Genomic DNA, 915,030 nt, shown 5'->3' on the forward strand with positions numbered 1-915,030 from the left:
TGCGCGACCTGCGTGGCAAGGCTGCCCGCATCAAGGAGCGCCGCTAGGCAGCAGGGCCCTTACTGGCCCCTTTCCTTGCACCCCGTTGTCAACGTTGGTTGGCGGCGGGGTGTTTTTCGTTTGGTGGGGTGCTGGGGTGTTTGGGGTGCTGACCTGCGTTAACCCCATCAGTCACATGCGCCTCATTGTAAACAAGGCCGTTTGTTACGGAAGTGAAAGTTGCCACCTGGGGTTTTGTAAACGACCCCGGGGTCGCTTACAAAACGCCATCCCGGCCAAGCGTCTCCTTCTCAATGTCGCAAGCCGTTGACCAGCGTTAACCCCACTCGCCACACCAGCCTCATTGCAAACATTTCGATATGTTACGGATGTGACTTGAAAACCGCAGGACGCTGAAAGATTTCGCGATCATTTTCAGCGACATCCGAAAAGCGCCAGACAGCGTGTAGGGTGATGCGGGTGACTACACCGAATGATCCGGTCCGCACCGAGCATGAAACCCACTGGCCGGGGGAGCCAGCGCAGGCGGAAACCACCCAAGAAACCACCCAAGAAACCACCCAAGAAGAAACCCAAGCGCCCAAGCAGACCCCGTGGTACATCGAGATCCCCGCGGTTGTGATCTTGACGTTGTCATTGATGTTTGTCATTCAGACGTTTTTGGGGCGTTTGTATGTGATTCCGTCGGCGTCGATGGAGCCGACGTTGCACGGTGAGAGCGGTTCGGGTGATCGCATTTTGGTGCAGAAAGTCAGCTACTACTTCAGTGACCCGGAGCCGGGGGATGTGGTGGTGTTTAAGGGCACTGACAGTTGGAATACCGGGTTTGTGTCGAATCGTTCCAACAACACGTTCATCCGCGGTATGCAGGAGGTTGGCAGCTGGGTCGGTCTGGTGCCCAAGGATGAGAACACTCTGGTGAAGCGCATTATTGCTGAGGGTGGTCAGACGGTGAGCTGCCAGGCGGGGGATCCGGCGGTGATGGTGGATGGTTCGCCGATTGATCAGTCGTATGTGCTTAATCCGCCGACGTATCCGGTGGACACTACGACGGGTTCGGAAGCTTGCGGTGGTGATTTTTTCGGCCCGCTGACGGTGCCTGAGGGCCATTACTTCATGATGGGTGATAACCGGACGAATTCGCTGGATTCGCGTGCGCATATGGGTGATGAGCTGCAGGGGACGATTCCGCGGGAGAATTTCCGTGGCAAGGTGTCTGCGGTGGTCTTCCCGTTGAGTCGTCTGGGTGGTGTGGACGACCCGGATATTCAGCGTTAGTGTGGTGCGCCGCCTGAAGCAGTTGCGCACCTATGAGGTGGCGCTGGACAAGGTTGGGTTTGGTCCCGTCGCAGGTGTTGATGAGGCGGGGCGCGGTGCGTGTTTCGGCCCGGTGACTATTGCGGCGTGTATGTTGCCCACGCGTCCGTTGCCTGAGCTTGAGGGGTTGGATGATTCGAAGAAGTTGACGGAGCGTAGGCGCCGGTTGCTTTTCGACGCCATCGTTAACTCCGCCACCGCCTTTTCCATCGTGCACGTGCCGGCGGCGGACATTGACCGTCGAGGTATTCAGGCGGCGAACTTGGATGGGGCTCGCCGTGCGGTGGCAGGGCTTGATCCTGCGCCCAAATATGTGCTGATGGACGGGTTTCGTATCCCGGGTCTTGGCGTGCCGCAGTTGCCGGTGGTGGGAGGGGATGCTGCGGCGAGGTGTATTGCGGCGGCGAGTGTGTTGGCGAAGGTGTCTCGGGACGCGTTGATTGTGGAGATGGCGGAGCAGTTTCCGGAGTATGGCTTGGCTGGCCATAAGGGGTATTCAACTGCGGCGCATATGGCTGCGGTGCGCCGCCACGGTGCGAGTGCGCAGCACCGTTATAGTTATGCCAACGTCCGTGAAGCCGATGAGTTTTACAAAGGGGTTGTGCGGTAGATGAGCGCCGAAGAGCTGGACAATTATGAGTCCGAGGTGGAGCTGTCGCTGTACCGTGAGTACCGCGATGTGGCGAGCCAGTTTTCGTATGTGGTGGAGACGGAGCGTCGTTTTTACCTTGCGAATGCCGTGCAGCTGATCCCGCACACTGAGGGCAATGATGTCTACTACGAGGTGCGTATGTCTGACTGCTGGGTGTGGGACATGTACCGTGCGGTGCGCTTTGTGCGTTATGTGCGTGTGATTACGTATAAGGATGTCAATATTGAGGAGCTGGATAAGCCGGATTTGACGTTCCCGGACCGTTAAGGGAACCGAAGGGGGGTTTGGTCAGTCTAAGTGGGTAGGGGCAACGTTTCGCGTTGCTTCGTGTGAATACCTATTTCAGAACTGAAACCATAAGGGGGGACGTTTATGTCTAACCATCGATCCGCCACGCTTTCGCATTTTCCGTTGACGTTGCGTGGTGAGACTACGCAGGTGACGGGGCACCCGGATAGCGAGGTGGCCGACCGTTACGCGCTGGGTGTCGCCGGTGAGAATGTGGCGGTTGGCCTGTATGAGCAGTATGGGTACTCGCTGTACAACAAGCGGGTGCGGTGTCGTGCTGGGGAGTTGGACGCGGTGTTGCGTGCGCCTGACGGCACGATTGTGTTTTTGGAGGTGAAGTCTCGGCGTAGCGGTGAGTACGGCGGGGCGGAGGCGGTGACTGCCAAAAAGCTGGCCACGATGCGCCGGTGCGCAGCAGAGTGGCTGGATCGTTCCCCGAATGGCGGTGGTTCGCAGGTGCGTTTCGACGTCTGCGAGGTCCTTTTCAACGGCAACTCCTATGTGGTGTGCCGCTTCGAGGGGGTTGATGATGGCGCTTGCTAGAACGCTGACGGCCACCGTGGAGGGGCTTCGTGCGCACATGGTGACGGTGGAGGCCAATGTGGGGCCGGGCCTGCCCGGGATGTACATGGTGGGTCTGGGGGATGCAGCGGTGCGTGAGTCGCGTGACCGTATCCGCACGGCTATTGCGAATTCTGGGTTGCCGTGGCCGCGCTCAAAGATCATGGTGTCGCTGTCACCAGCGCACCTGCGTAAAGCGGGCAGCCATTTTGATTTGCCGATTGCGCTTGGGGTTGCGGCAAGTGGAGAGCCGGAGCTGCATCCGGTGCTGGCGCGCACGGTGTTTATGGGCGAGCTTGCGCTCGACGGCACGCTGCGTCGGGTGGAGGGCATCTTGCCGATGTTGCTGCACGCGCAGCGCTCGCGCGCGGAAGGTACCGGCAATGACTTCGACGTTGTGGTGGTGCCGCGTGCCAATGCGCAAGAGGCAGCGCTGCTCAAACGCAAGCATGTGTTGGTGGCGGACAACCTCACGCAGGTGTGGCGTTGGCTGTGCGCGGAGGAGTTCTTAGACACCGCTATCGACGCTGCCGATCGCGCTGCAGCGTCAGCACCGGCTGACCCGCAGACCACCCACGTGCCGGATTTTGCGGATGTGGCGGGTCAGCTTCTGGAGCGCGAAGCGATGGAGATCGCCGCTGCTGGCGGGCACCACATGCTGATGGTTGGCCCGCCGGGTTCAGGCAAGTCGATGCTGGCGGAGCGTTTGCCATCGATTCTGCCGCCGTTGAGTATTGATGAGCAGATTGAGACCACGGCTCTGCATTCGGCGGCAGGGGTCAGCCGCGGGGAGATTGTGGGGAGGCGGCCGTTTGTGGCACCGCATCCGTCGATAAGCAGATTTGGGCTCATCGGTGGGGGATCGGGCGTGCCGGCGCCGGGGGCGGTGAGCCAGGCGCACAACGGGGTGCTGTTTTTGGATGAGGCGTCGGAGATTTCGGCGCACGTGCTGGATTCGCTGCGCATCCCGCTGGAAAAACGCAAGGTGGTGCACAGGCGTGAGCGCCGAAACGTGGAGTATCCGGCGGATTTCCAGCTGATCCTGGCTGCCAACCCGTGTCCTTGCGGGATGGATATTCAAAAATGTGGGTGCACGCCGCTGCAGCGCAGGAACCACCTGTCCAATATCTCGGGGCCGTTGCGGGACAGGTTGGATATTTTCTTGACCACTACAGCGCAGTCGGCGGTGTTGAGTCCGGAAGGGGCGGAGCCGTCGTCCGCAATCCTGGCGCGGGTGATGGAAGCACGTGAACGTGCAGCGTACCGCTGGACCAAGGCGGGCTATGAAGCCACCACCAACGCGGCGATGGACGCTACCGTGATCCGCCGACATTTCCCGCCAGATGAATCCTCCGCAGCAACGATTGAGCACATGCTCAGGAACGACGAGCTGACCCAACGAGGCGTGGATCGGGTGCTCAAGCTCGCCTGGACCATGGCCGATCTTGAACACGAGCCGTGCCCACACATCGACCACATCTACCGGGCGGTGGCGCTGCGCAAGACCCAGCGTGAGGAGGTGGCGGCATGAGCGCGTTGACCTCATGGGCGTACCTCTCACGCGTAATTGAGGGGCCCAACCAGCACCTCCAGGCCCTGTTGCGCGCCGGGCGGGACGCCGATGAAATTGCCAACGGTGTGCGCACACGGGCGAGCTGGCTAGGAGGCTTGGCAGGCGCCACGGAAGCCAGGTACGCGCGGTCAGTGCCCGAAGAGGACCTGGCCAAGGCTGCGGATCTCGGCTTTAGCCTGATCACGCCCGATTCGCCGAACTGGCCAAGTACTGCGATTTCAGCAAGCTTTGACACGCTGACGGCGCTTGAGAAAGGCGCGTGCCCGCCGCACGCGTTGTGGGTGAAAGGGCAGCAGAACCTGCCAGCGTTGTTTGCGCAGTCCGTTGGTGTGGTTGGTACGCGCGCGCCGAGCCACGAGGGACAAAAGGCAACCGCGAACCTGGTAGCCGGTCTTGCGAAACACCAGTACACGATTGTCTCTGGCGGGGCCGCAGGCGTGGATACGGTGGCGCATGACACGGCCCTTGCGAATGCGACGCCAACCGTGGTGATTACGGCCTTTGGCGCCGGGGTGACCTACCCGCGGCCAAACGAGCGCCTGTTTCAGCGCGTGACCAGCCAGGGCGGCGCCATGATCAGCGAATACCCACCGGGTGTTACCCCTGATAGGCATCGGTTCCTGACGCGAAACCGGCTGATCGCAGCGTTGTCGCAAGGCAGCGTGGTGGTGGAGGCGGGCTATCGCTCCGGGGCATTAAACACCTTGAACTGGCTTCACACCTTTAACCGGCAGGCGATGGCGGTGCCGGGCTCCATCATGGAGAAAGCCTGCTTAGGCACCAACCTGGCCATTGCGAAGGAGCAAGCCACCATGGTCTTAAGCGCCGACCACATCCATGAGCTGCTCAGCACGGTTGGTGAAGAAGACATGCAGCTGAAGTTGGACGATCTCTATGAGCCAACACCCATCCAGCGCCTGTCGCGCAATGAGTTGCAGGTCTATGACTCGCTGCCGTTGCCGTCCGTTGGTGCGAGAACCGCCGAGCAAGTGGCCGAAGTAGCCGGCATGGCAGTGGGACTGACGGTGCACCTGCTCATGGAGCTGGAAAGCCGCAACCTTGTTCGCAGGGAACGCCGCCTGTGGCGCCGGGTTGAGCTTGACAAGAAGTGACGAGGCACTAAGTGACTACACTGCCGTTACATGAGTCAACTCCAAGCCGCGGTAGAGGATTTCGCGGAATACGCCACGCTTGTGCAGGGCCGCTCCGCAAACACCGTCCGCGGCTACCGCGCAGACTTAGCGCTGCTGCAGGGCCGGATTGACACGTTTGCGCAGTTCACGCTGGACAATCTGCGCTTGTGGCTTGCGGACGCCGTCGCGCAAGGCAAAGCCCGCTCCACCCTGGCCCGGCGCACTGCAGCCGTACGCGCGTTCTCTACGTGGGCGTACAAACAAGGCCACATTGACACGGATGTGGCGGCGCGCCTGGTCACGCCGAAGATCACACGCCCGCTGCCGGCTGTACTGCGCGCAGAGACAGCAGCGACCATGCTGGAACAGGTGGAACAGGTGGAACAGCAGGATCGGGGGGAGGGCGTTGGGGGCGATGGCGGGGGCGTCGATAAGCAAAAAGCCCCTGAAGCGCTGAGAGATGCGGCGATGCTGGAGCTGCTCTATGCCACCGGCATGCGTGTCGGCGAGCTCACCGGGCTGGACGTAGGCGATGTGGACCTCAATAGGGGCCTGGCCAAAGTCACAGGCAAGGGCAACAAGCAACGCATGGTGCCGTTCGGGGACCAAGCAAGCCGGGCAGTGCGCGACTGGCTCAACCACGGGCGCGCCGAGCTTGCACACAAGGATGCGGGTGATGCGCTGTTCGTGGGCAGTCGAGGCAAACGCATTGACCAGCGGCAGGTACGCCGGGTGGTGGAACGCGCCGCAGACAACGCAGGTGCAAGTGACATTACGCCGCACTCCCTACGCCACTCCGCTGCCACACACCTGCTTGAAGGCGGGGCAGACCTACGCGTGGTGCAAGAACTCCTCGGGCACGCCAGCCTGCAAACCACCCAGATCTACACACACGTATCCGCACAGCGGCTCAAAAACGTCTACGACCAAGCCCACCCACGCGCCTAGCGCCTAACCCGTGCTGTGCGCTCCACCGGCTTGAGCCGAATCTTCGGCGGCTCCAACAACGTCAACGGATCAATGTAGGTATCCGGCCCCGTCTTCGCACCCCAATGCAACCCATCGTGCTCACCGGCAAAGCGGCTCGTTGCACGCGCCAAAACCCCAATGACTTGGCCCTCAGCAACCTCATCACCAACCGCAACACTGGCACGCACCGGCTGATACGTCGTGCGAATCCCCTCCGGAAACCTCGCCGACGGCGCATGATCCACCGACACGATTGGTGTGCCTGCCACACTGCCCACAAACGCCACCGTGCCAGCCTCCGCCGCCAACACCGGCGCGCCGGGCTGCAAGTACAGGTCAACACCGCGGTGGCCGGGCAGCCAATTGCGCTTCGGAATATCCGCCGGACGTGTCACGCGGGTGGCGTAGTCCTTGCCGGTTGTCGGATCCACCCAGGCTGTGGCATACGGCTGGCTGCAAATGCAAGCGAGTGCGACCGCCCATGCGGTGAGTGTTGCACGCGTAGAAATGTGACCAGAATGCTTGAAAGAAATCCCCGTAATCCCCATGCAGATACCTCACCACAAAACTGCCGTGCGCGCTAGTGGTTTCTTAAGACTTTATGGACGGGGCACTCGGCGAGGGAGTCGATGCCACCGGATGCTGCAGCTCAATTAGGTAATTGCGCAGCACGTGAGTATTGTTATGCGGGCAGTCTGTAACAAGATTGACTTCGCGCGCCGAATAAGGCCAGCTCAGCAACGGTCCCTCGTCAAGGGGTGCAGGGCTAGTCCGGTGCCAGGGTGCGGGATAAAAACCCGCACAACGCTGACCACGTACGTAAACCGAAACTACTTTTCTCCGAAGGAGATCATTCCCATGGCAGTTGTAACCATGCGCGAACTCCTCGACGCTGGTGTGCACTTTGGCCACCAGACTCGTCGCTGGAACCCGAAGATGCGTCGCTTCATCTTCACCGACCGCAACGGCATCTACATCATCGATCTGCAGCAGTCGCTGACCTACATCGATGAGGCTTACGAGTTTGTGAAGGAGACCGTCGCACACGGCGGCACCATCCTGTTCGTTGGCACCAAGAAGCAGGCGCAGGAGCCGATCCGCGAAGAGGCTGAGCGCGTTGGCATGCCGTACGTCACCCACCGTTGGCTCGGTGGCATGCTCACCAACTTCCAGACCGTGTCCAAGCGTATTGCCCGCATGAAGGAACTGCAGGCAATGGACGCAGCCGAGAACGGCTACGCAGGCCGCGGCAAGAAGGAAGTCCTGATGCTTAACCGTGAGCGCACCAAGCTGGAGCGCGTCCTCGGCGGCATCTCCGAGATGACCAAGGCTCCGTCCGCACTGTGGATTGTGGACACCAACAAGGAGCACATCGCCATCTCCGAGGCGAAGAAGCTGCGCATCCCGGTTGTTGCCATCCTGGACACCAACTGCGATCCGGACGAGGTTGACTTCCCGATCCCGGGCAACGACGACGCTATCGGCGCTGTGATGCTGCTCACCCACGTTGTGGGCGAGGCTGTCATCGAGGGCAAGAAGCAGCGCGAGGAGCGCCAGCTGGCTGCCGCACGTGATGCTGCAGGCGACACCGATGCGAAGATGCAGGCTGAGGCTGCTGAGGCTGCCGCACAGGCTGCTGCATCTGACGAGGTTTCCGCAGCTGATGCCGCTAAGGCCGCTGTTGCCGCAGAGACCGCTGCTCCGCAGGAAGTTGCAGAGGTTGAGCAGCCGGCAGCTGTCCGCGCTGCTGAGCAGGCTGAAGCTGACAAGGCATAGTCTGGCAAGGCATAGTTTTGCCGTGACGCACACCGCGTGTGCCGCATGAGGGATCCCCGCGTACGCATTGTGCGCGGGGATTTCGTGCGTAAGTGACGGGTGTCAATTCCGGTTGGGTGCGGCACGCGCCTTGCCCCTCCGGACCCTTCGCTGCCGAACAAACACAGTTCGGCTAATCTTTCTAACGTTAAACACCTTTCCCCGATTTAGAGGAGGAATCGCCACATGGCGAACTACACTGCTGCAGACGTAAAGAAGCTTCGTGAGACCACTGGCTCCGGCATGCTGGACTGCAAGAAGGCCCTGGAAGAGGCTGGCGGCGACTTTGAGAAGGCCGTTGAGGCCCTGCGCATCAAGGGTGCGAAGGACGTGGGCAAGCGCGCTGAGCGCAACGCTCTCGAGGGCCTGGTTGCTGTTTCCGGCAACACCATCGTTGAGATCAACTCTGAGACCGACTTCGTGGCTAAGAACCAGGAGTTCAAGGACCTGGCTGATCAGATCGCTGAGGCTGCCGCTGCGGTGAAGGCTAACTCCCAGGAGGAGCTGGCTAAGGCTGACGTCAACGGTGAGACTGCGCACGAGGTGCTCGAGCGCATGTCCGCCAAGATCGGCGAGAAGCTGGAGCTGCGCCGCGCTGCCACCGTTGAGGGCGACAATGTTGCGAAGTACCTGCACCAGAAGGCTGCGGACCTGCCGCCGGCTGTTGGTGTGCTGGTTGCTTACACCGGTGACAACGCTGAGGCTGCTCACCAGGTTGCGCTGCAGATCGCTGCTATGAAGGCTCGTTACCTCAACCAGGAGTCCGTCCCGGCTGACGTGATTGAGAAGGAGCGTGCGGTTCAGGAGGAGATCACCCGCAACGAGGGCAAGCCGGAGGCTGCTATTGCCAAGATCGTTGAGGGCCGCATGGGTGGCTTCTTCAAGGACGTTGTCCTGCTGGATCAGCCGTCCCTGGTTGACTCCAAGAAGACCGTCAAGCAGATCGCTGATGAGGCTGGCATTGAGATCACCGACTTCGTTCGCTTCGAGGTTGGCCAGGCTTAAGCCTTAGCATCCCAGCATGTGCCCCAGGTTCGCCTGGGGCTTTTTGCTTGTGTGGGGGCGTTGCGCAATGAGGCAATCCGGGGAGATGATGTCGCCACCTGGGGGTATGGGGTCTGGAATGCAGCAATTTGGGAATTGCTGCAGCCGTAAGCGTCCTAGGCTCGCTTGGGGCTTTTTGCTTATCGACGTCTCAGCGCCCACACCCCATCCCGGGCCTCAAACACCAGCTGTCCATCTGGGTTCAGCGCTAACACTGCCTCGGCGTCGCCTCCACACAAGTCGACCTGGGATCGTTCCATGGCAATTTTTGACACTTTGCCGTTGGGTTTTTGGACGAGCACCCAATTGGTGGCGTCGTTGGCGTCCTCATAATTGCGAAACACGTGACGGCCAAGCATGTCATTTGCCGTCTGGCCCGCGTACGGGCAAACAAGGAGGACTTGCGTTGCGTTGGGATAAACGTCGCTGATGTGCAGCGTGACAGAAGCGTCACCCCCGTGTTTTGACAGTGCGTCCTGCAGCGCGTGTTGGTAATCATGTGTGCCGCAGGCTGTTAGCAGCAAACAGGAGAGTGCGGTAGCGGTGAGTTTGGCGCGCATCTGGGTCCTTTTGATCTGGCAGCGTAAGATTGTCGCCGAGTGTATCTGACCCCCTTTTCAAAGGAGTTGACAAACGTGACCGAAGCCACGGCACCTGTGCGCACAGGCTACAAGCGAGTGATGCTGAAGCTGGGTGGTGAAATGTTCGGCGGCGGCAAGGTTGGTATTGACCCTGACGTGGTTGAAAGTGTGGCCAAGCAGATTGCAGAGGTTGCCCGTGGTGGCACTGAGGTTGCGGTTGTGATTGGTGGCGGTAACTTCTTCCGCGGCGCGCAGCTGCAGCAGCGTGGCATGGACCGTGCACGTTCGGACTACATGGGCATGCTGGGCACGGTGATGAACTGCCTGGCGTTGCAGGACTTCTTGCAGCAGGAGGGCGTGGACTGCCGTGTGCAGACTGCCATCAACATGGCGCAGGTGGCTGAGCCATACCTGCCGCTGCGTGCATCCCGCCACCTGGAGAAGGGCCGCGTGGTCATCTTCGGCGCTGGTATGGGTATGCCGTACTTCTCCACGGACACCACTGCAGCACAGCGCGCGCTGGAGATCGGCTGCGAGGTGCTGCTGATGGCCAAGGCTGTGGATGGTGTGTATGACGCTGATCCGCGGGAGAACCCGAATGCGCAGTTGTTTTCTGAGATCACCCCGCGCGAGGTCATTGAGCAGGGTCTGAAGGTTGCAGACGCTACGGCGTTTAGCCTGTGCATGGACAACAACATGCCGATCCTGGTGTTCAACCTGCTGCAGGAAGGCAACATTGCACGTGCGGTTGCCGGTGAGCAGGTAGGCACGCTAGTCGCGTAATAACGCCGCGAGCTCAAGCAGCTCAGCCCCCGTGACGTTGAGGGCGCCCAAGTGGACGGGCCCCAAGGCGATCGCGGGGGTTTTCAGCATGTTGAACACCGAACACCAGGGGGACCAGCCGGTTTGGGCTTCGAAGCTGTCTTCAGGGCTCATGTCGGAAAACGTGCCGAGTTTTGGCGGGTCGAATGCAAGGGTGGGGCAGAGCACGACGTCTACGTCCCAAGTGCGTGCGAGCAGCTCCGGCAATACGCCTACATGGGTGGAGGCGTTGGCGCGGGCTTCAGGGCTTAGGGCAAGTGCTTCCTCGTGCAGCCAGCTAATGTAGTCGCTGTCTAGTGGCTCGGCGTTGGTGAACGAGGACTTAATGATGGTGCCGAAATGCCTGTAGGTTTCGCGTGACTCGGGGTACGGATCAATTGCCACCACTTCGTGGTAGCGGTCGAGCACACCTGCGGCCTCATCCACGGCATCCAAACGCCAGGATTGCACCTGCGGGTCAGCGAAGATGCCGCGGGTCAGCACACCGATGCGTAAGCGCCGTGGCGGGGGAGGCGTCCACCCGAAGATCTCCATCTGGTCTTTGACGGTGGTGGTCAGCATCCCGTGCGCCGACAGCGATTTGCCACCCAGTTTGAAGCCGACCACGTTGCATGCCGCGGCGGGAACGCGAATCGAACCACCCGCATCCGTGCCGTGCGCTGCCCGGCTTAAACCCAGCGCCACCGCCACACCTGCACCCGTAGAAGACCCACCGGGGGTGCAGCCGGGATACGCCGGGGATTCCAACACGGGCATATCGGGGCGCTCCGCGTAGCACGTTGCGCCTAACTCTGAGCTCAGTGTGGTTGCCGGCACGCTCGCACCCTGGCGCAACAGCCAAGCAACAAACGGGTCGTGGTCGGTTGGGGTGGAGGTGCGGTGCGGTGAGCCGTCGATAGTAGGAAGCCCCACAACCGGGGTGGATGACTTGATGGGGATGGACCATCCGTCCAATCGAGCGCCGTGGGTGCCACGGATTGGGGTGTTGGCGATGGACGCAAACGCTGGGTGGTGCATGGTGTGCAAGTGTAGGCCGGGGGTGCGCTGGTAGATTTGGGGGCGTTACGTTTTTCAAACGACCATGAAGGTAGGAACTGACCCATGATTGATGACGTGCTGCTAAACGCCGAAGAGAAAATGACCGCTTCGGTGGAGCACACCCGCGGCGAGCTGGCTTCCATCCGCACCGGACGTGCGAACCCGGCCATGTTCAACGGCGTTATGGCGGACTTCTACGGCGCGCCGACGCCGATCAACCAGATGGCAACGGTTTCGGTGCCGGAGCCGCGCATGCTCATCATCAAGCCGTTCGACCCGTCCACTATGCGCGAGATTGAGGACGCGATCCGTAACTCCGACCTGGGCGTCAATCCGACGGATGATGGTCATGTGATCCGCGTGACTATCCCGCAGCTGACGGAGGAGCGCCGCAAGGACCTGGTCAAGCAGGCCAAGCAGAAAGGTGAGGAGGGCAAGGTTGCCATCCGTAACGTGCGCCGCCAGGGCATGGAGTCCCTGAAGAAGATCCAGAAGGACGGCGACGCAGGCGAGGACGACGTGCAGACCGCTGAGAAGGCTCTGGACAAGACCACGCAGGGCTACGTTGCACAGATTGATGATTTGGTTTCCAAGAAGGAAACCGAGTTGATGGAGGTCTAAACCTCAAGTGTCTATGCACATCCACGCCCCCAAGCCGAAGAATAAGGCGGGGCGCAACCTGGGCGCTGCGATCACCACAGGCGTGATCCTGGGCGCGGTGGTCATTGCAGCGGTGTTGGTTGGCCCTATGGCGTGGTACCCACTGGTGGCGGTGGCTGTTGCCTTCGCCATGTGGGAGGTGCTTACGCGGCTGCGTGAGGCGGGCTACCAGCAGCCGCGCACGCTGCTGATCATTTTGGGCCAGATCATGCTGTGGTCCTCGGCGTTCTACGCCAGTGGCGGCTTAGTTGCGGCGTTTGCCATCTCTGTGCTGTTTTTGATGTTCTGGCGCCTGTTTTTCCACACCAGTGGGCCTAGCACTGATGCCACAGGGCGCTTGAGCCGCAGCGCCAACCCGGAAAACTACCTGCGCGATACTTCCGTTGGCATTTTTGTGCTGACGTGGATCCCGCTGTTTGGTTCTTTCGCTGCGATGATCTCGTTGATTGATGAGGGCGGCATTCCGGGATCCCGCTTCATCATCGCGTTCATGTTGTGCGTGGTGGCGTCTGACGTTGGTGGCTACGCCGCCGGCGTGATGTTTGGCACCCACCCGATGGCCCCGGCGGTCAGCCCGAACAAGAGCTGGGAAGGCTTTGCCGGCTCCATGGTCTTCGGCATGATCACTGGCTTGCTAGTTGTGCATTTCTTGATCCACGGCCCGTGGTGGCTGGGTCTTGTCATGGGTGCGGCCCTGGTGGTGTGCGCAACCATGGGTGACTTGGTGGAAAGCCAGTTCAAGCGTGAGCTTGGCATTAAAGACATGTCCAACCTGCTGCCCGGCCACGGTGGCCTGATGGACCGTTTGGACGGCATGCTGCCAGCCGCGTGCGCCACCTACGCTTTGCTGAACGCCGCGGTGCTGCTCAACCCGTTCTAGCTTTTTCTGGTCCAAGGACTGCTTTAATTCGCCTGAAGTGGGCTTGACGTGCAACAATGGGGCGCATTATGAGCGATGTTCCCCAGATCAACCTGCTGGCGCCCAAGCGCGGCATGCCGCCGAAGCACTTCGCGGACCTGAATAAAGAAGAGCGCATTGATGCGCTGAAGGAGCTTGGCCTGCCCAAGTTCCGCGCCGATCAGATCGCGCGCCACTACTACGGCAAGTTCGAAGCTGATCCGTTGACTATGACGGACCTGCCGGAAGCGCAGCGCCAGGCGGTGAAAGACGCGCTGTTTCCAACGCTGCTAACCCCAGTGCGCAAGGTGGAAACCGACAACGGGGACACCACGAAAACACTGTGGCGTCTGCACGACGGCATCCTGCTGGAGTCCGTGCTTATGCGCTACCCGGACCGCGCCACGCTGTGTATTTCTTCCCAGGCGGGCTGCGGCATGGCGTGTCCGTTCTGTGCCACGGGCCAGGGTGGGTTGGACCGTAACCTGTCTACCGCAGAAATTGTGGATCAGGTGCGCGTTGCGGCAGCAATGATGCAGGAGGAAGGCTCGCGCCTGTCCAACATTGTGTTTATGGGGATGGGGGAGCCGCTGGCCAACTACAAGCGTGTGGTGTCTGCGGTGCGCCAGATCACGCAGCCGTCGCCAGAGGGGTTCGGTATTTCGCAGCGCAACGTCACGGTATCCACGGTGGGGTTGGCGCCGCAGATCCGCATGCTTGCAGACGAAGGGTTGTCCTGCACCCTCGCCGTCTCCCTGCACACGCCGGATGATGAGCTGCGCGATGAGTTGGTGCCGATGAACAACCGCTGGCCTGTGTCCGAGGTGTTGGACGCCGCGCGTTACTACGCCGATAAGTCGGGTCGCCGCGTGTCCATCGAGTACGCGCTGATCCGTGACATCAATGACCACAACTTCCGCGCTGACATGTTGGGGCAGAAGCTGCACAAGGCCCTCGGCCCCAAGGTGCACGTGAACCTGATTCCGTTGAACCCGACACCGGGATCGAAGTGGGATGCGTCCCCGAAGGACCGCCAAGAAGAGTTTGTGCGCCGCGTGATTGCCCAGGGCGTGACGTGTACGGTGCGCGACACCAAGGGCCAGGAGATTGCCGCGGCCTGTGGCCAGTTGGCAGCAGACGAGAAGGCGGGTTAAGCACCAGCAACGACAAAACCCGGCCACGTAAGGCCGGGTTTTTTATATCTAGCTTCGTACTAGTGCTGGGAACTAGTACTGCGGTGCACGCAGGTGTGCAACGCGAGCCGGGTCGATGTTGAGGGCGCGCAGCTCACGCTCACCAAGATCGGCGTAGACACCGGAGAGCGTCTTCTGGTCGTATGCCCAGTCCGGCTCCTGGTGGCCAACCGGCTTGTTGTGCGCGGTGACGGTGCGTACCTGGTTCAGCTTCGGCTGGGTTGCCAGAAGAATCAAACCAAGTGCGATGACCACTGCGAGGGTGACAAGCCAGATGGTCTCTACGTGACCCTCGTGGTTACCAAAGTTGAACCCAACCAGGGCGATGACGGAAATCCAGCCTGCGACCTGGATGATGCCGTTGCCGGCTTCGCTCCAGCCAAAGCGGGCGGATGGGACATCTGCCTCAGATACGCCGTTGTACACCTGAGGTGCGTTGTCGAGAGCGTGGTTGGCCACAGCCAAACTCCTTCATGCTGAACAATTGGAAAACAATTGGAACTATTTGCAACAGTATTGGCACCATTCTTTCACATGGGCTTGCCAGTTTGCGAGTGAATACCCCCTAAACGTCCGAAAGTTTTACCGCTTGTGGAGCAGACTGGAACAATGGCGGGTGTGAGACGCATTCTGATTCTGGGTTCAACAGGCTCTATTGGTACGCAGGCGCTTGAGGTTATTGAGGCTAACCCTGCTGATTTCGTAGTCGCGGGTATCGCGGCTGCGGGAAGTCAACCGCAGGCGATCATTGACCAGGCACGTACGCATGGCCTTGCACCCGATCAGGTTGCCGTGCAGCGAGAAGACGCTGCGCAACAGGTCAGTGAGGCGCTTGGCGGGGAAGTGATCTCGGGCAAGGAAGCTGCACGCGAACTTATTAAGAAGCACGAAGCAGACGTGGTGCTCAACGCGCTTGTGGGCGCGGCGGGGCTCAGTTCAACGCTCGCGGCGTTGGAGACCGGCGCGGTGCTGGCGTTGGCTAACAAGGAATCTCTCGTTGCCGGTGGCTCGCTGGTGCTGGACAAGGCACGCGAGGGCCAGCTGGTGCCGGTGGATTCGGAGCACTCGGCGATGGCGCAGTGCCTGCGCGCAGGCCACCCGGAGGATGTTGCTCGTTTCGTACTCACGGCTTCTGGTGGGCCCTTCCGCGGCCGCACGCGTGAGCAGATGATGGGGGTGACCCCGCAGGAGGCTGTGACACACCCGACGTGGTCCATGGGCACGATGAACACGATCAACTCAGCAACCATGGTCAACAAAGGCCTTGAGCTGATTGAGGCGGCGATGTTGTTCGGGATCGATCCGGACATTATTGATGTCACCGTGCACCCCCAATCCGTCATCCACTCCATGGTCACGTTTGTGGATGGTGCCTCGATCGCGCAGGCCTCCCCGCCGTCGATGAAGATGCCGATTGCGCATGCGTTGGCGTGGCCGCGTCGTGTAGCAAAAGCCCAGCCCGCACTCGATTTCGCCCAGGCGCACACGTGGACCTTCGAACCCTTGGATGCCGAGGCGTTCCCGGCGGTGGAGCTTGCGCGTGAGTCGGTGAAGCGCGGCGAGCCCTACCCGGCTGTGTACAACGCGGCGAATGAGGTTGCAGTGGATGCGTTCTTCGCCGGACGCATCGCGTTTCCGCACATTGTTGATGTGGTGGCGCAGGTGCTTTCGCTTTTCGACGCTGACGGCAACCACCCCCAACCCCCAACCACCGTCGAAGCCGTTTTGGAGGCGGACGCGCGTGCGCGCAGTTTGGCTGCCGAGGTGATTGCAACAATCGCCGCTGGCGCGAAGGCGGATGCGTAGGTGGGCGCGCTTGGCATAGTGCTGTTCGCGCTGGGTATTGCGGTGTCGATTGCGCTGCATGAGGCGGGGCACATGTTTACGGCGCGTGCCTTTGGCATGCGGGTGCGCCGGTATTTCATTGGGTTTGGCCCGACGGTATGGTCGACGAAGCGCGGGCACACTGAGTACGGCATTGCTGCACTGCCGTTTGGTGGCTTTTGCGACATCGCGGGCATGACGGCGCTGGATCCGGTGACGGAGGATGAAGCGCCGCACGCCATGGTGAATAAGCCGTGGTGGCAGCGGGTAATCGTCATGATTGGCGGGATTGTGATGAACCTGCTGATCGGCGTGGTAATCATCTATATGGTGGCCACGATGTCGGGGATTCCTAACCCGTACGCGGACCGCACGCCACGGGTTGGTGAGCTGACGTGTACGTCGGATCAGGTGGATGAGCAAACGCTTGCGCCGTGTACTGGGCGCGGCCCTGCGTACGCGGCGGGGTTGCGCTCAGGCGATGCGTTGGTTGCGGTAGACGGTGAAGCGATCACTGCGTTTGCGCAGTTGCGTGATTACGTGATGACTCGCCCAGGTGAGACCGTGGACGTCACGGTTGAGCGAAACGGCGAGCATAAGGACTTCGCAGTGGAGGTCCAGGCGGTCAAGCGCTTAAACCCGCAGACTGGCCAGGAGGTAGAAGCTGGCGCAATCGGTGTGGGCCTGGCACCGGTGCCGGATGCGATGAAGCGCTTCGGACCGCTTGAGGCAGTCCCGGCTACCGCGAAGTTCACCGGTGAGATGTTGGGCGCCACCGTTGATGGTTTGATTGCGTTTCCGGGCAAGATCCCGGGTGTTGTGGCATCCGTATTCGGTGCGGAGCGTGACGTGGAGGGCCCAATCAGTGTCATCGGCGCGTCGCGTACCGGTGGCGAGCTTGCGGCAAACAGCCTGTGGCCGGTGTTCTTCCTGATGCTGGCCAGCCTGAACTTCTTCCTCGCGCTGTTTAACCTGGTGCCGCTGCCGCCTTTGGATGGTGGGCATATCGCGGTGATTTTCTACGAGAAGATCCGGGACTTCTTCCGGCGCCTGCGTGGCCTGCCACCTGGCCCGCCGGCGAACTACGAAAAGCTCATGCCGTTGACCTACACAATCGCAGGGCTGCTTTTGGTGGTTGGTGTGCTTGTTATGGCGGCGGACGTGGTGAACCCCGTGAAGCTTTTGGGCTAAGGTAAACCGCATGAATCTCCCCATCGGTTTAGGTATTCCAGAAGGCCCGCCGCCGACGTTGGCGCCGCGCCGCAAGACGCGTCAGCTGATGGTTGGTGGGGTAGGTGTTGGGTCGGACCACCCGATCACGGTGCAGTCCATGACCACGACAAAGACGCATGACATTAACGCCACGCTGCAGCAGATCGCGCAGCTGGCCACCGCGGGTTGTGACATTGTTCGTGTCGCTTGCCCGAAGACGGTGGACGCGGAAGCGTTGCCGGCGATTGCTGCAAAGTCGCCGATCCCGGTGATTGCAGATATTCACTTCCAGCCGAAGTACATCTTCGCCGCCATCGATGCGGGCTGCGCCGCAGTGCGTGTGAACCCGGGCAACATCAAAGAGTTTGATGGCCGCGTCAAGGAAGTGGCTAAGGCTGCGGGGGATGCAGGTATCCCGATCCGTATTGGCGTCAACGGTGGCTCCCTGGACAAGCGTCTACTGGAGAAGTACGGCAAGGCCACCCCGGAGGCGTTGGTGGAGTCCGCGATTTGGGAGGCCGGCTTGTTCGAGGAACACGGCTACGGCGATATTGCGATCTCTGTGAAGCACTCTGACCCGGTGCTGATGGTGGAGGCCTACCGTCAGCTGGCAGAGAAGACGGACTACCCGCTGCACCTTGGTGTGACGGAGGCAGGCCCGAAGTTCATGGGCACGATCAAGTCTTCCGTGGCGTTCGGTGCGCTGCTGTCGCAGGGTATCGGCGACACGATCCGTGTCTCCCTCTCCGCAGACCCGGTGGAGGAGATCAAGGTGGGTGATCAGATTCTGCAGTCGCTGAATCTGCGCCCGCGCAAGCTTGAGATTGTCTCCTGCCCGTCCTGTGGCCGCGCCCAGGTGGATGTGTACAAGCTGGCTGAAGAGGTCACCGCAGGCCTTGACGGCATGGAGTTCCCGCTTCGTGTGGCCGTGATGGGCTGTGTTGTCAATGGCCCCGGTGAGGCTCGTGACGCGGATCTCGGCGTGGCTTCCGGTAACGGCAAGGGCCAGATCTTTGTCAAGGGTGAGGTTGTGGAAACCGTGCCGGAGTCCAAGATCGTGGAGACTCTGATCGCGCACGCGCTGCGTATTGCTGAGGAGCAGGGCCTGGAGGAAGTGGCCGGCGCTAAGGCGGAGGTCAAGGTTACGCGCTAGACGCGTTCCGACATGTTTGTGGCAGCGCCGGGGATCCCCTCGGCGCTGTTACGTTTTTCTCATGCGCCGCCTTATTGCCCTGTTTAGCTGTCTGTTTCTCGCAGTGGTGCTTGCGGCATGCACACCGAGGCCCGACTCGGCAGAGCCGGTAGCGAAGGCTTTTTTGAAAGCGCTTGAAGAGCGCGCCGAGTTTGGCAAGATTATCGACGATCCGTCGACCGCCCAGTCCGCCGCCGAAACCACCTGGGAGGGCTTGCAAGCGGAGTCGCTTGAAACAACGCTGACGGAGGTAAGCCAAAGCGAGGCGATTGCCACAGCGACTTACCGCATGGCCTGGCAGCTTCCGCGTGAGCGTGAGTATGCCTATGACGCGCACATGACGCTTACCCAGTCCGCAGAGGGATGGCAGGTGCGCTGGCAGCCGTCTGCGATCCACCCGAAGCTGGGAGCCCACCAGCATTTGGAGCTGCGCGCAATCCCGGCCCGCCCGGCCAGTGTGGTCTCCTCCGATGGTGCGGAGCTGCTCCGTCCGGGTGTGGCCTACCGCGTGTTGGTGGAACCTAAGGGCATCAAGAGCGTGCCGCAGGCTGCCCAGCGCATCGCGACAGCCCTTGCGGCCGCACATGAGGTTGATAGGGCTGTTCCGCTTCATAGTGCTGCGTCGCTCACCCAAGCCCTTTCTTCCACCCAATCAACGTATTCGGCTGCCCTGATTCCTGCCACCGCAAAGGACGCCTTCGAGCAAGCCCTCGGCGGCGAGGCGGGCGTGCGGCTTAACGAGGAAGCCGCAATGGTTAACCTTGACCCCGGCTTCGCACCGGACATCATGGCGCGTATTGCCACCTTGGTTGGTGATGATCTGGATGGTGACCCGGGCTGGAGCGTATCCGTAGTCAACGAAAACGGTGTGGCCTTTGAACAGGTTGAGCGTGTGGATCCCGCGTCCTCGCCAGCAATCCAGGTCAGTCTGGACCGTGCCGTGCAGCGCGCCGCGGAGCAAGCGCTAGAGCCGGTCGCTGGCCGCGAGGCAATGATTGTGGCAATCCGCCCCTCTACTGGTGGGATCTTGGCGGTCGCCCAAACTCCGGCGGCGGACAAGAAGGGCAACCTGGCCACGATGGGCCAGTACCCGCCGGGCTCTACGTTCAAGATCATTAGCGCCGCAGCAGGCCTGGAGCGCCAATCGCTGACCCCGGATTCCATCGTTCCGTGTCCCGGCACGATGAACATTTACGGCCGCACGGTGACTAACTACGCCGGTTTCGGCATGGGCAGCGTGCCCCTGCAGACGGCGTTCGCGCGTTCTTGCAACACCACGTTCGCGGACATCTCCACCAAACTGGCACCCGGCGAGCTCCAAGAGGTGGGCAAGCAGTTCGGTCTTGGCCTGGATATGACTATCCCGGGGCTAGACACCATTACCGGTTCTATCCCGGTGGGCGAGACCCCGCTGGAGCGCACTGAGGCCGGCTACGGCCAGGGCTATGACCTGGCAAGCCCGTTTGGGATGGCGTTGGTTTCTGCGACGGCTGCACGCGGTGAGATGCCCGTTCCGTTCCTGCTGCCGGGGGAGGAAACGCAAGTCAATGAGCATGTGGAAAAGCCCCGCCCGGAGGCGATGGAGCAGCTGCGCCAGATGATGCTTGCGGTGACCTCGCCGGGTGGTACCGCAAGTGGGCTTACATCGCTTGGAGACGTTCGCGGTAAAACCGGCGAAGCCGAAATCACCGGCGGATCGCACTCCTGGTTTACCGGCTACCGGTCTGACGATGACATTGCGTTTGCCACGCTTGTTGTATTGGGCGGCGGCTCTGAAACGGCCGTGGCGCTGACGCAGACCATGCTTGCAAACCTGGATGCGGCAAGGGGCTAACATTGATCGCATGAATCAACGCGGAAAATTGACCCCAGGTAAGCCAACCCCGATTAGGAAAGTGCCCGCGTCGATTGAGCGGCCGGAGTACGCCTGGAAGGACGAAGTCCAGGAGAATGTGGGCGAGCCGTTTGTGCAGAGCCCAGAGACCATTGAGGCGATGCGCGAGACGTCCAAGATTGCGGCCAATGCGTTGGCGATTGGCGGTGCAGAGATCAAGCCAGGTGTGACCACGGACTACGTTGATGGCGTGATCCATGAGTACCTGCTTGATCACGGCGCGTACCCGTCTACGCTGGGGTACCGCGGCTTCACAAAGTCCAGCTGCATTTCGCTCAATGAGATCGTCTGCCACGGCATCCCGGATACGACGGTGATCCACGAGGGCGATATCGCCAACATCGACGTCACTGCGTACAAGAACGGCGTGCACGGTGACACGAACGCGACGTTTTTTGCCGGTGAGGTAGCCCAGGAGCACCGCGATCTTGTAGACCGCACGTATCAGGCGATGATGCGCGGTATCAAGGCTGCGAAGCCGGGACGCCAGGTGAATGTGATTGGTCGCGTTATTGAGTCGTACGCGAAGCGCTTCGGCTACAACGTGGTCACAGACTTTACTGGCCACGGCGTAGGCACCACCTTCCACAATGGCTTGGTGGTGCTGCACTATGACTCGGATTCCTACACGGACATCCTTGAGCCGGGTATGACACTGACTATTGAGCCTATGATCAACCTGGGCGAGTTGCCTTACGACGTGTGGGATGACGGCTGGACCGTCCAAAACCGCGACGGTGAGTACACAGCCCAGTTTGAGCACACGATCCTGATTACTGAGGACGGCAATGAGATCCTCACCCTCCCAGACGCTGACGTGGCTGCTGGCCAGCACATGCTGGGGGAGTAGGACCTCCTATCCTGGCCCGTTAAGGGCCTGAACAAAGAGAAAAGCTCCCACTCAATCGAGTGGGAGCTTTTTATCGCTTACTGCGGGAAAAATTAGAGCTTGATCCAGCCGTTGTAGGAAGCGTAGTTAACGCCAGCGATGATCAGGCCGATAACAGCACCGATTGCGCCAACGATGGAGGAGTCAACCCACCAGCGAGCCCAGTCCGGAACAGCCTTAGCGTCGGTCTGCTTGCCGAAGTGATCGGTTGCGAAGTATTCCTTGTTCTCCTGAGCGGACTTCGGCCATTCGCCGTCACCCTCCAGCTTGCCAGCGAAGATCGGGCTCTTCTGCTCGGTGGCGCTGTCCTCAGTGGAGGAACCGGGATTGGTCGGCTCAGCGGTAGCGACGGTTGCGCCACCAAGAACCAGAGCTGCTGCGGTAGCGGAAGCCACGGCTGCGTTGCGGAAGTTACGCATGTTTATCCTTCTTTCGAGTATCTAGGTTGTTTGGAGGCTACGACTTAGAAAGACGGGCCGTGGACGAAGAAGTTGTACGCCGGGCCGAACACGAGGCCAACGAGCGCGCTAACGAAGGTAGCGATGCCACCAACGAAGAGGAGCTTGTAGATCGGAGCCTGGTCCTTCCAGTTCTCATCCTTAGCGAAGAAAGCGTCGTAGGTGGTGCCGTTCAGCTGGGTGTTGCCGTCCTTATCCTTCTCGGTTGCGCCGAGGGTCTGACCAGCCTTGAAGGAGGAGCCGGCATCCTTGTTGTTGGTTGCCTCTACGGTCTTGGTTGGCAGGCCGTTGTTCGGCTGTGCCGGCTGCTGATCCTCAGCGGTTGCGACTGCGGTGGAGCCGAATGCCACAGCAACGGCGGTGGCGCCTGCGAGGGCGGCCTTCTGGAACTTGCGCATGAAACAAATCCTTACTCGTAGTACTTGTAGGACGTCCACAGTAAAGCAGGAGCTTCACCCTGGAGGCTCTCGGTAGGAAGTGGCGGCTCCCTTGTGCCGAGCGTCGCGGACCATATTAGCAACTAACTTGGACCGCGGCGCAACCTAGCGCCTAAAATTTTGCCAGAATTCTCTAACGTCAAAATTGTGGGCTGGGTTTAGTAACGCCAGTGTTCTAGCTGGCGATACTCATGCTTCAGTAGCAACATCACCTGCCCCTATTTCGGGGGTGATTCAAACTTAGAAAGTTTTGCTCATGTTGTTTACGCATCCACAAAATCGAGTTCTAGACCCAAAATGGCGTTCTCAGTAACCTCAGGCAGTGCTGGGTGAATCCAGTACTGTTTGCGGGCAACTTCGCGCAGATCAAGATCAAACGCCATGATCGTGATCGCCTGCTGAATAAGCGAGGACGCCTGCGGGCCCATGTAGTGGGCGCCAAGCAGACGGCCAGTCGCCTTATCGGCAATCAGCTTCACAAGACCCGTGGTGTCTTCCAGCGCCCAGCCGTAAGCAACGTCGCCGTAGCGCTGCACCTTCACCGTCACGTCGTAGCCCTGCTCGCGAGCCTGGTCCTCGTTGAGACCAACCGTGGCAATCTGCGGGTGGGTAAATACGGCGTAGGGGACATGCTCGTGCGGCATCGTGCGCTGCGGCTCCTTGCCCTCGAACTGCGACACAATGTTCGCAGCCACCGCGCGGGCCTCCGCATTGGCTACGTGCTTGAGCTGATACGGGGAAGAGACATCGCCAAGCGCCCACACACCTTCAGCGGTGGTGCTCCCAAACTCATCAACCTTGATACGGCCATCTGGGTGAAGCTCCACGCCACCGTCTACGGCGCGAAGCTCGTCACCGTTGGGAATGCGGCCGGTGGCAAGGAGGAGGTGTTGGGAGGTCAGCGTTGTGCCGTCGTCAAGCAAAAGCTCAATGCCGCCCTCTGTGTTGCGGGCAGACGTAATGCCGGAGTGAACAACGTTGAAGCGCTCGGAGGCGAGCTCATTAAAGGCGTCCCGAATCGTCGGATCCAGGGAGCGAAGCATCTGCGAGCGGCTCACAATGGTCACCTTCGTGCCCAGTGCATCAAAAACGTGCGCAAACTCCATGGCAATGAAACCGCCGCCGACAATAATTAAGGACTCCGGAAGCGCATCAAGGCGCATGATGTTCTCATTAGTGTGATAGTTCACGCCCTCAGCCCACTCCGGGATGCGGGGGCGCGACCCGGCTGCAATCAGAACCTGGTCTGCCGTGATAGTCGCAGGGCCATCTGCGGTGCCGGTGGCGATGGTGCGCAGGCCGGTGAAATAGGCAGGCTGGTCGTAAACATCCACGTTCGGGCATTCGTCTGAACGGCGATACTCCTCGCCGCCAGCGGCGATCAGATCAATGCGGTTGGCAAATACGCGGTCTTTGATTGCATCCCAATTAGCACCTTTATATTCCAAGCTAATTCCAAGGCGATCAGACTCGCGCGGCGTGTAGGCCGCATCGGCGGCCAGCACGTACATCTTGGTGGGAATACAGCCAACATTCAGGCAGGTGCCGCCAAAGGCACCCTTCTCCACGATTGCAACGCGCTTGTTGTCAAAGCGCTCGTCCAAAATCGTGTTACCGGAGCCGGTGCCAATAATGATGAGGTCATAGTGCGTATTCACAGAGTCTCCAACCATTCTGCAGTTGTCTTAAAAGCTACTTCGCGGGCAAAAGATTCAGAAAGAAACACGTCATGCCGTGCACCCTCAATCGTCTTAACAGTTGAGGTGTGAGACAGTGTCGGAGCCCATCTTCGGATCTGCTCCACGTCCAACACCGTGTCTGCAGTATCCGCGGCAGCCGAGTAGTCCTTCCCTAAATAGGAGTGCGCAGACACAAGCGTCAATGTGGGCACGCCCGTATCAATGTTGCCGGCGTGAATCTGTTGCTGTGCCTTATTAATAGCGCGGATCCAGCCGAAATATTTCCGATGCCCATAGACCGGCTTCATCGCGGTATCGAAGTGCCACTCACCATGCTTGCTGTGGTGGATGGACTCGCCGTAGGTGCCCAAATTGTCCTGCGGCAGCGGCAACAGTGGGAGGAAGCGGCCCACAGTATTCATCACTGGACGGGCAACGGTTACAAAAACGGGGTGGTATTGCAGATCCAGCCAGGGGCTGTTGAGTATGAGCCCCGCAATGTGCGCGTGACGCTTTGGGTCCTCGCGGCGCAAGTAATCCAGCCACAAAGGGGCGATCAGCCCGCCAGTGGAGTGGGCGACGGGAATGACCTTTTGGGAAGCCACGTCATCTGTGATGATGTCTAACGCCGCGTTGAGCTCTGGGTAGTAATTTGCAACATCCCGGGTGTAATGCCACCGCTGGCCCGCCTTGCGGGAACGGCCGCTGCGACGCAGATCAACCGCATAAAACGGGTAACCAAGCTCGGTGAAGTATTCCGCTACGTGTGTTTGGAAGAAGTAATCACTCATGCCGTGAATCCACAGCAGTGCAGGTTTGTTCGGATCTGCCTTCTTGTTGCCAGCGATTGCCTTGACCACTACAGCCTGGACCGCTTTGCCAGTGTCCGGGTCCTTGCCTAGATCAATCGTTGCCTGTTCATAGTCGGGGCCGAGAATGTCTGGGCGAAAAATTGTGGTCTGACTCATGCGGCCAATACTAGCCGCGAGCGTCAAACTACAGCGTAGAGTGGAAAAGCACTAGGGTTGTAGAAGCACAAAATTTCAAGAGATGAGAAGGTGGCTTGGTATGGCTAACAAGAACTACGACGATGAGGTGGATGTCCTTCTTGTAGGAGCCGGCATCATGAGCGCCACCCTGGGCGCAATGCTGCACGCACTGGAACCGGAATGGTCCCAGGTGATCTACGAACGTCTTGACGGCGCGGCACAAGAGTCTTCCTACCCGTTCAACAACGCAGGTACCGGTCACTCGGCACTGTGTGAGTTGAACTACACCCCGGAGAAGAACGGCCGCATTGATGTGTCCAAGGCGATGAACATCAATGAGAAGTTCCAGCTGGCACGCCAGTTCTGGTCCTACAGCATTGAAAACAATGTGCTGAAGGATCCGCGCGAGTTCATCAACCCGGTACCGCACGTGTCTTTCGCACAGGGCGAAGACCAGATTGGCTACCTCAAGCGCCGCTACGATGCGCTGAGCGCAAACCACATGTTCCCGGAGATGCAGTTCACCGAGGATCCGGCCAAGTTCACCGAGATGCTGCCGTTGATGGCCAAGGGCCGCGATTTCGACGCTGAGCCGGTTGCCGTCTCCTGGACCGATGTCGGCACTGACATTAACTACGGCGCACTGACCCAACAGTTCATCGACTCCGCGCAAGCTTCCGGTACCGAGGTTCGCTTTGGCCACGAAGTAACCAACCTCAAGCGCGAGGGCAACTTCTGGAAAGTCACTGTGAAGAACGTGCACACGGGCGACAAGAAGGTCACTCGCGCACGCTTCGTCTTTGTCGGTGCCGGCGGCTACGCACTGGACCTACTGCGCAAGGCTGGTGTCCCGGAGGTTCACGGCTACGCGGGCTTCCCAATCTCCGGCATGTGGCTGCAGACCACCAACCAGGAACTCGTGGAGCAGCACCAGGCGAAGGTCTACGGCAAGGCCAAGGTTGGCGCCCCGCCGATGTCTGTCCCGCACCTGGACCTGCGCGTGGTTGACGGCAAGCAGTCCTTGCTGTTCGGCCCGTACGGTGGCTGGACTCCGAAGTTTATGAAGAAGGGTTCCTACCTGGACCTGTTCAAGTCCATCCGCCCGGACAACATCCCGTCCTACCTGGGTGTTGCCGCCACCAACTTCAACCTGGTCACCTACCTGGTTGAAGAGGTCTTCCGTAACTTTGACGGCAAGATGGACGTCCTGCGCGAGTACTACCCGGACGCAGATCCGAAGGACTGGACCGAGGTTGTTGCTGGCCAGCGTGTGCAGGTGATCAAGCCGACCGCTGCTCCGCGCTTTGGCTCACTCGAATTCGGGACCGCACTGGTCAACGATCAGAGCGGCAGCATCGCCGGTATCCTCGGCGCATCTCCGGGTGCATCGATTACCCCAGCTGCCATGCTGGAGCTGCTTGAGCGTTGCTTCGGTGAGCGCATGATCGAGTGGGGCGATACCCTCCACCAGATGTTCCCGACCTACGGCAAGTCCCTGAAGCGCGACAAGGCCGCCTACGACGAGCAGTGGGCATGGACCCAGAAGGCCCTGCAGCTGGAGCAGGAGCGTCACCTGGACGGCTCGAAGTAAGCAGCTGCGGGATCCCAGCGCAAGCTAGGTACCGCAGAACGTTCGAAACGGGAAGGCGCCTTCGGGCGCCTTCATCCATTCCGGGCCCGCATCCGGGTTGAAAGGGTCTTGGGTTGCGCGCGCCAGCTCCAAAAACGGCTCGAGGTTGCTGTTTCGTTCTGCCTCTACGATGGCGCGCTCCAGCATGCCGTTGCGTGGCCCAAACACGATGCCGTTGAACTCAAAGAGGTCCTCTGCCGCAGCAAGCTCTTCGGGGTTGGGCACTTCGGCATTCCAGGCGGCGTCCCAACGCTGCTGCGCCTGACCAAGAATCGACTGGGCCGTGTCTTGATCCATCACCCCAAGCAGTGCCTCCGCTAGGCGGGCCACGTTCCACACCGCGATCGATGGCTGGTGACCAAAACGGTAGCGGCCCTGGGCGTCGATGGAGGAAAACACCGCGTCCGGGTCATACGTCTCAGTAAAGGCGCATGGGCCGTAGTCGATGGTCTCACCGGATAGTGCCGCGTTATCCGTGTTCATCACCCCGTGGACAAACCCAATGCGCATCCATTTGGCTACCAACGCAAGCTGGGAATCAAGCGTGTGCTGCAAAAGCGCGACAGGGGAGTCGAAGCCTGCTGCACGGATGACCTTTTCCACCAACTCCGTGGACTGCGTCGCGGCGTATTGCACCGAACCGATACGCAAGTGACTTTTGGCTACACGCACCACAATGCCGCCGGGTACCCCGCCCTGCCGGCGAATCACATGCTGGCCGGTGCTGAGCACCGCCAGCGAACGCGTCGTCGGAATACCCACGGCGTGCATGAACTCTGAAACCAGGTACTCGCGCAGCATCGGCCCGATCGCACCAGCGCCGTCGGAGCCAGGGCGGGAAAACCCAGTCAGGCCCGAGCCCTTGAGCTGGATTTCGTAGCCGCCCTGGTCGCCGGTGGTGGGAAGGTTGCCGAGGAGGGTGGCGCGGCCGTCGCCAAGCAAGGGCACAAACTGGCCGAACTGATGGCCGGAGTAAGCCATGGCATGACCACCCTGGGAACCGGCAAGCCACTGCACTCCGTCATGACTGCGCAGCCATTCGGGGTCCAACCCAAGCTCTCGCGCGAGCGCCTCATTGAGCACCACTAGCTGCGCGTTGGCAAAGGTAGTGCCGGGCTGAGGTTGTGCCATCTCGGGCAGCATTTCTGCGAGCGTGTGGGCAAGCTGCGGTTGGTTCATGCCACCACCCTAGACTTGAGCCCTATGAGAAACGGTCACATCACCCTTGTTGGCGGCGGTCCCGGTGCCTGGGACCTGCTGACTATTCGCGGACTGCGCGCCTTGGAGGCGGCAGACGTGATTCTTGCAGACCACCTCGGGCCCGCCGCGGAGCTGTCGCAGTTTCTCGACCTTGAAGGCAAAGAGGTCGTCGATGTAGCCAAGCTGCCGTACGGACGCCAGGTGGCGCAAGAGCGCATCAATGAGCTGCTCGTGCAGTACGCGCGCGAGGGCAAGCAGGTGGTGCGGCTCAAGGGCGGTGATCCGTACGTGTTCGGCCGCGGGTTTGAGGAGCTCCAGGCCTGTGCGGCTGCCGGCTTGGAGTGCTCGGTGGTGCCCGGGGTGACCTCTGCAGTGTCGGTGCCGGCTGCGGCAGGTGTTCCGGTGACCCAGCGCGGGGTCACACACGCGTTTACGGTGGTCTCCGGGCACTTGCCGCCGGGGCACGCGAAGTCCCTGGTGGACTGGGGAGCATTGGCTCAGGTCGGGGGCACGATTGTGGTGGTGATGGGCGTGCGCAACGTCCGCGCTATTGCCTCGGCATTGCTTGAAGCCGGCCTTGCACCGCAGTGCCCGGCAGCGGTGATCCAGGAGGGTGAGACCGCAGCGCAACGCGTGTTCTTCGCCACCGCCGACACGCTTGCCGATGTCATGGAGGAGCACTCCGTGACCAACCCCGCTGTCTACGTCTTCGGGGAGGTGGCTGGCCTTGCGCACGCTGGATAGCTTGATTTGGGAGCTTTCGCTTGACGACGCCACACGCCCGCCATCGCATGCGCTGATCTGCCAGGATCCGACGCTTGATCTCACACGCGCGGCGATTGAAGCTGGCGCGTCGGTGACGTTTCTGGATCCGGACTACGCGCGCTGCCAGGAGGCTGCCGCACTGGGTGCGGCGGTGGTGGGGGATCAGCGCCTGGATACGTATCTAGCGGGGGCTCACGGCTCAATCGTTGCGTTGGGAGAGATGCCGAAATCTCTTGCCCGGGTGGACTACATAGCACGCTCTATTGCTGGCGCTGGCTATACGGATGTGCGCCTTGTACTTGGCGGCAACAACAAACACCTGTCGCGCGGCATGAACACTGTCCTGGAAGCGTCGTTTACGTCTGTTGCTGCATCCCGTGGTCGTGGGAAGTTCCGCTGCCTGGTTGCCTCTGGGCCGCGCGAAGTGACCTACGAGCCAGTCGTTACCAATGGGCTTGTGGCTATCGGTGGCGTGTTCTCCGGGGCAAAACCAGACCGGGGCGGCGAACTGCTGCGCTCCTGCCTGCCTGCCGAACCCGGGCGCCTGCTGGACTTCGGCTGTGGCAACGGCTCTGTTTCCCGTGGTCTTGGTGGGGTGGCCACCGATGCTGATGCGGACGCCGTGCTTTCCGCGCGCGCCATCGGCCTGGAGGTCACGTGGGACGACGCCGGCTCTCGGTTTGCTGATGGCTCCTTTGACACCATCGCGCTCAACCCGCCGTTTCACGACGGTACTGCGGTTGACGCGACGTTGGTGCAGCGGTTGCTGGATGCGTCGAAACGCATGCTCGCCCCCGGAGGGGCCCTGTACATGGTGCACAACTCGCACCTGCGCTATCGGCCGGAAGTCCAGCGACGCTTCGACTCAGTGGAGCAAGTGGCGCGGGATAATACCTTTACGGTGCTTCGGGCGACGCCATAAATGTGGTACCCTTTTGCGGTACGACAGTAAGGAGGGCGTTATGTCTATCAGTGCGTCTGAAGCTCGGCGTACCTTGTACCCGCTTATTCAGCAAGTGAACAACGATCGCGATGCAGTGGAGATTGTTTCCCGTCATGGCAATGCAGTACTTATGTCTGCCGAGGATTACGAAGCATGGCTTGAAACCGCGTACCTGTTTAAAACGCGAGAAAATGCTCGCCGATTGACGCAGGCATATGAGGACGCACTCAACGGTGCCGTAGCAGAGCACGACGTTGACTTAGATGTTGAACTAGATGCGTAATGCGGCTGGTTTGGACTAGCCACGCGTGGGAAGACTATTTGCATTGGCAGGCCAATGACAAAAAGATGCTCAAACGCGTCAATCAGCTGCTGCGTGATACGCTGCGTGACCCTTTTGAGGGGATAGGCAAGCCTGAGCCTTTGAAATATGGTGCTGAGGGTGCTTGGTCACGAAGAATTACGCAAGAACACCGACTGGTCTACGTGATTGTTGACGGGGATCTTGTAGTCTTGCAGGCGCGTTACCACTACTAGCCCAAGAGCTTGGGCAGGGCGTTAGCTGCGGTGTCTTCAACAACCACCGTGGCCAGGTGGGAAAGGTCCGTGCGCATTGGGGTGACCTCAATAATCGGGATCTCGCGTGCATGAGCCATCAGCGGCAAACCAGCTGCGGGGTAGACCACGCCCGAGGTACCAACAATCAGCAGGGCATCGGCCGTGCGCATGCGTCGTTCCGCCTCACGCCACTCCGCTTCCGGCAAGGCCTCGCCGAACCAGACGACACCTGGGCGAATCAGACCACCGCACGTCGGGCATGTCGGCGGGGTAATCGTTGGAACCGGCTCGTGGGGCAGTGCAATTTCGGCGGTATAGGGCTCATCGCAGTCGGTGCAGCGGAAATCAAAGAGCGAACCGTGCAGGTGCACCACGTTGTTGCTCCCGGCGCGCTCGTGCAGGTTGTCAATGTTTTGGGTGGTCACCGTAGTTTTTGGGCAGTTCGCGATGGCCAAGTGACCCGCGTTCGGTTGCGCCTGCTGGGCCAAGTGTGCGCGCCAGAGGTACCAGGCGAACATGGTGTCAGCGTCCCGGTGCCAAGCGTCGATGGAGGCCATTGCCTGCGGGTCCACGTTTTCCCACAGTCCGGTCTGCGCGTCGCGGTAGGTGGCAATGCCGCTATCCGCACTCACGCCAGCGCCGGTAAACACCTCGATGTGTTTGGCGTGGCTGAGGATCTCGCGTGCTTGGGCAAGACTCTGGGCAAGGTTGGCAGATTGGCTCATGGCCTACAGGCTATTGATCAGATCCAGTGCTTGCTCGCGGTACGTGAAATTCTTTGTGCCCTCCACGGCGTCACGCATCACATCAAGGTAGAAAGGGTCCGGGTCTGATTGATAGCGGGCAAGGGCATCACGCGCGATGTCTGTAGGCAACAAGCACTCTGTGGGCACCCCGTAGATACCTAGGCCAGCATCTTTCGCACGAGCTTCGGCGGCGCGCATCGTGGACGTGAACTTGGTGTTGGGCTGAAACTCTACGGCGCGCGCGAAACCGTCGGCCACCATCACCTCGTTGACAAACGTGCCGTCCTGCTTGTACACCCCCGCAAGGTCCCGGCCGTAGCGATCCACCCGCTCAACGTCATAGACCAGGTTCACACGTTCCCCGGGAGTGATGAGGGATGCCAGGTGCTTCGTCGACTCCTCGTAGAGGCACTCCTCTTTTTCGGGAGTGTCAATGTTGAGCAGGCGTACGCGCGTCTCTTCGCCGGAGTGGGTAACTACGATGGTGTCACCGTCCACAATCTTGCTCACTACCACCGCGTCTTCGTCCTGGAGCATGCGTACGGCAAGCGCAATGCCTGCGATACCAACCACGGCAATAAGAAGTGCGATAACAAGGCGCAGCGTGTTGCGGCGAGCGCTCCGCTGGGGCTTTGGCTGGGTTTGCTGCTGGACTCCGTGCATCACAGCAGCACCACCAACACAACAATCACGATTAGGCAGGCGACGATCGCCCACATGATCCGGCGCATCAGGCGCTTGCCAACCGGGTGTGCGGTATTGATCTGGATCTTGCCGGGCTCAGCAGGCATGATGCTCACAGGCATCGGGTCCAGCGGCTCTTTGTAAAAGCCCATCGACGCCTTCAGTTTCAGTCGCTCCACGCGCTTCTGCTCCTGCTCATCGGGTGGTAGCTGCTCCCAGGAGGAACCCGACTTGTGCATAATGCGTATCGACGCCGCAATCGCGTACATACAGTAGACCACAATTCCCACAATCCACAGTGGCGTGGGCATCAAACGCGGGAAACACATCATCAGCTGCGCCGAGGCCAGCACTAACGCCGTACCTACCGCCATGTGCCCCAGAAAATCGTTCGTCTTGTTCAACAGCGCAGTGACGCGCTGCGCTGCCGTTTCGGAGTAGGGAAGCGCATCAGCTTCCGGGACCTCGCGACGCCTTGTGGCAACGTCCGCAGGCAGCGCACACGCCGCCATCATCGCCGAGATAGCCAGACCGATCCACAGCGCGCCGCCAACACTAAGCCACGTCTTGTCCGCCCAAGCATCCACACCGCTAGGGCCGATATGGATCGGCACCGGCTCCGGAATCGAATCCCAGCGCAGGAGGAGATACGCAAACGTTGCAAGGTAAATGCCAACAGAAATAAGAAGGGAGCGGCGCATGTGCATGGGTGTAAACGTTACTGCACGTGCTACTGCACGCGTTTCGGACGGCGCCGCTCACGCAAGTACTGCCCAAGGTACGGCTGCGCAAACTCCACCAACCCCCACCCCGCGGGCGTAATCAAGTCACGGTCAATCAGCTTCTGACGCGTGTCACTTACCGACGTTGTCGTCGTCCCCATCAACTCCGCCACATGTGCAACCGGCACCTCAGGTGTGCCGGCTTGCTCCTCTAACAGCGCCATCGTCTGCAAGAACTCCAGCTGCTTCGGCGGCACATCCCGCAACGCAGGCTGGTGCACCTGCAAGCCAAGACGCTCAACTGCGTCTGGGGTAGCGAGGGTGATCACGTTGGCGTCGATAGTAGAAAGCGAATCCTCTACTGCCCGCTCCCAGGCAAGGAAACCAAGCAACTGCACCAGATAGGGATACCCCTGACTCAGCTCAGCCGCCTGATCCGCAGCCGCGAACACAATCCCGCCCTCTTGCGATGTCTCCTCGAAGGCGCGTCGGGCGTCGTCCAACGTCAGCGGGCCCAGCTCATAATGGCGAGCACGGCGCAAAAACGTCGCGCCGGGCAGATCCAACAACTGGTTGATGCCGCGGGTCAGCCCCGCCATGGCTACCGCCACCGGAAGGTCATCGCGCACCAGATCCTGGTAAGCAATGGCAATCTGGGTGAGGTCATCAGGGTCAACGTCCTGGACCTCATCGATGGTGATCAGCACGCCGGTGTCATGCAGCAGGTCGATCAGCCGACGCAGCTGCGTAACCAGCCGTTGGGCTGGCTCACTATCGGTGATGTGGGTACTGACCGACCCAATGCCAGCTACGGAAAACCCGGTCAGCTGTCGTTTAGGGCGCTCCTCTAGACGAGCGATTGCCTCGGGGATGGTGGACTCCACCAGCACCTGCTGCATGTTCTCACGAGCAGATGCGCGCAACACCACCCAGCCTTGCTGGATGGCAATGTCTTCAAGCTCCGTCAAAAGCACAGTCTTGCCAATGCCGCGAGAGCCCGAAATGAGCAGTGAGCGATCCGGGTTGCCGGGACCACCCTGCAGCGCGCGGCCGAAATCTTGCAGCACGGCGTCACGCCCAGCCCAGACGCGAGGGCTGGCGCCGAATGTGGGGCGAAACGGGTTGTGCATGTCCCGCATCTTAACACCGCTACCGATTGATAAATTGATAAATTCGGGTCGGTTGATAAATTGATAAATTGATAAATTTTCCTGCGGTTATACCAACAGTGTGAGCTGTTGGCCGTCGATTCGTACCTGGAAACCCTCCGCGGAGGCCAGATCTGCCACGTCGCTGATGCTTGCGGCGTCTGCAATATTCGGAGCCATGGCGAGCGAGCGCGCAAGCTCGCCCTTGTACTGCTTATTAAAGTGGCTGACCACCTTGCCAGTGTCCGCTTGCTCCACCCGCACCGTCATTGCGGAAGCCAGCGGGCCTAACTGTTGGTAGGCGCCGGAGCGCATATCCACCACGAAATCCTGCTGCGCCAGTTGCTCGGTCACAGCCTTGCCCCACCACGCCTTCATGGTTTTGTTGTTCACCTTGGATCCGGCGGAGACGCGGTAGCGGGGCACGTGGTCGTCGGCAAGCAAAAGCCCAAAGAGCGCTGACCCGACGGCGAGGTGGCTCAGTGCGTCGGCAGGCAGTGTGGCGGCATCGAGCGCGTCATAGAGCACGCCGGTATAGCGCTGGATGGCTGGCATGACTGGGGCGTCGCGTAATGCCAGGTTCTCCTCAGCCTCAGCGCGCTTGGTGGCTGGGATTTTTAGCTGGTCCATCATGGTTTCAACATCGACGGAGGCCAGTTGGTCCATGAGCGCTTGACGGATCGGGTCCAACTCCGGGAAGGACAAACGCATGGGGTCTAACTGGCCGCCGGGGGCTTTAGTTTCAGACGGGGGCAGCACGATGAGCATGCCAAAAACCCTAGCGCTAGAATTTCTGGTCATGATCACACGCCTGTCCACACTGTTCCTGCGCACGCTGCGCGAAGACCCCGCCGACGCGGAGGTACCCAGCCACAAACTCTTAGTCCGCGCCGGCTACGTGCGCCGCGCCGCACCTGGTGTGTACTCCTGGCTGCCGCTTGGCCTTCGCACGCTGCGCAAGATCGAAGGCATCGTGCGCGAAGAGATGGACGCGATGGGCGCCCAGGAGCTGCTCTTCCCGGCGCTGCTGCCGCGCGAGCCGTACGAGGCAACCAACCGCTGGGCCGAATATGGCGATGACCTGTTCCGCCTGAAGGACCGCAAGGGCGCAGACATGCTGCTGGGCCCGACGCATGAGGAGATGTTCACGCTCCAGGTCAAGGACCTGTACTCCTCATACAAGGACTTCCCGGTCACGCTGTACCAGATCCAGACGAAGTACCGCGATGAGGCGCGTCCGCGCGCTGGCATTTTGCGTGGGCGCGAGTTTGTGATGAAGGACAGCTACTCCTTCGACATGAGCGACGAGGGCCTGGATCAGTCCTACGCGAACCACCGTGCGGCCTACCAGCGCATCTTTGATCGCGTGGGCATCCGCTACGAGATTTGCCAGGCCACCTCTGGCGCTATGGGCGGCTCCGCATCCGAGGAGTTCCTCGCGTACTCCGAAAACGGCGAAGACACCTTTGTTATCTCCACTGCGGGTGATTACGCAGCCAACGTTGAGGCTGTGGCCACGGTTGTGCCTGAGACTCGCCCAATCGAGGGGCTGCCAGAGGCTGTGGTGCACGATACTCCGGCCTCCGAGACCATCGCTGCGCTGGTTGAGTGGGCGCAGAGCGCAGGTGTGCTTGTAGAAGGCCGCGAGGCCCAAGCCGCCGACACGCTCAAGTGCATGATGATCAAGGTCAACGACCCACGTGCGCTGGATGAGGACGGCAAGCCGGTTGGCCCGCAGCTGGTCGGTGTGTTGATCCCGGGTGATCGCGAGCTGGATGAGAAGCGCCTGGAGGCATCGCTTGAGCCGGCCACCTTTGAACTGGCCAGCGAAGAGGACTTTGCCAAGAGCGAGTTCCTTGTCAAGGGCTACGTTGGCCCGCGTGCGTTGAATGCTAATAAGGTGCGCGTGCTCGCTGACCCGCGTGTGGTGGAGGGCACCGCCTGGATTGCTGGTGCGGACGCTCCGCAGAAGCACGTTGTTGGTCTCGTAGCTGGTCGAGATTTCAGCGCGGACGGGTTTATTGAGGCAGCCGAGATCAAGGAGGGCGACCCGTCGCCGTCCGGCAACGGCACTGTCGAGCTTGCCCGCGGCATCGAGCTGGGCCACATCTTCCAGCTGGGCCGCAAGTACACCGAGGCCATGGACGTGCAGATTCTGGATGAAAACGGCAAGCGCGCCGTGCCCACCATGGGCTCCTACGGCATCGGTGTCTCCCGCATGATGGCGGTTGTGGCTGAGCAGCGCCACGACGACAAGGGTCTGGTCTGGCCGGTAGAGATCGCCCCGTACCAGGTGCACGTTGCGGTGGCGAACAAGGACGCCGCAGCACTTGAGGCAGGCGAGCGCCTGGTAGGTGAATTTGATGCCGCAGGGCTTGAGGTGCTTTACGACGATCGCCCGAAAGTCTCCCCAGGCGTCAAGTTCAAGGATGCCGAACTGCTTGGCATGCCGTTCGTGGTGATCCTGGGCCGCTCCTTTGCAGATGGCATTGTGGAGCTGCGCATCCGTGGCGGCGAAACGCTTGAGGTTCCCGCAGACGAAATCGTGGACAAGGTCATCGAGCTCATCCGCGGCTAGATACTCCGACCTGCGCTTTTAATCGCGCTGGGCACTTTTAAGCGTGCTGGGCGTGGGCGGCGAGTTGGATCGCCGCCTTGCGCCAGGACTTCGACTCCGCGTCCGCGGCAGCTAAACGCCACTGTTTAACAAGGTCACTGTGCATCGTTTCGACGAGCTCAGTGGCCTCTTGCGTTGTCGTGGGCTCTGCATACCCTTCCGCAAACGTGTAGCCGGCCGCAGGTACCAGATCCTCGCTAAGCACCTCAGTCAGCATTCCAGTCAGCACCTCTGTGCGTTCGTGGGATGCCTCGCGCAGGTCCACAATGCGCGTGCGCAGTGCACCGTCGGCGTACGCCAGTGCGATGCCAAGGCCGTAGTCCATCGCGTTTTCTGCGGCGAGGAGGTCGGTGGCTGCTTGCAGTGAGGCGTCGTGAGTAATGGGGCTCTCGATATCTAGCTCGACCGGCTCAAGCGCAAGCGCATCGATGGCCTGAGCAACCACCAGGTCAACCGAATCTGCCGGTACCTTGTCGGCGGCAGTAACGGTGTGCTCCAAAAGCGCGACGGCATCAGCGGCGGCCGGAAGGTCGGTGTCGCCATATCCGACGTTGCAGGACTGCGGGGTCTGTCCAGTTTCGTCGGTGCCGCACAGGCGCAGTGCTTCGTCTTGAAGCTGCTCGCTCTGGGACTTGCGCAGTTCGGTCCACGCATTCTGGTCCTCGGACCACACCCAATCCGCAGAGGCTTGCTTGGCCAAGGACATGATTTCGCCGTTGGCGCGCGGGCCGACAACATCCATCACTGTGCAACTGGTCAGGAGCAATGCGGCTGGCAAAACAAGCAACTTCTTCACCCGCTGCACGTTACACGCTAGGTTTAAGCCATGGCATTTCCCACAAATAACGAACTTGAACAACTGGTAGCCCCTGTTGCGCAGGCGTACGCGATGGACATTGAGCACATCCGGACCGTCAAGGCGGGCAAGAAATCGCAGGTTGTTATCGCGCTCGACTCGGATACCCACCCGACGTTGGACGAGTTGGAGGAAGTGTCCAATGAGCTTTCCACGCTTTTCGACGCTTTGGAGCAACGCGGAGAAGTCAACTTCGGTGCCGGCTACACGCTAGAGCTGACTACACCTGGCGTGGATATGCCGCTGACGCTGCCGCGACACTGGCGTCGCAACCGCGGCCGTTTGGTTAATGCCGCTGGTCAGCTCTACCGCGTTGGTGCGCTGAACCAGGATGAAACTGAGGTGGTGGTCATTCCTTCAGGCTCCAAAACGCCGGTTGCGCAAGCCATGCCGGTTTCGGAGCTGGCGGGCGCAGTGGTAGAAATTGAATTTAAGAAACCGCCAGCTGCAGAAGTTGAGCTGGCGGAAAAGGACTTCGAAGAGGTGACAAGTGAATATTGATATGGAAGCCCTCAGGGCGATTGAGAAGAACCAGGGCATTGCGGTTAGGGATCTGCTGGAGACCATCGCAACTGCACTGCTGTGGGCATACCGTGACTACCGCGAGGTGCCGTTGGAGGAGCGCTCTGAGCCGCGCATTGACATCGACGTGGCTACGGGAGACGTTGCTGTGCTGGTCACGGAACGTGATGAGGACGGCGAGGTCATCTCTGAGTACGACGACACTCCGGTGAACTTCTCTCGCATCGGCGCAGTTGCGGTGCGTGACGCGATTAAGAAGAAGCTGCGCTCTGTAGAGGCTGGTCGTGTCTACTCCGAGTACGCGGAGCTGGAGGGCACTGTGGTCTCTGGCGTTGTGGAGCGCGACGCGATGAAGGAAGCACGTGGTGTCAGTGCCGTTGCAATCGGTACTGAGGCTGCGCCCCAGGACGGCATCCTGTTGCCGGCGGAGAAGATTCCAGGGGAGCGTCTCGTTCATGGTGACCGCATCAAGGCGTATGTGGTGGGCGTGAACAAGGGGGACCGTGACGTTATGGTCAATCTCTCGCGCACCCACCCGGAACTGGTACGCGGCCTGTTTGCGCTTGAGGTGCCGGAGGTTGCGGACGGCAGCGTTGAAATCGTTGGCATTGCCCGCGAGGCTGGTCACCGCTCCAAGGTTGCGGTGCGTTCCGCAGTCAAGGGCGTCAACGCCAAGGGCGCCTGCATTGGCCCGCGTGGCTCGCGCGTCACCAACATTATGAAGGAACTCGCTGGCGAGAAGATTGACATCATTGATTACTCGGATGACCCGGCGGCGTACGTTGGCAATGCGCTTGCGCCGTCCAAGGTCATCAGCGTTGAGGTCACCGACCCAGCCACGCAGACCGCGCGTGTGATTGTTCCGGATTATCAGCTCTCCCTTGCCATTGGTAAGGAAGGCCAGAACGCCCGTTTGGCAGCGCGCTTGACCGGCTGGAAGATTGACATCCACTCGGATGCAGATGTCGCCGAGGAAACCGCCGCAGGCGAAGCGCAAAACTAGGCAGTTACAAATTTGTCGTTTAGTGGCGTATCCTTGAGGACGGCTTAAAAACCGTTTCCGTGCGACGAAAGGTCACGTATGCCAATCCGTATCCGGACCTGCGTCGCATCTCGCAAGCAGTTGCCCGACACGCAGTTGCTGCGAGTCGTTGCGGATCCGGACGACCCGGGTCGCGTGATTGCGGATCCTGCTCGGTGCCTACCGGGTAGGGGTGCGTGGATTACGCCAACGCTGGAAGCGTTAGAGCTGGCGGAGCAGCGCCGTGCGTTTGCTCGGGCGCTTCGCTTGTCCACACTCGTGGACGTGAGTCATGTACGTGAGTACCTTTCAAGCGATTCACACCAAGACCCACACGTAGATAGGAAGACCGAACACTGATGAGTACGCGACCATGAAGCAGCATCAGCGATGAAAGTCACTGACCATATCTAGGGGTATGTAGCTTTTCCGGCAAGACGTTGGAAAGCACGTGCTCCTAGCGAACAACCAAGGAGACACGTGCCCGGAAAGCTACGCGTTCACGAACTGGCTAAACAGCTCGGCGTAACAAGTAAGGAACTACTGGCAACCCTCAAAGAGCAGGGTGAATTTGTAAAGACCGCCTCGTCCACCATCGAACCTCCGGTGGTGAAGAAGATGAAGGCCTACTATGAGGCCCAGTCCGGTGGCGGCGAAGAGGAAGCAGCTGAGGGCAAGCCTGCTGCTGCGAAACCTGCGGCAAAGCCTGCTGCTGCAAAGCCGGCGGCTGCGAAACCTGCTGCCGCAAAACCTGCTGCACCCAAGCCCGGTGCAGCCAAGCCTGCTGCAGCTAAGCCTGCCCAGCCGGCCAAACCTGCTGCCGCAAAACCGGCAGCACCGAAACCTGGTGCAGCGAAGCCTGCTGCAGCTAAGCCGGCTGCAGCTAAGCCTGCCCAGCCGGCCAAACCTGCTGCCGCAAAACCGGCAGCACCGAAGCCCGCGCAGCCTGCAAAGCCTGCCGCTGCAAAACCGGCAGCACCGAAGCCGGGCGCGCCGAAGCCTGGCGCAGCGAAGCCTGCTGCAGGTGGCCCGACCCCGGGCGCTATGCCACGTCCTATGCCCAAGCCGGGCGGGCGTCCGCGGGTAGCGAACAACCCGTTCTCTTCGAACACGGGCGGGCCGCGCCCCGCACCGCGTCCAGGTGGCGGCCGTGGCGGCAACCAGCAGGGTGGCGGCCGTGGTCGTGGACCGGGCCAGGGCGGCGAGCGCGCTGGTCAGGGTCAGGGGCAGGGACGCCGTCCGTCTCCGGCGGATATGGCGGCGCACCCGTCACCAACCCAAATGCCATCCAAGTCCGCAAACGTTGGACGCGGTGGCCGTGGCGGCCAGGGCGGTCCGGGCCGCGGTCGTGGTGGCCAGGGTGGTCCCGGCGCTCCGCGTGATGGTTACCGTGGTGGCCGCGGCGGACGTCGCGGCGGTACCGCAGGTGCATTCGGCCGTCCAGGCGGTGCACCGGGTCGTGGCCGTAAGTCGAAGCGCCAGAAGCGCACCGAGTACGAGGAGATGCACGCACCAAACGTCATTGGTGGTGTGCGTCTGCCGGACGGCGGTGGCAAGACTGTCCGTCTGCGCCAGGGTGCGACCCTGTCGGACTTCGCTGACAAGATCGGTACCGAAGCATCGAACCTGGTCCAAGCGCTGTTCAACCTCGGTGAGATGGTGACGGCAACGCAGTCTGTCCCGGAAGAGACGCTGCAGCTGCTCGGCGCCGAGATCAACTATGAAGTACAGATCGTCTCGCCTGAGGACGAGGACCGTGAGCTGCTCGAATCCTTCGACCTGCAGTTTGGTGAGGACGAAGGTGGCGAAGAGGCGCTTGAGCAGCGTCCGCCAGTGGTGTCTGTCATGGGCCACGTTGACCACGGTAAGACCCGCCTGTTGGACTCGATCCGTAAGGCGAACGTGGGCAAGGGTGAAGCTGGTGGCATCACCCAGGGCATCGGTGCGTACCAGACTGAGGTCACGCTCGATGGTGAGACTCGTAAGATCACGTTCCTGGATACCCCGGGCCACGAGGCGTTTACCGCCATGCGTGCCCGTGGCGCGAAGTCTACGGACTTGGCCATCCTGGTTGTGGCTGCTGATGACGGCGTGATGCCGCAGACCGTTGAGGCGATCAACCACGCCAAGGCTGCGGACCTGCCGATCGTTGTAGCCGTGAACAAGGTGGATAAAGAGGAAGCTCAGCCGGACAAGATTCGTGGCCAGCTCACCGAGTACGGCCTGGTGCCGGAAGAGTACGGTGGCGACACCATGTTCATCAACATCTCTGCAAAGCAGGGCACCGGTATTGATGAGCTGCTCGAAGCTGTGCTCTTGACCGCAGATGCAGCGCTTGAGTTGACTGCCAACCCGGACATGGATGCCCAGGGTGTGGCTATTGAGTCCCACCTGGACCGTGGCCGTGGTCCGGTCTCCACCGTGATTGTTCAGCGCGGTACGCTGCGCGTCGGTGATTCCATCGTGGTCGGCGGCAACTTTGGCCGCGTGCGCCGCATGGTTGATGAGTGGGGCAATGACGTCGAGGAGGCGGGTCCGTCCCGTCCAGTACAGGTCCAGGGCCTCAACGGCGTTCCTGGACCAGGCGACAACCTGCTTGTGGTTGAGGATGACCGTGTGGCACGCCAGATTGCTGCGCAGCGTGATGCTCGCCAGCGTGCAGCTATGCAGGCTCGCTCCAAGAAGCGTGTGTCCCTGGAGAACCTGGACCAGGCGCTCAAGGAGACCAGCACCCTCAATCTCATCCTCAAGGGCGACAACGCCGGTTCGGTGGAAGCCTTGGAGGAGGCACTGCTCAAGATCGAGGTGGACGACGAGGTCGAGGTCAATATCATCGACCGCGGCGTTGGCGCTGTAACCCAGACCAACGTGCTGCTCGCAGCCGCATCCGATGCTGTGATTGTGGCCTTCAACGTTCGCGCTGACGGCAAGGCAACTGAGGAAGCCAATGCTGATGGCGTTGAGATCCGCTACTACTCGGTGATCTACCAGGTCATCGAGGAGGTGGAGAAGGCGCTCAAGGGCATGCTCAAGCCGATCTACGAGGAGCGCGAGCTGGGTGCTGCGGAGATCCGCCAGATCTTCAAGGCTTCCGCTGTCGGCCTCATCGCTGGTTGCATGGTTACCGAGGGCAAGGTCAAGCGCGGTGCGAAGCTGCGCCTGGTCCGCGACGGCAACGTTATTACTCCGGACGCGACGATTGAGTCGCTGCGCCGCGAGAAGGACGACGCTACCGAGGTTGCCAAGGGCTACGAGTGCGGCATGGTGCTGTCCTACCCGGATATCCAGGTGGGCGACATCATTCAGACCTACGAAATGGTGGAAGTGCCGCGCAACTAGTGCGCCACTAGCGCACAATGAAGGCACAGTTAGCGCTCAACGAAAGGGAACACAATGGGTGAGAATCCGCGCGCAGCGCGCTTGGCAAAGCAGATCCAACAGATCGTGGCTACCGCGATCGACCGGGAGATCAAAGACCCGCGTATGGAGCTGATTACGGTCACCGACACCCGAGTGACAGGTGACCTGCATGACGCAACCGTCTATTACACGGTGCGTGGCCATGACATTGATGATGAGCCGGATCTGGACCAGGCCGCTGAGGCCCTGCACCGAGCACGTGGTCAGATCCGCAAGATCGTCGGTGATGCGTTGAACGTGCGATTCACGCCTACCCTGACGTTTGAGTACGACAGTATCCCGGGGGCGTCGGCAAGCATGGAAGAGCTCCTGAACCGCGCACGTGAGCGCGATGCGGAACTTGCACGCTTGCGCGAAGGCGCAAAACCAGCGGGCGATTCGAATCCCTACAAGGAGTAACGCCTGGTGGAGTCACTGTTTCCAGAAGAAGCGCAGGCGTTTGCGGCGGTGGCCGCGCGCCTGTGTGACGCGCATAAGATTGCCGTGGTAGCGCACGTCAAACCCGACGCTGACGCTGTCGGTTCTGCCTGCGGTTTGGCTGCTGGCCTGCGCCAACTTGGTATAGAAACCAGCGTGCACATCGGCCAGACCTACCCGCATGCGGGAAACCTGGATACAGTGCCCGGAGTTGATGACGTGCTCTACGGAGCATGGCTGCCGGATGACGCACTAGTGGTCACAGTTGACTGTGCCTCGCTTGACCGCACCGGCTTGCTGCAAAATGCGATTGCGGAAAACCCGGAACGCGTGGTGGTGATTGACCACCACGAAACCAACCCTGGGTTCGGCGGGATGAACCTGATTGTGGATGCTGAGTCCACAACCACCATCATTAGTGAGCTCTTCCGCCACATGGGAGTAACTATTGACCGTGACATCGCGTACTGCCTGTACGCGGGACTGGTGACGGACACCGGTAACTTCCGGTGGGGAAGCCCACGCATGCACGAGCTGGCGGCGCAGTTGCAACGCCACGATCTGAACACCCGTCAGATTGCTATGGACCTGATGGATTCCATCAGTGCAGAAGACTTGAAAATTATGGGTGCAGTGTTGGCTGACCTGCACACCTACCGTGAAAAAGGTCTGACGGTTTCCGTGATCGCGGTGCCGGCAGAGGCGCTGGCGCGTATGAGCCAGACGGCAGTAGAGGCGATTATTGATTACGCCCGGGCGTTGCAAGGCTCAGACGTTGGTGTGGTGTTTAAGCAACAGGCACCCCGGTATTGGGCAGTGTCACTACGATCCACCAAGATCGACGTATCTCAGGTAGCCGCAGCGCTTGGCGGCGGCGGTCATATCCCAGCGGCTGGCTACTCGGCCACTGGCAACCTGGATCAGATCACACGCGACCTGCTGCAGGCACTTCCGGAGTAGACACGAAGAGTTTATGAGCACGCGTCGCATCCTTGCGTTAGCGCTGCCGGCACTTGGTGTGCTTGCGGCGAATCCGATCTACCTGCTTTTAGACACAGCAGTTGTTGGACGCCTTGGCACTGCTGAACTGGCAGCACTTGCCGCAGGCGTAGCCATCCAGTCAACGGTTACAACCCAGCTGACCTTTCTGTCCTACGGCACGACAGCGCGCAGTTCGCGCATGTTTGGCGCAGGCCGCCGCGACCAGGCCGTGGCAGAAGGCGTCCAAGCAAGCTGGGTTGCGCTCTTAGTCGGACTAGCGTTGGCCACCATCGTGTGGGTGTTCGCCCAGCCGTTGGCAATGGCGCTATCCGGAAACTATGAAACCAGCCTGGAGTCCGCCCGCTGGATGCGAGTTGCAGCGTTTGCCATTCCACTGACGCTGCTCATCATGGCCGGCAACGGATGGATGCGCGGTGTGCAGAACACGCGCCTGCCGTTCTGGCTGACATTGTGTGGGCTGATACCTGGTGCGGTTCTGCTACCGATACTGGTGCACCGTTTTGGGTTGGTGGGCTCTGCAATAGCCAACGTGATTGGCATAGGCATTACAGCCAGCTTGTTCGTTGCAGTGCTGGTGCGCGAACACCTGCGGTACTCGCGAGATTTCGCGCCACAGTTTGATGTGATTCGCCAACAGCTGGTGTTGGGGCGCGACTTGATTCTGCGCTCTATGTCGTTTCAAATCTCGCTGCTTGCCGCAGCCGCGGTTGCCGGGCGTTTTGGAGTGGCAGCGCTGGCGGCCCACCAGATCCTGCTGCAGTTGTGGAACTTCCTTGCGCTGGTGCTCGACTCGCTTGCTATTGCAGCGCAGACGCTGACCGGCTCCGCGCTGGGCACAGGCGACGTGGAACGTGCAAAGGAAGTAGGCAACCAGACCACGCGCTTTTCTACCGGGTTTGGTGTGCTGCTTGCAGCGGTATTCGCGCTGTTTGCGGGTCAAATCTGGTCGCTGTTTACCAAGGACCCAAGCGTGCATAGCCAACTGCGCGGGCCGTGGATCTGCCTCGTAGCCATGATCATTGTGGGTGGCGTGGTCTTCGCCCTAGACGGGGTGCTCCTTGGCGCGTCAGACGCCGCGTTTTTGCGCAACCTGACCATCGCCTCAGTACTTGGCGTGTTTTTCCCCATCACGCTCATGTCCATCGCGTTTGGTTGGGGGCTGACTGGCATTTGGGTGGGCCAGCTTGCCTCCGTGGTCCTCCGGTTGATTGGCGTAGTCGTTCGCTTCCGGTCCATGAAGTGGGCACGCTAACCTAGACGCCATGACCACACTTTGGGCAGTGAGCGATTTGCATGCGGCGGTGAAAGCCAACACGCCACAAATCGACGCAATTGAACCAAAGGATCCCTCTGATTGGCTGATTGTGGCAGGCGATGTGGCGGAACGTCATGACCTCATCGTGCGCACTATGGCCAAACTCGCACAGCGCTTTGACACGGTCATTTGGGTTCCCGGCAACCATGAGTTGTTTTCACGCTCAGCTGACCGCCACCGTGGACGTGACAAATACACGGCCCTTGTGCAGTCCATGCGTGAGATGGGCGTAATCACCCCAGAAGACCCGTATCCCGTGTTTGGTGGGGTGACGATCTGTCCGCTGTTCACGCTGTATGACTACTCATTTCGGGGCCCCGGCATGAGCGTGGAGGATGCGGTTGAAGCTGCCCGCAAACGCAACATCATGATGACGGATGAGTTTGCAATCGCCCCGTTTGTAGACGTGCGTGCGTGGTGCTGGGATCGCTTGGCCTACACCACGAAGCGCCTGTCACGTATCAGCGGTCCTACGATCCTGATCAACCACTGGCCGTTGGTGCAGGAGCCAACGTTGAAGATGCGCTGGTCTGAGATCGCGCTGTGGTGCGGCACTCGCCACACCCGCAGCTGGCCGCAGCGCTATAACGCCCAGGCCGTGGTGTACGGGCACCTGCACATGCCCGGTGTGATGCAGGTAGATGGGATCAAGCACATTGAGGTCTCGCTGGGATATCCGCGTGAGTGGGAGCCTCGCCTTGAGCGCCCGCCTGTGCCATTTCCATACCCAGTGATGGAGGTGGGCCAGTGATGCAGGACCTGACGCTTTTCCCGCCTGCAGCGCGGGTGGTGTACCTACGCAATGATGATGCGAAGGATCTGACCAACTATCGGGACCTTTTGCCCGATGAGCGCGCTGCCGTCTCAGAGGCGGTGGATATGCGCAAGGGCGAGTTTGGGGACGCACGTTGGTGCGCCCACCAAGCCCTCAAGGAGCTTGGCGTGTCCACCCAGCAAGCTATTTTGCGAGGGGAGCGGGGCATGCCTCTGTGGCCTGCCGGCTTCACCGGATCGCTGACCCACACGGATGGTTTGCGTGCTGCGGTCGCGGCGCCGATACGTGAGGTGAGGTCCATGGGCTTGGACGCGGAGCCTGCGCAACCGTTGCCAGACGGCGTGATGTCACAGATTGCGTTGCCTTCGGAGGTTGAGACTGTTGAGCGCTTCCGTGCCCAGGGCAACATGTGGGCGGATCGCTTGTTGTTCTGTGCGAAGGAAGCCACCTACAAATGCTGGTTCCCGCTGACTCGCCGTTGGCTGGGGTTTGAGGAGGCAGAGATCGAGCTGCGTATCGACGGCTCGTTTACCTCTCACCTGCTCGCCCGACCAACACCCGCCGCATATTTTGAGGGGCGTTGGGTTGTCCGCGGTGGGTACGTGATCGCCTCGGCGTATCTTCAATAAACACCCTGTAGCCGCGGCCGTGAAGGCCCGGCTACAGCGTTGCTGGACGTGCCACGAACGTGGTGGCCAGGCGCTTGCCTTTCTCGCGCACCAAGGCCACTGCGCGCCCATCTGGGCCGACGGCCACGTGGACGCCGTCTAGGCCGCGAGGCGTCAGCCATTTGCCCAATGCGAGCGCGTCGTATTCCTCCTGGGTGACGTCAAGCACCGGCCAGCCCAGCTTCAACGCCTCATCCATGGAGTAGGTCAGTTGTGGATTCGCTTCAAGCTCTTCGAGCGTTTTGGCTTGGGTGGCGGGGTAGGGGCCGACGTTTAAGCGTCGTAAAGCAACCAAATGCCCTCCAACCCCAAGGGAGGCACCCAGGTCGCGCGCGAGCGAGCGGATGTAGGTGCCGGAGGAGCAGTGGACCTGGGCATCAATATCCAGGTGCTCACCGCGGCGAACCGTATGGGTAAAACTGTGCACGGTCACCGGGCGCGCTGGGATGTCCACCTCTTCACCTGCGCGAACACGCTCGTGGGCGCGCTTGCCGTCAATCTTGATGGCAGAAACTGCAGAAGGTTTCTGCATGATGTCGCCGGTGAGTGCGGCAATACCCTGATCAATCTGCTCGTCTGTGATGTGGCTGGTATCGGCGGTGGCAATGATCTCGCCTTCCGCATCATCAGTGGTGGTAGATGCGCCAAGGCGGATCGTGGTCTCGTAGACCTTGTCCGCGCCAACCAGGTGAGTGAGCAGCTTCGTGCCACGTTCAATGCCAGCCACCAGCACGCCCGTGGCCATGGGGTCGAGCGTGCCCGCGTGGCCCACTTTCCTGGTTTGGAAGATGCGCCGCAGGCGAGCAACCACATCGTGGCTTGTGAGACCGGCGGGCTTATCCACAATGACAAGTCCGGAAGCTGCGAGGGGATCAGTCATGCTTTCAAAGTATGCCGTAGTGTGTTGCGAGTGAAAGTTTTGCGCGGCCTCAGTGACATTCCGGCGGAGTTTGGGTCCTCCGGCGGCACCGTGGTCACCATCGGCGTGTTCGATGGTGTGCACCGCGGCCACCAACTGTTGATTTCGCAGGCGGTGCAGCAAGCCCGTGAACTGGGCGTGCCCAGTGTCGTGATGACGTTTGACCCGCACCCACGCACCATCTTCGCACCCGAGAGCTCGCCGCCGCAGCTGATGCCGTTTGCGCAGCGTGCGGAGCAGATTGCCGGTCTTGGCGTGGATTACCTGCTGGTGATTGATTTCCGTAAGGAGATCGCAGGCCTAAGCCCGCAGGCGTACGTGGAGGAGGTGCTCGTTGGTGCCTTGCACGCGCGCCACGTGTTGGTGGGGGAGAACTTCACCTTCGGTGCGGATGCGGCGGGTACTGCGCAGACGATGCTGCAGCTTTGCGACGAGTGCGGGGTTGCGGTCACAGTGGTGCAGTTGCTTGGCGACGATGAGGGCCACATCTGCTCAACCGCCATCCGCAATCAGCTAGCGCAAGGCAAGATTGCCGATGCGCGCGAATACATGGGCCGCGACTTCGCGGTGGTTGCGCCAGTTGAGCGCGGCGCAGGCCGCGGCGGGCGCGAGCTGGGATACCCGACGGCGAACCAGTACGTACCGGAATCAGCAGCCTTGCCTGGCGACGGGGTGTATGCCGGCTGGTTCACCGTGATTGACAACGGCGCGCTGGAAGGTGACATGGAACCCGGCGTGGCGTACCCGGCGGCGATTTCGGTGGGGACGAATCCGACGTTTGGTGATGAGCGGCGCAGCGTGGAGTCCTACGTACTGGACCGCGAGGCCGATTTGTACGAGCGACTGGCGCGCGTGGAGTTTGTGGCCAAGGTGCGTGACATGGTGAAGTTCGATTCAGTTGATGAGCTTTTGGAGAACATGAGCCGTGACGTAACGCGTGTGCGGGAGATTTTAGGCGCGTAACATGTGGCTCCATGACGATGAAGCTGATCCTGGACCTAGACACCGGCATTGATGATGCGTTGGCGCTGGCCTATGCGCTGGCCTCCCCGGAGGCGGAACTCATCGGCGTGACCTGCACGTACGGCAATGTGCTTGTGGAGGACTCGGTGCGCAACACGCTTGCGATCCTGGAGCTGTTTGGACGCACGGACGTGCCGGTGTTCGCAGGCCCGGGCCACGCTTCGGCGCAATCGTCTTTTGAGGTCCAGGAGATCTCCGCGTTTATCCACGGCAAAAACGGCATCGGTGAGGTGGAGATCCCGGATGCGCAGCGCGAGGCAGAGCAGCTCTCCGCGGTGGACTTCCTTGTGGAGTCTGTGGAGCGCTTTGGTGAAGAGCTGGTCATCGTGCCAACTGGTCCGTCCACGACTATTGCGGCGGCGATTGAGGCCTCAAACGTGTTCCGCGAAAACGCCAATATTGTCATGATGGGTGGCGCTTTGACCGTGCCGGGCAATGTCAACGGCTGGTCCGAGGCGAACGTCTACCAAGACCCTGAGGCTGCGGACAAGGTGTTTCGCCAGCTGCGAAACGTCACCATGATCGGCCTGGACGTCACCTTGCAGACGCTGCTGACCACCAAGGAAACCGCCGAGTGGTCGAAGCTGGGCACGGTGGGCGGCAACTTCTTGGCAGACATTACGAACTACTACATCAACGCCTACAAGACGACCTCGCCGCACTTAGGCGGCTGCGGGCTGCACGACCCGTTGGCGGTTGCCGTGGCGATCAACCCCGGGTTGGTGGACACCCTGGGTATCAACATGAAGGTTGACACCCAGGAGCCCACCCGTGGGCGCACGATTGGTGACGAGACGCGGCTGAACGACCCAGACAAGCACGCCGCCGTTGCCGTGCGCGTAGACACCGCCGCTTTCCTGGAGCAGTTCATGAACAGGCTTTCCGTTTTGGCGCAGTCCACGCCGGTGGTGTAGTCTCTTTTCGGTCTAGCGTCATTTGACTGTGGTTCGCGGCAGTCACGGCGAAACAACAGACTTTATTTCGAGCGCGAACTGAAAAACCCAAGGAGAACACTCATGGCACTGTCCACTGAGAAGAAGGCTGACATCCTCAAGGAGTACGGCCTGCACGAGACCGACACTGGCTCCCCGGAGGCACAGGTTGCGCTGCTGACCGAGCGTATTAACAACCTGACCGAGCACCTGAAGTTCCACAAGCACGACCACCACTCCCGTCGTGGTCTGCTGCTTCTGGTTGGTCGCCGCCGTGGCCTGCTGAAGTACCTGCGCGAGAACAACGTTGAGCGTTACCGTGACCTCATCGCTCGCCTGGGCCTGCGTCGCTAATTGGTGCGCCGCTAGATTTCGGCCCTCGGCTTAAAAGCTTCAACCGGTATCCCGTTTCGGGTGCCGGTTTTTGCGTTTCCTGTACCTGCGACCTCTACTTTTTCTGCGCGACCTGCTACGATGGCCTGTTGTTGTAAGAAAACCCCCAGGGCGGCACCGATGATCGCCAGAAAAGAGGATTACTTCGCATGTTTAAGCCCAAAAACTCCTTCGATGTTTTTGTGGATGAGGACTACGGCATCACTGAGGCCGTAGCCACCATTGATAACGGTGACTTCGGTTCCCGCACCATCCGTTTTGAAACCGGCCAGCTGGCACGCCAGGCAGACGGGTCTGTGACCACGTACCTGGATGATGACACGATGATGCTGACCACGGTCACCGCATCCAACCAGCCGCGCGAGGGCTTTGATTTCTTCCCGCTGACCGTGGACGTGGAAGAGCGTATGTACGCAGCAGGCAAGATTCCGGGTTCCTTTTTCCGTCGTGAAGGACGCCCCTCTACTGAGGCGATCCTGGCCTGCCGCTTGATTGACCGCCCGCTTCGCCCGACCTTTGTTAAGGGTCTGCGCAACGAGGTGCAGGTTGTGGTCACGGTGCTGTCCATGGACCCGGAGGAGTACTACGACGTTGTAGCCATCAACGGTTCTTCTGCGGCAACGCAGCTGTCTGGCCTGCCGGTCTCCGGCGCGGTTGGCGGCGTGCGCATGGCGCTGATTGCTGATGACAAGCACCCGGAGGGCCAGTGGGTGGCCTTCCCGAACCACGCACAGCACGAGCGTGCGCTGTTCGAGATGGTTGTTGCCGGCCGCATTGTGGAAAAGAAGCGTGGCCGCAGGACCGAGCAGGACGTTGCCATCATGATGGTGGAGGCCGGCGCTGGCGCTAATGTTGTCAAGCTTGTCAAGGACGGCTTCCCGGCTCCGACCGAGGAGACCGTGGCCCAGGGCCTGGAGGCTGCAAAGCCGTACATTAAGACGCTGTGCGAGGCGCAGACCGCGCTGGCAAAGGAAGCAGCGAAGGACGCCAAGGAGTTCCCGCTCTTCCCGCCGTACTCGGACAAGGTGTTTGAGGCAGTGGAGAAGAAGGCCGCTAAGCGTCTGTCCAAGATCATGACGATTGCGGGCAAGCAGGAGCGCGAGGAGGAGTCCAACGCGTTCATGGAAGAGGTCGAGGAGTACCTCTTTGACAAGCTCGACATTGACGATGACGAAAAAGACGAGATTGCTGCCGCCTCCAAGGAGATCCGCGCCGCATACAACGCGCTGCAGAAGCAGATCGTGCGCGACAAGATCCTCTCGGAGGGCTTCCGTATCGACGGTCGCGGGGTCACCGACATCCGCGACCTCGAGGTAGAGGTGGAACTCATCCCGCGTGCGCACGGCTCTGCACTGTTTGAGCGTGGCGAGACCCAGATCCTGGGCGTGACCACCCTGGACATGCTGAAGATGGAGCAGCACATTGACTCTTTGACTCCGGAGACCTCCAAGCGCTACATCCACCACTACAACTTCCCGCCGTACTCCACTGGTGAGACCGGACGTGTGGGTTCCCCGAAGCGCCGCGAGATTGGCCACGGTGCGCTTGCAGAGCGCGCCCTGCTGCCGGTGATCCCGTCGCGTGAGGAGTTCCCGTACACCATCCGCCAGGTCTCTGAGGCGCTTGGTTCCAACGGTTCGACCTCCATGGGTTCTGTGTGTGCCTCCACGTTGTCGCTGTACAACGCTGGTGTGCCGTTGGCTGCTCCGGTTGCTGGTATTGCGATGGGCCTTGTCTCTGGTGAGGTGGGCGGCAAGACCGAGTACGTGGCACTGACCGATATCCTCGGCGCAGAGGATGCGTTCGGTGACATGGACTTTAAGGTTGCCGGTACCCGCGAGTTCATTACTGCGCTGCAGCTGGACACCAAGCTGGACGGCATCCCGTCTGATGTGTTGGCAAGTGCTCTGAACCAGGCACGCGAGGCACGTGAGACCATCCTGGACACCATGGCTGAGGTCATTGACCAGCCGGATGAGATGAATGAGCTGGCTCCGAAGATCACCACCGTGAAGGTGCCGGTGTCCAAGATCGGTGAGGTCATTGGCCCGAAGGGCAAGACCATCAACTCCATTACGGAGGAGACCGGCGCGGACATCACGATTGAGGACGACGGCACGATCTACGTCTCCGCCGCCCAGGGTGCTGCAGCGGACGCGGCGATTGAGAAGATCAACGCCATTGCGAACCCGCAGATGCCGAAGGTGGGCGAGCGCTACCTGGGCACCGTGGTCAAGACCGTGGCGTTCGGTGCGTTCGTTTCCATCCTGCCGGGCACTGATGGCCTGATCCACATCTCCAACTTGGGTGGCAACACCCGCGTGGAGAATGTGGAAGACGTCATCAACGTCGGCGACAAGGTTGAGGTTGAGATCCGCGATATTGATAACCGCGGCAAGATCTCCCTGGTGCCGGTCGAGGACTAGGGCAGGAACTTCAGTTTCTTGCCTAGGTCTAGTGCCGTGGTCATTAGCTGCCCGTAGTACTTACGCGGCAGCTGCTTCGGGCCACGCATTGGCATGATGCGCTGCTGGGCGATGTTTTTGACCTCGGTGTACTTGGTCATGCCCTCTGGCCCGTGGCGCCGGGCCATGCCGGACTCCTTCACACCGCCTAGTGGGGTGGAGATGGAGGCCCAGGTGGCCGCGTAGCCGTCATTAATAGTCACGCTGCCGGTCTCAATCTGCCACGCCAGCCGCTCGGCGGTTTCTGTGGCACCAAATACTGAGGCGTTGAGCCCGTAGTTGGTGTCATTTGCCAATTCCACGGCCTCTTCAAGGCTCTCGACGCGTTGCACGTAGACCACAGGGCCGAACACTTCCTCGGTTTCCAGGTCTGTGTCTGGGCCAAGATCGGTCAGGACTGTCGGCTCGAAGTGGTAGGGCCCCACATCAGGGCGGGCTTTGCCGCCCGTAACCACGGTTGCGCCCTTTGCCACCGCGTCCTCCAAAAAAGCCGTGACGCGGTCGAGCTGATCCTGGTTGATGAGTGAGCCCATGCTGTAGTTCCAGTTCAATCCCGTGCCTAGTGTGAGTTTTTCGGTGGCGGCTTTGAATGCGTGCAGAAATTCGTCGTAAATCTCGGTGTGCGCGTAGATGCGCTCGATGGATACGCACAGCTGGCCGGAGTTGGAAAAGCACGCGGTGGCAATCGTGTCGGCATGCTTGGCTACATCCGCATCGGGTGAGATGATCATCGGATTCTTGCCGCCCAACTCAGCGGAGTAGCCCACGAGCCTCTCACCAACAACCTTGCCCAGGAGCTTTCCGGTTGCTGTGGAGCCGGTGAACATGAGGTAATCACAACGCTGCGCGATAGCCTGGCCAACAACAGTGCCTGAGCCGGTGACAATCTGGAACAGGTTGTGCGGCAAACCTGCGTTGAGCAGCAGGTGCAGCGCGATCAGGTTGGAAAATGGGGTTTGCCAGTCCGGCTTGGCTACGATGCCGTTGCCTGCGATCAACGCCGCAATCGCATCGGAGACGCCAAGGGCCAGGGGGTAGTTCCACGGGCTGATCTGGCCAACAATGCCTTTGGGCACGCGCTGCTGCGTGGTGCTGGTGATCACTGGAAATGCGCCAGCCTTGCTGGAGGTAGCTAGGAACTTCTCCGCGTTGTTGGCGTAGTAGCGGGCGTTATTCATCACGTCCAACACTTCGTCATACGCCGCTGTGCGGTCCTTGCCGGTCTCAAGCTGGACAATGTCCGCCAAAAGGTCGCTGTGCTTCTTCACCAAGTCATGGAAGCGCTTGATCACGCGAGCACGCGCAGCAATCGGCCGTTCCTGCCACTGCTTTTGGGCGTGGCGGGCAAGTTCGAATGCCTTCTCCACGTCCTCGACGGAGCCGACACCAACATGCCCAAGCGGGGCGCTGAAGTAGGGGGAGTAAACCTCATGCAGCTCACCGGTAGCCAAAGAACCGGATTTGGCATTGGTGGAGTGGACCAAGAGCTTGCGGGCAAACTCTTCCGGCAGCGGGCGTTCTTGGAGGCGTTTTGGAAGCATTGGTGTTTTTCTCTCGAGTGTTGAATCTTGGGCTGAGGAGCAAAACGCCCCAGGCACCTGCTGACACAGTGAGTTCGTGTCAGCTGTGCCGGGGCGAAATGGCAGCGAATGGTTTAGACTGGGCAGCCGCCAGAACGAGCGTCCTTGGCCTTACCGTCAGTGTTATCAGCGGACTCCTCGCCGTGGCCGTACGGGGCAGCCAGCTTCGGCTCCTTGTACTCGCCTTCGATCATGCCGTTCTTGATCATCATGCTGCGACCAGGCTCCATGTAGCGCTTGTCTTCCGGCAGCTTGTCAAAGACCTTGCGGACAAATTTCGCGATGCGGTCAAATCGCTTCTGGTCCTTCGCGGTCCACTCCAGGTCCAGGATCTCACGCTGCTTGTCGTTCAAGGTGCCGTAGGTCATCCAAATCATGGAGCGCATGATCGGCTTCCAGATCACATTCCACACAGCTTGGGAAACGCCATCCGGTGGGGTCACCGGCTCTACGCGTGCGGTGCGCAGTGCGAAGTCCACGGTCTCGTTGCGTTCCAAGACGGTGTCTTCCATCTTCTTGAAGTACTCGATGTAGCCGTCGAGGTTGTCAATCACCGGGCGCTCGGACATGCCGTACATGTCCCACCAGGTCACGCCCTCCTGGATGATCTGCTCTTTCTCCTCGCGAGTAAACGGGGTGCCGAAGAGCTCCTGGGCCCAGATCACGCGCCACACAAAGGTGGCGTGTGCCCACCAGTACACGTCCGGGTTCAGGGAGTGGTAACGGGTACCGTCACGCAGCTTGCCCTTAATGCCGTGGTGATAATCCCGGACCTGCTTGGCACGAGTGCCGTCGTCATAAATCGAGTAGATAATCTGCGGAGTTGAGCGCTCCAGGCGGGAGAACGGCTCCTCGAAAAACTTCGAGTGATCAAGCAGCGACTGGCCAATGGCGGGGTGCATATTCTGCAGCACACCGGTGTAGCCGCGCAGCAGCTGAATGCGGTTGTCGGAGCCCCACTTCCACAGCAGGGAATCGGGGCCCAGCGGGGCGCGCTTTAGTTCGCGCTTGTCAGTTTCAGTTAAGTGAGTGTTGTTGCTATCAGTTCCCATGTGTGAACTGTATCACTCATTTGTGATCGTGTGTTGTGAATTAACGCTGAAAATCTACTACAACACGCGTCGGATTCTCCAGCACGTACACGTGGAACGGCAGCTGCTGGTCAAGGCCGATGATGTACTGCGTATCGGCCTCAAACACACCGCCGTGGACGACGTCCACCACGTGTCCTGCGCCAACGCCAACTGGTCCACCTGCAATGAGGTCTTCGCGCGGGCTCATCATTGCCATAGGGGTGCCCTGGATCATGATTTCCAGAAACGCGTTGCCGGGAACCTCCATCGGCAAACCGGAGGCCTGCTGGCGAGGATCCGGGTTGTAGGCCGCGATCACGCCTGGCAGGCCGGTTCCGGAGTATTCAAGCACCACTCGGTCCACATCGGTGTGGGTGCCGGCGCGCACATCTTGAATCACGAGTTCCGGGTTGCCCTGGGAAGGCAGCATTACGCGGTCCTGCGCAAACAGTGTCTGCGCCTGGGCGTCATCCGCGGGCTGGACCGTAGTTGCTTCCTTCGTTTCAACCGAAGTGGTCGGTTGCGCCGTTGTGGCTTGCGAAGTTGCAACGCTTTCCTGCGTCACAGCCTGCGGGGTCGGCTCCGGCGCTTCCGGCTGTGTGCAGGCGCTCAACGCCAGCGGAAGTAGGAGCATTATGCTTATCGACGCTCTGTTCATACCCCCAACCATATAGAAGCGGAGGCAACGTGACGGTGAAAGTTGGAGTTCTTGGTGCGAAAGGTCGCGTGGGTTCGGCAGTTGTCGCAGGTGTCAACGCGGCCGAAGATCTAGAGCTGGTCGCCGAAATTGGCCAGGGGGATAGCCTTGAACAGCTCATTGACGCTGGGGCAGAAGTAATTGTGGATTTCACAACTCCGAATGCCGTGATGGACAACTTGGAGTTCTGCATTTCCAATGGCATTCACTGCGTGGTGGGCACCACCGGTTTTGATGAGGCCCGCTATGAGCAGGTGCGCAAGTGGTGCGCAGAGGCAGACGGGGTGGGCGTGTTGATCGCGCCGAACTTTGCCATCTCTGCGGTGCTGACCATGGCTTTTGCTAAGCAGGCTGCGCCGTTCTTTGAGTCTGCTGAGGTTGTGGAATATCACCACCCGAACAAACTTGATGCGCCGAGTGGCACTGCGATTAAGACGGCACAGGGGATTGCGCGTGCGCGTCGTGAAGCAGGAATGGCCCCAATGCCGGACGCTACGGAACAGTCCCTTGAGGGAGCACGCGGGGCGAATGTGGATGGTGTGCATGTCCACGCCGTGCGCATGACCGGCATGGTGGCGCACGAGGAAGTGATCTTTGGCACCACCGATCAATCCTTGACCATCCGTCAGGATTCCTACGGCCGCGAATCCTTTGTGCCGGGTGTGCTTACCGGCGTGCGTCAGGTGGCAGATCACCCTGGCCTGACTATTGGCCTAGACACCTACCTGGGGCTGTAATCAATGGCCGTGGAATCAACCCTTGATGTGCAGCTCATTGCAGCCTCGACGTTTCACATGCCTACCGGCGTGGACTGGGAGGTAGATGCAGAGGCCACGGACGCGGAAGCCATCGTGGAGTTCGCTGGTAGGGCTTGTTATGAAACCTGGGATAAGCCCAACCCGCACACCCGCGCAAATGATGCGTATCTTCGCCACATCATTGATGTTGGCCATGACGCGCTGTTAGAGCATGCAACTGCAACCGTCTACATCCGTGGACTTTCGCGTGCCGCTGGCAACGAGCTTTTGCGCCACAGGCACTTGTCCTTCTCGCAGTTGTCGCAGCGCTTCGTCCACTCCGGTGATGGGGAAGTGATTGTGCCGGATGTGATTGCAGAAGATGAGTCGCTGCACCGCATGTTCCTCGCCGCAGTAGATGAGGCGCGTTTTGTTCACGACGAGTTGCTGCACGCCCTAGAGGAAAACCTGGCGAGCGAACCGAATGCACTGCTTCGGGCCAAGAAGGCGCGCCAGGCTGCGCGCGCGATTCTGCCCAACGCAACTGAGACCCGTTTTGTGGTTACCGGTAACTTCCGGGCGTGGCGCGAATTTATCGCAGCACGCGCCTCCGAGCATGCTGACGTGGAGATTCGCACCCTGGCTATTGCGTGTTTAGAGCTGTTGCGGGAGGCCTCGCCTGTGCTGTTTAGCGATTTTCTGATTAGTGAATTGGCTGATGGCACACGTATGGCAACCAGTCCTTACGTGTAATTTACCTACGGGTTGCGGAGGGTTTTGTCCGCTGTTGGTGTGCTCTTGTGCAAACTTGGGGGTGAAACAGGGTAGTCTATTTGCCCATGGGCACATCATTGATAGCTAACCGCGGCGCTGAGACGTTCGGCACCGCCTGTGTCGCGATGGTCACTCCGTTTGATGCAAACGGCAAACTTGATCTCGCGGCCGGGCGTAGGTTGGCTGCCCACCTTGTGGACAATGGGCTGGACGCACTCGTCCTTGCCGGCACCACCGGCGAATCCCCAACCACCACCACTGAAGAAAAGGTCGCTTTACTTCAGGCAGTCAAGGAGGAAGTAGGCGACCGTGCCAAGCTGATCGCTGGCGCGGGTACGAACAGCACTGCTACCACGATTGAGCTGGCGAAAGCATCTGCAGATGCTGGTGCTGACGGCCTTTTGGTAGTTACCCCGTATTACTCCAAGCCTTCGCAGGAGGGCGTCTACGCCCACTTCGCGGCAGTTGCAGGTGCGACGGATCTGCCGATCTGCCTGTACGACATTCCGGGCCGTTCTGGTATTCCTATTGACGGACGCGTGATCGCGCGCCTCGCTGAGCTGGACACCATTCAGGCAGTGAAGGATGCGAAGGGTGACTTCGCGGAAGCTGCGCCGCTGATCCAAAACACTGACCTTGCTTGGTACTCGGGCGATGACCCGCTGAACCTGCCGTGGCTGGCAGTGGGTGCGACTGGTTTTATCTCTGTGGTGGGACACGCGGCGCCGCGTGCCCTGCGGGAATTGCTCACAAGTTTTGAGGCTGGCGACCTCGCCCGTTCTCGGGAGATTAATGCCAACATCATTAACGTGCTAGCACACCATCAGGCTGTAATGGGTGGTGTCACATTCGCGAAAGCAGCCTTGCGTTTGCAGGGCATTGAGGTCGGAGATCCCCGCCTGCCAGTCGCGTCGGCGACTGAGGCACAGGTTGCGGCACTCCGACATGACATGGAGAAAGCTGGAGTCCTTTAAATATGAATGAACCCCGTAACCGCGCACGCAAAGTTACGCGCAAAGCCGGGCCGCCGGAGGCTGCAGACCAGCAGCCCGTATTCCAGGCACCTGATACCCCAGCCGCCCAAGAGGGCGGCGATTTTGGTGTAGATAACAACACCAAAGGCAGTGGCCGTGGCGGAAACAACGGCGGAAATAACAATGGCAACAAGGGTGGTCAGAGCCAGAACCAGGGCCAGAACCAGAGCCAAAATCAAGGCAATGGCAATGGCCGCCGCCGTCGCGGCCGCGGTCGTGGTGGCAATCACGGTGGCGAGGGGCGCGGTGAGCGTCGTAACCCAATGAAGTCCATGCAGGGTGCTGACCTGACCAAGCGTCTGCCAGCACCGCCAAAGCCGGCGAACAACACGCTGCGGATCTACGCGCTTGGTGGTATTTCCGAGGTTGGTCGAAACATGACCGTCTTCGAGTACAACGGCCGCCTGCTGGTTGTGGACTGTGGCGTGCTGTTCCCGAACTCTGGTGAGCCGGGGGTGGACTTGGTGCTGCCTGATTTTGGTCCGATTGAAAACAAGCTGGACAAGATCGAGGCGCTGGTTGTTACCCACGGCCACGAGGACCACATTGGTGCGATCCCGTGGCTGCTGAAGCTGCGTCATGATATTCCGATTTACGCATCCCGCTTCACCAACGCGCTGATTGCTGCAAAGACCCAGGAGCACCGCCAGCGTCCGAAGCTGCATGAGGTAAACAAGGACTCTGACATCAACGTCGGACCGTTCCGCGTGCGCTTCTGGCACGTAAACCACTCCATTCCGGAGTGCTTGGGTGTGTCCATCAAGACTGGTGCCGGCCACGTTGTCATGACTGGTGACGTGAAGTTGGACCAGACGCCGTATGACGGCAAGCCCACGGATGTCCCGGCCCTTGCCCGCTACGGCGATGAGGGCATCGACCTGTTCATGTGTGACTCCACTAACGCCACTATTCCGGGTATTTCTTCCTCGGAGGCGGGCATTGAGGAAACCCTGACCCGTTTGGTGAGCCAGGCTCGCCAGCGTGTTGTGATCTCGTCTTTCGCCTCTAACGTGGCGCGTGTCCAGATGGCTATTAACGCTGCTGTGGCGAACAACCGCAAGGTGGCGTTCAACGGCCGTTCCATGATGCGCAACATGGAGATTGCGGAGAAGATGAGCCTGCTTAAGGCTCCGAAGGGCACGATCATCCCGATCGAAGAGGCCGCGAAGATGGCACCGCACAAGACGGTGCTGATCACCACTGGTACGCAGGGTGAGCCGATGGCGGCGCTGAGCCGTATGTCACGTCGCGAGCACCGCCAGATCACGATTCGTGATGGTGACACGATCATCTTCTCCTCCTCGCTCATCCCGGGCAACGAGGAAGCAGTCTTCGCGGTGATCAACAACCTCGCCCAGATCGGTGCGAACGTGATCACCAACGCGGAGGCTCACGTCCACGCCTCTGGCCACGGTTATGCAGGAGAGCTGCTTGCGCTGTACAACGCTGCACGTCCGACGTGCGCGATGCCGGTGCACGGCGAGTGGCGCCACATGCGCGCCAACAAGGAGCTTGCTATCTCTACGGGCGTGCGCCCGGAGAACACCGCGCTTGCGCAAAACGGCGTGGTTGTGGATATGACCAAGGGCAAGATCAAGGTTGTTGGCCAGTACCAGGTGGGTCAGCTCTACGTTGATGGCGAGACCATGGGTGATGTGGACCTGGACGTGCTGGCGGATCGTACCTCGCTGGCCGCCGGTGGCGCGTTGTCCATTACGTGTGTGATTGATGACCGTACGGGTCGCCTCCTACAGTCGCCGACTGTGTCCACCACTGGCTGGTCTGATGATGACCGTGAGTTCAACAAGAAACTCATCGAAGCCGTCGAGGCCGTGATGGATGATCTGGCTGCCCAGGGTGAAAATGATGCGATGCGTATGGTGCAGCAGCTGCGCCGCAAGGTGGGCCGCGCCATTTCCCAGAAGTACAAGCGTGAGCCGGTGATTTTGCCGACCATCGTCCCAATGGCCGCTGATCTGGGCCCGATTGATGATGAGGACGTGGAAGCGTCCCGCGAGTCGCTCTAACCGTTAGCCATCGCACGTACTACCCCCTAGGGCCGCACGATGTTGTGGTCTAGGGGGTAGATACGTTTTCGGGGTCAAACCCAACTTCTTCACGCGGGCCGGGGGTGCGTCGTTGAAGCCGGGCCTGGAGGCAGTCCTTGGAACAAATATGCAGGGGAAGATATGCAGGTTCGCAGGTCACGGCCAATTTTCATTAACGGGCCCCTTATTGAAAAAGTGCTCTGACCATTACTCCTGCATATTTAGACCTGCATATCTGTTGACTGGGGCGGACCGGGCAGCCGAGCACGTCGCGGGAACTGTCCCGCGCGGGTGACGTGTGTCTAAGGGGGTAGACACGCCTGGACGGGGCGTGCAACACTTTGGGGCATGAGGACTGCAAAGAGAACCGCAAAGAAGACTGCCGGAATGTTGGCGGCTGCTGCGACTGTAGCCACGATGATGTTTGCGCCCGCGGCACACGCGGACGAGGATGTGGATTGGACGGGTGGTCGCCCGCTGCCACCGGGAACCGAGGTTCCATTTGAGCCTGGCTACGCGTCGGCTTGGAGGAACTACGACGTGATTCGTCCGGGTGATCCGAACTTCCGCAACCCAAGCGTGCAGGGCATCCGCGTGATTGGTCACTATGACAAGGACACCATCATGTGTTTGATGAACGCCAAGGGCGGCATTAGCGGCTGCTACGTTGACGGCAAGCCAGCTACTGACCTCGGCTGGGGCACGGGCGGTATCCAGGTGACTGTGGATCCAACTGTGGCACAGTTCGCCCCAGTTATCCGCGGCTACAACGATATGAGCAGGCAGCTGTCTAGCGGGAGCGGATCTTCGCTGCCGTTCTAACTGCTCCACCTGTGCGGCTAGGCTAAGGGGCATGACTTTCGCACAAAGAGAGCGTGAGCGTCTGGGGCTTTTGCTTCTGGACGTTGGCCCGGACGCCCCAACCCTCAACGACGGCTGGGCCACCCAAGATTTGGCCGTGCATTTGTTGATCCGTGAGCGTAAGCCATGGGCCGCACCGGGGATTTTGATCCCGGCGGCCAAGCCGCTGCTGGAGCGCGAGACGAAGAAGCAGAAGGCGCGGCCGTACGGGGATGTTGTGCGTGAATGGGCGGCCGGACCGCCGGCGCTGCTTGCGCCTGTAGACGCGAAGATGAATGGTGCGGAGCATTTCATCCACCATGAGGATGTGCGTCGGGGTAGGGGAGTAGTTCAGCCGCGCGAATTCAGCAAGGCTGTCAATGCTGATTTGATGCGTTACGTGAAACGTTTTGCCGCGTTGACATTGCGTGGCAGCGAAGTACCTGTGGTGCTTACCCCGCAGGATCTGCCGCCTATTACTGCGGGTGGCAAGGCTGGGGTGGCTGAGCGTGGGGACAACGTGCTCCGAGTTAGTGGAGCGCCGGGTGAACTGCTGTTGTGGGTGAGCGGTCGCGATGCGGTTGATGTGAGTTTTAGCGGCAACACATCGGTGCTCAAGGGGCTGAAGCGACAGATTTAAAATACCGTGCCGGTGTGGCAACTGTGACGTGTGTGACTTGAGGTATTAGAGTTACACCCATGTCTGTCAAAAACCCGGCACCACGTTCGCCGCGCTCGCACCCCGCGTCAAGGGGGTATTCGAGCAGCCGATACGCAGCCTCACGCGACCGTGATTATGGTGCGCCCGCGTCCATGACACATCCGCCGACCTCATCTATGGTCGCCGCGGACACTGCCAATGAGCGCGTCGGTTCTGCAACCAAGGTTGTTGGCAGCACGCTGGGGTCTGCGACCCGTTGGGTGGGATCCGCTGTCGCAGGTCTAGGCGCGGGTTTTGGGGGCGGGCGTCGCCGTCGACGCGATGAAGAGGAAGCGGACTTTGATCCGTTTGACTCCTCGTTTGATGATGCTGAGCAAGAAGATGTACCGCGCAGGAGAAAATCTCGCGCAAAGGTTGAAGTCCAGGAGGAATCGGAAGATCCCATGAGGGAACGTGACAGTGAAGATATCAATGTTCACGCCGATGCATGGGGCCTTGTACTTATCGGACTTTCCGCAATTATTGGTGCGTCCGTATGGATGGACATTGCTGGACCCGTCGGTAGTGTGATCGCTCAGGCCTGCCATTGGGTTATTGGTGCCGGTGCGCTGATCCTGCCGATTGTCCTGGTATGTATTGCGATTGCGTTAATGCTCAATGTGCGTACGCCAAATGCCGTGCGTGGCCGCGTGGCACTGGGGATCAGCATCATCGCTGTGGGCATGCTGGGCATGATTCACGTATTTGCGGGCACTCCAGCGGATTGGGAGACACGCAAGATTGCCGGCGGTGCTATTGGCACACTCGTCGGTGGTGTCCTGTCTGTAGCCTTTACTCCGTTTGTTGCGGTACCCCTGCTGGCGCTGCTCATTGTGTACGGCGCACTCAAAACAACCGGCATTACTACCCGTCAGACCTATGACTACCTTGTTGGGCTCTTTGCCAGGATGCGTGAGAAAGGCGAGGAAGAGTTCTTCGAGGATGAAGACGCAGACGCTGACAGCGATGACCGCTACAGTCACGTTGACCGAGACCTTGAGGACATAGCCGAGGGACGCGAGCGCCGCCCACGTGAGCCTGAGGAGAGGACGGTGGTGGAGCGCCCACGCTCGTCGCGTCGTCCACGAGTGCGTCAGACGCCGGCACCGACACCTGCGCCTACACCAGCGCCGACGCCTGCTACTGCACCAGCCCGCACGCCGATGGATAACTATCCGGCAGACGGGGACACGGTCTACGACTTTGCTGAAGACGTAGCTGATTCCCCGGAACCGGAACGAAAGCCTGCGGCCAAGCCCGCGCCGGCTGTCGAAGAGACCCGCGTGCTGGATCGTGAGCCGGTCACACAACCGCAGCCGGCAGTCCCAGCACCCGATGCTGTTGGGACTTCGCGTGAGGCGATGCGCCAGGCCATCATTGCGCGAAGCGGCGTCGACGCTGCCGCGGTGCCGGCAAGCACGCCGAAGTCTGAGGTTGCAAAGCAACAGGCACCAACAACGCCGGTGAACCCTGCGCAGCAGGAGGCGCGGAAGGTGGCGTCGGGGGAGTACACGTTGCCGTCGACAAGCTTGCTGGTTCCCGGCAATGCTCCGAAGACGCGCACTGAGGCCAACGACCGCATGATCGAGGCCATCACGGACGTGTTTGAGGAATTCAACGTTGACGCGACCGTGACCGGGTTTAGCCGTGGCCCGACAGTGACCCGCTACGAGGTTGAGCTGGGCCCAGGTGTCAAGGTTTCCAAGATCACCAACCTCCAATCCAACCTGGCGTATGCCGTGGCTACGGACAATGTGCGTTTGCTGACTCCGATCCCGGGCAAGTCTGCTGTGGGCATTGAGGTGCCTAACCAGGACCGTGAGATGGTGCGGCTGCGTGACGTACTGGACGCGCCGAAGGTGGCCGCTGACCCGGACCCGATGCTCATCGGCCTTGGTAAGGACATCGAAGGCGACTTCGTTTCCGCCAGCGTGCAGAAGATGCCGCACCTGCTGGTCGCCGGCTCTACTGGTTCCGGTAAGTCAGCGTTTGTGAACTCCATGCTGGTGTCGCTGCTTACCCGCGCGACCCCGGAGGAAGTGCGCCTGATTCTGGTGGACCCGAAGATGGTGGAGCTGACGCCATATGAGGGCATCCCGCACCTGATCACGCCGATTATCACTCAGCCGAAGAAGGCAGCCGCTGCGCTGCAGTGGCTGGTTGAGGAGATGGAGCAGCGCTACATGGACATGAAGTCCGCGCGCGTGCGCCACATCAAGGACTACAACCGCAAGGTTCGCAGCGGTGAGATCACGGCGCCTCCGGGCTCTGAACGTGAGATGCGTCCATACCCCTTCATTGTGTGTGTGGTAGATGAGCTGGCGGATCTGATGATGACGGCACCGAAGGAGATCGAAGACTCCATCGTGCGCATCACCCAGAAGGCCCGCGCGGCAGGTATCCACCTGGTGCTGGCAACGCAGCGTCCGTCGGTAGACGTGGTTACGGGTCTGATTAAGACCAATGTGCCGTCGCGACTGGCGTTTGCTACCTCCTCGCTGACGGACTCGCGAGTCATCCTGGACCAGGCGGGTGCAGAGAAGCTCATCGGTATGGGCGATGGCCTGTTCATCCCGCAGGGCGCTGGCAAGCCACAGCGTTTGCAGGGCGCATTTGTGACGGATGAGGAAATCCAGGCGGTTGTAGACGCCGCGAAGTCCCAGGATGAGCCCGAGTACGTCGAAGGTGTAACCGAGGACAAGCAGGCCGAAGCCAAGGTTATTGATGATGACATTGGTAAAGACCTCGACGACCTCCTCGAAGCGGTCGAGCTTGTGGTTACCTCCCAGCTGGGGTCGACCTCCATGCTGCAGCGCAAGCTGCGCATCGGCTTTGCTAAGGCGGGTCGCCTGATGGACCTCATGGAATCGCGTGGCGTTGTCGGCCCGTCAGAAGGCTCGAAGGCCCGCGAGGTGCTGGTCAAGCCTGAGGAGCTTGAGACGATCATCTGGATGATCAAGGGAGCCGATCCTGCCGAAGCACCGAAGGAAGCAGGGCTGGAGCAGGATGAGGCGCAAGTAAGCGGTGACTCCGATACGGACGATGACACCCGCACCGTGCAGGCGACGTACAACCCAACCGGCGGCGCGTTCTAGATGCAGCAGGTAGTGTCGCCGCGCTTGTCCAAGCACCTTGTCTTCGTCCTGTTTGAGGACTTCGAGCTTCTAGACGTAGCGGGGCCGCTGGAAGTCTTCTCCAAGGTCGACGGGTGGGAAGTCACGTTGCTCTCTCCGGATGGGCGTCCTGTGGGCTCGTCTCAGGGCGTTCGATTTGAAGTAAGTGGCGATTATGCGCCGCAAGGCAGTGATGTCCTGTTCGTTCCAGGAGGTCGGGGCACCCGCAAACTTGCGCACGACGAGTGCTTCCTCAACGCTCTCAAATCTCTGGCGAGTGACACCAGTGTCGTGATGTCTGTGTGTACCGGATCGGCATTACTCGCCGCGGCTGGGCTCTTGGAAGGGTATGCGGCCACGAGTAACAAGCGCGCGTTTGCGTGGGCCACGAGCTTCGGCCAGGACATCGATTGGCGCCGCTCTGCGCGTTGGGTACACGATCGCGACCGGTGGACATCCTCAGGAGTCTCGGCCGGTACAGACATGGCGGCGGCATTCGTTGCGGATGAATGCGGCGAGGCAGTCGCACGCGAGGTGGCGGACGCGATCGAGCTGCGTCTACACCTCGACCCGAATGAGGACCCGTTCGCCATTTAGGCCATCTGGGTTCCACAGGCTAGTGTCACCGCGCTTCCGAATCCATGTGGTGTAGAGTGAGACGCGCTTGGAGGGGAGTACCCCGTAAGTGCCCGGATCGTCAGCACGGCAGCGCATCTCGCGCCCCGGTCTGGGCCGCCCCGCAACATTGAGGTGGGGGAGACCTCCGGTCATTTCAACGTAACTTCTGACCGGAGGAAAGCTTATGCATGTGCCTTTGTCCATCTGGCTGATCACTTCTGCAGTGATCCTGGGTTTTTTCATTTTTGATTTCGTTTCCCACGTGCGCACCCCGCACGAGCCCTCCATGAAGGAGTCCGGTGGGTGGGCGGCGTTCTACATGACCATGGCCTGCATTTTTGGCGGCATCGTGTGGTGGCTGTGGGACGCAGAACACGGCATTCAGTTCTTCACTGGTTACATCACGGAGCTTTCGCTGTCCGTGGACAACCTGTTTGTGTTCGCGCTGATCATGGGCGCGTTTAAGATCCCTCGTGCGTACCAGCAGAAGGTGCTGCTGATCGGCATTGTGATGGCGCTGATCTTCCGTCTGTTGTTCATCCTGCTTGGCGCCGTGATCATTGAGGCCTGGTCGGATGTGTTCTACATCTTCGCTGCCTTCCTCATCTACACCGCGATCAAGCTGGTGTATGACGAAGCGACCGACCAGGAGGATCCGGACCCGAACGACATGTTTGTGGTCAAGACCCTGCGCAAGGTCATCCCGGTGACCAGCTCGTACCACGGTGACCGACTGGTGTCACGCACACAGGCTGGCAAGCGGGCTGTAACCCCGCTGTTCGTCGCGCTGCTGTCCATTGGATTTATCGACGTGATGTTCGCATTCGATTCCATCCCGGCCATCTACGGCATCACCCAGGAAGCGTTCCTGGTGTTCACCGCCAACGCGTTTGCGCTGCTTGGGCTGCGTCAGCTCTACTTCTTGCTCAACGGCCTGTTGGACAAGCTCGTCTACCTGCCATACGGCCTGGCAGTCGTGCTCGGCTTCATCGGCGTGAAGCTGCTGCTGCACGCCCTGCACGAGAACAATCTATCCTTCATCAACGGCGGAGAGGGCTTGGGCGTGCCGGAAATCGGGACGGTCACCTCCCTCGGCGTGATTGTCGGAGTACTCGTAGTGACTGCAATTGCGTCCGTAATCAAGGACCGTGCAGATCTCAAGGCTGGGCGCCGTCAACCGGACGACAAGAAGTACCACGTTGACTTTGATGACCACGGTAACCGTCGCAAAGTGGACAAGTTCGGTCACCATATCGAGTGGATTGATGATCCGGCGACCTCCGGAAAGGGCGACCACACAGCGACCGGTTCACGCGATACCGATCACTTGCATGTCGCCCGCGGCAAGAAGAGTTAGGTGAAGATATTTGCGACCGGGTTCCATTCGCGGATATCCCGGTTCGCAAGCGCATTGGCAGCTACATACGGGTCCTGATTCATCAACGCTTCTGCCTCTGCAATTCCAGCGGTATCTGGCAGCTGAATGATGATCAGGGCCTGTCCACCCTCGAGGTATGGTCCGGAGCCGACGATCTTTCCAGCCTCAAGGAGACCTGCGATGAACTCGCGGTGTTTTGGCCGCGTGGCGTCTACAAGCTCAGCGTCAGAGGCGTAGGTATAGGTGCAAGCGAAATATCTCATGAATGGCAGTCTAGGGTGGATGGCGTGAGTAACGCTACGGCCAAGCAGTCCAATTGGAATCTGCCAAACATATTGACCAGTCTGCGCATCTTGTTTATCCCAGTGTTCGCCTGGCTGGTTCTCGATCAGCGCTGGTGGTGGGCCTTCGGTCTCTTTGTTGCACTGATGATTACAGACAAACTGGATGGCGATATCGCCCGCGCCCGTGGTCTGGTTACGGATTTTGGCAAAATCGCTGACCCGATTGCAGATAAAGCGCTGATGATCACAGCCATGGTCACGCTCAACATCGCATCCACCTTGCCCGTGTGGATCACCGTGGTCATTGTGGTGCGTGAGCTGGGCATTACGTTCTGGCGCATGTGGATGTTGCGGCGTGGTCGCGTCGTCCCGGCGTCGAAAGGCGGCAAGCTCAAGACCGTCCTGCAAACCGTGGGTATTGCGCTCTACCTTTGCCCGCTGCCAGCGTGGATGGATATTCCTACACTCGTGGTGATGATTATTGCCGCTGCCGTGACGGTGGTGACCGGTATCCAGTATTTGATTGATGCGGAGAAAGCTAATGCTTGAGCCTTTGCTTGTAGACGCACTGCGGAAACACTCCCAAACCATCTCCTTTTGTGAGTCACTGACTGCTGGTTTGGCTAGCGCCCGTGTTGCAGCCATCCCGGGAGCATCGGACGTGCTGCGCGGCGGACTGATCACCTACGCCACGGACTTAAAGATTGCACTCGCTGGGGTAGAAGCCGAGGTTGTAGAACTCGAAGGTGTGGTCTCTGCGGCTGTGGCACGAGAGATGGCTCGCGGTTGCAGGCAAGCATGTGGTTCTGACTGGGCGGTTGCGCTGACTGGCGTGGCAGGCCCTGATCTCCAAGACGGACACCCGGTGGGTGAGGTCTGGATTGGCCTTGCAGGGCCGAACTGGACTGCATCCAGCTTGGCTGCGGATTTGTTGCCGCCGAGCCAGACCAGATTCGCGCTGGTTCCAGATGCGGCTGAGCCGCAGCGTGTGATTGCAGGAACCCGCAATGACATTCGGAATTCAGCCGTGGATGCAGCGCTGATCGGGGTGTTGCACGCACTTGGGGAACAAACTGAAGGGCTGATCCGTTAGAACTCATGATGGCAACAACGACTCTGCTTCTAGACCAACCGTTAACCACCGCGCCCCTTATCCCAACCGCGCCGGTGAAGGAACCCCTGCTGCGTGAAGCACTGGGGATGTCGCTGCGTGCATTTCGTGCGGACAAGGGCGTGTCACTTCGTGAGCTAGCTACCCAAGCACTGGTGAGCCCGGGGTACCTCTCGGAGCTTGAGCGCGGCCGCAAGGAAGTGTCCTCTGAGGTGCTTGCCTCCATCTGCCAGGCGCTGGATACCACGGTGTCTGAGGTGTTGCTTGAGGCTGTGGCAAACCTCTCCCTGCCGTCTTTGGCGGAGGAACTGCGTACGACAACTCCTGCGGCAGCAGAGGCTTAAGCCCGTCGCTGTGGGTTATCAGGGGGAGTAGCGCAAGCGGGGCGCGCCCATCGCGTCTAAAGTGGGGACGCAGAAATGTAATTTTCCACGAAAGGTTTATGTAACCAATGGCGAACCCGTTCAAGAAGTTCTGGAACTACCTGATGGCGCTCTTCGACAGCAAGATCGAGGAAAACGCTGACCCGAAGGTCCAGATTGAGCAGGCAATTAATGAGGCCCAGCGCCAGCACCAGGCACTGTCCCAGCAGGCAGCTGCCGTGATTGGCAACCAGCGTCAGCTGGAGATGCAGCTTAACCGCCGCCTGGAGGACGTGGAGAAGCTGCAGGCCAATACCCGCCAGGCACTGCAGCTGGCCGACAAGGCCCGCGGCGAGGGTAACGCGCAGAAGGCACAGGAGTACGAGAACGCTGCTGAGGCGTTTGCGGCACAGCTGGTCACCGCGGAGCAGGGCGTTGAGGACACCAAGCAGCTGCACGACCAGGCTCTGCAGCAGGCGGCTTCTGCGAAGCAGGCAGTTGAGCGCAACGCGGCACAGCTGCAGCAGCAGGTCAATGAGCGCACCAAGCTGCTGAGCCAGCTTGAGCAGGCCAAGATGCAGGAGAAGGTCTCCGAGACCATGCAGTCCATGAACGCGATTACTGCGTCGGGCCCCAACCTGGATCAGGTGCGTGACAAGATTGAGCGCCGCTACGCCAACGCGCTTGGCCAGGCTGAGCTGGCCCAGAACTCGATTCAGGGCCGCATGGCTGAGGTTGAGCAGGCCGGTATCCAGATGGCTGGCCACGGCCGCCTGGAGCAGATCCGTGCCGAGATGGCTGGTGAGCTGACCTCTGGCGCGAAGCCGGCGATTGAGCAGGGCAACAACGCTGGTGCCGAGGTTTCTGATGACGCAGTTGCGCAGCGTATGCGCGAACTGCGTGGCGAGTAGCGTTTCGTCTCGCGGGGTTAATCCACCGCGCCGCGCGCGACTAGTGCCTCCGCAATCATGCGGGCACGTCGCACGGCGCGGATAACCAGGGGGGTTCCAAAGGCGGTCACCGAGAAGCCGGCGCCACGCGCTTTGCGTGCGTCGAGCACCTCGTTGGCCGTTTGTAGCATCAGGGGGATCAAACGGATCGTCAGCGCAATGGTCAAGCTGATCAGATCCACCGGCACGCCGAAGCGAGCAAGCGGCTGCATTGCCTTATCCAGGGAATCGAGCAGCGCCTCCACTGTGGTGGTAAGCGTCAGAAGGTTTGCCGCAGCAATGGTGGCTAGCAGCGAGATCATGGTGGTTAACGCGGCTTCCAAACCGTTTTGCCAGACCAAAAAAGCGCCGAGGAAGATCAAGATGGGCAGCAGTGGCACCAACTGGCGCCAGGCAACCTCAATCGGGATACGTGCCCACATGTACAGCGCCATCACCAAGGTCAGAGCGGTCATGGATTGCCACGGGGCGTTTGGCGCAAACGTTGCGACAATGATGAATGTCACAAGCGCCACGAACTTCCAAGCGGGGTTCGCGCGATGCAGCCACGTGTTGCCAGGGACGTAGACGCCTAGGGGAAGTTCTCTGATCACGGCTTCGCTTCCATCAGGTCGGTATAGAAAGTGATGGCGGCGTTCGGGGTGCCGTCGAAAAGCAGCTGTGCATCATTGAGCACCAGGACACGGTCGAAATCCCGCAACATGTCCAGATCGTGTGTGACCACAATGAGCTGCTGGTCGAGGGCCATGAGCTCGCGGATGATGCGGCGCCGGTTGCGTAGATCTAGAAGAGTCGTTGGTTCGTCGCAAATAATGGTTTCCGGTTCAGTGACCAACACTGACGCGAGTGCCAGCATTTGTTTTTCTCCACCGGAGAGGGTGTGCGGGGAGTGCTCGGCGTGACTGGCTAGCTCGAAGCGCTCAAGGACAGCAGCAACGCGTGACTGGACCTCGGTGCGGGGCAGCTTGAAACGGCGCAAAGAGAATGCGACATCATCGGCAACCCGCGGCATCACAATCTGATTCTCCGCATCGGAGAAGACAAAACCGACCTGTTTGCGGATAGTCTTTGCGTCCTTCGCGGTAGACAAACCGTTGACAAGCACGTCACCCTCAGTCGGCTCAATAAGGCCGTTAATCAGGCGCACAGCGGTGGATTTGCCGGACCCGTTTGAACCAATGATGCCGATGCGTTGCTCGGTCAGCCTGAGGGTGAGCGGCGCGAGGATCTGCTTGTCGTCATAGGTGACTGCTGCGCCGCGGAACTCGATGGTGGGCATTAGCGTTTGCCGAGCTTGCCGCGAAGGTCCGGAAACGCGGTGTGGACAGCAAGGGCGATAGCAATCATGACGGCCACCTTAATTGCATCCGGCAAAAGGAATGGCAACTGTGCTGCCCATGCGGCACCGAAGGTCAAGTCCAGGCGAAGCATCATGCCGAACACGCCAAAGAGGTACTGCATGAATAGGCCGAGGTAGCCAGCCACGATGAAGATACCGGTGGTTACAGCGCGGTTTGCGGAAAACGGTGCGCGGTATGCAATGGCGCCAGCGACAAGCGCTGCAATGAGATACCCAACAAGGTAACCCGCGGTGGGGCCGCCGAGCGCGGCAATCGTGGTGCGGCCACCTGCAAGAACGGGAAATGCAAGACCGACAGCCAAGAAGAGCAACGTGGTGAGGAAACCGCGGCGGCTGCCCAGCACTAGGGCGGCCAGGATCACTGCGGCATTCTGCAGGACAATCGGCACACCGAATACTCCGGCGGGGATGGCAACAAAGCCAAGCACCATGATGATGGCGGCGAAGACGGCGATGTAGGCGATATCAGTTGCAGTTGCGTTAGAGCTGCGGGACGTTGAGGCGGCATTCGCCTGGGGTGATTCAGAGTTGGTCATGTGAAAAACCTACCTGAACGCTGTTCAATGCGTGGTATTGAGGGGTGCTTAGGTAGGTTGGCCGTATGCGATTGACGGAATTTCATCAGCTTGTTCGTGATGAGTTTGGCCCGGAGCGTGCGGAATGGATCATTCGTTCCCAGGTGCTTGCCTCTAGCGATATGACGGCAAGTGAGCTCATCGAAAGTGGTGTCGATCCGCGCGAGGTGTGGGAGGGGTTGTGCAATGCCTTTGACGTGCCAGCGGAACGGCGTTTGGGGGTAGACCGGCCCGGGAAATAATTTTCCGCGCCCCTACCTTTAATCGAACACCCTTGCGTGTAAGGTGCTTCGTGTGTGCTGAAGAAAATTAGGATGAATTTTGGCTGCGAGGGAACCGAACCACTGGTAGCCAACGTCTAATACCTATAAGCATTAAAAATCCTAAGGAGAAAACATGGCTGCAAAGAAGAAGACCGCTGCTGCGGGCAATGACCGCCAGAACGCACTTGATGCGGCAATGGCAATGATTGAGAAGGACTTTGGCAAGGGCGCCATCATGCGCCTGGGCGAGGAAAAGCGCCCGCCGATTCAGTCCATCTCCTCGGGCAACACTGCCATCGACGTTGCACTGGGCATTGGCGGCTGGCCACGCGGGCGCGTAGTAGAGATCTACGGCCCGGAGTCTTCCGGTAAGACGACGGTGGCACTGCACGCCATCGCACAGGCTCAAAAGGCAGGCGGTATCGCGGCGTTCATCGATGCGGAGCACGCGCTTGACCCGGACTATGCGGCAAAGCTGGGCGTGGATACAGATAATCTGCTGGTCTCCCAGCCCGATACCGGTGAACAGGCTTTGGAAATTGCAGACATGCTGGTGCGCTCCGGCGCTATTGACATCATCGTGATTGACTCCGTGGCGGCGCTGACGCCGAAGGCGGAAATTGAAGGCGAGATGGGTGATAGCCACGTTGGTCTGCAGGCCCGCCTGATGTCTCAGGCACTGCGCAAGATGACCGGTGCGCTGTACAACTCCGGCACTACCGCCATCTTTATCAACCAGCTGCGTGAAAAGATTGGCGTGATGTTTGGCTCCCCGGAGACCACAACGGGCGGTAAGGCACTGAAGTTCTACGCATCCGTGCGCTGTGACGTGCGCCGAATCCAGACGCTGAAGGACGGCCAGGATTCCATTGGTAACCGCACCAAGCTCAAGGTGGTCAAGAACAAGGTGTCCCCGCCGTTTAAGATCGCGGAGTTCGACATCATGTACGGCGAGGGCATTTCGCGCGAAAGCTCCATCATTGACATGGGCGTGGACAACGGCATTGTGAAGAAGTCCGGCTCTTGGTTTACCTACGAAGGTGAGCAGCTGGGCCAGGGTAAGGAGAAGGTCCGCCAGTTCCTCAAGGACAACCCTGACTTGGCCGATGAGATTGAGGACAAGATTTTCAAGGCTTTGGGCGTTGGCAAGTACGCGGGTAAAACGGACGAGGATGACGCGCTGACGGACGACGCGATTGACATGGTGCCAAACGTTGACTTCGACGATGAGGACGATGACGCATAGCCAGGAGCGCGATGTTGCCAGCAAGGTAGCGAAACTGCAGCAGGCCCTTGAGCACTTTGAGGGCGGGCAGCTCTTTGACTCTTGCAAAGAAGACGCGCTTGCGCCGATTCGCAAGCGTGCCCTCGGACTGCTGGATCAGCGGCAGCGTTCACGCCATGAGCTGCGTGAACGTTTGCTCAAGCTGGAGTTTGCGCCTGAGCTTGTTGATGAGGTACTGGATTCGCTTGAGCAGAACTTGCTTTTAGACGACGCACGGTTTGCCTCCGAGTGGGTGCGCCAGCGCGCGGCAACGCGAGGAAAGTCTTCCCGGGCCCTTGATTTGGAGCTGCGTGAAAAGGGCGTCGCAGCGCATGTGCGTGCAGAAGCATTAGAACAGATCAGTGCCGAGGACGAGGAACGTCAGGCACGCGCTTTGGCGCAGAAGAAGGTGCGAGAGGTCAAACAGCCGCCGGCTGATAGGGCGGAGTATGACAAAGCCTTGCGGCGTGTCGTTGGGATGCTCGCGCGCCGCGGTTATTCCTCCGAGCTGACCATGCGGGTGGCGCGCAGTGAATTAGAAGCGCGCATCGAATCTTTCGACTGATGCGCGCTTGGTGCGGGGTGTTGCTGAACAGTGTTGCTGCTCCAGTCTTGGCTTAAACCTGGAGTGGCACAGATTAGCTGTGAGGCAAAGGCAGGAATTCCGGGCGTTGTTTTCCGCGCGGCGGAGAACCCGGCTCAGTCCAAGCGTGGACTTACGCTTGGACTGAATCGTGGTCACCGGGACGAAGGCACGCGGTGAAATCCCCTCAATCCCCATCAGGCGCATCCGCTTGGCCACAGTCTTCCGATTGAGCGCAATGCCGTAGCGCTCAGCCAGTTCTGCGGTAATGCGCGGTGCGCCGTAGACCTGATCAGAGTCAGCCCAAATCTGGCGGATCTTGCAGTCAACATCGTCATAAAACGCTGCCCGATCATCGTTACCTAGGAGTCGTTGCTGCTGGTTATGGGACCATTTGTAGTAGCCGGACCGTGACACCTTCAACAAGCGTGCCATACGTTTGATGCTGTAGTTTGCCTTCTCTCGCCGCATTAGTTCGAACTTTTCTGTTCGCGTTGCTTCGCGGAGAAGAAGGCTGTCGCTTTTGACAAAAACTCGTTGTCCATCCGAGCTTCTGCCAGCTCTCGGCGCAAGCGCGCATTCTCGGCCCGAAGATCCGCCGCGCTCATCCCATCGGCAGCGCCTCGGCGCTCCCGCTCATTTTTGACCCATTTGCCCAAAAGTCCCGGGGCGACACCGATCTCTCGGGCCACATGAGCGGTCGGGCGCTGCGACTCAATCACGAGATTCGCGGCTTCACGCCGGTACTCCGGCGTGTACTTCTTGCGTTGTTGACTCACAATGAACATCCTCTCCTACGGACACAACATCCGTACAAGTTGGGTGTCCACTAAACGAGGGTAACCTCATGCGCTGTTTTACTGCACTGTGTACTAGCCATTCCATTACGCACTACGCTGGCGCACTTCAAGTTCATTGAAATCTTCTCAGACATTAGTGGTTCTCCTTCAAGTGAAGAATGCTTTAACTGGCCTCACCTTACCGGCATTCCTCTCAAACTTGGCCTCTGTTCGCTATGAGCGTTGGGGCACAGCGCCTAAGGCGCATACGGAAGCTGGGTTAACATTTACTCATGTCTGTTTCTGAGCTGTCCACCAGTACCCAGAACTATTTGAAAGCTATCTGGGGGCTAAAGGAATGGTCATCCGAGCCCGTTACCGCCACACTGATAGCGAAACAGCTGGGACTCAAGCTCTCCTCGGTCTCCGATGCAGTGCGCAAAATGTCGAAGCAAGGGCTCGTGTCACACACGCCCTATGGCTCTGTGGAGTTAACCGAACTTGGCAGGCAGTACGCATTGGTCATGGTGCGCCGCCACCGATTGCTTGAGTCTTTTTTGGTTCAAGCATTGGATTATACGTGGGACGAGGTCCATGATGAAGCCGAAAATCTTGAACACGCGGTGTCTGACATGCTCATAGAGCGCGTGGATAAGTTCCTCAATTACCCCACTAGGGATCCACACGGCGACCCTATCCCTACGGTTGATGGACAGGTCACTATCCCCAGTGCGCACCGTCTCACCGACAGCGGCGCACAACCGCAGGTGACCGTGGAACGCATTTCTGATTCCGACCCACAACTGCTGGCCTTCCTCAAAGAGCAAGGCATCGTCATTGGGGCTGTTCTTACCACGCGCGAAGGAACGCCCTTTTCAGAATCGCTCGAAGTACAGGTAGCCGACAGTACTCAGTGGGTAGTACTTGGGCGCCCAGCTACGGACGCAGTGTTTGTAGCACACCACAGCCTGTAGTCTTTCCCTTTCTCATTAATCCTGTCCCTACCTGCCCTTTCAAAAACTACGGTGCGGCGTAGTTTGCAACTACGGTAGTACGTAGTTAATCTTTTCGATCATCACCTATCCCACTTATGGCTAAGGCCAGGATGAGCAGGATTGTCATGTCAGACTCACCAGATTTGGTGTACTTTTCTAGCGTTTCTGAAAACACAAAAAGATTCGTCGAACGCTTAGATAGACCCGCAGTGCGCATTCCACTGCGGCCCAAGAAAACCGGAATGATCCAGGTTTCACACCCGTACGTACTCATCGTTCCAACCTACGGCGGTGGCTCGCTCAAACGCGCAGTCCCCAAACAGGTCATCGACTTCCTCAATGACCCAATCAACCGTTCCTTTATCCGGGGCGTGATTACCTCAGGCAATACCAACTTCGGAAGCGCTTACTGCGTCGCCGGCCGCATCATTTCCGCTAAGTGCCACGTTCCAGAGCTGTATCACTTCGAGCTACTCGGCACGCAGAAGGACGTTGCCGCTGTAAAGCAGGGCCTTCACAAGTTTTGGGAGCAGCAAAGCAACTAACAATTACACCCCATTGATTTCCCACAAAATGAAGACCACATCCGCAACACACAGATTGGAAACCACAATGCCGCCACTTAAGGCCACCCCCACACAGCCCATTGGCCCTACGCCCCGCACCGCTTCAGCAGACGATGCCGGCGGTGTCGGTAAGCGCAAGAGCTACCATGCACTCAACGCGCAGCTGAACCTATTCGACGATTCGGGAAGAATCCAGTTCGACAAGGACATTGAGGCAACACAAGACTTTTTAGCGCACCATGTCACTCCCCGCATGCATCAGTTTGAATCCACCAAGCAGCGCTTGGAGTGGTTGGTTGATAACGAATACTACGAGCGGGAATTCCTTGAGCTTTATGATGACGATTTTCTGTGCACTATGTACGACAGAGCCCACCGAGCCAAGCATCAGTTCCGCACTTTCCTCGGCGCATTTAAGTTCTTTACTTCATACGCACTGAAAACCTTTGATGGCTCGCGATTTCTGGAAGGCTACGAAGAACGCGTCGCCACCACAGCTTTGTACCTTGCACAGGGCGATGAAGAGCTTGCGGAGAAGCTGGTGGATGACATCATGACCGGACGCTTCCAGCCCGCCACCCCTACTTTTCTCAACGCAGGAAAAGCCCAGCGTGGCGAAATGGTCTCCTGCTTCCTCCTTCGCATCGAAGACAATTTGGAAAGCATTGGCCGCAGCGTGAACTCTGCACTGCAGCTTTCAAAACGCGGCGGTGGTGTGGCCTTGTTACTGAGCAATCTGCGCGAATCCGGAGCCCCAATCAAAAAGATTGAGAACCAAGCTTCCGGCGTAGTCCCAGTCATGAAAATTCTGGAAGATAGCTTCAGCTATGCCAACCAATTGGGCGCTCGACAGGGCGCTGGAGCCGTCTACCTACATGCGCACCATCCAGATATTCTTCGTTTCCTGGATACCAAGCGGGAAAATGCCGATGAGAAAGTCCGCATTAAGACTCTTTCGCTGGGAGTTGTTATTCCAGATATAACCTTCCAGCTGGCCAAAGAGAACAAGGATATGCATCTTTTTAGCCCGTATGACATCGCTCGCGAGTACGGCGTAGCCATGTCTGACATGTCATCACCGAGTATTACGACGAGCTGGTTTCCAATCCGCGAATTTCTCATACGACTATCAAGGCCCGCGAGTTTTTCACCACGCTGGCTGAGCTTCAGTTTGAATCTGGATACCCCTACATACTCTTTGAGGATACGGTCAACCGCGCTAATCCCCTCAAAGGACATATCAATATGTCCAATCTGTGTAGTGAGATCCTCCAGGTCAACACGCCATCCACCTACGGCGCCTCAGGTAACTACACCACCGTTGGCCAGGACATTTCCTGCAATCTAGGGTCGCTCAACATCGCTAAAGCTTTTGAATCACCGGACTTTGGGGAAACTGTTGAAACCGCGGTGCGCGCTCTCACGAAGGTCTCAGACCTAACAAATATCGAAGCTGTTCCTTCCATCGCTCACGGTAATGCATCCATGCATGCCATCGGGTTGGGCCAAATGAATCTCCACGGTTTCCTGGCTTCCAAGCGTATTCCTTATGGCTGCGCCGAAGCACTGGACTTTACAAATATCTATTTCCTGACCGTGACCTATCATGCGCTCCGTGCATCCCATGCGCTAGCGGTTGAGAAAGGTCAACGATTCACTGGCTTTGAAGAATCCACCTATGCCACTGGCGTCTACTTCGACAAGTACATCGACCAAGACTGGGCGCCGGCCACTGACCACGTAAAACAGCTATTCCATGAGGCTGGCGTGCAGATTCCTCAACGCGAGGATTGGCTACGGCTCAAGAACCAAGTGATGCAAGACGGCATCTACAACGCCTACTTGCAGGCAGTTCCACCCACTGGATCAATTTCCTACATCAATGACTCCACCGCGTCCATACACCCGATTGCCTCCAAGATTGAAATACGCAAGGAAGGCCGCTTGGGGCGCGTGTACTACCCCGCACCGGAAATGACCAACGACAACTTGGAGTATTTCGATGACTCCTACACCGTGGGGTACAAAAAAATCATCGACACCTACGCTATGGCCACCCAACACGTGGACCAAGGGCTTTCCCTGACTTTGTTCTTCACCGCTGACACCACTACGCGGGACATCAACAAGGCACAAATCTATGCCTGGAAAGCCGGAATCAAGACCTTGTACTACATCCGTTTACGCCAACCTGCACTCCAGGGAACCGAGGTCGAAGGCTGCGTTTCCTGTGCTCTGTAGGAACACGGTCCTTCCTTCATTCACAACCATCCATCAAGAAAGAAAGAAGCTATGTCTTCAACATCAAACACTGCTGAGCTAACCAGCATCTCAGTTACGCCGCCAAGTTACCGGCATGACCCTTCAGCCCGCATCCGCGCCATCAATTGGAATCGGGTGAGCGATGAGAAGGATCTTGAAGTGTGGAACCGCCTCACCGCCAACTTTTGGTTGCCAGAAAAGGTTCCACTTTCAAACGATCTCCCGGCGTGGCAGAGGATGACACCGGAGGAACGCAACCTCACCATGCGGGTGTTCACGGGACTCACCACCCTGGACACCGTCCAGGCCACTGTGGGCGAAATCTGTCAGATCCAAGATGCCCGCACCGAGCACGAGGAGGCCGTGTATACCAACATCGCCTTCATGCAATCAGTCCATGCCCGTTCTTACTCTTCAGTGTTTTCTACTTTGAGCAGTACGAAAGAAATTGATGAGGCATACCGCTGGGCGGTGAATAATGACCTTCTCCAGGCACGCGCCAAAAAAGTGCTCACTCATTATTTTGGACCCGATCCACTCAAGCGCAAAGTGTCATCGACGCTGCTTTCCTCGCTGCTTCTCTACGCGGGTTTCTATCTTCCCCTGCATTTTTCCGTCCACGCCACCCTGACAAATACGGCAGACATGATTCGCCTCATTCTGCGTGACAAGGCAGTGCACGGTTACTACTCAGGCTACAAGTACCAGCGCGGACTGGAAACGTCTGCTCCACAACGGCAACAGGAGATGCATGATTTCACTATTTCCTTGCTCGAAGAGCTTTATGCCCTAGAGCTGGATTATTCCGGCGAGCTATATGAGCCGTTGGGGCTCATGGATGATGTAGCTGTATTCGTTCGCTATAACGCCAATAAGGCGCTCATGAATTTGGGCTACCCGGACTACTTCCCACCTGAAGAAACGGAAGTGAACCCGGAAATCCTCGCTGCCCTAGCACCTGGAGCAGATGAAAACCATGACTTCTTCTCCGGCTCCGGTTCCTCCTATGTCATTGGCACCGCTGAAGAAACGAGTGATGATGACTGGGATTTCTAAACCGTTTCCACGACCAGACCAAGGAAGCTGGCTTGAGACCATCGCGCTGTTTGAAGCCATCCGCGAAGGAAACCAACCAGCAGCCATGCGGCTTTTGGATACGTCCGCCGCACGGGAGGCCGTCCTCGGGGGACTGTTAGGACTCATCGAACTGTACTTCCGCCATGAAGAAGACAAAGTGGATAACTTTCTTACTGCCGCCCACGCCGCCGGGCCACCGCCTGCCTTTGGCTGCAAGCCTTTTCTCCCTTGATCGCACGTACCTACGCCCAACTAAGAAGAAAGGACTTCCTATGACCACCCCACGCATTAGTGTTATCGTCGGCAGCCTTCGCCGCGGCTCATTTGCGCGCAAGATTGCACACGAAGTGCTCACAATGATCCCTGAAAACTACCAGGCAGACATCGTTGAAATCCGTGACTTGCCGCTCTATGACTTCGACTACGATGACCCCTCGGTCACGGACAAGCCCATTCCAGCTGAGTACACCACTTTCCGCGACACCATCAAGAACTCGAGCGGCGTCCTCTTTGTTACCCCGGAAAATAACCGTACTATCCCTGCCTGTCTCAAGAATGCAGTGGACATCGGTTCCAAGCCCAACTCGGATGTGGCTTGGAAGAACCTTCCCGCAGGTATCATCAGTCACTCTGTAGGCCGCATGGGCGGCTACAGTTCACAGAAGAACCTCCGGCTCGCCCTGTCCTACTTCGATATGCCGCTTCCTGGTCAGCCCGAGGTATTCCTTGGCCAATCCCCCACCCTCTTCGAAGACTCCGGCCATCTCAATGAAGGCACCGCAGGCTTTGTCAAAGACTACGTTATACGCTTCCTGCAGTTGGTCGACATGACATTAACAGCCAAGCACAGCTAGCGACGGCGACTAACCCTAGCCACCGCCCTCTACGAAGTACTTGAAGGCTTCTAAAGGGCCTTCTCAAAGACACAAACCCCGGATTCACACTCATCCTTGAGTTACCTGAATCTGAACCCAGGACGCTTCAAAAAACACCGCTCTAATTCTTCGATTTTCGCTGAATTAGAGCGGTTTTAGCGCTGTCGCTGGACACTGACCCTGGCGACATCCTGTTAGGCCGCTACAGGGCCATACAGGGCAGGGGAGACCCCCATCTACGGCTTGCCGCCGTCGGGGGACTCCTTGTCACCGTCGTGGTCGCGCTGTTGCTCCTGCTGGCGGCGCTTAGCGATGCGTTCCAGCGCGCGACGCAGTACTGCAGCGCTTTCCTCCTGAGTACGGTCGATGACGATCTCGCGGTACCGTTGCTTCATCTCTGGGTTGCTGTCAATCTCGACCCGCAAAAAGTCCTGATCAACATGCGAAAACTCCTGCAACGACTGCGTTGCTTCCTCGATGATGATCTTCGCTTCCTGCTCTGCTTCCTCGCGCGTTACTGCAGCGTCACGTGTGGCCTCATCATGTTCTTCACTGCCGAATTCTTCGGCAAAGTCAAGCAGCTCATCTGCCTGAGCTTCAGCGAGACCCAGCGTCTGCTCAGCTTCTTTGCGTGCGTCACTGCGGATCTGCTCGGCTTCTTGCTCGGCCTTTTCGCGTGCTTCGCTGCGGAGCTGTTCAGCTTCCTGCTCTACACGCTTGAGCTTGGCTTCGGCGGCGCTCTCAACCTCCTTGGCACGGTCCAGCAACTCTTCCGCCTGTGCCTCGGCAAGACCCAACTCCTGTTCAGCATCCTTCTGTGTGGGGTTGCCCGCAAATGGTGGACACGTAGTGGAGCTACCTCATGGTTAGGCAGCTGTTTCTTCTTCGTTGGTGGTCTGGGTGATCTGGTGCTCGAAGTCGACGGGGCTGACCATACCGAGGGCGGAGTGGCGCCGGCGGCGGTTGTAGACCACTTCAATCCAGCGGGCGACACCCGCGCGTGCAGCATCACGGGTAGGCCAGCGTTGCCGGTCGTAAAATTCGGTCTTCAGCGTCGACCAGAACGACTCGGCCATCGCGTTATCAAAGCACACCCCGGTACGCCCGACGGACTGGGCAATGCCCAGGCCGCGGCAGACGTCCCAGAGCTGCTCGCTCGTAAACTGTGCCCCACGGTCAGCGTGAAACACCAGGCCATCAGGAACCTCACCGCGTAGCGTATACGCCATCCGCAGGGCCCGTTCGACCAGGGAAGTATCTTGCACACTATCCATAGCCCAGCCCAGCACTCGGCGGGAATGACCTGAATCGGCCTGACTTTTTGAGAGTGGCGTGTTACGCGGCGTGAAGGCCTGCGTGGTTTTCTCGTTGGTAGTTGGTGTAGTGCTCGATCGGCGGGATATGCCCGAGCGAGGAATGCAACCGCTCGTGATTATACCAGTGGACCCATCCGGCTGTGGCGCGTTCCACCTCACTCCAGTTCGTCCACGTCTCTGCTTCGAAATCAATGAGTTCTGACTTGTACAGTCCGATCGTTGACTCCATCAGACCGTTGTCGTAGGCGTCGCCGACGGTGCCGATGGACCCTTCCATTTGGTGGACGGCCAGCAGTCGGCGGAGATCTGTGGAGGTGTACTGTGAGCCCGCATCCGAGTGATGGATCACCCCGGCCGACTCAAAGTACGGGTCCTGGCGCTGGCGTAGTGCCAGTGCCTGTCGCAGCGCACGGATGACCAAAGATGTCGTGGCTCGGGTGTCCACGACATACGCCAGGATCTCACGGGTGAATACGTCGGTGACAGAAGCCACGTAGCTGAAACCGCAGCTGGTGTGCACATACGTGAAATCCGCGACCCACCACTGATCGGGGCGCTGAGCCTGCGACCAGGCCCGTTGAATACGATCCGGGAAACGCTCGGCGGAGGGATCAGCAACGGTGGTGCGTGTGGTCTTGCGTCGGAGTACACCCGCGATTCCAAGGATATTCATGAGGCGTTGCACCTGGTCACGGCCGATGTTCCAGCCTGCTCGGTGGGCGGCTTTCCATAGTTTTCGTCGCCCGTAGACCCGCCGATTGGCCCGCCACAGCTCAAAGAGCCGGTGCGCGGTGTAAGCCTCGTCCAGCTCGGCAGGGGTGGGCCCGAAACCACGGGCCTGGAAGCGGTAGAACGTTGCTGGTGAAATAGCGTATTCATGCTCATTGAGCACGCGGCACATCCGCTCGATGGAATACAGGTGCCGGTGAGTGCGGAGGAAGTCCACGATCACTTTAGTTTGCGGTCGAGCTCCGCCTGGGCGAAAAAAGCTGAGGCCAGTTTCAGGATCTCGTTGGCTTCTTTGAGCCGGGCATTTTCCTTGCGCAGGGTGATAAGTTCCGCGTCTTTCTCGGCATCGGATTGCTCGACGGCGGCGTCTGCCTTTTTCTCTTCTGTGCGTACCCAGTTGCGGATAGTCGATGTTTTGATGCCGATGACAGCTTCGACAGCGCGTAGTGCGGCTGCCTTGGATGAAGCGCCGTCAGCGAGCTCCTCGAAATACAGGCGCACCGCCCGCTGGCGGGTCTCCTGGTCGTAAGGGCTGATAGCCATGTTGTTCCTCCTGTGTTACATCATGCCCTCTCACCAACCCAGGCCGGTTTAGACTGTGGTGTGTGAACATCGCACAGTCGAACAGATTTGGCGGACAGACCAGCCTTGCAAAACTAGATCCATCACGGCCCGATAATCAGTCACGATCGGACTCCTCTGATAAGCCGCATGCCCTTTTGTCACACGGTCAGAAAAATCCTCCCCCAAAGTGTTACTCGATACTCACCATTGCGTTACTGGATAGTCACCACGGTGTTACTAGATAGCCCCGCGCAACAATGTTGCTCACCCACCCATGGCCTAAGTCAGGTAAAACCCACAGGGTACAACGACAAGAGTGATCTTCACCGCACAAACTGTGCACCAAGTCAAACTAAAAGCGCGCATCGAGTCTTTCGACTGATGCGCGCATCACGGGAGCTTGTTCGTCGAGAAGCTACTCGTCCGGGTTCTCGATCTGCTTGTAGCCCGGTGCCTTCCAGTCCACGTTGACTGTGTCCTTGGTGTCTAAGCCGACACCTGCGCCGGCAGCCTCGGGCACCTTGGCAAAGATGTTGCGGCGTGCACGGCCTGCGCGCAGCTGGCGCTCCACACGCTCCGCCAGGGCGGTAAGCGCGAAGTTGATCAGGATCATGATCACGCCAACAACAAACAGGGAAGCCAGGAAGTTCTGGTTCGCAGACGCAGATTGGATGCCGGAGCGAACAACCTCAACGTAGCCAATCTGGTAACCAAGCGCGGTATCCTTCAGTGCAATCACCATCTGAGCGATCAGCGCCGGCAGCATTGCAGCCACTGACTGTGGCAAAAGGATGGTCCACATGGTCTGCCAGTGCGACATACCAAGTGCACGGGATGCCTCAGTCTGACCCTTGGGCAACGAATTGATGCCAGCGCGCAGGATTTCTGCAATGACAGATCCGTTGTAGAGAGTCAGCGCAACTACCACCGCCCAGAACGCAAGGCCGCTTGGCGGCACCATTTTGTACAGCGCGAAGAGCTGGTAGGCGAAGATCATCAGAAGCAGCACTGGGATAGCGCGGAAGAACTCCACAATCACAGCGCAGAAGCCACGCACGAGGCGGTTTTCGCTCAGCCGTCCAAGGCCGAAGACCACGCCAAAAACAATGGCGAAGATGATGCTTGTTACAGCGGCTTTAACCGTGCCCCAAAGACCGGGGAGGATGTAGGTCTTCCACGTGTTGCCGTCGAGGAATGGGCGCCACTTGGCTGCGTCCAACTGGCCCTTTTCACCCAGCGTGGAAAGCACCCACCACAACGCAAGTGCCATGAGGGCAATGGTGATAACGGTGTAAATACGGTTGCGCTGGATGGCCTTCGGGCCTGGCGCGTCATAAAGAACTGTTGCGCGTACTGCGTTAGAGGTAGCCATTTACTTCTTCACCGCCATTTTCTCAGCTGCGCGGCCAATGATCAGGCCAGTGGGCAGGGTCAGGATGATGAATCCAATTGCGAACACACCGAAGATGACAAACAGCTCATTGGCGTGGAACTCAATGGTGGACTTCATCAGCAGCGATGCCTCGGCTACGCCGATTGCGGAAGCAATAGTGGTGTTCTTTGTCAACGCGATGAGCGTGTTGCCCAGTGGTACGAGTGCTGCACGCCATGCTTGCGGGAAAATAATGGTGGAAAAAGTCTGTCCAAAGCTCAACCCCAAGGAGCGAGCTGCCTCAGCTTGGCCGAAGTGGACGGTGTTAATGCCACTTCGCAAGGACTCTGCAACAAAGCACGAGGTGTAGAGAATAAAGCCCAGTACTGCCAGGCGGAAGTTTTGGTCAGCCAAGAAGGTGCTGGAATCGCGGCTAGCCAACTGGAGGCCCAGGTTCTGGTAGAGACCAAAGGAGCAGAAGAGGATAACCAGCGTCAGCGGGGTGTTACGCACCGTGTTGATATAGAACGCAGACAGGGAGCGCAAAATCCCAACGGGGGAGACCCGCATCGCCGTCAACAGGGTTCCGAGTACCAGCGACCCGATGGCGGAGTACACCGTCAGCTTGATCGTGGTCCAGAAAGCTGGCCAAAGTTTGGGCAAAAGATCTGCCCAGAGTGCATCCATTGCTTGTTCTCCCTAAAGACTAACGATGCGGGTGAAAGGTGGCGTTTTACTTCTCCAGGAAGGAGAGGTCACCAGGGGTTTCCTTGGTAACGCCGGTGCCGCCGTCAATGTTTTCGTCAACGAACTTGTCAAAGGAACCGTCGTCGTACATTGCCTGCAGCGCCTTGTTGATTGCCTCGGTGCCTGCAGCGTCGTCCTTCTTCAGGCCGATGCCGTAGTACTCGTTGGTGAACGGCTCGCCGTCCTTCTCCAGCTCAACGAGCTTGAAGGTGCCCGGGGACTGTGCTGCGTAACCGCCGAGAATGGTTGCGTCGGTGGTCAGAGCGTCAACGTTGCCCTGGCGCAGAGCCTCAACACAGGAGGAGTAGGTGTCATACTCCTGCAGCTGAACGCCCGGGAGAGCGTCCTTAACCTTCTGAGCTGGGGTGGAACCGCTCACGGAGCACAGGATCTTGCCGTCAAGGTCATCCAGGCCGTTGATGTCGGTGTTGGCATCCTGGATCAGGAGAGCCTGGTGGGTCAGCAGGTACGGGCCGCCGAAGTTCACGCTCTCAGCGCGGGACTTGTTGATGGAGTAGGTGGCGGTGATCATGTCCACCTCGCCGTTGGAGATGAGGGTCTCACGCTGTGCGGACGGGGTCTCGCGCCAGGTGATCTCCGGCTCAGCCCAACCGTTGTCCTTAGCAATGGAGTTGACCACGTAAGTAGCAACGTCAACGTCCAGGCCGGTCATGGAGCCGTCAGGCTCACGCAGGCCAAGACCCGGCTGGTCAAACTTGGTGCCCAGGGTGACCTTGCCAGCCTCAATGTTGGCCAGCAGGCTGCCGCCAGCACCGTCGGCGGAATCGGAGCTGTCAGAACCACCGCAGGCGGCGAGGGACAGGCTCAATGCAGCGGCAGTGGTAGCTGCCAATACGCGGAATGCACGGTTCATCAGGAAACTCCTTGTTGTGAAACAGAAATGTTTGGAAAGCGATTAGTGCAGAATTTTGCCCAGGAAGTCCTTGGCACGATTGGACTGCGGGTTGGTGAAGAAGGACTCAGGGTCCGTGTCTTCAACAATCTCGCCGTCAGCCATGAAGATGATGCGGTCAGCCACCTTGCGGGCAAAGCCCATCTCGTGGGTGACCACGATCATGGTCATGCCGGAGGCTGCCAGCTCGGACATCACGTCGAGCACTTCGCCCACCATCTCGGGGTCGAGGGCGGACGTCGGCTCGTCGAAAAGCATGACCTTCGGCTCCATGGCCAGCGCACGAGCAATAGCTACGCGCTGCTGCTGACCACCGGAAAGCTGCGCCGGGTACTTGCTGGCCTGTGCGGCGATGCCCACGCGGTCCAGCAGCTCATCGGCACGGCGTGCGGCGTCTGCTTTCTTCGCTTTGCGGACCTTGATTGGGCCCAGGGTGACGTTGTCACGAATAGTCAGGTGGGGGAAGAGATTGAACGACTGGAACACCATGCCCACTTCAGAGCGCAGGCGGGCCAGGTCCTTGCCTTCCTCCGGCAACTTTTCGCCGTCGATTTCGATCACGCCGTCATCAATGGTTTCGAGACGGTTGATCGTGCGACACAGGGTGGATTTACCGGAGCCCGACGGTCCCAGCACCACAATCACCTGCCCGCGAGGAACTTCGAGGTTGATGTTTTTCAGTGCATGAAAATCGCCGAAGTGCTTCTCCACTCCGGCAATACGGATCATTGGCTGCGTACTCGCCTGTGTCATGTCGAATACATATACCGGATGAAAGTGAGCTGAATGACAAGTTTGACCAAATCTTTATAATTCGCTGGCATTTTCCTCCCCCTGTTGTGCGGCATTAGACTCCTTGCCGTGTCTACGCCGATGAAACCTACTGCCCGTACGTATGAAGTCCGCACGTTTGGTTGCCAGATGAATGTGCATGACTCTGAACGTCTCTCCGGCATGCTTGAGGATGCTGGTTATATCGCCGTGCCTGAAGGCGATACTCCGGACCTTGTGGTGTTCAACACCTGCGCTGTGCGTGAGAACGCGGACAAGCGCCTGTACGGCACACTTGGCGCGCTGAAGCACACCAAAGAAACCCACCCGGGGATGCAGATTGCCGTGGGCGGCTGCCTTGCGCAAAAAGATAAAAACGCGGTGATTTCCCAAGCACCGTGGGTGGATGCCGTGTTTGGTACGCACAACCTCGCCGCACTGCCGACCCTGTTAGAGCGCGCCCGGGTGGAAGAGGCAGCGCAGGTAGAGATCGTTGAGGCGCTTGAGGCGTTTCCTTCGGTGCTGCCAGCGAAGCGCGAGAGCTCGTACGCCGGCTGGGTTTCGGTATCGGTGGGCTGTAATAACACGTGTACGTTCTGCATCGTGCCGTCCCTACGCGGCAAGGAGCTCGACCGCAGGCCGGGGGAGATTCTGGCTGAGGTGCAGATGCTTGTAGAAGGTGGCGTGTCCGAAATCACCCTGCTCGGCCAGAACGTCAACGCCTATGGTGTGAACTTTGCAGACCCCGACGTGGAGCGTGACCGCTCGGCGTTTTCCAAGCTCCTGCGTGCCTGCGGTGATATTAAAGGCCTTGAGCGCGTGCGCTTCACGTCCCCGCACCCGGCAGAGTTCACCTCTGACGTGATTGATGCGATGGCGGAAACCCCGAACGTGTGCCCGCAGCTGCACATGCCGTTGCAGTCGGGCTCTGACAAGGTGCTCAAAGAGATGCGCCGCTCGTATCGTTCGAAGAAGTTCCTGGCCATTCTGGACGAGGTGCGTGAAAAGATCCCGCACGCTTCTATCACTACGGACATCATTGTGGGCTTCCCCGGTGAGACCGAGGAGGACTTCCAGGACACCTTGGACGTTGTGGAGAAGTCCCGGTTTACCTCGGCGTATACGTTCCAGTACTCGCCGCGCCCCGGCACTCCCGCCGCGGAGATGGAAAACCAGGTTCCAAAAGAAGTGGTGCAGGAGCGCTTCGAGCGTCTCATTGCGCTGCAGGACCGGATCTCGGCGGAGGAGAATGCCAAGCTGGTGGGCACTGAGCAGGAGCTGCTGGTCCAGGCCGACGGTGGGCGCAAGAACGATCGCACGCACCGCATGTCCGGCCGTGCTCGCGATGGCCGCCTCGTGCATTTCGCTCCTGAGGGGGAGATTGATGGCGAGATTCGCCCGGGCGACTATGTCACCGTCACTATTACGGACGCGAAGACGCACTTCCTTATCGCCGACTCCGGTGTGCATAACCACCGCCGCACCAAGGCTGGCGATAATTCTGAGCTTGGCCAGGTGCCGACCACCGCGCCGATTGGCGTGGGCCTAGGCTTGCCGTCCGTCGGAGCGCCGAAGGTGCAGGCGAATAACGACGGTTGCTGTTCCGCGTAGGCTAAAGACACCATGACTTCCACTGCTCCTATGAATTCCACCGCAGATGCCCTGGCCGCCGAGGAACGCCGCACGGGCGCTCGCCTAGCCGATGGCCCGTACCGCTGGGTCCTTATCGCCTGCGCTGCCATTTACCTGGTTGCGCTGTTTTTGCCGTTTGTCGGCGCCACTTCGGGCGTGCAGGTGCTGATCCGGAGTAGTGCTGCGCAGGCGTCCAACGTCAACATGACTGAGTACCTGTTTACGTGGATTTCCTTCGCGAGCCTGGGTGTGGTGACCACGATCGCCATGCTTGCCCGCCGCTACGGACTGGCTGCGCTGGGGTGGGTGCTTACGGTTATTTCCCTCGTCTTTGCCATGTTTTCGGTGTGGCTGCGAAATGCGGCGGCTGCTAGTGGCGGCGAGTCGCACGGTGTTGGCGCATACCTAGCCATGGTCGCTGTGCTCGTCGCAGCACTGGCTTACGCTCCAGCAATTATCCGACGTTCGGACGAGCAGCAGGCGATCACCGTGGAGCGCGCGGCCGTACAGGAATCCGATGAGCTTTCGCTGCTGCAGCGCGAAGCTGCCACCAAACCCGTGAACCCTTTGCTTGTGGACGACCGACGCGCCCGCGCCGCCGAACGCCACAAGCGGACGCACGAGGAGGGTTAAGAAAAGTCTTCACGGTAGGGAACCAACCCATTCCTAAAACAGTCAAATACCTAGAGGGTTACGCACGTATAGCAACATGTATGTAAATGGATGTTGACAGATTAAGGAGTGGGGGGTTGACACGGTGAAGCGTAGTGCTGTAATTACGAATTCGATGACGTTACTGCGCGCAAGTTTTTTGATCAGTTTTCGAATGAGCTAGGCAAAGGGTGGTGGAGAAAATGAAGACGTTTACGGTGACAGCTGAGCGCGGCAAAAGCCCGGTTTGGGTGTTGGAATGCCGTGAGCTTGGGGTGGTCTCGCAGACGAAGAGGCTTGGGGATGCTGAAGAGGAAGTACGCGAAGCAATTGCATACCAATCGGGCCTTGAAGAATCTGAGTTCACAATTGAGATTCAGCCGGTACTCGGAGCTGAACTTGATTTGCTCAGGGAAGAGGCGTTGGAACTGAAACGCGAAGCAAATGAGATTGCAGAACGAGCAAGTACCGCAAATCGTCGATTCGCGGCTCGCATGAAGGAGGAAGGGTTTTCCGTGCGTGAAATGGGCCAGCTCTTGGGTGTGTCCTATCAGCGGGCCGCTGCGTTAGCCGCGGGCTAGGCGCTGCCAGGCGGTGGTGGAGGAGACCACGCTTGCGCCAAGTGTTTCCGCGATCGCCTGTGCTCCTGCCGAATCCGCAGGATAGGAGACGTACACCGTTTTGAGGTCTTCCCAGTGTTTCCGCGCGGCGGAAACCGTTTCCCTAACCAGTGCTTCGCCGATGCCGCGGCCGTGGAATTCTGGCAGGACGTAGATCAGACCGAGCTCACACACGGCGTCGGAGTCGTGTGTGTAATGCACGGCCTCGCACAGACCTACGTACTGGCGCTCGCCACTGCTAGCGTTGCCAGAATCATTGACCAAGGCTATACCGGTCAGCTGCGCACCACCACGATCCTTAAGCCGCGCACCCGCATCGGTGATGCGTTGCAGATCCCACTCAATTGGCTCAAGCTGTAGTTCGCCCCGCGGGTAATCCCGCGAAGCCGCCGAGAGCAACGCGCCAAACCCTGCGGCGTCCTTGCTGGGGGAACCAACAGGTGCTTCGAACCCGGCAAAGCCCGGGCCCTCGGCCACCTTGATCAAGACATCAGACGCGGACGAAGGCCTCAGCGAATCCAAGTTCTCTACCGCTTCCGCTTCAAACACCGCCTGGTCTTCCCGAAACGCTTGCGCGTAGCCAGCCTCGACTGCTCCTGGGGGAGTCCACGCGCCTGGGGAATGTGTGACCCAAATTTGGCGGGTGGGGCGGTTGAGGGCGTGCGATAGGGCGTCGATAAGCATGAAAGCCCCTTGCCACGGTGCGGCAGGTACTTCCTCGCCGGGAAGCGGGGCGATGGATGCGTCGAGGGTGACGTTGGCTTCGAGTACTGTGACGTCTTCCAGCAGCGGCAGGGAGATGAACACCCAGGCCTCGACATCAAACAAGTCGTCGCTGGTGAGCAGCGGAAAGCCAAGCGGGCCCACTGGGCGCAGTGCCTCGCGCGAAGTCAACGCGAAGAGCAGGGCCTTGGACTCAGCGGAGCCCTCCATACGCTTCGCAATGTGCGCTGGCGTTACCCCAGAGGTGGCCAGGCCGGTGATGTCCTGGATCGCCAGCGTTGCGGAAAAGGCGTAAGCCCCGACAACGGCCTCATCAAACTCGCCGCCCTGCCGGGGCACATACTGCAGAGCCTGCACTAGCGGTCGTTCGCTGCCTTCGCAGCTACGTCTGCAAACTCCTGCCACTGCTTCGCCTGATCACGCAGCTCAGCAGCCTTCTTCGCGTCACCCTTCGCCTCAGCTGCTTCGGCCTGTTTGACCAAGTCATCAGCCTTGACCTGGAACTGGTTGACCTTCTCCTGGGCAGCAGGGTCGCTGCGGCGCCAGCGGGAATCCTCAGCGTCAGCCACGCGCTTTTCCACACGTGCGATCTTTTCCTCGTACTCACGGACCTTGCCGCGCGGCACGAAGCCGATCTCTTCCCACTTATCCTGCAGCTCACGCAGCTTTGCCTTTGCCGCGCCGAGGCCCTTTTCAGGGTCAATCAGCGCGTCATACTCAGCGAGCAGCGCATCCTTGGCTTGGGCGTTGGCCTCAAACTCCTTGTCGCGCTCAGCGTTGACCGCGTTGCGGGCATCAAAGAAGTGATCCTGCGCGCTGCGGAAACGCTCCCACAGCTTGTCATCCACATCGCGCGGGGCACGGCCTGCGGCCTTCCATTCCTTCATCAGGTCGCGGAACGCGCGCGCGGTTTCGTTCCAATCGGTGGATTCCCTCAGTGCTTCGGCGCGCTCCACCAGCTCTTCCTTCGCCTTCTTCGCAGCCGCACGGCCACGGTCCAGCTCAGCGAAGTGGCTGCCGCGGCGGCGGTTGAAGCCGTCGCGGGCACGCGAGTAGCGCTTCCACAATGCGTCATCCGTCTTGCGGTCAATGCCGCGGATGGTGCGCCACTCTTCCAAAATGTCGCGGATGCGATCGCCCGCGGCCTTCCAGTCGGTGGAGTTTTCCGCCAAGTCCTCAGCCTCAGCGGCAAGTGCTTCCTTGCGAGAGATTGCCTCTGCACGGCGTGCGGCCTTGGCTTCCTTGGCCTTCTCGCCGGCCTCAGCGGTGCTTGCAATGACGGTATCCAGGCGCGCCTCAAGCGCATCAAAGTCACCGATTGCCGCGGCCGTGGCCAGCGATTCTTTCAGGTCTTGGGCGTTTTTGGCGATCTGGTTGGCGTCCTCCGGGTGGGCAACCAGGCGGGTTTCCAGAACCTCTGCCTCAGTCACAATGTCTGCGAAGCGCTGCACGTAGTGCGCCAACCCCTCTTCAGGGGTACCTGCCTGCCAAGAACCAATCTCGCGCTCTTGGCCGCCGCGGGTGACAAAGACGGTGCCGTTTTCATCCACGCGCCCAAACTTGGCTGCTTCCTCGGTATTTATCTGCGGCGTTGCCGCGGCAACCGGTGCCTGTGGGCGTGGTCCCGGCCCTGGTTTCGGCGTGCGGCCAGGCATTGCTGCCGGTGAGGGACGGTTGTTGCCATTGGGGGAGGGTGTGGTTGGGGTGGTCACGGCGGATCCTTTCTCCAGTGCCGCGCGACGCGGCTGCCATAAGGTCGTTCCCTGAACTTTACCGCGCCTGGCGGCTGGCTAGGGTGGTTTGTGTGCCTACCTTATTCATTGTTCCGGGCTCGCCGGCGTTGGTGCAGGAGCTTTCGCTTGTGAACGCCGCGTCGCACCACCTCACCCGCACCATCCGCGACACCGCACCAGATGGTGTGCCGGTAGACATTGTCTGCCCGCTAGATGAGGATTCTTATACCGCACACACTGGCAGTTTGCGTGCGTGGGGCGCGCCGCAGGTGCAAGTGGGCGGCGGGAACCACTTGGGCGAACTTGTGGTGCGTTACGTGTTGGGGGACCGTGACTACCGGCCCGCGCGTGAGAAGATCGGTGAGGTCGACCCAGAGGCGCTGACCGTTGTAGTGGTGGATGGCCCGGCGGGTGTAACCCCGCGAGCACCCCTGGCGCTTGTGCCCGGCGCGCGTGAGACGCACGAAGGGTTGCAAGCCTTTATCGCAGGTAACGCGCCGCTTCCGGCGCTTGAAGGCGGGGTGTTGAAACCTGAGCTGTGGCACGAGCTCGCTGCACTTTCGCCGGTTAAGCAGACGTTGTTGGCTGCCGATGATTCGCTTGGCGTTGGCCGCTATGTGGGGGTGTGGACGTGGTAGGGACTGTGACACCGGTTGCTGTGGTTGGCCCGACTGCCTCGGGTAAGTCGGCGCTTGGCATTGCACTAGCTCACGAGCTTGGCGGTGAGGTGGTCAATGTTGATTCGATGCAGCTGTATCGCGGCATGGATATTGGCACGGCGAAGTTGCCGGTAGATGAGCGTGAGGGCATCCCGCATCATCTGTTGGATATTTGGGACGTTTCCCGTGTGGCGTCGGTTGCCGAGTACCAGTCCCAGGCCGTGGCCACGGTAGAAGACATCATGGCGCGCGGACACGTGCCAATTTTGGTGGGTGGCTCGATGCTTTATGTCCAGTCGCTGATTGATAACTGGTCGTTCCCACCCACTGACCCCGCCGTGCGTGCGCGCTATGAGGAGCGTCTGGCCGCAATCGGAGTGGACGCCCTGCACGCGGAGCTTGCCCAGGTGGATCCCGCCGCCGCGCGCATTATTGAGGACAAAGACCCGCGCCGCACCGTCCGCGCACTTGAGGTAATTGAGCTGACCGGCAAACCTTTCCAGGCATCCCAGCCACCGAAGGACGCACCACCGCGCTGGGGGACCCGCATCCTTGGCCTTCGCACCACACCTGAGTGGCTCAACCCGCGCATTGAGCTGCGTACCCAGCAGATGTTTGACGCAGGCTTTGTTGATGAGGTCCGTACCCTTGCCACCCAAGGACTGGTCCGGGAATCCACCGCAGGACGCGCGATCGGGTATGCACAGGTGCTGCAGTATCTCGATGGGGAGCTTTTGCTTGCCGACGCCATTACGCAAACCATCACCGGCACCCGCCGGTACGTGCGACGCCAACGGTCGTGGTTTAACCGTGATCCGCGGATTGTGTGGCTGGATGCCGCATCGCCGTCACTGGTTGCGGATGCGCTGGCGACGCTAGACTCGCATGCGTGAAATTCATTAAAGCCCACGCAACTGAGAATGACTTTGTGGTGATCGTTGACGTTGACGGTCAGCTGGACATCACCCCCGAGCAGGTCGCATTTTTGTGCAACCGTCGCGCCGGCGTTGGCGGAGACGGCCTACTGCGCGTGGTGCGCAATGAGGGGCGTTGGTTTATGGATTACCGCAACGCCGACGGATCTATTGCGGAGATGTGCGGCAACGGCATCCGTGCATTCGCCCACGTCCTCGTATCGGAGGGGCTAGAAGAGTCCTCCGAGTTTGAGGTGGACACCCGTGCTGGCGTGAAGACGATCAAGGTGTTGTCGGCCGATGCTGAGCATGCTGTGGTGGCTGTCGGCATGGGGGAGGTCGAAGTTACCGGTGTGTCTACGGCTCGCATGGGGTCCTTCGAGTTCGCCGGTATCGGCGTGGATGTGGGCAACCCGCATCTGGCCTGTGTGATCCCAGGCTTGAGCGCCGATGAGCTGGATGCGCTCGACTTTGTGCAGCCGGAGTTTGATCCCGAGTTCTTCCCCGAGGGCGTCAACGTTGAGGTGCTCACCGAGCTCGCCGATGGCGCCGTACACATGCGTGTGTGGGAGCGCGGCGTAGGGGAGACCCGCTCCTGTGGCACCGGCACTGTGGCAGCAGCGCAGGCTGCGCTTGCAGACGTCGGCATTGAAAACGGCAGCGTCACCGTCAACGTGCCCGGTGGTGCAATTGAGGTGGCGTTGAAGGACGGTGTTGGCACTATGACTGGGCCGTCCACGATTGTCGCCCGAGGCGAGCTAGTTGCCGATATATAGTCTTTTGCTGAGAAAAGCGGCATTCACAGTGCAACCTTGATTGGGTGTGTTTAAGATCTTCCTGTCATTGTTTGCGTCCAGCTTTTAGATAGGAGACTCCCATGCAACGCAAAATGATCGCTACCGCCGTGGCCCTCGGCCTTTCGGCATCGCTCATCGCCCCCCCTTGCCAATGCTGCTGAAGTAGGCCCGAAGCAGCAGGAGGACAGCCACCCATACTGCGAACTCACCATGACGGACGCGGAGTACAAGGCGTACGTAGATTCCCTTGGTTACGTGTCTGCTGAAGAGGTCAAAGAGGCCCATTTTGGGTTGTATGAGGCTGTGTACCCAGGCTTGAAGGAACTGCGCCTGGAGTTTGTTGCTGACGTGGCGGCTCTGCCGAAGACGGAGTCAGGCTCCCGCGACGAGGCCTCGGATTGGCTGCGCCAAATTAATGAGCTTGGCGATAAGTTTGTCGAGAAAGCCGCGAAGTTCATGCCACGCGACATCGCAGAAAGCCTCGTGGAGCCAATTCTCTTTTTTGAAAACCTCAAAGATGGGAAGAATCACGCAGAGCTTGTGTCCAATTTTCGGAAGAGCACTCTTTTTGTCGAGTCCGAACCGATCGAACTCGGAAACACTTTCACGGTACAAGACCTAGTCAAAGTGGGGGTATCGCAAAAGGACGCAGAGGCGATTGTTGCCGGATTTAAGAAAGCCCCTCTCATCAAGAAGCTCGACGCGAGGACGAAGCACTACGCTCCGTACTACGCCAAGGCACGCGAAGCTTGCGCCGCGGGTGGTGAGCGTACGGTTGCTTTCCCGACCAAGGCCAGTAACCCCGCCCCTGGCACGCCGGGCAATGGCAATCAGGGTAGCGCCGCTGATTCCGATGCAGGCAAGACCGCAGGCATCGTTGTCGGCGTGATTGCCGTACTTGCAGCTGTTGTTGGTGCGATTGCGTTCTTGGCGCCGCAGCTGGGAATTATGCTGCCGCAGCTGCCGTTCTAATTCCCCAAAGTGCGCTTACGCCGCGCTAGCTCGGGCCGATTTCCCGGGCGGCGCGGCGTGCGTCGTCCCAGGCAATCTCAAGCTCGGCGGCGCGCTGATCGGCGATAGTTAGAAGGCGTTCGAGCTGTGCGCGGTCGACGGTGGGGTCTTCCAGGTAGGCGTCGATACGCGAGAGGAACCGGCGCGCAGAAGACGCGCGCAGGAGGAATTCGTTGATCTCGGATACGGAGTTATCCGGATTCGCCAAAGCAGGGAAGTGCAGCGTGCGATCTGCAACATCGGCGGCAGAAGCGCCGTTGAGCAGCTGGTCGTAAGCATCCAAGATCTCGGATATATCATCACGCGCATACCCCAAGCTCGCGCGCATCGCCTCAACCTCCGGATGCGGCTGATACCTACGTCCGACCATAGCCACAACAGCTACAAGCAGGGCGGACAGGATCAGCCCGGGTACCCGCAAAAGCACCACAAGCATCACCACAGCCGCCAGCACCAGCGCGCCGACGATTGCGATGGAGAAATCCCTGTCCGGCTTACTCATTTACCGCGCCTTCCGCTAATGGCCCCCGCAGCCGCAGGAACCACCACACCCACCGCAGCCGCCGCCCTGCGGAGTCGGGATAGAGCCAACCATCACCGCGGTACCGGCGATCACGCTGTTGCGCTCCGGAAGCTCACCGTCAGGCAGGCACACATCAAACGGGAACGCGGCATCCACAGACACGTGGATGAAACGCTGACCCGTCAGCTGGGAGGTGCGGTACTCCGCGCTCAACACGCGCGCGGTGAACTCCGCGCGAGCATCCGGCGATTTCGGCGCGCCGCTGGCCACAGCCTCAGCGCCGGGGGAGACAACCTCGCCCACAACCTTGCCCGGGTTCGCCTCAAGGTACGCATCCACAGAATCGTGGCGGGTGTGCTCAAGGGTCAGCGCGGTTAGGGAGGTTTCCTGCCAGGAAAGCGGCGCGTCGTCTACAAGCAAAGGCTCCTGAGCCAAGTTAATGGTCACCTGGGCCATGGAATTGCCGTGAGGGTCGATGATGTCGGCCAACGCCACAACATCATCAAGCGGCGTGATGTGCGCATACGTGCGGGTCACACCATCAAAACCAGCGAAGGTGGCAAAAGGCTCAACCGCCAAGATGTTCAGCTGCGCGCCGGAAGCATCCGAGTACTGGATGAGCTGGCCACCGCGGACCTCACCTGTCACCGCCAAGGCCCCAGAAGCGATAGCTGCCTCAACTGCATCCTGCCAGCGGGGGAAACTCAGGCCAATTGCGGCCAGATCCGTCGTTGTGTTCATGGGCACACAGCCTACTCGCCGCAGCCAGTGGGAAGAAAGGCGGAGGCGCGCGTGTTGGTTAGGATGTATGACAATGACTGAGTTTGACAATGAGCACGATGAGCTTCACAACGAGCTTTTGGCCCGTGCATTTCGCCACAACTCCCCGCAGCCTGGTGTGGGCGCGGATGACTCCACTGTTGGTTCGCTGGATCTAGAGGATCGCAATGCTTTGCGGCGCCTCACGCGCGACACCAGCATCCGTTCCGAAGACCATGAAGACATCTATGAGGTTGAGTACCGCAAACTCCGCCTGGAGCAGGTGATCCTGGTCGGCGCGTGGACTGAAGGTACTACCGCCGAGATGGAAGCCAGTATGATGGAGCTTGCGGCGCTGACTGATACCGCAGGCGCCGAGGTGCTTGACATCCTCTACCAGAAGCGCGACAAGCCTGATCCGGGCACTTACATCGGCTCCGGCAAGGTCAAGGAGCTGGCGCAGATCGTGCAGTCGACCGGCGCGGATACCGTCATCTTTGACGGTGAGCTCTCCCCAGGTCAGATGGTGGCATTGGAGGAGGCGCTGAAGGTCAAGGTGATTGACCGCACCATGCTGATCCTGGACATCTTCGCCCAGCATGCGAAGAGCAAAGAAGGTAAAGCCCAGGTCAGCCTGGCGCAGATGGAATACCTCTACACCCGTACCCGTGGTTGGGGCGGCAACCTTTCGCGCCAGGCGGGTGGTCGCGCTGGTTCCAACGGTGGTGTGGGCCTGCGTGGTCCTGGTGAGACGCGTATTGAGGCGGATCGTCGCCGCCTGCGCACCGAGATGGCGAAGCTGCGCCACCAGTTGCGCGACATGGCCACGGCCCGTGAGGTCAAGCGTGCGCAGCGTGCGCGTTCAACCACACCAAAGATTGCGATTGCGGGCTACACCAACGCTGGCAAGTCCTCCCTGATCAACGCGATGACTAACGCTGGCGTGCTGGTTGAGGACGCGCTGTTTGCCACCCTCGACCCGTCCACACGCAAAGCCCAGCTGGCAGACGGCCGCTCGGTGGTGCTCACCGACACCGTCGGGTTTGTCCGCCACTTGCCAACGCAGCTGGTGGAGGCGTTCAAATCAACGCTTGAAGAGGTCTCCGGGGCGGATTTGGTGCTGCACGTGGTGGACGGCTCTGACCCGTTCCCGCTCAAACAGATCGAGGCGGTTAATGAGGTGCTTTCGGAGATCACCCGCGAAAGCGGCGAGACCCTGCCGCCTGAGCTTGTTGTGGTGAACAAGATCGATGAGGCCGACCCAGTCGTGCTTGCAGAGCTGCGCCACGCCTTCGATCATGCCGGTCGTGATGTGGTGTTTGTCTCCGCGCTGACGGGCGAGGGGATTGCGGAGCTGGAATCCAAGATCGAGATGTTCCTCAACACTCTCGACGAGCATGTGACCATGCTGGTGCCGTTTACCCGTGGCGATGTGGTGTCGCTCTTGCATGAGCACGGTACGGTGCGTTCAGAGGAGTATCAGGAGCAAGGCACGCTTATCGACGTCCGATTGCCCCGCGTCCTCGTCGAACAGCACCGCGAGTTTGTGGTTTAGTTCGTGATCTAATTCTTCGCCAGCTTGCTGGCTGCTGCCTCATCCAGGATCACGGTGACATTTGGGTGCTCCCTGATGGCACTTGCGGGGCTGTCGGTGTTGACTGGGCCCTCGATGAGCGCTTTGACGGCGTCAGCCTTGTTTTCGCCGGTGGCGATGAAAATCAGGTTGCGTGAGTCCAAGATGGTGCCGATGCCCTGGGTCAGCGCCTGACGCGGCACCTCGTCTTCGCTGTCGAAGAAGCGGGCGTTATCCGCGATGGTCTGCGGGTGCAGGTCAATGACGCGAGTGCGCGAGTCGTGTGCACTGCCTGGCTCATTAAACGCAATGTGGCCGTTCGCGCCGACGCCCAGGATCTGAATATCCACCCCGCCAGCGTCCTTGATCGCCTGCTCGTAGTCATCCGCTGTCTGCTGCGGGTTATCGGACATGCCGTCGAGGGAGTGCACCTTCGCATCATCAATATCCACGTGACTGGTCAGCTCACGGCGAATCGTGGCGTAGTAGGACTGCTCGTGGTCATGCGGCAGTGCTGCGTACTCATCCAGCAGGAACGCTTGCGTGTTAGCAAAGCTCAGACCGTCCTCGTTGTGGCGGCGAATGAGCTCCTGGTACGTCGGGGTCGGAGTAGAGCCGGTAGCAAGGCCGAGGACGCAGCCGCGGCGGATGAAAGGCTCAATGATGTCGGCGGCGGCGCGGCCGACTTCCTCCGAGTTGCTACGGATGATGATCTGCATGCTTTTGAGACTACGCGATACGTGTTTCGTCTCTAAAGCCGGCAACGGTGCATAATGTTCATTCGTGGATAACGCGAGTACAAAGACTACGGAGAGTAGCTTCGGCTGGAAACTTCACGGCGACGGCAAACGGGTGCTCCCCGGTGCCGTCGTCGCCCCCGGTGAGCGGCTGAGCTGGCTGCGCACCATCGGCATCGGCATGCAGCACGTGGTGGCCATGTTCGGCGCCACGCTGCTTGTGCCCACCCTCACGGGCTTCCCGGTAAACACCACCCTGCTGTTCTCGGGTCTGGGCACGCTCATCTTCCTCACGTTGACAAAGAACAAGCTGCCAAGCTACCTCGGTTCCTCGTTTGCGTTCATTGCGCCGCTAACGGCGTCCCAGCAATACGGTATGGCCGCACAGCTCGGTGGCGTGCTGGTCACAGGGCTTGCGCTGATAATTGTTGGCTTTATCGTCCAAGCAGCGGGCAAACGCGTTATTGATGCGGTCATGCCACCCGTTGTCACCGGCGCCATTGTGGCGCTCATCGGGCTGAACCTAGCTCCCACTGCCGTTGCAAACGTGGAAGCGCAACCTGGTGTCGCCGGGGTCACCTTGCTCACCATTGTGCTTGTCACCGTGGCTACTCGCGGCATGACGGCGCGTCTGTCCATCCTCATCGGCGTGGTTGTCGGTTGGGTCTTTGCCGCGCTTACCGGGGGATTGGCGGATGACGCGCTGGATACGATCTCTGCGGCGCCGTGGGTTGGCCTGCCGCAGTTCCATACGCCAGAGTTCCACCTTTCGGCCATTCTGGTCACGCTGCCGGTGCTGGTTGTGCTGATTGCGGAAAACGTTGGCCACGTTAAGGCAGTTTCCGAAATGACTGGCAGGGATCTCGATCCGATGCAAGGCAGGGCGCTGATTGGCGACGGTATCGCCACCACCCTCGCCGGCGGCCTCGGCGGCTCCGGTACCACGACCTACGCGGAAAATATTGGCGTGATGGCGGCGACGAAGGTGTACTCCACAGCCGCCTACTGGGTGGCGGCCTGCTTCGCCATTGTTCTTGCGTTCATTCCGAAGTTCGGCGCCATCATCTTCACCATCCCGGTCGGCGTGCTCGGTGGTGCGTGCCTGGTGCTCTACGGACTGATTGGCATGCTGGGTATCCGCATCTGGCAGGACAACCGGGTGGACTTCACTGATCCGGTAAATCTCACTGCCGCCGCAGTTGCGTTGATTGTGGGCATTGGCAACCTCACGCTGCAGGCGGGTCCGGTGGCGCTGGAGGGTATTGCGCTCGGCTCCGTCGGTGTCATCATCGTGTACCCGGTTATGCGCTGGTGCTACAACACGGTGGGCGAGGGGCGCTACCGCTTAGGCTTCCCAACGAAAAAGCGGGAGCCGGCCAACGTGGCCGACCCCCACACATTCGGGTAGGAGCGAAGCATCAGCGAAAGATCTAGGCTTCGTCCAAGTTCTGGGCAATAAGGGCGGCAATGGCGTCAACTGCCGCGGCATTGTTTGACGTAACCGTGACTTCATCACCAAATTCCGCGCCCATAGCCATGATCATCAGCGAGGACGCGGCGTCAGTCACGTCCTCATCGTCGCCCCCGATCAGGGTGAGAATAATATCGTCATCATATTCGCTGGCAGCGTCAGCGATGACAGTGGCGGGGCGGGCGTGAAGGCCCACTGTGGAGCCCACCTTCACGGTCTTTGAAGCCATGGGGTCAAGTCCTTTCGTTGTCTCTAGCTACTCAATACTAGAGTCAACCGGCAACCTAGAGTGCACGGAACACGGAAACGACCAAGCCCATGATCTCCGCATCATCGCCCTTAATGGGGGAGAATGCGTCATTTCGCGGCAGAAGCCAAACACCCGAAGAATCCTTGTGGAACACCTTCGCGGTTGCCTCACCGTCGATGAGCGCGGCAACGATCTGACCTTCTTCAGCTACCGGCTGGGAGCGAACCACAAGCCAGTCGCCGTCCAAGATCGCCGCATCCACCATGGAATCACCAACGACCTTGAGCATAAACAGCTCACCATCGCCCAGCAGCTCCTCCGGAAGGGGGTAATAGGTTTCTACATTCTCCTCAGCCAGGATGGGGGCGCCTGCGGCGATCTGGCCGACAACCGGAATAAAGCGCGCGTTGGACGCGTCTTCAGGGGCATCCTGGGCAGCCGGGGCTGCGGCCTTCTTACGGGCAGCTGGAGCGCCCGGCAGGTGGCGTAGGTCCACTGCACGCGGCTTGTTGGGATCGCGCCTCAAGAATCCCTTCTTCTCTAGCTCTTTGAGCTGGTACGCCACAGAAGAAGTGGACTGCAGGCCTGCTGCATCGCCGATCTCGCGGATGCTTGGCGGGTAACCGCGCAGTACAACCGCGTCCTGAATGACTTGGAGGATTCGGCGCTGGCGGTCGCTCAGCTTGCTCATGTCCAGGCTGTTTGGGTCTGTCTTCTTTCGTGCCACGTTCTGTGCTCCTTTGGTGCTTGTCTGTCCGTATAGCTCAATTGTCAAGGTCCTAGCAAAGGTCCTAGCCAAGGTCCTAGTTGTGAAACTACCACGTTAGGCAAGTCTGTTCGATATTTTGCGAAAAATCTGGACACGCGTTCGAACACCTGCTATAAATCGAACATGTACTCGTTCGAACGTATGGGCGCAGCCAGCTAAGGCGTGTGTCTTGCGTTCCTACGATGAAGCCAAACATAATCACAAGGAGACAAAACTATGACCACGATCATTCGCAATACCCACCCACGTACCTCTGTAGCTTCCGAGGTCTGGGATCTTTCCCCTGTGGAAGGCCGCCGGGTTTCTACCAGCTCCATCCGCCAACTGCGTGCAGAAAACGCTCCTGCACGGGTGGTTCAAGAGACTGCTGTAGATGGATTCGAACCTGGGCACGAACGTAGAGAAAGCCTCTTTGTTGGGGTGGTGATGGCTGCGGCGCTACTGATTGGCTCACTGTTCGGTGGGGCGTTCGGTGGTGGTGAAGAACCGACTACCGCAGAGATCGCGCAGCTTTCACCTGTTGTGGCGCGTTAGTCTCAATCTGCCTTAGGGCTTTGTCAGGCAGGGCTAGACTTAGATCTTGTGTTTTGCCCTTTTTGCCACAACGCGCATTCTCGTGTCACCGACTCCCGCACAGTAGAGGCCGGTGCAGCCATTCGCAGGCGCCGTGAGTGCACAGAATGCGGGGGACGTTTCACCACCGTTGAAAAGGCCGTGCTGATGGTGGTCAAGCGAAACGGGGTGAGCGAGCCATTTGACCGCGACAAACTCATTGTCGGTGTGCGCCGCGCCTGCCAGGGCCGCGACGTGTCAGATGATGCGCTCAAGCGCCTCGCGCAGCAGGTGGAGGAGACCGTGCGCGCGCAAGGCAGCTCACAGGTGCCCGCCAACCAGATCGGCTTGGCAGTGCTTGAGCCCTTGCGCGCTTTAGACGAGGTGGCCTACCTCCGCTTCGCCTCGGTCTACAAGTCCTTCGAAAGCGCCGACGACTTTGAGTCAGAGATCCGTCTCATGCGCCGCAGAGACCGCGAAGACTTCTAGCACAGTACCTCTAGCGCCCTACCTCTAACGCAACGCGTCAGTCATCTTCTCAATTCGGCGCTGGCTCACCGGCTGCGGTGTGCCCAAACGCTGTGCGAAGATGCTGACTCGAAGCTCCTCAATCCGCCAGAGAATGTCCTTGTAGGCTTTCGACTTTTTCCGGTTCGCCGGAAGCGTTGCCATCTTCTGGGCAAGGTAACGCTTTGCGTCATCAATCACCATCTGGCGATCCGCGTCCCGGTCCGGATCCAAACTCATATCTTCAAGCCGAATCCACATCGCCTCGATGTATCGCGGCAAGTGCTGCAAGTGGCCAGCGCCATGCAGGGTAATCGCGTGCTTTGGCAGGTAGAAGTCCAGCTGACTGCGCATATCATTAATCGCCGGGCCCTCCCATTTGGCAAGCTCTGCGCGCATATTGGCAAAGTCCGCAAGACCGGGTGCAATGCCGACAACGATGCGGCGAACCTCGCCGGCTACCTTCGGCTTAATCTCTGCAAGCAGCGCGTCAAACTCTTCAGGGGTGCGCACGGCACCACCGTGGGCAAGCAGTAGGTCACGGATGACGGCCACGCGGGCATCTTCCACCAAACCTTCAGCACCACCATGGGGGTAGTGGTCCACCGCAACCTTGTGGCGAAGCGGTAGCCCCTTCGTCATCTGTTGTGGTGACACCTGGATCTGGCGAAGCAGCAAAGTCAGCGTTGCCGTGGTCATCGACGCATCCGCCGCTGCCTTCGTGGGGTGCACCGTCACCTTCACGCCACCCTTAGTTGCCTCCAGCGCTGGGTAGGCTTCCACCTCATTGCCGTCAATAACCGTAGTTACAGTTTCCGGCACGGCACCCAAGGTTTCCGCAGTCCAGGCCTTTACCGTTTCGGACTCGCTGCCACGTGCGCGTTTGGATACCGAGGAACGGATACCGCCCGCCTGCCTGCGACGCAGCGCATCCAGATCCTTATCACTGTCAATGATGTCGCCGCGGCGATCCACTGCCGCATACGTCATCCGCAAGTGTCCAGGCAGCGCGTCCGGCCGGAAGTCTGAGGCATTAATGCCGCTGGCGCCGAGGGAGCGCAGGGCGTTCGTCAAAGCGTCGTCAAGCGGGATGCCCTCTTCAAGCAGGGGCAGGGCACGAGCAGCGAAATCTGGGGCCGGCACCACCGTCCTGCGAAGCTGCTTTGGCAGGGTACGAATCAGCTCCGTAAGCAACTCCTCGCGCAGACCCGGAACCAACCACTCAAAGCCGGCGGAGTCGAGACCCGCCAGCAGCGGTACAGGCACGAGCACGGTGACACCGTCGAACGGATCACCCGGCTCAAACTTGTAGCGCAGCTCATAAGCCACTGACCCCTGCTTGAGAACCGCAGGAAACGCCACCTCGGAGGTATCGATGCCGTCTGAATCCAGCAGCCGCTCCGGATCAAAATCCAGGTAGTGCTTATCCTTGCTGCGCTGCTTCTTCCACCATGAGTCGAAGTGGCGTGCAGTTGTGACATCGGCAGGCAGCTTTGAGTCATAAAACTCAAACAGCGTGTCCTCATCCACCACCAAACCGCGGCGGCGAACCTTCTCCTCAACCTCTGCGGCATCGGCCAGCATCGCCTCGTTGTGCTCGATGAACATGTGGTGGCGGTTCCAATCGCCGCCAATCAGCGCATGCCGGATAAACATATTTCGCGCACCCGTCGGATCCACCCGGTGGTAGGGCACAAGACGATCGCGCACGATGGTTACGCCATACAGCATGGTCTTTTCGTGCACCATTGCACTCGAGCGCTTCCGCGACCACACCGGCTCCGAATAGTTGCGGCGCAGCAAATCGCCTGCGGCTCGCTCGACCCACGCTGGCTCAATCTTGGCTACATCACGCGCGAACAGTCGCGAGGTCTCCACCAGCTCTGCGGCCATCACAAACTCTGGGGGCTTTTTGCTTATCGACGACCCCGGGAAGATCACAAACCTCGTCCCCCGAGCCCCGTTGTATTCCTTAGAATTGCCATCGCGTGCACCGATGTTGGACAACAAACCGGTCAGTAGCGACTGGTGGATCGAGTCAGCATCACGATTCTCGTTTTGGCTGTTCCAGCCCTTCCAACCAAGCTGCTTTTCCACATCGCGGAGCTGACGCACCAAGTCGTACCATTCACGAATGCGCATGTAGTGCAAAAATTCGCGCTTCATCCGCTTGCGAAACGCGTTGCCAGAAAGCTCATCGCGGGAATCCTTGATGTAATCCCACAGCTTGAGCGCTGAGAGGAAATCGGATTCCTTGTCCTTAAAGCGCGCGTGTGCCTGGTCGGCTTGAGCCTGGAACTCAAGCGGGCGTTCGCGCACGTCCTGGATGGTCATGTATGCGACGATCACGGTGACGTCTTCAAGCACGCCGAGGCGGTCAGCTTCAACGAGCATGCGCGCCATCTTCGGATCCACCGGGATACGCGCGATGTCGCGTCCGATGTTGGTGAGCACTGGCGCGCCGCCGCGCTCCTTATCCCCAATGGCGCCCAGCTCATGGAGGATAAGCAGGCCATCTCTAATCGCCTTGGGATCTGGTGCCTGGATGAAGGGGAACTCCGCAACATCACCAAGCCGCAGCGAGATCATCTGCAAAATCACCGAGGCCAAATTGGTACGCAGAATCTCCGGGTCCGTGAACTCTGGGCGAGCGTTGAAGTTCTCCTCCGAGTAGAGGCGGATAGCAATACCGTCTGCCACACGTCCCGAACGCCCCGAGCGCTGATTTGCAGACGCCTGGGAGATCTCCTCAATGGGAAGACGCTGGACCTTGGTGCGCGTGGAGTAACGCGAAATACGCGCAAGGCCAGTATCAACCACGTAGTGAATACCCGGCACCGTCAGTGAAGTCTCCGCGATGTTGGTAGACAGCACAATGCGCCTGCCGGAATGCGGCGAGAAGACTCTGTGCTGCTCCGCGTTGGAGAGTCGACCAAACAGTGGCACAACCTCGACGCCACGCCAGTGCTTCTTCTCAATCGCCTCCATGCAGTCACGGATGTCACGCTCAGATGCGAAAAAGCACAAGATGTCGCCGTCGCCTTCGCGCATAAGCTCCGCGCAGGCATCCACCACACCGTCAATCATGTCAGTGTCTGCCAGCCCGTCTTCACCTTCCAGCGGACGGTAGCGGATCTCAACAGGGTAGGTGCGACCAGAGACCTCAATAATTGGCGCCGGGTTGCCGTGCTTGTCCTTGAAGTGATTCGCAAATGCCTCAGGATCAATCGTTGCTGAGGTGATGATCACCTTGAGATCCGGACGCTTTTGCAGGAGCCGCTTGAGGTAGCCCAGCAGGAAATCGATGTTGAGTGAGCGTTCGTGCGCCTCGTCAATAATGATCGTGTCGTAGGCATTGAGGAAGCGGTCCCGCTGCATCTCCGCCAGCAAGATGCCGTCTGTCATCAGCTTGACGGCGGTGGAGTCAGATACGCGATCATCAAAGCGAATGGCGTAGCCCACGGACTGGCCAATGTCCTGGCCGAGCTCCTCTGCAATACGTTCCGCCACGGTGCGAGCGGCCAGCCTTCGCGGCTGGGTATGTCCAATCATGCCCCGGCGACCACGGCCCATCTCCAGCAGCATCTTCGGAATCTGGGTGGTTTTACCCGAACCGGTTTCACCTGCGATCACCACAACCTGGTGGTCGCGCACGGCAGCCATGATGTCATCGCGGCGTGCGGAGACAGGAAGCTTGTCCGGATAGGTGATTTCGGGCACCAAGGCGTCGCGGCCTGCGACTATTGCCGCAGCCTGTTGCATATCCTTGGCAATCTGAGCGCGTGCCGCATCAGACTTCGCGTTTCTCAAACGCCGACGAAACCGGCGTTCATCCGCAATAGTGAGCTGGTCAAACCTGGTCTTATTCATATTCAGGCCACGAGTCTACGGCAGCCTCGTAGGCACGCTTGATTATGCTCCCAAGCTCAGCGAAGTGCTCTTTGCGTATAGACGCCGTGCGGAAGACCACACCGACCTCCCTGCCCGCGCCCGAGTCTTGGGCAAAGTGCGCTACGGCAAGGTTTGGCCGGTAGCACTCCGCGGCAAGCGCCGAGACCGGCAGCAGTGTTGCTCCCATGCCGGCGACGACCAGTTGCACCACGGTCGTCAGCGAGGACGCGCGCGCCACAGCATGCGCGTTGGCCGTGTTGGTAACACCGGCGGCCTTGCACAGGTCGATGACTTGGTCGCGGAGACAGTGACCGTCGTCAAGCAGCAAAAGCTCCAACTGTCCAAGCTCATCCAACGCTAAGTCGCGCTTGCCAGCGAGCGGGTGGTCCTTGGGCAATACAGCGGCAAACGGCTCGGTGTAGAGCGGAATCTCCTCAAGGCCCGGAGTGTCGGCGGGAAGGGCGAGCAGCGCGACATCAATAAGACCATCGCGCAGCTTCGCCAGCAGGCGCTCGGTCTTTTCCTCGACTACCTGCAGCTGCGTCTGTGGAAACTCTTCTGCAATCAGCGGAAGCAGGTGGGGCAGAAGATACGGCGCGATTGTAGGGATGATGCCAAGCGTCAACGGACCTGCAAACGGGTCAGCTGCGCCACGAGCGCGCACCACTAAGGCTTCAGCGGCATGAATTGCGGCCTTGGCATCGGGAAGTAGTGCCTCACCGGTGGCGGTAACGATCACCTTGCGGGTGGAGCGCTCAATGAGCTGCACACCCAGGCCTTCTTCCAACGCAGCGAGGCCTTGGGACAGCGAGGGTTGGGAAATGCCGAGCTTGGCCGCTGCGGAACCGAAGTGCTTTTGTTCTGCAACGGTGACAAAAGATCGAAGTTGCGACAGGGTTGGCCTGAACTCTCTATTGGGCATGCCTATTAGCGTAGCGCAACTTTATAAGTTTCTCTTGCAGAGCTCGGAGAGTTGTGGCACACTTGTTGGCGTACCACCCAAATCACAACACCAGGAGGTTTGTTATGCCGATCATGACCGTTGGAGAGCGTTTCCCTGAGTTTGATCTCATCGCATTGAAGGGCGGCAACCTGAAGTCCGCTAACGCATCTTCCCCGGATGACTACTTTGAGCGTGTCTCCCTGGACAAGTACGAAGGCAAGTGGAAGATCGTCTTCTTCTACCCGAAGGACTTCACCTTCGTCTGTCCGACCGAGATCGCTGCGTTTGGCAAGCTGAACGAGGAGTTCGAGGATCGCGACACCCAGGTGCTCGGCGGCTCCACCGACAACGAGTTCTCCCACTTCAACTGGCGCGCAACCCACGAAGAGCTGCTGGACATCCCGTTCCCGATGTTCTCCGATATCCGCCACGACCTGATCCGCGCACTCGGTGTTGAGAACGCAGACGGCGTTGCAGACCGTGCAACCTTCATCATTGATCCGGACGGCATCATCCAGTTCGTGTCCGTGACCCCGGACGCTGTTGGCCGCAACGTTGATGAGGTTCTGCGTGTGCTCGACGCACTGCAGTCCGAGGAAGTCTGCGCATGTGACTGGCAGAAGAACGACCCGACCAAGAACATCGACAAGATGGCAGTGGTCCAGGAGTCCCTGAAGTAGTCCTGAAATAGCTCAGGCGCTTTAGCTTCCGTAACGCCCCGCGCTCCGCACCACATCGTTGGAGCGGCGGGGCGCTTCCATAACAACCTTTCATACCCACTGATACGAAACACGAGGATTAACTATGTCTATTGAGAACCTGCGCAACGCACTTCCGGAGTACGCAAAGGACCAGAAGCTCAACCTGGGTTCCCTCACCCGCTCCACTGAGCTCAACGAGCAGCAGCTGTGGGGCACGCTGGTGGCCTCCGCTGCAGCAACCCGCAACGCAACCGTGATCTCTGAGATCACCGATGAGGCGAAGGAGCACCTCTCCGAGGAGGCTATTGATGCAGCGTTTGGCGCAGCCACCGTCATGGCCATGAACAACGTTGCCTACCGCGCCAAGAACTGGCTGGGCGATGACTACGCACAGGTGAAGTTCGGCCTGCGCATGAACATCATCTCCAAGCCGGGTGTGGACAAGGTGGACTTCGAGCTGTGGTCCCTGGCCGTATCTTCTATCAACGGCTGTGAGCACTGCGCTGTCGCCCACGCCAATGAAGTCCGTGAAGGCGGCCTGACCAAGGAACAGGTTTGGGAAGCAGTCAAGGTTGCCAGCGTGGTCCAGGCTGTCGCCCAGACCATCACTATTGAGGACGCACGCTAGAGCTGCACCCTAGCGGGTGGATCTAGATCCACCCGCTAGATTCCAACCCAGTGCCCGCGCAGCGGGTCAAACGGGTCCAAGATGGGGTCGGTCTTTCCAGTAGCAATCTGCTGAGCAAGCAGCTTGCCGGAGACCGGCCCCAAAACAATGCCCCACATACCGTGGCCGCCGTTGACATACACGTTGGGCACCTTCGTTTGACCAACCAGCGGCAAACCATCAGGGGTGACTGGGCGTGAGCCCACCCACTCATCCTGGCGGCTGTCCCAATCCACGCCCTGGAACATGGGCTTGGTGGTGTGGATGATCGAATCAATACGCCCCGGCTGGAACGGCTCGTCCGGTCCGCGGAACTCCATGGTGCCCGCCACGCGGAAACGGCCCTCGTAGGGGGTACACGCAACCTTCTGCTCCGGCAGGTACACCGGGCACGTTGCCGGCTTGTCCGTTTCCACGCTGAAGGAGTATCCGCGGCCAGCCTGCACCATCGTGGTTACGCCTAGCTGACGTGACAGTTTTGGCAGCCACGCGCCGGTAGCAACAACTACAACATCCGGGTTGAGCCATTCGCCCGTAGAAAGTTTGACCGCAGGCTTGCGGGTGGAACGGACCTCCACAACCTCTACACCAGTGGTGATCGTGCCGCCGCGCTCCTCAATAGAAGCAGCGATCGCCTCACAGTACGGGCCGGGCTCAATGTAGCGCTGACCATCCAGCTTGTAGATGGCCCCGACCTTCTCGGTGAGCATAGGCGCGAACTCGCGTGCACGCTCAAGCGAAATCTTTTCAAACGGGATGTCCTGGCCGTGGCGGATAGCGCCCTCGACCTCGCCGAGGAAGCCCTTTGCGTCCTTCTCATTACCAAACCCGACAATGAACGGGGCGGGGTGGCTGGTAGCTTTCACACCACCGGCTTCAAGCTCATCAAAGGCAGCCAACGCCGCCAGGTCTGCCTGGGTCAGTCCCGCCATGGTGGTATCCCATGCGCGTGGGGTGGCATGCGCCATGAACTGGGCGACGAACGCCCACAGCTTGGCGTCTACACGCACCGGCACATCGAGTGCCGCGTGCTTATCAAACAGTGCGGTGGGGCCGTAGCGCCACAAACTTGGGTGTGAGAGGGGAATGGTCTTGCCTGGCGCCAGCCAGCCCGCGTTGCCCCAAGAGGCACCGCCGGCTACGCCGACACGATCAACAACCTCAACCTCATAGCCATACTCTTGCAAGTGCCACGCCGTGGCAAGGCCGGTCATGCCGGCGCCGATAACCAATGCCGTAGTCATACGGCAGAATCTACAGGTTAGACCTGCTTCATTTCTAGAGATTGGAGGCGAACTTCTCCGGCCTCATCGGAAGCGTCCAAATCCACCACGCCGTGCAGCTGAAACGCGTTGTCGCCCTCAGGATCTTTGATGATCTGGGTGACGCGCCACGTACGCGTTGTGGTATCTCCCAGGCGGAAATAGTCCGGGCCGCGGGCGTCAGCGCCAAGATCCAAATCGTCGTACTCGTCGAAGTAATCATCCATCGCCGCGGGCCAGTCAACGCTATCCGCTGGGTCGAGATAATCCAGCATGGTGGCAAGCTGGTCTTCCTTCTCGTAGGCAAATAGCTCCGTGAGACGGAAGAAGAAGTTGCGCACCATGATGGTAAACGCGCGACGGTTTGCAGTCAGCGCATTGGGATCTTCCACGCCGAACGCCAGCTCACGGTCAAGCGCCTCGCGCGAGATGGGGGAGTCCTCATCAGCCATGTGCGCCCACTCATCAATCAAAGAGGAGTCCACCTGGCGGATCATTTCACCCAGCCACACCGTGATGTCTTCGAGCTCATCGTTCATGTAGGCATCCGGGATGGAGTGGGAAAGGGTACGCCAAGCATCCGTAAGGTAGCGCAGCACGACACCTTCAGAACGGGCCAGCCCGTAGGTAGCAATGAGGTCTGAAAATGTCATGGCGTGCTCAATCATGTCGCGCACCACCGACTTCGGTGAGGGCTCAAACTCTTTCGCCCACGGGTTGCCCTCACAGAAGGTGGAAAACGCTTCTTCCAGTTCCTCTTCCAAGGGCTTGGGGTAGGTGACGTCCTCAATAATCGCCATCCGCTCGGTGTAATCTACCCCCTCCGCTTTCAGCGCTGCGATTTCCTCAGAACGCTCGTTGTTCTGCTGGGCCTGCAGAAGCTGGCGAGGGTCGTCCAAAATCGCCTCAAACGTGGAGATGACATCGAGCGTGTAGGTCTCGGATTCCGGATCTAGCAGGGAAAGAAACGCCAGCGCAAATGGGGAGAGCGGCTGGTTTAGCGCAAAGTCTCGATCCAGCTCCTGTGTAAGCGTGTAGGGACGGAACGCAGGCGAATCCGGGGTGCGCTCAACTACACCAGCGGCGATCAGACCACGGAAGAGGTCAACTGCCGCCAACACGTCACGGTTTTGCTTGGCACGGGTGTCATGGTTGGTGCGGATCAAATGCCGCATGTGCTCATAGCCATTACCGGGGCGCGCAACCACATTCAGCAACATTGAGTTAGACACCTGGAACTGGCTGGTCAACTCCTCCGGCTCAGCAGTGGTTAAACGCTGGAACGTCTTCTCAGACCAAGACACCTCACCATCACGCGGAGCCTTCTTGCGAAGCTTCTTCAGTTTCTTCGGGTCATCGCCAGCTTTTCGGCGAAGCTTGACGTTTTCAATCTCGTGCTCCGGGGCCTCCACAACCACGGTGCCCTCCGTGTCATAGCCCGCACGTCCTGCGCGGCCAGCGATCTGGTGGAACTCGCGAGACTTCAAGATCCGGCTGCGGGTGCCGTCATACTTGGCCAGGCCCGTCATCAACACGGTACGGATAGGCACGTTGATACCCACGCCAAGTGTGTCAGTGCCGCAAATAACCTTCAGTAGTCCAGTCTGCGACAGGCGCTCCACCAAACGACGGTACTTCGGCAGCATGCCTGCATGGTGGATACCAATGCCGCGGCGCACAAGCTTGGATAGCGTCTTGCCAAACGTGGTACTGAAGCGGAAATCCCCAATCTCTTCCGCAATACGCGCCTTTTCCTCAGCAGTCACAAACGTCATACTGGTCAGTGCTTGGGCACGCTCGGTGGCCTCACGCTGAGAGAAATGCACGATGTAAATCGGCGCCTTGCCGTCGGCCATCAGCTCTTCGATAGTCTCGTGCACCGGGGTAAACACGTAGTGGAAATCCAGCGGCACAGGGCGCTCGGACCCACCTACATAGCTGGTCGTTCGCCCAGTGCGCTCCGTGAGATCATCCTGCAGCCATTGCGTATCGCCCAAGGTTGCAGACATGAGCAGGAACTGCGCCTTCGGCAGCTCAAGCAGCGGCACCTGCCACGCCCAGCCACGGTCGGGCTCGGAGTAGTAGTGGAACTCATCCATCACCACCTGATCAATGCGCGCGTTAGCGCCCTCGCGCAACGCGATGTTGGCAACGATCTCCGCGGTGGCAGCGATGATTGGGGCGTTGCCGTTTACCGTGGCATCGCCCGTCATCATGCCCACATTCTCCGGGCCGAAGATCTCGCACAGAGCGAAGAACTTTTCACTCACCAACGCCTTGATCGGCGCGGTGTAAAACGAGCGCTGGCCACGCGCCATCGCAATGAAATGCGCCGCGTTGGCCACCATGGATTTACCCGACCCCGTAGGGGTAGCCAAAATAACGTTATCGCCCGCTAGAAGCGCAACAGACGCTTCCTCCTGCGCCGGGTAGAGCGAGATGCCACGTGATTGGGTCCAACGGGTAAACGAATCCCAGACCGCGTCTTCAAATAAAGACTCGGGCACATCCTCCAGGTCCGTCAGGTAATCAGCCAGCGTCACTCGTCACTATCCTCCGTCGGCGTCTCGTCGGTACTGGTTTCGTCGGTGCTGGTTTCGTTGGTGGGGTTCCACGCAACGTCGTCAAGCGGAAGCTCCCTGGCCCTGTCCCTATCCTCAATCGCAGCAAGGAAATTCTCAAACGCCTCAGAAATCTCCTCACCCGTGGGCAGCTCCGCCTCACCAGGCATCATCGCCTGCGGATTACGCTCACGGTAATCAGCCATCTCAGAGTCATAGTTCTTCTCCAACGCCTGCACCACATGCGCAATCTCATCCGACTGCGCCGTCTGCTCCGCCAGCTGACGCGACACTTTTGCCATATCCCGCTCAATGGAGCGCAGCGGCAGCTTCAGATTCACCGAATCCTCCAAAGACTGCAGCAGCTGGTACATGGCATGCGGATACGGGGAGGCGGCTACATAATGCGGCACGTGCGCCGTAAAACCAGCAACCTTGCGGCCACGCTTATGCAGCTCACGCTCAATCATGATCGCCGCAGCCCCAGGCACAGTTACCATGCCATCAAACGTAAACATGGAACCAACCAAATCCCGGTCATTACCATGCGCCGAAACTACAAGCGGACGAGTATGCGGCGTAGCCATAGGTGCGGAATACAAGCAGATGGTCTCCGAAACATCGAATCGCTCCGCCAAATCCGCCACAGCCTCCGAAAACGCCTGCCAACGAAGATCCGGCTCTGGCCCAGACAACAGCAAAAACGGTGTGCCAGCGTTGTCTTTGACCACACGCATATCCAACTCCAGCGGCTCCACGTTAGCGATCTCATGGTGGCGCAACGTCACCAGCGGGCGGCGCGAACGGTAATCAATCAGCTCATCATTATTAAATGTGGCAACGGTACGCGACTCCAGCGCAGCCTTAATGTGATCAGCCGAGCTCTCCACCGCGTGGCCAGCATCCGCATAGCCCTGCAGAGCAACGATCAGGGTAGGCCCCGCCGGGCTATCCCCGCCGACAGCGGGCGCGGGATACTCAAGTTCATACATGCGGCGTTCATCCGACATGGTCAGCCTCCTTCACAATCGCTGCCTAACAACTGCTCCCTACAACGCCATGGGCATTGCCTCCATTCCAACACACTCGGCTGCCCAGTGACCGCATAACGCCAGCACTGGCACCAAGGTGCAACGGAGGTAAGGAAAAATCTTGCAGCCGTGGGGAACCAAAGCTATCAACACGCGGTCTGAATATGCATGACACACTTTATGAATTCAGATACCGCAATTACCCACCCAGGCAACTTCATCGCCTCAATCCCCGGAGTCTTGGGCTACTACCCCCAAGAGTCCGTCATCATCGTTACCGCCTACGCCGAGCCAGGAAGCAGCGAGGCATTGTACGGACCCGTCTTCCGCGTCGACCTGAGCCTGGCCGACCGTCTCCAAGACGTACTTGACAGCGTGCCAGCCGAAGACATCATGGAAGCCGTCGGCCACTTCGCCATCCTGGTCACCCGCATCCCCAACTCAAAAACAGCCCGCGCAGCCATCAACACCCTGCTCGAACTCACAGACCCAAGTGGGCTCCCGCTTGTCGACGCCTGCTGGCACGCCTCCGAAATAGCCAACTACACCCCATACAGCCTCATCTTCGGACCACCCATGGACCAGCTCATCCGTGCAGGAGTACCCGACAGCTGGGTATCAGGCACTGTTGGCTCCGTCATGGCGCAACCCACCATGCAAGCACTCATCGCACAAGGCGCACTTCCCGAACTAGACAGGGAAGACACCCGCGCATACTTCGAACCCGAAGCAGGGCAGTGGGAAGCCACAAGTGCACAATGCACACAATTGCGACGCCGCGGTGCACGCCTTGTCGCCCACATCGCTCTCTACCCAGAGAAAGTCCGCACCGAAATGGAGCGAGCCTGCGAAATCCTCAAAGACGTAACCCCGCAGCCACTCATCGGTCAAACCTGCCGCCAAACAATCGAGGAGGTCTTCGGCACCACAGAAAACGCCGAACTCATCGCTACAACGCTGACCAAATCCAAACTGCGCGATTGCCTTTTCAATGTCGCACTCGAACACCCGCTGGAAACCGGAGTAGCAATGCTCACCATCGCCCGCGCCTACAGCGGCGCCATCCGAGCGAACGCACTGAGTATCTGGGCCGTCATTGCCGTGAAACTCAAGCTCTCAAACTGGGCAACTGCAGCCCTTGAAAGCGCCGAAGACGCACTGCCCAATCACTCGCTGTCCTACATCCTCAAACAGCTCCTGCGCGCCGGGCAACACGAAAACATGCTGGAAACCGCAGCACTTGGCTGCGATGAGATGTGGGAAGAACTGGCAGACCTAGAGCCTGAAACCCGTGAATACTAAGGCAAGTGCACGAGGATCAGCGTGCGCTATGGGAGGCGTCACCCAACTCCTGGGTAAACGCCCATGCGTCACGCACGATCCGGCCAAGCTCCGTACGGGTGGGGTTCCACCCGAGCTCCGCCTGGATCTTCTCCGAGGACGCAATCAGCACCGCAGGATCACCAGCGCGGCGGGGCGCAACCTCCGCTGGGATCTCATGCCCGGTGGCTTCCCGGCAGGCCTCTATAACCTCAAGCACCGAGTAGCCATCGCCGGAGCCAAGGTTGTAAATCTTGTGCTCGCCAGCCGTGTTAGCCTCCAGCGCAAGCAGGTGCGCATCCGCTAGATCTCGGATGTGGATGTAGTCGCGCACACAGGTGCCGTCCTTGGTCGGCCAGTCATCGCCAAAAACCATGATCTTGTCGCGGTAACCCATTGCCACTTGGAGCACAAGCGGAATCAGGTGCGTTTCAGTCTTGTGGTTTTCACCGATTGAGCCGTAGGCGCCTGCCACGTTGAAGTAGCGCAGGCTGGTTGCCGCCATCCCGTACGCCTGGCAGTAAGAGGTAATGGCGTAATCAATGGACAGCTTGGTTGCACCGTAAGGGTTAGTCGGGCGCGTTGGCGCAGTCTCTACAATCGGCACTTCCTCCGGCTCGCCGTAGGTTGCCGCGGTGGAGGAGAAGACCAGCGAGTTCACCCCATGGGTGCGCATGGAATCCAGCAGCTGGAGAGAGACGCCAAGGTTGTCGTGCCAGTAGGTTGCAGGTTCCGTCATGGACTCACCTACAAGGGAGCGGGCCGCAAAATGCAGCACGCCGTCAACATCACCAGCACTAAGCACGTGATCAATGACGTCTTCGATACGGCCCTCTACAAACGTTGCGCCGGCGGGCACCGCGTCACGGTTGCCTGTACTCAGGTCATCTACAACCACAACGTCATGGCCCGCTTCAAGCAAAGTTGCGGTACAAACGCTGCCGACATAGCCGGCGCCGCCGGTTACTACCAGTTTCAAAGGGGGTTCTCCTACTTGGTCAGCTCTACGCGTAGTGCGTGGGCGAATTCAGGTGCGAGCTCTACAGTCTCATCATCTTGGGTAGTCAGCGTTACGCCACCGTTTTCCAACGGGGTAAGCGTCACCGTCTGCCCAACGAGAGCCCCAAGGGAGATCACTGGGTTTTGCACCTCAGTGCCTTGCTGCAGGATCTCGCTGATCTGGACAACCTTGACGGTTGCCGGTTCATCCAGACGTAGGTCAACTGCGCGGGTCCCGTTCTGGGCATCAGTTGTGGAGGCTGCGCCAACATCTTCCAGGGACGGAATCGGGTTGCCAAACGGTGAGCGAGTGGGGTCCTCCAGCACCGCAACGACGCGACGTTCAACCTCATCACTCATGACGTGCTCCCAGCGACACGCCTCGTCGTGCACCTTGGCAATGTCCAAGCCAAGCACGTCGGTCAGCAGGCGCTCTGCGAGACGGTGCTTGCGCATCACAGCGGTGGCAAGCTTCCGCCCTTCAGGCGTGAGCGATAGGGAGCGGTCCCGCTCAACCACAATGAGTCCGTCTCGCTCCATGCGGGCAACGGTCTGAGACACCGTCGGCCCGGATTGCTCCAGGCGCTCAGCGATGCGCGCACGCAGGGGAGTGATGCCCTCCTCTTCAAGCTCGTACACGGTACGCAGATACATTTCCGTGGTGTCTACGAGATCACGCATAATCTTTGCCTCTCAAAACAAACGCAGTAGATACGAAAATACTTTAGCCAATCAGCCAAACGCTCGGCACATATGAAAGGACCCATCGGACTATCGACGGGCCCATGCACAGCTACAGAGCGTAATCACGCAGGCGATCTGCGCGCTCACCCACGCGTAGCTTCGCCATAACCTCACGCTCAATCTGGCGGACACGTTCCCGCGACAACCCGTACTGGCGGCCAATCTGATCAAGTGTGCGCGGCACACCGTCCGTTAAGCCGTAGCGCAGGCGGATAACGTCCTGCTCGCGCTGCTCAAGACCATTGATGATGTCCTGGATGTCATCATGCCGCAAGGCGGAAACCACAGCATCCTCAGCGTCGGTTGCCTCGGCGTCCTCGATGAAGTCTCCCAGCGGTGCCTCTTCATCCGCACCAACCGGCATGTCAAGGCTCACCGGGTCACGGGACTGGCGCAGCAGCATCTCAATCTTGGACTCCGGAATGCCAGATTCTTCCGAAAGCTCCTCATTCGTCGGTTCACGGCCCAAGGACTGGTACATCTCACGACGAATGCGTGAAAGCTTGTTTACCTGCTCTACCAAGTGGACTGGAAGGCGAATCGTGCGGGACTGATCAGCCATGCCCCGGGTAATGGCCTGACGGATCCACCAGGTTGCGTACGTGGAGAACTTAAAGCCCTTGGAGTAGTCAAACTTCTCCATAGCGCGAATAAGGCCCAGGTTGCCTTCCTGAATCAGATCAAGCAGCGGCATACCTCGGCCGGTATAACGCTTGGCCAGGGAAACAACGAGGCGCAGGTTTGCCTCAAGCAGGTGTGCGCGTGCTTTGCGGCCCTGTTTGGCCAGGATCTTCAGATCACGCTTCTTAGCGCGGGTGAGTTTGACCTCAGGGTCATCCAACAGGTGCTGGGCGTAAAGACCAACCTCAATCTGCTGGGCTAGCTCAACTTCTTCTTCCGCGTTGAGGAGTGCGGTCTTGCCGATGCCGTTCAAGTAAACGCGGACAAGATCTGCCGACGGGTTATCGTTGGTCTGGTTCCTGCGGCTGCCACGGTCAACCTCTTGGGTTTCTGCGGCATTGGCGTGATCCGGGGCATGATCCGGCTGAGTCAAGTGCTGCCTCCTCGATCCCTTTAATTTTTTGAGTCCATCTTGCTAACGCCGCCAAAGGCGAAAATGTTCCCGCAGTTCCAGACACACAGCATCCGTGCAGAATATGTACAGTCTGGCTTATGGGTTGACCGGTGTCCAATGGAATGAACATGGGATCCGATCACGCGTTATGTGATTTTTACCACGTGGTTTAGGGGTTGTCTATCGTTTCGGGATCAGGCCTCAACAATGACGGTAAACGGACCCTGATTCACGCTTGCAACCTGCATGTCAGCGCCGAAAATGCCCTCTTCAACATGAATATTTCTTTCGCGTAACGCTGTGGCAATCTTGTCCATCACGGGTTTGGCAACATCACCTGGGGCTGCGTCAGACCATGATGGGCGACGCCCCTTTGCGGTGCGTCCCATCAGCGTGAACTGGCTGACCAACAACACTGGGGCAGCAGCGTCGGTGACGCTGCGCTCACCGTCAAGGATCCGCAGCTCAGCGATCTTGCGTGCAACTGTTTCCCACGCATCCTCTGCATCGTTTACGCCCACGCCTACAAGCGCGAGGATCCCTCCGGTTTCAGGGCAGTCGATTGCTCCAACTACCTCGCTGTCCACAGTTACAGAGGCGCTGGACACACGCGTTAGCACTGCCTTCATTTGACTTCGCTCCTTCTTTGATCCCATCGTCGATTTCAGTGATATCAGCGGGGATGACCACACCGTGGCGCACCAAATCTGTAATCGCGGCTACGGCACTTTGTTCAAGCGCGGTAACGTCCTGATCGCTCTCTATCCCGCGTGATGACGCGAAGATCCCCACCACATCTCGTAGCACTAACCCATTCGGGTGTAGGCCGGCAAGCACCGTGCGCAGATCGGCGTTGATTTCGTGGGAGAAACGTGGGCCGTCTGTGCGGGTGACGCGTACTACCTCTTCTGTGAAGCCCATGCCGGTGTCCGTATCTGCAGCCGAGACCTCTTCAATCGCCAGACCTGGACGCACCAGAAACCTCGAATCCAGTACATCGTCTGCATCTTTGTCGCGCAGCCATGCGGCGCGGAGGAAATACTCCTCAACCTCAGGACCTAGGGGATCGGTAAACGGATGGCTGAGTTCCTCAGCGGTGATTTCGCTGGGGTGATCGCCAATGTCTCGCAAAAATACCCAACCGAACCCAATCGCGTGAACGTTGTTGTCATCGAAATGGGCAAGCCAGGCTTGGGTGCGTTCGATGGCTTCGGGCGAGCGTGGGTCAAGCGACTCATCTTTCAGCCAGGTAGACACGTACATGCCCGGATCCACCACATCACGCTGCAGTACCCAGGCACTGACGCCCTCCGATGGAAGCCACGACGCAACGCGCGACTGCCACGACTCATCAACGGTGTGCACCCAAGCGCCCAAGATGCATGCGGTGCCATCTTCAGCCAGGTGGTCAGGAGTCTCACGGACCACAAGTTCCGTTGCGCCGTCCAGGGACAAACCCGAATCCCGATATACGTGGCCAACCTCAGGCAACCCGACTACAAACGGCGGGTTTGCCACGATGCGATCGAACCGTTCACCTTCAACAGGAGCAAACCACGCACCTTGGCGCAGCTCGACGTTATCCACCCTGTTCGCGGCCAAGGTCACCTCGGCGAGGTCCAGCGCGCGCTGGTGAATGTCAGTAGCAACCACCTTGCGCGCAACGCCAGCCTGCGCAAGCGCCTGAACACCAGAGCCAGTACCTAAGTCCAACACTCGATCCACCGGCGTTACGGGGGTTGCAGACAGCAGTGACAGCGACGCGGCGCCCACACCCAACACGTGATCACGGCCGGGCACAACGTCAGTCACCGAAGCATCACAATCAGACACCACCAGCCGCTCATGCCCCGCAATCACATGTGGACGAATGTCAAAAGCGACGGTGACCTCACCGGAGGGGGTTGGGGTGGTCAACGTGGCGTCGATAAGCAAAAGCCCAAGCTCACGACCAAGCATCTGCGTTATCTGCTCTGGCGGAAACGGGCGGCGCAACAGGAAAAACCTAATCAACTGATCCAACTGCGAACCACCGCGCGTGGCGTGCAACACCACACCCGGCTCACCGCGGTACAGGGCATCCGTAGCATCCGGGCCCAAATGCGCCGCGATGCCGTCGGCGGTAAACGAGGCGGCTGACAAAATATCTGCAAGCTCACGCAATAACGAAGCATTGGGGATAGGGGAATTCACCACACAAGTTCCTTTACGCGGTTATCTGTCTGAGGGCAGCTACTCAGGCTTTTCTTCGTGCTCGATGATACTGAGCGCCCCCGTGCTGTCATCACTGCCCGAGGAACCAGCTTCCAACTCGGCGCGCCGCGCCGCCTCCAAGCGTTGCTCTTCTCGAATCACCGCAGGCTTATACACATTGCGCTGACGTGCATCACGCTTCTCACCCTGGCCATTAGCCACCATCACTGACAACCACGGCAGGGGAATAGAAACCACAAACAGGATCGAGGCGAGCCACCAGTTGTTCCACGCAAACGCAGAAACCATCGACAGCGCCAGTAACGGCATACGGATGCCCTGCAAAACCATGTACTGCTTCTCGCGCGAACGGCGATTGAGCTCAGGGGAACGCTGCGCATCTGTAATCAACACACGACGCCGCCTGCGCACACGCCGCTTTGTCGACGATGCCTCAACATCCTCAACATCCACATCAACCGTCGGCTGTTGATCGTGGAAGTGGTTATCCGTAGCGCCCATAGGCTTTTCACTCTAACGCATTGCTACACCCAGCCCGTTGTCCGAATGTGGGGTCCGTGGGGCATGATGGTTGGCGTGAATACGACGACGAAGACGCTCGAGCGCACAGACATACGAGAAGACACATCGTCGACCACCGACGACGGAACCCCAAAGTTCTTCCACTACGTAAAGAAGGACCAGATCATTGATTCCGCTGTCTCCGGCAAGATGGTGGTTGCACTTTGCGGGGAGACCTTCCCTGTGAAAAAGCAGGCAAAGCCGGGGTCCCCGGTGTGCCCGGACTGCGAGCGGATTTTTAAGGGGTTGCGCAGGAAGTGACCGCTTCCAACCTGCGCGCGTGGCAGCAGGAGGCGCTTGACCAGTTCATGCGCACCATGCCACGCGATTTTCTGGCTGTGGCTACCCCAGGTGCGGGTAAAACCACCTTTGCGTTGACGCTGGCGTCTCGCCTCCATGAGGCGAAGTCTGTGCAGCGCATCATTGTGGTGGTGCCAACGGAGCACCTGAAGCACCAGTGGGCGGAATCAGCGAAGCGTTTTGGGCTTTCGCTGGATCCGAATTTCACCAACTCGTCTGCCGTCAACGCGTCCTATGACGGCATTGTGGTGACCTATGCCCAGGTGGGTATGCACCCGTTTAAGCACCATGCGGTGGCGTCTGCGCGCAAGACCATGGTGATCTTGGATGAGATCCACCACGCCGGTGACGCCCGCAGCTGGGGCGATGGTGTGTATGAGGCCTATAACGATGTTGAGCACCGCTTGGCGCTGACGGGTACGCCGTTTCGTTCCGACGACTCGCAGATCCCGTTTGTCCGCTATGTCGAGGACGGCGAAGGCCACCTGATCTCCGAGTCGGACTACACCTACGGCTACGCCGAGGCGCTGCGTGACGGCGTTGTGCGCCCTGTTGTCTTCCTTGCCTATTCGGGTGAGGCGCAGTGGAAAGATTCCGCGGGGGAGGAGTATTCGGCACGTCTCGGTGAGCCGTTGAATGCGGAGCAGACCGCCAAGGCGTGGCGTACGGCACTGGATCCGAAGGGCGACTGGATTGCGGCTGTGCTGAGCGCGGCCCACACGCGTTTGTTGAAGCTGCGCGTCAACATGCCCGATGCTGGCGGCCTGGTCATTGCTACGAACAAGACCACCGCGCGCGCCTACGCTCGCATTTTGGAGAAGATCAGCTCCACCCCAGTCACTGTGGTCTTGTCAGATGAGCCGGGGGCTTCCGCGCGTATCGACGAATTCTCCGCCTCCACCGACGAATGGATGGTGGCTGTCCGCATGGTGTCTGAAGGTGTGGACGTGCCGCGCCTGGCGGTAGGCGTCTACGCAACCTCCGCCTCGACGCCATTGTTTTTCGCGCAGGCGATCGGCCGTTTTGTACGCTCCCGCCTGCCGGGGGAGTCCGCGTCCGTGTTCTTGCCCTCCGTGCCGGTGCTGTTGCAGTTGGCCGAGGAGATGGAAGTGTCCCGTGACCATGTTCTGGGCAAACCACACCGCGAATCCGGGTGGTCCGATGAGCTTCTGGAACAAGCGAACCGGACGCAAACTGAACCGGACGAAGAGTCCAACTACGAGGCCATCGGTGCTTCGGCGGAGCTAGATTCGCTGATTTTCGACGGCTCCACGTACGGCACCCCAACCCTTGCCGGCTCCGCGGAGGAACAAGACTTCTTGGGACTGCCGGGACTGCTTGACCCGGAGCAGGTCAAAGCCCTGCTGCGCAAGCGCCAAAGCGATCAGTTGGACGCGCGTGAGGCGGAGGAGAAGGCACGCAAGGCTGCCGAGCGTGCTGAGATTGAGCGGGCGAAAATCTACGGCGAGCCCGTCAAGCAGCCAGAGCCCGAGCATTCTGGTGCGAGCGAGGAGAGCGCCGCTGGCGTTGCTGCGGACGAAATCCCGCAGTTGCGTAAGGAACTCAACGCCCGAGTGGCCATTGTTGCCGGCAAGACCGGCCGACCGCACGGTGCGATTCATACCGAGGCCCGTAAGGCCTGCGGGGGACCGCCGACGGCGTTGTGCAACGCCGAACAACTCCGCGAGCGAATTAATTACCTCCGCGGCTGGTAGTTTCCGCAGAATCGGAGCCCTGCATTTTCGCCGAACGGCATCGGCGCCCCTCCTTCCGCCAGAATGGGGGGCGGCGCCAGAATAAGCGGCCGGCGGACAGCGTCGAAACACAGATATGCAGGACAAGATATGCAGGAGTAATGGTCAGAGCGTTTTTTCAATAAGACGCCGTTAATGAAAAATTCTCGTGACCTGGGGACCTGCATATCTTCCCCTGCATATTTGTTGAAACCAGACCGCCCAGCGCCAACGAGCACGACCGGCCACCACAAGACCTCATCCACTGTTCACAATCTCGGTGTGCGAATCAGCTACCTCTGCGGCTAGTAATTTCTGGCTGGTACAGTTTCTTCATACAAATCTCTAACGTAAGTGAGGAAAATCATGACCAATAACCCGAACAATGACGGCTTCAACCATCCAGAGGGCTACACCAGCTACGGCGAGAATAGTTACGGTGAAAATAACTACGGCGCCAACGGCTACGGCGAAAGCGGTTACGGCGAGGGTGGCTATGGGCAGCAGAACTATGACTCTGCTTACGGCCAGCAATACAACGCCAACGGCTACAACCAGCAGTACGCTCAGCCGGCTTACAGCACTGGTGCCGCTGCACCGGTGAACAACCTCGCGCTTGCGGCGTTGATCGTTGGCATCGTCTCCCTGCTACTGCTCCTGCTCTTTCCGTGGATTGCTGTCCCTGGCGGTATTGCCGCAATCGTGTTGGGCGTGATGGGCCAGCGCAAGGCCAAGGAGATTCAGGCGGCTGCTGGCGGGTACCCGGTGCAGACCCGCAAGGGAATGGCCATTGGTGGCCTTGTCACCGGTATCATTTCGCTCCTGCTTGGCGCAGCGCTGCTTATTTTCGGTTTTTGGATCTGGAACCAAGTGCAAGGCTGTGAGCAGTACATGGATGACCCTGCGGCACTTGAGAAGTGTGTTGAAGAGCGCCTGCTTGAAAAGTTTGAGAGCAACTAACCTGACGCAGTAACTAGCTGCCACAGTTTCGCAGGCACTAAAGCGACAAAGCTAAAGCCCGAGCAATTGCTCGGGCTTTTCCTTTGCGCCAGTGCAGTCCTACTTAGTCCTTAGTCCAGGTAGTCGCGCAGCACCTGGGAGCGCGACGGGTGGCGCAGCTTCGACATCGTCTTGGACTCGATCTGGCGGATACGCTCACGAGTAACGCCGTAGACTTGGCCGATTTCGTCGAGGGTGCGCGGCATGCCGTCGGTAAGACCGAAGCGCAGACGAACCACTCCAGCTTCACGCTCAGACAGGGTGTGCAGCACATCCTGCAGCTGATCCTGGAGCAGGGTGAAGGACACCGCGTCCACCGCGACAACCGCCTCGGAGTCCTCGATGAAGTCACCGAGCTGGCTATCGCCCTCATCACCAATCGTCTGGTCAAGCGAGATCGGCTCACGAGCATACTGCTGGATCTCAAGGACCTTTTCTTCGGTGATGTCCATTTCCTTCGCCAGTTCAAGCGGCGTCGGTTCACGGCCAAGATCCTGCAGCAGTTCACGCTGGATGCGGCCAAGCTTGTTAATTACCTCGACCATGTGCACCGGAATACGGATGGTGCGTGCCTGATCGGCCATGGCACGGGTAATGGCCTGGCGGATCCACCACGTTGCGTAGGTGGAGAACTTGTAGCCCTTGGAGTAGTCGAACTTCTCCACAGCGCGAATCAAGCCCAGGTTGCCTTCCTGGATCAAGTCAAGGAAAGCCATACCGCGGCCGGTGTAGCGCTTAGCAAGGGACACAACCAGGCGAAGGTTCGCCTCAAGGAGGTGATTCTTTGCCTTGCGTCCATCACGAGCAACAGCACGCAGATCGCGCTTCACGGTGGGGGTGAGCTTTGCCTCTGCATCTCCCTCTTCCGCCGCACGGGTCATCTCATCCAAGCGGTACTGGGCATAAAGACCTGCCTCAATGCGCTTAGCCAGAGACACCTCCTGCTCAGCGTCCAGCAGAGCAACCTTGCCAATTTGCTTGAGGTATGCGCGAACAGAGTCAGCGGAAGCGGTCAGCTGTGCGTCCTTGCGCGCCTGGCGCAGCGCAGCGGACTCCTCGATGTCCCAGACAGAGGCGCCCGAGCCTTCTTCCTCGTCCTCTTCGTCCTCTTCGTCCTCATCGCGTTCGACATCATCTTCATCGACGTCGTCTTCGTCTACGTCGTCTTCATCGAGACCTTCGCCAAAGTCATCCTCATCGTCTTCATCAAGAAGATCAGGATCGTAGTCAATATCGCGGCCGTCGTCCTCCGCATCAACCTCGTCATTGTCAAGGTTCAGCTCGGTATCAGTTGACTCAAGTGCCTCATCAACTGCAGCTTTTACCGCCGCCTTACGCGTGGTCTTCTTTACTGCCTTCTTCGCAGTCTTCTTGACCGTTTTCTTGGCGGTCTTCTTCGCCGTCTTCTTCACAGCCTTTTTGGCGGTTTTCTTCGCGGTCTTCTTGGCCGTCTTTTTCGCCGTCTTCTTGGCAGTTTTCCGGGCGGGCTTAGCTGCTGCCTTACCAGCCGCGCTGTCAGAGTCGCCGCCGGAGGCAGTCACATCCGCGTCATTGACGGAATTAGTGCCCGAAGCTTTCCTGGCTACCACGTACGCCCTTTCGCCTATTGAACAAATACGGTCCCGCTATTCAGAACGCCCATAGTAACAGCGGACGAGAAATAATATTCCACCGACCCGCCGCGCAGAGCGTCAAATCATGTTATGGCTTGACGTGTTCATACGCCGCCATCGCGGCGCCCACAATACCTGCACGGTTGCGAAGCTTCGCCGGAATGACCGGCACATCCACCGTCAGACGCGGCACCCACTTGTCAGCCTTGCGGGAAATACCCCCGCCAACAATGAACGCGCTCGGGTTGAACAGGCGGTCAAACTCGTGCAGTACCGTATCTACGCGTTTAGCCCAGTCCTTGAAACTCAGGTCCTCGTTGTCTTTGACTGCGGAGGACGCGAGGTGTTCGGCCTCCACTCCGTCGATAAGCAGATGGCCCAATTCGGTATTTGGAAACAGCTTGCCGTCCGCGAAAAATGCGGAGCCGATGCCAGTGCCAAACGTGAGGAAGATGGCACCGTTTTGCTTGGCCTGCTCCTCGCCAAAAGCGACTTCGGCAAGGCCGGCCGCATCTGCGTCATTAAGAATGGAGAGCTCCCGGCCAGGCAAGTGTGTGGCCAAAAGGTCATGGCAATTGGTACCAATCCACGCTTTATCGATATTGGCAGCAGTCACCGCGACCTGATTTTTGATCACGCTGGGCAACGCAACGCCAACTGGGCCGTCCCACTCGAGCTGACGCACGACCTCTGCAACCACTTCACCAACTGCCTTGGGTGTGGCCGGTTTCGGGGTGGTAATTTTCACGCGCTCAGATACGAACTCACCCGTATCCAAATCAACAATTGCACCTTTGATACCGGAACCGCCGACGTCAATACCCACGCCTAAGTTGGAAGTTGTCATACCGGCGAGTCTATCGCCACCGCGGCGCTGCTTGCACCTCTGGCACGATGGGGCCATGCCTAAGACCCAGAGCACGACCCCAAGCCCCGAAGAACTCAAAGACCTCTGTGTGCAGCTTGCTCGTGAGGCGGCCGCACTCGTGGCCCACCAGCGTGACTTCCTTTCGCGCCACGGCTCGATTGCGCAGGTCACCTCAACCAAATCCTCCGCAGTAGACCCAGTTACGGCAGTGGATAAGGCATCCGAAGCCCAGATTGTGCGCCAGCTTCGGCAGCTTCGGCCAGACGATGGGATTGTTGGTGAGGAAGGTGCAAACGTTGCGGGAAGCACGGGCGTGAGTTGGGTCGTCGACCCTATCGACGGCACCGTGAACTTCCTCTACGGCCTTCCTGCCTATGCCGTGTCAGTGGGGGCGGCGATTAACGGCCAGTTTGTCGCCGGATGCGTAGTAAACGTTGCCAACGGCGATTGCTACTTCGCAGCAGCCGGGGCAGGGGCGTGGGTTGAGCGTGAGGGCGAGACGGTGCAGCTTCGAGCTTCCCGTGCGGATGACACGGCGACCTCGCTTGTAGCTACCGGCTTTGCCTACGACTCTGCTTGGCGTGCAAAGCAGGCAGTGTTGTTGCAGCGGATCTTGCCGCGCGTGCGCGACATTCGCCGTTTCGGCTCCGCCGCATTGGACCTATGCCATCTTGCAGAGGGGAGGGTGGATGCCTACTACGAGCACGGCACACATCCATGGGACTACGCTGCAGGAGCTGTGATCGCGGCTGAAGCAGGAGCAACAATCCAGCACCCTGGCCTGGAGGATCAAGGGGCGATTGCGGCACCGGTGATTGCCGCTGCGCCGCGTGTGTGGGATAGCTTTGTAGACCTCCTGGAATCCAGCGGTGCTACACAACCAATGGAGGGATAATAAATTACCCCCGTTACCCCTATTTACCAGCTTTGATGACAGAAATGCTTGTGTGTTTTAGTATTCCGCTGATACCGGGCCCTCTCGGAGGCCCGTAAACACGTAACACAGCTGGAGGAATCACACCATGGCTACCGACTACGATGCGCCGCGCCGCCGGATGGACGACGACATCGAGACCGACTCTCTCGAAGGCCTGAAAGCCGCGGAAGTTGCTGGCAGCAGCATGGATGATGACGGTGAAATCGTCGAAGCGTTTGAACTGCCCGCACAGGAGATTTCCGGTGAGGAGCTCAACGTTGAGGTCAAGCCGCGTCAGGATGACGAGTTCACGTGCTCGTCCTGCTTCTTAGTGCAAAAGCGCAAGCGCCTTGCATACGAGGAGCCGAACGGCGCCATGATCTGCCTGGACTGTGAATAGAACTGACTGCGGCTAATTACGCGGTCTGGCCGCTAGGGGTGGGCGGCCGCTGCCTGTTCGGGCAGGAACGTTTCCAGTACTCGTTCCGGGTTGCGGGTGGCAATCATCCAGTACGGGGTGGGATCTTCTGGATCATCGAGCACGAGTAGGACGTGTTCCGGAACCCAGGTGTGGGACACCAGGAACGCGGCTGGGTCAAGCTGACGGCCAAGTGCGTTCTGGCGCGCAGATGCCGGCACCACGGTTGAACGCGTTACTACGTTTGCTGGCAGGTTCGCGTCTTCGACGATGAGCCAGCGTGTGCCATCTGCGTCCATTTCTACTTGGACCACTGTCTTTGACAGCCAAATGAGGAACCACAGCACCATCGCCCCGATGAGGATGAGCGGGATGATGAACCACCAGATATTGCGGTTGAGTCCAAATTGGCCCGCCAGCAGCAGCGTCAACCCTAAACCGGTGGCCCACCAGTACCAAGGGACCCACTGGCGCTCCGTGTAGAGCACTTGCGGGGAAGCGTTCGGGGAAACGTTGTTGTCGGTCACCCATCAAACCTTAGTAGGGTTGGCTGGGTGAGCGAATTAGTACTGACTGACCTTCCCCCCTTGCGCGTGAAGCGCCTCGACCCGGACATCCCAATGCCGTTTCGTGCGCATGCTGGCGATGCCGGCGCAGACCTTCACTCCGCTGAAGACATTACGTTGCAGCCAGGGCAGCGTGCGCTGGTTTCCACAGGCATTGCTGTTGCGTTGCCAATGGGCACCGTTGGGTTGATCCATCCCCGTTCTGGACTTGCGGCAAAACAGGGACTGACCATTGTGAACGCCCCCGGCACTGTGGATGCGCAGTACCGTGGTGAGCTGAAGGTGTGCTTGTTGAACACGGATACAACCACCCCGATTGAGATCACCCGCGGGATGCGCATTGCCCAGTTGGTGGTGCAGAAAGTGGAGCTGGTTGATTTTGTTGAAGTGGATGAACTGGATGACACAGAGCGCGGTGCGGGCGGTTACGGTTCTACCGGCACCCACTAAAGTCAGCTGAGAAGCAACACGTGAAGGAGCATGAAAACCATGGCGATTTGGCCGTTTGGTAAGAAAAAGAAGGCAAAGCAGGAGCAAGATGCGCAGCAGTCGATCAAGGAGACCACGACTGAAGATGCTGCTGTAGCAACCTCTGAGGACACAGACGTCTCGTCGGCTGCAGCCCAGCCGGAGGCTGAGACGCCGGCAGCCACCGGTGCGGCAGTTGCTCAAGCTCCTGGCACCACCAAGATTGAAAACTACGACCCAGTTGGTGGCTCCACCGGCCCGTTTGACGGTGATTCGGTTGAGATCGAAGACTTTGACTTCACTGATTTCTCGGATGTAACGCTGAACCTTGGTTCTGTCCGTATCCCGATGCCGAAGGGCTCTCAGGTCCAGGTTGAGATGGGGGAGCAGGGCCCGAAGATGGTCCACATTGTTACTGAGTTTGGCCGTCTGACTCCAGTGGCGTTTGCAGCCCCGCGCACCGGTGGTCTGTGGGAGGAATCCTCCGAAGAGATCGGTGAGGGTATGCGTTCTGAGGGCATGCCTATGCACTTTGAAGAGGGCCCGTGGGGGCGTGAGGTTGTTGGTGGGGGCACCAACGGCCTGATCCGCATTATTGGTGTGGAAGGTCCACGTTGGCTCTACCGTGTAACGCTTGCTGCGCCAACTGGCCGCGAGGAACAGCTCGCACAACTTGGCCGCGAGGTTGTTGCCCGTTCCTTCATCTACCGTGGCCAGGACGCAATCCTTTCCGGCAACTCGCTTCCGGTGACCCTGCCGCAGCAGTTGGCTGCCCAGGTACAGCAGGCAGTTCAGGCTCGTGCTGCTCAGACGCAGGGCCAGGCTGCGGGTACTACGGGTGATGCTCCAGCAACCCCGAGCCCGAACGCTTTGTCGGATGCGCTGCGCCAGATTCTGGAGCAGAGCGAAGCTAGCCGCAAGAACGACTAGTGGTCACTGAAGCGCAACACGTCACCGTCACGGTGGCACGTATGGCCCATGGTGGCGAGGGCATCGCCCAGCTTGACGACGGTCGCGTGGTCTTCATCGCCGGCACCATCCCCGGCGACACCGTTGAGGCTCGTATTACGAAGTCCAAGAAGCGCTGGGCGCGCGCAGAACTGGTGGAGGTACGCACGCCGTCTGAGATGCGCGTGGCGCACACGTGCCCGGCAGCCGCTGCTGGTGCTGGCTGTTGCGACTTCAGCCACATTGCCCCAGAAGCGCAGCTTGGACTCAAAACAGAGATCTTGCGTGGTCAGCTGCGTGCACTCGCACAAGCGGAAAACGCAGAGGAACTGCCGATTGAGGCAGTGAGCCTTCCGCCGTCGACGCATTGGCGCACCCGAGTGCGCTTGGGCGTGGACGACCACGGCCGCGCCGGGGTGCGCAAGGCCCGCTCGACTGAGGTTGTTACCTCCGCTACGTGTACGCAGCCGGTTGTGGGGCTTATGGATTCGTTGCCGAGTTTTAGCCCGGGTAGCGAGGTTGTTGCTGTTATGGACAGCACCGGTGCTCGCCATATTGTGCAGACCACTCGCGCTATGCGGGGCAAAAGGGTGGAACACATTAACACCGTGGTCGAGGGATCCGGTGAGGTCACGCAGCGCATTGAGGCAGGTTACGGGTCTTCGACCTTTCAGTTTCCTGCAACCGCCTTCTGGCAGGCGCACACAGCTGCGCCGAACGCTTACGCCAGAGTCATCGAGCAGTGGGGCAAAGGCACCTACAAGTCGGACGTGGCGTGGGATCTCTACGGCGGTGTCGGCGCGTTTGTACCTGCTATCCATGCGGCGACTGGCGGTGCGAGCGTAATTTCGGTGGATTACTCGCCATCAGCAACATCGCGTACGCAGCCAGCACTAGACGGCATTGATGTGCGGGTTGTGGCTGAGAGGGTTGAGCGGGGCGTCGATAAGCTTGAAGCCCCAGGGCTTGTAGTGCTTGACCCGCCGCGAACCGGCGCGGGTGCACAGGTGGTGGCTGCGATCGCGGCGAAGGCTCCGGAGCGGGTCATTCACATTGGGTGTGACCCGGCGACCTTTGCTCGTGACGTTGCAGCGTGGCGCGAAGGCGGCTACGAAGTCAAGCGGCTCGGCTTGATCGATGCGTTTCCGAATACGCACCACTTTGAAACGATCGCAGTACTTGAACCGCGCTAAGCCCAAACGATTCTTTGCCTTAGCCGCCGCGTGTAAGATTGCGGGGAAGTTAGTAACCGATAGGAGTGCACATCAACCGTGAGACTGCTCGAGACAATCGCTTCGCCGGCAGACCTTAAGGGGCTGTCGCAGGAAGAGTTGAGCCAGCTTGCGGATGAGATTCGCCAACTTTTGATTGAAAAGGTGTCCGCTACTGGTGGTCACCTGGGCCCAAACCTGGGCGTGGTTGAGTTGACGATTGCTCTGCACCGAGTGTTTAACTCACCGCAGGATCCGTTCATTTTTGACACGTCGCATCAGTCGTATGTGCACAAGATCCTGACTGGGCGTGCGGGACAGTTTGATACGTTGCGTCAGCGCGGCGGCCTGTCTGGCTACACCTCACGCGCGGAATCAGAGCATGACTGGACGGAGTCCTCCCACGCGTCTGCATCCTTGTCTTACGCGGATGGGTTGGCGAAGGCGAAGCAGCTGCGCGGTGAAGAAGATGACCACGTGATTGCTGTGGTGGGGGATGGCGCGTTGACTGGCGGTATGTGCTGGGAGGCGCTGAACAATATTGCGGATGGGGACCGCAACGTGGTCATTGTGGTCAATGACAATGGGCGCTCCTATTCGCCGACCATCGGTGGTTTTGCGGCGAACCTGGCGCGGCTGCGTGATCAGTTTGCGCAGATTCGGATCCAGCCTGGCTATGACGAGGTGATGGAGTCCGGCAAGAAGACCCTGAAGTCTATGGGCTGGGTAGGCGAACGGACCTTTGGCGCACTCCAGGCACTCAAAGCTGGCGTGAAACACCAGGTGGTGCCCACAGAGATGTTCTCTGAACTGGGCATGAAATACGTCGGCCCTGTGGATGGGCACGATTTGAAGTCTTTGCTGAACGTGTTTAATTACGCCAGCACCTACCGCGGCCCGCTGATTATCCATGTGCTGACGGAAAAGGGACACGGCTTTGCCCCTGCGGTGAACAATGAGGCAGACCAAATGCACTCTACGGGTGTGATTGACCCGGTGACAGGGAAGTCGCTGTCCAAATCGGCCCCCGGTTGGACGTCGGTGTTTACCCAGGAGCTGTTGAAGGCTGGCCGTGAGCGCGATGACATCGTCGCAATTACTGCGGCGATGGCGGGGCCGACCGGCCTTGCGCCGTTTGCAGAAGAGTTCCCAGACCGCTTCTTTGACGTTGGCATTGCGGAGCAACATGCCGTGGCATCTGCAGCCGGTCTTGCGCTTGGCGGCATGCACCCTGTGGTTGCGGTGTACTCCACGTTCCTGAACAGGGCATTTGATCAGTTGCTTATGGACGTTGCGTTGCTCAACCAACCCGTCACCCTTGTCTTAGACCGCGCAGGTGTAACGGGTACTGACGGCGCGAGCCACAACGGCGTTTGGGATATGGCGCTGACCTCGATCGTGCCTGGCATTCGAATCGCTGCGCCACGTGATCCGGAGCGTTTGCGCGAAACGTTCCGCGAGGCGATTGCGGTGGAGGACGGGCCGACGCTTGTGCGCTTCCCGAAGGGCACGGTGGCGGACAACATTGATGCCGTTGAGCGTTTGGATAGCGGCGTCGATGTGCTGCATGTACCCGCAGGTGAGGTAGATGAAGACAGCGATGACAACGTGGACGTGCTGCTGGTCGCTGTTGGTACGTTTGCGGAGTACGCCATGCAGGTGGCTGCGGACCTTGCCGCCGACGAGATCCGTGTCACCGTTATAGACCCGCGCTGGGTGGTTCCGGTTTCGCCCGACATCGTATCTCTGGCCGTGGACCACGACATGGTGGTGGTCTACGAGGACGGCATCGTGCGCGGCGGTGTGGGCTCTGCAATTGGGGAAGCCTTGGCCGCGGCGTCGGTGTCGACGCCAGTGCGCCACCTGGCATTCCCGGATATTTTCCCAGAGCATGCCTCACGCGGTGAGCTGCTGGCCCAATACGGACTTGATCCAGTCTCCGCCGCACAGCAGCTGTGCGAGTGGGTGGCCGGCCTGGAGGACTGTTAGGCCTGCGGTGCTAGGCCTGCGGGATCTCGATCGGCTCGTGCAGTGCGGCTGCTACGAGCGGCGCCGCGGCTTCTGCCTGCCACTGGCGCGCACCCGCGTCAACGAGTATGGGGATCAGGGCGTGTGTGTCTAATCCTTGTATCTGCCCACCTGATGCTTCCCATTGATTCCACAGTGCCCCGCGCAGCGTGGAGGAGGACAACAGGTTAACTCCGGGGATTCCAAGCTCCGTTGCGGCTTCCTCAATGTACTCTTTGGCCAGCTGCACCCTGGCCCAGCTCTCAGGGTATTCGCGCTTCCACTTCACAGGGGAGGGAGCCACTTTCGCTCTCCGTTCCCTTGGGGACGGCCACGTGACCTCCTCATCACTCAACGCGCGTTCAACGTAACTCATCCACGTACGGGTGATGGCATCGTCGTGGGATGGAAAACCCCGCACGCGGGAAAGCTGAACTTCGGTGGTGGGCTCAGCCCGTCCAATAGCAATCAGCACTTGGTTCGGCATGATCATGGACGGCGATACGTCAGACCCAAACGCGCGGCGTTCACGGATTGAGAACAACTCGCGGACTAACTGCAGTCCACGGGCGGTACGCACCGTGGATATCCCCTTCAAATCAAGCCAGTTTCGCTCCACGGGGGATTCGAGGCTGCGGGTATCAATCAGGTGCTCGAACTCTGCTTCCGCAAACGGGAGCACCCCTGCGGTGTCTAGAACCTCTGCAAGTGCTTCCGCGAGGTCATGGAGATACAGCACGTCAAGTGCCGCGTAATCCAACCAGGCCTTTGGCAGCGGAGTTTTTGACCAGTTTTCGCGGCCATGACTCTTGTCTAGGTGCACGCCGGTGAAGTGCTTCACCATCGCGCCGAGGTTGGGTCGCGTAAAGCCCGCAAAACGTGCGGCGAGCTCAGTATCAAACAGCGTGCCGGGGTGTAGCTGCATCATGGCTAGGGCCTGCAAATCTTCACCGGCGGCGTGGATGATCCATTCTTCGCCGTTGATTACGGGCGCAAGGGCGGCGGTGAAGTGTTTGCGGTGGCCCTCCGGTGCAAGCAGGAAGGCGCCGGCGCCTCGACGGTAGATTTGGACCAAGAATGCCCGGTCATCAAAACGATAGGCGGATGCGCGCTCCGTATCTATTGCAAACGGGCCGCGGCCTTGGGCAAGTGCCCTGGCAACGCGGTGGAAGCCCGCTGGGCTATCCACATATTCATACTCTGGTCTTAGTGTCACGAAGGACTATTTTACAGCGTACGTTTACCTTTGTCCCAGCTCTGTCACACCTTCTGGAGGCAACCCGGCCACATGTGCCAGTACCTGCGAAAATGCCTCAACGTGGGGTGCGAGGTCCAAGCTGTCAGCAGTCCAAGAGGCGCGCATCTCCAACTGGTATGCCCGTGGCGGGCCTCCAATCTCACCGAAGCGAACCGATGCTGTGGAAGTTACTGTGCCGCCAAGGTTGGTAAAACCAGCGCCGCGCTGTGCTAATGACTCGTTGAGCCACTGCCACGCAACGTCGGGAAGCAAAGGATCCGACGCCACGGCATCATCCATGTCCGCCTGAATGTAGGCGACAAGGCGCATCGAGCCCTCCCACGCTTCCTCGGCGTCAGGGGAGTGCAGCAGGATAAGGCGGCCGAATGCATCGCCATCCGAATCCATGGAATCAGTGACATCCTCACCGCGATCAACCTCAAGGCCAATGGCGTGCGAATACGGCGCTGGGCGTTGTGGCGGGCGGATGGTGCCAAGAGTGATCTCTGGGCGCAGGCGAGCCGCATGCATTGACTCAACAGCCGCAGAGAACTCCGCGGGTGTCGCCGCCGGGGTGGAGTCAGATGTCGCCCCGCTGAGCGCGGCGCTGATTGAAACCGGGGCAGAGGAGGTGTCCGAGTGCTTCACAGCAATCAAAGCTATCGGTGCGCGGGCAGCTAGCCGTGGAGGCGCGCCGCTTGAGGGGTAGTACGGTAGTAGGGTGAAGTAGAACTTTCGATTGATCCCTAGAGAAAGGGTGCCCATGGCCAAGCTCGATTTTGATGCCCTGAACGCTGTGCAGCGTTACCTCCAGTTTGCGGTATTCCGCGCAATCCCCGGCGCACTGGGGCAGGACCGCAGCAAGGTTATTGAAGAGGCTCAGGCTTTCTTCACCAACCTTGAGAACGAGGGTGTTGTGACCGTTCGCGGTATCTATGACAACACCGGAATCCGCGCAGACGCTGACTTCATGATCTGGTGGCACGCAGAAGAGTTCTCCCAGCTGCAGAAGGCGCTGGCAGATTTCCGTCGTACGACGACGTTGGGTCAGCTTGTTGAGGTCAGCTGGATTGGCAACGGTGTCCACCGCCCGGCAGAGTTCAACAAGTCCCATCTGCCAAGCTTCATCATGGGTGAGGAGCCGGGCGAGTGGATTACGGTCTACCCGTTCGTGCGTTCCTACGAGTGGTACCTGCTGGACCCGCAGGAGCGCCGCCGCATCCTGGCGGAGCACGGCATGGCAGCGCGTGACTTTGCAGACGTGCGCGCCAACACCGTTGAGGCGTTTACCTTGGGTGACTACGAATGGATGCTCGCATTCGAAGCGCCGACCCTGCTGCGCATCGAGGAGCTGATGCACAAGATGCGCCACACCGAGGCACGCCGCCACGTGCGTGAAGAGATCCCGTTCCAGACGGGCCGTCGTGTTGGCGACATTGCAGAGATCATTGAGATTCTGCCGTAGTTACAAACTGGGCTGCGAACTACTGCTTTGGCTCTAGCGTCATTGAGACGGAGTTGATGCAGTAGCGCAGGTCGGTGGGGGTGTTATAGCCCTCACCGGCAAACACGTGGCCGAGGTGGGAGCCACACGTGGCGCAGAGCACTTCTGTGCGGACCATGCCGTGGGAGCGGTCTTCGCGCTCGATGACCTTATCGCTGTCGGCGGGGGAGAAGAATGACGGCCAGCCGCAGTGAGATTCAAACTTTTCGGTAGAGCGGAACAACTCCTCGCCACACGCCCGGCAGTGGTACACGCCTTCTGTGGTGGTGTTCGTGTATTCGCCAACCCCTGGGGGCTCAGTGCCAGCCTCGCGAAGTACGTAGAACTCCTCAGGCGTGAGCTTCTCGCGCCACTGCGCTTCGGTCCAGTTTTTGTAATCCGTCATGGTGTTGAAGCGTAGTCACCACAGCCCAGGTTGTGACAGCAAGGATGAAGATCGCCCACCCTGCAGTAGGGAGGAAGGTGTTGAGCCAGCCCCCAAGCGCTGGGTGGTGGGGACTCCACCAGTTTAAGGGGGAAAGGCACAGGAACGCTCCCAGCCACGCAGTCCACAGGTGCATGGGGGAATGCGTACGCACCACGGTAAACAACGCGGGGAAGAGCATCATGGAGTAGTAGGCCTGCCCCAACGAGGACAACAGGCACACACCTGCAAGGAGCACGGCAGAGCTCACCGTGAGCCAGAGCCACTGATCAACGTTTCGCCAGCGCAACAAGGCCAGCACAGCAATAGCCACAGCGGCCGCAAAGAAGAGGAACAGCACGCGGTGCATCCAGTCTGGCATGCCAAAGTAGACGGCAAAGCCGGCAAGGGAAGAGTTGGCATAATCGCGCGTAATGCCCAAGTACGGCACGAGTTTGGTTACGTAATCGTTTGCTCCGGGGGTAAGCGGCCAGGCAATTGCGTTCATCACTACAGGGACAATCACCGCGGCAATCACGCTGCGCCAGCGGAACAGGAAAAACGGCAGCGCCACAAGGGGCAGAAACATTGGCTTGACCAAGATCGCCAGACCTAAGACCACACCAGCAGCGATGTCACGGCGCGCCATCGTCAGCGCAAGAAATGCCGTCAGTGCGAGCAGCAGGATGCCGTTGATATTTGAAAACACAAGGGTGTTGGTCACGGCCTCCGTGGCAAAGGCCAACGCCAATGCGATGGGAAACATCGGGTGTTTCAGCTCATAGCCGCTGAGACGAGTAAGCCAAGCAAGGGCAGCAATGATGGCAATTGCGTTGGCCAGGATAAACCAGGGTCTCGCCGCATCCACACTGGTGATCAGCCCCAGCGGCGAGAGCAGCAAGGTAGCGCCCGGGTTGTACAAGTAGTGGGGGTTAACGTGGTGGTAGATCTCGTTGTACACCGGCACACGCTCCACGAAGCGGCGGGCGGCCGACCACACGGTGGTGAAATCGTCTGTCACCGACCCGGTTCGTGCAAGCACAATGAGCCTGTGCAGGATCAGGCAAAGTGCGATGGGCCAGGCAAAGGCGTTTGCTGCTTTCACTCGCATTACCGTACCCGCCGCAGCCGGGTAAAGATCATGGCGCGCTGGTCCACGGTGGCATCTTCCACCTCAAAGCGCCGCACGTAGTTACGGTTCCGGTCAAGCTCAAGGCCCCAGGGGCCATCCTGACTGCCGACGCTTACGTCAACCGTCACATGCAACACATCGATCAAATTCGCGTCCAGCATCTGTGCGTAGAGGTGTGGTCCGCCCTCACAAAGAATGCGGGCAAATCCGAGATTACGTAGCGCCCGCACGATGCTGGCCGCCGATCCGTCGCCAGAACTCACAATCGTTGCGCCGAGATTCTCGAGGGTGCGGATGGTGGGGGTACGTGTGGCGTCGGCAAGCGAACGCTCCGGGGCGACGATGATGAGGTGCTCGGTGCCAAAGATGGGAAGCGAGGGGTCGAGCTCCAGTGAGCGCGTAACCACCGCAATGGGGGTAGCAGAGGGACCGTACTGCTCGGCGGCCACTGTGCCGGCGCCAACCAGGACACAGTCTGACCACTGTCGAAGCGCTGCAAGCAGCTTGGAGTCTGTCGCGTTGCCCAACTCGCCGGATGTACCTTTGCGGGCGAAGGCCCCGAACAGTGTGTTGATTGCGACGGCGCGTAGCTCTGGCTCGCCTGGTGCTTGAGTGGGGCCGATTAGCTGGGCCATGTGTGGGGAAGCGGGCATGGAAAAAGAATAACCTCGGTAAAACTTTCGCTTTACCGAGGCTGTGTGATTGGAGGTGGATACGGGAATCGAACCCGTGTACACGGTTTTGCAGACCGTTGCCTAACCACTCGACCAATCCACCGTGGAGCGGATGACGAGACTCGAACTCGCGACCCTCACCTTGGCAAGGTGATGCGCTACCAACTGCGCTACATCCGCGTGCGCGATACTGGGATTGAACCAGTGACCTCTTCCGTGTCAGGGAAGCGCTCTCCCGCTGAGCTAATCGCGCGGGAAAAGTCCCACTAGGGGACTTGGAGCGGATGACGAGACTCGAACTCGCGACCCTCACCTTGGCAAGGTGATGCGCTACCAACTGCGCTACATCCGCATTGCACTGTGCTGTACCGTTTCGGCTTCACCGTTTGGGTGACTGCGTTGTGCGAGATAGAACATTAACCCCTTTGGCCGCCAATAGACAAATCGCCAGGTTAGGTGGGGTTTGTGTTGCGGGGTTCGGTGTGAAGAGGGGCTTGTATGTGGCCAATGCATCACATGGGTGTCATTTCTCGGCGCTAGTCGCAGGTTGTTGAGGTAGGGTATGTGGCGGGGTTTGTTGCGGGGTTTGGGTTACTGAGCTGGCGATTCGGCTGCAGTGGCGTTGCGGTGTAACATACCCATCTGTTCGGTCCTATGGCTCAGTGGAAGAGCGTTCCGTTCACACCGGAAAGGTCGCTGGTTCGATCCCAGCTAGGACCACCAGATGTAAAAGCTCCGGCAGACAGTGTGCTGCCGGAGCTTTTCCGTTTCCCGCTGCGTATCCTGGTGTCGTTGCTGGTGGCCTACCCCGCAATAGGGGTGTACTAAGTGTCTACCCCCGGGCACTATGGTGAGAAGCAAGCGAAAACGATTCAGTGACCGGAAGGATTTCACCGCAACATGAGTCGCAACATGAGCCACCACATGAGCTCAGGCCGGGGTGTAAGCCGTGTTTCCAAGTTCGCAGCTGCAGCTGTTGTAGCTGGTGCGCTAGCCGCCAGCACCCCTGCGGCATTGGCGCATGACGCAGTTATCGGCGGTTCACCCGCTGATAAAGAGGTGGTTACCGCATTTCCTACCACCCTTGAGCTGGAGTTCTCCGGTTTTCCTAAAGAGGGCTTTAGCACCATCGCATTGTCGCGAGACGTAGACGGTAAGCCGGAAGTGCTTTTTAGCGGCGAGCCTACGATTGAACAGAACTTCGTTCGCCTGGATTTGCCGGATGGCTTGGACGTTGAGCCGGGCAATTACCGCATTGGTTTTCAGATCATTTCTTCCGACGGGCACGCAACGAAGGGTATGACCACGTTTACGTTCAACCCGACCGGTGAGCCGCTGGCCGAAGCGGCTGAATCCACACCGGACACAGCGACCGAGACAGCCGCCGATGAAGGTAACTCCAGCATGCGCCTCGTTTTGGCGATTGTCGGCTTGCTCGTTGTTGCAGGTGCTGCGGTAGCGGCTCTTGGAAAACTTCGTAAAGGACAGGGGCAGTAAAAGTGGCGGTTTCTAGGAGGGGGTTTCTCGCGGGTGGGGTTGTCGTGGCGTCGGCAAGCATGGCTACTGCCTGCGGTGATACTGATGCACCCGTAGGTGTTCCCAGTAACTCTGAGCCGAACGATCAGCCGCTGAAGAAATCCACGGTTGCATTCGATGGGCCACACCAGGCGGGTATTTCGACGCCGACGCAGGCTTCGCTGAACATGATTGGCTTCAACCTGCGCGAGGGGGTGGAGGCGAAAGGGATTCGCAACCTTATGCGGCTGTGGACTGAGGATGCTCGTGAGATGGCCGCCGGCCGTAACCCCTTGGGCAGCCTGGAGCCCGAGATGCTGGAGTGGCCGGCAAACCTGACGTTCACTGTGGGCTTTGGTGAGCGGGTTTTCGATATCGCCGCGCCTGAGAAGAAGCCGAGCTGGTTGCACCCGATTCCGGACATGCAGCACGATCAGCTGCGTGAGGAATGGGGACAAACCGATCTTGTTCTGCAGATCTGCGCTGATGACCCGGTGATGTGTGCCTGGGCGATGCGCCATATGGTGCGTGCCAGCGTGGATTACGTGGACATTGGCTGGGTGCAGCAAGGCTTTGCCAATGCGTACGGGGCCATTCCGAAGGGCCAGACCCCGCGCAACCTCTTCGGCCAGATCGACGGCACGGTCAACCCTTACTCGGAAGAGGAATACGCCGAGCAGGTGTTTGCCGATGATGGCTCCACCTCCATGGTGATCCGCCGCATTGAGATGGACCTGGATGATTGGGAGAAGCTCGACCGCGTCTCCAGGGAGGAGTCAGTGGGCCGCACGCTTGATGACGGTGCGCCGCTTTCCGGTGGCGACGAGTTCACCCCAGCCGACTTCGAGAAAATCGATGACTTTGGCTTGCGTGTGATTGACCCGAATTCCCACATGGCGCGAGCGGCTGCACCTGCGGACCACCCGGAGCAGAAGTTCAAGCGCCGCCCGTACAACTATTACCTGCCGCCGGAGGCTGGCCTGATCTTTGTGGCCTTCCAGAAAGACCCGGACATACAGTTCACGCCGGTGCAGCAGCGGCTGGATGAGATCGACCGGCTCAACGAGTGGACTACGGCGATTGGTTCCGCCGTGTACTGGATTGCGCCGGGTACTGACCCGGAATCTGCAGACCGGGCCTACTGGGGTCAGTCGGTTTTGTCATAGCATCCGGGGTAGGATTGCAAACCGCATTGTAAACGGGGCGCGTCCAGGTATGACGTTCCCCTTGAGGCGCAAAGGAGCGCACCTGGCTATGGCAGAAGCAACAGCAACGCAGATTTTGGAGTTTGAGCCGTTTGAGGTTCCCGCCGGCACACCTGTTGGTGCCGCAATGCGGGAGCTCAACCTGCCGAACAAGGGTGAGCAGGCCATCGTGGTTGTCCAGGATGTAGAGGGCAACCTGAAGGACCTGTCGCACGTGCCGGAGGAAACCGCGACGTTTACGCCGGTTCCGGCCAATACTGAGTTGGGCCGCTCCGTGATCCGCCACTCCTGCGCACACGTGCTTGCCCAGGCTGTCCAGGCCGAGTTCCCCGGCACCAAGCTGGGCATTGGCCCGGCGATTAATGACGGCTTCTATTACGACTTTGACGTTGCCGAGCCGTTTACTCCTGAGGACTTGAAGACGCTTGAGCGTCGGATGAAGAAGATCATCAAACAGGGGCAGAAGTTCGCTCGCGGCGTGTTCGCCTCCCAGGAAGAAGCCGCAGAGCGTTTGGCAGACGAGCCCTACAAGCTTGAGCTGATCCAGGACAAGGGCAACGTGGACCCGGACTCGGATGAGGCGACCGAGGTAGGTGCTGGCGAGCTGACCTACTACGACAACCTGAACCCACGCACGGGTGAGGTTGAGTGGTCTGACCTGTGCCGTGGCCCGCATATTCCCACCACCAAGTACATCCCGGCGTTTTCGCTGACCCGTTCCTCGGCGGCCTACTGGCGTGGTGACCAGAACAACGCTGGTTTGCAGCGCATCTACGGCACGGCGTGGGAGTCCACCGAGAAGCTGGATGAGTACCTGACCATGCTGGCCGAGGCGGAGAAGCGTGACCACCGCCGCCTGGGCAATGAGATGGACTTGTTCTCCTTCCCGGATGAGGTTGGTTCTGGCCTGCCGGTGTTCCACCCGGATGGCGGCATTGTGCGCATGGTGATGGAGCAGCACTCCCGTGAGCGTCACGTGGCTGCTGGCTACTCCTTTGTAAACACCCCGCACGTGACCAAGGGTGACCTGTTTAAGAAGTCAGGTCACCTGGATTGGTACGCCGAGGGCATGTTCCCGCCGATGAAGCTGGACGGCGAGGTAGATGATGAAGGTAATGTGACCAAGCAGCCGGTTGACTACTACGTCAAGCCGATGAACTGCCCGATGCACAACCTGATCTTTGACTCCCGCGGGCGTTCCTACCGTGAGCTGCCGCTGCGTCTGTTCGAGTTCGGTACCGTGTACCGCTACGAGAAGTCTGGTGTGGTGCATGGCCTGACCCGCGCGCGTGGCTTTACCCAGGATGACGCGCACATTTACTGCACTGAGGAGCAGCTGGAAGAAGAGCTGACCAGCGTGCTGGAGTTCATCATCTCGCTGCTGCAGGACTACGGCTTGGATGACTTCTACCTGGAGCTTTCTACGAAGGACCCGGAGAAGTACATCGGTGATGATGCAATCTGGGAGCGCTCCACCAACATCTTGCAGTCTGTGGCTGAGAAGTCCGGCCTGGAGCTGGTGCCGGATCCAGCCGGTGCGGCGTTCTACGGTCCGAAGATTTCGGTGCAGGCCCGCGACGCCATTGGTCGTACGTGGCAGATGTCCACGGTGCAGCTGGACTTCAACCTGCCGGAGCGCTTTGACCTGCAGTACACCTCCTCGGACGGCTCCAAGAAGCGCCCGGTAATGATCCACCGTGCACTGTTTGGCTCCATTGAGCGTTTCTTCGGCGTGCTGTTGGAGCACTACGCTGGCGCCTTCCCGGCATGGCTGGCCCCGCACCAGGTGGTTGGCATTCCGGTGGCGGACGCGTTTGCGGATCACCTTGAGGGCGTTGTTGGCCAGCTACGTGCTCGTGGCCTGCGCGCTGAGGTAGACCATTCAGATGACCGCATGCAGAAGAAGATCCGCACCCACACCACCGGCAAGGTACCGTTCATGCTGCTCGCGGGTGAGCGTGACGTGGATGCGAACGCGGTGAGCTTCCGCTTCCTCGACGGCAGCCAGATCAACGGCGTGCCCGTTGATGAGGCTGTGGAATTGATCGCCGCTTGGGTTGGCGAGAAGATCAACGATCAGCCGAACGAGGCCGCAATTGCAGCGCGACGCGGCTAATAACCCGCCTTACGTTGACCAGGGCGCAGGCGACGAGGATCGCCTTGTGCGCCTCTGGGCACCGTATAGGTCGGCGTATATTGCGCGTCATGCGTCTGCAAGCAAGAAAAGCTCCGATCCTTTCCTAGACATCCCGAAGATGGACGATGAGGATGGGCTGATTGTTGCGCGCGGCAAGCACGTGTACGCGGTGCTCAACCTGTACCCGTACAACTCTGGCCACATGATGGTGGTGCCGTACCGCAAGGTTGCTGAGCTGGAAAACCTTACCGATGAGGAGACCGCAGAGCTCGGCGAGTTTGCCAAGCTTGCGGTGCGGACCTTGAAGCATGTGTCACGGCCTGAAGCGATCAACGTGGGGCTCAACCTTGGCAAGGCCTCAGGTGGGTCGGTGGGGGACCACCTGCATCTACACGTTGTGCCGCGGTGGTCCGGAGACAGTAACTTTATGACTGTCGTTGGCGGCACGAAGGTATTGCCGCAGCTGCTGCGTGATACGAGGCAGCTGCTTGCAGATGGCTGGGCGGAAGTGGCATCGACCCCGCAGACTTCACCGACGCGATCGAACACACCCGAATCGGAGACAGACAATGCTTAGTGTGCATGGGCGTAAACCGGTACGCCGTTTCGTGGAACCGGTAGCCAAAGCCCTGCTGAATGCCGGTGTGAGTGCGAACATAACCACGGTGGTTGGCACCGTTGTCGCAGTGACGTTGTCTGCGGTGCTTATTCCGGCCGACTACTTGGTGGCAGCGGCCATTGCCATTGGGCTGTTTTCGGCGTTTGACATGGTTGACGGCACGATGGCGCGCCTTAGCGGCGGGGGAACGGCCTATGGCGCCACGCTGGATGCAAGTTGTGACCGTATTACAGACGGAGCGCTGTTTGGCGCTATCGCCATGTGGCTGATCTACGTAGACCACGCACACCCGGCACACGTTGCAGCGTGTTTGGCTGTGCTGGTGCTCAGCCAAACCATCAGCTACATCAAGGCGCGTGCTGAGGCCGGCGGCATCAAGATTGTCGGTGGGCTGGTGGAGCGGCCAGAGCGCCTGATTGTGGCGCTGGTGGGCTTGGGCCTTGAAGGCTTTGGGGTGCCGCACGCGGTAGAAGTTGCCGTGTGGTTGCTGCTGGTGGGATCCGTGTTCACAGTGGTGCAACGCTTGATGATTGCTGCGCGTGATCCGCGAGCGATGGCTCCACTGGCACCGCCGCCTGGAGCGTGAGGCGTAAATGGGGGCTGAAAATCTCGTTGCTTATGGCTACTTGGCAGGGTGGCGCCTTGTCGGTGCACTGCCGAGGCGAGTGACCTGGCCGCTCTTTCGCTTCGGCGCTGACCAAGTCAGCGATTACGGCCGCGGCATGGAGCAGCTCCGCAGAAATCTGGCCCGCGTGGTGGGCCCTGGGCATGTCACACGCCGACTTGTGCGCGATGCCATGCGTTCCTACGCTCGCTACTGGATGGAGGCCTTTCGCCTGCCACGCATTGCCACCGATGATGCGCTGCTCAGCCGCTACAGTGCGGGCGTCGAGGGGTTGGAGCATCTCGAAGCGGCACTGGCTAAGGGCAAGGGCGTTGTGCTCACCCTGCCACACTCCGGCAACTGGGACTTTGCCGGCCTGTTCCTTACTCGCAACTACGGCAGTTTCACCACCGTCGCTGAGCGTGTCAAGCCTGAAGTCTTGTTTGATGCCTTCGTGGACTACCGGGAGTCTTTAGGTTTCGAGGTAGTGCCGCTAACAGGCGGGCCGGTCACTCCATTTGCGCGCCTGAAAGAGGTTCTGGAAGCCGGCGGCATCGTGTGTCTGATGGGGGAGCGCGACTTTTCTGGTCGTGGCGTTGCGGTGACGTTCTTCGGTGAGGAGACGACGTTTCCGGTAGGGCCTGCAAAGCTGGCGATGGATACGGGCGCTGAACTTCTGGTTGCCCACTCCTGGTTCACCGACGGTGTGCGTGGTCAGGGCGGATGGGGGTTGAAGGTGGACCCGCCGATTGCCGTGGACACGCTTGAAAAGACAACCCAGCGCGTCGCTGACCACTTCGCTGCCAACATCGCCGCCCACCCGGCAGATTGGCACATGCTGCAGCCGCTGTGGCCTGCGGATAAAGACTGCAGGCGGAAACAGGAGGGGAGCTAGACATGCGCATTGGCATGGTGTGTCCCTACTCCTTTGATGAGCCCGGTGGCGTGCAGGCGCACGTGTTGGATCTGGCGCAGACCCTGATTGCCCGCGGCCACGAGGTGCGGGTACTCGGTCCAGCCTCCGAGGACACGGATCTGCCCGACTTTGTCACCCGCGGCGGGCCCGCTGTTGCCGTGCCGTATAACGGTTCCGTTGCCAGGCTTTCGCTCGGCCCACATATGCGGCGTGTAACCCGACAGTTCATTGCACAGGGCGAGTTTGACGTCTTGCATGTCCACGAGCCGAATGCGACAAGCTTCTCGTTGGCGGCACTGCGTTACGCTGATGGCCCAATCGTGGCTACCTACCACGCGTCTGCAGCTTCTTCGGTGGCGCTGAAAGCCGCACTGCCGATCCTTCGCGCCAACTTGGAGAAGATCAGCGGCGGTATTGCGGTCTCCGAAATGGCTCGGCGTTGGCAGGTGGAACAGGTAGGCACAGACCCGGTTGTGATTCCCAACGGCGTGGATACCTCGCGCTTTGCCGCGCACTGCGGTGAACCGAACGATTCGTGTGAGGTTGAGATCGTCTTTCTCGGCAGGTTGGATGAGCCGAGGAAGGGGTTGGAGGTGTTGCTCGCGGGCGTCGATAAGCTGAAAAGCCCTGAGGGATCACTGCGGGTGACAGTGATGGGGGGTGGGGCTGAGCGCTCGCACCCGGGGGTGGAGTTTATGGGGCGTGTCACCGAGGAAGAGAAAGCCCGCGTGCTGGGGCGAGCCGACATTTACGTGGCGCCGAACACGGGTGGGGAGTCTTTCGGCATTGTGCTGGTTGAGGCCATGGCGGCAGGGTGTGCGGTGGTGGCAAGTGACTTGGAAGCGTTTGCCGCAGTGGTTGATGCGCAGAGTGACACGCCTGCTGGCCTGTTGTTTCCTGTCGGTGATGCTGATGGTTTAGCTAGGCAGGTGCAGTTGCTTATCGACGATCCACGCACCCGCAACACCCTCATCACCGCAGGTAAGCGCCGCGCGGCGCTCTACGACTGGGAGCGAGTGGCGAGCCAAGTGCTGGCCGTGTACGAAACGGTTGCCACAGGACAGATTGTGACGGTGGCCAGGTGAGTACCACCGTGATTTGGGTTGTTGTGGCGATCTTGCTCACGCTGTTTGCTGCATGGGCGTATTTCACTGCGCGCCGCCTGGACCGGCTGCACATTCGCTTGGATCGCTCGCGTGCGGCATTGCAAGCAGCCCTGGATAGACGCTGTGCCGTACTTGCCGTGACGTGCCCAGAGCTAGCAGCCGATGCCCATGCTGTTGAAGAGATTCGGATGAGCGCTGGCAATCTCACCGACAGGCTGGACGCTGAGTCAGCGCTACGTCCGCGCGCGGCAGGTTGTGAGGGGGCAGAGCTGCAGGATGCTGACACACGCGTACTGCTTGCGCTGCGCTTTTACAACGATGCCGTAGCTGATACGCGCGCGCTTCGCCTTCGACCTGTGGTGCGTACGCTGCGGCTTGGCGGCACAGCTGCGCTTCCGGAATACGCTGCGCTGCCGCTGTAGATCCAGCTGTGATGCGTTGTAGGCTTGCCTGTCATGGAAAGCATCCGTGAGTTAGAGCGAGTCTTAACACTCAAACAGGTTGGCCCAACCACGTTTGAGGGCCCCGCGATGAATGCCCTGGTGTTTGTCCGCATGTTTGGTGGTCACCTTGCGGCCCAGGCGCTGGCAGCGGCAAGCGCAACCATTGAAGACGGCAAATACGTGCATTCTTTGCACAGTTACTTCCTGCGGCCTGCTGAGGCTGACTTGCCCGTGCGCTACGAGGTGCTCCCGCTTCGCGACGGCCGCAGCTACGCCCTACGCACCGTGCAGGCTTACCAAGGCGAGAAGTTGTGCTTTGTGTTGAGCGCGAGTTTCCACCACAACCTGGACGAGGGACCGGAGCACGCCGAGCAAATGCCGGATGTCCCACGCCCGGAGGCAATTGCCCCTGGAGGGAAGATTCCGAGCGGTGTGCCGGATGCGGAAAAGGAGTTCCACGAGTGGGACATCCGCGACGTACCTATCGAAAGCAATGCACAAGACGCGACCACGGTCAGCGGACGGAGCCTGTGGTTTCGCTACCGCCACCAGCTGCCTGACACGGATGTCTTTCATGCCCAGGCGCTGACGTATCTGACGGACATGACGCTGCTCTACACCTCGTTGCAGGCGCACCCGGAGGCGAAGGTCCAGCTGGCGTCGTTGGACCACAACATGTGGTTCTTGCGCCCGGTGCGGGTCGATGATTGGTTGCTGTACAGGCAGTCGTCGCCATCGGCAGGCAGTGGGCGGGCGCTGACCCAGGGCAAAATTTTTGATGCTGCCGGCAACCTCGTTGCGGTGATTGTCCAAGAGGGGCTTGCACGCAACCTTCGCGAAGGCGCGACCCAGGTGCCGATGCGCGGTAAATGATCGGTGCTAGTGATCAGTGCCGGTGATGCGTGGTTAGCCAGAATTGGCTGCAGCGTATACTGGCATGCCGAAAACAAAACTTCCGAGCGAAAAGGGGTGCGAGATGGCAGGCCATTCAAAGTGGGCTACTACCAAGCACAAGAAGGCAGCAAATGACGCGAAGCGTTCCAAGCTGTGGGCGAAGCTGATTAAAGACATTGAGGTTGCGGCCCGTACGGGCGGTGGCGACCCAGCTGCGAACCCGACGCTGGATGACATGATCCGCAAGGCCAAGAAGGCCTCCGTACCCAACGACAACATTGAGCGCGCACGTAAGCGTGGCTCTGGTGAGATTGCTGGCGGCTCTAACTATGAGACCGTGATGTATGAGGGCTACGGCACCAACGGTGTCGCAGTGCTGATTGAGTGTCTGACGGATAACCGCAACCGCGCGGCAACTGAGGTCCGCACCGCCATGACGAAGAATGGCGGCAACCTGGGTGAGTCCGGTTCTGTTGGCTACATGTTTGAACGCACCGGCATTGTCACCATCCAAAAGGGCGAGCTGACTGAGGACGATGTGTTGATGGCCGTCCTGGACGCTGGCGCTGAGGAAGTCAATGACCTCGGTGAGCTGTTTGAGATCACCTGCCAGCCGACCGACCTTCCGGCCGTACGTGAGGCACTAGCAGCCGAGAACATTGAGGTGGAAGATTCCGAGCAGGAGTTCCGCGCGGACGTTGAGGTTGATCTGGATCTTGAAGGCGCAAAGAAGATGATGAAGCTCATCGACGCGCTTGAAGAGTCGGATGATGTGCAAAACGTCTACACCAACATGAACATCTCGGACGAGGTTGCTGAGCAACTGGAGGATTAGTGTGAACAAGCGGCTGACTGTCGCACTCTCGGCGTGTGCCTTGGCCGCGGGTGCGCTGCTGCCCGCAGGCTGTAGTGCAGTGGGCAGCCAACAGGCGCTGCCCGTGCCCGAAAGTCCGGTGTTTACAAGCATTGCGGGACCTGAACCCGACTCTGACGCCTTAGAGCCGAGCCAAGAACTTGGTCCTGTTTCACCCCCGGTTGACGCTGGCGCCTTGGTTGGTAACCAGCAACGTAGCTGGCCGGGTGGAGTGGATGACTCCGTGCATGCGGAACCAGGGACGGTGAATCCAGACGTCTTTTTGGGACGCCCTGCGCATACCCCAATTGGCCACGACGGCGATTTTCCAGGAGATGCTGGTCTGAAGGACGGATCCTGCGACGCGTTCAAGGGTCTTGAGGGGCAAACCCAGCAGCAGTACGTCAACGCCCGCTACATGGTGGTCAACGACCAAGCTGGCCCCACTAAGGCGGTACGCGCGGTGCCTCGCGGTTATGCACATTCGCCCGCAGGTGCCCTCGTTGCAGCGATGAACACAGCAACGTTCCACCCAAATAGTGGTGATGAGGTAGCTGCAGAATCGTATGAGCAGCTGGCTAAGTCTTCAGCGTTGGCAAAGCAGCTGCGTGAAGAGGGCGGGCATGAAAACCCTGAGCAGTACGCAACTTCGCGTTTCCTCACCATGCCTGCGCCGGTGGCGTACAAGATTCTGCAGTGTGAGAAAGACTTCGTGCAGGTTGAGTTGGCTATCTTCTTTGAGCCTGACCAACTTGAACGTGAAGAGGAACTGTTGGTTGGCCGTATTGGCATGCGCTGGGTTGACGGTGACTGGGTAGGAGACTTCTCGGGCAAAGCCGATGAAGAGGTCTTCCAGCACGGTCGACACGATCTGGACGGGTTTACGTACATCGACTACGTCTAAACCACATGTGGTAGAACATACGTGTGGTGAATCTTGAAGGGCTTCGTGTAATGGGCATTGACCCCGGGCTGACCCGATGTGGTCTGTCCGTGGTTCAGGCCGGGCGCGGGCGTCAGATACTTCCTGTGGCTGTGGGAGTTGCACGTACGCCTTCGGACGCGGAATTGGCGGAGCGCTTGCTTCGCTTGTCCCGTGCGGTGGGGGAATGGATGGATGATTACCGTCCGGATGTTGTTGCCATGGAACGGGTTTTTGAACGTGGCAATGTCTCTACTGTGATGCACACTGCTCACGCGGTGGGTGTGCTGGTGTTGGCAGCTGCGGAGCGGGGGATCCCGGTGCATCAGTACACGCCTTCAGAGGTGAAGAAGGCTGTTTCTGGCAATGGCCGTGCGGACAAGAAGCAGATGACCAACATGATTACCCGTATCTTGGGATTGAGTGAAGCCCCGAAGCCTGCGGATGCAGCGGATGCGCTTGCGATTGCCGTATGCCACTGCTGGCGTGCGCCGCTTATTGAAAGGATGTCTACGGCATGATTGATTCCCTCAATGGTGAGGTTATTGCGATTGGGCTTGACCACGCGGTAATTGAGTGCTCTGGGGTTGGCTACCGGTTTCTTGCCACGCCTCCAACGCTTGGGGGGCTTCAGCGCGGGGAGAAGCGCCGTGTGCTGACGTCAATGGTGGTTAAAGATGATGGCATGACGCTGTACGGTTTTGCCGATGCCGATGCGCGTACGATTTTTCATAAGCTGCAGACCGTGACCGGGTTGGGCCCGAAGCTGGCGCTTGCCGCGCTTGCTGTGTTCCAGCCAGGCGAGTTGGCGAGCCACATCGCGGCTGGTGATGCCAAGGCGTTGCAAACCATCCCCGGCGTGGGCAAGAAGATGGCTGATCGCATGGTCTTGGAACTCAAGGGCAAGCTAGAGGGCTTTGCCGTAGCCCCAGCACAAGATCAGGCGCCTAGCGCTGCTAGTGGTGCGGGCGGGGCCTCGTTTGCCTCTGAGCAGGTTGTTGAGGCACTTGTCGGTTTGGGTTTTGTAGAGAAATCCGCGCGCCCGGTGGTCGAGGCTTTGCAGGCGGAGCAGCCGGAGATTGCCCAAAGTGCGCTTCTTCGCGCGGCGTTGACGCAGCTTGGAAAGAAGTAGGGCAGTGTCAGATATAGAAAAGACTGAGTTCCAGCTGCCGGATAACCTTGCCCGCCGAACAGGTGCGGGGCGATCGCAGGATTCTCCGGTGACATCGAAGGCGCAGCCGGAAGAGCATGACGTTGAAAAGACGCTACGCCCAAAGTCACTGGATGAATTCATTGGCCAGCCGAAGGTCCGTGAGCAGCTGAATCTGGTGCTTGCTGGTGCGAAGCGTCGTGGTGTGACACCGGATCATATTCTGCTTTCTGGCCCGCCAGGTTTGGGTAAGACGACGATGGCGATGATTATTGCCCAGGAGCTGGGAACCTCGCTTCGTATGACCTCTGGTCCAGCACTTGAGCGTGCGGGCGATCTTGCAGCGATGCTGTCGAACCTCATGGAGGGCGACGTGCTGTTTATTGATGAGATCCACCGCATTGCGCGCCCCGCCGAAGAAATGCTCTACATGGCCATGGAGGATTTCCGCATTGACGTGATTGTGGGCAAGGGCCCGGGTGCAACTTCTATTCCGTTGGAGATTCCGCCGTTTACATTGGTTGGTGCAACCACACGCGCCGGCATGCTGACTGGACCTTTGCGCGACCGCTTCGGGTTTACAGCGCAGATGGAGTTCTACGACGTTGAAGATTTGACCAGGGTGGTTACGCGTGCGGCAACAATTCTGGGCGTCAGCATTGATAAGGATGCCGCGGTGGAGATTGCCTCGCGCTCCCGTGGCACGCCGCGTATTGCAAACCGCCTGCTGCGTCGTGTGCGCGACTGGGCAGATGTTAACGGCAACGGGCATGTAGATCTGGATGCTGCCCGTGCCGCGCTCAATGTCTTTGATGTTGATGAACGCGGGCTTGATCGCCTTGACCGGGCGGTGCTGGATTCATTGATCCGTGGCCATGGCGGTGGGCCTGTCGGCGTGAACACACTGGCGATTGCCGTGGGTGAAGAGCCAGGCACGGTTGAGGAGGTCTGTGAGCCTTACCTTGTGCGCGCTGGCCTCATGGCGCGTACCGGGCGCGGACGTGTGGCAACGGCAAGTGCGTGGCACCACCTTGGTATGACTCCGCCGCCGGAGGCTCCGGGCCAGCTTGAGCTGTATTAGTTTGATTTGGCGTAGTTTGATTTTGTCTAGGCCGAGCAACGAAGATAAGCGGCATGGAACTCTTGCCACTTCTTCTTATTCTTGGCCTTTTTCTTCTGCCTTCGCTGCTCATGATGCGCTCCCAGCGCAGGAGGGCACGTGAAGTAGAAGCCATGCGTGCTTCGCTGGTTCCGGGGGATCGCATTGTAAGCGTGGCAGGTGTTCACGGCACTGTGGTGGCCGTGGGCGAGCAGGGCCAGGAGCAGGGCGCAATTGATGTGGAGATCGCACCGGGTGTAGTGGTCACCATGGAGCTGGCCGGAGTGATGAAGAAAGACGCAGAGGTCATGCCGTAGCATGTTCCGGTGTCTCGTTAGCGGTTAGCGAACCTTAGACTTTGTAACAAGAGGAGAATTCCACGTGTCTAGCAGCGCTCGGCGATCTCATGACTCGACGCGGCGATGGCCAATGCGTGCCATTGCGCTGTTCGCGCTCGTAGTCATTGGCGTCTATTCGCTGGTGTTTTTCACCGGTGATAAGACTGCATCGCCAAAATTGGGCATTGACCTACAGGGCGGCACGCGCGTCACCTTGGTCCCGCAAGGGGCTGAGCCGACGCGTGAACAGCTTGAAGATGCCCGTAATATTCTTGAAAACCGCGTCAACGGTATGGGTGTTTCCGGCGCCAGTGTTGTGGTGGACGGCAATACTCTGGTCATTACCGCAGCGGGTGATGACACGTCTCAGGTGCGTAACATCGGCCAGACTTCTCAGCTGCTGTTCCGCCCGGTGCTGGAGAATCCAACCGCGGATCCGGCCAGTGTTGAACAGACGTTGCTTGATACGGCTACAACGTGGGTTGAGCTCGGTGTGATGCCTAAGGAGCAGGCACAGCTGGCGATCAACCAGGTGTTTGCCCCACAGACTGAGGGTGAAGAGGAAGCCGCTGAAGCACCACAGCTTGAAGCAACCCCGTTGCCGGAGCCGAACGGTCCGGTTGAGGCATCCGAGCGTAGGCAGGAAGTTGCTGAGGCGTTGCGTGCTACCCGCCAGTCCACTGATCCCACGCAGCAGTTCGCCGCGATGGCCCTGATGCAGGGCAGCTGCCTGCTGCAGACCGTTGACCCGCTGGCAGGCTCTGATGATGAGACCTTGCCGCTTGTTGCGTGTGACCCTTCGCGTGGGCAGGTATTGCTTTTGGACGAGGTGCCGCTGCTCGCCGGCGTCACCGACCCGGATGGACCGCGTTTGACTGGTGAGCAGATTGATACTGGCCGCCAGATCACGGGTGGTCCGAACATTCAGACCGGTCAGATGGAGATCAACTTCGCGTTTAGCCAGGAAGGCCAGTTCAACGGCTCCCAGACCTGGGCGCAGCTGACTAGCGCCATGATCGGCCAGCAGATCGCCATCACCCTAGACTCCCAGATCATCTCCGCTCCCGTGATCCAGGGCTCCACCCCGGTGGGCTCGGCAACGTCTATTACCGGCCAGTTCACCCAGGAAGAGGCGGACAGCCTGGCAAACAACCTGCGTTACGGCGCACTCCCGCTGTCATTTGCGGGTGAGAATGGTGAGCCAGGTGGTACCGCCATGACGGTGCCGCCGTCACTGGGCTTGGCCTCCTTGCAGGCAGGTATTTACGCAGGCCTGGTTGGTATTTTGCTGGTGGCGCTGTTTGTGTTCGCTTACTACCGCCTGTTTGGTTTGATCTCCCTGTTCACCCTTGCAGCGGCAGGTGTGCTGGTCTACGGCGCGCTGGTACTGCTTGGCCGCTGGATCGGCTACTCCCTGGATCTGTCTGGCATTGCTGGTCTGGTCATTGGTATCGGTACCACCGCAGACTCCTTCGTGGTGATCTACGAGAGGATTAAGGATGAGGTGCGCAAGGGCAAGACCTTCCGCTCTGCTACCGCGTCTGGTTGGGAGCGCGCGAAGGAAACCATTGTTACCGGCAACATGGTGACCCTGATCGGTGCGGTGATTATTTACATGCTGGCTGTTGGCGATGTGAAGGGCTTCGCCTTCACCATGGGCCTGACTACCGTGTTCGACCTGTTGGTCACCTTCCTGATTACGGCACCGCTGTTGATTTTGGCGTCGCGTAGTGCCTTCTGGTCCAAGCCTGCAGTAAACGGTATGAGCAAGGCGTTTGCAGTGGGAGAGCACAACCGAGCTGCTTCCCAGACGAAGGTAGACGCTGCGGCGGCTGAGGCTGCTGCGCAAGATTCCCGCCCTGTTGCCCACGTAGAATCCGAGGAGGCATAGAGATGTCCAATACCGCTACCGTGGAAACAACGGAAAATGTCGGCGGGCGTTTTGAGCGCATTTACACCCGTGAGGGCGCGATTGACTTCGTAGGCCGTCGCAAGATTTGGTACGCGTTTACGCTTGCGTTCCTTGCAATCTCTGTGGTTGCCATGCTTGGCCGCGGCTTCAACTTGGGTATTGACTTTGAAGGCGGCACGAAGATTGCCATGCCTGCGGGCGACTTGGTTGCTGAGCAGGTGGAAGAGACCTTCATTGAGGCCACCGGTGTGACCCCGGAGCTGACCCAGATCGTGGGTGCAGGCGATGCACGTACCCTGGAGATCAACTCTCAGCACTTGACGCAGGATCAGATCGACGCTGCACGTCAGGCTATCTACGAAGTGCACCAGCCGAAGGACGCAGAGGGTGTAGCATCTGCCGATGCTATTGGTGATTCGACGGTGTCTGAGTCTTGGGGCGACACGATTACCAAGCGCATGCTGCTGGCAATGGGCGTGTTCTTGATTGCTGCGGCGGTCTACGTGGCGTTGCGCCTGCAGCGCGAGATGGCTCTTGCAGCGATGTTGGCGTTGATTGTGGACGGCATCGTGATCATGGGTATCTACGCCCTGTTCGGCCTTGAGGTCACCCCTGCGATGATCATCGGTCTTTTGACTGTGCTGACCTTCTCCATCTATGACACGGTCATCGTGTTTGACAAGGTGAAGGAGAATACTGCCGGTGTTCTGGGCTCGCGTCGTTCTACCTACGCCGAGGAAGCAAACCTGGCGCTGAACCAGACGGTGATGCGCTCTATCTCTACCTCGGTGATTTCGGCCCTGCCGATTGTGGCCTTGATGGTGGTTGCCGTGTGGATGCTGGGCGTGGGTACGTTGAAGGATCTCGCGTTAATTCAGCTCATTGGTGTGATCGAAGGCATCTTCTCCTCGCTGTTCTTGGCAACTCCGTTGTTGGTTTCGCTTGTAGAGCGCCAGAAGCGCTACCGCGACCACAATGAGGAGGTTGCCCGCTATCGCAGTGGCGAGACCGACGAGGTAGATGAGGTTAGTGTCGCGCCTAAGCGTACGGTCACCGCACCGGTTGCGCACAAGGCAGAAACAGAGGCTGTTCATCCAGGTGAAACCGGCAGTGGTTCCACCACGTGGAGACCCAACGTGCGCTAGACGCGCAGTTGGTTGAAGGAGGCTTTACGCATGCGGCGCATCAAGCGCATGGTGGGGGTGTTGGCAGCGTGCGTCAGCATGCTCGGCGCAGTTGCCTGCGCTTCCGGTGAGGACGGTGATGCAGGCGAGCGCTTTGGCTACCAGGTTGCCTCTGACCTACGTACCACCAACGCCGGCTCGTTGGAGGGACGTTCGCTACAGGCGCAGGTGCTCTCCGGCAGGCTGTATCCGGGGGTGTACGTCCCGGGCCCTAACGGCCAGATGATTCCGAACACGGATCTGGTGAAAACCCAGGAGATTCCCGGTCCGGAGCGTCGAGTGAAGTACACACTGTCCCAGGAGGCCGTGTTTTCTGACGGCACTCCGGTGACGTGTTCTGATTACTTGTTGGCGTTCACCGCCGGGATTAACCCAAAGGTGTTCGGCTCGAGCATGCCGCTTTTCGACGACACCGCGGACCTCCAGTGCACGCCCGGCTCCAAGGAATTCACGGTGGTGTTCAAAGAGGGCAGGGGTGCACGTTGGCGTGGGCTTTTCGAAGCTGGCACCGTGTTGCCTGCGCACGCGGTTGCTGCCAAGCTGGGGATGAACCTAGAGCAGCTGAACCAGAGTTTGCGCGCCGAAGATCCGGCGGTGCTTCGCCCGATTGCAGACGTGTGGCGGCGCGGCTTCAACCTCGATGCGTTTGATCCGCAGCTGCAGGTGTCGTTTGGACCCTACAAGATCGCTGGCGTAGGTGAGCACGGCGAAGTGGATCTGGTTGCTAATGAGTTCTTCTACGGCGATGCGCCTGTAGAAACCGAGCTGACGGTCTACCCGGGTTCCTACGACTCAGAGCAGTTGGCGCTTGACGGCACGTTGCTTGTCGGCGAGCTGAGGGATGCGACACCGACCTGGCACGACCCGAATGCCGAGGGTAACCGGCTTGTAGTCTCCACAGTTTCCGGCGAATTGACGGATATGCTGGTTTTTCCTGAGATAGGTCCGTGGAGTGATGAAGCGAAGCGTCGTGCTGTTTCGCGCTGTATCGATCCGCGTTCAGTGGCCAAGGCAGCGTCTGACGCTGTAGGCAGCCCGGTGTCGCTAGCGCCGTTGCATGTGCTGAATAACGACGACCCGTTGGCCTCCCGTGTGGAAGACGTTGCCCAGCCGTATTTGAACGTGGACATTGACGCTGCACGTGAGGCTTCCGGGATGGAGTTGCGCGTGGCCGCTCCATATCCGAGCGAACGCTACGCGGCAATGATTGCCTCAATGGCTAAAACGTGTGAGCCGGCTGGAGTGCGAATTGTTGATGTGACAGGCGAAGGCAAGACGCTTGCAGATCTTCCACGTATTTATATCAACGAGGCAGCGGAGCGTGTTGAACTTGAAGGCCAAGCCGATGCTTTGCTGTTTGCCGTAGACCCCATGTCGGCATACCCGGCAGCGCTGAACAGGCCTGAGAACCTAAGTGTGCTTCGCGCACAGGAAGGGTTCTTGTGGAACGCTTTGCCGTCTCTTCCACTCACTGCACAGCCCGTGACGTTCGCTATTGACCGCAACGTGGGTAACGTAGTGCCGTACACGGGACTGTCTGGCATTGGTTGGAACATGAACCGATGGCAGCATGGTCCCTCTCATTCTTAAAAGGACACAAACACTGAGATGTCTACTGTGAAATCTTCTGACGCTTGCTACCAGTCAGCTAAAGAGGCGCTTGCGGACAAGATCCGACGTGTGCCCGATTTTCCTGAAGAAGGGGTCTTGTTTGAAGATCTCACGCCGGTGCTGGCTGACGCCGACGCGCTGCGCGCTGTGGTCAACGACCTTGTCCAAGCAAGCAAAGACCTTGGCGCGGACCTGATTGGCGGTCTTGATGCCCGTGGATTCCTGCTCGGCTCTGCCGTTGCCTATGAGATGGGCCTGGGTATTTTGGCTATCCGCAAGAAGGGCAAGCTGCCACCTCCGGTGGTGACGCAGGAATACACCACTGAATACTCCACGGCAGCGCTGGAAATCCCGGCCGATGGCGTTGACCTTGCAGGCAAGAAGGTTGTGCTTGTAGATGATGTGCTTGCTACCGGCGGAACGCTGGTAGCCGCGCGCGATCTGCTTGAACAAGTTGGGGCCGAGGTTGTCGGCTACGTGGTACTGCTTGAGGTTGCAGGCCTTGGCGGACGTGAAAAGCTCGGTGACGCTGAGCTAGTCGTCCTAGGCTAGTGGTCTCGATAGAGGTCCTGATCGGAGGTTGCGCCGGTGACGCATGAGAAACCAGTGAAGCGGCAGACGCCGAGTGTGCGTAGCATGTCAGCTCGCCTTGCTCGGTCGCTGACCGGTGGTGGTAGGCCGAAGATTAACCCGGTGTTGGATCCGCTTTTGTCCATCCATCGCCGCTACCACCCGAGGGCTGACGTTGAGCTGCTGAACCGTGCGTATGAGACCGCGGAGCGTCTCCACGAAGGCGTCTACCGCAAATCAGGAGACCCGTACATTACCCACCCCCTGGCTGTGGCCACGATCTGTGGTGAGTTGGGTATGGACACCACAACCATTGTCGCCGCACTGTTGCACGACACGGTGGAGGATACGGACTACAGCCTGGAGGAGCTTTCCAACGATTTCGGTCCAGAGGTAGCCCGCCTAGTCAATGGCGTAACCAAACTGGACAAGGTGGCCTTAGGTGCCGCTGCGGAGGCAGAGACCATCCGCAAGATGATCGTGGCCATGGCGGAAGACCCGCGTGTGCTTGTGATCAAGGTCGGCGACCGCCTGCACAACATGCGGACCATGCGATTCCTGCCTCCGGAGAAGCAGGCGAAGAAGGCCCGCGAAACTCTGGACGTTATTGCACCTTTGGCGCACCGTTTGGGCATGGCCAGCGTGAAGTGGGAGCTGGAAGACCTGGCTTTTGCCATCTTGTACCCGAAGAAGTACGAGGAGATCGTTCGCCTAGTTGCGGACCGTGCGCCTTCGCGTGACAGGGCGCTGGGGGAGATCACCCGGGCGCTTCAAGCTGAGTTACGCGAAAACGGCATTGAGGCTGAGGTGATGGGCCGGCCGAAACACTACTGGTCCATCTACCAAAAGATGGTGGTGCGTGGACACGAGTTCAACGAGATCTTCGATCTTGTGGGCATCCGTGTGCTTGTGGATTCGGTTCATGATTGCTACGCCGCGGTCGGTGTGGTGCATGCTCTGTACTCGGCCATGCCGGGGCGTTTTAAAGACTACATTTCAAACCCACGCTTCGGCGTGTACCAGTCGCTGCACACCACGGTGATGACAGATACGGGCCGACCGCTTGAGGTGCAGGTGCGTACGCACGAGATGCACTACAACGCGGAATTCGGCGTGGCAGCACACTGGCGCTACAAGGAGACGAAGGGCTCCCACAAGGGCAACCAAGAAGAAGTTGACCAGATGGCGTGGATGCGCCAGCTTCTGGATTGGCAGAAGGAAGCCGCCGACCCAAACGAGTTCTTAGACTCGCTGCGCTATGACCTGACCAGCCAGCAGATTTTCGCGTTCACGCCGAAGGGCGATGTGGTGAACCTCCCTGCAGGATCCACGCCGGTGGATTTCGCCTACACCGTGCACACGGAAGTGGGCCACCGCTGCATTGGCGCCAAGGTCAATGGCAAGTTGGTGGCCCTGGAAAGTGAGCTCAAGTCTGGGGACAGGGTTGAGATCTTCACCTCGAAGGACCAAAACGCTGGGCCTTCCCGCGATTGGCAAAACTTTGTGGTCTCGCCACGCGCGAAGGCGAAGATCCGCCAGTGGTTTGCCAAGGAGCGCCGCGAAGAACACCTTGAGGCCGGCCGCGATGCGTTGGCTGCTGAGGTGCAGCGTGGTGGCCTGCCGATGCACAAGCTGTTTACGGCAGAGGGGATGCGTCGTGTAGCAACACAGCTCCACTACGCGGATGTGGACGCGCTGTATACCGCCATTGGTGCGGGCAACGTTTCGGCGCAGCATGTGTCGAAGGCGTTGGTTGCCATGTATGGCAGCGAGGACGACGCGGTGGATGCGTTGGCGTCGCGCGCGCCGATCGCGGAGATCATCTCGCGCGCATCGCGTGCGGACGGCCCCGGCATCCTGGTCCAGGGCCAGCCGGATGTGATGGCCAAGTTGGCGAAGTGCTGCCAGCCGGTACCGGGCGATGAGATCTTCGGCTTTGTCACCCGCGGTGGGGGAGTCTCGGTCCACCGTGCTGATTGCACCAATGCCACCAAGTTGAAAGATGAGCCTGAGAGGCTTATCGACGTAGCGTGGTCCAACACCACCGGCAGCGGAAGTGCATCCATTGCCACGTTTCAAGTGGAAGCCTTGGACCGCAACGGCCTACTCACTGAGCTCACCGGTGTATTGGCGGAGCAAAAGCTGCCTATTAGCGCGTTGTCATCGCATGTCAGCGACGATCGGATTGCCAACGTCAGGCTCACCGTCGAGGTTTCGGACACGAAGCAGCTCGGCGCGATCATGAACCAGATCCGCAACGTTGAGGGTGTCTTCGACATCTACCGTGTCACCGCGTAGCCGGTTGCGTGCAGGCGGCACGTGGGTTACCACAACATGAACTTTTGGCGAAGCTCGGGTGTAAAGCCCAGCTCGCACACATTTGAGTTCTCTACTAACCCTGCGTAAACCATGGCAGCGGGTTACAAACATGGCTGAACTTTCTTCATGTTTTTCAAGGAGCTCATGCATGTTTTCCCTTCGTCGTGCCGGCCAGCTGATCGCTGCCACCACAACCACCGCACTTGTCATCACCGTCGCGCCGTTCGCAGGCGCCGCTGAGGCTGATCAGGTCAAGATCCGCGTTGCCAACATCACCGACTTCCACGGCCGCTTGGAAGCGAATGCTCGCAACGGGGAGATGGGTGCCGCCAACATCGCGGGCATCATCAACTACATCCGCTCCCAAAACCCGAACACAATCGTGACCAACTCGGGCGACAACCAGGGCGGCTCCGCGTTCATCTCCGCGATTTCGGATGACAAGTACACGATGGACTTTGTCAACGCGATCGGCACCGACGGCATTGCAGTTGGCAACCATGAGTTTGATAAGGGCTACAAGGACCTCATCGAGCGCATCATTCCGGGGACCAACGACAAGCAGCTGGGTGCCAACATTTTCAAGGAAGACGGCACCCGTGAGGTCAAGGCGTACACCATCGTGGAGCGCGACGGCGTCAAGGTCGCTCTTGTGGGCACCACCTCTAACCTCACGGTTTCCAAGTCCAACCCGGCCAACGTAAAGGGTCTGGACATCAAGGATTCTGCGCTGCAGGTGAACGAGGAAGCAAAGAAGATCAAGGACGCGGGCAAGGCTGACGTTGTTATCGCCCTGATTCATGACCCGGCGAAGGAAGCTTCTGAAAAGCTCGATCCGCAGTACGTGGACTTCGTCTTTGGTGGTGACTCCCACATTAAGGATCTTGGGCTCGGTGCGGAGGTAAAGTACGCGCAATCATACGAGTACGGCAAGGTAGTGACGGATCTTGACTTCACCTTTGACAAAGCCACGAAGAAGATCGTTGAGCTGGACGTGAAGCAGTACGAGTACGCAGATCTGGCGGCGCTGAACATCACTCCGGATGAGGACGTTGCTTCCATCGTCGCTGAAGCCAAGAAGGAATCTGACAAGCTCGGTGAGCAGGTCGTTGCGACCGTTGGTGCAGACTTCAAGCGCGGCTCCAACCCGGGCGCCGCACCTGGTACCAACCGCGGCACCGAGTCCACGGCAAACAACATGATCGCTGAGTCCGCACTGGTAGCCCTTGAGAAGTTCCTGGGTGAAGACATTGACTTTGGCATCATGAACGCCGGTGGCGTCCGTGATGATCTGGCGCAGGGTGATGTGACATACAAGCAGGCCTTTAGTGTCCAGCCGTTTGGCAACAGCATCGACGTAGCTACCATGACTGGCGCTGCTATCAAGGAAGCTCTGGAGAACCAGTGGCAGACTGCAGAAGATGAGGCGAAGTCTGGTCGTCCGCGTCTGGACATGGGCCTGTCCGACAACGTGTCCTACATCTACAACCCGGATGCCCCGCGCGGTGAGAAGATCACCAACATCATCATTGATGGCAAAGCAATGGAGATGGACAAGGAGTACCGCGTAGCAGCGTCCTCCTTCCTCTTTGATGGCGGCGACGCCTTCATTGACCCGAAGAAGGTGACCAACCGCAACACGGTCGGCTACAACGACCTGGCAGCGTTTGTGGACTACCTGAAGACCGGCGATGCAAAGGTTCGCGCTGGCCAGAAGGACGTCGGCGTTGTGCTGCCGGAGGGCGGCCTGAAGGCTGGTCAGGCAAACACCATCACGCTGAGCTCCCTGAGCTACTCCAGCGAGGGCGAGCCGCAGGCGAAGACCGTCACCGTGAAGGTTGGCAAGACCGAGGTGACCGCAGACGTGGACAACGCTGTTACTGCGGCGGACAAGGGCCTGGGTGAGCAGGGCCGCGCAACCGTGACCATTGAGCTGCCGGCAGACACCTACAAGGACGAGCCGCTGGTGATTACCACCGATGCAGGTACCGAAATCACGATCCCGCAGAACATTGTTGATGGTGTGGAGCGTCCGGCTGCACCTGAGCAGCCTGAGGGCTCCAGCCTGGGCGCTGGCCCGATCGTGGGCATCCTGGTAGGTGTCCTTGGCCTGCTGGCGTTGGCGTTCGCATTCCCGATCCACCAGATCCTCGGCCCGCTGGCTTACCTGGGCTAATCCGCTAGTACTGCGCTAGTGCTACGCCAGAGAGCCTAACCAGAGAGCCTGACCGCCGCCTCGCCATGAGGCGGCGGTTTACGCATTGCGCGCCAACGCGACAATGGGCGACCGGAAGGACTTAGTCGATGGGATAGCCGGTGACTGGGCCTTCGGTATTCGGCTGCCAGCCCAGCGCGGGAGCGACGTGGGTGGCGAAGTTTTCCAAGATCTTCACGTTGACGTCCACGCCCATTCCGGTGGGGATGGTAATGAGCAGCGTGTCGGCGGCCATGACCGCAGGGTCGGCCTTGAGCTGCTCAATGAGCTTGTCCGGCTCGGCGGCGTAGGTGCGGCCGAAGGTAGTGGAGCCAACGTCGGGCAGAGCGCCCACCTGATCGGAACCGGAGGCGTGCATGCCGAACATCTGCATATCCGCACCGTCGACGATGGGGAATATGGAGCGGGACACCGACACGCGCGGGGTCCAATCGTGACCAACTTCCTTCCACACGGCACGGTAGCGGCGTATCTGGTCAGCCTGGATCTCGCCTAGAGTCTCAGCAGTGGTTTCGGAGACCAGGGTGGAAGACATCAGGTTCAGCCCGTCCTTCGCAGTCTGCTCCGCAGACGCGTGGGTGCCCGAGCCGTAAAAGATGTGCCTGCGCAGCGCGGGTGCCATGGGGAAGACGGGCAGGGCCGAGCCGGGCTGGAACATGTTGGGGTACTGACGCTCCAGCGGTGCGGCGGTGGCGAACCCGGTGCCGTCGACAGCAGCCATGAAGGTCTCAAGATGGGCGCGCGCCACGTCAGCACCGTTGGGGGCCTCGCCCTTGTAGCCGAAGGCCTCCCAGCCGCGCTCAGCAACCTCGGGCGCGCCGCGGGAGACTCCCAAGGCCACACGTCCGCCGGAGAGCTGATACAGGGATGCGGCCTCCTCGGCGAGGTAGAGCGGATTTTCGTAGCGCATGTCAATCACGCCGGTGCCCACCTCGATTTGCTTGGTGGTGGCGGCAACCGCACCAAGCAGTGGCATCGGCGCGGACGCCTGTGGCACGAAGTGGTGGACGCGGAAGGAGGCATTGTTCACGCCGATCTCGTCCGCAGCCTGGGCGATCTGCAGGTGGATCTTGGCGATCTTCTCCGCAGACGGCCCGCGCTGGCCGCCGACGGCATAATGCCCGAAGCTCAAGAAACCGAAAGCTTTCATTGGATAACCCTCACTTTTAGTGATGTGTCAACAAAGAGGGTAGCATTCCGTATTGGATTCTCACGGGACGTGACGGGTTCACTCACTGGTCAATGGCCCGCTGCAGGCGCTTCTAGACAGGCCAGAGAAATCAAAACCGCCTCACCCGAAAGGGTAAGGCGGTGATGAATGCAGCAGGGCTGTCTTACGGCTTCATGAACTTCTGGCCGAAAGCGAACAGGGTGCCCAGCAGGCTGATGACTGCGGTGATCACGGCGATCCAGTCCTGGATTTCCTTCGGGCTCATGTCCTTTGCAGAAGAGCCGCCCTCCTTGGAGGAGCTGTCGTTGGAGGAGCTGTCCTTCTTTGCCGGAGAAGCCTGGTTCGGCTCCGTCGGCTTCTTCGTCTTGCCATCGTTGATGGTCGGCGAAGTGGTGCCGGTCTTGCCATCCTCAGCGGCGGCGACGGAAACACCAGAGGTCAGAACAGCGGCGGCGGTGGCGGCAGCGATGATGCCCTTACGGAACTGCATGCGAAAATCCAATCTGTGACGGATATCTATTGTGACGGGAAGTATAGTAACAGGGATTCAACCGTTAGCAATAGATCTACTTTTCAACGGTTGCGCTGTTAATCTTCACTTCCTTAGCAGGCGCACCGTCCGGGGCACCGCCTTCAACGCCCGCTTCGGCGATAGCGTCAAGTGTTTCCAAGCCAGCGTTATCAATCTGGCCGAAGTAGGTGTACAGCGGCGGCAGCACGGACGGGCCGTAGTTCAAGAAGAACTGGGAACCATTCGTGTCAATGCCAGCGTGTGCCATGGCGATCGTGCCACGGTCATAGCGCTGCGGATCCTGCAGCATCATCGAGGCGTACTGGCGCTTTTCTTCATCGCTTGCGTCCTCCGGAATGCCCATCTGCGTCAGGTCAACGCCGTCAAGCGCCTCATCGGTGGGGAACTCGTTTGGGAACTGGAAGCCCGGGCCACCAGCGCCCGTGCCAGACGGGTCACCACACTGCAGCACCTTCAGGCCATCAGAAGTAGTCAGGCGGTGGCAGACGGTGTCATTGAAATAGCCGTCCTCCGCCAGGTACTCAATAGCGTTGACCGTACACGGCGACACGGAGCGATCCAGCGTCATGCCAATCGGGCCGGCGGAAGTATCCAGGTTGACCATGACGGTGCCCTCAGTAGACACACCTTCGGTCTGCGGCAGGCCCTTGAAGTACTCATTGCGGCCGTCCTCGGTGTAGACGCAGTCCACCGTCGCAGGCAGGGCAGTTGCGCGAGCGGTAGCAACCGCCTCGTAGGAAGTTGCGTCAAACTCCTCAGCTTCCTGCGTGGTCGTCTCGGACTCGGACGCAGTATTATCCACGTCATCGCTGCTGTCCTGGTTGGCCATGAAGTAGATGCCGCCGCCCAACGCTGCGATTACAGCCAGCGATGCAGCTGCGGTGATCCACGGGCTACGTGCCTGTTTGCGGTCGCGCGCTGCCAGTTCCTTCTCCAGGTTCTGCAGCGCCTGCTTGCCGCGCTCTTCGTTGCTTGCCACCATCGCCTCGTTTCTTAAAAAGGGTAAAAGTTCGCTCAAATCCTAACAGCTCGCGCGACAACCCCTAGGATTCGTACGCATGAGCACTTTGCGTATCCAGGGTTTCGCCGCCGGTCCGTACGGCACCAACTGCTACGTCTGCATTGATGAGGAAACCCGCCGCGGGTTTGTTGTAGACCCAGGCATGGGAGCTGCGCCAGTTGTGCGCAAGATGCTGGAGGAGAACAACTCTGAGCTTGAGGCAGTCGTGTTGACCCACGGTCACATTGATCACATCCGTGATGCCGCCGAGCTAGGTGCACCCGTCTACATTCACCCGGCGGATGAGTTCATGCTCAGTGAAGGTATCCCGGAGCAGTCGCGGCTGCTTTTCGACGCCCACACGCTCCCCCTCCCAGATACCATCCACCACCTGGAAGACGGGGAAGCAATCACCGTTGCAGGGGAGACGTTTCACGTACGCCATGCTCCCGGCCACTCGCCGGGAAGCGTTTTGGTGGTGGGCGAGGAGTTCGCTTTTAGTGGTGACGTGGTGTTTCGGGGCTCAGTGGGGCGTACTGATTTGGATTATTCGGATGAGGGGGACATGGTGGCGTCGTTACGCGGGTGTGTCTGGGAGCTTGATGATGCACTCACATTGCTGCCGGGGCACGGGCCGGTGACCACCATGGCGCACGAGCGGGCAACCAACCCATTTATCCTGCGGGCCAATGCGGGGCGCTAAGCTCAAAAACCGTGACTGAGCAGAACTCTTTTAAGGCCCTGTCTGCCCCCAAGGGCGTACCCGACTACGTACCCCCGGCATCCGCCACGTTTATTCGTGTGCGCGATGAGTTTGCGCATCAGGCGCGCCAGGCCGGCTACCAGCACATTGAGCTGCCGGTGTTTGAGGACACGACCCTGTTTGCGCGCGGCGTGGGCGAATCCACGGACGTGGTGAGCAAGGAGATGTACACCTTTGCTGACCGCGGGGACCGCTCCGTGACGCTGCGCCCGGAAGGCACCGCAGGTGTCATGCGTGCGGTAATCGAGCACAACTTGGACCGTGGCTACCTGCCAGTAAAGCTGAATTACTACGGCCCGTTTTTCCGCTATGAACGCCCGCAAGCAGGCCGCTACCGTCAGCTGCAGCAGGTGGGTGTAGAGGCCATCGGCGTGGATGACCCGTACTTGGATGCTGAGGTTATCGCGCTTGCAGATCGGTGCTACCGTGCCGTTGGGCTCACCGGCTTCCGTTTGGAGCTGACCAGCCTGGGCTGCCGCGAGTGCCGCCCGGCCTACCGCGAGAAACTGCAAAGCTTCCTGTTCGCGCTGCCGCTGGATGAGGAGACCCGCCACCGCGCGGAGATCAACCCGCTGCGCGTGCTGGATGACAAGCGTGAAGACGTCCGCGCGATGATGGCGGATGCGCCCCTGATGCTGGACCACCTGTGTGAGGGCTGTCGCACCCACTTCGAGGCCGTCACCGGAATGCTCGACAACATGGGCGTGGAATACGTGATCAACCCACGCATGGTTCGCGGTCTGGATTACTACACCAAGACCACTTTCGAGTTCGTCCACGACGGGCTGGGCGCGCAGTCCGGCATCGGTGGCGGTGGCCGTTACGACGGTCTCATGGCTCAGATCGGCGGCCAGGACCTCTCCGGTATCGGCTTTGGCCTTGGCGTGGATCGCACGGTGCTTGCGCTTGAAGCTGAGGGCGTGGTCCTTGAGGGCGTTGAGCGTCGCGTAGACGTCTTTGGCGTTGGCATTGGCGAAAAGGCCCAAGAGCGGATGGCGCTGCTGATCAATGAGCTGCGCGCTTCTGGTATCTCCACTGACATGGCTTACGGCGGCCGCGGGCTCAAGGGCGCGATGAAGGGCGCTGACCGCGCTGGCGCCAAGTTTGCACTCGTGCTGGGGGATCGCGAGCTGGAGGCCGGCGAGGTTACCGTGAAGAACCTCGCGGACCACTCCCAGGTGACGGTTGCACTGAACGCGGAGGCGGTTGCTGCGGCTGTCCAGGCCTAGCACGCGATTAAGTAACAAAAATCTGTAACATAACTGCTTTTCCTGCTAGGTTTCTGTTGCTAAAGTCAAGCGCATGAGATACACGCCGACGCCCGTTCGCCGCGGAATGCGCGCGATAGGTGAGCATGTTCGCATTCAACGCAAGCTGCTGGGGCTTACCGGCAGCATGGTTGCTGAGCGTGCTGGCATTTCGCCGACCACGCTGAGCAAGCTGGAAAACGGGCAGGGTGCCGGGTTGGACGCGACGCTTGCGGTCCTCAACGTGCTGGGACTGCTCGACCGCGTGGTCACGGCAAGCGATCCCTATCTCACAGACGTGGGTCGCTTGCGGGCCGCAGAGCAGCTGCCCGAACGGGTTCGAACCCCGAAACCGGATTTCTAGGGGAGAAGGTAGTGGGCGACAGTAAGATTGCGGTTACCACCGTCATTGGCGACAATGACGTCCTTGCTGGATATATTTACCGCACGCGAGCGTCGGCGTCGTTTGCGTACGAACCCTCCTTTTTGGCCCGTCCGGACGCCTTTTCCTTGGCTCCAGCGCTTGGTCTTTTCTCAGGGCCACAGCCAATCTTGCCAGTAAACCCGTTTAGCGACTCCGCGCCAGATACATGGGGCCGAAAAGTTCTCATGCGCGCAGCAGGGCGAAATCTGGACGAGGTTTCGCTGCTGCTTGGGGTCAATGACAACGGCAGGCAAGGGGCGACCCGCTTCTGGGTCGATGGAGTTGCGGTCGCAGATGGCGAAGGCGTTCCGGGTGAGCACGAACTTGTAGAGGTTTTGCGCACGGCTGATCAAGTACAGCGCGGTGACAGAGATATTCTCGAGCGCAATGTGAGGAGATTGTTCCGCGCGACTGGATCGCTTGGCGGTGCGCGTCCCAAAGCCAATGTCCGACGTGGGCAAGAGCTGTGGCTTGCAAAGTTTCCTAAACCCCACGGGGATCAGTGGAACGTTATGGCATGGGAGGCAGCAACACTAGGGCTGATGCAGCGAGTGGGAATAAAGGTTCCTGCCCATGAAACCCGCACTTTTATTGTCGATGGGGAGGACCGCACAGTGTTGTTCCTGCGTCGCTTCGACCGTGACGTTGCAGGGGTACGCATTCCCTACATGTCTGCAATGACCGCGCTGCAAGCCGTTGACGGAGGCGGCGGTGACTGGATCGATCTCATTGAATGGTCCCAATACAGTGGCGCAGATACCACCGAGCAATGGCGACGTGCCGTTTTCGGGGTCCTCGTTGGCAACGTAGACAACCATCTCCGCAACCACGGTTTTCTTCGGAATGGCGGGTCCTGGGTCCTATCACCGGTATTCGATGTCAACCCCACCCCGCCTGGGGACGGCGATGCCTACGAGCTCACACTCGACGGCAAGTCGCAGCTATCCCTCGAAGACTTCACAGAGCCGGCAGTACTCGACCTCTTCGGCGTATCCCTCGATATCGAAACCACAGAATGGCTCCGTCAGGTGCGCAGCGTCCTAGAACAAGCGCCGGCATTAGCCACCGCACATGGTGCGGACGCATTCAGTATGGCGGTCATGGAGGACCGCTTTACGCACGCAAAAGAGCAAATTGAGCAGGTTTTGTAGAGCCCAGTTGGACTAGCACTCGATGATGTTGACCGGCAGACCAAGCTGCACAGCGAGGCCGCCCATAGACGTCTCCTTGTACTTCGTCATCATGTCGCGGCCAGTGGAGGCCATGGTTTCAACGACGTCGTCGAGGGTGACAATGTTGGTGCCGTCGCCAAGCTTGCCCAAGCGTGCCGCGTTAATGGCTTTCACACCACCGATGGCGTTTCGCTCAATGCAGGGAACTTGCACAAGCCCGCCGACAGGGTCGCAGGTAAGCCCCAAGTTATGCTCGAGTGCGATCTCAGCGGCGTTTTCTACCTGCTGCGGGGTGCCGCCAAGGATGGCGCACATACCAGCGGCAGCCATGGATGACGCCGAGCCAACCTCGCCCTGGCAACCAACCTCCGCACCCGAAATCGAGGCGTTGGTTTTAATAATGACGCCGATAGCGCCTGCCGTGAGCAAGAATTCGTGCACGCGGTCGCGGTCAAAATCGTCGGTGAAGTCACGGCAATAATGCATCACCGACGGGATGATGCCTGCCGCACCATTCGTCGGGGCAGTAACCACCTGACCGTGAGCAGCGTTTTCCTCATTGACCGCAAGCGCATACAGGTTGACCCACTCCATCGCGTCAAGCCCGCGGGCCGTTGACGCTTGATATTCCGCGGTTAGCAGGCGGTGGAGACGATTCGCGCGACGTTTGACGTTGAGGCCGCCTGGCAGTGTGCCCTCGGTTTTCAGCCCGTGGGCAACGCATTCCTGCATGACGTCCCACACGGCGTCCAAGTGCTCGTTGAGAGCGTCCCTGCCGTGCAAGGCTTCCTCGTTTGCCCGCATGACTTGGGCGATGGTTAGACCGTGCGTGGCGCACTGCTCCATCAGTTCTTTACCCGTGTCAAAGGGGTAGGGCACAGTCTTCTCGTGCGCGACAGCAACCACGCCAGCTTCGTTCTCATGCGCGGACATGCCCGCACGGTCAAGGATGAACCCACCGCCGATGGAGAAGTACTCCACGTTCTCTGCCAGCTGGTTGCCTTGGGCATCCCAAGCGTCAAAAATAAGGCAGTTGGGGTGTTCTGGCACCGGCTGGGGGTTGAACTCCACCTCATACTCCACGCTGCCGACAGGACCCGAGATGGTGCCAGTCAGCGGGATTTCTTCGCCGGGTTTCGGCGAAATGTCTGCGCTGGTTGTCGTCGGCGTGTATCCGACAAGGCCAAGCAGAACCGCGCGGTCGGTGCCGTGGCCAACACCAGTGGCGGCAAGCGAGCCACGAAGTGCTACGCGCACCTTCGCCGGCAGCTGCGGCAGGGTACTCACAAACGCCTGGGCTGCGCGCATCGGGCCCACCGTGTGTGAGGAAGACGGGCCGATGCCGATAGAAAACAGATCAAGAACGCTAACAGTTGCTGACTTGGTTGGCATTGAAACTTCCTCCTCCAAGGTGGGTTGGTTGTGGGCTTAGGTAACGGCAGCAAGTGCCGGAATGTCCGTTGGGCCGACTACGGCAATGGGGCGCTGGTCAGCGTTGCCGTGCTCCGTAATGATTGCCACACGTGGCAGTGCGCCAGATTTTAGCGGTGTAGTCAACGCTTCGATGGCCGCGGCTGCCGGTGCGGTTCGCGGCAGAAACACCGGGTGGTCGTGTTGTCCGGAAAGTTTAAGCGCCTCGCTGATAGACGTTGAACCGATAGTGTCGTCATCCTGTAAGGCGACTGCAATCCAACGCGCAATGGCATTGGTGGTGAGTAGGCCGACGCACACGCCACCGTCGTAAATCGGAAACTGTGTGTGGCCTGACTCCCGGATCGCATGCAGCGCATCGCGAACCGCATCAGCGGGGGAGAAGGTGACCACCTTTTGGTTCTGGCCCACCACCTCTAATGCGGTGACGGGTTTGAGCAACACGTCCCGAAGATGCTCGAGTGCTGCGACGGTTTCAGGCAACGGCTCCGCGATTGGTTTGAAGTCCCGGTACTCGCCGTGGCTGATCGCATTGCGCAGCTCAGCGTATTCCTTCAGATCAGTGGACTGTTCCCAGGTAATCAACCCACGCTTGGCTGCCTGGGAGCACATCCACTTAAAAGAGTCGCTTTTCTTCGCGCCTAAGGCCTCGCGCAGAAACCCCTCCACGTCATTGAACGCGGCAAGGAATGCAACGGCGCGATTTGGTGAATCAGCCATGACCGCGAGCGTACGCGAATTAGTCGTTGTACACGCCTCGGTTGAGGGTGTCGCAGGCAGACATCTTGCCGGTCTGGTAGCCAGCCATAAAAGCGGTGCCGCGCTGCTCGGAGGAACCGTGGGTCCACGCATCTGGGTCAACCTCGCCGCCGGAGCGACGCTGAATGTTGTCATCACCGATGGACTGCGCGGTTTGGATAGCCTCGTGCAACTGCTCGTCTGAAACAGACTCCAAGCGGCCGCCCTGCTGTGCGTAATGTGCCCACAGGCCTGCATAGCAGTCCGCCTGCAGCTCAATAGCAACCGCAGCGGAGTCCTCGCCAGGGTTCTTGTAGTCGCTCAAACCCAGGGTGCCCTCGATGTGCTGGATGTGGTGACCCATCTCGTGCGCGGTGGCATATGCCTGAGCCAGGGGACCTGCGCTGCCGCCAAGCTGCTGCAGCTGATCGAAGAAGGACACATCCAAGTACGCCGTCTCATCGCGCGGGCAGTAGAACGGCCCCGTTGCAGAAGATGCGTAACCACAGCCGGAAGCCACTTCGCCCTTGAAGATGTGCATACCTGCCGGGCGGTACTCCAAGTTGGCCTGCGCCGGCAGTACCTGGGACCACACATCATCAACAGACAGCACCGTCGCGGCGGCAAGGCAGTCCGAATACTCATTAGCCGCATTCGGCTGATCACAGTGCTCCAGGTTGTAGTCGCCCTGCGACTGGTACTGGCCCTGCTGGTCACCACCAAGACCAAGACCACCGAGGCCACCGTTGAAGAAGAGCAGCACCAGCAAGATCAAAAGGATGGTTCCGCCACCACCGCCGCCAAGCAACAACGGCAGTGCAAGCAGGCCGCCTGAACCGCCTCGCTGTCCGCCACGGGAACCTGAACTGGTTTGCACACGCCCGCTTGCGCCTTGGCTGGCATCTCCTCTAAACGTCATGGCTTGCATTGTGCCAAACAACCTAAGCGCATGTCTTGAGACGGTCGCGGTAGACTCTTGCGCGATAAGTTTTAACGCCTTTTGGAAGGACTAGGAAAACACCGTGCTGCGCACTCACCTTGCGGGGAACCTCAACAAAGACCTCGACGGCCAGACTGTCACCCTCACCGGTTGGGTGGCGCGACGCCGCGATCACGGTGGCGTGATCTTCATCGATTTGCGCGACCGTTCGGGTATCGCCCAGGTTGTCTTCCGCGAATCTGATGTGGCGGAGGCTGCGCACGACCTGCGTAGTGAGTTCGTTGTCAAGGTCACCGGCGTGGTGGAGCCACGTCCGGAAGGCTCTGCAAACCCGAACCTGGCTTCCGGCGAGATCGAGGTCAACGCCACCGAGCTGACCGTATTGAACAAGTCGGCGGCGCTGCCGTTCCAGATTGAGGATGCTTCCTCCACCGAGGTCGGTGAAGAGACCCGCCTGAAGTACCGCTACCTGGATTTGCGCCGTGAGCGTCAGGCGAACGCCATGCGTCTGCGTGCAAAGGTAAACCAGGCTGCACGCCGCGTGCTGGACAACCACGATTTCGTAGAGATTGAGACGCCGACGCTGACGCGCTCCACCCCGGAGGGTGCACGTGACTTCCTGGTGCCGGCACGTTTGAAGCCGGGCTCCTGGTACGCACTGCCGCAGTCGCCGCAGCTGTTTAAGCAGCTGCTGATGGTCTCCGGCATGGAGCGCTACTACCAGATCGCTCGCTGCTACCGCGATGAGGATTTCCGCGCTGACCGCCAGCCTGAGTTCACCCAGCTGGACGTTGAGGCCAGCTTTGTTGACCAGGATGACATCATTGAGCTGGCCGAGGAAATCTTGGTGGAGCTGTGGAAGCTCATTGGCTACGAGATTCAGACGCCGATTCCGCGCATGACCTACAAGGAGGCGATGGAAAAGTACGGCTCTGACAAGCCGGACCTGCGCTTTGACATCCCGCTGGTGGACTGCACCGAGTTTTTCAAGGACACCCCGTTCCGCGTATTCAACGCTGAGTACGTGGGCGCCGTGGTGATGGACGGTGGCGCATCTCAGCCGCGCAGGCAGCTGGATGCTTGGCAGGAGTGGGCCAAGCAGCGCGGTGCGAAGGGCCTTGCCTACATCCTGATTCAGGAAGACGGTGAGCTGACCGGCCCTGTGGCTAAGAACATCACCGATGAAGAAAAGGCTGGCATTGCAGCACACGTTGGCGCGAAGCCGGGGGACGCAATCTTCTTCGCTGCCGGTGACACGAAGTCTTCTCGCGCACTGCTTGGCGCAGCCCGCGGTGAGATCGCTCGCAAGCTGGACCTGATCAAGGAAGGCGACTGGGCGTTTACCTGGGTTGTGGACGCGCCGCTGTTCGAGCCGGCTGCGGATGCAACGGCTTCCGGCGACGTGGCGCTGGGCCACTCCAAGTGGACGGCTGTGCACCACGCGTTTACCTCCCCGAAGCCGGAGTTTATGGATAACTTCGAGAACAACCCTGGAGAAGCACTCGCGTACGCCTATGACATTGTCTGCAACGGCAATGAGATCGGCGGTGGCTCCATCCGTATCCACCAGCACGACGTGCAGAAGCGCGTGTTTGAGGTCATGGGCATCACCGATGAGGAAGCAGACGAGAAGTTCGGCTTCCTGCTTGATGCTTTCCAGTTCGGCGCTCCTCCGCACGGCGGTATCGCCTTCGGCTGGGACCGCATCGTCTCGCTGCTCGGTGGCTTTGAATCCATCCGAGACGTTATTGCGTTCCCGAAGTCCGGTGGCGGTGTTGACCCGTTGACGGATGCGCCGGCCCCAATTCCGGCAGCACAGCGTGCAGAGACGGGTGTGGATTTCAAGCCGAAGAAGAACACCGAAAAATCCACAGAGAAGGCAGACGGCGACAACGCCTAACGCCGGTAGAGACCCAATATGGATCGCGATGCCGTAATTTCCGCCGCGGAGAGTGTGCTCACGCGGCGCTACGGGGGTGCCCAAAAGCTCACCGACGTCACTGCGTTGTCTGGTTCCGGCGTTGCCGGTGTGTACCGCGCGAAGGTGGCTACCAACCCGTTCCTACAACACAGGACGGTAGTGGTGAAGCACTCCCCGGAGACGGGAAATCTGTTTGATGATGCTGCGTTTCTGCGTGAGGTCGTGGCCTATCAATTCACAACCTCGCTAAGCAGTGACGTGCGCCCTGGCCCAGTGATGTTGGGCTATGACTTGGACGCCCGGATGATCATTCTTTCGGACGCTGGCGATGCTGACACGCTGGCGACCATGTTGGAACGCGCTGACGACATCCAGCACGTGCAGATTCTGCGCAATTTGGGCACGGCCCTTGGCAAGATGCACACCGGCACGGCAGATAAGGAAGCGCAGTACAACGCGTTGTTTGCAAGGATGACGCGTTCCCGCACCGGTGCGGAGAAGATCCAGCAGTTGCGTGATCGGCTGCTGTCTCACCGCATCCGTTTGGGCCTGGCCATTCTTGAGCAGGCCGGCTTCGAGGTGCCAAATGAGGTGAAGGTGACTGCCTCAAACCTGCAGTCACGTCTGCTTCGCGGTGGTGTGCGCGCGTTTACGCCGTTTGATTTGAGCCCGGACAACGTGATGTACACGGATTCAGGGACGCAGTTTCTGGACTATGAGTGGGCCGGTTTCCGTGACGCTACCTTCGATGTTGCGTTTGTGGTCGCCGGGTTCCCGTTGTATCTGTCTCCGCGTGCGTACCACGAGGATGCGGTCAGTGCGTTTATTGAGGCCTGGCTGCGTGAAGTCCGTGGCACCTGGCCGCTGCTCAACCACGAGGACACCCTCCAGGCGCGTATCACCGCAGGCATGATCGGGTGGGCGCTGTCTAGCTTGACGGTGCTCAACCCAGTGGCGCTTGCGGAGGTGGTGGCTACGGATGAAGAGCTGGCTGCCGAGTTTGCGGCCGCAGGCGTGGACGTGAACGAGGAGGTTGCGGAGTCCGTGCTTGGATTCGCGGATGCTGGCATCTCCAGTGGCGACATGTTGCGTCCTGCAAGCGAAGGCCCGTTCAGTCACGAGGAACTCATTGTCCGTGAGGATCTGCACGAGACGTTCAACGCTCTTGCTGCTTACGCCGGTACTGGCCGTGACACTGCTTACCTGGTCATTTCCCAGTTTGCCAGCGATGTTGCGCAGCGACTGAAGTAGTAACTGAAGTAGGTTGCACTATGGCACAGGAGGGTTTGTTCGGGGATGGTGAGGTCGGCGGGGCGTCGATAAGCAATAGGGGCTCCAGCTTCTTTGAAGTTGGACCGCACGCGCCGCTGGCTGCGCGCATGCGTCCGCGCACGATCGATGAGATCGCCGGCCAGCGTCACCTGTTGGGGGAGGGCAAACCGCTGCGCCGCCTGATCGAGGGCTCTGGCGCAGCCAGTGTGATCCTCTACGGGCCGCCGGGGACGGGGAAAACCACGATTGCCTCGCTGATTGCGGCGACGATGGGGCAGAACTTCATTGGGCTGTCCGCGCTGACATCGGGGGTTAAGGAAGTGCGCGCCGTGATTGATACCGCGCGGCGCGACCTTGCCCGTGGTGAAAAGACGGTGCTGTTTATCGATGAGGTGCACCGCTTTTCCAAAACCCAGCAGGATGCGCTGCTGGCGGCGGTGGAAAACCGTACGGTGCTTCTGGTTGCGGCGACGACGGAAAACCCATCGTTTAGCGTGGTTGCCCCGCTGCTGTCGCGTTCGTTGCTGCTGAAGCTTGAGCCGCTGAGCGATGAGGATATCCGCGGGGTGCTCACCCGTGCGGTGGCTGATGAGCGGGGGCTTGCCAAGAGCATTTCGCTTGACGACGCAGCGTTGAACCAACTCACCCTCCTCGCCTCTGGCGACGCACGTCGTGCCTTGACGTATCTTGAGGCCGCCGCCGAGGCGGTGCCCGAGGGTGGGGAAGTGACGGAAGAGGTGATCCGCAACAACGTCAACCGTGCCGTGGTGCGCTATGACCGCGATGGGGATCAGCACTACGACATCACCAGCGCCTTCATTAAGTCGATTCGCGGCTCGGACGTGGATGCTGCGCTGCATTATTTGGCACGCATGATTGAGGCGGGTGAGGATCCGCGTTTTATTGCGCGTCGGTTGGTCATTCACGCCTCGGAAGACATTGGCATGGCTGATCCCACCGCGCTGCAGACTGCAACGGCCGCAGCCCAGGCCGTGCAGTTCATCGGCATGCCGGAGGCGCGTCTGACCTTGGCACAGGCCACGATCCATTTGGCTACGGCGCCGAAATCGAACTCGGTCATCGAGGCGATCTCTGCGGCGCAAGCCGATGTGCGCGCGGGCAAGGTGGGGCCGGTGCCGCCGCACTTGCGTGACGGTCACTACGAGGGTGCGAAAGCCCTTGGACACGCGGTGGGCTACAAGTACCCCCACGATGATCCGCGTGGTGTGGTCGAGCAGCAGTACATCCCGGAGGGGTTGGAAGATGCGGTGTACTACCAGCCGACAAATCACGGTGCGGAGAAACGGATCAGTGAATACCTTGGGCGGCTGCGCAGGATGGTGCGGGGTCGCGGGTAGAGTATTTCCGGACGTAATTTTGCTATGAGATTTTCTCGTTGAAAGGACAGGCACGTCGTGCAGACTCATGAGATTCGCGAGCGGTTTACCAACCACTTCGTGAGGAGCGGACACACTGAGGTGCCCAGCGCCTCGCTGATTCTTGATGATCCGACGTTGCTCTTTGTCAACGCCGGCATGGTGCCATTCAAGCCGTACTTCCTGGGCCAGCAGACGCCGCCGTTTGAAAACGGCACTGCTACCTCGATTCAGAAGTGCGTGCGCACCCTTGACATTGAAGAAGTGGGTATTACTACCCGCCACAACACGTTCTTCCAGATGGCGGGCAACTTCTCCTTCGGCCAGTACTTCAAGGAAGGTGCGATCAAGCACGCGTGGTCGCTGCTGACTGGTGCTGTGGAAGACGGTGGCCTGGGTCTTGACCCGGAGCGTCTGTGGGTAACCGTGTTTACTGAGGACGATGAGGCGGCGCAGATTTGGCAGAACGTTATCGGCGTGCCGTCGGAACGCATCCAGCGCATGGGCATGGAGGACAACTTCTGGTCCATGGGTGTGCCCGGCCCGTGTGGACCGTGCTCTGAGATCTACTACGACCGTGGCCCGGAGTACGGCAACGAGGGCGGCCCGATTGCGGACGATAACCGTTACATGGAGATCTGGAACCTCGTGTTCATGGAATCCATCCGCGGCGCTGGCGACAAGAAGGGCGGCTTTGAGATTCTCGGCGAGCTGCCGAACAAGAACATCGATACCGGCCTGGGCATTGAGCGTGTGGCCTGCATCCTGCAGGGCGTGGACAACGTCTACGAGACTGACCTGCTGCGCCCTGTGATTGACGTGGCCGAGCAGCTCAGCGGTACGAAGTATGACGCTGGAACCCCAGCTGATGACGTTCGCTTCCGCGTGATTGCAGACCACTCGCGTACATCCATGATGATCATCCTGGATGGCGTTACCCCGTCTAATGAGGGTCGTGGTTATATCCTGCGCCGTCTGCTGCGTCGCATCATCCGCTCCGCGCGCCTGCTGGGCGCAACCGGCCCGGTGATGCAGCCGTTGATGGAGACGATCATGGATACGATGACGCCGTCGTACCCGGAGATTGCTGATAACCGCGACCGTATTCTGCGCGTGGCCATGGCTGAGGAGCGCGCGTTTTCTAAGACGCTGGAGTCTGGTACCCACCGCTTTGATGAGACCGCGGCAGCGCTGAAGTCCGCGGGCGGCACCCAGATTTCTGGCGAGCAGGCGTTTGAGCTGCACGACACCTACGGTTTCCCGATTGACTTGACGCTTGAGATGGCTCGTGAAGCTGGCCTGGACGTGGATATGGACGCGTTCCACGCCTCGATGGAGGAGCAGCGCGCTCGCGCCAAGGCCGACAACAAGGCCAAGAAGATGGGCAACCGCGATGACTCGCTCTACCGCGAGTGGGTTGATGCCAACCCGACTCAGTTTGTTGGCTTTGATGAGCTCACCCACAGCGCGAATGTGATCGGTCTTGTCCGTGACGGCGAAAAGGTTGGCGAGGTCACCGCAGGCGATGAGGTTGAGGTGATCCTGGATGTCACCCCGATGTACGCCGAGGCCGGCGGCCAGATGGCTGACCGCGGCCGCATCGTTGTGGGCGATACCGTACTCAACGTCAATGACGTGCAAAAGATTGGCAAGAAGCTCTGGGTGCACAAGGCGACGGTGCAAAATGGCGGCCTTGACCTTGGCCAGACGGTCACTGCTGAGGTGGATGAGGCGTGGCGCCACGGTGCCCGCCAGGCACACACCGCAACGCACCTGATCCACGCAGCACTTCGTGAGGTGCTTGGTCCAACCGCAGTCCAGGCTGGTTCTTTGAATAAGCCGGGCTACCTGCGCTTTGACTTCAACTACACCGAGCAGCTGACGGATGCGCAGCTGGAAGAGATTGCCACCATTACCAACCAGGCGGTGGATGCGGACTTTGCCGTTAACACTATTGAGACCAGCCTGGAAGAAGCCAAGGCCATGGGCGCGATGGCATTGTTCGGCGAGAACTACGGCGACCAGGTGCGCGTGGTGGAGATCGGTGGCCCGTTCTCTATCGAGTTGTGCGGTGGTACTCACGTCAGCCACTCCTCCCAGATTGGCCCGGTTGCAGTGCTGGGTGAGTCCTCGGTTGGCTCTGGCGCGCGTCGTATTGAGGCCTACTCCGGTCTGGAATCCTTCCGTTACTTCTCCAAGGAAGCAGCGTTGGCGTCTGGCCTGGCTGCGGAATTGAAGACCCCAACTGATCAGTTGCCGGAGCGCATTGCTCAGCTGACTGAGCGTTTGCGCGCGGCTGAGAAGGAAGTAGAAAACCTCCACCGCCAGCAGCTGCTGTCCAACACTGGTGCCATTGTTGCTGGTGCTCAGGAGCTGGCTAACGGCCGCAAGCTGGCAGCCGTGCACTTGCCGGAGGGGATTAACACCGGTGACCTGCGAACGATGGCTAGTGACATCCGCGGCAAGTTCGGCGCTGCCGACGCTGTGGTGGTGCTTGCCTCGAAGGCGGGCGGGAAGGCGGCATTCGCAATCGCCGCTACTGAGGCGGCCGTGGACGCGGGCATCAAGGCTGGTGAGCTGGTCGCAGCATTTGGTTCCCACGTGGGCGGAAAGGGCGGCGGTAAGCCAGACCTGGCCCAGGGTTCTGGCAACAACCCAGAGGGCATCGATGCTGGTTTGGCAGCGTTGCGCGAGCAGTTGGATGCTTAAGATAACGAATTGATTACGTGACACGCCGAGCGCTGGGTGCGCTTCGGCGTGTTTTCGCATTAGCGTCGGTAATGCACCAGCAATGCTTGGAAGGCACTGGTAAAAACACCAGTAAAAACACCAGTAAAAACACTGCCAACAAGCACTGCTGAATAGCGCTATGTAAAGACAGTTGAAGGATCAATGCGATGAAGGTAGAGCCAGACACACCTGGTGTGGATGACCCGGGCCCCGGCCGCCGTTTAGGCGTGGATGTGGGCACGGTGCGCATCGGAGTGGCTGTCTCTGACCGTGACGCGCGTATGGCAACGCCTCTAGAAACTGTTTCCCGCGTCACTGGTTTCAAGGACCGTGATGGTGAAGATATTGACCGTCTTGTTCAGCTGGCCAGTGAGTATGAAGCAGTAGAGGTGGTAGTTGGGCTGCCGCGTGACTTGCAAGGCAACGGCAGTAACAGCGTCAAACATGCCAAGGAGATCGCGTTTCGCATCCGCCGGCGCACAGGTTTGCCAGTGCGGATGGCGGATGAGCGGCTCACTACCGTCGTCGCTGCGTCTGCAATGCGTGCCGCTGGCACTTCTGAGAAGCAGGGGCGCAAGTTTATTGACCAAGCGGCGGCTGTGGAGATCCTCCAATCTTGGTTAGATGGGCGCAACAACAATCTGAAGGAGAACGAATCGTGACCACCCGACGAAGCGCACAGCGCAAGACGCGCAGCATCGCCGTGCTTATCGCCTCGATCCTGCTCATTATCGGGCTGATCGCCGTGATCGCTGTGTCACGAGGTAGCGGTTCCAGGGACTTTACCGGGGAGGGTAATGGCGTGGAAGAGATCGTGCAGATCCCTGAAGGCTCGACTATCTCTGCTCTTGGTCCTGAGTTGGAGGAGCGCGGCATTGTTGCTTCTAATAGCGCGTTCCAGGCCGCGGCGGCGAACAACCCTGACGCGGACAACATCCACCCAGGTTTCTACCGCTTGCAGGGTGAGATGAGCGCTAAGGCTGCGGTTGCGGCGCTTGTGAATGACGCCAATAAGATCACCCCGCTGAAGGTTTACGGCGGTGCAACGCTGATGGACATCAACGTGCTTGGTGGGCAGACCCGCTTCGGTATTTTGTCCATGATTCAGGACGTCACCTGTGGTGGCACGAATATGAGCGGCTGCGTGGATATTGAGCAGCTGAACAAGGTTGCGGCGAACGCGGATCCTGCAGCTCTTGGTGTGCCGGAGTGGGCGCGTGAGCAGGTTACGCAGCGCGCAGGTGATGCAAAGCGCCTCGAGGGCCTTATTGCTCCGGGCGAGTACATCATTGATCCGGGTGCAAGTGCAGAAGATATTCTGACTGACCTGATTACCCGCTCTGCAGCACAGTATGAGGCAACGGGAATCACCGAACGCGCAGCAGCAGTCGGTATGTCGCCGTATGAGTTGCTGATTGCGGCCTCCCTGGTGGAGCGCGAAGCCCCAGCTGGTGAGTTTGACAAGGTTGCCCGCGTGATTTTGAACCGCCTGGATGCGCCGATGCGCCTTGAGTTTGATTCCACTGTGAACTACGGGCTGCCGTCTGTAGAGGTGGCGACCACGGATGAGGACCGTGGGCGTGTGACCCCGTGGAATACCTACGCCAAGGACGGCTTGCCGGAGACGCCGATCGCGTCGCCGTCGATCGAGGCTATTGAGGCAATGGAGAACCCGGCCGAGGGCAACTGGCTGTTCTTTGTCACCGTGGATAAGGACGGCACCACGGTGTTCAACGACACGTTTGAGCAGCACATGGCCGATACGGTTCGCGCAATTGAAAGCGGCGTGCTGGATTCCCAGCGCTAGGCAGGCACGATGAATATGTTGCGCGCAGCCGTACTGGGTTTTCCCATTCAGCACTCGCTTTCACCGGTCCTGCACACGGCGGGTTTTAAAGCCACCGGCTTAGACAACTGGGAATACACCCGTTTTGATTGCAAGGCAGAGGATTTGCCACGCATTGTGGGTGGGGCAGACGAGTCCTTCCGCGGTTTCTCGGTGACCATGCCCGCGAAGTTCGCAGCGCTTGAGTTTGCTGATGAAGTGACTGATCGTGCGCGCGAGATCGGCTCGGCGAACACGCTTGTACGTATTGGCGACAAGTCTTGGCGTGCGGATAACACGGACAGCGAAGGTCTGCTGATCGCCTTGGAAGAGCTGATGCGTGGCGCGCCGATTCGCACTGCTGTGGTGGTGGGGGCAGGTGGTACGGCTCGCCCTGCTGTGTGGGCGTTGCGCCAGCTCGGTGCGAAGCAGGTGACTATCTTGAACCGCTCTGACCGCGCAGATGAGTTTGCTGGGTTGACTGAGGGGATGGACGCTGCGTTTGTTCCTTTTGAGGGTACTGATATTGCACAGATCACTATGGCTGCGGATGTGGTGGTCTCCACGGTGCCGTCGGCAGGCATCGAGCCCTATGTTCCGGCACTTGCGCATGCGCCGGTGCTGGATGTGATCTATGACCCTTGGCCGACACCGCTTGCGGTGTGCGCCGCTTCCAACGGGTATCACGCTGTTGGCGGGCTATCCATGCTGGCCGGGCAGTCTTACTCCCAGTTTGAGCAGTTCACTGGGGTTGAGGCCCCGCGTGAAAAGATGCGCGAGGCCCTGTTCGCACACGTTCAGCGCTGATAGAATCCCCGGCATGGGGTTCGGGGTATTTGTTGTATGGTCGCTGGGGCTTCTGCTTATCGACGCATGGCGTAACACCCTTCCCAACATCCTCACCCTTCCAGCCGCAGTGCTGGCACTCGGCGCGTGCTTGGTGCACCCGCAGTGGGCGTGGGGGTTGTTGTGGGGGTTGGCCTATCTGGCGTTTGGGCGTGGCATCGGCGGGGGTGACATCAAGCTTGCGGTTCCACTTGGGGTGGTGGTGGCCGCGATGGGCGGCATCGGCGGGGTTATCGCGGCTATTGCGCTATCGTCCCTGCTCACCATAGGTATATCGTTGGTTTTGAGGCGTAAAACGGTAGCGCATGGACCGTCGATGATTATTTCAACGTGGTGTCTTGTAGCAGTCTGTGCGTTTTCTTAGCGCATGTGTGAGACAATGCTGCAATGCTTCGTTGGACTACCGCTGGGGAATCCCATGGACAGGCGCTGGTAGCGCTTATTGAAAACTTGCCGGCTGGGGTGCCGGTGACCAAGGACGAGATTGGCCACCAGCTAGCTCGCCGCCGCCTCGGCTACGGCCGTGGTGCGCGTATGAAGTTTGAGGCTGATGAGCTCACCTTGCTCACTGGTGTTGTGCATGGGCGCACGATTGGCAGCCCGATTGCCATCCAGATTGGCAACACTGAATGGCCGAAGTGGACCACCATCATGAGCGCGGAGCCGGTGGATGAATCGGATCCGGAGGTTGCCAAGGCACTGGCTTCTGGCCGCGGTGCGAAACTGACGCGCCCCCGCCCGGGGCACGCTGACTTTGCTGGCATGGTGAAGTACGGCTTTGATTCTGCGCGCCCGGTCCTAGAGCGTTCTTCAGCGCGTGAGACTGCAGCGCGCGTTGCCGCTGGTGCTGTCGCGCGTAGCTTCCTGCGTGAAACGCTGGGGGTGGAGGTGTTCTCCCACGTGGTCTCCATCGGTGAGTCCGCGCCGTATGAGGGGGAGTCTCCGGCGTTTGCAGACATTGATGCCATTGACGCTTCTCCGGTGCGTGCCTTTGGCAAGGACGCGGAGGCTGACATGGTGGCGTGCATTGAGGCGGCGAAGAAGGCTGGCGACACTCTCGGTGGCATTGTTGAGGTGATTGTGGATGGTCTGCCGATTGGGCTTGGCTCCCACATCTCCGGTGAGCACCGTTTGGATGCTCAGCTTGCTGGCGCGCTGATGGGCATCCAGAGTGTCAAGGGCGTGGAGATTGGTGACGGCTTTGAGGAAGCTCGCCGTCGCGGCTCCGCAGCGCACGATGAAATGGTGCGTGAAAACGGACAGTTGCGTCGTCTCTCCAACCGTGCCGGTGGCCTGGAAGGCGGCATGACCAACGGCGAGCAGCTGCGCGTCCGCGCAGCTATGAAGCCGATTTCTACGGTGCCGCGTGCGCTTAAGACGGTGGATATGTCGACTGGTGGTGCCGCAACGGGTATCCACCAGCGCTCTGACGTGTGCGCAGTGCCAGCCGGTGGCGTCGTCGCCGAGGCCATGGTTGCTCTGGTGCTCGCCCGCGCTGTTACCGAAAAGTTTGGGGGAGACAGCTTGGACGAGGTCAAGCGCAATATCAACTCCTACAAGGAGTACGTGTCTACGCGCCTTGCATTCGCCGACTCCGAAGAGGGAGAGAACTAGATGTCTGAAGCCACGATCGCGGCTCCGGAGCCGCCGCATGTTGTGAATTCTTCCCCGCGCGTTGTCCTGGTTGGTCCGCCCGGTGCAGGAAAATCCACAATTGGTCGTAGGTTGGGCAGTGCCCTGAACCTGCCAGTAGTGGATTCAGACACGTTGATTGAGCAGGGCGAAGGCAAGTCCTGCGGCGAAATCTTCAGCGAACTGGGTGAAGAGCGTTTCCGCGAGGTTGAAGCAGACTACGTAGCACGTGCGTTGGCTACGGGCGGCGTGGTCAGCCTTGGCGGTGGAGCAGTGCTGACTGAATCCACCCGCGCCCTCTTGCAGAACCACACGGTGGTGTGGATCGATGTCACTGCAGAGGAGGGCATCCGCCGTACCGCAGAAGACACATCGCGGCCCGTACTGCAGGCAGATGACCCGCACGAGCACTACCGCAACCTGCTAGTTACGCGTGAACCGTTCTACCGTGAAGTAGCGGATCACCGCGTACGGACGGATTCGCGGCCGCCGCAGCGGGTGGTGGCTGAAGTCTTGAGTTTTATCGATACTGAATAGGCACAACAAGCACACAATAGGTTGGGGTTAACGCGATGCCAATGATCCAGGTGACGGGACAAAGCCCGTACAACATCCACATCGGCTATGACATCACCGGCGAGGTTGCCGGAAGAGTAAAAGACATTGGCGCGCGCAAAGTGGCCATTATTCACCAGCAGCCGCTGAGCGCGGTCGCCCGCGGTGTAGCCCACGACATTGAGGCGCTTGGCATCCAGGCCGTCTTAGCCCCTGTGCCCGATGCTGAAGATGCAAAGACGCTCACCGTCGCCGGTGAGCTGTGGGACATGCTTGGAGCCCGTGGCTTTTCGCGCCAGGATGCAGTTATCGGTCTTGGCGGTGGAGCGGTAACCGACCTGGCTGGGTTTGTGGCCTCCGCGTGGATGCGTGGCATCAAGGTCATCCAGGTGCCCACCACGCTGCTTGCCATGGTGGATGCGGCGGTTGGCGGCAAGACCGGCATCAACACAGAGGCAGGAAAGAACCTCGTCGGTGCATTCCATGAGCCTGATTCCGTGTTCATTGACCTTGAGCGCATGCACACCTTGCCGGAAGAAGAGATCATCTCCGGCTCTGCTGAGCTGATCAAGACGGGGTTTATTGCGGACCCGAAGATTCTGGAGCTCTACCGCGACGGCGCCGACGCGCACTGGGAGGAACTGGTTACCCGTTCCGTGGCAGTCAAGGCCAATGTGGTGAGCCAGGATCTGAAGGAGTCAGGCCTGCGCGAAATCCTCAACTATGGCCACACGCTGGGGCATGCGGTTGAACTTCGGGAAGATTACACGTGGCGCCACGGCAACGCGGTAGCTGTGGGCATGATGTTTGCGGCAAAGCTCGCCCAGAATAGGGGATTGATTGATGAGGCCCTGTTTGCCCTCCACCACGAGATCCTATCCGCAGTTGGCTTGCCCACTACCTACGACGCTGATGCGTTTGATGAGCTGTACCAGGGAATGGGCCGTGACAAGAAGAACCGTGACGGCCGCATTCGCTTCGTAGTACTCAACGGCATGGGATCGTGCACCAGGCTTGAAGACGCCACGGTGGAGGAAATGCGCGCCGCCTACGAGGCAATTACCGCTACAGCCGTAGAGGTAGAGGTAGAGGAGGCATAAACCAATGGCAGACTCATTGAAGATTGTCGTACTCAATGGCCCTAACTTGAATCGACTGGGCAAGCGGCAGCCCGAGGTCTACGGAAGGGTGGGTCTCGTGGACGTCGAAAAGCAACTAAAAGCTCGTGCTGCCGAACTTGGGGCAGAGGTTGACTTTAAACAGACCAACCACGAAGGCGAGATGATTGAATGGGTCCATCAGGCGGCTGACGATCGGACGCCGGTGATTATCAACCCAGGAGGCTGGACGCACACGTCAGTGGCATTGCGCGACGCGCTGGCTGAGGTGGCTGACGGTGCAGGGTTCATCGAGGTGCATATCTCCAATGTCCACGCGCGTGAGGCGTTTCGGAACCACTCGTATCTTTCCCCGATTGCTATCGGTGTGATTGCAGGCCTCGGTGTGCACGGCTACACCCTGGCACTGGAACACTTGGTGGCACGGGCAAATAAGGAGGCATAACCATGGGAATGGCAGATACTCGTTTTGACACGCGTCGGCGGAAGCTGGCGTCTGAACTTGCGGCCAAGCGGGTGGATGACATGCTGGTCACCCACATCACGCACGTCCGCTACCTATCCGGGTTCACCGGCTCTAACGCTGCATTGTTGGTTTCCAAAGACCGCAGCGCGGCCATTGCTACGGACGGCCGATACACCACCCAGATTGCCAGCGAAGTGCCCGATATTGAGGCAACGATTACCCGTCAGCTGGCCAAGGAGCTATTGGCCCCGGTAGTGCCGGGCCACCGAGTGGGCTTTGAGGCTGATTACGTCAGCGTGGCGCAGCTGGAGCGCATGAAGGCTGCTTGTCCTGAGGGCGTTGAGTTGGTGCCGGTAAGCGGTGTGATTGAGCAGATCCGCTTGACCAAGGACAACTTGGAGCTGACCCGCCTAGCAGAGGCTGCGGAGCTTGCCACCCAGGCACTGGCCGAAATGGTGGAGGCCGGTGGGGTACGAGAAGGCCGCAGCGAGCGCGATATTGCTGCGGACTTGGAATTCCGCATGCGAATGCTCGGTGCTGAGCGCCCAAGCTTTGACACGATCGTGGCCTCGGGCCCGAATTCTGCGATGCCGCACCACTCCGCCGGTGACCGCGTGCTGGCCAAGGGTGACCTGGTCACCATTGACTTTGGTATGCACCGTTTGGGTTTTAACTCAGATATGACGCGCACCTTTGCCATTGGTGAGCCGAGTGCCACGCTGCGCGAGATCTATGAGGTCACGCTCGCCGCACAGCTTGCGGGTGTGAAGGCATCCACGCCGGGCACCGCGCTTGTTGATGTTGACGCTGCTTGCCGCGAGGTGATTACTGACGCTGGCTATGGCGACTATTTCGTGCACTCCACAGGCCACGGAGTGGGTCTAGATGTGCACGAGGCGCCGTCCGCCGCAAAGACCGGCGAAGGCGTGCTGCGCGAAGACATGACACTGACCATTGAGCCGGGCATCTACCTGCCGGGGGAGGGTGGTGTGCGTATTGAGGACACCTTGTTCATCACTTCCGGCGCGCCGCGCATCATCACTAGTTACCCCAAGGAATTGATAGTGCTGTAGCATTGCGGTGTTTGATCGCAATGTCCCAAGGAGGCAAAACCCGTGGCAACTACTGCCGATTTTAAGAATGGCCTTGTGCTGAAGGTAGACGGCAAGCTGCAGCAGATCGTCGAGTTCCAGCACGTTAAGCCGGGTAAGGGCCCTGCATTCGTGCGCACCAAGCTCAAGGACGTCGTCTCTGGCAAGACCGTGGACAAGACCTGGAACGCTGGCGTGAAGGTTGACACCGCAACGGTTGACCGTCGTGATATGACCTACCTGTACAACGATGGCACCAGCTTCGTTGTTATGGATGACAAGACCTACGAGCAGTACGAACTGCCGACGGACGCGTTCGGTGACGCTGGTCGTTTCCTGCTGGAGAACATGCGCGTACAGGTTTCCTTCCACGAGGGTGAGGCGCTGTTTGGTGAGCTGCCGATCTCCGTTGACCTGAAGATTGAGCACACCGATCCGGGCCTCCAGGGCGATCGCTCCACTGGCGGCACGAAGCCGGCCACCCTGGAGACGGGCGCTGAGATCCAGGTGCCGCTGTTCCTAGAGACCGGCAACGTGGTGAAGGTTGACACTCGCACGGGCGAGTACCTCTCCCGCGTGAACAACTAATGCCTGATCACAAGCGCCACGGCGCGCGCTATCGTGCGCGTCGCCGTGCAGTAGACATTCTGTTTGAGGCGGAAACCCGCGATATCGACCCGGTGGCGATTGTTGAGGACCGGGTTGAACTGGCACGGAATCCCAACAACGCTGTAGCGCCGGTTGCACAGTACACGCGCGACATCATCAGCGGTGCCGCTGAGCGTCTGGATGATCTTGATGATCAGATTGAGCGCTTCTTGGACCGTGACTGGGAGCTCTACCGTTTGCCGGCGGTCGATCGTCAGATTTTGCGCGTGGCTACGTGGGAGATTCTGTTTAACGACGAGGTTGATGCCGCTATCGCCATCGCTAACGCGTTGGAGATGGCCACGGAGTATTCCGGCAACCAGGCTCCGCCGTACATTCACGCGATGTTGGATGGCATTGTGCAGGCTAACTCCCCGGACGCACCGGGCGATGCGGTAGAAGAATCTGACCAAAGCTAAGGAGAAGCAGTGGCAAAGCTCACCGTTGAGGAAGCAAAATCGCATTTCGTTGGGCCCAACTTCCAGCTAGATGATGTTGATCCGGCGTCTACGCCCGGGCTCTCTGGCGCGGACGACGTGGCTGAGGTGTTCAACGACCGAGACGATGAGCTAGATGAGCTGCAGGAGAAGCTCTACGCAAACGGTCGCGCCGGCAATGAGCAAGCCGGATCGGTGCTTCTGGTGCTCCAAGGTATGGACACCGCCGGAAAAGGCGGCATTGTGCGCCACGTCATTGGCGCCACGATGGACATCCAAGGCGTGCATGTGAAGGCTTTTGGTCGCCCGACTGAAGAGGAAGCAGCACACGATTTCTTGTGGCGCTTTGAGCCGCACCTGCCCAAGCCCGGCCAGATTGCTGTGTTTGACCGCTCGCACTATGAAGACGTGTTGGTGCAGCGCGTCAAGCAGATGGCTCCGCCTGAGGAGATTGAGCGTCGCTACGGCGCGATTGTGGATTTTGAGGCGGAGCTCGCGGCCCGCGGCACGAAGATCATCAAGATCATGCCGCACATCTCGCGTGAGTTTCAGGCTGAGAACCTGCGTAAGCGAATTGAAAACCCCAAGAAGCACTGGAAATACAACCCGGGTGACATTGAAGACCGCAAGCTGTGGTCTCAGTTTATGGCGGCCTACCAGATCGCCATGACGCGTACGTCAACAGATGTTGCGCCGTGGTACTGCGTGCCGTCAGACAATAAGAAGTACTGCCGCGCAGTGGTCAAGACCTTGCTTGCTGATGCGCTGGATTCATTGGATCTTGAGTGGCCGAAGGCTGACTTTAACCCTGAGGTCGAGCTCAAGCGCCTCGCGGAGTCCTAGAGACCCCTAATCCCACCAGCTCCTGGGGCTTTCGTGATGCGTCCGAAGGAACCGGGAGCGTCACGTGTGTAGCCTTGCGGGCACACGATCTTTTCCATCACATTGCACGACTCAGACGGCGAGTCGTGGCGAGGGAAGTAGGGCGAATGCGCAAGGCGAAAACAATTGCAGGAGTATTGGCGGCAACGGCACTGACGGTGGCGGGATGTTCGGACAGCGCGCAGAACGCCGAAGGTGGCGGCGGGGCCGAGGACACCACGCAGAACACTACCGAGCTGAGTAGTGGCAATACTAGCGAAGCCCAAGACGCACCAGACCCCGATATTTGTGCCACAGAGGTGAGCATCAAGGCGCTCTTGGACCAGATGCCGGAAGAGCTCGTGGGCTTGCCCTATGACCCAGACTTCAGCACGCAGATGGACGAGGGTTGGAATAAGTACTACCGAAGTGGCACTGAGCAATTCTCCGTCGGGGTCTCGTACTACGACGAAGAGCTGGGGCAGGTTCCGTGCCCGGCTGACCCGAAGACGGGCGCGCAGGATGAACGCACGCTGCACGCTGAAAGCTACCAAGCACAGCAGGTGCGTGACGGGGAAGAGGTGCTGCCGTGGGATGAATTCGAGTTCACGGTGGGCGATCGCTACTTCGCGTGCGCCAAGCACCCGGAGGCAGACTTGCGTCAGTTCTTCTGCTCAACCAGTTTCGGCAATGCTTCGGCGACCACGTACATGTTCCGCTATTCCAAGGGGGACGCCCAGGATGTGGAGGACATGAAGGAAGCCATGACTTTGCTGACACCGCTGTTTGATCAGCAGCCGGTGGGGCCAGGATTGTCTGACCTGAAGTAAGGCGCTAAACAACCTGGGGCCCGGCTACTTAATCGGTAAAGAGCGGTGGGGATGCAGGGTTTTTGCCTGTGAGCGGGCACACTGGGTGAGTGAAAAAAATCTCTAAGCTGTACAAAGTGGCGGCAATGGTGGCCGCGGTCGGTTTGACGTTGGCGGGTTGCTCGTCCACGGGGGGCGCGCCGCGTGAGGGTGAGGCCGGTGGCGAGACCGCCGGTGGGGTAGACACCCCGCGTTATGTTGTGGCGATGGTTACCCATGGTGCGCCAGGTGACACGTATTGGGATCTTGTACGAAAGGGTGCGGAAGACGCGGCCAAGAAGGACAATATTGAGCTGCGTTATTCCTCTGATCCGCAGGCACCGAACCAGGCAAACTTGGTGCGCTCTGCTGTGGACGCAAATGTTGATGGCATTGCCGTTACGTTGCCTAACGCTGAGGCCATTGGGCCTGCAGCTCAGAACGCCGTTGACGCGGGCATTCCGGTTGTTGGCTTGAACGCTGGCATGAACGAATACACCAAGTACGGCTTGACTGGCTTCTTCGGCCAGGACGAGACTGTTGCTGGTACGGCTGCAGGTGAGCGTCTTCAAGAGGAAGGGAAATCCAAGGTGCTCTGCGTTATCCATGAGCAGGGCAACTCTTCCCAGGAGGCGCGCTGCAACGGTGTGAAAGAGGGCCTTGGTGGGGAGGTTGAACTGCTGTATGTCAATGGCCAAGACCTGACTTCGGTGCAGTCAACGATTAGCTCCAAGCTTTCGCAGGACAAGACCTTTGACACGGTGTTTGCCCTGCAGGCCCCTGTGGCGATGCGCGCAACGGAGGCGGTCAAGCAGTCCGGATCTGAGGCGCAGGTGGTCACGTTTGATACCAACGCTGAGCTGGTTGACGCTATTGCAGACGGCCGTGTGGCGTGGGCTGTGGACCAGCAGCCGTACCTGCAGGGCTACCTTGCGGTGGATTCGCTGTGGGTGGCTAAGCGCAACGGCGGCACCTTCGGCGGCGGCCAGCCGGTGTACACGGGTCCGAGCTTTGTGGACCAGGACAATGTGGAACAGATCGCTGAGGCTGCGAAGGCAGGTCTTCGATGATCACTGCCGTTCAAGATGAATCGAAAGAGTCAGGCGCTGATGATCGTCTCCGAAGCCACACCGGGTTAGCTAAGTTGATTCGCCGGCCGGAGCTGGCCAGCCTGCTTGGCTTCCTGGTCATTTTGAGCCTGTTCCTCGCCGTCGCTCCCGCGTTTCGCTCGTTTGATGCGATGGCGACCATTTTGTACGCCAGCTCCACGCTGGGCATTGTTGCCTTGGCCGTGGGTTTGCTCATGATTGGCGGCGCGTTTGATCTGTCATCCGGCGTTGCGGTGACCACGGCCGCGCTGGCTGCCTCGATGCTTAACTACAACCTGCATTTGAACTCCTGGGTGGGGGCGGGCTTAGCGCTGGTCATCGCGCTGTCGATCGGGGCGCTCAACGGCATCCTGGTCACTCGAACTGGCATTGACAGCTTCCTGATCACCCTGGCGGCGTTTTTGATGCTGCAGGGACTGAACCTGGCGGTGACCAAGCTGGTGACCGGCCAGGTGGCAACCCCGTCGATTGCAGATATGGAAGGCTTCGCCTCAGCCCGTACTGTTTTCGCAGGAAGCTTTTACATCGGCAGCGTGCGCATCAGCGTGACGGTTATCTGGTGGCTGCTCTTTGTGGCCATTGCGTCTTTCGTGCTCTTCCGCACGAAGTTTGGCAACTGGATTACCGCCGTGGGCGGCGATGAGGAGGCTGCGCGCGCTGTCGGTGTGCCTGTGCGCATGGTCAAGATTGTGCTGTTTATGACGGTCGGTTTTGCCGCCTGGTTCGTAGGCATGCACACGTTGTTTGCCTTTGACTCAATCCAAGCTGGCCAGGGTGTGGGCAATGAGTTCCTTTACATCATCGCTGCAGTGATAGGCGGCTGTGCGATGAAAGGCGGGCGCGGCACAGCGGTTGGCACGATGATCGGTGCGCTGATCTTCGGCATGACTAACCAGGGCATTGTCTACGCCGGCTGGAACCCGGACTGGTTTAAGTTCTTCCTTGGCGCGATGCTGCTGTTCGCGGTGCTGACCAACACGTCATTCGCAAAGATTACGAAGGGGCGCTAAGGCATGGCGATTATTGAACTGCGTGACATCACCAAGTCCTACGGCACGTTTGACGCGCTGCGTGGGGTGAACCTGCTGGTTGAAGAGGGCGAAGTCACCTGTGTGCTGGGCGACAATGGCGCAGGTAAGTCCACCTTGATCAAAATCCTTGCAGGTCTACACGCACCAACCAGTGGGCAGCTGCTTATCTGCGGCTCACCGGCCACGTTTTCTTCCCCCCGCGACGCCCTCGATGCTGGGATTGCCACCGTGTATCAAAACCTGGCGATTGTTGATGAGCTCAGCGTGTGGCGAAACTTCTTCCTTGGCCAGGAGCTAACTGGGCCGCTTGGGACGCTGAAGCAGAAGGAGATGCAGCGTATCTGCTCTGAGCAGTTGCTGGATATGGGCATTGACATCCCAGATGTCAACGTTGAGGCTGGCAACCTTTCTGGCGGCCAGCGCCAGGTTGTGGCAATTGCCAGGGCAGTTTACTTTGGCGCCCGTGTGGTGGTGCTGGATGAGCCAACCGCCGCTCTTGGTGTGAAGCAGTCAGGTGTGGTGCTGAAGTTCATCGCCTCTGCCCGCGACCGTGGCGTCGCCGTGGTGCTGGTGACCCATAACCCGCACCACGCCTACCTGGTGGGTGACCACTTCACCATCTTGAAGTTGGGGCGCCAGGAGCTTGACGCCCCGCGTGAAGCTATCACGATTGATGAGCTCACTCGTCAAATGTCTGGTGGGGAGGAGCTTGAGGCGCTTCGCCACGAGCTGCAGCTTCCATCTCGTTGAGTTCTTCAAAATTGGCGAGCATGATCTGATGGCCGGTGGTGACGGCGTCAACGCCGCGTCGGAAAGCATGCTCAAGCTGCGCATCAGTGAGCCCACCTGCAACACTGAGCTCATGCTCTGAGCGCACCACCAGGGTGTCAAAATGCGTCACCGCAACCTGGCGGGCGAGCACGTAGGACGCATTCGCCTGGTTCGCGGCCAAAAAGTAGTTGGCTTGAGCGCTCTGAGTGGGCTCATCTGTGGCAAAGTCACTGCGGATCACCAGCACGGTTTCCAACAGCACGAAAAACAGCGGCACACCGTTGACGTTGGCCTGAGCGGAGCGTCCAGTGATTGCCTCCTCCAGATCAATGCCAAGGTTTTCAGCAGTGGCAATAATTCGATCCAGTGTGACCTGGGTGGGGGTGTTAGTGGTGCTCATCGTGGGTATCCGTCCAATCAACAAGGGCGGGCAGGGACTGCTCGATCTGGGCAAACGTTTCCAGCGTCATCTGGATGGTGCTGATAACAAAGACCTCCAGCTGCTCATCAGTCAACCCTTCCGCAGCGTCAATTGTGCGGGTGGCTGAGGTGGCAAGCATGCCGTCGGCGGTTTCCAGCATGCGCAGTGTTGGGGCGAAACGCGCCTGGTTGAGGTTGTTGATGGTGAACAACAGCTGTGGGGCGAGATCCTGCGGGGCCATGCCACGCCAGATGGACTCAAACACCAGGCTGTCATCACTGAGAGCGAAGAAGATACTGCAGTTTTCAAAACCTGACAGGAGCTTGTCGTCTTCTACCTGGAAGTTGAGGTCGCGTCCGCGAAACACGTCCGCGACGGCCTCAAGCGTGACGGGGGTCGGGGAAGTCACAGCCCTTTTTCTCCTTGAATACTTGGTGTGCGGGGGTACAAATTCTCTCAGGCGATGGTAAACCACTGTCCTGAAAGGCGTGCGCGGTGCTACGCTTGGACGCGTCGTTGACACCACCTTTAAATTCCGCACTGTGAGGCGGGGAAGGAGGACCGATGAGCGACGAGAACCGTCAGACGGTTGAGCTGTTGACAGCTTCAGACGTCGGGCGCACGATCGCACGCATCGCGCACCAAATAATTGAGAAAACCGCGCTTGATGGCGAGGACGCACCAACAGTCATGCTGCTTGGTATTCCGTCCGGGGGAGTGCCACTTGCGCATCGTATTGCTGATGCCATCCAAGAATTCGCTGGCGTACACATTCCAGTTGGCAGCCTTGATGTCACGCTGTACCGCGATGACTTGAGGGATAAGCCGCACCGGGCGCTGAGGCCCACCAGCATTCCGGCCAACATTGATGGCACCACCGTCATCCTAGTGGATGACGTGCTGTATTCCGGCCGCACCATCCGCGCAGCGCTTGATTCGCTTCGAGATATTGGCCGGCCAAAGGCGATCCAGCTTGCGGTCTTGGTTGACCGTGGGCACCGTGAGCTGCCTATCCGCGCTGATTACGTGGGCAAGAACATCCCAACCGCTATGACGGAGGACGTGACTGTCACGCTCACGCCCATTGATGCCGTTGACGGCGTGACCCTGACCAGAGAGGGCTAAGGCTCAAGCAATGAAGCATTTGATTGACATTGCAGACTTAAGCCGTGAGGAGATTGTTGGCCTGATGGATGAGGCCGACCGCTTCCGCGAGGCGCTTGATGGCCGCGAGATTAAGAAGCTGCCAACGCTTCGCGGACGCACCATCTTTACCTTGTTCTACGAGAACTCCACGCGCACCAGGTCTTCGTTTGAGACCGCTGGCAAGTGGATGAGTGCGGACGTGATTAACGTCTCGGCCGCTACCTCCAGTGTGAAGAAGGGGGAGTCGCTGAAAGATACGGCGTCCACGATCGCCTCGATCGGTGCTGATGCCATTGTGATGCGACACCCGTCCTCGGGCGCGCCGAATCTGCTGCGTAAGTGGCTGCCGGAAACCTCCATCATCAATGCGGGTGACGGCCAGCACCAGCACCCGACGCAGGCGCTGCTGGATGCGGTGACCATGCGTCAGCACATCGGTGATGTGCAGGGCAAGAAGGTCCTGATCGTCGGTGACATTTTGCACTCGCGCGTGGCGCGCTCCAACGTGGACTTGCTGTCCACCCTGGGAGCCGAGGTGGTGCTCGTCGCACCGCCGACGCTGCTGCCCATGGGCGTTGAGCACTGGCCGGCGCGCGTCTCCTACGACTTTGACGCAGAGATTGCGCAAGGTGCAGATGTGGTGATGATGCTGCGCGTCCAGGCTGAGCGCATGGATGGTGGCTTCTTCCCCACGCACCGAGAATACGCCACGTTGTTCGGCCTGTCCGCTCAGCGCGCGGACCAGCTGGGTCCGGAAACCCTCATCATGCACCCCGGTCCGATGCTGCGAGGCATGGAAATTAACTTCGACGTGGCTGATCGCGACAACACTGTGGTGCTCAACCAGGTCTCCAACGGTGTCTACACCCGTATGGCGGTGCTGTTTACCTTGTTGACCTCGGGTGAGGACGCGTTGGAAGGAAAGGTGAAGTAAGTGAGTACCACCGCTCTCACAAATGTGCGCCCGTATGGCGAGGACGCCACCACGGTGCTGATCCGCAACGGTGTGATTGCGCAGGTCGGACCGGACGTTGACGTCAGCGACGCCGATGAGGTCAAGGACTGTGGCGGTCTGGTCTTGCTGCCGGGCCTGGTAGATATGCACGTGCACCTGCGCGAGCCGGGCCGCGAAGATACCGAAACTATTGCCACTGGTTCGGACGCCGCGGCGAAGGGTGGTTTTACCGCCGTGTTCACCATGGCGAACACGAACCCGGTGATTGATCAGCCGTTTATTGCAGATGGTGTCTGGGACAAGGGCCAGGCCTACGGCAAGTGTGACGTCTACCCGGTGGGTTCTATCTCCAAGAACTTGGAGGGCAAAGAGCTCACTGAGATCGGCCTGATGAGCCGCGGACACGTCCGCATGTTTTCTGACGACGGTCGTTGCGTGAACGACCCGCAGCTGATGCGCCGCGCAATCGAGTACGCCAAGGCGTATGACGTGGTGTTGGCTCAGCACGCTGAGGATCACCGCATGACCGCCCACAGTGTTGCCCATGAAGGTGAGCAGGCTGCGCGTTTGGGACTGACTGGTTGGCCGCGTGTTGCGGAGGAATCCGTGGTTGCGCGTGACCTGATCATGACCCGCGACTATGGAGGGCGCTACCACCTGTGCCACGCATCTACCGCTGGCACGGTGGAGTTGCTGCGCTGGGCCAAAGCGCAGGGCATTGAGATCACCGCTGAGGTGACTCCACACCACCTGCTGCTCACCGATGAGCTGCTCGCTACCTATGACGGCAACTACCGCGTTAACCCGCCGCTTCGTGAGCACGAAGATGCGGTGGCGCTTCGGGACGCGCTGCTGGAAGGCATCGTGGACGTTGTTGCTACAGATCACGCTCCGCACGGCTCTGAAGACAAGTGCGTGGAGTTTGATCATGCGAAGCCGGGCATGCTTGGCCTTGAAACCTCGCTGGCGGCAATCCACCAGGTCTTTGTTGAATCTGGTCTGGCGGATTGGCGCTTTGTGGCCAAGGTGATGAGTGAGCGCCCCGCAGAGATTCTGCGTCTGGCGGATCAAGGCCGCCCGATCGCTGCAGGTGAGCCAGCGAACCTGACGTTGGTAAACCCGAATGACCCCTGGACTGCTCGCGGCGCTGATATGGCGTCGAAAGCTTCGAATACCCCGTACGAGGGCATGGAATTTTCCGCCCGCGTTGTTGCCACTTGGCTGCGCGGCACGCCGACCTACACCAACATTTAAGGAACCGATTATGAACGCACGTAAGAAGGCAGAGCTTGTGCTTGCCGACGGCACGTCTTTCCCCGGATACCTCTTCGGCGCTACGCCTACCGCAGAGATCTCTGGCGCAGCCACTGTAACCACCGATTTGTTTGCCTACCAGCGCGAAATGACTGACCCTGCTCGTGAGGGGCAGGTGCTTATCTTCGCTGCACCGCAGGTTGGCAACGCTGGTTGGAACGATGAGGACGTAGCCAACTCGGAGGGTCGCATCACCGTTGGGGCCGTCGTGGTGAGGGATCTCACCGCACGGGTTTCCAACTTCCGCTCGGTGCGCACCTTGGAGGAAGCGATGACCGCGCAAGGCATCAGCGGTATCTACGGGGTGGACACCCGCAAACTGGTCCGACACCTGTCTCAGACCGGCAACGAAAGCGTTGTCGCCACCCTCGTAGTCAAGGAGGAAAACTAAATGAAGCGCGATGACCTCAAGCATGTGATGGTGATCGGCTCTGGCCCGATCGTGATCGGTCAGGCTTGTGAGTTTGACTACTCGGGTACTCAGGCTTGCCGTGTGCTCAAGGATGAGGGCCTGCGTGTGACGCTGGTGAACTCTAACCCGGCGACGATCATGACGGACCCGGAGTTTGCGGACCACACCTATGTGGAGCCGATCGAGCCGGCCTACATTGACAAGATTCTGGCGCGCGAGGTAGAAGCCGGCCACAAGGTTGACGCAATCCTGCCGACGCTGGGTGGCCAGACCGCACTCAACACCGCGATCAAACTCGATCGCATGGGTATTTTGGCCAAGCACGATGTGGAGCTGATCGGCGCTGACATTGATGCGATTGAGCGTGGTGAGGACCGCCAGAAGTTCAAGGACATCGTGGAAAAGATCGGCGGCGAGTCCGCTCGCTCCCGCGTCTGCTACACCATGGAAGAGGTCGAAGAGACCGTTGCTGAGCTTGGGTTCCCGTGCGTGGTGCGCCCGTCGTTCACCATGGGCGGCCTGGGCTCCGGCCTGGCCTATGACATGGATGACCTGCACCGCATCGCCGGTGATGGTCTGACCGCCAGCCCTGAGGCGAACGTGCTGATTGAGGAGTCCATCCTTGGCTGGAAGGAAATCGAGCTTGAGCTGATCCGCGATAAGGCGGACAACTGCATCACCATCGCCACGATTGAGAACGTGGATGCGATGGGTGTGCACACCGGCGATAGCGTGACGGTGGCTCCGGCGTTGACGCTGACGGAACCCGAGGTCACTCGCCTGATCGAGCAGGGTAAGGCCATCATCCGCGAGGTTGGTGTGAAAACGGGTGGTTGCAACATCCAGTTCGCCATCAACCCGAAGGATGGCCGTCTGATCACAATCGAGATGAACCCGCGCGTGTCGCGTTCCTCGGCGCTTGCGTCCAAGGCAACGGGCTACCCGATTGCAAAGGTGGCAACCCTTCTGGCCATTGGCTACACGTTGGATGAAATCTCTAACGACATGACCGGTGGGGCGATTACGGCGCTTGAAGAGCCGACGCTGGACTACATTATTGTCAAAATGCCGCGCTTTGCCTTTGAGAAGTTCCCGGGCTCTGATGAGACGCTGGGTACCTCCATGAAGGCTGTGGGTGAGGCCATGGGTATTGGCCGCAACTACATCCAGGGCCTGAATAAGGTTATGCGCTCCATGGAGGACAAGCCGAACGGTTTCTGGACCCGTCCGGATGAGTACTTTGCGGGCGAGCGCGCAACAGATGTTGCCGCAGTACTCGAAGACCTGAAAGTGCCAACGGACAAGCGCATTTACGACGCTGAGTTGGCGCTGCGCCTGGGCGCAACCGCGGATGAGGTCTATGCCGCATCCGGTATTGACCCGTGGTTCTTGGGTGAGATGGAAACTCTGGTTGATTTCCGCAAGACCCTTGAGTCTGCGCCTGTGTTGGATGCGGATCTTTTGCGTGAGGCGAAGGCGTTTGGTCTTTCGGACGCACAGATTGCCGCACTTCGCCCGGAGCTTGCGGGCGAGGAGGGCGTGCGTTCCCTGCGCTGGTCTTTGAACATCCACCCGGTGTTCAAGACGGTCGATACCTGCGCAGGTATGTACGAAGCGAAGGTGCCGTACCTGTACTCCGCGTACGAGCTGGATCCGGATGCAGAGTGCGAAGCAGCTTCTTCTGCTTCTGCTTCGAGCGATAGCGAGAAGCAGAAGGTCATCATCTTGGGCTCCGGCCCGAACCGAATTGGCCAGGGCATTGAGTTTGATTACTCCTGTGTGCACGCAGCCCTTGAGCTGTCGCGCGTTGGCTACGAGACCGTGATGGTCAACTGCAACCCGGAGACCGTCTCCACGGACTACGACACGGCAGACCGACTCTACTTCGAGCCGCTGACCTTCGAAGACGTCATGGAGATCTACCGCGCTGAGGCTGCATCCGGCACCGTTGCCGGTGTGATTGTCCAGCTTGGTGGCCAGACTCCGCTGGGTCTTGCACAGAAGCTTGCAGACGCTGGCGTGCCTGTCGTCGGCACCACCCCTGAGGCCATCGACTCTGCTGAGGACCGTGGTGAGTTTGGCAAGGTGCTTGAGGCTGCCAACCTGCCTGCCCCGGCATACGGCACGGCGACCTCCTTTGCGGAGGCACGCGAGGTTGCCAACAACATCGGCTACCCGGTGCTGGTGCGCCCGTCGTATGTGCTGGGTGGTCGTGGCATGGAGATTGTGTACGACGAGGCGTCCCTGCACGACTACATTGACCGTGCCACGGAACTTTCCCCGGATCACCCGGTGTTGGTGGACCGCTTCTTGGATTCCGCCATTGAGATTGACGTAGACGTGCTCTCTGACGGCAACGAGGTTTACCTGGGTGGTGTAATGGAGCACATCGAGGAGGCCGGCATCCACTCCGGTGACTCTGCGTGTGCGTTGCCGCCGATGACGCTCGGCCCGGACGACATTGCCAAGGTGCGCCGCTCCGCTGAGGCGCTTGCTCACGGCATTGGGGTTAAGGGCCTGATGAACGTGCAGTTCGCTCTGAAGGATGACATTCTCTACGTCATCGAGGCCAACCCGCGTGCTTCGCGCACCGTGCCGTTCGTGTCTAAGGCAACGGGCGTGCACTTGGCCAAGGCTGCTGCCCGCGTCATGCTGGGCGCAACCATTGCGCAGCTGCGCGAGGAGGGGCTGATCCCGTCCAATTACGACGGCGGTTCGCTGCCGCTGGAACACCCGATTGCCGTGAAGGAAGCTGTCCTGCCGTTTAGCCGCTTCCGTACGCCGGAAGGCGCTGTGCTGGACACGATCCTGGGCCCAGAGATGAAGTCCACCGGCGAGGTCATGGGCGTGGCTCCGTCCTTCGGTGTCGCATACGCCAAGGCAGAAGCCGCAGCTTTTGGTGCGCTGCCGGTTGAGGGCACGGTGTTCGTCTCTGTGGCTAACCGTGACAAGCGCACCCTGATCTTCCCAATCCAGCGCCTGTCCACCATGGGCTTCCGCGTGCTGGCTACGGAGGGGACGGCACAGATGCTGCGTCGCAACGGTATCGAGTGCGAGACCGTCCTGAAGGCCTCCGAGGTCCGCGCGGGTGCGGAGGGCAAGTCTGTGGTTGATCGCATCACCGACGGTGAGATCGACCTGGTGCTCAACACCCCTGCTGGCTCTGCGGGTGCTCGCCATGACGGCTATGACATTCGCGCAGCCGCCGTAGCAGCAGGTGTGCCGATCATGACTACGGTGCAGGGCGTTACCGCCGCTGTACAGGGCATCGAGGCGCTTCGCGCTAAGGAGATCACGGTGATGAGCCTGCAGGAGCTCGACCATAAGGTTGGCAATGGGGTTCGGTAACCGTCTCGTAGAGGCAGGCCGCACGCATGGGCGCCTGTGCGTCGGCATTGACCCCCATGCGGCGCTGCTTCAGCAGTGGGGCCTTGCAAACACTGTCGACGGCTTGCGCACCTTCGCTATGACGTGTGTGGAAGCCTTCGGCGGTCACGTTGCGGCGATCAAGCCCCAGGTGGCGTTCTTCGAGCGCTTCGGCGCCCAAGGCTTCGCCGTGCTGGAGGAGACCCTTGCATCGGCGCGTGAGTTGGGAACAATCACGATTGCGGATGCCAAACGTGGCGACATCGGATCCACCATGGCCGGCTACGCCGCCGCGTGGTTGGAACCAGGCGCACCGCTGGAGGCAGACGCATTGACGCTCACGCCGTATCTGGGTGTGGGCTCGCTTGCCCCGGCGATTGAGCTTGCACAGCAACACGGCAAGGGCGTGTTCGTGATGTCTGCAAACTCCAACCCTGAGGCTGAGCAGTTTCAGAGCTCCACCTTGAACGGTGGGGTAACGGTTGCGCAGTTCATGGCTGATGAGTGCGCGAAGTTCAACGCAGATGCCGCTTTGCGTGGGGAAGTGGGGGATGTGGGTGTGGTGGTTGGCGCGACCGTCGATACGCCTCCAGCCCTTGAATCCCTCAATGCCCCGGTGCTGATGCCTGGTGTGGGTGCGCAAGGCGCGACCTTTGCAGACGTTGACCGCATTGCTGGGAAGCGTGCACACCTGGTGTTTCCAAACGTTTCGCGTTCTGTGTTGCGCCACGGACCGAATGTCAGTGACCTGCGCAATCAAGCCGTCGAGCTGGGGAAACGCGATAATTAGGAGGGGCAATTCACTACCAGGGCAAAACCCCTGGTAGTTTATTTGCGTCGATGCGTTGACATGGCGAAATGCAGTAGTCTGTAGAGCCAAGTCAATACGGCAGCACTAGATGCAGTGCTACACTAGACCGAAGCTGGCGAGTTGCAACGATGCAATTACCCGACCTGGGTATAAGGTGCTTCTCGGCAATAATGCTGAGGACAGTTAAGTAACTGGACCAGTACAAACTACGAATAAATTTTGGAGGATCCATGGCACTTCCCGAGTTGACCCCGGAGCAGCGCAAGGCAGCCCTTGAGAAGGCAGCAGAGGCACGTAAGGCACGTGCAGAGCTGAAGGCTTCCCTCAAGCGTGGCGAGACCACCCTGAAGGACGTCCTGGACAAGGCTGACACCAACGAGATCATTGGCAAGACCAAGGTCTCCGCACTGCTCGAGGCTATGCCGAAGGTGGGCAAGGTCAAGGCTCGCGAGATCATGGAGGAGCTGGAGATCGCCCAGACCCGCCGCCTGCGTGGCCTCGGTGACCGTCAGCGCCGCGCTCTGCTCGAGCGTTTCGGCTTCGACGCGTAAGAGTATACGCGCCCGTGGATACCGTGAAGAATGATGCAACGCGTGGTCGGCTGATTGTTTTGGCTGGCCCGTCCGCGGTGGGTAAATCCACCGTGGTTCAGCGCCTTGTTACTGATGTGCCGAATCTGTACTTTTCGGTGTCCATGACTACGCGTGCACCACGCCCCGGTGAGGTTGATGGCAGGGACTACTTCTTCGTCTCTCCAACTGACTTCCAGGAGCGCATTGATGCTGGCGAGATGCTGGAGTGGGCCGACATACACGGCGGCCTGCAGCGTTCCGGTACGCCGGCTGGCCCGGTGCGTGAAGCGCTGGAGGCGGGGCGACCGGTGTTGGCTGAAGTCGACCTGGTTGGCGCACGTGAAATTAAGCGGTTGATGCCTGAGGCTAAGACGGTGTTCCTTGCACCCCCGTCGTGGGAAGTGCTGGTGGAGCGTCTGACTGGTCGTGGGACTGAAACTGAGGACGTGATTAAGCGTCGTCTAGAAACTGCCCGAGGCGAGCTTGATGCCCAGCATGAGTTTGACTCCATTGTGGTCAACGACGATGTTGACCGGGCGGTTGCCGCCATTGCGGCCCTTTTGACTGATACAACAAATGAGTAGGTGTTGAGTTGAGCAACGTCACTGATGAGCTGTCGACCACTGCTGCCGCTTCCGCGGAGCGTGTGTACGACGAACCGGAGGGCATTACGGCTCCTCCGATCGATGAGCTGCTGACCAAGGTTTCGTCGAAGTACGCATTGGTCATCTTTGCGGCCAAGCGTGCTCGCCAGATCAACAGCTTCTACCAGAACTCTGATGAGGGTGTGTTCGAGTTTATCGGCCCCCTGGTCAACCCAGAGCCGGGCGAGAAGCCGCTGTCTATCGCGCTGCGTGAGATCCAGGCGGGTCTTCTGGAGCACGAAGAAGGCAACTAAGCTTTCGTACCTCGGTTTTCTATAACCGCGCACTTCGCCGCAGCTGGCGGGTGCGCGGTTTTTGCGTTGCGTAGACTTTATGCCCATGAGCAAAAGCAACGTAGTGATCGGTATTGCTGGCGGCATCGCGGCCTACAAGGCATGCGGGGTGATTCGGGAGTTCACGGAGACCGGGGACAACGTGAAGGTGGTGCCGACACCAAACGCACTGCGCTTTGTTGGGGCTGCAACGTTAGAGGCGCTGTCCGGAAACCCGGTGGACACTGAGGTGTTTAGCCGTGTGGATGAAGTCCAGCATGTTCGGGTGGGCCAGGAGGCTGACCTGATTGTCATTGCTCCGGCAACAGCTGACTTGATTGCGCGCCTAGCCGCGGGGCGTGCTGATGATCTGTTGACTTCGACGGTGCTGGTAGCAACGTGTCCCGTTGTGTTGGCGCCTGCGATGCACACGGAGATGTGGCTTAACCCAGCCACGCAGGAGAATGTGGCAACGCTTCGTCGCCGCGGGGTAACGGTGCTAGAACCGGCACACGGCAGGCTGACTGGTAAGGACACTGGTCCAGGTCGGATGCTTGAGCCGTCGCAAATCGCCCAGCTTGCTCGTACGGTGTTGGCAACGGGCCCAATCCAACGAAGCTTGGAAGGCAAGCGCGTACTGATTAGCGCTGGCGGTACGCAGGAGAACATTGACCCGGTGCGCTTCATTGGAAACCGTTCCTCGGGTAGGCAGGGCTTTGCGCTTGCAGACGTTGCGGTGCACCGCGGCGCCGACGTCACCATTGTTGCTGGCAATACAGACGCGTTGGATACCCCTGCTGGTGCTGAGGTTGTGCGCGTGCGCTCAACCGCTGAGCTGGAGGAGGCCATGAACGCGCGTGCGGCGGAGGCGGACGTGGTGATTATGGCGGCGGCCGTTGCAGACTATCGCCCTGCGCAAGAGGCGACGAGCAAGCTGAAGAAGGGCCAAGCCGATGACTCGCTGTCTACGCTGCACTTGGTGGAAAATCCCGATGTGCTGCGCGGGCTGGTTGAGCGTCGTCAGGCGGGGGAGACGGACGCTGTCATTGTTGGATTTGCCGCTGAGACCGATAACCCATTGGAGTTTGGGCGTGCGAAGCTTACACGCAAGGGTGCAGATTTGCTGATGGTCAACGCTGTTACGGGCGGCAAGGTCTTTGGTGAGTCCCACAATGAAGGTTGGATTCTTGGTGCGGACGGCTCAGAAACCGAAGTGCCCCAAGGCTCAAAGCACGAGGTAGCGGTAGCAATTTGGGATGCGATTGAGGCCTACTGAAATTAATGGACCGCCCAGCTTTGCCAACTTAGACCGCTTGGTCTAGTGTGTTGGGCATGTCTGAACAGCACAATGGCACGTCTCAGGGTACGTTCCACCGCCTCTTCACCAGTGAGTCCGTGACTGAGGGCCACCCCGATAAGATCTGTGACTCCATCTCGGATGCCATCTTGGATGACATGCTTGCCCAAGACCCGAAGTCACGCGTGGCGGTTGAGACCCTCGTGACAACCGGTCAGGTGCACGTAGTGGGGGAGGTGCGCACCAGCGCGTATTCCAACATTGCCAAGATTGTGCGCGATCGCTTGGTAGAGATCGGTTTTACGTCCTCCGAGGTTGGCTTTGACGGACACACGTGTGGCGTCAACGTAGCTATTGGTGACCAGTCGGAGGAAATCTCCGCGGGTGTGACCACCTCCCAGGAGGTGCGCGAGCACGCCTCCAAGGAGGAGCTTGCGCAGTCTGGTGCTGGTGATCAGGGCCTGATGTTCGGCTACGCCACGGATGAAACTCCGGAGTACATGCCGCTGCCGATCGCTACCGCGCATCACCTGAGCCGTCGCTTGGCTCAGGTGCGCCACGAAGGCATTGTGAGCGGGCTTCGCCCGGACGGTAAGACTCAGGTCACCTTTGCTTATGACGGGGAGACCCCGGTGCACTTGGATACCGTGGTGATTTCCACCCAGCACGACCCGGACTTCACTGGCGATGAGCTTGCCGCGGCAATGCGTAAACACGTGCTTGAGTGGGTGGTTGAAGACGCTGGGCTGGGCGCCTTCTACAACGAAGACACGAAGCTTTTGGTTAACCCGTCCGGATCTTTCGTCCTGGGTGGCCCGATGGGTGATGCGGGTCTGACGGGCCGCAAGATCATCGTGGATACCTACGGCGGCATGGCTCGCCACGGCGGTGGCGCGTTTTCCGGCAAGGACCCCTCAAAGGTGGACCGTTCCGCGGCTTATGCCATGCGCTGGGTTGCAAAGAACATTGTCGCCGCAGGCTTGGCCAAGCGCGTTGAGGTCCAGGTGGCCTACGCTATTGGCCGCGCGAACCCGGTGGGCTTGTACGTGGAAACCTTTGGCACGGCGGTTGACGGACAGAGCAGTGAATCCATCCAGCAGGCTGTACAGAAGGTCTTTGACCTGCGCCCAGATGCGATCATTCAGGAGCTCGATCTGCTTCGCCCAATCTACGCTCAGACGGCAACCTATGGCCACTTTGGACGTACGGATATTGACCTCCCGTGGGAGCGCCTAGACAAGGTTGAGGAGCTCAAGCGCGCAGCGGGAATCTAGGACTCCTGCTCTTCCCACTTCGCTTTTTCGGCGTCGGACTTCTTCTTGTTGCGTAACGCGACGACGCCGATGACAATGCCGATGAGTACGGGGACCCAGATTTTTGAGTACTCCAAAAGCCAAGCCACCCAGTAGGGCAGGTCCGGCAGGTCCGGCAAAGCAATATTCGGCGTTGGCAACCTCACCTGTGGAAGCTGTGGTACTGGCAAGTCAACGTGGGGTAGCCGGATCTGCGGCAGGGTGAAGTCCGGCAGATCAATATCTGGCAGGTACTGCGCAATCCAGGCAAGAAAACGCCCGATGACAGGCGGAAGCAGCAACGCAGCCAGCGCCCAACCACCTTTTCCGATGCCCTGTGCGATGGGGAAGAGGGTGCGCTTGATGTTGCTGGATTCCATGGCTTGGCGGCGGCGCGCGCCCCGAGATCCTTCCGGCGGATCAAATTCCACTATGGTTTTGCCCTCGCGGTAATCCACCTCCAGCAGTTCTTTGAATATGTTGAAAGTGAGGTTGAGATTCGGTTTCGCGCGGTCAACGCCGAAGTGCGTCATTATTTTCAGTGCATCTTTAGAGCCTTGGCCGAATAGAGGGATTCGCCCGGAATCTAGATCCTGGTACTGTGTTTGCACCTCACCGTTAACGCGGACTTCCAGCCGCGTCGGCGGCCTGGGAAATCCCGCACGCAGTCGTTCTGCCACGCTGCCGTTGGCGGGTATGTGCTTGATCAATTCGGGATGCTCGACGAATTGCTCTGGCAGCTCACCTGGCCACGAGGGGTCGGTTTCCAAAAACTCGTTATCGTAGCCTATACGCACTTCGATCAGGCCGTGTTCGGGATGGTTGAGGCTCCAAGTTTCCACAGGTGTCCTTTCCTGGCTACTTGTTGGCGCCAGCGCTTACGCGGCCACCGATCACGCCACCGATTACGCCGCCGAGCCAGCTGCACAGTCCAGCGATGGCAACGCAACCAATGCCATACACAAAGGTTCCCTCGTTGAGGTAGAGCACCTTGGCAAGCCAAAAGCCAACCCCGCACAGTAAGGGGATGGAATACGTGGGGCGGAACAACGTGGCGTCGATAAGCGAAACAAGCCCTGCGGTGCCGAAGAGAAACACGATCGTTGCTGCAGGAGCGCTGCTGCCGGCCGCCGGGATGAGCACAAGCGGTACCAGCACATATGCTGCAAGCAGAAGGTACGGCATGGCTTTGATCCAGCCGCGGCGTGGTTGCTCTTCAGTTTCAGTCATGAGGAACAGTCTACGGGCGGTGCGAGTAGACGCGACCCGCCTGGGGCGAGGTGATCATCTGGTCCAAGGAGACCGGGCGAAGCCCCTTCGCGCGCAGCCCGTCGATGATGCATGGAACCGCGTCCACCGTGGGGCCGTGGATGTCATGCATTAACACCACAGAGCCTGGGCGCGATTGCTGCACGGCAACCGCGCACGTTTTCGTGGCGTTGCGGTGCTTCCAATCAAGCGTGTCCACGTCCCACAGGGCGACCGCCATGCCGCGGCTTTGAGACGCAGCCGTCACTCGCGCGTCATACTCGCCGTAGGGCGGGCGCATCCACCGGGGGTTCTGGCCGGTGGTGTTGCGAATCGCTGCATTGGTGCCGTCGAGCTGGCGGTTGATACCGTCCTGGGACAGGCGTGGCAGCACCGGGTGGTCCACGGTGTGGTTGCCAATGGTGTGGCCGCCGTTGCGAATGCGCTGCACGGTCTTCGGGTACTTGCGGGCATTGTTGCCTACAACGAAAAAGGACGCCTTGACGTTCTTCTTATCCAGGATGTCCAAGAGACGCTCAGTGTCGGGCACGGGGCCGTCATCAAAAGTCAGCGCCACGCAGTTCGCGCAGGAGTCCGGCGCAGGTGTTGGCTCATGAGCGCTCTCACGCTCAGGCTCCGTCGGGGGAGCTGGGTGCGAAGGCGGTGCCGGTTCGACCGGGCGAAGCTCGTTCGGAATCGCGCTGCGCACCTGTGGGGGTAGGGCATTGAAGCCTTGCCGCCATGCGTCATTCATCGCCTGCGAGCTTCGCGCACCGATATCGCTGGAGGCCGAAGCATGGACATCAATAGTCGGCGCAACAAGAGCAAGAGAGCACAACGCGGCGGCAACGGCGCGCGAAACACGATTCATCTTTGGGTCAAACTCACAGTAAAAGCGAACGATTCCTACAGCCAGAGAGTATGCGCCGGACGCCTCAAGATAGCCAATCGGGGGCGTGTGGCAGGTTTCATTAGAATCTCACTGCATGTCCCAAAACCAAGCTGTCGCACAACCCGTGGTTCGGGTATTGCCGCTGCTTGGTTTGGCGCACCTGGACAGGGAGTTTGACTACCTGGTTTCTGAGGCCGATTCGGCAGCCGCGCGCCCGGGGGTGAAGGTGCGTATCCGCTTCGCCGGTCGCCTGGTGGATGCGCTGGTGCTGGAGCGCGCCTCCACCTCTACACACGAGGGTAAGTTGCGGTTCATCGAGCGGGTTATCTCGACGGAGGTAGTAGCCCCCAGGGAGCTTCGTTTGCTTATCGACGCTTTAGCTAACCGCTACAGCGCCACCCGCTCCGACCTCTACCGCGCTGCGATCCCGACGCGCCACGCCAAAGCTGAAGAGACGGACACCTCAACCCCGTGGCCGGAGTTGGGCCAGGCGGAGGAGCCGGATTTGTCGGCGTGGAGCGCCTATGAGTTCGGCGAGTCGTTTGTGGATGCAGTGTTGGGCGGCGCGGTGGCACGCGCCGCGTGGCAAGTAGCGCCGGGGGATGACTGGGCGGCAGCTGTTGCGTCGCTTGTGGTCAAAGTGGCGCTTGAGGGGTCGTCGGCGCTGGTGGTAGTGCCGGATCAGCGTGATGTGGACCGGGTTGAGGCGGCGTTGCGTGAGCTGGTGTCGGCGAAGCAGGTGACAACGCTGACCGCGTCCCAAGGCCCGCAGGCGCGTTACTCGCGCTACCTGTCTGTGATCCATGGGCAGGCGCGGATTGTGGTGGGTACGCGTTCGGCGGCGTTTGCGCCGATGCGAAACCTGCGGCTGATGGTGGTGATGTTTGATGGGGATGATTCGCTGGTGGATCCCCGCGAGCCGTATTTTCATGCGCGTGAGGTGTTGACTACGCGCTCGGGGATCGAGCATGCGTCGTTAATCATCGGCGGGCATACCCGCACCGCCGAGACGCAGTTGTTGGTGGAAAGCGGCTGGATGCATAGCCTGGTGGCTCCGCGTGAGGCGTTGCGTGCGCGGATGCCGCGCATTCATGCAGCCGGGGATTCCGATTTTGAGCTGGAGCGCGACCCGCGGGCACGCCAGGCTCGCTTGCCCTCGGTGGCGTTTCAGGCGGCGGCGCACGCGTTGGAGCGCGACCAGCCTGTGCTCTTCCAGGTGCCGCGTACGGGCTACATCCAAACGTTGGCGTGTGGCACATGTCGTGCGCCGTCGCGGTGCCGTTGGTGCATGGGCCCGCTTGGATTGCCGTCGAGTGGTGAGGCGGCGGCGCCGACCTGTCGCTGGTGTGGGCGTATAGACGCGCAGCATGTGTGCCCGTCGTGCGGTTCGCGCAAGGTGCGCGCCGTGGTGGTGGGAACGGAGCGCACTGCTGAAGAGTTGGGGCGCGCGTTTGCAAAGTACCGGGTGGTTACCTCCTGGGGTGAGAAGGTGCACGACACGGTGCCTGATAAGGCCGCAATTGTGGTGGCTACGCCCGGCGCGGAGCCGCGGGCAGACTACGGTGCTGCGGTGTTGCTGGACACGTGGGCGCTGCTGCAGCGGCCGGACCTGCGCGCTGTGGAGGATGCGTTTGCGCGTTGGGCTGCGGCCGCCACGCTTGTGCGCCACGAGGGGGAAGTGGTGGTGGTTGCGGATCCGGCGCTGCCCGCCGTGCAGCATCTGATCCGCTGGGACATGCCCGGTTTTGCCGCCCTTGAGCTTGCGCAGCGCCGCGACGCACGCTTCCCGCCCGCAGTGCACATTGCGCTTGTAGACGCTCCGCGGGCCGCCCTCGACGACTTCTTTAACAATGTGGATCTGCCTGCCCATGCGGAGCTGCTTGGGCCCGTGGACTTGCCGCAAGGGGAACACTTGCCGGGCGAATGGGACGTTGCACAGTTTGGGCCTGCGCAGCGGATGCTGGTGCGCGCGCCGCTAGCTGGGCGAAACGCGCTTGGGATGGCGCTTCGCGCAGGCCTAGTCAGCCGTGGTGCGCGAAGAGCGGACCTGCCGCTGAGGGTGCAGGTCAATCCGATCAACATCGGATAAGTTAAAGCGCATGGTAAACCTCCCTGTTCGTTTGTTTGGAGACCCCGTGCTGACCACTCCCGCTGCGGAGGTGACAGTCTTCGACGCGTCGTTGCGCAAACTTGCACATGACATGTTGGAGACCATGGATGCAGCCGGTGGCGTCGGGCTTGCTGCCAACCAGGTCGGGGTGCTCAAGCGTGTGTTTACCTATGACTGCCAGGGGTTAAGGGGAGTGTTGGTGAATCCCACGTGGGCGTCGATAAGCAACAAGCTCCAGGTGGGACCTGAAGGGTGCCTGTCTATCCCCGGAGTACGAGCGGAGGTCCCACGCCACGACACGGTGGTGGCGCGCGGTGTCGATGTGGAGGGCAAACCGGTTGCAATTCGAGCATCAGGGTTGCTGGCACGCTGCATCCAGCACGAGAGCGATCACCTCGACGGGGTACTGTTCCTTACACGTATGGAACCTGCGGTGCGCGCGGCGGCGATGGCTGAGATTCGCGCCGCTGAGTGGTCGCAGCAGCGGTCATAACAGCAGGTTAGAGAAAGAGGAAAGGCAAGATATGCGCTTGGTGTTTGCCGGCACGCCGGAGCCTGCGGTGGAGTCGTTGCAACAGCTCATCGATTCCCAGCACGAGGTGGTTGCGGTGCTGACCCGACCGGATGCAAGGAAAGGACGCGGCCGCACGCTGCACCCCTCACCGGTCAAGGAACTCGCGCTCAAGCACGGCATTGAGGTGCTCACGCCGGTGACCTTGAAAGACAATGAGGAGATCCGCCAGCGTTTGCGCGAGCTTGCGCCTGACTGCATCCCAGTTGTGGCTTACGGCAACCTGATCCCAGAAGGCATGCTGGACATTGCCACACACGGATGGGTGAACCTGCACTTTTCGCTTCTGCCGCAGTGGCGCGGCGCGGCACCGGTGCAGCACTCGATCTTGAGCGGTGAGACAGCAACCGGGGCCACCGTTTTTCGGATTGACCAGGGCTTGGATACCGGCGAGATCCTCAACGTGCTGCCGGATGAGATTGCCCCAGACGATACTTCTGACGTACTGCTTGGCCGCCTTGCACGCCGCGGCGCAGCAACCCTGGTGGAGACTATGGACGGGCTTGAAAACGGCATGATTACTCCGCGCGCTCAGGAGGGCGAGGCCAGCTACGCCTCCAAGATCGCGGTGGATGATGCGCGAATTACCTGGTCAAAGCCCGCAGCAGAGATCGATCGCGCCATTCGCGCCTATACGTCTGCCCCTGGAGCGTGGACCACGCTTGGTGGGCAGCGGGTCAAGGTGGAGCCGGTAGTGCTTGCAGAGACGGATTCGCTGGCGCCGGGGGAGGTTGCGGCTGGCAAAAAGGAGGTCCGCGTAGGCACCGGTACGGCGGATGTTGTGTTGACGCGGATCCAGCCCCCAGGCAAAAAGATGATGAACGCGGCCGATTGGGCGCGCGGACTTCGTGCAGATGAGCAGGTGGTGTTCGAGTGAGCGGTGGATTTAGGTCCCGCGCAGCGGGTCGCAGGCAGGAGCCGAAGCGGCCAACTGGGTTTGCGGAGCAGCAGAAGCAACAGAAACAACAGCGCCAGCAGAAGCAGCAGAAGAAGCAGCCGGAAGGCACCGGCAGGCAGCGCTACAGCGTGAAGTCACGCCCGGCGTCTATCGGTGATGCGCCGCGCGAGGCAGCGTTTGAAACGGTGCTGCGCGTCACCCGTGACGGAGCGTTTGCCAACCTGACGCTGCCTGGCCTGCTACGTGAGCGCAAGATCACTGGCCGTGACGCCGCCTTTGCCACGGAGCTGACCTACGGAACCCTGCGCACCATGGGTGTGTTGGATGAGGTGATTGGGGCGAATTCTTCGCGTCCCGTTGCGCAGATCAACCCCGAGGTGTTGGCGGCGCTTCGCCTTGGTGCGTACCAGGTGCTCTACATGCGTGTGGAAAACCACGCGGCGGTAGATACATCGGTTCGCCTGGTGGAGGCCGCGAACCAGGACAAAGCGAAGGGCTTTGCCAACGGTGTGCTGCGCTCCATCACGCGTACCCCGGTTGAGGAGTGGCTGGCCAAGTTCGACCGTAACCACGCGCACCCGGAGTGGATTGTAAAGAGCTTCGCTGCCGCACTCGGTGATGCGGCGGAAGCTGAGCTCGACTCCGCACTGAAGGCGGATTCCGAACGCCCAATCGTGCACCTGGTTGCGCGCCCCGGCGAGATCACCGCAGAAGAGTTGGCGCTGACCACTGGCGGGCGCCAAGGCAAGTACTCGCCGTACGCCGTCTACTTGGAAGAGGGGGATCCGGGCCAGCTGCAGGAGGTCCGCGACGGTCTTGCGGGTGTGCAGGACGAAGGTTCACAGCTCATCGCCCGTGCGCTGGCGGAAGTGCCGGTGGACAACGATCAAGGCCGCTGGCTAGACCTGTGCGCAGGCCCCGGCGGCAAGGCGGCGCTCACCGGAGCGATTGCCGCTATCGATGGAGCACACGTGGACGCAGTCGAGGTTGCCCCACACCGCGCAGACCTGATCCGCAAGGCAGTAGGCAACCTGCCGGTGACGGTGAAAGTTGCAGATGGTCGCGACCCAGGTCTCGAAGCAGGCAGCTACGACCGCGTGCTCGTGGACGCGCCGTGCTCTGGCCTTGGCGCACTGCGGCGCCGCCCGGAAGCTCGCTGGGTGAAGACGGAAGACGACATCGCGGAGCTGAACACCTTGCAGTCCGAGCTGCTGGCGTCCGCGGTCAATCTGGCAAAGCCGGGTGGTGTAATCGTGTACTCCACCTGTAGTCCGGATGTGAGGGAGACGCGCGGGATCGTCGATAAACAAAAGGCTCTTGGCAATGTGGAGGAGCTCGACGCACGTCCGTACGCCATGGACAATGTTGGCGAGGGCCCGAGTGTGCAGATGTGGCCGCACCGACACGGCACCGATGCCATGTTTTTCGCAGTGTTGCGCAAGCTACCCTAGAGGCATGATTTACATTGCACCGTCGATTCTGGCGGCAGACTATGCGGCGCTTGGTGAGGACGTGCGGAAGGTGGCAAACGCCGACCTGATTCACGTGGACATCATGGACGGCCACTTTGTTCCTAACCTTTCTTTCGGCCCGGATGTGACCAAGGCTGTCAATGGTGTGACGGAGCAGTTCCTGGACATGCACCTGATGATTGAGCAGCCGGAGAGGTGGTTTGAAACCTACGCTGCGGCCGGTGGTGACAGGATGGTCTTCCACGTTGAGGCAGTGGATGACCACGTTGCCGCGGCGCGTCAGTGCAAGGAGCTTGGCGTGCAGTCCGGTTTTGCTATTAAGCCGGGCACTGCCGTGGAGCCCTACCTGGATAGCCTTGAGCACTTCGACGAGGTCATGGTCATGAGCGTGGAGCCCGGTTTCGGCGGCCAGAAGTTCATGCCGGAGGTGTTGTCGAAGGTAATGACCTTGCGTGACGCGATTGCGCAGCAGGGCCTAGACACCATCATTGGTATTGACGGCGGTATTTCCGGCGAGACCATCGCTCAGGCCGCAGCTGCAGGCGTTGACGCGTTTGTGGCTGGTAGTGCGGTGTTTGGTGCGGATAACCCGGCTGAGGCTGTGGAGCGTTTGCGCGAGCTCGCGCGTGAAGCTCGTGCATCCTGAGTGGCTGATAGAAGGTATCGTCGCCGCAATCCAGGCAGGTGAGTCGGTCCGCGGCAACACCTCGCCGAATCCGCCAGTGGGCTGCTTGCTAATCGACGCCTCCGGTAACGCCATCGCCAGCGGCGCCACGCAACCTGCAGGCGGCGCTCACGCGGAGGCGGTTGCGCTGCGTGAGGCGGGCGAGCGTGCTCGGGGCGCGACGGCGATTGTGACCCTGGAGCCGTGCAACCACACCGGCCGTACCGGCCCGTGCGCGCAGGCCTTGGTTGACGCCGGCGTGGCAGAGGTGGTTTACCTAGTGGCCGATCCCAACCCAGTTGCCGCAGGTGGAGCGCAGTATCTGCGTGAGCACGGTGTGAAGGTGACCCACATGCCGAATCCGGTTGGGGCGCTTGAGCCGTGGCTGACAGCCACGCGCCTGGGCAGGCCGGCGGTGACGTGGAAGTACGCAGCAACCGCGGACGGATTCACCGCTGCCGCAGACGGCACGAGTCAGTGGATCACCGGTGACGAGGCGCGTGAGTTTGCGCACGAGGACCGCGCGACGCGAGACGCGATCATCGTAGGCAGTGGCACCGCGCTGGCAGACCAGCCGAAGCTGACAGCACGCAAACCCGACGGCACGTTGTATGAGCATCAGCCTCGCTGCGTGGTGATTGGCTCGCGGGCAGCCGCGGGCGAGATCCCAGGCGACTACGAGTGCTACGCCACCCCGCAGGAAGCCCTGCAGGCACTGTGGGACACCGGCGCGCGCGACGTGCTGCTTGAGGGCGGGGCCGGCCTGGCCCACAGCTTCCTGGCTGCGGACTTGGTGGATATGGTGCAGGCCTACATTGCGCCGATGTTCCTTGGGACTGGGCGGGGAGTGCTGGCCGGACCGGTTGCGGAAACGCTTGCGGATGCCCGCCGGTTTGCCCCGGTTCGCACCATGTTGTTAGGCAAAGACGTAATTTTTGAGATGAAAAGGCAGGCGTAAGGCGTATGTTTACGGGTTTGGTGGAGGAACGAGGTCACGTGGACAAGCTTGAGCAGCTTGAAGACGCGGTACGGGTCCACATTCACGCCCCGCTGGTGACCTCCGATGCACGCCCAGGCGACTCGATTGCCGTAGATGGGGTGTGCCTGACTGTCGTGGACCTGGCAGACGGCACATTTAGCGCAGACGTGATGCGCGAGAGCCTTGAGCGCTCCCGCATTGGCAGCTACCAGGAGGGCACGGTAGTGAACCTGGAACGCGCGCTTCTGGCTACCCAGCGCTTGGGCGGCCACATTGTGCAAGGCCACGTGGATGGCACGACAACGCTTTTGAGCCGCACGCCGTCTGAGCACTGGGAGGTCTTCCGCTTCGGGCTGCCGGAGGCATTGGCCCGCTATGTGGTGGAAAAAGGCTCCATTACGGTCAATGGCACCTCGCTGACTGTTTCCGCCGTTGGCGGCGACTGGTTCGAGGTCAGCCTCATCCCAACCACACTGCGCGAAACCACCGCGGGCGAGCTGGAAGTAGGCGAAACGGTGAACCTTGAGGTGGACGTCGTGGCCAAGTACGTTGAGAAAATGGTGCGGAACTAAGGTTGGCCAGTATGAGTGCGCCCGTCAGGTTAGACAGTGTCGAGGATGCCATTGCTGCGATTGCCCGCGGTGAGGCTGTGGTGGTTGTAGACGATGAGGACCGCGAGAACGAGGGCGACCTCATCTTCGCCGCCGAGCGTGCAACACCTGAGCTTGTGGCGTTTATGGTGCGGTATTCCTCCGGATACATCTGTGTGGCCATGGAGGATGAGCGTGCAAGTGAGCTCGATTTGCCGCCAATGGTTGCGCAGAACGAGGACGCGCGCCAGACTGCCTACGCAGTGACGGTGGATGCCGCCACTGGTACCACTGGCATTTCGGCCCGTTCCCGTGCGGAGACAATCACCCGTTTGGCCGATGCGTCCTTTGGCCCGCAGGACTTCACCCGCCCAGGGCATGTGGTGCCGCTGCGTGCTCGGAAGCACGGCGTGCTTGCACGTGACGGCCACACCGAAGCGGCCGTGGACCTCGCACGCTTGGCCGGGCTTTCGCCCGCGGGCGCGTTGTGCGAAATTGTCTCGGAGGATGAGCCGACCGAGATGGCCCGCGCGGACGAGCTGCGCCGCTTCGCTGATGCGCATGACCTGGTCATGATTTCGATTGAGCAGTTGATTGCTTTTCGACGCCGCACGCAACCCCTTATCACCCGCACCGCTGAAACGCGCCTGCCCACGGAGTTCGGCGAGTTCCGCGCCTACGGTTACCGCAGTGATGTGGACGGGGTTGAACACGTGGCGCTGGTTGTGGGCGACGTATCCGGAACTGCGGGCAGTTCCGGGGATGAACCGGTCTTGGTGCGTGTGCATTCGGAGTGCCTGACCGGTGACGTGTTTGCGTCCAAGCGTTGTGACTGTGGGCCGCAGCTGCACGAGTCCATGCGGCGCATCCAGGAAGCTGGTCGCGGCGTGGTGGTCTATGTTCGCGGCCACGAGGGGCGTGGCATTGGGCTTTCTGCCAAATTGAACGCCTACCGCCTGCAGGACCAAGGCCTTGACACGGTGGATGCGAACCTGGAACAGGGCCTGCCTGTGGACGCACGCGAGTACTCCGTTGCCGGCCACATCCTGGCGGACCTTGGCGTGACCTCGCTAACGGTGTTGTCGAACAACCCGGACAAGGTCGCTGCACTCAGTGGCTTCGGGCCTGAAGTATGCGGCAGGGCCAGCATTGAGGTCGTGCCCTCCCACGACAACATCGCGTATCTGCGCACGAAACGTGACCGCATGGGACACGATTTACAGGCCGTAGGCGAGTGGCTGGCCCAGCACCCAGGCGGCGCCAACTAGGCTGGGAGGCGTGTGCGTGTGTTCACGTGGCGTCGATAAGCAAGGCGAGAAGCAAGCTAAAGGCAATAAGGAGCAACAAGGATGGCTGCAACCGGAGCCCCCGAGGAGTACCAGTTACGCGCTGAGGGGTTGACCCTGGCCGTTGTGGCCACGCGCTGGAACGCGCGCGTGGTTGAGCAAATGACCGAGCGCGCGGTAGACACCGCACGCGAGCACGGCGTGAAAACAGACCTCTACTTTGTAGACGGTGCCCTGGAACTGCCAGTGGTAGTGCAGGCATGCGCCAAGCGTTACGACGCTGTCGTGGCCCTCGGATGCGTCATCCGCGGCGAAACCGCCCACTTCCAGTACGTGTGCGACTCCGTTACTGAAGGCCTGACCCGCATCGCACTGGATGAGGAAACGCCGATTGGCAACGGTGTGCTTACCGTCGAGGAAGAAGACCAAGCCTACGAGCGCGCTGGCGGCGAAGACGCCAAGGAAGACAAGGGCGCTGCAGCCGTGCAGGCGGCGCTCAGCGCAGCCGTTGAGCTGCGTAAGGTCCGCTCTTTGCCGTTGAAAGGATAGGATCAACCGCGTGAACACCCGGGGATTAGACGAAAAAGAACTGGCCTACCTCACAGCACTGGACCCAAATGCGGTCACCAGCACCAAGCCGTGGGAATTTGAGACGAAGTCCCCGTACTTAAAACGCGTGGCCGTGATCTGGATCCTTGTGGTGATGGCCGTGCATATTTTCATGGCGGCAGTTGTGGATGTGCAGTTCACCGGTGTGACACTGACCTGGCTGGACAAGTTCGCGTTCATCGGCGTGGGGTTGGTGATCTCGGTGTTGTCCTGGATTGCCTTGAGCCGACCGCGGGTTCGCGCCAATGAAGATGGCGTGCAGGTGATCAACATTGTGGGCACCCGCTTTTACCCGTGGGCACTGGTCTACGGCCTGAGCTTTCCTAAAGGCAAGCGCATGGCGCGCCTTGAGCTGCCGGATTTTGAATACGTTCCCCTGTGGGCGATGCAGGCTGGTGATAAGGAGCGTGCACTTGCTGCGGTGGATGGTTTCCGTGAGCTGGAAGCCAAATACATGCCAAAGGATTAACGGGTAGCGGTGGCAAACCCAAAGGATTACCGTCCGGCGCCGGGGACTATCCCTACGGAGCCGGGCGTCTACAAATTCCGCGATGCTTCGGGCCGCGTGATCTACGTGGGCAAGGCCAAAAGCCTGCGTGCGCGCCTGAACAATTACTTCCAGCCGCCGAACACGCTGCACCAGCGGACGCGCCAGATGGTGTTTACGGCGGCCAGTGTGGAGTGGACGGTGGTCGCCTCTGAGGTTGAGGCGCTGGCGTTGGAATACACGTGGATTAAGCGTTTTGATCCGTGGTTTAACGTCATGTACCGCGACGACAAGACGTACCCCATGCTTGCCGTCAGCGTGAAGGAACGCTACCCTCGCGCGTTTTTCTACCGGGGCCCCAAGCGTAAAGGGGTTCGCTATTTCGGCCCGTATTCCCATGCGTGGGCGGTGCGCGAAACGCTGGATCTGCTCACGCGCGTGTTTCCTATCCGCACGTGCTCGAACGGTGTGTTTAACCGCCACGGATCCCTTGGGCGGCCGTGTTTGCTTGGCTACATCGACAAGTGCGCAGCACCCTGCGTGGGACGCGTCAGCGAATCAGAGTACGACGACATTGTCGCAGGCTTTATGGGCTTTATGTCTGGGCGTACGGACGCGCTGGTTCGCGGCATCACCGAGCAGATGCACACAGCTGCAGAAAATCTTGAGTTTGAAAAAGCTGCCCGGCTTCGGGACGACCTCGGGGCTGTCAACAAAGTCATGGAACGCCAGACTGTGGTGTTATCCCAAGACACCGATGCGGACATCATCGCCTTTGCCACCGATGAGCTGGAGGCAGCAGTACAGATTTTCAACGTTCGCGACGGCCGTATTCGCTCCCAGCGCGGCTGGGTTGTAGAGAAGACCGGGGATGAGCCGGGCTCAATGGAGCGGCTTGAGGAAGGTACGGAAGATCCCGCGCTGCCGACGTTGATGCAGAACTTCCTCGTGCAGTACTACTCGGATGCCGTTGAACGTTCCCGGCAGGAGGCGGAGGAAGACCAGCGCATTGAGGAGCAAAAGGTTCGCCGCCGTGGCGTTGACCAGGAATCCCGCGCCGCGGTAAAAGCGCCGATCCCGGTACCGCGCGAGATCTTGGTTGAGGTGTTGCCGGAGGAGCCTTCCGATGTGGAAACGCTGCTGACACAGCTGCGTGGCGGCCCGGTTGAGGTGCGCGTTCCGCAGCGCGGCGACAAGCGCGCACTGATGGAAACGGTGCACAAAAACGCCGCTGAGGCGCTGCACCAGCACAAGCTCAAGCGCGTGGGCGATCTGACTGCGCGAAGCCAGGCGCTGCAAGACATCCAGGACGCACTGATGATGGATGAGGCCCCACTGCGCATTGAGTGCACGGATATTTCGCATATTCAGGGTACGGACGTGGTGGCGTCGCTCGTGGTGTTCGAGGATGGGCTGCCGAAGAAGAACGACTACCGCCGCTACCGCATCAAGGAAGCAGCTGGCGATGGCCGCTCAGATGACGTGGGCTCCATCGCCGAGGTCACCCGTCGCCGCTTCAAACGCTACAACGAGGACAAGCTGGCGAATCCGGATGAGGTGCAGGAAGCCCAGGAGTTTGCGGACGAGGCCGATGAAACCGCCGGCGGGACAAAGCGATTTGCGTACCCGCCGCAGCTGTTCATCGTGGACGGTGGCAAACCCCAGGTCAACGCCGCGCAGGCGGTGTTTGATGAGCTGGGGATTGTAGACGTCCAGCTGATTGGCCTAGCTAAGCGCCTCGAAGAGGTGTGGATTCCCGACGACGATGAGCCGCTGATTTTGCCGCGTAACTCCGAAGGCATGTATCTGCTCCAGCAGATTCGCGACGAAGCACACCGCTTTGCCATCACCTACCACCGCCAGCAGCGCTCCAAGCGGATGCGGGCATCGGTGCTGGACGACATCCCGGGCCTTGGTCCGACGCGTCGCACTGATCTGGTGAAGCACTTCGGCTCGGTGAAGAAGCTCAAGGAAGCCACGCAAGAGGAGATTCAACAGGTCAAGGGCGTAGGGCCAAAGCTTGCTGAGGTGATTTTCCAGCACTTGCAGAAGTAGGGGTTGCTTGGCTCCTGCAGCGGTTAGGATGGGGCACATGCGCGAAAATATCCGACCGGTGATCATCACGGGCCTCTCAGGTGGTGGCCTGTCCACTGCGGCAAAGGTGTTTGAAGACAAAGGATTCTTTGTCTCCCAGAACTTGCCGCCGCAGCTGATTCTGGAACTTGTGGATCTAGCCGCAGCCGAGGATTCTCCCGTTGAGCGTCTTGCGGTAGTCACTGATGTGCGTGCGGATGACTTCAACGGTTCGATGGTTGAGACCGTAGACGTGTTGAAGGAACGCGGTTACTCGCCGTTTGTTTTGTTTTTAGAGGCGCGCGATGACGTGCTGATTCGCCGCTTTGATTCGGTGCGCCGCACGCACCCGTTGCAGGGTGATGACACGTTGTCCACGGGCATCGAGCGCGAGCGCGAAATGCTTGAAGAGATGCGCAATCGGGCAGACGTGATCATTGATACCTCCAACCTGTCAGTGCACGATCTTCGCCGCGCTGTGGAGGCATCTGTGGGGGAGTTGCCGGCAGATCGCCAGCACGTCACCTTGGAGTCCTTCGGCTTTAAGCACGGCTCCCCGCGCGATGCGGACATTGTGGTGGACGTGCGTTTTCTGCCTAATCCGTACTGGATTGAGGAGCTGCGTGAGTACCGCGGTGTGGACAAGCCCGTGGCGGACTATGTGCTCTCGCAGCCGGGTGCCACGGAGTACGTAGATAACTTCGTTTCGCTACTCACCAGCACGCTTGCTGGCTACCGCCACGAGGGCAAGGACTTCATCACCGTAGGCGTGGGCTGCACCGGAGGTCACCACCGTTCCGTTGCGGTATCAGAAGCTATTGGGAAGCGCCTGCGGCAACAGGGCAATGTGGATGTCAGTGTGATCCATCGCGATCTGGAACGCCACTAGGCACGAGCACGCCAAACACAAACGGAGAAAGGCTGTTTTCGTGACCAATACGGACGCTCAATCACCAGTATTTACCTGTCTTGGGGGCGGCCACGGGCTCTACCAAACGTTGCGCGCTGCCCGTTGCGCAGGTGCCTCGTTCATCAACGCTGTAGTTACGGTGGCGGATGACGGAGGTTCATCCGGGCGCTTGCGCCGCGAGATGAGTATCGTGCCGCCGGGGGACCTCCGGATGGCGCTTGCCGCGCTGACAGAAGATTCAGATGGTGGCGCACTGTGGCGTGAGGCGCTGCAGCACCGCTTCGGAGGGCATGGCGCGATGGCGGGCCACGCTGTGGGCAACCTCATCTTGGCTGGTCTTGCTGAAAAATTTGGCAGTATGCAGCAGGCGCTCGACGTGGTGGCGGAGTGGACAGGCTCCGTTGGCCGGGTGATTCCGGTGTGTCCGATTCCACTGGAGATTGAAGCAGACGTTGCCGGGCTTGATGATGATCCGCGGGTGCTTCGCTCTGTACGCGGCCAGGTGGCTGTTGCCACAACGCCAGGAGCTGTACGGCGAGTGCGCGTCCTCCCAGACCACCCCGCTGCTTCACCTGAGGCGGTGCAGGCGATTAAGGACGCTGACGTGGTCACCATCGGCCCCGGCTCGTGGTTCTCTTCCGTCATCCCGCATTTGTTGGTGCCGGAAATTGTTGAGGCGCTCAACACCACAGAGGCGACGGTGGCAGTTGTCTTGAACCTTTCGCCGGAAGCGGGGGAGACCCACGGGTTTTCGGCTGAGCGCCACCTGCATGTGTTTGCGCAGCACGCGCCGAATTTGCATGTGGATTATTTCCTCGCGGATTCGTCGATAAGCATGAGCGAGGGCGAGCGGGAGTACCTGCGGCGCGCCGCAGCCAAGGTGGATGCTGAAGTGCGCTTCTGCGATATGCGTGAGCTTGATAGCAACGGGGCGCTGTCCCATCGGCACGATCCACAGAAGCTGGCTACCGCCCTGCTGAAGCTCACGGAAGCACGCTAGACTTAGTGTCTGTTTTTTGGCTTGGGAAGGATATAAACAGGTGGCGCTGACCGCAAAGGTGAAAGACGAGTTGCTGGGAGTACACCGGACAACGGCTGAAGCTCGGGCAGCAGAGGCAACGGCAATGATCCGTTTCGCCGGCGAGTTTTCATCCACCCCGCGGGGTATTGCGATCACCTGTGACTTTGGGGAGCGTGCGGTAGCACAGCGTCTTGTGCTCTTCCTCGAGGAACTGTGCAACGCGGAGTGCGAGATCGCCACCATTGAGCCGGGCACCGTTAGCCGCGAGACCCGGTACCAGGTCACCGTAACCGAAGGAGCCCACGACGTGATTCGCCGCCTCAAGCTGGTTACGCCCTCGGGCCACGCTGTTGTCGGTATGCCCCGGCAGGTGATCTCCGGGCCGATTACGTGTGTGGAAGCTGCGTGGCGCGGGGCGTTTCTCGCACGCGGGTCCCTCAGTGAACCGGGCCGCACTGGTGCTCTGGATGTTGCGTGTCCGGGCCAGGAGGCCGCGCTTGCCCTTGTGGGCCTGGCGCGTCGGTTGAGCGTGGCGGCGAAAACCCGTGAGACCAGGGGAGTAGAGCGCGTCTATATTCGCGACGGTGAAACTATTGGCATCTTGCTGAGCCGCATGGGGGCCCCGCGCACGCGCATCGAATGGGATGAAAAGCGCGAAGCAAAACAAGCAAGTGCCCACGAGGGCCAGCGTCTTGCCACCTTCGATGACGCGAACACGCGCCGCTCTGCACAGGCAGCTGCTACTGCCGCGCTGCGCGTTGAGCGTGCGCTCGAGATTCTGGGAGACGATGTGCCGGAGCACCTGGCGGAAGCAGGCTTCCTGCGCGTCGAGCACCGTGTCGCCTCCTTGGAAGAGCTTGGCCGTTTGGCTGATCCGCAGATGACCAAGGATGCTGTCGCCGGCAGGATCCGTCGCTTGTTGTCGCTGGCAGATAAGCGTGCTGAAGAATTGTGTATCCCTGACACGCAGGCCGCAGTGGTGGCGGCAAAGGCTGCAAAGGATGCCACTGAACCACCCTCCAAATAGGTGGTACTAATCTGCGTCTTCTTCTGCAACACATGGGCTAGCTGGCTACACTGGTTTGCGGTAATACATCTCAACATTGAGGAGTGAGAATACGCATGACCACCCGTATCGGAATTAATGGTTTTGGCCGCATTGGCCGCTCCGCTTTCCGCATCATCTTGGAGGAGTACCAGGGTGAGTTGGAAGTTGTAAAGATCAATGACCTGACCGATAACAAGACGCTTGCTCACCTGCTGAAGTACGACACCGCGTATGGGCAGCTCGGCCACGACGTCACTCATGATGATGAATCCATCACCGTAGATGGCCGCCGCATCGAGGTCACTGCTGAGAAGGACCCGGCAAACCTTGGTTGGGGCGACGCAAACGTGGACATTGTGCTTGACTGCACTGGCCGTTTCACCGATGGCAATGATGCGAAGGCTCACCTGGATGCTGGTGCCAAGAAGGTCATCATCTCCGCTCCGGGCAAGAACGTTGATGGCACCTACGTATGGGGTGTGAACCACCAAGACTACACCGGTGAGCAGAACATCATCTCCGCTGCGTCCTGCACCACCAACTCGCTCGCGCCGGTGGCAAAGGTTCTCGATGAGGCCTTTGGCATCAAGTCTGGTCTGATGACCACCATCCACGCATACACCGGTGACCAGCGTATTCAGGACGCGCCTCACAAGGACCTTCGCCGTGCTCGCGCAGCTGCGCAGAACATTGTGCCGACCACCACTGGTGCTGCTCGCGCCGTGGCACTCGTGCTGCCGAGCCTGGAAGGCAAGCTGGATGGCTTCGCTATGCGCGTGCCCACCATCACCGGTTCCGCAACTGACCTGACGGTTGAGCTGAACAAGGACGTCACCGTTGAAGAGGTCAACGCTGCGGTGAAGGAAGCTGTCAAGGATGAGACCTTTGGCAAGGCTCTGGAGTACACCGAGGACCCGATCGTGTCCTCTGACATCATCGGCAACTCCCACGGTGCAATCTTTGACGCTGGTATGACCCGTGTGATCGACGGCAACTTGGTCAAGATCATCTCTTGGTACGACAACGAGTGGTCCTACACCGCTCAGTACGTGCGTATGACCAAGCTGGTCGCTGACAACCTCTAACACCACGTTGTTTTGGGCCCGGTGAAGTGCAACTGCGCACTTTGCGGGCCCTTTCTTTCAAGGAGAAACCTTTATGGCTACGAAGACACTGCAGCAGCTTATCGACGAAGGCGTGGACGGCCGCCACGTCCTCGTCCGCTCCGACTTCAACGTTCCGTTGGACGATAACGGCAACATCACCGACCCAGGCCGCATTGACGCATCACTGCCAACGCTGAAGGCGCTGCTCGATGGCGGCGCCAAGGTGATTGTCATGGCGCACCTGGGCCGCCCGAAGGGCGAGGTCAACCCGAAGTTCTCGCTGGCCCCAGTGGCTGAGGCCCTGTCTGAGCGCCTGGGCCAGTTCGTCGCCCTGGCGGGCGACGTCAGCGGTGAGGACGCACACGAGCGCGCCAACGGCTTGACCGAAGGCGAGATCATGTTGGTAGAAAACGTACGATTTGATCCGCGTGAGACCTCCAAGGATGAGGCTGAGCGCGCGCAGTTCGCTGAGGAGCTTGCTGCATTGGCTGCTGATGACGGTGCGTTTGTCTCCGACGGCTTCGGCGTGGTCCACCGTGCACAGACCTCTGTGTACGACGTGGCGAAGAAGCTTCCGGCGTACGCAGGCTTCCTGGTGGAGAAGGAAGTGGAGACGCTGTCCAAGGTTAAGGACGTGCCTGAGCACCCGTACGTGGTGGTGCTCGGCGGTTCCAAGGTCTCCGACAAGCTCGGCGTGATCGAGGCGCTGGCTGAGAAGGCCGACAAGGTCATCATCGGTGGCGGCATGTGCTACACCTTCCTCGCCGCCCAGGGCCACAACGTGCAGAAGTCGCTGCTGCAGGAAGACATGATTGACACCTGCAAGGAGCTCATGGCGAAGTACGGCGAGAAGCTGCTGCTGCCTGTGGATGTTGCTGCTGCGCCGGAGTTTGCCAAGGACGCGGAGAAGAAGATCGTCGGCCTGGACGAGATCCCGGAGGGCTGGATGGGCCTTGACATTGGCCCGGAGACGGCCAAGAACTACGCAGACGCCATCAAGGACTCCAAGACGGTGTTTTGGAACGGCCCAATGGGCGTCTTCGAGTTCCCGAACTTTGCGGACGGCACGAAGGCCGTCGCAGACGCCATGATCGCGGCAACCAAGGACAATGGTTCCTTCACGGTTGTCGGTGGTGGTGACTCCGCGGCGTCCGTACGCCTGCTGGGCCTGGATGAGGACGGCTTCAGCCACATCTCCACCGGCGGTGGCGCATCGCTGGAGCTCATTGAGGGCAAGGAACTGCCCGGCGTATCCGTTCTTTCGAAGTAAGGAGAGTTGAAGTTATGGCACGCACCCCGCTGATTGCTGGTAACTGGAAGATGAACCATGACCACTTGGAGGCGATCCAGAGCGCGCAGAAGCTTGCTTTTGCGTTTCCTAAGGACGGCTACGAGTACGTCGATGTTGCCCTGATGGTGCCGTTTACGGATCTGCGTTCTGTGCAGACCCTGGTGGAAGGCGACAAGCTGTCCATCACCTACGGTGCACAGGACGTCTCCCAGCACGACAACGGCGCATACACGGGCGAGATCTCTGCAAGCATGCTGGAGAAGCTCGGCTGCACGTGGGTGGTAGTTGGTCACTCGGAGCGTCGTGAGTACCACAACGAGTCCAACGAGCTGGTTGCGGCGAAAGCTGCGAAGGCGATTGCCCACGGCATGACGCCGATTGTGTGCGTTGGTGAGCCGCTTGAGATCCGTGAGGCCGGCGAGCACGTTTCCTACGTAGTAGAGCAGACCCGCGAATCCCTCAAGGGCTTGGACCTGTCCAAGGTTGTGATTGCCTACGAGCCGGTGTGGGCGATTGGCACCGGTAAGGTGGCTTCTGCTGCAGACGCACAGGAAGTGTGCCACGCCATCCGTGAGCTGGTTCGTGAGCTTTCGGACGACGCCACCGCCGACGCCATCCGCATCCTCTACGGCGGTTCCGTCAAGGCGGACACCGTGGCAGAGATCATCGGTGAGGCAGATGTTGACGGCGGTCTCGTCGGCGGCGCTTCGCTGGACGGTCAGGATTTCGCACGCCTGGCAGCTGCTGCAGCACAGGCCGTGTCCGGTTCCTAGGTATCGCCGCTAGTGGTGTAGGATCTGCAGAGGTTACAAGGTTGTCTACCCGAGGAGGGTTTTGCGCATGACGCTCACGCTGGAGATTGTGCTGGTCGTCTCGTCCATTTTGATGACGGTCTTCGTGCTCCTGCACAAGGGCAAGGGCGGCGGCCTGTCCAGCCTGTTCGGTGGCGGCGTGCAGGCTAACCTCTCTGGCTCCACCACGGTGGAGAAGAACCTGGATCGCGTCACCGTGATCCTGGCGCTCATCTGGATCGCGTGCATCATTGGTTTGAACCTGATTCACGCATTTGCCACGCCGGCGCTGACCTAGGCCGACACCGCTAACGCACAAAGAACTCCCCGCACACCTTTCGTTGGTGGCGGGGAGTTTTGTTATAGCTGACTTGCGGCGTCCTCGGTGACGTAGAGAACGGTTTCCTTCACGCCACGCGCGCCGGCACAGGGCCAGTCAAGCGGGTCCGCATTTGCGACGAGCGCAGCTGTGGCTTCCGCCTTCTCCGCGCCGGAGACCAAAAACCACACGCGATCCGCGCTGCGTACAGCAGGCAACGTCAACGATGCACGCTCCGCGGGCGGCTTCGGTGAATCGGTGACAGCAACGACAGTTGCGCTCTCTTCGCGGACTGCATCAGTGTGGGGGAATAGGGAATTGATGTGTCCTTCGCCGCCCATGCCCAAAAGATGAAGGTCGAAACCGTCCGGCGCAAACGTTGCAATCGTGCGCGAGTATGCCTCAACGGCATCAGACATGTTCCCGCCGTCCAGGCGGTAGCCGTGGATGTTGGCCTCCGGGATGTCAACGTGCGACAAAAGCGCCTCGCGGGCCTGTCCCTCGTTAGAATCCGAGTGCGTACCAGGTACGTTGCGCTCATCACCGAAGAAGACGTGCACGCGTGACCAGTCGATTGCAGCGCCAGCCGCGGCAAGCTCAGCCACACGCTTCAACAGGGCAATGCCAGCTGTGCCGCCGGTGAGCACGATACGAGCTTCGCCGCCATCTGTTTGCAGGGTTTGGATGAGTGAGGTGAGGTGGGACGACGTGGCGTCGATAAGCAAAGAAAGCTCTGGGAACCTATGAATCTGCATGGATTTTCACTCCTTGTAACGCGCGGCCATACGTTGCGTCCGGGCCCAGGTGGCGAAGCTCCTCGGCGAGGCATTCGGCGTCCGTACGCGCTGACAGGGCCGCAAACATCGTGGGGTGGTTGGGGACGGAAACTGCGACCGTGTTGCCGTCGATGGTTTCCACAGTGATGTCGCCATCGCTAGCGTGCAAGGTTAACTTCGCAATGGGCACCGCATCCGCATTCGTAGACGCAGAGGAACGCGACACCGGTACGTTGAGCGCCGAAGCCAGCCAGCCGGCGGCGATATCCACACTGGGGTCATCGGCAAGTCCGGAGATCTCAACAGCAGCAACCTTCGACTCCAGGCAACGATCCAACGCGGAAGCCACCACTGCGCGCCATGCAGTGATGCGCGACCACATCATGTCACTATCACCCGGCGTATATCCATCAGCTGCAGCTGCAGCTGAGCTGTACGTGGTGATGCGCCGCTGCGCCAACGTACCGATCTGATCCTTGGCAGGGCACGTTGGCGAAAACGTTGGCCACCAGGCAACAATCGGGGTGTCGGGCAGCAGGAGCGGGGTCACCACGGCGTCAAGATGCTCAGTGAGTTCGCCGTTGAGCTCCATCACGATAATCTCGGAGGCGCCAGCATCAGCACCAATAAGAAGCAGCGCGTCGATGGAGGTCTCCGCCTTCGGGTTGCCAAGCAGACACACCAGCACGCGCGCGGGGTTTTTGCGTGTGGCGTTGCGGACGGTCTCCAAGATAACGTCGACGTTGTCGTTCCCATTGGCGGCAACCAGCAATGTCAGCACGCGACCGTTCGCCACTGAGGCCTTTTCACGAGCCTCAGCCAACGTGGTGGCAATCTGGCTTGTGGTCGTGTCCGGGAGGGTCAAAATCATTTAGGGTCGCCTCCATTCACGGCCATCTTGTTCTAGCATGCGGTGCGCGGACTGTGGCCCCCACGTGCCCGCCGCGTACTCGTCCGGCCGCCCAGCCTCGGCCCAGTACTCCAACACCGGGTCCAGGATTTCCCAGCTGCGCTCAACCTCGTCATTGGTGGGGAAGAGGCTGGACTCGTCCAACAGTGCGTCCAAAATCAGGCGCTCGTAGGCCTCGGGGGATTGCTCGGTGAAGGCCTCGTCGTAGGAGAAATCCATGTTGACGTCGCGGACTTCGAACGAGGAGCCCGGCACCTTCGACCCGAAGCGCATGAGCACGCCCTCATCTGGTTGGACGCGGATGATCACGGCGTTGTTGGTCAGCAGGTTCGTTTGGCCCTCAGTAAACGGCTGGTACGGCGGTCGCTTAAACACCAGCGCAATTTCAGTCACGCGCCGTCCTAGGCGTTTGCCGGTACGCAGGTAAAACGGCACGCCCGCCCAGCGCCGGGAGTTGATTTGCAGCGTGCACGCCGCGAACGTTTCCGTGGTGGATTCAGGGTCAAACCCTTCCTCCTCTCGCAGGCCCACTGCGTATTCCGAGCCCTGCCACCCAGCCGTGTACTGGCCGCGAGCGGTTGTCCGGTCGAACGGTTCTACGGCAGTTGTTGCGCGTAGCACCTTGAGCTTTTCTGCTTTAAGACGCCTCGGTGAAAACGACGTCGGCTCCTCCATAGCCACCAACGCCAACAGTTGGATCAGGTGGTTTTGGATTACGTCGCGGGCGGCACCAATACCGTCGTAGTAGCCGGCGCGGCCGCCAAGGCCGATGTCTTCAGCCATAGTGATCTGGACGTGGTCGATGTAGTGAGAGTTCCACACCGGCTCAAACATCTCGTTGGAAAAGCGCAACGCCAAAATGTTCTGGACGGTCTCTTTGCCCAGGTAGTGGTCAATGCGGAAGACCGAGTTCTCCGGGAAAACGGAGTTGACCACAGCGTTCAGCTCTACCGCAGAGGCTTTATCGTGGCCAAACGGCTTCTCAATAATCACGCGACGCCAACGGTTACCGCCCTGCGCGGTGTGCTGGTCAGCCATACCGCTGCGGTCCAACTGGTGGATGACGTTAGCGAAGTGCTCTGGTGGCACAGAGAGATAAAACGCCCAGTTTCCGCCGGTGCCACGCACCTCATCCATCTGCTCAAGCAACGCTGCGAGGTTATCAAACGCTGCGTCATCATCAAACGCGCCGCTGACAAACTGCAAGCCCTCAGCAAGCCGTGACCAGACGTTCTCGTTGAACTCAGTTCGTGCGGATGCCGTTACAGCATCACGCACATAGTCCTCGAAATCCTGCTTTGACCATTGCCTGCGGCCAAAGCCAACGAGCGTAAAGCCAGCGGGCAGGAGCCCACGGCTAGCTAAGTCGTAGATTGCGGGCAGTAGCTTCTTGCGAGCCAAGTCACCGGTTACACCGAAAATGACCATGCCGGACGGTCCAGCGATACGTGGCAGGCGCGTGTCATCCAGGGCCCGCAGCGGGTTGGCAGACGGGCCCGGGTTGGGACGTGTCACTTGAGAGTTGCCTCCATAGAATCCAACAGCTCCTGCCAGGCGTCAACGAATTTCTCTACGCCTTCGCGCTCCAGCACGCTCACCACGTCAGCCAGGTTAATACCAACCGCTTCGAGCTGGTCAAACACCTGCTGCGCTGCCGGGGCAGTGCCGGTGAGGGTGTCGCCGTGGACGTTGTTGGCATCCAACACAGCGTCGATAGTCGCCTCAGGCATCGTGTTCACCGTGTCCGGCCCAGCAAGCTCAACCACGTACATATCTGCCGGGTACTCCGGGTTCTTCACACCGGTGGACGCCCAAAGCGGACGCTGCTTGTTCGCACCCGCCGGCAGCGCAGACATATCCGCAAACTCATCGAGGAAGACCTGGTAAGCCAGGCGAGCATTTGCCACGCCCGCCTTTCCGCGAAGCGCGAGCGCTTCTTGCGAACCGATAGCGTCAAGGCGGTTGTCTACCTCCGTGTCCATGCGGGAGACGAAGAAGGATGCAACCGAGTAAATGGAAGAGACGTCATGGCCATTGTCCGCTGCCTGGCGGATACCAGCCTTATATGCGGCAATAACCTCGCGGTAGCGCTCCACAGAGAAAATCAGCGTGACATTGACTGAGATGCCAGCCGCGAGCGAGGCGGTGATTGCAGGCAGCGACTCATCGGTCGCCGGAATCTTGATCATGACGTTCGGGCGATCAACCTGCTTCCACAGTTCAGCCGCCTGAGCGACAGTCTTCGCCTCATCCGCGGCAAAGCGGGGATCTACCTCGATAGATACTCGGCCGTCTTCGCCGTTCGTTGCCTCATAGGTGGGCAGGAACAGATCACAGGCGTCTTGGACGTCCTTGATGCTCATGGCGTACACAGCAGCGTCCGCAAGCGAACCAGCCCCTCGCAGCTCATCAAGTTGTGCATCGTAGGCATTGCCCGTGGACATGGCCTTGGCAAAAATCGCCGGGTTAGTGGTCACGCCCACGATGGATTTAGAGGCCTTGATTTCCTCCAAGTTCCCAGACGTGATGCGCTCCCGCGAGAGGTCATCAAGCCAGGTGGAAGTGCCAAGTTTGGCCAGATCATCAATGGCAGTCATGCTATTCCTTTCTGCAGGTTGCAGGGTGGATTACTTGCCGTCGCCGCGAGTCGGCTCAGCCTCGGTGTCACCGACGCGCTGCGAGGTAGGCACCGAACGGCCTTGAGCAACGCAGTCCAAGGTCTCGCGAGCAACACGGACAACGTTGTCGGTGGTGAAACCGAAACGCTCGAACAGCTCCGCACCAGGTGCAGACGCGCCGAAGTGCTCCAGGGACACAGCCCGACCGTACTCGCCCAGGAAGCGGAACCACGGCATGGACAGGCCAGCCTCGACGGAGACGCGAGCCTTGACCTCCGGCGGCAGGATCTGATCAATGTAGGCGTCATCCTGCTCCATGAACCAGTCCATGCACGGCACAGACACAACGCGGGTAGCGGTGCCTTCAGCCTCAAAGACCTTTGCGGCCTCCACTGCGTACTGCACCTCAGAGCCGGTAGCCATGATGATCAGATCCGGGGTTTCCTTGGAAGCCTCAACCAGCACGTATGCGCCGCGGGCAACACCGTCGAAAGCCTTCTCGCGGGTGCCTTCCAAAACCGGCAAGTTCTGACGCGACAGGGCAAGCGCCTTCGGCTGCTCCTTCGCCTCAAGCACGGCCTTCCACGCGGCAGAGGTCTCATTAGCATCCGCAGGGCGGACCACCGCAAGATCCGGGATGGCGCGCAGCGCGGTCAAGACCTCGACCGGTTGGTGCGTCGGGCCGTCCTCACCCAAGCCAATGGAATCATGCGTAAACACGTAGTGGCCGTCAATGCCGGACAGGGCAGCAACACGGATAGCGGGGTAGAGATACTCCGAGAAAATCAGGAACGTTCCGCCGTACGCGCGAGTCGGGCCGTGCAGCGCGATGCCGTTGAGCACAGCACCCATCGCGTGCTCACGAATACCGAAGTGCAAGTTCCGGCCGTACGGCTCCGCGGTGAACATCTCGGTAGAGATAGCCTCCGGGCCAAATGACGGCGCGCCCTTGATCAGCGTGTTGTTGGAACCAGCGAGATCGGCAGAACCACCCCACAGCTCCGGCAGTGCCTTCGCCGCGACCTGGATAGCAGCCTCGGAGGCCTTGCGCGTGGCCACGCCCTTTGCATCCGGCTCATAGGTTGGGAAGGCGAAATCACCCTCGCCCCAGCCCTCCGGCAGCTCGCGTGCAAAAAGGCGGTCGAACAGTGCCTTGGCCTCAGGGTTAGCCTTCGCCCACGCCTCAAACTTCTCGTTCCACGCCGCACGCTTCGCTGCAGCTCGCTCACGCAGCTTGCGGGTGTGGGTGATCACTTCCTCCTCTTCCGGGAAGTGCACCTGCGGATCAAAACCCAGTGCTTCCTTCACACGCACGATCTCCTCAGCACCAAGTGCTGCGCCGTGGATCGCACCGGTGTTCATCAGGGTCGGGGCAGGGAAGCCGATGACGGTCTGCACGCGAATAATCGTCGGCTTGGCAGTTTCAGCCTTCGCCTTGGCAACAGCCGCCTCGATAGCAGCAACGTCTTCACCGGACTCCACAGTAAGCGTCTGCCAGCCATAGGCCTCGTAGCGCTTCATCACATCTTCGGTGAACGCGATCTGCGTGTCGTCCTCAATAGAGATGCGGTTGTCATCCCAGAACAGGATCAGGTTGCCCAAGCGCTGCGTGCCAGCCAGGGAGGACGCCTCGGCGGTAACCCCCTCCTGCAAGCAGCCATCACCAGCTACGACGTAGATGAAGTGGTCAAACGGGGACTCGCCGGCCGGAGCCTCCGGGTCGAAGAGCCCGCGTTCACGACGAGCGGCCATGGCCATACCCACTGCGGAGGCCAGACCTTGACCCAGTGGACCAGTGGTGATCTCAACGTGGTCGGTGTGGTTGTACTCCGGGTGGCCCGGGGTCTTCGAGCCCCATGTGCGCAGCGCCTTGAGGTCTTCCATCTCAAGACCGAAGCCACCAAGGTAGAGCTGCACGTACTGTGTCAGCGAGGAGTGCCCGTTGGACAGGACGAAACGGTCACGGCCCACCCAATCCTTGTCAGACGGATCTACATTCATAACGCGCTGGAACAGCGTGTATGCCAGGGGAGCGAGTGACATTGCGGTACCCGGGTGGCCGGAGCCACAGTTTTCCACGGCGTCAGCCGCCAAAACGCGGGCTGTGTCCACTGCCCGCGTGTCAGTCTCCGTCCAATCTTCTGGGTAATTACGAACGGTCATAGCCTGAAGTTCTGGGGGCAGCGTTTGCTGAGTCACTGAAAAGTCCTCGCTTGTTGTAGTCAGAGCAGAGTTGGTCTTAAAGAATCCTACCGCGGGGGTGCAAGCGCGGGGCGGAGCGCTCGATTCCCCGCATTGCACCTTTGGGGACTAGTATCAACCAAAGGAATGATGCCGGGGGCAAAGTTCGGGCAACGTTCAGAGAGTTTAGAAGGAGCACAGTTGGAGACCATCAAGGCGTATTTCGCATTGACGAAGCCGAGGGTCATCGAGCTACTCCTGGTCGCCGCGATTCCTGCGCTGTTGCAGGCAGACCGCGGCGAGGTACACCTGTGGCTCATTTTGGGAACACTGTTTGGTGGCTGGATGGGCGCTGCAGCAGCCAGCGCCTTCAACATGGTTGCGGACTACGACATTGACCAGCTGATGGGACGTACCCGTGCACGCCCCTTGGTTCGTGCCCGCATTACTAAGCAAAAGGCACGCATTTTCGCCTGGAGCCTGCTCATTGCCTCCGTGTTGTGGCTTGGGTTTTTGTGCAACTCCTGGCTGGCGTCGGCGTTTATCATCTTCACCAACTTCTTCTACATCTTCATTTATACGAAGTGGCTGAAGCGCACGACGTGGCAGAACGTGATCTGGGGCAGTGTGGCCGGCAGTATGCCGGTGATGGTTGGTTGGGCTGTTATCCGTGACAACGTGAATGATGGCACCCCGGATCAGTGGTGGCAGCCGTTCGTTTTGTTCATGATCATCTTCTTCTGGCAGCCACCGCACACTTGGGCGCTAGCCATGAAGTACAAGGACGACTACGAGCGTGCAAACGTGCCAATGCTGCCGGTGGTGGCTTCTGCCGAGCAGACCACGCGCCAGATTGTCCTGTACTCCTGGCTGACCGTGATCACGTCGTTTGCACTCGTGCCGGCAGCGTCCTGGATCTACCTTGCAACCGCTATTGTTTCAGGTGCCGCGTTCTTGATTGTGGCAACCAAGCTGCACACGGACGTCAAGAACGGCGCCGAGGTCAAGCCGATGAAGCTGTTCATCCTGTCCAACAACTACCTGGCAGCCTTGTTCTTGGCGCTGTCCATTGACGCAGTGCTTGGGCTCCCAACGCTGCTCTAGCGCTGGACTTCTAGTACCACTGAACCAGTGGTCTTTCGTGCCTGAAGGTCTTCGTGTGCCTTGCGGGCTTCCGGCAATGGGTATGGCGGGTGAATACGGATGCTCAGCGTTCCCTCTTCCACCGCGCGGGCCACGGCTTGGGCACGCATCCGGAACTCATCATCGGTAGCGGTGTAGTCGTCCAACTTCGGACGAGTAAGAAACAGCGAACCTGCGCGATTGAGCTGCTGGATGGAAAACGGCGGCACATCGCCTGAGGCTGAGCCGAAGGATGCAACCATGCCGCGCGGACGGCAGACCTCCAACGCGAAATCAAACGTGTCAGCGCCAACACCGTCAAAGACAACGTCCACACCTTCGCCACCGTTGGCTTCCTTGATCTGCGCTGCTAGATCATCGCCGTAGCGGAAAACCTGAGTTGCGCCGGCCTCAGCAGCCAACGCTTCTTTCTCCGCGGAGGAGACTACGGAAAACACCCGTGCACCCTTAGCCGCCGCCATCTGGGTGAGCATAAGCCCCACGCCGCCGGCACCGGCGGTGACGACCAACGACGTCTCGTCGGTGACCGGGTAGACAGATTCCACCAAGTAGTGCGACGTCATTCCTTGCAGCAGCATCGACGCAGCAACTGGCTCGCTCACACCCTCGGGTACCGCGACCACACGGCCACGGTCAACCACTACCTGTTCAGCGTAGGAGCCTGGCCCACGGTTCCACGCCACCAACGTGCCTTCGGCGATCTCACCCAAAGGGTCGTGCACCACACGCCCACAGCCTTCAGAACCAGGGATGTACGGCACCTCTTGCGGGTAAGTGCCGGAGCGGAAGTAGGTGTCGATGTAGTTGATGCCGGCATACGTGACGTCGATAAGCAACTGGCTCTTCGACGGAGTCGGTGCTTCAACATCGGTGTACTCAAGGACCTCGGGGCCGCCGTGACGGCTTACTAAAATGGCTTTCATGTCACACAAGGGTAGGCAAACGGCGCTGCCCATGTGCGTAAAGGAACGCAGAAAACGCCACAACTGCAGAACTCATCGCAATATGTGCAGGAATAGTCCAGCGCGGAACACCCAACTGGAACTGGATAACGCCGATAGCCCACTGCACCAGAATCAGCAGGATGAGTACGATCGCCGTGTTGTACGCATCCTTCGGCCCCTTGTTCTTCCGCAGCAGGTAGAAAGCCAGCAGCGTGAAGATCAGGTAGATGTACATGCATGCGGCGTGGACGTACGCCAGCATTGCGGTATCAAGCTCTAGGCGGCCATCCATGCCCACGCCGGAGTCGCCCGAGTGCGGGCCAGAGCCTGTGACCATGGTGCCGGTAACCAAGACAAAGCACAGCGCCACAGCTGCTGCTACTGCCATCCACTGGATCGGCTGGGGGTAGCGCTGCGTCGGGGTAGCAGAGTCGGTTTCAGCGATGCGCATGTACAAAATCGCGGCGATCCACACAAGCACCATGGACGGCAGGAAGTGGATAGCAACAGCCCACCACTTCAGGTCCAAGTGCACGGAAATGCCGCCGATGACAGCCTGAATAACCACACCAATAAAGGACGCCCAGGCGAGGCCCTTAATTATCTTTGAACGCTTCGCGTTGATCACGGCAATAACCACCGCAACCGCGGCGGCAGCCACCACAAACGCAAGCAGGCGGTTGCCAAACTCAATAGCCTGGTGGATCCACGGCGCGGCACCTTGGACAGGCACCAATGAACCTTCGTGGCACAGTGGCCACGTGTCACAACCCAGGCCGGAGCCAGTGACGCGCACCAAAGACCCTGTGACGGTGATGCCGCCCTGGCAGATCAGCAGAATCAGCGCGAGCATGCGCTGAAAGCGAATCGTGGGATTCTGCCATACGGTTAACAGCGGGGAGCGGTTATTGTGTTCGGCGACTGGCGCGGTCACAGGGGGTCCTTTCAAACTTTCGGACGATAGTTTCGTCGTTGGTTGAAAGTGTATCGGACCTTAGCCGTCGAAACGGAACCAGCGCGCGGCAGCCGTGGTGCCAATCGCCGCCCAGACGGCGAGCGAGATCCACGCGAAGGTGTTGAATCCGCCCTGCACGGCCTGCGTAAGTGCGCCGGCAAGCGCAACCGTAGGCACGGCGTTCCACCAACCAGCGTGGGCAAGATCACCGGAATACGCCACCCAGCCGAGAATGCCCATCAGCACGATCCAGCACAGGTTGGCCAACGCAAGTACCAGCTCAGACGAGAGGGTTCCGCCCATGAGCAGGCCAAGTGAGGTAAACACCGCAACGCCAACGAGCAGTGTGGCAAGGCCCAAAACAGCGCCACCCACGCCAACGCGCCAACCAAGGAACGCAGCAATCGTGCCCAAGATCAAAAGCTGCAACCCGACCATGGACAGCACGCCGATGATTTTGCCGGCGATGATCACCCACGGCGGCACGCCTGAAGCTCCGGCGCGCTTCAAGGCCCCGTACCTGCGGTCAAACGCCAGCGAAATGGCTTGTCCTGTAAAGCCGGCAGACGTTGCTGCGATGGCAAAGACCATTGGGACGAGTTGGTCAAAATCTGTCTCACCAAAGATCGGCACAATCGCCGCGGCGATGAGTAGGCCGGCGGGCACGATGACGTTAACAAGCAGTTGCTCGCCGTGGCGAAGCATGAGCTTGGACTCGATGCGTCCCTGCGCGGCGGCCATTTTGCCAAAGCTGGCGCGCTGCGGCTGTGGTGCAAAGACGCCCTTGTCCAAGGTGGTGTGGTTGGCCATGGTTAGCTCCTCAGCTCTCGTCCGGTGATGTCCAAGAAGACGTCTTCTAGTGTGCGGTGGGCAACGCGCAGGTTGCGAATCAGCACGTCTTGTCGCGCGGCTTCTGTAGCGACGGCGGATATAACTGACGGGCAGGCCTCGCCAAGAATGCGGTACTGCATCTGTCGGCTTTGCTCTGCCCGTAGGTTAAAACCTTGCAGCGATGCGTTCAGGGCATCGAGGTCCAGGTTCTCCGTCGTGGCAAAGGAGACGACTGGGAAGTCCTGGTGCTCGGTCAGTTCGGCCGGGGTGCCTTGGGCGACGACCTGGCCGCGGTCCACGATCACTACGTAATCCGCAAGGCTTTCAGCCTCATCCATCAGGTGGGTGGTGAGGATGACCGTGGTGCCGTCGCGACGCAGCGCGTCAACAATGTCCCACACCGCCATCCGGGATTGTGCGTCCATGCCTGCAGTCGGCTCATCCAGAAACACCAGCTCCGGCCGGCCGATAATGGCCAGAGCGAGTGAGAGGCGCTGCTGCTGCCCGCCGGACAGTCGCCGGTAGGTGGTCTTCGCCGCGCCCTGCAGGCCAAGTAGCTCCAGCAGCCAGTCCGGGTCGTGTGGGTTGACGTTGTAAGAAGCGGCGAGGTTGAGCATTTCGCGCACTGTGGTGCCGGAGTAGGAGCCGCCTCCTTGCAGCATGATGCCGATGCGCTCGCGCACTGCTTGCGGCTGGGTCGCCGGGTTGAGCCCCAGCACGTTGATGGTGCCTGAGGTTGGCTTTGAAAAACCCTCGCACATGTCCAGGGTGGTGGACTTGCCAGCCCCGTTTGGTCCTAAGAGTGCGAGGACCTCGCCGCGTTTGGCGGTGAAGCTTAGGTTGTTCACCGCGGTTTTTTCACCGAACCGTTTAACTACGGAATCGACTACGAGCGCTTCTCCCATGATTGGCTATCCTAACTAGCCTGATGGCAATTACCCCAATAACGCACAGCGCCGCAGCAAGCAGGTAGATCGTGATCACTTCGGTTGGTTGGAGGGCCTGGCCGCGCGGCAGTGCAAGAAAGCAGAACAGCACCGATAGTGCGATGAGCTTTTTGCTTGTCGACGCCACGTGGAACCCCCATCCCGCCAACACCACAATCGCCCACAGCGGATACCAGGGCTGAACAACGGGAAAAAGCGCGACCATGCCGAGATTGGCCAAGCCAAGGCCACCTAATGGGTGGATGCGTCCGCGGTACGTAGCGAAAAGCGCGGTAACCATAACCGCTCCGGCCAGCACAAGGCCGAGAGTCTGGACAACGCTTTGGTGTCCAATGGCCCGGCCGATGAGTGATGTGATGGACAACCAGCTGTTTGTCTGTGCCGATGCAGTTTGCGCGGCGATCCAGCCGAAGCCGGTACCTGTTATTGCCGAGGTGCCAAACGCAGTACCGGCAAGAACAGAACCTTCAACAGCTGCTGCGGCGAAGATGGGCACTGGGATGCCGCGGCGTTTAAACCTGCGGGCCAACACCATGCCGGCAAACCCAAGCGCTGGCAGCCCGGCGGACTTTACTAACCCACCAGCTGAGATAAGTGCTGCGCCGCCAAGCGCACTGGAAGGTGAGTTGCGCAGCGCGAACCTGAGACCGACAAGTACGAACGCGAGCATAAGCGCATCATTATGCGCACCGCCCACAAAGTGAATCAGCGCCAAGGGATTCAGCACACCCAGAAGTAGCGCGTGCGGGGATCTGTGTAGGGAGTGCAGCGCCCACGCGATGGCCAAGGTTGCGCAAAAAGCCACCGCGCGGTGCAAGGCAATACCTACCACCATGTGCTCTTGGGTGAGCGCTGCAATCAGTCCCGATATGCCGGTGGCTACCGGACCGTATGGGCTTGGTGTTGTCGCCCATAAACTGTCCACAGCCTGCGCTAACGGGTCGTGGGAGCCAAGCAGTGCCAGTGGGCCTGCAGCATATGGGTCTAAGCCACGGGCAACCGCCGCTCCTTGCGCGAGGTAGGAGTAGACGTCCCTGGAAAATAGCGGTGCTGCGACAAGCAGGGGAGCGGCCCACCAGAGATACGTCACCATCAGGCTTCGACGCGAGTGTCGCCTCTGTCCAAGCAGCATTACCCACGCCATGCACAAAAGGACGACGCCGAACAGGGTGATGGCGGAGGTGGGCATCAACGTGGCGTCGATAGGCAAAGGCTCCGGCAACGCACCCGAGACCCAACTGGAAACCGCAATGAGAGCACTGCCTAGGGTGCCCAACCGGCGAGGGCGGACGGATTGCAGCAGCGAACGGGGCACGACGGCGATTGTAGGGTGCCCTTAGCGGCGGAATGAATTAAGACACACTAGTGTTGTGGAAAGTGCCCAGACAGTACATGCGAAGGAAGGTGGAACGATGGTGGACCGCAGCCGCAGCGTTGGCGGCGACACACGTCGGGAAGTCATGACGCAATTGCTTGGGCGCGGGCCTGTCAGCGCCTCTGAACTTGGAGAGGTTCTTGGTCTCTCAGCCGCCGGAGTGCGTAGGCACCTCGACGCGCTGGTAGAAGAGGGGCTGGCGCAAACCTGCGAACCAAACGCCGTAGCCGGTGCCGAAGTTGGGCGAGGCCGCCCAGCGAAGCACTACCGGCTTACGCAGCTGGGACGCAGCCACTTTGGCAATAGCTACGACGTGCTGGCGCTCGACGCGCTTGACGCGCTCGAGCAGCTTGGCGGCGAGGAGGCGGTGCGTGCGTTTGCAAAACGTCGCGCTGAAGCCATCCTCGGCGGCGTCGACGCCAACGGTGACGTGGAAGACGTGGTGGACCAGGTAGTCGAAGCGTTTGAGGCGCACGGCTACGCGGCAACCGCAACCCGCGCCGCCGGAGGCGTGCAGATCTGCCAGCACCACTGCCCAGTGCAGTCGGTTGCTGCGGCCCACCCTGAGCTGTGCGAGGCTGAGCACGAGGCGATTTCGGAGCTAGTGGGAAGCCACGTGCAACCACTGGCGCTGATTGCGGACGGCAACGGGCTTTGCACCACAAACATCCCGCTGACCACGGGGAACTACCACACAAATAATGAAAGCTAAGGAGCGGAAACGATGACGAAAGCGACTCCCGCACCCGGCCTTGAGACGCCGATGAATGATGACGAGATCATTCAGTCCATCGGTGCTTACAACTACGGCTGGCATGACTCTGACGTCGCTGGCGCCTCCGCGCGCCGCGGCCTGAACGAGGACGTTGTGCGCGACATCTCCGGCATTAAGGAAGAGCCGGAGTGGATGCTCAACCAACGCCTGAAGGCGCTCGATATCTTTGAAAAGAAGCCGATGCCAACCTGGGGTGCTGACCTTTCTGGCATTGACTTTGACAACATCAAGTACTACGTCCGCTCTACGGAGAAGCAGGCGACTAGCTGGGAAGACCTGCCTGAGGACATTAAGAACACCTACGACAAGCTGGGTATCCCTGAGGCGGAGAAGCAGCGCCTGGTTGCAGGTGTTGCCGCACAGTACGAGTCTGAGGTTGTGTACCACCAGATCCGTGAGGACCTGGAGGAAAAGGGAGTCATTTTCGTTGATACCGACACCGCCCTTCGTGAGCACGAGGATCTGTTCAAGGAGTACTTCGGCTCCGTTATTCCCGCGGGCGACAACAAGTTCTCCGCGCTGAACACCGCTGTTTGGTCCGGTGGCTCCTTCATCTACGTCCCGCCAGGGGTGCACGTGGATATTCCGCTGCAGGCATATTTCCGTATTAATACGGAGAACATGGGCCAGTTCGAGCGCACCCTGATCATTGTGGATGAGGATGCGTACGTGCACTACGTTGAGGGTTGCACGGCCCCGATTTACAAGTCTGACTCCCTGCACTCTGCAGTGGTGGAGATCATTGTGAAGAAGGGCGGCCGCTGCCGCTACACCACCATTCAGAACTGGTCGAACAACGTGTACAACTTGGTGACGAAGCGTGCGCGTGCCGAGGAAGGCGCGACCATGGAGTGGGTCGACGGCAATATCGGTTCCAAGGTGACCATGAAGTACCCGGCCGTGTGGATGACTGGTGAGCACGCCCGCGGCGAGGTGTTGTCTGTGGCGTTTGCCGGTGAGTGCCAGTTCCAGGACACCGGCGCGAAGATGGTGCACCTGGCGCCGCACACCTCCTCGTCGGTGGTGTCTAAGTCCGTGGCGCGTGGCGGTGGCCGTTCCGCATACCGTGGCCTGATCCAGGTCAACGCGAATGCGCACAACTCCATGTCCAATGTTGAGTGTGACGCGCTGTTGGTTGATGACATTTCGCGTTCGGATACCTACCCGTACAACGACATTCGTAATGACCGTGTGACGCTTGGCCATGAGGCAAAGGTGTCGCAGGTGAGCGAGGAGCAGCTGTTCTACCTCATGTCCCGCGGTATTGCGGAGGAAGAGGCTATGGCGATGATCGTGCGCGGCTTTGTTGAGCCGATTGCGAAGGAGCTGCCGATGGAATACGCGCTTGAGCTCAACCGCCTGATTGAACTGCAGATGGAAGGATCGGTAGGCTAAGTTGACTTCGACCAAAACCGTTATTGACCCTGTTGGTAACGCAACAACGCACAACAACAAGGGTGACTTGTTCCAGTCCTTCAACGTGGAGGATTTCCCGGTTCCGGGTGGACGCGATGAGGTGTGGCGTTTTATTTCGCTGCGCAGGATCCGCGGTCTGCACGACGGTACGTTCCCCACGCAGGTTTCGGAGCAGCTGCGTATCGACGCTCCGTCGAACGTCACCATCGAACAACTCGCGGCCGACGATGAGCGCCTGCGCGTGGCAGGCGGCCCGGTGGACCGTGTTGCCGCCCAGGCATGGAGCGCAGCCGAGCATGGCACGCTGATTTCCGTGCCGGCGGATGCGGTACTGGATGCACCGATTGAGATCACGATCACCGGCGCTGGTGTGGACGCAACGACGTTTAGCACCATCCTGGTTGAAACTGGCCGCCACTCCCAGGCGACGGTGATCGTGCGTTATGAGGGCTCCGGCACCCACGCAGACAACCTGAACTGGCACATCGGTGAAGGCTCCCACGTCAACGCGATCGTGGACACTGAGTGGGCGTTGGACGCAGTGCACATTGGCCAGCAGTCCATCAAGGTGCAGCGCGACGCTGTGCTGCGCCACACCGTTGCCGCTTTCGGTGGCGAGGTTGTCCGACTGACACCGCGTGTGACCTTTGAGGCTCCGGGTGCAGACGTGGAGCTGACGGGCGTCTACTTCGCTGACGCAGGTCAGTACATTGAAAACCGCATGCTGGTGGACCACTCGGTGCCAAATTGCCGCTCTAACGTGCTGTACAAGGGCGCTTTGCAGGGCGATAAGGATTCCGTTCTGCCGGAGGCACGCACCTGCTGGGTTGGTGACGTCCTGATTCGTGCAGAAGCCAAGGGCACTGACACCTACGAGACCAACCGCAACCTGGTGCTGACGGATGGTGCTCGCGCTGATGCGATCCCGAACCTGGAGATTGAAACCGGCCAGATTGCGGGTGCGGGCCACGCCGCTACCGTTGGTCGTTTTGATGAGGAGCAGATCTTCTACCTGCGCTCCCGCGGTATCCCGGAAACCGAGGCAACGCGCCTGATTATCCGCGGCTTCTTCAACGAGGTCCTGAACCAGATTCCGGTGGAATCCGTGCGTGATGAACTGATTGCACGTGTCGCCGGCGAGCTCGAGCTGAACAACAACTAAAGGAAACGTTTATATGTCCACTCTGGAAATCAAGAACCTGCACGCCAACGTCCTTCCCACCGAGGAAGGCCAGGAACCCACTCCGATTCTTAAAGGCGTGAACCTGACCATCAAGGGCGGCGAAACCCACGCCATCATGGGCCCGAACGGCTCCGGTAAGTCCACGCTTGCATACACCCTGGCAGGCCACCCGCGCTACGAGGTCACCGAGGGCGAGGTGCTTCTGGACGGTGAAAACATCCTGGACATGGATGTTGACGAGCGCGCACGTGCCGGTCTCTTTCTGGCTATGCAGTACCCGGTAGAGGTACCGGGCGTGTCCTCTTCGAACTTCATGCGCTCCGCCGTGACTGCTGTGCGCGGCGAGGCTCCGAAGCTGCGCGAGTGGGTTGGTGAGCTCAACGCTGCCCGTGACGCGCTGCACATGGATGCGTCCTTCTCCGAGCGCTCTGTGAACGAGGGCTTCTCCGGCGGCGAGAAGAAGCGCCACGAGGTTATGCAGCTGTCCCTGCTCAAGCCGAAGTTCGCGGTGATGGATGAGACCGACTCTGGTCTGGACGTTGATGCGCTGCGCATTGTCTCCGAGGGCATTAACCGCTACCAGGAGGAGACCAACGGTGGCGTGCTCATGATTACGCACTACAAGCGCATCCTGAACTACGTGCAACCGGATTTCGTGCACGTGTTTGCCAACGGCAAGATTGTCACCACCGGCGGTGCTGAGCTTGCAGATCAGCTTGAGGCTGAAGGCTACGAGAAGTTCATCTAATGGCTTTAGACGTTCACGCAATCAGGAAGGAATTCCCCATCCTGGGTCGCACGGTCCGCGGCGGCAAGCCCCTGGTCTACCTGGATTCCGGGGCGACCTCACAGCGGCCGTTGCGAGTGTGGGAGGCGGAGCGCGACTTTGTGCTGGGCTACAACGCGCCAGTGCACCGCGGCTCCTACCAGCTTGCGGAAGAAGCCACTGACGCCTATGAGTCCGCCCGCGCAAAGATTGCGGCGTTTGTGGGTGCAGACAACGATGAGATCGCGTTTACCAAAAACGCCACCGAGGCGCTGAACCTTGTCGCATACGTGCTGGGTGATAGCCGTGCGGGCGACTTGGCAGTTGGTGAGGGCGACACGATCGTGGTCACGGAATTGGAGCACCACGCGAACCTCGTGCCGTGGCAGGAACTCGCGCGTCGCACTGGTGCGACGTTGAAGTGGTACTCCATGACTGCCGACGGGCGAATCGACCTCGACTCGCTCGAACTCGATGAATCTGTCAAGGTTGTTGCGTTTACACACCAGTCCAATGTGACCGGCGCGCAAGCGGATGTGGAGGAAATGGTGCGCCGTGCCAAGTCGGTCGGTGCGCTGACTGTGTTGGATGCCTGCCAGTCGGTGCCACATATGCCCGTGAACTTCCGCGCGTTGGACGTTGATTTCGCCGCGTTCTCTGGCCACAAGATGTGCGGCCCGAATGGCGTCGGTGCGGTGTACTCGAAGCACCTGCAGGACCTACCCCCGTTTTTGACCGGTGGGTCCATGATTGAGGTTGTGCGTATGGAGGAATCCACCTACGCGCCCGCCCCACAGCGTTTCGAGGCTGGCACGCAGATGACCTCCCAGGTTGTTGGGCTTGGCGCCGCCGTGGACTTCCTTACCGAAATCGGGATGGAGGAGATCCAGGCACACGAGCGCGAGCTGACCGCATATGCACTTGAGCAGATGCAGCGTATCGACGGCTTGTCTATCGCAGGCCCATTAACCACCAATCACCGCGGCGGGTCGATTGCGTTTACCGTCGACGGCGTCCATCCGCACGACTTGGGCCAAGTTCTCGACTCCGAGGGCGTGGCAATCCGTACTGGTCACCACTGTGCGTGGCCGGCCCACCGGGGGCTGAATCTGCAGTCCACATCGAGGGCGAGTTTCTACCTTTACAACACGTTGGAAGAGGTTGATGCGTTGGTGGCGTCGATAAGCAAAGCGAAGGAGTTCTTTCGATGAACCTTGAATCGATGTACCAGGAAGTCATCCTGGACCACTACAAAAACCCGCAGCATGCGGGCCTGCGCGATCCGTTCGAAGCCGAGGTGCACCACGTCAACCCGTCGTGTGGCGACGAGCTGACGCTGCGCATCCACCTCTCTAGCGACGGCGAGACAGTCGAAGACGTCTCCTACCACGCCGAAGGCTGCTCGATTTCGCAGGCGTCGACGTCTGTGATGGCTGAGGAGATCGTGGGCAAACCGATCGGTGAGGCGTTTAAGAAGCTGCAGGCCTTCGAGGAGATGATCACCTCGCGCGGCACCGTCGAGGGCGACGCCGAACTGATCGGTGACGGCGTGGCGTTTTCCGGTGTGGCTAAGTTCCCGGCCCGCGTGAAGTGCGCGCTGTTGGGGTGGAAAGCCTTTGAGGCAGCAACCGCCGAAGCATTAAGCAAGACCGGTAAAACCGTAGAGACGAAGGAGGACTAACCGATGGCTGAAGAAGCACAGCGCCCAGAGCAAACCGAAGAGCAGCTCAAGCTTGTCGGCGAAGTGGAGGAGTACCTGCACGACGTCATCGACCCGGAGCTGGGCATCAACGTAGTTGACCTTGGTCTGGTCTACGACGTGTGGATTGAAGAGCGCGACGGCGCCAACGTGGCGGTAGTCAACATGACGCTGACTTCACCGGCATGCCCGCTGACCGATGTGATTGAGGAACAGGCGCGCGCGGCGGTTGTGAACAACACCGACGCCGAAGAGCTGGAGATCAACTGGGTATGGATGCCGCCGTGGGGTCCGCAGTTCATCACGGAAGAAGGCCGGGAGCAGCTCCGCGCCCTCGGCTTCGCGGTGTAGTATCGCGAGTGCGCGAAAGCCCCCGTGCTCACCGTCTCAGGGTTAAGCGACAAAATGTGTGCTTTTTTGGATATGGATTCCCGGTCCTGCCTGGGCCTACGGCGGGAGAGTGCTCGTTGAATCGGGATTCCCGACCATAGACCGGAAGGTCCACCACTTCAGGCGTTGGATGTGCTACGACAGCAAGCTGTTAAACCAGCTGCATGCCAACTCAACACAGGAAGAGAAAACACAACAGGCCCCTATGCCCGGCATGCGAGCACACCGCCACGAAAATGGGCACCACCTCCAGCGGAAAACAGCGATGGCGCTGTACACACTGCGGGTACACCTTCACCAACCCGAACACGGCTAAGACCAGCGCATATCGGTTTGCCATCTTCATCGACTGGATCACCGGCCAGCGTCCCCTCGACGCTGTGGCTGCTGCACACAACGTCTCCAGGCGCACATTGATCCGCTGGTTCACCTACTTCTGGTTCATCATCGTCCCATGCAAACCAGACCCGTACCGCGTCTACGACCAGCTGTTTATTGACGTCACCTACTTCCACAAAAAATGCCTGCTTGTCGCTGCAACCAGCGAACACGTCGTTGCCTGGCACTGGTGCACACGAGAAACCGCCTACGACTACGCCAAACTCTTCGACCTGATCGCCGAACCCCTAGTCGTGACCACAGACGGCTCCGGTGGCGCAAACAAGGCCATCAAACAATGCTGGCCAAACGCCTCCATCCAACGCTGCCTCGTCCACGTACGCCGCGACACCATCAAAGACACCACACGCCAACCAACAATCACCGCGCACAAAGCACTCCTTCGCCTCGGCAACCAGCTAACCCACATCACCACCCGTGACCAGGCAATTACCTGGGTACTTCGCCTCAACCGCTTCCATGACCTCTACGGTGACTGGCTCAAAGACCGCACCTACCGCAACCAAGTCGCCCCAGAAGAGATCCCAAAACGCATCCGCGACAACCAGCAATGGTGGTACACCCACCCCAGAGCCCGCAGAGCCTACCGCCGGTTCGAGCGTCTCTACCAACAAGGCCACCTCTTCGTCTGGCTCAACCCACCACACCGCACCACAACCGAGCTGAAGACCACCACAAACAGCCTGGAAGGCGGCATAAACGCACAGCTGAAACACCTTGCCCGAGCCCACCGCGGCGCATTTGACGAACATCAACGAATCATCATGGACTGGTGGCTCTACCTGCACACCCAACACCACGATGACCCGCTGGCGCTAGCAATCGAGCAAGACTTCGGCCGCAAAGGCTACGCACACGCCCGCCAGGCACACATGCGTGAACGCGACCAAGCCAACTCACCCGACGGCCGGCCGAAAGTCTACGACACCGGCATCGACACCGACTTCAACCCCTCCTGGGCCATCCGACACGGCTGGGCAGGACGCTCATAACCCCAGCACAGCACCCCGGGCCCGGCCCATTCCAACCCCCGAAAAGCACACATTTTGTCACTTAAATCGACACGCCGAGAAAAGCACACATTTTGTCGCTTAACCCCCGTCTCACGGTGCACGGGGGCGTTGAGCTGCGTGTCAGCTACTTCTAGAAGTCTTCGACACCGTACTCATTCTTACCGCCGTAGACGACGATGTAGACGTACTTGCCGTCCCGCTGAGCCACCGCTGTGCCTGCGTGGTACCAGTGGCGGCCTTGGGGCATGATGTAATTCTCGTTGCCGGCGCGGAGTTCTCCTTCCGTTTCGCTGCGGGGTTTGTCGCTTGTCTCCCACAATGCGCCATGGAACTCGAATGGGGCGGGGGTCGGGTAGTTTTCGATAAGTCCGCTTGGGCTAGCGTTGTTGTTTATAGCTTCATTTGCAATTCTCTGTGCCATTGCATCCAGCTGCGGGCTGCGTTTCATTGGTCTCGGACGGGAATACACGACCCCCCCTGTTGGCACTGGGTGCGCCCGGTTGTAGGTATCGACGCCCGCATTGATCGCGTTGAAGAGAGAGTCCGCGGTGGTCACCGGTGCTGCGACTGGCTTTCGTGCCGGCAGGAACTGGTTGACCACCGGATCGAGGAGCGGCTTGAGCTGCGGGAAGGTACGAATCAGCTGCTCGTAGGGGCCCCACAGATTCATGAGCGCGTTGCGGGTAGTGGCGTCAATCTGCTTCTGGATCTGTTGGAAATTCGGCGCTGCCGGCTGAGCTTCAGCAGGTGTGACAACCAGCGTGGTAGACATGGCTACGCTCAGCGCGAGCGCGGAAAGGGGGGGGGGGTCTTCTTCATGGAAACCTCTCGGGAAGGGGAACAAGACATGCCGACGGCACGTAAAGATAATTATAAATTAGCGCACAGCCCGCGTCAAGTGATTTGACAGACTTTGTTCTGCAGTTTGACCAGGCTTGTAAGGTATCTAGCCGTGATTGTCACCAATGATCTCGAGGTCCGCGTCGGCGCGCGCACGCTTCTCGACGCACCAGGCCAGCACCTTCGCGTCCAACCCGGCGATCGCATCGGGCTGGTTGGCCGCAACGGCGCCGGCAAGACGACAACGATGCGCATCCTGGCGGGGGAGACCGAGCCTTACGGTGGCTCGGTGACTCGGGCTGGCGAGATCGGCTACCTTCCACAGGACTCCAAGGAAGGCGACATCGAACAAACCGCTCGGGACCGTGTGCTCTCCGCGCGCGGGCTGGATCAGATCCAGCGCTCCATGGCGAAGCAGCAGAAGATCATGGAGGAGACGGACGGGGAGGAGCGCGACAAGGCGATTGCGAAGTTCTCCCGCCTGGAGGAGCGCTACCAGGCGCTCGGCGGCTACGAAGCCAACGCTGAAGCGGCGCAGATCTGTGACAATTTGGGGCTTCCGGCCAGGGTGCTTGACCAGAAACTTAAGACGCTTTCGGGTGGTCAGCGTCGCCGCGTCGAACTGGCCCAAATTCTCTTTGCTTCTCGCCAGGGGTCGGGTAAGTCGAAGACAACGCTTCTTCTCGACGAGCCCACTAACCACCTCGACGCCGACTCCATCACCTGGCTGCGTAACTTCCTGTCCAAGCACGAAGGTGGGTTGATCATGATCTCCCACGACGTCGAGCTACTGGACGACGTATGTAATAAAGTCTGGTTCCTCGATGCGGTTCGTGCCGAGGCGGACGTATACAACATGGGCTTCAGCACCTACCAAAAAGCGCGCGCTGAGGACGAGGCGCGCCGCCGCCGCGAACGTGCCAACGCAGAGAAGAAGGCCTCCGCGCTTCAGAAGCAGGCCGCCAAACTCGGGGCGAAGGCCACCAAAGCCGCCGCTGCAAAGCAGATGCTGGCACGTGCAGACCGCATGATGAGCGAGCTCGATGAGGTCCGAGTGGCCGACAAGTTCGCGTCCATTAAATTCCCCGAGCCAGCGCCGTGCGGCAAGACGCCGCTGTACGGCAAGGGTCTGACCAAGATGTACGGCTCGCTTGAAGTGTTCGCCGGTGTTGACCTGGCCATTGATAAAGGTTCCCGAGTCGTCGTCTTAGGCACCAACGGTGCAGGCAAAACGACGCTGCTCAAGCTACTGGCTGGTGTTGAGCGCACTGACGGCGAGGGCGGCCTCGTGTCGGGACACGGCCTGAAGATTGGGTACTTCGCGCAGGAACATGACACGATCGACAGCGACAAGAGCGTCTGGGAGAACACCATCGAGGCCTGCCCAGATGCCGGTCAGCAGGACCTGCGCGGCTTGCTCGGCGCCTTCATGTTCTCTGGCGACAAGCTCGAGCAGCCGGCCGGCACGCTCTCTGGTGGTGAGAAGACGCGCCTTGCGCTCGCCACGCTTGTTTCCTCCCGAGCGAACGTGCTGCTGCTTGATGAGCCAACGAACAACCTCGACCCACAATCACGCGAGCAGGTGCTAGACGCACTGAAAACGTATACCGGTGCCGTCGTTCTGGTTACGCACGACCCGGGTGCCGTGCGTGCCTTGGAACCGGAGCGCGTGATCATCATGCCGGAGGGTGATGAGGACCTGTGGAGTGACGAGTATATGGAAATCGTGGAATTGGCATAAAACTCCCTGTGAATTAGCATAAAGGCATGTCTACGTATGCTCGTCGCGTCGGTGCCGCACTTCTAGCTACCGGTCTCGTTTTTAGTGGGGTGGGGGCGCCGGTTGCGGGGGCGGAGTCGTCGATAAGAAATGGACTTGAGGTCAACCAAGGCTGGCAGTTTGGCACGCTGGCGGGCGAGTGCACGATTGGGTACAACGACCCCGTCAACCGAGTCAGCTACACAGCCGCCCACTGTGCCGAGGGAGTCAGCAGGGTCTTTCTTTCCGACAAGGCCGGCAAACGCATGCAGAAAGCCATCTCAGCCGGCACAATCGAAAAATCGCCCAACTACGACCCGAAGAAGAACGCGAACGACTGGGCGATTATCCGCTGGAAAGACGGCGTGACCATCAACTCCAACACCTTTGACCGCGACGGCATCGTCCCGATCAGCCAGCTACGCAAGAGCCAAGAAGTGTGCTTCCACGGGCACACCACCCACGGTACAAGTGGCAGCGCGGACTGCGGCGAGATCATCGCCACCCTGGGCAACAAGATCATTGTTGAAACGCCACGGGGTGCACGAAAAGGAGACTCTGGTGGCCCGCTATACCTTCCAGGCGGCGGGCTGGTGGGAGTCTTGTCCACCAGCTACGAGGTTGAAGATAGCAACGGAAACACACGCTACGTGGTCACGGCAAACGCGCCGCAAGACGGCCGCATGGTGACTATGGAAGAAGAATCTGAGGCGATTAACCGCTACTTCGGTGCCCGCGTTCACCTGCTTGAACACGAAATCACCCCGGGAAGCTCACTTATTGAAGGCCTGTCGGATGCCGGATCTAGCGACGCCGAAGGCGCTGCCATTGCGCTTATTGTGATCAGCGCGCTGCTGGGTGGTCTAGCAATCGGCAGCGTGATCAATAACGCTTTCTTCTAGCCTCTTGGGGCTAGACCGCGACGTACAATCAACGGACTCAACAGAGGTAGTATCAACACATGTCTGTTAACGAAATTCTCACCACGCTGCGTGAGTCTTGGGACGAACTTTCCACCGACCAGAAGGCACTTGTCGGTGTCCTTGTTGCAATTGATTCTGCCGGCAAGGCATGGGCGTTGCGCGACCTTGCCCGCAGCGACGCTCGCCGTATCCGCGGCCCGAAGTGGCTGTGGACGCCGATGATCGCCACGGTAAACACCGCCGGGTGGCTTGCCTACTTTATGGTAGGCAAGAAGCGCTAGTCCGAGCACTTAGGGCTGTGTTGCCCCGGCATAGAATCGGACTTGATGCACTCGCTCGTACCGGGGCTTTTGCCATGGGTATCGGTCTTTGGCCGCCTCGATTGGCTTTTCTAGATCAACAACGGTGTCTGTCCCTGCAGGACTGCCGAGCGTAAGCACGCCTTGCTCGATTTCGATGTCGGATGCAAATGAGCGCTCTCGGCGTTGACTGCGGATGAGAGCCGTCGGCACTTCAGCGAACACAATCCTTCCGCGGCGCAGGACGATTACGTCCTTTGCGATGTAGCTGGGGCGAATACGTTCGCTGGCAATCAGGGACCAAAGGTAGATAAAGCTCCAGGCCGAGATAATCAGTGCGATCAATCGCAGTGAGCCAGGTGGTAGAAGAAGATGCACTGCCACCATTTCGGACACAAGAACCGCTGTGAGAACACCAAGCATCTGTAGTCGGCCGGGAGGGTGGGGAAGGGCATCCGCGCCATCGGGAATAAGCTGAACGCCTTTGACCCATCGCGTGAGGTCTCGATACAACCCGAGCTCATAGCGTGCGAGGCGGAAACCAGGATGTTTGCGCAGCAGTGCCCAGAGCCTAGCCACCCAGACTCCCTGCTATGGATTCGAGCGCGAACGCCTGCGCTCCACGAGTCGGGACGTCACCCACCGCTAGCCCTGTTTGAGCAGGCTGTAGCGTTTCTAAAACACCCCGCATCAGTCCGAGAGGAAAGAGCTCATGAAGGCGTTGCACGATCGGAGTGACTTTCTCATCGCGCGAGGTTAACGTTGCGAGTTCGCTCCATAACCTGCCAGCCTCACGTGCCGCGGCGATACACGTTTGATCATCAAGGTTTCGTCGAAGCACAGTCCACGTGGCGCTGGTAGCAACACCGGTGAGCGCCATCAGGTCCCACGAGTCCAGCTCCAACTGCAGGGTGTCAGCATCTTCGAAGACAGCGCTCAAACGTTGCCGGATGTCCTCCGGGGCGCCCAACGGAGCATGTTGTATCAGCGCAAGGCGCTCACGTTGATGCTGCAGGTGTCGTATCCGTTCATCGAGCAGTGTTAGGGAACGAGCAACGGCGTCATCGGATTGGACGTCGGCTACGGGCACGCCTGCGTCGATAAGTGCCCGAGCCCGAATGACTGCTGCCAGATCCCGGACAGAGTATTCGCGGTAGTTGCCGCTGGTCCGGGCTGGTTCTTCAACTACTCCAGCTTCATGTAAGTGGCGCACTGAGCGGACTGAACAACCAGCTGCAGCTGCTACATCAGAGATCTTCACGACGCCAGACTAAACCCTCACATCGTGTGAGGGTCAAGGCCTGGGGCTAGGAAATCCTAGTTGCGGAAACCGTGGACCGGGGCAGGGATGAAGCCCCCGCGGCGAATGAACGCGTCGTTGCCCACCTGGGAGACCGGGATGACCGGTGCGTAGCCAAGCAGCCCGCCGAAGTTCACTTCGTCACCCGGCTTCGTGCCCGGCACGGGGATCAGACGTGCTGCGGTGGTCTTATGGTTCATCACGCCGATCGCGGCTTCGTCCGCGATCATGCCGGAGATGAGCTCCGCGGACGTGTCGCCAGGAATGGCGATCATGTCAAAGCCCACGGAACAGATCGAGGTCATGGCCTCCAGCTTGTCCATGGTGATGTTGCCGGCACGCACCGCGTCGATCATGCCCTTGTCCTCAGAGACCGGGATGAAGGAACCGCTCAAGCCGCCGACGCGTGAGCAGGCCATCATGCCGCCCTTCTTTACAGCGTCATTGAGCAGGGCGAGAGCTGCCGTGGTTCCGTGGGTACCTACCTGATCCAGGCCCATGTGCTCAAGGATGTGTGCGACGGAGTCACCCATTTCAGCAGTCGGCGCCAACGACAGGTCCACGATGCCAAACGGCACACCGAGGCGCTCTGCCGCCATGTTGCCCACGAGCTGGCCTGCGCGGGTGATTTTGAAGGCGGCCTTTTTTACTTCCTCGGCAACGTCGTTAAGCGTGGCTCCCTCGAGCGAACCCAACGCATTGTTGACCACACCCGGGCCGGACACGCCGACCGATACGACAGTGTCTGGCTCTTCGATGCCGTGGAAGGCGCCGGCCATGAAGGGGTTATCACCAACAGCGTTGGCAAACACGACCAACTTCGCACAGGCGATGGACGATTCTGTGGCCGTCAACTCGGCGGCGCGCTTGATCACGCGACCCATCTCCGCCACAGCATCCATGTTGATGCCGGCGCGCGACGTAGCCACGTTCACCGACGAACAGATCTTGCTCGTCTGCGCCAAAGCGTTCGGGATCGATGCGATCAGGCGGGCGTCGCCAGATGTAGCACCCTTCTCCACAAGCGCGGAGTAGCCGCCAATGAAGTCAATGCCCAGCTCCGCTGCCGCGCGGTCAAGCGCCTTGGCCACAAGCACCGGGTCGCCCTCAACGCCCGCCACAACTAACGCGATGGGGGAGATCGACACGCGTTTGTTCACAATCGGGATACCAAGCTCACGCTCGATGCCTTCGCACACCGGGACCAGGTTGCGGGCGCGGGTAACTACACGGTCATACACGGCCTCTGCGGTGGCCTCCATGGTGGCGCGCGTGCACCCGATCAGCGAGATGCCCATGGTGACGGTGCGGATGTCCAGGCGGTAGTCCTCGATCATGTGGATGACGTCGAGGATGTGTTTGGACTTGAAGTCAAAGTCGAATGCTGCAGCCATGCTAGATCTCATTCATCGCGGTGAAGAGGGCTTCGGACTGCAGGCGGACAACCACGCCGAGGCGCTCGCCAACCTCGGCGAGTTCGGCTTGTAGGTCGCCCACGTTGGCGCCTTCTGGTACTTCAACACGCATGATCATGGTGAAGAAGTTGTCCATGAGCGTCTGGGAAACGTCGATGATGTTCAGGTTGCGTTCGGCTGCGGCGTTTGCCACGCCGGCGATGATGCCGACGCGGTCCTGACCCGTGGTCGTGATAATTGCATGCATGGGCAAAGATAGTACCCACTGGGTTACTGTGGGCGTATGCATGACGCACGTTCTTACGTCCTAGTCCTTGGTGCCGGGGGCAAAGTGTCAGCTCACACGGTGCCTTTGCTTGTCGGCACCTCCCACCACGTCTCCGCCCTCGCCCACAATCCCAAGCACGCCGAGCGCCTTGCCGAAACAGGTGCAACCGTGATCATTCAAGACTTGACCAAGCTGGATAGGGAAGGCTGGGCGCGTTTGCTGACGCCGTTTGACGTCGTGGTGTGGTCCGCTGGTGCTGGCGGCGGTGATCCGGAACGAACCTATGCGGTGGACCGTGACGCGGCGATGGTGATGATCGACGCACTTGAAGAGCTCGGTGAATTCGCGCCGCTTTTGATCAACGTCTCCTACGCCGGTGCCCAAGACGGCAAGGCAGAAGACGACGGGTCTTCTTGGCACGCCTACGTGGAGGCGAAAAAGGCGGTGGACCTGCGTCTGCTCTCCAGCAAGATCGACCAGGTCATCCTGGGGCCAACCTTGCTCACCGATGAACCAGCGACCGGCATCAACATCCTCAACGACGCGCCGCCGCAAAGCTCTGAGACAGCCCGCGAGCTCGTTGCCCAGGTGATTGCGGAGATTATCAACCGGGGCGAGTCCTTTGATCAGAATCCGTTTGAGTTTGAAAATGGCAACCAGAAGCTGCAGGACCTGTAGCTAGGAACGCACGTACTGCGCAAACGTGCGCATCAGTCCGTTTGCTGCGGACACGTCGTGGTGCGGCAGGTCCGCAACGATGCGCGCATAGTCTTCAGGCGCGAAATAGCCGTAGTCGTGGTAGAAATCCATGCGCGTACGCATGGCGTCTGCGTTCATCTCCGCGTGGAATTGCGTGGCCCACACGTGGTCGCCGTAGCGCACCATCTGGGTCATCCCGTCTGGGCCAGTCGCCAGCACGGTCAACGCCTCCGGCACCTCTTCCGGTGCCTCAGTGTGGCCGGTTAAAGCAGTAAACGTTTGCGGAGCGGCGGCCAGCAAGACGTCTTTGCACCCAGCCTTGGTGACCTCCACGTGGGTCGGGCCGGAATCTTCCGCGTGCGAATGTCCGATGACGCCGCCGACGTGATCCACTAGCCAGGACAGGCCGAAGCAGACGAAAAAGACCGGTAAACCAGACTCCAACACCTGGGTGAGCACCTCACCGACGTGGCGCTGGTAGTCGTCATACGTTTCATTGCTCACGTTGAGCGAGCTGCCACCAACGATCACGCCAGCAATCCCGTCAAGCGGACCAAGTTCGGCGGCAGGGGAGTCAATCACGCGATGGACTAACTCAACTTCTTCTAAACCCGTCGACGCCAACGCGTCGTGATACTCGGCGCGGGCCACATCCGGGCCAAGCTCGCCGTTGCGTAGGGAAAGAAAAAGCAGTGTAGACATGCGCGTCATTCTATACCGCTTGGTCTACTTTGAAACAATCAGCCGCGAATCGACTGCTCCACAACATCCAACATGGCGTCCAGTCGCTCCGGCGATTCGCCAGCAGCCAGCCTGGTAAGCACCCCTTCGAGCACTGTCTCGAGGTAGGTTTGGAGGACGTTGACGTTGACGTCGTCACGCAAATGCTCATTGGAACGCAAACGCTCCAGCACCGCCTGATCCAGCACTTCCTGGTGCTCACGCCAACGAGCTTCAAAGACAGGGTCGGTGCGGAGCTTGCGAATGATCTCGCTTCGGGTGGCAAACCAACCGTGCTCAGCAGGGTTACGCAGAATCTCCCGCATCACCTCAACCAGACCGTTTTGGGAAACCACCTCAGCCTGGCGCTGCGCATCCGCACTCACGATGGCAAGAAACAGCGTCTCCTTATCACCAAAATGGTGGAAGATCGCGCCGCGAGTCTTTCCCGTCGCCTCCTCTAGGCGAGCGACGGTAGCCCCCTCAAAGCCATACCTGGCGAAACAATCACGGGAGGCGTCAATGATCTCCTGGCGGCGGCGCGCCAGCTCGCCTTCGCTAATAATCGGCATGGCGTATACGGGGGCTTTCTTGCTTATCGACGTTCACGTGAAAAGGCCACCCGAACACGTACCCGGGCGGCCTTTTCACTTCTTTAGCTACAAACTACGTGCGTAGCTCGTGGCCTTAGCTCTTCACCATCTGGCGCAGCACGTACTGCAGGATGCCGCCGTGGCGGTAGTACTCCGCCTCACCCGGGGTATCCACGCGAACAACTGCGTCGAACTCAACGGTCTCGCCGCCGTCCTTCGTCGCGGTGACGTGAACGGTAGCCGGAATCTCATCGCCCTCGTTGAAGGCGGTGATGCCGCTGATGGCGAAGGTCTCGGTGCCGTCCAGCCCCAGGGAAGCGTGGGACTGCCCTTCAGGGAACTGCAGCGGCAGAACGCCCATGCCGATCAGGTTGGAGCGGTGGATACGCTCGAAGGACTCTGCGATCACTGCGCGAACACCAAGCAGGTTGGTGCCCTTTGCAGCCCAGTCACGGGACGAGCCGGTGCCGTACTCCTTGCCAGCGAGAACAACCAGCGGGATGTTCTTCTCGGCGTAGTTCATCGCAGCGTTGTAGATGAAGTCCTGCGGAGCGCCTTCCTTGGTGAAGTCGCGGGTGTAGCCACCCTGCTCGTCCACCAGCTCGTTGCGCAGGCGGATGTTAGCGAAGGTACCGCGCACCATGACCTCGTGGTTACCACGGCGGGAACCAAAGGAGTTGTAGTCGTGGCGTGCAACACCGTGCGCATCCAGGTAGTCCGCAGCCGGGGTGCCCGGCTTGATGGAGGAAGCAGGGGAGATGTGGTCCGTGGTCACGGAGTCGCCCAGCTTCGCCAGAACGCGTGCACCAGCAATGTCGGTGACTGCCTCCGGCTCCTCCGGCATACCGTCGAAGTACGGTGCCTTGCGGATGTAGGTGGAGTCCTCGTTCCAATCGAAGGTCTTGCCGGTCGGGATGTCCAGACCCTGCCACTGCTCGTCGCCCTTGAAGACGTCGGCGTAGTCAGCCTCGTACATCTCACGGGAGATGGTGGAAGCGATGGTGGACTCGATCTCCTCGGTGGACGGCCAAACGTCCTTCAGGAAGACGTCATTGCCGTTAGCATCCTGACCCAGCGGCTGGGTCTCGAAGTCGAAGTCCATCGTACCGGCGATTGCGTATGCGATGACCAGCAGCGGAGACGCGAGGTAGTTCATCTTCACGTCCGGGGAAATGCGGCCTTCGAAGTTACGGTTACCGGACAGCACTGCGGTTGCGGTCAGGTCGTATTCGTTGATTGCCTCGGAGACCTCGTTCGGCAGCGGGCCGGAGTTACCGATGCAGGATGCACAGCCGAAGCCAGTCAAGTAGAAGCCGACAGCCTCGAGGTCCTTCCACAGGTCTGCGCGCTCGTAGTAGCCGTCAACAACCTGGGAGCCCGGAGCCATGATGGTCTTGACCCACGGCTTCGCCTTCAGTCCCTTCTCTGCAGCCTTGCGAGCCAACAGGGCAGCGCCGACCATCACAGACGGGTTGGAGGTGTTGGTGCAGGAGGTAATAGCAGCAATTGCTACGGCACCGTGGTCGAGCGTGAACTCGCCACCCTGCGGGGACTCGATGACAACCGGCTTGGATGCGCGGCCCTCAGCGCCAACAGCAGCGGACTCGCCGTTGCCCGGCCAGGACTGGTTGTAGTCCACGGAGTCAACCTTCGGTGCGCGAACCGGCTCGAAGGTCTCGTTGCCTGCGGTGTTGTAGTCCGGCAGCTGATTGCGGAAGGTCTCCTTGGCATCTGCCAGAAGAATGCGGTCCTGCGGGCGCTTCGGGCCAGCGATGGACGGCACAACGGTGGACAGGTCGAGCTCGAGGTACTCGGAGTACTCAGCCTCAGCAGCGTCCTGCTCCAGCCACATGCCCTGAGCCTTGGCGTATGCCTCGACGCGGTCGATGTCCTCCTGGGAACGGCCGGTGAGGTGGAGGTAGTTGATGGTCTCCTCGTCGATCGGGAAGATCGCACAGGTGGAGCCGAACTCCGGGGACATGTTGCCAATGGTGGCGCGGTTTGCCAGCGGAATCTGCTTGACGCCGTTGCCGTAGAACTCGACGAACTTCTGCACCACGCCGTGCTCACGCAGCATCTCGGTGATGGTGAGCACCACGTCGGTTGCGGTTACGCCGGCCGGGATCTCGCCAGTGAGCTTGAAGCCAACCACGCGCGGGATCAGCATGGACACCGGCTGGCCGAGCATTGCAGCCTCGGCCTCGATGCCGCCGACGCCCCAGCCCAGGATGCCCAGGCCGTTTTCCATGGTGGTGTGGGAGTCCGTACCAATACAGGTGTCCGGGTATGCCACGCCCTCATTGTCAAAGACAACGCGGGACAGGTACTCGATGTTCACCTGGTGGACAATGCCGGTTCCCGGCGGGACAACGCGGAAGTTGGAGAAGTTCTCAGCACCCCAGCGCAGGAACTGGTAGCGCTCCTCGTTGCGCTGGTACTCGATCTCTACGTTCTTCGCCTCAGCAGCCTTGGAACCGAATGCCTCGATGATCACGGAGTGATCGATCACCATCTCGGCCGGGTTGAGCGGGTTAACCTGGTCCGGGTTGCCGCCGAGGGAGGAGACAGCCTCGCGCATGGTTGCAAGGTCAACAACACACGGCACACCGGTGAAGTCCTGCATCAGTACACGCGCAGGGGTGAACTGGATCTCAATGGACGGCTCTGCCGACGGATCCCAGTTCGCGATTGCCTTGATGTGGTCTGCGGTGACGTTCTTGCCGTCCTCGGTGCGCAGCAGGTTCTCACCCAGAACCTTGAGGGAGTAGGGAAGCTTCTCCATGCCTTCTACGGCGTCGAGTGCGAAGTAGTCATACGACTTTCCGCCGACCTCGAGCGTCTTCTTGGCGTTGAAGGAGTTCTTGCTTTCAGCCACAGTGAGCTCCGTTTCTCGTTGATATGTGGGGTACATGACCCGTGGCGGTCAACCATTAATCATATGCCAGGCGCCACAGTTCTACCGCAATAATAACAGTACGAGCGTTATGTTTTGGTTTTTGGCGTAGATTATTTCTCTATGCATAGCGCTGACATCGATGTTTCCTCCCTCGTGCACCAGCTCCGCGAGGACAATATCGCCCTCCAAGTGGCCAACGAGGACCTTGAAAACCATGTCGCGAATGCGTTACCTGAGAATCACGGGCTCGTCATTTTGGAACACACGCCACCCCATATCCCGGATGTTCGGGACTTGGCACAGGACCTGGCCAATGAGACGGGCATTGACACCGTTATTGTCCGCACTCCTGACGTTGCTATTGCAGTGAGTAACTCGCTGACGCGCGCCCAGGTGGAACAAGGGGAGCGAGCGATGGTCGCGCAGCCTGACTATGGGGACGGCCTCAGGGCATTCTTATCGACGTCCACGCAAACCCAACCCGCGTGGCTCCCCATCTTTCTCGCCATTGTTGTTGTTACCACTGTTGTGATTGTCGCCTCCTGGCGAGCCGTCAAACCGTTGGGCACGTCACGTATGTGACAAAACTCACACTATCTCTCGGCGTGTCTAAACGGCCAGCTAGCCGCGCCGCCTAGTCACGCCAAAAGCCTTGACTGCTGTTGCGGTTGGTAAAGAATGTGAAACAAGTTGATCTCGTGACGTATGGTTCTGCTGTCGGCTCGTGAGCCGAAGGTTGTCAAACCGTTACCCAATAGCAACACTGCGGTGGTGTGCTCTAGTCAAGCCGCTACCGCTGACAGATACGGGCATGTGGGGAAGCACGCTACGTAATCGTCACGTTGTTGGGGGTGTCGGTTTCGTCCGCCTTCGGCCTGCGCGCCCGCATCAGTAGTCAACTTTGGAATGATCGCACGTCAAGGCTTAACGCTTGTCACGACCGGGCCTAGTCAGCCCGTGTGCTTTGGCGTGCGGTGTGAGGAGCACCTTCGTGGGCAACCCATTTTTGAAGGCGAGCGCCGCAGTGGCAGTCACCGCTGCATTGACATTCGCCAGTGCAGCACATCCCGCGCGCGCAACCGAATCCACCGCGGAGCTTGTCGCCGCTGTCGCGCGCGCCCAGGCAAACGTGGATGAACTTACCCTCGGCCTTGGGGATCTCCAGGAGAGCGTGAACCGCGCCTTGGTTGATCTGCGCGATGCCCAGGCACGTGCCGAACAGGCTCGCCGCGGTGTGCAAAACGCAGATGAGCGCCTCAAAGCTTCCGAGGAAGCAGTGGCAAAAGCGCGCGAGGAACTAAGCAACATCACCCGCTCGCAGTACCGCGGCGCAGGCCAATCCAGCGTGCTGAACTCCTTGAGCTCCGGGAGTGGCCAGCGCGAGGTACTGGAGCGCTCCCAGTTCCTGAAGCAGCGCTCCAAAGAGAAGCAAGAAGCGCTCGAGGCGGTTGAGCGCGCTCGCGCCGAGGCCGCAAATGAAGCCTCCGTGGCACGCGAAGCTGCCCAGCTGGCGGAAACCGCCGCCGACGATGCTGCCAATGCCGAAACCAACGCACGACAGCTGCTTGAAGACAATGCCCAGGCACTCAACGAGCGCAACGACGCACTCGCCGAGGCCCAGGCTGCGCTTGATGCGGCTGAGGGGCAATTGGGTGAGGTGCGTCCGGAGAGCGTCGAAAAGCAGGAAGCCCCGACGTATGAGGCACCTGAGGTTGACCAGGAGATCGTGGACGAAGTCACCGAGCGCGTGGCCGAGATCGCCCCGGAGGCACCGTCCCCAGAACCCGAGGTCATCGCACAAGCCGTTGCTGCCGCCCAGATCGCTTCCCCGGACAACGCGGTCGAGGAAGCCTCCAACATCGCAGCCTCTGCAGCGCTAGTGGGCTCGACGCAAACCCCGCACGCAACCTTCGCCGACCCGTACGCCAGCGGCACTGCCATGAGCTCCTCTTCTGAGCTTTTGGAGATCTTCTCCGCCTTCGCCGGAGGCCTGCAAACCGGCTTGGGCGTCTCCGACACTGCCGGCCAGAGCGTCTCTGACTCCCTGTCCGAGCTCCTGCCGGCCGTTGAAACCGCTGAATCCATCACCGAGGAAATCCAGCAGGCCGTCGCGCCAGCTAACTCCGGCTCCGTGGAAACCGCAATTGCTCGCGCAATGTCCGTCGTGGGCACGCCGTACGTGTGGGGCGGCGGCGACGCCAACGGCCCAACCACCGGCGTTAACGGCGGCAGCGTTAAGGGCTTCGACTGCTCCGGCCTAGTGCTTTACGCCTTCGCCGGTGCTGGTGTCTCCCTGCCGCACTACACCGGGTACCAGTACCAGCGCGGCACCCAGATCGATCCCAGCCAGGCACAGCGCGGCGACCTGTTGTTCTGGGGCCCGGGCGGCTCCCAGCACGTGGCCATCTACCTTGGCGACGGCACCATGATCGAAGCTCCCCAAGCCGGCCAGAACGTATCCGTAGTCCCGGTGCGTTGGGCAAACATGTCCCCGAAGGCTGTGCGACTGCTCTAACGCCTACGGGTACGCTGATTACCCATGGCCTTTCATGACTACGATGCAATCCTCGTCTTGTCCTTCGGTGGCCCCGAGGGAGAAGACGAGGTTATTCCATTTCTGGAGAACGTAACGCGCGGGCGTGGCATCCCGCGCGAGCGCCTGGCAAAGGTCGGCGAGCACTACTTTCACTTCGGTGGTGTCAGCCCAATTAACGCGCAGAATCGCGAGCTCATCGCAAACATTGAGGCGGAGCTTACTGCCCGCGGCATCGACCTGCCGGTCTATTTTGGCAACCGCAACTGGTATCCCTTTGCCGCTGAAACTGCGGAGCAGATGCTTGCCGACGGCCACCGCAACCCCCTCGTCTTCGCCACCAGTGCCTGGGGCGGCTACTCCGCCTGCCGCCAATACGACGAAGACATCCAGCGTCTCCGTGAAGTCACCCCGGAGCTCAACTACACCAAGCTGTGGCAGTTCTACGGCCACCCTGTGTTTGTGCAGCTGATCGCAGATAAGCTGCGTGCCGCTGTTGAACGCGCCCCCGAAGGTGCGACCGTGCTGTTTACCGCACACAGCGTACCGACGGCCGCCGACGCCGCCGCCGGAGGCGCCGAAGACCCACACCTGTACTCGCGCCAAGTCGCTGAAGCAGCGCGCCTCGTAGCCGCGGAGGCAGGCGTGAGCGACTACGAAGTGGTGTGGCAGTCTCGCTCCGGCAACCCCGCAACCCCGTGGCTTGAGCCTGACGTTGTTGACCGGACCCGCGAACTGCATGGCGAAGGCAAACTGCAACACCTCATCTGCGTCCCAATCGGGTTTATTACTGACCACATGGAGGTGGTCTGGGATCTAGACACGGAGCTTAAACAGGCGTGTGACGAGATTGGTGTCAGCTTCGAGCGCGTCGGCACCGTTGGTCTGGAGCCGGCGTTTGCATCGATGATTGTGGATTTGGTCGAGGCAGTCGCCACCGATGTCAAGCCGCAAACCTTGTCTAGCGTTGACACGTTGGGATGCACGGTCAACGGCGAGCCATGCAAGGTGGATTGCTGCGCGCCGGTCAGGCCCACGCACGGCGGTAATCAATAACCGCGTCTGCAACACCCGCCATGCGGGCGCTACGTACGTGGCGCCACAAGGCGAAGAGTTGCGGATCAAATGAATGGTCGCCCAGACGGTCGGTCACCGTCTCAATGGTTGCCGCCACTCGGTCGGCACGCGCAAATAGCTTCGCTGCACGCGGCGTGACCCCCACGGGAAGCCCCGGGGTGTCGTAGAAATCCGCAAGCGTGCCCACCATCAAGCGCGGATTTGGAAGATCCTGCCTGGTGCCGCCGGCGGCCTCAATCAACACTGCGGCCTCGTCTGTCGCCCGCGACAACAACTGGTCCGCCTCCCCGGGAGACAGCCACTCAGGCTCCGGCAACGGATCCTGCTCCACAAACCACCGCCAGTGCACCTCACTAGTCTGATATTCCGGTACCAAGATGTGCTGCGCGTCCACCCCCCGCAGCACGATCGCGCCGGCCTGTGTAAGCGCCTCCATTGCGGGCGAGCCAGCCCGAAGTCGCGCCGCCTGACCAGGGCCCCACAACACAAGGCGTACGACGGGATCGGGGGAGGTGAGGTTGGAGTGCGTGCGGACGTCGGCAAGCAACTGCCCAACAGGCGCCCCACCGAAACTGTGCCGACCACCCAAATCACGTAACGCATCAAGCGTCTCATCCGTTGACTCAACGCCATACAGCCACGCCGCCAACCAGACGGCAGTGTTTTGCAACGGAGAATAAACCTGAGCGCGCGTGTGCATTCCGGCCAGTCTAGCCAGACCGATAGAATACGGACACACTATGGGAGACAGTCGCTACAGCGGAGACATTTTTAGCGGACATGCGCGCACCAGGCGCCCAACCTACCCGTCGGTGCCGGCCGAACCCGGCATCATCGTGGAGATCGTTGGCAATGATTTCGTCGGCGCCGTCGTCGGGTTTGAACGCACCTACGACGGCGACTTCGTCCGGCTTGAAGACCGCTACGGCACCCAACGACTCTTCAAAATGCTGCCAGGCGCTTTCATGGTAGAAGGCCAACGCGTGACGCTGACCAGGTACGTGCCCAAGCGTGACGACGCCCCGGCGCGATCCAACTCCGGCTCCCGCAAAGTGGCCAACGTGCAGGCAAAGGTGGCCCAGCCGAGCCGCATCTGGGTCGAAGGTATTCACGATGCCGCAATCGTGGAGAAAGTATGGGGCCACGACCTACGCGTCGAAGGCGTCGTGGTGGAGTACCTCGAAGGCCTCGACAACCTGCCAGAGAGGCTCGCCGAGTTTCAGCCGGGGCCTGGCCGGCGCATCGGCGTGCTGGCAGACCACCTGATCGAAGGCACCAAGGAATCGCGCCTGGTCGAGGACGTCGGGCCTCACGTGCTTGTTACCGGACACCCCTACATTGACATCTGGGCGGCAGTGAAACCTGCCAGTGTCGGCATTGCCGCCTGGCCCGACGTCCCCTACGGCGAAGACTGGAAAACCGGCACCTGCCAACGCCTCGGCTGGTCCGACCCGAAGGAAGGCTGGCACCGCGTTTACTCCTCGGTCAACACCTTCCGTGACCTGGACTACACCCTGATCGGGGCGGTTGAACGGCTCGTGGATTTCGTGACTAATCCTGAGCTGAGCAAAACAGATATGTAGCATGGCCGCCATGGGTCCATTGATATGGTTTGCGGCAGCCGCGGTGCTTGCCATCCTTGAAGTATTCGTTGGCGAAATGACCCTGCTCATGATCGCCGCCGGTGCGCTGACAACAGCGGGCTTCTCGCTGATCGGCATCCCGCCTGCTGCTGAAGTTGCCATCTTTGCCGCATCGTCCGCCGCCTTTTGGTTCTTCCTGCGCCCGTACTTGCGGCGTCGTTTGGAATCGCCGAAGACGTACGACGAATCACCTCGTGCACTCGTTGGCTCACGTGCCGAGGTTGTTGAAGAGATCACCCCAGTGGGAGGACAGGTGCGTTTCGACGGCAGCATCTGGTCCGCCCGCGCCCTCGACCCAGGGGAGACCTACACGGTGGGTGACGTAGTAACTGTCTCTGCAATTGATGGCCCAGTCGCGGTCGTCTGGAAGGACTAGAGCATGCCAGGTCTGTTTCTTTTTGGCGTCATCCTCATACTTGTGGTGTCGCTGCTTTTTGCATCCGTGAAGATGATCCCGCAAGGCGAAGCCGCTGTAGTTGAGCGTTTAGGCCGCTACACGCGCACCGTCTCTGGTGGGTTGACGCTTCTGGTGCCCTACATTGACCGTATTCGTGCCCGTGTGGATACGCGTGAGCGCGTTGTTTCGTTCCCGCCGCAGGCGGTGATCACGCAGGACAACCTGACCGTGGCAATTGACACGGTGGTGACGTTCCAGATCAATGACCCCGCTAAGGCGATCTATGGCGTTGACAACTACCTGGTTGGCGTGGAGCAAATCTCTGTGGCCACGCTGCGTGACGTTGTCGGCGGTATGACGCTGGAAGAGACGCTGACGTCGCGTGAGACCATCAACCGCCGCCTGCGCGGCGAGCTGGACGCGGCAACCGCCAAGTGGGGTCTGCGTATTAGCCGTGTGGAGCTGAAGGCGATTGATCCGCCACCGTCCATCCAGCAGTCCATGGAGATGCAGATGAAGGCGGACCGCGAAAAGCGCGCCATGATTCTGACTGCTGAAGGTAAGCGCGAGTCTGACATCAAGACAGCGGAGGGTGAGAAGCAGGCACGCATCCTGTCCGCGGAGGGCGAGAAGCACGCCGCCATCCTGAACGCGGAAGCCGAGCGCCAGGCGATGATCCTGCGCGCTGAGGGTGAGCGCGCGGCGAAGTACCTTGAGGCGCAGGGTGAGGCCCGCGCAATTCAAAAGGTCAACGCGGCGATTAAGTCTTCCGGCGTGACCCCTGAGCTGCTGGCCTACCAGTACCTGGAGAACTTGCCAAAGATTGCCAATAATGATGCGGCGACGATGTGGATGATCCCGTCCCAGTTTGGCAACTCTCTGGAGCAGTTTGCGAAGGCCTTTGCCAACAAGGACGATGACGGCGTGTTCCGCTACGAGGCACAGCGCGTTGACCAGGACACCAAGGACCTGGCGTCGGAGGGGGATACGGATCAGTGGTTTGATACCTCCACTGACCCGGAGCTGGCCCGCGCACTGGCGGAGGCGCGTGCGGTTGCGAACAAGCACGTCGACGAGCCGGATCCGACGCAGCACCGTGCGCCTGAGACGCCGATTGCTAACCCGCTGGAAATCGAGCGGCCTAGCGACCTTCCTCAGCCCGAATAATTAGGTTGAGCGCTAGGCGCCATCCCGCCTGTTCCGCTTGCCACCCCGCGGCCTGGAGACGCTGACTCATCGCCTGTTTGGAGATGCCCAGCTCCCGGGCCGCTTCGTTTTGGTTCATCCCGCGGCGCACCAGGGCAGTGGCCTCCCGGCCCTCAATGGTGCGTTTTTGCAGCACGTGGCCGACAAGCGCGAAAGCTGCGGCGATGTCTTCCGCGTTGGTGCCTGGGTTACGGGTGTCTACGCCTACTTTCACCTGCGCCGGGCGCGTGCCTACTGCCTCCGAAGCAGCATGCACGCCGCGCCCATGCGAGGTGATGCCGAGGCCGATGGCCCAGTCACCGTCCGAAAGCAGGGCCATCACCAGGTTCAGCGCGTGCTCAGGCGTATCGACGTCCGCGCGAATATCCTCAACGCCCACCACCTCAAACTCCGCCACCCCCGGCAGCGAGGACAGTGCCTCGGCCGAGCGGGAGACGTATTCGCCGCGCCGCCGCTCGCGGCCCCGATACCTTGCATGTACGCCAATCACGCCAGCAATCCTAGCGTTAATGACTTAGCGGTCTACCTTGGGGGCTTGACGGGTGGGTTGGGGGAGGTTGGCGTCGAGAAGCAGGCCAACAAGCCCCACGACGGTAAGCGCAACGGTCAGAGCGATGACGGTGGGGCTTGCGTGTCCGCTGAGCGTGTCTCCAAGCAGAACCGTGACAATTGTCCCAGGCAGGGAGCCGACAAACGTGGCCACCGCAAACGGTACAACCCGAACACGGGTCAACGCGCAGGCGTAGTTCATAATGCTGAACGGCACAAACGCCACCATGCGAAGACTTGCCACCGCCAGCCATCCGCGGGATTCCAGTCGGGCGTTAATGCGTTCCACCGAGGGATGGGTCAACCGAGGTGCGACGAAATCTCGAAGCGTATACCTCACAACCAGCAGCGTAATCACGGCAGCAACCGTGGTGGCACTAATCGCGATCACAATGCCCAGCGCGGGGCCAAACAGCAGGCCGGAAGATACCGTCAGGATGGTGCGCGGAATCGGAAACAGCGTGATGCCGACATATAGCAGCCAAAAGATCACCGGGAACCATGCTCCCGTGGAATCAGCCCAGGAGCGGAGGGTGGAGGGCGTTGGGGCGTCGAAAAGCAACCAGCCCAACACAAACACGACCAGTGCCGCAAGAAGGAGTAGCTGGCGACGCTTCACACAACCTCCCAGACGAAAAACACCCCGCAACATGTGCAGGGTGATGGTTGTGCCCGGAGGGGGACTTGAACCCCCACGTCCGTTAATAGGACACTAGCACCTCAAGCTAGCGCGTCTGCCATTCCGCCACCCGGGCTTTGGGTGTTTCGGCCTTTCGGCCAGGCACTCGCATAACTATAGGTCGGCCCGCCGCGCCCGCCAAATCGCCAGCGCAACGGGCTATATCTGCTAAATTCTCCCGCGTGCTACCACCACCTAGAAGAATGATGACGTACCGCTGGTTCGTCCCACCAGTGCCACCAGCGAACGACGCCCAACACCTCACGCCCAGCTCGTGGACCGCAGGTCGTCGGGTGGTAGGCGACATGGTGTTTGCCTACCCGCGCGTTTTGGCGTTGCATGTTTTTAGCTACCTCATTGGCTCCGGTGTGGGGGCGTTCGTACCCGTTGTAGTGGGCAAGATTGTGGACGGCCTCCTGGGCGATACCGACTTCAACGCCTGGTGGCTGTTTGGAGTGCTTATCGCAATCTTTTTTGTGCAGTTTCTTGGAGAGGCAACGGGCGACGGCCTTTCCGCAGCGTCCGTGGGACGTGTGCGCCACTTGGCGCAGCAGAATTTGACGTTGGGGGTGATGCGCAACGGGGCGGGATCGATGAGTCCTGGCACGGTGCTCAACACCATCGACGCCGACTCCAGCACGATTGCGAACTACCGCGAGTCCTTATCGTTTCCGCTCATGGCGCTTGGTTACTCCACGGGTGCCGTGGTGGCGATGTGGAGCGTCTCACCGTGGGTTGCGCTGGCTGTGCCTGTCTCCATTGTTGTCATCGCGCTGTTTTCGGCGTGGACTTCGCGCCCCATTACCCGCATTTCGCTCAAGCGTCGCGCTGCGGAGGCTGACGTTGCGGGTCTTGCAACCGACGTTGCGCAGGGGATTCGTGCTGTGAAAGGCCTGGGCGCTGCCACGGCGGTCACCGGCCGTTTTGCCACCTCTACGCAAACGGCGCGCGGGCTGAACCTGCAGTTTTTGGTGGTTGATGCGTGGTTGAGCTTTGCTCGCCAGGCAGTTGCGTGGGTGTGTAACGCGTTGATCATTTTCGTTGCTGCTCGTTTGACGCTGCGCGGTGAGATTACCCCGGGTCAGATGGCTTCCGTTGCGCTTTTGGTTCCGCCGGCGTTAAACATGGCAGGCTTCGCGTTCGGTGACTTGGCTAGCGGATGGGGTCGCGCGGTAGCCAGTGGTCAGCGCGTATCTGAGCTGTATAGCGCGGGTGAGGCGTTGGCTGCGCCCGATGCAGCTGTTGCCGCCGAGGTGCCGGGCCCTGGACTCTGGGTGCTACCGCCTGACCAGGAGTCTTACGAGTTGACCTCATTGTGGGCCCAGCGCGACGACGTCTTGTTCCCGCCGCACACCGTCAACATCTTCGAGGGCACGATTGAAGACAACGTCAATCCACGCGGCGAGTTTTCAGACACGGCAGTCAAAGAGGCGCTTGCAGCGGCGCATTGCCAGGACATTTTGCGACGCCTCGGCGGTGTCGGACCTGACGGCGAGCTGCCAACCGCGCCGCTTGGCGAGGCCGGCCTGAACCTCTCCGGCGGCCAACGCCAACGCGTCGCCCTTGCCCGCGCTTTGGCTGCGAACCCGGAAGTGCTGATCCTCGATGACCCAACGACCGGCCTCGATTCCGTCACCCAAGCCAACGTGGTCGAGGCAGTCAAGGCGCTACGTGGCGGCGCAACCACTGTTGTCATCACCGGCAACACCACGTGGGGTGCGGCTGGCCAAGCGTTGGAGGTGAAGTAAATGCAGCGAGAGTATGAGCGCACTGATGCCGTTGCCCCTGCGACAGTTCGAGAGACCTTTGCTTACCTGTCGCAGCTTCCGAACGCGTTGAATAGGCGTTGGTGGGTGGTACTGCTCAGCGTCCAGGTGTTGATTGTCTCAGCCTATGCGCTGCAGGCGAATCTTTTTGGCCGAAGTGTTGATCCGCTGACTGGCACGCCGGTGCCGATTCTCGGCACTGGTACGCGCGCGTTTGTGGTGACCATTGCCCTTGCCATGGCATGCATATTGGTCGACGTGGCGTTGCGGATGTTGAGCTACTACATCGTTGGCTCAAAGGTTGCACGGGCGTCGGTGGATTTGCGACGGCGCTGTTTAGATGCCGTGCTTCGCGCGCCGGTCCCACGGGTGATGGAGCTGGGTACCGGCAACGTGATTACCCGCATGACCAAAGACATTGACGAGGTTGTTCGGATTATCACGGCCATCGGTTCGCGCGTGTTGACGACGGTGTTTGTGTTCCCAATTTCGTTCATTGGACTTTTGCTTATCGACGTCCGCCTCGCCCTCATCCTCATCACCCTCATCCTCTGCGCCTACCCGTTTGCCCGTGAAATCATTCGGAGCATCCCGGCGGCGTCGAATGCGGTGAGTGTTGCTGAGGCGAAAAGGAACGCAGCACTACTTGATACGGTCCGTGGTCTGCCTACGCTGCGCGCGTTTGGACTGCAGAACTGGGCGCTTGGGCGGATGCGCAAGGCTTCGTGGGGTGCGGTAGAGGCGACGATGGATCGTGCGCCCTGGTTTATCCGTCTTATGGGGCTGGGCCAGGTCGTTTTCGCCGCGTGGCTGTTGCTGACGCTCGGGGTGGGTGCGTGGTTGGTTGCTCATGGGTCGATTAGCCCCGGTCAGGCAAGTGCCGCGGTGTTTTTGGTGATCCGCGCAGAGGTGATGGTGTTCAATGCCCTGTTTTTCGTCGGAGAGCTGCAAAGCGCGGCGACCTCTGTCGGGCGTGCGGTGAGTTTGGCAACGTTGGCAGATGGCCGTGAGGCATCCGCACTGCCTGAGGACTTGAACGCACCGGTAGATGTTGAGGTGGATAACGTCTCGTTTGCCTACCCGGGTGGAGCGAACGTGTTGGAGAATCTTAGCGTCACGTTGGCCGCTGGTACGACGACTGCGCTGGTGGGCACTTCAGGTGCGGGCAAGTCGACACTGGCTGCGCTGATTGCGGGCCTTGTGGAGCCGACCGCGGGCCGCATCCGCGTGGGTGAGGTGGACACGACTCAGGTCAGCGACCTGTGGACAGCTAAGAACGTGACGCTCATGACCCAAGACGTCCACATCTTTGCCGGTACATTGCGTCAAGACTTGGCCATGGCTGATGAGGACGCTTCAGATGCAGATCTGTTGGATGCGCTCCGCCGCGCAGGTTTGGATCCCGAAAGCGCCCAGTTTGCGCGCGTATTCCCGCAAGGCCTGGACACCCCGGTTGGTGCTGGCGCTGAGGACCTGCCGCCGGAGACGGCCCAGCAGGTGGCGTTGGCGCGTGTTGCACTTGCGTCGCCGAAGGTGCTGATCTTGGATGAAGCCACAGCAGAGGCCGGAAGTGATGACACTAACGCTTTGGAGGCTGCCGCCGCGGCAATTACCAAGGGGACTACGGCACTGGTAGTGGCGCACCGCCTGGATCAGGCTGCGGCCGCTGACCGCATTCTGGTTATGGACGCAGGGCAGATTATTGAGGACGGCACCCACGCCGAGCTATTGACCCAACGGGGGAGATATGCGCAACTATTTGCAGCGTGGAGTGGCGGAGGTCACTAACCCTCAGGTACTAATGGGGCCATGACTGCTTCATATGTTTCTGATCGTTTCCCTGGCCCTGACCCGTACGCGCCGCTGAAGGAGGTACCGTCGTTTGACATCTCGTCCAACGACGTCGTGGATGGTGAGCGCCTCCCGGATCACCTAGCCGGCGATAACGCCACCAGCCCGCACCTTGCTTGGTCGAACGTGCCTGAGGGCACGAAGACATTTGCCGTGACCTGCTTCGACCCGGACGCGCCGACTGCTTCTGGGTTCTGGCACTGGTCGGCGTTTAACATCCCGGCCGACGTCACGGAGTTGCCCGCCGGCGCGGGTGCCGAGGACGGCATGGGCGTCGGCGCCGTCGTTTTGACTGGTGATGCCGAGGTGAAGGGCTACTACGGCGCAAACCCGCCCGCCGGCCACGGCCCGCACCGTTACCTGTTTGTGGTGCACGCTGTGGATACGGAGCTTGATGCGGACAGCATTGCTAACCCGACGCAGCTTGGTTTCAACCTTTACTTCCACACGCTTGGCCGTGCCTTAACGTGGGGTTGGTACGAGAACAAGTAACCTCTGCGCAATGGTTCCAATTCAGTTGCGTGCCGGCGGCGCCTTTATGGCGCTGGCGGTGGTCTTGTTCATTTTCGCGTTTCTCGCGTTCATGCGCGGGGATCAAACGTATGCGCTCACGCTGCGTTTTGTGTTGACCTGTGTGGCGTCGTTGATTTTCGGCGCATTTGCAACGACCAACACCGCAACGGGCGGCTCGCGGAAGCAGCTTGTTGCGTTGGGGGTGGCAGTTGCGCTGATCGCTGTGGGCATGGTGGTGCCCAACCAGGCGCTGACCATTGTGCCCACCACCTCACTTGCATTGTGGGGCGGTGGGGCGCTGGTGTGTGCGCTTATTCTGCGTCGTTTTTCCAGGTAAGCCCGCTACCTACGGCCTGGCTGATGTTGCTCAGGCCGTGGAGCTTCAGCTGCTTGTCGACGCCCACGTGCACCCCACGAACCCACCCCAGCCCTCCGTAGATGAACGGGGTGTATCCCTGCAGCAGGCTTGCACCCGCAGTGATTCGCTTCCACGCTTCTTGTGCATCCATGATGCCGCCGGAGCTGACGAGCACGAGCTTGTCGCCGACGCGAGCGTGCAGCCGCTGAAGCACCTCCAAGGAGCGTGCGGTCAGCGGAGCACCGGAAATGCCGCCGGCGCCCATCGCCGCAACCTCGTCGGCGGGGGTTTTCAGGCCCTCGCGAGAGATGGTGGTGTTAGTGGCCACGATGCCAGCCAGGCCGAGCTCGACGGCCAGGTCCGCTACAGCGTCGATATCCTCGTCTGAAAGATCGGGGGCAATCTTGACCAACACCGGCGTATCGGTGGAGTCCTTGACGGCACCCAGGATCGGACGCAGTTCCTCCACAGCCTGTAGGTCACGCAACCCAGGGGTGTTGGGAGAGGAGACGTTGACCACCACGAAGTCTGCCAGAGGCCCGAGCAATGTGGCGCCTGCGCGGTAGTCGGCGACGGCGTCGGCAGCGGTCTTGTTCTTGCCAATGTTGATGCCTACGACATCGTTCGATTTGCGCTTGCGCAGGCGGCTAGCAACCTTCAGGGCACCGTCATTGTTAAAGCCCATACGGTTCAAAATGGCTTTGTCCGCAGGCAGGCGGAACAGACGCGGGGTGTCGTTGCCAGGCTGCGGTTGCGGGGTGACCGTGCCAACCTCCGCGTAGCCGAATCCGACCGCGCCCCAGGCATCCAACGCGGTGGCGTTTTTATCAAATCCCGCTGACAGGCCCAGCGGCGAGGGGAAACGAACCCCGAAAAGTTCCTGCTCAAGACGCGGGCTGTGCACGCGCACGACCTTTTCCATCCCGCGGTTGAGCGGCGTGACCGTATTGAGCACACCGAGCGCACCGGAGATGATGCCGTGGATGCGCTCTGGAGGGATGCGGAACATGAGTTTCAGCGCGGTGTCATAAAGCGTCATCATGGATCCTTTACAGTGTTTCTTTCACGATTTGGATGCCGTCGCCGGTGGCGGAGGCGATGATCAACGTGGCGTCGTCAAGCGAAATGATGCTCTGCGGATCCGCAACTGTCGCTACCTGCGCCTTTTGCACTGGCACACCACCGGACAGGTCGTAGCCGGTGGCAGTGTTGTCAGCAGTGGACGTGATCCAAGCGAGCTTGTTCGCCGCATCCCACGTCACATCCCACGGGCCTTGCGCCACAGGCGCCGTCTGGTGCAGACGAATAATGTCCATGGTGTTGTAGACAAAGAGCTGCGAGCCGGTCGCGTCAGCCGCGAGCACCACACCATCCGTTCCGTCAATCTTGCCCACGCCAAGGCCCACGCGCAGCGTGCCGCCCTGCCTGCCGCCGGACCAATCGACGTCTTGAATCGTGGTATCGAAGCGATTGATACGCACCACCGCATCATCCTGATCAGGCAACTGCATAGCGATCAGCTGGTCGGTTTCACGCGCTACGGAGATCGTGTCCACCTTTTTACCGTCGCGGTACACCCACACCTTGCGTTGTGCATCGCTCGCGGTTACCACCTCACCACTAGAGGTGACCACTGCGGCGGTCGCAGGCTCTTCCACTTCCAAGGTGGTCTCACCGCTCGCGTCAAACAGGCGTACCTGACTGCCGCAAGCCAACGCGAACGTCCCGGCGTTTGCGCTGACCTCGCCGCAGGAGGCGTCGGTGGGGTAGGTCACGGCAGTGTTGTTACGCAGCTGCTCAACAGTGCCTACATGCACAGCATCATCGGTACGAACCGCAACCAGATCACCAGTGGTATCCAAGTCACGCACCGGGGCAAACGCGATTACCTCCCCGTCCGGGTCTGTCGCCGACGGCGACGCAACGGGGGAGGCGCTTCCCATGTTCTGCGCCAAATCATCAGCAACTTCAGTCGGGGACGTACAAGCGGCAAGTGAAAGCGCAGCAGCCAGCACAGTCGCCGACGCCACGCGTGTGGGCAAGGGTTTCATAGCTTCCCAGAGTAGTGTTGCAACGCGTGAACGAAACCATGAGCTGGCTCCAAGTCGTCGTTTTGTCCATCGTGCAGGGACTCACCGAGTTCCTTCCGGTGTCCTCGTCGGGGCATTTGCGCATTGTTTCCCAACTATTCTGGGGACAGGACGCCGGCGCCAGCTTCACCGCCGTCATCCAGCTGGGCACCGAAGCTGCCGTGCTGGTCTTTTTTGCCAAAGACATCTGGCGCATCCTCACCGCTTGGTTTGCCGGCCTGTTCAACCCGTACAAGCGCGGGCTGGATTATCGGATGGGCTGGATGGTCATCGTGGGCACTATCCCAGTCGGCGTGGCCGGGCTGCTGCTTAAAGACTTGATCCGTGAAAACTTCCGCAACCTGTGGATCACCGCCACCGTGCTTATCCTGTTTTCGCTGGTATTTATTGTGGCGGAGCGGGTTGGCACGAAAAAGCGCGGCTTTGAAGAGCTCACGATGCGCGACGCCATTGTGATGGGCCTGTGGCAGTGCCTCGCACTCATCCCGGGCGTGTCGCGCTCCGGCGGCACCATCTCCGGCGGCTTGCTGCTGAACCTTGACCGCGAGGTAGCCACCCGTTTCTCCTTCCTGCTCGCCATCCCGGCAGTGCTGGCCTCGGGGCTTTTCTCGCTTCCCGACGCTTTCGCGCCCCAAGCCGGCCAAGCTGCCACCGGCATGCAACTACTCGTTGGTACCGGCATCGGGTTTGTGCTGGGCTACGTCTCCATTGCGTGGCTTCTGAAGTTTGTCTCCCACCATTCCTTCGCTTGGTTTGCGGCGTACCGGATCCCGCTGGGCATCCTCGTGATGATCTTGCTTGCAACTGGGGTGATGCAAGCCGGGTAGGGTGGCCGGTATGCAATCTTGGCCCGTGCCCTCTGTTTCTGCCGTCCCTGGGACCGCCGTCCCGTTGTCGATGTACGACACCGCTGATCAACGCATCAAACCCGTAGACACCAGCGGTGAAGAAGTAGGCATGTACGTCTGCGGCATCACCCCCTATGACTCGACACACCTAGGGCACGCTGCGACGTATCTCACGTTTGACCTGGTGTACCGCCAGCTGCTGGCGAATGGACACAAGGTGCACTACGTCCAAAACATCACCGACGTAGACGACCCGCTGTTCGAGCGCGCCGCCCGCGACGGAGTGGACTGGCGCGAGCTTGGCACCAGCCAGATTGATCTGTTCCGCAGCGACATGGAGACGTTGTCCGTCATCCCGCCGCGAGACTACATCGGGGCGATGGAGGCGGTTGATGAAATCGTCGTGATGATTCAACGTCTGTTGGATGCCGGGGCCGCGTACAAGCTGGACCACGGTGATATCTACGCGCCTATCGATGCCACAGCCCAGTTTGGTTATGAGTCCAACCTGGACCGCGCGACCATGCTTAAGTTTTTCGCCGAGCGCGGTGGCGACCCGCAGCGCGAAGGCAAGCGCGATCCGTTGGATGCCCTGCTATGGCGTGGCCACAGGGAAGGCGAGCCTGCCTGGGAGTCGCCGTTTGGCCTAGGTCGTCCAGGCTGGCACGTGGAGTGCTCGGCGATTGCTACGAACCGCCTTGGCGCAACGTTTGCCATCCAGGGTGGAGGCAGTGACTTGGCGTTTCCCCACCACGAGTTTTCCGCCGCCCACGCCGAGGCCGCCCACAACACGCAGCGTATGGCGGGCCACTACGTCCACAGCGGCATGATTGCGCTGGACGGGGTGAAGATGAGCAAATCCTTGGGCAACCTCGTGTTTGTGCACAAGCTCACCGAGGCGGGACACGACCCTTCGGCGATTCGCCTCGCCGTGTTCGACGGTCACTACCGCGCGGACCGCGACTTCACGTATGAGGGCCTCGATGCTGCTGAGGCTCGTTTGGCAAGGTGGCGTGAGGCGTTGGCGAATGAGGGTGACGTGGGGGAGGTGCGCGTGGGCGTCGATAAGCTAAGGAATGCCCTGGCAAACGACCTGGACACGCCGGCTGCCCTGGCAATCATCGATGAGGCAACTGGCGACGCCGACGGCATGCTGGCAGCCGCCATCGACGGGCTGCTCGGTGTGCAGATCTCAGGGCACTAAGGAAAGATTGCAGTCATGACCACGATTCGTGAGCAGTTTCAGGCAGACGTCGACGAGTTCATCGCAGATCTGACCACTTTTGCATCCGGCTCCTACCTGGCAGATGAGGACAAGGATCTTTGGGACGAGCCCTTCGACCCCGCAGTATTGCCCGATCTGAAGCACATCCTGGAGATGTTTCTGGACGCGCTCGAGCAATGCGGTGATGACCCAACCGGGGAAACGCTTGTCAAGGTTGTCGCGCCGTTTTACGCAAACTTGGCCGAGTTCAACGCCAAGCACGCCGACGCGGTGCTGGAGCCGGAGGAGAAGGCAGACATCGAGGCACTCGTGTTGCGCGCGGCCGCCGCGACAGGTGCCACCGATGAGGCGCTAGGGGAGTTGCCTGAACTTGAGTAGCCTGCCTGCTGCGGTGTTTTGGGACATGGACGGCACCCTGGTGGACACGGAGCCGCTGTGGGGCATCGCCACCTACGAACTGTCTGAATACATGGGCCGCCGCATCCCACCGGAGGTGCGTGAGGAAACCGTCGGCGGTTCGTTTGAAAACACCGTGGGCATCCTGTCGCGCTACACGGGCTATCAGCTTGACGACGCTCGCGTGAACCACCTCCGCACCATCATGCACACCCGCATGGCGCAACTGATGGGCGAAGGCGTGGCGCTCAACCCAGGCGTCGGCGACGTGCTTGCGGCGCTGCGTGAGCGCGGGGTGCCTATGTACGTAGCCACTAACACGCCGCACGTGCTGGCAGATCCGTGCATCGCGGGCATTGGCGCGCACTACTTTGTAGACATCCTTAGCGGCGAGGACGTTGCTCAGGCAAAACCCGCCCCCGACATGTACGTCGAAGCAGCCCGTCGCGCTGGTGCGGCGCCCAGAGATTGCCTCGTGTTCGAGGACTCGTGGACCGGCATGAGTGCTGCGGCCGCCGCCGGATGCGCGGTGCTGGGGCTTGCCGAAACGGTGCCTGAGGGTGTGTTGAAGTTTGATCCAACGGACTTTGTTGGCGCAAAGGCGGACGATATTGCGGACTGGTTCGCACGCGCACACGCCATGGTGGGCTAGCATTACCCACCGTGAAACACTTCGACGATCTTTTTGCTGAACTCACCGCCAAAGCCGCCGAGCGTCCCGCCGGCTCCGCCACCGTGGAAGCGTTGGACAAGGGCGCCCATTTCATTGGGAAGAAGATCATCGAGGAAGCTGGCGAGGTATGGATCGCCGCCGAATACCAGTCTGATGCCGAGCTGGCTGAGGAGATGAGCCAGCTGATCTACTGGACGCAGGTGATGATGCTGGAGCGCGGCCTGACTCCAGACGACATTTACAAGTACCTCTAACGCTTTTTAAGGAACACCATGATCCGCATCGCTGTGCCCAACAAAGGGTCACTGTCCGAGCACGCCGTCCAGGTACTGAAGGAAGCAGGCTACAAAGGCCGAGGCATTACCAAAGCCTTGAACGTGGTCGATGAATCCAATGACGTGGAGTTTTTCTTTCTGCGTCCGAAGGATATCGCGATCTATGTCGCGCAAGGTCACCTTGATTTGGGGATCACTGGCCGTGATTTGGCTGCGGATTCACGTGCGTCTGTCGAGGAGGTTTTAGACCTTGGGTTTGGTGCGTCAACGTTCCGTTTTGCGGCGCCGCAGGGCGAGTCGTGGACTGTTGAGGCGTTGGAGGGCAAGCGCATTGCCACGTCGTACCCGCACCTGGTTGAGGATTACTTGGCTGAGAAGGGGATTACGCCTGGTTCAGTGATCCGCCTCGATGGGGCGGTGGAGATTTCCATCAAGCTGGGGGTGGCGGATGTGATTGCGGACGTGGTCTCGACCGGTGCGACGTTGCGTCAGCAAGGATTGGCCCCGTTTGGTGAGCCGATCATGACCAGCTGTGCCGTTGTGGTCAAGCGTGAGGGCATGCAGCTTAACGACGCCCACCGCCGCGTCCTCGGCCGCATCACCGGCATCCTGACCGCACACAACTACTTGATGATTGACTACAACGTAGCTAGGGCAGACTTGGAGCAGGCGTTGGCGTTGACACCGGGTATTACCGGACCGACGGTGTCCCCACTGCATCGTGACGATTGGGTAGCGGTTCGCGCAATGGTTGAGAAGTCTGCCGCAAACCGGGTGATGGATGAACTCTCCGCGCTTGGCGCCCAGGGTGTTCTGGCTACCGAGCTGCGGATCGCACGCCTGTAACCAGTCTTTATCGCGTGGCTATAGTGGGAGGCTATGAGCACTCGCACTGAAGAAGACCTGCTTGGTCGCCTCGACGTTCCCAACGATAAGTTCTACGGCATCCACACACTGCGTGCTGTGGACAACTTCCAGATCTCCGGCACCACCATTAATCAGTTCCCGGAGTTCATCCGCGGCATGGTTGAGGTGAAGAAGGCGACGGCGATTGCGAACCGCCGCCTGCACACCCTGCCAAAGAAAAAGTCTGAGGCAATTGTCGCTGCGTGCGACAAGATCCTCAACGAGGGCTACTGCATGGATCAGTTCCCCTCTGACGTGTTCCAGGGTGGTGCTGGCACGTCGGTGAACATGAACACTAATGAGGTCGTAGCCAACGTTGCACTGGAGCTGTTGGGCGAGCCGAAGGGCGCCTATGACGTGATCAACCCTAACGATGACGTCAATATGTCGCAGTCCACCAACGACGCATATCCAACGGGCTTCCGCCTCGGAGTGTTCTACGCTGTACAAGGATTGATGGCGGAGCTTGATGAGCTACAGAAGGCACTGCGCGCAAAGGGCGACGAGTTTGCGGACATTATCAAGATGGGCCGCACCCAGCTTCAAGACGCTGTGCCGATGACCCTTGGCCAAGAATTCACCGCTTTCGGCGCCAATCTTGCAGAGGAGCAGCGCACCATCAACAGTGCTGCGGATTCGCTTTTGGAGGTCAATCTTGGCGCCACCGCGATTGGCACCGGAATTAACACTCCGACGGGGTACCGCGACCAGGTGGTCTCCGCGCTGCGTGAGGTGACCGGGCTGGATATTCAGGCTTCCCCGGATCTTATCGAGGCCACCTCTGACACCGGCGGCTACGTCATGATGCACTCCGCGCTCAAGCGCGCTGCGATGAAACTGTCGAAAATTTGCAACGATTTGCGTCTCCTGTCGTCTGGCCCGCGTGCAGGGTTGAACGAGATCAACTTGCCGGAGCGTCAGGCGGGCTCGTCGATTATGCCGGCAAAGGTCAACCCCGTTATCCCGGAGGTTGTCAACCAGGTCTGCTTCAAGGTGTTTGGTAATGACGTCACTGTCTCCATGGCGGCGGAAGCTGGCCAGCTGCAGCTCAACGTGATGGAGCCGGTGATTGCGCAGTCGCTGTTTGAGTCGATCAACCTACTGTCTAACGCGGCGAAGACGCTGCGCGAGAAGTGTGTCGTGGGCATTACCGCAAACAAGGAGGTGTGTGAAGCCTACGTGACGCGTTCCATTGGCATCATCACCTACCTGAACCCGGTGATCGGCCACCACATGGGCGATGTCATCGGGCGCGAGGCCGCCGCAACCGGCAAGAGCGTCTACGACCTTGTGCTTGAGCACGAGCTCATGACCGAAGATGAACTGAAGAAGGTCCTGAGCAAGGAAAACCTCATGCATCCGGAGTACCGCGGCAAGCTCTACATTGACGAAGATTAGAGCCTGAAGCTGCGGTACTCTTGGGGTTCATGAGGACCGATGTTGAAATTGCTCAAGCCCACACGCTAGAACCCATTACTGATATCGCTGATCGCGCAGGTGTATCGGCCGACGCGCTGGTGCCGTACGGCCGCTACATGGCGAAGGTCGACATCACCCAGGTGCCGGACAACAATCCGGGCAAGCTTGTGCTTGTCACCGGAGTTTCACCAACCCCGGCTGGCGAGGGTAAGTCCACAACCCTGATCGGCCTGACGGATGCGCTGGCGCGGTTGGGGAAGAAGGCGATTGTGGCGCTGCGTGAGCCGTCGCTTGGTCCCGTGATGGGTATCAAGGGCGGCGCCGCCGGCGGCGGCTACTCCCAGGTGGTGCCGATGGAGAACATCAACCTGCACTTCACGGGCGATTTCCACGCCATCACGTCCGCCAACAACACGCTCGCAGCGCTTGTAGATAACCACATTCAGCAGGGCAACGAATTGGGCATTGACCCGCGCAGGATCACCTGGCAGCGCTGTCTGGATGTCAACGATCGTTCGCTGCGCAACGTAGTCACAGGTCTTGGTGGGCCGGGCAACGGCGTGCCGACGGAGACGGGATTCACCATCACCGCAGCCTCCGAAATCATGGCGATTTTGGGCTTAGCGACTGACCTGGATGACCTCAAGCGCCGCCTTGGCAACATCACAGTTGGCCTGACCTACGACAAGAAACCCGTTACCGCGAGCCAGCTCAACGCCGAAGGCGCAATGGCCGCACTTTTGAAGGAAGCGATCAACCCGAACCTGGTGCAAACACTTGGCGGCACGCCGGCTTTCATCCACGGTGGCCCGTTCGCCAACATCGCACACGGCTGCAACACGCTTATTGCTACCCGTACCGCCCAGGCGTATGCCGATATCGTGCTTACCGAAGCAGGCTTCGGATCCGACCTTGGAGCTGAGAAGTTCTTCGACATCAAGGCGCGTGCTGGTGAGTTGGATGTTGCCGGTGCCGTGATTGTGGTGACGATTAGGTCGATGAAGTACAACGCGGGCGTCGATAAGCAAAAGCTCTCCGAGGAAAACCTCGACGCTGTCGCAGCTGGCATTGTCAACCTCGAGCGCCACGTGGAAAACCTCCGCAAGTTCGGCGTGACCCCGGTAGTGGCACTCAACGACTTTGTCACCGACACCGACGCCGAGCGCGAATACGTCCGCAACTGGGCGCGCGAAAAAGGCATTGCACTCGAGATCGCTAAGGTGTGGGAAAAGGGTGGCGAAGGTGCCGAGGACCTAGCCCGCACCCTGCTGGACAACCTCACCGAGAACCAGTCGACCACGCTGTACGATCCCGCAGACGGCATTGAAAACGCCATCGAAACCATTGCACGGGAGGTCTACCGCGCTGAGAACGTCCAGTACTCCCAAGCAGCACTGAAGGACTTGCAGACGCTTAAGGAAAACGGCTGGGACACCCTGCCGGTATGCATTTCCAAGACGCAGTACTCGTTCTCCGACGATCCCTCGCAGCTCGGTGCGCCAACCGGCCACACTCTGCACGTACGCAACCTGTTGCCACGTACCGGTGCAGGCTTCATCGTCGCGTTGACTGGTGACGTCATGACCATGCCGGGCCTCCCCAAGGTGCCAGCCGCCAACAACATCAACGTCGACGGCAACGGCGTCATCTCCGGCCTGTTCTAGGTCCTAGCGGTGCCGAACAGCTGCCGCATCGCCCCAAATGGGTGATACGGGTTCGGCACCGGGTGACCGTTCGGAGATACCCACGTCGGGGTCCCGTCGATACTTTCGATGCGACCTCGCTTTTTGCGCAGCGGGTCATCATCATTGACCCGGTTGTGATAGCGGCATAGTGGCGCCAAGTTGCTCAGGTTTGTCTCACCACCTGCCTTCCAGGAGGTGATGTGGTGCAACTCGCAAGCTTCAGAACCATGGCGGCAATCCGGCACCGGACATACCGGCATGACCAGGCGCGCTAGATCCCGCTGCTTTTGGTTTGCCAGGCGCTTCGTGCGGTAGAGGTTCACAGGGCCTTCTTGAGGGTGAAAAAGCCCGACCTCAAGCTCCTTGCCGTACTGTGCGGCAAGGTATTCGGCGCCGGTGATGGTGGTACCGTCGCTAAGACCTAGGATCGTTTCGTCGCCTTGGCCAGCCAGAATCTTCACGTGCTCATCGAGTGGCACCAGAATCATTGGGCGCCGCACTGCCCGCCCCACGCCACCGCCACGCAACACGGCAAGTAATCGTTTCACCATCTGCGGCATCGCTGGCTTGGTCGGGTCAAGCCCTGAGGTACATTCGTGCTCCAAATCTGCAAGTTCGTGCTCGTCAGCGGTAAAAGTGACGGTGCGTAGCTTGTCACGGGACTTTGAAAACGTCACCCGCGGTGTCGCCTTACGCTGCGCCTGAGGGATCAATGCTTTCGCGCGTTCGGCAAGCGTCCGGTACGTGCCGCGGACGCTGAGCAGCTGGATGCGGATCTTGTCTCGCGTGCGCTTGTCTTTGATGCTGCGCAGCCGTCGCTCAAGCATGGCCAGCTGGTCCAAATTCAGTTTTGAACGTCGGGCCTTGTCTCGTGCTTTTTCTTGCTGGCGTCGCTGTTGAGTGGGGCCGAAGTAGATTTCCTGGAGCTTGGCCCACTCGTTCACTTTGGCTTTGTCGTAGCCAGCCGCGATCGCTTGGTCGCGGTCGAACCACTCAAGGATGTCAATGGTTGGTGCGTGTAAGAACTGTTCAAAAGGATTCATGGCCAGGAAGGTAGACGGCGGTCAACCCCTGGTCAATAGGTTTTTCGCCGCCTGTGGATAACTTGGTCAAACCCCCAGAAGTTATCCACAGAAACGGGTCCTTATTGAAAATTCAGCGCTTGTTATTGAAAAACTTCGGGCCATCCGGGATAGGGTGGCGGCGTACCTCCGTACTCTGGGCACAGTGATTGGAACGAACACCAGCCGCAAAGTTTGGACGTTTTCGGCTTAAACGTTCCCTCTTTTCCGTCGGCAACAATATTGGCCCATAGATCGCCAAGATCGCGTTCAAAATACTCCAGCTCCTCACGCGAAGGCTGGATCACCATAGAGTCCATCACCTTCAGGTACATCAGCTTCAGCTGCGCTGGGATGACGTTAAAGAGACGCCAGTACACCAGCGCATAGAATCGCATCTGAAACAGCGCGCTGTCTGCGAACCGTGGCGGCGGCATTTTGCCGGTCTTATAGTCCACCACCCGCACTTCGCCTGAATCAGCGATGTCGACTCGGTCGATGAATCCGCGCACCGGCACGCCGTTTGGCAGGACGGACTCCACACGCATTTCCTGTGCGTGTGGGTCGAAGCGCTCTGGGCCTTCCATGTGGAAGTAGCCTTTGAGGAGCGCGCGGGCGTCGATAAGCAGCTGCATTTCGTCCTCAACCGGCTCCGCGCACGCGGGCTCGAGCTCCTGAAGTCTCGCCCACGCTGGCCGCAGCTCTTTGACCGCGGCTGGATACGTCCGCTGGTCCCGTGGCCAGGTGAACATCTCTTCCAACACCGCGTGCACGAGGGATCCGCGCACCTGGTGGATGGTTTTCGGCTCAGGAATCTTGTCGATGGCCTTCAGCCGGTACATCAGGGGGCATTGCTGGTAGTCGCCTGCGCGCGACGGAGATAATGCGAGCGTCATCGAAGCCAACCTTAGCGCAGCGCTAGGGTGGAACCATGCGTAGCCTTGCAGAGTTCATCACCGCCAGCCCGAGTGCGTTCCACGCAGCCGACGTTGTTCGTAGCGCGTTTGTTGGTGCTGGTTTTGCCGAAGATTCAGAGATCACCCCTGGTGGCCACGTCATCGTTCAAGATGGTTCGGTGATTGCCTGGTGGGTGCCGGAGCGTGCTAACCCGCGTTTTCGCATTGTCGGGTCGCATACGGATTCCCCCGGGTTGTGGCTGAAGCCGAACCCAGAGTTTGCCGGCGAGGGTTTTCGTCAGCTGGCGGTTGAGGTGTACGGCGGGCCGGTGTTGCAGTCGTGGTTCGACCGTGAACTGGCGTTTGCAGGGCGCATCGTGCTTGACGACGCCACGTCGCACCTCATCACCACCCTTCCCATTGCCCGCGTTCCCAACTTGGCTATTCACCTCTACCGCAGCGATGCCCCAGAGATGGACCGCCAGACCCACATGCAGCCAGTGTTGTGCGTGGATACTCCGATGGTGGACATTATGGGTGAGGCCGCAGGCGTTGACCCGAAGCATATTGTTTCGCACGATCTCATCGCCGTAGATACGCAGGCTCCTGCGGCGATGGGGGACCTCCTGGCTGCAGGGCGCTTGGACAACTTGTCCAGCGTCCACGCGTCTGCGCGTGCCTTCCTGGCTGCAGTGGCTGATGCGCCGGCAGATGGGGATGTGCTTGTGTTTGCCTCGTTCAATCATGAGGAGATCGGATCGGCCACCGCGGTTGGCGCCGGTGGGCCGCTGCTGGAACGAGTCCTGGCCAAGTTAGCAGGTGATATGGGCGACCCGCTGGATGTTTACGCGGCATCGTCCGTGATTTCCGCAGACGCGGCGCATGCCGTGCACCCCAACTACCCGCAAAAGCACGATCCGACGCACCGCCCGCTGATGAATCACGGCCCTGTGCTGAAGATCAACGCGAATCAGCGCTATGCGTCGAATGCGGTGACGGAAGCGCTCTGGCACCGGGCGTGTGCTGTGGCAGAGGTCCCTGTGCAGACGTTTGTTGGCCACAATGCTGTGCCGTGCGGCTCAACGATCGGGCCGATTTCTTCTACACGCCTTGGAATCCCTACGGTAGATGTCGGCGTGCCGCTGCTCTCCATGCATTCAGCACGGGAACTGGTTGGTTTGCAAGACCAGGCCTGGTTCGAGGCGGCGCTAACTGCGTACTACAAAGGGGCATAAATGTATTCGGGCAAATTCCAGGCGGGCGATAAGGTACAGCTCACGGACGCGAAGCGTCGGCACTTCACCATTGAGCTTGTGCCCGACGGTCAGTTCCATTCGCATAAGGGCATTGTGGAGCACAACGACATCATCGGCGCTGATGAAGGCAGCGTAGTGCAGTCCACCCTCGGCGCGGACTACCTGTGCTTCCGTCACCTGTTGGTAGACCATGTGCTGTCTATGCCGCGTGGTGCTGCGGTGATTTACCCCAAGGATGCTGCGCAGATCCTGGTTGAGGGCGACATCTTCATGGGTGCACGCGTGTTGGAGGCTGGCGCAGGCTCGGGTGCCTTGACCATGTCGTTGCTTCGCGCGGTTGGCCCGGAAGGGCGCGTGTTTTCCTATGAGATCCGTGACGATCACTTGGAGTTTGCCCGCAATAACGTGGCGGAGTACTTCGGCTCTGAGCCGCAGTGGTGGACCCCGCGCTTGGGGGATTTCGGCGAGGTGACCGTTGATGATCTCGGCGGCCCGGTGGATCGCCTGATCCTGGACATGGTGGAACCGTGGCATTTCATTGACACTGTGAAAAACTTGCTGATTCCTGGTGGTGTGTTCATGACGTATGTGGCTACGGTGCCGCAGCTGATGAACATCATGGAGGCTATCCGTGAGGCGAAGTGCTTTACGGAGCCGCGCGCGTGGGAAACGCTGCTGCGTGAGTGGAAGGTTGAGGGGCTGGCAACTCGCCCGGAGCATCGCATGAACGCGCACACTGCGTTCCTGGTGTGGACTCGCCGGTTGGCTGATGGGGTGACGCCGCCGAGGCCGCAGCGTCGCGCGCGTAGGTAATCTCGTTATGCTCGAGGCATGATCACTGACGATGCTTTCGGGCCGGAACTGCGCCAATTAAAGCGCGAGAACAGGGATATCTCTGAGCGCAACACCAAGCTTGCAGAGCTGTTGAAATCGAGTCGCGACAAGCTCAACAGCCTCTACGCCCAGGTCGAGGCTTTGGGGGAGCCAGCTTCGACTTACGGCATTTACCTTGAGCCGGCGTCGCAGGATCATGAAGCTGAGATCTATACCTCAGGTCGGCAGATGCGGGTCAAGATCGCGCCGACGGTTGCGCCGGACTCGCTGAAGCCGGGCAAGCTGGTCAGGCTTGGCGACGGCACCGTGATCGTCGAAGCCTGCTCCTACGACACCACCGGGCAGCTAACTACCCTGATTGAGAAGATTGGTGGCACGCGGGCAGTGGTGGCTGACCAACAAGGCACTGAGCACTTGGTGCGTCTGACTGAACCTTTGCAATCGCAGGCCCGCGCAGGTGACACCGTGCTGGTGGACTTAAAGTCTGGGTTTGCGTTTGAGCGCGTACCGAAGACTGAGGTCAATCAGCTCTCCCTTGAGGAGGTGCCGGACGTGACGTACGCCGATATTGGTGGTCTGTCCTCGCAGATCGAGACGATCAAAGACTCTGTCGAGTTGCCGTTTGCGTATCCGGAGTTGTACCAGCAGTACCGCTTGGCGCCGCCGAAGGGGTTGTTGCTGTATGGGCCTCCGGGATGCGGTAAGACGTTGATTGCAAAGGCCGTGGCTAATTCGTTGTCGCAGCGTATTGGCGACGGCGGGCAGGCCCACTTCATTAACGTCAAAGGTCCAGAGCTTCTGAACAAGTTCGTGGGCGAGACGGAGCGTCGTATTCGGCTCATTTTTGAGCGTGCTCGTGAGCTGGCTTCTGATGGTCGTCCGGTGATCGTGTTTTTTGATGAGATGGAGTCAATTTTCCGCACCCGCGGCTCCGGGGTGAGCTCCGACATGGAAACCACAGTGGTCCCGCAGTTGTTGACGGAGATTGACGGTGTTGAAGACATCGCAAACGTCATTGTCATCGGTGCGACCAACCGCGAAGAACTCATCGACCCGGCGATTCTGCGACCTGGTCGCCTTGACATCAAAATCAGGGTGTCCCGCCCGAACCGGGATGAGGCGGCGGATATTTTTGCCCGCTACATCACTGACGACATCCCGCTTGCTTCCTCGTCCGAGGACCTCATCGATGCTGCAGTGGAGGCGATGTACGCCCCTCGCCCGTTTGTCCGCCTCACGCTTGCCGACGGCACCACGGAAACCCTTCACTACCACGACTTTGTCTCTGGCGCGATGATTGCAAACGTGGTTGACCGCGCCAAGAAGCTAGCGATCAAGGATCACATTTCCAACGCCGCCAGTGCTAAGGGTGCTGGTACTGAGGGTGCTAACCACCCTGGCACGGACCAAGTTGTCGAGGAACATGTTGTCGAGGAACATGTTGGTGTGAGCGTCGAGCACTTGCAACTTGCTGTTCGTGCAGAACAAGACGAAAGTGAGGACCTCCCGAACACGGCAAACCCGGATGAGTGGGCTCGAATTACCGGACGTCACGGTCAGCGCGTTGTTTCCGCTGAGGTGGTTTCCGGCTCGGAGTAACTGTCTGTATTCTCGAGTGTCTCCACGATGGCGTTGATTGCTCGGTTGAAGTCCTGGTCAGACAGGTGCGCGAAACTCATCGTCAGCGCAGTGTCTGCGCGGCCAGCTTCAAACCCGGAGCGCGCCAGTACGCCTGCAAAGTCGTTGCGGTGCCCGCGGGTGGGGAAGTGGGCGATGAGGTCGGCGCCGGTGCCGTCGGAAAGCTGAGCATGCGAGGCAACCTTGGCAAGGGCGGGTACAACGCGGCTTTCCAAAATGGCGCGTCGCTTCGCCAGCCTGGCGTGGGTGGCCTTGGTGTTGCGGCGGACGTAGCCGCCGCGAAGTAGCGAAGCTATCGCACGTTGCGTGACCGCGCTGACCGGCATACCCAACACCTGTCGCGTACGCCCTAGGGCCTCTGCCTGGGAGTTTGAGGCAACAACATAGCCTGCGGCGAGCTCGCGAGACAGCAACGTTGAAAATGTTCCGAGCGTAAATACATCTGCGCCGTCCCCAGCAATAGCTGCCAGGGTCGGCTGTGGGGCTGTGCGGTAGCGAAGTTCTGCGTTGAAATCATCTTCGATAATCGAGGTCGAAGTCTCAGCTGCCCAGCGCAGAAGCTGCGACCGGCGAGCAACCGGCATGGCACCACCGAGCGGATACAAGTGAGCAGGCGTAACCAGGATCGCGTCCAAGGTTGCGGGCAGGGTATCAACGCACACACCGTGACTATCCGTTGGGCACGGAACAATCTCGTGACCAGCTGCTTCGATAACGCGCTGTAGGCCGGGGTGTCCTGGACTCTCAACGCCAATGCGTAACCGCCCCGAACTGTGGGATGCAAGCGTAAGCAGAATCAGCATCAAACCTTCGCGGGAACCGCCAGTGACCACCACGTTGCCAGGATCCACCGCAAGGCTGCGCGCAACGCGCAGATGCTCCGCGATTGCGTCACGCAGCTCTACCTGACCTGCCTTATCAACCCGCCCGCCCGAGTCAGATGCAGCCTCCCGCCACGCCGCATGCCAGGCTGCTGGGCGGATTAAACCAGCTGTGCCGGGCGCTGGTTTTAGCGAGATGAGTTCCTGCTTGCGCCTATTTCCCCGCTTATTATGCGTCACCTTGCCAGTGGCTTGCTTGCGCTGCTGCGTATGCGGCGCAAGAACCAGATCCGGGTGGACGCGTGTTGGTGCTCCCTGTGAAGCAAGCAGGTAGCCTTCGCTGATTAACTGCTCATAAGCAGAGACAACCGTTCCCCTTGATACTTTCGCTTGCATGGCAAGCGCCCTGGTTGACGGCACGGTATCTCCGGGGCGAAGTGTTCCATTAGCCACGGCCGCCCGCACCGCTGCGGCGATTTGGGCGGGGAGGGGTTGGGGGTTGGCGGGGGAGACGTCGATAAGCACAATGCCCTCACTGGTACAAAGAATTCACACCTAACTGGCACTTGGAACTTACCAGTTGGGCCAGCAAGGTATGACTATGGCTGATTTTTCTGAACTGAACCAACAATTCCTCGGCGGCGTGATCATGGATGTGGTCACCCCAGAGCAGGCGAAGATCGCGGAAGACGCCGGCGCCGTCGCGGTCATGGCACTCGAGCGAGTCCCTGCAGACATCCGCGCACAGGGCGGCGTGGCACGCATGAGCGACCCCGATCTCATCGACGGCATCATCGCCGCCGTCAACATTCCCGTCATGGCCAAGGCACGCATCGGCCACGCCATGGAGGCACGAATTCTTGAGCACCTCGGGGTGGACTACATCGACGAATCCGAGGTCCTAAGCCCCGCCGATTACGTCAACCACATTGACAAGCGCAGCTTCAACGTGCCGTTTGTCTGCGGCGCAACCAACCTCGGGGAAGCGCTGCGTCGCATTAACGAAGGCGCTGCCATGATCCGTTCCAAGGGCGAAGCCGGCACCGGTGATGTGTCCGAGGCCGTCAAGCACATTCGCATAATCAAGGGCGAGATCAGCGCGTTGACCGCCATGTGGCGCAACAATCGCGACGAACTCTACGTTGCTGCAAAGGAACTGCAGGCACCGTACGGGCTCGTTGCCAAGACGGCGGAGGACGGTAAGTTGCCCGTCCCGCTCCTGGTTGCCGGTGGCGTATCCACTCCGGCGGATGCCGCGTTCATGATGGAGCTCGGCGCTGATGGCGTTTTCGTAGGGTCCGGCATTTTCAAGTCCGGCAACCCAGAGGCGCGCGCAAAGGCCGTAGTCAAGGCCACACGCAACTGGCAGGACATCGCGACGGTTACCGAGGTCTCCCGCGGCCTGGGCGAGGCCATGGTCGGCATCAACGTCTCCGACCTGCCGGCACCGCACCGTCTAGCTGAACGTGGCTGGTAAGCCGCACCACGGTCAGTGAACCACGTTCACCCTCTCACCAGGTGCACGTTGAGTTTTCACCACCAGCTTGCGTGATGTAATGCAGGACACACTAGGGGTGAATGGTGAGTTGGCATACCGATTCTGGCGGTAGTCAACAGTGCGGTGACTTACAGTCTCGGCAAGTCAACAGCCGCCTCACCAAGGAGTACGAATGGTTATTTCGTTTCTGGGTGTCCTGCTCTCGCTAGTCATCCTGGTTGTCCTCGCATACCGCGGCCACTCGGTTGTAGTCGTCGCTCCCTTTGCCTCGCTTGTCGCACTGCTCTTCGCAGGTCAACCCATCATGGGCACCTACACACAGATCTTCATGCCGGCGCTTGGTGGTTTTGTAACCAAATATTTCCCGCTGTTTATGTTCGGGGCAATATTTGGCTACCTCATGACCTCCACAGGCCTAGCTCGATACCTCGCACGCGGCATCACCGCACTCTTCGGGCCTAAACGCGCCATGCTGTCCACCGTGGTCGCCACCTCACTGCTTGCTTACGGCGGCGTCTCAGCTTGGGTGGTGGCGTTTACCATCGTGCCAATTGCGACCGCGCTGTTCCGGGAAGCAAACGTTCCGAAACGACTCATGCCAGCGGCAATCGCATTTGGAACCATCACCTACGCACTAGCCGGCCTGCCGGGTTCCCCGCAGATCCACAATGCAATCCCTACAAGCTACTTCGGAACAAACGTCTACGCGGCTCCGGTTTTTGGCCTCATCGCGTCACTAATCATGTTCGTGGCTGGCACGGTGTGGCTGGAATTCCGCATCAAACAGCTCAATCGCACGGGCGAAGGCTATGACCCAATTGATAAGAACGGCAATGTCGTCGAAACGCCGGCCGGTATCGGGGAAAACACCGACGGGAAGGTTGAAATCGGTGGCGAGTCCTTCGAGGGCCAATCCGGGGGCCGAATCGGCACGCGAGCCAAGTCCGATACGGAACCGTCCGTCGCTGTTCAAGGCCTGATGGGCCTGCTGCCCATCCTGGTTGTCGTTGCTACCAACTTTGTCATGGTCTACGGGGTAGCAGGAATGCTGGATACGGATTACCTTGCCGAGGATAAGTACGGCAAGACCAGCATCGATGCACTGTTGGGAATTTGGTCTCCAACCATCGCTTTGGCCTTGGCAGTAGTCGTGATCGTTGCCATGTTCCCGGCCCGGGTCAAAGAGAGCCTCAGTGAGCTTTCCGACGGTGCGAAGAACGCGATCTTGCCCTGCCTTACCACAGCGTCAGAGGTTGGCTACGGCGCAGTTATCGCTTCACTCGTGGTGTTTAACGTGGTGAAAGAGAATATGCTCAATATTTCGGACAACGCTTTGTTGGTCTCCACGGTCTCTACCGCTGCGATTTCTGGTATCACTGGCTCCTCGTCTGGTGGTTTGTCCATCACCATGGAGACACTCGGCAGCCAACTTGCGCAAATGGCAACAGAACAAGGCATTTCTATGGAACTGATGCACCGGATCACTGCAATGGCATCCGTTTCCTTCGATTCGCTGCCGCACAACGGTTCAGTGCTGACCATGCTGATTGTTTGCGGTATGACACACAAACTGTCATACAAGGACATCGCGGTAGTCACTATCGTCATTCCGCTTACTACGTTGCTCATCATGGTCGGCGGTTGGACGCTTCTGGGCCTCTAATCTCCATCCGCACCATTTGAGGTAGACCGATACTCGTTCGGCCTACCTCGTTTTCCCCTTTTTGCCGTGGGTAATCGATTACTATTGCTCGGAGCAAGGAGGCCAAGAAATATGGTTGAATCCGCCAGGGATCGCATTCTGGTCGAGGCGCGGAGGCTATTTAGCCAGAACACGTACGCGAACGTTTCATTGAAGGACGTTGCTACAACAGCTGGTGTGTCAGTCGCGTTGGTGGTCAAGCATTTCGGCAGTAAGCCAGGATTGTTCGCTGCGACTGTGGACTTCCAGGACTCTTCCCTGAGGCTCTTCGCTGGCCCATTTGAAAGGCTTGGGGAGACCTCTATTATCGAGACCCTATCGGCCCCCGTGCATGCGCCGTATTCCATCGCACGCACTATCTCGGTGGCCAGTGGTGAGGACGAAAGCTTGACGGCTATCGGCTCGCGGGTGCGAAGTGACCTGATCGAGGTTTTGGCCGATCGTATACGCACAGAAGCGCCCCACCCGCATCCGGCACCTGAACTGCGCGCGCAGTCCGCGATGGCGTTGCTGGTGGGGCTTTCGTTGATGCGTCGATTAGGCAATGCTGGTGTTGAGGCGCATTCGACGCAATCGTTGGTTGATCATTACGCGCCGATCGTGCAGAAGATTATCAACGGCGCGTCACTGTCGGATTAGGCCTTCCTGCCTTCAACTGCCTTAATAATTGCGGAGAAGTCCAGCCCTCCGTGGCCTTCATCAACAAAATCCGTGAACTGCTCAGTAGCAATACGGCCTAACACGGTGTCCGTGCCGGTTTGATCCGCTGCAGCCATAGCAAGTTTGAGGTCTTTCAACATCAGTGCAGCCGCAAAACCCGGCTTAAAGTCGTTGTTTGCTGGCGATGTCGGGACAATATCGGGAACCGGCGCGTTGACAGACAAGGACCAGGAGTTGCCGGTTGCGTTCGACACCACGTCGAAAAATGCCTGCGGCGACAGTCCCAAGCGCTGGCCCAGTACAAGCGCTTCAGCGACTGCGATCTGCTGGATGGCGAGGATCATGTTGTTGCACGCCTTCACAGCCTGACCGGTGCTGGTGTCACCGGTGTGCGTAACTGATTTGCCGATGTGGTGCAGGATCGGCTTGACCTCGTTGAACAGGTCTTCTGGCCCGCCGACCATCAGTGCAAGGGTGCCCGCCTGGGCGCCAGTTATGCCACCGGAAACTGGTGCGTCCAAGAAACGGGAGCCAGCCTTAGCAATAAGGTCGGCCACTTCCTGCGCCTCTGCGACCGCGATGGTAGATAGGTCGATGTAAATCTTCGGTGTCGGATCAGCTTCCAGAAGGGATACGATGACCTTCTTCACCAGACCTCCGTTGGGCAGGCTGGTGAAAACCAGTTCGGCGCCTTTGGCGGCCTCTTCAGCGGTCTCAAAAACCTCGATGCCTAGCTCTTTCGCACGCGCACGAGCCTCATCGACAACATCGAACCCGCGGACAATTTCACCATGTTTGGCCAGGTTGGCAGCCATCGGCACACCCATGTTGCCTAAACCAATAAACGCGATTGTGCTCATTGCTTTATTCCTTTTCGTTGAGTGGGGTGGACTAGTTCATCAGCGGCATGGTGAACTGTGGGCCAGCGTCTTCAGCCTGGGGCCATGCCTGAGTAACGGTCTTGGTTTTGGTGTAGAAGCGGAAGGAGTCTGGTCCGTGCTGGTTTAGATCGCCGAAGCCGGACGCCTTCCAGCCGCCGAAGGTGTGGTAGGCGATTGGCACCGGAATCGGAACGTTGATGCCAACCATGCCTACCTGGACATTGCGGGCGAACTCGCGGGCTGCTCCACCGTTTTGGGTGAAGATTGCCACACCGTTTCCGTACTCGTGGTTGGTAGCCAGTGCGGTAGCTTCCTCAAGTGTGTTCGCGCGAACCATGGCCAGGACCGGGCCGAAAATTTCGACAGTGTAGAGGTCCATGTCGGTCGTGACGTTATCGAAAAACGTCGGGCCAGCGTAGAAGCCTTCGGCTAAGGATTCGCCGTCGAAGGTCTTGTCGGTGAAGGTCCACTCGCGGCCGTCGACAAGCAAAGTAGCTCCGGCCTCGACTCCCTCGGACACGATGCGATTGACTCGATCCAGTGAATCCTGAGTTACCAGGGGGCCGTAGTCAGATTCCGGATCCAAGGAGTGGCCAACCTTCAGCGCGCGTGCCTTCTCAGCGATAGAGGCGGCGAGCTTGTCGGCAGTCTCCTGGCCAACCGGGACGACAACCGGCAGGGCCATGCAGCGCTCACCAGCAGAGCCGAACGCGGCGCCGACGATCGCGGAGGCTGTTGCTTCAATGTCTGCATCCGGCAGGACAATCGCGTGGTTTTTTGCGCCACCGAAGCACTGTGCGCGCTTGTTGGTTTCTGCTGCGCGGGTGTAAATGTACTGTGCGATTGGGGTAGAACCCACGAAGCCGACAGCCTGGATGATGTCGGAATCCAGGATGGCGTCTACAGCTTCTTTACCACCGTGGATTACCTGCAGTACGCCCTGCGGGCCGCCAGCCTCAACAAAGAGCTCTGCCAGGCGAACTGGGACGGAGGGGTCGCGCTCGGAAGGCTTGAGCACCATCGCGTTTCCTGCCGCCAACGCAGGACCGGCCTTCCAAAGAGGAATCATGGCTGGGAAGTTGAAGGGGGTGATACCTGCGACAACACCAAGCGGTTGGCGCATGGAGTAGGTGTCAATACCAGTGCCAACTTGCGTGGAATATTCGCCCTTGAGCAGGTGCGGGGCGCCGAGTGCAAACTCCACCACGTCGAGGCCACGTTGGATGTCGCCCTTGGCGTCGGGGAAGGTCTTGCCGTGCTCGAGCGCGAGAGTGCGGGCCAGCTCATCCATGTTTTCGGTGATCAGTTGCAGCCAGCGGTTGAGGACGCGGATGCGCTTTTGCGGGTTGGTGTTGCCCCATGCGGGTTGGGCCTTGGCAGCCTCTGCGATTGCGTGGTCTACGTCGCCCTTGTTTGCCAAGACGACTTGTGCTTGGACCTTGCCGGTGGACGGGCAGAATACGTCTTGGGTTTGGCCTGATGTGCCTTCGTATGAGGTGCCGTTGACGTAGTGGTGGATGGTACGCATGTATTCCTCCCTGCAGATCGATATGTACGGTATGGCCGTTGATCGTACAGTGACGCCGCTCACTTCTTCGGCAATTGTGTTGCACAGGACAACATTTACCCCCGTGAAATTCGGAGATGCACATAGTTTTCGGTCGCTCGAACTGGCCTGATCCTCGGACATGGTCAAAGTGGTGACGGGGTGAACGGCATACACTTCTGTCCTGATTCCCGCTTTCACGGCGCCGAAAACGAATACGGTGGGAGCATGTTGCACGTCCAGCCACAACATTGGGAAGCCGACGTCATTTTGAACGACGGGTCCATCGCCACCATTCGTGCGATTGATAATGGTGACAAAGAGGCTATCTATCAGTTCTACGACCGTGTCTCCGATAAGTCGAAGTTTCTGCGTTTCTTTGGCACTCATCCAACGCTGTCCGATAGTGACATGCAGCGTTGGTTAGATATTGAGGGGTATGAACGCGTCACCTTGGTGTTGGAGGAGCGCGGCGACATTGTTGCTGTCGCCGGGTACGCGATTGTGCAGCAGTTTCTCCCGGCACGTGTGGGTGATGTTTCGTTTTTGGTGCAGGATTCGCATCAGGGCAAAGGTGTCGGCCCGATCATGTTGGAGCATTTGGCGCAGATCGGCCGAGAGGGCAACGTCAGCCGCTTTTTCGCTGAAATGTTGATGCAGAACCGCACCATGACTCAGGTGTTTATTTCTGCTGGATACCAGGTCAAGCCTGAGTTGGAGGACGGCATGATCACGGTGGATTTTGAGATCTCGCCGAATAAGGTTTCGCGGGAGGTGATGGAGCGTCGTGAAACACGAGCTGAGGCTAACTCTTTGCGACGCCTCCTCACCCCTCAGCGTGTCGCAGTAGTGGGGGTGCACGATCGGGTTGCGTCTCATGTCACGGATTTCGCAGGTGAGGTAATCGCTTTTGATGATATTGCCGCTCTCAGTGCTGTCGCGGAGCCTATTGATTTGGTTGTGGCAGTGCACGACCCGCATGAGCTCAATAGTTTGATGCAGTGTGCGGCGGATGTGGGTGCGCATGGGGTGGTGTTGACTACGCCGAGTGACTATCCGCCGCTAAATAGCAACGAAACGCGTGCTGTGGTGATGGCAGCTCGTGACGTTGGCTTGCGTGTGTTGGGCCCTACGTCTCTCGGGTTAATTAATACGGATCCGGAGGTGCGGTTGAACACTACGCCGGTACCGGTTCCGCGGTCGGGGTCTGTTGGACTATTCACGCAGTCTTCGGGTGTGGCCATGGTGATGCTGTCGCATGCGGTTTCGCGGGGCACTGGCTTGAGTGTCTTTTTGGCTTCGGGTTCGTTTGCTGATGTTACTGGTAATGACGTCATGCAGTTTTGGTCTGATGATGAGCGGACCCATATTTGTATGTTGTCGTTGGATTCCGGCGGTAACCCTCGTAAGTTTTTCCGCATTGTGCGCCGGCTGGCGCTTGAGAAGTATGTGATCGTGTTTCTGCCGTCGAGGGCGTTGCGCTCGGCGATTCCGGGTAATGAGACGGGGTTGGCACCGGCATCGTCGGAGACGATTGATGCGGTTATCCGACAGTCAGGTGCGATGGTTGTGAATCGTCGTGACGCCATGTTTGATATCGCGCAGATTCTGGCGCGCCAGCCACTTCCGCGTGGGCGTCGTGTGGCGGTGGTTTCGAATTCTTCGGGGCTTGCGTTGCAGATGGCTGCGTCGGCGCAGCGTTTTGGGTTGCGCCCAGTGGTGAAGCGGCCGGTTGGCACCGGGGTGCAGGGGATGATTTCGCAGGTTGAGCTCTTGCTTGACGACGCCAACGTGGACATCATCGTCTGCGCCGTCGTCGAAATCGACGAACCTGCCGCGGAGGAAAGTTATGCCCACCTTGCAGCCCTTGCTGCTAAAGGTAAGCCGCGGCCACTGATTGCATCGTTTATTGGCATCGGGTTGCCGAATTATGGGGTTGGCTTGGGCGAAGAGCAGCAGGGGCAACTGCCAGTGTTTGACAATTATGCGGATGCCATGGAAGCGCTCGGCGTGATTTTGGACAATCAGCGTCGCCGCGCTGCTATCCGTCCAAGCCCTGATGATCTGGTGGGTAGTGGTGATGAGGATGTGGCGCGTGGGGTCGTCGACAAGCTTCTTGCCCAAAATCCGGAAGGGCGGTGGGCAAGCGACACTGAAACTGCAGAGATTTTGGCGGCGTATGGCATTGACCTTGTGCCTTGGACGGACACCCCAACCTTTGCTGAAGCCCTACAGGCTTCGGAGAAATACGGGTGGGATGTGGTGCTAAAAGCAACGAGCCCCTTGGTACGCGGGCGTTCCGAGCTACCTACCGTGATCCGACAGATCAACACTGAAGACGAGCTTGCCCACGCCTGGAAAACCCTAGAGAAGTTGGCCGAGGAGCTCCATTTGGGCTCGGATGCTGGAGTGTTGCAGCCTGCTGTGCAACGCCAAGTGGCTTCGGGTGCTTCGCTGAAAATACGCGCTGTAGAGGACCCGGTGCTGGGGCCGCTGGTCGGCGTCGGTGTTTCCGGGATCTCTTCGGAGCTGCTCAAGGATGTCGCGTGGCGTATCCCGCCACTTCGCCGCCATGATGTGGTGGACATGCTCAGTGATCTGAAGGCCGCCCCGTTGCTGACAGGTCAGACGGGGATGAAACCGATTGATATCCGCGGCCTTGAGTCGGTGCTTCTGCAGCTTTCCAAGCTGAAGGACGATATTGCCGCGGTTGTTGAGGTGGAGTTGATCCCTGTCATCGTAGGTATCGATGCGGTGCATGTGGTTGGTGCACGACTGCGTGTGGCGCCGCTTGGGCAAGAGCGTGAACCATTGGCGAGGGCACTGCAATGAGCCAGCCGTTGAGCATGAAACCACTGCTGATTAATGCCGAGGAGATGCGCCGCTACTCGCTCGGGCCGGGGCACCCGATGGGACCGGATCGGGTGAAACTTGCGCTAAACGTGGCCGAGTATTTTCACATGCTCGACCTTTTCGACATTTACAGCCCCCAGCCCCTCAGCACCGCATTGTTGCAGTTAGTGCATACGCGGGAATATATCGAAGCGACTCGTGCGGAGGTGGCTGCGAAACGCTTCGGGCTTGGCACCGATGACAACCCGATCAGTCACGGACTTTCCACCGTTGCTTCCTGCATTGCGGCGGGCACTGTTGAAGCGGCACGCGCTGTTTGGCAAGGCGAAACTAGGCGTGCAGTGAACCTGGCAGGTGGGTTACACCATGCCGCGGCGGATCGCATGGAAGGCTTTTGCATGTATAACGATGCAGCGATTGCTATCCGCTGGCTGTTAGAGCAGGGTGCGACGCGTATTGCTTACATTGATCTGGACGCACACCACGGTGATGGCGTGGAGAAGATTTTCTGGGACGACCCGAGAGTGCTCACGATCTCGGTGCATGAGTCGGGTATTTATCTGTATCCGCATACAGGCTATGCGCACGAGATTGGGGGCCAGGGGGCACAGGGCACTGCTGTGAACCTTGCGCTGAGCAAGAATGCTGATGATAGTGAGTGGCTGCAGGGGATTCATTCGCTGATTCCTGCGCTGTTGAAGCAGTTCCGGCCGGAGTTGCTGGTTACGCAGCACGGCGCGGATCCGCACCGAGCTGATCCGTTGGCTGACCTTGAGGTGAGTATTGACGCCATGGCTCACGCATATCGTTCTTTGGCAGTGTGGGCTGATCAGTATGCGGGCGGTAAGTGGGTTGCGCTGGGCGGGGGAGGCTACACACTCGATTCGGTCGCGCGTGCTTGGACGCAGCTTCTTGCGGCTGTGGCGGGAGTTGAGCTTGAGGCGTCAGCCTCCATGCCCAATGGGTGGGACGGGAGCCTCACGCTTGGCGACGCCGGCGTTACCACCCAATTCGCCGAATACGACCCCAAGCGTGTTCTTACCTCCCGTCCCAGTACGTCACTGATTCAGACAAGCCGTGCAGTGTTCCCGTACTGGGGGATCCAACCCTACGGCTGATCTAGAGGATATAGATCTAGACAAACGCTGATTGCCCTGTCACTGCACGCCCGACGATGAGGGCGTTGATCTCGTAGGTGCCTTCGTAGGTGTAGAGCACCTCAGCATCCGCCATCATCTTGGATAGGTGATGCTGAGTCAGTAGGCCGTTACCGCCGCCAATCGCTCGGGCTGCCGCGGCTGATTCACGCGCCAGCCTGGTGTTTGTGGCCTTGGCCATCGCCGCCATAGGCATCTCCAGCTTGCCTTCTTCTTGAACGTGCGCGATTTGAGCCATCATTGCCAACGATGCCGACGCGTTGCCCAAAATCCGGGTCAGCGGCTCCTGGATCAGCTGGAATTTTGCAAGTGGCTTTCCAAACTGTTGGCGGGTAAGGGCGTATTCACGTGCAGCGTCGAAAATTCCTAGTTGAAGCCCTGCCGCCTGCCATGCAACCCAGGCGCGCGAAGAACAGAGGAAATCGTTGACGTTGCTGAATGATTGCGCACCCGGGATAGCGTTTTCGTGCGGGATGAGCACATTGTCGTAGGTAATATCTGCGTTTTGCATGATGCGCAGGCCCATTTTGCGCGAGATCTTGTCGGTACTTACGCCGTCTCTGTCGAGTTCCACAATGAAGGCTTTCACCGCTTGGTCTTCAACGTCCCGGGCGAATGTGATTGCAAAATCGGCGATTGTTCCGGCGCCGATCCAGCGCTTTTGGCCGTTGATAATCCAGCCGTCCTCAGTACGCTGCGCAGTGGTTGCCAACCCTCCTGCAATGTCTGAGCCGTGGTCTGGCTCTGTCAGAGCGAACGCACCGAGCTTTTCAAACTTGCGAAGCCCCGGCAGCCACTTGTCGCGTTGTTCATCAGAGCCAAGTGTGTGGATGACGCCAACGTTGAGTTCGTTGTGAATGCCTACGAGTGCGGAAAGGGACACGTCTACACGCGTGATTTCGGCATATACAAGGCCGCGGAACAATCGGGAGGTGTTGGACAGCTCAATTTCTCCGAGGCCCTGGGCCGCCAGCTTTGGCAGCAGCTCGAAGGGAAGTTCTTCGCGGTCCCAGTATTCGCCAACAACGGGGCGGATTTCGGTTTGGAGGAACTCGTGGATTTCCTGCAGCCTTTTGCGCTCGTCGCTATTTAGCTGGTCAGCGACGCCGAGTATGTCTGCGTGGGGAAATTTCACACCTTCAAGATGGGCATTTTGGGGGGAGTTGGTGGGGAGAATCGGGGGCATTTTTTCAAACCTTCCTGCGGATGGGCTCACGCCGTGTACGATTTAGACACAAATCGTACAGGAACGGAAAATCCGTGTCTCGAAATTCGATTTCTCTAAAACGGAAAGGAGGAAGGCCATGACCGAAGCACTCACCCCGCGCAAGCAGGCGTTGCACGATGCCATACTGGCCGACTTTCTCAAGGAAGGATTTCGCGATTTCACTATCGACGCTGCGACGAAGCGCTATCACTGTTCAAAATCCACCTTGTACACGTTCGGAAAAAGCCGAGACGAAATTGTGCGAAGGATACTGATCAGCTTCTTCAAAGAGATCGCGCAAACCACCGAAGCTGCTGGACGCCCGATTGCGAATCACGCAGAATCTCTCTTCGCGTACTTTGACGCAATCCGTACGTGTTTGGAGCCAGCCAGCGCCGAGTTCATGCATGATCTGGCAACGGAGCCGGTCGCGCAGCGGGTTTATGACCTAAACACTGCGGCGGCAATTGATGAGATCATGCGTCGTATTGAAACAGGTATTGAGGCTGGAGAGTTCAACTCAATTCAGCCTGCTTTTGCTGCACGAATGATTCAGCGCTCAATGCAAGACATTCAGCAGGGGGAGTACTCCGATGTGATCGCCACACCGGATGCGTACCGGGAGCTCGGGCGAATAGTGTTGCGCGGCCTCGACCCGCCTGCCCCGGCACCAGCATCACAAAGCCACGCACTTCAACCCAATCCCAACAACACCGAAGAGAATCGAGGAAGCCATGACTAGCGTGACCCAGCAATTCCGTGAAGCTCGCGACAAGCTCCAGTCGCTGCAGTTTGACTATGAGACGGCCTACGAGACCTTTGAATGGCCCCGATTCGACGAGTTCAACTTCGCTATCGATTGGGTGGACCAGATTGGGTCTGATCCTGCATCAAAAGATCGCGAGGCACTCGTGATCACGGAGATCGACGGCACCGAAACGCGCCGCACCTACGAGGATCTAGCACGCCGTTCCTCGCAAGTGGCTAACTGGCTGTTGGATAGCGGTGCGAAGCGTGGTGACCGTGTCATGCTGCTGCTTGGCAACCAGGTCGAGCTTTGGGAATCCATGCTTGCTTGCATCAAGGCGGGCCTGGTTATCAACCCGGCTACGGTCATGCTCGGTGCGGCTGATCTGGAAGATCGCACAACACGCGCTGAGATCTCTTGGGTGATCACCAATGCTGAGGACGCTGTGAAGTTTGATGAGGTTGCCGGCGACTTCACTATCATTCAGTGTGGTGATGATCCTAATGCGCAGCAGGCTCACCCGACGTTGCGCTACAACGATTCCTTCAGTGCGTCGTCGGTATTTGAGCAGTCGCAGCCGACAAAGGCAGACGAGACGATGCTGCTGTACTTCACCTCTGGCACCACCTCGAGAGCGAAGCTTGTAGAGCACACCCACACCTCCTATCCGGTTGGCCACCTTTCGACGATGTACTGGATCGGCCTACAGAAGGATGATGTGCACCTCAACGTTGCAGCACCTGGTTGGGCGAAGCACACGTGGTCGAACTTCTTCGCACCGCTGATTGCAGAAGCAACAATCTACGTCTATAACTACACGCGCTTTGATGCAGCAGCATTGATGGAGAAGATGGACGCAGAGGGTGTCACCAGCTTCTGCTGCCCGCCAACTGTGTGGCGCATGCTCGTACAGGCTGACCTTTCGCGGTTGAAGAACCCGCCAAAGAAGATTGCTGCTGCCGGCGAGCCGTTGAACCCGGAGTTGATCAACACGATTGAGAAGCATTGGCAGGTCCCGGTTCGTGACGGTTTCGGCCAGACCGAGTCTGCTGTGCAGATCGGTAACGCTCCGGGGCAGAAGATTAAGCCTGGTTCTATGGGGCGCCCGCTGCCAGGCTTTGAAATCGCCCTGATTGACCCAGCCACGGACGAGATCGGTGACCAGGGTGAAATTTGCGTCAAACTGGATCCACGTCCTGTGGGCCTGACCGTTGGCTATTACAACGAGCCTGAGAAGAACGCGGAGACGTTCCGTGACGGCTACTACCACACGGGTGACACCGCGGAGCGCGATGCGGATGGCTACATCACCTACATTGGTCGGGCTGATGACGTGTTCAAGGCTTCCGACTACCGCCTGTCGCCATTTGAGCTTGAGTCTGTGGTAATTGAGCACCCGGCGGTTGCTGAGGTGGCGGTTGTGCCTTCGCCGGACCCAATCCGTTTGGCGGTGCCGAAGGCATATGTTGCGTTGGCTGCTAATTGGGAGCCGACTGCGGAAACCGCAGAGTCAATTTTGAAGCATTGCCGCGACGGCTTAGCTCCGTACAAGCGTATTCGTCGCCTGGAGTTCTACGAACTGCCTAAGACTGTCTCGGGCAAGATTCGCCGCGTGGACCTGCGTAAGCGTGAGGTAGAGATTCACGAAGCCGATGGTGGTGAGACCAAGGCGTCCACCGAATTCGCCGACACTGATTTCCCGAGTCTGAAGGGCTGAGATAACCCGATAAGCCAGTAGGGCAAAACAAAAGGTGGGAGGAAAGTTTCCTCCCACCTTTTCGCACCTATTTAGCGGTGCTGGAAGTTAGCCTTGCGCTTCTCAGTGAATGCCTGCATGCCTTCCTTCTGGTCTTCGGAAGCGAAGATGGAATGGAACGTGCGGCGCTCGTACATAAGGCCTTGGGAGAGGCTTAGCTCGTCTACGGCGTTGATCTGTTCCTTGATCATTGTGGTAGCCACTAGCGACTTTTGGGCAATCTCTTCTGCCAGGTCCTTCGCTGCGTCGACCAGTTCTTCGGCTGGGACAACACGCGCGACGAGTCCGGAGCGTTCGGCCTCTTCAGCGCCCATCTGACGGCCGGTCAGGCACATTTCCATAGCCTTGGACTTACCAATTGCGCGGGTGAGTCGCTGGGATCCGCCCATGCCTGGGGTGACGCCAAGGTTCACTTCGGGTTGTCCGAACTTCGCGGTATCGCCGGCGATGATGATGTCGCACATCATGGCAAGTTCGCAGCCGCCGCCGAGCGCGTATCCGTTGACCGCTGCGATGATCGGGGTGCGTGCACGGGTCAGTGCATCCCATCCGGCGAAGAAGTCCAGGGTGTACATTTCGGTGGCGGTCTTGGTGCTCATCTCTTTGATGTCTGCGCCGGCGGCAAATGCCTTTTCAGAGCCGGTAATGACGATGCAGCCAATCGCATTGTCACTGTCAAGCTCGCCTACAGCAGCGGTGACCTCGGTCATGGTTGCGGAGTTGAGGGCGTTGAGCGCCTTCGGGCGGTTGAGCGTAATTACGCCTACTCGGCCAGTGGTCTCTACGAGGATGTTTTCATAGGCCATGTTGGTGGTTCCTTTCTTGACTTCTTGCACGTTTAGTTGAATTCTGGCGGTGTCGCGCCTGGCACGGTGTCGAAGGCGGTGAGGTCGCTGACTACGTTGGCGGGGACGTCGGCAAGCGTGGCGTAGGTCCAGGACGGGTTGCGGTCTTTTTCCACAATCTGGGCTCGGATACCTTCGACGAATTCTGGGTGGCGCTGCATGTTGAGGCTGAACCAGTATTCCTGGGTCAGTGCCTCAGCCAGTGTCATGTTCGCACCGCGGTTCAAGGTGGTCTCAGCTACCTTGATGCCAAGTGGCGAGTTTCGCCGCATCGCCTTGGCGGCTTTGTGGGACCAGTGGTCATCATCATTGCGCTCAGCTAGCTCGCTCAATTGCTCAAGGGTTGCCTCTGGCGTTGCTGCGGCGTATATCTCTGCCATTTCCTCGCGGTCATCGCCAAATCCGGGGCCGAGAGGTTGTGCGAAGCCGTTGATCACGCCTACGTCTCCAGTGGTGGCTAGTTCAGATACAAGCGTCTCTAGCTGATCCTGGGGTACGTAGTGGTCTGCAAGCCCAACGTCAATGGTTTCGGCTGCGCCGACGTGGAGCCCTGTGTAGGCAAGGTGGCGCCCGAGGCGGTCAGGGCTGCGTGAGAGCAGGTAGGTGCCACCAGCGTCAGGGGAGTAACCGATACCGGTTTCGGGCATGCCTACCCGTGAATCATCAGTAACAATGCGGTGCGCACTCAGCGCTGAAAGGCCAACGCCGCCGCCGAGAACAATGCCGTTCATGATTGCTACGTAGGGCTTGGGGTAGGTGTGAATGTAATAGTCGAGTTCGTATTCGACTTTCCAAAATGTTTGCCCCATGGTGCCGCCGTCTTTGGCGTCTTGGTAGAGCGATGCAATGTCTCCACCGGCGCAGAGTCCGCGTTCGCCGGCGCCGCGCAGGATTACTAGGGATACGTCTGAGTCGTCCTCCCAGCTTCGCAGAATTCGGGTGATTTCCTCGAACATTTCGAGGGTGAGGGCGTTGATTGCTTTCGGCCGGTTGAGAGTGATGATGCCGGCGCGGCCTCGCTTTTCGTGCAGTACGTGGTCCGCCATGCATGGTCTCCTTTCGGGTGTACGACTTTAGCCCGTATCGTACACATCCCTGAGGTGCTCAGCGTGATTTTTACGCAATTACCCACCCAATGCAAGCGCGAAATGTGACGCAGCGTACAGTAGCCTCATCCCACACAGCGGGACTACATTTCCACACTTTGGACAGGAGGGGCCATGGCCACACTGATTGAACCGGAGTTCTCAACAAAGAAGGACCGATCCGCAGCGTTCGCAATTGCTGCTTTCCCCGTATTTATTCTTGTCGGCTCGGCCATCGCATTCATATTTCCTGCGCCGTTTCTGCCACTGACGCAGTACATCACCTACTTCCTCATGATCATCATGTTCGGCATGGGTCTGACCTTGACCATTCCGGACTTCAAGGAGATTGCCCGCCGGCCGGTCCCTGTGGTCATCGGCGTGATCGCGCAGTTTGTGATCATGCCGTTGGGGGCAGTAGCGGTAGCGAAGCTGCTGGGCCTCAACCCGATGTTGGCGGTTGGCCTCCTTATGTTGGGTTCGGTGCCAGGTGGTACGTCCTCCAACGTCATCGCCTACCTGTCTAAGGGTGATGTGGCACTGTCGGTTGCCATGACCAGTGTTTCTACGTTGGTCGCACCCATCATGACCCCGATTTTGATGCTGCTGCTCGCCGGGGCAGAGGTGGAAGTTAACGCTGGCGCGATGGCTGCTTCGCTTGCAAAGACGGTGCTGATCCCTGTGCTCGGTGGCCTGCTGCTTCGTTACCTGTTGGATTCGTGGATGGAGAAGATCTCGCCAGTCCTTCCGTGGATTTCCATCTTGGGCATCGGTGGTGTGGTGTTCCCAACGGTGGCCAAGAACCGCGAAGCACTCATTGAGGTCGGCCTCATGGTATTCCTCGCGGTGCTGCTGCACAACGTCCTCGGCTACGTGCTTGGTTACTACGCAGCGAAGTTCACTGGCCAGCCGGAAAGTTACCGCCGCACGGTTGCCATTGAGGTTGGTACGCAATCCGCTGGTCTGTCTTCGGGTATGGCGGGTAAGTTCTTCGCCCCTGAGGCGGCGCTGCCGGGTGCTGTTGCCGCGGTGCTGCACAACATTACGGGCGCTATCTATGCCTCCCTTGTTCGTAAACACCCCACAGAGAAGGAATCGGCAGCTACCATCTAGCGCATGACACGCTTCATGGGTACTGAGACGGAGTACGGCATTATGTGTCCGCAGGATCCGTCGTTAAGCCAACTGCTCACTTCTACACATGCTGTGGTGGCGTATGCGGCGCTGCATACGTCCGCTCGCTCGCGGTGGGACTATGAGGAAGAGGCACCCCTGAAGGACACTCGCGGGTTTGACCTGCGGCGCTACCGCAGCGTTCCGCAGGTAGACCCGAACGCGATGGGCGTTGCCAATGTTGTCACGGCCAACGGTGCACGTTTTTACGTGGACCACGGGCATCCGGAGTACAGCTCGCCGGAGACCTCCAACGCGTTTGACGCCATGATTCAGGACGCAGCCGGTGACATTTACCTCAACCAGGCTGCGGCCACGATCCGCCAGTTGTGGGAGCAGCAGGTCAGCGTGCTGGATAAGCACGATCCCTGCCCACCGCTGAAGTTTTACAAGAACAATGTGGACGGTAAGGGCCAGTCTTACGGCAGCCACGAGAACTACCTGTATTCGCGCCAGACGGATTTTTCGACGCTCACCCAGGCGCTCATTCCGTTCTTTGTTGCCCGCCAGGTCATTATTGGCGCTGGTCGCGTCGGCATTGGTCAGGCGTCCGAGCGTGATGGTTTCCAGATTTCGCAGCGTGCGGATTACTTTGAGCAGGAAATTTCTCTGGAGACCACGCTCAATCGCGGCATCATGAACACCCGCGATGAGCCGCACGCGAACGCGACGAAGTTCCGTCGCCTGCACGTCATTGTTGGAGATGCCAACATGAGCCAGTACTCCAACTTCCTCAAGATCGGCATGACCAAGCTGGTTATTGATGCGATTGAGAATGACGTTGATTTCACAGACCTTCGCCTTGCGGATCCGGTTGCGGAGATGCACAACGTCTCGCACGACCCGACACTGAAGCATGAGCTTTTGCTTGCGGACGGCCAGCGCATCCCCGCGACCGCGCTCCTGCGCAAGTATATGGATAGGTGTGAGGCGCACGATGGCGTCGATAAGCAAGTGCTCGAACTGTGGGATGAGATCCTCACTGACTTGGAGCGCGACCCGCTGTCCACCGCTGACCGCCTGGATTGGACGGCGAAGTGGGCTCTGCTGAAGGGCTATACGGACCGAGGGGTGAGCTGGTCTGATCCGAAGTTGAAGATGATTGACATCCAGTATTCGGACATTGATCCGGAGAAGTCGCTCTACCACGCGCTTGTGCGCAAGGGCCGGATGCACACCTTGGTCAGTGATGACGTGATTGCACAAGCCGCAGCCAACCCGCCGGAGGACTCGCGCGCCTACTTCCGCGGTCACGTCACCCAGCGCTTCGGCGAGGACATTATGGCGGCGAGCTGGCAGTCCATCATTTTCAACCTGGACGGTGAGGTGATCCGTTTGCCAATGGACAAACTTGACCGTTTCACTAAGGCCGATATTGGTGACGTGTTGGATCGCGTAACCAACGTTCGGGAACTACTTCAAGCGTTAGGGTAGAGACATGACACAGCAGCAAGTTTTTGGAAAACCTGGTGGGGACGACACTCCGGAGGAGCCGTTCGAGGCAGGACAGGCGCAGATCAGCACCACTGGTACTGAGGACCTGTTGGATGAGATTGATGCGCTGCTAGATAACAACGCGGAGGAGTTTGTGCGCTCGTTCGTGCAAAAGGGTGGGCAGTAGAGTGACAAACGGCCTCTATCCGCGCCGCATTATGGGTGTGGAAACGGAGTTTGGTGTCGTCGCGTACAAGGATGGAAAGGCGGTGCTGACGCCGGAGGAGGCCGCTCGCTACCTGTTTCGTCCTGTTGTGGCGAAGCACCGGAGCTCCAACATTTTCACTGATAACGCCTCACGGTTGTACCTGGATGTGGGCTCGCACCCGGAGTATGCGACAGCGGAGTGCGATTCGGTAACGCAGCTTCTGAATTACGACAAGGCTGGTGAGGCCGCGTTTGCCAAGCTCGCTCGGCAAGCTGACCAGGCGATGGCCGCCGATCGTATTGACGCTAACATTTACCTGTTCAAAAACAACGTCGATTCCGCGGGCAACTCCTATGGTGCGCACGAGAATTACCTGATTAGCCGTGACCTCGTTCTGAAGTCTTTTGGCAAGCAGCTGTTGCCCTTTCTGATTACGCGTCAGCTGATTTGTGGGGCGGGCATGATCAAAAAGGGTCGCTTCGTCATCTCGCAGCGTGCCGATCAGGTGTGGGAGGGCGTTTCTTCTGCCACGACTCGTACGCGTCCGATTATTAATACGCGTGATGAGCCGCATGGGGATTCGCGTCGTTTCCGCCGCATGCACGTCATTGTGGGCGATTCCAACATGTCTGAGCCGTCGTTTGCGTTGAAGGTCGGCTCCCTGTTGTTGGTGATTGAGATGCTGGAGGCGGGTTTTGACCTGCCGGATGTGGAGCTGGACAACCCGATCGGCCACATTCGTGACATTGCGCTTGACCCAACTGGTGGCACGGAGCTTTTGCTTCGCGACGGTGGCGTGACCACCGCCCTCGCCGTCCAACAAGGCACGCTGGACGCTGCCCGGCGCTGGCTGGAAGTGCGCCCAGATGAGGGAACGCCGAACGAGGAGATGGCGCGCATCGTGGACCTGTGGCAGCGCACACTTGATGCGATCGCGTCGCAGGATTTCTCGGGCGTGGACACCGAGATCGACTGGGTGATCAAGCGCAAGCTGCTCACCCAGGTCAAGGACAAACTGGGTTGCGACTGGGATCACCCGCGTCTTGCCCAGATCGACTTGACGTATCACGACATCGATCGAGATCGTGGTCTGTTTTACCTCTTGGAGCGCAAGGGTCTGGCCAAGCGTTGGACCACTGATGAAGCAATTGCACAGGCACTGCAGGCTCCGCCCGCGACGACACGTGCAGTGCTGCGCGGCAAATTCTTGGACGCCGTGCGTGCAGCGGATGTGGACCATAACGTTGATTGGGTGCATCTGAAGATCAACCGTCCGGAGCCGGTCACACTTGAGCTGCTGGACCCGTTTGCTACGGAGAACGACGAGGTCGACGCACTGATTTCCCGTATCGCCGAAACACGCCAAGGCGAGGCAAACCGTGAGTGAGGTGGATGCTGGCCGCAGGCAAGTCAATCTCACGTTTGCCCTGCTGGGCGCTGAAAGCCCACGCAACATGGAGTGGGTTGGACGTAACGTGGACGGCTACCAGGGTAAGTCGCCGTCGGCGTTGGCAATCATGCTTTCGCGTGACGTGAAAGAGCTTCGCAGCATGTGGGTTCCAGTGCGCTACATGGACGGTGAACTGTGGTTGGACAAAGACCAGTACGAGTTGGAACCGGTGGAGTTGACCGAGGCTGAGGCGTCCGTCATTGGTCTGGCGGCTGATTTGGCCCACGGCGCCAATCTGGGGGCGTTTGCTCGTTCGGGTTGGACGAAGCTTGCGGCTTCTGGGGCGACGCGTTCGTTTGATGAGCCAGTGTTGGCCTCGTTTTCCAACGACATCACACGCCTAGACCCAGACACGTTGCGTCATTTGCTCACGGGTGTGCGAACGTCGAAACGCTTAAAGTTTGATTTCGTTTCCTCACCGGGCAAGCCGGTGCAGACGCGCACGGTGGATCCATGGGGGATCGTGCCGCTGAATAACCGCGCCTATCTGGTGGGGTGGGACCGCGACCGCGATGCGGCGCGTGTGTTTCGCGTCCGCAAGATTTCTCATGTGCGCGGGGTCAACGCGACTGACTTCAAGAGGCAGGAGGGGAGTCTGCAGGAGATCGTCGAGAAGCAACTGCAGCATGCGCTGACGGATGCAACGGTGACGGTGAGCGGCGCCGCGGGCGATGAACTGGCTAGCCGCGGCCAGCGTGACGGTGACACGATCAGGCTTCAAGGCGTGGACCGTGATTGGTTGGTGCGCACAGTGGCATCCTTGGCGGGCAGTGTGAGCGCAATAGAACCGGCGGACGTGCGAGAAGACGTCGTGGCGTTGCTGCGGCACGTGGGAGGAGAGAAGTGACCTCAACGAATCCAGCCCAGCAGAGGCGCGAGCGTGTGGTGCGCCAGCTGAACTTGCTTGCGTATGTGGGCAAGCACCCAGACTCCACGGTGATGGAGATGGCACGTGACTTGGGTTCGGATCCCGGTGAGATCAGGGATGACCTCAACGCGTTGCTTCTTTCAGGCGTGGGCATGCATGGTGGGCAGATGATTGACCTGAATCATGATTGGTTTTCGGTCAACGTGATTAACAACCAGGGGCTGGACAAGCCTCTGCGCCTGACTCCCACTGAGGCGAACGCGCTGTTGCTGTTGCTGGAGTCCTTGGAAACCATGCCGGGGATTGTGGACTCTGACGCGGTGATATCTGCCGCCGCAAAGATTCGCGCCGTGGCGCATGGTGCTGGGGTAGATGATGCGCAGATGCACGCCGAGGGCACCCCGGCTGCGACGATCCGCCAGGCAATTGCGGAGGAAAAGCAGCTTGAGTTGTCCTATTACTCTGCAACGTCCAACGCAACGTCAACGCGCATGGTTTCGCCGATTGACACGTTCCATAAGGATGGCCAAACGTACCTGCGTGCCTGGGATCACGGTGAGCTGCGTATGTTCCGCTTTGATCGCATCAGGAGCATTGTGCTTACCGACGCCACGTCGAACCCACCCAACGCCCCAACCCCAACCCTGGATCCTGCTGATCCGTTCAGCATGCGCGATGCAAAACGCGCGCAGCTGTTGATCCACCGCGACGCCACGTGGCTGGCAGACGACTGGGATCTGGATATCGACCTTTCCCACGAGGGTGGGGAGTGGGTGCCAGCGCAAATGCGCTACGGCAGTGCCGATTGGCTCGTGCGCTTCTGTTTGGGCCAGGCTGGCAGGGTGCGTTTGCAGGCACCAGAGGAACTTGCCGAGGAAGTTGTTCGTCGCGCGGACGCCGCGATGCGCGTGTTAGGATGACGCACATGCCTAATCTCGGTGCTCCCGAAATTCTGATTATTCTTGCCATCGTGCTGCTGCTGTTTGGCGCAAACAAGCTGCCTGACTTGGCGCGTTCGATGGGTCGTTCGGCTCGTATTTTCAAGTCTGAGGTCAAGGAGATGCGTCGTGAAGACGCGGAAGACCAGCCTGCGACCACCGCACCGCAGGGCGAGTTGACTGCAGGCCCGGCCACCACGGCTAACCCGGCCTCCCCGGTGAATCCGGAGACCAGCAGCGCATCCCAGGGCGATGACTTCTGGGATCGTCCTGAAAACCAGCCGACGCAGCGCTAGTTCACATGGCGTCTCAGGCGTCGTCAACGCCGCGGGCGGGAAAAGCTCGCAGGCGAAAGCGCAAGCATAACCCTCAGGGGGAAATGACGCTGGTGGAGCACCTGACGGAGCTCCGCCGGCGCGTTATTGTGTCCCTGGTTGCCATTGTGGTGGGCACCATCATCGGGTTCATTTGGTACCAGAGCGCCCCCGGTGGCCTGATGCCGTTGGGTGAAATTATTCGCCGCCCTTACTGCAACCTGCCGCAGGATTTGCGTGCGGATTTCACGCATGACGGCTCCTGCCGCCTGTTGGCCACCAGCCCGTTTGAGATGTTCATGCTGCGCCTGAAGGTGGGTGCGCTGGCGGGGTTGGTGATGGCCTCGCCAATCTGGCTGCTGCAGATCTGGAACTTCATCACCCCTGGGTTGCACAAGAATGAGCGGCGCTACACGTTTACCTTTGTCACGCTTGCGGTGACGTTGTTTGTCGCCGGTGCTGTGCTGGCGTACTTCGTGCTGGACCAAGGCCTGTACGTGCTTATGACCATGGGCGGGGAAGTCCAGGTAGGCGGTCTCACCGGCCAGAGCTACTACAACTTCCTGCTTGGCCTGACCGTGGTGTTCGGCGTGAGCTTTGAGCTGCCACTCATCGTTGTCATGCTCAACCTCGCGGGCATCTTGCGATACGACATGGTGAAGGAAAAGCGCCGCATCATCATCGTCGGCCTGTTTATTTTCGCGGCGTTTATGACCCCTGGCCAAGACCCGTTCTCCATGGTTGCGCTTGGTACATCGATGGCGGTGCTTGTAGAGATCGCGTTTCAGTTCTGCCGCCTCCATGACAAGCGGACAAACCGTGCGCGCCCGGACTGGATGGACCTAGATGATGAGGAGGCCTCCGGGCCAATCACGGCGCCCACATCGGTTGGCGGCACAGAGTCAATTGCCGCCGCGCCGATAGAGTCGCCGCAGCCTGTGGCGCCCAGCCGGAAGAAGCCAGAGGACCCGTTTAGCGACGTTCTTTAGCCCCGCACACAACCACGTACGCTGGTAGCTATGTCTGGGACGTTTTTGGGTGAATTTGTGGCGTCGAAAAGCTTTAAGCTCGACCCCTTTCAACTTGATGCCTGCCGTGAGGTGGAGGCGGACCGTGGGGTGCTGGTGTGCGCGCCGACGGGCTCCGGCAAGACGGTGGTGGGGGAGTTTGCCGTGGCGCTGGCGCTGAGTCGCGGCACAAAGTGTTTCTACACTACGCCAATTAAGGCGCTAAGCAACCAGAAATACCACGACCTGGTTGCAGAGCATGGCGAGGACGCCGTGGGGCTTCTCACCGGCGATGTGTCCATTAACGGCTCCGCTGAGGTAGTTGTGATGACCACTGAAGTGCTGCGCAATATGATCTACGCGGAATCGCCCCAGTTGGACAGGCTGAGCCACGTGGTGATGGATGAGATCCACTACCTGGCGGATCTGGACCGCGGCGCGGTGTGGGAAGAGATCATCTTGAACCTGGATGATTCGGTAAGCCTCATCGGCTTATCCGCAACGGTGTCGAATTCGGAGGAGTTCGGTGAGTGGCTGAGCACGGTGCGCGGGGACACCGCCGTGATTGTGTCTGAGCACCGTCCTGTGCCGCTGAGCCAGTACATGATGGTCGGCCGCAAGGTGTTTCCGCTGTTTGAGCCGGATTCAGACCAGGTGAATCGGGAACTTGAACGCGCCATTGCCCGCATTGAGGCGGGTGCGGGTGACCAGGGCCGATCGGATTATGAGCAGGGCAGGGGCTTTCGCTCGCGTGCGGACGGTCGGCGCTCCGGCCGCGAACGCTCCCAGGACCGAGTGCGCCCAGTCGGCCGACCGGAGGTGGTCCAAGCGTTGCAGGGGCGCGACATGTTGCCGGCGATCGTCTTCATCTTCTCCCGTGCGGGTTGCGACGGCGCACTGTTCCAATGCCTACGCTCCCGAAAAGAGCTGACCACGCCGGAGGAACAGGAGCAGATCCGGGCGATTATCGACGCCGGCGTAGCCGACATCCCCGAAGAAGACCTCGAAGTTCTGAACTATCGCCAAGTGCGCACAGCTTGGACCCGTGGTTTTGCGGCGCATCACGCGGGCCTGTTGCCGGCGTTTAAGCACATTGTTGAGCAGCTTTTTGTGCGAGGCCTGGTCAAGGTGGTGTTTGCCACCGAGACGCTAGCGTTGGGTATCAACATGCCGGCGCGCACCGTGGTGCTGGAGAAGATGGTGAAGTTCAACGGTGAGGCACACGTGGACTTAACACCTGGCCAGTACACGCAGCTGACTGGGCGTGCGGGCCGCCGCGGCATTGACCACATTGGTAACGCGGTGGTGCAGTGGGCCCCGGCGATGGACCCGCGTGAGGTTGCGGGGCTTGCGTCTACGCGTACCTATCCGTTGATTTCACCGTTTGCGCCGGGCTACAACATGGCGATCAACATGCTGGGCATGAACGGCTACGAGGACTCCATCCGTCTGATCGAGCAGTCGTTTGCTCAATTCCAGACGGATCGTTCGGTGGTGGGTGAGGTCCGCGAGATCGAGCGTCTGGAGGCGAAGGTGCGCAAGCTGCGATCGCAGTTGGATCGTGACGTTGCAACGCTTACCGGTACCGACGCCGAGGATGCCGCCGACCAGCTGGTGGAATACCTGACGTTGCGGCGAGATCTGAGTGACGCTGAAAAGGAAGCCCGCCGTACCTCCTTGCATGACCGTGAGGTAGAGACCCGCAAGATCCTTGGCCGCCTGCAGATTGGTGAGGTGGTTGCCATCCCGGGCAAGAAGATGCCGGAGCTTGCGGCAGTGCTCCAGCCGGCTGGCAGGCAGGATGATCCCCGCCCGTGGGTGACTACGGAGCGCGGCTGGTCTGGGCGCATTAGCGCGGATATGTTCCGTAATCCGCCGATTGTGGTGGGCCGCATCAAGGTGCCGCGCCATATGCAGCAGCAGCCGCGCAAACACACGCGCAAGGTGGTTGATCTGCTCAGGCGCAGTAATTTCCACGCGCCGAAGCGTATGAAGGATCAGGCGCGGGTGCGTCCGTCGAAGAAGGTCACGGCGCTGCGAGAGGCGATCCGCCAGCATCCTGCGCACCATTGGCCGGCGCCGCAGCGTGAGCTGTTGGCTCGCGTTGGCGAGCAGTTGGTGCGTGAGGAGCGCAAGCTTGAACGCGCCCAGCGCCAGGTGGACCACTCGACCGATACGCTTGGCCGCACCTTCGAGCGCATTATCGGCCTTCTCACGGAGCTGGACTACGTGGAGCTGCGTGATGGCCAGCCGCAGGTCACGGAGGAGGGCGAGCGCCTGGCCAGAATCCACAACGTGTCCGATTTGCTGGTGGCGCAGTGTTTGAAGCGCGGTATCTGGGACGAGTTGGATCCTGCGGAGTTGGCCGGTGTTGCCTCAATGATGGTCTTTGAGAACCGCAAGACCACCGGTGGGTATCCGGAGGCCGCCACAGATGCGATGGCGGACGCGATGAATGAGACGATGCGCGTCTACAACGAGCTGACTACGGATGAGCAGCGCCACCAACTGCCGGTGACGCGTCTCCCGGAGGCTGGGTTCGCGCTGGCGGTGCATCAGTGGACTGCTGGTGCGCCGTTGGGTTACGCCATGGCTGCGGCGGCGGAGTCGGGCGCGGAGTTGTCCGCAGGTGACTTTGTGCGCTGGTGCCGTCAGGTCATTGACGTGCTGGAGCAGATCCACAACACGGGCTACAGCGATACCATCCGCAAGAACGCCAATCGGGCTATTGATGCTATGCGACGCGGCGTGGTGGCTATCGGCGCTTAAGCGCCTCGAGCTTGTCGACGACGCGGGGTGAGACTAACGCAACCGTCGCCAAGCGAAGGTTCCTGCCGTATGGGTCTAGGATCAGCGACTGGACGGCGAAGATGCGTCCCTTCGCGACGATGGGTCCACCCGAGTCGCCTTTAATCGCACCGCTGAGCACGAGGCCTGCGGGCCTCACGCGCGTGTAGCCTGCGCGCGAGACTGCCAAGGGCAGTGGCGTGAGGTACCTGCCTGCGCGCGCGTTTGGGGTGCGTGCTCCTCCGCCGAAGCCGAAAGTAACGGTTTGGCTGAGCAGTGACGGTGGCGGTCCAATCGTGGGAAAGTCTCCAAGCACCACTGGTTTTGTGAGCGTAACCAACGCAATGTCAGTGCCGGGGAAAAGGTAGAGCTCGTCGATTCGCCGGCGCTCTTCGCCTACGGAGCACATCACACTGCGAAGCTTTGCCAGCAGCGGAATGAAGAAGTGGCCGCAGGTCAGCACCACATCTGGTGCGACAAGTGTGCCGGTGCAGTAACTGCTGGCACTGTGGAGCCGGACGAGATGGGCGGGGGAGACGGACACGCGACCATGCTAGCGCCCTACGATTGTGGCCATGAATTTGTTTGCTGAGGAGTTCTACGCAACACGCCGCCAAGCACTACAGAAGCGGGTAGCGCAATCCGATGTCACTGCCCTGGTTATCGGCGTTGGCGCGGAGATGAAGGCGTTGACTGGGCATGAGTTCCACTCGCATGAGCGCTTGACCGCGCTGGTAGTAACGGCTGATTCCCAGGTGCTTATCGCCCCGGCGACGGATGCGGCCTCTTTGCCGGCCCTTACGGACGTGACCGTGCAATCGTGGCGCGACGGCGAAAACCCGTACGCTGCCGTGGCCAACGTCGCAGGAGGACCTGCAGAACTTAGCCGGACGTTGACCGCGGATCACGTGTTTGGTCTTCAGGGCGTGCTGCCTGAAACCAGGCTAATGTCGCAGCAGTTTGCAGACATGTTCATGATCAAGGATCCGGCGGAGATCGCTGAGCTGGCCAAGGCCGGTGCCGCCATCGACCGGGTACACGAGCAGGCACCCGCGCTTCTCGTCGCTGGCCGGACAGAGGCCGAGGTTGCCGCCGAACTTGCAGCGCTTATCCGCCGCGAGCATGCCGAGGTTGACTTTGTCATCGTCGGATCTGGCCCCAACGGCGCTAATCCGCACCACGACTTTTCTGACCGCGTGTTGCAGCCAGGGGATCCGGTGGTGGTGGACATCGGCGGCACACTTGACACTGGGTACCACTCGGACAGCACGCGCACCTATGTAGTGCCGGGTGCTGCGGCGTCACCGGAGTTTCAGCGCGCCTACCAGGTTGTGCTCGAGGCCCAGCAGGCTGCCGCAGCTGCTGCGCGCCCAGGCATGACGGCTGGTGAGCTGGATGCGGTTGCGCGCGACATCATCACAGCGGCCGGCTTTGGCAACGAATTCTCCCACCGCCTGGGTCACGGCATCGGTCTTGAGATACACGAGCAGCCCTTCATCATCGCCGGTTCTGACCTGGTCCTTGAGGAAGGTATGGCGTTTTCCATTGAGCCGGGCGTGTACGTCGAGGGTCAGTTCGGCGTCCGCATTGAGGACATTGTGACGCTGACGGATACCGGTGCACGCTCACTCAACAACGCCCCAAAGGCACTTGAATGCTAAGTCAGGGCACAATTCTTCTCCTTGGCGCTACCAGCGATATTGGCGGTGAGATTGCTCAGCGTATCTGTCAGGGCCGCGATGTGGTGTGTGCGGTGAGGGATGTGGGGGTTGGCGTGGGCGTCGAGAAGCAACTGCTCAATGCTGGTGCCAGTAGCGTGCGGACGGTGGCGTTTGAGGCAACTGATGTGGAGTCGCACCGTGCGCTGGTTGAGTCGGTGGACAACCTCACCACCGCCATCGTGGCGTTTGGCATCCTGGGCGACCAGGAGCTGGCTGAGCGCGATGAGCGGGAAGCCGTGCGTATTGCCAGCGTGGATTACCTCGCCCAGGTCAGCATGCTCACCGTGCTTGCAGACGTAATGCAGCGCGGCGAAATCTTCGCCTTTTCTTCCATTGCCGGCTGGCGGGCGCGCCGCGCGAACTACGTCTACGGCTCCACGAAGGCGGGGCTAGACGCGTTCTGCCAGGGCATGGCGGATCGCTTGCACGGTAGCGACTTGCACCTGATCACGGCGCGGCCAGGCTTTGTCATTGGCAAGATGACCACCGGAATGAAACCGGCGATCATGTCGGTGACTCCGGACGTTGTAGCGGAAGCAGTGGTTTCCGCCGCAAGCCGCGGTCGCAGCCAAACCGTGTGGATTCCGGGCAGGCTTGCGTTGCTTGCCTTCATCATGCGCCTTGTGCCCCGCCCAATTTGGCGCCATATGCCGAGGTAATAGAGCTTGATTACACCGATCGCACGCACGGCATTGGGGCTGGCGGGAAGCGTATTTGTGCTTCGCCCACGCACAGACCCTGAGTTCGCGGCCGCTACCTGGCTTGCTGGCGCGCGCCCAGGACAGCTCTTGGCGGCTGAAACGATCAGCCCGATAGGCCTTGGTGGTCGGATGAACCCGGCCAAAGCGTGGCGCATCAGCTACGCAACGAGTGATCGCGATAGCCGCGTCTTAAGCGCAACCGGAGCCGTATTCCGATCGCTCTCGCCGTGGCGGGGTGAAGGCGAGGCACCCACGGTGGCGTTTGCCCCCTCCACACAGGGGGTCGCGCCGCGTTGTGATCCTTCCTACACCTGCACCGTGGGTTTCAGCACCCGTCGCAGTCCTTTGGACGCCATCGCGGCGTATGAGCAGCCGGCGATCAACCTGTTGTTGGCGTGCGGCGCGAACGTGGTGGTCACGGACTACCCGCGTGATCCCGAAGACAACGTGCAGCTGTATTGCGACCACGTCTCATCAGCTCGCGCGTTGGCTGACGCGCTGCGGGCATCATCCGAGCTTGGTATAGACACCACCAACCTCGGCCTGTGGGGGTTTTCCCAAGGCGGCGGCGCGGTAGGTGCCTGGCTTGAGCAGCCGGAGTACACCCCTGAACTGCAACCGCTTGCGGCTGTAGTGGGCGCCCCGCCGGCCGATCTGATCGCCATGCTGGACCATGTGGACGGGGCAATGTCCTCTGTTGTCATCCTGTACGCGGTGGCGGCACTCATGGCCGCGGATGAGCGGATTGCTGGCGAGATCACCCCATACCTGAGTGGGGAAGGGGTGCGCGCTGTCATGCTCGGTGCGCAGGTATGTGCGGCAGGCGCGGTGTTGCACAGGCCGTGGGCACAGACAAGCACATGGACCACTACCGGCCAAACTATGGCTGAGCTGTTGGCAGACTTGCCGCTGACATCGGCACATCTTGAGGCTTCCCGGCTCGGGTCGCGCCGCCCGCCGCGTATCCCGATCCGCCTGTGGGCTTCGCTTTTCGACGACCTCGTGCCCCACCCAACCGTCACCACCCTCGGCAGCGCCTGGGGCGTGGATGTGCATACGCGGCGGCTGCCGCGCATTCTGGGGCGCACCGGCATGAACCACTTCGGTCCGTACTTCGCGTGGCTCAGCCGGGATGTGCGTTGGCTGCTAGCACAGCTTGGCGGGTAGCCTATGGCACATGCCGCTGCTTATGTTTGCGTACTTTGCCGTTGAGATGCTGGCGTTTTGGGGAGTTGCCAAAGCAATCGGGGTGGGTTGGGCGCTCCTTTTGGTTCTAGCGTTAATGGCGCTCGGGGCGTTTGCCGCCAGCTTGTCGCTTCGCGCTGCCTTGGCGCGCGCAGCACAAGGGCGTTCATCTGTTGGCCGATTGGCAGGCGATAGCGCACTGCTGTTGGCGGGGTGGGCGCTGTGTATCGTGCCGGGGTTCGTGTCCTCGTTTGTGGGGTTGCTGTTGATTTTGCCGCCGACGCGCGCGTTGATCCGCGGCGTGTTGACAGCACGTGTTCGCCGCGACATTGAGCAAGTGGGCATGCGCGTTTATGAGTCTGCTCCGATGTCTCGCTACCGCACCAGCTACGGAACGTTCACCCCGGAAAAGGACACGTCCCACGAGGTTATCGACGCCGAGGAACTGGAAAAGTGGTACCGGATGGGGGACGACTAGGTGCTGGCGTTTTACCGCATCACACTGGCAGCCCTTGCTGGCTGGCTAGTGTATTTGTCCTATGAACCGCATGGCTACTGGTGGTGCGCCATTGCCGGTATTGCGCTGTTGTTCCTGGCGCTATCGCCGTGGTCGCCGAAGGTAACCGGCAAGATTGGGCTGGCGGGTGCTGCGCAGGAGCGTCCGAGTGCCGCCTTTGGCGCGCTGCTCGGGTTTGTGCACGGTGTGGCGTGCTACCTCTACTTGTTGCCGTGGATCGGCGAATTTGTCGGAGCGATGCCCTATGTTGCGCTGAGTATCACGATGGCGCTCTACGCTATTATGACCGGCCTCTTTGGGGTGCGCGTGGCGCGCACCCGCTACGGCTTCCTTACGTTTGCACTGGTGTATGTGGCAGTGGAGTTCATCCGCTCCTCTGTGCCTTTTGGAGGGTTTGCGTGGGTTCGCCTTGCCTGGGGGCAGATCAATGGACCGCTGGCTTCGCTTGCCGCGTGGGGTGGGCCAGTGCTAGTTACCTGTGCCACGGTGATTGTTGGCGCGAGTCTATGCGCCCTGGTGCTTCGTTCAGGACGTGCGCGTGTGGCTGCGGCTGCAGGTGTCGTCGCGCCACTTCTGCTCGGCTTGGGTGCTTGGTTGGGGGTGGACTCCCCGTCGAAAACCAGCGACGAGGTGACGGTTGCCGCAGTGCAAGGCAACGTGCCAAGGCTTGGTCTGGACTTCAACGCGCAGCGCCGCGCGGTGCTGGCCAACCACGTCAATGAGACGCTCAAGCTTGCTGGCACCCATGTTGACTTCGTTATCTGGCCCGAGAATTCATCTGACGTCAATCCGTTTACGGATGCTGAGGCAGCCGAGCTCATTGACTCCGCCGTACAAGCTGTGGGCGCGCCGATCATGGTTGGCACGCTGACCCGTGACCAAGTCGGGGCCCGCAACACCCAAGTCGTCTTCGACCCGGTGACAGGACCCGGCGATATGCACCACAAGCGCTTCCTCCAGCCGTTTGGCGAATATATGCCTATGCGGGATTTCTTCCGCAACTTCTCTGACCTTGTGGACTTGGCGGGCGACTTCAAGCCAGGGGATGGTCCGGGCGTGGTGCGAATCGGCAACACCATCCTGGGTGTAGCCACCTGCTACGAGGTCGCGGAGGACCCCGCCTACCGGATGGCGGTGAAAAACGGCGCCCAAATCTTGGCCACACCTACAAACAACGCCACCTTCGGCTTCACCGACATGACCTACCAACAGTTGGCGATGAGCCGCATGCGCGCCATTGAGTTGGACCGTGCGGTCGTTGTCGCCGCAACCTCGGGTGTGTCTGCCATCGTGCACCCGGATGGTTCTGTCTCCCAGCAGACGGAGATCTTTGAGGCCAACCACCTTGTAGAAGCATTGCCGCTTCGCACCGGACTGACTCCGGCTGCCCGCTTTGGCGCGGTGTTGGAGTGGCTGCTTGTGCTTGCAGGTGCTGCGGCGGTGCTGCTGGCACGTCGCGAGTATGCTGCAAATGTTAACTAACCTGAACAATGCTTAACGCTAAAGGAGCTTCCGACGTGTCGAATTCGACTCTGGTGATCATCCCCACCTACAACGAGGTGGAAAACCTCCCGTTGATTACCCGCCGAGTCATTGAGGCTGCACCCGATGTTGACGTCCTTGTTGTGGACGACAACTCGCCCGACGGCACCGGAAAACTTGCGGACGATCTGGCGGCAGAACACGACACGATCCACGTGTTGCACCGCACCGCCAAGGATGGTCTGATGGCCGCCTACCGTGCAGGGTTCCGCTGGGCGCTTCAGCGCGACTACCAGGTCATTTGCCAGATGGATGCGGATGGCTCCCACGCCCCGGAGGAGCTTGCACGCCTGCTGGAAGCAATTGAGAACGGCGCGGACCTGGTTATTGGGTCTCGCTACGTTGATGGCGGCGAGGTGACTAACTGGCCGCAGCAGCGCTACCTGCTGTCCAAGTTGGGCAACCGCTACATCTCCGCGGCGCTGGGGGAAGATGTCAATGACCTCACGGCTGGCTACCGCGCGTTTCGTCGTGAAGTACTCGAGCAGCTGGATCTCAACGAGCTTTCGCCGAAGGGCTTCATTTTCCAGGCGGAGGTTGCACACAAGGCGGGCCAGGCAGGCTTCGACGTTCGCGAAGTGCCGATTACGTTTGAGGACCGCACGCTCGGGGAGTCCAAGCTCAACGCGAGCTTCGCAGCGACCTCACTGGCTGAGGTGACCAAGTGGGGAGTGGCGGAGAAGACCACCTCTGCCGCCAACCTGCTCAAGGAAGTGGGCGCGCTTGCGCAGTACGAATTTGAGCGCTCCGCTCTGTCGCGCACCGGTGAGCGCTTGGGTTCTGCCGCAGAGAAGGCAGCCACTACGGTTGGGGAGATGTACAAGCTGGCGAAGTACGAGCTGAAGAAGTCCCCGCTGGCCAAGGCACCAAAAAACGCCGCCAACCTTGTCGGTGACGGCGTTGCGGCGGTTGGTGAGTTCACCAACCTAGCCAAGCACGAGTTGAAGCGCGCGACTACTGGCCGTTAGCGGCCTGCTGCTCCTTGGCAATGCGCGCTGCGTTACGACGCCGCTTGCGCAGCTGCTCCAAACGCTCCTCGAGGAGCACATCCAGCTCCTCGATGCTGCGGCGCTCACGCAGCATGTCCCAGTGGGTACGCGGCGGCTTGGCTGGCTTAGCTTCGACGCCTTCGCCCTCCATCAGGATGCCGATCTGGCCGTTTTTGCACATCCACTCTTCGGGAATCTCGGCATCGTCCGCGAACGGCACCTCATAGACCTCACCGTTGGGGGTCTTGTATTTGGCCATTTGACGCGGCGCGAGGTCGTGGTCGCGGTCCGTTTCGTAGCTCACAGCGCCCATTCGGCTGCCGCGCAACACGCGATCTGCCATGCTCTCACAGTCCCTTCATTTGCTGCAACGATTAGTGCGATCGATTAAGTATAACGAGGAAGCTTCAAGGATTGTTCCCGGCTGTACTAGAATGTTTGGGCGTGGCAGCCCAGACCAGTTTTACCGACAGGGCCGCACCTGCTTGTCAGTGGTGCGGGAAAGAGCTGGCGCCGCAGGAGGGGAGAGGCAGGAAACGGAAATACTGCAGCCCCAGCTGCAAGCAGCGTGCGTATGAGCAAAGGCATAATATTGCTGGTACGGCGGTTACTGAAGGCTCCGTTGTACTGCGCCCGGAGCGCGTAGGAGAGCTTCGCGATGAGCTGTATGCGCTCAAGTGCGCCGCGGAAGATATTGCAACGGCAGCTGCGGAAGGGGCAAAGGCAGACGAAATTCGTCACCTTTGTGACGAATTAGTTGAGCTGGCCACACACATTGAAAAGCTGAGGTAGAAGGTGCAGACGAAACAAAAGGTTCTGATCGCGGTAGTCTCCGTATTTGCCGTATTTGCGCTGCTCATTGCATTTGTTCCGCTAGCAATCAACATGCTTGGCAGTGGCGTAAAAACGGAAGGTATCGATCATTCGGCACTGAAGCCAAGTTCAACCGACATTGATGGCGAATGGAGCGTGAGCAACCGCCCAAACGCAAACCGTTCGGCAGCCGGATTCACGTTCAACGAGGTGCTACCTGGAGAGCGCAGGGAGACCTCGGGATCCACGAACGGTATTACCGGATTTGCAACCATTGAGGCCGGCACGCTGACCGCCGGCAAGATCACTGTGGACATGACGAACATCACCACGGACAGCGATGTACGTGATAACAATGTCCGTCGCAAGATTTTCCATACTGATCAGTTCCCGGAATCCACGTTTGAGCTCACTGAGCCTGTCGACGTCAGCGAGCTGCCCACAGACGCCAACGTCGGAGAGGTGACGCTTACGGGCGACCTGACCATCATGGGGACAACGAACTCTGTGACGCAGACGTTTGAGGTTGCGCGTTCCGGCGACAACCTGATTATCGCGGGCGACATTCCGATTAACCGTTTGGATTACGGTGTGGACACGCCGGAGTTTGTCGCGGCAAAGATTGCGGAGGAAGGCGAGATCAACATCCGCATCAACCTGGCCAAATAGTCGCCCTTAACGTCACGTTACGTTATTGGGGGTATATGGCTACACCTTTCCATGGTGCGGCCATTATCATTATTTGTCCGATAATGTACATTATGTCAAGTAACGTTAGTGGGGACGCACCCTAGTCCCGCCCTTCGACCTAGCGCCCGCGACGCCGGCGCCTAACCATGGTCAGCTGTGTCAAGCTCAGCATCCCCTCTCGCGCCAACGCCTCGCGCAGCGCCAGCTGCCAGATCCACAGGCGCCGGTACACAACGTCAAACCCATCGGCCGCCGCGTCGCGCAGATTGCCCTCAAAGGTTCGGCGCTGCAACGCCAACGATTCAGCCAGGTGCTCCGGCGCTCGCGTCTCCGCGATGATGCGCAGTCCGGTGTTCCGGTCGGTGGTTTTGGCGATGTCGTGTGACGTCGAAAAGCTTAAGCCCGGCCAAATGTATGCCCGCAGCGATTCGAGGGCCGCAACGGCCGCCGACGGCAACCGCTCCACACACACCACCGTTTGTATACACACCATACCGCTTGGAACCAGGGAGTTATCAAGCAAGCGCAGGAACTCCCCCTTAGCCTTCTCCGGCAGTGTCTCAAGGTGCTCCACGCTCACAATGGCGTCATACGCACCGTGGGCAGCTTCGCCCAAGGTCTCAACCCGCACAGCATCGGCGACACCCGCAAACGTGAGTTGTTCACGCAGCTCCGCAGCTGCTTGGTCAGAATTTGCCACGCAGTCCACGGTCGCGCCACGACGGCTCGCCGCAACCGCCAGCGCAGAGCCCGCCGCGGGCCGAATCTGCAGGTGGATGCCTGTTCCGGCATGCACTGCGTCAAGGAGCATCGCGGCACTGCGGGCTTGTGCATCGCTCAAATCCCCGCGCCCTGCATCCAACGGTGTGGCGAATTCCGTCACATCGACGAAATGTTTTGCAGGTTCATGTTGACGCCCCGCGCCGCGCACAAAGGATTTCACCAGCTCACGCTGCGTGGTAGGCACACCTGTCGAAAAATGCCCCTGAAATGGGCTAACGCCGTCGCCGGAGAAATGGCTAATCAGGTCCGCCGGCAGCTCATCAGCAGCCCTACTGGGTGAAATTCGTGGGGTTTTCGGACAGTACTTTGCCGCGATGAGGCCGCGCAGCACGGCCACTAGCGCGTCAGAGTCTGCCGTCTCCCACTCTCCTGCCAGGTATCCCTCCGCAAGGCCAATCCAGCCACTAGCAGCAATTCGCGCAAACACATCCGCATGGGCAACTACCAGCGCGGGTTCATCGCCATCAAGGGCAAGCCCTGCCTGGGAAGCCGCCTTGGCAAACGCTGCCTCGGCACGCTTTGATCGCAGTGCGGCACCACGTATGTGTGGTGGCGCAGCTACTCCAGGCCATGCGGATGCATCCACACCCACAAGGTGATCTGCGGCGCTGTTGACTGTCATTGCATTCACCTTAGTGCCGCTAAGTGCCCTCACTGTGCTACAACCCGGGATGGGGGCGTAGTATCTACCGGGGTATTTTCAGCTTCAATCACAAGGAGTGCTTCAACATGGCAGCAACGCCATACCGCCCTACTGGTAACCGCCACCACGTAGTCATCGTCGGTGCCGGTTTCGGTGGCCTTTATGCAACCCGCGAGCTCGCTGGTGCCGACGTGGACGTAACGCTTATCAACCGCACCAACCATCACCTGTTTGCTCCGCTGCTCTACCAGGTGGCAACTGGTCTTCTATCCTCTGGCGAGATCGCGGTATCGGTGCGTCAGCTCACCCGCGGCATTGACAACCTCACGGTTATGCGCGGCGAGGTCACTGACATTGATACGGAAGCCCAGACCGTCACCGCCGTTGACGGTGGTGAGGAGCGCGCTTACGCGTATGACTCCCTGATCCTGGCTGCCGGCGCTGGCCAGTCCTACTTTGGCAATAACCACTTCGCCGAGTTCGCACCGGGTCTGAAGACCCTGGATGACGCGTTTGAGGTCCGCGCACGCATCATGGATGCCTTCGAGCGTGCCGAGCTTGCTGCAACGCCTGAAGAGCGCGAGGAGCTGCTCACTTTCGTCATCGTGGGCGCTGGCCCGACCGGTGTTGAGCTGGCAGGCCAGATCTCTGAGCTCGCTCACCGTTCCTTCGAGCAGGGCCAGTTCACCTTCCGCCCGGAGATGACCAAGATCGTGCTTATCGACGGCATGCCGCAGGTCCTTCCGCCATTTGGCAAGCGATTGGGCAAGAAGGCTCAGCGCCAGCTGGAGCGCGAAGGCGTAACTGTGATCCTCAACGCCTTGGTATCCAATGTGGACGCAGAGTCCGTGACCTACAAGGACACCAAGACCAATGAGGAGACGACCATCAAGGCTGCGACCAAGATCTGGTCCGCTGGTGTTGAGGCTTCCCCGCTGGGCCGTATTGTGGCTGAGCAGACTGGCGTTGAGGTCAACCGCAACGGCACCGTCCAGGTCAACCCGGACTGCTCCGTGGGTGACAAGCGCAACGTGTTCATCATCGGCGACATGATGAGCCTGAACAAGCTTCCGGGCGTTGCCCAGGTGGCTATGCAGTCTGGCGAGTACGTGGCCAAGATCATCACAGAGCAGGTTGAGCACGGCGTGGAGCCGGATCAGCGTGACCCGTTCAGCTACTTTGACAAGGGTTCCATGGCGATCATCTCCCGCTTCAACGCTGTGGTGAAGATGGGCAAGGTTGAGTTCAGCGGCTTCATCGGCTGGCTGATGTGGCTGTTCGTCCACGTTCAGTTCCTGCAGGGTCTGCGCAACCGCGTGGTCACCTCGTTTACGTGGCTGCTCAACGCGCTGAACTCGCGTCGTTACAACCTGGTCACCACCAATGGCCAGTTGCTGCAGCGCGTGGCGCGTGAAAACACGGAGACCGAAAAGTAGCCGAGGCCGAAAGCTGGCCAAGGCTAACAGCACTCAGCTCCCCCGCCCTCACCATGAGGGCGGGTTTTCTGTGCCAAACGTCACGCCATTCGTATTACCTAAAGGGGCCGGTTTTCTTTATACTTGGATGTGAGCGGCACGCGCGTGGCGTCGTCAAGCGGGAATTGCCCAAGCGCAGCCGCAGGAACACTTCAATAGTCAACAGAAGGACCGTGCAACTGTGACAGTTTCTACTCAGCCGCAAATGCAGCACCAAGCATGGGAAGGCTTCACGCCGGGCCCGTGGATGGAAACAATTGACGTCCGCGACTTCGTGCAGCGCAACTACACCCCGTACGACGGGGACGCTTCGTTCCTTGAAGGCGCTACCGAAAAGACGCTTCGCCTCTGGGACTATCTGGACAAAACCTACCTCGCTGTTGAACGTGAACGCCGTGTGTATGACGTAGATACGGACACACCTGCAGACATCGACGCGTTTGCCCCGGGCTACATCTCCGAAGATGATGATGTGATTGTTGGCCTGCAGACGGACACCCCAACCAAGCGCGCCATGATGCCGAACGGCGGCTGGCGCATGGTCGAGCAGGCCATCAAAGAGGCCGGCAAAGAGGTCAATGAAGATGTGAAGAAAATCTTCACCCACTACCGCAAGACACACAATGACGCGGTGTTTGACATTTACACGCCTCGCATCCGTGCGGCACGTTCCTCCCACATCGTCACAGGTTTGCCGGATGCCTATGGCCGTGGCCGCATCATTGGTGACTACCGCCGTGTGGCGCTCTACGGCGTGGACTACCTCATTGAAGAAAAGCAGCAGGCCAAGGACGCCTCCCTTGCTAACGGGTTCTCCGAGCATTGGGCGCGCTACCGCGAGGAACACGCCGAGCAGATCAAAGCGCTGAAGAAGCTGAAGAAGATGGCCGCGGACTATGGCTTCGACATCTCCGGACCGGCTTCCACCGCTAAGGAAGCAGTGCAGTGGACCTACTTCGGCTACTTGGCGTCAGTCAAGAGCCAGGACGGCGCTGCCATGTCTATTGGCCGCCTCTCCCCTTTCCTGGATGCCTACTTTGAGCGCGACCTGGCCAACGGCACCCTGACCGAGGTTGAAGCTCAGGAGATCATCGACGCGCTGGTAATCAAGCTGCGCATCGTGCGTTTCTTGCGCACCGAGGACTATGACCAGATCTTCTCCGGTGACCCGTACTGGGCTACCTGGACGGACGCAGGCTTCTCCGAGGACGGCCGCCACCAAGTAACCAAGACTGCGTTCCGCCTGCTGCAGACGCTGCGCAATCTTGGCCCGGCACCAGAGCCGAACATCACGATCTTCTGGGACCCGCAGCTGCCGGAGGGATACAAGGAATTCTGCGCCGCGATTTCCATTGAGACGTCCTCGCTGCAGTATGAGTCTGATAAACAGATTCGTGACAAGTGGGGCGATGACGCCGCCATCGCTTGCTGCGTGTCTCCTATGAAGGTGGGCAAGCAGATGCAGTTCTTCGGCGCGCGTGTCAACGCGGCGAAGGCGCTGCTGTACGCCATCAACGGCGGCCGCGATGAGGTCAGCGGCAAGCAGATCACCGATGGCGACCACACGCCGATTCTTGGCGACGGCCCACTGGACTTCGACGAAGTCTGGCAGAAGTACGAGGAGATGCTCGACTGGGTTGTGGGCACCTATGTTGAGGCGCTGAACATCATCCACTACTGCCACGACCGCTACGCCTACGAGTCCATTGAGATGGCGCTGCATGATTCTGACATCATCCGCACCATGGGCTGCGGTATTGCAGGCCTGTCTATTGTGGCTGACTCACTCAGCGCGATTAAGTACGCCAAGGTCTTCCCGGTTCGTGATGAGACCGGCCTAGTGGTGGACTACATTACCGAGGGTGAGTTCCCGTTCTACGGCAACGACGATGACCGTGCGGACGACATCGCTGCCACCGTGGTGCACACCGTGATGCAGAAGATCAAGGCGATCCCGATGTACCGCGACGCCATTCCGACGCAGTCCGTGCTGACCATTACCTCCAACGTTGTCTACGGCAAGGCCACCGGTTCGTTCCCGTCCGGGCACAAGGCCGGTACCCCGTTCGCGCCGGGCGCAAACCCGGAAAACGGTGCCGATAACCACGGCATGGTTGCCTCCATGCTGTCGGTTGGCAAGCTGGACTACAACGATGCGCTGGACGGCATTTCGCTGACCAACACCATCACTCCTGCTGGTCTTGGCCGCAACAAGGAAGAGCAGGTAAAGAACCTGGTTGGTGTCTTGGACGCGGGCTTCATCATGGACAACGCTGACACGACCATCCAGCCGGCCTAATCCCCCACTTCACACAGATAAAGGAGCACTTCGAACAATGTCTACCCCTACTTTTGACGAGCGTCTCGCCTCCATGAAGGCATCCCGTGCTGCAAACAACATGGAGTCTGGCCTGTACCACGCCAACATTAACGTGTTGGACGAGTCCACGCTTGAAGATGCGATGGAGCACCCAGAGAACTACCCGAACCTGACGGTGCGCGTTTCCGGCTACGCCGTGAACTTTGTCAAGCTGACGAAGGAGCAGCAGCGCGACGTCATTTCCCGTACCTTCCACCAGGGCGCGTAAATGGCGTTTGATGGCACCAGCGGCGTTGTCACGCTTCAGCCCGAACAGGGTGAACGCGTGCGCGGCGTCGCTGCCGGTTTAGGTGGGCTATCCACGGATGATTTGGAGATCACCCGTCCGGAGTTGCTCGACGCACGCCGTACCGGCGAGATCGGCTTGATCCACTCGTGGGAGTTGGTGACTGCGGTTGACGGCCCCGGCACCCGTTTGACGCTCTTCTTGTCTGGTTGTCCGTTGCGGTGCAAGTTCTGTCACAACCCGGACACGATGGAGATGAAAGAGGGCACTTTGGAGCGTATCGACGCGGTAGTAAAGCGCGTCCTACGCTACAAACCTGTGTTCAACGCCTCCGGTGGCGGGTTAACGCTGTCGGGTGGTGAGCCGCTGTTCCAGATCGCGTTTACCCGTCGTCTGCTCAAGGCGGTGCATGACGCGGGCGTGCACACCACGGTTGATACTTCCGGTTACTTGGGCGCGCGGCTAACGGACGAGGACTTGGACAATATCGACCTGTTCCTCTTGGACGTGAAGTCTGGTGATCCGAACACCTATGAGCACGTCACTGAACGGCAGTTGCAGCCGACGATTGATTTCGGTGATCGTCTTCACGCAAAGGGCAAAAAGGTCTGGGTACGTTTCGTGCTTGTGCCGGGTTTGACGGATGGTGAGGACAACGTGCAACAGGTCGCTGACATCGTTGCACGCTGGAAGGGCACCGTTGAGCGCGTGGAGGTCCTGCCCTTTCACAACATGGGCGCGGACAAGTGGAAGAAGATTGGTTTGGACTACCAGTTGGAGGACACGACTCCCCCGACAGCGGAATCTTTGGAACATGTGCGTTCAGTGTTTCGCTCCCGTGGCCTGACAGTTTTCTAACCCGGGGTCTGCGCGTAGTATCACCTATTACGTTGAGAGCGCCTCGGGAGCGCCCTCCCCTTGATCCAATGAAAGGGGGCTTGGAGCCCATGCCGCCACGTATTCCACTTACGCGACCGCGACCGAAAAGACCTGAGCCCCCTTCGGGTACGCCCATCCGGGTGCCTATTGAACGCTCGATGGATTTTTGCCGGGTGTTTGTAGACGGCAAGCGTCTGCCCGGCAATATTCGCGTCAACCAGGCAATGGAAATTGTGCAGCAGCACGAGAACGCGTTTGTGTGGTTGTCACTGAAATCCCCCACTGAGGATCAGATGGAGCGGCTTGCCGGCATCTTCGATATTGATGACCTGATTGTGGACGATGTGTTGGACGCCCACCAGCGTCCCAAGATCGAACGCTACGACGAGCAATTGTTCATGGTTGTTCGCTCCGTGCACTACCGCGATGACGAAGAAGTAGCGGACGCCCGTGAGATCATTTCCACCGGCGAGGTGCAGGTGGTTACGGGACCGAATTTTGCGGTAAGCATTCGCCACAACGCACCACTGCCGGATCTGACTGCCCAGCTGGAGGCGGAAGAAGACCTCGTTGTCCTTGGACCCAGTGCGGTTGCGTGGATTGTGGCGGACTACTTGGTGGACAACTATCTGCGGGTCGCGGAATACCTGAGCCAGGACGTGGATGAGCTGGAAAACGAGGTGTTCACGCCGAAGCGCCAGATCAACATTGACAAGATCTACAACTACAAGCGTGAGATCTTGGAGATGCGCCACGCCATTGACCCGCTCGCACCCGCACTTCGAAACGGCTTGACCAATAACAAGGACATGGTGCGCAAAACGCTGCGCTCGTATTTCCGTGATGTGCAGGACAACGCGACCATTGCCTCGGATCACGTCTCGGGCTTTGATGAGCGTCTGTCTTCGCTGCTTGATGCCTCGGTGGCGAAGGTGAGCATGCAGCAAAACGCGGACATGCGCACGATCTCGGCTGTGGTTGGTATGGCAGCAGTGCCCACGCTGATCGCGGGTATTTACGGCATGAACTTTGAGAACATGCCGGAGCTAGGTTGGGCGTTTGGATACCCGGCCGCACTGTTAGTCATGCTCAGCGCGATGGCAGTGATGTTCTGGTGGTTCCGGAAGAACCACTGGCTCTAGGCTGGGTAGCTAGCCCATGATCATCAACTTCAGGTTGGTGATCGCCACCAATTTGTCGTTGTTGCGCATTTCGATGCGCCACAGGTGCGTGGTGCGGCCAATGTGGACTGGGATCGCTTCTGCCTCAATGCGGCCGGAAGACACTGGCCGCAGAAAGTCCGTGTTGTTGTTCATGCCCACGGCAGCTTTCTGGCTGATGAACATGGCTGCGAGGCTGCCGAGGGTCTCGCCAATAGCCGCGTAGACGCCGCCGTTGACAATGCCTGCCGGTTGGAGGTGCTCAGGGCCCACGTCGATGTGGGCTTTGATCTCTTCTTCGGAGCAAGCGGTGACTTCCATGCCGATGGTTTGGGCGAATCCGGTATTCATGCGGTTGATCTCTGCAATTTCCATGCCGGTCACTATACGTATGGTGTTGGGGTTTGTGGGCTAGTCGGAAACTAATCCGAGACGCAGTTGCCCAACGCGGCCACGTACACTGTGCTGCATGACTACCCCACTTGCTTCGGATACTTCCCTTGCTCAGATCGGCGTTGTTGGTATGGCTGTGATGGGCTCCAACCTGGCGCGTAACTTCGCATCCAAGGGCCACACTGTGGCTATTTATAACCGCTCGCCGGAGAAGACCCGCGCGGTGGTTGCGGAGTTTGGCCATGAGGGCAACTTCATTCCGGCTGAGACGATCGAGGAGTTTGTGGCCTCGCTTGAGCGTCCTCGTAAGGCGATCATCATGGTGCAGGCGGGTGCCGCGACGGATGCTGTGATCGCGCAGCTGGTTGAGGCGATGGATGAGGGTGACATCATCATTGACGGTGGTAATGCCCTGTTCACGGACACGATCCGTCGTGAGCGGGAGGTTGCTGCCACGGGCCGTCACTTTGTGGGCGCCGGTATTTCTGGTGGTGAGGAAGGTGCGTTGCGTGGGCCGTCAATTATGCCGGGCGGTCCTGCGGAGTCTTGGGAGACCTTGGGTCCGCTGCTGGAGGATATTTCGGCGAAGGTGGACGGCACACCGTGTGTGACTCACATCGGACCGGATGGCGCCGGCCACTTTGTGAAGATGGTGCACAACGGCATTGAGTACGCGGATATGCAGGTTATTGGTGAGGCTTACCATTTGCTGCGTTACGCTGCCGGGCTGGAGCCTGCGGAGATCGCGGACATTTTCACGGAGTGGAACAAGGGTGATCTGGATTCCTACCTGATTGAGATCACCGCTGAGGTGCTGCGCCAGGTGGATGCGCGTACCGGCAAACCGTTCATTGACATCATTGTGGACGCCGCTGGCCAAAAGGGCACCGGCCGTTGGACGGTGAAAGAAGCGCTTGACCTGGGCGTGCCGGTGACCGGTATTGGTGAGGCTGTGTTTGCCCGCGCCTTGTCTTCAGCACTCGCGCAGCGTGAGGCGGCCCAGAGCGCGAATCTGCCTGCGGGCGATGTGACCACGCTTGAGGCACTGGGAGTGTCGCGCGAGGAGTTTGTGGAGGATGTACGCCGCGCCCTGTACGCCTCCAAGTTGGTGGCGTACGCCCAGGGCTTCGATGAGATCAACGCGGGCTCCCAGGAGTACAACTGGGGCATCAAGCCGGGCGATCTGGCTCGTATCTGGCGTGGCGGCTGCATCATTCGCGCGCAGTTCCTTAACCGCATCACTGAGGCCTATGAGCGCGACCCGGAGCTTGCCTCCCTGTTGCTTGATCCGTACTTCAAGGGTGAGCTGGAAAAGGGGCTTGTTGATGCTTGGCGACGCATCGTGGTCACCGCCACCCGCCTCGGCCTGCCCGTGCCTGTGTTCGCGTCTTCCCTGTCCTACTACGATTCGCTGCGCTCCAAGCGCCTGCCGGCGGCACTGATTCAGGGCCAGCGCGACTTCTTCGGCGCGCACACCTACCGCCGCGTGGACATGGAGGGCACGTTCCATACCGCGTGGTCGGGTGACCGCGAAGAGTTGTCCTACTAGAATCTTTCGGATGACTTCTTTCGCCGACCTCGGCCTGCCCCGCGACATTGTCCGTGTCCTGCACAAACAGGGCATCACGGATGCCTTCCCCATCCAGCAGGCGGCGATCCCGGACGTGCTTGCGGGCAAGGACGTGCTTGGCCGCGGGCCGACTGGTTCCGGCAAGACGTTTACGTTTGGGTTGCCGATGGCGGCGAGGTTGGAAGGCGCGCCGTCGAAACGCGGAAAGCCCCGAGGTCTTATTTTGGCACCGACGCGTGAGCTGGCCACCCAGATCCGGGAGCGGCTGGAGGAGCCAGCAGGCGCGCTTGGGCTGCGGGTGATTGAGGTTGTCGGTGGCGTGAATATCAACCACCACATCCGTGCGCTCGCCGCCCCGGTAGATATTTTGGTGGCCACCCCGGGCCGCGCCCAGGACCTGGTCAACCAGGGTTATCTACACCTGGATCGAGTGGAGATCACCGCGCTTGATGAGGCCGACCAGATGGCAGACATGGGTTTCATCCCACAGGTACGCAAACTGCTGGACATGACGCCAAGCGGCGGGCAGCGCCTGCTGTTTTCCGCGACTCTGGACGGGGACGTGGACAAGCTGGTCAAGCGCTACATGCATTCGCCTGTCACCCATTCCACCGCCCCGGTGGAGGCTGCAGTGGACACGATGGAGCACTACCGGCTGCTGGTTGGCAACCGGGACACGCGCGCCGAGATTGTCACGCAGATCGCAGCGCGTAAAGGTAAGACGATCATGTTCATGCGCACCAAGCATGGCGTGGACAGACAAGTAAAGAAGTTGCGCCGCGTTGGCATCCACGCCCAAGGGCTGCACGGCGACAAGGGCCAGGGCGCACGCACCCGCGCAATCGAGGGGTTTACGGACGGCTCGACGCCCGTGCTGGTGGCCACCGATATTGCGGCGCGAGGTATCGATATTGATGACGTCTCGTTGGTCGTCCACATCGACCCCCCCGCCGAGCATAAGGCGTATCTGCATCGCGCCGGGCGCACCGCCCGCGCTGGCACCACGGGCACGGTAGTGACGTTGGTGATGGATGAGCAGCGCAAAGAGGTCGCAACGCTGCTGAAGAAGGCGGGTGTAGACGCGCCGGAGGTCCAAGTACAGCCGCTGAGCCCCGAGCTGATTAAAATTACTGGAGCAACAAAGCCTGAAGGGCAACCTTTGCCGCCGCCGGGACAGCCGCAGCGTGCTGCAGCCCCCGCACGGTCTTCAGGCAAACCGCAACACAACCGGCGCCGAAACAACCAGCGTCGCAACAACCAGCAACGCAGGAGGAGACACTCACGCTAAAGCGCTCGCGCTAGCACCACACCATGGACATATTCATATCCATCCTCGCCCTTATCGGGTTTCTGCTTCTCACCGCATCCACGGGCTTGTTCGTGGCTATCGAGTTCGCCATGACGGGCCTTGAGCGCTCCACTATTGAGGCGCACGTGCGGGAAAAGGGCGACGCCCGGGCGCGCGCAGTGGCGCGCAGCCATAGCAACCTGTCTTTCGTGTTGTCCGGCGCGCAGCTGGGCATCACGCTGACCACGCTGGCCGCTGGCTTCTTGGCAGAGCCCGTACTCGGCCAGTATTTCACTCCCCTCCTTCAGTTGGTGGGCTTGAGCGAAAGCGCCTCGCGCCCCGTTGCCCTGGTGCTTGCGCTTGTAGTGGCCACGGTGCTTTCCATGGTGTTCGGCGAGCTTGTACCGAAGAACATCGCAATCACAGAGCCGCTGCACACCGCTCGTTTCGTCGTTCCGCCGGTGAATGCGTTTAACGCGGTGTTCAAGTGGTTTATCAAGGCGATGAACTCCTCCGCTAACTGGATTGTGCGCAAGATGGGTATTGAGCCGGCGGATGAGTTGGCGTCGGCACGCTCGGGCCAGGAGCTTGGCGCGATGGTGCGCAACTCGGCCGAGGCAGGTGGCCTGGACGCGGATACGGCTGCCGTGATTGATCGCTCGCTGCGCTTCGGCGAGACCACTGCAGAAGAGGTGATGACGCCGCGTTCCACCATCGAAGCGCTGGACGCGGAGGACACCGTAGCGGATCTCATCGCGCTTGCGCAGGAGTCCGGCCACTCGCGTTTCCCGGTACGCCGAGGCGATCTGGACGACACGATTGGCGTGGTCCACATCAAGGACGCATTCAACGTTCCGCGTGAGGCGCGCAGTACCACCAAGCTTGCCTCCATGGCACGCCCAGTGCCGTTTGTGCCGGGCACACTCGATGGAGATGCAGTGCTCAACCGCGTGCGCTCCGCCGGCTCCCAGGTTGTGCTGGTGGCCGATGAGTACGGCGGTACTCAAGGCCTTGTGACCATTGAGGACGTGGTTGAGGAAATCCTCGGCGAGGTGTACGACGAGTACGACGACGCAGAATCCGAGCGCGACTTCCAACGCTTCGGCACCTCCTGGGAGGTTGCGGGCCTTGTGCGTCTTGATGAGCTCACGCAGAAAACCGGCTACGCCGCCCCGGACGGGCCTTATGAAACGCTTGGTGGCCTGATCATGTCGGCGCTTGGTCGGATTCCGCAGGTGGGCGACAAGGTTGTGCTGCCGCAGTTTACGGCGACGAGCTTTCAGGAGGAGCTGGAGACCGTCAGGGACGGCTTCTGGCTGGCTCGCGTGACGGTGATGGATGATCGCCGCGTGGAGCGCGCCATCTTGTCCCCCGTTACGCCGGAGCAAGCCGCAGCGTTACAGGAAGGCGGTGCGTTGTGAGCATTGTGACTGCAGTTTTGCTTATTGTCGTCCTCCTGTTGGCGAATGCGTTCTTCGTCGCGGCGGAATTTGCACTGGTGTCTTCGCGCCGTGACCGTCTTGAGTCACTCTTGGCCCAGGGCAAGAAGGAAGCCAAGGGCGTGCTTTACGCCACGGAGCATCTCTCTATCTACTTGGCTGGTGCGCAGTTTGGTATCACGGTGGCGTCACTGATTCTGGGTAAGGTGGCCGAGCCTGCGATTGCCCATTACATTGAGGTGCCGTTTGCCTCGACAAGTCTGCCGTCGGAGCTGTTGCACCCCATCAGCTTTGTCATCGCACTAATCATCATCTCGTTCCTGCACATTTTGTTGGGTGAGATGGTGCCCAAGAACATTGCCATTGCGGGCCCGGAGAAGACCGCGATGCTACTGGTGCCGGCCTTTTCGGTGTGGATGCGCCTGACGCGCCCGCTGCTAGAGGCGATGAACTGGGTGGCTCGTAAGACGTTGCTGGCCTTCGGTATTGAACAGCGCGATGAACTGGAATCCACGGTGGACCAGGAGCAGCTGGCCACCATGATCCGTGAGTCCAACGAGGAAGGCTTGCTGGATGCGGAGGAGACGCGTCGTTTGGCTAACGCCCTGCGTACGGAGTCGCGCAGTGTCACTGAGGTGATGATCCCGTTGGATGAGGTGCGCACCCTTGCGTACCACCCGCGCGGCATTCGCCTTGATGAGATCGAAGAGGCAGTACGTGAGACTGGCTTTTCGCGTTACCCGGTGGAGCGCGCGCCGGGCGTGTTGGTTGGCTATGTGCATGTGAAGGACATTTTGGATTTCCTTGCGGCGGAGGATGATCGTGCGCTTGTGCCGGTCAGCCGTATTCGTCCGTTGAGCATTGTCGATGGTTCGCAGTCCCTGGATGATGCGTTGACAAGTATGCACCGTCGTTCGGCGCATATGGCGCAGGTGCGTGTGGATGGTGAGCTGGTGGGTGTCGCCGCACTCGAGGACATCATTGAGGAGTACGTGGGTACCGTGACCGACTGGACGCATGAAGACGATTAGTCTTCCCCCGCAGGTCTGGCAGGCACGTCAGGCGGCTCATCTGGAGCGTGCCAGCCGCTATACGGTCCCGCACCGCCAGCGCCGCACTCGTGGTGAGAAGCACCCTGTGTGGGATTTCCTCTTTGAGTACTATCCGGTGCGGGCCAGCCAGCTTGAGCGGTGGCATCCGGGGTTGGGCTTTCTGCTTATCGACGCCCCGGATAACGCCTCCTTCAACCCCACCGAATTCCTGGCCAAACGCGGTAACGACATGCAGCGTATCCGCGAACTGTTGCGGGCAACGCAGCAGCGCTCGCCACACTTTGACTGCTTTGGCATGCATGAGTGGGCGATGGTTTACCGGGATACGCCGCGCCATGATTTGCCGCTGCGCCTTGGTCCTGAAGGCACCGATGCGGTGGTTGAGGCACACCAGGTCAAGTGCAGCCACTTTGATGCGTACCGTTTCTTCACGCCTGCCGCCAAGCCGTTGAACGTGACGGTGCTGACGCGTGAGGGGCAGGTTGCTAACGATCAGGCTGGATGCGTGCATGTGTCTATGGATTTGTACAAGTGGGCGGCGAAGATGGGCCCGGTTGTCCCTGGTGAGCTGCTGTTGGATGCCTTTGAGTTGGCGGTAAAGGCTCGTACGTTGGATATGGAGGCCTCCCCCTATGACTGCCGCGGGCTGGGCTTTGGCGTTGTCCCGGTTGAGACACCGGAGGGCAAAGCGCAGTACGTGGCGCGCCAGCGGGCGCTTGCCGCAGAGGCTGCGCCGATTCGGGCGAAACTTCTCGCGTTGTTGGATGCCCTGTTGGTCGATGATTCTGTTGAGGTTGCGGACTAGGATTGGCCCCTATGGGTCGGCATTCCAACGGTAAGAACAACTACTCTCTTTCGGGCGGGGCGATCGCGGCGCTGTGCGCGGTGTTGGCCCTCACTGGCGGTGTGGTGTGGTCTGTGAGCCAGCGCGGTGACGAAAGCGAGACGACTGCGCAGGAGAAACCCTGTGTGCTTGGTGAGCTCGCGTTGCCGGTAGCCACAAGCAATGAGCAGATCGCCCAGGAGCTCATCGGCGCCTACGCGGCATCAAAGCCGGTGGTGCGTGAGCACTGCATCTTGCCGGTGATTACGGACAAGATTGCGGACGCTGCGGTGTACCTCGCCCCAGCAACGTCCATTACGCAGGAGGAGTTGAGTCGCGCGCAGCGTTCTTCGGCGGTTGCGGAGCCGGCCGTTGTGTATGTGGACCAGGTTGGTGTTGCGGGCAAGGGTGAGGTTTCGTTGAACAATGTCCGCTTCCCCACCAACACTCCGGAGGCGAATGCGGTTGTGGCTTTCCTGCTTGCGGACGGCCCCGCGCAAGCCGTCCATGCACTTACCGAGCAAGCCGTCGATGGTGAGGCACCTGCTGATGGGTTGACGGTGGCATCCGCAAGCCAGAAGGCGGAAGACTTCCAGGCGCTCGACGGTGCCGTGGAGTATGCCGCGATCCCGCTGAACAGTACTAACACGGTGGATGAGAACCAGGCGCGTGCAGGCCAGGATTTCGCACGTTTCGCCGCCGAGCGCGTGTCGGCTGCTGAGGTTTCGCAGCCGCTGATCCCGGAAACCGTGTGGGCGGCGGCGTTGCCGGATGGTGGCGCGGCACTGACTAGTGAGGGCCGAAACACCCTGTTTGTCCTGGATACTTCGGACGCAATGACACCGTTTATGGCCCAGGCTCAGGAGGCGGTCGGTCAGGCGGCACGTGACGTCCAGGCTGACGGCCACGAGGTAGCGCTATGGAACTACTCCTCCCCGTTAAGCCCCGGGGTGATACAGGGCTACCGCCATAACGTTGATATGACGCCAGACGCTGAGTACATCGCTGATGTTGTGGGCAGGTTGGGCACGGCTGGTGTGCCGCAGACCCGCGAGGCGGTCAGTGCCGCGGTGGCCGAGATGTCGCAGCGTGAGGAACCCGTACGTGTCGTGTTGATCACCACCGGCACCGCCGACGCCAACGGCGACCCGGCAGCCGACGAGGCGTTTGTAAACCAGATCCGTCAGCTCGCTGGTGACAAGGTTGAGGTCATTGGCGTGCACGTCGGTACGCAGGAGCCCGATGCGGCGGTCAAGGAGGTCGCCAGCACGTGGATTGAAGCAGAAAACCTCCCGCAGGCAGTGCGGGAGGCAGCGGGAGCGTAAACGAGCGTCTAAGAGGTCTTGCGCTGGCGGCGTGCCGCCAGTTCATCGATGCCGACGACGTTGTCCGGCTCAGCGTCCTCAACAACACGCTCGGACGGGAACGCGGAGATAGTACCGGTCAGATCCTTCATGATCTGCGGCACGGCGATGCCAAACACGCCCTGGCCGCCGTTGAGCAGGTCGATGATTTCTTCGTTGCTGCGGCACTCGTAGACCGTCGCACCATCAGACACCAGGGTGATCTCGGCGATGTCGTTCACACCGCGGTCACGCAGCTTGTCCACCGCCAAGCGGATGTTCTGCAGCGAGATACCGGTATCCAGCAGGCCCTTGACAATCTTGAGCACCAGGATGTCCTTGAAGGAATACAGACGCTGGGAGCCGGATCCCTTCGCACCGCGGATGGACGGGCGCACCAGGTTGGTGCGTGCCCAGTAATCAAGCTGGCGGTAGGTAATGCCCGCAACTTGGCATGCGATTGGCACGCGGTAGCCAACTTCATCGGACGGGCCGATGTCGAAGAGGGACTCCTGGACCGAAGCTTCGGCGAAGTCGGCGGTTTCAACGTCGTTCGTGCTCATGTAATTACTCCCATGGTGTTTGCCATAAGGCCTCGTGCTAATTAAATGTCAGCCTAGGCTTAACGTCAAGTGTCACATGCGCAACACGCCGCACAAGTCTCAAGAAGAACTTGAGGGTTGGTCCCCCTCGTTACCCCCGTCTCCCCCATCGAGACCGAGCTCGCGCATAAACTCCTCAAACTCGCCCTCGATCTCCGCCTGGTCAAGTTCGTCTTCCAAATCCAGGTCGAACAGTTCCTTCGCTGTCGCCGGATTCAAATGCATGGACGCCTGCTGCAGCACTGATTCATCAACAAAAATCTGCGTATCCGAAGCCACGGCGAGCAGTAACGCGTCGGAGGTGCGCATGTCGATCGTCGTGCCGTCTGCAAGCGAAAGCTCCGAGATGAACACACCCTGGTAATAGCTGGTCACCGCAATGGTGTTGATGCCTGTGGTGGCGCGGGTGATTAACTCCGTCATGGCGTCATGCACACTCGGACGGCGGCGCGCCTCCCCCTCGATGGCGGCGGCAAGTGCCGCGCCGTCTGCGAGCGAGAGCCACACTGGAACGTAGCGCTGCTCTTCTTCCCACTCCAACAACGCGCAGAGGAACTCTTCGGGGCCAATTGCGTAGACCCCGACAAGGTTGACGGCAATCACTAGCGCGCCCGCTGCTGGCGCAGCTCCGCCTGCACCAAGGATGAGCTAAGCGTGGCCATGACCGCTGCCATCTGGTGCGCCATCTCCTCAGCCTCCTGCGAGCCGGAGGCCTTACCGGACTTCGCAAGCGGCTCAGTGACCTGGTGAATCAGGTCCGCCTGACGGGAGGCAGCCGTACGCAAGGTCTTCAGGTGGCGAACGTCCAGCCCGTAGCCGTCGAGTGTGAGCGCTGCGGTGACAATGCGTACGTCGTCTTCACCAAACAGGCCGGCTGCACTTGGCGCAATGAGGCCCGCGCGGATCAGCTCGTCCACAAATTCTTGGGGGGCGGAGGCTTTGGTGGCCACATCAACGTCGCTAAACAGGTTGGGCCCCGAAGAACGCAATGTCGGTGCCGGTTCAGCCTCAGCAACAGCCGCAACCGGAGCCACCGAACCCGCATCCATCGCTTCGAGCTGCTCACGGATCACCTTCAGCGGCAGGTAGTTATCACGCTGGGTGATCAGGATGAAGCGAAGACGCTCCACGTCCTCATCTGTGAAACGGCGGTAGCCAGAGGCCGTACGCTGCGGGGTAATCAGCCCTTCGGACTCAAGGAAACGAATCTTGGACACCGTAACGTCCGGAAACTCCGTGCGCAGGCGTTCCAGCACGACGCCAATGGACATCGTCTTCGCAGTCTTCGCAGTCTTCGCAGCCTTAGCAGTCCCAGCGCGGGTCTGCGGGGAGGTCTTCGGGATGGCGCTCACTGGATGCTCAATCTTTCCTCGAGGTTGAAGGTTGGTCTGAAAAAATTTCGCCCCTGCGCACCAGAGGCGAAGCGTGTGGTCTTAGCTCTCGCTGACGATAAACACCAGGCGGAACTTACCAATCTGAATCTCATCACCGTTGGACAAGGATTCAGAGTTACGCGGCTCACGGTTGACGTAGGTGCCGTTGAGCGAGCCCACATCCACTACCTCATAACCGTCCTCCGTGCGGCGGAACTCGGCGTGACGGCGAGAAACCGTCACATCATCAAGAAAGATGTCCGCCTCAGGGTGGCGGCCAGCAGTGGTGCAATCCTGGTCCAGCAGGAAGCGCGCACCCGCGTTCGGGCCACGCTTGACCACGAGAAGTGCAGCACCCTCTGGCAGATTCTCGGCGCCGGGAGCGGAGTCCGGAGCAGGTGCTGCACCGTTCTCCATTTCCTTCAGCAGGTCTGCGCGGAAAACCGAGGTCGTCTCAACCTGGGCCTGCGGGGTTGCAGTGTTCTCGCTCATTGGAGCCTCCAAAAAATCGGAAGTAAGAAAAATAAGTCGCGGTTTATCTTAGCGGAAGATGTTGCCAATGCCGGAGATAACCGAATTTCCGGACCCAGCCAGGGGGTTATCAGACACCATGTAGGTCCACGTAGAGCTTGGACGCTTCCACCCGGCATCCGCCAAGTGTGCGCCTTCTTCATCAATAGTCACGGATCCGAAAGTCTCCACAGCCTTATCAACCGCGCGGTTGGCAAGGTCCTTGAATTCGCGAACGGCAATGCGGTGATACTCATCAATCGGGGTTTCGCGGGCAATGGCGCGAAGGTGGATGGATTCACGTACGTCATCCATCAGCGCGAGGTGCTCCGACCACTCATGATCCAGGTGGAACAGCATGATGTCGCGTGCTGCTTGCTCCTTGGTATCCGCCGGAAGGTGCTCCAGTTCCGCGGCGCGTTGCGGGTTGCGCTCAGACAGTTCCCGCCAGGCCGTGTCGGTGTCCAGAAGCGCCGCGCGACGCTCATCCAAGATGTCACGGTGATCCGCCAGGAGCTTGTTGTACTTCCAGGTCTGCGAGTGGATTTCCAAAAGCTGGCCCTCGGTCACACGCTGGCAGTGCTCAATGAACTGCTGGATGCGGCCGGATTCGATGCGGCCGTCTTCCGCGGGGTGCGCAGTGACCTGCTCGTCGGCGCCGCCGACGTTCACAATGTCGTCTTCAAGCGAGACGAAAAACAGACTCAAGCCTGGATCCCCTTGTCGGCCAGCGCGGCCGCGCAGCTGGTTATCTAGGCGGGCCGTGCGGTGTCGTGCAGTGCCAATAACTGCCAAGCCGCCAAGCCGCGCCACCTCGTCGTGGTCGCGCTCATCTGCTCCGCCGAGGCGAATATCGGTACCACGGCCAGCCATCTGCGTGGACACAGTCACACGCCCCGTATCACCGGCTTCAGCAATGATGCGCGCCTCTTCAGCGTCGTTTTTCGCGTTCAACACGTTGACAGCGATGCCGCGCGCCTCAAGAGCCTCGGCGAGTTCCTCGGACTCCGCAACGTCGTGCGTACCAACCAGCACCGGCTGGCCGGTTTCGTGGATATGCGCGATCTCTTCCACGATTGCCGCGTTCTTTTCCGCCATGGTGGCGTAGATACGATCCGCCTCATCAAAACGCGCAAGCTCGTTTGCCCGGTCGATCACGGACACGTGCAACCCGTAGAAGGAACGCAGCTGGTCAGTGGCCTCAACTGCGGTACCAGTCATGCCGCACACCACCGGGTAGCGGCGCATCAGCGCCTGCAAGGTAATCGAGTCCAGAATGCGACCACCCTCGGACACATCCAGGCCTTCCTTGGATTCCACCGCCGCCTGCAGGCCGTCGGGCCAGCGCTGCAGCTCGGCGACGCGGCCACGCGAAGCATCCACAAGCGCCACCTTGCCATCAGCAACGATGTAGTGGACGTCTCGGATCAGAAGCGCCTTGGCGTGCAGCGCCAGGTTCACCCGTACCAGGGTGGTGCCAATGTGCTCATCCGAATACAGCGAGTCAATGCACAGGAGCTTTTCCACCTTGGCCGCGCCCTCGTCGGTCAAAAACACGTTGCGGCCATCAGAGTCGATGGTGTAGTCCTTCTCCTCCTCCAGCTGCGACACTGCGGCTGTGATCTGGCCGGTCGCCTGCTTGGTGCCCTCAGAACCAGCGAGGACTAATGGCACCAGCGCTTCATCCACAAGCACGGAGTCCGCTTCATCCACCAGCGCTACATCGGCATCCAGCTGCACCGTTTGGGAGCGGTGCGTGATCTGGTTGTCCCGCAGGTGGTCGAAGCCAATCTCAGTCACAGGCGCGTAAATCACATCACACGCGTACGCCGCCACGCGCTCTGCACGCGTCGAGGATTCCGTCACTGGCGCAACCGTCAGTCCGAAAAACTCCACCAGCGGACGCATCCACTCAGCATCACGGCCCGCCAGATAATTATTCACGGTGATTACATGCACCCGTTTGCCGGTCAGCGCGTAGCCCGTCGCCGCCATAGCCCCCACCAGCGTCTTGCCCTCACCGGTAGCCATCTGGATCACATCGCCCTCAAGCAGACGCAGCACAGCTTGGTTCTGCACCTCAAACGGCGTCATGCCCAGCGTGCGCTGAGAGGCCACTGACAGGCCCGCCAAAAACCGGGCTTTATCAGCAATCTCGCCGTCCGCTACGGTGGAGCGCACGGTGGAGGCCAACGCAGCGTCGTCAAGCAGGGAAAGCTCCTCGATCAACCCTTGAGCCGCAGCGACAACCCCCTTGGACTTCTTGTTGTTGCGCTCGGAGGTAGACCCCATGGCCTTCCAGAACCAATCAAATGCGCCCATGTGGAAATGCGTCCTTCCTTTCAGTGTTCTGCCCATGGTAAGTCCACCCGACACCAAACCTGCAACGTGCTTTACTGTGTACCCATGCAGTCATTGAACGTCACCGTGCCATCCTCAACCGGTACGCCGCTGGCAGCCACCATCGACCGGCCCGATGCCCCTGCGCAGGCATACGCGATTTTTGCCCACTGCTTCGCAGGTTCACGCCACACCCCCGGAGCGTCACGCATCTCTAAACGCTTGACGGAACACGGCATTGCCACGCTGCGTTTTGATTTCCCGGGCCTCGGCCAGTCCGGCGGCGAGTTCAAAGACACCAGTTTCAGCCAAAACGTCGACGACATTGTGGCTGTGGCGCAATGGATGGAAGAGAACTTCACCGCCCCACAGCTGATCATGGGCCACTCCCTGGGTGGTGCGGCGACACTGAAGGCGGCAACCCGCCCGGAGCTGAAGCACATGATCAAGGCCGTGGCCACCGTCGGTGCACCCTTTGACCCGGCGCACTCCGTGCTCCACTACGCAGACAAGATCGGTGAAGCCGACGCGAACGGCTCCGTACCCGTCATCCTGGGCGGGCGCGAGCTGATCATCTCTCGCGAGTTTCTGGAGGACCTCGCGGTGACCAACCCGGAAGCCTACCTGCCGCTGCTACGGAAGCCGCTGTTGTTGGTCCACTCCCCGATTGACGTGACTGTGGGCATTGACAACGCCCAGACCATCTTCCGTCTCACCCGCTACCCCAAGTCCCTCATGGCCCTGGACAAGGCGGACCACCTGCTCACCCGCCAGGGCACCGCGCAGCGCGCCGCCGACATCATCGGCTCCTGGGCTAAGCAGTACATCGTGCCCGAGTTCACGCCGGACCAAACCGGTGACTCCAACGCGATCTCCTATACCGCCCGCGGCACCAAATACGGCGACGTGGTACGCACCTCCGGCCGTGCGATCACCACGGACCGCGCCAAAAATTCCGGTGGTAAGGGCCAAGGCGTAACGTCTACCGGCCTGTACATGTCCGCACTTGCTGTCAGCTGCTCCCAGGCCATCCGGGAGGCAGCCAAGGGCATGCAGCTTGACGACGTCCGCGTGGAAATCACCCACAACGGCACCGGCGGATTTACCCGCGAAATCACCCTCTACGGTGACCTGACGGACGACCAGGCTGAGACCTTGCGTGCCGCAGGTGCCGCGTCCACCGTGGACGGCTACGTGGCCAAGAATCAGCTGGAGACCGTGGTGCGCAAGGCCACCGTTGCAGAGCGCCGCGCCCAGGCCAAAGCGGCCAAGGCCATCAAGTAGGGGACGCTTATCGTGCTAAACCCCAACCAGTCGTGCCCCTGCCGCTCGAATCTGCGCTACGCCGACTGCTGTGGACGCTACCACGCAGGCGAGACAACCCCGGCGACTGCGGAGGCGCTCATGCGCTCGCGCTACAGCGCCTTCGTTGTCGGCGACGAAGCCTATATCCGCAGCACCTGGGCCGAGGAAACACTGCCCGCTGACCTCAGCATCAACCCCGATGGCGAGCCCTACACCAACCTGGAGATCCTTGGAACCAGCGGCGGCGGCCCCTTTGACAAGGACGGCGCCGTTACGTTTGCAGCCACCCACGCAAGCGGCATCCAATGCGAATACTCCACGTTTGAACGCCGCGCCGGGCGCTGGGTGTACGTGCGCGGCCTGCCCGCCCCACCTGCCGGTTTCATTCCACGATGACAGTGCTGTAATCTTTCGGTGTTGCCCTTTTGGCAACATCGGGCTGTGGCGCAGTTTGGTAGCGCACCACACTGGGGGTGTGGGGGTCGCAGGTTCAAATCCTGTCAGTCCGACAAAGCAAACAAAAACCCCGGCGTGAGCTGGGGTTTTTATTTTTTGACTCTAGCGCAGGCCGACTCCGAAGAAGTGCAGAATCTGGCGCGTGGCAAACCCGATGGACACCGTAGCCGAGGTGTCTTTGATGGACCCCGGCCACACGTGCGGCCCACCCTCAATGCGGTAGTGCGTGACAGCGGCGTCACACCCGGTCCAGCGGTACTCCTCAATGGTTGGCGAGACGGCGCTGATGGCCGGTTCAGCGTCGCAGCGGCTGCGGCGTGCGGCGTCCTCCATCAGCTCCGCGCTCGACCCGTAGACAGTGCTGTGGCGCTCTCCCCCCGCGTAATTGATCACCGCATCATGCGTGCCGTGGAAATCCACGTGCTTCATCGGAATCGCGGAGCACCCCGCAGACACCTTCTCATAGAACGCGCCGGCCACCGTTGCCACCGCGGTAAACGCCTGGGGGCGTTGGCAACCCACATACGCGGCGAACCCACCGCCGTTGGATAGACCCGCGGCAAACACACGCGCGCGGTCCACAGCGAATTCATTGATCAGTTGGTCATACACCGCGTCCACGTACGCCAAGTCCTGCTCGCCAGTAGTCACCGCATACGGTGCTGGCGCCCAGGCTTTGTCAATGCCTTCCATGTACACCACGATCGCGTCGGCTGAATCCAGCCCTGAGTATTCGCGGATGGTCTCAGCGCTCTCTTTATACCCGTGGAACACGAAGATCACGGGAAGTCTGGAGCGCTCATGCGCACCCGGGGGCAGCGACATGATGTAGTTGCGCTCAAATCCAGCCGCCGTCACCGAGCGAGTACCTGCGCTTGCCGGACTCCACGGCTGCGCCACGTCCATAGGGTCGGCGGTTTCGACTTTGGTGAGGGTTGGTGGGGTGTGCGTTGGATCGTCGTGAAGCAGGGGCGAACATGCACTAATACCCGCCGCGAGCATCAAGGCCATCGCGGCGGCTGCAACTCTTTTTGCCCCGCGCACGGGTGGAAAGCGTAGCGCACTACCTCCCGCTACCCCTGCTTGGGGATATCAAAGAAGTCGAGCACCTCATCAGTCACGTCTATCGGCTCATCATGGATCCACTTATGCCCCATGCCCTTCACCTCGTGATAGGACACGTTTGTTGAGCCGCTGCGCAGCAAAAACGCGTCGCGCACATCACGGATATCCAACACCACATCACCCGGACCGTCTTTGCAGCCCTTCACATTGGTGGGCCGGTTGTACCCCTCCAGCGGGACCTGCTGGTCCTTATCCCCGTGGATGATGCGCAGCGGCACGGGCAGGCCAGTGCGAAGTTCCGACTCGGGGTTGCGCACCGCAGCCGAGACAATCACCGCACCGGCAAACGGCTTCGGACGCTGCGCGATAACCGATGCGACAAAGCCGCCGCCGTTAGAAAACCCGGTCAGGTAAATACGCTCGGGATCAATATTGAACTCTTTATCCATCTTCGCCAGCAGCGCATCAACCAGCGCAAAATCCTGCTGCGACGTGGTCACAGCGTAGGGGGCAGGAGACCAGGCTTGTTTGAACTTGTCGTCGCACACATCCTTCTTGGCTAGCCCGTCCGGGGCGACCACGATGGCGTCCGCATGCCCAAGGCCACTGTTTTCTAGGAAGTTCTTCGCTGTGTCAGTCTTGCCGTGGAATGCCAGGATAAGCGGCAGCTCGCGGTCTTTGGCATCCTTCGGGGCGGAGACCCAGTATGTGCGCTTCTCACCACCAGCCTTGATGCGGCGCTCTTTCCGCTCCATGGAGTCCGGCACCGGAACCTTGGTAGAGGTTGTGGTTGTACTGGCTGCCAGCACCTCTGCGTTGCTCGATCCGCTGATCAGGCCCACCGACAGCGCAAGCGCCGCCGTGATTCGCACCGCCTTATTCATAACTTCCAAGGCTACACGGCTAGATTGGCCACCTATGGTCAACCCCAGCTCCAGGCAGGGCCCAGCATTCAAAAACGACGCCGCCCGAGCATTCACCGCCGGCGCGTTTTCCACTGGTGCTTCGCTGTATCACGCTGCTCGGCCCTCCTACCCCGCCGAGGTCCGCTCGCTTGTGCGCGGCGGGGAACTTTTAGACATCGGCGCTGGCACAGGCAAACTCACAGAGCTTTTGCTTGCCGACGCCCACCGCATCACCACCCTCGAGCCCTCCCCAGACATGGCGCAGGTTCTGGCTGCCCGCCTTACGGACGTTGCCGTGGTCCGCGGCACCGCAGAGGCGCTGCCCTTTGCAGATGCTCAGTTTTCCACGATCACCTGCGCGCAAACGTGGCACTGGCTCGACGTAGAAGCCGCCAGCCGTGAGGCGGCACGCGTAGCTCAACCGGATGGCCGCTTGGTGTTGGTGTGGAACACCCTCGATGTCACCCACCCCTGGGTGCTGCGATACTCCCGCATCAGCCACTCTGGCGACGTCCACCGCGAAGGGTTCTACCCAACCGTTGGTAACCAGTGGCAACTTGCAGATGAGCAGCGCACCAAGTGGATTCAACCCACCACGCCGGAAGAGCTGATCTCACTCATGCGCACCCGCTCCTACTGGCTGCGGGCCAGCGACACCACCCGCGCCAAGGTAGAGGCGAACCTTCACTGGTACCTCTACGAGAGGTTAGGCTTCAGCCCCGGCCAGCTGCTGCCGCTTCCCTATCGCACTGACGCCTTTGCTTATGAGCGCCTTTGCTTATGAGCGGCGCTAGCGTTTCTTTTGGTTACGCTCGCGCACACGCACCGCGATCCTAATTGGTGTGCCGTGGTAGCCGAAGCGCTCACGGAACTTGCGCTCCAGGTAGCGGCGGTACGACGCATCCAAAAATCCCGTCGTGAACAGGATGATTGTCGGCGGACGTGTAGCCGCCATGGTGGAGAACAACAGCTTCGGCAGACGGTTGTTCTTCATCGGCGGTGGGTTGGCCGCAATCGCCTCACGAAGCCACGTATTCAGATGACCTGTGGAGATGCGCTTGTCCCAGTTCTCCAGGGCCTCCGTCATGGCGTCTTCAAGACGGTGCAAACCACGACCCGTGTCTGCGGAGATGTTGATCTTGGTCACCCAGCTGAGGTGGCCAATCTGCTCTTCGAACTCGCGGTCAAAGTAGTAGCGGCGGTCCTCATCCATGAGGTCCCACTTGTTAAAGCAGATCACCATCGCCTTGCCGGCTTCCAGCACCATGGAGATCACGCGCTGGTCCTGCTCGGAGATCTCCTGGGAGGCGTCGATGACCACCACGCACACCTCGGCAGCATCGATGGTGCCGCGGGTGCGTAGCGAGGCGTAGTACTCGTGCCCCTGGGCGTTTTTCACCTTCTTGCGAAGACCTGCGGTGTCGATGAACTTCCACAAGTTCTTATCCAGCTGAATGAGCTCATCCACCGGGTCCACCGTGGTACCCGAGGCGTTGTCCACCACCGAACGGTCCGACTTGCTCAGCTTGTTCAGCAGGCTGGATTTGCCCACGTTCGGGCGTCCAACAATGGCCACGCGGCGCGGGCCATCCGTAATGGAGTTCGCCGCACGCGGCACCTCTGGGAACACGCGCAGGATCTCATCGAGCACGTCCGCGCCACCGCGGCCGTGGAGTGCAGATACCGGCCACGGGTCGCCAAGACCCAGCCCATAGAATTCTGCGACGTCGCCCCACTGCGATTCAGACTCAAACTTATTGGCCACCAAGATGACGGGCACCTCGGAGCGCTGCAGGTTTCTGGCCATCACCGCATCCGTTTCCGTAATGCCGGTGTGGGAATCCACCACCATGACAATCACGTCCGCGGTCTCCATCGCGGCCTCAGACTGGCGCGCGATTGCCGCGTGGATGCCCTTGGCGTCCGGGTCCCAGCCGCCGGTGTCTTGCACCCAGAAGCGGCGCCCGCCCCAGTCAGCAAGGTAGCTCACCCTGTCACGGGTCACGCCAGGATGGTCCTCCACCACAGCCTCCCTGCGGCCAATGAACCTATTGACCAGCGAGGACTTACCAACGTTAGGGCGGCCCACAATGGCAACCGTCGGCAGCGCCTCTTCCACCATGTCGGGCCGTGCAATGCCGTAGGCGCGCTCAATTTCGGCCCACTCTTCGTCGGTGTACTCAGCGTCCTCATCGGCGTCTTCATCCCGACCCTCTAGGCCGGTGTCGCCGTAGTCAGCCTCACCGAAGTCTGAATCGTCAAAGTCAGAGTCATCAAAGTCTTCATAACCCTCGTAGAACTCAGCGTCATCAGCGGTGACGTAGTGCTCCTCCACCTCGTCGTAGCCGGAGGCGTCAATGCCAGGCTGGTAGAACTGCGTCTCTGGCATCTGCTCGTGGTCACGGTTGTGATCACTCATCGGGCACTCCTTTCAATCAACTGAATCAAGGTTTTCAACACTTCATCGAGCGTCATCGCCGAGGTGTCAATAATCTCAGCGTCTTCGGCAGGCCTCAGCGGGCTGGTGGCGCGTGAAGAGTCCAGCTCGTCACGACGCTGCACATCCGCCAACACTGTGTCAAAGTCCGCCTCTCGGCCGGCTGCCACATCCTGGTCGTAGCGACGCTTCGCGCGGACCTGCGCAGACGCCGTCAGGTAGGCCTTCGCCGGGGCGTCCACAAGCACGACAGTGCCAATGTCACGGCCCTCAACAATCGCGCGATGTGCATCACGAGCAAGCTTGCGCTGCAGCGCCACAAGGTTCTCACGCACCTGCGGAATCGCAGACACCGCTGAGACGTTGCGAGTGACCTCGGGGCCGCGGATCTCACCAGAGACGTCTTCACCGCCAAGCAGTACCTCGGTGGAATCAGGGTCATCCGACACCGTTAGCGGCAGATCTGCTGTTGCCGCAATCACGGCATCCGTATCCTGCGGGTCCACGCCCGCGCGCAACACAGCCAGCGTTGCTACGCGGTACATCGCACCCGTGTCCACGTATTTCGCGTCCAGGCGCTTCGCCAACGCACGGCACGTCGTGGACTTACCGGTACCTGAAGGCCCATCAACAGCCAGAATCAAGCCACCGTCAGCGGTATTCGAAAGCAACGAAGAATCAGCCATAACGCTCCCCTTACATCTCCACCGCGTTGTACAACGAGGTCAGCTCAGCAGCGTTCAGCGCACGCATCGACCCAGGCTTCATATCGCCCAGCTGCACCGTGTGCACCTTCGTACGCACCAGACGCTGCACCGGAAAGCCTGCGGCCTTCAACATGCGGCGCACAATGTGCTTGCGGCCCTCATGCAGCTCAAGACGAATCAACGACTGCCCGTTGTGCACATCGACGATTTGGGCGTAGTCGGCCTTCGCGGGGCCGTCGTCAAGCATGATGCCCTCTTTGAGCTCCTTGACAAGCGCCGGTTTTGCCTCACCCAGCACGGTGGCCAAATACGTTTTGGACACCTCGTACTTCGGGTGGGTCAGACGGTTCGCCAGCTCACCGTCATTGGTAAGCAGCAGCAAGCCCTCCGTATCCGCATCCAAGCGGCCCACGTGGAACAGGCGCTGACCAGAGGCAGTGCGCTCCGACAGGTACGAGCCCACAGACGTGCGGTCCAGCTCATCCTTCATGGTGGTGTGCACGCCACGCGGCTTGTTAAACGCGAAGTACTCAAGCTTCTCGTTAACATTGATGCGGGTGCCATCAACCCGGATCACATCACGATCCGGATCCACACGCATACCCTGCACAGTGACGCGCTTGCCATTGACGCTGACGCGCCCCTGGGCAATCATCACCTCCGCATGCCTGCGTGAGGCCACACCCGCCTGAGCGAGCACTTTCTGCAGGCGCACACCTTCAGTGTTTTGCTTGCGGGTTTTAGTTTCTTCATCATCCCACCAGTTGTCCTCCAACGGGTGAGGTTCCGGACGTTGTACGTGTTGTTTCTTAGCCGGCTTTGCGTAGGAGATATAGAACGTTTCGTTCTTATCCCTCTCCGGTGTGCCGTCTCGGCGAGCGGTTCGAGTCATGCGGCCCACCCTACCAGCGTTTTGCCGTTATTTACCTATCTAAAGGCTGCTGGGTGGCTACCAGGCGTCTTCAATCGCGTCCACATCCGGCAAAAGCGGCGCCAACTCCGGCAGCTGGGACAGTGACTCAATGCCCAAAAGCTCCAGAAACAGCTCAGTGGTGACGTAGCGGTGAGCACCCGTGGAATCGTCCGGCTCCACTTCTGCAAGCAAACCACGCAGGGTGAGCGTGCGCATGACACCGTCGACGTTGACGCCACGCACCCCGGAAACTTGGGCACGCGTCACCGGCTGCCGGTACGCCACCACCGCAAGGGTCTCAAGGGCCGCGCGGCTCAGCTTGGTCTGCGCGCCGTCCAGCACGAATGACTCCACCGCGTCAGCATTCTCCGCGCGGGTGTACAAGCGCCACCCGGCCTCAGTCCTGCGAAGATCTATGCCGCTGCCGCGGGAAGTGAGTTCCTCCGACCACTGCGCAAGCACCTCTTCAATGTCCGCTTCGCTTGCGGCCAAGGCACCCGCGATGTCGGCGGCGGCTACAGGTGTGTCCACCACCAGCAGGATCGACTCAATCTGGCTACGCAGCTGTGAGACCATCTCCATAGTTATCGCTTCACTCCTTGGGTTGTGCCTTAGGTCCAGTTTCCGGCGGCGACGACGGCTGGGTCCACCTCAATGCCGGTCCACGAGACATCAAGCGGGCCAAGGGCAACCTCCTGCTGTGTTTCCACTGCGCGCCCCTTATACAGCTCAAGCAGGGCAAGAAACCGCCCGACAACCTCCATGGAACGCGTGCAATCCCGCGTTAGTGCGGCAAAGGACAGCCAAGTCTGCGCCCCCGCAAGCTTGAGCGTGTCCAGAATCTTGCCGGCCTGCTGCGGCACGGACACCGCAACCTCATGAAGGTGATCCGTGCGCACCTCCTCCGGTGGCTTAGGCCGAAACACGCTGGCCGCAAGCTGCGCAAAGCTATCAGGCGTATGACCAAGCTCAACCGGCGGCAAAAGCTCGGCGAAACGCTCCTCCATAGCCACCGCACGCGGGTAGCTACGTTGCGCCGTTGCCTGCCAGGCCCGGAATTGCTCGGCCACCTGCTGGTAGGCGCGGTACTGCAACAAGCGAGCAAAAAGCAGGTCGCGCGATTCCAAAAGCTCTAGGTCTTCGATCTCGTCGGCCTCACCGCGCGGCAGAAGGCGTGCAGCCTTCAGGTCCAACAAGGTGGCAGCGATAACAAGAAACTCCGTGACCTCATCGAGCTCCGCCGTCTGCCCAAGGGCGCGGGTATAGGCGATAAACTCATCCGTCACCTCCGCCAACGCCACCTCGGTCACGTCAAGCTTCTTGGAGTGAATCAGGTTCAGCAGGAGGTCAAAGGGCCCCTCAAAATTGTTCAGGACCAAGGTGAAGCCGGTGATCTCCGGCTGCTCACCAACCTGGTGCTGCGCGCCTACGCCCACGCTAGTTCCGCTCAGTGCGTTCCATAACCTCGAGCGCCAAGCTGCGGTACTGCTCCGCACCCTGGGAGCTTGGTGCCCACGTGGTGATCGGCTCACCTGCAACAGAGGTCTCCGGGAAGCGGACAGTGCGGGTAATCACCGTGTCAAGAACGCGATCCCCGAAGACTTCAACCACACGCTCAATGACCTCGCGCGCGTGCGTGGTGCGGCGATCAAACATGGTCACCAAAATGCCCACAATGTCCAGGTCGAAGTTGATGCGGTCGCGCACCTTCTCTACTGTGTCCGTCAACAGCGCCAAGCCGCGAAGGGAGTAGTACTCACCCTCCATCGGGATGATCACGCCGTGGGACGCTGCAAGCGCGTTGACTGTAAGCAGGCCCAGCGAAGGACCGCAGTCAATGAAGATGTAGTCATACTCATTGCGCACCGGGCGCAGCGCACGCGCCAGTGTGTGCTCACGACCCACCTCATTGACCAGCTGGATTTCTGCAGCTGAAAGGTCAATGTTTGCCGGCACAAGATCTAGTCCGGAGACCTTCGAGTGCTGGATTGCCGCGTGAATGCTGGCGGTGTTGTCAAAAAGCAGGTCATACACCGTAATCTGGTCATCTTCGTGCGCAATACCCAGGCCCGCGGACAGAGCACCCTGCGGATCCAAATCAACCAGCAGCACCTTGCGCCCCTGCTCTACCAGCGCAGCACCAAGGTTGATGGTGGAAGTGGTTTTGCCCACGCCACCTTTCTGGTTGACCATCGAGATAATCTTTGCGGGACCGTGGCGGTCAAGCTCTTTCGGCGCCGCAAACTCGCGGTAGGGCCGTCCGGTCAAGAACGTCTTGCGTTCTTCAGCTTCGAACAACGCGCCGTCTGCCGGTTTCTCCGCCATCGCAGGTCCTTTCTCTATCCCGCCTGTGCACTTGACGCCACCATCTTACAACGATGGCATTTATCTTGGGTGGCCTCTCGCCCGCCCAGTATTTAGGCGCGCCCCGTCCCGCGACGACGCAGCACCGTAAACACCAGCGCAAGCAGCAACAACAGGCCCACGCCGCCGACAATCAAGGGCACCGGAATGCCGCCGCCATTCGCAGAGTCAGGTTCAGCACCTTGACTTTGCTTTGCTACGTCCGCATACGGATTCGTCGACTGCTCCGCTGCATCGTCGCCTTCGCTTGCCGACGCCTCTGCCTGCTCCACTGGCGCATTCTTCGCGGTAATCACCGCTATGAACTCAGCCACCGAGTCATCCCGAACCACTTCCATGATGAAAGGATTGTCTGGGGTTTCGCCCTCCGGATAGGTCAGCGTCAGCGTCCGCTTGGCAATATCCACATCACGCTTCACTCCCTGGATTACCCGACCGTTGACGTCCAGATAGCGCAGCTTCGCCCCCTCACGATCCGTGCGGGCGTACTTTGCCAAGTCAGCAGCGCGGGTCAGCGGCACGGTGACCACAAGCGTGTTGCCGTGGATCTCACCATCGAAATAGAACGTCTTCGCCGCCGTTGTGTCCACGGGTGCTGCTGCCTCGCGCGGCGGGTGTGTTACCTGAGCGCCGTCTTGCTGCTGCGCGTCCGCGTCCGAGCCAGTGTCCGAGCCAGTGTCCGAGCCCGTGCCTGGATTGCCGCCATCCTCTTCCGGTTTGGACGTTTCTGCCTGCTCTGCTTCCCCGTCCGGCGCGACATCTGGGGATTCGCTACCGCCGACGGCTACCAGGGTGATCGTCGCAGAGTAACCAAGCGCACTTGCCGGCACGTTGGCGGTTGCACCCGGCGTATTCGGTGCCTGCACAGTCACGGTCGTGCCGCTAGAGCTGACCACCCAGCCATCAGCGGAATAGTTCACATCGACAGGCACGCCAACGTCTACAGTCGTCGACTCCCCCGCCGCCACACTTACCTGGGATGGCAGCATCTCTTTGATCTGCGCTGGATCCAGTCCCCCAGGCAGCTGCGCTAACGCAACCGGACCAGTGGCAAGGGGAAGGCAAAGCGTCAGCGTGGCAACGCACGCTCCTACCGCAACGTTTCGCATCATCGGGCTAACGTTACCGCCTATGCACGCGGATGCGCACCCGCCCAGACTTCTCGTAGGTTATCCGCAGTGATATGCGTGTAAATCTGCGTCGTTGTCACAGATGCGTGTCCCAGCAACTCCTGCACGGTTCGCACATCGGCGCCGCCCTCAAGCAGGTGCGTGGCAAAGGAGTGCCTCAACGTGTGCGGGGAAATGTCTTTGTCAATGCCTGCGCGTGATGCGGCGTCTTTAATAATTGTCCACGCGCTTTGGCGCGACAGTGCGTTGCCACGTGCGTTGAGAAACAGTGCGTGCGACTTACCTGTCGCCAGCATCGGGCGCGCACGCACAAGATACGACTCAATTGCTGCCTGCGCATGCGAACCTAGGGCCACAACGCGCTGCTTATTGCCCTTGCCCGTCACAACCAGCACACCGCGTGCATCAGCAACGTCATCCACGTTCAGCGCCAACACCTCGCTCACGCGCGCGCCAGTGGCATACAGCGTTTCCAACAGCGCCTTGTCACGCAGACCTAACGCGTTGTCCTCAGAACAGGACTCAATCAGCCGCGCGACTTCGTCCACGCTCAGCGTGTCTGGAAGCTTCTCTGCGGCCTGCGGCGGCGCCACCTCAGCCGCGGCATCACCGGCCAGCAGGCCTTCTGACACACCGAACTTGTGCAGACCACGCGCAACCACGAGTGCCCGAGCCGCCGAGGACGCCGCCAGCGGTTTCACCGTCTCACTTCCGCGGCGCAAATCCGCCACGTACGCCTCAAGATGGCCAGCAGTCACATCGTTCAGGTCAGCAATACCGGCGTTATCCAGCCAGGCAACGTAGCGCTTCATGTCACGGTCATAATTGCTCACCGTGTTTTCAGACAGCCCACGCTCCACCACCAAGTGGACGTGCCAATCTCGGGCAAGTTGTGCAGGGGAAACCACTAGCGCGGGATTTTCTTCATGTCGGGGGTGATGCCTTCGGCGTGGCGTCGATAAGCAAGAGAGCTCGGGCGCAACTCAAAGGCAACCGAAGTCTCACGAGGCTGCGCGCGCCCCGCAACGACCTCACTAGCGGATAAAATGCCGGAAACCGCAATCGAGTTCACAATCTCGCCACGCATTACCATCGCGCGAGCCTCATCCAGCGGCACCCACGCAAACCCCATGTCGGCTTCCTCATCGTGCGCCTCCGGACGCTCCACCTCACGCAAGTCACGCGCCAAAAACACTCGCACGGCCTCCTCCGCAAAGCCCGGCGAGGTCACCAGATCAACCAGCAGCGCCCAAGAATCAGCAGCCAACCCCGCCTCTTCCTGCAGCTCACGTTTCGCCGTGGCCAACTCGTCTTCTTGGTAGAAGTCCAAAAGCCCTGCGGGCAGCTCCCACAGGCGACGCTTCACGCTGTGACGGTACTGCTCCACCATCGCCACCCGGCCCTGGGCATCCAACGCAACGACAGCAACCGCACCGAAATGCTCCACAATCTCACGATGCGCCGTCGTGCCACCAGGCATAGTCACGCGGTCGCGCCGCAGCGCAATAATCGGCGCGTCATGCAGCAGCTGGGAGTCAACTACCTCAAACTCGTGCGATTGAGACACGGCCTACTCCTCTGCTGCGTCTTCTGCGGGTTCTGCAGCAGGGTCTTCCGCAAGCAACAACGCCGACTGGACACGTCCAGCCTCCGTGTCCACGTTGCCCTGCAGGCTCACCCCGTCCAACTCCGGAGCAGCACCTTGCGTTGCGACGACAGTGCGCGCGCCCGCCGACAACGCCCGAGCAAAGTCCGCGACCAGCTGTGCGGCGAAGCCCTCACCGTCAAACTCATCGGCAGCCACGACAACAATGGCGTCAGCTGCAGCGACCTCGCCACGGGTCTCAATGAACCCGGCCTGGGTCAGCGCTTCGAGTACCAGTGCGCGGTCCTCATCACTCGCCGCAGTCAACGTCGCCGCCAGCGACTCACCAGCGTGCGTGCCCGGGCCCAAGTTATCCACGCTCAGCGTCGCACCGGCCGGCAGCGTATTAGCAATGACACTGCTCAGCTCATCAGCGGCATCGCGCTCGAAGAACTTCTCGGTCAAACGGATGCCACCCGAGTTTGACGCACCCGCGGCGTTTGCCATCCAGCGCACGCCGGCAGCGTCCTCCTCAGAAGCCGAAGCCGTCCGGATCAACGTGACCGCTACGCCGTCCAAGGCGCCGGACACGATGGCGTCGCCATGCTGCGCAAGCAACGTGTTCGCCTCATCAACCTGTCCGTTGGCGCGGGCCAGCTCACCGCTATCAGACGCTGCATCCCCCTGCCCAGCCTCCGACGCTGTGACGGAACCGGTGCCCAACGATCCTTCCATCGCCGGCGCGATCAGCAGTGTGCCAAGTGCCACGCCTGCCGCAATCCCCCAACCAATACCGGCCGCAACTAGACCGGTGCCACGAGTTGCCTGTCCCATGTTGTCTCTCAGCTCCTAGTTAAACCAGCTCTGGAACTCCAGCGCGATGCGGTTCCACGTATCCACCAAGTTCGTTGTAAACGTCTCCGAGCCGCCCAGGCCCACGATCAACACCACGGTGGCAGCGGCCACCAGAAGCCCCAAGATCGCCCAGGCCCAAGCGACACCCCCGCCGCCGGTGTTCGTGTCGTAGAGGTGCTCAATCACCGTCGAATCTACAAGCTTGCGCCCCGCCTTCAGCCGCGTCAGCAGTGCCGCCGGCTCAGCGGCTGCCGCATCCGCGAAAATGCTGTCCAACTCCACCGGCTGCCCAACCGTAATCACCATCTCGGCGTCATGGAACACCGCCAGCAAAATGGCCAAATCCGTCGGCGAGTCAGTCGCCGCCGGGAACGTCATCGCGCCCACACCCAGGTCCTGGATACGCTCAAGGCCAGGGGCGAAACCGTCGGTCTCTGCGGGCAGGATCACCTTGGCGTCCCCGCGCAGTGCCTCGTTGGAAATATCGGTCGGGTCACCCACGATGAAGTCCATGTCATAGCCCAGCTTGGTCAGTGTGTCCGCGGCTGCACCCACGCCAATGATCACGGGCGTGTACTCACGGATGAAAAACTTCAGCCCATCGAGTCGCTCGCGCAGGTCCTCAGACTGGCTGACCACAAGCACTTTGCGCTCTGCCATGGTGTCGCCGAGTTCGGGTGAGCCCACACCGTCGATAAGCAAGGGCGCCTCGGAGTGGATGAACTGGATGGTGTTGCCAAAGTAGGCCTCCATGTTGTCCACCAGCGCTTGCTGCGCGTCCGCAAAGGTGGCGTCCACGTCCTCACGGCTGACGGCACTGGCCTGGCCAATGAGCTTCTTACCCATCATGACCTCGCCGGTCGGACTCACAGAAGCCTTCTTGCCGTCCTTCACCACCCCACGCATGGAAGAACCAGCCGCCTCATACAGCGGAATGCCAGCATCCAGCAGCACGTGCGGGCCGTAGTTCGGAATAAGCCCCGTGGTAAACCGCGCGACGTTGACCACCGCCGCAGGTTTCGCCGCCACCAACAGCTCCGCGAATCGACGCGTCATATCCGGCGCGTCCACAAACGCAATATCGCCTTCGCTGAGGCGGCCAATGCCTTTGCCCTGCGCAGTGCAGTCGCGCAAGGTGCCGTTGATGGAAGTAGAGACAGTCATACGCGCTATTGTGCACGGTGACCTGCCTGTTTTAAGGGAGGCGCGCGGCACTTAGGCGCGCATTTCCGCCACCTCACGCTGCGCGCGTTCAAACAGCTCCTGGGCATGCGCTCGGCCGGTATCGGAATCATCCATGCCGGCCATCATGCGGGCCAGCTCTTCGATTCGGGCTTCTTCGCTCAGTTGCGCCACGCCCGAGGCCACCAACGCATCCCCCACATCCTTCGCCACGTGCAGATGCGTATCCGCATACGCCGCCACCTGCGGCAAGTGCGTAACCACAATAACCTGGTTGTTGGTAGCAAGACGAGCAAGCCTGCGACCGATCTCTACGGCCGCGCGCCCACCGACGCCAGCGTCAACCTCGTCGAACACCAAAGTCGCCCCGTGCGATGAGGCCGCCAAAATCACCTCAAGTGCGAGCATCACGCGCGACAGCTCACCACCGGAGGCGCTCGTTGCCAACGGTTTCGGCTCCAACGCCTTGTTGGGCGCCAAGAGAATAGCCACCTCGTCGGCGCCGGTTGCGCTGTATCCGGCACGGGTGACCTGGACTGTCAGCTGCGCCTTCGGCATGGCAAGGCCGTGCAGTTCTGCAGAAACGGCCTCACCAAGCTTCGCCGCTGCGGCCTCACGGGCTTTACTTAACGCCTTCGCGCGCGACGCCAACTGCTTCTCCAGCTTGGACACCTGCTGTTTGAGCTTGTCTACGGCTTCTTCGGACACGTCGATCTTGCTCAAGCGCTTTACTGCCTTCGCGCGCCACGCCAGCACGCCCTCAACATCGGGCGCATACTTGCGGGTCAACCCCCGGATGTCCTGCTGGCGGGTCAAAAGCGCTTCCAGCTGATCGGCATCAGCTGGCAACGAGGTCAGATAGGTGCCGAGTTCCGCCGAGACGTCCGAAAGCACACTGCTCACCTCATGCAGGCGAGTTGCCAGCTCCTTGAGCTGCTCATCACTCGCACCATCCAGCGCGCTCGCCGCCTGGCCGACGAGTGTAGACGCCGCCTCATCATCCGCGCCGAAGCCGCCAGCGGCCTCCGCGCCGTCAATGGCTGCCAGTGCGTTGAGGGCCGCCTCACGCAGCGCATCAACATCCTGCAGACGATGAATCGTCGCAGCCAATTCGGTATCTTCGTCCGCCACCGGATCAACGGCATCGATCTCATCCAACGCAAAACGCAGACGATCCGCCTCCTGGGCCAGCTCACGTTTGTGCTGCGTGCGCTCCTCCAGTTCGCGAGCTGCCTTGCGCCACTCGCGGTACGTCTCGCGGTAAGCCTGGGCAAGCGGGGTGATCGCCGGATCAAACCGATCCAACGCCGCAAGCTGCTCGTCCGGGCTCATCAGCCGCAGCTGGTCATTTTGCCCGTGAATCGTCAGCAGGTGGCCCGCCATCTCCGCAAGCGTTGCCGCCGGCACCGTCCTGCCAGCCAGGTGCGCCTTCGAACGGCCCGTTGCCTTCACCGATCGCGAGACCACGTACTCGCCGTTCTCGTCGGCGCTGCCACCGGCGTTTTCTACGATCTCCGCAACCTTCGCGGAAACATCCTCCGGTAAGCCAGCAGTAGAAAAGGCTCCCTCTGCCACGGCTTCTTCAGCACCCGTGCGTACGCGTGAGGCGTCGGCGCGTCCGCCCGTCAATAAGCGAAGGCCCGTCACCACCATGGTTTTGCCCGCACCGGTTTCACCCGTGAGCACAGTCAAGCCTGGCGAAAGCTCCGCCGAGGCCTCCGGAATCACACCAAGGTTGCGGATTGAAATCTCTGCAAGCACTACGTGTACCTCGGGCCCCGCCAGCCTGACACCGGCAGCTGGAACTTGCGCACCAGACGGTCCGTGAAGGGTTTACGATCCAGCTTCACCCAACGCACCGGGCGCGAACCGCGGATGACCTCCACGCGCGATCCAGCAGGCATGTCAATGCGCCGAAACCCGTCCATCACCGCCACAGCCGCGCTGGAGTCCGCTTCCGTTTCAATGGCCACAGTGGAGCGTGGCGAGACCACCAGCGGTTTCGCAAACAACGCATGCGCGTTATTCGGCACCACCAAGATCGCATCCAGGGCCGGCCACATGACCGGGCCACCAGCGGAAAACGCGTACGCTGTCGAGCCAGTTGGCGTAGACACCAGCACACCGTCGCACCCAAAGGCACTTACCGGGCGAAAGTCGATCTCCAACACCGCATCCAACACGCGAGTGCGGTCAATGTTTTCCACGCTGAGCTCATTGAGCGCCCAACCACGGCCAACCTCTTCACCCTCCGCACTTCGCACCTGCACGTCAATGGTCATGCGGTCTTCTACGGTGTAGTTGCGCTCAACCACCTGGCCAATTGCGGTCTCCAGGCTTTCAGCCTCACCCTCAGCTAAGAACCCCACGTGGCCTAGGTTGATGCCCAGCACCGGCAGGTTCTGGTCACGAGCCACGCCGGCTGCGCGCAAAAACGTCCCGTCGCCCCCCAACACCAGCACCAGCTCACACCCAGCGGCGGCATCCGGACCGGGTTTGACCCGCTCAAGCTGGTTAAGCACAGGGTCCTTGTCCACCGGCTGCTCTGCACCCGGCTCGCCCTGGTCTAGGAGCCGCACGCGGATGCCTGCCTCTTGCAACAGGCGAGCCGCCCGCGCGGCGGAAGAAATGTTGTCAGGCCGATAGAAATGCGGCACAAGCAGGATTTCGCGCTGCGTTGTCACGTCTGTCAATTCTGCGGTCCTTCCTTCACTGCGGTGGCCACCATTTCAGCCACAGCCTCCGGTGCAAGTGCGGTTTCACCCGCATCCTTCACCAGCCATAGGAAGTATTCTACGTTGCCGCTCGGGCCCGGCAGCGGCGATGCCGTCACACCTTTCAAACTTAAGCCCAATGACTGCGCAAACAGCGCCACATCCGTGGTTACCTCGGCCCGCAGCTCGTTTGAGCGCACCACCCCGCCACTGCCAAGACGGTCTTTGCCCACCTCAAACTGGGGCTTGACCATCGGCAGAAGGTCCGCGCCATCCGCCATGCATTCCACGATCGCCGGCAATACCAGCTTCAGGGAGATAAACGAAAGGTCGCCCGCCATCAGATCGGCCGGCCCATCCATCATCTCTGGCGTAAGGTGCCGAATGTTCGTCCGGTCCAGCACTTTGACCCGCGGGTCATTTTGCAGCCGCCAGATCAGCTGCCCATAGCCCACGTCAACCGCGACGACCTCGCGTGCGCCGTTTGCCAGCAGCACATCGGTAAACCCACCGGTCGAAGCACCAGCATCGAGAGCCTTTTGCTTATCGACGCTCAACCCCATCTCCCCAAACGCCCCCAACGCCCCGAGCAGCTTATGGGCCCCGCGTGACGCCCACTCATCATCCGGGTCAACACTAACCTTGATGGACGCATCCGGCTCTACGATGGTGGCTGGCTTCTTCGCGACGAATCCGTTGACCTCCACGCGGCCGTCTTTAATCCAGCCCTGGGCCTGCTCGCGGGAGCGGGCAATCTTGCGTCGGACGAGTTCAGCGTCCAAACGCCGGCGTGATGGTGCCATGAGTAGTTCCTGTTCTAGCTGTTTTGCAGTGCGTTATGCAGCAGCTGGTGTGCCTTTGTAAGGCGTTCCACCTCATCTTCAAGCGATTCTGCCGGCTGCGCGAGTGCCTCCTCGAAGGCTTGGCGCAGCTGCTCCGGATCTTCCGGGGTCATGATTACCACCAGTTTGCGGTTGCGGCTTCTGCAGCATCCGAGTTCGGGCGCACAAGCTCCGGAGGGGTGTCCATCATCCACGCCACCTCCAGTACAGTGCGCAGCGCCTGGATGCTGGTTGCGCCTTCGTTGCCGTGGCTCAAGATGATGTCGCGCCCGTCAACACGCGCGCCAAATCCACCTTGCGCGGAGGGTTTCAGCTGCTCTGCGTCTTGTGCAAGGGCGCGCATGTCTTCCGCAATGAACGTAGGGCGCAGTTCCTTTGGTGCCTCAATAAGCGCCAACGGTCCAGAGACACCAGTGAGCACGTGCAGTGCAGGAATACCAGCGGCGACGGCACCAGCGATGTCGGTATCCATGCGGTCTCCAACTGCCAGCGGGCGCTTTGCGCCAAGCGCTCCGGCTGCCTGGAGGAACATTGCCGGCTCGGGCTTGCCAGCAGCTCGCGGCGTTACGCCGGTTGCGGAGGTCACAGCCGCAACCATGGAGCCGTTGCCAACCATCAGCCCGCGCTGCATCGGCAGCGTGGTGTCCAGGTTGGAGGCCAGATACACAGCCCCGCGCGCGATGGATAGCGCAGCTTCCGAAAGCTGATGCCACCCCGTTTCCGGGTTGTGTCCGTGCAGGACCACCTTCGGGTTTTCATCTGCGGAATCAACAACGCGGTAGCCGGCATTAGCCACGAGATCGCGAAAAGACGGCGCTCCCAAGACCAAAACTGGGTCGCCTGGGCTGAGGTGTTCCTCAGCCAGCCCAAGTGCAGCTTGTGCGGAGGTCAGCACATCATTGTCTTGCGCCTGAAGCCCAATTGCGCGCAGCATCTGCGCGACTTCTGCGGCGCTTCTAGACGCGTTGTTGGTGATATACACCGCCGGTACCCCAGCAGCATTAATCGCTTCGACAGCATGCTCAATGGCGTCTCCGCCCTCCCAAACCGTGCCATCTAGGTCAAGCAGCAGTGCGTCATACGTATCCTGCAGAGCCATCGCTTTATCTACTACCCCGATTCCTCTAGCTCAATTCTTCTACGCGCTCATCCGCATCCGTCAGTGCTTCAACGTCAAGATCTGCGGCGTGTTGGAACCATGTCTTCGCTTCATCTTTACGACCAACCGCCAACAACGCATCTGCATACGCGTACGACAGGCGCATCTGGCTAAATCCCTGGGAGTCCAGTGACGGATTCATCCGCTCTAGCGTGGTCAGCGCAGACTCATGCTGACCGAGGTCGTGGCGTGCACCGGCCAGCACAATAGCCAGCTCAATACGGCCTTCCTCGTCCAATTCGTTAGCCTCTGGGCTGCGTCCAAGCTCAAGAGCCTTCTCTGGGCGACCAAGGCCTCGCTCAGCATCTGCCATCACCGCGAGCAGTCCCGGTCCACCGCTCATGCGGCGAGCTGCCCGAAGCTCGGAGAGCGCTTCTTTCCATTCACCGGCATGGTACGCAACAACACCGTTAGTCTCACGAACCACACTCACACGACCAGCACGGTTCTTCGCCGCGCGTGCGTGCTGCAGCGCCAGCTGCGGGTCGTCTGCCAGCAAGTCAGAAGCCATAATCATGTGTTTGGCCACACGATCGGCGTTGTCCTTCGACAACACCTTCAGATCCTGCAGGACTGAGGGATCCAGGACAGTTACGTCAATATCCTCAAGGAGGTCTGGTTCCGACAGGCGCATAGCCATGCGATCCTCACGGTAGCCCTGCCTGCGTGGGTTAGACCGGTCGTGCCTTACGCGATCTTCACGACGCCCAGAGCCATACCCACCAGCCCGATCATTGCGCCTACGATCACCCCGACCGCCGTTACGGTTAGGCCGACCGTGGTCGTCACGGTTGCGGTCACCTCGGCTATCTTCGTCCCTACCGCCGCGGTAACGGCCGCCGGACCTGTTACCGCGATCAAATCCAGGCCTGCCGCCTTCAGATCGGCGACCTCGCCCACCCCCGTAGCCACCGCGCCCACGATTCTCATATGAGCCACGGTTTTCGTGCCTAGAGGTGTTCCCATTGTCGGACATACAAAGACCTTTCCGTTTACGTTCCAACCAGTATATGGACCGACCCCGGATTACCGCCAACTACCACGGCGTATTCCTCACTTTTCGCGGCGATAGTTGCGGGTAGGGCAACAAAGAGCACGCACGGCCCCGAAGAGGATTCCACTGCTTGTTCTTACGCTTACTGCTGCTAGCAGATAACGCAAAGCGGGGCGTGTGTCTACACATTCCACCTCCAGAAATAGGGGCCTGTTTTCGTTATCTGCTAGTAGGTGCTTGCCTGGCGCGTGCCAGGCGCTTATTTGGTGCGCAGTAGGGCCAGCTTCCCTACCGACTCTCTCGGGTGACACTCCCCGGGCAACCGATTCGCTGCTAGTCGTTATCTGCTAGTCGATACGCTGCTAGTCGATACGTTGCTAGTCGATACGTTGTTTCCGGCCGTGTGTGTACACATTCGACCTGGGGTTTTACAGGGGTGTTTTCGTTATCGTCTAGCAGGATTCGGGGGGCACAAACACACAAAAAGCAGCCCGTCTGCCACGTGTGTGTGGCAGGCGGGCTGTGTGATCATGTTTTGAAGTTGTTGGGTCGGCGGTAACTTACTCTCCCACACCCTCCCGAGTGCAGTACCATCAGCGCGGGCAGGCTTAGCTTCCGGGTTCGGAATGGGACCGGGCGTTTCCCTGCCGCTATCAACCACCGACACATCTTGGGGGCCATGTAATGGCGTTCCACTACCTGTTATGTACAAGGGGTGGTGTGTCAGATACCGGAAAGTGGACGCGACAGTCACTGTTACATTCAGTGTTTGCTTGTTGTGTTGTTGTTTGTGTTGGTGGATTAGTACCAGTCACCTCATCACATTGCTGTGTTTCCAGTTCTGGCCTATCAACCCCATAGTCTATAGGGCACCTATAATGAAACCTCATCTTAAAACAGGCTTCCCGCTTAGATGCTTTCAGCGGTTATCCCTTCCGTACGTAGCCAACCAGCGATGCTCCTGGCGGAACAACTGGCACACTAGAGGTACGTCCGTCCCGGTCCTCTCGTACTAGGGACAGCCTTCTTCAAGTTTCAACGCGCGCGGCGGATAGAGACCGAACTGTCTCACGACGTTCTGAACCCAGCTCGCGTGCCGCTTTAATGGGCGAACAGCCCAACCCTTGGGACCTACTCCAGCCCCAGGATGCGACGAGCCGACATCGAGGTGCCAAACCATCCCGTCGATATGGACTCTTGGGGAAGATCAGCCTGTTATCCCCGGGGTACCTTTTATCCGTTGAGCGACACCACATCCACAAGTAGGTGCCGGATCACTAGTCCCGACTTTCGTCCCTGCTCGACTTGTAAGTCTCGCAGTCAAGCTCCCTTGTGCACTTACACTCTAAACACCTGATTGCCAACCAGGCTGAGGGAACCTTTGGGCGCCTCCGTTACATTTTGGGAGGCAACCGCCCCAGTTAAACTACCCACCAGGCACTGTCCCCAACCCAGATCATGGGCCAAGGTTCAGGTATCCACTACGGTCAGAGTGGTATTTCAACAACGACTCCACAACCACTGGCGTGACTGTATCAACGTCTCCCACCTATCCTACACAAACCGCACCGAACACCAATACCAAGCTGTAGTGAAGGTCCCGGGGTCTTTTCGTCCTGCCGCGCGAAACGAGCATCTTTACTCGTACTGCAATTTCACCGGGCCTGTGGTTGAGACAGCAGGGGAGTCGTTACGCCATTCGTGCAGGTCGGAACTTACCCGACAAGGAATTTCGCTACCTTAGGATGGTTATAGTTACCACCGCCGTTTACTGGGGCTTAAATTCTCCGCTTCGACCCAAAAGGGTCTAACAGGTCCTCTTAACCTTCCAGCACCGGGCAGGCGTCAGTCCGTATACATCAACTTAACCGTCTTCGCACGGACCTGTGTTTTTGATAAACAGTCGCTCCCCTCTCTTCTCTGCGACCCACACCAGCACACTAACCGCATGTGTTAGTTACCGGTTTGGGTCCCCCTTCTCCCGAAGTTACGGGGGCATTTTGCCGAGTTCCTTAACCACAGTTCACCCGCTCGCCTTAGTATGCTCTACCTGACTACCTGTGTCGGTTTCGGGTACGGGCCGTCTACACACATCGCTAGAGGCTTTTCTCGGCAGCACAGGATCACCACCATCACCCTTATATGGGCTACGCGTCACGCCTTGCACATATAACAACCGGATTTGCCATGTTGTCGTGCTGCACGCTTGCACCAGAATCCAATAACTGGCGTGGCTACCACTCTGCGTCACCCCATCACTTACCTACAACAAATCAGGCCCCACGCATCACCACCAACCACACACCACAAGGGTGCGTATATCAGTAGCTTTGGGTGGTTAGTATCATTGCTTCAGCATTGGTCGCGTGTAGGCGGGTACGGGAATATCAACCCGTTGACCATCGACTACGCCTGTCGGCCTCGCCTTAGGACCCGACTCACCCTGGGAAGACGAACTTGACCCAGGAACCCTTCGTCATTCGGCGGATACGATTCTCACGTATCATTCGTTACTCATGCCTGCATTCTCACTCGCGTGCAGTCCACACCCCCTTACGGTAATGCTTCACCCCACACACGACGCTCCCCTACCCATAGTAAAAACTATGCCGCGGCTTCGGCGGTGTACTTGAGCCCCACTGAATTGTCGGCGCGGAACCACTCGACCAGTGAGCTATTACGCACTCTTTCAAGGGTGGCTGCTTCTAAGCCAACCTCCTGGCTGTCTTCGCGATCCTACATCCTTTTCCACTTAGTACACCCTTAGGGGCCTTAACCGGCGATCTGGGCTGTTTCCCTCTCGACTATGAAGCTTATCCCCCACAGTCTCACTGCTATACACCACTTTTAACCGGCATTCGGAGTTTGGCTGACATTGCTAAGATGATAGTCCCGCTCAACCAACCAGTAGCTCTACCTCCAGCAAGCTTGTATAACGCTGCACCTAAATGCATTTCGGGGAGAACCAGCTATCACGGAGTTTGATTGGCCTTTCACCCCTACCCACAGCTCATCCCCTCAGTTTTCAACCTAAGTGGGTTCGCGCCTCCACAACCTCTTACAGCTGCTTCACACTGGCCATGGGTAGATCACCCCGCTTCGGGTCCAGGACATGCCACTAACAACACCCATTTCGGATTCGCTTTCGCTACGACTACCCCACACGTGGGTTAACCTCGCGACATGCCGCTGACTCGCAGGCTCATTCTTCAAAAGGCACGCCATCACACAAAAGATGTGCTCTGACGGATTGTAAGCGCACGGTTTCAGGAACTCTTTCACTCCCCTCCCGGGGTACTTTTCACCATTCCCTCACGGTACTATCCACTATCGGTCACACTGAGTATTTAGGCTTACCGGGTGGTCCCGGCAGATTCACAGCAGATTTCACGGGCCCGCTGCTACTCGGGGAAAACACATACACCCAACGCAGCTATGTCTTCGCGTACAGGACTCATCACCTTCTTCGGTGCACCATCCCAGGCGCTTCCGCTGACACAACCACATCAAGCAAGTCACTAGCAGATAACTTACGATGCGCCCCACAACCCCACATGCGCAACCCCTGCCAGGTATCACACACACATGGTTTAGCCTCATCCGCGTTCGCTCGCCACTACTAACGGAATCACAATTGTTTTCTTCTCCTGCGGGTACTGAGATGTTTCACTTCCCCGCGTTCACCCCCATACAGGCTATAGATTCACCTGCAGGTAACACCACATAACTGGTGCCAGGTTTCCCCATTCGGACATCCTCGGATCAACGCTTAGTTGGCAACTCCCCGAGGCTTAACGCAGCCTCACACGTCCTTCATCGGCTCAGCATGCCAAGGCATCCACCGTACGCCCTTGACCACAAACGAAATACACATACTAAAGAACAAACAAAAAACAGAAAAAACAGAAAAACAAACACACACCCAAACACCAACCCACAAAGGCCAGCATCCAGATGCATGATGCTCGCGTCCACTCTCCAGTTCTCACACACCACACCCACACACCAACACACCACCCAAACCAGGTGACACATCAGCATGAGGTAGTTAGGAACACACACATTCGTGTTGCCCCAGACACCCAACAGCATGCCAACACATACAAACGCTTGTAGAAAATGATTACTGTGCGATACCCCGATATTGCGTTCCACACCACCTTCTGGTGTGGGGTATGCATCCACCCGGATTCTTTTTAAAAACAACTAGTGGCAGTCACACACTCGGCGACATCAACCACCAACACCCACAACTGTGGGTTAAACATAAAAGCTCCTTAGAAAGGAGGTGATCCAGCCGCACCTTCCGGTACGGCTACCTTGTTACGACTTCGTCCCAATCGCCGATCCCACCTTCGACAGCTCCTTTTGACAGGCCACTGGCTTCGGGTGTTACCAACTTTCATGACGTGACGGGCGGTGTGTACAAGGCCCGGGAACGTATTCACCGCAGCGTTGCTGATCTGCGATTACTAGCGACTCCGACTTCATGGGGTCGAGTTGCAGACCCCAATCCGAACTAAGGCCGGCTTTCAGCGATTCGCGTCCCCTCACGAGGTAGCTGCGCGTTGTACCGACCATTGTAGCATGTGTGAAGCCCTGGACATAAGGGGCATGATGATTTGACGTCATCCCCACCTTCCTCCGAGTTAACCCCGGCAGTTTCTCATAAGTCCCCACCATCACGTGCTGGCAACATAAGACAAGGGTTGCGCTCGTTGCGGGACTTAACCCAACATCTCACGACACGAGCTGACGACAACCATGCACCACCTGTACACCAGCCACAAGGGAAACTACATCTCTGCAGCGATCCGGTGTATGTCAAGCCCAGGTAAGGTTCTTCGCGTTGCATCGAATTAATCCACATGCTCCGCCGCTTGTGCGGGCCCCCGTCAATTCCTTTGAGTTTTAGCCTTGCGGCCGTACTCCCCAGGCGGGGCGCTTAATGCGTTAGCTACGGCACGAACCCCGTGGAAGGGACTCACACCTAGCGCCCACCGTTTACGGCATGGACTACCAGGGTATCTAATCCTGTTCGCTCCCCATGCTTTCGCTCCTCAGCGTCAGTTACTGCCCAGAGACCTGCCTTCGCCATCGGTGTTCCTCCTGATATCTGCGCATTTCACCGCTACACCAGGAATTCCAGTCTCCCCTACAGCACTCAAGTTATGCCCGTATCGCCTGCAGTCCCACAGTTAAGCCGTGGACTTCCACAAACGACGCGACAAACCACCTACGAGCTCTTTACGCCCAGTAATTCCGGACAACGCTCGCACCCTACGTATTACCGCGGCTGCTGGCACGTAGTTAGCCGGTGCTTCTTCTCCAAATACCGTCAAAATTCGTCTTTGGCGAAAGGAGTTTACAACCCGAAGGCCGTCATCCCCCACGCGGCGTCGCTGCATCAGGCTTCCGCCCATTGTGCAATATTCCCCACTGCTGCCTCCCGTAGGAGTCTGGGCCGTATCTCAGTCCCAATGTGGCCGTACACCCTCTCAGGCCGGCTACCCGTCGACGCCTTGGTAGGCCATTACCCCACCAACAAGCTGATAGGCCGCGAGCTCATCCCACACCGAAAAAACTTTCCACCACAACAACTACGAAGTGGTCCTATCCGGTATTAGACCCAGTTTCCCAGGCTTATCCCGAAGTGCAGGGCAGATCACCCACGTGTTACTCACCCGTTCGCCACTCGAGTACCCAAGCAAGCTTGGGCCTTTCCGTTCGACTTGCATGTGTTAAGCACGCCGCCAGCGTTCATCCTGAGCCAGGATCAAACTCTCCACAAAAACGTTTCAGCAGAAACAGGCCGTGAAAAGCCCAATACCTAACCAAAAACAAACCAACCAACACAACAACACGAAAAACGCATGCATCATGTCAGCCTGGCTTAAAAAATCCTTGAATTACTTTACGTTTCTTGGCCATCCGACGAGGAAAAACACCAAGAAACAACATTTTCAGCAAAACATCACCATGTGACGCACCGAAACAGACAATGCCACCATCCAAGATTCATGACACCACCAACCGGCACACACCACAACACGTGGCACACACAACAACATTCCACAAACAAAATGCATTGGCACACTATCGAGTTCTCAAACAACACACGCACACCCCACCAGAACCTCTCGCGGCTCCGGTAAAAGCGGCTTGTACGACATTACATGTCGGTTTGAATCAAGTCAATTCGTTGAATTTCTCTGATTCGGTTGCTGCCGTAACAGCGTGGCTAAACCATAGCCACGCCGGTTAACAAAATGCAAACTCCGCAGCTAGACGCGCTTTGCGCCGGCAAAATTCTTCTTGCCGCGGCGCAGTACCAACCAAGCTCCGTGGAGGAAGTCAGACTCCGAAGGTTCCCACTCCTCGCTTTCAACGCGCTGGTTGTTTACGTACACGCCACCTTCCTTAATGGAACGGCGTGCGGCACCCTTGGAATCTGCAAGACCCGCGCCAACCAACAGATCAACGATGTTGGTGGATGTGCCAGGCTCGATCTCATGCACCGTGGTCTCACTAACCGCAGCAGCCAAGGTGCGCTCATCAAGATCCGAAAGCTCGGCCTTGCCAAACAGGGCTTCGGCAGCAAGTTCAGCGCCCTTGCGGGCCTCTTCGCCGTGAACCAGGTCAGTCATCTCCTGCGCCAGGCGTCGCTGCGCTTCACGCTTGAACGGACGCTCCGCAACTTCAACCTCAAGACGGTCCAACTCTTCCTTGTCCAGGAAGGTGAACCAGCGCAGGTAACGGATCACGTCCGCATCAGCGGTGTTCAGGAAGTACTGGTACCAGGTGTACGGGCTGGTCATCTCCGGATCCAGCCACAGGGAACCGCCGCCGGTGGACTTGCCAAACTTCTTGCCTTCAGAGTCCGTCACCAACGGCACGGTCAGTGCATGAACGGATGCGCCGTCCATACGACGATTCAGGTCAACGCCCGCAACGAGGTTGCCCCACTGGTCGCCGCCGCCTACCTGCAGCACACAGTCGTAATTGCGACGCAGCTGCACGTAGTCGTTAGCCTGCAGCAGCATGTAGGAAAACTCAGTGTAGGAAATGCCGTCGGATTCCAAACGGCGCTTCACCGTGTCTCGGCTGAGCATGGTGGAAAGCGAGAAGTGTTTGCCCACGTCACGCAGAAACTCAATCACGCTGAGGTCCTTAATCCAGTCGTTGTTGTTGACCAGCTGTGCAGGGTTATCTCCATCGAAAGACACAAAGCGCGACAGCTGGCCGGAAATACGATCCGCCCAGTCACGCACCGTGTCCTCCGAGTTCAGGGTGCGCTCGCCCACATCACGTGGGTCACCAATCATGCCCGTTGCGCCACCTGCGAGTACCAGCGGACGGTGACCCGCCATCTGGAAGCGACGCAACATCAAAAGAGGCACAAGGTGGCCAGCATGCAGCGACGGGCCGGTCGGGTCAAACCCGCAGTACAACGTGATCGGTGTCTTCGTAGCCTCCCGAAGGGCTTCAAGGTCAGTGGACTGATTTACCAGGCCACGCCACTCAAGTTCATCAACGATGTTGGTGTTTACAGAAGAAGTCATTAAAACATCTCACGCTTTCGTTACTGGGAGGTGGTTGGGTGGGTCTGCGCTTCGTCGATAAGCAAGACTGGAATGCCCTGCTCAATGCGATAGGCAACGCCAAGGCGCTCATTGATCAGCAACTGTTCTTCCTCGTTATAGACCAATGGCCCTTTGTCTTGAGGACAAACAAGAATCTCAAGCAGTTCTGGATCAAGGCTCATGAGCGTCGATCGTACCCCTCGGCCTCTTCGAAACCGTCGTTGAGTCCTGGCAGCGCGCCAAGTTCAGTGCGCAGGAACTGCGCCTGGGAGTCCATAGCACGCAGGTTATCGTCAAGAATGCCAGTTTTAATTCTGTCTACGGCGCTAGCGAGCGTGGTCAATGAATCCGCCATGACTGCCGCTGCCCTACCGTCGCTGTGCTGCGGGCTATCAAGGAACGTCGTGGTGATTTCCGGGTAGTACACCTTGACCACATTCCACATGGTCTGACGGTGCTCCGGCGTGGAATCCAAATGGTCCCACTCCGACAAGACAAAACGAACGTTGCTCTCCAACTCTTTAGCTTTGGCTACTACGACCGCTGGGGGCTTCGCGCGAAACAGCTTGGAAGACGTCTCGCGCAGCACCCCAGAAAGCAATTGCGGAGTGGGCGTCATAGGTGCCTGTAGCGCCTGCTGCCGCGGCGCCGGTGTGAGGACAGCGCCTGCCCCGTACGCAGCTAGGGCTGCCACCGGCCAGAACACGCCGAAGCCGATGACTAGGTGCAACGCCACGACCAGAATGGCCAGCAGCAGACCAACCTGGTTCTTGCGGGAAAGGAAGTAATTACTGGAACCCACGGATCTCCTTAAATGCAGACTCCAAATCGCCGTTGAGCGCGTCAAAGACTTCTCCGCCCGTCAGTTTCGCAAGCTCCGTCATCTCAGCCTTATTGGCATCGCCGTAGAGAATTACGAACACCGGAATCGAGCGCTTCTCCGGCGACATCTGGGCATAGATCTCCCTGAACTCATGGAAGCTTTCGCCGAAGGTGGCTTCACCGTCACTGAGCAAGACTATGGACGGAATACCCGTCGAGGTGTCCGCCGCCTCCAAAGCACGGATCAACGTTGGGTAGATCGCAGTGCCACCATGTGCAACCAGACCATCAACGTACGCACCGAGTTCTGCGGCGACAGCCGGATCTTCGCGGTCAAACGTGACGGTAATAGGCTCATTCGGGTCGAAGCTGAAGGACCACAGGGTGACGTCCTCGCGGTCGCGCAAGGAGACGTCGCCGGTGAGGGTGGACGCTGAGCCGTCGATAAGCGAATGCATAATCGCCTTCAATGACTCAAGGCGCGCACCTTCCATCGAACCGGACACATCCAGCACAAACGTAGTGGTGCCAGGCTGGCGGTACTGGTTGTTGTAGGCGTAGAGCAGCTCATCTACCACCGACTGGTTTGCCGGGAACGGCAACTCGATGACCTGCTGGTTTTGCAGCTGCTCGGGCAGGTTGTCCACCTGGCGCACCGGGCGGCGGAACGTCTGCGCAATGTCTTCCTGATGCTCAAGCATCCAATCTGCCAACGCCCGAACCTGCTCGGCAGCCTGCGGATTCGACGGCTGCGCAAGGGTGGATAGCGGATAGTCGGCAGAAATCACGCCGTCCTTCGGCACAACCACCTGGATCGGCTGGCCTTGCTGCTGCATCTGCAGAAGCGTCGACTCGTAGTTCACAATCGCATCGGCACGCTCCGGGTCTGCAACAAACGCTTCCGCCAGCCAGCCGGAAGAACCGGACACCAGAGATTGCGCTTGGAACAGTGCCTTAAGTGTGGGGCTGACCAGCTCCAGATCCCCGGGGCTGATTGCCTGGCCGGTGTCTGCAACCGCCGTCGCCACCGATACCAGCGCGGAGAAACCCGAGTTGGACGAGGACGGAGTAGTCATGCCAAAGGTGAACTCTCCTTGCTCCGCGGCCTGGGCGAACTCCGCCCACGTGGGCTGCTGCGTATCCCAGCCCAAGCGCGCAGCCGCTTCGTCCCAGACGCCAAAGGCTACTGGGCTGGTCGCAGTCTTCGTCTCGTCCGCAAGCTTGTTGGACGCCCCAATCAGGTTGACGTAGCGGTTGGTGGCGAACCAGGTGGCGTCCACGTTGCCGTCAAAATCTCCACGTTTCAGGGCCTGGGAGTTATCCAAAGTACCACCTGGGAAGAGCAGTTCAATGCTAAAACCAAGGTCATCAGCAGCCTGCTGAACAAGCCCCTCCAAGTCTTTCAACTCTGTGGCGGCAACGATTGTCAGATCTGCCGCCCCTTGGTTTCGTTTGGGTGCGGAATCAACCCCGCCAGTTTCGCCTGAGTCTGTGCCGCACGCGGCAAGTGCAATGGCACTGACAAAGGTGATAAACGCTAGCCAGAAACGTTTCATTACTCTTCCTCCCCATGCCGCGGCGGGGGCGCTATTTTGCCGTAACGGGTGCCCACGCCGTCAATGAGCTGTTCTAGGCGGTCGTAGTTCGGTGGGTCAATGGAGTTGACGTAGTCGCGCGGCGGCTCAAGGCCTTGACTTTCCATCTCTTGCGCAAGCGAGCCGGAGGTCGCCGGCCTGAAACCGTGGCGTGCCGCAAGTTGTTGCAGCTGCGGATCATTGGTCAGCAGCTTGCCAAGTTCTTTGCCTTCCGCGGTCACGCCCACAATGCCGTGGTTTGCAAGGACGGTTGGGTGCAGCTGGAGCAGCACCATGTCATCTCGAATGCGGGAGTTAGGACTCATCTGCTCGCCCAGATACTGAGCTTCGTACACCATCACCATCGGCGCTGCACCCATTCCCTGCGCCAGGTACTCCGCGAACGGGCCCGAAGAGGAAGACTCCGAATAGCCTTGGCCAGTGAAAAACGGTGCGATCGATTCCACTAGGTAGCTCACGTCATCTCCCCGCGCGGGGTCGCGCTGCTGGAACTCATAGTTCAGGATGGACAGGTACATCGCCGCTGAGTTGGAGGTACGGATGTCAGTTGAACGGATCTGGACAGTTCTTGGCGACGCAAACGTGTCCCCAAAATCACGCCACCTCGCACCAGAGCTCGCGATGTCCACAAACTTGGCCATGTCTAATACGTAACTGTCACCGTCTTTAGTCACCGCCCCCTGACCTTCGAGGATCTCGGCGATCGGTTGCCAGCTGGCCACCGCCATCGGTGAGAAGAACGGGAAGTCCACCGAGTAGCCAGAACCCTGCTCACGAACCTTTTGCGCAGCGGGTGCTGATGAAGGGAACACAAAGTCCTGGGCTTCGATGTCTATGCCTGTGGCAATCTCGCGGGAGCCGGCTGTGCTAAACGACACCTGGAAACCGAGCTCCTCAAGCCGCGCTACCACGTCTGGGTCCTCGAAGTATCCGCGCTTCTCGGAGCCAATCACGCCGCGCACCTGGGTTAGACCAGGCTTTTGGGCAATCTGACTCGTCCCATCATCGGAGCCAGAAGCGCCGCCAATTCCCCCAAGTCCAGGAATGACCCCGCGACCCATGGCGATTGCTGCTGCGACTACCGCTAATAGAACAACGCCAAGCACGATGGACAATCCGCGTCCACCGCGCTTGGCGTCTGTATTACTACTCGGCACATTCATACACTCATGGTAAAGCGTAAAACGTGACTTCGCTCACTAACTGGGGCGCACGGGTGTCTCCGCCCACGTCCGGAACGCGGCGTTAGCTTGGGCCACACGCTCACGCTGCTCCTCGACGCGTACCTTTGCGGTACCGCCGCGGGTGGCGCGGGATGCTACAGCACCCTGCACCGTAAGTACGTCACGCACCTCAGGGGTCAGGCGCGTATCAACGCTGGCCAATTCCTCATCGGTCAGCTCTACAAGGTCAACGCCGCGGCTTTCCGCGATGCGCACGCATGCGCCGGAAGCCTCGTGAGCTTCGCGGAATGGCACGCCCTGGCGCACCATCCACTCAGCCAAATCCGTGGCAAGCGTGTAGCCAGCGGGTGCCAGCTCCAGCATGCGATCCTCATGGAACACCAGCGTGGAAACAAGTCCGGTAAACGCCGGAAGCACAATGCTAAGCTGCGTCACCGAATCCACCAACGGTTCCTTGTCCTCCTGCAGGTCACGGTTGTACGCCAAGGGCTGCGCCTTCAGCGTTGCCAAAAGACCTGCGAGGTTACCGATCAACCTGCCTGACTTACCACGGGCAAGCTCTGCCACATCCGGGTTCTTCTTCTGCGGCATGATGGACGATCCGGTCGACCAAGCATCATGCAACGTGATGTAGCCAAACTCCGGCGTGGACCACGCAATGATCTCCTCAGCAAAGCGAGACAAATCCACCGCAATCTGCGCCAACACGTAGGCGGTTTCCGCCGCGAAGTCGCGCGAAGCGGTGCCGTCAAGCGAGTTGTCCGCCGAGGAATCGAACCCGAGCTCCTCAGCAATCGCCTCCGGATCCAACTGCAGCGAGGAGCCAGCAAGCGCTCCGGAACCATACGGCGAGACCGCAAGGCGCTTATCCAAGTCCTGGATACGCTCCAGGTCACGCAGCAGCGGCTGCGCGTGCGCAAGCAACGAGTGCGCGAGCAGAATCGGCTGCGCCGCCTGGAAGTGGGTTTTGCCCGGCATGATCGCATCGGGGTGTACCTTCGCCTGGGCGACAATCGCGTCGATCAGGTCCGCAACGTCCTGCGAGATGCCACGCACCGCGTCACGAAGCCACATGCGAAACATCGCTGCAACCTGGTCGTTACGGGAACGGCCCGCGCGAAGTCGCCCGCCCACTTCCGGTCCGACACGGTCAATCAAGCCGCGTTCCATGGCGCCGTGGACATCTTCGTCCGTAGGCAGCGGCCCAAAGGAACCATCGGCGACATCCTTGCCCAGCTGGTCAAGACCAGCCAGCATGGTTGCCAAGTCAGCGTCGCTCAGCAAGCCTGCCCGGTTGAGCACCTTGGCGTGTGCCTTGGAGGCAAGCACGTCATAAGGCGCGAGCACCCAGTCAAAGTGCGTGGACACGGAAAGCGCGAACATGGCCTCGGACGGGCCACCGGAAAAGCGGCCGCCCCACAGCGCACCTTCATTAGTGCCGTGCTGCTCCATTGTCATCCCCTACTTCTTCGAGGCGTTGGCCTCGCGGTCACGCTTGTTAGCAATCTGGGACGACAGGCCGTGCAGGCGCACAAAGCCCTTGGCCAAGGTCTGGTCGAAGGTATCGCCCGTGTCGTAGGTTGCCAGGTTGAAGTCGTACAGGGAGTGGTTGGAACGACGGCCGTTAACCGTCGCCTTACCTGCGTGCAGCACCATGCGGATGTCGCCGGTGACGTGCTCCTGGGTGGAGTCAATGAAGGCATCGAGAGAGCGCTTCAGCGGGCCGAACCACAGGCCGTCGTACACCTCTTCCGCCCAGCGAGCGTCGATCAGGCGCTTGTAGCGTGCCAGCTCGCGCTCCACCGTGACGTCCTCGAGCGCCTTGTGCGCGGTGATCAGCGCAACCGCACCCGGCGCTTCGTAGACCTCGCGGGACTTAATACCCACCAGGCGGTCCTCCACCATGTCCAGGCGGCCGATGCCCTGTGCACCTGCGCGACGGTTCATCTCTTCAATAGCCTCAAGCACCGTGACCTGGCGGCCATCGATAGCAACCGGCTTACCGGACTCGAAGGAGATGATGACCTCATCCGGGGCGTTACCTAGCGACGGGTCCTCGGTGTAGGAGTACAGGTCCTTGGTCGGCGGGTTCCACAGGTCCTCCAGGAAGCCGGTCTCAACCGCACGGCCCCACACGTTCTGGTCGATGGAGAACGGAGATGCTGCAGACTGCTCAATCGGCAGATCCTTGCCCTCGGCGTACTCAATGGCCTTGTCACGGGTCCACGCGTAGTCACGAGCCGGTGCGATGATCTCCAAGTCCGGATCCTGGTTCAGGAAACCAACCTCAAAACGCACCTGGTCGTTGCCCTTGCCGGTGCAGCCGTGAGCAACGTGGGTACCGCCAAACTGGTGGCCAGCCTCAACAAGGTGCTTGACAATCAGCGGACGAGAGATTGCAGAAACCAGCGGGTACTCCCCCTGGTACATGCCGTTGGCCTTGATGGTTGGCAGGCAGTACTCTTCGGCGAATTCATCCTTGGCGTCCACCACGATGGACTCCACGGCGCCACAGTCCAGCGCACGCTGGCGCACGGATTCCATGTCTTCACCACCCTGGCCCAAGTCCAGGGAGACGGCAATCACTTCACCACCCGTCATCTCAGCGAGGTACGGGATGGCTACGGAGGTGTCCAGTCCGCCGGAGTACGCGAGGACGACGCGGTTGGTCATAGTAGATCTCTCCTTGAAGAAAAACTAAAGAAAATAGGTTATACGAAACGTTAGGTTACCTGTGGTTAGCTCTCGGCTTTGCGCGGGGCACCACTGAAAAGCTGCTCTGCCAAATTCTGGCCTGAGAGGGGTTCACGGGCAAGTACGAAGATGGTGTCATCGCCCGCAATGCTGCCAACTACTTGGTCAAGGCCCACTCGGTCGATATAGCTGGCTAGGTACTGTGCCGCCCCCGGGGGTGTGCGCAGCACGGCGGTGGAGTGCGAGTAGTCCACCGAGACCACCAGCTCCTCAATCATCCGGTTGAGTTTGTCGCGTGGCCCGGTCTGCACGGCGTCGATTGCGCCGGTGTCGGATCCGACAATGTAGAAGGAACGGCCGCCGTCGAGCGGGCGAACTTTACGTGCCCCTAACTCATCCAGGTCGCGTGAGAGGGTGGCCTGGGTGATGTCGATGCCTTCTGCAAGCAACAGCTGGGAGAGCTGCACCTGCGAGGTCACGCGGGTGTTTGCCAGAATTTCCAGGATGCGGGCTTGACGTGCGGTACGCGATACGGGTTGTGTCATGACTGGTGCTCCAGAAGCCAAGTGAGGAGGGCCTTTTGTGCGTGGAGACGGTTCTCTGCCTCGTCGAATACGCGCGAGGCTGGACCGTCGATGACCTCGGCAGCGACTTCGCTGCCGCGGTATGCCGGCAGGCAGTGCAGGAAGATGGCGTCTTCGCCTGCGCGTGCCATCACTTCAGGTGTGACCTGGTACGGCATAAACGGGGTGCGGCGATCCTTGCCGTCTTCCTCCATGCCCATAGACACCCAGGTGTCGGTGATGACAACATCGGCGCCGGCAACCGCGTCCAGCGAGCTGGTCACGGTGACAGTTGCGCCGGTTTCTTCCGCACGGCGGCGTGCGCGGGTGACAAACTCCTCGCGCGGAAGGAAGTCTTCAGGCCCGATGATGGCAATGTCCACCCCGACGTTGGCAAAGCCGATCATGTAGCTGTTTGCCATGTTGTTGTCGCCGTCGCCAAGATAGACAGCCTTCTTGCCGCGCAGGCCGGCTGGACCTTCCTGCGGGCAGAGGTTTTCCACCATGGTTTGCAGGTCTGCCAGAATCTGGCAGGGGTGCAGGTCATCCGAAAGCGCGTTCACTATGGGCACGGTGGCGGTTTCCGCCATGGCCAGCAGGTTGTCGTGAGCATAGGTACGCCACACGATTGCGGACACGTAACGGCTGAGCACCGCTGCGGTGTCCTGGTAGCTCTCCCCTTTACCCATCTGGGAGTTGCCGGTTTCGGTCACAATTGCGTGCCCGCCGAGCTGCGCAATGCCCGTGTCAAAGGAGAAACGGGTGCGTGTGCTGGTCTTATCAAACAGCACCGCTACGGACTGCGGCCCCTCCAGCGGTCGGTGCTTGTACGGCTCGCGTTTCATCTCCGCGGCCAGGGCAAGCACTTCAGCCTGCTCGGCGGGTGTCAGATCATCGTCTGCCAGAAAGTGTCGTGGCACCTTGCTACTCCTTTTCCATCGCTTCGCGCAGCGCGGCCGCAAAGCGCGTCGCTGCCTCGTCCAACTCTTCATCCGTGATCACAAGCGGTGGGGTGAACCGGATCACGTCGTCTGCCGGCGCATTGACAATCAGTCCTTGTTTTAGCGCCAGAGCATAAGTTTGCTTTGCGACGCCACGCTCAAGCACCGCACCCACCATCAGCCCACGCCCGCGCACGGCTTTCACACCGTCAATGCCACGCAGGCGCTCGGCGAAGGCCTCGCCCTTGCGCGCAACCTCTGCAACAAACTCCTGGTCAATCACGTCGAGCACCGCGTTGGCCGCAGCACATGCCACTGGGTTGCCGCCAAACGTCGTGCCGTGGGATCCCGGGGTGAACATCTTCGCCACCTCGCCAGTAGCAATAACTGCGCCCAAAGGCAGGCCACCGCCAATCCCCTTGGCCATGGTCACCACATCCGGGCGAACACCTGCGGCAAGGTCGTGCTCGAAGGCAAAGAAGGTACCGGTTCGGCCCACGCCAGCTTGGACTTCGTCGCAGACGAGGAGGATCCCGTGGGCGTCGCAAAGCTTCCGAAGCTCCTGCATAAACCCTGCTGGTGCCGGGATGACTCCGGTTTCGCCCTGGATGGGCTCCAGGAAGATCACGGCCACATCGGTTGGGTTGATGTCTACGAGTTTTCGCACGTAATCGATGTCGCCGTAGGGGTAGAACTCCACCCCGGGTGCTACCGGTTCGAACGGGGCGCGCTTGGAGGGCTGGCCGGTCAGCGCCAACGAACCCATCGTACGACCGTGGAAACCGTGCTGCGCAGCTAGGATGCGGCGCTTGCCGGTCAAGCGAGCAAGCTTGAATGCGGCTTCGTTCGCTTCGGCGCCGGAGTTGCAGAAGAACACGCGAGCACTGTCATCGCCGAAGCGGCGCACCAATTCCCCCGCCGCGTCCACCGCTGGTTGGGAGGCGAATAGGTTCGAGACATGCGCCAGAGTCTGGATCTGCGTAGACACTGCCTGAACGATCTTCCGGTGGCCGTAACCAAGTGCGTTTACGGCAATGCCAGCGAGCATGTCCAGGTACTCATTGCCCTGGTCATCAGTGACATACACCCCACGGCCAGAAACCAGCGCCACCGGCGGGGTGCCGTAGTTGTTCATCAGCCCGGCCTGCCACCCGCTGAGCATTGCGCTGGGGTTTTGCGCCTGTTCTGCTTGTGTCATCTACGCGTCATCCTTCCTAAACACAGTGCCCTCCGGGTACTGCGCCGCATCGTAGGCATCCGGCAGCACCATTGTGCCAATGCCGCCCATGGTCAACAGCTCCAGCAACACCGAGTGGGCAATGCGGCCATCAATCACGTGCGCAGCCTTCACCCCACCGCGCACCGCGGTCAGGCAGGCCTCCATCTTCGGGATCATCCCCGAGTCCAGCGTGGGCATCATCTTGTCCAACTCCCCGACCGTGATCTTGCTCAGCAGCGAGTCCTTATCTGGCCAATCAGTGTAGAGGCCCTCAACGTTGGTCAGCACCACCAGGCGTTCAGCGCCGATTGCCGCCGCAAGCGCACCCGCGGCCTCATCGGCGTTGATGTTGTAGACGTCCCCGTCCACACCCGGCGCAATGCCGGAGACCACGGGGATACGGCCGGCCTCAATGATGTCCATCACGGCCTCCGGGTTCACATCCGTAATCGTGCCCACTAGGCCGATATCGTGCTGCTCACCGTCAACGTCCACGTAGCGCTTCTCGGCGGTAAACAGCCCGGCGTCTTCGCCAGAGATACCGACGGCGTACGGCCCGTGCGAGTTGATCTTGCCAAGAAGATCACGCCCCACCTGGCCGAAGAGCACCATGCGCACCACGTCCAGGATCTCCGGCGTGGTCACGCGGAAGCCGCCGACAAACTCGCCGCCTTCCAGGTTCAGGCGCTTCATCATCGCAGAGATCTGCGGCCCACCGCCGTGTACCACAACCGGCTTAGCGCCAACGGTGCGCAAAAACACCATGTCAGCGGCGAATGCGGCCTTCAGATCCTCATCAATCATGGCGTTGCCGCCGTATTTGACCACCACGATCTTGTCGCGGTAGTGCTGCAGCCACGGCAGTGCCTCGGCAAGCACGTGTGCGCGTGCCTCATTACTCAGGTGAGTGCCCAATGGTTCCAACACGTGGCCTCCTTAGCTGCTGTAAGCCGAGTTGATTTCAACGTATGAGTGCGAGAGGTCGGTGGTGCGTACTGTCGCAACGCCTGGGCCCCCTGTGCCCAGATCAACCTCAACCGCAATGTCCATGCCGCTAAGATCCACATCGCGAGCCCCCGGCGCACCGGTGGACGCCACGCACACGGGCTGGCCGTTAAACATCACGCTGATGTTGTCCGGATCCATCTCCGCATCCGCCATGCCCACAGCCGCAAGAGTGCGGCCCCAGTTCGGGTCAGAGCCGAACATTGCGCACTTAAACAGGTTGTCGCGCCCAATGGTGCGGGCGGCGTTCAGCGCCTGCTCATTGTTGGCAGTACCCCGCACGGTAATGCTGACGCGCTTGGTCACGCCCTCAGCATCGCCCTGCATCTGATCCGCCAGGGACTGGCACGCCTCCATGATCGCCGCATCCACCTCGTCCTGGCTCGGTGTGATGCCGCTTGCGCCGTTGGCCATGACAATCACGGTGTCATTAGTAGAGGTAGAGCCATCAATATCCAGGGTGTTAAAGGTGACCTCGGAAGCCTTCTCCAGAGCTTGTTGCAGGGCTTCATTGCTTATCGACGCATCCGTGACCACCAACACCAGCATCGTCGCAAGCGAGGGCGCCATCATGCCCACGCCTTTACCCATGGAACCAACAGACCAGCCGTCACGCTGCACAAACGCCTGCTTGCTCACGGTGTCCGTGGTCATAATCGCCTCTGCGGCTGCCTGGCCGTTATCACCCAGGGCACCTACAAGCACGTCTACGCCTGCACGGACCTTGTCCATCGGCAGCAGCTCACCAATCAAACCCGTGGAGCAAACCGCAACGTCATCAGCTGCAACGCCGAGGTGCTCTGCTGCGCGTGCCTGTGCCTCGCGCGCATCCGCATCACCCTGGGCGCCGTTGCAAGCATTCGCGTTGCCAGAGTTAAACAGCACCGCCTTAAGCTGACCGTTGCTGGTAGCTTCGCGGCTTACCTTCACCGGCGAGGCTTTCACACGGTTGCGCGTATATACAGCAGCCGCGTTGAACTCCGGGCCCTCGTTGACCACGAGCGCCATATCCGAGTTACCGGAGGGCTTAATGCCAGCAGTTGTCGCTGCAGCGACAAAGCCCTTCGGCGTGGTGACGGTTCCTTGTGTCATGTCTTTTCGTTCCTTTAAATCTTCTGTTTGCCCTTGAAGCATCTGTTTAGGGCGCTTAGGGCGCTACACCCTGCTGCGGTAGCCCTGCGGTTTCATCCCAGCCCAGCGCAAGGTTCATGCACTGTACAGCGGCACCTGCGGTGCCTTTAGTCAGGTTGTCGATAGCGGAGGTAATCACCAGCACTTCGGCGTCTTCATCCACCTCAACCTGCACGTGGCACATGTTGGAGCCAACCACATGCTGCGTCTGCGGCTGCGCGCCCTCGGGCAGAACCCAGACGAAGGGCTCGTCCGCGTAGAACGCTTCGAACGCCTCGTGCGCCTGCTGCTGGGTTACGCCCGGTGTCAGCGGTGCGGTTACCGTGGTGAGGATGCCTCGCGGAAGCGGCGCGAGTACCGGCGTGAAGCTCACATTGACAGTCTGGCCTGCGGCTTCTTCAAAGTTCTGCGCCATCTCCGGGGTGTGGCGGTGCTTGCCAGCGGTGTTATAGGCCTTCAGCGAACCCATCGTCTCCGCACCCAGCATGCCTACCGACGCCTTCTTGCCCGCGCCAGAAACACCCGTAATGCTGACAACGCGCACGTCCGGCCCACACAGTCCAACTTTCAGCGCGGGGTATGCGGCAAGTGTTGCACCAGTTGGGAAGCAGCCCGGCACCGCGATGCGGGTGGCACCGCGGAGCTTCTCACGGTGGCCCGTCATTTCCGGGATGCCGTACGGCCAATGCCCCGCGTGCTCGGTACCGTAGAAACGCTTCCATGCGTCCGCGTCCTTCAGGCGGAAATCCGCAGCACAGTCAATAACCACGGTGCTCTCCGGCAGGTTCGCCCCGATCTGCGCGGAGTGACCGTGCGGAAGTCCGAGGAACACAACGTCGTGGCCTGCCAGAGTTTCCACGTCAGTGGGTTCAATTACGCGCTGCGCCAACTCCGGCAGATGCGGCATCAGTTCACCAACCGATGCTCCTGCATTTGAGTTTCCGGTCAGCGCGCCAATTCGCAGCTCGCCCGAAAGATATGCGGGGTGACGCAAAAGCAGGCGGAGAATTTCTCCGCCTGCATACCCGGTTGCGCCGGCAACGGCTACAGAGAGTGTCATGCACTGCAGTGTAGCACTTTATGCGACAAATTATGCGCCGCAGCGTAATTTATTCGCACCCGTGTTGCGTCAAGCGCTACACGCCGCGCATCGTCGCCCCGAAGCGTTCCTCCGCGGCCTTCGCAGCCTTCAGTCGCGCCTCGGACGCCTCGTCCTCCGTCAACGTGCGATCGCCCGCGCGGAACACCAGGCCAAACGCCAAGGACTTCTTGTTCTCGCCGAGTTGGTCGGACACGTAGACGTCGAAAAGCGTGACGCGCTCCAGCAGCTCACCGGCGGCCTCCTCGACCACCTGGCGCACTGCCTCTGCCGGCACATCGGCATCTACAACCAGCGCAATATCCTGGTTCACCGCCGGGAACGCAGAGAGCACCGGCGCCGGAAGTTCGTAGTCAAACGGCAAAGCGGAAAGGTCCAGCTCCATCGCCACGGTGCGCTCCGGCAGCTCCAGTGCCTCAAGCACCTGCGGGTGCAGCTCACCGGCATAGCCCACGACCTGGCCACCAGCCTTCAGCGCCGCACAGCGACCTGGGTGCCACGGCAAGTGCTGTGCCTGCTCCACCTCAAGCGCCACACCCGCAGCAGAAGCCACAACCTGCGCAACCTGCAGCGCATCAGCCCAGGTAAAGGCCCTGCCCTGCCCCAGCGGGCCATCGAGCTCTTGTTTGCCAACGGCCACCGTCGCCACATGCAACCGCTGCTCCGGGAGCGAACCGATCAGCTCCGCAATCGTCGCCTCATCCGGACGCTGCTCAACGCTTGGCATCGGGGATGCATCTGCACGCTTCACCGCAGTCTGTGCCACGGAGTACAGCGCGAGGTCATGGCGACCGCGGGCAACGTTGCGGCCAACTGCCTCAAGCATGGCCGGAAGCAGCGTGGTGGCCAGCACGGCGTAGTCCGCATCCAGCGGGTTTTGCACCTTCACCACATTGCGTCGCGGGTCATCCGCCTCCAAGCCCCATGCATCGAGCACGGTGTTGGACATAAACGGCGTGGGGATGATCTCCGCGTAGCCGGAGTACGCCAGCGCGTGCGTCACCGCACGGCGACGACGCTGCTGCGGGCTCAGGCCGCGGCCACCAACCGGAGTCGGCAGCACGGACGGGATCGCATCCAGGCCCTCCAAACGCACGATCTCCTCAACCAGCTCCACTGGCACGGTGAGATCGCCGCGCCACGTCGGTGGGGTGACCTGGAGGTGCTCCTCATCGCCTGCGATCTGGCAGCCGACTTCCTCCAGACGCTTGACCACGGTGTCACGCGAGTAATCCACGCCAATCAGCTCGGAGGGACGGCTCACGCGCATCGCAATTGCCTCGCGCGCCGGTACCTCGCCGACCAGGGTGCGGCTTGCGGTCGCCTGGCCGCCAGCGCACTGCACCAGCAGCGCACACGCAATGTCCAAGCTGACTTCAACGATGGCGGGGTCGACGCCGCGCTCAAAACGTCGAGAAGCTTCAGAGCTCAGCTTGTGGTGACGCGCAGTCTTCGCCACCGTCAGCTCGTCCCAGGTCGCGGCCTCGAAGTAGACATTGGTGGTGTCATCCGAAATCTCGGAGGTGGTGCCACCCATCACACCCGCCAGCGACTGAATGCCGTTATCATCGCTGATCACCACGTCCGTGGCGCGCAGCGTGCGTTTGGTGTGGTCTAGAGTCTCAAACTCCTGCCCCTCGGTCGCGGTATGCACGCGCAGGCCGCCGGCGATCTTGTCAGCGTCAAACGCGTGCATCGGCTGGCCGGTCAGCAACATGACGTAGTTGGTCACGTCCGTCGCCGCGTTGACCGAGCGGATGCCGGAAAGCATCAGCTCACGCTGCATCCAAAACGGTGCCTGGGCCTTCGGGTCAATACCTTCAACCTTGCGCAGGCCGAAACGCTTCGCCTTCGTATCGGGCTCCAGCGTGATCGGGATCAGTTCCCCTTCCGGCGCAGGTACTACAGAGACATCAATGCCAGCTACCGCAGGATCCTTGGCTACATCGCCGTACTTCAGATCAAAAGCCGAAGCGATCTCGCGCGTCAATCCGCGAGCAGATAGCGCGTAACCGCGATCCGGAGTGACATTGACGTCAAAGACGGTGTCGGTGGAGTTGAGGAAGGCGCGTGCGTCGTCGCCAAGCTGGAAGCCCTCCGGCAGACTATCCAGCGCAATGATCCCCTCGCTTTTCGCAGTGAGCCCAAGCTCCGCGGCAGATGCCATCATGCCGTTGGAGATGTGGTCATAGGTCTTGCGTGCCGCGATCTCAAAACCACCCGGCAGCACCGCACCCGGCAGCGACACGATGACAACGTCGCCTTCTTTGAAGTTGCGGGCGCCACAGATAATGCCCTGCAGCTCACCAGTGCCATTGGCCTGGCCAACGTCCACCTGGCAGTAACGAATCGGCTTCTTGAAACCCGTCAGCTCTTCAATCTCAGCGACGCGGCCTAAAACCAGCGGGCCGGTAACCTCCGGCAGCGGCTCATAGCCCTCAGTTTCAAAACCGACGCACACGAAACCTGCGTCCAGCTCCTCATCAGTGGGGTTAAAACCCTCATTGCCCGCGTTTGCAAGCAGGCGGGTGATCCAATTTTTGGAAATCAGCATTTGTTGTCTCTCTCCTTGTGCCTGCTACGCCTGTTATGCCTGAACGCCGAACGGGATGGTGAAACGAACGTCACCCTCAACCATGTCGCGCATATCCGTCAAACCGTTGCGGAACTGCAGCGTGCGCTCCAAACCCATGCCAAACGCAAAACCCGTGTACTCCTCCGGGTCCACACCCACGGCACGCAGAACGTTCGGGTTGACCATGCCGCAGCCACCCCACTCGATCCAGCCAGCGCCGCCTTTCTTGTTCGGGAACCACACATCCACCTCAGCAGAAGGCTCCGTGAACGGGAAGTAATTGGTGCGCATACGTGTCTTGGTCTCCGGACCGAACAGTGTTTTCGCCAGGTGATCCAGCGTGCCCTTCAGGTGAGCCATGGTCAGGCCCTTATCCACCGCCAAGCCCTCAACCTGGTGGAACACCGGCGTGTGGGTGGCATCCAGCTCATCGGTACGGAACACGCGGCCCGGACACGCGATGTAGATCGGCACATCACGCTCAAGCATCGTGCGCACCTGCACCGGAGACGTGTGCGTACGCATGACCTGCTTGGAACCCTCCTCACCGATGTAGAAGGTGTCCTGCAGGGTACGCGCCGGGTGATCCGGGATGAAGTTCAACGCGTCGAAGTTGAAGTACTCCGCCTCCACCTCAGGGCCTTCCGCAACCTCCCAGCCCATGCCGATGAAGATGTCCGCGATCTGCTCACTGAGCGTAGTAATTGGGTGCATCGCGCCAGCCTGGGAACGCGCGGTAGGCAGCGTGACGTCCACAGTCTCTTCGCGCAGCTGCTGCTCGCGATACTCAGCCTCACGCAGCTGGTGGAGCTGGGAGTACACCTTCTCAGCGCGGCCGCGTGCCATGTTCACAAACCGGCCGGCGTCCTTACGCTGGTCCTTCGGAATAGAACCCAGCGACTTCCGCGCCTGCATAATTGTCGACTGCTCGCCCAAGTGCTCACGCTTGGCCTCTTCAAGCGCCGCCAGATCCGCGGCCTGTTCGAACGCCGCAATAGCCTCGTCCGCGGCCCGATTCAGGTTCTCCTCGGTCAGTTCAATTTCGGGATTGCCAATGCTCACTGCACACCCGCACCTTTCCACTTCGGCGGCATCACAAAACGTTCACAAGCATACCCGCGGGCATGCCGCTGTCTCTTAGGAGGATAAGTTGTGGCGTACGCCTGTACCGTGCGACCTATGGGCAAGAACAAGTTGGGCCGAGAAAAGCTGAGCAGGAAGCAGCGAAAAAAGCTGCAGAAGCTTCGAGACGAACGGCTTCCAGACGCCACGTGGGCCAACATCGAGCGACTGTTTTGCGACCCAACGGCGCACACGTTGGACGTCGTGCCGTTTGTGGGCATGAGCGAGTCTTTTCTCCACTACTACTTCTACGTAGAGCGCAATTACATGCCGCGGTTTCTTGACCGCTACGCGTTTATCGTCCTCACCGCCGTGTACACGTGGGCTGACTACATCGACATCGTCCCTGGTTACTGGTATAAACATGAGGAATACCCATCGGTCATCTTGGAAAGCGAAGAGGGAAAAGAAGCCTCCGCGAAGAAGGTTGATCGCCTGATCCGCGACACGCTAAAGAGCGAGCTTCTCACAAGCACCTATGTCTACATCCAAAGCCGCAACATCCTGATCGAGCTGAGGGAAGACTTCACCGTAGTGTTCTACGGTCTCGGCGAGGATGAGGAACGCATGATCCAGTCGCTTGCAGACGCCAACGGCCTCTTCCTCAAACGCCGCACCGAAGACAGGACAACCGAGGAATGCCTGAACGAAACCACCCCAACCACCTACCCCGGCACGCAGTGGACGATCTCAAGCCTCATGCTCCCCGAAGGCTTTGGAGGATTCCCAAAAACACAGCGCCGCGGCGGTAGCTAGGTTCCCTGGTGTTTTGTGCCATTCACTTCACAACTAAGCGGGTTGCGACAAGGCTAGCCACCGTCACAACCATCAAAAGAGAGAGAACGGGAATAACTCCGCTGATGTTTGTGAGCAGAGGCAAGCCAGCGGTCATAAGGTAGCCGAAGATGTAGTACAGCGAAATCACCGTGGCCTGTTTATGCGGCGAGGCGCTGCTGGCAGCAAGGCCGAGCGAACTTCTAAAAGCAATGCCTTGCCCCACCCCCACGAGCACGGTTGCCGCAATGAGGAGCCAGACCAATTGCGTCTTTACCCCATAAGCTGCGGCAGCAAGACCAAAAGCGAGGATCACCAGCCCGAACGGAAGGATTGCCTTCGGCTGCTGCTTCAGGGTTACCCACTGCGCGACCGCCGATACCCCCAGCATCAACGCGGTAATGCTGGCAATCTGCAGTTGACTGTCAACCACTGACAGCGAAAGCGGTACCACAGACTGCCACATGCCATTTGTTCCGTACGCCCAGCCGATGACAGACGCGCTACAGAGGAACACAAGCAGAGCAGATTTTGTGGGGAATAAACCAGCTACACCCCCAGACGACAGTGCGGCATGCCCACGAGGTGCGGATACCGCTGGGATCCGCAAGCATCCGATCAGAACAATCGCGAGCAACATCAGATGCACGATGAAGGGGACACGCAACGGCATCGGCAAAGTTACGGCCAAAAGCGCTGAAGCGAGCGGCCCAAAGGCAAGTGCCGCCGAGGTCACGACCGCACTCAGCGCAGAACCGTGACTGCGACCGTAATAGTCACCCAAAGCAGAAGTGAACGCCCCTGTACACAGGCCCACGGACAGCCCACTGAGTAGTCGAGCGATCACCAGCCACGGAAGTCCCGTCGCCACCAAAAACGCAATGCTTGACAGCCCACCAAGCGTGACTGAGAGAAGAATCGCCGGCTTCCTACCAAACCGGTCCGCAATGCTACCGAGAAAGATAAGGCTGAACAGCACGCCAGCAACGTATGAGGCAAAGACGAGTGTTGTCTGGACCCGCGAAAGATCCCATTCGCGTTCATAAATGGCGTAAAGGCCAGACGGCAAGGTACTCCCCAACACCACCTGGAACATGCCGAAAAGGAGTACTACCCCAGCCCCTTTTTCACCAGCGCCTGCCATAAGGCAGAGGATAGCGGAATTTAGGCCTCGCTCAACGCCTTTGCTGACTCCCACAGGCAAATGGACGCCGCCGTCGAAAGGTTCAAAGACTCAGCGGACCCCGCAATGGGAATGGTGACAGTGTCGTCAGCGGCAGCCAGGACGTCTTCCGGCAGTCCGTGGGCCTCGTTGCCAAACAGCCACGCGGTGGGCGTGTTCAAAGCTTCCCCGGGTTCGGCGAGGTTGAGGGCGCCGTTGGGGGTTGTCGCGAGCGTCGATAAGCCTGAAGCCCTGAGTTGCCTGAGGACACGGTGAATGTCACGGTCGCGCGCGACAGGGACATGGAAGAGCGAGCCAGCGGTGGAACGCACCACCTTCGGCGACTCCGGATCAACCGTGTCACCAGCGAAAATCACCGCATCCGCACCGAGCGCATCCACCAGGCGGATGATCGTGCCCGCATTGCCTGGGTCGTTGGTTTCCACACACACCGCAACCAGGCGGGGCCTGCCCTTGAGAATCTGCGGAATGGTCCACAACACCGGCTTACACACCGCGAAAATGCCGGTGTTGGTCACCGCGTCGGCGAGGTGATCTGCGGCCTTGTCATTGATCGCGTGGGTGAACACATCCATGTAGCCGGCCGTCGTGACAATCTCGGCGAAACGTTCGGCGGCCGCCTGAGTGACAAACAGGTCTGTCGCGGCACCCGTCGCCACCGCCGCCTCCACGGCGTTCTCCCCCTCCACCAAAAACCTCTTCGCCTTCTTCCTGCCGGCAGCGCGCTTCAACTTCGCGGCGTTAACTACCCGCGGGGTGCGTTCAGTAAAAGGCTGATCAAAGTCAAGGGACATGGCAGTTAAGAATACTGCGTTGGTGCTGGCTTCGGTTCATCCGGGAACCGCGGGCAGGTCTGCGCAGTCTAAAGATGCATGAACGTTTTTAACGGCATGACGCTGAACCCGCCGCCGAAGCTCTATCCCGCATCCCAATCACTATCAGAAAGCGAGTACTTATATGCGAATGACCAGTATCTGATTCATACCAGCGACGCGGTACCTGCAGCGGTAGCGAGCCTGGCCCAACGGCATCATCCCAGGCAGGTGCACTACCAAGTGCCTGGCTTACACCGAGCGATCGCCCACCTACTTGCTAACCCATCGTTGAGTGCAACTGGATTTGCAGCCTTGGCGCTTTACGGGATGAAATACCTCACGGATTATGCCGACACGTACCTGACTGGACCGGCGATATCGAAAAAGAGACTCGCAACGAGTCTGACGCCTGCGCTATTCCGTAGCGAACCAAAGGGAATCTGGCAACTCAGTTACCTTGGCTTGGTTTTGCAGGCAGCTCCACCCGCGGTGGCATTGTGTCAGGCGCTGACGCAGGTGCGTTCTGGGGAGGTTCGCTGGCCCATCGTCGAGGTGCCTGGATTGTCTGCAGAGTTCGTTCGTGCTGTCCAGCTTGTAGACGCCGCACGCCACTTCATCAAGGTCGACCCCATCGATCTTCTGCGCGCAAGCCGGGAGCGCATCAGCCTGCCATGGCTCGTGGACGTGCTTATGGCCTCATCCCCACTCGCAGAATCCCCGAAAGAAACCGAAATGCGACTTCTCGCGCTCGAGGTTGCCTGCAGCTTTCAGCTAGAACTTCGAGAGCAGCTTCTGCTTACCGACGCCCACGGCAAGCCAATCACCCGCTTCGACCTAGCCCTGCCCCAACTCAAGATTGGCCTCATGTATGACGGCGCACATCACTGGGAACACGAGCGGCGTCACAAAGACACCGCGATCAACTTAGAGTCTGCAGCCTTGGGTTGGCAGGTGTTGAGGTTTTCATCGGCAACTCTCTGGGTTCTCGTGGAAAAACTCACGCAGATAGTCGCTGCCAAGATGTAGGCAGTGACGGCGACTGAAAACAAATGCGAAATCTTTCAGCGTCCTGCGGTTTCTTAGTCACATCCGTAACAAATCAAAATGTTTGCAATGAGGCTGGTGTGACTGGCGTGAATGCGCTGGTCAGGGGATTGCGCAAGGACACACGGGCTGGCTGCGAGCGGAGACTCCGCCGAAAGCCAACGGCGGCCACGAAAACACCCCTGGAAAACGCAAAAGACGCGCCGGCCAAAGAATGGCACGCGGCGCGTCGTTAAGCGGAAGGCTCCTAGGCAGCCTCAACCGGAGCGTTGACGTCCTCCGGGAGGGCGTTCTTCGCAACCTCGCAAAGAGCGGAGAACGCTGCGAAGTCATTGACTGCAAGCTCAGCAAGGATCTTGCGGTCCACCTCAACCTCGGCCAACTTCAGGCCGTGGATGAGACGGTTGTAGGTGATGTCATTCATACGAGCTGCAGCGTTGATGCGCTGGATCCACAGCTTGCGGAACTCGCTCTTGCGCTTGCGGCGATCGCGGTACGCGTAGGTCTGGGAGTGCAGCCACTGCTCCTTCGCCTTGCGGTACAGGCGGGAGCGCTGGCCACGGTAGCCCTTCGCGGACTTCAGAATCGCGCGGCGCTTCTTCTTGGCATTGACTGAACGCTTAACACGTGCCATGAGTCATACTTCCTTGTCTTAATTCGTGGGGTAGATGGAAACAGGCAGTGCTTAGGACATGCCGAGGAGGCGCTTCATGCGCTTAACGTCAGCCGGTGCAACGTCCGTGGTGCCGGACAGCTTGCGGCGACGCTTCGAGGACAGCTTCTCGTTGAGGTGGCGCTTACCAGCCTGCTCACGGCGCAGCTTGCCTTTGCCATTAACCTTGATGCGCTTTGCGGTGCCCTTGTGGGTCTTCTGCTTCATGGTAAAAGCCCTTCAGATTGTGATCGTGCTACTTCTTGCCCTTGCGAGCCGGCCCGAAGACCATGGTCATGTTGCGGCCGTCCTGCTTGGGGCGGGACTCCACCACGCCAAGTTCTCCGATGTCGTCGGCGAGACGCTCAAGGAGGCGGTACCCCAGCTCCGGACGCGACTGCTCGCGGCCACGGAACATGATGGTCACCTTGACCTTGTTGCCCTTCTCCAGGAAGCGTTCAACGTTGGCCTTTTTGGTCTGGTAGTCGTGCTCATCGATCTTGGGGCGGAACTTCTGTTCCTTGACCACGGTCTGCTGCTGGTTCTTGCGGGCCTCGCGGGCCTTCTGATCCTGCTCGTACTTGAATTTGCCGTAGTCCATGATCTTGCACACGGGCGGCTTGGCGTTCGGTGCAACCTCAACCAGGTCGAGGTCGGCTTCGTAGGCCAACTTGCGGGCGTCATCCGTGCGGACGATGCCTACCTGCTCGCCGGACGGGCCGACGAGACGAACCTCGGGGACCCGGATCCGTTCATTAATACGAGCTTCAGCGCTGATGAGAACACTCCTTATTAAAAGGTTTAACGTTGTCGCTACCACTGCTGCAGGTGGTGTGTTCCCACAAAAAATCCCCGCTCGTGCTGGTGCACGGCGGGAGTTCTCCTCATCAGACACGTCACCCCAAGGTGTAGTGCCCTACCGAGACCCGTATCCTTCCGGCATGTGATGCCGGCGGCTTGGGGTGGGAGTAACTCCACTTGCAGCCCAGGCACCTGGAGGAGGCGCTTTGGGCGGTAGTGCCATAGACACTAACACTTCCCTGCCCCATCACCAAATCACCACACGCCGTCATTGTCACAATCGGATAAATTTGCGCGTCGGGGAAACCTTTTGGTCTCAAAACCAGTCTAAGAATATAGACAGCTATTTAGGAGGCCCCATTATGTCGCACCCCCGAGAGCAGATCATTGACGACGTTCGGCGTCAACTCAATGAGCTTCGCCAAAGCACCGCACATTCGCAGATGCTTATCGACGCCATCACGTCCAACCTCAACCAACTGACCTCATCCCCCGCTGCCGCGCCGCAACCGGCAGCGCAGCCAATGCCGCAACCGGTGCCGCAGATGACGCCAGCTCCGCCACAACCGGCACCGATAGTTCAACAACAGCCGCCGCAGAAGCCCTCGTTGCGGCAACGTGTTTCAGCGTCCATGCACGAACGTCCGCAGCTTTCCACGGAGCAGCGGATTATGCGCTGGGCGGCGATTATCGGATCAGTTATCACCTTTGTTGGCGCATGCCTCGGCATTGCCCTGGCGATCCAGTCCGGGCTCCTCGGCCCGGTCGGCCGTGCGGTGGGTGCTGCGCTTCTTGCCGTGATCCTACTTGGTATCGGCATCTGGCTCGATGTGCGCAAAGGCACCAATGCTGGCGTGATGGCGCTGTACGTGACGTCGTTTTTGATCCTTTCGCTGGATCTTTTCTATGTCGGCATGGTGCAGAACTGGGTGTTGCCTGATGCGGTCGTCCTCGCGTTCATCCTGTTGTGGACTGGGTATCTCGCCCTGGCTAAGTGGCGCAACAACCTGCGCCTGGTTGTTGCCATGTGCATCATCCTTGTTTTCTACTCAGGCACGTTGATTACGAAGTACGCCTTCGCCAATGCTCTTGTCCTCGTGCCACCGGTTTTGGTGGTCTTGATGACGTGGTGGATGTGCAGGCAGGCGTCGCCACGCATGCTCACTATCGTGCGCACGGTGGCTGGGCTGCTGCTTGCGTGGCAGACGTGGCTGGTCATGGTGCTTGGAGACTTCATCTCCGGCCCTTACACAGAGGCAGAGCTCATCAACGCTGCGGTTGTCATCCCTCTCGTCGGGGTCGTGCTGCTGGTCGTGGGCGAGCTGTTCTTTAGGCCGTATCCGGCAACTCCACGCATGACGGTTGCCGCGGGCGTTGTGGCACCCGCGCTCGTGTTGTTGCTGTCGCACATGATGCTTGAAGACGTCGCCCGGTGGATCCTCGTAGCCGTCGCTGTTGCCGTCACGTATCTGGTCACGGTCGTCGGTCGCGGCAGACCAGGCAGGCAAAAGGCCAACCAAGCAGCCCAGCAACCAGCCAACTCTTGGCTGATTACCGGCTGGTTCATGGTGCTGCCCTTTACATTCCTGCCGCTGTTTCTCATCTACCACGACGCGTACAACCTCAGCCCCTGGACATCGTGGGTTCCTAGGCTCACCCTCCTTGTAATGGCCAGTGCCGTGGTGTTCCTCACCACGAGGGTGCCTGTGCGCACAGTCCCAGTGCTCGCCGCGTGGGCAATCATGGTGTTGGCTGGCGTGTGGGACGCGTTGTTTACAGCACTCAATCCACTGCTTCCACTGTTGGCGGCACCGCAGTATCTGGCGATGGGTGTCGCGCTGGCAGTCCTGCTCGTCGTTTGCATTGCCCTACCGGGGCTCCGGCAGGTCCTTTCGGGCACAGCACACAAAGCATTCGCAGCTTACGGCCTACTCCTGGAGATGGTGGCTGTAGTGACCATCACTCAGTCAATTGGAGAGCTCATCAGCCCGAGTACCTACAACTCGACAACGCACAACTACGAAGGCCACGAGGGCGCCTTCTACGTCGGCCACATGATCGTGTCCATCTCGTGGATGGCGCTCGCGGCGTGGCTTTTGGTCAAACGCGCCAGCAACCGCGCCCACAACATGGATGCTAAGAGCGAGCGCACCGCTGGCCTGATCATTGCGATTGTGGCTACGGCGAAACTGGTCCTCTTCGATATGGCGGCACTCGACGGCATTCCACGCGTGCTCACGTTTATCGTGTCTGGCCTCCTGCTTATCGCCGTCGCGGCGAAGGGCGCGCAGCGCAAGCAAGAGCCCGGTGAGCAACAGCCGCAGCAAAAGCCGCAGCCACAACTACAGCCGCAGCTACACCAGAGGCCGGAGGAATTCGCCGGTAAATGACCCTTCCACCCGAGCCACGTCCTCCGGCGTGCCCTGGGCAACCACGGTGCCGCCGCCGGAGCCACCTTCAGGACCCATGTCCACAATCCAGTCTGCGGACTTGATTACGTCAAGGTTGTGCTCAATCACAAGCACCGTGTTGCCCTTATCCGCAAGGCCGTTGAGCACCAGCATGAGTTTGCGGATGTCTTCGAAGTGGAGGCCAGTGGTCGGCTCGTCGAGGATATAGATCGTACGGCCGTTGGAGCGCTTCTGCAGCTCGGCGGCCAGCTTCACGCGCTGGGCCTCGCCGCCGGAGAGCGTGGTGGCGCTTTGGCCGAGGCGGACGTAGCCCAAGCCGACGTCTACAAGCGTCTGCAAATAGCGGTGAATGGACGTGATCGGCTCGAAGAACTCGGCCGCCTCAGAGATCGGCATGTCCAGCACTTCTGCGATGTTCTTGCCCTTGTAGCGCACTTCAAGGGTTTCGCGGTTGTAGCGTGCGCCGCCGCAGACCTCGCAAGGCACGTAAACATCGGGCAGGAAGTTCATCTCGATTTTGATGGTGCCGTCACCACGACACGCCTCACAGCGCCCGCCCTTGACGTTGAAGGAGAAGCGCCCCGGCTTGTAGCCGCGCACCTTGGACTCCTGCGTTTCCGCAAACAGGGTACGGATCTTGTCAAACACGCCCGTGTAGGTTGCCGGGTTTGAGCGCGGCGTGCGCCCGATCGGGCTCTGGTCCACCTGCACTAGCTTGTCCAGGTGTTCAAGGCCTTCGACCTTCTTCACGCGCCCCGGCACCTGGCGTGCGCCGTTGAGCTGGTTCTGCAGCGTCTTCGCCAGAATCTGGTTGACCAGGGTTGACTTGCCGGAGCCGGACACGCCGGTCACCGCCACCAGCACACCTAGCGGAAGATCCACAGTCACGTTGTCCAGGTTGTTCTCGCGCGCACCGATGACCTTGAGCATTCTTTGCTTATCCACGGCGCGCCGCTGAGCAGGCACCTCAATTTTCTTGCGACCGCTCAGGTAGTCACCTGTAATCGAGTCCTTCGCCTTCTTAATGCCTTCCGGCGCGCCTTGGTAGACCACTTCGCCGCCGTACTCGCCGGCGCGCGGGCCGATGTCGATGAGCCAGTCGGCCTCGCGGATCGTGTCCTCATCGTGCTCGACCACAACAAGCGTGTTGCCTAAGTCGCGCAGCTTCTTCAGCGTCTTAATCAGGCGCTGGTTGTCGCGCTGGTGCAGGCCAATGGAGGGCTCATCCAGCACGTAGAGCACACCAGCCAGGCCGGAGCCGATCTGGGTGGCAAGGCGAATGCGCTGCGCCTCACCACCGGAAAGCGTTCCGGCGGAGCGGGACAGGGTGAGGTAGTTCAAGCCAACGTCGATAAGAAAGTGCAAACGCGCCTGAATCTCGCGCAGCACGGCACCTGCAATCATTTCCTCGCGGTAGCCCAGGACCAGGTTGTCCAGGTACTGCGAGGCGTCCTCAATCGAAAGCTCGGTCAAGCCCGCGATGGATTTCTCGCCATGCGTGGTGGAGGCAAGCCGCACCGCCAGGATCTCCGGCTTCAGACGGGTGCCTTCACAGGTTGGGCACGGCACCTCACGGGTGTAGGCCAGCAAGCGGTCCTTCTGCGTGTCTGTCTCGGCCTGCTCCATCTTGCGCTCGATGTAGCCCACCACACCCTCGTAGGCAGCGGTGTAGGAACGCTGGCGGCCGTAACGGTTCTTGTAGCGAACGTTCACCTTGGTTGGAGAGCCATGCACCAAGTGCTTTTGCTGCGTCTTGGTCAACGAGCTCAGCGGCGCGTGCGCATCAAAGCCCTCTTCCTTCGCCAATGCCTCAATCAGTTTGGTGAAGTAACCCTTGTTCGGGCTGGAGTTCCAGATCTGGAACGCATCCACCGCCGGCGCATCCGGGTCCGGAATCACCAGGTCAATGTCCACCTCCTTACGCACGCCAAGGCCGTCGCACACCGGGCAGGCACCGAACGGTGAGTTGAAGGAGAACGCGCGCGGCTCATATTCCTCCACGTGCAGCTTGTGGCCGTTCGGGCAGGCCATCTTCTCCGAGAAGATCTGCACGCGGTCCGGATCGTCCGCATCCAGGTCAACAAAGTCGAAGCCTACAAGCCCTTCTGCCAGCTTCAGCGCTGTTTCCACAGAATCAGTCAGGCGCTGCTTCTGGCTGGCTTTGACGGTGAGGCGGTCCACCACTACGTCAATAGTGTGCTTGATCTGCTTTTCCAGCTTGGGCGGGTCCGACAGCTGGTAGGTCTCACCGTCCACGTTCACGCGCGAGTAACCCTGCGCAGCCAGGTCCGCGAACAGGTCTTGGAACTCACCCTTGCGCTTGCGCACTACCGGGGCGAGCACCTGGAACTTGGTGCGCTCCTCCAGAGCAAGGATCTGGTCCACGATCTGCTGCGGCGTTTGCCGCTCAATCACCGCGTCACACACCGGGCAGTGCGGGGTGCCGGCGCGCGCGTAGAGCAGACGCAAATAGTCATAGATCTCGGTGATCGTGCCCACGGTGGAGCGCGGGTTGCGGTTGGTGGATTTCTGGTCAATAGACACAGCCGGGCTCAAACCGTCGATGTAATCCACATCAGGTTTGTCCATCTGGCCGAGGAACATACGCGCGTATGAGGACAGTGACTCAACGTAGCGCCGCTGACCTTCCGCGAAGATCGTGTCAAACGCTAGCGAGGACTTTCCCGAGCCGGACAGTCCAGTAAAGACCGTCATCTTGTCTCGGGGCAGCTCAATGTCAATGCCCTTGAGGTTGTGTTGGCGCGCGCCGCGCACTGTCAGCTTTTCAGCCACGTGTGTCCTTTATCTTTCAGAGTCCGTACCCCCTGAACCTACCAACTTCTCCCGGCTAGAAACTATTCCGAGCAGCTACGCTGGCAGCTATGCAACTCCACCAGATTTCTGTTTCCAGCATGGATAACAACTGCTACCTCTTGGCTTCCGAGGGGCAGGGTTTGCTTATCGACGCTGCCGATAACCCCCAAGCCCTGCTCACCATGGCCCAAGACGCAGGTGTGCGTATTACGGATGTGTTGACTACGCACCGTCACCACGATCACGTCCGCGCTTTAGAGGCGGTGCTGGCGGAGACGGGGGCAACCCACTGGGCGTCGCACTTGGACGCCCCAGCACTGCCAGCGCCCGTGGATAAGGAGTTGGATGACGGCGACTACATCGAGTTCGCTGGCCACCGCATCCCGGTAGCCATTTTGCGCGGACACACCCCGGGTGGGGTTGCCATTGCAGTGGAGATTGACGGTGAGATGCACCTCTTTGTGGGTGACTCCGTCTTCCCAGGTGGCCTGGGCAAGACCGCCTCCGAGGGTGACTTTGTGCGACTGTTCAATGACGTCAAGGCCAAGATCTTTGACCGGTTTGAGGACGACGCGATTATCCACCCAGGCCACGGCACCTCCACCACCGTTGGCGCTGAGCGTGGCAGCTTGGATGAATGGTGGCAGCGCCGCTGGTAGCTGTCTACAGTGGGAGGCACACTTTCAACTTTGATCCAATTTTGAACGAAAAGGAATGATGAGAAGATGATCCGCAAGATCGCGCGCCCAATGCTCGCGTCGGTGTTCATCATTGATGGTGCTAAGACCGTCATGAACCCGTCCAGCAACAAGGAGAGCGCTGCAAGCGTGCTTGAGCAGGTGCGTGCCGCAGTGCCGCGCCAGTACCGCTCCTTCCTGCCGCAGGATCCGGAGACCGCAGCACAGATCGTTGGCGGCGTGAAGGCCGGCGCTGGTTCCCTGTTTGCCATTGGCAAGCTGCCGCGCACCGCCGCTGCACTGCTCACCGCAACGTCTGCGGCTTCCCTGGTGGGCCGCAACGCGTTTTGGAACACCGATGATGAGGATGAGAAGCTGCGTCGCCGCGCAGGTGCCCTGACTGATCTGGCACTGACCGGCGGCGTGCTGCTGGCATCGGTGGACACCGCTGGCAAGCCGGACATCAAGTGGCGTGCGCAGAACGCTGCTCGCGTGGCTAAGAAGAATGTCCAGCAGGCACTGCCCACCCAGTCTGAGACTGAGAAGGCGCTGCACAAGGCAAGCAACTGGTTTAGTGACGCTACCGAGCAGGTCGGCGATTACATTGAGGACAACAAGGGCGACTGGGCCAAGGCCGCAAACCGCGCCGGTAGTGCTGCTCAGGACCTCTTCGGCGATGCTCGCAAGCAGACCTCCCACTTCCTGTCCAACGCCAGCGACTGGCTGGAGGACGCAACCGATGAGCTGCAGGACAACTACAAGGACCTGAAGCCGAGCAAGCTGGATCAGTTCAAGGCAAAGCGCAAGGTGAACAACCTTGTGGATGACGCGAAGGGCTGGGCCGAGGACGCATTCGATGAGCTGACCCCGTCCAAGCTGGAGAAGTTCAAAGCAAAGCGCAAGGTCAACTCCGTGGTGAGCGACCTGCAGGCTTCCCTGGATGACTTGGGGCCGTCCACCCTGGATAAGTTCCGTGCTAAGCGCAAGGTAAAGAAGTCTGCTGCCAAGCTGCAGGACAAGGCGCAGGAGGCCGTAGATAGCCTGCAGGACGCATGGGACAACTTGGATGTTGCTCCGTCCTGGCGCCAGAAGCGCAAGTGGAAGAAGCGTGCCAACAAGGCTGAAAAGCAGGCGAAGAAGCTTGTGAAGAAGGCACAGAAGAAGCTGGGCTAATCCCCCGCTCCCCTTGGTCTGACGCAACGAGCGGCCCCGCCCCGGAATATTCCGGGCTGCGGGGCCGTTTTGCTGTGTATGAGCCCAGAGAAGATTGTTGAGGAACAAGCCCACGCCGACGTCCTCTTTTCCCATCTGGGTGCGGAGGTGGATGCCGCGCGCGCAAAACTCGCTGCGGTGCAGGCGGACGTTGACCCGGACAACCCGGACTCAGATGCGCTGGTGCGACGGGAAACCGAGTACCACGCGTTGAACGCCAAGCTGGATCAGCTTGGCGTAGCAGAGGTTGGCTTGGTGTTTGGCCGCGTGGATGTGGAAGATGAGGACCCGGATAATCCGGTACCGGGTGTGGCAGGCGTTGATCGCAGGTACGTCGGCCGTTTGGGCTTGGTGGATCGTGAGGATAACTACCGCACGCTGCTGCTAGATTGGCGCGCACCACAGGCCAGGCCGTTCTATCTGGCAACCACTGCGCACCCGGAGGGTGTGCGTATGCGTCGCAATATCCGCATGCGCGGGCGCACGGTCACGGCTGTGGATGATGAGGTGCTTTCTGGCGACGACGTTGCGCTTGAGACCCAAGCGGCCAACGTCGGGTCTGAAGCTGCGTTGCGCCGAGCGATGGACGCCGCACGTACCGGACACATGCAATCCATCGTGGAGACCATCCAGCGCGAGCAAGACGACATTATCCGTGACCCAACGCGCGGTGTGATGGTTGTCCAGGGTGGCCCCGGCACCGGCAAGACTGCCGTTGCGCTGCACCGCGTGGCCTACCTGCTCTACACCTGGCGCGAGCAACTCAGCCGCACGGGCGTGCTCATTATTGGTCCGAACGATACCTTTTTGGACTACATCTCTCGCGTGCTTCCGGAGCTGGGTGAGACCGGCGTGGTCTTAAGCACCCTGGAAAACTTGGTCCCGGGGTTCGCGCCGGGTACCCACGAGGAGCCGTTTAGTGCCCGCGAGGTGAAGGGCTCCGAGGAGATGGTGACCATCCTGCGCCGTGCGGTGCAGGCCTATCAGGTCGTGCCTGATGAGCCGGTTGAGCTGAATATCGACGGTGTGCGTATCCACGCCACCCCGGCCATGATCAAGGCATCGCGAACCCGTGCGCGGCGCAGCCGCAAACCCCACAACGCGGCCCGCGCCGTCTACCAGGAGGACTTAACGCAGCGGTTGGCGCAGGCGTTGGCCACACGCATCGGTGAGGACCCGCTGGGTGGTGCGAACCTGCTTTCCGCTGCCGATGTGGACCAGCTGCACGATGATCTTGCAGAGCACCCGCAGGTGCTTGGTTTGATCCAGGACACCTTCCCTATTCTGAGTCCCACTCAGGTGCTCGGCGAGCTGCTTTCTAGCCACGAGCGTATTGCTGAGGTGGCGTTTGATTATGACGACTACACGCGCGAAGCCCTCTACCGCCCAGCCGGCAGCCCGTTCACGCCGTCCGATACGGCCTTGATAGATGAGCTGTCTGTAATCGTTGGCACGGTGGACCCGGAGGAAGAGCGCCGCGCGGAGGAAGAGGCCTGGCGCAGGCAGGTGGCTGAGGCGGAGGAGGCCTTGGATGTACTTGCCTCCTCTGAAGCCACGGATAATGATGACGACCAGTTTGAGGCCGAGATCCTCTCTGCCACCGACGTCATTGACGCCGAAACGCTGGCCAGCCGCCAGCGCGCCACGGATACGCGTTCTACCGCGGAGCGCGCCGCCGCGGACCAGGCCTGGGCGTACGGGCACGTGATTGTGGACGAAGCCCAGGAGCTCTCCCCCATGGAATGGCGGATGGTGTTTCGCCGCTGCCCGAGCCGTTGGATGACGTTGGTTGGTGACACGGCGCAGACATCTGCGCCGGCAGGTGTTGACGATTGGGCCAGCGCCCTGGAGCCGTTCGTGAACACCCGTTTCAGGCTGCATGAGCTGACGGTGAACTACCGCACCCCTGCGGAGATCATCGCGTACGCCGACACAGTGCTTGAGCACGGCGGCGGCACCCCGCGTGAGCAAACCAGTATCCGCCAGGGAGAGCCGGTGCGCTTCATGCCCACCGGCACGAACCCGGATTCAGTTGCCGCGGGTTTTGCCGATGATGAGGGCCGCTCCGTGGCCGTGATCGACAGCAGCAACGTGGCCTTCATGAAGGGCCTGGAGTTTGACCACGTGATTGTGGTGGAGCCACAGAAAATAGTTGAGGCCTCGCCACAGGGGTGGCAAGACCTCTACGTTGCAGTGACCAGGGCGACACAGACCCTGACGGTTATCGGGGAGCTCTAGCTCCCCAGCGGGAAAAAGAACTACTCGGTGACGGTGTGGACGATCATCACGTCACAGTCAGACTGACGTGCAACGTCCGCCGGAACCGAGCCCAGCAGGCGGCCGGTCAGGGAGTTGATGCCGCGGTTACCCACAACCAGCAGTTCTGCCTTGTTGTCGTTCACAATCGCCATCAGCGCCTCAACCGGGGTGCCCGGGCGCGTTGCGGTCTGCACGTCCTTGGCACCAACCGAGCGTGCGTGTTCAGCTGCGGCTTCCAGGTTCTTCAACGCCTGATCGTCACCAAGAATGGTCACAGAATCCTGGCGCAGTGCCTTCGAGGCGTCAGCCTCGGACTGGTAGTACGCGGTACCAATAACCAGCGTTGCGTCAAACGCCACCGCCATCTTGGCTGCACGCTCAACAGCAAGGAGGGAAGACTTCGAGCCGTCCGAACCGACGACAATGGTGTTGTAGTAGTTGGCCATGCGCATAAGTGTAACGCGTTTGTCCCTAGCTGCGTAGCTCAGCCTGAGTATCCACCAGCATCACGTCCACAGGAGCCTTCTTTGCGACGCTACCTGGCACATTGCCAAACACCCTGCCCGCGAGCGAACGCATCCCCTTGTTTCCAACAACCAAAAGATCGGCATCGTATTCGCTAACGGATTCAATCAGCACCGCCGCCGGCTGGCCGCCACGCGAGACCGTGCGGATGTCCTTGGCCTGCTCCGCTTCTGCAATCTCGCGTGCGCGTTGCAGAATCTCCTGGGCGCCGGTCTCTGTCACGACGTCCGCGCCCGTCAACTCGCGGTTTGTGGAGTCAAGCACCGAGCCGGACGCCGAGTAGTGCGCGCAGATAATGGTCAGGCTCGCGTCATACACCCGCGCGAGGCTTGCCGCGGCACGCACTGCCGCCATGGACGTAGCGGAGCCATCGGTGCCAACGGCAATTGAAGAGTACGAAAACATTGTGGGCCTTCCTAAACCTTTGAAACGTGCAACGTTAATTTCCTGACTCTTTCATACCACGCAGCTCCTTGCGCAGATCCGCGATCTCATCACGCAAGCGTCCGGCAAGTTCGAACTTCAGCTCGCGGGCGGCTTCACCCATTTGGTTCGTCAGATCGTCGATAAGCTGCTGAAGCTCATCGGAAGCCATGGTGGACACATCGGGTCGCTCCACAATGGCTGCTTCCCCACCGCGGGTGTCTGCATCGGTGTTCTCGTAGACCTGGTCCAGAATGTCGGCGATGGCCTTACGCAGCGGCTGCGGGTCGATGCCGTGCTCCTTGTTGTAGGCGATCTGCTTTTCGCGGCGACGCTCCGTCTCTTCAATCGCCGCCTGCATGGAGTCGGTGATGTTGTCGGCATACATGATGACCTCGCCAGAGACGTTACGTGCGGCGCGGCCGATGGTCTGGATCAGCGACTTCGTGGAGCGCAGGAAGCCCTCCTTGTCCGCGTCCAGGATTGCCACGAGCGAGACCTCCGGCAGGTCGAGGCCCTCGCGCAGAAGGTTGATACCCACCAGCACGTCGAACTCACCAAGGCGCAGCTGGCGCAGCAGCTCGACGCGCTGCAAGGTGTCAATGTCCGAGTGCAGGTAGCGCACCTTAATGCCGTTATCTAGGAAGTAATCCGTCAGATCCTCGGCCATGCGCTTGGTCAGCGTGGTCACCAACACGCGCTCGTTCTTCTCCACGCGCAGGCGGATCTCATGGATCAGGTCATCGATCTGGCCCTTGGTTGGGCGCACGCTCACCTTCGGATCCACCAGGCCAGTTGGGCGAATGACTTGCTCCACAAACTCGCCACCGGAGGCTTCAAGCTCGTAGTCCCCCGGCGTTGCGGACATGTAGACAGTCTGGCCCACGCGGGCCTCAAACTCATCAAACGTCAGGGGGCGGTTGTCTACTGCCGACGGCAAACGGAAACCGAACTCCACCAGGTTGCGCTTGCGTGACATGTCGCCCTCAAACATGCCGCCGATCTGAGGCACGGTCACGTGGGACTCATCGATGATGGTCAGGAAGTCTTCCGGGAAGTAATCAATCAGCGTCGCCGGCGCAGAGCCCGCGGGCCGGCCGTCCATGTGGCGCGAATAGTTCTCAATGCCGGAGCAGAAGCCCACCTGCTGGATCATCTCCAGGTCATACTCAGTGCGCATGCGAAGGCGCTGGGCTTCGAGCAACTTGCCCTTGTTCTCCAGCTCTTCAAGCCGGTCCGCCAGCTCCTCCTTGATCGCCTCGATAGCTTTCTCCATGCGCTCATCCGTAGCCACGTAGTGCGTGGCCGGGAAGATACGCACCTCTTCTTCCTGGCTGATCACATCACCCGTGAGCGGGTGGATGTAGTAGAGCGTGTCAATCTCATCGCCGAAGAACTCCACACGCACCGCCACCTCTTCGTAGGCGGGAATGATGTCCACGGTGTCGCCCTTGACACGGAAGGTGCCGCGTTTGAAGTCCACGTCATTGCGCTCATACTGCACGTCTACAAGCAAGCGCAGGAAGCGGTCGCGCTCCACCTCCTCGCCTACCTGCAGCACAATCGAACGATCCAGGTAGGACTGCGGCGTACCCAGACCGTAGATGCAGGAGACGGAGGCAACCACCACAACGTCACGGCGGCTCAACAGCGCCGAGGTGGCCGAGTGGCGCAGACGCTCCACGTCATCATTAATCGAAGAGTCTTTCTCAATGTAGGTATCCGTCTGCGCTATGTAGGCCTCTGGCTGGTAGTAGTCGTAGTACGAGACGAAATACTCCACGGCGTTATTGGGCAGCAGCTGGCGAAGCTCATTGGCCAACTGTGCGGCCAGCGTCTTGTTCGGGGCCATCACCAACGTTGGGCGCTGTTGCTTCTCAATCAGCCACGCAGCGGTAGCGGACTTACCGGTACCCGTGGCACCCATGAGCACCACGTCTTCCTCGCCACGCCGCAGGCGCTCGTCCAACTCCTTGATCGCCGAAGGCTGATCGCCCGAGGGCTCATACTCAGAGATAACCTCGAACGGTTTTTCACGACGCTCAATTTCACCCACCGGGCGAAACTCAGACTGCGCAAGGACAGGATGTTCAGCAGCAAAAGCCATGCAGGCCAGTCTACGGCCCTACGACGCAAACTTGCGCGCGGCAGCCAACCACTCGTCGAGCTCGCCGTTTTCCTGCCACAGGGCATAGAGTTCAGAGCTGCCAGGTTTGAGCACTTCAGCTGCGTTACGACGGATCCATCTCCGGTCATCCGCACTAAACGGGAAACGCGCGACCGCCTCAGCATGCTCTTCCGGCACGTGCCCGTTGAGCACAGCGGCAAGCGCAATGATCAGCTCGGCTTCCTCGGCGTTGAGCGGGCTGCGGGAACAGTTGAAGCGGAACTGGTCCATGCGAAACGTGCCGTTGGCAAGTGCTGCCACGACGTCTGCGGCCGAGTCATTATCAAACGGCCCTGTATCCCAGGTACCCATGCCGTGTCACACTAAAGGGCTAAGGTTAACAACCCCTATACCTTTGGTGAACGTCATCGGGCTAACACGAGAACTCTTAGGTCACGCTCTTAGGTCACGCGCCTGGTCGGTTAGGAACTGTCAGCTACGAGCGAATTCGTGCAAGTACCTTTTCCACCTGCGGCGCGAGTGCTTCGACCGGGCCGTTGTTGTCAATGACAACGTCGGCGGCGGCAAGACGTGTGGCGTCGTCAATCTGGCGGGCGATGCGCGCCCGGGCATCGGCCTCATCGAGCCCGCGCGAGGACACGAGGCGGCGCACCCGCTCATCTACGTCCACGTTGACCACCACGGTGAGGTCCATATCGTTGTGCAGGCCAAGGTCTACAAGTAATGGCATGTCATAGACCGCAGCCTGCGCGCCCGCGGCCTCGTGTTCGGTGAATTGGCGCTCGGCTTCTGCCCGGATCGCCGGGTGGGTAATCGCGTTCAAACGCTGCGTGGCTTCCTCGGTGGCAAACGCACGGCGGGCCAGCTCCGCGCGGTTGAGTGTGCCGTCTGGGCCAATGAGATCGTCGCCGAACTCTTGCGCTACCTCGGCGAGTACGGGGGAACCTGGTTCCATGATGGTGCGGGCGATAGCGTCAGCGTCGACAAGCGGAAGCCCTGCATCCTGCAGCAAGCCGGCAACCGTGGATTTGCCGCTGCCGATACCGCCGGTGAGTCCAATGCGTTTCATAGTTTCCGAACATAACAAAACGGCCCGCACCCCGGTTGGGGCAGGCGGGCCGTCGTTGTTCTAGCTCTTAGTTGCCAGCGAGCTTCTCGCGCAGAGCAGCGAGCTGCTCGTCGGAAGCCAGGGAACCACCCTCAGACTCGGATGCTGCCGGAGCGTCAGCACCAGACTCGGAGGAGTAGTTGGACTCAGAGGAGTAGTCGGAGCCACCCTGCTCTGCTGCCTCTGCAGCTGCAGCGCGGTGACGCTCGATCTGAGCGGTGTGAGCCTGGAAGCGACGCTCTGCCTCTGCGTAGCGTGCCTCCCACTCCTGGCGAGCTTCCTCGAAGCCTTCCATCCACTCGTTGGTCTCCGGGTCGAAGCCCTCCGGGAAGATGTAGTTGCCCTGCTCGTCGTAAGAGTCGGCCATGCCGTAGCGAGACGGATCGAACTCTTCTGCATAATCCTCGTCAGCCTGCTTGAGGGACAGGGAGATACGACGACGCTCGAGGTCGATATCGATGACCTTGACCATAACTTCCTGGCCAACGGTGACAACCTGGTCCGGCACCTCCACGTGGCGCTGAGCCAGCTCGGAGATGTGTACCAGACCCTCGATGCCCTCCTCGACGCGAACGAACGCGCCGAACGGAACGAGCTTGGTAACCTTGCCCGGAACGATCTGGCCCACAGCGTGGGTGCGGGCGAACACGCGCCACGGATCTTCCTGGGTTGCCTTCAGGGACAGGGACACGCGCTCGCGGTCCAGATCAACGTCGAGCACCTCAACGGTGACCTCGTCGCCCACGGTGACAACCTCAGACGGGTGGTCGATGTGCTTCCAGGACAGCTCGGATACGTGAACCAGGCCGTCAACACCGCCAAGATCGACGAATGCGCCGAAGTTGACGATGGAGGAAACGACACCCTTGCGCACCTGGCCCTTCTGCAGCTGGTGCAGGAAGTCGGAGCGGACCGCAGACTGGGTCTCCTCCAGGTAAGCGCGGCGGGACAGCACCACGTTGTTGCGGTGCTTGTCCAGCTCGATGATCTTTGCCTCGAGCTCCTGGCCGATGTACGGATCCAGGTCGCGCACGCGGCGCATCTCCACCAGCGATGCCGGCAGGAAGCCGCGCAGGCCGATGTCCAGAATGAGACCGCCCTTGACAACCTCGATGACCGTACCGGTAACCGGCTGGTCGTTGGCCTGCAGCTCCTCGATGGTGCCCCAAGCACGCTCGTACTGAGCGCGCTTCTTGGACAGCATCAGGCGGCCTTCCTTGTCCTCCTTTGTCAGGACAAGTGCGTCGATCTCATCGCCGACCTCGACCACGTCTTCCGGGTCAACGTCGTGCTTGATGGACAGCTCGCGGGTGAGGATGATGCCCTCAGTCTTGTAGCCGATGTCGAGGAGGACCTCATCGTGGTCAACCTTAACAACGGTGCCGGTGACGATATCGCCATCGTTGAAGTACTTGATGGTCTCGTCCACTGCGGCGAGAAATTCCTCAGGGCCACCGATGTCATTGATGGCTACCTGGGGTGCGTTGGAAGTGCGCATATGTGTATGTGCTCCGAAAAATAGGAGGTCGAAATGTACATGGGCATGTCTTTCAAAAACCGGAAGCACGTGCTTAAGTTGGGTTTTGATCTCACGGCGTTGACGGGCAGGCCCTCCTATTTACGGCACCACTCGCCCCGACGCTGCGACACGCTCGCCCAACAATACTGCCTTTACCCAGCTAAAGCAAATGATTATGACCACTCCATCGCAAGCAAACAGACACCATTGGGACAGTGACGCCCAGCGCTATCACGACGCCCACCCCGAGTACCTCAACGGCTTCTATTGGTGCCCAGAAATGCTCTCGGAGCAAGAGGGCCGTTTGCTTGGCGACGTCTCCGGCGCCACCATCCTAGAAATCGGTTGCGGCAGTGCCCCGTGCGCCAATTGGTTGGCGCAGAATACGGGCGCCCGCCTGGTGACAGGCTTTGACATTTCGGCAGGCATGCTTTCCCGAGCGAGCGGCCCCGCGCCACTTACACAGGCCGATGTTCTGGCACTTCCCTACCGCGATCACAGCTTTGACGTTGCCTTCTCCGCATTTGGTGCGCTGCCGTTTGTCGCCGACATCAATACGGCCTTCGAGGAGATCGCGCGCGTACTCGCCCCGGGTGGACGCTTCGTGTTTTCCGTCAACCATCCGATGCGCTGGGTCTTCCCAGACGACCCGGACGAGCTAACTGCGGAGATTAGCTACTTTGAACGCGAATACCTTGAACACAACGATCAGGGGGAACTGACATACGCGGAATACCACCGCACCTTCGGCGACTGGGTTCGCGCTCTTGGGCAAGCTGGCTTTTGGCTCGCGGACGTCGTCGAGCCCGAATGGCCTGCCAACCTGAACATCACCTGGGGCCAATGGTCCCCCAAGCGCGGCGCAATCTTCCCAGGCACCGCCATTTTCGTAGCATTTTTGGCTAGCTAACTACCCCCATTTTTACACCCCCGTGAATTTAATCCCAGCTTATCCCTTAGCCTCTGTTAAGTTAATTCACGGCTATCCCTCCACTTAGGGAAAGCACCCTCTAGGGGGAAGAGGAACAACTTAATACCAACTCAACAGAAAACGGGCGGGGTCGCGGCAGACGGGGATGCCGTTTCCGGAGCGGGTGGCTGGTCACCAACGAAACTAATTCCAGCCACCCGCTCCCTTTGCAAAGGCAAGCTTTGCAAAGAAGGAGAAGGAACAGCGATAGGCGGGCTAGTGCGCTGCTTCGTCCCAGTTTTTGCCCGTACCAGCGGAAACCTCAAGCGGCACCAGCAGTTCGATTGCGTCGTCCATTTCACGCTCCACAATCTCGCGTACCTCGTCCAACTCCCCGGGCGCTACCTCCACAACCAGTTCATCGTGGACCTGAAGCAGGACGCGGGAGCGCTTGGTGGCAAGCGCAGCGTCCACACGCAGCATGGCCACCTTAATAATGTCGGCGGCCGTGCCCTGGATCGGCGCGTTCAACGCAGCACGCTCAGCGTTTTCTCGGGCGACGCGGTTATCGGAGTTCAGCTCTGGCAGGTAACGGCGGCGACCGAAGATGGTAGACGTGTAGCCGTCACGCCGCGCCTGCTCCACCACCTCATCCAAGTAGCGCTTAACGCCGCCGAAGCGCACGAAGTAGCTCTCCATAATCTGCTTCGCCTCACCCGCAGGAATCCCCAGCTGGTTGGACAGGCCATAGGCGGACAACCCGTAGACTAGGCCATAGCTCATCGCCTTGACACGGCGGCGTAGTTCAGGTGTGACCTGATCAATAGGTACCTCGAAGACTCGCGAGCCCACAAAGTTGTGCAGGTCTTCGCCTGCCTTATACGCCTCAATCAGGCCAGCGTCCTGGCTTAAGTGCGCCATCACACGCATCTCGATCTGGCTGTAGTCCGCAGTCAGCAGGCAGTCGTAGCCCTCACCAACCACAAAGGCGGAGCGGATGACCCGGCCCGCATCCGTGCGCACCGGAATGTTCTGCAAGTTCGGCTCCGCGGAGCTCAAACGGCCAGTTGACGTCACCGTCTGGTTAAACGTGGTGTGAATACGCCCATCCGCCTGCACCGTCTTGATCAGACCCTCAATGGTGGTCTTCATCTTCTGGTACTCACGGTGTGCCAGCAGGTGGTCCAGGAACGGGTGCGGGTTCTTCTCCGCCAGTGCCTCAATCTCACCAGCTGCCGTGGAGTAGCCGGTCTTGGTCTTCTTCGTCTTCGGCAGCTGTAGCTTTTCAAACAGCACCACGGACAGCTGCTTGGGGCTGGAAAGGTTCAGCGTCGGCTCGTCTACAAGCTGACGCGCCTCCTCCTCCACCTGGGCCACCTTGTGGGTGTAGTCCTTGCGTAGCCCTTCAAGCACGTCCAAGTCGACGGCGATGCCAGCATGCTCCATTTCCGCCAGCACAGTAACCAGCGGCAGCTCAAGGTCGGTGTAGAGCTCGTAGGAATCAATCTCTGTCAGCTGCACCGACAGGGCCGCCGCAAGCTCCATGATTGCCGCCGCAGCATCGGTCAGCGAGGTATCTCCCAGCAGGCTCAGCTGGTCCCCACCAAGCGTGAGCTGCTTTTTGAGGTGGCGCTGGTAGACATCCTCCAGCGCATAGGTACGCTGACCGGGACGCAGCAGGTAGGCGGCAATGGCCGTGTCATGCGCAATGCCACGCAGCGTCATGCCGCGGCCCTTGAGCATGTGGAAGGCGGCCTTCGCCTCGTGCAGGTACTTCGGCGAATCGGACTCAATCCACGCCTTCAGCGCCGCGTCCTCAGCCGGGGTCAGCTCGCTGGTTTCGCGGGTTACGGCGTGGCGCTGCTTATCCACAATCGCCAACCCACCACAGTCACCACCTGCAGGTGTCGCAGTACCAGTCAGGTAGAGCGCCAGGCCCTCACCCTCGCGCGCTTGCAGCCACGCATCCAGGGCATCCTTCTCGACGACCACGTCATCCAACTCCACCACCCGATCAGCAGCATCTGCCGAAGCGTCGCCGGTGGTTTCTACGACGGCGAGCACGCGCTCGCGCAGGTTCGCGCCGAATTCGAGATCGTCGAATTTCTGGGCGACATCGCCGACGTCGACAGGCTGAAGCTCCAGATTCTCCGGGCCTACGGGAAGCTCCACGTCGGTGACCATCTGGGTCAGCTCGCGGTTAAGGCGCACCTGATCAATGCGCTCGCGGAAATTCTGGCCGACAACGCCGCCGATCTCCTCGGCATTGGCAATCAAGCCCTCAAGGGTTTCGTACTGCGTGATCCACTTCAGCGCGGTCTTCTCCCCCACCTTGGGAATGCCCGGCAGGTTATCGCTCGGGTCTCCACGCAAGGCCGCGTAATCCGGGTACTGCGCAGGCGTCAGCCCGTACTTACTCACTACCTCGCCCGGGGTAAAGCGCGTCAGGGTGGACACGCCGCGGGTGGGATACAAAAGCGTCGTCGAATCGTCCACAAGCTGGATGTAATCACGGTCACCACTGACCAAGACGATCTCAAAATCCCCCTCGGCGCGGGCTTCAGTCACCAGCGTGGCCACGATATCGTCGGCCTCGAAGTTCTCCTTGCTCAAGGTGACAATGCCAAGTGTTTCCAGCACGTCCTCAATAATCGGCACCTGGCCCTTGAACTCCGGCGGCGCGGATTCACGCTGTGCCTTGTACTCCGGGAAACGCTCCGTGCGGAACGTCTTGCGGCCCACGTCAAACGCCACCGCCATGTGGCTGGGTTTTTCCTCCGCCACAATGTTGGCCAGCATGGATAGAAACCCGTAGACCGCGTTGGTGTGTTGGCCGCCTGTCGTGGAGAAATTCTCCACGGGCAGCGCGTAGAAGGCACGGAAGGCCATCGAGTGGCCGTCGATAAGCAAAAGGCGTCTCACGGCCTCCAAGCTACCCGGCGTAGACCACCACTATCCAGATAGCCACCAAATGCAGGATGGCCGCCACGATCGTCGCGGTATGAAAGTGCTCGTGGTAGCCATAGATGCGTGCTGAACGTCCCGGCCACTTGAAGCCGTACACCACCGCGCCGAGGGTGTAGATAATGCCGCCGATCAGCAGCAGGATGAACACCGCTTGAATGATGCCGCCCATTGCCCACAGCGCGGGCGCCAACGGCACGATAATCCAGCCGAGCGCCACGTAGACCACCACATCTAGCCAGCGCGGGTGGTCAATCCACACCAGGTTCAAAATCGCGCCAGCAATCGCGCCCACCCATGCCACCGCCAACATGATGCCGGCCGTACGCGGCGGAAACAAGATGAGGCACAAGGGCGTATACGTAGCGGCGATGAAGACGGCAATCGTTGCGTGATCAGCACGGCGCCACCACTGCACCGCACTTGCAGAGCGCCACGGCCAGCGGTGATACATCGCGGAAACGCCGAACAGCGTGATCAGGCCCGCACCGTAGACCGTTACCCCAAGTGCGGGCAGCCACGGCAAGGTCATCCACGCAAACGTAATCAGGACCGCTGCAGCAATGGCAAAGCCGAAGGCCGCGCCGACGTGGAACCAGCCGCGCGTGGCCGGGCGCTCACCGCGATCCGCGACGATCCAAGTTCGCTGGATCTGACCGTCTTGCAGCTCCACGGTCTCTTCTGTGTTTTCAGTGATTACTGCCATGCGTTCCGCCTCTCGTGTGGGCCCGAGGTTTGTTGCAGTGTAGACGAGATCTTAGCGGCTAAACGGCCCTTGTGAAGGGCGCTGCTGCGGTGAGCCCCACGGCTGTGGTTGCTGCGGTTGCAGCGAACCCCAGGTTTGCTGTGGCTGCGGTGATCCCCAGGTTTGCTGCTGCTGGGCTGGTTTCTTAGGTTGAGCCGGCGGCTGCGGCGAACGCGTTGCCAGACGCAATCCGCGTGCAGAAGCGATGATGCCAATCAGTGCGCAGATGACCCACACCGCAACGCCTCCTGGGTTGTTCTGCCACAGTGCGTTTTCCGTCTGAATGTCACTGATGAAGAACCATGCGAACAACCACCAGGAAACAATTGCGGTGATTACCCACGCCAGCGTCCACCGCTTCAGCAACCCAACCAGAACCGCAACACCAATCGAGACAATGAACGCCCAGTAGGCAAAGCCGTAAAACCACGTTGGGTTCCACCTGCTTGCCGTTGCTCGCGCCGCATCCTGAGCAAGCAGGGCAAACAGCAAGGTAGCTACGGCTGCTGCAGCCATCATGATCCAGTGTTTGGAAGCCGGAGCAACAGGGCCGAAAAGCGCCTGCGCTTGGCCATTGCGCCGCATCCGTATCAGCTCGAACACGCTGATTGCGGCTCCAATAAGACCTAACGCCATCCAGCACCAGACGCCGAGCCCAATGGTGAACTCGGTTTCACCAAACAAGTCGAACTTCCGCTCGACGTCTGCATCATCAAATATCCATTTCACTTTGAAGTTAGCCAGATGCATCACCCAGAAGAACTGAGTAAGCGAGGCGACCAACCCAAAGACTGGTGTGGCCCACCATGAGCGAGCGCTCCGAGTAAGGATTACCGCAGTCAGGTACAAGCCGAGCACGCCTGCTGCCGCGAGTGGGATCGCTGTCCAGTGGTTGAACGTCTCCCCCTGCATTGTCATCTTGAAGTCAAAGCCTGTTTCGGTGAGGCCATCTGAGTCAACGTACTTTTTATATCCGTACAGGTTTCGAACTGTGAAGAACTCATCACCCAACAGCGATCCGGTCAGTGTGTGGTAGCGCAGGAAGCCCGAAGCGATAGTCAGCAGGAACAGCGTGACCATGCCAACCGGGAAAACCTTCTGTAAGGCCTCCGGGTTCAGTCCGCGCTTCCTCTGCGCACTCCCGCCCGATACGCCAGGCTGACCACTCGGCCCAAAACCAGGCTGACCACCAGACTGTGGCCCCTGTGCGGCCTGGGCTACATATGGCTGCCGAGGGTGTTGTCCCCATGCATTATTGGACACGGTGAGTTCCTTCACACATCTATAGTTTTCGTCGCTTTGAGTTCCGCGATCAGGTGCATGCCGTTATAGGTTTAACAGCGCATTACCAGACTAAGTGTAGGGAAACTGTAGATGTTTTACATCCTGCTTGCCGTGGCTGCGATTGCGGCTGTCGGCTATTTCATTTTTAAGAAGGTGCATGCCGCGTCCGCAATCTTCGCGGTTGGCGTGTTGCTTCTCATGATCGCGGCTGCCACTGGCCGCATTGAGTACTCCAGTGCAAAGTTCGATCCGTCCGGCAACGCGTTTTATGACGAGTTGTTGATCATTGAGTCTTTGTTCAAGTCCCGCTACGCCGGCACCGGCATGGCGATTATGGTGCTGTTCGGTTTCGTGGGCTACATGCGCCACATCGGCGCCGATGCGAAGACGGTGGTTGCACTGTCCAAGCCGCTGCGCAGGTTCCACGGCTCCTACTGGCTCGTACCACTCGGCTTCCTCGTTGGCACGTTGCTCTCATTGGTCGTGCCGTCCGCGTCCGCACTGTCATTGCTGTTGGTGGCAACGCTCATGCCGGCACTCATTGCCGCTGGCCTGTCCCCGCTGACGGTGGGCGCGATTATCGTGACCTCGTCGACCATCGCGCCGTCTCCTCTGGAGGCAGGTCTGATCCAGGGTGCGGCACTCACAGACATGACTGTCACGGAGTTTGTCTTTGACAACGTGGCCAAGTCCACCATCCCCGCCCTGATCGTGATTGCGTTTACGCACATGTGGTGGCAGCGTCGGTGTGACATCAAGGATGCAGCCAAGAAACAGGCAGAGCTTTCGGCTAAGGCAGGAGCTTTACCGCTTGACGACGCCACCGACGCCCCCGAACTCCAAGAGTCCGAGTCTGATCGCCGCGTACGCGAGGCCGTGGAGCGCGCCGAGGGCCTGCCTGGTTTCTACGCAGTGCTGCCACTGTTGCCGCTGGTGCTGATCATTGTTTCCGCGATCCTCAACCGCATGGACCTGATCAGCTTTGAGGCTGACATCCTGCCGGTGACCATGGTGTCTTTGATGCTGACCATGATCATTGAGGCAATCCGCTTGAAGAACATCAACTACGCCGTGGATTCTCTGAAAGAGTTCTTCGCTGGACTTGGTGAAGCTGCCGCAGGCGTTGTTGCCCTGATTGTTGCCGCAGCTGTCCTGGTTGAGGGCATCACGCAGATGGGCGTGATTGAGGGCCTGACCAACCTGGCACAGAAGTCCTCCGGTGCCGCGGTACTTATGGTGATCGTGTTCGTTGCCGCCACCGCACTTATGGCGCTGGTGACCGGCTCTGGTGTGGCTCCGTACTTCGCGTTTTCTGAGATGGTTCCGGGCCTGGCAGCTGAGACCTCTATTCACGCACCGCAGATGCTGACCTCCATTTGGTCCGCATCCAACCTGATGCGCCAAGGATCCCCGGTCAACGCCGCGGTGATCATTGTGGCGGGTGCGCTCAACGTCAACCCAATCGACCTAGTGCGCCGCACTATGGTGCCAATGCTTGCCGGCACCATCGCTTCTGTGATCTTCGCGTTCCTGTTTATCGCGTAGTTCTGTTATCGCTTTGTTCATCGTCTTGTTCTAGTGCGGTGACCACGCGATTCACGTCAGAGAGTATCCCTGCTATATACTCTCCTGACGTCGCCCCAGTAGCCCAATTGGCAGAGGCAACGGATTCAAAACCCGTCCAGTGTGAGTTCGAGTCTCACCTGGGGCACATTTTTCGGTGTCGGAGATGTCCGGGACTTTTTGCCTTCTTTTCACCCCAATCGCTTTTTGGAGGGCTAATAGACAAAAGAGTGGGTTAAGTAGCGAAAGGTGTGTCCGTTCGGCGTGTCGCCGGGTGGGACCTTTTATTGCATTAGTCCTTTCCGGATTCCCTTTTGGACCGGGCATTCCGACTGCATAACGCGCCCGAATTACACTAGCCATCATGGCGATTGATTCTGATCTACTCTACCGGCTAGCCAACCCTGGCACCCTCGGCCGCACTGAATCTGACATTCAGTCGGACATTAAAATGCTTTTGCTTTCGGCCACGGATCTGAGTCCGGCAGAAACAGCACTTGCAAGTCTCGTTAATCTTGAAGAACAACTCGGTGATGGCTCACGTCGGCGCATCGACATCGCTTTGGGTTCAACAGTAATAGAGACCAAACGCATCCTCTCTACTCGAGAAGAAGCAAGCGATTACATCAATCAGTTGCAGGGCTACGTCGAAACCCGGATGAACCAGACAAAATCTCGTTACAACGGCATCTTGTCGGACGGTCGGACCTGGTGGTTGTTCGAGAAAGAACCAGACTCCGGCAAATTCCCTTTGCTGTCTTCGTTTGAACTGACAAGCTCCAGCAAAGGCACCGATCTAGTCGCATGGCTCCAAGCCGTACTTGCTATGCCAGCAGAGGTACCACCTCGTCCCGACAGCATTGAGGACGCGTTAGGCGCGGAATCTCCCGGCTATGCACAGGACAAGGCCTTTTTGCAAAGTATGTACCGGAAGGTTGCCAACGACCCCACGACGAACCTTAAGCGCCAACTGTGGGCGCGCCTTTTGCGTTCAGCGCTTGGCACAGGCTTTGAAGACAAAGAAAACCTCTTCCTTGACCACACTCTGCTTTCAATAGAGGCCGCCGCGATTGGACACGCTGTCATGGGGATCAACCTTGCTGACCTATCTCAGGATCCGGCTTCTATGCTTACCGGCGAGTACTTTCGCAACTCTGGCATCTACAACGTAGTAGAGGCTGACTTCTTCGACTGGGTCTTGGCAGTGCCCGAAGGAAAACAGTTTCTCCGTCAAGTAATCCGCCGAATCAATATGTTCGATTGGACTCAGACCGAGCACGATGTTTTGAAAATTCTTTACGAATCAATCATCAACGCTGAAACCCGCAAGGGTGCGGGCGAATACTACACCCCAGACTGGCTAGCTGAAGGCATCGTCGAAAAAGCACTCACTAAACCACTCGAACAGCGTGCCCTTGACCCTTCTTGCGGCTCAGGAACCTTTATTTACCATCTCCTTCGTCGTATGATCCGTGCAGGCGAGGCTGCTGGTTGGGACAACCGCTCCATCCTCAACCACGTCCAAGAACATGTCTTCGGCCTCGACATCCACCCTGTATCGGTGTCCCTTGCACGCATCACCTACTTGCTTGCGCTCGGAAGCCGCCTCGAAGATGAACGCGACGATATTTGGGTGCCCATACACCTTGGCGACTCCGTCCAGTGGTATCAACCGGCGGACCACGATGAAACTCAAATCAAAATACGCACTGACGGTGTAGACTTGACCTCCGCGAGCACCGGAGCGGCCACCCTGTTCGACATTGGCCGCGTTCTTGCATTCCCACTTTCTGGCATCGAAGACCCGCTCACTTTCGACCGGCTCGTATCCGATATGACCGACCGTGCGAAAACTTGCGCCGATGTTAACGCCACAAAACCAAGTATCGACCCCGTACTCTCTTCTTTTGGCATCACTGACCCAGCCGACCGAGAAACGTTGGCAACGACGTTTGACGTACTCTGCGCCCTGAACGCCGAGGGCCGAGACTCCATTTGGGGCTATTTTGTCCGCAATCAGGTGCGCCCGCTTTGGCTCTCCATGAAGAATCGTCGTGTCGACGTGCTCGTTGGAAACCCACCTTGGGTTTCATATCGATACATGACCGAGGATATGCAGGAACAGTTCAAGGCTTTTTCACAAGCACGCAACCTTTGGCACGGCGCGAACGTCGCAACTCAACAAGACTTAGTAGGGCTATTTCTTGTGCGTTCCGTCGAGAAATACCTTAAAGATGGTGGATGCTTCGCCTTCGTAACTCCGTATGCGGTACTCAGCCGGATGCAATATGACGGCCTTCGCAAAGGTGACTGGAGAAACGGTCTCTACGGCGAATTCACTGAAACTTGGGATTTGTCCAACGTTCGGCCAAAGAATGACCTCTTCCCCGTACCTAGCGCGGTTGTCTTCGGCAAGAAAAACCTCAAACCGGCAACTGAAAATGAGGAACCGTCACACGGCTTCCCATCTACTAAGTGTGTTGTCGAAGGCAAGCGTGATCTTAAGGGATGGACAGCCACACAGAAAGCACTTTCCTTTACTTCGAAACCACTCGTTTCCCTGTCTGCAAACGGAGCCGAAGGAGCTGCATCTCCATATCGTAAAGTTGTCGTAAACGGCGCCACTATCTTCCCTCGAATGCTGCTCTTCGTAGAAGAACGGGAAACTACCGGCAAACTCGGGCTAACCCGAGGCAAGAAGCAAGTACAGTCTTTTCGCACCTCTCTTGAGAAAGAGCCATGGAAAAGTACGCCTAGCCTTTCCGCAGTATTAGAGGAAAAATACCTACACCCTGTGCATCTGGGGGCAACCATCGCGCCGTTCAAATTGTTAGAACCTTGGACAGCAGTCCTGCCTATCGAGAACGGAAAATTATTACAGGATCAACAGATTCGTGATGATGCCGCACCTGGCCTAGCTGAATGGTGGAAGCGGGCATCTGCTGAATGGGAAGCGAAGAAAACTCGGCAGTCCAAACTCTCATTGCTAGAGAATATCGATTATCAATCCAAGCTTTCCAAGCAGTTACGGGGGTCAAAACTCCGAGTGCTGTACACAGCCTCCGGCACGGCTTTGGCTGCGATGTACACCCAGCAGGAGATTATCGTGGAGCACGCGTTATATTGGCTACCGGTTAAGAGCATCTCAGAGGCTCGGTATCTCACAGGCATCCTTAACGCACCACTCACGACCGAGTTGGTACGTGAGTATCAATCCGTTGGCCTTTTTGGTGGCCGCCATTTCGACACATATCCGTGGAGGCTCGCAATCCCGACCTATGAAGCTGGAAACACCATCCACGAGGAAATTGTCTCACTCTGTAAAGAGTGCGAAAGTGTTGCTACAACAATCAACCTCAGGGGACCAAGCTTCCAAAAGGTACGCTCTGGCATCCGCCGCAAACTCGATGAAGAGGGCCTTTCCGAAAGGTTGAATCTTGCGGTTACCGCACTACTGCGATTACCCGAAGAAAACTGAGGCCTACTTTTATAGATGGTCGCTCATCATCATGACCAAGCGGCCGCACGTCAGGAGCCGAAACTGTGCCACCATCGGCAGCCGGTGGCACAAACCCAACGGACGAACACGCGTTGCAAGGTTCACCCCAGCGAAGCACGACTGAACCGAATCGATATCTACTTCCTTTCTGGACGCTGTCCGCAATCGGCTGCCTCGAGCTCCCAGTACAGTCGCCAGGCAGACACGCCGCACCATATTTTCCTCCAACTTGGAACCAAACGAGGCGACAGACACGACCAGAACACGAACTCCTCTTGCCAATGCAGCACTGTTCAGAAGACTGAAATGGTAGCGGTGTGGTGAGTATCTGGTAGCGCCTGAGTGAGTATCCGGTAGCGGTGTCCCCACTCAGGCGTTGTTGGTGGTTATGCGTTGGTGGTCAGGCGCATGTTTGGTCCTTCGAGTGTGATGATCTCCGCACCGGAGACGAGTCGGTTGAGGATTGACTCGGAGATCACGGCATCGGGGATGGATTTGTACCACTCCAGTGGGGTGAATTGTGAGGTCACAATCGTTGAGACTTTGCTTTCACGCGCGGCGAGGATGTTGAGAAGTTGGTGCGCGGTTGCGGCATCTACTGGTGTGGTCAGGAAGTCATCGAGGACTAAGACGTCGACGTCGTGGAGGTACTGGATGAACTTTAACCGTGCGGGGTCATCGGGTTGGAGGACTGCTAGTTCGGCGGCGAGCATGTCGGTGCGGTAGAAGCGTGCGGAGTAGTCCTTGCGGCATGCTGCTGTGATCAAGGCTTGGGCGAGGTAGGTTTTGCCGACTGAGGATTTGCCCAGGATGACAATGTTTTGGCCCAGGTGGCACCATTGTCCGTGAGCGAGTCTGCTGACTTGCTCGGGGTTGATGTTGCGGTCAGGCGTGCAGACCACGTTTTCAAGGCAAGCATCAAGGTTTGGCGATCGGGATGCTTTCAGTAGTTTGTTGATGCGTCGTTCGCGCCTGGCCGCGACTTCTTTATCGAGTGCGTAGAGCACCTTTTGAGAAAACGTCCATGCGTCGAATGCGGGATCGTTGGCAATCTCGATGACGCTTCTGCCGAAGGCAGTCATCCGCAGCGCGGTGAAGTCGGGCAGGACGGACTCGTCAAGGAAGCGATCTGTTGGTGGGGTTGGTGATGACATGGGCTTTAGTGTCCTTTCTTAGCGAGGTTGTCCATGCTGAACTGGTCTGCACCGCCGAGAAACGCGCCGGTGGTATCCCGGTCGGTGACTGCAGGGGCGGTGGGCTGGTTGGTTGTGGTGCTGCGCGGGGCCTGGTCTAACCCGCGGGGCCGGGTGGCGTGTTCTTTGCGTATGGCGGCCATCATGTTTTTGACTGCGGTATATGACACTGCACGTCGGCTGCCGTCGTTGGCCATTAAGCGCTGGCATGCCTCTTCCAGGATTGGTTTGTTGCCGTGTTTGCCCATCGACAGCACGTTTCTACAGGACTGGTACGCCTGGGCCGGGATGGCTTTCGCCGCGATGAGTTCTTCGATGACTTTGCGTGTTGCCGGGCCGGTTTTGCTGGCTTCGCGATAAAAGTAGTCGCTTGTCCACAGCCCACGAGTGGAGTCCATGCCAGATGGAATGTGCTCATAGTCAGTGACATAGGCCCCACGTTTATGCGAAACTTGGTGGGTTGCCACGGTCGTGCCTTGATCAAAGACGGTCAAGACTTGGCCGGTGATGCGCACATCGACAGTGCGGCCAACAAGCTGATGCGGAACGGAGTAGCGCACCGTTGCAACCGTGATATGGAAATCTGGGGCTACTTTCGCACGCTTCCACTCGGTGTGCTGCCACGGGGTTTGCGGCAGATCAGCAAGCAGATGCTGCTCGTGTTGTTCAAAGAGATCCCTGCGGCTTGACTGCTGGCTGCGAAACGGCACGGAGGTGTTGATCGCGTCGACTAAGTCCACAATCTTTTCGTTGAGCTCGTCTACGTCAACGCACTGGTGGCCTTCAAGGGTGTGGATGACTTTGTGGGTGACGATCTTTACCGCAGCTTCCACATTTGCTTTATCCTTCGGTCGGCGCGCGCGTGTGGGAAGTGCTGCTGTGTTGTAGTGCTCCAAGAACTGCTGGTAGGTGTCGTTGACCTTCCGATTCCTATCGGCAGTACTAATCGCGTTTGATGCTGTTGACGCGTTATCGGGGACAACAACCTGACAGACCCCACCGAAGTAGTCAAACGCTTGACGATGGGCATCAAGCCAGGACTGTTGACGCTGGTCAACACACGCACACGCAAACAACATCCCTGAATACGGCAACGAAGCGACGAAAATACTGACTTTCGCACCCGGCGTGCCCGCAGGGTCGTACAGGCACATCTTGGTACCTGCCCAATCCACCTGCATCGTATGCCCTGGTGCATGGGTGATCCGCGCGCTAAGCCCGGCAACATCGACATGGGAGGCAACTAGCTGGCGGAACCGGTCGTAGCTGTAGTGACGCTGACCCGGCTGGGCTGGGGTGGTGGTGTAGCGAGCCCACAATACTTGCAGTGTTTGCTTCGTACGCCCTGTGCGTGCTTTGACGACCGCGTCAAAGTCAATCGGGACGAACCCGCCTTGCCCACTGGTGCGTTTGTCAACGAATATCTCGGCCAACTCGTCATCGGTCAACGCCGCGACCTGCTGGGCAGTGGTCAGGCCGAGGCTTCGTAGCGCTTGGTTCGCTCGGGAAATCGCGCGGTGCGAGCACCCGAGCTGGTCTTCAATCTGGCGGTAAGAGCGCTTCCTAATCAGCAGCGTCATCACCGCACGGTAATCCGTCATCAGCGGACTCCTTCCAGTCACACGCCGCACCCGAGTGGTGCGGCTACCGGAAGTATCACCCCGAGCCCCCTGAGCTGCTACCAGATACTCACTGAAGTGCTACCAGATAGTCACGACACTGCTACCAAATAGCCGGTCGCAACAGCACAGTCTTCAACCACGCGGACAGGTCGAGCAGGCAACAAACAACTAGGGGTCAAGCATGGCACCCTGTTTAAGACCTTGTCCTCTAGCGTGTGTGCAAATTGGTCTATATCGTTGGAAAGATGACAGATAGCATTCATGGACCGAATGGCGGACGCGGACTTGGGGATCCAAGAGTACGAACTCCAAGGAAAATTGCTAGAAGAATTCCGGGTACGAAGCTCTCAGAACTCGTGCCTGAGCCACATACACAATGGAAAAACGGACTGTTCAATCCTTTCGATTCCCCGACACCGCCGACAATCGGGTTGAGCCAACAATTGGATTCACAGCTTTCTTTAGAATTCGATTTTCAGGAGGAGAGAATCTACCGAACTTTGGACGAACACAGTGCGTCTGCGCCTTTCCCAGACGATGGTGATCTGAGCTGGCCTGACGTAATCGGCTTGTTTTCCAACGAGGCGAAAGGACTAGTTTCAGGAGCTGATTTTTCGAACATGTTCTGGGATTTTCAAACGCCATGTGATCTGAATACCGAAACAACCTCACAACGCATCGAGCACTTCGTCCTATCTAGTGGGCACCCCGAGCCCACTCTCGAAGAACCTACGCTAAATATCAGAGTGCGAATCGCTAAAGAGCGGATCAGGGTCTTCGAAATCCTTGCATTACCTGGAGAGCAAACACGGGGATTTTTACGCGAAGATTGCTCGCCCGAATTCAGTTTGACTCCCCTTTTAATTGAAGCCTGCAAGCGAGCTCGAGTGAAGTGGGGAGCTTACGCCGATGGACCAGTTTCGGTTCGAGCGATAAAAGGCGACAGAGATTATGGCTTCAGTTTTGACGCTATTGTGAATTGTCACATCGGCGAACTCGAGACCCACAATTTTATTTGGAGCTAACGCCCACAAATCTGATGGATTGACTTGCATCGAGTCATTACGCTCTCCCCCATTGAGATCAATCGGCAGATTTGTGTGAGGCTCTTACTAGAAAACTGTTACACCGATGAGGCGTGTTCGCATTGTACGTCTCCGGGGTGTTCCGGGGGCATGAACTGAAGGCGGATTAAGCTACCTACCTTCTAATTCACTCTTCTAGTCAAGCTAAGACTAAGGACCGTGGAAGCAGAAGCCATGAAACTAGGCTAGAGCTGTCCTGTCCATGACCTTTTTTGTTATGTCCATAGACCTTTTTAGGTTGGAGTCCAAGTGTTCTTCTTTGGGCTAGAGCTTAGGTTAGGTCTCGAGGCTGCTTTTTGTCACTTAACCCCCAGCGTTCCCGCCTTCTGGCGCGCTTGGCTTTGCGGATGTCCACGACCCAGCGCGGGACAAAGGGCCACGGCAGTGGAATGCCGACCGCACCCGTAAATCCAATGAATCCGATGATTAAAAGCACAACGGGCGGAACAAGTAGCACTGTCTGGACGGGATCGGGAAAGTTGGCCATTCTTACCAGGCCCTCGATACCGCGAGCACCCAGAATTAGTGAGCCGTAAGGAAAGATGAACAGCGCGCCATCACTGTCTGCACCCTCTGGTTCGGATGCGTCATACCATTCCTCATCTTGACGGACTTTTCGAACGACCCGAAGTTAGAAGGTCCAACAGAGAACCATAAATAGAATCGCCCCGCCGAAGAACAGCAAAGCTTCAATAGTTCCGTTCATGGAGTTCAACCTCCGCGTGGATACTTCTCGCTGTACGCAGTAAATGCTACCGACGACCTCGACTAGTTTGTCGGGGCAAAGCATCCCGTGCCGCCACTACGTCACTCTTCATAAATATCGATGACGTGCTCCGGCCCGAATTCGATGAAGTCTCCGACCTTTGCGCCTTGTACCAAGGCGGGCTCGTTATTCAGCTCGCCGACGTAGTTACTCCCTCGCCCTGCCGAAACGGTAACCCACATGCGCTCAGCGCCTGGCATGCTGGGGTCAGGATCATTCAGCACGAAGATCAGCTTGACTATGTCCCCCACCTTGAGGTTCTCACGTGCGGATCGTTTCGGGAGGCCGAACGTATCCGGGTACTCAGCATGGAGTTTCTCGCCGTCTTCAAGGTGGTAGTCAACGGGCTTGGGCATTTCGAAATCGTCAAGAGTCATGCAGATATTCTTACACTTTTCTCACACTGCAGCCCATCAACTTTGCCTTTAATTCAGCCCTGGCCCAGCGTTCGGGACCACCCACGGCAAAGCCAGCAGGCGAGTAAACCGCAAGCGTTGGTCGTAGCCTGCGTAAACCGTTATTATCTCCGTCATGCGTAAAATTCTTGCCTCCTCGCTTGCTGCTGCTGTCATCTTCACCGGCTCTACCGCTGTATCCGCAGTGGCGGCTGAGGGTGACACCACTTCGAGCTCGGATAAGACGGATAAGACGGACAACCAGAACGCTGAATCCTCTGCCGAGAAGGCCGGCTCCACTCGTGATGAGTCGAAGAATGTTCCGCCGCGGCCAACCCTGGGCGCACCTTCCCCGGCCCTGGAGAAGCTGAACCCGGATCCGTACACCGACCCGATGTACATCGACCCAGACAAGAACCCGCTGAAGAAGGTCTCCAGTTCCGACATGTTCCTGGACTGGACCAAGGACATGCCAGAGGGTGAAGGCAAGGACTTCGTCCAGGCATGGGCGGTCGGCTCCGCCATCCCTGATACGGCAAACCCTGTTGAGCTGTTCAAGCAGGAGCTGCAGGGTTCTTCCATGATGTCTTCTGGCATGTTCACCGGCGATTGGGCGCAGAGCTCCCGTGGTTCTAGCCAGGCAACGTCTGTCATCATCCCGGTCCTGCTCGGTTTGCTGGTCATCGGTCAGGTGACTGAGCTGGTCATGCGTGGGCTTCGCTACGCAGGTGTGGAAATCCCGACGCTTACTTTCTAATCCGACCGCAGGGCGCGCCGGGAGGATTCCCGCATGCATGGGCGCAGGGTTTATTATGCAGTGGAGCGTAATTTTTAACCCGAAAGACCTATGCACATTTCACAACACATCAAACGCGCCTCGGCCGCCGTTGTCGCCCTTGCAGCAACGGTGAGCCTTGCAGGTTGCGTGACCAACCATGAGGGCGGCAACCCGGAGGGCTGGGAGGCTATTGCACCCGCTGCCGTCCCGGAGATCGCAGCCATGGTGCCGTCAGAGGTCAGTGCGGACGGCAAGTTTTCCATCGGCGCCAATCCCCCATTTGCACCATTTGAGTTCAAAGACTCTGAAGGCAAGCTCATTGGCCTAGAGCTTGACCTTGGACGCGCACTAGCCAGCATCATGGGGCTTGAGTTTGACCCGCAGGAGATGGACTTCTCACTCATCTTGCCCGCAGTTCAAGCCGGCAGCCTTGATGCTGGTATGTCCGGGTTTACCGATAATGAGGAACGCCGCAAGACCTTTGACTTTGTCAACTTCCTCTACGCCGGCATCCAGTGGGCAACGCAGCCCGGTACGGATATTGACCCGAGCAACCCATGCGGCTTGACGGTCGCGGTACAGCGCACGACAGTCTCTGAGACAGACGACGTACGCCCGAAGAGCGAGGCCTGCGAAGAAGCTGGCGAGGAACCGATCACGGTGCTGTCTTTTGATACCGCGGATAACGCCTCACTTGCTGCACTTGTTGGGCGTGCTGATGCGGTCAGCGCTGACTCCCCCGTGACAGCGTGGGCGGTCCAGCGTTCTGACGGCAAGCTTGTGCTGACCGGTGAGATGTTTGATGCAGCCCCGTACGGCATTGCGGTGCCAAAGGGCTCGGAGCTCGCACCTGCGCTTGCGGCAGCTATGCAGCATCTCATTGACACTGGCGATTATGACCGGATTCTTGCGCAGTGGGGTGTGGACAACGGGCACCTTGAAGAAGCGTTGATTAATGAAGAGCCGATTAGGCAGTAGCCGTAAAGACAACGGTAAAGACAGGGATTTTTAGACAATGAGTAATCAAGTAACACTGCCCACCGGCGGGGACGGATCACAACAGCCAGGAACAAAGCAGCGTCCGCAGCGCATTGAGGCAAAGCCGCTTCGCCACCCGGGCCGTTGGGTGTTGGCTGCGGTACTTTTGGCGCTTGCTATCTGGTTTGTTATCGGCGCGGCACGCAACGAGGCCTACGGCTGGTCCACTTACTTCGCCTACCTGCTGGATACCCGCATTGCTACGGCGGCGCTGCACACCATCGCCATTACGGTGCTGGCCATGCTGATTGGTGTGATCGGCGGCGTGGTGTTGGCCGTGATGCGTATGAGCCCGAATCCGGTATTTAAGTCGATTGCGTGGCTATTCCTCTGGATCTTCCGTGGCACCCCGGTGTACGTGCAGTTGATGTTCTGGGGGCTCATCGGTGCGATCTATGACTCGATCAATGTTGGTTTCGCCCAGATTTCCCTGGATCCGTTTACGTCCTCGGCATTCATGCTGGCCGTGGTGGGCCTTGGTCTGAATGAGGCGGCGTACATGGCCGAGATTGTCCGCTCCGGTGTCTCTTCTGTGCCAGAGGGCCAAATTGAGGCGTCTAAGGCGCTGGGTATGGGTTGGTCCCAAACTATGCGACGCACCGTGTTACCCCAAGCTATGCGCATCATTATCCCGCCAACCGGCAATGAGTTCATCTCCCTGCTCAAGACCTCCTCTCTTGTGGTTGCGGTGCCTTATTCCTATGAGCTTTACGGCCGCTCGATGGACATTGCTGCAGCACTCTTTGAGCCGGTGCCGCTGCTTTTGGTTGCGGCGACCTGGTACCTGGTCATCACCTCGATTTTGATGGTTGGCCAGCACTACTTGGAGCGCTACTTTGACCGTGGTGTGACTCGCCAGCTCACCGCTCGTCAGCTGGCTAGCCTTGCTGACGCTGAGGGCACGATCCCGAACAATGTCCAGATCATCGAAGCTCCCGAGAAGAAAGGTCGCTAACACACCATGACCGTTAAACACACACCCATGGTCCAGGCGGTGGATGTCTGGAAGTCGTTCGGCAATCTGGATGTGCTCAAGGGCATTGATCTGGAGGTTATGCCGGGTACTGTCACCTGCATCATCGGCCCGTCTGGTTCCGGTAAGTCCACGCTGCTTCGCTGTGTCAACCACTTGGAGAAGGTCACGGCTGGCCGCCTGTATGTGGATGCTGAGCTGATTGGTTACCGCGAGCGCAACGGCGTGCTGCATGAGATGAGCGAAAAGGACGCCGCCAAGCAGCGCCGTGAGATTGGCATGGTGTTCCAAAACTTCAACTTGTTTGGCCACCGCACGGTGCTGGACAACATCATTGAGGCCCCAGTCCACGTCAAGGGCGTGCCCGCAGCACAGGCAAAGGCCCGCGCGATGGAACTGCTCAGGATGGTCGGTTTGGAGTCCAAGGCGGATGCCTACCCCATCCAACTCTCAGGTGGTCAGCAGCAGCGTGTGGCTATCGCGCGTGCGGTTGCCATGGATCCAAAGCTCATGCTTTTCGACGAGCCAACGTCCGCCCTCGACCCCGAACTCGTCGGCGAAGTCCTGCGCGTCATGCGCCAGCTTGCAGATGATGGCATGACCATGCTGGTAGTCACCCACGAGTTGGCCTTTGCCCGCGAGGTTGCAGACAACATCGTCTTCATGGCCGATGGCGTGATTGTTGAGCAGGGCACAGCCGATGAGGTGCTGGATAACCCGAAGGAGGAACGCACCAAGGCGTTCCTGTCCACCCTGTTCTAAGCGCTGAGCATCCCAACCAGGCCGCGCACAAGCGCGGTGAACCCGCCGAAGATAGCAAGCGACAACGCAATGCGGTACGCCAGGTTCACCGGCACGCGCGGCGCCACACGGGTGCCAACGATGATGCCCAGCACCATCGCAATGATGCCAACCACCCACGTCTGCGGGGTAACAGCGGCAAGGTTGGCGGCACCTGTCGCTTCCTTGATGGCAAAGGACACTGCCCCGCCAACCAAAAAGATCGGCTGCAGCGTTGCCGCGTAGATCTCCTTCGGCCACCGCGCCGCGTGCGCGTAGACGGTAATCGAAGGCCCCGCTACACCGGCAAGTGTGTTCATAAACCCGCCGACAGTACCGGCAATAACTGAGGGCACCGTGCCTTCAATATTCGGAATGTAGCGCTTGCCCATGGTTACGGTACTCAGCGCGATCAAGAGCAACACACCCACAATGATCAGCAGCAGGTCTGTTGAGATCGCGCGGATCAAAAACGCACCCGGCACCGCCCCCAACACAAGCGCAGCGGCAATTGGCGCAAACCGCTTCCAATCCACACGCTCCCGCATGGAATACGTGTTGGCAACGGCGTTGATGGTGGCCAACACGTTGACCATCAGCACACCAGAGACCGGGCCCAGCAACACCGACAGCGCAGGGGCTGCGATAAGTCCCAGGCCCATACCGGAGATTCGTTGCAGTGCGGCGCCACCGAAGATGGCAAAGAAGATACCGACAAGGATTGCCGTCACTGCGCCTCACCCGGCGCCTCACCCGGACGCAGTTTCTCCACCATCGCCTCGCGCACGTGATCAGGGACAAGACCCGTGATGTCGCCGCCGTACTTGGCCACTTCCTTGGTCAAAGAAGACGAAATGTAGCCGTACTTTTCATCCGTGAGCAAAAAGTACGTATCCACGCCGGTGAGCCTGCGGTTCATCTGCGCCATAGGCAGCTCGTATTCATAATCAAGCGCCGTGCGAAGTCCCTTCACCAACGCCGTCACACCGTGGGCCGTGGTGTAGTCCACCAGCAGCCCGCCCCAGTTATCCACCTCGACGTTAGGCAGATGCTGGGTAACTTCACGGATGAGGTTTACACGCTCTTCAATGCTAAAAAGCCCCGATTTTTTGGTGGGATTACCAGTGACCAGGACGATTACCTTGTCAAAGTGGCGCGCGGCGCGAGTAACAATGTCCAAGTGTCCGTTAGTGATTGGGTCAAACGAGCCGGGGCAAACCGCGGTGGTCATCCTAGGCTTCTCCTTCAGACGTGTCAGGTGCTTCGGGTGCATCAGGGTCGGTGTAGACAGCCATATCCATACGCGCAATGCCGTAGAGACGTTTCTTCAGCTTCTGCCCGGTTGGGGTAAATTCCGCAGGCCAGTCGGTCTCAGGGCTTTCGCGGTGGCGTTCGATGACTACCACGGCGCCGTCGACAAGCAAAGGCTTAAGCGCCTCAACCATTTCCGCCACCGCCTCATCAGCCAGGTCATAGGGCGGGTCCGCCAGCACCATGGAGAAGTGCTTGCGCGGGGCACGCGCCACGTAGTCAGACACCTTGGCCTGCTCAATGGTCACATTCGGATGCCCTACTACACCAGCGTTGTGCTTGATAATCTCCACGGCCTTGGCGTCTTGCTCCACCAAGACCACAGACTCCGCACCACGCGAGGCTGCCTCCAAGCCGAGCGCGCCGGAGCCAGCGAAAAGGTCAAGCACTCGCTCACCGATAAACCCGAAGCGCACCTGGAGCGAAGAGAACAGGCCCTCACGTGCGCGATCCGAAGTTGGACGGGTGCCCTCCGGCGGCACTTTAATCTTGCGGCCGCGGGCCTCACCAGAAATGATTCGGGTCATTGACATGGCATTTACCCTAACCTAGCTCTTATCCAAGTATTCAAAGTCCTCAGGGACAAACCGTGCCGTTGCGGCACGGGCAAACTCAATGTTGTTTGCAACAATCCCCGCCGCGTCGTTATACGCGCGCTGCACCACGGCAAAATCATCCACCAGGTTCACCAGCTTCAGCGTGCGAGCAATACCGGACTGCTCAGTGCCTAAGACGTCACCTTCGCGGCGTAGCAGCAGGTCAAGCTCTGCCAACGCAAAACCATCAATGTTGGCCGCCACTTGGCGCACACGCTCAAACGAGGGGCTGTCCTCAGCTGCTGTGGTGTGGAAGAGACACAGCGAGGCATTGCCACCGCGCCCAATGCGCCCACGCAGCTGGTGCAGCTGGGAGATGCCGAAATGTTCGGACTCGCGCACCATCATCACCGTGGCATTGGGCACGTCCACGCCAACCTCAATAACCGTGGTGGACACCAGCACGTCGATCTTGCCCGCGGCAAACGCGCTCATCACCTCGTCTTTTTCCGTGCCTTTCATGCGGCCGTGCAGTACGTCCACGTTCAGGCCCGGGAATTCTGTGGCTGATAGCCAGGCGGCGGTCTCGGTGACGCCGCCTTCACCGTCGATACGCGGGCAGACGATGTACACCTGGTGGCCGATTGCGATCTCCTCGCGCATCTTCTCCCAGGCGCGCGCCACCCAGGCGGGTTTGAACTCCGGCACCACGGAAGACTGGATGGGTTTGCGCCCACCCGGCAGCTCCTTGAGCGTGGACACAGACAGATCACCAAAGACGGTAATAGCGATGGTGCGCGGGATCGGCGTTGCCGTCATCACCAACAGGTGCGGGGTGTACTGGCCGGCCTTGGCGCGCAGCTTGTCGCGCTGCTCCACGCCGAAGCGGTGCTGCTCATCCACCACAACAAGGCCAAGGTTGAAAAACTCCACGCCCTCTTGAATCAGCGCGTGGGTACCCACCACAATGTCGGCCTCACCGGTGACAATCTTCAGCAGCGCCTCCTGTTTTGCCGCAGCAGGCATGGACCCGGTCAGTGCGACCACCGTGGCCGGCACCCCGGCGTTCATCAACGTGGTGGTCAGCGAGCGCGCGTGCTGCATCACCAACACCTCTGTGGGTGCAAGCAGCGCCGCCTGTGCCCCGCCATCGACTGCCTGCAGCATGGCCAGCAAAGAAACAATAGTCTTGCCGGAGCCGACCTCGCCCTGCAGTAAGCGACTCATGGGGATCGAGCGCGCCATATCCGCGCTGATGTCACGCAGCACGAGGTCCTGGCCGTCCGTCAGCGAGTAAGGCAAGCGCTCCAGAAGCGTCGCCTGGTGGCCCTCAGCCCTGGGACGTAGCGGCTTGGCACTGCGGTTTTCGGTATCGGCGCGGCGCACCCCCATGGCAAGGGCAACGGAGAGCGCCTCGTCATACTTCAACCGCTCAATCGCGGCCTTCGGTCCTTTGATCCCCGGATCATGGATCTGGCGTATCGCAGCATTCAACGGCAGATACCCAATTGGTGTAAATCCCAGCGGTTCTTCAATCTTCGGCAGGTTTTTCAGCACCATGTGGACCGCCCCCATGATCGTCCACGTGCTCACATTCTTGGTAGCCGGGTACAGCGGCAGCCACTTGCGGCCGCCTAAAATCTCGTCCAAATCGCCGAAGTAGGAAAGCTGGCGAAGTGAGCCGGTTGCCTGCGTCGGGCCGTCTAAAAGCACAAAGTCCGGATGCTGCAGCTGGGGACGCTCTTGAAACAGCGAGTACTTGCCCGTGAACATCGCCCGCGTACCTGGCCTGAGCACCCGCATTGCGTATTCTGAGCCGAAGAAGGTGGCGTCAAACATCTGATCACCATCATGGATCTCCACCTTGAAGATCTTGCGACTTGGCTGTTTACGGTTGGGAAAGACGCGGGTGTTGACCACCTCACCAATCAACGTCACTGTATCCCCTGGCTGCATCCCGAACAGGCTCTCCCCAGAGCCATAGTGGACGTACCTACGCGGGTAGTGGCGCAACAGCTCCCCGCAGGTGTCAATCCCCAAATGCTTCGAAATCGCGCGGGCCTGCTTCAACGGAATGATCAGGTTCAGCGGACGCGTGTCATCGAAGCCAAGCATTTCGGCTACTCCACACCAATTTCAGCAACAACACCCAACCCGTCAGCCGGGTAGGCAAAGACGCTTACCGCAAGCTTTGCTTCTATCGACGCAAGCGAATCCTCATCCAACGCCCCCGGCTCATAGAACACCGTGACCTGCTCACCGCCGTGCTCCAAAAAGCGCGAGCACACGCCCTCAATGGCTTCCCTGGGGTTATCTGCAATAAACACAGTCTCACCGTGCGCGGTAACCACCACGTCCCCCTTGGCAACGGCGCCGCCTTGCAACAGACCCGTCCGTGGCGCCCGGTACGCGACCGCCGTGCGCATCTCGCCTGCGGCCTCTGACATGGCGAAAGCGGCCGTGGCAAGCGGCTGGTTCGGGTCGTGCACACTAAGCGCAGCAATGCCGGAGACCAAACGCACCGTAGGCAGCAACGTCACCTGCTGCTCAAAGGCACGCGCAGCCTTCTCCACAGACGCCATCTCACGCCCGCCCAACAGGCCGTTGGGCAAAAGCAGCACCTCGCTGGCATCACCCCGGCGAATCTCGCCCAAAATATCTGCAACCACGTCCTTGCCGGGCGCTACTGTTACTGCACCGGCCTCGCGATACAGCTGCGTCAAAGAGCCCGGCGGGGTCACCGCCAAGATCATGCGCTCCGGCGCCGCCGTGGTCGGCTCCGCGGGCAACACCTCTAGGCGTAGATCGCTCACCTCGCCGCGGGCGAAGGCCTCCTGGATCACGTCACCTGCGCGCCGAGAGTGAATATGCACCTTGGCTTGGGTTTCGCTCAACCGCGCGGTGACCAAGCTATCCCCCATAGGCCCGATCGCTGCCTCAAGCGCGTCCACGTCACCCGCAAACTGGAACATGACCTCCAGGTTGCTCGCCGTACCGTGGTGTACTCCCTCAGCCACAGGCTGGGGCTTTTGCTTATAGACGCCAACGTCAACCCCATCCCCCAACTCCTCATCCAACGCCTCCAGCAACACCACAAGCCCAGTACCGCCAGCGTCCACCACACCAGATTCACGCAGCACCTCCAGCTGGGACGGCGTGTTAGCCAGGGCGACGCGGGCCGCCTCAGTGGCTGCGGACGCAACCTCTGCAATCGTGGGATCCTGCGGGTTCGCCGCCTGCGTCACAGCCTCAGTAGCCGCGACAGATGCGGCCCGCAGCACCGTAATCACGGTGCCTTCCACCGGGTCTGCAATCGCACGATCCACAAACGACACGGCGGCACGCAGCGCATCTGCAATCACAATACCGCCGGGGGTTTCCTCCGAAATCGTCTGCGCAAGGCCACGGATCACCTGGGAAAGCACCACGCCCGAATTGCCGCGCGCACCGCGCACCGCGCCAACTGCCAGGGCCTCGGCGACCTGCCGCGCATTGGCATCCTCACCAAGTGTCTCTGCTTCACGCACCGCAGAGGCCATCGTGTGCGCCATGTTGGACCCGGTATCCGCATCCGGAACGGGGAACACGTTGAGCTGGTTGATCTCCACCCGTCGACGGTTGAGCTCATCACTTGCGCGCCGCGCCCAGGACATAAGCCGCGCACCGTCAAAATGGGGTGGTACTGCCATGAGGGTGTAGTTTACAACGCCCAGTCCACAGGTTCGGCCCCTTGGGCAAGAAGCGCCTCATTTGCCCGCGAAAAAGGCCGCGAACCAAAGAAGCCACGCGACGCGCTCAGTGGCGACGGATGCGGGGAGGCAATCACCGGCGTATCACCCAAAAACTTCTGCGCAGTCTGCGCGTCACGCCCCCACAAGATGGCCACCAACGGCGTGTCACGTGCAACAAGCCCGCGGATCGCACACTCGGTGACCTCCTCCCAGCCCTTGCCGCGGTGTGAGCCCGGCTCCCCGGGGCGCACAGTCAGAACCCTGTTGAGCAACAAGATGCCCTGGTTGGCCCAGGAGGAAAGGTCACCGTCTGTACGCGGGGGTATACCCAGGTCTGCGTTGAGCTCCTTGTAGATGTTCACCAGTGAACGCGGTGCGGGAACGCCTGGTTGGGTAGAAAACGCAAGCCCCATGGGGTGGCCAGGTGTTGGGTACGGATCCTGGCCAAGGATGAGCACGCGGACGTCGTCCATGGGTTGATTGAAGGCGCGCAAGATATTGTTGCCGCTGGGAAGATACGCGGGCTCGCTGCGCAAAAAGTCACCAATGGCATGGACGGTGTCTTCGACTTCTGCCAGTGTGGACGCCCAGGATTCATGGATTGGAAGTGACATTTAGAAGCTCTCCCATCCGTCGGTGTAGGTGGGCTCGTGGCCGTCGATACGCACGCCGGTGCCCTTGGAAACTGTGCCGATACTGCGGAAGCCCACGGGTGCGGAGCCATCACAGGTGCCAATAAGCGTGTGGTCCTCTCCCCCGGTCAGTACCCACTGCCACGGGTCCACGCCCAGGTATTCGCCGGCGGCAGTCAGCACCGCGTCTGGAGCAAGCGCCACAGAGGTCAGGTCAATGCAAACCCCTGAGTTGCGTGCAAGCGTACTTACGTCCTTGATCAGGCCGTCCGAGTTATCGGTCATGGCTGTTGCACCGGCTGCACGCGCCACCACACCGCTGCCCGGGGTGAGCTGGGGTACCTGGTGGGCTTGGATGAGCACGTCAAATTCGTCCGGGATATCTTTGCCGGACTGCAACAGTGCCAGCCCGGCCGCGGAGTAGCCGATTCTGCCGTGGGCGATAACGCGCTGGCCCGGGCGTGCCCGGTTGAGTCGCAGGGCATCGAGGTTGCCGCCAATAGAGCCGATCGCGGTGACGGAGATAACCAGTTCGCTGCCAGAGGTCACATCACCGCCAACAAGCTCCGACGTCCAGTGCTGGGTTATGTCCCCAATGCCGCGCGCAAGGTCCTCAACAACAGCAAGCGGCGTCTGCGGCGGCGCGGAGATTGCAAGCAGAGCGGCAATCGGGTTTGCGCCCATCGCTTCGATGTCGGCGAAGTTTTGCACCACCGCTTTTTGGCCGACGGCGTACGGCGTGGTGAAGGTTTCCGTGAAGTGTCTGCCGGCCACCAGCATGTCGGTCGCCGCCACAACGCGTGAATTGGGCACTGACGGGGTGAGCACCGCGGCGTCGTCGCCGTTGAGCGCTGATGGCGCTGCGTTGACAATTGCTTGGATAACGTCGTGCTCCCCAACGTCTCCAAGCGTGGGTCCGTGGGTGGGGAAGCCGGTGTGAATCACGGTTGTAACTAGGCCTTTCAGTAGACTGAGCCGCCATGAGCTCGACACTGCACAATGCCAACCAGATTAACCGGAAGGCCGTTTACGCCATCCTTGCCCTCGCACTTGGGCTTGTCCTTGCGGTGCTAATCGGCGCCCGCGTGGTGTTTACGCAAGCCGCGCAGCAGCCGGTGACGTTGCCGCAACTGCCTTCGCCTGAGGCTGATTCCACAGAGTGTGTCCAGTTTATGGACACCCTGCCGGAGAAGGTTGCCGGTTTTAAGCGCGCGAATCTGGCGGAGCCGGTGCCTGCTGGTGCAACGGCGTGGCAGCGTTCCTCCACTGAGCGGGTTACGCTTCGTTGTGGTGTGGATATGCCGATGCAGTACAACGTGTACTCAGAGCCTGAGGAAGCGCACGGCGCGAAGTGGCTGCGCGTGGATGACCCGGCAACCACGTTGGCAACCTGGTTTACGGTGGACCGCTCCCCCGTTGTTGCGGTAACTGCTGATACCGCGCAGGTGCGCCGATCCCCGATCGCGGACATTGATGCCTCCACCCTGCCTCAGGCAGATATCGCACCTGCTCCGGCACCGCTGAGCGCGCTTGAGGCGGTTGCAACCGATGTGTGCGACGGCTTGCTTGAAAACGCGCCGAAGGAAATCGCCGAGGGCTTTTCGCTTATCAGCGACCCCGCAACCCCCTCAACCCTTACCTGGACCAAGCCGGGCGCAGAACCCGTTGTGTTGCGCTGCGGTGTTACCCCGCCGGAGAATTACGCACCTGGTGCTTCTCTAACCCAGGTCAATGAGGTGCCGTGGTTCCAAGACGTCGTTGACGGTATGGATGTGTTCTACGCGCTGGGGCGTAAGACGGATCTCGCCGCATCTATGCCAATTACCGGCAGCAACGAGATCATCACCAACCTGTCTGACCTTATTGCCCGCGAGGTTCCGGCTGCTCCGCAAGCGCAGTAGCCACCAGCGTTTCTAGAAGCTCGGCGTAGCCCACACCACTTGCCTGCCACACCTGCGGGTACATGGAAATCGGCGTGAAGCCCGGCATGGTGTTGATCTCATTGAGCACCGGGCCATCAGGGGTAAGGAAGAAGTCCACGCGCGCGAGCGACTTGCAGTCCAGCGCCTGAAACGCCACCACGGCAAGCTCGCGCAGCTTCTCCGTCACTGCCTGCTCGTACGGGGCCGGGATGGTGGCCGTGACGTGGTTGTCCAGGTACTTGGTTTCAAAACCGTAGAAGCCCTCATCAGAGTCCTCCGTGCCGTTGAGCTTGGCCGGAACAGAGGCTGCAATACGCCCATCCGGGTACTGCAACACGCCAACCTCAACCTCATCGCCTACCAGTGCCCCCTCCACCAGAACTTTGTTGTCCTGTTTGAAGGCCTCGTTGAGCGCTGTGTCGAAATCTTCCCAGCGCTCCACCTTGGACACACCGATGGAGGAACCACCGTTTGCCGGCTTCACAAACACCGGCAACCCCAAGCGCTCACGCTGCGCCTCATCCAGCTGCTGGTGCGGGGTGCGCAGCGTCACTGAAGGTGCCACCGCAATGCCTTCTGCGGCAACAAGTTTCTTGGTGTATTCCTTATCCATGCCGCAGGCAGACGCCAGCACGCCCGGGCCAACATAGGGCACGCCGGAAAGCTCAAACAGGCCCTGGATGGTGCCATCTTCACCAAATTTGCCGTGCAGCACCGGGAAAATCACATCCACCTCAGCGACCGTCTCGCCGGTTTCTGGGTTGAAGAAGGTGCCGGGGGTTAACGGTGACGTCGACAAGCAAACTGCCCTTAAGCCACTGACTTCCGGCAAGGTAGCTCCTGCCACTGGGTCGAGCTCTCCCTCCACCCACGTGCCGTCACGGCGAATACCCACCGGGAAAATCTCAAAACGATCTTTGGGTAAATGCGCCATGATCGCGCCGGAGGAGATGCAGGAAATGGAGTGCTCGGTGGACTGACCACCGTAGATGACAGCTATACGAACCACGGGTCGAGCCTACCCGCCGCTACTCCGATTTCTTGCTTCGACCCATCAGTGCCGCAATCACCTCAGCAACCTTTAAGTCCCCGTGGCACACCGCATGCACTGCCTGCGTAATCGGCAGGTCCACCCCTTGCGCTTGGCCGAGCTGGAAGATACTGCGTGACGACGCCACGCCTTCCGCCACCTGCCCCTTCGTCGCAGCCTTCGCTTCCTCAATGGTTGCGCCCTGGCCAAGGGCGTGGCCAAACGTACGGTTACGGCTCAGCGGCGAAGAACAGGTTGCAACCAGGTCGCCCAGACCCGCAAGACCCGAGAAGGTCCGCTGATCTGCACCAAGCGACAAACCCAGGCGGGTGATCTCTGCAAGACCACGAGTGATCAACGTAGCAATGGTGTTCTCCCCCAGGCCCTGGCCCGCCGCCATGCCGCAGGCCAACGCGATCACGTTTTTGGTGGCACCGCCGATCTCACACCCAATGACATCCGTATTGGTGTACGGGCGCAGGTAATTGGTGGCACACGCAGCCTGGACCAGTTTCGCGCGGTTCTCGTTTTCACAGGCAATCACCGTGGCAGCCGGTTGCTCCTCGGCGATCTCACGCGCCAAGTTCGGGCCAGACAGCACCGCGATGCGCTCATTGGACGCGCCGGTAACCTCCGCGATGATCTCGCTCATCCGCATATGGGTCTGCGCCTCAATGCCCTTAGAGATGGACACGAGCGTGGAATCCGGACGCAGGTGCGAAGCCCACTCAGTCAGGTTCTGGCGCATGGTCTGGCTGGGCACCGCGAAGACAACAATGTCCGCGCTTGCCAGCGCTGCAGGGGCATCATCAACCGCCGAGATCGCCTCCGGCAGACGAATACCGGGCAGGTAGTCGGGGTTTTCGTGGGTTTGACTAATGGTCTGCGCCAGCTTCGTACGGCGAGCCCATAGCGTGACAGAGTTACCGCCGTCTGCAAACACCTTGGCCAGCGTCGTGCCCCAGGAACCGGCACCCATGACAGCAACGTTGACCATCCGCAACCAACCTCCAACATCCGTGTGCAAAATGCAGCCTGCGATAAAAATGCGTTACTAACGCTAACATTTGCGCGGGTGCTGTGTGTGACGGTGTGTGACGGTGTGTGACGGTCTGAATATGCAGCCTTGCGGCGAGTGCGCAACAATGGAACCTATGTCTGGAAACACTTCTCGCCCCACCAACTTGCACGAGCAGGACAAAGATAGCGCTGGGGAGATGTTTATCACCGGCCGTCATCAAGAAATCCCGCTTAAACCACACAAGGAGTTTGCCCGCACCACACTGGCCGCGGGTGCCGTCATGTGGCGTGGGGACGCTGATAACCCCGATTCTTTGGAAGTGGCGTGCATTCACCGCCCGCATTATGACGATTGGTCGTTGGCCAAGGGCAAGCTCGACCCGGGTGAGTCCCTCATTGCAACCGCAGTGCGAGAAATCAAAGAGGAAACCGGCTATGACGTGCGCTTGGGCAAGCTCATTGGCAAGACCGTCTACCCGGTGAAAAACACCACCAAGGTGGTCTACTACTGGACTGGTGAGGTCACCGGTGGTGAGTTCGTGCCCAACGATGAGGTTGATGAGATCCGTTGGCTGCCGGTGGAGGAAGCCAAGGCGTTGATGAGCTACGAGTTGGACCGTCAGGTGCTGGCCAAGGCGCAGAAGCGGTTTAACACGCCGACAACCTCGCGCATCTTGTACGTGCGCCACGCCCGCGCACATGATCGGAAGAAGTGGACGGGCGATGACAACCTGCGCCCGCTGGATAAGAAGGGCCGCCGCCAGTCAGAGATGCTGGTGCCCATGCTGGCGCCGTTTCACCCGCAGCGGATCTTTACGGCTGCGCCTGATCGTTGCCAAGCAACAGTGGCTCCGCTTGCAGACGAGCTGAAACTGGACGTGACCGTGGACCGTCGCTTTGGGGACGACGCTTGGTTGGAAAACATGGTGGACGCCAAGCAGGCGTTCATGGATGTAGTTGCACGTGGCGGGGTGAGCGTGATTTGCAGCCAGGGTGAAACAATCCCGCAGATGATTGCGTGGCTGTCGTCCCAAGGCACACTGCCCATTGACACTGACATTCTGGCGAAGAAGGGCTCAACCTGGGTCTTGAGCTTTTGCGACGGCAAACTCACCGGCGCCGACTACATCCCAACCGCCCTGCCAGTGCAGTAAGCCTGAACAATCCCGAAAGATAAGGAACGTTAGTTTTATGACTGATACCGTCACCAGCCCCGTCGCTGGACCACTGGAGCCGCTAACCCAAGAGCGCCTAGAAGCGCAGCTTAGCGGACTGAACTTGCAGCACTTCCGGAATGAAGAGGGGCTGACCGTAACGGCTTTTCCCGGCATGGCGTGCTTTTTCGAGTTTGCTGAGATTGGCTGCAAGATCACCACGCGCTGGTTGGGTCTGATCGAATCTGAGGAAGACACCGCAACCGTGCGTCTGCGCGCCAATGAGCTCAACCGCTTCATGCCACTTGTGCGCACCCACCCCATTACGCGCTCCGATAACTCCACCATCGTGCTGTTAGAGGCGCCGCTGTTTGCACCGCACGGGGTTACGGATGGCCAACTCAAGGCCATGCTGCAGTTCTACTTCTCCACCATCCATGACCTGCAGAGGGACCTGCGCAAGACTCTGCCGCACATCGCGGATGAGATGCCACCTACCGGTGGAAGCGAAACCACCGACGCAGACACGACCGGAACAACGGAGGCTTAAGCACCATGGCAACTGAGACACCCGAGACTACTGAGACGTTTACCCCGCTATCGTTTGAGCGCGCCACCAAGGCTTTTGATGAGCTTGGCTGGCAGTATGACGCCAACGAAAAAACCCAGACGTTGCAGACTGGGTTTAGCGGCATTGGCATGCAGGTGAAGTTCCTCGCCCCGAACGTGATCGTGGCAACCACCGTGGCCGTTGACGCGGTCAAGGCGGACCGCTTCGAGAAACTTATGGCGTGGGCGCGCGACTACAACCTCAACAACGCCTACCCTTCGGTCTCTGCATTTCAGGACAAGGAAAATGACCTAGCAGCCCTTGGCGTGGCGTACACCATGCCGGGCTACTGGGATTACACCGAAGAGCAGTTCCGCGCGCACCTGACCAGCGCCATCGACGGGGTGGTCAACACCTGCTTGGCCTTCTTAGAGACGTTCGCCCCCGACGTGCACCAGCAAGTTACTCAGGCACAACAGCAGGCTTAAACGACGGGCGCGACGCCTCGTAGGAGGCAATCGCCTCCTCGTTGCGAAGCGTCAGCCCAATATCGTCCAGGCCTTCCATGAGACGCCAACGCGTGTAGTCATCGATGTCAAAGGTGTAGGTGTTCTCCCCCACCGTGACCGTGCGGTCTTCCAGTGAGACGGTGACCTCAAGGCCTGGCTGCTGCTCAAGCTGCTTCCAAATCAGCTCAATGTCGGATTCGCTCATGATGCCTGCGAGCAGACCGGCCTTGCCGGAGTTGCCGCGGAAAATATCCGCAAAGCGTGGGCTGAACACGGCACGGAAACCGTAATCCATGAGCGCCCAGACAGCGTGCTCACGCGAGGAGCCGGTGCCGAAATCCTCGCCGGCGAACAGGACGGAGCCGTTCTTAAACGCATCCTGGTTGAGCACAAAGTCTGCCTCGTTTTCGCGCCAGTTGGAAAACAGACCATCCTCAAAACCGGTGCGAGATACGCGCTTGAGGTAGCGCGCCGGAATGATCTGGTCAGTGTCTACGTTGGTACGGGTCAGCGGCACGCCGACGCCGACGTGGGTGGTGAATTTCTCCATGGTTGAAATCTCCTTCTACAGGTCAGCGGGGCTTGCAAGGTGGCCGGTCACCGCGGTAGCTGCGGCGACCAGTGGGGAAACCAGGTGGGTGCGTCCACCCGGTCCTTGACGGCCTTCGAAGTTGCGGTTGGAGGTAGACGCGGAGCGCTCCCCCGGTGCGAGTTGATCCGGGTTCATGCCCAAGCACATGGAGCAGCCGGCGGTACGCCATTCAGCACCGAACTCGGTGAAGATTACGTCGAGACCTTCCTCCTCTGCCTGCTGCTTGACCATGGTGGAAGACGGCACAACGAGCATGCGAGTGCCTTCCGCGATGGTGCGGCCCTTCACCACCTCGGCAGCAGCACGCAAGTCCTCAATACGGGCGTTGGTGCAAGAGCCGAGGAAGACCGTATCGATTGCGATCTCACGCAGCGGGGTGCCCGGCATCAGGTCCATGTACTTCAGCGCCTTGGCTGCAGCCTGCTTGGAGGCCTCATCACCAAAGTCCTCCGGATCCGGCACATTCGCACCAAGCGGCAGGCCCTGGCCCGGGTTGGTGCCCCAGGTGACAAAGGGGGTCAGGCTGGAGCCGTCGATCTCTACGACGGTGTCAAAGGTTGCGCCCTCATCAGTCGGCAGCGTCTTCCAGTACTCCACCGCTGCGTCCCAGTCCGCACCCTTGGGCGCAAACTCGCGGCCCTTGACGTATGCAAACGTCTTCTCATCCGGCGCCACCATGCCGGCGCGTGCGCCAGCTTCGATGGACATGTTGCAGATAGTCATGCGTGCTTCCATTGAGAGCTTCTCAATGGCTTCACCGCGGTACTCAATGATGTGGCCTTGGCCGCCTCCGGTGCCAATCTTGGCAATGATGGCCAAGATCAGGTCCTTGGCGGTGACCCCTTCGGCCAGCTCGCCGGTGACCTCAATCGCCATCGTCTTAAAAGGCTTCAGCGACAACGTCTGGGTGGCCATGACGTGCTCCACCTCGGACGTACCAATGCCCATGGCGATAGAACCAAACGCGCCGTGGGTGGAGGTGTGCGAGTCACCGCACACGATGGTCATGCCCGGCTGCGTGATGCCAAGCTGCGGGCCAACGGTGTGCACAATGCCTTGCTTTACGTCACCCATTGGGTGCAGGCGCACGCCAAACTCTTCGCAGTTCTTCCGCAGTGTTTCCACCTGGGTACGCGACGTAGGCTCGGAGATCTCCAGCAGGTTGCCGCTGATAATGCCTTCCGTTGGCACGTTGTGGTCTTCCGTAGCCAGGTGCAGCTCCGGGTGACGCATGGTGCGTCCGCTCATGCGCAGGCCGTCAAACGCCTGCGGTGAGGTAACCTCGTGCAGGAGCTGGAAGTCAATGTAGATGAGGTCAGGCTCACCGTTTTCGCCCTTGGTCACGACGTGGTCGCGCCACACTTTCTCGGCCAGTGTCAGCGGTGTTGTAGCCGAGGTTTCAGCCATAGCATTCTCCTTCTCCGATTCCAGCATGCGAGATGCTACTATCCATGATGTGAGACAGTATAGCGAAGACTCGGGCATCAAGGTTCTCGACCGCTCCGTAGCCATCATCCGCGCGGTAAGCAGGGGCGATAAGACCCTGGCCGCACTCAGCACCGACACAGGCCTGCCGCGCGCCACCGCGCACCGCATTGCCACCGCTCTCGAAGTGCATCACATCCTTGCACGCACCGAGCAAGGCGCGTGGACCATCGGTCCAGCACTTGCACGTTTTTCCACAGGCACCTCGCCCCACCTCATCGGCGCAGCTACACCCGTGATGCGCGACTTAGTTGCCGCAACTGGTGAATCGGTGCAGCTCTACGAGCTCACGGGCGATACCCGCACGTGCATCGCCGCCGAGGAACCCGATTCCGGCTTGCACAATGTGGTGCCGGTCGGCTCGCGGCTTTCACTTTCCGCCGGCTCTGCCGCCCGCGTCTTTGCAGCACATTCGCCTATCGACACCCCATTTGACCCCGCCGACCTCGAACAAGTCCGCGCCGACGGCTATGCGGAGTCCGTCGCCGAACGCGAAGTGGGCCTGGCTTCAGTCTCCACCCCAATCTTCCAGCCCGACGGCGCACTGGTCGCGGTGTTGTCTATCTCCGGCCCTGCAGAGCGCCTCAAGCCCTCACCCGCTGACAAATGGGGCAAGGACCTGTTGGCTGCCCGAAAGCAGCTCGAAGCCGCGCTGTAGGCCTGTCCCTGCGGCTGCGCCACCCAGCGGCTTCGCGTTAGAGCGCGCGCAGCTCGCGCACTCGGAACCCAAGCTCTTCTACAAGTGCGTTTCCGGGTAGGCGCTGCTGCGCTACCTGATAAATCGCGCCGTACCACCACTGCTGGCGTTCCTTGCCAGAGTTGAAGCGAAGCCACAGCTCCTCGCCGATTGCTTGGTGGTCCGCCAGGATGGACAGCAAGTTGTGCAGCTTATCCGCTGCGGAGACCAGCACGCTGCCTTCTTCCGCCTGTTCAAGGTGAGCCAGGTAGGCATCGGCGCGCTCCTGCCAGCCCGACAATGTGTCATCCTTGGTCACGCCCTGGACCAGTGTGAGTACACGCGGTCCGAAGTCCTGCTCCATCTGCTCCGCCGAGTACTCCTCAGGCACATCTTCCAAAATGTCGTGGAAGAGTCCTGCAATGAGCACGTCTTCATCATCAGTCACCTGTGACAGCAAATGCATGACACCGAACACGTGAGAGACGTAAGGAATTTCCGTGCCTTTGCGCACATGCCCGCGGTGCGCCCACGCAGCGATGTTGATTGCTTGGATAAGCCGCGGGGATGCGGTGAAGGTTTCGGCCATATGTAAGACCCCTTTCTTTTCGGGAACATACACAAGTCTAAGAACGCACGACACACACCTCATACAGCGAGGGCTCATGTGTTCGAATACTGTGGTTTTGGCAGTTACGCCCCTGTATACGAGGATGAGACTATGACCAAAAAGCTCCTGTCTGTTGTCAGTGCGCTCGTCCTAGTTGTCGCTTTGCTGGGCGGCGGGTTCCTGCTGGGTTCGTCGAATTTTCTCGGCTCTCCGGTACAAACTGTCACTGAAACGGACAGCTCGGAGGTGATTCATGCGGTGGAGCGTCGTGAAGAAATCGTGCTGGTCTCCACTGCTACCCAGGGTCTGCACACCACCGAAAACGCTGCGAAGCTGTTCAAATGGGGCATCCCCGGCAGCCAAAAGGTAAACATCCTCCAATACCAGTTCACCGCCAAGCTGGGGATTGACGGCAAGGACGTACACATCGAGGAGGTTGCTCCCGATCACTTCAAGCTGACGATTCCACCCTTTAAGTTCCTTGGCTTCTCGGACCCAGAGTTCAAGACTGTGCATGAACATGGCAAGGTGTTGAGCTTCGTTACAGCAGATATTGATGTCGCGGAAGGCATCAACGAGGTACTGAATGAGGAGAAGCGTGAGGAACACATCCAGATGAACCTTGAGCTGCTGAAGGATCAGGCTGAGAACTTCTACGGGGGCATCATCCACGCCGTTGATCCCGACGCCACGGTTGAGTTCGAGTTCCAGTAATTCGCCGTTAATCCCCCTAGCCTGAATGCATCAACTTTGATTTCGTACCCGGTCATCATGAAAGAAAGAGCCACCACCTCCCTCGACCAGGCTAGGCGATGAGCTGTCGTCCGACCGTGCAAAGGACGCCAGGGTATATAAATGAATCTTCATTCTTAGTGGTACTGCGGCGAGAAGCCCACCTATCCGCCCCATCCATACGTCCAAGTGCTTGCAGTCGACAGGCTCGTATTCACGTGCTCCATCGAGCGCTCTCATGACGTGCGATAGTCCGTCATAAACCACTTTTCCAGCCCACGCAGCACCCGAATGATGAAGCAGCAGCTACCGGATACTCACGACACTGTTACTAAATAGCCGGTCGCAACATCATGCCCGCGGCCGCCAGCGTGCTGCTCTCATCGCTCGTGTTAGGTCTCGCGCATGTCGCGCCGGCTGCGATCGTCTACACGTTCTTCGCTGGCCTGTCCTTCGCCCTGGTCACCCGGTGGCACCGCTCACTGTGGGCCGGTGTCATCCTGCACATATGTAACAACGTGCTGGTTCAGATCATTGTGATGGTGGGCATCTAACTCCGTTTCTTGCTGACCAAAGCCATAAGAAAGGCAACGGCCACGACGACGAGCCCCAACGGAATCAAGAAAATGAAGAGATTAATGATCGGCAGCGCCTGACCCGCCTGCACTTCTTCCCACGAGGCAAGCGCTGTCGAACCGAACCCGATGAGCAGCATTGCGCCACCCACCAAGGCTGTAACCAAAACGCCGGTGCCCACTGGCTCCCTGCGTGAGACCACGAGAAGGTACACACCAAGGACACCAATCCACGCGGTAACCAACGTCGCTCCCACCGCCATAGTCACCGCGCTGATCGCCGACCAGTACTCCGGATCATCAATGACGCTGTTGAGCAACACCGTCAGTACTGGAATGCCTATCGCGCCGGCGAGCAAGCTTCCAAGAATCGCTTCAGGTTTCATAGGCAAAAGCCTAGCTGCATCCTTCCGTGCGCCCGTTCAGTTAACGAGACACAGCTCACCTTCCCCATTACCCGCATGGCAAAAGCCGAACCTTGGAGAGAAACATGAATCCAGCTTCCATCGCAGCCAAAATCACCGTTCTTCTCACCTCCGCCGCCCTGCTGAGCTCATGAAGCCTGGGCGATTCCGACGATGCCGCCGACTCCGCCGAATCTGACAACGTCCAGGCTTCGGAAGACTCCTCTCAGTCCGACACCAAGGGCATGCAGCGCGTCCAAGAAGGCCGCATCTCTATCGAGCTTCCAGAAGGCTGGACCGAGAACCCCAACTTCAAGCCCACCATGAACGGATTCACCACATCATAGGCCAATGACCAAGAAAACCCCACGGACATCGCCCGTATGAGCTCCAACCAAGGGCAGGGCTCCACCGCCATGGCAACCATGGGCTACTTCGAAGCGAACGCCATGTTCAGCACCACACGGCAAAGAGTTTGAACTCGGCGAATCCCGCGATCTCAAGATCAAAAACGCTGATGAAGCCAAGCTGAACACCTGGACCACCAACGGCTCCAAAGGTGAGACCGTCAAGGCGCATGGGTATTCGTCTCCTCCGGCGCCGATGGTGCCGCTGGCCTCGAGATCGCGGCCACCACTTTGTCCGATAAAGAGATCGAGAAGATCATCGACTCGGTCGAATTCAACCCGGACGAATACGACCGCAGCGCCGAACCCCACGAATCGACCACTGCAAACCAGATCTGTACCACGCAAGAGCTTTAGGGATGTGAGGGAAAGTACTTGCGTGCTGGTGCTGAATTTCTCCGCCACTGTGCACTCCGCGTACAGCACAACTGCTGCCTTTTACCGCTAAATCCTCCTCTGGAGGCTCCGCGAACTATCGCGCACCCCTACTCCAACGCCCGAGGCATCTGCACCAGCTCTGATTAAAGGCCTACCAAGCTGATGAGTCCATCGTACGGGCCCAGAACCGCATGGCCGAGAATCAAAACATGAGGGCTCCCGAGAAGCGCTCGCTTATCACGATGGTAAAGCCAGACCCGACCTTTTGGTTTCCGGTTTATGCCATCGGCTTCGCGTATCTGATGGCGTGGATTGTGACGGACATCCGCTTCCTATCGTTCCAAGACACGAAGCGTGCATTGTGCTTGCTGCTTGCCCTCGCAGCACTCGCTTCCCCGCTATGCCCGGGAAAAGCGAGCAGCAGTGCAGGCCTTCCAGATTGCTAATGCTGACGGTTTTTTCCTGCGAACCAGGCATCACCGGAACGAATGGCAGCGGTTATTGCACACATCGAAAACCACCGCGCGAACACGGTTTCCGATGCGCTGCATCTGTACATCGTTGAACGGCTCCAAAAGCAGCAGACCGAAGAACTTCGCGCTCACAACGCTGCGATGCGCCAAGAGCAAGCCGCGCAAAACGCCGCCATTCGGTGTCAACAGCAACAAGCTCACCAGTACGCGCTATACAACCAGACCATGGACAACATGCTGGCCGGCTGGACAATCGACGACGGGCTCCGCGGCCGCTAAACCCACCTCCAACCCGAAAACACAGCCGACGCCTTGGAAAACAAGAATCCAACCCCCTGGTGTTCCACGGATTTGCTCCGGAAAAAGGAAACCCGCCGAGCAATGTCGGCGGGTTTCCCAATATTTACGGTTTTTAACCCATCTTATGACCCTTAGTGTAAGACAGATCTTATGAAAAAGCAAACTATCGATTCTCTCGTGGAAGCCTTGTCGGATCCTCGATTTGAAACATATAAAGCACGGGCAGGAAATGATTGGATCGGCCTGACTTTTTGAGAGTGGCGTGTTACGCGGCGTGAAGGCCTGCGTGGTTTTCTCGTTGGTAGTTGGTGTAGTGCTCGATCGGCGGGATATGCCCGAGCGAGGAATGCAACCGCTCGTGATTATACCAGTGGACCCATCCGGCTGTGGCGCGTTCCACCTCACTCCAGTTCGTCCACGTCCCCGCTTCGAAATCAATGAGTTCTGACTTGTACAGCCCGATCGTTGACTCCATCAGACCGTTGTCGTAGGCGTCGCCGACGGTGCCGATGGACCCGTCCATTTGGTGGACGGCCAGCAGTCGGCGGAGATCTGTGGAGGTGTACTGTGAGCCCGCATCCGAGTGATGGATCACCCCGGCCGAATCAAAGTACGGGTCCTGGCGCTGGCGTATCGCCAGTGCCTGTCGCAGCGCACGGATGACCAAAGATTTCGTGGCTCGGGTGTCCACGACATACGCCCTGCGCTAGGATCTCACGGGTGAACACGTCGGTGACAAAAGCCACGTAGCTGAAACCGCAACTGGTGTGCACATACGTGAAATCCGCGACCCACCACTGATCGGGACGCTGAGCCTGCGACCAGGCCCGTTGAATACGATCCGGGAAACGCTCGGCGGAGGGATCAGCAACGGTGGTGCGTGTGGTCTTGCGTCGGAGTACACCCGCGATTCCAAGGATATTCATGAGGCGTTGCACCTGGTCACGGCCGATGTTCCAGCCTGCCCGGTGGGCGGCTTTCCATAGTTTTCGTCGCCCGTAACCCGCCGATTGGCCCGCCACAGCTCAAAGAGCCGGTGCGCGGTGTAAGCCTCATCCAGCTCGGCAGGGGTGGGCCCGAAACCACGGGCCTGGAAGCGGTAGAACGTTGCTGGTGAAATAGCGTATTCATGCTCATTGAGCACGCGGCACATCCGCTCGATGGAATACAGGTGCCGGTGAGTGCGGAGGAAGTCCACAATCACTTTAGTTTGCGGTCGAGCTCCGCCTGGGCGAAAAAAGCTGAGGCCAGTTTCAGGATCTCGTTGGCTTCTTTGAGCCGGGCATTTTCCTTGCGCAGGGTGATAAGTTCCGCGTCTTTCTCGGCATCGGATTGCTCGACGGCGGCGTCTACCTTCTTCTCTTCTGCGCGTACCCAGTTGCGGATAGTCGATGTTTTGATGCCGATGACAGCTTCGACAGCGCGTAGTGCGGCTGCCTTGGATGAAGCGCCGTCAGCGAGCTCCTCGAAATACAGGCGCACCGCCCGCTGGCGGGTCTCCTGGTCGTAAGGGCTGATAGCCATGATGTTCCTCCTGTGTTACATCATGCCCTCTCACCAACCCAGGCCGGTTTACTGCCCTGCGCTAGCCGTCGTCCTCCAACACGTTCCAAACCACTGCTGGCTCATGGCTACGCTTGCCGGCCCTCATATGCTTGCGCGTGCTAGCGCCGGGTTGGCTGCGTCGCATATGCTCACAGCATATGCTGGTCACGCTGCATATGGTACGTTCGACTGGTTAGTTGAGCCACTCCCGACGTCGCTTCAAGTTGGCAAACCACTCGTCACTTTCCGCCTTGCTTAGCCGGCCCTCCACCATTGCTTGGCTCGGCAGAACGTCTTTCCACGCTTCTTTCAGCTCCATCGGAACCGGCAAGAGGATTGTCCCGCCTTTCGCGCTGATGGGTCGCAAGTCGTTCACAACCGTCCCGATTTTGAACTCGTCCTCCGCGATTTGCCGGCTGTACCCGCTGGCAACAGTGCGCCACTCGTTCCCGTTGCCATACCCGTAGTGCTTCGACTTCAAGTACCGCGCCCGGTCAAACTTGTGCTCGATGGACCACTTCCCTAGTTCCGTGTCGTGTACCGCGACACCCCAGTTTTCAAGAGCGAAAAGCGAGGAAGTGAAAACCCCTCGGAGCTAAGAGGGCCGGTTTCCTGATTTAGCTCGGGGCACATTTTGAACGCGTCCGAGAGTTTGGCGGTACTGCTTAAATAGGGTGGAAAGCCCGCTAAAAGAGGCGTGAGGCGGCTATTACCACTCCGATTATCATCAGCCCCGCGCCGAAGCTAGATGAAGCCACGACGACGCCTGGAGGTAAGGCGTAAACAATTGCCCCAACCGCGATGACCCCTGCAGAAGGGGCCGCCTTTTGATCTGGTTTCCAGCACAGATAGAGCATCAGAAGTGCTGTTACAGCGAAAAGGACGGCTCCAGAGGCCGAAAAACCCTTTGAAACAATCACGTAAACGCCAGCCCCCAGGACCGAGACTAGCGCTAGCGCCATAGCTAATCGACGCCCCTTGGACTTTTGTGTGAGCAGCGAGTCTTTCACTTTTTCAGACTAACTGCACTTCTCTTGGGGAGCTCGTTCCCATCCGATGTTGAGCGCTTGACTGAGGTCGTAGCAAGTTTGATCGGACAGGATCCGGTTATTGCCAGCAATTTTGTTCCAGGCGGCTGTGGCCGCCATGGAACAGCCGGCTCCCCACCATGGTCCGGCAAAAACCGAGCACAATGCGCCAGCAAATCCAGAGGCGCCCAGGGACCAAAACTCAGCGCCGGTCATGTAAACCCGCGGACCCCAGTCCCACTCAAAGTTGATGAACGGCACAATCGTTCCCGGCTCGGGCGGGAGAATCACGTCGTATTCGATGACTACCCCATTGGCATCTTCAAGGCGGTAGGTCTCCACCGTATAACCGTGTTCGCTCCGCTCGTCAGATTTAACGAATCCGGCGTCGACAAGCAGTGCGCGACGTTCTTCGGGAGCTTTAGGAAGCTCCGGCATCCCTTCCAATTCCTGAACGACCTGCTCATCCTGGGCGATCTTGAGAGCCTTATCGACTGTCGGTTCTGCGCTCGCTGCGCCCGGAAAAGAAACTAGGAGTGCTGCTGTGGCAGCAGAAGCAAAAATGTTGCGTAAACACTTTTTTCCTCATAGAAATCCTCAAATCAAATGATTGAATCATCAAGATTTATTTGCGATGGAACGTTTTCTATCGTCGCATAAGTGAGACGTTTCCGCAGCGGAACAGATAGAAATTTGTTGAATACCATATGCCTGACACATACCCCGCATACGCCACCGCTGCCCACTGTCCTCGAACGCTTAACGATGGCGGCGCAGGGCTGGTCTTGCCACTCGCGTATGCCTATCGCATACCGTGTTCATTGTGTACGCGATATACATTGATTGATATAACGTCGAGGCGTCCAGTTCTTTTCAACCCACGCGAGCTTCCACCATTCTGTAAACATCGTTTACAGAATGGTGCGGAAGGCTTAGCGCATCTCTGTTATGTCCATAGGGTTTTTGGACATGGAGTCCGGTCTCTTTTTGGACACGGACTCCATGGTGTTCTTGGACCCTTCTAGCGGCTCATGGTTGTAGCCTGCGTTTCGGCCGGGGTTTGGATAGGTTCGGGTTCATCTGCGGTGGTCGGCGATGTTTCATTCCTTCGACGAGGTTGATGTTGACCTGACCACCTGCTGGTCTGTGGCTTAACGTGATCGGCAGTGGCACGCTGAAGAGGAATTCACCATCGTGGGCCGTGTAGAACTCCGCAATGTTATCGACTGTGACCGTGGAGTAGAGTCTGCGATTTTTAAACCTCAGGCCAATGTAGAGACCGAAGCCGCACACGCGTACAACGCCATCTTTGCTCACACAGAGCTGGTCTGGGATGCCCCAATAGTTTGTTGAATTTGTCGTAGGCACCGTTAACGTAGGGGCATCGGTGGGAGGTACGCCTTGCTGAGCTGCCATGTCATCGGTGCTGGCCTCGTGTGAAGTTGCCGCTTCCGCGGGGCCGTTTAGCATGTCGGATGCAGCTTGTGGATTGTGCGCCTGGTTATAGGCAACTACGCGGGCCCAGATCTGATCAGGATCGAGTGGATGCGTAGGCGACGGTGCCTTTGGGGATCGGCGGAAGGCTCTTGAACTATACCTATGGAATATCGACATGTCGAGGGCTGTGGCCGCAACTACAGGCATGGTTGAAGTACAGCTCCGCAACTCAATTGACCAAGCGCTCACCGATTGGAATACAAAACAAGAAGTGACTACGCCGGGACGGGTTAACTCTTATTCAGCAGGTTGGCTGACGGATCCCGCACCAAGATTAGCCCAGATCATAAACCGCCCAGGAAAGCGTCCGCTCTGGAAGTCAGCGCTCCCAGCCTTGAAGGACGAACATGGAAACTTCAAAAAACCAATAACCCAGTATACGCACGATGACCTAGTCGCAGGGTTAACCTTTGGGTCGTGGACCTACCTGCTCCCCCAGCCCAACACTATGGGGGTTAAGCGACAAAATGTGTGCTTTTTTGGATATGAATTCCCGGTCCTGCCTGGGCCTACGGCGGGAGAGTGCTCGTTGAATCGGGATTCCCGACCATAGACCGGAAGGTCCACCACTTCAGGCGTTGGATGTGCTACGACAGCAAGCTGTTAAACCAGCTGCATGCCAACTCAACACAGGAAGAGAAAACACAACAGGCCCCTATGTCCGGCATGCGAGCACACCGCCACGAAAATGGGCACCACCTCCAGCGGAAAACAGCGATGGCGCTGTACACACTGCGGGCACACCTTCACCAACCCGAACACGGCTAAGACCAGCGCATATCGGTTTGCCATCTTCATCGACTGGATCACCGGCCAGCGTCCCCTCGACGCTGTGGCTGCTGCACACAACGTCTCCAGGCGCACATTGATCCGCTGGTTCACCTACTTCTGGTTCATCATCGTCCCATGCAAACCAGACCCGTACCGCGTCTACGACCAGCTGTTTATTGACGGCACCTACTTCCACAAAAAATGCCTGCTTGTCGCTGCAACCAGCGAACACGTCGTTGCCTGGCACTGGTGCACACGAGAAACCGCCTACGACTACGCCAAACTCTTCGACCTGATCGCCGAACCCCTAGTCGTGACCACAGACGGCTCCGGTGGCGCAAACAAGGCCATCAAACAATGCTGGCCAAACGCCTCCATCCAACGCTGCCTCGTCCACGTACGCCGCGACACCATCAAAGACACCACACGCCAACCAACAATCACCGCGCACAAAGCACTCCTTCGCCTCGGCAACCAGCTAACCCACATCACCACCCGTGACCAGGCAATTACCTGGGTACTTCGCCTCAACCGCTTCCATGACCTCTACGGTGACTGGCTCAAACAACGCACCTACCGCAACCAAGTCGCCCCAGAAGAGATCCCAAAACGCATCCGCGACAACCAGCAATGGTGGTACACCCACCCCAGAGCCCGCAGAGCCTACCGCCGGTTCGAGCGTCTCTACCAACAAGGCCACCTCTTCGTCTGGCTCAACCCACCACACCGCACCACAACCGAGCTGAAGACCACCACAAACAGCCTGGAAGGCGGCATAAACGCACAGCTGAAACACCTTGCCCGAGCCCACCGCGGCGCATTTGACGAACATCAACGAATCATCATGGACTGGTGGCTCTACCTGCACACCCAACACCACGATGACCCGCTGGCGCTAGCAATCGAGCAAGACTTCGGCCGCAAAGGCTACGCACACGCCCGCCAGGCACACATGCGTGAACGCGACCAAGCCAACTCACCCGACGGCCGGCCGAAAGTCTACGACACCGGCATCGACACCGACTTCAACCCCTCCTGGGCCATCCGACACGGCTGGGCAGGACGCTCATGACCCCAGCACAGCACCCCGGGCCCGGCCCATTCCAACCCCCGAAAAGCACACATTTTGTCACTTAAATCGACACGCCGAGAAAAGCACACATTTTGTCGCTTAACCCCACTATGGAGACTAATCCCCGAAGATACTTATGGGAACACGCCCTTAAGCACAGTTTCTCCGCAAGGAACAGTAGGGGGCACGATCACGAGAGCCACACGGTTATCTACCACTGGGCCAATACTGTCCGACACGCTCGCAATAGAGCAAACCATTTGGAACCACTCTTGGACCATAGGGAGGTCATCTGGTTCCACAGAGCATCACTTCGGCTGTTGACTTCAATGAATCCAGCTGCAGCGTCTTGGCTTGCAGGCCAGAATTACATCCCGTCCACATTGAAAGCTCACCCTTTCTAAACCAAACGGTCCTGATGATGCGGGCTGATCATCACGGGCACTGCTGCACTGCGTCTAACTCCGGCAGTGTCGTTGCCATCGCCTCCGGCAAAATTTGAATCAGGCTTGGCTTCAACACCCCCGCGTACTTGTCGATTAACCCTCGTTTAACCCTAAAAACCCTCGACCCAGTGAGTCCGGATCGAGGGTTTTGCGTTGTACCCCGTACGGGATTTGAACCCGTGTTACCGCCGTGAGAGGGCGACGTCCTAGGCCGCTAGACGAACGGGGCGCGCTCGCTTTGTTTGCGACTTGCTAACAATAAAGGACACAGCAACCACGTAGCAAATCGCGAGGTCAACATGCCTAAAACACGAAAATGCGCTCCACGTTCATGCTGACTTGATCGCCAACCTCCGGCCGTGGGTTCAAGCCCATGCGTGCGCGGAACTCCACGCCATCTGCGTCCAACGTCACCGAATACCCGGTTACCTCAAACAGCACCGAGGTAATCACAGCGTTGCCGGCAGTGCCAGCGCCGCCAGTAGCCTCCGAGCCAACAGGTCCAACGCGTACATCTGCGGGCAGCACGGCAACAGTCACAGCGGCATCAGCAACAGCATCAGCCCCAGTGCCAATTCCTGTGTTGGTGGCGGGGTGGGTGGTGACGTTGGCGTCGTCAAGCAGCCAGCTCAACTGCGGCTTCTCACAGACCACCTGGCCTGCGCGCACCACGCCTTCGAGGATCGTGGCATCGGCCATAAAGGACGCAACCCAGGCCGTCGCCGGGCGCGTGACAACGGCGTCGGGGGTGTCGAATTGTTCGAGGCGGCCATCACGAAGCACGGCAATGCGATCTGCAATCGCGATCGCCTCCTTGCGGTCGTGCGTCACGTGCACCGTGGTCAGATGGTTGGTGCGAGTCAGCGCGACAAGTTCGCGGCGCAGCGCGTCACGTAAGGGTTCGTCAAGGGCGGACAGCGCTTCGTCTAAAAGCAGAAGCTTCGGGGATGCCACAATGGCACGCGCAAGAGCAACACGCTGGCGTTGACCACCCGACAAGGTGGCCGGCTTGCGGCGGGCAAAGCCATCCAGACCAACCGTGGCCAAGGTTGTTTCCACCAGCTGCTGCGCCTCCGCACGCGGGATGCCGGCGCGACGCAACGGATACGCCACGTTCTCCCCCACCGTCATGTGCGGCCACACCGCATGCTGCTGGAACACCATGCCCATGTGGCGCTTCTCCGGCGGTACGTGGGAAACGTCCTGGCCGTCGAGCTCGATCGTGCCGGCAGTCGGTTCGATAAAGCCCGCGATGGTGCGCAGTAGCGTGGTCTTGCCAGAGCCGGACGGACCTACGAGCGCGATGAACTCGCCGCTGGGAACGGTGAGGTTGATGTTCTCAAGGCCCACAGTGCCATCCGCGAACGTGACGCCGAGGTTGGAGATTGCAATGTTGCTCATCATCACTCCTTGCCGGATTTACGCACCGTGAACGCAAGCGCCGCAATGCCGATGATCATAAAGAGCAGGGCAAGCGCAGACGCCTGATTGTAGTTGCCGGACTGCTGCAGGTTGAACAACTGCACACCGATGGTGGTGCTGCCAGGCGCAACCAGCAGGATGGACACGGTCAGCTCGCGTACCGCTGTCACGGCGACCAGAACCGCACCTGAAATGACCGCCGGCAGTGCCATGCGCCCACTGGTGTCCCAAATGGCTCGCAGGCGCCCCGCACCGGAGATCTGCGCGGCTTCCTCCACCGCCGTCGGGATCTTCGCCAGCGGCGCGCGCACAGCCTGCAGCACCATGGCGCTGAATGCGCAGACGTAGGCTGCCAGGATCACCCAGCGGGTGTTATAGATGCCGGTGTAACGGCCCATGATCACCCAGCCCACGCCAATGATCAAGCCGGGCAGCGCGGCCGGCAACAGCGTGACCAAGCTCAGCGCCGTGTTGCTACGAGCGCGTGTGCGGGTCACCAGCACGCCGATCGCCCATCCCAGCAGACCACAGAGCAGTGCTGCGCCGAGTGCGAGCGTGACCGAGTTGCCAAAGCCTTCGCGCACGCGCGGGTTGGCAAGCATCGCAGCGAAGTTGTCTAGCGTGATGTTGTCCAACGTGAACGGCACACCGGGTGCTGGCAGGAGTGCACGGTAGGTCAGCCCCATGATCGGGCCCAGGGTAATGGCCAACGCCAGCGCCCACGCAGTGATGGTGACCGGCCAGGTGGCCTTGCCCAGAGTGAGCTTCATGGCGCCGCCGCCTTCAACGGTGGATGTGGCGCGCCCTGAGACCACGTAATCCGCCACCACGGCTGCAATGCCTAACAGCATCAAAAGCGCGCCGATGGTAGAAACCACCTGCAGTGGATTTCCTACGGTGCCGGACTCCATGAACCGGTAGACCATGGTGGCCAGCGTTTCAAAACGCACCGGCGAACCCAGAATGGACGGAATGCCGAAGTCCGCCAGGTTGGAAACCGCGGTAAGCGTAAACGCGGACAGTAGGGCGGGCACGAGCAGCGGAATGGTCACCGTGCGCAAGACTGTGGCGCTTCCTGCCCCGCCGATGCGCGCCGCTAACTCCAGGTCCGGCGGGATTGAGCGCAGCGCGGCGGCGACGATGACGTAGACCACGGGGTACGAGTGCAGCGTCATCAAGAAAATGATCCCGTCAGCACCGTAAATGTCCCACAAGGGCCGACCGAAGAACGCATTGAGTCCCTGGTTACGCCCGAAAAGCTGCAGCCAGGAGATCGCGCCGACAAACGGCGGCACCAGAAGTGGCGAGAGCAACAGCAGGCGCAACAGGCCTGTGCCCTTGACGTCGGTGCGCTCCAGCAACAGCGCAATGGCAGCACCGATGATCACAGCGCCGACTGCAGACGCGAGTGTGGTGTACACGGAATTCCACGTCGCTTTGCCCAAGCCTTGCTCCAGCAGCACCGGGATCTGGTTACCACCCAGCGCAAGGGAAATGACCAGGGCAAGCGGCGCGATGAACACCGCCGCGGCGATCAGCCACACCCCTATGCGGGCAAGGCTGATGCCAGGCGTTTTACGCGAAGCCAACAACACCTCGCTGTTAGTTCATTGCGTTCTGGAAGAACTCCACGGAACGCGCACGGTCCTCCGACAACACGTCCAAGTCAGCGTTCATCAGCGCAATGTCTTTGAGCGCCGGTGCGTCGCCCGGGGTGCCGGCAGACTCGATCACCGGCAGGTAGTTCTGCTCAACCGCGATCTTCTGACCCTTTTCGGAAAGAATGAAGTTGATGTAGCGCTCCGCGGCTGCCTGGTTGGCGGAGTCCTTGAACACCGCGATCGGCTCGGTGATGTACGGCGAGCCCTCGGTGGCGTAGACCTCCTTGATTGGAGAGCCCTTGGCCGCTAAGTCACGCACTAGGTAGTCCACCACAATGCCAACCGGGTGGCCGCCACCGGCGATCTCCTGGGAGGTCGGCCCGTTGGACGCCGCAATCATCGGGTTGTTTGCACCCAGGTCGGTCACCCACGCCTCGCCCAGCTTGTCATTGTTCATCCACACCGTTGCGTTGTACGCCGCAGCGCCAGAAACGGCCGGGTCCGGCAGGACGATCTTGTCCATGTACTTCGAATCAGTCAGATCAGCCCACGACGTCGGTGCGTCCGCCTGATCAATGACGTCCGTGTTGTAGGCAATCACGGTTGGGATCAGGCGGGTGCCCACGTAGAAGCCTTCCGCGTCCACGACTTCATCGAGCACATTGCTCGTGTCCACGTCGTTGAACTTGACCAGAAGATCTTCTGCCTTAAAGCCTTCGAATGCCGGCGCGTCCGCTGCCCAGATCAGGTCTGCTTCCACCTTGCCGGAGGTGCGCTCTGCCTCAATACGGGCGTTGAGATCACCGGTACCCGCGCGGTAGACCTGCACCTCAATGTCCGGGTTTTCCTCGGTGAACGCACGGTTGATCTCATCAACCTTGTCCTCCGGCTCGGAGGTGTACAGCGTCAGCACGGTCTTCTCACCGGTGGCGGTGGTTTCGGCTGCGGTCGGGCTTTCGCTTGTCGACGGCTCCGCGCAGCCCACCAACGTCAACGCCGCAACACCCAGCGCGGCAGTAATGGAAGCGGAAGTGCGTACGAGGTGCATGCGGTCTCCTAATGAATGCTGTGACGGTTTCTAACAGACGGTTTGTAGCCGCGATAACCCTAGCACTGCAACGCCACACGCGCGCGGCAAAGCAAAACTCCCGAACCGGTGAACCGATTCGGGAGTTTCATGTTGTACCCCGTACGGGATTTGAACCCGTGTTACCGCCGTGAGAGGGCGACGTCCTAGGCCGCTAGACGAACGGGGCGTAAGGACACAGAATATGAAATTCTGTTGCTGGCCTACCTGGACTCGAACCAAGAATGACGGTACCAGAAACCGTTGTGTTGCCAATTACACCATAGGCCATCGTTTTTCATCACACTCTAGCGTTTCGCTTCTGCATTGTGCTTTAGCTCTTCGCTGTTGCGTTCTGAACAACGTTGAACACTATAACCATAGGCTTGCATAGAGACCAAATCGCCAGGTTAAAGCCGGTTTATTTGAGTTACAAGCCTGTGGTTATCCGCGCTATCTTTCTTGACCTGTTCTAGGCCTGTTCCGCAGCTACATACGGCGTAGCCGCACGTGCCGCACGCAGGCGGGTCAGCGTGGATTCGCGCCCCAGAAGCTCCATGGACTCAAACAGCGGCGGGGACACAGCCTCACCGGAGACACCAACGCGCAGGGCGCCGAAGGCCACGCGAGGCTTCAAGCCCAGATCTTCAATGAGCGCCTTATTCAGCGCTGCTTCGATGTTGGCAGTGGTCCACTCCCCTTCACCAATAGCCTCAAGTGCCGCAATACCTGCTTCAAGCGGCTCTACTGCAGTGTCCTTGAGGTTCTTCTTCGCAGCCTTCTCATCCAGCACCAGGTCCTCATCTGCGGTGACAAGGAACTTCAGCAGCCCGTACGCATCCGAGAGCACCTTGATGCGCGTCTGCACCAGGTCTGCGGCGATGGCGAACTTGTCTGCCGGGTAGTCAGCCGGGAAATCGGTGTACTCCGTCAGGTACGCGCGCAGGCGATCGCGGAAGTCATCCGGCTGCAGCAGGCGAATGTGGTCTGCGTTGATTGCCTCAAGCTTCTTCTGGTCAAAGCGGGCTGGGTTGCCCAGTACGTCGGCAACGTCGAAGGCGTTGACAAACTCGTTGACAGTAAAGATGTCCTGATCTGCGGACAGGGACCACCCCAGCAACGCGAGGTAGTTGATCATGCCCTCTGGGATGATGCCGTTGTCACGGTGGTTGAACAGGTTGGACTCCGGGTCACGCTTGGACAGCTTCTTGTTGCCCTGCCCCATCACGAACGGCAGGTGGCCGAACTCCGGAGTGAAGTCCGTAATCCCGATGCGCTTGAGCGCCTCGTAGAGGGCAAGCTGGCGCGGCGTGGAGGACAACAAATCCTCACCGCGCAACACGTGGGTAATCCCCATCAGCGCATCATCCACCGGGTTGACCAGGGTGTACAGTGGCGCGCCGTTGGAACGTGCAACTACGTAGTCCGGCTGGGTTTCAGACTTGAAGGTGACCTCGCCGCGAACAAGGTCGTTCCATGTCCAGTCCTGATCCGGCATGCGCAGGCGCCAGACCGGCTTGCGGCCTTCAGCCTCATAAGCGTCGATCTGCTCCTGGGTGAGATCACGGTCAAAGTTGTCGTAGCCCAACTGCGGGTCGCGTCCTGCAGCCCTGTGGCGCTCCTGGACCTCCTCGTTGGTGGAGTACGCCGGGTAGACCTCGCCTGCCTCGATGAGTTTGTCCAGCACGTCCTTGTAAATCTCCCCGCGCTGGGACTGGCGATACGGCTCGTGTGGCCCACCGGTAATCACGCCTTCGTCCCAGGTCAGGCCAAGCCACTCAAGGGAGTCAATGATGGCCTGGTAGGAATCCTCAGAGTCACGCGCCGCATCAGTGTCCTCAATACGGAACACGAACGTGCCGCCGTGGTGGCGTGCTTGCGCCCAGTTGAACAGTGCGGTGCGGACCATACCCACGTGTGGGGTGCCGGTTGGAGACGGGCAGAAACGAACGCGCATGGATGATTCAGTCATGTGGGCAATCGTAGCGCGCGAAAGGGGCCGCCCCGTAAGCACACTCTGGCTTAGCGGACGGCCCCTTTGCTACACCCCTTTGCTACGACGGGTGTTTTGCACCCCTACTTGGAGTGGCGGGAAAGGAATGCCCACATTTCATCAGCGGCGGATGGGTCGTACCACCAGTAGTGGTTGGAGCCGTGTACCTTGATCACCTCAACGCCCTTCATGCAGGCACGGGCGGATACGCGGGTGGCATTGTGGCCTACTGGGCGCGAGTCAATACCGCCGATGCATCGATTGCGGCGCTCGTAGGAGGCGAAGAGCTCCGGCACTGGCATCACGCGCTGGCCGCGACGGATCGTGCCGTAGTACGGCGTAAGGCCGTCGGCGGTGCCATGGATAGCCATAAACGCAACCGGCAGGTTCTGGCAGCCCTGGTTTACCGGCGCGTAAAACGCACCAGAAACAGCAGCTACACCAGCAAACAGATCGGCCATGTGGCATGCAGATACCGCTGCCATGCCGCCGCCGGTGGACATACCGGTGGCGTAGATGCGACGGCGGTCAATGTTGTAGTACCGCTGCACGTCATCAATCATAGCGCGCACAAATGCAATGTCCTGGCCCGGGCGTGTTGATGCCGTCGGCGAGCCCTCCCACGACGCACCGATGGCGCGCGGGTAGACAATGATGGCGTCGCGGCCCACGGAAGATTCGCGCAGACGCGAGTAGTTGCGGAAGTTCTCAGTGGAGTCTTCGAATGCGGAGTAGCCAACCATCACCGGAGTGGGGTTTGCCGGGTTGTAGCCGTGCGGCACCCAGATGAGGTAGCTGCGGCCAGCAACCTGAATCTCGCCGTTTTGGCCATTGCCTACCGGCGCTGGCGCCTGCTGGTTCCACGGCCCAATCTGCATTGGCGGCAACGGCGCAGGTGCGGGAGCGCCCGGAAGGGAGGAACCAGCTGGCAGCGCGTCGTTTGCCATTTGTACGAACTTGTTCCACTCCGCGTTCGCCTGATTCACAGCGGCATTAATGCCCGCATTGACTTGGGACGACAAGTCCTGCGCCCCCGCCGCCTGCGGCACATGCAGCCCTACTGCCAGCATCAATGCGGCACCCGTAGCAGCAACAGCGCGCTGGATACGTCCCTTCACTTGATCCCCTTATTCACTTCAGTCACATTAGTATCACAGCAAACAGTAGACCTCTTACCAGTTACAGACAAGCGGAAGGTACGCTCAACGTTTGTGTCTTTAACCAGCAGCGCCTTACAGCGCCCCTCAACCGCCCCCGACTTCCTGCTGTCCCGGCCAACCGGGTCAGTGCGAACCCAGGGCGCTGCTGCTGTGTTTTCCACCATTGATGAGGCAATTACTGCGCTCACCAGCGGACAAGCCGAGATGGTGGTTGGCGCTTTACCGTTTGAGCGCGACTGTCCTGCCGCACTGACCGTGCCGCAGCGCATCATCCGTGAGGAGGGTGTGCTGCACCCGCACCCCTTCTACACCACTGGTGCAGGCTCCCACCTGAATGCCGCGCTTATCGGGGTAGATCCCGCGCCGAACGAACATTTACGACGCATCGAGGCCGCCGTCTCCACCATCCGCCGCTCATCCCTGGACAAGGTGGTCCTTGCCCGCGCGGTGGACATTGCGTTTAACCCGCCGGTAGATCCGCGCCTAGTGGCAGCTCGACTGATTGAGCTTTCCGCGGCTGGCGACGGCTTCATCGCAGACCTTAGCCCCGCGGGCAAACAGGGCCACTTCCTTGTCGGTTCTTCCCCAGAGGTGCTGGTCCGCCGCCAAGGACACCACGTGACGTCATACCCGTTGGCAGGCTCCGCAGCGCGTATCCCCAACGACCCGGCAGCCGACGCTGAGGCGGGGCGCCGTTTGGCAGCGTCAGCCAAAGACCTTGATGAGCACGCATACGTGGTCGAGCACATCCGTGAGATCCTTGCCCCGCTGTGTACGCAGCTAAACATTCCAGATCGCCCAAGGTTGGAAAAAACCAACGAGATGTGGCACTTGGCTACCCCCATCGAGGGCCAGCTGCGTGAACCCGCTCCCGCGCTGGAGCTTGCGCGAATGCTCTACCCCACTCCAGCGGTATGTGGCACACCGCAAAACGCAGCCGAAGCACTCATCACCACCGCTGAATCGGAACGCGGCTTCTACGCCGGCGCAGTCGGCTACACCGAGGCAAACGGCAACGGTGAGTACATGGTGGCCATCCGCTGCGCCGAAGTTGCTGGAGATGGTAAAACCGCCCGCGCTTGGGCGGGCGGCGGACTTGTCGCGGACTCAGACCCTCAGGCTGAGCTTGATGAAACGACGGCCAAGCTGCGCACCATCATGCGCGCGCTCGGCCTTGATACCGAGGCCTAGCTAAGGCCACCAAAGGTACTAGGCGCGCTCAATCGGGTTACGCAGCGTACCAATACCCGGGATCTCCACCTCAATCACATCACCCGGGACCATCTCTGCTGTACCTGCAGGCGAACCGGTAGCCATCACGTCTCCCGGCAGCATGGTGAAGGATTGGGTGACCCACTCCACCATCTCACCGATGTTCATAATCATCTGGTTCGAGTTGGAGTCTTGCTTGGTCTCTGTCTTGCCGTCATGCGTCAGGTGCGCCTTGATTGGCAGGTTGGTGAAGTCGAACTTATCCAGGTCCGTCTCAATCCAGGGGCCCAACGGACCAAAGGTATCGATACCCTTGGCACGAGCCCACTGACCGTCCGCAAACTGCAGGTCACGTGAGGAAACGTCATTAATAATGGTCACGCCACGGACAACCGACTTCCAGTCGCTCGCCTTGACGTTTTTGCATGGCACACCAAACACGATCGCCAGCTCACCCTCGAATTCAACGCGGGTGGCAAACTCCGGAATCTTGATCGGCGCATCTGGGCCAACCACGGCGGTCGACGGCTTAATAAAGATGGTCGGCGGCAGATGCTCCGCAGACTCCTTAAACACCTCCGCAACGTGGTCGGCGTAGTTACGGCCCACCGCCACGATCTTGCTTGGCAGAGTTGGCGCCAAAAGGCGAACGTCCTCCAACGCATATTCCTTACCGGTGTACTCCGGCTCTGTAAACGGGGTGCCAGCAATAGCCTTCGCCGTGGTCGCATCCGCATCAATCACAGCAAACGTCATGCCTTCAGGGGTTGCAATTCGTCCAAAACGCATGTGACCGAGCATACATCGCACCAAAAACGTGGCGTAATCGGTCCGCCCCTAGTGATTCCCTAGGATGCGGTAAGTGCTAGGTAGAGCTCCGCGCACGCAATCGCATCCGTCAACGCATTGTGATTGCCGTACGTAGGCAGGTTGTATCGCTCCCGCACGCGGGCTAGTCGCAGATCCTCTCCACGCGGATAGGTGCCCATGCGCTCCATATGTCGGCGCTCCATCGTCATCGTGTCCACCACGTCACGCTCAGCAAACACGAAACGCTGCCCGCGGACCTCCCTGTACAGCTTGGAGATGAACCCAGTTTCCATTTGGGCGAAATGGGCGATCATTTTGCGGCCCTCAAAGGCACGATCAAACGCATCCAACACCACGTCATAGCTTTGACCATGCTGTGCCACGTCATCATCCGTAACCCCATGCAGTGTGGCCGAATCCCCAATACGCACGCCAGACAACACGAAGTACTGCGCGCCTGAGAGGTCAATGACCCTGTCATTGACCGGCACCCAACCAATAGACACCAACTCATGCTTGTCAGGCTTTAACCCGGTGGTTTCGACGTCGACGGCTAGAAACGTGCCGTCGACAAGCAATCTGCTCTGCTTGCGCAAAAACCCAAACACGCTACACCGCCCGGGTTGGATACTTGTTGGCCAGCGCATTCTGCAGGGACTTGATCACGCCGAAGGCATCACGAAGCGCAGCACGATCCCGTGTAGGCAACTGCTTCGGATCGATCCGATAATTCGGCGGCTGGCCCGCACGAACTTGGGCTGCTTGGTGCTGCATCGCAAGATTTGAAAGATACTCGTACGCCCCAAGGAGATCTTCCGCACCGCGGGCGGACACGGAGTCCCCCGCCGCCCCACGAAGACGCGCAGGAGTTTCCACCTCATCTACCCCCGCCGTCATGGCATACAGACGTGCCATCTGCACAACCGCAGCGGTACCGCCACGCTTGATGTCCAAGGTGTCGGCGTACTCGCCGGAGCGCTCCACCACCAGGCCTCGGAAGAATCCAATCGGCGGCTCACGGAACGTAGCAAGCGCGGCCAAGTGCGTATGCAGGCGCCGTGAACCCTGCGCGGACACGCTTGCGTTCTTCCGAACGTTCAGCGCCATCTCCTCCCAGCCCTCGCCGGAACCCGCAATTGGGCGGAAGTCAAAAAACACCTGAGCGTGCAGCAGCGCATTCGGGTCCGGGGCCGTAACCCAGCCGTGGAACGTGCGGTTCCACTCGGTCTGTGTCATCCGCCAATCAGGATTAGACGCCATCATGTCACCTGGGCACAAGGCCTGGCCCGCGTTGCCCAGGCCCTGGCAAATGAACTCAGCTAGCTTGGCAAAGTACTCTCCGTGCGCGGATTCGTCATAACTATCGGACAGGACGAACGCGTTGTCTTGGTCCGAAGCTGGCCCCATCTCACCACGCGCCTGCGACCCAACGGCAACGAATGCAACCGGCACCGGCGGCTCACCGAGCTTTTCCACGCCAAGCGCGAACAGGCGACGCGCAACCGCATCCGCAATCGAGGTGAGCAGGCGCTGCGTCTGGGCAGCAGAGGCACCACGGTCAAAGAAGCGCACCGCAACAGCTGCCGCACGCTGGTAGGCACCCGCGAGCTCCTCAAGGCTGGAGCGCTCCACATCCGCCGCCATAAACATTGGATCCGTCTGCAGCAACCGCATGATGTCACCAGCAGTGAGCACACCGACGATACCCGTGCGGTTCTCAATAGGCAGGTGGTTAATACCCAGCTCACTAAACACCAGCATCGCTTCAAAGACCAGGGCATCTTCCTGAATGCTACGCACCGGCGATGTCATCACCGTAGACACCGGCTGGTTGGTGTCCACCTGCTTGGCCACCACCCGCGAACGCAAGTCCCGGTCGGTGAGAATGCCCGGTGTTTCCCCAGCCGGATCAATGACAACGCAGCTGACTTTCGCCGCGTCCATCGCCTGGGCGGCCTCTGCGATGCTGGCGGTGGACGCCAAGCTGACCAGCTCACGCTCACTAGCCACCGCACGCACCGGTGCGCGCAGCACATCCGCCGCGCCGTTGTCTTTGACCTCATCTGCTGCTGCACGCACGCGCCGTGATGCTGACTGGAAGAAGCGCTCCAAGTCCGGGTGGTCTGCCAGCAGTTGTGCAAACGTCTCGCGCGGCAGCAAAAGCAGCACGCTATCTTCCACCGCCTGCATGAGGTACTGCGACTCCGGTTCACCCACCAGCGTGGAATAACCAAAGTTCAGGCCCGCTTCACGGCGGTCCAGCAGCATATTGTCTTCACCCACAACATCAATCGCGCCAGAGCGGATGATGTAGAGCGTGTCATTGACATCGCCGGGTGCGAACACGGTCTCCCCGCGGCGAACATAGGTGATCCCCATCGTGGCCGGCAACGCACGCAGGGTTTCTTCCGGCAGGTGGGAAAACGGCTCACTTACGGCAAGGAACCGGTAGACCTCATCTAATTCGACGGACATGGCCCAACACTAGCGTGTGGCTGACAACCCCCGAAGCGTTTTGGAGCTACTGGTAGCTGACAAACCACGGACGCGGGTTCACATCCGCGTAGGTCTGCTCCGGGCTAAACGTCGGCGTGTCCTCATCAATGAAGTTCTTCCACGCCATGAAAAAGTTCGGGTCCAGGCCTTCACGCAGCACGTTCCATGTGTCAAACTTCTGCCCTGGCACACCGTGCCCGTCCGCGTGCAGCACCCACGCCAGCTCCGGCTGGCCGGTGACAATGTTTTCACGGTCCGGATACATTGCCAGCTGGAATTGGTGCAGGATCAGCATCTTCTGCGGCAGGTTGTTCTCTCGCACGAGTGCCGCAAGCCAATCCGCTACCTCATTGATCTCAGCCGAGGTGGCACTGCCAATCCGGCTCAGTGGCTGCTCGCCCGGATTCAGCTTCCACTCCGCATCCAGCGCCAACCCCACGTTTGGTCGCTTCAGCAAGTCTTCATAGAGCTTTGCCTGCTCAAGGAAGCTCGCCTGTCCCGGCTGCAGGTCCAACACCGCGTAGCCGCCGGCGTCCAAGATCGCGTCCACGTACGGCACCAAGTGATCGATCGGGGTTTCGTTTGAGTAGTTACCGTCATCCCCCGGCCCGCCGGAAGCCACCGTGGCAATAACCTCAAATGCAGGGATCACCGGTGCCTCTTCAAAAGGTTGGTACCAGGAGGCGTACTCCTTGGCCAGCTCGGCTGCCGCGTGCGCGTCCTGCTCCCCCATCACACCCAAGTCTGGTCCATAGGGGTGGCCGTAGAGCGCAATCATGCGTCGCCCCGGAAATACCAATCCACCACCGCCGGGCAGCTCACCGTTGCCCGCCAGTTCAGCGCGGGCACGCAGGTTCTCGTCTGAACCCCACTGCTGGCCCAGTGCAAGCACATCACCGGAGGTCACGGCACTGATGCTTGTCGACGTCACCCTCGGATCCGCAACCTCCAACACCTCTACATCCGCGCCTGCTGCGCGCGCCGTTGCGGCAGCCGCACGCGAAGTTTCCCAGGTAGCGAACACGGTTGGCATGACAAGGTCAAGCGGTTGCTGTGGTTCCAGCGCGGCAATCGCCGCAACGTCGCCTTGCGGCTGGCCTTCGGCGTTAGGGTACGTGGATTCATCGCCCGTGGTGGAGGTGTCCTTATCCCCCGTGGTGGAGGTGTCCTTATCCCCCGTGGTGGAAGTATCCGTAGGAACTTCCACCACGTTGTCTGCACCAAGGCGTGCGATCTCCGCCTCGATTGCTTCCTCGGTTCCCGGGTGGCGTACTAACAGCGGTGCGCCAAGGTCCACCGCGAGTGCGGCGCCACGCATCTGGTGTTCCCGATCGGGTCCGGCAACGACCACATTGTCCGATGCTTCGAAGAACTTGGCGCTGGCATCAATGCCTGTGCCGTTGGCATCTGGGATCACCTCGTGGCCATCCATAGCCAGTTTCGGCGTTTTATCTGCGGAAACGTTATCGCCGCCTGAGGCGCCATCGTTTCCGTTGGCGGTACACCCTGTGAGGATGAGGCTGGCGGAAAGGGCGGCGGCAATGCTCAGGCGGCGAAAATGCATGCCTCGAATCTAGCGCAGTGCGGCGACGATGCGGTCACCCACCTCGCTGGTACGAATCTGTGCGCCGTCACGAGACGCCACTTCCTGCTCGACGGCGGCTTCGATGCGTGCGGCATTTTCTTCGTCGTCAAGGAAGCGCAGCATCATGGCAACTGACAGGATCATCGCAGCCGGGTCTGCAATGCCCTGACCTGCGATGTCTGGTGCCGAGCCGTGCACCGGCTCGAACATGGATGGGAACTCCTTCGCTGCGTTGATGTTGCCGGAGCATGCCTGGCCAACGCCACCGGTGACGGCACCAGCCAGGTCTGTGAGGATGTCGCCGAAGAGGTTGTCGGTGACAATCACGTCGTAGCGCTGCGGGTCCTGCACCATGTAGATGGTTGCGGCGTCGATGTGGTTGTAGTCCACCTCTACCTCGAGGAATTCCTGGGCCAGCTCGTCGACGACGCGCTGCCACAGACCACCGGCGTTGACCAGCACGTTGGTCTTGTGCACCAGGGTGAGCTTCTTGCGACGAGTCATCGCCAGCTCAAAGGCGTAGCGCACAACGCGCTCTGCGCCGTAGTACGTGTTCTGGGACACCTCGGAGGCCACCTCATGCTCCGTGCCCTTACGCAGCGTGCCGCCGTTACCGGCATAGAGGCCCTCGGTGCCCTCGCGCACCACCACAAAGTCAATGTCACCCGGGTTAGCCAGCGGGCTGACTGCCGTGGGGTACAGACGCGACGGACGCAGGTTCACGTAGTGATCCAGCTGGAAACGCAGCGGCAGCAACAGGCCGCGCTCCAACACGCCAGCCGGAACGCGCTCCGGGTCACCGACCGCGCCCAAAAGAATCGCGTCGTGCTCCTTCAGGCTGGCCAGGTCCTGGTCCGTCAGCACCTCGCCGTTTTTCAGGTAGCGGCGCGCGCCAAGGTCATACTCGGTCGTCTCCACGTCATCGCGTACGGTGTTGAGGACTTTGAGGCCCTCTGCCATGACCTCGGTGCCAATGCCATCGCCGGCAATAACTGCAATTTTCATAGAGTAAGACGCCTTTCCAACTATGTGAGATACTCCCCTTGACACTAGCAACCCCGGCGGCATTTATCGCGAGAACACCTCCAAAGCTTTCGGGCTACCGCCGGCAACGATGGTGGCGTTGGGGGTAAGCAGCGTGGCGTCGACAAGCGGGACGAAGCCCGTATCCCCTTGCCTAACCGCAATGAGCTGCACACCATGCTCCCGCCACACCTTCGCTACATCAACCGGCGCACCCACCAGCCACTGCGGCGGCGCAAGGCTAATGACCCCAAAATCTGGGGCAATTTCAGCGAACTCACTCATTCGACCGCCAAGCAGATGCGCCACCCTCCGTCCCGTATCCCGCTCCGGATGAATCACATGCAGCACACCCAACTGCGACAGGATCCGGCCGTGCGCCTCAGAATCCGCCTTCGCCCAAATATCGGGCACACCGGCCTCTACCAGGTTCGAAGCAGTCAAAATAGACGCCTCCAAATGCGAACCAATGGCCAGAACCACATGTTTGTGCTCCTCAACGCCAATCTGCGCAAGCGCCTGCGGGTCGGCACAGTCTGCAATCACCACATCAGTCAAAAACTGCGCCTGCTCACGCACCACCTTCGGATCAATATCCACACCCAAGACCTGAACACCATTGCTGGTCAACTCCCGGGCAAGCGAAATACCGAAACGTCCAAGCCCGATAACCATCACCGGCGCAATATCAATGCCCTGGTTGGCACGCGACGAAAAAGCAAAATGTTTAACCAATGAAGGGCCTTTCTTCTGGATAACTGAAACGACGATGCGCACCAGACAACGCCAGTGCGGTAACCAAGGTCACCGGGCCAATGCGGCCCAAGTACATGATGAAGCAGAGCACGATTTGCGACGGCACCGACAACGCCCCAGTAATTCCCGTAGACAATCCCACCGTGGCAAACGCCGACATCACCTCGAAGACCACCTGATCAGCACTAAATTGCGGGTCGAATACACGCAGCACACCCACCCCGAGAGTGACCACACTCGCGCCAGCAAACGTCAACGCAAGCGCCTGGCGGCTTACAGACGAAGGCAGCGAACGCTTCCCCACACTGGTTTCCTCCCAGCCACGAAACTCCGACGCCATCGCCGCAAACAGCACGCATGCAGTGGTGACCTTGATGCCACCTGCCGTACCGGCAGAGCCGCCGCCAATAAACATCAACACATCCGTGCCCATTAGGGTGATCGGCTGCGCATCCGCGTAATCGATCGCGTTAAAGCCCGCTGTTCGCGGCGACGCGCCCGCAAAAAACGCGTTGAGCAGCTTCTGCCCCAACGGCATCCCGGCAAGTACGCCGTTCCACTCGCATAGTGCGAAGAAGAGGGCGCCGATGGTCAGTAACGTTGCCGTCGCAAAGAATGTGAACTTCGCGGTCAGTGACCACACCTGCGTGCGCCAAGCACCGTGCCGCAACCAGGATGCAGCCTCCGACCACACCGGATACCCAAGACCACCGCCGATGAACGCCACGGCAAGTGGCAGAAGTACCCAGGCATCCGCAGCAAACGGAACCGCGTTATCGCTTTGCGTACTGAAACCAGCGTTGTTAAAGGCGGACACTGCGTGGAACACCCCCTCCCACGCGGCCCGTAGCGGCGTATGCCCGTAGCCAAGCCAAAACCGCAGCCACAGGATAAATGCCACAACTCCCTCGGCGATGAGGGTAAACGCCAACGTAAACACGAGGCTGCGGCGAATACCACCCGCGGAAATCGGCCGGCCCTCAGCGGCTCCGCGACCACGTGCACGCAGGCTAATCCTACCGGTAATCACCATCCCCGACAGCGACGCCACAGACATGATGCCTAGCCCACCCAACTGGATAAGTATAAGGATGACCACCTGGCCAAACGGTGTCCAATAGGTCGCAGTGTCTTCCACAACCAAACCAGTAAGCGACACCGCAGAGGTAGCCGTAAACACCGCAGGCATTAGCGGCGTCCATGTCTGCCCATGCGCAGCAAACGGCAGCATCAAAGCCACCGTCCCAGCGAGGATAAGCAGGATAAACCCAGTTGCGGTCAAGCGCGCTGGACCCCAGAACCCAACCACCGGCGAAGGTTTCACGGCCTACCATCCTAGACCTCTGTGTGACCACAGGAAACCGTTGTTGGCGTTAGGGGTACAGCGCCCACTACCCCCGTTTAGCCAAGATCAACTTGCAGGGAGGTCGCGTTGATGGATTCAGCGATCTGCGCCTCAAGCTCTGCCGGCACTTCCTTCTCCACACGCAGGATCAGCATTGCGCCGCTGCCCTTCGTGGTCTGCGTCAGCGCTGCAGCCTCAATGTTGATGTCTGCGTCACCCAGCTTGGAGCCAACCTTGCCCAGCGCACCCGGCACGTCCGTGTAACGGAAGAACAGGTTGCGGCCCTCTGCGCGCATATCCACGCCGCGGCCATTGATACGCACGATCTTCTCAACACCGTCCAGGCCGGTCAGCGCACCGGTGATCGTTGCACTATCACCGTTGGATGCCACAACCTGCACCTCAAGCGCGCTGCGGTGCGCACGTGCCTCAGTCTCAGTTGCAGCAGAGTAGGTCAGGCCGCGAGATTCCGCGATCGACGGAGCGTTCACAAACGTCACCGTCTCAGAAACAATGCCGCTGAACAGGCCACGGACTGCAGACAGTGCGAGCGTATCTACGTCCTCAGTCGACAGCTCACCTCGGGCAGTGACCTTGAGTGCCACCGGGGCCTCATCAAGCAGCTTGCCTGCCAACAGGCCAAGCTTGCGTGCAAGCTCCAGCCAGCGGGCAACTTCTTCGCCGACCCTGCCGCCGGTGACGTTCACAGCGTCTGCAACAAACTCGCCTGCCAGTGCCTTAAGCACCGAATCAGCAACATCCGTGCCAGCACGGTCCTGCGCCTCAACGGTGGAAGCACCCAGGTGCGGGGTGACTACAACCTGGTCCAGCTCAAACAGCGGAGAATCCGTGCACGGCTCCGTTGCGTACACGTCAAAGCCTGCACCGCGGATGCGGCCTGCGCGGATAGCGTCAGCCAGCGCCTGCTCATCCACCAAGCCACCGCGGGCAGCGTTAATGATGATCTGGCCTTCCTTCGCCTTGCCCAGAAGCTCGGCGTTAAACATGCCCGCCGTTTCCTTGGTCTTGGGCAGGTGGATGGTGACAAAGTCAGCGCGGCCCATCAGCTCTTCAAGCTCCACCAGCTCCACGCCAAGCTGTGCTGCGCGGGCCGGGTTAGCGTAGGGATCATACGCAATGATGGTGGTCTCAAACGCAGCAAGGCGCTGTGCAAACAGCTGACCGATGTGGCCGAAGCCCACGATGCCGACGGTCTTGCCGTAGATCTCCACACCGTTGAAGGAGGAGCGCTTCCACTGACCGTCACGCAAGGTGGCGTCTGCCGCCGGGATCTGGCGAGCGGTGGACAAAAGCAGCGCGATCGCGTGCTCACACGCGGAGTGGATGTTGGAGGTCGGTGCGTTGGCCACCATCACACCGCGCTCGGTTGCCGCGGGGATATCAACGTTGTCCAGGCCCACACCTGCGCGGCCGATGATCTTCAGCTTCGGTGCGGCCTCAATAACCTCCGCGTCAACGGTGGTTGCGGAACGCACCAAAAGTGCGTCAGCTTCAGGAACTGCGGCAAGCAGCTCAGCTCGGTTCGGGCCATCAACCCAGCGCACCTCCACCTGATCGCCGAGAGCCTCGACAGTAGACGGGGCGAGCTTGTCCGCAATAAGCACAACGGGTTTTGCCACGGGGAAATCTCCTACTGAGTGGAATCGAATATTTCCCTGCATACCTTAGTGCTGCAAGCGTGACATGTCAGCATTTTTGGATAAATAAAATTCTTCCGCCTGCATAATCTTCGTTGAAAGCTGGCGTTCATCACCAAACTGCGCCCCCAACGCCACCAATGGCGCTTGCGACAGTCCTGCCATGGCAAACAGCGCCTGCTCCGAATTTCGCGGGTCAGGATCATCAACCATGGTCACATCCGCGCCAAAACTGCGCGCATTCGCAATAGACGCAATGGAGCTTTCTGCCGTAGCGACAACGACCGGCGCCATTTGTGCGTCCCTACGCGACAAGATCGGAAACGGCCTCGCCTCCGCCTGCGGCATCACCTTTGGATCTGCCCACGCCGCGCGCAGCCACACCGGGTCCTGCGGGTCAATGCTAGCTACGGCCACCGCCGCGTCTTCAGGACGTTCCACTTCACGCTGCGCAAATCGCAGCGCCGTCATCGTGCCAAGCGCATCCATGCCGCCCGGGTCGCGATAGACCCGCACCCGCCCAGAGGTTTGCGCCAGCGCCACATCCCCCACCGTCAACACCGTGTAGGTGCGAAGGCGTTCCACCTCTTGGGCAATCTCCTGATGGCGTTCCGGGTCATACACAATCATCGGCGCGTGCGCGACAATCGCAATCGAAGCCGCCCGCAGCTGCGCCTCAACGGTTGCGTCACTCACCACCAGGGTTTCAGAGCTAGTGAAGAAATATTGGAGACTGCTCATCCCCTTCACATCATCAAGCACTACAGGGTGCTCATCAAAACGCTCAGCCACGTGGCGCGATTCATTGACCGCTTTTGCACGCGCAAACGGATCCGCGGGCAAGGAATTGCTGCAGCCGCTGAGCAACCATGCCGACGCTAATGCCGGTACCAATGCAGCAGCGACAATGCGCCTGCCCCTGGTCCTACTCCCCATGATCAGTTGCGACGGCCTCCTGCGTGGTATCACGAATCACCGGCTTATCCATGGCGTATTCGATCATGCCCACAAAACGGTTGCGGCGATCAGCCTCAAACGCCTCCCAGTTCGACGCAAGCAGATACTGCGGGCACATCTCGTGGCCATCGATTACTGCGTCAAACTCAGCATCATCAAGCAGGGACTTTGACTGCAGACGCGGCAAGTAACGGCGCGGCTCATTGTTCTCAATCACCACGTCCGTGCGCCGCCCCATGGGTGTGCGGTTGAGCACACTTTCCGACGCTTGCACGTCCACCCCCATCCGCTGCAAATACACCGGTGGGAACACGGTGTGGAAGCGCGGACGCAACTCAGCAACCGTCTCCTCATCAAAGGCCTTGCCAGTGCGCCAATCACGAGCGCCTCGTGCCATCAGCAGCGCAAACAGGCCTCGGTACACGCCGCTATCCTCATTAGCGCTCAGCAAGCGGGACTCACGGAACTCCGCATCGGCAACGGTGCGCGGCTCCACCTCCGTCTCCCCTAGCACCCACGGGGTAACTTCCTGAACATCCAAGCCCGCGCGGATTGTCGGCGCGTGCGCACCGTAAAGCTCGCCGAAGACGCCGGACCAGAACCAGCGGTTGAGCCGATCCCGAGCCTGCTCTCCTTCCAACACACCCGGATGCTCCGCAAGGCGCGCCAGAATTGTTGCCAGCGGCACCAGCTGTGAGGCATACGGCACCTGGTCACTGCCCAGGATGCAACGCTGCGTCAAAAACGCCGCCGCCTTCACAAAGGCCGCCGTCATCTCATCTACGTGCGCCAGGTAATCCTGCAACGAAATGGTCAAGATGTCGCCGCGGTGCCCGGTGGCGTGACCATTGCGGCTGGTAATTAAAAGCGCTAGTGCCCGGAAAAATTCGATGCGTCCAATCTCGTCCAGTGCCGGGTGCTCGCGCAGTGTTCGTTCGACCTTGGCCCAGTGATCAGCCAAAACAAAACTGGGATCCTCGTTTGCAAACATTGCCGTCAACAACTCAAAGACGTCCATCTGCACGCCCGCCGAGTTCGCATGGGCAAAGATTTGGCCCACACCCACCCGTGACGTGGAACGGTCCACGCGGATCACCGGCACGTCATACGCCGGCAGCCAACGCAACACCTCATTTTGGAACAGCTTGACCGGCTCGCGCAGCTCCTCATTGGCAGCCATGTCCACCAACAGGTCATTGGCCTGCTTCCACATCAACAGCGACACCGGGATAACTCCATGGCGCAGCATATCCTCGCGGCTTGTAATCCCGCCTTCAATCTCAGGGCCGAAGTGCGAGCGCACACGCCCCTCCGTATCAACCGCGAAGACAGCCTCAACAGGCATTGGGTCAGAAGCGACAGCCGCGCGAACGTCCACAAAGAAGCGACGCTGGATCGACTCTCCCCGGTAATCCACTGTCGGGATGACACCTTCACGCTTAAACGCGTGGTAGAGGGAAGTCAGCCTCTGCTGCCCGTCTAAAAGCAAAAGCCCCGGTTCAACGCTGCCGACATCAAGCCCAGCAAGCGGGCGCGGCTTAAAACGCACCGGCGAATTGCGCGTGTCAAGTGCCAAGAACGATCCAATTGGATAGCCACGAAGCACGGAGGTAATCAGCGTGCGAATCCGGTCAACATCCCAGATGTAATCACGCTGGAAATCCGGCAGCTGCAACTCCCCGCGCTCAGCGCGTGCGAACAGGTCAATAAGTGAGTAACTCGGCGTGGTAAAGCCCATGTCTTCTGACTTTAGATCAGTTTCAGCAAATGCTCTCATGATCAGCATGCTCGGGGCGCTCAAGCTGGATTGTGGAGTGCTCAATTCCCAGCTCTGCCAGCGCCGCCTGCGCAGCGTCGAGGGCGTGGCCGGCATCAGCACCGTCATCAAGAACCAGGTGTGCCGTAGCAATAACCGACACCCCATCCAGCGACCACAAGTGGATGTCGTGCGTTGCAATCACGCCCGGGATGGCCAACAGTGCAGGCTCAACCGCCGCCTCATCAAAACCGTCCGGCACCTGCTCCAACAGGACACGAGCCGACTGCATGAGCAACTGCACCGCACGCGGCAACACCATCGCCGCAATAATCAACGACGCAATTACGTCCGCCGCCATAAAGCCCGTAAAACGAATAACAAGGCCGGCCACAATCACCGCCACCGAGCCGAGCATGTCCACCAACACGTGCAGCAACGCGCCTTCAACGTTGATGGAATCCCCGCGGTGCCGCGACAAGATCCACGCCGAAATCGCATTCGCCAGCAAACCGATAATGGCAATGATCAGCATGGTGCCAGATTCCACTTCCGACGCCACGCGGAAGCGCTTAACCGCCTCAACCACAATGAACACCGAAATCATGATCACTGTTGCGGCGTTCACCAGTGCGGCGAGCACCTCTGCGCGGCGGTAGCCATACGTCGCGCGCCGTGATGCCGCCCTTTTGCCCGCAATCACGGCGATGACGGCAATGATCAGGCCCGCAGCGTCTGAAAGCATGTGCATCGCATCCGCGATCAAGGCCACCGAGCCGGAGACAATGCCGCCGATCAGCTCCGCAAAAAACACCGTCGACGTGATGGTAAGCGCCGCGATGAGTGCGCGCAGCGGAGTGCTTCTGTGATCGTGATCGTGGCTATGACCGTGGCTGTGACCGTGGCTATGTGCGTTATCGTGGCTCATACGACACAGCCTATCCCCGCCGCCCGCTTATTGACAATCTATTGAAAATGGCTTCCAGTATTTATTCAGGACGCTGACCAGTAAAAACCGCCGGAAACTCATTTGTGCTGCAGACTGAGACCGCTCATGGTAAGCGCTTTTTGATACCGTGGGCGGATGCTGGCTAGCTGGCTAGCTGGCACTTTGACATTTTTCCTGTCAGATGGCGCAGAATTTAGCGCTTTACATTTTTAGAACGAAGGGACTTTACGCAAATGACCACCCCAAACCCGAACCCAAACGATCCGGCGCGCAACGTTAACCCGAACGTCGACCCGACGGCAGATCCCGCAACCGAGATCATTGAGACCACCCCGCGTGCAACTGCGGGTTCCACCGCAGTCACCACCGAAGACAACAACGGTGGCGGCGGCTGGTGGAAGTGGCTCATCGGCCTGATCGCCGCCCTGCTGCTGATCTGGCTGCTGCTCAACCTCTTCAGCAACAATGACGACGCAATCCCAGCCGGCCCAGCCGTCGAAACTGAGACCACCTCCTCCTCCGTGGTCAACGAGACCACCACAGTTGAATCCGGTACCGTTACCGAGACTCCGACCGCTGCGAACGAGACCGTGACCGAGACCGTGGTTGAGGAAAGCGCCGCCGAGTCCGAGGCACCGGCCGAGTCCGAGGCTCCAGCTGAGTCTGAAGCTCCGGCCGAGTCCGAGGCTCCAGCTGAAACTGAAGCTCCGGCAACTAACTAACTTATCTGCTAGTAGGCAGCCTGGTTCATGATGGTCTGCTAGCACACAACACGAAAACGGTGCTGTGTCTACACATTCCACCTGGGGTTTTGCAAGCTGGTTTTCGTTATCTGCTAGTAGGCAGCCTGGTTCCGGGTGACCTGCTAGCAATGTCCCAAAACCCTATGGACATAACAGCAACTATCTAACGTGCCGCTCCTAGCGTTTAGCTGGGTCACTCTCCCCGACTCGCATTGGTGGGCCGGGGCTTTTTCCTCTCTGACCCCCAGATAAGACAAGCGTAAAGCCCCCGCACCACCCGAAATATCGGGGCGATCCAGGGGCTTAAAGCGCAGACTACAACGACTTACGCAGTCTCATTGAGCGGGTTCTTCACCCAGCTCATCATGTCGCGGAGCTTCTCACCGGTCTGCTCGATCGGGTGCTGCGAAACCTTTGCACGCAGGTCCTCGAGCTCCTTGTTGCCGTTCTTCACGTTGTCAACCAGGCGCTGGGTGAAGGTGCCGTCCTGGATGTCCTTCAGGATCTCGCGCATGCGGTCCTTCGCACCCTCATCAATCACGCGCGGGCCAGACAGGTAGCCGCCGAACTCTGCGGTGTCAGAGATGGAGTAGTTCATGTTGGCCAGGCCACCCTCGTAGACCAGGTCCACGATCAGCTTCATCTCGTGCAGGCACTCGAAGTATGCCATCTCCGGCTCGTAGCCAGCCTCGGTCAGCACCTCGAAGCCCTTCATGATCAGGTCTTCCAGGCCACCGCAGAGCACAGCCTGCTCACCGAAGAGGTCCGTGACCGTCTCAGCCTCGAAGGTGGTCGGGATAACGCCAGCGCGTGCGCCACCGATTGCTGCAGCGTAGGACAGAGCCAGGTCGCGGCCATTGCCCTTCGGGTCCTGCTCAACTGCGATCAGGGTCGGCACACCCTTGCCGTCAACGAAGGTGCGGCGAACCAAGTGGCCCGGGCCCTTCGGTGCAACCATGGCGACGGTGATGTTGTCTGCCGGCTCAATCAGCTTGAAGTGGATGTTCAGGCCGTGGCCGAAGAACAGCGCATCGCCGTCGTTAAGGTTCGGCTCGATGTCCTTAGTAAAGATCTCAGCCTGGGAGGTGTCCGGAGCCAGCAGCATGATGACGTCTGCCCATGCTGCCGCGTCAGCGTTGGACTTAACCTCGAAGCCTGCCTCCTTGGCCTTTGCTGCGGACTTGGAGCCCTCGCGCAGGCCGACGACAACCTCAACGCCGGACTCACGCAGGTTCTGCGCGTGGGCGTGGCCCTGGGAGCCGTAGCCGATGATCGCGACCTTCTTGCCCTGGATCAGCGACAGGTCTGCGTCATTGTCGTAAAGCACTTCGATAGCCATGAGTGATGCACTCACCTTTCCTATATGTTGGGACGGTTGTTCCATATTATGACACATCACCGCGGGCTATGTGTCCACAGCCCGCAAAAATTAATTGTTTTTCTTGGACGGAGCCAACGTCTTGGACCCACGGTTGAGCGCGACCTGGCCGGAACGAACCATTTCACGGATGCCAAAGGTTTCAATGACATCCAGGAATGCACGCAACTTCTCCGGAGTGCCCGTGGCCTCAATAACCACAGACTCCGGCGAGACATCCACCACGCGAGCACGGAAGATGTTGGCGGTCTCCACAACCTGAGCGCGCGTCTGGTTCGTCGCGTTGACCTTGACCAGAAGCAGGGAGCGGGCGATCGTCTGATCGTCCTCAAGCCGGAGCACCTTCAGCACCTGAATCAGCTTGTTCAACTGCTTGGTGATCTGCTCGATTGCATACTCGGAAGCGTCCACCACAATGGTCAGACGGTTAATACCTTCCGTCTCCGTCTTCGCAGACACCAAGGACACCAGGTTGTAACCACGGCGTGTAAACAGTGCCGTAACGCGGGTGATGATGCCGTCTACATCCAACACCAGCACGGAGAGGATATTGCGAGTGGTCTCGTCTTCGTGTGCCATTAGCGGTTCTCCTCCGTGATTTCATCGATAGCCTCATGGATTGCCGCCGGCGACTCTGCCGCGGACTCCTCCAGGTCAAAAAATGGACGCATGCCAAGCGCATACTGCATGTCAGAGTTGGACGCACCGGCCGCAATCATCGGCCACACCTGCGCGTCCTCACCAACAATGAACTCCACCACCACAGGGCGGTCATTGATCTCGCGTGCGCGCTCAATCGCCGGAATGACCTCTTCCTTCGTGGTCACGCGGATCGCCTCCGCACCCAGCGCCTCACTGAGCTTTACAAAATCCGGCACGTACTGCTCTGCATTGCCGCCAAGCTTGGTGTGGGAATACGTTCCGTCATAGAACAGGGTCTGCCACTGGCGCACCATGCCAAGATTGCCGTTGTTAATCAGCGCAACTTTGAACGGGAAGCCCTCAAGTGCGGCCGTGGTGATTTCCTGGTTGGTCATCTGGAAGCAGCCGTCACCGTCAACGGCCCACACTTCCTTCTCCGGGCAACCAGCCTTCGCCCCCAGAGCTGCCGGGATGGCGTATCCCATCGTGCCCAGGCCACCTGAGTTGAGCCAGTGACGCGGACGATCAAAGTCGATGAACTGCGCGGACCACATCTGGTGCTGACCCACGCCAGCAACATAAATGGCGTCCGTGCCGACGACCTTCGACAGCGTCTCAATCACAAACTGCGGAGAAAGCTTGCCGTCAGACTGCTCGTCATAGCCACGCGGGAAACGCTCCTTCAAATCCTCCAGGCGAGCAATCCACTGATCAATCTGTGGCGCAGCGTTACGCTTGGAGTCACGGAACGCATCCGTCAGCTGGGCCAGCACGCGTTTCGCGTCACCCACAATCGGGACATCTACCTCACGGATCTTGCCCACCTCAGCCGGGTCAATATCGGCATGGATGGTCTTTGCCAGGGGTGCGAAGGTGTCGGTGTCGCCGGTCACGCGATCGTCGAAACGCGTGCCAATAGCAATGAGCAAGTCAGACTCCTGCAGCGAGCCGACCGCCGGCACCGAGCCGTGCATACCCGGCATACCCATGTAGAGCGGGTGATGCTGCGGGAACGCACCGAGCGCCATCAAGGTGGTAACCACCGGGATGCCGGTGATCTCGGCGAACTCCAGAAGCTCCTTATGCGCCTCCGCCTTCACCACACCACCACCGATGTACAGCACCGGGCGCTTAGCCTCAGAGATCATCTTTGCGGCCTGGGAGATCTGGCGGTTGTGCGGCTTCGTATTCGGCTTATACCCCGGCAGGTCCAGCTCCGGCGGCCAGTTAAATTCCACCATCTGCGCCTGGACGTCCTTCGGGATATCCACAAGCACAGGTCCCGGGCGGCCAGTCGAGGCAATGTGGAACGCTGCGTTCAGCGTCGCCGGGATGTCCTCAACATCGGTCACCATGTAGTTGTGCTTAGTAATAGGCATGGTGATGCCGCGGATGTCTGCCTCCTGGAAGGCATCCGTACCAATCAGCGGCGAACCAACCTGGCCGGTGATCGCCACAATTGGCACGGAATCCAAATAGGCATCTGCCAGTGCAGTCACCAGGTTGGTTGCACCCGGTCCAGAGGTTGCAATACAAACACCAACCCTGCCGGAGGCCACGGCATAACCTTCAGCCGCGTGGCCTGCGCCCTGCTCATGGCGCACCAGCACGTGACGCAGCGTACGCGCGCGAGACAGCGCATCGTACAGCGGCAACACGGCACCGCCAGGAAGGCCGAACACAATGTCAACCCCAAGTTCTTCCAAACTACGAACCGTAGCGTCAGCGCCAGTCATAACCTCCGGTCCAGGCGCTGCGGCTTCGGCTGCGGGCTGCGGTGATGCTGCCACGATACAAAGCTCCTTCTTCATGTCTTATTCACGGAATTCGATCACACAAACAAAAAGCCCTCGAGCGAGCTAGAAGCTCTCGAGGGCGCTTGGTTTGCGGCTAGCTTTGAGTGCAACCCGCTTACGGCAAGCGCCGCATCGGAATTACTACTACTACAAGTCGCGTCGTGATCATGCGTTAGATAATACACAGCATTGCTTCGCATATATGCGATAGTGAGTAATTTTTTTCATACGCGTTGACTACCATGTCAGGAATGACCGATGCTCCCCGTATTTTCCGCCCCTCTAGAGAGCACGTCATCGCTATTGCAATGATGACGGGCATTGCCCTGATTGGTATTTTGTGGGCCCCCCTCAAACTGGGATGGGTCCTGATATTCCCCATCTTCGCTCTTGTGTGGATCTTCAACGCCAAGACCACGATTTCTGATTCGGGCATTTCCATCAACTACCTGTTGCGCAAGAACGTCTCGCTTGCATGGGACCAGCTCAAGGGTGTGAGTTTTAAGGGCAGCAAGGCACTTGCCACAACTGTCGACGGCCGCGAGTACCCCATGCCCGGCATCACCTTCAACACCCTGCCTGATCTGGCAGAAGCCTCCCGCGGCCGCATCGCAGATGTGATTACGCAGGCCGCCGAGTCTTCTGACGGCAAGTACGAAGTCATTGACAAAGAGGGCTATAGCGTATTGCTCGACCAGGACGAGTACGAAGAGTACTTAAAGGAGCATCCGGATATGCCCGGCCCGCGCCCCGCTGATAACCCCGCCAATAGCCAGAACTAAAGGAGTACCCCCATGATCCCCCTCCGCTCACGCGTCACCACCATCGGCCGCCAAGCAGCTGGCGCGCGCGCCCTGTGGCGTGCCACCGGCACTGAGGAAAACGAGTTTGGCAAGCCGATCGTGGCAATTGTGAACTCCTACACCCAGTTTGTGCCGGGCCACGTCCACCTGAAAAATGTCGGCGACATTGTTGCGGACGCGGTTCGTGCCGCTGGTGGTGTGCCGAAGGAGTTCAACACCATCGCCGTTGATGACGGCATTGCCATGGGGCATGCTGGCATGCTCTACTCTCTGCCCAGCCGCGAAATCATCTCGGACTCCGTGGAGTACATGTGCAACGCCCACACCGTGGATGCGATGGTGTGCATCTCAAACTGCGACAAGATCACCCCGGGCATGCTCAACGCCGCGATGCGTCTCAACATCCCGGCAGTGTTTGTCTCCGGCGGACCGATGGAGGCTGGCAAGGCCATCAACGCGGGTGATGTGGTCAAGCCGAAGTCTGACCTGATCGACGCTATCGCGCTGTCCGCGAACGACTCAGTCAGCGATGCGCAGCTCGACGACATTGCCAACAACGCCTGCCCCACCTGCGGTTCCTGCTCCGGTATGTTCACCGCCAACTCCATGAATTGCCTGACCGAGGCACTGGGCCTGTCCCTGCCCGGCAACGGCACAACGCTGGCTACCCACACCGCACGCCGCGCACTGTTTGAGCAGGCTGGTTCCAAGATCGTTGAGCTGTGCAACCGCTACTACGGCGAAGGCGACGAGTCGGTCCTGCCGCGCTCCATTGCCACCGAGCACGCGTTCCGCAACGCCATGGCGCTGGATATGGCCATGGGCGGCTCCACCAACACCATCCTGCACATCCTCGCTGCGGCGCAGGAGGGTGAGGTGGACTTTGACCTTGCCGATATTGATGAGCTCTCCCACCAGATCCCGTGCCTGTCCAAGGTGGCACCGAATGGCGACGCCCACGTGGAGGACGTCCACCGCGCCGGCGGCATCCCGGCGATCCTGGGCGAGCTGCACCGAGCGGGCCTTCTGCATGATGACGTGCACTCGGTCTCCTACAACTCCCTCGACGCCTGGCTGGGCGACTGGGATATTCGCGGCGCTTCCCCTATTCCAGAGGCCGTGGAGTTGTTCCACGCCGCTCCGGGCGGCACCCGTACGACGGAGGCGTTTAGCCAGTCCGCCCGCTGGGAGTCCCTGGACACCGACTCCGCAAACGGCGTGATCCACGACGTTGAGCACCCGATTACTTCCGACGGCGGCCTGGTCGTCCTTCGCGGCAACCTCGCACCGGACGGCGCAATTTTGAAGACCGCCGGCGTGGAGGAAGGCCTCTGGGAGTTCTCCGGTCCTGCCCGCGTTGTGGATTCTCAGGAGCAGGCAGTGTCCATGATCCTCAACCGCGAGGTCTTGGAGGGCGAGGTTGTGGTCATCCGCTACGAGGGTCCCTCCGGCGGTCCGGGCATGCAGGAGATGCTGCACCCCACGTCCTTCCTCAAGGGCGCTGGCTTGGGCAAGAAGTGCGCGCTGATTACAGACGGCCGCTTTTCCGGCGGCACCTCCGGCCTGTCCATCGGCCACATCTCCCCCGAGGCTGCACATGGCGGCCTGATCGGCCTGGTGCAAAACGGCGACATCATCGCCATCTCCGTAGCCAACCGTGAGCTGCGCCTGGTTGTAGACGATGAAGAGCTAGCCTGCCGCCGCGCCGAAATGGAGGCGTCTGACAACCCGTGGACGCCAAACCGCACCCGCCACGTATCGAAGGCACTGCGCGCATACGCAAAAATGGCGACCAGCGCCGATAAGGGCGCTGTCCGCCAAGTTGATTAACGCGGCCTAAGCCGCGGTTGACGCGGTTGACGCGGCTTTATGCCAGCGGGTTGACGCCGGCGCCGAACCACCAGATGGCGCCGGCTGCAGCCAGCCCAAGCAGGGCGCAGATCCAGGACGACGCCAACGGTCGACGCGCCCATCCCCTGCCAGTGTCCACGCTGTAGAGGCCCGGGCCGGTAAAGGTCAGGGCGAAGGTGAGGCCGAGGAGGAGGGTTGGGAGGATCACGGTGGCGTCGGTAAGCAAAAGGCCCCAACCGCCATCCGCAGCAGTCAGCGCATGCAGTGCCTCAAAGCCGGTGACTGCGACACCAACTGCCGCCGCAACCGGAGTGATCAAACCAAGAATCAGGAACACACCCGCGGCCAGCTCAAGAGTGGGCACGATAATCGCCATACCGTTACCAAACGGGTAGCTGGCATACGCGGTCTCCAGCGCGACAATGCCACCGGAGGAACCCAGGTTGAAGAACGTCGCAATCGCGCGAACCGTGAGGTAACCACCCACCAGCAGGCGAAGCAGCAGCAAGCCAAAGTCAATGGTGCCGCGGCCAACAGGTGCCGCTACGGGTTCTTCCACAACCGGGTCCGAAACAACCGTGACCTCTTCATACACCGGCTCAGCGGGAGCGATGTACTGCGGTTCACGGTCAATTGCAGCGGTCTCGCCCGTAACAGCTGCCGCAGCCGGAGTCGAGGCCGCAAAAACCTCGGTCTCTGCGGTACCCACCGGGTCCGTGCCAGGCGTGTAGGCCGGAACATCGTCGTGCGAGAAATCTTCGGGCGTTGCGTCGCGCAAATTATCGCGCTGATTATCGGTTGCCATACCCCCTAAACTATGCGAGTTTTCCTATCCAACTCTGCATGACAAACGGCGTGTTCCCAACCGGGTTAACTACCGAGCGTTTTCAGCGCCTCCGCATCTAGGCGCATAGTGGTCCACTCCCCCATGTCATGGGCACCGATGGAGCTATAGAAGCCTATCGACGGCTCGTTCCACCTCAACACCGTCCACTCCACACGCCTGTAATCATTGTCCACAGCAATCTTTGCCAGTGCTTTGAGCAAAGCAGTCCCAATGCCATTCCCGCGCGCCTGTTCACGCACGTACAGGTCCTCCAACCAGATGCCGTGACGGCCGTGCCACGTGGAGTAATTCAAAAACCACATGGCCATCCCCTGCACCTTGCCGTCGACCTCCCCGATGAGGGTGTAAACGCGCGGGTTCTCCCCAAACAGGTGGGTACGCACGTCTTCTTCAGTGGAGGTGACTTCATCCGGAGCTTTCTCGTATTCCGCAAGCTCATTGATCATTGCGAAGATCTCAGGAACGTCTGTTTCCACTGCGGGGCGAATATTCAACATGGTTCAACCATACTTTTCGCCCCCTGTATTAAAGTCACTGCCATGGAACGTTTTCATTGGCTGGAAGATCACGATGCAGACGTCTGGCGCACCCTCTGGACATTCGTTTCCTGGGTGCCCGCACGCCTGGATGAGCACCTGAAACGCCAAGAGAAAATGGGGCTGCCCGATTACATGACACTGTTGTCCATCGCCCAGGCGGAAAACCACACCACCACGATGTCTAAACTCGCCGACGCCACGATGATGTCACCTTCACGCCTGTCACACGTGATGGATCGCCTTGAGCAGCGCGGCTTTACCGAACGTAACCGCAGCGCCGAGGACCGCCGTTCTACGTTTGCCACGTTGACTGAAGACGGTGTGGAGTTTGTCGTGCGCTCCACCCCTGAAGTGATCGCCCATATCCGTGGGACCATCTTTGAGCAGGTGACCGCTAAGGAAGCCGAGCAGCTGAAGAAGATTATGGCCAAGATCATGACCAACACCCCGAAGGCACCGGGGATGTAGGTGGGCTGGGCCTGCGCTGACCTGCGCTGACCTGCGTTAATCCCACGCGTCACTTTAGCCTCATTGCAAACATTTCGATTTGTTACGGATGTGACTTCAAAACCCCAGGACACTGAAAGATTTCACATTTGTTTTCAGTGCCCGTTAACTGCCCCCCCCTTTAGCTTGCTGACCTGCGCTAATCCCACGCGTCACACCAGCCTCATTGCAACCAAGGCCGTTTGTTACGGAAGTGAAAACCACCACCTGGGTTTTTGCAAATGACCCCGGGGTCGCTTACAAAAATCCACCCGGGAACCACCCTCCAACGCCCTCCAGCTTTGTACGCTGCATGTTCCATCTGGGGGCATTTTAATTTCAAAGTGTTACCATCGGGCCCGTTTGTGACAGAACCACTTTTGGAAGGAAACACAACTTCATGCCCAAAACCTTAAAAGTAGCGCTAGCGCTTGTTGGCCTGACGGTCGGCGCCGGCTTCGCGTCAGGCCAAGAAGTCATTCAATACTTTCTCTCGTTCGGTTATTGGGGCATCGTAGGTGCGGCCATTGCGGGCGCCGCCATCGCCATCTTCAGTGGCTGGGTCTACCAGCTTGGCTCCTACTACATGGCTGATGACCACAGCGCCGTGTTCAAGAGCGTGTCGCGTCCGTGGGTGGCCAGGTACATGGACGTCACCACTATTTTTACGCTGTTCTGCATTGGCTTTGTCATGGTCGCCGGCGCGGGCGCAAACTTGCAGCAGCAGTTCGGTCTGGACACGTGGATTGGCTCGGCCATCATGGTGGTGCTGCTCCTGCTGTCGGGTTTGCTGGATATTGACAAGCTCACGGATGTGTTCTCGTTCATTACCCCGCTTTTGATCATCTGCTTGCTTGGCGCGTTTGCAATCACGTTGGCAAACATGCCGTCTGATTTCGCGCACATCAATGAGCTTGCAATGACCAACACGCAGGCTTCGGGCACGTTTGGTAACTGGTTTATTACCGCACTGAACTACGCCACGCTGGTCATGATTATGGACGCCTCCATGATGCTCGTCTTCGCCGGCTCCCACATGAACCCGGCCCAGGCGGGCAAGGGCGGCCTGCTCGGCGGCATCATGTTCGCGGTACTGCTGCTCATGCTCACGTTCATCCTGTTTGCCAACATGGAAAACGTCATGGGCGCAGATATGCCGCTGCTGATGGTCTTTGACAACATGCACCCGTCTATTGGCGTGTTCGTCTCCATCGTGATCTACCTGATGATTTACAACACTGCTGTTGGCATGTTCTACGCCATTGGTCGCCGCACTAGCCACAGCAACCCGAAGCGTTTCCGCCTGTACTACTTCTTGGCGGTGATGGTTGGTTTCGCGCTGTCCTTCATTGGCTTCGCCGATCTTGTTGGCTGGGTGTACCCGGTGCTTGGTTACCTTGGCCTGGTGCTTGGCGTGGCTATGGGTGTCGCGTGGTTCCGTGACCGCAAGAATATCCAGGATGAGACGGAGCGTCGCGAACGTCTTGCAGAGCTGGCTGAGACTCAGCTCGACCCGGCAATGGAGGATCTAACTCGTGCCGAGCGCGCTGAGGTTGATGAGCTGGCTGCGGATTCTCACGTGGACACGCAGGATCTGTGGCAGTCCGTGCAGGAGGAAGTTGCGGCTGACTTGCACGCGGATAGCTCCAGTGAATTCGATATTGCGGATACGCCTGCGCTCGACCCGGAGCACGAAGATTATGAGGGCGCGCCTGAGGCCAAGGGCGATGAGATTCACTGGGAGGCGTACGAGGAAATGTACAAAACTGGTGAGTTCCCGGCCGTAAAGCCTGAAACGAAGTAGCACTTCGCTTGTCAACGCCCAAACGCAAAACCCCTACCAACCGCGCACCCAACGGGTAACGCACTGGTAGGGGTTTTCGTCTCCTCAGCGGGAGCACTACCAAGCGGGAGTTCTCCCCCGCTTACTCGGCGAGCTTCTTGGCAATCAGCTGGTTGACCTGGCCGGGGTCGGCCTTGCCCTGCGTTGCCTTCATCACGGCGCCAACGATGGCACCGGTGACCTTCTTATTGCCTGCGCGGTACTTCTCCACGATGTCCGGGTTGGCGGCCAGGGCTTCGTCGACGGCTTTCTCGATTGCGCCGTCGTCACGCACGACCTCAAGGCCACGGGCGGCGACAACCTCGTCGACGCTGCCCTCGCCAGCAATGACACCGTCGATGGCCTGGCGGCCCAGCTTGGTGGTCAGCTTGCCTTCCTTGACCAGCTCCACCACACGTGCCACATCAGCCGGGCTGACACCAAGCGCGTCCAGGTCCTTGCCCGCCTCATTGGCCTTGCCGTTGATGTAGGAGACCCACCAGGAACGGGCCTCGTCCGGAGTGGTGCCGGCCTCAACGGTGTCCACGATCAGATCCAATGCACCAGCGTTGACAAGGTCGCGGAATTCCTTCTCCGGCAGCTGCCACTCCTCCTGAATACGGGCGCGGCGCACCCACGGAAGCTCCGGCAGGGTTGCGCGGATTTCCTCAACCCACTCCGGCTTTGCAATCACCGGCGGCAGGTCAGGATCGTTGAAGTAGCGGTAGTCGGACGCCTCTTCCTTCGGACGCCCCTTGGAGGTGGAGCCGTCCTTCTCCTGGTAGTGGCGGGTCTCCTGGACGATCTCCTCGCCGTTCTCCAGCGCGGCGGCCTGGCGCTGCATCTCAAAGCGCACGGCCTGCTCGACCGACTTCAGGGAGTTGATGTTCTTCGTTTCGGTACGGGTGCCAAACTTCTCCTGGCCGATGGGGCGAAGGGAGACGTTCGCGTCGCAACGCATGCTGCCCTGGTCCATACGAGCATCGGAGACACCAAGTGCCTTCACCAGCTCGCGCAGGGCGCCAACGTAGGCCTTGGCAACCTCGGGGGCGCGCTCGCCAGCGCCGATGATCGGCTTGGTCACAATCTCAATGAGCGGGATGCCGGCACGGTTGCAGTCCACAAGCGACGCCGTCGCGCCCGTAATACGGCCGGACGCAGAACCCAGGTGGGTCAGCTTGCCGGTGTCTTCCTCCATGTGCGCGCGCTCGATCTCAACGCGCCACTCCGTGCCGTCCTCCAGCATGACGTCCAGGTAACCGTCGTACGCAATCGGCTCGTCGTACTGGGAGATCTGGTAGTTCTTCGGCTGGTCCGGGTAGAAATAGTTCTTGCGCGCAAACCGGGAAGACTCTGCAATCTTGCAGTTCAACGCCAGGCCGATCTTGATGGCCCACTCCACGCCCTTCGCGTTCACCACCGGCAGTGCGCCAGGAAGGCCGAGCGAAACCGGGTCAATGTTCGTGTTCGGCGCCGCACCAAAGTGTGCGGAGGCGGTGGAGAACATCTTCGTCTCAGTGGCAAGCTCGACGTGCACCTCAAGACCCATAACCGGGTCGTACTTTTCCAGTACCTCGTCGTAATCCATCAGGTCATACGCAGTCATGCCGGTCAGTCTACTGCCCCACCCCACACGCCCGCGCTACAGCTCGCCGCGTCGCTCGATCCAAACAAAAGCTGCGGTCTTTTCACGGCCCACTGAGAGCCCATTGCTTATCGACGCCACATTGCCCCCGTGCACCGTCCCCCACAACGTATCTCCTGTCTCGGCTGGCAATACGCGGCACAACAGTTGCATCGCCGCAGAGCCGAAACCATGGCCCCGGGCATGATTATCAAGCAGGATTTCGTAGACCTGAAATCCCCGCATACCGTTCGCGTCATCACGCGCGGCGGCAATGATGCCCGCGTGCTGCCCGTCAATCTCAATGGTGCACAGCGCGCCTGTCTCCGCGCAGCTTGTCAGCTGCTCAAGCGTTGCCGCTTCAGTCCACGTGGCAACTTCGGGCGTTTGCTTGATCACGCGGGCAAGCACCTCATCGGCATAGGTAACTATCTCGGCCGGTTCTGCAGGTACCAGCCGCACGCGCTCGCACTGTGGCCGCAACGGCCGCTCACGAAGCTGCGAGACAAGACCCGCGATAATCCATTGGTCCACGTCTACATCAGCGGGCGGGTCCGGCAGTTCGAAGCGGATGGCAAGCGGCACAAACTCGGCGAACTCCCGGTGGAGCTTTTTCGCATACGGCACCAAAGCGTCGTACTGCGGAGGCAACGAGGTGGCAACAACGCTTACAAACGGCTTTTGCGGATCCAGTCCGAGAAACCGGATACCCGCTACACACCAGTTGCCGTCGCTGAACTCGATGTGCCGGTTTGCCCACGCCAACGGGTCTGCCACATCGGGACCTCCAAAGGTGCGGAGGTGGTCTCTAAAACCTGCGCCAAATTCCGTGTTGGCTACGTGGTCAGCTTGGGGGCGCATTTCTTGCGTGGCTAGTAAAAGCCGCTCTTCTGGGCCGTACCACTGGCGCAACCTGCTCGGCATCCATGCCTCGTAGCGCTCAGCCATTTGTTCGAGCAACGTCATGTGTGTGCCTTCCGTTAGTGTCAAACTGACCAAAACCCGAGCTGAAACGGGCTAGGTTAGACGCATGTGGACTGATGAAGTGCGAAAACTGAAGCAAGAGAAAAACGCCGTGATTTTGGCGCACAACTACCAAATCCCGGAGATTCAAGACATCGCCGACTTTACAGGCGACTCGCTTGCGCTGTCCCGCATCGCGGCGAAAACCGATGCGGATGTGATCGTCTTTTGCGGTGTGCACTTCATGGCGGAAAGTGCGAAGATCTTAAGCCCCGACAAGACCGTGCTGATCCCGGATGCGGATGCTGGTTGCTCGCTGGCGGACTCCATTACTGCCGATCAGCTGCGTGAATGGAAGGCGCAGCATCCGGACGCGCTGGTAGTCAGCTACGTCAACACCACCGCAGAGGTCAAGGCGCTAACTGATATCTGCTGCACCTCTTCCAATGCGGTTGATGTGGTCAACTCCATCGACCCGGATCAGGAGATCCTCTTCTGCCCCGACCAGTTCCTAGGCGCGCACGTCAAGCGTGAGACTGGGCGTGAGAACATCCGCATTTGGGCCGGTGAGTGCCACGTCCACGCCGGTATCAACGGCAAGGACCTGGCGGACCAGGCGGCCGCCCACCCGGAGGCACCGCTGTACATCCACCCGGAGTGCGGCTGCGCCAACTCCGCGATCTACCTGGCGGGCGAAGGCGTAATTGATCCGCAGCGTGTGCACATGCTCTCTACTGGCGGCATGCTTGAGCAGGCTGGGCGGGACACTGAGGGCACGGTGCTGGTGGCTACTGAGGTGGGCATGTTGCACCAGCTGCAGCAAGCTTCGCCTGCGGTTGATTTCCAGCCGGTCAACCCCAAGGCGTCATGCACGTACATGAAGATGATTACGCCGGAGAAGCTGGTTGCCTCGCTGCGGGAGATGCGCGATGAGGTCACAGTGCCGGAGGATGTGGCGGCGAAGGCTCGTCAGTCGCTGGAGCGCATGATTGCCATTGGTAACCCGGGTAGTGGGGAGTAGAACGCAGATGCAACCTCTAGATAAAGAAGCAACGCTACGCCTAATCCGCATCGGCTTAGAGGAGGATTTCGCACACGGCCCTGACGCTACGACGGAAGCCACCATCGACGCGGACGCAGTACTGACCACCCACGTCGTCCCACGCCAACCGGGCGTAGTGGCGGGTCTAGACGTGATCGCCTGGATCATGCAAGAGATCAGCCCGGAAATCCAAGTCACCATGCACGCGAACGACGGCGACAAGGTTGCCCCCGGAACAAAGCTCGCAACCGTGAGCGGTCCTGCCCGCCCGATCCTCTCGGCGGAGCGCACCATGCTGAATCTGCTGACCTACGCCAGCGGCATTGCCACGCAAACGCAGCAGTGGACTGATGCGCTGGCCGGCACTGGCGCCAAAGTGCGCGACTCACGCAAGACGCTTCCCGGCTACCGCGACTTTGCCAAATACGCCGTGCGCTGCGGCGGCGGCGTAAACCACCGCATGAGCCTGGGCGATAGCGCCCTGATTAAAGACAACCACGTGGCAGGTGTTGGCAGCGTGGCGGAAGCTTACCGTCGTACGGCGGAAGCATTTCCGGACCTGCCCCGCGAGGTAGAAGTAGACACCCTCGCCCAGCTTGAAGAAGTCCTCGCTCTGCACCCTGACTTGGTCATGCTGGACAACTTCAGCGTGGACACCACACGTCAAGCCGTGGAGCTGCGCAACCGGCTCTCGCCGAACACGCGGCTGGAATCCTCCGGAGGCTTAAGCCTTGACGTGGCGCGCGCGTACGCCGAAACCGGCGTGGACTTTCTCGCCGTCGGCGCGCTAACGCACTCGGTGCGCATCCTCGACATAGGCCTGGATGCCGAGGAAGGCTAGATGAAAATCTAGCCGAACAAATTTAGCCGAACATGCTGCGCGCCGTCTTGTAGCGCGCTTCCGGCACCTGCTTCAAGTGCGCCACGGCAGACTCCAGCGGCACCAGGTCGATGTTCTCCCCGTGGAGTGCTACGCAAGTGTCAAAGTTGCCCTCGTGTGCTGCGCGCGCTGCGTGCACGCCGTAGCGGGTGGCAAGCACACGGTCGTAGGCAGTGGGCGTGCCGCCGCGCTGGATGTGGCCGAGCACGGTGGTGCGTACGTCGTAGCCGAGGCGGCGCTTAATTTCGTCCCCAATAATCTGGCCCATGCCGTTGAAGGTCTTGTGGCCAAACTCGTCTTCCTCGCCCAGACCTGCGTCCATCGTGCCTTCCTTGGGCACAGCGCCTTCGGCGACCACGATGATGCCGTACTTCTCCCCCATCTGGAAGCGGCGCTCCATGGCCTTGCAGATCTCTTCAATGTCGAAGGGTTCTTCCGGGATGACGGTGTAGTGCGCGCCACCAGCCATGCCCGCGTGCAGGGCGATCCAGCCGACGTGGCGGCCCATAACCTCCACGATCAGGATGCGGTTGTGCGATTCCGCGGTGGTGTGCAGGCGGTCGATCGCGTCCGTTGCCACAGACACCGCGGTGTCAAAGCCGAAGGTGTAGTCCGTCGCGGCCACGTCATTGTCAATGGTCTTCGGCACACCGACTACCGGAATGCCGTTGTCTGCCAGCCACTTTGCACCTTTGAGCGTGCCTTCGCCGCCGATGGCGATAAGGGCGTCCACCTCAGCGTCTGCAAGATTGGCCTTGATCTGGTCAATGCCTGCCTTGAACTTGTCGGGGTGGAGGCGGCCGGTGCCCAAGATGGTGCCGCCGCGCAGGAGGATCGAGTCAATGTAGGCGTCGTCGTAGAGGTCCACCCTGCGGTCCTCCATCAGGCCTACCCAGCCGTCGAGGTAGCCGACCACGGTGGAGCCGTACTCCGCGCTGGCCGTTCGCACGATTCCTCGAATTACAGCATTCAGTCCCGGGCAGTCGCCGCCTGAAGTCAAAGTGGCAAGTCGCATGGTTCCCAGCCTAGCGCGCCACCCCATGGGGCTTCATGCTTAGCGACGCCACCGCCCCCACCACCATCGCCCCCAACGGCAGCACCAGCGCTTTTGCAGCAGTCGCGTCGATCTCCCCCGACGCCAGCACTGCACCAACCAGCGCGACACCCACCACGCTGCCTACCTGGCGCGCCGTGTTGTAGAGCCCCGAGGCCGCGCCGGTGTGCGCACCGTCGATACCCCGCATGGTCACTGCAGCATTGGGCGCCCACACGAATGCCCCGCCGATGCCGAGAAGCGAGGTCACCGCGGCAAACCATGCAACGGGCGCCCCGGCGTTAATCAGTGCAACGGCCAATGCAAGGCCCGCCGCGCACACACTAAAGCCCGCAACGCACAGCTTGCCTGGGTCCATACGGTCCGTGAGGTAGCCGGCAACCGGGGTCAAGGCGAGTGCGAATAAGGACATGGGCACGGTGACAAGCCCGGCCGTGGTTGGAGTTGCGCCCGCAACCGTTTGCAGCCAATACATCAGGGGGATGAACATGGATGCCACCGAAAAGCCCATCATGGCCACACCTATCGTGCCCAGCGCAAAGGCCCTACCGCTGAGAAGCCCGATTGGCAGGAACCCACCGTCGGTGCCGTTGCGTGCAGAAAGCACGAGCGACATCACCAGCAGCAAGCCGAGAAGGATCGAAGGCCACTGGCCGAACTGGATGCCGTAGACCAAACACCCAAGGCCGCCGATCGATAGCAGCACGGGCAGAAGCGTCACCTGCTGCTGCCCGCGCGGCAGCGCTGGCAAGGCAATCAAGCCAGCCACCAGTGCCGCAACCCCCAGCCCCGCTTGGGCGTAAAACGCCGCGCGCCAGCCGTAGCTTTCCGCAACAGCACCGCCAGCCACGGGTCCCAGCATGGAGGCCACTGAGCCAATCACGCCCCAGGCAGCAAACGCTCGGCCTTGCTTGTCATCGGCAAACACCCGCGGGATCAGCCCGAACGCTTGCGGCAGGAACACCGCCGCGCCAAAGCCCTGCAACGCACGCGCTGCCACCAAAGAGCCAAAAGACCACGAGGCACCCGCCAATCCCAAACCCAGGACGTAGACGCACAAGCCGGCAAGGAACATGCGGCGCTGCCCGTAGACGTCTCCAAGACGGCCCGTGGCGGGCATCGGTGCCACCGTGCACAGCAGGTAGATGGAGGTCAGCCAGACGGCGCTTTTCACGTCGAAAGGCAAAAGCGGCGTGATCACGGGCATGAAGCCCTGATCAATCAGGACAAGAAAATACCCCGCAGCCAAGGCTGCGAGGGTATTCCAAGGATTAACGGCCGGCTTCAAAAGCGGCACCCACGCGGTAGAGGCGCGCGTCCTCAAACGCCGGGGCGATCAGCTGCAGACCAACCGGAAGGCCGGTGTCTGACGCCTTACCAGCCGGCACGGACATGCCCGGCAGGCCAGCCAAGTTCAGCGGCAGGGTGAACAGGTCAAAGTTGTACATCGCCAACGGATCATCCACCTTCTCCCCCAGCTTGAACGCCGTGGACGGCACAGCTGGGCCAGCGATGACGTCAACCTGCTCGAAGGCACGCTTCAAGTCCTGCGCGATCATCGTGCGCACGCGTTGTGCCTGCAGGTAGTACGCGTCGTAGTAACCAACAGATAGCGCGTAGGTGCCCAGGATCACGCGGCGCTTGACCTCAGGGCCGAAACCTGCGCCACGAGAGGCCGCCATGACCTCCTCAGCGGAGCGGGTGCCATCATCGCCGGCGCGCAGGCCGTAACGCATACCGTCGAAACGAGCCAGGTTCGAGCTGACCTCAGACATCTGGATGATGTAGTAGGCACCCATCACGTCATCGAAGCTCGGGCAGTCAACCTCAACGATCTCCGCGCCCTGGCGCTCAAACTGCGCAAAGGCTTCATCGATCAGCTCAGCCACGCCAGCCTGCGTGCCCGGGCGGTTGAACTGCTTCACGCGGCCAATCTTCACGCCCGTAAGGTCGCCGGATGCGCCCTCACGCGCCGCATCTGCACACTTGGGTACCTCGCGGTCCACGCTGGTTGCGTCGAACTCATCGTGGCCTGCAATGATCTCGTGCAACAACGCCGTATCCAACACGTTGTTGGCACACGGGCCGACCTGATCCAGCGAGGAGGCACAGGCGATGACGCCGTAGCGCGACACGCCACCGTAGGTCGGCTTCACACCCACCGTGCCGGTCAAAGATGCCGGCTGACGGATCGAGCCGCCGGTGTCCGTACCAATGCCCAGCGGCGCCTCACCGGAAGCCAGCGCAGCAGCGGTACCGCCACCGGAGCCACCCGGCACGCGCTCCAAGTCGTGAGGGTTCTTCGTCGGCTTGTAGGCAGAGTTCTCTGTAGAGGAACCCATGGCGAACTCATCCAGGTTGGTCTTGCCCAGGATCGGGATACCAGCTTCACGCAGCTTGGTCACCACAGTCGCGTCGTACGGGCTCATGTAGCCCTCAAGCATCTTGGATGCTGCAGTCGTCGGCGCATCCGTAGTCACCAGCAGGTCTTTAAGCGCCAGCGGCACACCAGCAAGCGCAGAAGCCGGCTCCTCGCCGCTTTTCACCTGCTCATCCACCTTGTCTGCCGCAGCCAATGCTTCCTCCACACCAACGTGCAGGAATGCGCCGATCTCACCGTCAACCTCGGCGATACGGTCCAAAAACGCCTCGGTGACCTCACGCGAAGTCACCTCGCCAGCTTGGATCATGGCAGCCAGCTCGTGTGCCGGCTTCGAAATCAGGCCCTCGGCAGGAATCGTGTACTGGGTCATAGTTCTTAATCTCCCTCTCCGAGAATCTGCGGCACAACGAAGCGTTCGTCTTCCACGGCCGGAGCCTGGTCCAGCGCTTGGGCCTGCGTCAGCGTCTTCTTCTCCACATCTGCGCGCATACCCGCGTCAATGGAGTGCGGGTGGCTCATCGGGGTAACCCCCTCGGTGTCCACGCCCTGGACCTTCGAAACAGCATCCACAATCGTGTCTAGCTGCTTCGCAATATCGTCGAGTTCCTCATCATTCAGCGCGATTCGAGCAAGGCGCGCAATGCGCGCGACCTCGTCGCGGGAAATCTCAGCCACAGTCGTTATATCCCTTCCACGTCACGTGGGTTGCGTTTAACGGGGATCATCTTACGTCACGCCTACACAACCACCGGCACAACTACCGGCCAGCCCCGGTTGCTATAAAGGAGTTCATGTCCTATCTCATCCGCGTAACCCTTCCGAACGTCCCCGGCAGCCTTGGTCAGCTGGCCGAAGCGTTTGGCATTGTGGACGCTGACATTAACTCCGTGGACATTGTGGAAACCTCGCTAGATGGCACCGTAACCGATGACATCGTGGTGACACTTCCCACTGGCGTCATGGTAGACACGCTGATCACCGCCGTAGCCTCGGTTGAGGGTGCGGAGGTGGATTCCATCCGCCCGTTTACGGGTCGTGTGGACCGCCGCGGACAGATTGAGATGCTTGCAAAAATCGCGGATTGTTCCAGCCGCGTCAACGACACGTTGGATGAGTTGGTCAACGTCATGCCGGGTGCGGTTACCTCCTCCTGGGCGGTCGTGCTGCGTGATACCCCCGATGGGCTTGCCCGGGTCGCCGCCTCCCCGGCCGCACCGGAGGATGATGGTTCCCACCCGAGCATGCCGCTTATCGACGCAGCACGGGTCCTCCAACCCGACTACGACGAATGGGCGCCAGAGCCGTGGTTCCAACTCGGTACCGCGCTGACTATTACTCCGCTCAACGGCACCGACATGGTGCTGGTCATCGGGCGTGTTGGCGGGCCTGACTACCTGGCATCTGAGGTCCGTGAGATCGGCGATCTTGGCCGCATCGTCGGCGCAATGCTGCGCTAGAAGTACCGCGCGCCTTATGCAAGCGCGTCTGGGCCGCCCTCAAGCAGTTGCACAAACTGCGCCTCGGTGAGAATCGGCCGCCCCAGCTCCTCGGCCTTTGCGGCCTTGGAGCCGGCGTTTTCACCAACCACCACGTAGTCAGTTTTCTTCGACACCGAACCTGCTGCCTTGCCGCCGCGTGACAGGATCGCTTCCTTAATCTCGTCGCGAGTAAAGCCCTCCAGCGTGCCGGTGGCAACGATGGTCAGGCCCTCCAGCGTCTGCGGGGCGCGCTCTTCCTCGTCCGACTCCATGGTCACACCGGCGGCCGCCCAGGCTTCCACGATCGCTTGGTGCCAATCAACCGTGAACCATTCCTTAAACGACGCTGCAATCACCTCGCCAACACCGTCAGTCTCGGCAAGGTCCTCCACGGGGGCGTCCATAAGCGCCTGCAACGAGTGGTAGCGCGTGGCAAGGGCGCGGGCCGCGGTGGGACCGACGTGGCGGATAGACAGCGCGGTGATCACCCGCCACAGATCCGCGTGACGCGCGGTCTCAAGGTTGGCCAACAGCTTCTTGCCAGCAGCGTTGACTGCGCCGTCTTTACGCGTGTACGCGCTGGACTTCTTCAGGTCTTCCTCGGTGAGGTCGAACAGCTTCGCCTCATCTTCAAGCACACCGGACGCGATCAAGTCCTGAGCGCCCTTCTCCCCCAGTGCCTCAATGTCAAAGACGCCGCGGGATGCGATGTACTCCAGCCGCGTCGCCAGCTGCGCCGGACAGGAGCGGGTGTTGGGGCAGCGCCAGTCCGCGTCCCCCTCCTTCGCAGGGGCCAGCTTCGTGCCACACGACGGGCAATTCTCCGGGTAGACGAATTCGCGCTCGGTGCCGTCGCGAAGATCAGCAACGGGGCCCAAGACCTCCGGGATGATCTCGCCGGCCTTGCGCACCACCACCGTGTCCCCGATCAACACACCCTTGCGCTTGACCTCGTGCTGGTTGTGCAGCGTTGCCATAGACACCGTGGAACCTGAGACAAACACCGGCTCTAGCACCGCAAACGGGGTTGCGCGCCCAGTGCGGCCCACAGAGACCTCAATGTCCAGCAGCTTCGTGGTCACTTCCTGCGGCGGGTACTTGTACGCAATCGCCCAACGCGGCGCGCGCGACGTAGCACCCAGCGCGCGCTGCTCCGCCACGGAATCCACCTTGACTACAAGGCCATCCATCTCATGGATGGCGTCATTGCGGTGCTCGCCCCAGTACTTGACCGCCTTGATTACGTCCTCGGCGGTTTCCGCCTGGCGCGTGTACTCGCTGACCGGCAGCCCCCACTCCGCAAGCTTCAGGTAGGCCTCGTGCTGCGTTTGCGGGTTGAAGCCCTCGCGCGCGCCGATACCGTGGCAGATCATGCGAAGCTTGCGCTTCTTCACATCCTCCGGGTTCTTCTGACGCAAGCCACCTGCCGCCGTGTTGCGCGGGTTAGCAAACGGCTTACCGCCTTCCTTCTGGCGCAGCTCATTGAGCTCCGGGAAGTCCTCGGGACGGATAAACACCTCGCCGCGCACCTCAAGGAAAGCCGGGGCGTCGCCTTTAAGCGTGTGCGGGATGTCCTCGATCACTCGTGCGTTGGCGGTGATGTCTTCGCCCGTCACACCGTCGCCACGCGTGGCAGCACGGGTGAGCTCACCGTTTTCATACACAAGGTCAATGGACAACCCGTCGATCTTCAGCTCAGTGAGGTACGGGCCAGGAGTCTTGGCCAGCCAATCACGCATCTCCTCTTCAGAGAAAACGTTATCCAGGCTCATCATGCGCTCTGGGTGAGTGACGTCCGCAAACGCACCATCATTCACCGGGGCGCCGACTTCCTTGGTGGGTGAATCCGGTACGGCTAGCTCCGGGTGCTCCTCTTCAAGCGCCTGCAGGCGACGAAACAGCTCATCAAACTCACCGTCCGAAATCACCGGCTGGCCGTTGTAATACAGGTCCCTGTGGTGGCGGACCTCCCCCGCCAGCTGGTCCCATTCGCGCTGCAAATCCTGAAGTTCGCTCATGAGCAGCCAGTCTAGTGAGTGATTACACAGATCAGTGTTCGAAGATCAGTTTTGAAACAGTGCGAACACGCGCGAGCTAATGGAAGGCGCGCCGCGGAAGTTCGCCGGACCAACCACAATCACCGCACCCGTCGCCGGGACCTGGTCCAGGTTGGTCATGACCTCTACCTGGTAAATGTCCTGCTCCAGAATGTAGAGCTCGCCGTAGAGGAAACCCGTCTCAGCGGCCACCACACCCGGATCTGTATCCAGCGTCTCATGACCGATGGCAGCCACCTTGCGCTCTTCAACCAAGAACTTCAACGCATCCAGCGTCCAGCCCGGGGTGTGCTGCACGCCGCTGTCATCGTGGTTGACAAATGCCGCCGGGTCCTCCCAGCGCTTATGCCAGTTACTGGCAAACGCTACGAAGCTGCCCTCGGAGATCTCGCCGTGCTCGGCCTCGAAAGCCTTGATGTCTTCCACCGTCACACCGTGATCCGGGTTCTGCGCGACCGTGTCTTCCAGGTGGAGAACAAACAGGGGCAGGATGAGTTCGTCGGCACCGATAGCGTCCACAAGCCTCTTGCCGTCTGCAAAGTGTCCAGGCGCATCAATATGGGTGCCATAGGGGGTGGCAAAGGTGTACTCCTTGGCAAAGAAACGGTCCTTTGCAATCGTGGTCACCGTGCGCTCAGACATGGGCTGAAATGCCGGAAAGTGCGGGATCTCGGGGTGGATCTGGTGGGTAAGGTCAACGCGCTTCGCGCCGAGAACCTGCTTTTGCCAATCAGTGAGTTGTGTCATGAATGTGACTATCAAACATCGGCCGGGCTGGGGGCAAGGATTGTATTCAGTACCACTGCGGGTTTCGAGAGGTATCTAGAATGTTGGAGAGGATTCTTGAAGAGGAGCCAAAATGACGGTAATACATCAACAAAACCAACGCACTGTAGAAATATCGACTTCGATGCGAGCTGCCAAAGCGTCAATGGCTCTCGAAGGACGAACGGTCCCGAAAAACTATGTTCGTTCTGCCGAAACTGAGCAAGTACTCCAACGCCTCCGAAGTGATCGTGCATGGGTTTAACACCTGGGTATGGAGAAACGCCACTCGAAGGGGATGAACTGGAAGCTCTCAACCCTGAGGTGCTTCGTATCCTGGGTGAAAGCTTCACAAAGTCAACGATTTATGACCTAGAAACCGCACTTTACAGCGAAGCTAGGGAAAGGCTCTTGTCCGCAATCGATCGCGGAAAACTAACAGTTCCTGATCTCTTGACGCCTTCGTTTCTAATAGAACTTCACACTACGTTGTTTGGGGGCATCTGGAAGTGGGCAGGCAGATTCCGAAGAACGATGTTGAACATCGGTGTCGCCCCTAATAACATCTCCAGCGAAACTTTCATGGTCTGCGGGAATCTGAATTATCGCTGGGAAGAAGCATTGGTTACTTCTCCACACGATCTTGGAGTTTGCACCCATGCCGAGTTCGTTCGAATCCATCCCTTTGTAGACGGTAACGGACGCGTCACCCGACTGTTGGCTGACCTAGTATTCGCCGCTGGGCAAACTCTTCCACATACGTTGGAGTATGACTGGAGCATTGATAAGCGGACGTATATCCAGCTTTTACGCACTTTTGATCTCAATCGAGATCCACAACCGCTGTGTGATTTCATTCCGTCCCGGACGTGTGGCGGCGGCCGTTAGAATGGCGGGCATGGCTAACTTCGACGCCTCCCGCATGCTCTCCTTTGACCTGGAGACCACCTCCGCCAACCCGCGTGAGGCCAGGATTGTCACGTCTGCGCTCGTGCGTATCGACGGCTCCGAGGTCACCTCCAACGAAACCCTCGCCGACCCCGGCATAGAGATCCCCGAGGAGGCCGCGAAGGTCCACGGCATCACCACGGAAAAGGCGCGTGCAGAGGGCCGCGACCACGATGAGGTACTGCACGAAACGGTCGAGGCGATCAAAAAGGGCTGGGACGACGGCCTAGTGCTGGTGGTGTTCAACGCCCCCTACGATCTGACGGTGCTGCGCCAGCTCACGGGCGATTTCACCGTGACCGGTCCGGTCTATGACCCGCTGGTGATTGACCGCGCCAAGGATCGCTACCGCAAGGGCAAGCGCAACCTGACGGCTATGTGTGACCACTACGGTGTGCGCATTGATAACGCACATGAGGCGACCGCTGATGCGACCGCCGCCGCGCGCGTTGCGTGGATGCAGGTGCGCAAGCACTTCCCAGAGCTCTCGCAGATGGATACCGGCGAGCTGATGGAGTACCAAGCTGTGGAGTACTACAAAATGCAGGAGGAACGCCGCAGGTATTTCGAATCCAACGGCCGCGACGCCTCAGACGTGTTGCCCGGCTGGCCGATGTTGGGCTAGTCCTGTTGGCTTAAGCCCGGCTAGAGCGCGGCCTGCACCTTTTGGGCGAACGCGCGTAGCCCGTCTGCGTCCCCACCCGATTTCAGGGTGTGGTGCTCCCCTGCCGTGGTTTGCACGACCAAATCACCAGCGTCATTGGTGCTAACGCTCGCAATGGTTTCGCGCGGCAGCTCGATGCCGGGCTTCTTCTGGCCGAGTCGCAGCGTCTGGCCGTCAAAATCCGCCCAGCGCTTATCCGGCATTAACGCGAACACCACGGCGATAATCACGGCAACTGCAACACCTGCCCACAGACGCTCCATGACTATTGCGAGGACGATGAAAAACAGCACCGCCAAGCCCACGGCAAGGGCCCAGTTCACGGATTTCTTTTCCCAGTGAAGTCGTTCATTCATAATTCAACTGTAAGTTCTTCGTGCATTTCGCGCGCGGCGAAGTAGTTTTTCGCGGTCCCTACCAGCGTTTCTGCCGGAGACGCATACACGTCAATCTGGGTTTCAGCGGGGTCAATCTGCAGCTCATCAAACAGGTTGAACAGTTCGCGCGGCTGCATGGTTGGGATGGCGATGCGTGTGCCGCTATCAAGCAGCCGAGCCAACGCGTCCTTTTCTGCACCGCGCGGATCAACCGTTATCCACGGCATCTCCACCAGCGCTGGGGTGTTGAGCAGGTGTTCGCCGAAGCGCTGGAGGGTCTCCTCCGGTTCCGGGATCGCGCGGATCGTGTCAAAATCGGTCGTGCCCTTGAGGCTGCCCGCTATTACCGCTGGCAGTTGCGGCTCATCGAGTTGCAGAACCGTTGCGCCAAAGCGTTGCTCCACATCCGCGCGGTGTTCCTCGCACGCATGCAGCAGCGCCTCAGTCAGGTCCCGAAACGCACCCGGGTCAGTGATCATCCGGTGCCCATTGGGCATTTCTACTAACGACGCCAACGTCAACGGCCCCACCACCTGCACCTTGACCACGTCAACCTTGCCGTGCCAGAGCTCTTCAAGCAGGTCAAGGTCGCGAGCCATTTGGTCTGCGAGCCCGCGCTTGCGTGCCGCCACGCGCCACCCGCGTGGACCCGGGGCAACCGGGATCTCTAGAAGCGCGGCGGTGCGTCCGATTAGGTCAGAGCCGATGCCACGGTCAGGCAGCTGCGGGATGTGCGGCAGCGGTGACTCGGAGAGCACCACATCCGCTGCCTGTACGAGGTCAGTACCGGGCAGTGGTCCAAGCCCGAATGCAGTAGGTGAAAGTGTCATGCCGTTGCGCAGATAGTGCCGGAGCCAAGGACAACGTCGCCTAAGCCGTCTGGGTCAGGGAGGTACAGCACTGCAGCCTGGCCGCGGGCAACGCCCTCGAGCGGGGTGTGCAGGTCAAGGGTCATCGCGTCGCCCTCAATGCGCGCGGTGCACGGCACTACCCCGCCGTGGGCGCGGATCTGCACGTGAGCAGCAAGTTCCTCGCCGCTTGCGGCAGCCTCTGACATCGCCGGGTGCAAAACCTTGAGACGGTCAGCGGTGATCTCGTGCACCTTCAGCGCTTCGCGGGGGCCAACGGTGACAGTTCCTGTGGCTGCATCGACGTCAGTGACGTAGCGGGGTTTGCCGTCCGCCGCGGGCACGCGGATGTTCAGACCCTTGCGCTGACCGATCGTGTACCGAAACGCGCCGTCATGTTCTTTGAGCTCATTGCCGTGCGTATCCTTAATCATCCCTGGGCGCATGCCAATGGAGCGGCCTAGGAAGGCCTGCGTGTTGCCGTCCGGAATGAAGCAGATGTCGTAGGAATCCGGCTTCGACGCAGTAGAGAACCCATGGCGCGCTGCCTCTTCGCGGATCTGTGGCTTCTCGGTGTCGCCCACTGGAAAGATGCAGCGATCCAGCTCATCGCGTGTCAGCACACCAAGGACGTAGGACTGATCCTTTAACGGGTCAGCGGAGCGCCGCAGGTTTCCGTCCTTATCAATAATGGCGTAGTGGCCGGTTGCAATCGCGTCGAAACCAAGCGTGATCGCACGGTCAAGCAGGGCTGCGAACTTGATTTTCTCGTTGCAGCGCAGGCACGGGTTGGGGGTCTCGCCGTTTTCGTAGGACCACACGAAGTTGTCAATGACCTCTTCTTTGAACTTGTCGGAGAAATCCCACACGTAAAACGGAATGCCAAGTTTGTCGCACACGCGGCGAGCGTCGGCGGAATCTTCCAGCGAACAGCAGCCGCGGGCGGACTCGCGCGTCTGCTGCGCGTCTTTGCTCAACGCAAGGTGCACGCCAACAACGTCGTGGCCCGCCTCAACTAGGCGCGCGGCGGCCACTGAGGAGTCCACTCCCCCGCTCATGGCCGCTAATACTCGCATGTCGAGGGAGTGTAGTCCCGCGAGCGCGAAAGGTGAAACGTCAGGCCGTAACGATGAGGACGCATTCTAGACATATACCCCCATGGGGTATTAATGTGGGATGCAGCCGTCGTGCTAGGCCCCCGGCACGGCCGAACCGACCACAACTATGAACTGCAACAAGAGGACAGAACCATGAACGACAGACACGCCCACTCCCACGCCGGACCCGGTGGGCACGCCAGTCATCACGAACACCGCAACCACGAAGGCCATGCCGGTCACAACCACACAGAGCACGCGGGTCACGGAGAACATGGAGGCCATGACCACGCGGGCCACGCAGGCCACGGTGACCACGCGGGCCACGCAGGCCACGTTGCCCAGTTCCGCAGGCTCTTCTGGATCATGCTGGTACTTGCGATCCCGGTCGTCGGATTTAACGAAACCTTCGCCCACCTCATCGGCTACCAGCTGCCTGATGCGGAATGGGTCCGGTGGATCTCACCGCTTTTGGGCACGGTCATTTACTTCTGGGGAGGTCGCCCATTCTTGACGGGTGCTGTCTCCGAGATCCGCTCCCGCAAACCCGGCATGATGCTGCTGATCGCGCTCGCGATCACGGTCGCCTTCGTCTCCTCCTGGGGTGCGAGCCTGAACTTGCTGGACCGCGGGCTGAATTTCTGGTGGGAACTGGCGCTGCTGGTGGTCATCATGCTGCTGGGACACTGGATCGAGATGCGCTCCCTCGCCCAGACCACCTCGGCCCTGGATTCGCTCGCCGCTCTTCTGCCCGACGAGGCCGAGAAGATCGACGGCGACGAAGTTGTGAAGGTCACCCCGGCGGATCTTGAGGTCGGCGATGTCGTGATCGTGCGCCCCGGCGCGTCCGTACCTGCCGACGGCACAATCGTCGACGGCAGCGCCAGCATGGACGAGTCGATGGTCACCGGCGAATCGAAAACGGTGCGCCGCGGTGAAGGAGAGCACGTGGTTGCTGGCACCATCGCGACAGACTCGGGTCTGCGCATCGAGGTCACGGCGACGGGTAGCGACACCGCGTTGGCCGGCATCCAAAAGCTGGTCACCGATGCGCAAGAGTCGTCATCGCGGGCGCAGCGCCTCGCAGACAAGGCTGCTGCCTGGCTGTTCTGGTTCACCCTCGGCGCCGCCATCTTGACCGCTGTGGTCTGGACCGTCTTCGGTGTGCCAAATGAAGCGGTAGTGCGCACTATTACGGTGCTCGTCATCGCCTGCCCTCACGCCCTAGGCCTTGCGATCCCGCTGGTCGTCTCCATTGCAACCGAGCGCGCCGCCCGCGGCGGGGTGCTGATCAAGGATCGGCTCGCACTCGAATCCATGCGCACCGTCGACTCAGTACTGTTTGACAAGACCGGCACCCTCACCAAGGGCGAACCCACCGTCACCGCGATCGACCCCGCCGGTGGGCGTGATAAAGAAGAGGTGCTTGCCCTTGCGGCGGCCGCTGAAGCCGACAGTGAGCACCCGCTAGCCCGCGCGATCACTGGGGCCGCTCAAGCCGGCGATGTAGCCGTCCCGCAGGCCACCGACTTTTCTTCGTCCCCAGCAGTGGGCGTGAAGGCAACGGTTGACGGTGAGGTAATCGAGGTCGGTGGCCCCTACCTGCTTGAGCAGCATTCCGCCGGGGAGCTCCCGGTCGCCGACGAGTGGCGAAAGGAGGGCGCGATCATTCTCCACGTCCTCGCCGACGGCGAAGTGATCGGCGCGCTGCGGCTTGCCGACGAGATCCGCCCCGAGTCCCGCGACGCCGTCGATGCACTGCACACATCGGGTGCTCAAGTCGTCATGATTACCGGCGACGCGCAGGCCGTGGCGAACACCGTAGCGGGCGAATTGGGCATCGATCGGGTCTTCGCCGGTGTGCGGCCGGAGGACAAGGCCACAAAGGTCAAGGAACTGCAGAGCGAGGGACACAAGGTCGCCATGGTCGGCGACGGCGTCAACGACGCACCGGCGCTGGCCCAGGCCGATGTCGGTATCGCGATCGGTGCGGGCACCGACGTGGCCATCGGCTCGGCGGAGGTCATCCTGGCAAGCTCTGATCCGCGATCGGTGCTCTCGGTCATTGAGCTCTCGCGAGAGACCTACCGGAAGATGAAGCAGAACCTCTGGTGGGCGGCCGGTTACAACTTGCTGTCCGTGCCGCTGGCTGCCGGTATCCTCGCTCCAATCGGTTTCGTGATGCCGATGAGCGTCGGTGCGATCCTGATGTCGGCCTCGACCGTCGTCGTGGCTCTGAATGCGCAACTGCTGCGCCGACTCGACCTCACCCCACAGAGCAGCACCGACCGGATACTTAACCGGTCCAAGTGACCCAACACCGTCCACACCATCCAGGAGACCGATGATGAACACCCCCACCCCCGCTTCCGGGAACTCAGCCAACCACGGCTACATCAGCGAAAAAGACCGCTATCTCGCTCGTCTCAAGCGTATCGAGGGGCAGACCCGCGGTATTCACCGCATGATCGACGAAAACGCCTACTGCATTGACATTCTCACCCAGATCAGTGCGGTCAACGCGGCGCTGAAGAGCGTAGCACTGGGTTTGCTGGACGATCACTTGGAGCACTGCGTTGCCAATGCCATCAAAGGCGGGCAGGAAGCCGAGGACAAGATCAAAGAGGCGTCCGCAGCTATCGCGCGGCTGGTGAAGTCCTAAGCGTCATACCGCAGTACGACGCGGCTGCCCGCGGCGGCAAGTAGCGTGGACGGCCATGAACTTATCCACTCCCCGCGCAGTGCGGATCCACAATGCGGGCATGGCAGCGTTCATGCTGGTCACCTGCCTAGTTGGGCTGCTGCCGGATTCGCGGCAGTTGGTCGTCGGGCTCACACTGCTGGCCTGCGCCGTTGCGGCCCCGTTTACCCGCTGGCGCTGGCCGCTGGAAACGTTCGCTGCGATCCTTGCGGTGCTCATTCCCGCGGCGTTCTGCAACTCACTCCCCGTCGGCACAATCGCCGTGGCGCCGTTCGCCGCCTACATCGCCAGGCGCCACCTGCCCGCCCCGCACCGCGATATCGCCACGGGTGCACTGCTGCTTGGCGACGCCGCAGCCACCGCGTTCGTCATCCCCGCGCTCACCGCGCTCGAGCCTGCCGAGCGACTCCCCTACGTCTTCTGGAGCATCATTCTGCTCACTGTGGCGTTACTTTTCGGTGAGCTTCGCCGCCGCGCTGAAGAGAGCGCGGAGCAAGAGCTGGCGCGCCAGCGTGCGGAGATCGAACGCGAGGCCCAAGAACAGCGTGCCCACCTAGCCCGAGAAGTTCACGACATTGTCACCCATTCGCTGACCGTCATCGTCGCACAGGCCGACGGCGCACGCTTCAGCGACGGAACTCTCGAAACGAAAGACACCGCATTGCGCACCATTGCCAGTGTTGGTCGAGACTCACTTCGGCAGATGCGCGGTGTTGTCGAGTTACTGCGCAATACCGGTCCACGTCCGGTGGAACCGTTGGCGGAATTGGACATTGACAGGCTCGTTGCCACGTGCCGCGCCGGCGGGCTTCAGGTGGACTACACCGTCAAGGGCACCCCACCCAAGGATTTAGCCCCAGTCACAGCGCTAACCGTCCAGCGCATCGTCCAAGAATCGCTCACCAACGCGATGAAACACGGCACTGGCAGCGCCAACTTAACCGTGAGCTGGGGCGACGACGTCAAGGTCTTGGTAAGCAATCCCGTCGCACCCGGCGCGGTGTCTCAGCCGGGCCACGGTGTCGAGGGGATGAAACAGCGTGCGTCGCTTGTCGGCGGCAACGTCACCACTTCCCTTGGCGCAACCGGCACTTGGGCTACTGAAGCAAGGATCCCACTTCATCCATGATCACTCTCGGACTCGTAGACGACCAGGCGCTTTTCCTCCACGGCATCCGCAGCGTCATCGACTCGCAGCAGGATATACAGGTGCGTTGGCTTGCTGGCAACGGTAAGGAGGCGGTTCAGGCATGCAGTAATGAAGCGGTGGACATCGTCCTCATGGACGTGCAGATGCCTGTGTTGGACGGCATCGCTGCGACGAGGCAGGTTGTAGCAACACATCCGGCGACCAAGGTGATCATCCTGACCACGTTTGATGACGAAGCCTATGTGCTTGGCGGCCTTGGCGCCGGTGCCAGCGGTTTCCTGCTCAAGGATGCTGAAGCAGAGACCTTGCTCGACGCCATCCGCACTGTGGCACATGGTGATGCGGTGATCTCGCCGCGTGCGACGAACCGGGTCGTAGCAAAACTGCATGCTCCGGATGAGGAAACAGTTTCCCTGTCCCCTGCCGACAGGCTAGCGCTCACGGACCTGACCGAGCGCGAGCGCGAAGTACTCGTGGCAATCGGCCGCGGGTGGTCTAACACGGAGATTGCCGAGCGGATGTTTATCTCCATGCCAACAGTGAAGACCCACGTGGGCCGCGTGCTAGCCAAGACACAGTCGCGCGATCGGGTCCACGCAGCGCTTTTCGCCTACCGCACCGGGCTAGTCTCGCGCGCGGACCTGTTGGATTCCTGACGCGTCATACCCCGGTATCACAGCAAATATCGTGCCGTACGCCGACGCGCTCACCCCCTGTCGGGCGTGAAAGTGGGGTGTATGGAAACACCGATCATTCAGACCCACGGTCTGACCAAAACCTACGGACGCACAGATGTGGTCCACAACCTGGACCTCAAGGTCGTGCCCGGCGTGGTCCACGGCTTGCTCGGCCCAAACGGCTCCGGCAAGTCCACCACGATGAAGATGCTGCTCGGCCTCATCGCCCCAACGCGCGGAGATATCAGCGTGCTCGGCCAGCCCATGACGCGGGCGAACCGCGCACAGGTGTTATCGAGTGTTGGCTCGCTCATCGAAGCTCCGGCCGCATACCCACACCTCACCGGTGGTGAAAACATGCGCATTGTCACGCGTCTGCTCGGCGCCGATCCCGATGCGGTACGCCGCGCGGTGTCGCTGGTGCGGCTCGACGGCCAGATGGACAAGTTGGTGAAAAACTATTCGCTCGGCATGAAGCAGCGCCTGGGGATTGCGATGGCACTTGCTCGCGACCCACAGTTGCTCATTCTGGACGAACCCACTAACGGCCTCGACCCCGCAGGCATCGAGGAGATCCGCGAACTGATCATCAGCCTCGCCCGCGATCAGGGCCGAACGGTCCTGGTGTCGAGCCACCTGTTGTCTGAGATTGAAAAGATGGCGACTGACTTGACCATTATCAACCACGGTCGGCTCGTTTTCCAGGGATCGCAAGAGGAGCTTTACAGCGCGCAACTGCCGGATGTGTTCATCCAGACGCCTGACGCTGCTAGCGCCGCCGAAGTGCTGAAGGGACTCCACCCTGTTCGAGTAGCAGGGGGTGTGGAGCTTGCCGGTCTTGACGACGCCCACGTCGCCGACACCATCGCCCTCCTCGTAGCACACGGCGTGCCCTTGCATCAGGTACTGCGTAAGCGACGCAGCCTCGAAGACATCTTTATCGGTCTGACTGGCGAGGAGGTGGCAGACGCATGATGGTGGAGTTTGCCAAACTCAGACGCACCAAAATCGTGTGGCTGAGTCTGCTGATGACGGTTGGCATTGTCCTATTCGCCAACATGAGTCTCTTCGCAGGCGACACCGCTGTCGCATTCCAAACCAATCCAGATACCGCATGGGCGGGACATCTCATCTGGTTCGCCATGGCGCTCGCGTTTCTCTCTCCGTTGCAGGTATCACTGGTGGCCAGTCGCATCGTCGATGTGGAGCACATCAGCGGCGGGTGGCGTCTCAACGCCATCGCAGGAAGTCGGCCTGGGGCGCTGCTGGTGAAGAAGTACGGCGTCGCGGCTGTGGTCGTAGTCGTCGCAAAGGTTGTTGAGTTTGCTGCAACCGTCGCGCTGCCTGTCGCGATGGGCGCACCCGCACCGCGCGAAGACATGTCGGAGATATGGCTGCGCTTCGGCCTCGGCGTCGCGGGCACCACGCTTGCCCTCCTTGCGGTGATGCTGTTGCTGGCCGCGCTCGTTGAATCCCAACTTGTGGTGCTCGCAGTCGGTGTCGTCGGCGGATTCCTCGGCATCGCATCGTTGCTCTCTCCTCCGTGGCTGGCCGCGCTCAACCCTTTCGGGTACTTCGCTGTGATCCTTCCGTTCGGCTTCACCGAGACCGGGGTCACTCCGACGCAGCCCAGCTGGTTGCTATGGGCCGGCTACCTCGTCCTTGCGGCGGCAATCTTTGTCGCTGGCACCAAGGCCTTCGACCGAAAGGAGATCTAGACCATGGATCTGATCCGAAACGATCTGCTCAAGCTCCGACGCTCCCACGTCTGGGCGGTCACGCTCCTCGTCCCCATAACCGCAGTTGCGATCGGCGCCGGCAACTACGCCGCGAACACCGGCACCCTGACCGCCGGTTGGGGTAGCTACTTCTCCCAGGTCATGCTGTTTTATGGGTTGCTGTTCTGTACCGCTGGCATCGCGATCCTCGCCGCAGCCGCCTGGCGGGTCGAGCACCGCGGGCACAACTGGCTCACCATGCTGACATCGACGCGATCGGTGGGCGCCCTGGTGGCGTCGAAAATCGCCGCGATCACGGTCGCTGTCACGGCGATGCACGCGATCCTCATCGGTCTGACGCTTGCAGTTGGTTGGGCGTTGCAAATTCCTGGTGCAGTGCCAGGCGAACTCCTCGTCGCAGCATTATTGGCTCTAGCCCCGGCCGTCGCTGTGGCCTCTTGGCAGTCACTGTTATCCATGATCATCCGTAGCTTTGCCGCTCCCATCAGTCTTGCGGTAGTAGCAAGTCTCGTATCATTCGGTGCGCTCGCCGCCGGAGTACCTGGTGTGCGGTTCATTGTGGCTCCCGCGTTGTTGTCGCAAACGCTGTGGTTGGGCAGTTCCGCTGTCGCTGCGGCGGGGGCACTCGATGCTGCGACCATCGTGAGCGTCCTCGTGGCTTCCGCGGCGCTGACTGTAGCCGGATGGGCGGCGGCAGTGGCCTACCTGCGGGGCACGGACGCGCGCCTCTAGCCAACGGACTCAGGCTGACGGGTACGCTGACCAGCCATGGCTGCAAAAAGCGAGTTTTATGAAATCGACACCGGCGTCGCCGAGGTTTTGCACGAGCCAGACGGCTCCATGGTACTGCTGGTCAATGGCGTGCCAAGCTCGCACATCGTCCCAGGTGATCCGGAGCGCCTGGATTTTGAGTACATGCGCTGGATCGCAGACTTTTTAGATAGCGCCTACCCGGATGCAGACAAGCCGAAGGCACGCCTGACTCACCTCGGCGGTGCGGCCTGCACGATGCCGCGCTACTTCGCCAGCAAATGGAAAGGATCACGCAACACGGTTGTGGAGATCGACGCTGAGCTAGCGATCCTGGCCCGTGAGCTGTTCGACATCCCGCGTGCGCCGGCGGTGAAGATCCGTGTTGGGGACGCTCGCGAAGTCACCGACACGTTCAAGCCAGAAACCCGCGACGTGATTATCCGTGACGTGTTCTCGTCCGCCACCACCCCGCGCAGTCTGACGACGGTGGAGTTTTATGAAAACGTCAGGGCGTCGACAAGCAACAGCGGCCTTTATGTTGCCAACTGTGGCTCGCATGCAGACCTCAAGGAGGCCAAGGAGGAGCTAGCGGGCATGTGCGAGGTGTTCCCGCATGTGGCGGCGATTGCGGATCCTCCGATGCTGAAAGGCAGGCGCTACGGCAACATTGTGCTCATTGGCGCTAACCAGCCGATTGAGGCAAGCCCGCAGCTGACCCGCAACCTGCTCATGGGTGCGGTGCCCGCCCAGTTCAAGGGTGAGGCGTGGTGCCGTGCCTTGGCAACGACGCCGCGCCACGACTCCCCTACTGCCCCCCCGCCGAGTAGTTACTTCGCTGCGTTGTCCAGAAGAATCAGCAGGTCACCGATCTGGTAGCGGCCAGCAACCATGTTCTTAAGATCCTCTACCGGCAGCTCGCCTGTGGTTGCCAGGCGCTGTACCAAGTTGGCGATATTGCGGGCATCGGCATCACTAAAGCCAGCGAGGTCGACGGCCTTCGTCAGCTCACCCAGGCCGACGGCGCCTGCAGCAAGTGCCAGAATCGCCAACACCAGCGCAGTGTTGTCTTGCTCCAGCACCTTGAGCTCACCAGATTCTGCGACCTGGAAACGTTCCAGCACGCCGCCGCCTGCGCGCGTGTTGCCAGCCGCAAACTGGTGGAACTGGCCAGTGTTGCCGTTGTACAGGTTCATGTCCACTGGCGTGGAAATACCCAGCACGCGGCCGGATTCACTGCGCTGCCAAAAACTCAACTTGTCCCAGCCACCCACCGGGCGCGGCGGACGGTTCTGGTAGGCAGCCAGCCACAGCGGGTAGTTGGTAAAGGCGTTGGTGTTGTCCATGTGTTCGTACCAGAAGTAGCGGTACGTGTAGATCATGGGCGTCTTGCCGGTCAGGCGTTGCACCTCGCCGAGGAAGAGCTGCGTCCATGCGGTCAGCTGCAGCGCGCTTTTGCCTTCAGCCACCTCAAGGTCAAGCACCGGCGGCAACTGGGTTGCAGGGCCTTCGTTGATCACGGAGGCGAAGTAGCGGGCTTGTGCCAGCGCATCGCCAGCCGGGCGCGCGTAGTGGTAGGCGCCAACGCGCATACCTGCATCGGCTGCGGCGCGAGCATCCTCGTCGTAGAAGGTGTTCTTCCAGTCGGAGCCTTCAGTGGCCTTTACAAAGGCGAACTGCTGCATGCCTGGGCCGGAAACCTGCTTCCAGTCAATTGCCTGGCCGCCCGGTCGCTGGTGCCCAGCAACGTCAACGCCAGAGATCAGCCCAGGAAAAGACTGGGCAATCGCAGGCAGGGGTGCAAAAGTCAGGGCGGCAGCGGTTAAGGCAGCAACAAGTCGACGCATGCGCGCGACTTTATCACACTAGTCACACCAGTCACACGTACAACACGGGTTACGTTCGACGCACCTGTTACACCAGTCGTGCGCGCTCCACCACGTCCGGCAGCAGCGCCTTGATGGTCTCAATATCCTCGGCAGTTGTGGTCCTGCCAAACGTGATGCGCAGCGCACCCATGCCTTCTTCCGGGCCAATGCCCATAGCTTCCAACACGCCGCTTAAGCGGATCACACCCGCCGAGCACGCGGAGCCGGCAGAAACTTCAACGCCTTGCTGATCAAGCAGCATGATCATGGCGTCTGCATTCGCACCCGGGAACATGAAGTGGGCGTGCCCCGGCAGCGCTGGTTCCTGCGTGGTCATCACCGCATTCGGGATGGTAGCGAGAATGAACTTCGCAAGGTGATCACGCAGCTGCCGCACCCGTGCGGTTTCCGCCTCCATCTCCCCGACCGCCTCTGCAAGTGCCGCAGCCGTCGCCGCCGCCGAGGCCACATCCACCGTGCCGGATCGGATGCCTCGCTCCTGGCCGCCGCCGACGATCACCGGCTGCGGCGCCGGCGAACGCTGAGCCAACAACAAGCCAGTGCCGCGCGGGCCGCCAAACTTGTGGGCACTTGCGGCAAGCGTGGTGGCACCAAGCGCATGGAAATCAACCGGAATACGCCCCACTGCCTGCACCGCGTCAACATGCAAGGGCGTGCCAACTGCCTGGGCACGACGGGCTGCTTCCTCGACCGGCTGCACCGCACCTGTTTCATTATTAGCCCACATCAACGTGGCAACTGCCGCGGGCGTATCCAGGGCGGAAAGATCAGTAACGTGACCGTCGCGGCCCACGCTAAGCCAGTCCACCTTCGCACCCGTACGCTCAAGAGCGTGCACACTCTCCAGTACCGCGGGGTGCTCGATCGTGCTGGCCACCACACGGTCTAGCTCACTTGCCGCGTACAGCCCGCGCACCGCAATGTTGTCGGCTTCTGTACCCGAGCCGGTGAAGATGACTTCCACCGGGTCCGCCCCGAGTAGCTGCGCGATCTGCTCGCGTGCCTCCTGCAGCACCGCATTCGCTTTGCGTCCGGATGCATATTGGCTTGCCGGGTTTACCGCACCCGCATGTTTCGCAAGCGCCTCAATGGCACAGGCACGCATAGGAGTAGTTGCCGCGTGGTCAAGATACGTCATAGGGCTCTAACTTACGCGCCCTGCCCACACTTACGCGGTTTCGCGTGCGGTGCAGATATGAGCCACCGCGGCGTCCCCGATCCTCGCAATGACTACAGCCATCTGCGTCTTACCCCGCAGCTTCAACTTGCCACGCAGCTGGTCTGGGTCAACGTCCACGCCGCGCACCAGGATCTCCACCGAACCCGCGCCGTGGCTAGCCAGGGCAGCTTTCAGCTTCTTCAACGGCACCGCTTCGAGGAAACGGAAACCGCTGTAGCCCGCCGGAATGGCCTCACCGGTACAAAACGCGATGTGCTCATCCAGCATCCACAACCCGTGACGCGCAGCCCAGTGAGCAACCAGCCCGGCGCGCACGATCGCTCCGTCTGGCTCGATGATGAAGGTTCCGGGAGCATCGGCGACAACGTCCTCGGGTTCTTCCGAGGTCACGCGTTCTTCGAAGTCACCGCGCAGCACGACGGCTTCACGGCCGCCTCCGAAGTCTGCTGAGTACAGGCATGCTTCCTTTACCCCGCCGTCTACGGAGACAACGCTAACGAGCCCCTCCCACTGCGAGTAGTCGATGCCGGGTGCGCATTTCACGGCTAGCGGTCTGCCTCGGTAGGCGTCCACCAAGTCCGGCAGGGGTGGCATGAGTTTGGCGGGGTCGGTGATGCGCCGGCCGTCGGCACGTCTGGCGGGGTCGGCGACAACCACGCCGTCGCTTGTCACCGGGTGTAACGCGTCAGCGCGCGCCAACCACGCACGCTCGCCTAGGTTCTCGCGCGCCATGGCAAGGCGCACCATATCCAGGTCTGAACCGATCCACTGCACGCCAGCTTCCGCAAACGCCGGCGCTTCCGAGCCGATCGAGCATGTCACGTCGTGCACCAGCCCATAGCCTGCCGCAGCAATGCGCCTGGCGCGGACATCCGCCACTGCCCGCGGGGTGGCCTGTTGCGCCGCATCGGCGTCAGTCAGCCAGTCTCCCGGAAACTTGCCGGCACCCATGCGTTGCGACGCCACGAGTTCACTCACCGCCCGCGCACCTTCACCAAACTCACGCTCAAGCAGCGCACGGTCAGCGAAGATGGACTTCTTCGTCAGCGCAAGCTGTCCTGCGAGCTCCTGGATGCGGGGGCGGTTGGTGGCAAGCAGCGCAACGTCGTCAAGCGAAAAGCTCATAGCTTGCGACCAATGCGATCCTGCGGTGCACGGTAGAAGTACTCCTCCATGCGGGGGTCATCGACCGGGTCACCTACAACGGGGGTAATCGTGCGGTGCTTGGCTGCTTCAATAATCTCCGCGACCGAATCGTAGGAGGTGAGCTCCATGATCTGCATCCACGTCGGTGGAGCGAAGCGGACAAGGCCTGCGCGCCAGCCGTCCATCAGCAGAGAGGGCGAGAACCAATTCGCGTCATCCGCCTCATCTGTCTCAGCATCCGGCTCTTGGCCCTCGGGGTTGGCGGCAAGGAAGCTGAACGTATCAAACCACATGCCGCTTTCAGAGTTACCCACCCAGCGGGCAAAGGGATGCAACAAGTCACCGCATACCGCAAGCTTGTTCTTTTGCAGCACATCCGTGAGCGAAAGCTCATGCGTTTCAAGCGTCATTCGCTGATCGTGGTACGTGCGGGCATCCGAGAGCACCTCGCCTGTGCCATCCACGGCTAGGAAAATACCGGTCTCCTCAAACAGCTCACGCACTGCCGCAAACAGAATCGCACGCGCCTTGTACTTAGTCACCCCCAACTGGCGAGCGAGCGAAATGGCACTACGGCCCTGCCACAGCTCACCGTCATCCCAGGAACGCCCCGGGAAATCGCGAGTGTCAACGCCGCCGCCCGGAAACACCGTCAACCCCGGGTAGTTCAGCATGGACAGCACGCGCTCTTGCACCCACACCTTCATCCCGTCAGCGTCATCGCGCAGCAAGATCACGGTTGCAGACAGGCGCGCGCCGCCGTAGCCGGTGGTGTCAGTGACATCAATTGCGTCACCTTTATCCGCCGACACGGCACCAGTCGTGCGCGCCTTATCCATCACTTGCGGTGCGCCCCACCCCTGGCCTTGCGTGCACGGCGCGCAGCAAAACGGCCATCCTCATACGTAACCTCAATCGGCTGGTGGTACGCCTTGGTCACGTTCTCACTGGTCAACACGTCCTCAATGAGGCCCTGTGCCACCACATCGCCCTCATCCAACAGCATGGCGTGAGTAAACCCATACGGGATCTCCTCAAGGTGGTGGGTGATCATCACAATCGCCGGGGCGTCCGGGTCAAGCGCCAGATCCCCCAGGTACGCAATCAGATCCTCACGGCCACCCAAGTCCATGCCGGCCGCTGGCTCGTCCATGATCAAAAGCTCTGGGTTCGTCATCACGGCGCGCGCGATCAACACACGCTTCTTCTCACCGTCAGACAACGTGCCCCAGGTGCGATCAATCAGGTGCATGGCGCCAACCTGCTCAAGCACCTCCACAGCCTGGTCATAATCCTGCTCGTCATATTCCTCACGCCAACGCCCCATAATGGCGTAGCCTGCGGAAACAACCAGATCCCCCACCTTCTCCTGATCCGGTACGCGCTTGGCAATAGCCGAAGACGTCAGGCCGATCGCGGCGCGCAGGTCACGCATGTCGGTCTTGCCCAGCTGCTCACCCAACACAAAGGCGGTGCCGGAAGACGGGAACTCTTGTGCCGATGCCATCCGGATCAGCGTGGTCTTGCCAGCGCCGTTGGGGCCGATAATCACCCAGCGTTCGTCCAGCTCAACCTGCCAATCCACAGGGCCGACAAGGGTATTGCCGCCGCGCACAAATGTCACATCGCGGAAATCTATAAGCAGGTCAGGATCCGTTGTCTGATTCACCCCTCCTATTGTGGACTAAAATTCGCTCCAAGTGTGGGAAGTCGAAACGCTGCGTGGCGACTACGCTTGAAAAGTATGGTTGCTCGCTTTGGAATAGATGACGTCCGCCCCCAAGTCTCCGGCCGCACCCTGCCCGCGAAAGCGGTAGTCGGCGAAGTTGTCCCGGTCTCCGCGCTGGTGTGGCGCGAAGGCCACGATGCAGTCGGCGCCACACTGCAGGTAACCTCCCCCAGCGGGGCGGAGTACGCCATTGCCATGCAGCCCGAGGCATATCGCCCGGACTACGTGCACGCAGTCTTCGTTCCGGATGAGCAGGGTTTGTGGCGCTTCCGGGTCGACGCATGGAGCGACGTGCTTGCCACCTGGCGCAACGCCGCCTCCAAGAAGCTTGCCGCGGGCCAAACCGCCGAAGAGATGGCCAATGACCTCGCCCACGGTGCAGCTCTGTTTAAGGCTGCAGGTAAGAAGCGTTTGAGCACGCTGCTTGTGGACGACACGGTGCCACTCGCCGACCGCGTCAACGAGGCTGTACACGCCGAGGTAGAACCACTGCGTGAGCTGCTCTCGCATGGACCTATTTGTGATGTGTACGTTGAGCGTCGGCAAGCTTTGGTGAACTCCTGGTACGAGCTGTTCCCGCGCTCCACCGGCGGGGTGGATGCCAAGGGCAACCCGGTGCATGGCACCTGGGCAACAACCGCCAAGGCACTCGACCGTGTTGCCGCAATGGGCTTTGACACCGTGTACTTCCCACCAATTCACCCGATCGGTGAAGTCAACCGTAAAGGCCGCAACAACACCCTGACCCCGGAGCCGGGCGACGTTGGCTCCCCGTGGGCAATTGGATCTGCCGCAGGCGGCCACGACACCTTCCATCCGGAGCTTGGCGGCGAAGAGGAATTCCTGGACATGATGGACCACGCCGACGAGCTCGGCCTGGAAATCGCCCTGGACCTGGCACTGCAGGCCGCACCCGATCACCCGTGGGCCAAAGACCACCCGGAGTTTTTCACGGTGCTTGCAGACGGCACGATTGCATACGCGGAAAACCCGCCGAAGAAGTACCAGGACATCTACCCCATCAACTTTGATAATGACCCGGAGAAGATCTACGCGGAGATCTACCGCGTAGTCATGTACTGGGTCAACCTGGGCATTACCACCTTCCGCGTGGACAACCCGCACACCAAGCCAGTGAACTTCTGGCACTGGCTGATTACCAAGGTGCACGAAACGGACCCGGACGTGATCTTCCTGGCGGAAGCCTTTACCCGCCCGCCGCGCATGTACGGCCTGTCCAAGGCTGGGTTTAGCCAGTCCTACACCCACTTCACGTGGAAGACCAGCAAGGCTGATCTGACCGATTTTGGGCAGTTGCTTATCGACGTTGCGGATATCTCCCGCCCCAACCTCTTTGTGAATACGCCGGACATTTTGCACGAATCCCTGCAAAAGGGTGGCCCGGCAATGTTCGCGCTTCGCGCTACTTTGGCCGCAACGATGAGCCCGCTGTGGGGCGTGTACTCCGGCTATGAGCTCTACGAGCACGAGCCGGTCCATGAGGGCAGTGAAGAATACTTGGATAGCGAGAAGTACCAGCTGCGCCCCCGCGATTTTGAGGCGGCACTTGCCCGCGGCGAATCACTTGAGCCCTACATCACCATGCTCAACCGCATCCGCCGCGAGAACCCGGCGCTGCAGCAGCTGCGCAACCTGCACTTCCACGACATCTCTAATGACCAGCTCATCGCGTACTCAAAGGTGGATGCGATCACCGGCAACGCGGTGCTAGTAGTGGTCAACCTGGATCCCTACTACACCCAGGACGGCATACTGCGTCTCAACCTTTCAGAGATCGGCATCAACCCTGGTGAGTCTTTCGAGGTCACCGACCAGATCACCGGCGCAACGTATACCTGGGGTGCAGAAAACTACGTGCGCCTTGCCCCGCAGCAAAATGTTGCGCATATCTTCGTGCTGCCAAATATTTCATCTGAACGCAGGCCGGGTACAGCGTATCGTCGCATATCTGACCACGACTACCGTCCGTAACTTCTAAGGAGCCCACATGAACAACGTTGCAATCGACCAGGCCGACTATGGCCGGCTCCTGAGCTGCACCCACCACGCACCACACGACATCTACGGGTGGCACCCACTCGGTGACGCCTCCATCGTGCGCACTCGCCAGATCGGCGCGGAACGCGTAGAACTACTTGTCCACGGCGATGCTTTGGAAATGGAAGCCGTTGGAGATGACTTCTGGGTCGCCCCGTTGGAAGACGACCTGTCGCCCGACTACCGCTTCCGCATCACCTACCCAGGGTTGGAACCGAAGATCGTCGCGGATCCGTATCACTTCCTGCCCACGCTTGGTGAGCTGGACCAGCACCTGATCTCAGAAGGCCGCCACGAGCGTCTGTGGGAGGTCCTCGGCGCCAACGTGCGCAGCTACACCACCTCCCTTGGAGAGGTCACCGGCACCTCCTTTGCCGTCTGGGCACCCAACGCCAAGGGCGTGGCCGTCATCGGTGATTTCTGCGGGTGGAACCCCAGCCAGTACCCGATGCGCTCTCTGGGCTCTACGGGTGTGTGGGAGATCTTCATCCCCGGCATTGAGCCTGGCACACAGTACAAGTTTGCTATTCACACTGCCGACGGCACACGTATTGACAAAGCCGACCCAATGGCCAAGCAGACGCTGTGCCCACCAGAGACGGTCTCCGTAGTCGCCGCGCCAAGCACCTACGAGTGGAGCGACGAGGAGTGGATGCAGGCACGCGCCGGCCTCGACGCCACCAATGCCGCCATGAGCATCTACGAATGCCACATCGGCTCCTGGAAGGAGGGCGCGAACTTCACCACCATGCGCGAAGAGCTCGTTCCCTACCTTGTAGACAACGGCTTTACGCACGTGGAGTTTCTGCCCGTTGCGGAGCACCCCTTCGGTGGCTCCTGGGGGTATCAGGTCACCGGCTACTACGCACCGACTGCACGCTGGGGCACCCCGGATGAGTTCCGCGCCCTGGTAGATACACTACACGCCAACGGCATCGGCGTGATTGTGGACTGGGTACCCGCCCACTTCCCCAAGGATGCGTGGGCGCTTGCGCGTTTCGACGGCACCGCCCTCTACGAACACCCCGACTGGCGCCGCGGCGAACAAAAAGACTGGGGCACCTACGTGTTCAACTTCGGCCGCAACGAGGTACGCAACTTCCTCGTGGCCAACGCCTTGTACTGGTGCGAGGAGTTCCACCTCGACGGCCTGCGTGTGGACGCTGTGGCATCGATGCTCTACCTCGACTACTCCCGCGAGCCCGGCGAGTGGCTGCCGAATGCTGACGGCAGCCGCGAGAACTGGGAGGCCGTCCAGTTCCTGCAGGAAACCAACGCCACGGTGCACCGCAACTTCCCAGGCGTGCTCACCATCGCGGAGGAATCCACCGCGTGGCCGGGTGTGACCGCCCAGACCGACGCAGACGGCCTCGGCTTTTCCTGCAAGTGGAACATGGGCTGGATGAACGACACGTTGGAGTACTTCTCCCTCGACCCCGTCCACCGCTCTTACCACCACAACGAGCTCACGTTCTCCCTGGTCTACGCGTTCAGCGAGAAGTACGTCCTGCCGTTTAGCCACGACGAAGTGGTCCACGGCAAGGGCTCCCTGTGGCAGCGCATGCCTGGCGACGACTGGAACAAAGCCGCCGGCCTTCGCGCCCTCTACGGCTACATGTTCTCGCACCCCGGCAAGCAACTGCTGTTCATGGGCTGCGAGTGGGGCCAGACCACCGAGTGGGACGAAGCGCACTCCGTGAACTGGGACAACCTTGATAACGGTTGGGGCCACGAATACCACCGCGGCATCCACCGTCTGGTGCGTGACCTGAACTTTGTCTACCGCGACAACCCTGCACTGTTTAGCCAGGACAACACTCCCATGGGATTCCAGTGGCTTAAGAGTGATGACGCCGCGCATAACCTCCTCGCCTACACCCGCTGGGGCGCCGACGGCCAGCCAATCGTCGCCGTGATCAACTTGAGCGGCAGCACCCACCAGGGCTACCGCCTTGGCCTTCCCCAGGGTGGCGAGTGGGAGCGCATCATCAACACTGATGACGCTGTCTACGGCGGTGCCGGCAACCACCTCCCGGATGTGGTTTCCGCCGAGGCAGTCAGCTGGGACGGCTTCGATCAATCCGTGGCGCTGACCCTGCCCGCGATGAGCGCGCAGTGGTACAAGCTGCGCCGCTGACCTACGGAAACCTCGTGCCGGGCGAACTCCAGCGCTAGAAAAGCGCGCTCGCGAGGTTGGTGCGGGTGCGTTTGATGAGGGGATCGTTGGCGTCGAAAAGCAAAAGGAGCTCCAGCAAGCGATCCTTCGCCTCGGGTGAGGTCTTCACGTGTGCAAGCAGGCGCTCAAACGCCGCCTCTGGGTTGCCGGCAAGGACCTCGGCATCGGCGGCATCGAGCTGCTTGGCCATGTCGGTGGGGTCCGCGGCAGCATCCGCGATCGGGTCACTCGTGCGCGCCTGCGGGTTGAAACGCTTCAGCACAGCAACCGTGGCCTTCGCCTGCTTGATCTCGGCATTCGCTGGGTCCTGGGCCAACATCTCGTCATAGACGGCAATCGCCGCATCGTAATCGCCTGCCTGCACGGCAGCCTCGGCCTGGGCCAGGCGCGGGTCGGCCTCCTCGGTACTATCCGCTTCATCCGACAACCCGCTGAGCTGCGGGCCGATGTTCTGCACCAGCGCCTGCAGCCACTGCGTGAGCTGTTCGGCAGGCTGGTTGCCCTCAAAGCTGGTCACGGGTCGGCCCGCGGCAAGTGCTACCACCGTTGGCAACGCGCGCACGCCCAGCGCCTGGGCAAGCTGCGGGTGCGCATCCGCATTCACGTAAGCAACCAGGAACTCGCGCTGGCCGGCGGCCAGGTTCTCCAACGTCGCCTTCAGCTGCTCAGACTCCGGCGAGCGGGCCGTACCCACCATCAGCACCACAGGGATCTGGGTGGAACGCTCAAATGCCTTAGCTTCAACATCGCGCTCGGTGACCTCAATAAACGGCTCGAAGGTGGACTCCGCGAGCTCCTTGCGGGCCTCGGCCTGCTGGGCCAGCGCAGCCAGGTCGACTGCTCCACCGGTGAACTGTGGCTGGGTCATCGTTTATGCCTCCAAGTGCTTGTTCAGGGAATTCATCTTTTGATGCAGCATGTCAGTGTAGCCAGGACGAATATCCGCCTTGATCACCAGCGACACGCGCGGAGAGACCTCCTCCACCGCAGCCGTGGCGCGCTTGATCACATCCATGACCTCGTCCCACTCGCCCTCGATGGTGGTAAACATCGCGGTTGTCTCATGCGGCAAACCAGAGTCGCGCACAACCTGCACGGCCCGGGCTACCGCTTCAGACATTGCGGCAGTGGCGTTATTGGTTACCGTTGGCGCGACAGAAAACGCTGCAATCATGCGGCCCAGTCTAACGCCGCCGCTCCCAGCAGTGTTTATGCCAGTGCCTGCGGTCATCTACGCCGCGGCCTGCATCCTTCGGCCACGCCACCACATGCCGCACCCCCGGCGGGATGTTCTGGTTGCAGCCCGGGCACACGTAGTACTTCGTGGCAGCGGCCGCACCGATCTGGCGCACGCAGTAGGTTTCCCCGTACGGGCCTTCTACTTCCTGGGTGCCAATGAACGTGGATCCGTCACGCGGCAACACGTATGACGGCGTGATGTTCGCTCTACGGTTTCTGCGTGGCATTTAAAACAGCCGCAACTCGTTGGACTCAATGCCGCGCAGCTCACCGTAATCAAGCGTGACGCAGCGAATGCCGCGGTCTTCTGCCAGAGTGCGTGCCTGCGGCTTGATCTCCTGGGCGGCAAATACGCCTTGGACAGGTGCGAGCAGCTCGTCGCGGTTGAGCAGTTCCACGTAGCGGGTTAGTTGCTCTACACCGTCAATGCCGCCGCGGCGTTTGACCTCCACCGCCACTGTCCCGCCGCCGGAGTCTCGCGCGAGGATGTCCACGGGACCAATCGCCGTTGGATATTCTCGACGCACAAGCGAATACCCCGAACCCAACGTGGTGATGTGCTCGGCCAAAAGCTCCTGCAGGTGTGCCTCAACGCCGTCTTTGACCAGACCGGGGTCCTCCCCAAGCTCATACGAGTTGTCAGCAATAATCTCTTCAATGGTGATGCGCAGCTGCTCGCCCTTCTTGCCTTCCACAATCCACAGCTGCTCGCCAGTGTCCTCCCCATCAATGTCCACCACCGTCTCTTCCTTCAGCGTGCATGGTGGCATCATCCAGTTCAGCGGCTTGTACGCACGGTCATCCGCATGGATGGACACAGACCCGTCAGCCTTGATCAAAATCAGCCTGGTTGCCATAGGCAAATGCGCATCCAGGCGGCCAACATAGTCAACAGAACATCGAGCGATAATTAAACGCATGGGCTCCAGCTTATCGACGCCCCCTGTTCGCCCTCTCAGCGAGCTCATTCATATCCCCCCGCTGCGCCCGAACATCCGGTGCAGATTCCACCCACGAGATCAACGCCATCTCCGCGTGACGCTCGCCCGCAAACTCAAAATCCCCCATCGGACCGGTCAGCTCAAGCGCGGTATCTACCTCCGGCATGAAGTCCCGCTCTTCGTCTGTGAGCTTGCGAATGCCGTTAAACGTCATGTCCCGGCGATCAAACGCCAAATCGTAGTTAAAGGACAGTGAGCGCAGCTTGTAAAAACGCGCCTCATCACCCGAGTATCGAAGCACCCCGTGACGCCATCCGTGCGAGCCTTCAGCAGGCAAGAGACGGATCAGGCCTTGGACACCACTGTTACGGAACATAGTGAAGCGCCACACCGCAGCTACCACGACAAGTGCGATGACTAGCAGCACAATAGCGGCGAGGATCTCCATGCACATCACGCCTTTCCTGTTTCGCAATATCCTAGCGCCGTTGGCGGGGTGAAGATAGGCAAACACCCCCTGCCGTTTCCGACAGGGGGTGTCCAAAGGAAGTAAGCGCCTACCTATTGATGTTGGACGCGCGGCGGACCGCGGCCAGCTCCGCTTCGGAGCGGGCCTTGGTCAGCTCGTCTTCATCATGCAGGCCGCTCTCCGCAGCAGCGGAGTCGACCTCGCCGGCGAAGATCGCGTAATCCGCGAGGATGGTGACCTTATCGCCCTGGACCGACAGGAACCCGCCCTGTACGGCCGCCACGATTCGTTCATCATCCACCGGCTGGATGGTCACAACACCGTTGTCCTTAAGCTGGCCCAACAGTGGCTCGTGACCGGGCAGGATGCCGATCTCACCTTCGGTGGTCTGCGCAGTGACAATCTTTGCCTGCCCCTTCCAGAGCAAGCGGTCAACAGAGACCAATTGCGCGGTAAGTTCAGCCATGATCTACCCCTTTACGCTTCCTGCAGCTTCTTGTATGCAGCCTCGACATCGTCCAGGCCACCCAGGTTGCTGAAGGCCTGCTCCGGGTAGTGGTCGAACTCGCCAGACGCCAGCTTGTCAAAGGCGTCAATGGTCTCCTCCAGCGGCACGTAGGAGCCCTCGTCGCCGGTGAACTTCTTAGCAACGAAGAAGTTCTGGCCGAGGAAGCGCTGGATCTTACGTGCGCGCATAACGGTGATCTTGTCCTCTTCAGACAGCTCGTCCATACCGAGGATGGCGATGATGTCCTGCAGTTCCTTGTTCTTCTGCAGAATACCGATGACCTTCTGCGCCACGTTGTAGTGACGCTCGCCGACAATACCCGGCTCCAGGATGCGGGAGGTCGAGGTCAGCGGGTCCACTGCCGGGTAAATACCCTTGGAAGCAATGGAACGGCTCAGCTCGGTGGTTGCATCCAGGTGAGCGAAGGTGGTTGCCGGTGCCGGGTCGGTGTAGTCATCCGCCGGCACGTACACGGCCTGCAGCGACGTAATGGAACGACCACGGGTCGAGGTAATGCGCTCCTGCAGCACACCCATCTCATCCGCCAGCGTCGGCTGGTAACCCACAGCGGAAGGCATACGGCCCAGAAGCGTCGACACCTCAGAGCCCGCCTGGGTGAAGCGGAAGATGTTGTCAATGAACAGCAGCACGTCCTGGTTCTGCACATCGCGGAAGTACTCCGCCATGGTCAGGCCGGACAGGGCCACGCGCATACGAACCCCTGGCGGCTCATCCATCTGGCCGAAGACAAGGGCGGTATCAGGCAACACGCCCATGTCCTCCATCTCGAGGAACAGGTCGGTGCCCTCACGGGTGCGCTCGCCAACACCGGCGAACACGGAGGTACCGGAGAACTCGCGAGCAATACGCGTAATCATCTCCTGGATGAGAACGGTCTTGCCCACACCTGCACCACCGAACAGGCCGATCTTGCCGCCCTTCACGTACGGGGTGAGCAGGTCGATGACCTTAATGCCGGTCTCAAGGATCTCGGTCTTACCCTCAAGGTCCTTGAATGCTGGCGGCTCGCGGTGGATGGACCAACGCTCGCCGTCCTCGCCTACCGACGGATCGTCCAGGCACTGGCCGAGTGCGTTAAACACGTGGCCCTTGACCTGGTCGCCCACCGGCACGGAGATCGGGTTGCCGGAGTCCTTCACCTGTGCGCCGCGGACAAGGCCGTCCGTCGGAGCCATGGCGATGGTACGAACGAGGTTGTCGCCCAGGAACTGGGCAACCTCGAGGATGATGTCACGGGACATGCCTTCGAGGTCGATGTGAACCTCGAGTGCGTTGTAGAGCGCGGGGAGCTCGCCGCGAGGGAACTCCACGTCGACGACGGCGCCGATGACGCGGACCACACGGCCGTTCTCGGAACCACGCGGGTTCTGAGTGGACTCCGTGCGAGCCGGCGCCTGCGGTTCAGCCTGCAACGTGGCCTCGCCCGGCGTCTCATCGCGCTCATCAAAGTTGTGAGCAGTAGTCATGATTTAGTCACTTTCCTCACTACCGGACAGCGCGCCTGCGCCGCCGATAATCTCGGTGATTTCCTGGGTGATTTTAGCCTGGCGGGCCTGGTTTGCCTCACGGGACAGGTTGTTGGCCAGCTCGGTTGCGTTGTCCGTCGCGTTCTTCATGGCGGTACGGCGCGAAGCGGACTCCGACGCCGAAGACTCCAAGAAGAGCGAGTACAACGAGCGCGAGACATATACCGGAAGCAGCTCATTCATGAGCGTATCCGGATCCGGCTCGAACTCCATGTCTGGCGATACGCCTTCCTCAGCAGGCGCGAGCATGTGCTCGGTCTCGTAAGAGACTTCTTCAAGCACAGGTTCGATCGGCAACAGCTGGTGTACGCGGGCCTCCTGCGAAAGCATGGAGACGAACTCGGTGTACACCACGTGTACCTGGTCGAAACCGCGAACGGGTTCGCCCTCGGCACCGGTGAGTCCCTCACGCCACTTAACCGTGCCTTCAGAACCAGCCATGAAGCCATCGACGATGTGACGACGCACATCGTGGGTGGACTCCCACGTCGGCTTCTGGGACCAACCGGTCCAGGCGCCTTCGACGTCTATGTCACGGAACTTGTAGTGGGTCACACCCTTGTTACCGGTGACGTAGCGGACGACGTCGTATCCAGCCTCGGTGAGCATGCGCTCCAGCTGGGTCGCCTTCTTCAGCACGTTGTGGTTGTAGCCGCCGGCCATACCGCGGTCAGAGGTGACCACGAGGATTGCTGCGACTCGACCGTTCTCACGCTCACGGAGCATGGGGTGGTCGAGGGAGCTCGCAGCTGCGAGGCGTTCCATGACGTCTTTGAGCTCATCGGCGTACGGTTTCGCTGCGTCTACACGCTGCTGGGCCTTGGTGATCTGCGAGGTCGCGATCAGCTCCTGAGCCTTCGTGATCTTCTTCGTAGAGTTGACGGACCTGATGCGGTCACGCAATTCGCGAAGAGTTGCCATGGTGTTTCCTCCCTTCCTTTATGTAGTAGTCCAAGGTTGCACTTGCGTGCTTACTTGGAGCGGCTGACGTTGAGCTGATTCTTGGACACCTGCGAGGACGGCAGTGCCTTCTCCTCCGGCTCACGGACGATGCGCTCGCCCGTAGAAGACTGGAAGCCACGTGCAAACTCCTCGTTCACGCGCAGGATCGCAGCCTGGGAGTTCTCGTCCAGAGCCTTGCCGCCCTGGATCTGCTCGTACACCTCAGGTGCGGTTGCACGGATCTGCTCCTGCAGCTCGCGCTCGTAGCGACGGACATCCTCGACGGGAACGGGATCGAAGACGCCCTCGTTGGCAGCCCAGATCGAGACGATCTGGAACTCAACCGGCTGCGGGGAGTTCTCGGACTGCTTCAGCAGCTCGACTAGGCGCTGGCCGCGCTCCAGCTGCTTCTTGGAAGCAGCATCCAGGTCAGATGCGAACGCTGCGAAGGACTCCAGGTCGCGGTATGCGGCCAGGTCCAGACGCAGGTTACCCGCAACCTTCTTCATGCCCTTAGTCTGTGCAGCGCCACCGACACGGGACACGGAGATACCCACGTCAATAGCCGGGCGCACGCCCTGGTTGAAGAGGTCAGACTGCAGGAAGACCTGGCCGTCCGTAATGGAAATAACGTTCGTCGGAATGAAGGCACCGACGTCGTTTGCCTTGGTCTCAATGATCGGCAGTGCGGTCAGAGAGCCTGCACCGAGCTCGTCGTTAAGCTTGGCGGCGCGCTCCAGCAGGCGGGAGTGCAGGTAGAACACGTCGCCCGGGTATGCCTCGCGGCCCGGCGGGCGGCGCAGCAGCAAGGAGATCGCACGGTAAGCCTCAGCCTGCTTGGTCAGATCATCGTAGATGACCAGGACGTGCTTGCCCTGGTACATCCAGTGCTGGCCCAGGGCGGCACCGGTGAACGGAGCCAGCCACTTGAAGCCTGCGGAGTCAGATGCCGGAGCAGCCACGATGGTGGTGTACTCCAGTGCGCCTGCCTCTTCCAGGGTCTGGCGCACACCAGCGATGGTGGAGCCCTTCTGGCCGACTGCGACGTAGATGCAGCGCACCTGCTGCGACGGGTCGCCGGTCTCCCAGAATGCCTTCTGGTTCAAGATGGTGTCGATGCAGACTGCGGTCTTACCAGTCTTACGGTCACCAATGATGAGCTGGCGCTGGCCGCGGCCGATCGGGGTCATGGCGTCAATAGCCTTCAGACCCGTCTGCATCGGCTCCTCAACCGGCTGGCGGTCCAGCACGCCTGCCGCCTGCAGCTCAAGTGCACGCTCTTCGTTGGACTCGATCGGGCCAAGACCGTCAATCGGCTGACCCAGTGGGTTGATGACGCGGCCGAGGAAGTTCTCGCCGACCGGTACGGACAGGACCTCGCCGGTCCTCTTTACTTTGTCGCCCTCGTGGAGGGACTCGAAGTTACCCAGAACCACAACGCCGATCTTGTCGGTGTCCAGGTTCTGTGCGACGCCGATGACGCCGTTCGGGAACTCGAGCAGCTCATTCGTCATGCAGCCTGGCAGCCCGGAAACCTGGGCAATACCATCTGCAGCCGAAGTCACCACGCCGACCTCCTCACGGGAGGCCTCCGCAGAGTAGCTCGAGGTGTAGTTCGCTATCGCGCTACGGATCTCATCGGAGGAGATCGTCAGCTCCGCCATGTTCTTCCTGCTCTCGGTAGATTCTTCCAGCATATTGTTCTTAAAGGGTCGCGCTCGCAGCGAGGTCAGTACGAAGACGTGCGAGCTTGCCGCGCGTCGAACCGTCAATTTCCTCGTCACCAACACGGATGATCATGCCGCCGAGGAGGCTGGGGTCAACCTCGGTGTGGATGGCCATCTCGCGACCGTAAATGTTCTCAAGCTTGCTTGCGAGTGCCTCACGCTGCGCAGAGGAAAGCGCCTCTGCTGCAACAACGCGCGCCACGGACTTGCCACGCAACTCAGCGATCTCCTCAGCCAGAGCCGAAAGATCATCAACTGGGTTGTGCATAGGGCGGCCAATTACCTGCAGCGCAAGCGCCTCGGTAAACATGGTCACCTTGCCGTAGATCACGCTGGCCAACAGACCACGCTTCTGCGCGGCAGTGGCGGTGCGGTCCGACAACAGCTGCGTCAGTTCCTTCTGGCTCTCCAGAAGAACAGACAGCTGGTAAAGCTCCTCTTCCACCTGCTCCAGCTGGCCCTGGGATTCGGCGGCGCGGGAAAGCGCACGACGTCCCAAAGCAACCAGGCCCTGGCGGAATTCACGAGGCGTGGACCACTCCTGCGATGCAGCCTCACTCAGAATGTTCTTCGTCGGTTCTGCAACCTTCGAGCCGAACACCTGGGTGATGATGCCCTCACGCTGAGATGCGTCAAGCGAAGTATCTGCAACAGCGACACGCAGCGAACGGTCAGCGTCGAGCTGGTCCACAGTGAGGAACAGCTCGGTGCCGATCTGCGCGGCAACGGCGACGGCGTTGTCAGAGGAGCGGATCAGCTCATCGAGCTTGCCCTCCACGTGCGTCTGTGCTTCGCGACTTGCTGCCTTCATTTCGCCTACTTCCTCGTCGAAACGTTGTCGAGCTCAGAGAGGAAGTCATCGATCGTGTTCGAGCGGCGGGTAGCATCCGACAGCTCGGTGCCAAGCAGACGCTCAGCGAGGTTGATCGAGTTCTGGCCCATCTCATTGCGCAGCTCGGAAACAACCTGCTCACGCGATGCGAGCAGCTGCTTCTCCCCTGCCTCGACAATACGGCGGGACTCTTCCTCAGCACGTGCGCGAGCCTCGGCCTCGATCTCCTTGCCGCGCGTACGCGCAGCCTCACGGATCTCAGCCGCCTCGGCGCGAGCCTCAGCGAGTTCGGCGTTGTTCTTCTCCAGGGCAGCCTTTGCTTCCTTTTGGGCGACCTCAGCACGCTCAATGCCGCCCTTGATCCGGTCCTCGCGCTCCAGCAGAACCTCCTGGAAACGCGGAAGCACGTACTTCGCGAACACCAGGAAGACGATGATGAAGACAACGAGCGACCAAACCACGTCGTACGCTGCTGGCAAAAGGATCGACGGAGTCGTCTCAAGCGGCAGCGTCTCGTGGCCGGCTTCAGCGCCTTGAGCCACGATAAAAGCGTTGACGTTTGTCATTGGTTGCTCCTGATCTAAAAAATGAACGGGTATAAACGCGTGTTCTTTTTAGAACAGGAAGCCGGCAACGAGGCCGATCAGGGCAAGTGCCTCAACGAAGGCGATACCCAGGAACATGGTGGTACGCAGCTGACCAGCCATCTCCGGCTGGCGAGCCATGCCCTCGACGGTCTTGCCAACGAGCATGCCGATGCCGATGCCCGGGCCGATGGTTGCAAGGCCGTAGCCGATGGTGCCGAGACCCTCGTAGCGGTTCACGGTCTCTGCTGCCTGAGCAAGAATGATGTCGTTCATGTGAAAGTCGTTCCCTTTCTAGGTGCGCCGTGGCGTTGTGTTTGTGCCACGAACGCGAGTGACAATGGTGGGGTTATTCAGTTTGGCCGTTTGTACGCGCTTTGTTAGTGCGCATCTGCGTGCAGCGACAGCTCGATGTACACCGCCGTCAGAAGAGCGAAGATGTACGCCTGCAGGAAGATGATGATCAACTCGTACAGGGTGAACAAGATCGCTGCGATCAAGGTCAGGCCACTGACCGCCGTCCAAGCATTCAGCTGCCAGAAGAAGAAGTTGGTAGCTGAGTACAGAAGGACGAGGATGATGTGGCCGGCCAGGAAGTTCGCCATAAGACGAAGTGCCAGGGTGACCGGACGCAGAACGAAGGTCGAGAAAATCTCGATCGGCACCACGAGAAGGTGCAGCAGCGGGGGCAAGCCGGGAATCACCGTCGAGTGCTTGAAGTAGGCCGCGCCGTAACGCTGTACGCCGGCGTAGATCATTGCGATGTAGGCCACCACCGCCAACACGATCGGCATGCCGATACGTGCGTTTGGCGAGATGTTCAATCCCGGAATGATCGTGGCTGCATTCATGAACAAGATGGTGAAGAAGATGGAGGCGATAACCGGCAGGAATCGCTTTCCGTCCTTCTTGCCCAAGGTGTCTTCGGCGATGTGGACGCGGACAAAGTCCACACCCATCTCGGCGAAGTTCTGGAGGCCCTTGGGAACCAGCTGCGGCTTCCTAAAGGCAATAACAAAGAGAAGCACCATGATCAGTGCGATGAAAAGACGCACGAGCATGATGCGATCAAGCGCGAACCAACCACCGGCAAAGTCTTCACCGATGATGTGGCCGAAAGTTTGCCCCGGGAAAAATTCTGGACCAAGTTCGGGTGCGTGGAAACTCCCCTTCATGGCCAACGTTGTAACGCTCAGCGTTCTCTCCCGTTCTCGGGCCGCATCCACAAGGAATGCGGTGCGATGGACTTCTTCAAGAAGACTGCCTCCGCGGCGGACTCCGTCGCACATCTGCTACCGCGGGACAGGGGATGGACCTTCAGGTAAGGGAAGCCCCTTCCTCAAGTAAACCCAGCGGATAGCCTAACAGGTTGATAACGGTTTTCGCGCCTTAGGGGTAACCGCGTCGCTTTCCCCCAACACGCAGGCTCATTTTTGCGGCAAAATCAATGGTCACAGGCAGCTTTTACGGGACTGTTATGTCCGTCACAGAACGTCGTGTGTTTACCCCAACTAATCCTACGACCACTAGATGCCTTTAAGACACGTAAGAAACACGCGTGGAAATGATGCCAAACGTCTCCGCGGCAAGCGCCACAACCAGTGCGGCAATGGTGGTAACACCGAACGCCGTTGCGTCGTAGAAATCCATGGTTCGCAGCCAGAGCAGTAGCAAAATAATTACGACCATCTTCAGCAGCCAGCCGCCAAGCACGACAGCCATCGTGGCAGTCGGCGTGGAGTTAGACGTAGCCAACACAGTCAAGGCTGTAGCCAAGACAAAGCCACCGCCGATAGCGGCGCCCATCAACACTCCCCAAATGCCCGGCAAATCACGAGCGTTGCCCCAAGCCATCAGTGAGATAACGGTCAAGGCAATGAGCGCGTAGGCACCAAACCGTAGTGCTCGGATTAACGGGCGCCGCGGATCATCAAACTCCTCGGTATCTCGGACGTTCAAGTCCGGCTCGGTATCGCTGAGGTTTTCATTACCGTTTTGGTTGCCGTTTTCGTTCACGGGGGCCAATCCTATCTGTCACTTGCCAAACGGCGCACTTATCTTGCCCCTTGTGAGTGGCACCAGCGTGGCAACGAATGCCACCAGAAGCGCGATCACAGTGAAAGCGGCCGCATACGTTGTCGGGACGATGGAAAAACTCACTGCACCAAACGCCACTGCGGATACCCACATGTACAGCACTAAGACCGTGCGACGGTGGGTGTGCCCAAGCCTCAAGAGACGGTGGTGCAGATGTCCCGCGTCCGCCTCCCAAGGCCGCTGGCCACGAGCAAGCCTGCGCACCACGGCCCAGACAAAGTCAACAACCGGCAGCGCAATGGCTGCCAGCACCACAATGATTGGGCTGATCAACGCCACAAGGTCTGCCGCACCGTAGAGCGACATGTTGATCTTGCCGGAGGCTGACACGCTTGCCGCAGACAGCAGCAGACCAATCAGCATGGCACCAGAGTCCCCCATGAAGATGCGTGCGGGCTCAAAGTTGTGCGGCAAGAACCCGGCGCATATCCCCACTAGTGCAGCGCAGATGATGGCGGGCGGATAGGCGGATACGGCGCCACCTTGGTCATGCAGCACCGTCAGCGCAAAAAGCAAAATGGCCAGGCCGGCGATCATGCCCAGGCCTGCTGCAAGGCCATCGATACCGTCGACAAAGTTCACCGCGTTGATCAGCAGCACGGTAAACAAGGCGCTTAAGACAACCCCCTGGACTTGATCCAGGATCAACGTGGTGCCCTCCCCAATGGGGAGGAAGAACACGGTAAAGACAATGCCCATCAGCGCCATCACCACCGCGGCAACGAACTGACCAGCCAATTTCGCCAAAGCGCCGAGCTCGTAGAGGTCATCCACAATCCCAACCAGCACAATGGCAAACGCGCCTGCAAGCACAGCGGTCATCTCCGGAGTCACCGGCGCAAACCCGCGCGTGAGCGCCGGGAGTTGCTGCGCCAAAAACACCGCAGAGACAAAACCGGTGAACATGGCAACACCGCCAACAGACGGGGTTGGCTGGGTATGCACGTCGCGCTGGCGAATCTCCGCAACACGGCCAGTGCGTACAAGCACAGAGCGCACAAGCCCCGTAGACAAGTACGTAATAGCCGCGGCAACAAGAATCACAAGGCCAAGCTCTCGCAGCGGCACACCAAGACCGTTCATTGGAAGAAAAACTCCCCTACTGCTCGCGCGGGGTTCTGCGCATGGATTCCGGGTCCACGCCAAGAACTTCGCCGATCCGCTCTGGCGAGATTGCGCCTTCACGCATGATCACGGGGTGGCCGGATGATATATCCACAATGGTTGAGGCCTGCCCAATCGTGGCCTCTCCCCCGTCCAGGTATACGGGCACGGCATTGCCGAACTGCTGGCGTGCCTCATGGATCTTCACTGCCGGCGGGTGTCCGGAGATGTTTGCAGAGGACACTGCCATCGGGCCGACTTCCTGCAGCAGCTCCAGCGCCAGCGGCTGGTTGGGCATGCGAAGCAGCACTGTGCCACGCGTGTCACCCAGGTTCCACGGCAGGCTTGGCGCCTCCGGGACAATGATGGAGAGCCCTCCGGGCCAAAACGCCTCAACCAGTGTCTTTGCCGTGTCAGAGAACTCGCGTACCAGGCCCTGGATGGTGGTCCAGGAGCCCACGAGCACCGGCACCGGCATGTCCGGGCCACGCTTTTTGGTTGCCAAGAGCTTTGCCACGGCGGCGTTGTTAAACGCGTCCGCGCCAATGCCGTAGACCGTGTCGGTGGGCAAGACGACAACGTCACCGCCGCGCAGCGCTTCAGCTGCTGCGGCGATCCCTTGGGCGCGGCCGTCCGGAGTTAAACAATCGTAGGTTGTGGCGGGCATAGGGGTAGCTTACTCGCTACAACAAACCGTGCCCGACCGGTCAGGTCCGCAATCACACGCACGTCCCCAAACGCCCCGTGCGCACGCACAACATCCTGCACAGCCTCAGATGTCGTGTCGTCATGCTCAATACCCAGGTGCCCACCGGGTTTCAGCAAGCGCGCAGCCACAGGCACCAGCCCGCGGATGGCGTCCATCCCGTCCGCGCCAGAAAACACCGCTTCATGCGGATCGTGGTACACCTCCGGGTCAAGATCCGGAGTCTCAGGCACGTACGGCGGGTTGGCCACAATCACATCCACTGCCCCATCCAGCTCCCCCAACAGCGTGGGATCCGTCATGTCGCCGCGCACAAACTCCACCTTGGGTGCGTTGCGCTTGGCATATTCCAGGGCAGTTTCTTGCTTGTCGACGCCAACGACTCTCGCCCCCGGCACCGCCTCCGAAAGGTAAAGCGCAATGGCGCCAGAGCCGGTGCCAAGGTCGAGGGCGGTTGGGGGGTTTGACGTGGCGTCGGCAAGCAAACTAGCTCCCCATTCGGCAATGACTTCCGTCTCGGGCCGCGGGATGAACACTCCCGGGCCAACAGCCAAGGTGTGGGGGCCAAAGGGCGCTTGCCCGGTGATGTGCTGTAGTGGCTCACGCGCCGCCCGCCGAGCGATGAGCTGGGAAAACTCCTCAGCGAAGCTCTCGTACGGGTCTGTGAACATCACCGAAAGCGGCGCCACCTCAAGCAGGTGCGCCGCAAGCAGGCGGGCATCATTGTCGGGCGTATCAATGCCAGCCTGCGCAAGCGTGTGCGCCGCCTCCGAAAGGAGCTGACGCAGGTTACTCGGCCTCAAGGCGCTCCTGGCGCTCATGGGTCTGCAACGCGGTGATCAAGTCATCCATGTTGCCGTCCAGCACCGAGTCAAGGTTGTTGGCCTTGTAGTTAATGCGGTGATCCGAAATGCGGTTCTCCGGCCAGTTGTAGGTGCGGATGCGCTCAGAGCGGTCCATGGTGCGCACCTGGGAGGCACGGCCCTCAGCCTCAGCAGCCTCGACCTTCTCGCGCTCCAGCTGATCCAGGCGAGCCTGCAGCACCTGCATGGCACGCGCTCGGTTCTGAATCTGGGAACGCTCGTTCTGGCAGGTCACCACAATGCCCGTGGGCAAGTGGGTGATACGCACAGCGGAGTCCGTGGTGTTCACGCCCTGGCCGCCCTTGCCGGAGGAACGGTACACATCGACGCGAAGATCCTTCTCATCAATGTTGACGCTTTCAATCTCATCGGCTTCCGGGAACACGTAGACGCCCGCAGCCGAGGTCTGAATGCGGCCCTGCGACTCCGTCACGGGGATGCGCTGCACGCGGTGTACACCGCCCTCAAACTTCAGCTTGGACCACGCGCCATCACGCGACGGGGTCTTCGCCTTGACAGCCACGGTCATGTCCTTGACGCCACCGAGGTCAGACTCAGCAACGTCAAGCACTTCCCAGGTCAGGCCGTGCTTCTCGCAGTACTTCTGGTACATGCGTGCCAGATCGCCTGCGAACAGCGCAGCTTCCTCGCCGCCGGCGCCGGCCTTGAGCTCCATGATCACGTCATCGCCATCGTGCTCATCGCGCGGGGCGAGCAGGTCAGCCAGCTCCTCTTCCAGGCGCACAATCTCGCCTTCGAGGCGGGTCGCTTCCTCAGCGAACTCCTTGTCCTCGTTGGCCATCTCAGACGCCGCCTCGTGGTCCTCACGAGCCTGCGTCAGCTCATCGTTGACCTTGATAATCGGCTGGAGTTCCGCGTACCGCTTGGACAGTTTGCGGAACTGATCCTGGTCCGCGGCAACATCCGGGTCGCCCATCTGGGCTTGGATGCCTTCGTATTCGGCCACATAGTCGTCTACAAGCGAGACGTTCGAGTTTGAAGCCATTAGACGTAATCCTCTTCCGTCTGGTCAGCAGCCATCGGCGCGGACTTGGCCACACCCATGAGGAACTCACCGTTGCTCTTGGTCTTCTTCAGCTGCTTAATCAGCATGTCAATGGACTGCTGCGGATCCAGCGCAGACAGGATGCGGCGCAGCTTGTGCATCACGCGCGCCTCCTCGGGGCTCATCAAGAGCTCATCCTTGCGGGTGCCGGACGGGTTGACGTCCACAGCCGGGAACACGCGGCGTTCTGCGATCTTGCGATCCAGCTTCAGCTCGGCGTTGCCGGTGCCCTTGAATTCCTCGAAAATCACGGTGTCACCAGCAGAACCGGTCTCCACCATGGCGGTTGCGATGATGGTCAGCGAGCCGCCCTCCTCGATGTTGCGGGCAGCACCCAGGAAACGCTTCGGCGGGTAGAGCGCGTTGGAATCCACACCACCGGAGAGAATGCGACCGGATGCCGGCGAAGAGTTGTTGTAGGCACGGCCCAGGCGGGTGATGGAGTCCAGCAGGACCACCACGTCCTGGCCCATCTCCACCAGACGCTTCGCACGCTCAATGGCAAGCTCTGCCACGGCGGTGTGCTCTGACGGCGGGCGGTCAAAGGTAGAGGCAATGACCTCACCCTTGACGGAGCGCTGCATGTCCGTCACTTCTTCCGGACGCTCATCTACCAGCACAACCATGAGGTAGCACTCCGGGTTGTTGGTGGCAATGGCGTTGGCAATGTTCTGCAGAATCGTCGTCTTACCTGCCTTTGGCGGGGAGACGATCAGCGCACGCTGGCCCTTACCAATCGGCATGACCAGGTCAATGACGCGGGTGGTCAGGATGTTCGGCTCAGTCTCTAGGCGCAGGCGCTTGTTCGGGTACAGCGGCGTGAGCTTGTGGAACTCCTTGCGGCCACGTGCTTCCTCCGGCGTCATTCCGTTGACGGAATCCACGCGCACCAGCTGGTTATAGCGCTGGCGGTTACGGCCGTTGCCGTGGGAGTGGCCCTGGCCGTTGGCACGAACCTGGCCGATAACGGCGTCACCAGAGCGCAGGCCGTTCTGGCGAACCAGCCTGTTGTTCACAAACACATCCGCGTTGTTCTGGCGGTAGCCGGTGGTGCGGATGAACGCGGTGTTGTTATCCACCACGTCTACAATGCCGGCGACTTCCTGCAGCTCTTCCGGTTCGAAGTTCTGGTTATCGCCCTGGTTGTTGTCACGGTTGTCGCGGTTATTGCCACCGTGGTCACGGCCATCGCGGTTGTTACGGTTGCGGTTGCGACGACCACGGCGCCCGCGGCGCCCGCCACCTTCGCCGTCTTCACGGTTGTTGTCGCGGTTGTTGTCGCGATCCCCGCGGTTATTGTCCCGGTTATTGTCGCGGTCGCTACGGTCATCACGGTCATGACGGCCGAAACGCTCCCCCGATTCCCCGTCGCCCTTGTGCGAGTTGCTGGAGTCTGCGTGCTCTTGCTGGCCCTGCTGATCCCCCTGCTCGTGCTGATTACGCGAACGGTTGCGACGTGCCCGGCGCGCCGCGGAGCGCGACTGCTGGTCGTCGTCGGAGCGCTTTGCGTCAGTGTCACCAGCGCCACTGGCGTCACGTGGGCTGTCTTCCTTCGGCGCTTGCTCCTTAGCGGCGCTAGCGGCACCAGACTGTGCTGCTGCCTTTGCCGGGAGTTTGCCGGTTGCGATTGCTTGGATCAGGTCCCCCTTGCGGAGTCCAGATACCCCCTTAAGCCCCCGCTCAGCTGCCAGCTTGCGCAGCTCCGGAAGTTTCATAGATGCCAGGTCCACGTTGGCCTGGTTTGCAGCCGTATTACCTTCTGCGGTCACGGATGTCCTTTCGTAGCTCAGCTGGGATGCCCTTGTGCGGAAAATTATGTGTTGTTGGTGTTCCGCGGCCGTGCCAGCAGCTTTCGTCTATTTGTATGTCGCGCTTCCTCATTCACCGTGTGGGTAACTACCGCAAGGGCACATGTGTTGCGCGCAAAGTTGCAGCAAAATCACCGTGGTGAGGTGTGAGGGGTGGATCTGACCTCGCGGCAAGTGTTTCGCGAGAGGCGGGCCATGTCCGCAGCCCAACTGCGGTGATCCAAGGCGAAAGTATAGCGCATTGGATGTAAATCCATATTCCGGGCCTGTGGGCGCGTCACGCTAGAGTTGGCAGCATGCTTTCTACGATGCAGGAGGTGCCGTTCTCCGTCGCCCGTATTTTGGAGTTCGGGAGTTCGGTGCATGGGTCCACCAAGTGCACCACGTGGCGTGAGAATCAGCCCGAGGAGACTACGTTTTCTGCGATTGCGGCGCGTGCGGGTGCGTTTGCGAATGCGTTGCATGATGAGTTGGGCATTGATGGTGATCAGCGTGTTGCCACCCTGATGTACAACTGTGCGGAGCATCTTGAGGTGATGTTCGCTGTGGCGTCGAAAGGCGCTGTGTTCACGCCGTTGAATGTGCAGCTGATGGAGGATCAGATTGCCTACATTGTGAATCACTCTGAGGCGCAGGTGATTGTGGCGGATCCGCGTTTGGCGGGCAAGCTTGGCCGGCTGCTTGAGATGTGTCCTTTGGTGCAAACTGTTGCGTTTATTGGCACGTCTCCTGTCGCGCCGCTGGCTGATCTTTTGCCGCAGGGGGTTGATGTTCGGAGCTATGAGATGCTTTTGGACGGTCGGTCGACCCTCTTTCCCTGGCCTTCCCTGCCGGAAAACACCGCTGCTGCGTTGGTGTATTCGACTGCAACGACTGGTGCGCCGAAGGGCGTGGCGTATTCGCATCGTTCGCTGTGGCTTGAGGCGATGAGTTTGCGTGCTACGGACTCGTTGGCGGTGACGCATGGTGAGTCCTTCTTGTGCTGTATCCCGATTTATCACGTGTTGTCGTGGGGTGTTCCGCTTGCGGCATTTTTGGCGGGAACACCGTTGGTGCTGCCGGATTCAGATGTTTCTGCCCCCACGCTGGCCGCGTTGATTGCGTCTGCGCACCCGCGTGTTGCGCATGGTGTGCCTACGTTGTGGATTCAGCTGATGGTGCACTACTTGAACAATCCGCCGGAGCGTATGAGTCTGCAGGAGATCTACGTTGGCGGTTCCCCTGCCCCGCCGGGGTTGATCAAGGTGTGGGAGGAACGCTATGGCGTTGACATCGTGCATGTGTGGGGCATGACGGAGACGTCCACTGTGGGTACGGTGGCGCGCCCGCCTTCGGGCGCTGCTGGTGAGGCCCGTTGGGCGTATCGCGTTTCCCAGGGCAGGTTCGCTCCCTGGCTGGAGTACCGAGTGGTCAATGACGGCATGGTGATGGCCTCCAACGACTTGACCCAGGGTGAGATCCAGGTGCGCGGCAATCTTGTGGCGGCAAGTTACTACCACTCGCCTACGCAAGAGGACGGCAAGATGGCCTCTGAGTTCCGTGGCGAGACGGTCACGGATGAGCGGGAGCATTTTACTGCGGACGGCTGGTTGCGCACCGGTGATGTGGGCACGGTGACGTATGACGGGTTTATGACGTTGTATGACCGTGCGCGTGATGTGATCCGCTCTGGCGGTGAGTGGATCTACTCCGCTCAGGTGGAAAACCTGATCATGGAGTCCGAGGAGGTCATCGAGTGCGCGGTGATTGGTATCCCGGATAAGAAGTGGGGCGAACGCCCCCTTGCTGTAACGGTTGTTCACCCGCAGGTCGAACCCAATGCAGAGACCGCAGCTAGGCTCCGCGACGGGCTGGCTGATGTGTTGCCGCGTTGGATGGCGCCGGAGTATTGGACGTTTGTGCGCTCCATTGACAAGACGTCTGTGGGCAAGTTTGACAAGAAGGACCTGCGCAAGCACCTCAAACGCGGTGAGTTTGAGGTCATTGCGCTTCCGGGACCTGGTAACCGTAAGGCAGATTCCGCAAGCTCCGACCGCTAGAAACTTCGGGTCTTGTGGCGCAGATGCCTATCATGGGTCGAACTATGGCTCGTCCTGTTTCTTTACCAACGCCGGTGCCGGCTCGCAGACCTTCCCCGGTCGCGCCGACACCTGCCCAGTTGCCGCCGCCGCAGGAAGGCCCACGCACGCTTGTAGATACGTTTGGGCGCGTGGCGCGTGACCTGCGTGTCAGTCTCACGGATCGCTGCAACCTGCGCTGTACCTATTGCATGCCGGCAGAGGGTTTGGAGTGGATGCCCACGGAGCTTGCGCTGACGGATGAGGAGACGATCCGCCTGATCCGCATCGCCGTGGAGGATCTTGGGATTCGCCAGGTTCGCTTTACGGGTGGAGAGCCACTGTTGCGCAAGTCCCTTGAGAAGATCGTGGCTGCAACCAAGGCGATGCGCACGGATGAGGGCGCATCTCCGATGACGGCGCTGACTACCAACGCGGTGGGCTTGGACAAACGTGCGCTCGCGCTGAAAGAGGCAGGCCTTGACCGCATCAACATCTCGCTGGACACCACCAGCCCCAAGCTGTATGCCGAGCTGACCCGGCGCGATCGCATCCAGGATGTGTTTTCCGGCATTGATGCTGCGCTCGAAGTAGGTCTTCACCCGGTCAAGGTCAACGCGGTGGTCATGCCGGGCGTGAATGACAACGCCATCACGGATCTGGCCACCTTTGCCCTGGATAAGGGCTTGCAGCTGCGCTTTATTGAGCAGATGCCGCTTGGCCCTCGTGAGCACTGGAAGCGCGGTGACATGGTCACGGCCGAGGAGATCCTGGGTAAGCTGCGGGAATCGTTTACGTTGCGCCCTGCAGCAACGCCGCGCGGAAGTGCCCCGGCTGCGCTGTGGGACGTCACGGATGGCACGCGCAGTGGGCAGATTGGCATTATCGCTTCGGTGACACATCCGTTCTGCGGCGCGTGTGATCGCACGCGGCTAACCACGGATGGTGCGGTGCGTTCGTGTCTGTTTTCGGCGCAGGCGGATGAGATTTCGCTGCGCGACGCCATGCGGACAGGTGCCACCGACACGGAACTGGCTGACCTGTGGGCTGCGGCGATGTGGGCGAAGAAACCCGGCCACGGTATTGATGATCCGGGCTTTTTGCAGCCGGAGCGTCTCATGAGCGAGATCGGAGGCTAACCCCATGCGCACCATCGATGAACACTTGGCTGAAGTCCTTGCGCTTGCCACGCCGCGTACTCAGAGCTTGCTGCTTGTCGACGCCACAGGACACGCCCTCGCCTCCCCCGCCCGAGCACGGTTTGCTGTGCCACCGTTTGATAATGCCGCGATGGATGGCTTCGCGGTCCGGGCAAGCGACTTGGACGGTGACGGCCCATGGACGCTGCCGGTTGCGGGTGATATCCCCGCAGGCGCCGATCCTGTGGACTGCCCACAAGGCCACGTGGTGCGCATCATGACGGGTGCACCGATTCCTGCGAGTATTGATGACCTGATTGTCATCCCTGTTGAGCAGACCAACATTGAGCGCGGACCTGTAGAACTGCCCAAGCAGGTGACTATCAACGGGGCTGACACCAAGCGCGGCCACATCCGCCGCGCAGGCTCGGATACGCCGGTTGGCGCCGTGGTGGCGGACGTCGGCACGGTGATTGACGCCCCAACGCTTGCCGCGCTGGTGTCTACCGGCGTGCGCGAGGTTGAGGTCTACGCACTTCCCCGTGTTGCCGTCATCACCACCGGCGATGAGCTTGTCTCCTGGCCTGAGCCGATCACAGGCGCGCAGATTCCGAACTCGAATGCGCCGCTGCTCGCCCAGATCGCCCGCGATGCCGGTGCTGCCGAGGTCACCGAGCTGCACGCCAGTGATGGTGCAGAGGACTTCGCGCGCACCCTCAACCAGGCCGCGAAAACGCATGACATTGTGGTTACCGCTGGCGGGGTGAGTGCGGGTGCGTTTGATGTGGTGCGTCACGTAGCTAAGCACAACGGCTCCATGTGGTTCGGCCATGTCGCGCAGCGCCCTGGCGGACCGCAGGGCGTTGGTGTAAGCGCCGGCGCGCCGCTTGTGTGCCTGCCTGGCAACCCGGTGGCCGCGTTCGTCTCCGCGCACATGTATCTGGTGCCGCTGATTCGTGCTTTCGCTGGCAATACGCGCCCGCGCCCGCAGGTGCGCGCCATAACCGCCGAAGGCTTCCCGCAGCCGCACCCGAAAGTCACTCGCCTGATTCCGGTGCGTCTGGATTACAGCGGTGCCGAACCAGTCGCGCATGCGTTTTCACAGCACGTGGGCTCCCACATGGTTGCCTCGCTGACCGGCATCGACGGTATTGCGCATCTTACGCCGGGGGACGAAACTCCGAAGCATGTCCACGTCATGCTGACCACCCTCTAGACTCCACCGGTATGAAGTTCACGCACCTTAGCGCCAATGGCGAGGCCTACATGGTTGACGTCACGGCAAAGCAGCCCACCGTCCGCGAAGCAACCGCACAGGGCGAGGTTGCCTGCTCGCCTGAGGTCATGCAGGCACTGCGCGATGGCACGGTGCCCAAAGGTGATGTCCTGGCCGTCGCGCGCGTGGCTGGCATCTCGGCTGCCAAAAAGGTGCCAGACCTTTTGCCACTTGCCCACACGATTGGCGTACATGGCTGTGCGGTTGAGCTCGAGCTCAACGATGACCACGTGTTTATCCAGGCAACGGTGCGAACCGCGGACCGCACCGGCGTTGAGATGGAAGCGCTCACGGCGGTCTCTGTGGCCGCGCTGTCCATCGTTGACATGGTCAAAGGCGTGGATCGTTCCGCATACATTCGCCGCATGGGCATTACCGCCAAGTCCGGTGGCCGCTCCGGCGACTGGTCCCGCGAGCTCCCCCAATAATCGCCGTGCCTGCGCTTTCAGTCATCATCCTCGCCGGTGGTCGCTCCACCCGCATGGGCACAGACAAGGCCCAAGTGCGCGTTGAGGGCATCAGGCTTATCGACGCCACCTTGTCAGCGCTATCTGCCCTCCCCACTCCCACCACCCCAATCGTGGTCTCCCCATTTGATCTTGGGTTGCCACCCGAAATCCCAACTGTGTGCGAGGACCCACCATTCGGCGGGCCAGTGGCCGGCATCGCTGCCGGTGTGGCGCTTGCTCATGCTGATCTTGTCGCCGTTGTAGCAGTTGATGCCCCGCACTCCCCGGAAGCACTGCCGGCATTGGTCGAGGCGCTCCAGAACGCCCCGGATGCTGCCGCCGCCGTCGCCGTGGACGAGGAAGGCTTTATGCAGCCGCTATGCGCGGTGTGGCGCAAGCAAGCGCTGCTGAAAGCCCTGGAACACACAGGCACGCGCGACGTACCGGCGAAGGCGTTGTACAAGGTGGCGGGAAGCGTCGTCAAGTATCAGACCCAAGGCGCCGAGCGCGATTACGATACGCCAGAGGAGTTGGCCCAGCTAGGCCGGGTTGAGCTCTAGAGAACTCTGCTAGCTTTAGTGCCATGAACCGTGCCCTTGCCTGTATCTCTGTCATTACTGCTGCCGTTGCCCTTGCCGCTTGCTCCTCTGAAAGCGCAGACACCGCCGCAGGCGACAACCCAGATCTGACCATCCTGGGCGCGGCATCCACCCGCGTGATCAACGACGATCTGCAGGAGCTTTCCCCAAACAAACTGACCTACGTCAACGCAGGCTCCTCCGACCTGGTGCGGCAGCTGGTTGAAGGCGCGCCGGGCGATCTGTTGATCACCGCCGACCAGAAGAACATGGACGATGCGGTTGCCGCCGGCGTTGTTGAGGACCCACAGGTTGTTGCCACCAACTCCATGGTGCTGGTGGTGCCAAAGGACAACCCGGCCAACATCCAAGGCGTTGAGGACCTGGCGGACGCCAAGGTAGTGATTTGTGATGAGCAGGTGCCATGCGGTGCCGTCTCCCGCAAGCTGATCGCTGCCAACAACCTGGACTTCACCCCGGTGTCGCTGGAGCACAACGTCACGGACACACTTGGCAAGGTCACCTCCGGTGAGGCGGACGCAGGCTTTGTCTACCGCACAGACGCGGCAGCCGCAGGGGACGCAGTATTGACCTTTGACATCCCGCACGCCGATGAACACCCCAACTCACTCGTCGCGGCAGTAACCACCAACACCGAAAACCCCGAGGCAGCCGCTGCCCTTCTGGCGCTTTTGCTCAGCTCCAAGGACATGTGGACCAAGCACGGATTCACGCCTGTGCAGAACTAGTCCCAGCTTAAAGCAGGACGTAATCCGTGCGGCAGAAGCTCTCCCCTATCGTCATCGCCTTAGCGTGGCTCACGCTTGCGCTCATCCTCGCGCCGGTGCTCGCACTCGGTCTGCGGGTGCCGTGGGGCGATCTTGGCACCATCGCCACGTCCGCGGAAACGCGGCAGCTACTTGAGGTCACGTTGGCCTCCGCCGTGATAGCCACACTTGTTGCACTAGGCCTTGGGCTTCCGCTCGCGCTGTGGATGCAGCGTTTGCGCCGTGGTGCGTTCCTGGCCCGCGGCCTGGTGCTGTTGCCGCTGGCACTGCCGCCGGTTGTTGCTGGTCTTGCCCTCTCGGCGTTCATTGGGCGCCGCGGCGTGGCCGCCCCGCTGCTGGACCTGTTGGATTGGCAGTTCGCGTTCGCGTTTCCGGGTGTGGTGGCCTCGCACGTCTACATTGCGTTGCCGTTTGTGGTGATCACGCTCGATGCCGCGCTTCGCCAGCTAGACCGCAACATCACAGAATCAGCCGCCGCCGTGGGCATCCCGCGCGGCAGGATCTTGTGGCGTATCACCCTGCCGGCCATCGCCCCGGCCATTGCTACGGCTGCGGGCCTAGCGTTCGCCCGCTCACTGGGCGAGTTCGGCACAACGCTGACCTTCGCCGGCTCCATGCCAGGGGTCACCCGCACCATGCCGCTGGGTATCTACCTGGCGCGTGAGGTGGAGCAGTCCGTGGCCTACGGGCTGGCCGCCATCCTGATCTTCCTGGCGGTTGTGGCGCTGGCGCTATCGGCACTCCCACAGCTGCTGCGCAAGAAACCTGCGGAGCCGAAACCCCGTGCTCAAAGCCCAGTTGATCAGGCGCGCCTGACCGCGTTGACCAAGCCAGACCAGCCGAAGGAAGCCTCGCGCTTCCCCACCGGCAAAACCACTGCGCTCATCGGACCTAACGGTGCCGGCAAGACCACGCTGGTGCGCTCACTTGTTGCCCCAGGCGCGGTGCTGCTCACCCAGCACCCGGGACTGCCGCACACTACCACTGCCCTTGGTGCGGTAGCCATGGTCACCGACAAGGCTGCTGAGCTACTCGACGCGGCTGGCCTGTCTGAGCTGGCCAACGTGCCAGTCACCGAGCTGTCCACCGGCCAGGCTGCCCAAGTTGCGCTGGTGCGTGCCTTGGCCCCGCGACCGGGCATGTTGCTTTTAGACGAGCCGCTGTCCGCCATCGACGCCCCCACCTCCGCCCAATGGCGCTCCCTTCTGCGTGCCGCGTCCCAGAACCGCACCACGGTGATTATCACGCACGACACGGCCGACATTTTCGACCTGGCAGACTCGGTTGCTGTGTTGGAACGCGGTGAGCTGCGCGGTCTGAAGACCGTTACGGAGGAAGCGGCGCTTCCCACCACCGAGTTCTCTGCGCACTTAATGGGTAAGGCACGCCGTGAGGGCACCGCGGTAGGTGCTGCACGCGAAGGCGCCCCCGTTGAAGTGCGCACTGCTTCCGGCACCATCCACGGCACCATCCACGGCATTGCCGCCACGGACCTTGAAGCAGGCGCAGCAGCGATCGCTGTCTACCCGCTTGATGCGCCAGACCAGGTGCGCATCTTCAGCGCATGATCACCAGCTCTAGCCGCCGGCAAACGGCGGCAACACGTCGACGCGCTCGGCTCTGGCGAGGGGGGTGTCGGGGGTGGCGCGTTGGCCGTCGATAAGAAAGGTGCAGCGGTCCAAGATGGGTTGGAGGTTTGGGTGGCGCAATGCGGCGTCGGCAAGCAAGAGCTCCAGTGTCGGCAGTGCCTCGACGTCTTCTTCGGCGAGCCCGGCGGCGGCACGGGCAGCCGCAAAATAATGGATTCGCATGCCACTACAGTAGCTGGCATGGCTCGAACTCCCGAAGATCATCTCGCTGCCGTGCGCGCGCTTGCGCCGACACTGCCCGCGGAAACCTTCCCAGTAACTGAGGCGGCGGGGCGATTCCTGGCTCAGGATGTGCTGGCCAAGTGTGATGCGCCGAGTTTTGATAACTCCCAGATGGACGGCTACGCCCTGCCGCAAGCGGGCGCGGCCACGTGGCGAGTCGGCCCAACCGTGCCGGCTGGCGTGGACCCGGATGAGTGTTACCCGCAAGGGCTCGACTGCGCTGCGCCCGTGATGACGGGGACGAAGCTGCCCGCAGGTACCGCGGCGGTCGTGCCGGTTGAGGCATGCACCCCTGGCGAGTTTGTCAACGAAGGCGCCGAAATCAGCGTGCCGGATTGCCCGCCGGGGCAGTTTGTGCGCCTTGCCGGCTCTGATATCCGCGCAGGTGACCTGCTGGCACCTGCGGGTGCGGTGGTCACCCCGGCGCTCATTGGCGCGCTGATCGGCCAGGGTATCGCCGAAGTGCAGGTACGCAGGCGTGCACGGATTCTCACCATCACCGGCGGCAAAGAGATCGGCGGCACGGGTGCCGCAAGCATCCCGGATTCCAACGGGCCCATGCTCACCGTGCTCGCGCAGCTCCACGGCATTGATGTTGTAGGCACGCTGCGCACCAACGATGACCCAAACGACCTTGAGCGCGCGGTCACCCACGCCGTGGACACCCTGACACCCGACGCGATTGTCACCTCTGGCGGAATCAGCCACGGCAAGTTTGAGGTCATCCGCCAAGTGTTTACCGACGGCTGGTACGGGCACGTCGCGCAGCAGCCGGGCGGACCGCAGGGCCTGAGCACCTTCGCCGGTGTACCCGTGCTGAGCCTGCCGGGCAACCCGATTTCAACGCTGGTGAGTTTCCGCCTGTACGTCGCTCCCGTGTTTGGGCACGCGCCGGCGCCGGTGTGGGTGCCACTCGCGGCCGACACCACAGGTCTGGACAACCGCGAGCAGTTCCTGCGGGGGCGATTGATCGACGGCCAGGCGCACCCCATCGGCGGGCCGGGCTCGCACCTGCTCAGCCAGGCATCCCAGGCCGATTGCCTGATCCGCATCCCAGTTGCCGCCACGCTTCGCGCAGGCGAGCTGGTGATGGTCTACCCCTTGTAATTTCCCCTTGTAAGGTGGGCTGCACGATGAACACAGCACGAGTTATTGTTGCCTCCACCCGCGCCGCCGCGGGCAGCTACGAGGATAAATCGGGCCCGGTTGCGGTGGAGTTTTTGCGCCGCATGGGCTTTGACACCCCGGATGCGCTTGTGGTGCCGGATGCGGAGATCGCCGGCGCTGTGCGCGGCGCGCTTGCCCAGCAGCCTGCGGTGTTGCTCACCTCGGGTGGTACGGGGCTTTCGCTTGACGACGCTACCGTAAGCGCCATCACCCCCCTTTTGGATAAGCAGCTGCCCGGGATTGTCCAGGAGTTTTTCCGCGTGGGCTTGGAAAACACGCCAACGGCAATCCTTTCCGGCGCGGTTGCGGGTTTGGCCGGTTGCACGTTTGTGATGACGCTTCCGGGTTCCCCCGGCGGGGTCAAGGACGGCTGCGCGGTGCTTGAGCCGGTGCTGCCACACATTGTGGAGCTGATCTCCCCCGTTAACTCCGCCCCGAGGGACCCGGATTACGTCTGGGAGCAGACTGGTGTGGTTGTGGGGACGTCGATTAGCGCGGAGCCCTTGGCCGCTATTGAAGTGAGCGATGTGACTACTGATGCCATGGGTGCGCTGGTGCGTTTTGAGGGCATCGTGCGCAACCACGACCACGGCGAGCGCGTTGCCGCACTGACCTATGAGTCCCATCCCACCGCCGAGGCGGAGCTTGCGCGTGTGGTGGAAGAGGTCGCCGCCAAGCACCCGGTGCGTCTGTACGCCGCACACCGCGTGGGTCCTGTGCCGATTGGTGAGCTGGCGTTTCTGGTGCTTGCCGCCGCCGCGCACCGTGGCGATGCGTTTGCGGCCTGCGAAGAGGTCGCCGACCGCGTCAAGGCCGAGGTGCCCATTTGGAAAGAGCAGCTGATGGCGGATGGCACCACGCACTGGGTTGGCATTGATGGATAGGTACGCCCGCCAGGTCTCACTCATCGGCACCGAGGCGCAGGCCCGTATCCGCGGCGCCCGCATCGGCGTGATCGGGGCCGGCGGGATCGGCTCGCCTGCATTGCTCTACCTTGCCGGGGCTGGTGTTGGGAGCATCCTGCTTATCGACGCCGACGTCACCTCCACCACCAACCTCCACCGCCAAATCGTCCACTCTGGCGAAACGGTGGGCGTGCCAAAGGTAGAATCCGCCGCCGCACGCCTGAAAGCGCTCAACCCTGATACCCAGGTAGATGCCGTAAATCATCGCCTGACGTGGTCAAACGACGGTGCAGACGCTGTTGCGCTGCTCGAAGGCTGCGACGTGGTGCTGGACGGCTCCGACAACTTTGCCACCCGCCACGTGGTCTCACACGCGTGCGCGCGCCTTGGTATCCCGCACGTGTGGGGGTCCATCTTGGGCTTTGAGGCGCAGATGAGCGTGTTCTGGGCAGGACGTGGGCCGGTGTATGAGGATCTCTTCCCCGCCTCGCCGCCGCCAGGCTCGGTGCCCTCGTGCGCGCAGGCGGGCGTGCTTGGCCCGTTGGTGGGTGTGGTTGGCTCCGCCATGGCTGCCGAGGCGCTCAAGATTGTCACGCGTCTCGGGGATCCACTGGTTGGTCAGCTTGGGTACTACGACATGTTGGCCGGCACCTGGGAGTACATTGCGCTTGCCCCAGACCCCCAGGTCACCGAACAGGTGCGCACCGGCACCCCTCCCACTGGTCCTGCTGAGGTGGAAACCATCGCCGAAGGTGCCACGATTATTGATGTCCGCGAGCCCGTAGAATTCGCCGCCTTCCGTCTGCCTGGCGCAATCAACGTGCCGCTCGGGCAGATTATGGAAGGCGAAACCCCGGACGAGCTAGAGAACGGTGGCGTAATTGTTTGCGCCAGTGGCGTGCGCTCCTCTGAGGCAGTCGCCATCTTGGAAGCGCGCGGGCTGACTGGCTTGGCCAGCCTCCGCGGCGGGATGGAGCGCTTCTAAAGCAGTTCCGCTACAACTGGGCCCGCAACCTCGAGTTCGAGGACGCGGAGGTTGGCCGCGCGGGCGTCGTCAAGCAGGGCTTCATCAACATCCGACGTGGTCAGCACCATCGCGGTCGGACCCGCGCCGGACAAAAACGCAGCGTAGCCACGGTTGCGCAGGCGGTTGACCCACTCCGCGGTCACCGGCAGCACATCTGCGCGGTACGGCTGGTGCAGACGGTCGCGGGTGCCTTCCCACAAAAGCTCCGGGTTGTGCTGCAGCGCTGCCGTCATCACCGCTGTGCGCGACACGTTGAAACGGGCATCCGTGTGCGTGACGTGGCTCGGCAGCACCGCGCGCACCGCGTTTGTGGAGGCATGGAAGTCCGGCACCAACGCCACCGCCTTAATCGACGGATCCACCGGGATGCCCACCGCGCGGTAGCTGGGCTTGGAGCGACCATCCACCGGAATGTCGGTCCAGGACACCACCGCCCCGCCGAGCACGGACGCACCCGCGTTATCCGGGTGGCCCTCAAACTCAGAGGACAGCTGCACCAACGCGTCGTTATCCAACGGCGAGCCAGCCAACGTGTTCGCGGCAACCACACCCGCCACTGCGGCGGCGGCCGAAGAGCCCAAGCCACGCGACTGCGGGATGTTGTTGTGGCAAATCACCTTGAGGCCGGGCGCGTTGGCGTCACAAGCCGCAAGACCCAAACGAATCGCCTTGACCACCAGATGCGAGCTATCGCGCGGCAGGTCTTCCGCACCCTCGCCGATGATCTCAATCTCCAGGCCCGACGCGGTGACCTCAACCTCAACGGTGTCATAAATGCCCACCGCAATACCGAGGGTGTCAAAGCCCGGACCCAGGTTTGCCGAGGAGCCCGGAACCGTCACACGTGCGCGGGTGCCAATCTGCAGGTCAATAGCCATAACTTTCCAGCCTTTCCCGTTAGTCGTGCAAACGCAGCACGGAGTTCACAGCGCGGACGTCCTCGTGCTTGGCCAGACGGTCCACAATCTCGCGCAGATCCTTCTCGCGCGCCTTGTGCGTGACCACGATCAGGTGAGCCTCATCGCCGGACTCCTCCTGGCGCACGGCGGCAAGCGACACATCCGAATCCGCAAACTGGTGTGCCAGATCCGCCAACACGCCCACGCGGTCATTGACCGTCATGTTCACGTGGTAGCGAGTCTCCACCTCATCAAAGCCCACCACGTCATAGTTGGCGTACGGGTTTTCCGCCGGGGCGCGGCCGCCGTGGATCTTGTTGCGGGCTGCACCAACCAGATCACCCAGCACAGCGGATGCCGTCGGCGCGCCGCCTGCACCGTTGCCGTAGAACATCAGACGGCCAGCGGCCTCAGCCTCAACGAAGATTGCGTTGTAGCTCTGGTCCACGCTTGCCAGCGGGTGGTCATTCGGCACCAAGGTCGGGTGTACGCGCGCGTTCACAGCGCGGGTGGAGCCGTCCTCATTAAACAGACGCTCACAAATAGCCAGCAGCTTGATCGTCTGGTTGGCCTTCTTCGCCGCCGCGATGTCCTCTGCGGTAATCGAGCTAATGCCCTCGCAGTACACATCATCAAAGGTCACGCGCGTGTGGAAGCCCATGGATGCCAAGATCGCGGCCTTGGACGCAGCGTCATGGCCCTCCACGTCCGCGGTCGGGTCAGCCTCGGCGTAGCCCAAGCGGGTGGCCTCTGCCAGTGCATCCTCGTAGCTTGCGCCCGTGGTTGCCATCGCATCCAGAATGAAGTTGGTCGTGCCGTTAACAATGCCCGCGATGCGTTGTACCTGGTCACCAGCCAGGGAACGACGCAGCATGCCCACCACCGGGATCGCCGCAGCCACAGCAGCCTCGTAGTACAGGTCCACGCCGGCCTCATTCGCCGCATCTGCCAGCTCAGAGCCGTGCGCAGCAACCAGGGCCTTATTCGCCGTCACCACGGACTTGCCGGCACGAAGCGCCTTGAGCACCAGCTCACGCGGGTAATCAATGCCGCCGATAACCTCTACAACCACATCGACGTCGTCGCGCTCGACCAGCGAATGCGCGTCGTCCGTAAGCAAAAGCCCCTGGACTTCGGGGGCATCTTTATGCTTTTCGACGTTCGACACCGCCACCCCACGAACCTCAATCGGTCCGCCGATACGCTGCTCCAAATTATTGGAGAATTCTCCGATGAGGCGCAGCACTTCGGTACCAACGGTGCCTTTACCTAAGATGGCCACGCCGACCGGCGCGCCAGCACCCTTGCCAGGGTAGTTACCGTTGCTTTCAGCGGATGTCATTTGGATAGCTCCTTTAAGGCTCGGTTGAGTCGGCAATAACGCCACAGTGTACCGCTTTGTCTAGTAGAGCGCGCATTCAGATTCACTCCGTGATGGTTGAAAGTGGAGCTGAATCGACCATTGCATACATCTTGTACAACTTGTATGATTCGTGGCATGACTTCGACCACGCTTTCAGAGTTTCGCGCGAACCAGAGCCTCTATATTGCTTCCGCACAACGCGAGCCCGTTGAAATCCTTTCACGAGGCGCGATTCGTCGAGCGGTTCTAGTGTCACCTGAGCTGTTCGATCGCGCTATGGAAGCTCTTGAGGACAAAATGGACCTAGCTGAAGCCAGGTCAGTCGACTTGGATGACTTGGTTAGCCACGAGGATCTGATGGAGGAATTGGGATTCAATTCCAATGCCTAGGCAATATCGGATTCTTTACGCACGGTCAGCAGCAAAAGCAATTAAAAAGCTAGACCGCACCACGGCGAAGCGAATCACCGAAGCAATCAGCAATCTGGCCGAAGACCCTCGCCCAGCCGGATCAATCAAACTGGCCGGCGGTGACGGGGAGCGGCGCATTCGCATTGGAGACTACCGCGTAATCTACAAGGTGGAAGATGACCAGCTCATTGTCATTGTTTTAAAAGCTGGTCATCGTCGCAGCATCTACCAATAAGATGGCCGAGCCTCTAGCCCCGCTAGTACTCGCGGGCGAGCAAATCCTCCACCGTTTCGCGGCGCAACATTGGCGTGACCTTGCCATCACGAACTGAAACGACTGCCGGGCGGCCAAAGGCGTTGTAATTCGACGCCATGGAATAGCAGTAGGCGCCCGTTGCGGCGAGCGCGATGAGATCGCCTCGGGCAATATCGTCGGGCCAGTTGGCGTCATTGATCAAAATGTCACCGGACTCGCAGTGGCTGCCCACCAAACGTGTGGCGGTTGGGGTGCCGGTGGCGAGGCGGTTGACCAAGCGAGCGTCGTAAAGCGAGGCGTACAGTGCCGGGCGAATGTTGTCACTCATGCCACCGTCGACGGAAATGTAGCGACGCGTCGAGGTGTAGCTGGTACTTACGTCTTTGACCACGCCGGCGCAGTACACCGTGACCGTGGAGGGGCCAGCAATAGCGCGTCCCGGCTCCACCACCACCGTCGGCGGCACAATCCCTAAGTCTTCTGCCACATTGTCCACCTCACGCAGCAGATCACGGGCCACCGCTGCCACATCCAGCGGTGCCTCATCAGCCGTATAGGCAATGCCGTATCCGCCGCCTAGATCCAGGTAGCTCAACGCCACGTTTCGCTCCCGGAAAATCTGGGCGTAGAGTCCCAACACGCGCTGCGCCGCCAGCTTGAAGCCCTCGGCGTCAAACACCTGAGAGCCCACATGCGCGTGCAGGCCGGTCAGGTCAAGATGCGGGGAATCAATAGCGTCACAGGCAGCCTTGTAGGCAGAGCCCGATGCCAGTGACAGGCCGAACTTCTGGTCCTCGTGGCTGGTGGCGATGAACTCGTGCGTGTGCGCATCCACACCCGGTTTCACGCGCACGAACACGTCCTGGCGCACACCTGCCGCGGCGGCAACGTTTTCAAGCAGCGCAAGCTCCTCGTGGGAATCAATGACCACATGGCCTACGCCGGAATCCACGCACAGCTGCAGAAACGCGATGGACTTGTTGTTGCCGTGCACGGTGATGCGCTCCGGTGGAAAATTCGCCGCAAGCGCGATGCGCAACTCGTTTTCACTAGCCACGTCCAACGAGAGACCTTCTTCATCCACCCAACGTGCAATCGTGCGGGTGAGAAACGCCTTCGATGCGTAATGCACGTTCTCAGCTGCCTTGAACGCAGTCGCCATATCACGGCAGCGGGAACGGAAGTCATCCTCATCCACCACCATCACAGGAGTGCCGTACTCAGCGGCGATCTGTGTCAGTGGCACACCGGCGATGGAGACCACACCGTCATGGTCGTCATGGTCGTCATGGTCTCTGCGCGCGTTACGCGGCCAAACATGTTCGGGTAGCCCGTTGAAGGCCTCCAAGTCCTGCAGTGGGGTGCGCCTGGGTTCTGTTGCACGCTGTGCTGCGGGGACGTCTTCTCTTGGGTGAGTCATTTACATCCGCTCCGGTGCGCTCACGCCCAACAAGGCAAGTGCGTTGGACAGAACCTGGCGGGTGGCCTGGGCCAGTGCAAGGCGTGCAGTGTGGATCAGCGCTGGCTCCTCATCCGCCTTGGGCAGAATGTGGCAGGAGTCGTAGAACTTGTGGAAGGCGCTTGCCAGCTCCTCGGCGTAGCGGGCCACACGGTGCGGCTCACGAAGCTCAGCGGCCGCCTTAACCACAGCCGGGAACTCACCAAGCGTACGGATCAGCTCGCCCTCCTTCTCGTGCTCAAGCAGGCCCAAGTCCAGCTCCCCATCGGTGCTTACGCCAGCTTCGGCAGCGCGACGGTCAATGGAGCACAGACGTGCGTGGCCGTACTGGACGTAATAAACCGGGTTATCAGAAGACGCCTTGGTCCACAGGTCCAGATCAATATCCAGAGTGGAGTCCACAGAGGAGCGAACCAGCGAGTAGCGCGCCCCGTCTACCCCAATTGCGTCAACCAGGTCATCCAGAGTAATCACGGTGCCAGCGCGCTTGGACATCTTGACCGCCTCGCCGTCGCGCACCAGGTTCACCAGCTGGCCGATCAGCACCTCTACTGCTTCTGGGTCATAGCCCAGTGCCTGTGCTGCCGCGCGCAGACGCGCAATGTAGCCGTGGTGGTCTGCACCCAGCATGTAGATAGCCAGGTTGTGGCCGCGGTCAAACTTGTCCGCAACATAAGCAATGTCGCCAGCAATGTAGGCGGCGTTGCCGTCAGACTTGATCACTACACGGTCCTTGTCATCCCCAAAGTCGGTGGAACGCAGCCACCACGCACCTTCAGACTCGTACAGGTTGCCGTTGTCCTTCAGCTTTTGGATAGCGCGATCCACCGCACCGGATTCAAACAGGGAGTTCTCGTGGAAGTACACATCAAAGTCCACACCAAACTCGTGCAAGGACTCCTTGATCTGCGCGAACATCATCTCCACACCCTCGGCGCGAAACAATTCCTGCACCTGCGCATCAGAGCCGCTCAAGGCTTCCGGCTGCTTTGCCATAATCGCGGCTGCGATCTCCTGGATGTAGGCCCCGCCGTAGCCGTCTTCCGGGGTTGGTTCGTTCTTCGCGGCAGCAACCAAGGAACGGGCAAAGCGGTCAATCTGCCCACCGTGGTCGTTGAAGTAGTACTCACGCGTTACCTCTGCGCCAGCTGCCTCTAAAACACGGCCAAGCGAATCACCCACGGCAGCCCAGCGGGTGCCGCCAAGGTGGATCGGACCCGTCGGGTTCGCAGACACAAACTCCAAGTTGATCTTCTTACCCGCGTACAGATCCGAATTACCAAAGGCCTTACCCGCCTCAAGGATCTGCGCTACCAGCTGGCCCTGCGCGTCAGACGCCAGGCGCAAGTTGATAAAGCCCGGGCCAGCGATCTCCGCGGAGGCGATTGCGGGGTGGTTCCCCAAAGCGTCCACAAGCAACTGGCCCAACTCACGCGGATTCAGGCCCACCTTCTTAGCCACCTGCAACGCCACATTGGTGGCGTAATCACCATGTTCGGGGTTTCGGGGACGCTCAACCGTCACCGCCTCAGGCACGGCGGAGGTGTCCAAACCGCGCTGCTCAAGCACGTCGATAGTGAACTGGCGAATGGTAGCTGCAAGATCTGCTGGAGTCATGGAAAAGCAGTCTACGGCACAAGGGCACAAGGTCCACCTACTGGGGAATTCAGTCAAATTATACGAGAGGTGACATAATTCTCTTTGTCTTTGTTTATCACCCCATATCACCCACCGAGGAGCGCGTACATGGACCAATTTCAGGTTGTCACTGACGCTGTCGGCGGCAGTGTCGGATTGTCGGCGCTGGTGTCTACCCTGCCACTACTGACCTTTTTCATCATGCTGCTGGGCGTCAAGGCCCGTGCACACACTTCTGGTGCTGTAGCCCTGCTGGTTGCAGGCTTGGTTGCCATCTTTGGCTTCAACATGCCCACCGCCTTGGCCATCTCTTCGGCCTTCCGCGGCGGCCTGTTTGGCCTCTTCCCCATCGTCTTTGTGATTCTGACGGCGATCTGGTTCTACCAAATCACTGTTGCGTCCGGACGTTTTGAGGACCTGCGCATGGTCTTTGACAAGATGGGCAACGGTGACGTGCGCATCCAGGCCATGCTCATCGCATTCTGCTTCGGTGGCCTGCTTGAAGCCCTCGCCGGTTTCGGCGCACCGGTGGCAATTACCGCAACGATGATCCTTGCGCTTGGCATCGCGCCGCTGAAGGCCGCAACGATCGTGCTGATTGCTAACACGGCTCCGGTGGCGTTCGGCGCCGTGGCTATCCCGATCACCACCGCTGGTGACGTCGGTGGCCGTACCCTTGAGCAGACCGAAAACATCGCCGCAATTGTGGGCCACCAGACCCCCTTCCTGGCGTTTTTCGTACCGTTCATCATCGCCCTGCTTATCGACGGCTGGCGTGGCGTCCGCGAAACCCTCCCAGCCGCGTTTGTCATCGGCCTTTCCTTTGGTATCGCCCAATGGTGGACCTCCAACCACTTCGCGTACCAGCTCACGGACGTGATTGCGTGCATCGTGGCACTTGGCGCCGCCTTTATCCTCCTGCGCTTCTGGCAGCCGAAGGGTGTGGACGCTCTGCGTGAGCGCCTGGGCCTTCCGGAACTCAGCGCTGAGGACGAGAAGGAACTGACCTCCAACCGCGTGTTCATGGCGCTTCTGCCGTACGCCATTGTTGTGGTCGTCTTCGGCCTGGCCAACCTGGGTGAGACCATTCCGAACTGGCTGAAGCAGTTCAAGATTTCCTTCCCGTGGCCGGGTCTGGATGGCAGGCTGCTCGACGCGGCCGGCGACCCGGTCAACAGCGATTACTCCTTTGCCTACATCAATAACCCAGGCAGCCTGATGGTGATCTCCGCGATCATCGTGGCCATCATCTACATGGCGTTCAATGAAAATGGCCGCTACTCCCTTACTTGGGGCCAGGTGGGCAAGGAGTTCGTGGACACTGCCTGGAAGATGCGCTGGTCTGCACTGACCATCGTGCTGGTGCTGGCACTGGCATACGTGATGAACTACTCCGGCCAGACCGTGACCATTGGTGAGTTCTTTGCCAACCTCGGCCCGGCGTTCGCGTTCTTCGCCCCGATCCTCGGCTGGGTGGGAGTGGCCGTGACCGGCTCCGACACCTCCGCAAACGCACTGTTTGCCAACCTGCAGGTCACCGCTGCAAACCACCTCGGTTTGAACCCGGACCTGATGCTGGCTGCAAACACCACCGGTGGTGTTGTGGGCAAGATGATCTCCCCGCAGTCCCTGGCTATTGCTGCAACCGCGGTGAGCATGGAAGGCAAGGAGTCCGAGATCTTCAAGAAGGTTGTCGGCTGGTCCTTCCTGTTCCTGCTCGCGATTTGTACGATCGTCTTCCTGCAGACGAACGTGCTTTCCTTCCTGGCGCCCGTGGTCAACTAACACGGTCAACTAACGGTTGCCCCAGATATGTGGCCCCATTCACCTCTTGGTGGATGGGGCTTTCGCTTATCTTCTGTATATCTTCTGCCACGGCTGTAGAAGTGTGCCCAGACGCGCTAAGATAGTATCTGTGCGACTGCGCTTACTTTGCCGCGCGCTTTGTGCGCATTTGTTTGCAAAGTTTTCAAGCGTTTTGAACACCTAAATAACCGCAAAACCAAACCAAGGAGCTCACATGCGAGTAGCGCTGTTTTCTACTTGTATCGGTGATGCCCTCTTCCCCGACGCTCACAAGGCTTCCGCTCTTGTGCTTTCACGCCTGGGTTATGAAGTGGTCTTCCCCGAAACTCAGACCTGCTGCGGTCAAATGCACGTCAACACCGGCTACCAGGAACAGGCAATGCCGATTGTGGAGACGTACGTTGACACTTTCTCCGACCCGTCCATTGATTACGTGGTTGTCCCCTCCGGTTCCTGCACCGGCGCGGTACGCGAACAGCACGTGCACTTGGCTGAGAGGTTCGGGAGCAAGGCGCTTGTAGACGGCGCGAAGCAGACCGCCAAGAAGACCCTGGATCTGTCCGAGTTCATTGTGGACGTGGCTGGTACCTACGACGTGGGTGCATTTTTCCCGCACCGCGTGACCTACCACTCCTCCTGCCACTCCCTTCGTTTCCTGAAGGTGGGCGAGCGTCCACTAGAGCTGCTGCGCAACGTCGAGGGCCTGGAGCTTGTAGACCTGCCGAACTCGGAGGAATGCTGTGGCTTCGGCGGCACCTTCTCGGTGAAGATGTCTGAGGTTTCTTCCGCGATGGTCAGCGACAAGGTTCGCCACATCAAGGAAACCAACGCCGAGTACGTCACCGCAGGTGACTCCTCCTGCTTGATGAATATTGCTGGTGCGATGAGCCGTCAGCACTCCGGTGTGCGTGCGTTGCACATGGCTGAGATCCTGGCGTCTACCAAGGAGCACCCGTGGACGCCAACGTCCGCTGCTTACTCGAGGGAGAAAATGCTGTGAAAGTTGCACTTGGTAAACCCCAGATGCCGCCGCATGCAGTTGGCCCGAACCACCTGCGCGGCTCCGAGAAGTTCCAGAAGGCTGCGCACCATGAGCTGGACAATGTAACTAAGCGTCGCAACCTGAACTACGCCACCACCACCATTCGCGTGAAGCGTCAGAACGCCGTGGATGAGTTGGATGACTGGCAGGATCTGCGCGATACCGGCTCCGCCGTGAAGAAGGACGTCATGTCGCGTCTTCCGGAGTTGCTGGAAGAGTTTGAGCGCAACGTCACCGCCCGCGGTGGTCACGTGCACTGGGCACGTGACTCCAAGGAGGCCAATGAGATCATTGCTCGCCTGATTGAAGAAACCGGCGAGAAGAACGTGGTCAAGATCAAGTCCATGGCCACCCAGGAAATCGCGCTGAACGAAGAGCTGGAAAAGCGCGGCATCTTCGCCCAGGAGACTGACCTGGCTGAGCTGATTGTGCAGCTGGGTGAGGATTTCCCGTCGCACATTCTGGTGCCGGCTATCCACCGCAACCGTGCAGAGATCCGCGACATCTTTGTCAACAAGATGCCGAACACGGATGACACGCTGACCAGTGATCCGTCCGAGCTTGCAGATGCCGCTCGTTCCTACCTGCGTGAGCAGTTCATGAAGGCCAAGGTGGCCATCTCTGGCGTGAACTTCGGCATTGCTGAGACCGGCACCGTTTCCATCGTTGAGTCTGAGGGCAACGGCCGTATGTGCCTGACCCTGCCGGAGACGCTGATCTCCGTGATGGGTATTGAGAAGCTGCTGCCGTCCTTTGATGATCTGGGCGTGTTCTTGCAGCTTTTGCCGCGCTCCTCTACCGCGGAGCGCATGAACCCGTACACCTCCCTGTGGACGGGCGTGACTGAGGGCGACGGCCCGAAGAATTTCCACATCGTGCTTTTGGACAACGGCCGTACCGCCGCAATGTCCAACGAGATCGGCCGCGAGGCACTCAAGTGCATCCGCTGCTCTGCCTGCCTGAACGTCTGCCCGGTCTACGAGCGTGCTGGTGGCCACTCCTACGGCTCCACCTACCCGGGCCCGATCGGCGCAATTCTGACCCCGCAGCTGACCGGTATCGATTCTGCTTCGGACCCGAACAGCTCCCTTCCGTTTGCGTCTTCCCTGTGCGGCCGCTGCAACGAGGTCTGCCCGGTGAAGATCCCGATCACGGACATTTTGCTGGAGCTGCGCTACCAGAAGGCCAAGAACGAGCCGACGCGTTGGGAGCAGACCGCGTTTAGCGCGATCAGCTTGCTGTGGGGCAAGCCAGCGCTGTGGAACCGTGCCGTGCGCATGGTTGCACTCGGCCGCGTCCTCGGTGGCTTCAACGGCACGATTGACACGATGCCGCCGCCGATCTCTGGCTGGACGCAGTACCGCGACGTTGCAGTACCGCCGAAGAAGTCCTTCCGCCAGTGGTGGGAGACGGACGAGGCACAGGAGCTTTTGGCCAACGCCCGCAAGGAAGGCATTCCTTCCAAGAACGGCAACCCGGAGGGTGAGAAGTAAATGACTACGAAAGCTACGTCCAACGCTGTTACGGGCGGGTCGTTTGGTGACGATGAACGCCGCAACGCAGATGCCAAGCAGGAGATGCTGAGCCGCATCCGCAACGCACAGCAGCTTGCGAACACTCCGAAGCACGTGGACATCCCGCGCAACTACCACACCACCTGGGACAAGAGCACCGAGGAACTGCGCGAGATCCTGATTGACCGCCTGCTGGACTACAAGGCCACGGTTGTGGAAACCACCGAGGCTGACTTGGGCAAGGACATTGCCAAGGCCTTGGCTGATCGCGGTTGGGACAAGGTGGTCTACGCCCCGGGGCTTGACCCGAAGCTGTTTGATGAGGTTAAGGGCTCCGTGCGTGCCGACGACCCGTCGTCCGACCCCCGCGATCTCGGCGACGTTGTTGCCGTGACCGACTCCCACGTCTCCGCAGCAATCAGCGGCACGATCGTGCTTGAGGCCAACGAGGTTTGTGGCCGCCGCTCCCTGTCGCTGGTGCCGGATCACCACGTGTGCATCGTGCGCCCGGAAACCGTGGTTTACGGCGTGCCGGAGATGATCGCACGTCTGGATCCGCTCAAGCCCAACACAATGCTCTCGGGTGGCTCCGCTACCTCGGACATTGAGCTTGTGCGTGTTGAAGGCGTGCACGGCCCGCGCGACCTGGTTGTGATGATTGTGAAGTAAGGGTTTTTACGGCCTTTACCTACCCACACGAAACGGCCAGTCACTTCCCTTTTGCGGTAGTGACTGGCCGTTTCGCTGTCATTGTTTCCCGTGCCACGCTTGTCATCGCGCGCAACAATGATTATGCGCGACCAAGCATGTAAGACCGTGAAGTTGCCCTGTGCAGTCTTGACCGATTTCCTCACAAAACCCTGAATCCGGCGCAGTCTTGCCCGGTTGCGCCCCAACGCGGCCCAACGCGGCCCAGCGCGGCCCAGCGCGGCCCAATTTCCAGGCCCGCACTACTGGGTGCTAGGATTTCGGGACGAAGTCTCCGTAGCTCAGTGGATTAGAGCATCGGTTTCCGGTACCGAAGGTCGCAGGTTCGAATCCTGTCGGGGACGCAATTTTTTCATCGCTCCGTTGGAGTTTGCAGCTACCTACACCCGGCTACCATTCATTATTTCTGCAGGTAGCCGGGTGTAGGTAGCTGCATTTGTCGTTACGTTTCGAGGGTTTCGAGCCTCTTGCACGTGGGGCACTCTTGCCTCAAGAAGGTTTCGGGGGAAACAACGCGCTTATGGCCGTTGGGGCACAGGAAATGGAGTCGGTCATACGTGCCGACAACCGGAACGAAATCGGGGTCAATGTGCGGCTCATCCCATGCTTCGAGAAGCTCCATCACATCGAAAACGGTGGCTGAACCGTACTTTTCTTCAAACTCGGCATCCTCGATGGCGCGTTGCTCCTCTTCACGCTCACGGCATATTGGGCACCGTGCCCAGCCTTTAACCACCTGATCAATCTGCCCTTGAAACGAATGCCCCTCTGGACAGGTCCACCAAGCTTTCTTCCGGGAGCCCTTCTCGGCGGTATGCCAAAGCTCCTCGGGATTTTTCTCGTGGTCCCACCAGCTGACAGCCTCCACATCGAGGTCCTTCAGAAGGCTCGCCACCGGCGCGCTCGATGTTGCGGCAGCAGCGGTCTTGTTCGATCTTTGGCACCGGCACCCAAATTTGATGTCACCGATCCGCTGGGCGGAAATGAGATCACAATGAGGACACTTCACCCCATGCGGATCATCAAGAAGAGACGGGTTAGTCAGCGGGCCAAGGTACTGGTAGCCGCATGCTTCGGCTATCTCCTTGGCCTCGTTCGCTGGAATCGGCGCGAACTCCCTGACCAGCTGCTTTCGCGACTGAGCGGCCCATTGCCGCCAGTAACACGCGCGGCACGTTTTCTCGTCGCGGTTCACGGTGATCTGCACGTACTCAAAGCGGTAATGAGCCTCAAAACCGCACTCTAAACAACGGGTGAGCAAAGCGTCCTTCGGCCTTGTGAACGGATCCAGAAGCACAAGCCCACCGCGTTTGTAGATCTCGGCCAAGTGGACATCACAATATGACGGCTTCGTCCGTGTACGGAACAGCGCCGGCTTTTCGCAGCCTGAAACGCTGCACGTTTGAGTTGTAATTGCTGCCACTGCGTTGCCTTCTCGAAATTGACGGACATGTTGATGTCTCGGCTTACTAACACGCTAACAACCAGAGGCACGTTCCACCCGTCTTTTAGGAAGCCTTTTCTACAGGTGGCCGGGTATAAATGGCAGTATTTCAACTTGCTGCAGCCCCTTGGGCCGCTGCAGCGCCGCAGATCACTCGTTACACTTCACTGTTATGCGGATCACAAAACTATCTCTTGCAACTGTCCTTACCGCAACGCTTGTCGTGGGCTGTTCAAGCTCTGGGGATGACGCCCCGCCCACTACTGAGCAGGCGATGCCCGAATCCTCAGCCCCTGCTGCCCCATCAACGCCCAGCTCAACCGCGGATACCTCAAGTAGCAGTACAGCCACGTCCGCCGCGGCCACCAGTAGCACAGGTTCGCCCGACAATGACAAGAAGGACTACAAAGCCCTTGCTGACGGGATGGTCGACCCCAATGATCCGACCTCAGTGTATGACGGCGTAACCATCAGCGATTTTTTCAGTGCGCTGAATTTCATCGACGGCTACCAGTCGGAAGAGATCGAAATTGACAGTGAGACCAACATAGTTACAGGTAAGTACAACCACCTTGAACTGCCAACGGTCGCGCAAGTCAAGGCGTACGTACCACGCGATAGCGGCGAGCCGCACCCGCTGGAAGATGTGAACGACCCGCACATGCAGTTCTTCCTCGGACAAGTTCACAGCATGATCACGGAAGGCGGGTTCAGCCCAGTGGAAGAAGTGGTAAATACGCCGAACTTCGAGTGGAAGTGCGTCACCCCCGAAGACGTACCAATGAACGAAACGAACAACACCGCGTGCTTCACGGTCCTCGCCGGCCGAGTGATTGAAGTCCAGCACAAGGTTGTTCAGGAAGATGTTGAGATGGTTGGCCCCGCAGATAATCTGCTCAACCGGCTCGACAACAACCTCGCTCCCTTGAAACAGCTTCAATCTGGCAATGCTTAATGAAGATCACACCACTGTCTTTCGTAACTGTCCTCACCGCAGCGCTTGCCGTGGGGTGTTCAAGCACTGGTGACAACACCCCCGTGCCCACCACCACTGCCGCCGAGCAGTCGGCGCCCGCTGCCTCCATGAACAGCAGCTACAAGGACCTGGCCGATGCACTGATCAACCCAGACGATCCGAGCACGGTCTATGACGGTGTGACTATCAGTGACCTGTTCAGTGCCCTAGAGACTCTCGACGACTACGAGACCCAAGAACTGATCGTGGATCCTGATATCAACTCGGTTGAGGGGCAGTACGTGCACCGCGAGGTACCGACGATGACTTCAGTCCAGGCATTCATGGCGCTGAACAATGATGAGCCGTGGCCCTTAGAAAACGTCAACGAGCCAGAAATGGAGATGTTCTTCAACACAGCTCGTGGTTTTATTGAGTCGCAGAACCACGCCCCAGTTGAAAAGACGGTGAATACGCCTAACTTTGAGTGGAGGTGCTTCTCGCCTGAGAGCCTCCAACCTGATGAGGTGAATCACTCCATCTGCTTCACCACGCTCGCAGGACGCGTCATCGAAGTGCACCACCTATTCAAAGAGAAAAGGGCGGACATTATTGGCCCCGTGGACAATCTGCTCGCACTGGTAGATGGAAGCCTCGCCACCTTGAAGTAGGAGCGCACCGGTATCGTTGCCGCCATGACGTTTGGACTCATCGTTGTGCAGTTTGCCGCTATGGTCGTGGGAGTCCTCCTCGCTTGGTTTGTGGGGAGATGGAAGTTGGGGTTTACGTGGGCGTCGTTAAGCTGGGGCGCTCTTGCTTCCCCTCTCCCAAGCGGCCAGAATGACCCTGGTTGTGCCGCTGCAACTGGCGTTTAACCGGGTGCTAGACCCGGCGACTGCCACAACGGCGACCGTGATGGTGATGCTGGCCACCTCCGGCCTGTTTGAGGAGACCACTCGCTGGGTTGTGCTTCGCTTTGCTTGGCGGAACCAGCTACCACCCTTCGACGACATCCCGCAGCTGAGCGAACTGTGTGTTCAGACCTCGTATGCCACGCCGCCAAAGTGCAAAGGGTGGCTACTAAGCCCAGCGAAGCAATCACGAATGAGAAATACGTGATGCGATCCCTGCTCTACCGGCTAGGGCTTGGCGGCAAAGACCACAAGCAGGTGCGCCAGCTTCTGCTCGGGCGACTCGATGGTAACTCAGCGTGGAAAACTCCGGTATAACAAAGTGGTGGGAGCTTAGATCAGTGCTCCAGCTCCCACCACGTATCGCGTAACTTCGTTACTTGATGATGCCTTTCTCGCGGTATTTGCGCTGCGTCCAACGGTTCCACACGAGCAGCAGACCCGTACCAATGTAAGTGACCACAATGACCCCGACGCACAGAGCGATCCGGATTGCGATGAATTCGGCATTACCAATGGTGTCCCACGATCCCCAAATAATCACCGGCGAAAAGACAACCGTTAGAATCAGCGCGAAAGTCCACACGTGGTTTTCGATCCAGTTTTTCATTGGTCTTATCCTTTCTAGCTTCAGTTGGACTCTTTAAAGCTATTCGGCGAGCAGGCAGTGTGGATACCGATGAATGTCGGTCAGTTTTACCGATATTCGTCGGTATCGGGATTGATGAGTATGCCACTAGGCTCGGAGTCTCAGATCACTCTCACAGAAAGGAAAAACAAGTGAGTACTTCGAGCATTGCCGCCGGGTTGGCGGTTATCATGTCCGTGATGCCAGCGGGCATACCGGCACTTTCTCATAGCCTGTTTCCTGAACAGTTGACAGCGTCCCAGACAGCTTCAATGGTTGAGAATGCGCCTGAGCAATGGTTCATGCCACGAATTTGTCAATTCTTCCCGAATCTTCCTGATTGCGAGAAGCATAGACCACAAAACTAGCCCAGTAAAATGTCTGTTGATGCTTAATTTCATATTCCCCAGCTATACGCGCTCCACTCAAGTGCAGCCGCTAGTGTTTATGCTCTCGGCTGTATTCTTCTTGGTCTTTGACACGGCCCGGCTGATATCAGGCCAGCAAGAAACCTCAACGCTGGGCGCGATCTTTTCACTGGTTCTTCTTGGCGTGTTTGTGGCGGCTGGCTGGTTTCAGGTGTGCGAATACGTGTTTCTCGTATGCTATTTCGGTTTTAACCTGCTGAACCTGATTGATGGGTTTGAGATGGTCAGCTTTGCCCTGAGCATCTTGATGATTTTCTGGTTGATGCGTTCGTGGATTGTTCCGGCCGTGCTCGTGTTGGTGCTAGATGGGGCGACCGCCACGGCGATGAGTATCACACCAAGTTTAGAAGCATTCAGCTCTGTTTTAACCGCTGTGCTCGTGCTGGTTATCGGTCTAGCTCTACGGTGGCAAAACGGACGGCGAGTGCTCGCAGAACAAGAAAAAGAAACCATAAGGCGAGCCGCCATTGAAAACCGCAGGGAGCTGGCTCGCCAACTGCACGATACAACAGCAAAAGATTTGGCTCACATGGCCGTGCTTGCCCAAGACGTGACCACTCGTCACCCGGAACTCTCAAGTGAACTCTTGCCCCTGGTGGTGGCTGCTACGGACGCCTCTCGACGGATCCGCCCTATGATTCTCTCGATCGATACCGCAGCTACCGAGATGCCGCTATCACAGGTTGTGCAGCAGGTGACGCACATGTTGAAAACCCGGAATATCACACTCGAAACCGGTATCTCCGAAGGTCTGGATGAGGCGGTGACGCGCCAACAACGGTTGACGGCTGCCTTGACCATCAGGGAGTGCGGCTCAAATATTCTGAAATACGCACCAGCAGATTCGGCAGCAAATCTGGTGATTGACACTGACGCCGAGACCGACGTGCTCATGATCTCGCTCAGCAACGAAATCGCTGATACCCCGGCAGCTCCGGGAATGAGTAGTGGCTACGGGCTAGCAAACCTGGGCAGCCGGATCCGCTCCGAGGGTGGCACCATGGAGGCGAGCAACCTGGGAGGTCAATGGCTGACTTATATCACGATCCCTGCACACAACCACGCAGACAACCACACCAACAAGCAAACCCGGAAGTCCGCAATGAAGGAGCCGACCAATGAGTGAACGCGAGATTCGCATCCTGTTAGCCGACGATGACCAGATTATTCGTGACGGGCTCACGAACCTATTGAACGCGCAAGAGGGTCTGCGGGTAGTGGCAACCGTCGTCAACGGAGCACAAGTGTTTGATCAGCTCGCCTTGCACCGGGTGGACGTCGCACTACTGGATGTGGATATGCCGGTGATGAGTGGCATCGAAGCCGCCCGCCGGATTAGCCACGAACAACCTGGCATCACGATCATCATGCTCACCGCGTTCGAACATGAAGAATCCCTCGGACAAGCCATCGGTGCGGGCGTGCGCGGATTCCTCACCAAAGACATACCCGCCCCCGAACTCGCGCAGCTCATCCGCAACGCATACGGTGGACAGCAAGTGATGGCACCCCGCCCTACCGAAATCCTCACCGCATCCTACGCCGAAACTCACGAGAACCGGGAGAAATACGCGGACTTTATCAACGCCGTAAACACCCTGCCAGATCACCTGCGTCCTACGTTCCGGCTACTGCTGAAAGCCTTTGCCAACAAAAACATAGCTCGGCAAACCGGGCTCACCGACGCCACCGTGCGATCCTATGTCTCCGATATCCTCACCCACACCGGCTGCGCCACCCGAGGCGAACTTGCCATTACCGCCGTCAAAGCCGGGATCCAAGAATAACCCCACCAGTGATCCTCTCTAAGTGAGCACGCTCCTGCGCGCCAAGCAGTGACCTGTCACGCTGTTTTCCTTGAAAATAGGCGGAAAATAACTGGATAAGTTGAACCTGGCCGGGTCGCGATTTCTATTGTTCCTTCCCCGCTGTTCCCCTACACTGTATTTCAACTTGCTGCAGCCCCTTGAGCCGCTGCAGCGCCGCAGATCACTCGTTACACTTCACTGTTATGCGGATCACAAACCTATCTCTTGTAGCTGTCCTTACTGCAGCGCTTGCCGTGGGCTGTTCAAGCTCTGGGGATGACACCCCGCCCACCACCGAGCAAGCGCTGCCCGAAACCACAGCCTCTGCTGAGACATCAAGCAGCAGCGCAACCACGTCCGCCACGGCCACAAGCAGCACGGGCTCGGCGGACAACGACCAGAAGGACTACAAAGACCTTGCCGACGGGATGGTCGACCCGAACGATCCGACCTCGGTGTACGACGGCGTCACCATCAGCGATTTTTTCAGTGCGTTGAATTTCATCGACGGCTACCAGTCGGAAGAGATCGAAATTGACAGTGAAACCAACATAGTTACAGGTAAGTACAACCACCTCGAACTGCCAACGATCGCGCAAGTCAAGGCCTACGTGCCACGCGATAGCGGCGAGCCGCACCCACTGGAAAACGTAAACGACCCGCACATGCAGTTCTTCCTCGGACAAGTACACAGCATGATCACGGAAAGCGGGTTCACCCCGGTGGAGGAAGTGGTAAATACGCCGAACTTTGAGTGGAAGTGTGTCACCCCTGAGGACGTTCCAATGGGCGAGACGAACAACACTGCGTGCTTCACGGTGCTCGCCGGGCGAGTTATTGAAGTCCAGCACAAGGTTGTTCAGGAAGACGTTGAGATGGTTGGCCCCGCAGATAATCTGCTCGACCTGCTCGACAACAACCTCGCTCCGCTGAAGGAGCTTCAATCGGGCAACGCTTAGTTCAGGAATGCTTAATACAGGAAGGCTTCGACCACATGAAGACCACCAAACTCTCCGTTGCGGCCGTCCTTAGCGCAGCGCTTCTCGTGGGCTGTTCAAGCACCGGGGACGACGCCCCCGCGCCGACTACCACTGCTGCCGAGCAGGCAGCACCCGAAACCACGGCCACAGCTGCTGCGGACACCAGCACAAGCAGCGAAAGCACAGAAGGCACCAACGCAAAAGACTTGGCTGAAGCCTTGATCAACCCCGACGATCCGTCCACGGTCTACGACGGCGTGACAATCAGTGACCTGTTCAGCGCACTAGAGACTCTTAACGGCTACGAGACGCAAGAGCTCATCGTAGATTCCGATATCAACTCGGTCGAGGGCCAATACTTGCGCCGCGAGGACCCGACGATGGCCTCAGTTCAGGCATACATGGCGCTGAACAATGATGAGCCATACCCCTTAGCAAACGTCAACGACTCGGAAATGGAGTTCTTCTTCGACAAAGCTCGCGGCTTCACCGAGTCGCAGAATCACATGCCAGTTGAAAAGACAGTAAATACGCCGAACTTTGAGTGGAAGTGCTTCATACCTGAAGGTGTTCAGCCGGATGATGTACACCACTCCATCTGCTTCACCACGCTCGCAGGGCGCGTCATCGAAGTACACCACCTGCTCAAGGAGAAGAGGGCGAACGTGATTGGCCCCGTCGATAATCTGCTCGAACTCGTCGATGGGAACCTCGCTGCACTGAAGTAGTAGCGCGCCGGTATCGTCGGCACAATGATGTTTGGTCTTGTCGTTGTGCAGTTTGCCGTCGTAGTCGTGGGAGTCCTCCTCGCCTGGTTTATGGGGAGGTGGAAGTTGGGGTTTACGTGGGCGTCGTTAGGCTGGGGCACTCTTGCATTCCCTCTCTCCCAGGTGGCCAGGATGGCCCTGGTGGTGCCGCTGCAACTGGTGTTTAGCCGGGTGATGGACCCGGCCACCGCAGCAACGGCAACCGTTATTTTGATGGTGGCTACCTCCGGCCTGTTTGAGGAAACTACACGCTGGATCGTGCTGCGCTACTGGGCGAAAAACACCCGGTCTTGGCACGATGGTGTGGGCTTTGGCTTGGGCCACGGCGGTATCGAGGCGCTGCTGCTTTTCGCCTCTGCCCTGGCAACCAACATCATGTTGCTCACCAACGGTGAAATGCTGCGCATGCAGGTTGCTCAGACTGGCGACGCCACCGCCATCGACGCCTTCGACCAACAAATGGATGCCCTGCAGAACATGGGTCTCGGCCTGCTCGCCGCGGGATGGTACGAACGCGTGCTGGCGATTACTGCGCATGTGGTGTTCACGCTCATTGTGCTGCGCGCGGTGCGTGAGCGCCGCTGGCAGCTGTGGCTTCTGGCCGTGACGGCGCACATTGTGTTTAATGCCGTTACTGTCATCAGCGCACCCTACGGCCTAGGTGTCATGTACGCCCTGCTCACCGCTTTTACTGCCGTGGGCTTGTGGGCCGTCATGGCAGGTCCGCTAAAGAAGGAGGCCCTTGCGTGAGTGCGCCCACACAGACACTTATCCGGCGAACCGCCGGCTGGCCCGCAGTCCTCCTGACTGGCGTAGCAACATTCGCCGCAGGCTTAGTCGCCTTTGCCAACACCGGCAGGTGGGGCGTGGCCATTGCAGCGCTCTACGTAGCCTGGACGGTGTGGATCTTGCGGCAGAAAATAGTGCTCAATCTTGATACCGATGCGTTGACGGTACGCTTACACAACCGGTCAAGGCGAATCCCCTACGCCGACATTGTGGAGGTAGCACCCGCACCGCGTGTGCCGCTGACCATGTTCATGGGAGTGGCACTACTTGCCGGGCAGCCATGGCGGGTTGATGACGCTGACGCGTTCACCCTCGGCGGGCCCGTTATCCGCATTCACACGCGCACCTCGGATGATTGCGTGGTGGCGGTCAGTGATGTGGATCAGGCCATACGCCTGATCCAGGCCAGAACCTAGCTAGAACCTAGCTAGAACTCAGCCGGAATAACTACCCAGCCAATCAGGTACGCCAACAGGCCCGGCAGCACGCCGGCCAGGGCGAGCACGACAAATACGATGCGCACTAAGGTCGGGTCGACGTTGAAGTAGTTGGCAATACCGCCGCAGACGCCAGCGAGCATCTTGTCCGTCATGGAACGGGTCAGACGGCGCTGCGGCTGGTTGTTGGAAAACTGCGGGTACGGAGACGACATTGCGTATTCCTTTCAGTTACGTGGGGAAGTTCCCACTTCCCCATTAAAGGCGCGTTTGCCCGCGAGGACAACGACTAGCTGTTGCGGTAGGAGGTCTCCGGCAGCGGAAGGTCCACTAAGGCCTGCAGAAACTGCTCCACAGCTTCGCGGTCAACTTCCCTAGTTGGATCAAACACAGCCTGGCGTACATAGTTCACGTGGCCTGGCACTGCTGCTTCCAGACGCTCCACGCCCTCATCGGTCAACGAGACCAGCACGCCTCGGGCGTCGCCTGGGCTGCGCTTCTTCTCCACCAAGCCCCGCTTAGCCATGCGGGTTACCTGGTGAGAGGTGCGCGAGCGGTCCCACCCCAAATTTTCACAGAGTTGTCGGAGGCGAAGCTGCATTTCTGGCGCCTCAGACAGGGCGACGAGCACGGAATACTCGGGTGCAGACAGGCCCGACTTTGCCTGCAACGTCTCATCCATGCCACGCGCAATCTTGTTGGACGCAGTGAGCATGAGACGCCAAAGGCGTTGCTCGTCTTCGTTCAACCATTGAGTTTCTGCAGGCATATCGGAAAGCTTACTTTATATATGTAGGCAATTAGGAATTTGCTGGGAAAGTGGGTGCTGTGTCACATATTAATTGGTGACGCGTCACCAAACGTGTACGGTGGGGCCAGCCAGAGCAAAAACAACGAAAGGAATCACACAATGACTGCATTGACTGGAACCTGGAATCTAGACACCACCCACTCCACCATCGGCTTCGTGGTACGCCACGCGATGGTGTCCAAGGTGCGTGGCACGTTTAATGATTTCAACTCCACCATCACCGTTGCGGAGAACATCGCAGACTCCAAGGCAACGGCCACCATCCAGGCTGCTTCTGCGGATACCCGCAACGCTGACCGCGATGCGCACCTGCGCACCGAGGACTTCTTTAACACCGACGCATACCCGGAGATCACCTTCACCTCCACCGAGGTCAACGTAGATGCTTCCGGCAACGGCACCCTGACCGGTGACCTGACCATTAAGGACACCACCAAGCCGGTTACCCTCAACGTTGAAACCTTCGGCGTGGAAGAAGCACCGACGGGCGAGACCCGCTGGGGCTTTGAGGCAAACACCACGATTGACCGCACCGAGTTCGGCATCGACTTCAACGCACCGATGAACTCCGGTGGCGTGCTCCTGTCCAAGGAGATCAAGGTGGAGATCGAAGGCTCCGCAGTCAAGGCTGACTAAGTCTTCTTACCCCTGCTGGGTCTTGAGTTCTTCCATGGCGTATCTGCGTACCGCACCAACCCTGTCAAAGCGTTGCGGGGAGCAGGTCAACACAAACACTTGAGCCTTCTGCCCTACTCGGTCAAACAGCAGGTTCATGCGGGTAAGGCGTTCGGGGTCGGTGGCGCCTAAAGCGTCGTCCACAATCACCGGCACCGGCGCAGTATCGCCAGTTGCCGTGACTAGGTCCGCGATAGCAAAACGGGTCAGCAGCGCCAACTGTTCCTTCGTACCGCCAGAGAGTTCACTGAGCGCCACGGTGGTGCCGTCCACGGTGCGATCCACAATGTCTAGTGCGTCGCCGAAGTTGAAGTCCACGCTAGGCCCAAACAGCACGCGGGCGTGACTGCGTAGTGCATCATTAAACGGCGCGGTGTAGCGAGCACGAGCAGTATCGCGGTGCGCAACCATCGTGTTGCGCAGCAGGCGGGCCGCCTCCGCACGTCGGGTTGTTCGCGCGAGTTCCGATGTCGCTGCCTCGAGTTTCGCCTCAGCCAGGTCCGCACGCTGGGCGGTACCGGCGGCAAGTTCAATGTAGCTGTGCAGCTCCGCAATACGCTTATCCGCCGACTGCATACGTTCCTGCAGGCTAGTAGCACGGTTTTTCGCACCTGCAAGCAGCAGCGTGGCCGTGTCCGGGTCAGCGTCTGCAAGCTGAGCAGCTAAGGACTCGTGCGTGGCGTTTGCCTCCACAACCGCTGCGCGTGCAGTCTCCAGCGCGATCGTGAGCGAGTCTTGGGTAGTAGCAGTTTCTGCAGCATCCAGGTTCGCTTGAGCATCTGCACACTCAGACTGTTTCGCTTCCAACCTGGTGGTCAGCACCGTCAACGCTTCGGCAGCCTTACGGTCCGCAAATGGCTTCGCGGCGGCTTCTGCGGTTTCCGCGTCCTGCTCCGCCTTGGCAAGCTCCGCATCTGCCGCATCCACAGCCTCTTGCGCCTGTGCCTCGCTGAAATCTGCCGGTGTATCCAGCTCCTGCTCCAGCTCTTCCACCGTCGCCTCAAGCGCCGTCTGGGCTGAGCGCAACGCAGCAATGTCGCTGCCTGCCAGCACATCATCAAGACGTTGCTTTGCCCCAGCCAGCGCTGACGCATGGGAGGCATGCGCATCGCGAGCATCGCGCGCCTCCTTCAGTGTTTCGCAGCCGACAGCCTCCAAAAGCTCTTCGAGCTCACGTTTCGCCTCATCTGCTGCTTCGCGCGGGTCGCGCTGCCCCTGTGCTGCACGGTAGACCACGGTGACGTCCCCAAACTGCAGCTCTGAGCCGTCGAACACGCCGACAGAGGTCGTGCCGTCAACGGCCAACTCCTCGCCGTCTACAACCACCGTGGCACCAGTTGCGGTGATGTCCAACTTCGCAGCGGAGGCCTCAAGGAGGCGCTGCTGCACTGCAACTTCGGCCTCTGCCTCTTCGATGGCGCGGATATCCGCATCCGTCACAGTCCGGCGAGGCGACGCTTCCAAAAGCTCGGTGTAAGTCTTCTCCGCCTCGGCAATACGCAGCAAACGCTCGTTACCAGCCGCAAGCTCTGTACGGGCACGCACCAGGTCACACACTCGCGCCGCGCGCTTCGTTGCCACACGCGCATCACTCACCCGTTTCTTCGCCACCTCCCGCTGCGCCACCAGCTCTTCCAAACGCGCACCTTCGGTCTCTGCCGCCTCACGAGCCGGCTCAAGCTGCGCCGCTAAACTTTCAGCCTCTGCGCGCAGCGCAGTCACGCGCTCCTGCAGTGCCTCGCGTTGCTGCACGTCGCCTTCCGCACGAGTCAGCGTGACCGTTGCCTGCCGCAGCGTCTCTGCTGCCGCTTCAACCCGCTCCCCCAGCTCACGCGCCTGCCTTGCTTCTGCTTCGCGCGTTTCAACCTCTTCCTCGGCCGCGGGCAGCTCAGCCTTTGCCTGCGCAATCTCCTCTTGCTTGCGCGCAACCTCCTCCACATACCGGGACAGTTGCGCTTCCTGGTCGCGCAAGCGCGTGTGCTCCTCCGCTGCCTCATCTGCCGCAGTCTTTTTCGCGGTAAACGCGGCCTTCGGTTTACCTCGTGCATCCCAGTAGCGTGCGTATTCCTCCTCCACCGCGGCCATCAGCGCGGTGTCTTCAACGCCAGCGGCCTGAGTACCGGACTCCTCTTCCAACGCCGCGGTAATAGAGGCGATCCCTGCCGCCTGCAGGCCTGGGTCCAGTTCCCCCTGGCGCAGAAACAGCGTCTCGGCCAGCTCGCGGTCCAAGTGCTGGTCAAGCAAGTGTTCAAGCTGATCGTCTGCCTCACGGCCCGAAAAGTTCTTGTGCGCCGGTACTGTGATGCGCAGCTCAGACATCGGGGACTTCATCCACCGCTTATGCACGGTAAACGTGGTGTCACCCACCGTTGCTGTCAGTTGCACCTCGGGGCCCACATCCCTACCCGCAGGTGCTACAGCTTTGACCTCTTTCCTCTTAGAGCCGTGGCGTTGGTTGAGTACCAAGTCAATCGCGTCCAAGATGGTCGACTTACCCGCCTCATTCTCACCGTGGATGACAATGACGCCGCGCTCAGGAAGCTCATCAAGGCGCAAGTGTTCAACAGCGCGGAAGTTGGTCAGTTCCAGTGCGTGGATCTGCATGGCTACTTGGCCTCCTCAGAAAGACGAAACAGCAGGTTTAAGGCATCGCGCACCACCGGGTCACTCGCCTCACCCGGAAGAGACGGCGCGCTCGCTGCCGCAGCAAGCTCTGCCATAGCCTCGCGCGCATAGCCGCTCAGGGGCAGGTTGGCCAGTTCTTCGTCGCTCGGCTGCAGGTACAGCCCCATGTATCGCTGGTGTTCATAGAGTGCGGCAAAGGCGTGGGAGAGTTTTGTAATCCCTCGTTCAAGGCGTGCGGTGTCTTCCAAACCCAAGGTGCCGGTGATGGAGTATCGGATTACGGTGCGGTCTTTGTGGGGGTAGGCGCGAAGCTGATCCAGGATGAGATCTACATCCTCAGGACCTGCGACTTCCCAGGCGAGCTCTTCAAACGTCCACTCGCCTACTGGCACGCTTTCCACCTGCACGGTGGATTCCATCCCGCGTTTTTCCACGGTGACCACCAATGCGTTGCCGGAGTCCGTCTCTCCGCCGGCAACACCTTCGCGGCGGTCGTGGAAGTCTGTCGTTTCCGGCGAACCGGAGTACCACACCCTCCCAGAGCTGGACAGGTCTTGCGTGGAGTGGGTATCGCCCAACGCAACGTAATCAATCACGCCTTCAGACGCAGCGTTATCCAGCCCCGCAACGCTAATTAGCGAAGGGTTGTCTTGGTCACCGAAGCCTTCTACCGCGCCGTGTCCTACCAAGACCCTGATGTTCTCGGAGGGGGCAAGCGGTGCGATTGCCCGGGCACACAGGTCCTCGGAAGCGTGCTTGGTAGTCAGCGGCGCACCGACAATTTCTACGCCTTCGCGCACCTCAACTGGGTCGAAGTCACGCAGCACGTGCACACCGTCGATCTCAGCAACGCCCTCGCGGCGGGTGAAAATGGAATCCGCAACCAACGGATCGTGGTTGCCCGGCAAAAGATACACCGGCACCGGTAGCGCACGCAGTACCTCAAGTGCGCGCTCGTGCGTCCTCGGCTCAAGCGTGTTGTGTTCAAACACATCCCCTGCCACCACGATAAATTCGGCACCCTTGTCACGCGCTAGCTCGCCGAGTTTGGCTACGGCTTCTAAACGTGCGGCGTCGAAACGCGACTGCGCATCAGGCGGGAGGAACTTGCGCGTCATGCCAAGTTGGAAGTCAGAGGTGTGGATAAACGTCAGGGTCGCGGTCACGGGTTTCATGCCTTTAAGCAATAGCACGCCACGGCCACACACTCCCGCGCAATACCGAACATTGCTTCGAACTAGTGGTCTTCTTCCACCAATGCGTCATACAGATTCTCAATATCCGCTACTGCATTGAGCAGGTCAATGTTGGTAAAAGACACTGATTCCAACGCGCGACGCAACAGATCCGTGTCCGAATCATCCACCATCGGGGCAATCTTCGGGGTCGGCAAATCCGGCAGTTCATGGCCGGTCCAGAAAAACTCCGAGCCTTCCGCAGCGTTCGCCCGAGCGGTCCCCTCGGCGCCTTCGCGTATAGACGCCTCGACGTCCTCCACACTCAACCCACGCAGGGCGAAAAGGAGCGTCGGGTCAGCGTCGAAACGCTTGGCAGCTACCTCAGTCACCGCAACGATGTGCTTGCATAACGGGGCGGGATCCGGGCAATCGCAGAAGAAACGTGCATCATCCCCGTCTGCAAACAGCAGGGTGTCTACAACCTGGTCCGGAAACGCCCCGCGCTTGGCCCGAGCGACTGCACCGCCTCCCCCGCCAAGCTGCTGCATCGCATCTACCAAGTCTTCTTCCGAGCGTCGCGCCAGGATAAAACCCGCAAAAAACGGCTCTGGCTGTGAGCCGTGCACTTCCGCCTCAACGGTATTAACGCGCACGTTGAAACCAGTCACACGCCCCTCAGCCGCGTACTCACGGCCGCGCTTTGCACGCCCCTGGTCTGTGCGTTGCGCTACCGCCTCACGCAAGCGGCCCGACGCCGGTGAGTAGCTCACCGACGGATGCGACACACTCTGCACAGGCCCTTCCCCAACCCCGTTCCGGATGCGCTGCGCAGTCTCCCGGATCCGCTCCCGAAGCTCCCGCGGCGACGGAGGAACCAGCGGCCCGACCGTCTCCTCCGCGGAGGAGACGCGACGTTTTGCGCCAAAGTTGGCGTAGATGACGTTGTCTTCGTGCGGACGGTTCGTGTTAGTCATTGCGCCCCCTGTAGCTCATCAGCTGCGCCAAGTCTTCCGAGTTCAGCTCAGTAATCCAGCCTTCGCCTTCACCAACCACAGCACCCGCCAGGTGCATCTTGCCGTCCAACACTTCCTGAATGCGCTCCTCCATGGTGCCGCGGGTGATCATCTTGTACACGGTCACGTCCCGCTGCTGGCCGATACGAAACGCACGGTCCGTCGCCTGGTTCTCCACGGCGGGGTTCCACCAGCGGTCCATGTGCACCACGATAGAGGCCGCCGTCAGGTTCAGCCCCGTGCCGCCCGCCTTCAGGCTCAGCAGCATCGCCTGCGGGCCATCGGGGGCCTGGAAGCGCTCCACCATTGCGTCGCGGCCAGATTTACCCACACCACCGTGCAAAAACGGGATGTCCTCGCCGAGCCGCTCACTCAAATACGGCTTCAAAATATCGCCGAAGGCCTTGTACTGGGTAAAGATCAACACCCTTTGGCCGGAGTCGGCGGCCTGATCCAGGATCTCAACCAACTTTTCCACCTTGCCGGAGCGGTGGCGGCCTTTGAGGGTGACGCTTGAGCCGTCGCCAAGAAAATGCGCCGGGTGGTTACAAATCTGCTTGATCTTTGTGATGGTGGACAGCACCAGCCCCCTGCGCGCCATGCCCTCGCGGCTTCCCAGCTCACGCTGCATTTCCTCCGTCAGCGCGGTGTACAGCGCCGCCTGCTCCGCGGTCATGTCCACGGTGATGATGTGCTCGGCTTTATCCGGAAGGTCATCAATAATCGCCGGATCCGTCTTCAGCCTGCGCAGGATAAACGGTGCGGTCAGGCGCTGCAGGCGCTCGCTCATTTCCTGGCTCAGCTCATCATCACCACGCTCAATCGCCTTAGCAAAGTGATTGCGGAAAAACGCCTGCGAGCCCAGCATCCCCGGGTTCACAAAATCCAGCAGGCTTCGCAGCTCACTCAGCTTGTTCTCCACCGGTGTGCCCGTCAGCGCGATGCGCTGACGCGCCGGGAGCCTTCTCACGCTTTTCGACGCCCTCGTGCCCGCATTCTTAATCGCCTGCGCCTCATCCAACACCACGTGATCCCACTTGACCTCAGACAGGGCCGCCCCGTCACGCGTGGCAATGCCGTAGGAGGTAATCACCAAATCGGCTTCGCGCGCGGCCTCGATCAGCGCATCGTCTTTCTTCCTGCCCGCACCGTGGTGGACCAGTACTTTCATGTGCGGCACGAAACGTGCGGCTTCACGCGCCCAGTTGCCCACCACAGAGGTTGGCGCGACCACAATCGTCGGCCCGAGATCACTGTGACCGTCCTTCGCCGCGGCGTCCTGCTCCACAGCAAGCAGCGTCAACAGCTGCAGCGTTTTGCCCAGACCCATGTCATCTGCCAACACAGCGCCCAAGTTGTTGCGGGACATGAAATACAGCCAGTCCACGCCGCGGCGCTGGTAATCACGCAATGAGGCCTGCACGGTTTCGGGAATGTCCACCCGCTCAGGCGCAGGACGGTCCGTGCCGCCCATCAGCGAGTTGAACCAACCCGCACCTGTGATCTCCACCGGCAGCTGCATCGAGGCATCCGCGGCAGATTCAAGCGCCAGCTGGCGAAGCTCCGCAGCCGTGACCTGGCCAGAGGCAGCCTCTGCCATGGCGGCTTCGTACTCTTCGCGCAGCGCTTGGGCCTCTGCCTCCAGCTCCGCGGCGTCTGCATGACCAAGCTTCGCGTGAAGGCTGGCCAAGCCTTCCGCGGCATCCAGGCGCTTCTTCAGGTCCGGCAGCGAGGAATCGTGCAGCTGCTGGATGTAGCGCTCAGTCTTCGCCAGGCCGGTTTTGTCGGCCAGCACCCATTCGTCTCTAAGCTTGACCAGCCCTGACTTGGAGCGAACCAGCTCACGCATCTCAGCATCGGTCAACTCAACGTCACCGATGGAAACCTTCCAGTCATAGGTCAAGAGCGTGTCAAAGCCCAGGTGGCGAACTGTGGAGGCGTCATACGGATCAATATCCCGCGTGACATGCAGCTTCGCCTTCGCCTCCATCGTGGTCCACGCCTTCGGCAGCATCACGGCAAAGTTGTGGCCGCGAAGCTTCGCGGCTTCCGTGCGCACGAAACGGGCAATGTCCTCGGTTGTCAGGTAGAGGTCCCAGTCGCCCTCATCAGACTCCGGCGGCAGGTAATGCGGGCGCGGGTGGCGCCCCGGATTCGCCAAATCCGTGACTTGGCTTGCGCGCTGGAGCTCACTGCGCAGCCGCTGAGCGGTCTGTGCGTCATACTCGTGCAGCAGCACCGGGCGGGGTGAGTCCGTGCCGGAACGCACCTGCACCCGCACCGGCCACACCGGCGGCACAGCATCTGCCTCAGCTTCACCGATGTAATCAAGATCCTCATCCAGCTCAATCGGATCATCTGCAATAAACACCAGCTGCAGGTTCACCGCGGTAATAGAGCCGTTCCAATCGCCCACCCGGCGCGCCAAGATGGCACTTCCGCGGCGCAGTGGCTCGCCGTTGAGCAGTGAGTTAATGAAGTCGTGGCGCCCGTACGGGTGGTCGTGCTGCCGAATGTTTGAGTTCTGAAGCCGGTACGTAGCAATCCAGTGCGTCAGCGTGCGCGCCATGTCTTCACCCAGCATCTGGTTGTTGGCTACCAGCACACCGGGTGCTGCGGCGGTCATGGCGGCCAGCCAGCCGCGCTCCTGCACACCCGTGCCAAGCTGCCATTCGGCGTACCACAGCCTGTCACGCTGCGGGACGTGGATGCTCACTCGCCCGGCGCGCACGAACCTGTGTAGGCCTTGGTACATGCGGATCAGCCATTTGAGGTCTGGCGCGATCGCGTCGTTCTTCAGCGCCTGGGCCTCAGCAAGCCCAGCCAACAAGCGCACGGTGTTTTCCGGGCCAAGCGCCGCAGTTGGTGCAAGCAGCTCAACTTGGCGGCCTTTCGGTGTTTGCAGGCGGATGCGGTGGCGGTGGCGGAACGTGTTGTTTCCTGCAACAAGGTGCACCACGTCCGGGAACGTGCCCGCCTCAACTTTATCCAGTGTGACAATCCGGTGTCCCTCTACCTGCTCAACCCATAGGTTGAGCCCAGACCCTGGCACCCAGAGACCGTGGAGAAGGAATTTTGGCATACCCACTTTTATAACACCCACCCCCTACAACGCCCATTACATCACGCTCTGCAGTACTGTCTTTGCACATGACTGACAACTTCTGGCTGGTTCTTGCCATCGTTTTGTACTTCGGGGTCATGGTAGCCATTGGCTTCTATTCTTGGCTACAGACAAAGAAGTATGACGACTATGTGCTGGCGGACCGCGGCTTAAGCCCGTTTGTTGCGGGGCTTTCCGCTGGCGCCTCCGATATGTCCGGCTGGTTGTTGATGGGTCTTCCCGGCGCGCTGTTTGTCTCCGGTATGAGTGAGCTGTGGATTGCTATCGGCCTGTTGCTGGGTTCCTGGTGCAACTGGAAGTGGGTCGCACCGAAGCTGCGCAACTACACGGAAGTGGCCAATAACTCGATCACCTTGCCCAGCTTCTTTGAAAACCGCACCCATGATTCTTCGCGTGCGCTGCGTTTCGCCGCTGCCGTGATCATCATCTTCTTCTTTACGTTCTACGTCTCCTCCGGCATGGTTTCAGGTGGCCGCTACTACGAGTCCACCTTTGGCGGGGATTACACCACCGGCATGCTGATCGTTGGCTCTATTACGGTGCTCTACACCTTCATCGGCGGCTTTTTGGCGGTGAGCTACACGGATGTGGTCCAGGGTGCGCTGATGTTCCTGGCGCTTATGATCGTGCCTATTTTGGCACTGTTTGCGGTGGATAATCCTGCCGATATCTTCTCCTACGCCACGTCCAACTCGTACGGCCCGTGGCCGGAGGGCAACCCGCAGTATTTCAACATGATCGCGGGTGTGTCTGCTGCCACCATCATTGGCAACCTCGCATGGGGCTTGGGTTACTTTGGCCAGCCGCACATTGTTACCCGTTTCATGGCGTTGCGTTCCGCCTCTGAGGCCAAGGCTGGCCGCCGCACTGGCATTATCTGGGTGACCATCTGCTTCGCTGGCGCTGTGTTCACCGCGCTGGTGTCCACCGTGTACTTCGGCACTACCTCTGCGACGGTGACGGACCAGAACGGTTTTGAAACGATCTTCCTTGATCTGGCTCGTTTGCTGTTCCACCCGCTGGTTGCTGGCATTATCCTGACGGCGGTGTTGGCTGCGATTATGTCCACGATGTCTTCGCAGCTGCTGATCACGTCGTCGGCGCTTATTGAGGACTTGTATCGCATCTTCAAAAAGGAACCCAGCCAGACCACGCTTCTGGTCCTTTCACGCCTGATGGTTGTGTTGGTTGCCGTGGTGGCCATGCTGTTGGCCCTCAACCCGTCTGACACCATCTTGGGTCTGGTCGGCTTCGCTTGGGCTGGCTTCGGCGCGGCGTTCGGCCCGGTTGTGTTGGCGTCGCTCTACTGGCGTCGCCTCACCGCCCCGGGTGCGTTGGCTGGCATGATTGTCGGCGCGGTCACCGTGTTCGTGTGGGGTACCTACTTCGGCGACATCATCTATGAGATCGTCCCGGGCGTGGCCTTTGCCACCATTGCCATGGTTGCGGTTTCCCTGGCCACCACGCCGAAGCCGGGGGTTGAGGAAGAATTCGACCGCGTCACCGGGAACCAGGAGGCACTTCCCGCAGTCTAAAGAGGTATGAAGCTTTTTCTTCGAATCCTCATTGTTTGCACCCTTGCTCTAGCCCCGTTCCCAACGGGGTTTTTGCTTATCGACGCCCCGTTATCTCCCCGCACCACCACCCTCAATTACAACCGCCAACAGGCTTTCGGTGCGAGCTGGGCCACCGCCCCCGGCTCCGGGGGTGCGTGCACCAGCCGCGACGTTGCCCTTGCTACTGCCTGGGACCAACCCTGTGACGTTGCCTATCTCCAGTGGGATGTTGCTCCCATCCGGGATCCCTATACCGGTGCTGCGATCCTTCCCGCCGATGTTGAACTTGATCACCTCTTCCCGCTAGCCGCTGCGTGGGACATGGGTGCTGCCACGTGGCCTGCGGAAAAACGCCTTGCGTTTGCGAATGATCCGCTGAACCTTGTCGTGACCTCTCGAAGCGCCAACCAATCCAAGTCCGACAAGCTGCCTGGAGAGTGGATGCCACCCGCCTGGCGCTCGCGCTGCCCGTACGCCCAGCAGCTTTCTGCTGTGGCTTCCACCTACGGTTTGGCGTTGTCCCACGAGGACCGCAAGGCTATGCGACGCGCCTGCTCCGGCGCCCGAGGGGTACTTTCTGCCCGTTCCCTGTAAGGTATTTGCCCATGAATACTCTCTTTGTCTTCCTGCACGTCGCCGCGGCGATCGTGCTTCTTGGCCCGGTTGTCGTCGCCACCTCGATGTTCCCGGCTGAAGCTGCCCGCGCGAAGGCTGGCGGCGAAGAGGCCACCGGTCGCGCCTCCGTTCTTCACAAGATTTCGCGGAACTACGGCATGCTTTCTGCGCTGGTGCCGCTGCTCGGTGGTGTGGTCATGGCGTTTGATTGGAACACCTACAGCACCAACTACTGGCTCCACACCGCGATCGTGCTTTCCGTCATCGCTTGGGCGCTGCTGTTTTTCATGGTGATTCCGCACCAGCGCAAGATGATGGGTTCCCTGGGCGCTCTCGACCCGGCTGATGCTGATCCGTCTGATGTCACCGGTGACTTTGAAAAGTGCAAGGCAAAGGCGTCTGCCGGTGCCGGCATTTTCAACCTGATGTGGATCCTGGTCCTGGTTCTGATGTTCCTGCCCGCAGACCTGTTCTAGCGCTTCGCTGTTCTTGCGCTTCGCGCTTTACGCCGACTGGCCAGCTTCACCGCTGCGCCTTCCGGCGTTTTCTTTTGCCTTGAGGAGCCCCTCCAGCCACCGGGTCAGAAACCAGGCCTCTAACTTCGGCGAGGACCATCAGTCGAGGAATTCCAGCGCCGCCGCCACCAACGCTTCTGCCCCGGTGCGCAGCGTCGGCTGCATTTGCGGCGCAAAGTGTGGACTATGGTTGGGCACGCTCACGCCCGCTTCTGCACCGCCGAGCACCCAGTAGCAGTAGGGCGCGCCGAACGCGTCGGCGATCACGGAGAAGTCTTCCGACGCCGTCAGCGGTTCACTTTCCAGCACGCGCTCACTGCCAAACGCATTGCGAAACGCACGCGCCACCCTGTCGGTGACCGCGTCGTCGTTCTTGGTCAGCGGGTAGCTCTGGTAGCAGGTGATGTCTGGCATTTTCTTGCCGCCGGACGCATGCGTCTCCGCCACAGCAATGCGTTCAATGGCCTGCAGAATCTGCTCTCGAACCTGGTCGCTGTAGGCGCGGACGTTGAGCTGCAGCGCGCAGCTTTCCGGAATCACGTTGGGTTTCAACCCGCCCGAGATCACGCCCACCGTGACAACACCAAACTCGTTGGGATTTACCTCCCTGGCCACAATGCCCTGCATACGCGTAACGGCGGCCGAGGCCATCAGGATCGGATCCACACTTAAGTGCGGCATGGAACCGTGGGAGCCAACGCCGTAGAACGTGATCTCCACATTGGTAGCAGTGGACATAAACGCACCTGGGCGCAGCGCAACACTGCCGGTCGGCGTATCGCCGCAGATAACGTGCTGGCTAAACACCACATCAGGCGGGGTGATCTTGGATGTCAAGCCATCAGCAACCATAGAAGCCGCGCCCTCAGCGGTCTCTTCGCCGGGCTGGAACAGCAAGTGCACAGTGCCGCTCCGCTCCTGCCCCGACCCACTCAGAAGCCGCCCGGCAGTCAGCAGCGACGCAGTATGAAGGTCGTGCCCACACGCATGCATGACCGGAACCTTCTGCCCGTCTGCGTCGAGCACTTCGTTTGTCGACGCATACGGTAACCCCGTCTCTTCCCTCACCGGCAACGCGTCAAAATCCGCACGCATCAGCACAGTCGGGCCTTCACCGCGTTCGATGGTGCCGACTACCCCGCCACCGATTTCGTTCGGCTCAATGCCCATCGCCTCAAGCTCTTCGCAGATCCGACGACGCGTTCTCACTTCCTGCATACTCAGTTCAGGATGTTGGTGAAGGTCTTTATACACGGCCTCCGACCAGTCCTGGATGGAATCAATTGTGAGAGTCTGTTCAGCCATGACCCCATAAAAGCACAAACCCCGCCCTGCCTAACTGGTCAAACCAATCAGCAGGGCGGGTTACACGCTTAAGCGCTGGGCACAAGCGCTAGGCACAATCGCTAAGCACAAGCGCTAGTCGCGGTCGCGGCCTCCGCGGAAGCCACCACGGCCACCACGATCATCACGGTCACGGTCCCAACCACCACGACCACCGCGGCGATCATCACGATCAAAACGGTCACGGTCACGGCGACCACCGCGATCACGGCGGTCATCACGATCACGATCCCAGCCGCCACGGTTACGGTCGCGGCCATAGCCACGGCCACCGCGGTCATCACGGTCACGGTCCCAGCCGCCACGGCCACGACCACCGTAACCACCACGGTCACGCGGCGGCGCACCGTGGTCACGCTGGATGTTGATCAGCTGGCCGGAGATACGCGTATCCGTCAGACGGTCAAGCACGGCGTTGTCTAGGTTCTTCGGCAGCTCCACCAGGGTGAAGTCACCACCAATGGTGATGCGGCCAAAGTCCTTGGAGCTCAAGCCACCCTCGTTTGCCAGGGCGCCAACGATGGCACCTGGGCGCACGTGCTGGCGCTTGCCCACGTCAAGACGGTAGGTGTCAAAGTTCTCGCTGTCGTTGGCAAAGCGACCACGTCCACCGCGGCGATCATCACGATCGAAGCGGTCACGGTCACGGCGACCGCCACGATCACGGCGATCATCGCGGTCAAAACGATCACGGTCACGGCGATCGCGCTTGTCGCGCGGCGGCTCCTTCATCAAGAACTCATCGCCAGCCTGCGCCTGGGTAGCCAGGGCTGCAGCGATGTCATCCATCGGGATGTTGTTCGCTGCGGAGTACTCACGGACCATGGTCTTGAACACCTGCAGGTCAGAAGCCTCCAGCGACTCCGTGATGGAGTCCATGAACTTGGTCTTGCGGCTCTCGTTGACCTCATCCACCGTCGGCAAATCCATCTCTTCGATGGTTGCGTTGGTCACGCGCTCAATGGAGCGCAGCATGCGGCGCTCGCGCGGGGTGACAAACAGGATTGCCTCACCGGTACGTCCCGCGCGGCCGGTGCGGCCGATGCGGTGGACGTAAGACTCAGTGTCGTTCGGGATGTCGTAGTTGAGCACGTGCGAGATGCGCTCCACATCCAGGCCACGGGCGGCAACGTCGGTGGCCACGAGGATGTCCAAGCGACCGTCGCGAAGCTGATCAACTGTGCGCTCACGCTGCTGCTGAGGAATGTCGCCGTTGATGGCTGCGGCGGAGAAACCGCGGGCGCGCAGTTTCTCGGCCAGCTCCTCGGTTTCGTTCTTGGTGCGAACGAACACGATCATCGCCTCAAACTCGGTCACCTCCAGGATGCGGGTGATCGCGTCAAGCTTGTTGCGGTGCGCGGTGAACAGGTAGCGCTGGGTGATGTTGGTGTTGGTGCGGGTTTCGCTCTTGACCGTCACCTCTACCGGATCGTCCAGGTACTGCTTGGAGATGCGGCGGATCGCGCCCGGCATCGTCGCGGAAAACAGTGCAACCTGCTTGCTGTCCGGGGTGTCTTCCAGGATGCGCTCAACGTCTTCCTGGAAGCCCATGTTCAGCATCTCATCGGCCTCATCCAGCACCAGGAAGCGCAGGTTGGAAATGTCCAGCGACCCCTTCTCCAGGTGGTCGATCACACGGCCCGGGGTACCCACGATCACCTGGGCGCCACGACGCAGACCGGACAGCTGAATGCCGTAGGCCTGGCCGCCGTAGATCGGCAGAATCTGGATGCCGCCAAGGTGGTCGGCGAAAGATTGGAAGGAGTCCGACACCTGCAGTGCCAGCTCACGCGTCGGCGCAAGCACCAGTGCCTGCGGGTGGCGCTGCTTCGGGTCAATCTGGCTCAGCACCGGCAGCGCGAACGCTGCGGTCTTACCGGTACCCGTCTGCGCGAGGCCGACAACGTCGCGGCCTTCCATCAGGTGTGGAATAGTCTGCGCCTGGATTGGAGAGGGCTGCTCGAAGCCAACGCGCTTAACCGCGTCCACAACGTCTTCCGGCAGGCCCAAGTTTTCAAACCCGTTCTCCGGCTTTTCAGTCTCAGTCTCTTCAGAAGCCTCTTCGGCTTCAGGCTCTTGCACAAGTTCGTGGGCCTCAACCCCGACTACGTCTGCAAGGCTCAAAATCTGCTCAGTCTCATTAGTTTCGGCATTGGCTGCGGTCTCCGCAGCGCCGGTATCCTCAGAAACTCCCGCATCCCTGGTGTCCTCACGTGCAGCATCGGCTGCGACATCCTGCGGGTTTTCCTGATTTTCCGACATGTTTACATCCGGCTCATTCTCGCCGCCGGTGGCGTTTTCGGAAATGCTCATTGCTTGCATACCTTAACTCACGGACGCGTTACTCTGCTATTTGTGAAACGTTGTACCGTCCCCCTGCTCGCTGCCACCCTTCTGCTCGCTGGGTGCGTGCCCAGTGCCCTGCGTAACGACGCCGCGTCGACTCCCCCTCCCACCTTCGTCCCCATCGAAGACGTTCAGGCGCCGGACGAAGAGATAACCGCAGCTCAAGAGGATGACGGGTACGTAGATGTTGACCCGGAGCTGTTTGCTAACGGGTATGGCGCTGTGGTGGGTGGCAACTCTGGTGTTGCCGGCTGCTTTGTCAAAGACGAATCGTTGGACCCGGACTACCCGGGCCAGTTACTCACGTCGTGTCAGGTGATGTTTCGCTATCCCCTGCCCGAGATGCAGTTCAACGGCGGGTGGCCAGATGCAACGTATTCAAACGTGTTTGACTTTGACTATGACTTGGGCGAGTTCCAGGCTGGTCACTCCCCCGGCTCGCAGGGATTCGCTTCCCCACCACCGGGGCTTGAACCTGGCCAGCGCGTAACCATTTATGGCACCACGTTTACGCACCTGCACAACGGTGGTTTTCGTGTGGAGCGTGACGGCCAGGGCGTGGAGGTGCACAACTCCGTGACCCAGTTTGATGATGACCCAGAAGATCGCATCGCCCAATCCAAAGAACCCGTGGATGTTGGCACGCAGTGCGGGGTGTTGCACGCGCCGTCTGGGGATGCTTTAGCAGTCATAGCCGTGGAAGACGGCACCAACTGCGACACGGCCATGGATGTGATGGAGGGCTACCGCAAGGCGTTGCACTTTGGTGAGACTGAAGGCCAGGCAGCGTTGTGGACTTCCCCTGAGGGTTGGGGGTGTACCGGCCGCTACTTCTACGAGGGCGAGGAGTACATCGGTGCAAACGGCAAACTCAGCTGCGGTGACAGCAGCCCGAGTGGTGAGCCAGCCTCACTGGGCAGTGGCGAAGTTGTGGCTGTGCCGTTTGATGAGATCCACCGGCTGCCGTAACGGCACATCACTGCACGTGAGTGCCGTAGCATCGCAGCCATGAAGTCTCACGTTTCCCGGCGCGCTCTTGCCACGCTTGCCTGCGCCACCCTTACGGTCCTTAGCGCCACCGCCTGCACCGGCGCAGACTCCACCGACCAGGCGCAACAAAACGAGCTGGCTGAGCCAACGCTGAGCGCGGCACCGGCCGAAACCGAAGCAACTGAGCAGCCGGAAGAAACAACCGAGTCCGCCCCAGCGCTGACCGAGCGCAACCCGGAAGACTTCGTGGTTGATGGTGCATACAAGCACATGTACGCGATTGTTTTCGGTGACACGTTTAACCGCTGCGTGGTCAAGCCGGCGGAGTACTTTGGTTGCAACGCCGAGTTCACAGGCACGTTGCCGCCGAATGAAACTGACGTGGAGCTCAACGAGGGGCCGGCGGACTACATTTCCTTCCGCGACGGCGTGGGTTTTGAAACCACCAAGGTGTTGGGCACGGATGGTCCGACACACTACGAAGCACTCAACCCGAATGAGCGGGTCACGCTTGGTGAGTACACGTTTACTATCAACGCCGACGGCACCGTCCGCGGCGAGCGCGACGGCCACTGGTTCGAACTTACTTCTTCTGGCCAGTATTCCTCGCCGCGTTTCACGCCTTGAGAAATCCTCACAGCCACCTCACGTCTTGCTGTGAACAGCCAAGGGTTAACCTTGGCACATGACCACGGCGCCGCAACGCTCCCCAGGCCGGGGACTCACTCACCGACATATTCACTTCATCGCACTTGGTAGTGCGATTGGCACGGGCCTGTTTTACGGCTCTGCTGGCGCGATCCAGGCGGCCGGCCCGTCCGTGCTGTTGGTGTATCTGCTTGGCGGCGCGGTGGTGTATTTCATGCTGCGAGCACTCGGTGAGATGAGCGTGCGCCACCCGGTGCGCGGCTCGTTTGCCGTGTACTGCCGTGAGCACCTGGGCGGTTTGGGCGGCTACATCACGGGGTGGATGTTCGCCTTCGAGATGATGATTGTGTGTCTGGCGGATCTGACCGCCATCGGCATTTATATGAAGTTCTGGTTCCCGGATACACCCGCTTGGGTGTGGATTACGGTCACACTGCTCATCATCGGCGCGGCAAACCTGGCCAGTGTGCGCTGGTTCGGCGAGCTGGAGTTCGCTTTTACCCTGATCAAGGTTGCCGCCGTGGTGGCCATGATCGCGGGCGGCGCGGCCATCCTCGCTTTCGGTCTTGGTGAGAACCCCGCGATTACGGGCGTGGACAACCTCTGGAATGACGGCGGGTTTATGCCCAACGGCCCGCAGGGCATGATTGCAGCGTTTATCCTCGTGCTCTTCGCCTTCGGTGGCACGGAAATCATCGGTGTTGCTGGCACTGAGGCCGATGATCCGGACCGGTCCATTCCCAAGGCCGTCAACACGGTGCCTGCGCGTATTTTGCTCTTCTACGTGCTGGCCATCCTGATCATTTTGATGCTGAATCCGTGGCGCACCATCACGGGTGAAGAGTCCCCGTTTGTGCAGATCTTTGACACCCTCGGCGTCACCTGGGCGGCTGGTCTTCTCAACTTGGTGGTTGTCACCGCTGCGCTTTCTGCGATTAACGCGGACTTGTTTGGCACCGGCCGCGTGCTCACCGGCCTGGCTAAGGAGGGCCTCGCCCCGCGCGCAATGGCAAAGACGGTGCGCGACATCCCGGTGATGACCACCGTTTCCCTGTTGATCGTGCTTGTCATCGCCGTGGTGCTCAATAACATGTTCCCCAACGTGTTTGAAACCATCGCAGCCCTAGCCACCTTCGCCACTGTCTTTGTGTGGCTGATGATCCTGTTGGCGCAGGTTGCGTCCAGGCGCCACATGACACCCACCCAAGTCGAATCGCTAAGATTCCCCGTGCCGTTCTGGCCCTACGGGCAGTACTTCTCAATCGCGTTTATCCTGTTCACCTTCGGCATTATGGTGTGGTTGCCGCAGTACCACCTGGCACTTGGTGTGGGTGTGGCGTTTCTGGGCATTATGTCGTTGTTGTATTTCGCAACTGGGCGTCCACAAGCAATGCTCTCACTGCCTCCTGAAGCCAAATAGGGCCTAGACTAGGGAGCATGACTGCAACGAATGCATCACTTCCAGAAAATGTCACTCCCGGCAACAAGATTGTGCTCATTGGCGCAGGTGCTGTTGGTATCGCGTACGCCTACGCGGTGCTCAACCAGGGCTTGACTGACCACCTGGCAATCATTGATCTTGATCAGGACTTAACCTGGGCGCAGGTTGAGGACCTGGCTCACTCCGTGCCGTTTAGCGGCAACAACATCAAGGTCACCGTTGGCACCTACGAAGACTGCGAGGATGCCGCGCTCATTGTGAACTGTGCTGGCGTAGCGCAGCGCGAGGGCGAAACCCGCCTGGACCTGGTGGCCCGCAACGTGAAGATCTTTGAGTCCATCAACAAGTCCATCATGGACAACGGCTTCAACGGCATCTACCTGGTGGCTACCAACCCGGTGGATGTGCTGACCTACGTCACGTGGAAGCAGACCGGTTTACCGTCGAATCAGGTCATTGGTTCCGGCACGGTGCTGGATACGGCTCGCTGGCGCCACAACCTGGGCAAGTTCTTCGACCTGGCGCCGAGTGCGGTACACAACTACATCATTGGTGAGCACGGCGATTCGGAGCTTCCGGTAATTTCCACCGGCACGGTTGCTGGTGTCCCGCTGCACGCGATGTTGGAGAAGGAAGCGGCGACCAACCCGGGTATCTACGACGAGATTGATGAGATGTTTGTCAAGACCCGCGACGCGGCCTACGACATCATCAAGCGCAAGGGCAACACCTCTTTCGGCATTGGTTCTGCGCTGGCTCGTATCACCCGCGCTATCTTGCGTAATGAGGACGTCGCCCTTCCGGTTTCCGCCCTGCTACAAGGTGAGTACGCGCAGCGCGACATCTACATTGGCACCCCGACCATCCTGAACCGCGACGGTGTGCGCAATGTGGTGGAGCTTCGCCTCTCTGAAGACGAGTTTGCCAAGTTCGACGCCTCCGCCAAGACGCTGCGCGAGGTTGTCGAGTCCACCGGGTTGACCGACTAAGGGGCTTTTGCTTATCGACGCCACGTTGCCGCTCTACACTGCCCCCATGCGCATTACAACGCCGCTAGCAATCCTGGCGGAGCGCAACCCTGAGGACTTCAACAACCCAGAACAGTTCTCAGATAATCCGATGGCTCAGTCTCAAACCGTGTGGTTTGAGGAGGGCGGCAACGCGTGCGCGATGTACACGGCGATTTTCCCTGCTTTGTCCACACCGCGGCTGGTTACGGCTTCGTTGTCGTGGATTTCTCTTTAGACACGCTGCTGCAAAACACGGCCGTACTGGCGCCGGGCGAAAAAGTGTCTTTCGGCGAGTTCGATTTGTTCCACTTTGCAGACGGCACGATTCGCGTCGAGAGACCAGACAACCTGCGTGTAGCCAACCCAAAGTATGCGGATGCACGCTACTGGCTGGAGCTTGCCCCGAACGGCCAGTATTCCTCCCACCGTTTTGACCCGGCCAATCCCCCATCCCCGATCACTGATCCGGCCGCACATTTCGCGCCTTACGTTGAGCCTGGGATGACCTACTGCAACTACTTCCGAGCCAAGAGCGGCACGTATGTGGTTTCTGCGTCTGCCCCAGACGGTTGTCACCCCGCCCCTTCCCTTATCCAGAGCTTCGTCTACGAAGACCATGAGGAAACCGCGACCTACGTCGGCCGACCAGACACCTGGTACTGCCTCAACGGCGAGCACGGCATTGTCTGCAACCATGGCACACGAGACCACGTCGCGGGACAGTTCGTACCGGATGAGCAGTAGCTACGACCCAAATTAGAACATACATTTGCGCCATAGAATGATGTGTGGACTTCCTAGGCTAGATTGATTTAAGGTTCATAGCATCAGAAACTGGAGGACAAATGGAGCAACGGTTCACCTCGCTAGAGATCTGCGCCGGCGCTGGAGGTCAGGCACTTGGCTTGGAGCGCGCAGGCTTTACCCACCAAGCGATGGTTGAAATCGATGACTGGGCTGTAAAAACCCTCCACGCCAATCGTGAGCAATTGGGCGGCGATACCGTGGAGATTCTCCATGAAGACGTTCATGATTTGGACGGCACGAAGTGGCGCGGTCAGATTGATCTATTCGCTGGCGGAGTCCCTTGCCCTCCATTTTCCATCGCAGGTAAACAACTCGGTTCGGATGACGAACGCGACCTGTTTCCCCAAGCGTTGCGCCTGATTGACGAGATCCAACCGAATGCAGTGATGCTGGAGAACGTTAAAGGCTTGTCTCAGAAGCGGTTCGACAACTACCGAACACAGATCATCGACCAGTTAGATGACCTTGGATACACCACCTTTTGGGATCTTTTCCAGGCCGCGGATTTTGGTGTGCCCCAGCTGCGCCCACGTTTCATCCTTGTCGCTTTGCGCAATGAACTCGCCCACCACTTCCGTTGGCCAGAGCCTTTAGATCACCGCGTGAGCGTTGGCGAGGCATTAGGCGAGATGATGGGTGCAGCAGGTTGGCCGGGTGCTGCAGATTGGGCGAAGCAGGCCACTTCTGTCGCCCCAACACTCGTAGGCGGCTCCAAGAAGCATGGCGGACCAGATGTCGGCCCCACCCGCGCCCGTGAAGCCTGGAAACTGATGGGGGTCCGAGGGTCCTCTATCGCCGACGAAGCGCCAGGTCCAGATTTCCCTGTCGGCGACCCAGACAACATGCCACGCCTGACGGTCCCAATGGGCGGAGTACTACAGGGGTTCCCACACGATTGGCAATGGCAAGGAGGCAAAACGGCGCAATGGAGGCAAGTTGGCAACGCTTTCCCGCCACCAGTTGCAGAAGCAATCGGCCAATCAATACGTGCTGCGCTCAGCGAAGGGTTGGCAGCTGCACCACAGATTCGGGTCTCGTAGGTTGAGCGATGATCAACGATCCAATCGCACAAGAGTTAGCTGAGTTTTTTCGATCCAGAATTGCTGATGGCGAAGAAATGGGGCGTGTCTTTCGACAAACTTTCGATCAGGCCTACGACGGCCAACACACCGGTCGGTTTCGACCATCAGATTTAAGCAAAACCGAACTCGCCCACATTGGTTCCTTGTTGGAGATCAATATCCGACGTACGTTCGACAGCTTTATATCCGACGGCGATCACATGGATTACAAAATCCTCGGACACGAGGTGGACTGTAAATACTCCAAGGCACCGTACGGTTGGATGATCCCTGATGAAGCAATGGGACATGTCGCCATGCTCTGCCACGCTAGTGAAGAGGCAGCCCTCTTTAGAGTTGGCTTTCTCCGAATAACGCCTGAAGTGCTCAATGCTGGAGCTAACCGGGACCGTAAGCGCACCCTCAACAAACTTGGTCGAGATTCGATTGCATGGGCTTGGATGGAGCATCATTACCCCAAGAACATTCTCCTCATGCTGGAACCTTCGTCTCTCGAACTCATTATGGGACAGTCGAGTGGGCAGGCTCGCTTGGACAATCTCTTCCGTCTCGTACAGCAGGAGCTCATTCCCCGAGGTGTGGTGTACACCGTCGCACAACAGAAGGACCCCATGAAGCGGATTCGCTATAACGGCGGGTCCCGCTCGAATCTCCAACCTGAAGGAATTCTCATTCTTGGCGATTACAAGCGTCACCAACGGATCGCGCATGCACTTGAACTCCCCGTCTGCCACGAAGGCGACAGTCTCTCGGTGCGTGTACATCCTGCCGAACCAGGATTTTCTGGGCGCACAGTCACAATTGGGAACCATCTGTGGCGAGTTGCAACCCAGAGCGATCCGGTAGTGCCTGCCCCTCGTATCCCCATGGAATGACAAGAACGACATAAAGCAAGCAACGAATGAATGCGACAGCGCGTGCACAGAATTAGCCCTCCCACTGCAGCTTTTTCAACCCGTGATGCTCGTCCCACACCACCTGGACTGCGGTTGTCCTGGAGGCAGTCTGGACAGTGCGGATGTACGGACTCACAAAATCAGACTACTGATTACCCTCGCCACTACCCGCTTAGTGCCGAACTTTCCACCACCACAACCCCATACCCACAGGCCACAATGTCAAGAGTGATTTTCATCACCTGCCATTGAGCCAAGTCAGGACCTGCCGGAACTCGCCGTTGTATACATTGTATATAAAGTATAAATTCCCGGCGGTGTATAACAAATATATTCTCTATATAGAGTATAAAGTCCACGGCAGGCAGACGATCGGAGCTTCATGAACCCCTTCACTCCCACATTCGGTGTCTCTCCGTCAGTGGTGCTCGGAAGAGAGTCCGTGGTCACGCGCTTCTCCCGAAGTTTAGACGGCAGCGTTGGTGATCCGCGGCGCATCCTCTTGATCTCTGGGCCCAGGGGCATCGGCAAGACCATTACTCTGAACGAGTTGGAAGATGCTGCTGCACAACACGGTTGGATGGTCATCCGCGCTCACCCTTACGACTTGATCGGTCCACTCGTGAACACAATCGTTCCCGAAGCCATTCAAAAAGTCAGCCAGCAAGACAATGGTGGCCGACGCATCACAGGAATCAGTGTCGCGGGAATTGGATCCATTTCAACTGAGCAACGGAACACTCCCCAACCAGTACCATCCCTCATTTCTGTCCTTAACCAATTGTGCGATGTTGTCGGCGATCGCTCCGGTGTTTTGATCACGCTGGATGAGGTGCAAAGCGCCGACCCTAACGAACTGTGGGAGCTTTCATCGGCCATCCAAGACTTGCGTCGGGATAACCGCCACATCGCCTTTGCAGCAGCCGGATTGCCCGATGGGATCAACTCATTGCTCAAACATCCGGGCACTACTTTTCTGCGGCGAGCTCAGCATGTAAGCCTTGCCCCGATGACCCCGCAAGAAACTATTGAGATCCTGACGTCCACAGCAGGCGAAGTACATATCACCCTCAACAGCGACGCTCTCGACAAGGCTGCTGCTCTAACTCGCGGCTACCCCTTCCTTATTCAGCTTCTAGGATTCCACCTGGTTGAGGAAGTACGCTCCGCCAACCGCAGCATCATCGAGCCATTCGATGTAGATGCAGTGACAGAAACCGTTCTAGATACCCTTGGCCAGCTAGTACACGGACCAGCACTCCTCGGGGTCCCACGCTCGCAAACCGACTATCTCACCGCCATGGCTGAAATTCAGGAGGACTCCTCGCCAGTTTCAACCGGCCAAATCGCTGAGCTTCTAGGCAAACGACCTCAAGACCTCACCGTCGTGCGCCAGCTACTTATAGAGCGCGAGCTGCTATACAGCCCACGGCGCGGATACCTGAACTTTGTTATTCCGCACATGGCTCATCACCTGCTCAACAGCGGCACCCGAGACACCGGGTGGGACTAGGCGCGAAGGACTAGGCGCGGAGCCACAGCTCCTGGAGTGTGGCATAGTCCCCCACCTCGGCGGCGAAGGTTTCGTCGTGGCAGGTCATGATTACGGCTTGGCCGTTGGTCAGCGCCTCGGCGATGAGCCGGTGGGCGATGCTGCGGCAGGTGTTGTCTAGGCCCACGTCAGGCTCATCAAGCAACACCAACTGCCGATCCTGTGCGAATACCTGGGAAAGTTGCGCCAGCCGCAGGTGCGCTGCCGGCAGGTCCAGCGGGTGTTCCTCTGGGTCCAGAGTCACACCCAGATCCGCTAGGCGGGCTAGCGCGTCGGGGCTGTTGATAAAGCCTGCCGTGGTGACCTCGGCGATCTGGTCTGCTGCGCGTTGCAGGGCTAACGACACGGTTACGCCATGGGTGTTGGCAATGCCGGGGTTGTCGTCGAGCCCTGCGAATGCGCGCAACAGCGTCGTCTTACCGGCACCGTTTGCGCCGCGCAGCCACACCACTTCCCCAGGCCGTGGCGCGAGTGCCACCGGACCCGCGGTAAACACTGGCGTGGTGTCTGCGCGAAACTGCCACCACTTGCGGGGACGCTGGCCACGGGTCGCGGCCACCTCCCCCAGTTCCAACGCCGGCAGACCAGCAGGCACCACTGGCTCAGGGAGGGTTATGGGGGTGGGGGCGGTTGGGGGGTTTAACGTGGCGTCGATAAGCAAAAAATGCCCCTGCCCACGGGAAGTGAGCACGACGATGCGGGAAGACAAGCTGTCCAACAGCGACTGGATGCGTGTGGCGGAATCCGGGTCCAGGCCCGCGAACGGATCATCCAGCACGAGGATCTCCGGCTCAATGATGGCAACACACGCAATCGCCAGGCGGCGCGTCTGCCCACCGGAAAGCTTCGCGGGGTTGCGCTCCGCAAGCTCGGTGAGATCCGCGCGTGCGAGCATGTCGCTGACACGACGCTGCATCTGCTCACGCGGGACACCGCGCTGCTCTAGGCCAATGGCTACCTCTTCGGCAACGGTGTCGCGCAGAAACGTCAGGTGCGCGATCGGGTCCTGGCCAACAACGGCGGCGTTGGGCCAGGTGTCATGAATCTGGTTGGCAAGGGTGCTTAGGCCCGAGCCGGACGCGCCGGTAACAACCACCTGCTTCTGCGTGGAAAGTGCCTGCTTAAGTGCGGTTAGATCCATATCGCCACCCCCAAACACACCAGGGGGGCTGCGATGCGGATGATGCGCTGCAGCGTGGAATCATGCACTGGCCTTAAGACCGTGCGGGGGCCAGCAATGCCGTAGCCTGCGGTTTCAAGGGCGCGGCCGCGGTGGGCGCTGAGTGTGAGCAGTTCTGAAAGCACCGGCATGATCACATGCGGCACCACAGTTTTGGCGGTGATGGGCCTTGCTTGAAGACGGTTCGCGTCACGCACCGCACGCACCCGCGCACTCGCCTGCGGAATGAGTTGGAGTGTGGCGCCCGCGATGTAGGACAGGCGGTTGCCGCCGCGGCGCACCTGCAACACCTTGGCTAGGCCGGGCACGCGGATGAACACGCCGGCGGAGAGGATGCAGGCCATGAGGGCGGAGAATCGCAACGCAAGCACGCCTGCGATGGCAAGGCCGTCTTTTGTGATTAACGGCGCGATTCGATCCTGGCCGTAGGGCGCGTGGATCAACACCATCGACAACGCCACCGGCACCGCCAACGCGGCGACAGCGGCGATGAGCGCGAAGTTTCGCGTCTTGAGCGTGCCTAGGATCAGCGCTATCGCGAGTACCGTGGCGGAAACGATGGGACGGTTCAACCCCATGACCAGAATCCATCCGGAAGCGCCCAAGGACAGCGCGGTCAAGGGGTTCAACATGGGGTTAGACCTGCGGGGTCGGCTGAGTCTGTTCGGTTTGCTTTGCCACGCCCGGCGCAAACGCACTTACTGTGCGCTTTGGCAGTGCCTTGACGGTGAAGAACGCGATCAGCATGACCAGGACCTTATCCACCGGGTCAGAGATAAACGCCTGGGTGGTTACAGATGCGATCAGGGACGCGCCCATCTCACGGAAGAGGCTGACCATGGCGCCGGTGCCAACGCCGGCGGTGCCGCCGTAGACAAACGCTGCAACTGGGGCGGCAACCATGCCACCGATCACGCCGAGCACAAGGCCGTAGACCACGACGAGGCCGATGTTTTTAAACGCGTTGAGGTTGTGAATGAACACGCCAGCCAGGTAACCGATCAGCGCAGCACCCGCTGCGAACGGCAGGGCTGCCGGGTTCAGTAGACCCCACACCACGTTGTTCAGGGCACCCGTGGTCATGCCGGCGACCGGGCCTGCCAAGGCCGCGACCAGCACAGTGCCGATGGTGTCCATGTACAGCGGTAGGCCGATCGAGCCTACGATCTCCCCCACCACGGAGTTGATAATCATGGCGATGGGGATGAGTCCCAGCGTGCGGGCCGGCAGTACCGGGACAGCGGCAATCAGCAGCAGGATCGTGCCCACGCCGTAGCCTACGAGCGTGATGACACCCTGGGTGGAACCCGTGACGGTGTCCCAGTCAGTGGGACGGATTAACACCAGGTAGAGCCAGGTTGCTGCGATGATGACAGCACCGGCGATAACAAGCGCGCGACGCGCCGGCGTCCAGGTGGCAGTTTGTGACATTGATGGGCCTTCCAAAGATGTTGCGAGAGCGTAAGAGCACTCGGCAAAACGAGAAACAGGAACCTCCCCTGCTATGCCTATGTCACCTCGGCCGCAGTGGAATCGCTGGGGAAGTTTAGCAGCTTTTTATTTGAGTCCATGCGTGGGCTAATCTTCGGCCTTGCGGTGATAGCCCGCAGCGAGTGTGGGATCACCTACTGCAAACCGGGTGTGCACACGGCAGGATCGCTCGAATTCGGCCCACGCTGCGTCGATGTCGCTGCTGGTGAGGACCGCTGCGTTGGGTGCGTGCTCGAATATGCCCTTGATATCGGCCGATACTGCCCCTCGCATGAGCTCCGAGTCCGCCTCTACCTGCAGGTAGGCGGGTTCGGTGGTGGCCGGTACGCGATCTAAAGCAACCAGCACGGTGAGCAGGTCATGGATCTGGGCGCCGTAGCCCTCCCCCACGTCCTGATGGAACTCAAAGTAGAACCGGACGATCTCCTTGAGATTCTGCGCGATGGGTTGCGTGCCGAGGAGCTTCACGATTGCTTCAAGACGCTCCGGGGCAAGCCACATCTGCTCCGTGACGTTGAGCGGGCACAGCGTGATCGGGGTGTTTGCCACACGGAAGACCTCGTTGGCTGCGTGCGGGTCCACCCAGAAGTTCCACTCCGCATTCGGCGTGGTGTTGCCCGGGTAGTTCACTGCCCCGCCCATCACCGTGATGTGCTTCAGACGCGCAAAGTGCGCGGGGTGCTGGTGAGCAAAGACCGCCAGGTTGGTCATGGGGCCTGTCACAATCAGGTGCAGGTCATCCGTACCTCGCTCAATGGCATCGATCCACAGCTCCTGCCAGTCATCTTCCACGTGACGCTTTGGTGCTTCGACATAGCCAAGGCCGGTCTCGCCGTGGGTCTCCGGGGTTGTGGTCAGCGGCCACTGCAGCGGCGACTCACACCCCGCGGCAATCGGGATGGTGCGCAGCCCACACTGCGCCAACACAAAGGCCGCGTTTTGGGCGCACTGGGCGGCTGATACGTTTCCCGCGGACGTCGTCACGCAATCAAGCTCTAACTGCCCCGCATGGTTTGCTGCAGACAGGTAGATGAGTGCGAACGTGTCATCAATACCCGGATCACAATCCAAAATTACGCGCTGCACGGCTTAGTCTCCTTCCCCAGCACAAGATAAACCACCAGCGTGGCGCCAAAGAGCACCCCGCACACGCCAAACGCCGCGCTAAACCCGAACGCCTGGGCGACAGCACCCAACAACACGGGCGCAAGAATCTGTCCAGCATCCTGCGCCATCTGGAAGGTGGAAAGCACCTTGCCGCCGGAGCGATCATTACCAATCACATCGGCCAAGGACGCCTGGATCGCCGGGCTCATCAACCCACTGCCCACACCCGCCAAGACGGAAAGGATCATCAACGGCCAGAAACTGGTGGCAAAGCCCAGCGCCGCGGTAAACACACCAGCGGTGATCATGCCGGCGATGATCATGGGGCGCCTACCCACAACGTCTGCAAGCCGGCCAGAGAACTGCAAGGTCACCGCGGTGCCAAACGCAAATGCGGTGAGCGCAAGGCCGGATGCCGCCGCACCGTGGGTGAACACAGAAGCAGCGAACAGTGGCAACACGGCCACGCGCGCACCGAAGTTCACAAACCCGTTAGCAAAACCACTAGCCAGAAGCGCGCGATACGTCGGCGTGGCCCACGCTGCACCAAGCTGCATCGCCGGCTTCGGCTTAGGCAACACAGCGTTCGAATTCGGCTTATTCGTAAGCACCCACACCAACAGCGCTGCCAAGCCAACCCCGATGCCATACACCGCGAACGGGACACGGAAACCCAAAAACGACAAGGCCGCGCCAATGATGGGGCCGAAGATATTGCCAAGCAAAAAGGCGGTGGCGTACAGCGCGTTGGCACGCCCGCGGATCTGCGGATGGGTTACGCGAACAATGAGCGCCTGCGCAGACAGCGTGAACATGGTTGAACCGAAGCCCGCGATAAAGCGCAACGCCATGATCTGCCAGTACGCCTGCGCGAAAGCGACGAAGAACGTCGCGCCCGCAACGATGCTTAAGCCAGTGAGGTATACCGGGCGCGATCCGAGCTTGTCCACCAGCACGCCAGCACCGGGCGCGCCAAGCAGGCGCGCAAGGGCAAACACCGAAATCACAGTGCCTGCTGCGGCCATGGAGACGCCGAAGCTCGCCGCAAATTGCGGCAGCACTGGGGCGATGAAGCCGTAGCCCAAAGCAATGATGAACGCGGCGGCAACTAACACCCAGATTGTTCGCGGGATCTTTGGTGCCGGTTGCGCCGGATGAGGAATAACTTGATTCATGTTAGCGACTAGCCTAGCCCGAAATGTTCATCCACCTCAAAGCGCTAAAATAGAACGGGTGTTCTAATTTGTGGATTGTGTGTGGGGGTCAGGTTTTAGTGTGTGAGCCATGTTCACTACCAAAGCTATTTCCACTGACCTGTCCGCCGAGATCCAAAACCGCTTCCCCGCCGCCGTTGAGGCGCTGCAAGCAATCGTGCACCACCCACGCTCACTGTCACGCCCAACCGCGGCGTGGCGCCCACCGGTGAAGACGCTGCCGCGATTTGCCGGAGGACCACAACTCACCGCAGCCATCACCCGGCGGCGGGTCGGGCCACGAGCACGGGCCCGGATCCGCGGCTACGGACAAACCCAGGTGCCCGCCTACCTGATTGAGGTTCGCGTCTCCGACACCGCTGGGGTGCCGGTAGATTCCCGCTTGGCCGAAGCGTGGGTGCGCACCATGGTGGCACCCGAAAACGCCGGCGCTATCCATGAGCTAACCTGCGGGCGCAGCATCAGCTACGTCTGGCTGGTCGACGGGAAGTTCAACCCGATCGAGTCCCCATCGTCCATGTTCGAAGGGCTGACCGCAGCCTAAGGGCCGCTAGTCCTCGTCGTCCTCGTCGAGGTCGTCTTCCTCGTCGAAGTCTTCGTCATCTTCGTCCTCGTCGTCGAAGTCCTCGTCGTCCTCGTCTGGATGGTCGTGGCCGAAGATGTCGTAGACGTCGGGCTCATCGTCCTCGTCCACCGGCAAAAGCTGCGCCTCCCAGTCCTCTGCCTGATCAGCGGCAAGCGAGAGCACATCAAACAGACGGTCAAAGTCCGTGAACTGGCCAAGATCCAACACCTCAGCGTCCTCAACACTCTCGGACTGGATGACCTCAAACAGGCGAAGGCGGTCCTCCTCGGTCAGCTCTGCGTCCCCATCGGACTCCCACAGCTCACCGATTGCGTCATCCACCAAGTCCTCGTGGTCATCCGCCAGCACCACGAACTGCACCTCAGCGCTAGGAGTGCCGTCTATAACCTGCAGGGTTACGTGCAGCTCAGCGTTGTCACCAACCTCGGCGCGCACCAGATCCGGGTTCACCCCGTCCTGGAAAAACTCCAGGTCCCCAATGCGCTCATCGGTGCCCTCAAGCAGGTCCGCCAGCACCGTGACCACCTGGTCCGTTGCCATATGCGTAGCCACCGTGTCCACCGCATCTTCAACCGAAAACACCACAGAGACCAAGATGGCTTCAAACTCATCATCGTCTTCATCCACATCAGCCGCCGCGATATACACATTCGCCGCCGGCAAGTGCGGATCTATCTCAACAAACTGAATCTCCACATCGGCCGTAATCGGCACAAACATGGTTTCATCATGCACGCGCGACTCAATGCCGTCGCGGTCTAAGGCTGCAGCAATGTCCTCGAAAAAGCTCACGGTAGAACTACCTTTCTGACTATGCACATCAGTGGACATCCACGACGCACAACCGGCGCGGATGCGGACCCGCCCCAGCCTAGCCACGAAAACGAAACGGCGCTGATGAATTCGCACTGTTTGTTTGGCGCCTACTCGTCGTCTTCCACCAGCTCCGCACGCCCAATGCCCCACTCACGCATATCAAAGCCCTCCCACGCACGACGCTGCCTGGCCTTCGGGTCAAACAGCACCGAAAACTCGCGGTCAAATATGGCCGTGGCACGCCCCGGCACATCCTCATCACGGAACCCGTACTCCGGCCACTCCTCCCCCGGTCGCCCGTGGTGGAAGAACTCGCCCCAGTGGTACTGCATCATGCGGCTGACCTCCTGGAAATCCTCAACGGGCGCAAAGCGGTCAATCTTGGACGCGCGGGTGGCATGCGGATCACCAAACACCGGCGCCAAATCGGAGGTGTGCACCGCACCGAGCCCAATTCTGCGCATCGCCTCAGAGGCGTAGTCAAAGCGATACATCCACGTGTCCGCCACCTGCCGGTGCGCGGTAGCCACCAACACGGACGGGGCCCAAAACACGGCGTCTGCAATCAGCTCAGCAAAATCACGTCTGCCCACCACATCGCCGTACACCCGCATGACCTGGGTGGCATTGTCCGGGTCGTACACACTCAACGCCCGGCGCGCCGCCCGTTGGCGTTGCTTGATGGTTTGGTACATGGTTTTGGCAAAGCTGGCTTCATCGGCGTTCGTGCCAATGATCAGCGGCACTGCGGCTTGCTTGCCCATATCGAAAACGTCAATGGGGTGTGCCTTGAGTGTTATCCCGTCCACGGTTGGCATGAACGCGGTGTTAAATTGCACGAGCTCTTTGCCGTTGAACAGCATGGATTGGCCGGTTCTTACCAGGTCCGCTGCATCTGCCTTACGCAGGTCTTCGAGGGTGGACAGGCGGGACATCCCCATGCCGTCGATAAGCTGCTGTACCCACATTTCGGCCTGGGGGCGAGAATGCACACCGGCTGCGGGCGGACTCTGGGCAACAGCGGCGTGGAACATACCGCGCGCGGCTGGTGCGCACATGAGGTGTATGACTGCGGCGCCGCCAGCGGATTCGCCCATGATGGTCACCCGCTCAGGGTTGCCGCCGAAGTTGGCAATGTTGTCGCGCACCCATGCCAGGGACAGAATCTGATCATGGATCGCCGGGTTGGCCTCACAGTCCGAGCCTACGGAGCGGAAGTCCAGGTACCCCAGCACGCCGAGGCGGAAGTTCACTGACACGTAGACAACGTTGGTGGCTTTCGCCAGCTGGTGGCCGCGCAACACTTTTTCGTGGCTTGCGCCAGTGACAAAGGAACCGCCGTGAAAGTAGACCACCACTGGCAGCTCTTCATCAGTATCCGGGCGCACGATATCTAGTGTCAGACAGTCCTCGGTACCAACAACGTGGTCTTTCCACCCAAAGGTGCCTTGGAGGGCGGGCGGGGCAAAACGGGTGGTCTCACGCACGCCTTCCCAGGGGGTGACCATCTGTGGGGCCCGGAAACGGTGCTCGCCACCGGTGGGTCCGCCATAGGGCACGCCGCGCCATGTGCGCACGCCAGTTCGGGGGTGGATAAAGCCGCGGATGACGCCCGCCGAAGTGGGCACCTCTAGGCTTTGCTCTCCATCCATGCCCGCCAGCGTAGCGCTGCACACCCGTAGACTGTTTCGAGAACAAAAAGGAGGTCACCGAATGCTGGGGACTAAACGAAACAAAAAGAACAACAACGCAGAAGGCACAGCAATCTCCGAACGCGAGACAAAGACCTTGATCAAGGAAATTGAGTCAGAGGATCCCAATCGCCTGGTTGAGGATGCTGGACCGTTAGGCAAGGCCTTTATCCGTTCTGTGGATGCGGCAGTGAACCTGCAGACGGGCACGATCCGCGCGTACGTGAATTGGCTGCGTCGCCAAAACCCAGACGCAACGCCAGATGAGATTCAGGAGCTGATGACGAAGCAGTTCCGTACCACGGTTGCCACAACCGGCGCTGGCGCGGGCCTTGCAGCGGCGATTCCTGGCGTTGGTTTTGTTACGGGCGCAGCAGCCATTGCCGGTGAGTCTGTGCTGTTTTTGGATCTCGCTGCGTTTTACACCGTTGCCTCGGCATACCTGCGCGGAACGGATATCTCCGATCCGGAGCGCCGCCGCGCGGTTGTGCTGACCACGCTGACCGGCGCGAAGGGCGTGGCCATTGTGGATACCATTCTGGGCTCTGACAGTGACAAGCCGCTGAGCAAAAACACGCTGAACAAGTTCTCCGGGCCAACGTTGAAGGAAGCCAACAGCATGCTAACCCGGTTTGCGCTGCGTTCTATGCGTCGCAAACTGCTTCGCGGCTGGATTGGCAAACTGTTGCCGCTGGGCCTTGGCGCGCTTGCCGGCAGGGCTGCGAACAAGAAGCTTGCTAACGCCGTGGTGGACAACGCCGTCGGCGCCTTGGGGGCCACCCCCATAGCGTTTGCAGAACCACTGCCGGAGAAGGCGGACGCTGCAGAAGCGAAGATGAGCATGGATCCCCGCAACTTTGCTGCGTGGATTCTCAATCTGTTTAAAAACACCAAGAAGAATCCGGAAGCCGAGACCGAGTAGATAGACCGAGTAGATAGACCAAGTAGATTTTGTCTTCACCTCAGCCCAAACCATCCAGCCCGCCCAGCGCCAGGCGCGCGCTGTTGCGTGCGCTGTCCGCCAACCGGGGTCCTGCCATTGTGGCGTTTTCCGCTGCGGTGTTTTCGGCAGTGTTTCAAACAGCGGTTCCGGCGCTGACGGGTCGTGCGATCGACATCGCCGCAGGCAACACGGCAGGCGATATCCACAAGGTCGCCTGGGCCATGGTGGCCATTGCCCTTGCCACGTTTGCTGTGAACTTCATCCGAAGGTTTACCTCGGGGCGTTTGGCGTCCAATAGCCAGCACTGGATGCGCGTACAACTGCTTCGCACCTTGCACCGCTTAGACGGCCCTGGTCAGGACCGCATTGTTGCGGGCCAGGTGGTGTCGCGCTCAATTACAGACTTGGGCCAGTTCCACATGGTGTTGGGCAGTTCCCCCATGCTGTTTACGCGAGCGTTGCAGCTGGTGGCCACGCTTGTGGTGATGTTTGCCATGGACGTCTCACTGTCGCTGATGGCACTGGCACTGCTGCCGCTGATGATTTGGGAAGCGAACCGTTCACGCCGTCTGCTGTACGCCGCAACCTGGGTGAACCAGCAGAAGGCCGCGGATCTCACGCAGCAGGTTGAGGAGACGGTTTCTGGCGTTCGCGTGGTGCAGGCTTTTGGCCAGGAGCAGCGCGAGATTGATGCGCTGGATGCGTTGGGCAAAGAGCTCTACGCAGTGAAGATGCGCACCGCGAAGCTCACTGCACGGTTCCAGCCGCTGTTGGCGCAGCTGCCCAAGGTGGCGCTGGTGATCACGATTGTGATTGGCGGTATGAGTGCGCTTCGCGGTGACATCACCGTCGGCACGTTTGTGGCGTTTACCGCCTACCTCATGGCGATGACCACGCAGCTTTCCGCGCTGACAAGCCAGTATGTGCGCATTCACATGGGGATGAGTTCGGTTGCGAGGCTTGAAGACGTCCTCGAACTCGCACCAGAAGCCCCCGAAGCACCCGAAACACCCGCAGCACAGCAAACGCAGGCCAGCTCGGGCATCCGCTTCGACCACGTGGATTTTGCGCTCAATGGCAACCAGGTGCTGGATGACTTCACGCTGCACGTCAATCCCGGCGAGCAGGTGGCTATCGTTGGCCCGCCTGGCTCGGGCAAGACCATGGCTTTGCAGCTTGGCGGCGGTTTCTACACGCCTGACCACGGTACGGTCTTCCCCACTGATCGCACCCAGGTCACGTGTGTGTTTGATGAGGCCTTCCTGTTTTCCACCTCTGTCTACGACAACATTGCGCTGGGCAACCCGGATGCCTCGCAGGCTGAGGTGGAGCAGGCAGCGCGCCTAGCGCTTGCTGATGAGTTCATTGAGCGCCTGCCCGAGGGCTATCAGACTGAGGTCGGTGAGCGCGGGCTGACCCTCTCCGGTGGCCAGCGTCAGCGCATAGCACTCGCCCGTGCGCTGCTCGCCCGCCCAAAGGTGCTGTTGCTTGACGACGCCACATCCGCCATCGATGCCATCAACGAAGCCAAAATCCTGGCGAATCTTCGAAGCCACCTTCACGGGGTGACCGTGATCGCGGTGGCGCACCGCCAGTCCACGGTGGATCACGCAGACCGCGTGATTGTCATGGATCACGGCCACGTGATCATGGACGGTCCTCGCGATAAGGTGGTACACACCGAGGCCTACCAGGCGTTGATGGGCGCTGGTGGGGATCACGTAGGCGTAGATAAGCAAAAGCCCTCTGCGGAATCCTTGTGGCCCGAGGTAGCGCAGGATGCTGCGCCTGCCTCCGCCACCGAGGAGCTGATGGAGCGAGTGGCGCAACTGCCAGAGGCGACGGAGATGCCACAACTGCAACTGCCGGAGGGCGAGTTCCGTGTGCGCAACCTGTTTTCGGCGGTGCGCTGGCTGATCGTGGCAACCGTTGCGCTGCTGGTGGTCGGTGTGGCGGCGGATCTGGCGTTTCCAACGCTGACCCGCGCGGCGATTGACGGCGGCATCGAGCAAGGCAACCGAGATTTTTTGCTGCAGGTAGGCATGCTTGGCCTGGGCGTGGTGCTGATCGCCTGGGCTGCGGAGGTAGCGATGACGGTGCTGTCCTCGCGCGCTGGCGAACGCCTGCTCTACGGGCTTCGGCTGCGCAGTTACGCGCATCTGCAGCGGCTGGGTTTGAGCTATTTCGAATCACGGCTGTCCGGCAAGATCATCACGCGCATGACCACGGACATTGACACGCTGTCCTCGTTTTTGCAGACGGGTCTTGCCCAGGCGATTGTGGCCGTCGGCTCACTGATCGGTGTGTCCGTCATGCTGGTGTCCACCGACGGCGCGCTGACTTTGATTGCCATGCTGGCGGTGCCCGTGATCGTGCTTGCCACCTTAGTGTTCCGGCACTATTCCAAGCGCTTCTACCGCGCCGCGCGCACCCAGGTCAGCCTGGTCAACGGGCAATTTGCTGAGCTAATCGGCGGCATTCGTGTCACCCAGATGCACCGCGGCGAGGCGCGTGCAGAAGCCGCCTTCGCCGCCGAATCCGATCACTACCGCCGCCTGCGCATGCGCTCTATTACCGCCATGGGCCTGTACTTCCCTGCCATGCAGGCCATTAGCCAAATCATGACGGCAGTGGTGATAGGCATCGGCGCGCAACGGGTGGCAGATGGCACGCTCAGCATCGGCGTGCTGGTAGCCTTCACCATGTATCTCGGCCAGCTCTACGGGCCGATCCAGCAGCTTGGCCAGATTTTTGATTCCTGGCAGCAAGCCACCGTCAGCTTCGAGCGCATCACCCAACTTTTGCGCGAGCGCACCGACGTGCCCGATACCGGCACCTCACCCGACGCCCGCCAGGCTGTACGTGGGGAGCTTTTGCTTGCCGACGCCACGTTTACCTACCAAAGCGCCACCACCCCCACCATTGCGAATATGACCCTGGCACTGCGCCCGGGCGAAAACGTGGCACTGGTCGGCCCGACCGGCGCGGGCAAATCCACTGTGGTCAAACTCCTAGCGCGCTTCTACGATCCTGTCGAAGGTTCTGTGCGTGCCTCCGGTGTGGATATTCGTGAATTCCCGCTTCCCCAGTGGCGTCGCAGCCTGGCGCAGGTGCCGCAGGAGTCATACCTGTTTGCAGGCACGGTTGCCAGCAACATTGCCTACGGAATGCCGCAGGCCACTGACGCAGACATCGAGGCAGCAGTTGAGCGCATTGGTGCGCTAGACGTCATCGCATCCATCCCAGGCGGCTTCAACGCGCGCGTGGGTGATCGCGGCAGGCGTCTAAGCTCCGGCCAGCGACAAATCATCGCGCTTGCGCGTGCCGAACTGCTGGAGCCGGACGCGATGCTTCTAGATGAGGCGACTGCCACGCTGGATCCTGCGACCGAACGCGCCGTGCTCAACGCATCAAGCCAAGCCACCGTTGGGCGAACTGCCGTTATTGTGGCGCACCGGCTTGCCACCGCCGCGCGGGCGGACCGTATCGTTTTTATTGATTCGGGACGTATTGTGGAAGACGGCAGCCACGCTGAATTACTCGCTATGGGAGGCCGGTATGCACGCATGTGGGAGGCACACCGATAATGGGGGTAGTTCCGGCGGCACACCTGCAAGAATTGTTATAGGCGATGTCGAAGCGTGACTGATTTCACTAACATCGTTGTGAAGTCGCTAAATTAGACAAACTAACACCACTGAAGGAAGGCGAACACCTGCCGTGAGCAGCGAAAACACATTCGGCCAGAACAGCTGGCTGGTTGACGAGATGTTCCAGCAGTTCCAGGAGGATCCAAACTCCGTCGATGCGGAGTGGCGCGAGCTATTTGAAAAGCAGGGCGCTCCGAAGACTGCGAAGGGCACCGCCAACGTCACCCCATCGGCAAAGAGCTCCTCGCAGCCAAAGACCGATCCGAAGGTGTCGCGCTCCACGGCGGCGCCTAGCCAGGACGGCCGTGAAACCAAGGTTGACCAGGCCGCAGCGCAGACCAAGAGGCCGCAGTCGGTTCTGCCGAAGCCGAAGAAGTCTCCGCTAGACCGCATCTCTGAGGTTAAGGTTGAGCCGGGTGAGACCCAGCTCAAGGGCGCATTCCGCGCTATTGCCAAGAACATGAACGAGTCGCTTGAGGTTCCCACGGCTACCACCGTGCGTGACATGCCTGTCAAGCTCATGTTTGAGAACCGCGCCTTGGTCAATGATCACTTGAAGCGCACCCGCGGCGGCAAGATCTCCTTTACCCACATCATTGGTTACGCCATCATCCAGGCCACCAAGCTGCACCCGGATATGAACAAGAACTACCGCGAGGAAGAGAAGAAGTCCTTCGCGGTACAGCCGGAGCACATCAACCTGGGTCTGGCTATTGACCTGCCGGGCAAGGACGGCTCCCGCAACCTGGTAGTTGCAGCTATCAAGGAGTGCGAGAAGCTCTCCTTTAACCAGTTCGTCGACGCATACGAGGACATCGTGGACCGCGCCCGCGTGGGCAAGCTGACCATGGATGACTTCTCCGGCGTGACCATTCAGCTGACCAACCCGGGCGGCATTGGTACCCGCCACTCCATTCCGCGTCTGACCAAGGGCCAGGGCACCATCGTTGGCGTTGGCGCGATGGATTACCCGGCAGAGTTCGCAGGCGCCTCCGAGGACCGCTTGGCTGAGCTTGGCGTGGGCAAGCTGGTCACCCTGACCTCCACCTACGACCACCGCGTCATCCAGGGTGCAGAGTCCGGTGAGTTCCTGCGTGACATTTCGCAGCTGCTTATTGACGATAAGTTTTGGGACGAAATCTTCGAATCCCTCGAAATCCCTTACTCCCCGCTGCGCTGGGCACAGGACGTGCCGGATACCGGCATTAACAAGGACACCCGTGTCATGCAGCTCATCGAGGCATACCGCTCTCGTGGCCACCTGATCGCGGACACCAACCCGCTGCGCTGGCACCAGCCGGGCCTGCCGAAGCCGGATTCCCGCGACCTGCTGCTGGAGTCCCACGGCCTGACCCTGTGGGATCTGGACCGCACCTTCCACGTGGGTGGTTTCGGCGGCAAGGAGCGCATGACGCTGCGCGAGGTGCTGTCTCGCCTGCGCGCCGCCTACACCCTGCACGTTGGCGCTGAGTACGCACACGTGATGGACCGTGATGAGCGTGAGTGGCTGCGTGACCGCATGGAGGCTGGCATGCCGAAGCCGACCAACGCGGAGCAGAAGTACATCCTGCAGAAGCTCAACGCCGCTGAGGCCTTTGAGAACTTCCTGCAGACCAAGTACCTGGGCCAGAAGCGCTTCTCCCTTGAGGGTGCGGAGACCCTGATCCCGCTTATGGACGCTGCGATTGACACCGCCGCCGGCCAGGGCCTGGACGAGGTTGTCATTGGCATGCCGCACCGTGGCCGCCTGAACGTGCTGTTCAACATTGTTGGCAAGCCGGTTGCGACGATCTTCAACGAGTTCGAGGGCAACTTCAAGGCTGCTCAGCAGGGTGGCTCCGGTGACGTGAAGTACCACTTGGGCTTTGAGGGCGAGCACATCCAGATGTTCGGCGACGGTGAGATCAAGGTCTCCCTGGCCGCTAACCCGTCCCACCTTGAGGCTGTGGATCCGGTGCTGGTGGGTATGGCACGCGCCAAGACCGACCTGCTCAAGGCTGAGGAAGGCCGCGAGGACTTCCCGGTCATGCCGATCATGCTCCACGGTGACGCATCCTTCGCTGGTCTGGGCGTGGTCCAGGAGACCCTGAACCTGTCTCGCCTGCCGGGCTACTCCGTCGGCGGCACGGTGCATGTGATTGTGAACAACCAGATCGGCTTCACCACCACCCCGGACTCCGGCCGTTCCTCCTACTACGCCACCGACCTGGCCAAGGGCTTCGACTGCCCGGTCTTCCACGTCAATGGTGACGACCCGGAGGCAGCCGCATGGGTTGCCCAGCTGGCAACCGAGTACCGCCGCGAGTTTGGCAAGGACGTCTTCATTGACCTGATCTGCTACCGCCTGCGCGGCCACAACGAGGCTGATGACCCAACTGTGACCCAGCCGGTCATGTACGACCGCATTGACTCCCACCCGTCCGTGCGTACCCGCTACACCAATGACCTCATTGGCCGCGGCGACATCTCCCAGGAAGAAGCGGAGATTGCGGCACAGGACTTCCACGATCAGCTCGACGCTGTGTTCTCTGATGTGAAGGCTTCCGAGGGTGCACCGAGCGAGCAGACCGGTATTACGGATTCTCAGGAGCTCACCCGTGGTCTGGACACCAACATCACGGAAGAGACCTTCAAGAAGCTGGCCGATACCTACGCTGACCTGCCGGAGGACTTCACGCCGAACAAGCGCCTGAAGAACGTGCTGAAGAACCGTGGCGGCTCCTTCGAAAACGGTGACATTGACTGGGGCTGGGGCGAACTCCTCGCCTTCGGTTCCCTGGCCAAGGAAGGCCGCTTTGTCCGCCTCGCCGGTGAGGACAGCCAGCGCGGTACCTTCACCCAGCGCCACGCAGTGCTGTACAACCCGGAGAACGGCGAAGCGTTCAACCCGATCGACCACGCGGCCGTTGAGGCCGGCAACGGTGGCCGCTTCGAGGTGTACAACTCCGCACTGACCGAGTTTGCAGGCCTTGGCTTTGAGTACGGCTACACCATCGCTGACCACGACGCTGTGGTGGCATGGGAGGCACAGTTCGGTGACTTCGCCAACGGTGCGCAGACCATCATTGATGAGTACATCTCCTCCGGTGAGACCAAGTGGGGCGAGCTGTCCAGTCTGATCATGCTCCTGCCGCACGGCTACGAGGGCCAGGGTCCGGACCACTCCTCCGCACGCATCGAGCGCTACCTGCAGCTGGTTGCTGAGGGCTCCATGACCATTGCACAGCCGTCTACTCCGGCGAACCACTTCCACCTGCTGCGCCGCCAGGCACTCGGCGAGATGAAGCGTCCGCTGGTGGTATTCACGCCGAAGTCCATGCTGCGCAACAAGGCAGCTGTGTCCCAGCCTGCGGACTTCACCGAGGTCAACCGCTTCCAGTCCGTGATTGATGATCCAACGTTTGTGGAGCGCGGCAACAAGAAGATCGCCGACACTGACAAGGTCACCACCATCCTGCTGTGCTCCGGCAAGATCTACTACGAGCTTGCTAAGCGCAAGGAGAAGGACGGTCGTGATGACGTTGCGATCATCCGCCTTGAAATGCTGCACCCGATCCCGTTCAACCGCCTCAAGGATGCGTTTGCGAACTACCCGAACGCCAAGGAGATCCGCTTCGTGCAGGATGAGCCGGCTAACCAGGGTCCGTGGCCGTTCTACAACGAGCACCTGCGCAACCTGATCCCGGATATGCCTGAGATGGTTCGTGTCTCCCGCCGTGCGCAGTCCACCACTGCAACCGGCGTGGGCAAGATCCACCAGCAGGAAGAGCAGCAGCTTATCGACGAGGCGTTTGCCAAATAACCGCCCCCATTAGATAAGCGAAAGGCCCCCGCACAGTGTGTGGGGGCCTTTGCCTTGCGCTGGGCGTTGTGCGCTGCGTGCTTTACTCTTCTGGGACAGCGCCCATAATGCCTGCGTACTCCGCGATCCACGCAGACACCGCCTGACCCACAGGGGCACCGTTATCCACCTCGGCGGCGATCTCCTGAATCTCATCGGTAGCCATCACACGAGTGATGAAGTTGATGCGTGTGATCGTTCCGTGGTCAAACTTGCCGTCTAGGAACACCGGCACGATGTTTTGCGGCAATCCCCGAGGCTCCTCCACAGGCGCCTCCCCCTCCAATGCGTCCTCCGGCGCCTCCCCTGGCATCTCCTCCACCGGCGCGCAGCCTTCTGCCGGCGACGGATTTACCGTGCTCATGTTGAAGGGGAAGGTGGCCACCATGGCGTCGTAGGTGGCGTCCGAAAGCTCAGGCCCGCTGAGGTCGCTTGCCTTGAGTTCTTCAGCCTTGTTGGGATCTTGCGACTCAAGCAGGGTGCCGGTGCATGTGATCACAAGATCTACAGGCTGGTTCCGAAGCAGGGTCAGCGCGTCTTGTGTCTCACTGGCGCTCAAGCTGGATACGCCAGCCGCGTAGCCCATCGCGTCAAAGATCTGGCTATAGATCTCCCCTAACACCACTTGCTCTGATGAGTGCGGGTTAATACCGATAGCCACCGGGGTTCCTTGCTTGGTCCAGATGGACCGCAGCTCTTTCAGCCCCTGCGTGGACGCACACCCTGAGGTGCCCAGCGCCGCGGCAACCACCGTCGCTGCCGCAATTACACGTTTTACGCCTGCCTTGCCCATACGGTTACTGCGTCGGGCCGGGCTGATTCGGGGAGGCGATCATGTCGCGTGCTTGGGTTGCGGCGTCCGGGTCGCACAGCACGTCGTAGTGGCCGGCGACGATGGTGGTTGCAGACGAAAAATCACGCTTCCCGCCAGTAAAGGCGTACGCGATTGCCGCGAACACCAGGCCAAAGATGGCGCCGATGAGCAGGGACCACAGGATGATTGCCCAGCCGGTGCCAGTCTGTGTAAACAGGGACAGAATCAGGCCGATGAATACACCCATCCACATGCCTGACAGCGCGCCGCCACCGAGGATGCGGCCCCAGGTGAGTTTGCCGGTGATGCTTTCCACCTGCATGAGATCCACACCCACGATGGTGAGCTTCTGCACTGGGAAGTTGCGGTCCGCCAGGCTGTCTACGGCGGCTTGAGCTTCGGCGTAGGTTTGGAAGCTGCCTACGGGCCAGCCGGAGGGTACTTGCCGCGGGTCGCGCCCGCTGAATGGGGGCTGAGTCATGGAAGTCACGCTGCTTACTATAGTCCCCGGGCAAACGCCTATACTTGCTTGTCACCATGGCTACAACGAATTCGATCACCACTGCACTTGTTACTGAAGCGCTTTCGCGTGTGGACGACCCGGAAATTGGCAAGCCGATCACTGAGCTTGGCATGGTCAAATCCATTGACATCACCGGCAATGACGTGTCGGTAGTCATTTACCTGACTATTGCTGGTTGCCCAATGCGCGACACGATTGAGCGCAACACCCGCGCCGTGCTTGAAGAGCTTGAGGGTGTGGGCAACGTGAGCGTGTCTATGGACACGATGAGCGACGAGCAGCGCCGCGAGCTAGCGACCAAGCTGCGCGGTGAGCAGACTGGCCCGGCTATCCCGTTTGCTGACCCGAATTCGCGCACCCGCGTGTTCGCGGTCGCCTCCGGCAAGGGTGGCGTGGGTAAAAGCTCCATGACGGTGAATCTGGCCACCGCCCTTGCGCAGCAGGGGTTGAGCGTGGGCATTGTGGATGCGGATATTTACGGCCACTCCATCCCAGGCCTCATGGGCTCTGTGGGTCAGACCCCGACGGTGGTGGATGAGATGCTGATGCCGCCGATTACTCACGGCGTGCGCCACATTTCCATCGGTCAGTTTGTGGAGGGCAATGCGCCGGTTGTGTGGCGCGGCCCGATGCTTACCCGCGCTATCCAGCAGTTCTTAGGCGACGTCTACTGGGGCGATCTGGATGTGCTCTTTATGGATCTGCCGCCGGGAACTGGCGATGTTGCAATTACTGTTGCGCAGCTCGTGCCGAATGCGGAGCTGATCATTGTGACCACCCCGCAGGCTGCAGCAGCCGAGGTTGCGGAGCGCGCCGGCACCATCGCCCAGCAGACCGATCAGAAGATCGCGGGTGTTGTGGAGAACATGTCGGGGCTTCTGCTTGACGACGGCTCCGTGATCAACATCTTCGGCGAAGGCGGCGGCCAGCACGTAGCCGAGCGCCTGACGCAGCTGACGGATTCCGCAGTGGAGCTTTTGGGCTCTGTTCCTTTGGATCCGAAGCTTCGCCAGCACGGTGACGACGGCAACCCGGTAGTCATCTCCGAGCCGGACTCCCCCGCCGCCAAGGCAATTCATGAGATTGCAAGCAAGCTGAAGGTACGCCGCGACTCCCTGGCTGGCAAAAGCCTCAACCCCCAGGTGAAGTAATCGCCGTAGGTGCTGACGTGCTGTCTACAGCACGTCTTCCCAGTTGAACCCCGCCTCGCGCTTCGGCGCCTGCGCTTGTTGCTGCGGCGCCTGCGCTTGTTGCTGCGGCGCCTGGGCGGGTGCCTGCGGCTGCTCGTCTTCGTCGCTTTCGAACAGGAAACTGGTCATCGCTCGGCGCGGCCCCATCGCCGCATACTTGGTCACGGTGTCCAGCGGTTCTTTGAACTCTTTGAACTCCCCGAAGCCCTCAAGTTCGCCGTTGAGTTCTTTTTTGGCATTCGCGATGCCTTTGCGTGCGGCGTAGATGGCCGCACGTACGTCTTCAATCACGCTGGGGAGGCGTTCCGGCCCGATCACAATCAGGCCGATGATCATGACGAAGAGGAACTCTCCCCAACCGAAACTGGAAAACACCTATGTCACTCTACCCTGACGGAAGCGTTGCAGCGCGTCAGCAAGCTTCTCGCGCGGGCTGCGCTTAGCTTCGGCCGCGTCATGCAGTTCGTCGTCATCACACATGTTGGCAAGCTTCTCGATGAGGGAGGTGGGGGCTTTCACGTGCTCGTCGGTACGCAAAAAGCGCATGCGTTGAGACGCCCCACGCTGCGCCACCACCTCCTCATGACACTCCTGGCACTGCGCAATGTGGTCCTGGGCGCGACGGGTGGCGCAAGCCGACAACTCCCCGTCTACAAACGCCGCAACCGCCTCAGGGCCTAAATGCTCCGTGGAAGAAAACCGCCTAGTCATCGCGAACGGATCAACTCCTTCGCCGCGGCGTCCACCTCCGCCTGCTGCTCCAAAGACTGACGCAGCTGGGTACGCCCGCGGTGAATACGAGAGCGCACCGTGCCCATCTTCACCCCCAGGGTGTCTGCGATTTCCTCGTAGCTCATCCCCACCACGTCACACAACACCACAGCAACCTTGAAATCCGGGCTCAGCTCATCCAACGCCGCCTGCAACGCCGGGTCCAGCACAGACGCGTTGTACGCCTCATCCGGGGTCATGGTGACCGCAGGCACGCGCTCATAATCCTCAGGCAGGGCCTCCATGCGGATCTTTGCGCGGTGACGCACCATGTCCATAAACAGGTTCGTGGTGATGCGGTGCAGCCAGCCTTCAAACGTGCCGGGCTGGTACTTGGACACGTTGCGAAACACACGCATAAAGGTTTCCTGCGTCAGATCCTCCGCGTCGTGCTTGTCACCCGTTAAGCGATACGCCAGGCGATACACGCTGTCCGCGTGCTCGCGCACCAACTCACCCCATGTCGGCATTTCGCCCGTCCCGGCATCAAAGGCCGCGGTGCCGCTGAGCATTTCCGCTGTGTCTTGCGTCTCTGGCGCATTCATCACCGAGATATTACCACTATGGCCACCACGGCGTAGCCAACCAACTATGCTTCAAATCGTGACTGCAACAGCGTTTACCCAGATGACCTCTTACATCACCGACCGTCTCACCGAGGCACCCGATGCGCTGCATCGCGCCCATGTAGAGGCGGATGAAAATGGGTTGCGTGCGCCGTCCATAGTCGTCGGCTCCTTGCTGCAGACCTTGGCTGGCACGACCGGCACCCAGGGCGCGGTGGCCGTAACCCCGGCCGCTGGTGTGGTTGGCCTGCACCTACTGGCGGGCCTGCCGGAGAAGGCCACGCTGACCTGCATTGAGCCGGATGCGGCGCTGCAGGCCGGCGCGAAGGACGCGTTCAAGCTTGCCGGACACGGCGCGTCGCGCACTCGCTTCCTCACCGCGCGCCCGCTGGATGTCATGGGCCGCCTGGCCGCACAGGCCTACCAGCTGATCTACCTGGATGTTGCCCCGCGCGAGCTGCAGGCAGTGCTTGAGCTTGCCTGGCCGCTGCTCAGCCAGGGCGGAATGATCGTTGTCGCCGATTCGCTTCTAGACGGCACGTTGGCCGACCCCTCCCGCCGCGACCGCGACACCGACGCTGCACGTAGCGCCGACGACTACGTGGAAACGCTCGCCGCCGACCACGGCGCGCTGGTGGCCCGCCTGCCGCTCGACGGCGGGCTCACCTTAATTACGAAGCGCTAAACCACTTCGTTTTTGCCAACCACCACAACGCCGCCGTCAGAGACGGTGTAGCGCTGGCGGTCGCGCTCCGCGTCCACGCCGATGATCTCACCGTCAGAGACGTAGACGTTCTTATCCAAAATGCAGTGGCGCACCACGGCACCCTTGCCAATGCGCACACCCGGCAGCAGCACGGAGCCCTCCACGGTGGCGCCTTCCTCCACACGCACGTCCGTGGACAGTACGGAGTTGCGCACCGTCGCCCCCGACACAATCGAGCCGGAGGCCACAATGGACTCCTGCGCAATACCGCCCAGCACGAACTTCGCCGGCGGCAGGTTGCCGTCCTCCGTGGAGTGAATCGGCCACGCGCTGTTGTACAGATTGAACACGGGGTGCGAGGAAATCAGATCCATGTGCGCCTCGTAGAACGAGTCGATGGTGCCTACGTCACGCCAGTAGCCCTTGTCACGATCTGTCGCGCCCGGCACATCGTTCGAGGAGAAGTCATACACGTTGGCCTGACCCTTGGACACGAAGTACGGGATGATGTTGCCACCCATGTCGTGGTCAGAGTCTTCATCCTGCTCGTCTTCAAGCAGGGCTTTGATCAACGCCTCCGTAGAGAAGCAGTAGTTGCCCATGGACGCATAGGTCATATCCGGATCATCCGGGGTACCCGGCGGGTTGGCGGGCTTTTCCAAAAACTCCGTAATCGTGCCGTCCTCTTCAGACTGGATGCAGCCAAAGGCCGTGGCCTCCTCACGCGGCACGCGGATACCCGCAACCGTAGCGTCCTTGCCCGAAGCAATGTGATCTTCCACCATCTGCGAGGGATCCATGCGGTAGACGTGATCCGCACCGAAGACTAGGACGTAGTCCGGCTTATCGTCATAAATCAGGTTCAGCGACTGCAAAATCGCATCCGCCGAGCCGTTGTACCAACGCTTACCGCGACGCTGCTGCGCCGGCACCGACGCAATGTACTGCGACGTCGGGCCCGACACATTCCACGCCGTAGCCACGTGACGGTCCAGGGAGTGCGACTTGTACTGCGTCAACACCGCAATACGCATATAGCCCGCATTCACCAAGTTGGACAAAACGAAATCAATCAAGCGGTAATTACCGCCAAACGGAACAGCGGGTTTCGCGCGGTCCGCGGTCAAGGGAAAAAGACGCTTCCCCTCGCCGCCCGCAAGGACAATTGCAAGGACACGTGGCTGGCTCTTCATATGTCTAAGACTAGGGAAAACATGGCCCGCTCGCAGCACAACTAGCAAGCTTCCTGACACAGTTTGCGAAACGTCACTAGGGTGGCGGACATGAGAGTGGGAATGATGACAAAAGAATATCCGCCGGAAATCTACGGCGGTGCCGGCGTCCACGTCACAGAGCTCACGCGCTTCATGCGAGGCATCGACGGTGTGGACGTAGATGTGCACTGCATGGGCGCGCCGCGGGACGAGGCAAATGTGTACGTCCACGGCGTCGATCCGGCGCTGGAAGACGCCAACGGTGCGTTGAAAACGCTGTCCACCGGCCTGCGCATGGCGCACAGCGCGAACAACCTTGATGTGGTCCACTCCCACACCTGGTACGCGGGCCTGGGTGGCCATCTGACCGGGCTGATGTATGACATTCCTCACGTGGCCACCGCCCACTCTTTGGAGCCGGACCGCCCGTGGAAGCGTGAGCAGCTCGGCGGCGGCTACAACGTGTCTTCCTGGAGCGAGAAAAACGCCATGGAGAACGCGGATGCTGTCATCGCCGTGTCTTCCGGCATGAAAGACAACATTTTGCGCGCCTACCCCAGCATTGACCCGGACAAGGTGCATGTGGTGCTCAACGGCATTGACACTGAGCTGTGGTACCCCACCAAGGGCACCATCACCGAGGAGCTCGGGGTTGACCCGACGCGGCCCATCGTGTCGTTTGTTGGCCGCATCACCCGCCAAAAGGGTGTCCCCCATTTGCTCAAGGCAGCCCAGCTTTTCGACGCTTCCGTGCAGCTCATCCTCTGCGCCGGTGCACCCGATACGCCGGAGATCGCAGCCGAAACTCAGGGTCTTGTGGACAAGCTGCGCGCTGAGCGCGACGGTGTGTTCTGGGTGGAAGAGATGCTGCCGGCCGATAAGATCCGCGAGGTCTACGCCGCATCTGACGTGTTTGTCTGCCCGTCTATCTATGAGCCGCTGGGCATTGTCAACCTTGAGGCGATGGCGTGCGGCACCGCCGTGGTGGCCTCACGCGTGGGTGGTATCCCCGAGGTTGTTGTGGACGGCGTGACCGGCACGCTGGTGGACTACGACGAATCGGATCCCGAAACCTTCGAGCGCAACCTGGCCGAGGCCGTGAACGCCGTTGTTGCGGACGCGGACACTGCCGCACGCATGGGCCAGGCTGGCCGCGAACGCGCGGTGGCCGATTTTTCCTGGGCCACCATTGCGCAACAAACCGTTGATATTTACAAGAAGCTGATCTAAGAGGAACCTGCTCGCTGATGACTACGTTTAGACCCGAACTGCACCTCACCGCCGAGGAAGGCATCCTCGAAGGACCCGCTGGTGTTATCCGCCTCGGCGCGAAAAACGAACACGTGTGGCACATGTTCTACCAGTACCGCCCAACCCCGGACGGCCAGAGCCGCTGGGGCCACAGCGCAAGCGAAGGCGACCCGTTTAGCTGGTACGAGTGCAACGACGCGATCGTCCCCGCCGGTGGGGAGCGCCACCTGCGCGCAGGCGCCGTTGTCGGCGGCGATGTGGAAGACGACGGCATTGACATCTACTTCACCTCCCGCACCGATGCCGGCAGCACCGTCCAGGTGGCCCGCGTTGATGACGTGGACGCGTTGTGCAGCGATCTTGAGGACGACACGGTGGAGGTCTCCACCGCCGTGAAACGCCTAGGCAAGGTGGTGGAAAGCACCGACGAGTTTTCCAACTTCCGCTCCCCGTGCGTCATCCCTGGCTGGAGCCGCTTAAGCGACCGTGACGCAGGCCACGAAGGCTGGCTCATGCTCGCTGTCACCGGCCCCTCCGACAACCCGCAGCCGGTGGTGCTGAGCTCCGACGACGGGCGCGCCTGGCAGTTCATCGGCCCGCTGGAGTTCGTCGGTGATGCTGGGTTTGAAATGGACGGCTCCCTAGTCGCCCCGCGTCTGGTGCGCCTGCGTGACGAAGTGGACGGCAACATTTATGACGTGCTGTTCATCACCACCGAAGTGGACGGCAAGGACATCGCCAGCTACATCATCGGGCGTTTGGAGGGCAACCAGTTTCATGTGGTCACCCCAAGCCAGCGCTTCGACTTTGGCCATGACTTCACACGCCCGCGCAACACCAACTACCCGCGCGGCACCGAAGACGAGTTCAAGCTGTACGAGCGCGCCTACATCTACGGGTTTATGACCAACTCCGGCCGCAGCGGGGACCCCACCGCTGAACCCAACTGGGAGACGGAAGGTTGGGCCAACGCACTGACCCTGCCGCGGCGCATCACGTTGCAGCACGGCCACCTCTACCAGGTGCCGGCGCCGGGGCTTCCGGACGCGGTTGATGAGGCACAGCGTGCCCTGTTGTGGACCGGCCTGTGCGACATCCCCGCAGGCTCCGAGGTTGTCGTTGAGATTATCGACGGCAACGGCGAACCCGCCGCCCGCATCCGCCACACCGGCGAGCACATCGAGCTTGATCGTTTCGACGGGGATCCGAAGACCGCCCCGCTTCACGACGATGACGAGGACAACATCACCGTCATCGTCGACGGCTCCACGCTTGAGGTCTACGCCGGTGGCGGCAGCGTGGCCATGAGCTCACGCTTCTGGCCCGAAAACGGCTCCAGCGGCATCAGGGTGCGCGCAAACGGCAACGCGGAGATCTACTCCGAGTGGCGTCGCGGCCACAGCTCGCTGCTCTAGTCCCGCCCCGTGGGCGAGTCTGTCCCCCCGTGGGCGAGTCTAACCTCGCCCACGCCTACGCCTTGCGCAGGTGAACCAGGTTCGCCTTCGCGGTGACCCGCAACGTCTCCGGCAGCGCCGCAACACGGCTTGCAAGCGTTTCCTTATCCAGGTGGCGTGCCGACGGGCTCATGCCCACCTGGGCGGCGATCGCGGCGCGCTCCAACTCCATCGGGAACTCAATGAGCTGCGGCTCACCCACCAACTCCAGGTGGCCTTCCGCCTGCTCAAGCATGCGCTCCAGCTTGCCGCCTTCAACGCCCAAAATACCCAGCGGCTCACGCAGCTCATCCAGGTGGCCTTGGTGGGCGGTGAGGATGACGGCCTCGCCGCCGTCTACAAGCACGCGCGCAAACTCCGCCGGGTTGCGGGGCGCGAAGACGACGGTCAGGGCGTGCACCGAGGCGTCGTGAAGCGGGAGGCCCTCCCACACATCCGCAACCACCGCACCCACTCGCGGGTGCGACTTAGCCAAGTGCTTCGCGGCCGGCACAGAAATGTCCAGACCCACGCCACGCGCCCCCTCAACGGTGTCCAGCGTGTGCGCCAGGTAGTAACCGGTACCGGCACCGACCTCCAGAATCACCGGCTCTTCAACGCCAGCAGCGCTGACTCCCAGCACCTGCTCCACGGCCTCGGTGACGGCCTCCACAAACGGCGCGAAATACCCCTGCGACAAAAACGCCTCACGCGACTGCACCATCTCCAGCGAGTCACCCTCATGGTTGAGGCCCTTGCCCCCAGCAAGCGTGACATAGCCTTGACGAGCCACGTCATACGAATGCCCGGACTCCGACACCAACCGGGCGCCGCCATCCTCCACGCGCAATGGGGTGCGATCCACCGGGTCAGCCAGCACGTCAACGATGTCTTTCAGCATGCGTGCATCCTACCGCACAATAAAAAACGCCCCGCGGGGCGGGGCGAAGGGGAATAATCGCGCTACTTCGATGCGTCAAGCAGCAGCTGCCCAAGTTCGGCAGCCTCTTCCTTGCTCATCTCCACAACCAAACGGCCACCGCCGTCGGACGGGATACGCATTACAATCTTGCGGCTTTCTTCCACTGCTTCCATCGGACCGTTACCGGTGCGCGGTTTCATTGCTGCCATGGGTAGGCTCTCCTTCGCTAACTAGAAGTTCTTCGCCCAATTGTACGCGCTCCGGCGCATCTTCGGGGGCCAGCGCTGTTGCGGGCTCCGTAGCCAGCTCCGTACCCGTCAGCTGGGCAAGCAGCGCATCGACCTGGTCCATGCGGTATCCGCGGTGGACAACTTCCAGCTGGATGTCGTCAAAACGGCCCTCTTCAACGGCGGTCCGGTTGGCGTCTTTCACGTCAGCGGTGTCCTCCATGGGCGGCAGCACCTCGCCGCGCCCAAACACGGCGGAGAACAGCCACATGCCCATCAGCGCGAAGACGGCCAGAGCCAGAATCAGCAGGATCCACGAAAGCATGGGCTACATCTTATTCCACGGCGGTCGCTGCTTAAGCGGCGCGGCCCCTTCCGGCAGCACGCCGGCACGCGAAAGGACAGTACGTGTGACAACGTCGGCCATGGGTCCAAGCTCGGATAGCGGGCGATTGCGGTGGGTGCGCTTCCCCAGGTTGACTTGGGTGATGGCGTTGGGGTGGGTGGCGTGGACGTCGATAATCAACCCGACCTCTACCCCATATCCTGCGACAAACGGCACCTGAAGGGCGGTTTCTCTGCGGATGGCGTATTCGCCCGCCAGCGGCTGGTCAAGGCTGGCGAGCTGCGGGAAGTAGGTGCGCAGCAGCGGTTTGGCGGTCAGCTCGGTTACGCGCCCGCCGGCGCCGAGCCGCTCGTAGGTGGCGTTGACCAGGTGAATTGCGGGGTCTGCAAAGGGGGCGGCCAGTGTGTCCACCCACCAGGGATCCACGTTGGTCACGTCTGCATCCACAAACACCACCACGTCCCCGCGCGCGGCTTTCACCCCGCGCCACAGGGCCTCCCCTTTCCCGGGCCAGGGCTTTTGCTTATCGACGCCACGCCATCCCACCACACGCGCCCCCACCCGCGCCGCCTCCGCGGCGGTGTTGTCAGTGGAGTCGGAATCGATCACGAGGACCTCATCAGCGCACGACGCCAAACACGCCTGTGCAACGTGTGCCACCGTGGCCTCCTCGTTGAGCGCCGGGATAACCACGCTGACGGTCAGGTTTCCAATCACGCCAACCCCCGGACGGTGTTCAGCGGCGGGGCCTGGCCGGCAATCGCGGCGGTCATGCGGATCACGTCGACGGTTTCGCGGACCTCGTGCACACGAAACGCCGCCACGCCACGCGCTGCCGCCCACGCTGTCGCCGCCAAGGTGCCGGCCACGCGCTCCCCCACCGGACGATCCACCGTCTCACCCACGAAGTCCTTATTGGACAGCGCCATCAGCACCGGCCAGCCGGTAGCCACTAGTTCGTCCACGCGCCGCAAAAGCTCAAGGCCGTGGAAGGTGTTCTTGCCAAAGTCATGCGTCGGGTCAATGAACACCAGGTCTTCCCGCGCCCCTAAAGACACCGCGCGCTCGGCAAGCGCGGTGGTTTCGGCGATGACGTCGGCCACTACGTCGTCGTAACGCACGCGGTGCGGGCGTGTGCGCGGCACCGCGCCACCGGTGTGTGAGCACACGTACCCCACACCGTTTGCGCCTGCGACCTCCACCAGCTGCGGGTCAAAGCCCGCCCACGTGTCATTGATCAGGTTCGCGCCTGCGTCTACCGCCGCTTGGGCGACGTCCGCGCGCCACGTGTCCGCACTGATCACCACATCCGGGTGTGCGGCGCGCACCGCGGCGATCACCGGCACGATGCGCTCAATTTCCTCTACAGCGTCGACCTCGTCGCCGGGGCCGGCTTTGACCCCGCCAACGTCGATAATGCTCGCCCCATCCGCCACCGCCTCGGACGCGCGCGCAACGGCCGCGTCAATCGCAAACGTCGCACCCTGGTCATAAAAGGAATCCGGGGTGCGATTAACAATGGCCATCACCTGGGCCAACGGCCTACTCAACAATGGAGTCAGCGATAGATTCGCGGCCGGTGAGGCGCTCATCCGTCATCACACGATGCGCGGAGACAATGTGCTCGATAGCTTCCTCGACGGAGTCGGTGACAATGAACAGCTCATCGTCGCCAGGCGAAATCAGCCCGCGACCCAACAGCTGCTCACGCAGCCACGTGACCAGGCCCGACCAGAACTCCGTGCCCATCAACACGATCGGGAAGTTGGTCACCTTGCCGGTCTGCACCATGCACAGCACCTCAAAGACCTCATCCATCGTGCCAAAACCGCCCGGCAGGGAGATAAACGCCTGCGAGTACTTCAAAAACATCGTTTTACGCGCAAAGAAGTAGCGGAAGTTCAGGCCCAGATCCACCCAGTCGTTCAAGCCCTGCTCGTGCGGCAGCTCAATGCCCAGGCCCACCGAAATGCCACCCGCCTCGTGCGCGCCGCGGTTCGGCCCCTCCATCAAACCCGGCCCGCCGCCGGTGATCACGGCGTAGCCCGCCTCCGTCAGCGCCTTGCCAACCTCTCGCGCCAACTCATACTCCGGGGTTCCCTCCCCCAGACGCGCCGAGCCAAACACGGTTACGGCCTTCGGCATCTCCGAGAGCGCATCAAACCCCGCCACAAACTCGGACTGAATACGCATCACGCGCCACGGGTCCGCATGCTTCCAATCGTGATCCATGTGGCCCAGGGACTCCAGCAAGCGCTGGTCATACGTCGTTTCCTGCTGCTGTTCGCTGCGCAGCATCAGTGGGCCACGCAGCTTACGGTCACGTTCTGGCCGACGCGGAGTGATGTGGGGTGCCATGAAAACTCGCCTCCTATTTCGCTGTCAGGTAGTCCATGAGCTGCGCGTACACATGCTCAATCTGCTCAACTGGGCACTGCTCGTCGCGCTTGTGCGCAAATCCAGGATCTCCCGGCCCGAAGTTGACAGCAGGCACCCCCAGACTAGAGAAGCGCGCCACGTCCGTCCATCCGTATTTGGCCCGCACATTGCCACCAACGGCACGCACCAACTCGGCGGCCACCGGGTCGTCGAGGCCGGGGAGGGCCGCGGGCGCCACGTCGTCGTAAATCAGCTCCAAGCCCGGCTCCAGGTCCAGCACTTCCTCCAGATGAGCCTTTGCCTTATCGACGCCACGATCCGGCGCATACCGAAAATTCACCGTCAACCGCGCAAAATCCGGAATCGTATTCGTGGCCACGAACCCTTCCATGCCCACCACGTTGAGGCCTTCGCGGTACGTGCAGCCCGCAATCGTGACGTCGCGCGGCTCATAGGCAGCAATGCGGCCCAGCACGCCAGCTAACTTGTGCGCGGCATTGTCCCCCAGCCACGCACGCGCGGAGTGCGCGCGAGTCCCGTGCGCGTCCACAAACACCCGGATCGTGCCCTGGCAGCCGGCCTCGATGATCCCACCCGAGGGCTCCCCTAGCAGCGCGATGTCACCCGCCAACAACTCCGGATGGTCACGCTCCAAGTGGTAAAGGCCGTTGTACTTCGTGGCCACCTCCTCGCCCTCATAGGCAATAAACGTCAAATCAAACGCGGCAGCTTCCGGGTCATTCGCCAGCGCCGCAAACGCCGACAGGTAACACGCCAACCCAGACTTCATATCCACCGCGCCGCAGCCAAACAGCACACGGCCTTCCGGGGTGTCTTCAAAATGGTGCGGCGTGTTATCTGCAAGCGGCACCGTATCCACATGGCCAGCAAGCACCACCCGCTGCGCCTTAGCAAAATGCGTGCGCGCAACAAGGGTGTTGCCGAAACGTTCAACACTGACGTTTCCAGCATTTCCAGTACTGCCAGCCTCAAGGCCGCGAAGCGCAGCTTCGATCACGTCGGCGATCTTGGCCTCATGGTGCGACGGCGACTCGATGTCGATGAGTTCGGTGGTGAGGGTCACGGGGGCGTCGATAAGCGAAAGCTCCATTGCGCCGATGCTACTTGGTTATGATGCAACAATGCTGCAAGGAGCCCACGGAATAGGAATTGCCAACATCGCCATGGACGGAACGGTGCTGGACACCTGGTACCCCAGCCCACAACTCGGCGGCGAAAACCTCACCACCGCAACCCGGCGCGTCTCCGCACGCGAACTGTCAGACCGCTTCTTAAACCTCATCGGCATGGACCGCGACCGGCTGGTTGAACTCGTGCCCGTCCGCACCGAAATTGCTGATCTCTCCGCCCCACCCATCGACGCCCACGACGTCTACCTGCGCCTCCACCTGCTCTCCCACCGCCTTGTCCAACCCATGCAAATCAACATGTTCGACTGCCTCGAACACCTCGCCGAAGTGGTCTGGACCAACAAAGGCCCCTGCCTTGCGGACAACTTCGAATACATCCGCACCAACCTGCGCTCCCGCGGCCAAATCCAAGTCTTAAGCATCGAGCAACTGCCGCGCATGGTGGACTACGTGGTACCCACCGGCGTTGCTATCGCCGAAGCCGAACGCGTCCGCCTCGGCGCCCACCTTGCCCCCGGCACCCAAGTCATCCGCGAAGGCTACGTGTCATACAACGCCGGCACCATCGGCCCGGCGCGCGTGGAAGGCCGCTTGTCTTCTTCCGTGACCGTCGGCGAAGGCAGCAAAGTCTCGCTCAACGCGCTCGTCGCCGCCGACGAGGGGGTGCGCCGCAACCGCAAACCGCTGAACATCGGCCGCAACTGCCGCCTGCGCCACTCCTCCGGACTGATCGGCGTGGACCTTGGAGACAACTGTGAGCTCGGCCTCGGCGTCGTGCTAGAGCCGAGCACCACGCTTTTCGACGCCCGCGTGGGCCACCAAGTCCACGCCCGCGACATCAGCGGCGAATCCAACATTGTCATCAGCAACGAACCATTTTCGAACTCCCCGGTATTGCGCCAAAGGCCGTAGCGTAACGTCATCCACATGTCAGACAACACCTCGCTAGGGCGAGGACTCCAAACACGACACCTCACCATGATGGGCCTCGGCTCCGCCATCGGCGCCGGACTGTTCTTGGGCACCGGCGTAGGCATCGCCGCCGCAGGACCGGCCGTGCTTCTGGCCTACATCATCGCAGGCTTCATCACCGTCTGCGTGATGCAGATGCTCGCCGAAATGGTGGCCGCGCGCCCCTCCTCCGGCGCGTTTTCCACTTACGCCGAGCAGGCCTTCGGCCGCTGGGCGGGTTTTGCCATCGGCTGGCTCTACTGGTTCATGATGGTCATGATCATGGCGGTAGAAATCACCGGCGCGTCCGCGATCATCGCCTCCTGGTTCGCCATCTCCCCGTGGATCCCGGCGCTGATCGCCATCGTGGTGTTTACGCTGATCAACTTCGCCGCGGTAAAGAACTACGGCGAGTTCGAGTTCTGGTTCGCCCTGATCAAAGTGCTGGTCATCGTCGCATTCCTCGCGCTTGGCGTGGCGCTGTGGCTGGGGTTGTTGCCGGGCACGTCCTTCGTGGGCTTAAGCCAGATCCGTGACGTTGGCTTCATGCCCAACGGCTTCGGCGGCGTTGCCACCGCACTGCTGGCCGTTGCGTTTGCCTTCGGCGGCATCGAACTTGTCACCATCGCCGCGGCCGAATCCGAAGACCCCGAAGTGGCCGTGCACTCGGCCATCAAGACCATCATCTGGCGCATCTCCGTGTTCTACATCGGCTCCGTGCTGCTGATCGTGCTGCTTCTGCCGTTTGACCAAATCGGCGGCGCAAACGACGCCTCCGAATCGCCGTTTACCGCCGTACTGCGCCTAGCCAACATCCCAGGTGCCGTGGGGATTATGGAAGCCGTCATCGCCGTCGCTTTGCTCAGCGCCTGCAACACCCAGGTCTACGGCTCCTCGCGCTTCCTCCACTCGCTCGCCGTGCGTGGCGACGCCCCAGCGTCCTTCGCCCAAACCGACCCCCGCGGGGTGCCCGTTAGGGCCGTTTTGGTGTCCGTCTTCTTCGGCCTCGTCGCCGTCGGCCTGCAGTACTGGAACCCGCCGGGGCTTTTGGCGTTTCTGCTCAACGCCGTCGGCGGCTGCCTGATCGTGATCTGGTTCGCCATCGCGTTTTCCTTCCTGCGCCTCCACCCGCAGCTGGTAGCGCGAGGTGAAATCACCCACGTCCGCATGTGGGCACCCAGCTGGCTGCCCTGGACCACCATCGCCCTAATCGCAGGCCTCGTCCTGCTCATGCTCACCAACCCCGACGGCCGCTTCCAAGTACTGGCTGTCACCGTTGTCGTCGGCGTCATCTGCCTCGCCGGCGCAATCTGGACCCGAAAGACCCCACGATGACCACACCATCCTCCGCCGCCACCAACACCGCCACCAACACCGCTACCGATGGCGATCTTGGCACCGGCCTCAAATCACGCCACCTCACCCTCATGGGCCTGGGCACCGCAGTCGGCGCCGGCCTGTTTTTAGGCGTCGGCGTAGGCATCCGCGCCGCCGGCCCCGCCATCATCATCGCCTACATCATCGCCGGCGCCATCGTCATCGCCGTGATGCGCATGCTTGGTGAAATGGCCGCCGCCCGCCCCTCCTCCGGCTCATTTTCCACCTACGGCCGACAAGCCTTCGGACACTGGGCAGGCTTCCTCCTCGGCTGGCTGTATTGGTTCCTGCTCATCATGGCGTGCGGTGCCGAAATCACCGGCGCATCCGCCATGATGGCCGGCTGGTTCAACGTCCCGCAGTGGGTACCGGCCCTTGTGGTGGTTGCGTTCCTCACCGCCGTCAACCTCGCCCAGGTGCGCGGGTTTGGCGAGTTCGAGTACTGGTTCGCCATGATCAAAGTCGCGGTGATCGTCGGCTTCATTGTCATTGGCGCAGCCCTCTGGCTAGGCCTGTTGCCAGCCAGCGGCTTCGTCGGCTTCGACAACGTGCGTGAATCCGGATTCGCCCCGCACGGCGTCACCGGCATCGCCGCCGGCCTGCTCGCCGTGGCGTTCGCGTTCGGCGGTATCGAAGTGGTCACCATCGCCGCCGCAGAATCCGAAAACCCGGCACAAAACGTCAAAACTGCCGTTAACACCATCATCTGGCGCATCGCGCTGTTCTACCTCGGCTCGATTGCCGTCATCGTGCTGCTTCTGCCATACGCCCAAATCGACGGCGCCAACTCCGCCGCCGACTCCCCCTTCACCCAAGTGCTCGAAATGGCGAACATCCCGGGCGCCGCAGGGCTCATGGAGGCCGTGATCGTGCTCGCGCTGCTGTCCGCCTTCAACGCTCAGCTCTACGGCACCTCCCGCCTGATCTACCAGCTCGCCCTCGAAGGCGACGCCCCACGCTGGACCGCCAAAACCAACGCCAACGCCGTCCCCACCAACGCGGTGCTGATCAGCGTGTTCTTCGCATTCGTCGCCGTCGGCCTGCAGTGGTGGAACCCGCCAGGGATGATCGACTTCCTCATGGCCGCAACCGGCGGCTGCCTGATTGTCACCTGGACCATGATCACACTCAGCTACATCAAGCTGCACCCCCAGATCCGCGCCACCACTGTGCGTGTGCGCGGCGCATCCTGGGTCCCCTGGGTCACCCTCGCCGCCCTTGTGGGGCTTACGGTGCTCATGCTTTTCGACGCCTCATCACGCACCCAAATCATCTCCGTCACCATCCTTTCCGCCGTCCTCATCGGTCTGTCGTTCCTGACAACATCCAGCAAGCGCTAAGGTGTCTGTCATGACTTCTGCATCCGCCCGTGGTTTGGCAACTGTTACGCACGACGGCACTGTTCTAGACGTTTGGTACCCCGCCCCGAAACTCGAAGGCACCGGCGAGACCGGCACCACCCGAGTTGAAAAGGAAGACCCCCGCTTCGCTGACTTGGTGGGGCCGGATGAGGCGCGAGGGGTGGCTCGCGTGGTCGTCGATACGCAAATTGCTGACCTGGACCAGCCAGCGATCGACGCCTACGACGTCTACCTGCGCCTCCACCTGCTCTCCCACCGCCTGATCAAGCCGCACGGCGCCAACATGGACGGCGTGTTTGGCCTGCTAGCAAACGTGGTGTGGACCAACTACGGCCCGTGTGCCGTGGCTGACTTCCAGATGACCCGCGCACGCCTAGCCGCCAAGGGGCCGGTTGTGGTGTTCTCCGTGGACAAGTTCCCACGCATGGTGGACTACGTCGTGCCGTCTGGCGTACGTATTGGAGACGCGGACCGCATCCGGCTTGGCGCACACCTAGCCGAAGGCACCACCGTCATGCACGAAGGCTTTGTTAACTTCAACGCCGGCACGCTTGGCGCCTCCATGGTTGAAGGCCGCATCTCCGCAGGTGTTGTTGTTGGAGACGGCACCGACATCGGCGGCGGCGCCTCCATCATGGGCACCCTGTCCGGCGGCGGCAAGGAAGTCATCTCGCTTGGTCAGCGCTGCCTGCTCGGCGCCAACGCCGGCGTCGGCATCTCCCTGGGTAACGACTGCATCGTCGAAGCCGGCCTCTACGTCACCGCGTCCTCCAAGGTGCAGGTCAACGGCGAGACCGTCAAGGCTGTGGAGCTCTCCGGCAAGGACGGGCTGCTGTTCCGCCGCAACTCCCTCACCGGCGCCATCGAGGTCGTACCCGCCAAGGGCGTTGAGCTCAATGACATCCTGCATGCCAACTAAGCTCACCTGGCCTCTGCCCGAAGAGGTACTCGTGGATGGCGACTTGGTGTTGCTGCCGTGGTCGCAGGTGGACACCATCGCGGGTGTACGCGACGATCTGATTGCCGCGTGCAATGACCCGCGCATGGTGCGCTGGACGCAAGTCCCCCACCCCTACACCGAAGAGATGGCTTCGGCATTCTTAGGCAGTCCCGGACCTTCGTGTGCGCGGTGGGCGCTTGTTATGGACGCCCGCTTCTGCGGCAACATCGAACTACGCCTGCACTCCGAACAACACCGCTCGGGCGACTTCGGCTACAACGCTGCCCCCTGGGCGCGCGGACGCGGCGCAATGACGCGCGCGGTCCGCTTGGTCAGCGAACACGCCTTCGCCCAAGGGTTCCACCGCCTGGTGATCCGGGCAGGGGTCGACAACGCGGCCTCCCGGCACGTTGCCGAGCAGGCCGGCTACACCTTCGAAGGTGTCATCCGCGGCGGCGAATTCCTTCACGGGGAATTCATCGACATCGCGCAGTACTCGCGGCTTTCCTGTGATTAGCCGGTGACCTGCCGGTGACTAGACGGTGACCAGCCGCTGCCTAGTCACCGAAGAGGAGTTGCATCGCGCCCGGTGTTCGTGCCGGTACGGCCCGCCCGCTTGGCGACACCCACACCGGCGTCCCACCCCGCACCTCTATTCGGCCTCGGTAGTGGTGCGCGGGGTCATCATCATTCACCCCGTTGTGATAGCGACACAGCGGCGAAAGATTATCCATATTCGTCATCCCGCCGCGTGCCCAGGACTGCACGTGGTGCATCTGGCAGGCATCAGAACCGTGGCGGCAGTCCGGCGCCGGACACACCGGCATCAACAACCCCGCCAAGTCGCGCTGCTTCGCGTTGGCGAAACGCTGCGTGCGATACAGGTTCACCGCCCCCTCGCGCGGGTGGAACAGCGCCACTTCAAGCTCTGCACCGTAGTACTTGGCCAGGAACTCGGCACCGGTCATCGAGGTGCCGTCGGTCAGGTGCAGGGTCACCTCAGCTGCGTCAGCGGCAGCCGCGGTGGCGGTGGCGGCGCTCAGGCGGGTCCACTCCGGAAGCGGGATGAGGATCATCGGGCGGGGTGCGGCGTGCGGGATGCGGGTGGGGGCGCTGGGTGGGTTGTCGTGGGCGTCGTTACGCAAAAGGCCCACAAACGCATCCGCAAGCTGGGCTGCGGCGGGACGCTCGTGGTCGATGACCTGGCGCAGCGCGTGCTCCACATCCGCAATGTCGCGCTCGGCATAGGTTAGCGTCATCGTCCGCATACCCGACTTCGAACGGCTAAAGCGCAGCTGCTTCTGCGGCGGCGGCTTCGGGGTGTCAATGAGGGTGTCGGCGTGGCGCGAAAGGGCGTCATAGCGCCCAGTGAAGCGCAGCAGTTCCTCGCGCAGGCGCCAGCGCTCGCCGTCGTCGGTAACGCGGCGCAGTTTGCGCTCTATAAGCACAAGCTTGTCCAGGCTCGCCCCTCCCGCCATCTCGCGGGCCTGCGCCTGCCTACGCGTAAAGCGCGTCGGCCCGTAATAGACGCCGTGGACGGCCTGCCATTCACGCACCCGAGACGGCGCGACACACGCCGCCAACGCGGCGTCACGGTCGAAGCCAGCTAGGGTATCCACCCCTGCCGAGAGAAAGTCCCCAAATTCCATGGGCCACAAGCTACTGCCCACCCAAATCGCGCACAAGCTTTGGCGCTTGGGCCTGTGGATAAGTTGGAGTTATCCACAGGCGGGGCGTCGGCAAGCAAAAAGCAAAATCGTTTGACCTGCAGGTTTAAGAAACGGCTTTTGGCTTGCCGAATGCCCAGAATTTGTTAATCACGAAATTGACAGGCATGGCCACAAACGTCGAAATCGCTTGCGCCCAGTAGCTCTTGGTGCGAAGCCCCGTGGAGTCATCAAACACCTCTGCCGGCAGTGCGATCGGCGAGAGCGGGTTCATCAAAAACGTCATCACCGTCAGCGACACAACAAGCGCCACCACACCCGTGGCAAGAAACGGCACATACCCGCGCAGCCACGAACGCCCGCCCTCCCCGCGGAACGTCCAGGAACGGTTCAACTGATAGTTCCACGTATTCGCCACCACGAACGCCACTGTGGACAACACGTGGTACCAGCGCACGTTAAAGCGCGTGCCGAGGAGGTTGAAAAACACCTCAGACTCGTGGACGCCAAAGCCGGAGTCCAACAGCTTCTTGAACACATAAAACGCGGCCAAGTTGACCAGCACGCCGGACCCGCCGACGATGCCGAACTTCAGAAACTGTGTGGCCTCAGCAACAAAGCGTTGGGAGGTCATTCCTAGCTTGCGCCTAGGCGCCGCGCGGCTTCGGCGGCGTGGGCATCCGTGGTGGTCATGGCCACGCGCACGTGGTTAGCGCCGGCCGGGCCGTAGAAATCACCCGGGGCGGCAAGGATGCCACGCTCAGCCAGCCACGCGAGCGCCTCGCGCGAGCTCAAGCCGTCCTTCCTTGCCCACAGGTACAGACCTGCCTCAGAGTGATCAACCTCGAAGCCCGCGGCAACCAAGCCCTTCAGCAACACGGCGCGACGCGCGGCGTACGTGGTGCGCTGCAGCTCCTCGTGAGTGTCTTCCGCGAACGCGGCAACCATCGCCGCCTGGATCGGCCCTGGCACCATGAGACCCGCGTGCTTGCGCGCCTCCAGCAGCTCCTGGACCAGCGCACGGTCGCCGGAAATGGTGCCCGAGCGATACGACGCCATATTCGACGTCTTCGACAACGAATGCAACGCCAGAAGACCCGTGTTGTCCCCGCCAGTCACGCTCGGATGCAGGATGGACACCGCCTCAGCGGACCAGCCGAGGTAGAGGTAGCACTCATCAGAGGCCACAATTGCACCGGTGTCGCGGCTGAACTCCACCCAGGACTTCAGCTGGTCAACGCCCATAACCGCCCCCGTCGGGTTGGATGGGGAGTTGATGAAGGCCAAGGACGCGCCGTCGATAGGCGAATCAGAGCGCACCACCTTGCAACCCGCGATCAGTGCGGCGACCTCATAGGTGGGGTACGCAACCTCGGGGATGATGACCGTCTCGCCGCGCATGCCCAGAAGCGTGGGCAGCCAGGCGATCGCTTCCTTCAGGCCAATCGTGGGCAGCACCGACTGCTCATCCAAGCCCGTGATGCCGAAGCGGCGCGAAAGCGCCTCCACGATCGTGCGACGCAACTCCGGCGTGCCCGCCGTCTGCGGGTAGCCAGGGATCGCAGCATGCTCCGTCAGCGCAAGCTGGATCGCAGGCGCAACTGGGTCCACCGGCCCGCCAACGGAAAGGTCAATCAGCCCGTCCGGGTGCGACGCGGCTTTCGCCTTCACGTCTGCAATCGTGTCCCAGGGGAAATCGGGCAACACCGAGGCCAAAGGGGTACGCATAAAATCTAGTCCTGGTTCTGCGGCGGCAAGGCAGCCACAAACGGGTGGTCAAAATCAAGCGCGCCCGTCTTCGCGGCGCCGCCCGGGGAACCAAGCTCATCAAAGAAGCCAACATTGGCGTCGTAGTACTCGCTCCACTCATCCGGAGTGTCATCCTCGTAGAAGATGGCCTCCACCGGGCAGGCGGGCTCACACGCACCGCAGTCCACGCACTCATCCGGGTGGATGTAGAGCATGCGCTTGCCTTCGTAGATGCAGTCGACCGGGCATTCCTCGACGCAGCCGCGGTCCTTGACATCAACGCACGGCTGAGCAATCACGTAAGTCATGCGCTCTAGTATGTCACTTCGCCCTGGCGAGGGGCCAAACGCCGCCGCCTAAACCGGCAACGAGTGCCCAACCCCCGCCAAAAATGACCCACACGGCGCACCACACGGCCAAGGGAACAAGCCACACGATGCGTCGCGACGTCCACAGCGCCGCCGTACGCGTGAGCACCAACGTTGCCAACGGCATAAGTACCCACGCAAGCGGTAGCCACAGATCCGTCAGATACGTTGCCCCCACAAACGCGAAAACCGCGGCGAAAACACTCAGGAACACGTAGGCCTGAATAATTTCACCGCGGGAAAACTCGCGGGAGTCACCGCGTTCTACAGTCCGCAAAAGATCCCGTCCGCACCATCTGGGCCATCCGGCAGCGGCACACCTGCGCCGAGCTGGTAGTGCTCCACGCGCTGCAGCGGCTGCACGATCAGGTTGCTCAGGGCGTAGTAGACCACCGGGCCATCACAAAGGACCGCATGCGGGTTGGATTCAGAGACCAGCCCATTGGCGATCCACAGCTGGGTGGCGTGGGCTTGCATGGAGGAGGTTTTGGCGGCATACGTGGCGTCGTCAAGCACAATGCTCAAATCGGCCTCATCTACCCCATCGAGCTCTCCTGGCTGCGGCAGGCGCCAACCGGCGGGGGCGGCGGCGGGCAACGCAGCGTTGGTCTCATGCGCAAGGCGGACGGTGTGCAGCACGCGCGGCACCCCGGCACGAGTTGCGGCGGCGTGCGTGATGCGGTGGGCCTGGATGTGGTCCGGGTGGCCGTAGCCTCCATTGGCATCGTAGGTCACCACAGCGTGCGGGCGGATGCGCTCAAACAGCGACACCAGCAGGTCAGTCGCCACATCGGTGTTGTTCACAAACGCACGTGGGTTCTGGTGCGCCGGCGAACCCGCCATGCCGGAATCACGGAAACGTCCAGCGCCGCCGAGGAACTCACCGCGCGCGCCCAGCGCACGCAGGGACGCCGCGAGCTCACCGATGCGGAAACCGCCAAGCTGATCGGCCTCGTCCGCAACCAGATGCTGGTAGGTCTCCCCGATCACTTCGCCCTCTTCGCCGAGGGTGCAGGTGACCACGGTGACGTCCGCACCACGGCGGGCCAGATCGGCGATGGTGCCGCCGGTGGTAATCGCCTCATCATCCGGGTGGGCGTGGACGAATACAGCCCGGTAGCCGACGAGATCCCGCATTACTTATTCAGCTGCTTCGCGCGGGAACGTGCACGGCCACGCTCGGTGGCGTTCAGGATGATCTTGCGCACGCGCATCGCCTCAGGCGCGACCTCGACGCACTCGTCCTCATCACAGAACTCGATGGCCTCATCCAGGGAAAGGGTGCGGGCCTTCTGCAGCGTCACCGTCGTATCGGCGCTGGCTGCACGCATGTTGGTCAGCTTCTTTTCCTTGGTGATGTTGATGTCCATGTCCTCATCACGCGAGTTCGCACCAACAACCATGCCCTCGTAGGTCTCAGCACCCGGCTCCACGAAGAAGTCGCCGCGGTCCGCCAGCTGCTGCAGGGCGTATGCGGTGACCTGGCCGGAGCGGTCTGCCACCAGGGAGCCTGTCGGACGTCCCTTGATTTCGCCTGCCCACGGGCGGTGCTCGATGGAGTACGAGTTGGCAATGCCAGCACCGCGGGTTTCGGTGAGGAAGGTGGTGCGGAAGCCGATCAGGCCACGCGACGGCACGTCAAACTCCATACGCACCCAATCACCCGCACCGGTGTTGGACATTGCGGTCATCTGGCCCTTGCGGTTTGCCAGCAGCTGGGTGACGGCACCCTGGTGCTCACTCGGCACGTCGATGACCATGTGGTCGTACGGCTCGTAGGTCTTGCCGTCGATCTCCTTGGTCACTACCTGCGGCTTGCCCACGGTGAGCTCGAAGCCTTCACGACGCATCGTCTCAATCAACACCGTCAACGCCATCTCACCACGGCCCTGGACCTCCCAGGCGTCCGGGCGCTCAGTCGGCAGCACCTTGATGGAGACGTTACCGATCAGCTCCTGGTCCAAGCGCGCCTTGATCATGCGTGCCGTGAGCTTGTCACCGCCGTTACGGCCAGCCATCGGCGAAGTGTTCACGCCAATGGTCATGGAAATCGCAGGGTCATCCACCTTGATGCGCGGCAGCGGCGCAACGTGCTCCGGGTCGCACAAGGTGTCACCGATCATGATTTCGTCCACACCAGAGATTGCGGCAATGTCACCGGCAACCACATCCTCGGTGGCCGGAACGCGATCCAGGCCTTCAGTGACCAGGAGCTCAGCCACCTTCACGTTCTTCACATGCTGGTTGCCTTCCGCGTCATAGTGCACCCACGCGACTTGCTGGCCCTTCTTCACGGAGCCCTTGAATACGCGGATCAGTGCGATACGGCCCAGGAAGGAGGAGGAGTCCAGGTTGGTCACCTGCGCTTGGAAGGGGGCGTCGATGTCAGCGGACGGTTCTGGCAGCACGTCATAGATAACGTCAAACAGCGGCTGCAGATCCTCATTGTCCGGCAGGTTGCCGTTGCCCGGGTTTTCCTGGGAAGCACGGCCCGCGCGGCCGGAGGTGTAGAGCACCGGCAATTCCAGCAGGTTCTCCGCAGCCTCGGCTGCCTCCGGGTCTTCCAGGCCAGCGCCCAGTTCCAGCAACAGGTCCTGGGCTTCCTCCACAACCTCATCAATGCGAGCATCCGGGCGGTCCGTCTTGTTCACGCAGATGATGACCGGCTTCTTGGATTCCAGCGCCTTGCCCAGCACGAAGCGGGTCTGCGGCAGCGGGCCCTCAGATGCGTCTACCAGCAGCACAACACCGTCCACCATGGACAGGCCGCGCTCAACCTCGCCGCCAAAGTCGGCGTGGCCCGGGGTATCAATCACGTTGATCACCAGGTCGCGGCCGTCCTTGCCGGCGCCTGCGCGACGGATGGCGGTGTTCTTGGCCAAAATTGTGATGCCGCGCTCGGATTCGAGCTCACCGGAGTCCATCACGCGGTCGCCGTGTTCACCATGGTCACCGAATACGCCGGACTGCTCCAGCATTGCGTTAACCAGGGTGGTCTTGCCGTGGTCAACGTGGGCGACAATGGCTACATTTCGAAATTCAGGGTGCGACACTTAACCGCTGCTCCTTATATATAGGCGGTATGAACGTCTAAACACTACCCCTCCAACCCCCGAATCGCACGTTCGCTTGAGCCGCTTCTTTTACCCGCTCAGTGCGGTTTGGAGCTCTTGGAAGCTGGTGGCAAAGAATTGATCATTCTTGCTTGTGCTGATCACGGTGCCAGCTTGACCACGGCGGTGCAGTTCTACGGTTACGGTGCCGTCGCCGTTATCGGAGGCGTCGATAGTAATGGGTGCTTGGAAGTCCTGAGTCAGGTACACCCCGAGGAAGCGGTACTTCAGTGCGTTGCCAACGTTGACAACAAGCTCGCCCTCGGACTTCTCCTTGACATCGAAGTTCTCCAGACCGGAGAGACGGTTTTCAATCTCCGCCAGCGTGAGGTTGGTGTTGAACGTGACGGTCTCGTTCTGGGTTGCGTTCTGGGGATCAGTCATGGCTTTTCAGTCCTTTCACCTTATCGGCTTGATGTTTTGTGATCCGGAACACCACAGACGGTAGAGGTCAATACTGGCACGAGGTTGGCAGTTTCTTTCGATTTCGCCTTGACGTTGTTACATAAGTGACTATTGTGTCTCAAGTGACGTTTTCCCTGCCCAAATCAATTCGCGCTTCCGCGAGCGCAGTGCTTGCCGCATCCCTATTGGCTGGCGCTAGCGTTTTCACTCCAGCGGCCAACGCCCAAACATCTTCTGGCACATTCGGCCTGCTAGATGAGCTAGGCCGACCTACCCCCCAGGTAGTCAAGCGCGTCCATGACTTTGCAGACAAACCGTTCGTACCTGCCAAGGTAGCCAACGCCTTGCGTACGGCGATTACGTTCTACGCCGGTGGCGGAGAACTCGGAGGCCCACCACTGCCTGAGAACGCTCCCCCGTTCACCCAGTTCTACTGGCCAACGGTGTCATCCCACTGCATCGGGCCCGGCCTGCACTCCACAGCCTCTGCGCTCGTCGTCCCAGGTCCGTCCACCACCCCGGCACCTGGGGCTAACGCTGGGGAGGCCACGTTTGTTTTCACCGCGCTTGGCACACCGGCCGCCGCGCCCGAGCAAGGTTTGATGAAGGTGTACTGGATCAATCTCAACAATTTCCGCACGGGCGTAACGCCATTAGATAACAATCTGATAAACCCATCAGGACCGGCAACCCTGTCCGCAACCGCCAAGACGGGCCCTGGGCGCGTACTCGCAGTTGTAGACGGAGGCGTGCGCACCCAAGACAGGGTGTGCAACTTCGCCCCCACCGCCGCAAGTTTTTCTGTGAGGTAAGAGATGAGCGTTGACCTACACCCTGTCAAGCAGGAAACCTTTGACACGGTCTCCAAGACCAACGTGGACCCCAAGGGATTCCTCCGTGAGGTAGACACGTTTCGGGTGACTGACTTTGGCCTCTACATGGCACGCGGGGCCAACCACCCCCGCTTTGGCTACCTCGAAAGCTGGCTGCTTCCAAAGCTCGGCCTGAGAGCCAACATCTTTCACTTCCGCGAGGGTGTAGAAGAAGAGCAGGAGTATTACTTCGACGTTGCGGACATTGACGTTGACGGCGACGTATGGACAACGCGTGACCTCTACGTTGACTTAGTCTCTAACACCGGCACCCCTATCGACGTTCTGGACATCGATGAGCTTGCCGCCGCTACCTCCGCAGGGCTAATCACTGCTGAGGAAGCCGAGAAAGCCATTGACTTCACCTTGAATGCCGTCGAGGGCATCACCCGTCACAGCGATGATCCGATGGAATGGCTGCGCACCCTCGGCATCGAACTGACGTGGGCGGATGAGGTGGAACTCACCCCCGTCAGCTAGCAAAAAGGCCTTTAGTGAAAATTAATGCGCCAAAAATGGTGTGACACATCACTTTTTTCATTAATGTTAACGAAACCCACTGTTTCTGTGGATTTTAGTTTTGTTTCCTGCCGAAAGGATGACCGGTCACATGAAGAACCGCATTCGCATCGCCGCAATCGCCGGCCTGTCCACCATTTCCCTGGCTCTCACCGCATGTGCAGGTGACAGCACGGAGTCCACCAGCACCGGCACCACCGCCGCTGAGTCGAGCCAGGCGGCAGAGTCCACTGGCGAGTCCACGGGTGGCCTGGAAATCAACGCCGCTGGCGATTACAACCCGCTGGAGCGCGACCAGATCCAGGACGGCGGCGAGCTGACCATGGCTATCACTGAGATGGCCGAGCAGCAGAACGTCTTCCACGCAAACATGAACCGCTACACGCGCAACGTTTGGGACAAGTACAACCCGCAGCTCACCCTTTTCGACGGTGACGGTACCTACCACCCGAACCCGGCCTACCTCAGCGAGGTAAAGGACGAGGTTGTGGACGGCAAGACCGTGGTCACCTACACCATCGTGGATGAGGCCAACTACAACGACGGCACCCCGATCGACTGGACCTCGTTTGAGAACACTTGGAAGTTCAACAACGGCTCCAACCCGGATGTGCAGGTCAACTCCACCGACGGCTACGAGCTGATCGAGTCCGTCACCCGTGGCGAGACCGACAAGCAGGCAGTTGTCACCTACAAGCAGGCATACCCGTGGTGGGAGGGTCTCTTCGGCAACCTCGTGCCGCCGCAGGTTGACTCCGCTGACACCTTCATGAACGCCTACCTGAAGCAGCTGCACCCGGAGTGGGGCGCAGGCCCGTTCAAGGTTGAGAACGTCAACTTTGAAACCGGCGAGGTTTCCTTCGTGCGCAACGAAAAGTGGTGGGGCGAGCCGGCCAAGCTGGAGCGCATCTCCTACCGCGCAATGGAGGACCAGGCTTCCATCAACGCTTTCCGCGCAGGTGAGATCGACCTGACCGGCGTTGGATCCCGTGACCGTCTGGAGACCGCACGTCAGATGGGCGACCAGGCTGACATCCGCGTCTCCCTGCGTCCGTCCAACTTCCTGCTGACCATCAACTCTGAGGCACCGGGCCTGGAAGACCCGAAGGTGCGCGAGGCAATCATGACGGCAATTGACCGTTCCCAGCTTGCCGCGATCCGCTTCAACGGCCTGGACTACACCGAGGACCTGCCGGGCTCCTTCACCCTGTTCCAGACCCAGGATGGCTACGAGGACAACTTCGGCTCTGTCGTTCAGTACGACCAGGAGAAGGCAAAGAAGCTGCTCGAGGAGGCTGGCTACTCTGAGGCGAACCCGCTGAGCGTTCGCTACGTCACCCTGGGTGACTCCCCGATGGTTCAGGCCACCACCTCCGCAATGCAGTCCATGCTGCGCGCAGTTGGCATCGACGTCCAGATCGAGGAGCGTCCGAGCTCTGACTTCTCCAAGGTGACCTCCGAGAAGGACTTCGACCTGTTCATGATGGGCTTCTCCTCCTCCGACCCGTTCGGTGTTGCGTACTTCGGCCAGATCTACGCATCTGACTCTGAGCTGAACAAGTCCGACACGGGCTCCGCTGAGCTGGACGCAAAGATCGAAGAGCTGCAGAAGATCGAGGACGCTGACGAGCAGATCAAGCGCGCTAACGAGCTTGAGAAGGAAGCCTTCGGCGAGTTCGGCATCATGCCGTACGCTAACGGCCCTGAGATGGTTGCTACCAAGCCGGGCCTGGCTAACCTGGGTGCAATGTCCTTCGCAGTGCTGCCGATCGAGAACGTCGGCTGGGCGAAGTAAGAGACCCGGTAACCGTTGATCACGTCGCATAAATCCGCCGAGGCCCTTGTGGCTTCGCGCGGATTTATGCGTTTTCACACAGACTGAGAGACGCCATGTTCCGCTACCTCATAAGGAAAATTCTGAGCTGGAGCCTCATCGTATTTCTGGCCACCAACCTCACGTATTTCCTCGCCAGCTTTTTCTTGGATCCGCGCGCCAATTACTTCGGCCGCCGCCCTCCGCTTTCACCAGAGCAGATCGATGCTTTGCTTGAGCCCAACAACTTGAGCCCGAATACGCCGATAATTGAGCGTTGGTGGACATGGCTCACCGGCATTCTGACTCGTTGGGACTGGGGTAACTCCCCGCTCGGTGACTCGGTGAACGAACAGATTTCGTTTCGCATCTGGGTCTCCGCCCAGCTGACGTTCGTGGCAACCTTCCTGTCCATCGTCATTGGTGTGGCAGTGGGCGTGTACACGGCGTCGCGTCAGTACAAGCGCGCCGACCGCGTTTGGCAGGGCATTTCCATCATCACTATGAACACGCACGTGGTTGTGGCGTCTATTGCAGTGGTGTGGCTTGGTATCAAGATCAACGAGTGGAGCGGGCGCCGTATCTTCTACGTCACCGGCGCATCTAGTTCCAATGTGCAAGGAACGTGGAACAAGCTAGTTGACTTTGGTCAGCACCTTATCTTGCCCACGCTTGCGCTGCTGATCATTTCCTACGCGGGCTACCACTTCATGCAGCGCACCTTGCTGCTGGATAACTTGAACGCGGACTACGTCCGCACTGCTCGCGCCAAGGGCCTGACCAAGGCGCAGGCGGTGCGCAAGCACGCGCTTCGCACCTCACTGATTCCGGTGGCAACCTCGGTGGCATTCTCCGTTCCCGGTATTTTCACCGGTGCGGTGATGACGGAACGCATTTTCGCCTGGAACGGCATGGGCCAATACTTCATCCAGACCATCAGCCGCAATGACGTGCATGGCGCAGTTGCTGTTGCGGCCTTCGGCGCCGCGATGACCGCAGTATCTGCGATCTTGGCGGACCTGCTTGTGGTGGCACTTGATCCCCGAGTCCGGGTTAGCTAGGGAGGCACACCAATGTCGACGAAATACACCGGTTCGAGCTCTGGCCAGCCACGTCGCGCCAGCCAGAACCTGGGTATGCACGCAAACATCCCAGTTAATGACATGACGTCTACGTCTGAAACCGGACGCCAGGCAGACGGCACAGCAAGTGCTGAGCCACCAAACCAGTCCGCAGCGCTACGCGGCACCAGCAAGAGCCGTATCTACCTGCGCCGCTTCCTGCGAAACCGCATGGCGGTAGTAGGCACGGTTATCTTCATCGTGCTGGTTCTGCTCGCTGTCTTTGGCAAGTTCATCACGCCTTGGGCCTACGATGAACCGGACTTTTTGAACCTGGCCACCGGCCCAAGCAAGGAACACTGGTTTGGTACCACTGACTCCGGCAATGACCTATTCGCTCAGGTTGTTCACGGCCTTGGCCGTTCCCTGACCATTGCAGTGCCAGCAGCGCTGGCTATCACGATCCTCTCCGCTCTCATTGGTGCAGGTGCTGCGCTCTACGGCGGTGCGCTTGAGAAGATCGTGCTGGCAATTATCCACTTCATGCTGGCTGTGCCGACGTTTTTGATGATTGCACTGTTGGTCTCCGGCTCTGGCGGCGACTGGAAGGTGCTCACCGTGGTGCTCATCGCTTTCGGCTGGATGTACCCCGCTCGTGTGATTTGGTCACTGGCCTTGTCTATCCGAGAAAACGACTACGTTCGTGCCGCACGCTTCATGGGCGTGTCGCGCCCGACCGCGATCGTCCGCCACATCATCCCCAATGTGGCCTCGCTGCTGGTGATCCAGTTCATGATGGGTGTGGTCTCCACGATCATGAGTGAGACCGCCCTGTCCTTCCTTGGCCTGGGTGTGAAGCTGCCGGACGTATCCCTGGGTACCCTGCTGCAGACCGGTACCGGAACCCTGATCACCACCCCGTGGCAGTTCTACTTCCCGGCGCTTGTGCTGACGCTGTTGACCGTCTCCATGGCTTTCATTGCTGACGGCCTGCGTGACGCTTTTGACCCGAACTCGAACTCTGGAGGCCGAGCATGACATCTTCCGTGAATTCCGCTAACCCGGTACTTAGCGTTCGTGATCTCAACGTTTCTTTCCCATCGGAGGCAGGCGTTGTCTCCGCGGTGCGCGGCGTGGACTTTGACCTCTACCCCGGCCGAACCCTTGGCATTGTGGGCGAGTCCGGCTCGGGCAAGTCGGTCACGTCCATGGCCGTGATGGGCCTTTTGCCGGATTACGCCAAGGTCACCGGTTCGGTGCTGTACAAAGGCGAGGAACTGCTGACCAAAAACGACAAGGCCATGTCGCACATCCGCGGCAACGAGATCGGCATGATCTTCCAGGACCCACTGTCCGCTTTGACGCCGGTGTATGACATTGGTACGCAGCTGGTGGAAGCCATGCAGGCCCACAACAACATTTCCAAGTCCAAGGCACTCACCCGCGCGGCTGAGCTTTTGGACCTTGTGGGTATTCCGGAGCCGCAGAAGCGCCTGAAGTCCTTCCCCCACGAGTTTTCCGGCGGTATGCGCCAGCGCGTGGTCATTGCTATTGCGATTGCGAAAGATCCGAAGGTACTGATCGCGGACGAACCAACCACCGCCCTCGACGTGACCATCCAGGCCCAGATCCTGGACGTGATCAAGGTTGCGCAGCGCGAAACTGGCGCGGCTTGCATCATGATTACCCACGACATGGGCGTGGTTGCCGGCACCGCAGATGACGTGCTGGTGATGTACGGTGGCCGCCCCGTGGAAAAGGCCGACGTACATACGCTGTTTAAGGCCCCGCAGATGCCGTACTCCATCGGCCTGCTCGGCTCCACCCCGCGTGTGGACGTCCCTTCGGACGAGCCCTTGACGTTTATCGAGGGCACCCCGCCGAAGCTGGTGAACATGCAGGAACGCTGCCAGTTCGCGCCGCGCTGCCCGATTGCCATCCCGGAGTGCTCAAACGGGGAGCCGCTGCTTGAGCCCGTGGGTGATATTGCAGGTCACGAGGTTGCCTGCATCCGCCACAACGAGATCGAAAACGGCATGATCAACGGCCGCCCCCTCTACCCCACCCCGGTGCTTCCGGAGGACTCGCTGGCGCACGTTCCGCGCGAGGAGCGCGAGGTGACCCTGGAAGTGGAGAACCTGAACAAGGAGTTCCCGCTGACCAAGGGTGCGTTGGTGAAGCGCCGCGTGGGCACTGTGCATGCGGTCAAGAACGTCTCCTTCGACATTCGCGCCGGTGAGTGCATGGCCATCGTGGGTGAGTCCGGCTCTGGTAAGACCACGACCCTGCTGGAGATCATGAACCTGGACCCGGCGCCGGGCAGCCGCATCGTGCTGTGTGGTGAAGACGCGTCCAAGTTCAACCACGCGTCGCGCCAGAAGGCACGCCGCAACCTGCAGATGGTGTTCCAGGACCCGATGAGTTCTTTGAACCCGCGCATGACGGTCAAAGAGATCATCCAGGAGCCGCTGGACGCGCTTGGTTACCAGGGCGACAAGGACGAACGTATTGCTGAACTGATGCGCACCGTGGGTCTGGATGAGTCCCAGATTGACCGCTTCCCAGGCCACTTCTCGGGCGGTCAGCGCCAGCGCATCGGCCTGGCTCGTGCGCTTGCCACCAACCCTTCGGTGATTGTGCTGGATGAGCCGGTTTCAGCGCTTGACGTGTCCATCCAGGCCGGTGTGATTAACCTGCTGGAGTCGCTGAAGCGTGAGCTTGGTTTGTCGTACTTGTTCGTGGCGCACGACTTGTCTGTGGTTCGCCACCTGTCGGACCGTGTTGCGGTGATGTACAAGGGCGACTTTGTGGAATTCGGCGATGCGGATGAGGTGTTTGATAACCCTCAGCACCCGTACACCAAGGCGTTGCTGTCTGCGATCCCGATTCCTGACCCGGAGGTTGAGCGCAACCGCGTGCGCCAAACCTACCAGCCGGAATAGGGCCTTGTTGCTTGTCGACGCTCCCCCTGCGCCGACAAGCTCCCCCACTCCCCCTTAGGGCACTGGTGTTAACGGACTTCGATGCCGAGGTCTTCGCCAGTGCCCAATTCAATGCCCAAGCCCGGAACCGAATTGATCAGGTTCTGGGTGTACGGGTCTTGCGGATTGTCGAAGATGTCGTCCGAACTCCCCTGCTCCACGGCAACGCCTTGGCGCATCACCACGATGTCGTCGGCAGTCTGGCGGACCACAGCTAGGTCGTGGGTAATGAACAGGTAGGACAGGTCGAGCTCTTCCTGCAGATCTGCTAGCAGGTTGATGATCTGGTTTTGCACCAGCACGTCGAGCGCTGATACTGCCTCATCCAGCACGACAACTTCCGGGTGCAGCGCAAGCGCACGCGCAATTGCGATGCGTTGGCGCTGGCCGCCGGAGAGTTCGTTCGGGTAGCGTCGCATAGCAGAGCGCGGCATCTGCACCATGTCTAGCAGCTCAGCAACGCGAGATTCGCGCTCCTTGCGGCCGCCGACCTTGTGCAGCGCTAATGGTTCCTCGATGCACTTGTACACCGAGAACATCGGGTCGAGTGAGCCGTAGGGGTTTTGGAACACCACCTGGACTTTGCGGCGCATCTCAAACAGCTCTTTACCTTTAAGCTGCGCAATATCCTGGCCTTCGAAGATCACTCGCCCACTGGTCGGTTCGAGAAGACGCAGAACCATGTTGGCCACGGTGGATTTGCCGGAGCCGGACTCGCCGACGAGGGCGAGCGTCGTGCCACGTCGTAAAGAAAAGCTCACGTCATCAACCGCACGAAGGATTTTCTTGGCGCCTTTTTGGCCGCGCACGTCGAATTCCTTCACCAGGTTTTCTACGCGAACCACTTCCTCGCCATCGCGCTTGCCGGCAACGCGCTCTGCGGTTTCCAGCCCCTGTGCCTTAGCGGACTGGATTCGTGCAGACGCCAACGACGGCGCCGCCTTCACCAACCGCTGCGTGTACGGGTGCTGCGGGTTACGCAGAATCTTCAGGCTTGGGCCCTTTTCCACGATGCGGCCGCGGTGCATCACCACGAGGAAGTCGGCGCGCTCAGCTGCCAACCCGAGATCATGAGTAATAAACAGCAGCGATGTGCCCAATTCCGCGGTGAGCTTGTCCAGGTGATCCAGGATTTTCTTCTGCACCGTGACGTCGAGGGCGGACGTTGGTTCGTCGGCAATGAGCAGCTTCGGACGTGCAGCCAGGCCAATCGCAATGAGCGCTCGCTGGCGCATACCTCCGGAGAACTCGTGCGGGTACTGCTTCGCCCGGCGCTCAGCGTCCGGCAGGCCGGCTTCCTCCAAAAGTTCCACGACGCGCTTGTGGCGCTCGGAGCCCGGCACGACGTTGTTGGCACGCAGCGATTCCTCCACCTGCGTGCCAATGCGCCACACCGGGTTGAGGTTACTCATCGGGTCCTGAGGAACCAGGCCAATCTCGTTGCCGCGGATTTCCTGCCAACCCTTCTCGTCGAGGTTGGTCAAGTCCTTGCCGTCGAAAGTAATGGTGCCGTTGGTCACCTTGCCGGTGCCGGGCAACAGCCCCAGGATGCTCATCGCGGCGGTGGACTTACCGGAGCCCGACTCACCCACGATGGCCACGGACTGGCCTGGGTAAATGGTCAGGTCAAAGTCACGCACGGCTTCCACCACACCCGTGGTGGATTCGAAGGTGATCTTGAGGTCTTCAATGTTAAGCAGTGGCTGGTTCATCGCTTCCTCGCCTTCGGATCGAGGGCGTCGCGCACCACGTCGCCCATCATGATAAAGCTCAGCACCGTCAGTGCCAGGGCAATTGCCGGGTAGAACAGCACCATGGGCTGGGTGCGTAGAGACGCCTGCGCCCTCGAAATATCTCCACCCCAGGACACCACCGACGTTGGCAAACCAATGCCAAGGAACGACAGCGTCGCCTCAGCAACAATGAACGTACCCAGCGCCACCGTTGCGTACACGATGATCGGCGCCGCCGCATTCGGCAGGATGTGGGAGAAGATGATCTTGCCGTCGGAAGCGCCGAGTGCGCGCGCCGCGGTAACGAACTCGTCGTTCTTCACGCCCATGACCGCGCCGCGAGTAATACGTGCGATCTGCGTCCAGCCGAACATGGACAGCGCCAACACCACCATCCAGATGGAGCGTTGGTTTTGGAACATGGACATCACCACGATCGCAGCCAGCACCAGCGGGACGGCAAAGAAGATGTCCGTCAGACGCGACAGCAGCGTGTCCCAGATGCCGCCGTAGAAACCTGCGATGGAACCGATGATGGTGCCAAGCGCAGTCACAATCAGCGTGGTCAGCACGCCCACCGCAACGGAGGCGCGTGCACCGTAGATGGTGCGGGCGTAAATGTCGCAGCCTTGACGGTCAAAGCCGAACGGGTGGCCCGTTGTCGGCCCGTTGAGCGAGCGCGACAGGATGCATTCACGCGGGTCAGTAGCCGTGAACAGCTGCGGAACAATTGCCACAGCAAGTGCCATCAGGATCAGGGCAGCTGCTACCCAAAACAGTGGGCGGCGGCGCAGGTACTTCCACGCTTCGCCCCATTGGCTTGACGGCGCCCGGTCATCGGCCACAGCGTCAACGGCGCCGAGGCCCGACTCATCAGTCTCAGCTACGTAGTATTCCTGCCCAGGCAGCACAGTATCTACAGCATCTACAGCGTTGTTGGTTGTTGGGTTATGCATAGCGAATCCTCGGATCCAGGACAGCGTAGAGCAGGTCCACCAGCAGGTTGGCAATGATGTACACGATCACCAGCACGGTGGTAAATGACACGACCGTGGCGGGCTCGCCCTTGATGATTGCTTGGAAGATGGTGCCGCCAACGCCATTGATGCCGAAGATGCCTTCGGTGACAATGGCGCCACCCATCAGGCCACCAAGGTCAGCGCCCAGGAAGGTGACAACCGGGATCATGGAGTTGCGCAGCACGTGGCGGTTCATCACCTGACCGTTGGACAGGCCCTTAGCACGGGCGGTACGCACATAATCCGCGCGGAGGTTTTCGCTGACGGACTGCCTGGTTAATCGCAACACGTACGCAAATGACAAGGCGCCTAGCACCACCGCGGGCATTAACAGCGCTGTGAAGCTTTCGTTTCTTCCCACTGTCACGGGGAGTAATCCCCACTTCACGCCAACGAGGTACTGCAGCACGAAACCGATAACAAAGCTCGGCACCGCAATAACAAACAGGGAGACAACCAGCACGGTGGAGTCGAAGATGCCGCCGCGGCGAACACCGGCGATCACGCCGAAGATGATGCCAAAGATGGCTTCAAAGGCCAGCGCCATCAGCGCCAGCTTGATGGTGACCGGGAAGGCGTTTGCCATTACGGAGCGCACCGGCTGGCCGGAGAACGTCGTGCCGAAGTCCAGCGTCAAAATGCCCTTGAGGTAGAGCAGGTACTGGACCAAGAATGGCTTGTCTAAGTTGTACTCTTCGGTGATGCGTTGGCGAGCAGCTTCGCTCAAGCCTCGGTCGCCGCCGAGCGCTTCGACTGGGTCGCCCGGCATAAGAAAGACGAGGGCATAGAGCAAAAGCGTGGCCCCGAAGAACACGGGGATGATTTGCAAGAGCCGCCGCCCGATGTAGCGCCACATGGGTTAGTTCGCTCTCTTTCGGTTAAGCAGTTTCGTTGACAGTTTCAGTTGTCTTCAGTTGTCTTCAGTCGTCGGTGTTGCAGACATGCTTGGCAGAATACCGCCGGACGCAACACGAAACCCACACCCGACACGAGCCGTGTCTGAGTGTGGGTTTGTGCAACTACGAAGCGGCATCCGCTTGGAGGGACGTTACTTCTTAGTGATTGCGTAGAACAGCGGGACAGACTTCCAGGAGAATGCCACGTTGTCAACGTTCTCGGAGTAGCCACCGACCACGTTGGAGTACCACAGCGGGATAACCGGCAGGTCCTGCAGCAGGATCTCCTGAGCCTCGTTGTAGTACTCGGAAGCCTCCTCAACGCTGGCTGCGCCGGCAGCCTGCTTCAGCAGCTGGTCGAAGGTGGCGTTGGAGTAGTCACCGTCGTTGGAGCCAGCGTTCGTGCCGTACAGCGGGGACAGGAAGTTACCCAAGGACGGGTAGTCTGCCTGCCAGCCGGTGCGGAACGCGGTGGTGATCTCGCGCTTAGTCACGTCATCACGCAGGGACTTGAAGTCCGGGTATGCGTTGCCCTCAGCCTCAATGCCCAGGGTGTTCTTGATGGAGTTTGCAACTGCATCAACCCATGCCTGGTGGCCACCATCAGCGTTGTAGGAGATGGCAAACGTGCCGGTCCACGGGTTGATCTTGTCAGCCTCTTCCCACAGACGCTTTGCTTCCTCCGGGTCGTACTCCAGAACCTCAGCACCGTTGAGGGTGTCGGTGTGGCCAGCGATCACCGGGGAGGTGAAGTCCGTTGCCGGGGTGCGGGTGCCGTCGAAGATGGTCGCGGTGATCTCCTCGCGGTTGATTGCACGGGAGATTGCAGCGCGGCGCAGCTTGCCCTCTTCACCACCGAAGTGCTCGAGGCGCTCCGGGATGGTGAAGGACTGGAAGATGGCAGCCGGCTGGTTCACGGCGCGCTCGCCCAGCTCGTCGTTGAAGGTTGCGAACGCAGAGTCCGGGATAGCGTCGGTCACGTCCAGGTTGCCTGCGAGCAGGTCAGCGTAGGAAGCGTCCTGCTGTGCATAGAAGACGAAGTTGATGCCGTCGTTCTGCGCAGCGCGGTCGCCGGAGTACTCCTCGTTCGGAACGATGATGGCGTCCTGGTTGTGGTTCCACTCAGCCAGCTTGTACGGGCCGTTGCCGATCGGGTTCTCGCCGTATGCAGCGAGGTCATCGAATGCAGACTCGTGCATTGGGTAGAAGGCGGAGTAGCCCAGGCGCAGCGGGAAGTCGGCTTCTGGCTGGGTCAGCTCGATGGTGAACGTCTGATCGTCCACAATCTCCAGGCCCTCGAGCGGCTTGCCCTCTTCGAAGCCCAGGATGGACTCGAAGAAGTAAGCACCCAGCATCGCATCCTCAACAACCTTGTTCCAGGTGTTGACGAAGTCCTTGGAGGTCACCGGGGAGCCGTCGGACCACTTGATGTCATCGCGCAGGGTCACGCGGTAGGTCTTTTCACCCTCCAGCTCAACGGACTGTGCCATCTCGTTGTGGGACACGCCGTCCTTGTCAAAGTAGACAAGACCCGAGTAGATCATATCGACGATGTTGCCGCCGCCGACCTCATTGGTATTACCTGGGATGAGCGGGTTCTGCGGCTCAGTGCCGCTAGCGGTGATGTAATTGCCACCGTCTGCGCCGCCGGTGGAGGCGCTGTCCGAGCCGCATGCGGCCATGGTGAAGGTCAGCGCGCTGGCTGCAACAACAGCCAGGGTCTTCTTCATGCTCACTATAGATTCTCCTTGATTCATGCGATGATCCCAATCACATTCATTACCGGTAACCGGATTAGAACACAATACTACCCAACAGCTTCCGTAAATCCACCCGAAAGTTTGTCCCGTGTTTACTTTGCGTTCACTGTGACCTATTGCAGGGCTGGTAGCTTCGAGGGGTTACGCCCGCCGCTTCCTACCAAAGGAGTCCTTATATGTCCGGTGGTTTGCTCGCCCTGCTTGACGACGTTGCGCTGATCGCCCGCACTGCCGCCGCCTCAGCCGACGACGTGGCAGCGATGACGGCGAAGACGTCTGCGAAAGCTGCGGGCGTGGTCATTGATGACGCAGCAGTGACCCCACAGTTTGTCTCTGGAGTCACCCCGGCGCGTGAGCTGCCGATGATCTGGAAGATCACCAAGGGTTCTTTGCGCAACAAGCTGCTAATCATCCTGCCCATTGCACTTGTCCTGAACGCATTCGCGCCGTGGGCGTTGGTACCGCTGTTGATGTTGGGCGGTACGTACCTCTGTTATGAGGGCGCAGAGAAGATCGTCCAAAAGATCAAGGCAAATCCTGAAGAAGAGCAGGAACGTGCGGTAAACAAAACGCCGGAGGATGAGGATTCCTTAGTCAAAGGCGCAATCATGACAGACCTGATCTTGAGTGCGGAGATCATGATCATTGCGCTTGATGAGGTTGCTGATCAGCCCATCTGGATGGAGGCTGCCGTGCTTGTTTCAGTGGGTATCCTCATCACCATCGCGGTTTATGGCGCGGTGGCGATCCTAGTCAAGATTGATGACATCGGCCGCGGCATGATCGAACGCGACAAAGCAGCCACGCTTGGACGTGGCCTTGTGAAGGGCATGCCGTATATCTTGACCGCGATTGGTGTTGTGGGCACGGTTGCCATGTTGTGGGTTGGCGGCCACCTGATCGTGCGTGGCTTGCACGAGGTTGTCGGCTGGCATTGGCCACACGACGTCTCGGAGCAGCTGAAGGAAGCCGCTGGCGGCGGGGCGCTTGGGTGGCTGGCTGAGACCGGTGTGTCTCTGACTGCGGGGTTGATCACCGGTTTCATCGTGCTGGGAATCGTGACACTGCTAGGCAACATGCGCGGCGCGAAGGCCAACGCTTAAGCTGAAGCAATGGACAGGCTCTACTCTCTCGCACCGTCGATATGGGGTGCTGGCGAGGAAATTGAGCTCGCCAGCGTGATCCAAGCTCCCCTTTTTGAAGAGTTTGGGGACACGAAAAATTCAGCATTTTTGCCGGTCCTGCTCCACCCGAATCCGCTCAACGGATCGTGGCGGGTACGCCGGGTGGGCCATGACCGCACCCAGGGCAGAGTGCTGGGGGAAGTCGCGGCTAGGCACCGCGAGCGTTACCCGGAGATGCAACGCATTGAGGCCTCGCTACTGATGCCCACCACGATTGCAGAAGTCCGTTTTGATAACCAGACCGGACTGTTTCGGGCAAAGATCATTCTGCCGCCACCGCCGCTTGCGGTGCCTCGCAACGATCCTCCAGAAGGTGCGCTGGTGCTCCCACCTGGGGACATGATTGTGGTGGATACCGCCAAAGGAGAGTTCAGTGCTGACGAGCTGGTCGCACTCTCCCCCGGCACCTGGTTTGTTGCGTTGCACCCGCTGGCGGGCACGGTTGCTGTCACGCTCAACGGCAAGGCACTCGGTGGCTTCGGTGCCGAAGATGCCAAAGAACTCCTTGCCTACATCGAAGAGGCGGGCGCCCCGCTGTACGTACGTGCCGTGCTGTTGGAGGGCATGGCTGCGCTCAATGCCGGCGCCCCAGCTGAGGGTCTGCAGACAATCCCGGTGTTGAAGGTTCCAGACACAACACCTACTACCCCGTGGTCACTCGTGGATTTCCCCGATGGATCATGGGCGATCACGGTGGAGCGCCCCTTTGCCACGGACCCGGAAGACACGGTCCGGCCGCACTACAGGGCACGGTACGTGTCGTTGACGGGCAAGGACCGCCCCGACGATGTCGCCGCACCGACGCAGATGTTTGCCAAGGTGGAGCTCCCGGAGGAACAGGTAGAAGTGCGGGAGCGTACCGCAGTAAAAGATGCGGTGAAGGAAACGCCCGATACCGGATGGCAAGGTGCCGGCGGCTACCTCACCGAAGTTGAGAAGGTGCAGCTCAGGCGTCGCGAACGGGTTGCTGGCGAGGTTGGTCGGCACCGCAAGTAGGCAAAGACGCGTACGGTGGGGCCTATGAGCAACGATAAAGGACCTAACCCGTACGTAGTAGATATTGAGAAGGCCACCCTGGAAAATGATGCCTTCCGTGACACCCTGTGGACCGGTAAGTACCTGCAGCTGACGGTTATGACCATCCCGGCTGGCGGCGAGATTGGCGCTGAGATCCACGATGGCCACGATCAGTTCCTCCGCCTTGAGGAGGGCGAGCTGCGCGCACAGATCGGCCCGAGCAAGGACGAGCTTGAGGTTGACCAGGTTGTTGGCGCAGACTGGGCTGCGTTCGTGCCGTCTGGCAAGTACCACAACTTTGTCAATGAGTCCGACAAACCGGCCAAGCTGTACTCCATTTACGCAGCTCCGGAGCACAAGCCGGGCACTCGCCACGAGACCAAGGCGGATGCGGACAACGATCCGCACGAGCATGACGCTGTGTAACCGGCGCTGTGTAACCAGCGCCAAATAACTAGCGCAGTACGCGCGCGGTACCGTCAACACGACGGGTAACACCGCGCGCGTCAAGCATTTCTAGCAGCGGGATTGCCACGCGTCGGGTGGTTCCCCACGCTTTGCGGGCGTCGGAGGCCGAAAACGGCTGCTCCAAATCCTGCAGCAGCGCGGCGGCTTTGGTGGGGGCGTCGGCAAGCAGGACCACACCGTCTGCAATTCGCACGATGCGTCCGGCCCGCTCGGCTGCAGCCAGCTCCTTGTCGCCGACGCCCCACTGTGCCAGGTCAGCCGCCTCGGGCGCGGCAAAGGGCTGGGCGCGCAGGTGCTCCTCCAGCTTGGCAATCCCCTCGCCCAGATCGAGTGTGCGGCCGGTCGAGATCAGCCCGTCGGCCACCGTGAGCTTCGCCGCGGCGGCAGCCAGTGGCAGCAGTTTGGCGTCGGAGAGCTTCAGCTTATCTACGCCCTCCGCAACCCCCATCCCCGCCGACAACGGATTGACGCGCTCGTGTTCAGCCACGGCCTCAAGGAGGGCGTTTTTCCAGGCCATAACCTGGCTGGCTTGAATCCAGTAGCCGGCAAACGCGACTGCTCCCGTTGGTGGTGTGTCGGGTACGTCGTAGCCCAGCCGCGCCAGGTGTTCTGGGGTAACGGCCACGCGGCGGGTAATCTCGGCGTTGATATCGGGCAGTGTGGGTAGCGCTTCGGCGCGACGTGCGGCGTCCCCGCGGCGGAGAAAGGCCGGCGGGTCCGCATCCACCACGCGCGCACCGGCCAAGATGTGTTGTTCGCCGGAGCCGCGAAGGACCAAGGCGTCGCCGATTTTGAGTGGCAGCGGCGACTCAAACGTTAAGCGCACGTGCTCCGGCCCCAGCATCCGTACCGCACACGGCACGCCTGCAGTGCCAACGTGGGCCATAGCTTCGCGTGGGAGGGGGGATGTGGTTGGGGTGGTCAACGTGGCGTCGATAAGCAAGGTGCTCTGCCAAGCGCCGGGAGTGAGTAGAGCGTCGCCACGGCCGATGCTTTCGGCGTCGATGCCGCGCAGGTTCAGTGCCACGCGCATCGCCGGTTGTGCCACGTCAATGGGGGTGTCCTCGGACTGCACCGAGCGCACGTGCACCTGCTGGCCGTGCAGCTCCAGCACATCACCCGGCCGGATCGTGCCCGCGGTGAGCGTGCCGGTGACCACCGTGCCAGCGCCCTTGATGCTGAAAGCGCGGTCCACCCAGAAACGGATCCGCGCATCCGGGTCCGGGGCAGGTGCGGCTTCGAGCGCCTCGTGGAGGGTGCGGGTGAGCTCCCCGATTCCTTCGCCGGTCTTCGCGGATACCTCCATCACCGGCCAGTCCTGTGCAGTGGTGCCGGCGACCTCGCGCGCAATCTGCTGGCGCACCTCGGCGCGGCGCTGCGAGTCGGCATTGTCCGCGCGCGACATCGCAATCACGCCAGTGGTGATGCCAAACGCGTTGATGGCGTCCAGGTGGTCCTTGGACTGCTCTTTGAACCCCTCATCAGCGGCGATAACCAACAGCACAGCCGGCGCGGGTCCTACTCCGGCAAGCATGTTGGCAATGAAACGCTCGTGGCCCGGCACGTCCACAAAGGCAATATCGCCAACCCACACAAACCCAAGATCTATGGTCAGGCCGCGTTTGCGCTCCTCGTCCCAGCGGTCCGGCTCCATGCCGGTTAAACGCTTGACCAGGGTGGACTTGCCATGATCTACGTGGCCTGCGGTGGCAACGACAAAGCTCATGCGCGTACCTCACCCGCGGCTTCATCTACAGCCTCAACAATGGCGGCAGCAACAAGCGCATCTTGGTCTTCGGGCACACAGCGCAGGTCAATGAGTAAACGCCCGCCGTGGACGCGGCCGAGGATGGCGGGATCGTGGCGTCGTAAAGCATGAGCCAGTTCCTCGTCCAACTCCACCGCGTAGCCAGGCAGTGGGTGGCCGGGCGCTCCCCCACCGCCAACGCGGCCATCGTGCGCCACAACCGTGCCGCCAACCTTTGCCGCCAAGGCCTCGGTGCGCTGCTTCAACACAGCCGGGTCCGCGTGCAGGTAGGCGTGCGTGGGGTTGTAGGCAAGACGCATCGTCGCCTCAAGCGCTGCAAGGCGCAGCTTGTCAATGCGCACCGCGCGTGCCAGCGGGTGCTTGCGCATCCTCGCAATCGCCTCGCGCGTACCCAACACCACACCAGCCTGCGGCCCGCCCAACAACTTGTCGCCGGAAAACAACACCACGTCCGCACCCTGCTTCAACGCGGTCGTCGCATCCGGCTCATCCGGCAGCAACGGGTCCGGGGCCAGCAGGCCAGAGCCTGTGTCCACGATCAGCGTCTGGCCATTGGCGTTGGCGATCTCACGCAGCTGCGCCACGCTCACACTCGCCGTGAAGCCCTCCACCCGATAGTTGGACGGGTGCACCTTTAAAATCGCCTTCGCCTCATGCGCGCGCTCATAGTCCGCGGGGTGCGTGCGGTTCGTCGCACCGACCTCCACCAGGCGCACGCGCGCGGACTCAATCAGCTCCGGCAGCCGGAAACCCGCGCCGATCTCAATGAGCTCACCACGAGAGATCACCAGGTCCCCACCCTCAGCAAACGTGGCCGCTGCCAGCAACAACGCGGAAGCACCGTTATTGACTACCAGCGCGTCCTCAGCGGCGGGGCACGCAGCCAACAAGGCTTCCGTTGCCTGCTTGCCGCGCTCACGCGAACGTACGCCTGCGTCCAGGTCCATCTCCACATCCACGTAGCCTGCCGCGCGGGACATCGCCTCCACCGCGCCGGTCGACAGGGGTGCGCGCCCCACGTTCGTGTGCACAACCACGCCCGTTGCGTTGATCACGGGAGTCAGGGTGGTTGCGCCTTGGTTCGCCCGCGCCACAAACACGTCGCGCACATCCTCAGGCGAAATCTCGCCTCGGCGGGCAGCCGCCTGCACATCGTGCGCGAGGGCTTTGAGGGTGGCGGTTGAGAGGTTCGACGTGGCGTCGGCAAGCAATAAAAGCTCATCCGTACGGGGAATGCTGCGGCGCGGATCCAAACGAAACCTCCCGAAAAACTATGGCGGAGACGGACAGGAATCGAACCTGCCAGGCTGAGATGCTCAACCTCACCAGTTTTGAAGACTGGGGCGCCCACCAGGACACGTACGCCTCCGTCGCGTGACGCTACCATACAGCGATATGAGCAAAACAGCCTCAGAAATCCGACTGACCCAATTTGCTGCCGGTGGCGGGTGCGCCTGCAAAATCCCACCCGGCGAGCTTGAAGACGCCGTAGCAGGCCTGGTTGGCTTTAGCGACCCCAACGTGATCGTTGGTCTTGATGACGGTGACGATGCCTCCGCCATCCGCGTCCGCGATGACCTGGCGATTATCTCCACCACCGACTTTTTCACCCCTGTGGTGGATGATGCGTATACCTGGGGCAAGATCGCCGCCGTCAACGCGCTCAGCGATGTGTACGCCATGGGCGGCACCCCAATTACTGCCCTGAATATTTTGGGCTGGCCGCGCGACGTCCTGCCGCAGGAACTGATCCGCGACGTGCTCCACGGCGGCCTCGACGCCGCAACCGAAGCCGGCATTTCCGTCACCGGCGGCCACTCCATCACCGCGCCTGAGCCGATCTACGGCATGGCCGCAACCGGCACCGCCGACCCCGCGCGACTGATGCGCAACGACTCGGCCGAGGCCGGGCTGCCAATCACCCTGACCAAGCCGATCGGCTCCGGCCTACTGAACAACCGCCACAAGGCCACCGGCGAGTGGTTCCAGCAGGCAGTCGATGTCATGACCACGCTGAACCGGGATGCCTCTCGCGCTGCGGTGGATGCCGGCGTGAAGGCCGCGACCGATGTCACCGGCTTCGGCCTGCTCGGACACCTGTACAAGATGGCACGCGCCTCCAAGGTGGATGCGGTGATTGATTTCGCTGCTGTGCCATTTATCGACGGCGCACGTGAAACCCTCCGCGACGGCTTCGTCCCTGGCGGCTCGCGCCGCAACCTGGACTGGGTCAGCCCACACGTCGACTCCGATCTAGATGAGGAGGCGCTGCTTCTGCTTGCCGACGCCCAAACGTCCGGCGGCCTCCTCGTCATCGGCGAAGTGCCCGGCTACCCCATCATCGGCGAAACCGTGCCGGGCACCGGGCGGGTGCGCGTGCGCTAGCGCTTGTTTTTAGCGCTTGTTTTTAGCGCGCTATATTCTAGCGCGCTGTGGTGATGGAGTCCCCCACCTGACCTGCGGCCTGGCGCTCCTTAAGGCGGGCGCGTTGGGGTTCCACCACATACTTCGGGTCTTCGGTGGACTGACGTCCCGCTTGGACGATGCCGAAGCGGGTTAGGCAGGAACCGGCCATAAGTGCCGCACCCGAAAGCGCTGCGATGACACGGTTGCGGCCACCCACCAGAGCGCCGAGGCCACCTGCGATAACGCAGGCCTCCGCCGCCTTGAGCAGCTTGCCGGCCTTGCCCTGGTGCATCGTCTCCTCCAGTGGCGCGTGCAGGTTACGCTCCATGTTCTTGGAGGCCAGGATGTCCGCCGCGGCGCCAACGGCACCCAGTACACGAGCCGGACCGTTGTTCCTGGTGGACGTGGTCACCAGCGCCGCACCTGCGGAGGCAGCCGCCGCCGAAGACACAAACAGCGCTGGCAGTTCCTTGTGCGCGTCTTGCCACAGCGGCACCGACGTGTTGCCCAACAGCACCGCGGTGTACGCAGCGAGTGGTGCGCCGAGCACGCCGGTTGCCACACCTGCCGGCGTGGCTGCCCAGTGGAGGAAGCTACGGGCGAAATCAGGCAACGGCAAACGTTCACCCGTGAGCTTGTCCATTTCAACTATCGCAGGCACCGCAGAGGTGGAACCGAAGGCGCCCAGAATCCACGAGCCCACACTCATCGGCGAGGACAACTTGAACACGCGGAACATGTTGAGCATGCGCTCCGGGCGACCCAAGTCCAGAATCAGAAAGCTCGAACCCAAACCCGCAGCCGCGAACGTGGTCAGTCTGGTGTTGCGCTGCAGCTCACGGTTGCCGGTCAGCCCTGCGCCAACAGCCAGAAGCGCCGACCCGCCCGCTACACCGCCGAGGAAAAAGTATCCGGCAATTGGCCACTCCCACGGCGGGAACTTCACAATTGGCTTGCCGTAGTACGAGTCATACTGCGTGAAGTCCGCTTTCGGCACCATGAGTTCTTCACCACGGCGCCGCTTCTTGCCCTGCGGCTTTGCACCGCCGCCGGTTTTGTTACGCCTCGGGCCGCGCGGCTCCTCCGGTGGCCGGTAGCCATCAAACTCTGCCATTAGCTGCGTCCTCCAATCACAAATGCACCCGCAACCGCACCAATCAGACCGGCTGCTGCGAACACGGCACGCTTGGCCATCGTGGGCAAGTTAGCGGTTGGCACCTGGGGGTCTGGCGGCAGGCCGTAGACCTCTGGGGCGTCCAAAAGCAAGAAGATTGAGCCTGTACCGCCAACTCCGTCCTCGCTGTTGGCGCCATACAGACGCGCTTCCGTCATGCCCTGGGCGTGTAACTCCTTCACGCGTGCCCGGGCGGTTGCCAGCATCTCGTCGTAGGAGCCGTACTTAATCGACGTGGTCGGGCACGTCTTGGCGCACGCCGGGCCCTCCCCGATCGTCTGACGGTCAAAGCACATCGTGCATTTCTGTGCCACGCCGATGTTCTTGATTGGAGCGACCTCGCCAACAGTGAAGTCTGCTCCACGCTTCGTGCGATCGTCGCGCTTGGACACGCCGCCGTCTTCACGGCGCTCGATCACGCCGAACGGGCAGCCTGCCACGCAGGTGCCGCAACCGTTGCACACGTCATCCTGCACTACCACAGTGCCGTGCTCCGTGCGAAACAGCGCACCTGTCGGGCACACGTCAAGGCAGCCCGCGTTGGTGCAGTGCTTGCACACATCAGAGGACATGAGCCAACGGAAATCCGGTGTATCACCCGGGGTAACAGACTGCGCAGGCTGTGCGGGTTGCGTGGGTTGCGTGGTTTCAGCGTTGCCGCCTGCCCCAACGCTCGGCATACCCAGCGAGACCAACTTCGCGCCCTCTTCGCGGGCTTTGGTGATCTGTTCCTCGCTCTGCTCAATAAACGCCACGTGGCGCCACGTATCCGCACCGAGCGAGCCGGTGTTGTCGTAAGAGTTACCCGACAACTCGTAGCCGTCCTGCGGGTTACGGTTCCACTCTTTACAGGCCACCTCGCAGGCCTTGCAGCCAATACAAATCGAGGTATCCGTAAAGAACGCCTTGCGCGCGGCACGGTCATAGCCAACGTGCTGTGGCGCTTCGGTAATGCTGTTCGTCTTCGCCATCGGCGTGTACCTAGCCTTCCCTCTCCGCCATGTTGCGCTTCGTGTTGTCCACTTCCGCCGTGTCCTCATCATCCAAGCCCGGCGACGCGGTTGCGTCATGCGAGCCCAGCTTGGAGCCAGTGTTCTCCGTCAGGCCAGCACGTTTCTGGTACTCACGCACCAGCGCATCGCGTTCAGCACCGCGTGGGCGGCGGCCCGGGCGGATATCCACCGCGGACACCTTGGACGCCTGAATGTTCACGTTTGGATCCAGCATGATGCCAAGCAGGTCATTTGGCCCGTCACCGCTGACCTCGGCGTACTTGCCTTTGCCGTAGTGGAACGGCATGCCGATCTGTTCGTACTGCTGCTCCCCAATGGTCAGGGACTGAATGCGGTCCGTGACCAGCACGCGGGACTCGATTGCGCCACGCGGCGAAATCAAGGTTGCCCAGCCACCGTTTTCCAAACCAACCTTCTCGGCCAGCTGCGGGGAAACCTCGCAGAACAGCTCTGGCTGCAGCTCCGCCAAGAATGGCAGCGTTCGCGTCATCGCACCCGAGGTATACATCTCCGTCAAACGGTAGGTGTTCAGGATGTACGGGTAGACCTCCGTGCCTTCCTCGCCGAAGTTCGGCGCAGACAGGTTGTTCGGACCGCGCATGACAATTCGCGACGGCGACTGCTGCTGCTTGTACAGGAAGTTCGGGAACGGCGACTCCTGCGGCTCATAGTGCGTCGGCATCGGGCCGTCGACCATGCCACGCGGGGCAAAGAGCCAACCCTTGCCGTCCGGCTGCATGATGAACGGATCATCACCCGCCAACGCATCCGGGCCCACAGTGTCACGATCCGGCTTGTAATCCGGCGCCTTGTTCACCGGGAAGTCCACCACATCCGGCGACTCCCAACGCTCAGCGTCCTCATTCCACCAGACCAGCTTCTTACGCTCAGACCACGGCTTGCCATCCGCATCAGCGGACGCACGGTTGTACAGCACGCGGCGGTTCAGCGGCCACGCCCAGCCCCAGTCAAGCGCCATCTCATCCTGCTCGGAACCAGGGCGCTTGTTTGCGGAACGGTTCACGCCGCCTGCAAACACGCCGGAGTAAATCCAGCAGCCAGACGAGGTGGTGCCGTCCGCCTTCAGGTCAGCAAAGCTATCCACCAGCTGTCCCTTGCGCGGACCTTCGAGGAAGTAGCCGTTGATCTCACGCAGCACAGACTCTGCATCGATCTCACCGTGCTCATCCAGGTCATAGTCCCAGGTAATGGACTGCAGCGGAAGGTCACGCGGGTCAGTGGAATCCTTCACCCGCTCCTTCAGACGCAGACCCAGCTCGTAGAAGAACTGCAGGTCACTATCCGCATCCCCTGGTGGCTGCTTCGCCTGGAAGCGCCACTGCAGCAGACGCTGCGTCTGGGTAAACGTACCGGCCTTCTCCACGTGGTTCGCGGCAGGCAGTAAGAAGACCTCAGTGTCAATCTCCTCAGTCACCAACGCGCCGGATGCAACCTCTGGGGAATCCTTCCAGAACGTTGCCGTCTCAATCTCCTGGAAATCGCGTACCACCAGCCACTTCAGCTTGGACAGTGCCATGCGCTGCATGTAGCCGTTGGACTGCGCCACCGCCGGGTTCTGACCGAACACGAAGTAGCCATCAACCTGTCCCTGCATCATCAGCTGCAGCGTGTGGTAGGTCGAGTGCGCACCGGTAAGGCGCGGCATAAGGTCCATGCCCCAGTTGTTGTCTTCCGTGGCGGCGTCGCCCCAGTAAGCCTTCATCAAGGAGACCGAGTAATCATCCCGCTTCTGCCAGAAACCCTTCTGGTCGGCCATGGCCACAGCATCGAGGTACTGGTCCCACGTCTGCACCTCCGCCTGCGGCATCGGCAGGTAGCCAGGAAGCAGGTGGAACAACGTAGGCACGTCAGTCGAACCCTGGATCGAGGCGTGACCACGCAGCGCCATGATGCCGGAGCCTGGGCGGCCCACGTTGCCCATGAGCAGCTGCAGGATCGCACAGGTACGGATGAACTGGGCACCCATGGTGTGCTGCGTCCAACCCAGCGCGTAGGCAAAGCACGTCGTGCGCTCACGGCCGGAGTTCTCCGCAATGGAGTTAGCCAGGTAGTAGAAGTCTTCCTGCGAAATACCGCAGGACTTCTCCACCATCTCCGGGGTGTAGCGGGAGTAGTGGCGCTTCAGGATCTGGAACACACAATTCGGGTCCTGCAGCGTCTCGTCCTTCTCCACATCCCAGGACACTTGCGCATCCCAAGCTGGCTTCGGCTGCCACGTGGAGTTGTCGTACTTACCCGTCTGCGAGTCATAGCCAGAGAAGATGCCCTCAAGGTCTTCCGTGTCCTGGAAGTCCTCATTGATGATCACAGAGGCATTGGTAAATGCCTTGACAAAATCCTCAAAGTAGAGCTCATTGTCCAGCACGTACTTAATCACCGCGCCAAGCAGCACCACATCCGAGCCACCTCGGATCGGGATGTGCTTGTGGGCGATTGCGGACGTTCGCGTGAACCTCGGGTCCACGTGAATAATCCGCGCGCCACGATTCTTGGCTTCAATCACCCACTGGAAGCCCACCGGGTGTGCTTCGGCCATATTCGACCCTTGAATGACAATGCAGTCCGCATTCGCCATATCCTGCAGCGGCTGGGTCGCGCCGCCACGGCCAAACGAGGATCCCAAACTGGGAACCGTGGAGGAGTGTCATATACGGGCCTGATTTTCAATCTGCACCGCGCCAGAGGCAGTCCAGAGTTTCTTAATCAGGTAGTTTTCCTCGTTGTCCATGGCCGCACCGCCAAGACCAGCGATGCCCATGGTGCGGCGAACCGGGTTGCCGTGCTCGTCCGTGTCCTGCCAGCCGTTCTTGCGGGCCTCCATGAAGCGATCCGCAATCATCTCCAGCGCGGTTTCACGGTCAAGCGTTTGCCACTCCGTTGCCTTCGGCGCACGGTAGAGCACCTCAGTCAGACGGTTGGGGGCGTTGACTAGCTGCTCGGAGGCAGCACCTTTCGGGCACAGACGCCCGCGAGAGTGCGGGGAATCAGGGTCACCCTCAATCTGGATGACCTTGCCATCTTTGACATAGACGTTCTGGCCGCAACCGACAGCGCAGTACGGGCACACGCTTTTGACCACACGGTCAGCGTCGATGGTGCGCCCTTCCATTTCCTTCGTGCGGCGAGACTCAGTGTTCTCACCGCGGGCGAAGAGGTCACCGCCGCGTAGCTGGCGCACAACCGGCCAGTTGAGAGGACTGATTCGAGACATGCCTCATACCCTAGCGCATAACGGCACAGCACCTCGCACGCTTCAAAACACTGGATAGTTCCGGACAGTTTCCGCGCGCCTTTTAGTTATGTGTTTGTTAGAGTCAGAATCCTTGCAAGATCCTTGCAAGTTGTATCGAATTTCGCTGTCAAGAAATCGGGTTTCATGTTCCGCAACGCCTCTTCCCGCGCCCTCGTGAGCGCAGCAACCATCTCCGCGCTCACCCTGGCCGCAACCACTGCGCCTCACGCTCAGGCCCAGGAGGTGGCCGCTGAGCACGAAACGTTAAAACCTGAGGTTCCGGTTCAAAGTGATCCTCGTGATCCTCGTGATACTGCTGCCCCGGAAGAGCGTGAGGAGACAGACGCCGCGGACGATGGCGAGACGCTGGATTACTTTGCCAATCCTTTTGCCCGCAACGCAGACCCGCAGGGCGTCGCGTCGCCAAGCAAGGTGCAACCGAACGTCACGGTCCAGGTGCTCGGTGACATCCTGGGCCCCTACTCGCAGCACGTGGGTTTCCGCTCGGGTGACTTAGGCGTCATGGCTCCGATTAATGATGAGGGCGAGTTCGCCATGATCTTCGGTGACTCGTTTAGGGGCGATACTGTTGGCCGGGGCGAGTGGATGAGCCCTGTCGGTGTCGTGGCCAAGCGCGACGAGAATGACTACGTGGATATTCAGCGCCCGCTGAACAAGGGCGAGCGCGTCAAGCAGACGATTGGCTACCTTCGCGACGGGGACCTCACACTCATCCCCTCCGACATCATCAATATCGACGGCACGCTGTACCTGCAAGCGATGTGGAATCGCGGGCTGCACAAGACGCAGTACTCCGAGTTTTGGAAGTCTACGGACCAGGGCCAGACCTGGGAGTCTGTTAGCCACTACTACTCCGCCATGAAGCATCGAGGAAGCCAACGCGGCATGGACGAGATGCTGTCGTGGGAGATGGGTCTGGATGGCTACGTCTACATCGTCACCACCACGTTTGATCGCGATAAAACAAACGTCGCACCCATGTACCTGTTCCGCGTTAAGCCGGAGAAGCTGACCGACCGCAACGCCTGGAAGATGCTCAATCTTAACGACGGCAACTGGTACGGCACCGACGGCTCTGGCACCGCCATCCTGGATCATGACACCGAGGGGCGCGTGGTCAATGCCGGCGAGATGAACTTGCGTTACATCGACGGCAACTGGGTACTCGTGCTTTTCAACGAGACGACGCTGCAGGTAGAGGTGCGCATTTCCAAGGATATTGACGTTGATTGGAACAACGTCCCCGCCGTCGCTATCGCGAAGAATGGGCCTTGGTCTAACCAGCAGACGCCGAACAACTGGTCTCAGCCCTACGGCGGCTACATCGTGCCGGGTTCCAGCATCAATGACATGGACATCATCGTCTCCCAGTGGCATAACCCGGGTGGCACCCGTTATATGGCAACCCAGTTCAACGTCCGCGGTCTGGAAACCTTCTACCCAAACCTGGTCGATGAAAGCGGCCAGCCGTTTGAATCCATCGCGCCGCGCACGGAGTTCCCGGAAAAGACGATCCGCCCCGCATTGCCGGAGCCGACGCTTCCGGTTCCAACGTCCTCGGATTCCCTGCAAACCGCAGTGATTGTTATTGGCATCATTGCCTCCATCGGGGCGCTCGCGGTGTTCTCGTGGCCGATGCTGCGCACGCTGCTGCCGGCACAGATCCAGGACGTGCTGCCGTTCTAACGCACCCTTAGCCTGCGGAGATGCCCATCTCCGCGGGCGTGTGGGGGATGTGGCGTAAAGTCACAGCGATGAAGCCCACAACCCCACCTTCGCCCCAGCAGAGCTCGCCATGGCCCGCGCTTTGGGCAATGATGCTGGGCTTTTTCATGATCTTGGTGGATTCCACCATCGTCTCCGTTGCAATCCCGGCGATTACTGAGGATCTTGGCGCCAGCTACAACGAGGTCATCTGGGTCAATAGCGCCTACCTCCTTGCGTACGCTGTGCCGCTTTTGATCACTGGGCGCCTCGGCGACCGGTTCGGACCACGAAACATCTACATCCTCGGGCTGGCGTTGTTTACTGTTTCGTCGCTTGCCTGCGGCTTGGCTAGTACCTCCGCAGCACTGATCGCGGCGCGCGCATTCCAAGGACTCGGCGGGGCGATGGTCACGCCGCAAACCATGTCGGTGATGATCCGCACGTTTACCCCCACCCAGCGTGGCGGTGCTATGGGAGTGTGGGGCGCAACCGCTGGCCTTGCCACTGTTATGGGACCGTTGCTAGGCGGCGTGCTTGTAGACGCCGGCGGCTGGCCCTGGATCTTCAACGTCAACGTGCCCATTGGCATTATCGGCATCATCTTGGCGCTTATCTACGTGCCCAAGCTGGAGCAGACGAACCGCACGTTTGACTGGATCGGCGTTGTTTTAAGCGCCACGGGCATGTTCTGCCTAGTATTTGGCATTCAGGAGGCGGAGCACTTCAACTGGGACTGGCGGGTCTGGGCGCTGCTTATCGCCGCGGCTGTGCTGCTGACGCTGTTTGTGCAGAAGCAGCGGACGCTTGGGGATAGTGCGCTAGTCCCCTTGCGGCTGTTCAATGACCGCAACTTCACCTTGGCCAACGTCACCATTGCCACCGTTGGGTTTGCCGTTTCCACCTACATCATCCCGTGGATGATCTACGTACAAAACGTCAAAGGTTTTACGCCCACGCAGGCCGCGCTGCTGGTCCTGCCTTCTGGTGTGGTCTCTGGCCTATTGGCACCGTTCATTGGCAGGCTCACCAACACACACGACCCGAAGCCTTTTGCCATTGCCGGTCTATCGCTCGCGGCACTATCTATGGCGATATCAGCACTGATCACTACTCCTGAGGTAGATTCGCGCTGGATGTACGCCATCGCCGCGCTCTACGGCGTGGCCAACTCCATGATGTGGGGCCCGCTGTCCATGGTGGCCACCCGCAACCTGGAACGCACGCTGGCGGGTGCCGGTTCCAGCGTCTACAACACCACACGCCAGATCGGTGCCGTGATCGGCTCTGCAGCCATCGCTGCCATGATGACGTCACAGCTCACGCGCAGGCTTGGCGGTGGCGCCGAAGGCAGCGGCACGGCTGCGCAGATGAGTGGCACGCTGCCGCCGCCGCTGCACCAGCCGTTTGCAGATGCCATGAGTACATCCATCTGGCTGCCCTGCGCCGTCATCGCGCTCGGTGTGTTGGTGGCGTGCTGCTTTAAACGGACGGAGTCTTGGACTGCGCAGTAGCAGCAAACGTATCCGGGTTCAGGTTCCACACCGGCGGATCAATGCGTTCAAATCCGTAGTGCTCCCAGAACTTCACGGCCTGGGTGTTCGTCGGCATGACCATCAGGTGGATAGCTGGGGTGCCTAGGTCGGCGAGGTACTTCACGGCGGCGTTAACAAGCATCCGCCCAATGCCGCTTCCCTGCACTTCCGGGCGAACCCCAACCATGTGCAGCCAGCCGCGGTGGCCGTCAAAACCGGGCATGATTACGCCGTCAATAACCCCGTCGGCTTCCGCAACGAAGATGGTGCTGGTGGGGGTGGCCATAGCCAGATCAAAATCTACCGGCGGGTTGTTCCAACGGTTGGTGATGCCGGAGACATCCCACACCTCACAAACCTGATCCCTATCCGCCGGTGTCGCCTCGCGCAGTGTATGCATGAAGCATGAGTGTAACGGGCAGCGGCACAAGTCGACGAAAGCCACGCTCCCCCAAGCGCCGAATCACCGGCACCTACCCAATTGACACTGGTCACGCCGCCATCGTCGCGGACCCTGCGCGCGACGGCGGCTACATTCTTGAGGTCAACCGTGTGCCCTCCTCTTACGTTGTGCCCGGCGCGCCGGAGGTGCTGGAGTATGACTACATGCAATGGGCTGCGGGTTTCATCGCTGGCGCCGAGTTGCCGGAGCCGTTTACCGCAGTCCATCTGGGTGCGGCCGGGTGCGCGCTGCCGAGTTACGTCAACCACCGTTGGGATAGCCGCAATATTGCCGTTGAGCTGGACCGGGGTTTGGCTCGCGTTGTGCGAAACGCGTTCGACCCGCAGGTGGAGATCGTGGTGGCCGAGGCCCGCGCGTTTACGCATGCTCTTGCGCTGGCTTCGGTGGATGTGATCGTTCGCGATGTGTTTGCTGGCCCGGATACCCCTCGCCCGTTGACCACGGTGGAGTTCTTCCGTGCGGCGCATCGCGCGCTTCGGCCCGGCGGGTTGTTCGTGGCCAACATCGGTGATCGTGCGGGACTGCCGAACACCCGCACTGAGCTTGCCGGGCTCGCCGACGTTTTCGCACACACCATGGCCGCCGCCACGCCCGAGGTCCTCGCCGGTCGCGCCTACGGCAACGTGGTGGTTGCGGCCTCAGATACTCCCTTGGAGTTCCGTGGTGAGGTTCCATCCAAAGAGGGCAGTTTGCTTATCGACGCCCACGTCAACCCCCACCACGACCAACCCCACCCCCGGCGCGCAACCCCTTAAAACTCAAACTCCGTGCCCAGGCTCGGCTGGTAGAACACGGCGCGCTGGGCGGTGATGTCGTTGAAGTGTGTCGAGGTGACCTCCGCTAGTGCTGCGATGTAGTCCGGCACGATCGCTTTGGGCAGACGCAGCCCCATGGTCAGGTGCGGAATCCAACGCTCGCCGCGCCCTTCTGGGTTCATCGCGCTGATGGCGCGCGCCGCACGCTCAAGCGGTTCCGGCGCTTCCAGGAGCCATGTCACCGTTTGCTTGGATTTGGTGCCGAAAATGGCGACCCCGACGCGTCGCAAAGAAGCCGGAAGCAGCGGCGGCAAGAGCACAGCAGCCTCCCCGATCACCTGGCGCTGCATAGTGGGCGCGAATGTGATGGACACGTGTGGACGCTGGCGCTGCTTGGGAAACCCCCGCCGTGCAAGCTCCGCGTAGATCGCGCGCACAGTCTGCTCGTCTTCATCTGACAAGCGCAGCAGGATGTTTTCGGGTGACACGAGGCCAAGGGTAGCGAAGCCTTGGGGATCCCAACTACCCCTTCTTGACATTAGGTGAGCCTTACCTTACGTTCTGTATCGACCCTTAACTTAGGCTTACCTACCTTGGAAAGGTTGTGTTGTGAAACTCTCCACCAAACTCGGCGCGTTTGCTATCGCAGCGTGCACCGCGCTGAGCCTTGCGGCTTGCTCAAGCTCCGAAACCTCGTCTGCTTCGTCATCTACAGCACCTGCGACATCCTCGTCAGTGGAGCGCAGCGCTACGACCGCAATCACCGTCACGGACGCCGCCGGCCGCACACTGAAATTCGATGAACTGCCGGAGCGCATTGTGCTCGCCGAAGGCCGCGCCGCCTTCGCCACTGCCCTGTTGCAGGAAGATCCGCTGCACAACATCGCCGCATACGGCCAGGACCTGGTGAAAAATGCTGGCGCATTCCGCGACAAGCTCATCGAACTCGACCCAGAGGTGGAAAAGATGCCGGTGATCGGCTCTGTTCACAAGGGCGATGTCACCGTAGAAAACCTGCTGGCGCAGAACCCAGATGTGGTCATTATGACCCTGGATCAGAAGAAGGCCGTTGAGGAAAGCGGATTCATCTCCGACATGGATGCCGCTGGCATCACCTACGCGTTCATCGATTTCCGCCAAAAGCCCTTGGAAAACACCACAGTATCTATGAAGCTCCTGGGAGACCTGCTGGGCCAGAGCGAACGCGCAGAAAAGTACAACGAGTTCTACAACGCAAAGGTCAAAGAGATCACTGACCGCGTTGCAAAAACTACAGAGCGCCCGAACGTGCTGCTGTGGACCGCTGCGGGTTACAACGAGTGCTGCGCCGTCGCAGGTAATGTCCACCTGGGCACGTTGGTTACCGCAGCAGGTGGACACAACCTCGGGCCGGATGTCCTCGGCCCAGAGACGAAGACCATCACTCCGGAAAAACTCATTGAGCTTGACCCTGACAAGATCATTGTCACCGGTGGCGAGTGGGCCAGGGACCCCAACAAGACTGACACGTTCCGCCACGTAGAGCTGGGCTACCAGTCCACCCCGGAACTAGCGTTGGAAACGTCACAGGGCCCGCTGAACAAGCCAGGTTTTGAACTGCTGCAGGCACCGAAGGACGGCAACTTCTTCGCCGTGTACCACCAGTTCTACGACAACCCCTTCAACGTATTCGCGCTCGAAGCTTTTGCTGCATGGATTCACCCGGAAGAATTCGCTAACTACAACCCAACGGAGGAATTCAAGCAATTCCACAAGGACTGGCTACCGATTCCTTACAGCGGCGTGTTCTTCCTCGACCCGGCTCACCCGGAGAAGGCATAACCCGTGACTACCCAGGTATCTACGCCGCAGATAAAGGCAGTGGATGCCCGCCAGGCCGCGATTGACAGTTACCGCAAACGCGGACGTAACAAAGCGTTCGCTATTGCTGGTCTAGTCGTCGCGGTTTTTGCGAGCTTCCTGTTTGCCATCATTGTCGGTCCCCTCAACATCTCCATCGCTGATGTGTTTCTGGCAGTATTTCGCCCGGATCATGTAGATGAGCAGACGCGTGTAGTCATTCGTACGCTTCGCCTGCCCGCCGCGGTAATGGCGGTCCTGTGCGGCGCAGCACTCGGGTTGGCCGGTGGGAAGATGCAGACGATTCTGGATAACCCGTTGGCCGAGCCTTTCACGCTTGGCATTTCGGCTGCCGCTGCTTTCGGTGCGGCATTGTCCATCGTGATGGGGTGGACGGTGATTGCGAACCCCCAGTTCAACCTGGCGCTAACCGCCGCCGTATCCGCGCTGCTTGCTGTAGCAATTGTCGCCGTGGCATCGGTGTGGCGTGGTGCCACCGCAGAATCCATGATCCTGCTCGGCATTGCGTTGTCGTTTTTCTTCCAGGCACTGTTGTCCCTTTTGCAGTACGGTGCCAACATCGAGGCCTTGCAGCAGATCGTGTTCTGGACCATGGGCTCAATGCAGCGCGCTACCTGGACCTCGAACACGATCCTTGCTGTGGTGCTGGCTGCTGCAGTTCCCTACTGTGTGGCTAACTCTTGGCGTTTAACGGCGCTTCGGCTTGGCGACGACCGCGCGGCCGCCCTCGGCATCGACGTCAAGCGCCTCCGCCTCACCACCCTCATCGTCGCTTCACTCTTGGCCGCTGCATCCGTGGCGTTTACCGGCATCATCGGATTCATCGGGTTGGTTGGGCCTCATGTGGCCCGCATGCTGGTTGGTGAGGACCAGAAGTACTTCCTGCCAGGTTCTGCTGCCGCAGGGGCAATGCTGCTCAGCTTGGCCTATGCCGTTTCCCTGTCCATCATCCCTGGTTTGGCAATCCCGATCGGCATCATCACGGCCCTGGTTGGCGTGCCGTTTTTCGTGTTCCTCATCTTTACTCGCACAAAGGGCAGGAGATAACCACTATGACAAGTTGCGTGACAATTACCGCGCGAGCGCTCACTGTCGGATACGGCCGGACAACCATCCTGCACAATATGGATTTCGGCCCGCTCGAAACGGGCAAGGTCATCGGGCTTATCGGCCCGAATGCGGCGGGCAAGTCGACGCTGGTTAAAACGATTGCGGGGATTAAGCGTCCACAATCAGGCACTTGCTCCGTCACCGTGGGCAGCAAAGTTGTAGAGGGCAGAGAGCGAACCCAGGCCATCGGATACGTGCCTCAGGACCTGCTGGCAACCGCGTCCCTGACCACCTTCGAGTCAGTGATGGTCTCCGCCCGCCGGAGCGAAGTGGAAGACTGGGATCCAATAAGCGCAACAGCTGACACCCTGGAACGCCTTGGCATTACCTACCTGTCAGACCGGCTGATCTCCGAAATGTCCGGCGGCCAGCGCCAGCTGGTTGGCGTTGCGCAGATGCTGGTGCGCCACCCGAACATTTTGCTTCTGGACGAGCCGACTTCCGCCCTTGACATCCACCACCAAGTACACCTGCTGGAGATTGTGCGCGAGGAGGTGCGCGGCACCGACCGCCTGGCCGTGGTGGCCATCCACGATCTCAACTTGGCAGCCCGTTTTTGTGACGAGCTGCTGGTGATTAAAGGCGGCCGCGCCATCGCGCACGACAAGCCCAAAACGGTACTCACCCCGGAACTGCTCCATGAGGTCTACGACATCGACGCTCGCATTCTTTACGACGCCGACGTCCCCGTCATCTGCCCCGTATAAATTCCCTTATCCCCACTGAGGGTTATCCACATCCACGCCAGCTTCGGCAGCCGCGGCCTCAACAAGCTGCAGCAGGTAGTCCTGGGCGCCGGCGTAAGCCCTGTGGAACCGGGCATCGCCCACATACATCCGCGCCAGAATCAGCTGGCGCGCAGGCGTGACTTCATACCACTGCCCAATGCTTTTTCTGTGGCGTGTAACCAACGCCGCGGCTTCCTCAGACCCCGGTGCCACGCCTGCATCGCGGGCGGCTACGAGATCAGCAGCCAACGCTTCCTGTTCCTCTTGGAGGCGCGCGAAATCACCTTCCCCCATCTGCGCGAGTTTCTCCTGGGACTGCGCCCACTCCGGGGTATCGCCCCAGCGCTCCTGTGCCTCTGCCTGGTACGCGGGCATGTCTTCACCCAGGTACTTCTTCATTGCGTCCATATCTATGTTGCCTTTCTTCATATCGTTGATCAGTTGGTTGATGGTGGAGAGTTGTTGGGTGAGCGTGCGGCGTCGATAAGCAAGAGCCCTACGGTGGTGCTCCAAGGCGGCCGCAAGGGCATCCGGGGAGGCGTCGAGCAGCTCACCAATCTGGGCAAGCGGCACGCCGACCCCGCGGTACAGCGCGATCGCCGCGCCGCGCTCCATCTCAACGTCCGTGTAGATGCGGTAATCCGCCGTGGTGCGCTCCGGGATAAGCAGGCCCATCGACTCCCAGTGGCGCAGCGCCTTCGCGCTCACACCCAGGATGTCCGCAGCCTGACCAACCGTGTATTCGTTTCCATCAACCATGATGTTGATTGAACAGGTTGCCGTAGGGGCAAGGTCAAATATTGCGCGTAGCATGGATCGGCATGCACTCACTTCGCACCCCGCGCCTTGTATTGTCCGTACCCACGGACGCCGATGTTGACGCCATCTTTGCCATCCACTCGGATGCGCGTACCTACGAGCACCGCCCCGATCTGGCCATGAAAACCAGGCAGGAAGCCGAGGAGCTGGCGCATGCGTGGCAAGAAAATTGGCGTGAGAAGCAGCTGGGCTACTACGTGGTGTCCACCCTCGATGGCGAAACCATTGGCTTTACGGGCCTGCGCCATAGCCAGGAGGCTGGCGAGGACGTGCTCAACCTCTACTACCGCTTCGCCCCTAAATCCCAAGGCAAAGGCTATGCCAAGGAAGCTGCAGCCGCGGCCCTGGCAAGCGCCCGTGAGCGGTTCCCTGAGTTGCCCGTGGTTGCCATCATTGACCCTACGAATGAGGCGTCAATTGGTTTGGCTTTGAAGCTGGGACTTCAGCACGTCCCCGGTGCAGGAGTTCCTGATGACTACGAGGTGTACCGGTGTTCCTAGTGGCGGAAAGACGACATCGGTTTGCCCGGTTTTGCCCCTATCCCCGCTGATTTGGGAGATATATCAAGTGTTCACCGGCTGAAGTCCAATGTTCAAAGGCGCAACCTCAACATCAGCCGGATCATTCATCAATAGCTTGTCTACAAAGCTCTCCTCACTCCGAGTGAGCTTGGAGTATTCCGCGATCGTTTTTGGGATATTGGTAGCCATCAGCCCCCTTTTTTTAGTGACGTACTTTCATTTTATGGATTCAGTCGGGCTAATCAATGCTCGAGATTCCACTCCAGTGTTTTGCTGTTGCCACAGCACCAGTTGCGGCCGATTCGGTTGTAGGTTAAATGACTATGCATCGTAGTTTTCCCGTGCGTATTGCCGTGCCGTTTGTTGCCTGCGCTCTTGCGCTCAGCGCCTGCTCCGGCAGCGGCGACACCGTCGTTGTTACCGCCACCGAAGTTGCAGACCCTGATTCCGGCGAGGTGTACACCACCGTTGCTGGCCAGCCTGAGGAGCCGCCGGCGCGCAAACAGGACACACGCGCCAAGGAAGCAGACTGGCGCACCGAATACGCCAAAGTGCTAGATAACCCTGGCAGTTACAACTTTGACCTGCCCAACCCCACCGGCATCGCCCTTGAATACGCCCCCGATGGCAACTACCGCTACGCCCTTGTAGAGGCAAACGGCGGGGGCACGCCGGAGCTGCTTTTGAGCTTCGACGGCGTCGATGAAATGTACAACCACTTCTCTCGCGTGCTGCTGTTTCAGGTTGGGGATGGTGGGACCGCGGAGGCGTCGACAAGCATCCTGACCCACGGTGCCTCCGGTGCGGGCGGGTACCGTGCGACGATCCAGGCCTCCCAGCTTGGCTACGGTCTGTACCAAAGCGAGCACTCAAGCGGCACTGGTAATGGCGACTCGACCTGGTGCGAGGTCAACGGCACGGAAATCCTGGCAACAGAAGATTCCCGCGATTTCAACATTCAGTACGCATTTCCGCTCCATCTTGAAATCACGTGGACGCCGATCGAGGACCGCGGCCCGCTTGAACGTGGCGATCTCACCGTGGCACTGCCCGAGGTCCGTCGTGGTAACGCTCCTGCTGACGCACCAGATGCGGTGGCTGAGGGCACCGTGGTGATGAAGCATGGCTACGAGCTTCGCCCTGAAGGCATGCCGAACAACGAGGACCCCAACAGCGAATACCTCCTGCTCCAGCTGGACGCGTCGCAGGACTTCACCGACTACCGGGCCTCCGGTGAAGTAGTGACCCGCGACACCGACACCATCTCCCTAGGCGGCCGGGAGATCAGCACATACCCCCGGGATTGGGGCACCGAATGGGAGCAGGTCCTAGGCAAACGCGTCCGCTTGACGATGGCTGCGGACTCGGTCCACTTCCAAACCGATACCGGCATGCCGATGGGTGCGCTGCGCGTTACGTCCTTTAAGAACGTTGAGGTGCTGGACTGATGCGCCGCCTCAGTGTCGTTCTTCTCGGGCTTGTGCTGACCGCGTGCGTGCCGGAGTTGCCTGAGGTGCCGGATTTGCCGGATTTGCCGGAGGCTGAGGAGCCTGCGCTTGAGGAGCCTTTGCTTGACGACGCCCCCGTCAACGCCGACCACCCCGATGTTTTTGCCACCCTGCGCATTATGGATGGCGACACTGCTGTGCGCGAGGTCGGTAACTTTTACGCCGACCCGGATGAGACGTATTTCTTCCTGGAACTACCTGCCCCCACCGAGATCTCGGGGATCCAGGGCGGCGCGCCTAAGGTGAGCGAAACAAAGTGGATCACCATCGGCACCGAAGATGAGGCACTAGACCTTTTCGGTTACGACACGGACCTTTCCCTGCTTGAAGGCAGAATGCTTCATCTGTTTCTTAATCCTGACCGGATTTTCTACCCGGGTGATCCAAGCTGGCCCGGCCACTCCCCGAGGATTGATGAGATCACCGGGTACACATTTGCTGGCTAAGGGCACCTTTTAGAACATGTGTTTGCATTCCTGAGTGGCGTGTGTACCTCGCTTGCTAGTGTGTTGTTTAACAGTTTTTGAACCGAGTAGTTAAGCAACATTCCAGCAGGAAGGAGGGCATAATGAACACGGAAGTAGCGCAGTGCGTGGAACAGATTACAACCGCACTTGAAACGCTGAGCGCGTTGTTCGAAGACCCCTCCTGCTTGGAATTCGAAGACATACACAAGGACATGGAGCTGCTCGAAGTGCAGTTCAAGCAGAAGGCGACTATCGACGCAGCTTTTGCCTTCATCGCCGAACGCGACCAGGCCGGCCGGATGGTGGGAGCAAACTACGCCAACGCCTACCTCCAACAGTGCCTAGACCTTTCAAAGGGCGAGGCCTACAACCGCCTGCAACGCGGCCGCCTCCTGTTCGCTCCACCCGAGCCCCCGCCACCTCCTCCCCCGCCTGCGGACGAAGATGCGGAAGATCTTTTCAGCGGCGCAGACGGTAACGCTGGCGCTGGTCGCCAGCAGCAGGAAGAGGAGCAGCGCCAACAGCAGAGCGACGCGCGCAAGCACGCCGCCCAGGTGAGCGCGGAAAAGCAGGACATCATCCGCCGCGAGCTGGACAAGCTTCTCAAGGCCGCAGCCGGCGATCGTGCCCGCGTTCATGCTGACGCGATGCGCGAAGCACTCTCCCGCTCCCCCGAAGACCTGCGTATCTACGTGCGCAAGGCTGTCGAGGCGGCGAACCGGAAGCATGCGCCGCGCTCCAACCCGAACGCGGGCCACGAGAACCGTGGCATTGCGATTGGCCGCAGGAAAGCCGACGGCACCGTTGATATCCACATCAACACCACGGCTGGCCACGCTGCACTGATCAAGGCACACCTGGATCAGGGGCTCGCACCAAACAGCAACCTGCCCAAGGAGCTGCAGGGTGAGATTGACCCGCGTACGCCCCGTCAGCGTCGCTACGACCAGTTCTTTGCCATCTTCCGGCAGTACGAGCAGGAGTACCAGGAAGAACACAATGGTGCGGCGTCCGTTGTCATTGCAGTTACGCTGGATGACCTCGCGGATGGCGACGCTGTCATGCTTTACGGCACCAACGTAGGACTCGAAGTCGATTGCTTCGATCTTGTCCGCCTCGGTATGGAAGGCACGACCGACTTCGTGCTGCAAGTAGATGGGGTGACCTCTGTCCCCCTGTGGCTTGGCCAAAGCAACAGGATCGCCTCAATTGCACAACGCATCGCGATGTTTGCCGTGCAAGGGGTCTGTTCCTGGCTCGGCTGCACCGCCGCAATGTCAGAGTGCGAAGCGCACCACATCCTGGCGTGGATCAAAGGCGGCAGAACCGACATTGAAAACCTCACCGGTTTATGTCGAGAACACCACAGGTGCAACAACGACCACAGAGACGGCTCTTTCAACAAGGGTTACATGGATTTCGACCCTCAAACTGGCAGGTCAGGGTACCGGAAACGTCCAAGTGATCCGCTGCGTTTCAACCAATCCGTCCCCGCAACACAATCTGCGGTCAGCCGAATATATGCGGCAAAGGGAAGGTGCGACTGCGCCCGAACAGGGATGCCGGACCCAGCCTTTCATCCCCGAGTGTGATCTGTAGACACGGATCTATATTGACAGATCTATATTGACAACCATGCCGAACAACCTCCGGAAACATGGTCTCGTTGCCCTGCTCGCCGCCGCAACCGCGTGCGGTCTTGCCGCCTGCTCGGGCGCATCCGATGGCGATTAGCCACAGTTACGTGGCCATTACCTAGCCACTACCTAACCACTACCTAGCCACTACCCCTTCCGGCGCTGCAGCATCCAGAAAACTCCGCCCAGCACCACAAGCACGCCGAGGCCGACGAGGACCCACTGCAGCACCCCCGAAGACTCCGAAGAAGACTCCGAAGAGGACTCAGCAGCAGACTCAGCATCATCGCTCTCCGGCTGCGAGATCGTTTCCTTGATCCAGTCGGCCTGGTCCGCAACCGGCGCCACGGCAACCGCCGCGTTGGAGGTCATTTCCTCCTCGGTTGGGTTTTCGGGGTCTTCGAAGAGGCCGGCGGACATGATGGCGGCGACGTTGCCGTCGGCAAAAATAGCACCGCCAGAGTCACCCGGCTGGATGCGGGCACCGTTATCCAAGGTAACCTCCAGGGCGCTCGGCGCCTCGAACAGCGCCAGCGGGGATTCGCCCTTGACCTGGCCGGTTGCAGAAGGCAGCTTGGTGGAGCCGCCCGAGCCGTCAGAGGACCAGCCGTACACGTTCACGCTGCCGGACGGCACCGTGTCCGCAACCCCTGCGAAGTGGGAAAGCTGCATCGGTTGGACGGTGTGGAGCAGGGCGATGTCGCCACGCGGGGCGATCTCCCAGCGGTCCACTTCGTAGGTTTTCTGCTCGTCGCCCTGGCCGGTGCGTACCGTTGGCGCCAGCTTGCGAGCTGCCTCGGTGCAGTGGCGGGCGGTGATCACCCAGTGTTCGCTAATCGCGGTGCCGGTGCATACGCCGTCGTCCGGGTCGGATTTTTCCACACGCACGCTGACTACCGGGGTGGCTTCCTCGGCGTCACCGGCGAAGGTGGTGCTCTCCATGGCGAGGGCGGGGGGCGTCGACAAGCAAATGCCCACTACTGCTGCCAGACCCAATACTTTTTTCATTTCGTTTCCTTTCAATCCAGCCGGTGCCTGCGGTAACCCCGCGGCGCACGGCTTCCTCCATCGGCCCGCGCTTAAATACCGCGAGCCACGCGGTCGCGAACACGGCCGCACCGATGAGTGTTGGCACAACGCCAATAAACAATGATGTTGGTACGTGCAGGAAGTAGAGCGTCAGCGGCATCGCACCCATGCGCGGCAGGACTATCTGCCACGGCTGCGCCACCAGGCAACACAGGGCGACGATTCCTACGCTTGCGCCGACGCTGCCGATCACATCCGCCAGCCCACCTGTGTGCCCCTGCGCCTCCAGGAAAAGGGGCAGCTCCAGGTACCAGCGCGATGCGATATCTGCCGCCATCAGACCGAGCCCCACCAGCGCAGCAACCGCAAGGCGCACCGGGCGCCCCAGCAGGTGTCGCTGCGCCAGCATCCCGGACAGCAGCAGCGCAAGCCACATGAAGATCGGGTATACACCCAGCCCAAATGGCAGGAATTCATAGGCCAGCCCGGAGATAAGCGCAGCCGCAGCCGCGCATCCCGCAAGCACACCTGATCCCTGCCCCGGCGCCCACGCCAGCACGACCATGCAGATGCCCAGCGTTCCCAGCACAATGACAATCGAGCTTGGTACCAAAGACAGCACCATGCCGATCGCGATGATGATCAGCCCGCGCACCACGAAGTGCATCGGGCGCGCGCCACGATCGTGCATAAGTCCCATGCTCACCCCGGCGAGCAGGCCGAAGAGTGCTGCCGGAAAACCGTAGAGCACCTCGCCTAAAACACCGTCGGGAAACGTCAGGTGCGCACAGATCATTCCGATCAGCGCGACCGCCCTGGCCACGTCCACACCGACAATCCGGTTCGCGTTTCGCATCTGCATGCTCATGACAGTAAAAGTACCCATGTTGCGACAGCGTTAACGTGCGCAACCTACCCTTGAAACCATGAGCATTCGCGTACTTGTGGTGGATGATGAGGTCTACCTTGCAGCGGCCGTCGCCGAGGCGTTGTCGCAGGCTGGAATGGATACGTTCACTGCCTTCGACGGCAAAGAGGCCCTAGCCAAGATCGATGAGCTCGGCCCCGATGTGGTGGTGTTGGACCGTGACCTGCCGCGCCTGCATGGTGACGAGGTATGCCAGCGCATCACTCAGGACCACCCGGCCACGCGCGTGATCATGCTGACGGCCTCCGGCACCCTGGATGACCGGTTGGAGGGGTTTGCCATCGGCGCCGACGATTACCTGCCCAAGCCGTTTGAAGTACCCGAGTTGATCGCGCGGGTGCAGGCGCTAGCAAAACGCGCCGTCCCCACGCAGGGCGAGGTGTTTCGCTGCGGCGATGTGCGGCTTGATACTTTCCGCAAGCAGGTCACGCGCGCGGGGGTTCCGGTTGCCTTAAGCCCCAAGGAGTTCAGGGTGCTTGAGGTGCTGCTGCGTTACGACGGCGGCGTCATCTCCGCAGAATCCCTCCTCGAAGAGGCATGGGACGAAAACGCCGACCCGTTCACCAACTCCCCGCGCGTGACTATTTCGCATCTGCGCCGCAAGCTGGGCGACCCCTGGATCATCCACACCGCCCCCGGCGTGGGCTACTACGCGGCGGAGGAGCCGGCATGACTCTGCGAGCTCGCATCACCGTCATGTTCGTGGCAACCACTCTGGGTGCGGGACTGCTGCTCATCGGACTGGTGTACGCCTACCTGCGCTTTACCCCAGTTCCTTTCCAGGCGGAGTTCGCGGGCGAAGGCGCGGTGATTGACGCCGCCATCCCTATCACCAACGAAATCCTGCGCACCGTGCTGACCATCTCACTGGTGGTGTTAGCGCTGATGACGGCAGCCGCGGGAGCTGTGGGGTGGTTCCTCGCAGGCTTGGTCATCCGGCCTTTGCGAGACATCGCGGCTACCGCCCAACAGATCACCGCCGGCGACACCTCTGTGCGCATCACCCCGCCCACCGCAAACGATGAGATCGCCGAGGTTGCCGGCGCCTTAAACACCATGTTGGATTCCCTCGCCGCCGCCTTAGCTGCGCAGAAGCGCTTTGCTTCCAACGCCTCGCATGAGCTGAAAACACCGATCGCCACCATCCAAACCATCGCTGACGTCGCGCTTTCCAACCCCGCCGGCGCCACCGAAGCGCTCACCCGCATCCGGGAGGTCAACGCTCGAAACCTGCGCACCGTCGAGGGGCTTTTGCTGCTTGCAAACGCCCACTCCGGTCACCCCCTCAACCCCCAACCCGTCGACCTTTCCAAACTGTGCAAGGAAATCGCCGCCGAACGCGGCGTGCGGGCCGAGATCACCGAAGGCGTCGTGGTTGACGGCGACCCGGAGCTGCTGCGCCAGGCCGTGGACAATCTTGTGCGCAACGCAGTTACCCACGGCGCCCCCAACACGGCCACGCTTGCGCTTTCTCACCCCGCCACGGTCAGCGTCACCAACGCCGACGGCGACGCGCGCTCCACCACCGGCCACGGCTTGGGTCTCACCTTGGTGCAGGCTATTGCAGACGCCCACCGCGCCACCTTCACCATCACCCAGCACGACGACGGCTCCGTGGTAGCTACCTTAGGTTTTTAAGCAGCATCTCCACGACCGGCTCCACTTCCCCAAACACATAGGCGCGTGCTAGCAGGTCGCTGAACGTGGCACTCACGGTGGGGTCTTCGTCATCATGCGGCACTGCAAGCAACGCCCCAGTCCCTTGGCCCAGCAGGTAACTGTTCGCCGCGAAAATCGCGGTGCGTTTGTTGCCGTCCTCAAACGGCTGGGCCCGCGCGAGCTCGACAAACAGGTACGCGGCAGCCTCAAGCGGGTCCGTATGCGCCAGCTGCTTTGTGACGATCACGTCTACCTCCCCAGCCGTCAACGCCTCCGGCTCATGTCTGCCATGCGCAGTGTTGACTTCGATACCTTGCTCGGCGCGCCGCAGCACCCCCGGATTGAGGGCTGCACTACGCGTCAGTTGGTCATTAATCCTGCTCAAGTAGTCCGCATTAATGTGGCTACCAGCAGTTTTGATAACAAACTCCGCCACCGCCTGCAAGTCTTGCAGCAGCGCCAAGTCCCCTCTCCCCCGCACACCGTCGGTGTCCCCAGTGCGCAAAAACTTGTCGGTTGCGAGACGACTGGTGGACAGCCCGTCAAACACCACGCCAGCGGTGTAAATGACGTTTAAAAGGTCGTGCGCGTGCATGGCGCCCACGCTACAGCACCACTTACAACGCAACCCAGCCAACCAGGGCCGCCAGCGGAACCACAGCCCAGGCTGGAGCCTTGAAGTTGTGTAGCGCCGCGAACGCCGCCGCGGCAACCGCCATCGTCGCAGGCCCGTGGATGCCGGCGGTGAACACGGGGCTGTACAGTGCCGCGGCCAAGATGCCCACCACTGCTGCGTTCGCACCGGCCAGCGCGCTTGCCGCCTTCGGGTTGGCGCGCAGGCGATCCCAAAACGGCATCACGCCAACAACCAACAGCGCGGCTGGCAAAAAGATCGCTACCGTGGCAATAGTTGCGCCCCACAACCAGTTGATCCCCTGCGCCGAGGCGCCCAAAAACGACGCGAACGTAAACAGCGGGCCCGGCACCGCCTGCGCGGCGCCGTAGCCTGCGAGGAAGGTGTCGTGATCCACCAGCCCCGTCGGCACCGTCGCCTGCTCCAACAGCGGCAGGACCACGTGCCCGCCGCCGAAGACGAGGGCGCCGGAGCGGTAGAAGCTCTCAAAGATCGCGGCACCAACGCTGGTATTTCCCAGCGCCGGCAACAGCAGAAGCAGGCCCGCAAAGGTGCCCAACGCCGCAACACCCACAGCGCTGCGCTGGGGTGTGGCGGGGATGGGGTGCTGTGGGGCGTCGATACGCAAAAGCACGAGCGTGACCAGCATGCCAACCGCAATGGCTCCCACCTGGGCCAAGGGGTGCGGCACCAGCAGAACCACCAGGAACGCCGCCAACGCAACGGCGGCGCGCAGCCGGTCAGTCACAATGCTTTTGGCCATGCCCAGCACCGCTTGCGCCACCACGGCAACCGCCGCAGCCTTCATCCCCGCGAGCCAACCCGCGCCCGAGATGTCGCCCAGCCGTGCCACCCCAAGAGCAAACGCCACCAAGAGGATGACGCTGGGCAGCGTGAATCCCACAAACGCGGCAAACATACCTCCGTAGCCTGCGCGCTTGAGCCCGATTGCCATACCCACCTGGCTCGATGCCGGTCCGGGCATGAACTGGCACAGCGCAACTAGGTCCGCGTACTCCTCATCTGTGAGCCATTTTCGCTTGTCAACAAACTCGTCGCGAAAATAGCCCAGGTGCGCCGTCGGGCCGCCAAAAGATGTCAAGCCGAGGCGAGTAAAAATGCGCAGCACTTCCAACACACAGGCAGATCGTAGCGGCCCTTCGTTAAAGTGTCTCGGGTACCGATGAAGCTTGCACCAGGGAGGTTACAGTTGCGCCATTTCAGCCCACTCTTTCAGATGGGGCCCGCCCGGCGCGACCACATCCCGGCCTTCCGCGTTGCCCTCGGCGTTGCAATCCCCATGTTCGCACTGCTTGCTTTGGGACGCCTCGACCTTGCCATCTACGCCAACTTCGGCGCCTTCACCGGCGTCTATGGCCGACACACCACCCGCGCCGTCAGGTTGGAACACCACCTCTTAGCCGGCTGCGCCTTGACTTTGGCGGTCACGCTCGGTGCGACAATTGCGTGGCTAGACATCAGCCCGTGGGTTCTGATGGTTGTCACCTGCCTGGTGTCCTCGCTGTGGGCCACCGTGGCGCTAGCGAAGGATATGAAGCCCACCGGATCCGTGTTTGTGGTGTTCTCGGTTGCCGCCGTTGGTTCATTGAGTAACCCGGTGCACCCGCTGTTGGCGTTTGCTATCGCGGGCGGTGCGGCGCTGATAAGCCTGGTCCTAGGCCAGTTCTCCCACTTCTTCGGCGAAGGCCCGGGTGGCGACGCCAAGGCGAACGAACTGCCCACCCGCGGCCCCAATGCTCAACGCCTGCCATGGGCCCGCCTCCGAGTCGAGGCCGCGCGCTTCTTCTTCGCCCCGCTGATCGCCGGCACCCTGGGCCTTATCTCGGTAACGCTGATTGACCCGCTCTCCCACTCCTACTGGGCCATGGTTGCCGCCGTCGCTCCCCTGGTGAACTCGCGCTTCCGCATGCAGTACTACCGGGCGATCGAACGCGTGCTGGGCACCCTTACCGGCATCGCCGTTGCCGGGTTTTTGCTCTCCCACTCACCCGAAGGCTGGCAGCTTGTCATTTGGATTGTGGTCCTGCAGTACCTCACCGAAATGTATGTCACCCGCAACTACACCATCGCCACAAGCTTCATCACCCCAACCGCCCTGCTGATGGTGCAGGCGGTCGACGCCGCCCCCGTCGGCCCCATGTTGCTCGCCCGCACCGCCGAGACGGTCATCGGCGCAGTTGCGGCCCTGATTATCATCGCGATCGGGTACGCGCGCACGTATCCAAATGTCATCCCGCGGCTAAGGTGAAAACAAGGCTCTACTTTACGACGATTCCCCCTTCACCAACGCCACCGGCGAGAGGTTCAAAGTGGAGTTTTTCCCTGGCGACGCGAAACACACGAAGGGCTTGGCGGCTACCACATAACGCTCGCCTACTGGTGACCCTTCACGCTAATATTTCCGCAGGTCAGGTCTATTTTCTGATAGAGTGAGGGTACATATTCAGGCATACACTTCCTATTCCAAGAAAGGATCGCACCAATGCAGAACGCAAACCCCGCTCGAAAAAACCAAAAGCTCCTGAAAAGCAAGGCGGACTTTAGCCGCGAACAGCTGGCGGACCTCTTGGAAAACCTGGCCACCCGCATCCGTGAAGGCGAAATGACCATCGGTACCGGGGATGCTGCCCTAGGCATGAAGCTTCCTGGGACGATCCGCACCACGATGGAGGTCACCGACTCCCGAAAGCGCCGCGGCGTCGAACGCGAATTAGAGCTTGAGCTCTCCTGGTACGTTGACGACGCTGGCGCACCTGTGGACACGGCATCACCAGTTTCTGGGTTCGCCGTCTCCTAACTTCCCGCTGGCTTCCAGCAGGTCAGGAAGTTGTAATCCCTCAACCTAAAGCACCACCGAGAACCGGGAACGAGAACCGGGAACGCGGCCGTCGCCAGGTGGCTCCTTGTGTATCCTTTGGGTGTCATTGAGCCCTGAAGGAGCAAGAAAGAAGCATGCCCCACCCCGCCGCCTCTAAGGAGAGCATCCGTTCCCGTGCCCTCCGTTTCGCGCCGCGCCGCTCGGATTGGTCTCGCGCGACGATCGGTCGAGACCTCTCGGCAGGTCTCATGGTGGCGCTTGTCGCACTCCCTCTCGCGCTTGGCTTCGGCGTTGCGTCCGGCGTCGGCGCGGCAGCGGGAATCACAACAGCCATCGTCGCGGGCATCCTAGCCGCGATCTTCGGCGGCAGTAACGTCCAGGTAAGCGGCCCGACCGGCGCGATGACCATAGTACTCATCCCCATCGTGGCCAACCATGGTGCCGATGGGGTGCTCGTCGTCGGCGTGCTTGCAGGGCTCATGCTGCTCTTGCTGGCGTTCACCGGCGCCGGCCGCGCGATGAAGTACATGCCACTACCTGTCGTCGAAGGTTTCACAGCTGGTATTGCGCTGATCATCGGCCTCCAACAGCTGCCAGCGGCGCTCGGTGTTGACGTCGACGGCGAGAAAGTTCTCGGGTTGGCGTGGGGCGCATTCAAGGCTTGGTTAGAAACTCCGGCGTGGCAGGCGCCCGTGATGACCCTCGCGGTGGCAGCCGGGATCTTGCTTGCCGCGCGTATTCGTAGCGGCTTTCCCGCGGCGCTGGTGTTGGTAGCAGCCGCGACGGCCATCAACATGCTGGCAGACGGCAGCCTGAAGACCATCGGCTACATCCCGTCGACGTTGCCTGCTCCGCGCTTGCCGCAGATCCCTTGGGAGCACCTAGATTCCTTGCTGTTGGCCGCGGTCGCCGTCGCAGCCCTCGGTGCGCTGGAATCATTGCTGTCTGCGACGGTTGCTGACGCAATGACCGTCGGCGACCGGCACGACCCCGACCGCGAGCTCTTCGGGCAGGGCGTGGCCAACGTCGTCGCTCCCCTGTTCGGCGGAATCCCCGCAACCGCCGCGATTGCCCGAACTGCCGTCAACGTGCGCGCTGGCGCAGGCACACGCTTAGCTGCAGTGTTCCATTCGCTGCTTCTACTCGTTGCCGTGCTCGTCGCGGCCCGCTGGGTGGGCGAGATCCCCCTCGCCGCGCTCGCCGGCGTGCTCATCGCCACTGCGATCCAGATGATCCACCCACGCAACATCCGTTCAGTGATGCGCGCAACCAAGGGCGATGGGGTCACCCTGCTCATCACGGCTGTCGCCACCGTCGTGTTCGACCTTGTCGTCGCCGTGCTCATCGGCCTTGTTATTGCAGGCTTCTTCGCACTGCGCGAAACCGCCCGTACAGCGGTGCTAGAGACCGCCCCGCTGGATACAGGAGATCACCGCGACGAGGAACGCGAGCTCCTCGACGAGCACATCGCCGCCTTCCGCATGGAAGGCCCCCTCTTCTTTGGCGCAGCGCACGATTTCCTTCTCGATCTCGCTGATGCCTCATCGGTCAAGGTTGTTGTGCTCCGCATGCGCTACGTCACGACGATCGACGCCACCGGCGCCCAGATGCTTGCCGACACGATTGGGCGCCTCGAACGCCGCGGCACCCGAGTCCTGCTCGCAGCCACGAAACCCGAACATGTTCCGGTGTTGCGCGAACTCGGCGTATTCGACCAGCTCGCGCACGAAAACCACGTCTTCGACACCACCCCTGACGCCATCGCCCACGCCAGACTGCATGTCGCGCGCAATCAGCACGACGAGTAGCGCTGTCGAGGAACCAAAACCGCACTACGTCACCATTGACCCATGACGTAGTCTTTGTCCTCCATGTACACCTTGCCAGCGGCCCACGAACCTGAATACACTGTATTCAGAGCAGTGGAAAGGAGAAACAATGAGCACAATGACAGTGCGCATGAGTGAACAGGATGCTGCACTCGTGCGCAAGTTCGCACAATTCGAGGGCGTCACCATCTCCGAATTTGCCCGCACCGCCATCTTGGAAAAAATCGAAGATTCCTACGACCTCCAAGAACTTCGCGAAGCGATTGCACACGACTCAGGCGAACGCTTCAGCATCGACGAAGTGCTCGCTGAACTCGACTAATGCCACCTCAGTCCAGCACCTACCGCGTTGAGTTGACCGCGCGAGCACGCAAGCAACTCAAGAAGATGGACCGCTTCGACGCCAAGATCCTGGCAACATGGATCAAAAACAACCTCGATGGATGCGCCGATCCACGCGCCTTCGGTAAAGGATTGACCGCGAACCGTGCGGGAGAATGGCGCTACCGGGTGGGTTCTTACCGCATCCTCGCCCTCATCCACGATGACGTCGTCCTCATCGAGATTTTCTCGATCGGTCGCAGAGACAAGGTTTACGAGAGCTGAGCCAAACCATCAGGCGTTACCCTGAATCTCACCCATGTTCAGTATCCGTTTTCGAGCATGCCTGCCGCGCAGTGAATAGCTTTGGGCAGCTATTGCGGCAGAATTCTAAAACAGAGTTCTCATTGGCGCAGCGCAGTCATGCTCGGGCGAATCGATTTGGTCCTGTCAGCGGCAGCCAACGTTCTATGCCGAGGCAGCCTGCAGCGGCTGGATCTGTTCAATCTCAGCGAGGATCTTGTCTTCCGCCACGTCCAGGTCGTACTGGGTCTGCAACCCGAGCCAGAACTGGGGGCTCATCCCGAAAAACTTCGCCAAACGAAGCGCCGTGTCAGCGGTAACAGCGCGCTTTCCGTGGACGATCTCGTTGATCCTGCGTGGTGGAACACCGATAGAAACAGCAAGCTTATGCTGCGTAATCCCCATCTCCTTGAGAAAATCCTCCATGAGGATCTCGCCTGGGTGTACTGGTAGAAGCTTGTCAGTGATAGTCAACGATCTCGACCTCCTCTGGACCAGCTGCCGTCCACCGAAAGCAAATCCGCCACTGGCTATTGATGCGAATACTGTACTGACCCCGCCTATCCCCTTTCAACGCCTCGAGACGGTTTCCCGGCGGAATCCGCAACTCTTGAAGGCTCTGCGCGTAGCCAAGCTGACGCAATTTACGCAGCGCCACTGAGTGGATGCGGGAATCGATCGAGGGCACACGCTCTCGATTCCACAAACGCTCAGTGTCCTTGTTGGCGAACGACTGGATCATGCTTCACCCTATCCCCCATAACGCGAAGCGTCAATAACGTATCGCGTTAAACATTGAGCTTAAACTCCACGACGTCGCCGTGTCCACTACTCGGGGGCCACCCCCAATAATCAATGCTGCCCTGCCGGCAGACCAGGGCGGCCGTGTAAGTATCGGACAATAATGCGTAGTCCTCCAAGGGTCTGGGCACAGGAGCTGTCCCTTCCTCAGTGGTGCGACCAGAGGGAGAAAAAACATCCACCCCGGTGCACCCGCTGCGGTGACAACGACCCATCGCCCACAGCAGGTGGCAATCGTCACGGTTATCCCTCTTTTTCAGATGCCTGTCCTCGGGATCAGAAAAAGACGGGGACCTGTCATAGGGCGGTGAGCATCTGCTGCATCTGGGCGATCTCGGCCTCCTGATCTTCAATGACCTGCTCAGCCAGAGCGATGGCCTGCGGGTTCTGGCCGTCAGCAACCTCGTCACGGGCCATATCGACCGCACCTTCGTGGTGGGCGGTCATCTGCTCAAGGTAGAGCCGGGCAGCCTCGGTGCCCTGGGCCTCCTCAAGGGCTGTCATGTCCTCCTGGCTCATCATCCCGCTCATGCCACCCATCTCGCCGTGATCCATGCCCCCCCCCATCTCGTCCATGATCCCCATGCCCCCAGAGTCGGTGACCGGCGGCTGGCCCCAGGCCTCGAGCATGGTATTCATCCGGTCAATCTCCGGCCCCTGGGCGTCAATAACCCCCTGGGCAAACTCCACGGCCTGGGCGGGGATACCCTCCTTGACCAGGAGCATCTCACTCATCTCCACGGCCTGCTGGTGATGGGGGATCATCATCTGGGCAAACATGATGTCCGCGTCGTTGTGATCGGCGGAGATCTCCCCGTCCGCCTCAGTCGTCGCCGTGGTGGTCTCGGTCGTCTCAGCGGTAGTCGTCGCAGTGCTGGTGGTCGAGGTGGTGGCGTCGGTGTTGTCTGACTCGGTGGTCTCACCGCAGGCGGCCAGCGCCAGGGTGGAGGCCACGGCGAGAGCGGAAAGAACAAGGGTGCGCTTCATGGTGGAGCCTTTCAGGGTCATATGGGGGTAGTGGAAAGAAGTGGTGGATCAGCTGACGGCGGTGGATGCCGGAGTAGGCGTGGTGTGTTCCTCCTTCGACTCGGTCGGAGCCAGGTGAGCCGGATCCAAATCAATGCGGCGCAACAGCTGGGCGTTCAGGGCCACCACGATGGTCGAGGCAGACATCAAGATCGCGCCCAAGGCCGGGGACAGCACGAACCCGATCGGGGCGAGTACGCCGGCGGCCAGCGGCACGGCGAGGATGTTGTAGCCAGAGGCCCAGATGAGGTTCTGGATCATCTTGCGGTAGCTGGCCTGCGAGAGCTCAATCATCGACAGCACTGCCCGCGGGTCATCACTGGCCAGGACCACCCCGGCAGATTCCATGGCCACATCCGTGCCGGCCCCGATGGCGATACCAACCTCCGCGCGGGTCAGAGCGGGGGCGTCGTTGACACCGTCGCCGACCATGGCCACGCTCAGGCCACGCTCCTGTAACTGGGCGACCTTGGTGTCCTTGTCCTGGGGCAGGACCTCGGCGAAGACCTCATCGATCCCCAGGTCCTGGCCAACCGCCTGGGCCACCTGCTGCGCGTCACCGGTGATCATCGCGACCTTCACCCCGCGGTCCTGCAGGGCTTTCACGGCGGCGCGGGATTCGGGGCGGATCTTGTCCTCGACGGCCACCGCACCGATGATCTGACCGTCGCGGACAATATGGAGCACACCGGCCCCACGCCCGGTCCAGGCGCTGGTGGTGTCGGTGAGCTCGGCCGGGGTGGTGAGGTTGAGCTCGCGCAGCATGTTCGGCCCGCCCACGAGGATCTCAGCGCCATCGACAGTGGCCCGGACTCCCCTGCCGGAGGCGGCGCTGAAACCAGTTGCACGGATTTGCCGACGGGAGGCCTCGGGATGGGCGGCCGCGGCCGCCACGATGGCACGGGCCACGGGGTGCTCGCTGTCGGCCTCCGCGGCGGCGGCCAGGGCCAGCAGCTCGCCCTCGGTGACGCCGACAGTTGCCGCGACATCGGTGACCGCGTGCGCCCCCTCGGTCAGAGTGCCGGTTTTGTCGAAGAGCACCACGTCGATGGTGCGCATCCGCTCGAGCGCCATCCGGTCCTTGATGAGCACCCCGGATTTCGCGGCCCGCTCGGTGGAGATCGCAATGACCAGCGGAATCGCCAGGCCCAGGGCGTGCGGGCAGGCGATGACCAGCACCGTGACCGTGCGCACCACGGCATCGTCCGGGCTGCCGATGATGGTCCACACCACCGCGGTGATCAGAGCGGAGATCAGCGCGAACCAGAACAACAACGCCGCCGCCCGATCCGCCAGGGCCTGGGCCCGGGAGGAGGACTCCTGAGCGTCGGCAACCATGCGTTGGATCCCGGCCAGGGCGGTGTCCCCGCCGGTAGCCTCCACCCGGATGCGGACGGTGTTGTCGGTGGCCACGGTACCGGCGACCACCTTGTCACCGGTGTCGCGGAAGACGGGACGGGATTCGCCGGTGATCATCGCCTCATCGAATTCGGCGGCTCCGTCGAGGATGGTACCGTCGGCCGGCACCCGGGCACCGGCCCTCACCAGCACGACGTCGTCGACGACCAGCTCGGAGATGGCCACGGTGCGGGTGGTCCCGTCGATGACTTTCTCGGCCTCATCCGGCAGCAGGGCAGCCAGCGCGTCAAGCGCGGAGGACGCGGCCCCGAGAGCGCGCATCTCCAGCCAGTGGCCCAGCAGCATGATGGTCACCAGCAGGGCCAGCTCCCACCAGAAGTCCAGGTCAAAACCGCCCAGCCCCAGAGTGGTGACCCAGGAGGCGACAAACGCCACGGTGATGGCCATGGCGATCAGGAGCATCATCCCGGGTTGGCGGGATTTCAGTTCGTTCCATCCGCCCTTGAGGAAAGGCGTTCCGCCGTATACGAAGATGATCGTGCCCAGCACCGGGGGGATCCAGGTGGACCCGGGGAATGCCGGGAGGTGGTAGCCGAGCAGCTGGGCGACCATGGGGCTGAAAATAACGACGGGAATGGACAGAATCAGCGACCACCAGAAGCGTTCCCGAAACATTGCGGTGCTGTGTCCGGCGTGTTCGCCGTGACTATGAACGTGGTGGTCTTCGTCCATGGCGGAGTGCGGGTGATCGTGCGGCATCGCCTGGCCGTGGGTGTCGGCATCTGCGTGGTGTTCGTGGCTGGCATGATGCGGGTGGTGGGTGTGGTCTGTTTCCGGAGCGGGGTGATCACCATGGTGATCACCGGAATGGTGGGGAGTGCTCATGAGGTTCCTTCCGCTCAACCCGGTCGGGGTCGAGATGATGGGTAAAACTGATCAGGATAAGACGGTGTAGCCGGCCTCTTCGATGGCCCGGCGAACCATCTCCGGAGGTACGACACCGGTGACCCTGACGGTGGAAACACCACCAGCAGCGAGATCAATCTGGACGTCGTCGACCTGAGGGAGGGCCTGAAGGGCCTGGGTCACGCTTTTCACGCAGTGCCCGCAGGTCAGGCCGGTGACCTGGTAGCTCGGCGAGGACCCTCCTGCTGACGAGTCGCTGGCAGCAGGGATGGAGGCGGTGTCGGCACGAGAGGCAGGTCCGCAACAGCTGCAGCCGTGGGAGGCCATCGGCAAGAGGCGGGGCGGGGAGGTGATCATGAGAAAGCTCCTATGGGTCGGTGAGATTCGGCGATGCTATCTGGGGTATATCTTCAAGGGGTGGAGGGCGCGGCCCTCGCGCGGGGCAGGGTGTGATCACCGGGCAGCCTCCTCACTGTCGGGAGGGGACAGCGGAAGGCGGAGGGCAAACACCGCTCCGCGACCGGGCCCGGGGGAGGTGGCGGTGAGAGTGCCGCCGTGGGCCTCGATCAATGCCTTGGAGATGGTCAGACCGATACCGGACCCGCCGTTGTCTCGGCTGCGGGCGGCATCCCCCCGGTAAAAGCGTTCGAAGATGTGTCCGAGCTGGCTAGGTGGGATTCCCTCGCCGTCATCGGCGACATGGATGAGCGCGGTGGACGCCCCCTGGCGGTGGACGCTGATCCGGACCTGCCCGCCGGCCGGGGTGTGCCGTAGCGCGTTGGACATGAGATTGCTCATCACCTGGCCGAAGCGTTGCCGGTCCACGACCACCCGGGCGGTGTCCGTAATGGTCTCGACCTGTAAATCGACGCCTTTGTCAGCATAAGCTTCCCCCGCGGCAGCAGCGGCGGTATGGAGCAGATCCCCGAGCCCTTCCTCTGCCAGGTCCAAATCGATCCGGTGTTCCTGGGCCCGGGAGACATCGTCAATGTCTTCCATCAACCGGGTCAGGCGGGTGAGTTGGTCAGCCATGATCGTGTGGTTGGCATCATTCCAGTCCACGACCCCGTCCTGGAGACCATCGAGGTAGGCCGTGAGCACCGATAAGGGGGTGCCCATTTCGTGGGCCAGATCAGAGAGCATCTGGCGGCGGACCTGTTCGGTGTGTTCCAGCCGGTCGGCCATGGTGTTGAAGGCATGCGCCAGGGTGGCGACCTCGGGACCTGCTTCTCCGGCGGGCACGCGGATACGGGAATTACCGGCCGCCAGGTTGGTAGCGGCGCGGGTGAGATCCTGCAGGGGGGTGCGCAGACGACGCGATAACCACAGACTGGCCAGTAGGGCGCTGATCAAGGCAGTGGGCAGGGCGACGGCCAGGGTGATCAGGTTGGCGTCCCGGTAGGCCTGCTCGGCATGGAACAGCTCCAGCGAGGGGTCCTCCCGGCCGACCATCAACATATGATCATGGAACAGGGTCGGGCCCACCATCGTGGCCACGGCCGCGGCCACCAGCAGGCTAATCACCACGACCAACACTTGGGCGGCCAGGAAGCGGAAGGTCAGGCCGGGTCCGTGATTCATGGCTGCCCCACCCGGTAGCCCACGCCACGCACGGTGTCGATAAACCCCCGGCCCCGGGTGTCGGTGCCGAGCTTGCGACGCAAGTTGCCGATGTGGACATCGACGATGCGTTCATCACCGACCCAGGTGGTGTCCCAGACCTCGGTGACCAGGTCGTGGCGGGTCAGCGCCTGGCCGGGGCGCAGAGCCAGGGCAACCAGCAGCTCGAACTCTGTGCGGGTGAGCTCCACGGTCGTCTCCCCCACCCGCACCTGATGGGCGACGGGGTCAAGGATGAGGTCACCAACGATCAAGGGGGTGGTCACCTGCGGTGGGGTGGTGCTGGTGCGCGGGCGGCGCAGCACCGCATGCACCCGGGTCACCAGTTCCCGGATGCTAAAAGGTTTGGTGATGTAGTCATCCGCCCCCAGGGTCAAACCGCTGATCTTGTCGTCCTCGCTGCCACGCGCGGTGAGCATGAGGATGTAGCAGTCCGAGAAGGTGCGGATCCGTCGGCAAACCTCCAGGCCGTCGAGTTCGGGCAGCCCCAGATCCAGCACCACAACATCGGGGGAAAAGCGACGGGCCTCGTCCACGGCCTGGGTGCCGGTGTGCGCCTGGCGGGTATCGAAGCCTGCCCGGATGAGGTAGGAGGACACCATCTGAGCCAGGGGTTGTTCATCATCGACGACCAGCACCCGCCCCGAGGGCGTGGCGGTGGTCGGTGTGCGGTCAGCCATAGACCCCAGTATCGCGCCGGCCAGGGGGGAATACCACCCTCACCCAGTGCCCGGCGGGGAATCTTCATCAAATCTTCAAACATCACCCTTCGATCGCCGTCACCCCTGTGCCCCACCCTGGGCCGGCGGCATCGCCTCCCCTGGTCGGTTCAGCAGGCGCCACCAGGGATTTCACTGCCTGCACCGCATACCCGGGGCGGGTAGAAGGACATCGCCCACGGCTGTGAAGTGGTGTCCCGGTGGTGACCCAGCCCACCGAACTCACCCCCCTTTTCACCTTGTTATAGGGCTGTGAGCAGGGTTTTTGATTTCTACTCCGTCAGGCACCCGTGCAAGATAAAAGTATGGCACCGACCTTGAGGCGGTGTCTTCTCACAGTGTTACCACGATCCAAGGAGATTGACGTGAAACGAGCAGCGATCGCAGCCGCAGCCCTGGCCCTCGCCCTCACGGGGTGTTCGGCCGCCGACCCGGAACCCACCGCCGACGGGACGGAGTCCCAGGACACATTCCTGACTACCCATGGCCTGACCGGCATGGACGCGGTGGAGATCATTGATCACCTCGACCGGCAGAAGGTCACTGAGCGTCCCACGGATCTGATCGCCTCAGTGCGTGCCGATGAACTACTGCTCTCGAGCGATGACCAGGAAGTCGCGCTCGATCTTCCCGACAATCAGACGTATGTCTCGATCGCACCCTATCTCACCTCCACCCACGACTGCTTCTACCACAGCCTCACGACCTGCGTGGGGGAACTCCGCAATGAGGATATCCAGGTCACGATCACCGATGAGGCGACCGGTGAGGTGCTGGTGGACGAGGCAACAACCACCTTCGACAACGGGTTTATTGGCTTCTGGCTTCCCGATGATGTCACCGGCCTGATTGAGGTCAGCTACCAGGGGCGTACCGGCACCACGGAGTTTTCCACCACCGACGACGGTGCCACCTGTGTCACAGACCTGCGCCTTTCGTGATGGCTCAGCAGAGTCCTCACCTGCGCCTGTCTCCCGTGTCACTGAAATCTTGCACCAAGGACGGTCAAATCATGACGAACTCTTTTTCCCGACGACAGTTTCTGCTCGGCGGGCTCGTCCTCGCCGGCACCGGGGCCGTGGCCGCCTGCACCAGCGACCCTGGACCCGCTGCCTCGGCACCAGGTTCCTCCCTTCGCCCCACTCCCACCCCCACTGCGCTCGGTGAGCCGACGGTGCGCCGGACACTGACCGCCCGGCCCCTCTCCCTGGATATCGGCGGCATCGAAGCCAAGACGTGGGGATACGTCTCTGACACCGGGGATGCGGCCATTGAGGCCACCGCCGGCGACGTCCTCCAGGTAGATATCACCAATGAACTGCCTGAGAGCACCTCCATCCACTGGCATGGCATCGCACTCCACAACGCAGCCGACGGTGTGCCCGGCATGACCCAGGACCCCATTGAACCTGGCGAGTCTTTCTCCTATGTTTTTGAAGTCCCCCACGGTGGCACCTATTTCTACCATTCCCACACCGGCCTGCAGCTTGATCGCGGCCTCCACGCCCCACTGATCATCCGTGACCCGCAAGACGCTGAGGACCAGGACGTCGAGTGGACCATCGTGCTCGACGACTGGGTCGATGGTATTCAGGGCACTCCCGACGATGAGCTCGATAAGCTCACCGGAATGGGTTCGGGCGACCATAACGGAATGGGAGGTCACGGCCACATGATGCACGGCACCCCGGACCGGGTTCTGGGCGGGGATGCCGGCGATGTGATGTATCCGCACTACCTCATCAACGGACGTATCCCCCGTGCTCACCGGACCTTCGAGGCTCGCCCGGGCGATAAGGCCCGCCTGCGGTTTATCAACTCCGGCGGTGACACCATCTTCAAAGTGGCCCTCGGTGGTCACCGCATGACCGTCACCCACACCGACGGCTTCCCTGTCCAGCCCAGGGAGACCGAATCGATATACCTATCGATGGGCGAGCGTGTCGACGTCGAGGTCATCCTCGGCGACGGCATCTTCCCGCTCACGGCTGTGGCGGTGGGTAAGGACGACCGCGCCTTCGCCGTCATCCGCACCGCCGGCGGTCAGGCCCCCCGCCCCGATGTCAACTTCCCCGAGTTGTCGTCCACCGGACTGCTCCTGTCCTCTCTGAAGCCTGCAGACCGTGCACTCCTGCCCGAGGGCACACCAGACCGAGAAGTCAGCATCGACCTGGGCGGGCAGATGATGCCGTATGAATGGAGCATTCTCACCGACGGCCAATCCTCCTCCGCGACCGTGCAGGAGGGCCAGCGCCTGCGGATGGTCATGCGCAACAGGACCATGATGCCCCATCCCATGCACATCCACGGCCACACGTGGGCGCTGCCCGGCAGCGGCGGGCTACGCAAGGACACCGTCCTTCTCCGCCACGGTGAAACCATGATCGCCGACCTGATCGCTGACAACCCCGGTGAGTGGGCATTTCACTGCCATAACGCCTATCACATGGAAACCGGGATGCTCAGCTCGCTTCGCTACAAGTAACCCCCACAGCAGGGTATCGAGCGAGATGCGAAGGTAAATGACAGCACGTGTTGTCATGCGACTAACACTGGCGCGCCTTAGGTTACATTGAACTTAAATTCGACGGTATGTAGTTGCAAAGTTACTTTCTCGAGAACCTCGCCGCCCACGTCGCTCCCGCGTTGGGCGCAGCCGAACCACAAAGGATCAGTCATCTGCTATCCCATCGACTAATTCTTGCAGGTCGCAGGACCTTCGCGTAACTGTCAGTTCAGCGCTTGTTGAATAGTTCAGCAATTGCTGTATAGTTCAGCACATGCTGACTATTGCTTCACGCCTCGACGTCATGAACCGGCTCGGCCGGGCCATGGCAGATCCGACGCGCTCCAGAATCCTGCTGACCCTACTTAACGGCCCGAGCTACCCGGCCGTGCTTTCGCGCGACCTGGACCTGACCCGCTCGAACGTTTCGAACCACCTGACCTGCTTGCGTGACTGCGGCATCGTCGTCGCCGAGCCGGAGGGTCGCAAGACACGCTACGAAATCGCCGATCCGCACCTCGCGACAGCACTCAACGCACTAGTGAACGCGACGTTGGCTGTCGACGAAAACGCCCCGTGCATCGACCCTGAGTGCTCGGTGCCCGGCTGCGACGGGAAAGGAGCGGACGCATGAGTTCAGCATGTGGATGCGAACACGAGCCAGCCACGAAGATCGAAGATCTCGATCGGCCATGGTGGAAGGACCCCGAGTTGCTACTACCAATCTTCTCTGGCGTAGCCCTCGGTATAGGCCTGGCGCTGGACTGGTCCGGGCTAGAGACACCCGCGACAGTACTGTTCTGGGTCGGCCTGCTGCTAGGGGCGTATACGTTCGCGCCCGGCGCGATACGGAACCTCGTCACAAAGCGCAAGCTCGGCATTGGCTTGCTGATGACGATCAGCGCGATCGGCGCGGTAATCCTCGGTTACGTCGGAGAGGCCGCGGCGCTAGCGTTCCTGTACTCGATCGCTGAGGCGCTGGAAGACAAGGCGATGGACCGGGCCCAGGGCGGACTGCGGGCACTGTTGAAGTTGGTGCCACAGACCGCGACCGTGCTGCGCGACGGCACGGCGGTCGAGGTCACTGCGAAGGACCTCGTGGTTGGCGAGCTGATGCTCGTGCGCCCCGGAGAGCGGATCGCCACAGACGGCATCATTCGGTCTGGGCACTCCAGCCTTGACACCTCAGCGATCACCGGAGAATCCATTCCGGAGGAGGTCGCACCCGGCGACGAGGTGCCCGCGGGAGCAATCAACTCCGCCGGCGTGCTGGAAGTCGAGACGACCGCAGCTGGAACGGACAACTCGCTGACCACACTCGTGGACCTGGTCGAGCAGGCGCAGGCGGAAAAGGGCGACCGCGCCCGGATCGCCGACCGGATTGCCCAACCCCTAGTGCCCGGGGTGATGATCCTGGCGGTGCTGGTAGGCGTGATCGGCTCGCTGCTCGGCGACCCCGAGACGTGGATCACCCGCGCGTTGGTGGTTCTGGTCGCAGCATCGCCGTGCGCGCTGGCAATCTCCGTGCCGTTGACGGTCGTGGCCGCGATCGGCGCAGCCAGCCAGTTCGGAGTGGTTATCAAGTCTGGCGCGGCGTTCGAGCGGCTCGGCGGCATCCGTCACCTGGCGGTGGACAAGACCGGAACCCTTACACGCAACCAGCCCGAGGTTACAGGCGTGGTCCCGGCAGACGGATTCGATCGGGCGCAGGTGCTCGCCTTCGCGGCGGCAGTTGAGCAGCAATCGACGCACCCCCTCGCCGCAGCGATCGCGGCAGCGACGCCCAAAGCCCCCACCGCCTCGGACATCAGCGAGGAGGCCGGTCATGGCATCGGCGGCACCGTCGAAGGTCGACGGGTGCTGGTTGGCAGCCGCCGGTGGATCGACGCCGGGCCACTAAAGGCAGACGTTGAGCGCATGGAGTCCGAGGGTCAGACCTGCGTCCTTGTTACCGTCGATGACGCCCTCGCCGGGGCGATCGGGGTCCGCGACGAGCTGCGTCCCGAGGTGCCCGAAGCCGTGCAGACCCTGCACGCCAACGGCGTGGAAGTGAGCATGCTCACCGGCGACAACTCTCGCACTGCTCGGGCGCTGGCTGAAATCGCCGGAATCGACGACGTGCGCGCCGAGCTGCGTCCAGAGGACAAGGCAAGCATCGTTGCCGAGCTCTCCTCCAAGACGCCGACGGCGATGATTGGCGACGGCATCAACGACGCTCCTGCGCTGGCGGGCGCGACGGTGGGCATAGCGATGGGAGCAACCGGCTCTGACGCCGCGATCGAGTCCGCTGACGTCGCCTTCACTGGCCACGACCTCCGGCTGATCCCGCAGGCGCTGCAGCACGCCCGCCGAGGCAGCAGGATCATCAACCAAAACATCGTGCTGTCTCTGGCCATCATCATCGTGTTGATGCCGCTGGCGATCAGCGGCGTGCTGGGCCTGGCTGCCGTCGTGTTGGTTCACGAGGTCGCCGAAGTCATCGTGATTTTGAACGGCCTGCGAGCTGCGCAAGCGAAGCGCTGAGTCGAGTTACGCGAGTTACTTTGGCGCCATTTCAAAACTCGTGCTGCCGTGCTTCATCGATACAGCCCGCGACTACCTGGGCAGTGTGTTTGGCAAAGGGCCCGACACCCATCAGGGTTGCCGAGCCGTCGCCGGTCCAGTTGCCGTAGCCGACAAGATGCAGATTCTTCACCGCGGTTTCGCGGCCACGCATGAGGTGGCGGAATGGACCGAGGGCCGGACGGAAACCAGTGCACCAGATCAGATGGTCGTGGTCGAGCTCGCTCAAACTATCGAAGACGGGAGTAGCGGTGAGTTGGCCGGAATCGCGAAGCTCACGGAGATGAGGAAGCGCGACAATGTCGCCGAGGTCCCCGAGGTTCGAGCCGGAATCGCCACCGAGAATCCGGCGGCGGCTGCGGAGAAAGAGATCGCGGCCATCGACGTCGTCAGGCATCCAGCGCGGTTGCTCACGTGTGAACCATGTGACCTCCGACGACCCGATGAGGTCCGCGGCGATCTGGGCACCCGAGTTCGCCCCGCCGACCACCGCGACCTTCGCACCGCGGAATGGTTCGGGGCCGGGGTAGGTCGACGAGTGCCACTGACGTCCGCGGAAGGTGCCCGGATAGTGGGGCACGAACGGCGCGGACCACGTGCCGGTGGCCGCGACAACGTGGTCCGCTGTGAATTGACCGGCGCTCGTATCTAGGAAGAACATCCCTTCGTCATGGGACACGCTGTGAACGTGCACCGGGCGCCGAACCGGGAGGTCGTAGCGTCGTTCGTAGCTTTCCAGATAGTCGATGACATGACGTGCCGGCGGGTACCCCGGGTACCGCGGCATAGGCCAGCCGGGCAGATTGGAGAACTCCGCGGCGGAGAAAAGTGTCAGTGAAGGCCACGTGTGCAACCACGCTCCACCGGGTTCCTCTTGATTGTCCAAGATCAAGAAGTCCACTTCGTAGCGCCACAGGTAGTATGCCGTGGCTAGACCGGACTGGCCACCACCAACGACGACGGCCGTGTGATGCTCCATGGCGCCTCTCACCTCATCGGGCACATGCCCGACCACTTGCGTCTCCGAGAATTTACCAACAGGGAGAGCTTGTCAGTAGTAGTCAACAATCTCCACCCTAACACCCGCGTTACACGTTGAACTTGACCTCCACGGATTGTCGAAAGACTATAACCTCCCCCTAGCCGCCAAGCCCTTTTCCGTATTACGATTACGTGCATGAAAACTATCAACGGGAAGCTAGTCAGCGAAGAGCAAATCGATGCGTGGGCAACCGAAGCCGAGAAAGGCTACGACGTAGAGACACTTCGTCGACGTGGAAGGAAACCACGAAACGAAGACGCTGCGAAGGTTATCTCCATTCGGCTTTCCCCCAGCGAGATATCGGACCTCGACAAGTATGCGGCTGCAAACGGATGGTCACGCTCTCAGGCAATCCGCGAAGCGCTAAAGAATGCTATTTAGAAATGCACGTAGCAAGCGTCAGATCCCATCCTCATAATAGAGACCATGAATGATGCCAATCTCACGATCCGGCAGATCACCTTCGACTGCCACGATCCCTCAAAGCTCGCCAAGTTTTGGTCCGCCGCAACCGGTTGCGAAATCGCCGCGGATTACGGCGATTTTGTGATGGTTGATTCCACCCCGGCGCTGGGATTTCAGCGCGTCAAGGATCCGACACCTGGGAAAAACCGCATGCACATCGACGTTGGCGGGGCGGAGCGCGAAACTTTAATAGAACGCCTCAAAGACCTAGGCGCTACCGAACTCACCACCCACGAGGCGCCGGGATTGGTGTGGACTGTCATGCAGGACCCGGAAGGCAACGAGTTCTGCGTGGGTAACCCCGGGGACTAGCAACACTACGCGGAGCGTCTCTAGGTCCAAGGCTGGCGTCAATCTGTGATGTCGCTAGCGGGAGACACGGTCGATGCTGCGAACCGCGCCCGTCAGGCTGCGGTGGATCAGGCGCAGAAAGCCATCGAGAAAATTCGCGACATGAACGACGACCGGCTACTTGCGAAGGCCGCTGAAATCGAAGCCCGACGGGAGAAGGAAGAGCGGAAAGCACTCGACTCAACCGACGACGAGAATAATTCTGAGACAGATTCCCGTCCGTCGCGACGCGGTCTTCGTTTTCGCCGAGACAAGAACGACTCGTAGGGCACCTAGACTGGGCTGCATGAAAGACCTGACCATCGCGCCCGGCCCGGGGATCCCCGACGGTGCAGTCATCGCCGCTGCCGATCTAACGGAGCGGTTCGCGAAGTCGTCGGGTCCGGGCGGCCAGGGCGTCAACACGACCGACAGCAAGGTCCAGCTTTCCATCGATATCGCTGAAAGCGCATCGCTTACCGACGCCCAACGCCGCCGCATCTTGCGCAACCTCGAGCACCGCTTGGACGGCTCCGTCCTCACCGTGTCTGCGTCGACCCAGCGGTCGCAGGTGCGCAACCGAGCTGAGGCACGCGAACGCATGGCCGCCCTGTTGCGCGAGGCCCTAGCTCCGCCCCCTCCCCCGCGGCGCAGGACCAAGCCGACGCGGAGCTCGGTGCGGCGCCGACTCGAAGCAAAGAAGCGGCGCTCGGAGCTGAAGTCGACGAGGCGACGGCCCCAGATTCCCTAATTCGGGCCTATGCCGAGGCAGCTTGGATCGGCTGAATCCGCTCGATCTCAGCGAGCGCCTTATCCTCCGCCACCTCAATCTCATATTGGTTCTGCAGATTCATCCAGAAGATCGGCTCGACGCCAAAGTATTTTCCGAGCCTGAGCGCGGTGTCAGCTGTAATTCCGCGTTTCCCGTGCACGATCTCGTTGATACGACGAGGGGGCACCCCGATCGATACGGCAAGCTTGTGCTGAGTGATTTCAAATCCTTCAAGGAAATCCTCGAGAAGAATCTCTCCAGGATGAACCGGAGGGAAAAGCTTCTCCGACATGGCGTTCCTTAGTGGTAGTCCTCGATGGTCACTTGTTCGGGCCCCGCGCTCGTCCAGAGAAAAGTGATTCTCCACTGGTCATTGACTCGAATGCTGAAAGTCCCTTTCCTGTCGCTCTTGAGTGCCTCTAGGCGGTTACTGGGTGGCACGCGGAGGGAGTCAAGGGAGACTGCCGCATTGAGCTGATGGAGTTTCTTGTTCGCCGACTTGTGGATCCGAGAATCCAATTTTGGAACCGGCTCACGCAGAAACACCAGTCATGTTTGTCGATTCCCGAACGACTGAATCATGCTTCACCCTATCCCCCCTATAACGCGAAGCGTCAATAACGCATCGCGTTAAACGTTGAACTTGAACTCGACGGTATGTCGTTGCAAAGTTACTCCCTCTCGTTAACACCATCAAAAGGAGTGTTATCCAATGAAAGCGTTCGGCTTCTTAAGCTTCGGGCATTACGCCTTCGGCAGCTAGTGCGGGCCATCTGCGGAAAAGATCGCCAAGACTCGTCTGGAGATCACCCAGGCTGCGGACGAAATCGGCGTGAACAACGCGTCCTTCCGAGTCCACCACTTCGCGCTGCAGGCCTCCGCCCCGATGCCGCTGCTGTGTGCTATCGCTGCCACCACCAAAATCATCGAGGTGGGCACCGGCGGCATCGACATGCGCTAGCGCATATCGGGGTTGTAGCGTTTGAGTCATTGACTCCCGCCGTCTACAAGTACCTACACACTTGATCGGTGCTGCACGTTTCAGGATCCGGGTGCGCGGCGTCCTGGCTAAGGTCCGCGATAGTGTCGCGCAGCACGGAGAGCTGCGCGATCTGCTGCTCGATCTCAGCGAGGCGCACGTCAAGCAGGTCGCGCACGTGCTCGCAGGGCGCATGGCCGCCGTCGCGGATGTCGAGGATCTGGCGGATCTGGGCGAGGGTGAGGCCCGCGGCCTGGCCGCGGTGGATGAAGTCGATCCGAGCGACCGTCTCGGGCGCGTAGTCGCGGTATCCGGACGGCGTGCGCTCGGTCGGGGGTAGAAGGCCCTGTTCCTCGTAGAAGCGAAGGGTCTTCGCGGTAGTGCCCGCCCTCTCGGCGAGTTCTCCGATCCACATTACTGTCTCCCTCCGTGGCCGCGCTTGACCTTCCCCTGCACTGGAAGGTCCAGTATGGCTGAGACAGAGCAGAAAGCCAAGAGTTGACAGGAGTAGCGATGCCTACGAAGTACGATCTCGCCATCATCGGATCGGGAGGCGGCGCGTTCGCCGCTGCGATCCGCGCCAGCACGCTCGGGAAGTCGGTGGTGATGATCGAGCGCGGGACGCTCGGCGGCACCTGCGTGAACACGGGCTGCGTCCCGTCGAAGGCGCTCATTGCCGCGGCCGGCGCGCGGCACGTCGCGCTCGACGCCGCAACCCGGTTCCCCGGGATCGCGACGACGGCGGATCCCGTAGACATGCCCGCGCTGATCGCTGGGAAGCAAGCGTTGGTGGAGTCGCTGCGCGGCGAGAAGTACGCCGACGTCGCCGACTCCTACGGCTGGCAGGTCCTCCGCGGCGACGCCTCGTTCGTGGGCACCCCTGATGAGCCGGTTCTCGATGTTGCCGGATCCGACGGAAGCGTCGAGACCATCGAGGCCCGCCACTACCTGGTCGCGACTGGTTCTCGCCCGTGGGCACCGCCGATCGACGGCCTGGAGGAGACCGGATACCTGACCTCGACCACGGCGATGGAGCTGACGGAGGTCCCCGAGTCGCTGCTGGTGCTCGGCGGCGGCTACGTCGCCCTGGAGCAGGCGCAGCTGTTCGCCCGCCTCGGCTCGCAGGTCACGCTGCTCGTGCGGTCCCGGCTCGCGTCGAAGGAGGAGCCGGAGGTGTCGAAGGCGCTCCAGGAGGTGTTCGCCGACGAGGGCATCCGCGTCGTCAGCCGCGCAGTGCCCACCCGGGTCTCCCGCGGCACGGGAGGCGAGGCCGTCGTGACCGCCGCCTTGTCCGGCGGCTCGCAGGAGTTCCGCGCCGACCAGGTCCTGGTCGCCCTCGGACGCCGTCCCGTCACCGATGGCCTGAACCTCGATGCGGTCGGGGTGAATACCGGAGACTCCGGCGAGGTGGTCGTCTCCGACCGGCTGCAGTCCTCGAACCCGCGGGTCTGGGCCGCGGGCGACGTGACCGGGCACCCCGAATTCGTCTACGTCGCCGCCCACCACGGCACCCTCGTCGCCGAGAACGCGTTCGCCGACGCCGACCGGTCCGTCGACTACGCCCGCCTGCCGCGGGTGACGTTCACCGGGCCCGCGATCGGCGCGGTCGGGATGACCGAGAAGGACGTCCTCGCCGCGGGGATCCGCTGCGACTGCCGCGTCCTGCCCCTGCACCACGTGCCCCGCGCCTTGGTGAACCGCGACACCCGCGGGTTCATCAAGATCGTCGTGAACGCCGAGACGAACGAGATCCTCGGCCTGACCGCCGTCGCCAAGGACGCCGGGGAGCTCGCCGCCGCAGGCGTCCACGTGCTCGGCAGGACCGTCGCCGAGGTCGCCAACGCCTGGGCCCCCTACCTGACCATGGCCGAGGGCATCCGGATCGCCGCGAAGGCCTTCACCACCGACCCGTCGCTGCTGTCGTGCTGCGCATGAACGGCAACGCAGGCAATCGGAGAGATCTCATCCTGAAGCAGACGATGAGCGCCGATCAGGACCGCGACGAACGGCGCGCCGGTCCCGTCGTCGCTGCAGGGACCGAGCTGCTCTTGCTGGCATGCTGCGCGCTTCCGTCGCTGCTCTGCTGCGGCCTGCCGTTCATCGCGGCGGGCGGAGCACTCGCAGGCGTCGGTGGGCTCCTCGGTAATCCCTGGATCATCGGTGCCGGGACCGCCGTCGTGATGGCCGTCATGGCGGGGATGCTCGTCAGGCTACGGCGGCGGCACCGGCGCCGCAGGTCCGGCTGCTGCGAAAATCCTTCGACCGCTGATCGGAACCGGTAGTTCGAGGGATCCAGCGATCACTGCCACCGACGGAGGCCGCTGAAATCGAAGCCCGACGGGAGAAGGAGGAGCAAAAAAGCGTTCAAATCAACCGGTGACGAGGATAATACTGAGGCTGGATCCCGGCCGTCGCGACGCGGTCTCCGCTTCCGCCGAGACGAGAAAGGGTTGTGGGCACCTAGGCTGGGCGGCATGAACGACCTGACCATAGCGCCCGGTCCGGGGATCCCCGACGGTGCGGTCATCGCCGCCGATCTCGCGGAGCGTTTCGCGAAATCGTCGACTCCAGGCGGCCAGGGCGTCGACACGACGGACGGCAAAGTCCAGCTTTCCATCGATGTCGCCGAATGCGCATCGCTTACCGACGCCCAGCGTCACCGTATCTCGCGCAACCTCGAGCACCGCCTAGACGGCTCCGTCTTTACCGTGACTGCGTCGACTCAGCGGTCTGTGTTTCGCTCCTGGTCCTCTCGCTTGCACCTGCGACACAGCCTCGTGTCCCCGGGCCGTAGCGTTCGGGGGAGCACAATAGCCCCAGTCCTCATCACGTCCCGGGATCAAAGAGTTCATCGCAGAGGTTAAGCACTACACGTTGAACTTGAACTCGACGGAGTGTCGTCGATAAATAACCATTTGATGCGCGCGTGCGGAATTAACAACGAAATACCGCTAAAACAGACAACATATGGGGTGCACAGAAACACATATAAGTTCTGCGGAAAACCTATAGGGTGCGTCGCTAAAAACCGCTGTGCGCGAAAAACATAAAGGGTTTACGGACCCGGTCCCAGACCCCTCAATACTCTGAGCCGGAAGAATGGAAAGTGGAAGGTTGATGTATCCCCACTATTTATTTTTTCCGTTTTTCGGAGTACATCGGGAGCTACAACTGCGGACCAGCTCTGTGTGAACTAGATGAGAAGGCGCAGCAGCGAATCATCGACGCTGGACAGTTGGTGCTGCGGGCACGCGAGCGGCACCCCCAGCGGTCACTCGCGGAGCACTACAACCCGTTATCGATGGACCCAATTCTGCTCAAGGCTCACAACAACTTGGACCGGGAAGTCGATAAGGCTTTCGATGTGGCACGCAAACTCACCAACGAGCGCCAGCGCCAGGAGCTACTGTTCGCCAGCTACGGGGAGTTGGCGAGGGGCTATGTCTCCTCGCTTTCATCAAAATCGAAACCACCAGCAGGGTCGTTCCCCGTGCGGGTGATTTTGATCGGTCCCGCTGCTGGGTGTAGAACCCTGTCGCTGGCAACGCCGGGAACTATGACTGTGCCCGACGAGAACACGTCACTGCCATAACGCGGCTCACGGTAGACGAACATGGGTCGTTCACTACTACTGGTGGATTTCGGTTTTGGTGGTGGGGGGATTACCGCCGCCGGCCTCGATTTTTCCGTTGAGGAGGGCGTTGACTACTTCCCGATTGTGAAATGGGCCGATGGCGCGGTGAAGAGGAACCAGTCACCTGGAAGAGATCGATCCAGTCGCTGGTGTGCAATCTGGGAGGTAGGGTTGCGGGGTCGATTCCTCGCGAGCGCAACCATGATTGTGTCTCTGAACGTGATGAAAACAACCCTGCCCTTCGGAGAATTTCCCCTATCCCGCGTCCCCGGGCGGTGAAAACGGTGTGCACCATCGCCTGAAAGGCTTTGCGTTGCTCTATCGGGATCTTCGGGTCACCCACCCGGCGGATCACTAAGATCCCCCCGTCAACGTTTGGCTGTGGCCGGAAAGCAAACCTTGGTACTCGGGAACCAAGGTGAAACGTGAACCATGGGGACCACTGAGCTGTCATCATCGTGCTTGCACCTACCCCGGCCCGGCGGCGAGCGACTTCCCACTGCATGAGGAGTACAGCGTCAGTCCATGCCGGCGCATGCAACAACTTTCGAAGAATGGCAGTGGTGAGGTGAAAGGGAATGTTTCCCACAATGACGCAGGGAGTGGCGGGTAACGGGAAGTTGAGGAAATCATCATGGACCACTTCGACCGACGCCGAGGCGGTCTTTTTTGTGAGTTTGGCAGCTAGTTTTGCGTCTACCTCAACTGCCGTTATTGCCCTCCCCAAGTGGGATATCGGGTGGGTGAGGGCACCGCTTCCTGGCCCGATCTCAATGATGGGGCCGGAGGTTTGTTTTACAAGATCGACGATGGAGTTGATGATCTTGTGGTCTGTGAGAAAATTTTGGCCATGTTCGTGACGGCCGTATCCGTATGTAGACATCAGGTGTGCTCCGTGGAGTTGAAACGGAGCCGGGCATGGCAAATGGCCGCCCGGCTAAAGGACCGGAGCGGTTTCTAACCTGCGGGAGGGAGAAAACCGCCTTAGCGGCTGGTGAGCGGCCGCATGAAAACGGAACCTGAAATCAACATGGGCCTATCGTATCCAATTAATTTCGCAGGGTCCAATACGGTGAGAAAGAAGACAACCGCACCGCAACAGTGCAAGACCTCTCTGGATTGGAATTTGTCCTACCTTCGGCTCGTCGTACAGACGCCACTGGCGTATTTTGTCTCTGGGCAACGAGGGGGAGTTACCCCCACCTCCGGATGTTTTTAAGGTGCACCCCTTATTACGCTGTGGTGCGGGAGTAGTTTTGTCCGACTGATCGGACTACCCACCGACGTGGGGCGGGTAGTTCGAGGTCCCAGCAGATGATCGCGTCGATTTCGCCGCGTTCAAAGGATGCCACCATGGCGTCGTAGTCGGGGCGAGCCACATTCTTCTTTGACGCGGAAATGGACTGATCGACGTAGTTATGTCCTATGTCCAACGTCCAAGCCACGCTGCTTTGCAATGGCTTCACAGTCCTGACGCTGCCGGTCGATGGTGAGGCCATCCACGTCAGCGTCTCGCGAGATACGAAGGTAAATAGGAGCGCGTGTTGCCAAACGCTTTTAATAAAGCCCTTAGCTAACATTGAACTTAAAACCCGACCACTTCGACATCAGTCGCCAAGAAGTCTTCCGGTGGTGCATGCGCTACAACACCCGCAGACAGCACTCCTGGTGCAACTTTCTAGCCCCCAATGACTTCGAAGCACTCACATCAGCTACGCTGACCCAAGCAGCATAGCTAACCCCCGACGTGTCTACTTTCCGGGGGTCAGGCCCGTGCTCGACAACCCCAGCGGACTCAACGCCCACGCCAGCGTCGCGGACCATGCGGCCGGGTACCGGAAGGTGGCCAAGGCCGCGGGCATCGCGATTTAATCCCGCGCAGAGCCGGAGACTGTGACCTGGCGATCATTGATGCGCAAGGTGCTGTCAGCGGCAGCAATAACTGCGGCATCGTGCGTGGCGGCCAGAACGAGTGCGCCCCCGTCCGCAGCTCGCCGCAGGAGCGCGATAACTTGGTCGCGGTTAGTGGGGTCGAGGGAGGCGGTCGGCTCGTCAGCGAACACATAAGCCGCGCCGCGGAGCAGGGCTCGGGCGATCGCCAGCCGCTGCTGCTCGCCTCCGCTGAGAATAGCTGCCGGCCCGTCGAAGGGGACATCAAGACCGACTTCGCCGAGGGAGTGCAGCAATTCTTCTTTGGAGTATTGCTTCCTGGATAGCCCGAGGGTGAGGTTATCTTCGCAGCTTAGTTCGGGAATGATTCCGTGGTCTTGGTGGATTATCGCTGCGCGTTCTCGCCAGAACCTCCGCCTCCGCTTCATCCTCCACGCGGAGGCATTCTCACCGTCTATCCGGAGGAGGCCGTCCGCCGGCGGCAGGAGCCCGGCCAAGGTGTTGAGCAGCAAAGTCTTTCCGGAACCGCTGGCTCCACAGATGGCGACAAAGCCTGGCCCGGGTAGGGAAAACGTTGCATTTTCCACGAGGGACTTCTTCACCATCCGCGTGCTGCGCCCCACAGAAAAAGTCGACTCCGCGGCGAGACAGAGATGAGAGGTGGAAATCTCCGGCGGCAGAGTGGGGGACTGATTGGGGCTAGCCAATGACATTGTGACTCCTAGGGGAGGCGGACATGTGCTGAGAAATACTGAGACGGACAAAACCGAGGTAGACGATTAAGACAAGGCAGCTTAGCGCGGTGAAGGTGTAGAGGAACGGGTTGGGAAGCAGTAGCGGAGCCAGGACGGACAATATGACGACAACTGTCAGGCTGACCAGTTGGCTTTTGAATAGTCGCCACATCGTTTTGTCCGGTGATTGCCCAGCGCTGTGGAGGAGTACCAGGAGGCGACGGTGAACTCGGAGCTGGATGCGCGCCTGGACTATCAAGGCCGCAAGCGTGGCGAGCAAAGCTCCGAGGGCGCTCAGGATACTCAGCCAGAACAGCGCCGTGCTGGCTACTAGTTCGGCCAGACCGCGATCGGCGGCGCGTACCGGGTAGACGTAGCCTTCGAGGCCGGCAGCGGTAAGTTCTGGACCCAGTTCCGAGAAATCCGCGAAGAGCAAATTTTCACTCGAAGCTGTGGAGCTTAGGAAGTCTGCGTCGAAGCCGGATAGATCGTCCGTTTCAAGCACGTAAAAACAATCGCCGGGAACCAGTTCCCCCGACATTGTTCCACTAATGAATCCGACCGCATGATCGGCACTGACCGGACCAATTTGCGCAGATTTAAGGAGCAGGTCGCCGGATTCCTGAGCCCACAGATCCACGGAAGCTGCGAAATGCTCTTGGGCTGCGGAATAGTCGACCGAGTGGTTGTCGTCTCCGGGACGGAACTGATAATCCTGCAGATCGTGCCATTGGCGGTTGGCAAGTGCCACGGGGCAGGAGTCCGGCACACCGGTACCTTCTTTCGGCAAAGTATGGCTGAGGACAGCCCCGTGCTCCCGTTCCCAGCTGAGCGCGAAGTCGCGGAAGTTCTGCTGCAGACTGGGCGGCAAGAGCTCGCCTCCTTCCACGCGGCCAGCAGGGCCGTCGAAGTTGGCTGAAAAATGCAAGGCTCCAAACTCCGCGAGAGATTTCCAGGTCTGCTGGGCCTCGGATTCCTGCTGGTAGGAGCGGAGCGCAGCCGCTGAGCTAAGACCCGCTGCTACAAAGGTCACGCAGGTAAAGACCGAAATTACTTTCAGCGCTTTTCCCGCCGCCTTCTCTGCGGGGGCACGCTGCCCCAGCAGCGCTACTGCGCGGCGCAACAATGGGGCGGTGACGGCTACGGCCAAACCGGTGGTAGCCAGGGCCAAGCCTATCCCGGCGGCGTAGAACCTGAGGAACAGGAGGGCAAAAGAATAGCTCCCTTGGCGGGCGAGGAATGTACTCGCAAGGCCAATGAGAACTAGGTGCGGGAGGATGACAAAGGTCCATTGCCGCCAATTGCCTTTTTGACTGCGGTGCCCTCCATTTATTGTGCGCAGCGCTGCCAATCTAAGACCGGAAACCCGAAGAACAAATACCAGGGCAAAAAGGGAAACGACAAATAGAAACAGGATCGCCACCAACGCGGGCAGGCGGAATACGACCGATTGGATGAGGTGAAGGAACTGCGTCTTTTCGCTTAGCCTGAGCCCGTCATTCCTGGCCGATTCGTAGAAGTGGTTCGCATTGCCACCCGTTGCTTTGGGAACCAAGACGTAGTCACCGTGGTAATCCAGCGACCCAAGCTCACTGGCCGCTTGGCTCAAGGCATCCGGCCGGTTGAGCCGGGGAATGCGTTCCGGTGCTGGATAATTTTCCTCCAGCGGGATGAAAACCTCGTGGGAAGTCCCGCTTGCGTCATCGGTGCCAGTCAGCCGGTAGATGGAGTAGCCGTTCTGCTCGGCCAATGAAACCAGTGAGTTACGGATTACCGTCGGTGCGTAGTCTGACTCAAGTTCCTCCGCGAGTGAAGTCTTAGGCTCGACGTAGTCAAGACTAAAGGTTGATTCGACCCCTAAGGACAAGGGCTTGGTGGAGTCAACCAGGGCTGTCAGCAGCCACCCAGTAGTCGCGATGACTGCAGCAAGAAGTAGGCTCAAAAGCCCAAGTACTAGGGGTCGAATACGCATGAGTTCTAGCAGAAGTCGTAGTAGTAGCTGTCCTTAGTGCCCGGCAAATTCGTTGCCCAAAGCTCGGCGATCGACTTCTGGCCGCCGCGGGTGTCGATGCTTCGTTGCGTTCTGTCGTTGACGATCACAGTCGAAGTATGGCACCGATTCACGGTGAAATAAGAACGCGCCTTAGCGTCCCAGAATCCGTCGATCTCGCCGCGCTCAAAGGACGCCACCATCGCGTCGTAGTCGGGACGGTCCACGTCCTTCTTCGACGCGGAGATCGATTGATCGACGTAGGTATGCACGACGTCCCAGCCGCGTTGCTCGGCGAGGGCTTCGCAGTCCTGACGCTGCCGGTCGATGGCGAGGCCGTCCATGGCAGCATCTAACGAGATACGGAGGTAAATAGCAGCACGTGTAGTCATACGCTATTCATAGCGCATTTAGGTTACATTGAAACGAAACTCCACCACGTCGCCGTCGACCATGACGTAGTCCTTGCCCTCCTGGCGGACCTTGCCGGCGGCACGGGCCTCGGCCATAGAGCCCAACTCATCCAGGTCTTCAAAGCCGACGATCTCGGCCTTGATGAAGCCCTTCTCAAAGTCAGTGTGGATTACGCCTGCGGCCTTCGGCGCGGTGTCGCCCTTGCGGATGGTCCAGGCGCGTGCCTCCTTCGGCCCCGCCGTCAAGTAGGTCTGCAGGCCAAGGGTGTCAAAGCCGGCCTTGGCCAGCGTCTGCAAACCTGGCTCGTCTTGGCCGACGGCGGCGAGGAGCTCGGCGGCGTCTTCGTCGTCAAGCTCGAGCAGCTCGGTTTCGGTCTGGGCGTCCAGGAACACCGCCTCGGCGGGTGCGACCAGGTCGCGCAGCTCCTGCTTCTTCGCCTCATCCGTAAGCACCGCCTCATCCGAGTTGAACACGTAGAGGAACGGCTTGGCGGTCATCAGGTGCAGGTGGTGCAGCAGCGCCAGGTCGATGTCGCCGGTCTTGGAGGCGGCGAACAGCGTGCGGTCGTCTTCAAGAATGGTCTGCGCCTTCTTGGCTTCCTCCACCTGCGCGGCGACGTCCTTGTCCTTGCGCGCTTCCTTCTCCAGGCGCGGCAGGGCCTTCTCAATGGTCTGCAGGTCCGCCAGGATCAGCTCGGTGTTGATCACGGAGATGTCGCTTGCGGGGTCGACGTGGCCGTCGACGTGGATCACGTTTTCGTCGCTAAACGCGCGCACCACCTGGCAGATCGCGTCGGCCTCGCGGATGTTGGCTAGGAACGCGTTGCCCATGCCTTCGCCCTCAGACGCGCCCTTAACAATGCCGGCGATGTCCACAAACGACACCGTCGCAGGCAAAATGCGCTCCGATTTGAAGATCTCCGCCAGGCGCTTCAGCCGCGGGTCCGGCAGCTCAACCAAGCCCACGTTCGGCTCGATCGTGGCGAACGGGTAGTTCGCCGCCAAGACGTCGTTACGAGTCAGTGCATTAAACAGTGTGGACTTGCCAACGTTGGGCAAACCGACAATTCCAAGAGTAAGGCTCACGCTGCGCTATCCTAGCCCACTCCCACCCGCAACACCCAGAAGCCCCATCGGGCACAATAGGCCTCGTGAGCACGACCACCGACACCACGAACACCACCGGCGAGACCGCGGAAACCAACACTAACAACCGTGTTGACCGCGGCGTGGTGATGAACAAATGGCTAAAAAACACCGCCATGCTCACCATTCGGCTGATTGTCATCGCGGTGTTCCTGTTTGCCCTGGGCAAGATGATCGGCACGTTCTGGGCCGGCATACTGCCAGTGATTTTGGCGCTGATCATCTGCACCGTGCTGGCACCGATTGCTACGTGGCTGCGGCGCCATAAGGTGCCCGCTGGCCTGGCAGCCATCCTGACCATGCTGGGTTTCATTGGCCTGCTTGGCGCCATTTTTAGCCTCATCGCCCCAGATATAGTCAACCACTCTCGGGTGCTGTATCTCCAAGCGTTTGAGGGCGTGCAGCGCCTCCAGCTGTGGCTGCAGGGCCCGCCGCTCAACATTGACCCGGAGAAGATCAACGAAGCCGCCAACGACATCGCCCACTGGGTACAAAACCAGGCGGGTGCGATCGCGGGCGGCGTGTTCTCCGGTATCAGCTCGGCAGCCGGCCTGGCAGTCACGCTCATGGTGATCATCGTGTTGACCTTCTTCTTCCTTAAAGACGGCCACCGTTTCCTTCCCTGGCTCCGCTCCGCCACCGGCGGCCGCAGCGGCCTGCACGCCACGGAGCTCCTCACCCGAGCTTGGATCACCCTTTCAGGTTTCATTCGTGCCCAAGCGATCGTTTCTCTTATCGACGCCACGTTTATCGGCCTCGGCATCGCCCTTCTGCAAGTGCCGATGGCGTTCACGCTTTCCGTCATCACGTTTATCGCGGGCTTCATCCCAATCGTGGGCGCGGTGGTGGCTGGCACCCTTGCTGTGCTGGTGGCGTTGGTTTCCCTCGGGTTCACCAAGGCATTGATCGTGCTAGCGATTGTCATCGTGGTGCAACAGCTTGAGGGCAACATCCTCTCCCCCATGCTGCAGTCGCGCGCTATGGACCTGCACCCGGTGATCGTGTTGATTTCAGTCACCGTGGGCGGCGGCCTCTTCGGCCTGGTCGGCGCCTTCCTGGCCGTACCTGTCGCGGCTATGATCGCTGTCGCGTACCGCTACGTGCTGGACATGCTGCGGATCCACTCCGGCGAGCGCACCGCAGATGAGTTAGATTTTTACACCTCGGAGGGGGCGGTTATTGCAAAGATCGCTGAGGAAGAATCTGCTCACGAGCGCCAAGAGTGGCATCAGGAAAGGGATTGGTCAGCCGCGCCGATCATAGATGAAGTACCCCAACCCGCCGAGCGCGTCTCAAAAACACCTGGAGTTAACACTGGAGTTAGCAAGGGGTTGAACCCGAGCCTGAAAAAGCTTCGTGAGCAAAGTGCGAAGCTTCGTCGCCTTGGCGTGAAACGTAACCGCTAGACTTACCAACCGTGTCTTACGCGTCGAAAGAATTCGTTGGCCTGCCCACCGGCTCCGCTATCGGCATCAACTTTGCCGCGCTGCTGACGGCGGTGGCTGTGTCCGCATTCTCAGGCGGCGCCCTTTGGCCATGCGGGTTATTTTTCGCACTCTCACTCATCGCCACCACGTTGCTGGTGAACCCGCGCGGGATTTTCTTAACGGTTGCCACCGCCCCACTGCTTTTTGCCGCTGCCGCTACTGCAATTGGCGTTTTTGGCGCTGGCGACCAGTTGTCAGCAGGTGGGGCGTCTTCACGCGCGGCGCAATTGCTTGTGGTGTATCCGCTTGTGCAGCTGTTTCCCTGGCTTGCTACAGTAACCGCGCTCGCTGCAGCGCTCGGGTGGGGCCGAGTACAGCTGATCAGGCGCCAAAACCAGGCGCTTGCACGCAGAGAAACCCGCCAGCGCATCCAGACCGCGGCAAGCAACCGCAAAACCACCACGCAAGGCCGACGCGCACGTGAGCGCGCCGCAGGCAAGCAGCGCACGGTGTCAGTGGATGAGTTGCTCAAGCGGGAGCGCACCGCAAAACGCTCTGCCAGCAGATCTACCAGCGGCTCTACCAGCAGGCGGCTCTCACGCCGCCTGGGAGATGACCTGTATTCGAACTAGCTGCGAGAACTAGCTGCGCACCCGCAGGTCCCGCGGCAGCGCGAACGTGATGGTCTCCACCGTGGTGGTGACCTCTTCGGCGTTTGTAAAGCCGCGCTCACCCAGGTGGGAAACTACTTCTTGGACCAGGATCTCCGGTACGGATGCGCCCGAGGTCAGGCCGACTGTGGTCACGCCTTCCAGCCACGCATCATCGATCTGGTGGGCGTAATCCACCAGGTAGGACGCCTTCGCACCTGCCTCCAGCGCAACCTCCACCAGGCGCTTGGAGTTGGAGGAGTTTTGCGAACCCACCACAATTACCAGTTCACAGCGCGGCGCGATGTTCTTCACCGCAGCCTGGCGGTTCTGGGTGGCGTAGCAAATGTCATCGCTCGGCGGGTCCTCCAGGTGTGGGAAGCGCGCTTTGAGCTTTTCTACGATCTCCAGCGTCTCGTCCACACTCAGCGTGGTTTGAGACAGCCACACCAGCGGCTGGTCCTCCGGGAAGTCTGGCAGCGCCTCAACGCCCTCGATCCCGTCCACGAGGTGGGTAACTTCCGGAGCCTCTCCGGCGGTGCCTTCCACTTCCTCGTGGCCTTCGTGTCCCACCAGCAGGATCTGGTAGCCGTCGCGAGCGAAACGCTTCGCCTCGTTGTGCACCTTGGTCACCAGCGGGCAGGATGCGTCGATGGCCAGCAGGTTGCGCTGCAGCGCGGATTCACGAACCTCCGGCGACACACCGTGTGCTGAGAACACAACGTGGGCACCCTCGGGCACTTCGTCGGTTTCTTCCACGAACACGGCGCCACGCTCCTCGAGCGTCTTCACCACATACTTGTTGTGCACGATCTCTTTACGCACATAAACAGGATCGCCATACTTTTCAAGTGCCTTCTCAACGGTTTCCACCGCCCGGTCTACGCCAGCGCAGTATCCGCGCGGGGAAGCGAGAAGAATGTTTTTTCCCTCATCCGACATGGAACCGACCCTACCCAAGCTACGTCTAATTACATAGAGGGCTACCGCGTACGCTTGTGGTGCCTAAGGAGCGGATTAGCCCCTGCAGGGCGGAATTGGAGGTTTTCTCGTGGCAGATCCACATGGGGCGCAAGCGCCAAAAAGTACTGCGGAGACGCCGTGGAGCGTCTCCAAACTCAACACCAGCGTCAAGGGCTGGATTGAGCGCCTGGGCTACCTTTGGGTCGAAGGGCAGCTCACCCAGGTAAAGACCAAGCCCAACTGGAGCTATTCGTACCTCACATTGCGCGATACGCAGGCTGAGGCATCGGTGGAGCTCATCGCTGACACCAGGTTGTTGACCAGCATGAGCACCCCGCTTAACGACGGCGACCATGTCATCATCCACGGCAAACCAAACTTCTTCACGCAGCGGGGCTCCTTCTCCATGAAGGTCACGGAGATTAGGCACGTGGGCGTGGGTGAATTGTTGGCACGCATCGAGCAGCTGCGCCACCGCCTGGCGGCCGAGGGCCTCTTTGATCCGCAGCGCAAGCGCCGCCTGCCCTACCTGCCGAACAAGGTGGGGTTGATCACCGGCCGCGGGTCCGCCGCGGAGCGCGACGTGCTTTCTGTGGCGCAGGATCGTTGGCCGGCGGTGCGCTTCGAAGTGATCAACACCGCTGTTCAGGGCCCGCGCACCGTACCTGAGGTTATCGCCGCACTGGAGCGTCTCGACGCCGACCCGGAGGTGGACGTGATCATCATCGCCCGCGGTGGCGGCTCTGTCGAGGACTTGTTGCCGTTTTCTGAGGAAGCGTTGCAGCGCGCCGTCGCAGCTGCGCGTACCCCGGTGGTTTCCGCTATCGGCCACGAGCCTGACAACCCAGTGTTGGACAATGTTGCTGACCTGCGTGCCGCCACGCCTACGGACGCAGCAAAGCGCGTCGTTCCCAGCATGGAAGAAGAGCTTGCCTTGGTTGCAGAAGCTCGTGCCCGCAGCGCTGCCGCACTGCGCGCCTGGGTGGAGCGTGAGCGCCAAGGGCTGGCCAACGTACGCTCACGTCCCGCGCTGGCAAACCCGATGGGCGCAATCAGCCAGCGCCAGGAAGAGGTCGCCCGCGATGTGCAGCGGATGCGCCGGGAGATCACCTATTTTGTGCAGCAACAAACGTCGGTGGTTTCTGCGTTGCGGGCCCAGGTCTCGGCGCTTGGGCCTTCGGCAACCTTGGCGCGTGGCTACTCGGTGGTCCAAATGCTGCCGCGCGACGGCTCCGGGCCCGAAGTTGTGACCTCCATCGAGCAGTCCCCTCCCGGCTCCCAGCTGCGCATCCGCGTCGGCGACGGATCCATTACCGCAGCAGCTATGGGTGTCACCCAAGCCGACTAGACAAAACCCAACCAAAACACTGAATCACTAAAACTCAGACAGCAAAGGATAAAGACAATGGCAGAGAACACTTTCGGCGCAGGCCAGGCCGGTGACAACGCGTTTCCGGACCCGCAGACCTTGAGCTACGAGCAAGCACGTGCCGAGCTTGTGGAAACGGTAAAAATCCTGGAGCTGGGTCAGATGAGCCTGGATGAGTCCCTGAAGTACTGGGAGCGTGGCGAAGCGCTGGCGAAGCGTTGCGAGGTCCTCCTACACAACGCCTCCGAGCGAGTCGAGGCTGCCATCGGCAGCCGCGAGGAAGAAGAGAAATAACTACTGCAGCGGCTGCGCCTGCAATGCGGCGCGCAAAAGCTCGGTGAACTCGGCGTCCGTGCCGGCGCCGGTGAGAATGAAGCGCGCGTCGCCGGCGTCGAGGGCCCAGATGGGGCGGGTATCGGCATCGTCGCTAAGCAAGATGCGCACCTCGTGCCCATCAACCTGCTCGGCGCGCTCCTCCGGGCGTAGCTTGCCGTCCACTGATGCAACGGCCGTGTCAAGGTCGGCACCGGTCTGCGTGAGCTGCAGGAAACCGCCGTCCTTGGTCACCCAGCCCACCACGGGCGCCGGTTGGCCGTCGATCATGGTGCGGCGCGCGGAATTAGTCACCCAGCCTTCCGGAGCGTGCGGAAAACGAACAGGGAAGTTCGTGGCGCGAGCCTCCATGCCAAGGAACGTTTCAGCATCAACTTCCTGCACCGGGCCGTTTTTCGGCGTGCCCGGATTGTAGGTGCACAATCCTGTCGCGCCCACCCCCACGAGCATGAGAACGACAATGACAACCACGTTGATGAGCATGTCCCGGCCGTCTTGAAAGACGCGGGGTTTTCCTTTGTTGGCCACGCGCAACAGTATGGCACGTTCCCGCTTTGGCCTCGAATCCCCTTTTTAGGGTGTGAAAGCTCAGGTTCCGTGAAGCATTTAGTGCCAGAATGGAAGAGTCCATTAATTTGTCTTTGCTTTATCGCCTTGAGGAGGCTGGCCTCGATGACTGAATCACCCAACGAATACTTCCCGGACCGCAACCTTGCAATGGAACTGGTCCGCGTGACGGAGGCGGCCGCTTTGGCTTCCGGCCGCTGGGTGGGACGCGGCAAGAAGAACGAAGGCGACGGCGCCGCAGTGGACGCAATGCGCAAGATGATCAACTCCGTGAACATGGACGGCGTCATTGTTATCGGCGAGGGCGAGAAGGATGAAGCCCCGATGCTGTACAACGGCGAGCAGGTTGGCAACGGCCTGGGCGCATCGGTTGACCTGGCCGTGGACCCGGTTGACGGCACTCGCCTGATGGCAGAGGGCCGCCCGAACGCCATCTCTGTGATCGCCGCTGCCGACCGTGGCTCCATGTTCAACCCGCAGGACGCGTTCTACATGAGCAAGATCGCCGTCGGCCCGGAAGCTGCCGGCAAGATCGACATCACTGCCCCGGTCAGCCACAACATTGAGGTGGTTGCGAAGGCCAAGGGCATCCGCCCACATGAGGTGACGGTGGTTGTTTTGGATCGCCCGCGCCACGATCAGCTTGTGCGAGATATCCGCGCGGCCGGCGCCAAGGTTCGCTACATCATGGACGGCGACGTGGCTGGCGCCATCGCTGCCGCACAAGACACCAACTCCATCGATATGGCAATGGGTATCGGTGGCACCCCCGAGGGTGTTATCACCGCATGTGCTCTGAAGTGCCTGGGTGGTGAAATCCAGGGCATGCTTGCCCCGCAGTCCGACGAGGAGCGTGAGCGCGTGCTCGCCGCTGGCCACGACCTGGATCGCGTGCTGGGCATCAACGACCTGGTTACCTCTGATAACTGCTACTTCGCCGCCACCGGCGTGACCAACGGCGACATGCTGCGTGGCGTGTCCTACCGCAAGAACGGCGCGACCACGCGCTCCTTGGTCATGCGTTCCAAGTCCGGCACCGTACGCTACGTGGAATCCCTGCACCAGCTGGCCAAGCTGCAGGAGTACTCCGTGGTGGACTACTCCGAGCCGAAGCAGTAGGCCGAAGCAGTAAGCCCCACTTACAGCAGCGCTATAAACGCTGCGAACGTTGCCGCGCTGGCCAGCAGGTTGTTGGCCGCGTGCACAATGAAGCTGGCGGTGATGTTGCCGTGGAACCGCGCCACCAGCGCTAGTCCGATGCCCAGGAAAAAGGTGTAGAGGATTACTACTGGCGCAATGTGTACGGCGCCGAAAATGGCGGAGGTGAGCAGGACGCTCACCACCGCCGACATTCGGGTGTCAAAGTAGCCCATGAGTACGCGACGGAACACGACCTCCTCAATCAACGGCCCTACCAGTAGGTATGCGATCAAGAGAAGCAGGACGGGGGCAGCCTGTTTCGCGTCCGAAGCCAGCACGCCCGTTGCCGATTCTTTATCGGGGGCAAGCCCTATAAGCGTGCCGACGATTGCGCTCAAAGTCGCCGCGGCAACAACCACCGCCGGCGTCTGCCACAGCAGGTGCCAACCCCGGCGCCCCAGTTTTGTAAAACCAAGCCCAAGCCCAGCACCCCGCATGTAGCGAAACAGCACGAACATGGGCACAGCCATGGCTATCACAAGGATGACTGGGATCAGCGCTGTGGCCGTCGAACGTGACACCCCCAAACGCGCCAGAAGCAGCCCTTGTCCGATCAAAAGGGCGTACATAGACGCCATGGCTGCCAACGCCACAAGTACATCCCTCAATGCGGGGGCGTTTTGTGTGCGCAAATCTGGCATTGTCGCTCCTCGTTTTTGTTATCTGGGGCATAATCGATCAGTGGACAGGCACGAGTGCACGATAACGCTAGTGCACGTGCACGGCGTGCATGGGAAAGAAGTAAAGGACAATCATGGCTGATCAGGAATACCGCATCGAACATGACACGATGGGCGAGGTCAAGGTGCCCGTCGATGCTCTCTGGCGCGCACAAACCCAGCGTGCTGTGGAGAACTTCCCTATCTCCGGCCGCGGCCTTGAGGCTCAGCAGATTCGTGCGCTTGGCCTATTGAAGGCTGCATGTGCTCAGGTGAACAAGGACCTGGGCAACCTGGATGCTGAGAAGGCTGACGCAATTATCGCTGCCGCGAAGGAGATTGCGGACGGCAAGCACAACGACCAGTTCCCAATCGACGTGTTCCAGACCGGCTCCGGTACCTCCTCGAATATGAACACCAACGAGGTCATCGCGTCCATTGCGAAGGCCAATGGCGTTGAGGTACACCCGAATGACCACGTGAACATGGGCCAGTCTTCGAACGACACCTTCCCAACGGCAACCCACGTGGCTGCTACCGAAACGGCGGTCAATGACCTCATCCCGGGCCTGAAGGTGCTGCACGAGTCCCTGGATAAGAAGGCCAAGGAGTGGCACGAGGTTGTGAAGTCCGGCCGCACCCACTTGATGGATGCCACCCCGGTCACCTTGGGTCAGGAGTTCTCTGGCTATGCACGCCAGATCGAGCTGGGCATCGAGCGTGTTGAGGCGACCCTGCACCGCCTGGGTGAGCTGGCTATCGGCGGCACCGCTGTGGGCACCGGCATCAACACTCCGGCTGAGTTCGGCGGCAAGGTTACTGAGGAGCTTGTGAAGCTCACCGGGGTCGAGCAGCTCTCTGAGGCGAAGAACCACTTCGAGGCGCAGGCCAACCGTGACGCGCTGGTGGAGTTCTCCGGCGCGATGCGTTCCGTGGCGGTCTCCTTCTACAAGATCGCCAACGACATCCGCCTGATGGGCTCCGGCCCGCTGGCTGGCTTCGCTGAGATCCACCTGCCGGACCTGCAGCCAGGCTCCTCCATCATGCCGGGCAAGGTCAACCCGGTGCTGTGTGAGACCGCAACCCAGGTTTCCGCACAGGTCATCGGTAATGATGCTGCTGTTGCCTTCGGCGGCACCCAGGGCCAGTTTGAGCTCAATGTGTTCATCCCGATGATGGCTCGCAACGTGCTGGAGTCTTCCCGCCTGCTGGCAAACACGGCACGTCAGTTTGCTACCAAGCTTGTGGACGGCATTGAGCCGAACGAGGAGCGCATGCGCACCCTGGCTGAGTCTTCCCCGTCTATCGTGACTCCGCTGAACTCCGCGATTGGTTACGAAAACGCTGCGAAGATTGCTAAGCACGCTGTTAAGGAGGGCATCACCATCCGCCAGGCCACGATCGATCTTGGCTTTGTGGACGGCGAGAAGCTCACCGAGGAAGAGCTGGACAAGCGCCTCAACGTGCTGTCCATGGCAAACACTGACCGCAACTAGTGTCAGCTAGCTAGTGGCAGATTCATTTTCTGAACTCCGCGACGCCGGCGGCTCCAACAAACCTTGGATTGCCGCCGGCGTCTCGGCGCTTGCTGTCGCCCTGATTCTGGTTGCGCTTGCTGGTGCGTGGTGGTCGGCGAACCCTCGCCCCGAGCCCACCTCCGCTGTCCCGGAGACGGTCACGGTGACCGCGCAGCCGCAACTTACGCAGGACCCGGAGGCTCCGACTGGCACGTTCACGGGCACCCTGAATAGCCTTGAGGAAAACGCGAAGGTGCAGGCGTGGCCTGCGGTGGCCACGTTTGGTGGCGGCACTGCGTCGGTGACCTATCCCCTGACGGGCTGCACGGCACTGATCGGCGAGGATGGCCAGTCGACCCCGCTGACCAAGGGCTGCAACAACGGCCAGGGCCGCTGGGACGTTGATCAAATCACGCCAGGCGTAATCAAACTGACCTACTCGGAGAACAGCACTGCCCTGGTAGAAGGCGAGCTTTCAGCAGGCTTGCCTTAGTTTGCACGGGGTGTAATATTGCACCCCGTGCAAAAAGAGGGAATCAGGGAGCAGAAACGCCGCGAGACGCTGCGAAACATTCGCAACGAAGCCGCCAAGCTTGTCAGCCAACACGGCTACGACAACGTCACAGTTGAAGATATCTGCGGCGCCGCCGGCATTTCCCGGCGCACGTTTTTCAACTACGCCGACTCCAAAGATGAAGCGATCCTCGGCTCCTTCCCTTTCGCGTTTAGCCAGTCCGCTCTGGACGCAATCCGGGATACCCCCAGCGATAACCTCTTGGAGCTGGTCATTCGTTCCATGGAGGTCAAGCCAGGGCCGTTCGACGGGCCGGCGGCGACGTGCCGTCGTGAATTGCTGGAGAACAATCCCGGTCTGATGCACGCGGAGGCTGCCCGCAAGCGCGGCTTTCTTTCCAAGGTTGGACGCGCGGTACGCGACCATTTTGAGCAGTTTCCGGAGGACCGAAGAGGCTCCGGATCCTCGGAGGAAGAGACCCAATTCATCGTCGTCTTGTTCCATGGTGTGGTGAGCCGCTACCTGTGGCAGCCGCCGGAAGACGCCGACCCCACCGCCCAACTACTCGCCTACGCCAAAGAGCTGACCGGTTACGTAAAGGAGATGACATGGTAGACAACCCCACAACATCGAGCGCAGCTCAGCCGGCGGCACCCAACGTGAAGCTGGTGTTTTCTGCCCTTCTGCTCACCATGCTGATGAGCTCGCTGGGGCAGATGATTTTCGCTACCGCCATGCCAACGATTGTCGGCGAGCTGGGCGGTGTAGAGCACATGAGCTGGGTGATCTCCGCGTTTTTGGTCACCATGACTATTGCAATGCCACTAAACGGCAAGCTTGGGGACATCCTTGGCCGCAAATGGCTCTACATCGGCGGCATCGTGTTGTTTGTCATCGGTTCCGCGATCGGCGGCTTCGCACAGACCATGGAGCTGCTCATCATTGGGCGCGCCATCCAAGGTTTTGGCGCGGGCGGCATGATGGTTAACTCCCAGTCCATCATCGCTGAGGTTGTCCCGGCTCGTGAGCGCGGCAAATACATGGGCGTCCTGGGTGCGGTTTTCGGCGTCTCTTCCGTGCTGGGCCCTGTGCTTGGTGGTTGGTTTACGGACGGCCCGGGTTGGCGCTGGGCGCTGTGGATGAACATCCCACTGGGGCTGCTGGCCATGACCGCCTCGGCCACCGTGCTGAAGCTGCGTCATGGCTCCGCAAAGGGCATGCATTTCGACTACGTGGGTACCACGCTGATGGTCATCGCCACCACCAGCTTGATCCTCACCACCACGTGGGGCGGCACGCAGTATGCGTGGAACTCCCCCATCATCCTGACCCTTGCCGCCATTGCCGCCGTCAGCGCTGTGCTGTTCGTGTTTACAGAGCTTCGCGTGAAGGACCCCCTGATCCCGATGGGACTGTTCCGCAACCGCAACATGTTGTTAACAACGCTGGCTGGCACCGTGTTAGGTTTTGCCATGACTAGTACGCTGGCTTATCTGCCGACGTATCTGCAGATGGTCCATGAACTCACGCCTACTGAAGCCGGCCTGATGATGCTGCCGATGGTGTTGGGCATGCTGGGCACCGGTATGGCGGTGGGATTCATCATTGCCAGGACGGGCCGTTACAAGATTTACCCGCTTGCGGGCATGGCGGTGACTACCCTTGGCCTCTACTTGTTCTCCCAGCTCACTCCACAAACATCGTTGACCCGCCTCGGCGTGTACATGTTTGTCTTCGGCTTCGGCTTGGGCCTTGTTATGCAGGTGCTGGTTCTGATTGTGCAGAACTCGTTCCCCCTGCGCATGGTTGGCACCGCTACCTCTACCAACAATTTCTTCCGCCAGATCGGCTCGGCCATTGGCGCGTCGCTCGCAGGCTCCCTGTTCATCCATGGTATGCGCGACCACCTGGAAACGCGTCTCCCCGAGGCGTTTGCCCAGCTCGGACCTGAGGGCGCCCAGTGGGCAGAGAAGTTCCAAAACGGCGCAAACAGCCTCACCCCGCACCTTGTTGCGCAGCTTCCAGGCCCCCTGCGCGAGGTGGTATTGAGCAGCTATAACGACGGCCTGACCCCGGTGTTCATGCTCATGGTGCCGCTCACCATCGTTGCGCTCATCTTGCTCTTCCCGGTCAAGGAGGAGCCGCTCAAGGAAGACCTGAGCTAGTTGAGCTAGTTGAGCTAGTTGGAATCATCCTTGCTCATCGGCAGCAGCAGCTCGTAGATGTCGCAGTCGCGCCACTGGCCTTTATGCTCGCCGTAGCTCATCTTGCCCATGTTGTGGAAGGTGCCGGCCTTTTCAAAACCTCGCGAGAGGTGCAGGCCAGCAGAGCCCTCATTTTCCGGGAAAATCCACGCATGGATGGACCACTTGTGCAGGTCAATGCAGGTGGCGATCAGCTTGTCCAGCAGCGCGCCGGAGACCCCCTTGCCGCGCGCATCGGGGTGAGTATAGATAGAGTCTTCCACCACCCCATGGAACACACTGCGTGACGACGCCGGCGCGGCAGCCACCCACCCCAGCACCCGAGCATCGTCTTGCTTATCGACGGCCACGAACACCGTCTCAATAATCTTCCTCCGGGAAAACTCGTCCCAAGTCAGCCCACGAGTTTCATAGGAGGCGTTACCGGAACGCAAGCCCATCTCGTAGATTTCACGGACCTGCGGATAGTCCTCTTCACGGATCGGTCGAATATCAAACCCTTGGTTTTGCACCAGACCCATTGTGAAGAAGGTGCGGCCATGATGCAAACCAAAACGGCTTTAACGGGGTTTTTACTTCTCAACCTTTGCGGTGAAGGCAGCATCGTCGCCGCCGTCACGGGTCCACTCGAGGGTGCCGTTCTCGAACTCCTGGTTCCAGCCAGACTCGTCGGTGTTCGGGGTCTCCGGAGCCAGCGGGAAGCCGATCTCGCGTGCACCGTGAACGTCGTTGAGCCAGGACTGCGCGATCTTACCCCAGATCGGGGAGCCGCCCGTGGACTCCTTCCAGGTGATGTAGTGCTCACCGTCGAAGGTTACGATCCAGCCGCCGTCTACCTCTTCAACGGCGGTCGGCTCGCCCCAGGAAGCCTCAGCAAACTCGTCGATAGCAGCCTTAACGCCCTGCGGAACCATTGCGGTCTTGCCACCAGCAAGCGCCAGCTCCTCGGTTGCGCCCTCAGCAGCCGCAGCACCCTCGCTTTCTGCCGCCACGGTCTCGGTAGCGGTCTCGGTGGAGGAAGCGGTCTCGGTCTCAGCGGCAACCGTCTCGGTAGCTACGTCGGTGGCAGTAGCGTCAGCGGTGGTCTCCGCGGTGGTATCTGCAGTGGTGTCTGCATCGTTGGAGCAAGCAACCAGGCCGCCAGCCAGTGCAACAGCAGCAATGGAAGCAACAATCTTGCGGTTCATAATCATATTACCTTTCTGATTCTCCGTAGAACAACTCCCTATTATGCATATGGAGCCCCGACTACCACTTCCCATCACACCCTAATGGGGGCATCACCGCCGTTTCCGGTTGCGAGTTGAGCGCTGTTGCACCTTACCCCGAACTCCCTGCGCAGAACGCTTCTTGGCCTGCGGTTTTACCCCCTTCTTAGGCTTCTCACCCTTCTTCGCTTTCACCGTTTGCCGCGACGAACGCACCGTCCTTCCCTTCGCCACCCCAACGAAGTCCTGGACCTCCTCACTGTCGCGCTCTTTCTTCCATACCAGCGCGATTTCCGTCGGCGCTACCTCCAGCGCCTCAAGCGGCGCCGCCACAACTTGTTTCTTGCTCAAGGCCCGCAAAAGTGGCAGTGGCCCATATGCAACACCCACGTTCGCCGCGACAACCTGCAGCGCCGTCCGCAACTGCTCAATCGCGTCCCCCACAGTCTCTCCCGCCGCCTCCCCTGCAGGCTTCAAGCACTCGAAAAAATCAAAGTTCACAATCTCATCGCGCAGATCTTCTATATCCACCGCTTCCCCAGTAGCGGCAAACATCTCGGCGTACACCGAGTCCTTCGGCACCGCGACACCAAGCGCCTCCTCATAGAGGCGGACAACGTGAAAAGACTCGTCTACTCGCGTATCCGGCAGGCGCATCAGCGCAAGGTCTGCGGGCTCGGCCAGGGGGTTGGTTGACGGCAACGCTGATAAGCAAGTGCCCGAAAGCTCCTCATACCGCTTAAACCACTTGCCCGGTTCAGTGCCAGTAACAAAGGAGATGGTCAGCATGCGCTCAATGCTAGCGTGGACTGCCATGAGCACGAATGCACCATCCGGCACCGCCATGAAGCCGGCAACCGCCGCAAAGAAACTCGGCCTTTACCTTCCCGCCACCCCGCAGGAATTCCAAGACGGCGCCGTCACCCACGCCCAACTGCGCGAACTGCAGGAAAACCCGCCCCAGTGGCTGGTGGATCTACGCCGCAACGGCCCCCACCCCCGCCCGGAGGTGGCCCGCAAGCTTGGTATTTCCATCACCGCGTTGAAGAACAATGACATGGACAAGCCGCTGACCACCGAAGAAATCAAGGCGCTGCTTGCAGATCAGCCGGAGTGGCTGCGCGCAGCACGCACGCAGCACGCCAGCAGCACCACAAACAACGCCGCAAGCGAAGACTAAAGGCTTAGAGCATCTTCCAGTCTTCAATACCCGGGTAAAGCGGGTACTTCTCGCCCAGCGCAGCGCAGCGCTTGGCCAGTGCCGCAGTATCGGCATCCTTGCCCTTGATCAGGGCCTCAGCGATGATCTCCGCTACCTCGCGGAAGTCCTCCTCGCCAAAACCGCGCGTTGCCAGCGCGGAGGTACCAATACGCAGACCAGAGGTCACGGCTGGCGGACGCGGATCAAACGGCACCGCATTGCGGTTGACCGTAATACCCGCCTCATGCAGCAGATCCTCTGCCTGCTGGCCGTCCATCTCAGAGTTACGCAGGTCCACCAGCACCAGGTGCACATCGGTGCCACCGGAAACCACGCCAACGCCGGCCTCAACCGCATCCGGCTGGGTCAGACGCTCTGCCAAAATGCGGGCACCATCCAGGGTGCGCTGCTGGCGGTCCTTGAACTCAGGCGTGCCCGCGATCTTGAACGCAGTCGCCTTGGCGGCCACCACGTGCATCAGCGGGCCACCCTGCTGGCCCGGGAAGACAGCAGAGTTGAGCTTCTTGTGCAGCTCAAGGTCATTGGTCAAGATGAAACCGGAACGCGGACCGCCAAGGGTCTTGTGCACCGTGGAGGAAACTACGTGCGCGTGCGGCACCGGCGACGGGTGCAGGCCAGCAGCAACCAGGCCAGCAAAGTGGGCCATATCAACCCACAGGTACGCGCCAACCTCATCGGCGATGGAGCGGAACTCCGCAAAATCCTCATGACGCGGGTAGGCGGACCAGCCGGCGATGATCACCTTCGGCTTCACCTCGCGCGCCTGCTCGCGCAGCTTGGCCATATCAATCAGGTGGGTGTCTTCCTCCACCTCGTAGGCCGCAACGTTGTAGAGACGGCCGGAGAAGTTGATCTTCATGCCGTGAGTCAGGTGGCCACCGTGAGCCAGCGACAGGCCCAGGATCGTGTCACCCGGCTCCGCCAGCGCCATCAGCACGGCGGCGTTGGCCTGTGCACCGGAGTGCGGCTGCACGTTGGCGTACTTCGCGCCAAACACTTCCTTCGCACGGTCACGTGCCAGATCCTCCACCACGTCAGCGTGCTCGCAGCCGCCGTAGTAGCGACGCCCCGGGTAGCCCTCGGCGTACTTGTTAGTAAACACAGAACCCTGTGCCTGCAGCACGCTGCGCGGCACAAAGTTCTCAGAAGCAATCATTTCCAGCGTGGTGCGCTGGCGGGCAAGCTCGCCTTCAATGGCGGCGTACACCTCAGGGTCATACGTTGCTAGATCTTGGTAACGCAGGTCTTGGGGGTCAACAGACGCAGACAAACCTGGTCCTTTCAATAGAGTTTGGGCACGGTCGAATGAAAGTATAGGCCGCCAGGCTTACACAATTTTGCTTAAATTCGCACAGATGCCAACAATAGTGCTCATGTCCCGCGTAGCCAATGGTGCCGATTCGAGTCCCTACCTCGATTTCTCTCGCGACGATTGGAAGCAACGCCGCGCCACCATGAAGCAAGTTCTCACAGCTGAGGAGGTGGAAACGCTCAGCGGCATCGGTGAAAACCTGGACCTACAAGAAGTCGAAGACATCTACCTTCCGATTTCGCGCCTGATCCACCTCCACGTGCGGGCGCGCCAAAAGCTGATCAACTCCACGGAGGCCTTCATCGGGGGTGATCCCGGGCATGTTCCCTTCGTCATCGGTATCGCAGGCTCTGTGGCAGTAGGTAAATCAACCACCGCCCGCGTACTGCAGGTGCTGTTGCAGCGCTGGGATTCTCACCCCCGAGTAGACCTGATTACTACCGACGGCTTCCTCTACCCCACCGCCGAACTCAAAAAACGCAACCTATTGCAGCGCAAAGGTTTCCCCGAGTCCTACGACCGGCGCCAGCTCATGCGCTTCGTAACAGAGGTGAAATCCGGCCAGCCGTTAGTCAAAGCTCCGATCTACTCACACAAAGCCTACGACATCCTGCCCGGCGAGTACGTCGAGGTACGCAAGCCGGACATTGTGATCTTGGAGGGCCTCAACGTGCTCCAAACCGGCCCCACACTCATGGTGTCCGACCTGTTTGATTTCTCCATCTACGTTGACGCAAAAACTCAAGACATTGAGCGTTGGTACATCGAGCGTTTCTTGAAGCTGCGCAATACTGCCTTCCGTGAGCCCGGTGCGCACTTCGCGTCCTACGCCAATCTGGATGACTCACAGGCCGCCTATAAGGCCCGCGAGCTGTGGCAGACCATCAACCTGCCCAACTTGGTGGAAAACATTCTGCCAACCCGTGTGCGGGCATCGCTCGTCTTGCGCAAGGGATATGATCACACCGTGCAGCGGGTGAGGATGCGCAAGATCTAGCGCAAGATCTAATAAAACTACTTGCCAAACCGGCGGGACCGCTGCGAGTAGTCACGCAACGCACGCAGGAAGTCGATCTTCCTAAACGCTGGCCAGTAGGTATCGGTGAACCAGATTTCTGAGTACGCCGCCTGCCAAAGCAAAAACCCTGAAAGGCGCTGTTCGCCGGAGGTGCGGATCACCAAATCAGGATCCGGTTGGCCCGAGGTGTACAGGTTGTCTGCGATTGACTCCACCGTGACCAGGCTGGAGAGTGCTTCGGGGGGCGTGTTGGTGGACACCGCATCGTCGATAAGCGTGCGCACTGCATCCACAATCTCCTGGCGGCCACCGTAACCCACCGCAATGTTGACGGTTAGGCCGTGCTTCTGCGTGGTCGTGTCAGCAGAGCGCTGCATGCGCTCCGCAACCTCAGGCGGCAACAGCTCCAAGTGGCCGACGAGGCGTACGCGGCAGGAGTACTGCTCCGCCGCCAGATCATCAATCACCTCAGAGATGATGGTGAACAGCAGCTCAACCTCTTCGCTGGTGCGCTGCAAGTTTTCGGTGGACAGCAAATAGATCGTCAGCACATCAATCTGCATCTCTGCAGACCAACGAACCAACTCACCAATCTTGGCGGCACCCACCCTGTGGCCGTGCGAAATATCGTCGTAGCCAGCCTCGCGAGCCCACCGACGGTTCCCGTCCGCCATCACCCCAATGTGCTTCGGGCGGGGCTTACCACGCAGTTCTCGGCGCAGGCGCGCCTCATACAACGGGTAAAGCAGAGTTTCCAGCACAGTCACAAAACTCACTCTACCCGCGCCCAACAACTGCACACTTAGATGAACCGCTTGCGGCGGCGATCCAGCACGCCGGCTTCCTCCATCGCCGCATCCAGGGCCTTCTCATCAAATGGATCAATACCGTGCATCTCCGCAAACGCGCGACGACGGTTGAAGCGCGAAAACCTACGGTGAAACGCCCAACCCAAGGCGATGACGGCAACACCAAGGACCACGATTAGCAGCAGGCCTGTCGGCTGGGCCTTGCCAAAGTCAGGGCCCCGCGGCGTTTCCGGCGGTGCTTGGGCGACCACGTATGAAAGCTCAGCAAACGAAAGCTCAGCAAAAGAAAAATCAGTCATTGTTACTTGGTTCCCTCTGTAATGCCCTCAAACAGGTCGTGCTCTGGCAACGTGACTTCAACGCGGGTTTGGGCCAGCTCAAACTCTTCGGTCGGCCACACACGCTGCTGATCTGCAACAGGGCTTGCCAAAAACGCGCCGGCCGGATCGATCTGCGTCGCATGCGCAGTCAGCGCCTGGGCGCGCTGTTCGAAGTAGTCGGCGCATGCAACGCGGGTGGTTACCCGCTCCATGATGTCGGCCTCGTTTTCCTTCCAACGCTTAATCATCAGCCCATATGGGCTGACCTCGCCCCGCTCCTCCAGCAGGTCGTGCAGAAGCTCCATGCGCTTCAGGATGAAACCGTGGCTGTAGTACATCTTCAGCGGCGTCCATGGCTCCCCTGCTTCCGGGGCGAAGGCGGGATCTCCCGCTCGTTCCCAAGCAACCATGGAAATCGCGTGCACCATCAGGTGGTCAGGGTGGGGGTAGCCGCCGTTTTCGTCGTAAGTAATCAGCACATGGGGCTTGAAGCTGCGTATCGACGCCACGAGCTTTCCCGCAACCTCCTCAACCGGCTGCACCGCAAAGCACCCTTCCGGCAGCGGCGGCAGCGGGTCGCCCTGAGGCAACCCGGAATCCTCATACCCCATCCACTCGTGCTCAACGCCAAGCGCATCCACTGCCTGAGCCATCTCCTGCTCACGAACCGCGACAATGTTTTCCAACACGCCAGGGCGGTCCATCGCGGGATTGAGAATATCGCCGCGGCGACCGTCAGTACACGTTACTACCTTGACACGGTGTCCCTCCGCAGCGTACTTAGCCATAGTTGCTGCACCCTTGGACGATTCATCGTCCGGGTGGGCGTGGATGGCCATAAGGCGCAAACCTGTCACTGTTTTGATCCAACTTTCCTGGAAGGGGGTCATGCAATAACAACCGACCATATTAGTACGATCGAGTACATCTCCCTGTGGGGGTCATCGAAGTGAAGTGAGGTTGAACGCCGTGCCGCAAGCGCCGAACGCATCTGCAAACTCTCCGAAGCAGCGCCCCCGTTATGGCGCTGCTACTGAAAAACAGCGGCAGCAAGGCACCACTGTCAGCGGCAAGATCATTGTCATCGTGGCTGTTGTACTGGTGGCGTTCACCCTGGTCGTTGCTGGCCAGGCAATCTATCGCAGCCAGTCTCGTCCCATCAGTGCAGAGGTTGTTGGTGAAGAGCGTGTGAGCGATGACACCGCACGTGTGTGGGTGGACGTGACCCGCAAGAAGACCGATGAAGATGCGTACTGCATCATCCAAGCGGTGGATTATGACCATGCAGAGGTTGGACGCCGCGAGTTTGTAATTCCTGCTGGCGGGGAGGATGTGCTGCGCTTCGAGGTGGAGCTGCCCACTCGCGGGCGGCTAGCAGATGGAAGGGTCTACGGCTGTTCTTATGACCTGCCGTCATATCTGGACCCACAGTCTGCGCACCTTGGTGCCAGATAGTGGCGCCTGCCGTGTTAAGCTTGCGCCCTGCAACTATGAGGTAAACCCGAGGTAAAAGGGCCCGAAGTAAAAGGGAAGGTAGTGGACTTATGGCTGAGACCCAACAGCAGTACATCACTCCTGAGATGAAGGCGAAGCTGGAGACCGAGCTTCAGCAGCTGATTGATAACCGTCCGGTCATCGCGGCCGAGATCAACGAGCGCCGCGAAGAGGGCGACTTGAAGGAGAACGCGGGCTACGACGCTGCGCGTGAACAGCAGGATCAAGAAGAGGCCCGCATTAAGCAGATCTCTGAGCTCCTAGCTAACTCCACCACTGAGCGCACCGGCATTGTTGAGGGCGTTGCCCACGTCGGTTCCGTTGTCCACGTCTACTACAACGGTGATGAGGACGATAAGGAAACCTTCCTCATTGGTACCCGCGCTGCCTCCACTGGCAACAAGGATCTTGAGACCTATTCGGAGAACTCTCCGCTGGGCGCTGCCGTTGTCGGCGCATCTGAGGGAGAGACCCGCACCTACACCGCACCAAATGGTCGCGAGATTTCGGTGACGATTATCTCCGCGGAGCCTTATGATTCGGTTAAGGCTTCTACCCCGCGTAAGAAGTAAGTAAGAAGTACAAAGCATCTCACTCGACTGCTTTCAACCCTTAAGGATGTAACCCGTGACTTCCTCACCTTCCCGTATCGCCGCAGCTGGCATTGCCGCAATTGCTGCTCTTGCTATCACTGCTTGCTCCCCGCCGAATGAGAACCCTTCTGACCAGAAGGTGGACACGGCAATGAGCCAGAGCGCTGACTCCTTGGCTTCCTCCGGCAGCACCGGCGCAGCCAAGACTGCTGACGCAACCAACGTGGCTGACGCTTCTGCAGCGCAGGCAACCGCTACCGCAGCCTCCACCACCACCGTGACCGCTGGCGCTGACGCTACGCCGCTGCTGAACAACTGCGGCGTGACCGGCCTGCAGCGCCCGGCTGCACTGAACCTGGACTGCGAGGGTGGCAAGGAGCGCCTCGAGGACATCGTCTGGGACGAGTGGACCGCTAACGGCGCGTCCGGCACCGCTACCCGCGTCACTGTTGATCCGGATCGCGTTGTTGAGGGCGTCAGCGTAGTGCTGGGCGCTCCGCAGGACGTCGATGGTGAGGTTGTCTTCAGCACCATCAGCGTTGACGGCCAGTCGGTAAACCCGGAGTCGAACTACTAAACGCAAAGCGAAAGACCCGCACCACTTCAGTTCACAATCTGAAGGTGCGGGGCTTTTGTCGTATCCCCGTTTTAGCTAGCGGTCATTAAAGATGGCCAGCAGGCGAAGGATCTCAGTGTAGAGCCACACCAGCGTCACAGCCAGGCCCAGGGCTGCGCCCCATGCTGCCTGCTCCGGTGCGCCGACGCGGACCAGCTTGTCCACCTGGTCAAAGTCCTGCAGGAATGCGAGTGCTGCGAGCACCACGCACACCAAACCGAACACGATTGACAGGGTGCCGCCGCCGCGCAGCGGGGACATGCCGGTGAACAGGAACAGCAACAGGTTGCCCAGCGCCAGGAAAAACACACCGAAAATGGCACCGGTCAGTAGCCGAGTGAAGCGTGGGGTCACACGGATGGCGCCGGTACGGTAGACAAACAGCATGCCGATGAACACGCCGATGGTGCCAATCACTGCCTGACCAATGAGCGAGCCCGCATCAGATCCGCCAACGCTGAAGGCGCCAGTGATCAGCAGGGAGAAGCCACCAAGGAACAGGCCTTCAAGAATGGCGTAGATCAAGGTCAGCGTCTTCGAGCCGTACTTGCGGCCAAAGGAGTGCACCATCACTACGATGAAGGCGCCAACACCGCCGACAGCAGTTGCGATCGTGCCGGCGGCGTCATTGCCACTGGCAAACAGACCGAAGGAAATCAGAGCGCCAAGCACGATCACGGCGAGCGTGATGCCGGTCTTGGTAATCACATCGTCCACGGTCATCGGGCGCTCAGACTGTGGCAGGGTCTGGATCCCCTGGTAGTCCTGGTAACCCTGATAGTCCTGGTAGCCCTGCGCCCCCTGGGCGCCCGGCAGGTTTTTCAGCACGGGGTTCGAGCTTTTCACGTAACCCTGTCCTTTCTTTTACATATCGCTTTCACGTGTCACTTCTCGTGCCACTTTTAGTGTCACTGTCAATAACGTCAGTTTCAATGTTTTAGTTCCCGTAGATTGTTATTTGTGTCGTGGTTTCGTGAGTTTGCGGAGCGGATGTTCCACGCCCCGCGCCTTGGTGGAGACGCAATCAGTGCGCACATTGCAGCACGCACTCAAGATTTCAGCTCAGATCTCAGCTCAGATCTCAGCACTGCGCCTGAGCCGTTCACGTTTGCGTTTGATGAGCTAGAGGTTCGTGCTTACCTGGTGGAGGCCCCTGTCCCCCACTACTTGTACGTCACGTTCGGGCTTTCACGGGTGCGTTCTTCCGTTCCCGTTGCGGGCACACAGACGGAATTAACTATGCGCGTGCCGCACTCGGGTCCTGTTCCCTTTGCCTGGCCCGCGGAGCAGCTAGCAACAATGGTGGCTTCCGTGTGGCGTAGCGGCAATGACATCGCGCCGGGTCACCACTTCACCGCGAGGAACTTGCCAGGCGGGTTTCTCTTTATTACGGATCCGGTGTTGGGCCATATTGACCCGCCGACTGGCATCGTTCGTTTTACTCAGGCGCTGTGGGTGACTCCGGATGAGTTGGAGGCAGCGCTGTGTTGGGATGTCGCTGCGTTTGCCCAAGTACTCACGGAACACGTGCCTCTTGGGGTTGGTGATGGGGAAAGGGGAAGTGTGTTGGGCGTGGCGTCGATACGCAAGCTCGTAGAGGCTGCAACCTTGCGCGAGGGTTCCTCCCTTGGTGCGGTGGAGGCAAAGATTTTAGATGTGGATGCCACCGGCCGCATTGATCTTGATGTCAACGCTGCCAAGGCGTTGATCCGTGCGGCTCGCTACCGGCTCAGGTTTGGCCGCAGGTTTGCGCTGGTGCGTAACAACGTCTGGGTGCTGCTGGCCCCGGGTGCCATTTTTGAAGCAGATGAGACCCATATTCAGCTGGATGGCTCTCGGGATTTGGCGAATGAAATCATCGCTACAGTAGACCCGCTGCCGGGAACCTACCGGCTTAGCGCGGCGCCGGTAACGCTGCACGTTGTAGGCGACTTCTAGCAAGTGGGCAGCTCAATGTAACCTAACGTTTATGCGTCTTCGAGGTTTGCTCCAGGGTTTTGCTGCTTTCCTGTCTCTTGGTGCGGTCAGTTTAGGTGCCGCGCCGGTAGCGATGGCCCAGCCGGTCGGCAACGTTGTCGTCATCGGCGACTCGTATGCAGCCAACCCAGACAACCAGCGCCACTGGGCGGCGAAGATCCCCGGCGCAGATGGCTCCTCGTTTCTGGCTGATTACCCCTCAAACGGCGCGTGCCTGCAAAGCCCTGACAACTACCCTCGTCAGCTGGCTGCCCGCACGGGCCTGAATGTGGCGGACTGGTCGTGCGCTGGCCTGACGTCCTGGTCCAGTATCGGCATGGTGCAAAAAGCCATTGCGCGCGGAGACATCAACCCGCAGACCCGCAGCGTGGTGCTCGCTGTTGGTTTTAACAACCACTGGCCCAGCAACACGCGTGCCTCTGGCACCGGTTTTGATTTCGGGCGTATTGGGGACCGCTACGTTGCGGACATGCACACGGCGGCGGCGAAAATTCGTGAGGTCGCACCTCACACCAAAATCATCATTGCGGGCATGCTCGCCATGTCTGAGCCCAACGGTGCGCAGCGCTTTTGCCTGATCAACGTGGTTCCCAACGCGCCGCTGGGCATCCCGGTGCCGCTGCTGCAGCAGGTGGAAAACAACACTCGCAACTTCCAGGAGCGTGCGGCCCGTGAAATCGGTGCGACGTTTGTAGACATTAAGACGGCTTCCGCAAGCCACAACACCTGCGCAAAGGATAGTGAGCGTTGGGTTTCCGGCCTGGTAGATACCACCACTACCCACTACAACATGCCGTACCACCCTTCGCGTGCCGGCTCCGGGTTTGTTGCGCAGGAGCTGGCCAAGGTTGTGTAAATGAGGTTACGTAAATGAGGTTGCGTAAATGAGCACGTCTTACCTGCAGCGTTATGACCACATGTGTGACCACGCAGCCGCACAGGTGATCGCCAGGTACTCCACGAGCTTTTCGCTTTCCACACGCCTGCTAGCGGCGCCGATACGTCGGGATATTCGCAATTTGTACGCCATGGTGCGCATTGCGGATGAGATTGTGGATGGCACCGCACTCGCTGCAGCCGCCGACCCGGCTACAGCCCTCGACGCATATGAGGCGCAGATCCTTGCCGCACCACACATCCGCTTCCATACGGATCCAGTTGTCCACGCTTACGCAAACACGGCGCGGCGCTGCAACTTCACCCGGGAGTACGTCGAGTCATTCTTCGCTTCCATGCGCAGGGACCTCACCCAGACTGTCTACACCGCCAGTGATGTAGATGCCTACGTCTACGGTTCCGCTGAGGTGATTGGTTTGCTGTGCTTGGAGGCTTTTCTTATCGACGCCGACGTCACCCCCTCCACCCGCTCCACCCTCGAATCTGGGGCTCGTGCGCTTGGCGCTGCCTTTCAGAAGGTGAACTTCCTGAGGGATTTTGGTGAGGATCGTGACCGGTTGGGCCGCGTGTACTACGAGCTGACGGCAGAGAAGAAAGACCAGATCGTGGCCGAGATCCGCGAAGAGCTCGCTCACGCTAACCGTGCGATCCCGCTGTTGCCGCGATCCCCACGCACCGCGGTTGCTGCCGCTTCCGGCCTATTTGAAGAGCTCACCGATATCGCTGATGCAACCCCGGTCGAGGAACTGGCCGCCACCCGCATCAGCGTCCCCACCACCCATAAGCTGCGCATTACCGCCAAGGCGCTTGCGCGAGGAGGTACACGGTAACCATGGCAGTGAAATCCCAGTCCGCGATCGTGATCGGCGCTGGCATCGCGGGGCTTGCCACTGCGGCACTCCTTGGCCGCGAGGGCTACCGTGTCACGGTTGTTGAAAAGCTGGATGCCGTCGGCGGGCGCGCTGGCGAGGAGACAGTAGAGGGTTTCCGTTTTGATACTGGCCCCAGCTGGTACCTCATGCCGGATGCTTTTGATCATTTCTTCTCCCTGTTTGGCAAGCGCACGGAAGACCTGCTTGACCTTGTGCCGCTCTCGCCTGCTTACCGGCTCTTTCCCGAACACCAATCCCCCATTGACGTGGAGTCTGGCCCGAAAGTCTTCGAGCTTTTTGAGTCCATCGAACCCGGCGCAGGCGCGGCCCTGCGCTCCTACCTGAAGTCTGCCGGCATCGCTTACGACCTTGCCGTTGAGCGGTTTTTGTATACGAATTTTGATTCGGTGCGCGGTTTCGTCGATAAGCAACTGCTCACTCGGGCCGGGGACCTGGCGAAGTTTCTAACTGTGCCGCTGGAGCGGTTTGTGGCGCACCGTTTCCAGGACACGCGCCTGCGGCAAATGCTGACCTATCCTGCGGTGTTTTTGTCCTCGCATCCGGCGCGCACGCCGTCGCTGTACCACTTGATGAGTCACACCGATTTGGTGCAGGGCGTGCAGTATCCGCAGGGTGGGTTTGCCGTGGTAGTCGATGCGTTGTACCAGCTCGCAGTGGAAAACGGTGTGCAGTTCCGCTTGGGTGAAGAGGTCGCGGCAATCACGTCCGAGGGCCGGCGAGCCACCGGCATCCAGCTGCTTGGCGGGGAGCGTCTGCGTGCAGATATCACCGTGTCCTGCGCGGATCTCCACCACACCGAAACCCGCCTGCTGCCCAAAGCAAAGCAGACCTACCGCGAGTCTTACTTCGCCCCGCGCGATCCAGGTCTGGGAACGGTGCTTGTCATGCTTGGTGTCGAGGGTGCACTTCCCCAGCTCGAGCACCACAACCTGCTGTTTAGCCAAGACTGGTCGCAGGATTTCGACGCTGTCTTTGACGCACCCGCACCGACCCGCCCGCTTGGCGCATCGCGCTCAATTTACGTGTCCAAACCTTCCGCGACCGACCCTTCCACCGCACCGGCGGGTCACGAGAACCTCTTCGTACTCGTGCCGGTGGCTGCCAGCGAGACGCTTGGCCACGGAGACATGTACCGCAAGACTGCGTCCCCCGCAGTCGAGCTCATCGCCCAAGCTGCCATCGACCAGATTGCCCAGTGGTGCGAAATCCCGGACCTGCAGTCGCGCATTGTGGTCAAGCGCACCTTGGGCCCGTCTGACTTTGCGGAGCGCTACCACGCCTGGTCCGGCGGCTCTATCGGCCCTGCGCATACGCTGCGTCAATCCGCGTTTCTGCGGGGCTCGAACAAGTCGAAGAAGTTGGACAATCTTTTCTACGCCGGCGCCACCACGGTGCCTGGTGTGGGCGTGCCGATGTGCCTGATCTCGGCGGAAAATGTGCTGTCGCGCCTGCGCTAGCGCGGCTTTGGTGCCCCCAGTCGGGCTCGAACCGACACTTGGCGGATTTTAAGTCCGCTGCCTCTGCCAATTGGGCTATAGGGGCTTTTGCTTCTCGACGATAATACGACCCCTCCCCCAACCCCACACACAAGGGGTACGTTTTTCGCTTTTTCGTGTGTGAGGTCGGGCTAGCCCTTAACGCTTATCCTTTAAAGGAGAACACGCCGGAGGCATCGGGAGCGTCAAACATGTCGCTAAGAAAGTGTGAGACCCACTGCAGCAGCTCGGTATCGCGAAGCGAGGGGCTGTTAATGGCCTTCGACTCGCGCGGCATCGGCACCTGGACCGTTTTCGCCGCAGCACGGTACGTCGCACCCGGGTACAGGCGCTTCAGGCGCACCTGCTTGGAGTCCGGCAGCTCAACCGGGTGGAACTTCAAGCGGTTGCCCTGGCTCAAGATGTCCGAGACCCCAACGCTGCGGGCCTGGTCACGCAGGCGCGCGACCTCCATGAGGAACTCCACCTCCGTAGGCAGGGGCCCGAAGCGGTCCACCATTTCGTCGGCAACCTGGCGCAGCGCTTCTTCACCGCGAGCTTCCGCAAGTTTGCGATAGGCCTCCAGGCGCAGGCGTTCGGAGTTGATGTAGGTTCCCGGAATGTGGGCGTCCACTGGCAGGTCCACCCGGATCTCCTTCGGCGCCTGGTCGGTGGCATCCACAACCTCGCCCTTCATCAGGGCCTTGAACGTCTCCACAGCCTCACCCACCAGGCGGACGTACATGTCAAAGCCAACGCCCGCGATGTGGCCGGACTGCTCAGAGCCCAACACGTTTCCGGCGCCGCGCATCTCCAAGTCCTTCTGCGCAACGGCAATGCCTGCGCCAAGGTCGTTATTCTGCGCGATCGTGGCCAGGCGGTCATAGGAGGTTTCCGTCAGCGTGATGTCCTTCGGGTACAGGAAATAGGCGTACGCCCGCTCACGCGAACGGCCAACGCGGCCACGCAGCTGGTGCAGCTGGGACAGGCCCATGTTCTGCGCGTTTTCCACAATCAGCGTGTTCGCGTTCGCAATGTCCAGGCCGGTTTCCACGATGGTGGTACATACCAACACGTCGTACTCGCGGTTCCAAAAACCCTGCACGGTTTGTTCCAGCAGCTGCTCAGACATCTGCCCGTGGGCGACTACCACTCGCGCCTCCGGAACCAGGTCGCGGATACGTCGGGCAGCTTTTTCAATGTCGGCGACCTTGTTGTGGATGAAGAACACCTGGCCGTCCCGCAGCAACTCGCGCCGGATCGCCGCCGCAACCTGCTTGTCCTCCTGCGGGCCAACGTAAGTCAGCACCGGGTGGCGGTCCTCCGGTGGGGTGGTGATAGACGTCATCTCGCGGATGCCGGTCAGCGACATCTCAAGGGTGCGCGGAATCGGGGTTGCGGTCATGGTCAGCACATCCACGTGGGATTTCAGCGCCTTGATGTGCTCCTTGTGCTCCACGCCGAAACGCTGCTCCTCATCCACCACGATCAGGCCTAGGTTTTTCCACTGCATACCAGTGGACAACAGGCGGTGGGTGCCAATGACTACGTCCACCGAGCCGTCTGCAAGACCGGCGAGGATCTTCTTCGCATCGCCCGCGGAGGTGAAACGGGACAATTCGCGCACGGTCACGCCGAAACCGTCCATACGCTGGCTGAACGTAGAGTAATGCTGCTGGGCAAGCAGGGTTGTAGGCACGAGCACCGCTACCTGTTTGCCGTCCTGGACCGCTTTGAACGCGGCGCGCACGGCAACCTCGGTCTTGCCAAAGCCCACGTCACCCACAATGACACGGTCCATCGGCACCGGCTGCTCCATGTCGTGCTTCACGGCCTCAATCGCAGCGAGCTGGTCTTCCGTCTCCACAAACGGGAAGGCGTCTTCCATCTCGTTTTGCCACGGCGTATCCGGCGCAAACGCGTGGCCCGGCGCGGCTTGGCGCTTGGCGTAGAGCTCAATAAGCTCCCCGGCGATCTCGCGCACCGCGGCGCGCGCCTTGCGTTTGGTGGACTTCCAGTCGGAGCCACCCATTTTGCTCAAGCTCGGCTTCTCCCCACCCGTGTACTTACTCAGCAGGTCCAGCGATTCCATGGGCACCCAGAGCTGGTCCGCGGGCTGGCCACGCTTGGCGGCCTGGTACTCCAGCACGATGTACTCGCGGCGCGAATCTGCCACGGTGCGCTCCGCCATCTTGAGGAATCGGCCAATGCCGTGAGTTTCGTGCACCACGTAGTCGCCGGGTTTGAGTGCCAGCGGGTCCACACGGTTACGGCGCTTCGGCGCACGACGCTTCGCCCCCGCAATATCACCCACGCGGTTGCCGGTGACATCGGTTTCCGTCACCACAACCAGGTTCGGCCCGCCAAAGACGAGGCCGCCGTGGGAAAGCGCCTGGTACAGCGTGGCAGCACCTTCGACCGGCTCCAGGCCAGGTGTTGCAATGCGCGCGGAGATGCCGTGCTCACGCAGGCGCTCCGCCATGCGCTCCACGGTGCCCTTCGCAGGCGCCACGAACGCCACCTTGCCGTGGTTTTCCACCACGTGCAGCTTCAACGTTGCGTACAGCTGCTCGATTGCCTTCGGGTCTCCCTTCGGTGCGGGTGCGGCGTCGAACTCCAGCGGCAGCGTGGCCCTATCGTCCGCATTGAACATGCCTGGCGGGGCGAACGTCCACCAGGCGTTGCCAGCCTTGCGCGCGGAGATCTCCAGCGACTCGAAGGAGCGGTACGACGATGCCTCTAAGTCAACGCCTTCTACAGCAACCGGGCCTTCCGCACCCATGGCGGCGGCCTCCCACCCTGCCTCCAGGAACTCGCGGTCCGTTGCCTCCAGGTCCGCGATGCGGGTGCGGACCTTCTCCGGGCTGGTCACCAACACGATGCCGCCCTCAAACAGCTCCGGCAGCACCTGCCACGGCTGCGAAGTCAGCGCAGGCATCAGTGCCTCCTCACCCGCAGCGTGCACGCCCTCAGCCACGCGGCTAAGCAGGGACGACAAGGTCGGATTCGACGGGAAGCGGCGGGCGAGGGTGTCGGCTGCTGCTTTCACGTCAGCGTCGATAAGCAACTGGCGCGCGGGGAACAAACTGACTTGCGGTAGTTCTTCAATGGTGCGCTGGTCCGCAACCGCGAAGCTGCGGATGTCAGTAACCTCGTCGCCCCAGAACTCAATACGCACTGGGTTTAACGCCGTGGTGGGAAACACATCCAGGATGCCGCCGCGCACCGCGAACTCGCCGCGGGTGGCAACCATGTCCACGTGCGAGTAGCCGAAGTACTCAACGCGACGCACCAGGTCATCGAACTCGCACTCCGCATCCACCGCGACCTCAATCGGCGCAACGGCAGGCAGCACCGGCTGGCACACCGCACGTGCGGCAGCAACCACCACCCGCGGTTTCTCCCACAACACCTTGGCACGCCTGCCCACAACATCAGCAGCAGGCGAAAGGCGCTCATGCGGCAGGGTCTCCAGCGCCGGGTAGTGGGCGACCTTCTGCTCACCAACCAGGGCCTTCAGCTCCGCGGCAAGGTCCTCGGCCTCGTGACCCGTGGCGGTAACTACCAGCACCGGCACCTGCCTAGCCAACGCGCCAGCAACCCACGCACGTGCCTGATCAATCGCAGTGATGTGCAAGGATTCATCCCCCACGCGCGCGGCAACCCCTTTAAGTTTCGGGTCAGTCAACGCTGCCGTGAGAAGCCCACCAAGTGCGGCGGGTGTGCTCGATGTCATGTTCTACGCTTCCTCTTCTCCATACACACGCGGCTGTGCTTCCATCCCCCGCAACCCGTTCCAACACAAATTGGAAATGTGCGCCGCAACCGTGTGCTTATCCGGCTTGCGCTCATCCAACCACCACAGCGCGGAGTTGGAAACGGTGCCAACAAGGGCCTGACCGTACAGGCCTGCCATCGCCGAGTCGAGCCCGCGGTGCTTAAACGCCTCCCCCAGCAGGTAACTCACCTGTGCTGTCACACGGTTGAGGATGGTGGAATAGGTCCGCCCTTCCCCCGGCAACTGGCCGTGCGCCAGGATGACAAAACCATCCGTCTCATCCTCCACGTAGGTCAGCAGCGCCAACACGCCGCGCTCAATGCGCTCGCGCCACCTTCCGGACTGGATGGAAGACGTAATTGCCTCCTCCAGACGCGCCATTTCTAAGCGCACAACCTCCTGGTAGAGGCCCACTTTACTGCCAAAGTGTTCATACACCACTGGCTTGGACACACCCGCTCGTGCGGCGATCTCTTCCATGGAGATGCCGTCGAAGCCGCGCTCGGCGAATGCCTGGCGCCCAACACCGATCAATTGCTCCCTGCGCTGGGGTGCAGTCATTCGCGTTCGAGCCATGTTTCCTAGCTTAGAGGGTTACCCCCACCACCCCGTCTTTGGCGGCGGCCGCACGTGGTCTACAATCAGCGGTGCTATTCCCCATGGTGTAATTGGCAACACTACGGTTTTTGGTACCGTCATTCTAGGTTCGAGTCCTGGTGGGGAAGCTTTTTCATTTTGTGCAGGGACTACTATCCGCAGTATGAGCAACCAGCCCCGCGTGGAAGAACACAACGCCCGCCGTTTCATTTGGTCCAACGGCCTGCAAAACATTGGGGATCAGATTGTTGCGCCGAAAACGGTTCTTCCCTGGTTGTTTTCCGCGGCTGGTGTTCCGCACGTGTTTACCTCCCTACTCGTGCCAGTTCGCGAGTCGCTCTCAATGTTGCCGCAGGCGTTTTTAAGCCCGTGGGTAACCTCTCAACGCTCGCGCAAACGCGTCTGGCTGATCGGTTCCTGGGGGCAGTTCGCGGCAGCCATGGGCATTGCGATCAGTGCCTTGCTTTTCGACGCCACCTTGCTCGGCCTCATCACCATCACCCTGCTCGCCGTCCACGCGGTGTTCCGCTCGTTGTGCTCGATTGCTGGCAAGGACGTCCAGGGCAGGACAATCTCGAAGGGCAAGCGTGGTGAGATCACGGGTCGAGCCACAGCACTCGCTGGCGCGTTTACGCTGGCGGTTGGCGTGGGGCTCATGTTCGTTGACGTGTCGTTGCACGTGTTGCTGTTTGCAGGCGCGGTGACGTGGGCGTTGGCGTCTTTGGTGTTTCAAAGCATCGATGAGCCAGAGCCGGAGGACTCCAAGAAAGACACGGCGAGTTTTCGCGATATTTTAGGGCTGGTCAAGGAAAACAAAGACCTCCAGCGCTTCCTGGTGGTGCGTTCCCTGATGCTGGTCACTGCGCTCTCAACGCCTTTTATTGTCGTGTTGGCCAGCCAGGCGGGTGCAGACCTTAGGGGACTTGGCGCATTTGTCATCGCCTCAGGCGGCGCAAGCCTGCTTGGTGGTCGCATCTCGGGTCTGTGGTCGGACCGCTCCTCCAAGCTGACTATGGCGTGGGGTGCAGGCGTCGCGTCTGTTGTGCTGGTGCTGCTGGTGTTGAGTGCTTCAACGCTTCCAGACGGCGTAAATGCGTGGGTAATGCCGCTTGGGTTCTTCCTGGTCAACCTGGCACACACCTCGGTGCGCGTCAGCCGCAAGACATACCTGGTGGACATGGCGGAGGGGGATACCCGCACGCTGATCACCGGTGCTTCCAACACGGTGATGGGCATCGTGCTCTTGGCCGTCGGCGCGCTGTCTTCCGCGATCTCGCTTCTGGGCCCACAGGCGGCACTGATCTTCCTGGCAGTAGTTGGTGTTGCCGGCGTTGTTGGCGCATCCCGGTTGAAGGATGTTTCTAAGCGTTAAACTGTGCGGCATGGATTCTAAGAAGCAACGTGCCGTAGTTGTCCTCGCAGCTGGCGCCGGAACCCGCATGAAGTCGGACCGGCAAAAGACGCTGCACGAAATCGGCGGGCGCAGCCTGTTGTCCCACTCCCTGCATGCTGCCGCTGGCGTGCACCCGAACTACCTCGTTGCCGTGGTTGGCCACCAGCGTGACCAGGTCTCCCCTGCCGTGGACACCATTGCGCAGCAGATGGGCATTGAGGTCCGCCAGGCTGTCCAGGAGGAACAGCACGGCACGGGCCATGCAGTCCAAATTGGTTTGAGCGCCATTCCGGATTTCGACGGCACCGTGGTGGTTACCAACGGTGACGTTCCGTTGTTGACGGCGGAGACGATTGAGCGCCTCGTTGAAAAGCATGAGCACGAGCACGCTGCTGTGACGGTGCTCAGCCTGGAGTTTGACAACCCCACCGGTTACGGGCGCATCATCCGTGATGAAGCGGGCGAGGTCCAGCGCATCGTTGAGGAAAAGGATGCCACCGATGAGCAGCGCCGCGTGCACGAGGTTAACTCTGGTGTGTTCGCCTTCGACGGTGCTGTGCTGCGCGAAGCTTTGACCCACCTGAACACGGACAACGCGCAGGGTGAGCTCTACATCACGGATGTGCTGAGCATCGCGCGTAACGACGGGCGGAAGGTCTCCGCCTTCATCGCCCCCGACGCACGCGAGCTTGCCGGTGTCAACGACCGTGTCCAGCTTGCCGCCGCTGGTAAAGAACTCAACCGTCGCTTAGTAGAGCGCGCGATGCGTGCCGGCGCCACCGTGATCGACCCGGACACCACCTGGATTGGTGTGGAGGTAGAGATCGGCCGCGACGTGATCATCCACCCGAATACGCAGCTGTGGGGATCCACTGTGGTCGGGGACCGCGCCGAAATCGGCCCCGACACCACCCTGACCGACATGGAGGTCGGCGCAGGCGCGAAGGTCGTTCGCACCCAGGGTGAGCTCGGCGTGATTGGTGAGGAAGCCACCGTCGGCCCATTTACCTACATCCGCCCCGGCACAGAGCTTGGCGCACGCGGCAAGCTCGGCGGCTTCGTGGAATCCAAGAACGCCAAGATCGGCGAGGGCTCCAAGGTCCCGCACCTGACCTACATTGGGGACGCTACCGTGGGCAAGCACACCAACATCGGCGCAAGCTCCGTGTTTGCGAACTACGACGGGGTAAACAAGCACCACACCACCATCGGGGATTACTGCCGCACCGGCTCGGACACCATGTTTGTCGCACCATTGACCATTGGTGATGGAGCGTATACCGGCGCGGGTACAGTGGTCACTGAAGATGTGCCAGCAGGTGCGCTGGCCATCAAGGAAGGCCGCCAGCGCAACATCGAAGGCTGGGTGGAAAAGCGCCGCCCGGGCACCGATGCAGCTGAGGCTGCAAAGCGAGCACGCGAAGCGTCTACGGAAGGGCGATAACTTACATGACTGGATACTCGACGGAAAGCCACAAGGACCTCAAGCTGTTCACCGGCCGGGCCCACCCGGAACTTGCTGAAGCTGTGGCCAAGGAGCTGGGGATTGATCTTGTCCCCACCACCGCCCGTGACTTTGCAAACGGTGAAATCTTCATCCGTTTCGAGGAGTCTGTCCGCGGCTCTGACTGCTTTGTTATGCAGTCCCACGCACAGCCGCTGAACAAGTGGCTGATGGAGCAGCTGATCATGATTGACGCGCTGAAGCGTGGCTCCGCAAAGCGCATTACCGCGATCCTGCCGTTCTACCCGTATGCTCGCCAGGACAAGAAGCACCGCGGCCGTGAGCCGATTTCCGCCCGCCTGGTGGCAGACCTGTTGTCCGCAGCTGGCGCTGACCGCATCGTGTCTGTGGACCTGCACACCGATCAGATCCAGGGCTTCTTCGACGGCCCGGTGGACCACATGCACGCCCAGCCGATCCTGGTGGACTACATCAAGTCCAAGTACTCGCTGGACAACCTTGTCGTGGTCTCCCCGGACGCAGGCCGCGTGAAGTCCGCTGAGAAGTGGGCCAACATGCTGGGCGATGCGCCGATGGCCTTCGTACACAAGACCCGCGACATTGACGCCGCGAACAAGGTTGTCTCCAACCGCGTCGTCGGTGAGGTCGAGGGCAAGGACTGCATCCTTATGGATGACATGATTGACACCGGCGGCACCATCGCCGGCGCTGTAGGCGTGCTGAAGGAAGCAGGCGCTAAGTCTGTGGTGATTGCATGTACCCACGGCGTGTTTTCCGATCCGGCTCGTGAGCGTCTGAGCGATTGCGGCGCTGAAGAGGTCATCACCACCGATACCCTGCCTCAGAACACCGAGGGCTGGAAGAACCTCACCGTGCTGTCTATCGCGCCGCTTCTGGCGAAGACCATTCATGAAATCTTTGAGAATGGTTCTGTTACCACTTTGTTTGAGGGCCAAGCCTAAGCCCTAGGGCGTTCGATGCGTGGTCAAGGGCGCTCGCTACAGTGAGCCCATGACCACTCTCGAAGAAACAGGGTTGCAACGACGGGTGAAATCCCGCCAGTTGCAGATGATTGCCTTCGGCTCATCAATTGGCACGGGCCTTTTCCTCGGCTCCGCCGACTCCATTCAATATGCGGGTCCGGCGGTGCTTGTGTCTTTTGCCATCGTTGGCGTCATCGTGTTCTTTCTCATGCGCATGCTGGGAGAGATGGCGGTAGAGCACCCGACCTCTGGTTCTTTCGCAGCGTATTCGCGTGAGTACATCGGCCGCTGGGCAGGGTTTATCACCGGCTGGAACTGGTGGTTTACCACCATCGTGGTGGGCATGTTGGAAATGACCGCCCTGGGTACCTTCTTGGATTTTTGGTTCCCGGGCTTTCCCCACTGGATTACCGCGCTGGTCTCCCTGATTGTTGTCTTGGGTCTGAATCTGCTTCGTGTGAGCGTGTTCGCTGAGACCGAGTACTGGCTGTCTTTGGCTAAGGTCACGGCTCTTGTCCTGATGATTATCTTGGGGCTGCTGCTTGTGTTTGGCCTCGGTCCGGAGCCGGCAATTGGCACGCAGCACCTCACCGCGCACGGCGGTTTTATGCCAAATGGGATAAGCGGCGTGATGTTTGCTCTGGTGGCGGTGACGTTTACGTTTGGCGGCATCATGTCCATCGGTACCGCCGCGGGTGAGGCTGACGACCCGGACCACGCTATTCCCCGCGCTGTGCGCTCCGTGATTTGGCGCATCCTGGTGTTCTACATCGGCGGTATTGGCACTATTTTGCTGCTTGCCCCGTGGAATGAGCAGGAGTCCAATGAAAGCCCGTTCATCCGTGTGCTCACTGGCGTTGGATACGAAGGCGCGGCGACGTTGCTCAACGTGGTCATTGTTATCGCCGTCGCCTCCGTGCTCAACACCATGACCTATTCCGGCGCACGCACCCTGCGCGATCTGGCGCGAAGCGGCCAGGCCCCGGCTGCGCTTGCAAAAACCAGTGAAAAGGGGCTGCCCATCAACGCTTTGCTGTTCAACGGCGCGTTGATGGGCGTGGTGGTCATCTTGAACTACTTCTTCGAAGGCAAAATCTTTGCAGTGCTGTTGGCCATCATCGTGGGCACGGAGCTGATCACCTGGGCCGGTATCTGCGTGTCGCACCTGAACTTTCGTAAACGCATGGACGCAGCCGGCAAGGAGTCGCACTTCAAGGCGCCGCTGTACCCGGTTTCCAACTGGATCTGCATCGTATTCTTTATTGCGGTACTGGCAATGATGGCGTACCTGCCGGAGTACCGTATGGGCCTGTTCACGCTTGTGGCGTGGATTTTGACACTAACCATCATTGGCAATGTGAGAAAGAGGTGGGTCAAGTGATCCGCAAAGATCTTGAACAAGTAGCCGCCTATGTACCCGGCGCCCGCAATGACAAGGCAGTAAAACTGTCCTCCAATGAGATTGCAGAGGGCCCGCTACCCAGCGCTCATGAGGCAATGGTGGCGTCATTGTCACAGATCAACCGCTACCCGGATATGGGCGCAGTGGACATCCGTGCGGCTATTGGCGCGCACTTGGCTCTTCCAGCTGAACAGATTGCGGTTGGTACCGGTTCGTCTGCCTTGTGCCAGCAGCTGGTCTACATTACGGCGCAGCCTGGGGATGAAGTGGTCTTTCCCTGGCGCAGCTTCGAGGCCTACCCCATCTTTGTCAAGGTGGCTGGTGCAACACCGGTAACCGCGCCGTTGACTGAGGATTACCGGCTGGACCTTGACGCGCTAGCTGCGGCGGTAACTGAGCGCACGAAGCTGATCTTCGTCTGCAACCCGAACAACCCCACCTCAACCACCATTACCACCCAAGAGTTCACCGACTTTATGGCGAAGGTGCCGAAGGACGTTCTCGTGGCGTTGGATGAGGCCTACTTTGAGTACAACCAGGCTGCTGACACCCCGGTGGCTACCGAGGAGATCCTCAAGTACCCGAACCTGGTTGGGCTGCGTACGTTCTCCAAGGCCTACGGTCTAGCGGGCGCGCGCATTGGGTACGCGTTTGGCCCCGCCGAGATCATTGAGGCGCTGAACAAGGTGGCAGTGCCGTTTTCGGTGGGCATGGTCGCCCAAACGGGTGCGCTTGCTTCACTCGCTGCCGAAGATGAGCTGGCACGCCGCGTGGAAGAAACCGTCGCCCAGCGCGAGCGCGTCGTTGCTGCACTTGCGCCGTTTGGCACGCCGGAATCACAGAGCAACTTTGTCTGGATCCCGGCGGCTCAGCTTGGCAGCGATCCCCGCGACGTTGCCACACGCCTCGCCGAAGCCGGCGTGCTGGTGCGCCCGTTTGATGACGGTATCCGCGTCACCGTGACTAACGCAGAGGAGACGGATGCGTTTCTTCGTGCGTGGGACGCCACTGTGACTTCACCTGTGAATCCCACTGTGGCTTCACCTGGCCAGAACCCTTCAGCTGCTCAATAGTGCTGATGCCCATCAGCGCCATTGAGGTGCGCATCTCCTGCTCAAGGATCTCAATGACGCGGGTCACGCCTTCCTCACCACCGGCCATCAGCCCGTAGAGGTAGGCGCGGCCAATGAGTACGAAGTCTGCACCGAGGGCAAGGGCTGCGATGATGTCGCTGCCGTAGAGAATGCCGGAGTCCAGGATGATCTCTACGTCTGGGCCAACCGCCTCGCGGATGCCCGGCAGGGCTTGGATAGATAGCGGTGCTTTATCCAGCTGGCGGCCACCGTGGTTGGATACCACCAGGCCGTCTGCGCCGGCGTCGATCATGCGTAGCGCGTCCTCGGGCGTGAGCACACCCTTGACAAAGAGCTTGCCCGGCCAGACGGAGCGGATCCACTCCAGGTCTTCCATGGACAGGTCAGGATCAAACATGTTGTTGATCAAAGACGGCAGGTCTGTTGCCGAATCGCTCAGTGAGGCGAACTTCAGTGAGTCTGTGGTCAGGAAGTTAAACCACCACTCCGGGCGGTAGGACGCATCCAGCACCGTTTTCAGTGTGAGTCTTGGCGGGATGGTCATGCCATTACGGGCATCACGTAGGCGCTGGCCGGTCACCGGGGTGTCCACCGTGACCAGCAGGGTATCGAAGCCGTTGTCCCACGCACGCTTGACCAGGTCCAGGGAGGCTTCCTTGTCTTTCCATAGGTAGAGCTGGAACCAGCGGGTGCCTTCCTGCGATACCTCGGCTACCTCTTCAAGGGAGCGGGTGCCCATGGTGGACAGGGAGAACGGGATCCCGGCACGGCGTGCCGCTGCCGCTCCCCCGTTTTCACCCTCCGAGTGCATGAAGCGGGTGAACCCAGTCGGGGCAATGCCAAATGGCAGGCTCGCTTTCTTGCCGGCAATAGTGGTGGTGAGGTCGATGTTTGGTGTTGGAGCAAGCACGCGTGGGATCAGTTCGACGGAGTCGAAGGCTTCGCGTGAGCGTCGATAGGTAAATTCGCTCGCGGCGGCACCATCCACATAGTCGAATGCGGGCTTGGGAGTCCTGCGCTTTGCAATCTTTCGCAGGTCAGGGATGTCAGCCGCCTTAGACAGGCGCGCATCCCTGCGGTTCAAGCTGGGCAGGGGGAAGTTCAGCAGGCTGAACAGTTCTTTTGGATCCGGCAGCTGGCGCTCAAGGCGAGCCATGGAAACACACGCTCCTTAGAGAAAAACTATTTCAAACATGAAAAATTCTACAAGCACACTTTTGGGATAATCGTTCCACCCTTTGGGAACCTCTCGGCCTGCACTGCCATTTGGTGCAGCAGGTTTACCTTGATAGGATGTGACGGTCTCGGCGAGGGCTGTCATGGCCGTTATCGACGCGATAGTAAAGCAGACGTTCCTGCGATCACTCGACGAGCACACCCGTCCATAGTGGTCGCAGATTTTTTATGTCCTCGCGGCCCGAATATCAAGGTTTAAACAAGGTTTAAAGGAGCATACCGATGGCTATTACCCCTACGGTTGTGAAGGCTGAGAAGCGCGAAGAGTTTGGCAAGGGCTCTGCACGCCGCCTGCGTCGCGACGGCAAGATCCCGGGCGTCCTCTACGAAAAGGGCATCGACAACGTCCACTTCGCGGTTGACCGCATCGAGATGACCGCAGTTGTGCGTAACGAGGGCGTCAACGCCATTGTTGAGCTGGAGATCGACGGCGAGAAGCTGCTGGCCATGGTGAAGCACGTGGACCAGAACGTGCTGACCCTGGAGATCGACCACATCGACCTGTTCGGCATTAAGCGCGGCGAGAAGGTTACCGTCGATGTTCCGGTTGTTCTTGAGGGCGAGGCTACCCCGGGTGCTGTTGTGCTCCAGGAGGCAGACGTTATCGAGATCGAGATCGACGCTCTGTCCATCCCGGACGAGCTCACTGTGTCCATCGAGGGCAAGGAGATCGGCGATACCCTGCACGCTTCCGACGTGAAGCTGCCGGAGGGCGCAGAGCTTATCTCCGACCCGGAGACCCTGGTTGTCAACGTCACCTTCGAGCAGGTTGATGAGGAACTGGAGGCTGAGGCTGAGGCTGCTGAGGAAGGCGGCGCTGATGCTGGTGCTGAGGCTGCTGAGGAGACCGAGTCTGAGTAAGCCCTCTAAGATGGTCGCGTGACCATCTTGATTGTTGGCCTGGGAAACCCTGGTCCGCAGTATGCATCCACACGCCACAACGCTGGCGTGATGGTGATTGATGAGCTGCTGACCAGGGTTTTACCTATGCCTGCGCAGCTTTCTGCCCATAAGAAAACCAACACGGAAATCGCGGAGTTGGCCGCCGGCCGCCTGGTTGCGAATGACCAGGTGGTGTTGGCCCGCACCCGTTCGTTCATGAACCTTTCGGGCGGGCCCGTCAAAGCGTTGATGGATTACTTCCGCGTGCAGCCGAAGGATCTCTACGTGGTCTATGACGAGCTGGATCTTGATTTGGGTGAGGTCAAGCTGCGAGTCGGCGGCGGCGACCACGGCCATAATGGCTTGAAGTCCGTGACTAAGGCCGTAGGCGACACGTATAACAAGCTGGCAGTGGGTATTGGCCGTCCCCCGGGGCGCATGGCGCCTGCAGATTATGTGCTTAAACCCTTTGCCGCCAAGGAGCAGATAGAAATCACAATTGCTGCCGCAAACGCCGCCGATGAGGTGCTTCGCCAGCTAGGGTAGCTCCATGAGATTGGCTACACTTCGCACTGAAACTGGTACCTCGGCAGCCCGCATTGTCTCCGATTCGGAGGCGGTACTCCTGCCGTTTGAGGACGTTGGCGCGCTGCTCGCCCAGGAGAACTGGCAAGAGCTTTCGCTTGTCGACGCTGCGCCGACCCCCTTTAGCCCCACCGACCTGGCACCCGTGATCCCGCGTCCGGGCAAGATCATTTGCGTCGGCCTGAACTATGCCAAGCACATCGAGGAGATGGGGCATGAGCGCCCGGACGTGCCCACCTTGTTTATCAAGTTCCCAGAGGCGCTAATTGGCCCGTATGACGATGTTGAGGTGCCGGAGTTTAACGCGGAATCGCTGGATTTTGAGGGCGAGCTCGCCGTGATCGTGGGCAAACATGCGCGCCACGTGAAAGACGGGGATGCCTACATTGCGGGCTACTCCGTGATTAATGATTACACGCAGCGCACCTACCAAAAGCGCACCCAGCAGTGGCACCAGGGCAAGTCTCTAGAGAAGACCGCCGGTTTTGGCCCGTGGTTGGATACTGAGTGGCGCCCGGGACCTGCGATCACCACCACGCTGGATGGCGAGCAGATGCAGCACTCCCCCACCGATGACCTGGTGTTTTCTCCGGCGAAGCTTGTAGAGTTCATTTCGCATATCTACCCGCTTGCCCCAGGAGATGTGATCGCTACCGGCACCCCGGACGGCGTGGGTCACGCGCGCAACCCGAAGCGCTACATCCAAAACGGCGAGACGGTGCGCGTGGAGATCGAGGGACTCGGCGCTATCGAAAACACCACGCGCGTGTACTAGAACCCGAGTTTGTCCAGGAGGCGAACCTCAGCCTCAGCGATGAACTGCAGCGGGATCAGCAGGATTGCAAACGGTGCTGCGCTAAGCATCACGGCACCAGATTTCTCGGTGGGGTGCCTGTCCGGCCCACCGTTGAGCTGGTCCAGCCCGTTCATAAGGTTGGTCATGAGGAAGCTGTAGAGGCCCCACGCGCTGCCGCTGTACGCGCGATCGTGTTGAGCAGGAGCCGCGGAGGCTGCGGGCGCAAGGGACCCCATCGCGAGGGCCCCGGCGGTTGCGGTTGCGGTTGCAATGGCTACCTTGGAAAGCTTCATACTTCCCACATCGCTGGCTTTGGCTAGGGCGTTAACGCCTGCTCGATCTCGCGTGCGGGTGCGGCCATAAGCTTGCCACGGTCTGCGCCGACCAAGCAGTAGTCATTACCGCTGGTCATCGGGCGCAGGTAAGGGTACGTCGGCGGCAGGTTCGGGTTGGCGCGAGTGAATTCGGTTTCCACCCCGCTGGCCCAGCGCCCGGAGAAGGCGCGCGAGGTAACCGCAGGCGCATCACTTTGCAGCAGTTCGCGGTTGCGGGCACTCGTCCCGGCTTCATCTGCAAGAAGAAACGCGGTACCACAGGCAACTGGCACATCGAACGTGTCTTGCACCCTGGCAACGTCTTCGGCCGACCTGATGCCGCCGGCGGCGATCACGGGACCTGTGGCAAACACAAGCAGCTCCTCCAGCGTGCGTTGATCCGGGTCGTCGTGCTGGTTCCACGTGCCGCGGTGCCCGCCAGCGAGCGGGCCTTGGACGATCATGCCGTCCACTCCCCTGCGCTTTGCTTCTGAGATCTCTTCCGGGCTGGTCACGGTTGCCCACGCCTCAGAGCCAACGGCGTGCAGCTGAGCAATCTCCTCCTCACTGAAGCAGCCGAACGTAGACGAGACCACTGCGGGCGCCGCCTCAAGCACTAGGGCGAACTTCTCTGCGTATTCAGTGGCGTAGTCAGAGGTGACTTCGGGAATGGGTTGGTTGAGGTGGGTGGCGGTGGCGTGGACGTCGGCAAGCAAAGGCTCCGGCTGCGGCACAAAGAGGTTCGCACCAAAAGGCGGTGTGCATGCGGCGAGCCACTCGCGGGCCTGTGCGACCGTACACGTGCCAAGCGGGATGAAGCCGAAGCTCACTGCGTTGACCAGCGCGGGTGTGGACGGCCCGCCTGCCATGGGTGCTGCGATCACTCGGGGAAAGTCCATGCGTACATTATAGGGTGTGTTTGGATTTTTCAGACGGAAACGCACCCCGAAGTCCCCGAAAGCCACGAAGCCCCAGCAAGCCGAGTGGCTGGTGGTTGGCCTTGGCAACCCCGGGGAGAAGTATGCGACGACAAGGCATAACGTGGGATTCATGGTGGCCGATGCGCTGCCGGACATTGACCGCGCCGCGGTGATCAAGCCGCAGACGTTTATGAACCTCTCCGGTGAGGCGGTTGCTCCCCTTGCGAAGAAGCTGGGCGTGCCGGCGGAGCGGATCATTGTGATTCATGATGAGCTGGACCTGCCCGTGGGCAAAGTGCGCGTGAAACGCGGCGGCAACGAGAATGGCCACAACGGTCTAAAATCGCTCACCGAGCACCTTGGCACGCGCGACTACCTGCGGGTTCGCGTGGGCATTGCACGCCCGCCAGCTGGGGTTTCGGTGCCGGACTGGGTGCTTTCGCCTATTAGCGCTGACGTGAGCGACCAAATCGAACTTGCCGCCAAAGCCGTCCAGTTGATTATCAGCGAAGGCCTAGAAAAAGCCCAGAATGTGATCCACGCAACTAAGTAGACTGTGGGGCGTGAGCTACCACGCCATGACCAACAGCACATTCCCACCCGCCGACGGCATTTATGAAGCCGAAGATGAAACCACCAGCCAGATTTCCCTCCTGCTCTGCCACGGTTGGAGCCCCGATACAATCAGCTCGTGGCTGGAAGACGAGATGGAGTCCGACCCAGCGCCGCTGATTGAGAAAGTCAGCGCAGAATACGCACGCCTTGTGCCCGAGGCCTCCGAGGACGCCAAACGCATCGAAGCCCTGCGCGAGGCGCTGGCGAAGCGCAACATCTCGTTCTCGTTTGATGAGGGCTACGACAAGGGCGAAGCCGTTGAAGATGGCGGTGAGCGAGCTGAAAAAGCCGGCCACCGCGGCTATACCTACTGCACCCAGCAGGACGTGGACCGTGTCATCCACACAGGGGATCTCCTCTTCGGCTTTGGGGATTACGAAAATCCGAGCCTTGAAACAGATGCCGAAGTTGCCGCCCTGGTTGTTGAAGAGCTCAAAGAGGTCGGCTTTTCCCCTGCGTGGGACGGCAACGCAAATAGGCGTATCGCCTGCTCAGACGTTGTGTTTGAGGTGCCGCTGGCCGACTAGGCCTGACTGGCCCTGGCTAGCTCAGCTGCTGCTCAATATCGCCCAGCACCGTTTCCAAAGACTCGACTTTCACGTCGCGCGGCGCGAATGCGCCGTCCTTGACGTCGTCGAAGATGGACAGTGCGACCTGGTTGCGGATGTCAAACATGGAGAAGTTGGCCACGATCACGCGCCAGTGCTCCACCGCACGGATCGCACTGTCCGCGCCGTAGCCCACGAACGCCACAGGCTTGCCTCGCCATTCAGCGCCGAGTGAGTCGACGGCGTTTTTCATCGTGCCTGGCACCGAGTGGTTGTACTCCGGAGTGACAAAGATGTAGCCGTCGCACGCATCAACGGCCTGCGACCAGCGGGTTACCGCCGGATCCTCGTACTGCTTGTTCGCAGCGCCCGGCGGCACGGTGGCCACGAGGTGCGGCACGTCGAACTCGCGCAGGTCCAGCAATGTGTACTCAAAACCTTCGCGGTTGTGTGCCTTTTCCATCACCCAGTTCGCTACTACTTCACCGAAGCGGCCTTCACGGACGGAACCGAGAAAAACACCAATAGTTTTCTTTTCACTCATACCAACTACTGTATTGAATTTATGAGCACTGTCGCCGAAGCCAAACGCCGCCGCACGTTCGCCGTCATCGCCCACCCCGATGCCGGTAAGTCCACGTTGACGGAGGCGCTGGCGTTGCACGCGCACGTCATTTCAGAGGCTGGCGCGGTGCACGGCAAGGGCAACCGTAAGGCCACGGTCTCTGACTGGATGGACATGGAAAAAGAGCGCGGCATTTCCGTTGCGTCTTCTGCCCTGCAGTTTGAGTACGCGCCAGACGGTCACGAGGGCGAGCCTTACGTAATCAACCTGGTGGATACCCCTGGTCACGCCGACTTTTCCGAGGACACCTACCGTGTGCTTTCCGCGGTTGACGCCGCTGTCATGCTTATCGACGCTGCAAAGGGCCTCGAACCCCAAACCCTAAAGCTCTTCCGCGTGTGCAAAGCCCGCGGTCTGCCCATTGTCACGGTGATTAACAAGTGGGACCGCGTGGGACGTGAGCCGCTTGAGCTGGTGGATGAGATTGTCACCGAGATCGACCTCCAGCCGACCCCGCTGTACTGGCCGGTTGGTGAGGCCGGCGACTTCCGCGGGCTTGCGCACGTTTCCGCTGATGGTGAGGTTGACGGGTATGTGCACTTCATCCGCACCGCCGGCGGCTCCACCATCGCACCCGAGGAGCACTACTCCCCCGACGAGGCCGCCGCCAGGGAAGGCGACGCTTGGGAGACCGCACTTGAAGAGGCGGAGCTTTTGCTTGCCGACGGCGCCGTGCACGACCAGCAACTCTTCGAACAGTGCGTAACGTCCCCGATCATTTTCGCTTCTGCGATGCTGAACTTTGGCGTGCACCAGATCTTGGACACGCTGTGCGCGATTGCGCCTGCCCCTGCAGGTAAAGAGGACCGCGAGTTGGACGATGAGTTCTCCGGCGTGGTGTTCAAGGTGCAGGCTGGTATGGACCGCAACCACCGTGACACGTTGGCGTTTATGCGCGTGGTTACTGGTGAGTTTGATCGCGGCATGCAGGTCACGCACGCCCAGTCCGGCAGGACGTTTTCCACGAAGTACGCGCTGACGGTGTTCGGCCGTTCCCGTGACACAGTGGAAACCGCCTTCCCCGGCGACATCATCGGCCTGGTCAACGCGGGTTCCCTTGCGCCCGGCGACACGATCTTTGCCGGCAAGAAGGTGCAGTTCCCGCCGATGCCGCAGTTCGCGCCGGAGTACTTCCGCACGCTGCGCGCGAAGTCCCTTGGCAAGTACAAGCAGTTCCGCAAGGGCTTGGATCAGCTGGACGCCGAAGGCGTTGTGCAGATCCTGCGCAACGACACGCGCGGCGACGCAGCTCCTGTCATGGCGGCGGTCGGCCCCATGCAGTTCGAAGTCATGCAGGCACGCATGGAGTTGGAGTACAACGTGGAGACCATCACGGAGCCAATCCCCTACTCTGTTGCACGCCGCACCGACGCGGAATCCGCGCCTGAGTTGGGACGCCAGCGTGGCGTAGAGATCTTCACGCGTTCCGACGGCGAGCTCATCGCCCTGTTTGGCGACAAGTGGAAGCTTGCCTTCGTGGAGAAGGAGCACCCGGAGCTGACGATCGAGCCGCTTATTGCGGATTAATCGCTTCGGTTATTGCTTCAGTAACGCTCGCGCCAATCGCTTCCCAGGCGGTTGCGGCGAACTGTTGCGGGTTAAGCCCACCGCAGTTCACGGGCAGGTGACCCCAGTACTGGACGCCTGTAACGCTTGGCAGTTCTGCAACGTTCAGGCGCGTGGCCAGGTCGGGGTGTTCCGGCATGGCTCCGCCGATCAGTCCGAGGACGTCAAGGCCCATGGCTCGCGCCTGTACACACGTGAGCTCTGCAAGGTTGAGACTGCCTAAACCCAGTGATGTCACAACTACTACGGGTGCTTTGAGGGCTTGCGCGATATCTGCAAGCGTGTAGTCATCCGCTAGGCGCACAAGCAGCCCACCTGCACCTTCAACGAGTACGACGCGCTCAGGCGCATCCAGGCTGCGCACCCAGTCTGTGACTTCTTCAAGCGTTGGCGTCGCAACGCCTGCGCGCCGTGCCGCAAGGTTGGGCGCGAGTGGTTCGGGGTAGCGCCAACGCTCAAACGTTGCTACTCCCGCAAGGCGCGCAACGGTAGATGCATCACCGTGGCCGGGCGCTTCCCCAGTTTGGATGGGCTTTGCGGCAACCACATCAACACCGCGCTGCGCAAGCACGCTTGCAATCGCAGCCGTTGCGACGGTTTTCCCAACATCCGTATTTGTCCCAGTAACTGCAATGATCATGCGATGCTCTCCTTCACTGCCGCTGCAACACCGCGGCAGATCTGCGCGATCTCTTCGCTGGTGCAGATGTACGGCGGCATGGTGTAAATCAGTCGACCAAACGGGCGGATCCATACGCCTTGGGCCATGGCCGCTTCGGTTGCTTCCCGCATGGGCGCGTTGTGTTCCAGCTCAACAACACCAATTGCGCCAAGTACTCGCACGTCAGCAACCCCCGGAAGCGAAGCCAGCGGCCGCAGCCCGGCCTCAAGCTCGGCTGCGATGCGCGGCACCTGCATTTGCCACGTCCCTTCAGCAAACATGGCCACGGATTCCGCAGCCACGGCACACGCGAGCGGGTTAGCCATAAACGTCGGGCCGTGCATAAGCGCTTTGGGCTCCATGCCGCGCGCAATTGTTTCGGTGGCAAGTGTCGCCGCAAGCGACATAAACCCACCGGTCATCGCTTTGCCCAGGCACAAAATATCGGGCACAACACCGTTGGACAATGTGGTGAACAGTTGGCCTGTGCGGCCGAACCCGGTGGCGATTTCGTCGGCAATAAGTGGGATGCCAGCATCATCACAAAGCTTGCGCACCCCCTGCACAAGCTCCGCATCGTGAAAGCGCATCCCACCGGCGCCCTGAACCACCGGCTCAATAATGATCCCGGCGATCTTCTCATCAATCAGGGAACCAAGATGCTCCAGGTAGTGAGCTATTTCGCTTGCCGACGCCCCACGCACCGGCGGAGCCTTCGCAAACACCTGAGGCTTTAGCGCATCACCCCACATGGCGTGCATCCCGCCCTCCGGATCGCACACACTCATCGTGGCAAACGTGTCACCGTGGTAGCCAGAACGCCACGTGAGAAACGTCGTGCGTTCGGGGTGTCCTTGGCCGATGGCGTACTGCAGCGCCATCTTCATCGCCACCTCCACGGAAACTGAGCCCGAGTCTGAGTAAAACACCTGGCTGAAGTTGTTGCCGGTGAGGTTGAGCAAGCGTTGCGTCAGCATTGCCGCAGGCTCGTGCGTAAGGCCCCCGAACATGACGTGGCTCATTGTGGAGATTTGTGATTCTGCGGCGGCAACCAGGCGCGGGTTGGAGTGGCCGTGGGCGGCGGCCCACCAGGATGACATGGCGTCGATGAGCACGCGGCCGTCGACAAGCCTGATGCTCGTGCCGGCAGCACTGGCAACAGGGTAGGTGAATTGGCCGGGCTCGGCGTAGGGGTGCCAGATGTGTGCGGCGTCGATGGCGGCGATGTCGCGGGCGTGCATTAAAGCCTTCCTTGAACGCTGTTCAACATTCTTGTGAAAAACGATCCTAACACCGCCGTAGGTGTTGCATACTGCTGTTCATGCAAAAAATTGAACACCGTTCAAGCGTGGTGGCCGCCCTTGCCGGCGTGGAAGCCTGGGAGCGCTTCAGCTTCTACGGCATGCAGGCAATTTTGGTCTACTACCTCTACCGAAACCTAGGCATGGCAGAGGCCGATGCCACGGCACTTATCGGCGCCTACGGTGCAAGTTTGTACCTCTGCACATTTGCGGGCGGCTGGATCGGCGACCGGGTCCTAGGCCCAGAACGCACCTTGCTCACCGGCTGCGGATTGCTGGTCGCTGGCCACGTTGCGCTCGCGCTGATCCCTGGTTTTACGGGCGTTGGCGTAGGACTCATCTTGGTGGCGCTTGGTTCTGGTTTCCTAAAAACCGCAGCGATCACGCTGCTCGGTATGGCGTATCCGGCGTCCTCGGGTCGCCGTGACGCTGCGTTTCAGATCTTCTACCTCGGTATTAACCTCGGCGCACTTTTCGGCCCGCTACTTACCGGCTGGTTGTCCGAACGCTACAGCTTCCACGTCGGCTTCGGTGCCGCTGCAATCTTGATGATCATCGGCGCGATCTTCTATGCCGCGCTGCGCCCTCGCGTTATCGACGCACTGGGACGCGATGCGATCGGCCGCCCCACCCACACTGCCCCAGCACGCACCGTCGCCTCGGCCGTTGTGTCCACAACCGCCCTAGTCGTGCTTGCCATTGTTTTTCTGCCCCCGGCACGGCTTGTTCTCATCCTGTTGGTATGTACCGTCGCGGCTGCAGCCACATTGTTCATCCAAGCGCTGACCTCCCCGAACACCACCGCGGCGGAGCGAGCGCGCGTGCGCCAGTTCATTCCGCTCTTTGTGTGCTCGACCGCGTACTGGGGTCTGTTCGCACAAACCGCTGGCGTCTTTGCGGTGTATTCGGACCAGCGCCTAGACCGAACCATTGGCAGTTTCACCGTGCCGGCATCCTGGATGCAGTCCCTGAACCCGCTCTACATTTTGCTCTTCTCCCTGCCCATCGCGGCACTGTTGAGCCGCTTTTCGCCGCGCAAGCACACGGTGATGGGTGGCGGTTTGGCACTCGCTGGCGCTGGCATGTTCATTCTGTTGCCGTTTGTCGGCGCAACGGCGCCAATTGCAGCGCTAGCGGCATGCGTTTTGTGCATGTCGCTCGGAGAGTTGTTCATCGGCCCCATCGGCATGTCCTCTACCGGCGCATACGCGCCTGAGGCGTTTCGCACCAGGTTTTCAGCGCTCTACTTCCTCACCATGGCTATTGGCACCTCGCTTGCGGGTACCGCGTCATCGTTCTACGACCCCACCGACCCCGCTGCTGAACGTGCCTACCTCATCGCAGTCGGCATGGTGCCGGTGGTTATTGGGTTGGCGGTTGTGGTGGGTGCATTGCGGCGTCGTCAAGCTGCTGCGTAGTGCTCTCCTGAAGGATTTCGGCGGCGGCACGGTCGGTCCAGCGCCTGGTTTTCAACCGCCAGGCAGCTCCCCGGTTGGAGCGCGGCGGCGCCTGGATGTTGCGACTTGCGTCCATACCCGCTTGCAGTTCCTTGGAACGCAGCACTTCAGCGTCAATTTTCACGCCTTCTAACAGCACAATGTTCATCAGCCAGATCAGCGCCAGCACAGCAAGCACCGTTCCGAATGCCCCGTAGGTAGTGCGGATGCCAACGTACTTCAGGTACAGGCCAAACGACATCCACAACCCCGCGATCACCAGCAGCGCGGTTGCTGATCCCAGAGTGAGCACGCGGAAACGTCCCGGTTTTACGTTTGGCGCAAAGTAGTACAGCACGGACACCAGCGCGATGGATACCACCGCAATGACCGGTCCGCGCAGATATGCCCACACCGGTAAGAAAATGGAGGTCAGGTAGTCCAGTTCCTCCTGCAGCTGCAGTGGTCTGGCAATCGGGCCAAGCACCGCGTTCACAATGGAATCGGTCAGCAGCGCACCAAGAATGATCAGCACCGCGCCGACCACCATGACCAGCGTGACCAGCCACATAGTTAGCCACGTCACCACAATCGGGCGGCCCTCAGTGCGGCCGTAAATCAGGTTCGCGTTGCGCGAAAACGAACGCACATACGCCGAGGCAGACAGCAGCGAGATAATCACGGACACCGCAAGCGCGATGGTGCTTTCCGCCGGCGTGCCAACAATAACGGAGATTAACCGGAATGCTTCTTCTTGCAGTTGCACCGGCACGTACTGGGCGATGAGGTCCGCGATGATGGAATCGGCCATCTCATCGCTACTAGGCATAAGCAGGCTGAACATGGAGTAGGCGGCGAGCAACATCGGCGCCACCGACAGCAGGGTGTAATAGGTCAAGGTAGCGGCACGGTCCACCATTGCGTCGTTGGAAAAGTCTGTGACCACGCGACGGAAGAGCGATTTCCACCCGGCGCGCGTGAGTCGGTTATCGCGCCGCAGCGGTGTCTCGTAGTCATACGAGGTGACAACCAGGTCGCCAGTGCCGTACGACACGACCATATCCACGCGGTGCGATTCAGACATACTGGTCACCTTATACACTCACTCACTGCGTCCGAGGTGGCCGCCGCATCGGTTTTCAGGTTGCACGTTTTCTGGTAGAACCGTAGATAAAGTTCACAACACCTTGTTGCTAAAAGGAGTTTTTGATGAAGTCCCTCTACAGAGCCGCAGTCTTCTACCTCGCATTCGGCCTCATCTCCGGCGTGTTCTACCGCGAGTTCACCCGCGCCAACGACTTCCCGGAAGGCCAGTTCACCCAGCTCGGCGTCACGCACACGCATCTTCTTGCACTGGGCTTCATGATGTTCCTCATTTTCCTCGCCTTGGAAAAGGTCTTCACCTTTTCACGTGACAAGAAGCTTTTCAACGCTTTCTTCTGGCTATACAACGCTGGCCTGCTCACCACCGTCGGCATGCTGATCTTCCACGGCTCCCTGACAGTGCTGGGTAAGGAGTCGGGTGCGGCAGTTTCTGGCATCGCAGGTTTGGGCCACATCATGCTCACCATCGCGCTGATCATCTTCATCGTGCTGCTTGGCCGAGCAATCGATAACCCCGTTCGCTCCCCTGAGGCAGCACCAGCAAACTAACGCGCTACCCTCGCGGCATGAGCACTCTCACGCCGATCCAGCAACGTCTCACCGACCGCTTCTTCCGCTACGTCCGCACGGAAAGCCAATCTGACGCATCAGCAACCACGGTCCCGTCCACCGAAAGCCAGTGGACATTTGCGCGTTTGCTTGTCAGTGAGCTCACCAACGCCGGGGCCACCAACGTCGAACTGTCGGACACGTGTGTGGTCACGGCCAAGATTCCCGGCACCGGCAAAGGCCCTGCGATCGGCTTCTGCTCCCACCTGGACACGGTGGATGTCAACCTCTCCCCAACGGTGAACCCGCAGCTCACTCACTTCGACGGCAGCGACATTTGTCTCAACGCCGAACGTGATCTGTGGCTGCGCACCGCCGAACACCCGGAACTTGCAGCGTACAAGGGCGAGCCGATCGCCCACACGGACGGCACGAGCGTGCTTGGTGCGGATGACAAAGCCGGCGTGACCGCCATCATGGAAGCAGTCACCGAACTTGGCGGCCAGGCACCACAGGGAGACATCTACATCGCGTTCGTCCCAGACGAAGAGATCGGCCTGCGTGGTGTGCGCACCATTGACTTTGACCGCTTCCCCGTCGATTACGCCTACACCGTCGACGGCGGCGAGCTTGGTGAGGTCGTTGAGACCACGTTCAACGCCGCCACCGCCACCATCACCATCGCAGGTGTCAGCGCCCACCCAATGAACGCGAAGGGCAATCTGGTCAACCCGATCACGTTAGCAATGGAGTTTGCCAACCAGCTCAATCCGCAGGAAACCCCCGAGCACACCGAAGGCCGCGAAGGCTTCATCTGGCTCAACCACATCGACGGCAACCAGTCCACTTGCACAATACAGTTGAGCATCCGCGACCACGACCGCGCAGGCTACGACGAGAAGAAGCAACGTTTGCGCTCGCTTGCCGGCAATCTTGCCGACGCCCACCCGCGCGCCGACATCACCTGCGACATCGAAGATGTGTACGCGAACGTTTCCGACGCGAAGACTCCAGAGAACTCCGTCGGCTCCGAGTGACTGCACGCGACGATGCGCCGCCTCGGCATCGAGATCAAGGAGATTGACATGCGCGGCGGCACCGACGGGTCGTGGCTATCCAACCAGGGTATTTACACCCCGAATTACTTCACCGGCGCGCACAACTTCCACTCGATCTACGAGTTTTTGCCGGTGCCCTCCCTCGAGCGCTGCTACGAACTCACCCTCGCCTTGATGTGCGGCGAATAACCCCGCCGTTTGGCCACACAACCACGTGCTTTGCGCACTATGTCTCAATTTCCTCTACCGAGCGCTTGTGCGTCGTGTTCGTTAGTACCACTAGACTCGCTGCACATGGGTTTCTTTGACCGATTTTTCAACCGGGTTCCAACGGTTCGGGTGGCACACCTTTCTGTCCACACCGCCAACCTTTCGCCGGACACTGATGAAAAACTGGTCATTATTACCACTACCCCGCCGGGTCTCGACGCGTTGCGGAAGTTTCGGGGCCCGGTGCAGTTGCTTGCCGACGCCCCCACGTCCCGCCCCGTCACCTTCACCCCCACCGATTCCGCTTCGGATCCAACACTTGATCCAAAAACCGGGTGGATTATTCCGGTGACCGACCAAACCGCAGCTGAGCTGGCCGCACTTCCACCTGGTCCGGGCCAGTACGAGCTGGAAAGCATCCACCTTGGTCTAGTGGTTGAAGATTAACTGCTGTATTTCTTCCGGCCATTCGTCTTCCGGTGCGTATTCTTCGTCCCAACCTTCGTCTGGTTCTCGGACAGGCGGTGTCGGCCCGAAAAAGTCTGATATTTTCGGTTCCCTCACCGGCTCAGGTAGCACCGCCTTGACCGGGAATTGAAGGCCGTATTCTTCCTCCAACGCTGCGATCTGAGCATTGGCCAGGTCAAGGTCGTGGTGGTTATCAAAATCATCCAGGATTTTGTGGCCTTTGGCGTAAAACTGCGCCACTTTACTGCGACGCTGACGCACTTGCTCAAGATTGCTCTTCCACCGCGGGGCCTGTGCCTGGGTGTTGTGCGCGATCAAGCTATCCGGCGTGCAGGTTTCATACGTACCGTTGGAAAACAGCCACAAGATTTCACCCGTATCCGGGTCCGGTACATAGAAACCACGCTTATCGGTCTTCAAGTTATGGTGCTTTTGACACAACGGATACAAGTTACTCGGCGTGGTTTTCCCACCCTGGCCAAACGGGATCCGGTGATCCAACTGGCACCTCAGTGACGGCACACTGCATCCCGGGAATACACAATGCGTGTGGCGTGCGCAGACGACGCGTCGCATTGCTTCGGTTGGGGTGTAGCTATCCGTATGTGCTTGAAGTTCTGCCTCCATATCCACTTCGGTGATTTTCGCTGACGCCAGCAGGTCGTCTAATGCTGCGGTGGCTTCTGGGGTTAAGGCGCCGACACCTGGCACATAGGCTGGCCCACCAGCCTTACGGCCCTTCGGCACAAACACGTGCAGCGTGGTTTTCGTTGGGGTGATCTCACCGGAAAGTAGTTTCACCATCGCATCGGCCATGGAGGTTTTATGTTCCCGTGCAGTCGCTAGCACGTGGTCTCGCACCACACGCGCAATCAACGGGTTCGTCGCCAGTGTGACCAATGTTTTCACAGTCCCTGTGTATGCAGATTCCTCAAACGTCAACACGTCATCACCAGCATGTGTCTGCGCTGTGCGTTGCTGACGCCTTTTTGGTTGGTAGGCACAGGTTGGGTCGATGCGTTTGATCATCTCCCGGATACGACGGGTAATCGTGGTGGTTTGTGGAGTGTGTTGCCCAGGCCGTTTCGGAGTAAACGTTTCGGTAAGCATTGCGTCGAATTCGGCATACGCCTCATCAGTGATCTCTGGGCCAAGTTCAGCAAGCACGGTATCGATAGCACGTAAATGCTGCAGATCCATCACCCGGGTCTCAGCCTGGAGTGCTCGTAGCTTCGGTAAGTGTTGCAGGCGTGCATGGGAGAAGATCGCTTGCTCAACCGAGCTTTTAGTCCAGCCGGTTGCTTCCCTCATGGCCACCACAGTCACGTCGAAGTCATCAATATCAACACTTGCCCCGGGTGTGGCGAAGTGCCCGAAGGCATTCCAGTAAATATCGCGAATACCTTGACTAAACGTGCTTAGTGGATCCTCTGGCCGCTGTGTGCGGAAGTATGGTTCGCCCACGGTGTACCCCCATTGCTGCTTTGCTCTTTATTTTGTTCCCCTAATTATACCGCCAAATCGTTCGACGCACAAGTCCTAAACCAGGATTTATTGCATTGATTTTCGTTTATGCATTCGGTAGGCACACTAGCGGTTGCATTCAGTATACTCACCGATCACACACGCCCCTGACCAGCAAAAACAGAACATTCCCCGTCTCATCAGGCGGACCACAACTTGCGCGGGTAACGTAAGCGGGAAGTGTTCTCGGACAAAATGACTGGAGTGAACAGGTGAAGATTGCAGTACTCGGCGGAGATGGTTTTTGCGGCTGGCCGGCATCGCTGCACCTTTCGGACATTGGCCATGACGTGGTGATTGTGGACAATCTGTCCCGCCGCGCCATTGACAAGGAGTTGGGTGCAGAATCGCTTACGCCGATTGCAAGCATCGAAGACCGCCTGGCTGCTTGGAAGGAGGTCTCCGGCAAGGAGATCGGCTTCCAAAACATTGACGTTGCACAGGATTTCGAGGGCCTGCTCACGTTCATTCAGGACTACAAGCCGGATGTGGTCATCCACTTCGCGGAGCAGCGTGCTGCGCCGTATTCCATGAAGAACAACCGCACCAAGCGCTACACGGTGGACAATAACGTCAACGCCACCCACAACCTGCTGGTGGCCGTGGTTGAATCCGGCCTGGATGTCCACATCGTCCACCTGGGCACCATGGGCGTGTACGGCTATGGCACCGCTGGAATGAAGATCCCGGAAGGCTACTTGGATGTGCAGGTGGATGCGGGTGAGAATGGCGTCGTCAAGCAGGAGATCCTCTACCCCACCAACCCTGGCTCTGTCTATCACATGACCAAGGTGCTGGATCAGAATCTGTTTGCGTACTACGCCAAGAATGACCAGCTGCGGATCACGGACCTGCACCAGGGCATCATCTGGGGCACGCATACGCCGCAGACGGAGCGCGATGAGCGTCTGATCAACCGCTTTGATTACGACGGTGACTACGGCACCGTCCTCAATCGCTTCCTCATGCAGGCCGCGGTTGGCTACCCGCTGACCGTCCACGGCACCGGCGGCCAGACTCGCGCATTCATCCACATTCGTGACATGGCGAAGTGCATCCAGCTCGCAGTGGAGAACCCGCCAGCTAAGGGCGAGCGCGTGAAGATCTTCAACCAGATGACGGAGACCCACCGCGTGCGCGACCTGGCGCAGCTGATTGGCAAAATCTCGGGCGCTGAGGTGCAGATGGTGCCGAACCCGCGCAACGAGGCTGCGGAAAACGAGCTGTTTGTTGCGAACGACACGTTCATCGGCCTCGGCCTTGAACCGACCTTTCTGGCAGAGGGCCTGCTTACGGAGGTTGAGGACGTCGCACGCAAGTACGCCGACCGCGTGGACCGCACCAAGATCCCGGCTCGTTCCCTGTGGACGAAGGCCCAGCACGAGGGTGTGCCTGAGGGCGAGCGCTAGTGCGCATCGCGGTTATCACCGAGGTTTTCCTGCCCAAAATTGACGGTGTGGTCACCCGCGTGACCCGCCACCTTGAGCAGCTCGCCGAGCTCGGCCATGAGGTGTTGATCTTCGCCACCGGTGACGCGCCGAAGGAGTATGCGGGCTTTGAGGTGGTGCGTGTGCCGTCGCTAAGCCTGCCGGTGTACCCGGAAGTAAAGTTCGGCGTGCTCACCCCGCAGGTGCCTCGGCGCCTAGCGCAGTTTAAACCCGATGTGGTGCACCTGGTCAACCCGATTTGGACGGCTGGGTGGGCGAGCTACATCGTGCAGGCGCAAGGTGTGCCGATGGTGGCATCGTTCCACACCGATGTGCCGGAATACTGCCTCAAGCTGGGCATTCCTTGGGTAAAACCGATCGCTGAGTGGGGGCTTCGCACTTTCCATGGCAAGGCCGCCTACAACCTGGTCACGTCGGGTCCAATGATGGATAAGGCCGCGCACTACGGCATTGACAACGTCGAGCTGTGGCCAAAAGCAGTGGATACGGCAAGCTTCGCGCCGGAAAAAGCTACTCGTGAGATGCGCGACATGCTTAGCGACGGCAACCCCGACGCCCCCCTTGTCATCTTCGTCGGCCGCGTATCCGCTGAAAAGTCCGTCGAGCGCTGCCTGCCAATCATGGAGAAGCTGCGCGAACGCATTCCAAACGCACGCCTAGCGGTGGTTGGTGAGGGCCCGCAGTACAAAGAGGTCCAGCGCACCTTCAAACGCGATTGGATCACGCTGACCGGCTACCTCTCCGGCGCTGACCTGAACGCGGCTTACGCGTCCGGCGACGTGCTGTTGTTCCCCTCCACCACCGAAACTTTAGGCTTCGCCGCCCTTGAGGCCTTCGCCTCTGGCGTGCCGGTGGTTGCGGCGAACGCGGGCGGCCTGCCATTTGTAGTGGCCGACGGGGAGACAGGGTTCCTAGTGGACCCCGCACTCCCCGATTCCGAATGGGCGGACAAGCTAGAGCTTTTGCTTAGCGACGCCCACCTGCACTCCACCATGTCCGCCGCCGCCCGCGAGGAGGCCCTCAAGTGGAACTGGCGTAGTTCCACTGAGGCCGTGGTAGAGATCTACCGAAAAGCGCTGACTTAGAGCCTTATTTAAAGCTCAGACGGAGCCACGCGCGGCGGGTAGATCTTCGGGCGCACGCCGGCAATGTCCTCCACCACGCGGATGACCTGGTGGGAGTAGCCGTACTCGTTGTCGTACCAAACGTAGAGCACGAGGTGCTTGCCGGAAGCGATCGTGGCAAGACCATCAACCACACCAGCATGGGTGGTACCCAGCAGGTCCGTGGAGACAACCTCCGGGGAGTGGATGTAGTCGATCTGCTGACGCAGCTCCGAGTCGGTGGAGACGCGGCGCAGGAAGTTGTTCACCTCGTCCTTTTCCACCTCGGTCTCCAGCTCCAGGTTGATCACAGCCATGGAGACGTCCGGCGTAGGAACGCGGATTGCGTTACCGGTCAGCTTGCCCTCAAACTCCGGCAGTGCCTTGGACACGGCCTTCGCGGCACCGGTTTCGGTGAGCACCATGTTCAGGCCAGCGGCACGTCCACGGCGATCGCCCTTGTGGAAGTTGTCGGCCAGGTTCTGGTCATTGGTGTATGCGTGGACTGTTTCCACGTGGCCGTGGTTGACGCCGTAGCGGTCATTGATCACCTTCAGCACCGGGGTGATGCCGTTGGTGGTGCAGGATGCTGCGGAGAGCACGCGCTCCTCCCCGATCATGTCCTGGTTGATGCCATAGACGATGTTCGGGATGTCGCCCTTGCCCGGAGCGGTCAGCAGCACGCGGTCCACGCCCTTGGACTCCAGATGCTTGGACAGGCCGTCACGGTCGCGCCACACACCAGTGTTGTCAACGACGATGGCGTTGTTGATGCCGTACTGCGTGTAGTCAATCTCAGCCGGGTTGTTGGCGTAGATCATCTGGATCGGGGTGCCGTTAGCCCAAATGATGTCGTTCTCACGGTCCACGGTGATCGTGCCGTTGAACGGGCCGTGGACAGAGTCACGGCGCAGCAGCGAAGCACGCTTCACAATGTCTGCCTCGCCCTTGCTGCGCACCACCACAGCGCGCAGGCGCACGCCACCATAGGTTGCCTCACGAGCAATTAGGATACGAGCCAGCAGGCGGCCGATGCGACCGAAGCCGTAGAGCACAACGTCACGCGCCTCAAGCTCAGAAGAGGTGCCGACAACGTCAGCCAGCTGCTCCTCCAGGAATGCGCGCATGTCCTGGCCATTGGACTCGCGGTACAGGCGTGCAAGACGGCCCAAGTCGATGGATGCGGTGCCCAGGTCCATCTCCACCAGCTCCTGGAGGATCGGCAGGGTCTCATCCAGCGGCAGCTCCGTCTCTTCAATACGGCGGGCGTAGCGGTGGGCCTTGATCACGTCAATGTCCGTCACCCCCACCAGCAGACGGCCATAGATGGAAGTCACCGCGTTATGTTCGCGGTGCAGACGGCTGATCAGCGGCAGCATCTGCTGCGCCAGCTCGATCTTATGGTTCCAATCATCACGGTGGTTGACGGTCTCGGTCACGGACGCTCCTTGCGGTGAGTGTTAGAAGTGAATGAGTGTTGGCAAAAACCGGTTCTATTCTACCGGTTTTTACACAGCTAGCGCAGCACCTTGCGGTACTTATCCGGGTCAGGCTGCGGGGCGAAGCTTGGGCTTTGATCCTTATCAACGAGCACCGCACGCACCCCTTCCGCAAAGTCAGGTTCACGGCGCATCAATTCCGCCAAGACACGCTCGTTTTCCAGCGCATCTTCCAGGTTGAGTTTCGCGTTTGCCTCGAACAGTTCGGCGGTGGCCACCAACGCTGAAGGCGAAGCCTGCTTGGTCAGCTCGCGCACCAAGGCAGCAAACTCGGGGTCTGCGTTGTCCAGTCGCGCATCAATCTCGGCCCAGGAGCCGTCAAACGTGCGCTCGATGTCGTCGAACCATTGGGAAAGGGCGCTGGGGTTGGTCGGCGTGGCGTCGATAAGCAGACTGCCCTCAGGTGTGAGAACCCCATCGAGCGAGGCGACCTTGTGGGTAGCAAGGCCAAGCTCACACATGTCATCGGGGGTGAGGCGGTAGCCGGTCAGGCCGAGGAACTTGCCCAGGTTTTTGGACGGGCGGCCGGGGAGGTTTTGCAGCGTCCAGCTCATGCCAACGTCCGTGATGAAGCCGATGTTCATCTCGGGCATGGACGCGAACGCACCTTCGGCGACTACGAACTGCGAGCCGTGGGCGGAAATACCCATGCCTCCGCCCATGTTGACGCCGCTGACCAGCGCTGTGTACGGCTTCGGGTACTCCGCAATGAATTGGTTCATTTTGTACTCGACGGCGAAGAACTCATCGATGAGTTCCTGATTGCCCTGCAGAATCTGCTCGCGAGCGGCCTTCACATCGCCGCCGGAGCAGAAGTGTTTCGAGTTAGACAGGACTACAACTTGCTCAATGGCATCATCGGTAGCCCAGCTGCGCAGCGTGGAATCGAAGATTTTGATCATGTCATAGTCCAGCGAGTTCAACGCTTTCGGACGGTTCAGGGTGAGTACGCCAGTTGTACCGCGGACTTCAACAAGAACCTTGGACTCATCATTCAGCTCTGAAGCGTGCGTTGCATTCATGCCTAATAGTGTTGCACATCACAAGCCATTGTGGGGAAGAAATCAACCTTTCGTCTAATTGAACTTAGGTAAGGCTTGCCTTTATCGTTAAGGGAAATTACCCATCCTTCCAAGGAGTAGAAGATTGACAACAACGTTGCCCACCACCGGCGAGCAGCTTTCTATCGCGCTAAAGGACCAGACCGCACAGGCCCACACCAACGCAGAGAACTCCCACTTCATGGCCAGCCTCAGTGGCGGCAAGCTGGACAGTAACGCGGTAGCTGAACTGACCGTGCAGTACTTCCACATCTATTCAGCACTTGAAGCCGCTGTACGCCGGGCCTCCGCCCACCCTGCTGTAACCCTCATTGCGGACCAGCGCCTTGAGCGAGTCGAGGCAATCACACAGGACCTCACCTCCATGCTCGGCACGTCCTGGCGCGAGATCGAACCGCTCCCAGCGACTGCTCGCTACGTCGCTGAGCTAGAGGCGCTCGGCCCTGACGACGGCCCCGAGGTAGTCGCACATCACTACGTTCGCTACCTCGGCGATATTGCTGGCGGCCAGGTGCTTGCGCGCGTGTTCCGCGAAGCATACGAGCTACAAGAAGACGCACTGAACTTCTATGACTTCTCCGCTATTGGCAAGATCCCGCCGTACCGCGCACAGTACAAGGCAGCCCTTGACGCTATGCAGCTTGGAGAAGAAGAACGTGCGCGCCTTATCAACGCTGCAAAGCGCGCCTTTGACCTGAATCAGGCGGTGTTCCAGAACCTCGCCACAGCGCGTCAGCTGGCGTAACTGGCGAGGCTGCTCGGGCGATCCACATACGCGATCGCCCCCCAAAGACAACCCGCAGACACAAGTGCCGTCACAATCCCACCGGTGAGCGTGTAGCTTGCTGGCACCAAGAACAATGCCAGGGCCGCTAGCAGCGTTATGGCAGCCCACACAACACCTAGCACCAGCCCGGCGCGCCTATTCGCTTCTTCCCCGACGTAGTTTCTGTCCGGCAGCGCTGCAAGCCCATACAGGACAGCCACCATAAGTACAGCGGCCGGAAACGTCACCCACACATTGCCGGTTGCCCCGCCAAATGCAATGACGCCAGTTATGAGCGCAAGTAGCGCCTTTTCCCAGCTTGCAAAGCGCGGCTGGGAGTAGTGGTTGTCCTCCAGCGGGGAATCATCTGGCACAAGCGGAATGAAGTCGGTCACAGGCTCGGACGTTGCTGTCATAGAGACACCTCTTTGTTTAGTAAAGTTAGCCTTAGTTCGCTAAGGTTAGCCTATCCACCATATTCCTTGAGTGAAACCTGCCGAGGCCCTATGAACTTCCGACACACCTGCACCGCCGTAGTTGCCGCTAGCTTCTTCACTTTTTCCGCACTCGCCTGCGGCCCCGCCTTCCTCACTGCCCCACCCGCCCACGCCCAGGCCGCCTCGACACACCGAGCCGCCACTGCAGGCACGATGGATTGGGGCATACGCGAATCGTTTCGGAAATACGTTGAAACAGGCGTAGCTAAAGGTTCGATTTCCACTGGTGGTGGCGCGACGCGCAGCGGTTCCGGATTCAGTTTCCCACTCGAATCCGCAGCGATCAGTTCATCGACTTCCGGGCAGATCAACTTCTCTGGCGAAGTGCACTTCTACGGACACAACGGCGCCCTAGACATGACGCTGCGCAACCCCATCATTGTTGTCAACGGCACGCAGGCGGAACTGCGCGTAGATTACGCCTCCCGCAAGTACGAAGGGATGGATAAAACTGGCGGTTTCCGGGAGGGCCGTCAAGAAGTACTGGCCACCATCGCACTGAACCAAGCCCCAGACTTCGCCGCAGCGCAAACCACCATCGCCGGATCGGTATCTCTGACCGCGAGCGGCGCCGAAATCTTCGGCGGTTTCTACGAGGCCGGTGAGCAACTCGACCCAATCAGCATTGGGCTTTCACTTCATGACGCCAGCGGCCCCGCCCCCACCCCCCAATACTCCCTGGGCGCCCCCTCGGGCGGGCAAACCGGGAAATCCCCTGAGGGCGGAACAGGCGCTACCCGCTCAAAAGCAACCTCTGGCCCCGCGAGCCTGCTCGGTGACATCAACGACACACTCATTGAGGTCAACGGCCTTCTAGTCAACACCGATAATGTTCTCAAGAACGGCGAGAATCTGTACAACCGCGTCAACCCGGCAGCACAAGCGTTGCAGGCACAGCAAGCGCCACAAGCACAGCAAGCAGGCCAGGCAGGACAAGCAGGGCAAACTAAACAAGCACAGCAAGCAGGGCAAGCAGGGCAAGCAGGACAAGCAGGACAAGCAGGACAAGCACAGCAAGCAGGCCAGGCAGGACAAGCAGGGCAAACTAAACAAGCACAGCAAGCAGGGTCTGCGGCTGGTGATGCGTGTAGCGCGCCCGCGTCGAGGGGAGTCACCAGCGCCGAGGCAACCTGGGGTGTGCGGCAGTCGTTCCGCACCTACATCCGGGGCAACATTGCGAAAGGCGCTTGGGAACTTACGGGTGTTGGAGATAACGGCACGTCTTTCACATTCAACGGAAATGCGGGGGCGGTGGATCCGTCGACACGCACAGGCACCGTCCTGCTGCCCGGCAGCATTCGCTTCACCGGCCACAATGGCGTACTTGACACGCGTTTTTCCAACCTAGAGATCCAGTTCAGCGGCAATACCGGGCAACTTGTTCTCAACGCGGCTTCAAACAGCACCGAGGGCACGCGGAATGACTACGGGCGCGTTGCCATTGCCAACCTTAGCTTCACTGATCTGAACATTTCCGAAACAGCAGCGTCCGGTACCGCAACAACAACGCTGACTGATGTTGGTGCGGAAGCCTTCGGGCAGTTCTACCCGCCGGGGGATCCGCTAGATCCGATCAGCTTCACAGCGCAACTTGGCGGCTCCGCCAACTGTGCTGATGGCCAGGGTGGCAGCAATTCCGCCGCCGCCACAGGCAAGGGCGGCTCATCCAACAGTGCTGAAAAGCTCCGCAGTAGCGGTGGCACAGGTGGTAGTGCAGCGAACACAACAGCCAGCACTACAGCCAACACTGCCTCCGGGACCAGTGTGCTTGATGATGTCCAAGGTGCCGAAACCGTTGTTTCAGCCGAGCAGCCGCAAGGCGGGCAATTCCAAATCAAAAACGTTTCCGGTGCCGACGCTGGTAGCGGCTGGGACGATGCCGCGCTGGCCAAGTTCCTCCTGCTCGCCGCCTCCATGATCGGGGCGGGCGGAGCACTCACCAGGTTCGCCATCACCGCATAGGAGCACCATCATGAACTTCACCAAAAAACTTGCAGGACCCATCCTGGCTGCTGCGCTGGCTGTCGCAATGCCTCTGAGCGGCTGTGCTGCGTGGGACAACCCAATGCAGATGGAAACGCGGCAGCTCGTGGACTCTCTTGAGGCTGCTGGCGACCCACACCAAACCCAAGGCGTTGCTATGGTCACCGAGATCTCCGAAGTGGAACCGGTAGACGCTCCCCGCCAAAACGCACTACCCGTGGAGCTAACGGACGCAGACGGCTACGACGTCACCGTCACAGACACCTCCCGCATCCTGGCACTTGATATTTACGGCACGTACACGAAGACGCTTCGTGGAGTTGGGCTCGGGGACAATATTGTGGGGCGGACGGTGAGTTCGGCGGAAGCGTCGTTAAGCCATCTGCCCGTGGTGACCGAAAATGGGCACTCCCTCAATGTTGAAGCAATTCTGAACCTGCGACCAACCCTGGTCATCGTGGATCATTCCGTGGGCCCGAGCGAGGCCATCGACCAGATTCGTGCGGCAGGAGTAACCACAGTGGTCATGGAGCCGACCCGCTCGATGGCGTCGATGGGCCAGGACATCATCAACGTCGCAACGGTGGTTGGTGAACCCGAGGCTGGCCGCCTTTTGGCGGAGCGTAGCCAACGCGAAGTGGACGAGGCGCTGTCCGCCATCGCGGCCGTGAAGCCCGACGTGCCGCTTCGCATGTCCTTCTTGTACGCACGCGGCACCGGCGGAGTATTTTACCTGCTTGGCGGCACAGACGGCACCCAAGACCTGATTGAGGCACTTGGCGGCGTGGACGTAAACACGGAGCACGGTATTGGTGCCGCCTCCCCCGCCAGCCCGGAGGCGCTTGCAGAAGTTAACCCGGAAGTGTTTGTCATGATGAACGGCGGACTCGAATCCACCGGCGATATCGAAGGCCTCCTCCAACGCCCAGGGGTCGCGCAAACAACCGCAGGCAAAAACAAGCGAGTACTTTCGCTTCCAGACGGCGACTCGCTTGCCTTTGGCCCCCAAACCGGTGAAATGCTGCTGCGCGCTGCCCATGCCCTGTACGGGGAGGGTGAGTGAGTTCCAAACTCTCGACCTTTAAGGCACGGCGCCGCGGACGCGTCATCCTCTTCATTGTCACTGCAGCACTTTTGGCAGTCACCACCGTCGCTTCCATCATGGTCGGCCAGTTTGAGCTAGCGCCAAGTGAGCTGTGGCCGATCATCACAGCGGGTCCGATGTCTGCCACCACCCTGGATGCATCTGTAGTGTGGCAGATTCGTCTGCCTCGCTTAGTGCTTGGCCTATTTGTCGGCGCTGCTTTAGGCGTGGGCGGGGCACTCATGCAGGCTGTCTTTGCCAACCCTCTTGCCGAGCCGAGCGTGATTGGTGTGAGTACCGGCGCAGGCGTCGGTGCGGCGGCAGCAATCGTGTTCGGCGCCAGTACGTTCGGCACGATGACAGTGCCACTGTTCGCGTTTCTCTCCGGAACCTTGGCTACCGCGGTTGTCTACCGGCTCTCTCGCTCTGGAGGGAGCGTTCGCGTGTTGAATCTAATCCTGGTCGGTATTGCGGCAAATGCGATCTGTGGAGCCACGATTGCGCTGCTGACGTTCATGGCACCGACTACCGCCCGCGAGCAGATCATCTTCTGGCAGATGGGCTCCCTGGCCGGGGCGAGCTGGGCACAAACCGGCACGGTTGCGTTCGTGGTTGTGGTCTCCCTCACACTGTCAATGCTGTTGGGACGCAAGCTAGATATCCTTGCGCTTGGCGACCAAGCTGCTAGCCACGTTGGCATCAACGTCTCGCGGCTACGGATGGCGGCGATCGTACTGTCCACCCTACTCACCGCTGCTGCGGTGTCCTTTGCAGGATTGATCGGATTTGTCGGTCTTGTGGTTCCGCACATCGTGCGCACCGCTGTCGGCCCTTCAAATACTGTGCTGCTACCGGCTTCCGCTCTCGGCGGGGCACTCCTCATTGGCGCAGGAGACATCTTCGCCCGCACAGCCATTCCCTTCGCGGATCTGCCGATTGGCATCTTCACCGCGCTTATTGGCGGGCCCACCTTCTTCTTCCTGCTTCGGCAGATGTTGCGAAAGAACCATGATCTATGAGTGTCCACGCACGCGGCGTGACCGTGATGAAACAGGGCCGCATGATTCTTCACGACGTCACCATGGAAGCACGGTCAGGCGAAGTCACAGGCCTTATCGGCCCGAACGGCGCAGGCAAGTCCACGTTACTGGCAGCGCTCTCTGGAGATATCGCCGTAGCCTCGGGGCGTGTGGAGGTGGCTGGCAACAACGTCGCCACAAGCTCAGCCCAAGAGTTGGCCCGTACCCGAGCAGTGATGCTGCAAGACGTTGGGGTGGCGTTTTCATTCCTCGTAAGAGACATCGTTGAGATGGGACGCCACCCCTGGGGTACTAACCCCGAGGACGCAGCGATTGTGGATGCCGCGCTTGCAACCACTGGCATGACTCACCTCCAGGACCGTGAGGTGCTGACGCTTTCCGGTGGTGAGCGAGCACGCGCCGCCTTCGCCCGAGTACTCGCACAGCAAACCCCGGTGGTGTTTCTTGATGAGCCGACTGCCGCCATGGATGTTCGCTTCCAGGAGCAGACCATGGGCATTGTCCGAGGGCTTGCAGCCCAAGGCGTCGCCGTCATTGTGGTGCTGCACGACTTGCAGCTTGCAGCGCGCTACTGCGACCGGGTGGTGTGCCTGAAGTCAGGCGAAGTAGCCGCTACGGGGTCTGTAGAGGAGGTCTACGCAGACGACGTGCTCAGCGCTGTCTACGACTGGCCAATCTCAGTCTCGCGTATGGACGGGCGCGTGTTTGTCAGCCCTGCCGAAGCACCACAGGGCGCGCCTGCCAGCTAGACGCACAGCTAGACGCAACAATACCCCAACCACCCCCACAGGTTGCCAAGGTTAGCCTAACCTCGCTAAGGTAAGCGCAACCTTATTGGTTATTCTCGTTCTGAACCTTTGAAAGGAATTGGGATGTCCCGTACCTCCACCCTGGCACTTGTCACCGCCGCCACTGTCGCATCCACCGCACTTTTCGCCCCGGCCGCTTCCGCCGCCGAGACCCCGGAGCTGCTGACCGGCAACGCAACCTGGAACATCAAGGAATCCTTCCTGCGCTACGTCCAGTCACCGTTCACTGCAGGCACCATCACCGTCACTGACGGAGCAGAGAAGGTAGAGGCAGACGGCAAGGTCGTTGACTTCAAGTTCCCAGTCAACGTCTCGGACTCGGCCCTCAATGAGAAGGGCGAGGGCACCATCGACTTGGATGGTGCTTTCCAGATCGTGGGTCATAAGGGCGCCATGGACATTCAGATGTCCGACTTCAAGATCGTGATCAACGGCAACAAGGGCCACCTCCAGGCCGACTACGTACGCAAGGGCGCCATGCCAGGCAGCGAGCCCTCTACCTCCACCGGCGACGACAAGCCGATCATTGAGTTCGATGTCAAGGAGTCGCTCGTGCCCGCTGCTGGCGGCAAGAAGGAGATCACCTTCACCCCAACCGCAATGACCGAGTCCGGAGTAGACATCTTTGGCACGAGCTACACGGCCGGCAAGCCGCTCGAGGACAGCAAGGTCGGCATCTCCCTTGATTTCAAGAAGGCTGAAACCCCCGCTGACCCGAAGCCGGATAGCTCCGCCTCCCCGGCCGCTATCGGCGGCATCGTGGTAGCTGTCCTGGCAGTTCTCGGCGGCTTGGCGTTTGCCACTACCCTGCCCCAGGTCCAGGCTATGCTCGGACAGTTCCTTCCGCGTTAATGCGACGCCTGCTAGCAGCTAGCGCCGCTGCCTCCGTTGTACTTGCGCTTGGCGTTCCGGCCTCGGCCACGGCTGAGAAAAAACCTGCCTCTGAGACGAGTTCCATGGTCACCATGTCATCAACGGAGAAAGGATCACCGGCAGCGACTGCAACCCACATGGTCGCGTTTGTGATTTCTACGATCGGCTTAGTACTCACCCTTGCAGCATTGACAAAAGGCGTGGCAAATATCCTCCAGCTCACACAGCCGCCAGCCAACCTGCTCAAACGCTAAGCCCCTTACAAGCTTCCCGCCTCGAATGACACAGAAAATGCGGTCCCTTATCCGTCTACCGAGGCGGGATTTTCATATCTACACCACCAGAAGGAGTTCGACATGTTTTCTCCCCGTTTCGTTGCTCTTTGCACAGCACTTGCGGTTGGCACAGGCCTCGTATGTGCAGCTTCTCCGGCTAAGGCTTCCACTGCTTCCACTGCTTCCACGATTGAGTCAGGAAGCTTCGCGTGGCCTATCTCCAAGCCATTCCTCAAACAAGCTGTGATTCGCGGCAAGGGCCAGGCCACTGCAGAAGAAGGCGCATCGTGGGACAGCGAAAACTTGGAGTTCACGTTCCCGATCACTGCCGCGACTCACACCGATGGCACATGGACGTTCGACCTTGATGGCTCTGCACATGTGCAGGGATATAAGAACGTCGGCGGCGTCGAGGGCTGGGCAGTAGACGTCAAGTACTGGGATTTGAAGCTCAAAGTCGACGGCAAGAATGCGACACTTTTCGGTGACTACAAGCTCAGCGGCGTAGCTAACCACACTTACAACCCGGTTTCCGAGGAGGGCGACGATGAACCCTTGGTCACCTTCACTCTGGAAAACGAAATCAAGGCTCCCGCAGCCGTCAAGGAGCTTGACCGTGAAACCACATCCGATACGGGCTTGGCCAAATCTTTGGCCCACTACCCCAAGGGCACGGTATTGAAGGAATCGGGAGTTGATCTCAACGTCCTGTTCAAAGAACAGGCGACCCCCAAGTCATCTCAGGGCCACCTGTCACCAGGCGCAATTGCCGGCATTGTGATTGGCGTTCTCGCTGTGCTCGGTGGCGCGGCGTTTGCCACTCAACCGACAGTACGCGCGGCAGTACAGGACATGCTGGCGAAATTTCTCTAACCCCGCCTCACCCAGGTAGCCACAGCGCGACAAAGCGGCCATATTGGTAGCAATGAATGCTTCCATTGACTTTTCCCAGCCAGCAGACATCGTTGCACCGAAGCTACTTGGGTGCGTGATCACCATGCACGGAGTCAGCATTCGGCTCACGGAAGTCGAGGCATACCTCGGCGCCGAAGATCCCGCCGCGCACACCTACAACGGTCTTACCAAGCGCAATGCGACAATGTTTGGGCCACCGGGACACCTCTACGTGTATTTTTCCTACGGCTTGCACCACAACGGCAACATCGTATGCGCGCCCGAAGGCGACGGCCAAGGATGTTTGATGCGCGGCGGCGAGGTAGTCGCAGGCGAGGCACTGGCGAGACAGCGCAGGCAACGCCCAGACCGAGCACACATCCCCTGGGAAAACCTTGCGCGCGGGCCGGGCAACCTCGGCCAAGCCCTGGGCCTTGCGCTGCCAGATAATGGCACGCCAGTGCCACTGCAGATGCGCAATGAGGAACCAGAGTGGGTAGCGGGCCCACGCATTGGGATTTCCAAAAACACCGACGCTGCGCTGAGGTTTTGGATACCCGGCAACAAGACGGTGTCAACGCCGCGGGGATACCCCAAAACCCCCTCGAAAAAGCACTAGTGCTTGTGCTTCTTCTTCTTTTTCTTCTTGCCGTCTGCACCTTCCACGCGGTGCTCCTCCAGCTTGGCGGCGGCATCCGGCACATAGCGGAACTCTTCACGCGGCGGGCGGCTGTAGTCCGTGATCTCCGGGCGCTCCGGGATCTCGGGAAGGTCCGGCTTAATCCGCTCGTACGGCACCGTGGATAGCAGGTGCGAGATCACGTTGATGCGGGAGCGCTTCTTGTCCTCGCTTTCCACCGTGTACCACGGCGCGGACGGGATGTCGGTGTGCACGAACATCTCATCCTTGGCACGGGAGTACTCCTCCCACTTGGTAATGGACTCCAGGTCCATCGGGGAAAGCTTCCACTGGCGCAGCGGATCCTCGCGGCGGGACACGAAGCGCTTGTACTGCTCCTCATCGGACACCGAGAACCAGTACTTGCGCAGCATGATGCCGTCTTCCACCAGCAGACGCTCAAAAATCGGCGCCTGGTGCAAGAAACGGCGGTACTCCTGCGAGGTGCAGAAGCCCATGACGCGCTCAACGCCGGCACGGTTGTACCAGGAACGGTCAAAGATCACGATCTCACCAGCAGCCGGGAGCTTCTCCACGTAGCGCTGGAAGTACCACTGCCCCTGCTCACGCTCCGTGGGCTTCGGCAGCGCCTCGATGCGGCAGGTGCGTGGGTTCAGGTACTGCGTGATGCGCTTAATGGCAGAGCCTTTACCTGCGGCGTCACGGCCTTCCATGATGATGACCAGGCGTGCGCCGGTTTCAACCACCCACTGCTGCATGTCTACAAGCTCAGCCTGCAGACGAAGCAGTTCCTTCTCGTAGGCCTTCTTGGATAGTTTCGGGGGTTTCTTCGACGACTGGTCACTCATACCTATAAAGGTAACCGATTGTTTAGTTAAGGAAGAATTCTGCCAGGTAAATCGTCTCGCCATTACGCGCGGTAGCAACGCCGAAACGCTTCGGCTCCTTCACCGGATTGACGTTGATGTCACGGTTCAAGAACGCAATGCGGTCCGCAGCCTGCGCCGGGCTCAGGCGGTAAATCTGGCCGGTGCCACGATCGGTTGCGGTGGTGCCGCGGCCAACGTTGCCCACGAACGTTGCCTCACCGCGAGCGGCCTGCGCTGCCCACTGCGCTGCGATGGCCTGCGCTTCCGCATCTCTGCGGTGGCCTTCCTTCACCAGCTGCTTTTCGGTAGAAGCGGTCAGCTCCTGCTCCGCGGCGCTCAGTGCTGGCTTCGGGGTGAGCTCAATGCGCCCCGGCACGTGGATGCCAACGCGCGCGGCGCCGTCTACAATCTGCTGCGGTACCTGAATATCCGGCAGTTGGATGTTTGCGCGCGAGGACAGCTCGCTGGAGGTTGGAATCTGTACCTGCGCGGATGCAGTTGCGGGCACTAGCGCGCCGGCTGCAAGGGTGGTCGCGCATGCCAGAGCAACAAGACGTGAGTTATGTCCGAATTTCCTCATGCGTCACATTGTGCCACAAGTTCAGCCTTCGAGCTGCTCGCCGAGCTCCAGCCACTCCATTTCTAGCTCATCACGCTCGTCTTTGACCGCACCGAGCTCCTTCGTCTTGCCCGCGATCGCATCAAACTCCCCTGCCGCAGACAGGTCAGCAATCTCCGCCTCGAGTCGCTCCACGGATTCCTCCGCCTGAGCGATCTTGCGCTCTAGGGCCTTCATCTTCTTGCGAAGCTCACGCTCCTCCTGAGAAGAAAGAGCCTTTTGCTTCTCGACGCCACGCTTCTCCCCCAAATCCAACACCCCAACAGAGCTCTCCTCAGCGGCCCGACGCTCAAGGTATTGCGCGATGCCGCCGGGGAGGTTGGTGAGTTTGCCGTCGCCGAAGAGCGCATACGTGCTGTCCGCGATGCGCTCGATGAGGTAGCGGTCGTGGGAAATGACCACAAGCGTGCCAGCCCAGTTATCCAACAAGTCTTCGAGCTCTTGGAGGGTATCGATGTCAAGGTCGTTCGTCGGCTCGTCGAGAAGCAGCACGTTCGGCTCGCTCATGAGTACGCGCGTGAGTTGCAGACGGCGGCGCTCACCACCGGAAAGGTCCCCCACGGGCGTGCGCTGGCGCTTCGGGGAAAACCCAAGGCGCTCTGCAAGCTGCGAGGCAGACATCTGGCCTTTACCCAGTTCGATGTAGGTGGCAACGTCCTCCACCGCGTCGATAACGCGGCGGGTGGGATCCAGATCATCAAGCTCCTGGCGCAACCAGCCAATCCGCGTGGTCTGGCCCTCAATACGCTTGCCTGCGGCCAGCGGGTACTCCCCAGCCAGGGTGCGCAGCAGCGTGGTCTTGCCGGAGCCATTCACACCAACCAGGCCGATGCGCTCACCCGGCGCGAGGCGCCACGTCAAGTGGTCTACCAGCGTGCGGCCGTCGGGGGCGTCAATGCGTGCGTCCTCCAGCTCAATGACCACACGGCCCTGGCGCTGCTTGGAAAACGCCATGAGTTCCACCTTGTCGCGCGGTGGCGGCACGTTTGCAATCAGTGCCTCGGCGGCCTCGATGCGGTAGCGCGGCTTGGAGGTACGCGCCGGCGCGCCACGTCGTAGCCAAGCAAGCTCCTTGCGTGCAAGGTTTTGGCGGCGCTGCTCAATCGCATCCGCCTGGCGTGCGCGCTCCGCGCGGGCAAACGTCCAGTCGTTGTAGCCGCCTTCATAGACGTCCACCGTGCCGTCATGAACCTCCCAGGTCAGGGTGGCTACGGTGTCGAGGAACCAGCGGTCGTGGGTCACAACCACCACCGCTACCTTGCGGTTCAGCAAGTGATCGGCCAACCACTGCACGCCCTCAACGTCGAGGTGGTTCGTCGGCTCATCCAGCACCACCAGATCTAAGTCCTGGACCAACGCGGCGGCAAGGTTGACGCGCCTGCGCTCACCACCGGAAAGGTTGCCCACTGCGGTATCCAAACCCAGCTCAGCAACACCGGTGCCCTGCAGCACCTCGCGCACGCGGGCGTTGGAGGCCCACTCAAACGTCTGCAAACCCAGCGGCTCCACTACTGCCTGGCCAACAGTCAGGTCAGGGTCTAAGTCGAAGCGCTGCGTGACCACAGCCATGCGCAGGCTGGAGTTGTGGGACACGCGTCCCTCATCCGGAGGCTCAATGCCCGTGAGCACCTCAAGCAGGGTGGTCTTGCCACCGCCATTGACGCCGACGATGCCGATGCGGTCGCCGGTTTGCACGCCGAGCGACACACCGTCGAGCAGCGTTTTCAGCCCCCACGTTTTGGAGACGTTTTCCAGATTGATCAGGTTAGCCATCACGCACGAGTCTACGACGTGGACTTACTTGCACAGCATGAAGGCACCACGGGCAGGACCGTTCGAGGTGAATGACTGATACTCAGGGAAAACCTCGCACACACGGTTGCGAACACGCACCGCATGCGCCTCGTCTTTACACAACATTGCCACGGTTGGCCCGGAGCCAGACACGATCGCGCGAAGGGCGTGCTCGTTGCCAAAATCCAGCACTTCACCAATCTGCGGGCGCAGCAGCCGGGCGGGCAGCTCCATGTCATTGTGCAGCGCCTGCGCCAACGCCTCAGCGCTGCCAAGCAGCAGCGCGTCGGTCACCTTGGAGGGATCCAGGTTGGGCTTAAGCTCCGGGTTGCCAGCGCGCAGCTGGTCTAGCTTGGCAAAGCACGCCGCGGTGCTCAGCGTGGTGTCTGGGTTTACAAACACCCACCAGAACTGCAGGTCAGATGGAATAGGACGCAAGTGATCGCCGCGGCCACGACCAGTTGCATTGCCGCCCTGCACCGCGAACGGCACATCAGAGCCAAGCCCCGCGGCAAGGAAGCTCGTCTTGTAATCGATGCCAACCGGCTCGCCAAAGTAGTGCTCGATGTAGTGGTTCGCGGCCAACAGCGCAGCAGCAGCGTCAGCAGAACCGCCTGCCATGCCACCTGCGATGAACACGGACTTATCCACCTCAATGCGCACCTTTGGCAGCGCCGGGTGGGTCACTCCTGCGGTGTGGTCACAGTCCGAACGGAAACTCCCCACCGCCGCATCCACTGCCTTCCAGGCGAGGTTGTGGTGGGTGTCAATATCTTCGGGCAGCTCGCCGTCGAACAGCCAGCGGGTGTGAATGCTCGACACCACAGACTCGGTGCGCGTGCGTTCAACGTCCGGCTCTACCACCAGGCGTACGATTTCACGCCGGTCAACGGCCTGAAACACCGTAACCAGGTCGTGGTAACCGCCGTGGGTTTTGTTATCCACGCCAAGGTGCAGGTTCACCTTCGCAGGTGCCGACGCTGCAAAGATCTTTGGCTCACGCATGCTGGTCCCCCATTCGCGCCTCCCCAAGCTTCAAGAAATCTTCAACAGACAATGCCTCGCCGCGAAGCCCCGGGTCAATACCCACGGCGCGCAGTGCTTCCTCCGCGGCAGCCGGCGAGCCGTAGATCCCAGACAGCGTGGAGCGCAGGGTTTTGCGGCGCTGGGCAAACGCGGCGTCCACAAGCGGGAAGAGGTGCTCGCGAAGTTCCGGGGAGTGGTTGCCGTGTACGTCGATACGCACAAGCCCCGACTCAATATTCGGTGCCGGCCAAAACACGTGCTTGCCAATGGTCCCGGCGCGGCTCACGTCACCGTAGAACGAGGCTTTCACGCTGGGCACACCGTAGATTTTGGAGCCAGGCTTCGCGGCCAAGCGGCCCGCAACTTCCTTTTGCACCATCACCAACACGCGCCGGATCGTGGGAAACTCCGCCAGCAGATGCAAAAGCACCGGCACGGACACGTTATACGGCAAGTTGGCTACCAGGGCAGTTGGTTGCTTATCCACGTCCCCGCGCACCACCTTCAACGCATCCTTATTAATCACCGTCAAGCGGTCAGCGTATTCGGGCGCGCGCTCTTGAACCGTCTGTGGAAGGCGACCGGCCAGGCGCGGGTCGATCTCTAGCGCGATGACGTCTTCGACGGTGTCAATCAAGCCCAGGGTCAGTGAGCCGAGGCCGGGGCCAACTTCCACAACCACGTCATCAAACGAAAGCTCCGCGGCAGCAACAATGCGGCGCACGGTGTTTGGGTCGTGCACGAAGTTTTGCCCCAGCTTTTTCGTTGGGGTGACGTCTAGTTCAGCCGCAAGCTCCCGGATCTCAACGGGGCCCAGCAGGTGGGAATCTGCCATACGGCGAGACTAGCGGATGCCAAGCGAGGCGGTGCAGGCAGGCCACGCACCCCAGCCCTGGGAAGCCTGCGTGCGCTGGGCGACGGCGATCTGCTGCTCTCGCGTGGCCATGTGGGCCATCGGGGCGTACTCAGTGCCACCGTAGGCTGCCCAGGTAGACGGGGTGAACTGCAAGCCGCCGTGGAAACCGTTGCCGGTGTTAATCGCCCAGTTGCCGCCAGACTCACACTGCGCGAGCGCATCCCACACGGAACCCGCCGCCACTGCCGGTGCGCTCGGCGCAGGCTTGGTGCCGCGCAAGATCGTGGCCGGCTTTGGCGCACGCAGGTCCTCTTCGCCAGCGACGGTCTGGGACTCCACCTCGCCGTTGACCAGCACGGTGTGGTGGTAGCGCACCGCCTCACCGGTCTCGCCCGGCTCAAGGACCTGCTCGGTGCCCTCATCCATCTCCGGATCATCGATGTAGTTCGGCTCCGCCTCAACCGGAATGACCTCGGAGGAACGCACGAGGTTCACGCGGTCAATCACAATGTCCATATCCGGAGTCACCGCAGCGTCCAAGGGGACGTTGATGCGGTCATCGGAGTCCAGGGTAATGCCGCGCGCGGACAGCAGTGCGGACACAGTCTTAGCTGCCACGGTGGTAAACGACTGCTCGCCAGCGTCCGTAATAGAGACCACCTTCGGCGTGGTCACGTCAATGGACAGGCCAGGGGTAACCGGGGTGTCACGGTGAATGTCGGTGGCCGCCGCATTATCCACACCAGCCTCTGCGATCAAGTCGCCCACAGTTGCCGCGGTGGAGCTGAGCTGGGTTGCAACACCATCAATCACCACAGCAACCTGCTTCGAAGTACGCACCGTGATGGTTTCGCCACGCGCGATCTTCTCACCCTGTGCCGGGTAAACAAGGTCTTCTGCGCCGACCTCAACGCCGGCGGCCTGCAGCACGCCGTCCACGTCAGCAGCGAAGGTACGCACCTTCTGGGTCTCACCGTTGACATCCACGGTGATGTCCTTCTGTGCGGCCAGCGCCGTGCCCGCACCACCGACAATGACGGCACCGGCAAGCGCGCCGGTAAGCACGCGGCGGCCAGCGGAGTGGCGCTCAGTGGTTGGGTTTAAGGTCTTCTTCGCGGCAGACATGTTGGTAACAATACGATAACGGTTCCGCCACTATCAAGTTTTTAGACGCCGTAGACCTGCGAAAACGTCTCCCCTACCTCTTTGGCCACTTGTGCAACATCCACCCCACGAATCTCCGCGATCGCCAGTGCCGTGTGCCCGATTAACGACGGCTCATTACGCGCCCCCCGAAACGGCTCCGGAGTCATATACGGCGCATCCGTCTCAACTAGGTACTGGCCCGCAGGCGCCAACGCTGCCGCCTCCCGCAGGAAATCATTGCGTTTAAAGGTCACGTTGCCGGCAAAACTCAGCACGTAGCCGCGATCCAGCGCCTCGCGCGCGATGTCTACCGGCGAGGAGAAGCAGTGCAGGATCACGTGCTTCGGCTGCGGGGCATCCGCAAGAATGCGCATGATCTCCGCATCCCCCTCGCGATTGTGAATCATCAGCGCTTTTCCGGATTCCACCGCCAGGTCGATATGCCAGCGAAACACCTCCTCCTGCACATCCAGCGGTGCGGTGCGGTCCGGGTCATGCGTAATCCAATAGGTATCAATGCCGGTCTCCCCCACCGCCACACACTTCGGGTCCGCCACCAACTCTGTAAGGCGTGCTCGCGCCGCGTCATCCACCTCGTGCGCACGCGTCGGGTGCACCGCGCACGCAGCAAAAACACCCTCATGGTTCTTGGCTATCTCCAGGGCCGCCTCGGCTTCTGCCAGTCCGTCCCCAACTGTGCAAATGCGCTCCACACCAGCGGCGTGGGCACGGTCAATGAGGTCTTGGGCTGGGTGGGGGCAGCTGGTGAGGTGGGTGTGGGCGTCGATAAGACCGGGGATCGTCTTCGCGGGCTCGGGAGTGGGTCGCGGCTTTTTGCTCATAGAATCCAACCCTATGGCATTTGAACCGATTGACAGCGCCACCCAAACCCAAATCGACCGCGACTTGGCAGAAGCCATCGGCCGCGGCATCGGCGGCACACCCCAAGATGTGGTCAGCGCCTTTGAGAATGAGCTCGCGGATTTCCTCGCGCTACCTGCGGACGTGCAGCGCAGCTTCCCCCGCGGCGAGACCGCCCGCATCTACGGCACCGCACTCGGCCAGGCCCTCGTCCGAGAGGGTTACTCTTGGGCCTTGCTTATCGACGCCTACGGCACCGACCTCGTCGTCCACAAAGACGAAAAGTACGCAGCACCAATGATTGTGGTGGACCAGCGGTTCGAGGACGAGGAGACTGGAAAACTCACCACGTTTTTGGAGCAGTTTCTGGGCTAGCTTTCCAGCGCATCTCCGATCATGGTCAGCGACGCCCGGCGCGCCTCATCACCACGTTCGCCACGGTGGTTCAGCAACAGCTGCACCAGCTGTTCATTCAGCAGCATCAGTGCGGCGCGGGAGGTGTGGATCAGCTCGTCTTGGAACGAGGGGTTAACCGGTGGCACCAACAGCACCACGTCTGCGACCTCGGTCAGCGGTGACGGCGAAAAGCTTGTCGCCGCGATCACGGTCGCACCACTGTCGCTAGCCTGCCGGGCGGCATACAAGGTTGCTTGGCTTGAACCCGAGCCGGAAAACACAAAACATACCGATTTTTCGCCGAGGTGGTGCGCGGCAATTCGCTGCGTCGTGGAATCGGTGTGCCACTCCGCGTGCCTGCCCGCCGACACGAGGCGCTGCGCAAAATCCAACCCAAGTGGCGCAGAGAACCCATTGGCTACCACCAAGACGCGCTCGGCAATATCAAGCAGCTCGATGGTTCGTTGAATCGCGCCTTCATCAAGCGCACCGAAGGATGCCGAGAGGCGCTCCGCAAACTGCGCCACATAGTCTGCGACGCTGGTTGCGGTGGGGTTGGTTTGCGTTGCCACTGACAAGGGAGAAGAACCCGCTGCCTGCTCCTGGGCAAGGGCGACCCGCAACTGCGGAAACCCTGCATACCCAAGGCTTTGGGCAGTGCGGATGACGCTTGCTCGGCTGACCCCGACATGGTCGGCCAGCTGCTGCGCGGTCATCTCAACAGCGTTAGCTGGTTGGCACAGGATCGCCTCCGCGACCGTCTTCTCCTTCGGCTGGAGTGAGCTCATCGACGCTGCGATCCGCACGCTTGGCGGTGCTTGCGGGTTCGTTGGCTGCACGGGCAGTGGCTCCTTCCATAATGCGGCGCCTGATTGCGCCAGAAATAGCATCCACCACCATTGTTGACACGATGACCACGATTAGCGTCATGCCCACCACGTCCCACTGGCGGTAGTTGGTGTAGTTTGCCAGCATCGCACCGATACCTCCCGCACCCACCATGCCAAGGACAGCGGAGGTTCGGATGTTGATTTCAAAACGGTACAAGGCAAAGCTGATCAAGGACGGCGCCGCCTGCGGCCACAACGCCCACCTCACCGTCTCAGCGGTGGTGCCACCAGCTGCGCGCACGGCTTCCGCAGGCCCATTCGGCATGGACTCAATCGTTTCGTAGGTCCACTTCGCCTGCTGGCCAATACCTGCGATAGCCAATGCAAGTGCGCCGGTGAACGGAGTCAGGCCGGTGACGGTGAGCAAGATAATGGCGATCACAGCCTCCGGGAAGGCACGGATCACGGCGAAGATGCCTCGTAGCAGCGCACGCAGCCACGCTGGTCCCACACCGCGAGCCGCCAACATTCCCAGCGGGATGGAGAGCACCACGGTGCCGATCATGCCTACCCACGCCATGGAAATAGAACGCCACATTTCTAGGGCGGCACGCCCCAGGCGAGACCAGTCTGGGTCCGCGAACATCAGCGTCATGTAATGCCAGATCTGCCCCGGCACCTTGGGCAGCTCGCCCCACTTAATGTCCAGTGTGCCAATGGAGACCAGCGCGATCAGCGCAAGCGCGATTGTTGCAATTGTTTCGTATGTTTTGCGTGGTTTGGGAGGCATTTACACCAACCTCTTTCGCAGCCAGTTGGAGATGACCTCCACCAACACCACCACAACCAGGATTTCCAAAATGATGATGGATACGTCGTCGTAGGCGAAGAACGCGCGGCGCTCTTCAAGCAGGCGTCCGATACCGCCGGCTCCGACCAGACCCAAGATGGCGGACACACGCACGTTGAGCTCCAATGTGTATAGCCACTGGTTAGCAAACAGGGGCATGACCTGTGGCAGCGCCATTGCGTGGTTGATTTGGAATTGTGTGCCGCCAGAGGCATGACCCGCTTCGATGTAGGCGTGGTCTGCAGAGTCAATCGCTTCAGATACCAGCTTGACCACAATGCCCAGGTTGAACAGGAACAACGTGATCACACCCGGCAGCGCACCGACACCGACCATGGCCACCAAAATGGAGGCATACACCAGGTCCGGCACCGATCGCATGATGTTAATCAGCGTGCGCACGATGCCACGGCTTACGCGGTTTGGGTTGGTGGCGGATGCCGCCCACAAGGTCAGCGGCACAGAAATGATTGCAGATAACACCGCACCCACGAACGCCATCTGCAGCGTTTCCAACATTGGGTAAAGCGTGCGCGGCAAAAACGCGAAGTTGGGCTGCAGCATCTGCCACAGCTTCGCCGCACCGTTTCGCCAGTTGCGGGCGATGGATTCCAGGTCAATGGCAATGCCACCGATCTGGGGTGTCACCGTCAGCGCGGTAAACGCAACAACAGCCGCAGTAATAGCAAGGGTGCGGCCGATATTTCGAGGCTTGTCAGGAACCTTCAACGGCTGAGTCAACGGCTGGGCCATTAGTGCGCTCCCAGTACGTCGTCCGGAAGCACAGGGCGACCGTAGATCTCCTCGAAGTCACGGTCCGTGGCGTCTGCTGTCGGCCCGTCGTACACCAGCTCACCGTTGCGCAAGCCGATCAAGCGCGTGGTGTACTGGCGCGCCAGGTCAATCAGGTGCAGATTCACTAGCACGGTGAGTCCTTGCTCCTGGTTGATGCGCCGCAAATCGCGCATCACTGCATGAGAGGTTGGCGGGTCGAGAGAGGCCACGGGCTCGTCTGCAAGCATGACCTTCGGCTTTTGGGTCAGCGCACGGGCAATTGCCACACGCTGTTTCTGACCGCCGGAAAGCGCACCTGCCCGTGTCCAGACTTTCTCCAACATGCCAACAGATTCCAGCGACTGCAGCGCCAGATCCTTGTCTTCCTGTGTGGGCAGATCAAACATAGTGCGCCACCACGGGTTGCGGGCAAAGCTGCCCACCAACACGTTGTGATACACATCTGTCCGCTCAGCCAGGTTGAACTGCTGGAAAATCATGCCGATCTTCCCACGAGCCTCGCGCAACTGCTTGCCTTTGAGGTCATGCATGTCATATGGGCCGACTTTGAGGGTGCCTGCGGTCGGCGTGGCCAACCCGTTGATGGTGCGGATCAGCGTGGATTTACCTGATCCGGACAGTCCCACCACGGCGACCATCTCGCCGGGCTCGATTGCAATAGAGACGTCCTTCAACGCCTGCGTGCCGTTGGGATAGGTAACCGATACGTGGTCCAACGTAATTGGCCACGGCGATACGTTGTCTGTGGTGCTCATGGTGGAACTTTCCGAAAAAGGGTGTTACTTGAAGCGGGTGTAGATCTCGCCGTAGCGCTGGATCTCTTCCTCATCGGTCTGTGCAGTCCAGTCGGTCAGACCAACCAGTTCCTGCATGATCGTCTTTGCTTCCTCGGAGGAATCTGCGTAGTTGTCCATCAGCTCCGTCAGCTGCGCAACCAGGTCTTCCGGCAGGGTGTCGGTGACAACGACACCACCGTTCGGGATCATCTCGGTGTACGCAAATGCAACCATGTCGGTTGCGGCCTCCGGGGCCTCCTTGATGATGGAAGCGCGAGCGTCCCAGTAGCCAAAGCCAACTTCAGCATCACCCTTGAGTACAGCAAGCATGGCGTTGTTGTTGCCCTGCACCGGAACCTCGCTAAGCGTGGATACGTCCACACCCTGATCCTCCAGCGCTACGACCGGGTACTGGTAGCCAGCCGGGGAGGTCACAGCCTGAAGCGCAACCTTGGTGCCAGCCTCGACCTTCTTCAGCGCCTCAACTGCCTTCGGGCCCTTGCCCTCAGCTGCAGCCGCCTCTTCCAGGCCGTTGCAGTACGCAAACTCCGTCTCCGAAGCAGCGTAGGTAGCCATCACAGGCTCATCGTCGCAGTACTTCTCCGGGTTGTTGGTGTAAGCAACCGAAGCGTACGAGGTTGCGCCGAAGCGCACGTCCCGCAGGATCAGCTTCGCGTTGTACTGGTTCATGGCGTTGTACAGGGAGCCAGCGTCCGTAATAGCAACCTGTGCCTGGTCAGCACCGATAGCCTCAACGGTTGCCGCGTAATCATTCGCCACAACACCGTTGACCTCGATGCCCAGGTTCTCGGACAGGTAGGAGGTCAAAGGCTTGAGCGCCTCAGCCAGGTTCTCGCCCTCCGTTGCAGGTACAAGCGAGATGGTGATGGACTTCGGCCACTCAGCGCTACCGGAAGCATTGGTGTCAGTAGAGGTAGAAGAATCCGAGCAGGCAGTCAGGGTCAGTGCCGCGGTGGTCAGCAACGCACCGAGGGCAAGAGCAGGTTTACGCATGAGGAAAGGTCCTTTCGGAAAAGCTGTGGATGGGGTGGGCTAGCTGCTGCGCGCAGCCCAGCGGAGCATGTCATGGCGCAGATCCGTAATGGTGTTTCCGCGCATGGTCACCTCCACCGTTGAAGACTGCGCGGTAGCACCGACTAATGCGGTGTCCGCGCCGAGGTCATGGGCTGGCTTGAGGTCGAAATCATAGATGTCGCCGACGGAAAGAACCGGTCCTTGCTCAAGCAGCTGCTCCACAATCGGGTACAAACCATCTGGCTTGCCCACCTGGGTGTGCAGCTGGTCAAAGTACGGGCGAGCTCCCCAGGATTCAAGGATCTGCTCAACACCGATAGCCGGCGCGTTGGTTGCAACATGCAGCGTTGCCAATCCGCGAAGCGCATCAAGGATTTCTATCAGGCCGTCCGGGGCGTCGATCGGTGCTTCGGGAGTACCCAGCACCGTTCGGCTCTGCTGGTAGGCCTGGTTCATCGCCTCGGAAGGCACGCCATCTTGCGCAGCCACCTCTGCCACGACGTGATAGCCGTCGCGGTAGGAAGCTTCACCTGCGTCATAGGCTCGCAGCTCATCTTCAACTCGTTCGACAAAGTTGTCCTTTGCCAATGGGGCTACCGCTCGGGCGTAGGCCAGAACTGGCCCATGCCCAATTGCTAGGGTCCCGTCGAAATCAAAAACGATGCTGCAAGTCACGCATAGCTCCTTCACGTATGGACGATGCGTTCACCATAAGCATCTCAGATGAACGTTTCGTCCAACACTGTGTGAACTTTGCGTTACATTTGCGTGACTACTGCACCGGTGCCCACTCTGGGCCGGTCTCCCCCAGCTCCGGGTCAAGCTTTGCAATCAGCGGTTGCGGCTTCGCAAGCTCAGTTCCCGGGGTTACCTCAACGCGGCCCCACGTCGCCTGCTGCTGGGTGTAATCACCGGTGATGACCGGGTACGTCTGGCCCTGCTCCGGCAGGCCGACACCAACTAGCGTGTGGTCCGCGTCATCCACCACGTCTTCCACCTTCGGCGTTGCGGCCCAGATGCCGGTGCGCCCCAGGGTCTCGTGGACGCGCTGCGCGGTGTGCGGCAGGAACGGGGTGAGCATGGCGTTGCAGTCAGACACCACCTGCAGGGCGGTCCACAGCACGGTGGCCAGGCGCTCACGCTGGGTATCATCCTTGGCCAGCTTCCACGGCTCCTGCTCCGCCACGTACGCGTTGGCCTCACCCACCACGTGCATGATCTTGGTAATTGCGGCCTTGAAGTGTGCACGGGCAAGATCCGCACCGGCAGTAGCAAAGGTGTCCTCTGCCAGCTTGAGGATGCGGTTGTCGCTGTCCTCCAGCGGCCCCGGCACCGGCACCTGGCCAAAGTTCTTGTACGCCATGGACACCGTGCGGTTGACCAGGTTGCCCCAGCCGTTGGCCAGCTCATTGTTCACGCGGCGAACAAACTCGTCCCAGGTGAAATCCGTGTCATTGTTCTCCGGGCCGGCCACGGCAATGAAATAACGCAGCGGATCGGGGCCGAACTCCTTCAGGAAGTCCTTGACGTAGATCACCACGCCCTTGGAGGAGGAGAACTTGGAGCCCGACATGGTCAAAAACTCAGAGGAAACAACCTCAGTTGGCAGGTTCAGCTCACCCAGTTCGTGCACCTTGCCGCCCTTTGCGCCCTTACCGGCGTAACCAAGTAGCTCTGCTGGCCAGATCTGGGAGTGGAAGGTGATGTTGTCCTTGCCCATGAAGTAGTAGCCCTCAGTGGAGGGATCCTGCCAGAAGGTTTTCCAGGCTTCCGGGTTGCCGGAGCGCTGCGCCCACTCGATGGAGGCAGACAGGTAGCCAACGACCGCGTCGAACCAGACGTAGAGCTTCTTCGAGGGGTTATCCTCCCAGCCTTCAACCGGCACTGGGATGCCCCAGTCAATGTCGCGCGTCATGGCGCGCGGGCGCATGTCCTCCAGCAGGTTCAGGGAGAATTTCAGCACGTTCGGACGCCAGTCCTCGCGCTTGGACAGCCACGCCTCCAGCTCATCGTGCAGCGCAGGCAGGTCCAGCAGGAAGTGCTCAGTTTCTACAAACTCCGGCGTTTCACCATTGATCTTGGAAACTGGGTTGATCAGGTCAGCCGGGTCGAGCTGGTTACCGCAGGTATCGCACTGATCCCCGCGGGCGTCGGTCGCGCCGCAGATCGGGCAGGTGCCCTCAATGTAGCGGTCCGGAAGCGTACGGCCCGTCGACGGCGAAATAGCACCCTGGGTGGTCTCTTTCACCATGTAGCCGTTTTCGTACAGGCCCTTGAACAGTTCCTGGACCACGGCGTAGTGGTTGCGGGTGGTGGTGCGGGTGAACAGGTCATAGCTCAGACCCAAACCTGCCAGGTCTTCAACAATCTGGCGATTGTAGCGGTCGGCGAGCTCCTTGACGGTGACACCTTCTTTATCCGCCTGCACCAGAAGCGGCGTGCCGTGCTCATCCGTGCCGGAAACCATCAGCACGTTCTTGCCGGTCATTCGCTGGTAGCGGGCAAAGACGTCCGATGGGACGCCGAAGCCTGCTACGTGGCCGATGTGGCGTGGGCCGTTTGCGTACGGCCATGCCACGCACACAAGAACATTCTGATTGGTCTGCTCAGCACTCATGACTTCACAGCATAATGAACGCGCTACTTGCGGTTGCGCGGGGTAAGCATTTGTTTGACTTGCTTACGCTTTGCCTCAAACTCCTGCTGGTCCAACAGCGCGCGGCGCTCAATAGCCAGCTTGCGGTTAAAGCGCTCCTGTTCCTTCTTCGCCAGGTAAATCGTGTCATTGGACACGTCCTTAACAATGGCAAACATCAGAGCAACCAGGATGATCAAGAATGGAGAGGCTGCAACAATGGTCACGCTCTGCAGCGCGTTGAGCGTATCCGCACCACCACGGGTCAGCATGGTCAAACCAACAGCTGCGGTAGCAATGCCCCACAGCGCAGACAGCAACGGCTTCGGGGTGGTCTGGCCATCCTGGGACAGGGATGCCATCACGGTCGACGCCGAGTCAGCAGAGGTGATGAAGAACGTGCCCAGAAGAACCACTGCGAAAATACCCATGAAGAAGCCGCCCGGCAGGGTGTGCAGCAGGTTGAACAGCTGCTCCTCATTGCTATCGCCAGCAATGGAGTTACCCAGCTGCTCAAACTTGATGGCGGTGCCGCCGAAGATGCAGAACCACAGGGTGGAAAGGCCAGACGGGACCAGAAGCACCCCAAGGCAGAACTCACGGATGGTGCGGCCACGGGAAATGCGTGCCAAGAAAGTACCGACGAACGGCGCCCAGGATGCCCACCATGCCCAGTAGAAAATCGTCCAGCCAGAGAGGAACTCGCCGGCGTTGCCATCAGCACTCTCTGCGGTGCGCGATGCCATCTCGAAGAACTGCTGCAGGTACATGCCGATAGAGGTAGGCATCATGTTCAAGATGGTCACGGTCGGGCCGAAAACGAACACGAAAATAGCCAGGAGTGCTGCAACAACCATGTTGAAGTTAGACAGCCACTGAATACCCTTGCCCACGCCAGACATGGCGGAAAGCAGAAACGCCAGCGTGAGTACGGCAACAATGCCCACGATCAGCTTAGTAGACGGGTTGTCCACAAAGCCGGAAGCTTCCAAACCGGAAGAGATCTGCACCGCACCCAAGCCCAAAGAGCAGGCGGTACCAAAGATGGTGGCAAAAATGGCAAAGCCGTCAATGAGCTTGCCCAGCCAGCCGTTTGCACGGTCCTGACCAATCAACGGCACAAATGCCGAAGACAACAACTGCTTACGCCCCAGACGGAACGTGGAGTAGGCAATAGCCAAGCCCACCACGGCGTACAGCGCCCACGGGTGCAATGTCCAGTGGAACATTGTCTGTGACATAGCCGTGCCCACTTCCTTGGGCTCGTGCCCTGGCACTCCGTTGATATACATGGACAACGGCTCGGATGCGCCGAAGAACATCAGACCGATACCCATACCGGCTGCGAACATCATGGCAATCCAGGAAGAGGTACGAAACTCTGGTTGCTCATCACTGGCACCCAAACGAATCGAACCGAACTTTGAAAATGCAATCACAAAAACAAACACCACAAACGCGGTGCCAAAGAAAATGAAGGCCCAACCGAAGTTGTCCAACACCCACGCAAACGCATTGTTCGCAAACTCCGTGAAAGCTTCACTTGCCGTCAGCGCCCAGCCAACTACCGCAGCCACAATCAGCGCCACGGGAATCACAATGGACCAAGAAACGGGAGCGCCGGATTTCTCCGACTCCATCTCCACATGGTCCTCGGGGGTTTTCGCTTCAGGAAGTTCACCGCGTTGGTCCGCGATGATCATGCTTGCTAGTTCACCTGTAGCTGACGTCTCTGTCGGATTGGCGTCAGGCTGCGACATGCGTGCTCCTTCTACACAATTGGGATAATCATTGAACCCCACGACAGTACATGAGATTTCTCAGGTTCGGGAGTTGAGCGTGGCGTCGTAAAGCAAACTGCCCTTGATCCCATGTGCCTTGGCAACGTCTCTAGCTGCATCTTTCATGCGCTCGCCGGCATCGACGCGGCGAAGGACCTCACCGACCAGATCCTCCGGCTCAGGCGCGGCGGCGGCGCCTCCCTCAATCACCACTGTGATTTCCCCGCGAACGCCCTGTGCGGCCCACTGCGCAAGCTCCCCAAGCGGGGCGCGCTTGACCTCTTCATAGGTCTTCGTCAGCTCGCGGCACACCGCGGCGCGACGCTCCGAGCCCAAAATACGCACGCAGTCTTCAAGCGTTGCCGCGATGCGGTGCGGGGACTCGAAGAAGCACACCGCACGCCGCTCCCCCACCAACGACTGCAGCCAGGTTTCGCGGGCGCCGGATTTACGGGGCGCGAAGCCGTCGAAAATAAAATGCCCAACATTCAGGCCTGACAGCGCAAGCGCCGTGGTTACCGCCGAGGGCCCGGGGATGCAGGTCACCGGCACGCCCGCATCGTGCGCAGCAGCAACCAGGGCAAGGCCGGGGTCAGAAACAATAGGCATGCCAGCATCTGTCACCACCAGCACGGTGCCGGTACGCGCCGCGGCAAGCAGCTCCTGCTGGCGGGCGTCCTCATTGTGGTCAAAGTTGGACACAAAACGCCCGCGCGGCACCACCTCAAGCGCGGCAGCAAGGTTCTTTGCCCGGCGCGTGTCCTCAGCCGCAATCACATCGGCCTGGGCGAGCGCCTCGCGCAGGCGATCGGAGGCATCCCCAATATTGCCCAGCGGGGTTGCGGCAAGCACAACACCGTGCGGTGGCAAAGCGTGAGTGGAGGCGTCTTCTGAGTGGGTGTGGGCAGCCATAGCCCCTCACTCTACTTCGGTGGGTGTGTGCTCAGCAGCTAATATCCTTCCCGTGACTATCGCTTCGCCCGTACGCCCGTATCGCCGCAACCGTCCCGCGCCCGGCGCGCCGGTGACCGTGCCGTGGACGCGCCGCGACACTATCGCTGTCAGCGTGATCGGCGTGCTTGCGCTGTTTACGCGGTTTTTGGGCCTGACCGTGCCTACCGGCTCCGGCACGCCGGTGTTTGATGAGAAGCACTATGTTCCACAGGGCTGGGATATGGTCCGCAGCTCCTTCAATCCCGTACTCGGCGGCATCGAATCCAACCCCGGCTACGGCCTTGTCGTGCACCCGCCGCTGGGCAAGCAGCTGCTGGCCATGGGCGAAACCCTGTTTGGCTACACGCCGCTGGGTTGGCGTTTGCTCACCGCATTGTTCGGCGCGGGCGTGGTTGTGCTGACCTTTTTGCTTGCGCGCCGGGTGAGCCAATCCACCGCCATTGGCACGCTCGCTGGAGCTATTGCGCTTTTCGACGGTGTGTTGCTCGTCTCCGCCAAATTCGGCATGTTGGACATTTTCCAAGTCCTGTTCATCGTGGCCGCATCCTGGACGCTGGCGGGAGACATGCGCCAGATTCATCAGCGTTGGCACGACGCGTGGGTTTCCGGTGAGGTTGCCGCCGCAGGTCCCCTTGGGCCCCGGGTTGGGTACCGCTGGTGGCGCTTTGCCACCGGCGTACTGCTGGGTTTGGCGTTGTCTGTGAAATGGTCCGGGCTGTACTACATTGCGTTTTTCGGCCTTTTGGGCTCCTTCTGGGATCTGTGGTTGCGCAAGCGCTACGGCGTGGAAAAGCCGCTGGCGGGTGCGCTGCTCAAGGACGTACTTCCTGCGTTAGCGTCTATCGTGCTGCTGCCCGCGCTGCTCTACATCTGGGCGTGGCGCGCATGGTTCGCCTCTGAAACCTCCGTCTACCGCCACTCATTGGCGGACGGCACCATTGCAAACAGCGAATGGGCCTGGCTGGAAAATCTGCCCGATTCCGTGGCGGGTTGGCTCTACTACCACTTCTCCGTGCTCAACTTCCACGGTTCCCTGACCTCCTCCTCGGGCCATTCACACCCCTGGGATTCCAAGCCGTGGGCGTGGCTGGTTGGCGCACGCCCCATCCTCTACTACTCCACCACCGACATTGAGTGCGGTAACGGCGGCACCTGCCGCGAGATGATCTACCTCTTCGGCACACCGGTGATCTGGTGGCTAACCGTGCCCGTGCTGCTGTGGGCACTGTGGGTGTGGGTCACGCGCCGAGATCTGCGCGTGATGGTTCCGGTGATCGCCTGGATGGCCGGCTTTCTGCCGTGGCTGGCTGCGTTTGATCGCCAGATGTACTTCTTCTACGCCACCGCACTAGTGCCGTTTACCGCGGTACTCATCGCCTTGGTGTTGGGCAATATTTCCCAGCGCGGGGAGATGGTGTCTAAGCCGTGGGTGCTCAAGCTTGCGGGCCAGCCGATGCGTACCGGCCAGCTAGCCGTAGTGGGTTACATGGCTCTTGTGGCGGCAGCGTTTGTGTACTGGTCCCCGTTGTTCTACGGCTTCATGGTGCCGGAGGGCTACTACCAGTCCATCATGTGGCTGCCCAGCTGGAAGTAGGTTTTCGGCTAATACGGATTAGCGCTGAGGTAGGACCAGGCGCGGCGCACTTCGATGCCGCGGTCCGCCACCCACGTCCACACCAGCGCAATGGCACTGACCAACGGGATCAGAATGCCGCCAAAGCCAAACTCCCCAGTGCCCAAAATGGCATCACGCACGGCAAAGCCCACGGTGAAGGTGAACATGGTGCCCACCACCAACAGCACGCCTGGGACTTGGGAGGGGCGCCAGGCACACAGGCCGAGTGCTGTTGCCACGCCGAGGCGCACGGCGGCAAAGGATGTCACCATCGGGTCCGTCGTCGCAGCCACAACCGCCTGCACAGCCCAGGCAAGCCACACCAAGGCCATCACCACAAGCGCGATGCGGCCAATAGCGAGTGTGACCATACGGCGCTGCTCCAGCTTGCGCCACGGGTCATTGACGCCTGCCAAAATAACGTCATTCAAGTTCGGCGGGGCTGCTGCGCGGTCAATGTCCGTCAGCTGCATCTGGCTGCGAAGGCGCAGCGCCTCGTCCCAAAACTGCTGACACTGCGGGCACTGCGCAAGGTGGGCGTCAATCACTTCGCTTTCCAGCGCAGCGTCTTCCCCGTCCAGGCGTGCAGAGAGTGCAGACTGGATTTCCTGGTGGCTAATCATCGCGGGTAAGCACCCCATCCAAGCTCGCTCGTCCGGTTCCAAACACCACGATCATAAACAGTGCCGCGGCCAGCACCATCGGGTATTCCACTCCCCCATCTTGTGCGAAAAACCCTTGTGGCAGGTGCACGAAGTAGGCGGCAATCAGAACCATAATGGCCATGCCCCCAGCCACGATGGTGGTCAACAGCCCAATAATGAGGAAGGTGCCGCCGATCAGTTCGACCGTGCCCGCAATATAGGCGGAAAGTTTCGGCTGCGGCACACCGGCACGCGCGAGTTCTTTCGCAGCCGCGTCCATGCCTGTGCCAAACCAGCGTTGGTAGCCTCGGGCGATAAACACAACGCCAAGCGCAACGCGCAGGAGAAGGAGTGCGAAGTCGCGCACGGCTGGCCGGTTCATGGCAATAACACTACTCATGGAACCGTCAAGCCACGAACGCAGTCTAATAGTTATGACCCAACAAAAATTGCACCCAGTTATTGGTACCGACGGTTTAACCCGCCCACCGTGGGCGGCAAGCGATCCGTTGCTGCGCGAGTATTACGACACCGAATGGGGCATGACCGTGCGCGATGAGCAGGGCATGTTTGAACGCCTCTGCTTGGAAGCCTTCCAGGTTGGCCTATCCTGGCGGCTGATTCTTTCCAAGCGTGAGGCGCTGCGCAAGGCATTTTGCGGCTTCGTCCCGGAGACCGTCGCCTCACTCGACATAGAGCCTTTGCTTGCCGACGCCACGTTGATCCGCAACCGCCGCAAACTCCAAGCCTGCGTCACCAATGCCCACGCAACCCTGGCACTACGCGCGGAAGGCACGGACCTGGCGGAGTTCATCTGGTCCTACCAACCCGCCACTACCCCAGAACCGAAGTCTATGGATGAGGTGCCTACGACCTCGCCAGAGTCAGTACAACTAGCGAAAGATCTCAAAGCGCGGGGATTCACGTTCGTGGGGCCGGTGACTATGTACGCCTTGATGGAGTCCGTAGGCATCGTGGACACCAACCTGGTTGGCACGTGGCGCCGCGGGGCGTCCGGCGTGTGGGTGTAGCGTCACCTTTAGATTTTTGTGGAGCATAGGGGAATCGAACCCCTGACCTTTGCATTGCGAACGCAACGCTCTACCAACTGAGCTAATGCCCCTTGACTGCTTACAGACGTTACTCCCCGTCACCTGTGATGCTAAATCGCGTGGTGACGGGGAGTTTTGTCGAAATTCTTTAGCTTGCGCGTCGGTTGTTAGCTTGCACGCCCGTAGTCGTCATATTCAAAGTCGTAGTCCGGTGCTGTGCGGCGGTAGCGCGGCAGGTGCTCGAAATCTGGGCTTTCATCATCAATGTTGAGGATGACGGCACCGGCGCGCATGCGCTCCCCCTCACGCGATCCAGGGCGTTGTGCCACGTCCACGCCGAGGCGGGCGCGGCGCAGCTGGCGCATACGGCGGGCTCGCAACGCGCGCTCCTGCTTCACCACGCGGCGAAGCGCCACCATGAACCAAAGGGTCAGGCCGATGGTGATTGCCGGCAGTAACCACGCCCAGCCACCTGCCACCACGGCTGCAGTCAGGGAAATCACCGAGGCAACAATCAGGCCGAGGAACGTGCGCTGACGGCGCTGGTAACGGTCCGCGCGGGTGCGTGCGTCCCGGCGCGGGTCGTAACCACCACGACCACGACGCGCCTCAGCAAACGCAAGGTCATCCTCGGACGCTTCTGTTTCAACGTCTTCCGCTTCGGACTCTACGTCAGCTTCGGCGGTCTCCGCTTCTTCAGCCGCATCTTCAGCCTCAGCTTCGGCCTCTGCCTCGTAGCCGAAGTCCTCCGGTGCCAAGTACGTGTCGGTATCTACCGCGTCCACCGCGTCCACAGTGGTTTCAGAATCCTCAGCTTCTTCCGCTTCTTCGACGTCTACTGCGTCTTCGGTGTCTTCGGTGTCTTCGGTGTCTTCGGTGCCTTCAACATGGTCGATGACCACCGGCTCTGCCTCGGCAGCTTCAACAACCTCAGCCGTCTCTACCTCAGCAGCGTCTGCGGCGTCTTCAGCGTCTGCGGCGCCATCAGCCTCGACAACCTCGACAACCTCGTAGTCTTCTGCCTCGTCGTGGGCGTAGCGGTGCACGTCAGCAGCAGTGAGCTTCGGACGGCGGCGCACACTCGGTGCCACGGTGCCGCCTTCGTGGAGTACGCGCGTCTCATCGAAGCCTTCGCCAGAGCGGCGGATCGGCTTGTTATTGCCAAACAGCATCGGCGCGAGCACAATCACCCACACAACAATGATCAACAGAATGATCAGGCTCAGGCTGCCCATCAGGACGTGTCACCTTTCGTCACAGTTTGAAATCTGCTCTAACGCTATCGACGCTTAAGTCCGGCCCCCGTCCGGCACGCCGGTTGGTCTTGCCACGATTTTTTATTCCACCCCCAACTACGGCCAGAAGACGTTGCCTCCGCAGCCCATCAAACGGCCTCCAAACACAGATATGCAGGGGAAGATATGCAGGTCTGCAGGTCACGGTTCATTTTCATTAACGGCTACCTTATTGAAAAAACGCTCTGACCAGGGAACCTGCATATCTTCCCCTGCATATCTGTTGAAACCGGAGTGTTGAACCGGGGCAAGCGCGAACACGGCCCCCACTACGGACGGGAAACCTTGCCTCGCTCTACAAGACGGCCTGTTGCCGTGGTGGGATAGTCATCCACGTTGAGGGCGACGAAATGGTGGTCGCGCCACTTGCCGTCGATATGCAGGTTGCGGTGCAGGTAGCCTTCCTCGTGGAACCCGCAGGCGTGCAGCACACGCCCGGACACGGGGTTCGACGGCAAAAATGTGGCCGTCACACGATTCAACCCAATACGGCCAAACGCGTGGTCTACCCCAAGAGCGCAGGCGGCAGTGGCAACGCCTCTGCCCATGTACGGCGAATGCACCCAGTAGCCAATCCAGCATTCCGACACCGCCCCGTGCTGGATATTGCCAAGGGTGACTTGGCCAGCAAACTGGCCGTCAATGTCAATCACAAAGGGCACAACCGATCCCTCGCCGGCAAGGCGTTTCAGGTTTAGCCAGGAATTTCGCCACGCAACATAGGAGTGGGCTTCTTCCCACGAGCCGTGCGTGGTCGGTTCGACGGGCTGCAGCCACGCTTGATCAAGGAGGCGGGTTTGCATCCAATCGTCCCCGTCGTGGCGGGTGAGGGGGCGGAGGTGGATTGGCGTGGCGTCGGCAAGCAAAAGCCCCGGGGTACGCTCGGGCCAACCCGGGGTGGGGGCGCGGAGAAAATCAAACATTAGGAGCGCTGCTGCAAAAACTCCACGTCAACGATCTCGCCTGGGCGCACGCGTGTGATACCCTCCGGGATGAGAATCATGGCATTGGCCTCCGCAAACCCGGCAAGCAGATGGGCTGCACCCCCGCCAGCGCCGGCGAGCGGCTCAACCAAATAATCCCCGGTTTCGGGATCGCGCATCAACCGTGCGCGGATATAGCCACGGCGACCGCCAAAGGACTCAATCGGGCGCAAGGTACGCGCACGCACCGCGCGACGCTGCGTCGCCTTCTTGCCCAAGGAGCGACGAATCGCTGGACGCAGCATGACCTCTGCAACAATCAGCGCTGAGACCGGGTTGGAAGGCAGCAGGAACGCGGGGATGCGCTCCTCCCCCAACAGCCCGAAGCCCTGGACCGAACCCGGGTGCATGGCAACGCGGGTGATATCGATCTCACCAAGATCGCGCAGAATGCCCAGCACCGCATCCGCGCCCGAACCACCGATGGCGCCGGTGATCACCACAAGCTCGCTGCGCGCCACATGGCCCGCGATCGTCTCACGCAGACGGCGCGGCTCAGCGTTAATGATGCCCACGCGAGTCACGTCAGCGCCGGCCTCCTCGGCGGCGGCGGCAACAACGTAGGAGGCAACGTCATAGACCTGTCCCAAGCCTGGCTCACGGTCCACATCCACAAGCTCCAGGCCGTAGCTCATCACAGTCACGCGCGGACGCGGGTAGACCAGCACTTTCTGCCGACCCGCCGCAGCCAACAGCCCCAGCTGCGCAGGGCCTAAGACTGCGCCCTGGCGCACAGCGATATCGCCCGGCTGGATGTCAGAACCCGTACGACGCACGAAATCACCACTGGCCACAGGCCGATTCGCAGTCACGCGCTTTGTACCGCGATCAGACCAGGCAAGCGGCAGCACCGCGTCTGCAAGCGTGGGAAGCGGCGCACCCGTAGCCACACGCACCGCCTGCTTCGGCTGCAGACGCAACGGCTTCTGGGAACCTGCATGCACCTCACCCACCACGGGCAGTGCACGCACCGGCTCGCGCGGGGCTACTTCTACTTCTTCGTCGTCCTTTGCAACAACCCGTGACGCCGAGATCGCGCCCGCGCCGCCAACGTCAACGCTTCGCACCGCATACCCATCCACCGCCGCCTGGTTAAAGCCCGGCAGCGGGTGCGTTGCAGTGATTTCCTCCGCGCACATCATGCCCAGCGCTTCGCTTAACCCCAGGCGAATCGGCTCTGGAGCTACCGCCGCATCAAGCACTATCTCCAGCTGTTCTTCAACGCTGCGCATGGACTGCATGGCTTAGACCTCAGGGTGCTCTGCTTCGTATTCAGCGATGATCTGCTTAATCGCCGTATACAACGCCGGCCCATACTTCGGATCCCTCAGCCCAAAATCAACATTCGCCGGAATATAGCCACCCGGATTCCCCAAATCATGGCGCTTGCCCTCATGCACCACAACATGCACCGGATGCCCCTCCGTAATCATCAACTCAATCGCATCCGTCAACTGCAACTCCCCACCCTTGCCAGGTTTGATCCGACGCAACGCATCAAACACAGCACGATCCAACAAATACCGCCCCGTAGCCACAAGCGTTGAAGGTGCTTCCTCCTTCGACGGCTTTTCCACCATGCCGCGCACCTTCTTCACCACCACCCCGTCTACTTCCCCATCAGCGTCTTCCACATCAAACACGCCGTAATTAAACACCTCATCAGGCGTGACGTTAAAGGCACACAACACACTTCCCCCGAAGCGCTCACGCACCGCAACCATCTTGTCCATAACCCCAGACGGCAACACCAAATCATCCGGCAACATCACAGCAACTACGTCTTCTTCTTCATCCAACGCAGCCTCAGCACACCCCACCGCATGGCCTAAACCAAGCGGCTCATCCTGCGTCACCGCAACCGCATCAATCAACCCGAACGCGCGGCCAACCTTCTCCGCCTGTTCATGCTTGCCACGGCTCACAAGGCGATCACGCAGCGTAGCGAACTCCCCAAAGTGCGCCATAATCTCTTGCTTTTGAGGAGCAACCACAATAGCCAAACGCTTCGCCCCACACGCAGCGGCTTCTTCAGCGATCAGCTCAATGCCTGGCGTATCCACCACCGGCAACAGCTCCTTCGGCACCGTCTTCGTCGCAGGCAAAAACCGAGTACCCATACCCGCCGCCGGAACAACTACGGTGCGCACGCCGTGAAGCGCGCGTTCGGAGCCTTGCTCATTAGACTTCTGCATAAGTCACAACCTTACAGCGAATAAAGGACAGTCCCCGTGAGCGACCCGAGCAGCGCAAAGCAACAGATGAGGCAGGAACATGTGGGGGCGCGCAAGCGCATGCAAACAAATGCCCCCGCAAAGGCCGAGCTGGACCAGACGATTGTTGCGCACACGCGAGCGTGCATGGCCCACTTCGGGGCGCTCGGCCGCTCGATCGCCGCGTACAACCCGTTGCCCTCTGAGCCGGGCCCGCGCGATTTCGCAGCCCAGCTCGCCGCTGACGCTGCAACCGTCTGGCTGCCCATTTCGCTGGCTGATGGTGTGCTTGCTTGGGCAAAGTACGACGGCTCGATTGGTGCGGGCGCGCTTGGCATCACGGAACCAACTGGTGCGCGTTTCAACTCGAATGTGCTGCGCTCCTGCGGGCTCATCATCGCGCCAGCGTTGGCGGTGGATCAGCAGTACATGCGCCTTGGCAAAGGTGCGGGCTACTACGACCGCGCACTTACTGGCCTTGATGTACCCGTGGCGGCAGTGGTGTTTGATGATGAGTTTGTGCAGCATGTGCCACATGACAGCCACGATGTTGCCGTGGACGCCGTGATTACTCCGAGCGGTTTTTTCGTGCGTTAGGGAACCAGGGGCACTGTTTGCGCGTCCAATATGTATGGACGCTATGACACGATTTCGCGCGGTTGCCCACCCGGGCTATCGCCGCGCCATGATGCTGCGCCGGCTGCTAGCCGTGGGGCTTTTGGTGGTTGCGGGGGCCAGTTTGCTTATCGACGCCCACGCCAACGACCCCCTCACCACCACCTTCCGCCAGCCCGTGGCCGCCGGGGCGGTGCTGACAGAAGAAGACGTGGTGTTGAAAAGACTTCCGCCGGAGGTGGTGCCGGAGGGCGCGCTCACCGACCCTGCGCTGGCCGTGGGCCAGATCGTGGCCGCCGGTGCCGCCGCAGGCGAGGTGGTCACCGCCATGCGCTTGGTCGGGCCTGACTTGGTTACGCAGCTGGTGGAAGGCGAACCGCCCGGAGAGCCCTTCACCATGGTGCCGTTGGCGCTGGCAGAGCCCGACATCATGCCGATGCTCACCCACGGCGCGCGCGTGGACGTGGTGGCGGAAGGCCCCGCGGTCATTGCAAGCGGCGGCAAGATAGTCACCGTGGGCGACAACGGCACGGTGCTCGTGTTGCTGCGCCAGTCTCAAGCGGCGGCCGTAGCTGCGGCGTCGCTGGCGCAACCGCTGACGGTGGTGCTGAAACGCTAGGGGTTTAACGCTCGCTGCTACTCGCCGTGGTGCGGTGGGCGCTCATTTTCGTAAAACTCACGGCCGGTGAGCTGCTCAACACCGTCACCCTCCAGATCAACCACACGCTCCTCATCAGACGTGCCCCCGCTGGATGGTGAGTCAGCCGTGCGGTCATAGTCTACGTCCGCCACACGCTTCACACGGCGACGCTGGCGCGGGTTCGGAGTCTGCTTTTCGTCCCGGTTATGCATCGACGCTGTGCTCATCAAGCTCTGCAATCAAGTGGTTAACCAACGGGCCAATGGTGGCCAGCCCGTCGCGGATTGCCTGGCGGCTCGGCGCCAAGTTCACAACCACGGTGGAGCCAGACACGCCACAAATGCCGCGCGAGGTGCAGGCATCAACCGCGCCACAGGCCTGTCCTGAGGATCGCAATGCCTGCGCCACACCCGGCACCATTTTGTCAATCACGGCGCGGGTGGCCTCCGGCGTCTTGTCACGCGCGCCAACACCCGTACCACCGATGGTCAGCACCAGATCTACGCCGCCGACAACGCCGGTTTCAATAGCCTTGCGAATTTCAGACTTCTTGGACTTGGCGTGCACCACCGCATCTACCTGAAAGCCGATCTCAGTCAGCAGCTCTGTCACCAGCGCATGCGTATCATCGTTCGGGCCTTCAAAGCGGCGGTCCCCCACAAGCACTACAAGAGCGCACGGGGTTGTCGGTGCCGTAGTTGCTAACTCTGCGGCACGGAGGAAATCCTCGTCCGGCTCCATAAAATCGAGCGCATCTGGGGCAGCTGACATGGGTTTTCCTCCAATGTGCGGCTATGTTAAGCGGGTTAGATACCCGTCAAACATTACTCGGAACTCAGCGTTGCTTCTACCGTTCTCACGTCATCATTTTCCCCACGCACTTCAAGTGTGACGGTTTCACCAAAATCGTGGGAACGGGTCGCAGCGATCAGCGCATCAGCCGAATCAATCAACCGATCGTTGAGTCGGGTGATCACTTCGCCCTCTTTCAATCCTGCCTGCTCAGCGGGGCTGTCCGGCTCCACCCTGGCAATGCGCGCGCCATGCGTGCCGCTTTCATACACGCTGACCTGCACCCCAAGCATCGGCTGTTTCGCCTCACCGGTGTCAATCAGCTGGCGTGCCACACGCTGCGCAAAGTTTGAGGGGATGGCAAAGCCAAGACCGATCGAGCCGCCGCTTTCCGATCCTGTACCGCCGGCCGAAAGCGAAGCGATGACGGAATTCATGCCCACCAGGCGGCCTTCCATATCTACAAGCGGGCCACCTGAGTTGCCGGGGTTGATTGCGGCGTCTGTCTGGATACCGTCCATAAGGGAACTCTGTCCCCCACCCTGACCAGCACGAACCGGACGATTCAGTGCGGAGACAATACCTGTAGTCACCGTTGCGGATAGGCCCAGCGGGGAACCAATCGCCACAACCTGCTGCCCCACCCGGAGGCTATCGGAGTTACCAAACTCCAAGGTGGGCAGGTCCGTCACGCCCTCGATCTTGATCACGCCGACATCGGTGTTGACATCGGATGCAACGAAGGTGGCATTGTGGCGCGAGCCGTCATTCAGCGTCACCGTGAGACGACCACCGGAGTTAGCAGCAGCCTCAATCACGTGATGGTTGGTCAGCACGTACCCGTCGGAACTGATGATGGATCCTGAGCCCTCGGCCATGCCACGCATACTCTCCGCCTCAATGGACACCACCGCAGGCAGGACCGCCGCAGCGACCTTCTCCACCGAACCATCGGGGGCTTCCTTGACCTCTTGCTGCGCCGGCTGCTCCAACGCCTGGCGCAACTCCGACTGGTTCGAGGAGTTCACACTCCCCGCTACGTATCCCGTCGTACCGCCTACCACCAAAGACGTCACAACCGCCGCCGCTACCGCGGGCCACACACCAGCACGGCGCTGAACACTCTGCTGCGAGTGCTGTGGCTGCGGGGGCTGCTGTGGCTGCTGTGGCTGCTGCCAATATTGCTGTGAGGGAATACCCTGCGGCTGCGGAGGAAAGTCCGGTGAGTATTGATTTGTCATTCCCATGATGATGCCCGCTTCCTCTGTGATGTCGCTCATTCACCAGAAAAATCCAGCATAGAGTTTTCTGGAGGTTTGCTGGGTACCGCGCAGCGTCGTCACGTGGGGTGATCACTCAGCGTCGTCACGCTGCGGTACTGACCCCGGGAACACAACGCGGAAACGAGCGCCTTGATCATCCGAGCTTTCCACAAACACTTCGCACTGATGGCGCTGGAGTGCTTGTTTAGTAATGGCCAACCCCAGACCAGAACCGGGTGTGGAGCGTGTTTCGGTTGCCCGGTAGAAACGCTCAAAGACTTTCTCGCGCTCGGACTCTGGGATGCCGGGGCCGGAATCGTCCACGATCATGACCGCCTTGGTTGTAGCGGTACGCAGGGAGATGCGCACAACACCGTTTTCCGGCGACCACTTCACCGCGTTATCAAAGATGTTGATAATCGCACGACTCATGGCGGCGCGGTCACCATTCATCAGCCACGGCTCCGCACGGAATTTGAAGCTCACATCCGTCCGACGGCGCCGGGCACGCTCAAGCGCTTCATACAGCACCTCATCCAAACGGAACTCTTCCGTCACAGCCCCCGGAGCGTCCTCACGAGCAAGATCCACCAAGTCCGTAATCAGGGCAGACATCTCTTCCATCTGTGCCAGCACGTCTCGTTCAAGATCAGCGCGATCCTCCGGAGAAATCTGATTCTCCTGCCCCATGGAGTACAGCATCATCAACAACTCAATGTTGGTGCGCATGGACGTCAGCGGTGTTTTCAGCTCATGACCTGCATCAGCGACCAGCTGTGCTTGACGGGTGCGCGAATCCTGCAGCGTTTCCATCATCTTGTTGAAAGAATCACTGACCTGCGCCATCTCATCGTTGCCATCCACCGGCAAAAGGCGCAGCTCTTCGGTGCGGGTAACTTCATCCACCGCCTTCTTCAGGCGCTGCAGGGGACGCAAGCCAGCCGCAACTACAAGGCTTCCAACAGCCCACGTCAACAGCCCACCTAATCCCGTGATCATCAGCAACGCGGCACCGAAGCTTCCCGCGCTGCGGCCATACGGATCCGCCACCTGGGCCAGCGCAACCCCCGGCCCATCTGGGCTCTGGCGAATAATTACGCGCTCATCACCCAACAACCGGGTCGATAAATAGTCACCGCTCGAAAGCGTGACATACTCGCCACCGACGGGCACCGGATCACCAAAAAACGCCTCTGAGCCTGTAGGCGACACCGCAGCACGAATAAAGGGGTTGTGCTGCTTAAAATCCCAAACCAAGTCTCGCAGCTCATTGGGATCGTCCGTATCCAAACGCTTCGTGTCCTCGAGCAGCAGGTACGCACGAGCGCTCAGTTCACTATCCAAAATGTCCAGCTGCGCTGAGCGGGCAGCCCAAAACGCCACACCGCCCGCAACTAAAACAGCAAGCACCACCAAAGAACTGGTAAGAAGCGCCAGCTGTTGACGCAGCGCTAGACCACGTCCGGACAGGGTGTGCGTGTGAATCGTTGCGTCGGCTTCAACATCAGCCGCGAGGTGTCTGGAGTAGTGCTCGGCTGACTGCCGAAGAATCACGCGGGATTCTCCCGCATCACATAGCCCACGCCACGCACGGTGTGGATCAGGCGGGACTCACCATCAGCCTCAGTCTTCTTACGCAGGTAGCCGATGTAGACCTCGAGTGCGTTGCCAGAGGTTGGGAAGTCATAGCCCCACACCTCTTCCAGGATCTGCTGACGGCTGAGCACACGGCGCGCGTTCTTCATCAGCAGCAGCAACAACGCAAACTCAGTGCGCGTCAGCGTGATCGGACGCTGGCCACGGAACACTTCACGCGTTTCTGTGTTCAACGTCAGGTCATCGAACTGCATCGTCGCCTGCTCAATGCTGTCCTCAGAGGTTGGTTTCTCCCGGGTACGGCGGAGCAGCGAACGAATACGTGCCATCAGCTCTTCAAGCGCAAACGGCTTCGGCAGGTAATCGTCTGCACCCGCGTCAAGACCGCCGACGCGATCCGCAACGTCATCTCGCGCGGTAAGCATCAGCACCGGCGTGTGATCACCCTGCTCACGCAGGATGCGGCAAACGCCAAGACCGTCAAGCTTAGGCATCATCACATCCAAGATGACCAAGTCTGGGCGATGCATTGCAATGGCCTCAAGGGCCTTCTCACCGTCTTCAGCCTGCTCCACGTCATAACCGTTAAACCGCAGAGAACGCTTCAGGGATTCGCGGACGGCCTGCTCGTCGTCCACAACCAAAATTTTCATGAGCAGAATATTAGCCCAATATGGGCAACCTTTCGTTGATTAGTTAACTTAGAACACAGATGGGGGTAATAAAACCAAAAGCCGGAGCCCCAAGTTGCGGGGATCCGGCTTTGCAGCTGGGCAGTATTAGAACTGCTCGACGTCAATCAGGCCTGCCTGAGCAGCCTTCACCAGACGGCGCGGGATACGCACCTCCTGGCCGTTAACCTTCACGGTCTGCAGGTCGGCGTTGTCAGCCTTCCACTGCGAGCGGCGCATGCGGGTGTTCGCACGCGACATGCGGAACTTCGGGGTTGCCATTGTTTCTCCTCCTTCGCCTTACTCTGCGGACTTCTTCTTACGGCGAGCCATGCCACCGAAGCGCTGGTTGAACTTCTCAACGCGGCCAGCGGTGTCCATGAGACGCTGAGCGCCGGTCCAGAACGGGTGGGACTCAGAGGTCACGTCAACAACCACGAGCGGGTACTCGTTGCCGTCTTCCCAGGCCTCAGTGCGGTCGGAGGTAACAGTCGAACGCGTCAGGAACTTGTGCCCCGTGCTTGCGTCCTGGAAGATCACCGGGTGGTAATCCGGGTGAATATCTTTCCTCATGTGGATTCGTCTCCCTCAGGATTGAACTTCAGGTCGGTTCGCCATTTTTCGGCGATCGTGCCTGAGTTGGGTGCGAAATTGGTCAACTTCGCCCGGCGATAGCCGAGCAACCTGCAGTATCTTACAGCCCGGGCGCCCCGTTTCCTAATCAGGAGCTTTTGCTTATCGACGCCACACGCAACCACCACTTTCACCCCCTAAGAAATAGGTGGTATACATTCCCATTGCCTTGTGCCCAAGTGAGGCACATCTAATCCATCCCCTTTTTTGAAAGGATTACCCATGCTTAAGGGTTTCAAAGAGTTCATCATGCGCGGCAACGTTATTGAGTTGGCCGTCGGTGTGGTCATTGGCGCTGCGTTCACCGCAATTGTGACTGCGTTTTCTGACAACATCATCAACCCGCTGATCGCCTCCCTGGGCGGCGCGGACTTCTCCGGCTTCGGCTTCCACATCATCAGCGGCAACGACGCTACCTTCGTTGACTTCGGCGCCTTCATCACCGCCGCCATCAACTTCCTGCTCATCGCTGCAGTTGTCTACTTCCTCATCGTTGCACCGATGAACAAGCTGGATGAGGTTCAGAAGTGTCGCAAGGGTGTTGACCCGGAGGAGCCGGCCCCGACCGAGACCGAACTGCTCAGCGAGATCCGCGATCTTCTGGCCACCCAGCAGGGCACCCCGGGCGCTAACCGCTAAAAGCGATTAGGCGATCGCGGCGTAAACCTGTATGGTTGTTTTTCGCTGTTGTCGAAGTACACGTTTACGCCTGCGTCAACCGATTGCATTTGCACCTGTCGCGGACCCTCACTCCGATTGATAAGGTGCTTTCCTCACTGGCAATCATTTGCGTGGGCGGCAGAAGTAAAGGAAGTTACCCATGTCGGCACATTGCCAGGTCACGGGACGTCAGCCGTCGTTCGGCAAGACCGTCTCGCACTCGCACCGCCGCCACTCGCGCCGTTGGAACCCCAACGTGCAGAAGCGGAAGTTCTACCTTCCGTCCGAGGGCCGCACCATCACCCTTACCGTTTCTACGAAGGGTCTGAAAGTTATTGACCGTGACGGGATCGAGTCCGTCGTCGCAGCTATCCGCGCACGAGGTGAGAAGATCTAATGGCACGCAATGACCTCCGCCCAATCATCAAGCTCAAGTCCACGGCGGGCACCGGGTTTACCTACGTAACCCGCAAGAACAAGCGCAACAACCCGGATCGCATCACGCTGAAGAAGTACGACCCGGTTGTGCGTAAGCACGTCGAATTCCGCGAGGAGCGATAATCCATGGCTAAAAAGTCCAAGATTGCGAAGAACGAAAAGCGCAAGGAGATCGTCGCCCGCTACGCAGAACGTCGTAACGAGCTGAAGGCGATCATCAAGAACCCGGAGACGTCCGATGAGGACCGTCTCGAGGCTCAGTTTGAGCTCAACCGTCAGCCGCGCGATGCCTCCCCGGCTCGCGTGCGTAACCGCGACTCGCATGATGGCCGCCCGCGCGGCTACCTCCGCAAGTTCGGTGTTTCCCGTGTCCGTATGCGCGAGATGGCTCACCGTGGTGAGCTGCCTGGCGTCCGTAAGTCTTCGTGGTAAGGAGGACTCAAGAAATGAAGCGCAACAATTCGCGTAAGCCGCGCATGGAGCAGTCCCGCCGCCCGAAGAAGAACCCGCTCAAGGCCAAGGGCATTGAGACCGTGGACTACAAGGACATCGAGACCCTGCGTCTGTTCATCTCGGATCGTCACAAGATCCGTTCCCGTCGCGTGACCGGTCTGACCCCGCAGCAGCAGCGTCAGGTTGCTACCGCGGTGAAGAACGCTCGCGAGATGGCTCTTCTGCCGTTCACCAGCCGCTAAGGATCGGTTGACAGCAGCCAAACACCCGCTCTCCCTCTTCGGAGGTTGAGAGCGGGTGTTTTTGTTTTCTTTCGCAGCAACCCAGGTCCGACTTCAGCAGATATGCAGGGGAAGATATGCAGGAGCATTGGTCAGAGCGTTTTTTCAATAAGGTAGCCGTTAATGAAAATCGGCCGTGACCTGCGGACCTGCATATCTTCCCCTGCATATCTGTTCTCAGAGGGTCCCGTGGCTACGCGGGAGCGCCGCCGTGGGTGGCTGCAAGCAAGCCAGGTCAGGGTTTACTCCTCCGGAATGAACACGACCGCGTTGTTGCCACCAGAGCAGGTGAATCCACCGGAGGCGGGCTGGCAGCTCATGTCGTAGTACTGCTTGGTAACTGGGCTGTACGTGTTCAGGTGAGTCGGAGGCTTCTTGTTTTCCCGGTAGTAGGCGGCAAAGTCCTCCCCCACTGCCTTTGCAAACCTGTCCGAGGTCAGACTCGTGCGTGGCTCGCCGGCACCGAACGAACGTGGCTTCTCTGAAGTCGTCTCCACAGGCCTTGTCGGGCGCGCCGACGGCGCCGGCGCAGCACTTGACGTCGGGCGTTGGGATGTGGACGTTACCACGATTGTCTGCGTCTGCGGTTCACCGGTGCCTCCGCCTGTGCCGGTGTAAACAAAAAACGCTCCGGCGCCTAGGACGATCGCCCCGACAACCCCGGCAAGAATGTAGATGGGCGCCTTGGACTTCTTCTGCTCTGGCTCCTGGCCCCACTGGTTGGTGTAGTTCCAGTCCTGCTGGGGCGGCGCCTGGTGTGGCGCGTAGTGGTTCCACTGGGACTGGTCTTGTGCGCCGTACTGGTACGGACCCGGCGATTGCGGAGGAAACTGCTGGGTGGGAGGGTTCGGGTCCTGCCAATCGTTGCCACGATTATCGTACGGATTTGTCATGTCCAGTTATCTTACTGTTCCTAGTTTGTGCAGGCAGCCTTGGGCATTTGCTGCAATACTTGCCCAAGCTGCCCAGCGATCTGGGTGGCCATCTGTTGGCCTGTTGCGTATTGGCCGTCCGCAGGAGCCACGGTGAGGGCGACGCCGCGGCCGTCTACAAGGCCGAGCTGGCGGATCACGTACCTTCCCGCAGTATCAGGCCCCCAGCCCCCTTTGAACTGAGCGTCTGGCATCGTGCCCAAGCCATATGCCTGATCTGGGCTGATGCGCCCCATCATGGCAAGCACATCGCTGGCACCGGCAACACACGGCAGGCCTGCGGCAAACGTTGCTTGATCGTGAGTACTGAACTGTGTTTGCCCGAAAGCGGTAAAACCCGGCCGGGTTATCACCGTGTTCATCGCGATCGGTGAGCCGGCTTCTGCCAGTACGGCCTCTACCTGCGCTGGTGTGACTGCAGCCCAGAGCGATTCAGCAGCCACGTTGTCGGAGACCGTAATTGCGGCCTCTGCAATCGGGGCAAGGCCGGGATCAACGCGCAGCGCCGCAATGGCAATGGGCACCTTGCTGGTAGACCACGCAACGTACGGCCCAGCTTCAGCGCTGGCAAATGTTTGCTTGCCGTCGGACACAGCCACTGTGGCCGCTCCCCCGTACATGTTCGCTGCCTCGTCTGCGATGCGCTGAAGATCTGCCGATAGCTGCGTGTCTGGGTTCTCACTCGGAGTCGCATCAACCACAGACGTTGGTGTGACAGACTCCGAAGGCACCCCAACCGGCGCGGAATGCACCTCAGTCGGCGCGGGTGGCAGGTCGGGCGTGCAGCCCACCAGGAGCGCGCAGAGGGTGAGGGTGGCTGGGGTGGTGAAGCGTGGCGTCGGCAAGCAGCAAGCCCCTAGCAGCGAGAGGTGGGCAACGTGCCGCTGATGCGGGCAACACCATCGGCCAGCTCATTAAGCATGGCGAAGCTTTCCTGGTAACCGACCGGGCTGTGGGCCGTAATAGCCACAGCAATATCCCCGTTCGGGCCCGGGATCAGGCCGAACTGGCGGGCCAGGTGACCGTTCTCGTGATCGTTCCACCCACCCTTGAACTTGGCACCCGGAATGCGACCCAGGCCCCAACGCTGGTAGTCCACCACACGCCCCATCATGCCAAGCACTGGCTCGTGGCCGTTGACGCAGCGCAAACCCGAGGCAAACGCAGCCTGATCGCTGGTAGTCCACATGGTGCCCATCTGGTAGCCCGCGGAAGTGGTGGTGCGCGAACCCGCCTCAGCGATGATGCCGTTGAGCTCCGCACCCGACACCTGCGCAAACATACGGTGGGCGGCCGGGTTGTCGGAACGGGTGATGGCAATCTCCGCATCCAGGTAGGACGCCGGGCTCTTGCGCAGCGCGCCGATTGCCACAGGCACCTTCATCGTGGAAAACGCCGGCTCCGCGCGGTTGTCACCGGCTGTGAACTGCACGCCATCGCCGGCAACAGCCACCGTGGCGCGGCCTTGGTGGCGGCCTTGGACGTCTCGAATCAACGCATCCAACTGCGCCTGCGCATTGGCAGTGTTCACCGTGTTCACCGTGTTCACCACACCAGCTTGCCCTGTGGTGCCAGGAACAAGCTGGGCGCGGATGTTGCCCGGGATCTGCGACTGAATATTCGCAGGCAACCCGTTGTACGCCTGCGTGATCACCGGGCCAAGCACCGGGATCTCATACAGCGCCGGGATCGCGGGAAACGCGATGCCAACCGCCAACATTGCGGCGGTGAAACGAGATGACATAGAAACCGCTTTCTCGGATAACTAGTGAGCGAAGTGGCGGGTACCGGTCAGGTACATGGTCACGCCAGCTTCCTTGGCTGCGGCAATGACTTCCTCATCACGGATGGAACCGCCCGGCTGAACAACGGCCTTCACGCCGGAATCCGCCAGGATCTGGAAACCATCCGCAAACGGGAAGAACGCATCCGAGGCTGCAACGGAGCCGTTGGTGCGGTTCTTGCCGCTATCCAAGGTATTAGCACGATCCACCGCCAGTTTTGCGGAGTCCACGCGGTTGACCTGGCCCATGCCAATGCCAACAGATGCGCCCTGGCTAGCAATCAGGATGGCGTTGGACTTCACGCAACGCACCGCGCGCCACGCGAACTCCAGGTCTGCCAAGGTCTGCTCATCTGCCGCCTCACCCGCGGCCAGGGTCCAGTTCTCCACTGCGTCACCCTCGGCCTGGAACTGGTCGCGATCCTGGATGAGCACGCCGCCGGCGATCTGCTTGATCTCCTCACCCAGCTGCTTCGGCTCCACTTCAAGGATGCGCAGGTTCTTCTTCTCCTGCAGCTTCGCCAACGCGTCCGGCGCGTAGGACGGTGCAACGATGACTTCGGTGAAGATCGGGGCAACCTGTTCTGCAAGCTCCAGGGTGACCTCGCGGTTGCAGGCAATCACGCCGCCGTAGGCGGACACTGGGTCGCAGGCATGGGCTTTGCGGTGTGCGTCTGCAATCGACTCGTCGGATACAGCCACGCCACACGGGTTGGCGTGCTTGATAATGGCCACGCAGGCGCGCTCGTGGTCCCAGGCGGCGCGCCATGCGGCGTCAGCGTCCTGGTAGTTGTTGTAGCTCATCGCCTTGCCGCCGTGCTGCTTAGCAGCAGCAATGCCCCAGCCTTCGCTTTCCAGGCGCGCTGCCTGGTGCGGGTTTTCGCCGTAGCGCAGCTCGGTCGTCTGGGAACCAGCCTCAGCAACAGCCTCAGCACCAGAGCTGATTTGCGACGCCAACCAGCTAGACACAGCCGCGTCATACTTCGCGGTGTGCGTGAACGCCTCCAAGGCGAGTTCACGGCGCTGTTCCAGCTCGAAACCGCCGTTCTTCACGGCCTCAGCGACGTCGCCGTAACGTGCCGGAGAGGTCACCACAGCCACGGACGGGTGGTTCTTCGCCGCCGCACGCACCATGGACGGGCCACCGATGTCGATCTGCTCCACGCACTCATCAAAGGAAGCGCCGGAAGCCACGGTCTCCTCAAACGGGTACAGGTTGACCACGACCAGCTGGAAGGGCTCAATGTTGAGGTCTTCGAGCTGCTTCACGTGGTCGTCTTTACGCAGGTCCGCCAAAATGCCGGAGTGGACGCGCGGGTGCAGCGTCTTCACACGGCCGTCGAGCACCTCAGGGAACCCGGTCACATCCGCAACCTCGGTGACGTTGACACCGGCATCCGCAATCCGCTTTGCGGTGGAGCCGGTGGAAACGATTTCAACGCCTGCATCCCCCAGCGCGCGTGCGAGGTCTTCCAACCCTGTCTTGTCATACACGCTGATCAGTGCGCGCTTGATCTGGATACCCATCTTTAGAAGGTCACCTTTCCATTATTCTTGGCCGGTGTGGCTTTGCGTAGCAGGTTCACAATCTGGCTGCGTTCTGCTTGCTTGATGCGTTCATGGAGTGCGTCTTGCGTTTCGCCGTTTTGGACCGCGACTGCGTGCTGGGCAATGATTTCACCGGTGTCCATACCGGCATCCACGTAGTGGACGGTACAGCCGGTGACTTTCACGCCGTAGGCCATGGCGTCACCCACCGCGTTTGCTCCCGGAAAAGCTGGGAGTAACGACGGATGCGTGTTAATCGTCTTACCCTCAAAGCGCGACAGGAACGCCTCGCCCAAAATGCGCATAAAGCCCGCAGAGACAACCAGGTCCGGCGATGCGGACGCGACCACCTCCGCCAGGTGCGCATTCCACGCGTCACGGTCCGGTTGCATTGCAACCACCTCGGTGGGGATACCTGCCCGTCGTGCACGATCAAGTGCAGGGCATTCCTTATCCGCCACCACAAGGCTGACACGGTAATGGCCATCCTGGTTATCCAAGATGGCCTGCAAAAGTGTGCCCGATCCGGACACCAAAACAGCGACGTTGACACTCACGCCGCATAAGTCTAGTCCCTGCGGAATCTCGCGATGGCCCAAGTGGCCAAACCCGCCACCGCCGTCCAGATAAAGACGGCAAGTGCGCAGGTCCAAGGGTTAGCGCCAACCCAGCCGTAGGCGCCGACGGCACCACCCGTGTAGAAGACCATCAGCAGACTAAGGGTGGTGGCGATGGTGGCGGTGGCGGTAGCGTCGATAAGCGAAAAGCTCCGGGTGAGCACAAAGCGCACGAGCACTGCGGCCGGGATCAGCATCAAGGCGGGCGCCCAGGTGCCCACGGTGGCGGGGACGGCCGCGAACAGCGGGAACGGGGGCAGCGCGGCGCTGGTGGTGCTGAACAGGGAGACAGAGGCGTCGGCGTAGTCAAAGCTTCCGCCGAGCAGCACGGACATCGTGGCAACGGCAGCATTGGGCACATACGCCAGGCTCAGCAGCGCCAGCGCGAGGCCGCCGACCCAGCCAAGATGGGGATAGGCGGCAAGTGCCTCCCCCACCCTCGCGTGTTGTACCGCGAGCATGACCAGGTAGACGCCAAGGGAGACCAAAAACAGGTTGCGCAGAAGCCGAGTGGCCGCGAGTGTGGCGTCCACAATCAGCTCAGGCAAATTGACTCGACGCGCCAGCGCACGCCACACCACCGGAGAAACGCCAAAGATAAAACCGATCAGGTGCACACCCAGCGGGGCGAACAGCGCCGCGGCAGGGTTCGGTGCCTCGAACGCATAGACATAGGAAGCATCCGTAACCATAAACAGCGCGATGGCGCTCAGCGTGATGGAGCTGCCGACCAGCAGCGTCAGGATCGCCGCCAAATCAAGCACGCTAACGCGTTCCTTCGTGGCACTGCGCACCCGCGACGCAATCAACGCCGCAATGCCAATGGCGGGCAAGGTCGGAGCGTTAGACAACGCCACCCCGCTAATACGCATGGGCGCCGCGTTCACGCTCAGCCACGCCTGGCCAATAGAGCCGGGCAGGTACGACACCCGCAGCCCCGCGATCAGGATGACGGCCAAGCAGACCACCACCACCGTCAGCGCCAAGACAGCGAGCGGACCCACCACTGAGGGTGCGTAGTGGCGCAATCGCTCGCCCCAGGTTTCTGGTTGCTTCGGTTGCGGCTTTTCGCGCTTGACCCCCGGCATGAGGGCTTTTACCTGTCGACGCCGCGTCGACGCCCGAGGTGCATGGTTGGTACTCATCGACGCCTACTTTGCCACCTCTATGGGGGTGGAGGCGCCATAGACACTCGTTAGACCGCGTTATAGCGGTTGATAAGTGGGGCTGATGTGACTGGTGGAGCGATGTAACGTTTCGAGTTTTCGAAACGACTTACTTTTATCTGAGAAACGGCTTGCCCCACCGAGACCGATTCGTTACAGTTACCACGTCTAGATAACGAGATGGTTACGACCGTGTTGCTGAACACCAACAAATCAGCAAAACCGGTCAAGACTTACGGATCTTAGAAGAGGCAGAATGTTCAACTCGACTCGCGCGGGCGGCAAGCACCGCAAGCAGACGGCAAACAAGGGCCGCGTGGCCATGATTGCTGTCACCACCGGTGCCGTTTCTACCGCTGGCCTGTCCGGCGCCGCCGCAGCTGACATCCTTTCCAGCAAGCCTGCCTCTAGCGACGTTGAGATTAAGCTCGCCGCTGACGTAAACAAGCTGACGGACGCGCCTGAGATGCTCACGGATGCAGCCCCCCAGGTGCTGGCCATTGCAGAGTTCAAGCCGGTTGAGAACCTCACCGCGCAGCTGGCTAAGGCTGTGGAGCACTCTGAAGAGGTTGCCGCAGCTGACCGCGCTGCGCGCATGCCGGTAACCGTCCGCCCGGCAGAGGGTGCGTTCACCTCCGGTTTCGGCCCGCGCTGGGGCACGATGCACAACGGCATCGACATTGCTAACGCAAACGGCACCCCGATTGTGGCCATCCAGGACGGCATTGTGATTGACGCTGGTCCGGCCCAGGGGTACGGCCTGTGGGTGCGCATCCAGCACGAGGACGGTGCAGTGTCCCTGTACGGCCACATGCAGAGCATTGACGTTTCCGTGGGGCAGCACGTGACCGCTGGCCAGCAGATTGCCGGCATGGGCAACCTCGGCTTCTCTACCGGCACGCACCTGCACTTTGAGATCCACCCAGACGGCACGAATCCTGCCGACCCGATTCCGTGGTTGGCCGAGCGTGGCGTAGTTATCTAGTGCCCACAAGACCCTCCAGGGGACCCGCCACCGAGCGTTTCGGTGGCGGGTTTTGGGCGTTTTAGGGCGCCGTTAGCGTCTTCGTGCCCCTATCCGATGCTTGCTATCCGACCTTTACAAACATCGGATAGCAAAGGTCGGATAGCACCCATACACCCCGCCGAAGCGCTAACCCACTTCTACGCTTAAGGAAAGCCACAGATGCCGCTCAGGTTTGAATCCCCCACCCCCACAAACCACACCAGTCACACCAGTCACTCAAAATAACTTTCTTCCCTCCGGCAACACGTCCTTGACCTGCAATTTTAGCCAGAAAATGAAACAGCCATTCGACAAAACCGCACGTCAGCGCGTTGCCAAAGTATTTTTGGGTAGCTAGATTCTACGGCGGACAACTCTGCACCGGCAGAGCATAAAACCTAAAACCGTTTCCCCTACCCAGACGAAAAGGCATCGCTTTCATGAAGTTTTCCCGCCGCCCAGTCTCCGCTGCGGTAGCTGCAACCGTTGCTGCTGCGCTTGTGTTCAATCCGGCGACCGCGATCCAGGCAAACGCCGTGACGTTCAACATCAACGGTGCGCCCGTGGCAGACGGCGGGCAGGCTCTGCGTGCCGTTGCTGGTGCAGTTGGAGCGGTTGTGGACACCGGTGCGACGTTTAGCTACGCGGGCTACAGCGTGGTCTATGACCCGCGCTCGCTTGGCAAAGGCCTGAGCGACGCCTTTGCCCCTAGTGGTGACAATGCTGTGCGTTACCAGACTGGCCGCACCGCGGACGGCCGCACTGTAGTCACCCCGACGGTTGGTACGTTCACCTCTGGCTTCGGTCCGCGTTGGGGTCGCATGCACAACGGCATTGACATTGCCAACAACATTGGCACCCCGATCTATGCGGTGATGGACGGCACGGTTATCAACGCCGGCCCCGCTCAGGGCTTTGGCAACTGGGTTGTTATCAGGCACGCCGGCGGCGAGGTGTCCGTTTACGGACACATGCGCGATTACAACGTCAGCGTTGGCCAGCAGGTTCGTGCTGGCGAGCAGATTGCCAAGATTGGCAATGAGGGCCAGTCCACCGGCCCGCACCTGCACTTTGAGATCAAACCGGACGGCGTGAACCCGACCGACCCAGTTGTGTGGTTCAAGCAGCAGGGCATCCGGATCTAAAAGCCGGAGTTACAAGCCCTACAGCTTCTCCATCGGGACGCCACCGATGAGCATGAGGCGAACGGTGCCTGCGGAACCGAAATCCACTGTGACGGTTTCGCGCACGCCGCTTCCTTCTACGGTAAGCACCTTGCCAAGTCCGTACTTGGCGTGATTGACGCGATCCCCCGGGGCCAGGTCCAGGTTCTTGTTCACCTTCACCTCGCCTGCAAGGCTGCGGCGCGGACGCTTGGTCCGCGAAGGCACCGGAGCGGGGCTGCCCCAAGCGCTACTGGAGTGATATTCGGGTTCCGGTGCAAGCCTGCGCCAGTCGATGAGGTCCTCCGGGACCTCTGCGAGGAAGCGACTGGCCGGGTTTGTTACCGGTGAACCCCACGACGATCGCAGGATGGCGCGCGTGAGATACAGCCGCTCCCGTGCGCGCGTAATGCCCACGTAGGCCAGGCGGCGTTCCTCCGCCAGCTCCGCGGGATCCCCTAGGGAGCGCAGGTGCGGGAACTGTCCGTCTTCCCAGCCGGTGACAAAGACCACTGGGAACTCCAGGCCCTTCGCTGTGTGCAGCGTCATCATCGTGACCACACCTTGGTCGTTTTCCGGGATCTGGTCCGCGTCCGCCACCAGGGAGACCTTCTCCAAAAACGCCTGCAGTGAGCCCGGCGCGGGCTCGCCGTCAGACATGACTGCATCCAGCTCATCCTGGGACATGTACGCCATCTGGTTCGCGGCCTCGGAGGAAAACTCGCGCGCAACCGACACCAGCTCATTGACGTTGTCTAGGCGCGCCGCATCCTGCGGGTCGTTAGAGGCCTCAAGCTCGGCCTTGTATCCGGTGTCTTCCAGAACTGCGGTGACAAGCTGGCCAAGGTCCGGCATGCCGGTGACGTCATTGCGCATCTCAGGCATACGGCTGCGGATGCCGTCCATCAGCTCAACAAAGCCCTTGATGGCGTTGACGGAGCGAGACGCCAGCATGTCCACGTCCCCGTTTGCAGCATCGCGCAGCGCCGCGCCGAAGCTAACGTTGTTGTTCTCCGCGTGTAGCGCCACCATCGCCTGGGCTTTATCCCCGATGGCGCGCTTGGGCACGTTCACAATGCGGCGCAGGCTCACCGTGTCGTCCGGGTTTTCCAGTACCTTGAGGTAGGCCACAATGTCACGGATCTCACGGCGCTCATAGAACCTCGTGCCGCCGACCACTTTGTACGGGATGCCGGAGCGGATGAAGATATCTTCCAGCGCACGGGAGGCGTTGTTGGTGCGGTACATAATCGCTATATCGGAGTAGCGCACGCCCGCATCTGTCAGCGTGTCAATTTCCGAGGCGATAAAGCGTGCCTCATCGTGCTCATTATCGGCCACGTAGCCGACAATCTTCTCCCCCGCCCCATGCGCAGTCCACAGCTTCTTCGGCCTGCGGTCTAGGTTCTGGGAGATCACCGCGTTGGCGGCGTTCAGAATGTTCTGCGTAGAGCGGTAGTTCTGCTCCAGCACAATGGTGGTGGCGTTTGGGTAGTCGCGCTCAAACTCCTCAATGTTGCGGATCGTGGCACCGCGGAACGCGTAGATGGACTGATCCGAGTCACCCACTACGGCAAGTTCTGGCGCATCCGGGCCATCGCCCACCAGCGTGCGAATCAGCACGTACTGCGCGTGGTTGGTGTCTTGGTACTCATCCACCAGCACGTGGCGGAAGCGCCGACGGTAGTACTCGGTGACCTCCGGGTGCTGTTTGAAAATCCGCACCACCTCACCAATCAGGTCATCAAAATCAAGCGCGTTGGATTGGCGCAGCCGGCGCTGATACTCCACGTACACCTGCGCCACGGTGGTTTCAAACGGGTTGTGTGTCTGTGCGGCGTTGGCCTGCGCGGTATCCGGATCAATCAGCTCGTTTTTCAGATTCGAAATCGCGTTAGCCAGCGTGCGCGGGGTGAACTTCTTCAGATCCAGGTTGAAGTCTTTGGCAATCATGCCTAGCAGCCGGCGCGAATCGTCCGAGTCGTAGATGGTGAAGTTGGTGTTCAGCCCCGGCACCAGCTGCGCCTGCTGGCGCAGGATGCGCACGCACACTGAGTGGAACGTGGCTACCCACATCCGCTCCGCTTCAGGGCCCACAAGCGCGGCCACGCGCTCACGCATCTCTGCCGCGGCCTTGTTGGTAAACGTGATGGCCAGGATCTGCCACGGTGTTACAGACCGGTTTTGCAACAAGTGAGCGATGCGCCGCGTGAGCACCGCGGTCTTGCCGGAGCCTGCGCCAGCGACGATGAGCAGCGGGGAACCTTGGTGCACGACAGCTGCCTGTTGCTGCGGGTTCAGGCCAAGTGTGAGATCGGTCTGGTTGGTCATGGGTTAACACCCTACTCACCGATGGCACACACGCTTTCCCACCGTTCGAACAGCCGTATAATAAGCCAGCATGAGCGAACTTGAGATCCGTATGCCTTCCGGTACAGATGACCCGTTGTCAGACGCGGAGATCCAGCAGTACCGCAAGGAAATCGACCGTCTGGACAGGGTGATTCTGGACGCGGTGAAGCGTCGCTCCGAAATCTCCCAAGCCATTGGGAAAACCCGCATGGGTTCAGGTGGCACGAAGCTTGTGCACACCCGCGAGGTTGCCATTATTAACCAGTTCCGCGATGAGCTGGGCGAAGAGGGCCCAGTGTTGGCCCAGGTCCTGTTGCGTCTGGGCCGCGGCAAACTCGGTTAAAGCGGTTAAGGCTCCAGCGAGTCGAGCACGACCTCGAACTCTAGAAGCTCCGCCTTCTGAGACACAGGCTTGCGCTCCTGGCCGTCTTCGCCCTTCGTGGAGCCGTGCGATGCGCGTCCTTGGCCTGCCCACCACGCCCGGTAGGACTCTTCGTCTGCCCAACGGGTGACCACAAAGTAGCGGTCTTCGCCTTTCACGGGGCGCAGCAGCTGGAAGCCTTCGAACCCCGGCTGGGTGTCAATGGCGTGTTTACGTGCGGCGAAACGGCGCTCTAGCTCCTCGCCGGCACCTGGCACATTGTCGGGTAGGGAAATCGCGTTAATTTTCACAATGCTCATGGCGCCCATTATGCGTGGGAATTCTCTACCTTGGAAGGTATGGCTGATATCACCACCACCCCAAGCTGGAATGCCCTTGAGTCCCTGCACGCTGAAAAGTCCAACCTCACGTTGCGCGAGCTGTTCGCCGAGAACCCGAATCGCGCTGATGAGCTGACGTTTGACGCTGCTGGTCTGCGGGTTGATCTTTCGAAGAACTTGATTGACGCGCAGGTGCTAGAGCAGCTGCGTAATTTGGCGCACGATGCGGAGCTTCCCCTGCTTATCGACGCTATGTTTACCGGCGCCCACCTCAACTCCACCGAGAACCGCGCAGTGTTGCACACCGCGCTGCGTATGCCTGCGGACCAGGATCTGAAGGTTGACGGCCAGGATGTCGCGGCCGATGTACACGAGGTCTTAGGCCAGATGCGTGATTTTGCTTCCGCGCTTCGCTCCGGTGCGTGGCTGGGGCATACGGGCCGCACGATTAAGAAGATTGTGAACATTGGTATTGGCGGCTCGGACCTGGGCCCGGCGATGGCTACCAAGGCGCTGCGTGCATATGCAACGGCAGGCATTAGCGCGGAGTTTGTGTCCAACGTGGATCCTGCGGATATCGCCGCGGTGCTGGAGCGCTGCAATGCGGAGGAGACGCTGTTCATTATCGCGTCGAAGACGTTTACCACGCAGGAGACACTCACCAACGCGCATGCGGCGAAGCGTTGGCTGCTGGAGCAGTTTGACGGCGATGAGTCTGCAATTGCAAAGCACTTCGTGGCGGTGTCCACCAACGCAAAGAAGGTTGCGGAGTTTGGCATTGACACTAAGAACATGTTCGGGTTCTGGGATTGGGTTGGCGGCCGCTACTCCATGGATTCCGCGATTGGCTTGAGCCTGATGGCGGTTATTGGCCCGATGGACTTCATGCGCATGCTTGAGGGCTTCCACGCCATGGACCAGCACTTCCGCACCACCCCGTTTGAGCGCAACGTGCCCGTGCTCATGGGCCTGCTCAACGTTTGGTACCGCAACTTCTACGGCGCGCAGACCCATGCGGTGTTGCCGTACTCGGAAGATTTGTCGCGCTTCCCGGCGTACCTGCAGCAGCTGACTATGGAGTCCAACGGTAAGTCCGTAACCAAGGACGGCACGCTGGTTACCTATGACACGGGTGAGGTCTTCTTCGGTGAGCCGGGCACGAACGGCCAGCACGCGTTCTTCCAGCTCATCCACCAGGGCACGTCGCTTGTGCCGGCGGATTTCATCGGCTTTGCACGCCCCAAGGAGGACTTCCCTACTGCAGATGGCACCGGCTCTATGCACGACCTGCTCATGGGCAATTTCTTCGCACAGACCAAGGTGCTCGCCTTTGGTAAGACGTTGGATGAGGTGGTTGCGGAGGGCGTCGATAAGCAACTGGCTCCGCACAAGGTGATGCCGGGCAACCGTCCGACTACCACCATCCTGGCCGAGGAGCTGACCCCGCAGGCGCTTGGCGCGCTGGTGGCGTTGTATGAGCACATCACCTTTGTGGAGGGTGCCATCTGGGGCATCAACTCCTTCGACCAGTGGGGCGTGGAGCTGGGCAAGCAGCAGGCCAACGACCTGGCTGCCGCGGTGCAGGGCAAGGAAGCCCCGGCTAGTGGCGACGGTTCTACGGACGCCCTGATCACCTGGTACCGGGAGCACCGCTAATGGGCGAGCAGGTCTCCGCGGACTCGTATACGCCGCGGCAGCGCACGGTGTATCGCCAAAAGCTGGAAGAAGAGCTGGAGGCGTTTGACCGTCACCTGCAGGAGGCGGAGTTTACGGATCAGGGCACGATTGGCCTTGAGCTGGAGCTGAATCTTGTGGACGATCAGATGCAGCCGCACCCCAACAACCAAGCGGTGCTGGCGGGCTTAAGTGATGAGTACCAGTCTGAAATCGGGCAGTTCAATGTGGAGCTCAACCACCCGCCGCTGCCCATTGCAGGCGATGGACTCGCGGAGCTGGAGCAGGGGCTCAAGCAGCGTTTCAGCGAGGTGGTTACCGCTGCCAACGCCGCAGGCTCGCAGGTGGTGATGGTTGGTACGCTGCCGACGCTGAGCACGCAGTTTTTAGAGGGGCCGAATTGGATGACCCCGGAGAACCGCTACGCGGGCCTGGAGAATTCCGTGATGGAGTCGCGCGGCGAGCTGGTCAACGTGGACTTGTGGCGCGAGGAGCACTACACACACGATTTTGATGGCATCGCGCCAGAATCCGCGTGTACCTCCGTGCAGCTGCATCTGCAGGTCAAGCCCAGCATGTTCGCAAGCGCCTGGAACGCCTCGCAGGCAATTGCGGGTGCGCAGGTTGCGCTGTCTGCAAACTCCCCGCTGTTTCTGGGTCACCGCCTGTGGCACGAGTCGCGCATCCCGGTGTTCAAGCAGTCCGTGGATACGCGCACCAAGGAGCTGATCAACCAGGGTGTGCGCCCGCGCGTGTGGTTTGGTGAAAGCTGGATCACCAGCGTATTCGACCTGTTTGAAGAAAACGTGAGTTACTTCTCTCCCCTGCTTCCGGAAGGCCGTGCTGAAGCCGGCAAGCCGGAGATGCTTGGGGATAGCCCGGGGCTGCACTACTTAAACCTGCAAAACGGCACGATCTGGCGTTGGAACCGCCCGATCTATGACCCGAACGGGCCGCTGAGCCACATCCGTATTGAAAACCGCATTCTGCCAGCAGGCCCGACGATCAAGGACACGGTTGCAGACGCCGCGTTTTACTACGGCTGCGTCCACATCCTTGCGCAACAAACCCGCCCCGTGTGGTCGCGTTTGAGCTTTGATAACGCGCGCGAGAATTTCCGCCAGGGCGCGCGCCACGGGCTGACGGCCAACCTGCACTGGCCAACGCTTGGCACCATTCCGGTTACGGAGCTGGTGGAAAACCATCTGCTTCCGATTGCGGATGAAGGCTTGCGCTCCTTACACGTTGGCACGGCGTGCCGTGAGGAGTACCTCGGCATTATTGAGGGCCGCGTACGCACCCGCCAAAACGGGGCGATGTGGCAACTTAACGCGCTGAATAAACTTGCGCCTGCCACCACGCCGGAGTCACCGGAACGAAAGGCGGCGCTTAAGGAGCTTATGCGCCACTACCTGAAGCATCAGGAAAGCGGCGCGCCGGTACATACTTGGTCATTGGATATTTTGTAGGGCAAGATAGGCCGAATGCAGAGCATCATCGACTGGATCGTTGGCCTTATGGAAGTCCTCGGCGCCCCCGGCGTTGGTATCGCCATCTTGTTGGAGAACCTGTTTCCGCCAATTCCTTCCGAAGTGGTGCTGCCGCTTGCCGGCTTCACCGTGGCCCAAGGCTCGCTGAACCTGATCACCGTGTTCATCTGGTCGGTGCTGGGCTCGGTGATCGGCGCCTACATTTTGTACGGCGTCGGTGCGTGGCTTGGTCTTGAGCGCCTGCGCAAGATCGCGGACTGGATGTGGCTGGTGCGTGTCTCTGACGTGGATAAGTCCATGGAGTTCTTTCACAAGCACGGCAAGCCGTCGATCTTCTTCGGCCGTCTCATCCCCGGCATCCGCTCGCTGATCTCCATCCCGGCTGGTCTGGACCGCATGAACCTTGTCATGTTCGGCCTGTGGACCACGCTGGGCTCCGGCATTTGGAACGCCATCCTGATCTTCCTGGGGCTCAAGCTTGGGGAGAACTGGGAGCAAGCCACCGCCTGGGCCGACACCTACTCCAAGGTGATCTACGTGGTGCTCATCCTGATCATCCTGGGCTTCTTGGCGTACTTCATCCGCCGCGCGGTGAAAGAGCGTCAGGTGTAAAGGAGTACCGCATGAAAGCTCCCCGCAAACCGCACAACATTGCTCTCGCACTATACGAAGCGACGCGCGAGCATGCTACTGAAGAGATTCCTTTCCCACCGAGGGATGGGGAAGCTCCCATCGCAGATTTCGTGAAGAGTCTCCCGGCGGGCCAAACCGAGGGCTCCGACTGATTTTTGGCCTGTAGTTTGAGTACCCCGGTGTTGAGAGTGTGCAGCTGCCTCAGGAAATCTTTTCCTCCTGAGCCCAGTACGTAGCAAAATCAGGCAGTTCCTCAACTCTGAAATACCGCGAGTGGGTAACCTTCAAGTGCTCTAATCCAGAGGAGCCAATAACTACAATCTCAACGTCAGGATTGTGGTTAGCTTGCTCTTCCTCGAGCCTCCGCAGGATCGCTTCACGAGCGTCCGTGTACTCTTCAATCCTTCGTTCACCAGTTTTCCGGTTGAAAACTATCAGAAAGTGTTTCACCTTTCCCCCTCACCCTTCTCCCTCGTAGGCACTGAGACTTTGCGATAGAGCTCGCAGAAATTGAATAAGGTTTAGAATACTCGAAGCCTGCTCGCTGGTGACCGTCTCCGAATGCGACAATGCCTGAAATGCTTCGGACCGAATGAGGTGCAACCGTGGATTCAGCGGAACACCCAGCGGAATTTTTGCTAGCTGTCTCATTGAAATCAAGCCGTCTCTGATACTTGCGGCACGCTGGCGCTCAATGTTGTTTATCTCCCGCGCATTTGATACAAGTGCATCAAAAATCTTCGCGAGTTGCTCATCTTTCGGCCGGTAATTGGCTTCATATCGGATTCGGCGGCCCGTTTTATCCGCTAGTTGTTCAAAGGTATTGGCCCATTCCGACTGAAGCAAGGTTCGTATCTGAAGTTCAACAATGCCTGCCGCAGAGTGAATCACTAAGTGGATCGCCCGGTAGCCTCCGGGCTGTGGCCGGGCGATGTAGTCACGCTCGATGACACGGTGCCCCTTTGATTTCAGTATTTGTTGAAGCTCGAAGGAGAGGAAGCGTAGATCATCGTGAAGCACATTTACGGTTATCCGAGCTCCAGCAAAATCCCACATTCGGCCAAGCTGTACCTTCGCAGATTGGTCCATGTGGGATCTTCTAATTTTGTCGCCGATTGTTGACTGCGATTTCACCCGATACGCACTAACAATATCCGGACTTTGTCCTTCCCGTCCAAAGATCATCCGTGCAAAATCCGCACACGCGTCAGCTGTCTGTCTGGCTAGCTGGTCATGCCAGAAGATCATCTCTGGGGCCTCGATCGGAACGCTGGCATTGCCAGCAAAATACTCCCCAAGTTCATCGAGTTTGCGCTTTCCCCAAGGCCGTTTGTCGTCTAAAAACTGAAAGTCCATTATTCCCCCCCTCTACTGGGACTATATCAGGGTGCCGGCTGGCACTTCGGGCACCACCAAATAACCCGCTCCAAGTCCCCTTCCCCACCCAAAAACCCTTTCTGGATTATCGTGCCGCAGCGCCTGCACGGCTTGCCGTAGCGCCCGAACACGTAGCTCGTCTCGCCCGCTCGCTTGATGCCGGTTGTCACCCTCACCGGTTCGTCCTTGTTGGCCCACATCAGCCGCCGCGCAAGGTGCACATGCTTATCGACGTCCACGTCACCCACCCTTTCCGCCGGATGCGCCCCCGCGAGAAAGTTGATCTCCGCGCGGTACTCGTTGCCTATCCCGGCAAGGTTGCGCTGATCTAAAAGCGCGCGGCCGATCTCCAGCTGTGGGGTCGCCGTGATGCGGCGCACTGCTTCGGCGGCGTCGAAGTCTGGCGCCAACACATCGGGGCCGAGATAGCCCATCTCCTGGTCAAACTCGCGGGCGGGAAACACCCGCACGACGCCCAGCCAGAAGCCTACGAGTTCGATGGGTGGCCGTTGGGCGTCGTCAAGCAGGAGCACCACTCGCGCGGCATGGGCTGGCTTCTTCCAGCGGGTGCCGGCGCGGTGCATCGCCCAGGTGCCCTCCATTTTCAGGTGGGTGTGCAGGATTTGGGGCTGGTGGCCGGGTGCGGCGAACTGCATGAACAGGTGCTTGCCGTAGGGCCAGACGCGCACACACGTCATGCCGGTGAAGTCGACGGTGGCGTAGCGCGGCACCCGGATCGATGTTTTGAGCACCTCGCGACCTGTCATCCACTGCAGGCGCTTGGAAAGCTGATAGACCGAATCCCCTTCAGGCATGCCCGGAGTCTACAACGCTAGGCCGTTGCGGGATTGAACCACATCGCTTCCGGGAAGCGAGCGAAGTCGCTGTCAAAGGAACACCCTGACGTCCCATACTCAATTGCAAGGGCAGCGAGATGTGCATCAGTCCAAGGTTTCCTGTTGCTCCATGCTTCTTCTTCGAGCATCCCAAGAACATCATCAATATTTGTAAGGTCAGTAGCCGGGCGGTAATCGAACTCGGGTAAGACAAGCGCGAAGCATCAGCCAGCTCGATGGTGACGGCAACGCCGCCGTCCACCAGCGTTTCCTCAACAATCACCGCACCTGGCTGCAACTGCGCGTGTCGGGCAGCAGCCTCGGCAGTACCGTAGCCCAGCGCATTAATGCCGCGGGCGGCGGCGCGCTTGCCGCAGGCGGCAGCGTTGTCATCATCAAGACACACCACAAGGTGGCCGCCTGCGGTCACGCGATCCGCAAAAGCATCGAAAACCTCAAAATAGGCCTCATGAGTACCGAAGTAATCCAGGTGATCCGGCTCAATGTTGGTGATCACGGCAACGTCCGGCTTGTAACGCAACAGCGACGCGTCAGACTCATCAGCCTCAGCCACGAACACCTCTCCCCCGCCGTGGTGCGCGTTACGGCGAGCAGGACTTGGGCGTAGCCCTCCATAAGCTCTCCAAGCAAATCCGAGCGGCGAATCACCGCAATGCTCTCCTCCTGCGCCGCCAATGCCAATGAGGTGGACGCGAGAAAGATCAACTGCGGGTTGCATCATGGTTCCTTAATCTACGTAACTTCTACTTGGCTGACTCAGCGGCTTCCGCGATCCGGCGGGCGATGTCTTCCGCCACGTCACCCGCACCAGTTTCGGCGAGAGCGTGACGCATCTGTGCAGTGCGCTCAGGGTTAGCAAGTACGTCATTGACTGCGGTGTAGAGGGCATCGGGGGTGGCGGGTGGTCAACGGGGGTGATGCTTTCTACAGAACCGGAGACTCCTATGCGTTGCTTGCGCAATACTTTGCGTACAAAGAACAAACAGAAGGGGGAAATCCAGTGTTGAAAAAGTCTTTTGTTGTGCTTTTGGGGGCTGTGCTTGTGTTAAGCGCCTGCGTGCCCAGCCAGAAGATTGAGTCACTTGGCAAGGAGGCCGGCACTGACGTTGCTGCTTCTGGGCCACGCGGTTTCACCTTTGAATCCGGCTTCCTCGAATTCGGCGACTTCGATCCTTATGCACTTGGCGACGATATCTTTAACCCCTGCACCGAAATCACGTTGGACGAGTACGCGGCGGCGGGGTTTCCGGGGATTGAGGTTGAAGGTGATGGAGCAACGTTTCATGGCCACAACGCGTGCGACATTCCGCCCACCGAAGAACAGTTCGCTCGATATGTTGTAACCGGATTTCACAATGGAAGACCGAACCGAGAAATGATTGAGATGCAGGGGCTACTGCTCCCGCAGTACACCTCAGAACTTATCCCCGAGTTATTCGCTTTTGCAGCGATCGACCATGATCCAAGCGATTGTTACACACAAATTGATACGTTGCGAGGAGGCTTCGGCGCAGCGGCAGGAAGTCTTGCATCGGATGTGACGCAAGACGAGATGTGTGAGCTTGCGATTGAAACCACCGAGCAACTCTTCCTGAAATTCGGCACCGGCGATGTCCACTAAAGTGTGCACGCAAAAGATTCCCTTCTTCGACGGCACCCTCTAAGCTTCTGCCCCATAAACGTAATTCACAAATAAATGGGGGTTATTTTGTCGCAACACGTGCGCCTTGACACCGAATCTTTGTTGGCCGGCATCAGGATGCTTAAGGAAGAAGCTTTATCAGTCAAGAAATCAACACTCTGGTCTAAGCTGTCAGGCCTCGCAACTTTCTCCAACGTCACCGGCTACCGCGAAGCGGGTCAGGCGTTAGGACTTATTTCATCAACAAGCGCGCCCGAATCATTCAAGGTCTTGAGTTCACACCTGATGGACGCGGCGAACGTGTCAGAGATCAACTTGAAGAACATGAAGCGCGCCGACGGCTCCTTTGCTGGAGCATTCAACAGCATTGCCCTGGCCACTTTGGACCCGCTGATGGCGGAGTTTGGTCAAATGGAAGCATCGCTGAACGTGGTGAATGCGAAGGCAACCGCATTCCACCCGCAAGCCCCGGTGGCGGCCCCGCCAATGAGCTTACGCATACTCGAACAGCTCTTAGCGGCAACCAATATTGCAGCTGCAGAAGCTGAAGCAGTCAACTGGACACTTATGGCGCGGGCCATTGATGAATCCGTCGCGGCACTCTTCGGCGTAAAAAACTCGTTTGCTACCTCGCTAGATACCAGGTGGGTGCAGCGCGGCGATGAACGGATCAACAAAATCCAGCACGCGGGCAACGCATACGCGCGGCGTGCCGACGCCATGTCCATGCACACCAGCGCATTAGCCAAATCCGCCGCAGCAGAAACTGCAATGGCCGCAGCCGCCGCTGCCGTAGCAGTTGGCCTCCCACCCACTATCCGCCCTGCGTACGAAGCGACGTACCTCGCTGCTTTCGGCCCGCGCGCCAGTTCACAGCTGGTGGCAACGGTCCCAACATTCGTAAAACTCTTGCCGGACTTAGACCAGGTGCCGGGCAATCCTTTCGATATCCGCGAAGCGAAACAGCCCACTGCCCCGTCGTTCGATCGCTCGCCGCTGCCAAAGATCATCCAGGATTCCTTCACGGCGATCGGCCACAGTGACCTAGCGCGCGCCACAACACCTGATGACGTCATCAACGCATACGGCAAGGTCAACCCAGATGTCGTCGAGGCGATTAAGGCGGGCGCAACCCAAACCCAAGCTGCCTCCCTGTCCGCGCCTTCCATGCCACCGACGCTCAACCCGGGTGCTGGCATGCCAGGTGGCGCACCAGGCAGCCTGGGTTCTGCTGCTGGCATGAACTCGATTTCTCCAGGCGCAGTTGGCAGCCATGTTGCTGGCGTCACATCTGGCACGGGAGCAAACGCCAGCGGTGCTGGTCTTGCCGGTAGTGGCATGGGTGCATTCGGTGGTGCGAACGGCAACCGCGGAGGCCGCAACGGACTCGGTGCGCCGTCGTCCCGTGGCAACGCGAGCCGTGGCACTGCTCATGCGCAAGGTCTTGCCGGCGGTATCGGCATGGGCGGCATGGCTGGTGGCCTTGCCGCAGGCATCGGCGCAAGTGGCATGGGCATGGGAGCTGGCATGGGCATGGGCATGGGAGCTGGCATGGGCATGGGTGCCGGCAGTGCCCCACTCAACGGTGCGGGTGCGCCCGGCACAGGCGCTGCTCCAGGCACAAACGCTTACGGTGCAGGAGGCACAAACTCTGGTGCGCAGGCACGTTCCACAACGGTTGCTGGCGGACCAATGGCTATGGATGCTGGCGGCGGAGCTGGAGGCCAAGGCAAGCAGCGTAAGGCCGCGAAGGTACAGGCAGTCACCAGTGCGGTGGAACGGGATGGCAACCTGAAGGCGTTGCTTGGCGAGGCCCCACTCGTTCTACCCAGCGTCATTGGCAACAACGTACGCGACTAACCACCCAACTTCTTGCGATCTCAGTTTTTCCGCCGCGCGGAAAGCACCGCCTAGGAGCAAGCACTACGTGTCGCTCTACCTGCTGGTGACAAACTGCGGGTTCGTGATGTTGAACTCGCGGCCCTCCATTTGCAGCACCGTCTCAAGGGCATAGGACTTGTTCTTGTTGTCCTCCGACGCACCCCACACAATGGTGCGTCCATCGTTGGTGCGCAGCACGTGGTTGAGCGGGGCGACGTCGATGGCGGCAATTTCGTTTCGGGCTCGCTCGCTAATCGACGCCGCAATATCCACCACAGCCGCCATGGCCTCAGCATCCTCCACCGGCGCCCCGACAAGTTCAATAGCCTGCGGCGGCGGTTCAGCAACTAGGAAGTCGACGCCATTGCTGTCGATCAGATGTGTGCCGTCGTCTTGTGCGATGAACGCAACCGCAACATGCTCCGTGACCTCAACGTCAACGCTGCTTGGCCAATCACGGGATACGGTTACGGTCTCCACCCAAGGGTCAGCGGCAATGTTCTGTGCGGCACGACGCACATCCACGCGCCCCATCGGGGTATCCGGGGCGATATCCGCAAGCTGCTGGACATACTCTTGCGTCAACACATGATTACCGTGCACATTGATCCCGCGCATAGGCACAACTGGCGTGAATGGAGCTACCGCAACCAGAACCGCCACAATGCCAAGGCCGATTCAAAACTCAGTCGTCGAAGCTGAGATGGATTCCCTCGCCATCGGCGCCTTTTAACTCGTCCAGCGCTTCCGTAATACTGCGACCGCGACGCTTCGGCGGTGCCGAAACCTTCGCACCGATCCTCACGCCCTTATGCGTCACCGTCGCGCCGTAGTCTTTCAAGGAGAAGGCAGACTCACCATTGAGTTTCTCCACGCTGATGGGTTGCATACGCCCTGCCTGCACAACGCTGGCAAGAGCGTCGACCACCAGTGGCATCGGGTCTTCGATGCCGTCAGGGAAGGTGTCGAAAAACGTGGTCATTGTTTTCCCACCGCGGGTGACGTGTGCGGCCAACAACCCATCGATCAGCACCACCATCGCACCAGCCGAGCGAGTCGGGCCTTGCGCGGGCCACGGCAGCGCCGCCCCGTACGGGTTCGCCGGGTCGGTGGCGGCCAGCACGTGCACCAGCGGGTCGCGGGCGCCTGACGGCCAGCCGACCACGTCGTCGGAATCCTGCTGCCCGCGCAGTCGATCAATCGTCGCTGGTGTTGAGAACTGCGACGCGCCAAGGCCCTCCACGAGGTAGCCGCGCATCGCCTTGCCGGATTCCTCAAAACCAGACAACGTCTTATACGCCAGCGCGAACCCACCCAGGATATCCTCGGCCACCACGGAGCCGCGGGTGACCACCCCGTAGCGGTCCAGCAGGCTCTCCCCCAACGCGACCGAGCGGCGCGTGGGGTCGCTATCAGGCGCAGGTGTGAGCGACCAGCGGCCCACCATGTCGGGCGGGACCGTCGATGCGAACGAGGTGCGGCCTGAGCGAATCCTGCTTCGTTGTGGCCGCCTCCGCGCCCGGTGCGCCGTCTTCCCGCCGGCCAAACGCGCCCGGATCGGGGCAAACGAATCCGGCGCGAGGAACCCGGCCTCCACCAGGTCCCACATGGCTTCGCGCAGCTCCTCGGTCGTGGTCTGCTTGGCTCCAGCGTCGCCAAGCAGGTCCCCGAACAGGAACCCGCCGCCGCGGCGCACCTTCTCCATCACCTGGGATTGGGTCAGCGACAGCAGGGGTTCCTCAACCTGTGGCATGAGCTGGGCTGCGTAGTCGGCCGGCAGCAGCATGATCCACGGGTCACGCGCCCCTGCCTTGCCGGCGCCGACGATGGCAACCTCGCCGTTGGCGGTGAGCTCGTCGAGCATCGTCGGCGAATAGTCGCCCACACGCGACGGTAAGATGTGCGACTCCCAGGCGCTTGCGGGCAGGCGCACCCCAGCGAGCTGCTCGATGACCGAGTAGACACCGTCGGCACCCCGCAGCGCAGGCGTAACGCCCACCGGTGCCACATTCGACCACGAAGGCAGGAACCGCCCGTAGGCAGACTGCGACACTGGCCGGGTCTGGGCGCGCGCCGCCGCCAGGGAGCGCGAGCGGATGATGCGTAAGACCTCGGCGGCGACGTACTCCTCTTCCTCGACGCCCTGCCGGTAGCGCCCCGGGATCACCTTGTCCTTTTCTATAAGACGCGACAGCGGCTCATAGGCGGCACCCACCGCAAGCCCGAACGCATCCGCAAGATCCCGCAAAACAAACGGCCCTCGGGTGCGCACCCAGCGCCCGACCAGCTGCGCCAACGCGTCAGGAATCGTTTGTACTTGGGCAGCAACGCCGGGAGGGACGGGCACACCTAAGCCGTCGCGAAGCAGCGGCGCATCCAGCACCTGGGCAACATGCTCGCGCCCGCCGATACGCACCCGCATCATGCGTTCCCCAAGCGCCTGCTCCAAAGAGGTCAGTGGAACCGAGGTGTAAGTAGCAAGATCGTCGAGAGGCACAGGTCCGACGATGCGCAGCGTGTCAGCGAACTGCTCGGAAGTCTCCGCACGGCCCACTCGACGCAGCGAGGTGTCCACCTGAGCAATAATGTCCGCATCCAACAGCTCGCGCAGCTCAACCGTGCCCAACAGTTTGGCCAGCAATGACGGGTCCAAAGACAACGCCGCGGCCCGCTTCTCCGCCAGCGGGGTGTCGCCCTCGTACATGAACGCGCCGGTGTAGTTAAACAGCAGCGAGGAGGCGAACGGGCTCGGCTGGTCCGTAGTCACCTCGGCGATGCGCACCCGGCGCGTATTGATGTCGCGCATCACCTCCTGCAGGGCAGGCAGGTCGTAGACGTCCTGGAGGCACTCGCGCACGGTTTCCAAGATGATGGGAAAGCTCGGGTAGTTCCGCGCGACGTCTAGAAGCTGCTCGGCGCGCTGGCGCTGCTGCCACAACGGCGCGCGCTTGCCGGGGTTGCGCCGTGGCAACAGCAGGGCACGGGCGGCGCACTCGCGGAAGCGCGAGGCGAACAGTGCGGAGTTGCCCACCTGTTCGGTGACAATGTCCGCGATCTCGTCGGCGTCGAATTGGAAGATCGCCCCGTCGGGCTCCTTCTCTCCTTGCGGCAGGCGCAATACGATGCCATCGTCGCCGGCCACCGCCTGGGCGTCCATGCCGGTCTCCTGCGCTACCCGCCAGCCGGTGGCCAGCGCCCACGCCGCGTTGACTCCTTTGCCAAACGGGGTGTGCAGCACGACCCGCCAGTCCCCCAGCTCGTCGGTGAAGCGCTCCAGCACAAGCGTCTTTTCGTCCGGCAGGATGCCGGTGGCTTCCTCTTGCTCGTCGAGGTACTGCAGCAGGTTGTTGCGTGCGCGGGTGTCCAAGCTTTCGTCCAGAGCATGTTTTGCTTCTCGACGAAACTCCCCCAGCGCCTTCCCCAACTCATACGGCCTACCCAGCCCGTCGCCTGTCCAGAACGGCAGGCGCCCGGTGTGTCCTGGCGCGGGTGAGACCTGCACCTGGTCGCGGGTGATGTTTTCGATGCGCCACGAGGAGGCGCCGAGGGTGAAGACATCGCCCACGCGGGACTCGTAGACCATCTCCTCGTCGAGCTCGCCGACGCGGCGGGGTGCTTTGCCTCCCTCTTCTTGCGAGCCTGCGAGCAAGAACACCCCGAACATGCCGCGGTCCGGAATCGTTCCCGCGTTGGTCACCGCCACCCGCTGCGCGCCGGGGCGGGCTTTGAGCACGTTGCCCTCCAGGGTGGCGCGGGGGCGCAGCTCAGCGAAGTCGGTAGACGGGTAGACGCCGGTGACCAGGTCGATCACAGAGTCAAACACGTCTCGCGCGAGGTCCTTATACGGCCAGGCGCGGCGTACGGTGTCGTACCACTCGTCCACATCGAGGTCTTCCACCGCAACCGCCGCCACCGTCTGCTGGGCGAGCACGTCCAAGGGGCTTCGCGGTGGCGAAAGCTCCTCGATCAGCCCTTGGCGCATGCGCGGCACCGTCACCGCCGTCTGTACCAGGTCTGAGCGGTGCTTGGGGTAGAAAATGCCCTCAGAGACTGCGCCTACCGAGTGCCCGGCGCGCCCCACGCGCTGCAAGCCGGAGGCCACCGAGGGCGGCGATTCCACCTGGATGACCAGGTCAACCGCACCCATGTCAATGCCCAACTCCAGCGAGGAGGTGGAGATCACCGCCTTGAGCGTGCCTTCTTTGAGCATGGTTTCGGTTTGCAGGCGCTCTTCCTTGGACACACTGCCGTGGTGGGCGCGCGCGATAACGGGTGCGGCGTGGCCCGCGGTGTCCACAGACTTCATCAGCTGCGCCGGTGGGCGACGCGTAGCCACGCTTAACGCCTCCGGGTCGTGCTCTTTCGCCCAGAGCTCATTGATCTGGCTGGTCAGCCGCTCCGCGGTGCGGCGCGAGTTCACAAACACAATGGTGGACCGGTGCGCCATCACCTCTTCATAGACCGCACGCTCAATGTGCGGCCAGATGCTTTGAGGGGTGGCGCTGAAGGTTTCGGCGGGGGTAGCGTCGCCAAGCAAGAGCCCATCATCAAGCACCGCATCGCCGATGGTGGAAGCATCCTCCGGCACCGGCAGATCACTCATGTCATCCACCGGAACCCGCACGGCAAGCTCCCACTTCTTTTCCGCAGGCGGGTTGATAATCGTGGTGCGCGGGCCCAGGAAGTTAGCCACAGTTGCTAATGGACGCACCGTTGCAGACAACCCAATACGCTGAAAACTCCCCGCCAGACGCTCAAGGCGTTCCAACGACAGCGTCAGATGCACGCCGCGCTTCGTGCCGGCAAGGGCGTGGATTTCGTCCACAATCACCGTGTCCACCGTTTTCAAGATGCCCGCCGCCTTGGACGTGAGCATGAGATACAGCGACTCTGGCGTGGTGATCAGGATGTCTGGGGGTTTGCGCAGCTGCCGGTTGCGCTCCGCCTGCGGGGTGTCACCGGAGCGCACGCCGACGGAAATATCCGGCATCTGCTTATCCATGCGCTGGGCCACCCGGGCAATGCCGGCGAGGGGTGCGCGCAGGTTGTTTTCCACATCCACCCCAAGCGCTTTCAGCGGCGAAATGTAGAGCACGCGCGTACCCCCGTGCGTGGAAGTGTGCCCACCATCAATTGGCAGTGCCGTCTGACCTGAGCGCTCCACCAGGGCGTTAAGCGACCATAAGAACGCCGCCAAGGTCTTGCCCGAACCGGTTGGCGCAACCACAAGGGAGTTCTCCCCCGCGGAGATGGAACGCCACGCTAAATCCTGCACACGCGTGGGTTTGGCGAAGACCTCCTCGAACCACGTTGCCACCTGGGGGTGGAAGCGATCGAGAACGTTGTCGGACACTCGGACCATGTTACGCGGAAGCGGTATGGTTAGAGGCTATGAGCGCCCAGTACTCCGATTCCAGGTTGACCAATCTGATTGCGCAAGGCACCGGCGAGATCCTTAAAGGTATCCGCGGCGTTGGCCTGCTGCGTGGCCGCGAGTTGGGTGAGGCTGGTGATGACCTTGCGCAGAACTGGATCGCCCGCGTGCTGGAACAGCACCGCCCGGGTGACGCATTCTTGTCCGAGGAAGCCGCCGATGACCCGTCGCGCCTGAACAATAACCGTGTGTGGATCGTGGACCCGTTGGACGGCACGAAGGAGTTTGCCACCGGCCGCCAGGATTGGGCGGTACACGTTGCCCTGGTGGAAGACGGTGTGCCAACCCATGCAGCTGTTGGTCTTCCGGATCTGGGCGTGGTGTTTAAGTCTTCTGACGTGCGACACGTCTCCGGCCCGTTTGCTGGCAAGGTTGCGGTAAGCAGGAACCGTCCGCCTGCTGTTGCGGAGTATGTGGCCCAGCAGATCGGTTTTGAAACCGCGCATGTCGGCTCCGCGGGCGCCAAGGCTATGCACGTGCTGTTGGGCGACTATGACGCCTACGTACACGCCGGCGGCCAATACGAGTGGGACCAGGCCGCACCGGTGGGTGTATCGCTTGCAGCTGGCCTGCACTGCTCGCGTTTGGACGGTAGCGAGTTGCGTTACAACAACGCGGACACCTACATTCCTGATCTACTGATCTGCCGCCCAGAGCTCGCTGACGACATTCTTGCGGCGTGCGCTACGTTCTTTGACCAGCACGGCAGCTACGAAGGAGTTAGCAACTAGTGACTGTCCCCACCCCGTATGAGGACTTGCTGCAAGACGTCTTAGATAACGGCACCGCGAAGGGCGACCGCACTGGAACGGGTACGCGCAGCGTGTTTGGCCGCCAGATTCGTTACAACTTGGCTGAGTCGTTCCCGTTGCTGACCACCAAGAAGGTCTACTTCAAGGGCGTGGTCGGTGAGTTGTTGTGGTTCCTGCGCGGTGATTCGAATGTGCGCTGGCTCCAGGAGCATGGTGTGCGCATTTGGAACGAGTGGGCTGATGCTGATGGTGAGCTTGGCCCGGTCTACGGCGTGCAGTGGCGCTCCTGGCCTACCCCGGACGGCCAGCACATTGACCAGATCCAGCAGGTGGTTGACCAGCTGAGGCAGAACCCGGATTCGCGCCGTATTTTGGTGTCCGCGTGGAACGTGGCTGAATTGGACAAAATGGCACTCATGCCGTGCCACTTGTTGTTCCAGCTCTACGTTGCAGACGGCAAGCTGAGCATGCAGGTCTACCAGCGCTCCGCTGACATGTTCCTGGGTGTGCCCTTCAACATCGCCTCCTATGCCCTGCTCACGCACATGTTTGCGCAGCAGGCTGACCTTGAGGTTGGTGAGCTGATTTGGACTGGCGGTGACTGCCACATTTACAACGACCACCTAGAGCAGGTCCGTGAGCAGCTTTCTCGCGACGCACGCCCGTACCCGCAGCTGAAACTGCGCAAGGCGGCGTCCATCTTTGACTATGACTTCGATGACATTGAGGTTGAGGGCTATGACCCGCACCCGACAATCAAGGCCGTGGTGTCCGTCTGATGGCAACTTTGGGCGCGATTTGGGCGCAAAGCCTTGATGGTGTGATTGGCAACGGCGAAGACATGCCGTGGCACCTGCCGGAGGATCTGAAGCATTTTAAAGAGACCACGATGGGCCAGCCGATCATTATGGGCCGTCGTACCTGGGAGTCTCTGCCTGTCAAGCCGTTGCCGGGGCGTACGAACCACGTGCTCTCCTCGCGCGAGCCGGGCGAATGGTCCGACGGCGCCTACGTGTCCACGGACCTGCCGGATCTGGAGACGGATGCCTGGATCATCGGCGGCGGCCAACTCTATGAGGCCACGTTGGATGAGGTTGACGTTATTGAGCTCACGCTTATCGACGCTACGTTGGCCCCCACCCTTGCCACCCCCGTCTTCGCGCCACGTATTGGGCCCGAGTTTGCCTGTGTCTCTGACGGCGAGTGGCAAACCTCTTCGTCCGGCCTGCGCTACAAGTTCCAACGTTACGAAAGGCAATAAAGCAATCATGACTGCTCCTGCAACTACTTCTCACGTGACCATCTTTGCGGCTGACTGGTGCCCGTTTTGCAAGAAGCTGCGCCAGCGCTTGGACCGCACGGAAACGCCGTACGATCTTGTAGACGTTGAGGATGACGGCATGGATGACGTCAACGAGTGGATCAAGTCTGTCAACGACGGCAACCGCATCGTGCCCACCGTGCTCTACTCCGACGGCACGCATGCCACCAACCCGGAGGCCTCCGCCGTGCGCAAGAAGCTGCGTGAGCTGACCGGCGAAGAGTAAGCCGTTATCTAGCGAAGTCTCGCAGGGCGGCCTCTGCTGCCCACCATCCTGGCATGCCGTGAACGCCTGCACCTGGGGCTGTTGACGCTGATGCAAGGTACAGCCCGCGGCGCAGGCGGTGCGGCTGGCGCATGAGCAGTTGCGTTCCGTCCATGGCCCCGCCAGCAATGTCGCCCCCGACAAGGTTTGGGTTCCATGCTTCAAGCATCTGCGGGGATGTGTCTATCCTGCCTGCCACAACGTTGCTGAATCCGGGGGCGAATCGTGCAATCTGCGCCTCTATTGATGCAGCGACCTCGCCCGGGTAGCGCTCCCGGTAACCATGCGGCACGTGAGCGTAGCTCCATAACACGAGGCCTCGCGACGGATCAGCGACGAACTGTTGGCTCACCATCACAAACGGCTGCTTGGGCATCACGCCGTTGGCCACGGCTTTCTCGGCCTGCACGATCTCTTCTGCTGTGCCGCCGACATGCACGGTTGCGGCTTGTCCCACACGCGGGTCAGCCCAGGGCACGGGTGCGCGAAGCAGGAAGTCCACCTTGTGCACTGCCGGACCGTAGCGCCATTTACGCATGGAGCGAACCCTTTTGGTTGGTAGCGCGGTGCCTCCCATGCGCAGGACCTGCTTTGGGGTGAGGTTGAGGATCACCGCGTCTGCGCTTGGCAGCCTGGTTACTTCCTCGCCGCAGTGCACAGTGCCGCCGTGGGCTTCAACGATCCGCCGTAACGCTGCGGTAATCGCACCGGTACCGCCCTGCGCCACCGGCCAGCCGCGAGTCATGCCAAGTGCGCCGAAGAGCAGGCCGAACGCCCCGGTAAACGGTCGCGACGGCGAGGTAATCGCGTGCGTTGCGCTGCCGGCAAACAGGGCGCGGGCCTCCTCAGAGCGAAATGCCGCGCGCCCAAGTGTCGTTGCAGGCAGCACGCCCGGCACGCCGAACCTTGCTAGCGCAATCGGGTGCCGTGGCAGGTGCGGCATCGGCGCCAAGACGTCTTCAAGAATGCCATCAATGCGCCCCACCACTGGCCGGTGCAGTCGCGTCCACGCCTCTTCGTCCGCACCGAGGTTCGCCGCGGTTTCTTCCAGTGAGCCCGCGAGCACTGCCGCGCCCCCGCCAAGGGGATGTGCCATCTCATACGGGGCGCGCAGCCACCGCACGCCATGGTCTTCAAGCCGCAACTTGTGAAATGCCGGGCTGGCCACACCGAAGGGGTGCCCGGCAGCGCCAAGGTCCCGGTGCTCGCCGCTATCAAGCACATCCGTTGATGCTGCTCCCCCAACCGAGTCTGCGCGTTCAAACACCTCCACCTGCCATCCTTCTGTGGCGAGGCGTGCTGCGGCGGTCAACCCGTTGGGGCCAGCGCCTATTACTGCGGCGGTTGGTTTCACTCAGCCCATGTTAGGGCCCGTGTGTTAGGGCCCGTGTTAGGTCCCTGCATTACACTGCGCCGGGTGAATATGAAGCAGATTGGTTGGATGTTGCACTGGGTTGTGCGCATGGTCGTGCTGGCAATGTTGCTGCCGTACGCAGTGTTCAAACTCGGGCTGATGCAGATGAGTACTCCGGATTTCCCGGAGCTTCTGATCACGCTGGGCGAGAAGACCCCGATGGGCTTGCTGTGGACATTTATGGGGTTCTCCCCTGTCGTGCAGTTTCTTGCGGGCCTTGCGGAGTTTGTTGCCTGTGTGCTGTTGCTGTGGCGGCGGACTGCGTGGCTTGGCGGGCTGATCGGCTTCCTTGACCTGGCCGTGGTTTGGCTACTGAACATGACGTTTGATGTGCCGGTGAAAATCCCGTCTGCGATTCAGGCGCTGCTATTTCTTCTGGTGTTGGCACCGTGGCTGCCGCGGCTGTTTCGCTTCATTGCTGGCCAAGCCACTGAGGCGGTAGATGCCCCGCGGGTGATCACGTCAGACAAGATTCACCGCGTGACCCGTTTCTTCCCCGCTCTAGCTGCGGTGGTGTTGCTTGGCGGCGCCGGGTTTGCCATGTTCACGGGTATTCCGAAGGCCTTTGCCCGTGAGGGAACTGAGCTTTCGGGCGTGCATACTGTCGCCGGCGGGGACATTGAGCCTTCCGCGGATTTGTCGCAGGATAACCGCTGGTCCGAGATCGCGTTCGGCTCCATAGACGGCTTCCAGGCTGAGCGGTTCCCCCAGGTTGAGGGCGAGACTCCGGAGGGTGATTTCCATGGGCTTCTTGCTTTACGACGCACCTCCGGCGCCCTCCAAGAAGGCTTCTACACCCTCCAAGGCGACCGCGTTATTATCCAGCTCACCGCCCCGATGACGGATGATCGCGTCAATGCTCGCCCCCGCGGTCCAATCGAGGAAACCCTGGAGTTCACGTGGCGCACCAATGGCGACACGCTGGAGCTTCTGCCTGACTACGGCACCGCGTTCACCCTCACCCCCTCCAAACTGGGCACGACGCTGTTGGATCAGCCGTTTACGTGGATCGCGCCCCCGTTCAACCGCTAGCGTGATCCAGCCCAATTTCAACAGCCCAATTTCAACACCCGCGCGGCGCTGCGGTAATCTAGCGCCACTGCCCCAGTAGCTCAGTGGATAGAGCACTTCTCTCCTAAAGAAGGTGTCGGAGGTTCGATTCCTCTCTGGGGCGCTCTTGGGGGTCTCGAAGAATCTGGTGTGATTGTTCGAACAACCCTCTCAGAACATCAAAAACACCTCTACCTGCACAAATAGGAGAGGCGTTTTTGTTGTGCCGGGACCGTTTCCGGGCTGTCGTTACCAAAAAATGGCCGAAAATCGCTACCCGTTGATCGCTTCTATGGGTTAAGCGACAAAATGTGTGCTTTTTTGGATATGGATTCCCGGTCCTGCCTGGGCCTACGGCGGGAGAGTGCTCGTTGAATCGGGATTCCCGACCATAGACCGGAAGGTCCACCACTTCAGGCGTTGGATGTGCTACGACAGCAAGCTGTTAAACCAGCTGCATGCCAACTCAACACAGGAAGAGAAAACACAACAGGCCCCTATGCCCGGCATGCGAGCACACCGCCACGAAAATGGGCACCACCTCCAGCGGAAAACAGCGATGGCGCTGTACACACTGCGGGCACACCTTCACCAACCCGAACACGGCTAAGACCAGCGCATATCGGTTTGCCATCTTCATCGACTGGATCACCGGCCAGCGTCCCCTCGACGCTGTGGCTGCTGCACACAACGTCTCCAGGCGCACATTGATCCGCTGGTTCACCTACTTCTGGTTCATCATCGTCCCATGCAAACCAGACCCGTACCGCGTCTACGACCAGCTGTTTATTGACGGCACCTACTTCCACAAAAAATGCCTGCTTGTCGCTGCAACCAGCGAACACGTCGTTGCCTGGCACTGGTGCACACGAGAAACCGCCTACGACTACGCCAAACTCTTCGACCTGATCGCCGAACCCCTAGTCGTGACCACAGACGGCTCCGGTGGCGCAAACAAGGCCATCAAACAATGCTGGCCAAACGCCTCCATCCAACGCTGCCTCGTCCACGTACGCCGCGACACCATCAAAGACACCACACGCCAACCAACAATCACCGCGCACAAAGCACTCCTTCGCCTCGGCAACCAGCTAACCCACATCACCACCCGTGACCAGGCAATTACCTGGGTACTTCGCCTCAACCGCTTCCATGACCTCTACGGTGACTGGCTCAAACAACGCACCTACCGCAACCAAGTCGCCCCAGAAGAGATCCCAAAACGCATCCGCGACAACCAGCAATGGTGGTACACCCACCCCAGAGCCCGCAGAGCCTACCGCCGGTTCGAGCGCCTCTACCAACAAGGCCACCTCTTCGTCTGGCTCAACCCACCAAAACACACCACAACCGAGCTAAAGACCACCACAAACAGCCTGGAAGGCGGCATAAACGCACAACTGAAACACCTTGCCCGAGCCCACCGCGGCACATTTGACGAACACCAACGAATCATCATGGACTGGTGGCTCTACCTGCACACCCAACACCACGATGACCCGCTGGCGCTAGCAATCGAGCAAGACTTCGGCCGCAAAGGCTACGCACACGCCCGCCAGGCACACATGCGTGAACGCGACCAAGCCAACTCACCCGACGGCCGGCCGAAAGTCTACGACACCGGCATCGACACCGACTTCAACCCCTCCTGGGCCATCCGACACGGCTGGGCAGGACGCTCATAACCCCAGCACAGCACCCCGGGCCCGGCCCATTCCAACCCCCGAAAAGCACACATTTTGTCACTTAAATCGACACGCCGAGAAAAGCACACATTTTGTCGCTTAACCCGCTTCTATGGGGTGTCAGGCCGTCCCGTAAAGGACGGCGACGCGTGTTCCAGAGTTTCAGAGCAAGCGAGTAATAGAACCCCTCAATGAAAGGCCGTCCCGTAAAGGACGGCGACGCCAAACAGTGCACTTAAGGCGACTGTCACCGGCAAGCCCTCAATGAAAGGCCGCATGGCTAGAGCTAGACTACATCGTTCCTCTGGGCGGCAGGGAGCTCTAGGTGTTTGCGGCTTTGAGGACTTTCTTCAAGCGTCTTCCGTGGTTAAGATGGTCAGCGCAGAAGCGAAATGGAAACGGGGTGTGAAAGATGGCTCATGAAGTGCACAGTGTAGATCCTTCCCTTACTGCACCAGACGTGCTGGCCCGTGCTGCGGAAAGCAGTGTGGAGGGTGCTGTTGCAGTGACGTCGATGGCTAGCAGCTGCGGGTTGGACGAGCTGCCAGCCTGGCTGAGCCTGAATGCTGCAGCATCCCTTCTTGGTTTGAGCGCCCTGCATGTTCGTTTGCTGGGGCGTGACGGGAAGGTGATGCTGCGGTCCACTCGCGATGGCGTTGAGGTGGAAACCGCCTCTGTGCTCTCTAGGCTCCCGGACACGATACGAAGCCGTGAGATCTTTGCGCGCCACGCCGCCCATCCTGATGAGCTTGTTGCGTCGGCAGTTGCATCGCTATCTGAATAACGTTATTTCCCATGGCTCTTCCAGCACGGCTCACAATTTACTGCGCGACACAAGACCTCAAACTTGAAAGTTGGGACAGCGCTGGGCCGATTGGCGGTGTATCCACGCAGGTAGAGCACCCCGTGCTAGAGCATGCTAACGCGATTTTTGCGCCGGACCGTGACTACGCCAAGGCTCCGGCAAAAATCAGCGGAGTGCGTCCCACCTGTTACAAAGTGAAGACTTCTCGGTACCGTGGGGTGGCCTTTATGGATCCGGACGGGCAAGTGTGGGTGGTTTCAGCCGGAATCCGAAAAGGCGTGGATCGTGACGATTTCTATCAGCGGTTTATGCGCCGCAGTGAGATTGACCCGCAGTGGTGGCTCCCTACTCCTGTGGATCGCGCATTGCTTGAGAAAGAGAAGAAAACAGATCGCCTACTTGCTTGGCGGAGACGCCTCTTTGATCAGGTTGAGTCTGCGATGGCGCATTTCAGTGACGAGGCATACGGCGGCTGCGCCGACCCCGTTTTCTCGGTGGATCTGAACGAAATTACACAGTTTTTGGATCTCTCTAGTCTCAACACAACTCTCCCCGCAGTGACAATACGGCTGATCTCCCTGGGCGAGGAAGAGTGTCTGGGTATCGAATTACAACTTGAGCAGCATCATGACGAAAGAACGCAATCACTCTGTCAGCTTGGGATAGAGACAATCGCCGCTGCCATACATGATGGTGAGCAGGATTGGTCGAAAGACGGCCTGACGGAAACGGGGCAGCCACAGTTTGTTCTGGAGTTTGGGGGAGAGATAACGCTTGACTCCGTGCTACGTGGGGATCGAAGTGCAAAACCACCGGCATGGTTTAGGCCGGGTAGCGTGCACCACCTCGTTGCTGAAGAGATAGAACAGTCGCACGTTCGTACTGTGTCAGACGCCATCGTCCAAGGTAATCCAGTTTTTGCGCTGTGCGGGACGGTGTTTGTCCCGCGTCAAGATCACCAAAGACTTGCCGCGTGTCCTCGATGCGCGCGGATTCAAGGCCTGCTAGAGCAATCCGAATCGAAAGAATGAAGGTACCTATGCACATCTACTTCTCCTCCGTTTACGGTTCCACGAAGCAGTACGCTGAGGAACTCGCGCGTTGTCTCGGCACGACCGCGCAGGAGATTCCCGATCCCGCTGAAGTGTCCGCAGCCGCCGCAGAGGGCCCCATCGTCGTCCTCGCTCCGGCGCACGGACCGATGAATGCTGCGGCCAAGTTCGCAACGAGATATTGAATGGCACGCTTCTGCCCGGCACTCAACTGAAAGAAGTCCAGCTGGCTAACCGCTTTGGCGTTTCTCGTACACCGGTCAGAGATGCACTTTCCCGTTTAGAAGACTTGGGGTTGGCAGAACGCGTTAATCGAGGTCTCGAAGTGCGCGGTTTGGATCCAGAACAAGTTATCCAGGTCTACGACATGCGGATCTTGCTCGAAGTCGAAGCGTCCGGCCAAGCCGCTCAGAATCGGAACCTGAACGATATCCTCACGCTTGAAGCACTCCTGGAAAGAGATAGGAGCTTAGAAAAACCGACGGATGCCGAGCTCATCCAAACCAACCTGGAATTTCACCGTGCAGTCTGGAAAACGTTGTTGCGACCGGCTATTTGGTAGCAGTGTCGTGACTATCTGGTAGCACTTCAGTGAGTATCTGGTAGCAGCTCAGGGGGCTCGGGGTGATACTTCCGGTAGCCGCACCACTCGGGTGCGGCGTGTGACTGGAAGGAGTCCGCTGATGACGGATTACCGTGCGGTGATGACGCTGCTGATTAGGAAGCGTTCTTACCGCCAGATTGAAGACCAGATCGGGTGCTCGCACCGCGCGATTTCCCGAGCGAACCAAGCGCTGCGAAGCCTTGGCCTGACCACTGCCCAGCAGGTCGCGGCGTTGACCGATGACGAGTTGGCCGAGATATTCGTTGACAAACGCACCAGTGGGCAAGGCGAATTCGTCCCGATTGACTTTGACGCGGTCGTCAAAGCACGCACAGGGCGTACGAAGCAAACACTGCAAGTATTGTGGGCTCGCTACACCACCACCCCAGCCCAGCCGGGTCAGCGTCATTACAGCTACGACCGGTTCCGCCAGCTGGTTGCCTCCCATGTCGATGCTGCCGGGCTTAGCGCGCGGATCACCCATGCACCAGGCCATACGATGCAGGTGGATTGGGCAGGTACCAAGATGTGCCTGTACGACCCTGCGGGCACACAGGGTGCGAAAGTCAGTATTTTCGTCGCTTCGTTGCCGTATTCAGGGATGTTGTTTGCGTGTGCGTGTGTTGACCAGCGTCAACAGTCCTGGCTTGATGCCCATCGTCAAGCGTTTGACTACTTCGGTGGGGTCTGTCAGGTTGTTGTCCCCGATAACGCGTCAACAGCATCAAACGCGATTAGTACTGCCGATAGGAATCGGAAGGTCAACGACACCTACCAGCAGTTCTTGGAGCACTACAACACAGCAGCACTTCCCACACGCGCGCGCCGGCCGAAGGATAAAGCAAATGTGGAAGCTGCGGTAAAGATCGTCACCCACAAAGTCATCCACACCCTTGAAGGCCACCAGTGTGTTGACGTAGACGAGCTCAACGAAAAGATTGTGGACTTAGTCGACGCGATCAACACCTCCGTGCCATTTCGCAGTCAACAGTCAAGCCGCAGGGATCTCTTTGAACAACACGAGCAGCATCTGCTTGCTGATCTGCCGCAAACCCCGTGGCAGCACACCGAGTGGAAGCGTGCGAAAGTAGCCCCAGATTTCCATATCACGGTTGCAACGGTGCGCTACTCCGTTCCGCATCAGCTTGTTGGCCGCACTGTCGATGTGCGCATCACCGGGCAAGTCTTGACCGTCTTTGATCAAGGCACGACCGTGGCAACGCATCGGGTTTCGCATAAGCGTGGGGCCTATGTCACTGACTATGAGCACATTCCATCTGGCATGGACTCCACTCGTGGGCTGTGGACAAGCGACTACTTTTATCGCGAAGCCCAAAAAACCGGCCCGGCAACACGCAAGGTCATCGAAGAACTCATCGCGGCGAAAGCCATCCCGGCCCAGGCGTACCAGTCCTGTAGAAACGTGCTGTCGATGGGCAAACACGGCAACAAACCAATCCTGGAAGAGGCATGCCAGCGCTTAATGGCCAACGACGGCAGCCGACGTGCGGTGTCTTATACCGCGGTTAAAAACATGATGGCCGCCATACGCAAAGAACACGCCACCCGGCCCCGCGGGTTAGACCAGGCCCCGCGCAGCACCACAACCAACCAGCCCACCGCCCCTGCAGTCACCGACCGGGATACCACCGGCGCGTTTCTCGGCGGTGCAGACCAGTTCAGCATCGAAAACCTCACCAAGAAAGGACACTAAGCCCATGTCATCACCAACCCCACCAACAGATCGCTTCCTTGACGAGTCCGTCCTGCCCGACTTCACCGCGCTGCGGATGACTGCCTTTGGACAAAGCGTCATCGAGATTGCCAACGATCCCGCATTCGACGCATGGACGTTTTCCCAAAAGGTGCTCTACGCACTCGATAAAGAAGTCGCGGCCAGGCGCGAACGACGCATCAACAAACTACTGAAAGCATCCCGATCGCCAAACCTTGATGCTTGCCTTGAAAACGTGGTCTGCACGCCTGACCGCAACATCAACCCCGAGCAAGTCAGCAGACTCGCTCACGGACAATGGTGCCACCTGGGCCAAAACATTGTCATCCTGGGCAAATCCTCAGTCGGCAAAACCTACCTCGCCCAAGCCTTGATCACAGCAGCATGCCGCAAGGACTACTCCGCACGCTTCTACCGCACCGACATGCTCGCCGCCGAACTAGCAGTCCTCCAACCCGATGACCCCGCACGGTTAAAGTTCATCCAGTACCTCCACGGCGTCGACGTCTTAGTCCTCGATGACTTCCTGACCACACCAGTAGATGCCGCAACCGCGCACCAACTTCTCAACATCCTCGCCGCGCGTGAAAGCAAAGTCTCAACGATTGTGACCTCACAATTCACCCCGCAAGAGTGGTACAAATCCATCCCTGATGCGGTGATCTCCGAGTCAATCCTCAACCGACTTGTCTCCGGTGCGGAGATCATCACACTCGAAGGACCAAACATGCGCCTGACCACCAACGCATAACCACCAACAACGCCTGAGTGGGGACACCGCTACCGGATACTCACTCAGGCGCTACCAGATACTCACCACACCGCTACCATTTCAATCTTCTGAACAAACGTCCCAAAATCCTGTTCTTATCGATCTACTAGAGCGCCTCATGACCCATTTGGTTCACGCTCCTACATCCACGCTTAGCGTCGACGATCGACAAAACGAGGCCCTGAATGAGCACGCTAAACTTATAGAAGCAATTAGCGATCGCGATACTGCGGCCGCTCGAGATATTGCCAATCAGCACTTCAGCACAGCGCGCGAAATCCGGATGAACCTACTCCGAAAAGCTGCTCTACGAGATGCCACTCAGTAGAGATTCACAACCCTAAGATCCCAGATCCCGGACTGCTCATACCAACGAGTCCCATGGCTCTATCGGACTGATCGGGTACCGCTCATCAACGGTAAAGCGTTGGCACACCACCTCGGTGTCGTCGTCAATATCAAGTGCTCCGATGTACTCCACAAACTCTGGCGAGCGCCAATAGCGTTCATGCCCGGCACGCCATTCGCCGGCATCCGTGTAGCCCTCTCCCTCGGCAATGGCATGCTCGTCGCTCACGTCCGCCAGCCGACAAACCTGCACGTCGGCCGTACGAATGACGCACACCACGTTGTCATGTGAGTCAAGGACGGCCTCGAGGGCCTCCACTTCCTCATGCGGCTGATAGTCGTTGGGGTATTCAGCCAACAAGGATGCTGTCGCAGTTTTCGTTCCATTCAGGATGGCGTTGACAAGACCGTCACGGAGCGGGCCTGGAAAGGCGAACTCGCCACGAGGCAACTCCGAAATGGGTTCTACGGTGTCCCGATTCATACATTCATATTAGGCAGCGAGGATCACCGTCCTTGGTATCGCACTGTTATACCTCGCATTTCTTGGGTTTCCGCAGCCCTGAACAGTCGTTTTCCACTGGTCGTCTAGCTCGGTGGTTGTGGAAACAGACGATGAGCGTGGTGGTTTGGGTGCTTGACCTTCCACCCGATCCGGCCCCGCTTGCGCGTGCGACGAGGCTGGAGATTTGCGGCATTTCTCGAACGTTTGTCTGCTATTTCCCCGTAAGCCAATGGGGCATGTGGGATCGGTCGATATACTGAATGCAACCGCCAGCCTGTGTAGTGAATGTGCATGCGGAAATAGTGCAATACATGCTGGTTTACCCCTTGCGTATAGAACAGTTCAGCGGGTATAATTAGGGGTACGAAACAAAGGGAAAACGGGAACACAACACTGGGGGTAGACCGTGGGCGAACCATACTTCCGCACACAGCGACCAGAAGATCCGCTGAGCACGTTTAGTCAAGGTATTCGCGATATTTACTGGAATGCCTTCGGCCGCTTCGCCACACCTGGGGCAAGTGTTGATATTGATGACTTCGACGTGGCTGTGGTGGCCATGAGGGAAGCAACCGGCTGGACTAAAAGCTCGGTTGAGCAAGCGATCTTCTCCCATGCACGCCTACAACACTTACCGAAGCTGCGAGCATTGCAGGCCAAGACGCGTGTGATGGATCTGCAGCATTTACGCGCCATCGATACCGTGCTTGCTGAGCTTGGGCCAGACATCACCGATGAGGCGTATGCCGAGTTCGACGAGATGTTGACTACTACGTTTACCCCAACACGTGCTGGGCAACACACTCCACAAACCACCACGATTACCCGTCGTATCCGGGAGATGATTAAACGTATTGACCCAACCTGCGCCTACCAACCAAAAAGGCGCCAACAGCGAATGGCGCAGGCACACGCTGCTGATGATGCGGTGACCTTTGAGGTGTCTGCACAGTCCGGCACGGTCAAAACACTGGTCACGTTGGCGACCAACCCGTTGACTGCACAGGTCGTACGCGAGCACGTGTTAGCGACTGCACGTGAACACAAAACCTCCATGGCCGATGCGATGGTGAAACTGCTCTCTGGTGAGATCACCCCAACGAAAACCACGCTGCATGTGTTTGTGCCGAAGGGTCGTGAGGTTGGCGGGCCGGCCTATGTGCCAGGTGTTGGTGCCTTAACCCCAGAAGCAACCGCAGCACTGGATGACCTGCTGGCGTCAGCGAAGGTCACCGAAGTGGATATGGAGGCAGAACTTCAAGCACATACGGATAGCTACACCCCAACCGAAGCAATGCGACGAGTCGTCTGCGCACGCCACACGCACTGTGTGTTCCCGGGATGTAGTGTGCCGTCACTGAGGTGCCAGATGGATCACCGGATCCCGTTTGGCCAGGGTGGCAAAACCACGCCGAGTAACTTGTATCCGTTGTGTCAAAAGCACCACAACCTGAAAACCGATAAGCGTGGGTTCTACGTCCCAGACCCGGATACGGGTGAAATCTTGTGGCTTTTTGCCAACGGCACGTATGAAACCTGCACGCCGGATAGCCTGATTGCACACAACACCCAAGCGCAGGCCCCACGGTGGAAGAGCAACCTTGAGCAAGTGTGTCAGCGTCGTAGTCGGGTGGCGCAGTTCTACGCCAAGGGCCACAAAATACTGGACGATTTTGACCACCACCACAACCTCGAACAGGCCGACGCCCAGATCGCAGCCTTGGAGGAAGAATACGGCCTTCACTTCCCGATCAAGGCGGTGTTGCCGGAGCCGTTACCAAAAGAACCCGATTTTTGTGAACCACCCTTCCCCGACCCAGAAGATGCCTACGGATGGGTGGAAGACTACGCCCCAGAAGAACTGGTCGATACCCGCCCCGAGTAAGAGAATCCAGGTGGCCCGATCCAAAACAAAAAACAGGCCGTTTTTCCGAAGGAGGCCTCGGCGTGGTTCCTGGCTTGGGACAAATGAGCGACGAAATGAGTGCCGAGCTTTCACCAACCACAAGCCCAAAACCCACAGGCCACAATGTCGAAGGGATCTTCAACGACCGACGGTGACCCAAGCCAGGTTCCAAAACGAAAAACAGGCGATTTTTCGGTTGAGAAATCACGGGATGCTCTATTGGACAGTTCTAGTGGACACCCAGCCTGCAGATACATCAGCATCAGGCATCAGCATCAGGCATCAACGATGTCGTAACGCCGCGCCTACCAAACCACGCAACCAGTGGGGCTAATGTTACGGATGTGACTGCATTTTCATACTCTCGCCGGACATTCCTCAAGTCCGCTGCCATCGCCACCGCGGCCGGCGCCGCCTCGTCTACGCTCCTCTCCCCTGCCGCTGCCGCCCAGGCCCCAGGCCGCGTGATTGGCACGGTTATTGACTATTCGGCGGGTGTGCCGTCGGCAAGCAGCGTGAAAGCCGCCGGCCACATGGGTGCCGTGCGCTATGTTTCCGAGCGTCGCTCGGGCGCGAACTGGATGCTGGGCAAGCCGGTTACGCTCGCCGAAACGCGCGACTTTGCCGCCCAGGGCCTCTACACCGCATCGGTATATCAGTTCGGTCGCGCGGAGACGGCTGATTGGTTGGGGGGTGCGGCGTCGGCAGCCAAGCATGCCCCTGACGCGATCCGCCTGCACCGTGCAGCCGGCGGGCCGACCGGCAAGCCGATTTATGTGGCGATTGATGACAACCCGCACAAGGACCACTACACCCACCAGATCCGTCCCTACCTGCGCGCATTCCAGGCAGCGCTGACCGTGGCTGGCTACCAGATGGGCGTGTACGGCAACTACAACGTGATCCAGTGGTGCGTGGAAGACGGCATTGGCAGCTACTTCTGGCAGCACGACTGGGGCTCCGGCGGCAAGATCCACCCCCGCACCACGATCCACCAGAAGGCGAAATGGACTGCGACTATCGACGGCATCACGGTGGACATCAACAACGTCTACGTCCGTGACTGGGGTCAGTGGCTGCCCGGCCAGCCGCAGCAGTCGCCGCTTCCCCCGATCTCCCTGAATACGCCACAGCAGAGCGACGCAGCAGCCCTAGCAGATCTGATTGCAACGAGCAGCCAGCTGTCCTCGAAGATCGATTGGGCTGGCCTGCTCTAACTTGGCTCTAACTTGGCTCTAGCTTGCCTCGGCAACAAAAAACGGCGCTTAGAAAAAGCGCCGTTTTTTATGTCACGGATTAGTGGTCGACCGGAGCCTCCACACCAACACCGGTGAGCGAACGGACCTCCATCTCGGCCTGCAGCTCATCGAAGTTGTCCGGCTTACCCAGGAAGGTACCGATGATGCCGCCGAGGAAGCCCAGCGGAATCGAGATCAGGCCCGGGCTGGACAGCGGGAAGATGGACCAATCTGCGTTCGGGAACATTGCAGTCGGGGTACCAGACACTGCCGGGGAGAGGAAGATCAGCACCAGGGCGGAGATCAGGCCGGTGTAGATGGACACAACCGCACCAGTGGTGTTGAAGCGCTTCCAGTACAGGGAGTACAGGATGGTCGGCAGGTTCGCGGAGGCCGCGATGGCGAATGCCAGGGAGACCAGGAAGGCCACGTTCTGCGTCATCGCCAGGATACCCAGGATGATGGAGACAATGCCCAGGACAACCACGGTGATGCGGGAGACGCGGACCTGCTCGTCCTCAGTTGCCTGACCGTCACGCAGCACGGCTGCGTAAACGTCGTGCGCAATGGATGCGGAGGCGGTAATCGCCAGACCAGCAACCACAGCAAGCACTGTTGCGAAGGCAACCGCGGCGATCAGCGCCATGAAGATGGAGCCACCGAGCTCGAATGCCAGCAGCGGAGCCGCCGCGTTTGCGCCACCCGGTGCAGCCAGGATGCGGTCCGGGCCAACGAAGGCAGCTGCTGCGTAGCCCAGGATCAGGGTGAGCAGGTAGAAGGAACCGATCAGGACAATTGCCCAGGTCACGGACTTACGTGCTTCCTTCGCCGTAGGCACGGTGTAGAAGCGCATCAGCACGTGCGGCAGACCAGCGGTACCAAGCACCAGGGACAGACCCAGGGAGATGAAGTCCAGCTTGGATGTGGTGGTTGCGCCGTACTTCAGGCCCGGCTGCATGATGTTCTCTGCCACATAGCCCTTCTCTGCCAGGTATGCGGAGTTGGCGTGGGTTTCAATCGCCTGGTCAAAAATAGCGTTCAGGCCGCCCTTAGCCACGACAAAGGCCAGGATGGACATGATCAGCACGCCGGTGATCAACAGAACAGCCTTAATCATCTGCACGTAGGTGGTGCCCTTCATGCCGCCAACCAGAACGTAGACGATCATGACAACGCCAACGATGGCAACACAGATCGCCTGTGCGGCAAACGAGTGCAGGTCCAGCAGCACGGACACCAGGGAGCCGGCGCCGGCCATCTGCGCGATCAGGTAGAACAGCGACACGAACAAGGTGCCGAATGCGGCGGCCACGCGGACCGGCTTCTGGCGCAGACGGAAGGAAAGCACGTCCGCCATGGTGAAGCGGCCAACGTTACGCAGCGGCTCAGCCACCAGCAAAAGCGCTACCAGCCAGGCTACGAAGAAGCCGATGGAGTACAAGAAGCCGTCGTAACCACTGAGCGCAATGGAGCCGACGATGCCCAGGAAGGACGCGGCGGACAGGTAGTCACCTGCAATAGCCAGGCCGTTCTGGGTACCGGAGAAGGATGCACCACCGGTGTAGAAGTCAGAAGACTCGCTGGTGGTCTTGCCTGCCTTGGTAACAATGAACAGGGTGACAACAATGAACGCGCCGAAGATGGCAATGTTCAGAAGCGGATTGCCGTTGGCCGCAGCCTCGGCAGCGAGGGTGTAGGTCTGCATGTGTTAGCCCTCCATCTCTTCACGGATCTGTGCCGCACGCGGCTCGATATTCTTGTTCGCCCACTTCACATAGACGTAAGTGATGGCGAAGGTGGTAATGAACTGCGCCAACCCCATCCACAGGCCCAGGTTCAGGCCAAGGAAAGGCCGTGCCATAACCTCCGGTGCGAAGGTGGCAAAGATGACGTAGAAGAGGTACCAGATAAGCGCGGCAATCATCACCGGGAAGGTGAATCCGCGGAAAGTGCTGCGAAGCTCCTGGAACTCAGGGCTCTGCTGCATTGCCACAAACTCGTCAGGCGTGGGCTCACGACGAGTGGGGACTGCTGTAGATCCAGCCACGGCCTCAATCCTTTCTTGCTAGAGGAAGTTTTCGCCTTGTTACGAGTTTGGTCAGCAAAAGCTGCCAAATACGTAACGCAACACAGAAAATGTAACGTACAGCACAAAGTCTCTCCAATGTTTAAGACTTCTCATTTCCCAGCTGGGGGTGAAACTACCCCCGCGCAATGCTGTGACCTGCATCGCTAATTAGTACTACTTACACATTTGTTTTCCCGTTTTCTGCATGAAAAAACGCCCACACCCTAACGGTGCAGGCGTTTTAGCAGCTCTAAGCGGACTAATTCGGGAACGTCCGAGGGTTGCCCCACAGGCGCTCGCCGGGGATGGAGTTGAGGGAGTTCACGTCAGCGTCGTCAAGCAGAAGCCCCACTGCGCCCAAGTTCTCCTCCAAGCGCTCCAAATTGGCAGTCTTGGGCACCACAGAGCAACCAAGCTTCATCAGGTATGCCAACACCACCTGCGCAGGCGTTGCATCGTGACGCTCAGCCACAGCAACAATCTCCGGCGCATCAAAGTTCTTCCCTCGCGCAAGCGGCGCCCACGCCTCAGTCACAATGCCGTGCTGAGCGTGGTACTCACGCAACTCCGGCTGCGTGAAACCAGCGTGCAGCTCCACCTGGTTCAGCACCGGGGTGACACCGGTAGCCGCAATCAGCTCATCCAGCACTTCCTCGTAGAAATTCGCCACACCAACCGACTGCAACTGCCCCATGCCCTGCAACTGCACGATCTGCTCAAACGCAGACACGTACCTACCCTGCTGCGGGCACGGCCAGTGCACCAAGTACAGGTCAATAAACTCCAGGCCAAGGCGCTTCAAAGACTCCTGGTACGCCTCCCCCGCACGGTGCTGGTCATCATTCCACAGCTTCGTGGTAACAAACAGCTCCTCACGAGTCACGTCGCCAGCAGCGATCGCATCACGAATCGCCTTACCAACCTCAACCTCATTACCGTACAACGAGGCGGTATCAATGTGGCGGTACCCCAGCTCGATTGCCCGGCGCACCACCGGCTCTACATCTGCAGCTTCAAGCTTGTAAGTACCAAGGCCAAGCAGCGGGAAATCATAACCGTCATTCAGCGTGGTTACTGGGATACTCATAACACCCAACTCCTACCTAGCGTCCAACAGGTCAATAACAAAGACCAGCGTGCGACCAGCCAGCGGGTGACCACCACCAGCCGGGCCGTAAGCCTTCTCCGGCGGGATGGTGAGCTGACGGCGACCGCCAACACGCATCCCCGGGATACCCTCCTGCCAGCCCTCAATCAGGCCAGCGAGCGGGAATTCCGCAGCCTCACCGCGGTCCCAAGAGGAGTCAAACTCATTGCCAGAGTCATAGGTCACGCCAAGGTAGTGGACCTTCACGTAGCCACCTGCGACAGCCTCAGCACCGTCACCAACAACCAGATCCTCAATAACCAGGTCTACCGGCGCCGGTTCCTGTGGAATCTCAATGATTGGCTTTTCCATAGGTCACTATCTCCTGTTCGTTCATAAGCTTCAAACAAGTAAAAACCGCCGAGCGGACTCCCAAGAGTATAAGGGAAGTCCGGCAAACGGCGGTGTTGGCAAGAAACGCTTAGCGCTTGTCGCGCGGCACGAAGTCGCGCTTCTGGTAGCCGGTGTAGATCTGACGCGGGCGGTTGATCTTGGTGTTCATCGCCAGCTGCTCACGGTACTGAGCAATCCAGCCCGGCAGACGGCCGATGGCAAACAGCACGGTGAAGAAGTCCGTTGGGAAGCCCATCGCGCGGTAGATCAGGCCGGTGTAGAAGTCCACATTCGGGTAGAGCTTGCGCTGGATGAAGTACTCATCATTCAGTGCAATCTCTTCAAGCTTCATGGCCAGATCCAAAAGCTCGTCCCCACCCAGGTGCTCCAGCACCTCGTGTGCGGTGTCCTTCACAATGGCTGCACGCGGGTCGTAGTTCTTGTACACGCGGTGGCCGAAGCCCATCAGGCGGACGCCCTTTTCCTTGTTCTTCACGCGGTTCATGAAGTCGGTTGCGTCACCGTCGTGGTTGTTCTTGATGTCTTCCAGCATCTCCAGAACAGCCTGGTTAGCGCCACCGTGCAGCGGGCCAGCCAGCGCGTTGATGCCGCCAGCAACGGCAACGAACATGTTGGCCTGTGCGGAAGCAATCATGCGGACGGTGGAGGTGGAGCAGTTCTGCTCGTGGTCAGCGTGCAGGATGAGCAGCTTGTCCAGCGCCTTGGTCAGGACCGGGTCAACGTGGTAGTCCTCGGTCGGGTAACCGAACATCATGCGCATGAAGTTCTCACGCGGGTTCAGGGAGTTGTCCGGGTACATGTACGGCTTACCGCGGGATGCGCGGTAGGCGTATGCCGCCAACATCGGCACCTTGGCCATCAGGCGCACGGTTGCCTTGTCCAGCTGCTCCTCATCCAGCGGGTTGAGCTGGTCTTGGTAGTAAGCAGACAGAATGTTCACGGAAGACGCGAGCACCGCCATCGGGTGAGCATTGCGCGGGAAGATGTTGAACGCTGCCTTGAAGTCCTCATCCAACAGGGTGTGGTGGCGCAGATCCTGGTTAAATGCATCCAGCTCCTCCACCGTCGGCAGCTCGCCTTTGATCAGCAGGTAGGAAACCTCATTGAAGGTTGCGTTCTCTGCCAGATCCGCAATGTCGTAGCCACGGTGGCGCAGAATGCCCTCGGCGCCGTCGATGTAGGTGATCTTGGACTCAGTAGAACCGGTGGAAACATAACCCGGGTCAAAGGTAACCAGGCCGGTCTCATTCAAAAGGTTGCCAAGTACAACACCATCGTTGCCCTCGGTGGCCTGCATGATGTCCATCTCATACTCGCCACCTGGGTAGTGAAGTACTGCCTTGTTTGCGTTTTCAGAAGCCACTATGAGCCTTTCCACGTAGACACTTGCCGCACCTAGGACACACCCTAAAAGCAGGTTGACACGTTGTGCGGATATTTACCTTGAGCCATAGTAGCACCGCGTGTGACACGGGTGACATGATTGCGCTTTTCGGCCGAAGGCTCACGCTTTGCGGACCCTTTACATATGGCGTCGCAAAGTATATTATGCAATGCACCGTAAAAATCTCCCGAAGGATGTCATGAGCACCTACCCCACCCTCCCAGCTGACCTCATCCCTGCCGACGGCCGTTTTGGCTGCGGCCCGTCCAAGGTTCGCCCTGCGCAGCTTGACGCTATCGTACGCGGCGCGGACATCATCGGCACCTCCCACCGCCAGCCCGCGGTGAAGAACGTTGTGGGTGAGGTCCGCGAAGGTCTGGCCGATTTCTTCCAGCTGCCTGAGGGCTACGAGATCGTCCTGTCCCTCGGCGGTGCTACCGCGTTCTGGGATGCTGCAACCTTCGGCCTGATTGAGAACAAGTCGGCCCACCTGACGTTCGGTGAGTTCTCCGGCAAGTTTGCCAAGGCCTCCGCGCAGGCACCGTGGCTGGAAGAGCCGCAGGTGGTTGCCGCTGAGCCGGGCACTGCCCCTAGCCCGAGCGAGCTCGACGGCACGGATGCTGATGTCATCGCCTGGGCTCACAATGAGACCTCCACCGGTGCGATGGTTCCGGTTGTCCGTCCGAATGCCGAGGGGCTCGTGCTTATCGACGCAACCTCCGGCGCCGGCGGCCTCCCCGTCGACATGAAGGAAGCTGACGTTTACTACTTCTCCCCGCAGAAGTGCTTCGCGTCCGATGGCGGCCTGTGGTTTGCGGCGATGAGCCCGGCTGCGATCGAGCGCATTGCCAAGATCAAGGAATCCGGCCGCTTTATCCCGGCGTTTTTGGACCTGCAGACGGCAGTGGACAATTCGCGCAAGAACCAGACTTACAACACCCCGGCTGTGGGCAGCCTGCTGATGTTGGCTGACCAGGTGAAGTGGATGAACGCCGAGGGTGGCCTGGACGCTATGGTTGCGCGCACCACCGCAAACTCCGAGGCGCTCTACGCCTGGGCGGATGCACATGAGCTGGCTACCCCGTTTGTGCAGGACCCGGCGTCGCGCTCCCTGGTGGTGGGCACGATTGACTTTGCGGACTCCATCGACGCAGCTGAGCTGGCGAAGGCGCTGCGCGCGAACGGCATCCTGGATGTGGAGCCGTACCGCAAGCTGGGCCGCAACCAGCTGCGTATCGGCATGTTCCCGGCTATTGATACCGCGGACGTTGTTACCTTGACGCGTGCTATTGATTCCCTGCTGGAGCAGGGCGTGGGCGCAAAGTAAGCGCCGTGTCCTGGGATAAGGTGGACGCTATGCGTGAGCTTTATCTCAGTGAAGAGGAATCGACGGAGCAGTTCTTCGTTCTGGTAGATGACGATGGTGTTCGCTACCAGCTCTCCCGCGCTGCGCTGGAAGAACTAAAAGAGGAGCCGACGCCGGAGCCGGAGCCGGCACCTGAGCCGGAGCCGCTCCCAGAGCCCGATCCCCTCTTCGCCAACGCGCTGACCATGCGCCCGAATGAGATCCAGGCCCGCATCCGCGCTGGCGCTACCGCCGCGGAGCTGGCTGAGGAGATGGGAGTTGCGGAGTCACGCGTTGAGCCCTACGCGCACCCGGTGTTGTTGGAGCGTGCGCAGATTGCTGAGGCCGCCAAGCAGGCGCACCCCGTGCGTGAGGACGGCCCGGCGAAGCTTACCCTGTTCGAGGTCCTTGCCTCCGCCTTTGCTGCGAGGGGCCATTCGCTTGCAGACGCTACGTGGGACGCTACCCGCGAACCCGGCGATGCCTGGGTGGTCCGCGTTTCCTGGAAGGCTGGCCTGACGGATAATGAGGCCACGTGGGCCTACAAGCGCCAGATGGGTTCGGGTTCCACGGCAGAGGCCCGCGACGCAGTGGCCCAGGATCTGACCGACCCGGATTTTGTGCAGCCGCGTTCCATCGTGAGCCTGGACAGGCGGGACCAACGCGTGGAGCCCGAGGAGCCCGCTGAATCCGAGGCTCCGGATGTAGAGGCAGCACCCGCCGAGGAGTTGGAGGGCGATTTCCTGCGCCACCCAGATGAGCAGGAGCAGCCGCAGCAGCGTCGCCGCAAGGCTGTCACCCCGCACTGGGAGGACGTGCTGCTGGGTGTTCGTACCTCACAGAAACGGCCGCGTAAATGAGCTACCCAGCGGTTGTGACGGTGTGGTTTGTCACCTCCGCACACCCGGAAGAGGTTTTGGCGGCAGAGCCGAAGGCGGACCGTGGGTTTGGGCGCAAGCTGCTTGCGCAGATCAACCCTGCTTGGCCGATCACGCCGATTGGGCAGTTCCCGCTCAACCGTTCCTCACGCCCGGGCCGCGATGAGTTTTACATTGCCGGTTACCCGGGAGTGGCCGTGGTGCAGACCTTTGTAGAGGATTCGGAGGAGCTTTCCCACACGGTTGGGTACCTGCGCCGCGCACTCCCCGCTGCAGATACCTACGTTTTTGCTGAGGGCACGGACAGTGGCTACGGCGGGTTTTCCCATTACGTGGGCGATGAGCTGCGCCGCTCTTTGACCGCCACGCGCGAACGGGTGATTGAAGACTTAGGTCTGCCCGAACCTTTCGAAGCCCCCTATTGGGCAGGCGAGAAAGCTGAGCAGTTAGGCGGCATCACCTTGCCGTTTGAGCCCAAAGATCTGGTGCGTGAAGCGCAACGCAGCTGGATTGGCGTGGACCTGCACGCGGGCAGCCCAGACGTACACGTGGTGGGGTATGCGGTGGATGGCCGCCCGGAGCCGAAGATCACGCAGCCTGCAAAGCCGCCCAAGACCAAGACGGTTGAGGAGGTTGCGGCGCGCTTTGCCGAAAAAGACAGCGCGTATGACGATTATGACGTGCAAAGCGACAACGACGGCGACGAGTTCGCCGAGCTTGCAGACGCCTCCGTGGCCGCCGCCAAGCGCATCGCCCGCGGCATTCGCCGCCGCGTGAAGAGTGCTGCGGCAGCACTCAAGGAGCGCATCCGCCACTCAGATCGGCCATAGATCGGCCCTAACTAGGCCCTAACGGTTGCGCTCGTAGAACGCGATAGCCGCGCTTGTTGCCACGTTCAGTGAATCAGTGCCGGGGCTCATGGGGATCTGTGCGCGCACATCTGCTGCACGCATTGCGTGTTCAGTCAGCCCCGGGCCTTCCGCCCCCACCATGAACGCCACCTTCTCATACGGCGCACCCGTTTCCGGGTTGGTGAGCGCATCCCGCAGCAGTACCGAATCCGGCGCCGGGGTCAGCGCCACAATGTGAAACCCCGCCTGGCGCAGCTGCTCCAGGTCGCGCTGCCAGGTGGTTGGCGTGCCCCCAAAGTGCGCAAACGGAGTGCGCAGCACGTGCCCCATGGACACGCGCACGCTGCGGCGGTACAGCGGATCTGCGGTTGCCGCGCCGAAAAGCACGCCGTCTACCCCCATGCCTGCGGCGTTGCGGAAAATGGAGCCGATGTTCTCGTGGTCCCCCACTCCCTCCAAGATCACCAGGGTGCGGGCACCCGCTGCCACCTCAGCAACGCTTAAAGGTTCCGGGCGGTCAGCCGAAGCGAGAAGCCCCCGGTGCATGTCGTAGCCAACAACCTGCCCCATAATCTCGCGCGTGATCTCGTACACCGGGATCTCGCGGCGCGACAGCTCCTCGCCGTGCTCCTCCAGGAAAGTAGCCAGGCGTCCCCCAAAACCAAAGACAGCGCGCATGGGAAAGCGCGATGCCAAAAGACGACCCGCCACCAACGGGCCTTCGGCGATCACCAGACGTTTCTCGCTATCGGAGTGTTTCAGGTCTCGGATGTCGTCGAGGGATGGGGACAACGGGTCGTCGATACGCATAATGCTCTGTGCCTTAACCCACGAGAGCCAGCAGTGGGCCCTGCGCAAAGTAGACAACAAACAGCGCGGAGATCAGCCACATGATCCAGTGGATCTCACGCGCCTTGCCAGCAAACAGCGCCATGACGGTAAACGCGATGAAGCCCACGCCAATACCGTTTGCAATGGAGTAGGTAAACGGCATGACCACGATGGTCAAAAAGGCCGGAAATGCCACGTCAAAGCGCGTCCAGTCAATGCCGCCAACCTGCATCATCATCAGCGCACCCACAATAACCAGCACCGGTGCCGCAGCCTCAATCGGCACAATCTCATACAGCGGGGTGAAGAACATAGCCAGCAGGAACAACACGCCGGTGACCACGTTGGCAAGGCCCGTGCGCGCGCCGTCTGCAATACCCGCGGAAGAATCCACATACACCGTGTTGGAAGAGCTGGAGGCAAAACCACCAGCAACGGCGCCGAAACCCTCAACGATCAGGGCGCGCTTCATGTCCGGCAGGTTGCCCTTCTCATTAGCCAGGCCAGCCTGGCGGCCAAGCGCGGTCATGGTGCCCATAGCGTCAAAGAAGTTCGCCAGCACCAGGGTGAACACCATGAGCGACGCAGCCAGCACGCCCGCGTTGATAAACGCGCCAACCAGATCAACCTTGCCCACCAACGACAGGTCCGGGATGCCGCCGAAGCCCTCCGGGATGGTCGGCACCGCAAGGGACCAGCCGTGCGGATCCTCAGCGGAGGAACCCACGCCAGCAATCGCCTCAACAACCAAAGCGATAATCGTGGTGATAACGATGCCAATGAACAGGCCACCCGGCACGTTGCGGGCAACCATGAAACCACAAATCACAAGACCCAGCACGAAGACCAACGTCGGCCAGGAGGCAATCGAGCCTTCAAAACCAAGCTGGACCGGCACGGTGGTCATCGCGGCGTCCGGAATGCGGCGGACAAAGCCAGCATCTACAAGACCAATCATGGCGATGAACATGCCGATGCCCACGCTCATGGCCACCTTCATGGAGTTCGGGATCGCCTCAAACACCGCGGTGCGGAAACCGGTGACGGCAAGCACGCAAATAATGATGCCGTCAATCACCACAAGGCCCATGGCCTCCGGCCAGGTCAGGCCCTGCTGCCCCACCAGCGTCACCGCAACCAGGGTGTTGAGTCCCAGGCCCGTTGCAATGCCGAAGGGGTACTTCGCCACAACGCCGAAGATAATGCACATCACGCCGGCAACCAGCGCGGTCACCGCAGCCACCTGCGGAATACCCAGCACAACGCCATCGCGGTCCGGGCTGGTACCAATGATCAGCGGGTTGAGCAGGACGATGTACGCCATGGCGAAGAACGTGACCACGCCGCCGCGGATCTCACGGCCGACAGTGGAGCCACGCTCCGAAATGTGGAAGAAGCCGTCCAGTCCGCCGGCAGGCTTCGAAGGTGTTGGTTGTTGCGCGCCAGTTTCAGGCGCGCTGGTATCTCGGGTGGTCACGGTGTCTTGGATCCCTTTTCAGGTGCGTTGTTGGAAGACTGGCTATTGCCTGTCATATTGCCTGTCATAGACTGTCACTTTGCGTGTAAAAAACCAATTTCAATTCCAGTAATTTTTCGGCACAGTAAGGCACAGTAAGCAGGGCAGACGTGGATAGTTTCACCTTTGTGGTGCAAGAAGGCACCGTCATTGACGCTGCGCTGTATGCCCAGCGCTTGCGTGAGCTGGGGGTTTCCACCGCCGACATGCAATCCTTGCGTGTTCGGTTGGCGGATGTAGCAGGGACTCGACGGGCAATCTTGCACATCAACAACGGCACACCTGTGCTGGTACTTCGCCCCCTTGCGCCAGCCCCGCAGGAGATCACCATGTCCGCGCTGCCGATCCCGGATGAGCGCACCGTGCCCGAAAAGGTTGGTCCGGATTCCGGTTGGCAGCAAACCCAGCTGGCCTTGTTGCCTTCGGATGAGGGCTTGCTTGCTGATGCCGCAGGAAACGTCGTCTGCGCCATCATGCGCCCACTGATTGCCATCCATGAAAGCGAGGATCCAGCGCACGGCATCTGCGCATATATCTCTACGCACCCCCACACACCCCGCTCAGTAGCGCTAGATGGCGTGGTGGATATCCTGCGCGCCCATGGAGTGTGCGTTCACACGCTGCCGGAAGGATTCTCGCTAGGACAGCTGCACGACAGTGAGGTCTGGGTGGTCGACCCGGTCTACGGCGTCCGTTTGGTCGAATCCTGGGTGGAGTACGGCACGCCTCGCTCGGCGCGGCTGCTGTTTGAGCGCGCCGGCGTGCCCTCGCACCGGGAAGTCAACGAGGCACGCGCAAAGCGCGCCGCCACGTTCTAATCCCACTAGTCATTCACTACGGTGTCCGCGTGCGCGCCGCAGCCGTAGGAGGCTGCAACAACGTGGCCGTCGGCGGAGTATTCGTTGGTGCACACACCAAAGTTGTCACCCACCGGCTCCCCCATGGGCAGGTAGAAAGCGCAGCTGCGGCAGTACAGGGTGGCCTTTTCGGCGAACTCGCTGTTTGGCCCGTAGTCGCCGGTGCGCCAGCGCTTCTCGGCGTCGCGCAGGCCTTGTTCGGTCAGGTAGTGCTTGGTCTCGCGTCCGGGGAAGGTAATGGCGTGGCGGGAGAAGGAGTCGTCGGTCACCCGAGCGTCGTGAGGCGAAAGCTCCATGATGTCGCCGGGGCCGAGGTCGCCTGGGCGCAGGCGCTCCGAGTAGGGCACCCATTCCGGCGCTTCGAGCGCGCCCGTTGCTGGGATCAGCGCGACCTCGTTGATGGTGATGGTGTCTGAGCCGGTTGCGCACGCAATCACGGCGTTCCACTCCCAGCCGGTGTAGCCAGGCACGTTCGCTTCGAAGCGGTGGGTGGCCACGTTGGCTTGCAGGCCGGTGACGCCGATGTGGTCGCCGATTTCGTGGTCCGCGGCGACGTCTCCAAGCGCCTCTCGCGCCGCTGCTACCGCCTTGGGGCTAAGCAACGGGGATCCGGCGGAATGTCGGTTACGTCTGGGTTTACTCACTCCCCCATTATGCGTGTGTTGCTTTTCAGGGGTACAAGATGGTGCAAGATGGTGCCCATGCCGAATCCCTCCAAACCTTGTGCCGCCCTTGCCTTTCTCGCGTTGCTGCCGCTGAGCGCGTGCGGCACCGACAACCAGCCCGAGCAGCTTGTGGCGGTTGTGCATGAGCGGTATGACTTTGACCCGACAAGTTTCACCCAGGGCCTTGAGGTGGGCCCTGGCGGTGAGTTGTACGTGGGCACGGGTTGGAACGGGGAGTCGCGCGTGTATCGCCGCGACATCAACGGCACTGAGCTTGCCTCCCAGTCGCTGCCGGATGAGGATTTTGGTGAGGGCATTTCGCTTGTAGACGCCGCGTTGTGGCAACTCACCTGGCAATCCGGTATCGCCTACAAACGGGATGCCCAAACGCTTGAGGTGGTAGACCAAGCGGCAATTGATGGTGAGGGCTGGGGCATTTGCCATCTCGAAGAAACCGGCGAGATGATCTTCTCCGACGGCACCGCGCAGCTGCGCCGCATGGACCCAGAGACCCTTGAGGAGCGCGAGCGTTTCAGCGTCACGTTGGCCGGCGAACCCGTCGATGGCCTCAATGAGCTGGAGTGCGTGGGTAGTGATGTGTACGCCAACGTATTTACCACCACCGATATCGTGCGCATTGACGCGGAAACGGGCAATGTTACCGCTGTCATTGACGCCTCCGGCGTGCCAAACAACGCGGAGCCTGATTTGAACAATGTGCTCAACGGCATTGCGCACATACCCGGAACCGATGAGTTTTATGTGACGGGTAAGCGCTGGCCGGACCTGTACCGGGTTACCTTCACCCCCGCCGACTAAGGCTGCTGGGTAGAATCCGCAACCATGGCAAAAGGCGGAAAGAACCAAAGCGTGAAGCAAATGGTGGCGGTTATTGCCGTTGCGTTGCTGCTTGTCACCGGCATCTATTTCTTTATGGAGTACCAGCGCACCCGCCCGGGCACCCCAATTTCAGATGTTGCAATCAGCGTGACGTCCGCCGGTGAAACCCGCGAGATCCCCCCGTACACCGTTTGTGAGCTGGACCAGGAGTGTGACGGCGGCACTCCCCCGTCCATGCCGCTGGGTGATGATTCGGTGCACGTGGCTGTGCCGAAGGACATCGCGCAGACCAGCTGGCGCGTGCTGGCTATTTATGACGACCCGGCGGCCAACAACGAGACCGTCTACACCTCCGGCGAAGCCACCGAGCACGAGATCGACGCAGTGACTGAGTCCGGGGCGACACTCGTGGTGGCGGAAGTGTCCGCCCTAGCAATTGACCACGCTGCCGACGGGGAGGAAGTCCCAGTCATTGCAACGTGGTCAGTTGGGTTTGAGTAAACGCTCCCGTTTTAACAGCGCCTCTTTTTACGCGTCGAGCTCCTTCGCCACCGCGCGCAGGATCTCCGCAACCTGGCGGGATTCCTTGCGGTCCGGGTAGCGGCCGGCGGTCAGTGCGGGCTGGATCTGGGTTTCGATCAGCGTCATCACATCTGCAAGCATGCTGCCCAGTTCCTCCGGCTTGCGGCGGTGTACAGGCCTGCGGCGCGGCGTGTCCAGGATCTCAAGGCGCAGCGCCTGCGGTCCGCGGCGGCCGGCGGCAAAGTCGAATTCCACGCGCTGGCCGGGCACAAGCTCCTCAACCCCTTCGGGCAGCACGTTGCGGCCGATGAAGACGTCTTCCTCACCAGGGTTCGAGGCGAAACCGAAGCCCTTTTCGGCGTCGTACCATTTAACCTTTCCAATTGGCATGGCTAATCCTCCTGTCTACGTAGATCTGGTGAGCTTACCCCGTCGCCCGAAAGAGCCCAGCGCAGCCCCAAGTGACACAGATCACATATTTTGCTTTTCGACGCCACGAGCTGCCCTTATAGCGCCCCAAAACCCAGTATCTTCGCCATTTTGTGGCACGAGCGTGACTGAATCGTTATAAAACGTTAGGCTACTGCGAAACGTCCGAAGTCAACCGGCCCGTAAGAGAAGGAAGTAACTATGGGACGCCACTCTAAGCAGACCACCTCCGTGAGCAAGAAGGCACTCGCTGGCGCAGCAGCCGCTGCCGCGCTTACCGGCATCGCTGCACCGCAGGCAACGGCCGCACCGGATTCCGATTGGGACAAGCTCGCACAGTGCGAGTCCGGCGGCAACTGGGCCATCAACACCGGCAACGGCTACTACGGCGGTCTGCAGTTCTCCTACGGCACCTGGCTGGCATACGGCGGCGGCGAGTTCGCCCCGACCGCTAACCTGGCAACCCGTGAGCAGCAGATCATCATTGCTGAGCGCACCCTTGCTGGCCAGGGCTGGGGCGCATGGCCGGCTTGCTCCGCACGCCACGGCCTGAACTCCGCACCGACCAACCGCGACGCACAGGCAGCGCAGGCCGCTCCGGCTCCGGTTGCAGCACCGGCAGCTGAGGCAGCTACTGGCAGCTCCGACAGCCTGGCTGTGGACGCACTGTTCAACCAGCTGACCGCAACGCTGACTGACGCTGGCCACACCGTGCCGCAGGAAGTGCACGAGACCTACGCTGCTAACAAGCATGACTACAACGGCTTCTACTTGGCCAACCGCCAGCTGATCGACTCTGTGCTGGCAGGCAACATCGCTGGCGCACTGGGCTTCTAAGCACCTGTAACAGCTCCACAGCTGCTCACAGCTAGCAAAAAAGCGGCCGCTTTCCAGCGGCCGCTTTTTGTTGTTCCTACGAGCTTAGGTTTTACTCGCCGTTGAGACGGGACGTGGTGTGCACGTAGCCGGTCTGCTCCGGCGGCATCGGCAACACCAGCTCATTGCCAAACGGGCTGCTTGCGCCAGCCAGCTTGGAGGAGATCTCGGTCACCGGGTGACCATTACCAGGAACGTTCGTGGGCCAAGCCGGGTTCGCGCGCCCAATCTTCTCTGCATCTTTAGCCATGCGTCTTATTCTTTCACGTTCTGGGCAGAAACGCACGTAGGATTGTGCGGAAATGTTTACTGAGGATCAGCTTCGAGCACTAATTCGCACCCGCCCGGACGCGTTCTTCCCCCTTCCCCCAACGCAGGCGTCCCTGCGCACACGCCTTGGACTGCCGGGTTCTGTCTCACGGGCGCTGCGCACGCTCAACGCGGCAGACCTGCACGCACTAGAGCAGCTGGCAGACCGTGGTGCGGAGCTTGACCCGGTTGACACCACGGGCCTTGACCTGCAGCTAGAGCGTCTACGGGAGCGCGCCCTGATCACCGGCCCCGCCGACGCTGTGCGCATTGCTGCCGGCACCCTCAGCGCCTTGCCGGCCGGGTGGAGGGTATCGGATGTGGCGCCGGAGGGGGTGCGCGAAGGCGTCGAAAAGCTTGATGCCAACGAGCGCAAAGTGCTGGAAACCCTGGCGCGCGCAGGTGGCGTGGGCACCACGAAGGCGGCGGCACCCGATGCGGATCCGGATACCCCCGTTGCCCGCCTGATAGCCAAGCAAATGCTGGTGCGCGTTGACGGCGCAACCGTGCGGCTGCCGCGGCCCGTCCGCGAAGCGCTGGTCGGCCAGACCCCGCGCATCTACCCGCTGGTGGAGCCAGAGCAGCCAGAGGTAGACCAGCACGCGGTGGATGAGGCCGCGACCGCGCAAGGCTTAGAGGCCGTGCGCCAGATGCGCCAGCTGCTCACGCGCCTGTTGGCGGAGCCGGTAGCGCTGAACAAGGACAGCACCGTCGGCGTGCGCGCACTTGCCGCGCTGACCAAGGAGCTGGGCTTTGACCCGACATTCATGGTCACCGTCGGCGAATCCGCAGGCCTTATCGGCCGCGGCAATGTGGATCCTGCCCAAGACGCCGATGCGCTCGCAGCGACCCACGACGCGCTGAGCTGGCTCGACGCCACGTTGACACAGCAGTGGGCGATTGTGCTCGCCGGCTGGGTCGCCTCCCCATGGCGTATTGACCAGGGCCACAAGCTGCTGTCCGCGGAAAGCCACGCGCCTGATATCCGCCACGCACGCATGGACATTCTGCGCGCGGGCGGCAACCTGCAGATGCTGCTGTTTCAGGCTCCCCTGGCGGCCGCCGCTATGCGCGACGCACTGATCAACGCGGTAATCACCGAAGCCGAGCAGGTTGGCGCACTGGCGCTTGGCGCAGCCTCCTCCCCGCTGCAGGCAGTGCTAGACGGTGGCGACGTTGCCGCCGCAGCCACCCTCGTTCCGCCTGAGGTGGACACCCTGATTGCCCAGGCCGACATGACGGTGCTCGCCCCCGGTCCCCTCACTCCGGACGTTGCGCGTGTGCTGGAGCGTTTCGCCGACATGGAGTCCCCCGGCCTTGCCAGCGTCTGGCGGGTTTCTGAGGCCAGCCTGCGCCGCGCATTTTCCGGCGGCATGACTGCCCCTCAGCTCCACGAGTGGCTTCACGCACACGTCATGGGCGAGGTCCCCCAGGCGCTGAGCTTCATGGTTGATGACGTCGCGCGCAACCACGGCACCATCCGCGCCGGCCAAGCGCTCAGCTACATCCGCAGCGAGGACCCCGCACTGATCACCAGGGCCCTTTCGCTTATCGACGCCCTACGTCCCCTCGCCCCCACCGCCGCCATCGCGGAGATCCCGCTTTCCCAACTCTTGGCGCAGCTGCGCCAAGCGGGCCTGCAGCCGGTGGCGGAAAACGCCCAAGGCGCGTCAGTGAACATCGCGCCGGAGCCGGCCCTGGTGCCGGCAACGCCGTCGACCATCCCGCGGGTGCGTGGGGTGGCGGATGGGGAGGTTGCGCGGATCGTCGCAAAGCTGGAAAGCCCCGACGAGGAATCGGAAGCTGACGGCGACAACCTGGAAACCCTGCGGGCTGCCGCGCGTGGCCGCCGGCACGTGCGCCTGGGATATGTGGACAAAAACGGGCGCGGGCGCATGCTGACCGTGCTGCCGCTGAGCGTTAGCGCCGGGCAGGTGGATGCGCTGGACGAAGCATCCGACCGCGTCGTGCGCATTGCCCTACCCCGCATCACCAAAGTGGTGCTGGCCTAGCGGCTGGCACGCTCCAGGATCTCCAGAATGTGCTCGTAGTCCTTGCCTGTTGCCGCGGTCAGGCCCAGCTCACATGTGCGGTTGGAGGACGCATGGCACGCTGATCCCAGCTCCTTGGCTTCGGCTGCCTCGCGCTTGGTTGCCGCGTGCGTGAGCTCCGGGTGCAGCATGCCGCGGTCCCCCGCGTAGCCGCAGCAGTTCCACTCCGCGGGCACGCGCACATCCTCGGCTGCGGCGGCTGCGACGTGCTTCAGCGTCTCCACGATGCCCAGGTGCGTCGCCGAACACGTCGGGTGCAACGTCACCGATGGCACCTTGTGTGTGACCTCAAGGTTTGCCAGCACGTGTTGTTCCACAAACTCGATCGCGTCAATGACCGTGATGCCAATACTTTCCGCCATGTCGCGGAAGCCGTGCGTACAGCTCGACGCATCCACCACCACCGGCAGACGCCCACCATCCGTTGCTGCGATCAGTTGGTCGTTCACGCGGCGCTGCATGATGTCGTGGCCGGTGCTCATGCCTTTGGACGTCCATGGCGTGCCACAGCACATCCCGTCAATGCCCTCCGGGACCGTAAGCGCAAGACCTGCACGCTCCACCAGCTTCGCAAACGCCTCAGAGGCGCCCACGCCATCACTTTGCGGGCCGAACATGGAGTTCACACACGCCGGGACGAACACACCGGTTGGCTCCACGCCCGGCGCGCCGATACGCGTGCCAAACGCCTTGGAACGCTTCACGCCACCCTTGGACAGCTCGGGACGGTACTGCGGGACCGTGTCCTTGCCCACGAGCGCACGCGCAACGTCAGTGACCTTCTGCACCAGGCTGGTCGGCATGTAGTAGGCGCCGGTCAGCGCGACAGAAGCCACGCTGTTGCCCGGGCCCCACGCCTTGGCTGCGGCAGCCCAGCCGGCGGACTTCACGGCACCGGCCTCGCCGCGGCGCAGCGACTTGATGAACTTGCCAGTGTCAATGCCCACCGGGCAGGCGGTCACGCACATGGAGTCCACCGCACAGGTGTCAATGCCCTCGTACTGGTACTCCTTGTCAATGTGTGCTACCAGCTCCATGTCGCCTTCCTTAAGCGCCTTGGCACGGGCGCGGCGCACCACGATGCGCTGGCGCGGGGTCATGGTCAGGTCGCGTGAGGGGCACACCGGCTCGCAGTAGCCGCACTCCACGCAAGGGTCAATCTCATCTTCCACCTGCGGGTTGAGCTTGAAGTTCTTCATGTGCTCGCGATCGTCTTCAGTGATGATCACGCCCGGGTTCATCACCCCACGCGGGTCGGCGGCGCGCTTGAGTTCCACCATCACCTCGTAGAGCTCGTCGCCGTATTGGCGGCGCACATACGGCGCCATCACACGACCCGTACCGTGCTCTGCCTTCAGGTTGCCGCCGGCGCCGAGGACCAGGTCGACCATGTCCTCGTTGAAGCCGTCATAACGCTTCAGGTTTTCATCACCCTCGAAGCGGTCCGTGATCAGGAAGTGGATGTTGCCGTCCTTGGCGTGGCCGAAGATGACGGCCTCGTCATAGCCGTAGGTGTCAAAAAGCTGCTGCAGCCCACCGCACGTATCGGCGAGGTCCTGGACGGGCACCGCGATGTCTTCGAGCAACGCGGTCGTACCGGACGGACGCGCCTCCGCCACCTGGGCGTAAAGGCCCTTGCGGAACGCCCACGCCTTGGCGCCTTCCAGAGGGTCAGTGCTGAACTGGGCCGGGGTCTGCAGCTCAAACTCTTTAAGGAGCCTGGAACCTGCCTGCTCGTATTCACGCAGCTGCTCAAGCTCATTGGCATGGTACTCAATCAAAAGCGCCGCCTGGCCGCCGAGTTCGAAGCCGGTGATCTGTTCCGGCACCGAGTCGAAGGTGCGGCCCACCTTGATGGAACGCGAATCCATCAGCTCCAGCGTTGCTGCCTTCGAGTCGAACAGGGCCGGAAGCGAACGGGTTGCCGCATCCAGCGTCGGGTACACCGCGATGGTGGTGGTCTTCAGCTTCGGCACCTCAATAGTGCGGAACACTGCCTCCGCGATAAACGCCAGCGTGCCCTCGGATGCCACCAGCAGGTGCATAAAGATGTCCAGCGGGGACTCAAAATCCAAAAACGAGTTCAGGCTGTAGCCCATCGTGTTCTTCAGCGCGAAGTGGCGCTGGATGATATCCACGGATTCCTTATTCCCACGCACGCGGCGCTTCAGGCGCTCCAGCGTTTCCACAAGCTCCGGTTCCTGCTGCGCAAACTGCGCTTCCGAATCCGTATCCGCGGTGTTGATCACGGTGCCGGACGGCAACACGAACGTCAGAGACTCAATGGTGTTGTAGGTGTTGAACTGCGTGCCGCAGGCCATACCGGAGGAGTTGTTCGCAATCACACCGCCGATGGTTGCTGCACCCTCGGACGCTGGGTCTGGGCCAATTTTGCGACCGTAGGCAGCCAAGTGTGCGTTGACCTGACGGACCGTGGAGCCAGGCTGCACGCGCACACGCTTGCCGCCATCCAGTACTTCCACGCCGCGGAAGTGCTTTCGCACATCCACCAGCATTCCCCCGCCGCCGGCCTGGCCGGAGAGGGACGTGCCCCCAGCGCGCAGCACCACCGGGGCTCCAGAAGATGCGGAGGCGCGAAATGCTGCCGCGACGTCGTTCGCGTTTCGCGCTCCGACTACCACATCGGGCATGTACAGGAAGTGCGACGCATCGTGGGCGTACTTAATACGATCGATTGGGCGGGTGGATAGTTGCTGGTCAGAGCCAAGTTCGCGGGCCAAATGCGCCGCAGGATTGGAGATGGTAGCCGTCATGGGTCCATGATAAACCCGCCTCACGCAACGTCATATCTTTTGCTAGCTTTGGCCGGGTGACTACATTTCAGATTCAGGACCTCTACAAGCGCTTCGGCGACGTTCAGGCCCTCGACGGGATGGACTTCACCGTCCGCGACGGAGAGATGTACGGCTTCGTCGGTTCCAACGGCGCCGGAAAATCGACCACGATGCGCATCGCGTTAGGCGTGCTCAGCGCCGACTCTGGCGAGGTGCTCCTCGATGGGCGCCCGCTTGATAATGACTCTCGCCGCCGCATCGGCTACATGCCCGAAGAACGTGGCCTCTACGGCAAGGAAAAGATCCTGGATCAGCTGGTCTTTTTGGCCAAACTCCACGGTGTGGACGGCGCGGCCGCCAAGGCGCGTGGCACCGAGCTACTCGAAGAGCTCGGCCTGGCTGAGCGTCTGGGCGACAAGCTCGACGACCTCTCCCTGGGCAACCAGCAGCGCGTGCAGTTGGCAGCTTCGCTGATCCACGATCCGGAGGTGCTCATTCTTGACGAGCCGTTCTCCGGCCTCGACCCCGTCGCCGTGGACGTGATGAGCACGATGCTCACCGACCGCGCACGTGCCGGCGTTCCAGTCATCTTCTCCTCGCACCAGCTCGACTTGGTGCAGCGGCTTTGCGACCGCATCGGCATTGTCACCCGAGGCCGCATGGTCGCCGAAGGCACCGTCGATGAGCTGCGCTCCGGCGGCCCGGTGCGCTTCCGCGTCGGTACGCAGGCGCGCGGCTGGATCCCCGCAACCGCCACGCTTATTAGCGACACCCCCACCCACGTCACCCTAGAAACCAACTCCGCCGACAACGACCAGGCGATCCTCCGCGCCGCAATGGCCGCCGGCCCAGTCCACGAGTTCACCCGCGTTGTGCCGGATCTGGCCGAGCTGTTCAAGGAGGTTGTGAAGTAATGAAGACTTACTCCCCCATGCACACCATCACCACCACCGCGAAGCGCGAGGTGCAGATCCTGCTGCTGAAGAAGGGCGTCATTGTCACGCTCGTGATCATGTTGCTGGCCATTCTCGGCATGATTGGCGTCGGCTCCTGGATGAAAAACAAGGACGAAGCGGAGGCAGAAGGCGGCGGCCCGGCCATCGCCGCCATGGGCATCGCAGAGCAGCTTCTCAACGACGCCGGCTACGACGCCCGCACCGCCACCGACCGCACCGAGGCCGAACAGTTAGTCCGCGACGGCGACGTGCAGGCCGCCCTGATCGTCGAGGGCGACACCTGGGAAGTCCTTGCGGACGGCTCCCCCTCCACCAGCATCCTCACCGGCCTCGACGCCCTCTCCCAGCAGCAGGCGCGCGCGGAAACCTTAAGCAACCTGGGCATTAGCCCCGCCGACTACGAGGCCGCCTCCCCGCAGGTCAACGTCGTACCGGTGGACATCAACGACACTGAAGGTGCAGACGCTGACGGCACCGAAACCGCACAGCTATTGACCCGCATGCTCACCACCTTTTTCGCGCTGATCATCATCATGTTCACCGTGATCACGTTTGCTGCCCAGGTGGGCAGCCGTGTCACCGAGGAGAAGTCCTCGCGCGTCGTCGAGCTCATCTTGGCCTCCGTTCGTCCGCTGGACTTCCTCGCCGGCAAACTGTTGGGCACCGTCGTCTTCGGCTTCCTCGCTACCGCGGTGCTGCTCGCTGTCGGCGGCGTCGGCCTGAAGGTCTCGGGTCTTATCGACGACGTCGAAATCGACTGGTCCGTCCTCCCCATCCTGTTTGTCGCCTGGCTGTTGTCCATGCTGTTCTTCGGCGGCCTGTATGCTGCCGCCGGTGCGATGGTGCAGCGCACCGAGGACCTGCAGTCCACCCAGATGCCGATCCTGATTCTGCTGATGGCGTGCGTGTACATCCCGTCGTTTGGCTGGTCCAACACCGACACCACCTTCATGCAGGTCGTGAGCTGGATCCCGCCGTTTTCCATCTTCGCCGCGCCCTTGACCTACGCAGCTGGCGACTTCACCGCCATCCAGCTCGCGGGCTCCTTCACGCTCGCTGCGGTCACCACCGTCCTCGTCGTGTGGGGTGCCGCCCGCATCTACAAGCGCACGATCCTCAACAACAGCAGCGTGACCAAGTGGACTCAGGTGCTTCGGAGGGGTTAGCACGCTTAGGCGATGTATTTTTCGCAGCTATGCCCGTAGACTACCCACGCCTACTATCAGGAGGAGTAGATCGCATGGCTTACGGCGACGGCCCACTTATCGTCCAATCGGACAAGACCGTACTGCTTGAGGTCGCGCACCCCAACGCCGCCAAAGCCCGCGCGGCGCTCGCCCCGTTTGCGGAGCTTGAGCGCGCACCCGAGCACGTACACACCTACCGCATCACCCCGCTGGCGCTGTGGAATGCGCGCGCCGCGGGCTTTGACGCAGAGCAGGCCGTTGACGTGCTGGAGCGCTACTCCCGCTTCCCCGTCCCGCAGGCGCTGCTCATTGACGTCGCAGAGACCATGGCCCGCTACGGCCGCCTCAAACTGATCAAGCACCCAGCACACGGGCTGATTTTGGAGTCCGATGACCCGCTGATTCTCACCGAGGTTCTCCGCAGCAAGAAAATCCAGCCGTTGGTGGCCAGGCCTATAGATGAGGTCACGGTGCCGGTGCATCCGTCCTCACGCGGCCAGATCAAACAAGAGCTGATCAAGCTGGGCTGGCCGGTGGAGGACCTTGCAGGCTACGTCGACGGCGAATCCCACCCGATCGCGCTCAACCACGACGGCTGGGAGCTTCGGGACTACCAGCAGTACGCCACCGAGTCCTTCTGGGAGGGCGGCTCCGGTGTAGTCGTCCTGCCCTGCGGCGCGGGTAAAACCATCGTTGGCGCAGCGTCCATGGCGCAGGCGCAGACCACCACGCTGATCTTGGTCACCAACACCGTCGCCGGCCGCCAGTGGCGCGACGAGCTTTTGCGCCGCACCACACTCACGCCCGAGGAGATCGGCGAGTACTCCGGCGAGCGCAAAGAAATCCGCCCCGTCACCATCGCCACCTACCAAGTGGTCACCCGCAAAACCAAGGGCGAGTACAAGGCGCTCGAACTGTTTGACTCCCGCGACTGGGGCCTGATTATTTACGACGAAGTCCATCTCCTCCCCGCCCCCGTCTTCCGTATGGCCGCCGACCTGCAGTCACGCCGCCGCCTGGGACTTACCGCCACGCTCGTGCGTGAGGACGGCCGCGAGGACGACGTCTTCTCCCTCATCGGCCCCAAGCGCTACGACGCCCCCTGGAAAGAACTCGAAATGGCCGGCTACATCGCCACCGCCGAATGCGTCGAAGTGCGCACCACACTCACCGCGGAGGAGCGGCTCGTCTACGCCAGCGCCGAAACGCGTGAGCGCTACCGCCTGGCGGCGTGCTCGCGGGGGAAGCTGGGGGTCGTCGAAAAGCTACTGGCCCTACATGCCGGCAAGCAGACCTTGATCATCGGCGCCTACGTTGACCAGCTGGAAGAGATTGCCCAGCACATTGGGGCTCAGCTTATCGACGGCACAACGTCCACCAAAAAACGCGAAACCGCCTTCCAAGCGTTCCGGGACGGCGAGATCTCCACCCTTGTGGTGTCCAAGGTGGCGAACTTCTCCATCGACCTGCCAGAGGCAGCCGTGGCCATCCAGGTCTCCGGCACGTTTGGCTCCCGCCAGGAGGAAGCGCAACGCCTGGGCCGGCTGCTGCGTCCGAAGGCCGACGGCGCCGAGGCACTGTTTTACACCGTGGTCGCGCGCGACACGCTTGATGCCGAATACGCCCTGCGCCGCCAACGCTTTTTAGCGGAGCAAGGCTACGCCTACAGGCTTGTAGACGCTGACGACATCTAAACAGCCGCCATCTAGACTTGTACCCCATGAGCGACATGCACGTATTCAAATTCGACGTGGACGAGGCGTACGCCAAGCAGCACAATGAGCTGCTGCGCAACACCAAGTACCTCGTGATCTCCGGCATCTCACTATTTGCCATCAGCGTGGCCGCCGGTGTGGCCATCTGGTTTCTTGTAGACCCCGCCTCCCCCTGGCACCTCCTCGGTTCCCTCGGCCTGGTGCTGTTTGGCGTGATGATGTTGATTGTCGCCCTTGTTATCCCCCGCGGCGTGGTCAGCCCGCAGCAGCTGTATAACGACAATCCGCTGGCACCCGCCATGATCACCGAAAACGTTGGCACCACCATTACCGTCACTGCGCTGGTGAACGCGAATGTGGATCCGGGGCAGAAGGAGAGGTGGGCGTTGGCGTCGCAAATCGTGCGCCCCTTGCCGCAGGAAAGCAACGCGGTTGGGACGAAGGTGCCGGTTGCCGCGGTTGGCGCACAGCGCTCCACGCACGACAAAGAGCACTGGCAGGCGATCACCCCGATGCCGATTGTGTGGGGCACACCGGACGCTTCCGTTGTTGAGACCGCCCAGGCCGCGATCCCGCAGCGTCAATGGGAGATGCTCAACCGCGCCCGCAAGAACGATGAGCTGCTGCAGGCCTCAAAGAAGGGCCTTGCGGTTATCTAGGGCGTTTACTCGCTCCCCACTGCAGGGCGAGCGCCACCATCAACACGAGTGCCGGCACCGTAAAGCCAAGCGTGACGGAACTCAGGTAGATCGGCAGGATCAACAGCGGCGTAAGCGCCAGGCCGAAGAAGCGAGCTGAGAGCACCACTGCGTTAAATCCTGCGCCGCCTGGCGTGCGCAGCACTGAGTAAGACACGGTGGTTTGCAGGCCCTGCGCACTGGTCATGGCAATGCCCCAAAGCACTGCAATACCAACTGCCCACGGCAGGTGCGCCATCGATGCCACCGCGAGCGCCCCCGTCAGCGCACACGCAGTCAGAATCTTCAGCGCACCGTAGCGATCCACCGAGGCACCAATCTTCGGCGCGAAGAAGAACGCCGCCAGCCCACCGACCATGATCACCAGGCCGCGTGTAGATGCCGGCATCCCAAACACCGACTGCAAGTGAATCGTCAGCACCGTTGTCATACCGATGATGCTCACACCCACCGCAAGCACGGTCAGGATGTGAATGATCATGGTCCCCCACGCCACTTTCTCCTTCACGGAGCTCTTCGGGATTCTTTGCGACGCCGGCACCCCCACCACCACCATCAACCCCGCAAGCGCCATCACGGCCACATGCATGAGCTTCCAGTTGACTATCGACGCCGCACCCGCCACCAACGGCCCCGCACAATTGCCAAGGGACTGCATAGCAAAGTAGCGCCCCAACGCCTGGCCCAACTGCCCCGCCGGGACCGTATTGCGCAGAATGATCTGGAGAATCGGCAGCGTAAATGCGTTTGATACCGACATCACCAGCACGCCAGACAGGAACATCGTCCACGTCGGCGCGAGGAAACAGATCAGTGAGCCGATAAACGTCAGCGCGTACGCCCATTTGATCACCGTGTGGGGCGCGGTGTAGCGAACCAGCGCCGATGAGAACAGCATCAACGACGCAAACGGAATCATGTACAGGGTGACCACAAACGATGCCTCCTGCACCGTTTTGCCAAACGTCACCGCCATATCGGGCACCATGGCGATCAGCGTTTGCGATGCCATCGGCCCGATCAGACCGCCCAAATACAGCATCTGCGTTTGCAGGTGCTGTGAACGGGATCCGTTAAACATATGCTCCAGATTTCTTACAAAACAGCCAAAAGAGTGAAGGTAGCCGCAATGATAACGCCGGTAATAAACAGCCACACGAGGCAGTAGCCCATAATGCTTCGCGCGTTAAGCCCTGCCACGCCCAAGAGCGGCAGTGCCCAGAACGGCTGAATCTGGTTAGTCCAGGAGTCACCCCAAGCAAACGCCATGATCGTCTGCGGAATATCTGCGCCGATTGCCTGCGCGGCTTCCAGCATGACCGGGCCTTGAATTGCCCACTGGCCACCACCGGAGGGAATAAAGATGTTCACCAAACCGGCCACCAAGAACGTGATCACTGGGAACGTAGCCGAGTTGGCAATCCCGATAAACGCGTTAGAGAAGACCTCAACCAGACCGGAATTCGACATGATGCCGGCAACGCCCGCGTAAATCGGGAACTGCAAAATAATGCCGCGGGTAGAGGTGATTGCTTCCTGTACCGCAGCGAGGAAGTGATTGACGCTGCGGTGGGCAAAGAGAGCAAGCGTAAGGAACAGGAGGATAACGGTATTCAGGTTGATGTCAAAGCCGTTATCCGCGAAGTGCAAAACTAGGTATGCCAACGGCAGCAGCGCCAGAAGGATTAGCAGCACACGGGAGTTATCCAAGCGCTCAGCGAAAGACATTTCAGACTTGTCTGGCTCGTCTACTTCCAAAGCCTTCTCATCAACGGTTTCCACAAAGCCCACAACCTGGGCCTGCGGAACCTTGATGAAGGCGTAGAACGCAACGATGGCTGCGAAGATCAGCAACGTCACCACAATGTTCCACCACGAGTACAAGGTCTCAGTGACCGGGATAATGCCAAACTCCTCGTACATGAAGTGATCCGGAGTTGCCATGACCACCGGGATTGAGGACGACGGGCCGCGCACAATCTCTGCCGAGTACGCAGCAGCAACAACGAGCGGGAAGTGAAGGCCCTTGACCTTCTTACCCATTTCACGCGCAACCAGCGCGCCAACAACCAGACCAAGGCCCCAGTTCAAGTAGCAGCAGATAAACGAGATCACTGCCGTCAACGCGTAGGCCTGGTTTGGGGTATTCGGGATATCCGTCAGTTTGTCAAGCATCTTCTCCACGACAGGGCTGAGTGCAAGAACAAACCCTGTGAGGAGAACGAGAGCCATTTGCATGCCAAAGACAAACAGCTTGGAGAAGCCCTCGCCCCAATAGTTGACTACATCAACCGGAGTGGAATCGGTGAGCCCAAGAGCCGCCAGCACCACGAGGAAGGTAAGCAAAATAGCGAGGACAAAAGCGTCCGGAAGATAACGCTGAACCACGCGCGAAGTGACATTCGCTAAGGCATTCATGGACCACTCCATCAAATAGGCACGGACCACAGTCATAGGAAACTGTGACGGGTAACGCCATAAATCTAAGTGGTAAGCCCGAATAAACTAAACACAAAAAATGCGCGGGGGTGGAAAGTATCCACTAATGGTAGGCCCATTGCTCGCTTCAGCATGGAAGAGCCAAGCACTACTTACCCAGCCAGCGAACATGCAGGCTAGGCATTGAAAAGTGCGAACTACAAAGTGTTCGCCACACGAACCGACGGGGGTAAAAACGAACAAGGTCTAATAGCAAGAGTATGTGCGCCTACCGGCGCGCAACCGATTCTCTGCTAGTCGATATTGGTTTTTCGGTGTTGTGTCTTTACATTCGACCTGGGGTTTTGTAGGGGTGTTTTCGTCATCGTCTAGCAGGATCCCTGTTGCACCCTGCCGGATGACGGTCTGCTAGCAGATAACGTGAAACCACTCGTGTGTAGAGACATTCCACCTGCAGGTTTGCAGGCGTGGTTTCGTTGTCTGCTAGTGACAGCCGACCAAGAACAGGGACCAAGTGCAGGCGTGACGAAAAGCAGCCCGTCTGCCACGTGTGTGGCAGGCGGGCTGTGTGATCATGTTTTGAAGTTGTTGGGTCGGCGGTAACCTACTCTCCCACACTCTCCCGAGTGCAGTACCATCAGCGCGGGCAGGCTTAGCTTCCGGGTTCGGAATGGGACCGGGCGTTTCCCTGCCGCTATCAACCACCGACACATCTTGGGGGCCATGTAATGGCGTTCCACTACCTGTTATGTACAGGGGGTGGTGTGTCAGATACCGGAAAGTGGACGCGACAGTCACTGTTACATTCAGTGTTTGCTTGTTGTGTTGTTGTTTGTGTTGGTGGATTAGTACCAGTCACCTCATCACATTGCTGTGTTTCCAGTTCTGGCCTATCAACCCCATAGTCTATAGGGCACCTATAATGAAACCTCATCTTAAAACAGGCTTCCCGCTTAGATGCTTTCAGCGGTTATCCCTTCCGTACGTAGCCAACCAGCGATGCTCCTGGCGGAACAACTGGCACACTAGAGGTACGTCCGTCCCGGTCCTCTCGTACTAGGGACAGCCTTCTTCAAGTTTCAACGCGCGCGGCGGATAGAGACCGAACTGTCTCACGACGTTCTGAACCCAGCTCGCGTGCCGCTTTAATGGGCGAACAGCCCAACCCTTGGGACCTACTCCAGCCCCAGGATGCGACGAGCCGACATCGAGGTGCCAAACCATCCCGTCGATATGGACTCTTGGGGAAGATCAGCCTGTTATCCCCGGGGTACCTTTTATCCGTTGAGCGACACCACATCCACAAGTAGGTGCCGGATCACTAGTCCCGACTTTCGTCCCTGCTCGACTTGTAAGTCTCGCAGTCAAGCTCCCTTGTGCACTTACACTCTAAACACCTGATTGCCAACCAGGCTGAGGGAACCTTTGGGCGCCTCCGTTACATTTTGGGAGGCAACCGCCCCAGTTAAACTACCCACCAGGCACTGTCCCCAACCCAGATCATGGGCCAAGGTTCAGGTATCCACTACGGTCAGAGTGGTATTTCAACAACGACTCCACAACCACTGGCGTGGCTGTATCAACGTCTCCCACCTATCCTACACAAACCGCACCGAATACCAATACCAAGCTGTAGTGAAGGTCCCGGGGTCTTTTCGTCCTGCCGCGCGAAACGAGCATCTTTACTCGTACTGCAATTTCACCGGGCCTGTGGTTGAGACAGCAGGGGAGTCGTTACGCCATTCGTGCAGGTCGGAACTTACCCGACAAGGAATTTCGCTACCTTAGGATGGTTATAGTTACCACCGCCGTTTACTGGGGCTTAAATTCTCCGCTTCGACCCAAAAGGGTCTAACAGGTCCTCTTAACCTTCCAGCACCGGGCAGGCGTCAGTCCGTATACATCAACTTAACCGTCTTCGCACGGACCTGTGTTTTTGATAAACAGTCGCTCCCCTCTCTTCTCTGCGACCCACACCAGCACACTAACCGCATGTGTTAGCTACCGGTTTGGGTCCCCCTTCTCCCGAAGTTACGGGGGCATTTTGCCGAGTTCCTTAACCACAGTTCACCCGCTCGCCTTAGTATGCTCTACCTGACTACCTGTGTCGGTTTCGGGTACGGGCCGTCTACACACATCGCTAGAGGCTTTTCTCGGCAGCACAGGATCACCACCATCACCCATATATGGGCTACGCATCACGCCTTGCACATATAACAACCGGATTTGCCATGTTGTCGTGCTGCACGCTTGCACCAGAATCCAATAACTGGCGTGGCTACCACTCTGCGTCACCCCATCACTTACCTACAACAAATCAGGCCCCACGCATCACCACCAACCACACACCACAAGGGTGCGTATATCAGTAGCTTTGGGTGGTTAGTATCATTGCTTCAGCATTGGTCGCGTGTAGGCGGGTACGGGAATATCAACCCGTTGACCATCGACTACGCCTGTCGGCCTCGCCTTAGGACCCGACTCACCCTGGGAAGACGAACTTGACCCAGGAACCCTTCGTCATTCGGCGGATACGATTCTCACGTATCATTCGTTACTCATGCCTGCATTCTCACTCGCGTGCAGTCCACACCCCCTTACGGTAATGCTTCACCCCACACACGACGCTCCCCTACCCATAGTAAAAACTATGCCGCGGCTTCGGCGGTGTACTTGAGCCCCACTGAATTGTCGGCGCGGAACCACTCGACCAGTGAGCTATTACGCACTCTTTCAAGGGTGGCTGCTTCTAAGCCAACCTCCTGGCTGTCTTCGCGATCCTACATCCTTTTCCACTTAGTACACCCTTAGGGGCCTTAACCGGCGATCTGGGCTGTTTCCCTCTCGACTATGAAGCTTATCCCCCACAGTCTCACTGCTATACACCACTTTTAACCGGCATTCGGAGTTTGGCTGACATTGCTAAGATGATAGTCCCGCTCAACCAACCAGTAGCTCTACCTCCAGCAAGCTTGTATAACGCTGCACCTAAATGCATTTCGGGGAGAACCAGCTATCACGGAGTTTGATTGGCCTTTCACCCCTACCCACAGCTCATCCCCTCAGTTTTCAACCTAAGTGGGTTCGCGCCTCCACAACCTCTTACAGCTGCTTCACACTGGCCATGGGTAGATCACCCCGCTTCGGGTCCAGGACATGCCACTAACAACACCCATTTCGGATTCGCTTTCGCTACGACTACCCCACAGACTGGGTTAACCTCGCGACATGCCGCTGACTCGCAGGCTCATTCTTCAAAAGGCACGCCATCACACAAAAGATGTGCTCTGACGGATTGTAAGCGCACGGTTTCAGGAACTCTTTCACTCCCCTCCCGGGGTACTTTTCACCATTCCCTCACGGTACTATCCACTATCGGTCACACTGAGTATTTAGGCTTACCGGGTGGTCCCGGCAGATTCACAGCAGATTTCACGGGCCCGCTGCTACTCGGGGAAAAACACATACACCCAACGCAGCTATGTCTTCGCGTACAGGACTCATCACCTTCTCCGGTGCACCATCCCAGGCGCTTCCGCTGACACAACCACATCAAGCAAGTCACTAGCAGATAACTTACGATGCGCCCCACAACCCCACATGCGCAACCCCTGCCAGGTATCACACACACATGGTTTAGCCTCATCCGCGTTCGCTCGCCACTACTAACGGAATCACAATTGTTTTCTTCTCCTGCGGGTACTGAGATGTTTCACTTCCCCGCGTTCACCCCCATACAGGCTATAGATTCACCTGCAGGTAACACCACATAACTGGTGCCAGGTTTCCCCATTCGGACATCCTCGGATCAACGCTTAGTTGGCAACTCCCCGAGGCTTAACGCAGCCTCACACGTCCTTCATCGGCTCAGCATGCCAAGGCATCCACCGTACGCCCTTGACCACAAACGAAATACACATACTAAAGAACAAACAAAAAACAGAAAAAACAGAAAAACAAACACACACCCAAACACCAACCCACAAAGGCCAGCATCCAGATGCATGATGCTCGCGTCCACTCTCCAGTTCTCACACACCACACCCACACACCAACACACCACCCAAACCAGGTGACACATCAGCATGAGGCAGTTAGGAACACACACATTCGTGTTGCCCCAGACACCCAACAGCATGCCAACACATACAAACGCTTGTAGAAAATGATTACTGTGCGATACCCCGATATTGCGTTCCACACCACCTATGGTGTGGGGTATGCATCCACCCGGATTCTTTTTAAAAAACAACTAGTGGCAGTCACACACTCGGCGACATCAACCACCAACACCCACAACTGTGGGTTAAACATAAAGCTCCTTAGAAAGGAGGTGATCCAGCCGCACCTTCCGGTACGGCTACCTTGTTACGACTTCGTCCCAATCGCCGATCCCACCTTCGACAGCTCCTTTTGACAGGCCACTGGCTTCGGGTGTTACCAACTTTCATGACGTGACGGGCGGTGTGTACAAGGCCCGGGAACGTATTCACCGCAGCGTTGCTGATCTGCGATTACTAGCGACTCCGACTTCATGGGGTCGAGTTGCAGACCCCAATCCGAACTAAGGCCGGCTTTCAGCGATTCGCGTCCCCTCACGAGGTAGCTGCGCGTTGTACCGACCATTGTAGCATGTGTGAAGCCCTGGACATAAGGGGCATGATGATTTGACGTCATCCCCACCTTCCTCCGAGTTAACCCCGGCAGTTTCTCATAAGTCCCCACCATCACGTGCTGGCAACATAAGACAAGGGTTGCGCTCGTTGCGGGACTTAACCCAACATCTCACGACACGAGCTGACGACAACCATGCACCACCTGTACACCAGCCACAAGGGAAACTACATCTCTGCAGCGATCCGGTGTATGTCAAGCCCAGGTAAGGTTCTTCGCGTTGCATCGAATTAATCCACATGCTCCGCCGCTTGTGCGGGCCCCCGTCAATTCCTTTGAGTTTTAGCCTTGCGGCCGTACTCCCCAGGCGGGGCGCTTAATGCGTTAGCTACGGCACGAACCCCGTGGAAGGGACTCACACCTAGCGCCCACCGTTTACGGCATGGACTACCAGGGTATCTAATCCTGTTCGCTCCCCATGCTTTCGCTCCTCAGCGTCAGTTACTGCCCAGAGACCTGCCTTCGCCATCGGTGTTCCTCCTGATATCTGCGCATTTCACCGCTACACCAGGAATTCCAGTCTCCCCTACAGCACTCAAGTTATGCCCGTATCGCCTGCAGTCCCACAGTTAAGCCGTGGACTTCCACAAACGACGCGACAAACCACCTACGAGCTCTTTACGCCCAGTAATTCCGGACAACGCTCGCACCCTACGTATTACCGCGGCTGCTGGCACGTAGTTAGCCGGTGCTTCTTCTCCAAATACCGTCAAATTCGTCTTTGGCGAAAGGAGTTTACAACCCGAAGGCCGTCATCCCCCACGCGGCGTCGCTGCATCAGGCTTCCGCCCATTGTGCAATATTCCCCACTGCTGCCTCCCGTAGGAGTCTGGGCCGTATCTCAGTCCCAATGTGGCCGTACACCCTCTCAGGCCGGCTACCCGTCGACGCCTTGGTAGGCCATTACCCCACCAACAAGCTGATAGGCCGCGAGCTCATCCCACACCGAAAAAACTTTCCACCACAACAACTACGAAGTGGTCCTATCCGGTATTAGACCCAGTTTCCCAGGCTTATCCCGAAGTGCAGGGCAGATCACCCACGTGTTACTCACCCGTTCGCCACTCGAGTACCCAAGCAAGCTTGGGCCTTTCCGTTCGACTTGCATGTGTTAAGCACGCCGCCAGCGTTCATCCTGAGCCAGGATCAAACTCTCCACAAAAAATGTTTCAGCAGAAACAGGCCGTGAAAAGCCCAATACCTAACCAAAAACAAACCAACCAACACAACAACACGAAAAACGCATGCATCATGTCAGCCTGGCTTAAAAAAATCCTTGAATTACTTTACGTTCCTTGGCCATCCGACGAGGAAAAACACCAAGAAACAACATTTTCAGCAAAACATCACCATGTGACGCACCGAAACAGACAATGCCACCATCCAAGATTCATGACACCACCAACCGGCACACACCACAACACGTGGCACACACAACAACATTCCACAAACAAAATGCATTGGCACACTATCGAGTTCTCAAACAACACACGCACACCCCACCAGAACCGTTCTGGGCTCTAAGCGAAAGTAGCTTGTACGACACTACAGTTTCGATCTATCTGTTGTCAACCCGGCGTTTAAACCTTGGTTTCTTACAGTTCATCAGACCGTAACCTTTATGCGATTAGATTGTTCCTTCTCCCCGGCTGAACCGGCTCGAAGCAACGGATGAAGATATAACCATGAATGGAAAGACCTGGCAAATCGCCAGGTCAAAGGGCATAATCCTGGATCAGTGGTACGTCGCTAAGGGACCATTAGGACCCTGGATGACCTGGACCGGCGTGTTGAAGATCTGGGTGAGCAAGTCATCCCTCATGATCTGTTCCGGCGTACCAAAGGCGACGACCTGGCCGTTTTTCGCAGCACAGATGTAGTCCGCGTACCGGGCCGCGAAGTTGATGTCATGCAAAACAATGACCACGGTGCGGCCAAGTTCGCGCGCGGCTGCTTTCAGGTGCTGCATCATGTCCACGCTGTGGGCGATGTCGAGGTTATTCAGGGGCTCATCAAGCAGGACGTACTCAGTTTCCTGGCAGAGCACCATCGCCACATATGCGCGCTGACGCTGTCCACCGGAGAGCTGGTCCAAGAACCTGTTCTCCAGTTCACGCAGGTCTAAAAAGTCGATGTACTTAGAAACAATCTGCTCGTCCTCAGCTGTCAGGCGACCACCGGAGTACGGGAAGCGTCCGAAACCGACAAGCTGGCGCACTGTAAGGCGCGTAACAAAGTGGTTTTCCTGACGCAGGATGGACACCACTTTCGCCAGGTCTTTGGACTTAGTGCTGGCCACATCCATCTGGCCGACTGCGATAGCGCCCTCGTCGATATCCAGCAGCCGGCCGATCATGGTCAGCAGCGTGGACTTGCCTGCCCCATTGGGCCCCACGAGCGCAGTAATGCCCCCGGCAGGAATGTCCAGGTCAACAGGCCCGATAGTGGTTTCTTCGGAATAGTCCTTACGAACGCGTGAAAGCGTAATCACAGCCTCCCCTTTCTCAAGATCACGACGAGGAACGTCAAGCCACCAACAAGCTCGATGATGATGGACACCACACCCTGCGCGTAAAACACATGGTTCATCAGGAAATACGCGCTGGTCAAAATACAGAAGCCCATCAGTGCCGCCATCGGCAGCAGGTATCGGTGGTCATAGGTGTCAGCGAACTGATACGTCAGCGTCGCTACCAGAAAGCCAAGGAATGTCATCGGCCCAACCAAAGCGGTGGACACTGCCATCAGCACTGCGACCAGCACCAAGATGTAGATCGCGTTACCGCGGAAGCCCACGCCCAGGTTCATGGCAGCGTTTCGCCCCAAGCCCAGCACGTTCAAGTACCGCGCACGCAGCAGGATAAGCACAACTGCCACCGCTACCAGCGGGATCGCAACTGGGTAGTACTCGGGGTCAGCGTTGTTGACCGAGCCGAAGAGTCGCGCCGTGAGCACATCAAAGTCACTCGGCGTCAGCATGCGCTGCATGAACGTGGACACGCTGGCCAGGCCACCACCAAGCACGATGCCAACCAGCAGCATCGCGTGCAGGTTCGCCTCGCTGTTGCTCAGCAACCAGGAGTACAGCACCAGTGACAGGCCAATCATCAACGCAACCTGCAGCACGAACATACTGGTCGTCCGCCCTTGCAGCAGGCCACTTACACCAAAGAAATAGATGGTAGCGGTATGGATAGCCACGTACAGGGACTCAAAGCCCATGATTGAAGGCGTGAGGATGCGGTTATTGGTGATGGTTTGGAACGCAACCGTCGCAAAGCCTTGGCACACTGCAACAATCGCCATCGCGGTCACGGCTGTAAGCCGGCGCTGCGCAATCAGCCAGTAGCCGCGGGAGCCGAACTCCATCGGGTTGTTGTACGCCAACAGGCCAGCACCGCATGTCAAAGCCACCACCAGCAGCACTCCCATGACCACCCAGTAGCGCTTTTTGCTTGTCGACGTTGCGAAGCTGCCCACCGAACGATTAGCCACGACACGATTAGCCACGCCGCACCTGCTTCACAATCAAAGCGATAAACACCACAGCACCAACCACACCCAAGATGACCGACACCGGCATTTCAAACGGTGCGATGACGGTACGGCCAAGAATGTCGCACACGGTCACAATCGTGATGCCAAGCAGGCAGACCCACGGGAGGTTGGAACGCAGGTCGTCGCCACGCATCATGCTCACGATGTTCGGGACGATCAAACCAAGGAACGGCAGATTGCCCACCGTGACTGTGACCACACCGGCGGCGATGGCAACCAGCGAGGTCCCCACCAGCACAACCCGGTTGTAATTCAGTCCAATATTGGTGGCGATATCCTCCCCCAGCCCCGCCGCAGTAAGCCTGTCCGCGTAGAAGAACACGGCGATCACGACCGCAAGCACGATCCACAAGACCTCGTACTGACCAACGATGACGCTGGTAAAGGACCCGGCAAACCACACCCCCAGGGACTGCAGCAGGTCTGTTTTCAGCGCGAAGAACGTGGACACAGAGCTCACAACTGCACCGAGCATGATGCCCACAATCGGCACAATCAGGCTTGAACGTAGCGTCACTTTGCGCAGGAAAGCGAAAAACACCATGGTGCCCACAAACGCGAATACCACAGCCATGACCATGCGCGTCATGATGGTGCCGTTTGGAAACAGCACATATGACGTCAACAGACCAAGTCCAGCCCACTCCGTCGTACCTGTTGTGGTCGGTTCCACAAAACGGTTCTGCGTCAACATCTGCATAATCAGTCCGCACATTGCCATCGCCGCGCCAGCCAGCACGAGCGCGATAGTGCGTGGAACTCGGGTGATTTGGAACATCTCCCACCCGTCAGCAGATCCCAGAATGTCGTATTGCCCCACCGCCATTGACGCTATAAGGAGCGCCACGACGGCGAGGCAAGCCAACCCTAGCTTCTTAGTCACGTTGTACGACGTTACTCGATGTTAGGTAAGGATTACTTATTGGCTTCAAAAAGCTCTGCGAGCTGGTTGAGGATCTCGGTGTACGTCAGGATCGACTCGTTGGTGTAGGTGTCATTCGGAGCGACGTAGACGTGATCCTCCTTGATCGCGGTGACGTTCTGCAGGGCAGCGGAATCAGTCAGCACGCTCAGTGCGGCCGGGGAGTCCGTCTTGATCGCTGCGTCGCGGTCAAGCGCCAGGATCCAGTCCGGGTTAGAGTCAGCGATCGCCTCAACAGAGATGTCGTCGCCCTGGTGATCGTTCGTACCTCCAGCAATCTCCAGTGCCGGGGTGAAACCGATCAGGTCAAACAGCGGCCCCCAGACGCGGCCAACACCCGGTGCAACGTAACCAATCTCACCACCCGAGACGTTCACACCCATGACGGTCTGCTCCGGGTTGTACGCCTCACGCACGCGAACGATTGCCTTAGTGAAGTCCTCAACAACCTTCTCAGCCTCGGCCTGCTTGCCAAAGACCTCGCCAAGCTCCAGGGTCTGGCGGATCAGCTCACGGTCGAACGGCTCGCCTTCACGAGGTTCGAACTCCAGCAGGACTGCGTCCGGAACGAGCGTTTCAATCTCCTGGTCGTATTTCCTGAAGCGCTGGCCAGAGACGACGACATCCGGGTCAGCAGCAACAATTGCCTCGAGGTTCGGCTCACGGTGGTTGCCGATATCCACGATGCTCTCATCATCCTTCAGGCCCGGGATGGTCTTCGGCACCAGCGCACGCGCGGCAGCAACCGGCTTGACACCCCAGGCGTCCAGCAGCTCGAAGGAGCGGTTATCCAAAGCGACGACGCGCTTCGGCGGAACCGGCACCGTCTTCTCGCCGTAGTTGTCAGTGACCGTTACGGTGCCGTCTGCAGACTCAGAAGCCTCAGCTGCAGAGGTGGTTGCTTCGGAAGCCTCAGCAGCGGTGCTGGAGGTAGCCTCGGAGGCAGACTCCGTGGAGGAGCAAGCGCCAAGCGCGAGGGCACTTGCGGTGACTACTGCGACGAGCGCGGTACGGGAAAAACGGATCATGTTCGTCCTTCTCTTAAGTGTGGAGGTTAGGATTACCTCGCCTACCTTAGGGCATACACACCTACATTCCAAGCATTACCCCCGCGCTTTCGTGAACATAAAGGTCACAGCGTGAAACTTACAACCTAACCATCAACGCTTTGAGGCAAAACGACCCATCTTGGACTAGCGGTTGTAAATTAACTGCTGTATTTCTTCTGGCCATTCGTCTTCCGGTGCGTATTCTTCGTCCCAACCATCCTCAGGTTCTCGGACAGGCGGTGTCGGCCCGAAAAAGTCTGATATTTTCGGTTCCCTCACCGGCTCCGGCAGCACCGCCTTGATCGGGAATATAAGGCCGTATTCTTCCTCCAACGCTGCGATCTGAGCATTGGCCTGTTCAAGATCGTGGTGGTTATCAAAATCGTCCAGTATTTTGTGACCCTTGGCGTAAAACTGCGCGACTCGACTACGACGCTGGCATACCTGTTCAAGGTTGCTCTTCCACCGTGGGGCCGCGGCGTTTGTGTTGTGCTCGATCAAGCTGTCTGGACTGCAGGTTTCATAGGTGCCATTGGAAAACAGCCACAAGATTTCACCCGTATCCGGATCCGGAACATAGAAACCACGCTTATCGGTCTTCAAGTTGTGATGCTTTTGACACAACGGATACAAGTTACTCGGTGTGGTTTTACCACCCTGGCCAAACGGAATCCGGTGATCCAACTGGCATAGCTGGGACGGGACGTTGCACCCCGGAAACACACAATGCGTATGACGAGCACACACCACGCGACGCATTGCTTCAGTTGGGGTGTAACTGTCGGTGAGCGCTTGGAGTTCTGCCTTCATATCTACTTCTGTGACCTTTGCTGTTGCCAGCAGGTCATCAAGTGCTGCGGTGGCTTCCGGAGTCAGTGCCCCAACCCCTGGCACATAGGCTGGACCACCAGCCTTACGGCCCTTCGGCACAAACACATGCAGCGTGGCTTTTGTTGGGGTGATCTCACCCGAAAGCAGTTTCACCATCGCATCAGCCATCGATGTTTTATGCTCCCGTGCGGTAGCCAACACATGCTCTCGCACCACACGCGCAGTCAACGGGTTCGTCGACAATGTGACCAACGTTTTCACAGTCCCGGTGTATGCAGATTCCTCAAACGTCAACACGTCATCACCAGCATGTGCTTGAGCCACACGTTGCTGACGTCGCTTCGGCTGATAGGCACACGTTGGGTCAATCCGTTTAATCATCTCCCGGATACGACGAGTAATCATCGTGGTTTTTGGTGCGTTTTGCCCAGGCCGCTTCGGAGTAAACGTAGCTGTAAGCATTGCGTCGAACTCGGCATAGGCCTCATCAGTAATCTCTGGACCGAGTTCAGCCAGCGCGACATCAATCGAGCGAAGGTGCTGCAGATCCATCACACGCGTTTCAGCCTGCAAGGCACGAAGCTGCGGTAAGTGCTGCAGGCGTGCATGCGAGAAGATGGCTTGCTCAACCACGCTTTTAGCCCACCCAGTTGCTTCCCCGATGGCCACTACTTCCACTTCGAAGTCATCAATACTTGCCCCAGGGATGGCGAAGCGGCCGAATTCATCCCAGTACACGTCGCGGATACGTTGACCGCGGATGCCGCGTGGATCATCTGGCCGCTGTGTGCGGAAGTATGGTTCGCCCACGGTGTACCCCCATTGCTGCTTTGCCCTTTATTTTGTTGCCCTAATTATACCCGACAAATCATTCGACACGCAAGGCCTAACCCAGGATTTATTGCATTAATTTTCGTTTATGCATTCGGCAGACACACTAGCGGTTGCATTCAGTATACTCACCGATCACACACGCCCCTGACCAGCAAAAACAGGGAAACTAGAAGCTAGAAAAACACCGTGTTTTCTCGCTCCATCCACGCTCCCCTGCCACTTTCGGAATCCCAGCAGGTCACGCCCGTTTCCTCCACCGCACAGACGAAGGGTCCGTGGTAGACCACCTCGCCGTATTGCACTACCTCGGCAGAAGGTGAGCCCTCAGGCCACACCAAATCCGAGTACAGCGGGGGCTCATTCTGCTCACGGACGTATCCGTGCAATACCTCGACCATCCAGCGAGGCATCCCCAGTTCACCGATGCCGTACTGTTCCGTTTCCATGTAGGACTCGACACCGCAGTCGAACATCGGGGGATTTTCAAGATTCATCATGCAGCCGATGTTTCCGGAAGGCGCAGTAAACACTGCGTACTCAACATCCATGCCTTCATAGCTCTTCACCGTTGCTATCGGGCGAGCATTCGACGGAATCGGGCCACCTGCACCTGGATACGCTAGCGGGGCGCCAGGCACGCCGTGCTCGGGCTCAGCAGGATCAGAAGCAGGCACAGAACTAGGTGCGGAAGTAGGTTCAGAATCAGGTTGGGGAGCTGACTCCGAAGCAGGAGGCTGCGAAACCGTTTCACCAACAGTTTCCGTCACTGTCTCCGTCACGGTCTCGGGCGCGCCACCACATCCCGCGAGCAAGCCCGCGGCACATACGGCAACCAGTCGTGCATTGAACGTGCGATTCATGCCCCAAAATTTTAAAATCGGCACCTGTAATGTGCGTCCGAAGAAACGTAAAACCCGCTGACATCGCTTTGACCAGCGAGTTTTGCCTTCCACACCACCGTCCGGCGGGGGCTCCTTTTGCTTATCGACGCCACCGTCGCCCCAACCCCGACACCAACAGACCCCTAGAAAACGTGTTGGCTTTGGTGTCGCCCTCAATCAAACCCATGATCACCTGGTTGGTATCAGCCAATGCGCTTGAATATCGGGGAAACGAAAGCAAACGAGAGGCCTTAGCTACTTCAACCTGTCCGACACGGCAGCTGACTAAAGTGACCATCAACTAGCAACAATGAACACGAGGACTAACACCGTTATGAAAAACTCCAGATCACCCCTCACAACGCACACCGATTCCACAGGCGAGTTCGTCATCTACAACACGGAGGACGGTCGGACCGAAGTTCACTTACGTCTTATCGATGGCTCAGTTTGGATGACCCAGGCCGAAATGTCCGAGCTTTTCGATGTCACACGTGCCAATATCAGCTCGCACCTTACAAACATCTATGCGGATAGCGAACTGAGCAGGGATCGAACTATTAAGAAATTCTTGACAGTTCGAACTGAAGGAGATCGAAACGTCACTCGCTCCACTGAACACTACAACCTCGATGCCATCATGGCCGTGGGCTTTCGCGTACGTGGGCCCCGCGGAACGCAGTTCCGCTCTTGGGCAACCACTGTCCTCAAGGAGTACCTCATCAAAGGCTTCACCCTTAACGACGAGAAGCTGAAAGACCCTCTCGGTGTGGACTACTTTGATGAGCTCCTCGCGCGCATCCGAGATATCCGCTCCAGCGAAGCGCGACTCTACCTCGAGCTGCGCAACATCATTGCCCTTGCGGACGATTATGATGCCAACAGTCAACGCACCCACTACCTTTTCGCGAAGATCCAGGACAAGCTCCACTACGCCATCACCGGCAATACTGCCGCCGAGATCATCGCCACCCGCTGCGACCCATCTGCTGACAATCTCGGCCTGACCAACTGGAAAGGCGGGGTCGTACGCAAAGGTGACGTCACGACAGCGAAAAACTACCTCACTGATGATGAACTGCGGCGGCTTAATTTCCTCGTATCCGGATTCCTCAACTACGCCCAGGACCAGGCCGAACGTCGTAAAGTTATCCACATGTCTGACTGGCTGGACAAGGCAGACCAGTTCATCGAGTTCAATGACTACGAACCACTGAACGATCACGGCCGCATTACACGCAAAGACGCAAATAAGCTCGCTGAGGACCGCTATAGCCTTTACGACACGGGACGTAAAGGGATTGAGCATCGCGAAGCCGAAAACGATCTCATCGAGGCGCTTAAAGAAGCAGATCGAAAACTGATCTCCCAAAGGAAACGTCTCCACCCACGGAGAAAACCAGACTGAGAAGCACCGATGTGGTCCGACAAATAAGAAGAAACCCCCAGGCCCGTGAGGGTCTGGGGGTTTGTGTTCAGTGGAGCCGCCGGGAATTGAACGCAGACTGGTGTCTACGTGCTGGTTTATGGGCATATTTTCAGCCCGTGGTCTTATTGTGGTCTTTAGACACAGTTGCCAAGATCACGCTTTCCTAGCTAGAGGTCAGCTTCTACGGACTCATGCACATCGAGCTGCAGCGCCGGATAACGCTGACGCACCTGCCGCAAAGCAGCCAAGCTGAAGTTGTACTTCACCTCAAGCGCCTCCTGGGCTTCTTCGAGCTTCGCCACACGGTCCAACAATGTCTTGAGCAAGTCCTGCATCTGCCGTTGCGCATTATCCACCGTATCCTTGCCCCGCACATCTGCCTTCGGCTTCTCACGCGCCGTCAAAAAGCCAAGATAGGCCGGAATCACTGCCGCAAGCACGAGGGCTAAGCTCTCCCAGAACTGTTCCATGCTCTCGCCCCCTTCGGGTCTGCTCGAATATCAAGCGTGATCTCACCGCGCTTCCCCCTCCACACAGCCCACATCGTCATCACAGCCAGCGCCAAAAACACACTGCCACGCTCCAAAAACGTTGCGAGCGAATCAGGAAGAAACGCCATGCCCCACAGGCTTATCAGCGCCACCGACAGCGCCAACGTCACGACCCCGGCCGTACTCTGATGCCACACCGCAGTCACAAGGCACGCCACGCCAAGCAAGACCGCCACCGTCACCCACGCGGTAACCGGAAGCCCAATCAGCGTCAACGGATGCGGGCCCGCCGGGCCGCGTCTGATCAGCCAGCCTGCTCCACGAGCCAGAAAACACAGCCCAAGAATCAGCAGCGCGGTAGCGTCAGACATTAAAAAAGCCCGCAGCTTTAAGGCTGCAGGCCGACACTTCAACGGCAATCTATCAATCGGCATAGCCACCACCACGTGCAGCCTGCTCGAGGCGCGGTGTCATTGATGGGGTCATCGCGTCACGTGTGAACCGATTCACGACGAACCCCACCGCCGTGGCGAGCACTGTCAGCACGGTGCCAGTCGTGGTGTTCTGCCAATCCGTAGACTCTGCCAGCTGCGCAAGGACCGCGACCACCCCTGTGAGCACAATGATGATCGACCCCTTATACCTACGCCACCACGGCTCAGAGGCGATCACGTGCTCCGCGGCTCGAGTCAATGCGTGCTCACCCATCTACCGCACCCCCTTGGTGTCCTTGAAACCGTCGATACCGAGCTTCTCGCCGATGACCGCAAGCGCATCAACTACGGTGCGCCCGCCGAGCTGTGGCCAGCCGGGGTACTTCCCTAGTTCGCCGGAGCCGGTGAGCTGCGCGTTCGTGTCACGTGAGTAGCGCTTCGCTTCGTCGAGTGCTCCTACTTGTTCGGGTCCAAACATGGTGATTCCTTTCTCTTCGGGTTGTGGTTTTGCCATTGCGTCGTACCAGTACTGCGCACGGGCAATGTAGGCGTCGTGGTACTTCCCGCCCGGCCGCAGGTGGTGCGGACAGCCCGTCATGCCACCTGACTCGATGGAGTGGAAGCGCACGTTTTGCCCACTGACCGGGCGACCAAGCTTGTAGTAGCGGCAAATAGCAGCAACCAGGTGCGCGCCTGCCTCCAGGGTTTTCTCGCTGATAGGCCAGTCCTGCGCAGCACCACCCGAATTGGAGTGCTCAATCGCGATGGTTTCTTGATTGGAGCGTTGATTCGCGTTCGCCCACGCCGTATCGGCGTCCCACACCGCCTGCCCAATCACCCCGTCACGGTCAATGCAGTAGTGCGCGGATGCCGGGCGGTCCTGCCACACCCGCACACACTCCTTGACCCCACCGACCATGGCCATGTGATGCAAGGTGACGTGGCGGATTTGCCGCCCACCACGCCCTGGTGTGAAGTGTTTTCGTGTCAGATGTACAAGGTCTGGCTCGAGCGTGAACCAATCTTTCATATTTACCTCCTTGGGTATAAAAAATGCCCCTTGTGGTGGGGCTTTAGTTGGTCTCGACGTCGTCGGTTTGCTGCCAGCGTTCGCCCATAATCGGGTGTGTAGTGCCTGGGGCGAACATGATTGCGCCATCCCCGGTGGCCTGCCACGTCTTTTCCTCATGGGTGACGATGTCGCCATCGATGTATGCGTCAGTGATGTTCTCCGGCTGCTTCCACGCAGCTCCTGGCTTTGGCGCGTTGTTGAGCGTGGCGCGTAGCGTGGTCACGATTTTGGTTTCGCTGTCCCACACGTACGGCAGTGCTTGGCGGCGTTGACGCTCAGCTTCAATGTCGTTGGAGCGGTCCCAGCATTGACGTTGGTGCTCATCAAGCTGAATATCAGTGAGCTGGTCCAACGTCTTGTTCCAGAATTCGGGGGTTTCGTGTTTTTGTGCCATCAGATGGCCTCCTTCTCGTCTGAGTAGTTGTTGATTGCGTGTCTGCTGCTTCGGCAGTCTGGTTGAGGTTTACATACAGCCACCCCCCTTCGCATGTCGCCATATAGCCTGCCCTGCAGTAAAAACTAGTTTTCGATGTGAAACGTAAATTCAGCCCGCGAGTCAGTCTTCAACACACGCCGCTGACTAGAATTAGGAGCATATGAATACGCCTGCACTGCAACTGACTGCCCAGGTTTCACGTCGCAGATGCCACTAATCTTGGCCACCCATGTCCTTTCCCCCAGCGGACCTAACGGGCCAAACCGGTGAGAGCTCCACTCCCCATACCCCTTGCCGTCCACACTGATCCGCAACGCATAGGTGTTTCCACGATTAACGTTTGTAAACGCCACATCGACATTGAACTCAAGCCGTGTAGCTCCCGACGGGGCTGTAACCGTCATCCCCGGCACAGTTGTGTATTGACCGCGAGGTGCGTCCCAAGACGTGTTTGATGGGACGAGCGAACGCTTCTCCATACGCAGCGGATACTTCTCCCACAACACAAGCACCGGGTAGTTATAACCGGCAGGGATAGAAAACTCCCGTTTCGCCCCAACTGTTTCCATCCCGTAACGAGTGGCCTGCCAACTACTGTCAGAGTTATAACTCCATTCCCACGTGATCCAGACCAGTTTGCCAACCCAAGACCCATTAGCAACCAGCTTGGATCGTGACGGCCGGGACACCCTCTCCGTACTACTCTTCTCGTCCAACAGGTGGAACCCCATACGACGTGACTCGAGATTAAAAACCCGATCGGACAGCATCGATACTGCGCTAGTAGTCAGGCCTTGCACATAATCTGTGACCTCTTTATTTGTCCTGTTAACTTCTTCAAGTTCACGAATACGGGTGGCATTGTCGCTGATCTGCTTCGTCTGTAACGCGTCAATCTGCGCCTGATCGGGAATATCCAGCTCCAACGACAAGCCAGCAATCCACAGGTTACCCTGGGCACCGTCTAGGAGGTTGAAGCGAAAAACGTCCAGGTAGACGTACTCAACACCCTCTTTAAACTCGATTGTCGAAACCACCTTCGTAGTCTCCGTCGGCACCGTGAAAAAACCAACCAGGTATCCACTAGCACTCGAGTCGGAGAAGTCGGTCACCGGCCACGGCTGCTTCGCTTCCTTCGCCGTTTTGTAGTTGCCCTTGTTTACGGTGCCGTTCACCGAACCCGACTTCACCGCATACGCACCGTTCTGGTCGCGTATCTCGATGGACATTCTGGTGTTCGCCACCGTTGCCCGACACCAGAACTGTAGCCGGTACTTCTGGCCAGGCTGCACCTTCACCAACCGCTTCGGCGGAGCTTGGTACGCATACGTTTTCTGTGCTTTGGAGTACATGCGCCAAGGGTGGCCTTCGGGGCGGGGCCAACCGTGATAGTTGGCCGGTAGCTCCTTGTCGCAAACTTGCCACCAGATCGGCTCCGGCACAGTCGGGTTCTTCGCCGTCGGCTCGTGATGAATCAACGACCCACCGATCGGCACAATCGTGCCCGCACGCAGCTCGTTCACCGTGATCGAATCAGCGGCGATCCGCCTGGCATCAATGGTCCCGGACGTGATCTTGCCCGCATCCAGGTTGGCGATCACCTGGTTGCCAAGAGTTTGAGTTGCCCATGAGGAACCTGTCCACCGCCACTGGCCGATAATGGTCGTTCCCGAGTATCGGAACCACGTATCCCCCTCACGCTCACCACGAGTATTGCCCGGTGCGCTTGTTGCGTACCACACGCGATTCTTCGAGTTTGCTGACTCGTTACTGATCGCTGTCGCTGCTGACACGCTGGCTTCCTCTGTGGTTGGTGACCAAGACACGGAGCCATTCGAGTAGGTGGTGCGAATGGTGGTGTAGAGGGTGTTCCCAACCTTGTAGGCGGGTTGGGTGGTGGACCAGCCTGATGGGTTGCCGCTGCCTGTGGGGGTGGCGGGTTTGTTGGTTGCCCACTGCCAGAAATGAGTAACGTCTTTTACAGACACGCCTTGTGCGCCTGTCTGCCCTTTCGGGCCAGGTGCACCCTGCGGGCCAGTAGCGCCCTGCGGGCCTTGAGGTCCACGAGCCCCGGTATTACCTATCTTGCCGACGCTGTAGCCCGTCTCCGATGTCCCATCCGAATACGACCAAACAAACCGCGTCCACACAAATCGACCTGGTGCGACGGTGGGTGGTTGTGACTGCCAGCCTTGCGTTGGTGGTTGGGTGCCAGAGGTCGACTGAGAGTAGGTAACAACGGTGCTGACAAGCTTCGTGCCGTCTTTGCCAGGTCGGCCGTCGCTACCGGTCTCACCCTTCGCGCCCTGCGGGCCTTGCGGCCCACGAGCGCCGGTTTCGCCTTTCGCGCCAGGGGCACCTTGTGGGCCGGTCTCACCGATCTTGCCGACGCTAAAGACTTCCTCAGTGCTGTTATCCGTGTAGTGCAGCACCATTTTTGTCCACACGAATCGCCCTGCAGGTACATTCGCCGGTGGCTGAGATTGCCACCCCGACGATGGTGCAGTCACACCAGACGCAGACTGGGCGTACGTCACCGTGGTTTGCTGCACGCCCACACCGTTTTTGCCCGGCGCGCCGTCGCGGCCGGAGTCGCCTTTCGGGCCGGGAGCGCCCTGAGGGCCACGGGGGCCTGGCAGGCCAGTGTTTCCTGTCACCAATACTGCGGGGCCTCGTTCTACGCGGCCGTCACCGAACCAGGTAATGGTGCGTTGCCATACAAACCCCACTGTGGAGGGCGCCGGTGCAGCTTGTGACCAGCCCGAGGACGGTGCCTGCGTGCCGGACGGTGACTTTGCATACTCAACGACGGTGTCCACCACCGCTTTATCAGCGGCTTTACGCGCCTGTGCTGCCTGCGTTTCAGCAGTACGGGCCTGTGCCTGCACTGCACCTACTTGCTTGCGGCGCTGTGCGGATTCCTTTGCAATGGCTTCGCGCACACTGCGGTTTTGCTCCTCAACCAGCTCGGCGTCGCGGATGGTTTGGCCGCCGACGTGGACGCGGACGCCAAGCGGGTCTTCTGGCGCTGAGGTGTAGGTAATCGCTGTTACGGGTTGCGAAATCACCCTATTGAAGACCAGGACGTCGACGACGTCGCCGACTTCGTAATCCTCGCCGGGGGTCCAGGCGCCGAGGCCTGCGCCGGTGATGTCGCGTTCAAAGTAGACGTCTTCTGCAACCTTGCGTTGTGACGCGTCGACGACGGCTTCGAAGTTGGAGTAGCCGGCATTCGTTTCGACGGTCACGTCTGCGCGGGCAAAGGCGATGTCGAAACGCCCAAGCTGCTCTGCTTCTTTGGGCCGATACACGTAGCCGTTGGTGTATCCGTCGTCGGTGTAGTCGTCTTGCGCGAGCTCGCGGCCCTCCGGGAGCACGACGTTAAACGCACCGTACGTGTAGACGGCTACTCTCGCGCCGACGGTAATTTCACCGCCGTCGGCAACAAGTTTGATGCTCATTATGCACTCCCTTTCACATCGAAATTGATTACTGGCTCGCCTGTGGTCTCTGGGAACACCATCGACGCGGTAATTGCGACACCGGCGGCGGTCGCGCGCGGCATCACCACATCCCAGATGAACCCGTCGTCAGGCTTGATCAGTACGTCGTCAATCTGCCCTTCTGTGGGCGTTACCGAAACGGAAAACGGCGACGGTGCAATCCCCGCCAGCGTTGTCACGGCTTCAACGGACTCGCGGATGACCCGCCCGATAACCTCGTCGGCAGGTCCGGCAATGACCTGGTCGCTGAGATAGGAGTCGTAGAAGTCCACCTCGGCGATATCGCGCGGGGTTTTAAACCGTGCGGACTCGTCGGTGACCGCCAGCCAGTCCCGCTCGAAGGTGCGAAACGTCGTCTTTGCCCACTTCGCTGGCTGCGAAGGGCACGGCAACTGCTGCAAGAAGCTCAACACGTCCACACCATGCAGCGAGATTTCACGAAGCTTGTCCGACGGGCCTGTGGCCATGCGCTGGGCAACCCGGTAGCACCACGAACTGCCGGGACGCTCAACGAGCACAAACCTCGTCTTCGGGGTGGGTGCGATCGCACCGGAAGGCTCAACACCAATCGTGTCGTCCACCAGGGCGCGCGCGGCAGGATGCACCCCGCTATCCATCGCGGACACAGGGAACGTCACCTGCAGCGATGACACGGCGTTGCGTTCACGCGGAGCCTGCATCTCAGACGGTGCTGGCAGGTCACACAGCGGGTGGCCGTTCTCGTCCAACAGTCCCAAGTACTGCCCTGTCGATTCCACCACCGCTTTACGGTGTGCGGCGAACTTGGCCCAATCTACTGCCACGGTGACCACCTTCCAATACGCCATATCGCGTCACAGCGCGATAGCCCTAAACTTGCCGATCCTCCTGGAGGCACCGGCTCGGAAAATCCTGTTACTTGGCTCGATGCTGCTGTGTTGATACGCCCAGCCGTGCGCACGGTAAACCCACCCTGCGGGGAAGTATCCAGCGTTGATAACGCCGCCACCGACGGCAGCACCGTGTCAAAGCCAGACGGCCACCGCACCGACGCGGACGGTCCAGACCACTCAAACGTCGGCCAAATCGGCACATCCCCATCATTGACAATCTTCGCGCCACGCTTCGGCGACGAGCGCCACACACCATCAAACGACACCAACGGGATCTCCATCTCTATAAGCAGCTCACCATCTGGCGCGACAGCAGGAGGAGCAACCATCTCACGCAGCCTCACTGCCAGCTCCCACCCGTTGACCACAAGAAACGCATCAACGTTCGGAGAAAACCAGCCCGCCACCTGCGCAAAAGTAAACGGCGGCTCCACAAGCAGCTTCACGCTGCCCTCCATCACACCCGTCGTGAAGCCATGCAGCACCCCGCCCGGCGCGAAGCCGGATTCGGTGGTGACTGCTTTGGGTTGGCCGACCAGGCCGGTGATGCCGGCGGCGGGCAGGGTGACGGGTGAGGGACCGTTGGGGGCGACGTCGTGGAGTTGGCCTGCGTGGTCTCTGATTCCGAAAATCATTGTCACATCCTTGTCTTGTAGTAGTTCGCGCCGTTTTTGCCTTCCAGGACGGTGACGCGGTGTCCGACTGCGCTGATTTGGTCTCGCATCTCGCGGGCGACGTCCTCTGTGCGCATGTATTCAGTACCTGGCAGGTTGATGGTCAGCTCTGGGAGCATGTTGCGCTCGATTGCCTTAAACCGGCTGTCCATCTGAGCAGCCAGTTGCTGTTCCCTGGTGCGGGCAAGCTCGGTTTCGACGGCGGCGCGCAGCTGCTCATCGCGAGCCCGACGCGCGGCTTCCACGTCTTCGCGCGTCTGGTAGCGCGCGCTGATTTGTGGGATGTCGATTTGGTTAAGAGTGGCTTCTGCCACGCGGGTGATGTCGACGTCGCGCAGTGCTGCGCCGTCCATCGCTGCGGCAAGTTCGTTGCCCCAGGTGTGTGGCAGGCGTGATGGTGGCAGTGGTGCTGCGCCTGGCAGGTCGTAGTTGAACCCTCCTGGTGGGAGGGTGTTGTAGATGTTTTCTGCGGTCTTGGCGATGGCCTGTAGCTCGGTGACCTGCTTGGTGGTTTGCTCTGAAAGGGTTGTGCTTTGGCTTCGGTTGAAGTCCATGAGCTCTTTCAGTGCGGTTTTCACGCCTTCGTCGGAGGTGCGGTAGTACTCCGCCATTGACGTGAAGTAGCTGGCCTGCTGCTCGGCTGTGGCGAGGTCGCCGCGTGCCTTTGCTTCGCTTGGTGCGTACTGCGCGTCAATTGCGAGGTTTCCGACTTCAACCTTGGTTTCGGCGAGTGCCTTTTCGTAGTCGGCGATTTGCTGTTCCATTTGCTGGGTTTCCAGCGCCCGGACAGCACGGCCTAACGAGGTGTTTTTCAAAGCGGCCTCGATAACCTTCTGCGCGTCCTCCGTCGAGTTCCAGAACCCGTAGTGCCCGGCGCGAGCCATGACCTGTTCGATTTCGGAGACGTACTTGCCGTATTCCGGGGTGCCGCCGAAGTGCTCCTTCAGAATGCGCATGGCTTCTGCTTTCGCTTGTGCGGCAGCACGCTCGTACCTACGGGACTCCTCGATCTTTATTTCCTTGCGGTCGCGGGCTGTCCAGTCTGCGGACTCTGCGAGCAGCTGCGTCACGCGCTGCATGCGCATGGCCTGTGGGGTGGACAGTGAACCGTCGCCAAGCGAGGTCATTGCTTTGAGCCTGCCAGCCTGTGCGCTAAGCAGTGCGGTTGCTGACTTCGCGGACAGTGCTGCCTTGGCTGCGGCCTTGGAGGAATCGAGCAGTTGCACAGCGGCGTCCGCGTTGGCTTTGAGTGCCTCGGCTTGTGCCTTGTGGGTCTCGGCTTCCAGTGCGAGTTTTTCACGCACCGAGCCTGTGACTGCGTCGACGGTTTCTCCGAAGGTGAGCTTTCCGGTTTTCAGACCGGCGATGGTGCGCGCCCACAGGTCGTCCACGCTGGTGCCGATAACACGCAGGGAACCGAGTTCGGCGCTGGTGAGCTTGGCTCTCGCATTGGCCACATCCACGATGCCGCGCAGTTGGGTCTGCGTGTAGTTGGCTCGGGCTTGGCCAAGCTGCCACTGCGCCTGCTGCTCGGCCAGCAGTGCGTTGACAGCGCCCATGCGCAGCTGTGTCAGCTGGTTGCGAGCCTCGTCAATGCCTCGTGCCAACGTGGCCATCATCTCGACGGACTGGGTCAGCGTCTCAAGGCGCGCGGCTTCGACGCCGTTGATTTTCTCGATGATCCAGTCCGCGATCTTGCGGACAGTTTCATACACCGTCTTGCCGAGGTTATAGACCGCCTTGGCGGCTTCGATGGCCAAGGTGATTTGCCCGGCACCGATCTGTGCGGCGAGCTGAGCGGTGTTGTAGCGGGTCGTGTTGAGGTTCTTTTCCGCCTTAATCACCGCATCTGCAGCCTTATCGCGGTCCTTGGCCCGCTTCTTGCCTTCGGTGTCGAGCTTCTCCGCGGCGTCCTCACGAGCCCGGCGAAGCTTCTCTTCTGCGTCAGCAATCCTCTCAGCCGATGGGTTCTTCGCACTCCTAGCGCGCGCCACCGCTTTCTCCGCGTCCTCAAGCTTGCGCTTGGTCTGCTTGTCGTAGCCACCGTCTTCGGCATCGAGCTTGGCCAAGGCTTCACGCGCTTCAGCCAGCTCACGCTCCCGCTCGGCGATTTCTTCCATGCCGTCTTTCGCGGCCTGGCGAGTGTCCGCAAGACCACGCTCGGCATCACGCAACCCACCGAATACCTCCGGGAGCAGCGCACCACCCACACCAAGACCGAACCTGGTGGGGTTGGCGTGGAAGTTGCCGGCAGCGACTGCAAACGAGTTCGTCAGATCGTCCACCACATCAAACGCCGAAGTAGGCGCATCTGCAATCGAGCGAGACCCATCCTTCGGAGCGATTGCCTCAAGCCCAGCTGCGGTGGAATCCAGATTCTTCGAGGCCTCCTTGAACCCCTGGACAACACCGGGCAGCTCGGCAGCAACCTCACGCATAGCCTTAGTGAAGGCTGACAAGTTCGCCCACTGGCCATCGGTCAGTACCGGCTCCGGCTTGCCAGAGAGGTTCATGGCCACAGCACCGTGCGGCAAATACCCGCCCTGGTCGTAGAGCTTCGCACCAAACAACGACGCGATGATGTCAAAGGTCTGGTCAGCCGCACCCCACGACACATTGGCTCCACCAGCAGATGCATACGAGGACACACTGTCTGCAAACGCACCCACGGACTCCGCCATCTCGTCGGCACCCGGGAAATGCGCCCAATCAGTAAAACCACGGCCCTCAAGCGGGCCAGCAGTGCGACCGATGGTGAAACCACCACCAGTGTTGCCGCCAGACTCGACGAAAGTACCGTCAGCCAGCTGCATGGCAGTGTGCCCGTTGGCACCGCCACCCTGGTCCCACCACCCAACAGTGATGTCACCAACGCCGCCCTTACCAGGCTGCGCGCCACGAGCAGCAAGCCAGTTGCCCTCCGTCACGGTGGACATGCGAGAGGTAAAGGGGTCCTCGCCACGAAAGACGTTGACCGTGGCCGATACTGCGCCGGAGCAGTCCACACCACCCGACGAGAAGCCACCCAGCAAGTACGGTGTGCCGTCAAGAAACGCCAACTTGCTCTTGATTACGCTAGACGAGACCAGCCCACCATCTGCAAACCCCGGCAGCTTCGGGAACACGCCGGCGTTAATCGCAGCAAGCTCCGCGTCGTACTTGTCAGACGAAGCCCGATTAATGACCCACTCGCCCGCATCCAAGCGCGCCAGCGGGCTGCCTGCAGCATCCACGCCCACAAACCCGTCGACGATCTCGGTGCCTGGCCCCGTGGTCGGCAGGCGATAGCCTGTGGCCACACCGCCTGTGGCCAAGCCCGGCGCGCGTCCACCGGATGCACGCCCTGGAGCGTTGCTTACGACGGTGCGCTGGCGGGTTGTGATGGTGATTTCCTTGTCCTGCAAACCGCGCAGGCGGCGGCCGACGTCGTCAATCTCCTTCTTGGCCTGGCTGGCGTCAGCCTCAATCTTGGCTTCCTTCTTCTTGCCCAGTTCGGTCTCGACGTCCTTGATGAATGTTTCGACGTTTTTCCGGGCTTCGTCAGTCGGTGCCTCGATCTTTGTGGTGTGCTCGTCTGGGGTCTCGCCAAGTTGGATCCCGAGTTGCCTCAGTTGAGCCTGTGCGTCGTCGGAAAGCACGTTGAGTTCGACAGATTGCCCCTCCGGCAAGTCCTGCAGCAGCGCCCAGACAATTGCGATTTCTGTCTCCACGGAGTCCGCGCCCTGCAGCTGCACCAGGGTCTCGACGACCTCTGGCATAAGTGCGTACTGCTGGCGAAGAGACTCAATCTGCGGCTCGGTCAGCTCGTATTCGGCTGCAAGATTTGCAAGCCCAGCTTCTACAAGACCGTAGGCTTCTTCTGCATCGCCGCCGGCGTTGACCGACGACAAGAATGCGTCACTGATCGCCATCAACGAAGTGTGCAGAGACTGCGCGTTCTTGTCTGTGACTTCAAGCTTGCCCGACTGATCAAACAAGGTTTCGCCAAGACCTTCGCCGTCGATAATCGCCGACGCTGCGGACTCGCTGACCTGCTCAACAGTCTTAGCCAGGTTCATCATCGCGTCCTGCGTGGAAGCAGGGAGCATACCCATGGCCTGCAGGACTTGCTTTAAGGCGCTGAGTCGGTCCTCTGCCGCTGCAGACGAGTCCGCCAGCACCTGCATACCCGCCTCAATCTGTGCAGTCGCAGGTGCCACACGCTGCGCGGCAAGGACCTGCTCGTCCAGAGCTGCTTTGACCTGCAGCAATTGCTCGGCAGCGCGCTGCGATGCCTCACCGCCAGCGTCTAGATGGGTGATCAGCTGTGCAAACTGCGTGCCGCCTGCCGCAACGACCCTGCCAAGGTCATCCATCGGAATCTGCAGCTCACCAGCAGCAGACTTCAGCGCATCATAGGCCTGCTTCGTCTCTGAGACCTGGGTGCGATACTCGTTGAACTCCTTGTTCCAGAAGCCCTGCTGCCACCACGACACATCAGGGGCCTGAATGATGTTGAACGCGCTGTTCATCTGCTCACCGATTGCTGTCATCTGCGTCATTTCGGCATCAGCAATCTTGGCAGCAGCTGCAAGCCCCTGCTCGTTAAGCGCACCGGTGGTGCCCGCGACCGCCATTTGCAACTCAGTTTGTGCTGCTGCAGCGTCGCGTGAGGCCTGTGCCAGCTTGTCTTGGATGGTCGATGCCGCATTTGCCGACTGCACAAACGCACCGACGAGTGCCGCGCCACCCATCATCGCGACGTTAAACGGGCCACCCAGGGCGTTGACGACGCCAGAGACACCACTGCGCAACAAACTGAACCCACCAGCAGCAGCGCCCTTTGCGGCACCACCCAACAGCAGGAGATTGCCACGCGCCACGGTGGCCGTCCTGGACAGACCCTCCATCTCCGTTGCCCAACGCTTCGTATTCGCACCAAGATTGCGCATCGGAGCCGATGCCCGGCGCGCCGAGTCGGCCATGAGAGCGATGGATTTGTGCTTCGATTCGACGACGGCGAGCGCTGCGCCCATGCGGGTCAGTTCCACGCCACTCTTTTGTGCAAGCAGCGTGTGGACCTGCATCATTTCGCCGAAGCCTTTTGCGCTCTCACGCGCGACTGCCATATGAGACGGAATATCAAGCTTCTTGAGCACCGCGAATGCTGCAGCCGCACCGATGATTGGGCCCGAAAGTCCCTGCAGGGCGTTACCAGCGGTCTTCACGCTGCTTTCCATCGGGGCAAAGAGGTCACCTGCGACGACAGCAGCAGTTTTTAGCCCGTTGATTGCGGACTCGGTGTAATCCCCAAGCTTGCCAATGGCAGCAGTAGCCATATCCACACCCGCCACCATCGTGCCCGCCAACGCTTCATAGGTGCCAAGCGCGACATCTTCAACAGTGTTTTCCAGTCGCTCCATGGCACCAGGCAGACCGTGAGTCTGGGCTGCAGCGACCTCTGCGGCCTGGCCCTGACGCGTCACGGCCTCCGAAAGCGAGTCAAAGCCCTCCTTGCCCTGCTGGGCAGCCACACCCGCCATACGCATCGCGTCACTGCCAAACAGTGTTGCGGTAGCGGCCTGGTACGCCTCCGGCGTCATCTTCTGGGCAGCATCTTTCAGCTGCCCCATCAGCACCGGCAGACCGACAAACTGCTCCTGCGCGTCATACACGCTAAGACCCAAAGCTTCGATTGCCGCCTGCGCAGGCTTACCCTGGTTCGTCAGCGACAACAGCGCAGTTTTCAGCAACGTACCGGCATCAGAACCGGTGATACCAGCATTGGCAAACATCGCGATAGCGGTCGCAGTGTCATCAATAGACACGCCGAACTGGTGCGCCACAGCACCAGACTGCTGCAGGGCGTTGGCAACATCGCCTATCTCAGCAGACGAGGCGTTAGCCGCACCCGCCAGAATGTCTGAGACCCGAGCTGCATCAGATGCATCAAGCGAAAACGCCTGCAGGGCCTGGGACTGAATGGTTGCAGCAGTGGCGGCATCCGTTTGAGCAGCAGACGCCAGCTGCAACGTGCCCTTTGCAGCCGCCATCGCCTCCTCGACGGAAAACCCACCCTTAGCCAGCTCCGTCATCGCTGCAGCAGCATCAGAAGCAGACGTAGCGGTAAGCGACGTGTCATTGCCAAGCTCGCGAGCACGCTGGGTGACCGCCTCAATCTGCTCACCCGTCGCCTGGGAGACGGCCCGCATCGAGTTGAGCTCGGATTCAAAATCCTTGCCAACCTGAATGACGGTTTTGGCAGCTTCCGCGCCACCCATGGCCACGCCGAGCGCTGCGCCGAGCTTACCGGCGGCACCAATCGCGCCTTTGAGCCCGGACTCCATCTTGGGGACAAACCCCTTCGTATCCGGTTCAACCAGGATGTCAATCTTGCCACCGGCCATTGGTTATTCTCCTCTCATTTTTCGCAGATCACTCAGCGAACCAAAACGCCGACCGTCAGACTTCGTGACAGTCGGCTGTGCTTTTTCGTGTGCTTCCAGCAACTCGCGCATCAATTCCTCATGGATATGCGCAGGACGGTGCGCGACAGGGAAAATGACTGGGTCCGCAGGAGGCTTAATACCCTCGCGTTTGCGACGGGCACGCTCCCGAGCAACCTCTGGATCATCAGGGTCGGTGATCCAGGAGCGGTACTCGGAGTTGAGCCAGTAGTCGAGGCGATCCACCAGCATTGCCAAGTTCTCGTCCTGGTCAGACCAACGCTCAAGCCCGTCGATGAGCACCGCAATATCTCCATGCCACATGGTCTCGAGTGCGACACGGAAATCAAGCGAATACTGGCGTCGAAACTCAACGAACAGGCGCGCGAACGCGCCCGGCGCGTCTAAGCGGACGCACCAGGAAAAAAATTCCCATCTTCGGACCGAAGCCCGGCGACAATCGCCATGCGCGTCAGCACACGGCCCGCGGTCGGTGCCGCCTCCTGCAACAGACGCTCCACGAACGCCTGCTTCGCGTCATCGTCGGAGTCCGACAGCAGCTCCACGGTCTTCGTGACGATGTCCGTGCTCTCATTGGGCTTATCGATACGCCAGATTTCCACGTACTCGCGAGCCTCACGGCCCGTGAAGTTGCGGCGCAGGCTGATCTCGACGCCGTCAAGGTCAATCAGTTGAGACGGGCCGCCTTGTACGGCGAGCGCGGCGTCCAGGATGTCAATGGCGGTCTTCTTCTTCGCGGTCATGGTTTGTCCCTTCTCGGTACTGGGTAGGTGAAAATGGGCGGGTTGTTTGGGCTTTGTGGTGGTGGCGACCCGCTGCGCCACCACCTGGCCTAATTAGTGGTTTTCCTCGGTGTTACCGGACGCCTCGGAGCCCGCAGACCCGGCTTCGTCAACGGTGACGCCCTCCGGCAGAGCCGGAATGATCTCCACCATCGGAGACAGGAAGGACACGTCGAATTCCCAACCGTCGATGTTCTGGCCATCGATGGCGGCGCGTGTCGCAGGTGCCTTGAGCGTGACACGCGGCGAGTAGAAGAAGGCTGCATCCGTGCCATCTTCGACGCGGATGAAGATCGCGAACTCCTCGCCGACGCCCTTCTCAATGGCGTAGTGCTTGCCCTGCTTGATGATCTTGCCGCCCTGGGCGCGCGTCAGCAGGGTTGCCTTCGTGTTATCCACCGCGCGGAACTTGATGCCCTCCTTGAGCGGATCGCGGGCAATCTTGTACGGGGCCTTGCGGTAGTTGAACACCTGCTTTTCGGTGACGGACTGTTCCGAGGTCTGCTCGAAACCTGCCTCAATACCGCCGTATGCGTCCCACCCCTTAATTGCCTCGGCGAGCAGGTCGCCCTCCGGCAACTTGGTGTCTGCAGGTGCGCGGTATGCGTCACCCGTCAGCCACAGATACGCCTTGCTTGGATCAGCCGTGGTTACAGCCATAATCAACACTCCTTTGAATCTAGGATCTGGAAAATCCCCGGTGCCTGACATGCACTTGGAACCGGACCGGGGCATAAAAAAGGGGCCTGTCGGCCCCACGTTTCAAGTCGAACAGCTGAACAGGTCCGTCCAGCCAACTTGCACTCCACGCTGTTGCGTCGTCGAGTACCTGGTTCTTTGCTCTGCCGAGCAGCTCACCCGCCATCGCGGCGGCGCGCCACACAGTCACATCGGGGTCCTCCCTCAACCGCGAGACCTGGCTATCAGGAGCCCACGGAGTGACCTGGACAATCACCCGATGCAGCAAAGGGTCATCTCCCACGTGCCCTGTCACAGCGACAAGGCAGTGTGGCTTGGTCAGCGGATCAGGCAGATTACGGGTTGTGATCTTGCCTCCGTGCAGACAGTCAGTAAACTCCTTTTGCTCTGCCAGCCATGCACGGATAATGCCCGCTACATATGGCAACGGTCTTACAGTCACTTCATTCGACTCCTCCTTGGTCTCATACCTCGGTATCGCCCGTACTTCATCGCCACTGTCGTCAGCGCCGCATGAGCCGGTGTATCCGAGGTGCCGTACTCCTTGTAGACCGCGTCCTCGTCATTGTCGACGACCGAGACGTCCTGTCCGTCGATTTCGACGGCGATGCCGCCGCGATATGCATACGTCAGCACCGGCGCTAATGGTCGGGCCTCGATCATGATTTCTTGCGCGATTCGTTTGCGGTCAGCGAACGACCCCTCACGGGCCGCATACCTTCGCACTCTGCGCCGGTAAATCGTCAGTTTGCCAATCGCTTAGACCTCCCGCCTATCGCGTTCCGGTGCATGGCGTACTTGCACAGCAACGTACTCCGGCGGCTGGCCAGGAATACCTCTCGGCATGCCTTCGGTAATGGCTTGCCAGCATTGTCCCGTCGGCGCGTAAAACGCATCGTCTGCTCGCACCGTCACGGGTGGTTCGAATAACACCATGCGTTCATCGACCACAGTGGACGCTGTCACCTCGGAAAAGCCACTCCACAGTGGAGCCTGCAGTAGACCGCGTCCAGGAATCTCCTCAACGCCAGCTGGCAGAGGCTCGCCTGTATTCGGGTCAACTTCTTGCTTGTCTTCGGTGATGGCAGCTACCCAACCTGGCTGAAATAGCACTGCTGCACTGATCATCGATACGCTCCCTCCGCAGCCCTCGGTGGCATACCACGGGGCCGAATCGTAAATGCGGCCTGCGACTGCTGTGGAGCCACAATCATCAGCTCGTCAAGCGTCAGATACAGCAGCGAGCCCTGCCCCGCGCCACCATCACCTGTCCACTCCATCGAGACTTCCGGATACGCGAGCTTGTCAAGACCACCTCGCGAGGTCTTATCGATTGCTCGCGTCACCATCGCCTCAACAATGTCAGCGACAACAAGACGGTCAACCAGGCCCTGCTCGATTCGCCGGTCGATGTTCGGCGCACGCGCGCAAATCAGGCGTTCAGCCTGATCAATCCAGCGCATCGCGCGCTGTTGTACAGCAGGTGCAGCGTCAGGCCAGATGTCTTCGGGGGCTTCAAGTAGCCACTTCGCCATGACATCCTCCTCGCTTTACTCCTGGTTCTCCGCCTCGAACGCGTCAACCATCGCGATGATCTGCTCGGTAGTCATACCGACAGGGTCAAGGCCGAGCGCTGCGGCGTACTCCTGCCACTGTGACTTCTTTGCGCGCCCGTCCGGGCGAGACGCAACGGTGAACTCCGGCTCAGCGTCAGCTTCGTTTGCCGGCGCTTCAGCCAGTTCTTCACCGATCCCGAATCCCTGTGCCTTGTAGTACCACAGGAGATCCTGACTCGGATTGCGGCAAACGCCCTCAATGAACACGTCGCCGCCGATGATCCCGTTGTAGCGGACATTCGGTGCTGTGACGATCATTTAGGCCACCTTGACCTTGCGGAGCACACCAGCTGCCTTCGTCGCCTTGAGCGCGACAGCAACCGGCCCCATCTCGACCTCACCAGTCTTGACCGCACCAGAGGTGGAGAAGTCCGGCAGCCAGGTCTTCATCATCTCACCAGAGGTAGTGGTGACACCGTGGAAGCCATCAAGACCGATGCGCACAGCGTAGACACTGGTCACACCCTCGGAGACCGGAATAATCGGGTCATTCGTCCCCGGCTTGTCGCCCGGGTCCACCAGAATCAGGTTGCCGATCTGCTCACGCTCGATGGCGTGGCCATTCGCACCGACAAGCCCATCAATCGGGTTGACCGTGTACATGGACGCCCGGCGCGCTGCGGAACGCAGTTTTGCCAGTGCGCGCTTGTTTGCGAACAGCAGGGTGGGTGCGCCGTCGAGTGCTGCTTGGAGTTCGTCGAGGTCGTCGAGAATGCCAAGTGCGGCGTCTGCGGTGGTGTAGGCGCTCCAGTCCTTCTGGTCGTTGAGTTCCGTTGCGGATCCCAGCAGGGCCTTGGAAAGGCCGTCGAAGCCGTGTTCGTCGACTGCGGAGTCACCGTTGATGACGGCGTCGCTGAACTTGGTTGTGGTGGCCTTGATCAGCTGCGAGGTCTGCAGTGCGATCTCGTCGGAGGTTGCCGGTCCGAGGTGTGCGAGCTGTCGGTCAATCTGGAAGGAACCACCGAGGACCTTCAGGTCTACGGAGTGCTTCGTGGTGGTGACGCTTGCGGGGCGGTACTCGGTGTTCAGCTCGCGGAACTGCGCCGAGCGCTGGGTTGCGAGGCGTCGGTAGGAGTAGGTCAGCGTTGCGCCGCCACCGGCAGGGTTGACTGCGGTGTCGAAGATGAGGTTGTCAAGGATGACGGAACTCTTGCGGAACTCGTCGATGACGGCTGCGTCATAGTCGTCCTGGGTGTTGAGCTTTGCTTGCTCAAGGGTGATAGCCATTGGGCATCACTTCCTTTCTATCGTTGGATGTTCAGGCGGGCGTCTGTGGCCTGCTGCAGTGTCATTGGGGTGACTGCTCGCTGCGTGCCCTGCCCCTGGGAGGGGTCGACGGGTTTGCGGTCGAAGCCGAGCGCTGCGGCGAGGGTCTTGGCGTCGGCGGCGAGTTCTTCTTCTGTGTCGCCACGTAGCCGGTCCGCCATCTCGGCGGGGAGTTTCGCATCAGACAGCACTTTGCTTACGAGCTGTTCACGCTCACGTGCGGTCGCTGCTGCTTCAAGTTCAGCGATCCGCTCGTTAGCCTTTTCCAAGTCGGACTGTGCGCGCTCAAGTTCGGTCATCTTCTCCCGGTCGATTGCGTCAAGACGTTCCTGAAGTTCGTCACGAGCGGCTTCGGCGGCCTGGCGCTTGTCGCGCTCTGCTGCAAGGTCCTTAAGCACGGCGCGTTTACTGCCCCGCCCATCGGGGTTGTCGTCCTCCTCGTCATCGCCCGACTCAGGCTCCTCTTGCTTTTCGACGTCACCGTCCCGGTCCCCGGCGCCAGCCGGCTCCTGAGGAGTGTGTTGGCTTGGCGCGCTTCCCTGCCCGGTGCCGGTGGGTTCGCCGCCGTCAGCTTGTGCGGCAAACATGCGTATCCACGGACGAATACGGTTCTTCATATTGGTATCTCCTTAAATCACGAAAACCCACCGGTAGGTGGGCATGAAAAAACCCACCACGTTGGTGGTGGGTTCCAAACGATTCTTTGACTATTCCCCGTAAGGGAACAGCTCCTCGATTGTTGGAAGGTTTATCTCAACGGCTGGGTCTTGCTCGGCAAACGAACGAATAACCTTGTAAACCTCTTCGACAGCGGTAATCGTAAATAAGTCAGTGTCAAACCACTCAAGAGGATCTTCAAACAACGAGAGAAACGCGGCCTTGGTCTCTTTTTTGGGGGTGCGCCCTGATTCCTTAAACCTTAGTGCCAACTCAGGTAGCCAATACGGGTCTAGATCAAGGTCAGCGTCATTGACGTCAAGCTCACGTTTCAGTTCTGGATACGCATCCCAGGGATTCATTGCTACTGCCCTCCCTTCCAAGGCGCGCTGCTTTGTTGCCCGTTGACTTCAATACTTAATACGCTATCACCGTTTCTTGGGTAAACAGAGTTGATTTTCAACGCATGATCAGAGCCTTTCTTCGTCGGCCCCAACGCGTATTCCACGAGAATACGTCGCCCGCCAGGGTCTGTTGAGGCCTTCTGAATCCGCCATCCTGTAGCAACGGTCCGTGAAAGCTGATCCGGATCTGCGAACGCTTCCTTTTGCAGTCCAATCAACCATTCGGCCAACTCGTCATCATCTTGCTTCGGGAAAAACGTCTTTCTCTCTTGCAACATTACATCCGGATTGGCGTTGCGGAGCAGAGCAATATCTTCACTGCTACGGAGGGCACAGTCATGTGTATGCCCACCTCGAAGAACTATTCGTTTAGCCTTCGTGAGTTTTGGAGCCGTATATTTCGTGATGTGCTCTACAGGCAAGGTCGGGTCAATCTTCGGCACGATCTCCGAGAACTCCTCAAACAACGCCTGATGACGTGCACGCGCAGTATCCGCCACCGCATCACGCACCTTCGCAGGCAACACACCAGGCTTCACCGACCGGATATAGCCGTACCGGTACAACAGCTCCACACGACGCTGCTGGTCGCCTTCGGTGAGCTTGATGATCTCCGGAACACTGAGCCGCTGAACACGAGGCAAGCCTTTCAACGAGCCTGTTGGCCGCCCGTAGTAATACCGCATCGTCTTTGAACGCGACGTCGTAAACGATGAACCAGCCGCCGACATCCCAAGCCGACTATTAACCACCTGGTTGATATCAGCCCCAGCACGAATCGCAGCAGCACCAGACTTCGTAAAGACCTTGTCCTGGTCAGCAGCGCTCAAAGAATCCCAGTACGCCTGAACGTCAAAACCAGGACCGTCGAAGCGGATAGAATCATCATCCGGAACCGCGATCTGTGTGCAATCGCACCCAGGGTGGCGCCTAAATGCCTCGTCCCAGTAACCCCGCTTGCCTGCCAAGACAGCGCATCGCGCGCAACACGGCACATTCGCCACACGAACGTAGAGCGTCTTTGGCCGCATCAGACCGGCAACTGATTTCGCCATCCGCTGGGTATCAATCAATGCGGTTTGAGTAATCGTCGCTAGGAGTTGTCCGCCAGCTTCCCACGCGAGGCGGCGCTGTTGCGGCGTAGGATCCTCGTAGAGCGCTAAACGCTCACGCACGCGCTTGGCTACAGCACGTGGAATGATCTCCAACGGATCCCCATCAGGCATAAACCCGGCAAACGCGTCAGGGTTGAGCAAGCCGATCGGAGTATCCTGCCAGCCGTTGGCCATCAACTCCAGGTTCATCGTCTTGTCCACCAGAGCTGCGTTTTTCGCCTGCGCCCTGGCGATCAACTCAACCACCTTGTCGCCGTATTCACGCTCCCAGACGTCAATATCCATCGGGGAAGCCCGAGGCATCAGATCAATGCGCAACTTGCGAAGCGTATGCCGCACAATCTCGGATCGCTCCCTGGCCTCCATCTGCATTTCTGGCGGCAACGCTCGAAATGACCATGTCGTACTCATTTCGCCTCACCTCCTGCCTAAAGCCCGGCGCGCTCGAACTTGGCGTCGCTGATGTCGAAGTAGTTATCGCGTTCCTGTGCCAACCACTCAAGTTCCTTGTCAATGCGTGCCTGTGTAAACCCAAGTTCCAGCAGTGCACCACGCACCGACAGGATCGGTTTCCCGCCTGTCTTCTTCGACAACGCATCAGCGCGCTGTGCCTCCGTCGGGGTGCCTGGGTCATGCCAAAGAATCGAGATTTTGCCGTCTGACTCCCAGGCGTGGCGTCGGATGCGTTCAGCAACACCGAGTGACCATGCCAAGGCAGCACCAATGGCGCGAGTCATTCGGTCAACCTGCTTGACAAGGCGTGACTCGTCGGCACGAATTGAGCCTTCTGCCGCCGGGTTGGCGGTGTTTTGTCCCATCATCCGCACCGGTAGCCCGGTGACGGTCGCAGCTTGCTCAGCGAGCATGGTGATGGTCTTGTGAAAGCCCGCCAAGTCTGCGCCCGGTAGCTGCTTGACATCCGCCCCCTTCGTCGAAATCGCCCACACACTGCCAAGGTAGGTTTCCCACTCGTCGACGGGGTTGCCGTGCTCGTCTTGGAAGTCGCTTCTGGCAACACCAAGGGCGATCTTTTGGGGCGTGGAGACCGTCTCCATCGCCATTTGCAGCTGCAGCATCACACGGCCAGCCATGTTCACCAACGGCTTGAGGTCAGAGAACTGTGTCTCTCCCTTCCACACGTCATCGGAAGTGTCTTGGTTGAACGCCATGACGACCGGGACGCGGCCCAGGCCGTGCTCGATGCGCTGCACCGCTTCCCACTTACCCGCCCGGCGCGAAATCATGATGGTTTCGTCTGGCAGGTAGAGGGTCATGTGAGTGGCTCTGCCGGTTTCTGCCCGGTAGATGCGCAGTGCTGCTTTGGTGGCACGGGTGATGGGGTCGACGATGGTGGCGAGGTTCTTCGGCGACTCCACACGGATGCGTGGTCTGCCGCCGTCTGGGTCCGCTGCGACGGAGAGGGCACAACGTCCAAGGACGATGAAGTCACGCACCAGCAGTGGCAGGGAAGCGTCAAGGTCGTTTGATTCCCAGTCTTCGCGAAGTTCTTTGTCTTCGCTGGTTTCGCCTGAGCGCAGAATCATGCGCACTTCCATGCGCTCGGCCAGGACAGAGGCGTAGGTGCGACACCAGTTCAGTGGGAACGCGAATGGCTGCACGTCCGGTGGGATTGCGATGCCGAGGTTGCCGATGTCTTGGATTCCTCGGTAGTAGCGCTCGTTTTCCCTGTCAGCTGGTTTGGCCTGCTGAATCTTGTGGAACAGTGCCTGCATTAGGCGTTGTTCTTCGTCTGTGAGCATGTCCGGTCACCTCCTGCGTCTTCCGAGCACTATGACTCCTGATTCGTGTGAATTACCCCAGCCTGCTGCGTGAGCGTCCATTGCTGCCTCGTGGGCAACCACGGAGGCCATTGCCGGGTCGATCTTCTGGTGGTCTGTGGGCTTGCCAAGGATGTACTGCTGGCCAGGCTTTGCGACGCGTTTAGCGTTGGCGACGGCCATTGCGGTCAGCGGACACCCGTCGTGCGTGATTCGCCCCGTGGATAGGTCGATTTCGAAGCGAGAAAGCGCGGCAAACATGCGCCGGATTGAGTTCGTTGGCCACTCAAACACGGTCTCGTCGCCGTGAGCCAGTGACCAATCGCCGATCTCGGAGCGCCAGTCCTGCGGGTCGCAGTACATACGCTCCACGTCGAAGCGGTCAAACAGCTCGTCAACGGCGGCGGTAACTTCGCCGCGGGGAATGCGCCCTCCCCATTGGGCTGGGTTCCAGATGGTTGGGCGTGAATCTGGCCCGTAGCGGGGTGTGAACTGGAAGCCATCGACGGTCTCCGCGCGGATTGCGGTCCAGTCGTTGACTTCCGAGCCGTCGAAGCCAAGGCAGATGCGTGTCCCGTTAGGCGGGTTCGCCATCCATTCCATATGCGCCCTCCCAAAGTCCTGCTGGCAGCCAGGTGCCAGATGCGTAGGTTGATCGGTTGCCGAAGAAGCGCTCTGCTTGCTCCGGGTCACGGTGGTTAAGTTCTTGGGCTTCCGCCTCAATCGAGTCGAGGTTGACCCATGGGGTGCCCATGTAGACGTATTCGAGGATTGCTCGACGCTCTGCTGCGTTTGACCAGCGCAGGTCTGCAGGTGGCTGCGGGTAGAAGCGGAACACGTCATCAACAGGCGACTCGAACGTTTGCTGCGCGACCGAATTGACGGCAGTATTCCAGGCGTTCGTCGTCTCAATCGAACGCCCCGACATACCTGCCAGGCCACGACGCTGGTTATCAGCCAGCTTCGTCATCCGGTTCGACGCGGTCCACAGACCCGTCTCGTCCTGGACGACGAAGCTGACCGGGTTACCGACCTTGGAGTCCGCAGAGGCTGTCACAACGTCGATACGGTCAGCATCTTCACCACCTTCATGGCCAAGAACACGCACGAACGTGCCCAAGTCCTTCAGCAGCCACTTCAACGGTCCCAGACGAATCATCGAGCGCAAAGGACGATACGTGTTATCCGTCTGGTCCTCCGACGTTGCAGTGATCTGCAACAGCGGCGACGGATGCGGCCTGCCCATCGGCTCGCCCGGCATGTACTCGAACTCGAAACCGCACGGACACCCCCAATCAGCACACCGATACACATCACCGGCCTGCGCAAACCCACAAAACTCTGCAGGGCCAACGGCCTGCAGCGCGCACATCGTCGCCGCCCACGGCCCTTTGCCCATCTTCTGCGGCAACACCACCTGCATACGGCGATACCGAAACGCCTGGTTGCCAAGAGGTTCGCCCTCCCAGACAAGCCCGGCGCGAATCTCACCGAACTTCGCCGCGCACCAGAACTGCCAATCCGACCAGCGCATTGGTTCGCCGCGTCGGTAGCCGTCTGGGACCCTGCAGTGTGCTTGTACCCATGCGTCCCACAGGTCGCCAAGCGTTGGAAAATCGACTTTCCAGTCTTCCAATCGTTATTCGCGGAGTCGGCGGCGTATCTGCACCACATTTTGGCCGGCACGAGAGGTGTTCGACTCCGCCTCCTCCTTCTCGGTCTTGGCGCGAACCTCCCAGCCGTTTTCACGCATTCCTGCCGGTGTCAGCCCAATAGCGTCGGCAAGACGCATGGTTTGCGTCATCGTTGAGGGCGAAGCGTCAGGCTGCTCGCTTTTAACAGCCCAGTGGACGTAGTGGGCGATCATCAGCCACCGCCACGGCTCTTCCGCCCAGGCGACGGCTTGCGGATACCGCCACATTTTCTTCCACAGCGCGATTTCGCGATTCGGCCGCTTCGGCAGCGGCCACGCTGGAATCCGACCGGTGTAGCCCTCTGCCGGCAACTGCCGCAAAGAGCCCGCAATCCCGCGTTGCTCGGAGCGTTTCGACGTCGGATCCGGACGCGGTCCGGAGCGAATTCTGGCACCACCTGAACCCACTTTTACCCCTCCTACCTGGTTTTTTGAACCCTAAAAACTTCTTTCCGCCCTCGCACACGGCCCAGGTCGGAGTAGGTCAAGGGGTACTCCCCCACCCCGGCGAAACGCCGGTCCCTTTTTTCCGCCGAGCGGCCACTCCGTGGCGTGAATTGCACGCCCGGCACAGCACCGTCAGAGGCTGATCAGGCGAGCCGCCGAGCACCAGTGCGTCAGCGTGCTGCGCGGTCAAGTCATTGGCTGGATGTGGTGGACGCTGGAAGCCCGGGCAAACGTTTCCGTACCTGGCTCGGTGTGCCGCGACAGCGTCAGCGCGGCGACGGCGTTCGGCCGGGTTGCGGTAGAGCTTCTTCGTTGGGACAGTCTGCCGTTGGCGCTGCTCATGGAGCGCAGCATGGTCTTGACACAGCCCACGCGCATGCGAGGCGGCCGGGCAGCCTGGCACTGCACAGATTGTGTTTGCCCTTGCCATTACGTCACCTCCTGCCAGCAACAACAAAAGCCCCTCACCAAAAGCGGCTGGGGCTTGACAACTCTTACAATGCGCAAGCATAGCAATAGGGGTGGCTGGTCCAAAATGCATGATCATTTCCCCAGCTTGATAACGTCATCTAGGCGCACAAGCCGAGCACCATCAGGCCGCACAGACGACGGGATACGCCCGCTATCCATAGCGCTTTGAATCCGCCACCGTGACACCGGATAGCCCAGATGCTGCGCCCACCTCTGCATCTGGCGAGCAGTCCCGAACTCCGGCGGCTCAACCTCCTCGGCAGCCGGCTCAACCACTTCCAGCACCACAGACACTAGACCCGCAATCTCCGTGGCCATCATCTCAGCCCACGCCTGGCTACGAATCACATCCAAATGGCTCGCCAACCACCGCGCACGCACCGCAGCATCACGCGCTCCAGGAGCTGACTCTCCCACACCCAACGCCGCGACCACGCGGCCACACCAGAACCCGAGTGTGTTCTCAACCTGACAAATCAGATCAGCAATATCGATCACCAAAGGCGGCTTCGACTTCCTACGCGCTGGCGGACTACCTGATCTTTCACCAACTACACGGCGTGGAATCAAAAGATCATCAAGCAGTGGCGCGCGAGACTCCAAAAGATATAACCACCTATCCAGATCATCAATCATCTCTTCCCACCCCTCTTTCCACGTTTCCTTTTCCTTTTAGGTGAAGCCGTATCAGGATCCGGCATTGCCCTAGCCGTACTCTTCCCGTCCCGTCCCGTCCCGACGAATCCAGGTCCGTAACCCTGGCGATCTAGGTTCGAGCCAGGTTTTACCGTTTCGTTACATTCAGATGAAGAACCATCTGCTGGCGCTTCACTGGTGTGGTGTGATTGTCGTCCCTGCGCTCCACTGTCCTGCGCTGCCTCTTGATGGGCTGCTGCACGTGTTGTTCCGGCTGCGGGGTGTCCAACATCATCACCATCACCTGTGCCTGCTGCCTGGTGGTGATTCTTCATCACTTGTCGCACTAGCTCTGCAGTCGCCTCATCATCTGCAATAACCCACCACGGAGCGTCCTCCATAGGGTCACTGCTGCGAGAATCTGGCGCTTCACTGGTGTGGTGTGATTGTCGTCCCTGCGCTCCACTGTCCTGCGCTGCCTCGTGATGGGCTGCTGCACGTGTTGTTCCGGCTGCGGGGTGTCCAACATCATCACCATCACCTGTGCCTGCTGCCTTTTCGGACTCAAGATTCAAGCGTGTCTGTCGCGATTCAAGATGCACGCCATTGTCTTTTGCCCAAGCGCTTGCATTCACAAGTGCGATTGTGTGATCGGTGTAATACGGATACTTCGGTGCTGGTCGAAGCTCTAGCTCCTTTCCCTTCCCTCGAAGGTCATTGCATCGGTGACATGAAACTACCAGAGTCTCTGGCGTCGAATCATGATGCGAATTCAATGAATCAATCTGCGCACGACGCCAACCACGACGAGCTTTCCAAGACACAGTGCGCCCGCACCAACGGCACTGATCACCGTCACGTACACGCACAGTCATCTGCATGTCTTCATCCCTGCTATCTCGCGCACGTCGACGGTCAAGCTCAACCTCCTCACGGGCACGGATGTGCACAAACTCTTCATCAGAGAGGTCAAGCTTGATCATCCACCGCTGAGTAGGGTCCTCTGGCTTCGTCGGGTCTGCTGTTTTCACTCGCTTGGCAAGCCCTGCCGCTTCCAGAATGTCGAGAACCTCCGTCTCCCATCCCGGTGCAACTCGAGAAATCATGCCGATTTCCACGTATCCGTCGGTCAGGTGTGCACCGGAGACCGACGCCAGGAGGGAGAATACGCCAAATGCTGCAGCCCATTTGATGTGGTCGACGGCAAGTGGGTTGTCGGTAGGTGCTGTGGCTGAAAGAAGGCGTGACATAGCAGGATGTGTTAGCTCGTTGTCGCCGTGGCGCGTCCATGCCATGGTGGCCTCCTTTCTGGATTACTTGCTGGTCCTGTTAGTTCTGTTGGTTCGAGAGAGATGCGGGTAGCAGTCATTGCAGAGCCCTTCGCCTTGGTGTTGTGGCGCTGGCGTCTCCGCAACGCGCTGTGGTGATGCGCGTTGTGGCCACATTCGTTGCCCACATCCCCTGCAGGTGGTCTGCCGCTCCGGGGCATCTGCTGGCGGGAGCCTTTGCGGTCCCGCTCCGCTGACGCTGTTGGGCAACAGATCGCAGTACCGGCCCGCCACAACACCTGCGACACAAACGCCGGCGCGCTCCATGTCGGACAAGTACCTCTCACACGCCTCAAGCGCTGGGCAGGAGGCACACAACACCCGTGCCTTGGCGTGCGCTGCTTCACGCTTGTCTGCATAGGGCATTGAGTCCCACGGAATCATTTCGCCACCGTGAGCTTTTCGTTGCCACTTTGACTGCTGGCAGATACCTAACGTCATGCCGGCGCGAACTCCGGTGCCTTGATTTTCACGATCGTGGTCTCCGGTTTGTCCTGGCTTAGCTGTGCGTCAGGCTGGCTGGCCCCTGTCGGGCTGTCATCGGTCGTAGAGACTGCTTCCGGTGTCGTGGACATCGATAACTGCCACGCTGGCCCAGCGAGGTACCAACGCACCGCATGGTCTCGTTGGAGACGACGCATGACCTGCATTGGCCTGTCGAGGGCTTTAGCGACACTAGCGGCAGTAACGAGTTCATCTGATGGGATGCTGAAAGCCGTATCTGGCCAAGCACAGGTACGTTCCAACGCCTCACGGTGGTTGCCGGGCAGCACCGGGTCCGGCTCGCGGTACTCGTTGCGGCCACGGGCGATGGGAAATAGCCCGGTTTCATCACGCAGACGCAGTGCTTCTTCACCGATACGCAGCGATACCAATGGCTCCGTAGCCAGGTCGCTTGGCATCTTGATTTCGAAGCTAGCGAGTGATGCCGCTACGGGCTTGGTGATGTCGATGACATGGTCGCGGTCCTCCTCCCAGTGGATAAAGTGCGCGTGCATCGTGGTGTAGAACGTTGCCTTTTGGCTCACAGCCGATATGGCAAGACGCTCTTCGCCCAGCCTGCTTAGCCGCACGTAGGCGAGTTCTTTCTTGCCGGCTATTTTCAAGGCGGCACGAAGTGCGCGCGACAGTGAATCCATGCGGCATGTCAGCAGCGAGTCAGATGCGCTGTGTGTGGTCACTGTGTATCTCCTTTCACGTCTATAAGTGGAATCTGGTTCGGTAGTTCTTGGTGCTCGTCGTCTTTCGACAGCCAGCGCCAGAGCTGCTGTTTTCGTTTCAGTGGGAGCTTTGCCCACCACACGTCAAGGTCAGGTTCATCCACGTGGCCCGCCTTGCAGATTTAGCTCCGCTAGCTTCGCGGCAAGCCAGTCAGGAACAGCACCAGGAGTAGAACGGCCAGGCCGTTTCGTGCATGTCGCTTCATGTCGTCGCCACAGCAGCACGCCTTGAGCACTCAGCGAGGCAGCCTCCTGGCCGTCGAGCCACACCGCGTAAGTGCGCTTTCCACCACCCTCGACGGGTCGCTTCTGCATCATGTAGTCACCCGCAGGATCCGGTGATGCGTCAAAGCTGGTTTCCTCGCTCTGCGTCCCAAGCCGGGTCCACGCCAGCTTCACCGGCTCACCGCAGTGCCTGCAGTGTGGCAGCTTGCTACTTGGCTTGGTCATCGTCGTGCCTTGTCTCCAGGGCGAGCTGTGCGCGCTTGAGCGCGGTCAGGCTCTTATCCGGGTCGTCATCAAACTGGTTCACCGCAATGTCCAGCTGGCGCGCTACTGACTCCCACGCCACGTCACTCGGGCTGGGGCTTGGCTGCTGCGATTCCATTGCTGCAAGCTGCGCCTGGGATTCCTCCAACGCGCGCTGCGTTTCTTCAAGCTGCTTGCGCTCCTTGCTCGTGGCCTCCTTCGCTACAGCGCTTTCACGTTCGCTGAGGCGCTTGCGCAGCTCACGTTCCTCAATCAGCTGTTTGCGCAGGTCTGTCAGCTCGGCGCTGGCGTTTTGGCACTTGCCACGCAGTACTCGCGCGGACTTCAGCGCCTTTTTTCTTTCCTGATCTGTTTTCTCCAGCTTTTCTTTAAGCTGCACCGCGCTTTCGTGCGCCTCCAGGTACTTCTGCTCCGCCTGGATGCACTGCGCTTCGAGGGATTCGAGGCGGTTTCGATCCACAGTCGGCAAGCGTGGCACATCCGATAACGCGCGCTCCAGCTCAGCGTTGCGCTCCATGGTTTCCTGTAGACGGCTCATCACCACCTCTACAAGCAGCGGCACCTGCGGGCCCTGAATCTCAATCTGGTCCATCACAACACCTCCAAACCAATCGCCAGACCAATGGCAAACACCACGGAAGCCAACACAAAACCCCACAAAGCAGCACGGACCTCTACAGCGCCACGGAGGAGAAACCTCGGCTTAGCACCAGCCTCGTCCACGTCCGCTGCAAGCAAATCCTCCAGATACAGCTGCCAGCGCAGCGGGACCCGCCCGAAGTAGAACACTGCAAGTTCAGCTACTTCTGCCTGAAAATTCCTCCGCGCCACCCAATGCGGGTCACGTTGTGTCTCTGCCAGCAACGCCATCACGCCACACCTCCCATCACCCACACCAGGAGTGACAACACCCAAACGATGGCGACCAGCACCAGGGCGCCACAGATGCTTAGCCACAGCGGTTCGACCTCTTCGTCCTGGGCGGCGTGAGCGTACTCACGCACGCGCGCCGCCGAGGGAGACACATGTTCAAACGGGATACGGTGACGCCGCGCCAACGGTGCAGGACGCTCCAACACCCCGACCGCGACCGCGATAGCGGTTAATTCATCAGATTGCATTGCTGTTTTTCTTTCTTGTGATTCACTTCCCTTGGAGACTCATCCCCGGAAAGCAAGGTGATCGCAGTGGAAATTAGAAATGGTGTCGATTCGTCTTGGACGAAGAAAGACGATTTGGAACTGATAATTCGGCTTGCTCGGAAGATTAAGAACGGCGAGGAGGATCCGATTGACCACGCAAGTCGCATCGAGCGTTTAGCTTGGGAACTCATCGGCGAGCTCTCCTAACCTTTCTGCGAAGCGGTGCATCTCTTCGGCTGACAGGTCGATTGCTTCTGTTCCGTGGGGCAGGTGCAGCGCGACTCTTGCTTGGTCGTCAAACCGGTATGCGTAAGCGCGCATGCCTGCGGGTAGTCGGGCCATGGTGTCTTTGTTGTTGTTCACCTGGGGTGTCCTTTCATTGAATGGTTGCGAGAGTTCCGCGCTACACCGATCGGGCTGGCGCGAGCAGTCTTCTATCCCTCGATCTGGAAAAGCTTCGATTCGATGTAGGCGGTGACGCTGCGTTCGGTGAACCTCACCTTGCGGCCGTCTTTGAAGCGCTCCAGGTGCCCTTCGTGGTAGAGGGCGCGCACCGTGTTCTTAGAGACACCAAGCTGGTCCATGACCTCCTCGTATTTCAAAAGCTTGATACTCATTGCAGGTCCTTTGCCCGCTCTTTGGCGGCGTCAACGATGCAGTTGAATTCGGTACTGGTTGACCCAAGGTCCTGGTGCATGTGGAGGACGGCTCGCTTGTAGCCCTCTTCGAAGGCTTCCGACAATCCGAAGTCATCTTCAAAGGGCTTACGCTCGGCGATCGCCTGGCTCATTCCACGGATGGTGTTGTGCCAGTACTGTTCGGTCGGCATTTCGTTGTCTGACTTGGTTCGTTTCCAGAGCATTGGTTTTTCTTTCTTGTCGACGGGCTCGTTGCCGGCATGGCGCGCTAGGCGGCGGCTGGGTTGAGGATTTCCACGGTTTTGAGGTACGTCCTTGATGTCGAGCCACGGGAGTGCTTGCTTCGTCCGTTCGCGTGGAAAATGCAGGTCGCATCCTCTTGGCGATGCTTTCGGCGTTGAAGCGTCGTCGCCGGGCTGCTGTTCGGTGTACTCGGCTACCGCGCTGCGAAGCAGTCCAACAACCTCGCGGAAAAGGCCAACCGTGTCTCGGTTGATGCGCAGGTCACCGCCAAGGAGGCAAACAAGCTCGCACAGGATGCAAACGAAATCGCCGAGCGAGCGTTCGCGGCTGGCAGTGATCACACGACGTATAACTGGGGCTTCGAGATCGACGACGACGGCACCGCCTTGGTGGTCAAAGACTGCGCCTTTGATGCCTTTGATTTCGCCGCCGTCTACACGTTCGACGATGACACCGTGTTGTCCGTCACGCACGAGCAGGTACCCGCTTTCTGCAAGGTTGTCGGCTCGCTTGATGGCGTTGTTGAGAAGCACTTCGGCGACGTGCGAATCAATCCAGCGCATCGTGCTTCCTACGCTGGCGGAATCTTCATGTCCGGCTCCGCAGGAAAGACTGTCAGCACCGCTGTGAGTGCTCACCTCTCCTGGACCACTCCCAGCGGGGTCAATCGTGCATGCATACTCAAGTACGTGCTGCGCCATCGAGACAATTACGGCTCGATCGAGCGCGTGTAACCGGCGCACTTGTTCGGCTGTGCTATTCATGATTGCTCCTTTCTTGTCGGCGGCCGCATTCCAAACCAGCGCTGCTTGACTGGCGTGGCTTGTATTCTGTGACCATGGGTTTTCTGCGATTGATGAATCTTGATGGGTTGTTACTCGAGGTCCCGGATGCGCTTCTCGGGTCGGTTTTCGCCGCTGCCAAGGCTGGCCATGCGCGTGGCGATTTCGTGAGCCTGTGCGCCTTTGATTCGGAGGAGGGGCGTTATATCCAAGTCGATACGTGCGTCTTCGTCCCCGAGATCACTAATCCCGACGGTGAGACGTTCGTCGACGAGAATCACATGATGTTCCTCGCTCCCGTTTTCACGGGTGAGCGTGAGGTCCCCGCGGATCAGGTAGTGGTTGATCAGCTTCTCAAGGTCATGAAGGAAACTGACGGCTGCATTGTTCTTTCCGTTGAGGACGAACTTGTTTTGTCGCCTGATGCTGCAAAACGCATTGTCCGTAACGCTCGACGGATCAACCCTTTCGAGGACGTCCCATTCCCTAATCCAGGCCATTAGCTTTTCCTTTCTTGTCGGCGGGCTCGTTGCCGGCATCGCGTGTTAGGCGACGGCGGGGTTGAGGATTTCGGCGGCTTTGAGGTGTGCTGCTCGGCGGGCTTCGAGGATTGCTGCGGTTTGTGGTGTGATCTCGGCGCCGTAGCGGAGGTTCTCGAGTTGCTTCTCGGTGAGTCCGAGGAACGTTGCGAGGTCATGGTCGCTTTTCGCGTTGATATCTGCCGCGAGTTGATCGAGGAATCCAGGGCGTAATTTCATCTTCATCTCCTGTCCACTTTGTACGCTAAAGTCCATTTTGTACATGGGTGTCCATTTTGTCAACCCGTATACCTGGCCATTCAATTTGCGCAGCACAAAATGGACGTTCATAATGGACATATGAGCAAGCAGACTTTCCCTGAATGGCTGGCATCACTGCCCGGCGCGCCGAC

The 915,030-nt window shown here is 60.1% G+C and carries 891 protein-coding genes, 16 tRNA genes, 6 rRNA genes and 5 pseudogenes (2 of these 918 cut by a window edge); 462 read left to right on the plus strand and 456 right to left on the minus strand.

Annotation, left to right across the window (positions count from 1 at the left end; all coding sequences use genetic code 11):
- From rplS to AK829_RS02040, 8 genes are all read left to right on the plus strand, one after another.
- Positions 1–47, plus strand: partial view of a 50S ribosomal protein L19 gene (rplS, locus tag AK829_RS02005; RefSeq protein ID WP_052203798.1) — the 3' portion only. The gene continues 301 nt to the left of window position 1, outside the view; the window shows 47 of its 348 coding nt (coding positions 302–348); the start codon falls outside the window, past its left edge; the stop codon is at positions 45–47.
- A gap of 406 nt (positions 48–453) precedes the next feature.
- On the plus strand, positions 454–1,278 hold the full coding sequence (gene lepB, locus AK829_RS02010) for a signal peptidase I (RefSeq protein ID WP_083279081.1): 825 nt from the start codon (positions 454–456) through the stop codon (positions 1,276–1,278).
- 4 nt (positions 1,279–1,282) lie between these two features.
- On the plus strand, positions 1,283–1,927 hold the full coding sequence (locus AK829_RS02015; protein WP_052206328.1) for a ribonuclease HII: 645 nt from the start codon (positions 1,283–1,285) through the stop codon (positions 1,925–1,927).
- Complete coding sequence (locus tag AK829_RS02020) at positions 1,928–2,236, plus strand: DUF2469 domain-containing protein (protein WP_052203799.1); 309 nt, start codon at positions 1,928–1,930, stop codon at positions 2,234–2,236.
- Between the two features lie 105 nt (positions 2,237–2,341).
- Complete coding sequence (locus AK829_RS02025; protein ID WP_083279082.1) at positions 2,342–2,800, plus strand: YraN family protein; 459 nt, start codon at positions 2,342–2,344, stop codon at positions 2,798–2,800.
- A complete protein-coding gene (locus AK829_RS02030; protein WP_052203802.1) occupies positions 2,787–4,349 on the plus strand; it encodes a YifB family Mg chelatase-like AAA ATPase in 1,563 nt (520 codons plus the stop codon). The genes AK829_RS02025 and AK829_RS02030 overlap by 14 nt, the downstream gene beginning before the upstream one ends.
- On the plus strand, positions 4,346–5,503 hold the full coding sequence (locus AK829_RS02035) for a DNA-processing protein DprA (RefSeq protein ID WP_052203804.1): 1,158 nt from the start codon (positions 4,346–4,348) through the stop codon (positions 5,501–5,503). Before AK829_RS02030 ends, AK829_RS02035 begins: the two co-directional genes overlap by 4 nt.
- A gap of 30 nt (positions 5,504–5,533) precedes the next feature.
- Positions 5,534–6,472, plus strand: a complete 939-nt coding sequence (locus AK829_RS02040) for a tyrosine recombinase XerC (RefSeq protein WP_052203806.1) — start codon at positions 5,534–5,536, stop codon at positions 6,470–6,472.
- Here the strand turns inward: AK829_RS02040 and AK829_RS02045 are convergent.
- Complete coding sequence (locus AK829_RS02045; protein ID WP_083439710.1) at positions 6,469–7,041, minus strand: M23 family metallopeptidase; 573 nt, start codon at positions 7,039–7,041, stop codon at positions 6,469–6,471. The genes AK829_RS02040 and AK829_RS02045 overlap by 4 nt on opposite strands.
- A 310-nt stretch (positions 7,042–7,351) precedes the next feature.
- On the opposite strand from AK829_RS02045, the gene rpsB reads away from it, so the two are divergent.
- Positions 7,352–8,269 (plus strand): 30S ribosomal protein S2, encoded by a 918-nt coding sequence (rpsB, locus tag AK829_RS02050; protein ID WP_052203808.1) that lies wholly within the window; start codon positions 7,352–7,354, stop codon positions 8,267–8,269.
- Positions 8,270–8,494: 225 nt separating this feature from the next.
- The gene (tsf, locus tag AK829_RS02055; protein WP_052203809.1) at positions 8,495–9,313 is read left to right on the plus strand and encodes a translation elongation factor Ts; all 819 of its coding nucleotides are present in this window, start codon (positions 8,495–8,497) and stop codon (positions 9,311–9,313) included.
- Positions 9,314–9,492: 179 nt separating this feature from the next.
- On the opposite strand, the gene AK829_RS02060 is transcribed toward tsf, so the two are convergent.
- A complete protein-coding gene (locus AK829_RS02060) occupies positions 9,493–9,912 on the minus strand; it encodes a hypothetical protein (RefSeq protein WP_052203811.1) in 420 nt (139 codons plus the stop codon).
- A gap of 120 nt (positions 9,913–10,032) precedes the next feature.
- On the opposite strand from AK829_RS02060, the gene pyrH reads away from it, so the two are divergent.
- A complete protein-coding gene (gene pyrH, locus AK829_RS02065) occupies positions 10,033–10,716 on the plus strand; it encodes a UMP kinase (protein ID WP_052206331.1) in 684 nt (227 codons plus the stop codon).
- On the opposite strand, the gene AK829_RS02070 is transcribed toward pyrH, so the two are convergent.
- Complete coding sequence (locus AK829_RS02070; protein WP_052203813.1) at positions 10,705–11,772, minus strand: amidase family protein; 1,068 nt, start codon at positions 11,770–11,772, stop codon at positions 10,705–10,707. The genes pyrH and AK829_RS02070 overlap by 12 nt on opposite strands.
- 84 nt (positions 11,773–11,856) lie before the next feature.
- On the opposite strand from AK829_RS02070, the gene frr reads away from it, so the two are divergent.
- From frr to rlmN, 3 genes are all read left to right on the plus strand, one after another.
- Positions 11,857–12,414 carry a ribosome recycling factor gene (gene frr, locus AK829_RS02075; RefSeq protein WP_052203815.1) on the plus strand — a complete coding sequence of 186 codons (558 nt, stop codon included), beginning with the start codon at positions 11,857–11,859 and terminating at the stop codon, positions 12,412–12,414.
- Positions 12,415–12,427: 13 nt separating this feature from the next.
- Positions 12,428–13,333 carry a phosphatidate cytidylyltransferase gene (locus AK829_RS02080; RefSeq protein WP_052203818.1) on the plus strand — a complete coding sequence of 302 codons (906 nt, stop codon included), beginning with the start codon at positions 12,428–12,430 and terminating at the stop codon, positions 13,331–13,333.
- A 68-nt stretch (positions 13,334–13,401) separates the two neighbouring features.
- Complete coding sequence (gene rlmN / locus AK829_RS02085; protein WP_101734432.1) at positions 13,402–14,505, plus strand: 23S rRNA (adenine(2503)-C(2))-methyltransferase RlmN; 1,104 nt, start codon at positions 13,402–13,404, stop codon at positions 14,503–14,505.
- A gap of 72 nt (positions 14,506–14,577) precedes the next feature.
- Here rlmN and AK829_RS02090 read toward each other — a convergent pair whose 3' ends face one another.
- Positions 14,578–15,003 (minus strand): DUF2631 domain-containing protein, encoded by a 426-nt coding sequence (locus AK829_RS02090; protein ID WP_052203822.1) that lies wholly within the window; start codon positions 15,001–15,003, stop codon positions 14,578–14,580.
- Between the two features lie 150 nt (positions 15,004–15,153).
- Between AK829_RS02090 and dxr the strand changes: the two genes are divergently transcribed.
- The 5 genes from dxr (at position 15,154) to map (ending at position 21,516) form a co-directional block, all read left to right on the plus strand.
- Complete coding sequence (gene dxr, locus AK829_RS02095) at positions 15,154–16,350, plus strand: 1-deoxy-D-xylulose-5-phosphate reductoisomerase (RefSeq protein WP_052203824.1); 1,197 nt, start codon at positions 15,154–15,156, stop codon at positions 16,348–16,350.
- Positions 16,351–17,559, plus strand: a complete 1,209-nt coding sequence (locus AK829_RS02100; protein ID WP_052203825.1) for a M50 family metallopeptidase — start codon at positions 16,351–16,353, stop codon at positions 17,557–17,559.
- Between the two features lie 10 nt (positions 17,560–17,569).
- Positions 17,570–18,733: a flavodoxin-dependent (E)-4-hydroxy-3-methylbut-2-enyl-diphosphate synthase gene (gene ispG, locus AK829_RS02105; RefSeq protein WP_052203828.1), complete on the plus strand. Its 1,164-nt coding sequence runs from the start codon at positions 17,570–17,572 to the stop codon at positions 18,731–18,733.
- Between the two features lie 61 nt (positions 18,734–18,794).
- Positions 18,795–20,606, plus strand: a complete 1,812-nt coding sequence (locus tag AK829_RS02110) for a penicillin-binding transpeptidase domain-containing protein (RefSeq protein ID WP_052203830.1) — start codon at positions 18,795–18,797, stop codon at positions 20,604–20,606.
- Between the two features lie 10 nt (positions 20,607–20,616).
- Positions 20,617–21,516: a type I methionyl aminopeptidase gene (gene map, locus AK829_RS02115; protein ID WP_052203832.1), complete on the plus strand. Its 900-nt coding sequence runs from the start codon at positions 20,617–20,619 to the stop codon at positions 21,514–21,516.
- 92 nt (positions 21,517–21,608) lie between these two features.
- Here map and AK829_RS02120 read toward each other — a convergent pair whose 3' ends face one another.
- From AK829_RS02120 to AK829_RS02135, 4 genes are all read right to left on the minus strand, one after another.
- Positions 21,609–21,974: a hypothetical protein gene (locus AK829_RS02120; protein WP_052203834.1), complete on the minus strand. Its 366-nt coding sequence runs from the start codon at positions 21,972–21,974 to the stop codon at positions 21,609–21,611.
- A 44-nt stretch (positions 21,975–22,018) separates the two neighbouring features.
- A complete protein-coding gene (locus tag AK829_RS02125; protein ID WP_052203836.1) occupies positions 22,019–22,411 on the minus strand; it encodes a hypothetical protein in 393 nt (130 codons plus the stop codon).
- Positions 22,412–22,713: 302 nt separating this feature from the next.
- Entirely contained in the window at positions 22,714–24,123 is a 1,410-nt protein-coding gene (gene mtr / locus AK829_RS02130; protein WP_052203839.1) for a mycothione reductase, read from the minus strand.
- Positions 24,105–25,097 (minus strand): alpha/beta hydrolase, encoded by a 993-nt coding sequence (locus tag AK829_RS02135; RefSeq protein WP_052203840.1) that lies wholly within the window; start codon positions 25,095–25,097, stop codon positions 24,105–24,107. The genes mtr and AK829_RS02135 overlap by 19 nt, the downstream gene beginning before the upstream one ends.
- Positions 25,098–25,197: 100 nt before the next feature.
- Here AK829_RS02135 and mqo point away from each other — a divergent pair, with 100 nt between their 5' ends.
- Entirely contained in the window at positions 25,198–26,709 is a 1,512-nt protein-coding gene (gene mqo, locus AK829_RS02140) for a malate dehydrogenase (quinone) (RefSeq protein WP_052203842.1), read from the plus strand.
- 24 nt (positions 26,710–26,733) lie between these two features.
- Here the strand turns inward: mqo and AK829_RS02145 are convergent, their stop codons facing one another.
- Positions 26,734–27,927, minus strand: coding sequence for a protein adenylyltransferase SelO family protein (locus tag AK829_RS02145; RefSeq protein WP_052203844.1), 1,194 nt, complete (start codon positions 27,925–27,927; stop codon positions 26,734–26,736).
- A gap of 24 nt (positions 27,928–27,951) precedes the next feature.
- Here AK829_RS02145 and cobA point away from each other — a divergent pair, with 24 nt between their 5' ends.
- From cobA to AK829_RS02165, 4 genes are read left to right on the plus strand one after another with little or no spacing between them, the layout of a single operon-like run.
- Positions 27,952–28,692, plus strand: a complete 741-nt coding sequence (gene cobA / locus AK829_RS02150) for a uroporphyrinogen-III C-methyltransferase (RefSeq protein ID WP_052203847.1) — start codon at positions 27,952–27,954, stop codon at positions 28,690–28,692.
- Positions 28,676–29,635: a class I SAM-dependent methyltransferase gene (locus AK829_RS02155; protein WP_052203848.1), complete on the plus strand. Its 960-nt coding sequence runs from the start codon at positions 28,676–28,678 to the stop codon at positions 29,633–29,635. Before cobA ends, AK829_RS02155 begins: the two co-directional genes overlap by 17 nt.
- A gap of 40 nt (positions 29,636–29,675) precedes the next feature.
- Positions 29,676–29,939: a type II toxin-antitoxin system Phd/YefM family antitoxin gene (locus tag AK829_RS02160; protein WP_052203851.1), complete on the plus strand. Its 264-nt coding sequence runs from the start codon at positions 29,676–29,678 to the stop codon at positions 29,937–29,939.
- Positions 29,939–30,193 carry a Txe/YoeB family addiction module toxin gene (locus tag AK829_RS02165; RefSeq protein WP_052203853.1) on the plus strand — a complete coding sequence of 85 codons (255 nt, stop codon included), beginning with the start codon at positions 29,939–29,941 and terminating at the stop codon, positions 30,191–30,193. Before AK829_RS02160 ends, AK829_RS02165 begins: the two co-directional genes overlap by 1 nt.
- Here the strand turns inward: AK829_RS02165 and AK829_RS02170 are convergent.
- The 5 genes from AK829_RS02170 to AK829_RS02190 form a co-directional block, all read right to left on the minus strand.
- Positions 30,190–30,939 carry an NAD-dependent deacylase gene (locus AK829_RS02170; protein WP_052203855.1) on the minus strand — a complete coding sequence of 250 codons (750 nt, stop codon included), beginning with the start codon at positions 30,937–30,939 and terminating at the stop codon, positions 30,190–30,192. The genes AK829_RS02165 and AK829_RS02170 overlap by 4 nt on opposite strands.
- Positions 30,940–30,942: 3 nt before the next feature.
- On the minus strand, positions 30,943–31,623 hold the full coding sequence (locus tag AK829_RS02175) for a thermonuclease family protein (RefSeq protein ID WP_052203857.1): 681 nt from the start codon (positions 31,621–31,623) through the stop codon (positions 30,943–30,945).
- On the minus strand, positions 31,623–32,345 hold the full coding sequence (locus tag AK829_RS02180) for a DUF1648 domain-containing protein (protein ID WP_198147777.1): 723 nt from the start codon (positions 32,343–32,345) through the stop codon (positions 31,623–31,625). Before AK829_RS02180 ends, AK829_RS02175 begins: the two co-directional genes overlap by 1 nt.
- A 29-nt stretch (positions 32,346–32,374) precedes the next feature.
- Positions 32,375–33,496: an ATP-binding protein gene (locus AK829_RS02185; RefSeq protein WP_083439711.1), complete on the minus strand. Its 1,122-nt coding sequence runs from the start codon at positions 33,494–33,496 to the stop codon at positions 32,375–32,377.
- Between the two features lie 87 nt (positions 33,497–33,583).
- On the minus strand, positions 33,584–34,282 hold the full coding sequence (locus AK829_RS02190) for a YaaA family protein (protein WP_052203863.1): 699 nt from the start codon (positions 34,280–34,282) through the stop codon (positions 33,584–33,586).
- 31 nt (positions 34,283–34,313) lie between these two features.
- Between AK829_RS02190 and AK829_RS02195 the strand changes: the two genes are divergently transcribed.
- Positions 34,314–36,092, plus strand: a complete 1,779-nt coding sequence (locus tag AK829_RS02195; protein ID WP_052206332.1) for a proline--tRNA ligase — start codon at positions 34,314–34,316, stop codon at positions 36,090–36,092.
- A gap of 37 nt (positions 36,093–36,129) precedes the next feature.
- On the opposite strand, the gene AK829_RS02200 is transcribed toward AK829_RS02195, so the two are convergent.
- Positions 36,130–36,927, minus strand: coding sequence for a DUF4439 domain-containing protein (locus AK829_RS02200; protein WP_232305766.1), 798 nt, complete (start codon positions 36,925–36,927; stop codon positions 36,130–36,132).
- Positions 36,928–36,957: 30 nt separating this feature from the next.
- Here AK829_RS02200 and rimP point away from each other — a divergent pair, with 30 nt between their 5' ends.
- From rimP to AK829_RS02240, 9 genes are all read left to right on the plus strand, one after another.
- Positions 36,958–37,488 (plus strand): ribosome maturation factor RimP, encoded by a 531-nt coding sequence (rimP, locus tag AK829_RS02205; protein WP_052203865.1) that lies wholly within the window; start codon positions 36,958–36,960, stop codon positions 37,486–37,488.
- Entirely contained in the window at positions 37,478–38,512 is a 1,035-nt protein-coding gene (gene nusA / locus AK829_RS02210; protein ID WP_052203867.1) for a transcription termination factor NusA, read from the plus strand. Before rimP ends, nusA begins: the two co-directional genes overlap by 11 nt.
- A 78-nt stretch (positions 38,513–38,590) precedes the next feature.
- The gene (locus AK829_RS12095; RefSeq protein ID WP_083279087.1) at positions 38,591–38,890 is read left to right on the plus strand and encodes a YlxR family protein; all 300 of its coding nucleotides are present in this window, start codon (positions 38,591–38,593) and stop codon (positions 38,888–38,890) included.
- Positions 38,891–39,010: 120 nt separating this feature from the next.
- Positions 39,011–41,869, plus strand: a complete 2,859-nt coding sequence (infB, locus tag AK829_RS02215; RefSeq protein ID WP_052203869.1) for a translation initiation factor IF-2 — start codon at positions 39,011–39,013, stop codon at positions 41,867–41,869.
- Between the two features lie 54 nt (positions 41,870–41,923).
- On the plus strand, positions 41,924–42,349 hold the full coding sequence (gene rbfA, locus AK829_RS02220) for a 30S ribosome-binding factor RbfA (protein ID WP_052203870.1): 426 nt from the start codon (positions 41,924–41,926) through the stop codon (positions 42,347–42,349).
- Between the two features lie 6 nt (positions 42,350–42,355).
- A complete protein-coding gene (locus tag AK829_RS02225; RefSeq protein ID WP_157045276.1) occupies positions 42,356–43,327 on the plus strand; it encodes a DHH family phosphoesterase in 972 nt (323 codons plus the stop codon).
- A gap of 13 nt (positions 43,328–43,340) precedes the next feature.
- Positions 43,341–44,621, plus strand: a complete 1,281-nt coding sequence (locus AK829_RS02230) for an MATE family efflux transporter (RefSeq protein ID WP_052203872.1) — start codon at positions 43,341–43,343, stop codon at positions 44,619–44,621.
- Positions 44,622–44,631: 10 nt separating this feature from the next.
- Positions 44,632–45,435 (plus strand): metallophosphoesterase family protein, encoded by an 804-nt coding sequence (locus AK829_RS02235; protein WP_052203874.1) that lies wholly within the window; start codon positions 44,632–44,634, stop codon positions 45,433–45,435.
- Positions 45,435–46,088, plus strand: coding sequence for a 4'-phosphopantetheinyl transferase family protein (locus tag AK829_RS02240; protein WP_052203876.1), 654 nt, complete (start codon positions 45,435–45,437; stop codon positions 46,086–46,088). The genes AK829_RS02235 and AK829_RS02240 overlap by 1 nt, the downstream gene beginning before the upstream one ends.
- Positions 46,089–46,119: 31 nt before the next feature.
- Here AK829_RS02240 and truB read toward each other — a convergent pair whose 3' ends face one another.
- Entirely contained in the window at positions 46,120–47,007 is an 888-nt protein-coding gene (gene truB / locus AK829_RS12750) for a tRNA pseudouridine(55) synthase TruB (protein ID WP_052203878.1), read from the minus strand.
- A gap of 30 nt (positions 47,008–47,037) precedes the next feature.
- Here truB and AK829_RS02250 point away from each other — a divergent pair, with 30 nt between their 5' ends.
- The 4 genes from AK829_RS02250 to AK829_RS02265 all read left to right on the plus strand — a co-directional run bounded on the left by AK829_RS02250 (position 47,038) and on the right by AK829_RS02265 (position 51,820).
- Positions 47,038–48,009: a bifunctional riboflavin kinase/FAD synthetase gene (locus AK829_RS02250; RefSeq protein WP_232305767.1), complete on the plus strand. Its 972-nt coding sequence runs from the start codon at positions 47,038–47,040 to the stop codon at positions 48,007–48,009.
- Positions 48,010–48,020: 11 nt separating this feature from the next.
- Complete coding sequence (locus AK829_RS02255; protein WP_052203882.1) at positions 48,021–48,983, plus strand: nucleoside hydrolase; 963 nt, start codon at positions 48,021–48,023, stop codon at positions 48,981–48,983.
- Between the two features lie 102 nt (positions 48,984–49,085).
- A complete protein-coding gene (rpsO, locus tag AK829_RS02260; protein ID WP_052203884.1) occupies positions 49,086–49,355 on the plus strand; it encodes a 30S ribosomal protein S15 in 270 nt (89 codons plus the stop codon).
- A 188-nt stretch (positions 49,356–49,543) separates the two neighbouring features.
- Positions 49,544–51,820, plus strand: a complete 2,277-nt coding sequence (locus AK829_RS02265) for a polyribonucleotide nucleotidyltransferase (RefSeq protein ID WP_052203886.1) — start codon at positions 49,544–49,546, stop codon at positions 51,818–51,820.
- On the opposite strand, the gene AK829_RS02270 is transcribed toward AK829_RS02265, so the two are convergent.
- The 3 genes from AK829_RS02270 to AK829_RS02280 all read right to left on the minus strand — a co-directional run bounded on the left by AK829_RS02270 (position 51,817) and on the right by AK829_RS02280 (position 55,170).
- Positions 51,817–53,400 (minus strand): succinic semialdehyde dehydrogenase, encoded by a 1,584-nt coding sequence (locus tag AK829_RS02270; RefSeq protein ID WP_052203888.1) that lies wholly within the window; start codon positions 53,398–53,400, stop codon positions 51,817–51,819. The genes AK829_RS02265 and AK829_RS02270 overlap by 4 nt on opposite strands.
- A gap of 113 nt (positions 53,401–53,513) precedes the next feature.
- Positions 53,514–54,491, minus strand: coding sequence for an oxygenase MpaB family protein (locus AK829_RS02275; RefSeq protein WP_083439712.1), 978 nt, complete (start codon positions 54,489–54,491; stop codon positions 53,514–53,516).
- Between the two features lie 40 nt (positions 54,492–54,531).
- A complete protein-coding gene (locus AK829_RS02280) occupies positions 54,532–55,170 on the minus strand; it encodes an AMIN-like domain-containing (lipo)protein (RefSeq protein WP_157045277.1) in 639 nt (212 codons plus the stop codon).
- Between the two features lie 29 nt (positions 55,171–55,199).
- Between AK829_RS02280 and dapB the strand changes: the two genes are divergently transcribed.
- The 9 genes from dapB to AK829_RS02325 all read left to right on the plus strand — a co-directional run bounded on the left by dapB (position 55,200) and on the right by AK829_RS02325 (position 66,430).
- Positions 55,200–55,946 carry a 4-hydroxy-tetrahydrodipicolinate reductase gene (dapB, locus tag AK829_RS02285; RefSeq protein ID WP_052203892.1) on the plus strand — a complete coding sequence of 249 codons (747 nt, stop codon included), beginning with the start codon at positions 55,200–55,202 and terminating at the stop codon, positions 55,944–55,946.
- A gap of 3 nt (positions 55,947–55,949) precedes the next feature.
- Positions 55,950–56,699: an FAD-dependent thymidylate synthase gene (gene thyX, locus AK829_RS02290; protein WP_052203894.1), complete on the plus strand. Its 750-nt coding sequence runs from the start codon at positions 55,950–55,952 to the stop codon at positions 56,697–56,699.
- 86 nt (positions 56,700–56,785) lie between these two features.
- Positions 56,786–57,694: a 4-hydroxy-tetrahydrodipicolinate synthase gene (dapA, locus tag AK829_RS02295; protein WP_052203896.1), complete on the plus strand. Its 909-nt coding sequence runs from the start codon at positions 56,786–56,788 to the stop codon at positions 57,692–57,694.
- Between the two features lie 2 nt (positions 57,695–57,696).
- Complete coding sequence (locus AK829_RS02300) at positions 57,697–59,781, plus strand: ribonuclease J (RefSeq protein ID WP_052203898.1); 2,085 nt, start codon at positions 57,697–57,699, stop codon at positions 59,779–59,781.
- 369 nt (positions 59,782–60,150) lie between these two features.
- The gene (locus AK829_RS02305; RefSeq protein WP_141738233.1) at positions 60,151–60,624 is read left to right on the plus strand and encodes a hypothetical protein; all 474 of its coding nucleotides are present in this window, start codon (positions 60,151–60,153) and stop codon (positions 60,622–60,624) included.
- A 31-nt stretch (positions 60,625–60,655) separates the two neighbouring features.
- Positions 60,656–61,282, plus strand: coding sequence for a TIGR03085 family metal-binding protein (locus tag AK829_RS02310; protein ID WP_052203902.1), 627 nt, complete (start codon positions 60,656–60,658; stop codon positions 61,280–61,282).
- A gap of 59 nt (positions 61,283–61,341) precedes the next feature.
- Positions 61,342–64,437 carry an FtsK/SpoIIIE family DNA translocase gene (locus AK829_RS02315; protein WP_052203904.1) on the plus strand — a complete coding sequence of 1,032 codons (3,096 nt, stop codon included), beginning with the start codon at positions 61,342–61,344 and terminating at the stop codon, positions 64,435–64,437.
- 24 nt (positions 64,438–64,461) lie between these two features.
- On the plus strand, positions 64,462–65,052 hold the full coding sequence (locus AK829_RS02320; RefSeq protein WP_157045278.1) for a DJ-1/PfpI family protein: 591 nt from the start codon (positions 64,462–64,464) through the stop codon (positions 65,050–65,052).
- Positions 65,053–65,257: 205 nt separating this feature from the next.
- The gene (locus tag AK829_RS02325; RefSeq protein WP_052203909.1) at positions 65,258–66,430 is read left to right on the plus strand and encodes a TerC family protein; all 1,173 of its coding nucleotides are present in this window, start codon (positions 65,258–65,260) and stop codon (positions 66,428–66,430) included.
- Here AK829_RS02325 and AK829_RS02330 read toward each other — a convergent pair.
- Positions 66,427–66,714, minus strand: a complete 288-nt coding sequence (locus AK829_RS02330; RefSeq protein ID WP_052203911.1) for a YciI family protein — start codon at positions 66,712–66,714, stop codon at positions 66,427–66,429. The genes AK829_RS02325 and AK829_RS02330 overlap by 4 nt on opposite strands.
- A gap of 24 nt (positions 66,715–66,738) precedes the next feature.
- Between AK829_RS02330 and pgsA (AK829_RS02335) the strand changes: the two genes are divergently transcribed.
- The 4 genes from pgsA (AK829_RS02335) to AK829_RS02350 all read left to right on the plus strand — a co-directional run bounded on the left by pgsA (AK829_RS02335) (position 66,739) and on the right by AK829_RS02350 (position 69,119).
- The gene (gene pgsA / locus AK829_RS02335) at positions 66,739–67,284 is read left to right on the plus strand and encodes a CDP-diacylglycerol--glycerol-3-phosphate 3-phosphatidyltransferase (protein ID WP_232305768.1); all 546 of its coding nucleotides are present in this window, start codon (positions 66,739–66,741) and stop codon (positions 67,282–67,284) included.
- The gene (locus AK829_RS02340; RefSeq protein WP_052203915.1) at positions 67,277–67,828 is read left to right on the plus strand and encodes a CinA family protein; all 552 of its coding nucleotides are present in this window, start codon (positions 67,277–67,279) and stop codon (positions 67,826–67,828) included. The genes pgsA (AK829_RS02335) and AK829_RS02340 overlap by 8 nt, the downstream gene beginning before the upstream one ends.
- 8 nt (positions 67,829–67,836) lie before the next feature.
- Positions 67,837–68,190, plus strand: a complete 354-nt coding sequence (locus AK829_RS02345) for a helix-turn-helix domain-containing protein (RefSeq protein ID WP_052206335.1) — start codon at positions 67,837–67,839, stop codon at positions 68,188–68,190.
- Between the two features lie 107 nt (positions 68,191–68,297).
- On the plus strand, positions 68,298–69,119 hold the full coding sequence (locus AK829_RS02350; RefSeq protein ID WP_052203916.1) for a PspA/IM30 family protein: 822 nt from the start codon (positions 68,298–68,300) through the stop codon (positions 69,117–69,119).
- 17 nt (positions 69,120–69,136) lie between these two features.
- On the opposite strand, the gene AK829_RS02355 is transcribed toward AK829_RS02350, so the two are convergent.
- The 3 genes from AK829_RS02355 to AK829_RS02365 are packed head-to-tail and all read right to left on the minus strand — an operon-like array spanning position 69,137 to position 71,054.
- Positions 69,137–69,751, minus strand: coding sequence for an energy-coupling factor transporter transmembrane component T family protein (locus AK829_RS02355; RefSeq protein WP_052203918.1), 615 nt, complete (start codon positions 69,749–69,751; stop codon positions 69,137–69,139).
- Positions 69,748–70,437, minus strand: coding sequence for an energy-coupling factor ABC transporter ATP-binding protein (locus tag AK829_RS02360; protein WP_052203921.1), 690 nt, complete (start codon positions 70,435–70,437; stop codon positions 69,748–69,750). Before AK829_RS02360 ends, AK829_RS02355 begins: the two co-directional genes overlap by 4 nt.
- On the minus strand, positions 70,437–71,054 hold the full coding sequence (locus AK829_RS02365) for a biotin transporter BioY (RefSeq protein WP_052203923.1): 618 nt from the start codon (positions 71,052–71,054) through the stop codon (positions 70,437–70,439). The genes AK829_RS02360 and AK829_RS02365 overlap by 1 nt, the downstream gene beginning before the upstream one ends.
- A gap of 65 nt (positions 71,055–71,119) precedes the next feature.
- Between AK829_RS02365 and AK829_RS02370 the strand changes: the two genes are divergently transcribed.
- From AK829_RS02370 to recX, 3 genes are all read left to right on the plus strand, one after another.
- The gene (locus AK829_RS02370; protein WP_052203925.1) at positions 71,120–71,335 is read left to right on the plus strand and encodes a DUF3046 domain-containing protein; all 216 of its coding nucleotides are present in this window, start codon (positions 71,120–71,122) and stop codon (positions 71,333–71,335) included.
- Between the two features lie 154 nt (positions 71,336–71,489).
- Positions 71,490–72,602: a recombinase RecA gene (recA, locus tag AK829_RS02375; RefSeq protein WP_052203927.1), complete on the plus strand. Its 1,113-nt coding sequence runs from the start codon at positions 71,490–71,492 to the stop codon at positions 72,600–72,602.
- A complete protein-coding gene (gene recX / locus AK829_RS02380; RefSeq protein WP_157045279.1) occupies positions 72,592–73,185 on the plus strand; it encodes a recombination regulator RecX in 594 nt (197 codons plus the stop codon). Before recA ends, recX begins: the two co-directional genes overlap by 11 nt.
- On the opposite strand, the gene AK829_RS02385 is transcribed toward recX, so the two are convergent.
- Complete coding sequence (locus tag AK829_RS02385) at positions 73,156–73,638, minus strand: IS3 family transposase (protein WP_198147780.1); 483 nt, start codon at positions 73,636–73,638, stop codon at positions 73,156–73,158. The genes recX and AK829_RS02385 overlap by 30 nt on opposite strands.
- Positions 73,639–73,673: 35 nt before the next feature.
- Positions 73,674–73,982, minus strand: a complete 309-nt coding sequence (locus AK829_RS02390; protein WP_232305769.1) for a transposase — start codon at positions 73,980–73,982, stop codon at positions 73,674–73,676.
- A 293-nt stretch (positions 73,983–74,275) separates the two neighbouring features.
- On the opposite strand from AK829_RS02390, the gene AK829_RS02395 reads away from it, so the two are divergent.
- From AK829_RS02395 to AK829_RS02415, 6 genes and pseudogenes are all read left to right on the plus strand, one after another.
- Positions 74,276–74,956 carry a metal-dependent transcriptional regulator gene (locus AK829_RS02395; protein WP_022862719.1) on the plus strand — a complete coding sequence of 227 codons (681 nt, stop codon included), beginning with the start codon at positions 74,276–74,278 and terminating at the stop codon, positions 74,954–74,956.
- 146 nt (positions 74,957–75,102) lie between these two features.
- A complete protein-coding gene (gene nrdI, locus AK829_RS02400; protein WP_033399510.1) occupies positions 75,103–75,522 on the plus strand; it encodes a class Ib ribonucleoside-diphosphate reductase assembly flavoprotein NrdI in 420 nt (139 codons plus the stop codon).
- Positions 75,523–75,589: 67 nt separating this feature from the next.
- Positions 75,590–77,784, plus strand: a pseudogene (gene nrdE / locus AK829_RS02405) (class 1b ribonucleoside-diphosphate reductase subunit alpha).
- Positions 77,785–77,835: 51 nt separating this feature from the next.
- Entirely contained in the window at positions 77,836–78,861 is a 1,026-nt protein-coding gene (gene nrdF, locus AK829_RS02410; protein WP_034666259.1) for a class 1b ribonucleoside-diphosphate reductase subunit beta, read from the plus strand.
- A complete protein-coding gene (locus AK829_RS12390; RefSeq protein WP_034666257.1) occupies positions 78,845–79,114 on the plus strand; it encodes a hypothetical protein in 270 nt (89 codons plus the stop codon). Before nrdF ends, AK829_RS12390 begins: the two co-directional genes overlap by 17 nt.
- A 40-nt stretch (positions 79,115–79,154) precedes the next feature.
- A complete protein-coding gene (locus AK829_RS02415) occupies positions 79,155–79,736 on the plus strand; it encodes an NADPH-dependent FMN reductase (protein ID WP_022862715.1) in 582 nt (193 codons plus the stop codon).
- 257 nt (positions 79,737–79,993) lie between these two features.
- On the opposite strand, the gene AK829_RS02420 is transcribed toward AK829_RS02415, so the two are convergent.
- The 7 genes and pseudogenes from AK829_RS02420 to AK829_RS02455 form a co-directional block, all read right to left on the minus strand.
- Positions 79,994–80,554 carry a hypothetical protein gene (locus tag AK829_RS02420; RefSeq protein WP_052203933.1) on the minus strand — a complete coding sequence of 187 codons (561 nt, stop codon included), beginning with the start codon at positions 80,552–80,554 and terminating at the stop codon, positions 79,994–79,996.
- A 69-nt stretch (positions 80,555–80,623) separates the two neighbouring features.
- A pseudogene (locus tag AK829_RS02425) lies at positions 80,624–81,061 on the minus strand (integrase core domain-containing protein); the annotation flags it as partial.
- Positions 81,062–81,092: 31 nt separating this feature from the next.
- A protein-coding gene (locus AK829_RS02430; protein ID WP_157045280.1) for an IS3 family transposase occupies positions 81,093–82,345 on the minus strand; the annotation gives its coding sequence in 2 pieces (ribosomal slippage) (positions 81,093–82,063 and positions 82,063–82,345; 1,254 coding nt in all).
- 436 nt (positions 82,346–82,781) lie between these two features.
- Complete coding sequence (locus AK829_RS02440) at positions 82,782–83,738, minus strand: amino acid ABC transporter permease (RefSeq protein ID WP_052203941.1); 957 nt, start codon at positions 83,736–83,738, stop codon at positions 82,782–82,784.
- Positions 83,739–84,425, minus strand: coding sequence for an amino acid ABC transporter permease (locus tag AK829_RS02445; protein ID WP_052203943.1), 687 nt, complete (start codon positions 84,423–84,425; stop codon positions 83,739–83,741). It abuts the gene before it with no gap.
- 46 nt (positions 84,426–84,471) lie between these two features.
- Positions 84,472–85,359 (minus strand): glutamate ABC transporter substrate-binding protein, encoded by an 888-nt coding sequence (locus AK829_RS02450; RefSeq protein WP_052203945.1) that lies wholly within the window; start codon positions 85,357–85,359, stop codon positions 84,472–84,474.
- Between the two features lie 42 nt (positions 85,360–85,401).
- Positions 85,402–86,127: an amino acid ABC transporter ATP-binding protein gene (locus AK829_RS02455; protein WP_052203946.1), complete on the minus strand. Its 726-nt coding sequence runs from the start codon at positions 86,125–86,127 to the stop codon at positions 85,402–85,404.
- 144 nt (positions 86,128–86,271) lie between these two features.
- Here AK829_RS02455 and miaB point away from each other — a divergent pair, with 144 nt between their 5' ends.
- The 3 genes from miaB to AK829_RS02470 all read left to right on the plus strand — a co-directional run bounded on the left by miaB (position 86,272) and on the right by AK829_RS02470 (position 89,033).
- A complete protein-coding gene (gene miaB / locus AK829_RS02460) occupies positions 86,272–87,780 on the plus strand; it encodes a tRNA (N6-isopentenyl adenosine(37)-C2)-methylthiotransferase MiaB (RefSeq protein ID WP_083439716.1) in 1,509 nt (502 codons plus the stop codon).
- Positions 87,781–87,792: 12 nt separating this feature from the next.
- Positions 87,793–88,434, plus strand: coding sequence for an Rv2732c family membrane protein (locus AK829_RS02465; protein ID WP_232305770.1), 642 nt, complete (start codon positions 87,793–87,795; stop codon positions 88,432–88,434).
- 221 nt (positions 88,435–88,655) lie between these two features.
- Positions 88,656–89,033, plus strand: coding sequence for a hypothetical protein (locus AK829_RS02470; protein ID WP_052203953.1), 378 nt, complete (start codon positions 88,656–88,658; stop codon positions 89,031–89,033).
- On the opposite strand, the gene AK829_RS02475 is transcribed toward AK829_RS02470, so the two are convergent.
- Positions 89,019–90,152 (minus strand): GNAT family N-acetyltransferase, encoded by a 1,134-nt coding sequence (locus AK829_RS02475; protein WP_232305771.1) that lies wholly within the window; start codon positions 90,150–90,152, stop codon positions 89,019–89,021. The genes AK829_RS02470 and AK829_RS02475 overlap by 15 nt on opposite strands.
- Positions 90,152–91,450, minus strand: a complete 1,299-nt coding sequence (locus AK829_RS02480; protein ID WP_052206337.1) for a DUF349 domain-containing protein — start codon at positions 91,448–91,450, stop codon at positions 90,152–90,154. The genes AK829_RS02475 and AK829_RS02480 overlap by 1 nt, the downstream gene beginning before the upstream one ends.
- Positions 91,451–91,599: 149 nt before the next feature.
- On the opposite strand from AK829_RS02480, the gene AK829_RS02485 reads away from it, so the two are divergent.
- The 4 genes from AK829_RS02485 (at position 91,600) to AK829_RS02500 (ending at position 94,870) form a co-directional block, all read left to right on the plus strand.
- On the plus strand, positions 91,600–92,166 hold the full coding sequence (locus tag AK829_RS02485) for a hypothetical protein (RefSeq protein ID WP_052203955.1): 567 nt from the start codon (positions 91,600–91,602) through the stop codon (positions 92,164–92,166).
- 5 nt (positions 92,167–92,171) lie between these two features.
- Entirely contained in the window at positions 92,172–93,080 is a 909-nt protein-coding gene (miaA, locus tag AK829_RS02490; protein WP_052203957.1) for a tRNA (adenosine(37)-N6)-dimethylallyltransferase MiaA, read from the plus strand.
- Positions 93,077–93,877: a diaminopimelate epimerase gene (dapF, locus tag AK829_RS02495; protein WP_052203959.1), complete on the plus strand. Its 801-nt coding sequence runs from the start codon at positions 93,077–93,079 to the stop codon at positions 93,875–93,877. Before miaA ends, dapF begins: the two co-directional genes overlap by 4 nt.
- Before the next feature lie 231 nt (positions 93,878–94,108).
- On the plus strand, positions 94,109–94,870 hold the full coding sequence (locus AK829_RS02500) for a hypothetical protein (RefSeq protein WP_052203961.1): 762 nt from the start codon (positions 94,109–94,111) through the stop codon (positions 94,868–94,870).
- Between the two features lie 25 nt (positions 94,871–94,895).
- Here the strand turns inward: AK829_RS02500 and AK829_RS02505 are convergent, their stop codons facing one another.
- Positions 94,896–95,411: a hypothetical protein gene (locus AK829_RS02505; RefSeq protein WP_052203963.1), complete on the minus strand. Its 516-nt coding sequence runs from the start codon at positions 95,409–95,411 to the stop codon at positions 94,896–94,898.
- Between the two features lie 15 nt (positions 95,412–95,426).
- Entirely contained in the window at positions 95,427–96,173 is a 747-nt protein-coding gene (locus AK829_RS02510) for a hypothetical protein (protein ID WP_052203965.1), read from the minus strand.
- A gap of 73 nt (positions 96,174–96,246) precedes the next feature.
- On the opposite strand from AK829_RS02510, the gene hflX reads away from it, so the two are divergent.
- Positions 96,247–97,746 carry a GTPase HflX gene (gene hflX / locus AK829_RS02515; RefSeq protein WP_052203967.1) on the plus strand — a complete coding sequence of 500 codons (1,500 nt, stop codon included), beginning with the start codon at positions 96,247–96,249 and terminating at the stop codon, positions 97,744–97,746.
- Positions 97,747–97,754: 8 nt separating this feature from the next.
- Here the strand turns inward: hflX and nagB are convergent, their stop codons facing one another.
- Positions 97,755–98,483, minus strand: a complete 729-nt coding sequence (nagB, locus tag AK829_RS02520; RefSeq protein ID WP_052203969.1) for a glucosamine-6-phosphate deaminase — start codon at positions 98,481–98,483, stop codon at positions 97,755–97,757.
- 64 nt (positions 98,484–98,547) lie between these two features.
- Between nagB and AK829_RS02525 the strand changes: the two genes are divergently transcribed.
- Entirely contained in the window at positions 98,548–99,909 is a 1,362-nt protein-coding gene (locus AK829_RS02525) for a uracil-xanthine permease family protein (RefSeq protein ID WP_083439717.1), read from the plus strand.
- Between the two features lie 22 nt (positions 99,910–99,931).
- On the opposite strand, the gene AK829_RS02530 is transcribed toward AK829_RS02525, so the two are convergent.
- Positions 99,932–100,201, minus strand: coding sequence for an HPr family phosphocarrier protein (locus AK829_RS02530; protein WP_052203971.1), 270 nt, complete (start codon positions 100,199–100,201; stop codon positions 99,932–99,934).
- A 55-nt stretch (positions 100,202–100,256) separates the two neighbouring features.
- Positions 100,257–100,913 carry a transcriptional repressor LexA gene (lexA, locus tag AK829_RS02535; RefSeq protein WP_083439888.1) on the minus strand — a complete coding sequence of 219 codons (657 nt, stop codon included), beginning with the start codon at positions 100,911–100,913 and terminating at the stop codon, positions 100,257–100,259.
- A 294-nt stretch (positions 100,914–101,207) separates the two neighbouring features.
- Here lexA and AK829_RS02540 point away from each other — a divergent pair, with 294 nt between their 5' ends.
- The gene (locus tag AK829_RS02540) at positions 101,208–101,525 is read left to right on the plus strand and encodes a hypothetical protein (RefSeq protein WP_052203975.1); all 318 of its coding nucleotides are present in this window, start codon (positions 101,208–101,210) and stop codon (positions 101,523–101,525) included.
- Between the two features lie 48 nt (positions 101,526–101,573).
- The gene (gene nrdR, locus AK829_RS02545) at positions 101,574–102,032 is read left to right on the plus strand and encodes a transcriptional regulator NrdR (RefSeq protein ID WP_052203978.1); all 459 of its coding nucleotides are present in this window, start codon (positions 101,574–101,576) and stop codon (positions 102,030–102,032) included.
- Positions 102,033–102,056: 24 nt separating this feature from the next.
- On the opposite strand, the gene hrpA is transcribed toward nrdR, so the two are convergent.
- Together hrpA and AK829_RS02555 are read right to left on the minus strand one after the other, a co-directional pair.
- A complete protein-coding gene (gene hrpA / locus AK829_RS02550; protein WP_052203979.1) occupies positions 102,057–105,920 on the minus strand; it encodes an ATP-dependent RNA helicase HrpA in 3,864 nt (1,287 codons plus the stop codon).
- The gene (locus tag AK829_RS02555; protein WP_052203981.1) at positions 105,913–106,863 is read right to left on the minus strand and encodes a hydrogen peroxide-inducible genes activator; all 951 of its coding nucleotides are present in this window, start codon (positions 106,861–106,863) and stop codon (positions 105,913–105,915) included. Before AK829_RS02555 ends, hrpA begins: the two co-directional genes overlap by 8 nt.
- A 104-nt stretch (positions 106,864–106,967) precedes the next feature.
- On the opposite strand from AK829_RS02555, the gene AK829_RS02560 reads away from it, so the two are divergent.
- Entirely contained in the window at positions 106,968–107,564 is a 597-nt protein-coding gene (locus AK829_RS02560; RefSeq protein WP_052203982.1) for a peroxiredoxin, read from the plus strand.
- A 124-nt stretch (positions 107,565–107,688) separates the two neighbouring features.
- Positions 107,689–108,213 (plus strand): carboxymuconolactone decarboxylase family protein, encoded by a 525-nt coding sequence (locus AK829_RS02565; RefSeq protein WP_052203985.1) that lies wholly within the window; start codon positions 107,689–107,691, stop codon positions 108,211–108,213.
- A 35-nt stretch (positions 108,214–108,248) separates the two neighbouring features.
- Here the strand turns inward: AK829_RS02565 and AK829_RS02570 are convergent, their stop codons facing one another.
- From AK829_RS02570 to AK829_RS02580, 3 genes are read right to left on the minus strand one after another with little or no spacing between them, the layout of a single operon-like run.
- The gene (locus tag AK829_RS02570) at positions 108,249–109,496 is read right to left on the minus strand and encodes an NAD(P)/FAD-dependent oxidoreductase (protein WP_052203987.1); all 1,248 of its coding nucleotides are present in this window, start codon (positions 109,494–109,496) and stop codon (positions 108,249–108,251) included.
- A gap of 17 nt (positions 109,497–109,513) precedes the next feature.
- Positions 109,514–112,057 (minus strand): DEAD/DEAH box helicase, encoded by a 2,544-nt coding sequence (locus AK829_RS02575; RefSeq protein WP_052203990.1) that lies wholly within the window; start codon positions 112,055–112,057, stop codon positions 109,514–109,516.
- Entirely contained in the window at positions 112,054–113,085 is a 1,032-nt protein-coding gene (locus AK829_RS02580) for a PAC2 family protein (RefSeq protein ID WP_052203992.1), read from the minus strand. Before AK829_RS02580 ends, AK829_RS02575 begins: the two co-directional genes overlap by 4 nt.
- 201 nt (positions 113,086–113,286) lie before the next feature.
- Here AK829_RS02580 and AK829_RS02585 point away from each other — a divergent pair, with 201 nt between their 5' ends.
- Complete coding sequence (locus tag AK829_RS02585) at positions 113,287–114,408, plus strand: DUF4192 domain-containing protein (RefSeq protein WP_052203994.1); 1,122 nt, start codon at positions 113,287–113,289, stop codon at positions 114,406–114,408.
- Positions 114,409–114,424: 16 nt separating this feature from the next.
- Here the strand turns inward: AK829_RS02585 and galE are convergent, their stop codons facing one another.
- The 6 genes from galE to AK829_RS02615 form a co-directional block, all read right to left on the minus strand.
- A complete protein-coding gene (gene galE / locus AK829_RS02590) occupies positions 114,425–115,405 on the minus strand; it encodes a UDP-glucose 4-epimerase GalE (RefSeq protein WP_052203996.1) in 981 nt (326 codons plus the stop codon).
- An 11-nt stretch (positions 115,406–115,416) separates the two neighbouring features.
- Entirely contained in the window at positions 115,417–116,106 is a 690-nt protein-coding gene (locus AK829_RS02595) for a metal-dependent transcriptional regulator (protein ID WP_052203998.1), read from the minus strand.
- Positions 116,107–116,218: 112 nt separating this feature from the next.
- Complete coding sequence (locus AK829_RS02600; RefSeq protein WP_052204000.1) at positions 116,219–117,223, minus strand: sigma-70 family RNA polymerase sigma factor; 1,005 nt, start codon at positions 117,221–117,223, stop codon at positions 116,219–116,221.
- A gap of 215 nt (positions 117,224–117,438) precedes the next feature.
- Positions 117,439–117,873, minus strand: a complete 435-nt coding sequence (gene dtd, locus AK829_RS02605) for a D-aminoacyl-tRNA deacylase (RefSeq protein WP_052204002.1) — start codon at positions 117,871–117,873, stop codon at positions 117,439–117,441.
- Positions 117,794–119,437, minus strand: a complete 1,644-nt coding sequence (locus AK829_RS02610) for a DUF7782 domain-containing protein (protein ID WP_232305772.1) — start codon at positions 119,435–119,437, stop codon at positions 117,794–117,796. The genes dtd and AK829_RS02610 overlap by 80 nt, the downstream gene beginning before the upstream one ends.
- A 39-nt stretch (positions 119,438–119,476) precedes the next feature.
- Entirely contained in the window at positions 119,477–119,959 is a 483-nt protein-coding gene (locus AK829_RS02615) for a DUF3099 domain-containing protein (protein WP_083439719.1), read from the minus strand.
- A 63-nt stretch (positions 119,960–120,022) separates the two neighbouring features.
- Here AK829_RS02615 and AK829_RS02620 point away from each other — a divergent pair, with 63 nt between their 5' ends.
- The 3 genes from AK829_RS02620 to AK829_RS02630 all read left to right on the plus strand — a co-directional run bounded on the left by AK829_RS02620 (position 120,023) and on the right by AK829_RS02630 (position 123,012).
- Positions 120,023–120,280: a DUF3039 domain-containing protein gene (locus AK829_RS02620; RefSeq protein ID WP_371327056.1), complete on the plus strand. Its 258-nt coding sequence runs from the start codon at positions 120,023–120,025 to the stop codon at positions 120,278–120,280.
- Between the two features lie 47 nt (positions 120,281–120,327).
- Positions 120,328–122,034 (plus strand): DEAD/DEAH box helicase, encoded by a 1,707-nt coding sequence (locus tag AK829_RS02625; RefSeq protein ID WP_052206340.1) that lies wholly within the window; start codon positions 120,328–120,330, stop codon positions 122,032–122,034.
- A 384-nt stretch (positions 122,035–122,418) separates the two neighbouring features.
- On the plus strand, positions 122,419–123,012 hold the full coding sequence (locus AK829_RS02630; RefSeq protein WP_052204004.1) for a DUF4190 domain-containing protein: 594 nt from the start codon (positions 122,419–122,421) through the stop codon (positions 123,010–123,012).
- 110 nt (positions 123,013–123,122) lie between these two features.
- On the opposite strand, the gene AK829_RS02635 is transcribed toward AK829_RS02630, so the two are convergent.
- Both AK829_RS02635 and ppgK read right to left on the minus strand, forming a co-directional pair.
- A complete protein-coding gene (locus AK829_RS02635; RefSeq protein ID WP_083439720.1) occupies positions 123,123–124,640 on the minus strand; it encodes an RNA polymerase sigma factor in 1,518 nt (505 codons plus the stop codon).
- A 112-nt stretch (positions 124,641–124,752) separates the two neighbouring features.
- Positions 124,753–125,511 carry a polyphosphate--glucose phosphotransferase gene (gene ppgK / locus AK829_RS02640; RefSeq protein WP_052204007.1) on the minus strand — a complete coding sequence of 253 codons (759 nt, stop codon included), beginning with the start codon at positions 125,509–125,511 and terminating at the stop codon, positions 124,753–124,755.
- A 55-nt stretch (positions 125,512–125,566) separates the two neighbouring features.
- On the opposite strand from ppgK, the gene AK829_RS02645 reads away from it, so the two are divergent.
- Positions 125,567–126,427 carry an inositol monophosphatase family protein gene (locus AK829_RS02645; protein ID WP_052204009.1) on the plus strand — a complete coding sequence of 287 codons (861 nt, stop codon included), beginning with the start codon at positions 125,567–125,569 and terminating at the stop codon, positions 126,425–126,427.
- A gap of 127 nt (positions 126,428–126,554) precedes the next feature.
- The gene (locus tag AK829_RS02650; RefSeq protein WP_052204010.1) at positions 126,555–126,848 is read left to right on the plus strand and encodes a DUF4193 domain-containing protein; all 294 of its coding nucleotides are present in this window, start codon (positions 126,555–126,557) and stop codon (positions 126,846–126,848) included.
- A 32-nt stretch (positions 126,849–126,880) separates the two neighbouring features.
- On the opposite strand, the gene AK829_RS02655 is transcribed toward AK829_RS02650, so the two are convergent.
- Complete coding sequence (locus AK829_RS02655; protein WP_052204012.1) at positions 126,881–127,393, minus strand: DUF3093 domain-containing protein; 513 nt, start codon at positions 127,391–127,393, stop codon at positions 126,881–126,883.
- 42 nt (positions 127,394–127,435) lie between these two features.
- Between AK829_RS02655 and dut the strand changes: the two genes are divergently transcribed.
- The 4 genes from dut to dxs all read left to right on the plus strand — a co-directional run bounded on the left by dut (position 127,436) and on the right by dxs (position 132,048).
- Positions 127,436–127,882 carry a dUTP diphosphatase gene (gene dut, locus AK829_RS02660; RefSeq protein ID WP_083439890.1) on the plus strand — a complete coding sequence of 149 codons (447 nt, stop codon included), beginning with the start codon at positions 127,436–127,438 and terminating at the stop codon, positions 127,880–127,882.
- 39 nt (positions 127,883–127,921) lie between these two features.
- Entirely contained in the window at positions 127,922–128,830 is a 909-nt protein-coding gene (locus AK829_RS02665) for a DUF3710 domain-containing protein (RefSeq protein ID WP_052206341.1), read from the plus strand.
- The gene (locus tag AK829_RS02670; RefSeq protein ID WP_269745060.1) at positions 128,830–130,041 is read left to right on the plus strand and encodes a class I SAM-dependent RNA methyltransferase; all 1,212 of its coding nucleotides are present in this window, start codon (positions 128,830–128,832) and stop codon (positions 130,039–130,041) included. The genes AK829_RS02665 and AK829_RS02670 overlap by 1 nt, the downstream gene beginning before the upstream one ends.
- A gap of 78 nt (positions 130,042–130,119) precedes the next feature.
- Positions 130,120–132,048, plus strand: coding sequence for a 1-deoxy-D-xylulose-5-phosphate synthase (dxs, locus tag AK829_RS02675; RefSeq protein WP_052204016.1), 1,929 nt, complete (start codon positions 130,120–130,122; stop codon positions 132,046–132,048).
- A 10-nt stretch (positions 132,049–132,058) separates the two neighbouring features.
- Here the strand turns inward: dxs and AK829_RS02680 are convergent, their stop codons facing one another.
- Together AK829_RS02680 and AK829_RS02685 are read right to left on the minus strand one after the other, a co-directional pair.
- Positions 132,059–133,282 carry an HRDC domain-containing protein gene (locus tag AK829_RS02680; RefSeq protein WP_083439721.1) on the minus strand — a complete coding sequence of 408 codons (1,224 nt, stop codon included), beginning with the start codon at positions 133,280–133,282 and terminating at the stop codon, positions 132,059–132,061.
- 24 nt (positions 133,283–133,306) lie between these two features.
- Positions 133,307–133,915: a DUF3000 domain-containing protein gene (locus AK829_RS02685; RefSeq protein ID WP_052206343.1), complete on the minus strand. Its 609-nt coding sequence runs from the start codon at positions 133,913–133,915 to the stop codon at positions 133,307–133,309.
- 151 nt (positions 133,916–134,066) lie between these two features.
- Between AK829_RS02685 and hemQ the strand changes: the two genes are divergently transcribed.
- A complete protein-coding gene (gene hemQ / locus AK829_RS02690; protein ID WP_052204019.1) occupies positions 134,067–134,768 on the plus strand; it encodes a hydrogen peroxide-dependent heme synthase in 702 nt (233 codons plus the stop codon).
- A 19-nt stretch (positions 134,769–134,787) separates the two neighbouring features.
- Here hemQ and msrB read toward each other — a convergent pair whose 3' ends face one another.
- From msrB to AK829_RS02725, 7 genes are all read right to left on the minus strand, one after another.
- The gene (msrB, locus tag AK829_RS02695) at positions 134,788–135,192 is read right to left on the minus strand and encodes a peptide-methionine (R)-S-oxide reductase MsrB (protein ID WP_052204021.1); all 405 of its coding nucleotides are present in this window, start codon (positions 135,190–135,192) and stop codon (positions 134,788–134,790) included.
- On the minus strand, positions 135,137–136,315 hold the full coding sequence (locus tag AK829_RS02700; protein ID WP_232305773.1) for a glycosyltransferase family 87 protein: 1,179 nt from the start codon (positions 136,313–136,315) through the stop codon (positions 135,137–135,139). The genes msrB and AK829_RS02700 overlap by 56 nt, the downstream gene beginning before the upstream one ends.
- Before the next feature lie 5 nt (positions 136,316–136,320).
- The gene (locus AK829_RS02705; protein WP_083439723.1) at positions 136,321–136,995 is read right to left on the minus strand and encodes a dihydrofolate reductase family protein; all 675 of its coding nucleotides are present in this window, start codon (positions 136,993–136,995) and stop codon (positions 136,321–136,323) included.
- A 50-nt stretch (positions 136,996–137,045) separates the two neighbouring features.
- Positions 137,046–137,119 (minus strand) — tRNA-Cys (locus tag AK829_RS02710).
- A gap of 1 nt (position 137,120) precedes the next feature.
- Positions 137,121–137,196 (minus strand) — tRNA-Gly (locus AK829_RS02715).
- 1 nt (position 137,197) lies between these two features.
- Positions 137,198–137,269, minus strand: a tRNA-Val gene (locus AK829_RS02720).
- Between the two features lie 23 nt (positions 137,270–137,292).
- A tRNA-Gly gene (locus AK829_RS02725) sits at positions 137,293–137,368 on the minus strand.
- Positions 137,369–137,664: 296 nt separating this feature from the next.
- Between AK829_RS02725 and AK829_RS02730 the strand changes: the two genes are divergently transcribed.
- From AK829_RS02730 to AK829_RS02835, 22 genes are all read left to right on the plus strand, one after another.
- Positions 137,665–137,739, plus strand: a tRNA-Val gene (locus tag AK829_RS02730).
- A 177-nt stretch (positions 137,740–137,916) separates the two neighbouring features.
- Positions 137,917–138,513 carry a copper resistance CopC family protein gene (locus tag AK829_RS02735; protein ID WP_232305774.1) on the plus strand — a complete coding sequence of 199 codons (597 nt, stop codon included), beginning with the start codon at positions 137,917–137,919 and terminating at the stop codon, positions 138,511–138,513.
- Positions 138,514–138,572: 59 nt separating this feature from the next.
- On the plus strand, positions 138,573–139,697 hold the full coding sequence (locus tag AK829_RS02740) for a Dyp-type peroxidase (RefSeq protein ID WP_052206346.1): 1,125 nt from the start codon (positions 138,573–138,575) through the stop codon (positions 139,695–139,697).
- Positions 139,698–139,785: 88 nt separating this feature from the next.
- Positions 139,786–141,852 carry a threonine--tRNA ligase gene (gene thrS, locus AK829_RS02745; RefSeq protein ID WP_052204023.1) on the plus strand — a complete coding sequence of 689 codons (2,067 nt, stop codon included), beginning with the start codon at positions 139,786–139,788 and terminating at the stop codon, positions 141,850–141,852.
- The gene (locus tag AK829_RS02750) at positions 141,833–142,450 is read left to right on the plus strand and encodes an HIT family protein (RefSeq protein ID WP_052204025.1); all 618 of its coding nucleotides are present in this window, start codon (positions 141,833–141,835) and stop codon (positions 142,448–142,450) included. The genes thrS and AK829_RS02750 overlap by 20 nt, the downstream gene beginning before the upstream one ends.
- Complete coding sequence (pgsA, locus tag AK829_RS02755; protein WP_052204027.1) at positions 142,443–143,078, plus strand: phosphatidylinositol phosphate synthase; 636 nt, start codon at positions 142,443–142,445, stop codon at positions 143,076–143,078. Before AK829_RS02750 ends, pgsA (AK829_RS02755) begins: the two co-directional genes overlap by 8 nt.
- A 7-nt stretch (positions 143,079–143,085) precedes the next feature.
- A complete protein-coding gene (locus AK829_RS02760; protein WP_052204029.1) occupies positions 143,086–143,991 on the plus strand; it encodes a phosphatidylinositol mannoside acyltransferase in 906 nt (301 codons plus the stop codon).
- Between the two features lie 2 nt (positions 143,992–143,993).
- On the plus strand, positions 143,994–145,097 hold the full coding sequence (locus AK829_RS02765) for a glycosyltransferase family 4 protein (RefSeq protein WP_052204031.1): 1,104 nt from the start codon (positions 143,994–143,996) through the stop codon (positions 145,095–145,097).
- Positions 145,094–145,540: a hypothetical protein gene (locus tag AK829_RS02770; RefSeq protein ID WP_052204035.1), complete on the plus strand. Its 447-nt coding sequence runs from the start codon at positions 145,094–145,096 to the stop codon at positions 145,538–145,540. Before AK829_RS02765 ends, AK829_RS02770 begins: the two co-directional genes overlap by 4 nt.
- A gap of 33 nt (positions 145,541–145,573) precedes the next feature.
- A complete protein-coding gene (locus AK829_RS02775; protein WP_052204037.1) occupies positions 145,574–146,434 on the plus strand; it encodes an acyl-CoA thioesterase in 861 nt (286 codons plus the stop codon).
- Between the two features lie 103 nt (positions 146,435–146,537).
- Entirely contained in the window at positions 146,538–147,290 is a 753-nt protein-coding gene (locus AK829_RS02780) for a YebC/PmpR family DNA-binding transcriptional regulator (protein ID WP_052204039.1), read from the plus strand.
- A 1-nt stretch (position 147,291) separates the two neighbouring features.
- A complete protein-coding gene (locus tag AK829_RS02785; RefSeq protein ID WP_052204041.1) occupies positions 147,292–148,212 on the plus strand; it encodes a hypothetical protein in 921 nt (306 codons plus the stop codon).
- Positions 148,213–148,238: 26 nt separating this feature from the next.
- Entirely contained in the window at positions 148,239–148,751 is a 513-nt protein-coding gene (gene ruvC / locus AK829_RS02790; protein ID WP_083439891.1) for a crossover junction endodeoxyribonuclease RuvC, read from the plus strand.
- Positions 148,748–149,362 carry a Holliday junction branch migration protein RuvA gene (gene ruvA, locus AK829_RS02795; protein ID WP_052204045.1) on the plus strand — a complete coding sequence of 205 codons (615 nt, stop codon included), beginning with the start codon at positions 148,748–148,750 and terminating at the stop codon, positions 149,360–149,362. The genes ruvC and ruvA overlap by 4 nt, the downstream gene beginning before the upstream one ends.
- Positions 149,363–149,450: 88 nt before the next feature.
- Positions 149,451–150,461, plus strand: a complete 1,011-nt coding sequence (ruvB, locus tag AK829_RS02800) for a Holliday junction branch migration DNA helicase RuvB (protein ID WP_371441043.1) — start codon at positions 149,451–149,453, stop codon at positions 150,459–150,461.
- Positions 150,462–150,514: 53 nt separating this feature from the next.
- Complete coding sequence (gene yajC, locus AK829_RS02805) at positions 150,515–150,796, plus strand: preprotein translocase subunit YajC (RefSeq protein ID WP_052204050.1); 282 nt, start codon at positions 150,515–150,517, stop codon at positions 150,794–150,796.
- 112 nt (positions 150,797–150,908) lie between these two features.
- On the plus strand, positions 150,909–152,708 hold the full coding sequence (gene secD, locus AK829_RS02810; protein WP_052204051.1) for a protein translocase subunit SecD: 1,800 nt from the start codon (positions 150,909–150,911) through the stop codon (positions 152,706–152,708).
- A gap of 2 nt (positions 152,709–152,710) precedes the next feature.
- The gene (gene secF / locus AK829_RS02815; protein WP_052204053.1) at positions 152,711–153,874 is read left to right on the plus strand and encodes a protein translocase subunit SecF; all 1,164 of its coding nucleotides are present in this window, start codon (positions 152,711–152,713) and stop codon (positions 153,872–153,874) included.
- 30 nt (positions 153,875–153,904) lie between these two features.
- Entirely contained in the window at positions 153,905–155,503 is a 1,599-nt protein-coding gene (locus tag AK829_RS02820) for an ABC transporter substrate-binding protein (RefSeq protein WP_232305775.1), read from the plus strand.
- 18 nt (positions 155,504–155,521) lie between these two features.
- Complete coding sequence (locus tag AK829_RS02825) at positions 155,522–156,076, plus strand: adenine phosphoribosyltransferase (RefSeq protein WP_052204056.1); 555 nt, start codon at positions 155,522–155,524, stop codon at positions 156,074–156,076.
- Between the two features lie 84 nt (positions 156,077–156,160).
- On the plus strand, positions 156,161–158,392 hold the full coding sequence (locus AK829_RS02830) for a RelA/SpoT family protein (RefSeq protein ID WP_052204058.1): 2,232 nt from the start codon (positions 156,161–156,163) through the stop codon (positions 158,390–158,392).
- Positions 158,393–158,561: 169 nt separating this feature from the next.
- Entirely contained in the window at positions 158,562–160,589 is a 2,028-nt protein-coding gene (locus AK829_RS02835; RefSeq protein ID WP_052204061.1) for a bifunctional metallophosphatase/5'-nucleotidase, read from the plus strand.
- A 121-nt stretch (positions 160,590–160,710) separates the two neighbouring features.
- Here AK829_RS02835 and AK829_RS02840 read toward each other — a convergent pair whose 3' ends face one another.
- From AK829_RS02840 to AK829_RS02850, 3 genes are all read right to left on the minus strand, one after another.
- A complete protein-coding gene (locus AK829_RS02840; protein WP_052204063.1) occupies positions 160,711–161,778 on the minus strand; it encodes an LLM class flavin-dependent oxidoreductase in 1,068 nt (355 codons plus the stop codon).
- Between the two features lie 184 nt (positions 161,779–161,962).
- A complete protein-coding gene (locus AK829_RS02845) occupies positions 161,963–162,289 on the minus strand; it encodes a hypothetical protein (protein WP_052204064.1) in 327 nt (108 codons plus the stop codon).
- A gap of 76 nt (positions 162,290–162,365) precedes the next feature.
- Entirely contained in the window at positions 162,366–163,310 is a 945-nt protein-coding gene (locus AK829_RS02850) for a peptidylprolyl isomerase (RefSeq protein WP_052206348.1), read from the minus strand.
- Between the two features lie 79 nt (positions 163,311–163,389).
- Between AK829_RS02850 and AK829_RS02855 the strand changes: the two genes are divergently transcribed.
- From AK829_RS02855 to AK829_RS02870, 4 genes are all read left to right on the plus strand, one after another.
- Positions 163,390–164,034, plus strand: a complete 645-nt coding sequence (locus AK829_RS02855) for an MBL fold metallo-hydrolase (protein ID WP_052204067.1) — start codon at positions 163,390–163,392, stop codon at positions 164,032–164,034.
- Positions 164,035–164,045: 11 nt separating this feature from the next.
- On the plus strand, positions 164,046–165,323 hold the full coding sequence (gene hisS / locus AK829_RS02860) for a histidine--tRNA ligase (protein WP_052204069.1): 1,278 nt from the start codon (positions 164,046–164,048) through the stop codon (positions 165,321–165,323).
- A gap of 73 nt (positions 165,324–165,396) precedes the next feature.
- Positions 165,397–165,705, plus strand: a complete 309-nt coding sequence (locus tag AK829_RS02865) for a helix-turn-helix domain-containing protein (RefSeq protein WP_052204071.1) — start codon at positions 165,397–165,399, stop codon at positions 165,703–165,705.
- Positions 165,706–165,716: 11 nt separating this feature from the next.
- The gene (locus AK829_RS02870; RefSeq protein WP_052204074.1) at positions 165,717–166,916 is read left to right on the plus strand and encodes a type II toxin-antitoxin system HipA family toxin; all 1,200 of its coding nucleotides are present in this window, start codon (positions 165,717–165,719) and stop codon (positions 166,914–166,916) included.
- Positions 166,917–166,928: 12 nt separating this feature from the next.
- Here the strand turns inward: AK829_RS02870 and AK829_RS02875 are convergent, their stop codons facing one another.
- Genes AK829_RS02875 through ypfJ form a run of 3 tightly spaced genes read right to left on the minus strand, consistent with a single transcriptional unit; the run spans position 166,929 to position 170,025 of the window.
- Complete coding sequence (locus AK829_RS02875; RefSeq protein WP_052204076.1) at positions 166,929–168,329, minus strand: L-serine ammonia-lyase; 1,401 nt, start codon at positions 168,327–168,329, stop codon at positions 166,929–166,931.
- A gap of 36 nt (positions 168,330–168,365) precedes the next feature.
- Positions 168,366–169,088 (minus strand): CBS domain-containing protein, encoded by a 723-nt coding sequence (locus AK829_RS02880; RefSeq protein WP_052204078.1) that lies wholly within the window; start codon positions 169,086–169,088, stop codon positions 168,366–168,368.
- A 19-nt stretch (positions 169,089–169,107) separates the two neighbouring features.
- The gene (ypfJ, locus tag AK829_RS02885) at positions 169,108–170,025 is read right to left on the minus strand and encodes a KPN_02809 family neutral zinc metallopeptidase (RefSeq protein ID WP_052204080.1); all 918 of its coding nucleotides are present in this window, start codon (positions 170,023–170,025) and stop codon (positions 169,108–169,110) included.
- Positions 170,026–170,128: 103 nt separating this feature from the next.
- On the opposite strand from ypfJ, the gene aspS reads away from it, so the two are divergent.
- The 20 genes from aspS (at position 170,129) to AK829_RS02985 (ending at position 190,562) form a co-directional block, all read left to right on the plus strand.
- Positions 170,129–171,946: an aspartate--tRNA ligase gene (gene aspS, locus AK829_RS02890; RefSeq protein ID WP_052204082.1), complete on the plus strand. Its 1,818-nt coding sequence runs from the start codon at positions 170,129–170,131 to the stop codon at positions 171,944–171,946.
- Between the two features lie 18 nt (positions 171,947–171,964).
- Entirely contained in the window at positions 171,965–173,218 is a 1,254-nt protein-coding gene (locus tag AK829_RS02895; protein WP_052204084.1) for a protein kinase family protein, read from the plus strand.
- A gap of 20 nt (positions 173,219–173,238) precedes the next feature.
- Positions 173,239–174,597 carry a replication-associated recombination protein A gene (locus AK829_RS02900; RefSeq protein WP_052204086.1) on the plus strand — a complete coding sequence of 453 codons (1,359 nt, stop codon included), beginning with the start codon at positions 173,239–173,241 and terminating at the stop codon, positions 174,595–174,597.
- 57 nt (positions 174,598–174,654) lie between these two features.
- Positions 174,655–177,324: an alanine--tRNA ligase gene (alaS, locus tag AK829_RS02905; protein WP_052204087.1), complete on the plus strand. Its 2,670-nt coding sequence runs from the start codon at positions 174,655–174,657 to the stop codon at positions 177,322–177,324.
- A 188-nt stretch (positions 177,325–177,512) separates the two neighbouring features.
- Positions 177,513–178,007, plus strand: coding sequence for a Holliday junction resolvase RuvX (gene ruvX / locus AK829_RS02910; protein ID WP_052204089.1), 495 nt, complete (start codon positions 177,513–177,515; stop codon positions 178,005–178,007).
- Positions 178,004–179,152: an endolytic transglycosylase MltG gene (gene mltG, locus AK829_RS02915; protein ID WP_052204091.1), complete on the plus strand. Its 1,149-nt coding sequence runs from the start codon at positions 178,004–178,006 to the stop codon at positions 179,150–179,152. Before ruvX ends, mltG begins: the two co-directional genes overlap by 4 nt.
- A 15-nt stretch (positions 179,153–179,167) precedes the next feature.
- Positions 179,168–179,977, plus strand: a complete 810-nt coding sequence (locus AK829_RS02920) for a shikimate dehydrogenase (protein WP_052206349.1) — start codon at positions 179,168–179,170, stop codon at positions 179,975–179,977.
- A 13-nt stretch (positions 179,978–179,990) separates the two neighbouring features.
- Complete coding sequence (locus AK829_RS02925; RefSeq protein ID WP_052204093.1) at positions 179,991–180,380, plus strand: A24 family peptidase; 390 nt, start codon at positions 179,991–179,993, stop codon at positions 180,378–180,380.
- A 23-nt stretch (positions 180,381–180,403) separates the two neighbouring features.
- Entirely contained in the window at positions 180,404–181,630 is a 1,227-nt protein-coding gene (gene aroC / locus AK829_RS02930) for a chorismate synthase (protein ID WP_052204095.1), read from the plus strand.
- Entirely contained in the window at positions 181,631–182,185 is a 555-nt protein-coding gene (locus AK829_RS02935; RefSeq protein ID WP_052204098.1) for a shikimate kinase, read from the plus strand.
- Positions 182,186–182,220: 35 nt separating this feature from the next.
- The gene (aroB, locus tag AK829_RS02940) at positions 182,221–183,303 is read left to right on the plus strand and encodes a 3-dehydroquinate synthase (RefSeq protein WP_052204100.1); all 1,083 of its coding nucleotides are present in this window, start codon (positions 182,221–182,223) and stop codon (positions 183,301–183,303) included.
- Positions 183,304–183,319: 16 nt separating this feature from the next.
- Entirely contained in the window at positions 183,320–183,766 is a 447-nt protein-coding gene (gene aroQ / locus AK829_RS02945) for a type II 3-dehydroquinate dehydratase (protein ID WP_052206350.1), read from the plus strand.
- Positions 183,767–183,768: 2 nt separating this feature from the next.
- Complete coding sequence (locus tag AK829_RS02950) at positions 183,769–184,860, plus strand: M24 family metallopeptidase (protein ID WP_052204102.1); 1,092 nt, start codon at positions 183,769–183,771, stop codon at positions 184,858–184,860.
- Positions 184,861–184,902: 42 nt separating this feature from the next.
- Entirely contained in the window at positions 184,903–185,466 is a 564-nt protein-coding gene (gene efp, locus AK829_RS02955; RefSeq protein WP_052204104.1) for an elongation factor P, read from the plus strand.
- Positions 185,466–185,945: a transcription antitermination factor NusB gene (nusB, locus tag AK829_RS02960; RefSeq protein WP_052204105.1), complete on the plus strand. Its 480-nt coding sequence runs from the start codon at positions 185,466–185,468 to the stop codon at positions 185,943–185,945. The genes efp and nusB overlap by 1 nt, the downstream gene beginning before the upstream one ends.
- A 9-nt stretch (positions 185,946–185,954) precedes the next feature.
- The gene (locus AK829_RS02965; protein WP_052204107.1) at positions 185,955–186,806 is read left to right on the plus strand and encodes a PPK2 family polyphosphate kinase; all 852 of its coding nucleotides are present in this window, start codon (positions 185,955–185,957) and stop codon (positions 186,804–186,806) included.
- 146 nt (positions 186,807–186,952) lie between these two features.
- Complete coding sequence (locus tag AK829_RS02970) at positions 186,953–187,654, plus strand: hypothetical protein (RefSeq protein ID WP_052204109.1); 702 nt, start codon at positions 186,953–186,955, stop codon at positions 187,652–187,654.
- A gap of 89 nt (positions 187,655–187,743) precedes the next feature.
- Positions 187,744–188,742 carry a substrate-binding domain-containing protein gene (locus AK829_RS02975; RefSeq protein ID WP_052204113.1) on the plus strand — a complete coding sequence of 333 codons (999 nt, stop codon included), beginning with the start codon at positions 187,744–187,746 and terminating at the stop codon, positions 188,740–188,742.
- Positions 188,739–189,791: an ABC transporter permease gene (locus AK829_RS02980; protein WP_052204115.1), complete on the plus strand. Its 1,053-nt coding sequence runs from the start codon at positions 188,739–188,741 to the stop codon at positions 189,789–189,791. The genes AK829_RS02975 and AK829_RS02980 overlap by 4 nt, the downstream gene beginning before the upstream one ends.
- A gap of 3 nt (positions 189,792–189,794) precedes the next feature.
- Positions 189,795–190,562 (plus strand): ATP-binding cassette domain-containing protein, encoded by a 768-nt coding sequence (locus AK829_RS02985; protein ID WP_052204117.1) that lies wholly within the window; start codon positions 189,795–189,797, stop codon positions 190,560–190,562.
- Here the strand turns inward: AK829_RS02985 and AK829_RS02990 are convergent.
- A complete protein-coding gene (locus AK829_RS02990; protein WP_052204119.1) occupies positions 190,492–190,983 on the minus strand; it encodes a YbjN domain-containing protein in 492 nt (163 codons plus the stop codon). The genes AK829_RS02985 and AK829_RS02990 overlap by 71 nt on opposite strands.
- Complete coding sequence (locus AK829_RS02995) at positions 190,970–191,413, minus strand: YbjN domain-containing protein (protein WP_052204121.1); 444 nt, start codon at positions 191,411–191,413, stop codon at positions 190,970–190,972. Before AK829_RS02995 ends, AK829_RS02990 begins: the two co-directional genes overlap by 14 nt.
- 155 nt (positions 191,414–191,568) lie before the next feature.
- Between AK829_RS02995 and pyrR the strand changes: the two genes are divergently transcribed.
- The 11 genes from pyrR to metK all read left to right on the plus strand — a co-directional run bounded on the left by pyrR (position 191,569) and on the right by metK (position 203,067).
- Positions 191,569–192,129, plus strand: a complete 561-nt coding sequence (pyrR, locus tag AK829_RS03000) for a bifunctional pyr operon transcriptional regulator/uracil phosphoribosyltransferase PyrR (RefSeq protein ID WP_052204123.1) — start codon at positions 191,569–191,571, stop codon at positions 192,127–192,129.
- A gap of 10 nt (positions 192,130–192,139) precedes the next feature.
- Positions 192,140–193,084: an aspartate carbamoyltransferase catalytic subunit gene (locus AK829_RS03005; RefSeq protein ID WP_052204125.1), complete on the plus strand. Its 945-nt coding sequence runs from the start codon at positions 192,140–192,142 to the stop codon at positions 193,082–193,084.
- Positions 193,085–194,359, plus strand: a complete 1,275-nt coding sequence (locus tag AK829_RS03010; protein WP_052204127.1) for a dihydroorotase — start codon at positions 193,085–193,087, stop codon at positions 194,357–194,359. It begins immediately after the preceding gene.
- Positions 194,360–194,369: 10 nt separating this feature from the next.
- Positions 194,370–194,810: a carbamoyl-phosphate synthase domain-containing protein gene (locus AK829_RS03015; protein WP_052204128.1), complete on the plus strand. Its 441-nt coding sequence runs from the start codon at positions 194,370–194,372 to the stop codon at positions 194,808–194,810.
- A complete protein-coding gene (gene carB / locus AK829_RS03020; RefSeq protein ID WP_052204130.1) occupies positions 194,811–198,179 on the plus strand; it encodes a carbamoyl-phosphate synthase large subunit in 3,369 nt (1,122 codons plus the stop codon).
- Positions 198,166–198,987: an orotidine-5'-phosphate decarboxylase gene (gene pyrF / locus AK829_RS03025; RefSeq protein ID WP_052204132.1), complete on the plus strand. Its 822-nt coding sequence runs from the start codon at positions 198,166–198,168 to the stop codon at positions 198,985–198,987. Before carB ends, pyrF begins: the two co-directional genes overlap by 14 nt.
- A 251-nt stretch (positions 198,988–199,238) precedes the next feature.
- Positions 199,239–199,559: an integration host factor, actinobacterial type gene (gene mihF / locus AK829_RS03030; protein WP_052204133.1), complete on the plus strand. Its 321-nt coding sequence runs from the start codon at positions 199,239–199,241 to the stop codon at positions 199,557–199,559.
- Between the two features lie 23 nt (positions 199,560–199,582).
- Entirely contained in the window at positions 199,583–200,164 is a 582-nt protein-coding gene (gene gmk / locus AK829_RS03035; protein ID WP_052206351.1) for a guanylate kinase, read from the plus strand.
- A gap of 8 nt (positions 200,165–200,172) precedes the next feature.
- On the plus strand, positions 200,173–200,478 hold the full coding sequence (gene rpoZ, locus AK829_RS03040) for a DNA-directed RNA polymerase subunit omega (protein WP_052204135.1): 306 nt from the start codon (positions 200,173–200,175) through the stop codon (positions 200,476–200,478).
- Positions 200,479–200,563: 85 nt separating this feature from the next.
- Positions 200,564–201,772 (plus strand): bifunctional phosphopantothenoylcysteine decarboxylase/phosphopantothenate--cysteine ligase CoaBC, encoded by a 1,209-nt coding sequence (coaBC, locus tag AK829_RS03045; RefSeq protein WP_052206352.1) that lies wholly within the window; start codon positions 200,564–200,566, stop codon positions 201,770–201,772.
- Positions 201,773–201,828: 56 nt separating this feature from the next.
- Entirely contained in the window at positions 201,829–203,067 is a 1,239-nt protein-coding gene (gene metK / locus AK829_RS03050; RefSeq protein WP_052204138.1) for a methionine adenosyltransferase, read from the plus strand.
- Here the strand turns inward: metK and AK829_RS12395 are convergent.
- From AK829_RS12395 to AK829_RS03065, 3 genes are read right to left on the minus strand one after another with little or no spacing between them, the layout of a single operon-like run.
- Entirely contained in the window at positions 203,064–203,927 is an 864-nt protein-coding gene (locus AK829_RS12395) for a hypothetical protein (RefSeq protein WP_052204139.1), read from the minus strand. The two genes, metK and AK829_RS12395, sit on opposite strands and share 4 nt — an antisense overlap.
- Before the next feature lie 16 nt (positions 203,928–203,943).
- Positions 203,944–204,315: a hypothetical protein gene (locus tag AK829_RS03060; RefSeq protein ID WP_052204140.1), complete on the minus strand. Its 372-nt coding sequence runs from the start codon at positions 204,313–204,315 to the stop codon at positions 203,944–203,946.
- A 10-nt stretch (positions 204,316–204,325) separates the two neighbouring features.
- A complete protein-coding gene (locus AK829_RS03065; protein WP_052204142.1) occupies positions 204,326–205,204 on the minus strand; it encodes a polysaccharide deacetylase family protein in 879 nt (292 codons plus the stop codon).
- Positions 205,205–205,319: 115 nt separating this feature from the next.
- Between AK829_RS03065 and AK829_RS03070 the strand changes: the two genes are divergently transcribed.
- From AK829_RS03070 to secG, 18 genes are all read left to right on the plus strand, one after another.
- Positions 205,320–207,314, plus strand: coding sequence for a primosomal protein N' (locus AK829_RS03070; RefSeq protein WP_052204144.1), 1,995 nt, complete (start codon positions 205,320–205,322; stop codon positions 207,312–207,314).
- Positions 207,315–207,324: 10 nt separating this feature from the next.
- Positions 207,325–207,828, plus strand: coding sequence for a peptide deformylase (def, locus tag AK829_RS03075; protein ID WP_052204147.1), 504 nt, complete (start codon positions 207,325–207,327; stop codon positions 207,826–207,828).
- Positions 207,829–207,859: 31 nt separating this feature from the next.
- Positions 207,860–208,783, plus strand: a complete 924-nt coding sequence (gene fmt / locus AK829_RS03080; protein WP_052204149.1) for a methionyl-tRNA formyltransferase — start codon at positions 207,860–207,862, stop codon at positions 208,781–208,783.
- Positions 208,780–210,255, plus strand: a complete 1,476-nt coding sequence (locus AK829_RS03085) for an RsmB/NOP family class I SAM-dependent RNA methyltransferase (protein WP_052204151.1) — start codon at positions 208,780–208,782, stop codon at positions 210,253–210,255. Before fmt ends, AK829_RS03085 begins: the two co-directional genes overlap by 4 nt.
- Positions 210,256–210,259: 4 nt before the next feature.
- Entirely contained in the window at positions 210,260–210,922 is a 663-nt protein-coding gene (rpe, locus tag AK829_RS03090) for a ribulose-phosphate 3-epimerase (RefSeq protein ID WP_083278981.1), read from the plus strand.
- Entirely contained in the window at positions 210,903–211,898 is a 996-nt protein-coding gene (gene ribD, locus AK829_RS03095; RefSeq protein WP_052204156.1) for a bifunctional diaminohydroxyphosphoribosylaminopyrimidine deaminase/5-amino-6-(5-phosphoribosylamino)uracil reductase RibD, read from the plus strand. The genes rpe and ribD overlap by 20 nt, the downstream gene beginning before the upstream one ends.
- A gap of 5 nt (positions 211,899–211,903) precedes the next feature.
- Positions 211,904–212,491 (plus strand): riboflavin synthase, encoded by a 588-nt coding sequence (locus AK829_RS03100; RefSeq protein ID WP_052204158.1) that lies wholly within the window; start codon positions 211,904–211,906, stop codon positions 212,489–212,491.
- Between the two features lie 11 nt (positions 212,492–212,502).
- Positions 212,503–213,777 carry a bifunctional 3,4-dihydroxy-2-butanone-4-phosphate synthase/GTP cyclohydrolase II gene (locus AK829_RS03105; protein ID WP_052204162.1) on the plus strand — a complete coding sequence of 425 codons (1,275 nt, stop codon included), beginning with the start codon at positions 212,503–212,505 and terminating at the stop codon, positions 213,775–213,777.
- 81 nt (positions 213,778–213,858) lie between these two features.
- A complete protein-coding gene (gene ribH / locus AK829_RS03110; RefSeq protein WP_052204164.1) occupies positions 213,859–214,344 on the plus strand; it encodes a 6,7-dimethyl-8-ribityllumazine synthase in 486 nt (161 codons plus the stop codon).
- Positions 214,345–214,354: 10 nt separating this feature from the next.
- On the plus strand, positions 214,355–214,873 hold the full coding sequence (locus AK829_RS03115; RefSeq protein ID WP_408606272.1) for a PH domain-containing protein: 519 nt from the start codon (positions 214,355–214,357) through the stop codon (positions 214,871–214,873).
- Positions 214,874–214,882: 9 nt separating this feature from the next.
- On the plus strand, positions 214,883–216,946 hold the full coding sequence (gene uvrC / locus AK829_RS03120; protein WP_052204167.1) for an excinuclease ABC subunit UvrC: 2,064 nt from the start codon (positions 214,883–214,885) through the stop codon (positions 216,944–216,946).
- A gap of 28 nt (positions 216,947–216,974) precedes the next feature.
- Positions 216,975–217,853, plus strand: coding sequence for an RNase adapter RapZ (rapZ, locus tag AK829_RS03125; RefSeq protein WP_052204171.1), 879 nt, complete (start codon positions 216,975–216,977; stop codon positions 217,851–217,853).
- Between the two features lie 40 nt (positions 217,854–217,893).
- On the plus strand, positions 217,894–218,874 hold the full coding sequence (locus AK829_RS03130) for a gluconeogenesis factor YvcK family protein (RefSeq protein ID WP_052204175.1): 981 nt from the start codon (positions 217,894–217,896) through the stop codon (positions 218,872–218,874).
- A gap of 40 nt (positions 218,875–218,914) precedes the next feature.
- Positions 218,915–219,922, plus strand: a complete 1,008-nt coding sequence (gene whiA / locus AK829_RS03135; protein ID WP_052204179.1) for a DNA-binding protein WhiA — start codon at positions 218,915–218,917, stop codon at positions 219,920–219,922.
- A 95-nt stretch (positions 219,923–220,017) separates the two neighbouring features.
- Positions 220,018–221,028: a type I glyceraldehyde-3-phosphate dehydrogenase gene (gene gap, locus AK829_RS03140; RefSeq protein ID WP_052204181.1), complete on the plus strand. Its 1,011-nt coding sequence runs from the start codon at positions 220,018–220,020 to the stop codon at positions 221,026–221,028.
- 73 nt (positions 221,029–221,101) lie between these two features.
- Positions 221,102–222,319 carry a phosphoglycerate kinase gene (locus AK829_RS03145; RefSeq protein ID WP_052204183.1) on the plus strand — a complete coding sequence of 406 codons (1,218 nt, stop codon included), beginning with the start codon at positions 221,102–221,104 and terminating at the stop codon, positions 222,317–222,319.
- 14 nt (positions 222,320–222,333) lie between these two features.
- A complete protein-coding gene (tpiA, locus tag AK829_RS03150; RefSeq protein ID WP_052204184.1) occupies positions 222,334–223,113 on the plus strand; it encodes a triose-phosphate isomerase in 780 nt (259 codons plus the stop codon).
- A 67-nt stretch (positions 223,114–223,180) separates the two neighbouring features.
- The gene (gene secG / locus AK829_RS03155; protein WP_052204186.1) at positions 223,181–223,429 is read left to right on the plus strand and encodes a preprotein translocase subunit SecG; all 249 of its coding nucleotides are present in this window, start codon (positions 223,181–223,183) and stop codon (positions 223,427–223,429) included.
- Positions 223,430–223,491: 62 nt separating this feature from the next.
- On the opposite strand, the gene pgl is transcribed toward secG, so the two are convergent.
- From pgl to tkt, 5 genes are all read right to left on the minus strand, one after another.
- Entirely contained in the window at positions 223,492–224,205 is a 714-nt protein-coding gene (gene pgl / locus AK829_RS03160) for a 6-phosphogluconolactonase (protein ID WP_052204187.1), read from the minus strand.
- On the minus strand, positions 224,192–225,097 hold the full coding sequence (locus AK829_RS03165; protein WP_052204189.1) for a glucose-6-phosphate dehydrogenase assembly protein OpcA: 906 nt from the start codon (positions 225,095–225,097) through the stop codon (positions 224,192–224,194). The genes pgl and AK829_RS03165 overlap by 14 nt, the downstream gene beginning before the upstream one ends.
- Entirely contained in the window at positions 225,098–226,564 is a 1,467-nt protein-coding gene (gene zwf, locus AK829_RS03170; RefSeq protein WP_332307946.1) for a glucose-6-phosphate dehydrogenase, read from the minus strand.
- A gap of 83 nt (positions 226,565–226,647) precedes the next feature.
- On the minus strand, positions 226,648–227,733 hold the full coding sequence (gene tal, locus AK829_RS03175; protein ID WP_052204194.1) for a transaldolase: 1,086 nt from the start codon (positions 227,731–227,733) through the stop codon (positions 226,648–226,650).
- 30 nt (positions 227,734–227,763) lie between these two features.
- Complete coding sequence (gene tkt, locus AK829_RS03180; protein ID WP_198147781.1) at positions 227,764–229,917, minus strand: transketolase; 2,154 nt, start codon at positions 229,915–229,917, stop codon at positions 227,764–227,766.
- Between the two features lie 168 nt (positions 229,918–230,085).
- On the opposite strand from tkt, the gene AK829_RS03185 reads away from it, so the two are divergent.
- The gene (locus tag AK829_RS03185; RefSeq protein ID WP_083439726.1) at positions 230,086–231,039 is read left to right on the plus strand and encodes a heme o synthase; all 954 of its coding nucleotides are present in this window, start codon (positions 230,086–230,088) and stop codon (positions 231,037–231,039) included.
- On the opposite strand, the gene AK829_RS03190 is transcribed toward AK829_RS03185, so the two are convergent.
- Genes AK829_RS03190 through mptB form a run of 5 tightly spaced genes read right to left on the minus strand, consistent with a single transcriptional unit; the run spans position 231,036 to position 236,070 of the window.
- Entirely contained in the window at positions 231,036–232,001 is a 966-nt protein-coding gene (locus tag AK829_RS03190) for a quinone oxidoreductase family protein (RefSeq protein ID WP_052204198.1), read from the minus strand. The two genes, AK829_RS03185 and AK829_RS03190, sit on opposite strands and share 4 nt — an antisense overlap.
- A gap of 1 nt (position 232,002) precedes the next feature.
- Positions 232,003–232,956 (minus strand): COX15/CtaA family protein, encoded by a 954-nt coding sequence (locus AK829_RS03195; protein ID WP_083439727.1) that lies wholly within the window; start codon positions 232,954–232,956, stop codon positions 232,003–232,005.
- 60 nt (positions 232,957–233,016) lie between these two features.
- The gene (locus AK829_RS03200) at positions 233,017–233,787 is read right to left on the minus strand and encodes an ABC transporter permease (RefSeq protein WP_052204202.1); all 771 of its coding nucleotides are present in this window, start codon (positions 233,785–233,787) and stop codon (positions 233,017–233,019) included.
- Between the two features lie 2 nt (positions 233,788–233,789).
- Positions 233,790–234,713, minus strand: coding sequence for an ABC transporter ATP-binding protein (locus AK829_RS03205; RefSeq protein WP_052204204.1), 924 nt, complete (start codon positions 234,711–234,713; stop codon positions 233,790–233,792).
- Complete coding sequence (mptB, locus tag AK829_RS03210; RefSeq protein WP_052204206.1) at positions 234,679–236,070, minus strand: polyprenol phosphomannose-dependent alpha 1,6 mannosyltransferase MptB; 1,392 nt, start codon at positions 236,068–236,070, stop codon at positions 234,679–234,681. The genes AK829_RS03205 and mptB overlap by 35 nt, the downstream gene beginning before the upstream one ends.
- 97 nt (positions 236,071–236,167) lie before the next feature.
- On the opposite strand from mptB, the gene AK829_RS03215 reads away from it, so the two are divergent.
- The 8 genes from AK829_RS03215 to AK829_RS03250 all read left to right on the plus strand — a co-directional run bounded on the left by AK829_RS03215 (position 236,168) and on the right by AK829_RS03250 (position 243,750).
- Positions 236,168–236,842 (plus strand): helix-turn-helix transcriptional regulator, encoded by a 675-nt coding sequence (locus AK829_RS03215; RefSeq protein WP_052204207.1) that lies wholly within the window; start codon positions 236,168–236,170, stop codon positions 236,840–236,842.
- Between the two features lie 12 nt (positions 236,843–236,854).
- Positions 236,855–238,300 carry a Fe-S cluster assembly protein SufB gene (sufB, locus tag AK829_RS03220; RefSeq protein WP_052204209.1) on the plus strand — a complete coding sequence of 482 codons (1,446 nt, stop codon included), beginning with the start codon at positions 236,855–236,857 and terminating at the stop codon, positions 238,298–238,300.
- A gap of 1 nt (position 238,301) precedes the next feature.
- Entirely contained in the window at positions 238,302–239,483 is a 1,182-nt protein-coding gene (gene sufD / locus AK829_RS03225) for a Fe-S cluster assembly protein SufD (protein ID WP_083439728.1), read from the plus strand.
- Between the two features lie 13 nt (positions 239,484–239,496).
- The gene (sufC, locus tag AK829_RS03230; RefSeq protein WP_052204211.1) at positions 239,497–240,252 is read left to right on the plus strand and encodes a Fe-S cluster assembly ATPase SufC; all 756 of its coding nucleotides are present in this window, start codon (positions 239,497–239,499) and stop codon (positions 240,250–240,252) included.
- The gene (locus tag AK829_RS03235; RefSeq protein WP_052204213.1) at positions 240,252–241,481 is read left to right on the plus strand and encodes a cysteine desulfurase; all 1,230 of its coding nucleotides are present in this window, start codon (positions 240,252–240,254) and stop codon (positions 241,479–241,481) included. The genes sufC and AK829_RS03235 overlap by 1 nt, the downstream gene beginning before the upstream one ends.
- Positions 241,478–241,951, plus strand: a complete 474-nt coding sequence (sufU, locus tag AK829_RS03240) for a Fe-S cluster assembly sulfur transfer protein SufU (RefSeq protein WP_052204214.1) — start codon at positions 241,478–241,480, stop codon at positions 241,949–241,951. Before AK829_RS03235 ends, sufU begins: the two co-directional genes overlap by 4 nt.
- 3 nt (positions 241,952–241,954) lie before the next feature.
- Positions 241,955–242,320, plus strand: a complete 366-nt coding sequence (locus AK829_RS03245; protein ID WP_052204216.1) for a metal-sulfur cluster assembly factor — start codon at positions 241,955–241,957, stop codon at positions 242,318–242,320.
- A gap of 203 nt (positions 242,321–242,523) precedes the next feature.
- A complete protein-coding gene (locus AK829_RS03250) occupies positions 242,524–243,750 on the plus strand; it encodes an IS1249 family transposase (protein WP_083439729.1) in 1,227 nt (408 codons plus the stop codon).
- A 151-nt stretch (positions 243,751–243,901) separates the two neighbouring features.
- Here AK829_RS03250 and AK829_RS03255 read toward each other — a convergent pair whose 3' ends face one another.
- Positions 243,902–244,543, minus strand: a complete 642-nt coding sequence (locus tag AK829_RS03255; protein WP_052204219.1) for a hypothetical protein — start codon at positions 244,541–244,543, stop codon at positions 243,902–243,904.
- A gap of 180 nt (positions 244,544–244,723) precedes the next feature.
- Between AK829_RS03255 and AK829_RS03260 the strand changes: the two genes are divergently transcribed.
- The 3 genes from AK829_RS03260 to AK829_RS03270 are packed head-to-tail and all read left to right on the plus strand — an operon-like array spanning position 244,724 to position 247,574.
- The gene (locus AK829_RS03260; protein ID WP_052204222.1) at positions 244,724–246,352 is read left to right on the plus strand and encodes an ABC-F family ATP-binding cassette domain-containing protein; all 1,629 of its coding nucleotides are present in this window, start codon (positions 244,724–244,726) and stop codon (positions 246,350–246,352) included.
- Positions 246,353–246,378: 26 nt separating this feature from the next.
- A complete protein-coding gene (locus AK829_RS03265) occupies positions 246,379–247,272 on the plus strand; it encodes a trypsin-like serine protease (protein ID WP_083439730.1) in 894 nt (297 codons plus the stop codon).
- Between the two features lie 59 nt (positions 247,273–247,331).
- Positions 247,332–247,574 (plus strand): PLDc N-terminal domain-containing protein, encoded by a 243-nt coding sequence (locus AK829_RS03270; RefSeq protein ID WP_052204225.1) that lies wholly within the window; start codon positions 247,332–247,334, stop codon positions 247,572–247,574.
- A 9-nt stretch (positions 247,575–247,583) separates the two neighbouring features.
- Here the strand turns inward: AK829_RS03270 and AK829_RS03275 are convergent, their stop codons facing one another.
- The 4 genes from AK829_RS03275 to AK829_RS03290 are packed head-to-tail and all read right to left on the minus strand — an operon-like array spanning position 247,584 to position 250,554.
- Entirely contained in the window at positions 247,584–248,171 is a 588-nt protein-coding gene (locus AK829_RS03275) for a hypothetical protein (protein ID WP_052204227.1), read from the minus strand.
- Positions 248,164–248,853: a MerR family transcriptional regulator gene (locus tag AK829_RS03280; protein WP_052204230.1), complete on the minus strand. Its 690-nt coding sequence runs from the start codon at positions 248,851–248,853 to the stop codon at positions 248,164–248,166. The genes AK829_RS03275 and AK829_RS03280 overlap by 8 nt, the downstream gene beginning before the upstream one ends.
- Before the next feature lie 56 nt (positions 248,854–248,909).
- A complete protein-coding gene (locus AK829_RS03285) occupies positions 248,910–250,286 on the minus strand; it encodes a PFL family protein (RefSeq protein ID WP_052204232.1) in 1,377 nt (458 codons plus the stop codon).
- A 1-nt stretch (position 250,287) separates the two neighbouring features.
- Positions 250,288–250,554 (minus strand): ACT domain-containing protein, encoded by a 267-nt coding sequence (locus AK829_RS03290; RefSeq protein ID WP_052204234.1) that lies wholly within the window; start codon positions 250,552–250,554, stop codon positions 250,288–250,290.
- A 36-nt stretch (positions 250,555–250,590) separates the two neighbouring features.
- Here AK829_RS03290 and AK829_RS03295 point away from each other — a divergent pair, with 36 nt between their 5' ends.
- Complete coding sequence (locus tag AK829_RS03295) at positions 250,591–251,253, plus strand: NAD(P)H-binding protein (RefSeq protein ID WP_052204236.1); 663 nt, start codon at positions 250,591–250,593, stop codon at positions 251,251–251,253.
- On the opposite strand, the gene AK829_RS03300 is transcribed toward AK829_RS03295, so the two are convergent.
- The 3 genes from AK829_RS03300 to acnA form a co-directional block, all read right to left on the minus strand.
- On the minus strand, positions 251,254–251,976 hold the full coding sequence (locus AK829_RS03300) for a glutamine amidotransferase-related protein (protein ID WP_052206356.1): 723 nt from the start codon (positions 251,974–251,976) through the stop codon (positions 251,254–251,256).
- Positions 251,977–252,014: 38 nt separating this feature from the next.
- Positions 252,015–252,566, minus strand: coding sequence for a TetR/AcrR family transcriptional regulator (locus tag AK829_RS03305; protein WP_052204239.1), 552 nt, complete (start codon positions 252,564–252,566; stop codon positions 252,015–252,017).
- A 115-nt stretch (positions 252,567–252,681) separates the two neighbouring features.
- Positions 252,682–255,462, minus strand: a complete 2,781-nt coding sequence (gene acnA, locus AK829_RS03310) for an aconitate hydratase AcnA (protein WP_232305776.1) — start codon at positions 255,460–255,462, stop codon at positions 252,682–252,684.
- A 141-nt stretch (positions 255,463–255,603) separates the two neighbouring features.
- On the opposite strand from acnA, the gene AK829_RS03315 reads away from it, so the two are divergent.
- From AK829_RS03315 to AK829_RS03325, 3 genes are all read left to right on the plus strand, one after another.
- Positions 255,604–256,065 (plus strand): Rv1476 family membrane protein, encoded by a 462-nt coding sequence (locus tag AK829_RS03315; protein WP_052204242.1) that lies wholly within the window; start codon positions 255,604–255,606, stop codon positions 256,063–256,065.
- Positions 256,066–256,474: 409 nt separating this feature from the next.
- Entirely contained in the window at positions 256,475–257,998 is a 1,524-nt protein-coding gene (locus AK829_RS03320; RefSeq protein WP_232305777.1) for an NlpC/P60 family protein, read from the plus strand.
- Between the two features lie 24 nt (positions 257,999–258,022).
- On the plus strand, positions 258,023–259,072 hold the full coding sequence (locus tag AK829_RS03325) for a ferrochelatase (RefSeq protein ID WP_052204244.1): 1,050 nt from the start codon (positions 258,023–258,025) through the stop codon (positions 259,070–259,072).
- On the opposite strand, the gene AK829_RS03330 is transcribed toward AK829_RS03325, so the two are convergent.
- Positions 259,044–259,793, minus strand: coding sequence for a hypothetical protein (locus AK829_RS03330; protein ID WP_052204246.1), 750 nt, complete (start codon positions 259,791–259,793; stop codon positions 259,044–259,046). The two genes, AK829_RS03325 and AK829_RS03330, sit on opposite strands and share 29 nt — an antisense overlap.
- Positions 259,794–259,833: 40 nt before the next feature.
- Between AK829_RS03330 and AK829_RS03335 the strand changes: the two genes are divergently transcribed.
- The 3 genes from AK829_RS03335 to AK829_RS03345 are packed head-to-tail and all read left to right on the plus strand — an operon-like array spanning position 259,834 to position 262,300.
- Positions 259,834–260,676 (plus strand): DUF3097 domain-containing protein, encoded by an 843-nt coding sequence (locus tag AK829_RS03335; RefSeq protein WP_052204248.1) that lies wholly within the window; start codon positions 259,834–259,836, stop codon positions 260,674–260,676.
- A 10-nt stretch (positions 260,677–260,686) separates the two neighbouring features.
- Positions 260,687–261,112 carry an NfeD family protein gene (locus AK829_RS03340; protein WP_083439894.1) on the plus strand — a complete coding sequence of 142 codons (426 nt, stop codon included), beginning with the start codon at positions 260,687–260,689 and terminating at the stop codon, positions 261,110–261,112.
- A 3-nt stretch (positions 261,113–261,115) separates the two neighbouring features.
- A complete protein-coding gene (locus tag AK829_RS03345) occupies positions 261,116–262,300 on the plus strand; it encodes an SPFH domain-containing protein (RefSeq protein WP_052204252.1) in 1,185 nt (394 codons plus the stop codon).
- Here the strand turns inward: AK829_RS03345 and AK829_RS03350 are convergent.
- The 3 genes from AK829_RS03350 to AK829_RS03360 all read right to left on the minus strand — a co-directional run bounded on the left by AK829_RS03350 (position 262,275) and on the right by AK829_RS03360 (position 263,643).
- Positions 262,275–262,829 carry a DNA-binding protein gene (locus AK829_RS03350; RefSeq protein ID WP_052204254.1) on the minus strand — a complete coding sequence of 185 codons (555 nt, stop codon included), beginning with the start codon at positions 262,827–262,829 and terminating at the stop codon, positions 262,275–262,277. The two genes, AK829_RS03345 and AK829_RS03350, sit on opposite strands and share 26 nt — an antisense overlap.
- Before the next feature lie 24 nt (positions 262,830–262,853).
- Positions 262,854–263,507: a TVP38/TMEM64 family protein gene (locus tag AK829_RS03355; RefSeq protein WP_052204258.1), complete on the minus strand. Its 654-nt coding sequence runs from the start codon at positions 263,505–263,507 to the stop codon at positions 262,854–262,856.
- 50 nt (positions 263,508–263,557) lie between these two features.
- Positions 263,558–263,643 (minus strand) — tRNA-Leu (locus tag AK829_RS03360).
- A 106-nt stretch (positions 263,644–263,749) separates the two neighbouring features.
- Here AK829_RS03360 and AK829_RS03365 point away from each other — a divergent pair.
- Genes AK829_RS03365 through AK829_RS03380 form a run of 4 tightly spaced genes read left to right on the plus strand, consistent with a single transcriptional unit; the run spans position 263,750 to position 268,034 of the window.
- Positions 263,750–265,315, plus strand: a complete 1,566-nt coding sequence (locus AK829_RS03365) for an ABC transporter transmembrane domain-containing protein (RefSeq protein WP_408606273.1) — start codon at positions 263,750–263,752, stop codon at positions 265,313–265,315.
- A complete protein-coding gene (locus tag AK829_RS03370; RefSeq protein WP_052204263.1) occupies positions 265,316–267,121 on the plus strand; it encodes an ABC transporter ATP-binding protein in 1,806 nt (601 codons plus the stop codon).
- 21 nt (positions 267,122–267,142) lie between these two features.
- Positions 267,143–267,676, plus strand: coding sequence for a YbhB/YbcL family Raf kinase inhibitor-like protein (locus tag AK829_RS03375; protein ID WP_052204265.1), 534 nt, complete (start codon positions 267,143–267,145; stop codon positions 267,674–267,676).
- 10 nt (positions 267,677–267,686) lie between these two features.
- Positions 267,687–268,034, plus strand: coding sequence for a hypothetical protein (locus AK829_RS03380; RefSeq protein ID WP_052204267.1), 348 nt, complete (start codon positions 267,687–267,689; stop codon positions 268,032–268,034).
- On the opposite strand, the gene AK829_RS03385 is transcribed toward AK829_RS03380, so the two are convergent.
- Both AK829_RS03385 and AK829_RS03390 read right to left on the minus strand, forming a co-directional pair.
- Complete coding sequence (locus AK829_RS03385) at positions 268,009–269,094, minus strand: quinone-dependent dihydroorotate dehydrogenase (RefSeq protein WP_052204269.1); 1,086 nt, start codon at positions 269,092–269,094, stop codon at positions 268,009–268,011. The two genes, AK829_RS03380 and AK829_RS03385, sit on opposite strands and share 26 nt — an antisense overlap.
- 10 nt (positions 269,095–269,104) lie before the next feature.
- Positions 269,105–270,106: a hypothetical protein gene (locus tag AK829_RS03390; protein ID WP_052204270.1), complete on the minus strand. Its 1,002-nt coding sequence runs from the start codon at positions 270,104–270,106 to the stop codon at positions 269,105–269,107.
- 38 nt (positions 270,107–270,144) lie between these two features.
- Between AK829_RS03390 and AK829_RS03395 the strand changes: the two genes are divergently transcribed.
- From AK829_RS03395 to AK829_RS03430, 8 genes are read left to right on the plus strand one after another with little or no spacing between them, the layout of a single operon-like run.
- Positions 270,145–270,972 carry an undecaprenyl-diphosphate phosphatase gene (locus tag AK829_RS03395; protein WP_052206358.1) on the plus strand — a complete coding sequence of 276 codons (828 nt, stop codon included), beginning with the start codon at positions 270,145–270,147 and terminating at the stop codon, positions 270,970–270,972.
- A 10-nt stretch (positions 270,973–270,982) separates the two neighbouring features.
- Positions 270,983–272,197: a cysteine--1-D-myo-inosityl 2-amino-2-deoxy-alpha-D-glucopyranoside ligase gene (mshC, locus tag AK829_RS03400; RefSeq protein WP_052206359.1), complete on the plus strand. Its 1,215-nt coding sequence runs from the start codon at positions 270,983–270,985 to the stop codon at positions 272,195–272,197.
- Between the two features lie 15 nt (positions 272,198–272,212).
- A complete protein-coding gene (locus AK829_RS03405; RefSeq protein WP_052204273.1) occupies positions 272,213–272,596 on the plus strand; it encodes a hypothetical protein in 384 nt (127 codons plus the stop codon).
- Positions 272,589–273,266 (plus strand): HAD family hydrolase, encoded by a 678-nt coding sequence (locus AK829_RS03410; protein WP_308314013.1) that lies wholly within the window; start codon positions 272,589–272,591, stop codon positions 273,264–273,266. The genes AK829_RS03405 and AK829_RS03410 overlap by 8 nt, the downstream gene beginning before the upstream one ends.
- Before the next feature lie 11 nt (positions 273,267–273,277).
- Entirely contained in the window at positions 273,278–273,541 is a 264-nt protein-coding gene (locus tag AK829_RS03415; RefSeq protein WP_052204275.1) for a phosphoribosyl-ATP diphosphatase, read from the plus strand.
- An 18-nt stretch (positions 273,542–273,559) separates the two neighbouring features.
- Positions 273,560–274,408: an ATP phosphoribosyltransferase gene (hisG, locus tag AK829_RS03420; protein WP_052204276.1), complete on the plus strand. Its 849-nt coding sequence runs from the start codon at positions 273,560–273,562 to the stop codon at positions 274,406–274,408.
- A gap of 33 nt (positions 274,409–274,441) precedes the next feature.
- A complete protein-coding gene (aspA, locus tag AK829_RS03425) occupies positions 274,442–275,866 on the plus strand; it encodes an aspartate ammonia-lyase (RefSeq protein WP_052204279.1) in 1,425 nt (474 codons plus the stop codon).
- A gap of 29 nt (positions 275,867–275,895) precedes the next feature.
- Entirely contained in the window at positions 275,896–277,551 is a 1,656-nt protein-coding gene (locus AK829_RS03430) for a formate--tetrahydrofolate ligase (RefSeq protein WP_052204282.1), read from the plus strand.
- Here the strand turns inward: AK829_RS03430 and AK829_RS03435 are convergent.
- Positions 277,548–278,615, minus strand: a complete 1,068-nt coding sequence (locus AK829_RS03435) for an HNH endonuclease signature motif containing protein (RefSeq protein WP_052204283.1) — start codon at positions 278,613–278,615, stop codon at positions 277,548–277,550. The genes AK829_RS03430 and AK829_RS03435 overlap by 4 nt on opposite strands.
- Before the next feature lie 122 nt (positions 278,616–278,737).
- The gene (locus AK829_RS03440; protein ID WP_052204285.1) at positions 278,738–279,529 is read right to left on the minus strand and encodes a RecB family exonuclease; all 792 of its coding nucleotides are present in this window, start codon (positions 279,527–279,529) and stop codon (positions 278,738–278,740) included.
- A 35-nt stretch (positions 279,530–279,564) separates the two neighbouring features.
- On the opposite strand from AK829_RS03440, the gene AK829_RS03445 reads away from it, so the two are divergent.
- From AK829_RS03445 to arc, 3 genes are read left to right on the plus strand one after another with little or no spacing between them, the layout of a single operon-like run.
- Positions 279,565–280,764, plus strand: a complete 1,200-nt coding sequence (locus AK829_RS03445) for a M18 family aminopeptidase (RefSeq protein WP_052204286.1) — start codon at positions 279,565–279,567, stop codon at positions 280,762–280,764.
- Positions 280,765–281,598: a tRNA (adenine-N1)-methyltransferase gene (locus AK829_RS03450; protein WP_052204288.1), complete on the plus strand. Its 834-nt coding sequence runs from the start codon at positions 280,765–280,767 to the stop codon at positions 281,596–281,598.
- An 18-nt stretch (positions 281,599–281,616) separates the two neighbouring features.
- Positions 281,617–283,218, plus strand: coding sequence for a proteasome ATPase (gene arc / locus AK829_RS03455; RefSeq protein WP_052204290.1), 1,602 nt, complete (start codon positions 281,617–281,619; stop codon positions 283,216–283,218).
- Here arc and pdxR read toward each other — a convergent pair.
- Positions 283,176–284,603, minus strand: coding sequence for a MocR-like pyridoxine biosynthesis transcription factor PdxR (pdxR, locus tag AK829_RS03460; RefSeq protein WP_052204291.1), 1,428 nt, complete (start codon positions 284,601–284,603; stop codon positions 283,176–283,178). The two genes, arc and pdxR, sit on opposite strands and share 43 nt — an antisense overlap.
- 76 nt (positions 284,604–284,679) lie before the next feature.
- Here pdxR and pdxS point away from each other — a divergent pair, with 76 nt between their 5' ends.
- The 3 genes from pdxS (at position 284,680) to AK829_RS03475 (ending at position 287,917) form a co-directional block, all read left to right on the plus strand.
- Positions 284,680–285,555 (plus strand): pyridoxal 5'-phosphate synthase lyase subunit PdxS, encoded by an 876-nt coding sequence (gene pdxS, locus AK829_RS03465; RefSeq protein ID WP_083439732.1) that lies wholly within the window; start codon positions 284,680–284,682, stop codon positions 285,553–285,555.
- Between the two features lie 193 nt (positions 285,556–285,748).
- Positions 285,749–287,239 carry a GntP family permease gene (locus AK829_RS03470; RefSeq protein WP_052204295.1) on the plus strand — a complete coding sequence of 497 codons (1,491 nt, stop codon included), beginning with the start codon at positions 285,749–285,751 and terminating at the stop codon, positions 287,237–287,239.
- Positions 287,240–287,350: 111 nt separating this feature from the next.
- Positions 287,351–287,917 carry a TetR/AcrR family transcriptional regulator gene (locus AK829_RS03475; protein ID WP_052204297.1) on the plus strand — a complete coding sequence of 189 codons (567 nt, stop codon included), beginning with the start codon at positions 287,351–287,353 and terminating at the stop codon, positions 287,915–287,917.
- Here the strand turns inward: AK829_RS03475 and mmsB are convergent.
- Both mmsB and AK829_RS03485 read right to left on the minus strand, forming a co-directional pair.
- The gene (gene mmsB, locus AK829_RS03480) at positions 287,914–288,798 is read right to left on the minus strand and encodes a 3-hydroxyisobutyrate dehydrogenase (protein ID WP_052204299.1); all 885 of its coding nucleotides are present in this window, start codon (positions 288,796–288,798) and stop codon (positions 287,914–287,916) included. The genes AK829_RS03475 and mmsB overlap by 4 nt on opposite strands.
- 31 nt (positions 288,799–288,829) lie before the next feature.
- Complete coding sequence (locus AK829_RS03485; protein ID WP_052204301.1) at positions 288,830–290,347, minus strand: CoA-acylating methylmalonate-semialdehyde dehydrogenase; 1,518 nt, start codon at positions 290,345–290,347, stop codon at positions 288,830–288,832.
- Between the two features lie 246 nt (positions 290,348–290,593).
- Here AK829_RS03485 and AK829_RS03490 point away from each other — a divergent pair, with 246 nt between their 5' ends.
- Entirely contained in the window at positions 290,594–293,197 is a 2,604-nt protein-coding gene (locus AK829_RS03490) for a GNAT family N-acetyltransferase (protein WP_052204303.1), read from the plus strand.
- 14 nt (positions 293,198–293,211) lie between these two features.
- Positions 293,212–294,336, plus strand: a complete 1,125-nt coding sequence (locus tag AK829_RS03495; protein WP_232305804.1) for an acetoin utilization protein AcuC — start codon at positions 293,212–293,214, stop codon at positions 294,334–294,336.
- Positions 294,337–294,352: 16 nt separating this feature from the next.
- Here AK829_RS03495 and AK829_RS03500 read toward each other — a convergent pair whose 3' ends face one another.
- Positions 294,353–295,561, minus strand: a complete 1,209-nt coding sequence (locus AK829_RS03500) for an acyl-CoA dehydrogenase family protein (RefSeq protein WP_052204306.1) — start codon at positions 295,559–295,561, stop codon at positions 294,353–294,355.
- A 118-nt stretch (positions 295,562–295,679) separates the two neighbouring features.
- Between AK829_RS03500 and AK829_RS03505 the strand changes: the two genes are divergently transcribed.
- Complete coding sequence (locus tag AK829_RS03505; RefSeq protein ID WP_070494958.1) at positions 295,680–296,324, plus strand: TetR/AcrR family transcriptional regulator; 645 nt, start codon at positions 295,680–295,682, stop codon at positions 296,322–296,324.
- The gene (locus tag AK829_RS03510; RefSeq protein ID WP_052204308.1) at positions 296,317–298,047 is read left to right on the plus strand and encodes an AMP-binding protein; all 1,731 of its coding nucleotides are present in this window, start codon (positions 296,317–296,319) and stop codon (positions 298,045–298,047) included. Before AK829_RS03505 ends, AK829_RS03510 begins: the two co-directional genes overlap by 8 nt.
- Before the next feature lie 71 nt (positions 298,048–298,118).
- On the opposite strand, the gene AK829_RS03515 is transcribed toward AK829_RS03510, so the two are convergent.
- The gene (locus tag AK829_RS03515) at positions 298,119–298,892 is read right to left on the minus strand and encodes an enoyl-CoA hydratase (RefSeq protein WP_052204310.1); all 774 of its coding nucleotides are present in this window, start codon (positions 298,890–298,892) and stop codon (positions 298,119–298,121) included.
- 32 nt (positions 298,893–298,924) lie between these two features.
- Complete coding sequence (locus AK829_RS03520) at positions 298,925–299,977, minus strand: enoyl-CoA hydratase/isomerase family protein (protein ID WP_052204312.1); 1,053 nt, start codon at positions 299,975–299,977, stop codon at positions 298,925–298,927.
- Positions 299,978–300,151: 174 nt separating this feature from the next.
- Between AK829_RS03520 and AK829_RS03525 the strand changes: the two genes are divergently transcribed.
- The 9 genes from AK829_RS03525 to AK829_RS03565 are packed head-to-tail and all read left to right on the plus strand — an operon-like array spanning position 300,152 to position 310,177.
- Positions 300,152–301,129 (plus strand): bile acid:sodium symporter family protein, encoded by a 978-nt coding sequence (locus AK829_RS03525; RefSeq protein WP_052204314.1) that lies wholly within the window; start codon positions 300,152–300,154, stop codon positions 301,127–301,129.
- Between the two features lie 3 nt (positions 301,130–301,132).
- A complete protein-coding gene (gene dop / locus AK829_RS03530) occupies positions 301,133–302,623 on the plus strand; it encodes a depupylase/deamidase Dop (RefSeq protein ID WP_052204316.1) in 1,491 nt (496 codons plus the stop codon).
- A 4-nt stretch (positions 302,624–302,627) separates the two neighbouring features.
- Positions 302,628–302,810, plus strand: a complete 183-nt coding sequence (locus AK829_RS03535) for a ubiquitin-like protein Pup (protein ID WP_052204318.1) — start codon at positions 302,628–302,630, stop codon at positions 302,808–302,810.
- Positions 302,811–302,841: 31 nt separating this feature from the next.
- The gene (pafA, locus tag AK829_RS03540; RefSeq protein WP_052206361.1) at positions 302,842–304,218 is read left to right on the plus strand and encodes a Pup--protein ligase; all 1,377 of its coding nucleotides are present in this window, start codon (positions 302,842–302,844) and stop codon (positions 304,216–304,218) included.
- Positions 304,211–305,128, plus strand: coding sequence for a helix-turn-helix transcriptional regulator (locus tag AK829_RS03545; RefSeq protein WP_052204320.1), 918 nt, complete (start codon positions 304,211–304,213; stop codon positions 305,126–305,128). Before pafA ends, AK829_RS03545 begins: the two co-directional genes overlap by 8 nt.
- The gene (locus tag AK829_RS03550) at positions 305,125–306,069 is read left to right on the plus strand and encodes a helix-turn-helix transcriptional regulator (RefSeq protein WP_052204322.1); all 945 of its coding nucleotides are present in this window, start codon (positions 305,125–305,127) and stop codon (positions 306,067–306,069) included. Before AK829_RS03545 ends, AK829_RS03550 begins: the two co-directional genes overlap by 4 nt.
- Positions 306,070–306,074: 5 nt before the next feature.
- On the plus strand, positions 306,075–306,383 hold the full coding sequence (tatA, locus tag AK829_RS03555) for a Sec-independent protein translocase subunit TatA (protein WP_052204324.1): 309 nt from the start codon (positions 306,075–306,077) through the stop codon (positions 306,381–306,383).
- A gap of 5 nt (positions 306,384–306,388) precedes the next feature.
- Positions 306,389–307,390 carry a twin-arginine translocase subunit TatC gene (gene tatC / locus AK829_RS03560; RefSeq protein ID WP_083278985.1) on the plus strand — a complete coding sequence of 334 codons (1,002 nt, stop codon included), beginning with the start codon at positions 306,389–306,391 and terminating at the stop codon, positions 307,388–307,390.
- A 30-nt stretch (positions 307,391–307,420) separates the two neighbouring features.
- Complete coding sequence (locus AK829_RS03565; protein ID WP_052204327.1) at positions 307,421–310,177, plus strand: DEAD/DEAH box helicase; 2,757 nt, start codon at positions 307,421–307,423, stop codon at positions 310,175–310,177.
- Here AK829_RS03565 and AK829_RS03570 read toward each other — a convergent pair.
- Entirely contained in the window at positions 310,164–310,739 is a 576-nt protein-coding gene (locus AK829_RS03570) for a trypsin-like serine peptidase (RefSeq protein WP_083439733.1), read from the minus strand. The two genes, AK829_RS03565 and AK829_RS03570, sit on opposite strands and share 14 nt — an antisense overlap.
- Before the next feature lie 31 nt (positions 310,740–310,770).
- On the opposite strand from AK829_RS03570, the gene AK829_RS03575 reads away from it, so the two are divergent.
- The 6 genes from AK829_RS03575 to AK829_RS03600 are packed head-to-tail and all read left to right on the plus strand — an operon-like array spanning position 310,771 to position 316,829.
- Positions 310,771–311,856 (plus strand): M24 family metallopeptidase, encoded by a 1,086-nt coding sequence (locus AK829_RS03575; protein ID WP_052204331.1) that lies wholly within the window; start codon positions 310,771–310,773, stop codon positions 311,854–311,856.
- Entirely contained in the window at positions 311,850–312,575 is a 726-nt protein-coding gene (locus AK829_RS03580; RefSeq protein ID WP_052204333.1) for an SDR family oxidoreductase, read from the plus strand. The genes AK829_RS03575 and AK829_RS03580 overlap by 7 nt, the downstream gene beginning before the upstream one ends.
- A gap of 6 nt (positions 312,576–312,581) precedes the next feature.
- Positions 312,582–313,784 carry a lipase family protein gene (locus AK829_RS03585; protein WP_052204335.1) on the plus strand — a complete coding sequence of 401 codons (1,203 nt, stop codon included), beginning with the start codon at positions 312,582–312,584 and terminating at the stop codon, positions 313,782–313,784.
- A 10-nt stretch (positions 313,785–313,794) separates the two neighbouring features.
- Entirely contained in the window at positions 313,795–314,280 is a 486-nt protein-coding gene (locus AK829_RS03590) for an FxsA family protein (protein WP_052204337.1), read from the plus strand.
- Positions 314,281–315,801: an apolipoprotein N-acyltransferase gene (lnt, locus tag AK829_RS03595; RefSeq protein WP_052204339.1), complete on the plus strand. Its 1,521-nt coding sequence runs from the start codon at positions 314,281–314,283 to the stop codon at positions 315,799–315,801.
- 8 nt (positions 315,802–315,809) lie between these two features.
- Positions 315,810–316,829 (plus strand): polyprenol monophosphomannose synthase, encoded by a 1,020-nt coding sequence (locus AK829_RS03600; protein WP_052204340.1) that lies wholly within the window; start codon positions 315,810–315,812, stop codon positions 316,827–316,829.
- On the opposite strand, the gene AK829_RS03605 is transcribed toward AK829_RS03600, so the two are convergent.
- Positions 316,816–317,193, minus strand: coding sequence for an RNA polymerase-binding protein RbpA (locus tag AK829_RS03605; protein WP_052204342.1), 378 nt, complete (start codon positions 317,191–317,193; stop codon positions 316,816–316,818). The two genes, AK829_RS03600 and AK829_RS03605, sit on opposite strands and share 14 nt — an antisense overlap.
- Positions 317,194–317,294: 101 nt before the next feature.
- On the opposite strand from AK829_RS03605, the gene AK829_RS03610 reads away from it, so the two are divergent.
- Both AK829_RS03610 and AK829_RS03615 read left to right on the plus strand, forming a co-directional pair.
- Positions 317,295–317,642 (plus strand): hypothetical protein, encoded by a 348-nt coding sequence (locus AK829_RS03610; RefSeq protein WP_052204344.1) that lies wholly within the window; start codon positions 317,295–317,297, stop codon positions 317,640–317,642.
- A 3-nt stretch (positions 317,643–317,645) separates the two neighbouring features.
- Complete coding sequence (locus AK829_RS03615) at positions 317,646–318,332, plus strand: YceI family protein (RefSeq protein WP_052204346.1); 687 nt, start codon at positions 317,646–317,648, stop codon at positions 318,330–318,332.
- 139 nt (positions 318,333–318,471) lie between these two features.
- Here the strand turns inward: AK829_RS03615 and AK829_RS03620 are convergent, their stop codons facing one another.
- Positions 318,472–319,758 carry an SAM-dependent methyltransferase gene (locus AK829_RS03620; RefSeq protein ID WP_052204348.1) on the minus strand — a complete coding sequence of 429 codons (1,287 nt, stop codon included), beginning with the start codon at positions 319,756–319,758 and terminating at the stop codon, positions 318,472–318,474.
- A 107-nt stretch (positions 319,759–319,865) separates the two neighbouring features.
- Between AK829_RS03620 and AK829_RS03625 the strand changes: the two genes are divergently transcribed.
- From AK829_RS03625 to AK829_RS03645, 5 genes are all read left to right on the plus strand, one after another.
- Positions 319,866–321,215 (plus strand): NAD(P)/FAD-dependent oxidoreductase, encoded by a 1,350-nt coding sequence (locus AK829_RS03625; protein WP_052204349.1) that lies wholly within the window; start codon positions 319,866–319,868, stop codon positions 321,213–321,215.
- Between the two features lie 244 nt (positions 321,216–321,459).
- Positions 321,460–323,553 (plus strand): pyruvate formate lyase family protein, encoded by a 2,094-nt coding sequence (locus tag AK829_RS03630; RefSeq protein WP_052204351.1) that lies wholly within the window; start codon positions 321,460–321,462, stop codon positions 323,551–323,553.
- 37 nt (positions 323,554–323,590) lie between these two features.
- Positions 323,591–323,842 carry an autonomous glycyl radical cofactor GrcA2 gene (gene grcA2 / locus AK829_RS03635; protein WP_052204353.1) on the plus strand — a complete coding sequence of 84 codons (252 nt, stop codon included), beginning with the start codon at positions 323,591–323,593 and terminating at the stop codon, positions 323,840–323,842.
- Positions 323,843–324,718 (plus strand): pyruvate formate-lyase-activating protein, encoded by an 876-nt coding sequence (pflA, locus tag AK829_RS03640; RefSeq protein WP_052204355.1) that lies wholly within the window; start codon positions 323,843–323,845, stop codon positions 324,716–324,718.
- Between the two features lie 89 nt (positions 324,719–324,807).
- Positions 324,808–325,881, plus strand: coding sequence for a magnesium and cobalt transport protein CorA (locus tag AK829_RS03645; protein ID WP_052204357.1), 1,074 nt, complete (start codon positions 324,808–324,810; stop codon positions 325,879–325,881).
- A 9-nt stretch (positions 325,882–325,890) separates the two neighbouring features.
- Here AK829_RS03645 and AK829_RS03650 read toward each other — a convergent pair whose 3' ends face one another.
- Positions 325,891–326,274 (minus strand): PaaI family thioesterase, encoded by a 384-nt coding sequence (locus AK829_RS03650; RefSeq protein ID WP_052204359.1) that lies wholly within the window; start codon positions 326,272–326,274, stop codon positions 325,891–325,893.
- A 94-nt stretch (positions 326,275–326,368) separates the two neighbouring features.
- Here AK829_RS03650 and gndA point away from each other — a divergent pair, with 94 nt between their 5' ends.
- From gndA to AK829_RS03680, 6 genes are read left to right on the plus strand one after another with little or no spacing between them, the layout of a single operon-like run.
- The gene (gndA, locus tag AK829_RS03655; RefSeq protein WP_052204361.1) at positions 326,369–327,841 is read left to right on the plus strand and encodes an NADP-dependent phosphogluconate dehydrogenase; all 1,473 of its coding nucleotides are present in this window, start codon (positions 326,369–326,371) and stop codon (positions 327,839–327,841) included.
- Positions 327,842–327,851: 10 nt separating this feature from the next.
- Positions 327,852–329,150, plus strand: a complete 1,299-nt coding sequence (locus tag AK829_RS03660; RefSeq protein WP_052204363.1) for a DEAD/DEAH box helicase — start codon at positions 327,852–327,854, stop codon at positions 329,148–329,150.
- A 23-nt stretch (positions 329,151–329,173) separates the two neighbouring features.
- Positions 329,174–330,571: a hemolysin family protein gene (locus AK829_RS03665; protein ID WP_052204365.1), complete on the plus strand. Its 1,398-nt coding sequence runs from the start codon at positions 329,174–329,176 to the stop codon at positions 330,569–330,571.
- Positions 330,568–331,620, plus strand: coding sequence for a hemolysin family protein (locus tag AK829_RS03670; RefSeq protein ID WP_052204367.1), 1,053 nt, complete (start codon positions 330,568–330,570; stop codon positions 331,618–331,620). The genes AK829_RS03665 and AK829_RS03670 overlap by 4 nt, the downstream gene beginning before the upstream one ends.
- A complete protein-coding gene (locus AK829_RS03675) occupies positions 331,607–332,446 on the plus strand; it encodes a hypothetical protein (RefSeq protein WP_052204369.1) in 840 nt (279 codons plus the stop codon). Before AK829_RS03670 ends, AK829_RS03675 begins: the two co-directional genes overlap by 14 nt.
- A gap of 11 nt (positions 332,447–332,457) precedes the next feature.
- Positions 332,458–333,789, plus strand: a complete 1,332-nt coding sequence (locus tag AK829_RS03680; RefSeq protein ID WP_052204370.1) for a vWA domain-containing protein — start codon at positions 332,458–332,460, stop codon at positions 333,787–333,789.
- Positions 333,790–333,797: 8 nt separating this feature from the next.
- Here the strand turns inward: AK829_RS03680 and AK829_RS03685 are convergent, their stop codons facing one another.
- The 5 genes from AK829_RS03685 to secA2 form a co-directional block, all read right to left on the minus strand.
- Positions 333,798–334,370 (minus strand): MerR family transcriptional regulator, encoded by a 573-nt coding sequence (locus AK829_RS03685; RefSeq protein WP_052204372.1) that lies wholly within the window; start codon positions 334,368–334,370, stop codon positions 333,798–333,800.
- Between the two features lie 99 nt (positions 334,371–334,469).
- Entirely contained in the window at positions 334,470–335,012 is a 543-nt protein-coding gene (locus tag AK829_RS03690) for a bifunctional nuclease domain-containing protein (protein ID WP_052204375.1), read from the minus strand.
- The gene (gene ftsR, locus AK829_RS03695; protein ID WP_052204377.1) at positions 335,012–335,761 is read right to left on the minus strand and encodes a transcriptional regulator FtsR; all 750 of its coding nucleotides are present in this window, start codon (positions 335,759–335,761) and stop codon (positions 335,012–335,014) included. Before ftsR ends, AK829_RS03690 begins: the two co-directional genes overlap by 1 nt.
- 81 nt (positions 335,762–335,842) lie before the next feature.
- The gene (gene odhI, locus AK829_RS03700) at positions 335,843–336,274 is read right to left on the minus strand and encodes an oxoglutarate dehydrogenase inhibitor Odhl (protein WP_052204378.1); all 432 of its coding nucleotides are present in this window, start codon (positions 336,272–336,274) and stop codon (positions 335,843–335,845) included.
- Positions 336,275–336,322: 48 nt separating this feature from the next.
- Positions 336,323–338,614: an accessory Sec system translocase SecA2 gene (gene secA2 / locus AK829_RS03705; RefSeq protein ID WP_052204381.1), complete on the minus strand. Its 2,292-nt coding sequence runs from the start codon at positions 338,612–338,614 to the stop codon at positions 336,323–336,325.
- A gap of 84 nt (positions 338,615–338,698) precedes the next feature.
- On the opposite strand from secA2, the gene AK829_RS03710 reads away from it, so the two are divergent.
- The 3 genes from AK829_RS03710 (at position 338,699) to AK829_RS03720 (ending at position 340,446) form a co-directional block, all read left to right on the plus strand.
- Entirely contained in the window at positions 338,699–339,916 is a 1,218-nt protein-coding gene (locus AK829_RS03710) for a bifunctional alpha/beta hydrolase/OsmC family protein (protein WP_052204384.1), read from the plus strand.
- 12 nt (positions 339,917–339,928) lie between these two features.
- A complete protein-coding gene (locus AK829_RS03715; RefSeq protein WP_052204386.1) occupies positions 339,929–340,333 on the plus strand; it encodes a YchJ family protein in 405 nt (134 codons plus the stop codon).
- Positions 340,334–340,372: 39 nt separating this feature from the next.
- Positions 340,373–340,446 (plus strand) — tRNA-Pro (locus AK829_RS03720).
- A 49-nt stretch (positions 340,447–340,495) separates the two neighbouring features.
- On the opposite strand, the gene AK829_RS03725 is transcribed toward AK829_RS03720, so the two are convergent.
- Together AK829_RS03725 and AK829_RS03730 are read right to left on the minus strand one after the other, a co-directional pair.
- Positions 340,496–341,437 (minus strand): alpha/beta hydrolase family esterase, encoded by a 942-nt coding sequence (locus AK829_RS03725; protein WP_141738159.1) that lies wholly within the window; start codon positions 341,435–341,437, stop codon positions 340,496–340,498.
- Positions 341,438–341,466: 29 nt separating this feature from the next.
- Positions 341,467–342,342 (minus strand): alpha/beta hydrolase family esterase, encoded by an 876-nt coding sequence (locus tag AK829_RS03730; protein ID WP_052204390.1) that lies wholly within the window; start codon positions 342,340–342,342, stop codon positions 341,467–341,469.
- Positions 342,343–342,376: 34 nt separating this feature from the next.
- Between AK829_RS03730 and AK829_RS03735 the strand changes: the two genes are divergently transcribed.
- Positions 342,377–343,147 carry a class I SAM-dependent methyltransferase gene (locus AK829_RS03735; protein ID WP_052204393.1) on the plus strand — a complete coding sequence of 257 codons (771 nt, stop codon included), beginning with the start codon at positions 342,377–342,379 and terminating at the stop codon, positions 343,145–343,147.
- Between the two features lie 6 nt (positions 343,148–343,153).
- Here the strand turns inward: AK829_RS03735 and der are convergent, their stop codons facing one another.
- The 35 genes from der to pheS all read right to left on the minus strand — a co-directional run bounded on the left by der (position 343,154) and on the right by pheS (position 382,718).
- Positions 343,154–344,782: a ribosome biogenesis GTPase Der gene (gene der, locus AK829_RS03740; RefSeq protein ID WP_052204395.1), complete on the minus strand. Its 1,629-nt coding sequence runs from the start codon at positions 344,780–344,782 to the stop codon at positions 343,154–343,156.
- Positions 344,779–345,486: a (d)CMP kinase gene (cmk, locus tag AK829_RS03745; RefSeq protein ID WP_052204397.1), complete on the minus strand. Its 708-nt coding sequence runs from the start codon at positions 345,484–345,486 to the stop codon at positions 344,779–344,781. Before cmk ends, der begins: the two co-directional genes overlap by 4 nt.
- A 10-nt stretch (positions 345,487–345,496) precedes the next feature.
- Complete coding sequence (locus tag AK829_RS03750; RefSeq protein ID WP_052204399.1) at positions 345,497–346,399, minus strand: pseudouridine synthase; 903 nt, start codon at positions 346,397–346,399, stop codon at positions 345,497–345,499.
- Positions 346,400–346,456: 57 nt separating this feature from the next.
- Positions 346,457–347,002, minus strand: a complete 546-nt coding sequence (gene scpB, locus AK829_RS03755; RefSeq protein WP_052204402.1) for an SMC-Scp complex subunit ScpB — start codon at positions 347,000–347,002, stop codon at positions 346,457–346,459.
- Between the two features lie 29 nt (positions 347,003–347,031).
- The gene (locus tag AK829_RS03760; RefSeq protein WP_052204404.1) at positions 347,032–347,856 is read right to left on the minus strand and encodes a segregation and condensation protein A; all 825 of its coding nucleotides are present in this window, start codon (positions 347,854–347,856) and stop codon (positions 347,032–347,034) included.
- A 1-nt stretch (position 347,857) separates the two neighbouring features.
- Entirely contained in the window at positions 347,858–348,745 is an 888-nt protein-coding gene (locus AK829_RS03765; RefSeq protein WP_052204405.1) for a ParA family protein, read from the minus strand.
- A 92-nt stretch (positions 348,746–348,837) separates the two neighbouring features.
- Complete coding sequence (locus AK829_RS03770) at positions 348,838–349,896, minus strand: hypothetical protein (protein ID WP_052204407.1); 1,059 nt, start codon at positions 349,894–349,896, stop codon at positions 348,838–348,840.
- 17 nt (positions 349,897–349,913) lie between these two features.
- Positions 349,914–350,822 (minus strand): site-specific tyrosine recombinase XerD, encoded by a 909-nt coding sequence (gene xerD / locus AK829_RS03775; protein ID WP_052204408.1) that lies wholly within the window; start codon positions 350,820–350,822, stop codon positions 349,914–349,916.
- The gene (locus tag AK829_RS03780; RefSeq protein ID WP_052204410.1) at positions 350,822–351,481 is read right to left on the minus strand and encodes an NUDIX domain-containing protein; all 660 of its coding nucleotides are present in this window, start codon (positions 351,479–351,481) and stop codon (positions 350,822–350,824) included. The genes xerD and AK829_RS03780 overlap by 1 nt, the downstream gene beginning before the upstream one ends.
- A 3-nt stretch (positions 351,482–351,484) precedes the next feature.
- Entirely contained in the window at positions 351,485–352,333 is an 849-nt protein-coding gene (locus tag AK829_RS03785) for a copper transporter (RefSeq protein WP_052204412.1), read from the minus strand.
- Positions 352,334–352,348: 15 nt separating this feature from the next.
- Complete coding sequence (gene steA / locus AK829_RS03790; RefSeq protein WP_052204414.1) at positions 352,349–353,518, minus strand: putative cytokinetic ring protein SteA; 1,170 nt, start codon at positions 353,516–353,518, stop codon at positions 352,349–352,351.
- 51 nt (positions 353,519–353,569) lie between these two features.
- A complete protein-coding gene (gene recN, locus AK829_RS03795) occupies positions 353,570–355,297 on the minus strand; it encodes a DNA repair protein RecN (RefSeq protein ID WP_052204415.1) in 1,728 nt (575 codons plus the stop codon).
- A complete protein-coding gene (locus AK829_RS03800) occupies positions 355,297–356,229 on the minus strand; it encodes an NAD kinase (RefSeq protein WP_052204417.1) in 933 nt (310 codons plus the stop codon). Before AK829_RS03800 ends, recN begins: the two co-directional genes overlap by 1 nt.
- Positions 356,226–357,053, minus strand: a complete 828-nt coding sequence (locus AK829_RS03805; RefSeq protein WP_052204418.1) for a TlyA family RNA methyltransferase — start codon at positions 357,051–357,053, stop codon at positions 356,226–356,228. The genes AK829_RS03800 and AK829_RS03805 overlap by 4 nt, the downstream gene beginning before the upstream one ends.
- A gap of 14 nt (positions 357,054–357,067) precedes the next feature.
- Positions 357,068–357,205 (minus strand): hypothetical protein, encoded by a 138-nt coding sequence (locus AK829_RS12640; RefSeq protein ID WP_168156363.1) that lies wholly within the window; start codon positions 357,203–357,205, stop codon positions 357,068–357,070.
- A gap of 2 nt (positions 357,206–357,207) precedes the next feature.
- Complete coding sequence (locus tag AK829_RS03810) at positions 357,208–358,191, minus strand: HAD-IIA family hydrolase (protein WP_052204420.1); 984 nt, start codon at positions 358,189–358,191, stop codon at positions 357,208–357,210.
- A 25-nt stretch (positions 358,192–358,216) separates the two neighbouring features.
- On the minus strand, positions 358,217–359,227 hold the full coding sequence (locus tag AK829_RS03815; RefSeq protein WP_052204421.1) for a tetratricopeptide repeat protein: 1,011 nt from the start codon (positions 359,225–359,227) through the stop codon (positions 358,217–358,219).
- A 565-nt stretch (positions 359,228–359,792) separates the two neighbouring features.
- Positions 359,793–359,910, minus strand: a 5S ribosomal RNA gene (gene rrf / locus AK829_RS03820).
- A gap of 117 nt (positions 359,911–360,027) precedes the next feature.
- Positions 360,028–363,110, minus strand: a 23S ribosomal RNA gene (locus tag AK829_RS03825).
- Between the two features lie 416 nt (positions 363,111–363,526).
- Positions 363,527–365,037 (minus strand): 16S ribosomal RNA (locus tag AK829_RS03830).
- Together the 16S, 23S and 5S rRNA genes form the textbook arrangement of a ribosomal RNA operon.
- A gap of 492 nt (positions 365,038–365,529) precedes the next feature.
- Positions 365,530–366,807 (minus strand): tyrosine--tRNA ligase, encoded by a 1,278-nt coding sequence (gene tyrS, locus AK829_RS03835; protein WP_052204423.1) that lies wholly within the window; start codon positions 366,805–366,807, stop codon positions 365,530–365,532.
- 20 nt (positions 366,808–366,827) lie between these two features.
- Positions 366,828–367,010: a Trm112 family protein gene (locus tag AK829_RS03840; RefSeq protein WP_052204425.1), complete on the minus strand. Its 183-nt coding sequence runs from the start codon at positions 367,008–367,010 to the stop codon at positions 366,828–366,830.
- On the minus strand, positions 367,007–367,630 hold the full coding sequence (locus AK829_RS03845; RefSeq protein WP_052204427.1) for a hypothetical protein: 624 nt from the start codon (positions 367,628–367,630) through the stop codon (positions 367,007–367,009). Before AK829_RS03845 ends, AK829_RS03840 begins: the two co-directional genes overlap by 4 nt.
- Positions 367,617–369,206: a VWA domain-containing protein gene (locus AK829_RS03850; RefSeq protein WP_052204429.1), complete on the minus strand. Its 1,590-nt coding sequence runs from the start codon at positions 369,204–369,206 to the stop codon at positions 367,617–367,619. The genes AK829_RS03845 and AK829_RS03850 overlap by 14 nt, the downstream gene beginning before the upstream one ends.
- Positions 369,206–370,408 carry a hypothetical protein gene (locus tag AK829_RS03855; protein WP_052204431.1) on the minus strand — a complete coding sequence of 401 codons (1,203 nt, stop codon included), beginning with the start codon at positions 370,406–370,408 and terminating at the stop codon, positions 369,206–369,208. The genes AK829_RS03850 and AK829_RS03855 overlap by 1 nt, the downstream gene beginning before the upstream one ends.
- Before the next feature lie 36 nt (positions 370,409–370,444).
- A complete protein-coding gene (gene argH, locus AK829_RS03860) occupies positions 370,445–371,881 on the minus strand; it encodes an argininosuccinate lyase (RefSeq protein ID WP_052204433.1) in 1,437 nt (478 codons plus the stop codon).
- 9 nt (positions 371,882–371,890) lie between these two features.
- Positions 371,891–373,102 (minus strand): argininosuccinate synthase, encoded by a 1,212-nt coding sequence (locus AK829_RS03865; RefSeq protein ID WP_052204434.1) that lies wholly within the window; start codon positions 373,100–373,102, stop codon positions 371,891–371,893.
- 65 nt (positions 373,103–373,167) lie between these two features.
- Positions 373,168–373,668, minus strand: a complete 501-nt coding sequence (locus AK829_RS03870) for an arginine repressor (protein ID WP_052204436.1) — start codon at positions 373,666–373,668, stop codon at positions 373,168–373,170.
- Entirely contained in the window at positions 373,665–374,606 is a 942-nt protein-coding gene (gene argF, locus AK829_RS03875) for an ornithine carbamoyltransferase (protein ID WP_052204437.1), read from the minus strand. The genes AK829_RS03870 and argF overlap by 4 nt, the downstream gene beginning before the upstream one ends.
- Before the next feature lie 4 nt (positions 374,607–374,610).
- Positions 374,611–375,825 (minus strand): acetylornithine transaminase, encoded by a 1,215-nt coding sequence (locus tag AK829_RS03880; RefSeq protein ID WP_083439737.1) that lies wholly within the window; start codon positions 375,823–375,825, stop codon positions 374,611–374,613.
- Positions 375,826–376,770, minus strand: a complete 945-nt coding sequence (gene argB / locus AK829_RS03885; RefSeq protein ID WP_052206363.1) for an acetylglutamate kinase — start codon at positions 376,768–376,770, stop codon at positions 375,826–375,828. It lies immediately after the preceding gene.
- A 12-nt stretch (positions 376,771–376,782) separates the two neighbouring features.
- On the minus strand, positions 376,783–377,943 hold the full coding sequence (argJ, locus tag AK829_RS03890; protein ID WP_052204439.1) for a bifunctional glutamate N-acetyltransferase/amino-acid acetyltransferase ArgJ: 1,161 nt from the start codon (positions 377,941–377,943) through the stop codon (positions 376,783–376,785).
- Positions 377,944–377,998: 55 nt separating this feature from the next.
- Positions 377,999–379,042, minus strand: coding sequence for an N-acetyl-gamma-glutamyl-phosphate reductase (gene argC / locus AK829_RS03895; protein WP_052204441.1), 1,044 nt, complete (start codon positions 379,040–379,042; stop codon positions 377,999–378,001).
- 76 nt (positions 379,043–379,118) lie between these two features.
- Positions 379,119–381,635 (minus strand): phenylalanine--tRNA ligase subunit beta, encoded by a 2,517-nt coding sequence (gene pheT / locus AK829_RS03900; RefSeq protein WP_052204443.1) that lies wholly within the window; start codon positions 381,633–381,635, stop codon positions 379,119–379,121.
- Between the two features lie 33 nt (positions 381,636–381,668).
- Positions 381,669–382,718 (minus strand): phenylalanine--tRNA ligase subunit alpha, encoded by a 1,050-nt coding sequence (pheS, locus tag AK829_RS03905; protein WP_198147782.1) that lies wholly within the window; start codon positions 382,716–382,718, stop codon positions 381,669–381,671.
- 117 nt (positions 382,719–382,835) lie between these two features.
- On the opposite strand from pheS, the gene AK829_RS03910 reads away from it, so the two are divergent.
- Positions 382,836–383,534, plus strand: coding sequence for a hypothetical protein (locus AK829_RS03910; RefSeq protein WP_052204445.1), 699 nt, complete (start codon positions 382,836–382,838; stop codon positions 383,532–383,534).
- A 22-nt stretch (positions 383,535–383,556) separates the two neighbouring features.
- On the opposite strand, the gene AK829_RS03915 is transcribed toward AK829_RS03910, so the two are convergent.
- A complete protein-coding gene (locus AK829_RS03915) occupies positions 383,557–384,696 on the minus strand; it encodes an MFS transporter (protein ID WP_083439738.1) in 1,140 nt (379 codons plus the stop codon).
- Between the two features lie 20 nt (positions 384,697–384,716).
- A complete protein-coding gene (locus tag AK829_RS03920; RefSeq protein WP_052204450.1) occupies positions 384,717–385,529 on the minus strand; it encodes a TrmH family RNA methyltransferase in 813 nt (270 codons plus the stop codon).
- Between the two features lie 78 nt (positions 385,530–385,607).
- Between AK829_RS03920 and AK829_RS03925 the strand changes: the two genes are divergently transcribed.
- On the plus strand, positions 385,608–386,576 hold the full coding sequence (locus AK829_RS03925; protein WP_052204452.1) for a hypothetical protein: 969 nt from the start codon (positions 385,608–385,610) through the stop codon (positions 386,574–386,576).
- 265 nt (positions 386,577–386,841) lie between these two features.
- Here the strand turns inward: AK829_RS03925 and rplT are convergent, their stop codons facing one another.
- From rplT to infC, 3 genes are read right to left on the minus strand one after another with little or no spacing between them, the layout of a single operon-like run.
- Positions 386,842–387,228 (minus strand): 50S ribosomal protein L20, encoded by a 387-nt coding sequence (gene rplT / locus AK829_RS03930; protein ID WP_052204456.1) that lies wholly within the window; start codon positions 387,226–387,228, stop codon positions 386,842–386,844.
- 51 nt (positions 387,229–387,279) lie between these two features.
- A complete protein-coding gene (gene rpmI, locus AK829_RS03935; RefSeq protein ID WP_052204458.1) occupies positions 387,280–387,474 on the minus strand; it encodes a 50S ribosomal protein L35 in 195 nt (64 codons plus the stop codon).
- 28 nt (positions 387,475–387,502) lie between these two features.
- Positions 387,503–388,066 carry a translation initiation factor IF-3 gene (gene infC, locus AK829_RS03940; protein ID WP_083278946.1) on the minus strand — a complete coding sequence of 188 codons (564 nt, stop codon included), beginning with the start codon at positions 388,064–388,066 and terminating at the stop codon, positions 387,503–387,505.
- Between the two features lie 343 nt (positions 388,067–388,409).
- Here infC and AK829_RS03945 point away from each other — a divergent pair, with 343 nt between their 5' ends.
- Positions 388,410–390,437 (plus strand): DUF2339 domain-containing protein, encoded by a 2,028-nt coding sequence (locus tag AK829_RS03945; RefSeq protein ID WP_052204461.1) that lies wholly within the window; start codon positions 388,410–388,412, stop codon positions 390,435–390,437.
- Here the strand turns inward: AK829_RS03945 and uvrA are convergent.
- Entirely contained in the window at positions 390,402–393,251 is a 2,850-nt protein-coding gene (uvrA, locus tag AK829_RS03950) for an excinuclease ABC subunit UvrA (protein WP_052204463.1), read from the minus strand. The genes AK829_RS03945 and uvrA overlap by 36 nt on opposite strands.
- A gap of 89 nt (positions 393,252–393,340) precedes the next feature.
- Between uvrA and AK829_RS03955 the strand changes: the two genes are divergently transcribed.
- From AK829_RS03955 to AK829_RS03965, 3 genes are all read left to right on the plus strand, one after another.
- On the plus strand, positions 393,341–393,931 hold the full coding sequence (locus tag AK829_RS03955) for an MBL fold metallo-hydrolase (protein ID WP_052204465.1): 591 nt from the start codon (positions 393,341–393,343) through the stop codon (positions 393,929–393,931).
- Positions 393,932–393,997: 66 nt separating this feature from the next.
- Positions 393,998–395,122 (plus strand): DoxX family membrane protein, encoded by a 1,125-nt coding sequence (locus AK829_RS03960; protein WP_052204467.1) that lies wholly within the window; start codon positions 393,998–394,000, stop codon positions 395,120–395,122.
- Positions 395,123–395,200: 78 nt separating this feature from the next.
- Complete coding sequence (locus AK829_RS03965; protein WP_052204468.1) at positions 395,201–397,399, plus strand: HelD family protein; 2,199 nt, start codon at positions 395,201–395,203, stop codon at positions 397,397–397,399.
- 20 nt (positions 397,400–397,419) lie between these two features.
- Here AK829_RS03965 and AK829_RS03970 read toward each other — a convergent pair whose 3' ends face one another.
- The 6 genes from AK829_RS03970 to rpsA all read right to left on the minus strand — a co-directional run bounded on the left by AK829_RS03970 (position 397,420) and on the right by rpsA (position 403,102).
- On the minus strand, positions 397,420–397,866 hold the full coding sequence (locus AK829_RS03970) for a universal stress protein (protein WP_052206366.1): 447 nt from the start codon (positions 397,864–397,866) through the stop codon (positions 397,420–397,422).
- 25 nt (positions 397,867–397,891) lie between these two features.
- Positions 397,892–398,350, minus strand: coding sequence for a universal stress protein (locus tag AK829_RS03975; RefSeq protein ID WP_052204470.1), 459 nt, complete (start codon positions 398,348–398,350; stop codon positions 397,892–397,894).
- Positions 398,351–398,384: 34 nt separating this feature from the next.
- The gene (gene uvrB / locus AK829_RS03980; protein ID WP_052204472.1) at positions 398,385–400,475 is read right to left on the minus strand and encodes an excinuclease ABC subunit UvrB; all 2,091 of its coding nucleotides are present in this window, start codon (positions 400,473–400,475) and stop codon (positions 398,385–398,387) included.
- An 18-nt stretch (positions 400,476–400,493) separates the two neighbouring features.
- Positions 400,494–400,847, minus strand: a complete 354-nt coding sequence (locus AK829_RS03985) for a DUF4259 domain-containing protein (RefSeq protein ID WP_052204474.1) — start codon at positions 400,845–400,847, stop codon at positions 400,494–400,496.
- A 124-nt stretch (positions 400,848–400,971) separates the two neighbouring features.
- Positions 400,972–401,565 carry a dephospho-CoA kinase gene (gene coaE, locus AK829_RS03990; protein ID WP_052204475.1) on the minus strand — a complete coding sequence of 198 codons (594 nt, stop codon included), beginning with the start codon at positions 401,563–401,565 and terminating at the stop codon, positions 400,972–400,974.
- Between the two features lie 67 nt (positions 401,566–401,632).
- Positions 401,633–403,102 carry a 30S ribosomal protein S1 gene (gene rpsA, locus AK829_RS03995; protein WP_052204477.1) on the minus strand — a complete coding sequence of 490 codons (1,470 nt, stop codon included), beginning with the start codon at positions 403,100–403,102 and terminating at the stop codon, positions 401,633–401,635.
- Positions 403,103–403,298: 196 nt separating this feature from the next.
- On the opposite strand from rpsA, the gene AK829_RS04000 reads away from it, so the two are divergent.
- The gene (locus tag AK829_RS04000; protein ID WP_052204479.1) at positions 403,299–404,033 is read left to right on the plus strand and encodes a class I SAM-dependent methyltransferase; all 735 of its coding nucleotides are present in this window, start codon (positions 403,299–403,301) and stop codon (positions 404,031–404,033) included.
- A gap of 276 nt (positions 404,034–404,309) precedes the next feature.
- On the opposite strand, the gene polA is transcribed toward AK829_RS04000, so the two are convergent.
- From polA to AK829_RS04015, 3 genes are read right to left on the minus strand one after another with little or no spacing between them, the layout of a single operon-like run.
- Positions 404,310–406,955 (minus strand): DNA polymerase I, encoded by a 2,646-nt coding sequence (polA, locus tag AK829_RS04005; RefSeq protein ID WP_408606275.1) that lies wholly within the window; start codon positions 406,953–406,955, stop codon positions 404,310–404,312.
- Between the two features lie 10 nt (positions 406,956–406,965).
- Positions 406,966–407,703 carry a PAQR family membrane homeostasis protein TrhA gene (trhA, locus tag AK829_RS04010; RefSeq protein ID WP_052204480.1) on the minus strand — a complete coding sequence of 246 codons (738 nt, stop codon included), beginning with the start codon at positions 407,701–407,703 and terminating at the stop codon, positions 406,966–406,968.
- A 51-nt stretch (positions 407,704–407,754) separates the two neighbouring features.
- Complete coding sequence (locus AK829_RS04015; RefSeq protein ID WP_052204482.1) at positions 407,755–408,822, minus strand: hypothetical protein; 1,068 nt, start codon at positions 408,820–408,822, stop codon at positions 407,755–407,757.
- A 294-nt stretch (positions 408,823–409,116) separates the two neighbouring features.
- On the opposite strand from AK829_RS04015, the gene dcuC reads away from it, so the two are divergent.
- The 3 genes from dcuC (at position 409,117) to AK829_RS04030 (ending at position 414,067) form a co-directional block, all read left to right on the plus strand.
- Positions 409,117–410,571, plus strand: coding sequence for a C4-dicarboxylate transporter DcuC (gene dcuC, locus AK829_RS04020; RefSeq protein ID WP_052204484.1), 1,455 nt, complete (start codon positions 409,117–409,119; stop codon positions 410,569–410,571).
- A 92-nt stretch (positions 410,572–410,663) separates the two neighbouring features.
- Positions 410,664–410,737, plus strand: a tRNA-Leu gene (locus AK829_RS04025).
- A gap of 216 nt (positions 410,738–410,953) precedes the next feature.
- Positions 410,954–414,067, plus strand: a complete 3,114-nt coding sequence (locus tag AK829_RS04030; RefSeq protein ID WP_052204485.1) for an N-6 DNA methylase — start codon at positions 410,954–410,956, stop codon at positions 414,065–414,067.
- 407 nt (positions 414,068–414,474) lie between these two features.
- Here AK829_RS04030 and AK829_RS04035 read toward each other — a convergent pair whose 3' ends face one another.
- Together AK829_RS04035 and istA (AK829_RS04040) are read right to left on the minus strand one after the other, a co-directional pair.
- On the minus strand, positions 414,475–415,242 hold the full coding sequence (locus AK829_RS04035; protein WP_052204488.1) for an ATP-binding protein: 768 nt from the start codon (positions 415,240–415,242) through the stop codon (positions 414,475–414,477).
- Positions 415,243–415,247: 5 nt separating this feature from the next.
- Positions 415,248–416,882: an IS21 family transposase gene (istA, locus tag AK829_RS04040; protein WP_052204490.1), complete on the minus strand. Its 1,635-nt coding sequence runs from the start codon at positions 416,880–416,882 to the stop codon at positions 415,248–415,250.
- 266 nt (positions 416,883–417,148) lie between these two features.
- On the opposite strand from istA (AK829_RS04040), the gene AK829_RS12400 reads away from it, so the two are divergent.
- On the plus strand, positions 417,149–417,928 hold the full coding sequence (locus tag AK829_RS12400; RefSeq protein ID WP_157045286.1) for a hypothetical protein: 780 nt from the start codon (positions 417,149–417,151) through the stop codon (positions 417,926–417,928).
- A gap of 867 nt (positions 417,929–418,795) precedes the next feature.
- Here AK829_RS12400 and AK829_RS04045 read toward each other — a convergent pair.
- Positions 418,796–419,131, minus strand: a complete 336-nt coding sequence (locus AK829_RS04045) for a DUF2314 domain-containing protein (protein WP_052204492.1) — start codon at positions 419,129–419,131, stop codon at positions 418,796–418,798.
- Positions 419,132–419,285: 154 nt separating this feature from the next.
- Here AK829_RS04045 and AK829_RS04050 point away from each other — a divergent pair, with 154 nt between their 5' ends.
- The 4 genes from AK829_RS04050 (at position 419,286) to AK829_RS04065 (ending at position 422,700) form a co-directional block, all read left to right on the plus strand.
- Positions 419,286–419,906, plus strand: a complete 621-nt coding sequence (locus AK829_RS04050) for a hypothetical protein (protein ID WP_052204495.1) — start codon at positions 419,286–419,288, stop codon at positions 419,904–419,906.
- Between the two features lie 90 nt (positions 419,907–419,996).
- Entirely contained in the window at positions 419,997–420,905 is a 909-nt protein-coding gene (locus tag AK829_RS04055) for an ABC transporter substrate-binding protein (RefSeq protein ID WP_052204497.1), read from the plus strand.
- A 37-nt stretch (positions 420,906–420,942) separates the two neighbouring features.
- Positions 420,943–421,920: an amino acid ABC transporter permease gene (locus AK829_RS04060; protein ID WP_052204499.1), complete on the plus strand. Its 978-nt coding sequence runs from the start codon at positions 420,943–420,945 to the stop codon at positions 421,918–421,920.
- Positions 421,921–421,926: 6 nt separating this feature from the next.
- Positions 421,927–422,700 (plus strand): amino acid ABC transporter ATP-binding protein, encoded by a 774-nt coding sequence (locus tag AK829_RS04065; protein WP_052204502.1) that lies wholly within the window; start codon positions 421,927–421,929, stop codon positions 422,698–422,700.
- Here the strand turns inward: AK829_RS04065 and AK829_RS04070 are convergent.
- The 7 genes from AK829_RS04070 to AK829_RS04100 are packed head-to-tail and all read right to left on the minus strand — an operon-like array spanning position 422,697 to position 429,873.
- Complete coding sequence (locus tag AK829_RS04070; protein WP_052204503.1) at positions 422,697–423,449, minus strand: sulfite exporter TauE/SafE family protein; 753 nt, start codon at positions 423,447–423,449, stop codon at positions 422,697–422,699. The genes AK829_RS04065 and AK829_RS04070 overlap by 4 nt on opposite strands.
- Positions 423,446–423,949 carry a pantetheine-phosphate adenylyltransferase gene (gene coaD, locus AK829_RS04075; protein WP_052204505.1) on the minus strand — a complete coding sequence of 168 codons (504 nt, stop codon included), beginning with the start codon at positions 423,947–423,949 and terminating at the stop codon, positions 423,446–423,448. The genes AK829_RS04070 and coaD overlap by 4 nt, the downstream gene beginning before the upstream one ends.
- 1 nt (position 423,950) lies before the next feature.
- Positions 423,951–424,556: a 16S rRNA (guanine(966)-N(2))-methyltransferase RsmD gene (gene rsmD, locus AK829_RS04080; RefSeq protein ID WP_052204507.1), complete on the minus strand. Its 606-nt coding sequence runs from the start codon at positions 424,554–424,556 to the stop codon at positions 423,951–423,953.
- 21 nt (positions 424,557–424,577) lie between these two features.
- On the minus strand, positions 424,578–426,680 hold the full coding sequence (locus tag AK829_RS04085) for an ATP-dependent DNA helicase RecG (RefSeq protein ID WP_052204509.1): 2,103 nt from the start codon (positions 426,678–426,680) through the stop codon (positions 424,578–424,580).
- Positions 426,681–426,685: 5 nt separating this feature from the next.
- Complete coding sequence (locus AK829_RS04090) at positions 426,686–428,254, minus strand: DAK2 domain-containing protein (protein WP_052204511.1); 1,569 nt, start codon at positions 428,252–428,254, stop codon at positions 426,686–426,688.
- 11 nt (positions 428,255–428,265) lie between these two features.
- Positions 428,266–428,910, minus strand: coding sequence for a uracil-DNA glycosylase (locus tag AK829_RS04095; RefSeq protein WP_052204513.1), 645 nt, complete (start codon positions 428,908–428,910; stop codon positions 428,266–428,268).
- Complete coding sequence (locus AK829_RS04100; protein WP_052204515.1) at positions 428,911–429,873, minus strand: thiamine-phosphate kinase; 963 nt, start codon at positions 429,871–429,873, stop codon at positions 428,911–428,913.
- A gap of 35 nt (positions 429,874–429,908) precedes the next feature.
- Here AK829_RS04100 and AK829_RS04105 point away from each other — a divergent pair, with 35 nt between their 5' ends.
- Entirely contained in the window at positions 429,909–430,829 is a 921-nt protein-coding gene (locus tag AK829_RS04105; protein WP_052204516.1) for a DUF3515 domain-containing protein, read from the plus strand.
- On the opposite strand, the gene AK829_RS04110 is transcribed toward AK829_RS04105, so the two are convergent.
- Together AK829_RS04110 and AK829_RS04115 are read right to left on the minus strand one after the other, a co-directional pair.
- Positions 430,789–431,859 (minus strand): D-alanine--D-alanine ligase family protein, encoded by a 1,071-nt coding sequence (locus AK829_RS04110; protein ID WP_052204518.1) that lies wholly within the window; start codon positions 431,857–431,859, stop codon positions 430,789–430,791. The two genes, AK829_RS04105 and AK829_RS04110, sit on opposite strands and share 41 nt — an antisense overlap.
- Positions 431,860–431,878: 19 nt before the next feature.
- The gene (locus AK829_RS04115; RefSeq protein WP_052204520.1) at positions 431,879–432,877 is read right to left on the minus strand and encodes an NAD(P)H-dependent glycerol-3-phosphate dehydrogenase; all 999 of its coding nucleotides are present in this window, start codon (positions 432,875–432,877) and stop codon (positions 431,879–431,881) included.
- Between the two features lie 157 nt (positions 432,878–433,034).
- On the opposite strand from AK829_RS04115, the gene AK829_RS04120 reads away from it, so the two are divergent.
- From AK829_RS04120 to AK829_RS04130, 3 genes are read left to right on the plus strand one after another with little or no spacing between them, the layout of a single operon-like run.
- Positions 433,035–434,054: an NUDIX hydrolase gene (locus AK829_RS04120; protein ID WP_052204522.1), complete on the plus strand. Its 1,020-nt coding sequence runs from the start codon at positions 433,035–433,037 to the stop codon at positions 434,052–434,054.
- A gap of 37 nt (positions 434,055–434,091) precedes the next feature.
- Complete coding sequence (locus tag AK829_RS04125) at positions 434,092–434,604, plus strand: type III secretion system chaperone family protein (protein ID WP_052204523.1); 513 nt, start codon at positions 434,092–434,094, stop codon at positions 434,602–434,604.
- A gap of 5 nt (positions 434,605–434,609) precedes the next feature.
- Complete coding sequence (locus tag AK829_RS04130) at positions 434,610–435,092, plus strand: hypothetical protein (RefSeq protein ID WP_052204525.1); 483 nt, start codon at positions 434,610–434,612, stop codon at positions 435,090–435,092.
- Here AK829_RS04130 and leuD read toward each other — a convergent pair.
- Together leuD and leuC are read right to left on the minus strand one after the other, a co-directional pair.
- Positions 435,067–435,663, minus strand: coding sequence for a 3-isopropylmalate dehydratase small subunit (leuD, locus tag AK829_RS04135; protein WP_052204528.1), 597 nt, complete (start codon positions 435,661–435,663; stop codon positions 435,067–435,069). The two genes, AK829_RS04130 and leuD, sit on opposite strands and share 26 nt — an antisense overlap.
- Before the next feature lie 15 nt (positions 435,664–435,678).
- A complete protein-coding gene (gene leuC, locus AK829_RS04140; protein ID WP_052206368.1) occupies positions 435,679–437,112 on the minus strand; it encodes a 3-isopropylmalate dehydratase large subunit in 1,434 nt (477 codons plus the stop codon).
- A 25-nt stretch (positions 437,113–437,137) separates the two neighbouring features.
- Here leuC and AK829_RS04145 point away from each other — a divergent pair, with 25 nt between their 5' ends.
- Complete coding sequence (locus AK829_RS04145; RefSeq protein ID WP_052204531.1) at positions 437,138–437,848, plus strand: IclR family transcriptional regulator; 711 nt, start codon at positions 437,138–437,140, stop codon at positions 437,846–437,848.
- Positions 437,849–437,885: 37 nt separating this feature from the next.
- On the opposite strand, the gene AK829_RS04150 is transcribed toward AK829_RS04145, so the two are convergent.
- Positions 437,886–438,455: an HD domain-containing protein gene (locus AK829_RS04150; protein ID WP_052204533.1), complete on the minus strand. Its 570-nt coding sequence runs from the start codon at positions 438,453–438,455 to the stop codon at positions 437,886–437,888.
- Positions 438,456–438,587: 132 nt separating this feature from the next.
- On the opposite strand from AK829_RS04150, the gene AK829_RS04155 reads away from it, so the two are divergent.
- Positions 438,588–439,190, plus strand: coding sequence for a hypothetical protein (locus tag AK829_RS04155; RefSeq protein ID WP_052204534.1), 603 nt, complete (start codon positions 438,588–438,590; stop codon positions 439,188–439,190).
- A gap of 371 nt (positions 439,191–439,561) precedes the next feature.
- Entirely contained in the window at positions 439,562–439,762 is a 201-nt protein-coding gene (locus AK829_RS04160; RefSeq protein ID WP_052204535.1) for a CPBP family glutamic-type intramembrane protease, read from the plus strand.
- On the opposite strand, the gene AK829_RS04165 is transcribed toward AK829_RS04160, so the two are convergent.
- Both AK829_RS04165 and AK829_RS12850 read right to left on the minus strand, forming a co-directional pair.
- Positions 439,759–440,169 (minus strand): hypothetical protein, encoded by a 411-nt coding sequence (locus tag AK829_RS04165; protein ID WP_052204537.1) that lies wholly within the window; start codon positions 440,167–440,169, stop codon positions 439,759–439,761. The two genes, AK829_RS04160 and AK829_RS04165, sit on opposite strands and share 4 nt — an antisense overlap.
- A gap of 471 nt (positions 440,170–440,640) precedes the next feature.
- Positions 440,641–440,766 carry a hypothetical protein gene (locus tag AK829_RS12850; RefSeq protein ID WP_269090331.1) on the minus strand — a complete coding sequence of 42 codons (126 nt, stop codon included), beginning with the start codon at positions 440,764–440,766 and terminating at the stop codon, positions 440,641–440,643.
- A gap of 694 nt (positions 440,767–441,460) precedes the next feature.
- On the opposite strand from AK829_RS12850, the gene AK829_RS04180 reads away from it, so the two are divergent.
- Entirely contained in the window at positions 441,461–441,724 is a 264-nt protein-coding gene (locus AK829_RS04180; protein WP_052204542.1) for a hypothetical protein, read from the plus strand.
- A gap of 286 nt (positions 441,725–442,010) precedes the next feature.
- On the opposite strand, the pseudogene AK829_RS12115 reads toward AK829_RS04180, so the two are convergent.
- The 4 genes and pseudogenes from AK829_RS12115 to AK829_RS12120 form a co-directional block, all read right to left on the minus strand.
- A pseudogene (locus AK829_RS12115) lies at positions 442,011–443,272 on the minus strand (IS3 family transposase).
- Positions 443,273–443,483: 211 nt separating this feature from the next.
- Positions 443,484–443,666: a hypothetical protein gene (locus AK829_RS12405; protein WP_157045287.1), complete on the minus strand. Its 183-nt coding sequence runs from the start codon at positions 443,664–443,666 to the stop codon at positions 443,484–443,486.
- 643 nt (positions 443,667–444,309) lie between these two features.
- Positions 444,310–444,756 (minus strand): hypothetical protein, encoded by a 447-nt coding sequence (locus AK829_RS04210; protein WP_052204549.1) that lies wholly within the window; start codon positions 444,754–444,756, stop codon positions 444,310–444,312.
- 591 nt (positions 444,757–445,347) lie between these two features.
- Positions 445,348–445,734, minus strand: coding sequence for a hypothetical protein (locus AK829_RS12120; RefSeq protein ID WP_232297749.1), 387 nt, complete (start codon positions 445,732–445,734; stop codon positions 445,348–445,350).
- Between the two features lie 697 nt (positions 445,735–446,431).
- On the opposite strand from AK829_RS12120, the gene AK829_RS04215 reads away from it, so the two are divergent.
- Positions 446,432–447,658, plus strand: a complete 1,227-nt coding sequence (locus AK829_RS04215; protein ID WP_083439740.1) for an IS1249 family transposase — start codon at positions 446,432–446,434, stop codon at positions 447,656–447,658.
- A gap of 602 nt (positions 447,659–448,260) precedes the next feature.
- Here the strand turns inward: AK829_RS04215 and AK829_RS04220 are convergent.
- The 8 genes from AK829_RS04220 to AK829_RS04255 all read right to left on the minus strand — a co-directional run bounded on the left by AK829_RS04220 (position 448,261) and on the right by AK829_RS04255 (position 455,304).
- Positions 448,261–448,333: transfer RNA gene (locus tag AK829_RS04220), tRNA-Glu, on the minus strand.
- Between the two features lie 74 nt (positions 448,334–448,407).
- On the minus strand, positions 448,408–449,505 hold the full coding sequence (locus tag AK829_RS04225) for an ABC transporter ATP-binding protein (protein WP_052204551.1): 1,098 nt from the start codon (positions 449,503–449,505) through the stop codon (positions 448,408–448,410).
- A gap of 2 nt (positions 449,506–449,507) precedes the next feature.
- Positions 449,508–451,115, minus strand: coding sequence for an ABC transporter permease (locus tag AK829_RS04230; protein WP_052206371.1), 1,608 nt, complete (start codon positions 451,113–451,115; stop codon positions 449,508–449,510).
- A 13-nt stretch (positions 451,116–451,128) separates the two neighbouring features.
- On the minus strand, positions 451,129–452,175 hold the full coding sequence (locus AK829_RS04235; RefSeq protein WP_052204554.1) for an ABC transporter substrate-binding protein: 1,047 nt from the start codon (positions 452,173–452,175) through the stop codon (positions 451,129–451,131).
- 135 nt (positions 452,176–452,310) lie between these two features.
- A tRNA-Glu gene (locus tag AK829_RS04240) sits at positions 452,311–452,383 on the minus strand.
- A 29-nt stretch (positions 452,384–452,412) separates the two neighbouring features.
- Positions 452,413–452,484: transfer RNA gene (locus tag AK829_RS04245), tRNA-Gln, on the minus strand.
- A 181-nt stretch (positions 452,485–452,665) separates the two neighbouring features.
- On the minus strand, positions 452,666–454,165 hold the full coding sequence (gene gltX, locus AK829_RS04250; RefSeq protein ID WP_052204556.1) for a glutamate--tRNA ligase: 1,500 nt from the start codon (positions 454,163–454,165) through the stop codon (positions 452,666–452,668).
- Positions 454,166–454,269: 104 nt separating this feature from the next.
- On the minus strand, positions 454,270–455,304 hold the full coding sequence (locus tag AK829_RS04255; protein WP_052204558.1) for an alpha/beta hydrolase family esterase: 1,035 nt from the start codon (positions 455,302–455,304) through the stop codon (positions 454,270–454,272).
- 93 nt (positions 455,305–455,397) lie between these two features.
- On the opposite strand from AK829_RS04255, the gene AK829_RS04260 reads away from it, so the two are divergent.
- Positions 455,398–456,537 (plus strand): isochorismate synthase, encoded by a 1,140-nt coding sequence (locus AK829_RS04260; protein WP_052204560.1) that lies wholly within the window; start codon positions 455,398–455,400, stop codon positions 456,535–456,537.
- Between the two features lie 18 nt (positions 456,538–456,555).
- On the opposite strand, the gene AK829_RS04265 is transcribed toward AK829_RS04260, so the two are convergent.
- The 11 genes from AK829_RS04265 to AK829_RS04315 all read right to left on the minus strand — a co-directional run bounded on the left by AK829_RS04265 (position 456,556) and on the right by AK829_RS04315 (position 469,872).
- Positions 456,556–457,347, minus strand: a complete 792-nt coding sequence (locus AK829_RS04265) for a fumarylacetoacetate hydrolase family protein (RefSeq protein ID WP_083279058.1) — start codon at positions 457,345–457,347, stop codon at positions 456,556–456,558.
- A gap of 59 nt (positions 457,348–457,406) precedes the next feature.
- The gene (locus AK829_RS04270; RefSeq protein WP_052204562.1) at positions 457,407–457,976 is read right to left on the minus strand and encodes an exonuclease domain-containing protein; all 570 of its coding nucleotides are present in this window, start codon (positions 457,974–457,976) and stop codon (positions 457,407–457,409) included.
- A 1-nt stretch (position 457,977) separates the two neighbouring features.
- Entirely contained in the window at positions 457,978–459,843 is a 1,866-nt protein-coding gene (locus tag AK829_RS04275) for a DUF294 nucleotidyltransferase-like domain-containing protein (protein ID WP_052204565.1), read from the minus strand.
- Positions 459,844–459,889: 46 nt separating this feature from the next.
- Positions 459,890–461,428, minus strand: coding sequence for a hypothetical protein (locus tag AK829_RS04280; protein WP_052204566.1), 1,539 nt, complete (start codon positions 461,426–461,428; stop codon positions 459,890–459,892).
- Positions 461,429–461,437: 9 nt separating this feature from the next.
- Complete coding sequence (locus AK829_RS04285) at positions 461,438–462,454, minus strand: 3-isopropylmalate dehydrogenase (protein ID WP_052204568.1); 1,017 nt, start codon at positions 462,452–462,454, stop codon at positions 461,438–461,440.
- Between the two features lie 63 nt (positions 462,455–462,517).
- Positions 462,518–463,207: a potassium channel family protein gene (locus AK829_RS04290; RefSeq protein WP_408606277.1), complete on the minus strand. Its 690-nt coding sequence runs from the start codon at positions 463,205–463,207 to the stop codon at positions 462,518–462,520.
- Positions 463,200–464,552 (minus strand): TrkH family potassium uptake protein, encoded by a 1,353-nt coding sequence (locus AK829_RS04295; protein ID WP_232305779.1) that lies wholly within the window; start codon positions 464,550–464,552, stop codon positions 463,200–463,202. Before AK829_RS04295 ends, AK829_RS04290 begins: the two co-directional genes overlap by 8 nt.
- A 77-nt stretch (positions 464,553–464,629) precedes the next feature.
- On the minus strand, positions 464,630–466,213 hold the full coding sequence (gene serA / locus AK829_RS04300) for a phosphoglycerate dehydrogenase (RefSeq protein ID WP_232305780.1): 1,584 nt from the start codon (positions 466,211–466,213) through the stop codon (positions 464,630–464,632).
- Positions 466,214–466,258: 45 nt separating this feature from the next.
- Entirely contained in the window at positions 466,259–467,023 is a 765-nt protein-coding gene (locus AK829_RS04305) for a hypothetical protein (protein WP_232305781.1), read from the minus strand.
- Between the two features lie 133 nt (positions 467,024–467,156).
- Positions 467,157–468,965 (minus strand): GmrSD restriction endonuclease domain-containing protein, encoded by a 1,809-nt coding sequence (locus AK829_RS04310; protein ID WP_332307939.1) that lies wholly within the window; start codon positions 468,963–468,965, stop codon positions 467,157–467,159.
- A complete protein-coding gene (locus tag AK829_RS04315) occupies positions 468,949–469,872 on the minus strand; it encodes a cation diffusion facilitator family transporter (protein ID WP_052204577.1) in 924 nt (307 codons plus the stop codon). Before AK829_RS04315 ends, AK829_RS04310 begins: the two co-directional genes overlap by 17 nt.
- Positions 469,873–470,126: 254 nt before the next feature.
- Between AK829_RS04315 and AK829_RS04320 the strand changes: the two genes are divergently transcribed.
- Complete coding sequence (locus tag AK829_RS04320; RefSeq protein ID WP_052204579.1) at positions 470,127–470,615, plus strand: hypothetical protein; 489 nt, start codon at positions 470,127–470,129, stop codon at positions 470,613–470,615.
- 346 nt (positions 470,616–470,961) lie between these two features.
- Here AK829_RS04320 and ilvC read toward each other — a convergent pair whose 3' ends face one another.
- The 3 genes from ilvC to AK829_RS04335 form a co-directional block, all read right to left on the minus strand.
- A complete protein-coding gene (gene ilvC / locus AK829_RS04325; RefSeq protein WP_052204581.1) occupies positions 470,962–471,975 on the minus strand; it encodes a ketol-acid reductoisomerase in 1,014 nt (337 codons plus the stop codon).
- A gap of 90 nt (positions 471,976–472,065) precedes the next feature.
- A complete protein-coding gene (ilvN, locus tag AK829_RS04330) occupies positions 472,066–472,593 on the minus strand; it encodes an acetolactate synthase small subunit (protein WP_052204583.1) in 528 nt (175 codons plus the stop codon).
- Complete coding sequence (locus AK829_RS04335) at positions 472,593–474,467, minus strand: acetolactate synthase large subunit (protein WP_052204585.1); 1,875 nt, start codon at positions 474,465–474,467, stop codon at positions 472,593–472,595. The genes ilvN and AK829_RS04335 overlap by 1 nt, the downstream gene beginning before the upstream one ends.
- A gap of 236 nt (positions 474,468–474,703) precedes the next feature.
- Here AK829_RS04335 and AK829_RS04340 point away from each other — a divergent pair, with 236 nt between their 5' ends.
- Together AK829_RS04340 and ilvD are read left to right on the plus strand one after the other, a co-directional pair.
- Positions 474,704–475,234 (plus strand): PH domain-containing protein, encoded by a 531-nt coding sequence (locus AK829_RS04340; RefSeq protein WP_052204587.1) that lies wholly within the window; start codon positions 474,704–474,706, stop codon positions 475,232–475,234.
- 12 nt (positions 475,235–475,246) lie between these two features.
- Positions 475,247–477,085 carry a dihydroxy-acid dehydratase gene (gene ilvD, locus AK829_RS04345; protein WP_052204589.1) on the plus strand — a complete coding sequence of 613 codons (1,839 nt, stop codon included), beginning with the start codon at positions 475,247–475,249 and terminating at the stop codon, positions 477,083–477,085.
- Positions 477,086–477,122: 37 nt separating this feature from the next.
- Here ilvD and AK829_RS04350 read toward each other — a convergent pair whose 3' ends face one another.
- Together AK829_RS04350 and AK829_RS04355 are read right to left on the minus strand one after the other, a co-directional pair.
- Entirely contained in the window at positions 477,123–477,911 is a 789-nt protein-coding gene (locus AK829_RS04350; RefSeq protein ID WP_052204591.1) for a DoxX family protein, read from the minus strand.
- A gap of 65 nt (positions 477,912–477,976) precedes the next feature.
- A complete protein-coding gene (locus tag AK829_RS04355; protein WP_052204594.1) occupies positions 477,977–478,450 on the minus strand; it encodes a GNAT family N-acetyltransferase in 474 nt (157 codons plus the stop codon).
- 42 nt (positions 478,451–478,492) lie between these two features.
- Here AK829_RS04355 and AK829_RS04360 point away from each other — a divergent pair, with 42 nt between their 5' ends.
- Both AK829_RS04360 and AK829_RS04365 read left to right on the plus strand, forming a co-directional pair.
- Entirely contained in the window at positions 478,493–478,960 is a 468-nt protein-coding gene (locus AK829_RS04360) for a MarR family winged helix-turn-helix transcriptional regulator (RefSeq protein ID WP_052204596.1), read from the plus strand.
- Between the two features lie 418 nt (positions 478,961–479,378).
- On the plus strand, positions 479,379–480,782 hold the full coding sequence (locus tag AK829_RS04365; RefSeq protein ID WP_052204597.1) for a YkvI family membrane protein: 1,404 nt from the start codon (positions 479,379–479,381) through the stop codon (positions 480,780–480,782).
- A gap of 121 nt (positions 480,783–480,903) precedes the next feature.
- Here the strand turns inward: AK829_RS04365 and gatB are convergent, their stop codons facing one another.
- Together gatB and AK829_RS04375 are read right to left on the minus strand one after the other, a co-directional pair.
- Positions 480,904–482,406, minus strand: coding sequence for an Asp-tRNA(Asn)/Glu-tRNA(Gln) amidotransferase subunit GatB (gatB, locus tag AK829_RS04370; RefSeq protein WP_052204599.1), 1,503 nt, complete (start codon positions 482,404–482,406; stop codon positions 480,904–480,906).
- Between the two features lie 36 nt (positions 482,407–482,442).
- On the minus strand, positions 482,443–483,390 hold the full coding sequence (locus tag AK829_RS04375; RefSeq protein WP_052204601.1) for a GNAT family N-acetyltransferase: 948 nt from the start codon (positions 483,388–483,390) through the stop codon (positions 482,443–482,445).
- A 64-nt stretch (positions 483,391–483,454) separates the two neighbouring features.
- On the opposite strand from AK829_RS04375, the gene nadA reads away from it, so the two are divergent.
- Together nadA and nadC are read left to right on the plus strand one after the other, a co-directional pair.
- Positions 483,455–484,408: a quinolinate synthase NadA gene (gene nadA / locus AK829_RS04380; RefSeq protein ID WP_052204603.1), complete on the plus strand. Its 954-nt coding sequence runs from the start codon at positions 483,455–483,457 to the stop codon at positions 484,406–484,408.
- A 7-nt stretch (positions 484,409–484,415) separates the two neighbouring features.
- On the plus strand, positions 484,416–485,270 hold the full coding sequence (gene nadC, locus AK829_RS04385) for a carboxylating nicotinate-nucleotide diphosphorylase (protein ID WP_052204604.1): 855 nt from the start codon (positions 484,416–484,418) through the stop codon (positions 485,268–485,270).
- A 22-nt stretch (positions 485,271–485,292) separates the two neighbouring features.
- Here the strand turns inward: nadC and AK829_RS04390 are convergent, their stop codons facing one another.
- Genes AK829_RS04390 through gatC form a run of 4 tightly spaced genes read right to left on the minus strand, consistent with a single transcriptional unit; the run spans position 485,293 to position 489,421 of the window.
- On the minus strand, positions 485,293–486,324 hold the full coding sequence (locus AK829_RS04390; protein ID WP_052206375.1) for a 6-phosphofructokinase: 1,032 nt from the start codon (positions 486,322–486,324) through the stop codon (positions 485,293–485,295).
- Between the two features lie 10 nt (positions 486,325–486,334).
- Positions 486,335–487,612, minus strand: a complete 1,278-nt coding sequence (locus AK829_RS04395; RefSeq protein WP_232305782.1) for an MFS transporter — start codon at positions 487,610–487,612, stop codon at positions 486,335–486,337.
- A gap of 22 nt (positions 487,613–487,634) precedes the next feature.
- Positions 487,635–489,116 (minus strand): Asp-tRNA(Asn)/Glu-tRNA(Gln) amidotransferase subunit GatA, encoded by a 1,482-nt coding sequence (gene gatA, locus AK829_RS04400; RefSeq protein ID WP_052204606.1) that lies wholly within the window; start codon positions 489,114–489,116, stop codon positions 487,635–487,637.
- A 5-nt stretch (positions 489,117–489,121) separates the two neighbouring features.
- Entirely contained in the window at positions 489,122–489,421 is a 300-nt protein-coding gene (gene gatC / locus AK829_RS04405) for an Asp-tRNA(Asn)/Glu-tRNA(Gln) amidotransferase subunit GatC (protein WP_052204608.1), read from the minus strand.
- Positions 489,422–489,537: 116 nt separating this feature from the next.
- On the opposite strand from gatC, the gene AK829_RS04410 reads away from it, so the two are divergent.
- Positions 489,538–490,203 (plus strand): ACT domain-containing protein, encoded by a 666-nt coding sequence (locus AK829_RS04410; RefSeq protein WP_052204610.1) that lies wholly within the window; start codon positions 489,538–489,540, stop codon positions 490,201–490,203.
- Positions 490,204–490,217: 14 nt separating this feature from the next.
- On the opposite strand, the gene ligA is transcribed toward AK829_RS04410, so the two are convergent.
- Positions 490,218–492,242, minus strand: coding sequence for an NAD-dependent DNA ligase LigA (gene ligA, locus AK829_RS04415; protein WP_052204612.1), 2,025 nt, complete (start codon positions 492,240–492,242; stop codon positions 490,218–490,220).
- A 45-nt stretch (positions 492,243–492,287) separates the two neighbouring features.
- Positions 492,288–493,028 (minus strand): cyclase family protein, encoded by a 741-nt coding sequence (locus AK829_RS04420; RefSeq protein WP_052204613.1) that lies wholly within the window; start codon positions 493,026–493,028, stop codon positions 492,288–492,290.
- A gap of 273 nt (positions 493,029–493,301) precedes the next feature.
- Here AK829_RS04420 and AK829_RS12125 point away from each other — a divergent pair, with 273 nt between their 5' ends.
- Complete coding sequence (locus AK829_RS12125) at positions 493,302–493,934, plus strand: Fic family protein (RefSeq protein ID WP_083439744.1); 633 nt, start codon at positions 493,302–493,304, stop codon at positions 493,932–493,934.
- A 10-nt stretch (positions 493,935–493,944) separates the two neighbouring features.
- Entirely contained in the window at positions 493,945–494,619 is a 675-nt protein-coding gene (locus AK829_RS04425) for a 3'-5' exonuclease (RefSeq protein ID WP_052204615.1), read from the plus strand.
- 20 nt (positions 494,620–494,639) lie between these two features.
- On the opposite strand, the gene AK829_RS04430 is transcribed toward AK829_RS04425, so the two are convergent.
- The 4 genes from AK829_RS04430 to AK829_RS12905 all read right to left on the minus strand — a co-directional run bounded on the left by AK829_RS04430 (position 494,640) and on the right by AK829_RS12905 (position 497,307).
- Positions 494,640–495,014: a hypothetical protein gene (locus AK829_RS04430; RefSeq protein WP_052204617.1), complete on the minus strand. Its 375-nt coding sequence runs from the start codon at positions 495,012–495,014 to the stop codon at positions 494,640–494,642.
- Positions 495,011–495,865, minus strand: a complete 855-nt coding sequence (locus AK829_RS04435) for a uroporphyrinogen decarboxylase/cobalamine-independent methonine synthase family protein (RefSeq protein ID WP_052204618.1) — start codon at positions 495,863–495,865, stop codon at positions 495,011–495,013. Before AK829_RS04435 ends, AK829_RS04430 begins: the two co-directional genes overlap by 4 nt.
- Positions 495,862–496,959 (minus strand): tRNA 2-thiouridine(34) synthase MnmA, encoded by a 1,098-nt coding sequence (mnmA, locus tag AK829_RS04440; RefSeq protein ID WP_052204620.1) that lies wholly within the window; start codon positions 496,957–496,959, stop codon positions 495,862–495,864. The genes AK829_RS04435 and mnmA overlap by 4 nt, the downstream gene beginning before the upstream one ends.
- A gap of 114 nt (positions 496,960–497,073) precedes the next feature.
- Positions 497,074–497,307, minus strand: a complete 234-nt coding sequence (locus tag AK829_RS12905; RefSeq protein ID WP_408606278.1) for a hypothetical protein — start codon at positions 497,305–497,307, stop codon at positions 497,074–497,076.
- A 39-nt stretch (positions 497,308–497,346) separates the two neighbouring features.
- Between AK829_RS12905 and AK829_RS04450 the strand changes: the two genes are divergently transcribed.
- From AK829_RS04450 to AK829_RS04485, 8 genes are all read left to right on the plus strand, one after another.
- The gene (locus AK829_RS04450) at positions 497,347–499,293 is read left to right on the plus strand and encodes a heavy metal translocating P-type ATPase (protein WP_052204624.1); all 1,947 of its coding nucleotides are present in this window, start codon (positions 497,347–497,349) and stop codon (positions 499,291–499,293) included.
- 34 nt (positions 499,294–499,327) lie between these two features.
- Positions 499,328–499,642, plus strand: coding sequence for a metal-sensitive transcriptional regulator (locus AK829_RS04455; protein WP_052206377.1), 315 nt, complete (start codon positions 499,328–499,330; stop codon positions 499,640–499,642).
- A 100-nt stretch (positions 499,643–499,742) separates the two neighbouring features.
- Complete coding sequence (locus AK829_RS04460; protein WP_198147784.1) at positions 499,743–500,810, plus strand: sensor histidine kinase; 1,068 nt, start codon at positions 499,743–499,745, stop codon at positions 500,808–500,810.
- On the plus strand, positions 500,807–501,487 hold the full coding sequence (locus AK829_RS04465) for a response regulator (RefSeq protein WP_052204628.1): 681 nt from the start codon (positions 500,807–500,809) through the stop codon (positions 501,485–501,487). The genes AK829_RS04460 and AK829_RS04465 overlap by 4 nt, the downstream gene beginning before the upstream one ends.
- An 81-nt stretch (positions 501,488–501,568) precedes the next feature.
- Positions 501,569–502,483: an ABC transporter ATP-binding protein gene (locus AK829_RS04470; protein WP_052204629.1), complete on the plus strand. Its 915-nt coding sequence runs from the start codon at positions 501,569–501,571 to the stop codon at positions 502,481–502,483.
- Positions 502,480–503,226, plus strand: a complete 747-nt coding sequence (locus AK829_RS04475; protein ID WP_052204631.1) for an ABC transporter permease — start codon at positions 502,480–502,482, stop codon at positions 503,224–503,226. Before AK829_RS04470 ends, AK829_RS04475 begins: the two co-directional genes overlap by 4 nt.
- 3 nt (positions 503,227–503,229) lie before the next feature.
- Positions 503,230–503,979 carry an ABC transporter permease gene (locus AK829_RS04480; RefSeq protein ID WP_052204634.1) on the plus strand — a complete coding sequence of 250 codons (750 nt, stop codon included), beginning with the start codon at positions 503,230–503,232 and terminating at the stop codon, positions 503,977–503,979.
- Positions 503,980–504,015: 36 nt separating this feature from the next.
- Entirely contained in the window at positions 504,016–504,876 is an 861-nt protein-coding gene (locus AK829_RS04485) for a spermidine synthase (RefSeq protein WP_052204636.1), read from the plus strand.
- On the opposite strand, the gene AK829_RS04490 is transcribed toward AK829_RS04485, so the two are convergent.
- The 5 genes from AK829_RS04490 to AK829_RS04510 all read right to left on the minus strand — a co-directional run bounded on the left by AK829_RS04490 (position 504,828) and on the right by AK829_RS04510 (position 509,881).
- A complete protein-coding gene (locus AK829_RS04490) occupies positions 504,828–505,844 on the minus strand; it encodes a glycoside hydrolase family 25 protein (protein ID WP_052204638.1) in 1,017 nt (338 codons plus the stop codon). The two genes, AK829_RS04485 and AK829_RS04490, sit on opposite strands and share 49 nt — an antisense overlap.
- Positions 505,845–505,911: 67 nt before the next feature.
- Positions 505,912–507,024 (minus strand): cysteine desulfurase family protein, encoded by a 1,113-nt coding sequence (locus AK829_RS04495; RefSeq protein ID WP_052204641.1) that lies wholly within the window; start codon positions 507,022–507,024, stop codon positions 505,912–505,914.
- A gap of 30 nt (positions 507,025–507,054) precedes the next feature.
- The gene (locus tag AK829_RS04500; protein WP_052204643.1) at positions 507,055–508,191 is read right to left on the minus strand and encodes a THUMP-like domain-containing protein; all 1,137 of its coding nucleotides are present in this window, start codon (positions 508,189–508,191) and stop codon (positions 507,055–507,057) included.
- On the minus strand, positions 508,188–509,051 hold the full coding sequence (locus AK829_RS04505) for an NUDIX hydrolase (RefSeq protein WP_052204645.1): 864 nt from the start codon (positions 509,049–509,051) through the stop codon (positions 508,188–508,190). Before AK829_RS04505 ends, AK829_RS04500 begins: the two co-directional genes overlap by 4 nt.
- Positions 509,051–509,881: an ABC transporter ATP-binding protein gene (locus AK829_RS04510; RefSeq protein WP_232305783.1), complete on the minus strand. Its 831-nt coding sequence runs from the start codon at positions 509,879–509,881 to the stop codon at positions 509,051–509,053. The genes AK829_RS04505 and AK829_RS04510 overlap by 1 nt, the downstream gene beginning before the upstream one ends.
- 75 nt (positions 509,882–509,956) lie before the next feature.
- Here AK829_RS04510 and AK829_RS04515 point away from each other — a divergent pair, with 75 nt between their 5' ends.
- Together AK829_RS04515 and glgB are read left to right on the plus strand one after the other, a co-directional pair.
- On the plus strand, positions 509,957–511,933 hold the full coding sequence (locus AK829_RS04515; RefSeq protein ID WP_052204648.1) for a maltotransferase domain-containing protein: 1,977 nt from the start codon (positions 509,957–509,959) through the stop codon (positions 511,931–511,933).
- Between the two features lie 16 nt (positions 511,934–511,949).
- Positions 511,950–514,136: a 1,4-alpha-glucan branching protein GlgB gene (gene glgB / locus AK829_RS04520; protein WP_052204650.1), complete on the plus strand. Its 2,187-nt coding sequence runs from the start codon at positions 511,950–511,952 to the stop codon at positions 514,134–514,136.
- A gap of 34 nt (positions 514,137–514,170) precedes the next feature.
- Here glgB and AK829_RS04525 read toward each other — a convergent pair whose 3' ends face one another.
- The 19 genes from AK829_RS04525 to rho form a co-directional block, all read right to left on the minus strand.
- Positions 514,171–515,043 (minus strand): tetratricopeptide repeat protein, encoded by an 873-nt coding sequence (locus AK829_RS04525; RefSeq protein WP_052204653.1) that lies wholly within the window; start codon positions 515,041–515,043, stop codon positions 514,171–514,173.
- Positions 515,044–515,046: 3 nt separating this feature from the next.
- A complete protein-coding gene (locus AK829_RS04530; RefSeq protein WP_052204654.1) occupies positions 515,047–515,349 on the minus strand; it encodes a thiamine-binding protein in 303 nt (100 codons plus the stop codon).
- A gap of 10 nt (positions 515,350–515,359) precedes the next feature.
- A complete protein-coding gene (locus AK829_RS04535; RefSeq protein ID WP_052204656.1) occupies positions 515,360–515,641 on the minus strand; it encodes a hypothetical protein in 282 nt (93 codons plus the stop codon).
- Positions 515,642–516,334 carry an endonuclease NucS gene (nucS, locus tag AK829_RS04540; RefSeq protein ID WP_052204658.1) on the minus strand — a complete coding sequence of 231 codons (693 nt, stop codon included), beginning with the start codon at positions 516,332–516,334 and terminating at the stop codon, positions 515,642–515,644.
- 10 nt (positions 516,335–516,344) lie between these two features.
- A complete protein-coding gene (locus AK829_RS04545) occupies positions 516,345–516,803 on the minus strand; it encodes a DUF2550 domain-containing protein (protein ID WP_052204660.1) in 459 nt (152 codons plus the stop codon).
- 109 nt (positions 516,804–516,912) lie between these two features.
- A complete protein-coding gene (locus AK829_RS04550; protein WP_052204663.1) occupies positions 516,913–517,290 on the minus strand; it encodes a F0F1 ATP synthase subunit epsilon in 378 nt (125 codons plus the stop codon).
- A gap of 11 nt (positions 517,291–517,301) precedes the next feature.
- Positions 517,302–518,819, minus strand: a complete 1,518-nt coding sequence (gene atpD / locus AK829_RS04555; protein WP_232305784.1) for a F0F1 ATP synthase subunit beta — start codon at positions 518,817–518,819, stop codon at positions 517,302–517,304.
- A gap of 3 nt (positions 518,820–518,822) precedes the next feature.
- Positions 518,823–519,800 (minus strand): F0F1 ATP synthase subunit gamma, encoded by a 978-nt coding sequence (locus tag AK829_RS04560; RefSeq protein WP_052204665.1) that lies wholly within the window; start codon positions 519,798–519,800, stop codon positions 518,823–518,825.
- A gap of 50 nt (positions 519,801–519,850) precedes the next feature.
- A complete protein-coding gene (gene atpA / locus AK829_RS04565; RefSeq protein WP_052204667.1) occupies positions 519,851–521,518 on the minus strand; it encodes a F0F1 ATP synthase subunit alpha in 1,668 nt (555 codons plus the stop codon).
- A gap of 7 nt (positions 521,519–521,525) precedes the next feature.
- Positions 521,526–522,359 (minus strand): F0F1 ATP synthase subunit delta, encoded by an 834-nt coding sequence (locus AK829_RS04570; RefSeq protein WP_052204670.1) that lies wholly within the window; start codon positions 522,357–522,359, stop codon positions 521,526–521,528.
- A 5-nt stretch (positions 522,360–522,364) separates the two neighbouring features.
- Positions 522,365–522,946: a F0F1 ATP synthase subunit B gene (locus tag AK829_RS04575; RefSeq protein WP_052204672.1), complete on the minus strand. Its 582-nt coding sequence runs from the start codon at positions 522,944–522,946 to the stop codon at positions 522,365–522,367.
- A gap of 48 nt (positions 522,947–522,994) precedes the next feature.
- On the minus strand, positions 522,995–523,240 hold the full coding sequence (locus AK829_RS04580) for an ATP synthase F0 subunit C (protein WP_034999811.1): 246 nt from the start codon (positions 523,238–523,240) through the stop codon (positions 522,995–522,997).
- Between the two features lie 104 nt (positions 523,241–523,344).
- A complete protein-coding gene (atpB, locus tag AK829_RS04585) occupies positions 523,345–524,139 on the minus strand; it encodes a F0F1 ATP synthase subunit A (RefSeq protein ID WP_052204674.1) in 795 nt (264 codons plus the stop codon).
- Between the two features lie 361 nt (positions 524,140–524,500).
- Entirely contained in the window at positions 524,501–524,923 is a 423-nt protein-coding gene (locus AK829_RS04590) for a hypothetical protein (protein ID WP_052206379.1), read from the minus strand.
- Positions 524,924–524,998: 75 nt separating this feature from the next.
- On the minus strand, positions 524,999–526,144 hold the full coding sequence (locus AK829_RS04595) for a glycosyltransferase family 4 protein (protein WP_052204676.1): 1,146 nt from the start codon (positions 526,142–526,144) through the stop codon (positions 524,999–525,001).
- Between the two features lie 16 nt (positions 526,145–526,160).
- Positions 526,161–526,832 carry an L-threonylcarbamoyladenylate synthase gene (locus tag AK829_RS04600; RefSeq protein ID WP_052204677.1) on the minus strand — a complete coding sequence of 224 codons (672 nt, stop codon included), beginning with the start codon at positions 526,830–526,832 and terminating at the stop codon, positions 526,161–526,163.
- Positions 526,805–527,692 carry a peptide chain release factor N(5)-glutamine methyltransferase gene (prmC, locus tag AK829_RS04605; RefSeq protein ID WP_052204679.1) on the minus strand — a complete coding sequence of 296 codons (888 nt, stop codon included), beginning with the start codon at positions 527,690–527,692 and terminating at the stop codon, positions 526,805–526,807. Before prmC ends, AK829_RS04600 begins: the two co-directional genes overlap by 28 nt.
- Complete coding sequence (gene prfA / locus AK829_RS04610) at positions 527,661–528,740, minus strand: peptide chain release factor 1 (protein WP_052204681.1); 1,080 nt, start codon at positions 528,738–528,740, stop codon at positions 527,661–527,663. Before prfA ends, prmC begins: the two co-directional genes overlap by 32 nt.
- Positions 528,740–530,569: a transcription termination factor Rho gene (gene rho / locus AK829_RS04615; protein WP_083439745.1), complete on the minus strand. Its 1,830-nt coding sequence runs from the start codon at positions 530,567–530,569 to the stop codon at positions 528,740–528,742. The genes prfA and rho overlap by 1 nt, the downstream gene beginning before the upstream one ends.
- A gap of 335 nt (positions 530,570–530,904) precedes the next feature.
- Here rho and AK829_RS04620 point away from each other — a divergent pair, with 335 nt between their 5' ends.
- The 7 genes from AK829_RS04620 to AK829_RS04650 are packed head-to-tail and all read left to right on the plus strand — an operon-like array spanning position 530,905 to position 538,463.
- Positions 530,905–532,647 carry a long-chain fatty-acid--CoA ligase gene (locus AK829_RS04620; protein WP_052204683.1) on the plus strand — a complete coding sequence of 581 codons (1,743 nt, stop codon included), beginning with the start codon at positions 530,905–530,907 and terminating at the stop codon, positions 532,645–532,647.
- A 44-nt stretch (positions 532,648–532,691) separates the two neighbouring features.
- Entirely contained in the window at positions 532,692–533,804 is a 1,113-nt protein-coding gene (moaA, locus tag AK829_RS04625) for a GTP 3',8-cyclase MoaA (RefSeq protein WP_408606279.1), read from the plus strand.
- A 4-nt stretch (positions 533,805–533,808) separates the two neighbouring features.
- The gene (locus AK829_RS04630; RefSeq protein ID WP_052204685.1) at positions 533,809–535,020 is read left to right on the plus strand and encodes a molybdopterin molybdotransferase MoeA; all 1,212 of its coding nucleotides are present in this window, start codon (positions 533,809–533,811) and stop codon (positions 535,018–535,020) included.
- 11 nt (positions 535,021–535,031) lie between these two features.
- Positions 535,032–535,508, plus strand: coding sequence for a cyclic pyranopterin monophosphate synthase MoaC (gene moaC, locus AK829_RS04635; RefSeq protein ID WP_052204687.1), 477 nt, complete (start codon positions 535,032–535,034; stop codon positions 535,506–535,508).
- Positions 535,509–535,513: 5 nt separating this feature from the next.
- The gene (gene mobA / locus AK829_RS04640; RefSeq protein WP_308314048.1) at positions 535,514–536,089 is read left to right on the plus strand and encodes a molybdenum cofactor guanylyltransferase; all 576 of its coding nucleotides are present in this window, start codon (positions 535,514–535,516) and stop codon (positions 536,087–536,089) included.
- A gap of 23 nt (positions 536,090–536,112) precedes the next feature.
- Positions 536,113–536,856 (plus strand): molybdate ABC transporter substrate-binding protein, encoded by a 744-nt coding sequence (gene modA / locus AK829_RS04645; protein WP_052204690.1) that lies wholly within the window; start codon positions 536,113–536,115, stop codon positions 536,854–536,856.
- A gap of 26 nt (positions 536,857–536,882) precedes the next feature.
- On the plus strand, positions 536,883–538,463 hold the full coding sequence (locus AK829_RS04650; protein WP_052204691.1) for an ABC transporter permease subunit: 1,581 nt from the start codon (positions 536,883–536,885) through the stop codon (positions 538,461–538,463).
- 9 nt (positions 538,464–538,472) lie between these two features.
- On the opposite strand, the gene AK829_RS04655 is transcribed toward AK829_RS04650, so the two are convergent.
- On the minus strand, positions 538,473–538,706 hold the full coding sequence (locus AK829_RS04655; RefSeq protein WP_052204693.1) for a MoaD/ThiS family protein: 234 nt from the start codon (positions 538,704–538,706) through the stop codon (positions 538,473–538,475).
- Between the two features lie 18 nt (positions 538,707–538,724).
- Here AK829_RS04655 and AK829_RS04660 point away from each other — a divergent pair, with 18 nt between their 5' ends.
- From AK829_RS04660 to AK829_RS04670, 3 genes are read left to right on the plus strand one after another with little or no spacing between them, the layout of a single operon-like run.
- Complete coding sequence (locus tag AK829_RS04660; RefSeq protein WP_052204695.1) at positions 538,725–539,873, plus strand: molybdopterin molybdotransferase MoeA; 1,149 nt, start codon at positions 538,725–538,727, stop codon at positions 539,871–539,873.
- A gap of 26 nt (positions 539,874–539,899) precedes the next feature.
- On the plus strand, positions 539,900–540,817 hold the full coding sequence (locus AK829_RS12880) for a molybdenum cofactor biosynthesis protein MoaE (RefSeq protein WP_052204697.1): 918 nt from the start codon (positions 539,900–539,902) through the stop codon (positions 540,815–540,817).
- Positions 540,783–541,823 (plus strand): ThiF family adenylyltransferase, encoded by a 1,041-nt coding sequence (locus AK829_RS04670; protein WP_052204699.1) that lies wholly within the window; start codon positions 540,783–540,785, stop codon positions 541,821–541,823. Before AK829_RS12880 ends, AK829_RS04670 begins: the two co-directional genes overlap by 35 nt.
- Here the strand turns inward: AK829_RS04670 and thrB are convergent.
- Both thrB and AK829_RS04680 read right to left on the minus strand, forming a co-directional pair.
- Positions 541,820–542,743, minus strand: coding sequence for a homoserine kinase (gene thrB, locus AK829_RS04675; RefSeq protein WP_052204702.1), 924 nt, complete (start codon positions 542,741–542,743; stop codon positions 541,820–541,822). The two genes, AK829_RS04670 and thrB, sit on opposite strands and share 4 nt — an antisense overlap.
- A 19-nt stretch (positions 542,744–542,762) precedes the next feature.
- Positions 542,763–544,106, minus strand: a complete 1,344-nt coding sequence (locus AK829_RS04680) for a homoserine dehydrogenase (RefSeq protein WP_052204703.1) — start codon at positions 544,104–544,106, stop codon at positions 542,763–542,765.
- 156 nt (positions 544,107–544,262) lie between these two features.
- On the opposite strand from AK829_RS04680, the gene AK829_RS04685 reads away from it, so the two are divergent.
- Together AK829_RS04685 and AK829_RS04690 are read left to right on the plus strand one after the other, a co-directional pair.
- Complete coding sequence (locus tag AK829_RS04685) at positions 544,263–544,517, plus strand: type II toxin-antitoxin system Phd/YefM family antitoxin (protein WP_052206383.1); 255 nt, start codon at positions 544,263–544,265, stop codon at positions 544,515–544,517.
- A complete protein-coding gene (locus AK829_RS04690; RefSeq protein WP_052204705.1) occupies positions 544,510–544,773 on the plus strand; it encodes a type II toxin-antitoxin system RelE family toxin in 264 nt (87 codons plus the stop codon). The genes AK829_RS04685 and AK829_RS04690 overlap by 8 nt, the downstream gene beginning before the upstream one ends.
- A 22-nt stretch (positions 544,774–544,795) precedes the next feature.
- Here the strand turns inward: AK829_RS04690 and lysA are convergent, their stop codons facing one another.
- The gene (gene lysA / locus AK829_RS04695; protein WP_052206384.1) at positions 544,796–546,151 is read right to left on the minus strand and encodes a diaminopimelate decarboxylase; all 1,356 of its coding nucleotides are present in this window, start codon (positions 546,149–546,151) and stop codon (positions 544,796–544,798) included.
- Between the two features lie 63 nt (positions 546,152–546,214).
- Positions 546,215–547,870, minus strand: coding sequence for an arginine--tRNA ligase (argS, locus tag AK829_RS04700; protein WP_052204707.1), 1,656 nt, complete (start codon positions 547,868–547,870; stop codon positions 546,215–546,217).
- A gap of 129 nt (positions 547,871–547,999) precedes the next feature.
- On the opposite strand from argS, the gene AK829_RS04705 reads away from it, so the two are divergent.
- The 5 genes from AK829_RS04705 to AK829_RS04725 all read left to right on the plus strand — a co-directional run bounded on the left by AK829_RS04705 (position 548,000) and on the right by AK829_RS04725 (position 553,305).
- Positions 548,000–549,676 (plus strand): L-lactate permease, encoded by a 1,677-nt coding sequence (locus AK829_RS04705; protein WP_052204709.1) that lies wholly within the window; start codon positions 548,000–548,002, stop codon positions 549,674–549,676.
- 235 nt (positions 549,677–549,911) lie between these two features.
- The gene (locus tag AK829_RS04710) at positions 549,912–550,697 is read left to right on the plus strand and encodes a (Fe-S)-binding protein (protein WP_052204711.1); all 786 of its coding nucleotides are present in this window, start codon (positions 549,912–549,914) and stop codon (positions 550,695–550,697) included.
- Positions 550,694–552,232 carry a LutB/LldF family L-lactate oxidation iron-sulfur protein gene (locus tag AK829_RS04715; protein WP_198147785.1) on the plus strand — a complete coding sequence of 513 codons (1,539 nt, stop codon included), beginning with the start codon at positions 550,694–550,696 and terminating at the stop codon, positions 552,230–552,232. The genes AK829_RS04710 and AK829_RS04715 overlap by 4 nt, the downstream gene beginning before the upstream one ends.
- A gap of 84 nt (positions 552,233–552,316) precedes the next feature.
- The gene (locus AK829_RS04720) at positions 552,317–552,922 is read left to right on the plus strand and encodes a LutC/YkgG family protein (RefSeq protein WP_052206386.1); all 606 of its coding nucleotides are present in this window, start codon (positions 552,317–552,319) and stop codon (positions 552,920–552,922) included.
- A gap of 309 nt (positions 552,923–553,231) precedes the next feature.
- Positions 553,232–553,305: transfer RNA gene (locus AK829_RS04725), tRNA-Arg, on the plus strand.
- 98 nt (positions 553,306–553,403) lie between these two features.
- On the opposite strand, the gene AK829_RS04730 is transcribed toward AK829_RS04725, so the two are convergent.
- On the minus strand, positions 553,404–554,384 hold the full coding sequence (locus tag AK829_RS04730) for a zinc-ribbon domain-containing protein (RefSeq protein WP_083439749.1): 981 nt from the start codon (positions 554,382–554,384) through the stop codon (positions 553,404–553,406).
- A 193-nt stretch (positions 554,385–554,577) separates the two neighbouring features.
- On the opposite strand from AK829_RS04730, the gene AK829_RS04735 reads away from it, so the two are divergent.
- From AK829_RS04735 to AK829_RS04745, 3 genes are all read left to right on the plus strand, one after another.
- Complete coding sequence (locus AK829_RS04735) at positions 554,578–555,360, plus strand: hypothetical protein (protein ID WP_145989962.1); 783 nt, start codon at positions 554,578–554,580, stop codon at positions 555,358–555,360.
- A complete protein-coding gene (locus AK829_RS04740) occupies positions 555,360–556,031 on the plus strand; it encodes a hypothetical protein (protein WP_052204715.1) in 672 nt (223 codons plus the stop codon). The genes AK829_RS04735 and AK829_RS04740 overlap by 1 nt, the downstream gene beginning before the upstream one ends.
- A 169-nt stretch (positions 556,032–556,200) precedes the next feature.
- Positions 556,201–556,479 carry a hypothetical protein gene (locus AK829_RS04745; protein ID WP_052204717.1) on the plus strand — a complete coding sequence of 93 codons (279 nt, stop codon included), beginning with the start codon at positions 556,201–556,203 and terminating at the stop codon, positions 556,477–556,479.
- Between the two features lie 168 nt (positions 556,480–556,647).
- Here the strand turns inward: AK829_RS04745 and AK829_RS04750 are convergent, their stop codons facing one another.
- On the minus strand, positions 556,648–556,881 hold the full coding sequence (locus AK829_RS04750) for a hypothetical protein (protein ID WP_052204719.1): 234 nt from the start codon (positions 556,879–556,881) through the stop codon (positions 556,648–556,650).
- A 405-nt stretch (positions 556,882–557,286) separates the two neighbouring features.
- Between AK829_RS04750 and AK829_RS04755 the strand changes: the two genes are divergently transcribed.
- From AK829_RS04755 to AK829_RS04780, 6 genes are all read left to right on the plus strand, one after another.
- Positions 557,287–558,453, plus strand: a complete 1,167-nt coding sequence (locus AK829_RS04755; protein WP_052204721.1) for a sensor histidine kinase — start codon at positions 557,287–557,289, stop codon at positions 558,451–558,453.
- Complete coding sequence (locus AK829_RS04760) at positions 558,446–559,114, plus strand: response regulator transcription factor (protein ID WP_052204722.1); 669 nt, start codon at positions 558,446–558,448, stop codon at positions 559,112–559,114. The genes AK829_RS04755 and AK829_RS04760 overlap by 8 nt, the downstream gene beginning before the upstream one ends.
- Positions 559,115–559,338: 224 nt before the next feature.
- Positions 559,339–560,094 (plus strand): hypothetical protein, encoded by a 756-nt coding sequence (locus AK829_RS04765; RefSeq protein WP_052204725.1) that lies wholly within the window; start codon positions 559,339–559,341, stop codon positions 560,092–560,094.
- A gap of 35 nt (positions 560,095–560,129) precedes the next feature.
- Entirely contained in the window at positions 560,130–560,843 is a 714-nt protein-coding gene (locus tag AK829_RS04770; RefSeq protein ID WP_052204728.1) for a hypothetical protein, read from the plus strand.
- A gap of 24 nt (positions 560,844–560,867) precedes the next feature.
- A complete protein-coding gene (locus tag AK829_RS04775; protein ID WP_083439750.1) occupies positions 560,868–561,632 on the plus strand; it encodes a YhfC family glutamic-type intramembrane protease in 765 nt (254 codons plus the stop codon).
- Complete coding sequence (locus AK829_RS04780; protein ID WP_052204731.1) at positions 561,629–562,087, plus strand: hypothetical protein; 459 nt, start codon at positions 561,629–561,631, stop codon at positions 562,085–562,087. Before AK829_RS04775 ends, AK829_RS04780 begins: the two co-directional genes overlap by 4 nt.
- A gap of 11 nt (positions 562,088–562,098) precedes the next feature.
- On the opposite strand, the gene AK829_RS04785 is transcribed toward AK829_RS04780, so the two are convergent.
- The gene (locus AK829_RS04785) at positions 562,099–562,323 is read right to left on the minus strand and encodes a PspC domain-containing protein (protein WP_052204733.1); all 225 of its coding nucleotides are present in this window, start codon (positions 562,321–562,323) and stop codon (positions 562,099–562,101) included.
- A gap of 74 nt (positions 562,324–562,397) precedes the next feature.
- The gene (locus tag AK829_RS04790) at positions 562,398–562,877 is read right to left on the minus strand and encodes a MarR family winged helix-turn-helix transcriptional regulator (protein ID WP_052204735.1); all 480 of its coding nucleotides are present in this window, start codon (positions 562,875–562,877) and stop codon (positions 562,398–562,400) included.
- A 141-nt stretch (positions 562,878–563,018) separates the two neighbouring features.
- On the opposite strand from AK829_RS04790, the gene AK829_RS04795 reads away from it, so the two are divergent.
- Complete coding sequence (locus tag AK829_RS04795; protein ID WP_052204737.1) at positions 563,019–563,555, plus strand: YceI family protein; 537 nt, start codon at positions 563,019–563,021, stop codon at positions 563,553–563,555.
- 6 nt (positions 563,556–563,561) lie between these two features.
- Here AK829_RS04795 and AK829_RS04800 read toward each other — a convergent pair whose 3' ends face one another.
- The 4 genes from AK829_RS04800 to AK829_RS04815 all read right to left on the minus strand — a co-directional run bounded on the left by AK829_RS04800 (position 563,562) and on the right by AK829_RS04815 (position 571,492).
- The gene (locus AK829_RS04800) at positions 563,562–566,198 is read right to left on the minus strand and encodes an AAA family ATPase (protein WP_052204738.1); all 2,637 of its coding nucleotides are present in this window, start codon (positions 566,196–566,198) and stop codon (positions 563,562–563,564) included.
- 2 nt (positions 566,199–566,200) lie between these two features.
- Positions 566,201–567,394 (minus strand): metallophosphoesterase family protein, encoded by a 1,194-nt coding sequence (locus AK829_RS04805; protein ID WP_052206387.1) that lies wholly within the window; start codon positions 567,392–567,394, stop codon positions 566,201–566,203.
- 62 nt (positions 567,395–567,456) lie between these two features.
- A complete protein-coding gene (locus AK829_RS04810; protein WP_052204739.1) occupies positions 567,457–568,371 on the minus strand; it encodes an SWIM zinc finger family protein in 915 nt (304 codons plus the stop codon).
- Positions 568,364–571,492: a DEAD/DEAH box helicase gene (locus AK829_RS04815; RefSeq protein ID WP_052204742.1), complete on the minus strand. Its 3,129-nt coding sequence runs from the start codon at positions 571,490–571,492 to the stop codon at positions 568,364–568,366. The genes AK829_RS04810 and AK829_RS04815 overlap by 8 nt, the downstream gene beginning before the upstream one ends.
- Positions 571,493–571,560: 68 nt before the next feature.
- Between AK829_RS04815 and putP the strand changes: the two genes are divergently transcribed.
- From putP to AK829_RS04830, 3 genes are read left to right on the plus strand one after another with little or no spacing between them, the layout of a single operon-like run.
- Positions 571,561–573,069: a sodium/proline symporter PutP gene (putP, locus tag AK829_RS04820; RefSeq protein ID WP_052204743.1), complete on the plus strand. Its 1,509-nt coding sequence runs from the start codon at positions 571,561–571,563 to the stop codon at positions 573,067–573,069.
- A 6-nt stretch (positions 573,070–573,075) separates the two neighbouring features.
- Complete coding sequence (locus AK829_RS04825) at positions 573,076–573,684, plus strand: HNH endonuclease family protein (RefSeq protein ID WP_052204745.1); 609 nt, start codon at positions 573,076–573,078, stop codon at positions 573,682–573,684.
- 11 nt (positions 573,685–573,695) lie between these two features.
- Complete coding sequence (locus AK829_RS04830; protein ID WP_052204746.1) at positions 573,696–574,181, plus strand: hypothetical protein; 486 nt, start codon at positions 573,696–573,698, stop codon at positions 574,179–574,181.
- A 138-nt stretch (positions 574,182–574,319) separates the two neighbouring features.
- On the opposite strand, the gene AK829_RS04835 is transcribed toward AK829_RS04830, so the two are convergent.
- Together AK829_RS04835 and AK829_RS04840 are read right to left on the minus strand one after the other, a co-directional pair.
- Positions 574,320–575,525, minus strand: a complete 1,206-nt coding sequence (locus AK829_RS04835) for an amidohydrolase (protein ID WP_052204748.1) — start codon at positions 575,523–575,525, stop codon at positions 574,320–574,322.
- Between the two features lie 114 nt (positions 575,526–575,639).
- Positions 575,640–577,877 carry a DEAD/DEAH box helicase gene (locus tag AK829_RS04840; protein ID WP_052204749.1) on the minus strand — a complete coding sequence of 746 codons (2,238 nt, stop codon included), beginning with the start codon at positions 577,875–577,877 and terminating at the stop codon, positions 575,640–575,642.
- A gap of 42 nt (positions 577,878–577,919) precedes the next feature.
- On the opposite strand from AK829_RS04840, the gene AK829_RS04845 reads away from it, so the two are divergent.
- From AK829_RS04845 to AK829_RS04885, 9 genes are all read left to right on the plus strand, one after another.
- Entirely contained in the window at positions 577,920–578,879 is a 960-nt protein-coding gene (locus tag AK829_RS04845; protein ID WP_157045289.1) for a hypothetical protein, read from the plus strand.
- 39 nt (positions 578,880–578,918) lie between these two features.
- On the plus strand, positions 578,919–579,527 hold the full coding sequence (locus AK829_RS04850) for a hypothetical protein (RefSeq protein WP_052204753.1): 609 nt from the start codon (positions 578,919–578,921) through the stop codon (positions 579,525–579,527).
- Positions 579,528–579,585: 58 nt separating this feature from the next.
- Positions 579,586–580,968 (plus strand): amino acid permease, encoded by a 1,383-nt coding sequence (locus AK829_RS04855; protein ID WP_052204754.1) that lies wholly within the window; start codon positions 579,586–579,588, stop codon positions 580,966–580,968.
- Between the two features lie 17 nt (positions 580,969–580,985).
- Positions 580,986–581,978 (plus strand): L-lactate dehydrogenase, encoded by a 993-nt coding sequence (locus AK829_RS04860; RefSeq protein ID WP_052204756.1) that lies wholly within the window; start codon positions 580,986–580,988, stop codon positions 581,976–581,978.
- Between the two features lie 46 nt (positions 581,979–582,024).
- Complete coding sequence (locus AK829_RS04865) at positions 582,025–582,234, plus strand: hypothetical protein (RefSeq protein WP_157045290.1); 210 nt, start codon at positions 582,025–582,027, stop codon at positions 582,232–582,234.
- Entirely contained in the window at positions 582,219–582,743 is a 525-nt protein-coding gene (locus AK829_RS04870) for a hypothetical protein (RefSeq protein WP_052204759.1), read from the plus strand. The genes AK829_RS04865 and AK829_RS04870 overlap by 16 nt, the downstream gene beginning before the upstream one ends.
- A 101-nt stretch (positions 582,744–582,844) precedes the next feature.
- The gene (locus AK829_RS04875; protein ID WP_052204761.1) at positions 582,845–583,846 is read left to right on the plus strand and encodes a DNA cytosine methyltransferase; all 1,002 of its coding nucleotides are present in this window, start codon (positions 582,845–582,847) and stop codon (positions 583,844–583,846) included.
- Positions 583,847–583,854: 8 nt separating this feature from the next.
- A complete protein-coding gene (locus tag AK829_RS12130) occupies positions 583,855–584,763 on the plus strand; it encodes a NaeI family type II restriction endonuclease (protein ID WP_083279039.1) in 909 nt (302 codons plus the stop codon).
- Positions 584,764–585,166: 403 nt separating this feature from the next.
- The gene (locus tag AK829_RS04885; protein ID WP_083439751.1) at positions 585,167–586,297 is read left to right on the plus strand and encodes an AAA family ATPase; all 1,131 of its coding nucleotides are present in this window, start codon (positions 585,167–585,169) and stop codon (positions 586,295–586,297) included.
- Positions 586,298–586,307: 10 nt separating this feature from the next.
- Here AK829_RS04885 and AK829_RS04890 read toward each other — a convergent pair whose 3' ends face one another.
- The 5 genes from AK829_RS04890 to AK829_RS04910 form a co-directional block, all read right to left on the minus strand.
- Positions 586,308–587,477 (minus strand): ATP-binding cassette domain-containing protein, encoded by a 1,170-nt coding sequence (locus tag AK829_RS04890; protein ID WP_052204766.1) that lies wholly within the window; start codon positions 587,475–587,477, stop codon positions 586,308–586,310.
- The gene (locus tag AK829_RS04895; protein WP_232305785.1) at positions 587,468–588,148 is read right to left on the minus strand and encodes an energy-coupling factor transporter transmembrane protein EcfT; all 681 of its coding nucleotides are present in this window, start codon (positions 588,146–588,148) and stop codon (positions 587,468–587,470) included. Before AK829_RS04895 ends, AK829_RS04890 begins: the two co-directional genes overlap by 10 nt.
- Before the next feature lie 4 nt (positions 588,149–588,152).
- Positions 588,153–588,947, minus strand: a complete 795-nt coding sequence (locus AK829_RS04900) for a hypothetical protein (RefSeq protein WP_052204768.1) — start codon at positions 588,945–588,947, stop codon at positions 588,153–588,155.
- A gap of 147 nt (positions 588,948–589,094) precedes the next feature.
- The gene (locus AK829_RS04905; RefSeq protein ID WP_052204770.1) at positions 589,095–590,093 is read right to left on the minus strand and encodes a nucleoside hydrolase; all 999 of its coding nucleotides are present in this window, start codon (positions 590,091–590,093) and stop codon (positions 589,095–589,097) included.
- Positions 590,081–591,289, minus strand: a complete 1,209-nt coding sequence (locus tag AK829_RS04910) for an MFS transporter (protein WP_198147786.1) — start codon at positions 591,287–591,289, stop codon at positions 590,081–590,083. The genes AK829_RS04905 and AK829_RS04910 overlap by 13 nt, the downstream gene beginning before the upstream one ends.
- Positions 591,290–591,398: 109 nt before the next feature.
- Between AK829_RS04910 and AK829_RS04915 the strand changes: the two genes are divergently transcribed.
- Positions 591,399–591,872: a cupredoxin domain-containing protein gene (locus AK829_RS04915; RefSeq protein WP_052204772.1), complete on the plus strand. Its 474-nt coding sequence runs from the start codon at positions 591,399–591,401 to the stop codon at positions 591,870–591,872.
- A gap of 6 nt (positions 591,873–591,878) precedes the next feature.
- On the opposite strand, the gene AK829_RS04920 is transcribed toward AK829_RS04915, so the two are convergent.
- Both AK829_RS04920 and AK829_RS04925 read right to left on the minus strand, forming a co-directional pair.
- Positions 591,879–592,706, minus strand: a complete 828-nt coding sequence (locus AK829_RS04920) for a hypothetical protein (protein ID WP_052204774.1) — start codon at positions 592,704–592,706, stop codon at positions 591,879–591,881.
- A 131-nt stretch (positions 592,707–592,837) separates the two neighbouring features.
- Complete coding sequence (locus AK829_RS04925) at positions 592,838–594,382, minus strand: carboxylesterase/lipase family protein (RefSeq protein ID WP_052204776.1); 1,545 nt, start codon at positions 594,380–594,382, stop codon at positions 592,838–592,840.
- Positions 594,383–594,443: 61 nt separating this feature from the next.
- Here AK829_RS04925 and AK829_RS04930 point away from each other — a divergent pair, with 61 nt between their 5' ends.
- From AK829_RS04930 to AK829_RS04940, 3 genes are all read left to right on the plus strand, one after another.
- Positions 594,444–595,343 (plus strand): hypothetical protein, encoded by a 900-nt coding sequence (locus AK829_RS04930; protein ID WP_198147787.1) that lies wholly within the window; start codon positions 594,444–594,446, stop codon positions 595,341–595,343.
- 83 nt (positions 595,344–595,426) lie between these two features.
- A complete protein-coding gene (locus AK829_RS04935) occupies positions 595,427–598,951 on the plus strand; it encodes an ABC transporter ATP-binding protein (protein WP_232305786.1) in 3,525 nt (1,174 codons plus the stop codon).
- A gap of 133 nt (positions 598,952–599,084) precedes the next feature.
- Entirely contained in the window at positions 599,085–602,816 is a 3,732-nt protein-coding gene (locus AK829_RS04940) for a multifunctional oxoglutarate decarboxylase/oxoglutarate dehydrogenase thiamine pyrophosphate-binding subunit/dihydrolipoyllysine-residue succinyltransferase subunit (protein WP_052204779.1), read from the plus strand.
- An 82-nt stretch (positions 602,817–602,898) separates the two neighbouring features.
- Here the strand turns inward: AK829_RS04940 and AK829_RS04945 are convergent, their stop codons facing one another.
- Together AK829_RS04945 and AK829_RS04950 are read right to left on the minus strand one after the other, a co-directional pair.
- A complete protein-coding gene (locus tag AK829_RS04945; protein ID WP_052204781.1) occupies positions 602,899–603,648 on the minus strand; it encodes a hypothetical protein in 750 nt (249 codons plus the stop codon).
- A 4-nt stretch (positions 603,649–603,652) separates the two neighbouring features.
- On the minus strand, positions 603,653–604,150 hold the full coding sequence (locus AK829_RS04950) for a general stress protein (RefSeq protein WP_052204783.1): 498 nt from the start codon (positions 604,148–604,150) through the stop codon (positions 603,653–603,655).
- Between the two features lie 56 nt (positions 604,151–604,206).
- Between AK829_RS04950 and AK829_RS04955 the strand changes: the two genes are divergently transcribed.
- Entirely contained in the window at positions 604,207–605,343 is a 1,137-nt protein-coding gene (locus AK829_RS04955; RefSeq protein ID WP_052204784.1) for an Mrp/NBP35 family ATP-binding protein, read from the plus strand.
- Between the two features lie 24 nt (positions 605,344–605,367).
- Here the strand turns inward: AK829_RS04955 and AK829_RS04960 are convergent, their stop codons facing one another.
- From AK829_RS04960 to sigE, 3 genes are read right to left on the minus strand one after another with little or no spacing between them, the layout of a single operon-like run.
- Positions 605,368–605,757, minus strand: a complete 390-nt coding sequence (locus tag AK829_RS04960; protein WP_052204786.1) for a Sec-independent protein translocase family protein — start codon at positions 605,755–605,757, stop codon at positions 605,368–605,370.
- Positions 605,758–606,093, minus strand: a complete 336-nt coding sequence (locus AK829_RS04965) for an anti-sigma factor (RefSeq protein ID WP_052204788.1) — start codon at positions 606,091–606,093, stop codon at positions 605,758–605,760.
- Positions 606,090–606,698 carry an RNA polymerase sigma factor SigE gene (sigE, locus tag AK829_RS04970; RefSeq protein ID WP_052204789.1) on the minus strand — a complete coding sequence of 203 codons (609 nt, stop codon included), beginning with the start codon at positions 606,696–606,698 and terminating at the stop codon, positions 606,090–606,092. The genes AK829_RS04965 and sigE overlap by 4 nt, the downstream gene beginning before the upstream one ends.
- Positions 606,699–606,780: 82 nt before the next feature.
- Here sigE and AK829_RS04975 point away from each other — a divergent pair, with 82 nt between their 5' ends.
- On the plus strand, positions 606,781–607,404 hold the full coding sequence (locus tag AK829_RS04975; RefSeq protein WP_408606288.1) for an O-methyltransferase: 624 nt from the start codon (positions 606,781–606,783) through the stop codon (positions 607,402–607,404).
- Here the strand turns inward: AK829_RS04975 and glgC are convergent.
- Positions 607,401–608,618, minus strand: a complete 1,218-nt coding sequence (gene glgC, locus AK829_RS04980) for a glucose-1-phosphate adenylyltransferase (RefSeq protein ID WP_052204793.1) — start codon at positions 608,616–608,618, stop codon at positions 607,401–607,403. The genes AK829_RS04975 and glgC overlap by 4 nt on opposite strands.
- Positions 608,619–608,708: 90 nt before the next feature.
- Between glgC and glgA the strand changes: the two genes are divergently transcribed.
- The gene (gene glgA / locus AK829_RS04985; protein ID WP_141738194.1) at positions 608,709–609,869 is read left to right on the plus strand and encodes a glycogen synthase; all 1,161 of its coding nucleotides are present in this window, start codon (positions 608,709–608,711) and stop codon (positions 609,867–609,869) included.
- A gap of 17 nt (positions 609,870–609,886) precedes the next feature.
- Complete coding sequence (locus AK829_RS04990; protein ID WP_052204796.1) at positions 609,887–611,305, plus strand: GH32 C-terminal domain-containing protein; 1,419 nt, start codon at positions 609,887–609,889, stop codon at positions 611,303–611,305.
- Positions 611,306–611,360: 55 nt separating this feature from the next.
- On the opposite strand, the gene AK829_RS04995 is transcribed toward AK829_RS04990, so the two are convergent.
- From AK829_RS04995 to dapE, 7 genes are all read right to left on the minus strand, one after another.
- Positions 611,361–612,224, minus strand: a complete 864-nt coding sequence (locus AK829_RS04995) for a methyltransferase domain-containing protein (RefSeq protein WP_052204797.1) — start codon at positions 612,222–612,224, stop codon at positions 611,361–611,363.
- Positions 612,225–612,286: 62 nt separating this feature from the next.
- Positions 612,287–612,454, minus strand: coding sequence for a DUF3117 domain-containing protein (locus AK829_RS12135; protein ID WP_070462057.1), 168 nt, complete (start codon positions 612,452–612,454; stop codon positions 612,287–612,289).
- Complete coding sequence (locus tag AK829_RS12645; RefSeq protein ID WP_198147788.1) at positions 612,426–612,797, minus strand: cell division protein DivIVA; 372 nt, start codon at positions 612,795–612,797, stop codon at positions 612,426–612,428. Before AK829_RS12645 ends, AK829_RS12135 begins: the two co-directional genes overlap by 29 nt.
- 3 nt (positions 612,798–612,800) lie before the next feature.
- On the minus strand, positions 612,801–613,523 hold the full coding sequence (locus tag AK829_RS05005) for a glucosyl-3-phosphoglycerate synthase (protein WP_052206390.1): 723 nt from the start codon (positions 613,521–613,523) through the stop codon (positions 612,801–612,803).
- An 8-nt stretch (positions 613,524–613,531) separates the two neighbouring features.
- Positions 613,532–614,344: a dihydropteroate synthase gene (gene folP / locus AK829_RS05010; RefSeq protein WP_052204799.1), complete on the minus strand. Its 813-nt coding sequence runs from the start codon at positions 614,342–614,344 to the stop codon at positions 613,532–613,534.
- Between the two features lie 16 nt (positions 614,345–614,360).
- A complete protein-coding gene (locus tag AK829_RS05015; RefSeq protein ID WP_052204801.1) occupies positions 614,361–615,176 on the minus strand; it encodes an LOG family protein in 816 nt (271 codons plus the stop codon).
- A 13-nt stretch (positions 615,177–615,189) separates the two neighbouring features.
- Entirely contained in the window at positions 615,190–616,308 is a 1,119-nt protein-coding gene (dapE, locus tag AK829_RS05020) for a succinyl-diaminopimelate desuccinylase (RefSeq protein ID WP_052204804.1), read from the minus strand.
- A gap of 31 nt (positions 616,309–616,339) precedes the next feature.
- Between dapE and AK829_RS05025 the strand changes: the two genes are divergently transcribed.
- Genes AK829_RS05025 through AK829_RS05045 form a run of 5 tightly spaced genes read left to right on the plus strand, consistent with a single transcriptional unit; the run spans position 616,340 to position 621,494 of the window.
- Positions 616,340–617,260 (plus strand): DapH/DapD/GlmU-related protein, encoded by a 921-nt coding sequence (locus AK829_RS05025; protein WP_052206391.1) that lies wholly within the window; start codon positions 616,340–616,342, stop codon positions 617,258–617,260.
- Between the two features lie 15 nt (positions 617,261–617,275).
- Entirely contained in the window at positions 617,276–618,634 is a 1,359-nt protein-coding gene (locus AK829_RS05030) for an amino acid permease (RefSeq protein ID WP_052204805.1), read from the plus strand.
- Complete coding sequence (locus tag AK829_RS05035) at positions 618,631–620,016, plus strand: amino acid permease (protein ID WP_052204807.1); 1,386 nt, start codon at positions 618,631–618,633, stop codon at positions 620,014–620,016. The genes AK829_RS05030 and AK829_RS05035 overlap by 4 nt, the downstream gene beginning before the upstream one ends.
- Positions 620,017–620,026: 10 nt before the next feature.
- On the plus strand, positions 620,027–620,956 hold the full coding sequence (gene dapD, locus AK829_RS05040; protein WP_052204808.1) for a 2,3,4,5-tetrahydropyridine-2,6-dicarboxylate N-succinyltransferase: 930 nt from the start codon (positions 620,027–620,029) through the stop codon (positions 620,954–620,956).
- Complete coding sequence (locus AK829_RS05045) at positions 620,946–621,494, plus strand: GNAT family N-acetyltransferase (RefSeq protein ID WP_180950610.1); 549 nt, start codon at positions 620,946–620,948, stop codon at positions 621,492–621,494. Before dapD ends, AK829_RS05045 begins: the two co-directional genes overlap by 11 nt.
- Positions 621,495–621,534: 40 nt before the next feature.
- On the opposite strand, the gene AK829_RS05050 is transcribed toward AK829_RS05045, so the two are convergent.
- From AK829_RS05050 to AK829_RS05085, 8 genes are all read right to left on the minus strand, one after another.
- Complete coding sequence (locus AK829_RS05050) at positions 621,535–622,626, minus strand: HNH endonuclease signature motif containing protein (protein WP_052204812.1); 1,092 nt, start codon at positions 622,624–622,626, stop codon at positions 621,535–621,537.
- Positions 622,627–622,750: 124 nt separating this feature from the next.
- Complete coding sequence (locus AK829_RS05055) at positions 622,751–623,278, minus strand: GtrA family protein (RefSeq protein ID WP_052204814.1); 528 nt, start codon at positions 623,276–623,278, stop codon at positions 622,751–622,753.
- A 2-nt stretch (positions 623,279–623,280) separates the two neighbouring features.
- Complete coding sequence (gene dapC, locus AK829_RS05060; protein WP_052204816.1) at positions 623,281–624,372, minus strand: succinyldiaminopimelate transaminase; 1,092 nt, start codon at positions 624,370–624,372, stop codon at positions 623,281–623,283.
- A gap of 5 nt (positions 624,373–624,377) precedes the next feature.
- Positions 624,378–624,701 (minus strand): ferredoxin, encoded by a 324-nt coding sequence (gene fdxA, locus AK829_RS05065; RefSeq protein WP_052204818.1) that lies wholly within the window; start codon positions 624,699–624,701, stop codon positions 624,378–624,380.
- Positions 624,702–624,714: 13 nt separating this feature from the next.
- Positions 624,715–625,038, minus strand: coding sequence for a hypothetical protein (locus tag AK829_RS05070; RefSeq protein WP_052204820.1), 324 nt, complete (start codon positions 625,036–625,038; stop codon positions 624,715–624,717).
- On the minus strand, positions 625,026–625,898 hold the full coding sequence (mshB, locus tag AK829_RS05075; protein WP_052204822.1) for an N-acetyl-1-D-myo-inositol-2-amino-2-deoxy-alpha-D-glucopyranoside deacetylase: 873 nt from the start codon (positions 625,896–625,898) through the stop codon (positions 625,026–625,028). The genes AK829_RS05070 and mshB overlap by 13 nt, the downstream gene beginning before the upstream one ends.
- Positions 625,898–627,814, minus strand: a complete 1,917-nt coding sequence (typA, locus tag AK829_RS05080) for a translational GTPase TypA (RefSeq protein WP_052204824.1) — start codon at positions 627,812–627,814, stop codon at positions 625,898–625,900. The genes mshB and typA overlap by 1 nt, the downstream gene beginning before the upstream one ends.
- A 90-nt stretch (positions 627,815–627,904) precedes the next feature.
- Complete coding sequence (locus AK829_RS05085) at positions 627,905–628,258, minus strand: hypothetical protein (protein WP_052204827.1); 354 nt, start codon at positions 628,256–628,258, stop codon at positions 627,905–627,907.
- Between the two features lie 125 nt (positions 628,259–628,383).
- Here AK829_RS05085 and AK829_RS05090 point away from each other — a divergent pair, with 125 nt between their 5' ends.
- The 6 genes from AK829_RS05090 (at position 628,384) to AK829_RS05115 (ending at position 635,486) form a co-directional block, all read left to right on the plus strand.
- On the plus strand, positions 628,384–629,091 hold the full coding sequence (locus tag AK829_RS05090) for an Rv1157c family protein (RefSeq protein ID WP_232305787.1): 708 nt from the start codon (positions 628,384–628,386) through the stop codon (positions 629,089–629,091).
- A 3-nt stretch (positions 629,092–629,094) separates the two neighbouring features.
- Positions 629,095–629,631: a DUF402 domain-containing protein gene (locus tag AK829_RS05095; protein WP_052204831.1), complete on the plus strand. Its 537-nt coding sequence runs from the start codon at positions 629,095–629,097 to the stop codon at positions 629,629–629,631.
- Positions 629,632–629,761: 130 nt separating this feature from the next.
- Positions 629,762–631,465, plus strand: coding sequence for an ABC transporter family substrate-binding protein (locus AK829_RS05100; protein WP_052204833.1), 1,704 nt, complete (start codon positions 629,762–629,764; stop codon positions 631,463–631,465).
- A 95-nt stretch (positions 631,466–631,560) separates the two neighbouring features.
- On the plus strand, positions 631,561–632,544 hold the full coding sequence (locus tag AK829_RS05105; protein ID WP_052204834.1) for an ABC transporter permease: 984 nt from the start codon (positions 631,561–631,563) through the stop codon (positions 632,542–632,544).
- Positions 632,545–632,646: 102 nt separating this feature from the next.
- Entirely contained in the window at positions 632,647–633,582 is a 936-nt protein-coding gene (locus tag AK829_RS05110) for an ABC transporter permease (RefSeq protein WP_052206392.1), read from the plus strand.
- On the plus strand, positions 633,579–635,486 hold the full coding sequence (locus tag AK829_RS05115) for an ABC transporter ATP-binding protein (RefSeq protein ID WP_052204835.1): 1,908 nt from the start codon (positions 633,579–633,581) through the stop codon (positions 635,484–635,486). Before AK829_RS05110 ends, AK829_RS05115 begins: the two co-directional genes overlap by 4 nt.
- Before the next feature lie 68 nt (positions 635,487–635,554).
- Here AK829_RS05115 and AK829_RS05120 read toward each other — a convergent pair whose 3' ends face one another.
- From AK829_RS05120 to AK829_RS05135, 4 genes are all read right to left on the minus strand, one after another.
- Positions 635,555–637,237, minus strand: a complete 1,683-nt coding sequence (locus AK829_RS05120) for an ABC transporter ATP-binding protein (RefSeq protein WP_052204837.1) — start codon at positions 637,235–637,237, stop codon at positions 635,555–635,557.
- The gene (locus AK829_RS05125) at positions 637,234–638,214 is read right to left on the minus strand and encodes an ABC transporter permease (RefSeq protein WP_052204839.1); all 981 of its coding nucleotides are present in this window, start codon (positions 638,212–638,214) and stop codon (positions 637,234–637,236) included. The genes AK829_RS05120 and AK829_RS05125 overlap by 4 nt, the downstream gene beginning before the upstream one ends.
- Entirely contained in the window at positions 638,207–639,133 is a 927-nt protein-coding gene (locus AK829_RS05130; RefSeq protein WP_052204841.1) for an ABC transporter permease, read from the minus strand. The genes AK829_RS05125 and AK829_RS05130 overlap by 8 nt, the downstream gene beginning before the upstream one ends.
- Positions 639,134–639,325: 192 nt before the next feature.
- Complete coding sequence (locus AK829_RS05135) at positions 639,326–640,909, minus strand: peptide ABC transporter substrate-binding protein (protein ID WP_052204842.1); 1,584 nt, start codon at positions 640,907–640,909, stop codon at positions 639,326–639,328.
- A gap of 200 nt (positions 640,910–641,109) precedes the next feature.
- Here AK829_RS05135 and AK829_RS05140 point away from each other — a divergent pair, with 200 nt between their 5' ends.
- The 3 genes from AK829_RS05140 to AK829_RS05150 are packed head-to-tail and all read left to right on the plus strand — an operon-like array spanning position 641,110 to position 643,560.
- On the plus strand, positions 641,110–642,036 hold the full coding sequence (locus AK829_RS05140) for a DUF808 domain-containing protein (protein WP_052204843.1): 927 nt from the start codon (positions 641,110–641,112) through the stop codon (positions 642,034–642,036).
- 9 nt (positions 642,037–642,045) lie between these two features.
- Positions 642,046–643,113 carry a hypothetical protein gene (locus AK829_RS05145; protein ID WP_052204844.1) on the plus strand — a complete coding sequence of 356 codons (1,068 nt, stop codon included), beginning with the start codon at positions 642,046–642,048 and terminating at the stop codon, positions 643,111–643,113.
- A gap of 24 nt (positions 643,114–643,137) precedes the next feature.
- Positions 643,138–643,560, plus strand: a complete 423-nt coding sequence (locus tag AK829_RS05150) for a cupin domain-containing protein (RefSeq protein WP_052204846.1) — start codon at positions 643,138–643,140, stop codon at positions 643,558–643,560.
- A 28-nt stretch (positions 643,561–643,588) separates the two neighbouring features.
- On the opposite strand, the gene selB is transcribed toward AK829_RS05150, so the two are convergent.
- From selB to AK829_RS05165, 3 genes are all read right to left on the minus strand, one after another.
- Positions 643,589–645,328, minus strand: a complete 1,740-nt coding sequence (gene selB, locus AK829_RS05155) for a selenocysteine-specific translation elongation factor (protein WP_052204847.1) — start codon at positions 645,326–645,328, stop codon at positions 643,589–643,591.
- Positions 645,325–646,623, minus strand: coding sequence for an L-seryl-tRNA(Sec) selenium transferase (gene selA, locus AK829_RS05160; RefSeq protein ID WP_052204848.1), 1,299 nt, complete (start codon positions 646,621–646,623; stop codon positions 645,325–645,327). The genes selB and selA overlap by 4 nt, the downstream gene beginning before the upstream one ends.
- Before the next feature lie 21 nt (positions 646,624–646,644).
- Positions 646,645–646,739: transfer RNA gene (locus AK829_RS05165), tRNA-Sec, on the minus strand.
- A 26-nt stretch (positions 646,740–646,765) separates the two neighbouring features.
- Here AK829_RS05165 and selD point away from each other — a divergent pair.
- Positions 646,766–647,755: a selenide, water dikinase SelD gene (gene selD, locus AK829_RS05170; protein WP_052204849.1), complete on the plus strand. Its 990-nt coding sequence runs from the start codon at positions 646,766–646,768 to the stop codon at positions 647,753–647,755.
- Positions 647,756–647,792: 37 nt separating this feature from the next.
- Here selD and nrfD read toward each other — a convergent pair whose 3' ends face one another.
- The 3 genes from nrfD to fdnG are packed head-to-tail and all read right to left on the minus strand — an operon-like array spanning position 647,793 to position 653,195.
- On the minus strand, positions 647,793–648,890 hold the full coding sequence (nrfD, locus tag AK829_RS05175; protein ID WP_052204851.1) for an NrfD/PsrC family molybdoenzyme membrane anchor subunit: 1,098 nt from the start codon (positions 648,888–648,890) through the stop codon (positions 647,793–647,795).
- Positions 648,890–649,921 carry a 4Fe-4S dicluster domain-containing protein gene (locus tag AK829_RS05180; protein WP_052204852.1) on the minus strand — a complete coding sequence of 344 codons (1,032 nt, stop codon included), beginning with the start codon at positions 649,919–649,921 and terminating at the stop codon, positions 648,890–648,892. Before AK829_RS05180 ends, nrfD begins: the two co-directional genes overlap by 1 nt.
- Positions 649,922–649,931: 10 nt before the next feature.
- Positions 649,932–653,195 (minus strand): formate dehydrogenase-N subunit alpha, encoded by a 3,264-nt coding sequence (gene fdnG / locus AK829_RS05185; protein WP_198147789.1) that lies wholly within the window; start codon positions 653,193–653,195, stop codon positions 649,932–649,934.
- Between the two features lie 165 nt (positions 653,196–653,360).
- Here fdnG and AK829_RS05195 point away from each other — a divergent pair, with 165 nt between their 5' ends.
- A complete protein-coding gene (locus AK829_RS05195) occupies positions 653,361–654,923 on the plus strand; it encodes a DUF4185 domain-containing protein (RefSeq protein ID WP_052204855.1) in 1,563 nt (520 codons plus the stop codon).
- Positions 654,924–654,930: 7 nt separating this feature from the next.
- Here the strand turns inward: AK829_RS05195 and AK829_RS12410 are convergent, their stop codons facing one another.
- Positions 654,931–655,071, minus strand: coding sequence for a hypothetical protein (locus tag AK829_RS12410; RefSeq protein WP_157045292.1), 141 nt, complete (start codon positions 655,069–655,071; stop codon positions 654,931–654,933).
- Here AK829_RS12410 and AK829_RS05200 point away from each other — a divergent pair.
- Complete coding sequence (locus AK829_RS05200; protein WP_232305788.1) at positions 655,070–656,455, plus strand: MFS transporter; 1,386 nt, start codon at positions 655,070–655,072, stop codon at positions 656,453–656,455. The two genes, AK829_RS12410 and AK829_RS05200, sit on opposite strands and share 2 nt — an antisense overlap.
- Here the strand turns inward: AK829_RS05200 and AK829_RS05205 are convergent.
- On the minus strand, positions 656,424–656,876 hold the full coding sequence (locus tag AK829_RS05205) for a GNAT family N-acetyltransferase (protein WP_083439754.1): 453 nt from the start codon (positions 656,874–656,876) through the stop codon (positions 656,424–656,426). The two genes, AK829_RS05200 and AK829_RS05205, sit on opposite strands and share 32 nt — an antisense overlap.
- Before the next feature lie 5 nt (positions 656,877–656,881).
- Between AK829_RS05205 and AK829_RS05210 the strand changes: the two genes are divergently transcribed.
- Positions 656,882–657,694 carry a spermidine synthase gene (locus AK829_RS05210; protein WP_198147790.1) on the plus strand — a complete coding sequence of 271 codons (813 nt, stop codon included), beginning with the start codon at positions 656,882–656,884 and terminating at the stop codon, positions 657,692–657,694.
- Here the strand turns inward: AK829_RS05210 and AK829_RS05215 are convergent.
- The gene (locus tag AK829_RS05215; protein ID WP_052204859.1) at positions 657,691–658,233 is read right to left on the minus strand and encodes a hypothetical protein; all 543 of its coding nucleotides are present in this window, start codon (positions 658,231–658,233) and stop codon (positions 657,691–657,693) included. The two genes, AK829_RS05210 and AK829_RS05215, sit on opposite strands and share 4 nt — an antisense overlap.
- Before the next feature lie 70 nt (positions 658,234–658,303).
- On the opposite strand from AK829_RS05215, the gene AK829_RS05220 reads away from it, so the two are divergent.
- The 3 genes from AK829_RS05220 to AK829_RS05230 are packed head-to-tail and all read left to right on the plus strand — an operon-like array spanning position 658,304 to position 661,371.
- A complete protein-coding gene (locus AK829_RS05220; protein ID WP_052204860.1) occupies positions 658,304–659,515 on the plus strand; it encodes an ABC transporter substrate-binding protein in 1,212 nt (403 codons plus the stop codon).
- Positions 659,516–659,518: 3 nt separating this feature from the next.
- A complete protein-coding gene (locus AK829_RS05225; protein WP_083279042.1) occupies positions 659,519–660,601 on the plus strand; it encodes a FecCD family ABC transporter permease in 1,083 nt (360 codons plus the stop codon).
- A 17-nt stretch (positions 660,602–660,618) separates the two neighbouring features.
- On the plus strand, positions 660,619–661,371 hold the full coding sequence (locus tag AK829_RS05230) for an ABC transporter ATP-binding protein (protein WP_232305789.1): 753 nt from the start codon (positions 660,619–660,621) through the stop codon (positions 661,369–661,371).
- A gap of 6 nt (positions 661,372–661,377) precedes the next feature.
- Here the strand turns inward: AK829_RS05230 and AK829_RS05235 are convergent, their stop codons facing one another.
- A complete protein-coding gene (locus AK829_RS05235) occupies positions 661,378–662,151 on the minus strand; it encodes a MerR family transcriptional regulator (RefSeq protein ID WP_052206395.1) in 774 nt (257 codons plus the stop codon).
- A 62-nt stretch (positions 662,152–662,213) separates the two neighbouring features.
- Between AK829_RS05235 and AK829_RS05240 the strand changes: the two genes are divergently transcribed.
- Positions 662,214–662,711, plus strand: coding sequence for a GNAT family N-acetyltransferase (locus AK829_RS05240; protein ID WP_052204863.1), 498 nt, complete (start codon positions 662,214–662,216; stop codon positions 662,709–662,711).
- Between the two features lie 63 nt (positions 662,712–662,774).
- Here the strand turns inward: AK829_RS05240 and AK829_RS12415 are convergent, their stop codons facing one another.
- Complete coding sequence (locus AK829_RS12415) at positions 662,775–662,921, minus strand: hypothetical protein (protein ID WP_157045293.1); 147 nt, start codon at positions 662,919–662,921, stop codon at positions 662,775–662,777.
- A 128-nt stretch (positions 662,922–663,049) separates the two neighbouring features.
- Here AK829_RS12415 and AK829_RS05245 point away from each other — a divergent pair, with 128 nt between their 5' ends.
- From AK829_RS05245 to AK829_RS05255, 3 genes are all read left to right on the plus strand, one after another.
- Positions 663,050–664,180 carry a hypothetical protein gene (locus AK829_RS05245; RefSeq protein ID WP_157045294.1) on the plus strand — a complete coding sequence of 377 codons (1,131 nt, stop codon included), beginning with the start codon at positions 663,050–663,052 and terminating at the stop codon, positions 664,178–664,180.
- Positions 664,180–664,686 carry a hypothetical protein gene (locus tag AK829_RS05250; RefSeq protein ID WP_052204866.1) on the plus strand — a complete coding sequence of 169 codons (507 nt, stop codon included), beginning with the start codon at positions 664,180–664,182 and terminating at the stop codon, positions 664,684–664,686. Before AK829_RS05245 ends, AK829_RS05250 begins: the two co-directional genes overlap by 1 nt.
- 122 nt (positions 664,687–664,808) lie before the next feature.
- A complete protein-coding gene (locus AK829_RS05255; protein ID WP_052204868.1) occupies positions 664,809–666,299 on the plus strand; it encodes an HNH endonuclease signature motif containing protein in 1,491 nt (496 codons plus the stop codon).
- A 192-nt stretch (positions 666,300–666,491) separates the two neighbouring features.
- Here AK829_RS05255 and AK829_RS05260 read toward each other — a convergent pair whose 3' ends face one another.
- Both AK829_RS05260 and AK829_RS05265 read right to left on the minus strand, forming a co-directional pair.
- Positions 666,492–667,286, minus strand: coding sequence for a trypsin-like serine protease (locus AK829_RS05260; protein ID WP_232305790.1), 795 nt, complete (start codon positions 667,284–667,286; stop codon positions 666,492–666,494).
- Positions 667,261–668,241 carry a DUF1624 domain-containing protein gene (locus AK829_RS05265; RefSeq protein WP_232305791.1) on the minus strand — a complete coding sequence of 327 codons (981 nt, stop codon included), beginning with the start codon at positions 668,239–668,241 and terminating at the stop codon, positions 667,261–667,263. Before AK829_RS05265 ends, AK829_RS05260 begins: the two co-directional genes overlap by 26 nt.
- Positions 668,242–668,299: 58 nt before the next feature.
- Here AK829_RS05265 and AK829_RS05270 point away from each other — a divergent pair, with 58 nt between their 5' ends.
- Together AK829_RS05270 and AK829_RS05275 are read left to right on the plus strand one after the other, a co-directional pair.
- Positions 668,300–668,974 carry a response regulator transcription factor gene (locus AK829_RS05270; protein WP_083439755.1) on the plus strand — a complete coding sequence of 225 codons (675 nt, stop codon included), beginning with the start codon at positions 668,300–668,302 and terminating at the stop codon, positions 668,972–668,974.
- Entirely contained in the window at positions 668,971–669,939 is a 969-nt protein-coding gene (locus tag AK829_RS05275; RefSeq protein ID WP_052204871.1) for a HAMP domain-containing protein, read from the plus strand. The genes AK829_RS05270 and AK829_RS05275 overlap by 4 nt, the downstream gene beginning before the upstream one ends.
- Here AK829_RS05275 and AK829_RS05280 read toward each other — a convergent pair.
- Both AK829_RS05280 and chrA read right to left on the minus strand, forming a co-directional pair.
- On the minus strand, positions 669,923–670,555 hold the full coding sequence (locus tag AK829_RS05280) for a Fic family protein (protein WP_052206397.1): 633 nt from the start codon (positions 670,553–670,555) through the stop codon (positions 669,923–669,925). The genes AK829_RS05275 and AK829_RS05280 overlap by 17 nt on opposite strands.
- 22 nt (positions 670,556–670,577) lie before the next feature.
- Positions 670,578–671,732: a chromate efflux transporter gene (chrA, locus tag AK829_RS05285; RefSeq protein WP_198147791.1), complete on the minus strand. Its 1,155-nt coding sequence runs from the start codon at positions 671,730–671,732 to the stop codon at positions 670,578–670,580.
- 99 nt (positions 671,733–671,831) lie between these two features.
- Here chrA and AK829_RS05290 point away from each other — a divergent pair, with 99 nt between their 5' ends.
- The 5 genes from AK829_RS05290 (at position 671,832) to AK829_RS05310 (ending at position 675,868) form a co-directional block, all read left to right on the plus strand.
- On the plus strand, positions 671,832–672,863 hold the full coding sequence (locus tag AK829_RS05290; RefSeq protein WP_052204872.1) for an FUSC family protein: 1,032 nt from the start codon (positions 671,832–671,834) through the stop codon (positions 672,861–672,863).
- 234 nt (positions 672,864–673,097) lie between these two features.
- The gene (locus tag AK829_RS05295; protein ID WP_052204874.1) at positions 673,098–673,412 is read left to right on the plus strand and encodes an amphi-Trp domain-containing protein; all 315 of its coding nucleotides are present in this window, start codon (positions 673,098–673,100) and stop codon (positions 673,410–673,412) included.
- Between the two features lie 155 nt (positions 673,413–673,567).
- A complete protein-coding gene (locus AK829_RS05300; RefSeq protein ID WP_052204875.1) occupies positions 673,568–675,241 on the plus strand; it encodes a SulP family inorganic anion transporter in 1,674 nt (557 codons plus the stop codon).
- A gap of 130 nt (positions 675,242–675,371) precedes the next feature.
- Positions 675,372–675,584, plus strand: a complete 213-nt coding sequence (gene relB / locus AK829_RS05305; protein WP_052204876.1) for a type II toxin-antitoxin system RelB family antitoxin — start codon at positions 675,372–675,374, stop codon at positions 675,582–675,584.
- Positions 675,584–675,868, plus strand: coding sequence for a type II toxin-antitoxin system RelE family toxin (locus tag AK829_RS05310; protein WP_083439757.1), 285 nt, complete (start codon positions 675,584–675,586; stop codon positions 675,866–675,868). Before relB ends, AK829_RS05310 begins: the two co-directional genes overlap by 1 nt.
- Before the next feature lie 183 nt (positions 675,869–676,051).
- Here the strand turns inward: AK829_RS05310 and AK829_RS05315 are convergent, their stop codons facing one another.
- The 7 genes from AK829_RS05315 to AK829_RS05345 all read right to left on the minus strand — a co-directional run bounded on the left by AK829_RS05315 (position 676,052) and on the right by AK829_RS05345 (position 682,278).
- Positions 676,052–676,312 (minus strand): HigA family addiction module antitoxin, encoded by a 261-nt coding sequence (locus tag AK829_RS05315; protein ID WP_052204877.1) that lies wholly within the window; start codon positions 676,310–676,312, stop codon positions 676,052–676,054.
- Between the two features lie 34 nt (positions 676,313–676,346).
- The gene (locus AK829_RS05320; protein ID WP_052204878.1) at positions 676,347–676,628 is read right to left on the minus strand and encodes a type II toxin-antitoxin system RelE/ParE family toxin; all 282 of its coding nucleotides are present in this window, start codon (positions 676,626–676,628) and stop codon (positions 676,347–676,349) included.
- A gap of 356 nt (positions 676,629–676,984) precedes the next feature.
- A complete protein-coding gene (locus AK829_RS05325; protein WP_052204879.1) occupies positions 676,985–677,674 on the minus strand; it encodes a DUF305 domain-containing protein in 690 nt (229 codons plus the stop codon).
- 48 nt (positions 677,675–677,722) lie between these two features.
- Positions 677,723–679,957: a copper-translocating P-type ATPase gene (locus tag AK829_RS05330; RefSeq protein WP_052204881.1), complete on the minus strand. Its 2,235-nt coding sequence runs from the start codon at positions 679,955–679,957 to the stop codon at positions 677,723–677,725.
- A 51-nt stretch (positions 679,958–680,008) separates the two neighbouring features.
- Positions 680,009–680,335 (minus strand): heavy-metal-associated domain-containing protein, encoded by a 327-nt coding sequence (locus AK829_RS05335; RefSeq protein ID WP_052204882.1) that lies wholly within the window; start codon positions 680,333–680,335, stop codon positions 680,009–680,011.
- A gap of 96 nt (positions 680,336–680,431) precedes the next feature.
- Complete coding sequence (locus AK829_RS05340; protein ID WP_052204883.1) at positions 680,432–681,559, minus strand: sensor histidine kinase; 1,128 nt, start codon at positions 681,557–681,559, stop codon at positions 680,432–680,434.
- Positions 681,556–682,278: a response regulator transcription factor gene (locus tag AK829_RS05345; protein ID WP_052204884.1), complete on the minus strand. Its 723-nt coding sequence runs from the start codon at positions 682,276–682,278 to the stop codon at positions 681,556–681,558. The genes AK829_RS05340 and AK829_RS05345 overlap by 4 nt, the downstream gene beginning before the upstream one ends.
- 404 nt (positions 682,279–682,682) lie before the next feature.
- On the opposite strand from AK829_RS05345, the gene AK829_RS05350 reads away from it, so the two are divergent.
- The 4 genes from AK829_RS05350 to AK829_RS05365 all read left to right on the plus strand — a co-directional run bounded on the left by AK829_RS05350 (position 682,683) and on the right by AK829_RS05365 (position 687,346).
- A complete protein-coding gene (locus AK829_RS05350) occupies positions 682,683–683,258 on the plus strand; it encodes a CueP family metal-binding protein (protein WP_052204885.1) in 576 nt (191 codons plus the stop codon).
- 71 nt (positions 683,259–683,329) lie between these two features.
- Complete coding sequence (locus AK829_RS05355; protein ID WP_052204887.1) at positions 683,330–684,802, plus strand: multicopper oxidase family protein; 1,473 nt, start codon at positions 683,330–683,332, stop codon at positions 684,800–684,802.
- 295 nt (positions 684,803–685,097) lie between these two features.
- Positions 685,098–685,457: a Cd(II)/Pb(II)-sensing metalloregulatory transcriptional regulator CmtR gene (gene cmtR, locus AK829_RS05360; protein WP_052204889.1), complete on the plus strand. Its 360-nt coding sequence runs from the start codon at positions 685,098–685,100 to the stop codon at positions 685,455–685,457.
- Entirely contained in the window at positions 685,454–687,346 is a 1,893-nt protein-coding gene (locus tag AK829_RS05365) for a heavy metal translocating P-type ATPase (protein WP_052204890.1), read from the plus strand. Before cmtR ends, AK829_RS05365 begins: the two co-directional genes overlap by 4 nt.
- A gap of 31 nt (positions 687,347–687,377) precedes the next feature.
- Here AK829_RS05365 and AK829_RS05370 read toward each other — a convergent pair whose 3' ends face one another.
- Positions 687,378–688,364 carry an NAD(P)-binding domain-containing protein gene (locus AK829_RS05370; protein WP_052206400.1) on the minus strand — a complete coding sequence of 329 codons (987 nt, stop codon included), beginning with the start codon at positions 688,362–688,364 and terminating at the stop codon, positions 687,378–687,380.
- 198 nt (positions 688,365–688,562) lie between these two features.
- Between AK829_RS05370 and AK829_RS12140 the strand changes: the two genes are divergently transcribed.
- The 4 genes from AK829_RS12140 to arfB are packed head-to-tail and all read left to right on the plus strand — an operon-like array spanning position 688,563 to position 689,973.
- Positions 688,563–688,808 (plus strand): ribbon-helix-helix domain-containing protein, encoded by a 246-nt coding sequence (locus AK829_RS12140; RefSeq protein WP_083439759.1) that lies wholly within the window; start codon positions 688,563–688,565, stop codon positions 688,806–688,808.
- Between the two features lie 45 nt (positions 688,809–688,853).
- Positions 688,854–689,204 carry a VOC family protein gene (locus AK829_RS05375; RefSeq protein WP_035005743.1) on the plus strand — a complete coding sequence of 117 codons (351 nt, stop codon included), beginning with the start codon at positions 688,854–688,856 and terminating at the stop codon, positions 689,202–689,204.
- A gap of 45 nt (positions 689,205–689,249) precedes the next feature.
- A complete protein-coding gene (locus AK829_RS05380) occupies positions 689,250–689,510 on the plus strand; it encodes a hypothetical protein (RefSeq protein WP_232305792.1) in 261 nt (86 codons plus the stop codon).
- A 19-nt stretch (positions 689,511–689,529) separates the two neighbouring features.
- A complete protein-coding gene (arfB, locus tag AK829_RS05385) occupies positions 689,530–689,973 on the plus strand; it encodes an alternative ribosome rescue aminoacyl-tRNA hydrolase ArfB (RefSeq protein WP_052204891.1) in 444 nt (147 codons plus the stop codon).
- A 7-nt stretch (positions 689,974–689,980) separates the two neighbouring features.
- Here the strand turns inward: arfB and AK829_RS05390 are convergent, their stop codons facing one another.
- A complete protein-coding gene (locus AK829_RS05390; protein WP_052204893.1) occupies positions 689,981–690,286 on the minus strand; it encodes a HigA family addiction module antitoxin in 306 nt (101 codons plus the stop codon).
- Positions 690,287–690,294: 8 nt separating this feature from the next.
- Positions 690,295–690,540: a type II toxin-antitoxin system RelE/ParE family toxin gene (locus tag AK829_RS05395; RefSeq protein ID WP_232305793.1), complete on the minus strand. Its 246-nt coding sequence runs from the start codon at positions 690,538–690,540 to the stop codon at positions 690,295–690,297.
- 166 nt (positions 690,541–690,706) lie between these two features.
- On the opposite strand from AK829_RS05395, the pseudogene AK829_RS12885 reads away from it, so the two are divergent.
- A pseudogene (locus AK829_RS12885) lies at positions 690,707–690,952 on the plus strand (LLM class flavin-dependent oxidoreductase); the annotation flags it as partial.
- Between the two features lie 46 nt (positions 690,953–690,998).
- Here the strand turns inward: AK829_RS12885 and AK829_RS05405 are convergent.
- Positions 690,999–691,388, minus strand: coding sequence for a heavy metal-responsive transcriptional regulator (locus tag AK829_RS05405; RefSeq protein ID WP_005290994.1), 390 nt, complete (start codon positions 691,386–691,388; stop codon positions 690,999–691,001).
- A 98-nt stretch (positions 691,389–691,486) separates the two neighbouring features.
- Between AK829_RS05405 and merA the strand changes: the two genes are divergently transcribed.
- From merA to AK829_RS05425, 4 genes are all read left to right on the plus strand, one after another.
- Positions 691,487–692,908, plus strand: a complete 1,422-nt coding sequence (gene merA / locus AK829_RS05410; RefSeq protein WP_052204895.1) for a mercury(II) reductase — start codon at positions 691,487–691,489, stop codon at positions 692,906–692,908.
- Positions 692,905–693,255 (plus strand): hypothetical protein, encoded by a 351-nt coding sequence (locus tag AK829_RS05415; RefSeq protein WP_052206401.1) that lies wholly within the window; start codon positions 692,905–692,907, stop codon positions 693,253–693,255. The genes merA and AK829_RS05415 overlap by 4 nt, the downstream gene beginning before the upstream one ends.
- A 192-nt stretch (positions 693,256–693,447) precedes the next feature.
- A complete protein-coding gene (locus AK829_RS12890; RefSeq protein WP_052204896.1) occupies positions 693,448–693,837 on the plus strand; it encodes a peptide chain release factor I in 390 nt (129 codons plus the stop codon).
- A gap of 320 nt (positions 693,838–694,157) precedes the next feature.
- Positions 694,158–694,565: a type IIL restriction-modification enzyme MmeI gene (locus AK829_RS05425; protein ID WP_425319843.1), complete on the plus strand. Its 408-nt coding sequence runs from the start codon at positions 694,158–694,160 to the stop codon at positions 694,563–694,565.
- Between the two features lie 70 nt (positions 694,566–694,635).
- Here AK829_RS05425 and erm read toward each other — a convergent pair whose 3' ends face one another.
- The 6 genes from erm to ychF all read right to left on the minus strand — a co-directional run bounded on the left by erm (position 694,636) and on the right by ychF (position 700,720).
- Positions 694,636–695,490: a 23S ribosomal RNA methyltransferase Erm gene (erm, locus tag AK829_RS12145; protein ID WP_049172293.1), complete on the minus strand. Its 855-nt coding sequence runs from the start codon at positions 695,488–695,490 to the stop codon at positions 694,636–694,638.
- A gap of 349 nt (positions 695,491–695,839) precedes the next feature.
- The gene (locus AK829_RS05435; RefSeq protein ID WP_224784272.1) at positions 695,840–696,073 is read right to left on the minus strand and encodes a recombinase family protein; all 234 of its coding nucleotides are present in this window, start codon (positions 696,071–696,073) and stop codon (positions 695,840–695,842) included.
- Positions 696,074–696,475: 402 nt separating this feature from the next.
- Positions 696,476–697,210, minus strand: coding sequence for an ATP-binding cassette domain-containing protein (locus tag AK829_RS05440; protein ID WP_016456434.1), 735 nt, complete (start codon positions 697,208–697,210; stop codon positions 696,476–696,478).
- Entirely contained in the window at positions 697,197–698,981 is a 1,785-nt protein-coding gene (locus AK829_RS05445) for a hypothetical protein (RefSeq protein WP_231376317.1), read from the minus strand. The genes AK829_RS05440 and AK829_RS05445 overlap by 14 nt, the downstream gene beginning before the upstream one ends.
- A 227-nt stretch (positions 698,982–699,208) precedes the next feature.
- Positions 699,209–699,613, minus strand: coding sequence for a recombinase family protein (locus AK829_RS12770; protein WP_083279049.1), 405 nt, complete (start codon positions 699,611–699,613; stop codon positions 699,209–699,211).
- 18 nt (positions 699,614–699,631) lie between these two features.
- A complete protein-coding gene (ychF, locus tag AK829_RS05455) occupies positions 699,632–700,720 on the minus strand; it encodes a redox-regulated ATPase YchF (RefSeq protein WP_052204902.1) in 1,089 nt (362 codons plus the stop codon).
- A gap of 65 nt (positions 700,721–700,785) precedes the next feature.
- Here ychF and AK829_RS05460 point away from each other — a divergent pair, with 65 nt between their 5' ends.
- Positions 700,786–702,186 (plus strand): AI-2E family transporter, encoded by a 1,401-nt coding sequence (locus tag AK829_RS05460; protein WP_408606282.1) that lies wholly within the window; start codon positions 700,786–700,788, stop codon positions 702,184–702,186.
- A gap of 11 nt (positions 702,187–702,197) precedes the next feature.
- The gene (locus tag AK829_RS05465) at positions 702,198–702,839 is read left to right on the plus strand and encodes a DUF6542 domain-containing protein (RefSeq protein ID WP_198147793.1); all 642 of its coding nucleotides are present in this window, start codon (positions 702,198–702,200) and stop codon (positions 702,837–702,839) included.
- Between the two features lie 9 nt (positions 702,840–702,848).
- Here AK829_RS05465 and AK829_RS05470 read toward each other — a convergent pair whose 3' ends face one another.
- Positions 702,849–703,799 carry a 4-hydroxy-3-methylbut-2-enyl diphosphate reductase gene (locus AK829_RS05470; protein ID WP_052204904.1) on the minus strand — a complete coding sequence of 317 codons (951 nt, stop codon included), beginning with the start codon at positions 703,797–703,799 and terminating at the stop codon, positions 702,849–702,851.
- Positions 703,800–703,908: 109 nt separating this feature from the next.
- Here AK829_RS05470 and xseA point away from each other — a divergent pair, with 109 nt between their 5' ends.
- Positions 703,909–705,168 carry an exodeoxyribonuclease VII large subunit gene (gene xseA, locus AK829_RS05475; RefSeq protein ID WP_052204905.1) on the plus strand — a complete coding sequence of 420 codons (1,260 nt, stop codon included), beginning with the start codon at positions 703,909–703,911 and terminating at the stop codon, positions 705,166–705,168.
- A gap of 57 nt (positions 705,169–705,225) precedes the next feature.
- Entirely contained in the window at positions 705,226–705,483 is a 258-nt protein-coding gene (locus AK829_RS05480) for an exodeoxyribonuclease VII small subunit (RefSeq protein ID WP_052204907.1), read from the plus strand.
- Here AK829_RS05480 and AK829_RS05485 read toward each other — a convergent pair whose 3' ends face one another.
- The gene (locus tag AK829_RS05485) at positions 705,484–706,050 is read right to left on the minus strand and encodes a DUF4245 domain-containing protein (RefSeq protein WP_083439902.1); all 567 of its coding nucleotides are present in this window, start codon (positions 706,048–706,050) and stop codon (positions 705,484–705,486) included. It abuts the gene before it with no gap.
- Between the two features lie 144 nt (positions 706,051–706,194).
- On the opposite strand from AK829_RS05485, the gene glpX reads away from it, so the two are divergent.
- Entirely contained in the window at positions 706,195–707,208 is a 1,014-nt protein-coding gene (gene glpX, locus AK829_RS05490) for a class II fructose-bisphosphatase (RefSeq protein WP_052204911.1), read from the plus strand.
- A 20-nt stretch (positions 707,209–707,228) separates the two neighbouring features.
- Here glpX and AK829_RS05495 read toward each other — a convergent pair whose 3' ends face one another.
- Complete coding sequence (locus AK829_RS05495; protein WP_052204914.1) at positions 707,229–707,930, minus strand: CPBP family intramembrane glutamic endopeptidase; 702 nt, start codon at positions 707,928–707,930, stop codon at positions 707,229–707,231.
- Between the two features lie 113 nt (positions 707,931–708,043).
- Between AK829_RS05495 and AK829_RS05500 the strand changes: the two genes are divergently transcribed.
- Genes AK829_RS05500 through AK829_RS05515 form a run of 4 tightly spaced genes read left to right on the plus strand, consistent with a single transcriptional unit; the run spans position 708,044 to position 712,144 of the window.
- Positions 708,044–709,444: a class II fumarate hydratase gene (locus AK829_RS05500; RefSeq protein ID WP_052204919.1), complete on the plus strand. Its 1,401-nt coding sequence runs from the start codon at positions 708,044–708,046 to the stop codon at positions 709,442–709,444.
- Positions 709,445–709,457: 13 nt separating this feature from the next.
- A complete protein-coding gene (locus tag AK829_RS05505; protein ID WP_052204922.1) occupies positions 709,458–709,958 on the plus strand; it encodes a hypothetical protein in 501 nt (166 codons plus the stop codon).
- A gap of 27 nt (positions 709,959–709,985) precedes the next feature.
- Positions 709,986–710,594 carry a TetR/AcrR family transcriptional regulator gene (locus AK829_RS05510; protein ID WP_052204924.1) on the plus strand — a complete coding sequence of 203 codons (609 nt, stop codon included), beginning with the start codon at positions 709,986–709,988 and terminating at the stop codon, positions 710,592–710,594.
- Entirely contained in the window at positions 710,588–712,144 is a 1,557-nt protein-coding gene (locus AK829_RS05515; RefSeq protein ID WP_052204927.1) for an MDR family MFS transporter, read from the plus strand. The genes AK829_RS05510 and AK829_RS05515 overlap by 7 nt, the downstream gene beginning before the upstream one ends.
- Positions 712,145–712,158: 14 nt before the next feature.
- Here AK829_RS05515 and AK829_RS05520 read toward each other — a convergent pair whose 3' ends face one another.
- The 3 genes from AK829_RS05520 to AK829_RS05530 form a co-directional block, all read right to left on the minus strand.
- Positions 712,159–712,704 (minus strand): GNAT family N-acetyltransferase, encoded by a 546-nt coding sequence (locus AK829_RS05520; RefSeq protein ID WP_052204930.1) that lies wholly within the window; start codon positions 712,702–712,704, stop codon positions 712,159–712,161.
- A gap of 51 nt (positions 712,705–712,755) precedes the next feature.
- Positions 712,756–713,370, minus strand: a complete 615-nt coding sequence (locus AK829_RS05525) for an LGFP repeat-containing protein (protein WP_052204931.1) — start codon at positions 713,368–713,370, stop codon at positions 712,756–712,758.
- Between the two features lie 93 nt (positions 713,371–713,463).
- The gene (locus tag AK829_RS05530; protein WP_232305795.1) at positions 713,464–714,207 is read right to left on the minus strand and encodes a LysR family transcriptional regulator substrate-binding protein; all 744 of its coding nucleotides are present in this window, start codon (positions 714,205–714,207) and stop codon (positions 713,464–713,466) included.
- On the opposite strand from AK829_RS05530, the gene AK829_RS05535 reads away from it, so the two are divergent.
- Positions 714,206–714,571: a DUF5997 family protein gene (locus tag AK829_RS05535; RefSeq protein ID WP_101734189.1), complete on the plus strand. Its 366-nt coding sequence runs from the start codon at positions 714,206–714,208 to the stop codon at positions 714,569–714,571. The genes AK829_RS05530 and AK829_RS05535 overlap by 2 nt on opposite strands.
- A gap of 4 nt (positions 714,572–714,575) precedes the next feature.
- Here the strand turns inward: AK829_RS05535 and glyA are convergent, their stop codons facing one another.
- Positions 714,576–715,883 (minus strand): serine hydroxymethyltransferase, encoded by a 1,308-nt coding sequence (glyA, locus tag AK829_RS05540; protein WP_052204935.1) that lies wholly within the window; start codon positions 715,881–715,883, stop codon positions 714,576–714,578.
- Between the two features lie 103 nt (positions 715,884–715,986).
- On the opposite strand from glyA, the gene coaA reads away from it, so the two are divergent.
- Positions 715,987–716,922 carry a type I pantothenate kinase gene (coaA, locus tag AK829_RS05545; RefSeq protein WP_052204937.1) on the plus strand — a complete coding sequence of 312 codons (936 nt, stop codon included), beginning with the start codon at positions 715,987–715,989 and terminating at the stop codon, positions 716,920–716,922.
- Between the two features lie 17 nt (positions 716,923–716,939).
- Here the strand turns inward: coaA and AK829_RS05550 are convergent, their stop codons facing one another.
- From AK829_RS05550 to mca, 3 genes are read right to left on the minus strand one after another with little or no spacing between them, the layout of a single operon-like run.
- Complete coding sequence (locus AK829_RS05550) at positions 716,940–717,710, minus strand: isoprenyl transferase (RefSeq protein WP_052206404.1); 771 nt, start codon at positions 717,708–717,710, stop codon at positions 716,940–716,942.
- Positions 717,711–717,745: 35 nt separating this feature from the next.
- Positions 717,746–718,051, minus strand: a complete 306-nt coding sequence (locus tag AK829_RS05555) for a hypothetical protein (RefSeq protein WP_052204942.1) — start codon at positions 718,049–718,051, stop codon at positions 717,746–717,748.
- A gap of 2 nt (positions 718,052–718,053) precedes the next feature.
- On the minus strand, positions 718,054–718,929 hold the full coding sequence (gene mca, locus AK829_RS05560) for a mycothiol conjugate amidase Mca (protein ID WP_052206405.1): 876 nt from the start codon (positions 718,927–718,929) through the stop codon (positions 718,054–718,056).
- 112 nt (positions 718,930–719,041) lie between these two features.
- On the opposite strand from mca, the gene AK829_RS05565 reads away from it, so the two are divergent.
- The 3 genes from AK829_RS05565 (at position 719,042) to AK829_RS05575 (ending at position 720,736) form a co-directional block, all read left to right on the plus strand.
- Positions 719,042–719,527, plus strand: coding sequence for a DUF4307 domain-containing protein (locus AK829_RS05565; protein WP_052204945.1), 486 nt, complete (start codon positions 719,042–719,044; stop codon positions 719,525–719,527).
- Positions 719,528–719,616: 89 nt separating this feature from the next.
- Positions 719,617–720,138 (plus strand): transcription elongation factor GreA, encoded by a 522-nt coding sequence (greA, locus tag AK829_RS05570; protein ID WP_052204947.1) that lies wholly within the window; start codon positions 719,617–719,619, stop codon positions 720,136–720,138.
- A 55-nt stretch (positions 720,139–720,193) separates the two neighbouring features.
- Positions 720,194–720,736, plus strand: a complete 543-nt coding sequence (locus tag AK829_RS05575) for a hypothetical protein (RefSeq protein WP_052204949.1) — start codon at positions 720,194–720,196, stop codon at positions 720,734–720,736.
- A gap of 75 nt (positions 720,737–720,811) precedes the next feature.
- Here AK829_RS05575 and AK829_RS05580 read toward each other — a convergent pair whose 3' ends face one another.
- Positions 720,812–721,621, minus strand: a complete 810-nt coding sequence (locus AK829_RS05580) for a Bax inhibitor-1/YccA family protein (RefSeq protein WP_052204951.1) — start codon at positions 721,619–721,621, stop codon at positions 720,812–720,814.
- A 114-nt stretch (positions 721,622–721,735) separates the two neighbouring features.
- Here AK829_RS05580 and AK829_RS05585 point away from each other — a divergent pair, with 114 nt between their 5' ends.
- From AK829_RS05585 to crtI, 4 genes are read left to right on the plus strand one after another with little or no spacing between them, the layout of a single operon-like run.
- Positions 721,736–722,713, plus strand: a complete 978-nt coding sequence (locus tag AK829_RS05585) for a suppressor of fused domain protein (RefSeq protein WP_157045296.1) — start codon at positions 721,736–721,738, stop codon at positions 722,711–722,713.
- 31 nt (positions 722,714–722,744) lie between these two features.
- A complete protein-coding gene (locus AK829_RS05590) occupies positions 722,745–723,608 on the plus strand; it encodes a GDSL-type esterase/lipase family protein (protein ID WP_083439761.1) in 864 nt (287 codons plus the stop codon).
- 28 nt (positions 723,609–723,636) lie between these two features.
- Positions 723,637–724,479, plus strand: a complete 843-nt coding sequence (locus tag AK829_RS05595; protein WP_052204962.1) for a phytoene/squalene synthase family protein — start codon at positions 723,637–723,639, stop codon at positions 724,477–724,479.
- Positions 724,480–724,481: 2 nt separating this feature from the next.
- Positions 724,482–725,999 carry a phytoene desaturase family protein gene (crtI, locus tag AK829_RS05600; RefSeq protein ID WP_052204963.1) on the plus strand — a complete coding sequence of 506 codons (1,518 nt, stop codon included), beginning with the start codon at positions 724,482–724,484 and terminating at the stop codon, positions 725,997–725,999.
- 8 nt (positions 726,000–726,007) lie between these two features.
- Here the strand turns inward: crtI and AK829_RS05605 are convergent.
- From AK829_RS05605 to AK829_RS05615, 3 genes are all read right to left on the minus strand, one after another.
- A tRNA-Leu gene (locus AK829_RS05605) sits at positions 726,008–726,084 on the minus strand.
- Positions 726,085–726,183: 99 nt separating this feature from the next.
- Positions 726,184–729,753 carry a transcription-repair coupling factor gene (gene mfd, locus AK829_RS05610; RefSeq protein ID WP_052204965.1) on the minus strand — a complete coding sequence of 1,190 codons (3,570 nt, stop codon included), beginning with the start codon at positions 729,751–729,753 and terminating at the stop codon, positions 726,184–726,186.
- 3 nt (positions 729,754–729,756) lie between these two features.
- A complete protein-coding gene (locus AK829_RS05615; RefSeq protein ID WP_052204968.1) occupies positions 729,757–730,371 on the minus strand; it encodes a TetR/AcrR family transcriptional regulator in 615 nt (204 codons plus the stop codon).
- 184 nt (positions 730,372–730,555) lie between these two features.
- Here AK829_RS05615 and AK829_RS05625 point away from each other — a divergent pair, with 184 nt between their 5' ends.
- Genes AK829_RS05625 through hisC form a run of 5 tightly spaced genes read left to right on the plus strand, consistent with a single transcriptional unit; the run spans position 730,556 to position 736,708 of the window.
- Positions 730,556–731,764: an MFS transporter gene (locus AK829_RS05625; RefSeq protein ID WP_198147794.1), complete on the plus strand. Its 1,209-nt coding sequence runs from the start codon at positions 730,556–730,558 to the stop codon at positions 731,762–731,764.
- Positions 731,765–731,774: 10 nt separating this feature from the next.
- The gene (glmU, locus tag AK829_RS05630; RefSeq protein WP_052204970.1) at positions 731,775–733,229 is read left to right on the plus strand and encodes a bifunctional UDP-N-acetylglucosamine diphosphorylase/glucosamine-1-phosphate N-acetyltransferase GlmU; all 1,455 of its coding nucleotides are present in this window, start codon (positions 731,775–731,777) and stop codon (positions 733,227–733,229) included.
- A 5-nt stretch (positions 733,230–733,234) separates the two neighbouring features.
- Complete coding sequence (locus tag AK829_RS05635; protein WP_052204972.1) at positions 733,235–734,212, plus strand: ribose-phosphate diphosphokinase; 978 nt, start codon at positions 733,235–733,237, stop codon at positions 734,210–734,212.
- A 49-nt stretch (positions 734,213–734,261) separates the two neighbouring features.
- A complete protein-coding gene (locus tag AK829_RS05640) occupies positions 734,262–735,614 on the plus strand; it encodes an amino acid permease (RefSeq protein ID WP_083439762.1) in 1,353 nt (450 codons plus the stop codon).
- Entirely contained in the window at positions 735,611–736,708 is a 1,098-nt protein-coding gene (hisC, locus tag AK829_RS05645; protein ID WP_052204975.1) for a histidinol-phosphate transaminase, read from the plus strand. The genes AK829_RS05640 and hisC overlap by 4 nt, the downstream gene beginning before the upstream one ends.
- Here the strand turns inward: hisC and AK829_RS05650 are convergent.
- A complete protein-coding gene (locus tag AK829_RS05650; protein WP_083439763.1) occupies positions 736,599–737,885 on the minus strand; it encodes an alpha-hydroxy acid oxidase in 1,287 nt (428 codons plus the stop codon). The genes hisC and AK829_RS05650 overlap by 110 nt on opposite strands.
- Positions 737,886–738,187: 302 nt before the next feature.
- On the opposite strand from AK829_RS05650, the gene AK829_RS05655 reads away from it, so the two are divergent.
- From AK829_RS05655 to AK829_RS05665, 3 genes are read left to right on the plus strand one after another with little or no spacing between them, the layout of a single operon-like run.
- Positions 738,188–738,826: a 50S ribosomal protein L25/general stress protein Ctc gene (locus tag AK829_RS05655; RefSeq protein WP_052204977.1), complete on the plus strand. Its 639-nt coding sequence runs from the start codon at positions 738,188–738,190 to the stop codon at positions 738,824–738,826.
- An 18-nt stretch (positions 738,827–738,844) separates the two neighbouring features.
- Complete coding sequence (gene pth / locus AK829_RS05660; RefSeq protein WP_052204978.1) at positions 738,845–739,393, plus strand: aminoacyl-tRNA hydrolase; 549 nt, start codon at positions 738,845–738,847, stop codon at positions 739,391–739,393.
- 4 nt (positions 739,394–739,397) lie between these two features.
- A complete protein-coding gene (locus tag AK829_RS05665) occupies positions 739,398–740,207 on the plus strand; it encodes a fumarylacetoacetate hydrolase family protein (protein WP_052204980.1) in 810 nt (269 codons plus the stop codon).
- Here AK829_RS05665 and AK829_RS05670 read toward each other — a convergent pair.
- Both AK829_RS05670 and AK829_RS05675 read right to left on the minus strand, forming a co-directional pair.
- Complete coding sequence (locus AK829_RS05670; RefSeq protein ID WP_052204982.1) at positions 740,204–740,521, minus strand: hypothetical protein; 318 nt, start codon at positions 740,519–740,521, stop codon at positions 740,204–740,206. The two genes, AK829_RS05665 and AK829_RS05670, sit on opposite strands and share 4 nt — an antisense overlap.
- A gap of 23 nt (positions 740,522–740,544) precedes the next feature.
- On the minus strand, positions 740,545–741,441 hold the full coding sequence (locus AK829_RS05675; protein ID WP_052204983.1) for an NAD(P)H-dependent flavin oxidoreductase: 897 nt from the start codon (positions 741,439–741,441) through the stop codon (positions 740,545–740,547).
- A gap of 16 nt (positions 741,442–741,457) precedes the next feature.
- Here AK829_RS05675 and pth (AK829_RS05680) point away from each other — a divergent pair, with 16 nt between their 5' ends.
- Together pth (AK829_RS05680) and AK829_RS05685 are read left to right on the plus strand one after the other, a co-directional pair.
- Positions 741,458–742,015, plus strand: coding sequence for an aminoacyl-tRNA hydrolase (pth, locus tag AK829_RS05680; protein WP_052204985.1), 558 nt, complete (start codon positions 741,458–741,460; stop codon positions 742,013–742,015).
- 10 nt (positions 742,016–742,025) lie between these two features.
- A complete protein-coding gene (locus tag AK829_RS05685) occupies positions 742,026–742,604 on the plus strand; it encodes a DUF6891 domain-containing protein (protein ID WP_052204986.1) in 579 nt (192 codons plus the stop codon).
- A 16-nt stretch (positions 742,605–742,620) separates the two neighbouring features.
- Here AK829_RS05685 and AK829_RS05690 read toward each other — a convergent pair whose 3' ends face one another.
- Positions 742,621–743,169, minus strand: coding sequence for an NADPH-dependent FMN reductase (locus AK829_RS05690; RefSeq protein WP_052204988.1), 549 nt, complete (start codon positions 743,167–743,169; stop codon positions 742,621–742,623).
- A 21-nt stretch (positions 743,170–743,190) separates the two neighbouring features.
- Here AK829_RS05690 and AK829_RS05695 point away from each other — a divergent pair, with 21 nt between their 5' ends.
- The gene (locus AK829_RS05695) at positions 743,191–744,777 is read left to right on the plus strand and encodes a peptide chain release factor 3 (protein ID WP_052204989.1); all 1,587 of its coding nucleotides are present in this window, start codon (positions 743,191–743,193) and stop codon (positions 744,775–744,777) included.
- On the opposite strand, the gene bioD is transcribed toward AK829_RS05695, so the two are convergent.
- Positions 744,764–745,456 carry a dethiobiotin synthase gene (gene bioD, locus AK829_RS05700; protein WP_052204990.1) on the minus strand — a complete coding sequence of 231 codons (693 nt, stop codon included), beginning with the start codon at positions 745,454–745,456 and terminating at the stop codon, positions 744,764–744,766. The genes AK829_RS05695 and bioD overlap by 14 nt on opposite strands.
- On the minus strand, positions 745,453–746,718 hold the full coding sequence (locus AK829_RS05705) for an adenosylmethionine--8-amino-7-oxononanoate transaminase (protein WP_052204991.1): 1,266 nt from the start codon (positions 746,716–746,718) through the stop codon (positions 745,453–745,455). Before AK829_RS05705 ends, bioD begins: the two co-directional genes overlap by 4 nt.
- 80 nt (positions 746,719–746,798) lie before the next feature.
- Between AK829_RS05705 and AK829_RS05710 the strand changes: the two genes are divergently transcribed.
- The gene (locus tag AK829_RS05710; RefSeq protein WP_052204992.1) at positions 746,799–748,196 is read left to right on the plus strand and encodes a peptide MFS transporter; all 1,398 of its coding nucleotides are present in this window, start codon (positions 746,799–746,801) and stop codon (positions 748,194–748,196) included.
- Here the strand turns inward: AK829_RS05710 and AK829_RS05715 are convergent.
- A complete protein-coding gene (locus AK829_RS05715) occupies positions 748,141–749,298 on the minus strand; it encodes a YihY/virulence factor BrkB family protein (protein ID WP_083439764.1) in 1,158 nt (385 codons plus the stop codon). The two genes, AK829_RS05710 and AK829_RS05715, sit on opposite strands and share 56 nt — an antisense overlap.
- A gap of 125 nt (positions 749,299–749,423) precedes the next feature.
- On the opposite strand from AK829_RS05715, the gene AK829_RS05720 reads away from it, so the two are divergent.
- From AK829_RS05720 to AK829_RS05730, 4 genes are all read left to right on the plus strand, one after another.
- Complete coding sequence (locus AK829_RS05720; RefSeq protein ID WP_052204993.1) at positions 749,424–749,867, plus strand: DUF2871 domain-containing protein; 444 nt, start codon at positions 749,424–749,426, stop codon at positions 749,865–749,867.
- A 17-nt stretch (positions 749,868–749,884) separates the two neighbouring features.
- On the plus strand, positions 749,885–750,904 hold the full coding sequence (locus tag AK829_RS05725; protein WP_198147796.1) for a peptidase T: 1,020 nt from the start codon (positions 749,885–749,887) through the stop codon (positions 750,902–750,904).
- 12 nt (positions 750,905–750,916) lie between these two features.
- Positions 750,917–751,114, plus strand: coding sequence for a hypothetical protein (locus tag AK829_RS12660; RefSeq protein ID WP_198147797.1), 198 nt, complete (start codon positions 750,917–750,919; stop codon positions 751,112–751,114).
- A gap of 150 nt (positions 751,115–751,264) precedes the next feature.
- Positions 751,265–751,582: a hypothetical protein gene (locus AK829_RS05730; RefSeq protein WP_157045297.1), complete on the plus strand. Its 318-nt coding sequence runs from the start codon at positions 751,265–751,267 to the stop codon at positions 751,580–751,582.
- Here AK829_RS05730 and AK829_RS05735 read toward each other — a convergent pair.
- Positions 751,565–753,067 carry an HNH endonuclease signature motif containing protein gene (locus AK829_RS05735; protein ID WP_052204995.1) on the minus strand — a complete coding sequence of 501 codons (1,503 nt, stop codon included), beginning with the start codon at positions 753,065–753,067 and terminating at the stop codon, positions 751,565–751,567. The genes AK829_RS05730 and AK829_RS05735 overlap by 18 nt on opposite strands.
- Before the next feature lie 272 nt (positions 753,068–753,339).
- Here AK829_RS05735 and AK829_RS05740 point away from each other — a divergent pair, with 272 nt between their 5' ends.
- Both AK829_RS05740 and AK829_RS05745 read left to right on the plus strand, forming a co-directional pair.
- Positions 753,340–754,536 carry an NAD-dependent epimerase/dehydratase family protein gene (locus tag AK829_RS05740; RefSeq protein WP_052204996.1) on the plus strand — a complete coding sequence of 399 codons (1,197 nt, stop codon included), beginning with the start codon at positions 753,340–753,342 and terminating at the stop codon, positions 754,534–754,536.
- Complete coding sequence (locus AK829_RS05745; RefSeq protein ID WP_052204997.1) at positions 754,536–755,660, plus strand: glycosyltransferase family 4 protein; 1,125 nt, start codon at positions 754,536–754,538, stop codon at positions 755,658–755,660. The genes AK829_RS05740 and AK829_RS05745 overlap by 1 nt, the downstream gene beginning before the upstream one ends.
- Positions 755,661–755,668: 8 nt before the next feature.
- On the opposite strand, the gene AK829_RS05750 is transcribed toward AK829_RS05745, so the two are convergent.
- Complete coding sequence (locus AK829_RS05750) at positions 755,669–757,117, minus strand: glyceraldehyde-3-phosphate dehydrogenase (protein WP_052204998.1); 1,449 nt, start codon at positions 757,115–757,117, stop codon at positions 755,669–755,671.
- 77 nt (positions 757,118–757,194) lie between these two features.
- On the minus strand, positions 757,195–758,199 hold the full coding sequence (locus tag AK829_RS05755) for a 3-hydroxyisobutyryl-CoA hydrolase (protein ID WP_052204999.1): 1,005 nt from the start codon (positions 758,197–758,199) through the stop codon (positions 757,195–757,197).
- Positions 758,200–758,323: 124 nt separating this feature from the next.
- On the opposite strand from AK829_RS05755, the gene AK829_RS05760 reads away from it, so the two are divergent.
- Complete coding sequence (locus tag AK829_RS05760) at positions 758,324–758,983, plus strand: biliverdin-producing heme oxygenase (protein ID WP_052205000.1); 660 nt, start codon at positions 758,324–758,326, stop codon at positions 758,981–758,983.
- On the opposite strand, the gene AK829_RS05765 is transcribed toward AK829_RS05760, so the two are convergent.
- Positions 758,971–759,420 (minus strand): hypothetical protein, encoded by a 450-nt coding sequence (locus AK829_RS05765; protein WP_052205001.1) that lies wholly within the window; start codon positions 759,418–759,420, stop codon positions 758,971–758,973. The genes AK829_RS05760 and AK829_RS05765 overlap by 13 nt on opposite strands.
- 90 nt (positions 759,421–759,510) lie before the next feature.
- Here AK829_RS05765 and AK829_RS05770 point away from each other — a divergent pair, with 90 nt between their 5' ends.
- The 8 genes from AK829_RS05770 (at position 759,511) to AK829_RS05805 (ending at position 767,078) form a co-directional block, all read left to right on the plus strand.
- Positions 759,511–761,463: an HtaA domain-containing protein gene (locus tag AK829_RS05770; RefSeq protein WP_083439765.1), complete on the plus strand. Its 1,953-nt coding sequence runs from the start codon at positions 759,511–759,513 to the stop codon at positions 761,461–761,463.
- A 10-nt stretch (positions 761,464–761,473) separates the two neighbouring features.
- Complete coding sequence (locus tag AK829_RS05775; protein ID WP_052205003.1) at positions 761,474–762,547, plus strand: heme/hemin ABC transporter substrate-binding protein; 1,074 nt, start codon at positions 761,474–761,476, stop codon at positions 762,545–762,547.
- Entirely contained in the window at positions 762,544–763,587 is a 1,044-nt protein-coding gene (locus AK829_RS05780) for a FecCD family ABC transporter permease (RefSeq protein WP_052205004.1), read from the plus strand. Before AK829_RS05775 ends, AK829_RS05780 begins: the two co-directional genes overlap by 4 nt.
- Positions 763,584–764,357 (plus strand): heme ABC transporter ATP-binding protein, encoded by a 774-nt coding sequence (locus AK829_RS05785; RefSeq protein WP_052205005.1) that lies wholly within the window; start codon positions 763,584–763,586, stop codon positions 764,355–764,357. The genes AK829_RS05780 and AK829_RS05785 overlap by 4 nt, the downstream gene beginning before the upstream one ends.
- A 123-nt stretch (positions 764,358–764,480) precedes the next feature.
- Positions 764,481–765,269 carry an HtaA domain-containing protein gene (locus tag AK829_RS05790; RefSeq protein WP_052205006.1) on the plus strand — a complete coding sequence of 263 codons (789 nt, stop codon included), beginning with the start codon at positions 764,481–764,483 and terminating at the stop codon, positions 765,267–765,269.
- The gene (locus tag AK829_RS05795; RefSeq protein WP_052205007.1) at positions 765,269–765,544 is read left to right on the plus strand and encodes a hypothetical protein; all 276 of its coding nucleotides are present in this window, start codon (positions 765,269–765,271) and stop codon (positions 765,542–765,544) included. Before AK829_RS05790 ends, AK829_RS05795 begins: the two co-directional genes overlap by 1 nt.
- A 102-nt stretch (positions 765,545–765,646) precedes the next feature.
- Positions 765,647–766,438 (plus strand): HtaA domain-containing protein, encoded by a 792-nt coding sequence (locus AK829_RS05800; RefSeq protein ID WP_052205008.1) that lies wholly within the window; start codon positions 765,647–765,649, stop codon positions 766,436–766,438.
- A gap of 52 nt (positions 766,439–766,490) precedes the next feature.
- Entirely contained in the window at positions 766,491–767,078 is a 588-nt protein-coding gene (locus tag AK829_RS05805; RefSeq protein WP_052205009.1) for a DNA-3-methyladenine glycosylase, read from the plus strand.
- On the opposite strand, the gene ppk2 is transcribed toward AK829_RS05805, so the two are convergent.
- From ppk2 to AK829_RS05840, 7 genes are read right to left on the minus strand one after another with little or no spacing between them, the layout of a single operon-like run.
- Entirely contained in the window at positions 767,075–767,947 is an 873-nt protein-coding gene (gene ppk2 / locus AK829_RS05810; RefSeq protein WP_052205010.1) for a polyphosphate kinase 2, read from the minus strand. The genes AK829_RS05805 and ppk2 overlap by 4 nt on opposite strands.
- A 22-nt stretch (positions 767,948–767,969) precedes the next feature.
- Positions 767,970–768,548 (minus strand): hypothetical protein, encoded by a 579-nt coding sequence (locus AK829_RS05815; protein WP_070495559.1) that lies wholly within the window; start codon positions 768,546–768,548, stop codon positions 767,970–767,972.
- A gap of 21 nt (positions 768,549–768,569) precedes the next feature.
- Positions 768,570–770,360, minus strand: a complete 1,791-nt coding sequence (locus AK829_RS05820) for an ABC-F family ATP-binding cassette domain-containing protein (protein WP_052205012.1) — start codon at positions 770,358–770,360, stop codon at positions 768,570–768,572.
- A gap of 24 nt (positions 770,361–770,384) precedes the next feature.
- Positions 770,385–771,386: a GHMP family kinase ATP-binding protein gene (locus AK829_RS05825; RefSeq protein WP_052205013.1), complete on the minus strand. Its 1,002-nt coding sequence runs from the start codon at positions 771,384–771,386 to the stop codon at positions 770,385–770,387.
- The gene (gene rsmA / locus AK829_RS05830) at positions 771,379–772,242 is read right to left on the minus strand and encodes a 16S rRNA (adenine(1518)-N(6)/adenine(1519)-N(6))-dimethyltransferase RsmA (protein WP_052205014.1); all 864 of its coding nucleotides are present in this window, start codon (positions 772,240–772,242) and stop codon (positions 771,379–771,381) included. The genes AK829_RS05825 and rsmA overlap by 8 nt, the downstream gene beginning before the upstream one ends.
- A 9-nt stretch (positions 772,243–772,251) precedes the next feature.
- Positions 772,252–773,388, minus strand: a complete 1,137-nt coding sequence (locus AK829_RS05835) for a resuscitation-promoting factor (RefSeq protein ID WP_052205015.1) — start codon at positions 773,386–773,388, stop codon at positions 772,252–772,254.
- Positions 773,389–773,429: 41 nt separating this feature from the next.
- Positions 773,430–774,251, minus strand: a complete 822-nt coding sequence (locus AK829_RS05840) for a TatD family hydrolase (protein ID WP_052205016.1) — start codon at positions 774,249–774,251, stop codon at positions 773,430–773,432.
- A gap of 13 nt (positions 774,252–774,264) precedes the next feature.
- On the opposite strand from AK829_RS05840, the gene AK829_RS05845 reads away from it, so the two are divergent.
- Positions 774,265–774,645, plus strand: a complete 381-nt coding sequence (locus tag AK829_RS05845; RefSeq protein WP_052205017.1) for a DUF3806 domain-containing protein — start codon at positions 774,265–774,267, stop codon at positions 774,643–774,645.
- On the opposite strand, the gene AK829_RS05850 is transcribed toward AK829_RS05845, so the two are convergent.
- The 9 genes from AK829_RS05850 to rsmI form a co-directional block, all read right to left on the minus strand.
- Positions 774,642–775,454, minus strand: coding sequence for a MurR/RpiR family transcriptional regulator (locus tag AK829_RS05850; RefSeq protein WP_198147814.1), 813 nt, complete (start codon positions 775,452–775,454; stop codon positions 774,642–774,644). The two genes, AK829_RS05845 and AK829_RS05850, sit on opposite strands and share 4 nt — an antisense overlap.
- A complete protein-coding gene (phnE, locus tag AK829_RS12425; protein WP_157045298.1) occupies positions 775,393–776,286 on the minus strand; it encodes a phosphonate ABC transporter, permease protein PhnE in 894 nt (297 codons plus the stop codon). Before phnE (AK829_RS12425) ends, AK829_RS05850 begins: the two co-directional genes overlap by 62 nt.
- Positions 776,287–777,099, minus strand: a complete 813-nt coding sequence (gene phnE, locus AK829_RS12430; protein ID WP_052205019.1) for a phosphonate ABC transporter, permease protein PhnE — start codon at positions 777,097–777,099, stop codon at positions 776,287–776,289.
- Entirely contained in the window at positions 777,099–777,896 is a 798-nt protein-coding gene (gene phnC, locus AK829_RS05865; protein ID WP_052205020.1) for a phosphonate ABC transporter ATP-binding protein, read from the minus strand. Before phnC ends, phnE (AK829_RS12430) begins: the two co-directional genes overlap by 1 nt.
- A 24-nt stretch (positions 777,897–777,920) precedes the next feature.
- A complete protein-coding gene (gene phnD / locus AK829_RS05870) occupies positions 777,921–778,931 on the minus strand; it encodes a phosphate/phosphite/phosphonate ABC transporter substrate-binding protein (RefSeq protein WP_052205021.1) in 1,011 nt (336 codons plus the stop codon).
- 39 nt (positions 778,932–778,970) lie between these two features.
- Positions 778,971–779,627, minus strand: coding sequence for an HAD family hydrolase (locus AK829_RS05875; protein WP_232305796.1), 657 nt, complete (start codon positions 779,625–779,627; stop codon positions 778,971–778,973).
- 97 nt (positions 779,628–779,724) lie between these two features.
- Positions 779,725–781,569 carry a methionine--tRNA ligase gene (gene metG, locus AK829_RS05880; protein ID WP_052205022.1) on the minus strand — a complete coding sequence of 615 codons (1,845 nt, stop codon included), beginning with the start codon at positions 781,567–781,569 and terminating at the stop codon, positions 779,725–779,727.
- A gap of 23 nt (positions 781,570–781,592) precedes the next feature.
- Entirely contained in the window at positions 781,593–783,347 is a 1,755-nt protein-coding gene (locus AK829_RS05885; RefSeq protein ID WP_052205023.1) for a BCCT family transporter, read from the minus strand.
- Positions 783,348–783,407: 60 nt separating this feature from the next.
- Entirely contained in the window at positions 783,408–784,280 is an 873-nt protein-coding gene (gene rsmI, locus AK829_RS05890; protein ID WP_052205024.1) for a 16S rRNA (cytidine(1402)-2'-O)-methyltransferase, read from the minus strand.
- A 52-nt stretch (positions 784,281–784,332) separates the two neighbouring features.
- Between rsmI and AK829_RS05895 the strand changes: the two genes are divergently transcribed.
- The gene (locus AK829_RS05895) at positions 784,333–785,916 is read left to right on the plus strand and encodes a dolichyl-phosphate-mannose--protein mannosyltransferase (RefSeq protein ID WP_198147798.1); all 1,584 of its coding nucleotides are present in this window, start codon (positions 784,333–784,335) and stop codon (positions 785,914–785,916) included.
- A gap of 8 nt (positions 785,917–785,924) precedes the next feature.
- Here the strand turns inward: AK829_RS05895 and AK829_RS05900 are convergent, their stop codons facing one another.
- Positions 785,925–786,560, minus strand: coding sequence for a zf-HC2 domain-containing protein (locus AK829_RS05900; protein ID WP_052205025.1), 636 nt, complete (start codon positions 786,558–786,560; stop codon positions 785,925–785,927).
- Positions 786,553–786,963: a DoxX family protein gene (locus tag AK829_RS05905; RefSeq protein WP_052205026.1), complete on the minus strand. Its 411-nt coding sequence runs from the start codon at positions 786,961–786,963 to the stop codon at positions 786,553–786,555. Before AK829_RS05905 ends, AK829_RS05900 begins: the two co-directional genes overlap by 8 nt.
- Positions 786,964–787,015: 52 nt before the next feature.
- Between AK829_RS05905 and AK829_RS05910 the strand changes: the two genes are divergently transcribed.
- Positions 787,016–787,612, plus strand: a complete 597-nt coding sequence (locus AK829_RS05910) for a DNA-3-methyladenine glycosylase I (RefSeq protein ID WP_052205027.1) — start codon at positions 787,016–787,018, stop codon at positions 787,610–787,612.
- Positions 787,613–787,631: 19 nt separating this feature from the next.
- On the opposite strand, the gene AK829_RS05915 is transcribed toward AK829_RS05910, so the two are convergent.
- The 5 genes from AK829_RS05915 to AK829_RS05935 form a co-directional block, all read right to left on the minus strand.
- Positions 787,632–787,704 (minus strand) — tRNA-Ala (locus AK829_RS05915).
- Positions 787,705–787,800: 96 nt separating this feature from the next.
- Positions 787,801–788,868: a divisome protein SepX/GlpR gene (sepX, locus tag AK829_RS05920; protein WP_052205028.1), complete on the minus strand. Its 1,068-nt coding sequence runs from the start codon at positions 788,866–788,868 to the stop codon at positions 787,801–787,803.
- A 329-nt stretch (positions 788,869–789,197) separates the two neighbouring features.
- Positions 789,198–789,851, minus strand: coding sequence for a GNAT family N-acetyltransferase (locus AK829_RS05925; RefSeq protein ID WP_052205029.1), 654 nt, complete (start codon positions 789,849–789,851; stop codon positions 789,198–789,200).
- Positions 789,851–791,143, minus strand: a complete 1,293-nt coding sequence (glp, locus tag AK829_RS05930) for a molybdotransferase-like divisome protein Glp (RefSeq protein WP_052206408.1) — start codon at positions 791,141–791,143, stop codon at positions 789,851–789,853. Before glp ends, AK829_RS05925 begins: the two co-directional genes overlap by 1 nt.
- Before the next feature lie 12 nt (positions 791,144–791,155).
- The gene (locus AK829_RS05935) at positions 791,156–792,106 is read right to left on the minus strand and encodes a UTP--glucose-1-phosphate uridylyltransferase (protein WP_052205030.1); all 951 of its coding nucleotides are present in this window, start codon (positions 792,104–792,106) and stop codon (positions 791,156–791,158) included.
- A 36-nt stretch (positions 792,107–792,142) separates the two neighbouring features.
- Between AK829_RS05935 and AK829_RS05940 the strand changes: the two genes are divergently transcribed.
- Both AK829_RS05940 and AK829_RS05945 read left to right on the plus strand, forming a co-directional pair.
- Positions 792,143–792,721: a 5-formyltetrahydrofolate cyclo-ligase gene (locus AK829_RS05940; protein WP_232305797.1), complete on the plus strand. Its 579-nt coding sequence runs from the start codon at positions 792,143–792,145 to the stop codon at positions 792,719–792,721.
- Between the two features lie 43 nt (positions 792,722–792,764).
- Entirely contained in the window at positions 792,765–793,358 is a 594-nt protein-coding gene (locus tag AK829_RS05945) for an SAF domain-containing protein (RefSeq protein ID WP_052205031.1), read from the plus strand.
- A gap of 17 nt (positions 793,359–793,375) precedes the next feature.
- Here AK829_RS05945 and AK829_RS05950 read toward each other — a convergent pair whose 3' ends face one another.
- The 7 genes from AK829_RS05950 to AK829_RS05980 all read right to left on the minus strand — a co-directional run bounded on the left by AK829_RS05950 (position 793,376) and on the right by AK829_RS05980 (position 798,273).
- Positions 793,376–793,591 carry a hypothetical protein gene (locus AK829_RS05950; RefSeq protein WP_052205032.1) on the minus strand — a complete coding sequence of 72 codons (216 nt, stop codon included), beginning with the start codon at positions 793,589–793,591 and terminating at the stop codon, positions 793,376–793,378.
- Complete coding sequence (locus AK829_RS05955; RefSeq protein WP_052205033.1) at positions 793,584–794,150, minus strand: MogA/MoaB family molybdenum cofactor biosynthesis protein; 567 nt, start codon at positions 794,148–794,150, stop codon at positions 793,584–793,586. Before AK829_RS05955 ends, AK829_RS05950 begins: the two co-directional genes overlap by 8 nt.
- Positions 794,151–794,203: 53 nt before the next feature.
- Positions 794,204–795,451 (minus strand): S1C family serine protease, encoded by a 1,248-nt coding sequence (locus AK829_RS05960; protein WP_157045299.1) that lies wholly within the window; start codon positions 795,449–795,451, stop codon positions 794,204–794,206.
- Positions 795,452–795,523: 72 nt separating this feature from the next.
- Positions 795,524–796,987, minus strand: a complete 1,464-nt coding sequence (locus AK829_RS05965; RefSeq protein ID WP_052205034.1) for a sensor histidine kinase — start codon at positions 796,985–796,987, stop codon at positions 795,524–795,526.
- On the minus strand, positions 796,984–797,682 hold the full coding sequence (locus AK829_RS05970; protein ID WP_052205035.1) for a response regulator transcription factor: 699 nt from the start codon (positions 797,680–797,682) through the stop codon (positions 796,984–796,986). Before AK829_RS05970 ends, AK829_RS05965 begins: the two co-directional genes overlap by 4 nt.
- Positions 797,683–797,808: 126 nt before the next feature.
- Entirely contained in the window at positions 797,809–797,982 is a 174-nt protein-coding gene (rpmF, locus tag AK829_RS05975; protein WP_052205036.1) for a 50S ribosomal protein L32, read from the minus strand.
- A gap of 18 nt (positions 797,983–798,000) precedes the next feature.
- Positions 798,001–798,273 carry a type B 50S ribosomal protein L31 gene (locus tag AK829_RS05980; protein ID WP_052205037.1) on the minus strand — a complete coding sequence of 91 codons (273 nt, stop codon included), beginning with the start codon at positions 798,271–798,273 and terminating at the stop codon, positions 798,001–798,003.
- A gap of 282 nt (positions 798,274–798,555) precedes the next feature.
- Between AK829_RS05980 and mscL the strand changes: the two genes are divergently transcribed.
- From mscL to rpsR, 5 genes are all read left to right on the plus strand, one after another.
- A complete protein-coding gene (mscL, locus tag AK829_RS05985) occupies positions 798,556–798,972 on the plus strand; it encodes a large-conductance mechanosensitive channel protein MscL (protein WP_052205038.1) in 417 nt (138 codons plus the stop codon).
- Positions 798,973–799,153: 181 nt separating this feature from the next.
- A complete protein-coding gene (gene rpmB, locus AK829_RS05990) occupies positions 799,154–799,390 on the plus strand; it encodes a 50S ribosomal protein L28 (protein ID WP_052205039.1) in 237 nt (78 codons plus the stop codon).
- Positions 799,390–799,554: a 50S ribosomal protein L33 gene (gene rpmG, locus AK829_RS05995; protein ID WP_052205040.1), complete on the plus strand. Its 165-nt coding sequence runs from the start codon at positions 799,390–799,392 to the stop codon at positions 799,552–799,554. The genes rpmB and rpmG overlap by 1 nt, the downstream gene beginning before the upstream one ends.
- A gap of 3 nt (positions 799,555–799,557) precedes the next feature.
- Entirely contained in the window at positions 799,558–799,863 is a 306-nt protein-coding gene (gene rpsN / locus AK829_RS06000; RefSeq protein ID WP_052205041.1) for a 30S ribosomal protein S14, read from the plus strand.
- A 14-nt stretch (positions 799,864–799,877) separates the two neighbouring features.
- Positions 799,878–800,126, plus strand: coding sequence for a 30S ribosomal protein S18 (gene rpsR / locus AK829_RS06005; RefSeq protein ID WP_052205042.1), 249 nt, complete (start codon positions 799,878–799,880; stop codon positions 800,124–800,126).
- A gap of 281 nt (positions 800,127–800,407) precedes the next feature.
- Here rpsR and AK829_RS06010 read toward each other — a convergent pair whose 3' ends face one another.
- From AK829_RS06010 to AK829_RS06035, 6 genes are read right to left on the minus strand one after another with little or no spacing between them, the layout of a single operon-like run.
- Positions 800,408–801,058 carry a hypothetical protein gene (locus tag AK829_RS06010; protein ID WP_052205043.1) on the minus strand — a complete coding sequence of 217 codons (651 nt, stop codon included), beginning with the start codon at positions 801,056–801,058 and terminating at the stop codon, positions 800,408–800,410.
- Between the two features lie 20 nt (positions 801,059–801,078).
- Positions 801,079–801,942 (minus strand): class A beta-lactamase-related serine hydrolase, encoded by an 864-nt coding sequence (locus tag AK829_RS06015; RefSeq protein ID WP_232305798.1) that lies wholly within the window; start codon positions 801,940–801,942, stop codon positions 801,079–801,081.
- A gap of 11 nt (positions 801,943–801,953) precedes the next feature.
- On the minus strand, positions 801,954–802,841 hold the full coding sequence (locus tag AK829_RS06020) for a serine hydrolase (RefSeq protein WP_052205044.1): 888 nt from the start codon (positions 802,839–802,841) through the stop codon (positions 801,954–801,956).
- A gap of 21 nt (positions 802,842–802,862) precedes the next feature.
- Positions 802,863–804,407, minus strand: a complete 1,545-nt coding sequence (purH, locus tag AK829_RS06025; protein WP_052205045.1) for a bifunctional phosphoribosylaminoimidazolecarboxamide formyltransferase/IMP cyclohydrolase — start codon at positions 804,405–804,407, stop codon at positions 802,863–802,865.
- Between the two features lie 2 nt (positions 804,408–804,409).
- Positions 804,410–804,985 (minus strand): phosphoribosylglycinamide formyltransferase, encoded by a 576-nt coding sequence (purN, locus tag AK829_RS06030; RefSeq protein ID WP_052205046.1) that lies wholly within the window; start codon positions 804,983–804,985, stop codon positions 804,410–804,412.
- An 11-nt stretch (positions 804,986–804,996) separates the two neighbouring features.
- Positions 804,997–806,190, minus strand: coding sequence for a cell division protein PerM (locus AK829_RS06035; protein ID WP_157045300.1), 1,194 nt, complete (start codon positions 806,188–806,190; stop codon positions 804,997–804,999).
- Positions 806,191–806,467: 277 nt separating this feature from the next.
- On the opposite strand from AK829_RS06035, the gene AK829_RS06040 reads away from it, so the two are divergent.
- A complete protein-coding gene (locus tag AK829_RS06040) occupies positions 806,468–807,196 on the plus strand; it encodes a M23 family metallopeptidase (RefSeq protein WP_052205048.1) in 729 nt (242 codons plus the stop codon).
- 461 nt (positions 807,197–807,657) lie between these two features.
- Complete coding sequence (locus tag AK829_RS06045) at positions 807,658–808,362, plus strand: M23 family metallopeptidase (RefSeq protein WP_052205049.1); 705 nt, start codon at positions 807,658–807,660, stop codon at positions 808,360–808,362.
- 18 nt (positions 808,363–808,380) lie between these two features.
- Here AK829_RS06045 and pcrA read toward each other — a convergent pair whose 3' ends face one another.
- Positions 808,381–810,711: a DNA helicase PcrA gene (gene pcrA, locus AK829_RS06050; protein ID WP_052205050.1), complete on the minus strand. Its 2,331-nt coding sequence runs from the start codon at positions 810,709–810,711 to the stop codon at positions 808,381–808,383.
- 70 nt (positions 810,712–810,781) lie between these two features.
- Between pcrA and AK829_RS06055 the strand changes: the two genes are divergently transcribed.
- Positions 810,782–811,075, plus strand: coding sequence for a chorismate mutase (locus AK829_RS06055; RefSeq protein WP_052205051.1), 294 nt, complete (start codon positions 810,782–810,784; stop codon positions 811,073–811,075).
- 5 nt (positions 811,076–811,080) lie between these two features.
- On the opposite strand, the gene AK829_RS06060 is transcribed toward AK829_RS06055, so the two are convergent.
- Positions 811,081–811,413 (minus strand): antibiotic biosynthesis monooxygenase family protein, encoded by a 333-nt coding sequence (locus AK829_RS06060; protein WP_052206412.1) that lies wholly within the window; start codon positions 811,411–811,413, stop codon positions 811,081–811,083.
- A gap of 39 nt (positions 811,414–811,452) precedes the next feature.
- Here AK829_RS06060 and pgi point away from each other — a divergent pair, with 39 nt between their 5' ends.
- From pgi to AK829_RS06075, 3 genes are read left to right on the plus strand one after another with little or no spacing between them, the layout of a single operon-like run.
- Positions 811,453–813,090: a glucose-6-phosphate isomerase gene (gene pgi / locus AK829_RS06065; protein WP_052205052.1), complete on the plus strand. Its 1,638-nt coding sequence runs from the start codon at positions 811,453–811,455 to the stop codon at positions 813,088–813,090.
- Positions 813,090–814,577: a glutamate--cysteine ligase family protein gene (locus AK829_RS06070; RefSeq protein WP_052205053.1), complete on the plus strand. Its 1,488-nt coding sequence runs from the start codon at positions 813,090–813,092 to the stop codon at positions 814,575–814,577. The genes pgi and AK829_RS06070 overlap by 1 nt, the downstream gene beginning before the upstream one ends.
- A 15-nt stretch (positions 814,578–814,592) precedes the next feature.
- Entirely contained in the window at positions 814,593–815,210 is a 618-nt protein-coding gene (locus tag AK829_RS06075; protein ID WP_052205054.1) for a DedA family protein, read from the plus strand.
- Positions 815,211–815,432: 222 nt separating this feature from the next.
- On the opposite strand, the gene AK829_RS06080 is transcribed toward AK829_RS06075, so the two are convergent.
- The 4 genes and pseudogenes from AK829_RS06080 to AK829_RS12170 all read right to left on the minus strand — a co-directional run.
- On the minus strand, positions 815,433–815,681 hold the full coding sequence (locus tag AK829_RS06080; protein ID WP_052205055.1) for a hypothetical protein: 249 nt from the start codon (positions 815,679–815,681) through the stop codon (positions 815,433–815,435).
- A gap of 9 nt (positions 815,682–815,690) precedes the next feature.
- A complete protein-coding gene (locus AK829_RS06085) occupies positions 815,691–816,587 on the minus strand; it encodes a RelA/SpoT domain-containing protein (protein ID WP_052205056.1) in 897 nt (298 codons plus the stop codon).
- 26 nt (positions 816,588–816,613) lie between these two features.
- Positions 816,614–817,423: a DNA-formamidopyrimidine glycosylase family protein gene (locus AK829_RS06090; protein ID WP_052205057.1), complete on the minus strand. Its 810-nt coding sequence runs from the start codon at positions 817,421–817,423 to the stop codon at positions 816,614–816,616.
- Between the two features lie 250 nt (positions 817,424–817,673).
- Positions 817,674–818,179: pseudogene (locus tag AK829_RS12170) on the minus strand (Mur ligase family protein); the annotation flags it as partial.
- A 235-nt stretch (positions 818,180–818,414) separates the two neighbouring features.
- On the opposite strand from AK829_RS12170, the gene AK829_RS06100 reads away from it, so the two are divergent.
- Together AK829_RS06100 and AK829_RS06105 are read left to right on the plus strand one after the other, a co-directional pair.
- Positions 818,415–819,086, plus strand: a complete 672-nt coding sequence (locus AK829_RS06100; RefSeq protein ID WP_141738214.1) for a DUF3558 domain-containing protein — start codon at positions 818,415–818,417, stop codon at positions 819,084–819,086.
- Positions 819,087–819,377: 291 nt separating this feature from the next.
- Positions 819,378–820,967, plus strand: coding sequence for a hypothetical protein (locus tag AK829_RS06105; protein ID WP_157045301.1), 1,590 nt, complete (start codon positions 819,378–819,380; stop codon positions 820,965–820,967).
- Between the two features lie 75 nt (positions 820,968–821,042).
- Here AK829_RS06105 and AK829_RS06110 read toward each other — a convergent pair whose 3' ends face one another.
- Together AK829_RS06110 and AK829_RS06115 are read right to left on the minus strand one after the other, a co-directional pair.
- On the minus strand, positions 821,043–821,606 hold the full coding sequence (locus AK829_RS06110; protein ID WP_052205061.1) for a cell division protein FtsQ/DivIB: 564 nt from the start codon (positions 821,604–821,606) through the stop codon (positions 821,043–821,045).
- A 67-nt stretch (positions 821,607–821,673) separates the two neighbouring features.
- Positions 821,674–826,341 (minus strand): ATP-dependent helicase, encoded by a 4,668-nt coding sequence (locus AK829_RS06115; protein ID WP_198147799.1) that lies wholly within the window; start codon positions 826,339–826,341, stop codon positions 821,674–821,676.
- A gap of 38 nt (positions 826,342–826,379) precedes the next feature.
- On the opposite strand from AK829_RS06115, the gene AK829_RS06120 reads away from it, so the two are divergent.
- The 4 genes from AK829_RS06120 to AK829_RS06135 are packed head-to-tail and all read left to right on the plus strand — an operon-like array spanning position 826,380 to position 828,721.
- Entirely contained in the window at positions 826,380–827,153 is a 774-nt protein-coding gene (locus AK829_RS06120) for a 3'(2'),5'-bisphosphate nucleotidase CysQ (protein ID WP_052205063.1), read from the plus strand.
- Complete coding sequence (locus tag AK829_RS06125) at positions 827,153–827,953, plus strand: thymidylate synthase (RefSeq protein ID WP_052205064.1); 801 nt, start codon at positions 827,153–827,155, stop codon at positions 827,951–827,953. The genes AK829_RS06120 and AK829_RS06125 overlap by 1 nt, the downstream gene beginning before the upstream one ends.
- On the plus strand, positions 827,953–828,435 hold the full coding sequence (locus AK829_RS06130; RefSeq protein ID WP_052205065.1) for a dihydrofolate reductase: 483 nt from the start codon (positions 827,953–827,955) through the stop codon (positions 828,433–828,435). Before AK829_RS06125 ends, AK829_RS06130 begins: the two co-directional genes overlap by 1 nt.
- Before the next feature lie 7 nt (positions 828,436–828,442).
- Entirely contained in the window at positions 828,443–828,721 is a 279-nt protein-coding gene (locus AK829_RS06135; RefSeq protein ID WP_052205066.1) for a mycoredoxin, read from the plus strand.
- Between the two features lie 4 nt (positions 828,722–828,725).
- Here AK829_RS06135 and AK829_RS06140 read toward each other — a convergent pair whose 3' ends face one another.
- A complete protein-coding gene (locus AK829_RS06140; RefSeq protein WP_052205067.1) occupies positions 828,726–830,114 on the minus strand; it encodes a phytoene desaturase family protein in 1,389 nt (462 codons plus the stop codon).
- A 63-nt stretch (positions 830,115–830,177) separates the two neighbouring features.
- Here AK829_RS06140 and AK829_RS06145 point away from each other — a divergent pair, with 63 nt between their 5' ends.
- The 10 genes from AK829_RS06145 (at position 830,178) to AK829_RS12910 (ending at position 838,205) form a co-directional block, all read left to right on the plus strand.
- The gene (locus AK829_RS06145; RefSeq protein ID WP_157045302.1) at positions 830,178–831,206 is read left to right on the plus strand and encodes a hypothetical protein; all 1,029 of its coding nucleotides are present in this window, start codon (positions 830,178–830,180) and stop codon (positions 831,204–831,206) included.
- A gap of 69 nt (positions 831,207–831,275) precedes the next feature.
- Positions 831,276–831,348, plus strand: a tRNA-Arg gene (locus AK829_RS06150).
- 334 nt (positions 831,349–831,682) lie between these two features.
- The gene (locus tag AK829_RS06155) at positions 831,683–832,909 is read left to right on the plus strand and encodes an IS1249 family transposase (RefSeq protein WP_083439767.1); all 1,227 of its coding nucleotides are present in this window, start codon (positions 831,683–831,685) and stop codon (positions 832,907–832,909) included.
- 412 nt (positions 832,910–833,321) lie between these two features.
- Positions 833,322–833,693: a hypothetical protein gene (locus tag AK829_RS06160; RefSeq protein WP_052205069.1), complete on the plus strand. Its 372-nt coding sequence runs from the start codon at positions 833,322–833,324 to the stop codon at positions 833,691–833,693.
- Positions 833,694–833,704: 11 nt separating this feature from the next.
- Complete coding sequence (locus AK829_RS06165; protein ID WP_052205070.1) at positions 833,705–834,745, plus strand: DUF3039 domain-containing protein; 1,041 nt, start codon at positions 833,705–833,707, stop codon at positions 834,743–834,745.
- A complete protein-coding gene (locus AK829_RS06170) occupies positions 834,742–834,951 on the plus strand; it encodes an NADPH-dependent FMN reductase family protein (RefSeq protein WP_052205071.1) in 210 nt (69 codons plus the stop codon). Before AK829_RS06165 ends, AK829_RS06170 begins: the two co-directional genes overlap by 4 nt.
- Positions 834,948–835,328, plus strand: a complete 381-nt coding sequence (locus tag AK829_RS12175) for a GntR family transcriptional regulator (protein ID WP_083439768.1) — start codon at positions 834,948–834,950, stop codon at positions 835,326–835,328. Before AK829_RS06170 ends, AK829_RS12175 begins: the two co-directional genes overlap by 4 nt.
- Positions 835,329–835,449: 121 nt before the next feature.
- Positions 835,450–837,084: an IS21 family transposase gene (gene istA, locus AK829_RS06180; protein ID WP_052205073.1), complete on the plus strand. Its 1,635-nt coding sequence runs from the start codon at positions 835,450–835,452 to the stop codon at positions 837,082–837,084.
- A gap of 4 nt (positions 837,085–837,088) precedes the next feature.
- The gene (locus AK829_RS06185) at positions 837,089–837,856 is read left to right on the plus strand and encodes an ATP-binding protein (protein WP_052205074.1); all 768 of its coding nucleotides are present in this window, start codon (positions 837,089–837,091) and stop codon (positions 837,854–837,856) included.
- Positions 837,857–837,914: 58 nt separating this feature from the next.
- Positions 837,915–838,205 carry an FCD domain-containing protein gene (locus AK829_RS12910; RefSeq protein ID WP_408606289.1) on the plus strand — a complete coding sequence of 97 codons (291 nt, stop codon included), beginning with the start codon at positions 837,915–837,917 and terminating at the stop codon, positions 838,203–838,205.
- A 36-nt stretch (positions 838,206–838,241) separates the two neighbouring features.
- On the opposite strand, the gene AK829_RS06190 is transcribed toward AK829_RS12910, so the two are convergent.
- Complete coding sequence (locus AK829_RS06190) at positions 838,242–838,709, minus strand: ASCH domain-containing protein (protein WP_052205075.1); 468 nt, start codon at positions 838,707–838,709, stop codon at positions 838,242–838,244.
- A gap of 427 nt (positions 838,710–839,136) precedes the next feature.
- On the opposite strand from AK829_RS06190, the gene AK829_RS06195 reads away from it, so the two are divergent.
- Together AK829_RS06195 and AK829_RS06200 are read left to right on the plus strand one after the other, a co-directional pair.
- On the plus strand, positions 839,137–840,615 hold the full coding sequence (locus AK829_RS06195; protein ID WP_052205076.1) for an HNH endonuclease signature motif containing protein: 1,479 nt from the start codon (positions 839,137–839,139) through the stop codon (positions 840,613–840,615).
- A gap of 365 nt (positions 840,616–840,980) precedes the next feature.
- Positions 840,981–841,853 carry a DUF1906 domain-containing protein gene (locus AK829_RS06200; RefSeq protein ID WP_052205077.1) on the plus strand — a complete coding sequence of 291 codons (873 nt, stop codon included), beginning with the start codon at positions 840,981–840,983 and terminating at the stop codon, positions 841,851–841,853.
- Between the two features lie 79 nt (positions 841,854–841,932).
- Here AK829_RS06200 and AK829_RS06205 read toward each other — a convergent pair whose 3' ends face one another.
- The 5 genes from AK829_RS06205 to AK829_RS06225 all read right to left on the minus strand — a co-directional run bounded on the left by AK829_RS06205 (position 841,933) and on the right by AK829_RS06225 (position 846,806).
- Positions 841,933–843,579 (minus strand): solute symporter family protein, encoded by a 1,647-nt coding sequence (locus AK829_RS06205; protein ID WP_052205078.1) that lies wholly within the window; start codon positions 843,577–843,579, stop codon positions 841,933–841,935.
- A 3-nt stretch (positions 843,580–843,582) separates the two neighbouring features.
- On the minus strand, positions 843,583–843,861 hold the full coding sequence (locus AK829_RS06210; RefSeq protein ID WP_083279016.1) for a DUF485 domain-containing protein: 279 nt from the start codon (positions 843,859–843,861) through the stop codon (positions 843,583–843,585).
- Positions 843,862–844,201: 340 nt separating this feature from the next.
- Positions 844,202–845,029 (minus strand): aldo/keto reductase, encoded by an 828-nt coding sequence (locus tag AK829_RS06215; RefSeq protein ID WP_052205080.1) that lies wholly within the window; start codon positions 845,027–845,029, stop codon positions 844,202–844,204.
- A gap of 12 nt (positions 845,030–845,041) precedes the next feature.
- A complete protein-coding gene (locus AK829_RS06220; protein WP_052205081.1) occupies positions 845,042–845,401 on the minus strand; it encodes an FKBP-type peptidyl-prolyl cis-trans isomerase in 360 nt (119 codons plus the stop codon).
- Positions 845,402–845,510: 109 nt separating this feature from the next.
- Complete coding sequence (locus AK829_RS06225) at positions 845,511–846,806, minus strand: citrate synthase (RefSeq protein ID WP_083439770.1); 1,296 nt, start codon at positions 846,804–846,806, stop codon at positions 845,511–845,513.
- Positions 846,807–847,026: 220 nt separating this feature from the next.
- Here AK829_RS06225 and serC point away from each other — a divergent pair, with 220 nt between their 5' ends.
- From serC to AK829_RS06240, 3 genes are read left to right on the plus strand one after another with little or no spacing between them, the layout of a single operon-like run.
- Positions 847,027–848,154, plus strand: coding sequence for a phosphoserine transaminase (gene serC, locus AK829_RS06230; protein ID WP_052205082.1), 1,128 nt, complete (start codon positions 847,027–847,029; stop codon positions 848,152–848,154).
- Between the two features lie 29 nt (positions 848,155–848,183).
- A complete protein-coding gene (sepH, locus tag AK829_RS06235) occupies positions 848,184–849,032 on the plus strand; it encodes a septation protein SepH (protein ID WP_052205083.1) in 849 nt (282 codons plus the stop codon).
- Entirely contained in the window at positions 849,029–849,880 is an 852-nt protein-coding gene (locus tag AK829_RS06240; protein WP_052205084.1) for a DUF6928 family protein, read from the plus strand. The genes sepH and AK829_RS06240 overlap by 4 nt, the downstream gene beginning before the upstream one ends.
- An 18-nt stretch (positions 849,881–849,898) precedes the next feature.
- Here AK829_RS06240 and AK829_RS06245 read toward each other — a convergent pair whose 3' ends face one another.
- Positions 849,899–850,711 carry a TrmH family RNA methyltransferase gene (locus tag AK829_RS06245; protein WP_052205085.1) on the minus strand — a complete coding sequence of 271 codons (813 nt, stop codon included), beginning with the start codon at positions 850,709–850,711 and terminating at the stop codon, positions 849,899–849,901.
- A gap of 13 nt (positions 850,712–850,724) precedes the next feature.
- On the minus strand, positions 850,725–852,137 hold the full coding sequence (locus AK829_RS06250; protein WP_232305808.1) for an NCS2 family permease: 1,413 nt from the start codon (positions 852,135–852,137) through the stop codon (positions 850,725–850,727).
- A gap of 221 nt (positions 852,138–852,358) precedes the next feature.
- On the opposite strand from AK829_RS06250, the gene AK829_RS06255 reads away from it, so the two are divergent.
- Entirely contained in the window at positions 852,359–853,066 is a 708-nt protein-coding gene (locus AK829_RS06255) for a hypothetical protein (RefSeq protein WP_052205087.1), read from the plus strand.
- Between the two features lie 5 nt (positions 853,067–853,071).
- On the opposite strand, the gene AK829_RS06260 is transcribed toward AK829_RS06255, so the two are convergent.
- Positions 853,072–853,749 carry a DUF3027 domain-containing protein gene (locus tag AK829_RS06260; RefSeq protein ID WP_052205088.1) on the minus strand — a complete coding sequence of 226 codons (678 nt, stop codon included), beginning with the start codon at positions 853,747–853,749 and terminating at the stop codon, positions 853,072–853,074.
- 57 nt (positions 853,750–853,806) lie between these two features.
- Here AK829_RS06260 and AK829_RS06265 point away from each other — a divergent pair, with 57 nt between their 5' ends.
- Both AK829_RS06265 and AK829_RS06270 read left to right on the plus strand, forming a co-directional pair.
- Complete coding sequence (locus tag AK829_RS06265; RefSeq protein WP_232305667.1) at positions 853,807–854,589, plus strand: glutaminyl-peptide cyclotransferase; 783 nt, start codon at positions 853,807–853,809, stop codon at positions 854,587–854,589.
- A 24-nt stretch (positions 854,590–854,613) separates the two neighbouring features.
- Positions 854,614–855,111, plus strand: coding sequence for a DUF2771 domain-containing protein (locus tag AK829_RS06270; RefSeq protein ID WP_052205090.1), 498 nt, complete (start codon positions 854,614–854,616; stop codon positions 855,109–855,111).
- Between the two features lie 27 nt (positions 855,112–855,138).
- Here the strand turns inward: AK829_RS06270 and AK829_RS06275 are convergent, their stop codons facing one another.
- A complete protein-coding gene (locus AK829_RS06275) occupies positions 855,139–855,522 on the minus strand; it encodes a cold-shock protein (protein WP_052205091.1) in 384 nt (127 codons plus the stop codon).
- 240 nt (positions 855,523–855,762) lie between these two features.
- Here AK829_RS06275 and AK829_RS06280 point away from each other — a divergent pair, with 240 nt between their 5' ends.
- Complete coding sequence (locus AK829_RS06280) at positions 855,763–856,398, plus strand: resuscitation-promoting factor Rpf1 domain-containing protein (RefSeq protein ID WP_052205092.1); 636 nt, start codon at positions 855,763–855,765, stop codon at positions 856,396–856,398.
- Between the two features lie 91 nt (positions 856,399–856,489).
- On the opposite strand, the gene AK829_RS06285 is transcribed toward AK829_RS06280, so the two are convergent.
- Positions 856,490–856,687 (minus strand): hypothetical protein, encoded by a 198-nt coding sequence (locus AK829_RS06285; protein WP_052205093.1) that lies wholly within the window; start codon positions 856,685–856,687, stop codon positions 856,490–856,492.
- Positions 856,688–856,739: 52 nt separating this feature from the next.
- On the opposite strand from AK829_RS06285, the gene AK829_RS06290 reads away from it, so the two are divergent.
- Positions 856,740–858,758, plus strand: coding sequence for a helicase-associated domain-containing protein (locus AK829_RS06290; protein ID WP_052205094.1), 2,019 nt, complete (start codon positions 856,740–856,742; stop codon positions 858,756–858,758).
- On the opposite strand, the gene AK829_RS06295 is transcribed toward AK829_RS06290, so the two are convergent.
- A complete protein-coding gene (locus tag AK829_RS06295) occupies positions 858,755–861,571 on the minus strand; it encodes an FAD-binding and (Fe-S)-binding domain-containing protein (RefSeq protein ID WP_052205095.1) in 2,817 nt (938 codons plus the stop codon). The two genes, AK829_RS06290 and AK829_RS06295, sit on opposite strands and share 4 nt — an antisense overlap.
- A gap of 56 nt (positions 861,572–861,627) precedes the next feature.
- On the opposite strand from AK829_RS06295, the gene AK829_RS06300 reads away from it, so the two are divergent.
- From AK829_RS06300 to AK829_RS06315, 4 genes are all read left to right on the plus strand, one after another.
- Positions 861,628–862,506 carry an ABC transporter ATP-binding protein gene (locus AK829_RS06300; protein WP_052205096.1) on the plus strand — a complete coding sequence of 293 codons (879 nt, stop codon included), beginning with the start codon at positions 861,628–861,630 and terminating at the stop codon, positions 862,504–862,506.
- Positions 862,506–863,714 (plus strand): ABC transporter permease, encoded by a 1,209-nt coding sequence (locus AK829_RS06305; protein WP_052205097.1) that lies wholly within the window; start codon positions 862,506–862,508, stop codon positions 863,712–863,714. The genes AK829_RS06300 and AK829_RS06305 overlap by 1 nt, the downstream gene beginning before the upstream one ends.
- Positions 863,715–863,788: 74 nt before the next feature.
- Positions 863,789–865,429, plus strand: coding sequence for a DNA repair helicase XPB (locus AK829_RS06310; RefSeq protein WP_052205098.1), 1,641 nt, complete (start codon positions 863,789–863,791; stop codon positions 865,427–865,429).
- Between the two features lie 26 nt (positions 865,430–865,455).
- Positions 865,456–866,109, plus strand: a complete 654-nt coding sequence (locus AK829_RS06315) for a DUF3239 domain-containing protein (protein ID WP_232305668.1) — start codon at positions 865,456–865,458, stop codon at positions 866,107–866,109.
- Here AK829_RS06315 and AK829_RS06320 read toward each other — a convergent pair.
- The 11 genes from AK829_RS06320 to AK829_RS12435 form a co-directional block, all read right to left on the minus strand.
- Positions 866,102–867,229 carry an MFS transporter gene (locus AK829_RS06320; RefSeq protein WP_052205099.1) on the minus strand — a complete coding sequence of 376 codons (1,128 nt, stop codon included), beginning with the start codon at positions 867,227–867,229 and terminating at the stop codon, positions 866,102–866,104. The genes AK829_RS06315 and AK829_RS06320 overlap by 8 nt on opposite strands.
- Before the next feature lie 14 nt (positions 867,230–867,243).
- Positions 867,244–868,602 carry a short-chain fatty acid transporter gene (locus AK829_RS06325; RefSeq protein ID WP_198147750.1) on the minus strand — a complete coding sequence of 453 codons (1,359 nt, stop codon included), beginning with the start codon at positions 868,600–868,602 and terminating at the stop codon, positions 867,244–867,246.
- A gap of 576 nt (positions 868,603–869,178) precedes the next feature.
- Positions 869,179–869,296, minus strand: a 5S ribosomal RNA gene (gene rrf / locus AK829_RS06330).
- A gap of 117 nt (positions 869,297–869,413) precedes the next feature.
- Positions 869,414–872,498 (minus strand): 23S ribosomal RNA (locus tag AK829_RS06335).
- Between the two features lie 415 nt (positions 872,499–872,913).
- A 16S ribosomal RNA gene (locus AK829_RS06340) occupies positions 872,914–874,423 on the minus strand.
- 573 nt (positions 874,424–874,996) lie between these two features.
- A complete protein-coding gene (locus tag AK829_RS06345; protein WP_052205101.1) occupies positions 874,997–875,752 on the minus strand; it encodes an iron ABC transporter ATP-binding protein in 756 nt (251 codons plus the stop codon).
- Positions 875,749–876,693, minus strand: coding sequence for an iron chelate uptake ABC transporter family permease subunit (locus AK829_RS06350; protein ID WP_083439906.1), 945 nt, complete (start codon positions 876,691–876,693; stop codon positions 875,749–875,751). Before AK829_RS06350 ends, AK829_RS06345 begins: the two co-directional genes overlap by 4 nt.
- A 70-nt stretch (positions 876,694–876,763) precedes the next feature.
- Positions 876,764–877,702, minus strand: a complete 939-nt coding sequence (locus AK829_RS06355; RefSeq protein WP_052205103.1) for an ABC transporter permease — start codon at positions 877,700–877,702, stop codon at positions 876,764–876,766.
- A gap of 32 nt (positions 877,703–877,734) precedes the next feature.
- Positions 877,735–878,769 carry a siderophore ABC transporter substrate-binding protein gene (locus tag AK829_RS06360; protein WP_052205104.1) on the minus strand — a complete coding sequence of 345 codons (1,035 nt, stop codon included), beginning with the start codon at positions 878,767–878,769 and terminating at the stop codon, positions 877,735–877,737.
- Positions 878,770–878,934: 165 nt separating this feature from the next.
- Positions 878,935–880,431, minus strand: a complete 1,497-nt coding sequence (locus tag AK829_RS06365; RefSeq protein WP_052205105.1) for an HNH endonuclease signature motif containing protein — start codon at positions 880,429–880,431, stop codon at positions 878,935–878,937.
- 197 nt (positions 880,432–880,628) lie between these two features.
- On the minus strand, positions 880,629–881,315 hold the full coding sequence (locus AK829_RS12435) for a hypothetical protein (RefSeq protein ID WP_157045305.1): 687 nt from the start codon (positions 881,313–881,315) through the stop codon (positions 880,629–880,631).
- 355 nt (positions 881,316–881,670) lie between these two features.
- On the opposite strand from AK829_RS12435, the gene rhuM reads away from it, so the two are divergent.
- The gene (gene rhuM / locus AK829_RS06375; protein WP_052206416.1) at positions 881,671–882,744 is read left to right on the plus strand and encodes a RhuM family protein; all 1,074 of its coding nucleotides are present in this window, start codon (positions 881,671–881,673) and stop codon (positions 882,742–882,744) included.
- A 188-nt stretch (positions 882,745–882,932) separates the two neighbouring features.
- Here the strand turns inward: rhuM and AK829_RS06380 are convergent, their stop codons facing one another.
- From AK829_RS06380 to AK829_RS06550, 37 genes are all read right to left on the minus strand, one after another.
- A complete protein-coding gene (locus tag AK829_RS06380; protein WP_052205107.1) occupies positions 882,933–883,235 on the minus strand; it encodes a hypothetical protein in 303 nt (100 codons plus the stop codon).
- Positions 883,211–883,627, minus strand: coding sequence for a hypothetical protein (locus AK829_RS06385; RefSeq protein ID WP_052205108.1), 417 nt, complete (start codon positions 883,625–883,627; stop codon positions 883,211–883,213). Before AK829_RS06385 ends, AK829_RS06380 begins: the two co-directional genes overlap by 25 nt.
- A gap of 52 nt (positions 883,628–883,679) precedes the next feature.
- Positions 883,680–883,964, minus strand: coding sequence for a hypothetical protein (locus AK829_RS06390; protein WP_052205109.1), 285 nt, complete (start codon positions 883,962–883,964; stop codon positions 883,680–883,682).
- Positions 883,965–884,720: a peptidoglycan recognition protein family protein gene (locus tag AK829_RS06395; RefSeq protein ID WP_052205110.1), complete on the minus strand. Its 756-nt coding sequence runs from the start codon at positions 884,718–884,720 to the stop codon at positions 883,965–883,967. It abuts the gene before it with no gap.
- 43 nt (positions 884,721–884,763) lie between these two features.
- Positions 884,764–885,156 carry a hypothetical protein gene (locus AK829_RS06400; RefSeq protein ID WP_052205111.1) on the minus strand — a complete coding sequence of 131 codons (393 nt, stop codon included), beginning with the start codon at positions 885,154–885,156 and terminating at the stop codon, positions 884,764–884,766.
- A gap of 125 nt (positions 885,157–885,281) precedes the next feature.
- Positions 885,282–888,659: a collagen-like domain-containing protein gene (locus tag AK829_RS06405; RefSeq protein WP_052205112.1), complete on the minus strand. Its 3,378-nt coding sequence runs from the start codon at positions 888,657–888,659 to the stop codon at positions 885,282–885,284.
- Positions 888,659–889,504 carry a PALP domain-containing protein gene (locus tag AK829_RS06410; protein WP_052205113.1) on the minus strand — a complete coding sequence of 282 codons (846 nt, stop codon included), beginning with the start codon at positions 889,502–889,504 and terminating at the stop codon, positions 888,659–888,661. The genes AK829_RS06405 and AK829_RS06410 overlap by 1 nt, the downstream gene beginning before the upstream one ends.
- Positions 889,495–890,208 (minus strand): hypothetical protein, encoded by a 714-nt coding sequence (locus AK829_RS06415; RefSeq protein WP_052205114.1) that lies wholly within the window; start codon positions 890,206–890,208, stop codon positions 889,495–889,497. The genes AK829_RS06410 and AK829_RS06415 overlap by 10 nt, the downstream gene beginning before the upstream one ends.
- A 2-nt stretch (positions 890,209–890,210) precedes the next feature.
- Positions 890,211–896,633, minus strand: coding sequence for a phage tail tape measure protein (locus tag AK829_RS06420; protein ID WP_052205115.1), 6,423 nt, complete (start codon positions 896,631–896,633; stop codon positions 890,211–890,213).
- 3 nt (positions 896,634–896,636) lie between these two features.
- Positions 896,637–896,996 carry a hypothetical protein gene (locus tag AK829_RS06425; protein ID WP_157045306.1) on the minus strand — a complete coding sequence of 120 codons (360 nt, stop codon included), beginning with the start codon at positions 896,994–896,996 and terminating at the stop codon, positions 896,637–896,639.
- Positions 896,997–897,076: 80 nt separating this feature from the next.
- Positions 897,077–897,436 (minus strand): hypothetical protein, encoded by a 360-nt coding sequence (locus AK829_RS06430; protein WP_052205117.1) that lies wholly within the window; start codon positions 897,434–897,436, stop codon positions 897,077–897,079.
- A gap of 93 nt (positions 897,437–897,529) precedes the next feature.
- Positions 897,530–898,135, minus strand: coding sequence for a hypothetical protein (locus AK829_RS06435; RefSeq protein ID WP_052205118.1), 606 nt, complete (start codon positions 898,133–898,135; stop codon positions 897,530–897,532).
- Between the two features lie 477 nt (positions 898,136–898,612).
- Positions 898,613–898,837, minus strand: a complete 225-nt coding sequence (locus AK829_RS06445; RefSeq protein WP_232305669.1) for an HK97 gp10 family phage protein — start codon at positions 898,835–898,837, stop codon at positions 898,613–898,615.
- Between the two features lie 96 nt (positions 898,838–898,933).
- A complete protein-coding gene (locus AK829_RS06450; protein WP_052205120.1) occupies positions 898,934–899,302 on the minus strand; it encodes a hypothetical protein in 369 nt (122 codons plus the stop codon).
- The gene (locus tag AK829_RS06455) at positions 899,299–899,709 is read right to left on the minus strand and encodes a hypothetical protein (RefSeq protein ID WP_052205121.1); all 411 of its coding nucleotides are present in this window, start codon (positions 899,707–899,709) and stop codon (positions 899,299–899,301) included. Before AK829_RS06455 ends, AK829_RS06450 begins: the two co-directional genes overlap by 4 nt.
- Before the next feature lie 15 nt (positions 899,710–899,724).
- Positions 899,725–900,048, minus strand: coding sequence for a hypothetical protein (locus AK829_RS06460; RefSeq protein WP_052205122.1), 324 nt, complete (start codon positions 900,046–900,048; stop codon positions 899,725–899,727).
- Positions 900,049–901,017, minus strand: a complete 969-nt coding sequence (locus AK829_RS06465) for a major capsid protein (protein ID WP_052205123.1) — start codon at positions 901,015–901,017, stop codon at positions 900,049–900,051. It lies immediately after the preceding gene.
- Positions 901,018–901,034: 17 nt separating this feature from the next.
- Positions 901,035–901,673 (minus strand): capsid assembly scaffolding protein Gp46 family protein, encoded by a 639-nt coding sequence (locus AK829_RS06470; RefSeq protein ID WP_052205124.1) that lies wholly within the window; start codon positions 901,671–901,673, stop codon positions 901,035–901,037.
- A 90-nt stretch (positions 901,674–901,763) separates the two neighbouring features.
- Positions 901,764–902,075 carry a hypothetical protein gene (locus AK829_RS06475; RefSeq protein WP_052205125.1) on the minus strand — a complete coding sequence of 104 codons (312 nt, stop codon included), beginning with the start codon at positions 902,073–902,075 and terminating at the stop codon, positions 901,764–901,766.
- 2 nt (positions 902,076–902,077) lie between these two features.
- Positions 902,078–903,550: a hypothetical protein gene (locus AK829_RS06480; RefSeq protein ID WP_157045307.1), complete on the minus strand. Its 1,473-nt coding sequence runs from the start codon at positions 903,548–903,550 to the stop codon at positions 902,078–902,080.
- Positions 903,551–903,660: 110 nt separating this feature from the next.
- On the minus strand, positions 903,661–904,992 hold the full coding sequence (locus tag AK829_RS06485) for a phage portal protein (RefSeq protein ID WP_052205127.1): 1,332 nt from the start codon (positions 904,990–904,992) through the stop codon (positions 903,661–903,663).
- A gap of 6 nt (positions 904,993–904,998) precedes the next feature.
- Positions 904,999–905,604 carry a terminase gene (locus tag AK829_RS06490; protein ID WP_232305670.1) on the minus strand — a complete coding sequence of 202 codons (606 nt, stop codon included), beginning with the start codon at positions 905,602–905,604 and terminating at the stop codon, positions 904,999–905,001.
- The gene (locus AK829_RS06495) at positions 905,588–906,544 is read right to left on the minus strand and encodes a terminase (RefSeq protein WP_232305671.1); all 957 of its coding nucleotides are present in this window, start codon (positions 906,542–906,544) and stop codon (positions 905,588–905,590) included. The genes AK829_RS06490 and AK829_RS06495 overlap by 17 nt, the downstream gene beginning before the upstream one ends.
- Positions 906,545–906,649: 105 nt before the next feature.
- A complete protein-coding gene (locus AK829_RS06500; protein WP_052205130.1) occupies positions 906,650–907,111 on the minus strand; it encodes a hypothetical protein in 462 nt (153 codons plus the stop codon).
- 225 nt (positions 907,112–907,336) lie between these two features.
- Positions 907,337–907,492 carry a hypothetical protein gene (locus AK829_RS12440; protein ID WP_157045308.1) on the minus strand — a complete coding sequence of 52 codons (156 nt, stop codon included), beginning with the start codon at positions 907,490–907,492 and terminating at the stop codon, positions 907,337–907,339.
- Between the two features lie 201 nt (positions 907,493–907,693).
- Entirely contained in the window at positions 907,694–908,257 is a 564-nt protein-coding gene (locus tag AK829_RS06505) for a hypothetical protein (protein ID WP_157045309.1), read from the minus strand.
- Positions 908,254–909,552: a hypothetical protein gene (locus tag AK829_RS12445; RefSeq protein WP_157045310.1), complete on the minus strand. Its 1,299-nt coding sequence runs from the start codon at positions 909,550–909,552 to the stop codon at positions 908,254–908,256. The genes AK829_RS06505 and AK829_RS12445 overlap by 4 nt, the downstream gene beginning before the upstream one ends.
- Before the next feature lie 470 nt (positions 909,553–910,022).
- Complete coding sequence (locus AK829_RS06515) at positions 910,023–910,766, minus strand: hypothetical protein (protein ID WP_052205133.1); 744 nt, start codon at positions 910,764–910,766, stop codon at positions 910,023–910,025.
- Positions 910,763–910,909: a hypothetical protein gene (locus AK829_RS12450; protein WP_157045311.1), complete on the minus strand. Its 147-nt coding sequence runs from the start codon at positions 910,907–910,909 to the stop codon at positions 910,763–910,765. Before AK829_RS12450 ends, AK829_RS06515 begins: the two co-directional genes overlap by 4 nt.
- Positions 910,902–911,255, minus strand: coding sequence for a hypothetical protein (locus tag AK829_RS12455; protein ID WP_157045312.1), 354 nt, complete (start codon positions 911,253–911,255; stop codon positions 910,902–910,904). Before AK829_RS12455 ends, AK829_RS12450 begins: the two co-directional genes overlap by 8 nt.
- On the minus strand, positions 911,239–911,886 hold the full coding sequence (locus AK829_RS06520) for a hypothetical protein (protein ID WP_052205134.1): 648 nt from the start codon (positions 911,884–911,886) through the stop codon (positions 911,239–911,241). The genes AK829_RS12455 and AK829_RS06520 overlap by 17 nt, the downstream gene beginning before the upstream one ends.
- Positions 911,886–912,167 carry a hypothetical protein gene (locus AK829_RS06525; protein ID WP_157045313.1) on the minus strand — a complete coding sequence of 94 codons (282 nt, stop codon included), beginning with the start codon at positions 912,165–912,167 and terminating at the stop codon, positions 911,886–911,888. Before AK829_RS06525 ends, AK829_RS06520 begins: the two co-directional genes overlap by 1 nt.
- A complete protein-coding gene (locus AK829_RS06530) occupies positions 912,164–912,415 on the minus strand; it encodes a hypothetical protein (protein ID WP_052205136.1) in 252 nt (83 codons plus the stop codon). The genes AK829_RS06525 and AK829_RS06530 overlap by 4 nt, the downstream gene beginning before the upstream one ends.
- A gap of 455 nt (positions 912,416–912,870) precedes the next feature.
- A complete protein-coding gene (locus AK829_RS06535; RefSeq protein WP_052205137.1) occupies positions 912,871–913,053 on the minus strand; it encodes a helix-turn-helix domain-containing protein in 183 nt (60 codons plus the stop codon).
- Entirely contained in the window at positions 913,050–913,880 is an 831-nt protein-coding gene (locus AK829_RS06540) for a hypothetical protein (protein ID WP_052205138.1), read from the minus strand. The genes AK829_RS06535 and AK829_RS06540 overlap by 4 nt, the downstream gene beginning before the upstream one ends.
- 311 nt (positions 913,881–914,191) lie before the next feature.
- Positions 914,192–914,599 (minus strand): hypothetical protein, encoded by a 408-nt coding sequence (locus tag AK829_RS06545; RefSeq protein ID WP_052205139.1) that lies wholly within the window; start codon positions 914,597–914,599, stop codon positions 914,192–914,194.
- A gap of 45 nt (positions 914,600–914,644) precedes the next feature.
- Entirely contained in the window at positions 914,645–914,863 is a 219-nt protein-coding gene (locus AK829_RS06550) for a hypothetical protein (protein ID WP_052206418.1), read from the minus strand.
- Between the two features lie 114 nt (positions 914,864–914,977).
- Between AK829_RS06550 and AK829_RS06555 the strand changes: the two genes are divergently transcribed.
- On the plus strand, positions 914,978–915,030 hold the 5' end (the start) of the coding sequence (locus AK829_RS06555) for a hypothetical protein (RefSeq protein ID WP_052205140.1). Its footprint extends 484 nt past the window's final position; only the first 53 of its 537 coding nucleotides appear in the window; the start codon lies at positions 914,978–914,980; its stop codon lies off the right edge, out of view.

Origin of the sequence: Corynebacterium riegelii (assembly GCF_001263755.1) — a bacterium.
Classification (GTDB): domain Bacteria; phylum Actinomycetota; class Actinomycetes; order Mycobacteriales; family Mycobacteriaceae; genus Corynebacterium; species Corynebacterium riegelii.

What these genes read in the sequence shown, in the direction of transcription:
- lepB (WP_083279081.1), top strand. Translation starts at nt 454, where the DNA reads ATGCGGGTGACTACACCGAATGATCCGGTCCGCACCGAGCATGAAACC.
- AK829_RS02020 (WP_052203799.1), top strand. Translation starts at nt 1,928, where the DNA reads ATGAGCGCCGAAGAGCTGGACAATTATGAGTCCGAGGTGGAGCTGTCG.
- AK829_RS02025 (WP_083279082.1), top strand. Translation starts at nt 2,342, where the DNA reads ATGTCTAACCATCGATCCGCCACGCTTTCGCATTTTCCGTTGACGTTG.
- AK829_RS02030 (WP_052203802.1), top strand. Translation starts at nt 2,787, where the DNA reads ATGGCGCTTGCTAGAACGCTGACGGCCACCGTGGAGGGGCTTCGTGCG.
- AK829_RS02035 (WP_052203804.1), top strand. Translation starts at nt 4,346, where the DNA reads ATGAGCGCGTTGACCTCATGGGCGTACCTCTCACGCGTAATTGAGGGG.
- AK829_RS02040 (WP_052203806.1), top strand. Translation starts at nt 5,534, where the DNA reads ATGAGTCAACTCCAAGCCGCGGTAGAGGATTTCGCGGAATACGCCACG.
- AK829_RS02045 (WP_083439710.1), bottom strand. Translation starts at nt 7,041, where the DNA reads ATGGGGATTACGGGGATTTCTTTCAAGCATTCTGGTCACATTTCTACG.
- rpsB (WP_052203808.1), top strand. Translation starts at nt 7,352, where the DNA reads ATGGCAGTTGTAACCATGCGCGAACTCCTCGACGCTGGTGTGCACTTT.
- tsf (WP_052203809.1), top strand. Translation starts at nt 8,495, where the DNA reads ATGGCGAACTACACTGCTGCAGACGTAAAGAAGCTTCGTGAGACCACT.
- AK829_RS02060 (WP_052203811.1), bottom strand. Translation starts at nt 9,912, where the DNA reads ATGCGCGCCAAACTCACCGCTACCGCACTCTCCTGTTTGCTGCTAACA.
- pyrH (WP_052206331.1), top strand. Translation starts at nt 10,033, where the DNA reads ATGCTGAAGCTGGGTGGTGAAATGTTCGGCGGCGGCAAGGTTGGTATT.
- AK829_RS02070 (WP_052203813.1), bottom strand. Translation starts at nt 11,772, where the DNA reads ATGCACCACCCAGCGTTTGCGTCCATCGCCAACACCCCAATCCGTGGC.
- frr (WP_052203815.1), top strand. Translation starts at nt 11,857, where the DNA reads ATGATTGATGACGTGCTGCTAAACGCCGAAGAGAAAATGACCGCTTCG.
- AK829_RS02080 (WP_052203818.1), top strand. Translation starts at nt 12,428, where the DNA reads ATGCACATCCACGCCCCCAAGCCGAAGAATAAGGCGGGGCGCAACCTG.
- rlmN (WP_101734432.1), top strand. Translation starts at nt 13,402, where the DNA reads ATGAGCGATGTTCCCCAGATCAACCTGCTGGCGCCCAAGCGCGGCATG.
- dxr (WP_052203824.1), top strand. Translation starts at nt 15,154, where the DNA reads ATGGCGGGTGTGAGACGCATTCTGATTCTGGGTTCAACAGGCTCTATT.
- ispG (WP_052203828.1), top strand. Translation starts at nt 17,570, where the DNA reads ATGAATCTCCCCATCGGTTTAGGTATTCCAGAAGGCCCGCCGCCGACG.
- AK829_RS02110 (WP_052203830.1), top strand. Translation starts at nt 18,795, where the DNA reads ATGCGCCGCCTTATTGCCCTGTTTAGCTGTCTGTTTCTCGCAGTGGTG.
- map (WP_052203832.1), top strand. Translation starts at nt 20,617, where the DNA reads ATGAATCAACGCGGAAAATTGACCCCAGGTAAGCCAACCCCGATTAGG.
- AK829_RS02120 (WP_052203834.1), bottom strand. Translation starts at nt 21,974, where the DNA reads ATGCGTAACTTCCGCAACGCAGCCGTGGCTTCCGCTACCGCAGCAGCT.
- AK829_RS02125 (WP_052203836.1), bottom strand. Translation starts at nt 22,411, where the DNA reads ATGCGCAAGTTCCAGAAGGCCGCCCTCGCAGGCGCCACCGCCGTTGCT.
- mtr (WP_052203839.1), bottom strand. Translation starts at nt 24,123, where the DNA reads ATGGTTGGAGACTCTGTGAATACGCACTATGACCTCATCATTATTGGC.
- AK829_RS02135 (WP_052203840.1), bottom strand. Translation starts at nt 25,097, where the DNA reads ATGAGTCAGACCACAATTTTTCGCCCAGACATTCTCGGCCCCGACTAT.
- mqo (WP_052203842.1), top strand. Translation starts at nt 25,198, where the DNA reads ATGGCTAACAAGAACTACGACGATGAGGTGGATGTCCTTCTTGTAGGA.
- AK829_RS02145 (WP_052203844.1), bottom strand. Translation starts at nt 27,927, where the DNA reads ATGAACCAACCGCAGCTTGCCCACACGCTCGCAGAAATGCTGCCCGAG.
- cobA (WP_052203847.1), top strand. Translation starts at nt 27,952, where the DNA reads ATGAGAAACGGTCACATCACCCTTGTTGGCGGCGGTCCCGGTGCCTGG.
- AK829_RS02160 (WP_052203851.1), top strand. Translation starts at nt 29,676, where the DNA reads ATGTCTATCAGTGCGTCTGAAGCTCGGCGTACCTTGTACCCGCTTATT.
- AK829_RS02165 (WP_052203853.1), top strand. Translation starts at nt 29,939, where the DNA reads ATGCGGCTGGTTTGGACTAGCCACGCGTGGGAAGACTATTTGCATTGG.
- AK829_RS02170 (WP_052203855.1), bottom strand. Translation starts at nt 30,939, where the DNA reads ATGAGCCAATCTGCCAACCTTGCCCAGAGTCTTGCCCAAGCACGCGAG.
- AK829_RS02175 (WP_052203857.1), bottom strand. Translation starts at nt 31,623, where the DNA reads ATGCACGGAGTCCAGCAGCAAACCCAGCCAAAGCCCCAGCGGAGCGCT.
- AK829_RS02180 (WP_198147777.1), bottom strand. Translation starts at nt 32,345, where the DNA reads ATGCGCCGCTCCCTTCTTATTTCTGTTGGCATTTACCTTGCAACGTTT.
- AK829_RS02185 (WP_083439711.1), bottom strand. Translation starts at nt 33,496, where the DNA reads ATGCACAACCCGTTTCGCCCCACATTCGGCGCCAGCCCTCGCGTCTGG.
- AK829_RS02190 (WP_052203863.1), bottom strand. Translation starts at nt 34,282, where the DNA reads ATGCTCATCGTGCTGCCCCCGTCTGAAACTAAAGCCCCCGGCGGCCAG.
- AK829_RS02195 (WP_052206332.1), top strand. Translation starts at nt 34,314, where the DNA reads ATGATCACACGCCTGTCCACACTGTTCCTGCGCACGCTGCGCGAAGAC.
- rimP (WP_052203865.1), top strand. Translation starts at nt 36,958, where the DNA reads ATGGCATTTCCCACAAATAACGAACTTGAACAACTGGTAGCCCCTGTT.
- AK829_RS12095 (WP_083279087.1), top strand. Translation starts at nt 38,591, where the DNA reads ATGCCAATCCGTATCCGGACCTGCGTCGCATCTCGCAAGCAGTTGCCC.
- rbfA (WP_052203870.1), top strand. Translation starts at nt 41,924, where the DNA reads ATGGGTGAGAATCCGCGCGCAGCGCGCTTGGCAAAGCAGATCCAACAG.
- AK829_RS02230 (WP_052203872.1), top strand. Translation starts at nt 43,341, where the DNA reads ATGAGCACGCGTCGCATCCTTGCGTTAGCGCTGCCGGCACTTGGTGTG.
- AK829_RS02235 (WP_052203874.1), top strand. Translation starts at nt 44,632, where the DNA reads ATGACCACACTTTGGGCAGTGAGCGATTTGCATGCGGCGGTGAAAGCC.
- AK829_RS02240 (WP_052203876.1), top strand. Translation starts at nt 45,435, where the DNA reads ATGCAGGACCTGACGCTTTTCCCGCCTGCAGCGCGGGTGGTGTACCTA.
- truB (WP_052203878.1), bottom strand. Translation starts at nt 47,007, where the DNA reads ATGACTGATCCCCTCGCAGCTTCCGGACTTGTCATTGTGGATAAGCCC.
- AK829_RS02255 (WP_052203882.1), top strand. Translation starts at nt 48,021, where the DNA reads ATGACGATGAAGCTGATCCTGGACCTAGACACCGGCATTGATGATGCG.
- rpsO (WP_052203884.1), top strand. Translation starts at nt 49,086, where the DNA reads ATGGCACTGTCCACTGAGAAGAAGGCTGACATCCTCAAGGAGTACGGC.
- AK829_RS02265 (WP_052203886.1), top strand. Translation starts at nt 49,544, where the DNA reads ATGTTTAAGCCCAAAAACTCCTTCGATGTTTTTGTGGATGAGGACTAC.
- AK829_RS02270 (WP_052203888.1), bottom strand. Translation starts at nt 53,400, where the DNA reads ATGCTTCCAAAACGCCTCCAAGAACGCCCGCTGCCGGAAGAGTTTGCC.
- AK829_RS02275 (WP_083439712.1), bottom strand. Translation starts at nt 54,491, where the DNA reads ATGGGAACTGATAGCAACAACACTCACTTAACTGAAACTGACAAGCGC.
- AK829_RS02280 (WP_157045277.1), bottom strand. Translation starts at nt 55,170, where the DNA reads ATGAACAGAGCGTCGATAAGCATAATGCTCCTACTTCCGCTGGCGTTG.
- thyX (WP_052203894.1), top strand. Translation starts at nt 55,950, where the DNA reads ATGGCCGTGGAATCAACCCTTGATGTGCAGCTCATTGCAGCCTCGACG.
- dapA (WP_052203896.1), top strand. Translation starts at nt 56,786, where the DNA reads ATGGGCACATCATTGATAGCTAACCGCGGCGCTGAGACGTTCGGCACC.
- AK829_RS02300 (WP_052203898.1), top strand. Translation starts at nt 57,697, where the DNA reads ATGAATGAACCCCGTAACCGCGCACGCAAAGTTACGCGCAAAGCCGGG.
- AK829_RS02305 (WP_141738233.1), top strand. Translation starts at nt 60,151, where the DNA reads ATGAGGACTGCAAAGAGAACCGCAAAGAAGACTGCCGGAATGTTGGCG.
- AK829_RS02310 (WP_052203902.1), top strand. Translation starts at nt 60,656, where the DNA reads ATGACTTTCGCACAAAGAGAGCGTGAGCGTCTGGGGCTTTTGCTTCTG.
- AK829_RS02315 (WP_052203904.1), top strand. Translation starts at nt 61,342, where the DNA reads ATGTCTGTCAAAAACCCGGCACCACGTTCGCCGCGCTCGCACCCCGCG.
- AK829_RS02325 (WP_052203909.1), top strand. Translation starts at nt 65,258, where the DNA reads ATGCATGTGCCTTTGTCCATCTGGCTGATCACTTCTGCAGTGATCCTG.
- AK829_RS02330 (WP_052203911.1), bottom strand. Translation starts at nt 66,714, where the DNA reads ATGAGATATTTCGCTTGCACCTATACCTACGCCTCTGACGCTGAGCTT.
- AK829_RS02340 (WP_052203915.1), top strand. Translation starts at nt 67,277, where the DNA reads ATGCTTGAGCCTTTGCTTGTAGACGCACTGCGGAAACACTCCCAAACC.
- AK829_RS02345 (WP_052206335.1), top strand. Translation starts at nt 67,837, where the DNA reads ATGGCAACAACGACTCTGCTTCTAGACCAACCGTTAACCACCGCGCCC.
- AK829_RS02350 (WP_052203916.1), top strand. Translation starts at nt 68,298, where the DNA reads ATGGCGAACCCGTTCAAGAAGTTCTGGAACTACCTGATGGCGCTCTTC.
- AK829_RS02360 (WP_052203921.1), bottom strand. Translation starts at nt 70,437, where the DNA reads ATGCCCACCATCGAGTTCCGCGGCGCAGCAGTCACCTATGACGACAAG.
- AK829_RS02365 (WP_052203923.1), bottom strand. Translation starts at nt 71,054, where the DNA reads ATGACCAACTCTGAATCACCCCAGGCGAATGCCGCCTCAACGTCCCGC.
- AK829_RS02370 (WP_052203925.1), top strand. Translation starts at nt 71,120, where the DNA reads ATGCGATTGACGGAATTTCATCAGCTTGTTCGTGATGAGTTTGGCCCG.
- recA (WP_052203927.1), top strand. Translation starts at nt 71,490, where the DNA reads ATGGCTGCAAAGAAGAAGACCGCTGCTGCGGGCAATGACCGCCAGAAC.
- recX (WP_157045279.1), top strand. Translation starts at nt 72,592, where the DNA reads ATGACGCATAGCCAGGAGCGCGATGTTGCCAGCAAGGTAGCGAAACTG.
- AK829_RS02385 (WP_198147780.1), bottom strand. Translation starts at nt 73,638, where the DNA reads ATGGCACGCTTGTTGAAGGTGTCACGGTCCGGCTACTACAAATGGTCC.
- AK829_RS02395 (WP_022862719.1), top strand. Translation starts at nt 74,276, where the DNA reads ATGTCTGTTTCTGAGCTGTCCACCAGTACCCAGAACTATTTGAAAGCT.
- nrdI (WP_033399510.1), top strand. Translation starts at nt 75,103, where the DNA reads ATGTCAGACTCACCAGATTTGGTGTACTTTTCTAGCGTTTCTGAAAAC.
- nrdF (WP_034666259.1), top strand. Translation starts at nt 77,836, where the DNA reads ATGTCTTCAACATCAAACACTGCTGAGCTAACCAGCATCTCAGTTACG.
- AK829_RS12390 (WP_034666257.1), top strand. Translation starts at nt 78,845, where the DNA reads ATGACTGGGATTTCTAAACCGTTTCCACGACCAGACCAAGGAAGCTGG.
- AK829_RS02415 (WP_022862715.1), top strand. Translation starts at nt 79,155, where the DNA reads ATGACCACCCCACGCATTAGTGTTATCGTCGGCAGCCTTCGCCGCGGC.
- AK829_RS02440 (WP_052203941.1), bottom strand. Translation starts at nt 83,738, where the DNA reads ATGGCTACCTCTAACGCAGTACGCGCAACAGTTCTTTATGACGCGCCA.
- AK829_RS02445 (WP_052203943.1), bottom strand. Translation starts at nt 84,425, where the DNA reads ATGGATGCACTCTGGGCAGATCTTTTGCCCAAACTTTGGCCAGCTTTC.
- AK829_RS02450 (WP_052203945.1), bottom strand. Translation starts at nt 85,359, where the DNA reads ATGAACCGTGCATTCCGCGTATTGGCAGCTACCACTGCCGCTGCATTG.
- AK829_RS02455 (WP_052203946.1), bottom strand. Translation starts at nt 86,127, where the DNA reads ATGATCCGTATTGCCGGAGTGGAGAAGCACTTCGGCGATTTTCATGCA.
- miaB (WP_083439716.1), top strand. Translation starts at nt 86,272, where the DNA reads ATGAAACCTACTGCCCGTACGTATGAAGTCCGCACGTTTGGTTGCCAG.
- AK829_RS02465 (WP_232305770.1), top strand. Translation starts at nt 87,793, where the DNA reads ATGACTTCCACTGCTCCTATGAATTCCACCGCAGATGCCCTGGCCGCC.
- AK829_RS02470 (WP_052203953.1), top strand. Translation starts at nt 88,656, where the DNA reads ATGAAGACGTTTACGGTGACAGCTGAGCGCGGCAAAAGCCCGGTTTGG.
- AK829_RS02480 (WP_052206337.1), bottom strand. Translation starts at nt 91,450, where the DNA reads ATGCCTGGCCGCACGCCGAAACCAGGGCCGGGACCACGCCCACAGGCA.
- AK829_RS02500 (WP_052203961.1), top strand. Translation starts at nt 94,109, where the DNA reads ATGACGGACGCGGAGTACAAGGCGTACGTAGATTCCCTTGGTTACGTG.
- AK829_RS02505 (WP_052203963.1), bottom strand. Translation starts at nt 95,411, where the DNA reads ATGAGTAAGCCGGACAGGGATTTCTCCATCGCAATCGTCGGCGCGCTG.
- AK829_RS02510 (WP_052203965.1), bottom strand. Translation starts at nt 96,173, where the DNA reads ATGAACACAACGACGGATCTGGCCGCAATTGGCCTGAGTTTCCCCCGC.
- hflX (WP_052203967.1), top strand. Translation starts at nt 96,247, where the DNA reads ATGACTGAGTTTGACAATGAGCACGATGAGCTTCACAACGAGCTTTTG.
- nagB (WP_052203969.1), bottom strand. Translation starts at nt 98,483, where the DNA reads ATGCAGATCATCATCCGTAGCAACTCGGAGGAAGTCGGCCGCGCCGCC.
- AK829_RS02530 (WP_052203971.1), bottom strand. Translation starts at nt 100,201, where the DNA reads ATGGCTTCAAAGACCGTGAAGGTGGGCTCCACAGTGGGCCTTCACGCC.
- lexA (WP_083439888.1), bottom strand. Translation starts at nt 100,913, where the DNA reads ATGAGCAAGCTGAGCGACCGCCAGCGCCGAATCCTCCAAGTCATTCAG.
- AK829_RS02540 (WP_052203975.1), top strand. Translation starts at nt 101,208, where the DNA reads ATGACCACGATCATTCGCAATACCCACCCACGTACCTCTGTAGCTTCC.
- hrpA (WP_052203979.1), bottom strand. Translation starts at nt 105,920, where the DNA reads ATGAATAAGACCAGGTTTGACCAGCTCACTATTGCGGATGAACGCCGG.
- AK829_RS02555 (WP_052203981.1), bottom strand. Translation starts at nt 106,863, where the DNA reads ATGCCCAATAGAGAGTTCAGGCCAACCCTGTCGCAACTTCGATCTTTT.
- AK829_RS02560 (WP_052203982.1), top strand. Translation starts at nt 106,968, where the DNA reads ATGCCGATCATGACCGTTGGAGAGCGTTTCCCTGAGTTTGATCTCATC.
- AK829_RS02565 (WP_052203985.1), top strand. Translation starts at nt 107,689, where the DNA reads ATGTCTATTGAGAACCTGCGCAACGCACTTCCGGAGTACGCAAAGGAC.
- AK829_RS02570 (WP_052203987.1), bottom strand. Translation starts at nt 109,496, where the DNA reads ATGACTACGGCATTGGTTATCGGCGCCGGCATGACCGGCCTTGCCACG.
- AK829_RS02580 (WP_052203992.1), bottom strand. Translation starts at nt 113,085, where the DNA reads ATGTCGGATGAACGCCGCATGTATGAACTTGAGTATCCCGCGCCCGCT.
- AK829_RS02585 (WP_052203994.1), top strand. Translation starts at nt 113,287, where the DNA reads ATGAATTCAGATACCGCAATTACCCACCCAGGCAACTTCATCGCCTCA.
- AK829_RS02595 (WP_052203998.1), bottom strand. Translation starts at nt 116,106, where the DNA reads ATGCGTGATCTCGTAGACACCACGGAAATGTATCTGCGTACCGTGTAC.
- dtd (WP_052204002.1), bottom strand. Translation starts at nt 117,873, where the DNA reads ATGAAGGCAGTGCTAACGCGTGTGTCCAGCGCCTCTGTAACTGTGGAC.
- AK829_RS02615 (WP_083439719.1), bottom strand. Translation starts at nt 119,959, where the DNA reads ATGGGCGCTACGGATAACCACTTCCACGATCAACAGCCGACGGTTGAT.
- AK829_RS02620 (WP_371327056.1), top strand. Translation starts at nt 120,023, where the DNA reads ATGATGGTTGGCGTGAATACGACGACGAAGACGCTCGAGCGCACAGAC.
- AK829_RS02625 (WP_052206340.1), top strand. Translation starts at nt 120,328, where the DNA reads ATGCGCACCATGCCACGCGATTTTCTGGCTGTGGCTACCCCAGGTGCG.
- AK829_RS02630 (WP_052204004.1), top strand. Translation starts at nt 122,419, where the DNA reads ATGACCAATAACCCGAACAATGACGGCTTCAACCATCCAGAGGGCTAC.
- ppgK (WP_052204007.1), bottom strand. Translation starts at nt 125,511, where the DNA reads ATGACAACTTCCAACTTAGGCGTGGGTATTGACGTCGGCGGTTCCGGT.
- AK829_RS02645 (WP_052204009.1), top strand. Translation starts at nt 125,567, where the DNA reads ATGCCTAAGACCCAGAGCACGACCCCAAGCCCCGAAGAACTCAAAGAC.
- AK829_RS02650 (WP_052204010.1), top strand. Translation starts at nt 126,555, where the DNA reads ATGGCTACCGACTACGATGCGCCGCGCCGCCGGATGGACGACGACATC.
- AK829_RS02665 (WP_052206341.1), top strand. Translation starts at nt 127,922, where the DNA reads ATGGCGATTTGGCCGTTTGGTAAGAAAAAGAAGGCAAAGCAGGAGCAA.
- hemQ (WP_052204019.1), top strand. Translation starts at nt 134,067, where the DNA reads ATGGCCAAGCTCGATTTTGATGCCCTGAACGCTGTGCAGCGTTACCTC.
- msrB (WP_052204021.1), bottom strand. Translation starts at nt 135,192, where the DNA reads ATGACGGATTACAAAAACTGGACCGAAGCGCAGTGGCGCGAGAAGCTC.
- AK829_RS02705 (WP_083439723.1), bottom strand. Translation starts at nt 136,995, where the DNA reads ATGCCCGCTTCCCCACACATGGCCCAGCTAATCGGCCCCACTCAAGCA.
- AK829_RS02735 (WP_232305774.1), top strand. Translation starts at nt 137,917, where the DNA reads ATGAGTCGCAACATGAGCCACCACATGAGCTCAGGCCGGGGTGTAAGC.
- AK829_RS02740 (WP_052206346.1), top strand. Translation starts at nt 138,573, where the DNA reads ATGGCTACTGCCTGCGGTGATACTGATGCACCCGTAGGTGTTCCCAGT.
- thrS (WP_052204023.1), top strand. Translation starts at nt 139,786, where the DNA reads ATGGCAGAAGCAACAGCAACGCAGATTTTGGAGTTTGAGCCGTTTGAG.
- pgsA (WP_052204027.1), top strand. Translation starts at nt 142,443, where the DNA reads ATGCTTAGTGTGCATGGGCGTAAACCGGTACGCCGTTTCGTGGAACCG.
- AK829_RS02760 (WP_052204029.1), top strand. Translation starts at nt 143,086, where the DNA reads ATGGGGGCTGAAAATCTCGTTGCTTATGGCTACTTGGCAGGGTGGCGC.
- AK829_RS02765 (WP_052204031.1), top strand. Translation starts at nt 143,994, where the DNA reads ATGCGCATTGGCATGGTGTGTCCCTACTCCTTTGATGAGCCCGGTGGC.
- AK829_RS02775 (WP_052204037.1), top strand. Translation starts at nt 145,574, where the DNA reads ATGGAAAGCATCCGTGAGTTAGAGCGAGTCTTAACACTCAAACAGGTT.
- AK829_RS02780 (WP_052204039.1), top strand. Translation starts at nt 146,538, where the DNA reads ATGGCAGGCCATTCAAAGTGGGCTACTACCAAGCACAAGAAGGCAGCA.
- ruvA (WP_052204045.1), top strand. Translation starts at nt 148,748, where the DNA reads ATGATTGATTCCCTCAATGGTGAGGTTATTGCGATTGGGCTTGACCAC.
- yajC (WP_052204050.1), top strand. Translation starts at nt 150,515, where the DNA reads ATGGAACTCTTGCCACTTCTTCTTATTCTTGGCCTTTTTCTTCTGCCT.
- secD (WP_052204051.1), top strand. Translation starts at nt 150,909, where the DNA reads ATGCGTGCCATTGCGCTGTTCGCGCTCGTAGTCATTGGCGTCTATTCG.
- secF (WP_052204053.1), top strand. Translation starts at nt 152,711, where the DNA reads ATGTCCAATACCGCTACCGTGGAAACAACGGAAAATGTCGGCGGGCGT.
- AK829_RS02820 (WP_232305775.1), top strand. Translation starts at nt 153,905, where the DNA reads ATGCGGCGCATCAAGCGCATGGTGGGGGTGTTGGCAGCGTGCGTCAGC.
- AK829_RS02825 (WP_052204056.1), top strand. Translation starts at nt 155,522, where the DNA reads ATGTCTACTGTGAAATCTTCTGACGCTTGCTACCAGTCAGCTAAAGAG.
- AK829_RS02830 (WP_052204058.1), top strand. Translation starts at nt 156,161, where the DNA reads ATGTCAGCTCGCCTTGCTCGGTCGCTGACCGGTGGTGGTAGGCCGAAG.
- AK829_RS02835 (WP_052204061.1), top strand. Translation starts at nt 158,562, where the DNA reads ATGTTTTCCCTTCGTCGTGCCGGCCAGCTGATCGCTGCCACCACAACC.
- AK829_RS02840 (WP_052204063.1), bottom strand. Translation starts at nt 161,778, where the DNA reads ATGAAAGCTTTCGGTTTCTTGAGCTTCGGGCATTATGCCGTCGGCGGC.
- AK829_RS02845 (WP_052204064.1), bottom strand. Translation starts at nt 162,289, where the DNA reads ATGCAGTTCCGTAAGGGCATCATCGCTGCCGCCACCGCCGCCGCTGTT.
- AK829_RS02855 (WP_052204067.1), top strand. Translation starts at nt 163,390, where the DNA reads ATGAGCACTTTGCGTATCCAGGGTTTCGCCGCCGGTCCGTACGGCACC.
- AK829_RS02865 (WP_052204071.1), top strand. Translation starts at nt 165,397, where the DNA reads ATGAGATACACGCCGACGCCCGTTCGCCGCGGAATGCGCGCGATAGGT.
- AK829_RS02875 (WP_052204076.1), bottom strand. Translation starts at nt 168,329, where the DNA reads ATGCCAACCAAGTCAGCAACTGTTAGCGTTCTTGATCTGTTTTCTATC.
- AK829_RS02880 (WP_052204078.1), bottom strand. Translation starts at nt 169,088, where the DNA reads ATGGCTGATTCACCAAATCGCGCCGTTGCATTCCTTGCCGCGTTCAAT.
- ypfJ (WP_052204080.1), bottom strand. Translation starts at nt 170,025, where the DNA reads ATGACGTTTAGAGGAGATGCCAGCCAAGGCGCAAGCGGGCGTGTGCAA.
- AK829_RS02895 (WP_052204084.1), top strand. Translation starts at nt 171,965, where the DNA reads ATGGATCGCGATGCCGTAATTTCCGCCGCGGAGAGTGTGCTCACGCGG.
- AK829_RS02900 (WP_052204086.1), top strand. Translation starts at nt 173,239, where the DNA reads ATGGCACAGGAGGGTTTGTTCGGGGATGGTGAGGTCGGCGGGGCGTCG.
- ruvX (WP_052204089.1), top strand. Translation starts at nt 177,513, where the DNA reads ATGAAGGTAGAGCCAGACACACCTGGTGTGGATGACCCGGGCCCCGGC.
- AK829_RS02920 (WP_052206349.1), top strand. Translation starts at nt 179,168, where the DNA reads ATGTTGCGCGCAGCCGTACTGGGTTTTCCCATTCAGCACTCGCTTTCA.
- AK829_RS02925 (WP_052204093.1), top strand. Translation starts at nt 179,991, where the DNA reads ATGGGGTTCGGGGTATTTGTTGTATGGTCGCTGGGGCTTCTGCTTATC.
- aroC (WP_052204095.1), top strand. Translation starts at nt 180,404, where the DNA reads ATGCTTCGTTGGACTACCGCTGGGGAATCCCATGGACAGGCGCTGGTA.
- AK829_RS02935 (WP_052204098.1), top strand. Translation starts at nt 181,631, where the DNA reads ATGTCTGAAGCCACGATCGCGGCTCCGGAGCCGCCGCATGTTGTGAAT.
- aroB (WP_052204100.1), top strand. Translation starts at nt 182,221, where the DNA reads ATGCCAATGATCCAGGTGACGGGACAAAGCCCGTACAACATCCACATC.
- AK829_RS02950 (WP_052204102.1), top strand. Translation starts at nt 183,769, where the DNA reads ATGGGAATGGCAGATACTCGTTTTGACACGCGTCGGCGGAAGCTGGCG.
- nusB (WP_052204105.1), top strand. Translation starts at nt 185,466, where the DNA reads ATGCCTGATCACAAGCGCCACGGCGCGCGCTATCGTGCGCGTCGCCGT.
- AK829_RS02970 (WP_052204109.1), top strand. Translation starts at nt 186,953, where the DNA reads ATGCGCAAGGCGAAAACAATTGCAGGAGTATTGGCGGCAACGGCACTG.
- AK829_RS02980 (WP_052204115.1), top strand. Translation starts at nt 188,739, where the DNA reads ATGATCACTGCCGTTCAAGATGAATCGAAAGAGTCAGGCGCTGATGAT.
- AK829_RS02985 (WP_052204117.1), top strand. Translation starts at nt 189,795, where the DNA reads ATGGCGATTATTGAACTGCGTGACATCACCAAGTCCTACGGCACGTTT.
- AK829_RS02990 (WP_052204119.1), bottom strand. Translation starts at nt 190,983, where the DNA reads ATGAGCACCACTAACACCCCCACCCAGGTCACACTGGATCGAATTATT.
- pyrR (WP_052204123.1), top strand. Translation starts at nt 191,569, where the DNA reads ATGAGCGACGAGAACCGTCAGACGGTTGAGCTGTTGACAGCTTCAGAC.
- AK829_RS03005 (WP_052204125.1), top strand. Translation starts at nt 192,140, where the DNA reads ATGAAGCATTTGATTGACATTGCAGACTTAAGCCGTGAGGAGATTGTT.
- AK829_RS03015 (WP_052204128.1), top strand. Translation starts at nt 194,370, where the DNA reads ATGAACGCACGTAAGAAGGCAGAGCTTGTGCTTGCCGACGGCACGTCT.
- carB (WP_052204130.1), top strand. Translation starts at nt 194,811, where the DNA reads ATGAAGCGCGATGACCTCAAGCATGTGATGGTGATCGGCTCTGGCCCG.
- pyrF (WP_052204132.1), top strand. Translation starts at nt 198,166, where the DNA reads ATGGGGTTCGGTAACCGTCTCGTAGAGGCAGGCCGCACGCATGGGCGC.
- mihF (WP_052204133.1), top strand. Translation starts at nt 199,239, where the DNA reads ATGGCACTTCCCGAGTTGACCCCGGAGCAGCGCAAGGCAGCCCTTGAG.
- coaBC (WP_052206352.1), top strand. Translation starts at nt 200,564, where the DNA reads ATGAGCAAAAGCAACGTAGTGATCGGTATTGCTGGCGGCATCGCGGCC.
- metK (WP_052204138.1), top strand. Translation starts at nt 201,829, where the DNA reads ATGTCTGAACAGCACAATGGCACGTCTCAGGGTACGTTCCACCGCCTC.
- AK829_RS03060 (WP_052204140.1), bottom strand. Translation starts at nt 204,315, where the DNA reads ATGACTGAAACTGAAGAGCAACCACGCCGCGGCTGGATCAAAGCCATG.
- AK829_RS03065 (WP_052204142.1), bottom strand. Translation starts at nt 205,204, where the DNA reads ATGAATCGTGTTTCGCGCGCCGTTGCCGCCGCGTTGTGCTCTCTTGCT.
- AK829_RS03070 (WP_052204144.1), top strand. Translation starts at nt 205,320, where the DNA reads ATGTCCCAAAACCAAGCTGTCGCACAACCCGTGGTTCGGGTATTGCCG.
- def (WP_052204147.1), top strand. Translation starts at nt 207,325, where the DNA reads ATGGTAAACCTCCCTGTTCGTTTGTTTGGAGACCCCGTGCTGACCACT.
- fmt (WP_052204149.1), top strand. Translation starts at nt 207,860, where the DNA reads ATGCGCTTGGTGTTTGCCGGCACGCCGGAGCCTGCGGTGGAGTCGTTG.
- rpe (WP_083278981.1), top strand. Translation starts at nt 210,260, where the DNA reads ATGATTTACATTGCACCGTCGATTCTGGCGGCAGACTATGCGGCGCTT.
- AK829_RS03100 (WP_052204158.1), top strand. Translation starts at nt 211,904, where the DNA reads ATGTTTACGGGTTTGGTGGAGGAACGAGGTCACGTGGACAAGCTTGAG.
- AK829_RS03105 (WP_052204162.1), top strand. Translation starts at nt 212,503, where the DNA reads ATGAGTGCGCCCGTCAGGTTAGACAGTGTCGAGGATGCCATTGCTGCG.
- ribH (WP_052204164.1), top strand. Translation starts at nt 213,859, where the DNA reads ATGGCTGCAACCGGAGCCCCCGAGGAGTACCAGTTACGCGCTGAGGGG.
- rapZ (WP_052204171.1), top strand. Translation starts at nt 216,975, where the DNA reads ATGGGGCACATGCGCGAAAATATCCGACCGGTGATCATCACGGGCCTC.
- gap (WP_052204181.1), top strand. Translation starts at nt 220,018, where the DNA reads ATGACCACCCGTATCGGAATTAATGGTTTTGGCCGCATTGGCCGCTCC.
- AK829_RS03145 (WP_052204183.1), top strand. Translation starts at nt 221,102, where the DNA reads ATGGCTACGAAGACACTGCAGCAGCTTATCGACGAAGGCGTGGACGGC.
- tpiA (WP_052204184.1), top strand. Translation starts at nt 222,334, where the DNA reads ATGGCACGCACCCCGCTGATTGCTGGTAACTGGAAGATGAACCATGAC.
- secG (WP_052204186.1), top strand. Translation starts at nt 223,181, where the DNA reads ATGACGCTCACGCTGGAGATTGTGCTGGTCGTCTCGTCCATTTTGATG.
- pgl (WP_052204187.1), bottom strand. Translation starts at nt 224,205, where the DNA reads ATGCAGATTCATAGGTTCCCAGAGCTTTCTTTGCTTATCGACGCCACG.
- AK829_RS03165 (WP_052204189.1), bottom strand. Translation starts at nt 225,097, where the DNA reads ATGATTTTGACCCTCCCGGACACGACCACAAGCCAGATTGCCACCACG.
- zwf (WP_332307946.1), bottom strand. Translation starts at nt 226,564, where the DNA reads ATGGTCATTTTCGGTGTAACCGGTGACTTGGCTCGCAAGAAGCTACTG.
- tal (WP_052204194.1), bottom strand. Translation starts at nt 227,733, where the DNA reads ATGACTGCCATTGATGATCTGGCCAAACTTGGCACTTCCACCTGGCTT.
- tkt (WP_198147781.1), bottom strand. Translation starts at nt 229,917, where the DNA reads ATGACCGTTCGTAATTACCCAGAAGATTGGACGGAGACTGACACGCGG.
- AK829_RS03185 (WP_083439726.1), top strand. Translation starts at nt 230,086, where the DNA reads ATGCCGGGGGCAAAGTTCGGGCAACGTTCAGAGAGTTTAGAAGGAGCA.
- AK829_RS03190 (WP_052204198.1), bottom strand. Translation starts at nt 232,001, where the DNA reads ATGAAAGCCATTTTAGTAAGCCGTCACGGCGGCCCCGAGGTCCTTGAG.
- AK829_RS03200 (WP_052204202.1), bottom strand. Translation starts at nt 233,787, where the DNA reads ATGGCCAACCACACCACCTTGGACAAGGGCGTCTTTGCACCACAGCCG.
- AK829_RS03205 (WP_052204204.1), bottom strand. Translation starts at nt 234,713, where the DNA reads ATGGGAGAAGCGCTCGTAGTCGATTCCGTAGTTAAACGGTTCGGTGAA.
- AK829_RS03215 (WP_052204207.1), top strand. Translation starts at nt 236,168, where the DNA reads ATGGTGGACCGCAGCCGCAGCGTTGGCGGCGACACACGTCGGGAAGTC.
- sufB (WP_052204209.1), top strand. Translation starts at nt 236,855, where the DNA reads ATGACGAAAGCGACTCCCGCACCCGGCCTTGAGACGCCGATGAATGAT.
- sufC (WP_052204211.1), top strand. Translation starts at nt 239,497, where the DNA reads ATGTCCACTCTGGAAATCAAGAACCTGCACGCCAACGTCCTTCCCACC.
- AK829_RS03235 (WP_052204213.1), top strand. Translation starts at nt 240,252, where the DNA reads ATGGCTTTAGACGTTCACGCAATCAGGAAGGAATTCCCCATCCTGGGT.
- sufU (WP_052204214.1), top strand. Translation starts at nt 241,478, where the DNA reads ATGAACCTTGAATCGATGTACCAGGAAGTCATCCTGGACCACTACAAA.
- AK829_RS03245 (WP_052204216.1), top strand. Translation starts at nt 241,955, where the DNA reads ATGGCTGAAGAAGCACAGCGCCCAGAGCAAACCGAAGAGCAGCTCAAG.
- AK829_RS03250 (WP_083439729.1), top strand. Translation starts at nt 242,524, where the DNA reads ATGCCAACTCAACACAGGAAGAGAAAACACAACAGGCCCCTATGCCCG.
- AK829_RS03255 (WP_052204219.1), bottom strand. Translation starts at nt 244,543, where the DNA reads ATGTCTACCACGCTGGTTGTCACACCTGCTGAAGCTCAGCCGGCAGCG.
- AK829_RS03265 (WP_083439730.1), top strand. Translation starts at nt 246,379, where the DNA reads ATGTCTACGTATGCTCGTCGCGTCGGTGCCGCACTTCTAGCTACCGGT.
- AK829_RS03270 (WP_052204225.1), top strand. Translation starts at nt 247,332, where the DNA reads ATGTCTGTTAACGAAATTCTCACCACGCTGCGTGAGTCTTGGGACGAA.
- AK829_RS03285 (WP_052204232.1), bottom strand. Translation starts at nt 250,286, where the DNA reads ATGGCTGCAGCATTCGACTTTGACTTCAAGTCCAAACACATCCTCGAC.
- AK829_RS03290 (WP_052204234.1), bottom strand. Translation starts at nt 250,554, where the DNA reads ATGCATGCAATTATCACGACCACGGGTCAGGACCGCGTCGGCATCATC.
- AK829_RS03295 (WP_052204236.1), top strand. Translation starts at nt 250,591, where the DNA reads ATGCATGACGCACGTTCTTACGTCCTAGTCCTTGGTGCCGGGGGCAAA.
- AK829_RS03300 (WP_052206356.1), bottom strand. Translation starts at nt 251,976, where the DNA reads ATGTCTACACTGCTTTTTCTTTCCCTACGCAACGGCGAGCTTGGCCCG.
- AK829_RS03305 (WP_052204239.1), bottom strand. Translation starts at nt 252,566, where the DNA reads ATGCCGATTATTAGCGAAGGCGAGCTGGCGCGCCGCCGCCAGGAGATC.
- AK829_RS03315 (WP_052204242.1), top strand. Translation starts at nt 255,604, where the DNA reads ATGCATAGCGCTGACATCGATGTTTCCTCCCTCGTGCACCAGCTCCGC.
- AK829_RS03325 (WP_052204244.1), top strand. Translation starts at nt 258,023, where the DNA reads ATGGCCTTTCATGACTACGATGCAATCCTCGTCTTGTCCTTCGGTGGC.
- AK829_RS03330 (WP_052204246.1), bottom strand. Translation starts at nt 259,793, where the DNA reads ATGCACACGCGCGCTCAGGTTTATTCTCCGTTGCAAAACACTGCCGTC.
- AK829_RS03335 (WP_052204248.1), top strand. Translation starts at nt 259,834, where the DNA reads ATGGGAGACAGTCGCTACAGCGGAGACATTTTTAGCGGACATGCGCGC.
- AK829_RS03340 (WP_083439894.1), top strand. Translation starts at nt 260,687, where the DNA reads ATGGGTCCATTGATATGGTTTGCGGCAGCCGCGGTGCTTGCCATCCTT.
- AK829_RS03345 (WP_052204252.1), top strand. Translation starts at nt 261,116, where the DNA reads ATGCCAGGTCTGTTTCTTTTTGGCGTCATCCTCATACTTGTGGTGTCG.
- AK829_RS03370 (WP_052204263.1), top strand. Translation starts at nt 265,316, where the DNA reads ATGCAGCGAGAGTATGAGCGCACTGATGCCGTTGCCCCTGCGACAGTT.
- AK829_RS03375 (WP_052204265.1), top strand. Translation starts at nt 267,143, where the DNA reads ATGACTGCTTCATATGTTTCTGATCGTTTCCCTGGCCCTGACCCGTAC.
- AK829_RS03380 (WP_052204267.1), top strand. Translation starts at nt 267,687, where the DNA reads ATGGTTCCAATTCAGTTGCGTGCCGGCGGCGCCTTTATGGCGCTGGCG.
- AK829_RS03385 (WP_052204269.1), bottom strand. Translation starts at nt 269,094, where the DNA reads ATGACGCTTTATGACACCGCGCTGAAACTCATGTTCCGCATCCCTCCA.
- AK829_RS03390 (WP_052204270.1), bottom strand. Translation starts at nt 270,106, where the DNA reads ATGAAACCCTTGCCCACACGCGTGGCGTCGGCGACTGTGCTGGCTGCT.
- AK829_RS03395 (WP_052206358.1), top strand. Translation starts at nt 270,145, where the DNA reads ATGAGCTGGCTCCAAGTCGTCGTTTTGTCCATCGTGCAGGGACTCACC.
- mshC (WP_052206359.1), top strand. Translation starts at nt 270,983, where the DNA reads ATGCAATCTTGGCCCGTGCCCTCTGTTTCTGCCGTCCCTGGGACCGCC.
- AK829_RS03405 (WP_052204273.1), top strand. Translation starts at nt 272,213, where the DNA reads ATGACCACGATTCGTGAGCAGTTTCAGGCAGACGTCGACGAGTTCATC.
- hisG (WP_052204276.1), top strand. Translation starts at nt 273,560, where the DNA reads ATGATCCGCATCGCTGTGCCCAACAAAGGGTCACTGTCCGAGCACGCC.
- aspA (WP_052204279.1), top strand. Translation starts at nt 274,442, where the DNA reads ATGAGCACTCGCACTGAAGAAGACCTGCTTGGTCGCCTCGACGTTCCC.
- AK829_RS03430 (WP_052204282.1), top strand. Translation starts at nt 275,896, where the DNA reads ATGAGGACCGATGTTGAAATTGCTCAAGCCCACACGCTAGAACCCATT.
- AK829_RS03435 (WP_052204283.1), bottom strand. Translation starts at nt 278,615, where the DNA reads ATGAATCCTTTTGAACAGTTCTTACACGCACCAACCATTGACATCCTT.
- AK829_RS03440 (WP_052204285.1), bottom strand. Translation starts at nt 279,529, where the DNA reads ATGACGCTCGCATTATCTCCGTCGCGCGCAGGCGACTACCAGCAATGC.
- AK829_RS03445 (WP_052204286.1), top strand. Translation starts at nt 279,565, where the DNA reads ATGCGTAGCCTTGCAGAGTTCATCACCGCCAGCCCGAGTGCGTTCCAC.
- AK829_RS03450 (WP_052204288.1), top strand. Translation starts at nt 280,765, where the DNA reads ATGTATTCGGGCAAATTCCAGGCGGGCGATAAGGTACAGCTCACGGAC.
- arc (WP_052204290.1), top strand. Translation starts at nt 281,617, where the DNA reads ATGATCACTGACGATGCTTTCGGGCCGGAACTGCGCCAATTAAAGCGC.
- pdxS (WP_083439732.1), top strand. Translation starts at nt 284,680, where the DNA reads ATGGCTGATTTTTCTGAACTGAACCAACAATTCCTCGGCGGCGTGATC.
- AK829_RS03470 (WP_052204295.1), top strand. Translation starts at nt 285,749, where the DNA reads ATGGTTATTTCGTTTCTGGGTGTCCTGCTCTCGCTAGTCATCCTGGTT.
- AK829_RS03475 (WP_052204297.1), top strand. Translation starts at nt 287,351, where the DNA reads ATGGTTGAATCCGCCAGGGATCGCATTCTGGTCGAGGCGCGGAGGCTA.
- mmsB (WP_052204299.1), bottom strand. Translation starts at nt 288,798, where the DNA reads ATGAGCACAATCGCGTTTATTGGTTTAGGCAACATGGGTGTGCCGATG.
- AK829_RS03485 (WP_052204301.1), bottom strand. Translation starts at nt 290,347, where the DNA reads ATGCGTACCATCCACCACTACGTCAACGGCACCTCATACGAAGGCACA.
- AK829_RS03490 (WP_052204303.1), top strand. Translation starts at nt 290,594, where the DNA reads ATGTTGCACGTCCAGCCACAACATTGGGAAGCCGACGTCATTTTGAAC.
- AK829_RS03495 (WP_232305804.1), top strand. Translation starts at nt 293,212, where the DNA reads ATGAAACCACTGCTGATTAATGCCGAGGAGATGCGCCGCTACTCGCTC.
- AK829_RS03500 (WP_052204306.1), bottom strand. Translation starts at nt 295,561, where the DNA reads ATGCCCCCGATTCTCCCCACCAACTCCCCCCAAAATGCCCATCTTGAA.
- AK829_RS03505 (WP_070494958.1), top strand. Translation starts at nt 295,680, where the DNA reads ATGACCGAAGCACTCACCCCGCGCAAGCAGGCGTTGCACGATGCCATA.
- AK829_RS03510 (WP_052204308.1), top strand. Translation starts at nt 296,317, where the DNA reads ATGACTAGCGTGACCCAGCAATTCCGTGAAGCTCGCGACAAGCTCCAG.
- AK829_RS03515 (WP_052204310.1), bottom strand. Translation starts at nt 298,892, where the DNA reads ATGGCCTATGAAAACATCCTCGTAGAGACCACTGGCCGAGTAGGCGTA.
- AK829_RS03520 (WP_052204312.1), bottom strand. Translation starts at nt 299,977, where the DNA reads ATGGCGGACCACGTACTGCACGAAAAGCGAGGCCGCGCCGGCATCATC.
- AK829_RS03525 (WP_052204314.1), top strand. Translation starts at nt 300,152, where the DNA reads ATGGCCACACTGATTGAACCGGAGTTCTCAACAAAGAAGGACCGATCC.
- dop (WP_052204316.1), top strand. Translation starts at nt 301,133, where the DNA reads ATGACACGCTTCATGGGTACTGAGACGGAGTACGGCATTATGTGTCCG.
- AK829_RS03535 (WP_052204318.1), top strand. Translation starts at nt 302,628, where the DNA reads ATGACACAGCAGCAAGTTTTTGGAAAACCTGGTGGGGACGACACTCCG.
- pafA (WP_052206361.1), top strand. Translation starts at nt 302,842, where the DNA reads ATGGGTGTGGAAACGGAGTTTGGTGTCGTCGCGTACAAGGATGGAAAG.
- tatA (WP_052204324.1), top strand. Translation starts at nt 306,075, where the DNA reads ATGCCTAATCTCGGTGCTCCCGAAATTCTGATTATTCTTGCCATCGTG.
- tatC (WP_083278985.1), top strand. Translation starts at nt 306,389, where the DNA reads ATGGCGTCTCAGGCGTCGTCAACGCCGCGGGCGGGAAAAGCTCGCAGG.
- AK829_RS03565 (WP_052204327.1), top strand. Translation starts at nt 307,421, where the DNA reads ATGTCTGGGACGTTTTTGGGTGAATTTGTGGCGTCGAAAAGCTTTAAG.
- AK829_RS03575 (WP_052204331.1), top strand. Translation starts at nt 310,771, where the DNA reads ATGAATTTGTTTGCTGAGGAGTTCTACGCAACACGCCGCCAAGCACTA.
- AK829_RS03580 (WP_052204333.1), top strand. Translation starts at nt 311,850, where the DNA reads ATGCTAAGTCAGGGCACAATTCTTCTCCTTGGCGCTACCAGCGATATT.
- AK829_RS03590 (WP_052204337.1), top strand. Translation starts at nt 313,795, where the DNA reads ATGCCGCTGCTTATGTTTGCGTACTTTGCCGTTGAGATGCTGGCGTTT.
- AK829_RS03600 (WP_052204340.1), top strand. Translation starts at nt 315,810, where the DNA reads ATGCTTAACGCTAAAGGAGCTTCCGACGTGTCGAATTCGACTCTGGTG.
- AK829_RS03605 (WP_052204342.1), bottom strand. Translation starts at nt 317,193, where the DNA reads ATGGCAGATCGCGTGTTGCGCGGCAGCCGAATGGGCGCTGTGAGCTAC.
- AK829_RS03620 (WP_052204348.1), bottom strand. Translation starts at nt 319,758, where the DNA reads ATGACAGTCAACAGCGCCGCAGATCACCTTGTGGGTGTGGATGCATCC.
- AK829_RS03625 (WP_052204349.1), top strand. Translation starts at nt 319,866, where the DNA reads ATGGCAGCAACGCCATACCGCCCTACTGGTAACCGCCACCACGTAGTC.
- AK829_RS03630 (WP_052204351.1), top strand. Translation starts at nt 321,460, where the DNA reads ATGCAGCACCAAGCATGGGAAGGCTTCACGCCGGGCCCGTGGATGGAA.
- grcA2 (WP_052204353.1), top strand. Translation starts at nt 323,591, where the DNA reads ATGTCTACCCCTACTTTTGACGAGCGTCTCGCCTCCATGAAGGCATCC.
- pflA (WP_052204355.1), top strand. Translation starts at nt 323,843, where the DNA reads ATGGCGTTTGATGGCACCAGCGGCGTTGTCACGCTTCAGCCCGAACAG.
- AK829_RS03645 (WP_052204357.1), top strand. Translation starts at nt 324,808, where the DNA reads ATGCCGCCACGTATTCCACTTACGCGACCGCGACCGAAAAGACCTGAG.
- AK829_RS03650 (WP_052204359.1), bottom strand. Translation starts at nt 326,274, where the DNA reads ATGGAAATTGCAGAGATCAACCGCATGAATACCGGATTCGCCCAAACC.
- gndA (WP_052204361.1), top strand. Translation starts at nt 326,369, where the DNA reads ATGACTACCCCACTTGCTTCGGATACTTCCCTTGCTCAGATCGGCGTT.
- AK829_RS03660 (WP_052204363.1), top strand. Translation starts at nt 327,852, where the DNA reads ATGACTTCTTTCGCCGACCTCGGCCTGCCCCGCGACATTGTCCGTGTC.
- AK829_RS03665 (WP_052204365.1), top strand. Translation starts at nt 329,174, where the DNA reads ATGGACATATTCATATCCATCCTCGCCCTTATCGGGTTTCTGCTTCTC.
- AK829_RS03675 (WP_052204369.1), top strand. Translation starts at nt 331,607, where the DNA reads ATGAAGACGATTAGTCTTCCCCCGCAGGTCTGGCAGGCACGTCAGGCG.
- AK829_RS03680 (WP_052204370.1), top strand. Translation starts at nt 332,458, where the DNA reads ATGGGTCGGCATTCCAACGGTAAGAACAACTACTCTCTTTCGGGCGGG.
- AK829_RS03685 (WP_052204372.1), bottom strand. Translation starts at nt 334,370, where the DNA reads ATGAGCACGAACGACGTTGAAACCGCCGACTTCGCCGAAGCTTCGGTC.
- odhI (WP_052204378.1), bottom strand. Translation starts at nt 336,274, where the DNA reads ATGAGCGAGAACACTGCAACCCCGCAGGCCCAGGTTGAGACGACCTCG.
- secA2 (WP_052204381.1), bottom strand. Translation starts at nt 338,614, where the DNA reads ATGGGCGCATTTGATTGGTTCTGGAAGGCCATGGGGTCTACCTCCGAG.
- AK829_RS03710 (WP_052204384.1), top strand. Translation starts at nt 338,699, where the DNA reads ATGCAGTCATTGAACGTCACCGTGCCATCCTCAACCGGTACGCCGCTG.
- AK829_RS03730 (WP_052204390.1), bottom strand. Translation starts at nt 342,342, where the DNA reads ATGAATAAGGCGGTGCGAATCACGGCGGCGCTTGCGCTGTCGGTGGGC.
- AK829_RS03735 (WP_052204393.1), top strand. Translation starts at nt 342,377, where the DNA reads ATGGTCAACCCCAGCTCCAGGCAGGGCCCAGCATTCAAAAACGACGCC.
- der (WP_052204395.1), bottom strand. Translation starts at nt 344,782, where the DNA reads ATGAGTGATCACAACCGTGACCACGAGCAGATGCCAGAGACGCAGTTC.
- cmk (WP_052204397.1), bottom strand. Translation starts at nt 345,486, where the DNA reads ATGGCTGATTCTTCGTTGCTTTCGAATACCGCTGACGGTGGCTTGATT.
- AK829_RS03750 (WP_052204399.1), bottom strand. Translation starts at nt 346,399, where the DNA reads ATGACTCGAACCGCTCGCCGAGACGGCACACCGGAGAGGGATAAGAAC.
- scpB (WP_052204402.1), bottom strand. Translation starts at nt 347,002, where the DNA reads ATGGAGATGGTCTCACAGCTGCGTAGCCAGATTGAGTCGATCCTGCTG.
- AK829_RS03765 (WP_052204405.1), bottom strand. Translation starts at nt 348,745, where the DNA reads ATGGCGGAGAAACCGGCAGACGGCGCGTTGTTCGAAGCTGAAGAACGC.
- AK829_RS03770 (WP_052204407.1), bottom strand. Translation starts at nt 349,896, where the DNA reads ATGATGCGAAACGTTGCGGTAGGAGCGTGCGTTGCCACGCTGACGCTT.
- AK829_RS03785 (WP_052204412.1), bottom strand. Translation starts at nt 352,333, where the DNA reads ATGGGACAGGCAACTCGTGGCACCGGTCTAGTTGCGGCCGGTATTGGT.
- steA (WP_052204414.1), bottom strand. Translation starts at nt 353,518, where the DNA reads ATGACTGTCTCTACTTCCATCAACGGCACCTTGCGCGACTGCACTGCG.
- AK829_RS03805 (WP_052204418.1), bottom strand. Translation starts at nt 357,053, where the DNA reads ATGGCACCATCACGCCGGCGTTTGGACGCTGAACTCGTCCGACGCAAG.
- AK829_RS12640 (WP_168156363.1), bottom strand. Translation starts at nt 357,205, where the DNA reads ATGACCCCGGAAGATCCGGAGCAGCTGCGCCAAGCCTTCGAGGAGGCA.
- AK829_RS03810 (WP_052204420.1), bottom strand. Translation starts at nt 358,191, where the DNA reads ATGGCTCTGCAGGATACGTATGACGCACTGCTGCTTGACCTAGATGGC.
- AK829_RS03815 (WP_052204421.1), bottom strand. Translation starts at nt 359,227, where the DNA reads ATGTCCGACAATGGGAACACCTCTAGGCACGAAAACCGTGGCTCATAT.
- tyrS (WP_052204423.1), bottom strand. Translation starts at nt 366,807, where the DNA reads ATGACTTCTTCTGTAAACACCAACATCGTTGATGAACTTGAGTGGCGT.
- AK829_RS03840 (WP_052204425.1), bottom strand. Translation starts at nt 367,010, where the DNA reads ATGAGCCTTGATCCAGAACTGCTTGAGATTCTTGTTTGTCCTCAAGAC.
- AK829_RS03850 (WP_052204429.1), bottom strand. Translation starts at nt 369,206, where the DNA reads ATGAAACGTTTCTGGCTAGCGTTTATCACCTTTGTCAGTGCCATTGCA.
- AK829_RS03855 (WP_052204431.1), bottom strand. Translation starts at nt 370,408, where the DNA reads ATGAATGTGCCGAGTAGTAATACAGACGCCAAGCGCGGTGGACGCGGA.
- argH (WP_052204433.1), bottom strand. Translation starts at nt 371,881, where the DNA reads ATGGAGCAGCACGGCACTAATGAAGGTGCGCTGTGGGGCGGCCGCTTT.
- AK829_RS03865 (WP_052204434.1), bottom strand. Translation starts at nt 373,102, where the DNA reads ATGACCAACCGCGTCGTCCTCGCGTACTCCGGCGGACTGGACACCTCC.
- AK829_RS03870 (WP_052204436.1), bottom strand. Translation starts at nt 373,668, where the DNA reads ATGACACAACCCGTATCGCGTACCGCACGTCAAGCCCGCATCCTGGAA.
- AK829_RS03880 (WP_083439737.1), bottom strand. Translation starts at nt 375,825, where the DNA reads ATGACACAAGCAGAACAGGCGCAAAACCCCAGCGCAATGCTCAGCGGG.
- argJ (WP_052204439.1), bottom strand. Translation starts at nt 377,943, where the DNA reads ATGACACAAGGAACCGTCACCACGCCGAAGGGCTTTGTCGCTGCAGCG.
- argC (WP_052204441.1), bottom strand. Translation starts at nt 379,042, where the DNA reads ATGACACTCTCTGTAGCCGTTGCCGGCGCAACCGGGTATGCAGGCGGA.
- pheT (WP_052204443.1), bottom strand. Translation starts at nt 381,635, where the DNA reads ATGCTGATTTCCAAAAATTGGATCACCCGCCTGCTTGCAAACGCGGGC.
- AK829_RS03910 (WP_052204445.1), top strand. Translation starts at nt 382,836, where the DNA reads ATGGGCAAGAACAAGTTGGGCCGAGAAAAGCTGAGCAGGAAGCAGCGA.
- AK829_RS03915 (WP_083439738.1), bottom strand. Translation starts at nt 384,696, where the DNA reads ATGGCAGGCGCTGGTGAAAAAGGGGCTGGGGTAGTACTCCTTTTCGGC.
- AK829_RS03920 (WP_052204450.1), bottom strand. Translation starts at nt 385,529, where the DNA reads ATGTCCCTTGACTTTGATCAGCCTTTTACTGAACGCACCCCGCGGGTA.
- AK829_RS03925 (WP_052204452.1), top strand. Translation starts at nt 385,608, where the DNA reads ATGAACGTTTTTAACGGCATGACGCTGAACCCGCCGCCGAAGCTCTAT.
- rplT (WP_052204456.1), bottom strand. Translation starts at nt 387,228, where the DNA reads ATGGCACGTGTTAAGCGTTCAGTCAATGCCAAGAAGAAGCGCCGCGCG.
- rpmI (WP_052204458.1), bottom strand. Translation starts at nt 387,474, where the DNA reads ATGAAGCAGAAGACCCACAAGGGCACCGCAAAGCGCATCAAGGTTAAT.
- AK829_RS03945 (WP_052204461.1), top strand. Translation starts at nt 388,410, where the DNA reads ATGTCGCACCCCCGAGAGCAGATCATTGACGACGTTCGGCGTCAACTC.
- AK829_RS03955 (WP_052204465.1), top strand. Translation starts at nt 393,341, where the DNA reads ATGCAACTCCACCAGATTTCTGTTTCCAGCATGGATAACAACTGCTAC.
- AK829_RS03960 (WP_052204467.1), top strand. Translation starts at nt 393,998, where the DNA reads ATGATCCGCAAGATCGCGCGCCCAATGCTCGCGTCGGTGTTCATCATT.
- AK829_RS03965 (WP_052204468.1), top strand. Translation starts at nt 395,201, where the DNA reads ATGAGCCCAGAGAAGATTGTTGAGGAACAAGCCCACGCCGACGTCCTC.
- AK829_RS03970 (WP_052206366.1), bottom strand. Translation starts at nt 397,866, where the DNA reads ATGGCCAACTACTACAACACCATTGTCGTCGGTTCGGACGGCTCGAAG.
- AK829_RS03975 (WP_052204470.1), bottom strand. Translation starts at nt 398,350, where the DNA reads ATGTTTTCGTACTCTTCAATTGCCGTTGGCACCGATGGCTCCGCTACG.
- uvrB (WP_052204472.1), bottom strand. Translation starts at nt 400,475, where the DNA reads ATGGCTTTTGCTGCTGAACATCCTGTCCTTGCGCAGTCTGAGTTTCGC.
- AK829_RS03985 (WP_052204474.1), bottom strand. Translation starts at nt 400,847, where the DNA reads ATGGGTACCTGGGATACAGGGCCGTTTGATAATGACTCGGCCGCAGAC.
- coaE (WP_052204475.1), bottom strand. Translation starts at nt 401,565, where the DNA reads ATGAAACGCATTGGACTCACCGGCGGTATCGGCAGCGGCAAATCCACG.
- rpsA (WP_052204477.1), bottom strand. Translation starts at nt 403,102, where the DNA reads ATGCGCACTTCCAACGCACCCCAGGTAGCCATCAATGACATCGGTGGC.
- AK829_RS04000 (WP_052204479.1), top strand. Translation starts at nt 403,299, where the DNA reads ATGACCACTCCATCGCAAGCAAACAGACACCATTGGGACAGTGACGCC.
- trhA (WP_052204480.1), bottom strand. Translation starts at nt 407,703, where the DNA reads ATGGCAGTAATCACTGAAAACACAGAAGAGACCGTGGAGCTGCAAGAC.
- AK829_RS04015 (WP_052204482.1), bottom strand. Translation starts at nt 408,822, where the DNA reads ATGGTCACGCTGTTCCTGCTGACTATCGCTTCGGGCTTCCTGCGCTAC.
- dcuC (WP_052204484.1), top strand. Translation starts at nt 409,117, where the DNA reads ATGTTTTACATCCTGCTTGCCGTGGCTGCGATTGCGGCTGTCGGCTAT.
- AK829_RS04030 (WP_052204485.1), top strand. Translation starts at nt 410,954, where the DNA reads ATGGCGATTGATTCTGATCTACTCTACCGGCTAGCCAACCCTGGCACC.
- AK829_RS04035 (WP_052204488.1), bottom strand. Translation starts at nt 415,242, where the DNA reads ATGTCATCACCAACCCCACCAACAGATCGCTTCCTTGACGAGTCCGTC.
- istA (WP_052204490.1), bottom strand. Translation starts at nt 416,882, where the DNA reads ATGACGGATTACCGTGCGGTGATGACGCTGCTGATTAGGAAGCGCTCT.
- AK829_RS12400 (WP_157045286.1), top strand. Translation starts at nt 417,149, where the DNA reads ATGACAGATAGCATTCATGGACCGAATGGCGGACGCGGACTTGGGGAT.
- AK829_RS04045 (WP_052204492.1), bottom strand. Translation starts at nt 419,131, where the DNA reads ATGACTCTTGACGATTTCGAAATGCCCAAGCCCGTTGACTACCACCTT.
- AK829_RS04050 (WP_052204495.1), top strand. Translation starts at nt 419,286, where the DNA reads ATGCGTAAAATTCTTGCCTCCTCGCTTGCTGCTGCTGTCATCTTCACC.
- AK829_RS04055 (WP_052204497.1), top strand. Translation starts at nt 419,997, where the DNA reads ATGCACATTTCACAACACATCAAACGCGCCTCGGCCGCCGTTGTCGCC.
- AK829_RS04060 (WP_052204499.1), top strand. Translation starts at nt 420,943, where the DNA reads ATGAGTAATCAAGTAACACTGCCCACCGGCGGGGACGGATCACAACAG.
- AK829_RS04065 (WP_052204502.1), top strand. Translation starts at nt 421,927, where the DNA reads ATGACCGTTAAACACACACCCATGGTCCAGGCGGTGGATGTCTGGAAG.
- coaD (WP_052204505.1), bottom strand. Translation starts at nt 423,949, where the DNA reads ATGACCACCGCGGTTTGCCCCGGCTCGTTTGACCCAATCACTAACGGA.
- rsmD (WP_052204507.1), bottom strand. Translation starts at nt 424,556, where the DNA reads ATGACCCGAATCATTTCTGGTGAGGCCCGCGGCCGCAAGATTAAAGTG.
- AK829_RS04085 (WP_052204509.1), bottom strand. Translation starts at nt 426,680, where the DNA reads ATGCTTGGCTTCGATGACACGCGTCCGCTGAACCTGATCATTCCGTTG.
- AK829_RS04090 (WP_052204511.1), bottom strand. Translation starts at nt 428,254, where the DNA reads ATGGCAGTACCACCCCATTTTGACGGTGCGCGGCTTATGTCCTGGGCG.
- AK829_RS04095 (WP_052204513.1), bottom strand. Translation starts at nt 428,910, where the DNA reads ATGTCACTTCCAATCCATGAATCCTGGGCGTCCACACTGGCAGAAGTC.
- AK829_RS04105 (WP_052204516.1), top strand. Translation starts at nt 429,909, where the DNA reads ATGAGCTCGACACTGCACAATGCCAACCAGATTAACCGGAAGGCCGTT.
- AK829_RS04115 (WP_052204520.1), bottom strand. Translation starts at nt 432,877, where the DNA reads ATGGTCAACGTTGCTGTCATGGGTGCCGGTTCCTGGGGCACGACGCTG.
- AK829_RS04120 (WP_052204522.1), top strand. Translation starts at nt 433,035, where the DNA reads ATGTCTGGAAACACTTCTCGCCCCACCAACTTGCACGAGCAGGACAAA.
- AK829_RS04125 (WP_052204523.1), top strand. Translation starts at nt 434,092, where the DNA reads ATGACTGATACCGTCACCAGCCCCGTCGCTGGACCACTGGAGCCGCTA.
- AK829_RS04130 (WP_052204525.1), top strand. Translation starts at nt 434,610, where the DNA reads ATGGCAACTGAGACACCCGAGACTACTGAGACGTTTACCCCGCTATCG.
- leuD (WP_052204528.1), bottom strand. Translation starts at nt 435,663, where the DNA reads ATGGAGAAATTCACCACCCACGTCGGCGTCGGCGTGCCGCTGACCCGT.
- leuC (WP_052206368.1), bottom strand. Translation starts at nt 437,112, where the DNA reads ATGGCTGAAACCTCGGCTACAACACCGCTGACACTGGCCGAGAAAGTG.
- AK829_RS04145 (WP_052204531.1), top strand. Translation starts at nt 437,138, where the DNA reads ATGCGAGATGCTACTATCCATGATGTGAGACAGTATAGCGAAGACTCG.
- AK829_RS04150 (WP_052204533.1), bottom strand. Translation starts at nt 438,455, where the DNA reads ATGGCCGAAACCTTCACCGCATCCCCGCGGCTTATCCAAGCAATCAAC.
- AK829_RS04155 (WP_052204534.1), top strand. Translation starts at nt 438,588, where the DNA reads ATGACCAAAAAGCTCCTGTCTGTTGTCAGTGCGCTCGTCCTAGTTGTC.
- AK829_RS04160 (WP_052204535.1), top strand. Translation starts at nt 439,562, where the DNA reads ATGCCCGCGGCCGCCAGCGTGCTGCTCTCATCGCTCGTGTTAGGTCTC.
- AK829_RS04165 (WP_052204537.1), bottom strand. Translation starts at nt 440,169, where the DNA reads ATGAAACCTGAAGCGATTCTTGGAAGCTTGCTCGCCGGCGCGATAGGC.
- AK829_RS12850 (WP_269090331.1), bottom strand. Translation starts at nt 440,766, where the DNA reads ATGCGCCTTGACGGTCTCACCTTTGGAGCCGTTGGTGGTCCAGGTGTT.
- AK829_RS04180 (WP_052204542.1), top strand. Translation starts at nt 441,461, where the DNA reads ATGGCAGCGGTTATTGCACACATCGAAAACCACCGCGCGAACACGGTT.
- AK829_RS04210 (WP_052204549.1), bottom strand. Translation starts at nt 444,756, where the DNA reads ATGCCGGAGCTTCCTAAAGCTCCCGAAGAACGTCGCGCACTGCTTGTC.
- AK829_RS12120 (WP_232297749.1), bottom strand. Translation starts at nt 445,734, where the DNA reads ATGGCAGCTCAGCAAGGCGTACCTCCCACCGATGCCCCTACGTTAACG.
- AK829_RS04215 (WP_083439740.1), top strand. Translation starts at nt 446,432, where the DNA reads ATGCCAACTCAACACAGGAAGAGAAAACACAACAGGCCCCTATGTCCG.
- AK829_RS04225 (WP_052204551.1), bottom strand. Translation starts at nt 449,505, where the DNA reads ATGAGCAACATTGCAATCTCCAACCTCGGCGTCACGTTCGCGGATGGC.
- AK829_RS04235 (WP_052204554.1), bottom strand. Translation starts at nt 452,175, where the DNA reads ATGCACCTCGTACGCACTTCCGCTTCCATTACTGCCGCGCTGGGTGTT.
- gltX (WP_052204556.1), bottom strand. Translation starts at nt 454,165, where the DNA reads ATGACTGAATCATCCATGCGCGTTCGTTTCTGCCCGTCTCCAACCGGC.
- AK829_RS04265 (WP_083279058.1), bottom strand. Translation starts at nt 457,347, where the DNA reads ATGCGTTTTGGACGAATTGCAACCCCTGAAGGCATGACGTTTGCTGTG.
- AK829_RS04275 (WP_052204565.1), bottom strand. Translation starts at nt 459,843, where the DNA reads ATGTCCGTCGAATTAGATGAGGTCTACCGGTTCCTTGCCGTAAGTGAG.
- AK829_RS04280 (WP_052204566.1), bottom strand. Translation starts at nt 461,428, where the DNA reads ATGCATTTTCGCCGCCTGAGCATTGCCGCCGCCCTTTCCGCCAGCCTC.
- AK829_RS04285 (WP_052204568.1), bottom strand. Translation starts at nt 462,454, where the DNA reads ATGAAAATTGCAGTTATTGCCGGCGATGGCATTGGCACCGAGGTCATG.
- AK829_RS04310 (WP_332307939.1), bottom strand. Translation starts at nt 468,965, where the DNA reads ATGAGAGCATTTGCTGAAACTGATCTAAAGTCAGAAGACATGGGCTTT.
- AK829_RS04315 (WP_052204577.1), bottom strand. Translation starts at nt 469,872, where the DNA reads ATGAGCCACGATAACGCACATAGCCACGGTCACAGCCACGGTCATAGC.
- AK829_RS04320 (WP_052204579.1), top strand. Translation starts at nt 470,127, where the DNA reads ATGACCACCCCAAACCCGAACCCAAACGATCCGGCGCGCAACGTTAAC.
- ilvC (WP_052204581.1), bottom strand. Translation starts at nt 471,975, where the DNA reads ATGGCTATCGAAGTGCTTTACGACAATGACGCAGACCTGTCGCTGATC.
- ilvN (WP_052204583.1), bottom strand. Translation starts at nt 472,593, where the DNA reads ATGGCACACGAAGACGAGACCACTCGCAATATCCTCTCCGTGCTGGTG.
- AK829_RS04335 (WP_052204585.1), bottom strand. Translation starts at nt 474,467, where the DNA reads ATGAAGAAGGAGCTTTGTATCGTGGCAGCATCACCGCAGCCCGCAGCC.
- AK829_RS04340 (WP_052204587.1), top strand. Translation starts at nt 474,704, where the DNA reads ATGACCGATGCTCCCCGTATTTTCCGCCCCTCTAGAGAGCACGTCATC.
- ilvD (WP_052204589.1), top strand. Translation starts at nt 475,247, where the DNA reads ATGATCCCCCTCCGCTCACGCGTCACCACCATCGGCCGCCAAGCAGCT.
- AK829_RS04350 (WP_052204591.1), bottom strand. Translation starts at nt 477,911, where the DNA reads ATGGCAACCGATAATCAGCGCGATAATTTGCGCGACGCAACGCCCGAA.
- AK829_RS04355 (WP_052204594.1), bottom strand. Translation starts at nt 478,450, where the DNA reads ATGTTGAATATTCGCCCCGCAGTGGAAACAGACGTTCCTGAGATCTTC.
- AK829_RS04360 (WP_052204596.1), top strand. Translation starts at nt 478,493, where the DNA reads ATGGAACGTTTTCATTGGCTGGAAGATCACGATGCAGACGTCTGGCGC.
- AK829_RS04365 (WP_052204597.1), top strand. Translation starts at nt 479,379, where the DNA reads ATGCCCAAAACCTTAAAAGTAGCGCTAGCGCTTGTTGGCCTGACGGTC.
- gatB (WP_052204599.1), bottom strand. Translation starts at nt 482,406, where the DNA reads ATGACTGCGTATGACCTGATGGATTACGACGAGGTACTGGAAAAGTAC.
- AK829_RS04375 (WP_052204601.1), bottom strand. Translation starts at nt 483,390, where the DNA reads ATGACGTTGCTCGAACAAATGGCTGAGCGCTACGAGGCATGGATGCCG.
- nadA (WP_052204603.1), top strand. Translation starts at nt 483,455, where the DNA reads ATGTGGACTGATGAAGTGCGAAAACTGAAGCAAGAGAAAAACGCCGTG.
- nadC (WP_052204604.1), top strand. Translation starts at nt 484,416, where the DNA reads ATGCAACCTCTAGATAAAGAAGCAACGCTACGCCTAATCCGCATCGGC.
- AK829_RS04390 (WP_052206375.1), bottom strand. Translation starts at nt 486,324, where the DNA reads ATGCGACTTGCCACTTTGACTTCAGGCGGCGACTGCCCGGGACTGAAT.
- gatA (WP_052204606.1), bottom strand. Translation starts at nt 489,116, where the DNA reads ATGACCCAGTACACGATTCCTGCCGAGGGCCTGATTTCGAAGCCGGCA.
- AK829_RS04410 (WP_052204610.1), top strand. Translation starts at nt 489,538, where the DNA reads ATGTCCTATCTCATCCGCGTAACCCTTCCGAACGTCCCCGGCAGCCTT.
- ligA (WP_052204612.1), bottom strand. Translation starts at nt 492,242, where the DNA reads ATGAGCGAACTTCAGGATTTGCAGCGCGAATGGGACCAGCTGGCGGGG.
- AK829_RS04420 (WP_052204613.1), bottom strand. Translation starts at nt 493,028, where the DNA reads ATGACACAACTCACTGATTGGCAAAAGCAGGTTCTCGGCGCGAAGCGC.
- AK829_RS12125 (WP_083439744.1), top strand. Translation starts at nt 493,302, where the DNA reads ATGGGTTTAACACCTGGGTATGGAGAAACGCCACTCGAAGGGGATGAA.
- AK829_RS04425 (WP_052204615.1), top strand. Translation starts at nt 493,945, where the DNA reads ATGGCTAACTTCGACGCCTCCCGCATGCTCTCCTTTGACCTGGAGACC.
- AK829_RS04430 (WP_052204617.1), bottom strand. Translation starts at nt 495,014, where the DNA reads ATGAATGAACGACTTCACTGGGAAAAGAAATCCGTGAACTGGGCCCTT.
- AK829_RS04435 (WP_052204618.1), bottom strand. Translation starts at nt 495,865, where the DNA reads ATGACACTTTCACCTACTGCATTCGGGCTTGGACCACTGCCCGGTACT.
- mnmA (WP_052204620.1), bottom strand. Translation starts at nt 496,959, where the DNA reads ATGCGAGTATTAGCGGCCATGAGCGGGGGAGTGGACTCCTCAGTGGCC.
- AK829_RS04450 (WP_052204624.1), top strand. Translation starts at nt 497,347, where the DNA reads ATGCTGGTACTTGCGATCCCGGTCGTCGGATTTAACGAAACCTTCGCC.
- AK829_RS04455 (WP_052206377.1), top strand. Translation starts at nt 499,328, where the DNA reads ATGAACACCCCCACCCCCGCTTCCGGGAACTCAGCCAACCACGGCTAC.
- AK829_RS04460 (WP_198147784.1), top strand. Translation starts at nt 499,743, where the DNA reads ATGGCAGCGTTCATGCTGGTCACCTGCCTAGTTGGGCTGCTGCCGGAT.
- AK829_RS04465 (WP_052204628.1), top strand. Translation starts at nt 500,807, where the DNA reads ATGATCACTCTCGGACTCGTAGACGACCAGGCGCTTTTCCTCCACGGC.
- AK829_RS04470 (WP_052204629.1), top strand. Translation starts at nt 501,569, where the DNA reads ATGGAAACACCGATCATTCAGACCCACGGTCTGACCAAAACCTACGGA.
- AK829_RS04475 (WP_052204631.1), top strand. Translation starts at nt 502,480, where the DNA reads ATGATGGTGGAGTTTGCCAAACTCAGACGCACCAAAATCGTGTGGCTG.
- AK829_RS04480 (WP_052204634.1), top strand. Translation starts at nt 503,230, where the DNA reads ATGGATCTGATCCGAAACGATCTGCTCAAGCTCCGACGCTCCCACGTC.
- AK829_RS04485 (WP_052204636.1), top strand. Translation starts at nt 504,016, where the DNA reads ATGGCTGCAAAAAGCGAGTTTTATGAAATCGACACCGGCGTCGCCGAG.
- AK829_RS04490 (WP_052204638.1), bottom strand. Translation starts at nt 505,844, where the DNA reads ATGCGTCGACTTGTTGCTGCCTTAACCGCTGCCGCCCTGACTTTTGCA.
- AK829_RS04495 (WP_052204641.1), bottom strand. Translation starts at nt 507,024, where the DNA reads ATGACGTATCTTGACCACGCGGCAACTACTCCTATGCGTGCCTGTGCC.
- AK829_RS04500 (WP_052204643.1), bottom strand. Translation starts at nt 508,191, where the DNA reads ATGAGCTTTTCGCTTGACGACGTTGCGCTGCTTGCCACCAACCGCCCC.
- AK829_RS04505 (WP_052204645.1), bottom strand. Translation starts at nt 509,051, where the DNA reads ATGGATAAGGCGCGCACGACTGGTGCCGTGTCGGCGGATAAAGGTGAC.
- AK829_RS04515 (WP_052204648.1), top strand. Translation starts at nt 509,957, where the DNA reads ATGGTTGCTCGCTTTGGAATAGATGACGTCCGCCCCCAAGTCTCCGGC.
- glgB (WP_052204650.1), top strand. Translation starts at nt 511,950, where the DNA reads ATGAACAACGTTGCAATCGACCAGGCCGACTATGGCCGGCTCCTGAGC.
- AK829_RS04525 (WP_052204653.1), bottom strand. Translation starts at nt 515,043, where the DNA reads ATGACCCAGCCACAGTTCACCGGTGGAGCAGTCGACCTGGCTGCGCTG.
- AK829_RS04530 (WP_052204654.1), bottom strand. Translation starts at nt 515,349, where the DNA reads ATGATTGCAGCGTTTTCTGTCGCGCCAACGGTAACCAATAACGCCACT.
- AK829_RS04535 (WP_052204656.1), bottom strand. Translation starts at nt 515,641, where the DNA reads ATGCCACGCAGAAACCGTAGAGCGAACATCACGCCGTCATACGTGTTG.
- nucS (WP_052204658.1), bottom strand. Translation starts at nt 516,334, where the DNA reads ATGCGTTTAATTATCGCTCGATGTTCTGTTGACTATGTTGGCCGCCTG.
- AK829_RS04545 (WP_052204660.1), bottom strand. Translation starts at nt 516,803, where the DNA reads ATGGAGATCCTCGCCGCTATTGTGCTGCTAGTCATCGCACTTGTCGTG.
- AK829_RS04550 (WP_052204663.1), bottom strand. Translation starts at nt 517,290, where the DNA reads ATGGCTGAACTTACCGCGCAATTGGTCTCTGTTGACCGCTTGCTCTGG.
- atpD (WP_232305784.1), bottom strand. Translation starts at nt 518,819, where the DNA reads ATGACTACTGCTCACAACTTTGATGAGCGCGATGAGACGCCGGGCGAG.
- AK829_RS04560 (WP_052204665.1), bottom strand. Translation starts at nt 519,800, where the DNA reads ATGGCAACTCTTCGCGAATTGCGTGACCGCATCAGGTCCGTCAACTCT.
- atpA (WP_052204667.1), bottom strand. Translation starts at nt 521,518, where the DNA reads ATGCTGGAAGAATCTACCGAGAGCAGGAAGAACATGGCGGAGCTGACG.
- AK829_RS04570 (WP_052204670.1), bottom strand. Translation starts at nt 522,359, where the DNA reads ATGAAGGCAGCAAGTCGCGAAGCACAGACGCACGTGGAGGGCAAGCTC.
- AK829_RS04575 (WP_052204672.1), bottom strand. Translation starts at nt 522,946, where the DNA reads ATGACAAACGTCAACGCTTTTATCGTGGCTCAAGGCGCTGAAGCCGGC.
- AK829_RS04580 (WP_034999811.1), bottom strand. Translation starts at nt 523,240, where the DNA reads ATGAACGACATCATTCTTGCTCAGGCAGCAGAGACCGTGAACCGCTAC.
- atpB (WP_052204674.1), bottom strand. Translation starts at nt 524,139, where the DNA reads ATGAAGGGGAGTTTCCACGCACCCGAACTTGGTCCAGAATTTTTCCCG.
- AK829_RS04595 (WP_052204676.1), bottom strand. Translation starts at nt 526,144, where the DNA reads ATGAACGGTCTTGGTGTGCCGCTGCGAGAGCTTGGCCTTGTGATTCTT.
- AK829_RS04600 (WP_052204677.1), bottom strand. Translation starts at nt 526,832, where the DNA reads ATGCCCGCCACAACCTACGATTGTTTAACTCCGGACGGCCGCGCCCAA.
- prmC (WP_052204679.1), bottom strand. Translation starts at nt 527,692, where the DNA reads ATGAGCGCCAGGAGCGCCTTGAGGCCGAGTAACCTGCGTCAGCTCCTT.
- prfA (WP_052204681.1), bottom strand. Translation starts at nt 528,740, where the DNA reads ATGGCTTCAAACTCGAACGTCTCGCTTGTAGACGACTATGTGGCCGAA.
- AK829_RS04620 (WP_052204683.1), top strand. Translation starts at nt 530,905, where the DNA reads ATGCTTTCTACGATGCAGGAGGTGCCGTTCTCCGTCGCCCGTATTTTG.
- moaA (WP_408606279.1), top strand. Translation starts at nt 532,692, where the DNA reads ATGGCTCGTCCTGTTTCTTTACCAACGCCGGTGCCGGCTCGCAGACCT.
- AK829_RS04630 (WP_052204685.1), top strand. Translation starts at nt 533,809, where the DNA reads ATGCGCACCATCGATGAACACTTGGCTGAAGTCCTTGCGCTTGCCACG.
- moaC (WP_052204687.1), top strand. Translation starts at nt 535,032, where the DNA reads ATGAAGTTCACGCACCTTAGCGCCAATGGCGAGGCCTACATGGTTGAC.
- modA (WP_052204690.1), top strand. Translation starts at nt 536,113, where the DNA reads ATGAACCGTGCCCTTGCCTGTATCTCTGTCATTACTGCTGCCGTTGCC.
- AK829_RS04655 (WP_052204693.1), bottom strand. Translation starts at nt 538,706, where the DNA reads ATGCGAATCCATTATTTTGCGGCTGCCCGTGCCGCCGCCGGGCTCGCC.
- AK829_RS04660 (WP_052204695.1), top strand. Translation starts at nt 538,725, where the DNA reads ATGGCTCGAACTCCCGAAGATCATCTCGCTGCCGTGCGCGCGCTTGCG.
- AK829_RS12880 (WP_052204697.1), top strand. Translation starts at nt 539,900, where the DNA reads ATGAACACAGCACGAGTTATTGTTGCCTCCACCCGCGCCGCCGCGGGC.
- AK829_RS04670 (WP_052204699.1), top strand. Translation starts at nt 540,783, where the DNA reads ATGGCACCACGCACTGGGTTGGCATTGATGGATAGGTACGCCCGCCAG.
- thrB (WP_052204702.1), bottom strand. Translation starts at nt 542,743, where the DNA reads ATGGCTATTGACCTGCAGATTGGCACCCGCGCACGTGTGACGGTTCCG.
- AK829_RS04680 (WP_052204703.1), bottom strand. Translation starts at nt 544,106, where the DNA reads ATGACATCCGCTGAAAGCAACGGTAACTACCCTGGCAAGGGTGCTGGC.
- AK829_RS04685 (WP_052206383.1), top strand. Translation starts at nt 544,263, where the DNA reads ATGACTTCGACCACGCTTTCAGAGTTTCGCGCGAACCAGAGCCTCTAT.
- AK829_RS04690 (WP_052204705.1), top strand. Translation starts at nt 544,510, where the DNA reads ATGCCTAGGCAATATCGGATTCTTTACGCACGGTCAGCAGCAAAAGCA.
- argS (WP_052204707.1), bottom strand. Translation starts at nt 547,870, where the DNA reads ATGACTCCAGCAGATCTTGCAGCTACCATTCGCCAGTTCACTATCGAC.
- AK829_RS04705 (WP_052204709.1), top strand. Translation starts at nt 548,000, where the DNA reads ATGGACCAATTTCAGGTTGTCACTGACGCTGTCGGCGGCAGTGTCGGA.
- AK829_RS04710 (WP_052204711.1), top strand. Translation starts at nt 549,912, where the DNA reads ATGCGAGTAGCGCTGTTTTCTACTTGTATCGGTGATGCCCTCTTCCCC.
- AK829_RS04720 (WP_052206386.1), top strand. Translation starts at nt 552,317, where the DNA reads ATGCTGAGCCGCATCCGCAACGCACAGCAGCTTGCGAACACTCCGAAG.
- AK829_RS04735 (WP_145989962.1), top strand. Translation starts at nt 554,578, where the DNA reads ATGCGGATCACAAAACTATCTCTTGCAACTGTCCTTACCGCAACGCTT.
- AK829_RS04740 (WP_052204715.1), top strand. Translation starts at nt 555,360, where the DNA reads ATGAAGATCACACCACTGTCTTTCGTAACTGTCCTCACCGCAGCGCTT.
- AK829_RS04745 (WP_052204717.1), top strand. Translation starts at nt 556,201, where the DNA reads ATGACCCTGGTTGTGCCGCTGCAACTGGCGTTTAACCGGGTGCTAGAC.
- AK829_RS04750 (WP_052204719.1), bottom strand. Translation starts at nt 556,881, where the DNA reads ATGAAAAACTGGATCGAAAACCACGTGTGGACTTTCGCGCTGATTCTA.
- AK829_RS04755 (WP_052204721.1), top strand. Translation starts at nt 557,287, where the DNA reads ATGCTTAATTTCATATTCCCCAGCTATACGCGCTCCACTCAAGTGCAG.
- AK829_RS04760 (WP_052204722.1), top strand. Translation starts at nt 558,446, where the DNA reads ATGAGTGAACGCGAGATTCGCATCCTGTTAGCCGACGATGACCAGATT.
- AK829_RS04765 (WP_052204725.1), top strand. Translation starts at nt 559,339, where the DNA reads ATGCGGATCACAAACCTATCTCTTGTAGCTGTCCTTACTGCAGCGCTT.
- AK829_RS04770 (WP_052204728.1), top strand. Translation starts at nt 560,130, where the DNA reads ATGAAGACCACCAAACTCTCCGTTGCGGCCGTCCTTAGCGCAGCGCTT.
- AK829_RS04775 (WP_083439750.1), top strand. Translation starts at nt 560,868, where the DNA reads ATGATGTTTGGTCTTGTCGTTGTGCAGTTTGCCGTCGTAGTCGTGGGA.
- AK829_RS04785 (WP_052204733.1), bottom strand. Translation starts at nt 562,323, where the DNA reads ATGTCGTCTCCGTACCCGCAGTTTTCCAACAACCAGCCGCAGCGCCGT.
- AK829_RS04790 (WP_052204735.1), bottom strand. Translation starts at nt 562,877, where the DNA reads ATGCCTGCAGAAACTCAATGGTTGAACGAAGACGAGCAACGCCTTTGG.
- AK829_RS04795 (WP_052204737.1), top strand. Translation starts at nt 563,019, where the DNA reads ATGACTGCATTGACTGGAACCTGGAATCTAGACACCACCCACTCCACC.
- AK829_RS04800 (WP_052204738.1), bottom strand. Translation starts at nt 566,198, where the DNA reads ATGCAGATCCACGCACTGGAACTGACCAACTTCCGCGCTGTTGAACAC.
- AK829_RS04805 (WP_052206387.1), bottom strand. Translation starts at nt 567,394, where the DNA reads ATGAAACCCGTGACCGCGACCCTGACGTTTATCCACACCTCTGACTTC.
- AK829_RS04810 (WP_052204739.1), bottom strand. Translation starts at nt 568,371, where the DNA reads ATGACTAACACGAACCGTCCGCACGAAGACAACGTCATCTACGCCAAC.
- AK829_RS04815 (WP_052204742.1), bottom strand. Translation starts at nt 571,492, where the DNA reads ATGCCAAAATTCCTTCTCCACGGTCTCTGGGTGCCAGGGTCTGGGCTC.
- putP (WP_052204743.1), top strand. Translation starts at nt 571,561, where the DNA reads ATGACTGACAACTTCTGGCTGGTTCTTGCCATCGTTTTGTACTTCGGG.
- AK829_RS04825 (WP_052204745.1), top strand. Translation starts at nt 573,076, where the DNA reads ATGAAGCTTTTTCTTCGAATCCTCATTGTTTGCACCCTTGCTCTAGCC.
- AK829_RS04830 (WP_052204746.1), top strand. Translation starts at nt 573,696, where the DNA reads ATGAATACTCTCTTTGTCTTCCTGCACGTCGCCGCGGCGATCGTGCTT.
- AK829_RS04835 (WP_052204748.1), bottom strand. Translation starts at nt 575,525, where the DNA reads ATGGCTGAACAGACTCTCACAATTGATTCCATCCAGGACTGGTCGGAG.
- AK829_RS04840 (WP_052204749.1), bottom strand. Translation starts at nt 577,877, where the DNA reads ATGAGCATTTCCGAAAACGCCACCGGCGGCGAGAATGAGCCGGATGTA.
- AK829_RS04850 (WP_052204753.1), top strand. Translation starts at nt 578,919, where the DNA reads ATGAAGTCTCACGTTTCCCGGCGCGCTCTTGCCACGCTTGCCTGCGCC.
- AK829_RS04855 (WP_052204754.1), top strand. Translation starts at nt 579,586, where the DNA reads ATGACCACGGCGCCGCAACGCTCCCCAGGCCGGGGACTCACTCACCGA.
- AK829_RS04860 (WP_052204756.1), top strand. Translation starts at nt 580,986, where the DNA reads ATGACTGCAACGAATGCATCACTTCCAGAAAATGTCACTCCCGGCAAC.
- AK829_RS04865 (WP_157045290.1), top strand. Translation starts at nt 582,025, where the DNA reads ATGCGCATTACAACGCCGCTAGCAATCCTGGCGGAGCGCAACCCTGAG.
- AK829_RS04875 (WP_052204761.1), top strand. Translation starts at nt 582,845, where the DNA reads ATGGAGCAACGGTTCACCTCGCTAGAGATCTGCGCCGGCGCTGGAGGT.
- AK829_RS12130 (WP_083279039.1), top strand. Translation starts at nt 583,855, where the DNA reads ATGATCAACGATCCAATCGCACAAGAGTTAGCTGAGTTTTTTCGATCC.
- AK829_RS04885 (WP_083439751.1), top strand. Translation starts at nt 585,167, where the DNA reads ATGAACCCCTTCACTCCCACATTCGGTGTCTCTCCGTCAGTGGTGCTC.
- AK829_RS04890 (WP_052204766.1), bottom strand. Translation starts at nt 587,477, where the DNA reads ATGGATCTAACCGCACTTAAGCAGGCACTTTCCACGCAGAAGCAGGTG.
- AK829_RS04895 (WP_232305785.1), bottom strand. Translation starts at nt 588,148, where the DNA reads ATGTTGAACCCCTTGACCGCGCTGTCCTTGGGCGCTTCCGGATGGATT.
- AK829_RS04900 (WP_052204768.1), bottom strand. Translation starts at nt 588,947, where the DNA reads ATGTCACAAACTGCCACCTGGACGCCGGCGCGTCGCGCGCTTGTTATC.
- AK829_RS04910 (WP_198147786.1), bottom strand. Translation starts at nt 591,289, where the DNA reads ATGAATCAAGTTATTCCTCATCCGGCGCAACCGGCACCAAAGATCCCG.
- AK829_RS04915 (WP_052204772.1), top strand. Translation starts at nt 591,399, where the DNA reads ATGTTCACTACCAAAGCTATTTCCACTGACCTGTCCGCCGAGATCCAA.
- AK829_RS04925 (WP_052204776.1), bottom strand. Translation starts at nt 594,382, where the DNA reads ATGGATGGAGAGCAAAGCCTAGAGGTGCCCACTTCGGCGGGCGTCATC.
- AK829_RS04930 (WP_198147787.1), top strand. Translation starts at nt 594,444, where the DNA reads ATGCTGGGGACTAAACGAAACAAAAAGAACAACAACGCAGAAGGCACA.
- AK829_RS04945 (WP_052204781.1), bottom strand. Translation starts at nt 603,648, where the DNA reads ATGGGCAAGGCAGGCGTAAAACGTGTAATTGCGGCAGCGACGGTGGTT.
- AK829_RS04950 (WP_052204783.1), bottom strand. Translation starts at nt 604,150, where the DNA reads ATGACTCAGCCCCCATTCAGCGGGCGCGACCCGCGGCAAGTACCCTCC.
- AK829_RS04955 (WP_052204784.1), top strand. Translation starts at nt 604,207, where the DNA reads ATGGCTACAACGAATTCGATCACCACTGCACTTGTTACTGAAGCGCTT.
- AK829_RS04965 (WP_052204788.1), bottom strand. Translation starts at nt 606,093, where the DNA reads ATGACTAGGCGGTTTTCTTCCACGGAGCATTTAGGCCCTGAGGCGGTT.
- sigE (WP_052204789.1), bottom strand. Translation starts at nt 606,698, where the DNA reads ATGAATGCGCCAGAGACGCAAGACACAGCGGAAATGCTCAGCGGCACC.
- AK829_RS04975 (WP_408606288.1), top strand. Translation starts at nt 606,781, where the DNA reads ATGACCTCTTACATCACCGACCGTCTCACCGAGGCACCCGATGCGCTG.
- glgC (WP_052204793.1), bottom strand. Translation starts at nt 608,618, where the DNA reads ATGAAGAGCCAGCCACGTGTCCTTGCAATTGTCCTTGCGGGCGGCGAG.
- glgA (WP_141738194.1), top strand. Translation starts at nt 608,709, where the DNA reads ATGAGAGTGGGAATGATGACAAAAGAATATCCGCCGGAAATCTACGGC.
- AK829_RS04990 (WP_052204796.1), top strand. Translation starts at nt 609,887, where the DNA reads ATGACTACGTTTAGACCCGAACTGCACCTCACCGCCGAGGAAGGCATC.
- AK829_RS04995 (WP_052204797.1), bottom strand. Translation starts at nt 612,224, where the DNA reads ATGCTGAAAGACATCGTTGACGTGCTGGCTGACCCGGTGGATCGCACC.
- AK829_RS12135 (WP_070462057.1), bottom strand. Translation starts at nt 612,454, where the DNA reads ATGGCAGCAATGAAACCGCGCACCGGTAACGGTCCGATGGAAGCAGTG.
- AK829_RS12645 (WP_198147788.1), bottom strand. Translation starts at nt 612,797, where the DNA reads ATGCTTTCGTGGATCCTGCTGATTCTGGCTCTGGCCGTCTTCGCGCTG.
- folP (WP_052204799.1), bottom strand. Translation starts at nt 614,344, where the DNA reads ATGGCCATTGTTAATCGCACCCCGGATTCCTTTTATGACCAGGGTGCG.
- AK829_RS05015 (WP_052204801.1), bottom strand. Translation starts at nt 615,176, where the DNA reads ATGGCACCCCACATCACTCCGCGTCGGCCAGAACGTGACCGTAAGCTG.
- dapE (WP_052204804.1), bottom strand. Translation starts at nt 616,308, where the DNA reads ATGGAGCTTTCGCTTATCGACGCCCCCGTGACCCTCACCACCGAACTC.
- AK829_RS05025 (WP_052206391.1), top strand. Translation starts at nt 616,340, where the DNA reads ATGCTGCAAGGAGCCCACGGAATAGGAATTGCCAACATCGCCATGGAC.
- AK829_RS05030 (WP_052204805.1), top strand. Translation starts at nt 617,276, where the DNA reads ATGTCAGACAACACCTCGCTAGGGCGAGGACTCCAAACACGACACCTC.
- AK829_RS05035 (WP_052204807.1), top strand. Translation starts at nt 618,631, where the DNA reads ATGACCACACCATCCTCCGCCGCCACCAACACCGCCACCAACACCGCT.
- dapD (WP_052204808.1), top strand. Translation starts at nt 620,027, where the DNA reads ATGACTTCTGCATCCGCCCGTGGTTTGGCAACTGTTACGCACGACGGC.
- AK829_RS05045 (WP_180950610.1), top strand. Translation starts at nt 620,946, where the DNA reads ATGCCAACTAAGCTCACCTGGCCTCTGCCCGAAGAGGTACTCGTGGAT.
- AK829_RS05050 (WP_052204812.1), bottom strand. Translation starts at nt 622,626, where the DNA reads ATGGAATTTGGGGACTTTCTCTCGGCAGGGGTGGATACCCTAGCTGGC.
- AK829_RS05055 (WP_052204814.1), bottom strand. Translation starts at nt 623,278, where the DNA reads ATGACCTCCCAACGCTTTGTTGCTGAGGCCACACAGTTTCTGAAGTTC.
- dapC (WP_052204816.1), bottom strand. Translation starts at nt 624,372, where the DNA reads ATGCGTACCCCTTTGGCCTCGGTGTTGCCCGATTTCCCCTGGGACACG.
- fdxA (WP_052204818.1), bottom strand. Translation starts at nt 624,701, where the DNA reads ATGACTTACGTGATTGCTCAGCCGTGCGTTGATGTCAAGGACCGCGGC.
- mshB (WP_052204822.1), bottom strand. Translation starts at nt 625,898, where the DNA reads ATGCGGGATCTCGTCGGCTACCGGGCTGTATTCGTCCACGCCCACCCG.
- AK829_RS05085 (WP_052204827.1), bottom strand. Translation starts at nt 628,258, where the DNA reads ATGACTGATCCCCAGAACGCAACCCAGAACGAGACCGTCACGTTCAAC.
- AK829_RS05095 (WP_052204831.1), top strand. Translation starts at nt 629,095, where the DNA reads ATGAGCGTTGACCTACACCCTGTCAAGCAGGAAACCTTTGACACGGTC.
- AK829_RS05100 (WP_052204833.1), top strand. Translation starts at nt 629,762, where the DNA reads ATGAAGAACCGCATTCGCATCGCCGCAATCGCCGGCCTGTCCACCATT.
- AK829_RS05105 (WP_052204834.1), top strand. Translation starts at nt 631,561, where the DNA reads ATGTTCCGCTACCTCATAAGGAAAATTCTGAGCTGGAGCCTCATCGTA.
- AK829_RS05110 (WP_052206392.1), top strand. Translation starts at nt 632,647, where the DNA reads ATGACGTCTACGTCTGAAACCGGACGCCAGGCAGACGGCACAGCAAGT.
- AK829_RS05115 (WP_052204835.1), top strand. Translation starts at nt 633,579, where the DNA reads ATGACATCTTCCGTGAATTCCGCTAACCCGGTACTTAGCGTTCGTGAT.
- AK829_RS05120 (WP_052204837.1), bottom strand. Translation starts at nt 637,237, where the DNA reads ATGAACCAGCCACTGCTTAACATTGAAGACCTCAAGATCACCTTCGAA.
- AK829_RS05125 (WP_052204839.1), bottom strand. Translation starts at nt 638,214, where the DNA reads ATGCATAACCCAACAACCAACAACGCTGTAGATGCTGTAGATACTGTG.
- AK829_RS05130 (WP_052204841.1), bottom strand. Translation starts at nt 639,133, where the DNA reads ATGTGGCGCTACATCGGGCGGCGGCTCTTGCAAATCATCCCCGTGTTC.
- AK829_RS05140 (WP_052204843.1), top strand. Translation starts at nt 641,110, where the DNA reads ATGTCCGGTGGTTTGCTCGCCCTGCTTGACGACGTTGCGCTGATCGCC.
- AK829_RS05145 (WP_052204844.1), top strand. Translation starts at nt 642,046, where the DNA reads ATGGACAGGCTCTACTCTCTCGCACCGTCGATATGGGGTGCTGGCGAG.
- AK829_RS05150 (WP_052204846.1), top strand. Translation starts at nt 643,138, where the DNA reads ATGAGCAACGATAAAGGACCTAACCCGTACGTAGTAGATATTGAGAAG.
- selB (WP_052204847.1), bottom strand. Translation starts at nt 645,328, where the DNA reads ATGAGCTTTGTCGTTGCCACCGCAGGCCACGTAGATCATGGCAAGTCC.
- selD (WP_052204849.1), top strand. Translation starts at nt 646,766, where the DNA reads ATGAGCAAAACAGCCTCAGAAATCCGACTGACCCAATTTGCTGCCGGT.
- nrfD (WP_052204851.1), bottom strand. Translation starts at nt 648,890, where the DNA reads ATGGCAGAGTTTGATGGCTACCGGCCACCGGAGGAGCCGCGCGGCCCG.
- AK829_RS05180 (WP_052204852.1), bottom strand. Translation starts at nt 649,921, where the DNA reads ATGGCGAAGACGAACAGCATTACCGAAGCGCCACAGCACGTTGGCTAT.
- AK829_RS05195 (WP_052204855.1), top strand. Translation starts at nt 653,361, where the DNA reads ATGTTCCGCAACGCCTCTTCCCGCGCCCTCGTGAGCGCAGCAACCATC.
- AK829_RS05200 (WP_232305788.1), top strand. Translation starts at nt 655,070, where the DNA reads ATGATCTTGGTGGATTCCACCATCGTCTCCGTTGCAATCCCGGCGATT.
- AK829_RS12410 (WP_157045292.1), bottom strand. Translation starts at nt 655,071, where the DNA reads ATGAAAAAGCCCAGCATCATTGCCCAAAGCGCGGGCCATGGCGAGCTC.
- AK829_RS05205 (WP_083439754.1), bottom strand. Translation starts at nt 656,876, where the DNA reads ATGCATACACTGCGCGAGGCGACACCGGCGGATAGGGATCAGGTTTGT.
- AK829_RS05210 (WP_198147790.1), top strand. Translation starts at nt 656,882, where the DNA reads ATGAGTGTAACGGGCAGCGGCACAAGTCGACGAAAGCCACGCTCCCCC.
- AK829_RS05215 (WP_052204859.1), bottom strand. Translation starts at nt 658,233, where the DNA reads ATGTCAAGAAGGGGTAGTTGGGATCCCCAAGGCTTCGCTACCCTTGGC.
- AK829_RS05235 (WP_052206395.1), bottom strand. Translation starts at nt 662,151, where the DNA reads ATGGTTGATGGAAACGAATACACGGTTGGTCAGGCTGCGGACATCCTG.
- AK829_RS05240 (WP_052204863.1), top strand. Translation starts at nt 662,214, where the DNA reads ATGCACTCACTTCGCACCCCGCGCCTTGTATTGTCCGTACCCACGGAC.
- AK829_RS12415 (WP_157045293.1), bottom strand. Translation starts at nt 662,921, where the DNA reads ATGGCTACCAATATCCCAAAAACGATCGCGGAATACTCCAAGCTCACT.
- AK829_RS05245 (WP_157045294.1), top strand. Translation starts at nt 663,050, where the DNA reads ATGACTATGCATCGTAGTTTTCCCGTGCGTATTGCCGTGCCGTTTGTT.
- AK829_RS05250 (WP_052204866.1), top strand. Translation starts at nt 664,180, where the DNA reads ATGCGCCGCCTCAGTGTCGTTCTTCTCGGGCTTGTGCTGACCGCGTGC.
- AK829_RS05255 (WP_052204868.1), top strand. Translation starts at nt 664,809, where the DNA reads ATGAACACGGAAGTAGCGCAGTGCGTGGAACAGATTACAACCGCACTT.
- AK829_RS05260 (WP_232305790.1), bottom strand. Translation starts at nt 667,286, where the DNA reads ATGGAGAGCACCACCTTCGCCGGTGACGCCGAGGAAGCCACCCCGGTA.
- AK829_RS05265 (WP_232305791.1), bottom strand. Translation starts at nt 668,241, where the DNA reads ATGAGCATGCAGATGCGAAACGCGAACCGGATTGTCGGTGTGGACGTG.
- AK829_RS05270 (WP_083439755.1), top strand. Translation starts at nt 668,300, where the DNA reads ATGAGCATTCGCGTACTTGTGGTGGATGATGAGGTCTACCTTGCAGCG.
- AK829_RS05275 (WP_052204871.1), top strand. Translation starts at nt 668,971, where the DNA reads ATGACTCTGCGAGCTCGCATCACCGTCATGTTCGTGGCAACCACTCTG.
- AK829_RS05280 (WP_052206397.1), bottom strand. Translation starts at nt 670,555, where the DNA reads ATGCACGCGCACGACCTTTTAAACGTCATTTACACCGCTGGCGTGGTG.
- AK829_RS05290 (WP_052204872.1), top strand. Translation starts at nt 671,832, where the DNA reads ATGGGGCCCGCCCGGCGCGACCACATCCCGGCCTTCCGCGTTGCCCTC.
- AK829_RS05295 (WP_052204874.1), top strand. Translation starts at nt 673,098, where the DNA reads ATGCAGAACGCAAACCCCGCTCGAAAAAACCAAAAGCTCCTGAAAAGC.
- AK829_RS05300 (WP_052204875.1), top strand. Translation starts at nt 673,568, where the DNA reads ATGCCCCACCCCGCCGCCTCTAAGGAGAGCATCCGTTCCCGTGCCCTC.
- relB (WP_052204876.1), top strand. Translation starts at nt 675,372, where the DNA reads ATGAGCACAATGACAGTGCGCATGAGTGAACAGGATGCTGCACTCGTG.
- AK829_RS05310 (WP_083439757.1), top strand. Translation starts at nt 675,584, where the DNA reads ATGCCACCTCAGTCCAGCACCTACCGCGTTGAGTTGACCGCGCGAGCA.
- AK829_RS05315 (WP_052204877.1), bottom strand. Translation starts at nt 676,312, where the DNA reads ATGGAGGATTTTCTCAAGGAGATGGGGATTACGCAGCATAAGCTTGCT.
- AK829_RS05320 (WP_052204878.1), bottom strand. Translation starts at nt 676,628, where the DNA reads ATGATCCAGTCGTTCGCCAACAAGGACACTGAGCGTTTGTGGAATCGA.
- AK829_RS05325 (WP_052204879.1), bottom strand. Translation starts at nt 677,674, where the DNA reads ATGAAGCGCACCCTTGTTCTTTCCGCTCTCGCCGTGGCCTCCACCCTG.
- AK829_RS05330 (WP_052204881.1), bottom strand. Translation starts at nt 679,957, where the DNA reads ATGAGCACTCCCCACCATTCCGGTGATCACCATGGTGATCACCCCGCT.
- AK829_RS05335 (WP_052204882.1), bottom strand. Translation starts at nt 680,335, where the DNA reads ATGATCACCTCCCCGCCCCGCCTCTTGCCGATGGCCTCCCACGGCTGC.
- AK829_RS05340 (WP_052204883.1), bottom strand. Translation starts at nt 681,559, where the DNA reads ATGAATCACGGACCCGGCCTGACCTTCCGCTTCCTGGCCGCCCAAGTG.
- AK829_RS05345 (WP_052204884.1), bottom strand. Translation starts at nt 682,278, where the DNA reads ATGGCTGACCGCACACCGACCACCGCCACGCCCTCGGGGCGGGTGCTG.
- AK829_RS05355 (WP_052204887.1), top strand. Translation starts at nt 683,330, where the DNA reads ATGACGAACTCTTTTTCCCGACGACAGTTTCTGCTCGGCGGGCTCGTC.
- cmtR (WP_052204889.1), top strand. Translation starts at nt 685,098, where the DNA reads ATGCTGACTATTGCTTCACGCCTCGACGTCATGAACCGGCTCGGCCGG.
- AK829_RS05365 (WP_052204890.1), top strand. Translation starts at nt 685,454, where the DNA reads ATGAGTTCAGCATGTGGATGCGAACACGAGCCAGCCACGAAGATCGAA.
- AK829_RS05370 (WP_052206400.1), bottom strand. Translation starts at nt 688,364, where the DNA reads ATGGAGCATCACACGGCCGTCGTCGTTGGTGGTGGCCAGTCCGGTCTA.
- AK829_RS12140 (WP_083439759.1), top strand. Translation starts at nt 688,563, where the DNA reads ATGAAAACTATCAACGGGAAGCTAGTCAGCGAAGAGCAAATCGATGCG.
- AK829_RS05375 (WP_035005743.1), top strand. Translation starts at nt 688,854, where the DNA reads ATGAATGATGCCAATCTCACGATCCGGCAGATCACCTTCGACTGCCAC.
- arfB (WP_052204891.1), top strand. Translation starts at nt 689,530, where the DNA reads ATGAAAGACCTGACCATCGCGCCCGGCCCGGGGATCCCCGACGGTGCA.
- AK829_RS05390 (WP_052204893.1), bottom strand. Translation starts at nt 690,286, where the DNA reads ATGTCGGAGAAGCTTTTCCCTCCGGTTCATCCTGGAGAGATTCTTCTC.
- AK829_RS05405 (WP_005290994.1), bottom strand. Translation starts at nt 691,388, where the DNA reads ATGTGGATCGGAGAACTCGCCGAGAGGGCGGGCACTACCGCGAAGACC.
- merA (WP_052204895.1), top strand. Translation starts at nt 691,487, where the DNA reads ATGCCTACGAAGTACGATCTCGCCATCATCGGATCGGGAGGCGGCGCG.
- AK829_RS05415 (WP_052206401.1), top strand. Translation starts at nt 692,905, where the DNA reads ATGAACGGCAACGCAGGCAATCGGAGAGATCTCATCCTGAAGCAGACG.
- AK829_RS12890 (WP_052204896.1), top strand. Translation starts at nt 693,448, where the DNA reads ATGAACGACCTGACCATAGCGCCCGGTCCGGGGATCCCCGACGGTGCG.
- erm (WP_049172293.1), bottom strand. Translation starts at nt 695,490, where the DNA reads ATGTCTACATACGGATACGGCCGTCACGAACATGGCCAAAATTTTCTC.
- AK829_RS05440 (WP_016456434.1), bottom strand. Translation starts at nt 697,210, where the DNA reads ATGTCATTGGCTAGCCCCAATCAGTCCCCCACTCTGCCGCCGGAGATT.
- AK829_RS12770 (WP_083279049.1), bottom strand. Translation starts at nt 699,613, where the DNA reads ATGACTACACGTGCTGCTATTTACCTCCGTATCTCGTTAGATGCTGCC.
- AK829_RS05470 (WP_052204904.1), bottom strand. Translation starts at nt 703,799, where the DNA reads ATGTCGGATGAGGGAAAAAACATTCTTCTCGCTTCCCCGCGCGGATAC.
- AK829_RS05480 (WP_052204907.1), top strand. Translation starts at nt 705,226, where the DNA reads ATGGCAGAGAACACTTTCGGCGCAGGCCAGGCCGGTGACAACGCGTTT.
- glpX (WP_052204911.1), top strand. Translation starts at nt 706,195, where the DNA reads ATGACTGAATCACCCAACGAATACTTCCCGGACCGCAACCTTGCAATG.
- AK829_RS05495 (WP_052204914.1), bottom strand. Translation starts at nt 707,930, where the DNA reads ATGCCAGATTTGCGCACACAAAACGCCCCCGCATTGAGGGATGTACTT.
- AK829_RS05500 (WP_052204919.1), top strand. Translation starts at nt 708,044, where the DNA reads ATGGCTGATCAGGAATACCGCATCGAACATGACACGATGGGCGAGGTC.
- AK829_RS05515 (WP_052204927.1), top strand. Translation starts at nt 710,588, where the DNA reads ATGGTAGACAACCCCACAACATCGAGCGCAGCTCAGCCGGCGGCACCC.
- AK829_RS05520 (WP_052204930.1), bottom strand. Translation starts at nt 712,704, where the DNA reads ATGGGTCTGGTGCAAAACCAAGGGTTTGATATTCGACCGATCCGTGAA.
- AK829_RS05525 (WP_052204931.1), bottom strand. Translation starts at nt 713,370, where the DNA reads ATGAACCGCAAGATTGTTGCTTCCATTGCTGCTGTTGCACTGGCTGGC.
- AK829_RS05535 (WP_101734189.1), top strand. Translation starts at nt 714,206, where the DNA reads ATGAGCACGAATGCACCATCCGGCACCGCCATGAAGCCGGCAACCGCC.
- AK829_RS05530 (WP_232305795.1), bottom strand. Translation starts at nt 714,207, where the DNA reads ATGGCAGTCCACGCTAGCATTGAGCGCATGCTGACCATCTCCTTTGTT.
- coaA (WP_052204937.1), top strand. Translation starts at nt 715,987, where the DNA reads ATGTCCCGCGTAGCCAATGGTGCCGATTCGAGTCCCTACCTCGATTTC.
- AK829_RS05555 (WP_052204942.1), bottom strand. Translation starts at nt 718,051, where the DNA reads ATGACTGATTTTTCTTTTGCTGAGCTTTCGTTTGCTGAGCTTTCATAC.
- greA (WP_052204947.1), top strand. Translation starts at nt 719,617, where the DNA reads ATGGCTGAGACCCAACAGCAGTACATCACTCCTGAGATGAAGGCGAAG.
- AK829_RS05590 (WP_083439761.1), top strand. Translation starts at nt 722,745, where the DNA reads ATGCGTCTTCGAGGTTTGCTCCAGGGTTTTGCTGCTTTCCTGTCTCTT.
- AK829_RS05595 (WP_052204962.1), top strand. Translation starts at nt 723,637, where the DNA reads ATGAGCACGTCTTACCTGCAGCGTTATGACCACATGTGTGACCACGCA.
- crtI (WP_052204963.1), top strand. Translation starts at nt 724,482, where the DNA reads ATGGCAGTGAAATCCCAGTCCGCGATCGTGATCGGCGCTGGCATCGCG.
- mfd (WP_052204965.1), bottom strand. Translation starts at nt 729,753, where the DNA reads ATGACATCGAGCACACCCGCCGCACTTGGTGGGCTTCTCACGGCAGCG.
- AK829_RS05615 (WP_052204968.1), bottom strand. Translation starts at nt 730,371, where the DNA reads ATGGCTCGAACGCGAATGACTGCACCCCAGCGCAGGGAGCAATTGATC.
- AK829_RS05625 (WP_198147794.1), top strand. Translation starts at nt 730,556, where the DNA reads ATGAGCAACCAGCCCCGCGTGGAAGAACACAACGCCCGCCGTTTCATT.
- glmU (WP_052204970.1), top strand. Translation starts at nt 731,775, where the DNA reads ATGGATTCTAAGAAGCAACGTGCCGTAGTTGTCCTCGCAGCTGGCGCC.
- AK829_RS05635 (WP_052204972.1), top strand. Translation starts at nt 733,235, where the DNA reads ATGACTGGATACTCGACGGAAAGCCACAAGGACCTCAAGCTGTTCACC.
- AK829_RS05640 (WP_083439762.1), top strand. Translation starts at nt 734,262, where the DNA reads ATGACCACTCTCGAAGAAACAGGGTTGCAACGACGGGTGAAATCCCGC.
- AK829_RS05650 (WP_083439763.1), bottom strand. Translation starts at nt 737,885, where the DNA reads ATGGCTCGCCTTGAGCGCCAGCTGCCGGATCCAAAAGAACTGTTCAGC.
- AK829_RS05655 (WP_052204977.1), top strand. Translation starts at nt 738,188, where the DNA reads ATGGCTATTACCCCTACGGTTGTGAAGGCTGAGAAGCGCGAAGAGTTT.
- AK829_RS05665 (WP_052204980.1), top strand. Translation starts at nt 739,398, where the DNA reads ATGAGATTGGCTACACTTCGCACTGAAACTGGTACCTCGGCAGCCCGC.
- AK829_RS05670 (WP_052204982.1), bottom strand. Translation starts at nt 740,521, where the DNA reads ATGAAGCTTTCCAAGGTAGCCATTGCAACCGCAACCGCAACCGCCGGG.
- AK829_RS05675 (WP_052204983.1), bottom strand. Translation starts at nt 741,441, where the DNA reads ATGGACTTTCCCCGAGTGATCGCAGCACCCATGGCAGGCGGGCCGTCC.
- AK829_RS05690 (WP_052204988.1), bottom strand. Translation starts at nt 743,169, where the DNA reads ATGAGTGAAAAGAAAACTATTGGTGTTTTTCTCGGTTCCGTCCGTGAA.
- AK829_RS05695 (WP_052204989.1), top strand. Translation starts at nt 743,191, where the DNA reads ATGAGCACTGTCGCCGAAGCCAAACGCCGCCGCACGTTCGCCGTCATC.
- bioD (WP_052204990.1), bottom strand. Translation starts at nt 745,456, where the DNA reads ATGATCATTGCAGTTACTGGGACAAATACGGATGTTGGGAAAACCGTC.
- AK829_RS05705 (WP_052204991.1), bottom strand. Translation starts at nt 746,718, where the DNA reads ATGCACGCCCGCGACATCGCCGCCATCGACGCCGCACACATCTGGCAC.
- AK829_RS05710 (WP_052204992.1), top strand. Translation starts at nt 746,799, where the DNA reads ATGCAAAAAATTGAACACCGTTCAAGCGTGGTGGCCGCCCTTGCCGGC.
- AK829_RS05715 (WP_083439764.1), bottom strand. Translation starts at nt 749,298, where the DNA reads ATGTCTGAATCGCACCGCGTGGATATGGTCGTGTCGTACGGCACTGGC.
- AK829_RS05720 (WP_052204993.1), top strand. Translation starts at nt 749,424, where the DNA reads ATGAAGTCCCTCTACAGAGCCGCAGTCTTCTACCTCGCATTCGGCCTC.
- AK829_RS05725 (WP_198147796.1), top strand. Translation starts at nt 749,885, where the DNA reads ATGAGCACTCTCACGCCGATCCAGCAACGTCTCACCGACCGCTTCTTC.
- AK829_RS12660 (WP_198147797.1), top strand. Translation starts at nt 750,917, where the DNA reads ATGCGCCGCCTCGGCATCGAGATCAAGGAGATTGACATGCGCGGCGGC.
- AK829_RS05755 (WP_052204999.1), bottom strand. Translation starts at nt 758,199, where the DNA reads ATGAATGCAACGCACGCTTCAGAGCTGAATGATGAGTCCAAGGTTCTT.
- AK829_RS05765 (WP_052205001.1), bottom strand. Translation starts at nt 759,420, where the DNA reads ATGACAGCAACGTCCGAGCCTGTGACCGACTTCATTCCGCTTGTGCCA.
- AK829_RS05770 (WP_083439765.1), top strand. Translation starts at nt 759,511, where the DNA reads ATGAACTTCCGACACACCTGCACCGCCGTAGTTGCCGCTAGCTTCTTC.
- AK829_RS05775 (WP_052205003.1), top strand. Translation starts at nt 761,474, where the DNA reads ATGAACTTCACCAAAAAACTTGCAGGACCCATCCTGGCTGCTGCGCTG.
- AK829_RS05785 (WP_052205005.1), top strand. Translation starts at nt 763,584, where the DNA reads ATGAGTGTCCACGCACGCGGCGTGACCGTGATGAAACAGGGCCGCATG.
- AK829_RS05790 (WP_052205006.1), top strand. Translation starts at nt 764,481, where the DNA reads ATGTCCCGTACCTCCACCCTGGCACTTGTCACCGCCGCCACTGTCGCA.
- AK829_RS05795 (WP_052205007.1), top strand. Translation starts at nt 765,269, where the DNA reads ATGCGACGCCTGCTAGCAGCTAGCGCCGCTGCCTCCGTTGTACTTGCG.
- AK829_RS05800 (WP_052205008.1), top strand. Translation starts at nt 765,647, where the DNA reads ATGTTTTCTCCCCGTTTCGTTGCTCTTTGCACAGCACTTGCGGTTGGC.
- AK829_RS05805 (WP_052205009.1), top strand. Translation starts at nt 766,491, where the DNA reads ATGAATGCTTCCATTGACTTTTCCCAGCCAGCAGACATCGTTGCACCG.
- ppk2 (WP_052205010.1), bottom strand. Translation starts at nt 767,947, where the DNA reads ATGAGTGACCAGTCGTCGAAGAAACCCCCGAAACTATCCAAGAAGGCC.
- AK829_RS05815 (WP_070495559.1), bottom strand. Translation starts at nt 768,548, where the DNA reads ATGAGGAAATTCGGACATAACTCACGTCTTGTTGCTCTGGCATGCGCG.
- AK829_RS05820 (WP_052205012.1), bottom strand. Translation starts at nt 770,360, where the DNA reads ATGGCTAACCTGATCAATCTGGAAAACGTCTCCAAAACGTGGGGGCTG.
- AK829_RS05825 (WP_052205013.1), bottom strand. Translation starts at nt 771,386, where the DNA reads ATGCGTGAGCCAAAGATCTTTGCAGCGTCGGCACCTGCGAAGGTGAAC.
- rsmA (WP_052205014.1), bottom strand. Translation starts at nt 772,242, where the DNA reads ATGGCAGATTCCCACCTGCTGGGCCCCGTTGAGATCCGGGAGCTTGCG.
- AK829_RS05835 (WP_052205015.1), bottom strand. Translation starts at nt 773,388, where the DNA reads ATGTCTGCCGCGAAGAAGACCTTAAACCCAACCACTGAGCGCCACTCC.
- AK829_RS05840 (WP_052205016.1), bottom strand. Translation starts at nt 774,251, where the DNA reads ATGAGCAAAAAGCCGCGACCCACTCCCGAGCCCGCGAAGACGATCCCC.
- AK829_RS05845 (WP_052205017.1), top strand. Translation starts at nt 774,265, where the DNA reads ATGGCATTTGAACCGATTGACAGCGCCACCCAAACCCAAATCGACCGC.
- AK829_RS05850 (WP_198147814.1), bottom strand. Translation starts at nt 775,454, where the DNA reads ATGAGCTCACTCCAGCCGAAGGAGAAGACGGTCGCGGAGGCGATCCTG.
- phnE (WP_157045298.1), bottom strand. Translation starts at nt 776,286, where the DNA reads ATGCCTCCCAAACCACGCAAAACATACGAAACAATTGCAACAATCGCG.
- phnE (WP_052205019.1), bottom strand. Translation starts at nt 777,099, where the DNA reads ATGGCCCAGCCGTTGACTCAGCCGTTGAAGGTTCCTGACAAGCCTCGA.
- phnC (WP_052205020.1), bottom strand. Translation starts at nt 777,896, where the DNA reads ATGAGCACCACAGACAACGTATCGCCGTGGCCAATTACGTTGGACCAC.
- phnD (WP_052205021.1), bottom strand. Translation starts at nt 778,931, where the DNA reads ATGCGTAAACCTGCTCTTGCCCTCGGTGCGTTGCTGACCACCGCGGCA.
- metG (WP_052205022.1), bottom strand. Translation starts at nt 781,569, where the DNA reads ATGAGTGCTGAGCAGACCAATCAGAATGTTCTTGTGTGCGTGGCATGG.
- AK829_RS05885 (WP_052205023.1), bottom strand. Translation starts at nt 783,347, where the DNA reads ATGTCGCAGCCTGACGCCAATCCGACAGAGACGTCAGCTACAGGTGAA.
- rsmI (WP_052205024.1), bottom strand. Translation starts at nt 784,280, where the DNA reads ATGGCTGCCCACACCCACTCAGAAGACGCCTCCACTCACGCTTTGCCA.
- AK829_RS05900 (WP_052205025.1), bottom strand. Translation starts at nt 786,560, where the DNA reads ATGATTAGCCACCAGGAAATCCAGTCTGCACTCTCTGCACGCCTGGAC.
- AK829_RS05905 (WP_052205026.1), bottom strand. Translation starts at nt 786,963, where the DNA reads ATGAACCGGCCAGCCGTGCGCGACTTCGCACTCCTTCTCCTGCGCGTT.
- AK829_RS05910 (WP_052205027.1), top strand. Translation starts at nt 787,016, where the DNA reads ATGACCCAACAAAAATTGCACCCAGTTATTGGTACCGACGGTTTAACC.
- sepX (WP_052205028.1), bottom strand. Translation starts at nt 788,868, where the DNA reads ATGGGCAGCCTGAGCCTGATCATTCTGTTGATCATTGTTGTGTGGGTG.
- AK829_RS05925 (WP_052205029.1), bottom strand. Translation starts at nt 789,851, where the DNA reads ATGTTTGATTTTCTCCGCGCCCCCACCCCGGGTTGGCCCGAGCGTACC.
- glp (WP_052206408.1), bottom strand. Translation starts at nt 791,143, where the DNA reads ATGCGCAGCGTTGAAGAACAGCTGGAGATAGTGCTTGATGCGGCGGTA.
- AK829_RS05935 (WP_052205030.1), bottom strand. Translation starts at nt 792,106, where the DNA reads ATGCAGAAGTCTAATGAGCAAGGCTCCGAACGCGCGCTTCACGGCGTG.
- AK829_RS05945 (WP_052205031.1), top strand. Translation starts at nt 792,765, where the DNA reads ATGACACGATTTCGCGCGGTTGCCCACCCGGGCTATCGCCGCGCCATG.
- AK829_RS05950 (WP_052205032.1), bottom strand. Translation starts at nt 793,591, where the DNA reads ATGCATAACCGGGACGAAAAGCAGACTCCGAACCCGCGCCAGCGTCGC.
- AK829_RS05955 (WP_052205033.1), bottom strand. Translation starts at nt 794,150, where the DNA reads ATGTCAGCTGCCCCAGATGCGCTCGATTTTATGGAGCCGGACGAGGAT.
- AK829_RS05960 (WP_157045299.1), bottom strand. Translation starts at nt 795,451, where the DNA reads ATGAGCGACATCACAGAGGAAGCGGGCATCATCATGGGAATGACAAAT.
- AK829_RS05970 (WP_052205035.1), bottom strand. Translation starts at nt 797,682, where the DNA reads ATGAAAATTTTGGTTGTGGACGACGAGCAGGCCGTCCGCGAATCCCTG.
- rpmF (WP_052205036.1), bottom strand. Translation starts at nt 797,982, where the DNA reads ATGGCAACCCCGAAGTTCCGCATGTCGCGTGCGAACACCCGCATGCGC.
- AK829_RS05980 (WP_052205037.1), bottom strand. Translation starts at nt 798,273, where the DNA reads ATGAGGAAAGATATTCACCCGGATTACCACCCGGTGATCTTCCAGGAC.
- mscL (WP_052205038.1), top strand. Translation starts at nt 798,556, where the DNA reads ATGCTTAAGGGTTTCAAAGAGTTCATCATGCGCGGCAACGTTATTGAG.
- rpmB (WP_052205039.1), top strand. Translation starts at nt 799,154, where the DNA reads ATGTCGGCACATTGCCAGGTCACGGGACGTCAGCCGTCGTTCGGCAAG.
- rpmG (WP_052205040.1), top strand. Translation starts at nt 799,390, where the DNA reads ATGGCACGCAATGACCTCCGCCCAATCATCAAGCTCAAGTCCACGGCG.
- rpsN (WP_052205041.1), top strand. Translation starts at nt 799,558, where the DNA reads ATGGCTAAAAAGTCCAAGATTGCGAAGAACGAAAAGCGCAAGGAGATC.
- rpsR (WP_052205042.1), top strand. Translation starts at nt 799,878, where the DNA reads ATGAAGCGCAACAATTCGCGTAAGCCGCGCATGGAGCAGTCCCGCCGC.
- AK829_RS06010 (WP_052205043.1), bottom strand. Translation starts at nt 801,058, where the DNA reads ATGACAAATCCGTACGATAATCGTGGCAACGATTGGCAGGACCCGAAC.
- AK829_RS06020 (WP_052205044.1), bottom strand. Translation starts at nt 802,841, where the DNA reads ATGTCATCTCGTTTCACCGCCGCAATGTTGGCGGTTGGCATCGCGTTT.
- purH (WP_052205045.1), bottom strand. Translation starts at nt 804,407, where the DNA reads ATGGGTATCCAGATCAAGCGCGCACTGATCAGCGTGTATGACAAGACA.
- AK829_RS06035 (WP_157045300.1), bottom strand. Translation starts at nt 806,190, where the DNA reads ATGAGTACCAACCATGCACCTCGGGCGTCGACGCGGCGTCGACAGGTA.
- AK829_RS06040 (WP_052205048.1), top strand. Translation starts at nt 806,468, where the DNA reads ATGTTCAACTCGACTCGCGCGGGCGGCAAGCACCGCAAGCAGACGGCA.
- AK829_RS06045 (WP_052205049.1), top strand. Translation starts at nt 807,658, where the DNA reads ATGAAGTTTTCCCGCCGCCCAGTCTCCGCTGCGGTAGCTGCAACCGTT.
- pcrA (WP_052205050.1), bottom strand. Translation starts at nt 810,711, where the DNA reads ATGACCAACCAGACCGATCTCACACTTGGCCTGAACCCGCAGCAACAG.
- AK829_RS06055 (WP_052205051.1), top strand. Translation starts at nt 810,782, where the DNA reads ATGAGCGAACTTGAGATCCGTATGCCTTCCGGTACAGATGACCCGTTG.
- AK829_RS06060 (WP_052206412.1), bottom strand. Translation starts at nt 811,413, where the DNA reads ATGAGCATTGTGAAAATTAACGCGATTTCCCTACCCGACAATGTGCCA.
- pgi (WP_052205052.1), top strand. Translation starts at nt 811,453, where the DNA reads ATGGCTGATATCACCACCACCCCAAGCTGGAATGCCCTTGAGTCCCTG.
- AK829_RS06070 (WP_052205053.1), top strand. Translation starts at nt 813,090, where the DNA reads ATGGGCGAGCAGGTCTCCGCGGACTCGTATACGCCGCGGCAGCGCACG.
- AK829_RS06075 (WP_052205054.1), top strand. Translation starts at nt 814,593, where the DNA reads ATGCAGAGCATCATCGACTGGATCGTTGGCCTTATGGAAGTCCTCGGC.
- AK829_RS06085 (WP_052205056.1), bottom strand. Translation starts at nt 816,587, where the DNA reads ATGGACTTTCAGTTTTTAGACGACAAACGGCCTTGGGGAAAGCGCAAA.
- AK829_RS06090 (WP_052205057.1), bottom strand. Translation starts at nt 817,423, where the DNA reads ATGCCTGAAGGGGATTCGGTCTATCAGCTTTCCAAGCGCCTGCAGTGG.
- AK829_RS06110 (WP_052205061.1), bottom strand. Translation starts at nt 821,606, where the DNA reads ATGCGCGGGATCAATGTGCACGGTAATCATGTGTTGACGCAAGAGTAT.
- AK829_RS06120 (WP_052205063.1), top strand. Translation starts at nt 826,380, where the DNA reads ATGAGCGCCCAGTACTCCGATTCCAGGTTGACCAATCTGATTGCGCAA.
- AK829_RS06130 (WP_052205065.1), top strand. Translation starts at nt 827,953, where the DNA reads ATGGCAACTTTGGGCGCGATTTGGGCGCAAAGCCTTGATGGTGTGATT.
- AK829_RS06135 (WP_052205066.1), top strand. Translation starts at nt 828,443, where the DNA reads ATGACTGCTCCTGCAACTACTTCTCACGTGACCATCTTTGCGGCTGAC.
- AK829_RS06155 (WP_083439767.1), top strand. Translation starts at nt 831,683, where the DNA reads ATGCCAACTCAACACAGGAAGAGAAAACACAACAGGCCCCTATGCCCG.
- AK829_RS06160 (WP_052205069.1), top strand. Translation starts at nt 833,322, where the DNA reads ATGGCTCATGAAGTGCACAGTGTAGATCCTTCCCTTACTGCACCAGAC.
- AK829_RS06165 (WP_052205070.1), top strand. Translation starts at nt 833,705, where the DNA reads ATGGCTCTTCCAGCACGGCTCACAATTTACTGCGCGACACAAGACCTC.
- AK829_RS06170 (WP_052205071.1), top strand. Translation starts at nt 834,742, where the DNA reads ATGAAGGTACCTATGCACATCTACTTCTCCTCCGTTTACGGTTCCACG.
- istA (WP_052205073.1), top strand. Translation starts at nt 835,450, where the DNA reads ATGACGGATTACCGTGCGGTGATGACGCTGCTGATTAGGAAGCGTTCT.
- AK829_RS06185 (WP_052205074.1), top strand. Translation starts at nt 837,089, where the DNA reads ATGTCATCACCAACCCCACCAACAGATCGCTTCCTTGACGAGTCCGTC.
- AK829_RS06190 (WP_052205075.1), bottom strand. Translation starts at nt 838,709, where the DNA reads ATGAATCGGGACACCGTAGAACCCATTTCGGAGTTGCCTCGTGGCGAG.
- AK829_RS06205 (WP_052205078.1), bottom strand. Translation starts at nt 843,579, where the DNA reads ATGCAGACCTACACCCTCGCTGCCGAGGCTGCGGCCAACGGCAATCCG.
- AK829_RS06210 (WP_083279016.1), bottom strand. Translation starts at nt 843,861, where the DNA reads ATGCAGCAGAGCCCTGAGTTCCAGGAGCTTCGCAGCACTTTCCGCGGA.
- AK829_RS06215 (WP_052205080.1), bottom strand. Translation starts at nt 845,029, where the DNA reads ATGAGTATCCCAGTAACCACGCTGAATGACGGTTATGATTTCCCGCTG.
- AK829_RS06220 (WP_052205081.1), bottom strand. Translation starts at nt 845,401, where the DNA reads ATGGAAAAGCCAATCATTGAGATTCCACAGGAACCGGCGCCGGTAGAC.
- serC (WP_052205082.1), top strand. Translation starts at nt 847,027, where the DNA reads ATGAGCACCTACCCCACCCTCCCAGCTGACCTCATCCCTGCCGACGGC.
- sepH (WP_052205083.1), top strand. Translation starts at nt 848,184, where the DNA reads ATGCGTGAGCTTTATCTCAGTGAAGAGGAATCGACGGAGCAGTTCTTC.
- AK829_RS06240 (WP_052205084.1), top strand. Translation starts at nt 849,029, where the DNA reads ATGAGCTACCCAGCGGTTGTGACGGTGTGGTTTGTCACCTCCGCACAC.
- AK829_RS06245 (WP_052205085.1), bottom strand. Translation starts at nt 850,711, where the DNA reads ATGCGTATCGACGACCCGTTGTCCCCATCCCTCGACGACATCCGAGAC.
- AK829_RS06265 (WP_232305667.1), top strand. Translation starts at nt 853,807, where the DNA reads ATGCCGAATCCCTCCAAACCTTGTGCCGCCCTTGCCTTTCTCGCGTTG.
- AK829_RS06270 (WP_052205090.1), top strand. Translation starts at nt 854,614, where the DNA reads ATGGCAAAAGGCGGAAAGAACCAAAGCGTGAAGCAAATGGTGGCGGTT.
- AK829_RS06275 (WP_052205091.1), bottom strand. Translation starts at nt 855,522, where the DNA reads ATGCCAATTGGAAAGGTTAAATGGTACGACGCCGAAAAGGGCTTCGGT.
- AK829_RS06280 (WP_052205092.1), top strand. Translation starts at nt 855,763, where the DNA reads ATGGGACGCCACTCTAAGCAGACCACCTCCGTGAGCAAGAAGGCACTC.
- AK829_RS06285 (WP_052205093.1), bottom strand. Translation starts at nt 856,687, where the DNA reads ATGGCTAAAGATGCAGAGAAGATTGGGCGCGCGAACCCGGCTTGGCCC.
- AK829_RS06290 (WP_052205094.1), top strand. Translation starts at nt 856,740, where the DNA reads ATGTTTACTGAGGATCAGCTTCGAGCACTAATTCGCACCCGCCCGGAC.
- AK829_RS06295 (WP_052205095.1), bottom strand. Translation starts at nt 861,571, where the DNA reads ATGACGGCTACCATCTCCAATCCTGCGGCGCATTTGGCCCGCGAACTT.
- AK829_RS06305 (WP_052205097.1), top strand. Translation starts at nt 862,506, where the DNA reads ATGAAGACTTACTCCCCCATGCACACCATCACCACCACCGCGAAGCGC.
- AK829_RS06310 (WP_052205098.1), top strand. Translation starts at nt 863,789, where the DNA reads ATGGCTTACGGCGACGGCCCACTTATCGTCCAATCGGACAAGACCGTA.
- AK829_RS06315 (WP_232305668.1), top strand. Translation starts at nt 865,456, where the DNA reads ATGAGCGACATGCACGTATTCAAATTCGACGTGGACGAGGCGTACGCC.
- AK829_RS06320 (WP_052205099.1), bottom strand. Translation starts at nt 867,229, where the DNA reads ATGTTTAACGGATCCCGTTCACAGCACCTGCAAACGCAGATGCTGTAT.
- AK829_RS06325 (WP_198147750.1), bottom strand. Translation starts at nt 868,602, where the DNA reads ATGACTGTGGTCCGTGCCTATTTGATGGAGTGGTCCATGAATGCCTTA.
- AK829_RS06350 (WP_083439906.1), bottom strand. Translation starts at nt 876,693, where the DNA reads ATGGGAGTGCTGCTGGTGGTGGCTTTGACATGCGGTGCTGGCCTGTTG.
- AK829_RS06360 (WP_052205104.1), bottom strand. Translation starts at nt 878,769, where the DNA reads ATGATCCGTTTTTCCCGTACCGCGCTCGTCGCAGTAGTCACCGCAAGT.
- AK829_RS12435 (WP_157045305.1), bottom strand. Translation starts at nt 881,315, where the DNA reads ATGAATCGCACGTTCAATGCACGACTGGTTGCCGTATGTGCCGCGGGC.
- rhuM (WP_052206416.1), top strand. Translation starts at nt 881,671, where the DNA reads ATGAAAAACTCCAGATCACCCCTCACAACGCACACCGATTCCACAGGC.
- AK829_RS06380 (WP_052205107.1), bottom strand. Translation starts at nt 883,235, where the DNA reads ATGGAACAGTTCTGGGAGAGCTTAGCCCTCGTGCTTGCGGCAGTGATT.
- AK829_RS06385 (WP_052205108.1), bottom strand. Translation starts at nt 883,627, where the DNA reads ATGTCTGACGCTACCGCGCTGCTGATTCTTGGGCTGTGTTTTCTGGCT.
- AK829_RS06390 (WP_052205109.1), bottom strand. Translation starts at nt 883,964, where the DNA reads ATGGGTGAGCACGCATTGACTCGAGCCGCGGAGCACGTGATCGCCTCT.
- AK829_RS06395 (WP_052205110.1), bottom strand. Translation starts at nt 884,720, where the DNA reads ATGAAAGATTGGTTCACGCTCGAGCCAGACCTTGTACATCTGACACGA.
- AK829_RS06400 (WP_052205111.1), bottom strand. Translation starts at nt 885,156, where the DNA reads ATGGCACAAAAACACGAAACCCCCGAATTCTGGAACAAGACGTTGGAC.
- AK829_RS06405 (WP_052205112.1), bottom strand. Translation starts at nt 888,659, where the DNA reads ATGAGCATCAAACTTGTTGCCGACGGCGGTGAAATTACCGTCGGCGCG.
- AK829_RS06415 (WP_052205114.1), bottom strand. Translation starts at nt 890,208, where the DNA reads ATGATTTTCGGAATCAGAGACCACGCAGGCCAACTCCACGACGTCGCC.
- AK829_RS06420 (WP_052205115.1), bottom strand. Translation starts at nt 896,633, where the DNA reads ATGGCCGGTGGCAAGATTGACATCCTGGTTGAACCGGATACGAAGGGG.
- AK829_RS06425 (WP_157045306.1), bottom strand. Translation starts at nt 896,996, where the DNA reads ATGTGGCATGGAGATATTGCGGTGCTCATCGACGGGCTTGAGCGTTGG.
- AK829_RS06430 (WP_052205117.1), bottom strand. Translation starts at nt 897,436, where the DNA reads ATGACCGCGAAGAAGAAGACCGCCATTGACATCCTGGACGCCGCGCTC.
- AK829_RS06435 (WP_052205118.1), bottom strand. Translation starts at nt 898,135, where the DNA reads ATGGCTGTAACCACGGCTGATCCAAGCAAGGCGTATCTGTGGCTGACG.
- AK829_RS06445 (WP_232305669.1), bottom strand. Translation starts at nt 898,837, where the DNA reads ATGATCGAGGCCCGACCATTAGCGCCGGTGCTGACGTATGCATATCGC.
- AK829_RS06450 (WP_052205120.1), bottom strand. Translation starts at nt 899,302, where the DNA reads ATGATCAGTGCAGCAGTGCTATTTCAGCCAGGTTGGGTAGCTGCCATC.
- AK829_RS06455 (WP_052205121.1), bottom strand. Translation starts at nt 899,709, where the DNA reads ATGGCGAAGTGGCTACTTGAAGCCCCCGAAGACATCTGGCCTGACGCT.
- AK829_RS06460 (WP_052205122.1), bottom strand. Translation starts at nt 900,048, where the DNA reads ATGATCGTCACAGCACCGAATGTCCGCTACAACGGGATCATCGGCGGC.
- AK829_RS06465 (WP_052205123.1), bottom strand. Translation starts at nt 901,017, where the DNA reads ATGGCTATCACCCTTGAGCAAGCAAAGCTCAACACCCAGGACGACTAT.
- AK829_RS06470 (WP_052205124.1), bottom strand. Translation starts at nt 901,673, where the DNA reads ATGAAGAACCGTATTCGTCCGTGGATACGCATGTTTGCCGCACAAGCT.
- AK829_RS06475 (WP_052205125.1), bottom strand. Translation starts at nt 902,075, where the DNA reads ATGAATCCCTGGGATGCGTATCCAGAACTGAAACGTGAGCTTGACGTC.
- AK829_RS06485 (WP_052205127.1), bottom strand. Translation starts at nt 904,992, where the DNA reads ATGCTCACAGACGAAGAACAACGCCTAATGCAGGCACTGTTCCACAAG.
- AK829_RS06490 (WP_232305670.1), bottom strand. Translation starts at nt 905,604, where the DNA reads ATGGCGAACCCGCCTAACGGGACACGCATCTGCCTTGGCTTCGACGGC.
- AK829_RS06495 (WP_232305671.1), bottom strand. Translation starts at nt 906,544, where the DNA reads ATGCGCTGGTCGGATTGGCAGTTCTGGTGCGCGGCGAAGTTCGGTGAG.
- AK829_RS12440 (WP_157045308.1), bottom strand. Translation starts at nt 907,492, where the DNA reads ATGAGCAGCGCCAACGGCAGACTGTCCCAACGAAGAAGCTCTACCGCA.
- AK829_RS06505 (WP_157045309.1), bottom strand. Translation starts at nt 908,257, where the DNA reads ATGATTGATGATCTGGATAGGTGGTTATATCTTTTGGAGTCTCGCGCG.
- AK829_RS12445 (WP_157045310.1), bottom strand. Translation starts at nt 909,552, where the DNA reads ATGGCATGGACGCGCCACGGCGACAACGAGCTAACACATCCTGCTATG.
- AK829_RS12455 (WP_157045312.1), bottom strand. Translation starts at nt 911,255, where the DNA reads ATGACCAAGCCAAGTAGCAAGCTGCCACACTGCAGGCACTGCGGTGAG.
- AK829_RS06520 (WP_052205134.1), bottom strand. Translation starts at nt 911,886, where the DNA reads ATGGACCAGATTGAGATTCAGGGCCCGCAGGTGCCGCTGCTTGTAGAG.
- AK829_RS06530 (WP_052205136.1), bottom strand. Translation starts at nt 912,415, where the DNA reads ATGCAATCTGATGAATTAACCGCTATCGCGGTCGCGGTCGGGGTGTTG.
- AK829_RS06535 (WP_052205137.1), bottom strand. Translation starts at nt 913,053, where the DNA reads ATGAGTATCAAGCTTTTGAAATACGAGGAGGTCATGGACCAGCTTGGT.
- AK829_RS06540 (WP_052205138.1), bottom strand. Translation starts at nt 913,880, where the DNA reads ATGCGCTGGATTGATTCGCACGTCGCCGAAGTGCTTCTCAACAACGCC.
- AK829_RS06545 (WP_052205139.1), bottom strand. Translation starts at nt 914,599, where the DNA reads ATGGCCTGGATTAGGGAATGGGACGTCCTCGAAAGGGTTGATCCGTCG.
- AK829_RS06550 (WP_052206418.1), bottom strand. Translation starts at nt 914,863, where the DNA reads ATGAAGATGAAATTACGCCCTGGATTCCTCGATCAACTCGCGGCAGAT.